This window comes from Pseudomonas sp. R4-35-07 (assembly GCF_003852235.1).
Taxonomy (GTDB): Bacteria; Pseudomonadota; Gammaproteobacteria; order Pseudomonadales; family Pseudomonadaceae; genus Aquipseudomonas.
Genome location: NZ_CP027732.1, coordinates 862514 through 1767896 on the forward strand (window position 1 = coordinate 862514; position 905383 = coordinate 1767896).

Annotated in this window: 851 protein-coding genes, 7 tRNA genes, 1 other RNA gene, 8 pseudogenes and 1 riboswitch (1 of these 868 only partly in view); of the genes and pseudogenes, 495 read left to right on the plus strand and 372 right to left on the minus strand. The window is 60.0% G+C overall.

The features are described from left to right. Positions 1-39: 39 nt before the first annotated feature. The 10 genes from C4J89_RS03750 to C4J89_RS03795 form a co-directional block, all read right to left on the minus strand. A complete protein-coding gene (locus tag C4J89_RS03750) occupies positions 40-519 on the minus strand; it encodes a DUF2878 domain-containing protein (protein ID WP_124413792.1) in 480 nt (159 codons plus the stop codon). Further along, on the minus strand, positions 512-1783 hold the full coding sequence (locus tag C4J89_RS03755) for a cyclopropane-fatty-acyl-phospholipid synthase family protein (RefSeq protein WP_124361206.1): 1272 nt from the start codon (positions 1781-1783) through the stop codon (positions 512-514). The genes C4J89_RS03750 and C4J89_RS03755 overlap by 8 nt, the downstream gene beginning before the upstream one ends. After that, the gene (locus tag C4J89_RS03760; protein ID WP_124413793.1) at positions 1770-2579 is read right to left on the minus strand and encodes a DUF1365 domain-containing protein; all 810 of its coding nucleotides are present in this window, start codon (positions 2577-2579) and stop codon (positions 1770-1772) included. Before C4J89_RS03760 ends, C4J89_RS03755 begins: the two co-directional genes overlap by 14 nt. After that, a complete protein-coding gene (locus C4J89_RS03765) occupies positions 2576-3823 on the minus strand; it encodes an NAD(P)/FAD-dependent oxidoreductase (RefSeq protein WP_124413794.1) in 1248 nt (415 codons plus the stop codon). Before C4J89_RS03765 ends, C4J89_RS03760 begins: the two co-directional genes overlap by 4 nt. Beyond that, positions 3820-4602: an SDR family oxidoreductase gene (locus tag C4J89_RS03770; protein ID WP_124361209.1), complete on the minus strand. Its 783-nt coding sequence runs from the start codon at positions 4600-4602 to the stop codon at positions 3820-3822. The genes C4J89_RS03765 and C4J89_RS03770 overlap by 4 nt, the downstream gene beginning before the upstream one ends. Further along, complete coding sequence (phrB, locus tag C4J89_RS03775; protein ID WP_124413795.1) at positions 4599-6038, minus strand: deoxyribodipyrimidine photo-lyase; 1440 nt, start codon at positions 6036-6038, stop codon at positions 4599-4601. The genes C4J89_RS03770 and phrB overlap by 4 nt, the downstream gene beginning before the upstream one ends. Next, positions 6039-6968, minus strand: a complete 930-nt coding sequence (locus C4J89_RS03780) for a MerR family transcriptional regulator (RefSeq protein ID WP_124413796.1) — start codon at positions 6966-6968, stop codon at positions 6039-6041. Between the two features lie 3 nt (positions 6969-6971). Beyond that, positions 6972-7931 (minus strand): DUF523 and DUF1722 domain-containing protein, encoded by a 960-nt coding sequence (locus C4J89_RS03785; protein WP_124361212.1) that lies wholly within the window; start codon positions 7929-7931, stop codon positions 6972-6974. Positions 7932-8042: 111 nt separating this feature from the next. Next, the gene (locus C4J89_RS03790; RefSeq protein WP_124413797.1) at positions 8043-8258 is read right to left on the minus strand and encodes a TIGR02450 family Trp-rich protein; all 216 of its coding nucleotides are present in this window, start codon (positions 8256-8258) and stop codon (positions 8043-8045) included. Beyond that, positions 8255-9241: an NAD(P)/FAD-dependent oxidoreductase gene (locus tag C4J89_RS03795; protein ID WP_124413798.1), complete on the minus strand. Its 987-nt coding sequence runs from the start codon at positions 9239-9241 to the stop codon at positions 8255-8257. Before C4J89_RS03795 ends, C4J89_RS03790 begins: the two co-directional genes overlap by 4 nt. 212 nt (positions 9242-9453) lie before the next feature. Here C4J89_RS03795 and C4J89_RS03800 point away from each other — a divergent pair, with 212 nt between their 5' ends. Beyond that, positions 9454-10353, plus strand: coding sequence for a TIGR01777 family oxidoreductase (locus tag C4J89_RS03800; protein WP_124413799.1), 900 nt, complete (start codon positions 9454-9456; stop codon positions 10351-10353). Between the two features lie 14 nt (positions 10354-10367). Continuing rightward, positions 10368-11393: a ferrochelatase gene (gene hemH / locus C4J89_RS03805; RefSeq protein WP_124413800.1), complete on the plus strand. Its 1026-nt coding sequence runs from the start codon at positions 10368-10370 to the stop codon at positions 11391-11393. Positions 11394-11519: 126 nt separating this feature from the next. Here hemH and C4J89_RS03810 read toward each other — a convergent pair whose 3' ends face one another. Both C4J89_RS03810 and algW read right to left on the minus strand, forming a co-directional pair. After that, a complete protein-coding gene (locus C4J89_RS03810; RefSeq protein WP_124413801.1) occupies positions 11520-13613 on the minus strand; it encodes a TonB-dependent siderophore receptor in 2094 nt (697 codons plus the stop codon). 111 nt (positions 13614-13724) lie between these two features. After that, positions 13725-14885, minus strand: coding sequence for a Do family serine endopeptidase AlgW (algW, locus tag C4J89_RS03815; RefSeq protein ID WP_124413802.1), 1161 nt, complete (start codon positions 14883-14885; stop codon positions 13725-13727). 101 nt (positions 14886-14986) lie between these two features. On the opposite strand from algW, the gene C4J89_RS03820 reads away from it, so the two are divergent. The 3 genes from C4J89_RS03820 (at position 14987) to cysN (ending at position 18752) form a co-directional block, all read left to right on the plus strand. After that, on the plus strand, positions 14987-15745 hold the full coding sequence (locus C4J89_RS03820; RefSeq protein ID WP_124413803.1) for a Nif3-like dinuclear metal center hexameric protein: 759 nt from the start codon (positions 14987-14989) through the stop codon (positions 15743-15745). A gap of 181 nt (positions 15746-15926) precedes the next feature. Next, positions 15927-16844, plus strand: coding sequence for a sulfate adenylyltransferase subunit CysD (cysD, locus tag C4J89_RS03830; protein WP_124413805.1), 918 nt, complete (start codon positions 15927-15929; stop codon positions 16842-16844). 9 nt (positions 16845-16853) lie between these two features. Further along, complete coding sequence (cysN, locus tag C4J89_RS03835; RefSeq protein ID WP_124361220.1) at positions 16854-18752, plus strand: sulfate adenylyltransferase subunit CysN; 1899 nt, start codon at positions 16854-16856, stop codon at positions 18750-18752. A gap of 112 nt (positions 18753-18864) precedes the next feature. Here the strand turns inward: cysN and C4J89_RS03840 are convergent, their stop codons facing one another. The 3 genes from C4J89_RS03840 to C4J89_RS03850 form a co-directional block, all read right to left on the minus strand. Further along, positions 18865-19764, minus strand: coding sequence for an acyltransferase (locus C4J89_RS03840; protein WP_124413806.1), 900 nt, complete (start codon positions 19762-19764; stop codon positions 18865-18867). Beyond that, positions 19765-21864, minus strand: coding sequence for a phosphate acetyltransferase (gene pta, locus C4J89_RS03845; RefSeq protein WP_124361222.1), 2100 nt, complete (start codon positions 21862-21864; stop codon positions 19765-19767). Between the two features lie 79 nt (positions 21865-21943). After that, the gene (locus tag C4J89_RS03850) at positions 21944-22234 is read right to left on the minus strand and encodes a DUF3565 domain-containing protein (protein ID WP_305955551.1); all 291 of its coding nucleotides are present in this window, start codon (positions 22232-22234) and stop codon (positions 21944-21946) included. Between C4J89_RS03850 and C4J89_RS03855 the strand changes: the two genes are divergently transcribed. Next, positions 22233-22718, plus strand: coding sequence for a peptidylprolyl isomerase (locus tag C4J89_RS03855; RefSeq protein WP_003171645.1), 486 nt, complete (start codon positions 22233-22235; stop codon positions 22716-22718). The genes C4J89_RS03850 and C4J89_RS03855 overlap by 2 nt on opposite strands. 272 nt (positions 22719-22990) lie before the next feature. Here C4J89_RS03855 and rpsT read toward each other — a convergent pair whose 3' ends face one another. Beyond that, the gene (gene rpsT / locus C4J89_RS03860; RefSeq protein WP_003188401.1) at positions 22991-23269 is read right to left on the minus strand and encodes a 30S ribosomal protein S20; all 279 of its coding nucleotides are present in this window, start codon (positions 23267-23269) and stop codon (positions 22991-22993) included. Positions 23270-23522: 253 nt separating this feature from the next. On the opposite strand from rpsT, the gene murJ reads away from it, so the two are divergent. The 6 genes from murJ (at position 23523) to ispH (ending at position 31070) form a co-directional block, all read left to right on the plus strand. Further along, a complete protein-coding gene (gene murJ, locus C4J89_RS03865; RefSeq protein WP_124361224.1) occupies positions 23523-25061 on the plus strand; it encodes a murein biosynthesis integral membrane protein MurJ in 1539 nt (512 codons plus the stop codon). A gap of 119 nt (positions 25062-25180) precedes the next feature. Further along, positions 25181-26119 carry a bifunctional riboflavin kinase/FAD synthetase gene (gene ribF, locus C4J89_RS03870; RefSeq protein ID WP_010213269.1) on the plus strand — a complete coding sequence of 313 codons (939 nt, stop codon included), beginning with the start codon at positions 25181-25183 and terminating at the stop codon, positions 26117-26119. 14 nt (positions 26120-26133) lie between these two features. Continuing rightward, the gene (ileS, locus tag C4J89_RS03875; protein WP_124413808.1) at positions 26134-28965 is read left to right on the plus strand and encodes an isoleucine--tRNA ligase; all 2832 of its coding nucleotides are present in this window, start codon (positions 26134-26136) and stop codon (positions 28963-28965) included. Between the two features lie 7 nt (positions 28966-28972). Beyond that, positions 28973-29482 carry a signal peptidase II gene (gene lspA, locus C4J89_RS03880; protein WP_124365100.1) on the plus strand — a complete coding sequence of 170 codons (510 nt, stop codon included), beginning with the start codon at positions 28973-28975 and terminating at the stop codon, positions 29480-29482. A 7-nt stretch (positions 29483-29489) separates the two neighbouring features. Beyond that, positions 29490-29927 carry a peptidylprolyl isomerase gene (locus C4J89_RS03885; RefSeq protein ID WP_177412845.1) on the plus strand — a complete coding sequence of 146 codons (438 nt, stop codon included), beginning with the start codon at positions 29490-29492 and terminating at the stop codon, positions 29925-29927. Between the two features lie 195 nt (positions 29928-30122). Continuing rightward, the gene (gene ispH, locus C4J89_RS03890) at positions 30123-31070 is read left to right on the plus strand and encodes a 4-hydroxy-3-methylbut-2-enyl diphosphate reductase (RefSeq protein ID WP_124361227.1); all 948 of its coding nucleotides are present in this window, start codon (positions 30123-30125) and stop codon (positions 31068-31070) included. A 19-nt stretch (positions 31071-31089) separates the two neighbouring features. Here the strand turns inward: ispH and C4J89_RS03895 are convergent. After that, positions 31090-31605 (minus strand): annotated as a pseudogene (locus tag C4J89_RS03895) (GspH/FimT family pseudopilin); the annotation flags it as partial. Between the two features lie 204 nt (positions 31606-31809). Between C4J89_RS03895 and pilV the strand changes: the two are divergent. The 5 genes from pilV (at position 31810) to thiO (ending at position 35101) form a co-directional block, all read left to right on the plus strand. Beyond that, the gene (pilV, locus tag C4J89_RS03900; protein ID WP_124415993.1) at positions 31810-32277 is read left to right on the plus strand and encodes a type IV pilus modification protein PilV; all 468 of its coding nucleotides are present in this window, start codon (positions 31810-31812) and stop codon (positions 32275-32277) included. Beyond that, complete coding sequence (locus tag C4J89_RS03905; RefSeq protein WP_124413809.1) at positions 32274-32981, plus strand: prepilin-type N-terminal cleavage/methylation domain-containing protein; 708 nt, start codon at positions 32274-32276, stop codon at positions 32979-32981. The genes pilV and C4J89_RS03905 overlap by 4 nt, the downstream gene beginning before the upstream one ends. 43 nt (positions 32982-33024) lie before the next feature. Then, positions 33025-33516, plus strand: coding sequence for a PilX N-terminal domain-containing pilus assembly protein (locus C4J89_RS03910; RefSeq protein ID WP_124415994.1), 492 nt, complete (start codon positions 33025-33027; stop codon positions 33514-33516). Between the two features lie 11 nt (positions 33517-33527). Next, positions 33528-33929 (plus strand): type IV pilin protein, encoded by a 402-nt coding sequence (locus C4J89_RS03915; RefSeq protein WP_124413810.1) that lies wholly within the window; start codon positions 33528-33530, stop codon positions 33927-33929. 62 nt (positions 33930-33991) lie between these two features. Beyond that, positions 33992-35101 carry a glycine oxidase ThiO gene (gene thiO / locus C4J89_RS03920; RefSeq protein WP_124413811.1) on the plus strand — a complete coding sequence of 370 codons (1110 nt, stop codon included), beginning with the start codon at positions 33992-33994 and terminating at the stop codon, positions 35099-35101. Here thiO and C4J89_RS03925 read toward each other — a convergent pair. After that, on the minus strand, positions 35088-35321 hold the full coding sequence (locus tag C4J89_RS03925; RefSeq protein ID WP_124361233.1) for a PP0621 family protein: 234 nt from the start codon (positions 35319-35321) through the stop codon (positions 35088-35090). The genes thiO and C4J89_RS03925 overlap by 14 nt on opposite strands. A 126-nt stretch (positions 35322-35447) precedes the next feature. Next, positions 35448-36473: an outer membrane protein assembly factor BamD gene (locus C4J89_RS03930; protein ID WP_124356980.1), complete on the minus strand. Its 1026-nt coding sequence runs from the start codon at positions 36471-36473 to the stop codon at positions 35448-35450. 149 nt (positions 36474-36622) lie between these two features. Here C4J89_RS03930 and rluD point away from each other — a divergent pair, with 149 nt between their 5' ends. From rluD to C4J89_RS03965, 7 genes are all read left to right on the plus strand, one after another. Then, positions 36623-37585 carry a 23S rRNA pseudouridine(1911/1915/1917) synthase RluD gene (gene rluD, locus C4J89_RS03935; protein WP_003188422.1) on the plus strand — a complete coding sequence of 321 codons (963 nt, stop codon included), beginning with the start codon at positions 36623-36625 and terminating at the stop codon, positions 37583-37585. Further along, positions 37582-38307: a peptidoglycan editing factor PgeF gene (gene pgeF, locus C4J89_RS03940; RefSeq protein ID WP_124413812.1), complete on the plus strand. Its 726-nt coding sequence runs from the start codon at positions 37582-37584 to the stop codon at positions 38305-38307. The genes rluD and pgeF overlap by 4 nt, the downstream gene beginning before the upstream one ends. Before the next feature lie 131 nt (positions 38308-38438). Next, positions 38439-41003: an ATP-dependent chaperone ClpB gene (gene clpB, locus C4J89_RS03945; protein ID WP_124361235.1), complete on the plus strand. Its 2565-nt coding sequence runs from the start codon at positions 38439-38441 to the stop codon at positions 41001-41003. A 303-nt stretch (positions 41004-41306) separates the two neighbouring features. Continuing rightward, positions 41307-41382, plus strand: a tRNA-Asn gene (locus C4J89_RS03950). A 9-nt stretch (positions 41383-41391) separates the two neighbouring features. Next, positions 41392-41468, plus strand: a tRNA-Pro gene (locus tag C4J89_RS03955). A 5-nt stretch (positions 41469-41473) separates the two neighbouring features. Further along, positions 41474-41549: transfer RNA gene (locus C4J89_RS03960), tRNA-Lys, on the plus strand. A gap of 94 nt (positions 41550-41643) precedes the next feature. After that, positions 41644-41720: transfer RNA gene (locus tag C4J89_RS03965), tRNA-Pro, on the plus strand. A gap of 194 nt (positions 41721-41914) precedes the next feature. On the opposite strand, the gene C4J89_RS03970 is transcribed toward C4J89_RS03965, so the two are convergent. Genes C4J89_RS03970 through C4J89_RS03980 form a run of 3 tightly spaced genes read right to left on the minus strand, consistent with a single transcriptional unit; the run spans position 41915 to position 44130 of the window. After that, a complete protein-coding gene (locus tag C4J89_RS03970; RefSeq protein ID WP_124361239.1) occupies positions 41915-43213 on the minus strand; it encodes an NAD(P)/FAD-dependent oxidoreductase in 1299 nt (432 codons plus the stop codon). A gap of 60 nt (positions 43214-43273) precedes the next feature. Continuing rightward, positions 43274-43447, minus strand: coding sequence for a DUF3094 family protein (locus tag C4J89_RS03975; RefSeq protein ID WP_124361240.1), 174 nt, complete (start codon positions 43445-43447; stop codon positions 43274-43276). Between the two features lie 53 nt (positions 43448-43500). Next, on the minus strand, positions 43501-44130 hold the full coding sequence (locus C4J89_RS03980; RefSeq protein ID WP_083360208.1) for a DUF1780 domain-containing protein: 630 nt from the start codon (positions 44128-44130) through the stop codon (positions 43501-43503). A gap of 200 nt (positions 44131-44330) precedes the next feature. On the opposite strand from C4J89_RS03980, the gene C4J89_RS03985 reads away from it, so the two are divergent. Further along, the gene (locus tag C4J89_RS03985; RefSeq protein WP_124413813.1) at positions 44331-45020 is read left to right on the plus strand and encodes an energy-coupling factor ABC transporter permease; all 690 of its coding nucleotides are present in this window, start codon (positions 44331-44333) and stop codon (positions 45018-45020) included. Positions 45021-45083: 63 nt separating this feature from the next. Next, positions 45084-45299, plus strand: a complete 216-nt coding sequence (locus C4J89_RS03990) for a hypothetical protein (RefSeq protein ID WP_124361242.1) — start codon at positions 45084-45086, stop codon at positions 45297-45299. On the opposite strand, the gene yacG is transcribed toward C4J89_RS03990, so the two are convergent. From yacG to C4J89_RS04010, 4 genes are read right to left on the minus strand one after another with little or no spacing between them, the layout of a single operon-like run. Beyond that, positions 45296-45496 (minus strand): DNA gyrase inhibitor YacG, encoded by a 201-nt coding sequence (gene yacG, locus C4J89_RS03995; RefSeq protein ID WP_065887991.1) that lies wholly within the window; start codon positions 45494-45496, stop codon positions 45296-45298. The two genes, C4J89_RS03990 and yacG, sit on opposite strands and share 4 nt — an antisense overlap. After that, on the minus strand, positions 45493-46116 hold the full coding sequence (coaE, locus tag C4J89_RS04000) for a dephospho-CoA kinase (protein ID WP_124413814.1): 624 nt from the start codon (positions 46114-46116) through the stop codon (positions 45493-45495). Before coaE ends, yacG begins: the two co-directional genes overlap by 4 nt. Then, on the minus strand, positions 46113-46979 hold the full coding sequence (locus C4J89_RS04005) for an A24 family peptidase (RefSeq protein WP_124413815.1): 867 nt from the start codon (positions 46977-46979) through the stop codon (positions 46113-46115). The genes coaE and C4J89_RS04005 overlap by 4 nt, the downstream gene beginning before the upstream one ends. Beyond that, positions 46976-48184, minus strand: coding sequence for a type II secretion system F family protein (locus C4J89_RS04010; RefSeq protein WP_124413816.1), 1209 nt, complete (start codon positions 48182-48184; stop codon positions 46976-46978). Before C4J89_RS04010 ends, C4J89_RS04005 begins: the two co-directional genes overlap by 4 nt. A 199-nt stretch (positions 48185-48383) precedes the next feature. Here C4J89_RS04010 and C4J89_RS04015 point away from each other — a divergent pair, with 199 nt between their 5' ends. The 3 genes from C4J89_RS04015 to C4J89_RS04025 all read left to right on the plus strand — a co-directional run bounded on the left by C4J89_RS04015 (position 48384) and on the right by C4J89_RS04025 (position 49416). Further along, positions 48384-48797 carry a pilin gene (locus C4J89_RS04015; protein WP_124368933.1) on the plus strand — a complete coding sequence of 138 codons (414 nt, stop codon included), beginning with the start codon at positions 48384-48386 and terminating at the stop codon, positions 48795-48797. Positions 48798-48861: 64 nt separating this feature from the next. Further along, positions 48862-48937: transfer RNA gene (locus C4J89_RS04020), tRNA-Thr, on the plus strand. A gap of 173 nt (positions 48938-49110) precedes the next feature. Further along, positions 49111-49416, plus strand: coding sequence for a DUF6388 family protein (locus C4J89_RS04025; protein WP_124413817.1), 306 nt, complete (start codon positions 49111-49113; stop codon positions 49414-49416). Positions 49417-49517: 101 nt separating this feature from the next. Here the strand turns inward: C4J89_RS04025 and nadC are convergent, their stop codons facing one another. Continuing rightward, complete coding sequence (nadC, locus tag C4J89_RS04030) at positions 49518-50366, minus strand: carboxylating nicotinate-nucleotide diphosphorylase (RefSeq protein ID WP_124413818.1); 849 nt, start codon at positions 50364-50366, stop codon at positions 49518-49520. Between the two features lie 246 nt (positions 50367-50612). Here nadC and C4J89_RS04035 point away from each other — a divergent pair, with 246 nt between their 5' ends. From C4J89_RS04035 to C4J89_RS04055, 5 genes are all read left to right on the plus strand, one after another. After that, positions 50613-52769, plus strand: coding sequence for a DUF1631 domain-containing protein (locus tag C4J89_RS04035; protein ID WP_124413819.1), 2157 nt, complete (start codon positions 50613-50615; stop codon positions 52767-52769). 61 nt (positions 52770-52830) lie between these two features. Continuing rightward, the gene (ampD, locus tag C4J89_RS04040) at positions 52831-53394 is read left to right on the plus strand and encodes a 1,6-anhydro-N-acetylmuramyl-L-alanine amidase AmpD (protein ID WP_124413820.1); all 564 of its coding nucleotides are present in this window, start codon (positions 52831-52833) and stop codon (positions 53392-53394) included. Then, a complete protein-coding gene (gene ampE / locus C4J89_RS04045; protein ID WP_124361250.1) occupies positions 53391-54227 on the plus strand; it encodes a regulatory signaling modulator protein AmpE in 837 nt (278 codons plus the stop codon). The genes ampD and ampE overlap by 4 nt, the downstream gene beginning before the upstream one ends. A 145-nt stretch (positions 54228-54372) precedes the next feature. Next, positions 54373-56403 carry a methyl-accepting chemotaxis protein gene (locus C4J89_RS04050; protein ID WP_124413821.1) on the plus strand — a complete coding sequence of 677 codons (2031 nt, stop codon included), beginning with the start codon at positions 54373-54375 and terminating at the stop codon, positions 56401-56403. A 126-nt stretch (positions 56404-56529) separates the two neighbouring features. Continuing rightward, positions 56530-56958 (plus strand): hypothetical protein, encoded by a 429-nt coding sequence (locus C4J89_RS04055; RefSeq protein ID WP_124361252.1) that lies wholly within the window; start codon positions 56530-56532, stop codon positions 56956-56958. Here the strand turns inward: C4J89_RS04055 and C4J89_RS04060 are convergent. Together C4J89_RS04060 and cra are read right to left on the minus strand one after the other, a co-directional pair. Further along, the gene (locus C4J89_RS04060; protein WP_124413822.1) at positions 56905-57681 is read right to left on the minus strand and encodes a TatD family hydrolase; all 777 of its coding nucleotides are present in this window, start codon (positions 57679-57681) and stop codon (positions 56905-56907) included. The two genes, C4J89_RS04055 and C4J89_RS04060, sit on opposite strands and share 54 nt — an antisense overlap. Before the next feature lie 2 nt (positions 57682-57683). After that, positions 57684-58679, minus strand: coding sequence for a catabolite repressor/activator (gene cra, locus C4J89_RS04065; RefSeq protein WP_124361254.1), 996 nt, complete (start codon positions 58677-58679; stop codon positions 57684-57686). A 294-nt stretch (positions 58680-58973) separates the two neighbouring features. Between cra and ptsP the strand changes: the two genes are divergently transcribed. The 4 genes from ptsP to C4J89_RS04085 all read left to right on the plus strand — a co-directional run bounded on the left by ptsP (position 58974) and on the right by C4J89_RS04085 (position 66211). Beyond that, complete coding sequence (ptsP, locus tag C4J89_RS04070; protein WP_124413823.1) at positions 58974-61832, plus strand: phosphoenolpyruvate--protein phosphotransferase; 2859 nt, start codon at positions 58974-58976, stop codon at positions 61830-61832. Then, on the plus strand, positions 61833-62753 hold the full coding sequence (gene pfkB, locus C4J89_RS04075; protein ID WP_124413824.1) for a 1-phosphofructokinase: 921 nt from the start codon (positions 61833-61835) through the stop codon (positions 62751-62753). Between the two features lie 11 nt (positions 62754-62764). Beyond that, positions 62765-64477 carry a PTS fructose-like transporter subunit IIB gene (locus C4J89_RS04080; RefSeq protein WP_124413825.1) on the plus strand — a complete coding sequence of 571 codons (1713 nt, stop codon included), beginning with the start codon at positions 62765-62767 and terminating at the stop codon, positions 64475-64477. 192 nt (positions 64478-64669) lie between these two features. Further along, entirely contained in the window at positions 64670-66211 is a 1542-nt protein-coding gene (locus C4J89_RS04085; RefSeq protein ID WP_124413826.1) for an alkaline phosphatase, read from the plus strand. Positions 66212-66345: 134 nt separating this feature from the next. Here C4J89_RS04085 and C4J89_RS04090 read toward each other — a convergent pair whose 3' ends face one another. Together C4J89_RS04090 and C4J89_RS04095 are read right to left on the minus strand one after the other, a co-directional pair. Then, on the minus strand, positions 66346-68883 hold the full coding sequence (locus tag C4J89_RS04090; RefSeq protein WP_124413827.1) for a sulfite reductase flavoprotein subunit alpha: 2538 nt from the start codon (positions 68881-68883) through the stop codon (positions 66346-66348). Between the two features lie 135 nt (positions 68884-69018). Beyond that, positions 69019-71304, minus strand: coding sequence for a TonB-dependent siderophore receptor (locus C4J89_RS04095; RefSeq protein WP_124413828.1), 2286 nt, complete (start codon positions 71302-71304; stop codon positions 69019-69021). A 205-nt stretch (positions 71305-71509) separates the two neighbouring features. Between C4J89_RS04095 and C4J89_RS04100 the strand changes: the two genes are divergently transcribed. Continuing rightward, positions 71510-72190, plus strand: a complete 681-nt coding sequence (locus tag C4J89_RS04100; RefSeq protein WP_124413829.1) for a Fe2+-dependent dioxygenase — start codon at positions 71510-71512, stop codon at positions 72188-72190. A gap of 1 nt (position 72191) precedes the next feature. Beyond that, positions 72192-72941 (plus strand): tetratricopeptide repeat protein, encoded by a 750-nt coding sequence (locus tag C4J89_RS04105; protein WP_124413830.1) that lies wholly within the window; start codon positions 72192-72194, stop codon positions 72939-72941. 183 nt (positions 72942-73124) lie between these two features. On the opposite strand, the gene C4J89_RS04110 is transcribed toward C4J89_RS04105, so the two are convergent. The 5 genes from C4J89_RS04110 to C4J89_RS04130 all read right to left on the minus strand — a co-directional run bounded on the left by C4J89_RS04110 (position 73125) and on the right by C4J89_RS04130 (position 78215). Then, positions 73125-74288, minus strand: a complete 1164-nt coding sequence (locus tag C4J89_RS04110) for a type III PLP-dependent enzyme (RefSeq protein WP_124361263.1) — start codon at positions 74286-74288, stop codon at positions 73125-73127. 474 nt (positions 74289-74762) lie between these two features. Then, a complete protein-coding gene (locus tag C4J89_RS04115; RefSeq protein ID WP_003171711.1) occupies positions 74763-75920 on the minus strand; it encodes a betaine/proline/choline family ABC transporter ATP-binding protein in 1158 nt (385 codons plus the stop codon). Beyond that, positions 75917-76570 (minus strand): ABC transporter permease, encoded by a 654-nt coding sequence (locus C4J89_RS04120; RefSeq protein WP_124413831.1) that lies wholly within the window; start codon positions 76568-76570, stop codon positions 75917-75919. Before C4J89_RS04120 ends, C4J89_RS04115 begins: the two co-directional genes overlap by 4 nt. Positions 76571-76581: 11 nt before the next feature. Further along, a complete protein-coding gene (locus tag C4J89_RS04125; protein ID WP_124365806.1) occupies positions 76582-77478 on the minus strand; it encodes a glycine betaine ABC transporter substrate-binding protein in 897 nt (298 codons plus the stop codon). Between the two features lie 20 nt (positions 77479-77498). Further along, positions 77499-78215 (minus strand): ABC transporter permease, encoded by a 717-nt coding sequence (locus C4J89_RS04130; protein WP_124365807.1) that lies wholly within the window; start codon positions 78213-78215, stop codon positions 77499-77501. Between the two features lie 332 nt (positions 78216-78547). On the opposite strand from C4J89_RS04130, the gene C4J89_RS04135 reads away from it, so the two are divergent. From C4J89_RS04135 to C4J89_RS04215, 17 genes and pseudogenes are all read left to right on the plus strand, one after another. Further along, positions 78548-80131, plus strand: a complete 1584-nt coding sequence (locus tag C4J89_RS04135) for a peptide chain release factor 3 (RefSeq protein ID WP_124413832.1) — start codon at positions 78548-78550, stop codon at positions 80129-80131. Positions 80132-80823: 692 nt separating this feature from the next. After that, positions 80824-83277, plus strand: a complete 2454-nt coding sequence (leuS, locus tag C4J89_RS04140; RefSeq protein ID WP_124413833.1) for a leucine--tRNA ligase — start codon at positions 80824-80826, stop codon at positions 83275-83277. 99 nt (positions 83278-83376) lie between these two features. Continuing rightward, positions 83377-84501: a hypothetical protein gene (locus C4J89_RS04145; RefSeq protein WP_124413834.1), complete on the plus strand. Its 1125-nt coding sequence runs from the start codon at positions 83377-83379 to the stop codon at positions 84499-84501. Between the two features lie 127 nt (positions 84502-84628). Next, positions 84629-85441 carry a class I SAM-dependent methyltransferase gene (locus tag C4J89_RS04150; protein ID WP_124413835.1) on the plus strand — a complete coding sequence of 271 codons (813 nt, stop codon included), beginning with the start codon at positions 84629-84631 and terminating at the stop codon, positions 85439-85441. 159 nt (positions 85442-85600) lie between these two features. Then, on the plus strand, positions 85601-86101 hold the full coding sequence (locus C4J89_RS04155) for a deoxycytidine deaminase (protein WP_124413836.1): 501 nt from the start codon (positions 85601-85603) through the stop codon (positions 86099-86101). Next, positions 86098-86616: a dCTP deaminase gene (dcd, locus tag C4J89_RS04160; protein ID WP_124413837.1), complete on the plus strand. Its 519-nt coding sequence runs from the start codon at positions 86098-86100 to the stop codon at positions 86614-86616. Before C4J89_RS04155 ends, dcd (C4J89_RS04160) begins: the two co-directional genes overlap by 4 nt. Then, positions 86616-87041, plus strand: coding sequence for a hypothetical protein (locus C4J89_RS04165; RefSeq protein ID WP_124413838.1), 426 nt, complete (start codon positions 86616-86618; stop codon positions 87039-87041). Before dcd (C4J89_RS04160) ends, C4J89_RS04165 begins: the two co-directional genes overlap by 1 nt. Continuing rightward, complete coding sequence (locus C4J89_RS04170) at positions 87038-87385, plus strand: hypothetical protein (RefSeq protein ID WP_124413839.1); 348 nt, start codon at positions 87038-87040, stop codon at positions 87383-87385. Before C4J89_RS04165 ends, C4J89_RS04170 begins: the two co-directional genes overlap by 4 nt. After that, positions 87385-88299 (plus strand): aldo/keto reductase, encoded by a 915-nt coding sequence (locus C4J89_RS04175; RefSeq protein WP_124413840.1) that lies wholly within the window; start codon positions 87385-87387, stop codon positions 88297-88299. The genes C4J89_RS04170 and C4J89_RS04175 overlap by 1 nt, the downstream gene beginning before the upstream one ends. Continuing rightward, positions 88296-88658 (plus strand): VOC family protein, encoded by a 363-nt coding sequence (locus tag C4J89_RS04180; RefSeq protein WP_124413841.1) that lies wholly within the window; start codon positions 88296-88298, stop codon positions 88656-88658. Before C4J89_RS04175 ends, C4J89_RS04180 begins: the two co-directional genes overlap by 4 nt. Positions 88659-88831: 173 nt before the next feature. Then, positions 88832-89494 (plus strand): alpha/beta fold hydrolase, encoded by a 663-nt coding sequence (locus C4J89_RS04185; RefSeq protein ID WP_164487588.1) that lies wholly within the window; start codon positions 88832-88834, stop codon positions 89492-89494. A gap of 106 nt (positions 89495-89600) precedes the next feature. After that, positions 89601-90854 (plus strand): acetyl-CoA carboxylase biotin carboxylase subunit family protein, encoded by a 1254-nt coding sequence (locus C4J89_RS04190; protein ID WP_124413843.1) that lies wholly within the window; start codon positions 89601-89603, stop codon positions 90852-90854. Beyond that, on the plus strand, positions 90851-91999 hold the full coding sequence (locus tag C4J89_RS04195) for a hypothetical protein (protein ID WP_124413844.1): 1149 nt from the start codon (positions 90851-90853) through the stop codon (positions 91997-91999). Before C4J89_RS04190 ends, C4J89_RS04195 begins: the two co-directional genes overlap by 4 nt. A 16-nt stretch (positions 92000-92015) precedes the next feature. Then, the gene (locus C4J89_RS04200) at positions 92016-92147 is read left to right on the plus strand and encodes a YHYH domain-containing protein (protein ID WP_124413845.1); all 132 of its coding nucleotides are present in this window, start codon (positions 92016-92018) and stop codon (positions 92145-92147) included. A gap of 91 nt (positions 92148-92238) precedes the next feature. After that, a pseudogene (gene prfC / locus C4J89_RS04205) lies at positions 92239-92411 on the plus strand (peptide chain release factor 3); the annotation flags it as partial. 255 nt (positions 92412-92666) lie between these two features. After that, positions 92667-93086, plus strand: a complete 420-nt coding sequence (locus tag C4J89_RS04210) for a hypothetical protein (RefSeq protein WP_124413846.1) — start codon at positions 92667-92669, stop codon at positions 93084-93086. A gap of 253 nt (positions 93087-93339) precedes the next feature. After that, on the plus strand, positions 93340-93585 hold the full coding sequence (locus C4J89_RS04215; protein ID WP_124413847.1) for a hypothetical protein: 246 nt from the start codon (positions 93340-93342) through the stop codon (positions 93583-93585). 96 nt (positions 93586-93681) lie between these two features. Here the strand turns inward: C4J89_RS04215 and C4J89_RS04220 are convergent, their stop codons facing one another. The 11 genes from C4J89_RS04220 to C4J89_RS04270 all read right to left on the minus strand — a co-directional run bounded on the left by C4J89_RS04220 (position 93682) and on the right by C4J89_RS04270 (position 107848). Then, a complete protein-coding gene (locus C4J89_RS04220; RefSeq protein WP_124361268.1) occupies positions 93682-94041 on the minus strand; it encodes a hypothetical protein in 360 nt (119 codons plus the stop codon). A 401-nt stretch (positions 94042-94442) separates the two neighbouring features. Then, complete coding sequence (locus C4J89_RS04225) at positions 94443-95414, minus strand: peptide ABC transporter ATP-binding protein (protein WP_124361269.1); 972 nt, start codon at positions 95412-95414, stop codon at positions 94443-94445. Further along, entirely contained in the window at positions 95414-96382 is a 969-nt protein-coding gene (locus C4J89_RS04230; protein WP_124361270.1) for an ABC transporter ATP-binding protein, read from the minus strand. Before C4J89_RS04230 ends, C4J89_RS04225 begins: the two co-directional genes overlap by 1 nt. 10 nt (positions 96383-96392) lie before the next feature. Beyond that, positions 96393-97304: an ABC transporter permease subunit gene (locus C4J89_RS04235; protein WP_057724524.1), complete on the minus strand. Its 912-nt coding sequence runs from the start codon at positions 97302-97304 to the stop codon at positions 96393-96395. Positions 97305-97314: 10 nt separating this feature from the next. Further along, positions 97315-98325, minus strand: a complete 1011-nt coding sequence (locus C4J89_RS04240; RefSeq protein WP_124361271.1) for an ABC transporter permease subunit — start codon at positions 98323-98325, stop codon at positions 97315-97317. A 76-nt stretch (positions 98326-98401) separates the two neighbouring features. Next, a complete protein-coding gene (locus tag C4J89_RS04245) occupies positions 98402-100000 on the minus strand; it encodes an ABC transporter substrate-binding protein (RefSeq protein ID WP_124413848.1) in 1599 nt (532 codons plus the stop codon). Between the two features lie 80 nt (positions 100001-100080). Then, positions 100081-101475, minus strand: coding sequence for an OprD family outer membrane porin (locus tag C4J89_RS04250; RefSeq protein WP_124413849.1), 1395 nt, complete (start codon positions 101473-101475; stop codon positions 100081-100083). A gap of 169 nt (positions 101476-101644) precedes the next feature. Beyond that, positions 101645-103249, minus strand: coding sequence for an ABC transporter substrate-binding protein (locus C4J89_RS04255; protein ID WP_124361274.1), 1605 nt, complete (start codon positions 103247-103249; stop codon positions 101645-101647). Positions 103250-103553: 304 nt separating this feature from the next. After that, positions 103554-105182 (minus strand): ABC transporter substrate-binding protein, encoded by a 1629-nt coding sequence (locus tag C4J89_RS04260; protein ID WP_124413850.1) that lies wholly within the window; start codon positions 105180-105182, stop codon positions 103554-103556. Positions 105183-105440: 258 nt separating this feature from the next. After that, on the minus strand, positions 105441-107042 hold the full coding sequence (locus C4J89_RS04265) for an ABC transporter substrate-binding protein (protein ID WP_124413851.1): 1602 nt from the start codon (positions 107040-107042) through the stop codon (positions 105441-105443). A 92-nt stretch (positions 107043-107134) separates the two neighbouring features. After that, the gene (locus C4J89_RS04270) at positions 107135-107848 is read right to left on the minus strand and encodes an SIMPL domain-containing protein (RefSeq protein ID WP_124361277.1); all 714 of its coding nucleotides are present in this window, start codon (positions 107846-107848) and stop codon (positions 107135-107137) included. A gap of 245 nt (positions 107849-108093) precedes the next feature. Here C4J89_RS04270 and C4J89_RS04275 point away from each other — a divergent pair, with 245 nt between their 5' ends. The 3 genes from C4J89_RS04275 to C4J89_RS04285 all read left to right on the plus strand — a co-directional run bounded on the left by C4J89_RS04275 (position 108094) and on the right by C4J89_RS04285 (position 111733). Further along, positions 108094-109356 carry an ATP-binding protein gene (locus C4J89_RS04275; protein WP_065893639.1) on the plus strand — a complete coding sequence of 421 codons (1263 nt, stop codon included), beginning with the start codon at positions 108094-108096 and terminating at the stop codon, positions 109354-109356. After that, positions 109349-109909 carry a response regulator transcription factor gene (locus tag C4J89_RS04280; protein ID WP_124361279.1) on the plus strand — a complete coding sequence of 187 codons (561 nt, stop codon included), beginning with the start codon at positions 109349-109351 and terminating at the stop codon, positions 109907-109909. The genes C4J89_RS04275 and C4J89_RS04280 overlap by 8 nt, the downstream gene beginning before the upstream one ends. 99 nt (positions 109910-110008) lie before the next feature. Beyond that, positions 110009-111733 carry an ABC transporter ATP-binding protein/permease gene (locus C4J89_RS04285; protein WP_124413852.1) on the plus strand — a complete coding sequence of 575 codons (1725 nt, stop codon included), beginning with the start codon at positions 110009-110011 and terminating at the stop codon, positions 111731-111733. A gap of 194 nt (positions 111734-111927) precedes the next feature. Here C4J89_RS04285 and C4J89_RS04290 read toward each other — a convergent pair whose 3' ends face one another. After that, entirely contained in the window at positions 111928-112365 is a 438-nt protein-coding gene (locus tag C4J89_RS04290) for a YhcB family protein (protein ID WP_057724532.1), read from the minus strand. Between the two features lie 146 nt (positions 112366-112511). Between C4J89_RS04290 and C4J89_RS04295 the strand changes: the two genes are divergently transcribed. From C4J89_RS04295 to zapE, 3 genes are all read left to right on the plus strand, one after another. Beyond that, positions 112512-113141 carry an alpha/beta hydrolase gene (locus C4J89_RS04295; RefSeq protein ID WP_124361281.1) on the plus strand — a complete coding sequence of 210 codons (630 nt, stop codon included), beginning with the start codon at positions 112512-112514 and terminating at the stop codon, positions 113139-113141. Positions 113142-113165: 24 nt separating this feature from the next. Continuing rightward, positions 113166-114521 (plus strand): tryptophan--tRNA ligase, encoded by a 1356-nt coding sequence (locus C4J89_RS04300; protein WP_124413853.1) that lies wholly within the window; start codon positions 113166-113168, stop codon positions 114519-114521. Between the two features lie 79 nt (positions 114522-114600). Further along, complete coding sequence (gene zapE, locus C4J89_RS04305; RefSeq protein ID WP_124413854.1) at positions 114601-115695, plus strand: cell division protein ZapE; 1095 nt, start codon at positions 114601-114603, stop codon at positions 115693-115695. A gap of 129 nt (positions 115696-115824) precedes the next feature. On the opposite strand, the gene C4J89_RS04310 is transcribed toward zapE, so the two are convergent. Further along, a complete protein-coding gene (locus tag C4J89_RS04310) occupies positions 115825-116745 on the minus strand; it encodes a GlxA family transcriptional regulator (protein ID WP_177412769.1) in 921 nt (306 codons plus the stop codon). 220 nt (positions 116746-116965) lie between these two features. Between C4J89_RS04310 and C4J89_RS04315 the strand changes: the two genes are divergently transcribed. Beyond that, positions 116966-118102 carry an acyl-CoA dehydrogenase family protein gene (locus C4J89_RS04315; RefSeq protein WP_124361285.1) on the plus strand — a complete coding sequence of 379 codons (1137 nt, stop codon included), beginning with the start codon at positions 116966-116968 and terminating at the stop codon, positions 118100-118102. A gap of 116 nt (positions 118103-118218) precedes the next feature. Here the strand turns inward: C4J89_RS04315 and C4J89_RS04325 are convergent, their stop codons facing one another. Continuing rightward, entirely contained in the window at positions 118219-119259 is a 1041-nt protein-coding gene (locus tag C4J89_RS04325) for an NADP(H)-dependent aldo-keto reductase (protein WP_124413855.1), read from the minus strand. 250 nt (positions 119260-119509) lie between these two features. On the opposite strand from C4J89_RS04325, the gene rplM reads away from it, so the two are divergent. The 8 genes from rplM to C4J89_RS04365 all read left to right on the plus strand — a co-directional run bounded on the left by rplM (position 119510) and on the right by C4J89_RS04365 (position 125305). Then, positions 119510-119938: a 50S ribosomal protein L13 gene (gene rplM / locus C4J89_RS04330; RefSeq protein WP_003171742.1), complete on the plus strand. Its 429-nt coding sequence runs from the start codon at positions 119510-119512 to the stop codon at positions 119936-119938. A 14-nt stretch (positions 119939-119952) separates the two neighbouring features. After that, positions 119953-120345 carry a 30S ribosomal protein S9 gene (rpsI, locus tag C4J89_RS04335; protein WP_003216038.1) on the plus strand — a complete coding sequence of 131 codons (393 nt, stop codon included), beginning with the start codon at positions 119953-119955 and terminating at the stop codon, positions 120343-120345. Positions 120346-120611: 266 nt separating this feature from the next. Then, positions 120612-121205, plus strand: a complete 594-nt coding sequence (gene petA, locus C4J89_RS04340) for a ubiquinol-cytochrome c reductase iron-sulfur subunit (RefSeq protein WP_034118089.1) — start codon at positions 120612-120614, stop codon at positions 121203-121205. Continuing rightward, a complete protein-coding gene (locus C4J89_RS04345) occupies positions 121205-122416 on the plus strand; it encodes a cytochrome bc complex cytochrome b subunit (RefSeq protein WP_003171746.1) in 1212 nt (403 codons plus the stop codon). Before petA ends, C4J89_RS04345 begins: the two co-directional genes overlap by 1 nt. After that, the gene (locus C4J89_RS04350) at positions 122416-123195 is read left to right on the plus strand and encodes a cytochrome c1 (RefSeq protein WP_057724540.1); all 780 of its coding nucleotides are present in this window, start codon (positions 122416-122418) and stop codon (positions 123193-123195) included. The genes C4J89_RS04345 and C4J89_RS04350 overlap by 1 nt, the downstream gene beginning before the upstream one ends. 147 nt (positions 123196-123342) lie before the next feature. Further along, positions 123343-123960: a glutathione S-transferase N-terminal domain-containing protein gene (locus C4J89_RS04355; protein ID WP_124361287.1), complete on the plus strand. Its 618-nt coding sequence runs from the start codon at positions 123343-123345 to the stop codon at positions 123958-123960. A 17-nt stretch (positions 123961-123977) separates the two neighbouring features. Next, complete coding sequence (locus C4J89_RS04360) at positions 123978-124397, plus strand: ClpXP protease specificity-enhancing factor (RefSeq protein ID WP_124361288.1); 420 nt, start codon at positions 123978-123980, stop codon at positions 124395-124397. 158 nt (positions 124398-124555) lie between these two features. Continuing rightward, positions 124556-125305, plus strand: a complete 750-nt coding sequence (locus tag C4J89_RS04365; protein ID WP_016971564.1) for a FadR/GntR family transcriptional regulator — start codon at positions 124556-124558, stop codon at positions 125303-125305. Positions 125306-125330: 25 nt separating this feature from the next. On the opposite strand, the gene C4J89_RS04370 is transcribed toward C4J89_RS04365, so the two are convergent. After that, positions 125331-125525 carry a hypothetical protein gene (locus C4J89_RS04370; RefSeq protein ID WP_124413856.1) on the minus strand — a complete coding sequence of 65 codons (195 nt, stop codon included), beginning with the start codon at positions 125523-125525 and terminating at the stop codon, positions 125331-125333. A 249-nt stretch (positions 125526-125774) separates the two neighbouring features. Beyond that, positions 125775-126632, minus strand: a pseudogene (locus C4J89_RS04375) (phospholipase); the annotation flags it as partial. Positions 126633-126866: 234 nt separating this feature from the next. Between C4J89_RS04375 and kdgD the strand changes: the two are divergent. The 5 genes from kdgD (at position 126867) to C4J89_RS04400 (ending at position 133522) form a co-directional block, all read left to right on the plus strand. Next, positions 126867-127778 (plus strand): 5-dehydro-4-deoxyglucarate dehydratase, encoded by a 912-nt coding sequence (gene kdgD, locus C4J89_RS04380; protein WP_057724545.1) that lies wholly within the window; start codon positions 126867-126869, stop codon positions 127776-127778. 54 nt (positions 127779-127832) lie between these two features. After that, positions 127833-129278 (plus strand): aldehyde dehydrogenase family protein, encoded by a 1446-nt coding sequence (locus C4J89_RS04385; RefSeq protein WP_124361291.1) that lies wholly within the window; start codon positions 127833-127835, stop codon positions 129276-129278. A 184-nt stretch (positions 129279-129462) separates the two neighbouring features. Next, positions 129463-130827: an MFS transporter gene (locus tag C4J89_RS04390; RefSeq protein WP_124413857.1), complete on the plus strand. Its 1365-nt coding sequence runs from the start codon at positions 129463-129465 to the stop codon at positions 130825-130827. A 10-nt stretch (positions 130828-130837) separates the two neighbouring features. Next, a complete protein-coding gene (gene garD / locus C4J89_RS04395; RefSeq protein ID WP_124413858.1) occupies positions 130838-132391 on the plus strand; it encodes a galactarate dehydratase in 1554 nt (517 codons plus the stop codon). Positions 132392-132580: 189 nt separating this feature from the next. After that, a complete protein-coding gene (locus C4J89_RS04400; RefSeq protein WP_124361294.1) occupies positions 132581-133522 on the plus strand; it encodes an AEC family transporter in 942 nt (313 codons plus the stop codon). A gap of 16 nt (positions 133523-133538) precedes the next feature. Here the strand turns inward: C4J89_RS04400 and C4J89_RS04405 are convergent, their stop codons facing one another. The 5 genes from C4J89_RS04405 to gatC all read right to left on the minus strand — a co-directional run bounded on the left by C4J89_RS04405 (position 133539) and on the right by gatC (position 138385). After that, on the minus strand, positions 133539-134594 hold the full coding sequence (locus C4J89_RS04405) for a calcium/sodium antiporter (RefSeq protein WP_164487610.1): 1056 nt from the start codon (positions 134592-134594) through the stop codon (positions 133539-133541). 50 nt (positions 134595-134644) lie between these two features. Continuing rightward, positions 134645-135016, minus strand: a complete 372-nt coding sequence (locus C4J89_RS04410) for a septal ring lytic transglycosylase RlpA family protein (RefSeq protein WP_124413859.1) — start codon at positions 135014-135016, stop codon at positions 134645-134647. 157 nt (positions 135017-135173) lie between these two features. Continuing rightward, a complete protein-coding gene (gene gatB / locus C4J89_RS04415) occupies positions 135174-136619 on the minus strand; it encodes an Asp-tRNA(Asn)/Glu-tRNA(Gln) amidotransferase subunit GatB (RefSeq protein ID WP_124406282.1) in 1446 nt (481 codons plus the stop codon). A 10-nt stretch (positions 136620-136629) separates the two neighbouring features. Beyond that, positions 136630-138081, minus strand: coding sequence for an Asp-tRNA(Asn)/Glu-tRNA(Gln) amidotransferase subunit GatA (gene gatA, locus C4J89_RS04420; RefSeq protein WP_124413860.1), 1452 nt, complete (start codon positions 138079-138081; stop codon positions 136630-136632). Positions 138082-138097: 16 nt separating this feature from the next. Then, positions 138098-138385, minus strand: coding sequence for an Asp-tRNA(Asn)/Glu-tRNA(Gln) amidotransferase subunit GatC (gene gatC / locus C4J89_RS04425; RefSeq protein WP_005784804.1), 288 nt, complete (start codon positions 138383-138385; stop codon positions 138098-138100). A 210-nt stretch (positions 138386-138595) separates the two neighbouring features. On the opposite strand from gatC, the gene mreB reads away from it, so the two are divergent. The 8 genes from mreB to tldD all read left to right on the plus strand — a co-directional run bounded on the left by mreB (position 138596) and on the right by tldD (position 149779). Then, positions 138596-139633, plus strand: coding sequence for a rod shape-determining protein MreB (gene mreB, locus C4J89_RS04430; RefSeq protein WP_002555108.1), 1038 nt, complete (start codon positions 138596-138598; stop codon positions 139631-139633). A gap of 169 nt (positions 139634-139802) precedes the next feature. Next, on the plus strand, positions 139803-140867 hold the full coding sequence (gene mreC / locus C4J89_RS04435; RefSeq protein ID WP_256681776.1) for a rod shape-determining protein MreC: 1065 nt from the start codon (positions 139803-139805) through the stop codon (positions 140865-140867). Next, positions 140867-141355 carry a rod shape-determining protein MreD gene (gene mreD, locus C4J89_RS04440; protein WP_124361299.1) on the plus strand — a complete coding sequence of 163 codons (489 nt, stop codon included), beginning with the start codon at positions 140867-140869 and terminating at the stop codon, positions 141353-141355. The genes mreC and mreD overlap by 1 nt, the downstream gene beginning before the upstream one ends. A 50-nt stretch (positions 141356-141405) precedes the next feature. Continuing rightward, positions 141406-142002, plus strand: coding sequence for a nucleoside triphosphate pyrophosphatase (locus tag C4J89_RS04445; RefSeq protein ID WP_124361300.1), 597 nt, complete (start codon positions 141406-141408; stop codon positions 142000-142002). Between the two features lie 71 nt (positions 142003-142073). Beyond that, positions 142074-143531, plus strand: coding sequence for a ribonuclease G (gene rng / locus C4J89_RS04450; protein ID WP_124361301.1), 1458 nt, complete (start codon positions 142074-142076; stop codon positions 143529-143531). Between the two features lie 76 nt (positions 143532-143607). After that, positions 143608-147423, plus strand: coding sequence for a YhdP family protein (locus C4J89_RS04455; protein ID WP_124413861.1), 3816 nt, complete (start codon positions 143608-143610; stop codon positions 147421-147423). A 48-nt stretch (positions 147424-147471) separates the two neighbouring features. Beyond that, a complete protein-coding gene (locus C4J89_RS04460) occupies positions 147472-148320 on the plus strand; it encodes a carbon-nitrogen hydrolase family protein (protein WP_124361303.1) in 849 nt (282 codons plus the stop codon). 16 nt (positions 148321-148336) lie between these two features. Then, positions 148337-149779 carry a metalloprotease TldD gene (gene tldD, locus C4J89_RS04465; protein ID WP_124361304.1) on the plus strand — a complete coding sequence of 481 codons (1443 nt, stop codon included), beginning with the start codon at positions 148337-148339 and terminating at the stop codon, positions 149777-149779. Positions 149780-149824: 45 nt separating this feature from the next. On the opposite strand, the gene yjgA is transcribed toward tldD, so the two are convergent. Beyond that, a complete protein-coding gene (gene yjgA / locus C4J89_RS04470) occupies positions 149825-150346 on the minus strand; it encodes a ribosome biogenesis factor YjgA (RefSeq protein ID WP_124361305.1) in 522 nt (173 codons plus the stop codon). 108 nt (positions 150347-150454) lie between these two features. On the opposite strand from yjgA, the gene pmbA reads away from it, so the two are divergent. The 6 genes from pmbA (at position 150455) to C4J89_RS04500 (ending at position 155707) form a co-directional block, all read left to right on the plus strand. Then, positions 150455-151801 carry a metalloprotease PmbA gene (gene pmbA / locus C4J89_RS04475; protein ID WP_124361306.1) on the plus strand — a complete coding sequence of 449 codons (1347 nt, stop codon included), beginning with the start codon at positions 150455-150457 and terminating at the stop codon, positions 151799-151801. A gap of 146 nt (positions 151802-151947) precedes the next feature. After that, a complete protein-coding gene (locus C4J89_RS04480) occupies positions 151948-152343 on the plus strand; it encodes a FagA protein (RefSeq protein ID WP_124361307.1) in 396 nt (131 codons plus the stop codon). Continuing rightward, the gene (locus C4J89_RS04485; RefSeq protein ID WP_124413862.1) at positions 152336-153712 is read left to right on the plus strand and encodes an aspartate ammonia-lyase; all 1377 of its coding nucleotides are present in this window, start codon (positions 152336-152338) and stop codon (positions 153710-153712) included. The genes C4J89_RS04480 and C4J89_RS04485 overlap by 8 nt, the downstream gene beginning before the upstream one ends. Positions 153713-153739: 27 nt before the next feature. Then, positions 153740-154168 carry a hypothetical protein gene (locus C4J89_RS04490; RefSeq protein WP_124361309.1) on the plus strand — a complete coding sequence of 143 codons (429 nt, stop codon included), beginning with the start codon at positions 153740-153742 and terminating at the stop codon, positions 154166-154168. Position 154169: 1 nt separating this feature from the next. Next, a complete protein-coding gene (locus tag C4J89_RS04495; RefSeq protein ID WP_124369664.1) occupies positions 154170-154781 on the plus strand; it encodes a superoxide dismutase in 612 nt (203 codons plus the stop codon). Between the two features lie 32 nt (positions 154782-154813). Continuing rightward, complete coding sequence (locus tag C4J89_RS04500; RefSeq protein WP_124413863.1) at positions 154814-155707, plus strand: ZIP family metal transporter; 894 nt, start codon at positions 154814-154816, stop codon at positions 155705-155707. A gap of 25 nt (positions 155708-155732) precedes the next feature. Here C4J89_RS04500 and C4J89_RS04505 read toward each other — a convergent pair whose 3' ends face one another. The 10 genes from C4J89_RS04505 to C4J89_RS04550 form a co-directional block, all read right to left on the minus strand. Next, complete coding sequence (locus C4J89_RS04505) at positions 155733-156005, minus strand: HPr family phosphocarrier protein (protein ID WP_124361312.1); 273 nt, start codon at positions 156003-156005, stop codon at positions 155733-155735. 16 nt (positions 156006-156021) lie between these two features. After that, a complete protein-coding gene (gene rapZ, locus C4J89_RS04510; protein WP_124361313.1) occupies positions 156022-156879 on the minus strand; it encodes an RNase adapter RapZ in 858 nt (285 codons plus the stop codon). A gap of 2 nt (positions 156880-156881) precedes the next feature. Continuing rightward, complete coding sequence (gene ptsN, locus C4J89_RS04515) at positions 156882-157346, minus strand: PTS IIA-like nitrogen regulatory protein PtsN (protein ID WP_124361314.1); 465 nt, start codon at positions 157344-157346, stop codon at positions 156882-156884. A 10-nt stretch (positions 157347-157356) separates the two neighbouring features. Beyond that, entirely contained in the window at positions 157357-157662 is a 306-nt protein-coding gene (gene hpf, locus C4J89_RS04520) for a ribosome hibernation-promoting factor, HPF/YfiA family (protein WP_057724572.1), read from the minus strand. A gap of 76 nt (positions 157663-157738) precedes the next feature. Further along, a complete protein-coding gene (locus tag C4J89_RS04525; protein WP_057724573.1) occupies positions 157739-159232 on the minus strand; it encodes an RNA polymerase factor sigma-54 in 1494 nt (497 codons plus the stop codon). A gap of 196 nt (positions 159233-159428) precedes the next feature. Further along, positions 159429-160154, minus strand: coding sequence for an LPS export ABC transporter ATP-binding protein (gene lptB, locus C4J89_RS04530; protein WP_004372092.1), 726 nt, complete (start codon positions 160152-160154; stop codon positions 159429-159431). Continuing rightward, complete coding sequence (gene lptA / locus C4J89_RS04535; RefSeq protein WP_043050759.1) at positions 160154-160687, minus strand: lipopolysaccharide transport periplasmic protein LptA; 534 nt, start codon at positions 160685-160687, stop codon at positions 160154-160156. Before lptA ends, lptB begins: the two co-directional genes overlap by 1 nt. Continuing rightward, positions 160674-161246, minus strand: a complete 573-nt coding sequence (gene lptC / locus C4J89_RS04540) for an LPS export ABC transporter periplasmic protein LptC (protein WP_124361315.1) — start codon at positions 161244-161246, stop codon at positions 160674-160676. Before lptC ends, lptA begins: the two co-directional genes overlap by 14 nt. An 8-nt stretch (positions 161247-161254) precedes the next feature. Beyond that, complete coding sequence (locus C4J89_RS04545) at positions 161255-161779, minus strand: HAD family hydrolase (protein WP_124361316.1); 525 nt, start codon at positions 161777-161779, stop codon at positions 161255-161257. Then, the gene (locus C4J89_RS04550; RefSeq protein WP_124413864.1) at positions 161780-162754 is read right to left on the minus strand and encodes a KpsF/GutQ family sugar-phosphate isomerase; all 975 of its coding nucleotides are present in this window, start codon (positions 162752-162754) and stop codon (positions 161780-161782) included. Between the two features lie 307 nt (positions 162755-163061). On the opposite strand from C4J89_RS04550, the gene C4J89_RS04555 reads away from it, so the two are divergent. The 10 genes from C4J89_RS04555 (at position 163062) to hisC (C4J89_RS04605) (ending at position 171104) form a co-directional block, all read left to right on the plus strand. Beyond that, positions 163062-163871 carry an ATP-binding cassette domain-containing protein gene (locus tag C4J89_RS04555; protein WP_057724577.1) on the plus strand — a complete coding sequence of 270 codons (810 nt, stop codon included), beginning with the start codon at positions 163062-163064 and terminating at the stop codon, positions 163869-163871. After that, positions 163871-164668 carry a lipid asymmetry maintenance ABC transporter permease subunit MlaE gene (gene mlaE, locus C4J89_RS04560; RefSeq protein WP_057021555.1) on the plus strand — a complete coding sequence of 266 codons (798 nt, stop codon included), beginning with the start codon at positions 163871-163873 and terminating at the stop codon, positions 164666-164668. Before C4J89_RS04555 ends, mlaE begins: the two co-directional genes overlap by 1 nt. After that, positions 164668-165135 (plus strand): outer membrane lipid asymmetry maintenance protein MlaD, encoded by a 468-nt coding sequence (gene mlaD / locus C4J89_RS04565; protein ID WP_003171814.1) that lies wholly within the window; start codon positions 164668-164670, stop codon positions 165133-165135. Before mlaE ends, mlaD begins: the two co-directional genes overlap by 1 nt. 11 nt (positions 165136-165146) lie before the next feature. Then, complete coding sequence (locus C4J89_RS04570) at positions 165147-165794, plus strand: phospholipid-binding protein MlaC (protein ID WP_124361318.1); 648 nt, start codon at positions 165147-165149, stop codon at positions 165792-165794. Further along, positions 165791-166096: a lipid asymmetry maintenance protein MlaB gene (locus tag C4J89_RS04575; RefSeq protein WP_124413865.1), complete on the plus strand. Its 306-nt coding sequence runs from the start codon at positions 165791-165793 to the stop codon at positions 166094-166096. The genes C4J89_RS04570 and C4J89_RS04575 overlap by 4 nt, the downstream gene beginning before the upstream one ends. Before the next feature lie 116 nt (positions 166097-166212). After that, positions 166213-166452, plus strand: a complete 240-nt coding sequence (locus tag C4J89_RS04580; RefSeq protein WP_124361320.1) for a BolA family protein — start codon at positions 166213-166215, stop codon at positions 166450-166452. 23 nt (positions 166453-166475) lie between these two features. Then, positions 166476-167741: a UDP-N-acetylglucosamine 1-carboxyvinyltransferase gene (gene murA, locus C4J89_RS04585; RefSeq protein ID WP_124361321.1), complete on the plus strand. Its 1266-nt coding sequence runs from the start codon at positions 166476-166478 to the stop codon at positions 167739-167741. Between the two features lie 227 nt (positions 167742-167968). Continuing rightward, positions 167969-168604 carry an ATP phosphoribosyltransferase gene (gene hisG / locus C4J89_RS04595; protein WP_003171824.1) on the plus strand — a complete coding sequence of 212 codons (636 nt, stop codon included), beginning with the start codon at positions 167969-167971 and terminating at the stop codon, positions 168602-168604. 127 nt (positions 168605-168731) lie between these two features. Continuing rightward, a complete protein-coding gene (gene hisD / locus C4J89_RS04600; RefSeq protein WP_124403098.1) occupies positions 168732-170048 on the plus strand; it encodes a histidinol dehydrogenase in 1317 nt (438 codons plus the stop codon). Positions 170049-170051: 3 nt separating this feature from the next. Beyond that, positions 170052-171104 (plus strand): histidinol-phosphate transaminase, encoded by a 1053-nt coding sequence (gene hisC, locus C4J89_RS04605; protein WP_124361323.1) that lies wholly within the window; start codon positions 170052-170054, stop codon positions 171102-171104. Between the two features lie 124 nt (positions 171105-171228). Here hisC (C4J89_RS04605) and C4J89_RS04610 read toward each other — a convergent pair whose 3' ends face one another. Both C4J89_RS04610 and upp read right to left on the minus strand, forming a co-directional pair. Next, positions 171229-172503 carry a uracil-xanthine permease family protein gene (locus C4J89_RS04610; protein ID WP_124361324.1) on the minus strand — a complete coding sequence of 425 codons (1275 nt, stop codon included), beginning with the start codon at positions 172501-172503 and terminating at the stop codon, positions 171229-171231. 2 nt (positions 172504-172505) lie between these two features. Then, a complete protein-coding gene (upp, locus tag C4J89_RS04615; RefSeq protein ID WP_017138223.1) occupies positions 172506-173144 on the minus strand; it encodes a uracil phosphoribosyltransferase in 639 nt (212 codons plus the stop codon). A 163-nt stretch (positions 173145-173307) separates the two neighbouring features. Between upp and C4J89_RS04620 the strand changes: the two genes are divergently transcribed. The 3 genes from C4J89_RS04620 to C4J89_RS04630 all read left to right on the plus strand — a co-directional run bounded on the left by C4J89_RS04620 (position 173308) and on the right by C4J89_RS04630 (position 174732). Continuing rightward, a complete protein-coding gene (locus C4J89_RS04620; protein WP_065885799.1) occupies positions 173308-173865 on the plus strand; it encodes a hypoxanthine-guanine phosphoribosyltransferase in 558 nt (185 codons plus the stop codon). 3 nt (positions 173866-173868) lie between these two features. After that, positions 173869-174336: a WbuC family cupin fold metalloprotein gene (locus tag C4J89_RS04625; protein ID WP_124365850.1), complete on the plus strand. Its 468-nt coding sequence runs from the start codon at positions 173869-173871 to the stop codon at positions 174334-174336. Between the two features lie 108 nt (positions 174337-174444). Further along, positions 174445-174732 (plus strand): PA4642 family protein, encoded by a 288-nt coding sequence (locus C4J89_RS04630; protein ID WP_124361326.1) that lies wholly within the window; start codon positions 174445-174447, stop codon positions 174730-174732. A gap of 103 nt (positions 174733-174835) precedes the next feature. On the opposite strand, the gene mqo (C4J89_RS04635) is transcribed toward C4J89_RS04630, so the two are convergent. After that, the gene (mqo, locus tag C4J89_RS04635) at positions 174836-176374 is read right to left on the minus strand and encodes a malate dehydrogenase (quinone) (RefSeq protein WP_124361327.1); all 1539 of its coding nucleotides are present in this window, start codon (positions 176372-176374) and stop codon (positions 174836-174838) included. A gap of 700 nt (positions 176375-177074) precedes the next feature. Then, on the minus strand, positions 177075-177308 hold the full coding sequence (locus C4J89_RS04640; protein ID WP_124361328.1) for a hypothetical protein: 234 nt from the start codon (positions 177306-177308) through the stop codon (positions 177075-177077). Positions 177309-177490: 182 nt separating this feature from the next. Here C4J89_RS04640 and C4J89_RS04645 point away from each other — a divergent pair, with 182 nt between their 5' ends. Next, positions 177491-178075: a YajG family lipoprotein gene (locus C4J89_RS04645; RefSeq protein WP_124361329.1), complete on the plus strand. Its 585-nt coding sequence runs from the start codon at positions 177491-177493 to the stop codon at positions 178073-178075. A 55-nt stretch (positions 178076-178130) separates the two neighbouring features. On the opposite strand, the gene C4J89_RS04650 is transcribed toward C4J89_RS04645, so the two are convergent. After that, positions 178131-178340, minus strand: a complete 210-nt coding sequence (locus C4J89_RS04650) for a hypothetical protein (RefSeq protein WP_124361330.1) — start codon at positions 178338-178340, stop codon at positions 178131-178133. A gap of 180 nt (positions 178341-178520) precedes the next feature. Between C4J89_RS04650 and C4J89_RS04655 the strand changes: the two genes are divergently transcribed. After that, on the plus strand, positions 178521-178778 hold the full coding sequence (locus C4J89_RS04655; RefSeq protein ID WP_124413867.1) for a hypothetical protein: 258 nt from the start codon (positions 178521-178523) through the stop codon (positions 178776-178778). 121 nt (positions 178779-178899) lie between these two features. Here the strand turns inward: C4J89_RS04655 and C4J89_RS04660 are convergent, their stop codons facing one another. Continuing rightward, positions 178900-180063, minus strand: a complete 1164-nt coding sequence (locus tag C4J89_RS04660) for a 1-acyl-sn-glycerol-3-phosphate acyltransferase (protein ID WP_177412819.1) — start codon at positions 180061-180063, stop codon at positions 178900-178902. Between the two features lie 133 nt (positions 180064-180196). On the opposite strand from C4J89_RS04660, the gene C4J89_RS04665 reads away from it, so the two are divergent. The 4 genes from C4J89_RS04665 (at position 180197) to C4J89_RS04680 (ending at position 182224) form a co-directional block, all read left to right on the plus strand. Continuing rightward, positions 180197-180379 (plus strand): CPXCG motif-containing cysteine-rich protein, encoded by a 183-nt coding sequence (locus C4J89_RS04665; protein ID WP_124361333.1) that lies wholly within the window; start codon positions 180197-180199, stop codon positions 180377-180379. A 15-nt stretch (positions 180380-180394) separates the two neighbouring features. Then, positions 180395-180655, plus strand: a complete 261-nt coding sequence (locus tag C4J89_RS04670) for a putative signal transducing protein (RefSeq protein WP_124361334.1) — start codon at positions 180395-180397, stop codon at positions 180653-180655. A gap of 36 nt (positions 180656-180691) precedes the next feature. After that, entirely contained in the window at positions 180692-181312 is a 621-nt protein-coding gene (locus C4J89_RS04675) for an SOS response-associated peptidase (protein WP_124413868.1), read from the plus strand. A 93-nt stretch (positions 181313-181405) separates the two neighbouring features. Further along, complete coding sequence (locus C4J89_RS04680; protein ID WP_124361336.1) at positions 181406-182224, plus strand: M48 family metallopeptidase; 819 nt, start codon at positions 181406-181408, stop codon at positions 182222-182224. A gap of 129 nt (positions 182225-182353) precedes the next feature. Here the strand turns inward: C4J89_RS04680 and C4J89_RS04685 are convergent, their stop codons facing one another. The 3 genes from C4J89_RS04685 to C4J89_RS04695 form a co-directional block, all read right to left on the minus strand. Further along, positions 182354-182938: a TMEM165/GDT1 family protein gene (locus tag C4J89_RS04685; RefSeq protein ID WP_124361337.1), complete on the minus strand. Its 585-nt coding sequence runs from the start codon at positions 182936-182938 to the stop codon at positions 182354-182356. An 89-nt stretch (positions 182939-183027) separates the two neighbouring features. Beyond that, positions 183028-183146: riboswitch (yybP-ykoY riboswitch) on the minus strand. 51 nt (positions 183147-183197) lie between these two features. Continuing rightward, positions 183198-184196, minus strand: coding sequence for a class I SAM-dependent methyltransferase (locus C4J89_RS04690; RefSeq protein WP_124413869.1), 999 nt, complete (start codon positions 184194-184196; stop codon positions 183198-183200). Between the two features lie 30 nt (positions 184197-184226). After that, positions 184227-185192 carry a 2-hydroxyacid dehydrogenase gene (locus C4J89_RS04695; protein WP_124415996.1) on the minus strand — a complete coding sequence of 322 codons (966 nt, stop codon included), beginning with the start codon at positions 185190-185192 and terminating at the stop codon, positions 184227-184229. Between the two features lie 84 nt (positions 185193-185276). Between C4J89_RS04695 and C4J89_RS04700 the strand changes: the two genes are divergently transcribed. The 4 genes from C4J89_RS04700 (at position 185277) to C4J89_RS04715 (ending at position 191438) form a co-directional block, all read left to right on the plus strand. Next, a complete protein-coding gene (locus C4J89_RS04700) occupies positions 185277-185909 on the plus strand; it encodes a LysE family translocator (RefSeq protein ID WP_124361339.1) in 633 nt (210 codons plus the stop codon). A 246-nt stretch (positions 185910-186155) separates the two neighbouring features. Then, positions 186156-187838: a fatty acid--CoA ligase gene (locus C4J89_RS04705; protein WP_124413870.1), complete on the plus strand. Its 1683-nt coding sequence runs from the start codon at positions 186156-186158 to the stop codon at positions 187836-187838. 333 nt (positions 187839-188171) lie between these two features. Next, entirely contained in the window at positions 188172-190031 is a 1860-nt protein-coding gene (locus tag C4J89_RS04710; RefSeq protein ID WP_124361341.1) for a DUF1302 domain-containing protein, read from the plus strand. Positions 190032-190073: 42 nt separating this feature from the next. Beyond that, positions 190074-191438, plus strand: coding sequence for a DUF1329 domain-containing protein (locus C4J89_RS04715; protein ID WP_124413871.1), 1365 nt, complete (start codon positions 190074-190076; stop codon positions 191436-191438). A 138-nt stretch (positions 191439-191576) separates the two neighbouring features. On the opposite strand, the gene C4J89_RS04720 is transcribed toward C4J89_RS04715, so the two are convergent. Next, a complete protein-coding gene (locus C4J89_RS04720; protein WP_256681806.1) occupies positions 191577-192413 on the minus strand; it encodes an IS3 family transposase in 837 nt (278 codons plus the stop codon). Continuing rightward, positions 192410-192715 (minus strand): transposase, encoded by a 306-nt coding sequence (locus C4J89_RS27080; RefSeq protein ID WP_256681760.1) that lies wholly within the window; start codon positions 192713-192715, stop codon positions 192410-192412. Before C4J89_RS27080 ends, C4J89_RS04720 begins: the two co-directional genes overlap by 4 nt. A gap of 226 nt (positions 192716-192941) precedes the next feature. Between C4J89_RS27080 and C4J89_RS04725 the strand changes: the two genes are divergently transcribed. Then, complete coding sequence (locus tag C4J89_RS04725; RefSeq protein WP_124413872.1) at positions 192942-195671, plus strand: LuxR C-terminal-related transcriptional regulator; 2730 nt, start codon at positions 192942-192944, stop codon at positions 195669-195671. Positions 195672-195683: 12 nt separating this feature from the next. On the opposite strand, the gene C4J89_RS04730 is transcribed toward C4J89_RS04725, so the two are convergent. The 4 genes from C4J89_RS04730 to C4J89_RS04745 are packed head-to-tail and all read right to left on the minus strand — an operon-like array spanning position 195684 to position 199126. Continuing rightward, complete coding sequence (locus tag C4J89_RS04730) at positions 195684-196244, minus strand: membrane integrity-associated transporter subunit PqiC (protein WP_124413873.1); 561 nt, start codon at positions 196242-196244, stop codon at positions 195684-195686. A 14-nt stretch (positions 196245-196258) separates the two neighbouring features. Beyond that, entirely contained in the window at positions 196259-197914 is a 1656-nt protein-coding gene (locus C4J89_RS04735) for an intermembrane transport protein PqiB (RefSeq protein WP_124369679.1), read from the minus strand. Further along, complete coding sequence (locus C4J89_RS04740; RefSeq protein ID WP_124413874.1) at positions 197895-198539, minus strand: paraquat-inducible protein A; 645 nt, start codon at positions 198537-198539, stop codon at positions 197895-197897. Before C4J89_RS04740 ends, C4J89_RS04735 begins: the two co-directional genes overlap by 20 nt. Next, positions 198536-199126, minus strand: coding sequence for a paraquat-inducible protein A (locus tag C4J89_RS04745; RefSeq protein ID WP_124413875.1), 591 nt, complete (start codon positions 199124-199126; stop codon positions 198536-198538). The genes C4J89_RS04740 and C4J89_RS04745 overlap by 4 nt, the downstream gene beginning before the upstream one ends. Before the next feature lie 370 nt (positions 199127-199496). On the opposite strand from C4J89_RS04745, the gene C4J89_RS04750 reads away from it, so the two are divergent. After that, entirely contained in the window at positions 199497-200270 is a 774-nt protein-coding gene (locus C4J89_RS04750) for an OmpA family protein (RefSeq protein WP_124413876.1), read from the plus strand. Between the two features lie 66 nt (positions 200271-200336). Here C4J89_RS04750 and C4J89_RS04755 read toward each other — a convergent pair whose 3' ends face one another. From C4J89_RS04755 to C4J89_RS04770, 4 genes are all read right to left on the minus strand, one after another. Next, a complete protein-coding gene (locus C4J89_RS04755) occupies positions 200337-200918 on the minus strand; it encodes a BON domain-containing protein (RefSeq protein WP_124361348.1) in 582 nt (193 codons plus the stop codon). Next, positions 200915-201508 carry a phosphoheptose isomerase gene (locus tag C4J89_RS04760; RefSeq protein ID WP_024073509.1) on the minus strand — a complete coding sequence of 198 codons (594 nt, stop codon included), beginning with the start codon at positions 201506-201508 and terminating at the stop codon, positions 200915-200917. Before C4J89_RS04760 ends, C4J89_RS04755 begins: the two co-directional genes overlap by 4 nt. 92 nt (positions 201509-201600) lie before the next feature. Continuing rightward, on the minus strand, positions 201601-201972 hold the full coding sequence (locus tag C4J89_RS04765) for a YraN family protein (protein WP_124413877.1): 372 nt from the start codon (positions 201970-201972) through the stop codon (positions 201601-201603). Further along, positions 201972-203783, minus strand: a complete 1812-nt coding sequence (locus tag C4J89_RS04770; RefSeq protein WP_124413878.1) for a penicillin-binding protein activator — start codon at positions 203781-203783, stop codon at positions 201972-201974. Before C4J89_RS04770 ends, C4J89_RS04765 begins: the two co-directional genes overlap by 1 nt. A gap of 176 nt (positions 203784-203959) precedes the next feature. On the opposite strand from C4J89_RS04770, the gene rsmI reads away from it, so the two are divergent. The 18 genes from rsmI (at position 203960) to lpxC (ending at position 223481) form a co-directional block, all read left to right on the plus strand. Beyond that, positions 203960-204865, plus strand: coding sequence for a 16S rRNA (cytidine(1402)-2'-O)-methyltransferase (gene rsmI, locus C4J89_RS04775; RefSeq protein WP_164484510.1), 906 nt, complete (start codon positions 203960-203962; stop codon positions 204863-204865). 96 nt (positions 204866-204961) lie between these two features. Beyond that, positions 204962-205314: RNase P RNA component class A (rnpB, locus tag C4J89_RS04780), an RNA gene on the plus strand. A gap of 355 nt (positions 205315-205669) precedes the next feature. After that, positions 205670-206125 (plus strand): division/cell wall cluster transcriptional repressor MraZ, encoded by a 456-nt coding sequence (gene mraZ, locus C4J89_RS04785; protein ID WP_004371993.1) that lies wholly within the window; start codon positions 205670-205672, stop codon positions 206123-206125. Continuing rightward, entirely contained in the window at positions 206122-207069 is a 948-nt protein-coding gene (gene rsmH, locus C4J89_RS04790; RefSeq protein ID WP_164487589.1) for a 16S rRNA (cytosine(1402)-N(4))-methyltransferase RsmH, read from the plus strand. The genes mraZ and rsmH overlap by 4 nt, the downstream gene beginning before the upstream one ends. Continuing rightward, entirely contained in the window at positions 207066-207359 is a 294-nt protein-coding gene (gene ftsL, locus C4J89_RS04795; protein ID WP_124361353.1) for a cell division protein FtsL, read from the plus strand. Before rsmH ends, ftsL begins: the two co-directional genes overlap by 4 nt. Beyond that, a complete protein-coding gene (locus tag C4J89_RS04800; protein WP_164484578.1) occupies positions 207359-209101 on the plus strand; it encodes a penicillin-binding protein 2 in 1743 nt (580 codons plus the stop codon). Before ftsL ends, C4J89_RS04800 begins: the two co-directional genes overlap by 1 nt. Further along, a complete protein-coding gene (locus C4J89_RS04805) occupies positions 209101-210564 on the plus strand; it encodes a UDP-N-acetylmuramoyl-L-alanyl-D-glutamate--2,6-diaminopimelate ligase (protein ID WP_124413879.1) in 1464 nt (487 codons plus the stop codon). Before C4J89_RS04800 ends, C4J89_RS04805 begins: the two co-directional genes overlap by 1 nt. After that, positions 210557-211927 carry a UDP-N-acetylmuramoyl-tripeptide--D-alanyl-D-alanine ligase gene (gene murF, locus C4J89_RS04810; RefSeq protein ID WP_124413880.1) on the plus strand — a complete coding sequence of 457 codons (1371 nt, stop codon included), beginning with the start codon at positions 210557-210559 and terminating at the stop codon, positions 211925-211927. The genes C4J89_RS04805 and murF overlap by 8 nt, the downstream gene beginning before the upstream one ends. Then, complete coding sequence (gene mraY, locus C4J89_RS04815) at positions 211927-213009, plus strand: phospho-N-acetylmuramoyl-pentapeptide-transferase (protein WP_124361357.1); 1083 nt, start codon at positions 211927-211929, stop codon at positions 213007-213009. Before murF ends, mraY begins: the two co-directional genes overlap by 1 nt. 6 nt (positions 213010-213015) lie before the next feature. After that, entirely contained in the window at positions 213016-214362 is a 1347-nt protein-coding gene (gene murD / locus C4J89_RS04820; RefSeq protein ID WP_124413881.1) for a UDP-N-acetylmuramoyl-L-alanine--D-glutamate ligase, read from the plus strand. Continuing rightward, positions 214359-215582, plus strand: coding sequence for a putative lipid II flippase FtsW (gene ftsW, locus C4J89_RS04825; protein WP_065885825.1), 1224 nt, complete (start codon positions 214359-214361; stop codon positions 215580-215582). The genes murD and ftsW overlap by 4 nt, the downstream gene beginning before the upstream one ends. Next, the gene (murG, locus tag C4J89_RS04830; RefSeq protein ID WP_124413882.1) at positions 215572-216642 is read left to right on the plus strand and encodes an undecaprenyldiphospho-muramoylpentapeptide beta-N-acetylglucosaminyltransferase; all 1071 of its coding nucleotides are present in this window, start codon (positions 215572-215574) and stop codon (positions 216640-216642) included. The genes ftsW and murG overlap by 11 nt, the downstream gene beginning before the upstream one ends. Then, on the plus strand, positions 216635-218080 hold the full coding sequence (gene murC, locus C4J89_RS04835) for a UDP-N-acetylmuramate--L-alanine ligase (protein ID WP_124361360.1): 1446 nt from the start codon (positions 216635-216637) through the stop codon (positions 218078-218080). The genes murG and murC overlap by 8 nt, the downstream gene beginning before the upstream one ends. Continuing rightward, a complete protein-coding gene (locus C4J89_RS04840; RefSeq protein WP_124413883.1) occupies positions 218077-219033 on the plus strand; it encodes a D-alanine--D-alanine ligase in 957 nt (318 codons plus the stop codon). The genes murC and C4J89_RS04840 overlap by 4 nt, the downstream gene beginning before the upstream one ends. Positions 219034-219037: 4 nt before the next feature. Then, on the plus strand, positions 219038-219907 hold the full coding sequence (locus C4J89_RS04845; RefSeq protein WP_124413884.1) for a cell division protein FtsQ/DivIB: 870 nt from the start codon (positions 219038-219040) through the stop codon (positions 219905-219907). Between the two features lie 15 nt (positions 219908-219922). Further along, positions 219923-221185 carry a cell division protein FtsA gene (gene ftsA, locus C4J89_RS04850; protein WP_057724626.1) on the plus strand — a complete coding sequence of 421 codons (1263 nt, stop codon included), beginning with the start codon at positions 219923-219925 and terminating at the stop codon, positions 221183-221185. Positions 221186-221260: 75 nt separating this feature from the next. Beyond that, positions 221261-222457, plus strand: a complete 1197-nt coding sequence (ftsZ, locus tag C4J89_RS04855) for a cell division protein FtsZ (protein WP_003216225.1) — start codon at positions 221261-221263, stop codon at positions 222455-222457. 112 nt (positions 222458-222569) lie between these two features. Then, entirely contained in the window at positions 222570-223481 is a 912-nt protein-coding gene (gene lpxC, locus C4J89_RS04860) for a UDP-3-O-acyl-N-acetylglucosamine deacetylase (protein WP_003171886.1), read from the plus strand. A gap of 50 nt (positions 223482-223531) precedes the next feature. Here the strand turns inward: lpxC and C4J89_RS04865 are convergent, their stop codons facing one another. From C4J89_RS04865 to C4J89_RS04890, 6 genes are all read right to left on the minus strand, one after another. Beyond that, positions 223532-225019 (minus strand): sensor domain-containing diguanylate cyclase, encoded by a 1488-nt coding sequence (locus tag C4J89_RS04865; protein ID WP_124413885.1) that lies wholly within the window; start codon positions 225017-225019, stop codon positions 223532-223534. 189 nt (positions 225020-225208) lie between these two features. Next, complete coding sequence (locus tag C4J89_RS04870) at positions 225209-226531, minus strand: OprD family porin (RefSeq protein ID WP_124413886.1); 1323 nt, start codon at positions 226529-226531, stop codon at positions 225209-225211. A gap of 378 nt (positions 226532-226909) precedes the next feature. Next, complete coding sequence (locus tag C4J89_RS04875) at positions 226910-228274, minus strand: heavy metal sensor histidine kinase (RefSeq protein WP_124413887.1); 1365 nt, start codon at positions 228272-228274, stop codon at positions 226910-226912. Then, on the minus strand, positions 228264-228941 hold the full coding sequence (locus C4J89_RS04880; protein WP_124413888.1) for a heavy metal response regulator transcription factor: 678 nt from the start codon (positions 228939-228941) through the stop codon (positions 228264-228266). Before C4J89_RS04880 ends, C4J89_RS04875 begins: the two co-directional genes overlap by 11 nt. A 31-nt stretch (positions 228942-228972) precedes the next feature. Further along, positions 228973-232068: a multidrug efflux RND transporter permease subunit gene (locus C4J89_RS04885; RefSeq protein ID WP_124413889.1), complete on the minus strand. Its 3096-nt coding sequence runs from the start codon at positions 232066-232068 to the stop codon at positions 228973-228975. Then, a complete protein-coding gene (locus tag C4J89_RS04890) occupies positions 232065-233231 on the minus strand; it encodes an efflux RND transporter periplasmic adaptor subunit (protein WP_124413890.1) in 1167 nt (388 codons plus the stop codon). Before C4J89_RS04890 ends, C4J89_RS04885 begins: the two co-directional genes overlap by 4 nt. A 212-nt stretch (positions 233232-233443) precedes the next feature. Between C4J89_RS04890 and C4J89_RS04895 the strand changes: the two genes are divergently transcribed. Both C4J89_RS04895 and C4J89_RS04900 read left to right on the plus strand, forming a co-directional pair. Beyond that, complete coding sequence (locus C4J89_RS04895) at positions 233444-233677, plus strand: hypothetical protein (RefSeq protein WP_124361369.1); 234 nt, start codon at positions 233444-233446, stop codon at positions 233675-233677. 165 nt (positions 233678-233842) lie between these two features. Next, on the plus strand, positions 233843-234652 hold the full coding sequence (locus tag C4J89_RS04900) for a transporter substrate-binding domain-containing protein (RefSeq protein WP_124413891.1): 810 nt from the start codon (positions 233843-233845) through the stop codon (positions 234650-234652). On the opposite strand, the gene C4J89_RS04905 is transcribed toward C4J89_RS04900, so the two are convergent. The 5 genes from C4J89_RS04905 to C4J89_RS04925 form a co-directional block, all read right to left on the minus strand. Then, positions 234630-235373 carry a YkgJ family cysteine cluster protein gene (locus C4J89_RS04905; RefSeq protein WP_124406313.1) on the minus strand — a complete coding sequence of 248 codons (744 nt, stop codon included), beginning with the start codon at positions 235371-235373 and terminating at the stop codon, positions 234630-234632. The genes C4J89_RS04900 and C4J89_RS04905 overlap by 23 nt on opposite strands. A 108-nt stretch (positions 235374-235481) precedes the next feature. Continuing rightward, entirely contained in the window at positions 235482-235964 is a 483-nt protein-coding gene (locus tag C4J89_RS04910) for an N-acetyltransferase (RefSeq protein ID WP_124413892.1), read from the minus strand. A gap of 3 nt (positions 235965-235967) precedes the next feature. Next, complete coding sequence (locus tag C4J89_RS04915) at positions 235968-236870, minus strand: chemotaxis protein CheV (protein WP_124369699.1); 903 nt, start codon at positions 236868-236870, stop codon at positions 235968-235970. A gap of 198 nt (positions 236871-237068) precedes the next feature. Further along, positions 237069-238043, minus strand: coding sequence for a D-glycerate dehydrogenase (locus tag C4J89_RS04920; RefSeq protein WP_124361374.1), 975 nt, complete (start codon positions 238041-238043; stop codon positions 237069-237071). A 121-nt stretch (positions 238044-238164) separates the two neighbouring features. Then, a complete protein-coding gene (locus C4J89_RS04925; RefSeq protein WP_124361375.1) occupies positions 238165-239133 on the minus strand; it encodes a LysR family transcriptional regulator in 969 nt (322 codons plus the stop codon). Positions 239134-239315: 182 nt separating this feature from the next. On the opposite strand from C4J89_RS04925, the gene C4J89_RS04930 reads away from it, so the two are divergent. From C4J89_RS04930 to C4J89_RS04945, 4 genes are read left to right on the plus strand one after another with little or no spacing between them, the layout of a single operon-like run. Continuing rightward, a complete protein-coding gene (locus C4J89_RS04930; RefSeq protein ID WP_124413893.1) occupies positions 239316-240827 on the plus strand; it encodes an efflux transporter outer membrane subunit in 1512 nt (503 codons plus the stop codon). A 10-nt stretch (positions 240828-240837) separates the two neighbouring features. Then, positions 240838-243027 (plus strand): FUSC family protein, encoded by a 2190-nt coding sequence (locus C4J89_RS04935; protein ID WP_124413894.1) that lies wholly within the window; start codon positions 240838-240840, stop codon positions 243025-243027. Then, on the plus strand, positions 243017-243217 hold the full coding sequence (locus C4J89_RS04940) for a DUF1656 domain-containing protein (RefSeq protein ID WP_124361378.1): 201 nt from the start codon (positions 243017-243019) through the stop codon (positions 243215-243217). Before C4J89_RS04935 ends, C4J89_RS04940 begins: the two co-directional genes overlap by 11 nt. Before the next feature lie 10 nt (positions 243218-243227). Then, positions 243228-244088: an HlyD family secretion protein gene (locus C4J89_RS04945; protein WP_124413895.1), complete on the plus strand. Its 861-nt coding sequence runs from the start codon at positions 243228-243230 to the stop codon at positions 244086-244088. A gap of 43 nt (positions 244089-244131) precedes the next feature. Here C4J89_RS04945 and C4J89_RS04950 read toward each other — a convergent pair whose 3' ends face one another. The 3 genes from C4J89_RS04950 to C4J89_RS04960 are packed head-to-tail and all read right to left on the minus strand — an operon-like array spanning position 244132 to position 245824. Then, positions 244132-244533: a DUF4440 domain-containing protein gene (locus C4J89_RS04950; RefSeq protein WP_124361380.1), complete on the minus strand. Its 402-nt coding sequence runs from the start codon at positions 244531-244533 to the stop codon at positions 244132-244134. Next, positions 244534-245346, minus strand: a complete 813-nt coding sequence (locus C4J89_RS04955) for an SDR family oxidoreductase (protein ID WP_124413896.1) — start codon at positions 245344-245346, stop codon at positions 244534-244536. Positions 245347-245359: 13 nt separating this feature from the next. Further along, complete coding sequence (locus C4J89_RS04960; protein ID WP_124361382.1) at positions 245360-245824, minus strand: multidrug transporter; 465 nt, start codon at positions 245822-245824, stop codon at positions 245360-245362. 207 nt (positions 245825-246031) lie between these two features. On the opposite strand from C4J89_RS04960, the gene C4J89_RS04965 reads away from it, so the two are divergent. Further along, positions 246032-246487: a hypothetical protein gene (locus C4J89_RS04965; protein ID WP_124361383.1), complete on the plus strand. Its 456-nt coding sequence runs from the start codon at positions 246032-246034 to the stop codon at positions 246485-246487. Positions 246488-246704: 217 nt separating this feature from the next. Here C4J89_RS04965 and C4J89_RS04970 read toward each other — a convergent pair whose 3' ends face one another. From C4J89_RS04970 to yaaA, 13 genes are all read right to left on the minus strand, one after another. Continuing rightward, positions 246705-248156: a mannose-1-phosphate guanylyltransferase/mannose-6-phosphate isomerase gene (locus tag C4J89_RS04970; RefSeq protein WP_124361384.1), complete on the minus strand. Its 1452-nt coding sequence runs from the start codon at positions 248154-248156 to the stop codon at positions 246705-246707. Between the two features lie 100 nt (positions 248157-248256). Then, positions 248257-248913 carry an alginate O-acetyltransferase AlgF gene (locus tag C4J89_RS04975; RefSeq protein WP_043049782.1) on the minus strand — a complete coding sequence of 219 codons (657 nt, stop codon included), beginning with the start codon at positions 248911-248913 and terminating at the stop codon, positions 248257-248259. 16 nt (positions 248914-248929) lie between these two features. After that, the gene (locus C4J89_RS04980; RefSeq protein ID WP_124413897.1) at positions 248930-250117 is read right to left on the minus strand and encodes an alginate O-acetyltransferase; all 1188 of its coding nucleotides are present in this window, start codon (positions 250115-250117) and stop codon (positions 248930-248932) included. An 11-nt stretch (positions 250118-250128) separates the two neighbouring features. After that, a complete protein-coding gene (locus C4J89_RS04985) occupies positions 250129-251661 on the minus strand; it encodes an MBOAT family protein (protein WP_124361386.1) in 1533 nt (510 codons plus the stop codon). A 189-nt stretch (positions 251662-251850) separates the two neighbouring features. After that, entirely contained in the window at positions 251851-252960 is a 1110-nt protein-coding gene (locus C4J89_RS04990) for a mannuronate-specific alginate lyase (protein WP_124361387.1), read from the minus strand. A gap of 8 nt (positions 252961-252968) precedes the next feature. Then, complete coding sequence (locus C4J89_RS04995; RefSeq protein ID WP_124406324.1) at positions 252969-254417, minus strand: alginate O-acetyltransferase; 1449 nt, start codon at positions 254415-254417, stop codon at positions 252969-252971. An 11-nt stretch (positions 254418-254428) separates the two neighbouring features. Further along, complete coding sequence (algG, locus tag C4J89_RS05000; RefSeq protein ID WP_124361389.1) at positions 254429-255997, minus strand: mannuronan 5-epimerase AlgG; 1569 nt, start codon at positions 255995-255997, stop codon at positions 254429-254431. After that, a complete protein-coding gene (locus C4J89_RS05005; RefSeq protein ID WP_124361390.1) occupies positions 255997-257484 on the minus strand; it encodes an alginate export family protein in 1488 nt (495 codons plus the stop codon). Before C4J89_RS05005 ends, algG begins: the two co-directional genes overlap by 1 nt. After that, positions 257481-258860 (minus strand): alginate biosynthesis TPR repeat lipoprotein AlgK, encoded by a 1380-nt coding sequence (gene algK / locus C4J89_RS05010; RefSeq protein WP_124413898.1) that lies wholly within the window; start codon positions 258858-258860, stop codon positions 257481-257483. The genes C4J89_RS05005 and algK overlap by 4 nt, the downstream gene beginning before the upstream one ends. 131 nt (positions 258861-258991) lie before the next feature. Further along, a complete protein-coding gene (locus tag C4J89_RS05020) occupies positions 258992-260158 on the minus strand; it encodes an alginate biosynthesis protein Alg44 (RefSeq protein ID WP_057724655.1) in 1167 nt (388 codons plus the stop codon). 38 nt (positions 260159-260196) lie between these two features. After that, complete coding sequence (gene alg8 / locus C4J89_RS05030) at positions 260197-261678, minus strand: mannuronan synthase (protein ID WP_164484512.1); 1482 nt, start codon at positions 261676-261678, stop codon at positions 260197-260199. 83 nt (positions 261679-261761) lie between these two features. Next, complete coding sequence (locus tag C4J89_RS05035; protein WP_124361395.1) at positions 261762-263078, minus strand: nucleotide sugar dehydrogenase; 1317 nt, start codon at positions 263076-263078, stop codon at positions 261762-261764. An 876-nt stretch (positions 263079-263954) separates the two neighbouring features. After that, entirely contained in the window at positions 263955-264734 is a 780-nt protein-coding gene (gene yaaA, locus C4J89_RS05040) for a peroxide stress protein YaaA (RefSeq protein ID WP_124413900.1), read from the minus strand. Between the two features lie 132 nt (positions 264735-264866). Between yaaA and C4J89_RS05045 the strand changes: the two genes are divergently transcribed. From C4J89_RS05045 to C4J89_RS05075, 7 genes are all read left to right on the plus strand, one after another. Beyond that, complete coding sequence (locus C4J89_RS05045) at positions 264867-265991, plus strand: polysaccharide deacetylase family protein (protein WP_124413901.1); 1125 nt, start codon at positions 264867-264869, stop codon at positions 265989-265991. A gap of 341 nt (positions 265992-266332) precedes the next feature. Continuing rightward, positions 266333-267727 carry a PhoH family protein gene (locus C4J89_RS05050; protein WP_057724660.1) on the plus strand — a complete coding sequence of 465 codons (1395 nt, stop codon included), beginning with the start codon at positions 266333-266335 and terminating at the stop codon, positions 267725-267727. A 96-nt stretch (positions 267728-267823) separates the two neighbouring features. After that, the gene (moaC, locus tag C4J89_RS05055) at positions 267824-268297 is read left to right on the plus strand and encodes a cyclic pyranopterin monophosphate synthase MoaC (RefSeq protein WP_124361398.1); all 474 of its coding nucleotides are present in this window, start codon (positions 267824-267826) and stop codon (positions 268295-268297) included. Further along, on the plus strand, positions 268294-268536 hold the full coding sequence (gene moaD / locus C4J89_RS05060; protein WP_124361399.1) for a molybdopterin converting factor subunit 1: 243 nt from the start codon (positions 268294-268296) through the stop codon (positions 268534-268536). Before moaC ends, moaD begins: the two co-directional genes overlap by 4 nt. Positions 268537-268538: 2 nt before the next feature. Continuing rightward, positions 268539-268985: a molybdopterin synthase catalytic subunit MoaE gene (gene moaE / locus C4J89_RS05065; protein WP_124361400.1), complete on the plus strand. Its 447-nt coding sequence runs from the start codon at positions 268539-268541 to the stop codon at positions 268983-268985. Between the two features lie 225 nt (positions 268986-269210). After that, positions 269211-271193 (plus strand): hypothetical protein, encoded by a 1983-nt coding sequence (locus C4J89_RS05070; protein WP_124413902.1) that lies wholly within the window; start codon positions 269211-269213, stop codon positions 271191-271193. 98 nt (positions 271194-271291) lie between these two features. Then, a complete protein-coding gene (locus C4J89_RS05075; RefSeq protein ID WP_124413903.1) occupies positions 271292-276160 on the plus strand; it encodes an RHS repeat domain-containing protein in 4869 nt (1622 codons plus the stop codon). A gap of 116 nt (positions 276161-276276) precedes the next feature. Here the strand turns inward: C4J89_RS05075 and rhlB are convergent, their stop codons facing one another. Together rhlB and C4J89_RS05085 are read right to left on the minus strand one after the other, a co-directional pair. Then, entirely contained in the window at positions 276277-277743 is a 1467-nt protein-coding gene (rhlB, locus tag C4J89_RS05080) for an ATP-dependent RNA helicase RhlB (protein WP_124361403.1), read from the minus strand. 95 nt (positions 277744-277838) lie between these two features. After that, positions 277839-278495 carry an alpha/beta hydrolase gene (locus tag C4J89_RS05085; RefSeq protein WP_124413904.1) on the minus strand — a complete coding sequence of 219 codons (657 nt, stop codon included), beginning with the start codon at positions 278493-278495 and terminating at the stop codon, positions 277839-277841. Positions 278496-278840: 345 nt separating this feature from the next. On the opposite strand from C4J89_RS05085, the gene C4J89_RS05090 reads away from it, so the two are divergent. From C4J89_RS05090 to C4J89_RS05105, 4 genes are all read left to right on the plus strand, one after another. After that, positions 278841-279872: an amino acid ABC transporter substrate-binding protein gene (locus C4J89_RS05090; RefSeq protein ID WP_048723770.1), complete on the plus strand. Its 1032-nt coding sequence runs from the start codon at positions 278841-278843 to the stop codon at positions 279870-279872. A gap of 72 nt (positions 279873-279944) precedes the next feature. After that, the gene (locus C4J89_RS05095) at positions 279945-281126 is read left to right on the plus strand and encodes an amino acid ABC transporter permease (RefSeq protein WP_124413905.1); all 1182 of its coding nucleotides are present in this window, start codon (positions 279945-279947) and stop codon (positions 281124-281126) included. A gap of 10 nt (positions 281127-281136) precedes the next feature. Then, positions 281137-282234: an amino acid ABC transporter permease gene (locus C4J89_RS05100; protein ID WP_124361406.1), complete on the plus strand. Its 1098-nt coding sequence runs from the start codon at positions 281137-281139 to the stop codon at positions 282232-282234. Between the two features lie 11 nt (positions 282235-282245). Next, positions 282246-283010, plus strand: coding sequence for an amino acid ABC transporter ATP-binding protein (locus C4J89_RS05105; protein ID WP_003171943.1), 765 nt, complete (start codon positions 282246-282248; stop codon positions 283008-283010). Between the two features lie 60 nt (positions 283011-283070). On the opposite strand, the gene C4J89_RS05110 is transcribed toward C4J89_RS05105, so the two are convergent. Further along, complete coding sequence (locus tag C4J89_RS05110; RefSeq protein WP_124413906.1) at positions 283071-283559, minus strand: type II toxin-antitoxin system MqsA family antitoxin; 489 nt, start codon at positions 283557-283559, stop codon at positions 283071-283073. A gap of 244 nt (positions 283560-283803) precedes the next feature. Between C4J89_RS05110 and C4J89_RS05115 the strand changes: the two genes are divergently transcribed. The 8 genes from C4J89_RS05115 (at position 283804) to dacB (ending at position 292559) form a co-directional block, all read left to right on the plus strand. Continuing rightward, a complete protein-coding gene (locus tag C4J89_RS05115) occupies positions 283804-284463 on the plus strand; it encodes a FadR/GntR family transcriptional regulator (RefSeq protein ID WP_124406339.1) in 660 nt (219 codons plus the stop codon). Next, entirely contained in the window at positions 284453-285727 is a 1275-nt protein-coding gene (locus tag C4J89_RS05120) for a CynX/NimT family MFS transporter (protein WP_124413907.1), read from the plus strand. Before C4J89_RS05115 ends, C4J89_RS05120 begins: the two co-directional genes overlap by 11 nt. Before the next feature lie 227 nt (positions 285728-285954). After that, the gene (locus C4J89_RS05125; RefSeq protein ID WP_124413908.1) at positions 285955-286770 is read left to right on the plus strand and encodes a response regulator; all 816 of its coding nucleotides are present in this window, start codon (positions 285955-285957) and stop codon (positions 286768-286770) included. A gap of 197 nt (positions 286771-286967) precedes the next feature. Beyond that, positions 286968-287603: a response regulator transcription factor gene (locus C4J89_RS05130; RefSeq protein ID WP_124361411.1), complete on the plus strand. Its 636-nt coding sequence runs from the start codon at positions 286968-286970 to the stop codon at positions 287601-287603. A gap of 69 nt (positions 287604-287672) precedes the next feature. Next, entirely contained in the window at positions 287673-288143 is a 471-nt protein-coding gene (locus C4J89_RS05135; RefSeq protein ID WP_124361412.1) for a nuclear transport factor 2 family protein, read from the plus strand. Positions 288144-288179: 36 nt separating this feature from the next. Further along, on the plus strand, positions 288180-288452 hold the full coding sequence (locus C4J89_RS05140; RefSeq protein ID WP_124361413.1) for a GIY-YIG nuclease family protein: 273 nt from the start codon (positions 288180-288182) through the stop codon (positions 288450-288452). A gap of 132 nt (positions 288453-288584) precedes the next feature. Next, the gene (locus C4J89_RS05145; RefSeq protein WP_124413909.1) at positions 288585-290999 is read left to right on the plus strand and encodes a TonB-dependent receptor; all 2415 of its coding nucleotides are present in this window, start codon (positions 288585-288587) and stop codon (positions 290997-290999) included. 102 nt (positions 291000-291101) lie between these two features. Then, positions 291102-292559: a D-alanyl-D-alanine carboxypeptidase/D-alanyl-D-alanine-endopeptidase gene (gene dacB, locus C4J89_RS05150; RefSeq protein ID WP_124413910.1), complete on the plus strand. Its 1458-nt coding sequence runs from the start codon at positions 291102-291104 to the stop codon at positions 292557-292559. A 1-nt stretch (position 292560) separates the two neighbouring features. Here the strand turns inward: dacB and C4J89_RS05155 are convergent, their stop codons facing one another. Next, positions 292561-293340, minus strand: coding sequence for an IclR family transcriptional regulator (locus C4J89_RS05155; protein WP_124413911.1), 780 nt, complete (start codon positions 293338-293340; stop codon positions 292561-292563). A gap of 120 nt (positions 293341-293460) precedes the next feature. Between C4J89_RS05155 and hmgA the strand changes: the two genes are divergently transcribed. The 4 genes from hmgA (at position 293461) to C4J89_RS05175 (ending at position 298190) form a co-directional block, all read left to right on the plus strand. After that, a complete protein-coding gene (gene hmgA / locus C4J89_RS05160; protein ID WP_124361417.1) occupies positions 293461-294744 on the plus strand; it encodes a homogentisate 1,2-dioxygenase in 1284 nt (427 codons plus the stop codon). Between the two features lie 3 nt (positions 294745-294747). Continuing rightward, complete coding sequence (gene fahA / locus C4J89_RS05165; protein WP_124361418.1) at positions 294748-296034, plus strand: fumarylacetoacetase; 1287 nt, start codon at positions 294748-294750, stop codon at positions 296032-296034. Between the two features lie 11 nt (positions 296035-296045). Further along, positions 296046-296678: a maleylacetoacetate isomerase gene (maiA, locus tag C4J89_RS05170; protein WP_124361419.1), complete on the plus strand. Its 633-nt coding sequence runs from the start codon at positions 296046-296048 to the stop codon at positions 296676-296678. 150 nt (positions 296679-296828) lie between these two features. Continuing rightward, complete coding sequence (locus C4J89_RS05175; protein ID WP_124413912.1) at positions 296829-298190, plus strand: aromatic acid/H+ symport family MFS transporter; 1362 nt, start codon at positions 296829-296831, stop codon at positions 298188-298190. Here the strand turns inward: C4J89_RS05175 and C4J89_RS05180 are convergent. Further along, the gene (locus tag C4J89_RS05180) at positions 298187-298990 is read right to left on the minus strand and encodes a SirB1 family protein (protein WP_124413913.1); all 804 of its coding nucleotides are present in this window, start codon (positions 298988-298990) and stop codon (positions 298187-298189) included. The genes C4J89_RS05175 and C4J89_RS05180 overlap by 4 nt on opposite strands. 188 nt (positions 298991-299178) lie before the next feature. Here C4J89_RS05180 and C4J89_RS05185 point away from each other — a divergent pair, with 188 nt between their 5' ends. Next, positions 299179-300198: a Glu/Leu/Phe/Val dehydrogenase dimerization domain-containing protein gene (locus C4J89_RS05185; protein ID WP_124413914.1), complete on the plus strand. Its 1020-nt coding sequence runs from the start codon at positions 299179-299181 to the stop codon at positions 300196-300198. A gap of 54 nt (positions 300199-300252) precedes the next feature. Here C4J89_RS05185 and C4J89_RS05190 read toward each other — a convergent pair whose 3' ends face one another. Further along, a complete protein-coding gene (locus C4J89_RS05190) occupies positions 300253-300513 on the minus strand; it encodes a YebG family protein (protein WP_003171979.1) in 261 nt (86 codons plus the stop codon). Between the two features lie 209 nt (positions 300514-300722). Between C4J89_RS05190 and C4J89_RS05195 the strand changes: the two genes are divergently transcribed. The 3 genes from C4J89_RS05195 to C4J89_RS05205 all read left to right on the plus strand — a co-directional run bounded on the left by C4J89_RS05195 (position 300723) and on the right by C4J89_RS05205 (position 302021). Further along, positions 300723-301049, plus strand: coding sequence for a DUF6124 family protein (locus C4J89_RS05195; protein WP_256681778.1), 327 nt, complete (start codon positions 300723-300725; stop codon positions 301047-301049). A 180-nt stretch (positions 301050-301229) separates the two neighbouring features. After that, positions 301230-301412: an antitoxin gene (locus C4J89_RS05200; RefSeq protein ID WP_124413915.1), complete on the plus strand. Its 183-nt coding sequence runs from the start codon at positions 301230-301232 to the stop codon at positions 301410-301412. Positions 301413-301532: 120 nt separating this feature from the next. Next, entirely contained in the window at positions 301533-302021 is a 489-nt protein-coding gene (locus tag C4J89_RS05205; RefSeq protein WP_057724703.1) for a phosphate-starvation-inducible protein PsiE, read from the plus strand. On the opposite strand, the gene C4J89_RS05210 is transcribed toward C4J89_RS05205, so the two are convergent. Then, a complete protein-coding gene (locus C4J89_RS05210; protein WP_124369737.1) occupies positions 302018-302335 on the minus strand; it encodes a DUF3509 domain-containing protein in 318 nt (105 codons plus the stop codon). The two genes, C4J89_RS05205 and C4J89_RS05210, sit on opposite strands and share 4 nt — an antisense overlap. A gap of 327 nt (positions 302336-302662) precedes the next feature. After that, positions 302663-304039, minus strand: a complete 1377-nt coding sequence (locus C4J89_RS05215) for an L-serine ammonia-lyase (protein WP_124413916.1) — start codon at positions 304037-304039, stop codon at positions 302663-302665. Between the two features lie 137 nt (positions 304040-304176). Here C4J89_RS05215 and C4J89_RS05220 point away from each other — a divergent pair, with 137 nt between their 5' ends. Then, positions 304177-305124, plus strand: a complete 948-nt coding sequence (locus C4J89_RS05220; protein ID WP_124413917.1) for a LysR substrate-binding domain-containing protein — start codon at positions 304177-304179, stop codon at positions 305122-305124. Positions 305125-305337: 213 nt separating this feature from the next. After that, entirely contained in the window at positions 305338-305748 is a 411-nt protein-coding gene (locus tag C4J89_RS05225; protein ID WP_016978251.1) for an HPF/RaiA family ribosome-associated protein, read from the plus strand. A gap of 56 nt (positions 305749-305804) precedes the next feature. Here the strand turns inward: C4J89_RS05225 and C4J89_RS05230 are convergent, their stop codons facing one another. After that, the gene (locus C4J89_RS05230; RefSeq protein ID WP_124413918.1) at positions 305805-307316 is read right to left on the minus strand and encodes an MFS transporter; all 1512 of its coding nucleotides are present in this window, start codon (positions 307314-307316) and stop codon (positions 305805-305807) included. A 104-nt stretch (positions 307317-307420) separates the two neighbouring features. Here C4J89_RS05230 and C4J89_RS05235 point away from each other — a divergent pair, with 104 nt between their 5' ends. Beyond that, positions 307421-308293, plus strand: a complete 873-nt coding sequence (locus C4J89_RS05235; RefSeq protein WP_124413919.1) for a LysR family transcriptional regulator — start codon at positions 307421-307423, stop codon at positions 308291-308293. A gap of 159 nt (positions 308294-308452) precedes the next feature. Here C4J89_RS05235 and fecA read toward each other — a convergent pair whose 3' ends face one another. From fecA to C4J89_RS05250, 3 genes are all read right to left on the minus strand, one after another. Then, a complete protein-coding gene (gene fecA / locus C4J89_RS05240) occupies positions 308453-310789 on the minus strand; it encodes a TonB-dependent Fe(3+) dicitrate receptor FecA (RefSeq protein WP_124413920.1) in 2337 nt (778 codons plus the stop codon). A 91-nt stretch (positions 310790-310880) separates the two neighbouring features. After that, positions 310881-311822, minus strand: a complete 942-nt coding sequence (locus C4J89_RS05245; RefSeq protein ID WP_124413921.1) for a FecR domain-containing protein — start codon at positions 311820-311822, stop codon at positions 310881-310883. Then, complete coding sequence (locus C4J89_RS05250; protein WP_124361431.1) at positions 311819-312307, minus strand: sigma-70 family RNA polymerase sigma factor; 489 nt, start codon at positions 312305-312307, stop codon at positions 311819-311821. Before C4J89_RS05250 ends, C4J89_RS05245 begins: the two co-directional genes overlap by 4 nt. 169 nt (positions 312308-312476) lie before the next feature. On the opposite strand from C4J89_RS05250, the gene C4J89_RS05255 reads away from it, so the two are divergent. From C4J89_RS05255 to C4J89_RS05275, 5 genes are read left to right on the plus strand one after another with little or no spacing between them, the layout of a single operon-like run. Then, positions 312477-312779, plus strand: a complete 303-nt coding sequence (locus C4J89_RS05255) for a DUF3649 domain-containing protein (RefSeq protein WP_124403177.1) — start codon at positions 312477-312479, stop codon at positions 312777-312779. Then, positions 312776-314350, plus strand: coding sequence for a PepSY domain-containing protein (locus C4J89_RS05260; protein WP_124413922.1), 1575 nt, complete (start codon positions 312776-312778; stop codon positions 314348-314350). Before C4J89_RS05255 ends, C4J89_RS05260 begins: the two co-directional genes overlap by 4 nt. After that, positions 314351-314677, plus strand: a complete 327-nt coding sequence (locus C4J89_RS05265) for a DUF3325 domain-containing protein (protein ID WP_124413923.1) — start codon at positions 314351-314353, stop codon at positions 314675-314677. It abuts the gene before it with no gap. A gap of 7 nt (positions 314678-314684) precedes the next feature. Next, positions 314685-315263 carry an RNA polymerase sigma factor gene (locus C4J89_RS05270; RefSeq protein ID WP_124403180.1) on the plus strand — a complete coding sequence of 193 codons (579 nt, stop codon included), beginning with the start codon at positions 314685-314687 and terminating at the stop codon, positions 315261-315263. Beyond that, complete coding sequence (locus C4J89_RS05275) at positions 315260-316237, plus strand: FecR family protein (protein ID WP_124413924.1); 978 nt, start codon at positions 315260-315262, stop codon at positions 316235-316237. Before C4J89_RS05270 ends, C4J89_RS05275 begins: the two co-directional genes overlap by 4 nt. A gap of 122 nt (positions 316238-316359) precedes the next feature. Here the strand turns inward: C4J89_RS05275 and C4J89_RS05280 are convergent, their stop codons facing one another. Further along, a complete protein-coding gene (locus C4J89_RS05280; protein ID WP_124361437.1) occupies positions 316360-316710 on the minus strand; it encodes a glutaredoxin family protein in 351 nt (116 codons plus the stop codon). Beyond that, positions 316710-317714 carry a nucleoid-associated protein YejK gene (gene yejK, locus C4J89_RS05285; protein ID WP_124361438.1) on the minus strand — a complete coding sequence of 335 codons (1005 nt, stop codon included), beginning with the start codon at positions 317712-317714 and terminating at the stop codon, positions 316710-316712. Before yejK ends, C4J89_RS05280 begins: the two co-directional genes overlap by 1 nt. Before the next feature lie 395 nt (positions 317715-318109). Between yejK and C4J89_RS05290 the strand changes: the two genes are divergently transcribed. After that, entirely contained in the window at positions 318110-318391 is a 282-nt protein-coding gene (locus tag C4J89_RS05290; RefSeq protein ID WP_003188840.1) for an HU family DNA-binding protein, read from the plus strand. Between the two features lie 62 nt (positions 318392-318453). Here the strand turns inward: C4J89_RS05290 and rlmF are convergent, their stop codons facing one another. From rlmF to C4J89_RS05315, 5 genes are all read right to left on the minus strand, one after another. Continuing rightward, entirely contained in the window at positions 318454-319473 is a 1020-nt protein-coding gene (gene rlmF / locus C4J89_RS05295; protein WP_124413925.1) for a 23S rRNA (adenine(1618)-N(6))-methyltransferase RlmF, read from the minus strand. Positions 319474-319686: 213 nt separating this feature from the next. Continuing rightward, positions 319687-322533: a valine--tRNA ligase gene (locus C4J89_RS05300; protein ID WP_124413926.1), complete on the minus strand. Its 2847-nt coding sequence runs from the start codon at positions 322531-322533 to the stop codon at positions 319687-319689. Positions 322534-322727: 194 nt separating this feature from the next. Further along, a complete protein-coding gene (locus tag C4J89_RS05305) occupies positions 322728-323102 on the minus strand; it encodes a DNA polymerase III subunit chi (RefSeq protein WP_124361441.1) in 375 nt (124 codons plus the stop codon). A gap of 7 nt (positions 323103-323109) precedes the next feature. Then, positions 323110-323538, minus strand: coding sequence for a DNA polymerase III subunit chi (locus tag C4J89_RS05310; RefSeq protein ID WP_124403185.1), 429 nt, complete (start codon positions 323536-323538; stop codon positions 323110-323112). 73 nt (positions 323539-323611) lie between these two features. After that, on the minus strand, positions 323612-325102 hold the full coding sequence (locus tag C4J89_RS05315; protein WP_124361442.1) for a leucyl aminopeptidase: 1491 nt from the start codon (positions 325100-325102) through the stop codon (positions 323612-323614). A gap of 282 nt (positions 325103-325384) precedes the next feature. Here C4J89_RS05315 and lptF point away from each other — a divergent pair, with 282 nt between their 5' ends. From lptF to tadA, 10 genes are all read left to right on the plus strand, one after another. Next, positions 325385-326503, plus strand: a complete 1119-nt coding sequence (gene lptF / locus C4J89_RS05320) for an LPS export ABC transporter permease LptF (protein WP_124361443.1) — start codon at positions 325385-325387, stop codon at positions 326501-326503. Continuing rightward, a complete protein-coding gene (gene lptG, locus C4J89_RS05325) occupies positions 326496-327575 on the plus strand; it encodes an LPS export ABC transporter permease LptG (RefSeq protein ID WP_124413927.1) in 1080 nt (359 codons plus the stop codon). The genes lptF and lptG overlap by 8 nt, the downstream gene beginning before the upstream one ends. 151 nt (positions 327576-327726) lie before the next feature. Next, the gene (lepA, locus tag C4J89_RS05330) at positions 327727-329526 is read left to right on the plus strand and encodes a translation elongation factor 4 (protein WP_003210439.1); all 1800 of its coding nucleotides are present in this window, start codon (positions 327727-327729) and stop codon (positions 329524-329526) included. A gap of 5 nt (positions 329527-329531) precedes the next feature. Beyond that, the gene (gene lepB, locus C4J89_RS05335; RefSeq protein WP_124361445.1) at positions 329532-330386 is read left to right on the plus strand and encodes a signal peptidase I; all 855 of its coding nucleotides are present in this window, start codon (positions 329532-329534) and stop codon (positions 330384-330386) included. A 147-nt stretch (positions 330387-330533) separates the two neighbouring features. After that, positions 330534-331223, plus strand: coding sequence for a ribonuclease III (rnc, locus tag C4J89_RS05340; RefSeq protein WP_003188856.1), 690 nt, complete (start codon positions 330534-330536; stop codon positions 331221-331223). After that, positions 331216-332118 (plus strand): GTPase Era, encoded by a 903-nt coding sequence (gene era / locus C4J89_RS05345; RefSeq protein ID WP_124413928.1) that lies wholly within the window; start codon positions 331216-331218, stop codon positions 332116-332118. The genes rnc and era overlap by 8 nt, the downstream gene beginning before the upstream one ends. 142 nt (positions 332119-332260) lie before the next feature. Beyond that, positions 332261-332950: a DNA repair protein RecO gene (gene recO / locus C4J89_RS05350; protein WP_124361446.1), complete on the plus strand. Its 690-nt coding sequence runs from the start codon at positions 332261-332263 to the stop codon at positions 332948-332950. Between the two features lie 51 nt (positions 332951-333001). Continuing rightward, complete coding sequence (pdxJ, locus tag C4J89_RS05355) at positions 333002-333745, plus strand: pyridoxine 5'-phosphate synthase (RefSeq protein ID WP_124413929.1); 744 nt, start codon at positions 333002-333004, stop codon at positions 333743-333745. Between the two features lie 250 nt (positions 333746-333995). Further along, complete coding sequence (locus C4J89_RS05360; RefSeq protein WP_124413930.1) at positions 333996-335378, plus strand: multicopper oxidase family protein; 1383 nt, start codon at positions 333996-333998, stop codon at positions 335376-335378. Beyond that, the gene (tadA, locus tag C4J89_RS05365) at positions 335378-335872 is read left to right on the plus strand and encodes a tRNA adenosine(34) deaminase TadA (RefSeq protein ID WP_124361449.1); all 495 of its coding nucleotides are present in this window, start codon (positions 335378-335380) and stop codon (positions 335870-335872) included. The genes C4J89_RS05360 and tadA overlap by 1 nt, the downstream gene beginning before the upstream one ends. Before the next feature lie 140 nt (positions 335873-336012). Here the strand turns inward: tadA and cmoB are convergent, their stop codons facing one another. The 6 genes from cmoB to C4J89_RS05395 form a co-directional block, all read right to left on the minus strand. Further along, positions 336013-336969 (minus strand): tRNA 5-methoxyuridine(34)/uridine 5-oxyacetic acid(34) synthase CmoB, encoded by a 957-nt coding sequence (gene cmoB / locus C4J89_RS05370; RefSeq protein ID WP_124413931.1) that lies wholly within the window; start codon positions 336967-336969, stop codon positions 336013-336015. Next, positions 336966-337709, minus strand: coding sequence for a carboxy-S-adenosyl-L-methionine synthase CmoA (gene cmoA, locus C4J89_RS05375; RefSeq protein ID WP_124413932.1), 744 nt, complete (start codon positions 337707-337709; stop codon positions 336966-336968). Before cmoA ends, cmoB begins: the two co-directional genes overlap by 4 nt. A gap of 160 nt (positions 337710-337869) precedes the next feature. Then, complete coding sequence (locus C4J89_RS05380; RefSeq protein WP_124413933.1) at positions 337870-338280, minus strand: hypothetical protein; 411 nt, start codon at positions 338278-338280, stop codon at positions 337870-337872. Between the two features lie 260 nt (positions 338281-338540). Continuing rightward, complete coding sequence (locus C4J89_RS05385; RefSeq protein ID WP_124413934.1) at positions 338541-338930, minus strand: protease inhibitor I42 family protein; 390 nt, start codon at positions 338928-338930, stop codon at positions 338541-338543. 190 nt (positions 338931-339120) lie between these two features. Then, a complete protein-coding gene (gene lon, locus C4J89_RS05390; protein ID WP_124413935.1) occupies positions 339121-341538 on the minus strand; it encodes an endopeptidase La in 2418 nt (805 codons plus the stop codon). 109 nt (positions 341539-341647) lie between these two features. After that, on the minus strand, positions 341648-342637 hold the full coding sequence (locus C4J89_RS05395) for a GntR family transcriptional regulator (protein WP_124413936.1): 990 nt from the start codon (positions 342635-342637) through the stop codon (positions 341648-341650). Between the two features lie 344 nt (positions 342638-342981). On the opposite strand from C4J89_RS05395, the gene C4J89_RS05400 reads away from it, so the two are divergent. From C4J89_RS05400 to C4J89_RS05435, 8 genes are all read left to right on the plus strand, one after another. Next, positions 342982-344313: an amidase gene (locus C4J89_RS05400; RefSeq protein WP_124413937.1), complete on the plus strand. Its 1332-nt coding sequence runs from the start codon at positions 342982-342984 to the stop codon at positions 344311-344313. Between the two features lie 11 nt (positions 344314-344324). After that, a complete protein-coding gene (locus C4J89_RS05405; protein WP_003234086.1) occupies positions 344325-345203 on the plus strand; it encodes a polysaccharide deacetylase in 879 nt (292 codons plus the stop codon). A gap of 155 nt (positions 345204-345358) precedes the next feature. Continuing rightward, the gene (locus tag C4J89_RS05410; RefSeq protein WP_124413938.1) at positions 345359-346699 is read left to right on the plus strand and encodes an MFS transporter; all 1341 of its coding nucleotides are present in this window, start codon (positions 345359-345361) and stop codon (positions 346697-346699) included. A 10-nt stretch (positions 346700-346709) separates the two neighbouring features. Further along, a complete protein-coding gene (locus tag C4J89_RS05415) occupies positions 346710-347471 on the plus strand; it encodes an SDR family NAD(P)-dependent oxidoreductase (protein ID WP_124413939.1) in 762 nt (253 codons plus the stop codon). Between the two features lie 127 nt (positions 347472-347598). After that, complete coding sequence (locus tag C4J89_RS05420) at positions 347599-348348, plus strand: SDR family NAD(P)-dependent oxidoreductase (protein ID WP_124361459.1); 750 nt, start codon at positions 347599-347601, stop codon at positions 348346-348348. A gap of 13 nt (positions 348349-348361) precedes the next feature. Beyond that, entirely contained in the window at positions 348362-348664 is a 303-nt protein-coding gene (locus C4J89_RS05425) for a hypothetical protein (protein WP_124413940.1), read from the plus strand. A 111-nt stretch (positions 348665-348775) separates the two neighbouring features. Further along, entirely contained in the window at positions 348776-349750 is a 975-nt protein-coding gene (locus C4J89_RS05430) for a GTP-binding protein (protein ID WP_124413941.1), read from the plus strand. Then, positions 349747-350922: a PotD/PotF family extracellular solute-binding protein gene (locus tag C4J89_RS05435; RefSeq protein WP_124409134.1), complete on the plus strand. Its 1176-nt coding sequence runs from the start codon at positions 349747-349749 to the stop codon at positions 350920-350922. Before C4J89_RS05430 ends, C4J89_RS05435 begins: the two co-directional genes overlap by 4 nt. 81 nt (positions 350923-351003) lie before the next feature. Here C4J89_RS05435 and C4J89_RS05440 read toward each other — a convergent pair whose 3' ends face one another. Both C4J89_RS05440 and C4J89_RS05445 read right to left on the minus strand, forming a co-directional pair. Continuing rightward, positions 351004-353421, minus strand: a complete 2418-nt coding sequence (locus C4J89_RS05440) for a glucose/quinate/shikimate family membrane-bound PQQ-dependent dehydrogenase (RefSeq protein WP_124413942.1) — start codon at positions 353419-353421, stop codon at positions 351004-351006. 478 nt (positions 353422-353899) lie between these two features. Next, entirely contained in the window at positions 353900-355918 is a 2019-nt protein-coding gene (locus C4J89_RS05445; protein ID WP_124413943.1) for a TonB-dependent receptor, read from the minus strand. 170 nt (positions 355919-356088) lie between these two features. Here C4J89_RS05445 and C4J89_RS05450 point away from each other — a divergent pair, with 170 nt between their 5' ends. From C4J89_RS05450 to C4J89_RS05460, 3 genes are all read left to right on the plus strand, one after another. Continuing rightward, positions 356089-356322: a VF530 family DNA-binding protein gene (locus C4J89_RS05450; protein WP_024073644.1), complete on the plus strand. Its 234-nt coding sequence runs from the start codon at positions 356089-356091 to the stop codon at positions 356320-356322. Positions 356323-356326: 4 nt separating this feature from the next. Then, complete coding sequence (locus tag C4J89_RS05455; RefSeq protein WP_124413944.1) at positions 356327-356953, plus strand: Pr6Pr family membrane protein; 627 nt, start codon at positions 356327-356329, stop codon at positions 356951-356953. A 118-nt stretch (positions 356954-357071) separates the two neighbouring features. Further along, positions 357072-358220 carry a DDE-type integrase/transposase/recombinase gene (locus C4J89_RS05460; RefSeq protein ID WP_124413945.1) on the plus strand — a complete coding sequence of 383 codons (1149 nt, stop codon included), beginning with the start codon at positions 357072-357074 and terminating at the stop codon, positions 358218-358220. Positions 358221-358354: 134 nt separating this feature from the next. On the opposite strand, the gene C4J89_RS05465 is transcribed toward C4J89_RS05460, so the two are convergent. Beyond that, positions 358355-359122, minus strand: coding sequence for a siderophore-interacting protein (locus tag C4J89_RS05465; RefSeq protein ID WP_124413946.1), 768 nt, complete (start codon positions 359120-359122; stop codon positions 358355-358357). Further along, a complete protein-coding gene (locus C4J89_RS05470) occupies positions 359119-359667 on the minus strand; it encodes a PadR family transcriptional regulator (protein ID WP_124403204.1) in 549 nt (182 codons plus the stop codon). Before C4J89_RS05470 ends, C4J89_RS05465 begins: the two co-directional genes overlap by 4 nt. Before the next feature lie 516 nt (positions 359668-360183). Here C4J89_RS05470 and C4J89_RS05475 point away from each other — a divergent pair. From C4J89_RS05475 to C4J89_RS05485, 3 genes are all read left to right on the plus strand, one after another. Further along, the gene (locus tag C4J89_RS05475; RefSeq protein ID WP_124361469.1) at positions 360184-360675 is read left to right on the plus strand and encodes a CS1 type fimbrial major subunit; all 492 of its coding nucleotides are present in this window, start codon (positions 360184-360186) and stop codon (positions 360673-360675) included. A gap of 121 nt (positions 360676-360796) precedes the next feature. Next, entirely contained in the window at positions 360797-363322 is a 2526-nt protein-coding gene (locus C4J89_RS05480) for a CS1-pili formation C-terminal domain-containing protein (RefSeq protein WP_124361470.1), read from the plus strand. A gap of 26 nt (positions 363323-363348) precedes the next feature. Further along, positions 363349-364554, plus strand: a complete 1206-nt coding sequence (locus C4J89_RS05485) for a hypothetical protein (protein ID WP_256681780.1) — start codon at positions 363349-363351, stop codon at positions 364552-364554. Positions 364555-364618: 64 nt separating this feature from the next. On the opposite strand, the gene C4J89_RS27085 is transcribed toward C4J89_RS05485, so the two are convergent. Further along, positions 364619-364846: a hypothetical protein gene (locus C4J89_RS27085; protein ID WP_256681822.1), complete on the minus strand. Its 228-nt coding sequence runs from the start codon at positions 364844-364846 to the stop codon at positions 364619-364621. 355 nt (positions 364847-365201) lie between these two features. On the opposite strand from C4J89_RS27085, the gene C4J89_RS27305 reads away from it, so the two are divergent. From C4J89_RS27305 to C4J89_RS05505, 4 genes are read left to right on the plus strand one after another with little or no spacing between them, the layout of a single operon-like run. Continuing rightward, positions 365202-365846: a hypothetical protein gene (locus C4J89_RS27305; RefSeq protein ID WP_305955267.1), complete on the plus strand. Its 645-nt coding sequence runs from the start codon at positions 365202-365204 to the stop codon at positions 365844-365846. Positions 365847-365854: 8 nt separating this feature from the next. Next, entirely contained in the window at positions 365855-366592 is a 738-nt protein-coding gene (locus tag C4J89_RS05495) for a molecular chaperone (RefSeq protein WP_124416001.1), read from the plus strand. Then, positions 366592-367104: a CS1 type fimbrial major subunit gene (locus C4J89_RS05500; RefSeq protein WP_256658917.1), complete on the plus strand. Its 513-nt coding sequence runs from the start codon at positions 366592-366594 to the stop codon at positions 367102-367104. The genes C4J89_RS05495 and C4J89_RS05500 overlap by 1 nt, the downstream gene beginning before the upstream one ends. A gap of 25 nt (positions 367105-367129) precedes the next feature. Continuing rightward, positions 367130-367855 (plus strand): molecular chaperone, encoded by a 726-nt coding sequence (locus C4J89_RS05505; RefSeq protein ID WP_124361471.1) that lies wholly within the window; start codon positions 367130-367132, stop codon positions 367853-367855. Between the two features lie 44 nt (positions 367856-367899). On the opposite strand, the gene C4J89_RS05510 is transcribed toward C4J89_RS05505, so the two are convergent. Both C4J89_RS05510 and C4J89_RS05515 read right to left on the minus strand, forming a co-directional pair. After that, positions 367900-372993, minus strand: coding sequence for an NEL-type E3 ubiquitin ligase domain-containing protein (locus tag C4J89_RS05510; protein WP_124413947.1), 5094 nt, complete (start codon positions 372991-372993; stop codon positions 367900-367902). Between the two features lie 162 nt (positions 372994-373155). Further along, a complete protein-coding gene (locus tag C4J89_RS05515) occupies positions 373156-376266 on the minus strand; it encodes a transglycosylase domain-containing protein (protein WP_124413948.1) in 3111 nt (1036 codons plus the stop codon). Between the two features lie 377 nt (positions 376267-376643). On the opposite strand from C4J89_RS05515, the gene C4J89_RS05520 reads away from it, so the two are divergent. Continuing rightward, entirely contained in the window at positions 376644-378056 is a 1413-nt protein-coding gene (locus C4J89_RS05520) for an amino acid permease (RefSeq protein ID WP_124361474.1), read from the plus strand. A 311-nt stretch (positions 378057-378367) separates the two neighbouring features. Here C4J89_RS05520 and C4J89_RS05525 read toward each other — a convergent pair whose 3' ends face one another. Together C4J89_RS05525 and C4J89_RS05530 are read right to left on the minus strand one after the other, a co-directional pair. Continuing rightward, a complete protein-coding gene (locus tag C4J89_RS05525) occupies positions 378368-379492 on the minus strand; it encodes an OpgC family protein (protein WP_124413949.1) in 1125 nt (374 codons plus the stop codon). A gap of 174 nt (positions 379493-379666) precedes the next feature. Continuing rightward, on the minus strand, positions 379667-381286 hold the full coding sequence (locus C4J89_RS05530) for an FMN-binding glutamate synthase family protein (RefSeq protein WP_124413950.1): 1620 nt from the start codon (positions 381284-381286) through the stop codon (positions 379667-379669). A gap of 184 nt (positions 381287-381470) precedes the next feature. Here C4J89_RS05530 and C4J89_RS05535 point away from each other — a divergent pair, with 184 nt between their 5' ends. After that, positions 381471-381944, plus strand: a complete 474-nt coding sequence (locus C4J89_RS05535) for a hypothetical protein (protein WP_124413951.1) — start codon at positions 381471-381473, stop codon at positions 381942-381944. 30 nt (positions 381945-381974) lie between these two features. Here C4J89_RS05535 and C4J89_RS05540 read toward each other — a convergent pair whose 3' ends face one another. From C4J89_RS05540 to C4J89_RS05555, 4 genes are read right to left on the minus strand one after another with little or no spacing between them, the layout of a single operon-like run. Then, on the minus strand, positions 381975-383354 hold the full coding sequence (locus tag C4J89_RS05540; protein ID WP_124413952.1) for an ATP-binding protein: 1380 nt from the start codon (positions 383352-383354) through the stop codon (positions 381975-381977). Then, positions 383351-385177, minus strand: a complete 1827-nt coding sequence (locus C4J89_RS05545) for a DAHL domain-containing protein (protein WP_124413953.1) — start codon at positions 385175-385177, stop codon at positions 383351-383353. The genes C4J89_RS05540 and C4J89_RS05545 overlap by 4 nt, the downstream gene beginning before the upstream one ends. Further along, on the minus strand, positions 385174-386142 hold the full coding sequence (locus C4J89_RS05550; protein WP_124413954.1) for a cytochrome-c peroxidase: 969 nt from the start codon (positions 386140-386142) through the stop codon (positions 385174-385176). Before C4J89_RS05550 ends, C4J89_RS05545 begins: the two co-directional genes overlap by 4 nt. Before the next feature lie 24 nt (positions 386143-386166). Continuing rightward, positions 386167-388041: a bifunctional diguanylate cyclase/phosphodiesterase gene (locus C4J89_RS05555; RefSeq protein ID WP_124413955.1), complete on the minus strand. Its 1875-nt coding sequence runs from the start codon at positions 388039-388041 to the stop codon at positions 386167-386169. Positions 388042-388262: 221 nt separating this feature from the next. On the opposite strand from C4J89_RS05555, the gene C4J89_RS05560 reads away from it, so the two are divergent. From C4J89_RS05560 to C4J89_RS05570, 3 genes are read left to right on the plus strand one after another with little or no spacing between them, the layout of a single operon-like run. Further along, positions 388263-389576: an HD domain-containing phosphohydrolase gene (locus C4J89_RS05560; RefSeq protein ID WP_124361483.1), complete on the plus strand. Its 1314-nt coding sequence runs from the start codon at positions 388263-388265 to the stop codon at positions 389574-389576. Further along, complete coding sequence (locus C4J89_RS05565) at positions 389573-389986, plus strand: NUDIX domain-containing protein (protein ID WP_124361484.1); 414 nt, start codon at positions 389573-389575, stop codon at positions 389984-389986. Before C4J89_RS05560 ends, C4J89_RS05565 begins: the two co-directional genes overlap by 4 nt. Beyond that, entirely contained in the window at positions 389983-390492 is a 510-nt protein-coding gene (locus C4J89_RS05570) for a GNAT family N-acetyltransferase (protein WP_124413956.1), read from the plus strand. Before C4J89_RS05565 ends, C4J89_RS05570 begins: the two co-directional genes overlap by 4 nt. Before the next feature lie 7 nt (positions 390493-390499). On the opposite strand, the gene C4J89_RS05575 is transcribed toward C4J89_RS05570, so the two are convergent. Together C4J89_RS05575 and metR are read right to left on the minus strand one after the other, a co-directional pair. After that, the gene (locus C4J89_RS05575) at positions 390500-394681 is read right to left on the minus strand and encodes a dermonecrotic toxin domain-containing protein (protein WP_124413957.1); all 4182 of its coding nucleotides are present in this window, start codon (positions 394679-394681) and stop codon (positions 390500-390502) included. Between the two features lie 340 nt (positions 394682-395021). Continuing rightward, complete coding sequence (gene metR / locus C4J89_RS05585; RefSeq protein ID WP_124361487.1) at positions 395022-395939, minus strand: transcriptional regulator MetR; 918 nt, start codon at positions 395937-395939, stop codon at positions 395022-395024. 182 nt (positions 395940-396121) lie between these two features. Between metR and C4J89_RS05590 the strand changes: the two genes are divergently transcribed. The 5 genes from C4J89_RS05590 (at position 396122) to C4J89_RS05610 (ending at position 399765) form a co-directional block, all read left to right on the plus strand. After that, positions 396122-397141: an alpha/beta fold hydrolase gene (locus C4J89_RS05590; protein WP_124361488.1), complete on the plus strand. Its 1020-nt coding sequence runs from the start codon at positions 396122-396124 to the stop codon at positions 397139-397141. Between the two features lie 56 nt (positions 397142-397197). Beyond that, positions 397198-397851, plus strand: coding sequence for a DsbA family oxidoreductase (locus C4J89_RS05595; protein WP_124413959.1), 654 nt, complete (start codon positions 397198-397200; stop codon positions 397849-397851). A 215-nt stretch (positions 397852-398066) separates the two neighbouring features. Continuing rightward, on the plus strand, positions 398067-398987 hold the full coding sequence (locus tag C4J89_RS05600) for an arginase (protein WP_124361490.1): 921 nt from the start codon (positions 398067-398069) through the stop codon (positions 398985-398987). Continuing rightward, positions 398984-399364 carry an EamA family transporter gene (locus C4J89_RS05605; protein WP_124413960.1) on the plus strand — a complete coding sequence of 127 codons (381 nt, stop codon included), beginning with the start codon at positions 398984-398986 and terminating at the stop codon, positions 399362-399364. The genes C4J89_RS05600 and C4J89_RS05605 overlap by 4 nt, the downstream gene beginning before the upstream one ends. Then, a complete protein-coding gene (locus tag C4J89_RS05610) occupies positions 399361-399765 on the plus strand; it encodes an EamA family transporter (RefSeq protein WP_124361492.1) in 405 nt (134 codons plus the stop codon). Before C4J89_RS05605 ends, C4J89_RS05610 begins: the two co-directional genes overlap by 4 nt. 117 nt (positions 399766-399882) lie before the next feature. On the opposite strand, the gene C4J89_RS05615 is transcribed toward C4J89_RS05610, so the two are convergent. Continuing rightward, positions 399883-400638: a MipA/OmpV family protein gene (locus C4J89_RS05615; protein WP_124413961.1), complete on the minus strand. Its 756-nt coding sequence runs from the start codon at positions 400636-400638 to the stop codon at positions 399883-399885. A 232-nt stretch (positions 400639-400870) separates the two neighbouring features. On the opposite strand from C4J89_RS05615, the gene C4J89_RS05620 reads away from it, so the two are divergent. The 6 genes from C4J89_RS05620 to C4J89_RS05645 all read left to right on the plus strand — a co-directional run bounded on the left by C4J89_RS05620 (position 400871) and on the right by C4J89_RS05645 (position 408228). Beyond that, positions 400871-401569 carry an MtnX-like HAD-IB family phosphatase gene (locus tag C4J89_RS05620; RefSeq protein ID WP_124413962.1) on the plus strand — a complete coding sequence of 233 codons (699 nt, stop codon included), beginning with the start codon at positions 400871-400873 and terminating at the stop codon, positions 401567-401569. After that, complete coding sequence (locus C4J89_RS05625) at positions 401562-402956, plus strand: aspartate aminotransferase family protein (RefSeq protein WP_124361495.1); 1395 nt, start codon at positions 401562-401564, stop codon at positions 402954-402956. The genes C4J89_RS05620 and C4J89_RS05625 overlap by 8 nt, the downstream gene beginning before the upstream one ends. Then, positions 402953-403801, plus strand: coding sequence for a carboxylesterase (locus C4J89_RS05630; RefSeq protein ID WP_124413963.1), 849 nt, complete (start codon positions 402953-402955; stop codon positions 403799-403801). The genes C4J89_RS05625 and C4J89_RS05630 overlap by 4 nt, the downstream gene beginning before the upstream one ends. A gap of 137 nt (positions 403802-403938) precedes the next feature. Further along, complete coding sequence (locus C4J89_RS05635) at positions 403939-405063, plus strand: GNAT family N-acetyltransferase (RefSeq protein ID WP_124413964.1); 1125 nt, start codon at positions 403939-403941, stop codon at positions 405061-405063. Then, complete coding sequence (locus C4J89_RS05640; protein ID WP_124413965.1) at positions 405063-406841, plus strand: HAMP domain-containing sensor histidine kinase; 1779 nt, start codon at positions 405063-405065, stop codon at positions 406839-406841. The genes C4J89_RS05635 and C4J89_RS05640 overlap by 1 nt, the downstream gene beginning before the upstream one ends. Next, positions 406831-408228, plus strand: coding sequence for a sigma-54 dependent transcriptional regulator (locus tag C4J89_RS05645; protein ID WP_124361499.1), 1398 nt, complete (start codon positions 406831-406833; stop codon positions 408226-408228). Before C4J89_RS05640 ends, C4J89_RS05645 begins: the two co-directional genes overlap by 11 nt. A 122-nt stretch (positions 408229-408350) precedes the next feature. Here the strand turns inward: C4J89_RS05645 and C4J89_RS05650 are convergent, their stop codons facing one another. The 11 genes from C4J89_RS05650 to C4J89_RS05700 form a co-directional block, all read right to left on the minus strand. Then, positions 408351-408689, minus strand: a complete 339-nt coding sequence (locus tag C4J89_RS05650) for a GlpM family protein (RefSeq protein ID WP_124361500.1) — start codon at positions 408687-408689, stop codon at positions 408351-408353. Then, a complete protein-coding gene (locus C4J89_RS05655) occupies positions 408689-409969 on the minus strand; it encodes a sigma-54 dependent transcriptional regulator (protein WP_256681808.1) in 1281 nt (426 codons plus the stop codon). Before C4J89_RS05655 ends, C4J89_RS05650 begins: the two co-directional genes overlap by 1 nt. A 53-nt stretch (positions 409970-410022) precedes the next feature. After that, a complete protein-coding gene (locus C4J89_RS05660; protein WP_124361502.1) occupies positions 410023-411924 on the minus strand; it encodes a sensor histidine kinase in 1902 nt (633 codons plus the stop codon). 169 nt (positions 411925-412093) lie between these two features. Further along, positions 412094-412828, minus strand: a complete 735-nt coding sequence (locus C4J89_RS05665; RefSeq protein ID WP_124361503.1) for an amino acid ABC transporter ATP-binding protein — start codon at positions 412826-412828, stop codon at positions 412094-412096. Further along, positions 412825-413496, minus strand: coding sequence for an amino acid ABC transporter permease (locus C4J89_RS05670; protein WP_046071144.1), 672 nt, complete (start codon positions 413494-413496; stop codon positions 412825-412827). The genes C4J89_RS05665 and C4J89_RS05670 overlap by 4 nt, the downstream gene beginning before the upstream one ends. Beyond that, positions 413496-414242 (minus strand): amino acid ABC transporter permease, encoded by a 747-nt coding sequence (locus tag C4J89_RS05675; protein WP_024073702.1) that lies wholly within the window; start codon positions 414240-414242, stop codon positions 413496-413498. The genes C4J89_RS05670 and C4J89_RS05675 overlap by 1 nt, the downstream gene beginning before the upstream one ends. Before the next feature lie 192 nt (positions 414243-414434). After that, positions 414435-415361, minus strand: coding sequence for a glutamate/aspartate ABC transporter substrate-binding protein (locus tag C4J89_RS05680; RefSeq protein WP_124413966.1), 927 nt, complete (start codon positions 415359-415361; stop codon positions 414435-414437). A 377-nt stretch (positions 415362-415738) separates the two neighbouring features. After that, positions 415739-417277 (minus strand): glycerol-3-phosphate dehydrogenase, encoded by a 1539-nt coding sequence (gene glpD / locus C4J89_RS05685; protein WP_124413967.1) that lies wholly within the window; start codon positions 417275-417277, stop codon positions 415739-415741. 250 nt (positions 417278-417527) lie between these two features. Further along, positions 417528-418283, minus strand: a complete 756-nt coding sequence (locus tag C4J89_RS05690) for a DeoR/GlpR family transcriptional regulator (protein WP_124361506.1) — start codon at positions 418281-418283, stop codon at positions 417528-417530. A 94-nt stretch (positions 418284-418377) separates the two neighbouring features. Then, entirely contained in the window at positions 418378-419883 is a 1506-nt protein-coding gene (gene glpK / locus C4J89_RS05695) for a glycerol kinase GlpK (protein WP_124361507.1), read from the minus strand. A 76-nt stretch (positions 419884-419959) separates the two neighbouring features. Continuing rightward, positions 419960-420814 carry an MIP/aquaporin family protein gene (locus C4J89_RS05700; protein ID WP_124361508.1) on the minus strand — a complete coding sequence of 285 codons (855 nt, stop codon included), beginning with the start codon at positions 420812-420814 and terminating at the stop codon, positions 419960-419962. 325 nt (positions 420815-421139) lie between these two features. Between C4J89_RS05700 and ybaK the strand changes: the two genes are divergently transcribed. Next, positions 421140-421610 (plus strand): Cys-tRNA(Pro) deacylase, encoded by a 471-nt coding sequence (ybaK, locus tag C4J89_RS05705; protein ID WP_124361509.1) that lies wholly within the window; start codon positions 421140-421142, stop codon positions 421608-421610. A gap of 140 nt (positions 421611-421750) precedes the next feature. On the opposite strand, the gene C4J89_RS05710 is transcribed toward ybaK, so the two are convergent. Together C4J89_RS05710 and argF are read right to left on the minus strand one after the other, a co-directional pair. Beyond that, positions 421751-422794, minus strand: a complete 1044-nt coding sequence (locus tag C4J89_RS05710) for an ABC transporter ATP-binding protein (protein WP_124413968.1) — start codon at positions 422792-422794, stop codon at positions 421751-421753. Next, on the minus strand, positions 422791-423711 hold the full coding sequence (gene argF, locus C4J89_RS05715) for an ornithine carbamoyltransferase (RefSeq protein ID WP_124413969.1): 921 nt from the start codon (positions 423709-423711) through the stop codon (positions 422791-422793). The genes C4J89_RS05710 and argF overlap by 4 nt, the downstream gene beginning before the upstream one ends. Before the next feature lie 433 nt (positions 423712-424144). Between argF and C4J89_RS05725 the strand changes: the two genes are divergently transcribed. Continuing rightward, positions 424145-426253 (plus strand): molybdopterin oxidoreductase family protein, encoded by a 2109-nt coding sequence (locus tag C4J89_RS05725; protein WP_124413970.1) that lies wholly within the window; start codon positions 424145-424147, stop codon positions 426251-426253. Between the two features lie 99 nt (positions 426254-426352). Continuing rightward, positions 426353-426691: a Grx4 family monothiol glutaredoxin gene (gene grxD, locus C4J89_RS05730; RefSeq protein ID WP_110624405.1), complete on the plus strand. Its 339-nt coding sequence runs from the start codon at positions 426353-426355 to the stop codon at positions 426689-426691. Positions 426692-426882: 191 nt separating this feature from the next. Here the strand turns inward: grxD and bfr are convergent, their stop codons facing one another. Then, the gene (gene bfr, locus C4J89_RS05735; protein WP_124361513.1) at positions 426883-427353 is read right to left on the minus strand and encodes a bacterioferritin; all 471 of its coding nucleotides are present in this window, start codon (positions 427351-427353) and stop codon (positions 426883-426885) included. A gap of 200 nt (positions 427354-427553) precedes the next feature. Further along, positions 427554-427772: a bacterioferritin-associated ferredoxin gene (locus tag C4J89_RS05740; RefSeq protein WP_124365113.1), complete on the minus strand. Its 219-nt coding sequence runs from the start codon at positions 427770-427772 to the stop codon at positions 427554-427556. 245 nt (positions 427773-428017) lie between these two features. Between C4J89_RS05740 and C4J89_RS05745 the strand changes: the two genes are divergently transcribed. Next, complete coding sequence (locus C4J89_RS05745; RefSeq protein WP_124361514.1) at positions 428018-428620, plus strand: peroxiredoxin; 603 nt, start codon at positions 428018-428020, stop codon at positions 428618-428620. Positions 428621-428684: 64 nt separating this feature from the next. Here the strand turns inward: C4J89_RS05745 and rnt are convergent, their stop codons facing one another. Both rnt and pyrC read right to left on the minus strand, forming a co-directional pair. After that, the gene (rnt, locus tag C4J89_RS05750; protein ID WP_124361515.1) at positions 428685-429359 is read right to left on the minus strand and encodes a ribonuclease T; all 675 of its coding nucleotides are present in this window, start codon (positions 429357-429359) and stop codon (positions 428685-428687) included. Beyond that, positions 429356-430402, minus strand: coding sequence for a dihydroorotase (pyrC, locus tag C4J89_RS05755; protein ID WP_124361516.1), 1047 nt, complete (start codon positions 430400-430402; stop codon positions 429356-429358). The genes rnt and pyrC overlap by 4 nt, the downstream gene beginning before the upstream one ends. A 156-nt stretch (positions 430403-430558) precedes the next feature. Between pyrC and C4J89_RS05760 the strand changes: the two genes are divergently transcribed. From C4J89_RS05760 to C4J89_RS05775, 4 genes are all read left to right on the plus strand, one after another. Then, complete coding sequence (locus C4J89_RS05760) at positions 430559-431467, plus strand: OmpA family protein (RefSeq protein WP_124361517.1); 909 nt, start codon at positions 430559-430561, stop codon at positions 431465-431467. Positions 431468-431595: 128 nt separating this feature from the next. Continuing rightward, positions 431596-432813, plus strand: coding sequence for an argininosuccinate synthase (locus C4J89_RS05765; protein WP_065886002.1), 1218 nt, complete (start codon positions 431596-431598; stop codon positions 432811-432813). Between the two features lie 118 nt (positions 432814-432931). Beyond that, the gene (locus C4J89_RS05770; protein ID WP_124361991.1) at positions 432932-434263 is read left to right on the plus strand and encodes an IS4 family transposase; all 1332 of its coding nucleotides are present in this window, start codon (positions 432932-432934) and stop codon (positions 434261-434263) included. 613 nt (positions 434264-434876) lie between these two features. Continuing rightward, entirely contained in the window at positions 434877-435509 is a 633-nt protein-coding gene (locus C4J89_RS05775) for a response regulator transcription factor (RefSeq protein ID WP_124361518.1), read from the plus strand. Between the two features lie 87 nt (positions 435510-435596). On the opposite strand, the gene C4J89_RS05780 is transcribed toward C4J89_RS05775, so the two are convergent. The 4 genes from C4J89_RS05780 to metG form a co-directional block, all read right to left on the minus strand. Further along, positions 435597-435779: a PA3496 family putative envelope integrity protein gene (locus C4J89_RS05780; protein WP_124361519.1), complete on the minus strand. Its 183-nt coding sequence runs from the start codon at positions 435777-435779 to the stop codon at positions 435597-435599. 105 nt (positions 435780-435884) lie between these two features. Next, positions 435885-436523, minus strand: a complete 639-nt coding sequence (nth, locus tag C4J89_RS05785; protein ID WP_124361520.1) for an endonuclease III — start codon at positions 436521-436523, stop codon at positions 435885-435887. 69 nt (positions 436524-436592) lie between these two features. Continuing rightward, positions 436593-437567, minus strand: a complete 975-nt coding sequence (gene rsxB / locus C4J89_RS05790) for an electron transport complex subunit RsxB (protein WP_124413971.1) — start codon at positions 437565-437567, stop codon at positions 436593-436595. Between the two features lie 87 nt (positions 437568-437654). Next, positions 437655-439706, minus strand: coding sequence for a methionine--tRNA ligase (metG, locus tag C4J89_RS05795; protein WP_124413972.1), 2052 nt, complete (start codon positions 439704-439706; stop codon positions 437655-437657). A 172-nt stretch (positions 439707-439878) separates the two neighbouring features. Between metG and apbC the strand changes: the two genes are divergently transcribed. Beyond that, a complete protein-coding gene (apbC, locus tag C4J89_RS05800; RefSeq protein WP_124413973.1) occupies positions 439879-440973 on the plus strand; it encodes an iron-sulfur cluster carrier protein ApbC in 1095 nt (364 codons plus the stop codon). A gap of 455 nt (positions 440974-441428) precedes the next feature. Here apbC and fdxA read toward each other — a convergent pair whose 3' ends face one another. The 4 genes from fdxA to C4J89_RS05820 all read right to left on the minus strand — a co-directional run bounded on the left by fdxA (position 441429) and on the right by C4J89_RS05820 (position 445522). Then, a complete protein-coding gene (gene fdxA / locus C4J89_RS05805) occupies positions 441429-441752 on the minus strand; it encodes a ferredoxin FdxA (RefSeq protein ID WP_124361524.1) in 324 nt (107 codons plus the stop codon). A 142-nt stretch (positions 441753-441894) separates the two neighbouring features. After that, positions 441895-444486, minus strand: coding sequence for a DNA mismatch repair protein MutS (mutS, locus tag C4J89_RS05810; RefSeq protein WP_124403249.1), 2592 nt, complete (start codon positions 444484-444486; stop codon positions 441895-441897). Between the two features lie 183 nt (positions 444487-444669). Next, a complete protein-coding gene (locus C4J89_RS05815) occupies positions 444670-445041 on the minus strand; it encodes a hypothetical protein (protein WP_124361526.1) in 372 nt (123 codons plus the stop codon). Continuing rightward, on the minus strand, positions 445034-445522 hold the full coding sequence (locus C4J89_RS05820) for a Panacea domain-containing protein (RefSeq protein WP_065951834.1): 489 nt from the start codon (positions 445520-445522) through the stop codon (positions 445034-445036). The genes C4J89_RS05815 and C4J89_RS05820 overlap by 8 nt, the downstream gene beginning before the upstream one ends. Before the next feature lie 263 nt (positions 445523-445785). On the opposite strand from C4J89_RS05820, the gene C4J89_RS05825 reads away from it, so the two are divergent. From C4J89_RS05825 to recX, 23 genes are all read left to right on the plus strand, one after another. Continuing rightward, positions 445786-446520 (plus strand): XRE family transcriptional regulator, encoded by a 735-nt coding sequence (locus tag C4J89_RS05825; RefSeq protein WP_124361528.1) that lies wholly within the window; start codon positions 445786-445788, stop codon positions 446518-446520. Between the two features lie 589 nt (positions 446521-447109). Then, entirely contained in the window at positions 447110-447448 is a 339-nt protein-coding gene (locus C4J89_RS05830) for a phage holin family protein (protein ID WP_124357270.1), read from the plus strand. Positions 447449-447467: 19 nt separating this feature from the next. Then, positions 447468-447983: a hypothetical protein gene (locus C4J89_RS05835; RefSeq protein WP_124361529.1), complete on the plus strand. Its 516-nt coding sequence runs from the start codon at positions 447468-447470 to the stop codon at positions 447981-447983. Positions 447984-447986: 3 nt separating this feature from the next. Next, the gene (locus C4J89_RS05840; RefSeq protein ID WP_124361530.1) at positions 447987-448595 is read left to right on the plus strand and encodes a phage baseplate assembly protein V; all 609 of its coding nucleotides are present in this window, start codon (positions 447987-447989) and stop codon (positions 448593-448595) included. A gap of 12 nt (positions 448596-448607) precedes the next feature. Beyond that, the gene (locus tag C4J89_RS05845; protein WP_124361531.1) at positions 448608-448940 is read left to right on the plus strand and encodes a phage baseplate protein; all 333 of its coding nucleotides are present in this window, start codon (positions 448608-448610) and stop codon (positions 448938-448940) included. Then, positions 448937-449932: a baseplate J/gp47 family protein gene (locus C4J89_RS05850; protein WP_124406413.1), complete on the plus strand. Its 996-nt coding sequence runs from the start codon at positions 448937-448939 to the stop codon at positions 449930-449932. The genes C4J89_RS05845 and C4J89_RS05850 overlap by 4 nt, the downstream gene beginning before the upstream one ends. Continuing rightward, complete coding sequence (locus tag C4J89_RS05855; RefSeq protein ID WP_124413974.1) at positions 449929-450567, plus strand: phage tail protein I; 639 nt, start codon at positions 449929-449931, stop codon at positions 450565-450567. The genes C4J89_RS05850 and C4J89_RS05855 overlap by 4 nt, the downstream gene beginning before the upstream one ends. After that, entirely contained in the window at positions 450564-451097 is a 534-nt protein-coding gene (locus C4J89_RS05860; RefSeq protein ID WP_124413975.1) for a hypothetical protein, read from the plus strand. Before C4J89_RS05855 ends, C4J89_RS05860 begins: the two co-directional genes overlap by 4 nt. A 26-nt stretch (positions 451098-451123) precedes the next feature. Next, the gene (locus C4J89_RS05865; protein ID WP_124406416.1) at positions 451124-451744 is read left to right on the plus strand and encodes a hypothetical protein; all 621 of its coding nucleotides are present in this window, start codon (positions 451124-451126) and stop codon (positions 451742-451744) included. Between the two features lie 12 nt (positions 451745-451756). After that, complete coding sequence (locus C4J89_RS05870; protein WP_124413976.1) at positions 451757-452014, plus strand: tail fiber assembly protein; 258 nt, start codon at positions 451757-451759, stop codon at positions 452012-452014. A gap of 87 nt (positions 452015-452101) precedes the next feature. Continuing rightward, positions 452102-452275, plus strand: a complete 174-nt coding sequence (locus C4J89_RS26870) for a hypothetical protein (protein WP_164484513.1) — start codon at positions 452102-452104, stop codon at positions 452273-452275. Positions 452276-452277: 2 nt separating this feature from the next. Then, entirely contained in the window at positions 452278-453444 is a 1167-nt protein-coding gene (locus tag C4J89_RS05875; protein ID WP_124413977.1) for a phage tail protein, read from the plus strand. After that, positions 453444-453950, plus strand: a complete 507-nt coding sequence (locus C4J89_RS05880; protein WP_124413978.1) for a phage major tail tube protein — start codon at positions 453444-453446, stop codon at positions 453948-453950. The genes C4J89_RS05875 and C4J89_RS05880 overlap by 1 nt, the downstream gene beginning before the upstream one ends. Before the next feature lie 52 nt (positions 453951-454002). Next, positions 454003-454584 (plus strand): phage tail assembly protein, encoded by a 582-nt coding sequence (locus C4J89_RS05885; protein WP_124361539.1) that lies wholly within the window; start codon positions 454003-454005, stop codon positions 454582-454584. 128 nt (positions 454585-454712) lie between these two features. Further along, positions 454713-456932 carry a phage tail tape measure protein gene (locus C4J89_RS05890; protein WP_124413979.1) on the plus strand — a complete coding sequence of 740 codons (2220 nt, stop codon included), beginning with the start codon at positions 454713-454715 and terminating at the stop codon, positions 456930-456932. Then, positions 456932-457315 (plus strand): phage tail protein, encoded by a 384-nt coding sequence (locus C4J89_RS05895; protein WP_124361541.1) that lies wholly within the window; start codon positions 456932-456934, stop codon positions 457313-457315. Before C4J89_RS05890 ends, C4J89_RS05895 begins: the two co-directional genes overlap by 1 nt. Next, positions 457308-457520, plus strand: a complete 213-nt coding sequence (locus tag C4J89_RS05900; RefSeq protein WP_124403261.1) for a tail protein X — start codon at positions 457308-457310, stop codon at positions 457518-457520. Before C4J89_RS05895 ends, C4J89_RS05900 begins: the two co-directional genes overlap by 8 nt. 9 nt (positions 457521-457529) lie before the next feature. Then, positions 457530-458531 (plus strand): contractile injection system protein, VgrG/Pvc8 family, encoded by a 1002-nt coding sequence (locus tag C4J89_RS05905; protein ID WP_124413980.1) that lies wholly within the window; start codon positions 457530-457532, stop codon positions 458529-458531. 22 nt (positions 458532-458553) lie between these two features. Further along, positions 458554-459111, plus strand: a complete 558-nt coding sequence (locus C4J89_RS05910; protein ID WP_124413981.1) for a glycoside hydrolase family 19 protein — start codon at positions 458554-458556, stop codon at positions 459109-459111. Next, a complete protein-coding gene (locus tag C4J89_RS05915; protein ID WP_124413982.1) occupies positions 459099-459599 on the plus strand; it encodes a lysis system i-spanin subunit Rz in 501 nt (166 codons plus the stop codon). Before C4J89_RS05910 ends, C4J89_RS05915 begins: the two co-directional genes overlap by 13 nt. 81 nt (positions 459600-459680) lie before the next feature. Then, positions 459681-460181, plus strand: coding sequence for a CinA family protein (locus C4J89_RS05920; RefSeq protein WP_124403265.1), 501 nt, complete (start codon positions 459681-459683; stop codon positions 460179-460181). 83 nt (positions 460182-460264) lie between these two features. Then, positions 460265-461323, plus strand: a complete 1059-nt coding sequence (recA, locus tag C4J89_RS05925) for a recombinase RecA (protein ID WP_005785454.1) — start codon at positions 460265-460267, stop codon at positions 461321-461323. Positions 461324-461331: 8 nt separating this feature from the next. Next, positions 461332-461799 (plus strand): recombination regulator RecX, encoded by a 468-nt coding sequence (gene recX / locus C4J89_RS05930; protein WP_124413983.1) that lies wholly within the window; start codon positions 461332-461334, stop codon positions 461797-461799. 106 nt (positions 461800-461905) lie between these two features. Here the strand turns inward: recX and C4J89_RS05935 are convergent, their stop codons facing one another. Further along, positions 461906-462973 (minus strand): TIGR00730 family Rossman fold protein, encoded by a 1068-nt coding sequence (locus tag C4J89_RS05935; RefSeq protein ID WP_124413984.1) that lies wholly within the window; start codon positions 462971-462973, stop codon positions 461906-461908. Between the two features lie 283 nt (positions 462974-463256). Then, positions 463257-463691 (minus strand): PA3611 family quorum-sensing-regulated virulence factor, encoded by a 435-nt coding sequence (locus C4J89_RS05940; RefSeq protein ID WP_124361549.1) that lies wholly within the window; start codon positions 463689-463691, stop codon positions 463257-463259. Positions 463692-463869: 178 nt separating this feature from the next. On the opposite strand from C4J89_RS05940, the gene C4J89_RS05945 reads away from it, so the two are divergent. From C4J89_RS05945 to C4J89_RS05955, 3 genes are all read left to right on the plus strand, one after another. Continuing rightward, positions 463870-464589 carry a tRNA-uridine aminocarboxypropyltransferase gene (locus C4J89_RS05945; protein ID WP_124361550.1) on the plus strand — a complete coding sequence of 240 codons (720 nt, stop codon included), beginning with the start codon at positions 463870-463872 and terminating at the stop codon, positions 464587-464589. A 252-nt stretch (positions 464590-464841) separates the two neighbouring features. Beyond that, a complete protein-coding gene (gene erdR, locus C4J89_RS05950) occupies positions 464842-465492 on the plus strand; it encodes a response regulator transcription factor ErdR (protein ID WP_124361551.1) in 651 nt (216 codons plus the stop codon). A 75-nt stretch (positions 465493-465567) separates the two neighbouring features. Next, positions 465568-465930, plus strand: a complete 363-nt coding sequence (locus C4J89_RS05955; protein WP_003189051.1) for a diacylglycerol kinase — start codon at positions 465568-465570, stop codon at positions 465928-465930. A gap of 3 nt (positions 465931-465933) precedes the next feature. On the opposite strand, the gene C4J89_RS05960 is transcribed toward C4J89_RS05955, so the two are convergent. Further along, on the minus strand, positions 465934-466860 hold the full coding sequence (locus tag C4J89_RS05960; protein ID WP_164487590.1) for a LysR family transcriptional regulator: 927 nt from the start codon (positions 466858-466860) through the stop codon (positions 465934-465936). A 124-nt stretch (positions 466861-466984) separates the two neighbouring features. On the opposite strand from C4J89_RS05960, the gene fpr reads away from it, so the two are divergent. After that, positions 466985-467764 carry a ferredoxin-NADP reductase gene (fpr, locus tag C4J89_RS05965; protein WP_003189055.1) on the plus strand — a complete coding sequence of 260 codons (780 nt, stop codon included), beginning with the start codon at positions 466985-466987 and terminating at the stop codon, positions 467762-467764. A 55-nt stretch (positions 467765-467819) separates the two neighbouring features. On the opposite strand, the gene tsaA is transcribed toward fpr, so the two are convergent. The 5 genes from tsaA to rimO form a co-directional block, all read right to left on the minus strand. After that, the gene (gene tsaA, locus C4J89_RS05970) at positions 467820-468515 is read right to left on the minus strand and encodes a tRNA (N6-threonylcarbamoyladenosine(37)-N6)-methyltransferase TrmO (protein ID WP_124361553.1); all 696 of its coding nucleotides are present in this window, start codon (positions 468513-468515) and stop codon (positions 467820-467822) included. A gap of 3 nt (positions 468516-468518) precedes the next feature. Beyond that, positions 468519-468980: a DUF1456 family protein gene (locus C4J89_RS05975; protein ID WP_124369837.1), complete on the minus strand. Its 462-nt coding sequence runs from the start codon at positions 468978-468980 to the stop codon at positions 468519-468521. Between the two features lie 70 nt (positions 468981-469050). Beyond that, positions 469051-469761: an rRNA pseudouridine synthase gene (locus tag C4J89_RS05980; RefSeq protein WP_124361555.1), complete on the minus strand. Its 711-nt coding sequence runs from the start codon at positions 469759-469761 to the stop codon at positions 469051-469053. 110 nt (positions 469762-469871) lie between these two features. Beyond that, positions 469872-470342, minus strand: coding sequence for a GNAT family N-acetyltransferase (locus tag C4J89_RS05985; protein ID WP_124361556.1), 471 nt, complete (start codon positions 470340-470342; stop codon positions 469872-469874). A 100-nt stretch (positions 470343-470442) separates the two neighbouring features. Beyond that, positions 470443-471783 (minus strand): 30S ribosomal protein S12 methylthiotransferase RimO, encoded by a 1341-nt coding sequence (gene rimO / locus C4J89_RS05990; RefSeq protein ID WP_124406428.1) that lies wholly within the window; start codon positions 471781-471783, stop codon positions 470443-470445. Between the two features lie 111 nt (positions 471784-471894). Between rimO and C4J89_RS05995 the strand changes: the two genes are divergently transcribed. Continuing rightward, positions 471895-472092: a hypothetical protein gene (locus tag C4J89_RS05995; RefSeq protein ID WP_124413985.1), complete on the plus strand. Its 198-nt coding sequence runs from the start codon at positions 471895-471897 to the stop codon at positions 472090-472092. Between the two features lie 142 nt (positions 472093-472234). Here C4J89_RS05995 and C4J89_RS27090 read toward each other — a convergent pair whose 3' ends face one another. The 3 genes from C4J89_RS27090 to C4J89_RS06005 are packed head-to-tail and all read right to left on the minus strand — an operon-like array spanning position 472235 to position 473160. Continuing rightward, a complete protein-coding gene (locus C4J89_RS27090; protein WP_256681781.1) occupies positions 472235-472486 on the minus strand; it encodes a GNAT family N-acetyltransferase in 252 nt (83 codons plus the stop codon). Beyond that, complete coding sequence (locus C4J89_RS27095; RefSeq protein WP_256681782.1) at positions 472483-472743, minus strand: hypothetical protein; 261 nt, start codon at positions 472741-472743, stop codon at positions 472483-472485. The genes C4J89_RS27090 and C4J89_RS27095 overlap by 4 nt, the downstream gene beginning before the upstream one ends. Before the next feature lie 9 nt (positions 472744-472752). Continuing rightward, the gene (locus C4J89_RS06005) at positions 472753-473160 is read right to left on the minus strand and encodes a hypothetical protein (RefSeq protein ID WP_124361560.1); all 408 of its coding nucleotides are present in this window, start codon (positions 473158-473160) and stop codon (positions 472753-472755) included. A gap of 403 nt (positions 473161-473563) precedes the next feature. On the opposite strand from C4J89_RS06005, the gene C4J89_RS06010 reads away from it, so the two are divergent. The 3 genes from C4J89_RS06010 to C4J89_RS06020 all read left to right on the plus strand — a co-directional run bounded on the left by C4J89_RS06010 (position 473564) and on the right by C4J89_RS06020 (position 477136). Further along, positions 473564-475465, plus strand: a complete 1902-nt coding sequence (locus C4J89_RS06010) for a potassium transporter Kup (protein WP_124413986.1) — start codon at positions 473564-473566, stop codon at positions 475463-475465. Positions 475466-475621: 156 nt separating this feature from the next. Then, positions 475622-476728 (plus strand): NADH:flavin oxidoreductase/NADH oxidase, encoded by a 1107-nt coding sequence (locus C4J89_RS06015; RefSeq protein WP_124361562.1) that lies wholly within the window; start codon positions 475622-475624, stop codon positions 476726-476728. A gap of 222 nt (positions 476729-476950) precedes the next feature. Continuing rightward, a complete protein-coding gene (locus tag C4J89_RS06020) occupies positions 476951-477136 on the plus strand; it encodes a hypothetical protein (protein WP_124413987.1) in 186 nt (61 codons plus the stop codon). Between the two features lie 50 nt (positions 477137-477186). Here the strand turns inward: C4J89_RS06020 and C4J89_RS27375 are convergent. Further along, positions 477187-477282 (minus strand): annotated as a pseudogene (locus C4J89_RS27375) (N-acetyltransferase); the annotation flags it as partial. Between the two features lie 5 nt (positions 477283-477287). Next, positions 477288-478913, minus strand: coding sequence for a glucan biosynthesis protein D (locus C4J89_RS06025; RefSeq protein WP_124413988.1), 1626 nt, complete (start codon positions 478911-478913; stop codon positions 477288-477290). Between the two features lie 302 nt (positions 478914-479215). Between C4J89_RS06025 and C4J89_RS06030 the strand changes: the two genes are divergently transcribed. From C4J89_RS06030 to C4J89_RS06105, 16 genes are all read left to right on the plus strand, one after another. Further along, the gene (locus tag C4J89_RS06030; RefSeq protein WP_124361565.1) at positions 479216-479923 is read left to right on the plus strand and encodes a tellurite resistance TerB family protein; all 708 of its coding nucleotides are present in this window, start codon (positions 479216-479218) and stop codon (positions 479921-479923) included. 191 nt (positions 479924-480114) lie between these two features. Further along, complete coding sequence (locus C4J89_RS06035) at positions 480115-481737, plus strand: methyl-accepting chemotaxis protein (protein ID WP_124413989.1); 1623 nt, start codon at positions 480115-480117, stop codon at positions 481735-481737. After that, complete coding sequence (locus C4J89_RS06040; protein ID WP_124361567.1) at positions 481737-482249, plus strand: chemotaxis protein CheW; 513 nt, start codon at positions 481737-481739, stop codon at positions 482247-482249. Before C4J89_RS06035 ends, C4J89_RS06040 begins: the two co-directional genes overlap by 1 nt. Continuing rightward, positions 482246-483505: a protein-glutamate O-methyltransferase CheR gene (locus C4J89_RS06045; protein WP_124413990.1), complete on the plus strand. Its 1260-nt coding sequence runs from the start codon at positions 482246-482248 to the stop codon at positions 483503-483505. The genes C4J89_RS06040 and C4J89_RS06045 overlap by 4 nt, the downstream gene beginning before the upstream one ends. Continuing rightward, positions 483502-484203 (plus strand): chemotaxis protein CheW, encoded by a 702-nt coding sequence (locus tag C4J89_RS06050; protein ID WP_124361569.1) that lies wholly within the window; start codon positions 483502-483504, stop codon positions 484201-484203. Before C4J89_RS06045 ends, C4J89_RS06050 begins: the two co-directional genes overlap by 4 nt. Next, positions 484200-486467, plus strand: a complete 2268-nt coding sequence (locus C4J89_RS06055) for a hybrid sensor histidine kinase/response regulator (RefSeq protein WP_124413991.1) — start codon at positions 484200-484202, stop codon at positions 486465-486467. The genes C4J89_RS06050 and C4J89_RS06055 overlap by 4 nt, the downstream gene beginning before the upstream one ends. Next, complete coding sequence (locus C4J89_RS06060) at positions 486464-487474, plus strand: chemotaxis response regulator protein-glutamate methylesterase (RefSeq protein WP_124413992.1); 1011 nt, start codon at positions 486464-486466, stop codon at positions 487472-487474. The genes C4J89_RS06055 and C4J89_RS06060 overlap by 4 nt, the downstream gene beginning before the upstream one ends. A gap of 52 nt (positions 487475-487526) precedes the next feature. Beyond that, entirely contained in the window at positions 487527-488528 is a 1002-nt protein-coding gene (locus C4J89_RS06065; protein ID WP_124413993.1) for a PleD family two-component system response regulator, read from the plus strand. Positions 488529-488768: 240 nt separating this feature from the next. Next, positions 488769-489864, plus strand: a protein-coding gene (gene prfB, locus C4J89_RS06070; protein ID WP_100226016.1) for a peptide chain release factor 2 whose coding sequence is annotated in 2 segments (ribosomal slippage) — positions 488769-488840 and positions 488842-489864 — 1095 coding nt in all. Because the reading frame shifts where the segments join, the coding sequence is not laid out codon by codon here. 96 nt (positions 489865-489960) lie between these two features. After that, positions 489961-491463, plus strand: a complete 1503-nt coding sequence (gene lysS / locus C4J89_RS06075; protein WP_124361573.1) for a lysine--tRNA ligase — start codon at positions 489961-489963, stop codon at positions 491461-491463. 106 nt (positions 491464-491569) lie between these two features. Next, entirely contained in the window at positions 491570-492286 is a 717-nt protein-coding gene (locus C4J89_RS06080; RefSeq protein ID WP_124361574.1) for a TetR/AcrR family transcriptional regulator, read from the plus strand. A gap of 35 nt (positions 492287-492321) precedes the next feature. Further along, a complete protein-coding gene (locus C4J89_RS06085; RefSeq protein WP_124361575.1) occupies positions 492322-493599 on the plus strand; it encodes a flavohemoglobin expression-modulating QEGLA motif protein in 1278 nt (425 codons plus the stop codon). A 41-nt stretch (positions 493600-493640) separates the two neighbouring features. After that, positions 493641-494546: an alpha/beta hydrolase gene (locus C4J89_RS06090; protein WP_124413994.1), complete on the plus strand. Its 906-nt coding sequence runs from the start codon at positions 493641-493643 to the stop codon at positions 494544-494546. Further along, entirely contained in the window at positions 494543-494866 is a 324-nt protein-coding gene (locus C4J89_RS06095) for a hypothetical protein (RefSeq protein ID WP_124413995.1), read from the plus strand. The genes C4J89_RS06090 and C4J89_RS06095 overlap by 4 nt, the downstream gene beginning before the upstream one ends. Positions 494867-495037: 171 nt before the next feature. Next, positions 495038-495403 carry a hypothetical protein gene (locus C4J89_RS06100; protein WP_177412821.1) on the plus strand — a complete coding sequence of 122 codons (366 nt, stop codon included), beginning with the start codon at positions 495038-495040 and terminating at the stop codon, positions 495401-495403. Positions 495404-495547: 144 nt separating this feature from the next. Further along, a complete protein-coding gene (locus C4J89_RS06105) occupies positions 495548-495754 on the plus strand; it encodes a hypothetical protein (RefSeq protein ID WP_124361578.1) in 207 nt (68 codons plus the stop codon). A 29-nt stretch (positions 495755-495783) separates the two neighbouring features. Here the strand turns inward: C4J89_RS06105 and C4J89_RS06110 are convergent, their stop codons facing one another. From C4J89_RS06110 to C4J89_RS06120, 3 genes are all read right to left on the minus strand, one after another. Further along, entirely contained in the window at positions 495784-496569 is a 786-nt protein-coding gene (locus C4J89_RS06110) for an OmpA family protein (RefSeq protein ID WP_104501912.1), read from the minus strand. 56 nt (positions 496570-496625) lie between these two features. Further along, positions 496626-497051 (minus strand): DUF4398 domain-containing protein, encoded by a 426-nt coding sequence (locus C4J89_RS06115; protein ID WP_124361579.1) that lies wholly within the window; start codon positions 497049-497051, stop codon positions 496626-496628. A gap of 272 nt (positions 497052-497323) precedes the next feature. Next, complete coding sequence (locus C4J89_RS06120; RefSeq protein ID WP_124366088.1) at positions 497324-497668, minus strand: pilin assembly protein; 345 nt, start codon at positions 497666-497668, stop codon at positions 497324-497326. Positions 497669-497831: 163 nt separating this feature from the next. On the opposite strand from C4J89_RS06120, the gene ppc reads away from it, so the two are divergent. From ppc to C4J89_RS06155, 7 genes are all read left to right on the plus strand, one after another. Beyond that, on the plus strand, positions 497832-500459 hold the full coding sequence (gene ppc / locus C4J89_RS06125) for a phosphoenolpyruvate carboxylase (RefSeq protein WP_124413996.1): 2628 nt from the start codon (positions 497832-497834) through the stop codon (positions 500457-500459). Positions 500460-500728: 269 nt separating this feature from the next. Continuing rightward, positions 500729-501376 carry an adenylate kinase gene (adk, locus tag C4J89_RS06130; protein ID WP_124361582.1) on the plus strand — a complete coding sequence of 216 codons (648 nt, stop codon included), beginning with the start codon at positions 500729-500731 and terminating at the stop codon, positions 501374-501376. Positions 501377-501465: 89 nt separating this feature from the next. After that, positions 501466-502152: a tRNA (adenosine(37)-N6)-threonylcarbamoyltransferase complex dimerization subunit type 1 TsaB gene (gene tsaB, locus C4J89_RS06135; protein WP_124413997.1), complete on the plus strand. Its 687-nt coding sequence runs from the start codon at positions 501466-501468 to the stop codon at positions 502150-502152. 159 nt (positions 502153-502311) lie between these two features. Then, positions 502312-502602, plus strand: coding sequence for a hypothetical protein (locus C4J89_RS06140; RefSeq protein ID WP_124361584.1), 291 nt, complete (start codon positions 502312-502314; stop codon positions 502600-502602). Beyond that, positions 502602-503462, plus strand: a complete 861-nt coding sequence (locus tag C4J89_RS06145) for a DUF72 domain-containing protein (RefSeq protein ID WP_124413998.1) — start codon at positions 502602-502604, stop codon at positions 503460-503462. The genes C4J89_RS06140 and C4J89_RS06145 overlap by 1 nt, the downstream gene beginning before the upstream one ends. Before the next feature lie 26 nt (positions 503463-503488). After that, entirely contained in the window at positions 503489-504316 is an 828-nt protein-coding gene (locus tag C4J89_RS06150; protein ID WP_124361586.1) for an oxaloacetate decarboxylase, read from the plus strand. 21 nt (positions 504317-504337) lie between these two features. Continuing rightward, on the plus strand, positions 504338-505018 hold the full coding sequence (locus C4J89_RS06155; RefSeq protein ID WP_124416003.1) for an extensin family protein: 681 nt from the start codon (positions 504338-504340) through the stop codon (positions 505016-505018). A gap of 3 nt (positions 505019-505021) precedes the next feature. Here the strand turns inward: C4J89_RS06155 and C4J89_RS06160 are convergent, their stop codons facing one another. Then, positions 505022-505642, minus strand: a complete 621-nt coding sequence (locus C4J89_RS06160; RefSeq protein WP_124413999.1) for an energy transducer TonB — start codon at positions 505640-505642, stop codon at positions 505022-505024. Between the two features lie 96 nt (positions 505643-505738). Here C4J89_RS06160 and C4J89_RS06165 point away from each other — a divergent pair, with 96 nt between their 5' ends. Further along, positions 505739-506521: a class I SAM-dependent methyltransferase gene (locus C4J89_RS06165; RefSeq protein ID WP_124414000.1), complete on the plus strand. Its 783-nt coding sequence runs from the start codon at positions 505739-505741 to the stop codon at positions 506519-506521. 38 nt (positions 506522-506559) lie between these two features. Here C4J89_RS06165 and C4J89_RS06170 read toward each other — a convergent pair whose 3' ends face one another. Then, a complete protein-coding gene (locus C4J89_RS06170; RefSeq protein ID WP_124361589.1) occupies positions 506560-507213 on the minus strand; it encodes a TetR/AcrR family transcriptional regulator in 654 nt (217 codons plus the stop codon). A gap of 93 nt (positions 507214-507306) precedes the next feature. Between C4J89_RS06170 and C4J89_RS06175 the strand changes: the two genes are divergently transcribed. The 3 genes from C4J89_RS06175 to C4J89_RS06185 all read left to right on the plus strand — a co-directional run bounded on the left by C4J89_RS06175 (position 507307) and on the right by C4J89_RS06185 (position 511823). Further along, positions 507307-508407, plus strand: coding sequence for an efflux RND transporter periplasmic adaptor subunit (locus C4J89_RS06175; protein ID WP_124361590.1), 1101 nt, complete (start codon positions 507307-507309; stop codon positions 508405-508407). 6 nt (positions 508408-508413) lie between these two features. Beyond that, positions 508414-511473, plus strand: coding sequence for an efflux RND transporter permease subunit (locus C4J89_RS06180; protein WP_124403291.1), 3060 nt, complete (start codon positions 508414-508416; stop codon positions 511471-511473). Between the two features lie 128 nt (positions 511474-511601). Then, the gene (locus C4J89_RS06185; RefSeq protein WP_124361592.1) at positions 511602-511823 is read left to right on the plus strand and encodes a hypothetical protein; all 222 of its coding nucleotides are present in this window, start codon (positions 511602-511604) and stop codon (positions 511821-511823) included. 61 nt (positions 511824-511884) lie between these two features. Here the strand turns inward: C4J89_RS06185 and C4J89_RS06190 are convergent, their stop codons facing one another. From C4J89_RS06190 to plsB, 3 genes are read right to left on the minus strand one after another with little or no spacing between them, the layout of a single operon-like run. Further along, positions 511885-512574 carry a DUF4197 domain-containing protein gene (locus tag C4J89_RS06190; protein ID WP_124361593.1) on the minus strand — a complete coding sequence of 230 codons (690 nt, stop codon included), beginning with the start codon at positions 512572-512574 and terminating at the stop codon, positions 511885-511887. 22 nt (positions 512575-512596) lie between these two features. After that, entirely contained in the window at positions 512597-512998 is a 402-nt protein-coding gene (locus C4J89_RS06195) for a YbaY family lipoprotein (protein ID WP_124414001.1), read from the minus strand. Positions 512999-513044: 46 nt separating this feature from the next. Further along, positions 513045-515555 (minus strand): glycerol-3-phosphate 1-O-acyltransferase PlsB, encoded by a 2511-nt coding sequence (plsB, locus tag C4J89_RS06200; protein ID WP_124414002.1) that lies wholly within the window; start codon positions 515553-515555, stop codon positions 513045-513047. A gap of 179 nt (positions 515556-515734) precedes the next feature. On the opposite strand from plsB, the gene C4J89_RS06205 reads away from it, so the two are divergent. Continuing rightward, positions 515735-515944, plus strand: coding sequence for a cold-shock protein (locus C4J89_RS06205; protein WP_124366102.1), 210 nt, complete (start codon positions 515735-515737; stop codon positions 515942-515944). Between the two features lie 130 nt (positions 515945-516074). On the opposite strand, the gene C4J89_RS06210 is transcribed toward C4J89_RS06205, so the two are convergent. From C4J89_RS06210 to C4J89_RS06225, 4 genes are all read right to left on the minus strand, one after another. Then, the gene (locus C4J89_RS06210) at positions 516075-516452 is read right to left on the minus strand and encodes a hypothetical protein (protein ID WP_124414003.1); all 378 of its coding nucleotides are present in this window, start codon (positions 516450-516452) and stop codon (positions 516075-516077) included. A gap of 54 nt (positions 516453-516506) precedes the next feature. Continuing rightward, on the minus strand, positions 516507-517316 hold the full coding sequence (locus C4J89_RS06215) for a putative RNA methyltransferase (RefSeq protein WP_124414004.1): 810 nt from the start codon (positions 517314-517316) through the stop codon (positions 516507-516509). Beyond that, entirely contained in the window at positions 517316-518467 is a 1152-nt protein-coding gene (gene dapE / locus C4J89_RS06220) for a succinyl-diaminopimelate desuccinylase (RefSeq protein ID WP_124361597.1), read from the minus strand. Before dapE ends, C4J89_RS06215 begins: the two co-directional genes overlap by 1 nt. Positions 518468-518689: 222 nt before the next feature. Continuing rightward, positions 518690-521281, minus strand: a complete 2592-nt coding sequence (locus tag C4J89_RS06225) for a glycosyltransferase (protein WP_124361598.1) — start codon at positions 521279-521281, stop codon at positions 518690-518692. Positions 521282-521498: 217 nt separating this feature from the next. Here C4J89_RS06225 and tcdA point away from each other — a divergent pair, with 217 nt between their 5' ends. Next, positions 521499-522308 carry a tRNA cyclic N6-threonylcarbamoyladenosine(37) synthase TcdA gene (gene tcdA / locus C4J89_RS06230; RefSeq protein ID WP_372237484.1) on the plus strand — a complete coding sequence of 270 codons (810 nt, stop codon included), beginning with the start codon at positions 521499-521501 and terminating at the stop codon, positions 522306-522308. Positions 522309-522408: 100 nt separating this feature from the next. On the opposite strand, the gene C4J89_RS06235 is transcribed toward tcdA, so the two are convergent. The 4 genes from C4J89_RS06235 to C4J89_RS06250 form a co-directional block, all read right to left on the minus strand. Next, positions 522409-522816 carry a SufE family protein gene (locus C4J89_RS06235; protein ID WP_124361600.1) on the minus strand — a complete coding sequence of 136 codons (408 nt, stop codon included), beginning with the start codon at positions 522814-522816 and terminating at the stop codon, positions 522409-522411. Beyond that, positions 522813-524018 (minus strand): aminotransferase class V-fold PLP-dependent enzyme, encoded by a 1206-nt coding sequence (locus C4J89_RS06240; RefSeq protein WP_124414005.1) that lies wholly within the window; start codon positions 524016-524018, stop codon positions 522813-522815. The genes C4J89_RS06235 and C4J89_RS06240 overlap by 4 nt, the downstream gene beginning before the upstream one ends. Positions 524019-524086: 68 nt before the next feature. Then, positions 524087-525121 carry a 2,3,4,5-tetrahydropyridine-2,6-dicarboxylate N-succinyltransferase gene (gene dapD, locus C4J89_RS06245; protein WP_124361602.1) on the minus strand — a complete coding sequence of 345 codons (1035 nt, stop codon included), beginning with the start codon at positions 525119-525121 and terminating at the stop codon, positions 524087-524089. Between the two features lie 31 nt (positions 525122-525152). Further along, a complete protein-coding gene (locus C4J89_RS06250; RefSeq protein WP_238785995.1) occupies positions 525153-525461 on the minus strand; it encodes an arsenate reductase in 309 nt (102 codons plus the stop codon). A 265-nt stretch (positions 525462-525726) separates the two neighbouring features. Between C4J89_RS06250 and C4J89_RS06255 the strand changes: the two genes are divergently transcribed. Then, the gene (locus C4J89_RS06255) at positions 525727-527370 is read left to right on the plus strand and encodes a Na+/H+ antiporter (RefSeq protein ID WP_124361603.1); all 1644 of its coding nucleotides are present in this window, start codon (positions 525727-525729) and stop codon (positions 527368-527370) included. On the opposite strand, the gene C4J89_RS06260 is transcribed toward C4J89_RS06255, so the two are convergent. The 4 genes from C4J89_RS06260 to map form a co-directional block, all read right to left on the minus strand. Further along, entirely contained in the window at positions 527363-528103 is a 741-nt protein-coding gene (locus C4J89_RS06260; RefSeq protein WP_124414006.1) for a M12 family metallopeptidase, read from the minus strand. The two genes, C4J89_RS06255 and C4J89_RS06260, sit on opposite strands and share 8 nt — an antisense overlap. Before the next feature lie 115 nt (positions 528104-528218). Next, positions 528219-529418: a succinyldiaminopimelate transaminase gene (gene dapC, locus C4J89_RS06265; protein WP_124414007.1), complete on the minus strand. Its 1200-nt coding sequence runs from the start codon at positions 529416-529418 to the stop codon at positions 528219-528221. 156 nt (positions 529419-529574) lie between these two features. Continuing rightward, positions 529575-532277, minus strand: coding sequence for a [protein-PII] uridylyltransferase (locus C4J89_RS06270; protein ID WP_124414008.1), 2703 nt, complete (start codon positions 532275-532277; stop codon positions 529575-529577). Positions 532278-532341: 64 nt separating this feature from the next. After that, complete coding sequence (map, locus tag C4J89_RS06275) at positions 532342-533136, minus strand: type I methionyl aminopeptidase (RefSeq protein ID WP_124414009.1); 795 nt, start codon at positions 533134-533136, stop codon at positions 532342-532344. A gap of 376 nt (positions 533137-533512) precedes the next feature. Here map and rpsB point away from each other — a divergent pair, with 376 nt between their 5' ends. From rpsB to ispD, 23 genes are all read left to right on the plus strand, one after another. Next, positions 533513-534250 (plus strand): 30S ribosomal protein S2, encoded by a 738-nt coding sequence (gene rpsB / locus C4J89_RS06280; protein ID WP_048719953.1) that lies wholly within the window; start codon positions 533513-533515, stop codon positions 534248-534250. A 203-nt stretch (positions 534251-534453) separates the two neighbouring features. Next, positions 534454-535317 (plus strand): translation elongation factor Ts, encoded by an 864-nt coding sequence (tsf, locus tag C4J89_RS06285; RefSeq protein WP_124361608.1) that lies wholly within the window; start codon positions 534454-534456, stop codon positions 535315-535317. 211 nt (positions 535318-535528) lie between these two features. After that, positions 535529-536272: a UMP kinase gene (pyrH, locus tag C4J89_RS06290; protein WP_003172271.1), complete on the plus strand. Its 744-nt coding sequence runs from the start codon at positions 535529-535531 to the stop codon at positions 536270-536272. Then, on the plus strand, positions 536269-536826 hold the full coding sequence (gene frr / locus C4J89_RS06295) for a ribosome recycling factor (protein ID WP_124361609.1): 558 nt from the start codon (positions 536269-536271) through the stop codon (positions 536824-536826). Before pyrH ends, frr begins: the two co-directional genes overlap by 4 nt. Positions 536827-536843: 17 nt before the next feature. Then, on the plus strand, positions 536844-537599 hold the full coding sequence (gene uppS / locus C4J89_RS06300) for a polyprenyl diphosphate synthase (RefSeq protein WP_057723202.1): 756 nt from the start codon (positions 536844-536846) through the stop codon (positions 537597-537599). Further along, positions 537600-538406, plus strand: a complete 807-nt coding sequence (locus C4J89_RS06305; RefSeq protein WP_124361610.1) for a phosphatidate cytidylyltransferase — start codon at positions 537600-537602, stop codon at positions 538404-538406. Beyond that, positions 538403-539608 carry a 1-deoxy-D-xylulose-5-phosphate reductoisomerase gene (ispC, locus tag C4J89_RS06310; protein WP_124414010.1) on the plus strand — a complete coding sequence of 402 codons (1206 nt, stop codon included), beginning with the start codon at positions 538403-538405 and terminating at the stop codon, positions 539606-539608. Before C4J89_RS06305 ends, ispC begins: the two co-directional genes overlap by 4 nt. Positions 539609-539646: 38 nt before the next feature. Next, on the plus strand, positions 539647-540999 hold the full coding sequence (gene rseP / locus C4J89_RS06315) for a sigma E protease regulator RseP (RefSeq protein ID WP_124361612.1): 1353 nt from the start codon (positions 539647-539649) through the stop codon (positions 540997-540999). Between the two features lie 74 nt (positions 541000-541073). After that, positions 541074-543461, plus strand: coding sequence for an outer membrane protein assembly factor BamA (gene bamA / locus C4J89_RS06320; protein WP_124414011.1), 2388 nt, complete (start codon positions 541074-541076; stop codon positions 543459-543461). Positions 543462-543506: 45 nt separating this feature from the next. After that, positions 543507-544010: an OmpH family outer membrane protein gene (locus tag C4J89_RS06325; protein WP_003172279.1), complete on the plus strand. Its 504-nt coding sequence runs from the start codon at positions 543507-543509 to the stop codon at positions 544008-544010. A gap of 3 nt (positions 544011-544013) precedes the next feature. After that, positions 544014-545069, plus strand: a complete 1056-nt coding sequence (gene lpxD / locus C4J89_RS06330) for a UDP-3-O-(3-hydroxymyristoyl)glucosamine N-acyltransferase (protein ID WP_124414012.1) — start codon at positions 544014-544016, stop codon at positions 545067-545069. A 111-nt stretch (positions 545070-545180) separates the two neighbouring features. Continuing rightward, a complete protein-coding gene (gene fabZ, locus C4J89_RS06335) occupies positions 545181-545621 on the plus strand; it encodes a 3-hydroxyacyl-ACP dehydratase FabZ (RefSeq protein WP_003172281.1) in 441 nt (146 codons plus the stop codon). Continuing rightward, complete coding sequence (gene lpxA, locus C4J89_RS06340; RefSeq protein ID WP_124361615.1) at positions 545618-546394, plus strand: acyl-ACP--UDP-N-acetylglucosamine O-acyltransferase; 777 nt, start codon at positions 545618-545620, stop codon at positions 546392-546394. The genes fabZ and lpxA overlap by 4 nt, the downstream gene beginning before the upstream one ends. A gap of 2 nt (positions 546395-546396) precedes the next feature. Beyond that, the gene (gene lpxB, locus C4J89_RS06345) at positions 546397-547536 is read left to right on the plus strand and encodes a lipid-A-disaccharide synthase (RefSeq protein ID WP_124414013.1); all 1140 of its coding nucleotides are present in this window, start codon (positions 546397-546399) and stop codon (positions 547534-547536) included. Further along, positions 547533-548165: a ribonuclease HII gene (gene rnhB, locus C4J89_RS06350; RefSeq protein WP_124414014.1), complete on the plus strand. Its 633-nt coding sequence runs from the start codon at positions 547533-547535 to the stop codon at positions 548163-548165. The genes lpxB and rnhB overlap by 4 nt, the downstream gene beginning before the upstream one ends. A gap of 77 nt (positions 548166-548242) precedes the next feature. Next, a complete protein-coding gene (gene dnaE / locus C4J89_RS06355; RefSeq protein WP_124361618.1) occupies positions 548243-551764 on the plus strand; it encodes a DNA polymerase III subunit alpha in 3522 nt (1173 codons plus the stop codon). 152 nt (positions 551765-551916) lie between these two features. Next, a complete protein-coding gene (locus C4J89_RS06360; protein ID WP_016976871.1) occupies positions 551917-552864 on the plus strand; it encodes an acetyl-CoA carboxylase carboxyltransferase subunit alpha in 948 nt (315 codons plus the stop codon). Between the two features lie 162 nt (positions 552865-553026). Further along, the gene (tilS, locus tag C4J89_RS06365) at positions 553027-554337 is read left to right on the plus strand and encodes a tRNA lysidine(34) synthetase TilS (protein WP_124414015.1); all 1311 of its coding nucleotides are present in this window, start codon (positions 553027-553029) and stop codon (positions 554335-554337) included. 273 nt (positions 554338-554610) lie between these two features. Beyond that, positions 554611-556242 carry a CTP synthase gene (locus tag C4J89_RS06370; RefSeq protein ID WP_124361620.1) on the plus strand — a complete coding sequence of 544 codons (1632 nt, stop codon included), beginning with the start codon at positions 554611-554613 and terminating at the stop codon, positions 556240-556242. Positions 556243-556247: 5 nt separating this feature from the next. Then, complete coding sequence (gene kdsA / locus C4J89_RS06375; RefSeq protein WP_124366122.1) at positions 556248-557093, plus strand: 3-deoxy-8-phosphooctulonate synthase; 846 nt, start codon at positions 556248-556250, stop codon at positions 557091-557093. Positions 557094-557249: 156 nt separating this feature from the next. Next, positions 557250-558539, plus strand: coding sequence for a phosphopyruvate hydratase (gene eno, locus C4J89_RS06380; RefSeq protein ID WP_017844757.1), 1290 nt, complete (start codon positions 557250-557252; stop codon positions 558537-558539). Positions 558540-558710: 171 nt separating this feature from the next. Next, positions 558711-558989, plus strand: a complete 279-nt coding sequence (gene ftsB / locus C4J89_RS06385) for a cell division protein FtsB (protein WP_057723188.1) — start codon at positions 558711-558713, stop codon at positions 558987-558989. After that, positions 558986-559693 (plus strand): 2-C-methyl-D-erythritol 4-phosphate cytidylyltransferase, encoded by a 708-nt coding sequence (gene ispD, locus C4J89_RS06390; protein WP_124414016.1) that lies wholly within the window; start codon positions 558986-558988, stop codon positions 559691-559693. The genes ftsB and ispD overlap by 4 nt, the downstream gene beginning before the upstream one ends. A 98-nt stretch (positions 559694-559791) precedes the next feature. On the opposite strand, the gene C4J89_RS06395 is transcribed toward ispD, so the two are convergent. Next, positions 559792-560688: a LysR substrate-binding domain-containing protein gene (locus C4J89_RS06395; RefSeq protein ID WP_124414017.1), complete on the minus strand. Its 897-nt coding sequence runs from the start codon at positions 560686-560688 to the stop codon at positions 559792-559794. Between the two features lie 109 nt (positions 560689-560797). Between C4J89_RS06395 and C4J89_RS06400 the strand changes: the two genes are divergently transcribed. The 8 genes from C4J89_RS06400 (at position 560798) to rpoS (ending at position 568001) form a co-directional block, all read left to right on the plus strand. Then, positions 560798-561910: an S-(hydroxymethyl)glutathione dehydrogenase/class III alcohol dehydrogenase gene (locus C4J89_RS06400; RefSeq protein WP_065880066.1), complete on the plus strand. Its 1113-nt coding sequence runs from the start codon at positions 560798-560800 to the stop codon at positions 561908-561910. 90 nt (positions 561911-562000) lie between these two features. Next, positions 562001-562846 carry an S-formylglutathione hydrolase gene (fghA, locus tag C4J89_RS06405; protein ID WP_124414018.1) on the plus strand — a complete coding sequence of 282 codons (846 nt, stop codon included), beginning with the start codon at positions 562001-562003 and terminating at the stop codon, positions 562844-562846. Positions 562847-562900: 54 nt separating this feature from the next. Beyond that, the gene (gene ispF / locus C4J89_RS06410; RefSeq protein ID WP_012722614.1) at positions 562901-563374 is read left to right on the plus strand and encodes a 2-C-methyl-D-erythritol 2,4-cyclodiphosphate synthase; all 474 of its coding nucleotides are present in this window, start codon (positions 562901-562903) and stop codon (positions 563372-563374) included. After that, positions 563371-564429: a tRNA pseudouridine(13) synthase TruD gene (gene truD, locus C4J89_RS06415; protein ID WP_124414019.1), complete on the plus strand. Its 1059-nt coding sequence runs from the start codon at positions 563371-563373 to the stop codon at positions 564427-564429. Before ispF ends, truD begins: the two co-directional genes overlap by 4 nt. Further along, entirely contained in the window at positions 564417-565166 is a 750-nt protein-coding gene (surE, locus tag C4J89_RS06420) for a 5'/3'-nucleotidase SurE (RefSeq protein WP_124361626.1), read from the plus strand. Before truD ends, surE begins: the two co-directional genes overlap by 13 nt. A gap of 41 nt (positions 565167-565207) precedes the next feature. Then, on the plus strand, positions 565208-565843 hold the full coding sequence (locus C4J89_RS06425; protein ID WP_177413024.1) for a protein-L-isoaspartate(D-aspartate) O-methyltransferase: 636 nt from the start codon (positions 565208-565210) through the stop codon (positions 565841-565843). A 208-nt stretch (positions 565844-566051) separates the two neighbouring features. Then, on the plus strand, positions 566052-566888 hold the full coding sequence (locus C4J89_RS06430) for a peptidoglycan DD-metalloendopeptidase family protein (protein WP_124361627.1): 837 nt from the start codon (positions 566052-566054) through the stop codon (positions 566886-566888). Between the two features lie 105 nt (positions 566889-566993). Further along, a complete protein-coding gene (gene rpoS, locus C4J89_RS06435) occupies positions 566994-568001 on the plus strand; it encodes an RNA polymerase sigma factor RpoS (RefSeq protein ID WP_124361628.1) in 1008 nt (335 codons plus the stop codon). A 245-nt stretch (positions 568002-568246) separates the two neighbouring features. Here the strand turns inward: rpoS and C4J89_RS06440 are convergent, their stop codons facing one another. Beyond that, positions 568247-568456 (minus strand): cold-shock protein, encoded by a 210-nt coding sequence (locus tag C4J89_RS06440; protein ID WP_002554837.1) that lies wholly within the window; start codon positions 568454-568456, stop codon positions 568247-568249. Between the two features lie 387 nt (positions 568457-568843). Here C4J89_RS06440 and dcd (C4J89_RS06445) point away from each other — a divergent pair, with 387 nt between their 5' ends. Together dcd (C4J89_RS06445) and C4J89_RS06450 are read left to right on the plus strand one after the other, a co-directional pair. Next, complete coding sequence (dcd, locus tag C4J89_RS06445; protein WP_048719838.1) at positions 568844-569410, plus strand: dCTP deaminase; 567 nt, start codon at positions 568844-568846, stop codon at positions 569408-569410. A 108-nt stretch (positions 569411-569518) separates the two neighbouring features. Then, complete coding sequence (locus C4J89_RS06450; RefSeq protein WP_065886112.1) at positions 569519-569716, plus strand: hypothetical protein; 198 nt, start codon at positions 569519-569521, stop codon at positions 569714-569716. A 21-nt stretch (positions 569717-569737) separates the two neighbouring features. Here C4J89_RS06450 and pdeM read toward each other — a convergent pair whose 3' ends face one another. The 14 genes from pdeM to C4J89_RS06520 form a co-directional block, all read right to left on the minus strand. Continuing rightward, positions 569738-570388, minus strand: coding sequence for a ligase-associated DNA damage response endonuclease PdeM (gene pdeM / locus C4J89_RS06455; protein ID WP_124414021.1), 651 nt, complete (start codon positions 570386-570388; stop codon positions 569738-569740). After that, positions 570388-572868 carry a ligase-associated DNA damage response DEXH box helicase gene (locus C4J89_RS06460; protein WP_124414022.1) on the minus strand — a complete coding sequence of 827 codons (2481 nt, stop codon included), beginning with the start codon at positions 572866-572868 and terminating at the stop codon, positions 570388-570390. Before C4J89_RS06460 ends, pdeM begins: the two co-directional genes overlap by 1 nt. A 57-nt stretch (positions 572869-572925) precedes the next feature. Then, a complete protein-coding gene (locus C4J89_RS06465) occupies positions 572926-573690 on the minus strand; it encodes an ABC transporter ATP-binding protein (protein WP_124414023.1) in 765 nt (254 codons plus the stop codon). Between the two features lie 13 nt (positions 573691-573703). Continuing rightward, positions 573704-574822, minus strand: coding sequence for a succinylglutamate desuccinylase/aspartoacylase family protein (locus tag C4J89_RS06470; protein ID WP_124414024.1), 1119 nt, complete (start codon positions 574820-574822; stop codon positions 573704-573706). Positions 574823-574831: 9 nt separating this feature from the next. Next, the gene (locus tag C4J89_RS06475; protein ID WP_124361632.1) at positions 574832-575542 is read right to left on the minus strand and encodes an ABC transporter permease; all 711 of its coding nucleotides are present in this window, start codon (positions 575540-575542) and stop codon (positions 574832-574834) included. Next, a complete protein-coding gene (locus C4J89_RS06480) occupies positions 575539-576267 on the minus strand; it encodes an ABC transporter permease (RefSeq protein ID WP_124369896.1) in 729 nt (242 codons plus the stop codon). The genes C4J89_RS06475 and C4J89_RS06480 overlap by 4 nt, the downstream gene beginning before the upstream one ends. Before the next feature lie 57 nt (positions 576268-576324). Next, positions 576325-577104: a transporter substrate-binding domain-containing protein gene (locus C4J89_RS06485; RefSeq protein ID WP_057723170.1), complete on the minus strand. Its 780-nt coding sequence runs from the start codon at positions 577102-577104 to the stop codon at positions 576325-576327. Positions 577105-577414: 310 nt separating this feature from the next. Next, a complete protein-coding gene (locus C4J89_RS06490; protein ID WP_124414025.1) occupies positions 577415-579049 on the minus strand; it encodes an ATP-dependent DNA ligase in 1635 nt (544 codons plus the stop codon). Continuing rightward, positions 579046-580050, minus strand: a complete 1005-nt coding sequence (locus C4J89_RS06495) for a ligase-associated DNA damage response exonuclease (protein ID WP_124414026.1) — start codon at positions 580048-580050, stop codon at positions 579046-579048. Before C4J89_RS06495 ends, C4J89_RS06490 begins: the two co-directional genes overlap by 4 nt. Before the next feature lie 299 nt (positions 580051-580349). Continuing rightward, on the minus strand, positions 580350-582791 hold the full coding sequence (locus tag C4J89_RS06500) for a penicillin acylase family protein (protein ID WP_124414027.1): 2442 nt from the start codon (positions 582789-582791) through the stop codon (positions 580350-580352). Positions 582792-583013: 222 nt separating this feature from the next. Continuing rightward, positions 583014-583220 (minus strand): SEC-C metal-binding domain-containing protein, encoded by a 207-nt coding sequence (locus C4J89_RS06505; RefSeq protein ID WP_124414028.1) that lies wholly within the window; start codon positions 583218-583220, stop codon positions 583014-583016. Beyond that, positions 583217-583699 carry an LEA type 2 family protein gene (locus C4J89_RS06510; RefSeq protein ID WP_124361638.1) on the minus strand — a complete coding sequence of 161 codons (483 nt, stop codon included), beginning with the start codon at positions 583697-583699 and terminating at the stop codon, positions 583217-583219. The genes C4J89_RS06505 and C4J89_RS06510 overlap by 4 nt, the downstream gene beginning before the upstream one ends. 22 nt (positions 583700-583721) lie before the next feature. Next, positions 583722-584192, minus strand: coding sequence for a YchJ family protein (locus C4J89_RS06515; protein WP_124414029.1), 471 nt, complete (start codon positions 584190-584192; stop codon positions 583722-583724). 4 nt (positions 584193-584196) lie between these two features. After that, positions 584197-584694, minus strand: a complete 498-nt coding sequence (locus C4J89_RS06520) for a DUF6231 family protein (protein WP_124361640.1) — start codon at positions 584692-584694, stop codon at positions 584197-584199. Positions 584695-584881: 187 nt separating this feature from the next. On the opposite strand from C4J89_RS06520, the gene C4J89_RS06525 reads away from it, so the two are divergent. Further along, complete coding sequence (locus C4J89_RS06525) at positions 584882-585640, plus strand: collagen-like protein (RefSeq protein ID WP_124414030.1); 759 nt, start codon at positions 584882-584884, stop codon at positions 585638-585640. Between the two features lie 86 nt (positions 585641-585726). Here C4J89_RS06525 and C4J89_RS06530 read toward each other — a convergent pair whose 3' ends face one another. Continuing rightward, positions 585727-586191: a CopD family protein gene (locus C4J89_RS06530; protein WP_124414031.1), complete on the minus strand. Its 465-nt coding sequence runs from the start codon at positions 586189-586191 to the stop codon at positions 585727-585729. 99 nt (positions 586192-586290) lie between these two features. On the opposite strand from C4J89_RS06530, the gene dinG reads away from it, so the two are divergent. The 6 genes from dinG (at position 586291) to C4J89_RS06560 (ending at position 594756) form a co-directional block, all read left to right on the plus strand. Then, positions 586291-588435 carry an ATP-dependent DNA helicase DinG gene (gene dinG / locus C4J89_RS06535; protein ID WP_124361643.1) on the plus strand — a complete coding sequence of 715 codons (2145 nt, stop codon included), beginning with the start codon at positions 586291-586293 and terminating at the stop codon, positions 588433-588435. Between the two features lie 89 nt (positions 588436-588524). Beyond that, positions 588525-590834 carry a beta-galactosidase gene (locus C4J89_RS06540; protein WP_124414032.1) on the plus strand — a complete coding sequence of 770 codons (2310 nt, stop codon included), beginning with the start codon at positions 588525-588527 and terminating at the stop codon, positions 590832-590834. An 82-nt stretch (positions 590835-590916) separates the two neighbouring features. Next, positions 590917-592062 (plus strand): serine hydrolase domain-containing protein, encoded by a 1146-nt coding sequence (locus tag C4J89_RS06545; protein ID WP_124368943.1) that lies wholly within the window; start codon positions 590917-590919, stop codon positions 592060-592062. 143 nt (positions 592063-592205) lie between these two features. Further along, a complete protein-coding gene (locus tag C4J89_RS06550; protein ID WP_124414033.1) occupies positions 592206-593360 on the plus strand; it encodes an OmpA family protein in 1155 nt (384 codons plus the stop codon). Between the two features lie 27 nt (positions 593361-593387). After that, complete coding sequence (pdxH, locus tag C4J89_RS06555; protein ID WP_124361646.1) at positions 593388-594035, plus strand: pyridoxamine 5'-phosphate oxidase; 648 nt, start codon at positions 593388-593390, stop codon at positions 594033-594035. A gap of 256 nt (positions 594036-594291) precedes the next feature. Beyond that, complete coding sequence (locus C4J89_RS06560; RefSeq protein WP_065886131.1) at positions 594292-594756, plus strand: glycine zipper 2TM domain-containing protein; 465 nt, start codon at positions 594292-594294, stop codon at positions 594754-594756. A 714-nt stretch (positions 594757-595470) separates the two neighbouring features. On the opposite strand, the gene nhaA is transcribed toward C4J89_RS06560, so the two are convergent. Further along, positions 595471-596655, minus strand: coding sequence for a Na+/H+ antiporter NhaA (nhaA, locus tag C4J89_RS06565; protein WP_124414034.1), 1185 nt, complete (start codon positions 596653-596655; stop codon positions 595471-595473). Positions 596656-596872: 217 nt separating this feature from the next. On the opposite strand from nhaA, the gene C4J89_RS06570 reads away from it, so the two are divergent. Then, positions 596873-597967, plus strand: a complete 1095-nt coding sequence (locus C4J89_RS06570) for a PLP-dependent cysteine synthase family protein (protein WP_124414035.1) — start codon at positions 596873-596875, stop codon at positions 597965-597967. A 302-nt stretch (positions 597968-598269) separates the two neighbouring features. Here C4J89_RS06570 and C4J89_RS06575 read toward each other — a convergent pair whose 3' ends face one another. The 4 genes from C4J89_RS06575 to C4J89_RS06595 all read right to left on the minus strand — a co-directional run bounded on the left by C4J89_RS06575 (position 598270) and on the right by C4J89_RS06595 (position 603107). Beyond that, positions 598270-599571, minus strand: coding sequence for an IS4 family transposase (locus C4J89_RS06575; protein WP_124416004.1), 1302 nt, complete (start codon positions 599569-599571; stop codon positions 598270-598272). Positions 599572-600018: 447 nt separating this feature from the next. Next, a complete protein-coding gene (locus C4J89_RS06585; protein WP_124366147.1) occupies positions 600019-601632 on the minus strand; it encodes an NAD(P)/FAD-dependent oxidoreductase in 1614 nt (537 codons plus the stop codon). Positions 601633-601740: 108 nt separating this feature from the next. Further along, positions 601741-602412, minus strand: a complete 672-nt coding sequence (locus C4J89_RS06590; RefSeq protein ID WP_124361650.1) for a COG3650 family protein — start codon at positions 602410-602412, stop codon at positions 601741-601743. Between the two features lie 95 nt (positions 602413-602507). Beyond that, positions 602508-603107: a short chain dehydrogenase gene (locus tag C4J89_RS06595; RefSeq protein ID WP_124414036.1), complete on the minus strand. Its 600-nt coding sequence runs from the start codon at positions 603105-603107 to the stop codon at positions 602508-602510. Between the two features lie 104 nt (positions 603108-603211). Between C4J89_RS06595 and C4J89_RS06600 the strand changes: the two genes are divergently transcribed. Next, a complete protein-coding gene (locus C4J89_RS06600) occupies positions 603212-604129 on the plus strand; it encodes a LysR family transcriptional regulator (RefSeq protein ID WP_124414037.1) in 918 nt (305 codons plus the stop codon). On the opposite strand, the gene C4J89_RS06605 is transcribed toward C4J89_RS06600, so the two are convergent. The 9 genes from C4J89_RS06605 to C4J89_RS06645 form a co-directional block, all read right to left on the minus strand. Then, entirely contained in the window at positions 604117-604602 is a 486-nt protein-coding gene (locus C4J89_RS06605) for a DoxX family protein (RefSeq protein ID WP_124361653.1), read from the minus strand. The genes C4J89_RS06600 and C4J89_RS06605 overlap by 13 nt on opposite strands. Beyond that, positions 604599-605375 carry a DNA-binding domain-containing protein gene (locus C4J89_RS06610; RefSeq protein WP_124414038.1) on the minus strand — a complete coding sequence of 259 codons (777 nt, stop codon included), beginning with the start codon at positions 605373-605375 and terminating at the stop codon, positions 604599-604601. Before C4J89_RS06610 ends, C4J89_RS06605 begins: the two co-directional genes overlap by 4 nt. Next, complete coding sequence (locus C4J89_RS06615; protein WP_124414039.1) at positions 605372-606250, minus strand: DUF692 domain-containing protein; 879 nt, start codon at positions 606248-606250, stop codon at positions 605372-605374. Before C4J89_RS06615 ends, C4J89_RS06610 begins: the two co-directional genes overlap by 4 nt. A gap of 23 nt (positions 606251-606273) precedes the next feature. After that, positions 606274-606570, minus strand: coding sequence for a DUF2282 domain-containing protein (locus C4J89_RS06620; protein WP_124361656.1), 297 nt, complete (start codon positions 606568-606570; stop codon positions 606274-606276). 253 nt (positions 606571-606823) lie between these two features. Continuing rightward, positions 606824-607525: an ABC transporter ATP-binding protein gene (locus C4J89_RS27380; RefSeq protein ID WP_065932826.1), complete on the minus strand. Its 702-nt coding sequence runs from the start codon at positions 607523-607525 to the stop codon at positions 606824-606826. Position 607526: 1 nt separating this feature from the next. Further along, on the minus strand, positions 607527-608294 hold the full coding sequence (livG, locus tag C4J89_RS06630) for a high-affinity branched-chain amino acid ABC transporter ATP-binding protein LivG (RefSeq protein WP_027604424.1): 768 nt from the start codon (positions 608292-608294) through the stop codon (positions 607527-607529). Next, positions 608291-609544, minus strand: a complete 1254-nt coding sequence (locus tag C4J89_RS06635) for a high-affinity branched-chain amino acid ABC transporter permease LivM (RefSeq protein ID WP_124361657.1) — start codon at positions 609542-609544, stop codon at positions 608291-608293. Before C4J89_RS06635 ends, livG begins: the two co-directional genes overlap by 4 nt. Further along, complete coding sequence (gene livH, locus C4J89_RS06640; protein WP_003231100.1) at positions 609541-610464, minus strand: high-affinity branched-chain amino acid ABC transporter permease LivH; 924 nt, start codon at positions 610462-610464, stop codon at positions 609541-609543. Before livH ends, C4J89_RS06635 begins: the two co-directional genes overlap by 4 nt. Positions 610465-610693: 229 nt before the next feature. Beyond that, the gene (locus C4J89_RS06645; protein WP_027604422.1) at positions 610694-611821 is read right to left on the minus strand and encodes a branched-chain amino acid ABC transporter substrate-binding protein; all 1128 of its coding nucleotides are present in this window, start codon (positions 611819-611821) and stop codon (positions 610694-610696) included. A gap of 340 nt (positions 611822-612161) precedes the next feature. Between C4J89_RS06645 and C4J89_RS06655 the strand changes: the two genes are divergently transcribed. Then, a complete protein-coding gene (locus C4J89_RS06655) occupies positions 612162-612464 on the plus strand; it encodes a DUF2288 domain-containing protein (RefSeq protein ID WP_124361659.1) in 303 nt (100 codons plus the stop codon). Positions 612465-612668: 204 nt separating this feature from the next. Here the strand turns inward: C4J89_RS06655 and C4J89_RS06660 are convergent, their stop codons facing one another. Together C4J89_RS06660 and C4J89_RS06665 are read right to left on the minus strand one after the other, a co-directional pair. Then, the gene (locus tag C4J89_RS06660) at positions 612669-614933 is read right to left on the minus strand and encodes a bifunctional diguanylate cyclase/phosphodiesterase (protein WP_124414040.1); all 2265 of its coding nucleotides are present in this window, start codon (positions 614931-614933) and stop codon (positions 612669-612671) included. A gap of 137 nt (positions 614934-615070) precedes the next feature. Further along, positions 615071-615439, minus strand: coding sequence for a YkgJ family cysteine cluster protein (locus C4J89_RS06665; protein WP_124414041.1), 369 nt, complete (start codon positions 615437-615439; stop codon positions 615071-615073). Between the two features lie 252 nt (positions 615440-615691). Between C4J89_RS06665 and C4J89_RS06670 the strand changes: the two genes are divergently transcribed. Further along, the gene (locus C4J89_RS06670) at positions 615692-617035 is read left to right on the plus strand and encodes an MFS transporter (RefSeq protein WP_124414042.1); all 1344 of its coding nucleotides are present in this window, start codon (positions 615692-615694) and stop codon (positions 617033-617035) included. Positions 617036-617199: 164 nt separating this feature from the next. Here the strand turns inward: C4J89_RS06670 and rapA are convergent, their stop codons facing one another. Continuing rightward, complete coding sequence (gene rapA, locus C4J89_RS06675; protein ID WP_124414043.1) at positions 617200-620046, minus strand: RNA polymerase-associated protein RapA; 2847 nt, start codon at positions 620044-620046, stop codon at positions 617200-617202. A 234-nt stretch (positions 620047-620280) separates the two neighbouring features. On the opposite strand from rapA, the gene C4J89_RS06680 reads away from it, so the two are divergent. The 3 genes from C4J89_RS06680 (at position 620281) to ccoM (ending at position 621117) form a co-directional block, all read left to right on the plus strand. After that, positions 620281-620622 (plus strand): aspartate-semialdehyde dehydrogenase, encoded by a 342-nt coding sequence (locus tag C4J89_RS06680; RefSeq protein ID WP_124361664.1) that lies wholly within the window; start codon positions 620281-620283, stop codon positions 620620-620622. 73 nt (positions 620623-620695) lie between these two features. After that, the gene (locus C4J89_RS26875; RefSeq protein WP_090408332.1) at positions 620696-620857 is read left to right on the plus strand and encodes a hypothetical protein; all 162 of its coding nucleotides are present in this window, start codon (positions 620696-620698) and stop codon (positions 620855-620857) included. Positions 620858-621000: 143 nt separating this feature from the next. Next, positions 621001-621117: a cytochrome c oxidase subunit CcoM gene (gene ccoM / locus C4J89_RS27310; RefSeq protein WP_034096309.1), complete on the plus strand. Its 117-nt coding sequence runs from the start codon at positions 621001-621003 to the stop codon at positions 621115-621117. Positions 621118-621364: 247 nt separating this feature from the next. Here the strand turns inward: ccoM and C4J89_RS06690 are convergent, their stop codons facing one another. Continuing rightward, positions 621365-622840 carry an inorganic phosphate transporter gene (locus C4J89_RS06690; RefSeq protein ID WP_124361665.1) on the minus strand — a complete coding sequence of 492 codons (1476 nt, stop codon included), beginning with the start codon at positions 622838-622840 and terminating at the stop codon, positions 621365-621367. 333 nt (positions 622841-623173) lie between these two features. Beyond that, the gene (locus C4J89_RS06695) at positions 623174-623374 is read right to left on the minus strand and encodes a hypothetical protein (RefSeq protein ID WP_003189295.1); all 201 of its coding nucleotides are present in this window, start codon (positions 623372-623374) and stop codon (positions 623174-623176) included. Between the two features lie 514 nt (positions 623375-623888). Between C4J89_RS06695 and pcaR the strand changes: the two genes are divergently transcribed. The 11 genes from pcaR to pcaC all read left to right on the plus strand — a co-directional run bounded on the left by pcaR (position 623889) and on the right by pcaC (position 634671). Then, positions 623889-624731, plus strand: a complete 843-nt coding sequence (gene pcaR / locus C4J89_RS06700; RefSeq protein ID WP_124361666.1) for a pca regulon transcriptional regulator PcaR — start codon at positions 623889-623891, stop codon at positions 624729-624731. 141 nt (positions 624732-624872) lie between these two features. Beyond that, positions 624873-626213: an MFS transporter gene (locus C4J89_RS06705; RefSeq protein ID WP_124361667.1), complete on the plus strand. Its 1341-nt coding sequence runs from the start codon at positions 624873-624875 to the stop codon at positions 626211-626213. A gap of 267 nt (positions 626214-626480) precedes the next feature. Then, entirely contained in the window at positions 626481-627338 is an 858-nt protein-coding gene (locus tag C4J89_RS06710) for a CoA transferase subunit A (RefSeq protein ID WP_124414044.1), read from the plus strand. After that, on the plus strand, positions 627335-628117 hold the full coding sequence (locus C4J89_RS06715) for a CoA-transferase subunit beta (protein WP_177412742.1): 783 nt from the start codon (positions 627335-627337) through the stop codon (positions 628115-628117). Before C4J89_RS06710 ends, C4J89_RS06715 begins: the two co-directional genes overlap by 4 nt. Next, a complete protein-coding gene (gene pcaF, locus C4J89_RS06720; RefSeq protein ID WP_177413025.1) occupies positions 628114-629316 on the plus strand; it encodes a 3-oxoadipyl-CoA thiolase in 1203 nt (400 codons plus the stop codon). Before C4J89_RS06715 ends, pcaF begins: the two co-directional genes overlap by 4 nt. Before the next feature lie 17 nt (positions 629317-629333). After that, the gene (gene pcaH / locus C4J89_RS06725; RefSeq protein WP_124414046.1) at positions 629334-630038 is read left to right on the plus strand and encodes a protocatechuate 3,4-dioxygenase subunit beta; all 705 of its coding nucleotides are present in this window, start codon (positions 629334-629336) and stop codon (positions 630036-630038) included. A 1-nt stretch (position 630039) separates the two neighbouring features. Continuing rightward, positions 630040-630606 carry a protocatechuate 3,4-dioxygenase subunit alpha gene (gene pcaG / locus C4J89_RS06730; protein ID WP_124414047.1) on the plus strand — a complete coding sequence of 189 codons (567 nt, stop codon included), beginning with the start codon at positions 630040-630042 and terminating at the stop codon, positions 630604-630606. A 186-nt stretch (positions 630607-630792) separates the two neighbouring features. Then, the gene (locus tag C4J89_RS06735) at positions 630793-632088 is read left to right on the plus strand and encodes an MFS family transporter (protein WP_065886164.1); all 1296 of its coding nucleotides are present in this window, start codon (positions 630793-630795) and stop codon (positions 632086-632088) included. Positions 632089-632098: 10 nt separating this feature from the next. Next, positions 632099-633463 (plus strand): 3-carboxy-cis,cis-muconate cycloisomerase, encoded by a 1365-nt coding sequence (locus C4J89_RS06740; RefSeq protein WP_124414048.1) that lies wholly within the window; start codon positions 632099-632101, stop codon positions 633461-633463. 10 nt (positions 633464-633473) lie between these two features. Then, complete coding sequence (gene pcaD, locus C4J89_RS06745; protein WP_124414049.1) at positions 633474-634265, plus strand: 3-oxoadipate enol-lactonase; 792 nt, start codon at positions 633474-633476, stop codon at positions 634263-634265. A gap of 10 nt (positions 634266-634275) precedes the next feature. After that, positions 634276-634671: a 4-carboxymuconolactone decarboxylase gene (gene pcaC, locus C4J89_RS06750; protein WP_124366168.1), complete on the plus strand. Its 396-nt coding sequence runs from the start codon at positions 634276-634278 to the stop codon at positions 634669-634671. Positions 634672-634787: 116 nt separating this feature from the next. Here the strand turns inward: pcaC and C4J89_RS06755 are convergent, their stop codons facing one another. The 7 genes from C4J89_RS06755 to C4J89_RS06790 form a co-directional block, all read right to left on the minus strand. Further along, positions 634788-635687, minus strand: coding sequence for a polysaccharide deacetylase family protein (locus C4J89_RS06755; RefSeq protein WP_124414050.1), 900 nt, complete (start codon positions 635685-635687; stop codon positions 634788-634790). 84 nt (positions 635688-635771) lie between these two features. Next, entirely contained in the window at positions 635772-637022 is a 1251-nt protein-coding gene (locus C4J89_RS06760) for an OprD family porin (protein WP_124414051.1), read from the minus strand. A gap of 152 nt (positions 637023-637174) precedes the next feature. Then, positions 637175-638791 carry a J domain-containing protein gene (locus C4J89_RS06770; RefSeq protein ID WP_124414053.1) on the minus strand — a complete coding sequence of 539 codons (1617 nt, stop codon included), beginning with the start codon at positions 638789-638791 and terminating at the stop codon, positions 637175-637177. A gap of 11 nt (positions 638792-638802) precedes the next feature. After that, complete coding sequence (locus C4J89_RS06775) at positions 638803-640500, minus strand: molecular chaperone HscC (protein WP_124361679.1); 1698 nt, start codon at positions 640498-640500, stop codon at positions 638803-638805. Between the two features lie 157 nt (positions 640501-640657). Then, entirely contained in the window at positions 640658-642115 is a 1458-nt protein-coding gene (adeC, locus tag C4J89_RS06780) for an AdeC/AdeK/OprM family multidrug efflux complex outer membrane factor (RefSeq protein WP_124361680.1), read from the minus strand. Next, entirely contained in the window at positions 642112-645273 is a 3162-nt protein-coding gene (locus C4J89_RS06785) for an efflux RND transporter permease subunit (RefSeq protein WP_124361681.1), read from the minus strand. Before C4J89_RS06785 ends, adeC begins: the two co-directional genes overlap by 4 nt. 3 nt (positions 645274-645276) lie before the next feature. Beyond that, positions 645277-646425 carry an efflux RND transporter periplasmic adaptor subunit gene (locus C4J89_RS06790; RefSeq protein ID WP_124361682.1) on the minus strand — a complete coding sequence of 383 codons (1149 nt, stop codon included), beginning with the start codon at positions 646423-646425 and terminating at the stop codon, positions 645277-645279. 286 nt (positions 646426-646711) lie between these two features. On the opposite strand from C4J89_RS06790, the gene C4J89_RS06795 reads away from it, so the two are divergent. The 10 genes from C4J89_RS06795 (at position 646712) to C4J89_RS06840 (ending at position 656248) form a co-directional block, all read left to right on the plus strand. Further along, on the plus strand, positions 646712-647344 hold the full coding sequence (locus C4J89_RS06795) for a TetR family transcriptional regulator (protein WP_124361683.1): 633 nt from the start codon (positions 646712-646714) through the stop codon (positions 647342-647344). A 418-nt stretch (positions 647345-647762) separates the two neighbouring features. After that, positions 647763-649118 (plus strand): phenylacetate--CoA ligase family protein, encoded by a 1356-nt coding sequence (locus tag C4J89_RS06800; RefSeq protein WP_124414054.1) that lies wholly within the window; start codon positions 647763-647765, stop codon positions 649116-649118. Positions 649119-649131: 13 nt separating this feature from the next. Continuing rightward, on the plus strand, positions 649132-649686 hold the full coding sequence (locus tag C4J89_RS06805; RefSeq protein WP_124414055.1) for an acetyltransferase: 555 nt from the start codon (positions 649132-649134) through the stop codon (positions 649684-649686). Continuing rightward, positions 649679-650365, plus strand: a complete 687-nt coding sequence (locus C4J89_RS06810) for an iron-containing redox enzyme family protein (RefSeq protein ID WP_124414056.1) — start codon at positions 649679-649681, stop codon at positions 650363-650365. Before C4J89_RS06805 ends, C4J89_RS06810 begins: the two co-directional genes overlap by 8 nt. 4 nt (positions 650366-650369) lie before the next feature. Then, positions 650370-650981 carry a flavodoxin family protein gene (locus C4J89_RS06815; protein ID WP_124414057.1) on the plus strand — a complete coding sequence of 204 codons (612 nt, stop codon included), beginning with the start codon at positions 650370-650372 and terminating at the stop codon, positions 650979-650981. Positions 650982-650988: 7 nt separating this feature from the next. Beyond that, positions 650989-651873 carry a DMT family transporter gene (locus C4J89_RS06820; protein WP_124414058.1) on the plus strand — a complete coding sequence of 295 codons (885 nt, stop codon included), beginning with the start codon at positions 650989-650991 and terminating at the stop codon, positions 651871-651873. A 62-nt stretch (positions 651874-651935) separates the two neighbouring features. After that, entirely contained in the window at positions 651936-652802 is an 867-nt protein-coding gene (locus C4J89_RS06825) for an alpha/beta fold hydrolase (protein WP_177413006.1), read from the plus strand. A gap of 527 nt (positions 652803-653329) precedes the next feature. Next, positions 653330-654805, plus strand: a complete 1476-nt coding sequence (locus C4J89_RS06830) for an anthranilate synthase component I family protein (RefSeq protein WP_124414060.1) — start codon at positions 653330-653332, stop codon at positions 654803-654805. After that, positions 654802-655395, plus strand: a complete 594-nt coding sequence (locus tag C4J89_RS06835) for an aminodeoxychorismate/anthranilate synthase component II (protein ID WP_124414061.1) — start codon at positions 654802-654804, stop codon at positions 655393-655395. The genes C4J89_RS06830 and C4J89_RS06835 overlap by 4 nt, the downstream gene beginning before the upstream one ends. An 85-nt stretch (positions 655396-655480) precedes the next feature. Next, positions 655481-656248, plus strand: a complete 768-nt coding sequence (locus C4J89_RS06840) for an autoinducer binding domain-containing protein (protein ID WP_124414062.1) — start codon at positions 655481-655483, stop codon at positions 656246-656248. A 102-nt stretch (positions 656249-656350) separates the two neighbouring features. Here the strand turns inward: C4J89_RS06840 and C4J89_RS06845 are convergent, their stop codons facing one another. Beyond that, on the minus strand, positions 656351-657406 hold the full coding sequence (locus C4J89_RS06845; protein ID WP_124414063.1) for an alkene reductase: 1056 nt from the start codon (positions 657404-657406) through the stop codon (positions 656351-656353). Positions 657407-657432: 26 nt separating this feature from the next. After that, complete coding sequence (locus tag C4J89_RS06850; RefSeq protein ID WP_124361685.1) at positions 657433-657774, minus strand: helix-turn-helix transcriptional regulator; 342 nt, start codon at positions 657772-657774, stop codon at positions 657433-657435. Positions 657775-657928: 154 nt separating this feature from the next. On the opposite strand from C4J89_RS06850, the gene C4J89_RS06855 reads away from it, so the two are divergent. Then, positions 657929-658513 carry an ACP phosphodiesterase gene (locus C4J89_RS06855; RefSeq protein ID WP_124414064.1) on the plus strand — a complete coding sequence of 195 codons (585 nt, stop codon included), beginning with the start codon at positions 657929-657931 and terminating at the stop codon, positions 658511-658513. A 107-nt stretch (positions 658514-658620) separates the two neighbouring features. Here the strand turns inward: C4J89_RS06855 and C4J89_RS06860 are convergent, their stop codons facing one another. Beyond that, complete coding sequence (locus C4J89_RS06860; RefSeq protein WP_124361687.1) at positions 658621-659412, minus strand: 1-acyl-sn-glycerol-3-phosphate acyltransferase; 792 nt, start codon at positions 659410-659412, stop codon at positions 658621-658623. Beyond that, positions 659412-660167, minus strand: coding sequence for an L-ornithine N(alpha)-acyltransferase (gene olsB / locus C4J89_RS06865; RefSeq protein WP_124414065.1), 756 nt, complete (start codon positions 660165-660167; stop codon positions 659412-659414). The genes C4J89_RS06860 and olsB overlap by 1 nt, the downstream gene beginning before the upstream one ends. Before the next feature lie 183 nt (positions 660168-660350). Between olsB and C4J89_RS06870 the strand changes: the two genes are divergently transcribed. From C4J89_RS06870 to C4J89_RS06885, 4 genes are all read left to right on the plus strand, one after another. Continuing rightward, positions 660351-661424 (plus strand): serine hydrolase, encoded by a 1074-nt coding sequence (locus C4J89_RS06870; protein WP_124416005.1) that lies wholly within the window; start codon positions 660351-660353, stop codon positions 661422-661424. Continuing rightward, complete coding sequence (locus C4J89_RS06875) at positions 661421-661735, plus strand: amidase (protein ID WP_124414066.1); 315 nt, start codon at positions 661421-661423, stop codon at positions 661733-661735. Before C4J89_RS06870 ends, C4J89_RS06875 begins: the two co-directional genes overlap by 4 nt. Before the next feature lie 89 nt (positions 661736-661824). Continuing rightward, positions 661825-662406, plus strand: a complete 582-nt coding sequence (locus C4J89_RS06880; RefSeq protein ID WP_124414067.1) for a YceI family protein — start codon at positions 661825-661827, stop codon at positions 662404-662406. 1 nt (position 662407) lies between these two features. Continuing rightward, positions 662408-663565 (plus strand): phosphatidylserine/phosphatidylglycerophosphate/cardiolipin synthase family protein, encoded by a 1158-nt coding sequence (locus tag C4J89_RS06885; protein WP_124414068.1) that lies wholly within the window; start codon positions 662408-662410, stop codon positions 663563-663565. Between the two features lie 110 nt (positions 663566-663675). On the opposite strand, the gene bglX is transcribed toward C4J89_RS06885, so the two are convergent. Next, positions 663676-665967 carry a beta-glucosidase BglX gene (bglX, locus tag C4J89_RS06895; RefSeq protein ID WP_124414069.1) on the minus strand — a complete coding sequence of 764 codons (2292 nt, stop codon included), beginning with the start codon at positions 665965-665967 and terminating at the stop codon, positions 663676-663678. A 237-nt stretch (positions 665968-666204) separates the two neighbouring features. On the opposite strand from bglX, the gene C4J89_RS06900 reads away from it, so the two are divergent. The 4 genes from C4J89_RS06900 to C4J89_RS06915 all read left to right on the plus strand — a co-directional run bounded on the left by C4J89_RS06900 (position 666205) and on the right by C4J89_RS06915 (position 669674). Next, the gene (locus C4J89_RS06900) at positions 666205-666816 is read left to right on the plus strand and encodes a LemA family protein (RefSeq protein ID WP_124361693.1); all 612 of its coding nucleotides are present in this window, start codon (positions 666205-666207) and stop codon (positions 666814-666816) included. An 18-nt stretch (positions 666817-666834) separates the two neighbouring features. Beyond that, the gene (locus C4J89_RS06905; RefSeq protein ID WP_124414070.1) at positions 666835-667587 is read left to right on the plus strand and encodes a YgcG family protein; all 753 of its coding nucleotides are present in this window, start codon (positions 666835-666837) and stop codon (positions 667585-667587) included. Positions 667588-667618: 31 nt separating this feature from the next. Further along, positions 667619-668236, plus strand: a complete 618-nt coding sequence (locus tag C4J89_RS06910; RefSeq protein ID WP_124414071.1) for a TPM domain-containing protein — start codon at positions 667619-667621, stop codon at positions 668234-668236. A 220-nt stretch (positions 668237-668456) separates the two neighbouring features. Then, positions 668457-669674 (plus strand): SAM-dependent methyltransferase, encoded by a 1218-nt coding sequence (locus C4J89_RS06915; RefSeq protein WP_124361696.1) that lies wholly within the window; start codon positions 668457-668459, stop codon positions 669672-669674. Positions 669675-669733: 59 nt separating this feature from the next. Here C4J89_RS06915 and C4J89_RS06920 read toward each other — a convergent pair whose 3' ends face one another. Next, positions 669734-670750 carry a DUF4917 family protein gene (locus tag C4J89_RS06920; RefSeq protein WP_124414072.1) on the minus strand — a complete coding sequence of 339 codons (1017 nt, stop codon included), beginning with the start codon at positions 670748-670750 and terminating at the stop codon, positions 669734-669736. Between the two features lie 123 nt (positions 670751-670873). Here C4J89_RS06920 and yiaY point away from each other — a divergent pair, with 123 nt between their 5' ends. From yiaY to C4J89_RS06950, 6 genes are all read left to right on the plus strand, one after another. Beyond that, positions 670874-672022: an L-threonine dehydrogenase gene (gene yiaY, locus C4J89_RS06925; RefSeq protein ID WP_124414073.1), complete on the plus strand. Its 1149-nt coding sequence runs from the start codon at positions 670874-670876 to the stop codon at positions 672020-672022. 91 nt (positions 672023-672113) lie between these two features. Continuing rightward, positions 672114-672788: an NAD-dependent epimerase/dehydratase family protein gene (locus C4J89_RS06930; protein WP_124414074.1), complete on the plus strand. Its 675-nt coding sequence runs from the start codon at positions 672114-672116 to the stop codon at positions 672786-672788. Continuing rightward, positions 672788-673708: a LysR family transcriptional regulator gene (locus C4J89_RS06935; protein ID WP_124414075.1), complete on the plus strand. Its 921-nt coding sequence runs from the start codon at positions 672788-672790 to the stop codon at positions 673706-673708. The genes C4J89_RS06930 and C4J89_RS06935 overlap by 1 nt, the downstream gene beginning before the upstream one ends. A 111-nt stretch (positions 673709-673819) precedes the next feature. Continuing rightward, entirely contained in the window at positions 673820-675013 is a 1194-nt protein-coding gene (locus C4J89_RS06940) for a CaiB/BaiF CoA-transferase family protein (RefSeq protein ID WP_124414076.1), read from the plus strand. Continuing rightward, a complete protein-coding gene (locus C4J89_RS06945) occupies positions 675010-675951 on the plus strand; it encodes a hydroxymethylglutaryl-CoA lyase (RefSeq protein WP_124414077.1) in 942 nt (313 codons plus the stop codon). The genes C4J89_RS06940 and C4J89_RS06945 overlap by 4 nt, the downstream gene beginning before the upstream one ends. 58 nt (positions 675952-676009) lie before the next feature. Next, a complete protein-coding gene (locus tag C4J89_RS06950; protein ID WP_124361704.1) occupies positions 676010-677341 on the plus strand; it encodes an MFS transporter in 1332 nt (443 codons plus the stop codon). Here C4J89_RS06950 and C4J89_RS06955 read toward each other — a convergent pair whose 3' ends face one another. Then, entirely contained in the window at positions 677342-677830 is a 489-nt protein-coding gene (locus tag C4J89_RS06955) for a DMT family transporter (protein ID WP_124414078.1), read from the minus strand. 68 nt (positions 677831-677898) lie between these two features. On the opposite strand from C4J89_RS06955, the gene C4J89_RS06960 reads away from it, so the two are divergent. Next, the gene (locus tag C4J89_RS06960) at positions 677899-678816 is read left to right on the plus strand and encodes a LysR family transcriptional regulator (protein ID WP_124414079.1); all 918 of its coding nucleotides are present in this window, start codon (positions 677899-677901) and stop codon (positions 678814-678816) included. A 7-nt stretch (positions 678817-678823) separates the two neighbouring features. On the opposite strand, the gene C4J89_RS06965 is transcribed toward C4J89_RS06960, so the two are convergent. Together C4J89_RS06965 and C4J89_RS06970 are read right to left on the minus strand one after the other, a co-directional pair. Beyond that, complete coding sequence (locus C4J89_RS06965; RefSeq protein WP_124361707.1) at positions 678824-679108, minus strand: type II toxin-antitoxin system RelE/ParE family toxin; 285 nt, start codon at positions 679106-679108, stop codon at positions 678824-678826. Further along, positions 679098-679337, minus strand: a complete 240-nt coding sequence (locus C4J89_RS06970) for a CopG family ribbon-helix-helix protein (RefSeq protein ID WP_124361708.1) — start codon at positions 679335-679337, stop codon at positions 679098-679100. Before C4J89_RS06970 ends, C4J89_RS06965 begins: the two co-directional genes overlap by 11 nt. A 100-nt stretch (positions 679338-679437) precedes the next feature. On the opposite strand from C4J89_RS06970, the gene fos reads away from it, so the two are divergent. The 3 genes from fos (at position 679438) to C4J89_RS06985 (ending at position 681191) form a co-directional block, all read left to right on the plus strand. Beyond that, positions 679438-679872, plus strand: a complete 435-nt coding sequence (gene fos / locus C4J89_RS06975; RefSeq protein ID WP_124414080.1) for a fosfomycin resistance glutathione transferase — start codon at positions 679438-679440, stop codon at positions 679870-679872. Positions 679873-679901: 29 nt separating this feature from the next. After that, the gene (locus C4J89_RS06980) at positions 679902-680543 is read left to right on the plus strand and encodes a LysE family translocator (protein ID WP_124361710.1); all 642 of its coding nucleotides are present in this window, start codon (positions 679902-679904) and stop codon (positions 680541-680543) included. Between the two features lie 120 nt (positions 680544-680663). Next, positions 680664-681191: a DUF4142 domain-containing protein gene (locus tag C4J89_RS06985; RefSeq protein WP_124361711.1), complete on the plus strand. Its 528-nt coding sequence runs from the start codon at positions 680664-680666 to the stop codon at positions 681189-681191. Between the two features lie 54 nt (positions 681192-681245). On the opposite strand, the gene C4J89_RS06990 is transcribed toward C4J89_RS06985, so the two are convergent. After that, positions 681246-681671 (minus strand): low affinity iron permease family protein, encoded by a 426-nt coding sequence (locus C4J89_RS06990; protein WP_124361712.1) that lies wholly within the window; start codon positions 681669-681671, stop codon positions 681246-681248. A gap of 176 nt (positions 681672-681847) precedes the next feature. On the opposite strand from C4J89_RS06990, the gene C4J89_RS06995 reads away from it, so the two are divergent. Then, positions 681848-682630, plus strand: a complete 783-nt coding sequence (locus C4J89_RS06995) for a GNAT family N-acetyltransferase (protein WP_124414081.1) — start codon at positions 681848-681850, stop codon at positions 682628-682630. Here C4J89_RS06995 and C4J89_RS07000 read toward each other — a convergent pair whose 3' ends face one another. The 5 genes from C4J89_RS07000 to C4J89_RS07020 all read right to left on the minus strand — a co-directional run bounded on the left by C4J89_RS07000 (position 682631) and on the right by C4J89_RS07020 (position 685630). Then, complete coding sequence (locus tag C4J89_RS07000; protein WP_124361714.1) at positions 682631-683131, minus strand: methylated-DNA--[protein]-cysteine S-methyltransferase; 501 nt, start codon at positions 683129-683131, stop codon at positions 682631-682633. Positions 683132-683338: 207 nt separating this feature from the next. Continuing rightward, positions 683339-683412, minus strand: a tRNA-Gly gene (locus C4J89_RS07005). Positions 683413-683546: 134 nt separating this feature from the next. Continuing rightward, a complete protein-coding gene (locus C4J89_RS07010; RefSeq protein WP_124414082.1) occupies positions 683547-684431 on the minus strand; it encodes an alpha/beta fold hydrolase in 885 nt (294 codons plus the stop codon). 304 nt (positions 684432-684735) lie between these two features. Next, the gene (locus C4J89_RS07015; RefSeq protein WP_124414083.1) at positions 684736-685428 is read right to left on the minus strand and encodes a pseudouridine synthase; all 693 of its coding nucleotides are present in this window, start codon (positions 685426-685428) and stop codon (positions 684736-684738) included. After that, positions 685418-685630, minus strand: coding sequence for a cysteine-rich CWC family protein (locus tag C4J89_RS07020; RefSeq protein ID WP_124361717.1), 213 nt, complete (start codon positions 685628-685630; stop codon positions 685418-685420). Before C4J89_RS07020 ends, C4J89_RS07015 begins: the two co-directional genes overlap by 11 nt. A 293-nt stretch (positions 685631-685923) precedes the next feature. Between C4J89_RS07020 and C4J89_RS27110 the strand changes: the two genes are divergently transcribed. Both C4J89_RS27110 and C4J89_RS07030 read left to right on the plus strand, forming a co-directional pair. Next, positions 685924-686277, plus strand: a complete 354-nt coding sequence (locus tag C4J89_RS27110; protein WP_124361718.1) for a hypothetical protein — start codon at positions 685924-685926, stop codon at positions 686275-686277. A gap of 145 nt (positions 686278-686422) precedes the next feature. Beyond that, positions 686423-686857, plus strand: a complete 435-nt coding sequence (locus C4J89_RS07030) for a DUF3757 domain-containing protein (RefSeq protein WP_124361719.1) — start codon at positions 686423-686425, stop codon at positions 686855-686857. A 4-nt stretch (positions 686858-686861) separates the two neighbouring features. Here C4J89_RS07030 and C4J89_RS07035 read toward each other — a convergent pair whose 3' ends face one another. Then, entirely contained in the window at positions 686862-687974 is a 1113-nt protein-coding gene (locus C4J89_RS07035; RefSeq protein WP_124414084.1) for an enoyl-CoA hydratase/isomerase family protein, read from the minus strand. A 136-nt stretch (positions 687975-688110) separates the two neighbouring features. Here C4J89_RS07035 and ung point away from each other — a divergent pair, with 136 nt between their 5' ends. Continuing rightward, complete coding sequence (gene ung, locus C4J89_RS07040) at positions 688111-688803, plus strand: uracil-DNA glycosylase (RefSeq protein WP_003189424.1); 693 nt, start codon at positions 688111-688113, stop codon at positions 688801-688803. A gap of 11 nt (positions 688804-688814) precedes the next feature. Here the strand turns inward: ung and C4J89_RS07045 are convergent, their stop codons facing one another. The 5 genes from C4J89_RS07045 to C4J89_RS07065 all read right to left on the minus strand — a co-directional run bounded on the left by C4J89_RS07045 (position 688815) and on the right by C4J89_RS07065 (position 693935). Next, a complete protein-coding gene (locus tag C4J89_RS07045) occupies positions 688815-689747 on the minus strand; it encodes a YncE family protein (protein WP_164487591.1) in 933 nt (310 codons plus the stop codon). Between the two features lie 142 nt (positions 689748-689889). Then, complete coding sequence (locus C4J89_RS07050) at positions 689890-690918, minus strand: AbrB family transcriptional regulator (protein WP_124414086.1); 1029 nt, start codon at positions 690916-690918, stop codon at positions 689890-689892. Next, positions 690911-692425, minus strand: a complete 1515-nt coding sequence (locus tag C4J89_RS07055; protein WP_124414087.1) for a tripartite tricarboxylate transporter permease — start codon at positions 692423-692425, stop codon at positions 690911-690913. The genes C4J89_RS07050 and C4J89_RS07055 overlap by 8 nt, the downstream gene beginning before the upstream one ends. Before the next feature lies 1 nt (position 692426). Then, positions 692427-692885 carry a tripartite tricarboxylate transporter TctB family protein gene (locus C4J89_RS07060; RefSeq protein ID WP_124366209.1) on the minus strand — a complete coding sequence of 153 codons (459 nt, stop codon included), beginning with the start codon at positions 692883-692885 and terminating at the stop codon, positions 692427-692429. 60 nt (positions 692886-692945) lie between these two features. Next, positions 692946-693935, minus strand: a complete 990-nt coding sequence (locus tag C4J89_RS07065; protein ID WP_164484579.1) for a tripartite tricarboxylate transporter substrate binding protein — start codon at positions 693933-693935, stop codon at positions 692946-692948. 393 nt (positions 693936-694328) lie between these two features. Between C4J89_RS07065 and C4J89_RS07070 the strand changes: the two genes are divergently transcribed. Both C4J89_RS07070 and C4J89_RS07075 read left to right on the plus strand, forming a co-directional pair. Then, entirely contained in the window at positions 694329-695000 is a 672-nt protein-coding gene (locus tag C4J89_RS07070) for a response regulator (RefSeq protein ID WP_124361727.1), read from the plus strand. Continuing rightward, positions 694993-696384 (plus strand): sensor histidine kinase, encoded by a 1392-nt coding sequence (locus C4J89_RS07075; RefSeq protein WP_124414088.1) that lies wholly within the window; start codon positions 694993-694995, stop codon positions 696382-696384. Before C4J89_RS07070 ends, C4J89_RS07075 begins: the two co-directional genes overlap by 8 nt. On the opposite strand, the gene C4J89_RS07080 is transcribed toward C4J89_RS07075, so the two are convergent. Both C4J89_RS07080 and C4J89_RS07085 read right to left on the minus strand, forming a co-directional pair. Beyond that, a complete protein-coding gene (locus tag C4J89_RS07080) occupies positions 696378-697199 on the minus strand; it encodes an HDOD domain-containing protein (RefSeq protein ID WP_124369952.1) in 822 nt (273 codons plus the stop codon). The two genes, C4J89_RS07075 and C4J89_RS07080, sit on opposite strands and share 7 nt — an antisense overlap. A gap of 37 nt (positions 697200-697236) precedes the next feature. After that, complete coding sequence (locus tag C4J89_RS07085) at positions 697237-698178, minus strand: folate-binding protein YgfZ (protein ID WP_124414089.1); 942 nt, start codon at positions 698176-698178, stop codon at positions 697237-697239. Between the two features lie 140 nt (positions 698179-698318). On the opposite strand from C4J89_RS07085, the gene C4J89_RS07090 reads away from it, so the two are divergent. Both C4J89_RS07090 and C4J89_RS07095 read left to right on the plus strand, forming a co-directional pair. Then, entirely contained in the window at positions 698319-698573 is a 255-nt protein-coding gene (locus C4J89_RS07090) for a succinate dehydrogenase assembly factor 2 (RefSeq protein ID WP_010212215.1), read from the plus strand. Continuing rightward, positions 698557-699003, plus strand: a complete 447-nt coding sequence (locus C4J89_RS07095; protein ID WP_124361731.1) for a protein YgfX — start codon at positions 698557-698559, stop codon at positions 699001-699003. The genes C4J89_RS07090 and C4J89_RS07095 overlap by 17 nt, the downstream gene beginning before the upstream one ends. On the opposite strand, the gene nadB is transcribed toward C4J89_RS07095, so the two are convergent. After that, positions 698972-700588 carry an L-aspartate oxidase gene (nadB, locus tag C4J89_RS07100; RefSeq protein ID WP_124361732.1) on the minus strand — a complete coding sequence of 539 codons (1617 nt, stop codon included), beginning with the start codon at positions 700586-700588 and terminating at the stop codon, positions 698972-698974. The two genes, C4J89_RS07095 and nadB, sit on opposite strands and share 32 nt — an antisense overlap. Positions 700589-701051: 463 nt before the next feature. On the opposite strand from nadB, the gene rpoE reads away from it, so the two are divergent. The 4 genes from rpoE (at position 701052) to C4J89_RS07120 (ending at position 704904) form a co-directional block, all read left to right on the plus strand. After that, positions 701052-701633, plus strand: a complete 582-nt coding sequence (rpoE, locus tag C4J89_RS07105) for an RNA polymerase sigma factor RpoE (protein WP_003172477.1) — start codon at positions 701052-701054, stop codon at positions 701631-701633. 32 nt (positions 701634-701665) lie between these two features. After that, positions 701666-702253, plus strand: a complete 588-nt coding sequence (locus C4J89_RS07110) for a sigma-E factor negative regulatory protein (protein ID WP_124414090.1) — start codon at positions 701666-701668, stop codon at positions 702251-702253. Between the two features lie 16 nt (positions 702254-702269). Then, complete coding sequence (locus C4J89_RS07115) at positions 702270-703229, plus strand: MucB/RseB C-terminal domain-containing protein (RefSeq protein ID WP_124414091.1); 960 nt, start codon at positions 702270-702272, stop codon at positions 703227-703229. Between the two features lie 235 nt (positions 703230-703464). Continuing rightward, positions 703465-704904, plus strand: coding sequence for a DegQ family serine endoprotease (locus tag C4J89_RS07120; RefSeq protein ID WP_124361734.1), 1440 nt, complete (start codon positions 703465-703467; stop codon positions 704902-704904). A gap of 67 nt (positions 704905-704971) precedes the next feature. On the opposite strand, the gene C4J89_RS07125 is transcribed toward C4J89_RS07120, so the two are convergent. Beyond that, positions 704972-706405, minus strand: coding sequence for a M48 family metalloprotease (locus tag C4J89_RS07125; RefSeq protein WP_124414092.1), 1434 nt, complete (start codon positions 706403-706405; stop codon positions 704972-704974). Positions 706406-706500: 95 nt separating this feature from the next. Between C4J89_RS07125 and C4J89_RS07130 the strand changes: the two genes are divergently transcribed. Next, the gene (locus C4J89_RS07130; RefSeq protein WP_124361736.1) at positions 706501-706740 is read left to right on the plus strand and encodes a sulfurtransferase TusA family protein; all 240 of its coding nucleotides are present in this window, start codon (positions 706501-706503) and stop codon (positions 706738-706740) included. Between the two features lie 19 nt (positions 706741-706759). On the opposite strand, the gene C4J89_RS07135 is transcribed toward C4J89_RS07130, so the two are convergent. Beyond that, positions 706760-707233 (minus strand): peroxiredoxin, encoded by a 474-nt coding sequence (locus C4J89_RS07135; protein ID WP_124414093.1) that lies wholly within the window; start codon positions 707231-707233, stop codon positions 706760-706762. 10 nt (positions 707234-707243) lie between these two features. Continuing rightward, the gene (locus C4J89_RS07140; RefSeq protein WP_003189463.1) at positions 707244-707804 is read right to left on the minus strand and encodes a glycine cleavage system protein R; all 561 of its coding nucleotides are present in this window, start codon (positions 707802-707804) and stop codon (positions 707244-707246) included. A gap of 262 nt (positions 707805-708066) precedes the next feature. Between C4J89_RS07140 and dapA the strand changes: the two genes are divergently transcribed. From dapA to C4J89_RS07175, 7 genes are all read left to right on the plus strand, one after another. After that, positions 708067-708945: a 4-hydroxy-tetrahydrodipicolinate synthase gene (dapA, locus tag C4J89_RS07145; RefSeq protein WP_124361738.1), complete on the plus strand. Its 879-nt coding sequence runs from the start codon at positions 708067-708069 to the stop codon at positions 708943-708945. Between the two features lie 17 nt (positions 708946-708962). After that, positions 708963-710078 carry an outer membrane protein assembly factor BamC gene (gene bamC / locus C4J89_RS07150; protein ID WP_124361739.1) on the plus strand — a complete coding sequence of 372 codons (1116 nt, stop codon included), beginning with the start codon at positions 708963-708965 and terminating at the stop codon, positions 710076-710078. Positions 710079-710082: 4 nt separating this feature from the next. Next, complete coding sequence (locus tag C4J89_RS07155; protein WP_124369961.1) at positions 710083-710841, plus strand: MBL fold metallo-hydrolase; 759 nt, start codon at positions 710083-710085, stop codon at positions 710839-710841. A 27-nt stretch (positions 710842-710868) separates the two neighbouring features. After that, positions 710869-711582, plus strand: coding sequence for a phosphoribosylaminoimidazolesuccinocarboxamide synthase (gene purC, locus C4J89_RS07160; RefSeq protein WP_003172493.1), 714 nt, complete (start codon positions 710869-710871; stop codon positions 711580-711582). Between the two features lie 83 nt (positions 711583-711665). Further along, positions 711666-711755: transfer RNA gene (locus C4J89_RS07165), tRNA-Ser, on the plus strand. Positions 711756-711876: 121 nt separating this feature from the next. After that, a complete protein-coding gene (locus tag C4J89_RS07170; protein ID WP_124414094.1) occupies positions 711877-712272 on the plus strand; it encodes a nucleotidyltransferase domain-containing protein in 396 nt (131 codons plus the stop codon). Continuing rightward, positions 712262-712705 (plus strand): DUF86 domain-containing protein, encoded by a 444-nt coding sequence (locus C4J89_RS07175; RefSeq protein ID WP_124414095.1) that lies wholly within the window; start codon positions 712262-712264, stop codon positions 712703-712705. The genes C4J89_RS07170 and C4J89_RS07175 overlap by 11 nt, the downstream gene beginning before the upstream one ends. 425 nt (positions 712706-713130) lie before the next feature. Here C4J89_RS07175 and C4J89_RS07185 read toward each other — a convergent pair whose 3' ends face one another. The 3 genes from C4J89_RS07185 to C4J89_RS07195 form a co-directional block, all read right to left on the minus strand. Beyond that, on the minus strand, positions 713131-714357 hold the full coding sequence (locus C4J89_RS07185) for an MFS transporter (protein WP_124361743.1): 1227 nt from the start codon (positions 714355-714357) through the stop codon (positions 713131-713133). Positions 714358-714575: 218 nt separating this feature from the next. Next, the gene (locus C4J89_RS07190; protein ID WP_124414096.1) at positions 714576-714893 is read right to left on the minus strand and encodes a type II toxin-antitoxin system RelE/ParE family toxin; all 318 of its coding nucleotides are present in this window, start codon (positions 714891-714893) and stop codon (positions 714576-714578) included. Then, positions 714890-715171 carry a type II toxin-antitoxin system ParD family antitoxin gene (locus C4J89_RS07195; RefSeq protein ID WP_177412848.1) on the minus strand — a complete coding sequence of 94 codons (282 nt, stop codon included), beginning with the start codon at positions 715169-715171 and terminating at the stop codon, positions 714890-714892. Before C4J89_RS07195 ends, C4J89_RS07190 begins: the two co-directional genes overlap by 4 nt. Positions 715172-715502: 331 nt before the next feature. Here C4J89_RS07195 and C4J89_RS07200 point away from each other — a divergent pair, with 331 nt between their 5' ends. Beyond that, positions 715503-716405 (plus strand): LysR family transcriptional regulator, encoded by a 903-nt coding sequence (locus C4J89_RS07200; RefSeq protein ID WP_065886461.1) that lies wholly within the window; start codon positions 715503-715505, stop codon positions 716403-716405. Here the strand turns inward: C4J89_RS07200 and C4J89_RS07205 are convergent. Both C4J89_RS07205 and C4J89_RS07210 read right to left on the minus strand, forming a co-directional pair. Further along, the gene (locus C4J89_RS07205) at positions 716397-717155 is read right to left on the minus strand and encodes a substrate-binding domain-containing protein (RefSeq protein ID WP_124414097.1); all 759 of its coding nucleotides are present in this window, start codon (positions 717153-717155) and stop codon (positions 716397-716399) included. The two genes, C4J89_RS07200 and C4J89_RS07205, sit on opposite strands and share 9 nt — an antisense overlap. After that, positions 717152-718459, minus strand: a complete 1308-nt coding sequence (locus C4J89_RS07210; protein WP_124369999.1) for an MFS transporter — start codon at positions 718457-718459, stop codon at positions 717152-717154. The genes C4J89_RS07205 and C4J89_RS07210 overlap by 4 nt, the downstream gene beginning before the upstream one ends. A 455-nt stretch (positions 718460-718914) precedes the next feature. On the opposite strand from C4J89_RS07210, the gene C4J89_RS07215 reads away from it, so the two are divergent. Beyond that, on the plus strand, positions 718915-719838 hold the full coding sequence (locus tag C4J89_RS07215) for a LysR substrate-binding domain-containing protein (RefSeq protein ID WP_124361748.1): 924 nt from the start codon (positions 718915-718917) through the stop codon (positions 719836-719838). An 82-nt stretch (positions 719839-719920) separates the two neighbouring features. Here the strand turns inward: C4J89_RS07215 and C4J89_RS07220 are convergent, their stop codons facing one another. The 4 genes from C4J89_RS07220 to C4J89_RS07235 all read right to left on the minus strand — a co-directional run bounded on the left by C4J89_RS07220 (position 719921) and on the right by C4J89_RS07235 (position 723947). Then, positions 719921-720862 (minus strand): LysR family transcriptional regulator, encoded by a 942-nt coding sequence (locus tag C4J89_RS07220; protein WP_124406538.1) that lies wholly within the window; start codon positions 720860-720862, stop codon positions 719921-719923. Positions 720863-721000: 138 nt separating this feature from the next. Beyond that, the gene (locus tag C4J89_RS07225; protein WP_124414098.1) at positions 721001-722188 is read right to left on the minus strand and encodes a cyanate transporter; all 1188 of its coding nucleotides are present in this window, start codon (positions 722186-722188) and stop codon (positions 721001-721003) included. A gap of 243 nt (positions 722189-722431) precedes the next feature. After that, positions 722432-723046, minus strand: coding sequence for an NAD(P)-dependent oxidoreductase (locus C4J89_RS07230; protein ID WP_124414099.1), 615 nt, complete (start codon positions 723044-723046; stop codon positions 722432-722434). 34 nt (positions 723047-723080) lie between these two features. Further along, positions 723081-723947 carry an MBL fold metallo-hydrolase gene (locus C4J89_RS07235; RefSeq protein WP_124414100.1) on the minus strand — a complete coding sequence of 289 codons (867 nt, stop codon included), beginning with the start codon at positions 723945-723947 and terminating at the stop codon, positions 723081-723083. 105 nt (positions 723948-724052) lie between these two features. Here C4J89_RS07235 and C4J89_RS07240 point away from each other — a divergent pair, with 105 nt between their 5' ends. Continuing rightward, entirely contained in the window at positions 724053-724958 is a 906-nt protein-coding gene (locus C4J89_RS07240) for a LysR family transcriptional regulator (protein WP_124366233.1), read from the plus strand. Between the two features lie 98 nt (positions 724959-725056). Continuing rightward, entirely contained in the window at positions 725057-725233 is a 177-nt protein-coding gene (locus C4J89_RS26880) for a hypothetical protein (protein ID WP_164484515.1), read from the plus strand. A 28-nt stretch (positions 725234-725261) separates the two neighbouring features. Here the strand turns inward: C4J89_RS26880 and C4J89_RS07245 are convergent, their stop codons facing one another. Beyond that, positions 725262-726140, minus strand: a complete 879-nt coding sequence (locus tag C4J89_RS07245; RefSeq protein ID WP_124361755.1) for a helix-turn-helix domain-containing protein — start codon at positions 726138-726140, stop codon at positions 725262-725264. A gap of 187 nt (positions 726141-726327) precedes the next feature. Here C4J89_RS07245 and pobA point away from each other — a divergent pair, with 187 nt between their 5' ends. Continuing rightward, complete coding sequence (gene pobA, locus C4J89_RS07250) at positions 726328-727512, plus strand: 4-hydroxybenzoate 3-monooxygenase (protein ID WP_177413026.1); 1185 nt, start codon at positions 726328-726330, stop codon at positions 727510-727512. Between the two features lie 66 nt (positions 727513-727578). Next, entirely contained in the window at positions 727579-729093 is a 1515-nt protein-coding gene (locus C4J89_RS07255) for an MDR family MFS transporter (protein ID WP_256681783.1), read from the plus strand. A gap of 134 nt (positions 729094-729227) precedes the next feature. On the opposite strand, the gene C4J89_RS07260 is transcribed toward C4J89_RS07255, so the two are convergent. Then, positions 729228-730591 (minus strand): IS3 family transposase gene (locus tag C4J89_RS07260; protein WP_124414103.1). Its coding sequence is split into 2 segments (ribosomal slippage): positions 729228-730126 and positions 730126-730591, totalling 1365 coding nucleotides; the frame shifts between segments, so codons are not numbered across the junction. Between the two features lie 748 nt (positions 730592-731339). Here C4J89_RS07260 and C4J89_RS07270 point away from each other — a divergent pair. Beyond that, positions 731340-732641, plus strand: coding sequence for an IS4 family transposase (locus tag C4J89_RS07270; protein ID WP_124416006.1), 1302 nt, complete (start codon positions 731340-731342; stop codon positions 732639-732641). Positions 732642-732759: 118 nt separating this feature from the next. Here C4J89_RS07270 and C4J89_RS07275 read toward each other — a convergent pair whose 3' ends face one another. Then, positions 732760-733599 (minus strand): cache domain-containing protein, encoded by an 840-nt coding sequence (locus tag C4J89_RS07275; RefSeq protein WP_124414104.1) that lies wholly within the window; start codon positions 733597-733599, stop codon positions 732760-732762. Positions 733600-733671: 72 nt separating this feature from the next. Next, positions 733672-734445, minus strand: a complete 774-nt coding sequence (locus tag C4J89_RS07280) for a transporter substrate-binding domain-containing protein (RefSeq protein ID WP_124414105.1) — start codon at positions 734443-734445, stop codon at positions 733672-733674. 207 nt (positions 734446-734652) lie between these two features. On the opposite strand from C4J89_RS07280, the gene C4J89_RS07285 reads away from it, so the two are divergent. The 4 genes from C4J89_RS07285 (at position 734653) to C4J89_RS07300 (ending at position 737839) form a co-directional block, all read left to right on the plus strand. After that, positions 734653-735252 (plus strand): class I SAM-dependent methyltransferase, encoded by a 600-nt coding sequence (locus tag C4J89_RS07285; protein ID WP_124361761.1) that lies wholly within the window; start codon positions 734653-734655, stop codon positions 735250-735252. 122 nt (positions 735253-735374) lie between these two features. Continuing rightward, entirely contained in the window at positions 735375-736508 is a 1134-nt protein-coding gene (gene rnd / locus C4J89_RS07290) for a ribonuclease D (protein ID WP_124414106.1), read from the plus strand. After that, on the plus strand, positions 736505-736798 hold the full coding sequence (locus tag C4J89_RS07295) for a YcgL domain-containing protein (protein WP_124361763.1): 294 nt from the start codon (positions 736505-736507) through the stop codon (positions 736796-736798). The genes rnd and C4J89_RS07295 overlap by 4 nt, the downstream gene beginning before the upstream one ends. A 108-nt stretch (positions 736799-736906) precedes the next feature. Beyond that, positions 736907-737839 carry a D-2-hydroxyacid dehydrogenase gene (locus tag C4J89_RS07300; protein WP_124414107.1) on the plus strand — a complete coding sequence of 311 codons (933 nt, stop codon included), beginning with the start codon at positions 736907-736909 and terminating at the stop codon, positions 737837-737839. Between the two features lie 111 nt (positions 737840-737950). Here the strand turns inward: C4J89_RS07300 and C4J89_RS07305 are convergent, their stop codons facing one another. After that, entirely contained in the window at positions 737951-738535 is a 585-nt protein-coding gene (locus C4J89_RS07305; protein ID WP_124361765.1) for a nitroreductase family protein, read from the minus strand. Between the two features lie 153 nt (positions 738536-738688). Between C4J89_RS07305 and C4J89_RS07310 the strand changes: the two genes are divergently transcribed. Together C4J89_RS07310 and C4J89_RS07315 are read left to right on the plus strand one after the other, a co-directional pair. Then, the gene (locus tag C4J89_RS07310) at positions 738689-739138 is read left to right on the plus strand and encodes a YcgN family cysteine cluster protein (RefSeq protein ID WP_049709459.1); all 450 of its coding nucleotides are present in this window, start codon (positions 738689-738691) and stop codon (positions 739136-739138) included. A gap of 13 nt (positions 739139-739151) precedes the next feature. Then, positions 739152-740372, plus strand: coding sequence for a hypothetical protein (locus C4J89_RS07315; protein WP_124414108.1), 1221 nt, complete (start codon positions 739152-739154; stop codon positions 740370-740372). Positions 740373-740516: 144 nt separating this feature from the next. Here C4J89_RS07315 and C4J89_RS07320 read toward each other — a convergent pair whose 3' ends face one another. The 4 genes from C4J89_RS07320 to C4J89_RS07335 form a co-directional block, all read right to left on the minus strand. Next, entirely contained in the window at positions 740517-740867 is a 351-nt protein-coding gene (locus tag C4J89_RS07320; RefSeq protein WP_124361767.1) for a DUF2892 domain-containing protein, read from the minus strand. A 67-nt stretch (positions 740868-740934) separates the two neighbouring features. Continuing rightward, complete coding sequence (locus C4J89_RS07325) at positions 740935-741402, minus strand: RNA methyltransferase (RefSeq protein WP_053136646.1); 468 nt, start codon at positions 741400-741402, stop codon at positions 740935-740937. A 94-nt stretch (positions 741403-741496) separates the two neighbouring features. After that, on the minus strand, positions 741497-741871 hold the full coding sequence (locus tag C4J89_RS07330) for a YajD family HNH nuclease (RefSeq protein ID WP_124361769.1): 375 nt from the start codon (positions 741869-741871) through the stop codon (positions 741497-741499). A 59-nt stretch (positions 741872-741930) separates the two neighbouring features. Next, positions 741931-742617 carry a spermidine synthase gene (locus tag C4J89_RS07335; protein WP_058419598.1) on the minus strand — a complete coding sequence of 229 codons (687 nt, stop codon included), beginning with the start codon at positions 742615-742617 and terminating at the stop codon, positions 741931-741933. Positions 742618-742695: 78 nt separating this feature from the next. On the opposite strand from C4J89_RS07335, the gene C4J89_RS07340 reads away from it, so the two are divergent. Next, complete coding sequence (locus tag C4J89_RS07340; RefSeq protein ID WP_124414109.1) at positions 742696-742974, plus strand: hypothetical protein; 279 nt, start codon at positions 742696-742698, stop codon at positions 742972-742974. Here C4J89_RS07340 and C4J89_RS07345 read toward each other — a convergent pair. Together C4J89_RS07345 and C4J89_RS07350 are read right to left on the minus strand one after the other, a co-directional pair. Continuing rightward, positions 742971-743444 carry a cyclic nucleotide-binding domain-containing protein gene (locus C4J89_RS07345; protein ID WP_124361771.1) on the minus strand — a complete coding sequence of 158 codons (474 nt, stop codon included), beginning with the start codon at positions 743442-743444 and terminating at the stop codon, positions 742971-742973. The two genes, C4J89_RS07340 and C4J89_RS07345, sit on opposite strands and share 4 nt — an antisense overlap. 98 nt (positions 743445-743542) lie before the next feature. Continuing rightward, on the minus strand, positions 743543-745585 hold the full coding sequence (locus tag C4J89_RS07350) for a S9 family peptidase (RefSeq protein ID WP_124414110.1): 2043 nt from the start codon (positions 745583-745585) through the stop codon (positions 743543-743545). A 24-nt stretch (positions 745586-745609) separates the two neighbouring features. Here C4J89_RS07350 and C4J89_RS07355 point away from each other — a divergent pair, with 24 nt between their 5' ends. Genes C4J89_RS07355 through C4J89_RS07365 form a run of 3 tightly spaced genes read left to right on the plus strand, consistent with a single transcriptional unit; the run spans position 745610 to position 747497 of the window. Further along, a complete protein-coding gene (locus tag C4J89_RS07355; RefSeq protein ID WP_124361773.1) occupies positions 745610-746137 on the plus strand; it encodes an MFS transporter in 528 nt (175 codons plus the stop codon). A gap of 30 nt (positions 746138-746167) precedes the next feature. Further along, positions 746168-746944 carry a class II glutamine amidotransferase gene (locus tag C4J89_RS07360; protein ID WP_124361774.1) on the plus strand — a complete coding sequence of 259 codons (777 nt, stop codon included), beginning with the start codon at positions 746168-746170 and terminating at the stop codon, positions 746942-746944. 10 nt (positions 746945-746954) lie between these two features. Next, positions 746955-747497 (plus strand): DUF2937 family protein, encoded by a 543-nt coding sequence (locus C4J89_RS07365; RefSeq protein ID WP_005786113.1) that lies wholly within the window; start codon positions 746955-746957, stop codon positions 747495-747497. A 107-nt stretch (positions 747498-747604) separates the two neighbouring features. On the opposite strand, the gene C4J89_RS07370 is transcribed toward C4J89_RS07365, so the two are convergent. Next, positions 747605-748519 carry a LysR family transcriptional regulator gene (locus tag C4J89_RS07370; RefSeq protein ID WP_124361775.1) on the minus strand — a complete coding sequence of 305 codons (915 nt, stop codon included), beginning with the start codon at positions 748517-748519 and terminating at the stop codon, positions 747605-747607. 177 nt (positions 748520-748696) lie between these two features. On the opposite strand from C4J89_RS07370, the gene C4J89_RS07375 reads away from it, so the two are divergent. The 3 genes from C4J89_RS07375 to C4J89_RS07385 are packed head-to-tail and all read left to right on the plus strand — an operon-like array spanning position 748697 to position 751040. Continuing rightward, positions 748697-749437 (plus strand): 5-oxoprolinase subunit PxpA, encoded by a 741-nt coding sequence (locus C4J89_RS07375; RefSeq protein ID WP_124414111.1) that lies wholly within the window; start codon positions 748697-748699, stop codon positions 749435-749437. Then, the gene (gene pxpB / locus C4J89_RS07380) at positions 749434-750138 is read left to right on the plus strand and encodes a 5-oxoprolinase subunit PxpB (protein ID WP_124414112.1); all 705 of its coding nucleotides are present in this window, start codon (positions 749434-749436) and stop codon (positions 750136-750138) included. The genes C4J89_RS07375 and pxpB overlap by 4 nt, the downstream gene beginning before the upstream one ends. Beyond that, on the plus strand, positions 750135-751040 hold the full coding sequence (locus C4J89_RS07385; RefSeq protein ID WP_124414113.1) for a biotin-dependent carboxyltransferase family protein: 906 nt from the start codon (positions 750135-750137) through the stop codon (positions 751038-751040). Before pxpB ends, C4J89_RS07385 begins: the two co-directional genes overlap by 4 nt. 123 nt (positions 751041-751163) lie before the next feature. Here C4J89_RS07385 and C4J89_RS07390 read toward each other — a convergent pair whose 3' ends face one another. The 3 genes from C4J89_RS07390 to C4J89_RS07400 form a co-directional block, all read right to left on the minus strand. Further along, positions 751164-752342: a VWA domain-containing protein gene (locus tag C4J89_RS07390; protein WP_032892863.1), complete on the minus strand. Its 1179-nt coding sequence runs from the start codon at positions 752340-752342 to the stop codon at positions 751164-751166. Then, a complete protein-coding gene (locus tag C4J89_RS07395) occupies positions 752342-753187 on the minus strand; it encodes a MoxR family ATPase (RefSeq protein ID WP_124414114.1) in 846 nt (281 codons plus the stop codon). Before C4J89_RS07395 ends, C4J89_RS07390 begins: the two co-directional genes overlap by 1 nt. 211 nt (positions 753188-753398) lie before the next feature. Beyond that, positions 753399-754475, minus strand: coding sequence for a DUF748 domain-containing protein (locus C4J89_RS07400; protein WP_124361780.1), 1077 nt, complete (start codon positions 754473-754475; stop codon positions 753399-753401). Between the two features lie 126 nt (positions 754476-754601). On the opposite strand from C4J89_RS07400, the gene cysK reads away from it, so the two are divergent. After that, positions 754602-755576, plus strand: a complete 975-nt coding sequence (cysK, locus tag C4J89_RS07405) for a cysteine synthase A (protein ID WP_124361781.1) — start codon at positions 754602-754604, stop codon at positions 755574-755576. A 139-nt stretch (positions 755577-755715) separates the two neighbouring features. After that, positions 755716-756654, plus strand: coding sequence for an aspartyl/asparaginyl beta-hydroxylase domain-containing protein (locus tag C4J89_RS07410; protein ID WP_124414115.1), 939 nt, complete (start codon positions 755716-755718; stop codon positions 756652-756654). Between the two features lie 140 nt (positions 756655-756794). Here C4J89_RS07410 and acnA read toward each other — a convergent pair whose 3' ends face one another. Then, positions 756795-759536, minus strand: a complete 2742-nt coding sequence (gene acnA, locus C4J89_RS07415; RefSeq protein ID WP_124414116.1) for an aconitate hydratase AcnA — start codon at positions 759534-759536, stop codon at positions 756795-756797. Positions 759537-759727: 191 nt separating this feature from the next. Between acnA and rlmM the strand changes: the two genes are divergently transcribed. Next, positions 759728-760804: a 23S rRNA (cytidine(2498)-2'-O)-methyltransferase RlmM gene (rlmM, locus tag C4J89_RS07420; RefSeq protein WP_124361784.1), complete on the plus strand. Its 1077-nt coding sequence runs from the start codon at positions 759728-759730 to the stop codon at positions 760802-760804. 126 nt (positions 760805-760930) lie between these two features. After that, positions 760931-761176, plus strand: a complete 246-nt coding sequence (gene tusA / locus C4J89_RS07425) for a sulfurtransferase TusA (RefSeq protein ID WP_122772979.1) — start codon at positions 760931-760933, stop codon at positions 761174-761176. Between the two features lie 107 nt (positions 761177-761283). Here the strand turns inward: tusA and C4J89_RS07430 are convergent, their stop codons facing one another. Next, entirely contained in the window at positions 761284-762687 is a 1404-nt protein-coding gene (locus C4J89_RS07430) for an MATE family efflux transporter (protein WP_124406596.1), read from the minus strand. A 195-nt stretch (positions 762688-762882) separates the two neighbouring features. Here C4J89_RS07430 and pdxB point away from each other — a divergent pair, with 195 nt between their 5' ends. Next, positions 762883-764025 (plus strand): 4-phosphoerythronate dehydrogenase PdxB, encoded by a 1143-nt coding sequence (pdxB, locus tag C4J89_RS07435; protein WP_124414117.1) that lies wholly within the window; start codon positions 762883-762885, stop codon positions 764023-764025. Between the two features lie 58 nt (positions 764026-764083). Here pdxB and C4J89_RS26885 read toward each other — a convergent pair whose 3' ends face one another. Continuing rightward, complete coding sequence (locus C4J89_RS26885) at positions 764084-764251, minus strand: PA1571 family protein (protein ID WP_164484516.1); 168 nt, start codon at positions 764249-764251, stop codon at positions 764084-764086. A 245-nt stretch (positions 764252-764496) separates the two neighbouring features. Here C4J89_RS26885 and C4J89_RS07440 point away from each other — a divergent pair, with 245 nt between their 5' ends. After that, entirely contained in the window at positions 764497-766263 is a 1767-nt protein-coding gene (locus tag C4J89_RS07440; protein ID WP_124414118.1) for an ABC transporter transmembrane domain-containing protein, read from the plus strand. 132 nt (positions 766264-766395) lie between these two features. Here C4J89_RS07440 and C4J89_RS07445 read toward each other — a convergent pair whose 3' ends face one another. Further along, complete coding sequence (locus tag C4J89_RS07445) at positions 766396-768324, minus strand: transglycosylase SLT domain-containing protein (RefSeq protein WP_124361789.1); 1929 nt, start codon at positions 768322-768324, stop codon at positions 766396-766398. Positions 768325-768537: 213 nt separating this feature from the next. Here C4J89_RS07445 and C4J89_RS07450 point away from each other — a divergent pair, with 213 nt between their 5' ends. Further along, positions 768538-770457 (plus strand): ATP-binding cassette domain-containing protein, encoded by a 1920-nt coding sequence (locus tag C4J89_RS07450; protein ID WP_124414119.1) that lies wholly within the window; start codon positions 768538-768540, stop codon positions 770455-770457. 183 nt (positions 770458-770640) lie between these two features. On the opposite strand, the gene C4J89_RS07455 is transcribed toward C4J89_RS07450, so the two are convergent. Continuing rightward, positions 770641-771081: a universal stress protein gene (locus C4J89_RS07455; RefSeq protein WP_104502144.1), complete on the minus strand. Its 441-nt coding sequence runs from the start codon at positions 771079-771081 to the stop codon at positions 770641-770643. 105 nt (positions 771082-771186) lie between these two features. Here C4J89_RS07455 and C4J89_RS07460 point away from each other — a divergent pair, with 105 nt between their 5' ends. From C4J89_RS07460 to C4J89_RS07490, 7 genes are all read left to right on the plus strand, one after another. Next, positions 771187-771624 (plus strand): hypothetical protein, encoded by a 438-nt coding sequence (locus C4J89_RS07460; protein ID WP_124361791.1) that lies wholly within the window; start codon positions 771187-771189, stop codon positions 771622-771624. Between the two features lie 572 nt (positions 771625-772196). Continuing rightward, the gene (gene fadB, locus C4J89_RS07465) at positions 772197-774344 is read left to right on the plus strand and encodes a fatty acid oxidation complex subunit alpha FadB (RefSeq protein WP_124414120.1); all 2148 of its coding nucleotides are present in this window, start codon (positions 772197-772199) and stop codon (positions 774342-774344) included. 29 nt (positions 774345-774373) lie between these two features. Continuing rightward, the gene (gene fadA / locus C4J89_RS07470; RefSeq protein ID WP_124361793.1) at positions 774374-775549 is read left to right on the plus strand and encodes an acetyl-CoA C-acyltransferase FadA; all 1176 of its coding nucleotides are present in this window, start codon (positions 774374-774376) and stop codon (positions 775547-775549) included. 95 nt (positions 775550-775644) lie between these two features. Beyond that, complete coding sequence (locus C4J89_RS07475) at positions 775645-775881, plus strand: DUF1653 domain-containing protein (protein ID WP_124361794.1); 237 nt, start codon at positions 775645-775647, stop codon at positions 775879-775881. Between the two features lie 114 nt (positions 775882-775995). Next, positions 775996-778617: a type I DNA topoisomerase gene (gene topA, locus C4J89_RS07480; protein ID WP_124366269.1), complete on the plus strand. Its 2622-nt coding sequence runs from the start codon at positions 775996-775998 to the stop codon at positions 778615-778617. Between the two features lie 235 nt (positions 778618-778852). Beyond that, a complete protein-coding gene (locus C4J89_RS07485; protein ID WP_124361796.1) occupies positions 778853-779374 on the plus strand; it encodes a DUF6586 family protein in 522 nt (173 codons plus the stop codon). Between the two features lie 63 nt (positions 779375-779437). Continuing rightward, complete coding sequence (locus tag C4J89_RS07490; protein ID WP_124361797.1) at positions 779438-779671, plus strand: hypothetical protein; 234 nt, start codon at positions 779438-779440, stop codon at positions 779669-779671. A gap of 23 nt (positions 779672-779694) precedes the next feature. On the opposite strand, the gene sulA is transcribed toward C4J89_RS07490, so the two are convergent. Further along, positions 779695-780168 (minus strand): SOS-induced cell division inhibitor SulA, encoded by a 474-nt coding sequence (gene sulA / locus C4J89_RS07495; protein ID WP_124361798.1) that lies wholly within the window; start codon positions 780166-780168, stop codon positions 779695-779697. A gap of 10 nt (positions 780169-780178) precedes the next feature. Next, a complete protein-coding gene (gene lexA / locus C4J89_RS07500; RefSeq protein WP_003172575.1) occupies positions 780179-780787 on the minus strand; it encodes a transcriptional repressor LexA in 609 nt (202 codons plus the stop codon). A 263-nt stretch (positions 780788-781050) separates the two neighbouring features. Here lexA and C4J89_RS07505 point away from each other — a divergent pair, with 263 nt between their 5' ends. The 3 genes from C4J89_RS07505 to C4J89_RS07515 all read left to right on the plus strand — a co-directional run bounded on the left by C4J89_RS07505 (position 781051) and on the right by C4J89_RS07515 (position 786318). Then, positions 781051-781758 carry a TetR/AcrR family transcriptional regulator gene (locus C4J89_RS07505; protein ID WP_124370034.1) on the plus strand — a complete coding sequence of 236 codons (708 nt, stop codon included), beginning with the start codon at positions 781051-781053 and terminating at the stop codon, positions 781756-781758. A gap of 135 nt (positions 781759-781893) precedes the next feature. Beyond that, a complete protein-coding gene (nagZ, locus tag C4J89_RS07510; RefSeq protein ID WP_124414121.1) occupies positions 781894-782904 on the plus strand; it encodes a beta-N-acetylhexosaminidase in 1011 nt (336 codons plus the stop codon). Positions 782905-783030: 126 nt separating this feature from the next. Next, positions 783031-786318, plus strand: a complete 3288-nt coding sequence (locus C4J89_RS07515) for a DEAD/DEAH box helicase (RefSeq protein WP_124414122.1) — start codon at positions 783031-783033, stop codon at positions 786316-786318. A 278-nt stretch (positions 786319-786596) separates the two neighbouring features. Here the strand turns inward: C4J89_RS07515 and C4J89_RS07520 are convergent, their stop codons facing one another. Genes C4J89_RS07520 through mfd form a run of 3 tightly spaced genes read right to left on the minus strand, consistent with a single transcriptional unit; the run spans position 786597 to position 793324 of the window. Further along, entirely contained in the window at positions 786597-789287 is a 2691-nt protein-coding gene (locus C4J89_RS07520) for a DEAD/DEAH box helicase (protein WP_124414123.1), read from the minus strand. Positions 789288-789296: 9 nt separating this feature from the next. Continuing rightward, entirely contained in the window at positions 789297-789863 is a 567-nt protein-coding gene (locus C4J89_RS07525; protein ID WP_124414124.1) for a CsiV family protein, read from the minus strand. Between the two features lie 11 nt (positions 789864-789874). Continuing rightward, positions 789875-793324, minus strand: coding sequence for a transcription-repair coupling factor (gene mfd / locus C4J89_RS07530; protein ID WP_124414125.1), 3450 nt, complete (start codon positions 793322-793324; stop codon positions 789875-789877). A 340-nt stretch (positions 793325-793664) separates the two neighbouring features. On the opposite strand from mfd, the gene C4J89_RS07535 reads away from it, so the two are divergent. Next, positions 793665-795128 carry a glyceraldehyde-3-phosphate dehydrogenase gene (locus C4J89_RS07535; RefSeq protein ID WP_124361805.1) on the plus strand — a complete coding sequence of 488 codons (1464 nt, stop codon included), beginning with the start codon at positions 793665-793667 and terminating at the stop codon, positions 795126-795128. 45 nt (positions 795129-795173) lie between these two features. Here the strand turns inward: C4J89_RS07535 and C4J89_RS07540 are convergent. Further along, a pseudogene (locus C4J89_RS07540) lies at positions 795174-796505 on the minus strand (IS4 family transposase). Positions 796506-796986: 481 nt separating this feature from the next. Between C4J89_RS07540 and sthA the strand changes: the two are divergent. Continuing rightward, positions 796987-798381 carry a Si-specific NAD(P)(+) transhydrogenase gene (gene sthA / locus C4J89_RS07545; protein ID WP_003189670.1) on the plus strand — a complete coding sequence of 465 codons (1395 nt, stop codon included), beginning with the start codon at positions 796987-796989 and terminating at the stop codon, positions 798379-798381. Positions 798382-798423: 42 nt separating this feature from the next. Here sthA and C4J89_RS07550 read toward each other — a convergent pair whose 3' ends face one another. Continuing rightward, positions 798424-799146, minus strand: a complete 723-nt coding sequence (locus C4J89_RS07550) for a glycerophosphodiester phosphodiesterase family protein (protein WP_124414126.1) — start codon at positions 799144-799146, stop codon at positions 798424-798426. Positions 799147-799190: 44 nt separating this feature from the next. Next, positions 799191-799769, minus strand: coding sequence for a PilZ domain-containing protein (locus C4J89_RS07555; RefSeq protein ID WP_124361807.1), 579 nt, complete (start codon positions 799767-799769; stop codon positions 799191-799193). A gap of 94 nt (positions 799770-799863) precedes the next feature. On the opposite strand from C4J89_RS07555, the gene C4J89_RS07560 reads away from it, so the two are divergent. From C4J89_RS07560 to C4J89_RS07570, 3 genes are read left to right on the plus strand one after another with little or no spacing between them, the layout of a single operon-like run. Next, complete coding sequence (locus C4J89_RS07560; protein ID WP_124366280.1) at positions 799864-801114, plus strand: lipoprotein-releasing ABC transporter permease subunit; 1251 nt, start codon at positions 799864-799866, stop codon at positions 801112-801114. 7 nt (positions 801115-801121) lie between these two features. Next, complete coding sequence (gene lolD, locus C4J89_RS07565) at positions 801122-801805, plus strand: lipoprotein-releasing ABC transporter ATP-binding protein LolD (protein WP_164484517.1); 684 nt, start codon at positions 801122-801124, stop codon at positions 801803-801805. Between the two features lie 60 nt (positions 801806-801865). Next, positions 801866-803110: a lipoprotein-releasing ABC transporter permease subunit gene (locus tag C4J89_RS07570; protein ID WP_124366282.1), complete on the plus strand. Its 1245-nt coding sequence runs from the start codon at positions 801866-801868 to the stop codon at positions 803108-803110. A 115-nt stretch (positions 803111-803225) separates the two neighbouring features. Here the strand turns inward: C4J89_RS07570 and C4J89_RS07575 are convergent, their stop codons facing one another. Further along, entirely contained in the window at positions 803226-804572 is a 1347-nt protein-coding gene (locus tag C4J89_RS07575; RefSeq protein WP_124414127.1) for a heavy metal sensor histidine kinase, read from the minus strand. Further along, positions 804569-805249: a heavy metal response regulator transcription factor gene (locus C4J89_RS07580; RefSeq protein WP_124414128.1), complete on the minus strand. Its 681-nt coding sequence runs from the start codon at positions 805247-805249 to the stop codon at positions 804569-804571. The genes C4J89_RS07575 and C4J89_RS07580 overlap by 4 nt, the downstream gene beginning before the upstream one ends. 155 nt (positions 805250-805404) lie before the next feature. Here C4J89_RS07580 and C4J89_RS07585 point away from each other — a divergent pair, with 155 nt between their 5' ends. Both C4J89_RS07585 and queF read left to right on the plus strand, forming a co-directional pair. Continuing rightward, entirely contained in the window at positions 805405-805917 is a 513-nt protein-coding gene (locus C4J89_RS07585) for a plastocyanin/azurin family copper-binding protein (protein WP_124414129.1), read from the plus strand. A gap of 67 nt (positions 805918-805984) precedes the next feature. Beyond that, positions 805985-806815, plus strand: coding sequence for an NADPH-dependent 7-cyano-7-deazaguanine reductase QueF (queF, locus tag C4J89_RS07590; RefSeq protein WP_124414130.1), 831 nt, complete (start codon positions 805985-805987; stop codon positions 806813-806815). A 136-nt stretch (positions 806816-806951) separates the two neighbouring features. On the opposite strand, the gene C4J89_RS07595 is transcribed toward queF, so the two are convergent. Together C4J89_RS07595 and C4J89_RS07600 are read right to left on the minus strand one after the other, a co-directional pair. Further along, positions 806952-807218, minus strand: a complete 267-nt coding sequence (locus C4J89_RS07595; RefSeq protein WP_124370045.1) for a DUF4404 family protein — start codon at positions 807216-807218, stop codon at positions 806952-806954. A gap of 111 nt (positions 807219-807329) precedes the next feature. Next, a complete protein-coding gene (locus C4J89_RS07600) occupies positions 807330-807938 on the minus strand; it encodes an HAD family phosphatase (protein ID WP_124414131.1) in 609 nt (202 codons plus the stop codon). Positions 807939-808134: 196 nt separating this feature from the next. On the opposite strand from C4J89_RS07600, the gene C4J89_RS07605 reads away from it, so the two are divergent. Further along, positions 808135-808824, plus strand: a complete 690-nt coding sequence (locus tag C4J89_RS07605; protein WP_057722960.1) for a VacJ family lipoprotein — start codon at positions 808135-808137, stop codon at positions 808822-808824. A gap of 62 nt (positions 808825-808886) precedes the next feature. Here the strand turns inward: C4J89_RS07605 and C4J89_RS07610 are convergent, their stop codons facing one another. Then, positions 808887-809183, minus strand: a complete 297-nt coding sequence (locus C4J89_RS07610) for a PilZ domain-containing protein (protein WP_124361816.1) — start codon at positions 809181-809183, stop codon at positions 808887-808889. 276 nt (positions 809184-809459) lie between these two features. Between C4J89_RS07610 and rssB the strand changes: the two genes are divergently transcribed. Beyond that, positions 809460-810641: a two-component system response regulator RssB gene (rssB, locus tag C4J89_RS07620; protein WP_124361818.1), complete on the plus strand. Its 1182-nt coding sequence runs from the start codon at positions 809460-809462 to the stop codon at positions 810639-810641. After that, positions 810641-811123, plus strand: a complete 483-nt coding sequence (gene rssC / locus C4J89_RS07625) for an anti-sigma factor antagonist RssC (RefSeq protein ID WP_003172602.1) — start codon at positions 810641-810643, stop codon at positions 811121-811123. Before rssB ends, rssC begins: the two co-directional genes overlap by 1 nt. 198 nt (positions 811124-811321) lie before the next feature. On the opposite strand, the gene tal is transcribed toward rssC, so the two are convergent. Then, complete coding sequence (gene tal, locus C4J89_RS07630) at positions 811322-812248, minus strand: transaldolase (RefSeq protein ID WP_124414132.1); 927 nt, start codon at positions 812246-812248, stop codon at positions 811322-811324. 281 nt (positions 812249-812529) lie between these two features. Then, entirely contained in the window at positions 812530-813540 is a 1011-nt protein-coding gene (gene dusA / locus C4J89_RS07635) for a tRNA dihydrouridine(20/20a) synthase DusA (protein WP_124416007.1), read from the minus strand. 103 nt (positions 813541-813643) lie between these two features. Between dusA and C4J89_RS07640 the strand changes: the two genes are divergently transcribed. Next, on the plus strand, positions 813644-814795 hold the full coding sequence (locus C4J89_RS07640; RefSeq protein WP_124414133.1) for a site-specific integrase: 1152 nt from the start codon (positions 813644-813646) through the stop codon (positions 814793-814795). Here C4J89_RS07640 and C4J89_RS07645 read toward each other — a convergent pair. From C4J89_RS07645 to C4J89_RS07665, 5 genes and pseudogenes are all read right to left on the minus strand, one after another. Further along, entirely contained in the window at positions 814770-815042 is a 273-nt protein-coding gene (locus C4J89_RS07645; protein ID WP_124414134.1) for a pyocin activator PrtN family protein, read from the minus strand. The genes C4J89_RS07640 and C4J89_RS07645 overlap by 26 nt on opposite strands. Beyond that, the gene (locus C4J89_RS07650) at positions 815039-815557 is read right to left on the minus strand and encodes a hypothetical protein (RefSeq protein ID WP_124414135.1); all 519 of its coding nucleotides are present in this window, start codon (positions 815555-815557) and stop codon (positions 815039-815041) included. The genes C4J89_RS07645 and C4J89_RS07650 overlap by 4 nt, the downstream gene beginning before the upstream one ends. Beyond that, on the minus strand, positions 815554-815820 hold the full coding sequence (locus tag C4J89_RS07655) for a hypothetical protein (protein WP_124414136.1): 267 nt from the start codon (positions 815818-815820) through the stop codon (positions 815554-815556). Before C4J89_RS07655 ends, C4J89_RS07650 begins: the two co-directional genes overlap by 4 nt. A 138-nt stretch (positions 815821-815958) precedes the next feature. Beyond that, positions 815959-816270, minus strand: a complete 312-nt coding sequence (locus C4J89_RS07660; protein WP_124414137.1) for a hypothetical protein — start codon at positions 816268-816270, stop codon at positions 815959-815961. Between the two features lie 62 nt (positions 816271-816332). Further along, positions 816333-816866 (minus strand): annotated as a pseudogene (locus C4J89_RS07665) (bifunctional DNA primase/helicase); the annotation flags it as partial. Between the two features lie 46 nt (positions 816867-816912). On the opposite strand from C4J89_RS07665, the gene C4J89_RS07670 reads away from it, so the two are divergent. Continuing rightward, positions 816913-818868, plus strand: coding sequence for a phage tail tape measure protein (locus C4J89_RS07670; protein ID WP_372238974.1), 1956 nt, complete (start codon positions 816913-816915; stop codon positions 818866-818868). 63 nt (positions 818869-818931) lie between these two features. Here C4J89_RS07670 and C4J89_RS07675 read toward each other — a convergent pair whose 3' ends face one another. The 18 genes and pseudogenes from C4J89_RS07675 to C4J89_RS07755 form a co-directional block, all read right to left on the minus strand. Next, positions 818932-820818, minus strand: a complete 1887-nt coding sequence (locus tag C4J89_RS07675) for a phage tail protein (RefSeq protein WP_124414138.1) — start codon at positions 820816-820818, stop codon at positions 818932-818934. Further along, positions 820815-821516, minus strand: coding sequence for a phage tail protein I (locus C4J89_RS07680; protein WP_124414139.1), 702 nt, complete (start codon positions 821514-821516; stop codon positions 820815-820817). Before C4J89_RS07680 ends, C4J89_RS07675 begins: the two co-directional genes overlap by 4 nt. After that, a complete protein-coding gene (locus C4J89_RS07685; RefSeq protein WP_124414140.1) occupies positions 821516-822427 on the minus strand; it encodes a baseplate assembly protein in 912 nt (303 codons plus the stop codon). The genes C4J89_RS07680 and C4J89_RS07685 overlap by 1 nt, the downstream gene beginning before the upstream one ends. Then, positions 822424-822768: a GPW/gp25 family protein gene (locus C4J89_RS07690; protein ID WP_124414141.1), complete on the minus strand. Its 345-nt coding sequence runs from the start codon at positions 822766-822768 to the stop codon at positions 822424-822426. Before C4J89_RS07690 ends, C4J89_RS07685 begins: the two co-directional genes overlap by 4 nt. Beyond that, a complete protein-coding gene (locus C4J89_RS07695; protein WP_124414142.1) occupies positions 822765-823343 on the minus strand; it encodes a phage baseplate assembly protein V in 579 nt (192 codons plus the stop codon). Before C4J89_RS07695 ends, C4J89_RS07690 begins: the two co-directional genes overlap by 4 nt. Before the next feature lie 61 nt (positions 823344-823404). Beyond that, positions 823405-823863: a phage virion morphogenesis protein gene (locus tag C4J89_RS07700; protein WP_124414143.1), complete on the minus strand. Its 459-nt coding sequence runs from the start codon at positions 823861-823863 to the stop codon at positions 823405-823407. Next, a complete protein-coding gene (locus C4J89_RS07705) occupies positions 823853-824335 on the minus strand; it encodes a phage tail protein (RefSeq protein ID WP_124414144.1) in 483 nt (160 codons plus the stop codon). Before C4J89_RS07705 ends, C4J89_RS07700 begins: the two co-directional genes overlap by 11 nt. Continuing rightward, a pseudogene (gene lysC / locus C4J89_RS27015) lies at positions 824332-824517 on the minus strand (Rz1-like lysis system protein LysC); the annotation flags it as partial. The gene C4J89_RS07705 and the pseudogene lysC, both read right to left, overlap by 4 nt. Next, positions 824432-824875, minus strand: coding sequence for an Rz-like lysis system protein LysB (gene lysB, locus C4J89_RS27115; protein ID WP_124414145.1), 444 nt, complete (start codon positions 824873-824875; stop codon positions 824432-824434). The gene lysB and the pseudogene lysC, both read right to left, overlap by 86 nt. Then, complete coding sequence (locus tag C4J89_RS07715; protein WP_057704552.1) at positions 824872-825075, minus strand: hypothetical protein; 204 nt, start codon at positions 825073-825075, stop codon at positions 824872-824874. The genes lysB and C4J89_RS07715 overlap by 4 nt, the downstream gene beginning before the upstream one ends. Further along, complete coding sequence (locus tag C4J89_RS07720; protein WP_124414146.1) at positions 825072-825917, minus strand: N-acetylmuramidase family protein; 846 nt, start codon at positions 825915-825917, stop codon at positions 825072-825074. The genes C4J89_RS07715 and C4J89_RS07720 overlap by 4 nt, the downstream gene beginning before the upstream one ends. Continuing rightward, on the minus strand, positions 825914-826192 hold the full coding sequence (locus C4J89_RS07725) for a phage holin family protein (RefSeq protein ID WP_124414147.1): 279 nt from the start codon (positions 826190-826192) through the stop codon (positions 825914-825916). The genes C4J89_RS07720 and C4J89_RS07725 overlap by 4 nt, the downstream gene beginning before the upstream one ends. A gap of 1 nt (position 826193) precedes the next feature. Beyond that, on the minus strand, positions 826194-826547 hold the full coding sequence (locus C4J89_RS07730) for a putative holin (protein ID WP_124414148.1): 354 nt from the start codon (positions 826545-826547) through the stop codon (positions 826194-826196). Positions 826548-826574: 27 nt separating this feature from the next. Beyond that, positions 826575-826787 carry a tail protein X gene (locus tag C4J89_RS07735; protein WP_065932283.1) on the minus strand — a complete coding sequence of 71 codons (213 nt, stop codon included), beginning with the start codon at positions 826785-826787 and terminating at the stop codon, positions 826575-826577. Next, a complete protein-coding gene (locus tag C4J89_RS07740; protein ID WP_124414149.1) occupies positions 826787-827248 on the minus strand; it encodes a head completion/stabilization protein in 462 nt (153 codons plus the stop codon). Before C4J89_RS07740 ends, C4J89_RS07735 begins: the two co-directional genes overlap by 1 nt. Before the next feature lie 100 nt (positions 827249-827348). Then, complete coding sequence (gpM, locus tag C4J89_RS07745; protein WP_124414150.1) at positions 827349-828068, minus strand: phage terminase small subunit; 720 nt, start codon at positions 828066-828068, stop codon at positions 827349-827351. An 11-nt stretch (positions 828069-828079) separates the two neighbouring features. Continuing rightward, the gene (locus tag C4J89_RS07750) at positions 828080-829087 is read right to left on the minus strand and encodes a phage major capsid protein, P2 family (protein ID WP_124414151.1); all 1008 of its coding nucleotides are present in this window, start codon (positions 829085-829087) and stop codon (positions 828080-828082) included. Positions 829088-829132: 45 nt separating this feature from the next. After that, positions 829133-830011: a GPO family capsid scaffolding protein gene (locus tag C4J89_RS07755; RefSeq protein WP_080520522.1), complete on the minus strand. Its 879-nt coding sequence runs from the start codon at positions 830009-830011 to the stop codon at positions 829133-829135. A gap of 152 nt (positions 830012-830163) precedes the next feature. Between C4J89_RS07755 and C4J89_RS07760 the strand changes: the two genes are divergently transcribed. The 3 genes from C4J89_RS07760 to C4J89_RS07770 all read left to right on the plus strand — a co-directional run bounded on the left by C4J89_RS07760 (position 830164) and on the right by C4J89_RS07770 (position 833924). Then, on the plus strand, positions 830164-831921 hold the full coding sequence (locus C4J89_RS07760) for a terminase ATPase subunit family protein (RefSeq protein WP_124414152.1): 1758 nt from the start codon (positions 830164-830166) through the stop codon (positions 831919-831921). Further along, a complete protein-coding gene (locus C4J89_RS07765) occupies positions 831921-832973 on the plus strand; it encodes a phage portal protein (RefSeq protein WP_124414153.1) in 1053 nt (350 codons plus the stop codon). The genes C4J89_RS07760 and C4J89_RS07765 overlap by 1 nt, the downstream gene beginning before the upstream one ends. A gap of 156 nt (positions 832974-833129) precedes the next feature. After that, entirely contained in the window at positions 833130-833924 is a 795-nt protein-coding gene (locus C4J89_RS07770) for a DNA adenine methylase (protein ID WP_124414154.1), read from the plus strand. Here C4J89_RS07770 and C4J89_RS07775 read toward each other — a convergent pair. After that, entirely contained in the window at positions 833921-834601 is a 681-nt protein-coding gene (locus C4J89_RS07775) for an SOS response-associated peptidase family protein (protein WP_124414155.1), read from the minus strand. The two genes, C4J89_RS07770 and C4J89_RS07775, sit on opposite strands and share 4 nt — an antisense overlap. Positions 834602-834684: 83 nt before the next feature. Here C4J89_RS07775 and C4J89_RS07780 point away from each other — a divergent pair, with 83 nt between their 5' ends. Further along, positions 834685-834894, plus strand: coding sequence for a hypothetical protein (locus C4J89_RS07780; RefSeq protein WP_124414156.1), 210 nt, complete (start codon positions 834685-834687; stop codon positions 834892-834894). On the opposite strand, the gene C4J89_RS07785 is transcribed toward C4J89_RS07780, so the two are convergent. Then, a complete protein-coding gene (locus tag C4J89_RS07785; protein ID WP_124414157.1) occupies positions 834873-835598 on the minus strand; it encodes a hypothetical protein in 726 nt (241 codons plus the stop codon). The genes C4J89_RS07780 and C4J89_RS07785 overlap by 22 nt on opposite strands. 1240 nt (positions 835599-836838) lie before the next feature. Here C4J89_RS07785 and C4J89_RS07790 point away from each other — a divergent pair. Beyond that, a complete protein-coding gene (locus C4J89_RS07790; RefSeq protein ID WP_124414158.1) occupies positions 836839-838617 on the plus strand; it encodes an ATP-dependent endonuclease in 1779 nt (592 codons plus the stop codon). 141 nt (positions 838618-838758) lie between these two features. Here the strand turns inward: C4J89_RS07790 and C4J89_RS27120 are convergent, their stop codons facing one another. Further along, positions 838759-838974: a hypothetical protein gene (locus C4J89_RS27120; RefSeq protein ID WP_124414159.1), complete on the minus strand. Its 216-nt coding sequence runs from the start codon at positions 838972-838974 to the stop codon at positions 838759-838761. Positions 838975-839381: 407 nt separating this feature from the next. Continuing rightward, positions 839382-839624 (minus strand): CopG family ribbon-helix-helix protein, encoded by a 243-nt coding sequence (locus C4J89_RS07800; protein ID WP_124414160.1) that lies wholly within the window; start codon positions 839622-839624, stop codon positions 839382-839384. Between the two features lie 213 nt (positions 839625-839837). On the opposite strand from C4J89_RS07800, the gene C4J89_RS27125 reads away from it, so the two are divergent. The 6 genes from C4J89_RS27125 to C4J89_RS07830 all read left to right on the plus strand — a co-directional run bounded on the left by C4J89_RS27125 (position 839838) and on the right by C4J89_RS07830 (position 844372). After that, positions 839838-840002 carry a hypothetical protein gene (locus tag C4J89_RS27125; RefSeq protein ID WP_256681784.1) on the plus strand — a complete coding sequence of 55 codons (165 nt, stop codon included), beginning with the start codon at positions 839838-839840 and terminating at the stop codon, positions 840000-840002. A gap of 409 nt (positions 840003-840411) precedes the next feature. Then, positions 840412-841035 (plus strand): DUF5343 domain-containing protein, encoded by a 624-nt coding sequence (locus C4J89_RS07810; RefSeq protein ID WP_218565845.1) that lies wholly within the window; start codon positions 840412-840414, stop codon positions 841033-841035. Between the two features lies 1 nt (position 841036). Beyond that, entirely contained in the window at positions 841037-841621 is a 585-nt protein-coding gene (locus tag C4J89_RS07815; RefSeq protein WP_124414161.1) for a Swt1 family HEPN domain-containing protein, read from the plus strand. Positions 841622-841774: 153 nt separating this feature from the next. Continuing rightward, positions 841775-843277, plus strand: coding sequence for an antiviral reverse transcriptase Drt5 (gene drt5 / locus C4J89_RS07820; RefSeq protein ID WP_124414162.1), 1503 nt, complete (start codon positions 841775-841777; stop codon positions 843275-843277). A 363-nt stretch (positions 843278-843640) separates the two neighbouring features. Then, positions 843641-844006 (plus strand): DUF6124 family protein, encoded by a 366-nt coding sequence (locus C4J89_RS07825; RefSeq protein WP_124414163.1) that lies wholly within the window; start codon positions 843641-843643, stop codon positions 844004-844006. A 147-nt stretch (positions 844007-844153) separates the two neighbouring features. Further along, positions 844154-844372, plus strand: a complete 219-nt coding sequence (locus C4J89_RS07830; RefSeq protein ID WP_124414164.1) for a hypothetical protein — start codon at positions 844154-844156, stop codon at positions 844370-844372. A 100-nt stretch (positions 844373-844472) separates the two neighbouring features. On the opposite strand, the gene C4J89_RS07835 is transcribed toward C4J89_RS07830, so the two are convergent. After that, a complete protein-coding gene (locus C4J89_RS07835) occupies positions 844473-845660 on the minus strand; it encodes an MFS transporter (RefSeq protein ID WP_124414165.1) in 1188 nt (395 codons plus the stop codon). Positions 845661-846142: 482 nt separating this feature from the next. Here C4J89_RS07835 and mqo (C4J89_RS07840) point away from each other — a divergent pair, with 482 nt between their 5' ends. Then, complete coding sequence (mqo, locus tag C4J89_RS07840) at positions 846143-847789, plus strand: malate dehydrogenase (quinone) (RefSeq protein WP_124414166.1); 1647 nt, start codon at positions 846143-846145, stop codon at positions 847787-847789. 63 nt (positions 847790-847852) lie between these two features. Here mqo (C4J89_RS07840) and C4J89_RS07845 read toward each other — a convergent pair whose 3' ends face one another. Further along, positions 847853-848689 carry a LysR family transcriptional regulator gene (locus C4J89_RS07845; protein WP_124414167.1) on the minus strand — a complete coding sequence of 279 codons (837 nt, stop codon included), beginning with the start codon at positions 848687-848689 and terminating at the stop codon, positions 847853-847855. A gap of 97 nt (positions 848690-848786) precedes the next feature. Between C4J89_RS07845 and C4J89_RS07850 the strand changes: the two genes are divergently transcribed. Together C4J89_RS07850 and C4J89_RS07855 are read left to right on the plus strand one after the other, a co-directional pair. Further along, positions 848787-849686, plus strand: coding sequence for a DMT family transporter (locus tag C4J89_RS07850; RefSeq protein ID WP_124414168.1), 900 nt, complete (start codon positions 848787-848789; stop codon positions 849684-849686). A 132-nt stretch (positions 849687-849818) separates the two neighbouring features. Next, positions 849819-850148 carry a YXWGXW repeat-containing protein gene (locus C4J89_RS07855; RefSeq protein ID WP_124361829.1) on the plus strand — a complete coding sequence of 110 codons (330 nt, stop codon included), beginning with the start codon at positions 849819-849821 and terminating at the stop codon, positions 850146-850148. Between the two features lie 27 nt (positions 850149-850175). Here the strand turns inward: C4J89_RS07855 and C4J89_RS07860 are convergent, their stop codons facing one another. The 4 genes from C4J89_RS07860 to C4J89_RS07875 form a co-directional block, all read right to left on the minus strand. Next, positions 850176-850571: a PIN domain-containing protein gene (locus tag C4J89_RS07860; RefSeq protein ID WP_124414169.1), complete on the minus strand. Its 396-nt coding sequence runs from the start codon at positions 850569-850571 to the stop codon at positions 850176-850178. Further along, the gene (locus C4J89_RS07865; protein ID WP_124366304.1) at positions 850568-850825 is read right to left on the minus strand and encodes an AbrB/MazE/SpoVT family DNA-binding domain-containing protein; all 258 of its coding nucleotides are present in this window, start codon (positions 850823-850825) and stop codon (positions 850568-850570) included. Before C4J89_RS07865 ends, C4J89_RS07860 begins: the two co-directional genes overlap by 4 nt. 169 nt (positions 850826-850994) lie before the next feature. Then, positions 850995-852368: a nucleotide 5'-monophosphate nucleosidase PpnN gene (gene ppnN / locus C4J89_RS07870; protein ID WP_124361832.1), complete on the minus strand. Its 1374-nt coding sequence runs from the start codon at positions 852366-852368 to the stop codon at positions 850995-850997. Positions 852369-852516: 148 nt separating this feature from the next. Further along, the gene (locus C4J89_RS07875; RefSeq protein ID WP_124414170.1) at positions 852517-853341 is read right to left on the minus strand and encodes an aspartyl/asparaginyl beta-hydroxylase domain-containing protein; all 825 of its coding nucleotides are present in this window, start codon (positions 853339-853341) and stop codon (positions 852517-852519) included. A gap of 273 nt (positions 853342-853614) precedes the next feature. Here C4J89_RS07875 and fabV point away from each other — a divergent pair, with 273 nt between their 5' ends. Beyond that, entirely contained in the window at positions 853615-854820 is a 1206-nt protein-coding gene (gene fabV, locus C4J89_RS07880; protein ID WP_124414171.1) for an enoyl-ACP reductase FabV, read from the plus strand. Positions 854821-854880: 60 nt separating this feature from the next. Here the strand turns inward: fabV and C4J89_RS07885 are convergent, their stop codons facing one another. Next, the gene (locus tag C4J89_RS07885; protein ID WP_124414172.1) at positions 854881-856083 is read right to left on the minus strand and encodes an anthrax toxin-like adenylyl cyclase domain-containing protein; all 1203 of its coding nucleotides are present in this window, start codon (positions 856081-856083) and stop codon (positions 854881-854883) included. A 210-nt stretch (positions 856084-856293) separates the two neighbouring features. Here C4J89_RS07885 and C4J89_RS07890 point away from each other — a divergent pair, with 210 nt between their 5' ends. Next, a complete protein-coding gene (locus C4J89_RS07890) occupies positions 856294-856917 on the plus strand; it encodes an HAD family phosphatase (protein ID WP_124361836.1) in 624 nt (207 codons plus the stop codon). On the opposite strand, the gene C4J89_RS07895 is transcribed toward C4J89_RS07890, so the two are convergent. Beyond that, complete coding sequence (locus C4J89_RS07895) at positions 856914-857819, minus strand: LysR family transcriptional regulator (protein WP_124361837.1); 906 nt, start codon at positions 857817-857819, stop codon at positions 856914-856916. The two genes, C4J89_RS07890 and C4J89_RS07895, sit on opposite strands and share 4 nt — an antisense overlap. Positions 857820-857922: 103 nt before the next feature. Here C4J89_RS07895 and C4J89_RS07900 point away from each other — a divergent pair, with 103 nt between their 5' ends. Then, positions 857923-859092, plus strand: coding sequence for an aspartate aminotransferase family protein (locus tag C4J89_RS07900; RefSeq protein ID WP_124414173.1), 1170 nt, complete (start codon positions 857923-857925; stop codon positions 859090-859092). Positions 859093-859108: 16 nt separating this feature from the next. Here C4J89_RS07900 and punR read toward each other — a convergent pair whose 3' ends face one another. Further along, positions 859109-860023 carry a DNA-binding transcriptional activator PunR gene (gene punR, locus C4J89_RS07905; protein ID WP_124414174.1) on the minus strand — a complete coding sequence of 305 codons (915 nt, stop codon included), beginning with the start codon at positions 860021-860023 and terminating at the stop codon, positions 859109-859111. Positions 860024-860145: 122 nt separating this feature from the next. Between punR and punC the strand changes: the two genes are divergently transcribed. Next, positions 860146-861324, plus strand: coding sequence for a purine nucleoside transporter PunC (punC, locus tag C4J89_RS07910; RefSeq protein ID WP_124414175.1), 1179 nt, complete (start codon positions 860146-860148; stop codon positions 861322-861324). Between the two features lie 129 nt (positions 861325-861453). On the opposite strand, the gene C4J89_RS07915 is transcribed toward punC, so the two are convergent. After that, positions 861454-862287 (minus strand): nucleoside-binding protein, encoded by an 834-nt coding sequence (locus C4J89_RS07915; RefSeq protein WP_124414176.1) that lies wholly within the window; start codon positions 862285-862287, stop codon positions 861454-861456. A 157-nt stretch (positions 862288-862444) separates the two neighbouring features. On the opposite strand from C4J89_RS07915, the gene C4J89_RS07920 reads away from it, so the two are divergent. Next, complete coding sequence (locus C4J89_RS07920; protein ID WP_124414177.1) at positions 862445-863947, plus strand: nucleobase:cation symporter-2 family protein; 1503 nt, start codon at positions 862445-862447, stop codon at positions 863945-863947. A gap of 165 nt (positions 863948-864112) precedes the next feature. On the opposite strand, the gene C4J89_RS07925 is transcribed toward C4J89_RS07920, so the two are convergent. Together C4J89_RS07925 and C4J89_RS07930 are read right to left on the minus strand one after the other, a co-directional pair. Next, positions 864113-865045, minus strand: a complete 933-nt coding sequence (locus tag C4J89_RS07925) for a proline iminopeptidase-family hydrolase (RefSeq protein ID WP_124366314.1) — start codon at positions 865043-865045, stop codon at positions 864113-864115. Between the two features lie 92 nt (positions 865046-865137). Further along, complete coding sequence (locus tag C4J89_RS07930) at positions 865138-865902, minus strand: LuxR family transcriptional regulator (protein WP_124370070.1); 765 nt, start codon at positions 865900-865902, stop codon at positions 865138-865140. A 183-nt stretch (positions 865903-866085) separates the two neighbouring features. Between C4J89_RS07930 and C4J89_RS07935 the strand changes: the two genes are divergently transcribed. From C4J89_RS07935 to C4J89_RS07960, 6 genes are read left to right on the plus strand one after another with little or no spacing between them, the layout of a single operon-like run. Beyond that, complete coding sequence (locus C4J89_RS07935; protein ID WP_124366316.1) at positions 866086-866973, plus strand: proline iminopeptidase-family hydrolase; 888 nt, start codon at positions 866086-866088, stop codon at positions 866971-866973. 3 nt (positions 866974-866976) lie between these two features. Beyond that, positions 866977-867924 carry an ABC transporter permease gene (locus C4J89_RS07940; protein ID WP_124361846.1) on the plus strand — a complete coding sequence of 316 codons (948 nt, stop codon included), beginning with the start codon at positions 866977-866979 and terminating at the stop codon, positions 867922-867924. Further along, entirely contained in the window at positions 867921-868772 is an 852-nt protein-coding gene (locus tag C4J89_RS07945) for an ABC transporter permease (RefSeq protein WP_124406629.1), read from the plus strand. The genes C4J89_RS07940 and C4J89_RS07945 overlap by 4 nt, the downstream gene beginning before the upstream one ends. Then, positions 868769-869725: an ABC transporter ATP-binding protein gene (locus tag C4J89_RS07950; protein WP_124414178.1), complete on the plus strand. Its 957-nt coding sequence runs from the start codon at positions 868769-868771 to the stop codon at positions 869723-869725. Before C4J89_RS07945 ends, C4J89_RS07950 begins: the two co-directional genes overlap by 4 nt. Further along, on the plus strand, positions 869722-870741 hold the full coding sequence (locus C4J89_RS07955) for an ABC transporter ATP-binding protein (RefSeq protein WP_124361849.1): 1020 nt from the start codon (positions 869722-869724) through the stop codon (positions 870739-870741). Before C4J89_RS07950 ends, C4J89_RS07955 begins: the two co-directional genes overlap by 4 nt. Next, complete coding sequence (locus C4J89_RS07960) at positions 870723-872237, plus strand: ABC transporter substrate-binding protein (protein ID WP_124414179.1); 1515 nt, start codon at positions 870723-870725, stop codon at positions 872235-872237. Before C4J89_RS07955 ends, C4J89_RS07960 begins: the two co-directional genes overlap by 19 nt. 132 nt (positions 872238-872369) lie before the next feature. Here the strand turns inward: C4J89_RS07960 and C4J89_RS07965 are convergent, their stop codons facing one another. From C4J89_RS07965 to C4J89_RS07980, 4 genes are all read right to left on the minus strand, one after another. Further along, on the minus strand, positions 872370-873110 hold the full coding sequence (locus tag C4J89_RS07965; protein WP_124414180.1) for a YciK family oxidoreductase: 741 nt from the start codon (positions 873108-873110) through the stop codon (positions 872370-872372). 186 nt (positions 873111-873296) lie between these two features. Continuing rightward, positions 873297-873968 (minus strand): N-acetylmuramic acid 6-phosphate phosphatase MupP, encoded by a 672-nt coding sequence (gene mupP, locus C4J89_RS07970; protein WP_124361852.1) that lies wholly within the window; start codon positions 873966-873968, stop codon positions 873297-873299. A 4-nt stretch (positions 873969-873972) separates the two neighbouring features. Next, positions 873973-874671: a bifunctional 2-polyprenyl-6-hydroxyphenol methylase/3-demethylubiquinol 3-O-methyltransferase UbiG gene (gene ubiG / locus C4J89_RS07975; protein WP_124361853.1), complete on the minus strand. Its 699-nt coding sequence runs from the start codon at positions 874669-874671 to the stop codon at positions 873973-873975. A 29-nt stretch (positions 874672-874700) separates the two neighbouring features. Next, a complete protein-coding gene (locus tag C4J89_RS07980; protein ID WP_124361854.1) occupies positions 874701-876032 on the minus strand; it encodes a TRZ/ATZ family hydrolase in 1332 nt (443 codons plus the stop codon). Positions 876033-876141: 109 nt separating this feature from the next. Here C4J89_RS07980 and mtnA point away from each other — a divergent pair, with 109 nt between their 5' ends. From mtnA to C4J89_RS08095, 23 genes and pseudogenes are all read left to right on the plus strand, one after another. Further along, the gene (gene mtnA / locus C4J89_RS07985; protein ID WP_124414181.1) at positions 876142-877212 is read left to right on the plus strand and encodes an S-methyl-5-thioribose-1-phosphate isomerase; all 1071 of its coding nucleotides are present in this window, start codon (positions 876142-876144) and stop codon (positions 877210-877212) included. A 425-nt stretch (positions 877213-877637) separates the two neighbouring features. Beyond that, positions 877638-880292, plus strand: coding sequence for a DNA gyrase subunit A (gene gyrA, locus C4J89_RS07990; RefSeq protein ID WP_124414182.1), 2655 nt, complete (start codon positions 877638-877640; stop codon positions 880290-880292). Positions 880293-880503: 211 nt separating this feature from the next. Beyond that, positions 880504-881589, plus strand: coding sequence for a 3-phosphoserine/phosphohydroxythreonine transaminase (gene serC, locus C4J89_RS07995; protein ID WP_124361857.1), 1086 nt, complete (start codon positions 880504-880506; stop codon positions 881587-881589). Next, positions 881589-882683, plus strand: a complete 1095-nt coding sequence (gene pheA / locus C4J89_RS08000) for a prephenate dehydratase (protein ID WP_094952927.1) — start codon at positions 881589-881591, stop codon at positions 882681-882683. Before serC ends, pheA begins: the two co-directional genes overlap by 1 nt. Before the next feature lie 9 nt (positions 882684-882692). After that, positions 882693-883805 (plus strand): histidinol-phosphate transaminase, encoded by a 1113-nt coding sequence (gene hisC, locus C4J89_RS08005; protein ID WP_124414183.1) that lies wholly within the window; start codon positions 882693-882695, stop codon positions 883803-883805. Between the two features lie 28 nt (positions 883806-883833). Continuing rightward, positions 883834-886044: a bifunctional prephenate dehydrogenase/3-phosphoshikimate 1-carboxyvinyltransferase gene (locus C4J89_RS08010; RefSeq protein ID WP_256681809.1), complete on the plus strand. Its 2211-nt coding sequence runs from the start codon at positions 883834-883836 to the stop codon at positions 886042-886044. After that, the gene (gene cmk, locus C4J89_RS08015) at positions 886041-886730 is read left to right on the plus strand and encodes a (d)CMP kinase (RefSeq protein WP_005786302.1); all 690 of its coding nucleotides are present in this window, start codon (positions 886041-886043) and stop codon (positions 886728-886730) included. The genes C4J89_RS08010 and cmk overlap by 4 nt, the downstream gene beginning before the upstream one ends. A gap of 119 nt (positions 886731-886849) precedes the next feature. Then, positions 886850-888535: a 30S ribosomal protein S1 gene (gene rpsA / locus C4J89_RS08020; protein ID WP_124361860.1), complete on the plus strand. Its 1686-nt coding sequence runs from the start codon at positions 886850-886852 to the stop codon at positions 888533-888535. A 158-nt stretch (positions 888536-888693) separates the two neighbouring features. Then, complete coding sequence (locus tag C4J89_RS08025; RefSeq protein WP_124414185.1) at positions 888694-888978, plus strand: hypothetical protein; 285 nt, start codon at positions 888694-888696, stop codon at positions 888976-888978. Between the two features lie 132 nt (positions 888979-889110). Then, positions 889111-889407 (plus strand): integration host factor subunit beta, encoded by a 297-nt coding sequence (gene ihfB / locus C4J89_RS08030; protein WP_003189779.1) that lies wholly within the window; start codon positions 889111-889113, stop codon positions 889405-889407. A gap of 24 nt (positions 889408-889431) precedes the next feature. Further along, positions 889432-889668 carry a LapA family protein gene (locus C4J89_RS08035; RefSeq protein WP_124361862.1) on the plus strand — a complete coding sequence of 79 codons (237 nt, stop codon included), beginning with the start codon at positions 889432-889434 and terminating at the stop codon, positions 889666-889668. Positions 889669-890087: 419 nt separating this feature from the next. Next, the gene (locus tag C4J89_RS08040; RefSeq protein WP_124414186.1) at positions 890088-891368 is read left to right on the plus strand and encodes a Wzz/FepE/Etk N-terminal domain-containing protein; all 1281 of its coding nucleotides are present in this window, start codon (positions 890088-890090) and stop codon (positions 891366-891368) included. 294 nt (positions 891369-891662) lie between these two features. Continuing rightward, positions 891663-892883, plus strand: a complete 1221-nt coding sequence (locus C4J89_RS08045) for a hypothetical protein (protein WP_124414187.1) — start codon at positions 891663-891665, stop codon at positions 892881-892883. 1 nt (position 892884) lies between these two features. Next, a complete protein-coding gene (locus tag C4J89_RS08050; protein ID WP_124361865.1) occupies positions 892885-894132 on the plus strand; it encodes an oligosaccharide flippase family protein in 1248 nt (415 codons plus the stop codon). Next, positions 894129-894914: a glycosyltransferase family A protein gene (locus tag C4J89_RS08055; RefSeq protein ID WP_124361866.1), complete on the plus strand. Its 786-nt coding sequence runs from the start codon at positions 894129-894131 to the stop codon at positions 894912-894914. Before C4J89_RS08050 ends, C4J89_RS08055 begins: the two co-directional genes overlap by 4 nt. Next, complete coding sequence (locus tag C4J89_RS08060) at positions 894914-896014, plus strand: glycosyltransferase (RefSeq protein WP_124414188.1); 1101 nt, start codon at positions 894914-894916, stop codon at positions 896012-896014. Before C4J89_RS08055 ends, C4J89_RS08060 begins: the two co-directional genes overlap by 1 nt. Positions 896015-896129: 115 nt before the next feature. Continuing rightward, entirely contained in the window at positions 896130-897236 is a 1107-nt protein-coding gene (locus C4J89_RS08065) for a glycosyltransferase family 4 protein (RefSeq protein ID WP_124414189.1), read from the plus strand. Next, positions 897233-898180, plus strand: a complete 948-nt coding sequence (locus tag C4J89_RS08070; protein WP_124361869.1) for an NAD-dependent epimerase/dehydratase family protein — start codon at positions 897233-897235, stop codon at positions 898178-898180. Before C4J89_RS08065 ends, C4J89_RS08070 begins: the two co-directional genes overlap by 4 nt. Positions 898181-898218: 38 nt before the next feature. After that, positions 898219-899235 carry a glycosyltransferase family 4 protein gene (locus C4J89_RS08075; protein ID WP_124414190.1) on the plus strand — a complete coding sequence of 339 codons (1017 nt, stop codon included), beginning with the start codon at positions 898219-898221 and terminating at the stop codon, positions 899233-899235. A 76-nt stretch (positions 899236-899311) separates the two neighbouring features. Further along, a pseudogene (locus C4J89_RS08080) lies at positions 899312-901299 on the plus strand (polysaccharide biosynthesis protein). A 232-nt stretch (positions 901300-901531) separates the two neighbouring features. Then, entirely contained in the window at positions 901532-902713 is a 1182-nt protein-coding gene (locus C4J89_RS08085; RefSeq protein WP_124414191.1) for an acyltransferase, read from the plus strand. 285 nt (positions 902714-902998) lie between these two features. Beyond that, on the plus strand, positions 902999-903331 hold the full coding sequence (locus tag C4J89_RS08090) for a ComEA family DNA-binding protein (RefSeq protein WP_124361872.1): 333 nt from the start codon (positions 902999-903001) through the stop codon (positions 903329-903331). Positions 903332-903460: 129 nt separating this feature from the next. Further along, positions 903461-904309: a DUF1989 domain-containing protein gene (locus C4J89_RS08095; RefSeq protein ID WP_124414192.1), complete on the plus strand. Its 849-nt coding sequence runs from the start codon at positions 903461-903463 to the stop codon at positions 904307-904309. Positions 904310-904316: 7 nt separating this feature from the next. On the opposite strand, the gene C4J89_RS08100 is transcribed toward C4J89_RS08095, so the two are convergent. Both C4J89_RS08100 and eat read right to left on the minus strand, forming a co-directional pair. Then, positions 904317-904484, minus strand: coding sequence for a DUF2897 family protein (locus C4J89_RS08100; protein ID WP_124361874.1), 168 nt, complete (start codon positions 904482-904484; stop codon positions 904317-904319). Between the two features lie 111 nt (positions 904485-904595). After that, on the minus strand, positions 904596-905383 hold the 3' portion of the coding sequence (gene eat / locus C4J89_RS08105; protein WP_124366347.1) for an ethanolamine permease. 577 nt of this gene lie beyond the right edge of the window; 788 of the gene's 1365 nt are visible here — the last part of the coding sequence; the start codon falls outside the window, past its right edge; its stop codon occupies positions 904596-904598.

Sequence of the window (905383 nt, forward strand, 5' to 3'; positions counted from 1 at the left end):
AGCCAAGCAGGCCATGGGTGTAGGAATGCGCGACGGACGTCAGTGAGCCAGCCGCTGCATGCCGACGAACACGGCGGCCCAAAGTACCGCCAGCCCGGCCATTGTCGGCCCCAGTCCATAGCCAAACTGCACGCCAGCCAATTGGCTGCCGGCGTAATACGACAACGGCCCACCCACCGCGCCCAACAGGGCGGCACGCCACCAGGGCCGGGCGCTCCAGGCCAGGCAGTGGCGCAAGGTCGTAGCCAGCAATGCCCACAGCAACATCAACCAGAACGGAATCAACGGCCCCGGTTCGCTGAAGTGGAAAACCCCAAGTGTGCGCAACAGCGTGTCGAGCAGCGTGCCGGCGAGCGTCACGCCGACGATCAGCACCCCGTCATCCGCCAGCGGACTTATCCACAGCAGGTTGATCACCAATACCGCCAGCCCCACCAGCAGCCACAGGCTGTCGCCGCCGAGCACACAGGCAAACCAGCCGCACTGGAACAGCGCCGCATTCGCCAGGGATTTAAGCACTGAAGCGCCCGAGCAACGGCGGGTTGATTGCCGCAGGCTTGGCCAGCAGTAACTGCGCGGTGCCAATCGTGCGCTCCATGAAGCCGCCCTCGCAGTAGCACAGGTAGAACTCCCACAAGCGCAGGAAGTACTCGTCGTAGCCAAGCTCGGCGAGGCGGCCATGGGCGCGGCGAAAGTTCTCATGCCACAGGCGCAGGGTTCGTGCGTAGTGCAGGCCGAAATCCTCCATGTGCAGCAGGTTCATGTCGGTGTCGCGGCAGACGATCTGCAGCATGTTCTGCACACTGGGCAGGGCGCCGCCGGGAAAGATGTAGCGTTGGATGAAGTCGACGCTGTGCTTGGCCTGCTCAAAGCGTTGTTCGCGAATGGTGATGGCTTGCAGCAGCATCAGGCCGTCGGGTTTGAGCAAATGCGCACACTGCTTGAAATACGTAGGCAGGAAGCGATGGCCTACCGCTTCGATCATTTCGATGGACACCAGCTTGTCGTACACACCCGTGAGGTCGCGGTAGTCCTGCAGCAGCACCGTCACCTGACTGTGCAGGCCCGCCGCCGCGATGCGCTGCGCGGTGTAGGCAAACTGCTCTTTGGACAAGGTGGTCGTGGTGACCTTGCAACCATAATGCTGCGCCGCGTACAGCGCCATGCTGCCCCAGCCGGTGCCGATTTCCAGCAGGTGATCGCTGGGCTTGAGCGACAGTTTCTGGCAGATGCGTTCCAGCTTGTTCAGTTGCGCCTGTTCCAGGGTGTCGTCGGCGCTGAGAAATTGCGCTGCCGAATACATCATGGTCGGGTCGAGAAACGCCTCGAACAGGTCGTTGCCCAGGTCGTAATGGGCCGCGATATTTTTCTGCGAACCCTTGCGCGTGTTGCGGTTGAGCCAGTGCAGACCCTGGGTGAACGGCCGCGCCAGGCGGGCCAGGCCACCTTCCATCGCATCAAGCACGTCGAGGTTGCTGACCATCACCCGTACCACGGCGGTCAGGTCCGGGCTGCTCCAATAACCGTGGATAAATGCCTCGCCGGCGCCGATCGAGCCGTTGGCGGCCACCAGGCCCCACGCCGCCGAATCCAGGATCTGGATTTCCCCCAGCAGGTGCGCTTCCCGTGCCCCGAACACTTGTCGCTCGCCGTCCTCGACGATCACCAATTGGCCGTGGCGCAATTGGCTGAGTTGGCGCAACACGCCTTTGCGCAATAGCGCAGCGCTGATGCCGTTGACGTTCAGGCGATTGGTCTTGACCGATAAGCTAGGGGATTTCATGGCGGCGGTCCTTGGTATACCCGACTGCGGTGCTGGAGACGCCATCGGCGGCTCGGTGGGGGAAAATCGGTGTGCGTTTGAGCAGCAGGCGCAGGGCCTGCCAGTAAATCGCGAGGCAAGTCTTGGCGGTCATCCAGGGAAAGCGCCATAGATAGCGATGCAGGCTGGCGCGGGTCAGGGCCTCTTTTTGCAGGCTCAAGGTGGCGTCGAAGACTTTATGTGCGCCTTGCCAATCGGCCATGTGCACGCCGAGCCGGGCGGCCGGCGGGCTGAAGCTCATGCGGTATTCCAGGTCGCGTGGCAGGAAGGGCGATACATGGAACGCCTTGGCCACGGCGAAGTGCTGATGCTCATCGGCGCCCATTGCCTGGGTCGGCAACACGTAGTGATAGCGCTCGCGCCACGGTGTATTGGTGACTTCGCACAGGATCGCCGCCAGTTGCCCGTCGGTCTCGAAACAATAGAAGAAACTCACCGGATTGAACGCCAGGCCCCAACTGCGGGCCTGGGTCAGCAGGCAGATAGCGCCCTGCGGGGTGCGTCCCAGGGTCTTGCCGACTTCCTGGCGCACCGCGTCGCTCAAGCTCATACCGTGGCGCGTGAATTGGCGCAGGTAATCCTGCTGGCGAAAGCCGAACGGCGCCAGGCGGCTCACGCCAGCCAGGGGGGAGAGCGCGAGCACCGCGTCCTCTTCGCTGAGGTCCAGGTACAGCAGGCCGATGCGGTAGCGAAAGGCATGGACCTTGGGCGTAAACCGACGATGGGCGATCCAGCCGCTGTACAGGGCGCTGTTCACAGGGTTTCCCCAAAGGCCTGGGCCACGCGCAGGGCGCTGACCACGCCATCTTCGTGGAAACCGTTGGCCCAGTAGGCGCCGCAGTAGAACGTGTTGCGCGCGCCATGCAATTCTTCCCAGCGCGCCTGCGCGGCCACCGCTGCCAGACTGTATTGCGGATGGGCATAGGTGTAGCGCGCCAGGATCTTCAGCGGATCGATCATCGGCGTTTGGTTGAGGCTCACGCAAAAGGTGGTGGCGCTGTCGATGCCTTGCAGGATGTTCATGTCGTAGGTGACAGCGGCCTGATGCTGCTGACTGCCGCTCAGCCGGTAATTCCAACTGGCCCAGGCCAGCTTGCGGTCGGGCAGCAGTCGCGTATCGGTGTGCAGCACCACGTCGTTGTCGGCATAGGGCAGGGCGCCAAGGATTTGCTGTTCGGCCAGGCTGGGGTCGGCGAGCAATGCCAGGGCCTGGTCGCTGTGGCAGGCGAAGACCACGCGATCGAACGTCTCGCTGCCGGCCGCGCTGTGGATAACCACACCGTCGTCGGTGCGTTGCACGTTATGCACAGGGCAGTTGAGGCGCACGTGATCGCGGAAACTGCGGGCCAGCGGTTCGATATAACAGCTGGAGCCGCCTTCGATCACGCACCACTGCGGGCGATTGCTCACCGACAGCAAACCGTGGTTCTTGAAGAAACGCACGAAGAACTGCAAGGGGAACTTGAGCATGTCGGCCAAGGACATCGACCAGATCGCCGCGCCCATCGGCACGATGTAGTGGCGGATAAAGCGCGGGCCATAACCGCCGGCGTCGAGATAATCACCCAGGGTCATGTCGGCGCTGATGCGCTGCGCTTGCAGGTCCTGCGGCGCCTGACGATTGAAGCGCAGAATATCGCGCAGCATGCCCCAGAACCCTGGCGACAGCATGTTGCTACGCTGGGCAAACAGGCTGTTGAGGTTATTGCCGTTGTATTCGAACCCCGCGCTCGGGTCGCACACCGAGAAACTCATCTCGGTAGGTTTGAACCTGACGCCGATCTGCCCCAGCAGGCGGATGAAATTGGGATAGGTCCAGTCGTTGAACACAATAAAGCCGGTGTCCACCGCATAGCGTTGGCCTTCGACCGTCACGTTGGCCGTATGGGTATGCCCGCCGAGGCAGTCACCCGCCTCGAACAGTGTGATGTCGTGGCGCCGACTGAGCAGGTAGGCGCTGGTGAGCCCGGCGATACCGCTGCCGATAATGGCGATCTTCACAGGTCGTCCTTGTGCGGCGGCGGGCTGCGCAACATGCGTTTGCCGATGATCAATTGGGCCCGGTTAGGCAGCTTCGACAGTGGCCACAAGGTGGCGATGAACATAGCCGGAAAGGCGATCTCCAGCGGGCGCTTTTCCAGTTTGGCGAAGATATGTCTCGCCGCCTTGTTGGCCGACCAGCTTAACGGCATGGGGAAATCATTGCGTTCGGTCAGGGGCGTGTCGACAAACCCCGGGCTGATCACCGTGACGTCGATGTTCTCGGGCGACAGGCTGATGCGCAGGGATTCGAACAAGTAGCGCAGCCCCGCTTTCGAGGCGCCATAGGCTTCGGCACGTGGCATGGGCAGGTAGGTCACGGCGCTGGCCACGCCCACCAGGTGTGGCGTACGCCCGGCACGCAACAGCGGCAGCGCGGCTTCGATGCAATAACTGCTGGCCAGCAGGTTGGTGCGCACCACGTGTTCGATGATCGATGCATCGAACTGCCGGGCGTCGACGTACTCACAGGTGCCGGCGTTGAGGATCACCGTATCCAGCGAGCCCCAGGCTTCGCCGATTCGTTCACCGATCTCGCGTACGGTCTGGCTGTTGGTCAGGTCGCCGGCCACCACCAGCACTTGCCCCGGATAACGCTGGGCGAGTGCTGCCAATGGGCCTTTGGTGCGCGAGCTGAGCGCCACATGGGCGCCGCTGTTGAGCAACTCCACGGCCAGCGCGGCGCCGATGCCACTGCTGGCGCCGGTCAACCAATAACGACGGGGCGGTGTCAGGCTCATCCCATTCTCCTCTCTGGACGCGTGGGCAGGCTGCGAAAGGCGGCAAGGGCGCGCTCGCGGGAGTGTTTCAGGTCAACGATAGCGCGCGGGTAATCGGCCACTCCAAACAAACCGCCGGCGGCTTGCGGGCTGTGCACGTCCTTCTTATTCAGCGCGGCCAGCTCCGGCAGCCAGTGCTTGATGAACAGGCCTTCGCTGTCGAATTTTTCCGACTGGCTCAACGGGCTGAAAATCCGGAAATATGGCGCCGAATCGGTACCCGTCGATGAACTCCACTGCCAGCCACCGTTGTTGGCCGCCAAGTCGCCGTCGATCAAGTGCCGCATGAAGAAGCGCTCACCTTCGCGCCAGTCGATCAGCAGGTTCTTGGTCAGGAACATCGCCACCACCATGCGCAGGCGGTTGTGCATCCAGCCGGTTTCCAGCAGTTGGCGCATGGCCGCGTCGATAATCGGCAAACCGGTGCGCGCTTGCTGCCAGGCGGCCAGGTCCTCGGGCGCGTTGCGCCAGGCCACGGCTTCGGTTTCGGGGCGGAACGCACGATGGCGCGAAACCCGTGGGTAACCCACCAGGATGTGTTTGTAGAACTCACGCCATAGCAGTTCGTTGATCCAGGTGATCGTGCCGATGTCGCCGCTTTCGAACTCGCCCTGGTTGAACTGCAACGCCGCGTGCAGGCACTGGCGTGGCGACACGACTCCGGCGGCCAGGTAGGCGGACAGCTGGCTGGTGCCGGGCTTGGCGGGGAAGTCGCGCTCGTCTTTGTAATAGCTGATTTGCTCGTCCGCAAAGGCGTCGAGGCGACGGCGCGCTTCGTCTTCACCGGCGGGCCACAGGGCACGCAAGGTTTCACTGGGTGACGCGAAACCTTCAACGCGGGTGGGGATGACGTCGCTTTTTACGTCGAGCCGGGCCTGGGCCTTGGGGCTCACCACCAGGCGCGGCAAGGCGCTGTGCAGGCGGGTGTAGCAGACTTTTCGGAACTGGCTGAACACCTGGAAGTAAGTGCCGGACTTAGTCAACACGCTACCCGGCTGGAAAAACAATTGGTCCAGGTAGCGCTGGAAGGTCACGCCCTGGGCTTCCAACGCCTGGGCCACGGCGGCGTCGCGCCGGCCCTCGTGGATACCGTATTCCTCGTTGACGTGCACCGATTGCACCTTGAGCTCCCGGCACAGCTGGCTCAATACGCCGGGCGCCTGGTCCCAGGTGTCGGCGTGGCGGATCAACAGCGGGATGTTCAGGGCTGCCAGCGCCTGGCTCAGCGCTTGCAGGTTGCGTAGCCAGAAGTCGACCTTGCAGGGCGCGTCATCGTGGGCCAGCCATTGTTGCGGCGTGATCAGGTAAACCGCCGCGACCGGGCCTCGCTGGCTTGCGGCAGCCAGGGCGGTGTTGTCGTGAAGGCGCAGGTCGGTGCGCAGCCAGATCAAGTGCATTTAGACAATTCCACGCTGGAGCAATATCTGATGGGCCGACAACGGGTCTTCGGCGACGAACACGTCGGGGAGGTCATGGGTGAGTGCGGCCAACTCGGCGTGGTGGATGCGCACCGTGGGGCCGGCAATCAGTATCGGGCAACCAACGCCGGCCAGCAGTTTGGTGAGTGCCGGGACCTGCAGCGCTTTGCTTGAATACAGCAGCACCGCGCGCGGTTGCAGGTGTTCTACCGCCAGGGCCAGTTCGCCGGCGGGCAGCGGCCAGTCGAACACCTCCACCGGGCAGTCGGCGCTGCTGGCCAGCCAGGCGCTGAGCCACAAGTGCGGTTCCAGGAGTAAGTCGGAGTGGTTGACCAGCAGCAACGGGGCGCCGTGGAGTTGACGATTGTTGTGGTAAATCCGCGCGCCAAACTTGCTGCGCAGCCACGACAGGAAAAACACCCGCTCCATCTGCGCGCCGAATTGACCCTGCCATTTCTGTTCAAGCTCGCGAAGCAGCGGCAACATCAATTGCTCGCACAGTGTGCGTGGCGGGTAGAGCGCCATGGCTTGGTTGAAGGCATCGTCGACCCGGCGTTCAGCCAATTCGCCAATGGCAGTGATCAAAGTTTGACGCAAGGCGTGCCATTCATTCTCCATCGGCTCGGGGTTGGCCTGGGCGGAGTCGATCAAGCCTTTTACCTGGCTGACCGGCACGCCCCGATTGAGCCAGGTGAGGATGGCGTGGATACGCTGCACATGTTCGGCGCTGAACAACCGATGCCCTTTGGGCGTGCGCTGGGGCACGATCAGGCCGTAGCGGCGTTCCCAGGCGCGCAGGGTCACGGCGTTGACGCCGGTCTGGCGCGCCACCTCGCGGATCGGTAGCCAGCCATTTTTCAGGGCTTGGGCGATGTCTTCGCCGGTTTCGTCTTGCAGGGCAACGTTCATGGCTTAGATCGCATTACGCAGGCTGAGATTTTCCGGGTGCGGTTGCAGGTAGGCCTGCTGCGCAATGTAGCGGTCCGGGTGTTGACGAAAGTGATGCTTGAGCAGGGTAAGCGGTACCACCAGAGGCACGATGCCTTGGCGGTATTGGCCGATGATGGTTTGCATTTCCTGCTTGTCGTCGACGCTGATCGACGCCTTGAGGTAGCCGCTAATGTGTTGCAGCACATTGGTGTGGGTACCGCGGGTGGCGCACCTTTTAAGGCCCGTCATCAGTTCGCAGAAGTAGCAGGTGGCCAACTCGTCGAGGTTGTCATCCTTGCCCATGGTGCCGAGCAACTGGCCGAGGCTTTTGTAGTGCGCCGGGCTGTGGGCCATCAGCAAGTATTTGTAGCGCGAGTGAAAGGCCAGCAGGCGATGACGCGTCAGGCCATCGGCGAGCAGTTGCTGCCAGCTGGCGTAGACAAAAACGCGGGTGAGGAAATTTTCTCGCAATACCGGGTCATTCAGACGGCCGTCTTCTTCCACCGGCAAGTTGGGATGGCGCGCGCAGAAGGCCTGGGCGTAGATACCGCGCGCCCCGCCATCCACCGGTGCGCCATTCTCACGGTAAACCTTGACCCGCTCCAGGCCACAGGATGGCGATTTCTGCATAAAGATGTAGCCGCACAGGTCGGTATGTTCACGCGCCATCGCCTGCCCGTATTCATCCAGTGGCTGGGTCACGTTGAGTTCGCGGTGGACGGTGCCCACGGCCTGGGGATTATCCGCGTCGCCGACCAGGCGAATGGTTTCGCGGGGGATGCCCAGGCCGATTGCGACTTCAGGGCACAGCGGCACGTAGTCGAAGTAGTCGGCCAGGGTCTGGCTGCACAATAGGGATTGTTTATGCCCTCCGTTGAAACGCACGTTCTCGCCCAGCAGGCAGGCACTGATGCCGATCTTGGGTTTCACGGAATGGGGCATGGGCAAACCTCTGTGAAATTCCTGTACAGGTGAGAATTACTGTACAACTAATTTCATCATAGATTTGATCTTGTACAAGTCAATTATTTTGTACAGGTTTTTTCGCAGGGCTTACTGCCATCCCATTTTCCAGCTATCCGTATTCTGCAATGTTTGCCAGCCAATGCGCTCGGTTCGTCGGGTCATCACCGCCTGCAGCTCGATCTCCAGCACGGTGCCTTCCTCGTCACGAAACAGTTCGGTGACGAGGAAGTGTTTTTCCTTGTTTTTCGGCAAGGTGGCTGTCCATTTCGACAATAGCAATTTGGCTGGGTTGATGCGATTCATTGCAGATGCTCGATCAATCGTCGCGCCGCCTCCTGGCCGCTGAGCCAGGCGCCTTCGACACGCCCCGACAAACACCAGTCGCCGCAGACGAACAAGCCCAGGTCGGCATCGGCCAGCACGCCGAATTCATGACTGCTGGACGGTCTGGCGTAGAGCCAGCGGTGCGCCAGGCTGAATGAGGGCGCGGGCATGGTGCAATGCAGCAACTCGGCGAAGGCGCCGTGCAGGTGTTCGATCACGGCCTCTTTGGGCAGGTCCAGATGCGCCTTGCTCCAGGTGCTGGTGGCATGCAGCACCCAGGTGTCGACGGTAACGTCACGCCCCGGTTTGCTGCGGTTGCGCGCCAGCCAGTCGAGGGCGCTGTCTTGCACGAAGCAGCCTTCCATCGGTGTATCCAGGGGCGTGTCGAAGGCCAGGGCGATAGCCCAGGTCGGGTCCATTTTTACCCCGGCCACGGCGCTCGCCAGTTTCGGTGCGGCGGCCAGCAGGGTAGTGGCCTGGGGCGCCGGCGTGGCGATGATCACATGGCTGAACGGGCCGTGATGGCCGCCATCGGCGTCGAGCAGGTTCCAGTGCTGGGTGCCCTGGAACACCTCGGTGATGCGGCAACCGAATTCCACCGGCAGGTCATCGAGCAGGGCGCGGGTAATGGCGCTCATGCGCGGTGTACCGACCCAGCGGATCTGTTCATCGGGAGAGGGCGTCAGTTGCCCGGACTTGAAGTTGTACAGCTGGGGTTTCCACTGTTGCGCCCAGCCATGGCTTTGCCAGCGCTGCACTTCGTTGACGAAGCGCCGATCGCGGGCGGTGAAGTACTGTGCGCCCATATCCAGCGCGCCGGCATCGCTGCGCTTGCTGGACATACGGCCGCCGCTGCCGCGGCTTTTATCGAAGAGTTGTACAACGTGCCCCGCGTCTCGTAACGCTCGGGCGGCGGAGAGACCGGCAATGCCGGTACCGATGATCGCAATGGGGACAGTCATGGGAGGCCTCGTTTTACCGTTGGGTACAGACTACGCCGACACCAATAGCTGTACAATATTGTTTTTTGGTATAAGTTTTGGCGTGCCTGATTGTGTGGCGTGACCTATGGTTAAGCTAAGGCCTGAATGGCCGCCACGCTCGATTATTAAATTGATCCCTGCTTATAAAATAGACCAGTGAGCGGCGGCGAACGTTACATGAGGAGCGTCCCATGCATATTTTGCTGACCGGCGGTACCGGCTTGATCGGCCGTCAACTGTGCCGGCACTGGCTTGCCCAGGGCCATCGCTTGACCGTGTTGAGCCGCAAACCCGATGCCGTTGCGCGGGTCTGCGGCGCGCAAGTGGCGGGTGTCGGGCGCTTGCAGGACGTGATCGGCGGCGTCGATGCGGTGGTCAACCTCGCCGGTGCGCCCATCGCCGACCGTCCCTGGACCCACAAACGCAAGGCTTTGCTGTGGAGCAGCCGCATCAGCCTGACCGAAAGCCTGCTGGCATGGCTGGAAGGCCTCGAGCACAAACCGGCGGTGCTGATCTCCGGGTCTGCCGTGGGTTGGTATGGCGACGGCGGCGAGCGCGAACTGACTGAAGCATGCGGCCCGGTGCAGGACGATTTCCCCAGCCAGTTGTGTATCGCCTGGGAAGAAACCGCCGTGCGGGCCGAGGCCCTGGGCATTCGTGTGGTGCTGGTGCGTACCGGCCTGGTGCTGGCGGCCGAGGGCGGCTTTTTGTCGCGCCTGCTGCTGCCGTTCAAACTGGCGCTGGGCGGGCCGATCGGCAATGGTCGGCAATGGATGCCGTGGGTGCATATTCAGGATCAAATCGCCCTGATTGATTTTCTTCTGCACAAGGCTGACGCCAGCGGTCCTTATAATGCCTGCGCGCCACACCCGGTGCGTAACCGCGAATTTGCCCAGACGTTGGGCCAGGTGCTGCACCGCCCGGCGTTCATGCCGATGCCGGCCTTTGCATTGAGGGTCGGCTTGGGCGAGTTGTCGGGCTTGTTGCTGGGCGGGCAAAAGGCCCTGCCTGAGCGGCTGCTGGCGGCGGGTTTCACTTTCCAGTTCACTGAGTTGCGTGCGGCCCTGGACGACTTGTCCAGCCGCCTCTAGAGATAGGATGTTGCATGACGGATCACGCGTTGTTACTGGTCAACCTGGGCTCACCGGCCTCCACTTCGGTGGCCGATGTGCGCAGCTACCTCAATCAGTTCCTGATGGACCCTTATGTGATCGACCTGCCGTGGCCGGTGCGTCGCTTGCTGGTGTCGCTGATCCTGATCAAGCGCCCTGAGCAGTCGGCGCATGCCTATGCGTCCATCTGGTGGGAGGAGGGCTCGCCGCTGGTGGTCCTCAGCCGTCGCCTGCAGCAGCAGATGGCCGCGCAATGGACCCAGGGCCCGGTGGAGCTGGCGATGCGTTATGGCGAGCCTTCGCTTGAAACGGTGCTGACGCGCCTGGCCGCCCAGGGCATCCAGAAAGTGACCCTGGCGCCGCTGTACCCGCAGTTTGCCGACAGCACCGTGACCACGGTGATCGAGGAAGCCAGGCGCGTGGTGCGCGACAAGAAACTCAAGGTGCAATTCTCGATCCTGCAGCCGTTCTACGATCAGCCTGAGTACCTCGATGCCTTGGCGGCGAGTGTGCAGCCGTATGTAGAACAGGATTACGACCACCTGCTGTTGAGTTTCCACGGCTTGCCTGAGCGCCACCTGACCAAGCTCGACCCCACGGGCCAGCATTGCTTCAAAGACGCTGACTGCTGCCGGAACGCGTCCCCGGAGGTGCTTGCCACCTGCTATCGCGCGCAGTGTTTCAGCGTTGCCCGGGATGTGGCCGCGCGTTTGGGGTTGCCGGACGGCAAGTGGTCGGTGGCGTTCCAGTCCCGCCTGGGCCGCGCCAAGTGGATCGAACCCTACACTGAGGCGCGTCTTGAGGCGTTAGCGCAACAAGGCGTGAAGAAACTGCTGGTGATGTGCCCGGCGTTTGTCGCCGATTGCATCGAGACCCTGGAGGAAATCGGTGATCGCGGGCTGGAGCAGTTCCGTGAGGCGGGAGGCGAAGAGTTGGTGTTGGTGCCCTGCCTGAATGATGACCCGCAATGGGCTGCGGCGCTCAATACCTTGTGTGAACGGGCGCCTGTTTCACTGTAATTAAGCCTGCGAATAGCCAAATGTGGAGGGGGCTTGCTCCCGATAGCAGGGTGTCAGTCTCAGTATTGCTGATTGATACACCGCTATCGGGAGCAAGCCCCCTCCCACATTTAGTACGGCGTTTGCTTAGAGATTTAGGGTCAGGCTGAGCGTGAGGTTGCGCGGCTCACCGGGGTTGATCCAGTAGCTGCTGTAGGACCGCTCGTAATAGTGCTCATCGAACAGGTTGTTGAGGTTCAGGCCCACGGTGACATTTTCCGTCGCCTTGTAATGCGCGAGCAGATCGACGGTGTGGTAGGCGGGAAGTTCGAAACCTGTGCCCGCTTCACCGGAGCGATCACCGACATAGGTAAACGCCGCCCCCAGGTCCGAACCGCGTAACGCGCCGTCCTGGAACTCATACACCCCCAACAGACTGCCGCTGCGCTTGGCCACGCCGAGGATGCGGCTGCCCGCTGGAATGGTGTTATCACCCTTGGTCACTTCGGCGTCGATGTAGGCGAAAGCGCCGATCACGCGGATGGCGTCGGTGACTTGCCCGGTCAGTTGCAGATCGAACCCCTGGCTGCGTGCCTTGCCCATGGCGCGGTTGGTGTTGGTCGACGGGTCCAGGGTCAGCACGTTTTCCTTTTCGATATGAAAGGCGGCGAGGGTGGCGCTGAGGCGGTCGTCGAACAGCTCGGTCTTGACTCCAACTTCATAACCCACGCCCTCTTCGGGTTTGAAGGTTTTGCCAGTGGCGTCCAGGCCACTGTTGGGTTTGAACGAGGTCGAGGCGTTGGCGAACACGCCGATTTCGGGCGTGAGCTGGTAAAGCAGGCCGGCGCGCTGGGTGAGTGCGTCGTGGGTTTGCCGGCTGGGTGGGGCGTTACGGGTGAAGTCGTCGACCGTTTGTTCGAAATGCTCAAAGCGCGTGCCAATCATGCCGCGCAGGCGGTCGGTGAAGATGATCTGGTCTTGCAGATTCAATGCGTGGCTTTTGGTTTGCTCGAAGAAGTCGGTGCCGGAGCGTTTGTCGTTGGGTTTGGGCTGGCCGTAGACCGGGTTGTAGAGGTCGATGGGGTAGCTGCCGTCGGTAGAGGTCACGCGTTCCTGCTTGCGGTAGTCCTCGTATTCGGTGCCCACCAGCAGTTCGTGCTGCCAACTGCCGATATCAATCAGGCCACGCAGTTCCAGCTGGGTGATGCTGTCGTGCCAACCCATGGAGCGTTCGCGGTAGCGGCGGTTGAGAGTGTGGCCGTCTGCATTCAGCGCACGGCTTTCCGACGCATCGCCCCATAGGCTGCCTTGTTTGTAGTGGCTGGCCAGGCGCAGTGTCCAGGCGTCGTTGAGGTGATGTTCCAGGGTGGCCTGGATGCGATTGTTGTGGTTGTCGATGTCGCCGTCGTTGGGTTCGCCGAGGAAGGTGGAGCGTGATACCCCAGGGACGTCGACGATGCCGCGATCGAAGGTCGAGCTGTGGCGCACGAATTCGCTTTCCACCAGCAGGCTGGTGTCCGGGTTCAGCTGCCAGCTGAACGAAGGCGCGACGAACACGCGCTTACTCTCGACGTGATCACGGAAGCTGTGGTTGTCTTCCACTGCCAGATTCACCCGTGACAGCACATTGCCCTCGGCGTCCAGCGGTGTGTTGACGTCGAGGGCTGTGCGATAGCGGTCCCAACTGCCGGCACTGGTTTGCAGGGTCGTGAAGGCTTCCGGCTGGGGCTTCTTGGTGACGATATTTACCGTGCCGCCCGGATCACCACGCCCATACAAACTGGCGGCAGGCCCCTTGAGTACTTCGATGCGTTCGATATTCGCGGCATCCGGCGTGCTCGGGTAGCCCCGGTTGGCACTGAAGCCATCCTGATAGAACTCCGAGGTGGTGAAGCCGCGTACGCTGTATTCGTAAAGGGTCAGGCCGCCGAAGTTGTTCTGTTTGGAGACGCCGCCCGCAAACTCTAAAGCGCGTTCCACGCTGGTACTGCCCAGGTCCTTGAGCACCGTGGCGGGGATCACGCTGATCGATTGCGGGATGTCGCGCAGGGCGGTGTCGGTCTTGGTGGCACTGGCGGAGCGGGTCGCGCGGTAGCCCTGCACCGGGCTGGTCGCCGACTCATAAGCGTCGGTGGTGACGCTGATGGTGTCCAGTTCCAGGGTGTTTTCTTCGGCGTAGGCGGGGTCCAGCAGCAAGCCCAGGGCCAGGCCGGCCAGGGGCGCAAACTTTTGAGACGGCATGATAGAGCGTTCCAATGTCGGTATTGAAACAATATAACATGTCTAATGAGATAAATTATTATGTAATATCATCTTGCAAGTGCCCGCGAACGGACACCTGGGCGATGCCGCTTATTCCTCTTCTTTTACCGGCGCCGTGGCCGGTGGTGGGCGCAGGCCGATTTCCGCCGACAGCTTGATTTCCTTGCCGTTGCGCATCACCTGGATCGCCACCTTGTCGGTCGGCTTGATCCGCGCCACCTGGTTCATCGACTTGCGGCCATCACCGGCCGGAGCGCCGTCGATGCTGAGGATCACGTCGCCCAATTGCAGGCCGGCTTTCTGCGCCGGGCCGTCGCGGAAGATCCCCGCGACCACGATGCCAGGGCGCCCGGTCAGGTCGAACGACTCGGCCAGTTCCTTGGTCAAGGGTTGCACTTCAATGCCCAGCCAGCCACGAATCACCTGGCCGTGCTCGATGATCGACTTCATCACCTCCATCGCCAGCTTTACCGGGATCGCAAAGCCGATGCCCTGGGAGCCGCCGGACTTGGAGAAAATCGCCGTGTTGATTCCCGTGAGGTTGCCATTGGCATCCACCAGCGCGCCGCCGGAGTTGCCGGGGTTGATCGCCGCGTCGGTCTGGATGAAGTCTTCGTAGCTGTTAAGGCCCAGCTGGTTACGCCCGGTGGCGCTGATGATGCCCATGGTCACCGTCTGGCCAACGCCGAACGGGTTGCCGATGGCCAGCGCCACGTCGCCTACGCGCAGGCCATCGGAGCGGCCGAGGGTGATCGAGGGAAGGTTCGTCAGGTCGATTTTCAGTACCGCAAGATCGGTTTCCGGATCGCTGCCCACGACGCGGGCCAGGGTCTCGCGGCCGTCACGCAGGGCCACCACGATCTGGTCGGCGCCGGTGGTCACGTGATTGTTGGTGAGGATGTAGCCTTCGGGGCTCATGATCACCCCGGAACCGAGGCTCGATTCCATGCGGCGTTGCTTGGGCCCGTTGTCACCGAAGTAGCGGCGAAACTGCGGGTCTTCGAACAAGGGATGCGCCGGCTTGTTGATGACCTTGGTGGTGTACAGGTTGACCACGGCAGGGGCGGCGATGGTCACGGCGTCCGCATAGGTCACCGGGCCTTGCACCACGGTGCTGGTTTGCGGAGCCTGTTGCAGGTTCACATCAAGGCTGGGCAGGCCAACCCACTGTGGATAACGCTGAATGATCAGCATCGCGATCAGCACGCCAGCCAGCAATGGCCATCCAAAAAAACGCAGCGCCTTGAGCATCAAGTAAGTCCTGACAGGTTGCAGGGGGCGCGGGAGCGCCCATAATGACGCGCATTATACGAGGCTGCGACGCCAGCGAACGGGATATTTAGGAGTCTTTTATGGCCGTCCCCCTTACCACCCTCGTCGAGGAAGCGGACCGCTACCTTGGCAGCTTGAAAATCGCCGATTATTGCCCCAACGGCCTGCAAGTGGAGGGCCGGCCGCAGGTGATGCGCATTGTCAGCGGCGTCACCGCCAGCCAAGCCCTGCTGGACGCCGCCGTCGAAGCCCGGGCCGACCTGATCCTGGTGCACCACGGGTATTTCTGGAAGGGCGAAAGCCCCTGCATCACCGGCATGAAGCAGCGTCGCCTGAAAACCTTGCTCAAGCATGACATCAGCCTGCTGGCCTACCACCTGCCCCTGGATCTGCACCCTGACGTCGGCAACAACGTGCAGCTTGCCAAGCAACTGGACATTACCGTCGAAGGCCCGCTCGACCCAGGTAACCCAAAGGTCGTCGGCCTGGTCGGCTCGCTCGCCGAGCCGCTGTCGCCGCGCGACTTTGCCCGCCGCGTGCAGGACGTGATGGGCCGAGAGCCCCTGCTGATCGAAGGCGGTGAAATGATCCGCCGCGTCGGCTGGTGCACCGGGGGCGGGCAGGGGTATATCGACCAGGCAGTGGCTGCCGGTGTCGACCTGTACCTGAGCGGCGAAGCCTCGGAGCAGACCTTCCACAGCGCGCGGGAAAACGACATCAGTTTCATCGCCGCCGGCCATCACGCCACCGAGCGCTATGGCGTGCAGGCGTTGGGGGATTACCTGGCACGACGCTTTGCCTTGGAGCATATCTTCATCGATTGCCCGAACCCGATCTAAGCCACACAGCCGAGGCAAATGTGGGAGGGGGCTTGACCGAGTTCCAGGCCAAACTCAGGGGAATATTCATATACCGTTTCGATCTAGTTGGCGCCCTGAATAGAAGCAGGTGCTGTGCTAGCATGCCCCGCTCGAACACGGCCCGCTGGCCGTCCACACGATCGTTTTTCCGTGAGTAGCCATGGTCGACAAACTGACGCATCTGAAACAGCTGGAGGCGGAAAGCATCCATATTATCCGCGAGGTCGCTGCCGAGTTCGATAACCCGGTGATGCTCTACTCGATCGGTAAAGACTCCGCCGTGATGCTGCATCTGGCCCGCAAGGCCTTCTTCCCGGGCAAATTGCCGTTTCCGGTGATGCACGTCGACACCCGCTGGAAATTCCAGGAAATGTACAAGTTCCGCGACAAAATGGTCGAGGAACTGGGCCTGGACCTGATCACCCATATCAACCCCGATGGCGTGGCGCAGAACATCAACCCGTTTACCCACGGCAGCGCCAAGCACACCGACATCATGAAGACCGAAGGCCTCAAGCAGGCCCTGGACAAGCATGGTTTCGACGCAGCCTTCGGCGGCGCCCGTCGCGATGAAGAGAAATCCCGCGCCAAAGAGCGCGTGTACTCATTCCGCGACAGCAAGCACCGCTGGGACCCGAAAAATCAGCGCCCCGAGCTGTGGAACGTCTACAACGGCAACGTCAACAAGGGCGAATCGATCCGGGTATTCCCGCTGTCCAACTGGACCGAGCTGGACATCTGGCAGTACATCTACCTGGAAGGCATCCCGATCGTGCCGCTGTACTTCGCCGCCGAGCGCGACGTGATCGAGAAGAACGGCACGTTGATCATGATCGACGACGACCGCATCCTCGAGCACCTGTCCGACGAAGACAAAGCCCGTATCATCAAAAAGAAAGTCCGTTTCCGCACCCTTGGCTGCTACCCGTTAACGGGCGCGGTGGAGTCCGAAGCCGAAACGCTGACGGACATCATTCAGGAAATGCTCCTGACGCGAACTTCCGAGCGCCAGGGCCGGGTCATCGACCATGATGGCGCCGGCTCCATGGAAGATAAAAAACGTCAGGGTTATTTCTAAGGGGTTGTCATGTCGCACGTATCTGATTTGATCAGCGAGGACATCCTCGCCTACCTGGGCCAGCACGAGCGCAAGGAAATGTTGCGCTTCCTGACCTGCGGCAACGTCGATGACGGCAAGAGCACCCTGATCGGGCGACTGCTGCACGACTCCAAGATGATCTACGAAGATCACCTGGAAGCCATCACCCGCGATTCGAAGAAGTCCGGCACCACCGGTGACGACATCGACCTGGCGCTGCTCGTTGACGGCCTGCAGGCCGAGCGTGAACAGGGCATCACCATCGATGTCGCCTACCGCTACTTCTCCACCGCCAAGCGCAAATTCATCATTGCCGACACCCCAGGCCATGAGCAGTACACCCGCAACATGGCCACCGGTGCGTCCACCTGTGACCTGGCGATTATCCTGATCGACGCGCGCTACGGCGTGCAGACCCAGACCCGTCGCCACAGCTTCATCGCCTCGTTGCTGGGCATCAAACACATCGTGGTGGCCGTCAACAAGATGGACATCAATGGCTTTGACCAGAGCGTATTCGAGTCGATCAAGGCCGATTACCTGAAGTTCGCCGACGGTATCGCGTTCAAGCCGAGCACCCTGGCCTTCGTGCCGATGTCGGCGCTCAAGGGCGACAACGTGGTGAACAAGAGCGAGCGTTCGCCGTGGTACACCGGGCAGTCGCTGATGGAGATTCTCGAGACCGTCGAGATCGCCAACGACCGCAACTACACCGACCTGCGTTTCCCGGTGCAGTACGTCAACCGTCCGAACCTGAACTTCCGTGGTTTCGCCGGCACCCTGGCCAGCGGCATCGTGCACAAGGGCGACGACGTCGTGGTGCTGCCGTCGGGCAAGAGCAGCCGCGTCAAATCCATCGTCACCTTCGAGGGCGAGTTGGAACAGGCGGGCCCAGGCCAGGCCGTGACCCTGACCATGGAAGACGAGATCGACATCTCCCGTGGCGACCTGCTGGTGCATGCCGACAACGTGCCGCAAGTGACCGACGCCTTCGACGCCATGCTGGTGTGGATGGCCGAAGAACCGATGCTGCCGGGCAAGAAGTACGACATCAAGCGCGCCACCAGCTATGTGCCGGGCTCCATCACCAGCATTGTGCACCGCGTGGACGTGAACACCCTGGCCGAAGGCCCGGCGAGTTCGCTGCAGTTGAACGAGATTGGCCGGGTCAAGGTCAGCCTTGACGCGGCTATTGCGTTGGACGGTTACGACAGCAACCGCACCACTGGCGCGTTTATCGTCATCGACCGCTTGACCAACGGCACCGTGGCCGCCGGCATGATCATCGCCCCGCCAGTCAGCCATGGCAGCGCGGCGCAGCACGGCAAGTTGGCCCATGTCGCCACCGAAGAACGCGCCCTGCGTTTCGGCCAGCAACCGGCCACCGTGCTGTTCAGCGGCCTGTCCGGCGCCGGCAAGAGCACCTTGGCGTATGCGGTCGAGCGCAGGCTGTTCGACATGGGGCGTGCGGTGTTCGTGCTGGATGGCCAGAACTTGCGTCACGACCTCAACAAAGGTCTGCCGCAGGACCGCGCCGGGCGTACCGAGAACTGGCGCCGTGCCGCTCACGTGGCGCGCCAGTTCAACGAAGCCGGCCTGCTGACCCTGGCCGCGTTCGTCGCCCCGGATGCTGAAGGTCGTGAACAAGCCAAGGTGCTGATCGGCAGCGATCGTTTGCTGACCGTGTACGTGCAGGCGTCGCCGCTGGTGTGTGCCGAGCGTGATCCGCAAGGGCTGTACGCCGCCGGTGGGGATAACATCCCGGGTGAGTCGTTCCCGTATGACGTGCCGTTGAATGCTGATCTGGTGATCGACACCCAGGCGTTGTCACTGGAAGACAGCGTCAAGCAGGTGCTGGAATTGTTGCGCCAGCGCGGCGCGATCTAAGCCGCGCCGCAATCAAATGTGGGAGGGGGCTTGCCCCCGATGGCGGTGTGTCAGTCAGTACATCTGTCACTGATCCACCGCTATCGGGGGCAAGCCCCCTCCCACATTTTGATCAGTTGCGGTCTGGGAAATCGGTGTGCAGCTTGTCCAGCAGCGCATCCTTCTCTTCCCACAACCGGTTGATCCAGCCCTGGAACGCCAACCGATATTCCCCATCCTGCTCATAATTCTTGCCGATAAACTCGACCGGAATCTGCACCTCTTCAAACTGCACCACCACATCCTTCACATTCCCGCACAGCAAATCCCAATAACCAGGACGCCCGCCAGGGTAGTGAATGGTCACGTTCACCAGCGACTTCAGCTGTTCTCCCATCGCATCCAGCACAAACGCGATACCACCCGCCTTGGGTTTAAGCAGGTGACGAAACGGCGACTTCTGCTGTGCGTGCTTGCCCGGTGTAAACCGTGTGCCCTCGGCAAAGTTGAAAATCCCCACCGGGTTGTTGCGAAACTTCGCACAGGTCTTGCGCGTGGTTTCCAGGTCCTTGCCTTTCTTTTCCGGGTGTTTTTCCAGATACGCCTTGCTATAGCGCTTCATGAACGGAAAGCCCAGCGCCCACCACGCCAAGCCAATCACCGGCACCCAGATCAGCTCCTGCTTGAGGAAGAACTTCAGCGGGCGAATGCGTCGATTGAGCACGTATTGCAGCACCATGATGTCGACCCAGCTCTGGTGGTTGCTGGTGACCAGGTACGAGTGTTGATAGTCGAGACCTTCAAGGCCGCTCAAGTGCCAGCGCGTGCGCCGTACCAAGTTCATCCAGCCCTTGTTGTTGCTGACCCAGGCTTCGTGCGTGTGGTTCATCAAGCCTTCGCTCAAGCGCTTGGCGAAGGGCAGGGCCTTGAACAGCGCCACGATAAACAGGAACGAGCACAGCAGGATCGTGTTCAGCGCCAACAGCAGCGAGGCGATCACCCCGCGTACGGCGGCAGGTAGAAAATCCAGCATTTAGATATCCATAGGTCGGTTGGCGGCTTGGATCGCGGTCAGGGCGATGGTGTACACGATGTCGTCCACCTGGGCGCCGCGCGGCAGGTCGTTGACCGGTTTGCGCAGGCCCTGGAGCATCGGCCCCAGGCTTACGCAATCGGCGCTGCGTTGCACGGCTTTGTAGGTGGTGTTGCCGGTATTGAGGTCGGGGAACACGAACACCGTGGCCTTGCCGGCGACCTGGCTGTTGGGCGCCAGTTGCCGGGCCACGCTTTCATTGGCGGCAGCGTCGTATTGCAGCGGGCCGTCGATCAGCAACGAGCTCTGTTGTTCGTGGGCGAGCAGGGTGGCTTCGCGGACTTTTTCCACTTCCTCACCGCTGGCCGAGTCGCCGCTGGAATAGCTGATCATCGCCACGCGCGGGACAATGCCGAATGCCGCCGCCGAGTCGGCGCTCTGCAGAGCGATTTCCGCCAGCTCCGCAGCGCTTGGGTGCGGGTTCATCACGCAGTCGCCATACACCAGCACCTGCTCGGGGAACAGCATGAAGAACACCGACGATACCAGGGTGCAGCCCGGCGCCGTCTTGATCAGCTGCAGGGCCGGGCGGATGGTGTTGGCGGTGGAGTGGATCACCCCGGACACCAGGCCGTCCACCTCGTCGAGGGCGAGCATCATGGTGGCGATCACCACGGTGTCTTCCAATTGCTGCTCGGCCATTGGCGCGTTCAGGCTCTTGCTCTTGCGCAGTGCAACCATCGGTTCGACGTAGCGCTGGCGGATCAGGTCCGGGTCAAGTATCTCCAGGCCTTCCGGCAGTTCGATGCCCTGAGCCCGCGCCACCGCTTCCACGTCCGCCGGCTTGGCCAGCAGCACACAGCGGGCGATGCCGCGGGCCTGACAGATTGCGGCGGCCTGCACGGTCAGCGGCTCGCTGCCTTCGGGCAGCACGATGCGCTTGTTGGCGGCCTGGGCGCGCTGGATCAACTGGTAGCGAAACACCGCCGGTGACAAGCGCATCTCCCGGGGGGTGCCGCAACGTTGGTGCAGCCAGCGCGCATCGAGGTGGCTGGCGACGAAGTCGGTGATGATCTCCGCGCGCTCGCGGTCATCGATGGGGATTTCCTTGTTGAGGCTGTTGAGCTGGTTGGCCGTGTCGTAGGAACCGGTGCTCACCGACAGTACCGGCAACCCGGCCTGGAATGCGCCACGGCACAAATCCATGATGCGCGGGTCGGGCAGGGTGTCGCTGGTCAGCAACAGGCCGGCCAGCGGTACGCCGTTGATCGCGGCCAGGCTGACGGCGAGGATGATGTCGTCGCGATCGCCCGGCGTCACCACCAGCACGCCGGGCTTGAGCAGCTCCACGGTGTTGCGCATGGTGCGCGCGCAGATGATGATCTTGGTCATGCGCCGGGTTTCATAGTCGCCGGCGTTGAGGATCTGCGCGCCCATCAGGTCGGCCACGTCGCGGGTACGTGGCGCGTTGAGTTCGGGCTGGTAGGGAATGCAGCCGAGCAGGCGGAAATCACCGCTGCGCAATAACGGCGAGTGTTCCTTGAGACGCGCCGAGAAGGCCTCCATGCTTTCGTCGGTGCGCACCTTGTTGAGGATCACGCCCAGCACTTTCGGGTCTTTCGGGCCGCCGAACAATTGGGCCTGCAGTTCCACGCGGCCGGACAGTTCGGTGAGCACTTCATTTTCCGGGGCCGAGACCAGGATCACTTCAGCATCCAGGCTCTTGGCCAGGTGCAGGTTGACCCGTGCCGCATAACTGGCGCTGCGGGTCGGCACCATGCCTTCGACGATCAGCACGTCCTTGCCCACGGCGGCTTGCTGGTACAGCGTGATGATTTCTTCGAGCAACTCATCGAGCTGGCCGTCGCCGAGCATGCGCTCAACATGGGCCAGGCCCAGGGGTTGCGGCGGCTTCAGGCCGTGGGTGCGCGCCACCAGTTCGGTAGAACGCTCGGGGCCGGTATCGCCAGGGTGTGGCTGGGCAATCGGTTTGAAGAAACCGACTTTCAGCCCGGCCCGTTCCAGGGTACGCACCAGCCCAAGGCTGATGGAGGTCAGACCCACACCAAAATCGGTGGGCGCGATAAAAAAAGTCTGCATGCGAATTCTCTGGAGGTGCATGGCTGGGGTGGCACTCTATGCGTGAGTGCCTACCGCGAATCAGGCGCCAAGGTTATCGTTATTCGGGTTGTTGCGCACACCAGCCGCACGCAAAGGGCTGGCCGATTTTTTCAAGGCGCTGCGCGGGGTCGAGCACCCAGGCGCGCGACTGCCATGGCGGCTGGTGGCGCAGATGCTGGGTGTGGCCGCAGGACAGCTCGACGACCCAGTGCAGGTCGTCGTCCTGGTGGAATCCGCTGATCGTCGCGACCGTTGGTCGGCCCCGTCTGTCCGGGTTCTGTTCGCTTTCGGGCAAATCCTTGTTTAGACTTGTCCGTTCTTCATTCTTATGCAAAAGGTCTCGCCCCATGACGATCGCCGCTAACAAGGCTGTCTCCATCGACTATACCCTGACCAACGACGCTGGTGAGGTCATCGACAGCTCCGCCGGCGGCGCGCCGCTGGTCTACCTGCAAGGCGCGGGTAACATTATCCCAGGCCTGGAAAAGGCTCTGGAAGGCAAGGCAGTTGGTGATGAACTGACCGTTGCCGTAGAACCTGAGGATGCCTACGGCGAATACTCCGCCGAACTGGTCAGCACCTTGAGCCGCAGCATGTTCGAAGGTGTTGATGAGCTGGAAGTGGGCATGCAGTTCCACGCTTCCGCCCCGGACGGCCAAATGCAGATCGTGACCATCCGCGACCTGGACGGTGACGACGTGACCGTTGACGGTAACCACCCGCTGGCTGGCCAGCGCCTGAACTTCCAAGTGAAGATCGTTGCCATCCGCGACGCTTCCCAGGAAGAAGTGGCTCATGGTCACGTCCACGGTGAAGGCGGTCATCACCATTGATTGTGGTTTGATCAATCGGTAGCAAAAACGCCCCGACTGGTTCGGGGCGTTTTTTTATCTGAAATTCACCGCGATCCAAGTGTGGGAGGGGGCTTGCTCCCGATAGCTGAGTGTCAGCCACTGCATCTGGTTACTGATCCACTGCAATCGGGGGCAAGCCCCCTCCCACATTTTGATCTTTGCACTCCAGAAAACAAAAATGCCCCGCACCTTTCGGTACGGGGCATTTCTTAACTGTTTCGCAACCTGGGCTGCGTAGCAGTTGTTACCACTTAGGCTGCAGCAGGAACGCTCAGAGCCTTGATGTGGCCATTCAGGCGGCTCTTATGACGAGCGGCCTTGTTCTTGTGGATGATGCCTTTATCGGCCATACGGTCGATAACTGGCACGGCCAGAACGTAAGCAGCTTGAGCTTTTTCAGCGTCTTTGGTGTCGATGGCTTTAACTACATTCTTGATGTAGGTACGAACCATGGAACGCAGGCTGGCGTTGTGGCTGCGACGCTTCTCAGCCTGTTTTGCACGTTTTTTGGCGGAAGGTGTGTTGGCCACCGTCGAGCTCCTCGAAAGACTTTTTAGGAAATAGCAAACAAAATAGGCCGCGAATCATGCCGATGACTTGATGGGTTGTCAAGGGCGGCTGATGCGAACTGCTGAGTGGTCGATCTGAAGAGGCGGGTGATTTATTTCCGGCGCTTGACCTGTAAACTCGCGAGCTTTGGCTCTGTGCTGTTGCAGGCGCGCAGTATCGCATAAGTAGGCGCTTTGTTCGCCTGCTCTTTATCTATAGGCGCAAACTCTTTCAATGAATCTGCTCAAATCGTTGGCTGCCGTCAGCTCTATCACGATGATCTCCCGGGTTTTGGGGTTTGTGCGTGACACCCTGCTGGCGCGCATTTTTGGCGCCAGTATGGCCACGGACGCCTTCTTTATTGCCTTTAAATTGCCCAACCTGCTGCGCAGAATCTTCGCCGAAGGCGCATTCTCCCAGGCCTTCGTGCCGATCCTGGCCGAATACAAGACTCAGCAGGGCGAGGAGGCAACCCGCACGTTCATTGCTTACGTTTCGGGCCTGCTGACCCTGGTGCTGATGCTGGTGACCCTGGTCGGCATACTCGCCGCGCCCTGGGTGATCTGGGCCACGGCGCCGGGCTTTGCCAACACCCCGGAAAAGTTCGCGCTGACCACCGACCTGCTGCGCGTGACCTTTCCTTATATAGTGCTGATCTCGCTGTCATCCCTCGCCGGGGCGATCCTCAATACCTGGAACCGTTTCTCGGTGCCGGCCTTCGTGCCGACGCTGCTCAACGTCAGCATGATTATCTTCGCGCTGTTCCTCACGCCGTACTTCGACCCACCGGTGATGGCCCTCGGCTGGGCAGTCCTGGCCGGCGGCCTGGCGCAATTGCTCTACCAACTGCCGCATCTGAAAAAAATCGGCATGCTCGTGCTGCCGCGCCTGAACCTCAAGGACACCGGCGTCTGGCGCGTGATGCGCAATATGTTGCCAGCAATCCTCGGGGTGTCGGTCAGTCAGATTTCCCTGATCATCAATACGGCGTTCGCTTCGCTGCTGGTGTCCGGTTCGGTGTCGTGGATGTACTACGCCGACCGCCTGATGGAATTGCCGTCCGGCGTACTCGGGGTGGCCTTGGGGACAATTCTGCTGCCGACCCTGGCGCGCACCTACGCAAGCAAGGACCGCCAGGAGTATTCGCGCATTCTCGACTGGGGCCTGCGCCTGTGCTTCCTGCTGGTGCTGCCATGCGCCTTGGCCTTGGGAATCCTGGCTGAGCCCTTGACGGTCTCGCTGTTTCAATACGGCCAGTTCGACGCCCATGACGCCTTGATGACCCAGCACGCGCTGGTGGCTTACTCCGTCGGCTTGCTCGGTATTATCGTGATCAAGGTGCTGGCGCCGGGCTTCTATGCCCAGCAAAATATCCGCACGCCGGTAAAGATCGCGATTTTCACGCTGATCGTCACGCAACTGCTCAACCTGGTATTTATCGGCCCGCTGGCCCATGCCGGCTTGGCGTTGGCAATCAGTGCCGGTGCGTGCATCAATGCCGGCCTGCTGTTTTATCAACTGCGCAAACAACAGATGTACCAGCCGCAGCCAGGCTGGGGAGTGTTCACCCTCAAGCTGCTCGTGGCGGTCGCCGCGATGTCCGCCGTGTTGCTGGGCCTGATGCATGTCATGCCGGCCTGGGACCAGGGCCATATGCTGGAGCGCTTCATGCGCCTTGGCGTGCTGGTGGTGGCGGGCGTGGTGGTGTACTTCGGAATGTTGCTGCTGCAGGGTTTCCGCCTGCGCGATTTCAATCGCAAGTCCCTGGGGTAGAGAGTTTGTCGCGATAAAACGGCTGTTTTATCGAATCGATCCATTTGGCCTGTGCTGTTGCCTGTCGTCCGGGGCCGGGTGTGGTTATAATCGACCACTTTATGAGCAAGAAGCGCGTTATGCAGCTGGTTCGAGGTCTCCACAACCTGCGCCCCGAGCATCGGGGCTGCGTCGCCACTATTGGCAACTTTGACGGTGTTCACCGTGGCCACCAGGCTATCCTGGCCAGGCTGCGCGAGCGTGCGGTCGAGTTGGGCGTGCCCAGCTGCGTGGTGATTTTCGAGCCGCAGCCGCGGGAATATTTCACTCCCGAGACCGCGCCGGCCCGTCTGGCCCGCCTGCGGGACAAGCTGCAACTGCTGGCTGAAGAAGGCGTCGACCGCGTGCTCTGCCTGGCCTTCAACCAGCGTTTGCAAAGCCTGAGCGCTGCCGAGTTCGTCGACCGCATCCTCGTCGATGGCCTGGGCGTGCAGCATTTGGAAGTCGGCGACGACTTCCGTTTTGGTTGCGACCGCGTCGGAGATTTCGATTTCCTGCAACACGCCGGCGTCAACCAGGGGTTTACCGTCGAAGCCGCGCAAACCGTCGAACTGGACGGCCTGCGCGTGAGCAGTACCCAGGTGCGTAACGCCCTGGCCGCTGCCGACTTCGCCTTGGCCGAGCGTTTGCTCGGTCGCCCGTTCCGCATCGCCGGGCGGGTATTGCACGGCCAGAAGCTGGCGCGCCAACTGGGCACGCCAACCGCCAACGTGCAACTCAAGCGCCGTCGTGTGCCACTCACCGGGGTTTACCTGGTGAGCGTCGACATCGATGGCCAATCGTGGCCGGGAGTCGCCAACATAGGCGTCAGGCCCACGGTTGCAGGTGATGGCAAGGCCCACCTGGAAGTTCACCTTCTGGATTTTGCCGGTGATTTATACGACCGGCGTTTAACGGTGGTTTTCCACCAGAAGCTGCGTGAAGAGCAGCGTTTCGCCTCCCTTGAGGCGTTGAAAACGGCGATCAATGCGGATGTCGCCGCCGCCCGTGCACTAGCCGCACCTAGCGCCCATCGCTAACCGAAGAGCCTTAAATGACCGACTATAAAGCCACGCTAAACCTTCCGGACACCGCCTTCCCAATGAAGGCCGGCCTGCCACAGCGCGAACCGCAGATCCTGCAGCGCTGGGACAGTATTGGCCTGTACGGAAAGTTGCGCGAAATTGGCAAGGATCGTCCGAAATTCGTCCTGCACGACGGCCCTCCTTATGCCAACGGCACGATTCACATCGGTCATGCGCTGAACAAGATTCTCAAGGACATGATCCTGCGTTCGAAAACCCTGTCGGGCTTCGACGCACCGTATGTCCCGGGTTGGGACTGCCACGGCCTGCCGATCGAGCACAAAGTCGAAGTGACCTACGGCAAGAACCTGGGCGCGGATAAAACCCGTGAACTGTGCCGTGCCTACGCCACCGAGCAGATCGAAGGGCAGAAGTCCGAGTTCATCCGTCTGGGTGTGCTGGCCGAGTGGGACAACCCGTACAAAACCATGAACTTCAAGAACGAGGCCGGTGAAATCCGCGCCTTGGCCGAAATCGTCAAGGGCGGCTTCGTGTTCAAGGGCCTCAAGCCCGTGAACTGGTGCTTCGACTGCGGCTCGGCCCTGGCCGAGGCGGAAGTCGAGTACGAGGAAAAGAAATCCTCGACCATCGACGTGGCCTTCCCGATCGCCGACGACGCCAAGCTGGCCGAGGCCTTTGGCCTGGCATCGCTGGCCAAGCCTGCTGCCATCGTGATCTGGACCACCACGCCATGGACCATCCCCGCCAACCAGGCACTGAACGTGCACCCGGAGTTCACCTACGCGCTGGTCGATGTTGGCGATCGCCTGTTGGTGCTGGCTGAAGAAATGGTCGAGTCGTGCCTGGCGCGCTACGAGCTGCAAGGTTCGGTGATCGCCACTACCACCGGCTCCGCGCTGGAATTGATCAACTTCCGTCATCCGTTCTATGACCGCCTGTCGCCGGTATATATGGCTGACTACGTCGAGCTGGGTTCGGGCACGGGCATCGTTCACTGCTCGCCTGCCTATGGCGTGGACGACTTCGTGACCTGCAAGAAGTACGGCATGGTCAACGACGACATCATCAACCCGGTACAGAGCAACGGCGTGTATGTGCCGTCGCTGGAATTCTTCGGCGGGCAGTTCGTCTTCAAGGCCGACCAGCCGATCATCGACAAGCTGCGTGAAGTCGGCGCGCTGATGCAGGCCGACACCATCAAGCACAGCTACATGCACTGCTGGCGCCACAAGACCCCGTTGATCTACCGCGCCACCGCGCAGTGGTTTATCGGCATGGACAAAGAGCCGGCCAGCGGCGAAACCCTGCGCATACGCTCGCTCAAAGCCATCGAAGACACTCAGTTCGTCCCGGCCTGGGGCCAGGCGCGCCTGCACTCGATGATCGCCAACCGTCCGGACTGGTGCATCTCCCGCCAGCGTAACTGGGGCGTGCCGATCCCGTTCTTCCTGAACAAGGAAAGCGGCGAACTGCACCCGCGCACCGTCGAACTGATGGAAGAAGTGGCCCAGCGCATTGAACAGGAAGGCATCGAAGCCTGGTTCAAGCTGGACGCCGCCGAGCTGCTGGGCGATGAAGCGCCGCAGTACGACAAGATCAGCGACACCCTCGACGTGTGGTTCGACTCTGGTACCACCCACTGGCACGTATTGCGCGGCTCGCACCCGATGGGCCACGACAGCGGCCCGCGTGCCGACCTCTACCTGGAAGGTTCCGACCAGCACCGTGGCTGGTTCCACTCGTCGCTGCTGACCGGCTGCGCCATCGACGGCCATGCGCCGTACCGAGAACTGCTGACCCACGGCTTCACCGTCGACGAAAACGGTCGCAAGATGTCCAAGTCGCTGAAGAACGTGATCGAGCCGAAAAAGATCAACGACACCCTGGGCGCCGACATCATGCGCCTGTGGGTAGCGTCGACCGATTACTCGGGCGAAATCGCCGTGTCGGACCAGATCCTGGCCCGCAGCGCCGATGCCTACCGTCGCATCCGTAATACCGCACGCTTCCTGCTGTCGAACCTGACCGGCTTCAACCCGGCCACCGACCTGCTGCCGGCCGAAGACATGCTCGCCCTCGACCGTTGGGCCGTGGACCGTACCCTGTTGTTGCAACGCGAGTTGCAGGAGCATTACGGCGAGTACCGCTTCTGGAACGTCTATTCGAAGATCCACAACTTCTGCGTGCAGGAGCTGGGTGGGTTCTACCTCGACATCATCAAGGACCGCCAGTACACCACCGGCGCCAACAGCAAGGCGCGCCGCTCGGCGCAGACCGCGCTCTACCATATCAGCGAAGCGCTGGTGCGCTGGATCGCACCGATCCTGGCGTTCACCGCCGACGAACTGTGGGAATACCTGCCGGGCGAGCGTAACGAGTCCGTCATGCTCAATACCTGGTACGAAGGCCTGACCGAACTGCCGGCCGACTTCGAACTGGGTCGCGCGTACTGGGAAGGCGTGATGGCCGTGAAGGTTGCGGTGAACAAGGAGCTGGAAGTGCAGCGCGCGGCCAAGGCCGTGGGGGGCAACCTGCAAGCCGAAGTCACCCTGTTTGCCGAGGACGGCCTGACCGCCGACCTGGCCAAGCTGAGCAACGAACTGCGCTTTGTGTTGATCACCTCCACCGCCAGCCTGGCGCCATTCGCCCAGGCTCCGGCAGACGCCGTGGCGACTGATGTACCGGGCCTGAAGCTCAAAGTGGTCAAGTCAGCGTTCCCTAAATGCGCGCGTTGCTGGCACTGCCGTGAAGATGTCGGTGTGAACCCGGAGCATCCGGAAATATGCGGTCGTTGCGTGGATAACATCAGCGGTGACGGCGAGGTTCGCCACTATGCCTAGTAAAAGCATGCCTGACGCCAGTCGTTTCGGACGTCTTGGCTGGCTCGTACTGAGCGTGCTGGTCCTGGTCATCGACCAGGTCAGCAAGGCTCATTTCGAAGGCACCCTGGAAATGTTCCAGCAAATCGTGGTGATCCCGGATTACTTCAGCTGGACCCTGGCCTACAACACTGGCGCGGCCTTCAGCTTCCTCGCCGATGGCGGCGGCTGGCAGCGCTGGCTGTTCGCACTGATCGCCGTGGTGGTCAGTGCAGTGCTGGTGGTCTGGCTCAAGCGCCTGGGCCGTGATGACACCTGGTTGGCCATTGCCCTTGCCCTGGTGCTGGGCGGCGCGCTGGGCAACCTGTACGACCGCATTGCCCTGGGCCATGTGATCGACTTCATCCTGGTGCACTGGCAGAACCGCCATTATTTCCCGGCGTTCAACTTCGCCGACAGTGCCATCACCGTTGGTGCAATCATGCTGGCGCTGGATATGTTCAAGAGCAAGAAAACCGGAGAGACCGTCAATGACTGATCAGGTATTGGCTGAGCAACGCATCGGCCAGAACACGGAAGTCACTTTGCACTTTGCATTGCGCTTGGAGAATGGCGACACGGTCGACAGCACTTTCGATAAAGCCCCGGCGACCTTCAAGGTCGGCGATGGCAACCTGTTGCCGGGGTTTGAAACGGCGCTGTTCGGATTCAAGGCTGGCGATAAGCGCAACCTGCAGATCCCGCCGGAAAATGCCTTTGGCCAGCCCAACCCGCAAAACGTGCAGATCATCCCGCGTTCGCAGTTCGAAGGCATGGACCTGTCGGAAGGCCTGCTGGTGATCTTCAATGATGCGGCGAATACGGAATTGCCCGGCGTGGTCAAAGCCTTCGATGACGCGCAAGTGACCATCGACTTCAACCATCCGTTGGCCGGAAAGACACTGACCTTCGACGTCGAGATTATCCACGTCAAGGCGCTGTAACTGACCGTACACGGTCTAAAATGTGGGAGGGGGCTTGCTCCCGATAGCGGTGTATCAGCTAAGTATGTGCAGATTGATATACCGTTATCGGGAGCAAGTCGAGTCGTCGCACCGCCCCTCCCACCTTTGATCTCCATTGTCGGTTGAGTCGGCGTTAAACTCGACTCAATGTGGCTGCAAGACACGAGGCACAGCATGCAAATCAAACTCGCCAACCCCCGTGGCTTCTGCGCCGGCGTGGACCGGGCGATCGAAATCGTCAACCGCGCCCTGGAAGTCTTCGGCCCGCCGATTTATGTGCGGCATGAAGTTGTTCACAACAAGTTCGTGGTCGAAGACCTGCGTGCTCGCGGCGCCATCTTCGTCGAAGAGCTCGACCAGGTGCCCGATGATGTCATCGTTATCTTCAGTGCCCACGGCGTGTCCCAGGCCGTACGCACCGAAGCGGCCGGCCGTGGCCTGAAAGTGTTCGACGCCACTTGCCCGCTGGTGACCAAGGTGCACATCGAAGTGGCACGCTACAGCCGTGATGGCCGTGAATGCATCCTGATCGGCCACGCCGGCCATCCGGAAGTCGAAGGCACCATGGGCCAGTATGACGCTAGTAATGGCGGCGCGATCTACCTGGTAGAAGACGAAAAAGACGTTGCCAGTTTGCAGGTGCAAAACCCGGAACGCTTGGCCTTCGTCACCCAGACCACCTTGTCCATGGACGATACCAGCCGCGTTATCGACGCCCTGCGCACGCGATTCCCGGCCATCGGCGGCCCGCGCAAGGACGACATCTGCTACGCCACGCAAAACCGCCAGGATGCAGTCAAGCAGCTGGCCGATGAGTGTGATGTGGTGCTGGTGGTCGGTAGCCCCAACAGCTCCAACTCCAATCGTTTGCGCGAGTTGGCTGAGCGCATGGCGACGCCGGCGTACCTGATCGACGGCGCCGAGGACATGCAGCGTAGCTGGTTCGACGGCGTAGAGCGCATCGGCATTACGGCGGGGGCCTCGGCCCCGGAAGTTCTGGTGCGCGGCGTGATCCAGCAATTGCACGCCTGGGGTGCCACCGGCGCCGACGAGCTGGCGGGCCGGGAAGAAAACATTACGTTTTCAATGCCCAAGGAATTACGGGTTCGCTCGCTGCTCTGAACCCCTGGCGGCTGGGTTAACCTCGGCATAGCGCCTGCTCGGTCTTGTCACTGCGCAGGCTGATACGCCCGCTGGGAGCGAGCACGACCTGATACAGGCTCTGGGCCTGTTGTGTGTCGCACACATGCACGGTGCCGGCACGAAATCCCCCGCCCGCAAACACCGGTTCCCCCAAGCCGCTGAAACGCACCTGGCTGCTGACCGGGCCATTGCCGGCAACCGGTACTTGCCCGCTGTCCTGTCGCTCCAGTAGCACCGGATTCTCGTCGTCCAGGTGGCCGCGCCCACTGATATCCAGGATCACCCGCCATCCTTGGCTCCAGTCTTCATCCCGCGCATGGATCACCACCGCACGATTGCGTGCAATCGCCTCGGTGCGCGCGTAACGCAGCCCGTCGGCCAGTGCCTGGGCCACGCTTTGTCGCTGCTGCGATTCCAGCAAACCTTTGAAGTTGGGTATGGCCAGCTGCGCCAGAACACCCGTCACGATCAATCCCAGCAGTAATTCGATCAGGGTGAAACCTCGTTGTGTCATGTGTGCTCCCTCCGTGGATGCGACTGATCGTCAAGTGGCAGGCATAGGTATAGCGCTTGGTCCCTGGTGCTGAATGATGGCCTTTACGTCCAATATATTTCCCTTTGTTCCGGTAGCGGCAGCGGCCGAAAACCGACGCTAGGCTTGGGGCACACAGCAGGTTTTTCCTGTTTTCCTAAGGCCTTCGACATGGATGACGACGGTATGCCTTTCTGCCGGAATACATTTTCTCTACGCGCTTTTTATCGGCTCCAATCCGGCATGACGCTGATCGAGGTGCTGGTCGCGGTGCTGGTTCTGGCGCTCGGACTGCTGGGGGCCGCGGCGATCCAGCTCAACGCGCTCAAGACCACCGACAGCGCAAGGATGACCAGCCAAGCCAGTTTTATTGCCTATGACATGCTCGACCGTATTCGCGCCAACGCCGCTGTCGATTACTCCCAGGCTCGCACCGGCAGCACCTCGGCTACCAGCGTGCGTGACCTGGACCTGCGTGACTTCGAGGCCAATATCACTGGTTTTGCCGGCAAGGACGCCAAGGGTGCGATAGCGGCCAGCGGCGATGAGGTCACTGTCAGCATCAGTTGGGAGGATGTCAGGAGCAGACTGGGTGAGCGGCAAACCTTCACCCTGACCAGTCGGATCGCCAATGGGCAAGGGCGGTTGCAATGATCCGCCCTGCGCGAGGTTTCGGGCTGGTGGAGTTGCTGCTGGCGCTGGCCGTCGGGCTGGTGGTAGTGCTCGGGGCGAGCCAGGTGCTGATCGGTTCGCGGTTGACCCAGGCCAGCCAGCAGGCCGCCATGGTGCTGCAGGACGATGCGCGGTTCGTCCTGAGCAAGCTGACCCAGGATATTCGCCAGGCGGGCATGCTGGGGTGTCTGGCCACGGCTTTTATCGACAACGCCCCGGCGGCCTTTGATCGGCCGATTGGCTGGGAAGTGTCGGCAAGCGCAAAGTCACTGACACTGGTGACCGCCAATGCCGGCGACAGTGCAGGCAAGCCTGACTGGACGGTGGTGTCCGACTGCAAGGAGGCCGCTCAGGCCTTCACCGGGGCGCCGTCTGGGATTGCGCCCGGGCAGATTCGTTTCGCCATACGCGAGCTCACCTACACCTATGAGACGGGCCAGTTGAAGATCAGTACCCCGTCGGCACCGGCCAAAGCCGTACTGATGGATAACGTACGGGCCTTCGAGATCAGTTTTGGTGTGGCGGCCAGGCCTGAATCGACCGGCGTGGTGCGTTACGACAGCCACCCGGCCGACGCATCGTTGATACGCAGCGTGCGCATCCTCATGACCCTGCAAGACCCCACCGGGCGAGTGAAAGACCAGGCCTACGCCGTCGTGGCGGCACTGCGCAACCGGCTGGAGTAGGGCGATGACGATGATGCGGTGTAGCCAAGTGCGGCAGGCGGGGATGGTATTGCTGATCAGCCTGGTATTTCTGCTGTTGTTGTCACTGGTGGGGTTGTCGTCGATGCAGGGCGCGCTCGCTCAGCAGAAGGCGGCTAATAGCCTCTGGCAGCGTAATCAATCGTTCCAGACGGCTGAAAGTGGCCTGCGGCTGGGAGAGTCGGCGGTGCGCAGGGGCGGGCAGGTGATGCCGGTTTGCCAGTCGATCATCAGTTGCGCGCCGCCCGACGAAGCTTCATCGGTGGTGGGCGCCGGACATAATCCGGTCTCGGCGGTGACGTGGGTGACGTTCAAGGACGGGGTGTATGGCGTTCAATCCCTGGGCGTGGGTTCGGGCCAGGCACATTTGCCGCCGTATGCCGCAGGCGCGCTCTTTCGGGTGACGGCCGTCGGGCTTGGTGGCCGATCGCGCACCGTGCTGGAGACTGTGTATGCGCGGGTGGAGGAGGGCGACGGCGAACGGTTTCGGCGAGTCTTATGGCGGCAACTTCAATAAGGAGCAATCGAATGGGCATGGATAGCCAGGGCTTTACCCTGATCGAATTATTGATCGCCGTGGCGATCATTGCGTTGCTGGGCGGGATCGCTTACCCCGCCTATACCGTCCAGGTGAAAAAGGTCTACCGGGTGCAGATCGTCGCGCTGCTGGCCGAGCAAGCTCAGTACCTGGAGCGTTTTTACACGCGCAACGGCACTTATATTGATGCAAGCGGCGTCAGTACAGGCAACGATCACTATAGAATCAGCGCAGTCTTGAACCCTCAGGATTTTGCCTTGCTGGCCACGCCTGCCACGGGCTCTGTCATGGCGGACGACGCCTGTGGCCGGTTCAGCTTGACCAGCACCGGCATGCGGAGCAATCCGGGAGCGCCGCCAGAGATGTCGCTCAAGGCATGCTGGGGGCAGTGATGAGAGTACTGGATGAATGGGCGCCGGGCGCGCTTTTCCCTTTTTATCGGCTGGATCAAATGATGGCTAAGCAACAGCGAGTAGTGATTGTCGGCGGCGGAGTGATTGGCTTGTTGACGGCATACAACCTGGCGAACCGGGGGCTGGCGGTCATATTGCTGGAGCGCGCCGGGCTTGGGCAGGAATCATCCTGGGCCGGCGGCGGAATTGTTTCGCCGTTGTATCCGTGGCGCTATAGTCCGGCGGTGACCGCCTTGGCCCACTGGTCCCAGGATTTCTACCCGCAACTGGCGCAACGGCTGTTCGCCGCGACCGGGGTTGATCCTGAGGTTCACACCACGGGCCTGTATTGGCTCGACCTGGATGACGAAGCCGAGGCTCTGGCCTGGGCTGCGCGTGAAGGCCGGCCCTTGAGTAAAGTGGACGTGTCGGCCGCCCATGACGCGGTCCCGGTGCTGGGCGGCGGTTATTCGCGGGCGATCTACATGGCCGACGTGGCCAATGTACGCAATCCGCGCCTGGTCAAATCACTCAAGGCGGCGTTGTCGGCGTTGCCCGGTGTGACGATTCACGAGCAGTGCGAGGTCGCTGGATTTATTGTGAAAGGCGGCACTGTGGTGGGCGTGAATACGTCTGCTGGCGCCATCACGGGTGATCAGGTGGTGCTTGCGGCCGGTGCCTGGAGCGGGGCGTTGCTGGAAAAACTGGGCTTGGCGCTGCCCGTGGAGCCGGTAAAGGGCCAGATGATCCTCTACAAATGCGCGCCTGATTTTTTATCGAGTATGGTCCTGGCCAAAGGACGCTATGCGATCCCGCGACGTGATGGGCACATTCTGATTGGCAGCACCCTGGAGCATGAGGGGTTCGATAAAACGCCGACCGAAACCGCGCTGGAAAGTCTCAAGGCTTCTGCGGTGGAGCTGCTTCCCGCCCTGGCGGACGCCGAGGTGGTGGGGCATTGGGCGGGGTTACGGCCCGGCTCGCCGGAAGGCATCCCTTATATCGGCGAGGTGCCCGGCTTCAAGGGCCTGTGGCTCAATTGCGGGCACTACCGCAATGGCCTGGTGCTTGCCCCGGCGTCCTGCCAGTTGTTTGCCGACTTGTTGCTGGGGCATGCGCCGATCATCGACCCGGCACCTTACGCGCCCGCCGGTCGACTCAACGCTGGATAGACTTCGGCCCTTGCTGCAGGTGCGCCTGGGTGCAATACCATTGCTGGCCCGAGCTCAGCGCGCGATCCTGCGGCACATGCACGCCGCAATGGGCGCAACGCACCATCAGTGCGGCATTGGGTTCGCCGGTACGGGGTTGGCCGGCCGCGGGGCTTTTAAATTTGCGCCAGAGCCATACCGCAGCGGCAATGACGGCGATCCAGAACAATAGACGAAGCATGATGGGCAGTTTCTCGATGAGGAATGCGCCAGTTTAGCCAAGGTCGTCATGGGCGCACAGCGCAATAAATACTCGCCCATGAAAAAGGGAGCTCCTGAGAGCTCCCTTTTGCGTTGCGTCGAACGATCAGTCGAACACACCGAAGGTCATGTAGCTGAACCACGAGCGGTCCTGGTTGTTGCCCAGGGCTTGCGGCTCTTCCTCTTCGATCACGTCGCCGTTCTCGTCGTGCGGCTTGAGATCCGAAGGAATCGCGTCCTTGGCGTCCTGGTACTGCTTGATTACGTCCTGGTTGGCGCGTGTTTCACCCGGTGGCAGCGGTGGACGGGACTCGATCAGGCCCAGGGTGTACTTGCTCAGCCACGAACGGTTGTCGGCTTCGTCAACCTGAGGCACGAACTGGCCGTCTTTCAGGCTTGGGTGGTCCGGGTAGTTGAGCTTCAGGGTTTCCAGGCTGGTGCTTGCCAGTTCGTCCAGATGCAGGCGCTGGTAAGCCTCGGTCATCACGGCCAGGCCGTCGCCCACCGAAGGGGTTTCCTGGAAGTTCTCCACCACGTAGCGGCCACGGTTGGCGGCGGCCACGTAAGCCTGACGGGTCAGGTAGTAGTGGGCCACGTGAATCTCGTAGGAAGCCAGCAGGTTGCGCAGGTAGATCATGCGCTGCTTGGCGTCCGGCGCGTAGCGGCTGTTCGGGTAGCGGCTGGTCAGCTGGGCGAACTCGTTGTAGGAGTCGCGGGCAGCGCCCGGGTCACGCTTGGTCATGTCCAGCGGCAGGAAGCGCGCCAGCAGGCCGACGTCCTGGTCGAACGAGGTCAGGCCCTTCATGTAGTAGGCGTAATCCACGTTCGGGTGCTGCGGGTGCAGGCGGATAAAACGCTCGGCAGCGGACTTGGCAGCTTCCGGCTCGGCGTTTTTATAGTTGGCGTAGATCAGCTCGAGCTGGGCCTGGTCGGCATAGCGTCCGAACGGATAGCGCGACTCCAGGGCCTTCAGCTTCGCTGTGGCGCTGGTGTAGCTATTATTATCCAGGTCTGTCTGAGCTTGCTGGTACAGCTCGACTTCGCTCAGGTTTTCGTCGACGACGTCCTTGGTTGACGAGCAAGCAGCAGTCATGGCGAGGATGGCGATCAGCAGCAGGTGTTTCACTTGCATGGCGGCTTGCGTCCCTATGACGGCCGCTGTCTTGGGCGGGGCCGTCCTGTTATGATGAGCGCCCCGTTGAAAGCCTCGGGGCAAAAGACGCCGTATTTAACCACAAGCGCGCAGCCGAAACCAAAGGCTGTGCCACGCCTAGTCTGAGCATGTCCGATAAAATTGAACTTCGCGCAGAGGTGCCGTCCGAATTGGGCGGCCAACGCCTCGATCAAGTCGCCGCACAATTATTCGCTGAGCACTCGCGCTCGCGCCTTTCCGCCTGGATCAAAGACGGCCGCCTGACTGTGGATGGAGCGGTTATCCGCCCGCGAGACATAGTGCATGGCGGTGCGATTCTTGAGCTGACTGCCGAGCAGGAAGCCCAGGGAGAATGGGTCGCCCAGGACATCGAGCTGGATATCGTCTATGAAGACGACGACATCCTGGTCATCAACAAACCCGCAGGCCTGGTGGTTCACCCGGCTGCCGGGCACGCTGATGGCACCTTGCTCAATGCCCTGTTGCACCACGTGCCGGACATCATCAATGTGCCGCGCTGCGGCATCGTGCACCGTCTGGACAAGGACACCACCGGCCTGATGGTGGTGGCCAAGACCATTCAGGCGCAGACGCAACTGGTTACTCAATTGCAGAGTCGCAGCGTCAGCCGGATCTACGAGTGCATCGTGATCGGCGTCGTGGTGGCCGGGGGCAAGATCAACGCCCCTATCGGTCGCCACGGCCAGCAGCGCCAGCGCATGGCGGTGATGGAAGGCGGCAAGCAGGCCGTCAGCCACTATCGCGTGCTGGAGCGTTTCCGTTCCCACACGCACGTGCGGGTCAAGCTGGAAACCGGTCGTACCCACCAGATCCGCGTGCACATGGCCCACATCAACTTCCCGTTGGTCGGTGATCCGGCCTACGGTGGTCGCTTCCGCATTCCGCCTGCGGCCAGCCAGACCATGGTTGAATCGCTCAAGACGTTCCCGCGCCAGGCGCTGCATGCACGCTTCCTGGAACTGGATCATCCGACGAGCGGTAAGCGCATGAGCTGGGAATCGCCGCTTCCAGACGATCTGGTCTGGTTGTTGTCGCTGCTCAAGCAGGATCGCGAGGCGTTTGTCGGATGAGTGACCGGCTGATACCTGACTGGCCCGCGCCATCTCAGGTCAAAGCCTGCGTCACCACCCGTGCGGGCGGCGTCAGTATGGCGCCGTTCGACAGCCTCAACCTGGGCGATCACGTCGAGGACAGCCTTGAGGCGGTCCTGGAAAATCGTCGCCGTCTTACCGATGCCTTCGGTATCCAGCCGGCCTGGTTGCGCCAAGTCCACGGGACCACTGTGGTCGAGGCCGACCCGGGCCGTATCGCCGAAGCGGATGGCAGTTGGACCAGCACCCCTGGTATCGCCTGCACCGCGATGACGGCCGATTGCCTGCCTGCATTGTTCTGCAATCGAGCGGGCACCCGTGTGGCGGCGGCGCATGCCGGTTGGCGTGGGCTCGCGGCCGGGGTGCTGGAGGCAGCCTTCGACAGCCTGGGTTGCGACCCCGCCGACGTGCTGGTCTGGCTCGGCCCGGCCATTGGTCCGCAGGCCTTTGAGGTCGGCCCCGAGGTGCGTGAAGCCTTCATGCAACAACTGCCTGCGACTGCCCGAGCCTTCGTGCCCAGCTGTAATCCCGGCAAGTTCATGGCCGATATCTATCAGCTTGCTCGTCTGCGCCTGGCTGCGCGGGGCATTAGCGCTGTGTATGGTGGCGGTTTTTGCACCGTGACCGACCCGCGCTTCTTTTCCTATCGCCGCAGCCCACGCACGGGCCGGTTCGCCTCCCTTATCTGGCTCGAACGCTAGACTGTCCTGATCTGTATCAACCATCCGCTGCTTGAATCCCCCAGAATCCACCCCATCTATAGGGGTATCTGGCAGGTTTCTTCATTCAGGATGTTTCTTCAGCTCCGGCCTGCTCAAAAGGAAGGTGACTAATGCGTATTGATCGTTTAACCAGCAAATTGCAGTTGGCCTTATCGGACTCCCAATCCCTGGCGGTCGGTCTCGACCACCCGGCAATTGAACCTGCGCACTTGATGCAGGCGCTCCTGGAGCAACAAGGTGGTTCTATCAAGCCCTTGTTGATGCAGGTGGGCTTTGACATTAACAGCCTGCGCAAGGAACTGAGCAAAGAGCTCGACCAACTGCCGAAAATCCAGAATCCTACCGGCGACGTGAATATGTCCCAGGACCTGGCGCGCCTGCTGAACCAGGCCGACCGCCTGGCCCAACAGAAAGGTGACCAGTTCATCTCCAGCGAGCTCGTGCTGCTCGCCGCCATGGACGACAACAGCAAGCTTGGCAAATTGTTGCTGGGCCAGGGCGTGAGCAAGAAAGCCCTGGAAAACGCCATCAATAATCTGCGCGGCGGCGAGGCGGTAAATGACCCCAACCACGAGGAGTCGCGCCAAGCCCTGGATAAATACACCGTTGACCTGACCAAGCGCGCCGAAGAGGGCAAGCTTGACCCGGTCATCGGCCGTGACGACGAAATTCGTCGCACCATCCAAGTGCTGCAACGCCGTACCAAAAACAACCCCGTGCTGATCGGTGAGCCTGGCGTGGGTAAAACCGCCATCGCCGAGGGCTTGGCCCAGCGCATCATCAATGGTGAAGTGCCGGACGGCCTTAAAGGCAAGCGCCTGCTGTCCCTGGACATGGGCTCGCTGATTGCCGGCGCCAAGTTCCGTGGCGAGTTCGAAGAACGCCTCAAATCCCTGCTCAATGAATTGTCCAAGCAGGAAGGGCAGATCATTCTGTTTATCGACGAACTGCACACCATGGTTGGCGCCGGTAAAGGCGAGGGCTCCATGGATGCTGGCAACATGCTCAAGCCTGCCTTGGCGCGAGGCGAGTTGCATTGCGTCGGTGCCACCACGCTCAACGAATACCGTCAGTACATTGAAAAGGACGCGGCTCTGGAGCGGCGTTTCCAGAAAGTGCTGGTGGAAGAACCCAGCGAAGAGGACACCATCGCCATCCTGCGTGGCCTGAAAGAGCGCTATGAGGTCCACCATAAAGTCGCGATCACCGACGGCGCGATCATTGCGGCGGCCAAGTTGAGCCATCGCTATATCACCGATCGTCAATTGCCCGACAAGGCCATCGATTTGATCGACGAAGCGGCCAGCCGGATTCGCATGGAAATCGACTCCAAGCCGGAAGTGCTCGACCGTCTGGATCGCCGCCTGATTCAACTGAAAGTCGAATCCCAGGCGCTGAAGAAAGAAGAGGATGAGGCGGCGAAGAAACGTCTGGAAAAACTCCAGGAAGAAATCGTCCGCCTGGAGCGGGAGTATTCGGACCTCGAAGAAATCTGGACCTCGGAAAAAGCCGAAGTGCAGGGTTCGGCGCAGATCCAGCAGAAGATCGAGCAGTCGCGCCAGGAGCTGGAAGCCGCGCGTCGCAAGGGCGACCTGAACCGCATGGCCGAGTTGCAGTACGGGGTGATCCCGGACCTGGAACGCAGCCTGCAGATGGTCGACCAGCATGGGCACAGCGAGAACCAGTTGCTGCGCAGCAAAGTGACCGAGGAAGAAATAGCCGAGGTGGTCTCCAAGTGGACCGGCATTCCTGTGTCGAAAATGCTTGAGGGCGAACGCGACAAGCTGCTGAAGATGGAAAGCCTGTTGCACCAGCGCGTTATTGGCCAGGAAGAGGCCGTGGTGGCGGTGTCCAATGCGGTGCGGCGTACCCGCGCCGGGTTGTCCGACCCGAATCGCCCGAGTGGTTCGTTCATGTTCCTCGGCCCGACCGGCGTGGGTAAGACCGAGCTGTGCAAGGCCCTCGCCGAATTTCTTTTTGATACTGAAGAGGCGATGGTACGCATCGACATGTCCGAGTTCATGGAGAAACACTCGGTGGCGCGCCTGATCGGCGCCCCACCAGGCTATGTGGGCTACGAGGAGGGCGGTTACCTGACCGAGGCGGTGCGGCGTAAGCCTTACTCGGTGATCTTGCTGGACGAGGTCGAGAAGGCGCACCCGGATGTGTTCAACATCCTGTTGCAAGTGCTCGAGGACGGCCGCCTGACCGACAGCCACGGCCGTACCGTGGATTTTCGCAACACGGTGATCGTGATGACTTCCAACCTCGGCTCGGCGCAGATCCAGGAGTTGGTGGGCGATCGCGAAGCTCAGCGGGCAGCGGTGATGGATGCGCTGACCTCGCACTTCCGGCCGGAATTTATCAACCGGGTGGATGAAGTGGTGATCTTCGAGCCTCTGGCCCGGGATCAGATTGCCGGCATCACCGAGATTCAGTTGGGACGCCTGCGTGCACGCCTGGCCGAGCGCGAACTGGCGCTGGAGCTGAGCAGCGAGGCGTTGGACAAACTGATCGCAGTGGGTTACGACCCGGTGTATGGCGCACGGCCGTTGAAGCGCGCGATTCAGCGCTGGATCGAAAACCCGCTGGCACAGCTGATCCTGTCGGGCAGCTTTATGCCCGGCACCCCCGTCAAGGCGACGGTGGAGAACGACGAAATCGTCTTCCATTAAGCCTGGCAGCCAGTGCTGTAAGAGGAGGTCCCGCATTGCGGGGCCTTTTTTTTCGATAGGGCGTTGAACTGTAAGGCAAAGGCTTGTAAAGTGCGCCCCGCAGCAACGTCAGCCCACGGGTTTCTTCTCCCCAAGAAGAAATCAGAAAGAAGCGCAAATCATTGTCTTAAAAGCAATTTAAAGGGTTGACAGGGGTTTTTAAGATTGTAGAATAGCGCGCCTCAGAGACGCTAACGTAGCGATACGGACAGGGTCGAAGAGAAGGTTGTAACGCAGTAGAAGTTGTACTTTGAAATATGTAGTTCCGTGATAGCTCAGTCGGTAGAGCAAATGACTGTTAATCATTGGGTCCCAGGTTCGAGTCCTGGTCACGGAGCCAATTTCAAACCGGGGTATAGCGCAGTCCGGTAGCGCGCCTGCTTTGGGAGCAGGATGTCGGGAGTTCGAATCCCCCTACCCCGACCATATTTGGGTCGTTAGCTCAGTTGGTAGAGCAGTTGGCTTTTAACCAATTGGTCGTAGGTTCGAATCCCACACGACCCACCATTTTTGAGACCAGTTAAGGCTGGAATCAGATCTTAAGATCAGAGGCCAAAAGCACTGATCGAAGAAGGCGACTGAAAGGTCGCCTTTTTATTACCGGGGTATAGCGCAGTCCGGTAGCGCGCCTGCTTTGGGAGCAGGATGTCGGGAGTTCGAATCCCCCTACCCCGACCATATTAAAAATCCTCGTATCGAAAGATACGGGGATTTTTTTTTGTCTGAAAATTATCTCAGGTTCAACACAGCACCAATGTGGGAGGGGGCTTGCTCCCGATAGCGGTGGGTCAGTTAAGTATTTTTACCTGACCCACCGCCATCGGGAGCAAGCCCCCTCTCACATTAACCGAGTCCCACCAGGGGCCGAGTTGTCAGTGCAGTTTGAGTCGCGGCTCAGTCCCCCGACCGATCTTGCTTCCCAGCATCAGCATCGCCGTGCGGAAAAAGCCATACAGCGCCATCTGGTGCATACGGTACAGCGACACGTAGAACATCCGCGCCAGCCAGCCCTCCAGCATCACACTGCCGGTCAGGTTGCCCATCAAGTTGCCCACGGCGGAGAAGCGCGACAGCGAGATCAGCGAACCGTAGTCGGTGTACTTGTAGGTCGGCAGCTCCTTGCCTTCAATCCGCAGTTTCAGCGATTTGGCGAGCAATGAAGCCTGTTGGTGAGCGGCTTGCGCGCGTGGCGGAACATTGCGGTCGGTGCCCGGTTGCGGGCAGGCGGCGCAATCGCCAAAGGCGAAGATGTTTTCGTCACGGGTGGTCTGCAGCGTCGGCAGCACCTGCAGTTGGTTGATGCGGTTGGTCTCCAGGCCATCGAGGTCCTTGAGAAAACCCGGTGCGCGGATCCCGGCGGCCCACACTTTAAGGCTCGCCGGGATCACTTGGCCGCTGCTGGTGATCAGCGCGTCGGCGGTCACTTCGCTGACGGCCGAGTTGGTCAGCACGGTCACCCCCAATTTTTCCAGGGTTTTATGCACAGGCCCGCCGATCCGCTCCGGCAGCGCGGGCAATACCCGAGGGCCGGCTTCGATCAGGGTGATGTGCATGTTTTCCGGCTTGATACGGTCCAGGCCGTACGCTGCCAGCTCATGGGCCGCGTTATGCAGTTCGGCGGCCAGTTCGACGCCGGTGGCGCCGGCGCCGACGATGGCGACGCTGATCTGTTCAATGGTGTCGGTTTGCCCGGCGTGGGCACGCAGGTAATGGTTGAGCAACCGCTGATGGAAGCGCTCGGCCTGCTTGCGGGTGTCGAGGAACAGGCAATGCTGCGCCGCGCCCTCGGTGCCGAAATCGTTAGTGGTGCTGCCCACTGCAATCACCAGGCTGTCGTAGCTCAGTACGCGCGCAGGTACCAGCTCCCGGCCTTCTTCGTCGAGGGTGGCGGCCAGTTGGATTTTCTTCTGTTCACGGTCAAGCCCGCTCATACGCCCCAACTGGAACTCGAAGTGGTTCCATTTAGCCTGGGCGACGTAATTGAGTTCGTCTTCCGAAGAGTTCAGCGAGCCGGCCGCGACTTCGTGCAGCAGCGGTTTCCAGATATGCGTCAGGTTGGCGTCCACCAGCGTGATGCTGGCTTTGCCGCGTTTGCCCAGAGTCTTACCCAGGCGGGTCGCTAGCTCCAGGCCGCCGGCACCGCCGCCGACGACAATAATACGATGGGTCATGGGGATATCTCGCAAGGCTAAAAGAAATCGGAGCAGTTACCCCCGCGAGCGCCAGGCAGCTCATAGCGTCAGGTAACTCAAAAGGCGGCTCAGCAAGCCGAGCCCGATCACCACCACCAGCACCACACCAAGGAGCAGCCACGGCCTGAAAGGCTTGCGCTCGACTCTGTGCTGGGAGAGTTGCAGGTACTCTTCGACATGCTGTTGGTCATCGGGTTTCAGGCGGCTGGTCATAAAGGCCTCGTCAGGTAGACGTTGCAAAAGGGCGCCACGTTACAGTGGGGACGTCAAAGGCTGATGCCCACATCGAACACTATGCTGCGGCCCAGGTTGTTGCGCAAGAAATCCGGCGCGTCCGGATGTGCGAACAGTACCCGCGCAAAGGTTGGCCCCACCAGCGACAGCGAGCGCCAGCCCTGGCGCAGATATTCGGTAGGCGGTGGGAAGTGGCTGTTGAGGTCCAGCACTTCGCGTTTGAGGCTGGTGAAGGCGATGAGGTCCAGTTCCCCCAGGTCCATTCCGCGTTCCTTGTAGTTATGCGCTTTTTTACGCAGGGTTGGGGCCAGGCGCAGCAGGAACTCGTGGGCAGGGATGCGCCTTGGCTTGGCTTCGCGCCGCACCAGTTGGCTCAAGGAGAAGGCGCTGCGTCGGCGCAGCAATTCGTCGCGCCATTCGTCGTTCAGCCGGCGGCCTTCGTCCAGGACAAAGAACACCTCAAAACTGGCGTCGCGAAACAGCACGTCGGGTGGCTCCTGGCCAGCGGCGTGAAACTCCTCGGCGCGATAGGGCACGTTCAAGCCTTGCAGCAGGCGCTGACAGACCCAACGCTCACGCTCCCATTTGCGGGCATTGGACAGGAACGCGTTGGCTTGTTCGGCTGCTACAGTGAGCAGGCGCAAATAATCTGAGTCATCCATAGGCGTAGCTTAGCGTTCAAATGATGACCGCAGGAAGACTCGTTGCGGGCCCAGCGTTGCTCAGCCTTACAGCTGGCTACCCTGTAACCTGGCGATGTAATCTGACCATCCGGCAGCGACTCTGGAAACGAGGCGTTCATGTACAGGATCAATGCGGCCAGGCCCATGACGGGCTTTGAGGCGGCTAGGCAGGTGAAACGATGATCGGCGCGGCGGTACTGACGCCGCAGACCCTTGGCATCGGCTGGTTGTTGTATGCCCCGCTGGTGATCTGGGCGATCTGGCGTGCGCCTTGGGTCGAGTTGTTTGCCGACCGACGGCGCCAGCATTTGCTGTTCGGCACGGTGTTCGCGCTGTTCATGTTATGGCTGGTGCGGCGGGATTTCGATACGGGGGTGTCTTACCATTTTATCGGCATGACCGCCGTGACCTTGCTGCTGGACTGGCCGTTGGCGATCGTGGGTGGGTGTGCCGCGCAGTTGGGTTTGGTATGGCTGGGGCGTCAGGATTTCGCCGCAGTCGGTGTGAACGGCCTGCTGTTGATCGGGCTACCGGTGCTGGTGACCGAAACCTGTGCGGCGCTGGTAGAGCGGGCGCAACCGCGAAACCCTTTCGTGTACATCTTCTGTTCCGGCTTTCTGGCTGCCGCCTTGTCGGCGTTGCTCTGCCTGTTGGCCGGCCTGGGACTGCTATGGTTCGATGGACGATTTGCGATGCCGGAATGGCTGGAAGACTTTGTAGGCTACCTGTGGCTGATCATCTTTCCCGAAGCGTTTATCAACGGCATGGTGATCAGTGCCCTGGTGGTGTTCTGCCCTGAATGGCTGGAGACCTTCAACCGCACCCGCTATCTCTCGGCACCGTGGAAGGATGACGATTCGCGGGGTTGATCCAGATCAAACACCGGATGGCCGCACGGGCCCATGCTCGTCGAAATTTCAGGAGCACGAATCATGAGTGTGTACGAATGGGCACGGCAGGAGTTGCGCAGGAGCCAGGATGCCGCACAGGAAATCGGGTTTGATCCGGGCCTGACCCTGCGCGCCATGCTCAGCGCGGTGGTGGAGCAGAGCAAGGGCGTGCGCAGCTTTGAAGACCTGGCCGACGAGTTGCAATACCTTGCGGAAAACCTCGACGACCAGCAGGAATACGCCTTTATGCGGCCTTAGTGGCGCGGCGGCAGGTCTTCGGAAAACAATTCGTCTTCGGCGTCCGGGGCCACCGGGATCTTATGTTCTTCAGCGGCCCAGGCGCCCAGGTCGATGAGTTTGCAACGGTCCGAGCAGAACGGCCGGTTGAGATTGTCGGGTTTCCATTCCACGGGGGCGCCGCAGGTTGGGCAATCGACGGTCAAGGGTTGGCTCATGATCGGCCTCCACGCAAAGTAAGGTAAAAGTGGTGCAGTCGCTCGACCTCGCCGTGCAGCCAGGCAAGGTCCTGGTCATTGACCAGTACGTCATCGGCATGGTTCAGGCGGTCTTCGCGGCTCGACTGGGCCTTGAGAATGGCCTGCACCTGTTGCTCGCTGATGCCGTCGCGCTGCAGGGTACGCTGAATCTGCAGGGATTGCGGCACGTCGATCACCAGGATGCGCTGGGTCATGCTGTATTGACCGGACTCGATCAGCAGTGGAGAGACCAGAATCGCGTAGGGTGATCGGGCGCGCGCCAGGTGATTGCGAATCTCATCGGCGATCAGAGGATGCAACAAGCCTTCCAGCCAGAGGCGTTCTGCGGGTACGTCAAAAATCAATTTTCGCAACGCGGCGCGGTCCAGTTGGCCGTCCGGCTGCAGTACACCGCTGCCGAAATGTTCGGCAATGCGCGCCAGCGCCGGCCGGCCGGGCTCAACCACCCAGCGGGCGGCATGATCGGCGTCGATCAGGTCGACACCCAGCTTGGTGAAGTGTTCGGCCGCAGCGCTTTTGCCGCTGCCGATACCGCCCGTGAGGCCGAGAATCCAGGGTGTTGCAACAGGAGTGGTCATCTGAAACCGACAGACTGCAAATAGAAGTCGGTTATTTGACCACCCCAGAGCAATGCAATCCAGCCGGCAATTGCCAGGCAGGGCCCAAATGGCATCGGCACCGACGCTCCGGTCTTGCGCCAGCGCATCAGCAGCACGCCGACGAACACGCCGAGCAGTGACGCCATCAGCAGCGTCATCGGCAGGATTTGCCAGCCACCCCAGGCTCCCAACAATGCGAGTAGCTTGAAGTCACCATGACCCATGCCATCCTTGCCGGTGACCAGCTTGAACAGCCAGAACACGCTCCACAGGCTCATGTAGCCAAACACCGCGCCCCATAACGCATCGGGCAATGTCGCCAGCAGGCCCACGCTGTTGACCATAAGCCCCAGCCATAGCAGCGGCAGCACCAATGCATCCGGCAACAGCTGGTGATCCACATCGATCAGGCTCATGCCCAGCAACCCCCAACTCAGCAGCAGCACCGCGCCCGCCTGCCAGCTGAAACCGAAATGCCAGGCGACAGTGGCGCTGATCAGCGCGCATGCCAGTTCGGTGAGAGGGTAACGCGCGCTGATGGTTGCATGGCAATGGCTGCAACGCCCCTTGAGCATCAGGTAGCTGAGCACGGGGATGTTTTCCCAGGGGCGAATCCGCTGGTCGCAGCGCGGGCAGCACGAGCCGGGGTGCATCAGGTTATAGACCTGCCCCGCTGGTGCGACCGGCAGGCCGAGAATTTCATGGGCTTGGGCGCGCCATTCCCGCTCGAGCATTTTGGGCAGGCGCCAGACCAGCACATTGAGGAAACTGCCAACGATCAGGCCCAGCAGCAGCGCCACGGCCACAAACACCCAGGGCTGCTCGCCCAGCAACGCACTCAAAATGCCGACCCTAATTGAAACACCGGCAGGTACATCGCAATCACCAATGCACCGACAATGCTCCCCAGCACGACCATGATCAGCGGTTCCATCAGGCTGGTAAGGTTATCGACGAGGGTTTCTACGTCGGCCTCGTAATGGCTCGCGACCTTTTCCAGCATGTGGTCCAGCGTGCCGGACTCTTCGCCGATTGCCGTCATCTGGATCGCCATGCCGGGAAACAGGCCGCTGGCGGCCATGGATTGGTTCAACTGCATACCCGTGGATACATCGTGGCGCATATGTTCGATTGCCTGTTTGAAAGGGCCATTACCGACGGCGCCGGCCACTGAGCCCAGTGCCTGCACCAGGGGAACACCTGCCGCAAAGGTGGTTGAAAGCGTGCGGGCGTAGCGGGCGACGGCTGCTTTGTTCAACAGTTTGCCTGCCAGGGGGATTTTCAACAAACCCGCCTCCAGCCCGAGGCGAAAACCCGGCGAAACACGGTAGGCGTGGCGCCAGGCGCCTATTGCCACCCCCAGGCTCAGCGCCAGCATCCACCAGGCCTGTCGCAGAAAGTCGGAGAGGGCGATGACCCCCAGGGTAAAACCGGGCAATGGGCTGTCGACCCCGGCAAACAGGGTCTGGAACTGTGGCACCACCTGCATCAGCAATACTGCGCTGACCAGGCTGGCCACCACTAGTACGGCGAGAGGGTAGGTCATGGCTTTCTTGATTCTGGTCTTGAGCCGTTGGCTTTTTTCCAGATGAATGGCCACTCGCTCCAGCAGTGTTTCCAGGGCCCCTGCCTGTTCACCGGCGGCAATCAGGTGGCAGTACAGCTCATCGAAATAACGGGGGTATTGGCGCAGTGTGCTGGCCAGGCTGTTACCGGCGGCGACGTGTTGTTTCAAACCCTCGACCAACTCACGCAGCGCTCGGTTCTCGACGCCCTCGCGGATGATGTCGAAAGCTTGCATCAAGGGGATGCCAGCCTTCAACAGCGTCGCCAACTGGCGGGTGAACAAGGCAATGTCTGCGGGCTGAATCGGCGGAGCCAGGCTTGGCAGGCCCGACGATTTCCTGCGCACACGCTCGGGGCAGATGCCTTGCTGGCGCAGTTGCGCCTTGATCAGCGCCAGGTCATGCCCCGTGGTTTGCCCGCACACCCGGCGGCCTTTGCGATTGATGCCTTGCCAGGTGTAGATCGTTGAGGTGTCGTTCATGTCGCCTTCGCACATGCAGGTTGAGAATTTACAGCTTAGTCAGAGGGCGGATGCAGGCCAGGCTGGCGTTGACCGATAAAATGTCAGATTGTGCGTCTGGTACGCGATGGGCCACGCAGGGATGAGTACACTGGCGCCGCTGCACAATACGGGGCGCAGGACGCGCCTTGTCATGGTTCTATTCTGGAGAGTGAAAGTGATGCGTCAGAAAGGCTTTACCTTGATCGAATTGTTGATCGTTGTGGCGATCATCGGCATTTTGGCCACGATTGGCTTGCCCATGTACACCAAGCACCAGGCCAAGGCCAAGTTCACGGCGGGGTTGGCGGAAATCAGCGCGTTGAAGGCCGGCTACGAGGATGTCATCAACCAAGGCACGGTGCCCAAGCTTGATCTGATCGGCGGCAACAGTCCCACCGCCAATTGCAAGATCGACGTGACAGGCGATGTTGCGACGGGTAGCGGCTCCATCAGCTGTGAAATCCTTGATGCGCCTGCGCCCGTGCTGGGCAAGACCATCACCTTGACGCGCAGCGCCAACACCGGCTGGACCTGTGTAACCACGGCCGATGCGCAATACGTCGCTAAGGGCTGTGGCGCCAACGGAGCATGACGGCGACCGGGCGGTGAGCGAGCCGGTTGCCGCATGTTCAATGCGGTGCTAGCTTTAGCCCACCGCCCGTGTAGCTCAGCCGGTAGAGCAGCGCACTCGTAACGCGAAGGTCGCAGGTTCGATTCCTGTCTCGGGCACCAAGGCAGCACTGTTTCAAGGGCCTGTTTCAAGGGCCTGTTTCAAAGGCAATGTTTTCAGATGATCCCAGAATGGTTCTGAAGGCCAGACGAGCGGGTATTCGCGCCCACTCTTTTGTATCTGCGCAACCTTGATGACCCAGATGCATCCCCATTCCTCGATCTAAGAGAACGACATGACCACGACTGAGATGACCCAGGAAGTTCGGCACCAGAAAGCCCTCGACAAGTACCTCGAGGCAACGCCGCAGCTTAAAGAAGAGATCAAGGACCTGAGCGCGGATGACCAGCGTGATCAGGTCCAGTGGGCATTCGAGGACGAGGCAGAAAGCCAGGGCCTCCAGCCTTGGGAACTGACCCTCAAATACACCTCTACACCGGAAGAATTCGAAGCCACACGCCTTGTCTTGCACAAGGAGGCCGCCGAAGTGCTGGGCGTCGAATGGGAAGAGTACTGCGAGATGAACAATCTCGTAGTCTGAAAGTAGCTACGAGCTACGAGCTACGAGCTACGAGCTGCAAGCTTCAAGCTGCAAGTGGTCGCGCAGCCCCTTGCGGCTTGAAGCTCGCAGCTTGCAGCTTCTCAAATACTCAACCGCATCGACAAATCCACCGCCTTCACATCCTTGGTCATCGCGCCAATGGAGATGTAGTCCACGCCGGTCTCGGCGATGGGCAGCAGGGTGCTTTCATTGATCCCGCCGCTGGCTTCCAGCTTGGCCTTGCCCGCGTTCAGCCGCACGGCTTCGCGCATGTCGTCCAGGCTCAGCTCATCCAGCATGATGATGTCGGCGCCCGCCGCCAAGGCTTCGCGCAACTCCTCAAGACTCTCCACTTCGATTTCCACCGGTTTGCCCGGCGCAATCCTGTGGGCGGCGCCAATTGCCTGGGCAATGCCTCCGCAGGCGGCGATATGGTTTTCCTTGATCAGGAAAGCGTCATACAACCCGATGCGATGATTGTGGCAGCCGCCGCAGGTGACCGCGTATTTCTGTGCCAGGCGCAGGCCCGGCAGGGTCTTGCGGGTGTCCAGCAGCTTGACCTGGGTGCTGGCGACGAAATCCGCCAGGTATTGGGCGCGGGTGGCGACGCCGGACAGCATCTGCAGGAAATTCAGCGCACTGCGTTCACCGGTGAGCAGCGAACGCGCCGGGCCTTCAAGGTGAAACAGCGGCTGGTTGGGGCTGACACGCTCACCATCGGCGACCTGCCAATGCACCGCGACGCGCGGGTCCAGTTGGCGGAATACCGTATCCACCCAGGCGGTACCGGCGATAACGGCTGCATCGCGGGTAATGATCGTGGCCTTGGCCAGCCGTTCGGCCGGGATCAGCTGTGCGGTGATATCGCCACTGCCGATGTCTTCCAGCAGTGCGCGGCGCACGTTGGCTTCGATTTCGGCGGTGAGGTCAGCAAGACGCAGATTCGGCATAACAGGCTCCACAAACAAAGTGTCGCGATTATAGGGGTTGTGTGGATTGGAACCCAGGCTGGTCAGTCATTTAGCGCGCAGGGGCAGAGTTTGCTGGCGCAACCGCCCTCATTTGCCAGATAATCTCGCGCCTTGCAATTGGCGTCATAGCTTTGACGTCCTGATGGTGACCAGGTATTGGCAGCGCCCAGAGGGCTTGCCTGCGTTCCTTGCCCATCTCAACACCCGCCGTTTCAGGAGGCCAGGATGCACAATGACGGGAAGGTGGTGCCGATCAAGCAGGCTCAAGCCACGCCATCGCCGCTCGCACGCCTGCCGGTGGTGGTGTTGCAGGTGCGTGATAAAGCCGCGCAACACCTTCAGCAGGGGTTGCAGGAACTGTTCGATAACGCCGACGACACGTTGTTCGAAATGGCCGACAAGGCCCGTAGCACCGTCGACCAGCATATTTTCTTCGAGGCCATGCGCGACCTGCGCCTCAAGCGCAAGAACTTCGAGCGCGTGTTCATGGAGCAGCTGTTTGCGGCCTTCGCCAACCTGGGCCAGGCCGATAGCGTCGGGTTGCATCCGGTGCCGGTGGTGTCCTACGAGGTGACCAGCGGTACGCGGGCGGATGCGCGGGAAAAGGCCGTGGCGCTGGAGGCGATGGTCGGTCGCGTGCAACACCGTGACGGCTTGGCGCTCGGGCAATTGAGCGCGCGGTTGAGTGAGGTGTTGGGCAGGTGCATGAGCGATCAGGAGAACCCCCTGGGCCCGGCACGGCTTTGCCAGTTTTTTCTGCAGGCGGGCCGCAGCCTGGGGGTGGAGATCCGGGTCAAGTTGATCATGCTCAAACTGTTCGAGAAATATGTCCTCAGCGATGCCGACCAGCTCTATGGCGACGCCAATCAATTGCTGGTCGCTACCGGGGTGCTGCCTGGACTCAAGAGCGTGCCCTCCCGTCGTGCCGGTGGGCGTGCGGCGCGTGAGCTTCAATACCCGGCCCGTGCGCCGGCTGCCGAACCGCCGTGCGACGAAAACGGCCAGCAAGCCTTTGCCGCGTTGCAAGCCCTGCTGGTCGCGGTGCGCGGTAGCGTAGCGCCGACGCTTGAAGCCACTGCACAACCGCAACCCATCGCCACCCGAGACCTGCTGCGTCTGCTTTCGCATTTGCAACAATATGTACCGGAGCCTGCGGCGGAGGACGACTTCGACCTGCGCAACCAACTCGAACAGCTGCTGACCCGAGTCAGCGTCAAGAGCGGCAAGTCGCGGGTGGTGGAGACGGCAGACGAGGATGTGATCAACCTCGTCGCCCTGCTGTTTGAGTTCATCCTCAATGACCGCAGCCTGCCCCACGCCTTCAAGGCCCTGATCGCACGCTTGCAGATCCCGATATTGAAAGTCGCCGTGCTGGACAAGAGCCTATTCAGTTGCGCCGGGCATCCGGCACGCCGGTTGCTCAACGAGATCGCCAGTGCCGCCCTGGGCTACAGCCCGCAGAATGGCGATCAGAACGACAGCCTGTACCTGCGTATCGAACAGGTCATCCAGCGCCTGTTGACTGAGTTCGTTGAAGACCCGGCGATTTTTTCGCAGTTGTTGACGCAACTGAGCACATTCATTGAAGAAGAGCGCCAGCGCAGCGAGTTGCTCGAACAGCACACCCGTGACGTCGAGCAAGGGCGCCTGCGTACCGAGGTGGCCCGCCAGCGTGTGGCCCAGGTGCTCAACCGGCGATTGTTGGGCAAGGCCTTGCCGCCGTTCGTGGTGCAATTCCTGCAGCAAACCTGGAGCCAGGTGCTGTTGCTGGCCATTCTCAAGCATGGCGAACAATCGGTGCAATGGCAGACCGAACTGCGCACCATGGACGACTTGATCTGGAGCGTTAGCCTGCGCGAAGACACCGAGGCCGGCCGGCATTTGCTCGAGCAATTGCCAGGGTTGCTCAAGGCATTGCGCGACGGGTTGGCCGGTGCGGCGTTTGATCCTTTCAGTACGCGTGAGTTCTTTTTGCGCTTGCAGGCCTTTCACGTTCAGACCTGCGAAGGCGAGGGCGACGACAGGCTGATTGAAGTCCGCGAGCCCTTGGTTCTCGGCAGCCAGTTGTCGGACGCCTTGGAAGACCTGCCCGACGATGACCCGGACCTGCTCAAGGTTCACCAGTTACGGATCGGCGGTTGGGTGGAGTTCCAGCAGGGCCCGGACACTGTGCTGCGGTGCAAGCTCACCGCGATCATGGCGCCTGCTAATCGTTACATTTTCGTCAGTCGCGCGGGGCTCAAGGTGCTGGAGCAAACCGCCGGCCAATTGACCATGGCGTTCAAGCAGGGCGGCCTGCGCAGCCTGGACGAGGGTTTGCTGTTCGAGCGCGCGCTGGCTGCGGTGGTTGGCAACCTGCGTCAACTCAATCGCGGCAAGTGATCGCAACGGCAGGGCGGAACGCGGCATACTGGTAACACTTCGTCTCATTCAAGGAGCCTGTATGCAGTTGGACCCCGTCAGCGGTTGGTTCGAGGGCATTCGCCATTGCCCTTCGCCCAACTTCAACGAGCGCCCGGCAGGCGAGATATCGCTGTTGGTGATACATAACATCAGCCTGCCCCCGGCGCAGTTCGCCACGGGCAAAGTGCAGGAGTTTTTCCAGAATCGCCTGGATGTCTCGGAACACCCCTACTTTGAAGGCATTGCCAGCCTACGGGTGTCTGCGCATTTTCTGATTGAGCGCGACGGCACGGTCACGCAATTTGTCGCATGCCGCGACCGGGCCTGGCATGCAGGCGTGTCCAGCTTTGATGGGCGTGAGGTGTGTAATGACTTCTCCCTGGGGGTCGAGCTGGAAGGCACCGACGAGCTGCCGTTCACCGATGCCCAGTACGCGGCGCTGATTGACCTGACGCGCCAGTTGCTCGCAGCCTACCCTGGGATCACCGCCCAGCGTATCTGCGGTCACAGCGACATCGCCCCCGGCCGCAAAACCGACCCGGGCCCGGCTTTTGATTGGATGCGCTTTCGCAGCGCGCTGCAGGATGGAGGATATAAACAATGAGTTTCCTGGTGCTGGTGCTGGCGGTGTGGATCGAGAAGTTCTCGGCCTTGCGCCAGCGGTTGCAGCGCGACGGCGGCTGGCTGCGTGAGCTGGCCAAGCTCGAATCGAGCCCGCGCATGGGGACGCGGCCCTGGCTGATCCTGCTGGTGTTGGTGGTGCTGCCCGTGGCCTTGTTGGGCTTGTTGCTGCTGGTGCTGGAGCCTGTGGCCTATGGCTTGTTGGCGTTGCCGGTGCACGTGCTGGTGGTGATCTACAGCCTGGGCCGTGGCGATCTGCTGGCCGCGCTGGGGCCGTTTCGTGATGCCTGGCGGCGGGGCGATCTGCAAGCCGCCGAGCATGTGGCCGAGCGCGATCTGACGCTGGGTGCCGACAACGGCGCGCAATTGCTCGAGCGTGTTCAGGGCTATTTGCTGTGGCAGGCCTACCAAAGCTTTTTCGCGGTGATTTTCTGGTATTTCCTGCTGGGCCCGGTGGCCGCTCTGGCCTACCGCCTGCTGGCGCTGGCCAGTGAACACAGCCAGAACCCGCTGGTGGCCGAGCGCGCCACGCAATTGCGCCATGCCTTCGACTGGCTGCCGGTGCGCTTGCTGGCGGCGAGCTTTGCCCTGGTGGGCAATTTCGTCGGGGTCAGTCGGGTGATGCTCCACGAACTGCTGAACTGGGATATCAGCGCAGCACAATTGGTGGAAAAAGTCGGCCTGGCCGCCGCAGAAATACCGCCGCCAGCGGTGGGCGCCGAGGGCATAAACAGCCTTGATCGCCTGTGGGAACTGCTGCTGCGTGCGGCGGTGCTGTGGTATGCCGGCTTTGCCATCTGGACCGTGTTGCCCTGATCCATTCGGCAGGGGTTAACCCCCTGCCGTTAACCTTACGTTACAAAACTCCCTTTCAAATTGAGCTATACAGACAGAGCGCCAAATAGTGGCTATCTGCCGCCGCCCTGCGCCTCAATAAAAATAAAAGAAAGGGGGAACACCCGTGAAGCGCTTGCTCTATCCCGCCGTTGCATTGATGAATCGCCTGAGTTTCGGCATGAAATTCAGTCTGATCAGCGTGCTGTTCCTGCTGCCGATGCTGGCTACCAATTACTTTCTGGTGCGTGACGCCTGGGCTGAATTCCAGGGCACCCGCATCGAACTGCAAAGCCTTGATCTACTCGGCAGCAGCCTGATGGTGCGTCGCGAGCTGGAAGCGCTCAATAACCAGGTGCAGATCAATACGACCCTCGGCCAGTCCGGCAAGGCCGGCGACCTGGAAGCCAGGATCGCTGCCGTGGAGCAGAGCGTGCTCAGCCGTGTGCAGGGGCTCAGCGCGATGGCTACCCAGCCTGAGCAGGTTGCGGCCTTCGACACCAAGCGTGACGAACTGATTGCCGCGTTCAAGGCTCAGCAACAGGAAACCTCACTGCTCAACAAAAGTGCGTTGATCGGCAAATTGCTCAACCAGGCCCAGATACTCAGCCAGATCATCGCCAGTCAATCCGGCTTGAGCCGTGATCCCCAGAGCGATCTGCGCCAGCTCAGCGACCTGATCACCGCCGTCACTCCACAAGTCACTCAGCTGCTGGGGGAGGGCCGGGCGATGGGCGCGTATTCCCTCGGCCAGGGTTTTATCAATTCATCCTCCAGCACACGCTTCGACGAACTGCTGCAGCAGCTGGAAAAACTCCAGGGCGAATATGCCTTGAAGCTGCAGGACGCGCTTGGCGCCAGCCATGCCGCGCAGGCAGCACTCGATACTGCGGCGCAGGCCAGCCGGGCCAGCCTCAAGCAGGGTGCGGAGTTGTTCGAAGAACAAGTGGTGGTGGCTGAAACCCTCGACACACCGTGGCAGGGCTTTTACGACGGCGTCAGCCAACTGATCGCCAAGACCTATCAACTGGATGACGCCACCCTGGCATTCCTCAAGCAGCAACTGGAGCAACGCCTGGCACAAAAGCGCCTGCACATGCTGCTGCTGGTCACGGCGCTAGCGGCGGTGTTTGCGCTGATTTTCTATTTATACGCGGGCTTCTATGCGTCCACGCGCATGACCTTGCGTAGCCTCGGGGCGATGATGGACAAGGTCGCGGCGGGCGATATGACTGTCACCTTCGTTGCCGACAGTCGCGATGAACTGGGAGACCTGGGCCAGGTATTCAATGGCACCGTGGCCAAGATCCACGACTTGATCGAACGCGTCGGGCACACGGTCGCCCAGGTCGAGTTGCAAGCTGGGCAGGTACAAACGGTTTCGGCGCAGAGCAACCAGGCAGTGGCCGGCCAGCGCAGTCAGATCGAGCAGGTGGCGACGGCGATGAACCAGATGTCGTCCACCGCACAGGAAGTCGCGCGCAGTGCCGCCGTCGCCGCCGGCAGCGCCCGCAGTGTCAACGATGAAACCGTCAGCGGCCGTGGGCTGGTGCAATCCCAGCAAGGCAGCATCGCGCGCCTGGCCACGGAGATCGATGAGTCGGTGCGGGTGATCAACCAGTTGGCGGCCGACAGCCAGGCCATCAGCAGCGTCCTGGAAGTCATCAAAAGCATCGCCGCGCAAACCAACTTGCTGGCGCTCAACGCGGCTATCGAGGCCGCGCGCGCGGGTGAGCAGGGGCGTGGTTTTGCGGTGGTGGCCGATGAGGTGCGTACGCTGGCCCAGCGTACCCAGCAGTCCACCGAAGAAATCGAGCAGATGATCGGGCGCCTGCACAGCGGCGTCGGCGCAGCGGTCAAGGCCATGGGCGCCAGCCATGACACGGCCAGTGGCACGGTGGGGCAGTCGGAAAAAGTCCAGCAGGCTTTGGAAAACATCCTTGGTGCGGTAGGAATGATCGTCGATCAGAACCAGCAGATCGCCGCCGCCGTGGAGCAGCAAACGGCCGTCGCCCATGATATCGATCAGAATATCGTCGCCATTCATCGTGCGGGCGAACACGCGGCGCAGGGCGCCGACCAGACCGAAGCGGCCAGCCGCGAGTTGTCGCTGCAGGTGACGCAATTGAAGCAATTGATTGGCGCGTTTCGCGTGTAGGAATTTTCGTTCGGATTTGATGCTGTTGGGTGTGGTGCATGTCCTGTTTTTGCTGACGGCCTTTCAAAGTACTGCGAATAGGTGAAAATTTGTATCACCTGGTCACGGTCTCAAGGAGGCACGGCGATGGCCGCTGTAATCGGCATCAAAGGGCATTGCGCCCACTGCGACATGACGTTTGAACTCAAACCCTGGCAACTGAACGCCATTGCCATCGACGAACCCTTTGTCTGTACGTATTGCCACGCCTGCCTGCAGCTGTGTTGCCAGAAACAGCTGCGCCAATTCCGCGCCCTGGACCAATGGGCGCTGGTGCGGCCGAGCATGATCATGCTGACATGCGCGACCTTGCTGGCGGCACTGTTTGCTGAATGGCTGGGGCTACTCACGGTGATCGGGCAGTTCAATATTTCCCTGACGACGCTGTTGATCCATTGCCTGGTGCTGCGCTACGCCCGTCATCGACAAAGGATGACCTTGAACCTGCAAGCCGTCAGCCCGCTACCAATTGAACACCTCGCACGCATTGCGTGTGCTCGCCTCAGCCAGCCGTGAAGCGCTGATACCCATCCGTTCGGCCAGGGCGTGGCAGATAGCCGGCAAGTGCTCCGGGCTGTTGCGCTGGCCCGGGTACATGGCCGGGGCCATATCCGGGGCGTCGGTCTCCAGCACCACGGCTTCCAGGGGCAATTGGGCCAGCACCTTGTGCATGCGCAAAGCCTGCGGCCAGGTGGCGGCGCCGCCCAGGCCCAGCTTGAAGCCGAGCTTGATGTACTCGCGGGCCTCTTCCCGGCTGCCGGCGAACGCATGGATGATGCCGCCGCGCGGCAGGCGGATGCGCTTGAGCGTGGCGATCACTGCCGCGTGGCTGCGGCGTACATGCAGCAAGGCCGGCAGTTGAACGTCCACCGCCAGTTGCAGCTGGGCCTCAAACAGCGCTTGCTGACGCTCGCGGTCCAGGTGCTCCAGAAAATAATCCAGGCCGATTTCACCCACGGCGCATAGCTGCCGATGGCCCTGCAGCCGCGTCAGCCAGTCGCCCAACTCCAAAAGGTCGGCGGGGCGATGCTCATCGAGATACACCGGGTGCAGGCCGAAGGCGGCGAACAAGCCTTCATCCTCCAGCACCAGATCCCATAACCTTTGCCAATTTTTCTGATAAACACCGAGCAGCACTATGCGCCTCACACCCTGATCGCGGCTGCGGGCGAGGACTTCGTGGCGATCGCCATCGAAGTCCGCAAAGTCCAGGTGGGTATGGGTGTCGATCAGCTCCACGCTCAGGCCTCGTGAATGCGCTGCTTGAAGGTGCGGCTGATCCCGTGCACGCCGGGCTGGTAGTGTTCTTCTTCAATGGCGGCCAAAGCCAGGCGCAGGGCGGTGTCGGCGATCAGTTGATGTTGCTGGGCCATCGCATTGACCGGTAGCGGCAGGAAGTCCAGCAACTGTGTATCGCCGAAGGTGCCCAGGCGCAACGGCCGCGACTTGAGTGGGACGTCGTGCAGTGCATCGAACACGCCTTGCAGCAGTACGTAGGACGTGGTCACCAGGGCGTCAGGCAAGTGCCCCAGGCGTTGCAGTAATTGCTCCATCAGCTGTCGCCCGCAGTCTCGGCTGAAGGCTTCGCCCTGTTCGATGATCACCTCACCAGTAAAACCGTGCAGGGCTTCACGGAAGCCTGCGGCACGTTCCTGGCTGATGCTCAGCTCCGGGCGCGCGCCGATCAGCGCGATTTGCTTGGGCAACGGTTGCAGCAGGCTGCTGGTGAGTTGCTGGCAGGCTTGGCGGTCATCGCTGACCACCGAGCAGAACTCGCTGGGCTCCATGACCCGGTCGATGGCGATCACCGGCAAGCCTTTGGCCTGCAGCTCGCGATAGCTATCATCGCTGGCTGGCAAGCAGCTGGCGACGAACAACGCATCGCAACGCCGTGCGCGGAACAGTTGCAGCAGTTGGCGCTCGCTGTCGGCCTCATCGTCGGAGCTGGCGATCAGCAATTGATAGCCGCGCGCCCGCGCGCCCTGTTCAAGCAACTTGGCAATGCGTGCGTAACTGGGGTTTTCCAGATCCGGCAGGATAAAGCCCAAGGTGCGCGTGTGCCGGCTGCGCAATCCGGCGGCTTGTGGGTTAGGCGTAAAACCATGGGCCTGGACCACGGCCCGCACTCGCTCGACAGTCGCGTGACTGATGCGCTGTTGTTCGGCCTTGCCATTGATGACATAGCTGGCGGTGGTCACGGACACACCGGCCAGACGTGCGATATCACTGAGTTTCAAACCGGGATTTCCTTGTTTTTTAGAGCGTGCCCCGACATTTTGTTCAATCCTAACCGATTCCAGCGTGCGACCAATGTCCCACAGCAGGCGCCGAGTGGCCCTTCAAGCTTGCGCAATTAACGCGTAATCTGCCATAAATTCTAGATTAAACGTTTCAGCAAGCGTATTTTTACGATGTTCGCCACTGAGTAGCTACTGCCAATTGACTGCTCAGTCAGTTGTTTCCGAACACCGCTAAGCTGATTTATTCAAAACAATACCTAGTGCGCACCTCGCACTAACTAGGAGAACGGCATGCTCGAGCTCACTGTAGAGCAGATATCCATGGGCCAGGTGGCGGTGGATAAATCTGCTGCCTTGCACCTGCTCGCTGAAAAACTGGTGGCCGATGGCCTGGTCGCCGAAGGTTATCTCAGCGGCTTACAAGCCCGTGAAGCCCAAGGCTCGACCTTTCTCGGCCAAGGCATTGCCATTCCCCACGGCACCCCGGAAACCCGCGATCAGGTGTTTTCCACCGGCGTGCGCCTGTTGCAGTTTCCCGAAGGCGTGGACTGGGGCGATGGCCAGGTCGTCTACCTGGCCATCGGCATCGCCGCCAAATCCGATGAACACCTGCGCCTGCTGCAACTGCTGACCCGCGCCCTGGGTGAAACCGACCTCGGCCAAGCGTTACGCCGTGCCGGTTCCGCTGAGGCGTTGCTGAAGTTGTTGCAAGGCGCGCCGCAGGAACTGGCGCTGGATGCACAGATGATCAGCCTGGGCGTATCGGCCGATGATTTCGAGGAATTGGTGTGGCGCGGCGCGCGCCTGTTGCGCCAGGCCGATTGCGTGAGCAACGGCTTTGCCGCCGTGTTGCAGCAAGTCGATGCGCTGCCCCTGGGGGATGGCCTGTGGTGGCTGCACAGCGAACAGACGGTCAAGCGTCCGGGCCTGGCGTTCGTCACGCCGGACAAACCCATGCGCTACCTGGGCCAGCCACTTAATGGCCTGTTCTGCCTGGCCAGCCTGGGCGAAGCGCATCAGGCGCTGCTTGAGCGCCTGTGTGCCTTGCTGATCGAAGGACGCGGCCAGGAATTGGGCCGCGCCACCAGCAGTCGTGCCGTGCTTGAAGTGCTGGGTGGCGAGCTGCCGCCCGACTGGCCCAGCGCCCGTGTCACCCTGGCCAACGCCCACGGCCTGCATGCGCGTCCGGCGAAGATCCTGGCGCAACTGGCCAAGCAGTTTGACGGCGATATTCGCGTGCGTATCGTCGACGGCCCGGTCGGCGCCGTATCGGTAAAAAGCCTGAGCAAGTTGCTGAGCCTCGGCGCGCGGCGTGGCCAGGTACTGGAATTCGTCGCCGAGCCGACGATCGCGGGCGATGCGCTGCCGGCGCTGTTGGCTGCCATTGACGAAGGCCTGGGCGAAGAAGTCGAGCCGTTGCCGACGGTCAGCGCCCAGCCTGCCACCGCCGATATCGAACCGGTCATCAGCGCGCCGCTGCCCGGCAGCCAGATCCAGGCAATTGCCGCCGCGCCCGGTATCGCCATCGGCCCCGCGCATATCCAGGTGCAACAGGTGTTCGACTACCCGTTGCGCGGTGAAACCTGCGCCGTTGAACGCCAGCGTCTGCACACCGCGCTGAGTGATGTGCGTCGCGATATCGAAGGCCTGATCGAGCGCAGCCAATCCAAGGCCATCCGCGAGATTTTCATCACCCACCAGGAAATGCTCGACGACCCGGAACTCACCGACGAAGTCGACACCCGTCTCAAGCAAGGCGAAAGCGCCGAAGCTGCGTGGATGAGCGTGATCGAAGCCGCCGCCAAGCAGCAGGAATCGTTGCAGGACGCCTTGCTCGCCGAACGCGCCGCTGACCTGCGCGATATCGGTCGCCGCGTATTGGCGCAACTGTGCGGCGTCGACACCGCTCAGGAACCCAATGAACCCTACATTCTGGTGATGGACGAAGTCGGCCCTTCGGACGTCGCACGCCTGGACCCGGCCCGTGTCGCCGGCATCCTCACGGCCCGTGGTGGCGCCACGGCCCACAGCGCCATCGTCGCCCGTGCCCTGGGCATTCCTGCGCTGGTCGGCGCCGGGGCGGCGGTGTTGCTGCTCAACGCCGGCACGCCTTTATTGCTCGACGGCCAGCGCGGCCGCCTGCACGTCGACCCCGACACCGCCACCCTGCAGCGCGCGACGGTGGAGCGCGACACCCGCGAACAACGCCTGCAAGCCGCCTCGGCGCAACGCCATGAACCGGCGCTGACCCTCGACGGCCACGCGGTGGAAGTGTTCGCCAATATCGGCGAAAGCGCCGGGGTTGCCGCTGCGGTGGAACAGGGCGCCGAGGGCATCGGGCTGTTACGTACCGAACTGATTTTCATGGCCCACCCGCAAGCGCCGGACGAGGCCACCCAGGAAGCCGAATACCGTCGCGTGCTCGACGGCCTCGACGGGCGTCCGCTGGTGGTGCGCACCCTCGACGTGGGCGGCGATAAACCGCTGCCATACTGGCCGATTGCCGAAGAAGAAAATCCCTTCCTCGGTGTGCGCGGTATTCGCTTGACCTTGCAGCGCCCGCAGATCATGGAAGCGCAATTGCGTGCATTGTTACGCTCGGCGGACAACCGGCCGTTGCGCATCATGTTCCCCATGGTCGGCAGCGTGGATGAATGGCGTGCCGCCCGGGATATGACCGAGCGCCTGCGCCTGGAAATCCCGGTGGCCGACCTGCAACTGGGGATCATGATCGAAGTGCCGTCGGCCGCGCTGCTGGCGCCGGTGCTCGCCAAGGAAGTCGACTTTTTCAGCGTCGGCACCAACGACCTGACCCAATACACCCTGGCCATCGACCGTGGCCACCCGACCTTGTCGGCCCAGGCCGATGGCCTGCACCCGGCCGTCCTGCAATTGATCGACATCACCGTGCGCGCCGCCCATGCCCATGGCAAATGGGTCGGCGTGTGCGGCGAGTTGGCGGCCGACCCGCTGGCGGTGCCGGTGTTGGTCGGCTTGGGAGTGGATGAGTTGAGCGTGTCGGCGCGCAGCATTCCCGAAGTGAAGGCGCGCGTGCGCGAATTCAGCTTGAGCGAGGCCCAGGGCCTGGCGCAAAAAGCACTGGCGGTGGGTTCGCCCGCCGAAGTGCGTGCCCTTGTGGAGGCCGTGTAGATGGCAAAGATTCTGACCCTGACGCTGAACCCGGCGTTGGACCTGACGGTGCGCTTGGCGCACCTGGCACCCGGCGCAGTCAACCGCAGTGAAACGCTCATCACCCATGCTGCCGGCAAAGGCGTGAACGTGGCGCAGGTGCTGGCGGACCTCGGCCACGAGGTCAGTGTGGGCGGCTTTCTCGGCGCGGATAACCCCCAAGCTTTCGAAGCCCTGATCGCCAGCCGTGGGTTTGGCGATTCGTTCATCCGCGTGCCGGGCGAAACCCGCAGCAACATCAAGATCGCCGAGCACGATGGCCGGGTGACCGACATCAACGCACCGGGGCCGTTGGTGAGCGAGCAGGCGCAAAAAGAGCTGCTCAAGATGATCGCGATGGTCGGCCCCGAATTCGACGCGGTGGTGGTCGCCGGCAGCTTGCCGCGTGGCGTGAGCCCGCAATGGTTTCAGGCACTGATCGAGCAATTGAAAAACCTCGGTTTGAAAGTCGCCCTGGACACCAGCGGCGAAGCCTTGCGCGCCGGGTTGAAGGCAGGCCCATGGATGGTCAAACCCAATACTGAAGAGCTCGCCGAAGCGCTGGACAACGCCACCGATGCCATCAGCCAGCTGCATCAGCAGGGCGTTGAGCATGTGGTGGTCTCGGACGGTGCCGCTGGCGTGAGCTGGTACAGCGCGGGCGCGGCCCTGCATGCCACGCCGCCCAAGGTGACGGTTGCCAGCACCGTAGGCGCCGGCGATTCGCTGCTGGCGGGCATGCTCCACGGCCTGCTGCGCGACGAAGCGCCCGAGCAGACCCTGCGCCGCGCCACGGCGATTGCCGCGATGGCGGTGACGCAAATCGGTTTTGGCATCAGCGATGACGCGCAGTTGGCGCGCCTTGAAAGCGGTGTCGATGTACACGCGCTGACAGAACAATAAGAGGGTTTGTGATGAAGTTAGCCATTGTTACCGCCTGCCCGAACGGCATGGTCACCAGTGTGCTGTGCGCCCGCTTGCTGGACGCCGCCGCACAGCGCCAGGGCTGGAGCACCAGTGTCGAAGTGGTGGACGTGCAACGCCCGGACAGCCAGCTGTCCCAGGCGACCCTCGATGACGCCGAGTGGGTGTTGCTGGTCAGCAGCACGCCGGTGGATATGCACCGTTTTGTCGGCAAGCGCGTGTTCCAGAGCACGCCGGCCCAGGCGTTGGCGGATGTCGACGCGGTGTTGCGTCGCGGCGCGGAGGAGGCGCAGGTGTATGTGGCGACCGAGGCGCCGGTCGGGAATGTCCCGCGCATTGTCGCGATTACCGCTTGCCCCACCGGCGTGGCCCATACGTTCATGGCCGCCGAGGCCTTGCAGCAGACCGCCAAGCGCCTGGGCTATGACTTGCAGGTCGAGACCCAGGGCTCGGTCGGTGCGCGTACGCCATTGACGCCTGAGGCCATCGCCAACGCCGACGTGGTGCTGCTGGCGGCGGACATCGAAGTCGCTACCGAGCGCTTCGCCGGCAAGAAGATTTACCGCTGTGGCACCGGCATTGCCCTCAAGCAATCGGAAGCCACGCTCAACAAGGCGCTGGCCGAGGGCGTGGTGGAAAGCGCCGCCAGCGGTGCGGTGGCCAAGTCGGAAAAAACCGGCGTGTACAAACACCTGCTCACCGGGGTGTCGTTCATGTTGCCGATGGTGGTGGCGGGCGGCCTGTTGATCGCCTTGTCCTTCGTGTTCGGCATTCATGCCTTTGAGGAGAAGGGCACCCTGGCGGCGGCGCTGAAAACCGTCGGCGACCAGGCATTCATGCTGATGGTGCCGTTGCTGGCGGGCTACATCGCCTACTCGATCGCCGATCGCCCCGGCCTGGCGCCGGGCATGATCGGCGGGTTGCTCGCGGGCACCCTGGGCGCTGGCTTCATTGGCGGGATCTTCGCCGGTTTCCTCGCCGGCTACAGCGTCAAGCTGATCTCACGCGCGGTGCGCTTGCCGCAAAGCCTGGAGGCCCTCAAGCCGATCCTGATCATCCCGTTGCTGGCAAGTTTGTTCACTGGCCTGGCGATGATCTATCTGGTCGGCCCTCCGGTGGCACGCTTGCTGACCGGGCTGACGGATTTTCTCAGTACCATGGGCACCACCAACGCGGTGCTGTTGGGCATCCTGTTGGGCGGCATGATGTGTGTCGATCTGGGCGGGCCGATCAACAAGGCGGCGTATGCGTTTTCCGTCGGCCTGCTGGCGGCGTCGAGCGGCGCGCCGATGGCCGCGACCATGGCGGCCGGCATGGTGCCACCGATTGGCATGGGCATCGCGACGTTCCTGGCCCGGCGCAAGTTCGCCCAGACCGAACGCGAAGCCGGCAAGGCCGCGATGATTCTTGGCTTGTGCTTTATCTCCGAAGGGGCCATCCCGTTTGCGGCCAAGGACCCGCTGCGGGTGATCCCTGCCAGCATTGCCGGCGGCGCGCTGACGGGGGCACTGTCGATGTACTTCGGGTGCAAACTGGCCGCGCCTCACGGCGGGTTGTTCGTGCTGGTGATTCCGAACGCGATGAACCATGCGCTGCTGTACCTGTTGGCGATTGTGGCCGGCAGTGTGCTGACCGGGTTGGTGTATGCGCTGATCAAGCGGCCGGAGGCGGCGGAACTGACGGTCGCTGCTGCCAAGGGCTGATGAGGTTTGAAAGTGTGGGAGGGGGCTTGCCCCCGATAGCGGTGTGTCAGCCAGTCTATTGGTAGCTGACACACTGCCATCGGGGGCAAGCCCCCTCCCATATTTGATCTTCAGTGTCTGTAAGGGCGGTGTCATATCTGCTTCATCCCATCATGCTTAAGTTGTCCTTTTGATACTCAAGAGGGCACCTGCATGAGCCACTTCGATCTCGGCCGTCGCCGCGTGATGCAAGCTGTAGGCGCCGGCCTGTTGTTGCCGGGACTGGCGCCGGCGGTGATTGCGTCGGTAAAGGACCGTCCGCTGCTCACCGATGGCGTGCAGTCCGGTGACCTGCTGGGCGACCGCGCGATGATCTGGAGCCGCAGCGACCGCCCGGCGCGGATGGTGGTGGAGTGGGACACCCGCAGTGTGTTCAGCAACCCACGCCGGTTCGTCTCGCCCCTGGCCGATAACCGCAGCGATTTTACGGCCCGCGTTGAACTCACCGGGCTGCCCGCCGACCAGGCGATTTTCTACCGCGTGCATTTCGAAGACGCCCAGACCGGCATCGCCAGCGAGCCGTGGTTCGGCCACTTGCGCAGCGTGCCGCAACAGCGTCGCGACATCCGCTTTGTGTGGAGCGGCGACACCGTCGGCCAGGGCTTCGGTATCAACCCGGACATTGGCGGCATGCGCATCTACGAAGCCATGCGCCTGCGCCTGCCGGACTTCTTTATCCACAGCGGCGACACCATCTACGCCGACGGCCCGGTGCCGGCGCAACTGGCCACTGAGGGCGGGCGCATCTGGCGCAATATCACCACCGAAGCCAAGAGTAAGGTCGCCGAAACCCTCGAGGAATATCGCGGCAATTACCGCTACAACTTGATGGATGAAAACGTGCGGCGCTTCAATGCCGAGGTGCCGCAGATCTGGCAGTGGGACGACCACGAAGTGATCAACAACTGGTCATCAAGCAAGCAGTTGGACGAGCGCTACCAGACCCGCGACATCAATACCCTGGTCGGCCGCGCGCGCCAGGCCTGGCTTGAATATTCACCGATGCGCCGGCAAAGCGCCGACGCTGGCGGGCGGATTTACCGCAAGCTCAGTTATGGTCCGCTGCTGGATGTGTTCGTGCTGGACATGCGCAGCTATCGCGGCCCCAACGACGACAACCTGGGCGGCGCAAAACCCTTCCTCGGTCGCGAACAGCTGGACTGGCTCAAGCGCGAACTCAAGGCCTCCCAGGCGCAGTGGAAAGTGGTCGCGGCCGACATGCCCATCGGTCTGGGTGTGCCGGACGGTGAAGTCAGCCCTGGCGTGCCGCGCTGGGAAGCGATCGCCAATGGTGATCCCGGCCCGGCCCAAGGGCGTGAGTTGGAAATTGCCGAGCTGCTGGGCTTCCTGCGCGCACACCAGGTGCGCAACCACGTGTGGCTGACCGCTGATGTGCACTATTGCGCGGCGCATCACTACCACCCGGATCGGGCGGCGTTCCAGGATTTCGAACCGTTCTGGGAGTTTGTTGCAGGGCCGCTGAATGCAGGCAGTTTCGGGCCGAATCCGTTGGACAAGACCTTTGGGCCAGAGGTGGTGTTCGAAAAGGCACCGCCTGCGCAAAACACCTCGCCGTTTGCCGGGTTTCAGTTTTTTGGCGAGGTGCAGATTGATGGGCAGACGGCGGAGTTGACGGTGATCCTTCGGGACTTGGACGGAGTCTCGGTGTTCGAACAAAAACTGCAACCCGTCTGATTTGGAACGCGGTAAAAACTGTGGGAGGGGGCTTGCTCCCGATAGCGGTGGATCAGCCAGCCTATTTTTAGCTGGTCCACCGCCATCGGGAGCAAGCCCCCTCCCACATTTTGATCTTCAGTGTCTGTGAGGGGTCAGTACACATCCCGGCGATAGCGGCCTTGCTCGATCAAACGCTCTACCGTTTCACTGCCGAGGATATCCACCAGCGCCTGATCCACCCCCGTCGCCATCCCCTGCAAGCTGCCGCACACATAAATCGCTGCGCCCTCGGCCAGCCATTTGCGCAACACGTCCGCCGATTCACGCAGGCGATCCTGCACGTAGATTTTCTCCTCCTGGTCCCGCGAGAACGCCAGGTCCAGCAGGGCCAGATCACCACTGGCCAGCCAGCCTTGCAGTTCTGCCTGGCACAGGTAGTCGTGGGCGATATGGCGTTCGCCGAACAGCAGCCAGTTACGCTGCTGACCGTCGGCGATGCGCGCCTTGAGCAAGCTGCGCAAGCCGGCCAGGCCCGTGCCGTTGCCCAGCAGGATCAGCGGCACCGCTGCTTCGGGCAGATGGAAACCGCTGTTGCGGCGCAAGCGCAGGCTGATGCCCGCGCCGATGGCTGCGTGTTCAGTCAGCCAGCCGGAACCCAGGCCCAGGCTGCCATCCGGGTGGCGTTCCTGGCGCACGATCAGCTCCAGCACACCGTCGCTGGCAATCGAGGCGATCGAATATTCACGCAGGCCCAGCGGTATCAGCGCATCGACCAGTGCCTGGGCATGCAGGCCGACCAGATGGGTGCGGTTGTCCGGCAACTGGCGCGTGGCCAGGGCCTGGTTGAGCGTTTGCGCCAGGCCCTCAATCAGCACGCCATCGCTGCCGGCCAGGCCCAGCCCTTCCAGAAAGTGCTCGACCGCTCGCGGGCTATTGCGTGGCAGGATTTCCACCAGGTCACCGGCCTGCCAACTGAGAGGAGAGGGCGGTGTGAGGCCGAGCAGGTAGACGGGCGCGCCGACGCTGCCAGGGTTGAGCAGGGTGCGTTGGCGCAGGGTCCAGTGTTCGAACTGGGCGGTCTGCCAAGCCGCTGCCGGCGTGTGGCCGGTGAGCTGGCCGAGCTGCTGTTGCCAGGTCAGCAAGGCCTCGGTATCGCCGCTGTCGACTTCCACCGGCGCAAACAGCGGGTTGCCGCCCTGGTGGGTCAGCCAGAAATGCAGGCGTCGGGCAAAGCCGCAGAAGTGTTCATATTGCCTGTCACCCAGGGCCAATACCGAGTAGTTCAAACCCTTGAGGGACACGTCCTGGCCGAGCACGCTGCGTTCGAAGCCACGGGCGCTGTCGGGGGCTTCGCCGTCGCCGAACGTACTGACCACGAACAAGGCATTTTCCGACTGGCTCAGGTCGTGCTGGCTAAGCGTGCCCAAGGGCTGCACCTTCACCGGCAGACCTGCTGCCTGCAATTGCCCGGCCGTCTGCCAGGCCAATTGTTCGGCGAAACCGCTCTGGCTGGCGAAGCCGATCAACCAGGCCGGGGCATCGCTGGAGTGGGCGTCAAGACCCTTGCGTGCGTCCCTTACCTGGCGTTTTTTGCGGCGCCGGTCGAGGTACAGCAACCAGCCGGTAATGAAGAACAGCGGCATGCATAACGCGCTCAGGGTGAGCACGATCCGCCCTGCCAGCCCCCAATAGCTGCCGGTGTGCAGGGCATAGACGCTGGTCAACAACTGCGACTTATAGCTTTTGCTGGCGTAGCGCTCATGGGATTTGACCTCGCCGGTGGCCGGGTCCAGGTTGATCTGGTTCAGTGCTCGGTCATGGGGTGAGTCTTCCAGCAGGTAATACACGGTGGCCGGTTGCCCGGCGACGGCCGGCAGCCGGATGTTGTAGGCGCTCAAGCCAGGCCCGGCGTTGCTGTAGATGCTGCTCCAGATGGCCTCATAGTTGGTCACGTAGCTGGCCACGGGCGCAGGGCCTGCGGGCGGCGGGCCGCGCTTGAGCGTGCGCTCGTTCTGCGGCGCGTCGGACAGCAGTTGGGTCACGCCACGGTTGTACCAGTCGTACGACCAATACAGCCCGGTCAGTGCCGCCAGCAGATAAAACAGCAGGCACCAGGTGCCGAACACCGAGTGCAGGTCCCAATTGAAGCTGCGGCCTTTTTTACGCCAGTCCAGGGTCAACCACACGCGCCAGTTCTTCACCTGGCGCGGCCAGCGCAGGTACAGGCCGGAGAGGCAGAAGAACAGCAGGATCAGGGTGCAGGCGCCAGTGATCGTGCGCCCGGTGTCGCCCATCGCCAGGAAGCGGTGCAACTGCAGGATGAAGCCGAATACATCCTGGCCGACGGCGTCGCCCAGGTAGTCGCCGGTATACGGGTCGAAGTAGCGTAGCGGGCCCCGGCGCTCGCCCGGCGGCGGGGTGAAGGACACGCGCCCGGCATTGCCGCTGTCGCGTTCCACCCAGAGCATCGCCACGGTGTTGCCTTCGGTGGCTTCCAGTTTGCGCACCAGTTCGGCGGGCGGCAGCACCCCGGCTTCGCGCTTTTCAACATGCAAGACGTGCGGGTTCAGCGCCCGCAGTATTTCATCCTGGAAGGAGTACGCAGCCCCGGTGATCCCCATCAAGGCCAGCACCAGCCCGGCAGTGATGCCGAAGAACCAGTGCAACTGGAACAGGGTTTTCTTCAACACGTCGGACCGCCTCGCTCAACTGGTTATGAATGTCACGGCGCGCATTATGCCGTGGCTTATCGAGAAATATTCTGTTTAGCATGCAAAAGCCCCACGCATCCGATGCGTGGGGCTCAAGTCGTGGCGCGCTTGCGCTTAGAAGTGGAAGCTGGTGGTCAGCAACGCCGTACGACCGGCCGCCTGGTTGGCGAAGTGCGAGGCGTAAGCCTTGTCGTAGTAGGTTTTGTCGGTAAGGTTCTGCACGTTCAATTGCAGGTCGACGTTTTTAGTCAGCTTGTAGCTGGCCATGGCGTCGTAGCGGGTGTAAGACGGCACGTACACCGTGTTGCCCGCATCGCCGTAAACCTCGTCGACGTAGAAGGCGCCGCCGCCGACGGTCAGCTTTGGCGTGATGTCGTAGGTGGTCCACAGACTGAACGAGTTCTTCGGCGTGTTGGGCATCTGGTTGCCAGCGTTGGAACCGGCGCTCACCACGCCGTTACGCCCGTTGAGGCCGGACTTGACCAGTTCGCTGTCCAGGTAGGTGTACCCGGCGAACACTTGCCAGTGCTCGGTCAGCTTGCCGCTGGCGGACAACTCGACGCCGTCGACCCGTGATTCGCCGGCGTTCTCGTAGGTGAGGGCATCGACCAGGACGCGGGTGTTTTTCTTCTCGGTACGGAACACGGCGGCTGTCAGCGACAGGCGGTCGTGGAACAAATCCCACTTGGTGCCCAGCTCGTAGTTGACCGTCTCTTCCGGCTGCAGGTCGCTGATGGCGGCACCGGCTGACAGCGGGTTGCCATCGGCGCCTTCACCCACCAGGCCACCGGCCGGGGTGGCCGACGTCGCGTAGGAAGCGTAGATACTGCCATTGTCCAGCGGCTTCCACACCAGGCCCGCCTGCCAGTTGAAGAACTGGCTGTCATCCTTGATTTTGCTGCGCCCGGTGGTGGCGTTGGTGTTGGCTTCGGTATCGAACGTATCGTAGCGCAGGCCCACGTTGAGCAGCCATTTCGGATCCAGCTCGATGGTGTCGAACACGTAGGCCGCGCGGCTGGTGGCCTTGGTGTTGGTGCCGTTGTAGTTGCGCGCGACGCTGCCGTTCCAGGCATCGTCCGGGTTCGGGTTGCTCAGCGAGGTGCACTGGCCACCCAGGCTGCCTTTGGCCACGGTGCACACCGGGTTGGCGTTGGGGCTGACGGTATAGCCGCTGACACGGGTTTCTTCACCGGTGAATTCCAGGCCGGTGGAGTAGGTGTTCTTGAAGCCCAGCGCCTGGAAGCTGCCGAACAGGTCGGTCTGGTTGGTGGTCGTGGTGGTGGTCGAGACGCGGCTGTTGGCACGACGCCACACAGTGCCGAACTTGTTGACGTTGAGCTTGCTGTCATCCGGCTGGGTGAGCACATAGTCTTGGCCGGTGCTGCCGTGGCGCAGGGTGTTCTTCAGCGTCATGTTGTCGTTCAGGTCATGCTCGATGGAGAACGTGCTGATGTCGGCGCGGGTCTTGCGGAAGTCACGGCTCTTCAAGCCATAGAAATTGTTGCTGTCGCCACCGTCGTCGGGTTTGTCATGCCCGTGGGCTGTGGCGGTCGACGAACCGTAGCCATACGGCATTCCCGAATCCGGCAGGTCGTCGCTTTCCATGTGGTAGTAGCTGAGGTTGACGCGGGTCGGTGTGCCCAGGCCAAAGGTCAGCGACGGCGCCACACCCCAGCGGTCGTAATTGATCGCGTCGCGACCGGCCACGTTTTGTTCGTGGCTCATCAGGTTCAGGCGAAATGCCGCGCTGTCGTCGAGGAACTGGCGGTTCACGTCGAGCACGTAGCGGCGGGTCTGGTCGGAACCGTAGGTGAAGCCGCCGTTGGTGAAGTCCCGCGCTTGTGGGGTTTTGCTCACCAGGTTGAGGCTGCCCCCGGCTGAGCCGCGACCGCCGAAGGACGAGTTCGGGCCCTTGCTGACTTCGATCGATTCAATGTCGAAGATCTCCCGGCTCTGGCCGCCGGTATCGCGCACGCCGTCCAGGTAGGTGTCGCCTTGGGCGTCGAAACCACGGATGAACGGACGGTCGCCCTGGGGGTTGCCGCCTTCACCGGCGCCGAAGGTAATCCCCGGTACGGTGCGCAGGGCATCCTGCAGCGAGGTGGCGGCGGTGTCTTTGAGCACTTGCTGCGGGACCACGGTGACCGAGCGCGGTGTGTCTACCAGCGGTGCGGTGTATTTCTGCGAAGCGGCTTTTTCTACCTGATAGGAGGGGGTGACCTGCTCCTGACCGGTAATGTTGGTGGCGCCGAGGGAGATAGGGTTGCGCTCGCCTTGTTGTTCGGTGTTCTCAGCCGCCTGCGCCAAGTGGGCGGCTGAGCTGGCGCTGAGGGCTACGCCGATGGCCGAAGCCAGCATGCGTGGTGAACTGGCGGTGGTTGTTGGTGTGGTGCGCGACATGACGTGTCCTTTCCCCAAGGATGTGAGGTCGCGGAATATAGGGCTAACAAGACTTTCTATCAATTGCGATACATTGCTATTCGCATCGAATTTACATTCTTTACACTTTTTGCTTACGGTTTTTACGGACTCGTTCGTCTCGACGTTTTACACAGAGGATAAGAATCAATACCATTGGCACCCCTCTGATCGCAGGTATTGCCCCATGTTGCTGCATATTCCCGGCCTGTTCTCACGCGAGGAAGTGCAGCGCATTCGCCAAGCCCTGGAAGCGGCCGAATGGGCCGACGGCAAAGTCACCGCCGGCCATCAGTCCGCCAAGGCCAAGCACAACCTGCAATTGCCCGAAGGCCACCCGTTGGCCAAGGAAATCGGCGCGGCGATGCTGGAGCGCTTGTGGAGCAACCCGTTGTTTATGTCAGCGGCGTTACCGCACAAGGTGTTTCCGCCGTTGCTCAACTGTTACACCGCCGGTGGCAGTTTCGACTTCCATATCGACAACGCCGTGCGTCAACCCAAAGGCAGCCACGAGCGCGTGCGCACCGATCTGTCGTCCACGCTGTTCTTCAGCGACCCCGACGAATACGACGGCGGCGAGCTGGAAATCCAGGACACCTTCGGCCTGCAGCGCGTCAAGCTCCCCGCCGGCGATATGGTGCTGTACCCCGGCTCCAGCCCGCACAAGGTCAACGCGGTGACACGCGGCGCGCGCTACGCCTCGTTTTTCTGGACCCAGAGCCTGGTGCGCGAAGACAGCCAGCGCACCCTGCTGTTCGAAATGGACGGCGCCATCCAGCAACTGAGCCGCGACGTGCCTGATCATCCGGCGCTGATCCAGCTCACCGGCACCTATCACAACCTGCTGCGTCGCTGGGTCGAGGTCTGAGATGGGATTCCTGTTGCGTCGCCAGGAAGTGCTCAGCGTCGAGCAGCTGCAATCGATGCTCGATGATTCACCGATACGCGCGGCCCAGGCGATCCTGATCGCGGCCAGGGAAGGCGTGGTCGATGCCCAGGCCTTGCTCGGGCAGATCCTGCTGCAAGGACGCGGCATCGCACGGGATGAAGCACTGGCGTTGCGCTGGTTCCGGATTGCCGCCCAGGGCGGGCATTTGATGGCGCGCAATATGATTGGGCGGTGTCTGGAGCATGGTTGGGGTTGCACGGTGGATGAGGCGGCGGCTGCGCGTGAATACCGGCTGGCAGCAGAGGCCGGGCTGGATTGGGGGCAGTACAACTATGCCAACCTATTGGCGACCGGCCGTGGCGTTGTGCAAGATCAGGCCCAAGCGCTGATGCTTTATAGCCAGGCGGCAGAGCAGGGCCATGCCAAGTCGATGAACCTGGTGGGGCGCTATCTGGAAGACGGGCAGTATTGCCCGAGGGATTTTGAAGCGGCCGTTGAGTGGTACCGGCGTTCAGCCGAAGCCGGGGATTTTCGTGGGCAGTTCAGTTATGCGGCGGTGTTGGCAGATGGTGGCCAAATCGAAGCGGCGCTGGAGTGGTTGCACAAGGCGCTGGCAGGCGGGAATCTCAAGTTCTTACGGATAGCACACCAGACGCTGGCAGCGGCCAACCATCCAAAGATTCGCGCGATGGCTGAAGCCTTTCGACAACGCGCTGCCAATTTCTCTTAGCTCATCTGAGCCAGACCGGGGCATAAAAAGCGGGTGCTGAAGGATCATCGGTATGCGTCGCGGTCAGGTTTTCTGGCGACGGCAGCGCTGCGTGAGCTATCTGCCTCACGCAATGCGCGAAATTGCACCTGACAGCCATAAAAAAGCCCATGAAACGTCATGGGCTTTTTAGTTGGCGCTTTCTTACACGTAAAACGACTTCAACGGCGGAAACCCATTGAACTCAACTGCGCTGTAGCTGGTGGTATAGGCACCGGTCGACAGCCAGTACATGCGGTCACCAATGGCCAGGTTCAGCGGCAGGCCGTACTTGTAGTTTTCGTACATGATGTCGGCGCTGTCGCAGGTCGGGCCGGCGATGACCACTTCTTCCATCTCGCCTTTCTTCTCGGTCCAGATCGGGAACTTGATGGCTTCGTCCATGGTTTCGATCAGGCCGGAGAATTTGCCCACGTCCGTGTACACCCAACGCTCGACGGCGGTTCGCGATTTACGCGCCACCAGCACCACTTCACTGACCAGGATGCCGGCGTTGGCGATCAACGAGCGGCCGGGCTCGAGGATGATTTCCGGCAGCTCATCACCGAAGTCTTCCTTGAGGAAACGGATGATTTCCTCGGCGTAGGTTTCCAGGCTGTTGGTGCGGGTGATGTAGTTGGCCGGGAAGCCGCCGCCCATGTTGATCAGCTTCAGATGAATGCCGTCTTCTTCCTTCAAGCGTTCGAAGATCACTTTGACCTTGGCGATCGCCGCATCCCATACGCTGATGTCGCGCTGCTGCGAGCCGACGTGGAACGAGATGCCGTAAGGCACCAGGCCCAGGTCGCGGGCGAGGATCAGCAGGTCCATGGCCATGTCGGTCTGGCAGCCGAACTTGCGCGACAACGGCCAGTCAGCCGTGGTGGAGCCTTCGGTGAGGATACGCACATAGACTTTCGAGCCCGGCGCGGCCTTGGCGATGTTGCGCAGGTCGGCTTCGGAGTCGGTGGAGAACAGGCGCACGCCTTTCTCATAGAAGTAGCGGATGTCCTTGGACTTCTTGATGGTGTTGCCGTAGCTGATACGGTCGGCGCTGACGCCGCGGTCCATGACCTTGTCCAGCTCGTAGATCGACGCGATATCGAAGCTCGAACCCTTGTCTTTCAACAGGTCGATGATCTCGACAGCCGGGTTGGCCTTGACCGCGTAATACACCTTGGCGAATTCGAAACCGGCGCGCAGGTCATCGTAGGCCTGGCTGATCATCGCGGTGTCGATCACCACGAACGGGGTTTCTTGCTTGTCGGCGAACGCCTTCATTTTGTCAAACGTGGCGCGCGCGAAATAGTCTTCGACGTTGATCGACATGCTGGGAACTCCTAAGGGCAAACTGTAGTAATCAATGGGTGCAACTGAACGTCCTCCGTATCCCCACTTTGGTTCGCCTACTTCCCAAGGCATGTCGCCGAAAGCAAAAAGGCCATGGGATACGCTTCCCTTGGCCTTGCTGTCTCGTCGTCAGTACTTGAGCCGGATGGATCGTTTCCAGCATGGACGTTCGGCGCGAACTTTAGGGCGTGAGGGGCTTGAGATCAACTAAAAATGTCGCGTTTTTGCACGCGTTCGTCGCGCGACCCCGTGCAGCTACTATGTAACCGACCGGTGTGACGGATTGATGTTCCCCGGATGGGTGAAATCCACGGTATTTCCCTGACACACCAGAGAGCAAAATGTGGGAGGGGGCTTGCTCCCGATGGCGGTGGGTCAGTCACATCATCAGTCACTGAAACACTGCTATCGGGAGTAAGCCCCCTCCCACATTTTTAACTGTGTTGTGCCAAGTCAGGCCAGTGCGGTCTCAGCTGGGGAAACAATGCTGGTCTTGCCCCCACGCGACTTACCGGAACTCAGGTACTCGGCAATCGACTCCTGCGTCACCTCGCCCAGGAACACCCGCTCCGCATCCATCACCGGCAACCACGAACGGTTGAACTCGTACATCCGCGACAGCAGGATGCGCAAGTGCTCGTCATACGCGGCGGTGGCGTTGAATTCGCGCAGGTACTGGCCGCAGGTACCGGTCTGACGGTGCAAGTCGCGACGGCGTACATAGCCCAGCGCCTTATTCTCGGCGCAGGTGACCACCACATAGCGGCGGTCGTGCTCGTCCATCAGCTCCAGTGCATCGGCCACCGGTGTTTCCGGGCTCACCGACGGCGCGTTGTCCGCTGCATCTTCGGCCTTCACCAGCAGCAGGCGCTTGAGGGTGCTGTCCTGGCCGACGAAATTGCTCACGAACTCGTCCGCCGGGTGCGCCAGCAGCGTATCGGGATGGTCGATCTGCAGCAGCTTGCCGGCGCGGAAGATCGCAATCTTGTCCCCCAGCTTGATGGCTTCGTCGATGTCGTGGCTGACCATGATCACGGTCTTGTTCAGCGCGCGTTGCATCTCGAAGAATTCGTTCTGGATCATCTCGCGGTTGATCGGGTCGACCGCGCCGAACGGTTCATCCATCAGCAGCAACGGTGCATCCGCCGCCAGGGCGCGGATAACGCCGATGCGCTGTTGCTGCCCGCCCGACAGTTCACGCGGATAGCGATGCAGATACTGCTTGGGTTCCAGCTTGATCATGCTCATCAGCTCGCGGGCGCGGTCGTGGCATTTCTGTTTGTCCCAGCCGAGCAGCTTGGGCACCACCACGATGTTTTCTTCGATGGTCATGTTCGGGAACAGGCCGATCTGCTGGATCACGTAGCCGATATTGCGACGCAGGGTCACTTCATCAAGGTCGGTGGTGTCTTCGCCATTGATCAGGATCTTGCCCGACGTGGGCTTGATCAGGCGGTTGATCATTTTCAGCGTGGTGCTCTTGCCACAGCCCGAAGGGCCGAGGAACACACAAATTTCGCCTTCGTTGACGGTCAGGCTGACATCGTTGACGGCGGTGACAGTCTTGCCGTTGCTTTGAAAAGTCTTGGACAGGTTTTGAAGTTCGATCATTTGAGCAATCCTTTTGGAGTCAGCGAGCGTTGCAGCCATTGCAAGAGCAGGTCGGCGAAGATGGCCAGGAGACTGACCAGCACGGCGCCGACGATCAGCATCGACATGTCGCTGCGGCTGATGGAAGCCAGAATAAGTACGCCCAGGCCGCCGGCACCGATGGTGGCGGAGATGGTCATCACGCCGATGTTCATCACCACGGCGGTGCGCACACCGGCGAGGATCACCGGCACGGCAATCGGCAGCTCGACCATGCGCAGGCGCTGGGCGAAGGTCATCCCGATGCCCTTGGCGGCTTCGCGAATGCCCGGTTCGACACCGGTGAGCGCCAGGTAGGTGTTACGCATGATCGGCAACAGGGAGTAGAGGAACACGGCGGTGATCGCCGGCATCGGCCCCAGGCCCTGGCCGAACTTGGAGTAGAACGGCAGCAGCAGGCCGAACAGCGCGATGGACGGTACGGTCAGCAGCACCGTGGCGCTGGCCTGCAGCGGGCCGGCCAGGGTCGGGAACCGCGTCATCAGGATGCCCAGGGGCACGCCGATCAAGATCGCGAGGACAACCGCGACGCCGACCAGGGTGATGTGCTGCCAGGTTAGTTGCAGGACTTGGGCCCAATCAAGGTGGGAAAAGGCGTTGAGAAATTCCATGTCTTTTCCTCTTATTGATTGATCGGATGCTGGCGCAGGAAATCTGCGGCAACAGCGGACGGGCTTTCATGGTCGACGTCGACCCGCGCATTCAGCTGGCGCATGGTTGCGTCGTCGAACAGCGCGGCCAGTGGCTTGAGCTCGGCCGCCAGTTGCGGGTGCTGGTCGAGGTATTCCTGGCGGATCACCGGGGCGGCGGTGTAGTCCGGGAAGTAGTGCTTGTCGTCTTCGAGCAGCTTGAGTTTGAAGGCATTCAGGCGACCGTCGGTGGTGTAGACCAGGCCGGCAAACACCTGGCCATTGCGCAACGCGGTGTAGACCAGGCCTGCGTCCATCTGCCGGGTGTTTTTGCGCGTGAGGTTCATGTCGTACAGCTTGACCATGCCGGCCAGGCCGTCGGAGCGGTTGGCGAACTCGGTGTCCAGGGCGACCAGGCGGTGTTCCCGGGTGTCTGCGGCCATGGCGTGGGTGAGGTCACTGATGCTGTTGATCTCGGGATGTTCCTTGGCGACTTTCTCCGGCAACGCCAGGGCGTAGGTGTTGCTGAAGCGCGACGGCGAGAGCCAGACCAGGCCTTTTTTTGCGTCGAGTTCCTTCACGCGAGCGTAGGACTGTGCGCTGTCGAGTTTCTCGTCGATGTGGTTGTACGCCACCAGCGACACGCCGGTGTATTCCCAGATCAGGTCCAGTTGCCCGCTTTCCTGGGCGCTGCGCGCCAGGTTACTGCCCAGGCCACCCGTCACGCGGGCGTCGTAGCCCTTGGTGCGCAGGTACTGGGAGGTGATTTCGGCGAGCAGGGTCTGTTCGGTGAACACCCGTGCGCCGATGCGGATTACCGGTTTTTCAGCGGCTTGCGCAAAACCTGCAAACAGCAGGGCGCAGCTCAATATCAGGGTCAGTTTTTTCATGTGATTTCCTTTGCCAAGCCTTAAGACGGACGCAACCCGCGTTCCAGCCAGAGGCGGCTGGCCATGGTGACCAGGCCGTCGAGCAGCAATGCCAGCAGTGCGGTGCATGCGGCACCGAGCAGCAGTTGCGGCTGGTTGTTCAGGGCGATGCCGGGGAAGATCAGGCTACCCAGGCTGTTGGCGCCGATCAGGAACGCCAGCGGTGCGGTGCCGACGTTGATCGCCAGGGCCACGCGCACGCCACCGATGATGATCGGCACGGCGTTGGGCAACTCCACGCGAAACAGCACCTGGCGTGGCGTCATGCCGATGCCGGTGGCGGCTTCTTTCAGCGAGCCTTGAACGTTTTTGAGGCCTTCGTAAGTGTTGCGCACGATGGGCAGGAGGGAGGCGAGGAACAGCGCGAAAATGGCCGGGCCGCTGCCGATGCCGAGGACGCCGAGGGCGATGGCCAGTACGGCCAGGGGAGGGACGGTGTTGCCGATGTTGAAGATCTGCATGAAGCGTTCTGCACGCCCGACCATGTTCGGTCGGCTGAGCAGGATGCCGGCTGGGAGGCCCACAATCAGGGCGGCCAGCATGGAAACTAAAACCAGAATCAGATGAGCTTGCAGGTAAAACAACAAATCGTCGCGGTACAGTTCGATCGTGTTGATGCCGATCCAGTGGACCAGCAGGGCCAGGAGCGCGACGACAACCGCGCCTCCTATCAGCCCTTTGCCATAGCGAATAGCCACAGGCGGACTCCTTTTTTTCTTTTGTCGGCGAACACATTCTCCGGTGGCAATGCCATGGCTGGCTGCCTCTGAATGAGTTCGCGAAAAGCAGCTCGCCGATACTGGCAACGCAGTATGCGATCGAGCCATGAGCGCAGCCTCGTCAGGCTAACTTGCTGATTTTTCAGCCCCTGTTCCGAGTGCGATAGCAGGGGAGTGGACGTCTCTACCTTTTAAAAGGTTCCACACTTGGGAGCATTTAGCCACCCCCAATGGGCTCAACGGTGGTCTGTAACCCTGGGTTTGCGCTATACTCGCCGCCCTTTTTTGACTCACCTGCCAGGCGATTTCCCATGACCCACCAGGCCGCCGAAGTCGCGAAACGCCGCACTTTCGCTATTATTTCTCACCCCGATGCCGGTAAAACCACCATCACCGAAAAGCTCCTGCTGATGGGCAAGGCAATCGCGGTGGCCGGCACGGTGAAATCCCGCAAATCCGACCGCCATGCGACATCCGACTGGATGGAGATGGAGAAACAACGGGGTATTTCCATTACCACGTCGGTCATGCAGTTCCCGTATCGCGACCACATGGTCAACCTGCTCGACACCCCGGGCCACGAAGACTTCTCCGAAGACACCTACCGCACCCTCACCGCGGTGGACTCGGCGCTGATGGTCCTCGACGGCGGTAAAGGCGTCGAGCCGCGCACCATCGCGTTGATGGATGTGTGCCGTTTGCGCGACACGCCGATTGTCAGCTTCATCAACAAACTCGACCGCGATATCCGTGACCCCATCGAGCTGCTGGATGAAATCGAAGCCGTCCTGAAGATCAAGGCCGCGCCGATCACCTGGCCGATCGGTTGCTACCGCGACTTCAAGGGCGTGTACCACCTGGCCGACGACTACATCATTGTCTACACCGCCGGCCACGGGCACGAACGCACCGATGTGAAAATCATCGAGAAGCTCGACTCCGACGAAGCCCGCGCCCACCTGGGCGACGAGTACGACCGCTTCGTCGACCAGCTCGAACTGGTACAGGGCGCCTGCCATGAGTTCAACCAGCAGGAGTTCCTCGACGGTCAACTGACCCCGGTGTTCTTCGGCACCGCCCTGGGCAACTTCGGCGTCGACCACGTCCTCGACGCCGTCGTGAACTGGGCGCCAAAGCCCCTTGCCCGTGTCGCCAACGAGCGCACCGTGGAACCGGTGGAAGAAAAATTCACCGGCTTCGTGTTCAAGATCCAGGCGAACATGGACCCCAAGCACCGCGACCGCATCGCCTTCATGCGCATCTGCTCCGGCCGCTACGAAAAAGGCATGAAGATGCGCCACGTGCGCACCGGCAAGGACGTGCGTATCGGCGATGCCCTGACGTTCTTCTCGTCCGAGCGTGAACAGCTCGAAGAAGCCTACGCCGGCGATATCATCGGCCTGCACAACCACGGCACCATCCAGATCGGCGACACCTTCACTGAAGGCGAAGCACTGGGCTTCACCGGCATCCCGCACTTCGCCCCGGAACTGTTCCGCCGCGTACGCCTGCGCGACCCGCTCAAATCCAAGCAACTGCGCCAGGGCTTGCAACAGTTGGCCGAAGAAGGCGCGACCCAGGTGTTCTTCCCCGAGCGCAGCAACGACATCATCCTCGGCGCCGTGGGTGTGCTGCAGTTCGACGTGGTCGCCAGCCGCCTGAAAGAGGAATACAAGGTTGAGTGCTCCTACGAGCCGATCACCGTGTACTCCGCGCGCTGGATCGATTGCAGTGACAAGAAGAAGCTGGAGGAATTCTCCAACAAGGCCGTTGAAAACCTCGCGATCGACGGCGGTGGTCACCTGACTTACCTGGCGCCGACCCGGGTCAACCTGGCGCTGATGGAAGAGCGCTGGCCGGAGGTGAAATTCCGGGCGACGCGTGAGCACCATTAAGGGCTGAGTGGTAAAGAGATGGGCGAAGCTGTTATGGCTTCGCCCTTTTTTATTGAGCAAAAATTGAGACTTGGCATCTACAGTAGCCATCATAACCCGCTGTACTTGAGCCATTACCGAGTAATTGTGAGGTGGGTGTTAATTGCAAAAGTTATACTTCATAAATGTTGGAGTACAAGATTTTGTAGTCATATTTAATCATTGGGCTCTCAATCGTGGGACATTTCTTACGGGGTTTTGATGGATTAAATTAAAGTGTGAAGGATTAGGACTACTTAATTTTAGGAGCTCTCTGATTTTTCTTCGGTCGTATTGACTAATTTCCAGTGTTCTTCTAGCTTAATGATCCAATCAAGTCGAACGAAACAGCTAATGCAATCAGCAATAGTCAGGGTCGTAAATGCACAAGTTATCAAGCTGCCGCTGGCTATGGATTTTGAATCTGACTGAAGTGTTGTGGCAATGGAAATGATTGTGAAAATATCAATTTCAAAAGTGTCTAGCAGTTAAAAGACGTATCCCCCCCCTATAGAACGGGAGTGGCGAGATTCATAGTGGATTTGTGAGGTGCGTAAAATCTCTCTATATAACATAGGGATGTTTCTCTGTGCTAGATGGCGATTGCACCTGTTGTTGTTATTTTATGTGTGAGATGAATTCACCAGCCTTTTGGAATAGCGCGAGATTCGATCATGGATAACGATCAGTTTAGAACTAAGTGGCAACAGCGCTGGATGGACGGCAATGTGTTTGTTACTGATAGCGTCAGTAACAAACCTCCATATTATGTGTTGGATATGTTTCCGTACCCCTCGGGCAATGGCTTGCATGTGGGGCACGCTGTTGGTTATGTCGGAACCGATATTGTCGCACGTAAGAAAAGAATGGAAGGTTTCAATGTGTTACACCCCATGGGCTGGGATGCATTCGGTTTACCGGCGGAACAATACGCCATAAAAACCGGTGTTCATCCTGCTGAAATAACCAAGATGAATTGCGAGGGTTTCAAACGACAACTGAAGCTGATGGGCTTGAGTTACGATTGGAATCGGGAAATCGACACATCTAATGCCAAATACTATAAATGGACGCAATTTCTCTTTCTCAAACTGTATGAGCGTGGTTTGGTGTATGAGAAGGAGGAAAACGTCTGGTGGTGCGAGGTGCTTCAAACCGTTCTCGCCAATGAAGAAGTTATCAATGGGCGTTCTGAACGTGGTGATCACCACTGTATTAAGAGACCACTAAAGCAGTGGGTCGTCAAGATCACCGAATATGCTGAGCGGTTGTTAGCTGGCCTGGATCAACTCGATTGGCCCGAGTCGGTCAAAAAAATGCAGCGTGAATGGATCGGGCGCACAGAGGGTATCGATGTCGATCTCCTAATTCAGGAGGACGTGACCAGCCCCTTAACGGTGTTTACCTCAGAAGCCGAAATGCTATACGGCAGCAATGCCGTCTTCCTATGCACCGAACACCCCTATGTAAAAAAACTCTGTCAGGGTCATGACAGCGACCTCTCCTTCAGGATTGCCGCTTTGCAGGATCCGAAAGTGACGGCGGACGGCCTGCCTTTAGATATCCATGCGCGTCATCCACTGACGGGAACATCTCTGCCTATTTATGTCGTCAACTACCTGGCATTCGATGGAAGAGAACAGGCCATATTCTCTATACCCGACACGGACCTCAAAGCGGCTTCATTGTGCCAGCGCTTCGGCTTGACGCATCTGTCCGTGCTCGATGAGACGGATGCACAAGTCGGCCTCAGAAATTCCGCACGCTTTAGCGGTCTCTCTAGAAACGAGGCGCGTGAGCGAATAGAGGCTAACCTCATTGGCGATCATTGCGCTGTTCGTAAAATTCGTTACCGGATGCGCGATTGGCTGTTCTCCCGGCAAAGGTACTGGGGCGAACCCTTTCCGCTGTATCGAGATGATAACGGCAACGTTATTGCTGCCAGCCCTAGCGAACTGCCCATCGAGTTGCCGGTAGTTGAGAACTTCCGTCCCGGTGCCGATGGAGCGAGCCCGCTGCAACGTGCTCAGGAGTGGGTGAACTGCAATGATGCGTCTGGTGATCCACTCTACAGGGTTACGGACACCATGCCCGGGTGGGCAGGGTCGTGCTGGTATTTCTTGCGCTTCATGGACCCACATAACGAAGCCGAGCCTTTCTCTGCGCAGAGTATGGAGTATTGGAAACAGGTCGATCTTTATGTGGGCGGGGCAGCCCATGCGACTATGCACCTGCTCTATGCCAGATTCTGGCACAAGGTATTGTTCGATGTGGGGCTGGTGAGTTTCGATGAGCCCTTCAAGACACTCTATAACCAAGGTTTGGTGACGGCAGATGCGTTCAAGGATGGAACCGGCCGCATTGTTGCCGTGGATGAAGCCGAGTACCGGGCAGGCAAATATTGGTTAAAAAACAGCAACCACGAGTTGCAAGTCTTCAACACCAAAATGTCGAAATCCCTTTTAAATGTGGTAGTACCAGACGACATCATTCGTGAGTACGGTGTCGACACCTTCCGGATTTACATGATGTTCATGGGGCCGCTCGGACAGAACAAGAAGTGGGACATTAAGGGTATCAAAGGCTGTGAGCGCTTCCTCAACAGGGTGCTGAATCTTTTCGCTGAAGGCCTTGAGTCTGGCACTCCGCGTAGCGAATCTACGGCTTCGGAGCAGCATCCGCTGGAGGCGCTGTGGGGGAAAACCCTGGCCAAGGTCGATGCATCCTTTGTGACCTTGAATTTTAATACGGCGATTGCCGCGTTTATGGAATTCATGAATCAGGCCGAGAAACATAAGGGCTATTTTTTCGAACGGATTGGCGCTGATTTCGTGAAGGCCCTGTTCCCCTTTGCTCCGCACATCGGCTCTGAAATCTGGGAACGGTTGGGCTATCACACTATTGACTCTGCACCATGGCCCCAGGCTCGAGTGCGTCCGGTCAAGGCGACGCGGATCTACATCGATGGCAAGTATGTGGATGACCTGATAGAGGGGACCGGCGAGGAATTGGTCGACGTCGATTTGGCTCGGAGCAGAGTCATCAAGGCCCTTGAAGGGCATGCAGTGATCAAGGTGATCTATGTGCCGAACCAGATCGTGAACTTTCTCTGCGCTCATGAGGACTGAGTCTAGCAGGGGTGGTATTCGATCCGAATGACGTACGCGGTATTGGGATTAATCCCGTTACCGAAGACGGTATGCCCATTACATAAAAATAAGAGTCATATGAACGATAAAATTAACCACCAATTCGGCACCATCGTTGCGTTGTTTATGTGTGGCATGATTTCCCTTCATGGTGGAATCACCTTGCTTTACTTAAGCATGACCAGCGTAGCCTCGACCTCCCAAGAAATTCTGATACTTTATTTGTCGGGTTGCCTGGGTATAGTGTTGATTCCTTTGGTGGGAGCAAGTTGTGAGCGGGTGGTATTAGTGGCCTTGGCAGCCAAGGTACTATTAGTGTCCTGTGCATTGTTGACAGGCAGCGTGTGGACCATTCCAGAAGCGCTGTGCTCAGGGCTAATTGCGTCATCGAGCTTCTATTTTGCAATGCGCGAGGTCTCAAAAAGTCAGAACGGCAAATTACTTGTGTCAATGCTGATCCTGATCATTAACATTGAGTCTTTGGTCTGGTATGCCGCGCTCGGCTGGCTCTCTGAGTTGCAATCTCCGATGTGGCTGTCGTTCGCCTATGGAATAGCAACAATTCTGCCATTGCTCTATATCGGTACGTTTGTCAGTACTGCAGTTACCCAGCGCGTCGACATTAAGCATCTGCTAGATCTGAGCAAGTCGCTTAAGCACTATAATTTGAACTGTTACATGCTTGCAGTGTTTGTGGTCAATTGCTTCAACTTGTCGCTCCATCACTGGGCAAAACTTGATGAGCAGCATTGGTGGGGCAGTATTCCTGGCATTACCGGATTCTATATTCTCGGCATTCTGTCCAGCGTCGCATTATTGTCCAGGCTGAAAGTTCGCAATGAGAAGCTATTGATTGTGGCACTGGTTGGTCTTTGCGCTATAGCGTACTGGCTTGGTGGAGGCGCTACCCAAGACTCCCTCCTGCTGATAGCAGCCGTTTTCGGGTTGGGTGTCACAAGTACACTGGTCATGTCATCAATAGTTGCGGATCTCGTGAAAACGCATGACAGCCTCAGCCGCCTATTGGTGGTGGCTGTTCTGGCAGCGATGCAAGTTTGTTTGATCTCGTTGATCCGCATCGCCGAAGTATTCGCCGAAAGCGTTGTCAATGAATGGCAAGTGATTGCAGTAGCAGGTGTTGCATTGATCGTGCTAAAAATTCGTCAGCTTTGCATTGAAGGTTTTTTATTCAAGCCGCAATAGCGCCGTTCGGCGATTAAAGTAAGTACTTTATACCACTACCCTAGAAGGAGTTGTCGGAGGATATCGGGCTGTAAACGTTGTATTAAATCTGCGCGAAAAGCGCTTTTATGGAAAGGAAACTATATATATGACCATCGACTCTCGTCGCGTCAATGAAATGAGCTACACGGAATTTGTAGCCTTCATTAACCAAACCAATGTGCCGCCAGGCTCTTACAGCACTCTGACAAAATGGCGCAATAACTCCAACCTTAACGCCGAGTCGCGGGTATTGGAAGTGGCCTGTACAACAGGATTTTCCATTAACTCGCTCGTGAAAGAGTCCGGCTGCGAGGGTGTGGGGATCGACTTGTGCAATGACTCCATCAAGCAAGCGCGGCTGAATGCCGAACAGATGGGGCTTGGCGACAATGTCCAATTTACGGCCATTGACGGAACGAAGTACGAATCCCCCGAGAAATTTTCTCATGTTGTGGTCGGCGCCGGACTGGGATTTTTCCCCCAGCCTGAGAAGATGGTCGAGAATATCTGTCGTTTATTCAAAGAGTCGGGCTATCTACTGGCCTCGCCATTTTATACCGTTAACGATATTCCCGAGAAAATGCTGACTCAGGCGGCCAAAGTGTTCGGCATCACACCTACAGTTCAGCCTTATAAAGAAGTCATGCAACTGTACAAAGGTTTTGAAGTGTATTTTGAGGAACGTTTGCTACCCTTACAGGAAACAGAAAGAGAGCTACACCATTATTGTGAATCTACTGTAGAGCGCGCCAGCCACTCATACCACTTGGAGGATGAGTCTATAAAGTCGGCAATGTACGATAGACTGTATAGCATCAAGAAAATGTCAAACGCTCTTCGCCAATATCAAGGTTACAATGTTCTCATTTTACATTATGATTCCCGGCACTATCCAAATCGTTATGTAGAGTTATTTTAAGAAAATCGCGGCCAACTCAAATTGTAAATTTTATTCTTCGGGAAATGCTCTAGTTTTGGTTAGTCAAACCAGCGTAGCTCTTTGTCTGGATTCTACTGATCTTAATGAAGGGGCCGCGACCTCCCCTAAAAGTAGCAAGCAACGGCGGTGGGTACAAAAATGATCTTGACTGGACAAAAAATTATAGATTCTGTCGATAATGGTGATATCACGATTTCCAATTTTGATTGCTTACGTGTAAATCCTAACAGCTATAACTATTTGCTGGGGGACGAAATTAAGGTCTTCAGTGGAAAAGCCTCTGATGGTTCTCCGACATTCGATACCGTCAAACTGAAAGAAGAGGGGTATGTGTTGCGCCCCGGCGCCATGTATTTGGGCGTTACCGATGAAATTCTTGGCAGTACGCTATACGCAATGTCACTAATTGGTAGAAGTTCTATGGGGCGCTTGGGTTTGTTCTTGCAAATATCGGCCAACCTCGGACACACCACATCCAGCCATCAATGGACTCTAGAGTTACACGCTGCGAGAGCAATACGGGTCTACCCAAAGATGCCAATTGGACAAGTTTCATTTTGGAAGAATGATGGAAGCATCCAGTGCTTGGGTAAAACCTATGCCCTTTATAATAGTCCCACGGAGAGGCTGCCAGCATGATTCTTACAGGAAGTAAAATACGCGATGAGGTAGTTGCTGGAAATATTGTCGTTGAACCTTTCAATGATGCTCAACTGTCTACTAACTCATATGACCTTCGCTTGGGCTATAAATATCTTAAATATGAGAGTGGGGTAATTGATCCTAAAAGACAGCACGCCTACGACATTCATGATATTCCTGAGTGCGGATTACAGTTGGAGGCAGGCGAGTTTTTGCTCTCAGAGTCTCTAGAGGTGATCGGTAGTAATCACTTTGTTCCCATCATCCACGCAAAATCCGGCACCGCCAGAGCAGGCTTGTTCGTACATATCACCGCCGACCTGATAGATATCGGTTCAATCGGAAAAACTACGTTCCAGTTATATGCCACTTTGCCGATCAAGGTATACCCGGAGATGCTCCTGGCCCAAGTTTCATTTTGGCGTCCGGAAGGCGTTATTACGTTGTATCAGGGGAAATATCAAAATGCGACTGGACCGCAACCTTCCAAAACCTATCAGGACTACATGTGATGGTAAAAGTAATGGCTTCAAACCTACACTTCAGCGCCACCGATTTGGATATGTTACCTATTACCGATCTGGCGAGCTTCAGCCGCGTTGATGATTCTGCGGTCCTTATTGATCTGCTTCAGGACACCGTCGGTGAGTCGCAAGCCCATGATATTGCCATGTTGCTACCTGACCACTACAAAGCGATCTACTTGCGCAAGGACATTGTTTTCATCAAAGCTAATTTACAGGAGTCGTTGCGGCCGCACTTGGCGCCAGAGCTCTTGCACTCGCTGATGAACGAGCTGTGCAGTGCTATGGATCTTTTCTCCCTGCTCACGCGGGATGAGAAACCCTTGGTGTCTTTGCGCATGGTAACAGAGGAATACGTTGCAAGGAGTATCCGTCCGTCAGCCAGTATTACCACCGGGATGCCGCTGCCATGACCCTGACCAAGTGTTTCTATGGTGAGGGCGCGATTTATATTCGGGAGAAAAACACTAAGCGTGATTACTTCCAGGCGAACTCCATTGCATTAAATGACGCCGACGCGGCTTACGATGACGCCGATTTTCATGTGGTGCCTCCCTCGAAGTGGGTATTGCTCAAGGGAGAGATGTACGAGGGAATTGATTCCCGAAATCAGTCGGTTATCGATATCGTCCTTGGCGAAAAATCGCAGTTCAGGGACTTTGCCAAGGGCAAGGGGTTGATCCATAAAGGTGGGCGATTTATCGATACTGATCGACGCCTGGTATTCACCCTCAGCACCTACAAGACGGAGTTCTGATGAAAAATATAATCCTTGGAACCTGGCAGGTAGGGGGCGACAGCTGGTCGACGGTCAATAGCTGGAAAGCCTATGAAACGCTGTTTTTTGCCATCGATCAAGGCATTGAGCGGATAGATACAGCGCCTACCTATGGGAACGGTCGTTCGGAGAAATTAGTCGGTGAAGTGATTCGGCATTTTAGTAATCGGAAGCTCAAAGTCATCAGCAAAGTGCCCCCCGATATGATGACTCGTGCCAAGGTGGTCGAAAGTATCGAAGGCAGTTTGACACGGCTTGGAGTGAACCAACTGGACACATTGCTGATTCATTGGCCGGCCGGGACCATGGGAACCGATTCAGTGCCACTGGAGGAAACCCTATGGGCCTTGGAGTTGGCGAAAAGCTCCGGACTCACGAAAAAGATCGGGGTTTGCAATTATAACCTAGCCGATCTTGAGTACATCGACAGTCAGTTGAAAATGGACTGCCTCCAATATGCCTACTCGTTGTTCTTCCGAGGCGTGGAGTTCGGAATCAGCCAGTTTGCGGAAGCTCGTGGCATTGAGCTGATGGGGTACTCCACGCTAGCCCAAGGCATCTTGACTGATCGTCCAGACTTCGCGGGATTCTCCAGCGATGACCATAGAAATTATGTCGTCTTGTTCGCGGAAAAACATCGACGACGTATCCAGCATATGTTGCAGGCGCTCAGAGCTGCTCTGCCTCAGGGCGTAGGCCTGAGCAACCTCGCGGTAAGCTGGGTGCAATCAAAAGGAGTAACCCCCATTCTTGGGTTGCACACCCCTGAGCATTTGGACGCCTTCCGCAATGGCCGCGTGTCAGATGAAATTTTGCTGGAGGCGGCGGACGTAATTTCTAGGGAGTTCAAGGCTGAACTGGGGCCGCGTCTTTCACTGTGGGGTGATGCATGACTGAATTGCATTTGGCCATCAGGACCGTAAATCCCGAGGGCATGATCAGGTTCTACCAAGAGGTGTTCGATTTCCATGTAGTGGAAGACTTTACTGCCAGTGATGGCTCGTTTCGCATTTACTTTCTATCAGATTCTCAGCAACGCAAACTTGAGCTGATCGTCAATCGAGAGCCATCCTCTCCAGAAAAGGGCAGCACATTGTCTCACTACGGTTTTTTCGTTGATGACTATCACCGTGTGCTGTCGGCTTGTCAGGCTGCTCAGCTACCGGTTCTGGAAGAAAAGCTCGTCAATGGGCTCTGGCAGTTCTACGTCCAGGATCCGGATGGACACTACGTGGAAGTGAATCAAGTCTAATTCTGCTGACAGTACAGGCTGTAAAACGACTGACGAGGTGTATGAGGATGAGGGATGCAGGCTTAGTAATTGTCGGGTGTGTTGTACAGCCCGGAGAGCATTACCAATTCAGCGACCGGGGTAGTTCAACCTGCGCGTTTTGTATTCACGGCCGCCCCGGTAACAGTCTGTTGATGGAACCCTTCGATACCTGGTGTGCGGAACAGTCTTACGACTGTTACCGCTATGACCAGTTCTCGTGCCGAGACAGAGAAGGTTTTCACGGCGATTCGAAACAGCTGCTCGCCATACTGGTTGAGGAACTGTTCCTGCATCTCAGTAAGTTCAAGGACCGAGATTTGCTCATCGTGGCTCACTCCTTCGGTGCTGTGCTGCTCTGTGAAACCTTGCTGAGATACGAGCTTTCACAGCAAAGATTTAAAATCGTGCTGTCAGGCTTCTGTCCCGAGCGTGAAGAGTTCCTGCTGGCCAACCAGAAGCGCCTGGATGGCTATGCTCGCGAGGGCGACGAGCATGACGTTGAGCACAGGTTCTTCGATGCGCATATCTGCGGCACACGATTTCTGAGCGCTGAACAGCTCCAAGCATTTCAAGTGCCGCCGATGGGAAACATCAGCTTGCGCGACTCCTATCTCGGCCTACTCAGCGCCATAAGGTGTCCGGTGTTAATCACCTACGGAAGCGAAGATATTTGCAGTGACTATCAGGTCGCCAAAACCTGCGAGTGCTTGGTGGATTGCCGGGTTGTCCAACTTTCCGGGGCCGCACATTACCCGTTCATTGAGCGGACACAGGCCTACTTCCAAGAGCTCGACCGTTTCATGAGCACCGGATGAGATAACGAGTTCACAACGTTTACCTTTTTTCTTATTAAGTACGACCTTGAGCCGCCCTCGCGCGTGGGGCACCTAGCCACGGAGTTTTGCCAAGGAGATTGGCGTTATGCGTAATATATTAGTTATCGGTGATTCTTACGTAGATACCGAGTTTTTCAACGCAAACACTCGATGGTTTCACATCGGCCAGGAACCACCAGCGCTTAAGTTGACCGCCTCCAGAAGACTGTACTTGGCGGCTCAATTCGATGTCGAGCAGTACGACAAAAAGCTGCTAGAAATATTTCTTTTTTGCAACGAGATCATTTTTGGGTTTGGCAAGATCGACTACGTGATCGCCAACACCGAGTACAGTATTTTGTGTGGTGCGGCGGTTCGTGAACATTACGAAATACTTGGTCGCCGGCTAGGCGATGTGGCCATGTTTAGAAATAAGTATCTAATGAAATCGGCGCTTGCGCTTCAGAACGAGGTCGAGACTAGTCGTTTTGTTGGTGGCGTACGGTTAGCTACAGAGGGAATGACTGCGGTTTTGAGAGTCTTTGCCCCAAGTGAATATCCACTGGTGATTAAGGCAACGTCCCAGGCTGGGAGTCGGCATGTTTACGTGGTTCAAGATGCGCTGGAGCTAGCGGAGAAAATGCAGGAGCTCAAGGTCCTCGGGATCGAGTATTTGGTGGAGCAGTTTGTCGATGCGCCGGTCATTCATATTGACGGGGTCTGTCGCGGGGGAGAGTTGCTGTTTGTCTGTGCATCCCGCTACCTGGATGATTGCTATGCCTGGCAGCATGAAAAAATCGCCATGTCTTCAGTGCTGATCGATGAGCCTGCGCTTCAGAAAGCCATCGTGCAGTTCACGCAATCCACGCTTTCCTCATTAAACGCCCGAGATTTAGTCTTTCATCTTGAAGCCTTTTTACTTCCCGATAAGAGCTTGGTGTTTTTGGAAATCGCTTCGCGTCCCGGTGGCGCCGCAATAGTACCTTGCATCAAAAGTATCTATGGCGTGGACCTGCAGGAGGAGAACTTCAAAGTGGAGGTAGAGGCTCCCTCTGTCTTGAGCTCTTCCGGATTTCTTGGAGCGCATGTGAGCAAGTCCGGAGGCTGGATCGTGCTGGCTTTACCCGAAATGTCATGGTGCGAAGTATTGTCGGTTCAGGGCGATCCTCCGCTGGGCGAGCATGTGGCGTGGAGAAAAGTTGTCGCTGTCGGCACCCGCTACAACTCGGATTATTTTGAAGATCCGGCTGTGGGGATGTTCGTCGTACGCCACGTCAGCGCAACACAGGTGGCGGCGAGTATTCAGCGGATCAAGGAAGAGTTTTCCATTGAGGTGCTACGACTGGAGCACTCCCTATGACGCAGCTACTTCAGCCAACCAGTAACAAACGCGAACTCGATACTCTGACTGCTCATTTTACCGCCACGGCCTCAGAGTTCGGTTTTATCCATGCGCCACCGACGCCATTGCTCAGCGATGATGAAACCCTGCTCTTCGCCAACTCCACGATTGCGGGCTACAAGCAGCACCTGGTCGAAGGGCAACTTCCGTTTCCAGGCTTTTGGATTGTTCAAGAGTGCATCAGGAATAAGAATCTCAAAAGCATCAGGAACTGGGACGAAGAGCTTGAGTACATGAGCTGCTTCACACAGTTAGGGGTTTTGGGCTGCCCGAAGTCATTGCCACGGATTCTCGAGTTCATTACCTATTACCTTGCGAGTATCAGTAATCGCCAGCACCTGCTTTGTCGGGTGAGTCGCTCGCTTGCGCTGTATGAGCCAGTCACCCGAAACTTTGATGCCTGGCAGATTGAGACCGATGGGCGTTCGCCCGGTTACTACCATTGGCAATATGGCCTGGAGGGCGTGAAAGGAGAAGGCGTTACCTTCGCCGTTCTTGATCAGGGGCTGGGCGGCTATCGGGACATTGGTAACCTTATTGAGATCAGCGACAGTACGGGTGTGCTGGGTTACGAATTCGGGTTCGGAGCGGAGACTCTGAACTCTCGGCTTCGAGGTCTGGACTCACCCTTCGAATCCTGCCTGTTACTTGATTATCTGGATATGAGAAATGAGCCGCTTCTGAAAAGGAAAGTGCTCGACTCACTAATGCTCGCCGCAACGCTATGTGCCATCGGTGTGGATGAGACGACACTCAAACGCGCTTCGATCCTAAGACGCGTCATGAATGATCTGTTTTACCTGACTTATTTGTGTCAATTGGAGCCGCAGTCAATCCTGGCGATTGGGAGGGAATACCTTCACCTCAAGGGTATGGTCGAAAGGCATTTTATACGAACCTTTGCCATCTTTGAGAGACGAGTCGGAATAAAAATCAACCGGGCTCGACAGTACATCGACTATACGACGATGCACGATAAATCTTGGGACCGTGCACGCCGACATTGTGTGGAACGAATAGGCATTCCCACCGTTTATTTCGAGAAAATATTCGAACCGCAACTAAGTTTGATCAGGCCAATTGATGAAATGCAAAAACAATAATCATAGGAAGTGAGTCATGAAAATTATCATCTTTTTACTGACACTGGTTCTCGCCGTCATTTCTATATTTGTAATTGCTCACGGTGGCCGTACCGATAAGCAGGGCTACCACAATGACAAGAAGACTGGGGCACTACACTGCCACTGAGCTCCATGGCCCTTCGCTCAGAGGGGCCTGGTAGGAGGAGGTCCGTATGGGGCTTAAGAAACCGAATCACCAGCTACGGCGTGACTTGAAAGATTGCAGCGGTAAGAAGAAGTTGGAAGAGTTCTCCAACAAAGCGGTGGAAAACCTGGCGATCGACGGCTGTGGTCACCTGACTTACCTGGCGCCGCCCCGGATCAACCTGGCGCTAATGGAAGAGCGCTCTGGCCAGATGTGAAATTCCGTGCGACGCGTGAGCACCATTGATTTAGGCCTCTGATTTTTAGCAACTAACTGAAAGCCCTAAAGATTTTATCTTTAGGGCTTTTTTGTGGCTTCGTAAACGGCTAAGAGTCAACTGTGAAGTTTGACAGTAGATTTTTATGGTGTTCAGCCGTTATATAGGCAGGGAGGTCGTGAGGCCTACCGTCAGTGCTTATAAGCAGAAGTTAAATAGCATGTTCTTGGTTCGGGATTTGGTACAGAACTTTATATCAGGCTACCCAGCATGGAGATTGGATCATGGTCAGTCATGAGGAAAAACAGGTACAGAATGCTACCGGGCATTTTGAATATCGTTTTGAAGGCGGGGGGCTTGTAACCCCGCAGTATAAGTACGTATATCTTCAAGAGGGGCCGCAACCGATTCCACCGATTTTTAAAGGTCGGGATACTCAAAATAGTATTCGTGAAACGGGCCTTACCTTCATATTCAACTCGTATGATTTTTGGGGTGTCAATGTTCCTGTCGGTCAGGGATTCACTGTGCAGCATTGGGCAGCAGGGAGCAGTACTGAAGTTAAGTCTGGTTTTGTTACTGGAATGATAAATCCTTCAGGTAAAGCCGGATTTTTTAAGTTTGAGCTCAATGTGGATGTTCAGGGTTCGACGAAACGCGTCGAAGGGTTCTTTATACTGAAGCAAAACGTTGCTGCATTATAGTCTTGAAAGGCTCTCTCGCCTGGCTCCAGCATTGGGCATCAGGTGATAATGGAAGGTGAGCATCATTAAGATCTTAGCAGTTGAGAGAAGGGCGAAGCTGTAATGGCTTCGCCTTTTTTGTTGGCGTCTTAAATGCAATTAACTGTGGGAAGGGGCTTGCCCCTTCCCACATTTTGATCTCTATAAGGCTGGGAATTGGCGAAACCCCTGCATCGGGTCTAGCTTTCACACACTGAATGTGAAGGAGACCACCGTGCGCAATGTTCGATACGCTATTTGTCTGATGCTACTGGCAGGCCCAGCGCTGACAGCCCTACCGGCACTGGCCGGCGATGGCACCCCCCAGTGGAAAGACACAGGACCCGTCACCAAGAAAAAGGCCAACGAGGTCAACTCGGGCAGCTGGAAACCGCAGCCCCAGCCCACAGATGTCAAAGATCCGGAAAACCCCATCAATGAGGGGGAAGACAGTGTGACCTTCGACGACGGCGAAACTTGATTCCCTCTCAGGGTCACAGCGATTCCTGGCATGGCATGCAAAAGGGCGAAGCTGTCATGGCTTCGCCCTTTATTGCGTTTAGGAAATGACGGTGAGTTACGGTAGGTTTTGCCCCACTCGCAACAGTTTCAATGCCAATTGGGTGCCCGCCTGGATGTATTCAACTTGTGCATACATCGCATCTTTTACATAGGCTTCCCCCAAGTCTGTAACTTCCTGCAATGCAGCATACTCGGCACTCAGGTACAGCAAATGCATGGAGATATCCATCGAGTTCTGAAACGATTTAAGCGTGTTATTTGGCCCTAATTCGTCAATGACCTTCTGCCAGCGAAGGTCGGCTTCGGCTTGGAGTGTCTTGTATTCGGCCAATGAAACCTCATCATCGGCATAGATGTCGTTAAGAAGGGTTTCCAGGGATTTGGAGATAGAAAGCTTTTCGCGGATTACAGTCATGAGATAGCCCGTTTGTTAATGAGGAGAGGCGGGCATTCTCAGTCAGGCTTTATGGAATTAGAAGCGCGTTATCGTCGTTTTTTAGTTGCTGTTACATATTTAAGAAGTTTTCTTTTTGGCTTGAAGTTAGAGCGTGGAAGTCGTGTGGGAAGTTTGTAATTGTTTGGGTGGAAAACTGCCGCGACGATTCGGACGAAGGCGACAGCCAGACAGAGGCCGTGCGCAAAAAGAAGCCCCTCCCGCCCGGCTGATGCGCAACCTGACGGGAAGGGCCGTAGAACTCAGACTTTGATCGTTCCCACGCTCCGCGTGGGAATGCATCCCTGACGCTCTGCGTCACCTCAACGGCGGGACGCGGAGCGTCCTAGGCGGCATTCCCACGCGCAGCGTGGGAACGATCGTCAGGCCACGAACTGCTCCGCATAGTGGCAAGCCACCTGGCGATTATCCAACGGCCGCAACAGCGGCTCCTCGGTGCTGCAGCGTGCCGTCGCGTACGGGCAGCGCTTGTGAAAGGCGCAACCCGACGGCGGGTTCAGCGGGTTGGGCAGCTCGCCGACGATCTTGATCTTTGGCTTGTTCGGGTCCGGGTGGATGGTCGGCGTGGCCGACAGCAGCGCCTGGGTGTACGGGTGCAGGGGGCGGGCGTAGATGTCTTCCTTGGGGCCCACTTCCACCGGGCGGCCGAGGTACATCACCATCACGTCATCGGCAACGTGCTGCACCACGGCCAGGTTGTGGGAGATGAACACGTAGGCCGTGTTGAATTCCTGCTGCAGGTCCATGAACAGGTTGAGTACCTGGGCCTGGATCGACACGTCCAGTGCCGAGGTCGGTTCATCCGCCACCAGCACTTTGGGTTGCAGCATCATCGCCCGGGCCAGGGCGATACGCTGGCGCTGGCCACCGGAGAACATGTGCGGGTAGCGCTGATAATGCTCAGGGCGCAGGCCCACTTGCTTCATCATCGCCTGCACTTTCTCGCGGCGTTCGGCGGCGGACAGGTTGGTGTTGATCAGCAGCGGCTCGCCGAGCTGATCACCGACTTTCTGCCGTGGGTTCAACGACGCGTACGGGCTCTGGAACACCATCTGCACGTCTTTGCGCAATTGCTTGCGCTGGGCCTTGTCGGCGCCGGCCACTTCCTGGCCGGCGATTTTAAGGGAGCCGGATGACGGCTCTTCGATCAGCGTGAGGGCGCGGGCCAGGGTGGATTTGCCGCAACCTGATTCGCCTACGACGGCGAGGGTCTTGCCGGCTTCCAGTTCGAAAGACACGCCATTGAGGGCACGCACCGTAGCGTGGCCCTTGAACAGGCCACGGGACACTTCGTAGTGACGGGTCAGGTCGCGGGCGGTAAGAACGACGGCCATTACGCCACCTCCTGGTTCAAGGGGTAGAAGCAGCGCGCAAGGCTGTTGGTTTTCGGGTCGAGCGCAGGGCGCTCGGTACGGCAGTTCTCACGCACATACGGGCAGCGCGGCGATAGCAGGCAACCTTGCGGGCGGTCGTAACGGCCGGGCACGATACCCGGCAGCGTGGCCAGGCGTGTGGCGCCCAGGCTGTGCTCGGGGATCGCCTTGAGCAGCGCTTCGCTGTAAGGGTGCGCTGGAATGTCGAACAGTTGCGGGACCTGGCCGACTTCAACGGCCTGGCCGGCATACATCACGCACACGCGCTGGGCGGTTTCAGCCACCACCGCGAGGTCGTGAGTGATCAGCACCAGGCCCATGTTCTGCTCTTTTTGCAGGGCCAGCAGCAGGTCCATGATCTGCGCTTGAATCGTGACGTCCAACGCGGTGGTCGGTTCGTCGGCGATCAGCAGTTTCGGCTCGCCGGCAATCGCCATGGCGATTGCCACGCGCTGGCTCATACCGCCGGAGAGTTGGTGCGGGTAGGCATCCATACGGCTGGAAGCGCCAGGGATTTCCACTTTTTCCAAGAGTTCGATGGCGCGCTTGCGCGCTTGCTTGCCGGACATTTTCAGGTGCAGGCGCAGCACTTCTTCAATCTGGAACCCCACGGTGTAGCTGGGGTTCAGCGCGGTCATCGGGTCCTGGAACACCATCGCCAGGTCTTTGCCGACGATCTGGCGGCGCTGACGGTTGCTCAGCTTGAGCATGTCCTTGCCGTCGAAGTTCAGGGCATCGGCGGTGACGATGCCGGGGTGCTCAATCAGGCCCATCAGCGCCATCATGGTCACGGATTTACCCGAGCCCGACTCGCCAACGATTGCCAGGACTTCGCCTTTGTCGACGGTAATGTCGAGGCCATCGACCACTGGCACGGCGGTCTCGTCGCCGAAGCGAACGTTGAGATTCTTGATTTCTAACAGTGACATGGGAATCTCCTCAGGCGGCGTTCTTGAGTTTCGGGTCCAGCGCGTCGCGCAGGCCGTCACCCATCAAGTTGATTGCCAGCACGCTGAGCAAAATGGTCAAGCCCGGCAAGCTCACGACCCACCAAGCGCGTTCGATATAGTCGCGGGCCGATGCCAGCATGGTGCCCCACTCCGGCGTTGGCGGTTGTACGCCAAGGCCGAGGAAGCCCAGGGCGGCGGCATCGAGGATCGCCGACGAGAAACTCAAGGTGGCCTGCACGATCAGCGGCGCCATGCAGTTGGGCAGCACGGTGATGAACATCAGGCGTGGCAGGCCGGCACCGGCCAGGCGCGCGGCGGTCACGTAGTCGCGGTTCAGTTCGCCCATCACCGCAGCGCGGGTCAGGCGCACGTAGGACGGCAGCGACACAATGGCGATGGCGATCACGGTGTTGATCAGGCCAGGGCCGAGGATGGCGACAATCGCCACGGCCAGCAGCAGCGACGGCAGGGCCAGCATGATGTCCATCAAGCGCATGATGGTCGGGCCCAGCAGGCGCGGGAAGAACCCGGCGAACAGGCCAAGCAGGATGCCCGGGATCAGCGACATCACCACGGAGGACAAACCGATCAACAGCGACAGGCGCGAACCCTGGATCAGGCGCGAGAGCAAATCCCGGCCCAGTTCGTCGGTGCCCAACAGGAACTGGATCTGCCCGCCTTCCAGCCATGACGGCGGAGTGAGCAGGAAGTCGCGGTATTGCTCGCTCGGGTTATGCGGTGCAACCCACGGCGCGAAGATCGCGCAGAACACGATCAGCAACATGAACAGCAGGCCGGCAACCGCGCCTTTGTTCTTGGAAAAGGCTTGCCAGAATTCTTTGTACGGAGACGGGTACAGCAGGCTCTGATCGACTGCTGACACTGGAGTAGAGGTAGTCATGGTCATGATCTCAGCGCTGGTGACGGATGCGTGGGTTGGCGAAGCCGTAGAGGATGTCCACCACGAAGTTCACCAGGATCACCAGGCAGGCGATCAACAGAATGCCGTTTTGCACCACCGGGTAGTCCCGCGCGCCAATGGCTTCGATCAGCCATTTGCCGATGCCGGGCCACGAGAAGATGGTTTCGGTCAGTACCGCACCGGCCAGCAACGTGCCGACTTGCAGGCCGACCACGGTCAATACCGGGATCAGCGCGTTGCGCAGGCCGTGTACGAACACCACGCGCGCCGGCGACAGGCCCTTGGCCTTGGCGGTACGGATGTAGTCTTCGCGCAGCACTTCGAGCATCGACGAACGGGTCATCCGCGCAATCACCGCCAGCGGGATGGTGCCCAGCACGATGGCTGGCAGGATCAGGTGGTGCAGGGCGTCCCAGAACGCGTCCGGCTCGTCGGCCAGCAGGGTGTCGATGAGCATGAAGCCGGTGCGCGGCTCGATGTCGTAGAGCAGGTCGATACGCCCGGAAACCGGGGTCCAGCCCAGGCTTACCGAGAAGAACATGATCAGGATCAGGCCCCACCAGAAGATCGGCATCGAATATCCCGCCAGGGAGATGCCCATCACCCCATGGTCGAACAGGGACCCTCGTTTCAAGGCCGCGATCACCCCGGCCAACAGGCCCAGGATACCGGCGAACAGCAGGGCGGCGATGGACAGTTCCAGGGTCGCCGGAAAGAGTGCGGTGAACTCGGTCCACACGCTGGTGCGGGTACGCAGCGATTCGCCAAGGTCGCCTTGGGCGAGCTTGCCGACGTAATCCAGGTATTGCGCATACAACGGCTTGTTAAGGCCAAGGCGCTCCATTGCCTGGGCATGCATTTCGGGGTCAACCCGCCGCTCGCCCATCATGACTTCTACGGGGTCGCCTGGAATCATGCGAATCAACGCAAAGGTCAGCAACGTGATGCCGAAGAACGTGGGGATCAATAACCCCAGTCGGCGGGCAATAAAACTAAACATCTTGGTGTGTACCTCAATCAGCCGGTTAGGCAGGTTCGGCGCCGTCAGGGTCGACGGCGCCGAGCGTTTTTCTTATTTACTTCACCTGGGTGGTGGCGAAGTTATTGGTCCCCAGAGGGCTTTGGGTGAAGCCTTCTACGTTCTTGCGCATGGCGGTGAACAGTTTCGGATAAGCCATGGGAAGCCATGGTTGGTCCTTGTCGAAAACGTCCTGGGCTTGTTCATAGAGTGCGGCGCGCTGGGCGGGTTCAGCGGTGGCGCGCGCTTTGTCGATCAAGTCCTGAAACTCTTTGTTACACCAGCGCGCGTAGTTTTCGCCGTTTTTCGCTGCATCGCAACTCAGGTTTGGCGTAAGGAAGTTGTCAGGGTCGCCGTTATCACCGACCCAGCCAGCCGATACCATGTCGTGCTCGCCGTTTTTAGCGCGCTTGAGCATCTCGCCCCATTCCATGACTTTGATATTCACCTTCAGGCCGATCTGCGCCAGATCCGCCTGCATGCGCTGGGCGCCGAGCATCGGGTTGGGGTTGGTCGGGCCGCCGCCGTTACGGGTGAACAGGCTGAACTCGGTGCCTTCCGGCACGCCGGCTTCCTTGAGCAGGGCGCGGGCCTTGTCCAGATCGCGAGGCGGGTTCTTCAGTTTGTCGCTGAAACCCAGCAAGGTCGGCGGATAAGGACCAGTCCCCACCACCGCATTGCCTTTGCCGAACAGCGCTTCGGTGTAGCCGGCCTTGTCGAACGCGATATTGATCGCGTGACGCACCCGCGCATCGCTCATGTATTTGTGGGTCGTGTTCAAGGCGGTGTAACTGGTGGTCATCGCCGCCAGCTCATCGACTTTCAGGTTTGGGTCTTTCTTGATGCTTGGAATGTCATCCGGCTTGGGGAACAGTGCGATCTGACATTCGTTGGCCTTGAGCTTCTGCAGGCGCACGTTGTTATCGGTGCTGATCGCCAAGATCAGCGGGTCGACTGCCGGTTTGCCACGGAAGTAGTCGGGGTTGGCCTTGAAGCGCGCCTGGGCGTCCTTCTGATACCGGGTGAAGATGAACGGGCCAGTGCCGATAGGCTTGGCGTTGAGGTCTTCGGTCTTGCCGGATTTGAGCAACTGGTCGGCGTATTCCTTCGAATGGATTGAAGAGAATGCCATGCCCAGGTCGGCCAGGAAGGGTGCTTCAGGACGCGTCAGGGTAAAGACAACGGTGTAGTCGTCGGTCTTCTCTACGCTCTTGAGCAGTTCCTTGAAGCCCATGCTTTCGAAATACGGATAGCCCACGAGGGACTTTTTATGCCAAGGGTGATTCGGGTCCAGCTGACGCTGGAAACTCCAAAGCACGTCGTCGGCGTTCAGGTTGCGCGTGGGTTTGAAATAGTCGGTGGTGTGGAACTTGATGTCGTCACGCAGGTGAAAGGTGTAGGTCAGGCCATCGGCGCTGATCTCGGGTAGGTCTTTGGCCAGCGCGGGAACGACTTCGGTGGTGCCGGGCTTGAAATCCACCAGGCGGTTGAACATGGTTTCCGCAGCGGCGTCAGCGGTCACGGCGGTGGTATACAGGACCGGGTCAAAACCTTCCGGGCTGGCTTCGGTGCAGACCACCAGCGGTTTGGCCGATACGCCGATCGCCACGCTCAGCAGCGCAGCGGCCATGGCAGCTTGTAACGGGAGCATTTTCATTCAGAGCCCTCTGCAATCGATGGAGCCAGAAAAGCGTAGGCGGCGGGCTCGTCCTGAGCCCACCGCCTGCCTGGCGCTAATTAAAGAATGTTGAACGGAATGGTGGTGACCAGACGGAACTCTTTGATGCTGCCGTCGGACTGGAACTCGCTGCCACGGTGCTCAACATAGGTTGCGCGCACGGTAGTGGCTTTGAGTGGGCCGCTCTGCAGGGCATAAGAGGCGCCTACACCGTATTCCTGGTGCTTCTCGCCGTCCTGGGACTGAATGCCGTCGTAGGCGAACTTGGCCCGGCCGTTGTTGCCGGTGTAGTGGGTGCCGTCGATGTCCCAGCCGCGCGCCGAGTAGGCGTTGAACTTCAGGCCTGGCACGCCGTATTCGGCCATGTTGATGGCGTAGGCGATCTGGAAGGACTTCTCGTTCGGGCCGTTGAAGTCCGAGGTCAGGGAGTTGGCCAGGTAGATGCCGTTGGTTTCGTGCAGGTAGTCGAAGTACTCGTTACCGTTCACTTGCTGGTAAGCGAAGGTCAGGCTGTGTGCCTGGTGAGTCAGTCCCAGGGACAGGGAGAAAGTATCGTTGTCGATTTCCCCCATCTCTTTTTTGCCTTCATCGACCGTCTTGTAGTAGTTGAAACCGGTGGTCAGGCCCAGTTCCTTGGCGTCGCCCAATTCGTGGGTAGCGCCGAAGTAGTACTGGTTCCAGAAGTCCTTCACGTTGGCGGCGAAGAAGCTGGTCTTCAGGCTTTTCAGCGGCTGGTAGTTCACACCCAGGGTGGAGACTTTGTCGGTTTCTACGCCATTGCCGTATTCGCTGCGGAATTTCGACAGGCTCTGTTCGGTACGCGGTGACACGCGATCGAAAACACCGCCCTGGAACGACAGGTTGCTGAACTCTTCGCTGTTGAAGCTCACACCCTGGAAGCTGGAAGGCAGCGCACGGTTGCCGATGGTATCGACGATGCCGCTGCTGAAGTTCTGGCGACCGGCGGTCAAGGTGGTGTTGGACACACGGAACTGCACGTTGGCCAGGCCCAGTTTGCTCCACTGATCTACAGCGTCGCCGTTGGAATCGGCCAGGGTGCGGTTGGAGCCGCCTTTGATGTCACGCTTGCTGCGGTCCAACACCAGCGCGTTGTACACCGCCACTTCGGTCTTGACGCCAACAGTGCCCTGGGTGAAACCCGAGCTGGCGTTGAGGATGGTGCCCTGTACCCAGTTGGTACGGTTGCGGTCGGTACGGGTTTCGCCGTGCTTCTGGTAAGCGAAGGTGCCCCCACGGTATTTGCTTTCATGGGAGTACCAGTTACGCGTGGTACCGCCCAGGCTGAAATCTTCGATAAAGCCTTTGGCCTCGCTTTGCGCGCTGGTGCCGGCCAGGGTGGTAGGAACGAAGTCCTGGCTCTGCGTTTCAGCGTAGGCGGTGGCCGTGATGCTGCTGATGGCCAGGGCCAGAAGCGCTTTGCTGCTCAGTTTCATGGGTGAAGCTCCTTTGGTTCTCTTTTTTATGCCGGTCTTTTTAGGTGAACCGGCTATTGGGTGTGTAACTCGTTCAAGCTATTGCAAACGTTTGGCGTAGGAAAAATCCCAACAAAAGGCTGCACGTTTGCCGAAAGGCCGCCAGGCCCTTCGCCATCCGGTTATTTTCTTATGGGGTGATACTGACGCCCGAGAACACGTTGCGGCCGAAGGGGCTCACCTTGAAGCCTTCGACTTTGGCGCTCAACGGCTGGTTGACCGTCGAGTGGGCGACTGGCGTGATCGGCACCTGCTGCTTGAGCAGTTGCTGCGCCTGTTTGTACAGAACAGTCCTTTGTTCGCGGTCGGTCACGACCTTGGCTTGCTTGATCAGCTTGTCGTACGCCGGGTCACACCACATGGAGTAGTTGTTCCCGCCGATGGCGTCGCAGCTGTAGAGGGTGCCCAGCCAGTTGTCCGGGTCACCGTTGTCACCGGTCCAGCCGATCAGGCTGACATCGTGCTCGCCGTTCTTGGTGCGCTTGATGTATTCGCCCCATTCGTAGCTGACGATCTTCACTTTCAGGCCGATCTTGGCCCAATCGTTCTGCAGCATTTCCGCCATCAGCTTGGCGTTGGGGTTGTACGGCCGTTGCACCGGCATCGCCCATAGGGTGATCTCGGTGCCTTCCTTCACGCCGGCGGCCTTGAGCAGTTCCTTGGCTTTTTCCGGGTTGTAGGCGGCGTCCTTGATGCTGTCGTCGTAGGACCACTGGGTCGGCGGCATGGCGTTGACCGCCAGTTGCCCGGCGCCCTGGTACACCGCATTGAGGATGCTCTGCTTGTTCACCGCCATGTCCAGCGCCTGGCGCACTTCGAGCTGGTCGAAGGGTTTGTGGCGCACGTTGTAGGCGATATAGCCAAGGTTGAAGCCAGGCTTGGTCAGCAGTTGCAGGTTCGGGTCGGCCTTGAGTGCGTCGACGTCGGCGGGACGCGGGTGCAGGGTGACCTGGCATTCGCCGGCCTTGAGCTTCTGCACGCGCACCGAGGCGTCGGTATTGATGGCGAAGATCAATTGGTCGAGCTTGACCTTGCTGGGGTCCCAATACTGTTTGTTTGCCACATAGCGAATCTGCGAGTCTTTCTGGTAACGCTGGAACACGAACGGGCCAGTGCCGATGGGCTTCTGGTTGATATCGCTGGGTTTGCCTTCCTTGAGCAATTGCTCGGCATACTCGGCCGAGAGGATTGCGGCGAAGCTCATGGCGATGTTTTGCACGAACGCGGCATCCACCGTATTCAGGGTGATCACCACGGTGTGCGGGTCGGTTTTTTCGACCTTGGCAATGTTCTTGTTCAGGCTCATGCCGTTGAAGTACGGAAACTCGGTGGGGTAGGCCTTGCGGAACGGGTGGTCGGGGTCAAGCATGCGGTTGAACGTGAACAGCACGTCGTCGGCGTTGAAGTCGCGCGTTGGCTTGAACTCCTTGTTGCTGTGGAACTTCACCCCTTCGCGCAGATGAAAGGTGTAGGTCAGCCCGTCTTCGGAAATATCCCACTTGGTTGCCAGCCCAGGCACTACGTCAGTCGCCCCTTTTTCGAACTCGACAAGTCGGTTGTATAACGGCTCAGCGGCATCGTTGTCGGTGGCGGTGGTGTATTGCGCCGTGTCAAAGCCCGCCGGGCTGCCCTCGGAGCAGAACACCAGGCTCTTCTTTTCGGCGGCCTGAGCCGTGGTGGCCACAGCCAGCAGGCTGGCGGCAAACATTGCGGATAGAACGGTGGTATGGCGCATGACGATTCCGATCCTTGTGTGTAGTTATCAACAGCGAGCAATCCCTCAGGCCTGTAGCCAAGGGGACATCACTGGTCCCACATGCGGTAAGTGCCTTTCCCGAATTGGTACCTCTGTAGTCCTACGACGTTATGGGTCGCGGACTTCACAGTAAATGCGCCAAATCGGATTGACCCTGTAGGCAACGGAGGCACGAAGCGCAGTTCATTGCTGTAGGGCGGCAACGCTTGCGGGTGTGGTCTGTTTCCTACGGGCCTGGCAGATGTAATAACGGCGACGTTATGAGCGTCGCCGCTATCGATCCTTACTTGCCGCTTACGCTGACACCATAGAAGGAGTTCAAGCCAAACGGGCTGATCTTGAAGTCCTGCACGGTGTTGCGCATGGGTTGATACACCGTCGAGTGCGCGATAGGTGTGTAAGGCAGTTCACGTTTAAGCAGTTGTTGCGCCTGTTTGTACAGTTCGGTGCGCTTGGCAACGTCTGTGGTCGCCTTGGCCTGGCTGATCAGGGCGTCGTAGTCTTTGTTGACGAACTTGGAGAAGTTGTTGCCGTTCAATGCCGGGGATGAAAACAGCGTGCCCAGCCAGTTGTCCGGATCACCATTGTCACCGCTCCAGCCGATGATCATGGCCTGGTTTTCACCACCTTTGGAACGCTTGATGTACTCGCCCCACTCGTAGCTGACGATGTTGACCTTCAGGCCGATCTGTTTCCAGTCGCTCTGCAGCATCTCGGCCATCAGCTTGGCGTTCGGGTTGTACGGACGCTGTACTGGCATGGCCCACAGGGTGATCTCGGTGCCTTCCTTGATGCCGGCTTCCTTGAGCAGTTCCTTGGCTTTTGCCGGGTCGTACTTGGCATCCTTGATAGTGGTGTCATACGACCACTGGGTTGGCGGCATGGCGTTGACGGCCAATTGGCCAGCGCCCTGGTACACGGAGTCGATGATCTGCTGCTTGTTCACCGCCATATCCAGCGCCTGGCGAACCCGCAGATCAGCCAACGGGTTCGGCGTGGTCTGGCCTTTAAGCACAGGCATCACGTTGTAGGCGATGTAACCCAGGTTGAAACCGGCCTGGTGCGGCATCTTCATGTCCTTGTCCGCTTCCAGTGGCTTGATGTCCGCCGGGCGAGGATAGGCCGTGATCTGGCACTCGTTTTTCTTCAGTTTCTGGATGCGGACCGATGGGTCCGTGGAGATTGCGAAGATCAGGTTGTCGATCTTGACGTCTTCAGGCTTCCAGTATTCCTTGTTGCCGGTGAAGCGAATATTGGAGTCTTTCTGGTAGCTCTTGAACACGAACGGGCCAGTGCCGATTGGCTTCTGGTTGATGTCGCTGGCCTTGCCTTCCTTCAACAGCTGGGCGGCGTATTCGGCCGACTGGATCGAGGCGAAGCTCATCGCCAGGTTCTGGATGAAGGCGGCGTCCACGGTGCCAAGGGTGAACTTGACGGTGTGGTCATCGACTTTTTCGATGTTCTTGATGTTCTTGTCCATCTCCATGTCGGAGAAGTACGGGAACTCAGTGGGGTAGGCTTTGCGGAACGGGTCGTCCTTGTTGATCATGCGGTTGAACGTGAAGAGCACGTCATCGGCATTGAATTCACGCGTCGGCTTGAAATACGGAGTGGTGTGGAACTTGACGCCTTCCCGAAGGTGGAAGGTATACGTCAGGCCGTCCGGGGACACGTCCCAGCTGGTAGCGAGGCCAGGAATCACGGCGGTGCCGCCACGTTCGAACTGGCTCAGGCGGTTGAACATGGTTTCGGCCGAGGCATCGAAGTCTGTTCCGGTGGTGTACTGGCCTGGGTCAAAGCCGGCCGGGCTCCCTTCGGAGCAGAACACCAGGTTAGTTGCCGCTTGGGCAAACGGGGCTGCGGCCATAAGGCCAGCGCTCACTAATAACGGAAGGACTGCGTGTTTAAGCATGTTGGCCTCATGATTTGTTGTCATTTTTGGTGGTGAGGGCGACCTCGTGAGTCGGCCTGCGGATACTTATGCAGGCGCCATACCCATTGCAAGATGTTGAACGGTTGCAAGCGCCAAACAGTGGGACGGGCGTACAAGAATGTCGCATTTATGAAAGTTTCGACATAAATGCATCTATTTGGCGGGTTTTTTCGGTGCGCCGTGCGCACCGAAAAGGCCCAGCCGACGTGTCTAGTGCACTCGGTTGGGGCGTTGTTGTTACTTATCTAGACTCACGCCATAGAACGGTGTCAGCCCAAAGGGGCTGATCTTGAAATCGCGAACTTCCTTGCGCAGCGGCTGGAAAACCGTCGAGTTCGCAATAGGCGTTATAGGTACTTGTTCCTTAAGAATTTGTTGAGCCTGCTGATACCACTTGATGCGCTGGTCGCGGTCGTTGCTGACCTTGGCCTGCTGCACCAGCTTGTCATAGGCCGGGTTACACCATTTGGCGTAATTGCTGCCCTTGACCGCGGCACAACTGTAGAGCACGCCGAGCCAGTTATCCGGGTCGCCGTTATCGCCGGTCCAGCCGTAGATCATGGCGTCATGCTCACCATTTTTGGCGCGCTTGATGTATTCGCCCCACTCATAGCTGACGATGTTGGCCTTGATGCCGACCTTGGCCCAATCCTGCTGGATCATTTGTGCCGACATGCGCGCGTTCGGGTTGGAGGCGCGTTGCACGGTCATTGCCCACAGGTTGATGGTGGTACCTGGTGCAACCCCTGCTTCTTTTAGTAGCGCCCGGGCCTTGGCCGGGTCGTAGGGGGCGTCCTTGATCGTCGGGTCATAAGACCATTGCGCGGGAGGGAGAGCGTTCTGCGCCAATTGTCCGGCGCTTTGGTAAACGGCCTTGATGATGGCCGGTTTGTCGATGGCCATATCCAGCGCCTGGCGCACCTTGAGTTGGTCCAGCGGCGGGTGGGTGACGTTGTACGCCAGGAAACCCAAATTGAAGCCGGCCTGCTGCTGCACGCGCAGGTTTGGGTCCTGCTTGATCACCTCGATGTCGGACGGGCGCGGGTAGCCGCTGACCTGGCATTCACCCGCCTTGAGTTTCTGCACGCGCGCAGCGGCGTCAGGGGTGATGGCGAATACCAGGTTGTCGAGCTTCACGTCCTCGGGTTTCCAGTACTGCTTATTGGCAACGTAGCGGATCTGCGAGTCTTTCTGATAGCGCTTGAACACGAACGGGCCGGTGCCGACCGGTTTCTGATTGATGTCCTCGGCCTTGCCCTGCTTCAAGAGCTGGGCGGCATATTCCGCCGATTGCACCGAAGCGAAACTCATCGCCAGGTTCTGTACGAACGATGCATCAACGTTGTTCAGGTTGAAGCGCACGGTGTGTTCGTCGAGTTTGTCGAGGCTCTTGATCGTGGTGTTCAGGCCCATGTCGGTGAAGTAGGGCGACTCGGAGGGGTAGGCCTTGCGAAACGGGCTCTCGGCATCCAGCAGGCGGTTGAAGGTAAACACCACGTCATCGGCGTTGAAGTCGCGGGTGGGGGTGAAGAAATCGGTGGTGTGGAACTTGACGCCGTCGCGCAGGTGGAAGGTATAGGTGAGACCGTCTTCGGAGACCTCCCAACGGGTGGCGAGGCCGGGCTCGACTTCGGTACCGCCGCGCTTGAACTGGGTAAGGCGGTTGAATACGGTTTCGGCGGAGGCGTCGAACTCGGTGCCGCTGGTGTATTGGCTCGGGTCGAAGCCGGCGGGGCTGGCTTCCGAGCAGTAGACCAGGGTGGTAGAGGCGTGTGCCAGCGGCATAACGGCCAGGAGGCCTGCGGCAAGGAGGAGCGGTTTGAAGGCGATTCTTTCCATGGAGACCCCTGAAATGGCAGCCCTATAAAAGCTGCGCAAACGAAAACGGCGGTCACCGAGGTTACCGCCGTTCAGGTGTGTCAGGTAGGGGGTTACTGCATTTGCACTTCAATCACGCCGTCGGCACTCATGTTGACCTGACTGGTGCCGGCCTCCACTTCAGGCGTTGGCGCCGAATCCACCATGGCCGCTTTCATCATCATCCCGCCGCGCGCATACGGCTGTGGATAACCATTGGTGTTGAAGTTCAGGTTGACGATCTTGTAACCCTTGCCGCCCAGCGCATCGGTGGCCAGTTGCGCGCGGGCCTTGAACGCGGCAACCGCGTCTTTGAGCAGCGCGTCTTCGCTGGCCTTGCGCGTGCTGTCAGCGATGGCGAAGTCCATGTTGTCCATTTTCAGGGTGTTCAACAGCTCGCCGGTGAGTTTGGACAGCGCCGGGAAGTCCGCGCTTTCCAGGCGCAGTTCGGCGCGTTCGCGCCAGCCGGTGATTTTCTGATTCTTGCTGTCGTAGATCGGATAGCTGTTGCGGCTGCCTTGGCGCAGGGTCACGGCCTTGACTTCACGAGCCTGGCCCAACGCCTGGTTCATGGTGGTGGTGATTTCAGCGGCAAGCTTGGCCGGGTCGGCGTTTTGCGCTTCGGTGTAAAGAGTGACGATCATCTTGTCGCGCGCCACTTCCTGGCTGACTTCGGCGCGCAGGGAGATCTGGTTGTAATGCAGTTCATCGGCGGCCATGGCCGGCAGGCTGGCCAGGGCGCTGGCGCCGAGGGTGAGAACCGCTGCACTGCGAGTGAAACGAGACATGAAAGCTCCTTGGGATTGTCGTGTTCGGTATGACTGTAGACGGTGGCATCGGGTTCTTCGGGTTTATGAATTAGAAAAAAGTTTCAAGCTACAAGCTACAAGTGAAAGCGAGGCTGACTTGCAGCTTTCAACTTGTGGCTTATAGCTACAGCGCCCACTGCGTCAAAGAGCCACACACCGAATGCCGAGGCGCTGCTTCGTTTATACTCGTGCCGATCCGCCTGCAGCGCTCATCGGGAGAGCTCATGCTCGCCGCCGTAAAACTGACTTCCGCCACCCGCCAGAACCTCTGGCGCCTGACGTTCATTCGCACCCTGGTCTTGGCCGCACAGGCAGGTTCCGTCGGGCTCGCCTATTGGTTCGACCTGTTGCCGCTGCCCTGGCTGCAACTGGCGGTGACTCTCGGCTTCTCCAGCGTGTTGTGTGCGTTTACCGCGATTCGGTTGCGCACCACGTGGCCGGTCACCGAATTGGAATATGCCCTGCAATTGGCGTGCGACCTGTTTATCCACAGTGTGTTGCTGTATTTCTCCGGCGGTTCCACCAACCCATTCGTTTCTTATTACCTGGTGCCACTGACCATTGCCGCCGTGACGTTGCCGTGGCGCTATTCGGTGGTGCTGTCGGGCATTGCGCTAACGTTGTATACCTTGCTGCTGGCGCAGTTCTATCCTCTGCAGACGTTTCCCATCGCCCGGGAAAACCTGCAGATCTACGGGATGTGGCTGAGCTTTGCGCTGTCCGCCGCAGTGATCACGTTTTTTGCCGCGCGCATGGCCGAAGAGTTGCGCCGCCAGGAAGAACTGCGCGCAATTCGCCGTGAAGAAGGCCTGCGCGACCAGCAATTGCTGGCCGTCGCCACGCAGGCCGCAGGCGCCGCCCACGAGTTGGGCACGCCGCTGGCGACCATGAGCGTGCTGCTCAAGGAGATGACCCAGGACCATCACGACCCGGCGTTGCAGGATGACCTCAGCGTGCTGCAGGAACAGGTCAAGCAGTGCAAATTGACCCTGCAGCAACTGGTACGCGCCGCCGAAGCCAATCGACGCCTGGCGGTTGAAATGCAGGATGTCACCCAGTGGCTCGACGAAGCGCTGAACCGTTGGCACCTGATGCGTCCCGAAGCCAGTTACCGGTTCAGCCTGTTGGGCCAGGGCAGCGTACCGCGCATGGCGCCGCCGCCTGATCTCACCCAGGCGTTGCTCAACCTGCTGAACAATGCGGCCGACGCCTGCCCCGAGGGCTTGGGCGTGCAGTTGGACTGGGACGCGGAAAACGTCACCATCAGCATTCGTGACCACGGCGCGGGCGTGCCGCTGGCCATTGCCGAGCAGATCGGCAAACCGTTCTTTACCACCAAGGGCAAAGGCTTCGGCCTCGGCCTGTTTTTGAGCAAGGCCAGCGTGACCCGCGCGGGCGGCTCAGTGAAGCTCTATAGTCATGAGGAAGGTGGCACGCTCACCGAGCTGCGCCTGCCCCGTGTCGCACGAGGAGATATCGATGAGTGACGAGATCCAAGTCGAAGGCGAAGAACTGCCGCATCTGTTGCTGGTAGATGATGACGCCACCTTTACCCGCGTGATGGCCCGCGCCATGAGCCGTCGCGGTTTTCGCGTCAGCACTGCGGGCTCAGCCGAAGAGGGCCTGGCCATCGCCCAGTCCGACCTGCCGGACTACGCCGCGCTCGACCTGAAAATGGACGGCGACTCGGGCCTGGTGCTGTTGCCCAAGCTGCTCGAGCTCGACCCGGAAATGCGCGTGGTGATCCTCACCGGTTATTCCAGCATCGCCACCGCCGTCGAAGCGATCAAGCGTGGCGCGTGCAATTACCTGTGCAAGCCGGCGGATGCCGATGACGTGCTCGCCGCGCTGCTTTCCGAGCACGCCGACCTCGACACCCTAGTGCCGGAAAACCCCATGTCGGTCGACCGCCTGCAGTGGGAGCACATCCAGCGCGTACTGACCGAGCACGAAGGCAACATCTCCGCCACTGCTCGCGCCTTGGGCATGCACCGGCGCACGTTGCAGCGCAAATTGCAGAAGCGCCCGGTACGGCGCTGAACGAAGACTGAACAATCTGCCTCAGGCTGCACGGAGCCGTGAACCGATCGCCTATGATCGGTTCAAACGCCTGTCATGATTTCCTACCGAGCCTGAACGATGAATCAGAACGCTGAATACTCCGCGGTCAATGATGCGGTGCGTGGGCAATTCTTCCGCCGAACCTGGGCGATGATCACGCCGTATTGGCGCAGTGAAGAGAAGGGCCGGGCCTGGTTGCTGCTGGCTGCCGTGATTGGTTTGTCGCTGTTCAGCGTGGCGATCTCGGTGTGGATCAACCACTGGTACAAGGATTTCTACAACGCCCTGGAAAAGAAGGACACGGCCGCCTTCTGGCAATTGATCGGTTACTTCGGCGGCATCGCGGCCGTGGCGATCCTCGGCGCGGTGTATCGCTTGTACCTGACCCAGATGCTCACCATTCGCTGGCGTGCCTGGCTGACCGAAAAGCACTTCGCGCGCTGGCTTGCCCACAAGAACTACTACCAGCTGGAGCAGGGCGGCTACACCGACAACCCGGACCAGCGGATTTCCGAAGACCTCAATACCTTTACCACCAGCACCTTGAGCCTGGGCCTGGGACTGCTGCGCAACGTGGTCAGCCTAGTGTCGTTCTCGATCATCCTGTGGGGCGTGTCGGGCAGCATCGAAGTGTTCGGCATCACCATTCCCGGCTACATGTTCTGGTGTGCGCTGCTGTATGCCGCCGTGGGCAGTTGGCTGACGCACCTGATCGGGCGACGCTTGATCGGCTTGAACAACCAGCAACAGCGCTTCGAAGCGGACCTGCGTTTCTCCATGGTGCGGGTGCGTGAAAATGCTGAAAGCATCGCCCTCTACAACGGCGAGCCGAATGAAAAGCAGCGCCTGAGCTCGCGCTTCGGCAAGGTCTGGCACAACTTCTGGGACATCATGAAAGTGTCCAAGCGCCTGACCTTTTTCACCGCCGGCTACAGCCAGATAGCGATTATCTTCCCGTTTATCGTCGCCGCGCCGCGCTACTTCACCGGCAAGATCGAACTGGGCGAGCTGATGCAAATCAACTCGGCGTTTGGCAATGTGCAGGAAAACTTCAGTTGGTTCATCAACGCCTACTCGGAACTGGCGGCGTGGCGTGCCACCAGCGACCGTCTGCTGAGTTTCCAGCAGGCCATGAGCGACAACGAGGAGCGTGCCCCGGCCATCGATGTGCGCCCTGAAGGCGAACACCTGGTGATCAAGGATCTGGGCATGGACCTGGCCGATGGTCGTCACTTGCTCACCGACGCCGACATGACCGTGGAGCCGGGTCAGCGCGTGATGCTCAGCGGGCGTTCCGGCAGTGGTAAAAGTACGCTGCTGCGCGCAATGGGCCATTTGTGGCCGGCAGGGCATGGCAGCATTCGCCTGCCGGCGACGCGTTATCTGTTTCTGCCGCAGAAGCCTTATTTACCGATTGGCACGTTGAAGGCCGTGTTGAGTTATCCACAAGAGGACAGCGCTTACCCTGCGCAACGTTATGCACAGGTACTGGAAACCTGCCGCCTGCCGCATCTGGTCAGCCGTCTGGATGAAGCCAACCACTGGCAGCGCATGCTCTCGCCCGGCGAGCAGCAGCGCCTGGCCTTCGCCCGCGCCTTGTTGTTCGCGCCGCAATGGCTGTACATGGACGAAGCCACCTCGGCCATGGATGAAGAGGATGAAGCGACGCTGTATCAGGCGTTGATCAATGAACTGCCGGGGCTGAGCATCGTCAGCGTCGGTCATCGCAGCAGCCTCAAGCGCTTCCATGGACGGCATGTGCGCATCGAGGGTGGGCGGTTGCAGGAACAGACAGTGTCCTGAGGCGGGGCTCGGTCAATGTGGGAGGGGGCTTGCCCCCGATGGCGGTGGACCAGTTGATACCTGTGCTGGCTGACACACTGCTATCGGGGGCAAGCCCCCTCCCACATTGGATCTTCACTGAGCAACAGAAACGGCCCAATAAAAAAGCCCGGCTGATCATCGATCAGCCGGGCTTTGTGTTGCTGGAAGCTAACTTACTTCTTCAAGCCGTAATGCTCATCCAGCATGCCTGGGGCGTCCGGCGTTTTTGGCGCGTAGTCCCGTGGCGGTTCCTGGTTTTCCCGAGGCGGGGTCAGGCGTTCCCGTGGGGTCTGCGGTGCATCGGAATGCAACGCGGCCAGCAGGCGCTGGCGGGTGATGTCGTCGAGGGCCAGGCGGTTAGCGCCATCGGCGAGATGATCCTGTACTTCCTGGTAGCTCTGGGTGAGCTTCTTGACCAGGGTCGCGGTGCTGTTGAAGTGGGTAACAACCTCGTTCTGATAACTGTCAAAACGTTCCTGAATGTCATCCAGCTGACGCTGCGTGCGGTTAGGCGCGGCATTCGGCAGCAGGCGAGCAACCAGGAATCCAATGGCGACACCGGCAACCAGGGCAAGAGTCGGCAACAACCAAACTAAGAGCGAGTGTTCCACGAGTCCTTCCTCTATAAACGGCTTTGCTTTACGTTAACGGCTCAAACCTGCGCTGTATACCGCGATTAAGCTCGCAATGATGCCATGCACAGACTTTTAGCTAGACGAGTCGACCCCTTGAGAGGTCACGGAGTTCATCCTTGCTCATGCGTGAAACCCCCGTTTTGATCGATGGCCCGGTGGGTCAATTGGAAGCCCTGTACCTGGATCACCCCGCCCCACGCGGTCTGGCGCTGATCTGCCACCCTAACCCGGTGCAGGGCGGGACCATGCTCAATAAAGTTGTCTCGACCCTGCAACGCACCGCCCGCGACGCCGGCTTGATTACGTTGCGTTTCAATTATCGTGGCGTCGGCGCGAGTGCCGGTAGCCACGACATGGCCAGCGGCGAAGTTGACGATGCCGAAGCGGCCGCCACGTGGCTGCGGGAAAAACACCCCGATCTGCCGCTCACCCTGCTGGGCTTTTCCTTCGGTGGCTATGTGGCCGCCAGCCTCGGCGGGCGCCTGGAAGCCAAGGGCGAGAAGCTGGCGCACCTGTTCATGGTGGCTGCCGCAGTGATGCGCCTGCGTGACACGGATGTGCTGCCACATGATTGCCCGTTGACGCTAATCCAGCCGGAAACCGACGAAGTGGTCGACCCGCAAGTCGTCTACGACTGGTCTGGCGCCCTGAAACGCCCCCATGAGCTGCTGAAAGTGGCAGAATGCGGACACTTTTTTCACGGCAAGCTCACCGATCTGAAGGATCTGGTGCTGCCGCGCCTCTCGAATTGATAGCAGTCTGATAAGCGATTACCCATGACGACGCGTACCCGTATCCTCACCGGCATCACCACCACCGGCACGCCGCACCTGGGCAACTACGCCGGTGCGATCCGCCCGGCGATCCTTGCCAGCCAGGACGCCAATGCCGATTCCTTCTACTTCCTGGCCGACTACCACGCCCTGATCAAATGCGATGACCCGCAGCGCATCCAGCGCTCGCGTATGGAAATCGCCGCGACCTGGCTGGCCGGTGGCCTGGATGTGAACCGGGTGACGTTCTATCGCCAGTCCGACATCCCCGAGATTCCCGAGCTGACCTGGTTGCTGACCTGCGTGGCCGCCAAGGGCCTGCTCAACCGCGCCCATGCCTACAAGGCCTCGGTGGACAAGAACGTCGAGAGCGGCGAAGACCCGGATGCGGGCATCACCATGGGTCTGTACAGCTACCCGGTGCTGATGGCCGCGGACATCCTGATGTTCAACGCGCACAAGGTGCCGGTGGGCCGTGACCAGATCCAGCACGTGGAAATGGCCCGTGATATCGGCCAGCGTTTCAACCACCTGTTCGGCAACGGTAAAGAATTCTTCACCATGCCCGAGGCGTTGATCGAAGAAAGCGTTGCCACCTTGCCGGGCCTGGATGGCCGCAAGATGTCCAAGAGCTATGACAACACCATCCCGTTGTTCACCAGCGCCAAGGACATGAAGGAGGCAATCTCGCGGATCGTCACCGACTCGCGCGCGCCCGGCGAGGCGAAGGACCCGGACACGTCCCACCTGTTCACGCTGTACCAGGCATTTGCGAGCAAGGCTCAGGAGCAAGAGCTGCGCAGTGATCTGTTGCAAGGCCTGGGCTGGGGTGAGGCGAAGAATCGTCTGTTCCAGTTGCTGGACGGTCAATTGGGTGAAGCGCGCGAGCGTTACCACCAACTGATGTCGCGCCCGTCAGACATGGAAGATCTGCTGCTGGTCGGCGCCAAGAAGGCCCGTGCCGTGGCGGCACCATTCCTCGCCGAACTGCGCGAAGCGGTGGGCTTGCGTTCGTTCGTCAACCAGGCTGCGGCGCCGGTTGCCACCAAGAAAAAGCCGGCGAAGGCCGCGCGCTTCGTAAGCTTTCGTGAAGACGACGGCAGCTTCCGCTTCCGCCTGTTGGCCGCCGACGGCGAGCAACTGCTGCTGTCGCGCACCTTCGCCGACGGCAAGGCGGCGGGCGCGGTGACCAAGCAATTGCAAAGCGGCGGTACCTTGGACATACGCACCCAAGCCCTGGGCTTCAGCGTATGGCTGGGCGACGCGGCCGTGGCCGACAGCGCCGAGTTCGCCGACAGCGCGTCCCGTGACGCCGCCATCGCCGCCTTGCGCGTCGCGCTGACCCCCTCCGAGGATTAACCCGACCAAGGGTTGATTGCCATTATCCAGGGCCGTCGTTACAGTGACGGCCCGTTTTTGTTGCCTTGCTAACGAAATTATGACGCCCCTAGAACGATATCAAGCTGATCTGAAACGCCCTGACTTCTTCCATGACGCGGCCCAGGAAAATGCGGTGCGTCATTTGCAGCGCCTGTACGAAGACCTGGTCGCGGCTTCGCAAAGCAAGCAGGGCATGCTCAGCAAGCTGTTTGGCAAGAAAGACCGCACGCCGGTCAAGGGCCTGTACTTCTGGGGTGGCGTCGGCCGGGGCAAGACTTACCTGGTGGACACCTTCTTCGAAGCGCTGCCGTTCAAGGAAAAGGTCCGCACCCACTTCCACCGCTTCATGAAGCGCGTGCACGAAGAGATGAAGACCCTGCCGGGGGAGAAGAACCCGCTGACGATCATCGCCAAGCGTTTCTCCGACGAAGCGCGGGTGATCTGCTTCGATGAGTTCTTCGTTTCCGACATCACCGATGCCATGATCCTCGGCACCTTGATGGAAGAGCTGTTCAAGAACGGCGTGACCCTGGTCGCCACCTCGAACATCGTGCCCGATGGTCTCTACAAGGATGGCCTGCAGCGCGCACGCTTCCTGCCGGCCATTGCGTTGATCAAGGAGCACACCGATATCGTCAACGTCGACAGCGGCGTCGACTATCGTTTGCGTCACCTCGAGCAAGCGGAGCTGTTCCACTTCCCGCTCAATGAGGCGGCCCACGACAGCCTGAAGAAAAGCTTCCGCGCGTTGACGCCGGAATGCACCCAGGCCGTGGAAAACGACAAGTTGATGATCGAAAACCGCGAAATCATCGCTTTACGTACTTGCGATGACGTGGCCTGGTTCGAATTCCGCCAACTGTGCGACGGCCCGCGTAGCCAGAACGACTACATCGAATTGGGCAAGATCTTCCATGCGGTGATCTTGAGCGGTGTGGAACAGATGGGCGTGACCACCGACGACATCGCGCGGCGTTTTATCAACATGGTCGACGAGTTCTATGACCGTAACGTCAAGCTGATCATCTCGGCGGAAGTCGAACTCAAGGACCTCTACACGGGTGGTCGCTTGAACTTCGAATTCCAACGCACCTTGAGTCGTTTGCTGGAAATGCAGTCCCACGAATTCCTTTCGCGCGGCCACAAACCGTAAGGCCAATGTAGATCAAAGTGTGGGAGGGGGCTTGCTCCCGATGGCGGTGGATCAGTGCCAGATGTACTTACTGACACACTGCTATCGGGGGCAAGCCCCCTCCCACATTTGTCCTGTATGAACCCCTGCCTACGCGGCCTGCTGGAACTGCTGGCGATACTGATTCGGCGACAACTCCGTGTGCTGCCTGAACAACCGCGCAAAGAAACTCGCATCGTCGTAACCCACCTCATAGCTGATGGTCTTGATGCTCTTGCGGCTGCCCGACAGCAGGCCCTTGGCCGTCTCGATGCGCAGGCGTTGCAGATAATGCAGCGGCTTGTCGCCGGTGGCGGTCTGGAAGCGTCGCATGAAGTTGCGGATGCTCATGCCGTGCTCGCGGGCGACGTCTTCAAAGCGGAACTTGTCGGCAAAGTGTTCTTCGAGCCAATGCTGGATCTGCAGGATGATCACATCCTGGTGCAGCTTCTGCCCGCCAAAACCGATGCGCCCTGGCGAGTAGCTGCGTTGCACCTCATACAGGATGTCGCGGGCCACGGCCTGGGCGATGTTGGCGCCGCAGAAGCGTTCGATCAGATAAATGTAGAGGTCGCACGCTGAGGTGGTGCCGCCGGCGCAATACAGGTTATCGGCGTCGGTCAGGTGCTTGTCCTGGTTGAGTTGCACCTTGGGGAAGCGTTCGCTGAAGGCGGTGAAGAAGCGCCAGTAGGTGGTCGCCTCCTTGCCATCGAGCAGGCCTGCTTCGGCCAGCCAGAACACACCGGTGGCTTCTCCGCACAGCACGGCGCCGCGGGCGTGCTGTTCGCGCAGCCAGGGCAGTACCTGTGGGTAGCGGGTGCACAAGGCCTCGAAGTCGTCCCAGAAGGCGGGCAGCACGATGATGTCGGCATCTTCCAGGCCGCCGTCCACCGGCATGATCACATTGCTGAAGCTGCGTACCGATTGCCCGTCGGGGCTGACCAGGCGCGTCTCGAATGCGGGTGTCAGGCCCAGGCCCTGTTGCTTGCCATACCGCAGGCTGGCGAGATGGAAGAAATCCTTGGCTTGCATGAGGGTTGAAGCGAAGACCCGATCGACGGCCAGGATGCTGACGCGCCGCAAGGGCGTAGAGATTTGGTTAGACATAATTTCATTTATTCTTATAGGGGAAAGTGGTCACCAGACGGCTGGATCGTCTTATTTTTTGTCGCATGTGTCCAGTGTCCCGTGACGCATTCGCGGCATAGGCTCAGTGGGCTCATTCTTGTCCGACAATCCTCACAGGTGACCCATGATTCCCAGAACCTTGTTCAGCCCGGAGCACGAACTCTTCCGCGAAAGCGTGCGTACCTTCCTCGACAAAGACGCCGCGCCATTCCATGGGCAATGGGAGAAACAGGGTTACATCGACCGCAACCTCTGGAACAAGGCGGGGGAGGCGGGGATGCTGTGTTCGCATGTACCGGAAGAATACGGTGGGCTGGGCGCGGATTTTCTTTACAGCGCGGTCGTGATCGAAGAGATCAGCCGCCTGGGCTTGACCGGCATTGGCTTTTCCCTGCATTCGGACATTGTTGCGCCGTACATCCTGCATTACGGCAGTGAGGCGTTGAAGCACAAGTACCTGCCCAAGCTGATCTCCGGCGAGATGGTCACGGCCATCGCCATGACCGAGCCGGGGGCCGGTTCCGACCTGCAAGGGGTGAAGACAACGGCGGTGTTGGACGGTGATGACTATGTGATCAACGGCTCCAAGACGTTCATCACCAACGGCTACCTGGCCGACCTGGTTATTGTGGTGGCCAAGACCGACCCCAAGGCCGGCGCCAAGGGCACCAGCCTGTTCCTGGTCGAGGCCGACACGCCGGGCTTCGATAAGGGCAAACGCCTGGAGAAGGTCGGCATGAAGGCCCAGGACACCTCTGAGCTTTTCTTCCAGGACGTGCGTGTGCCCAAGGAAAACCTGCTGGGCCAGGCCGGCATGGGCTTCGCATATTTGATGCAGGAATTGCCCCAGGAGCGGCTGACGGTGGCGATTGGTGCGCTGTCGTCAGCTGAGGCGGCGTTGCAGTGGACGCTGGATTACACCCGCGAGCGCAAGGCGTTCGGCAAGGCGATAGCTGACTTTCAAAATACCCGCTTCAAGCTGGCAGAAATGGCCACTGAGATTCAGATCGGCCGTGTGTTCGTGGACAAATGCCTGGCGCTGCACCTGGAAGGCAAGCTGGATGTGCCCACGGCGGCGATGGCCAAGTATTGGGCCACGGACCTGCAATGCAAGGTGCTCGATGAGTGCGTGCAACTGCACGGCGGGTACGGTTTCATGTGGGAATACCCGATTGCCCGTGCGTGGGCGGACGCGCGGGTGCAGCGGATTTATGCGGGGACCAATGAAATCATGAAGGAGATCATTGCGCGGGCGCTTTGATGCTCGTTCCCACGCTCCGCGTGGGAATGCCTCAGATGACGCTCCGCGTCATGGCTCTTGCAGCGGACGCGGAGCGTCCAAGCCGGCGTTCCCACGCAGAGCGTGGGAACGATCAATCAAGGCGCCGGATTCGGATGATCCTTTTGAATCGCCTCAATCCCTTCCAGCACTTCTTTGGACAATTTCAAATCGGCACTGGCAATGTTGCTGTCCAACTGCTCCAGGCTCGTGGCCCCGATAATATTGCTGGTCACAAACGGCTGTTGCGTCACAAACGCCAACGCCATCTGCGCCGGGTCCAGCCCATGCTCCCGCGCCAGTGCCACATAACGGCTGCACGCCGCTTCCGACTGTGGGTTGAAATAGCGGCTGAAGCGGCTGTACTCCGTCAGACGCGCCTTGGCCGGGCGCGCACCGCCTTCGTATTTGCCGCTGAGCATGCCGAACGCCAGTGGTGAGTAGGCCAGCAAACCGCAGTGTTCGCGGATGGCAATTTCTGCCAGGCCCACTTCAAAGCTGCGGTTGAGCAGGTTGTAGGGGTTCTGGATCGACACCGCGCGGGTCCAGCCACGGGCTTCGGCCAGGGCCAGGAATTTCATGGTGCCCCACGGGGTTTCGTTGGACAGGCCAATGTGGCGGATCTTGCCGGCCTTGACCTGCTCATCCAGCGCTTCGAGGGTTTCCTCCAGTGGGGTGAGGTCGTCTTCGTCCTTGTGCTTGTAGCTCAGTTGGCCAAAGAAATTGGTGCTGCGCTCCGGCCAGTGCAACTGGTAGAGATCGATCCAGTCGGTTTGCAAGCGCTTGAGGCTGGCGTCGAGGGCGTCGACGATATGCTTGCGGTTGTGGCGCAGGTAGCCATCGCGGATATAGTCGATGGTGTTGCCGGGGCCGGCGATCTTGCTGGCGAGGATCCAGTCGGCGCGATCGCCACGGCTCTTGAAGTAATTACCGATATAACGCTCGGTGGTGGCGTAGGTTTCGGCCTTGGGCGGTACCGGATACATTTCTGCCGTGTCGAGGAAGTTGATGCCCGCGGCCTTGGCCCGTTCGATCTGTGCGAAGGCCTCTGGCTCGCTGTTCTGCTCGCCCCAGGTCATGGTGCCCAAGGCAATCGCGCTTACGTTCAGATCGGTCCGGCCCAGCTGTCGATAATCCATCGGGTACTCCTTCAGGGGAAAACATTCATAAAAGCAGGTTGAATTTTTTTTCGCAATCTGCATAATTGCCCACCTCTTTCTGCAGTGGAAGTGATGCGCCGTCTGCCGAAGAATCTTGCCGTTGAACGGACGCGCTGACCCGAGCCCCCGATAGCGTCTGTATCCGGCTGCCTTTGACCTTGTCAAAGTACGCACTATTCAGTAAGATCCGCCGTCTAATTTACAGGGCGGCCCCTGAGGCTATTAAAGAATGACAACTTTTACTGCAAAACCGGAAACAGTTCAGCGCGACTGGTTTGTCGTCGACGCCGCTGGTCAGACCCTGGGTCGTCTGGCCACTGAAGTCGCCAGCCGTCTGCGTGGCAAGCACAAGCCTGAATACACCCCGCACGTTGATACCGGTGACTACATTGTCATCATCAACGCTGAGCAGGTACGTGTTACCGGCAACAAAGCGCAAGACAAAATGTACTACCGTCACTCCGGTTTCCCAGGCGGTATCAAGTCTTCCAACTTTGAAGGCCTGATCTCCAAGAAGCCTGAAGCCCCGATCGAAATCGCGGTCAAAGGCATGCTGCCTAAGGGCCCACTGGGTCGCGATATGTTTCGCAAGCTGAAAGTCTATGCGGGCGCTGTACACCCTCATGCTGCTCAGCAGCCCCAAGAACTGAAGTTTTAACGGAATAGTTCATTATGTCGGCGACTCAAAATTACGGCACTGGCCGTCGCAAAACCGCAACCGCACGCGTTTTCCTGCGTCCGGGCACTGGTAACATCTCGATCAACAACCGCACTCTGGAAAATTTCTTCGGCCGCGAAACTGCCCGCATGGTAGTTCGTCAGCCGCTGGAACTGACCGAGACTGTTGAAAAGTTCGACATCTACGTCACCGTTATCGGTGGCGGTGTAAGTGGTCAAGCTGGCGCAATCCGCCACGGTATCACTCGCGCTCTGATGCAGTACGACGAAACCCTGCGTGGCGCTCTGCGCAAAGCTGGCTTCGTTACTCGCGATGCTCGTGAAGTTGAACGTAAGAAAGTCGGTCTGCGTAAAGCGCGTAAGCGTCCGCAGTACTCGAAGCGTTAATTCGCTTTACGTTCCACAAAAACGCCCAGCCTCCTCACGGAGCTGGGCGTTTTTTATTGCCTGCGATTTATGCACATTTTTCGCCGTGACAACTTGCCACATCCACAGACCCCCTATACTACAAGGCCTGGGGGTGGTGGCCCGGGCAATTCCCTTGTCATCCGTGGGGCTTTTCATTACCATCCGTCAAAATTTTTATAAGTAAAGATTCAACACTTAGTAGACGCCTGATTTAACAGGCCAAAAAGCTGATGGGAGAGGACTGAATGAGCAATGACGGCGTGAATGCAGGCCGGCGTCGCTTCTTGGTAGCAGCCACATCCGTGGTGGGTGCTGCAGGAGCGGTGGGGGCTGCGGTCCCGTTCGTGGGGTCATGGTTTCCCAGTGCCAAGGCGAAAGCCGCAGGTGCACCGGTGAAGGTGAATGTCAGCAAGATCGAGCCAGGGCAGCAGATGATTGCTGAATGGCGCGGCCAGCCGGTATTCATTGTTCGTCGTACCGAGGAAATCCTGGGGAATCTGAAAAAGATCGAAGGCCAGTTGTCTGACCCTAAATCCGAGAATTCCGACCAGCCCGCCTACGCCAAGAACGAAGTGCGTTCGATCAAGCCAGAGATTCTGTTGCTGGTAGGTCTGTGTACCCACCTGGGTTGCTCACCCACCTTTCGCCCGGAAGTCGCCCCTGTCGACTTGGGCAAGGACTGGGTCGGCGGTTATTTCTGCCCGTGTCACGGTTCCCATTACGACCTTGCCGGCCGTGTCTACAAGTCTCAGCCCGCGCCCCTGAACCTGCCGGTTCCTCCGCATACCTACGAAACTGACGACCTCATTGTCATTGGCCTCGATAAGGAGAACGCGTGATGAGCAAGTTCATGGATTGGGTGGATGCGCGTTTCCCCGCCACCAAAATGTGGGAAGACCATCTCAGCAAATATTACGCGCCAAAAAACTTCAACTTCTTCTACTTCTTCGGCTCCCTGGCACTGCTGGTGCTGGTCAACCAGATCGTCACCGGTGTGTGGTTGACGATGAGCTACACGCCGTCTGCGGAAGAGGCGTTCGCCTCCGTCGAATACATCATGCGTGACGTCGAGTACGGCTCGATCCTGCGCCTGCTGCACTCCACCGGCGCGTCGGCGTTCTTCATCGTCGTCTACCTGCACATGTTCCGTGGCTTGCTCTATGGCTCGTACCAGAAGCCGCGCGAACTGGTGTGGGTGTTCGGCATGCTGATCTACCTGGCGCTGATGGCCGAAGCGTTCATGGGCTATCTGCTGCCGTGGGGCCAGATGTCGTACTGGGGTGCCCAGGTGATCATCTCGCTGTTCGGGGCGATCCCGGTGATCGGCAACGACCTGACCCAGTGGATCCGTGGCGACTACCTGATCTCCGGCATTACCCTGAACCGCTTCTTTGCCCTGCACGTTGTCGCCTTGCCGATCGTGATCCTGGGCCTGGTGGTGCTGCACATCCTGGCGCTGCATGAAGTGGGCTCCAACAACCCGGATGGCGTGGATATCAAGAAGCATAAGGATGAGAACGGCATCCCACTCGATGGCATTCCATTCCACCCTTATTACACCGTGAAAGACATTGTCGGCGTGGTCGTGTTCCTGTTCGTGTTCTGCTCGATCGTGTTCTTTTTCCCGGAGATGGGTGGTTATTTCCTCGAGAAGCCTAACTTCGAACAAGCCAACGCGTTCAAGACGCCCGAGCACATTGCCCCGGTCTGGTACTTCACGCCGTTCTACGCAATCCTGCGGGCGATCCCCGACAAACTCATGGGCGTGATCGCCATGGGCGCGGCGATCGCGGTGCTGTTCGTGCTGCCGTGGCTGGACCGCAGCCCGGTCAAGTCCATGCGCTATAAGGGTTGGCTGAGCAAGATCTGGCTGTGGGTGTTCTGCATTGCATTCGTGATCCTGGGTGTGCTGGGCGTATTGGCGCCGACCCCTGAGCGCACGTTGCTGTCGCAGGTCTGCACCTTCCTGTACTTCGCCTACTTCATTCTGATGCCGTTCTACACCCGGCTCGAGAAGACCAAACCGGTTCCGGAAAGGGTGACTGGCTGATGAAAAAATTATTTGTTGCATTAGTGCTTGCGGCCCTGCCGCTTCTGTCTTTGGCTGCCGAGCATGGCGCGGAACTGGAAAAGGTCGACATCGACGTCGCCGATAAAGCCGCTTTGCAAGATGGTGCACGTACCTTTGCCAACTACTGCATGGGCTGCCACAGCGCCAAGTTCCAGCGCTACGAGCGGGTTGCCGATGACTTGGGCATCCCCCATGAGTTGATGCTGGAGAAACTGGTATTCACCGGAGCCAAGATCGGCGACCACATGAACATCGGCATGAAACCGGCAGACGCCAAGGCCTGGTTCGGTGCAGCACCGCCCGACCTGACCCTGGTGGCGCGCGTGCGTGGCACCGACTGGCTCTATGGCTACCTCAAATCCTTCTACGAAGACCCCGCCCGCCCTTGGGGCGTGAACAACAAAGTGTTCCCGAACGTCGGCATGCCTAACGTTCTGGTCGGCCTGCAGGGGCGCCAAGTGGTAGGATGCAAGCAAGTCCAGGTCGTTGAAGACGGCAAGAAGCAATATGATCCGTTGACCGGCACGCCGCTGACCCATGAAGCGTGCGATCAACTGACCATCGTGCCCAAGACCGGTACGCTGAATGAAGAGCAGTTCGACGAGAAGGTCAAGAACCTGGTGACCTTCCTGGCCTACTCGGCCAACCCGGTCAAACTGCAGCATCAGCGCATCGGTACCTACGTCTTGCTGTACCTGGCTTTCTTCTTCGTATTCGCCTATCTGCTCAAACGCGAGTACTGGAAGGATGTGCATTGATCCAACCGTAAGCAATTGCTGTTAATCTTGCGCGCCCAGCGGCATCTCTGAACACGTAGCGTCGGTTGTTCCAGACGTTACAGAGATGCTCCCTGGGCGCGCTCGTTTTTGAGCTTCCGATAATTTCAACAAGCGAGGAGGACCGCCATGGGCGTGACCAACCGGTTGGCCTGTTACTCCGACCCCGCCGACCACTATTCCCACCGAGTACGCATCGTGCTCGCAGAGAAGGGTGTCAGCGCCGAGATCATCAGTGTGGAAGCGGGCCGTCAGCCGCCGAAACTGATCGAAGTGAACCCTTACGGCAGCTTGCCCACCCTGGTCGATCGTGACCTGGCGTTGTGGGAGTCAACCGTGGTGATGGAATACTTGGATGAGCGTTACCCGCATCCGCCTTTACTGCCGGTGTACCCGGTGGCGCGCGCCAACAGCCGCCTGCTGATCCATCGGATTCAGCGTGACTGGTGCCGGCTGGTGGATGTGATTCTGGATTCACGCAGCAAAGAGCCGGCCCGTGTCGTGGCGCGCAAGGAATTGCGCGAAAGCCTGACCGGCGTTTCGCCGCTGTTCGCCGACAAGCCTTTTTTCCTCAGTGAGGAACAAAGCTTGGTGGATTGCTGCCTATTACCCATACTCTGGCGCTTGCCGATTATGGGCATTGAACTGCCGCGGCCTGCCAAGCCGCTGCTTGATTACATGGAGCGCCAGTTTGCGCGTGAGGCTTTCCAGGCGAGTCTGTCTGGTGTCGAACGCGATATGCGCTAAGGCTTAAGGAGCCGCTGATGAACTCCAGTCGACCCTACCTGGTCCGCGCGCTCTATGAGTGGATTGTGGACAACGATTGCACCCCGCACATGCTGGTCAATTCCGAATTTCCTGCGGTGCAGGTTCCGCAGGGTTTTGCCAGTGACGGACAGATTGTATTGAACGTATCGCCCAGTGCCGTGCGCCACCTGCACATGGACAACGAAGCGGTCAGCTTCGAAGGGCGTTTCGGCGGCGTGCCGCATACGCTGTTTGTGCCGATTGGCGCCATCCTCGGGATTTATGCCCGTGAGAATGGCCAAGGCATGGTGTTCGATCTGGAGTCGCCTTTCGAGGATGACGAAACGATCGAAGGCGAAGGCGGCGATGATGTGCCGCCACCTGATAACGAGCCACCGCGCCCTACGGGCCGGCCGAGCTTGAAAGTGGTGAAGTAAGCGGCTGTTGCCTTCGGGCGAGCCTGAAAAATGCCTCGGCGGTTGCCGGGGCTTTTTTTTGCCTGCCGCGCAGAAGTGAAAGTCTCGACAGGAACGGTGATCGTACAACCGCCATGGGCTATGATGCGTCTTCAGTTCGCCGAGAAAGATGATCCATCATGGAAAACGCCAACGCCGCCCCACGTCTGCCCCGCAAGCGCCGCAGCCTTGCCCAGGAATTGGTCACGGTGTTGTCCGAACAAATCCGCGACGGCCAGCTCAAGCGTGGCGACAAGCTGCCCACTGAGTCGGCGATCATGGATGCCCATGGTGTGAGTCGTACCGTGGTGCGCGAGGCCATCTCGCGCTTGCAGGCGGCGGGGCAGGTGGAGACGCGTCACGGTATCGGTACGTTTGTATTGGACACGCCAAGCCCGAGCGGTTTCCGGATCGATCCGGCCACCGTGGTGACGTTGCGCGATGTGTTGGCGATTCTGGAGTTGCGTATCAGCCTGGAAGTGGAATCAGCAGGCCTGGCTGCCTTGCGCCGCAGTGACGAACAGCTGGCGGCGATGCGTGCGGCCCTCGATGCCTTGAATGAAAGCGCGGCCCACGCGGGTGATGCGGTGGCGTCAGACTTTGCGTTCCACCTGGAAATAGCGCTGTCCACCGGCAACCGTTATTTCACCGACATCATGACCCACCTGGGCACCAGCATCATTCCGCGTACCCGCCTGAATTCGGCGCGTCTGGCCCATGATGACCAGCAGCATTACATGGGACGTTTGAGCCGCGAACACGAAGAGATTTATGAGGCGATCGCGCGCCAGGATTCGGACGCGGCGCGTGCGGCCATGCGGTTGCATTTGACCAACAGTCGGGAAAGGCTGCGCCATGCCCATGAAGAGGCGGAGGCGCAGCGTGGGTAATTCAGGCTGAATTGACGTGATCGTTTCAGGCGAGGTCAAAGTCGATTTGGATCACAACGCCTCCATTGATACGGAAGTTCTTGGCTACGACCTCCAGAGCTGGATCATCATCAAGTTGAATAGTGTCTCCGATGTTTGGCAGGTCGACAGCGTCAATGTTAAGAGTTTCCGATTTAGATTTGTTCGAGCGGGATTTAAAGGTGCACTTTTTAGTAGTCATGATATGCCTCACTTATTTTAGGATGAGTGATGGCCTCCAAGGTGTCTACGCCTCTTTTGCTAAAGACGTAACCCGGCGGTCGAATGCAAACTACTGGCAGTTGATTCACCTGCGATACTGTCAGAAATGACAGTGGCGACAAACGGTCCCATGCGCGCGTCTGCACACATATGGGATTTCGGTTAGCTCAAGGCTGCGGATTGTTCGGCTTGTAGTCCCTCAACAACAAATACGTGCTCCACCCCCACCCGCGTCAATGGCGTCGAAGTAGCGTTTATCCCCATAAGCGTGCCACTGATCTCCCAGGGCATTGCGCACCTTGAGCCCGAACTTGCTGTCTTCATCGTGCATGAAACGGCTGATCAGCGAGCCCAACTCACCGGGCGTTACCTCCGCCGCCAATTGCTTGCGCGGGATCCGCAGGTGACCAGCGGAGAATAGGTCGGTTAAAAAGTGATCAGCAAAGCTGTTCATGGCATACGCCAGTTCCAGGGCTTGGTCGGTGCCGGTCTGGTGAGCCACCACGGCTTGTTGCAACGCCGCCGTATGCCCAGCCAGATAAGCCGACAGCGCCCATTCGCCAAAGTGGTCGGCATTGTCCGCCGCCAGTTTCAGGTAGCGGCCCAACGGGACTAGCGCCGAAATCGCACTGCCCCCACCGGTGATGCGGTTCCATTCTTCAGACAACGTATCGCCCAAGGCGTCGTAAGCTTCATGGGGCTGCTTGCCATCCTTTATTGCATGCTTGACCGCGGAGATCTCCTTTTGCATCACCGCGAGGATCTTGTGTGCTTCTTCTCGCGAAGCGGGCAGCACGGCCAGCGAGTTGAAAGCGGCAGTAAAGCGCTGCACGCGCTCGGCCGGGGAGGTGCCATCGCTGATGGGCTGGCCGGGGATGCCATAGAAATCGCCGCCCAGGGCGATCACTTGGCCATAGGTAAGCGCCAAGCCGTTGGGTAGGTGCAGTTCGACTTGGCGCGCGGGGATCGCCGGTGCGTCATTGACGAAGCGCAACAGGGTGTCATCGCCGGTGGCAGTGTGTTCACCGCCTTCGAAACGTAGGGTAGGCGGTTTTTTTTCGGGTGCTGCGAGTTCAAGACCTGACATGTTAGCTCCTTGCTATGTCGTAGGAGTCTTTCGTGATAACTGTATATAAATACAGTAATAGCGAGATTAGAAGAAAAATTTCCTACGTCAAGAAGGCAGGTCTTAACACCGTGCGGATGAAGTTTGATGATTTGCAGTTGACGAATCTTTTTATAGTTGTACGATGACGTACGACATAATTTAAACCAACAACAACGCTTTCCTCAGAAAGTCTTCGCCCAGGGTGTTCGAATAATGAATCCACAAGAACTGAAGTCCATCCTCTCCCACGGTCTGCTGTCTTTTCCGGTGACCGATTTCAACGCCCAGGGTGACTTTCACCAGGCGGGCTATATCAAGCGTCTGGAATGGCTTGCCCCATACGGCGCCACCGCGCTGTTCGCTGCGGGCGGCACCGGTGAGTTTTTCTCCCTGGCCGCCAGCGAATATTCCCAGGTTGTGAAGACCGCTGTTGATACCTGCGCCACCAGCGTGCCGATTCTTGCCGGTGTCGGCGGCGCGACCCGTCAGGCCATCGAGTACGCTCAAGAGGCCGAGCGCCTGGGTGCCAAGGGCCTGCTGCTGCTGCCGCACTACCTGACTGAAGCCAGCCAGGACGGGGTTGCCGCCCACGTTGAAGCGGTGTGCAAATCGGTCAAGATCGGCGTGGTGGTGTACAACCGCAATGTCTGCCGCCTGACCGCGCCGCTGCTCGAGCGCCTCGCCGAGCGTTGCCCGAACCTGATCGGCTACAAGGATGGCCTGGGTGACATCGAGTTGATGGTGTCGATCCGCCGTCGTCTCGGCGACCGTTTCAGCTACCTCGGCGGCCTGCCGACCGCAGAGGTTTATGCCGCTGCCTACAAGGCTCTGGGCGTGCCGGTGTACTCCTCGGCGGTGTTCAACTTCATCCCGAAAACCGCGATGGATTTCTACCACGCGATTGCCAAGGATGATCACGCCACTGTCTCCAGGATCATCGACGATTTCTTCCTGCCCTACCTGGACATCCGTAACCGCAAGGCCGGTTACGCCGTGAGCATCGTCAAGGCGGGTGCGAAGATCGCCGGCTACGACGCCGGCCCGGTGCGCACCCCGCTGACCGACCTACTGCCGGAAGAATACGAAGCCCTGGCCGCGCTGATCGACAAGCAAGGCGCGCAATAACTTATCAACAAGGCCGCTGAGCAATCAGCGGCCTTTTGCGTCAGGAGAAGATTCGTGTCCCAAGCAAAACGTTTCGAGAACTACATCAACGGTGAATGGGTTACCGGCACCGACTACTGCACCAATATCAACCCGTCGGACCTTTCCGATGTGATTGGCGAATACGCCAAGGCCGATGTCGCCCAAGTCAACGCCGCTATCGAGGCCGCCCGCGCCGCATTTCCGGCCTGGTCCACCTCCGGCATCCAGGCGCGCCATGATGCGCTGGACAAAGTCGGCAGCGAAATCCTCGCCCGCCGCGAAGAACTCGGCACCCTGCTGGCTCGGGAAGAGGGCAAGACCCTGCCCGAAGCCATCGGTGAGGTGACCCGCGCCGGTAACATCTTCAAATTCTTCGCCGGTGAATGCCTGCGCCTGTCTGGCGACTACGTGCCGTCGGTGCGCCCGGGCGTCAATGTAGAAGTTACCCGTGAAGCCCTTGGCGTGGTCGGCTTGATCACCCCATGGAACTTCCCGATCGCCATCCCGGCCTGGAAAATCGCCCCGGCCCTGGCCTATGGCAACTGTGTGGTGATCAAGCCGGCCGAACTGGTGCCCGGCTGTGCCTGGGCCCTGGCCGACATCATTTCCCGCGCCGGTTTCCCTGCCGGGGTGTTCAACCTGGTGATGGGCAGCGGCCGCGTCGTGGGCGATGTGTTGGTCAACAGCCCGAAAGTCGACGGCATCAGCTTCACCGGTTCGGTGGGCGTGGGCCGTCAGATCGCTGTCAGTTGCGTGTCGCGCCAAGCCAAGGTGCAGCTGGAAATGGGCGGCAAGAACCCGCAGATCATTCTCGACGACGCCGACCTCAAGCAGGCAGTCGAGCTGTCGGTGCAGAGCGCGTTCTACTCCACCGGCCAGCGTTGCACTGCATCCAGCCGCCTGATCGTCACCGCCGGCATCCACGACCAGTTCGTCGCGGCCATGGCCGAGCGCATGAAGTCGATCAAGGTCGGCCACGCACTCAGCAGCGGTACCGACATTGGCCCGGTGGTCTCCCAGGCCCAGTTGGACCAGGACATGAAGTACATCGACATCGGCCAGAGCGAAGGTGCGCGGCTGGTCAGCGGTGGCGGTCTGGTGACCTGCGATACCGAAGGCTACTACCTGGCGCCGACGCTGTTTGCCGACAGCGAAGCCGCCATGCGCATCAGCCGTGAAGAAATCTTCGGCCCGGTCGCCAACGTGGTGCGCGTGGCCGACTACGAGGCGGCGCTGGCCATGGCCAACGACACCGAATTCGGTTTGTCGGCGGGCATTGCCACTACGTCGTTGAAGTACGCCAACCACTTCAAGCGTCATTCCCAGGCCGGCATGGTCATGGTCAATTTGCCCACCGCTGGCGTGGATTACCACGTTCCGTTCGGTGGCCGTAAGGGGTCGTCCTACGGTTCGCGTGAGCAAGGTCGCTATGCGCAAGAGTTCTACACCGTGGTGAAAACCAGCTACATCGGCTCGTAACACGCGACACAGACTCGCATCCCTGTAGGAGCGAACTTGCTCGCGAAAAACTCAAGGGCACCGCGTGCATCCTGAATGCCCGCGTATTCGTTGACGCTTTTCGCGAGCAAGCTCGCTCCTACAGGGGGCGGCACACAACAAGACAATTACCCGCAAAAAAAATAATTAGTGGGAGTACTTCTACATGCAAGCGACCAAGCCGACCCACGTCCGCTATTTGATCCTGCTCATGCTGTTCCTGGTGACCACGATCAACTACGCCGACCGTGCAACTATTGCCATCGCCGGTTCCAGCCTGCAAAAAGACCTCGGCATCGACGCGGTCACCCTCGGTTACATCTTCTCTGCATTCGGTTGGGCCTACGTCGCCGGGCAAATTCCCGGCGGTTGGCTGCTCGACCGGTTCGGCTCGAAAAAAGTCTATGCCCTGAGCATCTTCACCTGGTCACTGTTCACCGTGCTGCAAGGCTACGTCGGTGAGTTCGGTATCTCCACGGCCGTGGTTGCGCTGTTCATGCTGCGTTTCATGGTGGGCCTGGCCGAAGCGCCTTCGTTCCCCGGTAACGCACGTATCGTCGCGGCCTGGTTCCCGACCGCCGAGCGCGGTACGGCTTCGGCGATCTTCAACTCGGCGCAGTACTTCGCCACCGTGTTGTTCGCGCCGCTGATGGGCTGGATCGTCTACAGCTTCGGCTGGCAGCACGTGTTTATCGTGATGGGCGTGATTGGCATCGTGTTCTCGCTGATCTGGCTGAAAGTTATCCACAGCCCGCGTCAGCATCCGATGATCAATGAAGCGGAGTTCAATCACATTGCGGCCAATGGCGCGATGGTGGACATGGACCAAGACAAGGGCAAGGGTAAGAAAACCGACGGACCGAAGTGGGATTACATCCGCCAGTTGCTGACCAACCGCATGATGCTGGGCGTGTACCTGGGCCAGTATTGCATCAACGGCATCACCTACTTCTTCCTGACCTGGTTCCCCGTTTACCTGGTGCAAGACCGTGGCATGACCATCCTCAAGGCGGGTTTCATCGCCTCGCTGCCGGCCATCTGCGGGTTTATCGGTGGCGTGCTGGGCGGGGTGATTTCCGATTACCTGCTGCGCAAGGGCCATTCCCTGACCTTCGCTCGCAAGGCGCCGATCATTGCCGGCCTGCTGGTGTCCAGCAGCATCATTGCGTGTAATTACGTCGACGTTGAATGGATGGTGGTGGGCTTCATGGCCCTGGCCTTCTTCGGCAAGGGCGTTGGCGCACTGGGCTGGGCGGTGGTGTCCGACACCTCGCCGAAACAAATCGCCGGCCTCAGTGGTGGCTTGTTCAATACCTTCGGTAATCTTGCCTCCATCACCACGCCGATTGTGATTGGCTACATCATCAGCACCACCGGCTCGTTCAAATGGGCCCTGGTATTCGTGGGCGCCAATGCGTTGGTGGCGGTGTTCAGCTACCTGGTCATCGTCGGCCCGATCAAGCGTGTAGTACTCAAAGAGCCGCCAGCCAAGGGCCCTGAGTTGACCAACCTAACCGAAGCGCATTCCTGAGGTTCGTGTGATGCAGTTGATTGAACATGCCGACTCGCCGCGCTCGATTCGTTTGCACGAGCGCGACAATGTAGTGATCGTGGTGAACGACCAGGGCGTCCCGGCCGGCACCGAATTCCCGGACGGCCTGGTCACTGTGGAGTTCATCCCGCAGAGCCACAAGGTGACCCTGGAAGACATTCCCGAAGGCGGCCAGATCATTCGCTACGGCCAGACCATTGGCTACGCGCTGGCGCCGATCCCGCGTGGCAGCTGGGTGCAGGAAGACCAGTTGCGCATGCCCACCGCGCCGCCGCTGGACAGCCTGCCGTTGTCCACCGAGGTGCCGCAAACCCAGGCGCCGCTGGAGGGTTTTACCTTCGAGGGCTACCGCAACGCCGACGGCACCGTGGGCACGCGCAATATCCTCGGTATCACCACCACGGTGCAGTGCGTGACCGGCGTGCTGGACCATGCCGTCAAGCGCATCAAGGATGAATTGCTGCCCAAGTACCCGCACGTCGATGACGTGGTGGCGCTGACCCATAGCTACGGCTGCGGCGTGGCGATCACGGCCACGGACGCCTACATCCCGATCCGTACCGTGCGCAACCTGGCGCGTAACCCGAACCTGGGCGGCGAAGCCCTGGTGATTAGCCTGGGCTGCGAGAAATTGCAGGCCGGGCAAGTGATGCACGACAACGACAGCTCCGTCGACCTGAGCGAGCCTTGGCTGTACCGGTTGCAGGATTCCAGCCACGGCTTTACCGAGATGATCGAGCAGATCATGGCGCTGGCCGAGGTGCGCTTGAAAAAGCTCGACCAGCGCCGCCGCGAAACGGTGCCCGCGTCCGAGCTGATCCTGGGCATGCAATGCGGCGGCAGTGATGCTTTTTCCGGCATCACCGCCAATCCGGCGCTGGGTTATGCGTCAGACCTGTTGTTGCGTGCCGGGGCCACGGTGATGTTTTCCGAAGTGACGGAAGTCCGTGACGCTATTTACCTGCTGACGTCTCGGGCGCAGAGCAAGGAAGTGGCCCAGGAGCTGGTCAGGGAAATGGACTGGTATGACCGTTACCTGGCCAAGGGCGAAGCGGATCGCAGCGCCAATACCACGCCGGGCAATAAGAAGGGCGGGTTGTCGAACATCGTCGAGAAGTCGTTGGGCTCCATCGTCAAATCCGGCAGCAGCGCGATCAACGGCGTGCTCGGCCCTGGCGAGCGCGTCAAGGGCAAGGGCCTGATTTTTTGCGCAACCCCGGCCAGTGACTTTGTGTGCGGCACCTTGCAACTGGCGGCGGGCATGAACCTGCACGTGTTCACCACCGGGCGTGGCACACCTTACGGGCTGGCGATGGCGCCGGTGGTGAAGGTGTCGACACGCACCGAGCTGGCCCAGCGCTGGCCAGACCTGATCGATATCGACGCCGGGCGCATCGCCACCGGGCGCGCGAGTATCGAAGAGCTGGGTTGGGAGCTGTTTCACTTCTACCTGGATGTGGCCAGCGGCAAGAAACAGACGTGGGCGGAGCGGCACAAGCTGCATAACGACATCACCCTGTTCAACCCGGCGCCAATAACCTGAGACCGGGTCGCCTGCATCGGGGGCAAGTCGAATCGTCGCACCGCCCCTCCCACACTTGACCGCGTTCTAACGTTGAAATGCGGTCGAATGTGGGAGGGGGCTTGCCCCCGATAGCGGTCTACCAGGCACCATCGAGCTGTATGGCTTATCATTAGCCAACTAACGACGCTCACCAAGGTTCCCCCCGGCATGCTGGCAATCTTCCTCACCACGCTCACCATCACCGCGCCGGTGTTCGCCATGCTCTTCCTCGGTGTGCTGCTCAAGCGCATCCGCTGGATCAACGACAACTTTATCCATACCGCCTCGTCCCTGGTGTTCAACGTCACCATGCCGGCGCTGTTGTTTCTCGGCATCCTGCATGCCGACCTGCATTCGGCGCTCAAGCCGGGTTTGCTGATTTACTTTGCCGTGGCCACGCTGGTGAGCTTTGCCATGGCGTGGGGCTGGGCGATTCTGCGCTGCAAGCGCGAAGACCGCGGCATCTACACCCAGGGCGCGTTTCGTGGCAATAACGGGGTGATCGGCCTGGCGCTGGCTGCCAGCATGTACGGCGACTACGGTATCTCCCTCGGGGCGATCCTCGCGGCACTGGTGATCCTGTTCTACAACACCCTGTCGACCATTGTGCTGGCGGTGTACAGCCCGGTGATCAAGTCCGACCCATGGAGCATCTTCAAGAGTGTGGTGGCCAACCCGCTGATCATCAGCGTGTTCGTCGCGGCGCCGTTCGCCTATTTCCAGATCGGCCTGCCCGGCTGGCTGGAAAAATCCCTGCAGTACCTGGCCGACACCACCTTGCCGTTGGCGTTGATCTGCATTGGCGGCACCCTGTCTCTGGCGGCGCTGCGCAAGAGCGGCAAGATGGCATTGAGCGCGAGCCTGATGAAGATGGTCTGGCTGCCGGTGATCGCCACAGGCGGCGCGTGGCTGCTGGGGTTCCGGGGGCCGGAGCTGGGGATTTTGTTCCTGTACTTTGGCGCGCCGACGGCGGCCGCAAGCTTCGTGATGGCCAGGGCCGCCGAAGGCAATCATGAACTGGCGGCGGCGATTATCGTGATCACCACGCTGATGGCGGCGGTGACCACCAATATCGGGATCTTCGTCTTGCAGGCCGGTGGCTGGATCTAAGCTCTTTTCTGAGCGGTTATTGCGATTCCCTCTTGTGTTGGCGGTGCCAGGCGCGCAGCGACGTGAACAACAGTCCCACCCCTAACGCCGGCAAGACGTAAAACAGCATCAAGTGCTCAAGCTTGGTGGCCAAGGGCATGCCGGTGGTAAACGCCATGACATGCAGGCCATACGCCAGGTACAGCCCCAGCAACACCAGGCCTTCGGCCCGCGTGACGCGGTAGCCGGTATAGAACACCGGCAGGCACAGGACGATGGCGCCGAGCATGACCGGCAGGTCGAAGTCCAGCGCGTTGGGCGAGACCGACAGCGGCGCAGGCGCCACCAGGGCGGTGAAGCCCAGCACGCCCAGCAGGTTGAACAGGTTGCTGCCGATCACATTGCCCACGGCAATCTCGCGCTCGCCACGCAGGGCGGCAATCAACGAGGTGGCGAGGCAGGGCAGCGAAGTGCCGACGCCGATCAGCGTCAGGCCGATGACGCGCTCGGACAAGCCCAAATCGCCCGCCACCTTCACGGCCGCACCCAGCAGCAAATGCCCGGCCAGCACCAGCACCAACAACCCGCCGAGCATCAACAGCACGCTGCTCAGCCAGGGTGCCTTGGTCATGCTGGCCAGTGTGCGTGGACGACGGGAGTGGCGCGTCTGGTAGTGCAGCACGCCAAGGTAGGCCAGCAGCGCAACCAGCAGCACCAGGCCGTCGAACGGCGTCAGCGCCTCGTTGGCAGCCAGGACGAACACCAGCAGGCCGGCGACGATCATCACCGGAATATCCAGACGCACCAAATGGCGCGACACCCGTAACGGAATGATCAACGCGGACAGGCCCAGGGTGACGAGGATATTGAAGATGCTGCTGCCGATCACGCTGCCCACGGCAATATCGGTGTTGCCGGCCAGGGTGGCCTGCAGGCTGACGGCCATCTGTGGCGCACTGCTGCCGAAGGCCACGATGCTCAGGCCGATGATCAACGGCCGCACCTTGAGGCTGGCGGCCAGGCGCACTGCGGCCCGCACCAGGATTTCAGCGCCGACGATCAACAGCAGCAAGCCGCTGACCAGTTCGAGCAGGCTCCAGGGTGAGAGGGCGTTCAATCCAAAAATGCTCAAGGCTGCCTCGATCAGTTGTTCATGGCTTGCAAACGAACCCGTGCGGTGCCGCTGCCGAGCATACGCAGTTGCTCGGCGGCCTTGCGTGAAAGGTCGATCAGGCGGCCGCGGGTGTGGGGGCCGCGATCATTGATACGCACCACCACAGACCGGTTGTTGTCGAGGTTGGTCACCTTGACCTGGGTACCGAAGGGCAAGCGCCGGTGGGCGGCGGTCAGGCCGTTCTGGTTGAACGCTTCACCGCTGGCGGTGCGTTTGCCATGGTGCTTGGCGCCGTAATAGGAGGCGGTGCCGGTTTCGTCGTAGCCGTTGGGGTCGATGAGGCCGTTGGCGCAACCGGTCAGCAGGGAAAAGACAGCCAGGAGGCCGAGTAGACGCTTCATTCCAGGTATTCCCGTATCAAATGTGGGAGGGGGCTTGCTCCCGATAGCGGTGGGCCAGTCACTGATGTGTTGACTGAATCACCGCTCTCGGGAGCAAGCCCCCTCCCACAGGAGGTCCGAGTCGAGCATGGAAACTCACTCGGCTCCTTCACCGCTATCAGCCTTCGAGCTTGCTTTTGAGCAATTCGTTGACCTGTTGCGGGTTGGCTTTGCCTTTGGATGCTTTCATCGCCTGGCCAACAAAGAAGCCGAACATCTTGCCGCGCTTGGCTTCATCAGCCGCGCGATATTGTTCGACCTGCTCGGCGTTCGCCGCGAGCATTTCATCGAGCACGGCCGAAATAGCGCCGCTGTCGGTGACTTGCTTGAGGCCACGCTTCTCGATGATGTCATCGGCGCTGCCTTCACCGGCGGCCATCGCTTCGAACACGGTCTTGGCGATTTTGCCGGAGATGGTGTTGTCCTTGATGCGCAGCAGCATGCCGCCCAGTTGTTCGGCGCTAACCGGTGCTTCGTCGATTTCCAGGCCTTGCTTGTTCAACAGGCTGCCCAGTTCGACCATCACCCAGTTGGCCGCCAGCTTGGCGTCGCCGGCAATGCTCACGACCTTTTCGAAGTAGTTGGCTTGCTCACGGCTGGACGCCAAGACGCTGGCATCGTAGACCGACAGGCCGAACTGCGCCTGGAAACGTTCGCGCTTTTGCTGTGGCAGTTCCGGCAGGGTGGCGCGGATATCATTGAGGAACGAGTCCTCCAGCACCACCGGCAGCAGGTCCGGATCGGGGAAGTAACGGTAGTCGTTGGCTTCCTCCTTGCTGCGCATGGCGCGGGTTTCGTCTTTGTTCGGGTCGTACAGGCGCGTTTGCTGGATCACCTTGCCGCCGTCCTCGATCAGTTCGATCTGGCGACGCACTTCGCTGTTGATCGCCTTCTCGATGAAGCGGAACGAGTTGACGTTCTTGATCTCGCAGCGGGTGCCGAACTCGACCTGGCCTTTGGGGCGGATCGACACGTTGCAGTCGCAACGCAGCGAGCCTTCGGCCATGTTGCCGTCGCAGATGCCCAGGTAGCGCACCAGCGCGTGGATTGTCTTGACGTAGGCCACGGCTTCCTTGGCGCTGCGCATGTCCGGCTCGGAGACGATCTCCAGCAACGGCGTGCCGGCACGGTTCAGGTCGATACCGGTGGCACCGGGGAATTCTTCGTGCAGGCTCTTGCCGGCGTCTTCTTCAAGGTGCGCACGGGTCACGCCGACACGTTTGATGGTGCCGTCTTCCAGCGGGATGTCCAGGTAGCCCTTGCCGACGATCGGCAGCTCCATCTGGCTGATCTGGTAGCCCTTGGGCAGGTCCGGGTAGAAGTAGTTCTTGCGCGCGAACACGTTGTGCTGGCCGATCTGGGCGTCAATCGCCAGGCCGAACATCACCGCCATGCGCACCGCTTCCTGGTTCAGCACCGGCAGCACGCCGGGCATGCCCAGGTCGACCAGGCTGGCCTGGGTATTGGGCTCTGCGCCGAACGTGGTGGCGCTACCGGAGAAAATCTTCGATTGGGTGGCGAGCTGGGTATGAATCTCCAGCCCGATCACAACTTCCCATTGCATAGTGTTCTCCTCAGAAGCCGGTAGGGGTGCGAGTGTGCCAGTCGGTGTTCAACTGGTACTGGTGCGCCACATTGAGCAGGCGGCCTTCCTGGAAATACGGGGCAAGCAATTGCACGCCGACCGGCAGGCCATCGACGAAACCGGCGGGCATGGACAAGCCCGGCAAGCCCGCGAGGTTGGCGGTGATGGTGTAGAGGTCTTCCAGGTACTCGGCGATCGGGTCGCCGGTCTTGGCGCCGATCTTCCAGGCCGGGTTCGGCGTGGTTGGGCCGAGGATCACGTCGACTTCTTCAAAGGCTGCCATGAAGTCGTTCTTGATCAGGCGGCGGATCTTCTGCGCCTTGAGGTAGTACGCGTCGTAGTAGCCAGCCGACAGGGCGTAGGCCCCGACCATGATCCGGCGTTGTACTTCCACGCCGAAGCCTTCGCCACGGGAGCGCTTGTACAGGTCGGTGAGGTCTTTCGGGTTTTCGCAGCGATAGCCGAACCGCACACCGTCGAAACGCGACAGGTTGGAGGAGGCTTCAGCCGGGGCGATCACGTAGTAGGCGGGAATCGCGTGCTGGTTGTTCGGCAGGCTGATGTGCTTGATCACGGCGCCGAGCTTTTCCAGCTCTTTGATGCTGTTGTGCACCAAGTCGGCGATACGTGGGTCGAGACCGGCGCTGAAGTATTCCTTGGGCACGCCGATGCGCAGGCCCTTGAGCGACGTGTTCAGGCTGGCGCTGTAGTCCGGCACCGGCTCATCGATGCTGGTGGAATCCTGTTTATCGAAACCGGCCATACCTTGTAACAATATCGCGCAGTCTTCAGCCGTGCGGGCCAGCGGGCCGCCCTGATCGAGACTCGACGCGTAGGCGATCATGCCCCAGCGGGACACGCGACCGTACGTCGGCTTCAAACCGGTGAGGTTGGTGAAGGCTGCCGGTTGGCGGATCGAGCCACCGGTGTCGGTGGCCGTGGCGGCCGGCAGGAAGCGCGCGGCAACGGCGGCGGCCGACCCACCGGACGAACCGCCGGGTACGTGGTCCAGGTTCCACGGGTTTTTCACCGCGCCGTAGTAGCTCGACTCGTTGGCCGAACCCATGGCGAATTCGTCCATGTTGGTCTTGCCCAGGGTCACGGCCCCGGCGGCGGCCAGCTTGGACACTACGGTGGCGTCGTAGGGCGCCTTGAAGTTGTCGAGCATCTTCGAGCCGCAACTGGTGCGAATGCCCTGGGTGCAGAACAGGTCTTTGTGGGCGATCGGAGCGCCCAGCAGCGCGCCGTTCTCACCGTTGGCGCGACGCACGTCGGCGGCCTTGGCCTGGCTCAGGGCCAGCTCTTCGGTGAGGCTGATGAAGCTGTTGACCTTGGGGTCCAGCGCGGCGATGCGCGCCAGCAGGGTCTTGGTCAGCTCTTCGGAAGAAAATGTTTTGTCGGCGAGACCGCGGGCGATCTCGGCCAGAGTCATGTGATGCATGAAAGGCTCTTTCCCTTTAGTCGATGACTTTCGGAACCAGGTACAGGCCGTTTTCGACCGCTGGCGCGATGGACTGGTAGGCCTCGCGGTTATTGCGCTCGGTCACGACGTCTGCGCGCAGGCGCTGACTGGCTTCCAGCGGGTGAGCCAGGGGCTCGATGCCGTCGGTGTCGACGGCCTGCATTTGGTCAACCAGCCCGAGAATACTGTTCAGGGCTGCGGTGGTCTGTGGAAGATCGGCGTCATTGAGGCCAAGCGAGGCCAGATGCGCGATTTTTTCCACGTCGGAGCGTTCAAGCGCCATGGGATTCTCCAGTGGAAAACAGAACGGAAGGCGTCCGTGTGTTAGATTGTCGGAACACTACCGCATTTCTACGGTCATAAGGCCGCGATTGTGGGGGTTGGTGCACAGAAAGTCGGCCAATTTAGCACATTGGCGCCTTGCCCAAAATCCCTGTCGTTGTTAGAGTTTGCCGCACTTTTTTACCCACGCGTTGCCTAGGGTCCCTTTCCCATGTTCAAGAAACTGCGTGGCATGTTTTCCAGCGATCTTTCCATTGACCTGGGCACTGCCAACACCCTTATTTACGTGCGCGAGCGCGGTATCGTCCTGAATGAGCCATCGGTTGTGGCCATTCGGACCCATGGTAATCAGAAAAGTGTCGTTGCCGTTGGCACCGAGGCCAAGCGGATGCTCGGCCGAACACCAGGCAATATTGCTGCCATTCGTCCGATGAAAGACGGCGTGATCGCCGACTTCAGTGTCTGCGAGAAGATGCTGCAGTACTTCATCAACAAGGTTCACGAAAACAGTTTCCTGCAGCCCAGCCCTCGTGTGCTGATCTGCGTCCCGTGCAAATCCACCCAGGTGGAGCGTCGTGCCATCCGTGAATCGGCCCTGGGTGCCGGTGCCCGCGAGGTGTTCCTGATCGAAGAGCCGATGGCCGCCGCAATCGGCGCCGGCCTGCCGGTTGAAGAAGCCCGCGGTTCGATGGTGGTGGATATCGGTGGTGGTACCACCGAGATCGCCCTGATTTCCCTGAACGGTGTGGTGTATGCCGAATCCGTGCGTGTCGGCGGCGACCGCTTTGACGAAGCGATCATCACGTATGTGCGTCGTAACTACGGCAGCCTGATCGGCGAATCCACCGCCGAGCGCATCAAGCAGGAAATCGGCACCGCTTACCCGGGCGGCGAAGTTCGCGAGGTTGATGTTCGCGGCCGCAACCTGGCCGAAGGCGTGCCACGTGCCTTCACCCTGAACTCCAATGAAGTGCTGGAGGCTCTGCAAGAGTCCCTGGCCACCATCGTTCAGGCGGTGAAGAGCGCCCTGGAGCAGTCGCCGCCGGAGTTGGCTTCCGATATCGCCGAGCGTGGCCTGGTACTGACCGGTGGTGGCGCCTTGCTGCGCGACCTCGACAAGTTGCTGGCCCAGGAAACCGGCCTGCCGGTGATCGTCGCCGAAGACCCGCTGACTTGCGTGGCGCGTGGCGGTGGTCGTGCACTGGAAATGATGGATAAACACACCATGGACCTGCTTTCCAGCGAATAAGCTTGCCTGGATGGTTCATGCTCGGTCGGCAGGCAGCACTTTGCAGTGCTGCCTGCTGGCGTTTATCTTCTTCAATCTGCATCCAGGCCGGTTTGATGCCGTATGAATAAAGAGAATATTTGCCTGGGAGGAGCGGCCTATTAAACCGCTCTTCGCCAAAGGCCCCTCATTGGGCGTGCGCTTGTTGGTGCTGACCGTGCTTTCGGTCGCGCTGATGGTGGTCGACGCCCGTTTTGCGCTGCTCAAGCCTGTGCGTAGCCAGATGTCGCTGGTGTTGATGCAGACTTACTGGATCACCGACCTGCCGCAACGTCTCTACCAGGGCGTGGCCAGCCAATTCGGCAGCCGCACCGAGCTGATTGCCGAAAACGAAAAACTCAAGACCGAAAACCTGCTGTTGCAGGGCCGCATGCAAAAGCTTGCGGCCCTTACCGAGCAGAACGTGCGGCTGCGCGAGTTGCTCAACTCTTCGGCATTGGTCAATGAAAAGGTCGAAGTGGCCGAGTTGATCGGCATGGACCCCAACCCCTTCACCCATCGCATCATCATCAACAAGGGTGAGCGCGACGGCGTGGTCCTTGGCCAGCCGGTGCTCGATGCCCGTGGCCTGATGGGCCAGGTGGTTGAATTGATGCCCTATACCTCGCGCGTCTTGCTGCTGACCGACACCACCCACAGCATTCCGGTGCAGGTCAATCGCAACGGTTTGCGCGCGATTGCCAGCGGCACCGGTAACCCGGAACGCCTGGAGTTGCGGCACGTGGCCGACACCGCCGACATCAAGGAAGGCGACCTGCTGGTCAGCTCCGGCCTGGGTCAGCGCTTCCCGGCGGGCTACCCGGTGGCGACGGTCAAGGAGGTCATCCACGATTCCGGCCAGCCGTTTGCCATTGTGCGTGCCGTACCGACCGCCGCGCTGAACCGCAGCCGCTATCTGCTGCTGGTGTTCAGCGATAACCGCACCCCGGAAGAGCGCGCCAATGACGCCGCGCAGGCCCAGGAAGCGGAAGACAAGCAGAACGGCACCGCGCCGGTGATTCCCGCCACCGTGCCGAAACCGGCGTTCGTGGGGCCACCGGCGCCTGCGGTCGTACCCGCAACCGCTGCGCCTGTTGCCACACCGGCCAAGCCGGCTGCACACAGCGCACGCCCGGCGAAACCGGCGGCGACCACCGCGCCTGCCGCCAGGCCTGCGACAACCGCCCCGGCCACCACGCGGCAGAGGGAGGAATAATGGCCAGTACTCATTCGCGCAATGGCTGGATTGTCTGGCTGACCTTCGCCATCGGCCTGTTGCTCAGCGTTTCACCGCTGCCACAGTTCATGGAAATCCTGCGCCCGCTGTGGCTGGCGTTGCTGCTGGCATTCTGGTCGTTGAACCTGCCGCACAAGGTAGGCATGGTCACGGCGATGTGCCTGGGCTTGGCGGAGGATGTGCTCTATGGCACCTTGCTCGGCCAGAACGCGTTGATCCTGACCCTGATCACCTTCCTGGTGCTGTCGTTGCAGCAGCGCTTGCGTATGTTCCCGATGTGGCAGCAGTGCCTGGTGATCCTGGTGATCTTCGGCCTGGCGCAGTTGGTTCAGCTCTGGCTCAGCGCCCTGACCGGCAATCGCCAGCCTACTCTCGCGCTGGTATTGCCGGCCCTGGTCAGTGCACTGCTGTGGCCTTGGGTCAGCTTCGGCCTGCGTGGGCTACGTCGTCGCTACAAAATCAATTGACGGATTGCGAGGCTCTGCCTGGTTATCGAACCCTACAGGGAGAGTCTGCAATGAATGTGCTTTATCTGGCCTCGGGCTCCCCGCGGCGACGTGAGTTGTTGACCCAGATCGGTGTGCCTTTCACCGTGGTCAGCGCCGCCATCGATGAAACGCCTCTTATTGACGAAATTCCCGTCGCCTATGTCGAGCGCCTGGCTCGAAGCAAGGCAGCGGCGGGTCTGGCTGCGCTCGAGCACAGCACAGGCATCTGCGTGTTGGGTGCCGATACCGCTGTGATCGTGGATGGCAAGATTCTTGGCAAACCGGTGGATCAGGCCGATGCCTTGGCGATGTTGATGGCGTTGGCGGGGCGCGAGCATGAAGTCCTCACGGCCATCGCCCTTACCGACGGCCAGCGCTGTGAAACCCGATGTGTAAGCAGTCGCGTGGGGTTTCGTGAGATTTCTGCCCAGGAGGCTACGACCTACTGGCACAGTGGCGAACCCCAGGACAAAGCCGGCGGCTATGCTATCCAGGGGCTGGGCTCGGTGTTCGTGAGCGGACTCAATGGCAGCTATTCCGCCGTGGTCGGCCTGCCGGTGTGCGAAACCGCGCAACTGCTAGGCCGATTCGGCATACCCTGTTGGCAAAACCTTACCGCGCGCTGAACGCCTCTACTTGCGCGCCAAGCCATAAGCGATCGGTCACTATTGTGAAAACGCCTGAACGAGACCCAGCCATGAGTGAAGAGATTCTGATCAATATCACGCCGATGGAATCGCGCGTGGCGGTGGTAGAGAACGGTGTTCTGCAAGAAGTGCATGTGGAGCGCACCCAGAAGCGCGGGATCGTCGGCAACATCTATAAAGGCAAGGTGGTGCGCGTATTGCCGGGCATGCAGGCGGCGTTCGTCGACATCGGCCTGGACCGCGCCGCCTTCATTCATGCTTCGGAAATCTCCCTGCGCGAAGGCCCGGCGGTGGAAAGCATCAGCGCCCTGGTGCACGAAGGGCAGAGCCTGGTGGTGCAGGTCACCAAGGACCCCATCGGTTCCAAGGGCGCCCGGCTGACTACCCAACTGTCGATTCCGTCGCGGTACCTGGTGTATATGCCGCGCACCGCCCATGTCGGTATTTCCCTCAAGATCGAGGATGAGGCCGAACGCGAGCGCCTGAAGAAGGTGGTCAGCGACTGTGTCGCCGCCGAGGGCATCAAGGAAGCCGGTGGTTTTATCCTGCGCACCGCCGCCGAGGGCGCGGGCGCCGATGAAATCCTGATGGATATCCGCTACCTGCGGCGTCTGTGGGACCAGATCGCGGCGCAGATTCAGACCATTGGCGCGCCAAGCGTCATCTATGAAGACCTCGGCCTGGCGTTACGTACCTTGCGCGATCTGGTCAGCCCGAAAATTGAGAAGATTCGCATCGACTCGCGGGAAACCTTCCAGCGCACCACGCAATTTGTCGCCGAGCTGATGCCGGAAATTGCCGACCGCCTCGAGCACTATCCGGGCGAGCGGCCGATCTTCGACCTGTATGGCGTCGAAGACGAAATCCAGAAAGCCCTGGAGCGCAAGGTCCCGCTCAAGTCCGGTGGCTACCTGGTGGTGGACCCGGCAGAAGCCATGACCACCATTGACGTCAACACGGGCGCGTTCGTGGGGCACCGCAACCTCGAAGAGACCATCTTCAAGACCAACCTTGAAGCTGCCACGGCGATAGCGCGCCAACTGCGCCTGCGTAACCTGGGCGGCATCATCATCATCGACTTCATCGACATGGAAGACGCAGAGCACCAACGCCAGGTACTGCGCACCCTCGAAAAACAGCTGGAGCGCGACCACGCCAAGACCAACATCATCGGTATCACCGAGCTTGGCCTGGTGCAGATGACCCGCAAGCGCACCCGCGAGAGCCTTGAGCAAGTGCTGTGCGAACCCTGCAGCAGTTGCCAGGGCCGGGGCAAATTGAAGACCCCGGAAACGGTCTGCTACGAAATTTTCCGTGAAATCCTACGGGAGGCACGCGCCTATCAGGCCGAAGGTTATAGAGTGCTCGCCAACCAGAAAGTGGTCGATCGCCTGCTCGACGAAGAGTCGGGCAACGTCGCCGAACTGGAGGGGTTTATCGGGCGCACTATTCGTTTTCAGGTCGAAACCATGTATTCCCAGGAACAATACGACGTGGTGCTGCTCTGATCCCCATTCGTTTTTCTTTTCCGAGACCGGCAGGCATTGATCTGTCGTCCGACTACCGCTTTGAGGGTCGCCTGACATGGAGCGTCTGATACGCTTTTTTGCCGCTTTGACCCGTTGGGGGCTGGGCCTGTGTGCCTTGCTGCTGGTATCGGCGGCGGTGTACGTGAGCCTGGGGCGTGAATTGACCCCGCTGGTGGCCGAATACCGCGCTGAAGTCGAAACCAAGGCCCAGGCTGCGGTGCAGATGCCGGTGCATATCGGTAGCCTCGAAGGCCGCTGGAGCGGGTTTGCGCCGATATTGCTGGCCCACGACGTGATGGTCGGCGAGGGCAGCAGTGCGTTACGCCTGGACCAGGTCGAGGTGGTGCCCGACCTCTGGGCCAGCCTGATGGCCCGTGAAGTACGCATCGCCCATCTGCAAGTCAGCGGCTTGCAGCTGAGTGTCAAGGAAGACCAGGACGGCAGTTGGACGCTTCAGGGCTTGCCGTTACAGGACAGCCCGTCACTGGACCCGCAACAACTGCTCACCCGTATGCAAATGGTCAAGCGCGTTTCGGTGCTCGACAGCCAGGTGACCTTGCAACCGTTCGACCGGGCGCCGGTGACCGTAACGTATGTAGGCCTGGGCCTGCACACCGGCATGGCCCGGCAGCGCCTGGACGCGCGCCTGACGCTGCCCGACGGCCAACCGCTCGCCCTGAGCCTGCGCAGCCGTATACGCGCCAGCCAATGGAAAGACGCCGAGGTCGAGGCCTACCTGAGCCTACCTCAAAGCGACTGGGCCAAGTGGATTCCATCCCGGCTGACCCAACAATGGAAGCTCACCCAGCTCAAGGCCGGCGGTGAGTTCTGGCTCAACTGGGCCAATGGCACCGTGCAAAGCGCGGTGGTGCGCCTCAATTCGCCGCAGGTAAAGGGCAGCTACGCCGAGCGCCAGCCGGTGCATATCGAAAACCTGGCCCTGACCGCGTATGTGCAACGCAGCGACAGCGGCCTCAAGGTGCTGTTGGATTCGCTGGCGATGAACATCGGCGAAACCCGTTGGGAATCGCGCGTGCAACTGCAGCAGAGCCTGGCCACCGATAAAACCCAGGAAGAGTGGAAACTCCAGGCCGATCGGCTCGACCTGACCCCCATCACGCCATTACTCAATGCCCTGGCGCCGCTGCCGGAAGGGTTCGCCAAGGCCGTCGAGCACCTGAAAGCCACCGGCCTGTTGCGCAATGTGCTGGTGGACTTCCGCCCCCAGGACACCACCGATCAAAAAGTCAGTTTTGCCGCCAACCTCGAGCGTGTCGGTTTTGACGCGTACTTCGGCGCGCCGGCTGCGCGCAATGTGTCCGGCAGCATCAGCGGCGACCTGGGCCATGGCGAGTTGCGCATGGACAGCAAGGACTTCTCCCTGCATCTATTCCCGATTTTCGCCAAGCCATGGCAGTACATCCAGGCCAACGCGCGCCTGACCTGGACATTGGACAAGCAGGGCTTCACCCTGATCGCGCCGTATATCAAAGTGCTGGGGGAAGAAGGCAAGGTCGCGGCGGATTTCCTGATTCGCCTGCATTTCGACCATAGCCAGGAGGACTACATGGACTTGCGGGTCGGCATGGTCGATGGCGATGGTCGTTTTACCCCCAAGTATCTACCGGCAGTGCTGAGCCCTGCGCTGGATGAATGGTTGCGCACGGCGATCCTCAAAGGCGCGGTAGACGAAGGTTTTTTCCAGTACCAGGGCTCCTTGAGCCACAACGCGCTGCCGGCTTCGCGCAATATCAGCCTGTTCTTCAAGGTGCATGATGCCGAGCTGGCCTTCCAGCCGGGTTGGCCCCATGTGAACAAGGTCAATGGTGAAGTGTTCGTCGAGGAGAGCGGCGTGCGTATCCTGGCCAGCAAGGGCCAACTGCTCGATACCCAGGTCAAGGACGTTTACGTCAATATCCCCCACGCGCCGGCCGGCAAGGACAGCCACCTGCTGCTCACCGGCGGATTTTCCGGTGGGTTGGGCGACGGTTTGAAAATCCTCCAGGAAGCCCCCATCGGTACCGCATCCACCTTTGCGGGCTGGAAGGGCGAGGGCAACCTGCAAGGCAGTCTGGACCTGGACGTGCCCTTGGCCAAAGGCACCGAGCCTAAGATCGTGGTCGACTTCAAGACCGATAAAGCGCGCCTGCAACTGGCGGAGCCCACCCTGGACCTGACCCAGCTCAAGGGTGACTTCCGTTTCGACAGCGCCAAGGGCCTGAGCGGCCAGAATATTTCGGCCCAGGCGTTCGACCGTCCGATCACCGCGCAGATTTTTGCCGAGGGCACACCCGGCAATATCAACACCCGCGTTACCGCCAAGGGGCAGGTGACGGTCAAGCGGCTCACCGACTGGTTGAAAATCAGCCAGCCGCTGCCGGTGTCCGGCGATATTCCGTACCAGTTGCAAGTGATCCTGGACGGCGCGGACAGTCAGTTGATGGTCAATTCCAATCTCAAGGGCGTCGCGGTAGACCTGCCGGCGCCGTTTGGCATGCCGGCGAGCCAGGGCCGTGACAGCACGTTCCGCATGACCTTGCAGGGCGCCGAACGGCGTTACTGGTTTGACTACGGTGAGCTGGCGAACTTCACGTTTGCGGCGCCGCCGGACAACTTCAATGAGGGCCGCGGCGAATTGTTCCTCGGCGATGGCGACGCGGTGTTGCCCGGCGCGAAGGGCCTGCGCATTCGCGGGGTGCTTTCGGAGCTGGACATCGACCCGTGGAAACAACTCGCCAACCGTTACGCCGGTAACGATCCGGGCGGCAATGCCAAGCAGCTGCTCAGTGGCGCTGATTTCAAGGTAGGCAAGCTGACTGGGTTTGGTACTCAGTTCAATCAGGTCAAACTGCAACTGGATCGCAAGCCCGTGGCCTGGGGCCTGCAGTTCGACAGCCAGCAAGCCAAGGGCACGGTCAACCTGCCGGACGCGAAGGGCGCACCTATCGCAATCAACCTGCAGTACGTGAAGCTGCCTGCGGTCGACCCGACCGTACAGGCGGACGAGAACGCGCCGGACCCGTTGGCCGATATCGATCCCAAGGATATTCCGGCATTGGATATCGCCATCGATCAACTGTTCCAGGGCCCGGACCTGGTCGGCGCCTGGTCGCTGAAAGTCCGGCCGACCGCCAAGGGTCTGGCCTTCAACAGCCTGGACCTGGGCCTCAAGGGCATGCAACTCAACGGCGCCGGCGGTTGGGAAGGCGCGCCGGGGGCCAGCAGCAGTTGGTACAAGGGGCGACTGGACGGCAAGAACATTGCCGACGTGCTCAAAGGCTGGGGCTTTGCGCCCACGGTAACCAGCGAGGACTTCCATCTGGACGTGGATGGCCGTTGGCCCGGTTCGCCCGCCTGGGTTGGGCCCAAGCGGTTCTCCGGTAGCCTGGATGCAGCGTTCCGTAAAGGTCAGTTCGTGGAAGTGGAAGGTGGTGCCCAGGCGTTGCGGGTGTTCGGCCTGCTTAACTTCAATTCCATCGGCCGCCGTTTGCGCCTGGATTTTTCCGACTTGCTCGGCAAGGGCCTGAGCTATGACCGGGTCAAGGGCTTGCTCGCAGCCAGTAACGGCGTGTTCGTGACTCGTGAGCCCATCACCATGACCGGGCCGTCCACCAACCTTGAGCTGAACGGCACCCTCGACCTGGTGGCGGATCGCGTCGATGCCAAGTTGCTGGTGACGCTGCCGGTCACCAACAACCTGCCCATCGCGGCATTGATTGTCGGCGCGCCGGCCATTGGCGGCGCATTGTTTCTGATCGACAAGCTGATCGGTGACCGGGTATCGCGCTTTGCCAGCGTGCAGTACACCGTGCAAGGCCCGTGGAAAGACCCGAAAATCACCTTCGACAAGCCATTTGAAAAGCCAAACTGAGAGGCTGTGGAGTAGCATGGCCCCATGCCCTTTACGGAGTGTCGGCCCATGTCCTTTGCGGTAATTCAAATGGTCAGCCAGAGTGATGTGCTGGCGAACCTGGCTCAGGCGCGCCGCCTGCTGGAGAGCGCGGCGGCGCAGGGCGCCAGGCTTGCGGTACTGCCGGAGAACTTCGCCGCAATGGGCCGCCGTGACATGGCTGACATTGGTCGCGCCGAGGCCTTGGGTGAAGGCCCGATCCTGCCATGGTTGAAACAGGCCGCCCGCGACCTCACCTTATGGATAGTGGCCGGCACACTACCGTTGCCACCCAAGGACCAACCGAGCGCCAAGCCTAACGCCTGTTCGCTGTTGATCGACGACCGGGGTGAAATCGTCGCTCGCTACGACAAGCTGCATTTGTTCGATGTGGATGTGGCGGATGCCCGGGGTCGTTATCGCGAATCCGACGACTATGCTTTCGGAAGCAACGTGGTGGTGACGGATACGCCGGTGGGGCGCTTGGGGCTGACGGTGTGCTACGACCTGCGCTTCCCGGAGTTGTACAGTGAGTTGCGCGCGGCGGGGGCTGAGTTGATCAGCGCGCCCTCGGCGTTTACGGCGGTGACCGGGGCGGCGCATTGGGATGTGCTGATTCGTGCACGGGCCATTGAAACCCAGTGTTACTTGCTGGCGGCTGCCCAGGGCGGTGTGCACCCGGGACCACGGGAAACCCACGGGCACGCGGCGATTATCGATCCCTGGGGGCGCGTGTTGGCCCAACAGGATCAAGGCGAAGCGGTGTTGGTGGCCGAACGCGACAGCAAAGAACAGGCGTCGATACGGGCGCGCATGCCGGTGGTCAATCACCGGCGCTTTTTCTCGCAGGGCGCACAGCGACCTGCTTCAGAACGATGAATTTAAGGCCAAACCTATGAGCGAGTTGTTGTCCTCAGTCAGTGAACATCTCCTGGCACCCGGTGGCGTGACCATCGAAAGTCTGCAAACCGTGCTGGGCGATCTGGCCGGACCCGGCATCGACGCGGCCGATCTGTATTTCCAAGGGCAGATTTCCGAGTCCTGGGCGTTGGAAGACGGCATCGTCAAGGAAGGCAGTTTCAACCTTGACCAGGGTGTAGGCGTTCGCGCGCAATCCGGAGAAAAAACCGGTTTTGCCTACAGCAACGCCATTACGTTGGAGGCCCTGGGCCTGGCTGCGCGTGCGGCCCGTTCGATTTCCCGTGCAGGGCAGAACGGCACGGTGCAGGCGTTCAGCACCCAGGACGTGGCGCAGTTGTACGCGCCGGACAATCCGCTGGAAGTGATCAGCCGCGCGGAGAAGGTCGAGCTGCTCAAGCGTGTGGACGCGGCGACCCGCGCCCTGGACCCGCGTATCCAGCAGGTCACCGTGAGTATGGCCGGCGTGTGGGAGCGCATCCTCGTCGCGTCTACCGACGGCGGGCTGGCGGCCGATGTGCGGCCACTGGTGCGTTTCAACGTGAGTGTGATCGTCGAGCAGAACGGTCGCCGCGAGCGCGGCGGCCATGGCGGTGGCGGGCGCACCGATTACCGTTATTTCCTCGCCGAGGACCGCGCCATGGGCTACGCCCGTGAAGCGCTGCGCCAGGCACTGGTCAACCTGGAAGCGATTCCGGCGCCGGCCGGTACCTTGCCGGTCGTGCTGGGTTCGGGTTGGTCCGGTGTGCTGCTGCACGAAGCCGTGGGCCATGGGCTGGAAGGCGACTTCAACCGCAAGGGCAGCTCCGCCTACAGCGGGCGCATGGGCGAGATGGTTGCGTCCAAGCTGTGCACCATTGTCGATGACGGCACCTTGGCTGGTCGCCGAGGTTCGTTGAGCGTGGATGACGAGGGCACGCCGACAGAGTGCACCACCCTGATCGAAAACGGCGTACTCAAGGGCTATATGCAAGACAAGCTCAACGCCCGCCTGATGGGCGTGGCGCGCACCGGCAATGGTCGTCGCGAATCCTATGCCCACCTGCCCATGCCCCGCATGACCAACACCTACATGCTCGGTGGCCAAAGCGATCCGGCAGAAATCATTGCTTCGGTGAAGCGCGGCATCTACTGCGCCAACCTCGGCGGCGGGCAGGTGGATATCACCAGCGGCAAGTTCGTGTTTTCCACCAGCGAGGCGTACTTGATCGAAGACGGCAAGATTACCGCACCGGTCAAGGGCGCGACGTTGATTGGTAATGGGCCGGAGGCCATGAGCAAGGTGTCGATGGTCGGTAACGATCTGTCGCTGGACAGCGGCGTGGGCACGTGCGGGAAGGATGGGCAGTCGGTGCCGGTGGGCGTGGGCCAGCCAACCTTGAAAATTGATGCGATCACCGTGGGTGGCACGGGCTCGTAAGCCCGCAAGCTTCGGGTGGCGAAGGTCGCCACCCGGGGAAGAGGATCAACGCAGACCGCGTTGAGTCTCGTCCAGCTCACGGATGTATTTGAAGATTTTACGGCTGGTGGCCGGCGCCTTGTTATGCGCCATTTCATGTTGGGCTTGACGGATCAGGGAGCGCAATTGCTGGCGGTCCGCTTCCGGATAGTCCAATACGAATTTTTCCAGCACGGCGTCATCGCCCTCGATCAGGCGGTCACGCCAACGCTCCAGGTTATGGAAGCGTTCGTTGTACTGGCGAGTGGAGGCATCGGTTTGATCGAGCAAGGCCAGAATGGCGTCAGTGTCCTGATCGCGCATCAGCTTGCCGATAAACATGATGTGCCGTTTGCGCGCGATATTCGCGGTGTGCTTAGGCGCATCGGCCAAGGCCCGACGCATTTCGTCGGTCAGTGGCAGTTTTGCAATCAAGTCCTTTTTGAGCGTTGTAAGGCGCTCGCCAAGGTCAACCAGAGCATGCAGCTCACGTTTGACCTGGGTTTTGCTTTTCTCCCCATCGAGGGAGTCGTCGTAAGAATCAACCATGGTGGCAGTCCGCAAAGAAACGCCGCCATGATAACCAGTCGGGGGCCGCTTGTCCGGCCCGGTCGCTCGATGGCCTTAACCGAGAGCAGAATTTGAGTGGAGAAAACCATGAGTGCAGCCCAAAGCGTCGGTCCGCAAGCGTTACCGGCACTGCAGGAACAAGTCGAGCAGATCCTTGCCGAGGCCAAGCGCCAGGGGGCCAGCGCCTGTGAGGTAGCGGTGTCGCTGGAGCAGGGACTGTCGACTTCGGTGCGTCAGCGGGAAGTGGAGACCGTAGAATTCAATCGCGACCAAGGGTTTGGGATTACCTTGTATGTGGGCCAGCGCAAAGGTTCGGCCAGTACGTCGGCCAGTGGCCCGGAGGCGATCCGCGAGACCGTCGCCGCCGCGTTGGCAATCGCCAAGCACACCTCTGAGGATGAAAGCTCAGGCTTGGCCGACAAAGCGCTGATGGCCAAGGACCTGCAGGATTTCGACCTGTTCCACGCCTGGGATATCACGCCCGAGCAAGCCATCGAACAGGCGCTGACCTGCGAAGCTGCGGCGTTCGATGCCGATGCGCGTATCAAGAACGCCGACGGCACCACCCTGAGTACGCATCAGGGCTGCCGTGTCTACGGTAACAGCCACGGTTTTATCGGTGGCTATGCGTCCACGCGTCACAGCCTGAGTTGCGTCATGATCGCCGAAGCCGACGGCCAGATGCAGCGTGATTACTGGTACGACGTCAACCGTCAAGGCGAGTTGCTGGCCGACCCGGTAAGCATTGGCCAGCGTGCGGCGCAGCGTGCAGCCAGTCGTTTGGGCGCACGCCCGGTGCCCACGTGCGAAGTGCCGGTACTGTTTTCCGCAGAGTTGGCCGGTGGTCTGTTCGGTAGTTTTCTCGGAGCGATTTCCGGCGGCAACCTGTATCGCAAATCTTCATTCCTCGAAGGCGCGATCGGCCAGAAGCTGTTCCCGGAGTGGTTGACCATCGATGAGCGCCCGCACCTGATGCGCGCCATGGGCAGCGCCTCGTTCGACGGCGACGGCCTGGCCACGTATGCCAAGCCGTTCGTTGAGAAGGGCGAGTTGGTGTCTTATATATTGGGCACCTACGCTGGACGCAAGCTTGGCCTGCCAAGCACCGCCAACTCCGGCGGGGTTCACAACCTGTTCGTGACCCATGGCGATGAAGACCAGGCGGCGCTGTTGCGTCGCATGGGGCGCGGCCTGCTGGTGACCGAATTGATGGGCCAAGGGCTGAACATGGTGACGGGTGACTATTCCCGTGGCGCGGCGGGGTTCTGGGTGGAAAACGGTGAGATTCAGTTCGCCGTCCAGGAAGTGACGATTGCCGGCAACATGCGCGATATGTTCAAGCAGATCGTGGCCGTGGGTAACGACCTGGAATTGCGCAGCAATATCCGCACGGGCTCCGTGTTGATCGAACGGATGACGGTCGCCGGTAGCTGACCTGCAACGTTTCAGCAAAAAGGCGCGCCATATCGATGATGGCGCGCCTTTTTTTGTGCCGCTGGCAAAAAGGATTAATCTGCTGTTCTTGTTTTGATTCTTAATATCATTTAATAATGAATATCATTACTGAATGAGTGTGGATCATGAGTTCTGTCTTGCGTGAGGACCCGTACCTGGAAAGTTGGCGGTGGATGAGTCGTCAGATTCGCTGTGGGCTCGACCCCAATGAGCCTCGCCTGATCGAACATTACCTCAATGAGGGACGCTACCTGGCGTGTTGCACCGCGACCCACCCATGGACGATCGCCGAAACGTCATTCCGATTGCTCATCGACACCGCCAACGATATCGCGCTGCCCTGGCATTGGCGCTCCTCGTGTCTGGACCAGGCCTGGCGCCCCCTGCGTGACCTGGAAAAACTCTCCCACTGTGCCTGCCGCCTCAAGCGCTGGCAGGCCTTCGCCTGGCAATTGGCGACTTGCCAATTGCTGCCATCCCTCTCTCACGCCGACTTGGTGCAAGGATCTGATGATGAGTAACACCCGTATCGAACGCGACAGCATGGGCGAACTGCAAGTCCCCGCCGAGGCCTTGTACGGTGCGCAAACCCAGCGCGCGGTGAACAACTTTCCGATCAGCCATCAGCGTATGCCCGCGCAGTTCATTCGCGCGCTTATCCTGGCCAAGGCCGCTGCCGCCAGGGCCAACGTCGACCTCAAGCAAATCAGCGAAGGGCAGGGCAAGGCCATTGTCGATGCTGCCCAAGGCTTGCTGGAAGGCGACTACATGCAGCATTTCCCGGTGGATATCTTCCAGACCGGCTCCGGCACCAGCTCCAACATGAATGCCAACGAAGTGATTGCGACCCTGGCCAGCCGGTTGCTGGGTGAGGTGGTAAACCCCAATGACCACGTCAACTGCGGACAAAGCAGCAACGATATCATCCCGACCACCATTCATGTCAGCGCCGCGCTGGTGCTGCACGAGCAAACACTGCCGGCCTTGCTGCACCTGGTGCAGGTGATCGAGCAAAAGGCCGAAGCGGTCCACCCGTTTATCAAGACCGGTCGTACCCACTTGATGGATGCCATGCCGGTGCGCATGAGCCAGGTGCTCAATGGCTGGGCGCAGCAGCTCAAGGCCAATGTCGGCCACCTGCAAGACCTGCTGCAGGCGCTGCAAGCGCTGGCCCAGGGTGGCACGGCGGTAGGCACCGGCATCAACGCACACCCGGAGTTTGCCGCACGTTTCAGCCAGCACCTGAGCCACCTGACCCAGGTGACGTTCACGCCGGGCAAGAACCTGTTTGCGTTGATTGGCTCCCAGGACACCGCCGTCGCCGTCTCCGGCCAGTTGAAAGCCACCGCTGTATCGCTGATGAAGATCGCCAATGACCTGCGCTGGATGAACTCCGGCCCGTTGGCCGGCCTCGGCGAAATCGAGCTGGAAGGTCTGCAGCCGGGGTCGTCGATCATGCCGGGCAAGGTCAATCCGGTAATCCCGGAAGCCACGGCCATGGTGGCTGCCCAGGTCATCGGCAACGATACGGTGATCACCGTCGCCGGCCAATCGGGCAACTTCGAGCTGAACGTGATGCTGCCGATCATCGCCCAGAACCTGCTCAGTAGCCTGGAGTTGCTGGCCAACGCCAGCCGTTTGCTGGCGGACAAGGCCATTGCCAGCTTCAAGGTCAACGAAGCCAAACTCAAGGAGGCGTTGTCGCGCAACCCGATCCTGGTCACCGCCCTCAATCCGATCATTGGTTACCAAAAGGCCGCTGAAATCGCCAAGCAGGCTTATCAGCAGGGTCGTCCGGTGATCGATGTCGCCCTCGAACACACCGACTTGCCGCGCAGCCAACTGGAAGTCCTGCTGGACCCGGAAAAGCTTACGGCGGGCGGCGTGTAATCACCGACCCTGTTTTGGAGGCTCACCATGGAGCACTGGAAACGCACGATCGAACGGGCCAATCGCTGTTTTATGGCGGGCGAGCTGGTGGACGCACGCGAGGCCTATTTGCAAGCCCTGGCCCTGGCCCAAGTGTTGTTCGAACGCTGGGCGGACGCCGATGAAGCCGTGGCGGCTTGCGTCATTTCCCATCACAACCTGGCAGACCTGCACCTGCGCCTGAACCAGCCTGAAGAAAGCGCGGAATACCTCTGCGCCATTCACCAGCGCCTGCTGCAGACCATGCAGGACCCACGCCTCAGTCCGCAGTTGCGCGAGGCCGCGTTGCGCCAGAGCAGCAAAACCTATGTCGAACTGTTGAATTTCATCAGCGATCACGGCGAGTACCCGCGCACCCATCGCTTGCTGGGCGGTGCCGCGTCGCAACCGACCCCCTCTCACTATGGAGCACATTGATATGACCTATACCCTGCCGGCTTTGCCTTACGCCTACGACGCCCTCGAACCCCATATCGATGCGCAAACCATGGAGATTCACTACACCAAGCATCACCAAACCTACATCAATAACCTTAATGCCGCCGTCGAAGGCACCGAGTTCGCTGGCTGGCCGGTGGAGAAGCTGGTTTCCAGCGTCGAAAAATTACCGGAGCAATTACGCGCTGCCGTGGTCAACCAAGGAGGTGGGCATGCCAACCACTCGCTGTTCTGGGCGGTCATGTCGCCCACAGGTGGCGGAAAACCTGAGGGGGAACTGGGCAAGGCGATCGACGAGCAACTGGGGGGCTTCGACAGTTTCAAGGAGGCCTTTACCAAAGCGGCGTTGACCCGTTTCGGCAGCGGCTGGGCCTGGCTGAGCGTCACCCCGCAGAAGACCTTGGTGGTGGAAAGCAGCGGCAACCAGGACAGCCCGCTGATGAGCGGCAACACGCCGATCCTCGGTTTGGACGTTTGGGAGCACGCTTATTACCTGCTGTATCAAAACCGACGACCGGAGTACATCAATGCATTCTATAGCGTCATCAACTGGCCAGAGGTTGCCGCGCGCTACCAGGCTGCTTTGGCCTGATAGTCACCCTATAACAAGATCTAAGGCCGACTATGGGCACTGAAACACTGGCGATTAGCAGCGTGCGATTATTTCGCTATGCGTTTGGCTCCCTGCTCGTATTAGTCGGTACGGCATTGCTGGTGGCCCAGGGGCTGGCTTGGCTCAATCTGGAGCCACGCATCTTGCGCGCCTTGCAGGGCGGGGCGATCTGCGCACTCGGTACCGCGTTGGGCGCGGTGCCGGTGCTGGTGATTCGCCGAATGCCAGCGGCGTTGAGCGATACCTTGCTGGGGTTTGGAGCAGGGGTAATGCTGGCGGCGACCGCCTTTTCGCTGGTCGTGCCCGGCATTGCCGCCGCTGAAAGCCTGGGGCTCTCGCCGTGGGGTGCGGCTGGCTTGATCAGCTTCGGCATCATGCTGGGTGCATTCGGGCTGTATCTGGTAGACCGCAAGGTGTCCGGCGCCAGCCCGGAAATGTTGGTGGGCACGCCGGATAAGCCGGTTATTCCGCCGCGCATCTGGCTCTTCGTGTTTGCCATCATTGCCCACAACATCCCGGAAGGCATGGCTGTAGGAGTTTCTGCGGGTGGCGGCATGGCGGATGCCGACAGCCTCGCCATGGGCATTGCCCTGCAGGACGTGCCGGAAGGCCTGGTGATTGCGCTGGTATTGGCTGGGGCGGGGATGTCGCGGATCAAGGCGTTCCTGATCGGCGCTGCGTCCGGTTTGGTCGAACCGGTATTTGCAGTGCTGTGCGCGTGGTTGGTGAGCCTTGCCGAAGTGCTGTTGCCCCTGGGGCTGGCGCTGGCTGCTGGCGCGATGCTGTTGGTGGTGACCCATGAGGTTATCCCCGAGTCACGCCGAAACGGTCACGATAAGCTCGCCAGCCTGGGGTTGTGCATCGGGTTCTGCTTGATGATGATGATGGATACGGCGTTGGGTTGAAGCTTGCTCCTACAGCGCAAGGCGGTTATTCGCCTTCATCAAAGTAGTTATTGATCAGCTTCACCAGCGCGTCCATGGCTTCCTGCTCTTGTTCGCCTTGGGTTTCCAGATGGATCTTGGTGCCTTTGCCTGCGGCAAGCATCATCATCGCCATGATGCTTTTACCGTCGACCATCGTTTCCGGCGTGCGCCCGGCGCGGATCTGGCAGGGGAACTGCCCGGCAACGCCGACAAACTTGGCTGAAGCCCGGGCGTGCAAACCCAGCTTGTTGATGATTTCAATTTCCCGAGCCGGCATCGCAGTGGTGTTCCTTTCAGCTAAGGTCGCGGTGGCGAACCTGGACATTCTTGAGGGTTTGTTGCAGCACCTGGCCGAGCCGTTCCGTCAGGTAGACGGAGCGGTGGTGGCCACCGGTGCAGCCAATGGCAATGGTGACATAGGCGCGATTGCTCGCGGCAAAGCGCGGCAGCCATTTGAGCAGGTAGGTGGAGATGTCCTGGAACATCTCTTCCACATCCGCTTGTGCCGCCAGATAGTCGATCACGGGCTGATCGAGCCCGGACTGATCGCGCAATTCCGGTTTCCAATAAGGATTGGGCAGGCAACGCACGTCGAACACCAAGTCGGCATCCACCGGCATGCCACGCTTGAAACCAAATGACTCGACCAGAAACGCTGTGCCAGGCTCCGGCTGGTTCAGCAATCGCAGTTTGATCGCATCGCGCAGCTGGTACAGGTTCAGGTTGGTGGTGTTGATCTTGAGGTCGGCCAGATCGATGATCGGCCCCAGCAGCTTGGTCTCGTCCTGGATGGCTTCCGCCAGGGAGCGGTTGGCGCTGCTGAGCGGATGGCGTCGACGGGTTTCGGAGAAACGCTTGAGCAGGGTTTCTTCGTCGGCATCCAGGTACAGCACGTCGCAATGAATATGCTTGGCGCGCACTTCCTCAAGCAGTTCGGGGAAGCGCGAGAGATGGCTGGGCAGGTTGCGGGCGTCGATCGACACGGCGACCAGCGGTTGCGCCAGTTCGGTGTGGATCAAGGCGCGCTCGGCCAATTCCGGCAGCAGCCCGGCGGGCAGGTTGTCGATGCAGTAGAAGCCGCTGTCTTCAAGCACATTGAGGGCAGTGCTCTTGCCCGAGCCGGAACGGCCGCTGACGATGATCAAACGCATGATTATTGCCCGCTTTGCTCATCCAGGACGACCTGATACAACGCCTCATTACTCTTGGCACTGCGCAGTTTTTCGCGTACTTCCTTGCGGTCGAGCATGCTGGCGATCTGCCGGAGCAGTTCCAGGTGCGCATCGGTGGCAGCTTGTGGGACCAGCAGAACGAACAGCAGGTCGACCGGAGCGCCGTCGATGGCATCGAAATCGATGGGGTGATCCAGGTGCAGCAGGGCGCTGACCGGTGTTGTGCAGCCTTTGAGGCGGCAGTGGGGGATGGCGATGCCGTTGCCAAAACCGGTCGAGCCAAGTTTTTCACGGGCGATCAGAGCCTCGAAGACATCTTGCATCTCCAGGTCAGGCACTTGGCTGCTGATCAGGTTGGCAATTTGTTCGAGGGCTTTTTTCTTGCTGCCGCCCGGCACGTTCACGAGGGAACGGCCGGGGGTCAGGATGGTTTCAAGTCGGATCATGGGGGGAGAGTTAACGACCTGTACCTTGCATCAGGTGCAGATTCTTTTCCTTATGCTTTTTGAGTTGGCGGTCAAGCTTGTCGGTGAGCAAGTCGATCGATGCATACATGTCTTCATGCTCGGCGTTAGCAACCACTTCGCCACCGGGTATCTGCAGGGTCGCTTCAATTTTCTGCTGAAGCTTATCGACCTTCATGATGACCTGCACGTTGGTGATCTTGTCGAAATGTCCTTCAAGCTTTTTCAGCTTCTGTTCGACGTATTCGCGCATGGGTGGGGTGACTTCTACATGGTGTCCACTGATGTTGACTTGCATACAGCTTCTCCTTCGTTGCCAGTGCATAAAGCGGCAGGCGAAAAGCGCCTGCCACTGGAACGCTGTGCCCCGCCCGTCACATCAAACGCTTTCGCTCGCTGGAAGGCGCGATCCCGAGAGACTCGCGGTACTTGGCGACGGTTCGACGGGCGACCTGAATGCCTTGTGCCTCCAGTAAACCAGCGATCTTGCTGTCACTCAACGGCTTTTTCTGATTTTCCGCGGCAACCAGTTTTTTGATGATCGCGCGGATCGCCGTGGAGGAGCATTCGCCGCCTTCGGAGGTGCTTACATGGCTGGAGAAAAAGTATTTCAGCTCATAAATACCCCGTGGGGTATGCATGAATTTTTGCGTGGTCACCCGTGAAATCGTCGATTCGTGCATGCCGACCGCTTCAGCGATGTCGTGCAGTACCAGAGGCTTCATTGCCTCGTCGCCATATTCCAGGAAGCCGCGTTGGTGCTCGACGATCTGGGTGGCCACTTTCATCAGGGTTTCGTTGCGGCTTTGCAGGCTCTTGATGAACCAGCGCGCTTCCTGCAGCTGGTTGCGCATGAACGTGTTGTCGGCGCTGGTATCGGCGCGGCGCACGAAGCCGGCGTATTGCGGGTTGACCCGAAGGCGTGGCACCGACTCCTGGTTCAGTTCCACCAGCCAGCGCTCGTTGTCTTTGCGCACGATCACATCAGGTACGACATATTCGGCTTCGCTGGACTCGATCTGCGAGCCCGGGCGAGGGTTGAGGCTCTGAACCAGCTCGATAACCTGGCGCAGCTCGTCTTCCTTGAGCTTCATGCGACGCATCAGCTGGCTGTAGTCGCGGCTGCCGAGCAGGTCGATGTAGTCGCTGACCAGGCGCTTGGCTTCAGCGAGCCAGGGGGTCTTGGCCGGTAGCTGGCGCAGTTGCAGTAACAAGCACTCGCTGAGCGTACGGGCGCCAATGCCGGCGGGCTCGAATTGCTGGATACGGTGCAGGACGGCTTCGATCTCGTCCAGTTCGATATCCAGCTCCGGGTCGAAGGCTTCAAGAATTTCTTCGAGCGTTTCGTCCAGATAACCCTGGTTATTGATGCAGTCGATCAGGGTGACGGCGATCAAGCGATCGGTGTCGGACATCGGCGCCAGGTTCAGTTGCCACAGCAAGTGGCTCTGCAGGCTCTCGCCGACCGACGTACGGGTGGTGAAGTCCCATTCGTCGTCGTCATTGCTGGGCAGGCTGCTGGCGCTGGTCTGGTAGACGTCTTCCCATGCGGTGTCCACCGGAAGCTCGTTGGGAATGCGTTCGTTCCATTCGCCGTCCTCGAGGTTGTCCACCGTAGGGGCGGTTTCCTGATAGGACGGTTCCTGTACATCGGGATTGGGCTTTTGCTCGATATTGTCGGCCAAGGGGTCGGTATTGTCGAAGTCGTCGCCTTCTTCCTGGCGTTCGAGCATCGGATTGGACTCCAGGGCCTCCTGGATTTCCTGTTGCAGGTCCAGGGTCGACAATTGGAGCAGGCGGATGGCCTGTTGCAGCTGCGGTGTCATCGTCAGCTGCTGGCCCATTCTCAGGACTAGCGATGGTTTCATGGCAGGGGCTTAACACCTTATTCGCCGGCGCAATGCGCCATCCACGACAGGGCGCGTGAGCGCCAAACATAAGCAAATTATATGCCTGATATCGGGGCCTTTGCCTAGAGCGCGGTAACAATAAAAAAGCTGAGAAAAAAGCTGAGGTTTTTATTGACTCGCTCGCGCGCTCGCAAAGGGCCCGATATCACCGTGTTTACAGGCGGAACTCGTGACCCAGATAAACTTCCTTCACCAGTTCGTTGGCCAGGATCGTCGCTGAATCACCTTCGGCAATCAATTGCCCGTCGTTGACGATATAAGCGGTTTCGCAGATATCGAGGGTCTCACGGACGTTGTGGTCGGTGATCAGCACACCAATGCCCTTGGCCTTGAGGTGATGGATGATCTGCTTGATATCGCCCACCGAAATCGGATCAACGCCAGCGAACGGTTCGTCCAGCAGAATGAATTTGGGGGCGGTTGCCAGGGCGCGGGCGATCTCCACGCGGCGACGCTCACCACCGGACAAGCTCATGCCGAGGTTGTCGCGAATGTGGTTGATGTGGAATTCCTGCAACAGGCTTTCCAATTCCTGGCGGCGGCCGTCGCGGTCGAGTTCCTTGCGGGTCTCGAGGATTGCCATGATGTTGTCGGCTACCGACAGTTTGCGGAAGATCGACGCCTCCTGCGGAAGATAGCCGATACCTGCGCGCGCACGGCCGTGCATCGGCTGGTGGCTGACGTCCAGGTCGTCGATCAATACGCGCCCCTGGTCCGCCTGGACCAGCCCGACGATCATGTAGAAGCAGGTGGTCTTGCCGGCACCGTTGGGGCCAAGCAGGCCGACAATCTGGCCGCTGTCGATCGACAGGCTCACATCGCGTACCACCTGGCGGCTTTTATAGGCCTTGGCCAGATGCTGGGCTTTCAGGGTTGCCATTACTCGGCCTTCTTCTTCGGCTGGATGACCATGTCGATCCGTGGGCGAGGCGCGGTGACCTTGTTGCCATTGGCGCGACCCGCCTGGGCGACCTGGGTCTGGGTGTTGTAGACGATCTTCTCGCCTTCGGTGGAATTACCGTCGGCACTCAGCACCTTGGCCTGGTCGATCAATACGATGCGATTTTGCTGGGCATGGTACTGGATAGTCTTGCCATAGCCTTTCATCGGCCCTGGGTCTTCTGCCTTTTGCTTCTGCTCGAAGTAAGCCAGGTTGCCCACCGAGGTCACGACGTCGATATCGCCAGCCTGGGTGCGAGTCAGTGTCACCGTATTACCGGTGATCTTCATCGAGCCCTGGGTGATGATCACGCCACCGGTGTAGGTCGCGACGCCTTGCTTGTCATCCAGCTGCGCATCGTCAGCCGAGATGTGGATCGGTTGCTGGCTATCGTTCGGCAGAGCCCAGGCGCTCACGCTTCCCAGTGCTGCGCCCAGACCGAGCAAAATAGGGAGGGTTTTAACGAGCCTCATACTGTCCTCTTACGTTCGATAGCAGGTGTATCCTGCTTTCTTTCAAATACGCTTTCATTCCCTTGCCAGTCGATACACCGCCAGCGCCGTCGATTCTAACGTCTTGCTCGGTCTGCGCATATTGCTGTTGTGGGAATACCGTCATGCGACTGCTGGTAATGATGGTGTCGCGGTTCTGCGCGTCTGTACGTGCGACGCGCACCGAGTCGATCAGTTCGATTTCGGTGCCGTCCGGATTGACCTCGCCACGCAGGCTGGTGACGTGCCATGGCAGTTCGGTGCCACGGTACATGTTCAAGTCCGGGTTGGTCAGCAGGCTGACTTCCGAGGCTTTCAAGCGCTCGACCTTGTCGGAGACCAACTCGTACTGCACCTTGCCATCGGGCAGGAACTGCACGGTATGGGTGTTGGTGGCGAAGTTGTCGATGACACTTTCATCAACCTGCACGACAGGCTTGTCGAGAAAGCGCTCCGGGCTGATATTCCAGTAGCCCACCGCGAGCAACAGCGCGGCGATGGCTCCGAATAGCAGGAAGTTGCGAATCTTTTTGCTCAGCATATAACGCTCTATAAGTAGGCGGCGTGGGCCGCTTCAAGACTGCCCTGGGCACGCAGGATCAACTCGCAGAACTCGCGGGCGGCACCTTCGCCACCGCGGGCGGCGGTAATGCCATGGGCGTGTTCACGCACAAACGCTGCGGCATTGGCGACGGCCATGCCCAGGCCTACCCGACGGATCACCGGCAGGTCAGGCAGATCGTCACCCAGATAGGCGACTTGTTCATAGCTTAGGTTGAGTTGGCCAAGAAGCTCGTCCAGCACCACCAGTTTATCCTCGCGGCCTTGATACAGGTGAGGAATCCCGAGGTTTTGTGCGCGACGTTCCACAACGGGGGTCTTTCGACCGCTGATAATCGCTGTTTGCACGCCTGCCGCCATCAACATCTTGATGCCCTGGCCGTCGAGCGTGTTGAACGTCTTGAATTCGCTGCCGTCTTCGAGAAAGTACAGGCGGCCATCGGTCAGCACGCCATCGACGTCGAATATCGCCAACTTGATGTTTTTACCGCGTTGCAACAGGTCGCTGGTCATTTACATCACTCCTGCACGCAACAAGTCGTGCATGTTCAGGGCGCCGATAGGGTGGTCGTGGTCATCGACCACCACCAGCGCGCCGATCTTGTGGTCTTCCATGATCTTCAGGGCTTCGGCTGCAAGCATCTCGGGGCGCGCGGTCTTGCCGTGGGGCGTCATCACAGCATCGATGGTTGCGGTATGGATGTCGATGGTCCGGTCCAGGGTGCGCCGCAGATCGCCGTCGGTGAACACGCCGGCCAGTCGGCCGTCGGCTTCCAGGATCACGGTCATGCCCAGGCCCTTGCGGGTCATTTCCATCAGCGCGTCCTTGAGCAAGGTGCCGCGTTGCACGTGGGGCAGTTCATCGCCCGCATGCATGACGTTTTCCACTTTCAACAGCAAGCGGCGGCCCAGGGCGCCGCCGGGGTGCGAAAACGCGAAATCTTCAGCGGTGAACCCGCGAGCCTCAAGCAGCGCCACCGCCAGCGCGTCGCCCATGACCAGTGCCGCAGTCGTCGACGAGGTGGGCGCCAGGTTCAGCGGGCAGGCTTCATGGGCGACATGAACGTTCAAGTTCACTTCGGCGGCCTTGGCCAGTGTCGATTCCGGGTTGCCGGTGACGCTGATCATCTTGATGCCCAGGCGCTTGATCAGCGGCAGCAGGGTGACGATTTCGTTGGTGGTGCCGGAGTTGGACAATGCCAGAATCACGTCATCCTTGGTAATCATGCCCATATCACCATGGCTGGCTTCGGCCGGGTGCACGAAGAACGCTGTGGTTCCGGTGCTGGCCAGCGTAGCGGCGATCTTGTTGCCGACGTGGCCGGACTTACCCATGCCAACCACGACAACGCGGCCTTTGCTGGCCAGAATCATCTCGCAGGCGCGTACGAAATCTGCGTCGATATGCGCCAGCAAACCTTCTACGGCTTCCAGCTCGAGGCGGATGGTGCGTTGTGCGGATTGGATGAGGTCGCTGGATTGGCTCATGTCTGAAGTCGTATAGCCTGACGAAAAGTCGGCGATTATAGCGGTAATGATCGATTCGCTCACATAAGTTCGTCAGGCTTTATTCTGAGCGTCTCCAGGATTCGTCTGAATAACATCGCCGGCAACGTTTTTCGCTGTGCTGAATCTGAACAAGCGCTGTTCCGGCCTTGGGGGCTCTGCACCAGCAGTGATATAGTTCGCGGCCAGTTCGGTCCGCCCAACCCATGGCGTAACTATTGCACATCCGTTGCAAACCAAATTCGCATACATGGTGTCTGAGTGAAAGGCTGCATCCCAAGGAGATTAGATGAGTGCCGATAACGCCTACGCGGTCGAGCTGAAGGGCCTTTCCTTCAAGCGCGGTACGCGCAGCATCTTCAATAACGTCGATATTCGCATTCCTCGCGGAAAAGTCACGGGCATCATGGGGCCTTCCGGTTGCGGCAAGACCACCTTGTTGCGCCTGATGGGCATGCAATTGCGCCCCAGTGCCGGCGAAGTGTGGGTCAACGGCCAGAACCTGCCGACGCTGTCGCGCAGCGATCTGTTCGATGCGCGCAAGCATATGGGAGTACTGTTCCAGAGCGGTGCGCTGTTTACCGACCTCGATGTTTTCGAAAACGTAGCGTTCCCGCTGCGGGTGCATACCCAGCTGTCCGATGAGATGATTCGTGACATTGTGTTGCTCAAGCTGCAGGCCGTAGGGCTTCGCGGGGCCATCGACCTGATGCCTGACGAATTGTCCGGTGGCATGAAGCGTCGTGTCGCCCTGGCGCGAGCCATCGCCCTCGACCCGCAGATCCTCATGTATGACGAGCCTTTCGTGGGCCAGGACCCTATCGCCATGGGCGTACTGGTGCGCCTGATCCGTCTGCTCAACGATGCCTTGGGCATCACCAGCATCGTGGTGTCTCACGACCTGGCCGAAACCGCGAGCATCGCTGACTACCTCTATGTAGTGGGTGATGGCCAGGTGCTGGGGCAGGGGACGCCAGAAGAGCTGATGAACGCCGATAACCCGCGCATTCGCCAATTCATGACCGGCGATCCTGATGGCCCGGTGCCTTTTCACTTTCCGGCAGCGGACTACCGCGCAGATCTTCTGGGGAAGCGCTGATGCGCAAGACATCTCTTATCGAAAAGGTTCGCCTTTTCGGTCGCTCGGGCATCGACATCGTCGAAGTCCTCGGGCGTTCGACTATTTTCCTGTTTCACGCCTTGCTCGGCCGCGGCGGCATCGGCGGCGGCTTTGGCTTGCTGCTCAAGCAACTGCACGCGGTCGGCGTGATGTCCCTGGTGATCATCGTGGTCTCCGGGATGTTCATCGGCATGGTGCTGGCGCTGCAAGGCTTCAACATTCTGTCCAGCTACGGTTCAGAGCAGGCGGTAGGGCAGATGGTTGCCCTGACGCTGTTGCGTGAACTGGGGCCGGTGGTCACCGCGTTGCTGTTCGCCGGGCGTGCAGGTTCTGCGTTGACCGCCGAAATCGGTAACATGAAGTCCACCGAACAGCTGTCCAGCCTGGAAATGATCGGTGTGGACCCGCTCAAGTACATTGTTGCCCCGCGCCTGTGGGCCGGCTTCATTTCCCTTCCGCTGCTGGCGATGATCTTCAGCGTGGTCGGGATCTGGGGCGGTTCGTGGGTGGCGGTGGACTGGTTGGGGGTCTATGACGGTTCCTACTGGGCCAACATGCAAAACAGCGTGACCTTCACGGGCGACGTGCTCAACGGCATCATAAAGAGCATCGTCTTCGCCTTTGTAGTGACCTGGATCGCCGTATTCCAAGGCTATGACTGTGAGCCCACTTCAGAAGGGATCAGTCGCGCCACCACCAAGACCGTTGTATACGCCTCGCTGGCGGTACTGGGCCTTGACTTCATTTTGACCGCCTTGATGTTTGGAGATTTCTGATGCAAAACCGCACTGTGGAGATCGGTGTCGGCCTTTTCTTGCTGGCTGGCATCCTGGCTTTACTGTTGCTGGCCCTGCGGGTCAGTGGCCTGTCGGCCAGCCCCACCGCCGACACCTATAAACTTTATGCGTACTTCGACAATATCGCCGGTTTGACGGTCAGAGCTAAAGTGACCATGGCCGGTGTGACCATCGGCAAGGTCACGGCAATCGATCTGGATCGCGATAGCTTCACCGGCCGAGTGACGATGCAGTTGGACAAGAAGGTAGATAATCTGCCGACTGACTCCACGGCATCTATCCTCACTGCGGGCTTGCTGGGCGAGAAGTACATCGGTGTCAGCGTAGGCGGGGAAACAGCCCTGCTCAAGGATGGCTCGACCATCCACGACACACAGTCGTCGTTGGTGCTTGAAGACCTGATCGGTAAATTCCTGCTCAACACGGTCAATAAAGACGCCAAATGAGGAATCTGTTCATGCTCTCTACCTTGCGACGTGGCCTTCTGGTTCTGCTTGCAGCGCTGCCGTTGATGGCCAACGCAGCCGGTTCTGCCCACGAACTGGTGCAGGACACCACCAACAAAATGTTGGCTGACCTGTCGGCCAACAAGGAAAAGTACAAACAAGACCCGAGCCAGTTCTACAACGCGCTCAATACCATTGTCGGTCCGGTGGTGGATGCCGAAGGCATCTCCAAAAGCATCATGACCGTCAAGTATTCGCGCAAGGCCACACCTGCGCAGATGCAGCGTTTCCAGGAAAACTTCAAGCGCGGCCTGTTCCAGTTCTACGGCAACGCCTTGCTTGAGTACAACAACCAGGGGATCACCGTCGCTCCGGCCGGTGATGAGTCGGGTGACCGCACCAGCGTCAACATGACCGTCAAAGGTACCAATGGTGCCGTGTACCCTGTGCAGTACACGCTGGCGAAGGTCGGCGGCGAGTGGAAACTGCGTAACGTGATCATCAACGGCATCAATATCGGCAAGCTGTTCCGTGACCAGTTCGCCGACGCGATGCAGCGCAATGGCAACGACCTGGACAAGACCATCAATGGTTGGGCCGGCGAAGTGGCCAAGGCCAAGGAAACTTCCGATAAGGAAGCCGGGAAACCAGCGCCATGACCGAGTCGGCTGTTCGTATCGGCGATGCCGGCGAGCTGTTCCTCAGCGGCGTGCTCGATTACCGCACCGGGCCTGGCCTGCGCAAGCAGGGCCAGGCACTGATCAAGGCCAGCACTGCGCCCGCGCTGGTGCTGGATTGCTCGGCGGTAACCAAGTCCAGCAGCGTCGGTTTGTCGTTGCTGTTGTGCTTCATGCGCGATGCTGCTGCGGTAAAAAAGCCGGTCAGTCTCCGTGCGTTGCCTGAAGACATGCGCGAGATCGCCGAGGTTTCCGGCTTGACCGAGCTGTTGGCACACCCGTAATACACATTTATCAGAGAAGCCCTCCGTCAGAGTCCTGCTATGCGGGGTTCGCAGGCGCGGGGCTTTTTTTGTATGATGTGCGACCCGTGCGCACTGGGCGCCGATAGAGGTTGAGCATGCAGGCCCTAGAAGTTAAGAGCTTCCTTGAAGGAAAGCTGCCGGACACGGCTGTAGAAGTTGAAGGCGAAGGCTGCAATTTCCAGCTGAACGTGATCAGCGATGAACTGGCGGCATTGAGCCCGGTCAAGCGTCAGCAGCAGATCTATGCCCATTTGAACCCATGGATCACCGATGGCAGCATCCATGCGGTCACTATGAAATTTTTCAGCCGCGCGGCCTGGGCCGAGCGCACCTGAGCCCCCAAGGCGTCGAGATTCTTATGGATAAATTGATTATTACCGGCGGTGCCCGCCTTGATGGCGAGATCCGCATTTCCGGTGCGAAAAACTCCGCCTTGCCGATCCTGGCAGCGACCCTGCTGTGCGACGGCCCTGTCACGGTGGCCAACCTGCCGCACTTGCACGACATCACCACCATGATTGAGCTGTTCGGCCGCATGGGCATTGAGCCGGTGATCGACGAGAAGTTGTCTGTCGAAATCGACCCACGCACCATCAAGACCCTGATCGCCCCGTACGAGCTGGTGAAAACCATGCGTGCGTCGATCCTGGTGCTTGGCCCGATGGTCGCGCGTTTCGGTGAAGCCGAAGTGGCCCTGCCTGGCGGTTGCGCCATTGGTTCGCGTCCGGTCGACCTGCATATCCGTGGTCTCGAAGCCATGGGCGCGGTCATCGACGTCGAAGGCGGCTATATCAAGGCCAAAGCGCCGGAAGGCGGCTTGCGTGGCGCGAACTTCTTCTTCGATACCGTCAGCGTGACCGGTACCGAGAACATCATGATGGCCGCTGCCCTAGCCAATGGCCGCAGCGTCCTGCAAAACGCCGCGCGCGAGCCGGAAGTGGTCGACCTGGCCAACTTCCTCAACGCCATGGGCGCGAAGGTTTCCGGCGCTGGCACCGACACCATCACTATTGATGGTGTAGAGCGTCTGCACACCGCTACCTATAAAGTCATGCCTGACCGCATTGAGACCGGCACGTACCTGGTTGCCGCTGCCGTTACCGGTGGCCGCGTGAAGGTCAAGGACACCGATCCGACCATTCTCGAAGCCGTCCTGGAAAAACTCAAGGAAGCCGGCGCAGAAATCACCACCGGTGAAGACTGGATCGAGCTGAACATGCACGGCAAGCGGCCAAAAGCCGTCAATGTGCGTACAGCCCCGTACCCGGCATTCCCGACCGACATGCAGGCGCAGTTCATTTCCTTGAACGCGATTGCCGAAGGCACTGGTGCCGTGATCGAGACCATCTTCGAAAACCGTTTCATGCATGTGTACGAACTGCACCGCATGGGCGCCAAGATCCAGGTCGAGGGCAACACCGCCATCGTTACCGGCATCGACAAGCTCAAGGGCGCGCCAGTGATGGCAACTGACCTGCGTGCTTCGGCCAGCCTGGTGATCTCGGCACTCTGTGCCGAAGGCGATACGCTGATCGACCGCATCTACCACATAGACCGTGGCTACGAGTGCATCGAAGAAAAGCTGCAGATGCTCGGCGCTAAAATCCGCCGCGTTCCGGGCTAACCCCCGCTGCACTGTAGGAGCGAGGGGGACGCCTAGTTCTTGCTCGCGAAAAACGTCAACGATAACGGGTTTATCCAGAATAAACGCGGTGCCCATGAGTTCTTCGCGAGCAAGCTCGCTCCTACACACACCGGTTTGTTTCAAATCGAGGCTGTAAGGGCCTCGATCTGTGTCTGGCGCCGTTTGCGACCGGACAGCAATAGCCTGATGAAGGACTGACATTTCCCATGTTGACCATCGCACTGTCCAAGGGCCGCATCCTTGACGACACGCTGCCGCTTCTGGCTGAAGCGGGCATCGTGCCGACCGAGAATCCGGACAAGAGCCGCAAGCTGATCATCCCCACGACCCAGGACGACGTTCGTCTGCTGATCGTGCGGGCTACCGACGTGCCGACCTACGTTGAACATGGCGCCGCCGACCTCGGTGTGGCCGGTAAGGACGTGCTGATGGAATACGGTGGCCAGGGTCTCTACGAGCCACTGGACCTGCGGATCGCGCTGTGCAAACTGATGACCGCCGGTCGTGTCGGCGATGTCGAGCCCAAGGGCCGCCTGCGCGTGGCGACCAAGTTCGTCAACGTCGCCAAACGCTACTATGCCGAACAAGGCCGTCAGGTCGATATCATCAAGCTTTACGGCTCGATGGAGCTGGCGCCGCTGATCGGCTTGGCCGACAAGATCATCGACGTGGTCGACACCGGCAACACCCTGCGCGCCAACGGTCTCGAGCCCCAGGATTTCATTGCCGACATCAGCTCCCGCCTGATCGTCAACAAAGCGTCGATGAAAATGCAACATGCCCGTATCCAGGCGTTGATCGACACCCTGCGCACGGCAGTGGAGTCTCGACACCGCGGTTGACTCACCCGCGTAGCTGAAAAGCTGCGCCCGTCTATCCGCCTCATAGCCAGAATTCTCAGGTGCCCAAGCGGAGCGAACGGTAGTTTAGGGCGCCTGAGTTTTTGCCAATTCTATTGAGGCCCTCGCTATGACCACGTCCACTGCAATTGCCCGACTCAACGCTGCCGACCCGGATTTCGCCGATCATCTGGATCATCTGCTGAGCTGGGAAAGCGTGTCCGATGACTCGGTCAACCAGCGGGTGCTCGAGATCATCAAGGCCGTGCGCGAGCGCGGCGATGCAGCACTGGTGGATTTCACCCGTCAGTTCGACGGCCTGGACGTCAAGTCCATGGCGGACCTGATTCTGCCCCGTGAACGCCTGGAGCTGGCCCTGACGCGCATCACCGCGCCCCAGCGTGAAGCCCTGGAAGTGGCGGCGGCGCGGGTGCGCAGCTATCACGAAAAACAGAAGCAGGATTCCTGGAGCTACACCGAGGCCGACGGCACCGTACTGGGCCAGAAGGTCACGCCGCTGGACCGCGCCGGCCTGTACGTGCCGGGCGGCAAGGCCTCGTACCCGTCTTCGGTGTTGATGAACGCGATTCCGGCCAAAGTGGCAGGCGTGACCGAAGTGGTCATGGTGGTGCCGACCCCGCGTGGTGAAATCAACGAGCTGGTGCTGGCTGCCGCCTGCATTGCCGGGGTCGACCGGGTATTCACCATCGGTGGCGCCCAAGCGGTTGCCGCGTTGGCCTATGGCACCGAAAGCGTACCGAAGGTCGACAAGGTGGTGGGGCCGGGCAATATCTACGTCGCCACCGCCAAGCGCCATGTGTTTGGCCAGGTCGGTATCGACATGATCGCCGGCCCCTCGGAGATCCTGGTGGTGTGTGACGGCCAGACCGACCCGGACTGGATCGCCATGGACCTGTTCTCCCAGGCCGAGCACGACGAAGACGCCCAGGCGATCCTGGTCAGCCCCGACGCCGCGTTCCTTGATCAGGTCGCCGCCAGCATCAACAAGCTGTTGCCGACCATGGAGCGCGCCGAGATCATCGAGAAATCGATCAATGGCCGTGGCGCACTGATTCTGGTCCGCGACATGGAGCAAGCCATCGAAGTGGCCAACCGTATCGCGCCGGAGCACCTTGAGCTGTCCGTAGCGGACCCACAAGCCTGGTTGCCATCGATCCGCCACGCTGGCGCGATCTTCATGGGCCGCCACACCAGCGAAGCCCTGGGCGACTACTGTGCAGGTCCGAACCACGTATTGCCGACCTCCGGCACCGCGCGCTTTTCGTCGCCGCTGGGGGTGTATGACTTCCAGAAGCGTTCATCGATCATCTTCTGTTCGCCCCAGGGCGCGTCCGAATTGGGCAAGACCGCCTCGGTGCTGGCCCGTGGCGAATCGCTGAGCGCCCACGCGCGCAGCGCTGAATATCGCATCCTCAAGGGAGAGTAAGGCATGAGCAAATTCTGGAGCCCTTTCGTCAAGGACCTGGTGCCTTACGTGCCCGGCGAGCAGCCAAAGCTGACCAAGCTGATCAAGCTCAATACTAACGAAAACCCCTATGGCCCTTCGCCCAAAGCGTTAGAGGCCATGCGGGCCGAGTTGAACGACGACCTGCGTTTGTACTCGGACCCCAACAGCGACCGACTCAAGCAAGCGGTGGCGAAGTATTACGGCGTCGAGGCGAACAAGGTGTTCCTTGGTAATGGCTCCGATGAAGTCCTGGCGCATATCTTTCACGGCCTGTTCCAGCACGAGTTGCCGCTTTTGTTCCCGGATATCAGCTACAGCTTCTATCCGGTTTACTGCGGTCTTTATGGCATCAAGTCTGACCCTGTGCCGCTGGACGAACAGTTCCAGATCAACGTGGCGGATTACGCCAAGCCCAATGGTGGGATCATCTTTCCCAACCCTAACGCGCCAACCGGTTGCCTGCTGGCGCTGGACGCTGTGGAGCAAATCCTCAAGGCCAACCCGGAATCGGTCGTGGTTGTGGACGAGGCTTATATCGACTTCGGTGGCGAAACTGCAATCACCCTGGTGGATCATTACCCGAACCTGCTGGTGACCCAGACGTTGTCCAAGTCGCGCTCGCTGGCGGGCCTGCGGGTTGGCCTGGCGGTGGGACATCCGGACCTGATCGAAGCGTTGGAGCGGGTCAAGAACAGCTTCAACTCCTACCCGCTGGATCGCCTGGCGATTGTCGGCGCTGCCGTGGCGTTTGAGGACCGTGAATACTTTGAGAAGACCTGCGGGTGGGTGATAGACAGCCGTGAAAAACTCACCGGCCAGTTGCAGGCCAAGGGGTTTGAAGTGTTGCCTTCGGCAGCCAACTTCATCTTTGCGCGCCACCCACGGCATGACGCGGCGGGCCTGGCGGCCAAATTGCGTGAGCAAGGGGTGATCGTGCGGCACTTCAAGCAGGAGCGGATTGCCCAGTTCCTGCGGATCAGCATCGGGACGCCGGAGCAGAACCAGGCGCTGATCGATGGGCTTGGCGAGCTCTAACGGGCGCTGAAATCAAATGTGGGAGGGGGCTTGCCCCCGATGGCGATGTCTCAGTCAATACATCAGTGACTGATACGCCGCCATCGGGGGCAAGCCCCCTCCCACATTGGTTTTGCAGTGTTGGTTAGAGCAACGGCTCATCCGGCTTTTTGTGCTTCCAACCATCATTGCCCGGCAACAGCAGGTTCAAACCAATCGCTACCACCGCGCACAAGGCGATGCCCTTGAGGCCGAAATCGTCCGGGCCGGTGCCGGTACCCACCAGTACACCGCCAATCCCGAATACCAGCGTCACCGACACAATCACCAGGTTGCGCGCTTCACCCAGGTCGATCCTGTGGCGAATCAGCGTATTCATCCCCACCGCCGCAATTGAGCCGAACAGCAGGCACAGAATTCCGCCCATCACCGGCACCGGAATGCTCTGCAGCAGCGCGCCGAACTTGCCGATAAACGCCAGGCTGATGGCAAACACCGCGGCCCAGGTCATGATTTTCGGGTTGTAGTTCTTGGTCAGCATCACCGCGCCCGTCACTTCGGCGTAGGTGGTATTGGGCGGGCCGCCAAACAGGCCGGCGGCCGTGGTGGCAATCCCGTCACCCAGCAACGTGCGGTGCAGGCCGGGCTTCTTCAGGTAGTCGCGACCGGTCACGCTGCCGACCGCTATCACGCCACCGATATGCTCGATCGCAGGGGCCAGGGCCACCGGCACGATAAACAGGATGGCCTGCCAGTTGAACTCCGGCGCGGTGAAGTGGGGCAGGGCGAACCACGGCGCGGCGGCGATCTTCGCCGTGTCGACCACGCCAAAGTAGAACGACATGGCAAACCCCACCAGCACGCCGGAGATGATCGGCACCAGGCGGAAGATGCCCTTGCCGAACACCGCCACGATCAAGGTGGTCAGCAGCGCGGGCATCGAGATCAGCATGGCCGTCTGGTAGTGGATCAGCTCGGCGCCGTCGCCGGACTTGCCCATCGCCATATTGGCGGCGATCGGCGCCATGGCCAGGCCGATGGAAATGATCACCGGGCCGATCACCACCGGCGGCAGCAGTCGGTCGATGAAACCGGTGCCTTTGACCTTCACGGCAAGGCCCAGGAAGGTATAGACGAAACCCGCCGCCATCACCCCGCCCATGGTCGCTGCCAGGCCGAATTGGCCCTTGGCGAGAATGATCGGGGTGATGAATGCAAAGCTCGAGGCCAGGAACACCGGCACCTGCCGCCCGGTCACCACCTGGAACAGCAGCGTGCCTAAGCCTGCGGTGAACAGTGCGACGTTTGGATCAAGGCCTGTGATCAGCGGCATCAACACCAGCGCACCAAATGCTACGAAGAGCATTTGTGCGCCAGACAGGATCTGGCGCCAAAGCGGGTCGTTGAATTCATCCTGCATGCTCACGCGTCCTTCTGCTTGGTGCCGAAGATCTTGTCACCGGCATCGCCCAGGCCTGGGATGATGTAGCCGTGTTCATTCAGGCGCTCGTCGATGGAGGCGGTGTAGATCTGTACATCAGGGTGCGCTTTTTCGACGGCGGCGATGCCTTCGGGCGCGGCGACCAGCACCATGGCGCGGATGTCCTTGCAGCCGGCTTTTTTCAACAGGTCGATGGTGGCGACCATGGAGCTGCCGGTGGCGAGCATCGGGTCGATGATCATGGCCAGGCGTTCGTTGATTTCCGGGACGAGTTTTTCCAGGTACGTGTGGGCCTGCAATGTTTCTTCGTTGCGGGCCACGCCGACGGCGCTGACCTTGGCGCCCGGGATCAGGCTGAGCACGCCTTCGAGCATGCCGATACCGGCGCGCAGGATCGGCACCACGGTAATTTTCTTACCGGCAATTTTCTCGACCTGTACGGGACCGGCCCAACCGGGGATCTCGTAGGTTTCCAAGGGTAAGTCCTTGGTGGCTTCGTAAGTGAGCAGCGCTCCAACTTCCTGAGCAAGCTCACGGAAATTCTTCGTGCTGATGTCGGCACGGCGCATAAGGCCGAGTTTGTGTCGGATCAGCGGGTGGCGGATCTCGCGAGTGGGCATGGGAAAGGCTCCGGCGGCGGGCAAAAAAACCGGCCTAGATTAATCTATCCGAGGGTGTTGTCCTATAGACATCTAGCACGTTAGTCCATTAAGGCTTGCTCGGAGCGCAGTAGAAGCGTAACTTCGCCCGCTTTTCTTGCCACAGCACCCCTTGGAGAGCGCCATGTCCGCTGATCTCGAGCATATCCGTCAAATCATGCACGAGGCTGACTGCCTGTACACCGAAGCGCAAGTCGAAGCAGCGATCGCCAAGGTCGGCGCGCACATCACCCGCGAAATGGCCGACACCAACCCGGTGGTCTTCTGCGTGATGAACGGTGGCCTGATCTTCGCCGGCAAATTGCTCACTCACCTGCAATTCCCGCTGGAAGCCTCTTATCTGCACGCTACCCGCTATCGCAACGAAACCAGCGGCGGTGATCTGTTCTGGAAGGCCAAGCCGGAAGTTTCGTTTATCGACCGTGACGTGCTGATCATCGATGACATCCTCGACGAAGGGCACACCCTGGGCGCGATCATCGACTTCTGCAAGCATGCCGGCGCGCGCAAAGTGCACACCGCCGTGCTGATCGACAAAGACCACGACCGCAAGGCGCGCCCTGAGCTCAAAGCCGATTTCGTCGGGCTGCCGTGCATCGACCGCTATATCTTCGGTTATGGCATGGACTACAAGGGCTACTGGCGCAACGCCAATGGCATCTACGCGGTTAAAGGAATGTAATCGATGGCCCGCTTTCTTGATCAGACGTTATTTGCAGAGTTGGCCGAGAAAGCGGGCGCCAGCCCCCGTGGCCGGCACCACCACAATTTCCACCAGATGGAAGAGCCGTGTCATCGCCTCGCCGTGGCCCTGCAGCCGAGTACCTATGTACCGCCGCATCGGCACCTCAGCGCGGACAAGGCGGAAACCTTGCTGGTGCTCCAGGGGCGACTGGGCCTGCTGATATTCAGCGACACCGGTGAGGTCATCACCAAGCGCGTGATGCAGGCAGGGGGCGAATGCGCGGGCGTCGACCTGCCGCCGGGCGTGTTCCATGGCCTGGTGGTGCTGGAGCCTGATACGGTGATGTTCGAGTGCAAGGCCGGGCCCTATCGACCGGTGGGCGAGGGTGAGTTGGCCGATTGGGCGCCCCGCGAGGGCGATGCCGGTGTGGCTGACTACCAACGCTGGATGCTCGCCCAGTTCGATTGAGCTGCAGTGCTGCTGTAGCCAGAACACCGGCTCTTCAGCGCTTTCGAAGCCTGTGCACCACAGGTAGACTTCAACCCCCGTATCAATGTCTGCAGGCTGGAGTCGGTAATGCGTAAAGATAAAAAACAGGTGATCGGTGACGAGATCGGCGACGACCAGATCAAATTGTTCCTGGACTTCGAGCCGGTCGATGCGACGTCCCCGTCCCTGCACAAACTGATCAAGGCCTATCGCGGCCTGCGTATCGACGACTTCGAGCGCTTCCTGGGATTCTTCAAGGAAGCCGGTCTGGACCTGGATGGCAAGGATGAGCACGGCCAGACCTTTGTCGACCTGATCAAGGACCAGCGCAACGCCGCCGAGTACATCGAGCTGATCGACAAAGCCCGCGGCTGATTATCCGAGCCATAAAAAAACGCCCCGGCCTCATAAGAGTCCGGGGCGTTTCGCTTTTAACGGCAGGAGCGAGCTTGCTCGCGAAGAACCTGAGAGCGCCGCATCAAACCAGATGCGCTGCGTTATCGTTATCGTTTTGCGCGAGCGAGCTCGCTCCTGCAGGATCCACCAGCTCCAGGCTGATGTTGTTCTGCGTATTGATCTTGCGATACAGCTCGGCATCCGTCTCCAGCACGTTCTCGCGCGCCGGGAAGATCTCGTGCAGCTTGGTCGCCCATTCGCCCTTGGCTTTCTCCGGGAAGCAGCGCTCGATCAGGTCAAGCATGATCGACACCGTCACCGAAGCGCCCGGCGAGGCACCCAGCAGCGCCGCCAGCGAACCATCCTTGGCCGCCACCAGCTCGGTGCCGAATTGCAGCACGCCGCCTTTCTTCGGGTCTTTCTTGATGATCTGTACCCGCTGGCCGGCCACTTCCAGACGCCAGTCTTCGGCTTTCGCCTCGGGGTAGAAACGGCGCAGGGATTCCAGGCGCTGCTCCATGGACTGGCGCACTTCGCTGACCAGGTACTTGGTCAGGTCCATGTTGTCGCGCGCCACGGCGAGCATCGGGCCGATGTTGCCGGCACGAATCGACATCGGCAGGTCCAGGAACGAGCCGTGCTTGAGGAATTTGGTGGTGAACCCGGCGTATGGCCCGAACAGCAGGGACTTCTTGCCATCCACCACGCGAGTGTCCAGGTGCGGTACGGACATCGGTGGCGAGCCCACGGCGGCCTGGCTATAGACCTTGGCCTGATGCTGCCTGACCACTTCCGGATTGTCGCAGCGCAGCCACTGGCCGCTGACCGGGAAACCGCCAAAGCCTTTGCTTTCTTCGATGCCCGACGCCTGCAGCAGCGGCAGTGCCGCACCGCCGGCGCCGAGGAAGACGAACTTGGCATCCACGTCGCGGCTGTTGCCGCTGTTGACGTCCTTGATGCTGACGGTCCAGCCGGCACCATTGCGCTTGAGGCCGGTGACGCGCTTGCAGTACTTGACCTGGGCGTCCGCCGAACTGGTCAGGTGGCTGAGCAGTTGGTTGGTCAGGGCGCCGAAGTTGACGTCAGTACCGTTCATCACGCGGGTCGCGGCGATTTTTTCGTCCAGCGGGCGGCCCGGCATCATCAGCGGCATCCACTCGGCCATCTCGCTGCGGTCTTCGGTGTAGTGCATGTCCGAAAACGCATGGTGCTGGCTGAGGGTTTCAAAACGCTTCTTGAGGAAGGCAACGCCGTTTTCGCCCTGCACGAAACTCAGGTGCGGGACCGGGCTGATAAAGGATTTGGACGAGCCAAAGGTGCCTTTTTTGGTCAGGTACGCCCAGAACTGTTTCGACACCTCGAACTGGGTGTTGATGTGCACGGCTTTCTTGATGTCGATGGAGCCATCGGCGGCCTGCGGCGTGTAGTTCAGCTCACACAGCCCGGCGTGGCCGGTACCGGCGTTGTTCCACGGGTTGGAACTCTCCGCGGCACCCGAATCCATCAGCTCAACGACTTCCAGCTTGAGGCCGGGGTCGAGCTCCTTGAGCAGTACGGCCAGGGTGGCACTCATGATGCCGGCCCCTACCAGAACTACGTCGACTGCTTCGTTATGCGCCATTTAACGCGTCTCCAAAATCTGCAGCACCAAATTGACGGCATGGCTGCCAGGAGTGACGGGGCGGTTCACGTGTTGCCCCAGGTTACCCATGGCCAGGATCGCCATGTCCGTTTCGCAATTCTTTGCAACTTCAGCGCACGCTTCCTGCCCGGCTAATCTGCCTATGAACGCATTCATGGGCGCCTGTGGCAATTCGACTTATGGTCAAAGCGCGCGATCCGTGCAACCAATCCGTAGCGGACAGGCTCAAGCTCCGGTTGTCGAGGAGTACTCGGTCCTGTGTTGGGCTGTTCCAGACGCTGATGGTGCTTGTACAAACGCCAAACTATTCATTTGCTCGCCACACTCTTGTGAAGTTGTGAAAACCCGTTTTTTCACGCTCTTTTGAAGACGTGAACCTCAAAAAAGGGCTGCCCAGCCTGGCACCTGGCCCGTGAAACGGGCAACAAACTCAAGTGGCCGAGCGCAATGGCAGCTCTGGCAGATTCGATAAAGACGGGTGGTTTGCAAAGGAAACAGCAAGCACGCCAGCTTCACTCGATCTGTGTGGGCGGCTCTCTGTGGGCAATTGGGAGGTTAATGCCGAGGCAATAACGATGCTGCGGGGCCCGATCAGGAGACGTCCTTATAATCGGGGGGAGATTGTAGCGAAGAACGCCGGGGAAATGGGCGTGTTTTATGACTTTTATTAGTGCGCTGGTCAGGAGGCCAACGCTTGTCGCGAAGATGCGCGTACAAACTCGGGGCTGACCCGTGCACTGGCCGGCAGCGGGCGGTGCATCCAGCCAAGGTGTGTCTCTGCAACTTCCACCCAGCCTTCACCGACGGGCGGCAAGCTGCATTGCTTGAACGCCAGGCAATGGCCGTGGGCGTCGAGCAGGGCGAAGTGGCGATGGCGGGCGTGGGAGAAGAACAATGACTTGAGAAGGCGCATGACGATGTACCGGTTGCGTTACATGCTTGAAGGTTCTCAGTCTGCCATGACATTGGAATGACGATTTTATGTGAAATTGTAATTTGCCCATGCCTTCAGCTGCGGTTCAGGATTGCTGGTGAGTGACGCGCGAGCACCGTTATACTGGCGGCCTGTGTGCGCCTAGTCCTGGAGAAATGAGTATGTTGCAACGCCTGTTGTTCGGTTTGATCACTGTGACCAGTTTGGCTTTGGTTGGCTGCGCCAACAGCCCGCAACAACTCAGCCCGCAACCCAAAGTCACGGCGCAGTTGGCCCCGGTCGGTCACGGCCAGCCGGTGTCGGTGCGTGTGGTAGATGGCCGTCCGTCACCTACGCTGGGTTCGCGTGGCGGCCTGTACCCGGAGACCGCGCTGATTTCGGTGACCGGCGAGGACGTGCTGCCCAAGCTGCAGGCCCAGGCTGAAGCCGCTGTGCGCTTGTTGGGCTTTACCCCGACCAACACGCCGGGTGCGCCGCAACTGACCGTCACCCTGGCCGAACTGAAATACCAGTCGCCCAAGGAAGGCCTGTATGTGACCGAAGCGTCCATCGGCGCGACCTTCAAGTCCGACGTCAGCGCCGGTACGCGTCGCTACAGCGGCCGCTACGCCGCATCCCTCAACCAGCGCTTCGGTATGTCGCCGAACCAGGAAACCAACACCAAGCTGGTCAGCGATGTGCTCAGCGATGCCTTGACCCGATTGTTCAAGGACCCAAGCATCGGCCAGTTGCTCAGTTCGCAATAAGCTGTTCAAAAAAACCGGGCTCATCGCTGAGCCCGGTTTTTTTACGCCTGGCGCTTCACGCCGCCGTGTCGACATAAAAATCCAACATGCTCACGCCAGTGAGTAAATCCAGCTCCGGAAGGTCGGCATGCACCTGCCCGGCGAGGGCGCAATACACCAGCCAGTGGCGGTCCTGGACGTTGAACGCAAGGCCGCCAACCAACGCCTCCTGTTCATCGCTTGGGGCAATCAGATACAGCCGGTCCTGGTTTTGCGCATGCAGCATGACAAGCACCTCACGTCGAAGGGCATCAGAGTGGCTTGTTAAGGTGACGTTCAGGTGACGCTGTAAATTACTGGATACATTAGCCGTCAACGGGGAGGGAGCAGTAACGGCGCAGGAAGCCACTATCGTTCAGGTTTGTATCTGGACCGATACCCGAATACTGTTTCGCCGAGGTTTGCGATGGCGTTGCCCGCGCTGCTCATCAATGCTGTAGCCCTATTGATTGCCTGCTCGGGCGCCGTAGTGCTGTTCCTGACCCGCCTGCGCGCGCAGCGTGCGATGGCCGACCTCGCGCTGCGCAGCGAAGAGCGGGCCATAGACCAACCGATGCTGTTTCTGGATACGCGCACCGAACGGGCCTATCGCCAGGCTTACCGCGTCGGGTTTGCGGGCCTGGGGCTGGCGCTGGTTCTATCCTGGCTCAGCACCCACCTTTAAAGACACCGGAGCAAAATGTGGGAGGGCGCTTGCCCCCGATGACGGTGTGCCAGTCGATATATCCACTGGCTGACCCACCGCTATCGGGAGCAAGCCCCCTCCCACATTTTTTGATCGGTGTTTACAAAGGAATTCCGGCTTTTACCCGATATTGATTACGCACCGGCGTCGCATATTGCGTCACCAGGTACGGACGATGCTCCGATGGGCATTCGTGCAAGCGCCGCTCCCACTCCGCCTTCGCCTTGGCCAGTTCGTCGGCCGGGAATACGTCTGCGGCCTTGGGCACTTCCAGTTGTGGGTCGGCATCGTTCCATTGGGCATACGCCAGGTAGTGCACCGGGAACAACCGATAACCGCCCAGGATCTGGCGGTCCATTTCGGCAGCCAGCAGCTTGGTGTCTTCGAAGTGCTCGGTAATTGGCGGCGCGAAGTTCACGTGCACCCGGCCTTTGTAGCCGGTGATGCCCAGCGCAATACTCACGTCATCCTCGCCCGGCGCCTTGCAGTAGGTGCCGGTGGTGGCGCGGATATACAGCTCGCGGGCCTTGGCGGCGTCGCACGGATCGTACTCATAGCTGATCGACACTGGCGTCAGGTTCAACGACTGGATGACTTCGGCGAACGGCTCGTCCTTGCGGCTGACGTGGAACATCTTGAGGATCGCCGATTCGGTGCGATCATCCCCATCCTTTGCCCGACCTTCGGCCTGGGCGATCCAGATCGACTGGCAGTCGTTGCGGATCGAATGGTTGATGTAGGCCGACAGCAACTGGTAGGCCGCCATCTTTTCCTTTCGCCCGGTGATCGAGCGGTGCACGATGAAGCTCTTGTTCAAGCGCATCAGGTCGCTGACGAACGGCTTTTGCAGCAGGTTGTCGCCGATGGCGATGCGCGGCGTCGGCAGGCCGGCATGATAGACGGCGTAGTTGACGAAGGCCGGGTCCATCACGATGTCGCGGTGGTTGGCGAGGAACAGGTAGGCGCTGCCGGATTTCAATTGCTCGACGCCGGTATAGGTGACGCCGTCAGTCGCGCGGTCGATGGTATGGTCGACGTAATACTCGACTTTATCCTGCAGCGTCGCCACGGTGGTGACACCGGCGAATTCACGGCGCAGTTTGCGCGCGATCATCGGCTTGAGCAGCCAGCCCAGCGCGCCGGCGAAGCGCGGGAAGCGGAAGTGGGTCAGGATGTCCAGAAAGGCCTTGTCACGGAACAGCCGGTCCAGCACTGCCGGGACTTCGCTGTCGTTGTAAGGTCGGATGGTATCGAATTCGCCCATCATGCTCTCTTGTTAGAAACGGCTAGGGTAAGTAGAGGAAATACCAGGGTGCGGCCTGAGTAATGGGCTCAGCCGAAATATAACCCTGTAAATAGACCGGCGATTATACGCACAAGTCACTCAGGAGACTGCGATGCTGGAAACTGCGCTGTACGATTGTCCTTATTGTGGTGAAACGGTCGAAACGACGGTGGACTTGTCCGGCGGTGATCAGGTTTACATCGAGGACTGTCAGGTGTGCTGCAGGCCGATCAGTTTCAACCTGCAGGTGCATGATGATGAGTGGATGCTCGAAACCCGCAGCGAGAACGAATAAACAACAGGTAACGCCATGCAGCGAATCTACGAACCGGAAAACCTCATGGAAGGCGAGCTGCTGCAACAGATGCTCGCCAGCGAAGGGATCGAGGCGCACCTGGTGGGGCGCCATTTGCTCGGTGGCACGGGTGAACTGCCGATTTTCGGTTTGCTGGGGCTGGAGGTCGACAATGATCAGGCCGCCTACGCCCGCGAACTCATCACCGCCTATAATGCCGCGCAACCCTTGCCCGGCGACGAACCCGACAGCTTCCCCGACGTATTGGTCTGTTAGGCTGTCGCTCGGTTTACCCAAGAGTCGTGTTGCCCCATGTGTGGACGTTATGCCCTGTTTCGCTGGAACCCCGCTTTTGCTGCCTTGCCGGGGTTCCCGGCCGACCAGCAGGCCCAGTGGAATATTTCCCCCAATGATTCGGTGCTGATCCAGCGCGCCCTCGACGGCCAGCTCACCCTGGCGCGCGCACGTTGGGGCCTGACGCCGCCCTGGCTCACTGACCTGTCCCGCACGCCGGCCCATGCCCGCGCCGAAACCCTGGCCGAGCAACCGATGTTTCGCGAAGCGTTTCGCCAACGTCGTTGCCTGCTGCCGGCCAACGGGTTTTACGAATGGCGCGGCACCCAGCGCAAACGCCCGTACTGGCTGACGCCGGGGGAGGGCTCCACGTTGTTTTTCGCGGCGATCTGGGAAGCGTATCCGGTGCAGGAGCAGGTGTGGTTGAGTACGGCTGTGGTCACTCAGGCTGCGCAGGCTCAGCGCCGGCCGTTGATCCTGGATGAGGCGGGGCAGGCCGCCTGGTTGGACCCCGCGACACCGCTGGCGGTGCTGCAAGGTCTTCTGGCCAGTGAGCCCGGCGCTTTGCGCGAGCGGGTCCTGGCCAATATGGTCAATGATCCCAAGCTCAATGGTCCGGAGTGCCTGACCCCGGCGTGAGCTGCCGACATTCAGCGGTTAAATGTCTGATGTATCTGGCGCCGATACAAATGTACGCCTACGATACGCGCCATGTTTTCAGGGAGAGTGTTCATGAAGAAGTCATTGGCGGTAAGCGGGTTGGTGGCAGCGATGCTGCTGGCCGGGTGTCAGTCGGTCAATACCACCAGCGGCGGCGCGGTTGGGGTTGAGCGCAAGCAGTACATGTTCAGCATGCTGTCGAGCCAGGAAGTCGACCAGATGTACGCCCAGTCCTACCAGCAGACCCTGGGTGAGGCGAGTGGCAAAGGCGTGTTGGACAAGACCAGCGCCAACGCCAAGCGTGTGCAGGCCATTGCCAATCGCCTGATCGCCCAGGCGCCGACCTTCCGCCCGGATGCGGCGCAATGGAAGTGGGAAGTGAACCTGATCAAGAGCGATGAGATGAACGCCAACTGCGGGCCGGGTGGCAAGATCCTGGTGTACAGCGCGTTGATCGACAACCTCAAGCTCACCGATGACGAACTGGCCGCCGTGATGGGCCATGAAATCGCCCACGCCTTGCGTGAACACGGCCGCGAAGCCATGTCCAAGGCCTACGGCATCGAGATGGCCAAGCAGGGCGCCGGTGCATTGTTCGGCCTGGGCCAGGACAGCCTGGCGCTGGCCGATACCGTGGCCAACTATGGCATGACCTTGCCCAACAGCCGCAGCAATGAGAACGAAGCCGACCTGATCGGCCTGGAGCTGGCCGCCCGCGCCGGCTACAACCCGAACGCCGCCATCACGCTGTGGAACAAGATGGCCAAGGCTTCGGAAGGCGCGCCACCGGAGTTCATGAGCACGCACCCGGCGTCGGATAGCCGAATCGCCTCGTTGCAGGCGGCGATTCCGAAGGTGATGCCGCTCTATCAGCAGGCCAAAAAATCCTGAAGCCTGACTGAGATCAAAATGTGGGAGGGGGGCTTGCCCCCGATGGCAGTGCCTCAGTCAATGCATCTGTTGACTGACACTCCGCTATCGGGGGCAAGCCCCCTCCCACATTGGATTGGGTTTGCAGATTCAGATCCAGCCGCTGCTTTGCATGGCCTTGTAGACCGCTACGATTGCCAGCACGAAAAACGCCGTCGCCGCCAATCGCCGAATCAACGTCAGCGGCAGCTTCTCCGCCGCAAAATTCCCCGCCAGCACCACCGGCACGTTGGCAATCAACATCCCCAGCGTAGTGCCGATAATCACCAGCCATAGTTCCGGGTATTGCGCGGCCAGCATCACCGTGGCGATCTGGGTCTTGTCGCCGATTTCCGCGATGAAAAATGCAATCAGCGTGGTCAGGAATGGCCCGAACTTGCGCGTGGTGCTGGCTTCGTCATCGTCGAGTTTGTCCGGCACCAGTGTCCACAGCGCCGTGGCACAGAAGCTGGCCGCGAGAATCCAGTGCAGCACCGCATCGGAGAAGAAACTCCCGAACCAGGCGCCTACCGCACCGGCAGCCGCATGGTTGGCCAGGGTCGCGGCGACGATGCCGGCGATGATGGGCCAGGGCTTGCGAAAGCGAGCAGCGAGAATGAGCGCGAGCAGTTGCGTCTTGTCGCCGATTTCGGCCAGGGCAACGATTGCGGTAGGTACGAGCAGTGAATCCAGCATCAGGTAGGTTTCCAGGGGCGGGTCGACACGGCTATGACACGTACAGCCTTCCCGCCCCGGGTAAGGTGTGCGTGTCATAGGTCTTGTCAAACCCCGGTCCGTCTGTGCGGACTCCTGGGTCGCATACGCCATGGTCTGCTGACCAAGTATGTTGACGTATGCCGGACGAGCGTGGGCTCGTGGGAGACTACTCCCCTAGGACGGAGCGGATTCTGCCTAGGCAAAACCCATTCGGCAAGCCTTCTTTTTCAAACGCCCGTCAGGGACGCTTGGCCCGATAGATGCGAAAACCATTGCCTTCGGCTTTGACGGCGCAGATGCCCAAATGCTCTTCGATCAGCGGCTGGTACTTCAGGAAACTGTTGGCGACCAGGCGCAGTTCGCCGCCTTTTGCCAGATGTTTTGCTGCTTTTCGCAGCAAGTTTTCCGTAGCGAAGTAATCGGTGTGCACCCCGACATGGAACGGTGGGTTGCTCAGAATCGCGTTCAAGCCCATCGGCGCGGCGTCGATGCCGTCACCGGTCAACACTTCGGCGTCCAGACCATTGGCAGCCAGGGTCAGGCGACTGCTGGCGGCGGCGAAGGCGTCCACATCGAGCAGCGTCACGGTGTTATGCGGATAGCGACGTTTTACCGCAGCGCCCAATACGCCGGCGCCGCAACCAAAGTCGAGCAAATGCCCGCTGGGCAGCTTGTCCAGGTGTGCCAGCAACAGTTCGGTGCCACGGTCCAGGCGGCCATGGCTGAACACGCCTGGCAGGCTCACTACCTTGAGCGGCCCGTCGGTCAGCGGTACGTCGAAGATCTGCGCCAGGCTATCCAGTTCGAGCGCTTGCGGCGCGTTGCCCACCGTGACTTGCCAAAGCTGACAATGCCGCGCGTTATCCAATTTGCGCGGTTTGCCGAAGGGGATCATCTGCTTGGCGGCGCTTTCGATGCCGGCTTTTTTCTCGCCGACCAGAAACAGTTCGGCACCGGGCAGGCGCGCGGCCACGGCGTTGAGCAGGTAGTCGGTGAGGTCTTTGGACTTGGGCAGGAAAATCACCGCCGCATCGAATGCGCGCTCAGGCACAGTCACGCCGAACTGGCTGCGCTCGGGAAAACGCGCCGCAAGCGCCGCCTGATCGCCGGCATGCCAGCACCAACCGTGGGCATTGGGCAGGCGCCCGAGCAAATCGTCGGCCGGCAAACCGACCAGCAGCAGGTTGCCTTGAAAAAGTTCGGCCTGGCGAAGCAGTACTTCACTGCGCGGATCCATGGTCTGCTCCTTGAAAAGGGGCGCAGTTTATCAACTGAAGACGCGAAGCGGGGCACCGTTGAAAAAGCCCAGGGCGTTTTCGCGCAATTGCCCGACGATCCGTTGCCGCGCTTCACGGCTGCCCCAGGCGTTATGGGGCGTGACGATCAGCCGAGGAATGTCACCGGCCAGCAGCGGGTTGCCCTGGACCGGAGGCTCGACACTCAGCACATCCGTGGCCGCACCGCCCAGGTGCCCGCTGCGCAGCGCATCGGCCAGCGCCTGTTCGTTGATCAAGCCACCGCGTGCAGTGTTGACGACAAACGCGCCGGGCTTGAGCAGCGCCAGTTCGCGCGCGCCGATAAGGTCGCGGGTGTGCTCGTTGAGCGGGCAATGCAAGGTCAGCGCATCGACCTGCGCCAGCAGTTCATCCAGCGGCACGCGGTTGGCGCGGGCAGGGCGCCCGGGAATCGCGCCGAGCATCACGCGCATGCCGAAGGCTTCGGCCAGGCGCGCCACGGCACTGCCCAGCTCGCCATGCCCGAGCAGGCCGAGGGTTTTGCCTTCCAGCTCGACAATCGGGTAGTCCAGCAGGCAGAACTGCCTGGCCTGCTGCCATTTGCCCGCGGCCACATCCCGTTGATAGTCGTTCAGGCGCGTGGCGAGGTTGAGCAGCAGCATGAGTGTGTGCTGGGCCACCGACGGCGTGCCGTAGCCCTGGCAGTTACTCACGGTGATGCCTTGGGCGCGGGCGGCGTCGAGGTCGATGTTGTTGGTGCCGGTGGCCGACACCAGGATCAGCTTGAGGTCGGGGCAGGCCGCCAGAGTCTCGGCGTTGAGCGGGATTTTGTTGCTGATGGCGACGTGAGCGCCCTGCAAGCGTTCGAGCACATTCTGCGGCGTGGTCTGCTCGAACAGCTGCAGCTCGCTGAAGCAGTCGCGTAGGCCGCTGAGGTCGAGGTCGCCGAGGTCCAGGGAGGGGTGATCGAGGAAGACGGCGCGGCGATTGTTCATGATCAACTGTACCTTTTGCGACGAGGTTTGAAGGCGTAATCTGCTGAGCCTATCAGATGAAATAATCCGTTACTTCAGGGAGCGCGCATGTACGTCGCCGAGTTTTTAACCGTAGCTTTGATTCACCTGTTGGCGGTGGCCAGCCCTGGGCCGGACTTCGCCGTAGTGGTGCGCGAAAGCGTGACCCACGGTCGGCGCGCCGGTACCTGGACCGCGCTGGGCGTCGGTTCGGCGATTTTTCTGCATGTCGGTTACTCGCTGCTGGGCATCGGCTTGATCGTGTCCCAGTCCATCGTGCTGTTCAATGCGCTGAAATGGGCGGCAGCGGCCTACCTGCTGTATATCGGCTTCAAGGCGCTGCGCGCGCAGCCGGCCAAGCCCGTGGCCGATGGCGAACTGCATCGCGAGGCAGGCGAGCGCACCCCACGCGGCGCGTTCACGGCGGGTTTTGTGACCAACGGCTTGAACCCCAAGGCCACGCTGTTTTTCCTGTCGCTGTTCACGGTGGTGATCAACCCGCACACACCGTTGGCGGTGCAGGCCGGTTATGGCGTGTATCTGGCGGTGGCGACGGCGCTGTGGTTTTGCCTGGTGGCCATGCTGTTCAGTCAGCAGCGCGTGCGCGCCGGGTTTGCGAAGATGGGGCATTGGTTTGATCGCACCATGGGTGCGGTACTGATTGCGATCGGGGTGAAGCTGGCGTTTACCAGCATGAAGTAAACCTGATCTGTGTGGGAGGGGGCTTGCTCCCGATGGCGGTGGATCAGCTAATGAATGCTTGGTTGACACACCGCTATCGGGGGCAAGCCCCCTCCCACATTGGACCTCAGTGGGTTCAAGATGATGGCTAAAAGCTAGCATTTACTGGGCCCTGCAAATCATTCCTTTGGCTGATTTAGCTGAAACATAACGTCTCTACAGTGCAGGTCTTCACGCCAAGACCGCGCAGTCATAAAAGGGATTCGTATGTTGCAGACCCGTGTCATTCCCCCCGCCGAAGGCGCTTACCAGTACCCGCTGTTGATCAAACGCCTGTTGATGTCCGGGACCCGTTACGAAAAGACCCGGGAAATCATCTACCGCGACAAACTGCGCTACACCTACCCGACCTTGATCGAGCGCGTCGCGCGCCTGGCCAATGTGCTGACCGAAGCCGGGGTCAAGGCCGGTGACACGGTGGCGGTGATGGATTGGGACAGCCATCGTTACCTGGAATGCATGTTCGCCATCCCGATGATCGGCGCGGTGATCCACACCATCAACGTGCGCCTGTCGCCGGAACAGATCCTCTACACCATGAACCACGCCGACGACCGCTTTGTGCTGGTCAACAGCGAGTTCGTGGGGCTTTACCAAGCCATCGCCGGGCAACTCACCAGCGTCGACAAGACCTTGCTGATCACCGACGACGACAGCAAGACCGCCGACCTGCCCAACCTGGTGGGCGAGTACGAAACCCTGCTGGCCGCAGCGAGCCCGACGTACACCTTCGAGGATTTCGACGAGAATTCCGTTGCCACCACCTTCTACACCACCGGTACCACCGGCAATCCCAAGGGCGTGTATTTCACCCACCGCCAACTGGTGCTGCACACCATCGGCGTGGCCACCATCATGGGCAGCGTCGACAGCGTGCGTTTGCTTGGCACCAACGACGTGTACATGCCGATCACGCCGATGTTCCACGTACACGCCTGGGGCCTGCCGTATGTGGCGACCATGCTCGGCCTGAAGCAGGTCTACCCCGGCCGCTACGACCCCGAATACCTGGTGGCGCTGTGGCGCCAGGAAAAGGTCACCTTTTCGCACTGCGTGCCGACCATCCTGCAAATGGTGCTCAATGCCAAGGCCGCCCAGGGCGTGGATTTCGGCGGTTGGAAAATCGTCATCGGCGGCAGCGCGCTCAACCGTTCGCTGTACGAAGCCGCCAAGGCCCGTGGCATTCAGTTGACGGCCGCGTACGGGATGTCCGAGACCGGGCCGCTGGTGTCCTGTGCCCACCTCAATGCCGAGCTGATGGCCGGCAGCGAAGATGAACGCACCACCTACCGCATCAAGGCTGGCGTGCCCGGCCCGTTGGTGGAAGCGGCGATCATGGACACCGACGGCAACTTTTTGCCTGCCGACGGCGAATCCCAGGGCGAACTGGTACTGCGTGCGCCCTGGCTCACCGAAGGCTATTACAACGAGCCGCAAAAGGGCGCCGAGCTGTGGGCCGGTGGCTGGATGCACACCGGCGATGTCGCCACCCTGGACGCGTTCGGCGTGATCGATATTCGTGACCGCATCAAGGACGTGATCAAGACCGGTGGCGAATGGATCTCCTCCCTGGCCCTGGAAGACTTGGTCAGCCGTCACCCGGCGGTACGTGAAGTAGCGGTGGTGGGCATTGCCGACCCGCAGTGGGGCGAGCGCCCGTTTGCCCTGTTGGTGCTGCGTGATGGCCATGTGATAGGCGCCCGTGAGCTCAAGGAACACCTCAAGCCGTTCGTTGAATTGGGCCACTTGAGCAAGTGGGCGATTCCGAGCCAGATCGCCGTTGTTACGGAAATTCCCAAGACCAGCGTCGGCAAGCTCGACAAAAAACGTATCCGTATCGACATCATCCAATGGCAGGCCAACAACAGCACCTTCCTGTCGACCCTCTGACACCGCTCGCCGCGCCCGTTCGGGCGCGCGCTGCTCTATCTCAAGCCTTTACTTGTGATTTGCCGAATTTCAGCCATCCTTGCCGCGTCGACCTTCGTCGGCGTGGCGAAAGGGTCGTGGCAGACGGGTTGGTGATGCAAATCACACTTTAGAGGGATCAAGCACTACCCCCTGCTGGCTATAGTCCCTTCCAGAGTTTTTCGTGGATGTTGCGCTTCGGGCGAGGGTCGCCTGGTTGTCGCTCGGCATTGGAATCGTTGTATCCCGGCCGTTACATGCATCTTCCGAAAGAGCTCACTGCCATAACAATAAAATGCACATGGAGTAGCGTCGATGACCTCAGTAAACCAGTTCTGGCGCCGGGCACGACTGCCCCTGGCCGTCAGTCTCGCTTCTACGCTCGCCGGGCCCGCATTCGGCGTCAGTTTCAACATCGGTGAAATCGAAGGGAGTTTTGACTCATCCCTGTCGGTAGGCGCCAGTTGGAGCACGTCCAAGGCCAATCGCGACCTTATCGGCGCCAACAACGGCGGCAAGGGCTTGTCCCAGACCTCCGATGACGGGCACCTGAACTTCAAGCGCGGAGAAACGTTCTCGAAGATCTTCAAGGGCATCCACGACCTGGAACTGAAGTACGGCGACACCGGTGTGTTTGTGCGTGGCAAGTACTGGTACGACTTTGAGCTCAAGGACGAAAGCCGTCTGTTCAAGGACATCAGCGACAACAACCGCAAGGAAGGCGCCAAGTCATCGGGCGGGCAGATCCTCGATGCGTTCGTCTACCACAACTACTCGATCGCCGACGCACCGGGTTCCGTGCGGTTTGGTAAGCAGGTGGTGAGCTGGGGCGAAAGCACCTTCATTGGCGGCGGTATCAACTCCATCAACCCGATCGACGTGTCGGCGTTTCGTCGTCCAGGGGCCGAAATCAAGGAAGGCCTGATTCCGGTCAACATGTTCTACGTGTCCCAGACACTCACCGACAACCTGTCGGCCGAGGCGTTTTACCAGCTGGAATGGGACCAGACCGTCACCGATAACTGCGGCACCTTCTTCTCCCAGCCGGACGTGATTTCCGATGGCTGCAGCAATAACCTGCGGGTACTGAACAAGCGCTCGACCATCCCCGCCGCCGCATTGCCGACGTTGGGCGCCCTGGGTGTTGACGTGAACAGCGAAGGCGTGCTCGTGCGCCGTGGCCCCGACCGCGATGCCCGCGACAGCGGCCAGTTCGGCATGGCCATGCACTACAACTTCGAGCCGCTGGATACCGAATTCGGCGCCTACTTCATGAACTACCACAGCCGTGCGCCGATCTTCAGTGCACAGGGTGCGCCGTCGTCGGCCTACACCCGTCCACTGGGTCCGCTGGGGGCCTTGCGTCCGTTGATCGTGGCGGGCAGCTCCAACTACTTCGTCGAGTACCCGGAAGATATCCGCCTCTACGGTTTGAGCTTCTCCACCACCCTGCCTACCGGCACCGCCTGGAGCGGTGAGTTGAGCTACCGTCCGAATGCGCCGGTGCAGTTGAGCACCACCGATATCCTGTTTGCCGGCGTTACGCCGATCCCGGGCTTTGGCAACGCGTCGGTGCTCAAGGGCTCGCCAGGCCAGGACCTGCACGGTTACAACCGCAAGGAAGTGACCCAGTTCCAGACCACCTTCACGCACTTCTTCGACCAGGTGATGGGCGCCAGCCGCCTGACCACCGTGGGTGAAATCGGCGTGACCCACGTGGGTGGCCTGGAAAGCAAATCCCAGGCGCGCTATGGCCGCGATCCGGTATTCGGTCCCGGCACCTTGCCAGGTGGGTTCTGCAACGCGCTTAACAACTCCACCGCCAACGGCGCCGGCTTGCCCAATGCGGCGGGCCTGAACACCAACTGCAACAACGACGGCTACACCACGGCAACCTCCTGGGGTTATCGCGCCCGTGCCATCTGGGAATACCCGGACGTGTTCGCCGGCGTCAACCTCAAGCCCAACGTGGTCTGGTCCCATGACGTCAAAGGTTACTCGCCGGGCCCTGGCGCCAACTTCGAAGAAGGGCGCAAGGCGGTCAGCCTGGGCCTGGATGCCGAATACCAGAACACCTACACCGCGAGCCTGGCCTACACCAACTTCTTTGGTGGCAAGTTCAGCACCGTGGATGACCGTGACTTTGTCGCGTTGAGCTTTGGCGCCAACTTCTAAGCACACTCTTTTCAAGTGGCATGTATTCAGGAAGACCAGAGTATGAAAATAACTAAAAGTCTGTTGCACATGGGTGTGCTTGGGCTGTCGATCCTGGCGAGCAACGTCATGGCGGCGGTCTCGGCGGATGAAGCGGCCAAGCTCGGCACCAGCCTGACCCCGATGGGCGCCGAAATGGCCGGTAACGCGGCCGGCACCATCCCGAAATGGACGCCGATGCCGACCAACGCCGGCGCCGTGGATGCCAAAGGTTTCCTGGCCAACCCTTATGCCAGCGAACAACCGCAGTTCACCATCACCGCGCAAAACGTCGAGCAATACAAAGACAAGCTGGCGCCGGGGCAGTACGCGATGTTCAAGCGTTACCCGGACTCGTTCAAGATGCCGGTCTATCCGACCCATCGTGGCGCCACGGTGCCGGCGGAGGTGTTCGCTGCGATCAAGAAAAACGCCACCACCACCAACCTGGTGTCTGGCGGCAACGGCCTGGAAAACTTCGAGACGGCCGTGCCGTTCCCGATTCCGAAAAGCGGCGTGGAAGTCATCTGGAACCACATCACCCGTTATCGCGGCGGCAGCGTCACCCGCCTGGTCACCCAGGCCACACCGCAAACCAACGGTTCCTACAGCCTGGTGTACTTCCGCGATCAGTTCGTGTTCCGCGACAAGATGAAGGACTTCGACCCGAAAAACCCAGGCAACGTGCTGTTCTACTTCAAGCAGCAAGTCACCGCGCCGGCGCGCCTGGCCGGTGGTGTACTGCTGGTGCACGAAACCCTCGACCAAGTGAAGGAGCCGCGTTCGGCGTGGGTCTACAACGCCGGTCAGCGCCGTGTGCGCCGGGCACCGCAAGTGTCCTATGACGGGCCGGGGACTGCCGCCGATGGCCTGCGTACTTCCGACAACCTCGACATGTACAACGGCGCGCCGGACCGCTACGACTGGAAACTGGAAGGCAAGAAGGAAATCTACATCGCCTCCAACAGCTACAAGATCGATGATCCGAAACTCAAGTACGCCGACATCATCAAGGCCGGCCATATCAACCAGGATCTGGCGCGCTATGAGCTGCGCCGTGTCTGGCATGTGGTCGCGACCTTGAAGGAAGGCCAGCGCCACATCTACGCCAAGCGTGACTTCTTCATCGACGAAGACACCTGGCAAGCGGCGGTGATCGACCACTACGACGGCCGTGGCCAACTGTGGCGCGTCGCCGAAGCCCATGCCGAGAACTACTACGACAAGCAGGTGCCGTGGTATGCCCTGGAAACCCTCTACGACCTGCAGTCCGGCCGCTACCTGGCCCTGGGCATGAAGAACGAAGAGAAACAGGCCTATGACTTCGGCTTCACCGCCACCACCAGCGACTTCACTCCAGCGGCCCTGCGCCAGGATGGCGTGCGCTAACCTGAACCTATGTTGATACCCCTGTGGGAGGGGGGTTGCCCCCGATAGCGGTGGTTCAGTCAACTAAGCGTTGGCTGACACACCGCCATCGGGGGCAAGCTGTTCTGGTCTAGTAATTTTGGACATTCTTTTCGGTTTTCACGCCGCTAGCTTTTCCGCCGCTATCGGTGAGTGGTAACCGTTGTAACTGTGGCGCCTTACGCTGTTGTAGCGCGCCACATATCGGTTGATATCTGCCCGAGCTTCGCACTCCGAGCTGTAACCTTTCTCGGGCACCCACTCGGACTTCAAACTGCCAAAAAAACGCTCCATCGGGGCGTTATCCCAGCACTGGCCTTTTCGACTCATGCTCTGCTTCAGCTCATGTGCCTGCAGTTCGGCCCTGAATTTATGGCTGGTGTACTGGCAGCCCTGATCGGAATGAAACAGCACACCTTTAGGCCGCCCTCTCAATTCAACAGCCATGCGCAGTGACTCACTTGCCAGCGTCGCATCGGCGACCAGTGAATACGACCATCCCACCACTCGGCGGGCAAACAGATCCAAAACTACCGAGAAGTAAAGCCAGCGCTTACCGAGCTGGATATAGGTGATGTCCGCGCACCAGACCTTGTTGATGTCAGCTACGTAAAACTCGCGCTCCAGCTCATGCTCAGCCACTAAAGACTCCGCGCCTGATGACTTGTATTTATGGGGCCTGCGTTGGCGGCTTGCAATCCCGGCTTCCTTCATCAAGCTGCGAGCCATGTAACGCCCCACCTGATGGCCTGCGCCTCGCAGGTCTTCAGAGAGGGTTCTCGCTCCAGCCGATCCTCTTGAGGCCTTGTGGTACTTAACTAGAACAACCTTGAGCGCTTCGCGCTCCAGGTTGATTTTCCCCTGGCGCTGACGCCAGGCGTAGTAGCTGCTGCGGTTGACTTCAAAAACGCGGCAGCAATCTGTAATGCCGTACTGTTCGCCTAGCTCGCTGATCAGAGGAAATGATCTTTGGAGTCCAAAAGCAGGAGAACACTGGCCTTTTTTAGGATTTCGATATCCCGATCTTTCTGCCTGAGCAGGGTTTGAAGTTCCTGAATTTTCTTCTGGTCGGCAGTAATCGCCTTTGTGCCCACCATTGTTGCTCCGGCGCGCTCTTTGCGCACCTGCTCGACCCAGCGGCGCAAAGCCGTAGGGCCTATATCCAAACTGGCGCAAATTTCGGGAACAGGCATGTTCTGATCAAGCGCCATGCTTGCGGCGTTGAGCTTGAACTCGCTGGAATAGGACTTTCGCATCATCTGCACACCTTAGATTTGGGCGCCATCATAGCGCCCTATTGATGTGTCCAATTTCATTAGGCCAGATCAAGCCCCCTCCCACATTTTTGTTTGGGGCGTTTGCGGGATATTTTTTGTCGCAGTTCTTTTTCAGGCATTTGTTGCAAAGATCTACAATCCCGCCGCTTTTACCGCTAGTCTGCGGACATCTGCAATGCCGACAACAGCCTTCTACAAGAGCCCGGCGATGACTGATTTGTCCCGAATCCAAGGGCCTGCCAGCGCGGTGATTCCGACCCTGGAAGGCCGTTTCTACAGGCCGCCGCTGCCTGATGGCTACGTGCTGCGCCCGCGCCTGTGCGAACGCCTGGGCGCCGGCCTGGAAGGGCGACTGTTGCTGGTCAGCGCGCCGGCGGGGTTTGGCAAGAGTTCCCTGGCGGTGGAGTTCTGCCAGAGCCTGCCCACTCACTGGCAAAATCTGTGGCTGGGCCTGAGCCCACGGGACAGCGACCCTGGCCGTTTTCTCGAGCGCCTGCTCGAAGGCTTGCGCCAGTATTTTCCGCAACTCGGCGCCCAGTCCCTGGGCCTGCTGAAAATGCGCCAGCGTCACCAACCCTTTGCCTTTGAAGAATGGCTCGATGGCCTGCTCGATGAGCTGACGGTGCACCTGTCTGTCCAGGCGCCGCTGTTACTGGTGCTGGATGACTACCACCTGACCCAGGGGCCGGTGCTGGACCGTTGCCTGCAGTTTTTTCTCAATCATTTGCCCGCTGGCCTGGTGGTGCTGGTCACCAGCCGCCAGCGCCCGGACTGGCACCTGGCGCGCCTGCGCCTGTCGCGGCACCTGTTGGAATTGCATGAGCAAGACCTGCGCCTGACCCATGACGAATCTCTGGCCGTGCTGGACCGGCACAGCAGTTCGTTACGGGGCGAGGCCCTGGAAAACCTGATTCGCCGCAGCGAGGGCTGGGTCGCCGGCCTGCGCTTCTGGCTGCTGGCGGCCTCCGAGGCCGGCAATGACGGCGCCCTGCCGCAGGGCCTGAACGGTGGCGAAGGGCTGATTCGCGATTACTTGCTGGAAGAGGTCATCGACTGCCTGCCTGCGGAGGTGCAAGCGTTCCTGTACGACACCGCGCCCCAGGAGCGCTTTTGCAGCGAGCTGTGCGATGCGGTCCGCGAGGCCCATGACAGCCCGGAAATCCTGCGCTACCTGCAGGCCCATCAGGTGTTTTTGGTGCCGCTGGATGAACACGGTCACTGGTACCGTTATCACCATTTGTTTTCCGACCTGTTGCGCGCCCGCCGCGAAAAGAGCGCCACGTTACCGTTGGCCAGTCTGCACCTGCGCGCCTGTCGCTGGTTCAACGCCCAGGGCCTGATCGATGAGGCGGTGGAGCAGGCGCTGCGGGCCGGGCACCTGGATGTGGCGGCGAACCTGGTGCAGAACCTCTCTGAAGAACAGCTGCTGGCCGAGCAGAATGTCGGCATGCTGCTGCGCTGGAAGATGGACTTGCCCGACAGCCTGTTGATCAGCACCCCGCGCTTGATTGTGCTGTACAGCTGGGCGCTGGGACTGGCGTGCCAGTTGGATGCGGCGCAGGAGCTGTCCGGCTACCTCAGTCGCTTCCTGCCGGCGCCGTCGGCCACCGCGCAAAAATCCATGCTGGCCCAATGGCTGGCACTGAGCGGGATCATCGCCCGTGGGCGAGGGGACCGCGAATTGACCCTGCGCTATTGCAACGAGGCGTTGGAGAGTCTGCCGTACAAGCGTTATGGCCAGCGTTTGATGTGCCTGTCGACCCTCTCCAACCTGGCGATCGTCGATGCCGATCTGTGGCGGGCTCGTGGCCTGAACCGCGAATCCCTGGAACTGGCGCAGCGCGTCGGCAACCCGCTGTTTGAAGCCTTGGCCCATTACGACCGGGCACGGGTGCTGCAGGCGCGGGGCGAGATCCTGCGCGCCCTCGACGAAGTGCGCCAGGGCCTGCTGCGCCTGCAGGGGCTGGCACCCCAGCGGCTGTACGCCGTACGCGCGCGGTTGTCGTTGTATGAAGGCTACCTGCTGCTGCTGCGTTACCAGCCCGAAGCCGGGCTTGCGCGTTTGCGTGCCGGCCTGACCGAAGCCCGTGCCTGCCGGGATATCAGTGTGCTGATCGGGCATTGCGTGATCGCCAGCTTCGAAGGGCGGCGAGGCGATTTCTCCGCTGCCTTTGCCGAGTTGGCCGAGGCTGAGCGCTTGATGCATATCTGGGACGTGCCGCCGATCTACTACTTGGCGATGATCACCCTGATCAAATGCGAGCTGTGGCTGGCCCAGGACCGTACCGACCTGGCCGATGCCTGGCTGACGCGGCTGGGTCAGACCTACACGGGCGAGCAGGCGGCCGCCGCACCGGAGTTTCATCCGCACTTGCCACAACATGTGGAGCTGCAACAGGCCGCGCTGGACGCCATTCGCCATCAACCCGATAGGGCATTGCGACGGCTTGATGACCTGGCGCAACAGGCGCTCGGCAGTGGCCGCCAGATGATTGCCCTGATGGCGCTGACCCAGCAGGCCCAGGTGCTGCTGGCGTGTGGCCAGGAAGCCAAGGCCAGGCCGGTATTGGCCCGCGCACTCGAAGCCGGCGCGGGCGGCGCGTTGCAACCGTTCCAGCGGTTGCTCGAGGACTATCCGGATTGGCTGCGCGAGCAGTTGGGCAAGCCGCCCCATCAGCCGTTGCACCAGGCATTGCTGGCGCTGCTACCGGCAGGCGCCGTCGTCGCGATCGCGCCTCACCATGAAACCCTGAGTACACGGGAGCTGGCGGTCCTGCAATTGATCGCCCAAGGCTGTTCAAACCAGGAGATCAGCAACCAGCTGTTCATTTCCCTGCACACGGTGAAAACCCACGCCAGCCATATCAACAGCAAGCTGGGCGTGGAGCGCCGCACCCAGGCGGTGGCGCGGGCCAAGTCGATGGGCTTGCTGGCTTGACTGCACAACCGTTCATTGCGCGCTCGGGCACTGCTTCAGAGACGAGCCTGCAGCGCGGTTGATCAGCGCGGCGAAGCGCTTGAGGTTGTTCTGGTGCGCCACCACCACGTCATCGATGCTCGGGCCCGCCGGTGACTGCAAGGTCGAGCGGCAGGTCAGCGCAGGGCGATCACCGCCGCCAGCCGGCCTGAGGCGCCAACGCACATCGAGCAGCGCGTATTGCCCAGGCACCGAATCGAAGCGCTGTACTTCCACGCGCAACGACACGGCTTGCCGGGTATCGCTGCCGGCCAACTGGTCGACCAGCGCGCTCCTCAGCTCATCGGCGAGGGTGGCGGCCCACCACTGGGTTTCCAGGATCGCCAGGCCACTGTCGCCCTGGCGGATCACGATCTGCGCACGGTCAACCTGGGGCGGCACGCTGATGCTTTCAATGCTGATGCCGCCCCCCTCCGTGCGAGTGGCGTTATCCCAGTGCGCCGGGGTCAGGGTATGGAATGCAATCGGCTCGCTGCGGCATGCCGCGAGCAATAGCAGGGCGGTCACCAGGGTGATTTTCAACGGCACTGTCATGGCGGCTCCAATGGTCATTTGCGGGGTGGCCCTTGCAGGTCAAGGGGCGCGGCATTATCGGCGCGACCGCGAATCAGCGACTCCGGATGCCGGCCCAGATAATCCGAAAGTTCGCGCAGGGAGCGCGACATGCGCGCCAGTTCATCCAGAGTCTGGGTCAGTTGTTCGCGCTGCGGCGAGTCTTCGGCCAGGGTGGAACTGGCCGACTGCAGGGTCTTGCTCACGTCGCCCAGGGTCGTCTGCACGCCGGGCAGGGTCTTGGCATTGAATTGCGCCAAGCCCTTGCGCAGCTCGACCAGGCTGGCATCGAGATTGCCGGCGATACGCTCGACCGGCAGTTGGCTGATCTTGTTGACGATGCCTTCGAATTTCTCTTGCAGTTGTTCCAGGTTGCCGGGAAGGGTGGGGATGCCCACGGGGCGCTGGTTCGGGTCAAACGCGACTTTCTCGGCCTTGGGGTAGAAGTCCAGGGCGATGTACAGCTGACCGGTCAGCAGGTTGCCGCTGCGCGCCTGGGCGCGCAGGCCGTTTTCGATGAAGCTGCCGATCAGGCGCACGCCGGCCGCTTCATCGTCAGGGTTATTGTTCATCGCCTTGAGCAGCTTGGTGTGCGCCTGGCCGAGCAATTGCGGATAGATCACGATGCCGACGTTGACCGGGAAGCTGCGCTTTTTGGCATCGAAATCCAGGTTGATCGAGACCACTTTGCCAAACTCGACGCCGAGGAATTCCACCGGTGCGTCGACTTTCAGCCCACGCAGGGCCTGATCGAAGCGCAGCACCATGTATTGCCCCTTGCCATTGGGCGGGGCGAGGGCACTTTGCTGGTCTTCGAACAGTTCAAAGTTGCGGTTTTCCTCGGCAGGCTTGTCGTTGGGGTTGTAGGGCGGAGCCTGGAAGGAGACGCCGCCCATCAACATGGACGACAACGATTCGGTCTTCAGCGCGAAGCCATTGGCGCCGACGCTGAGGTCGACACCGCTGGCGTTCCAGAAGCGCGTGTTCTCGGTGACGTACGCATCATTGGGCGCATGCACGAACACCTCGATATTCACGCCCTTGCCCTCGCTGTCCAATTCATAGGCAACGACCTGGCCGACCGGGATCTTGCGGTAATAGACCGGCGAGCCGATATCCAGCGACCCCAGGCCCTGGGTATGCAGGGTGAAGCGTTTGCCTGGCTCGCCATAGGTGATGGGCGGCGGGTTTTCCAGGCCTTTGAACTGTTTGGCGCGGGTGTCGGACTGGCCGATATCGGCACCGATGTAGTCGCCGGAGAGCAAGGTGTCGATGCCGGACACGCCGCCGGCGCCGATGCGCGGCCGCACCACCCAGAATTTCGAATCTTCGCGGGTGAAGCTCTCCGCCTGCTTGGCCAACTCGACGGTGGCGTTGACGCTTTTCTGGTCATCGCTCAAGGCGACACCGGTGACCTGGCCGATGACCACGTTGCGGTACTTGACCTCGGTCTTGTTGGCGACCAGCCCGCTGCCGGTCTTGAAATTGAGGGTGATGGTCGGGCCCTGTTGCAGCACGCTATGGACCACCAGGGAGATACCCACCAGCACGGCGACAATCGGCACGATCCAAACCAGCGAAACGCTGAAGCGACGCGTCTTGATTACGGGTGTTCCCGCAGGGGTGTCAGCATCAGCCTTGGATGAGCTCATCCGAGGTCTCCTCATTGTGTGGATTTTCCCAGATCAGCCGGGGATCGAAACTCATGGCCGCGAGCATCGTGAACACGACCACCAAACCAAAAAACAGAATGCCCAGGCGCGGCTCGATGTCGCCCAGGGCCTGGAACTTCACCAGCGCGGCCACCAGTGCCACCACGATCACATCCAGCATCGACCAATAGCCGATCAGCTCGATAAACCGAAACAGCTTTGAGCGTTCCTTGCGCGCCCACTGGCTATTGCGTTGCACCGTGATCAGCAGCAGCCCCAGGGACACGAACTTGATGCCCGGCACGGCAATGCTGGCGATGAAAATGATCAGCGCAATGTCCCAGGCGCCATGCTGCCAGAATTCCAGCACGCCGCTCATGATGGTGCTGTCCGCCCCGGAGCCGAGCATGGTGGTGTTCATCACCGGCAATATGTTCGCCGGCACATAGAACGCCAGTGCCGTGAGCAGGTAGGCCCAGGTGCGGGTCAAGGACTGAACCTTGCGCCGGTGCAAGGGGGCGCCGCAGCGATCACACTCGGTGGGTTCGCTGCGCATGTCGCACGGCTGGCCGCAGGTGTGGCACAGGCACAGGTTGAGTTCGCGGGCGGTGGGCGGTGAATTCATAGGGTGTCCCACAGATCACGCACATCGCGCCCGGCGACGCGGATCAGCAAAAGGCTGAGGGCGGCCAGCGCGAACAGGCCGATGCCGGGTATCACATCGAGCATGCCGGCCAGCTTGAAGACCGCCACCATCGCGCCCAACAGGCACACCTCCAGCATGCTCCAGGGCCTGAGGGCTTCCAGCCAGCGCATGCACAGCTTGAAGGCCGGTGAGCGCCTGCCGGAGAGGGCAAAACTCAACACCCAGATCAGCAGCAGTAGCTGAAACACTGGCGCGATGATCATGGAAATCGCTGCCACCAAAGCGATGAATGTGATCGGCCCCTGGCTCAGCGCAACCACCGAATCCCAGAGTGTCGCGCTGTTCTTCAGGCCCTGCAGGCTGATGCTCATCACCGGATAAAAATTGGCGAACGCCCACAACACCGCTGCGGTGAGCGTCAGTGCGAGACGCTGTTGCACCGACAGGCCGTTGTAGCGCTGCAGTACCCCGGCGCAGCGTACGCACAGGGCTTTCTGATGTTTGGCGAGCGTGACTTTCTGGTACACGCAGTCGCAGTGTTCGCAGATGATCTGTTGATTCGCCATGCGTGTTGCTCCAGATGCGACTGCCTGCGGTGTGGGTCATGCCGTGGGTTCAATGGCGTTTGCGTAGCTTAGCAGCCTCGCAGGCTGTAAGACGATGAAGAACGGGGCTGTGGCTGCGGCGTGACGTTACTCACTCCAGGGCATGGTCCGGATACATGCCTGGGCGAGGTGTAAGAATCCTTTTGTGCGTGCTTGATTGATGAGCGTCGGCCCCATTTGAATCCCCTTGGCTCAGGCGAAAGTCGCTATGCTTTGTTACACCAGCAAGCGGCGCCCACGGAATTTTTACCGCTTGCCATGTTCCAAACCCGGCACAGGTCCGTTGCCCATGTCCTCTGCATCACAGAATGCAAAAGTAGGAGCTTCCTTCATGTTCACTCCGCGTCGTCTGCTTGTTGTCGCCACCGCCGTAGCCCTGTTGTCCGGCTGCGCTTCACCCAACCCTTATGACGGCAGCCAGGGACAGGCCGGCAATGGTTCCGAAAGTGGCATGAGCAAAACCGCCAAGTACGGCGGCCTCGGCGCGCTGGCCGGGGCATTGGCCGGTGCGGCCATCGACCATAACAACCGTGGCAAGGGCGCGCTGATCGGCGCAGTCGTTGCGGGTGCCGGCGCCGCCGGCTATGGCTACTACGCCGACCAGCAAGAGAAAAAACTGCGCGAAAGCATGGCCAATACCGGAGTTGAAGTGCAGCGCCAGGGTGACCAGATCAAGCTGATCATGCCCGGCAATATCACCTTCGCCACCAACTCCGACGCCATCTCCAGCAGCTTCTACCAGCCGCTGAACAACCTGGCCAACTCCCTCAAGCAGTTCAACCAGAACACCATCCAGATCGTTGGCTACACCGACAGCACCGGCAGCCGTCAGTTGAACATGGGCCTTTCCCAACGCCGTGCGCAGAGCGTGGCCAACTACCTGACCTCCCAGGGCGTCAGTGCTGCCAACCTGAGCGCACGCGGCGCCGGCCCGGATAATCCGATCGCCAGTAACGCTGACGTCAATGGCCGTGCCCAAAACCGTCGCGTAGAAGTGAACCTCGGCCCGATCCCAGGCCAGCAGTACGGCCAGCCGGGTGCCCAGCAACAGGCGCCACAACAGAACAACCAGTTCCAGGGCAACCCGTACTCGCAGTACCAGTAAACAACCGCCACGAAAAAGGGCGCCGTGCAGCAATGCATGGCGCCCTTTTTTGCGCTTGCGGTTACATCAGTCGATGTATTCGAACACCTTGACGATTTTCTGCACTCCGGACACACCCTGTACCAGGTTGGCGGCGCGAGTGGCTTCAGCCTGGGTCAACAGGCCCATCATGTAGACGATGCCGTTGTCGGTGACGATCTTGATACGCGAGCCCGGAACGGCGCTGTCGGTGAGCATTTGCGCCTTGATCTTGGTGGTCAGCAAGGCATCGTTGCTGATGGCCAGCAGCGTGATCGGGTCCATGACCTGCAGTTCGTTGTGCACCTTCTTGACCCGTTGCACCGCCGAGGCGGCTTGTTCAGCCTGGGCCTTGAGTTCGGCGCGCGGGGTTTGCCCGGCCAGCAGCACGACGCCGTTGAAGCTGGTGACCACAATGCGTGACGCGCCATTGCCCAGGTCCGTAGCCGCTTTGGCGACGTTGACCTTGACCTTGGTTTCAATCAGCGAGTCGTCGATGGTGCTGCCGAAGGTACGTGTGCCCCGGTCGTCCTGGATGGGGGTGTCCCGTGTAGCGGTGATTGCCGTACTGCAGCCGCTGATGGCGAGGCACAGCGTGATGGCCAAAAGGCTGAGGCGATTAACGGTCATTCTTCACTCCCGAACAGTTGGCTGTCGATCAGATCGCACAGGCAGTGGATCGCCAGCAGGTGGACTTCTTGAATGCGTGCAGTGACAGTGGCCGGAACGCGAATCTCCACGTCCTCAGGCAGCAGCAACGAGGCCATGCCGCCGCCGTCGCGCCCGGTCAATGCTACGACAATCATTTCGCGATCATGTGCGGCCTGGATCGCTTGAATGATGTTCGCCGAGTTGCCACTGGTGGAAATCGCCAGCAACACATCGCCCGGCTGGCCGAGGGCACGGATCTGTTTGGAGAAGATTTCGTTGTAGCTGTAGTCGTTGGCGATCGAGGTGATGGTCGACGAATCGGTGGTCAGGGCGATCGCCGGCAGGCTCGGACGCTCGCGCTCGAAGCGGTTGAGCAGCTCGGAGGAGAAATGCTGGGCGTCACCGGCCGAGCCGCCGTTACCGCACGAAAGCATTTTGCCTTCGTTGAGCAAGGCGTTGACCATGACCTGACTGGCTTGCTCGATGTGCGGTGCAAGTACGTCCATCGCCTGTTGCTTGGTGTCGATGCTGGCCTGGAAAAGCTGGCGAATTCGGGATTGCATGTCCATCTGTGTGACCTTAATGAGCGCGGCTGTTTGGCACAGAAATGTGCAGCCCGCAAAGCAAAGAGCAAAAGTGTGGGGTGAAGGTGCCGGGTGAGTCAGCTGTCGAAGGCATCTTTGAGCCAATTCAGGTCAGCTGGGCCCGACGGTGTGCTTTCCATGGCAACCACATCGAAACGGCAGGGGCTGTCGGCCCAGCGATGCTCTTTTTGCAGGAAAAACTGCGCGGCGAGTATCAGCTTTTGACGCTTGCGCCCATCGATACTGGCGAGCGCGCCACCCCATTGTGCGTGTTTCCTGTAGCGGACTTCGACGAATACTACTGTATCGCCGTCAAGCATGACCAGATCAAGCTCGCCGCGTTTACATAACCAGTTCTGCGCCAGAAGGCGCAGACCCTGTTGTTGCAGATAGTTCAGCGCGTAGCGTTCGGCATCCTTGCCGCTTTGTGCGCTGGACCGCTCGGGCATCAGCGCGGGGTATCCGGCAGGCGCTGGATCTCGCCACCCACGAACTTCGCCCACGGCATCTGACGGTCAACGCGCTGGTTGGCGCTGATGCCCAGGTTACCGGAGAGGCCGTCGACACGGGTGTCCGGCAACGCCTTGAGCTGGCCCAGGCGTGGCGCCAGGCGATAGGCATCGACGCCCATCGCATACAGGCGGCCCAGGCTGCCATTGGCTTGCGGCCATTGTGCGGCGACCTGGTTGCGCAGCGGGTCGGTGGTGTTGAGCAACCAAGGGGTTTCGCAGAACATCACGTTGGTCATGTCCAGGTACTGGTTGCGGTCACCACTGGCACTGAAGACGTGGGACGTCGCATAGACCGGCACATCACCGGCGTATTGGAAGTTCAGGGTCGGCTTGATCTGCTGGGCCAGTTGCGGGGTGACGGCCAGGAAGATGAACTCGATGTCCTGGCGACGCGAAGGCTGGGCGGCAACGTCAGTGCCGACGGTGTTTTGCAGGCTCTTGGCGCGGCCTTCGCTTTTGCGCAGCTGGAACAGGTCGGCGATCTGCTGGGCCAGGGCCACAGGCTGGTCGACATACTCGACACCCATGACGGTGCCGCCGTTGGCTTCCCAATCCTGACGGAAAGCTTTGTAGACACGCTCGCCCCATTCGCCACGTGGCACCATGGCGGCGGCGCGATGCAGGCCGTCGGCACGGGCGCGGCGCGACACTTCACGGGCTTCGTCTTCAGCGGCCAGGCCGAACTGGAACAACTGCGCCGGGGCTTGATCGCCTTCGCTGTAGTTCAGCGCCAGGGTGGTGATCGGCAATTGCGGACGTGCACTGAGCTGTTTGACCAGTGGCTTTTCCAGCGGGCCAACCACCAGCTGCACGCCGGCAGCCTGGGCCTTGGCGTAGAAGTCGTCGATGGAGGTCAGGCGCGAGCTGTCGTAGAACTCAATCACCGGCGGCTTCTGCCCGGCCTGTTCGGCCTGGTAGTGAGCGGCCATGAAGCCTTCACGCAATGCCTTGCCGACGGACGCCAAGGCGCCTTCCTGCGGCAGCAGCAGGGCGATCTTGGTCAGCGGTTGGCTGGCCAGCTCCTTGAGTTTGGTCAAGGGCGTTGGCAATTGCACGGCCGCCGGATGGCCCGGGTTGCGTGCGCGCCAGGTGTCGATGGCGGTTTGTTGCTGCTCCAGCGTGCCGGCGCCCTTGACCGCCTGGGCCAGGGTGATCCAGCCGTCCAGCGTCGGGTTGCCGGTGGCTTGCAGCTGCTCGGCGGGCAGAGCGGCAATCAACACCCAGATCGCTTCGTGGTTGCTGTTGGCGGCGTCACCGGTGAGCAGCGGCGCCATGGCGACACGCTCCCGCGCTGCCGCCAGGGTCTGGCCGTCGGCTTCATAAGCACGGGCATGCACGGTGCCGGTGCGCACTTGTTGATCGACCGGCAGCTCCTTCAGGCTTTGCAGGCTGGGGTGGTTCAGCGCCGTCAATGCAGCCTTGGGCTGGTTGCGGGTCATCGCCAGCTCGGCGGCCAGGGTGCTGGCGAACACTTGCGCGGCCGGTTTCAGGACATCCAGGGGCACCTGCGCAAGAATCTGCGAGGAGCGGCCGGGGTTGTTCTGCTGGTAGGCCAGGTCAGCCGCACTCAGGCGCAGCAATGCGGCCTTTTCTGGCGTCTTGGCGGCCGTGGCCTGTTCGAGCAGTTGCTCGATACTGGCGTCGGGCGTGCGTGGTAGGTCGCCAAGGCTGGACGAGGGCGAGCTGGCGCAAGCGGCCAGCAAGGCAGCGAGGCAGAGGGCGGAGAGCAGCCGCAGGCAAGCGATCATGTAAGTGTTCCTGATACCGATCAAATTAGCGTGGAAGTGTACCCAAGCACTGGCCCAGGCGCGATGTTCGTGGCGTGAAACCGTGGATTTAGGTCGTGCAATTGTTGCGTTTTACTGACAATGGCTGAAACGACATCCGCCGTGACGGCATATTTTCAGCGCATTGACGCGCTACAATGTGGCTTTTGCCAACCATCGAGGTGTGCGTTTTGACTGCTCCAGGTCCTTTGAATTCCACTGCAGGCTCGCTTTTTGTCGTGGCGACGCCCATTGGCAACCTGGACGACATCAGCGCCCGGGCATTGAAAGTGTTGCGCGAGGTTAAATTGATCGCGGCGGAAGACACGCGACACTCCCAACGGTTGATGCAGCATTTTGGAATCCCCACGCCACTGGCGGCCTGCCATGAACACAACGAGCGCGAGGAGGGCAGCCGTTTTATCACCCGTTTGCTGGCAGGTGATGATGTTGCGCTGATCTCCGATGCGGGCACGCCGCTGATCTCCGATCCGGGCTACCATCTGGTCCGCCAGGCGCGCGCCGCTGGTATCAATGTAGTGCCTGTTCCAGGCGCGTGCGCGCTGATTGCAGCATTATCTGCAGCCGGCTTGCCGTCGGACCGCTTTATCTTCGAAGGCTTCCTGCCCGCCAAGACGGTAGGGCGTCGCGCGCGTCTGCAGGCGCTGAAGGAAGAGCCGCGCACCTTGATTTTCTACGAAGCCCCGCACCGCATCCTGGAGTGCCTGCAGGACATGGAGTTGGTGTTCGGCGGAGCGCGCCTGGCGCTGCTGGCTCGCGAGTTGACCAAGACCTTTGAAACCCTCAAGGGCCTGCCGCTGGAAGAGCTTCGCGGGTTTGTCGAAGGCGACAGCAATCAGCAGCGCGGAGAGTGCGTCGTGCTGGTGGCCGGCTGGACGCCTCCAGAGGATGAAGATGCAGTCGGCAGCGAAGCCATGCGCATCCTCGATTTGCTGCTCAAGGAGATGCCGCTCAAGCGGGCTGCCGCCCTCGCCGCGGAAATTACCGGGGCGCGCAAGAATGTGTTGTATCAGGCGGCGCTGGATAAACAGAAAGCCGAATAGTTCCGGGGCCGGGCCGGTGTTTCGTCCGAAGGTGATGGCAATGCTGCACTTTTAATACTTGTCCTGAGGCCGTCGTGCCGTTAACCTGCGCGGCGGAGAGTCGATTGGACAGTCGCTGCCCTCTATGAAAATTAGGGGGGGAGGAAAGTCCGGGCTCCATAGGGCGAAGTGCCAGGTAATGCCTGGGAGGCGTGAGCCTACGGAAAGTGCCACAGAAAATAACCGCCTAAGCACTTCGGTGCCGGTAAGGGTGAAAAGGTGCGGTAAGAGCGCACCGCACGACTGGCAACAGTTCGTGGCTAGGTAAACCCCACTTGGAGCAAGACCAAATAGGGTCCCAAGGCGTGGCCCGCGCTGGGACCGGGTAGGTTGCTAAAGATGTCCAGTGATGGCCATCGTAGACGAATGACTGTTCAAGACAGAACCCGGCTTATAGATCGACTCTCCACCTTTTTCCTTCTGCCTGAACCTCGGGCAGAAAACCCGGTAGTAACGCAAGAATCCCTCCTTGCCAAATCATTGGCAGATGCGTCTTCGTAATACCAAAAAAATCTTACTCTTAATAAATTACTTTAACTCTGGGCCATAGTGCTTTGAGTTATTTGTGCTTGCTGAGTCAAAAACCACGCTGAACTCGGGTTTCTCCTCCCGTTACGCTCGTAAATCTCCGTTCTGTAAGGCTTTTCCTTGTATCCGCGCCTTGACGGTGTGGTGGGCGCATTCCTATAGTGTGCGCAAGTGGCGGAAAGTGGCACAAAGTGGGTTTTTTGAACGTAAAACGCTAAAAATTGGAGAAACGCACCTGTGTTTCGCGGAGCTAACGCTATCAGTCTCGATGCAAAAGGCCGTCTCGCCATGCCGAGTCGGTATCGTGACGAGCTCATTTCGCGAAGTTCGGGGCAGTTAATCATCACGATTGACGCGGTTGACCCTTGTTTATGCGTTTACCCCCTCGACGAGTGGGAGTTGATTGAAACCAAATTGCGCGCTCTGCCTTCATTGCGTGAAGAAAACCGCCGCCTGCAGCGTTTGCTGATCGGTAATGCCGTCGACCTTGAACTCGATGGCAGCGGTCGTTTCCTGGTGCCGCCGCGTTTGCGCGAATACGCCAGGCTCGATAAGCGCGCAATGCTGGTAGGCCAACTGAACAAGTTCCAATTGTGGGACGAAGATGCCTGGGATGCTGTTTCTGCAGCTGACCTGGCTGCTATTCAACAACCGGGCGCCATGCCTGATGAACTGCGTGATTTGATCCTGTGACTATTGATAGCGGCTTTAACCACATCACCGTACTGCTTGACGAAGCCGTTGAGGCTCTCGCCGTACGCGCGGATGGCTGCTATTTGGATGGCACCTTCGGCAGAGGCGGGCACAGTCGGTTGATACTCAGCCAGCTCGGGCCCAACGGTAAACTCCTCGGGTTCGACAAAGACCCTCAAGCGATTGCCATCGGGCAAGCGCTAGCGGCCGAAGACGGCCGCTTTGTCGTTGTGCAGCGCAGCTTTGCCGAGCTGGGCGCCGAAGTCGCCGAGCGCGGCATGGCGGGCAAGGTGGCCGGGATTCTGCTCGATCTCGGCGTGTCTTCGCCGCAGCTCGATGACCCGGAGCGCGGCTTCAGCTTCATGAACGATGGTCCGCTCGACATGCGCATGGACCCTACCCGTGGCGTCAGCGCCGCGCAGTTCATCGCCACCGCGCCGGTGGAAGAAATTGCCCGGGTGTTCAAGGAGTACGGCGAAGAACGCTTCGCCGGTCGCATGGCCCGCGCCGTGGTCGAACGCCGCGAAATCCAGCCGTTCGAACGCACCGCTGACCTGGCCGAAGTGCTGAAGGTCGCCAACCCTGCATGGGAGAAGGGCAAGAACCCCGCTACCCGCGCATTCCAGGGCCTGCGCATTCACGTCAACAACGAATTGGGCGATCTGGAGGCTGGCCTCGAGGCTGCCCTGGACGCGCTGGAAGTGGGCGGTCGCCTGGTGGTGATCAGTTTCCATTCCCTGGAAGACCGTATCGTCAAACTGTTCATGCGGCGTCTGGTCAAGGGCGAGTCCGACAACCTGCCGCGCAATCTGCCGGTGCGTTTCGAAGCCTTTGTACCGAAAATCAAAATCCATGGCAAAGCACAGTTCGCCTCCGAAGCTGAACTCAAGGCCAACCCACGTTCGCGCAGCGCCGTCATGCGCGTCGCGGAGAAGTTGCGGTGAGCAAGCTTTTCGCCAAACCCCTGCCGGGCGGCAGCTTCTTTATGTTGCTGCTGTTTATCGGCGTGCTGGTGTCCGCGATTGCGGTGTCCTACAGCGCGCATTGGAATCGTCAATTGCTCAATACCCTCTATGGAGAGTTGAGCGTGCGCGACAAGGCGCAGGCGGAATGGGGCCGGTTGATCCTGGAGCAGAGCACGTGGACGGCCCACAGCCGTATCGAAGTGCTGGCCACCGAACAACTGAAAATGCACATTCCGGGCGCGGCCGACGTACGCATGGTGGCGCCATGATGAAACTTGAAGGCGCACTCTACCCATGGCGCTTCCGCCTGATGCTCGGCTTGCTGGCATTGATGGTGGGTGCGATCGTCTGGCGGATCTTCGACCTGCAGGTCGTCGACCGTGACTTCCTGATCGGCCAGGGCGACGCCCGTAGCCTGCGGCATATTCCGATTCCTGCGCACCGCGGCCTGATTACCGACCGCAACGGCGAGCCTCTGGCCGTGAGTACCCCGGTGACCACCCTGTGGGCCAACGCCAAGGAACTGCAGGTGGCCAAGGACAAGTGGCCAGAACTCGCTGCCGCCCTGGGGCAAGACCGCAAAGCGCTGACCGAACGCCTGGAAGCCCAGGCCAACAAAGAATTCATCTACTTGGTTCGCGGGCTCACCCCCGAACAGGGTCAGCAAGTGCTCGACCTGAAAGTTCCGGGTGTCTATGGCATCGAGGAATTTCGTCGTTTCTACCCGGCCGGTGAAACCACCGCGCACATGGTCGGCTTTACCGATATCGATGACCATGGCCGCGAAGGTGTCGAGCTGGCCTACGACGAGTGGCTGGCCGGCGTTCCCGGCAAGCGCCAGGTCATCAAGGACCGGCGCGGCAGGCTGATCAAGGATGTTCAGGTCACCAAGAACGCCAAGGCCGGCAAGCCCTTGGCGTTGTCGATTGACTTGCGTCTGCAGTACCTGGCCAACCGTGAATTGCGTAACGCGATCATCGAGAACGGCGCCAAAGCCGGCAGCCTGGTGATCATGGACGTGAAGACCGGCGAGATTCTCGCCATGGTCAACCAGCCGACCTACAACCCGAACAATCGTCGCAACCTGCAACCGGCGATGATGCGCAACCGCGCAATGATCGACGTGTTCGAGCCGGGTTCGACCATGAAAGCCATCTCCATGAGTGCCGCCCTGGAAACCGGACGCTGGAAGCCCAGCGACAAGGTCGAGGTGTACCCAGGCACTTTGCAGTTGGGCAAATATACCATCCGCGACGTGTCGCGCACCGAGGGCCCGGTGCTGGATCTGACAGGCATCCTGATCAACTCCAGTAACGTGGGCATGAGCAAGGTCGCCTTCGATATCGGCGGCGAAACCATCTACCACCTGGCGCAGAAAATCGGCCTGGGCCAGCCCACCGGGCTCGATTTCCCAGGTGAGCGCGTCGGCAACCTGCCGAACTACCGCGACTGGAAAAAGGCCGAGACCGCCACGCTGTCGTACGGCTACGGCCTGTCGGTGACCGCAATCCAACTGGCCCATGCTTTCTCGGTATTGGCGAATAATGGCCGAATGGTTCCGCTGAGCCTGATTCACGTGGACGAAGCGCCGAAAGCCACCCAGGTGATCCCGGAAAAAGTCGCCAAGACCATGCAAGGCATGCTGCAACAAGTGATCGAGGCGCCGCGTGGCGTATTCCGCGCCCAGGTGCCGGCCTATCACGTGGCTGGCAAGTCCGGTACTGCGCGTAAAACCTCAGTGGGCACCAAGGGTTATGCGGAAAATTCCTACCGTTCATTGTTCGCCGGTTTCGGCCCGATGAGCGACCCGCGCTACGCCATCGTCGTAGTGATCGATGAACCGAGCAAGGCCGGTTACTTCGGTGGCCTGGTCTCGGCGCCAGTGTTCAGCAAAGTGATGTCCGGCACCCTGCGCCTGATGAACATCACGCCGGACAATCTTGCGCCAACCCAGCAAGCGAATGCCGCACCCCCGGCCGCTGCTGTAAAAGCCAATGGAGGGCGCGGCTGATGTCTCTTAGCCTGAACAAGATTTTTGCCCACGCCGGCCGCGATCTGCTGATTCGCGAGTTGAGCCTGGACAGCCGCAACGTGCGCGCCGGTGACCTGTTCCTGGCCGTGCCCGGTGGCAAGTTCGATGGCCGTGCGCATATTGCCGACGCCCTGCAACGTGGTGCTGCCGCTGTTGCTTATGAAGTGGAAGGCGCTACTGTGCTGCCGATCACCGATGTGCCGTTGATTCCAGTCAAGGGCTTGGCCGCGCAGTTGTCCGACATTGCCGGGCGCTTCTACGGTGAACCGAGCCGCCACCTGAACCTGGTGGGCGTGACCGGTACCAACGGCAAGACCAGCGTGACTCAGCTGGTCGCCCAGGCCCTGGACCTGCTGGGTCAGCACTGCGGCATCGTCGGTACCCTGGGCACCGGCTTCTATGGTGCGCTGCAAAGCGGCCTGCACACCACGCCGAACCCGATTGCCGTGCAGGCGACCCTGGCCGACCTGAAAAAGGCCGGCGCCAAGGCGGTTGCCATGGAAGTGTCGTCCCATGGTCTCGACCAGGGCCGTGTCACGGCCCTGGCGTTTGACGTGGCGGTGCTGACCAACCTGTCCCGCGACCACCTCGATTACCACGGCACCATGGACGCGTATGCAGCGGCCAAGGCCAAGCTGTTCGCCTGGAATCACCTGAAGTGCCGGGTCATGAACCTGGATGATGCCTTCGGTCGCCAACTGGCAGCTCAAGACAGCGAAGCGCGCTTGATCAGCTATAGCTTGGAAGACACCCGTGCGTACCTGTACTGCCGCGAAGCCCAGTTCAGCGACGAGGGCGTGCGCGCCACCCTGGTAACGCCACAAGGCGAGCACCATTTGCGTAGCACGTTGCTCGGGCGTTTCAACCTGAGCAACGTATTGGCAGCCATCGGCGCCTTGCTCGGCTTGGATTACGCCCTCGACGAAATTCTGAAAGTACTGCCCAAACTGGAAGGCCCGGCCGGCCGCATGCAGCGCCTGGGTGGCGGTACGCAACCGCTGGTGGTGGTCGATTATGCCCACACCCCTGATGCACTGGAAAAAGTCCTGCTGGCCCTGCGCCCGCACGCCAAGGGCAAGCTGTTGTGCCTGTTCGGCTGCGGCGGCGACCGTGATCGCGGCAAGCGTCCGTTGATGGCCGAGATCGTCGAGCGCCTGGCCGACGGCGTGCTGGTGACCGACGACAACCCGCGCAGCGAAGACCCCAGCCGGATTTTCGACGATATACGCGAAGGCTTCAAAGACACTGCCAACGTCACGTTCGTGGCCGGTCGCGGCGCAGCCATCGCCCAATTGATCGCCGGTGCCAGCGCGGATGACGTGGTGGTGCTGGCTGGCAAGGGGCATGAGGATTACCAGGAAATCAACGGCGAGCGCCATGCCTTCTCCGATCTGGTCGAGGCGAGTCACGCCCTGACCGCCTGGGAGGTCGCCCATGCTTAAGCCGATGACCTTCAGCGAACTGGCCCAGGCGTTGTCGGCCCGGGTGCTGTCGAGCGATTGCACGTTCGACGGCGTCAGTATCGACAGTCGCAATATCCAGCCCGGCCAGCTGTTCATCGCACTCACAGGCCCGCGGTTTGACGGTCACGACTACCTGAACGACGTCGCCGCCAAAGGCGCCGTGGGTGCCCTGGTGCAACGTGAAGTGGCGCACGCGACGTTGCCACAGTTGCTGGTCGCCGATACGCGGCTCGCCTTGGGCCAACTGGGCGCGCTGAACCGTGCCGCTTTCGACAAGCCGGTTGCCGCTATCACCGGCTCCAGCGGCAAGACCACCGTCAAGGAACTGTTGGCCGGCGTACTGCGCACGCGCGGGCCGGTACTCGCCACCCGGGGCAACCTGAACAATGATTTCGGCGCACCGCTGACCCTGCTCGAACTGGCCCCGGAACACACGGCGGCAGTCATCGAGCTGGGCGCTTCCCGCGTCGGTGAGATTGCCTACACCGTGGCGCTGACCAAGCCCCATGTCGCGGTTATCAACAATGCCGGTACCGCCCATGTCGGTGAATTCGGCGGCCCGGAAAAAATCGTCGAAGCCAAGGGTGAAATTCTTGAAGGCCTCGACGCTTCGGGCACCGCGGTACTGAATCTTGACGACAAGGCCTTCGAGACCTGGCGCGTACGCGCTGCCGGTCGCAAGGTGCTGACCTTTGCCGTGCGCAACGCCGCAGCCGATTTTCATGCCAGCGACATCACCGTTGATGCGCGTGGTTGCCCGTCCTTCACCTTGCACACGCCGCAAGGCAGTGAACACGTGCAACTGAACCTGCTGGGCAACCATAACGTCGCCAACGCCTTGGCCGCTGCCGCTGCCGCCCACGCCCTGGGTGTGTCGCTGTTCGGCATCGCCACAGGCTTGGGCGCGGTGCAGCCGGTCAAAGGACGCACTGTCGCGCAATTGGCCACCAACGGCATGCGCGTGATCGATGACACTTACAACGCCAACCCGTCTTCCGTTAACGCCGCCGTGGATCTGCTCAAAGGCTTTGATGGCCGCAAGGTGCTGGTACTTGGCGACATCGGCGAATTGGGCGACTGGGCTGAACAAGGGCACCGCGAAGTCGGCGCCTATGCCGCCGATAAGGTCGACGCGTTTTACGCCGTCGGCCCGAACATGGCGCACGCGGTAAACGCCTTCGGCCCTGGCGCGCGGCATTTTGCGACCCAAGGCGAATTGATCCAGGCGTTGGCTGCGGCTGAACACGACACACACACAACCATTTTGATCAAGGGATCGCGCAGCGCGGTGATGGAAAACGTCGTCGCAGCCTTGTGTGGCTCAAGTACGGAGAAACATTAATGCTGCTGCTGCTGGCTGAGTATCTGCAACAGTTCCACAAAGGCTTCGCGGTCTTTCAGTACCTGACCCTGCGCGGGATCCTGGGTGTGCTGACCGCGCTGTGTTTGTCGCTGTTTCTGGGGCCGTGGATGATCCGCACCCTGCAGAACCTGCAAATTGGTCAATCGGTTCGCAATGACGGCCCGCAGTCGCACCTGTCCAAGTCCGGCACCCCGACCATGGGCGGCGCGTTGATCCTGTCGTCTATTGGCGTCAGCACCGTGCTCTGGGCTGACCTGCACAACCGCTACGTGTGGGTGGTGCTGCTGGTGACCCTGCTGTTCGGCGCCATAGGCTGGGTCGATGACTACCGTAAAGTGATCGAGAAGAACTCCAAGGGGCTGCCGAGCCGCTGGAAGTACTTCTGGCAGTCGGTATTCGGCCTGGCGGCGGCGATCTTCCTCTACACCACCGCACCAAGCGCTGTGGAAACCACCTTGATCATCCCAATGCTCAAGGATGCCAGCATTCCACTGGGCATCGGTTTCGTGGTGCTGACCTATTTCGTGATCGTCGGCTCCAGCAACGCGGTCAACCTGACTGATGGCCTCGACGGCCTGGCGATCATGCCGACGGTGATGGTCGGCGGCGCCCTCGGCATTTTCTGCTACCTGTCGGGTAACGTGAAGTTCGCCGAGTACCTGCTGATTCCCTACGTACCGGGCGCGGGTGAGCTGATCGTGTTCTGCGGCGCGCTGATCGGCGCCGGCCTGGGCTTCCTGTGGTTCAACACCTACCCGGCACAAGTCTTCATGGGCGACGTCGGCGCACTCGCACTGGGCGCGGCCCTTGGCACCATCGCGGTGATCGTGCGCCAGGAAATCGTGCTGTTCATCATGGGCGGTGTGTTCGTGATGGAAACCCTGTCGGTGGTCATCCAGGTGGCTTCCTTCAAATTGACCGGGCGCCGTGTATTCCGAATGGCGCCGATCCACCACCACTTTGAACTCAAGGGCTGGCCCGAGCCACGCGTGATCGTCCGTTTCTGGATCATCACCGTGATTCTGGTACTGGTCGGCCTTGCCACCCTGAAACTGAGGTAGAAACGAGTGTCCCTGATCGCTTCAGACCACTTCCGCATCGTTGTCGGCCTCGGCAAGAGCGGCATGTCCCTGGTTCGCTTCCTGGCGAACCGGGGCACGTCGTTTGCCGTGGCCGACACGCGGGAAAATCCACCGGAGCTGGTCACGCTGCGCCGTGACTACCCGCACGTGGAAGTGCGTTGTGGCGAATTGGACGTCGAATTTCTGTGCCGCGCCGATGAGCTTTACGTGAGCCCCGGCCTGGCATTGGCCACACCGGCCCTGCAAGCAGCAGCGGCGCGTGGCGTGAAGCTGTCCGGCGATATCGACCTGTTTGCGCGTCACGCCAAGGCACCGATCGTGGCGATCAGTGGTTCCAACGCGAAAAGCACCGTGACCACCCTGGTCGGCGACATGGCGATGGCTGCCGGCAAGCGTGTGGCGGTGGGCGGCAACCTTGGGGTGCCGGCGCTGGACCTGCTCAGCGACGACGTCGAGTTGTACGTGATGGAATTGTCGAGCTTCCAGCTGGAAACCACCCACGACCTCGGTGCCGAAGTGGCTACTGTGTTGAACGTCAGCGAAGACCATATGGACCGCTACAGCGGCCTGCCGGCGTATCACCTGGCCAAGCATCGTATCTTCCGGGGCGCCAAGCAGTTTGTGGTCAACCGCCAGGATGCCTTGAGCCGTCCACTGATAGGCGAAGGCATGCCTTGCTGGACCTTCGGCCTGAGCAAGCCCGATTTCAAAGCCTTTGGCATTCGCGAAGAGAACGGCGAGAAATACCTGGCCTTCGAATTCCAGAACCTGATGCCGGTGCGCGAGTTGAAAATCCGTGGCGCCCATAACCAGTCCAACGCCCTGGCGGCCTTGGCGCTCGGCCACGCGGTAGGCCTGCCCTTCGACGCCATGCTCGCCAGCCTGCGCACCTTCGCCGGCCTTGAGCATCGCTGCCAGTGGGTGCGCGACCTCGACGGCGTCAGCTATTACAACGATTCCAAGGCCACCAACGTCGGCGCTGCCCTGGCGGCCATCGAAGGCCTGGGTGCCGATATCGACGGCAAACTGGTGCTGATCGCCGGTGGCGACGGCAAGGGCGCCGACTTCAAGGACCTTAAAGCGCCGGTCGCTGCGCATTGCCGCGCCGTGGTGCTGATGGGCCGTGATTCGGACCTGATCGCCGCAGCCCTGGGCGACGCGGTGCCGCAAGTGCGCGCTACCTCCCTGGACGACGCGATCGCCCAGTGCAAAGCCCTGGCCCAGCCGGGTGATGCGGTACTGCTGTCGCCAGCCTGCGCCAGTTTCGACATGTTCAAGAACTATGAAGAGCGCGGCCAGTTGTTCGCCCGCGCCGTGGAGGCTTTGGCATGAGCCTCAACCTGAAAAACATCATCAAACCGTACCCGTCGCCGATCATTACCGGGCGCGGCATCGACCTGGATTTCCCGATGCTCGCCGGTTGCCTGGCGCTGCTCGGCCTGGGCCTGGTGATGATCACCTCGGCGTCCTCCGAAGTGGCCGCCGTGCAGTCGGGCAACACCCTGTACATGATGATCCGTCACCTGGTGTACCTGGTGATCGGCCTGGGCGCATGCATCGTCACCATGATGATCCCGATCGCCACGTGGCAGCGCCTGGGTTGGCTGATGCTGATCGGGGCGTTCGGCTTGCTGGTGATGGTGATCCTGCCCGGCATCGGCCGCGAGGTGAACGGTTCGATGCGCTGGATCGGCTTCGGTGCCTTCAACGTGCAACCCTCGGAAATCGCCAAGGTGTTCGTGGTGATCTACCTGGCCGGCTACCTGGTGCGCCGTCAGAAAGAAGTGCGCGAAAGCTGGATGGGCTTTTTCAAGCCATTCATCGTGCTGCTGCCCATGGCCGGCCTGCTGCTGATGGAGCCCGACTTCGGCGCCACCGTGGTGATGATGGGCGCCGCCGCCGCGATGCTGTTCCTGGGCGGCGTCGGCCTGTTCCGCTTCACCTTGATGGTGGTGCTGGCGGTCGCGGCCGTGACGATTCTGGTGCAGGCGCAACCCTACCGGATGGCCCGTCTGATTACCTTTACCGACCCGTGGTCCGACCAGTTCGGTTCCGGCTACCAGTTGACCCAGGCGCTGATTGCCTTCGGTCGCGGCGAGTGGCTGGGCGTGGGCCTGGGCAACAGTGTGCAGAAGCAGTTCTACCTGCCCGAAGCGCATACCGACTTCGTGTTCTCGGTACTGGCCGAGGAACTGGGCGTGGTCGGTTCGCTGTGCACCGTCGCGCTGTTTGTGTTCGTGTGTGTACGCGGCATGTACATCGGCTTGTGGGCCGAAAAGGCCAAACAGTATTTCGCCGCCTATGTGGCGTACGGCTTGTCGTTCCTGTGGATCGGCCAGTTCCTGATCAATATCGGCGTGAACGTCGGGCTGCTGCCAACCAAGGGCCTGACCTTGCCGTTCCTCAGTTACGGCGGCAGTTCGTTGGTGATTTGCTGCGCCTGCCTTGGCTTGTTGTTGCGCATCGAGTGGGAGAGTCGTACTCACCTGGGCAGCGAAGAGATGGAGTTCAGCGAAAGCGACTTCGCCGAGGAGCCGACCCATGGGCGCTAACGTGCTGATCATGGCTGGCGGCACCGGGGGCCATGTGTTCCCGGCCCTGGCCTGCGCGCGCGAATTCCAGAACCGTGGCTACAGCGTGCACTGGTTGGGAACGCCGCGTGGCATCGAGAACGAGCTGGTGCCGAACGCCGGTTTGCCGCTGCACCTGATCAACGTCACGGGCTTGCGGGGCAAGGGCAAATTGTCGCTGCTCAAGGCGCCTTTCGTGTTGCTTAAGGCGGTATGGCAGGCACGCCGGGTTATCCGTGAGTTGCAGCCTGTGTGTGTGCTCGGCTTTGGCGGTTATGTGACCGGCCCCGGCGGCGTGGCGGCGAAACTCGCCGGTATCCCCGTGATCGTGCATGAACAGAACGCCGTCGCCGGTACCGCCAACCGTTTGCTGGTGCCATTGGCCGCGCGGGTGTGTGAAGCGTTCCCGAATACCTTCAGCGCGTCGAGCAAGCGCCGTACCACCGGCAACCCGGTGCGCACCGAGCTGTTCATGGACATCGCCCGCCAAGCGCTGGTCGGACGCAAGGCGCACCTGCTGATCCTCGGCGGAAGCCTGGGCGCCGAGCCGCTGAACAAATTGCTGCCGGAGGCGCTGGCGCAACTCCCTGTGGAATTGCGGCCTGAGATCTTCCACCAAGCCGGCAAGCAGCACGATGAAGTCACCGCCACGCGCTATCGCGAGGCCGGTGTCGAGGCGACTGTCCAGCCCTTCATCAAAGACATGGCCCACGCCTATGGCTGGGCCGACCTGGTGGTCTGTCGCGCTGGTGCGCTGACCGTCAGTGAACTGGCTGCCGCCGGTCTGCCGTCGTTGCTGGTGCCTCTGCCCCACGCAATCGACGATCACCAGACCCGCAACGCCGAATATTTGGCCGGGGAGGGCGCTGCCTTCCTGCTGCCGCAAAGAACGACTGGCGCCGCCGATTTGGCCGCACGCCTGACCGAGGTTTTGATGCAACCGGAACGACTCAACAGCATGGCGAGCACCGCAAGCCGCCTGGCCAAACCTGACGCAACCCGCACCGTGGTCGATATCTGCCTGGAGGTGGCCCATGGTTGAGAATCAGAAAGCCATGCCACAACCGGAAATGCGCCGCATCCGTCGCATCCACTTCGTCGGTATCGGCGGCGTGGGCATGTGCGGCATTGCCGAAGTATTGCTGAACCTGGGCTACCAGGTGTCCGGCTCTGACTTGAAAGAGTCGCCGGTCACCGAGCGCCTGAAGTCCTTTGGCGCGCAGATCTTCATCGGCCACCGCGCCGAGAACGCCGCCGAGGCGGATGTGCTGGTGGTGTCCAGCGCTGTGAACACGTCCAACCCGGAAGTGGCCACCGCCCTCGAGCGCCGCATCCCGGTGGTGCCGCGTGCCGAGATGCTCGCTGAGCTGATGCGCTACCGCCACGGCATCGCCGTCGCCGGTACCCACGGCAAGACCACCACCACCAGCCTGATCGCCTCGGTGTTCGCCGCCGGTGGCCTGGACCCGACCTTCGTCATCGGTGGCCGCCTGAATGCCGCCGGCACCAATGCCCAGCTCGGCACCAGCCGCTACCTGATCGCCGAAGCCGATGAAAGCGACGCGAGCTTCCTGCACCTGCAACCACTGGTCGCCGTCGTCACCAACATCGACGAAGACCACATGGCAACCTACGACGGCGACTTCAACAAATTGAAGAAAACCTTCGTCGACTTCCTGCACAACCTGCCGTTCTACGGGTTGGCCGTGGTGTGCCTGGACGATCCGGTGGTGCGCGAAATTCTGCCGCAGGTCAAGCGTCCTACCGTGACCTACGGCTTCAGCGAGGACGCCGACGTGCGCGCGATCAATGTGCGCCAGGAAGGCATGCAAACCTTCTTCACCGTGCTGCGCCCCGACCGCGAGCCGCTGGATGTGTCGGTCAACATGCCGGGCAACCACAACGTACTGAACTCCCTGGCAACCATCTGCATTGCTACCGATGAAGGTGTCAGCGATGAAGCCATCGTCGAAGGCCTGTCGCGCTTTGCCGGTGTCGGCCGGCGCTTCCAGGTCTACGGCCAGCTGCCGGTTGAAGGCGGTGAAGTGATGCTGGTGGACGACTACGGCCACCACCCGACCGAAGTCGCCGCCGTGATCAAGGCCGTGCGCGGTGGCTGGCCGGAGCGCCGCCTGGTGATGGTCTACCAGCCGCACCGCTACAGCCGCACCCGTGACCTGTACGACGACTTCGTCAATGTATTGGCCGATGCCAACGTGCTGTTGCTGATGGAGGTGTACCCGGCCGGTGAAGAACCGATTCCGGGCGCCGACAGCCGCAAACTGTGCAACAGCATCCGTCAGCGTGGGCAGTTGGACCCGATCTACATTGAGCGGGGCGTCGACCTGGCGCCGATCGTCAAGCCGCTGCTGCGCGCTGGCGACATCCTGCTGTGCCAGGGCGCCGGTGATATCGGTGGCCTTGCGCCTAAATTGCTGGCCAGTCCGCTGTTTACCGCCGCAAAGGGGAAGTCGAAATGATCACTGACTACGCCTCCCTGTTCTCCACTGTCGCGCCTGCCGACTTCGGCCGCGTTGCCGTGCTGTTCGGCGGCAAGAGCGCCGAGCGCGAAGTGTCGCTCAAATCCGGCAATGCCGTGCTTGAGGCGCTGCAAAGCGCCGGTGTGAACGCATTCGGCATCGACGTGGGCGATGATTTCCTCGCCCGCCTGCAGGCCGAAAAGATCGACCGTGCCTTCATCATTCTCCACGGCCGTGGCGGTGAAGACGGCAGCATGCAGGGCCTGCTCGAGTGCGCCGGCATCCCCTATACCGGCAGCGGCATCCTGGCGTCGGCGCTGGCGATGGACAAGCTGCGCACCAAGCAGGTGTGGCACAGCCTGGGCATTCCCACGCCGCGTCACGCCGTGTTGCGCAGCGAGGACGATTGTATTTGCGCAGCCAAGGAACTGGGCCTGCCTTTGATCGTCAAACCTGCCCATGAAGGCTCCAGTATCGGCATGGCCAAAGTGAACTCGGCCGCTGAATTGATCGACGCATGGAAAGCGGCAAGTACCTACGATTCGCAAGTGTTGGTGGAACAGTGGATCCAGGGTCCCGAGTACACCATCGCCACCCTGCGTGGCCAGGTATTGCCGCCTATCGCATTGGGCACGCCCCACACTTTTTACGATTACGACGCCAAGTACGTGGCCTCCGATACCCAGTACCGGATCCCATGCGGCCTTGACGCAACCAGGGAACAGCAATTGATGGACCTCACGGCGCAAGCCTGTGAGGCGCTGGGTATCGCCGGTTGGGGGCGGGCAGACGTGATGCAGGATGACCAAGGGAATTTCTGGTTCCTGGAAGTCAACACCGCACCCGGGATGACCGACCACAGCCTGGTCCCTATGGCCGCCCGTGCCGCCGGTCTGGATTTCCAGCAGTTGGTGCTGGCGATCCTGGCCGACAGCATTGAGCCAAGAGGCTAAGCACATGAAAGGCGTATCGCTTCGTCATCAGCCCCCACAAGCACCGAGCCGCAAGCCGGTGCCACGGGGTGCCAGCCGCATGGTGGCCAAAGAGCCGATGTCGGCGCGCCTGCCCAAAGCCAACTTTGGTTTCATCAAGGCGCTGTTCTGGCCGGTGTTGCTGGTGGTACTGGGCTTTGGCACCTACGAAGGGGCGCAGCGTCTGTTGCCGTATGCCGACCGGCCGATCACCAAGATCAGCGTGCAGGGCGACTTGAGCTATATCAGCCAGCAAGCGGTACAGCAGCGCATCAGCCCGTTCCTGGCGGCGAGCTTCTTTACCATTGACCTGGCCGGCATGCGCGCGGAGCTGGAACAGATGCCGTGGATCGCCCATGCCGAAGTCCGCCGCGTATGGCCGGACCAGGTAACGATCCGCCTGGAAGAACAGCTGCCCGTGGCCCGCTGGGGCGATGGTGCGCTGTTGAACAACCAGGGCCAGGCATTTGCGCCCCGTGAAGTAGCGAACTATGAGCACCTGCCGCAGCTGTTCGGGCCGCAGCGGGCGCAACAGCAAGTGATGCAGCAGTACCAGGCCTTGAGCCAGATGCTGCGGCCACTGGGCTTCTCCATCGCACGCCTGGAATTGCGTGAGCGGGGCAGCTGGTTTCTGACGACCGGGGCAGGCAGTTCCGGCCCGGGCATCGAGTTGTTGCTGGGACGCGACCGCTTGGTGGAAAAGATGCGCCGCTTTATTGCCATCTATGAAAAAACCTTGAAAGAACAGATTACGAACATTGCGAGCGTCGACCTGCGTTACGCCAACGGCCTGGCCGTCGGTTGGCGTGTACCGGTAGCGCCCACGGCAGCACAACCCGCTGTCGCGAAGAATTAAGAAGAGGCAGGACCCATGGCAAACGTGCAAAGCGGCAAAATGATCGTCGGTCTCGATATCGGCACCTCCAAGGTGGTGGCGCTGGTGGGCGAGGTCGGTGAAGACGGCACGATCGAAATCGTCGGTATTGGCACGCATCCGTCCCGGGGCCTGAAGAAGGGCGTGGTGGTGAACATCGAGTCCACCGTGCAATCGATCCAGCGCGCCATCGAAGAAGCGCAGCTGATGGCCGGTTGCCGGATCCACTCGGCGTTTGTCGGCGTGGCCGGCAACCATATCCGCAGCCTGAACTCCCACGGCATCGTGGCGATCCGCGACCGTGAAGTCAGTGCGGCCGACCTTGAGCGCGTCCTCGACGCCGCCCAGGCCGTGGCGATCCCGGCTGACCAGCGGGTGTTGCACACCTTGCCCCAGGACTACGTGATCGATAACCAGGAGGGCGTTCGCGAGCCACTGGGCATGTCGGGCGTGCGTCTGGAAGCCAAGGTCCACGTAGTGACCTGCGCCGTCAACGCCGCGCAGAACATTGAAAAATGTGTGCGTCGCTGCGGCCTCGAAATCGACGACATCATTCTCGAGCAGTTGGCTTCGGCCTACTCGGTGCTGACCGACGACGAAAAAGAACTGGGCGTGTGCCTGGTGGACATCGGCGGCGGCACCACCGATATCGCGATCTTCACCGAGGGTGCGATCCGTCACACCGCCGTGATCCCGATTGCCGGCGACCAGGTCACCAACGACATCGCCATGGCGTTGCGCACACCGACCCAGTACGCCGAAGAAATCAAGATCCGCTACGCCTGCGCCTTGGCCAAGCTGGCCGGTGCCGGTGAAACCATCAAGGTGCCCAGCGTCGGCGACCGTCCGCCGCGCGAGCTGTCGCGCCAGGCCCTGGCCGAAGTGGTCGAGCCGCGCTACGACGAGCTGTTCACCCTGATCCAGGCCGAATTGCGCCGCAGCGGCTACGAAGATCTGATCCCGGCCGGCATCGTGCTGACCGGTGGCACCTCGAAAATGGAAGGCGCGGTCGAACTGGCCGAAGAGATCTTCCACATGCCGGTGCGCCTGGGCGTGCCCCATGGCGTCAAAGGCCTCGGCGACGTGGTGCGCAACCCGATTTATTCCACCGGTGTGGGCTTGCTGTTGTACGGGCTGCAAAAGCAGACCGATGGCATTTCCCTGTCGGGCCCGAGCATCCGTGACAGCTACCGCAGCGATGACGAAGCGAAAGCGCCGTTGTTCGAGCGGCTGCAGGCTTGGGTAAAAGGCAATTTCTGAAGATTTACCGCTACACCGCAACACCCGTAATAAGCAGTAGGCGAAAAAACTAGAGAAAACGAAAGGAGAGGGAACATGTTTGAACTCGTAGACAACATCCCCGCTAGCCCGGTTATCAAAGTAATCGGTGTCGGCGGTGGCGGCGGCAACGCTGTCAACCATATGGTCAAGAGCAACATTGAAGGCGTTGAATTCATCTGCGCCAACACTGATGCCCAGGCGCTGAAAAGCATCGGCGCGCGGACCATCCTGCAATTGGGCACAGCCGTGACCAAGGGCCTCGGCGCTGGCGCCAATCCGGAAGTCGGCCGTCAAGCCGCCCTGGAAGACCGCGAGCGTATTGCCGAAGTGCTGCAAGGCACCAACATGGTGTTCATCACCACCGGCATGGGCGGCGGTACCGGTACCGGTGCAGCGCCGATCATTGCCGAAGTGGCCAAGGAAATGGGGATTCTGACCGTCGCTGTCGTGACGCGTCCGTTCCCGTTCGAAGGCCGCAAGCGCATGCAGATCGCCGACGAAGGCATCCGTCTGCTGTCTGAAAGCGTCGACTCGTTGATCACCATTCCCAACGAGAAACTGCTGACCATTCTGGGCAAGGACGCCAGCCTGCTGTCCGCGTTTGCCAAGGCTGACGATGTACTGGCCGGTGCCGTTCGCGGTATCTCCGACATCATCAAGCGCCCGGGCATGATCAACGTCGACTTTGCCGACGTACGGACTGTCATGAGCGAAATGGGCATGGCGATGATGGGCACTGGCTGCGCCAGCGGTCCTAACCGTGCACGCGAAGCCACCGAAGCGGCCATCCGCAACCCGCTGCTGGAAGATGTGAACCTGCAAGGCGCGCGCGGCATCCTGGTGAATATCACCGCAGGTCCAGACCTGTCCCTGGGTGAGTACTCCGACGTGGGTAGCATCATCGAAGCCTTCGCATCCGAGCACGCCATGGTCAAGGTCGGCACCGTTATCGACCCGGACATGCGCGACGAACTGCACGTGACCGTGGTTGCGACCGGCCTGGGCGCAAAAATCGAGAAGCCTGTAAAGGTCATCGACAATACCGTCCATACCAGCCACGCCAGCCAGCAAGCGGCCGCTCCAGCGCCTTCGCGCCAGGAACTGCCGTCGGTGAACTACCGTGACCTGGACCGTCCGACCGTGATGCGCAACCAGGCTCAGGCCGGTGCTGCGGCGTCCCGTAGCCCGAATCCGCAAGACGATCTGGACTACCTGGACATCCCGGCATTCCTGCGTCGTCAGGCCGATTAATGGAATGTATCAGGGCTATGAAGGTGATTGGTGTTCAGCAAAGGTCTGGTCTGCTATTATCGCCAGCCTTTGTTGATACCAGTTCGCAATTTGCGCTGAAGCGGTCCAAGCCATGATTAAACAACGCACCCTGAAGAATATTATTCGTGCCACAGGTGTAGGTCTGCACTCCGGGGAAAAGGTATACCTGACCCTCAAGCCTGCACCTGTCGACACCGGCATCGTGTTTGTGCGTGCCGACCTGGACCCTGTGGTGCAGATACCTGCTCGCGCGGAAAACGTTGGCGAAACCACTATGTCGACCACATTGGTCAACGGTGACGTCAAAGTGGACACGGTGGAGCACTTGCTCTCGGCCATGGCCGGTTTGGGCATCGATAACGCCTACGTCGAGCTCTCCGCGTCCGAAGTCCCGATCATGGATGGCAGCGCTGGACCCTTCGTATTCCTGATTCAATCTGCCGGCCTGGAAGAACAGGACGCAGCCAAGAAGTTCATTCGCATTCTGCGGGAAGTGACAGTAGAAGACGGCGACAAGCGCGCCACCTTCGTCCCGTTCGAAGGCTTTAAAGTGAGCTTTGAGATCGATTTCGATCACCCGGTGTTCCGTGACCGCACCCAAAGTGCAAGCGTGGATTTTTCCAGCACTTCGTTCGTAAAAGAAGTCAGCCGCGCCCGTACCTTTGGTTTCATGAGTGACATCGAGTACCTGCGCAAGCACAACCTCGCACTCGGCGGCAGCGTTGAAAACGCCATTGTGGTCGACGCGGATGGTGTACTGAACGAAGACGGCCTTCGCTATGAAGACGAATTCGTGAAGCACAAGATCCTCGATGCAATCGGTGACCTCTACCTGCTGGGCAATAGCCTGATAGGCGAGTTCAAAGGCTTCAAGTCGGGCCACGCCCTTAACAACCAGCTGCTGCGCAAGTTGATTGAGCAGACAGACGCTTGGGAAGTCGTGACCTTCGAAGATGCCAGCACCGCACCGATCTCTTACATGCGTCCCGTTGCGGCGGTGTAAGTAACAACTCTCTTCTTTAGTTTTAAAGGCTGCCTTCGGGTGGCCTTTTTTTATGCCCCGGCGTTGATCGTCCGATTGCGGCCACTGTGCTTGGCCTCATACAACGCCTGGTCGGCCCTGAGCAGCAAGTCCTCGAGGGACATACCGCTGCGCTTCTCCCAGGTACTCATGCCGATGCTCACGGTAATCGGCTGCTCGTCCCATGCCGGCCGTGGCAAGTGCTCAACACCACTGCGGATATGCTCGGCGATCACCCACGCGCCCTTGGCGTCGGTATCGGGCAGCACCACCGCGAATTCTTCACCGCCGTAACGTGCGGCAAGGTCGGCCGGGCGGCGGATATTGCTGTCGATCACCTGCGCCACCGTGCGCAGTGCGTCGTCCCCGCCCTGGTGGCCATGGCGATCATTGAAGGCCTTGAAGTGGTCCACGTCGATCATCAGCACCGTCAACGGCTCGGTTGAACGTTGCGCGCGGTCCCATTCCAGGCGCAGGCGTTCATCGAGAGTGCGGCGGTTGGCCAGGCCAGTGAGGGCATCGGTACCTGCCAGTTCTGACAGCACCTGCTCGGCCCGGTGACGCCGTCGCAGCTCCATGCACAGCGCCCAGGTCAGCCACAACAGGCCAATGCAGAGCACCCCCGTCGCGAGACTGACCAGCCACGCCGCTCGTCGCCATGGCGCGAACACTTCGTCGCTGGCCAACGCCACCGCGACGATCAGCGGCAAATCGCCCACGTTCGAGAAACTGTAGAGCCGAGGCAGCTGGTCGAGGCTGGAGACGCTGCGGAAAGTGCCGTCTCGCTCGCGCAGCATGCGCGCCACATTGGGCCGCTGGCTCAGGTCCTTGTTGATGATATCCGCTTCCAGCAACGGTTCTTGCGCCAGCAGGATGCCCTGGTGGTTGAGCAGGTTGATGGTGCTGTTGCTGCCGATATTCAGGCTGCTGAACAGTTGGTGGAAGTACGACAGACGCATGGAGGCGACAGCCACACCCAGGAAGCGCCCGTCCGACGACGAAACGCGGCGGCTGAATGCAATGCGCCACGGGTCATCGCATTCGCAGCGGGCCCTGAACGGGCGACTGATATACAGCCCGATGTCGGGATTGGTGCGATGAATCTGGAAATAGTCGCGGTCGGCGAAGTTGCCGGCCTTGGGCGTGAGCAGGGACGAGTCGGCAATCACCTCGCCGCTCGGGCCCAGCAACAGGATGTCGCCTTTGTACGGCGCTGTGGCGGAGCGGTCGAACAGCACCAGGTGCCGGATGCTCGCGGACACGCCCTGCAGGTCAGTGCGCTCGGTCGCGGCGATCAGGCCTTTGAGGGCCATGTCATAGAGCTCGACGTTGCGTAGCACATCGGCATCGATCAACTGGGTAATGGTAGTGGCGGTGCGCTTGGCGGTCTGCAAGGTGTTGGCGTGTTCGCGATTCAACAGTGCGATGACGATGCCTACGATCAGCAACACCGTGAGGGTGCTGCTCAGGATCAGCAGGCGTTCCGGGCGGCGGGTAGGGCGGGCAAGGCTTGAACTCATCGGGCGTACTTCTGCTCTGAGGATGCCTTTAGCGTAGTAGCAACTCTGGAAGATGGCGCAGAAGCAAAAAATGTGGGAGGGGGCTTGCTCCCGATGGCGGCGAATCAGTCAAAGTATTATTGACTGACACTCTGCCATCGGGAGCAAGCCCCCTCCCACATTGGATCTTCTTTGTCAGTGAGATCGTGGTTAGAACACGTTGATTGGGTAGTCGACGATCACGCGGTACTCATCCACATCCCGATCCACCGCCGAGTAGCCATTGCCGCCACGGTTGGTCGCCCATTGCAGGCGTACCGCCAGGTCCTTGGCCTTGCCGCCCTGCACCACGTATTTCAGGTCGATATCGCGCTCCCAGTGCCTGGCATTCTTGCCGTCGGCGCTGTACCAGCTGCTGTAGCCCCGGCTGTTCGGGTCTACCGTGGTCAGGTCGGTCTTGCCGCTGATATACGACACGGCGGATGTCAGGCCGGGCAGGCCGACACCGGTGAAGTCGTAGGCGTATTTGAGCTTCCACGAACGCTCGTTGGGGCCGTTGAAGTCCGAGTATTGCTGGGAGTTGTCCAGGTACACGCTGTCACCCTGGGTAATGTAGTCGAACGGCGTGTTGCCGTTGACCCGCTGGTAGGCGGCGGTAACGCTGTGGTTGCCCACGCCCAGGGTCATATGGAGGCTGTAGGTGTTGTTGTCGATAGCGCCCAGCAGTGCCTGGCCGGTGTCCTGGGTGTGGTAGTAATGCAGGCCGGGGGTCAGGCTGACCAGGTCGTTCAGTGCATAGGTGTACTCGAGGTCGTAGTAGTACTGGTGCCACACGTCCTTGAGTTCAGCGGCGTACAGGTTGCTGGTCAACCCGGGGATGCCGCTGAACGCTACACCGGCCCAGTTCAGGTGCTGGGCGTCGGCGTTGGCTGGCAATGCGCCGTAGCTGGTGCCGATGCGCCGGTGGCCGCTCTGGTTGTAGAGCTTGGTGAAGCTGGCCTGGCCGCCTTCGAACATCCAGCCGTCGAGGCTGTGGTTGGCCAGGCTCACGCCGCGAAACGTCTGCGGCAGCATGCGGGTCATGCCGCCGGCGATCACCGGGTTGTTGAGGAACAGGTCGCCGGCCTTCAACTCGGTATCGAACGCGCGCAGTTTCAAGGTGCCGCCAGCGGTGGAGAACGTGCCGGGCGCCTTGCCGTTGCCGCTGCCGTACGGAAGGATGCTGGAACCGTCGGTGCCACCGCCGCCGTCGAGTTTGAGGCCGAGCATGGCATTGAGGTCCAGGCCGACGCCTACGGTGCCTTGGGTGTAGCCGGAGGTGAAGGTACCGATAAAGCCCTGGCCCCATTCCTTGCTGTCATCGGTGTGAATGTCGCGACGGTCGCGATTCATGTAGTAGTTGCGGGTGTCGATCGTGAGGTGCGAACCCTCGACGAAACCCTCGGTGGGCGTGGCGTCTGCCCCGTGGGCAAGGGGAGTGATCGTTGCTGCGATGGCGAGGAATAACGGGGTGAACGTCAGCGAGTTCTTCACCGGTGGAGCTCCTTTGGTCAATCATGAACGGCCAATGTCGTGGGGTGTGCCTGGCCTTTTTTACGGCAAAAAAAAGCCGCTGAAGTCAGCGGCTTTAAGACAGATTCCCAGTGTAGAGCCCTGGAAATAAGTCGAGGGAAATTCGGGTGAGGCTGGCTGCTTTTGCCGTCGCGCTCATCGATGCGTCAAAGTAACGCAGGCGAGCGGTGCGATACAGAGTGTAACAAGATAATGACTGTTGCCCAAACCGCAACAGTTGGCTGGCGGTGGTTCCCATTGTGGGAGGGGGCTTGCTCCCGATAGCGGTGGGTCAGCTGGCTCATTTGTAGCTGAGCCGCCGCCATCGGGGGCAAGCCCCCTCCCACATTTATCGAGTGTTCAGGCTGGCAGAGTAATGCCGAAGGTATTGCCATTGGCGTCGCTGCGCACAAACACATCCCCTCCATGCATCAACGCAATCGCCTTGACGATAGCCAGCCCCAACCCGTGATTGGCCCCGCTGTTGCTGCGCGACGCATCCACCCGATAGAAACGTTCGAACAGTCGAGGCAGGTGCTCGCTGGCAATCACCGCGCCTGGGTTGGTCACGCCGATCGTTACCTGATGCTCCAGCACATCGATGTTCACGTCGATGACCTGCCCAGGCGCGGTGTGCTGCACCGCATTGCTCAACAGGTTGATCAGTGCGCGGCGCAGATGGGCTTTTTCGATATGCACCTGGGCGTCGCCCTGTACCCGCACCTGAACCTGGGCATCTTCGAAGATGAAGTCCAAGTAGTCGAGGGTGGTGGCGACTTCATCGGCCAGGGAGCTTTCAATCAGCTTGGTGGCCTTGCTGCCCTGGTCGGCACTGGCGAGGAACAGCATGTCGTTGATGATCGAGCGCAGCCGTTCCAGCTCTTCCAGGTTCGATTGCAGCACCTCGAAATAATGCTCGGCCGAACGCCCGCGCGTCAGCGCGACCTGGGTCTGGCCGATCAGGTTGGTCAGCGGCGAGCGCAGTTCATGGGCCACGTCGGCATTGAAGGATTCGAGGCGCGAGTAGGCGAGTTCGACGCGGTCGAGGGTGGCGTTGAACGAGTTGACGAACTGGCTCAGTTCCGGCGGCAGCGGTGACAGTTGCAGGCGCCCGGAGAGTTTGGGCGGCGCGAGTTTCTGTGCTTCGTCCGAGAGTTTTTCCAGTGGCTTGAGGCCGATGCGCGACACCCAGAAGCCCAGCAACGAGGCCATCACCACGCCGACCAGCGCCAGGCTGATCAGTGCTACCAGCAGATGATGCTGGGTGGCGCGGAAATTCTCGGTGTCGATGGCGATCATGAAGCGCAGCGGTGGGCGTTGATCCTTGGCGGCAAACTGGCTCACCAGCACCTTGAACGGGTAATCGTGGCCGGGCAGGTGCAGGTCCCGTTTACCGGTCGGGCCCTGGGCAAAGGCGCGAATCTGCGCATCCGGTTCACCGTATTCGTAACTTGGGTCGCTGCTGACCACCCAAAAGCGAATGCGCTTGTCTTCCTCCCCCAGCAGCTTGAGCTTGGCCTTGATCTTGACCCAATGCTCCGGCGTGCCGAAGCGGTTCACCGAGGATTCGAGCACGCTGTAGCGCGCATCCAGCTCGGCCCCCGGCAACAGTCCCAGGCCGCGATCCACTTGCTGGTACAGCGCGCCGCCGATCAGCACGAAGATCAGCAGCGCCACCAGGGTGAACATGCCGCTCAGGCGCAGGGCGATGGAGTTAGTCGGCACTGCGGTTCTCCAGCACGTAGCCCATGCCACGAATGGTGTGCAGCAGCTTGTGCTCGAACGGCCCATCGAGTTTGGCGCGCAGACGCTTGATCGCCACTTCGACCACGTTGGCGTCGCTGTCGAAATTGATGTCCCAGACCATCTCGGCGATCGCCGTCTTTGACAGGATTTCACCTTGGCGTCGCGCCAATACGCTGAGCAACGAGAACTCCTTGGCGGTCAGGTCCAGGCGCACACCGTTGCGACTGGCCTTGCGGCTGATCAGGTCGATCCACAGATCGGCGACCGTCACCTGCACCGGCTCATGGCCGCCACTGCGGCGGGTCAACGCCTGCAGGCGCGCCACCAGTTCCAGGAACGAAAACGGCTTGCCCAGGTAGTCGTCGGCGCCTTCGCGCAGGCCACGGATGCGGTCTTCCACGCGCTCGCGGGCGGTGAGCATGATCACCGGTGTCTGTTTGCGTGCGCGTAAAGCACGCAATACGCCAAACCCGTCGAGCGCCGGCAGCATCACGTCGAGCACGATCACCGCGTAGTCGTTCTCCAGCGCCAGGTGCAACCCCTCGACGCCCTCGCGCGCCACGTCGACGGTGTAGCCTTGCTCCGTCAGGCCACGGTACAGGTAGTCCGCGGTTTTTTCTTCATCTTCAATAATCAGGACGCGCATCAGCCATTTGTTCCAGGGCGGGGCCTTGGCCTCAGTGTGTGGTCGCCAGCGCGAGCGCTGGTTTGGGCCTGTGGAAAAATCGTTCAAGGTACAAGTATATGACCGGCGTGGTGAACAGCGTCAGCGCCTGGCTCACCAGCAAGCCGCCGACCACGGCGATGCCCAGAGGCTGGCGCAGCTCCGCGCCAGGGCCTGAGCCGAGCATCAACGGCACCGCGCCAAGCAGGGCGGCGAGGGTGGTCATGATGATCGGCCGGAACCGCGTGACGCAGGCTTCGTAGATCGCGTCCTCAGGCGCCAGGCCGCGTACGCGCTGGGCCTCCAGGGCGAAGTCGATCATCAGGATGCCATTTTTCTTGACGATGCCGATCAGCAGCACCAGGCCGATCAAGGCCATGATCGAAAAGTCCTGGCCCAGCAGCCACAGCATGATCAACGCGCCCAGGCCCGCCGAGGGCAAGGTGGAAATGATCGTCAGCGGGTGCACGAAACTCTCGTACAGCACGCCCAGGATAATGTAGACCGCGACCAGTGCCGCGAGGATCAGCCACGGCTGGCTGGCCAGCGAGCTCTGGAAGGCCTGGGCCGCGCCCTGGAAATTACCGATGATCGTACTGGGCATGCCGATGTCATTCTTGGCCTGGTTGAGCATGATCACCGCATCCCCCAGTGCCACGCCGGGGGCCAGGTTGAACGACAGGTTGGCGGCCGGGAACATGCCGTCATGGCTGATGGACAACGGCCCCACGCTCGGTGGGTCGACCCTGGCCAGCGCCGACAGTGGCACCATCTCGTTGGTCAGCGGCGAGCGCAGGTAAAAATAGTTCAGGCTCTCGGCCTTGCCGCGCTGTTGGCGGTCCAGCTCCAGCACCACCTGGTACTGGTTGATCTCGGTCTGGTATTCGTTGATCTGGCGCTGGCCGAACGCGTCGTACAGCGCCTGGTCGACGTCGGTGGCGGTCAGGCCAAAACGCGCCGCGGCCTGGCGGTCGATGGTGATGTGGGTGATGCTGCCGCCCAATTGCAGGTCGTTGGACAGGTCCCGAAAGGCCGGGTTGCTGCGCAGTTTTTCGGTGAGGCGCTGGGTCCAGGTGTTCAAGGTCGGGCCGTCGTTGCTCTTGAGTACGTATTGGTACTGGGCGCGGCTGGGGCCGGAGCTCAAGTTGATATCCTGGCCGGCGCGCAGGTACAGGACGATGCCCGGCACCTTCGCCAGTTGCGGGCGGATGCGGTCGATGAACTGGCTGGCCGACACATCGCGATCACCCCGGTCTTTCAAGGCGATCCAGAAGCGCCCGTTGGCGATGGTCTGGTTGCTGCCGGTCACACCCACCGAGTGGGAGAAAGCTTGTACCGCCGGGTCGGCCTGGACGATGTCGGCCAGTGCCTTGTGCTTGGCGACCATGTCCGGGTACGACACATCGGCTGCCGCCTCGCTGGTGCCCAGCACGAAACCGGTGTCCTGCACCGGGAAGAAGCCCTTGGGGATAAACACATAGCCGACCACGGCCAGGGCCAGGGTGACCACGAAGATCGCCGCCATGCTGCGTTGATGGGCCAGGGCTCGCCGCAGGTTGCGCGCATAACCGGCCAGCAGGCGCTCGCTGAAGGTGGGGTTGGCATGGGCGTGATGGGTTGGCGCACGCATGAACAGTGCGGCGAGGGTGGGCGCCAGGGTCAGCGAAACCACCACCGAAATCAGGATGGTGGAGGTGGCCGTCAGCGCAAATTCCTTGAACAGCCGCCCGACCACGCCGCCCATGAACAGCAGTGGAATAAACGCCGCCACCAGCGAGAAGCTGATGGACACCACGGTAAAGCCGATTTCGCCGGAGCCTTTGATCGCGGCTTCGCGCTTGCCCAGGCCGGCCTCCAGGTGACGGTGAATGTTTTCCACCACCACGATCGCATCGTCCACCACAAAGCCCACGGCAATCACGATGGCGACCAGGGTCAGGTTGTTCAAGCTGAAGCCCATCACATACATCAGCGCGAAACTGGCCACCAGCGACACACCGAGCACGGCAGACACAATCAACGTCGCCGACAGTTGGCGCAGGAACAGCGCCATCACCGCCACCACCAGCAGGATGGCGATCAGCAGGGTCATTTCCACTTCATGCAACGAGGCGCGGATGGTCTTGGTGCGGTCGGTCAGTACACTGACCTGCACCGAGGCCGGCAGCATGGCTTCCAGGCGCGGCAGCGCTTGCTGGATGCGGTCGACCGTGTCGACGATATTCGCCCCCGGCTGGCGCGAAATCACCAGGTTGACCCCCGGCGTATCGCCGGACCAGGCCTGCACGTAGGCGTTTTCCGAACCGTTGACGACTTTGGCGATATCGCGCAACTGCACGGGTGCGCCGTTCTTGTAGGACACAATCAACTGGCCGTAGTCGTCGGGGTGAAACAGTTGATCGTTGGTCGACAGGGTCGACACGCTGTTGGCCCCGTATATCGCGCCTTTGGCCAGGTTCAGGCTCGATTGCTGGATGGCCAGGCGGATGTCCGCTAGCGTCAAGCCGACCGCCGCGAGTTTGTCGGGGGAGGCCTGCACGCGAATCGCCGGGCGCTGCTGGCCGGTGATGTTGATCTGGCCGACACCGTCGATCTGGCTGATCTGACGCGCCAGCAGGGTTTCCACGTAGTCGCTCAGTTCCGTGCTCGGCATGCTCGCGGAGCTGACGCTGAGGATCAGCACCGGGCTGTCGGCCGGGTTGACCTTCTTCCAGGTCGGCAGGCTCGGCATATCGCTGGGTAACTTGCCGGAGGCGGTATTGATCGCGGCCTGCACTTCCTGGGCGGCGGTGTCGATGCTTTTGTCCAGAGTGAATTGCAGGGTCAAGAGGCTTGAGCCCAAGGCGCTGCTGGAGGTCATCTGGGTCATGCCGGGGATGGCGCTGAATTGCACCTCGAGCGGCGTCGCCACCGATGAGGCCATCGTGTCCGGGCTGGCGCCGGGCAATTGCGCGGTGACCTGGATCGTCGGAAACTCCGCTTCCGGCAGTGGCGCAACGGCCAGCCGCGGGAAGGCAATGATCCCCAGCAGCACCAAGGCAAAGGTCAGCAGCAGGGTGGCGACCGGGTGATCGACGCACCAGGCCGAAGGCGAGCGGCTGCCGCTCATGGCTGCACCTTGGCGTCGACGGTCTGGATCACCTGCGGCGGTTCCTTGAGCACTTGCACCTGGGCGCCGGCCTTGAGCCGCGACTGACCATCGCTGACCAGCACATCCCCGGCCTGCACGCCCTTGATGATATTCAGCTCACTGTTCTGGTAGGTGACCTGCACGGGCACCACCTCCACCTGCTCACCGTTGAGCCGGTACACGAAATGTGAGTCCAGGCCACGCTGCACCACCGTCGGCGGCACCACCAGGGCATTCCTGTCGACGGCGGTCTGGATCTTGATGGTCACCAGTTGCCCCGGCCACAGCTTCTGCGTGCCGTTCGGGAACTCGGCCTTGGCGCGCAGGGTGCCGGTGGTGGAACTGATCTGGTTGTCAATCAGGCTCAAGTGGCCTTCCCCCAGCAGGTCGCCGGTCTGGCCGTCGGTATCGGCCCCCAGGTAGGCATCGACGCTGGCTTTTTGCGGGGCGGCGATCAGGCCTTGCAAGGTCGGCAACATCTGCTGCGGCAGGGAAAACTCAACCGCGATCGGGTCGATCTGGGTGACCGAGAACAACCCTTGGGTATCGCTCATGCGCAGGAAGTTGCCTTCATCCACCGTGCGAATGCCAACGCGACCACTGACGGGGGAACGAATCTGGGTGTAGGAAAGTTGTACTTGAGCCGAATCAATCGCCGCCTGGTTGCCCTGCACGGTGGCCTTGAGCTGGTTCACCAGAGCGTGTTGCTGGTCGTAGGTCTGCTTCGACACGCCGTCGTCGATACTCAGTTCCTTGTAGCGCTTGAGGTTGACCTGCGCCACTTGCAGCTGCGCCTGGCTTTCCCCCAGCTGGGCCTTGGCCTGGTCGAGGCTGGCGCGGATCGAGCGGTCATCGATGGTCGCCAGCAGGTCGCCGGCCTTTACCTGTTGGCCTTCCTTGACCAGCAAGCGGGTGAGGATGCCGTCGATCTGCGGGCGGATCACCACGCTGTGCAACGACAACACCGTGCCAATGCCGCTGACGAACCGCGGGACATCCTGTTGCGCCACGCTCACCACGCGCACGGGAATAGCGCTGGGTGCCGCCAGCCGGGCCTTGGCGGGCCGAGTCAAAGTCCAGGCTGCCAGCGCCAGGACCAGAAGGGCGCCCACCAGCAGGGCCGTGTTTCGTTTTATGGGCATAGGAGGAACGCCAAAAGCGCAGTTGCAAGTTTCAAGCTGCGAGCTGCAAGTTTATGTGAATGCCTTATAACCCCGTAAGCCGGTCAGCACGATGACTGCAAACTGACAGCCGTGACAGCTGAGCGATTTTAACTTGCGGCTTGAAGCTTACCGCTGAAAGCTCCGGCCCCGTATACTCACGCCTTTACACACATTGCTGCGCCGGAGCCCTTATGACTTCCCCGATCCAACCCCCCGTTGAAGCGGTCGACCTCGTCGATTCGGTCGATGCCGACGGCGTTGAAAAAGCCGAAATCCCGGCGTTCAAGTTCCCTTTCAACCCGGGTGAACTGGCTGGGGCCAAGCAGGCCGCCCAGCCCTGGTACAAAGGTGGCGCGAAGAATGGCCATACCAAAACGCCGGGCATGGCGCCGCCGGGTACGCGTCGTTCGATGGGTAAACGTTGAGAGTAATGCGCATATTCGCCGTATAGGCAGTTGCCTACAACTCGCGTCGATATTTCTTATTGTAGGTCCGCGACCGTTTCTTGAAAGCTTGCGCAGCATCGCCTTGCCCTGATCATTTGTATCGGGACATGGCGACGCAGCTCTCTCCGGAAAAGGACGTTTCCCGTGGCTTTGATACATTTCTGTGTGGCGCTTGCCCTCCTGTTATCGGTGGAGGCCATGGCCGCCGCCGAGCCGCCGCGACGCGAAATCCGCTTCGCTGTCGCGGCGCATTTTCCCCCCTTTCAAAGCCGTAATGCGCAAGGGCAATTGGTGGGGCTCAATATCGAATTGGGTAACGCCCTGTGCGTGCAGCTCAATGTGCATTGCACGTGGGTCGACCAGATCGTCATGGAAAACTTCCCCGCCCTCGATGCCCGGCAATTTGACGCGATCATGGGGATGGCACCGACCTTGAGTCGACAGCAGAGAGTCAACTTCAGCGATGACCTCTACCCGATCACCACCTGGCTGGTGGCCCGCAGAAACTCGGGCTTGAGCCCGCACAAGCGGTTACTCAAGGGCAAGCGGGTCGGAGTGTTGGTCAGGAGCAATCGCGAAGCCTTTGCCCGGTCGCAGTGGGCGCCGGCTGGCGTGATCATCGAGAGCTACTGGCTCAACGACCAACTGGTGCGCAGCCTGGTTGCGGGCGAGATCGATGCGACGCTGCAGGGCGCCGTGGAAATCCGAGAGGCCTTGCTCGACACGCCTGAAGGCATGGATTTCGATTTCATGGGCCCGCCGGTATCGTCTGACCTGTTGGGCAACAGTGTCGCGATTGCACTGCGCAAAACCGATACCGTGTTGCGTACCGAACTCAACCATGCCCTTGAGCAACTCAAGCAGAACGGCGAGTACCAGCGCATCCTCCAACCCTATCGCCTCGACACCGCGCCCGTGAACCCGTCGAGCCTCAAGCCGCCCGCAACGGGATAAACGCGTAATTGGCCGGCACTTCGGTAGCAATCTGCGCACCGGCATCCAGCAGTTGTTCGGCAATCTCCATCCCGGAGACGTGAAACACCCACTCGTTGGCCGTGATCGGCTGGTCAGTTGCCAACGCAATGGCTTGGGCAAACGCATTCATATCCGGCAAATACGCCGTGAACCCGTCGCCCTTGAGCGCGGTGGTACGAATCCCCAGCAAGGCACACACGGCCTCCTTGGTTTGCACGTCGTCACGGTCGGCCTGGCGTGAACGGCGGATCAGTTCAGCCAGTTCAGCATCCATCAATGCCCCGCCCACGATCAACGCCGGCCCCTGTTCCCAGGATTCCGGCGGGCAATCCTTGGCGCTCGGGTTCAGCGGGATGTGCGGATTGATCTCCATCGGATAGATCCGGCACACCAGCGGACGTCGTTCGTAGATGCCGCAGCGATTGTCTTCGTCAAGATTCCGACAGCGCCCGGCGTTGTAGGCCGCAAAGGTGATCGCCACGAATGCCTGGGTATTGCCGCTGGGCACCACCACTGAACGGCGTTCGGCATGTTCACGCTGCTGCTGGGGCAAACCCAGGCCGCTGGCGAGAAAACCTTCTACCAGAACAATGACATTGCCACCGTCCGCCGCCCACTGCCGGGCTTCGTCGAGGGTCAGGGGTACGTGGTGATCGGAGCAGCATTTGCCACAACCTACGCAGGAAAAGTGAGTATTCATGGCGGATCTGTCACCAGGCAGGGTCAGAGGGCAAGCTTGGGCGGTGACGGGTTTTTACCTCTATCCACCGCTTGGGCTCTTTGGAAGCAAGTTATGCGCCAGTGAACGTCAGTCCTCAGGAACCACGTCGCGCAGGACAAACCGCATGCCTGCACTTTCATACAGCTGCCGCGCGCGCAGATTGCTCTCCAGCACCTTGAGGTCCACATAGGGTTCGCCGCGCTGCTTGAAAACGTGGAAGGCATGCAGCAGCAACGCTCGGCCAAGCCCCTGGCCCTGGGCGCAGGGGTGTATCGAGAGGTTCTTGATAAAGGCACTGGTCCAGCATTGCGCCACGCCGAGAATGCCCTCGGCGTTACTGGCTACCAGGCACAACGTGGGGTCGAACTCGGCATCGTCAACGAATTGCCGGCGCCATTGCTCAAGGCCCGCGACACGGCCACCGCCCTGATCCTGGGTCATGCGCAATACCGCGTGAATCGCCGGGGCCAGTTCATCGCGATAGTGATCCAGCTGGGTATTGGCCGGCCACTGCGGCGCCGGCAGGCTGCCGGTCAGGTCGCGTCGCAGCAACTGGAAATACTCAGCCAAGGCTTACAAACCCTTTTGCGCCACGGTTTGCGCAGCCACCACCAGGCACTTGGTCAGCTCGGGGGAGGAAAACTTGGTCAGCACCGCATCGGCGCCGGCCAGGCGCGCTTTTTCACTGTTCATCGCGCTGTCCAGGGAGGTGTGCAACAGTACGTAGAGCTGCTGGAAGTCCGGAGTTTCGCGCAGCGTGCGGGTGAGGGCATAACCGTCCATCTCGGACATTTCGATGTCCGACACCACCACATTGATTTGCTCGCCCGTACCTTGCAGCTCCAGCAGCACATCGATGGCCTCCTTGGCGCTGCGCGCGGTGTGACACGTCAGCCCGAGGTTGCGCAGCGTATGCACCGATTGCTGCAGCGCCACTTGGCTGTCGTCCACCACCAGGATGCGTGCATGGCCGAGGACTTCGGCTTCTTCCATGGTCAGGTCGGTTGGCGCGGCTTCTATCGGCGCCGGGGCGATGCCATGGATGACTTTCTCGATATCCAGCACCTGCACCAGGCCGCCTTCCACCTGGGTCACCCCGGTGATAAACGCGCGATTGCCGCCGGAGCCATAGGGCGGTGGGCGGATATCGGTGGTCAGGCAATGCACGATCTTGCTCACCGCCTGCACGTGCAAGCCCTGCTTGGAACGGCTGACATCGGTAACGATCAGGCAGCCGCCGTTCGGGTCCTGCAACGGCATCTCGCCCAGGGCGCGGCTCAAGTCGATCACCGCCAACGAGTTACCGCGCAACGTGGCAATGCCTTTGACGTGAGGGTGCGACTCCGGCAGTTTGGTCAGCGGAGGGCAGGGGATGATTTCGCTGACTTTCAGCAGGTTGATCGCCATCAGCTTGCCGCTGCGCAAGGTAAAGAGCAGAAGCGAAAGTGAGTCTGCGCGGGCTTTGGTGGTGGGCATAAAAACCTTCTGTGGATCAGGGGTGGCGATCTATGGAAGGTTATCGACCCTCTCACGAAAAACTAAAGGTGTGACCTGTGGCGAGGGAGCTTGCTCCCGCTGGGCTGCGAAGCGGCCCCAAAAAGCCTGGGAGCGCTACGCACTCCAGCGCGAGCAAGCTCGCTCGCCACAACAAGCGCGTTCCAATAGGGCGGGGTGTCAGCCTTTCCACACCTGTGGGTTCACCAGGTCCTGCGGGCGTTGGCCGAGCAGGGCGCTGCGCAGGTTGTCGAGCGCGCGGTTGGCCATGGCTTCGCGGGTTTCATGGGTCGCCGAACCGATATGCGGCAGCGTCACCGCATTGCTCAACTGGAACAGGGGCGACTCGGCCAGCGGTTCCTTTTCATACACATCCAGCCCCGCGCCACGAATGCGCTGGGTTTGCAGGGCCTGGATCAACGCGGGCTCGTCCACGACCGGGCCACGGGAGATGTTGATCAGGATCGCACTGGACTTCATCAGTGCCAGTTCCCGGCTGCTGATCAGGTGACGGGTCTTGTCGCTTAGCGGCACCACCAGGCAAACGAAATCCGCCTCGGCCAGCAGCTGGTCCAGGCTGCGAAACTGTGCGCCCAGCTCTTGTTCCAGCGCGCTCTTGCGGCTGTTGCCGCTGTACAGGATCGGCATATTGAAGCCCAGGCGCCCACGCCGGGCCACGGCCGCGCCGATATTGCCCATGCCGACGATGCCCAGGGTCTTGCCGTGCACATCGCAGCCAAACAACGGGGCGCCAACGCTGGCTTTCCACTGGCCGGCCTTGGTCCAGGCGTCCAGTTCGGCCACGCGGCGTGCGCTGCTCATCAACAGGGCGAAGGCCAGGTCGGCGGTGCTCTCGGTGAGCACGTCAGGGGTATTGGTGAGCATGATCCCGCGCTCGTTGAAGTAGGCGACATCGTAGTTGTCGTAGCCCACCGACACACTGGAGACCACCTCCAGCTGGCGCGCGCCTTCAAGCTGTTCGCGGCCCAGCTTGCGGCCCACGCCGATCAGACCATGGGCGTGGGGCAGGGCTTCGTTGAATTGGGCGTTGATGTCCCCCTGCTTGGGGTTGGGCGCAATCACCTCGAAATCCTGTTGCAGGCGTTCGATCATTGGCGGGGTGACACGGCTGAAGGCAAGGACAGTCTTTTTCATGGCAGGCGGGCTCATCGACTACGGAAGAATGCCAAGCAACCTAACATATTGTCAGGACCCCGTTGAACCCATGTGGGAGGGCAAGCTCCCTCCAACAAGGTTCTTTATCGTCTGCCAGCAATCAGTTCGCCAAACGCGCACCGCTCAGGGTGCCGCTCAACTCGTACGCCACTAATTCCGCTTGATGCGCCGCGAGAATCTCCGGCAACGAACCGCGCAAGTATTCCACCCAGGTCTTGATCTTCGCATCCAGGTATTGGCGCGACGGGTAGATGGCGTACAGGTTCAGTTCCTGGGAACGGTAGTTGGGCATTACCCGCACAAGCGTGCCGTTACGCAACCCTTCTATCGCGGCGTACACCGGCAGCAGGCCGACGCCCATGCCGCTGGTGATCGCGGTTTTCATCGCGTCGGCCGAATTGACCAAAAACGGCGAGCTGTTCACCGCAACGCTTTCCTGGCCTTCGGGCCCGTTGAAGGTCCATTTATCCAGCTGGATCACCGGGCTGACCAGGCGCAGGCAGGCGTGATTGAGCAAATCCTGGGGGCGTTGTGCGCAGCCCTTGGCTTTGACGTATTCCGGCGAGGCGCAGGCGATGCTGTAGGTGATGCCCAGGCGTTGCGAGACGAAACCGGAATCGGGCAGTTCGCTGGCCAGCACGATGGACACGTCATAGCCCTCATCAAGCAGGTCCGGCACGCGGTTGGCGAGCGTCAGGTCGAAGGTCACGTCGGGGTGGGTGCGGCGGTAGCGGGCAATCGCGTCGATCACGAAGTGCTGGCCGATACCGGTCATGGTGTGCACTTTCAATTGCCCGGCGGGACGCGCATGGGCGTCGCTGGCTTCCGCCTCGGCTTCCTCGACGTAGGCGAGGATCTGCTCGCAGCGCAGCAAATAGCGCTTACCGGCCTCGGTCAGCGCGATGCGGCGAGTGGTGCGGTTGAGCAAGCGGGTTTGCAGGTGGGCCTCAAGGTTTGAGACCGCGCGCGAGACGTTGGCGGTGGTAGTGTCCAGCTGCGCGGCGGCGGCGGTGAAGCTGCCGGCCTCTGCAACGCAACTGAACGCGCGCATGTTTTGCAAAGTGTCCATGGGGTGTTCTCAAGGGAGATGGCAAATTGTGACAGAAAGTTGCGCCGTCCAGTGATCCCTACCAACGGATTATCGCCTTAACGGTAACAAAGATTCACAGGAATGACAGCTTATCGGCGCCCATCGCGGGCCCTAGAATTGCGCCACCTCTCCCCGTAACACCCTCTCAGGAATTCGTCAGCGTGCCGCGTCGCATCAGCAGAGAGCTGAAGACTCTCAGTGTTTGGGCCTTTACGCTCGCCATCAGCGGCTGTATCGGAACCGCAGGAATCGGCCCCCAGGGCCAATCCTTGAATGCCAACGAGCTGGCCACGGACGAAGCGATTCAGAACGCCGCCAGCGACGCCCACTGGCCCACCGCCCGATGGTGGCAGGCCTACGGCGATCGGCAACTGAACCGCTGGGTCGAACTTGCCACGCAAAACAGTCCGAGTATGGCCATGGCCGCCGCACGGGTGCGTGAAGCGCGCGCCATGGCCGGGGTGGCGGAGTCTGCCGAGTCCGTGCAGATTGACAGCGACACCACCCTCAAACGCCACAACTGGCCGAAGGATCAGTTCTACGGCCCCGGCGAATTGAGCGGTGCGAACACCTGGGATAACAATTCATCCCTGGGCTTGAGTTATGCACTCGACCTGTGGGGCCGCGAAAGCAACGCCACCGAGCGTGCCGTCGACCTGGCTCATATGAACGTCGCCCAAGCGCGCCAGGCCCAGCTCGAGCTGCAGAACAACGTGGTGCGTGCCTATATTCAGTTGTCGCTGCATTACGCCGATCGTGACATCGTCGCCGCCACCTTGGCCCAGCAACAGCAGATGCTGGATCTGGCCAACAAACGCCTGGACGCCGGGATCGGCACGCACTTCGACGTCAGCCAGGCCGAGACCCCGCTGCCGGAAACCCATCGTCAGTTGGACGCGCTCGATGAGCAAATCGCCCTGAGCCGCAACCAGCTGGCGGCGTTGGCCGGCAAAGGCCCGGGCGAGGGTGCGCAGTTGCAACGCCCCAGCCTGTCGCTGGCCGCTGCGTTGAAATTACCCTCGAACTTGCCTGCGCAATTGCTCGGCCAGCGACCGGATGTGGTCGCCAGTCGCTGGCAGGTGGCGGCGCAGGCGCGTGGCATCGACGTCGCCCATGCAGGCTTCTACCCCAACGTCGATCTGGTCGGCAGCCTCGGTTTCATGGCCACCGGTGGCGGCATGCTGGAGTTCCTTGCGGGCAGCAAATTCAATTACAACGTCGGCCCGGCTATTACCCTGCCGATCTTCGACGGTGGGCGTCTGCGTGCGCAACTGGGGCAAGCCAGCGCCGGTTACGACATCGCCGTGGCGCATTACAACCAGACCCTGGTCAATGCGCTCAAGGGCATCAGTGATCAACTGATCCGTCGCGAGTCCATGGACAAACAGGCGGCGTTTGCCGCGCAATCGGTGGCGTCCGCGCAGAAAACCTACGACATCGCGATCATCGCCTATCAACGGGGCCTCACCGACTACCTCAATGTGCTGAATGCCCAGACCCTGCTGTTTCGCCAGCAGCAGATAGCGCAACACGTACAGGCCGCACGCCTGAGTGCGCACGCCGAACTGGTGACTGCCTTGGGCGGTGGCCTCGGTGCCGACGACGATGTACCGCGCAACGACAAGACCCTCCCCGGCAAGACCCCTGCGGCGCTGGCCGTGTTCGATCACTGAGTAGATGGCCATGATTCCTTTGCCTGCACCCCTGCGCTGGCTGCACGCCCTTGAGTGGCGCCGTGGTTTTTTCGACTGGGCGCGCAGCGATGGCGTGACCTGGGTGTATATCTTCAAGGTGCTGCTCGCTGCGTTCCTCACGCTGTGGCTGGCGATGCGCCTGGAACTGTCGCAGCCGCGCACCGCGATGATCACGGTGTTTATCGTGATGCAACCGCAGAGCGGCCAGGTGTTCGCCAAGAGTTTTTACCGCTTTCTCGGCACCCTGGCCGGTTCGGCGGTGATGGTGTTGCTGATCGCGTTGTTTGCGCAGAACACCGAACTATTCCTCGGCGCCCTGGCCATTTGGGTGGGTATCTGCACCGCCGGTGCCACGCGTAACCGTAACTTTCGCGCCTACGGATTCGTGCTTGCCGGCTACACGGCGGCGATGGTCGGCTTGCCGGCGCTGGCCCACCCGGACGGCGCCTTTATGGCGGCGGTGTGGCGCGTGCTGGAAATTTCCCTGGGCATTCTCTGCTCGACGCTGGTCAGCGCCGCGATCCTGCCGCAGACCTCCAGCGCGGCGATGCGCAATGCGCTGTATCAACGCTTTGGCGTGTTCGCATTGTTCGTCACCGACGGTCTGCGCGGTCGCAGTCAGCGTGAAGGCTTTGAAAGCACCAATGTGCGCTTTATCGCCGAGGCGGTGGGCTTGGAGGGCTTGCGCAGCGTTACGGTGTTCGAAGACCCGCACATGCGCCGGCGCAACGGCCGCCTCAATCGCCTCAACAGCGAGTTCATGAGCATCACCACGCGCTTCAACGCCTTGCATCAGTTGCTGGCGCGGTTGCGCGCCGACGCAGCCGATCACGTGGTCGCGGCGATCAAGCCCGGCCTGCAGGACCTGGCTGAAGTGCTCGACGGGTTTTCCGGCCAGGCGCTGACCAGCCCCGACGCGGCGCGGTTGGTCAACTTGCTCAGTGTCTATAAGGACAGCTTGCCTGCCAAGGTGCGCAGCCTGCGCGCCGGCTTCCAGCAAAGCGCCCCCACCGAAGCCGAACAGCTGGATTTTCATACCGCCTACGAGCTGCTGTACCGCTTCGTCGACGACCTGCACAACTATGCGCAAACCCATGCGTCCCTGGCCGAACACCGCCACGCGCGGGAAGACTGGGACCAGGCCTATACGCCGAAGACCAACTGGCTGGCCTGCGCCGCCGCCGGGATACGCGCCTCGTTCATCCTGGTCGTCCTCGGCAGTTATTGGGTAGCCACGGCCTGGCCCAGCGGCGCCACTATGACCTTGATCGCGGCCGCCACCGTTGGCCTGTCCGCCGCCACGCCCAACCCCAAGCGCATGGCTTTCCAGATGGCCTGCGGCACCTTGATTGGTGCGCTGGTGGGCTTCGTCGAAATGTTCTTCGTGTTTCCCTTGATCGATGGCTTCGCGCTGCTGTGCGTGATGCTGGCGCCGGTGATCATTTTCGGCGCCTTTCTCGCCTCACGCCCGCAGTACGCCGGGGTCGGCGTGGGCTTGCTGATCTTCTTCAGCACCGGCTCGGTGCCGGATAACCTGACGCTCTACAACCCTTACAGCTTTATCAACGACTACATCGCCATGGTCATCGGCATGCTGGTGTGCGCTGCGGCCGGGGCAATCATCCTGCCGCCCAATAGCCGCTGGCTGTGGCGTCGCCTCGAGCAAGACCTGCGCGAGCAAGTGGTGTACGCGATCAGCGGCAAGCTCAAGGGCCTGGCGTCGAGTTTCGAAAGCCGCACCCGTGACCTGCTGCACCAGGCCTATGGCCTCGCCGCCGGCCAGCCGCAGGTGCAACGCGAGCTGCTGCGCTGGATGTTCGTGGTGCTGGAGGTCGGCCACGCGATCATCGAACTGCGCAAGGAACAGGCGATCCTGCCGGTGCACCCGGCGTACGCCGAATCCCAGCCCTGGCGCCAGGCGATCCGTGTGATGGGGCGCTCGCTGGTGCGGCTGTTCCTGCAGCCCAGCGCCAGCAACCTGGAGCGCGGGCTGATCGCCGTCGACCATGCGATCAGCCGCGTGCAGGCCACCGATGAACCCTTCGCGCCGCACTTCGACACCTCGGCCCTGCGCCGCGTGAAAAGCTACCTGCACTTTATCCGCACCTCGTTGCTCGACCCGCAATCGCCGTTGGCGACTCTAAAAGGCACCACGCAAGGAGCCATGAATGCCTCGTGAAATCGCCTTCCACGGCCTCTACATGCCGAGCATGACCTTGATGTTCCTGATCGCGGCTGTGCTGGCCTGGGCCCTGGACCGTTTCCTGGCCGGGTTCGACCTGTACCGGTTTTTCTGGCACCCGGCGTTGCTGCGCCTGAGCCTGTTCGTTTGCCTGTTCGGCGCCCTGGCGCTGAGCGTCTACCGTTGAGAATGCCCCGATGAAAAAGTTTTTCAGCCTGCTCGCGACCCTGCTGGTGCTGGCGTTGGCGATCTGGATTGGCCGCACGTTGTGGGTGCATTACATGGAAACGCCGTGGACCCGCGACGGCCGCGTGCGGGCCGATATCATCAACGTCGCTGCCGACGTTACCGGCGAAGTGGTGGACGTGCCGGTACGCGACAACCAGTTGGTAAAAAAAGGCGACCTGCTGATGCAGATCGACCCCGAGCACTACCGCATCGCGGTCAAGCAAGCGCAGTCGCTGGTGGCGTCGCGCAAAGCCACCTGGGAAATGCGCAAGCTCAACGCCCATCGCCGCGCCGACCTCGACGCCCTGGTGATCTCCCGGGAAAACCGCGACGACGCCAGCAACATTGCCGATTCGGCCCTGGCTGATTACCAGCACGCGCTGGCGCAACTGGAAGCGGCTGAACTCAATTTGAAACGCACCCACGTCGTGGCGGCGGTGGACGGCTATGTCACCAACCTCAACGTGCACCGCGGCGACTATGCGCGCATCGGTGAGGCGAAGATGGCCGTGGTGGATATGAACTCGTTCTGGGTTTATGGCTTCTTCGAAGAAACCAAGCTGCCCCACGTGAAGGTCGGCGACACAGCCGACCTGCAGTTAATGAGTGGCGAAACGCTCAAGGGCCATGTGGAAAGCATCTCCCGAGGTATCTACGACCGCGACAACCCCGAGAGCCGCGAGCTGATCGCCGATGTGAACCCTACGTTCAACTGGGTGAGGCTGGCCCAGCGCGTGCCGGTGCGGATTCACATTGATGAAGTGCCGGAAGGCGTGCTGCTGGCGGCGGGCATCACCTGCACCGTGATCGTCAACCAGGCGCAAAACTAAAATGTGGGAGGGGGCAAGCCCCCTCCCACATTCTTTAATCGAGTCAGGCCTTGATAAAGGTTTCATGCAGATGGCGCCACAACAGCGCACCACTGGCCTGCTTCTCGAACACCACCGTCGCCCGTCGATCCGTCCGCGTACCGCTGTCATCCACCTGATGTTCGCGATAAGTCACCGTGGCACCGCGTGCATGCCGGTCAATCCCGGTCATTTCACTCAAGGTGATTTTCAAACCTGGGCGCATGCCGCCCAGCCGAGTGAACAGAGCATTCACCCCGGCTGCGTTGACGCGCGTGCCAGTGGCAGGTGCGACCATGCTGAATTCGGGGGAGAAGCGCGCGAGCAGACTCTGCAGGGTACCTTCGGGCGCGACGCCGGCAAACCATTGCTCGATTTCGACGTGGGTCTGGATCACTTCTTCGAAAAAGTCGCTGTAGTCGATCATTTATAAACTCCCATTCAAACCAAAGCGTTTTTTCAACACGGTTTCCAATAATCCTTTGGGCAGCAGGGCTGCCATCAACGGCAACGCTCGACTGCCATTGCCCGAGCGCAACAGGCGCGGTGGCCGGGTTTGTTGCACGGCCTTGAGCACATCCGCCGCAAACTTGCTGACCGAAGTCGGCTTGTCCTGCGAGGCCTGGGAGCGCGCACGAATGCCTTCACGCAACGGCCACCACGGCGACTGTTCTTTGATCAACAGCTCGGCCTGGGCTCCGGCAGTCTTTGCAAAGTGTGTATCAATCGCACCGGGTTGAACCTCCATGACGCGCACGCCAAACGGCGCCAGCTCCATGCGCAAGGCGTCGCTCAGGGCATGTACGGCGGCTTTCGACGCGCAGTAGGCCCCGGCGAAGGGTGTGACCAGCACGCCGGAGACGCTGCCGATATTGATGACCAGGCCTCTGCCGCGCCGCAGGGCGGGAAACAGCGCCTGCGTCACGCCGACGATGGAAAACACGTTGGTCTCGAACTGGCGTTGCATCGCCTCGGTGCCGCCATCGAGCAGCGGGCCCATGGCGCCGTAGCCGGCGTTGTTAACCAGCACATCGAGCTCGCTCAGTTGTTCGGCCAGGCGCTGCAAGGCGCCAGGGTCGTTGACGTCCAGCTGCACAGCGTTGAAGCCGGCGGCGGCTAGGGCGGCGACATCGTCTGTGCGGCGGGCGCTGGCCCACACCGCGTAGCCTGCGGCCTTGAAGGCATCGGCCAGGGCGCGGCCGATGCCGCTGGAGCAACCGGTGATCAGTACGTTGGGCATGGGGCAATCCTTTCTAGTCCGAGAAACTGCCTTGCAGGTGCTCGGCACGAAATTCCAGGGTTTGTGGGCGGTAGCCGGGGCGTAACGGCGGGACGGGCAGGCAGTCGTCCCAGGTGGCGCCGGCCTGCAGCTCGCCGGGGCCGCGATAGCGCGGGGCCGCGTACACGTTGTCGGCCAGGTTTACGGTGTCGCCGGGTGCGTAGGCGGCGATACGCCAGCGCAGTTCGGTCAGCGGTACATCGTTGCCGTTGTTCAGCGTCAGCTTCAATGGGCGGTCGGCAGGGCATTCCTGCGCAGCGTAGCTGACGCGCAGTTCCAGGCGGGCCAGTTGCGCCGCTTCGCGGTTGTCGAGCCAGACCACCCAGACTGCCACCAAACCCAGGCCGACGGCAGCGGCCAGCGACACCGGCAGGGCCTTGGCCGGATAGCGCAGCAGCAGGACCAGCCAGGTGATGATCAGCAACACACCAAAGAACATACACACAACCTCGCACAGGGATAAAACATCCTACTCGTGGGGCGGGCCGATTGCCTATGGTGCAGCGCTGCTTTCCCTCGTGCGCAGGTATCTATTCCCTCTGATGCAGGAACTGCATCGCTCTCTTTTGCCACGAAGTCTTTACAAGGAATGACCTTGAAAGCCAGGAAGGTGCCAAACCGTAGATTCATGAATTCAGGTGCTTTTATGACCGTCTCAAATATCGCCACACCCGTATTGACCTCCCTCAGCGCACCTATGGCGCCGGTACCGCCCGCAGCGTCGGCAGCAGTCAGTCAAGCGCCCAATCCAGAGGTCGGCTCAACATCATTGCCGCGTATGCAGAACCTGGGGCTGACGAGCTTGCGGCAGACTGTCATGCAAGGTATCAGCGACCAACTCAGTTCATACGTTTCCCCTAGGCTTTCGATGAACTCGGAACAAACCAAAGGGGCTGCCTTGACGCTAGCTGGGGGGATGGCAAAAGTGCTTGGACAGAGCATGACGAAATCAGGTGGTGCAAGCTCCAAAGCGGTGGGTACGGCTTTGATATGGGGAGGCAAAACGGCTGAAAAAATTGGCAAAGGCACTTACAAAGAGGCTGGCAAGGATCACGGGGCGGGTAATTACAATGCCTTTGCCCCGCGGAACTGGGCCAAGTAGCCGTGTTGGCCTGCTATTGAGCTGCGGGCCCGCTGCCCAGCCGTCTGTGCAGAAATGATCGGCCGGCTGGGTCGGCATCTTGCTGCCCTGCACGGCCAACATTTTGGGTTTGCAAGGTGCGACGCCGTGAGACTTTCATTGCACTAAAAAGCCCCCGCCTGACCGGCTGCGGATAGGGGACGCAGCCGGCTGGGCGGGGGCTTTCTGTACGACTCCTTTATTGCGCGATAGTTTTCACCGAAACACCCCGTTCAATCGGCGTCGAGCGGCCGTAGATATCTTCGAACCGCTCGATATCGTCTTCGCCCAGGTAGCTGCCCGATTGCACTTCGATGATCTCCAACGGGATCTTGCCCGGGTTGCGCAGGCGGTGCACCGAGGCAATCGGGATGTAAGTGGACTGGTTCTCGCACAGCAGGAACACGTTGTCGTCACAGGTGACTTCAGCGGTGCCGCTGACCACGATCCAGTGTTCGGCGCGGTGGTGGTGCATCTGCAGTGACAGGCAGGCGCCCGGCTTGACCGAGATGTGCTTGACCTGGAACCGCCCGCCCATATCCACCGAATCGTAGGAGCCCCACGGACGATACACTTCGCAGTGGTTCTGGGTTTCGCTGCGCCCCTGCTCATTGAGGGTGTTGACCATCTGCTTGACGCCCTGGACCTTGTCCTTATGGGCAATCATCATCGCGTCCTTGGTTTCCACCACCACGATATTGTCCAGGCCGATCACCGAGACCAGCTTGCCGTTGCCATGCACCATGCAGTTGCGGCTGTCCTGGATGACCACGTCACCCTTGCTCACGTTGCCGTTGGCGTCTTTATCGTTGACCGCCCACAGCGAGGCCCAGCAACCGACGTCGCTCCAGCCGGCGCTCAGTGGCACCACACAGGCGCGTTGGGTTTTTTCCATCACGGCGTAGTCGATGGAGTTGTCCGGGCAGCAGGCGAAGGTGGCTTCATCGAACGTCACGGTGTCGGTGGTCTGCTCGCTGCGCTCCAGGGTCAGGACGCAGGTGTCGTAGATGTCCGGATCGTGCTTTTTCAGCTCTTCCAGGAAGCGGCTGGCGCGGAACAGGAACATGCCGCTGTTCCAGAAGTAGCCACCGCTTTTGACGAACTCGACCGCGCGTTTTTCATCGGGTTTTTCCACGAACTGCTGTACGCGGCTCACGCCTTCGGGCAGCAGCGAATCGTTGGTGGACTTGATGTAGCCGTAGCCGGTTTCCGGGCGCGTGGCCGGTACGCCGAACAGCACCATTTCGCCGCGCTCGGCCGCCACGGTGGCCAGGGCCAGGGCGCGTTGCAGGGCTTTCTGGTCGTCGATGACGTGGTCGGCGGGCAGCACCAGCATCAACTCGTCACGGCCTTCATTGACCAGCATCATCGCGGTCAAGGCCACGGCCGGCGCGGTGTTGCGGCCGAACGGTTCCATCAGGATGCGTTGGCATTCGAGTTTGCGCGCGCTCAACTGCTCGTTGACGATGAAGCGGTGATCCTTGTTGCAGACCACGATCGGTGAGTCCATGCCTTCGAACACCAGGCGCTCCAGGGTTTGCTGGAACAGCGTGTGCTCGCCGGTCAGGGCCAGGAATTGTTTTGGAAATTGTTTACGGGAAAGCGGCCAAAGACGTGAGCCGCTACCACCGGAAAGGATTACTGGGATCATGGGTGTTTCTCCTGAAAGATAGTTGGAAGCTGCAAGCCATTAGCTGCAAGTAACAGCTCTTCACTTGCAGCTTGAAGCTTGTCGCTTAGTACTCGCGCAATCAGCGGGTCGACACCGGACGCTTGACCCAGACAGGCGACAAGCTCGAACCGGAGCCGGTGACATACAGCACCGCCGCTTCACCACGTTCCAACGCAACCGGCTTCACATCGCCGACTTTCTTGTCACCGTCATACAACGCCAGGCTCACCTTCACCGGGTTGATTTCACGTTCGCCACGGCCTTTGGCGGCTACCGACTTGACCACGTCAGTCTTGCCATCGGCGGTTTTCAGGGTCAGGGCCTTGTCGCTGAGGTTCTGCACGCGAACCAGGGACTTCTGCTTGTTCTTGAACGGCGGCTCTTCGATCAGTTGCGGCTGGCCGCTGCTGTTGTTGACCAAGGTGTAGTAGTGATCGGCCGCAAGCTTGACCGGTACGGTCTGGCTGCCGACCTTGGCGCTGTAGTCACCACCGGGCATGAAGCTGAAGTCGCTGCTGGCCAACGGCGCGACGTCGCTGAGGTTGGTGCTGCCAACGGTGGCGCTGACTTCCTGGTTGCTGGCGTTGTAGATGCGCACGAAGCTCGAACCTTTTGGCGCGGTAGGGCCGTAGAGCGCGGCGTCACCACCGGCGAAGGCAGACATCGATACGAAGCTCAGGCCGGCAGCGATAGCCAGGGTCTTGGCGAGACGACGAGGAGTTGTAGTGAAAGTCATGTGAGTTACCTCTCTTTCAGTTTTGCGCCCGGTCGGGCGTCTCGGATTTCTGATTTTTAAAAGCGGGGGTGTTCTGTGCCATGTTTTGTTGGCGCGAACCGGCTTGTTTAAGTTGCGCAACCCATGATGGGTCGGCATCACCGATTTCGTTGTTGACGGGCAGATAGCGTTCAGGGAACTCCCAGATCAGCACCTGCGGCGGGCTGTTCTTGAAGTCATCACTTTTCAGGTAGCTGAGCATCGGCAGGATCGGGCCGTGGCCGTCTTCGGCGTAGCTGACCACGTCGCTGCCCAGGGCTTGCTTGAGGGCGCCGACGAAGTTCCAGTTGGGGTTGGCGCTGTAGCTGGTGCCGACCAGTGCCACCGGGGTTTGGCTGTCGCTGAACAGCGCGTCGTCGCCCTGGGTTTGGGCCAGGTGCGTCACGCGTTTTTCCAGCGGCTCTTTAGGCGGCATCAGGTTTTCGAACAGCGGGTCCAGCGGCAGGAACAGACGCAGGTCGCCTTTATGCGGCTCGGCCTTTTCCGCTTCGGTAACAAAGCGCTGCGGCTCACCGTTGAGCGGAGTTTTATCGGCAATCGCCTTGGCCAATTGCTTGGCGGCGATTTCGGCACCGTCCGGTGTCCAGTGGGTGTCGGTGCGCAGGAACACTTGCTTGCCGCCCAGCTTGGCCTGTTGCAGCGGGCCGAGCAGGTCCGGGGCGATGATCTTGTCCGCCGCGACACGGGCGTGGAAGTCCTGGTACAGGTTGGCGTGGATGCTCGCCGGTTTCACTTCACCCAGGTGCTCCGGATACAGGCGCACCTTGGCCGGCACGATCGCCATCACCAGCTGGATGCCCTGGGCCTTGAGCTTCTGGCGCACGCCTTCGACCAGCGCGTAATTGCCCTGCAGGTTCTGGTCTTCGTTGACGGCAGGGTTGAACTCCTCGTCGCTGTACAACCAATGATCGCGGCCCAGCACCACGCCAGGGCGGCCTTCATTGAACAGCTTGTAGTCAAGCGCCGCCCAAAGGTTGGTGCCCAGGCGCTTGATCGGGAACTGGTCGTCGTAATGGGTCTCGACGGCTTTGGTCCAGCGACCGTTGAGCACGGTGGCATCGGCATTAGTGCTGAAGCCGAAGAAACTGCGTAGCGACCAGGCGCCCAGTGCCAACAGCACCACCAGGAACAGGCCGATATAGAGGACGCGTAATGAACGGGTCATGGTCGGCTCCCTCAGAATTGGAAGTAAAGGAACGGCGAGAAACTCTGCGCCGACAGTTTCAGGATCGACGCCACGAACAGCAGCAGCACGGCGGCGCGCATGGCGTAGCGTGGCCAGTCAGCGGTCCAGTAGGCCGGTTGCACGGCGGCGTCACGGCCCACCGTGAAGCCAGGCTCGTGGATGCTGCCGGGGTTGTCGCCCGGTACGGCCTTGATCAGGCTCGGATCGCTCGGCTTGGTCTTGTCGGCAGGGCGATTGCGGTAGAAATCGCGCAGGCCGAAGAACGCCAGCGTTGCGTAGGCCACCACCAGGGTCGCCACTTGCAGGCCGGTGAGGCTGGCGCGGTTGAGTTCCGACAGCGACCATTCGCCAAAGCTGAACATCGCACCGTACATACGCCCGGCGACATGCAGGTTTTCCGCGCGGAAGATCACCCAGCCCATCACCACCAGCAGGAAGGTGAAGGCCCAGCGCAGCACATTGAAGCTGCGCGGCGCGGTGTTGAGGCCGATGGCTTTTTCAATCGCCAGCCACATGCCGTGCCAGGCACCCCACACGATGTAGGTGATGTTGGCGCCGTGCCACAGGCCACCGAGCAGCATGGTCAGGAACAGGTTGCGATAGGTGGTCAGCGTACCTTTGCGGTTGCCGCCCAGGGTGATGTACAGGTAATCGCGCAACCAGGTCGACAGGCTGATGTGCCAGCGCCGCCAGAACTCGGTGATCGACTGGCTGATGTACGGCTGCTTGAAGTTTTCCATGAAGCGGAAACCCATCATCAGGCCCAGGCCGATGGCCATGTCGCTGTAGCCGGAGAAGTCGAAATACAACTGTGCGGTGTAGGCCAGCGCACCGAGCCAGGCATCCCCCGTAGTTGGGTTTTGCAAGGCGAAGCAGTGATCCGCGACTACCGCCAGGGTGTCGGCGATAAACACCTTCTTGATGAAACCCTGCATGAACCGCGTGCAGCCCTCGGAGAACTTGTCGAGGGTGTGGGTGCGGTTGTTGAACTGGTCAGCCAGGTCGCGAAAACGCAACACGGGGCCGGCGATCAGGTGCGGGAAGATCGCCACGAACGCCGCGAAGTCGATCAGGTTGCGCGTCGCCGGCGTATCGCCACGGTATACGTCGATGATGTAGCTGATGGACTCGAAGATGTAGAACGAGATACCAATCGGCAACAGCACGTGGGTGAGGATGAACGGCTCCAGGCCCATCGACTTCATCATCACGTTGATGCTGTCGACGCCGAAGTTGGCGTACTTGAAGTAGCCGAGGATGCACAGGTCGACTGCCACGCCGAGCAACAGCCAGCGTTGGGCCGGTTTGGTGCGCACGCCGGCGGCGCCGACCTTGAGGCCGATCCAGTAATTCCACAGGGTCACTGCGGCGAACAAAGCCAGGAAGTCCACTCGCCACCAGGCGTAGAACACATAGCTGGCAATCAGCAGCAGCAGGTTGCGATAGCGTTGCCCGCTCAAGTAGTACAAGCCGAGAAAGATCGGCAAGAACAGAAACAGGAACACATTGGACGAGAAAACCATCCCGATCTCTCCATGTTTAACCAACAGTCAAGGGCCAGAGCCCCCCCAAACCCCCCCACGATTTCGGGGGAGGCTTTGATCGTTCCCACGCTCTGCGTGGGAATGCCTCTTGTGACGCTCTGCGTCACGCTTTGGGACGCAGAGCGTCCCGTGCTGCATTCCCACGCGGAGCGTGGGAACGATCAGCGACTAGCTGCCTTTGTTGCCTTTTTCGTGCGTCGGGTCGTAGACCTTGGTCAGGTCACCGCCCAGGCGGAACGTCTTGAATGGCTGCATGCCATGCTTGCGTTCGAGCACATCCGGGGCGCAGGTGTAGAGGGTGCAGAACGGCTCAAGCCAGGCGAATTTCATCGCCTGCTTCAAATCCTTCATGTCCTGCTCCTTGCCGTTCTTCTGTTCGAAGATGTCCGGGTCTTTCACCCCGGCGAGTACCTTGTCGCCCAGGCGCTTGAGCGCACTGTTGTTTTCCTGGCGCAGGTCCACACCGTTGACCAAGGCAAAGCTTGCGATCATCGACAGCGGCGGCAGGGCGTAGTTGTGATACGACAAAGCCCGTTGCTGACGCTTCAATTCGTTGGGCAGGAAGCCTTGGTCGTCGACCTGGTTCACCCCGACCTTGTATTCCTTGACAGCCCAATCGAACAGGTCGCGACGGTTAGTGGCGATGGACGTTGCCATCACCGACCAGGCGGCCCAGTACGAGTGGTTGTTGGTTTTTTCCAGCGGCAGGTTGTCCCAGTCGCTCACCACTTGATCGGCCAGCTTGTTGAACCAGGCCTCGATCAGTTGCGATTCCTGCTGATGGTTGGCCAGCGGGTGCGAGTCGGAGAATTTCAAGCGCACATAGGCCGAGGCCATGCTGCCCAGCGCCCATTTGCGCATCGACTTGCCGGTGTGGTTGAAGTCCTTGGACATCAACGCATCAGCCTTGGCCCACGACACCAGCCAGTTCAGCGTGCATTCGAGCTGCTGCGGACGACCGTCGCGCATGAACTGCATCACGCGCTTGCTGGTGTCTTTTTCCAGCTTGGTGATGTCGGCGGTGCTGTCGCGAAAGGCCTGTTCCGATTGCACGTTCAGGGTCGAACGCGCCTTGTCGGAGCCTTCGTACTTGCTGCGAAATTGCAGAGGCCCGGTGTAGGGCGTCGGCATGGCGTCGCAGTTTTCCTTGAAGTCGCCGGTCTTGAACGCTTCGATCGGTGCAAAATAGCCCTGGGGCGGCCGCAGGGGTGCGGCGGCGTTGACGGAGCCGGCAAACATCGCCAGGCCTAGCAGGGTGGGCAGCAATAACTTTTGCATAAGTAACCTCACTTCCCGAGCTGGGCGGTCTGCTGACCACCGCTTGGGAATACGTTGCGTGTGCAAATTTTCGCTTCGACCTTCTGCGCCGCAGCACCCTTTTCCGGGCCCTGCACTTCCACGGCCAGCAAGTTCTGCGAGGCCCAGTCTTCATCGGTGCGCAATTCAAAGGCGAAACGCCCGTCTGTATCGGATGTCTCGGGTTTTTCGATCTTGATGTCCTCGTGGCGCCCGTTCATGTACCAGAGGGTGGCTTGCAAGGTTTTCACCGACGGATCGGCGAAGCGGATATCGACCTGATGGTTGGCGTTGCGCAGGTCTTTGTTCGCGCTGTTGACCATCAGTTCGTTTTTGCCTGGTTTGAGCGTGGTGCTGGCTGACATCTGTGCGGTCTTGCCCTCACAGCCGTTGTCGAGCAGCGCCATCATCTGGCGGTAGATGGTTTCCTGGTCGAGACGGTACAGCGGCGAGAATTCCCAGATCAGGATCTTTGGCGGGTTTTTCTGGAACTCTTCGCTGCCCAGGTACTGGATCATCGAGCCTTCCAGACCACCGCCGGGGAAGGCGACGTTGAGGATGTCGGCACCGATTTCCTCCTGCAGGAAGCCGGCGAAGTTGTAGTTCTTGCCGCTGTGGCTGGTGCCCACCAGGGTGATCTGCGGGTTGCCCGAATCGCTGAACAGGTCACCGTCACCGGCTTCGCCCTTGGGCTCGGTGGTGAATTGGTCCATGTACTGGATCGCGTAGCTGGTGCCGCACAGCTGCCCGGCCATGTTGTGCAGGGTGCCGGTCTTGCCCATGCGGCCCGAGCGCTTGGTCTCGAATTCGCGCTTGGGAATTTCCGCATATTCCGGCATCTGCTTGACCTTGGCCGCGACGATTTTCGCGGTGCGCTGGGCGCCGTAAGGGGTCCAGTGCTGGTCGCCACGGAAGTAAAAGTCGTGGGCCGGCAGCTCATCCGGCAACTGCTCGTTGGTCAACGGCGAGAGGTCCGGCACCACGTAGCCCATCTTGGCGAAACGGCCGAGCATGGTCTTGTAGTTGGTCAGGGCCTTGTCGAAATCGTACTTGGCCTTTTCCTCGGGGTTGAGCTTATTGCGGTTCACCAGGCCACGGGTCGGCTGGTAGACCACCACCAGTTCCACGCCCTTGGCTTTGAACGCATCGTGCAACTGCTGCATGCGCTTGTAGCCGGCCGGGGTGGTGTCGAATTCGGTGCGCAGGTCTTCCTGAGTCCGGAACAGCCAGTCGCCCTGGGCTTGCACCAAGGTGGTGAAGTTCTGCTGGTAGCGCGTGGTGTAGTTCTTCGCGTCATGGGCCGCCGGGCACAGGCTGCAGCACGGCTCGGCGGTGAACGTCGGTGCTTTCACCTCGTCGGCGCGCACGCCCTGGCTGGCCGCGAGCAGGCCGAGGGTCAGACCCGAGAGGCTCAGCAATTTGATCATGTGTGGGTGCATAAGGGTCATCCTCAGTCCTGCATTTCGGTCTGGCGTTCGACAGGGTCGATCAGCACGGCTTTCTGCTGGCGTACCAGCAGGTCGAGAATCTCTTCCTGGCGCTCGCCAAGAACGCCGGAGAAGCTGATGCCGCTGGATTTGGTCGGCGCCAGCATCGACACGCGGTACAACTCGATACTCAGCGGCGAGTCGATGGACAACGGCCCGCTGCCGTTGCCCGCCAGTTCACCGCCGACCACGATCAGCGAGACCTTGGCGTCGAACGGGTCAAGGGCGATGTCGCGGTCGGTGTCGGTCAGATCCTTGATGTGGCCGTACACACCGGTCAGGCCGTTGGCCATGGCGGTGTTTTCGTACAGCTTGATGTTCACGCTGTTACGTATGCGGATGCCGTGGCGACGGTTGCTGATGACTTTGTTGCCCCACAACAGGTTGTCACCGCTCTCATAGAGGGTGATGCCGTCGGTGTGGTTGCGGTAGATCTCGTTGTCGGCGATCAGGTTGTTGACGCTGTTACGGTCGATCACCAGGCCCGAGAGCTTGTTGTCATAGCTGCGGTTGTTGAAGATGAAGCTGTCGTTCACTTCCCGGGAAATGATGATGCCGTGCTTCTTCTTGGTGCCGTACACGGTGTTGTCGGCGATGATCAGGCCGTGGGAACGGTCATGGGGGTCAATGCCGTAGACGATGTTGTCTTTGTAGGTATTGCCCTTGATCACAAAGCCCGTGGTTTCGTAGCAATAGAAGCCGTACCACATGTCCGAGAACTCGGAGTCGATGATCCAGCCGGTCGGCTCAGGGCGCTTGAGCACCTTGGCCATGTTCGGCGTGTACTGGGAAATACTCACCCCGTACGACTTACTGTTGGCGTAGCCGAAGCTGGCCATTTTGGTCTTGGAAATGTAGGTCTCGGTGCCGCCCCAGGCCAGCAGGAACGGGCGGAATTCCTTGGGCGACTTGAACAGCGCCGGGCCGTTGGTTTTTTCATCCCAACCGGTGACTTTGGTGTCACGCACGAACAGTTGGCCGTCGTTGATCAAAAACGAACCGGCTTGCTGGGACAGGCGCAATTCCTGGGTCTGCTTGTCGATATCGAGGATGCCTTTACGGCCGACCACGATCGGCAACTTGGCCAGGAACACACCCGGCGACGTCTCGCTGAAGTACTGCTTGGGCACCTTGCCCAGCAGATCCTTGAGGTTCATGTAGCCATCGTCGACAAAGATCGCCTGGGGAATGCCATGCTGGCGCACCACCCATTCGGCCATCTTGTTATCGCCGCCGATAAAGTCCTTGAGGGCGTCTTCCTGCATCATGCGGCGGATGCTGACCTTGCCCGGTTTGCTTCTGACGATTTTCTTTTCCATGGCCGCAGCGGTATAGCCCGACAGATCGGGCAGCGCCGGCTTGGCCATTTCCAGCGGCGCGGTCGGCGGGCTGGAAATGGTGTAGGTCTTGGCCTGTTGCAGTTCCTTGGCGATGGTCGGCGCCTTGGCCGCCGTATCGGCGAACGCTGGGGCACTGGCCACCAGCATTGCCGCGACGAGTAGGCTTTGAGCATTCATTGCGCAGGCTCCCATCAGAATTTCCAGATCACGTCGACAAAGGCGCGGTGCATGTACGAGTCGACCTGGCTGCCATAGGCATCGCCCGGTTTGAACACACCGGCGCGCAGGCGTACCAGCGCCGACGGCTCGTCGATCGACTGGCTGAGCGCTGCCGGCAACAGGCCTTTCTTGAAGTACTTGGTGACGACCAGGTCCATCTCCTGGCCCAGGTCTTTCTTGCCATCTTCAAGAGGCAGGGACGTGCTCGACAGGATCGCGCCAGTCACGTCATCGGTGTTGTTCTGCACCGCATCGATGCCGTTGCTGCCCACCGGCTTGTTGCCGTCGACGCGCCAGAACTTGTGGTACACCAGGCTGGCGTCGTAGTCCTCGCGCAGCTGCCAGGAACCGAACAGGCTCATGGACTGCATGTTGTTCATTTCGCCGCGAAACGCTTCGCCGAAGCGATGCACGCGGGACTGGGTACCGGTCCAGTTCGAACGGTTGCTTTGCAGGCCGTTCTGTTCGTATTCGGCACTGGCGCGCGAATAGGCCGCACCCACTTGCCACTGCGGGTCGAGACGCAGGCGCACGCCGATATCGGTGGCCCAGCCGCTCACGTCATCGCTGCGCTTGGCGTTGGTCGGGCGGGTGCCGTCGGCGTTCAAGGCGTTGACCGTGTCGCGGTCGCCACGCATGCCGGTGATGCTCGCCCAGTAGTTGACGGTATTGGTGTTGCGCCAGTTATAGGCGTCGCTGTTGGCTTCGATGCCGAGCCAGGTCAGGTCGCCGTTTTCGCGCTTGTCCAACGGGTCGCTGGCCACGCCCGGTTCGGCGTAGTCGAGCTTGCCGTCGTCATGGGTGTGGTGGCCGCGCAGGCCGATCCACTGCCCCGGCGTCCACTGGTAGGCGGCGTCAGCGTAGAAGTGCTGGCGGTCCTTGTCCTTGGGCGACAGTTCCTTGAGGTCGGTGCGGTATTCGCTGAAACGCTCGGCGGCGCCGACGTTGGCCTTGAGCAGGGTGGTGTCGAAGGTCCAGTTCAGCGCTTCGATATTGGTGTCGCGCCATTGGCCGTCGTCATTGCGCAGGCGCTGGCGACCGAACTTGAGGAGCTCGCCGGGGTAGGGCGTGAAGCCGCTGTAGCCGACCCAGAACTCGCGCAGGGCCAAGTAGTTCTTCTTGGCCTTGCGGTCGTCGTTGCTCGATTGTTCGGTGGTGTCATCCGCCGACTGCTGCAGGGTGTCGGTCTCGATGATGTCGCTGGACACCACGGCCTGGCCCATGGCGTAGGCGCTCCACGCGCCGCTTTCGGCGTAGATCCACGGGCGCAGGTCGAGGCCGATGCCGTTGACGTCGCCGCCTTTCTGGGTACCCAGGTCGCGGTCGTCTTCGGACTGCGCGGTGGCTTTGACTTCCAGGCCGAAGTTCTTGGCTTCGGTCAGCGCGGCCAGGGTCGGGCACGACCACAGCAGGGCGAAGGACAGGCCGATGCCGGCCTTGACGAATGGGTTGAGCTTCATAGGGATTCCTCGCCGTCTTCTTCTTGCAGGGCGTGCAGTTGCAGCGTGCTTTGGGCCAGGGTGCCGCGGGCGGCCAGTTCCTGCTGCACCAGGCGTTGGCCTTCGGCGCGTTGCTCAGGCGTCAGCGGGGCTTCAAGCTGGGTGGCCAGCTCATTGGCCTCTGGCGTGTCCTGGGCCTTGGCCAACTGGCTGAAGACATAGGCGTTCAGCGGGTCGGGCTTGGTGCCCTTGCCTTGGGAAAACAGTTGAGCAATGGCGAAGTCGGCGCTGTTCTGGCCGTTGCGCGCAGCGGTCAGCAGGTGGTCCAGGGCTTTTTGCGGATAGACCTTGCCCAGGTAGCCACGGCGGTAGATCTGGCCGAGGTAGTAATCGGCGGCCACTTCACGGCCCACGGCTTTTTCGAAATGGGCTTCGGCGGCCTTGGCGTCGGCCGGCACCCACTTGCCTTCGTAGTAGAGCTTGCCCAAGAGCAATTCGGCGCGCGGCTGGTCGGCGGCGCGGCCGTTGTCGAGGTACTTCATCATCTGGTCGACGTCGCCCAGTTCGGGGAAGTCGTAGAGCAGTTGTGCCAGGCTGACCCAGGACGCCGGGTAGCCAGGGGCGATTTTTTCCAGCAGGGCCTGGGCGGTTTTCTCGTCCGGCGTGCCGAGGGTGGCATCGCCCAGCACGCGGGCGACGCTGTCGACACGTTGGGCGGTGACGGTGCCACGGCTGTAGCCTGCTTCCATCTGCTTGAGCAGTTCGGCCTGTTGTTCCGGCTGGGTTTTTTTCTGATAGACCGTGGCCAGCTCGACGTAGCAGATATCGGTGGTGTTCAGCGCGGCTTTGCAGATGCGCTCCACATCATCCAGATGCTGGTCGTAGGTGCCCTGGGTGCGGTACAGCAGCACCTGGGCCAGACCGGCCTCTGGATAACCCGCCGCTTGCCATTTGCTGATCTGCTGCTGGGCATTCACGTTGGGGAAGCTGTGCGGGTATTGCAGGTACAGCATCGCCAACGGGATCAGGGTGTTGCCTTCGCCATTGGCAAAGGCTTTTTTCAGCAGGCTTTCGGCTTCGTGGTGCTCGGCTTCGGTGGCGCCGGGCTTGGCCACCAGCAGGCGGCCAAGACGTGCCTGGGCGCGGGGCGAGGTGTCCGCCGCAGCACGGTAAGTGGCTTCGGCCTGTTTGATTTGCGCCGGGTCACGGGTGCCTACCTGGATGTCGGCCAGGCCCACTTGGGCCTCGCTGTAGCCCAGGTCGGCCAGTTGCTGGTAATTCTGTTGCGCGGTGACGGTGTCGCCGCGTTTCAGTGCTTCGTTCGCCAGGCGTTGGTCAGGCAGGCCGGCACAACCGGCCAGGCTCACCGCAACAGCCAGCAACGCCACCGAACCCATGTGGGAGGGGGCTTGCCCCCGATGCAGGCGACTCGGTCCGCCAGGCAAACCGCGCTGATCCCATCGCGAGCAAGCCCGCTCCCACAGGGATTGTGTTGTTCTTGAAATAGGGTTCACAGGCATGTCCTCGCTTACAGACCGTGAGCCATGGCTTTATCGATCAGCCAGTTCAGCGAAGGGCCACGGTCGCTGGTGACTTCTACCGGGCGGCCGGCGTAGGTGCTGTCCAGCGGGGCGTCAGGCTTGATCTGCACGCGGATGTCCGAAGACAGGTCGGCGCTGTTCAAGCTGGTGCTGCTGACGATGGTGCCGGTGCGTACCTGTTCTTCGTCGGCGACCTGGAAGCTCACCGGCGTACCTGGGCGCACATCACCGAACTGGCGATAGGTGAAGCGTGCTTCCACGTTGGCCTGGCTGCCGCGTGGCACCAGTTGGAAGATCACATCACCCTTGCTGGCGTACTGGCCGTCGGCGACCAATTGCTGGGCGACCACGCAATCACACGGCGAGGTCAGGGTGCCGGTCATTTGCTTGCCGAACAGCTCTTCGACCTTGGCCGGTTGCAGTTGGTCTTCGTCCAGGTGGCCCTTGAGCACGTCGAGCATGCTGGTGCTGAAGGTGGCCAGTGGCGCGCCTTTGGCCGCTACCGCGTCACCCTTGAGCAGGCTTTGCACGGTGCCGTCGCGCGGCATGGTTACGTTCATGCCCGGCACGCTGACAAGCCCGGCCTGGGCGTGGCTGACAAAGTACATGCCGTACAGCGACTTGAAGACAAAACCGAAGGCCGCCAGGCCCACCAGGAAGATCGCCAGGCTGAACGTCACGGCGCGCAGGCGCCCGAACGCGGTCATGCCGCTGCCGCCGTCCTTGACCTTGCGCGCCTTGGTGAAGTTGTCGCGTTGCAGGGTGGCGAGCACGTCGCCCATGGTCACGATGTCGCCCGACAGGTGCGAGGTGATCAGGTGGCGCAGGGTGGAAATGTCCTGGGCATCGAGGTTCTGGAACTGGCAACCGGTGCGGCCGGTCTGGCGGTCGTAAGAGCGAATCTGCAGCTCCACGTCCATCGCCAGGCCGAGGTTATCGATGACGAATTGCAAACGACCCTTGTGCACCTGGCCGATGGTGAGCGGCTGGGTGGCGGTGAACGCCAGGCCGCCGGCGGACAGGTCGATGACCTTGGCCTCGGTCGGCGTGCGGTCGCTGTTGAAAAAGCGCAGCTTGGCCGGGATTTTTACCCGGGCGTGCTGGCGCTGGGCTTCGGATTCGTGGACAACGTTGGCGTTTACTTGGCTGTTCATGACGGTGTAATTCCTTGGTTAATTCAGGCTTGGCAGGGTCAGACCATCATCAGCAACACGGCAACGAAGATGCTGCCGGCGGAGAAGGTCATGGTCCGAGACGACCAGGTGTTGAACCAACGTTGAAAGCTGGCCAAATCGCGGGTCAGTTTAGTGTCCTGGCGGGTCCAGGACTGTTGATCAAGGCGGAAGAACACGTAGATCTTCACCAACGCGCCCATGATCTGGTTGTAATAGAGAATCAGCGGGTAGGCCGGGCCGATCTTGTGGCCGGAGCACGACAGCAGCAGGGTGAGAATCAGGCGGGTGATGCCGATCCACAGCAGGTACGCGAGGATGAACGCGCCGCCGTACTTGAAGGTGGCGATGATCGCCACGGTCAGGCCGAGCAGGGAGGTCCACATCGACACGCGCTGATCGAACAGCACCACGCTGGTGAACAGACCGAGGCGGCGTACACCCAGGCCCAGGGCGCGAGAGTTCTGGCGCAGGTTATTGCCGTACCAGCGGAACATCAGTTTGCGGCTGGCCTTGATGAAGCTCTTTTCCGGCGGGTGCTCCACGGTATTAATCGCGGCATCGGGCACGTAGAAGGTGTCGTAGCCCAGGCGCATCAGGCTGAACCAGCTGGATTTATCGTCGCCGGTCAGAAACTTGAAGCGGCCCAGGCGCCAGTGTTGCAGCGAGTCGCTTTCCACGTCGGCGATAAAGCCCGGGTCGGTCACTACGCTGGCGCGGAACACCGACATCCGCCCGGTCATGGTCAGCACGCGCTTGGACAGGGCCATGGAGCACATGTTGATGTGGCGTTGGGCGAAGCGCAGTTTGTGCCATTCGCTCATGATGTAGCCGCCGCGCACTTCGCAGAACTCGTTGGTGGTCAGGCCGCCGACATTGCCGAACAGCTGGAACCACGGCACGGTCTTGCGCACCACGCCCTCGGCGAGCACGGTGTCGCCATCGATCACGGCCACCACGGCGCGGTCATCCGGCAGGTGGCGCGAGATGGCGCGAAAACCGAAGGCCAGGCCGTCACGCTTGCCGGTACCGGCGATGCGCACGAAGTCGAGCTTGACGTGATCCGGCGGGTTGAGTTTTTCCCACAGGCTCTTGACCAGCAATTCATCGGACATTTCCACCAGCGAGCAGACCACGGTGGTGGGGAAGCCACATTCGATGGCTTCGCGAATCACCGAGCTGTAGACCTGCGCGGTGGTCAGCGCGTCGATACGAAAACTGGTGACCATCAGGAACACATGGGATGGGTCGGCGGCCTTGCCCAGCTTGCGCACTTTGCGGCGCAGGTGCGGGTAGACCACGTAGAGGAACAGCATGCCGCGAAAGAAATGCGTTGCACCCATCGAGTAGCGCCAGATACCGACGGCGCCAATCAGGAAAATAAAGTTCTTCGATTGCGAATCGAAGGTGCTCGCCGGCAACGCCAGGGCGAGTCCCATCAGCAGGCTGAGGAACAACAGCCAACCGGCGGCTTGCAGGAATACATGTTTTAACTTGGACATAAGCGTCATCCGCAAGGAGAGGAGGTTTCAGGCTGCAAGCGCTGGGGATAAAGACACCTGCAGCCTGAAACTTGCCGTTGCTGTTACCAGCAAATACCTTCGGTACGGCCGCTTACGCTGGTGGCCTTGGACATGAAGCCCACCAGGTCGACCACTTGCTTGCCATCCGGGGCGTTATGCGCCAGGGCACGGAATTTCTCGTCGCGGTTACCCAGGATGATCACGTCGGAGTTGTTGATCACTTCGTCGAAGTCCGAGTTGAGCAGGGACGACACGTGAGGGATCTTGCCTTCGATGTAGTCCTTGTTCGCACCGTGTACGCGGGCGTATTCGACGTTGCTGTCGTAGATGCTCAGGTCGTAACCCTTGCCGATCAGCATTTCCGCCAGTTCCACCAATGGGCTTTCGCGCAGGTCGTCGGTACCGGCCTTGAAGCTCAGGCCCAGCAGGGCGACTTTGCGTTTGTCGTGGCTGGAAACGATGTCGAAGGCGTTCTGCACCTGGGACTCGTTACTGCGCATCAGCGAGTTGAGCAGCGGCGCTTCCACGTCCAGGGAACCGGCGCGGTAGGTCAGGGCGCGCACGTCTTTTGGCAGGCACGAGCCGCCGAACGCGAAGCCTGGGCGCATGTAGTACTGGGACAGGTTGAGGGTCTTGTCCTGGCAGACCACGTCCATCACTTCACGGCCATCGACGCCGACGGCCTTGGCGATGTTGCCGATTTCATTGGCGAAGGTGACTTTGGTGGCGTGCCACACGTTGCAGGTGTACTTGATCATCTCGGCGACAGCGATGTCCTTGCGGATGATCGGCGCGTCGAGTTCTTCGTACAGCGACTGCAGGACATCGCCGGAGGCTGTGTCGAATTCGCCGATAACGGTCATTGGCGGCTGGTCGTAGTCGGCGATGGCGGTGGATTCGCGCAGGAATTCCGGGTTGACCGCAACGCCGAAGTCGACACCGGCTTTTTTGCCGGAGCAGTCTTCGAGGATCGGGATCACCACGTTGGCCACGGTGCCCGGCAGTACGGTGCTGCGCACCACGATGGTGTGGCGGGTGGTCTTGTCACGCAGGACAAAGCCGATCTCGCGGCATACCGATTCGATGTAGTTGAGTTCCAGGTCGCCGTTTTTCTTGCTCGGCGTGCCGACGCAAATCATCGACAAATCGGTATCGCGAATGGCTTCGGCGAAGTTGGTAGTGCCACGCAGCCGGCCCGTCTGGATACCCTGGCTCAACAGCTCGCCCAGACCCGGTTCAACGATCGGCGATTTGCCGGCGTTGATCAGGTCGATCTTTTCCTTGGAGATGTCTACGCCGACCACTTCGTGGCCACGGGCAGACAGGCAACCGGCACACACTGCGCCAACGTAACCCAAACCAAATATGCTGATGCGCATCGCAATTACCTCTGTATTTAAATCATGCCATTAGATGGCCGGAGTTCATGTTTGCAAGCGTCACTGATGCCGCGAAAGTTGGGCGAATAGACGCCGACTTACCGCGTGCAGGCATGTTGAATAACGAGTGACTAACTATTGCACTCAAGTTGTGCGCGACCAGGCCTTATTATTGGGGCTTGCCCTGAAATGCAGCCGGGCTCCCTTGGAGGAAGGCTCCGGCGCCGGTGCTGCAAGGTTTTGATGCAGGCAAAACGCCTTTTTTATCAATGCCTTGAGTGCATGCACGGCTCATTTAGGTCAGGCGCTGCCTTGGCCTGTAGGGGATAGCAATGCGTACTTATCGCCACCCTTAACTCGATCAGTTGATGTTGTGACCATAGAGTCAAAGTGTTCGATGACAACTTGACTACTTCCGTTGGTCGTTATGTAAGTCATCTCTTACAGCAGCAGAGAATTTCGTTACCGGTGGTATGAGCGGTGCTTCAGGATGAAGTTCCTGGCCGCTCATCCTGTTTCCGGAAATTTTTTGAAATATTAGAGAAGATGGCACTGGTACTATAGTGATAGCACTTGCTATTTAGGCCAGTAGTTGTGGGGAGTTGGCACGTTGAGATAGTTTTGTGCCACTACTGTTTAAAAAAAGTGGTGCCACTACGAAAAAAACCGACGAGTGTCGAGTGAAGAAATTGTTAGAGTTGTGTCTGGAAGTTTTTCTGGCGCCAAATAAATGACGATTCTCATTTGGAATACAGAACAAAATGTGGGAGGGGGCTTGCCCCCGATAGCGGGGTGTCAGTCTCTAAAAAGTTGACTGATCCACCGCCATCGGGAGCAAGCCCCCTCCCACATTTGGTCCTCAGTGCCTGGCTGGCCTTATTCCGGTGCGTGATCGCGTAAAAACACCAGGTTGTCCGGCTTGGACTGCTCCGCATTGAAGCGATAACCCTGTGCATCGAACTGCTTGAGCCCGGCTGGGTCGTTGATCCGCTCTTGGATCACAAACCGGCTCATCATGCCCCGGGCTTTTTTCGCGTAGAAGCTGATGATCTTGTACTGGCCGTTCTTCAGGTCCTTGAACTCGGTGTTGATGACTCGTGCGTTCAGGGCCGTGCGCTTGACCGCCGAGAAATACTCGTTGGACGCCAGGTTGAGCAGCACATCGTCACCTTGTTCGGCCAGCGCCTCATTGAGCCACTCGCTGATGCGCGTGCCCCAGAAGGCATAGAGGTCCTTGCCACGGGCGTTGGCGAGTTTGGTGCCCATCTCCAGGCGATACGGCATCATCAGGTCCAGCGGGCGCAGCAGGCCGTACAGGCCGGAAAGCATGCGCAGGTGATCCTGTGCGTAGCTGAAGTCGGCGTCGCTGAAGGTTTCGGCGTTGAGGCCGGTGTACACGTCGCCCTTGAACGCCAGCAGCGCCTGTTTGGCATTGGCCGGCGTGATAGCGGGCGTCCAGCTGCCGAACCGGGCGGCGTTGAGGCCACCGATCTTGTCGGACACGTGCATCAACTCACTGATCTGCGCCGGGCTGAGTTCGCGCAGTTGCTCAATCAGTTCTTGGGAGTGATCAAGGTATTGCGGCTGGGTGAAGCGCGGGGTTACCGGCTTGGACTCGAAATCGAGGGTCTTGGCGGGGGAAATCACCATCAGCATGAAGTTGGCTCCAGAAATCGTGGCGTGTAGCGTGGCTGCGATTCTAGGGGTTGGGGCGGTTTGACTCCACCTATGATGGTGATAGGCGCGATCCGCTATGATGGCCGGCAACTCTGGAGAGGGAGACCCCAAGTGCGATTAGCGCTTTTTGTGACGGCGTGCCTGTGGTGCCTGAACGTGCAGGCCGCGCCGGTTGATGTCGCCAGCCTCGACCGTGGCACCTGGCCGGAAAAACTCAGCAGCCCGGCGCTGTTCGACGTCGCCTCGCGTGCGGAAATCCTGATGTTTGCCCATGGCTTGATCCTCAGCGAAGCCCAGGATGAAACCGCGCTCAAGCAACGCCTGGGGCTTAAGATCATCAACCTGGCGGCCATCGACGACCTGCGCCGCCAGCTTTGGCAGCGTTTGCTGGAGAACTACACGTTTGCCCAGCAGAGCTGTGAGCAAGACGCCTCGTTCTGCTACCTGGTGGAAAACATGGACGATCTGCGCGAGCAGGCCGGCAAATTCGAGGTCAGTGACAACTCTTTCTATATAGGCTGGGCCGCCCCCAGCCGGCAGTTCCATGGGCGCTATCTGGACGAACTGCTGCGCAAGGCCGCGTTGTTGCCGCAGATCAGCAGCGAAGTCGCGCGCTTCGGTGATCATGAACGCAATGGTGACGAGCTTAATGACCGGATGTTCCTGCTGACCTTCGACGGCGGGCCGGCACCGGTCGGCGGCAATACCGACTGGCTCGCCGACTACCTGCGCCAGCAAAAGATGAACGCTACGTTCTTCGCCCTCGGCAGCAGCCTGCAGACCCGTGTGGAACGCAGCTCGGCGGCCGATGTGCAGGCGCTGTACCAGGGGCAGTGCGTGGGCAGCCAGGGCTGGCAATATCGCTCCCACAGCCATTGGGTCGACTGGCAAGACTCGATCATCCGCAGCGCATCCCTGGTGCAGAACCTGCTGCCGGAAAACTATGTGCCGCTGTTCCGGCCGCCTTACGGGCAGCGCCGTGCGGACAGCCAGGGGTTCTTTCAGGCGCAAGGTCTGCAGGTGGCGTTGTGGGACATCGACTCCCAGGACGATCCGGGCAAGCTCAAGGCCGAGGAATCGGCGCAACGGGTGCTGACGCTGATGCTGTTGTGGCGCAAAGGGGTGATTGTGTTTCACGACACCCAGGACAAGGCGCGAGTGGCATTGCCGCTGCTGTTGCAGGCAACGGCGCAAAGTGGCCTGGGTTGGCAGGACTGCCGCGAGGCGTTTCGCTGAAAATGCCCGGCCCTGCTGGGTGAGAGGCATTTTCGGGGTGATTTGCTGCGACATTTCGCAGCAGGCGGACTTCCGACTTTAACGGCCTGCCTGGCACTCGGCTAGTGCTATTCGTCATCCTGAAAAATAAACTTCAAAAAAGCGTCAAAGTGCTTTTTCCTGTCATGGGTTTTGCGGTATTACGAAGTCAGATCGCCGAACCCTGCAACACAGGTGGCGTCTTCCAAGACTCCTCATGTGGGCACCGCACTTGACGTCACTCAAGCTGCGGTCGGTGGTCGAATCGAGGCGCAGCACCGCCCAGGTATTGCGTCGACTGGCTCCCACAAAGGTGACCGAGTATGGATGATCATGGACGCACCCCTTCTTCCGACCAGCCAATCCTTTATGTGCTTGATACCAACGTACTGATTCACGATCCAAACGCACTGCTTAATTTTGAAGAACACCATGTCGCCATCCCGATGATCGTGCTGGAGGAACTCGACAAACTCAAAAGCGGCCACCACAGCGTCGCCGCCGAATGCCGCCAGGCCATCCGCCTGATCGACAAGACCCTGGGTGAAGCCTCGCCCGAGGACGTTGAAGTCGGCGTACCGATCCAGCGCGGCAAAAGCGGGCCCAAGGGTTTGCTGTCGATCCTGATGAGCAAGCGCAACGAGCCCAACAGCCTGCTGCCGGAAAACCTTAACGACAACAAGATCATCAACCAATTGATCGACCTGCACGCGCGCGACAAGGACCTGCGCGTGGTGCTGGTGACCAAAGACATCAATATGCGCCTCAAGGCCCGAGCGTGTGGGATCGCGGCCGAGGACTACAGCACCGACCAACTGGTTGACGACGTGTCGATGTTGTCGCGCGGTTATCACATGATGACCGGCTCGTTCTGGGACCGCGTCAGCAAGGTCGAGACCCGCCAGGACCATGGCCGCACCTGGCACCAAGTGCAACTGATCGACAACCTGCCGGCCGTGCATATCAATGAATTCATCGTCGACGAGCAGGGCTTCGTGGGCTGGATCAAAGAGATCCAGGTCGACAAGCTGCTGATCCTCGACCTGCATCAGGAACCCCTGTTGCACCAGGAAGCCTGGGGCCTGAAACCGCGCGATATCTACCAGAGCCTGGCGCTGTACGCGCTGCTCGACCCGGACATCCACCTGGTCAACCTGACCGGCGCCGCCGGCTCGGGCAAAACCATCTTGGCCCTGGCCGCTGCTATCGAACAGACCATGGTGACCAAGCGCTATCGCCGCATCATCGCCACCCGTAGCGTGCAGGGCCTGGACCAGGAAATCGGTTTCCTGCCCGGCACCGAAGCAGAAAAAATGGAGCCATGGCTGGGGGCGATCACCGACAACCTCGAAGCCTTGCACATGGACGACGAAAACACCCATGGCAGCGTCGACTACATCCTCAGCAAAGTGCCGTTGCAGTTCAAATCCCTCAACTACATCCGAGGCCGCAGCTTCCAGCAGAGCCTGATTTTGATCGATGAATGCCAGAACCTCACCCCGCACCAGATGAAAACCATCATCACCCGTGCCGGCGCTGGTTCCAAAGTGGTGTGCCTGGGCAACCTGGCGCAGATCGACACCCCTTACCTGTCCGCGACCAGCTCCGGGCTGACCTACCTGACGGAACGCTTCAAAGACTTCCCGAACGGCGTGCACATCGCGCTGCAAGGGGTGCCACGTTCGATCCTGGCCGAATACGCAGAGTCGCATCTCTGAGTAGCAAGCTTTAAGCTACAAGCTGCAAGTTGGTCCAGTGAGCTTTTCACTTGCCGCTTGCAGCTTGTAGCTTTTTTGCTGCCTCAAGGAGGCTCTGTGCTGACTCATCTAGATTCCCAAGGTCGCGCCCATATGGTCGACGTCACCGACAAAGCCGTGACGTTCCGCGAAGCGGTGGCCGAAGCGCGGGTGCGCATGCTGCCCGGCACCCTGCAAATGATTGTCGACGGCGCCCATCCCAAGGGCGACGTGTTCGCCGTGGCCCGCATCGCCGGGATCCAGGCGGCAAAGAAAACCAGTGACCTGATCCCTCTGTGCCACCCGCTGATGCTTACCGGCGTCAAGGTCGAACTGCGTGCCGACGGTGCCGACGCCGTGTACATCCTGGCGCGCTGCAAGCTCTCCGGCCAGACCGGCGTGGAGATGGAGGCGCTGACCGCCGCCAGCGTCGCAGCGCTGACGATCTACGACATGTGCAAGGCCGTGGACCGGGGCATGACCATCGAAAGTATTCGCCTGCTGGAAAAGCTTGGCGGTAAAAGCGGGCATTTCAAGGCGGACCAGCAATGAGTATCAACGTACTGTTTTTTGCGCGATATGCCGAAGCGGTGGGCTTTGATTCGTTGGAAATGGAAGGTGAGTTTGCCACCGTTGATGCCGTGCGCCTGGCACTGGCCGCTGACCTGGAGTTCGCAGTACTCAACGAGGCGAGTCTGATGTGTGCGCGCAACGAAGAGCTGTGCAATCTCGACGAGCCGGTCGAGGCCGGTGACGAAATCGCGTTTTTCCCGCCCGTGACCGGAGGCTGAACATGGCCATTCGTGTGCAGGTCGAAGCCTTTGATCCGGGCGCCGAAGTCAACGCGATGCATGCGGCCAATGTGGGCGTGGGCGCGGTGGTGAGCTTTGTCGGCTATGTGCGCGATTTCAATGATGGCCGCGAAGTGGCGGGGATGTTCCTGGAGCATTATCCCGGCATGACCGAAAAGGCACTGGCCAAGATCGCCGTCGAGGCCGAGCAACGCTGGCCGCTGCTCAAATTGGAGGTGCTGCACCGCATCGGTGCCCTGGAACCCGGCGAGCCCATTGTCTTTGTAGCCGCCGCCAGTGCCCACCGCCAGGCCGCGTTCGACGCCTGTGCTTTTGTGATGGACTACCTGAAGACCCGCGCGCCGTTCTGGAAAAAGGAAAACACCAGTGAAGGGCCGCGCTGGGTGGAAGGGCGGGACAGTGATCATGTGGCGGCGGATCGTTGGTAGGGGTGAACATCGTCAACTGTTAACTCTATTTAGGCTATAAAACACTCAGGCTTAGGCCAAAGGGTTCTGCATAACTGTCAAATCTGACAGTTGTTCGTCATTTTCTTTTAAGACTTAATTACTCTTGTCGGCATAGGTTTTTTCTTTAGGAGTAACCAGCCTGGGTTGAGTAATTATGCCTCCGGTTGTATTTCATAGAAATTGAAAATACCAGGGAGAAAGAAGATGACTGAGACGACTAAACTGTCCAGACTTTCCCATTTCAGGGTTACATGCCCGGATGGCTCGCAGTTTACCAATAAACTTTATGCTAATGGACGGCATCAAAGTGAGGTTGTTGTTGAAGTCATAAAGGAATGTCAAATCAACGCTGGGGTGTGGCAACGTACCGAGTTAACTAATGAGGAAATTGCGAGTGTGAGAGTGGCTCCATTTTTTTCAGACGATGGGCAGTCACTACCTAGTGGTTGGCGGTGTGATGATAAAAAAAATATTTATAGCGAAGGATTGTGGGAGCGTGAACAAAAAGTGGGTTCGGAACCTGATGCTTATAATCCAGGTACCTTGGTTCAGAGGGTTTCTCGTTATCTGCGGTTCAGTTCGCAAGAAGGGCCCTTGGATGCGGTCACTTTTGTAGCGTATATGGTTGTGGATAGTCAGGTTTATACAACCCGATTGTCGGCGGAGAATAGCTGCTTTGATTCTTCGGTTACCCTTCAGCCAGTAATGCCATTTAGACTATCTGTGAGTGAGTTGATTGAATATAGACATAGCGCAGTTTCGGCCTCAGATTTTTATGCGACGGTATATTACTGGATGCCTCCGGCAGGAGTAGTATTTGTTGCACAAGAAGGTCTTGATAGATCGTTGAATATGCAGTACGAAGGCGATCACTTTCAGACGAGCTACGCTTATACTAAGCAGGGTAATAGCATTCCCCATAAGGGTGGTGTAGTTATTAATAAGGAACATTCGCCCGTTATGCGGGAGGATATATTTAAGCCTTATGGTTATCCGGTTTACAATTATCCTGTCCGGGTTGATATGCGGCCGACAATTATGAGGGCTATAATTGCACACTCTCTCGCTTTGAAAGTTGACGTTACACGCGATTCGAATAGCACATGGAGCTTGATGGATAATTTTGGAAATATTCACCGGTTCTTTCTGGTGCCGAATGGTGCTGGTGGCGGTTTGCGTTTAGAGGATTATGAGTTTCGGCCTGAAACTAATATTAGAAATTTCAAAATTATATTTCCCGATGGTCTCCCCACCAGTAATGCCCTTTATGCCAATGGTCGCCATCAATGTAAGGTTTTGATTGAGGCTACTAAGGAGGAATATCTGCCGGATGGTACTTGGCGAGCCGTACCCTTGACTCGAGCAGAGTGTAACAGTGCAACAGTAACACTTTATTCGGTGAATGATGGTCAAGCACTTCCGTCGGGTTGGAGCTGTGATACGTCAAAGAATATTTATGATTCGGGTCTTTGGACCCGAGGTTCGGAAAAAAACGATCCTGAGAAACTTGCCGGCATGGATTACGCAGGGCCTGGGCCTCTGGTTGAAATAATTGATCGATATATGCGCGTCGATCCAAGTCGTCCGATTGAACCGATGCGGTTTATGGCACGGATAGTCGTCGATGGAAAGGTCTATACAACATACCACTCCAGTGGCGGAGAGTATGTGACTATTACCCCTACAAGGCCCTATACAGTAAAAGCTGCTGAGTTGATTTCATTTCCCGATCTGGATGCTTACAATGATGAAATTGCTGATTGTGATATTTACTACTGGTTGTTGCCATCCACGTTGCGGTTCCTTGTCAATAAAGGTCTTGATAGACCTTTATCAATGGATAACGAGGGTGATTACTTTACAACGTGTTGGTCGACATATCATAGTGCTGTAAAACGCTACCTTAAGGCAGGAGTTCTGGTCACTAAAGATAGTCCTGAGCTGAGGATCCGAATGAAGGATGTTCATAGGCATATTTATGGGGGCGGAGATGGAACAAACCCATATATACCGTTTAACAAACACAATACGATGATGCGTGCTGTAAGACTGCAGGTGAAAAATACTACATTTACTACTGGTGATACACATACTCCTTGGCGTCTATGGGATAACCATGGGTGTGAGCATGTGTATCGACTCGAGATGCACGAAAACGGGACGCGTATTTTATTGAAAGATTTTTGATCTGCGATGCCGGTGATGCGCTCTCAGGTTAAGCTGGCTCTTTCTAGGTACATGACTTAAGTCAGTGCGCTGAGTTTATTAAGCGTGAGAGGTGTTTTATGAACGTCTACTCTAATGCCTTTAATTTCCAATCCTATTTAGCAGGCTCGGTTGATCCACGTACTGGCCAGTACACTTGTCAGATTCGACTGGCGACGTTATCGCCACAGGGACCCTTGGAGGTGAGCCGGGACGTCAGTCTATTGTTCTCCATGCTCAACTCCGAAAGCGGGCGTTATGGCACGGGTTGGCATATGAGTAATACCGAGTTTGATGTCAACCGTTCCAGGCTCTCGTTGCTTGATGGCGAACAGTTTCAAACCCAGAGCCTGCCTCCCGTGGGCGAGACATTGGTGATCAAGGATTACAAACTCAAAGACCTGGTGGTCAAGCGACCGGACGCCGAAACGCTTCATGTGATCTATAAAGATGGCACGATTGAGATTTTGAAGCGTCATGCCAGCAACGTGCCCTATCGCATCAATACCATACAATTTGAAAACGGCGAGAGCTTGCGTTTTTGTTATGACTTGGGTGAATTCCTTGAGCGTATTCTGGATCAAAATGGCAATGAATTGCTGATATTGACCTACTCGAGTAACAGATTGTCGATGGTCGATACCCGGGTCGATGGTGGTCGTTATGCACGCGTCCGGTTTACGTATGACAATGATCGTCTGACGGAGGTTACAGCGCCCTATGATCGCAATGGTACTGTCGGTAGCGCGAGTTTTGCGTTTATCTACACTGTATTTCGCAATGGCCTGATGGCCATGAACAATGTGCGCTCACCGATGGGAGGCGAGGAGCGGATTACCTATGCCGAGAACGGGCACGCCTACAGTAACAGCCAATATATTCCAAGGGTTGAACAGTGGGAGCACATACCCGCCAGCAACCAGCCGATGATGACCCGCACTTATGACTACAGCCCCAGCAAGAATTTTACCGGTTATCCTTTTTCTGGTGGCTTTCGCGAAGGAGAAGACAATTTATACCTGGTGAGTGGTGCCTATTCATACTGGACAGACGAAACCTGTATTGATGCTGCATCCAACAATGCGGTACTGAGCGTTACCCGCACCACCTACAACAAATTTCATTTGATGACCGAAGAGCGGGTCCTGCGCGAAGGGACTCGAACCACCCAAACCATTGCTTATAACGAAGTACCTGGCCTGTTTCCCGCACAGCCGCCCAATCTCCAGCTACCCAAGTCCATTACCACGCGTTACGAACTGGTGGCAGGTGGTACCGCAAGGGAGGTGACGGTAGCCATCCAGACCGACGACTACGGTAATGAGCTAAGCCGTACCGAGGCGTCCGGGGTTCGCGTCGACTACACCTATTACCCCATGGCTGGCGAAAGCGGCAAATGCCCTGCCGACCCGCGTGGATTGTTTGTGCGCTACGTCAAGCAAGAGCGTCTTGTCCCGGCGGGTGGCACGCCGGCAGCACGGCTCACGGAGTACACCCATACCCGTGTGCCGCCGACAGGCAGTAGCTACTTCGTCCTCCAACAGTCAAGCAACCAGGCCGGTGTGTTTGCGATGCAGCAAAGCTACTACGACACGCCTGTCGCTTTGGCTGGCCGTCTTAAGAGCAGCACCAGTACGATTGGCGGGCAGGCGTTGGTCAGTGATTTCAGTTACACCGTCTCAGGTGACAACCTTGTGGAAACCCGGCGCCTGAAGGGGCGCGAGGGGCAATGGCTTGAGGCGAAGAGGACGCTTTCGCTGGTTAATCGGCGGTTGCTGTCGATGACGCGGGATGGCGGCAGCACCTTGGACCTGGCGTTTGATGTCAGTGGCCGGTTGACGCAAGAAACGGTTTCCCGTGGAAAACCGCAGCAAGCCAGTCGAGGTTACGCCTATCATTTTGCGACGCAGACCAAACGTGCCCATCTGATCACCACGGATGCACAAGGTAATAAGGCCATTACCTACTATGACGGCGCTGGCCGCCAAGTGTCCGAAGCCCAACTGATTGGCCCGAACCAGGACCAGGAACGGGCCACCGGAACGTGGTGGTATGACGCGCTTGGGCAAACCGTGGAAGTGGTCAATATCGACTACCTGGGCGACGGACAACGCTCTTTGAAAAGCGCCTATGCCTACAGTCGCTGGGGCAATCCCAGCCGCACCACTCATGCCGATGGCCGTGTAGAGATCAATGAGTACGACCCGCTACTCAATCTTACGGAGGAGGGCGTTGTAGGCGGTGAACGCCTGATCAGCTATTTCAATGCGCATAACCAACCGATAAAGGTGGAGCGCATCGATGCTAACAACAATAAGGTCGAAGTGGAGTCGCGCGCCTACGATGGCCTCGGCCAGTGCCTGTCGGTGGTAGACGTCAGCAAAAATCTCACCGAATTTACCTACGATGCCTATGGCCGGCTACTGACGGCTCTTCAAAAACCTGTGGACGGTACCCCGCAACGGCTGCGTAAAACTGACTATGCGCCGGGCACCAGTAGTGAACTGGCCAGTGCGGTCTCTATCGACGGCAAGCGACTGGGGGCTCGTTCTTACGACAGCCTGGGCCGAATGACCAGCCAGGTGCGAGGCACGGGACCGGCCACGACTTGGGAATACGAGGCGGGGTGGAGTGAGCCGGTCGCTATGACGTCCACGCGTGGAAATCATCAGAGCCTGACCTATGACAAAGAGTTGGACGTGGCGAATCGGATTGAGATGACAGGGCTCCCTGTGTGTACCTACCGGCATGACCCGGTTAACGGCGTATTGACACGTTCGGAGACCAGCGGCCTGATTCATGAGTTCTTTCGGGATGCCAACGGTTATACCGAAAAGGATGTTCAAACAGCCGACGGAACCACCTTAACGTCACAGTATGGTTATTCCCCTGGCGGGCGCCTGCTTCATCAGACTGCTGCCGATGGCCAGCGCAGCGTGCTTGAATACGATGCCCACGGACGGTTCTCCAAGATGACGACTGGCTCCATGGTCATAGCGCAGGACTACGATGCACTCGGCCGGCCCCATGGTCTGACATCCACTTTTGGCAGCATGCAGGTTGTTACCAAGGTGACTTACGATGCGCTGGGGCGCGAAGCCGAGCGCCGCTTTGAGCAAAGCGGTGCGTTGTTTCAGGTGATGACCAGCACGTATCACACCAACAGTATGCTGGCGACCCGGTTTCTTCGGGATGCAAGTTCACGGGTGGTGATCGGCGAGACCTTCACCTATGACGCCTATCTGCGGCTCAAGACCTATCGTTGTGAAGGCCTTGAGCATCCAAAGGATCAACTGGGGCGCGCCATTACCGGGCAAGACTTCAGCTTTGACAGCCTCAACAACATCACTCAGGTGGTGACCACTTTTGCTGATTGCACCCAGGATATCTGCGAGCGCTTTTTTACCGGCACCGACCCGACCCAAATGACTCGCTTGACCCACACTCACCCGGTACAGGGTTTCACCGCAGCCTATGATGCCGCGGGCAACTTGCAGGTGAGCCCTGCAGGACAGGTCTATTGCTATGACGGTTTCGAGCAACTGACTGCGGTGCAGGGCGATACCTTCAAATACAGCTATCGGTACGACGCCGAAGCCCGTCAGGTCGTTGCTTCTCGCAGCAATGAGCCGCCTGTGATGTTGGTCTATGCCGGTGATCGCCTCGATACCCTGGTAGAGGGTAATAAAAAAATTCGCTATTTCGACGGTGCAGATCAGGTGATGGCGCGTACTGGCGGGGTGGACGGTACGCAACTGTATCTGAACGATGCCGCTGGCAGCGTCCGTGAAATTTCGTCCCCGGGCCAGGCACATGTGCGTCGTCACTACACGCCCTATGGTGATGCCAAAATCCCCCTTGATGACGGTAAGACGCGCACCATGGCCGATTTGCAACTGCCGGCATACAACGGTCAGCGGTTGGATGCGGCAATCAATCTCTACTTTTTGGGCAACGGTCTACGTGCCTACGATCCTGAGATGATGATGTTCTTGCAGCCTGATCCGTTGAGCCCATTTGAGGAGGGGGGGGACAATAGCTATGGCTATTGTGCTTGTAACCCGATCAACCTGGTTGACCCAAATGGGATGTGGCCTAGTTGGTTGAAGTGGGCGTTAACCGGGGTAGCACTGGCGCTGTCGGTGGTAACGCTTGGGTTTGGGGCAGTCGGTCTTGCGGCAGCGGTAGCGGCGTATGGGGCCAAATCTGTCGCCATGGGGCTAGCCGCAGGTTTAGCAACGGCGACGGCGGTTGCAGCGCCAGCCGTTGCAGGAACTTTAGCCGGCACGGCAATCGCCGCTGCTGCGGCTGCAGCTACGGCTGCGGCTGCCGCAGCAGCATGGGTCATCGCCTCCAAGGCAGCGATGACCGTCGGAGCGGGGCTCGGTGTTGTAAGCGGAACGTTGGGTGTCACAGGGCTGACTATTGCTGAGGTCGATAAAGCAATGGGTTGGGATCGTTCGCATCACATCAGTAGGCTGGGTTGGGCGTCCCTCGGCTTCTCTATTGCCTCGTTGGTGGTGAGTGTAGGCGGAGCTTATACCTCAGCGCACATGGCTTATAACTCTGCTGCAAAGTTTTCCGGTGTTGGCAACCTGAAGCAGACGCCCATCGGCAGTGCGTTATTCGCGGCGCGCCAGCGCATGCTGGGCTTGAGCTACAAGTTCACTGATAAAGGGGGCGTCACCCCATTTAGTCAGATGTTTGGGAGTACCCGGGCGGTATTAAGATTTACCAACCTTGGCCGATCGATCGAAAGTAGAAGCAAGTCGCCAGCCACGCCCCGACCGGAGGCGAGCAGTGGGGGCGCTTCGGCCCAGCCCCAAGCGCAAGCCACGTTTAGCCGGGTGGTCGATATGCCAAGCAGCAGTGCTGGCTACTACCAGGCATTCAGAGACGAGGCATCGCGCATTCGCGAGCCTATCATTGGGGCGTTGTATCAGGGTTAACCCAGCAGTGCGTCATGCGCGCAATCAATCCAGGTGCCGGGGCGACAACATCGCCTCGGTCAAGCCCGCACGCTGCAAGGTAACCCGCGCTCCCACATGGTTTACCGCATTTGAGCTTAAGGGCGCTTGCGCTCCACTGCCCGCAGCAGGTGCGTCGGCGGCGTCTCGCAGCTGATCTTGCGCCCCAGCAACGCCTCGATCGACGGCAGTTGATACGAATCATCTTCCCCGGCAAAGCTGATCGACACACCGGCAGCGCCTGCACGACCGGTCCGGCCAATGCGGTGCACATAGTCGTCCGGCATTTCCGGCAAGGTGAAGTTGATCACGTGGCTGATGCCGTCGATGTGGATCCCGCGGCCCGCCACATCGGTGGCCACCAGCACGCGGATCTTGCCTTCGCGAAAGCCTTCCAGGGTCTTGATGCGCTTGTGCTGCGGCACGTCGCCCGACAGTTGCGCGGCGTTGACGCCATCACGCACCAGGCGCTCTTCGATGCGGCGCACTTCGTCCTTGCGGTTGGCAAATACCATCACCCGCTCCCAACCGTTGTCGTTGATCAGGTTGTAGAGCAGCTTGTACTTGTCGGCACCGGCCACGGCGTAGATGTGTTGCTCGACGTTTTCGCTGGCGACGTTGAGTGCTTCGATCTCGACGATGGACGGGTCGGTGGTCCACTGCTTGGCGAGGTTCATCACGTCTTCGGTGAAGGTCGCGGAGAACAGCAGGGTCTGGCGCTCGGCCTTTGGCGGGGTCTGGCGAATGATCTGACGCACCTGTGGGATGAAACCCATATCGAGCATGCGGTCGGCTTCGTCCAGCACCATCACTTCGACCATGTCCAGGTGTACGTCGCCGCGCTGGTTGAAGTCGAGCAGGCGGCCTGGGGTCGCGACGAGGATGTCGCAATGACGGGCCTCAAGGTGCTTGAGCTGTTTGTCGAAGTCCATGCCGCCGACAAACGTCATCACGTTGAGGCCGGTGTACTTGGTCAAGTCGGCAGCGTCTTTGGCGATCTGCACCACCAGCTCCCGGGTAGGGGCGATGATCAGCGCGCGCGGCTCGCCCATGTAGCGCTCTTTCGGCGGCGGCGTTTGCAACAGTTGGGTGATGATCGAGATCAGGAACGCGGCGGTCTTGCCGGTGCCGGTCTGGGCACGGCCGATAGCGTCTTTGCCGGCGAGGGTGAAGCCCAGCACCTGCGCCTGGATCGGCGTGCAGTACGGGAAGCCCAGGTCCTGGATGGCGTGCATCAGTTCCGGGGCCAGGTTGAAGTCATGGAAGCGGGTTTTACCTTCCTGGGGCTCGACGACGAAGTCTTCGAGTTTCCACGGCGTCACGGGCGGCTTGGGCGCACGTTCGCGGCGTGGTTTGGCGACAGGTGCGGCGAGGATCTCTGCGGGCTCGGCCTGTTCGGGCGGCGTCACCGAGGCTGTTTTCGGTGCGGCGGCAGGTGCGATCCGCTCGGGCTGCCTAGCGTCATTGCGGTTGCCGGGCTTGGGAGCGGGAGCACTGGGAACAGGCGCGAGCGGCTCAGCCTCGCTTTTGCCGAACATCTTCTTGAGTGCTTTGAGCACGGTCATCTCATTAATTGGTTAAGGAATGTACGCCGGCCAGTGTAATGCAAGAATCGGGCGCGGCGTAGTGCGTCTGTCATACAACTACATCAACGCGGGTTTCAGCGCAGGCGCTCGGTCAGCCAGGTGCCGATATCGCGTATCTCTTCGGGTAACACTTCGTGGCTCATTGGGTATTCCTGCCATGTCACGGTGACACTACGGTGCTTTAAATGCTCGTAGGCGCTGCGGCCCATGGCGGTTTGCACCACCTCGTCATACTGGCCATGCAGGCACAGGACGGGGATGCGTTGCTGGCTGGCGGATAATTCCAGCTCATCGTCGAAGGTCGGCGCATAAGTGGAGAGGGCGATCACGCCACCCAGCGGGCCCTGCCATTGTTTAAACGCAGTGTGGAAAACCACTGCTCCGCCCTGGGAAAAGCCCGCCAGGAAAACCCGCGAAGCGTCTATCCCGGTTCTCTTCTGCGCCTCGATCAAATCCGTGACCATTGTGGTCGACGCTTCCAGTTCTTCCAGGCTGATGGAACGGGCTGGGCTCATGGCCCTGATGTCGTACCAACTCGGCATCTCGTAGCCACCGTTAATCGTCACCGCACGGGTGGGCGCCTGGGGCAAAACGAAGCGGGTGGTCAGTAAAGTTTGCTGCAGCATTTCGGCTACCGGCAGGAAGTCGTAGCGATCGGCGCCCAGGCCATGCAGCCAGATAACACAGGCATCTGCGGGTTTGGCGGGCTCAAGGATCAAGGGTTCGGTCATGTCTGCTCCATAGCTGTGCGGGCGCTCCGATTGAGTGCGTCGGAACGGTGCGCGACAGGTTGATCTGTTAAGAGAATGTCGCAAGGGTGAATCTTTTGCCATTGAACATCGCCATCAGCGGCTCAGCCAGCACTCTGGTACGGGCCTTGCTATGTGTAGGTCGATGTCAGAACTCTCCTAGGGCGGTAACACTATCAGTGACTGCCGCTTGTGGGAAAGCAACTGGAATTACCGCAAAAATCTCATGCTGCTCGACCCCAAAAAAAGCCAACACGGGTCGATATCGCCTCATAAGGGTGCGCTGAGGTTGGAGCTCCGACACAACAAGAGCAACTGGAGGTTTGAATGAAGGTATTGAAATCCACCCTGGCCATCGTGACCGCGGCCGCTGTATTGGGTGTCAGTGGTTTTGCCCAAGCTGGCGCCACCCTGGATGCCGTGCAGAAGAAAGGCTTCGTGCAATGTGGCGTGAGTGACGGCCTGCCGGGTTTCTCGGTGCCGGATGCCAGCGGCAAGATCCTCGGGATCGACGCTGACGTGTGCCGCGCCGTGGCCGCCGCCGTTTTCGGTGACGCAACCAAGGTCAAGTTCAGCCAGTTGAACGCCAAGGAGCGTTTCACCGCGCTTCAATCGGGCGAAGTCGACATCCTGTCGCGCAACACCACCATGACCAGCTCCCGCGATGCGGGCATGGGCCTGAAATTCCCGGGCTTCATCACCTACTACGACGGCATCGGCTTCCTGGTTAACAACAAGCTGGGCGTGAAAAGCGCCAAGGAACTGGACGGTGCAACCATTTGCATCCAGGCCGGTACCACCACCGAGCTGAACGTTTCCGACTACTTCCGTGGCAACAACCTCAAATACACCCCGATCACCTTCGACACCTCCGATGAAAGCGCCAAGTCGCTGGAGTCCGGGCGTTGCGACGTACTGACCTCCGACAAGTCCCAACTGTTCGCCCAGCGCAGCAAGCTGGCCGCGCCGAAGGACTACGTGGTCCTGCCGGAAACCATTTCCAAGGAACCGCTGGGCCCGGTCGTGCGTAATGGCGACGACGAGTGGCTGGCCATCGTGCGCTGGGTTGGCTACGCCATGCTCAACGCTGAAGAAGCCGGCATCACGTCGAAAAACGTCGAAGCTGAAGCCAAGTCCACCAAGAATCCGGACGTCGCGCGTCTGCTCGGTGCTGACGGCGAGTACGGCAAAGACCTGAAAGTGAAGAAAGACTGGGTCGTACAGATCGTCAAGCAAGTCGGTAACTACGGCGAAGTGTTCGAGCGCAACCTGGGCAAGAGCACCCCGCTGGAAATCGACCGTGGCCTGAACGCCCTGTGGAACGCCGGCGGCATTCAATACGCACCTCCTGTGCGCTGATCGCTGATGGTTCTGTCACCCGGTGGGCCAACCGCCGGGTGATGTTCTGTTCCATTCTTTGCGGGGCACTTCATGCAAAATCAAATCGGCGCACCCAAGCAGAAGCTCAGCTTCAGCGATCCCAAAGTGCGTGCGTGGCTCTTCCAGATCATCACCATTGTGGCGGTGGTCTCGCTGGGCTGGTACCTCTTCAACAATACCCAGACCAACCTGCAACACCGGGGCATCACCTCGGGGTTCGACTTTCTTGAGCGCAGTGCCGGCTTTGGCATTGCGCAGCATTTGATCGATTACACCGAGTCGGACAGTTATGCCCGGGTGTTTGTGATCGGTTTGCTCAACACCCTGCTGGTGACCTTTATCGGCGTGATCCTGGCGACCCTGCTCGGGTTCGTCATTGGCGTGGCGCGGCTGTCGCCGAACTGGATGATCAACAAGCTGGCGACGGTGTATGTGGAAGTGTTCCGCAACATTCCGCCGCTGCTGCAGATCCTGTTCTGGTACTTCGCGGTGTTCCTGACCATGCCGGGGCCGCGTAACAGCCACAACTTCGGCGATACCTTCTTTGTCAGCAGCCGTGGCCTGAATATGCCCGCAGCGCTTGCCGCTGACGGGTTCTGGCCGTTTGTGGTCAGCGTCGTGGTGGCGATTGTGGCAATCGTGCTGATGGCGCGCTGGGCCAACAAGCGCTTTGAAGCGACCGGCGTACCTTTCCATAAATTCTGGGCGGGCCTGGCGTTGTTCATCGTGATTCCGGCGTTGTGCGCCTTGATCTTCGGCGCGCCGCTGCACTGGGAAATGCCGGAGCTCAAAGGCTTCAACTTTGTTGGCGGCTGGGTGTTGATTCCCGAACTGTTGGCACTGACCCTGGCGCTGACGGTTTATACCGCGGCGTTTATCGCGGAGATCGTGCGCTCGGGCATCAAGTCCGTCAGCCACGGCCAGACCGAAGCGGCGCGTTCCCTGGGCCTGCGCCCCGGGCCGACGTTGCGCAAAGTCATCATCCCGCAAGCGTTGCGCGTGATCATTCCGCCGTTGACCAGCCAATACCTGAACCTGGCGAAAAACTCGTCGCTGGCCGCCGGTATCGGTTACCCGGAAATGGTTTCGCTGTTTGCCGGCACGGTGCTCAACCAGACCGGCCAGGCCATCGAAGTCATTGCCATCACCATGAGCGTGTACCTGGCGATCAGCATCAGCATTTCCCTGCTGATGAACTGGTACAACAAGCGCATTGCGCTGATCGAGCGGTGAGGAAACCTGCATGAGTTCGCATACGTTCAAACCTGATATGCCGCCGCCGAGCAAAGTCTTCGGGCCGATGGCATGGATGCGCGCCAACCTGTTTTCCAGTTGGCTCAACACCCTGCTGACCTTGTTGGCGTTCTACCTGATCTACCTGGTGGTGCCGCCGATTCTGAGCTGGGCGATCATCGACGCCAACTGGGTCGGTACCACGCGCGCCGATTGCACCAAGGAGGGCGCCTGCTGGGTGTTCATCCAACAGCGCTTCGGGCAGTTCATGTACGGCTACTACCCCGGCGACCTGCGCTGGCGCGTGGACCTCACCGTATGGCTGGCCATCGTCGGCGTGGCGCCGTTGTTCATCTCGCGTTTTCAACGCAAGGCGGTCTACGGCCTGAGCTTTCTGGTGCTGTACCCGATCATCGCGTTCTTCCTGCTGCATGGCGGGATCTTCGGCCTGACCAACGTGGCGACCAGCCAATGGGGCGGCCTGATGCTGACCCTGGTGATCGCCACCGTCGGCATCGCCGGCGCCTTGCCCCTGGGCATCATGTTGGCGCTGGGACGGCGTTCGAACATGCCGGCCATTCGTGTGGTCTGCGTGACCTTCATCGAATTCTGGCGCGGCGTGCCGTTGATCACCGTGCTGTTCATGTCCTCGGTGATGCTGCCGTTGTTCCTGCCTGAAGGCATGGGCATCGACAAGCTGCTGCGGGCGTTGATCGGCGTGATCCTGTTCCAGTCGGCCTATGTGGCTGAGGTGGTGCGCGGTGGTTTGCAGGCGATTCCCAAGGGCCAGTACGAAGCGGCCGCAGCGATGGGCCTGGGTTACTGGCGTTCGATGGGCCTGGTGATCCTGCCGCAAGCCTTGAAGATGGTAATCCCCGGCATCGTCAACACGTTTATCGCGTTGTTCAAGGACACGAGCCTTGTGATCATTATCGGCCTGTTCGACCTGCTCAACAGCGTCAAGCAAGCCGCCGCCGACCCCAAATGGCTGGGCATGGCCACTGAAGGCTATGTGTTCGCCGCCCTGGTGTTCTGGATTTTCTGTTTTGGTATGTCGCGCTATTCCATTCATTTGGAACACAAGCTCGACACAGGCCACAAGCGTTAGGAGTTGATGTGATGAGCGAAGCGATCAAACAGCCTGTGAGCCCTGAAGGCATTATCCAGATGCAGGGCGTCAACAAATGGTACGGCCAGTTCCATGTGTTGAAAGATATCAACCTCAACGTCAAGCAAGGCGAGCGTATCGTGTTGTGCGGCCCGTCGGGTTCGGGCAAGTCCACTACCATCCGCTGCCTCAACCGTCTGGAAGAGCACCAGCAGGGCCGCATCGTGGTCGATGGCGTGGAGTTGACCAACGACCTCAAGCAGATCGAGGCGATCCGCCGTGAAGTCGGCATGGTGTTCCAGCACTTCAACCTGTTCCCGCACCTGACCATCTTGCAGAACTGCACGCTGGCGCCGATGTGGGTGCGCAAGATGCCCAAGCGCAAGGCCGAAGAAATCGCCATGCACTACCTTGAGCGCGTACGCATTCCGGAGCAGGCCCACAAGTTTCCGGGGCAACTGTCCGGCGGCCAGCAACAGCGCGTGGCGATTGCCCGCGCGCTGTGCATGAAGCCGAAAATCATGCTGTTTGATGAGCCGACCTCGGCCCTCGACCCGGAAATGGTGAAGGAAGTACTCGACACCATGATCGGCCTGGCCGAAGACGGCATGACCATGTTGTGCGTGACCCACGAAATGGGCTTTGCCCGCACCGTGGCCAATCGCGTGATCTTCATGGACAAGGGCGAGATCGTCGAACAGGCGGCGCCGAATGACTTCTTCGACAACCCGCAGAATGACCGGACCAAGCTGTTCTTGAGCCAGATTCTGCATTGATGGATGGATGATGCTTGAACACTAAACCCGGCCTTGGTGCCGGGTTTAGTGTTTGGAGGATCAAGAGGCTTTGAGGGCGTCTGGCGTTTCGTTATTGAGGGTGTAGGTAAAGGCGTTGCGCAGGTCTGCGCCCTCGGCCAGTTCCTTGGCGTCGGTGAGCAAGTGCGGGTAACGATCCAGTAGTCGCATCAACACCATCAGTGGTTTGGGCGGTGTTATTTCGCCGCGTTCGTAGCGTGAAAAAGCGTTGTGCCCACCGCCGGACAGCCATTGCACGGTTTCTTTTTGCGTGAGATGCAGCTTGCGGCGAATACGCTTCAGTTCGACGCCCATCAGTCGCCGGGCGGCGTGGAGCAGGTCATCACCTGCCTTGGCATGGCGTTCGCTGCTGTCGGGGTCGTACATGCCGTCCTCGCAAACTTGGCATTCCCAGCCCGAAAGATCATCAATGCGCCGCTCCATGCCTTTTATGCGCAGAGTTTCGCTGCGGCCTTCAAAGCGTGTCATGGCGTCTGGGGCACCGCAAATACAGCATTGTTGGGTTTTCATGGGTTCATCCCTTTGAAGGAGATCACCGGTGGGTTACTGCCAGAGCAGTAAGTGACCTTGAGTAATGAGGTGTGTACTTTTCCATAAGACACCTAAGTCCAATAATTACCCTCTGAGGGTAATTTTACCAATCGAAAATTCTGTTCTTTTTCCTGCCTGAAAATCCTAGTGCGTTGCCTTTGTAGGCAACTCCGAATAGGCTGTAGGAAAATTCATCCTATGATTGGACGAAAGCGTAAAGCTCATGACAGACATCGCCCCGTTGATCAAACGCTCCCTGGTAGACCAGGCCCTGGAGCAGTTGCGCTGGCGTATAACCGAAGGAAAATGGGCCATCGGCGAACGCCTGCCCACCGAACCGGAGCTGTCTGCCGAGCTGGGCATCAGCCGCAACACCGTACGAGAGGCCATGCGTGTATTAGCGTTTTCCGGCTTGATCGAAATCCGCCAGGGCGATGGCAGCTATTTGCGTTCGATGACCGACCCGCTGGGTGCGATGCGTGCGTTGTCCCATTGCTCGCTGGAACAGGCGCAGGAAACGCGGCAGATCCTCGAAGTGGAAGCCATCGGGCTCGCGGCGTTGCGCCGTAGCGATGACGACCTCGTCGCGCTACGCCAAGCCCTCCAGGCCAGCGCCGCGTTGTATCACGGTGAACTGGAGGCCTACATCAGCGCCGACCTGGTGTTCCACCAACGCTTGGTGGACGCGGCGCACAACCCGGCCCTAAGCGAGCTGTACCTTTATTTTTCAAGCATCGTCGGCGCCCAACTGCGCCAGACCCTGAACACCTCGCCGCGTCGCCAGGCCGTGTTCGACCTGCATATAGCCCTGCTCGACGCCGTGGAACACCAAGACCCGGAACGCGCCAAATCCCTCTGCCGGCAGTTGATCAATGAACCTTGAAACCCCAAACAAGCAACGTGCAACCGAACTGGAAGAACTGCTGATCGATGCCGAAGCCAACGACGAGCTGGTCCAGCAGCACGAGCCGGTGGTCAGCCGGCCGTGGCTGTTGCTGCTCGGCCTGGTCCTGGTGGCGTTGAACCTGCGCCCGGCGTTGTCGAGCCTGTCGCCGCTGCTCAGCGAAGTGTCCGCCAGCCTGGGTTTGTCGGGGGCCAGGGCCGGTTTGCTGACCACCTTGCCGGTGCTGTGCCTGGGGCTGTTCGCGCCGCTGGCGCCGATCCTGGCCCGGCGTTTTGGCGCCGAGCGCGTGGTCCTGGGGATTCTGCTGACACTCGCCGGCGGCATCATCCTGCGCAGTTCTCTCGGAGAATTCGGGCTGTTCGCCGGTAGCCTGCTGGCCGGTGCGAGCATCGGCATCATCGGTGTGTTGCTGCCGGGCATCGTCAAGCGTGATTTCGCCAGGCAGGCCGGCGCCATGACCGGTGTCTACTCCATGGCCCTGTGCCTGGGCGCGGCCCTGGCTGCTGGCGCGACCGTGCCCTTGAGCCATTATTTCGCGGGCAGTTGGGCCATCGGCCTGGGCTTCTGGATGGTCCCGGCCCTGGTGGCGGCGCTGTTCTGGTTGCCTCAGGTGGGCCAGAAACACAGCGCCCATCAGGCGGCTTACCGGGTCAAGGGCTTGCTGCGCGACCCGCTGGCCTGGCAGGTCACCGTGTACATGGGCCTGCAATCCTCCCTGGCCTACATCGTGTTCGGCTGGTTGCCATCGATTCTGATCGGTCGCGGCCTGAGCGCCACCGAGGCCGGGCTGGCGCTGTCGGGCTCGATCATCCTGCAGTTGTTCAGTTCCCTGGCCGCGCCGTGGCTGGCCACACGCGGCAAGGACCAGCGCCTGGCAATCGTGGTGGTGATGCTGCTGACGCTCGGCGGTCTGTTCGGTTGCCTGTATGCGCCACTCGATGGCCTGTGGGGCTGGGCGATTCTGCTGGGCCTGGGGCAGGGCGGCACCTTCAGCCTGGCGCTGACCCTGATCGTGCTGCGCTCCCGGGATTCCCATGTCGCCGCCAACCTGTCAGGCATGGCCCAGGGCATTGGCTACACCCTCGCGTCGATGGGCCCGTTTGCGGTCGGCCTGGTGCATGACTGGACTGGCGGTTGGGCGGCGATCGGTTGGATCTTCGCCGTGATCGGACTCGGCGCGATTATCGCGGGCCTTGGCGCCGGTCGTGCACGCTACGTAAACGTCACCAGCGAGAAAGTCTAAAGGCAGACACTTTCGACAGTGCCTGCATGGCACGCCACTCCAATGCGCTGCCAGTGGATGGTGGCTTTTTCGTAGTTGTTGTATCGGCTTTCAATCACTCAAAAGGTTATCTGTTTCCGGCCGATAACGCCCAACAGGATTAGGCAATCATTCCTGCACTGGGCCCTCATGGCGATTGCATCAGTGTCACAGGTTGCCGCTGGATCAATAGCTATGAAGAGGTAGTGATGGTTTCGCCGCAAGGTTCAAGCGCGGGAGCGAACCGCACACCAGATCCGCCGGTTGTCCCCCCGTTTCATTGGCAGCACATGAATATCCTGGTGGTGGAGGATCATTCAGCCTACCGGCTGCTGTTGGGCTGGATGTTGCAAAAGCTGGGCCTGGGGTACGAGTTGGCCGCCGATGGGTTCATGGGGCTGGAGGCGTTTACCCGCCGGCCCTTTGATTTGGTGATCTGCGATTGCCAGATGCCGTTTATGGATGGTTACAGCATGGCCAGCGCTATTCGCCAGCATGAGCACGACCACGGATTGAGGCGAGTACCGATCATTGCCTTGACCGCCAACCTGCAAAACGATACCCCCCGGCGCTGTCGCGAAGCGGGCATGGATGCCTGGCTGCTCAAGCCACTGACCCTGGAACAACTGCACGCCGTGCTGCTGCACTGGTTGCCTGGCAGTGATGGTCCGCAAGCTAACCAGGAGACTGCGCCAGCCCCTGGCTGGCCAACCCGCGCCACGCTTGTCGCGACGTTTGGCAGCGACGCGATCGTCGATCAACTGCTCGAAGGCCTGCTGGTGGAAGCCTGGGAAGACTATCGCGTCTTGCGCCACGCCCGTTCAACGCTGAACGCCTCACTGGCTGCCGAGCGCCTGCATCGCCTGGTGGGTAGCCTGGTATTTCTGGGCGGCAGCGACCTCGAGTCCACTGCCACGCAATTGATCGAGCAGGTCCGGTCCGGCGATGTTGCTTCCCACTCGGTGCAACTGGAGCTGTTCCAGGCACGTTTGTGCGTTTATCTCGAATACTTGTCCCGTCTCTGAATCCGCGCCTGCAAGGGCTTTTCGTTTCCGAGTGAGCTGGTTTTGACTGTAGGTGTTTTCCTGTTGTTTTGTAGGCAAAAACTTAGCTGGTACAGAACATTGGGTGTGGCTGCAAGTGACGCTTTGTTAGCTGTTGTTGATGAATGCCGGCGGAGGTATTTTGCGCTGATTCAAGTTGCAATCATTCGTGGGTACCTATGCTTCGAGTAATTATTGCTGACGATCACCCTATTGTTCGCGTCGGGCAAAGGGTCGTGATCGAGGCGAATGGAAGATGCACAGTGGTCGGTGAGGCCGACGGTCCTGATCAGTTGCTTGACGTGTTGAGCACAACCCCGTGCGACGTGCTGGTCACGGATTTCGCCATGCCAGGCGGCCAGCAGGCCGATGGCTACGGTTTGTTGGGCCTGCTGCACCGCCAGTATCCGCAGGTGCCGGTGATTGTGGTGACGATGTTCGCCAGCATCGCCATCTTGCGTGCAGCTTTTTCCCATGGTGTGCGCGGCGTGGTCGCCAAGAGTGCTTCGGCCAAGGAGTTGCCCCAGGCGATCAAGGCCGTGTGTGCGGGCCAGACCTTCACCAGCGAATCCCTGCGCTTGCAGTTGGTGGAGTCAGGGGTGGGCGACCAGTCCGGGCAGCCTAAATTGTCCGACAAGGAGCGCGAGGTGGTGCGAATGTTGGCCAGCGGCATGACCGTCAGCCAGATTGCGGCGCAGGTCAACCGCAGTATTTCCACCATCAGCAAGCAGAAAAGCACGGCCATGCAACGTTTGAGTATTTCGACGGATGTCGATTTGTTTGCTTATGCGCGCGATACGGGAATGGTGCCGTAGAAAGCAATGGCATTCTCGTGTTACGCGGACTATCGTTCGGCATCCCTGTTCATCCTGCGAAAACTGCCCATGAGTGATGCCCATAACGCCCTGATCACTGAGTTCTATAGCGCCTTTCAGCGCCTGGACGCCGAAGCCATGGCCGCCTGTTATACCCAGGACGTGGTGTTCAGCGATCCGGCCTTCGGCGAACTGCGCGGGCAAGACGCCGGCGACATGTGGCGCATGCTCACCACTCGGGCCAAGGATTTTTCCCTGACCTTTGACAACGTGCGCAGCGAGGGCAACGCAGGCAGCGCGCACTGGGTGGCGACCTACCTGTTCAGCGCGACCGGCAATACGGTGGTCAACGATATTCAGGCGCGCTTTGTGTTTCGTGACGGCAGGATTTGCGAGCATCACGACCATTTCGACCTGTGGCGCTGGTCGCGCCAGGCGTTGGGCACCAAGGGCCTGTTACTGGGCTGGACGCCCTTGGTGAAAAACGCCGTACGCGCCCAGGCACGCAAAGGTTTGAAGGCATTCCAGGCCGGTCGTTGATAAGCTGGGTGCTTCTGTACAGTGCCGAATCCCGTCGTGAACACGCCTGAATCCAAACCCTGGTTCGTCTACCTGGTGCGCGCCGCCAATGGCTCGCTGTATTGCGGCATCAGCAATGACCCGGTGCGCCGGTTCGCCACCCATCAGAGCGGCAAGGGCGCGCGGTTTTTCCTTTCCAGCCCGGCCGTTGCGCTGGTGTATACCGAGCAATGTGCGAGCAAAGGCGAAGCACTGCGCCAGGAACGCTTGATCAAGAAATTGAAGAAGAGCGCCAAGGAGTGCCTGGCGACCAGTGCTTCATCAGGCTGACTGACAGTTTCCATCAGGCGCAATAACAAAATATTTGCAAACAAGGGTGAGGTAAACCGCTCGTCCATCCGTGTAGTGCTTGAAACTGCGATCAATTCGCATTAACAGCGTTTTTACACGGATGCTCACAGCATGAAATCGACGGCGGGCGGTAGGGTCAAACAGTGGCTGGGAGCCTCGGTATTTTCAGTCTCGGCGCTGGCGTTGCTGCCCCTGGCCGTGGCACAGGCACAGGAGCAGCAAAGCGCCCAGTTCACCTTTGCTCTGGCGGCCAAACCACTGCCCCAGGCGCTGAGTGATTTCAGCCGGGTCACCGGGATCAGCGTGATCTATACCGATGAAGCGCCTTACGGCCTCAACGCCCCGGCGCTCAACGGGCAGATGAGCGCGACCCAGGCGCTGCAACGCCTGCTGGGCAACTCCGGCTTCACCTTCCGCCAGATCGACGCCCGTACCCTGGCGCTGGAGCCGCTGCCCGCCGACGGCGCGGTCAATCTCGGCGCCACCACCATCAGCGCTGTCAGCCCTGGCCAGGACGGCACCAGCTACCAACCGCCGCCGACCAGCTCGGTGATGCGCTCCCAGGGCCTGCTGCTGGAAACCCCGCAAACCGTCAATGTAGTACCCGCCCAGGTCTTGCGCGATCAACAACCGCGCAACCTGGATGACGCGCTGGGCAATATCAGCGGCATCACCCAGTCCAACACCCTTGGCAGCACCCAGGACGCGGTGATGCTGCGCGGCTTCGGCGACAACCGCAACGGCTCGATCATGAAGGACGGCATGCCGGTGGTGCAGGGCCGTGCGTTGAACGCCACCGCCGAGCGCGTGGAAGTGCTCAAGGGGCCGTCGTCGTTGCTGTACGGCATCCAGGACCCGGGCGGCGTGGTCAACATCGTCAGCAAAAAGCCTGAGTTGGTGCAGTCCACGTCCTTGACCGCGCGCGGCTCGACCTTCGGCAGCGGCAAGAATGGCAGTGGCGGCAGCCTGGATACCACCGGCCCGATTGGCGACGGCGGCCTGGCCTATCGCCTGATCGTCGACCATGAAGACGAAGACTACTGGCGCAACTACGGCACCCACCGCGAAACCCTGGTGGCGCCGTCCCTGGGTTGGTATGGCGACGCGACCCAAGTGGTGTTTGCCTATGAGCACCGCGAGTTTTTGTCGCCGTTCGACCGTGGCACGGCCATCGACCCAAAAACCAATCACCCGCTGAACATCCCCGCGACGCGCCGCCTGGATGAGCCGTTCAACAATATGGAAGGCCGCTCCGACCTGTACCGCCTGACCGTCGACCACGACCTGAACGACGACTGGAAAGCCCACTTCGGCTACAGCTGGAACCGTGAAACCTATGACGCCAGCCAGGTGCGCGTGGTCAAGGTCAACACCAACGGCACCCTCACCCGCAGCATGGACGGCACCCAGGGCGCGCTGACCACTGACCGCTTCGCTACCGCCAGCCTTGAAGGCAAGGTCGACGTGGCCGGCATGCGGCACGACCTGGTGTTCGGGCTGGACGATGAATACCGCAAAATCCACCGCGCCGAGCTGATTCGCCAGGCGCCACGTGGCAGCTTCAACTTCAACGATCCGGTCTACGGCAACGAAGTGGCGGGCTCCAACGTCAGTGCGCCGGACAGCAACCAGACCGATCTGCTGCGCAGCGATTCGCTGTTCTTCCAGGATGCCCTGCACCTGAACGACCAGTGGATCCTGGTGGGCGGCGCGCGCTACCAGATGTACGACCAATACGCCGGCAAGGGCGTGCCGTTCACCGCCAACACCGACGGCAACGGCCAGAAGTGGGTGCCGCGTGCCGGGCTGGTGTATCGCTACAACGACGAACTGTCGTTCTACGGCAGCTACACAGAGTCGTTCAAACCCAACTCCACCATCGCGCCGTTGGCCAACAAAACGGTGCTGGAGGGCAGCCTGCAGCCGGAAGAATCCAAGGCCTGGGAGCTGGGTACCAAGTTCGACTTGCCGGGACGCATCACCGCGAGCGCGGCGCTGTTCACCATCGATAAGCGCAACGTGCTGGTGCAGGTGGGCGAGGGTCTGACCTCGGTCTACAGCGTGGCGGGCAAGGTGCGTTCCCGTGGCCTGGAGCTGGATGCCAGCGGCCAGCTGAGCGATAAGTGGAGCCTGATCGGCAGTTACGCCTACACCGATGCCGAGGTCACCGAAGACCCGACGCTCAAAGGCAATCGCCTGCAAAACGTGGCGAAAAATACCGCGTCGTTGTCGGCCGTGTATGACTTCGGCAGCCTGCTGGGTGGCGATCAACTGCGCGTCGGTGCCGGTGCGCGCTACGTCGGCGAGCGGGCAGGGGATGCGGCCAACAGCTTCGAATTGCCGAGCTATACAGTGGCCGATGCGTTCGCCAGCTATGACACCAAAATCGACGGGCAGAAGGTCAAGTTCCAGCTCAATGTGAAAAACCTTTTCGACCGCACTTACTACACCTCTTCGGTGAACACACGGTTCGTGTCCATCGGTGATGCGCGGCAGGTGTCGGTGTCCAGCACCCTTACCTTCTGACCGAATTTGCTTTTTTGTGGGAGGAGGGGGATTGCACCCTCCCACATTGACACCTGAGCTGTTAGCGTTGCCGGCATTCGATGCCTACGGAAAACGCTACTGATGCACTTAGGAAGATGGCTACACACCAGCGCTCTGCTGATCGGCTTGAGCTTTTTGCTGGGCGGCTGCGCCAGCGTTTCACCTACCTCCACCCCCGCGACGCTCGACAAGGTGCTGGCCGACCCGGCGTTGCACGGTGCCACCGTCTCGCTGATGGTGCGCGACGCCCGCAGCGGCAGCACGCTCTACCAGCACAACCCACGCACGCGGTTGGTGCCGGCTTCCAATCTCAAGCTGCTGACCACCGCGGCGGCGATGGATGTGCTGGGCGTGCAATACCGCTTCGCCACGCAACTGTTGAGCGATGGTGTCCGCCAGGGCGATCGCCTGACGGGTAATCTGTACCTGCGCGGCCTGGGCGACCCGACCATCCAGTACGCCGACTATCAAGCGCTGGCAGCGCAACTGGCCAGCCAGGGCGTTCGCCAGGTGCAGGGCGACCTGGTGTTCGACGATACCTGGTTCGACGCCGAACGCCTGGGCGTCGATTGGTCTCACGATGATGAAACCACCTACTACGGCGCGCAGATTTCCGCGCTGACGGTGTCGCCCAATGCTGACTTTGACGCAGGCAGCGTATTGGTCACCGCCAAGGCGCCGGTGCGGGCCGGTTTGCCGGTGACTGTCGACCTCTACCCGCCCAGCGATTACCTGCAATTAAGCAACCGCGCCGTCAGTGGGCCGGGCAACAGCTATGGGATCAACCGCCGGCATGGCACCAACCTGTTGCAGCTCAGCGGCACCGTTGCGCCGGGCAGGCAGAGCGAGCAATTGGTCAGCGTGTGGGAGCCCACGCAGTGGGTGGCCAACCTGTTTGAACAGGCGCTGGCGCAACAGGGCATCAGGGTGCATGGCCGTCGCATCATGGGCGGTGCAAGTCCGGCCACGGCGACGTTGCTGGCCGAGCATCGATCGGCGCCCTTGCAGGAATTGATCACGCCGCTGCTCAAGCTCTCCAACAACAACATGTCCGAAGCCTTGCTCAAAGCCATGGGCCGGCAGACCGCCAATAGCGGCACGGCGGCGGCGGGTGCCGTGGCCGTGGCAGGGTTCCTCAAGCGTCAGGGGTTGGATGTGACGACGCTGAACCAGGTCGACGGTTCCGGCCTGTCGCGCCGTAACCTGGTGTCGGCGCAAATCCTCACCGACCTGCTGCTGGCTGCGAGCAAGCAACCGTGGTTCAACGCGTGGTACAACGCACTGCCGATTGCCGGCAATAGTGACCGCATGAGCGGTGGCAGCTTGCGTTATCGCCTGCGCGGCACGCCAGCGCAAAACAATCTGCACGGCAAAACCGGCTCGATGAGCGGCGTGTCGTCCTTGAGTGGTTATGTCACCGATGCCCACGGGCGCCGGCTGGCATTTTCCATGGTGACCAATAACTACGTGGTTGCCGGCGAGCAGGTCAAGGCCCTGGAAAACCGGGTGGCGGTGGCCCTGTCACGCTGGGATGATTGACTCAGGGCTGATAACCCATGCGCCAACTCACGGCCCGGGTCGCCGCCAGCAAGCGCTGCGCCGCCGGGCCGTCTTCATCGGCATGGAACAGCGAGGTGGGGCCGACCACGGTCATCACCGCCGCCACTTGCCCGACCGCGCTGAACACCGGCGCCGACAACGCATCCACCCCCGGCATCAGCAAACCATGCACAAAGTGCAGGCCACGGTGGCGGATCTGCTCGCAGGTGATGGCGTAGGCCTGGTCATCCGCCAGGGCATGGGCGGTGCCGGCCTGGATTTCGCGATCACGCAACTCCACGGTTTCCCGCGTCGGCAAATAGGCACTGAACACCAGCCCGGTGGACGAACTGAGCAGCGGCAAGACCGAACCCAGTTGTGTCACCACCGTCACCGCGCGCACTGCCGGCTCGATCTGCACCACGGTCGCGCCCTGGTTGCCCCAGACCGCCAGGAAGCAGGTTTCATTCAGCTCATCGCGCAGTTCCGCCAGGGGCATCGCACCGACCTTCAACACATCCATGCTGCCCAGCGCAGCCAAGCCTACGCGCAAGGCTTCGCGCCCCAGGCCGTAATGGTTGGTGGCGGCGTTCTGTTCGGCGAAGCCCGAGGCGATCAGCGCCTGCAGGTAACGATGGACCTTGCTCGCCGGCATCTGCACATGCTCGGCCAGGCGCGACAGTGAAGTGGCCGGCGACAGTTCGGCCAGGGCCTTGAGGATATCGGTGCCCACTTCGGCCGAGCGGACTTTCTGTTTACCGGTGTCGCGGGGCTTTTCCATGGGGGTGCGAGAATCCGAGAGATGAGTGGGCGTCTTTATAGCTTGACGGTCCATGGCGATCAAATTACGTTAAGCGTAACTGGATTACGATAAAAACAACTGACCCCCAGAGGATGCTCCATGAACCTCGAATACCTGTCGGGCTTCGGCAATGAATTCGCCAGCGAAGCCCTGCCCGGCGCGCTGCCCGTCGGCCAGAACTCGCCGCAGAAAGCGCCCTACGGGCTGTATACCGAACTGTTCTCCGGCACCGCGTTCACTATGGCGCGCAGCGAAGCCCGGCGTACCTGGCTGTACCGCATCCAGCCCTCGGCCAATCACCCGGCCTTCAGCAAATTGGAGCGGCAGTTGGCCGGCGGACCTCTGGGCGCGGTGACGCCGAACCGGCTGCGCTGGAACCCGCTGGACATTCCAGGCGAGCCGACTGACTTTATCGACGGGCTCGTAGGCATGGTCGCCAACGCCGGGTCGCAAAAACCGTCAGGCATCAGCATCCACACTTACCGCGCCAACCGCTCGATGGAGCGCGTGTTCTTCAATGCCGACGGCGAACTGTTGATCGTGCCCGAACAGGGCCGTTTGCGGATCGCCACGGAGCTCGGCGTGTTGGAGGTCGAGCCACTGGAAATTGTGGTACTGCCACGCGGGCTCAAGTTCCGCGTCGAACTGCTCGACGCCCAAGCGCGTGGCTACGTCGCCGAAAACCATGGCGCACCGTTGCGCCTGCCGGACCTGGGCCCTATCGGCAGCAATGGCCTGGCCAATCCGCGCGACTTCCTCAGCCCGGTCGCCCACTACGAAGACCTCAAGCAGCCGACCACGCTGGTGCAGAAATTCCTCGGCGAACTCTGGGCCTGCGAGCTCGACCATTCGCCGCTGAACGTGGTCGCCTGGCACGGCAATAACGTGCCGTACAAATACGACCTGCGTCGCTTCAATACCCTCGGCACGGTGAGTTTCGATCACCCGGACCCGTCGATCTTCACCGTATTGACCTCGCCCACCAGCGTGCATGGGCTGGCCAACCTCGACTTCGTGATCTTCCCGCCGCGCTGGATGGTGGCCGAGAACACCTTCCGCCCGCCGTGGTTCCACCGCAACCTGATGAACGAATACATGGGCCTGATCCAGGGCGCCTACGACGCCAAGGCCGAGGGCTTCCTGCCCGGCGGCGCGTCGCTGCACAGCTGTATGAGCGCCCATGGCCCGGACGGCGAGACCTGTACCAAGGCGATCAATGCCGAGCTGGCGCCGCACAAGATCGATAACACCATGGCATTCATGTTCGAAACCAGCCAGGTGCTGCGCCCCACCCAGTTCGCCCTGGAATGCCCGCAACTGCAACCCGCTTATGACGCGTGCTGGGCTTCGCTGCCAGCCACCTTCAACCCGAATCGGAGATAACCCATGACTCAACCCACACAGACCCGCAGCTGGGTCGCCTGCGCCAACGGTCACGCGGATTTCCCCCTGCAGAACCTGCCGCTGGGGGTGTTCAGCATCAATGGCTCGGCGCCGCGCAGTGGCGTGGCGATTGGCGACGCGATCCTCGACCTGCACGCCGCCCTGGATGAATTTGACGGTGAAGCGCGGCGTGCGGTTGAGGCGACTGCAGGCGGCCAGTTGAACGCCTTTTTCGAACTCGGCCGCGGCCCACGCGTAGCCTTGCGCGAGCGCCTGCTGGAACTGCTCGCCGAAGGCAGCAAGCTGCAAACCCGCGAGGCGCAGGTGTTGCACCGTGCTGCCGATTGCCAGATGCACCTGCCGGCCAAAATCAATGATTACACCGACTTCTATGTTGGCATCGAACACGCGCAGAACGTCGGCAAACTATTTCGTCCCGACAACCCGCTGTTGCCCAACTACAAGTACGTGCCTATTGGCTATCACGGCCGTGCCTCGACCATTCGTCCCTCGGGTACGGATGTGCGCCGCCCCAAGGGCCAGACACTGCCGGCCGGCCAGGCCGAGCCCACCTTCGGCCCCTGCGCCCGCCTGGACTATGAACTGGAACTGGGCATCTGGATCGGCCAGGGCAATGCCATGGGTGACGCGATTGCCATCGGCGATGCGGCCGAACATATCGCCGGTTTCTGCCTGCTCAACGACTGGTCGGCACGCGATATCCAAGCCTGGGAATACCAGCCGCTCGGGCCGTTCCTGTCCAAGAGCTTCATCACCAGCATCTCGCCCTGGGTAGTCACGGCCGAAGCGTTGGAGCCGTTCCGCAAGGCGCAACCGCCGCGACCCGAAGGCGATCCGCAGCCGTTGCCCTACCTGCTGGACGCTCGCGATCAAAAGGCGGGCGCCTTCGATATCGAACTGGAAGTGCTGCTGACCACCGCTTCGATGCGTGAACAGAACCTGCCGGCCCATCGCCTGACCCTGAGCAACACCGAACATATGTACTGGACCGTGGCGCAAATGGTTGCGCACCACAGCGTCAACGGTTGCCAGTTGCAAGCCGGTGACCTGTTTGGTTCGGGCACGTTGTCGGGGCCGCAGCCGGGGCAGTTCGGCAGCCTGCTGGAGATCACCGAAGGCGGCAAAAAACCGATTGAACTGGCCTCCGGCGAGGTGCGCAAATTTCTCGAAGACGGCGATGAAATCATCCTGCGTGCGCGCTGCAACCGCGAAGGCTTTGCCTCCATCGGTTTCGGCGAATGCCGTGGCACTGTGGTCGGCGCACGCTGAGGGGCAGGGCTATGGAACTCTATACGTACTATCGTTCTACCGCGTCCTACCGGGTGCGCATCGCCCTGGCGCTCAAGGGCCTGGATTTCACGGCGGTGCCGGTCAACCTGCTGGTGCCAGCAGGCGGAGCCAATCACCAGCCCGAGTACCTGGCGATCAACCCGCAAGGGCGTGTGCCGGCCTTGCGCAGCGACGGTGAACTGTTGATTCAGTCCCAGGCGATCGTCGAATACCTGGAGGAACGTTATCCCCAGGTACCGCTGCTCTCCAAAGACCTGGCGGCGCGTGCCCACGAACGCGCCGTGGCATCGATCATCGCGTGTGATATCCACCCGTTGCACAACTCCAGCACCCAGAACCTGCTGCGCCAGTGGGGCCATGATGAGGCGCAATTGCTCGAGTGGATCGCGCATTGGATCAGCCAGGGTCTCGGTGCGGTGGAGCAGTTGATTGGCGATCACGGGTTCTGCTTTGGCGAGCAGCCGGGCATGGCCGATGCATTCCTGATTCCGCAGCTGTATGCAGCCGAGCGTTTCAAGGTGCCGTTGGCGGCCTACCCGCGTATCGGCAGGGTCGCGGCACTGGCGGCGCAGCATCCGGCGTTCATACAGGCGCACCCTGCCAATCAACCCGATACCCCCTGAAACACGCAAATCAATGTGGGAGGGGGCTTGCTCCCGATAGCGGTGTGTCAGCTATGAATATGTCGACTGACACACCGCCATCGGGAGCAAGCCCCCTCCCGCAGTTTTTGATCAGCGCCAGCCAATAAAAATAATGAAAGGTACCTTGCGATGCACAATCAGCTTGCCAGCTTTCGCGCGGCACTCGACGCCCGTCCGGTGTCGCGCTATCAGTGGTTGATTCTCCTGCTACTGGCATTGCTACTGGTAACCGATGGCTACGACGCCCAGGTGCTCGGCTATGTCGTGCCGGCATTGGCCAAGGACTGGGGCCTGGAAAAAGCCGCGTTCGGCCCGGTGTTCAGCGCCAACCTGCTCGGCCTCACAGTGGGCTCGCTGCTGGTGACGCCACTGGCGGACCGGTTCGGTGTGCGGCGCATTCTGCTGGGCTGTGTGCTGATCTACGCCAGCCTCACGGTATTGATGGTGTTCGCCAACTCCCTGACCACGCTGATGGCCGCACGCTTTATCTGCGGCATCGGCATGGGCGGCGCGATGCCCAGCGCCATGGCCTTGATGTCGGAATATTCGCCGCCACGCATGCGCACCCTGATGGTGACCCTGGCAGCCTGTGGCTTCTCATTCGGCGGCGCGGCGGGTGGGTTTGTGGCGGCGGGGTTTATCGATGGCTTTGGTTGGCAAGCGGTGTTCCTGGCGGGCGGTGTTACGCCGCTGCTGTTGTTTCCGTTCCTGGTGTGGCGGTTGCCCGAATCCCTGCCGCGCCTGCTGCGCGATGCGCCGCCCTATGCGCGCTTGCACAAGGTCACGGCACGCATGTTGCCCGATTGGCGGGCGCCCCTGGCGAGCGAGGCGCAGAATCGCCAGGAGCAGGGCAGCCGGTTGACCGTGGTGGAGCTGTTCCGTAACGGCTACGCGCGCCCCACGGTGCTGATTTGGGCGACCTTTTTCGTCAGCCTGATCCTGCTGTATTTCATGATCAGCTGGCTGCCGTCGCTGTTGCTCGAAAGCGGGCTGGCGCTGAACCAGGCCAACCTGGTGACCTCGATGTTCCTGTTTGCCGGCACATTGGGCGCCATCGGCATGGCCTGGTTCGCCGATCGGCTGAAAAGCAAAGTGCGCCTGTTGTCCGCTGTGCTGGCAGCGGCGGCGGTGTGCACGGTGCTGCTGGGCCTGAATCATGACAATCCGCGTTACCTGGTGGCGTGCGTGTTTGCCGCCGGGTTCTGCATCATCGGCGGGCAACTGACCCTCAATGCGTTCGCCAGTAATTTCTACCCGGCGCACGTGCGCGCCACCGGTACGGGCTGGGCATTGGGGGTGGGGCGATTCGGCTCGATCCTGGGGCCGTTGTTCGGCAGCCTGCTGCTGGCGATGCATATTCCGGTGCAGCAGATTTTCTTCTTCTGTGCGATTCCAGCGGTGATTGCGGCGCTGTTGATTATTCAGGTGCGGTCGCCAGGCACGAGCGAAGCCATGAAGCCGTCGCCGGGCGACCTGCTCAAGGCGCCCTAATGCACCACGGAATTGGGCGGCAGATGCCCCAGCCGCTCGGTCAGGCGCAGGCGCTGGATAGGGTCTTCGCTGAGCATCAACGCGTGTTCCAGGTCAAAGCGTTCGGCGCTCGGGCAGTCCAGGCGCTGATACAGGCTGGCCCGCGCCAGGTAGTCGGCGGCGCTGGCATTGCCCAGCTCGAGCACACGCTCGGCATCGACCAGGGCGGCCAGTGGTTCGTCGTTGGCGAGGTACAGCTGGCGCAGGTTACGTGACAGCCGTTGCAGGATCGCGCGCGGGTCGGCGCTGTGCAGGTGCTCGGCTTGTAGTTTGAGATTGGCTCCGTACTGGCGGTGCAGCAGTTCGCGACAGTCGTTGGGGTACAGCCGCCGACCGCCGCAGGGGTCCAGCAGGTGATCGGCGCCGGGTACTCGCAGCAGGAAGTGGCCGGGGAAATTCACCCCGACCAGGGGAATCTCCAGGCGCCGCGCCAGCTCCAGCGCGATCAGGCCCAGGGCCAGGGGTTGTCCGCGCTTACGTTGCAACACCTTGTCCAGCAGCGCGGCGGCGGGGCACAGCGGGGTGAAGTCATCCTGGGCAAAGCCCAGGTCGTTCATGCAGCGCAGCAGCGGCTGGCCCAGTTCATCGGCCGGCAACGTGGGCATGCCCAGGCTGACCTGTTGTTGCAGCAGGCCGAACGCCTGCAGGATCAGTTGTGGCTGTACGCCAGCATCATGCTCGGCAGCAATCCACAGCGCGGCTTCGAACAGCGCAGGGGGTGAACGGTCCAGGCAGGCGAAAAAGGCTGTGCGGGGATTCATTGCATTCTCCGGCGGATGCCCTCGTTTTAGCCTTGCTGCGAATTTTCGTCCAGCATCTTAAGTAAATATCCCACGCTCTTATGCCGCGGGTCCCACGAAACGGGGACGCTTATTCCAGTGCAATCGAGCAGTTTGCTGTTGTCAGCCTATACTTGGGCCACTACCAGAAGTGATTCGGGAGCACGACGATGTTTGCGCTCATGCACAGCACCCGCCTGGAATCGCTGCACCTGAGCGTCGACCCGGTGAGCGGGCTGAAGGCGATCATCGCCATTCATAACAGTCGCTTGGGCCCGGCCTTGGGCGGCTGCCGCTATCTTGCCTACCCCGATGATGAAAGTGCCATGGCGGATGCCGCACGCCTGGCTCAAGGCATGAGCTACAAGGCCGCTTTGGCGGGCTTGTCGGTGGGCGGCGGCACGGCGGTGATCCTGCGCCCCGCCCATGTGGAGAGCCGCGCCAGCCTGTTCGAAGCCTTCGGTCGCTGCGTGGAACAACTCAGCGGGCGCTACATTACCGCCATCGACAGCGGCACCTCGGTCGCCGACATGGATTGCATCGCCCAACACACCCGGTTCGTCACCAGCACCACGGCCGCCGGCGACCCTGCACCGCATGCGGCCATGGGGGTGTTCACCGGCATCCGCGCCACCGCCATGGCCCGCCTGGGCAGCGACAACCTCGAAGGCCTGCGCGTGGCGGTGCAGGGCCTGGGCAATGTCGGTTACGCCCTGGCCGAACAACTGCACGCGGCGGGCGCCGAACTGCTGGTCAGCGACATCGACCACGGCAAGGTGCAACTGGCCATGGAGCAATTGGGTGCCCACCCCATCGCCAACGACGCTTTGCTCAGCACGCCCTGCGACATCCTCGCGCCTTGCGGCCTGGGTGCGGTGTTCAATCGCCAGAGCGTCGGCCAACTGCGCTGCGCCGCTGTGGCCGGCTCCGCCAGCGCGCAGTTGACCAACCTGCAAGTGGCCGACCAACTGGAAGGGCGCGGCATCCTCTACGCCCCGGACTACGTAATCAATTCCGGCGGCCTGATCTACGTCGCGCTCAAACACAGCGGCGCCGAGCTGGCGAGCATCACCGCGCACCTGTCCAACATCGGCAAGCGCCTGACCGAAGTCTACGCCCATGCCCAAGCCGAAAAACGCTCCCCGGCACGGGTCGCGGACGAACTCGCCGAGCGCCTGCTGTACCAATGACCAGGCATTAAAAAGGCCCTGAATCCATGATTCAGGGCCTGTTCAATTCGGGCTTTATTCCGCCGCCGCGTTCAGCAACTCGGACAACGCGTCCGGTTGGCTCTTGAACGCCTTGGCAAATACATCGCGGTTCTTCGCCATGTAGATCCCGGCTTCCTCCACCTGCTGCTCGCTCAAAGACGGCACGGCTTTTTGCAACACTTCTGCCAGCAACTCAGCGAGTTCAAGCATCTTGTCATGACGGTCAGCTTCGGCTTTATCCATGAACAAACGCTCCAGATCTCGGCTGCTGCGGTATACCACTTCGACGGCCATTCACCACCTCACATGCCTTCACGATAGTTGTCTTTTGCGACTACTGTATTTATATACAGCGAAAAGCATAAGCCAAACGCGGGGGTTTGGATAGTAGGTTTTTAATGTAGTTGGGAAATGGGGGTTTGCTACACCGGAAATTTCACACAGCACGCTGAGGTTGCTGAGTAATCCTACGGTGACTTACCTTTCACGGGTCGTGCATTCGCATGGCCGAGCTTGGCGGCTCGATTAAAGGAAAGGAAAACCTGTGTGTTTACTTTTGGAGCCGTACCGTGGAAAAAAATACCTCACTCAATACCGATCCCTTGAATCCAGAGCCGCCTGTCACGCTTTTCAATGTGACGCCCAACATTGACACAGAGGCCTTGCTGGCTAACGCGAGCGAAACCTTGCGTAGCGCCCGTGAAATGGCCAACACGCTGGCCTTCGACCTTGAAGGTCCTCAGCGAAGCTTGGTATTGGGGATTCACCAACTGGTGGAGCTGGGAGGCTTGTTAGTCGACCGAGCGCTGGAACACGTCGCACCCGTCTGAGCCCCTACGACACCTTTGCCAAATGCGTTGAACGTGGCGAGCGAGCTTGCTCGCGCTGGGCTGCGTAGCAACCCAATTCAGGCAAAGGTGTGCTTTCAGAAAAAATCCCAGTGACAGTCTGTGGGGGGCGCTTCGCACTCCAGCGGAAGCAAGCTCCCTCGCCACACAAGAGGCATTCATATGAAAAATGAGTCTTTTGAAAGCCCTCAAAGCTGGGATGACGATTCGGCCTACGACCAATGGTTTCGAGCCAGGGTGCAAAAAGCCTTGGATGACCCATGCCCAGGCATTTCTCATGAAGAAGTCATGAGCGAGATGAACGCACTCATTGAGTCGAAGCTTTCACTTCATCAAGCCGATTAAGTGCCTAATATCAGCCCGCCACCATCTCACTACCCAGCCTCTGGCCTTTTTCCTGCAAGCAGAACAACCGTCACGTCCATCCCGCATTATCCGGTCGAGCCGACCTAAGGAAACATCATCGTGAAAATCAACTGGGCCGAAAAGCTGCGCCAGCAAGTCCATGGGCTGGCCGAGTCGCTGGGCAATCTGTTTGTGGAGTCGTTCCACTACCTGGCGCTGTTCGCCATCGGAGCGGTCACTGCCTGGGCGGCGGTGATGGAGTTTCTGGGGATGCTGGAGAACGGGCATATCAAGATCGATGACATCTTGCTGCTGTTCATCTACCTGGAATTGGGCGCCATGGTCGGGATTTATTTCAAGACCAATCACATGCCGGTGCGTTTCCTGATCTACGTGGCAATCACCGCGCTGACGCGTCTGCTGATCTCCAACGTGTCCCATCACAACCCGCCGGACGTGGGCATTATCTACCTGTGCGGTGGGATTCTGCTGCTGGCCTTCGCGATTCTGGTGGTGCGCTACGCGTCGTCGGCCTTTCCGTCGGTGAAGGTCGAAGGCCCGCGTCGCAAGGGCGAGGCGAGCCTGGAAACCGAGAAGGGCGAGCTTTAAAGCCCGACGCTGAACGGCAGGTTACGGGTGGGCGGTGGCTGCAAGAGCTTGTGATTGTCGCCATCGGTCATCACCGCGAGGATTTCCATGGCGCTGTGACCCTGCTCGATGGCGATGCCGAACTGGATGCTCTGCACAAGGCGCTTGAGCCGTTGCGGGTCGTTGCGTTGTTCGGCGCTGATCATGCGTTTGGCCACTACGCCGCTGTCATCGGAGAGGGTGAGCATGATGCTGCCGTCCAGCCGCTGGATGCTCAGGTTGACGCGGTATTGGGGGCTGAAGGTGTCGGTGATGATCTGAAAAGGGTTGTCCATGGTGCGTTACCGCCTGATAAGAACATGCAGTCATTGACGACCGGTGTCGGGAATAGTTCGCGTTGCCTGACCACCGGCCAAAGTCCGTTTTCCTCACAAGCTCTACAGCAAGGGCCGTGCCGTACAGGGCTCTGCCAGACGATCAGCAACCCCATATGGGAGGGGGCTCGCCCCCGATAGCGGTCTTCCAGCCGAGCATTTATTGGCTGACACACCGCTATCGGGGGCAAGCCCCCCTCCCACATTTGATACAGGTTGTGCCTGGAAACGGTGATCTGTTTCAGGGCAGTACGCAAAAAACGACCGCTGACGGCGCAGTCATCCCGGTCAGCACTCCACCCAGCTGACCGCCAGGCCGCCCCGTGACGTTTCTTTGTATTTGTCATGCATGTCGGCGCCGGTATCGCGCATGGTGCGGATCACCCGGTCGAGGGAAATAAAGTGCTTGCCGTCGCCGCGCAGGGCCATTTGGGTGGCATTGATCGCTTTGACCGCCGCGATGGCGTTGCGCTCGATGCAGGGCACCTGCACGAGGCCGCCAACCGGGTCGCAGGTCAGGCCGAGGTTGTGTTCCAGGCCGATTTCGGCGGCGTTTTCCAGTTGCTCAGGTGTAGCGCCGAGGATCTCGGCCAGCCCGGCGGCGGCCATGGCGCAGGCCGAGCCGACTTCGCCCTGGCAGCCGACTTCGGCACCGGAGATCGAGGCGTTCTTCTTGCAGAGGATGCCGACGGCAGCGGCAGCCAGAAAGAAATTGACGACGTCGTCATCGGACGCGTCGGCGTTGAACTTCATGTAGTAATGCAGCACCGCCGGGATAATCCCCGCCGCGCCATTGGTCGGTGCGGTGACCATGCGTCCGCCAGCGGCGTTTTCTTCGTTGACGGCGAGGGCGAACAGGTTGACCCACTCCATGGCTGATAAGGTCGAAGTGATCACGTTGGGCTTGCCGGTTTCCAACAGGCTGCGGTGCAATTTCGCAGCGCGACGCGGTACATCCAGGCCGCCGGGCAGAATGCCTTCATCGCGCAGGCCTTGTTCCACGCACTCGCGCATCACCGACCAGATATGCAGAAGGCCGCTGCGGATGTCTGCGTCGCTGCGCCACGCCCGTTCGTTGGCCATCATCAACTGCGAAACCCGCAGGCCGTGCTGGTTGCACAAGGCCAACAGCTCGACGGCGCTGGAAAAGTCGTAGGGCAATTGCACATCGCTGGTCGGCGCAATGCCCGATGCGGCTTCGGCAGCTTCGATGATGAAACCACCGCCCACCGAATAATAGGTTTGCTCGCTTAGCAGGCCGCTGTCGCCATAGGCGTGCAGGGACATGGCGTTGGGGTGGTAGGGCAGGCTTTCGTCGAGCAGCAGCAGGTCGGTGTGCCAGTCGAAGGCAATGTTCTGCTGGCCGGCGAGAAGCAGTTGGCCGGACTCGCGCAGTTGCTGGATGCGTGCGTTGATCGAGGTGGGGTCGATGCGATCCGGCCATTCGCCCATCAAGCCCATCACACAGGCGCGGTCGGTGGCGTGGCCGACGCCGGTAGCTGACAGCGAACCGTATAAACGCACTTCGACGCGGCGGGTTTCACTGAGCAACCGTTGGTCGGTCAATGCCTGGGCAAAGGTCGCCGCAGCGCGCATCGGGCCGACGGTATGGGAGCTGGACGGGCCAATGCCCACCTTGAATAGATCGAAAACACTGATAGCCATGCTAAAGCCTTACAAGCAATGGAGTAGAAATCGCTGCCATGTTTTGTAGAGCAGGCGGAATTGACGCGATACTGAGCCTCTGGATCGGCACTGACCAACGAATTATCCTAAGACACTCTTTAGCAGGACTAAACACTATGACCCGCCCCCTTCATGGCCAGACGTATGTCTGGCTGCATGTGTTTTCATGCGCTGCACGGCATTTGTCGTTCACCCGTTGCGCCGAAGAACTGCACATCACGCCGGGGGCGGTGAGCCAGCAGATTCGCCAGTTGGAGGAGCGCCTGGGCTTTCGACTGTTTCATCGCCGGGCCAGGGGCGTGGAGCTCAGCGCCGAAGGGCAGCGCCTGGCGGCGGTGGTGGGCGAGGCCTACGGCAGCATTGACGCCGAATTACAGCGTCTGGACGCTGGGATGATCAGCGGCACCTTGCGCCTGCGTTCGATCCCGTCGTTTCTTGGCAAGTGGCTGACCCCGCGTCTGCCACGCTTGCAGCAGCGCTTTCCAGACATTCAACTGCGCCTGGTCGCCGAAGACAGCAGCATCGCCCTGCACGAGGGCGACTTCGACCTGGCCATCGACCTGAACGACGGTAGCTACCCAGGCCTTTTATCCACAGCGCTGCTGGACGAACAGATCTTTCCGGTCTGCGCCCCCAGCCTGCTACGCGGGCGCCCGCCGCTGCATGGGCCGGCGGACCTGGTGCATTTCCCGCTGTTGCACGACATCACCGCCTGGCGTGGGAGTTATGAGTATGCCGAGTGGGAGTTTTACCTGAATGCCATTGGTTACCAGGACGCCGATGTACGCCGCGGGCACACCTTCAACCGCAACCACCTGACCATCGAAGCCGCCATTGCCGGTATGGGCGTCGCGATCGCGCGGCGCACTCTGCTCAACGATGAACTGGAACGCGGCAGCCTGATCGTGCCGTTCGGCCTGGCCGTGCCCAACCACAAACGCTACGTGCTGCTGTATGCGCCAGGCGCATTGAACCATCCGGGCGTGCGTGCGGTGCATGATTGGCTGGTGGAGGAGGCGGGGATTTTCCGGGCACTGCACCCAATGGGAGCGGGGCAATTGTGAGGATATTCAGGGGTAAGAAGATGTAACTAACTCCCCACCCTAACAGCGTTTTTGCTTGTCGTCAGGGTTAATTTGTAATGTAGGATTTATCTTTGCAAAGGGGTTGAATTGTTTCAGCGAGTGCTCAATTGTGTAATCAGGAGGTCATGGTTTCACCACCCCGGTGTTGCAGTTTGTGATCTCTGGCGAGCTAGCTGAAATAAGGGAAGAACTATGCAAATCCAAGTCAATAGCGATAACCATATTGAAAGCAGCATCCGACTGGAGGAGTGGGTACGTACTACCATTGAGAGCACGCTCGAACGTTATGAAGAAGACCTGACCCGTGTCGAGGTCTACCTGCGGGATGAGAACGGCGACAAGCCCGGTCCCCACGATTTAAGCTGCCGCCTGGAGGCCCGGCCAAAAGGGCACCAACCGCTTTCGGTGCTGCACAAGGCCGATACGCTGGAACAAGCGATCGATGGCGCGGCCACCAAGCTCGACCACGCGCTGGAGCATCTGTTCGGCAAACTGCAAGGCAAGCCCCGCGCTGCCGGTAAAAACCAGCCGACCACCAAAGTCAATGAAGATGAGCTTGAACAGGAGTTTCTGGAAAAAGAACGGGCCGTATTCAACGGCTGATGGTTTTTTTCACTCCCCATTGAAAACGGGCCTGCGCATGCAGGCCCGTTTTTCGTTCAACGGCGCTGTTTGAAGAAATACCCGCTAAGCATCGCCAGCCCGCAAGCACCCAACCCTGCAAAGAGCATGGCCCAGCCGGCGCCGTTGCGCAGCGCCGCCCGGGTCTCGTCGAACACCAACCCCGGCGCGTCCAGCTTGCCCGCCGCGATGTGCTGGCTGAGGGCCGGCCAATCTATTGCCGTGCTTGGCGGCATGACCTCGGCCAGGTAATGACCAATCCCCAGCAACAGCACCAAGCCCATCAACGCGATGTTGAGCGCCAGGGTGATCAGCCGTGCGCTGAAGTCGATACCCGAGGCCATGCCCGCGCGATCAGCCGAGACGGCGCCTGTGGTGGTGTTGGTGGTGGGCGAGTTGGTCAGCGCCAGGCCGATGCCGGCGATCACGCAACTGAGCAGCACCAGCAGCGTGCTTGGCTGCGCGGCGCCATTGGCGGCGGCCATTGCCAGAAACCCCGCACCCATCGTCGCCAGGCCCACGGGGATGATGCGTTCGGCACCGTAGCGCAGGGCCAGGCGCTCGGCCAGCGGCGGCACCAGCAAGGTGGGCAAGGTGTAGGCGAGCAGGGCGCCGCCGGTGGTCAGGGTGTCGTAGCCCAGGCCCGCCTGGAAATACAGCGGCAGGTAGATCATGAACGGCCAGAAGCTGAAGTTCATGCCGATCGAGCCCATCAGTGCACCGGTGAAGCGCTTGATGCGCAACACCGAAAAATCGAACATCGGATGGGCGCTGCGCTTTTCAACCACGATGAACAGCAGCAACGCCACCAGCGCCAAACCCGCCCAGCCGAGCATGCCCGGTGTGGCGAAGCCGTGCTCGGTGCCTTGGGTGATGAAGTACACCAGGGCGAACACCGCCAGCGTCAAGGTCAGCATGCCGGCGATATCGAGGCGATGGCTGGCCGGGTCGCGGGATTCCTGCACGCTGATGCGCAACAGCACCAAGGTGAACAGGGTGAGCGGCACATGCGCGAGAAATACCCAGCGCCAGTCCGCGACTGCCAGGATCAGCGCACCGACCATCGGCCCGAACCCCAGGCCCACTCCGGCAATCACGCCCCAGATCGCAAATGCCCGGGCGCGTGCCGCCGGTTCCCGAAACAAGTGCGACAGTATCGCGAACTGGCAGATCATCATCGCGCCGGCGCCGATGCCCTGGAGGAAACGCGCCACGATCAGCGTCGATGCGTCGTTGGCCAAGCCGCAGGCCAGCGAGGCCAGACCGAAGACCCACAGGCACAGCACCAGCATGCGTCGACGGCCAAAGCGATCGGCCAGGGTGCCCGCCGCCATCAGCACGCTGGTGCAGGCCAGGGTGTAGGCATTCATGATCCATTGGGCATCTTGAAACCCCGTGCCCAGTTCGCGTTCCAGGGTGGGCAGGATGACCGGCACGCTGGAGATTTCCAGGCCGAACATCAGGGCCACAAGGCACACGGCGGTGAGCGCCAGGCCGTTTCTGGCGACATGCGGTGGGCTGAGGGCCGATAGCGTGGCGACGGGTGGCATGGGATGTTCCTTTCGAGAGTGGGAGGGATTATTCTCTCGGGAATTTGATTCTTCATTTGCGATGATTTTTCCAAGGATAAGGGAATGCAGGGCGACAAATTAGTATGACCACCCCACGTTTCGATGGCGTCGAACTGTTCGTGCAGATCGTCGAGAGCGGCAGCCTGAGCGCAGCCGCCGAGCGCCTGAATCTCACCCGTTCGGCAGTGGGCAAGGGCCTGGCGCGGTTGGAAGCGCGGCTGGGCACTTGCCTGTTGCAACGCTCTACGCGCCGCCAGCGTCTGACCGAGGATGGGCAGGCGTACTACGAACACTGTCTACGCGCGCTGGCAGAGCTGGAGGCGGCCGAGTCGGTGCTGGAAAGCGGCCGTCACCAGCCACGCGGGCGCTTGCGGGCGAGTTTGCCGCTGGCGTTTGGTCACCACTATGCCGCGCCTGCGTTGTGGGGCTTGATGGACCGCTATCCACAATTGGAGATCGAGATCAGTTTCTCCGACCGCATGACCGATCTGGTGCAGGAAGGCTTCGATATCGCCGTGCGCATCGGCCCGCTGCCGGATACCGACCGCTTGAGTGCGCGGCGCCTGGGCGAGCAGGTCATGGGCTTGGCGGCGTCGCCCGTGTATTTGCAGCGCAGGGGGCCCATCGCCTGTATCGAAGACTTGTCGGCTCATCGTGGTATTGCTTACCGCAGCAACAGCGCCCATCGCTCGCGGTTGGTCACGCCCTTGGTGCTGGACGACCTCCAGGCCGTGGCCGATGCGGCCATCGCAGGCGTCGGCCTGGCCTGGTTGCCGAGTTGGTTGATCGCCCACTATGCGCTGCGCGGGCAACTGGCGGCGGTGCTGGCCGATTTCCGCGAACAGCCGGCCCCCATCCATGTGATCTGGCCGACGGCACCGCACATGCCGGCCAAGACCCGATGCGCCATCGATGCGCTGGTCGCGGCCACCCCCAGTTGCCTGGCGGGTAGTTAGAACCCGAAATCCCGAACACACCGCGGCTCAAATGTGGGAGGGGGCTTGCTCCCGATAGCGGAGTGTCAGTCAGTATATTTTTAACTGACCCACCGCCATCGGGGGCAAGCCCCCTCCCACATTTGGATGTGTTATGGCCTGCAAATTGAAGGCATGCCGTTAGAACGCGATAGACGTCTGCACATACACCGTGCGCGGTTCACCCACGTACTTGCCCTTGTTGTTATCGTCGAACGAGCGCGTGTAGTACTGCTTGTTGAAGATATTCTTCACGCCGACCGCCACGTTCAAGTCCGACAGTTGGGGGCCGAAGTCATACGCTGCGCGGCTGCTGAACAGCATGTAGCCGGGGATGCGTCCATTCGCGCCGTCGGCGCTTTCGGCCTGGGTGTTGGCGTTGTCAGCGAATTGGCTGCTCTGGTAGCTGCTGTCCAGGTTGAGCTTCCACGGGCCTTCGGTGTAACCCACGCCGAGGGTGCCTTTGTGCCGGGACGAGAAGGGCACGCGGTTGCCTTTGTTCGGGCCGTCTTCGCGGATGGTCGCGTCGACATACGCATAGGTGGCGTACACATCGAAGCCGGCCAGCACAGGATTCAAGCCGTCGAGGGCATAGTTGATGCTCGACTCGATGCCCTGGTGCCGCGTTTCACCGCGTGCGATCACGGTGTCATTGGTCTGGTTGCTGTCGTACTGGTTGTCGAAATTGATCAGGAACGCACCGATCTCCGCGCGCAGGCTGCCGTTGTCATAGCGCGTACCGAGCTCCCAGGTGCGGGCTTTTTCCGGTTTCACTTCGCCGCTGCTCACGCGGTTGGGCATCTGGCTGTACTGCACGCTGCCGAACGAGCCTTCAGTGTTGGCGTAGAGGTTCCAGTCATCGGTGAGGTGGTAGAGCACGTTCAACGCCGGCAGCGCAGTGTTGTAGTCGCCTTTGTAGTTGACGTTGCTCAGGTTGTTGGTCTGCTGGGACTTGATCATCTCGTAGCGAATGCCCGGCGTGAGGGTCCACTTGCCGATATCGATGCGGTCGTCGATGAAGAACGCGTTGGCCTCGGTGCCGCCGCGCGTGTCGCGGTCGTTGCGGCTGTCGGTGGTCGGGATTTGCTGGTTGGCCGCAATCGGCGTGCGGTAGCGCAGCTCGTGGCCGGCTTCATTGATGTAGCGGTAGCCGACGCCGACTTCGTGTGTGGTGGGGCCGAGGTCGAAGCCTTGGGCGAAGCGGGTTTCCAGGCCGCGTACCCAGTACTCGCGCGGTGACAGCGAGAGGAAGTTTCCCTGGTCGAGGTAACCGCTGCGCAGGGTCTTGGTGAAGAAGCTGTTGACCGTGAACTCACGGCGGTCCTGCTCGTAGCGGTAGCCCAAGTTGAACAGCGTACGGCGTCCCCAGAACTTATCGTAGGGGCGGGTCGACTGGTACGGGTCAGCCTTGTAGTCCTTGACGTTCAAGCCGCCGGGCATATCGGCCTGGCCTTCGTAGTACTGCGCCATGGCGTTGAAGCTGTTGGCGTCGTCCAGTTGGTATTTGCCCTTGAGGATCAAGTCGTCGATGCGCGTGTCACTGTTTTCGCGCCAGTCGCCGCCACGGGTGCCGGAGTACAGGAGCGCGCCGCCCAGGCCATTGTCGGCGGTGCCACCGGCCAGCAGGTTGCCGGTGGTTTTGAAGCCGTCGTGGCTGGAGGACGGGCTGGTTTCGGTTTGCAGGCCGCCTTTGACGGTGGGCGCATCCGGGATCGCACGGGTCACGAAGTTGACGATGCCGCCGACGTTTTGCGGGCCGTAGCGCACCGCGCCGCCGCCGCGGACCACGTCGACCGCGTCCATGTTGCCCATGCTGATCGGTGCGAATGACAGTTGCGGCTGGCCATACGGTGCGAAGGGCACGGGAATGCCGTCCATCAACACCGTGGAGCGCGACGCCAGACGTGGGTTGAGCCCGCGAATACCGAAGTTCAGCGCCATGTCATGGCTGCCGGTGCCGTTGTTGTCCGGGGCGTTGACGCCGGGAATGCGGTTGAGTACGTCGCGGGCCTGGGTCGCGCCCTGGCGTTCGAAGGCTTCGCGGCGGATCACATCGCGCGCGCCAGGGTGTTCGAACACGTTGGTCTGCGCTGCATCGCCGAGCCAGTCGCCGACCACGTTGGAGGTCTGCAGTTCGAGGGTAACCGGGGCGCTGGCCGGTTGCAGGCTGTAGGCGTTGTCGCCCTCGGCACGAGCTTGCAGGCCACTGCCTTCCAACAGTTTATTCAGGCCTTCGGCGGTGCTGTAGGTGCCCGACAAGCCCGGGCTTTGCAGGCCGGCGGTGACCTCGGAGCCGAAAGACACCAGCACCGAGGCTTCACGGCCGAACTGGTTCAGGGCCGCTTCCAGACTCGTCGGTGCGATGTGATACGCCTTGGCTTCGGCCGCCATCACTGGGGGCAGCGCGGTCAGGCTGAGGCTGGCGCCGAGGAGGAATTGGCGCAGGGTACGGGCAAGAAGCGTCGGTTGCAGGGGCATGAAGGGCGGTCCTGAGAAGGAAGGATCAAGGTGGCTTTCCTTCTCTGTCACGCGAGGACGGGAAAACGGCTCACTGTTTTTCTGAATAATTTCAGGCGCGGGCCTGAACCGTCACCCAGTAGCGGGTAAAGCGTCGCACGGTGACCGGTAGGCTGACTTCCAGCAGGTCGAGGATGCGTTCGCTGTCATCCAGTGGATAGCTGCCTGACAGCAACAGGTCTGCCACCTGCGGGTCGCAATTGAGCTGGCCGCGACGGTAGCGCCCCAGTTCGCCGAGGAAATCCTCCAGGCGCATATGCGCAGCCACCAGCATGCCGTCTGCCCAGGCACCGCTGTTGGCGTCAGCGGGGCGAGGACTGTCCCAGCCTTTGCGGGTGTAATTGACCTGATGCGCAGCCTCGACGCTCAGCGGCAGGCCGCTGTAGTGGTTGGGCATCACGTCGACCTGGCCGTCGAGCACCGCCAGTTGAGTATGGTCACTGAACTGCCGCACGTTCAGGCGCGCCGCCTGGCTGCTGAGCAGACCCTGGCTGGTGAGTACGCGCAGCGGCGTGGCACCGGCGCGGGCGGTCAGCAGGATTTCACCTTCGAGCAGGCGGATCAGTCGCTGCTGGCTATCGACATGCACATCCACTGCGCTGCCGGTGTTGAGCTGCAACTGGCTGCCGTCGGCCAACTGCACGCTGCGGCGCTGTCCGACGGGGCTGCGGTAGTCGGCGGTCAGCGGCGGCAGAATACGCTGCTGGCGCAGGCTCCAGGCTGCCGCCGAACCGGCGCCGAGAATCAACAGCAGCTTCAGCGCCTGGCGCCGGCTGTTGGACGCCGGCGCATTCAACGCCGCGTGCGCCAGGGGCGAAGGCACGCCGCGCAGGCGCTGGTTGACGCGCTGGATGTGGTCCCACGCGCGCTGGTGCTCGCTGTGCGCATCCAGCCATTGCTGCCAGGCGGCCTGTTGGCGCGGGTCGAGCGTGCCTTGCTGCATTTTCAGCAACCAGTGCACGGCTTGTTCGGCGACGGGGGGCGAGATATTCATAGGGCGAAGTAGCAGCGCAGGGCGGCTTTATGCAGATGGCGTTTGACCGTGGCAATGGAAATGCCCAACTGCGCACCGATTTGCGCATAGGTAAGGCCATCGAGCTGGGCCAGCAGGAAGGCGCGTTTGACCTGGACCGGCAAGCCGTCGAGCAATTGGTCCAGCTCCACCAGGGTTTGCAGGATGATGGCGCGGTCTTCCTCAGACGGCGTCACCTGCTCCGGCAATTGTGCCAAGGCATCGAGGTAGGCGCGTTCCAGGTCCTGGCGACGGTAAAAGTTGAACAGCACGCGCTTGGCAACCGTGGTGAGAAAGGCGCGGGGTTCGTTCAGCGTTGGCGCTTCCCGTGCGCTGAGTACACGGATGAAGGTGTCCTGGGCCAGGTCGGCGGCGCTTTCCGGGCAGCCGAGCTTGCGTCGCAACCAGCCGGTAAGCCAGTGATGATGGTCGTTGTACAGAACTTCGACAGCGTTGGACGGTGGCAACGGGATCACTCCATCAGCATCGGCATGCTTTAGAGAACAAGAATTGTTCGCATTGTAGGGGCGGGGACGAGGTTCGGCAATCCGCGAAGCCGGTGATTCATCCGTTCTCTTTTGCTTATGAGAATATTTATCATTAATATTGCGCGCTGATGAACTTGGCGCCTGTCGCATGAACAGCAAAACCCCACTGCCCGCGTCCTATCGCCTTGCCGTCACCTCCCGGGTGCTGGCGGCGGTGGTCGGCGGTTATCTGATGGCCTCCCTGGCCGCTATCTGCCTCGCACTGTGGCTGCCCACGTCCCGCGCCGATGCGGTGATCACCGGCATGATGAGTTCGTTCGTGTTCTACCTGCTGGCGGTGCTCTGGTGTTTTGCCTGTCGCACGGCATGGCGTGCCTGGGCGGGCGTTATGTTGCCGAGCGCGCTGTTCGCCACCCTGGCGGGCATCGGTTTCTGGGTGGCGCGCACATGAAGGAAGGCTTTCGCCAAGCCATGGCCTGGCTGCACACCTGGGCGGGGTTGATCTTCGGCTGGCTGCTGTTCGCGATTTTCCTGACCGGCACCCTGGCTTATTTCAAGGACGAAATAACCCACTGGATGCAGCCCGAAGTGCAGGCCCACCCATTGGACGACGCGCTCAGCCTCGCCGTGGCGCAGCGCTATCTGCAGCAACAGGCGCCCACTGCCGCGCACTGGTTCATCACCTTGCCCACCCGCCGCGACCCCGGCCTGTCGGTGATGTGGCAAGACAAGGTCGACCCCGGCAAGCGCGGCAACTTCACCCAAAAAATCCTCGACCCGGTCAGCGGCCAAGCGGTGCAAGCCCGTGAAAGCATGGGCGGCGAATTCTTCTACCGTTTCCACTTCCAGCTGCAAATGCCTTACCCGTGGGGCCGCTGGTTGTCGACCATCGCCGCCATGGTGATGTTTGTCGCGCTGATCACCGGCATCATCACTCACAAGAAAATCTTCAAGGACTTCTTCACCTTCCGCCCGCGCAAAGGCCAGCGTTCCTGGCTGGACGGGCACAACGCGGTGGGCGTGCTGGTGTTGCCGTTTCACCTGATGATCACCTACAGCAGCCTGGTGATTTTCATGAACATGGTGATGCCGGCGCCGATCATGGCCTCGTATGGCAACGACAGCCGTGCGTTCTTCAATGAGGTGTTCCCCAGTGCCGATAATGCACCGGCGCTCGGCCAGCCGGGCACCTTGCTGGCGTTGTGGCCGATGTACCAGCAGGCGCAACAACAGTGGGCGGGAGGGCATGTCGGACGCTTGGCGGTGAATAATCCGAGTGACGTCAACGCCTCGGTGACTGTGTTCCGCGCCGGGTCCGACAGCGTGGTGCAGGATTTCGGCAGCAGCCTGTCGTTCAACGGCGCCACGGGCGAGCTGTTGCGGGCCAGTGGCGAGCCGTCGTTGCCGGCGGTCATCGGCGGCGGTTTCTACGGTTTGCACATGGGCCATTTCGCCGGCCCGGTGTTGCGCTGGCTGTACTTTGTCTGTGGCCTGGCCGGCACGGCGATGATCGGTACCGGGCTGGTGATCTGGCTCGGCAAGCGCCAGCTCAAGCACGCCAAAACCGGTGTGATGCCATTTGAGCTGCGCCTGGTGGAAGTGCTGAATGTCGCCAGCATGTCCGGCCTGGTGATCGCCATCGCACTGTTCTTCTGGGCGAACCGTTTGTTGCCGGTGAGCTTCGCCGAGCGTTCCGACTGGGAAGTGCGCGCGTTCTTTATCGCCTGGGCCCTGAGCCTGTTGCACGCGCTGTTGCGGCGCGGCCGCCCGGCGTGGGTCGAGCAATTGAGCGTGGGGGCGCTGCTGTTGGTGGTCATCCCGTTGGTCAATGCACTGACCACCTCCCACCATTTGGGCGTTTCCCTGGTGAGTGGCGACTGGGCCATGGCCGGCTTCGACCTGACGTGCCTGGCCTGCGGCCTGTTTCTGGGCTGGGCCGCCTGGAAGATGCAGCGCCGCACGGCAACGCAGCCCAAGGCGCCGCGCGCAGGTGCATTGACGTTCAAACAGGAGGCCAACTGAATGCTGCTCGCGCTGCTCATGTGCTACGCCGGGTTTACCGCGCTGTGCCTGTCGACCGACCGTCATCACGGCGAGTTGCTGCGCAGCAAGCCTTCGCCTTTACGGCGTCTGGGGTTGCGTGCGGCCGGTTGGTTGCTGCTGGCGCTGTCGCCCTGGCCGGCGGTGGGCGCCATGGGCTGGGGCCAGGGGTTGGTGGAGTGGTGCGCGGTGTTGATGCTCAGCGCCTTGCTGCTGGTGCTGTTGCTGCCGTATCGGCCTCGGCTGGCGTTGAGCCTCGCGGGCATCGGCCTGCTGGCCAGCCCGGTCGCGGCGTTCGGCCTGTTCTGAGTTGCCCATGATGATCAGCCCTGCGCCGAAGCCTCAAGACCGTTCGCACCCGGACGCCGCCGGTGGGCGGGCGCATTTCCTGCAGGTGTTCCTGTCCCAGCGTTCGCAGATGGAGGCGCTGGTCAGCCGCCGTGTCGGTTGCCGCGCCACGGCGGCGGACCTGGTGCAAGACCTGTTCCTGCGCTTCTGGCGTCGCCCGCTGGTGCAGGTCGAAGAGCTCAGCACCTACCTGCTGCGCTGCGCCAGCAATATTGCCATCGACCATTTGCGCAGCGAAGGCGCCCGCGTGCGCAGTAATGAAGGCTGGCTGCCGGAACAGCAGGGCAACCAGGGCTGCGAACCCCAGGCGGCACTCGAAGCGGGCAATGATTTGCGCCATGTCGAAGCCGCCTTGCGCAGTTTGCCCGAGCGCACCCGCCAGATTTTCCTGCTCAACCGCATCCACGGCCGCAAATATGCGCAAATCGCCAAGGCGATGGGCGTGTCCCAAAGCGCTGTGGAAAAACACATGATGCGTGCCCTCCAAGCCTGCAAGGCGAGCCTGAGCGAACCGTCGCCCCCACGCACGCCAGGAAAAGCACCGTGAACGTGACGCCCACGCCCGCCCAGGAACAGGCCGCGCTCGCCTGGCTGAGCCTGCTGCACGACCAGCCCAGCAGTGGCGATCAGGCCAGCTTCAGCCAATGGCTGCGGGCCGACCCCGCCCATGTCCAAGCCTATGCCCAGGCCCAGGTGCTGTGGGAGTTGAGCGAAGTCCCGGCACGCGCGTTGGCCGACGAAGACGCGCAGGCGTTGCAGGGCTACCTCAATGCGATGAACCGTTCCACGCGCTCGCGCACGTTGCGCTGGTCTGGCGCCTTGGCCACGGCCGCCTGTGTGTTGTTGATGGTGGCGATGGGCGCCGGTTGGCAACCGTCGCGCTGGGTGGATGACTTCGGCGCCGATTACGTGACGGCGCCAGGGGAGGTGCGGACCGTGACCCTGGCCGATCAGTCCCAGGTTACCCTCGACGCCGACAGCGCCATTGCCGTGGATTTCAGCCACGGCGAGCGGCATGTCCAGTTACGCCGAGGGGCCGGGTTTTTCCACGTTGTCCACACCGGCCAGGCGTTTATGGTCGAGGCGGGCAGCGGAGAAACGCGGGTGCTGGGCACGCAGTTCGAAGTGCGCCTGCAACCGGCGGGGGCACAGGTGACCGTGTTGTCCGGCCGGGTTGGAGTGACGCCCTCCAAACAGGCGCCGCAGCAAATTCTGACGGCGGGCCAGCAAGTAGCCTACGCCGAGGGTGTAGCCGAGCCGCTGCATGCGGTAGACAGCGAAGCACGCCTGGCCTGGCGCGATGGCTGGCTCAATTACTACAAGGCGCCGCTGGCCGAGGTGATCGAGGATTTGGCCCGCTATTATCCTGGCCGCATCCTGGTGCTCAATGACGAGATGGGCGCCAAGCGCGTCAGCGGCAGCTTTCCAAGCAAGGACCCGGTAGCGGTGCTCAATGCCCTGCAAGCGGTGCTGGGCTTTGAGCAGAGCACAGTGCTGGGCCGGATGATTGTGTTGCGCTAAGCCCTCACCACAAAACCAATGTGGGAGGGGGCTTGCCCCCGATTGCGGTGGGTCAGCTACCCATAGGCTAGCTGACAGACTGCTATCGGGGGCAAGCCCCCTCCCACATTTGATCTGCGGTGTTACTTCAACGCGGCCATGATCGCATCCGGGTTGTAGTCGCGGATCAACGTGCCATTGACGTCGACAAACGGAATCCCGCCCCCGCCCAATGCTTCATACGCCTTGCGCGCCTGGGCGTCCTTCTCGATATCGAACGCCTGGTAAGGAATGCCTTTCTGGTCCAGGAAACGCCGGATCTGCTTGCAGTAGCCGCACCACTCGGTGGCATAGAGCACCACGCGCGCCGAGGCGCGTACCTGCTCCGAAACCGCTTGCGAGGGGTTGAACAGCCGCTCGATCTTGCCCCAGTTCTGAATCACCACGACCACCAGCAGCACCAGCAGGACTTTCTTGAGCACGCCGCCAAGCATCAGTTACGGCGCTTGAGCTGATCGGTCAGTTGGGTCGGCAGGCCCTTGATGATCAAGGTGCCGGCGGCCTCGTCGTACTCGATCTTGTCGCCCAGCAGATGCGCTTCAAAGCTGATGGACAAGCCTTCGGCGCGGCCGGTGAAACGGCGGAACTGGTTGAGGGTGCGTTTGTCGGCAGGGATCTCCGGCGACAGGCCGTAGTCCTTGTTGCGAATGTGGTCGTAGAACGCCTTGGGCCGATCTTCATCGATCAAACCGGACAGTTCTTCCAGGCCCATGGGCTCGCCGAGCTTGGCCTGGCTGCTGGCGTAATCCACCAGGGTCTTGGTTTTCTCGCGGGCCGATTCGTCCGGCAGGTCTTCACTTTCAACGAAGTCGCTGAACGCCTTGAGCAGGGTGCGGGTTTCGCCCGGGCCGTCGACACCTTCCTGGCAGCCGATAAAGTCGCGGAAATACTCCGAGACCTTCTTGCCGTTCTTGCCTTTGATAAAGGAGATGTATTGCTTGGACTGCTTGTTGTTCTGCCACTCGGAGACGTTGATCCGCGCCGCCAGGTGCAGTTGGCCGAGGTCCAGATGGCGCGAGGGGGTCACGTCCAGCTCATCGGTCACCGCGACGCCTTCGCTGTGGTGCAGCAGGGCGATGGCCAGGTAGTCGGTCATGCCTTGCTGGTAGTGGGCAAACAATACATGGCCGCCAGTGGACAGGTTGGACTCTTCCATCAGCTTCTGCAGATGCTCCACAGCCGTACGGCTGAAAGCGGTGAAATCCTGGCCGCCGTCAAAGTAGTCCTTCAACCAGCCGCTGAACGGGTGCGCGCCGGACTCGGCATGGAAGAAACCCCAGGCCTTGCCTTGTTTGGCGTTGTAGCTCTCGTTGAGGTCGGCGAGCATGTTCTCGATGGCGGCGGATTCGGACAGCTCCGAGTCACGGGCATGCAGAACTGCGGGTGTGCCGTCGGGTTTTTTGTCGATCAGGTGGACGATGCAATGACGGATCGGCATAGGCTTCTCGGCTGGTTGAAGGGGAGCGGTGAGCCTCCCCAAAAAGTTGCCCAGTGTACCGCACCCATTGGTCAAGACGCGCCTGGAAGGGCGTTTTGGACGTTGTCCGACCGGGTATATGCCTTTTTTTCACGGTTTAGAGCGATAAAGCTGACCAAATGGGTATGTTGAGGCGGATATTTCCCCGTCTCTGTGCTAGTTTTGCCCGGTCTTACGCCAAGTCTCGGCGTTAAGCGTGCATTCAGCATTTGTCAGGTCGAACCAATCCCCGTTTCAAGCATCTATAACCCCGTTCTCCGAGGTTATAGCCGGGGTGCCAGGCCAAGAAGGTCGGGCTCGACGGCTGACACTGCACTCTGCAATCCATATGAATTTGATAGGGAAGGAACACCACAATGGCTATTACTAAAGACCAACTGATCGCCGACCTGGCTGAAGCAGTAGACGCACCGAAAACTACCGTGCGCGCTCTGCTGGACCAACTGAGCCAGGTTGTTGCTGATCAGCTGGAAAATGGCGGCGAAATCACTCTGCCAGGCGTTGGCAAGCTGAAAGTGACCGAGCGTCCTGCCCGTACTGGCCGTAACCCTTCGACTGGCGCTGCCATCGAAATCGCTGCCAAGAAAGTTATCAAGCTGGTTGTGGCCAAAGGCCTGACCGACGCTGTTAACAAGTAAGACGCAGTAAAAAAAACCGTGCACCGGAGCGATCCGGGCACGGTTTTTTGTTGCCTGCGATATCAGTCGCGAACCCAGCGCTGGCGCCAGAGCTGCTGTTCGTTCTTGGTCTGGAAGGTCCAGGCGACGAACCGGCTTTGCTTCTGCCCCTGGGACATTTCCACCACCTGGCTTTCCAACACGCCGGCTTTTTTCAGCGCGGTCTCGATCGCCGGCAGGTTTGACGCTTTTGACACCAGGGTGCTGAACCACAACACCTTGTGGGCAAAGTGCGCACTTTCAGCGATCAATTGCGTGACGAAACGCGCTTCACCGCCCTCGCACCACAGCTCGGCCGATTGGCCGCCGAAGTTCAACACCGGCAACTTGCGCTTGGGATCGGCTTTACCCAAGGCGCGCCATTTACGCTCGCTGCCCTTGGTCGCTTCATCCATCGAGGCATGGAACGGCGGGTTGCACATGGTCAGGTCAAAGCGCTCGGCAGGCTCCAGCAGGCCCAGCAGGATGTGCTTGGGATTGGGTTGCAGGCGCAGCTGGATGACTTTGTTCAGGTCGTTGGACTGCACGATGGCCTTGGCGGCGGCCACGGCGATAGGATCGACCTCCGAGCCCAGGAAGTTCCAGCGGTACTCCATATAGCCAATCAGCGGGTAGACGCAATTGGCGCCCATGCCGATGTCCAGCACCTTGACGATGGAGCCGCGCGGAATCTTGCCGTCGTTGACGCTGGCCAGCAGGTCGGCCAGGCAGTGCACGTAGTCGGCACGCCCCGGCACCGGCGGGCATAGGTAATCGGCCGGGATGTCCCAGTGCTGGATGCCATAGAAAGCCTTGAGCAGCGCCCGGTTGAATACCCGCACCGCGTCCGGGTTGGCGAAGTCGATGCTTTCCTTGCCGTAGGGGTTGATGATCACAAATTGCGCCAGTTCCGGCGTGGTCTTGATCAGCGCCGGGAAGTCGTAACGGCCGGTGTGGCGGTTGCGCGGGTGCAGGGTAGCCTCTTTGCGCGGCGCGACGGGTTTGGCCGTGGCTGCGGTTTTAGGCTTCTTGCGTGGAGGTTTTGGCGTAGTGGGGGCGGTCATGATGATTCTGGTGTTGGCTCAAAGTGATGGGCATTGTCACACATCCTGAGCCCAACTCGGGCAAATGTGGGAGGGGGCTTGCTCCCGATAGCGGTGGATCAGCCAGTTTATAGGCAGCTGACCCACCGCCATCGGGGGCAAGCCCCCTCCCACAATGACCGCATGCACAAAAAAAGAGACCCGAAGGTCTCTTTTTTTCACACGGTTTGGCCCTTACAGGCTGGAAATCCGCGCATGTTGCTCCGCCAGCTTGCCCAAGGCCTGTTCAGCCTCGGCCAGTTTGGCGCGTTCTTTGTCGATCACTTCCGCCGGGGCCTTGTCGACGAAGGCCGCGTTGGACAGCTTGCCGCCCACTCGCTGCACTTCGCCTTGCAGGCGGGCGATTTCCTTGTCGAGTCGGGCCAGTTCCGCGCCCTTGTCGATCACGCCGGCCATCGGCACCAGCACTTCCATGTCGCCGACCAGCGCAGTGGCGGACAGCGGTGCTTCTGCGCCGTCGGCCAAGACGGTGATTGACTCCAGTTTCGCCAGCTTCTTGAGCAGCGCATCGTTCTCAGTGAGACGACGCTGATCTTCGGCGCTGGCGTTCTTCACGAACACCGCCAGCGGCTTGCCCGGACCGATATTCATCTCGGCGCGGATGTTGCGCGTGCCGAGCATCAGGGTCTTGAGCCATTCGATATCGCTTTCGGCGGCCTCATCGATACGTGCTTCGTTGGCCACAGGCCAAGGTTGCAGCATGATGGTCTTGCCTTCGATACCGGCCAGCGGCGCCAGGCGCTGCCAGATTTCTTCGGTGATGAACGGCATGAACGGATGCGCCAGGCGCAATGCCACTTCCAGTACGCGCACCAGGGTGCGACGGGTGCCGCGCTGGCGCTCGAGCGGCGCGTTTTCGTCCCACAGCACTGGCTTGGACAGTTCCAGGTACCAGTCGCAATACTGGTTCCAGATGAACTCGTACAAGGCTTGTGCGGCCAGGTCGAAACGGAACTGATCGAGTTGGCGGGTCACTTCGGCTTCGGTGCGTTGCAGTTGCGAGATGATCCAGCGGTCAGCCAGGCTCAGCTCATAGGCTTCGCCGTTCTGCCCGCAGTCTTCGCCTTTATCCAGTACGTAGCGCGCGGCGTTCCAGATCTTGTTGCAGAAGTTGCGATAGCCTTCGACGCGGCCCATGTCGAACTTGATGTCGCGACCGGTGGACGCCAGCGAGCAGAACGTGAAGCGCAGGGCGTCGGTGCCGTAGCTGGCAATGCCGTCGGCGAACTCGTCGCGGGTCTGCTTTTCGATCTTTTTCGCCAGCTTGGGCTGCATCAGGCCCGAGGTGCGTTTCTGCACCAGGGTTTCCAGGTCGATGCCGTCGATGATGTCCAAGGGGTCCAGGACGTTGCCCTTGGACTTGGACATCTTCTGGCCCTGGCCATCACGCACCAGGCCGTGCACATACACGGTCTTGAACGGTACCTGTGGGGTGCCGTCTTCGTTCTTCACCAAATGCATGGTCAGCATGATCATCCGGGCAACCCAGAAGAAAATGATGTCGAAGCCGGTGACCAGCACGTCGGTGGAGTGGAATTTCTTCAGGAATTCGGTCTGTTGCGGCCAGCCGAGGGTGGAGAAGGTCCACAGGCCGGAGCTGAACCAGGTGTCCAGTACGTCGTTGTCTTGTTGCAGCGCGATGTCGGCGCCGAGGTGGTGCTTGGCACGCACTTCGGCTTCGTCGCGGCCTACGTAGACCTTGCCCGACTCGTCGTACCAGGCCGGAATGCGGTGGCCCCACCACAGCTGACGGCTGATGCACCAATCCTGGATGTCGCGCATCCACGAGAAGTACATGTTCTCGTACTGTTTGGGCACGAACTGGATGCGACCGTCTTCAACGGCGGCAATCGCAGGCTCGGCCAGCGGCTTGGTGGACACGTACCACTGGTCGGTCAACCACGGCTCGATCACCGTGCCGGAACGGTCGCCCTTGGGCACTTTCAGGCCGTGGTCGTCCACGCTCACCAGCAAACCGGCGGCGTCGAAGGCGGCAACGATCTGCTTGCGCGCTTCAAAACGGTCTAGTCCGGCGTATTCGGCCGGGATCTTGCCGTCGATGCTCTCGTTCAGCGTACCGTCCAGGTTGAATACCTGGCAGGCCGGCAATACGGCGGCGTTCTTGTCGAAGATATTGAGCAGCGGCAGGTTGTGGCGCTTGCCGACTTCGTAGTCGTTGAAATCGTGGGCCGGGGTGATTTTCACACAGCCGGTGCCGAATTCAGGGTCGCAGTAGTCGTCCGCGATGATCGGGATGCGGCGGCCAACCAGTGGCAACTCGACGAACTTGCCGATCAGCGCCTGGTAGCGCGCGTCGTTCGGGTTAACCGCGACAGCGGCGTCGCCGAGCATGGTTTCCGGACGGGTGGTGGCGACGATCAGGTAAGCGTTGCCTTCAGCGGTCTTGGCGCCGTCAGCCAGCGGATACTTGAGGTTCCACAGGAAGCCTTTCTCGTCGTGGTTTTCCACTTCGAGGTCGGAAATCGCCGTGTGCAACTTGGTGTCCCAGTTGACCAGGCGCTTGCCGCGGTAGATAAGGCCGTCTTCATGCAAGCGCACGAAGGCTTCCTTCACCGCTTCTGACAGGCCGTCGTCCATGGTGAAACGCTCGCGGCTCCAGTCTACTGACGAACCCAGGCGACGGATCTGACGGCTGATATTGCCGCCGGACTGGTCTTTCCATTCCCAGATTTTCTCCAGGAATTTCTCGCGGCCCAGGTCGTGACGGCTTTGGCCGGTGGCTTCCAGTTGGCGTTCCACCAGCATCTGGGTGGCGATGCCGGCGTGGTCGGTGCCCGGCTGCCACAGCGTGTTACGGCCTTGCATGCGGCGGAAACGGATCAACGCATCCATGATCGCATTGTTGAAGCCATGGCCCATGTGCAGGCTGCCAGTGACATTCGGCGGTGGGATCATGATGGTGTACGAGTCGCCCGCACCTTGTGGGGCGAAATAGTTCTCGGACTCCCAGGTGTTGTACCAGGAAGTTTCGATAGCGTGGGGCTGATAGGTCTTATCCATGCGCGGCGGGACCCTAGTTGGCATTTATTCAGGAAAGCCGGCAAGTATAACGGGGCAGGGCGAGGAGGGCGAGTTGGCGTACAGCAAATGTGGGAGGGGGCTTGCCCCCGATAGCGGTGGATCAGTCACAACATCACTGACTGACACTCAGCTATCGGGGGCAAGCCCCCTCCCACATTGGATCTTTGTGTGGCTTAAGACTGGTACTGGCTGAGCAACCGCTCCATCCGCGCATCCATCCGCCGCTTGATCTCGGCTTCGATATGCGGGGCAAAATCGGCGATCACGTCTTGCATGATCAGTTGCGCGGCGGCGCGCAGTTCGTTGTCCAGGTGCAGCAGCAATGCGTCGGGCGCTTTTTCTGTTGCGGGAGCGGGCGGCGCGGCCACAGGCTTGGGTGCAGCAGGCTGGTTGTCGACCATGTCGGACAACAGTGGAATCTGTACCCCGGCCTCGACCGATTCGGTCAACAGCGGCGGTTGCAGGTCATCATCACCGAGCAACTGACGGATCGACTCGAGGTCGTCCAGCAAGTGGTCGTCTTTTTTCATCGGGTTGGGCGTGTCCATCATGTACTCAAAGTCGTTGTAGCCGGTGATCCTGCAGAGAATAGCCCTGTTCGCGATAGAAACGGAAACTCTCCCGCGCGGCCTGACGAATAGCCGGGTCCTCCACCACCACTTCCGCCACACGGGCGAATGCCTTGGCGAAGGCCGGCACTTTCAGGTCGAGGTTGACCAGCAGGTCTTGGTGATCGCCGCAACTGTCCCCCAGGCCCAGGACTACCAAGCCGTCGGGTTCGGATTCAGCGGGGCCGTGGGGCACGAAGCTTTCGCCCTTGAAGCGCCAGAGGCGGGCATCGAGGTCCTCGCGTTGGGCGGCATCGCTGCAATGCAGATAGATGCGATGGCCCATGCGCCAGGCTTTTTCGGTGAGCTTGCAGGCAAAGTCCAGCCGCGCTGAAGGATCGGCGCTGGGTAGGATGTAGAAATCGACTTGGGTCATTGCGGTTCCTGGTGCTGGCCCGGCAGTTCTGTAGGAGCGAGCTTGCTCGCTCCTACAGAACTGCCGGGGGCGCTTAGGCCTTGGCGCGGTCCAGCAAGTACTGGGTCAGCAGGGGTACCGGACGGCCAGTGGCGCCCTTGTCCTTGCCGCCGCTGGTCCATGCCGTACCGGCGATGTCCAGGTGCGCCCAGTTGAAGTTCTTGGCAAACCGCGACAGGAAGCACGCGGCGGTGATGGTGCCGGCTTTCGGCCCGCCAATGTTGGCGATGTCGGCGAACGGGCTGTCCAGTTGCTCCTGGTACTCATCGAACAGCGGCAGTTGCCAGGCGCGGTCGTCGGCGGCCTTGCCGGCGCTGAGCAATTGCTCGATCAGCTCGTCGTTATTGCCCAGCAGGCCCGATGTGTGGGCGCCCAGGGCAACCACGCAGGCACCGGTCAGGGTGGCGATGTCGATCACCGCTTGCGGCTTGAAGCGTTCGGCGTAGGTCAGCGCGTCACACAGCACCAGGCGGCCTTCGGCGTCGGTGTTGAGGATTTCCACGGTCTGGCCGCTCATTGTCGTGACGATATCGCCTGGGCGGGCAGCACCGCCGCTCGGCATGTTCTCGGCGCAGGCCAGGATGCACACCAGGTTAATCGGCAGCTTGAGTTCCAGCACGGCGCGCAGGGTGCCGAACACGCTGGCGGCGCCGCCCATGTCGTATTTCATCTCATCCATGCCGGCGCCCGGTTTGAGGCTGATGCCGCCGGTGTCGAAGGTGATGCCCTTGCCGACCAGCGCATACGGCTTCTCGGACTTCTTGCCGCCGTTGTACTGCATCACGATCAGGCGTGGCGGCTGGTCGCTGCCCTGGCCCACGGCATAGAACGAACCCATGCCCAGGTCCTTGATCTTTTTCTCATCAAGCACTTCGACCTTGAGGGCTTTGAACTCTTTGCCCAACGCCTTGGCTTGCTCGCCCAGATAAGTCGGGTGGCAGATGTTCGGCGGCAGGTTGCCCAGGTCGCGGGTGAACGACATGCCGTTGGCGATAGCCGTTGCATGAGTGACGGCGCGCTCGACTTCAGCCTGGGCAGCCTTGATGGTCAGCAGGGTGATTTTTTTCAGCGCGCGCGGTTCGGCTTTCTGGCTCTTGAACTGGTCGAAAACGTAGCCGCCGTCCACCAGGCTTTCGGCCAGCAGACGGGTCTTGCCGTAGCTGTCACGGCCTTTTACGACGATTTCATCGAGTGCCAGTGCCGCATCGCTGCCGCCCAGGCCTTTAAGGGTGGTGAGGACGGCGCTGATGATCTTGCGGAATGGACGGTCGCCCAGCTCGGCATCCTTGCCCACGCCCACCAGCAATACGCGCTCAGCCTTGAGGTTCGGCAGGCTCTGCAGCAGCAGGCTCTGGCCGACTTTGCCGGCCAGGTCGCCGCGTTTGAGCACGGCGCTGATGGCGCCGCCGCTCAGCTCATCGAGTTGCTTGGCGGCAACGCCGAGTTTGCGGCCTTCGCCGACAGCGACCACGAGGGTGGCGGTTTTCAACGTTTCGGGGCTAACGCTTTTTACAACCAATTCCATTTTCGGGTCCCTTATAAGGTCGGTGAGCCTGGCATGTGTACCCAGGCTTTAAAGCGTGGCAGCCTTGTAAACCGCCAGCGACAAAGGCCGCAGTTTGAACCTCGCCGGCGGAGCCTGACAACCCTCGAAGCACGCTTTGTGCGTGCGCATGAGGTTGCGCAGTGACAGGCGCGGTCAATCACAGGATAATGCGCCATCTTTTTAGCCGGCCCGCGCAAACGGGTCGACTCGGTATGCTTGCTTGTTTGGCCGCCTTAGCCTGACAACCCTGGAGTGTCTGGTTTGATCGTCTTCCGTTATCTATCCCGCGAAGTCCTGTTGACCCTGAGTGCCGTGAGTGCGGTATTGCTGGTCATCATCATGAGTGGTCGTTTCGTCAAATTCCTTGCGCAGGCCGCCTCGGGCGCCCTGGATCCGGGCTCTTTGTTCCTGATCATGGGCTTTCGCCTGCCGGGCTTCTTGCAACTGATCCTGCCGCTCGGCCTGTTCCTTGGCATCCTGCTGGCATATGGCCGGCTATATCTCGAAAGCGAGATGACCGTGCTGTCGGCCACTGGCATGAGCCAGCAGCGCCTGCTGGCCATGACCATGGTGCCGGCCGCCGGCGTTGCCCTGTTGGTGGCCTGGTTGAGCCTGAGCCTGGCGCCTCAGGGGGCCATGCAGTTTCAGTTGTTGCTGAACAAGCAGGACGCGATGACCGAGTTCGACACCCTCGAACCCGGGCGCTTCCAGGCGCTCAACGACGGCACGCGCGTGACCTATACCGAAGAAATGACCGAAGACCGTTCCAACCTGAGCGGCGTGTTCATTTCCCAGAAAAACCTCGGCAAGGACCAGAAAGACCGGGGCATCTCGATCCTGGTGGCCGACGGCGGCCGCCAGGAAGTGCGCCCCGACGGCAGCCGCTACCTGATCCTGGACAACGGCTATCGCTACGATGGCAGCCCGGGGTTGGCCGATTACCGTGTGATCAAGTACGACACCTACGGCGTCATGCTGCCCAAACCCGAGATCAGCGACGAGGTCACCGACCGCGATGCGCTCCCGACCGCATCACTGTTCGGTAGCCAGGAGCTGCGCTCGATCGCCGAGCTGCAATGGCGCCTGTCGCTGCCGCTGCTGGTATTCATCGTGACCTTGATGGCTGTGCCGCTGTCGCGCGTCAACCCGCGTCAGGGCCGTTTCCTCAAGCTGCTGCCGGCGATCCTGCTGTATATGGCGTACCTGACCATCCTGATTTCCGCCCGTGGCTCCCTGGAAAAGGGCAAGATTGCGCCCGCCCTGGGCCTGTGGTGGGTCCACGGGATTTTCCTGGTGATCGGCCTGGGGCTTCTCTACTGGGAGCCTATCCGTTTGAAAATGAAGAGCCGTCGTGGCCTGAAGGAGTTGGCTCGTGGCTAAGCTCGATCGCTACATTGGTAGCAGCGTACTGATCGCCATCCTGGCGGTATTGGGCATTATCCTGGGCTTGGCCTCGCTGTTTGCGTTCATCGATGAAGTGGGCAACGTCACCGATACCTATACGGTCACCGACGTACTGAGCTTCGTGGCGCTGACCGCGCCGCGTCGTCTCTACGACATGATGCCGATGGCCGGCCTGATCGGCTGCCTGATCGGCCTGGGCACCCTGGCCAGCAACAGCGAATTGACCATCATGCGCGCGGCGGGCGTGTCCATCGGGCGTATCGTCTGGGCCGTGATGAAGCCAATGCTGCTGCTGATGGCGTGCAGCGTGCTGATCGGCGAATACGTTGCGCCACCGTCCGAAGCCACCGCCCAGGCCAATCGCGCCCTGGCCCAGGGTTCGGGCGATGCGCAAAGTTCCAAGCACGGCCTGTGGCACCGCCAGGGTGACCAGTTCATCCACATCAACGCCGTGCAGCCAGGCGGGCTGTTGATCGGCGTGACGCGCTACACGTTCGACAAGGAGCGGCACATGCTCAGCTCCAGTTTCGCCAAGCGCGCGCAGTATGACGGTGAAAAATGGCAACTGAGCGACGTCACCACCACGCTCTTCCATAACGTGGGCCAGGGCATCAAGTCCAGTACCGAAGTGGTCAATGAGCCCACCCAGGCATGGGACATCGCGCTCAAGCCGGAACTGCTCAATACCGTGATCATGGTCCCGGAAACCCTGCCGATCTCGGGGTTGTGGAGCTACATCCACTACCTCAAGGACCAGGGCCTGAACAATGGTCGCTACTGGCTGGCGTTCTGGGTCAAGGTGTTGCAACCGGTGGTCACCGCCGCGCTGGTGTTGATGGCGATCTCCTTCATCTTCGGCCCGTTGCGTTCCGTGACCCTCGGCCAGCGGGTATTCACCGGCGTGCTGGTGGGCTTCACCTTCCGCATCGCCCAGGACCTGCTGGGGCCGTCGAGCCTGGTATTTGGCTTCTCGCCGCTGTTTGCGGTGCTGGTGCCGACGTTTATCTGCGCCGTGGCCGGGTTCTGGTTGTTGCGCCGAGCCGGTTGATTGCGCGCTTATGCATAAAAAATGCCCCGCTTATCCCAGCGGGGCATTTTTGTTCTGGTCAGCAAAGATGACGTCTGGCCTGAGCATCAGGTACAATTCCCGGCTATTTTTCAGCGGGCAATCTGCCTGCAGCCTTTTTGAGTGTTGATCCGTGAGTGATTTGAGTCATATCCGCAATTTCTCCATCATCGCCCACATTGACCATGGCAAGTCGACGCTGGCCGATCGATTCATCCAGATGTGCGGCGGCCTTGCCGAGCGTGAAATGGAAGCCCAGGTCCTGGACTCCATGGACCTCGAGCGTGAACGCGGGATCACCATCAAGGCCCATAGCGTCACCCTGTACTACACCGCCAAAGACGGCATCAAGTACCAGCTGAACTTCATTGACACCCCCGGCCACGTTGACTTCACCTACGAAGTCAGCCGCTCGCTGGCGGCCTGTGAAGGTGCCTTGCTGGTGGTCGACGCCGGCCAGGGCGTCGAGGCTCAGTCCGTAGCCAACTGCTATACCGCCATCGAGCAGGGCCTTGAGGTCATGCCGGTGCTGAACAAGATCGACCTGCCCCAGGCTGATCCGGACCGCGTAAAAGAAGAAATCGAAAAAATCATCGGCATTGACGCCACCGACGCCGTCGAGTGCAGCGCCAAGACCGGCCTTGGCGTCGACGAAGTGCTCGAGCGCCTGGTCAAGACCATCCCGGCCCCTACCGGTAACTACGAAGATCCGCTGCAGGCGTTGATCATCGATTCCTGGTTCGACAACTACCTGGGCGTCGTGTCCCTGGTGCGCGTACGCCACGGCCGCGTGAAGAAAGGCGACAAAATCCTGGTCAAATCCACCGGCAAGATCCACCTGGTGGACAGCGTCGGTGTGTTCAACCCCAAGCACACGGCCACCACGGACCTGAAAGCCGGTGAAGTGGGCTTCATCATCGCCGGTATCAAGGACATTCACGGGGCGCCGGTAGGCGACACCCTGACCTTGAGTTCCACCCCCGATGTCGACGTGCTGCCGGGCTTCAAACGCATCCAGCCGCAAGTCTACGCCGGCCTGTTCCCGGTCAGCTCCGACGACTTCGAAGACTTCCGCGAAGCCCTGCAGAAGCTGACCCTCAACGACTCGTCCCTGCAGTACACCCCGGAAAGTTCCGACGCCCTGGGCTTCGGCTTCCGTTGCGGGTTCCTGGGCATGCTGCACATGGAGATCATCCAGGAGCGCCTGGAGCGCGAATACGACCTGGACCTGATCACCACCGCGCCGACGGTTATTTTTGAGCTGGCGCTGAAAACCGGTGAAACGATTTACGTCGACAACCCGTCCAAGCTTCCGGATCTGTCTTCCATCGAAGACATGCGCGAGCCGATCGTGCGGGCCAATATCCTGGTTCCGCAGGAGCACCTGGGCAACGTCATCACTCTGTGTATCGAAAAACGTGGCGTGCAGCACGACATGTTGTTCCTCGGTACCCAGGTGCAAGTGACCTACGATTTGCCGATGAACGAAGTGGTCCTGGACTTCTTCGACCGTCTCAAATCCACCAGCCGCGGCTATGCTTCGCTGGATTACCATTTCGATCGTTACCAATCGGCTAATCTGGTGAAACTGGATGTGCTGATCAACGGCGACAAGGTCGATGCCCTGGCACTGATCGTGCACAAGGACAATGCGCACTACAAAGGTCGCCAGTTGACCGAGAAGATGAAAGAACTGATTCCGCGCCAGATGTTCGACGTCGCGATCCAGGCCGCCATCGGCGGGCAGATCATTGCGCGGACCTCCGTCAAGGCACTCAGAAAGAACGTACTGGCCAAATGCTACGGCGGTGACGTAAGCCGTAAGCGCAAGCTGCTTGAGAAGCAAAAGGCCGGTAAAAAACGCATGAAGCAAGTGGGCAACGTGGAAATTCCACAAGAAGCCTTCCTTGCGGTGCTCAGGTTGGATAGTTAGGTCCTATGTCACTAAATTTCCCGCTGTTGCTGGTCATCGCCGTCGCCGTTTGCGGCCTCCTGGCGTTGCTCGATCTGGTGTTCTTCGCCCCGCGTCGGCGGGCGGCTATCGCCTCCTATCAGGGCAGCGTCAGCCAGCCTGATGCGGTGGTGGTCGAGAAGCTGAACAAGGAGCCCTTGCTGGTTGAATACGGCAAGTCGTTCTTCCCGGTGTTGTTCATCGTGCTGGTGCTGCGTTCGTTCCTGGTGGAGCCGTTCCAGATCCCGTCGGGGTCGATGAAACCTACCCTGGACGTGGGCGACTTCATCCTGGTGAACAAGTTTTCCTATGGGATCCGCTTGCCGGTGATCGACAAGAAGGTCATCGAAGTCGGTGACCCCCAGCGCGGTGATGTGATGGTGTTCCGCTACCCAAGCGACCCGAACGTCAACTACATCAAGCGGGTGGTCGGCCTGCCGGGCGACGTGATCCGCTACACCAGTGACAAGCGCCTGTTCGTCAACGGTGAGTCAGTGGCCGAGAAACTGCTGGGCGCCGAGCCGAATACCTTGGGCAGCGCCGAGCTGTACCAAGAAAAACTCGGTACGGTAGAGCACCAGATCCGCAAGGAAATGAGCCGCTACCGCGCGATGCCCGATGGCCAGTGGAAAGTGCCTGCCGGGCACTATTTCATGATGGGCGACAACCGCGACAACTCCAATGACAGCCGCTACTGGGACGACCCCACTATTCCCAAGGATCTGCTGGGCATGGTGCCCGACGAGAATATTGTCGGCAAAGCCTTCGCGGTCTGGATGAGTTGGCCGGAACCCAAGCTCAGCCACCTGCCGAACTTCTCGCGGGTAGGGCTGATCAAGTAATACAAGCGGCGCTGTGAACACAGCGCCGAATGCTTTTCTGGGGCTTGGACATTTTCCGATGCCCCGTAGCACCCATCAGGATTTGAATTTGAACACTGCGTCAATCGTCGATGGCCGCCGGTGCCACCAACTAGATATGGATAAACCGTGACCGTTTCTCTCAGTCGTCTCGAGCGTCAGCTCGGCTACACCTTCAAGGACCAGGAATTGATGGTCCTTGCCCTCACACACCGCAGCTTTGCAGGGCGCAATAACGAGCGCCTGGAATTCCTCGGTGACGCCATCCTCAACTTCGCCGCCGGTGAGGCGCTCTTCGAGCGTTTTCCCCAGGCCCGTGAAGGCCAGCTTTCGCGCCTGCGTGCACGCCTTGTGAAGGGCGAGACCCTGGCCGTGCTGGCCCGAGGTTTCGGCCTGGGCGAGTACCTGCGGCTGGGCTCCGGTGAATTGAAAAGCGGCGGTTTCCGGCGCGAGTCGATCCTGGCTGATGCCCTGGAGGCATTGATCGGTGCGATCTACCTCGATGCCGGGATGGAAACGGCCAAGGAGCGCGTGGTCGCCTGGCTGGCGTCGGAAATCGAGAGCCTGACGCTGGTCGACACCAACAAAGATCCCAAGACCCGCCTGCAGGAATACCTGCAATCGCGCGGTTGCGAACTGCCACGCTACGAAGTGGTGGATATCCAGGGTGAGCCGCATTGCCGCGTGTTCTTCGTGGAATGTGAAATCACCTTACTGAACGAAAAAAGCCGAGGTCAGGGTGTGAGCCGTCGTATTGCCGAACAGGTAGCGGCCGCTGCAGCACTGATTGCCCTGGGCGTGGAGAATGGCCATGACTGATTCAACCGCAACACGCTGTGGCTATGTTGCCATCGTCGGCCGCCCGAACGTGGGCAAGTCCACGCTGCTGAACCACATCCTCGGCCAGAAGCTCGCGATCACCTCGCGCAAGCCGCAGACCACCCGCCACAATATGCTGGGCATCAAGACCGAAGGCAACGTGCAAGCGGTCTATGTGGATACCCCTGGCATGCACAAAGGCGGCGAAAAAGCGCTTAACCGCTACATGAACAAGACCGCTTCGGCGGCGTTGAAAGACGTCGACGTGGTGATCTTCGTGGTTGACCGCACCAAGTGGACCGACGAAGACCAGATGGTCCTCGATCGTGTGCAGTACGTCACCGGCCCCTTGATCGTCGCGCTGAACAAGACCGACCGCATCGAAGACAAAGCCGAGCTGATGCCGCACCTGAGCTGGCTGCAGGAGCAACTGCCAAACGCCCAGATCATGCCGATCTCGGCGCAGCACGGCCACAACCTCGAAGCCCTGGAACGCGTGATTGCCGGCTACCTGCCGGAGAACGAGCATTTCTTCCCGGAAGATCAGATCACCGACCGCAGCAGCCGCTTCCTCGCCGCCGAACTGGTGCGCGAGAAAATCATGCGCCAGATGGGCGCCGAGCTGCCGTACCAGATCACCGTTGAAATCGAAGAGTTCAAGCAGCAGGGCAAAACCCTGCACATTCATGCCTTGATCCTCGTTGAGCGTGACGGCCAGAAGAAAATCATCATTGGCGACAAGGGCGAGCGCATCAAGCGCATCGGCACCGAGGCGCGCAAGGACATGGAATTGCTGTTCGACTCCAAGATCATGCTTAACCTGTGGGTGAAGGTTAAGGGTGGCTGGTCCGATGATGAGCGTGCGTTGCGCTCCCTCGGCTACGGCGACCTGTAAGCACACCGCAGGGCTGAAAATGTGGGAGGGGGCTTGCTCCCGATAGCGGTGGGTCAGTTAACAAATAAGTGACTGACAGACTGCCATCGGGGGCAAGCCCCCTCCCACATTAGGTTTATGTTGTTTTCAAGATCGAGAACCCATGTCCCCAACCCCACCCCCCAGCCAGCTCGCCTACGTCCTGCATAGCCGCGCCTACCGTGAGACCAGCGCGCTGGTGGACTTCCTCACGCCTCAAGGTCGCTTGCGCGCGGTTTTGCGCAGTGCGCGGGGCAAGGCCGGTACGTTGGCGCGGCCCTTCGTGGCGCTGGACGTGGAGTTTCGTGGCAAGGGCGAGTTGAAGAACGTGGGCCGCCTGGAAAGCGTTGGCACCTCTGCCTGGCTCAATGGCGATGCGCTGTTTAGCGGGCTCTATCTCAATGAGCTGCTGATCCGCCTGTTGCCCGCCGAAGACCCGCACCCGGCGGTCTTCGATCACTACGCCGCCACCTTGCTCGCCCTCGCTGAAGGCCGTCCTTTGGAGCCGCTGTTGCGCGCCTTTGAATGGCGCCTGCTGGATGACCTGGGCTACGGTTTTGAACTGCACAACGACCTGCACGGTGATCCCGTCGCCGCCGACGGCATGTACCGCCTGCAAGTAGACGCAGGCCTTGAGCGTGTGTACTTGTTGCAACCCGGTCTGTTCCAGGGCACCGAACTGCTGGCGATGAGCGAGGCGGACTGGACTGCCCCCGGCGCCTTGTCCGCCGCCAAGCGCCTGATGCGCCAGGCCCTGGCCGTGCACCTGGGCGGACGGCCGCTGGTCAGTCGCGAGTTGTTTCGAAAGCCCTGACATCCCCGTGTATGCTGTGCACCGATTCTTTCCCTTTTCAGGAGCGCTTCCGTGAGCACCAGCAATCGCATTCTTCTTGGCGTCAACATCGACCACGTCGCCACCCTGCGCCAGGCCCGGGGCACCCGTTACCCTGACCCGGTCAAGGCTGCGCTGGACGCCGAAGAAGCGGGCGCCGACGGCATCACCGTGCACCTGCGCGAAGACCGCCGCCACATCCAGGAGCGCGACGTGTTGCTGCTCAAGGACGTGCTGCAGACCCGCATGAACTTCGAAATGGGCGTCACCGAGGAAATGATGGCGTTCGCCGAGCGCATCCGCCCGGCGCACATTTGCCTGGTGCCGGAAACCCGCCAGGAACTCACCACCGAGGGCGGCCTTGACGTCGCGGGCCAGGAAGCGCGAATCAAGGCTGCCGTGGAGCGCCTGTCGAAGATCGGCAGCGAAGTGTCATTGTTCATCGATGCTGACGAGCGCCAGATCGAAGCCTCGCGCCGCGTCGGCGCGCCAGCGATCGAGCTGCACACCGGTCGCTACGCCGATGCCACCACGCCGACCGAAGTGGCCGAGGAGCTGCAACGCATCATCGACGGTGTGAACTGCGGCCTCACTGAAGGCCTGATCGTCAACGCCGGCCATGGCCTGCACTATCACAACGTCGAAGCCGTGGCCGCGATCAAGGGCATCAACGAACTGAACATCGGGCATGCGCTGGTGGCTCACGCGCTGTTCGTCGGGTTCAAAGGCGCCGTGGCCGAGATGAAGGCGCTGATTCTGGCGGCTGCCAGGACCTGAGCGAACACGCTATAGAACCCAATGCATATCAAAAATGTGGGAGGGGGCTTGCTCCCGATAGCAGGGTGTCAGTCAGTACATATATTGACTGATCCACCGCTATCGGGAGCAAGCCCCCTCCCACATTGGGACCCCAGTGAATTGTAGAATTGCACCATGCGGCAATGCGAACCCTTACTGTTTAGCCCGCGCAGGTGTATCGTATCTGCCCTTTGCGGGCCCTGGCCTGCGACCGATACGTGAGGTTGTTGTGTCCCAATCGTTTTCCCGTCGACAGATCCTCGGTGGCCTTGCCGGCCTGGCCGTCGTAGGTGTGGGCGCCGGTGGCGCCTACCGCTACTGGCTGGGCAAGGTTGCCGATGCCAACGCAGGAAGCGACTACCAACTGATCGCCGCGCCGCTCGATGTGGAACTGGTGCCGGGCCACACCACCCAAGCCTGGGCGTTCGGCCCTTCTGCACCGGGCGCCGAGCTGCGCGTACGCCAGGGCGAATGGCTGCGGGTGCGCTTTATCAACCACCTGCCGGTCGCCACCACCATCCACTGGCATGGCATCCGCCTGCCGCTGGAAATGGACGGCGTGCCCTACGTCTCGCAATTGCCGGTATTGCCAGGGGAATACTTCGACTACAAGTTCCGCGTGCCCGACGCCGGCAGCTACTGGTACCACCCCCATGTGAACAGCAGCGAAGAACTCGGCCGTGGCCTGGTCGGGCCGTTGATCATCGAAGAGCGCGAGCCCACCGGTTTCAAGCACGAACGCACCCTCAGCCTGAAAAGCTGGCACGTGGATGAAGAGGGCGCCTTCGTGGCGTTCAGTATTCCCCGCGAGGCGGCGCGTGGCGGTACGGCAGGGCGGTTGTCCACCATCAACGGCGTGGCCCAGGCGGTGATCGACCTGCCGGCCGGGCAGATCACCCGCGTGCGCCTGCTCAACCTCGACAACACCCTGACTTATCGCCTCAACATCCCGGATGTCGAAGCGCAGATCTACGCGCTGGACGGCAACCCCATCGAGCCGCGCCCGCTGGGCAAGGAATACTGGCTGGGCCCTGGGATGCGTATTTGCCTGGCCATCAAGGCGCCGCCAGCGGGCGAAGAGCTGTCGATCCGCAATGGCCCGGTGCGTCTGGGTACGTTCCGCTCGGTGGCCAATACCGACGCGCCGAGCGAATGGCCGCCCGCATTGCCGCCCAACCCGGTTGCCGAACCGGACCTGGCCAATGCGGAAAAACTCAACTTCAATTTCGAGTGGGTCGGCTCGGTGTCGGTCAACGTCGACAACGGCAAGCCACCGAGCTTGTGGCAGATCAACGGCCAGGCCTGGGACATCACCGACAAAACCTGCGCCGACCGCCCGATCGCCAAGTTGGAGAAGGGCAAAAGCTATATTTTCGAATTGAAGAACATGACCCAGTACCAGCACCCGATCCACCTGCACGGCATGAGTTTCAAGGTGATTGCCTCGAACCGCCACAAGGTCATCCCGTATTTCACCGACACCTACCTGCTGGGCAAGAACGAACGCGCCCGCGTGGCGTTGGTGGCGGATAACCCGGGGGTGTGGATGTTCCACTGCCATGTGATCGACCATATGGAAACCGGCCTGATGGCCGCCATCGAGGTGGCGTGATGCGCCAGATTCGCCCGGCGATCATCGACCGCAGCCGCGACCAGGACTTCATGCGCGAAGCCCTGGCACTTGCCGCCCAGGGCGCGGCGCTGGGTGAAGTGCCGGTGGGCGCGGTCCTGGTGCAAAACGGTGAGATCATCGGCCGTGGTTTCAACTGCCCGATCAGCGGCAATGACCCCAGCGCGCATGCCGAGATGGTCGCCATCCGCGCCGCTGCGCAAGCGATCAGCAACTATCGCCTGGTTGGCAGCACGTTGTATGTGACGTTGGAGCCGTGCAGCATGTGCGCCGGCCTGATCGTGCATTCGCGGGTGGCGCGGGTGGTGTATGGCGCGCTGGAACCCAAGGCCGGGATTGTGCAGAGCCAGGGCCAGTTTTTTACCCAGGGGTTTCTCAACCATAAGGTGCTGTTCGAAGGCGGAGTGCTGGCCGAGGAGTGCGGAACGGTGTTGAGTGAGTTTTTCAAAGCCCGGCGGGCCAAGCCACCACTCTAAAGAACACTGAGGATAAAAATGTGGGAGGGGGCTTGCTCCCGATGGCGGTGTATCAGCCATAAATGTGGTGGCTGACACTCTGCTATCGGGGGCAAGCCCCCTCCCACATTTTGCCCTCTGTTTATTCAGGAAGAGCGGGACTATTTCTTGGCGATGATCACCGCCCGCATCGGTGCCGGCAGCCCTTCAATCGTCTTGCTGTGATCTTCCGGATCGAGAAAGTCACTCAGCGACTGGTATTTCATCCACCCGGTCCCACGCTGTTCCTCCACCGTGGTCACGCTCACATCCACGCAACGCACGTCACTGAAACCGGCGCGGCGCAGCCATAGCATCAACGCGGGGACCGAGGGCAGGAACCACACGTTACGCATCTGCGCGTAGCGGTCTTCCGGTACCAGCACTTGTTGCTGGTCGCCTTCCACCACCAGGGTTTCCAGCACCAGTTCGCCGCCCTTGACCAGGGTGTCCTTCAGCGCCAGCAGATGTTCTATCGGCGAACGACGGTGATAGAACACGCCCATGGAAAACACCGTGTCGAAGCCTTCAAGGTTCGCCGGCAGGTCTTCGAACGGGAACGGCAGGTGCCAGGCCCTGGGTGCTGACAGGTACCGCTGCACCGCCTGGAACTGGCAGAAAAACAGCCAGTTCGGGTCGACGCCAATCACGCTGTCGGCGCCGGCGCCGAGCATGCGCCACATGTAGTAGCCGTTGCCGCAGCCCACATCGAGGATGCGCTTGCCGTTCAAATCCAGGTGCGGCGCCACCCGCGACCACTTCCAGTCCGAGCGCCATTCGGTGTCCACATGCACGCCGAACAGGTGGAACGGCCCCTTGCGCCACGGGCTCAGGCCCATCAGCGCGGTGTGCATTTGCGCACGGGTGGCGTCATCGCATTCAGTGTCCAACACCAGGCCTGTGAGCAAGTCGACGTGACTGGGCTGGATGTTGGGCAGCGCGTCCAATGCACTTTGCCAGCGCTCCAGGTCGCCATGGCCTTTTTCCATTTTGCTATCGAGCTGCGCTTGCAGGCCCTGGGCCCACACGGCCAAGGGAGTGCCGACCAGATGGCGGGCGAGGGGAGACAAATCAATCATGGCAAGGCAATCAACGAGGCAAAGTTAAGACACTGGAACCACGGCACGACTTTCGAGAACCCGGCCGCCAGCAGGCGTTCGCGGTGTTCTTCGAGGCTGTCGGGCTTCATGACGTTTTCGATGGCGCTGCGCTTCTGGGCGATTTCCAGCTCGCTGTAGCCGTTGGCGCGTTTGAACGCGATATGCAGGTCGGTGAGCAACGCCTGTTCCTGGGTATCGTTGAAGCGCAGTTTTTCCGAGAGGATCAGCGCACCGCCCGGCAGCAGCGACTGACGGATGCGCCCGAGCAACGCCAGGCGTTCATCGGGGGCGATGAATTGCAGGGTGAAGTTCAGCGCGACTACCGAGGCCGGCTGGAAGTGCAGGGCGAGGATATCGCCCTCGATCACCTCCACCGGCAGCAATTCCTGGAACATCGAATCCTGGCCATTGAGGTATTCGCGGCAGCGTTCGACCATCGCCGTCGAGTTATCCACCGCGATCACCCGGCACCCGTCGGTACGCACATGGCGGCGCAGGGCCTGGGTCACGGCGCCCAGGGACGAGCCCAGGTCATACAGCACACTGCCCGGCTGGGCGAACTGGGCGGCGAGCACGCCGAGGTTTTCAACGATGGTCGGGTAACCGGGCACCGAGCGCTTGATCATGTCCGGGAACACCCGCACCACGTCTTCGTTAAAGGCGAAGTCCGGCACCTGGGGCAGGGGCTGGGCGAATAGGCGATCGGGTTCTTTGCTCACGGTTGTTCCGGCGACGAGGAAGGAAAGGCCGGCATTTTAGCTAAGTTGAACGGGGCGTGCGCGATTTGTCTGAAAACCATCACCGGTACAAAAAAGGACTGCACTGGCTCATGATGCCGGCACAGTCTTTATAATCAGTGATGACTGGCATTGGTTAAAATTATTCTTTGAGATGGAATGTGGCCTCTATTTGGTACGTGTTCGAACCATTATTCCTTGCGGTTAGAGAAAGCGTGCCTTGGTAGTGTCGATTTGTATGGTCCGGTTTTATCTCAAGGGTGCCCGAGTAGTTTTGAAGAATATCAGTGTTTGCGGGAACTACCACAGCGCTTCTGAAACTGGAGAAAGTACCTATATTATGTTTGCCGGCGGGAATGTCCGGGGCGAGTTTTAACGTTATTGACTTCCAACCTACGCCGGGAATCTCTTCGCCTGAGTAGATCTCGAGTTCGCTACCGTCACGAAATATGAAGTGCTCTTTACCATTGAACGCTGTCGGCTGACCATTCATAGCAATGGTGCCCGAGAAGTGTCCATTTGCTTTTTGTCCGTTAAGTTTAGCGTGACTCATGATTCAAACCTCCAGATCCGGTGAGTGAGGTTATCCGTGCCGGATTGCTAGGTAGGCTATTCTTGATTGGGAAGCGGGAATACTGTCAACAATGACAGTTTGCTAGGCGGTTTAGATATATAAATTGCCTATGCGTGATCTAAATATGTTTTTTCTTGGGCGCATTCTTGAGTGTCTAGGAGCGTTCGGCACGTCACTGGTCAGCCGTGCCAGCGCACGCCAGAGCATCGCCCATCAACGAAAGAATCAGCCATGACCTATCAGTTCACCGTAATGGCGCAGTCGAACGTCTGGGTGGGTTCGGCCTCCGGCTCCCACGGTTGCTGGGAGGTCAGGCGCAAACGGCCTTGCCCGGCGGCAAATGCCTGGAAGCGCCAGGTGGACTGGCCGCCGCCACCGATCACGCCGGATTCGCTGCTGCTGTACACCTCCGGGCTCAGCGCCCGCAACACGCCGCCGGCGGAGTCCTGGATGGCCCAGCGGTAGCCGGTGGTGGGGTTGCTGGGCAGGGTGAGGATCAGGTTCTGACCGGAAGTGAGCTGGAGCGGGCAGGCACTCTGGTCATCCACGCTGATGTTTTGCTTCGGCCCGCTGGCGCATGCGGCCAGCAGGGCAAGGCTCAAGGGGAGAAATAGGCGGGCAACGGTCATGGGGGCTCCGGTTGTACACGACGAAGGGCGAGCATAACCGAAGATGAGACAAGGTGTGACAGGAGGGGGGTGTGTTGGCAGGGCTGGCCTCATCGGGAGCAAGCCCCCTCCCACACTTGAAGGCATTCACAAATCAAAATGTGGGAGGGGGCTTGCCCCCGATAGCGCCAGTTCAGGCACTACATAACGGTCAGAAAAGCACCTTCGCCACATCCGCAAAACGCTTGGCAAAATGCACCGTCATGCCTTCCTTCAGGTACTCCGGCAGCTCTTCAAAGCTGCCACGGTTGGGCTCCGGCAGGATCAACTCGTGAATCTTCTGGCGCCGCGCCGCAATCACCTTCTCACGCACGCCGCCAATCGGTAGCACATGCCCGGTCAACGTCAGTTCACCGGTCATGGCCACGCCTTTTTTCGGCGGCTGGTTGCGTGCCAGGGACAGCAGCGCGCTGGCCATGGTCACGCCGGCGCTCGGTCCGTCTTTGGGCGTGGCGCCTTCCGGTACGTGCAAATGGACGAAGGCTTCATCGAAGAACTTCGGATCACCGCCAAACGACTTCAGGTTGGAGCTGATGAAGCTGTAGGCGATTTCGGCGGATTCCTTCATCACCTCACCCAGTTGCCCGGTGAGCTTGAAGCCGCGATTGAGCGTGTGGATGCGCGTCGCTTCGATCGGCAAGGTCGCGCCACCCATGCTGGTCCAGGCCAGGCCGGTAATCACGCCAGTGCCCGACAGCACTTGTTCATTGCGAAACACCGGCATGCCCAGGGAGGCTTCCAGGTCCTTGTTAGCGATCTTGATCACCGAATTCGGCTCATCCAGCAGCTTGACCACCGCCTTGCGCACCAGTTTGCCCAGTTGTTTCTCCAGCTGACGCACGCCGGCTTCCCGCGCATACCCATCGATCAACGCACGCAGGGCGCCGTCGCTGATGCTCAGGCTGGTTTTTGCCACACCGGCTTTTTCCAGCTGCTTGGGCCACAGGTGGCGCTTGGCGATGGCGACTTTTTCTTCGGTGATGTAGCCCGACAGGCGAATCACTTCCATGCGGTCGAGCAACGGGCCGGGGATCGAGTCCAGGGTGTTGGCGGTGCACACGAACAGCACCTTGGACAGGTCCAGGCGCAGGTCCAGGTAGTGGTCGAGGAATTCGACGTTCTGCTCGGGATCGAGGGTTTCAAGCAGCGCCGAGGCCGGGTCGCCCTGGAAGCTCTGGCCCATCTTGTCGATCTCGTCGAGCATGATCACCGGGTTCATCACTTCCACATCCTTGAGCGCCTGCACCAGCTTGCCCGGCAGCGCGCCGATGTAGGTGCGGCGGTGGCCCTTGATCTCGGCCTCGTCGCGCATGCCGCCGACACTGAAGCGGTAGAACGGCCGCCCCAGGGATTCGGCGATGGATTTACCGACGCTGGTCTTGCCTACGCCAGGCGGGCCCACCAGCAGCACGATGGAACCGGCGACTTCACCTTTATAGGCGCCTACCGCGAGGAACTCGAGGATGCGGCTCTTGATGTCGTCCAGGCCCGCATGGTGTTTATCCAACACCTTGCGCGCATGTTTCAGGTCGAGTTTGTCTTCGCCATACACGCCCCACGGTACTGAGGTGGCCCAGTCCAGGTAGTTACGGGTGACGGCGTATTCCGGCGAGCCGGTTTCGAGGATCGACAGCTTGTTGAGTTCTTCATCGATACGTTTCTGCGCCTGGGCCGGCAGCGTCTTGCCCACCAGTCGCTGCTCGAATTGTTCGACATCGGCGCTGCGGTCGTCCTTGGTCAGGCCCAGCTCTTGCTGGATGACCTTGAGCTGTTCCTTGAGGAAGAACTCGCGCTGATGTTCGCCGATCTTGCGGTTCACTTCGGCGGAGAGTTCTTTTTGCAGGCGTGCGACTTCGACCTCTTTGCGCAGCATCGGCAAAACTTTTTCCATGCGCTTGAGCATGGGCACGCAATCGAGCACTTCCTGCAACTCGTTACCGGTGGCCGAGGTCAGCGCGGCGGCGAAGTCGGTGAGCGGCGACGGGTCGTTGGGGCTGAAGCGGTTGAGGTAGTTCTTCAACTCTTCGCTGTACAGCGGGTTGAGCGGCAGCAGTTCCTTGATCGCATTGATCAGCGCCATGCCGTAGGCCTTTACCTCGTCGGTCGGCTCGCTCGGCTGGTGCGGGTATTCGACCTCCACCAGGTACGGTGGGCGGTGGTGCTTGAGCCAGGTCTTGATGCGCACGCGCGTCAGGCCTTGGGCCACGAATTGCAGCTTGCCGTTTTCGCGGCTGGCGTGGTGCACCTTGACCAGGGTGCCGTACAGCGGCAGGGCAGAGGTGTCGAAGTGGCGCGGGTCTTCGGGCGGTGTATCCATGAAAAACAGGGCGAGGGAATGGTGGTCGGATTTGCTCACCAGTTCCAGGGTTTCGGCCCAGGGTTCTTCATTGACGATGACCGGCAACACCTGCGCCGGAAAAAACGGCCGGTTGTGGATCGGGATGATGTAGACCTTGTCCGGCAGGTTTTGCCCAGGCAGGGCCAGGCCGGTGTTGGACGAAGTTTCGGCGTTTTCGGGGTCGGCGTAGTCGTTCAGGTCGTAATCAGGGACGTCTTGCTGGTCGCTCATGGGGCACCTGCATAAGGAAGTATGCAGCTTAGATGGGGCAGGGCAGCGGTGGTTTCAATGGTAGGGGTGAGATAGCAACATATTACATAAAGTAACTGCAGCGACGCGGTCAGCTGATTTTGTGGAGGTAGGCCGGCAATGGCTGCTCGGGCAGTACCGAGAGCACCTTCAAGCGCTGCAACATTCGCTGCCGCGCCCGTTGCAGGTGCTCGCGCAGGTTCAGCGCGGCCGCATCGAAAGCGCCATGGAGCAAAAGCTCCAGGATCAGGCGATGTTCGGCGAGCATGGCCGGATCGGCGCCGATTCCCAGCAATCGATGGAAAATCCGACTGATGATCATCGGGCTCTGGCCCTGGCGGATCAGCGCGGCGATCTTGCGGTTCTGCAGGCCGGCCAGGCAGCGCTGGTGCAAGTCCTCTTCGATCTGCTCGATGGCTTCCAGGCTGCATTGCGGGTTCTGCTGGGCCGCCGTGACCCGCTGCAACATGGCTTCGAGGAGTTCCCGGTCGAGGCCCGGCGCGCTCTGGCGAAGGGCCTCGGGTTCCAGGCAGGCGCGCAGTTCGTAGTCTTCGGTGACTTCCCGCGCGGTCAACGGCCCGGCCAACCATTGGGAGTAGGGCTCTTTCTCCACCAGGCCACGGTCGCGCAGGCGCATCAGCGCTTCGCGGACCACGGCGCGGCTGACGCCGTAGTGGTCGGCGGCGGCTTGTTCGTCCAGGCGGTAATGGCCAAAGGCGATGCAGGTGGACAGCGCCGCACCGATTTCCTCGACGATCCGCTCGCCCAGGGGCCGGGTGTCCACCAGCTCGTCGTCGCCGTTGAGGCCCAGGTGTGCGTGGCTCAGGGGCAGGCGCAGCGGCTCCACGGCCAGGCCTTCGGGATTGATCAGGTAGCCACGGCCGTTGAAGCGGCAGATCAGGCCCTCATCGTGCAGCAGGTCCAGCGCCTTGCGCACCGGCACGCGGCTGGTGCCGAACAGCTCGGCCAGCGGCGCCTCCAGCAGCACAAGCCCGTGGCGCGCGGTGCCGTTGACGATTGCATCACGCATCACCTTGTGAATCATCGCGTAACGGGATGCCGGGGCGGACACTGGTTTCATCTGCTTCTCTGGGTCATGAGTGCTAGGGCGTGACGATGGCCGGGGATTCTCTCATAGATGGGCCTGTCACTCCGCGCCACGTCGGTGGCACTTTTTTGGGGCCTTTGGCGCAGGACTGTTACTTTTTGCACCAAAATGTATTTATTCATCAAAGATACATTATTTCATTGAAGAGCAGGCCCAGCGCTGACTTCGAAATATTTTGCTTCTTACAAAAGCCTCTATCCCGTGGCTATGGACGAAAAGCCGAAATCATAAGCTCGAACACACAAAGAGACTGGCACGAAAGCTGCCTCTATAAAACGTACATTTTATAAATATATACGTTTTATGAGGTGATCTTCATGTCAGACTCCACGTCAATGGCCGAAGCGTTCGCCACCGGTCGCAGCGACCCGGTGCAAGTGCTCGAACAAGCGCTTGCCCGCGCGAGCACGGCGCCCAGCGTGTTCATCTCGCTGTGCACCGAGCGTGCCTTGCGTGAGGCGCAAGCGTCCGCCGCGCGCTGGCGTGCCGGTCAGCCGCTGAGTGTGTTCGACGGCGTGCCCCTGGCCTGGAAGGACTTGTTTGACGTGGCCGGCAGCATCACCACCGCAGGCGCCGCTTATCGCCGCGAGGCGCCAGCCGCTTTGCTTGATGCGCCAAGCGTGGGGCTGTTGTGCCGCGCCGGGATGGTCAGCGTGGGCAAGACCAACCTCAGTGAGCTGGCGTATTCGGGCCTGGGCCTGAACCCGCATTTCGGCACGCCTCACAACCCCAACAGCAGCGACCAGCCGCGGATTCCCGGCGGTTCTTCATCGGGTTCGGCCGTGGCGGTGGCGGCTGGGATTGTGCCGATTGCCATGGGCACCGACACCGCTGGCTCGATCCGCATTCCCGCCGCCCTGAATGGCGTGGTGGGCTACCGCAGTAGCTGCCGCCGCTACAGCCGCGACGGCGTGTTTCCATTGGCGCGCAGCCTTGACAGCCTCGGCCCGCTGGCCCGCAGCGTGCGTGATGCCCTGGTCATCGACGACCTGCTCCACGGCCGTGCGCACACCCATATCGCTCGCAGCCTGAAGGGCCAGCGTTTCGTGCTCGAGCAAGGCGCGCTGGAAGGCATTGAACCGGCAGTGCGCAATAACCTGCTGCGCGCGGTGGACCAACTCAAGGCTGCCGGTGCGTTGATCGACCTGCGCCCCTGCGCCGCCTTCCAGGCCGCCCTCGACCTGATCCGGCAACACGGCTGGCTCGGCGCTTTCGAAGCCTTCGCCCTGCACCAGGCCCTGCTCGACAGCCCTGACGCCGAGCAACTCGACCCTCGCGTACGCCGCCGCCTCGAAGCCGCGCGCGGCTTGCCAGCCAGCCAACTGATCCACCTGACTGACGCCCGCAGGCGTCTGCAGAACCAACTGAGCGACGACCTCGACGGCGCTCTGCTGATCACCCCGACCGTCGCCCACGTCGCCCCGGCGCTGGCGCCGCTGGAGGCCGACGACGAATTGTTCGTCAGCACCAACCTGGCGACTCTGCGCCTGACCATGCCCGGCAGCCTGCTCGACATGCCGGGCGTCAGCCTGCCCAGCGGCCGCGATGCCCTGGGCCTGCCCACCGCGCTGCTACTCAGCGCCCCTAGTGGCGAAGACGCGCGCCTGCTCAGGGCCGCGCTGTCGGTCGAAACCGCCCTCAACCCTTAAGGAGACACACCATGGCTAAAGACATTCTCTGTGCATTTGGCGTCGACGTTGACGCCGTCGCCGGCTGGCTCGGTTCCTACGGCGGTGAAGACTCGCCGGACGACATCTCCCGCGGCCTGTTCGCCGGTGAAATCGGCGCGCCGCGCCTGCTCAAATTGTTCGAGCGCTACGGCCTGCGCACCACCTGGTTTATCCCCGGCCACTCGATGGAAACCTTTCCCGAGCAGATGAAGGCCGTGGCCGACGCCGGCCACGAAATCGGTGTGCATGGCTACAGTCACGAAAACCCCATCGCGATGACCGCCGAGCAGGAAGAAATCGTCCTCGATAAATCCATCGAACTGATCACCCAGGTCACCGGCAAGCGCCCCACTGGCTACGTCGCGCCGTGGTGGGAATTCAGCAAAGTCACCAACGAGCTGCTGCTGAAAAAAGGCATCAAGTACGACCACAGCCTGATGCACAACGACTTTCACCCTTACTACGTGCGCAAGGGCGACAGCTGGACCAAGATCGACTACAGCCAGCACCCCGACACCTGGATGAAACCCCTGGTGCGCGGCGAGGAAACCGACCTGGTGGAAATCCCGGCCAACTGGTACCTCGACGACCTGCCGCCGATGATGTTCATCAAGAAAGCCCCCAACAGCCACGGCTTCGTCAACCCGCGTCACCTGGAAGAAATGTGGCGCGACCAGTTCGACTGGGTCTACCGCGAGCATGAACACGCGGTGTTCACCATGACCATCCACCCCGACGTGTCCGGCCGCCCGCAAGTGCTGCTGATGCTTGAGCGTTTGATCGAACACATCCAGAGCCATGCCGGCGTGCGCTTCGTCACCTTCGATGAAATCGCCGACGACTTTATCCGCCGTCAACCCCGCACCTGACCCGAACCCTGTAGGAGCGAGCTTGCTCGCGAAGAACCCATGAGCGCCGCGTGCATCCAGACTGCCCGCGTCGTCATTGACGATTTTCGCGAGCAAGGGCTAGCCGCCCGCCTCGCTCCTACAGAAAGCCCACTCCACCTCCCGAGGCGCGCTCCATGTCTATCTACAACAAGCTTGACCTGACTGGCTGGAAACCCCGGCAACTGACGTCCCAGGAAGTGCGCTTCGCCACCTGGATCGCGTTCTTTGCCTGGGTGTTCGCGGTGTATGACTTCATCCTGTTCGGCACCCTGCTGCCGGAGATCGGCCGGCACTTTGGCTGGGGTGAAGTGGAGCAGGCGCAAATCGCGACCTGGGTGGCGGTGGGCACGGCGGTGGTCGCGTTCGCCATTGGTCCCGTCGTCGATAAACTGGGGCGCCGCCAGGGGATTATTCTGACCGTGGCCGGCTCCGCACTGTGCTCGGCGCTCACCGCGATTGGCGGGGCGTGGGGCAAGTCGCCGCTGATCCTGATTCGCTCGCTGGGTGGCTTGGGGTATGCCGAGGAAACCGTCAATGCGACGTATCTGAGTGAGCTGTACGGCGCCTCGCAAGACCCGAGACTGACCAAGCGTCGCGGCTTCATCTACAGCCTGGTACAAGGCGGCTGGCCGGTCGGGGCCTTGATCGCGGCGGGGTTGACCGCGCTGCTGCTGCCGATTATCGGATGGCAGGGCTGCTTCGTCTTCGCCGCGATCCCGGCCATTGTGATCGCGATCATGGCGCGCAAGCTCAAGGAGAGCCCGCAGTTCCAGATTCACCAGCGCATCAGCCAACTGCGTAAACGCGGTGCGGTGAGCGAGGCGCAGAACGTCGCCGTGACCTACGGCGTGGATTATGACGAACACAGCAAGGCCGGCCTCAAGGCCGCATTCCGGGGCCCGGCGCGGCGCGCCACCCTGGTGATCGGCGCCGCGCTGTTGCTCAACTGGGCGGCGATCCAGGTGTTCAGCGTGCTGGGCACCTCGGTGATCGTCAGCGTGCACCACATCTCGTTCGAGAACTCGCTGATCATCCTCGTGCTGTCGAACCTGGTGGGCTATTGCGGGTACCTCAGCCATGGTTGGATGGGCGACAAGATCGGGCGGCGCAACGTGATCGGCCTGGGCTGGATGCTCGGCGGCCTGGCATTCGCCGGGATGCTGTTCGGCCCGAGCAACATGCCGATGGTAGTCGGGCTGTACAGCCTGGGCCTGTTCTTCCTGATCGGGCCGTACTCGGCGGCGCTGTTCTTCATCAGCGAAAGCTTCCCCACCAGCATCCGCGCCACCGGTGGCGCGATCATCCATGCCATGGGCCCGATCGGCGCCGTGTTGGCCGGGTTTGGCGCCACCCAGGTGTTGTCCGCCGGCAGCGACTGGCAGACCGCCGCGCTGTGGTTCGGCGCGCTGCCGTGCTTCTTGTCCGGCGCGTTGATGTTTGCCGCGCGCCATGTGCGTCCGGAAACCGTTCAGTAAGGAGTTCTTGATGAACCGTAAAGTTGCCTTGATTACCGGTGCCGCCAGCGGCATCGGCCAAGCCCTTGCCGTGGCCTACGGGCGCAGCGGCGTGTCGGTGGTGGGCGGGTATTACCCGGCCGATCCCCATGATCCGCAAAGCACGGTTGCCCTGGTGGAAGCAGCCGGTGGCGAGTGCCTGATGCTGGCGCTGGACGTGGGCGACAGCGCCTCGGTGGATGCCATGGCCGAGCAAGCGGTGCAGCATTTTGGGCGCCTCGATTACGCGGTGGCCAATGCCGGCTTGTTGCGTCGCGCGCCGCTGTTGGAAATGAGCGATGCGTTGTGGGATGAGATGCTCAATATCGACCTCACGGGGGTGATGCGCACCTTCCGCGCGGCGACCCGGCATATGCGCGAAGGCGGCGCGCTGGTGGCGATTTCCTCGATTGCCGGCGGCGTGTATGGCTGGCAGGAACACAGCCACTACGCGGCGGCCAAGGCCGGGGTGCCGGGGTTGTGTCGTTCGCTGGCGGTGGAATTGGCGGCCAAGGGCATTCGGTGCAATGCAGTGATCCCGGGGTTGATCGAGACGCCGCAGTCATTGGATGCGAAGAATTCACTGGGGCCTGAAGGGTTGGCCAAGGCTGCCAAGGCAATTCCCCTGGGCCGGGTAGGGCGGGCGGATGAAGTGGCGTCGCTGGTGCAGTTTTTGACCAGTGATGCATCGAGCTACGTGACCGGGCAAAGCATCATCATCGACGGCGGCCTGACCGTGCGCTGGCCTGACTGACCACGCTCGTTCCCACGCTCCGCGTGGGAATGCATCAGCGTGACGCTTCGCGTCACAACAGCGGACGCAGAGCGTCCAAGGCGGCATTCCCACGCAGAGCGTGGAAACGATCAATGAGGAAATAAAAATGAGCCTGTTGAATAACCGCCGCGCCGTCATCACCGGGGCCGGCAGCGGCATCGGTGCCGCCATTGCCCAGGCTTACGCGGTCGAGGGCGCTCGCCTGGTGTTGGCCGACCGCAACGCCGCGAGCCTGGCCGAAGTCGCGATCACCTGTCGCAACCTGGGCGCCGAGGTGTTCGAATGCTTGGCCGATGTCGGTACCGTCGAAGGCGCCCAGGCCAGTGTCGACCGTTGCGTCGAGCACTTCGGCGGGATCGACATCCTGGTCAACAATGCCGGCATGCTGACCCAGGCGCGTTGCGTCGATCTCTCCCTCGAGATGTGGAACGACATGTTGCGGGTTGACCTCACCAGCGTGTTCATCGCCAGCCAGCGCGCCTTGCCGCATATGCTCGCGCAGCGCTGGGGGCGGATCATCAACGTCGCCTCGCAACTGGGCATCAAGGGCGGTGCCGAGCTGAGTCACTACGCGGCGGCCAAGGCCGGGGTGATCGGCTTCACCAAGTCCCTGGCCCTGGAAGTGGCCAAGGACAATGTGCTGGTCAACGCCATCGCCCCAGGCCCCATCGAAACCCCGCTGGTGGGCGGCATCAGCGACAGCTGGAAACGCGCCAAGGCCGCCGAACTGCCCCTGGGCCGGTTCGGCCTGGCGGACGAAGTCGCGCCCACCGCCGTGCTGCTGGCCAGTACCCCGGGCGGTAACCTGTTCGTCGGCCAGACCCTCGGCCCGAACGCCGGCGATGTCATGCCATGAGCGGGGCTTAGCCATGTGCGGACTCTGCGGCCTGCTCGGCGAAGACCTGCATTGGAGCGACCCCTTGGGCAATGCACTGCCCAGGCGCCGCGAGCGCCTGCGCCGGATCGCGGCGATCAACCAGGTGTTGGCGGTGTTTCGGCTCAAGGTCGAGGATTTCCAGGGCGCGTCGTACCTGTTGCTCGGCGCGACCGGCAAACAGGCCCTGGCCAGCGGCCTGGATCAACTCTGGCAGGCGGCCGAAACCATGCTTGGCCGCCCGCTGGACCCCCTTGACCCGCGTCTACTTGACCACCTGGAAAACACCCCACTGTAGGAGCGAGCTTGCTCGCGAAAAACGTCAACGCTAACGCGTGTTGTCTGGATGTACGTGGCGCTCTCGGGTTTTTCGCGAGCAAGCTCGCTCCTACAGGGGGCGGAGGTAAATATGAGCATTGCCCTGAATGTGATCACCGGTTTCCTCGGCAGCGGCAAAACCACCTTGCTCAAGCGCCTGTTGCAGGGCGAAAGCCTGGGCGACACCGCATTGCTGATCAATGAGTTCGGCGATGTCGGCATCGACCACCTGTTGGTGGAGGAAGTCGCGCCAGACACCGTCCTGCTGCCGAGCGGCTGTGTGTGCTGCTCGATTCGCGGCGAGTTGAAAGACGCACTGCTCGGCCTGTTGCAACGCCGTGAACGCGGGGAAATCCCGGCCTTCAAACGGGTGATCCTGGAAACCACCGGCCTGGCCGACCCCGCGCCGATCCTTGCCACGCTGAACAATGACGTGCAACTGCGCGGGCGTTTTCATATCGGCCTGGTGATCACCCTGGTCGATGCCAGCCATGCCGCCTTGCAGGAACGCCTGCACCCGGAGTGGCTGGCCCAGGTGGCGGCGGCCGACCGGCTGTTGCTGAGCAAGACCGACCTGGTCGACGATTGCGCCGCGCTGCGCGAGCATCTGCACGCCCTCAACGGCGGTACGTTGATCCTCGATACCCAGGCGATTCACAGCGGCGATCAACTGCTGCTCGGCGAGGGCGTGCGCGGCACCGAGCCCGCCGTCGAGGTCAGTCGCTGGCAACTGCATCAACCCGCCACGGCCAACCACGGCGCGGCGCAGGTGTGCTGCCTGAGCTTCGAACAACCGCTGGACTGGGTCGGGTTCGGGGTGTGGTTGTCGATGCTGCTAAGATGCCACGGCGAACGAATCCTTCGCGTCAAAGGACTGCTCAACGTGAACGCAAGCTCGGCCCCCATCGTCATCCATGGTGTGCAGCACTGCCTGCATGCCCCGGTGCATTTGCCTGCCTGGCCAGGCACTGAGCGCCAGTCGCGCCTGGTGTTCATCCTGCGCGGCCTCGACCCCGCGCTGTTGCGCCGTTCCTTCGACGTGTTCGCGCGGCGGTTCGCGGCATGATCACACTGCGCGTGCTCGGCACCTCCGTGACCTTGCTCGAATGCCTGCGCGTGCGGGCCGAGCAGGAGCTGGGCATTCGCCTGGTGTACCAGGTGCATGATGTGGAGCAAGCCCAGCGTATCGCGGTGATGCAGCCGGACAGCTACGACCTGTACGACCAGTGGTTCCACAACGTCGACTTCGTGTGGCCGGCGCGGGCGATCCAGCCGATCGACACGCGGCGCATCGCGCTGTGGCATGAGATCAACGACCTGCCCAAGCGCGGTCGACTCTCGCCCAACGACCGCCTGGGCAGTGGCAGCGTGCCGAGTGAGCGGCTGTTCGTGCAGCACGACGGCAGCCTCGGCAGCAGCGCAACCGAGCGCATCAGCATGCTGCCGCTGACCCACAACGCCGACAGTTTTGCCTATCGCCCCGAGCGTTTGCCCGAAGGTTTCTGCCACGGCAACGAAAGCTGGGGCTGGCTGCTCGACCCGGCGTGGCGCGCGCGCACCGCCCTGCAGAGCGATGCCGCCATCGGTGCCCTGGATGCCGCGCTCGCTGTGCAGGGCGCGGGGCTGGCGCAGTTCCGGGACATTGGCAATATGAGCATCGAGGAGATCGACGTGCTGGCCGAGATCCTGGTGCGCAAGCAGAAGGAGGGGCACTTTGCGGCGTTCTGGTCGGACGATGAAGAAGCCGCGCAATTGATGCTCAGCCCGAGCATCGACATCCAGAGCCTGTGGTCGCCGACCTTGATGCGCCTGCACCGTGCCGGGGTGAAATACCGGCTCGCCGTGCCGCGCGAAGGCTATCGCGCCTGGTTCGGCGGCTTGTCGTTGTCGCGCCATGCCCAGGGGCCGGTGCTGGATGCGGCCTATGCCTACCTGAATTGGTGGTTGTCCGGCTGGCCAGGGGCGGTGATGGCGCGCCAGGGTTACTACATCGGTAACCCGGCGCGTACCCGCGATCATCTGAGCAGCGCCGAGTGGGATTACTGGTACGCCGGCAAGCCTGCGCGTGAAGAGCTGTCGGGCAGCGATGGCTTGCCATTGATCGACATCGGCGAGGTGCGCGACGGCGGCTCCTATGAGCAGCGCATGGGGCACATTGCGGTGTGGAACTCGGTGATGGACGAGCACAACTACCTGGTGCGCCGTTGGGGCGATTTCATGCGCGCACGTTGCCTGTAAGCCCCGCGAGCGCTTATCAGGCGTGCACAAAAAAGGCGGCTACCCATCGGGTAGCCGCCTTTGTTTTACCGCCGGGTTTACTTAATCCGGCAGTTTGAACGCCATTACGTAGTCACCCTGCTTGGTGCCCAGGGAACCGTGACCGCCGGCCATGACCAGCACGTATTGCTTGCCGTCCTTGCCGGTGTAGGTCATCGGGGTGGTTTGCGCGCCTGCAGACAAGCGGCCTTCCCACAGTTGCTTACCGTTTTTCACGTCGTAGGCACGCAGGTACTGGTCGAGGGTGCCGCTCAGGAACGCTACGCCACCTGCAGTGGTGAAGGTACCGCCCAGGCTTGGCACGCCCATGGTCAGCGGGATCGGAACCGGCGAGCTGTCACGCACGGTGCCGTTCTTGTGCATCCAGATGGTTTGGTGGGTGGTCAGGTCGACCGCCGCCACGTAACCCCAGGCTGGTGCCTGGCATGGCAGGCCCAGCGGCGAAAGCAGCGCTTCGAGGATCACACCATACGGCGCGCCTTTGTTCGGCTGTACGCCTTCGGTTTCGCTGACACGTGGGCCTTGCTTGGCGATGTCGGCGGCCGGAATCAGCTTCGATTTGAACGCCATGTAGCTCGGGTTCACGAAAGCGATCTGGCGGACCGGGTCAACCGAGATGCCGCCCCAGTCGAACACGCCGAAGTTGCCTGGGTACACGATCGAGCCTTGCAGCGACGGCGGCGTGAACGGGCCATCGTAGCGCATCGACTTGAAGTCGATCCGGCACAGCATCTGGTCGAACGGTGTCACGCCCCACATATCGCGTTCTTTCAACGGCGGTGGCATGAAGTTCAGGTCAGACTTCGGCTGGGTAGGGGAGGTGCGATCGCCGGCAACGGCGCCCTGTGGTACCGGGATTTCATTGATCGGCACTACCGGTTGGCCGGTGGCACGGTCCAGCACGTAGATGCTGCCTTGCTTGGTCGATGCCATCACCGCTTGCTTGACGCCGTCAGCGGTCTTGATGTCGATCAGCGAAGGCTGGCCGCCCACGTCCATGTCCCAAAGGTCGTGGTGGGTGAACTGGAAGGTCCACTTCACGTGGCCGCTGTCGATGTCCAGGGCGGTCAGGCCGGCAGCGTATTTTTCGGAGTCATCGGTACGGTCGCCGCCGTACTGGTCGGGCATCTGGTTGCCCATCGGCAGGTAGAGCATGCCGAGTTTTTCATCCACGGCGAACATGGACCACATGTTCGGCGAGTTGCGGGTGTAGGTCTTGCCCTCGGCCAACGGGGTGGTGTCGTCCGGGTTGCCGCTGTCCCAGTTCCACACCAGCTTGCCGGTGTGCACGTCGAACGCACGGATCACGCCGCTTGGCTCGTCGGTGGAGACGTTGTCGGTCACGTGACCGCCGATCACCACCAGGTTTTTGGTCACGGCCGGTGGCGAAGTGGAGTAGTAACCGCCCGGGGCGAAGGTGCCGATATTGGCACGCAGGTCGACCTGGCCTTTGTCACCGAAGTCTTCGCACATCTTGCCGGTGTCGGCGTTCAGGGCGATCAGGCGGGTGTCTGCAGTCGGCACGAAGATGCGTTTCGGGCAGGCGGTCGGCGCGGCGGCCGGGCTGGCGCTACCGGTCGGGCTCTGCTCGGAGGCATAGGCGGCGTCATCGTGATACGACACGCCACGGCAGGTCATGTGCGCCCAACCCTTGAAGTTCTCGGCACCCTGGGTGGTGATCTTCGGATCGAAACGCCAGATTTCCTTGCCGGTGTCCGGGTCCAGGGCAATCACTTGGCTGTGCGGGGTACACACGTACAGCATGCCGTTGACTTTCAGCGGGGTGTTTTCCGCAGTGGTCTCACCGGGATCGCCTGCGCCCGGAATGTCACCGGTACGGAAGGTCCAGGCCGGCACCAGCTTGTGCGCGTTTTCCGGAGTGATCTGGGCCAGTGGTGAGTAACGGTCACCAAAGGCCGAACGGCCGTAGGAGTTCCAGTCGCCATCGGCTTGGGCAGGTGCAGCGCTGGCCATGCCAGGCACAGCATCGCGGTCCAGTTGGCCGGTCTTGACCATTTCGCCGGGGTTGGTGAATTGGCTGGCCAGGGCGGCAGCACCCGCCAGCACCACGGCCACGCTCAGGGCGCCGGTGCCCAGCGGCGCGGCTTGACCACGCAGCAACGGACGGCGAAACCATGGCAACAACATGACGATGCCCAAGGCGAACAGCAGGGCCAGGCGCGGCACCAACTGCCACCAGTCCAAGCCGACTTCCCATAGCGCCCACACCGTGCTGGCGAACAGCACCAATGCGTACAGGCCCAGCGCAGCGCGGCGGGTGGCCAGCAGCAAAACGCCGGTCAAGGTGATGCCGATACCGGCCAGCAGGTAATACAGCGAGCCGCCGAGCATGCTCAGCTTGACCCCACCGGCCAGCAAGGCCAGCCCCATGATCAGCAGCAAGACGCCTAGCAACCTGGGCAGCAGGCGGCTTGGGCTTGAGGCACCATCAGTGCTCATAGTGTGTTTCTCCGTTACGTTGGAATTATGTAAGCCCGTGCTTCACTCACTGTAGATGACGATTCGGCGCGGGCTTGGTTCAGCGTTATTTTTGGTTTTTTCTGTGGATAACTCGGTTATCCACAGGCGGGCAATAAACCCCCAGGCGCAGCTCGATTTAAGACAGCGCTGTCTTTGCGTGAAGGAAAGGTTCGGCAAAGGGGGTAGAACCTGGAGGTGAAGCGTTTCAGATTGTTGCGAAGGATAATGCGGCGGGGCGTTTAGAGAAAGGGTGAATCGCAAGATGCATCATTTCAGATTTGGTAACAGTGACAGATCGTCGCTGCAAAAAACTGTGGGAGGGGGCTGATCGTTCCTACGCTCTGCGTGGGAATGCCTCCGGCGACGCTCCGCGTCGCGCCAACGCCTGGGCACACGTGACGCAGAGCGCCACGGGCTGCGTTACCACGCGGAGCGTGGGAACGATCGTTCGGGTGGGTTAGAAGGTGGTGCGGATGCCGGCTTGCACACTGCGCCCCGGCGCCGGCGCAATATCGCGCAGGATCGAGCTGGCGTAGCGCACGGTTTGGTTGGTCAGGTTTTCACCATTGACGAACGCCAGCCATTGGCTGCTGCCGACATTGAAGTGATAACCCGCGCTCGCGCCGAGTGTGGTGTAGCCATCGGTGCCGCTTTCGTTGCTCGGCACGCGCCCTTGGCCGGCGGCGTGTTCCACGTCGATACGCGCCTGCCAGCGATCCAGCTCCCACAGCAAACCGCTGTTCAAGCGCAGCGGCGCAATGCGCGGCAGGGCTTCGCCGGTGTCCAGATTGGTCGCCCGCGTGTAGTCGCCCGACAGCTCCAGGGCGAACTTGCCGTAGGCGCTTTCGCCGAGTTTCCAGTGATCCTGGGCTTCGAAGCCGGCGAAACGCGCGCGTACCCCGGAATAGCCGTACTCGGGAATCCCGCCTGCGTCTTCTTCACCTTCGTCGTTCAACGTACGCCCCGTGCCGAGCAAACCGATGTAGTTGGAGAAGTGGCTATAGAACACGCCGAAGCTGCCTTTGTGGGTGCCGTTGTCAAAGCGCAGGGCCAGGTCACTGGACACGGCCTTTTCCTTCGACAGGTTGGCGTCGCCTAATTCATAGGTGCCGGTGGCGACATGAGCACCATTGGCGTACAGCTCGTAGAACGTCGGCGCGCGCTCGGTGTAGCCCAGGGTGGCGGCCAGCGACCAGATTGGCGTGAGCGTGTAGACCGCGCCGGATGACAGGCTGCCAGCGGTGAAATTATTGGCCTTGTCGGCAGTGGCGAAGCGCGCGTTGCTCTTGGCATCCGGGTCGATGCTGGTGTGTTCCAGACGCCCGCCGAGGCTGAGGGTGAGCCGGTCGGTGGCGTGCATTTGCTCAAGAATGAACAGCGCGCCGGCGTTGGTATCGGTCTGGGGCACGAAGGCTTCTTCGCCCAGGGCCGAAAACTCGTTGCGGGTCACTTGCGCGCCGACCACGCCGTCGAATGGCCCGATGGGCTGGTGGCGGGCTTCCACGCGGGCTTCATAGCCTTTGTTCTTGAAGGTGGTGCCGGTCTCGCCCCCTTCGATTTCGCGGTGCTGGTAGTCGGTGTAGCCTGCGTCGATTTTCACCGAGGTAAACGGGCCTTGCAGGTTGCGGATTTCGGAGGCGAACGCGTAATGCTCCTGTTGCATGCGGATGCGCACGTCCTGCTCGGCGGGCGAGCCGTAGTTGCTGTCGTAGTTGCTGTAGGACAGGCCCGCGTAGCCATCGTCCCAGGTGTAGGAACCGCCCACCGCGCCGCCATCCTGGCGCCCGTCGCTGTTGCCCAGGCGACCGTTTTTGCCGGGGCCAGCGTCGGTTTCGGGCGCGTGGCGGCTGCGCGCGTCACCGGGAATTTTCAGGTCGTTGAATTCCCGCGCGTTGGCGTCCAGATGCAAGGCAAAGCTGCCGTCGCCGGCTTCCAGCTTGCCCGCGCTGCTGCGGGTGGTGTCGGCGCCGCCGTAGCGCAGTTCACCGGCACCGTGGATGCCCTCGATGGCTGCGGTGGGGATGCGGTTGTCGAAGGTATTGACCACGCCGCCGATGGCGCTGCCGCCGTACAACAAGGCCGCCGGGCCGCGCACGATTTCAATGCGCTCGACGTTGATCGGGTCCAGCGGCACGGCGTGGTCATAGGACAGTGACGACGCATCCAGCGCGCCCACGCCGTTGCGCAGGATGCGAATACGGTCGCCGTCCTGGCCACGAATGATCGGCCGGCTGGCACCGGGGCCAAAGTACGAAGACGACACCCCCGGCTGCTTGTTCAGGGTTTCGCCCAGGCTGCCTTTTTGTTGCAGGGTCAGGTCGTCGCCTTCCAGCACGGTGGTGGGCGAGGCGAGTTGCGCGCTGCCCAGGGGATTGCCAGTGATGATCTGCGATGGCAGTTCCAGGGCGTGGGCTTCGGAGCAGATCAGCAGGGCGGCGGCGAGGGGCGACAGGCGCCAGAGACAGGAGAGCGACATCGGACATTCCTTGGCAGGATCTTTGATAAGTATCGTTACAATATAACATCTCTTTTTTCGCTGAAAAGGGGAACTTTTACCGACGGGCTATATTCAATCCAGTGCTTCCACCGGTACGCCCCGTCCGCTAAGGTGCGCGGCTGTGTTTCCTCTCTCGCAAAAGGCCCGGCATGACCGCGACAAGCAACGACCCACTCCACGGCGTGACCCTGCAACACGTCCTCACCACCCTGGTGGAACACTACGAATGGGCAGGCCTGGCCGAACGCATTGATATCCGCTGCTTCAAGAGCGACCCCAGCATCAAGTCGAGCCTGACCTTTCTGCGCAAAACCCCATGGGCGCGGGAAAAAGTCGAAGGCTTGTACGTCAAACTGATGCGCACCAAACGCCCGCTGGACTGAGCCCGTGAAGCGTTTTGTGGCGGCGGCCGCGTTGGCCGGTTGGGTGGGGCTGGCGATTCAGCAATACCTGATTCTGTATTCGCGCTGGTCCAGCGGCGCCAGCCTGCTGGGCGGATTGATCAGTTTCTTCAGTTTCTTCACGGTGCTGACCAATACCCTGGTCGTGGTAGGGCTGAGCTATTGGCTGGTCGAGCGCGAGTCGGCCGGCAAGCGGTTTTTCCTCGCGCCGGGTATCAGCAGCGGTATCGCCACGAGCATCGTTTTGGTAAGCCTGGCCTACAACCTGCTGCTGCGGCACTTATGGAGCCCCGAGGGCTTTCAATTCATTGCCGATGAATTACTGCACGACGTGATGCCGGTGCTGTTTCTGATCTATTGGTGGCGGTGCGTGCCCAAGGGCACCTTGCGCCTCAAGCACATCGCCGGCTGGGTGGTTTACCCCTTGGTGTACTTCGCGTATGTACTGCTGCGCGGGCATTCGCTTGGGCAGTATCAGTACCCGTTCATGGATGTGGACAGCCTGGGTTACCCGCAGGTGTTCGTGAATGCCGGGGGGATTTTGCTGGGGTTCTTACTGATTGCGCTGGCAATGGTGGTGCTGGATAACCGCCTCAAATCACCCTCGACTTAAAGTGGGCACAGTCAATGTGGGAGGGGGTTTGCCCCGGTACAAACCGGGGACATCGTTTACATTTCTAACCGGGGACATGGTTTACAGGTTAATACGCATGATCAGGAGGTAACTGATCATGCCCTGGAACCAAGAGTCTCCGATGAATCAACGAATCAGACTGGTCGCTGACTGGCTTTCTGGTAATTACACCAAAAGCCAGCTGGCGCGCCGCTTTAACGTAAGTCGGCCTACCGTCGACAAATGGATCGGCCGGCACAATGGCGATTTAAAGTCGTTAGCCGAACTGTCCCGACGCCCTCACAACAGCCCCAATAAAACCGACGATGAAATCCTGGCCCGTGTGGTGGCGATGAAGGAGGCGCACGATAAATGGGGTCCGAAGAAGCTTCTCGAGCTATTGCGACTTGAAGATCCCTCCATCGCCTGGCCTTCCCCAAGTACAGCAGGCCAATGGCTTGATCGACTTGGGCTCGTCCAAAAGCGGCGCTTCAAGCGCAGACACGGTACTTCCCCTGTAGTAATGCGCGAGGCCAACGAACCTAACCAGACGTGGTGCGCCGACTACAAAGGGCAATTCAAAATGCATAACGCGCAGATGTGCTTCCCTTTGACCATCACAGACCACGCTTCCCGGATGATTTTGGCGTGCAGGGCTCATTCAAAGATCAAGACTGAACCTGTTAAACAAGCCTTTGAGAGACTGTTTCAGGAGTACGGCATGCCCGAAGTTATTCGGTCGGACAACGGTGTTCCGTTTGCCTCTCCTGGCTTGGCAAGAATATCCACGCTGGCAGTTTGGTGGATACGTCTGGGCATCTATCCGGAGCGCACCATGCCAGGAAGACCGGCCCAAAATGGTCGCCATGAGCGGATGCACCGTAGCTTGAAACTGGAGCTGCCCTTAGGAGAAAACTTAATCGAGCAGCAGCTTTTGCTGGAGCATTTCAGGCATGAGTTCAATTACGTGCGCCCTCATGAAGCGCTCGGTATGAAGCGTCCAGGGGGCGTGTATGTGCCGTCTACGCGGATTTACCCAGGATGCTTGCCGGATGTGGAGTATCCGTCCGAAATGAAGGTTCGAAGCGTCAGACAGGACGGGTCGATCAAGTGGAACGGCAAGTTGGTATTTATCAGCGAGGCGCTGTCAGGGGAGCAGATAGGGCTTAAAGAGGCTGAGGATGATGTTTGGGATTTGTACTTGTGTGATTATCCCCTGGGAAGGCTTGGGCGAGGTATGACCCGCGTCCAAGCCTCAAATGTGTAAACGATGTCCCCGGTTTCAGATGTAAACGATGTCTACGGTTCTACACCCCGATGGCGGTATGTCAGAACAAATTTATTTACTGATCCACCGCTATCGGGAGCAAGCCCCCTCCCACAGTTTTGACCGCGTCGGTCTTAATCTTCTTCACTGCCTTCTGCCCGCCAGTAGCCCACGGCCTTGAGGTAATCCTCATTGACCTTGTGCGTATCCAGCAACACCCGCCGCACCTGGCGCGACAGCTTGGTTTCGGTCGCGACAAAGCTATACAACTTTCCGCCGGGCAGCGTGAGGTTGCGCACGACCTCGAGCAGGTCTGCCTCGCCGCGCACCACCCAGATAATCTCGACATCCGCCGCGCTCTCCAGCACTTGCTGCTCTGCCGCATCGGCAATTTCGATCACCGCCAGCACCTTGCGTCCGGCGGGCAGTTCTTCCAGGCGCCGGCCGATGGCGGGCAGGGCGGTTTCATCGCCGATCAGCAGGTAGCTGTCGAAGATATCCGGCACGATCATCGAACCCCGTGGCCCACCGATATACAGGTGCTGGCCGACTTGCGCCTGCTCGGCCCAGGTGGACGCAGGGCCATCGCCGTGCAGCACGAAGTCGATAACCAGTTCGCCACTGTTCAGGTCGTAACGCCGTGGCGTGTAATCGCGCATCGCCGGTTGCGGGCCGTCGCCCTTGATGGTGAACGTCGGGCTTTCCAGGGCCGCTTGTTCGGCGGGGTTTTGCGGGAACAGCAGCTTGATGTGATCGTCACTGCCCAGGCTGATAAAACCCGCCAGTTCCGGGCCGCCCAATGTAATGCGGCGCATGCGCGGGGTGATGTCTACCACCCGCAGTACCTGCAGGCGGCGACGTTTGATGTCGTGGGTCACGCGATGGATGGTTTGTGTGTTCATTGGTCTTTCCCGTCGGCAATGGCTTGCGCGGTGCGGTTGAGCAGCGCCGCGACCCGCGCGATTTCTTCCGGGCTCCAGCGCCCGTGGTGCGAGTGCAAGGCATGGCGCAGGTTGTGCACCGCCTCGTGGATTTCCGGTGGCCGGTCCTGGCCGCGCAGCGAGCGTTTGCTTACGTCCATGCGCATGCGAATGCCTTCGAGGGCAACCGCCTGTTCGCTCAATAAGAGACGACCGGCATCGGTGATTGTGTAGCGTTTTTTTCCGCCCTCGGCGTCGCCCGTAATCAATTCGCTTTCTTCGAGAAAGGTCAGCGTGGGGTAGATCACCCCGGGGCTGGGGCTGTAGGCGCCGTCGAACAGGGTTTCGATCCGGCGGATCAGGTCGTAGCCGTGGCAGGGCATTTCGGCGATCAGCGCCGGTAGCAGCAATTTCAGATCACCCGGCGCAAAGACGCGCGGGCCACGCTCGGCCCGTTCGCGGCTGGAGCGTTTGTCAAAGATGTCGCGGCCGCTACCGGTTGCGCGGTGGGAATGGGGGTCTTTCATCGTCGTGCTCTCTGAAAAATCAAGATACAACTTAAGATATATCTTATCTTGCGTAAAGGCCTTCTCCGATGAGCGGTTCGGCGGCTGCCAAAGGCGATGGCGGACTGGTTATGACGAAATACCGAGTTATTAAAAAACTAAGCTAGGATTAAAAGATTGAGTTAATACTCTAATTGAATGTTTGATTAAGCCGCGTTGTGTCGGTATGTCATACGTTTCTTACAGTCCGAGTTTTTAACGCGTGTAGGCCGTAAGTTTATAGTCTCTTTGTAGGATGTGTATTACAGGTGCTGATGGCATTATTTGTATTTTTTGTTTTTGTCTCACTAGTTGTATGGCCTATGGCTACATGCTTTAGAGAAGGCTCTGGCTTACTTTGTTTTTGATTCAGTGGAAGATATGCCTGCGTCCTAAGACACAGCCAGATATTGAAAAGATGTGCTCTTTAAGCGCGTGAGAAAGTTGCAAGCTGATCGGGCTTTCAACTCAATTAATGCGATATACAGGTACCTAATAATGCTCAAGAAAACTGCTTTCGTACTGCCACTGGTTATGTTGGCCTTCGGTTCTTCCAGCGTCTTTGCCGCCGGTGAAGCCACCAGCGTCATCAACATCAAGGCAACCATTCCTACCAAACAGTTCCATGCACAACCGCTCAACCCGGACTTCGGTCGCGATGAGACCATGACCTACAACACCGTGACCGGTAACCTGAGCAGCCTGCGCGAAACCTACGCGGTAAAAAATACCGACGGTTCGATCAAGGCTTACATCGAAGGCGGTCCAGCTTCCCTGAGCAACGGCACTGCCTCCATTGCCCTGACCACCTCCTTCAACGGCGTCACCCTGACCGGCTCGCCGCTGGAAGTTGTCGATGATGCCAGCTCCACTCCAGGCACCCAGGCGGATCTGGTTATTGTTCCAGCCAAACCAGCTGACACGGATGCAGGTCTCTTCACTACCAACTTCACCGTGGTGTTCGACCACGAGCCTCGCGTCACCCTGTGAGGGTGAGAAGTTGACCCGTAAACATCGCTTTATTGGGTAGCGGTTACCGATCAACAGGCGGTTCTTCGTCGGTTGATCGGTTCTCAATAGTTTGATTTTCCGTATTCAGAGTATTCCGTTCATGTTCCCGATGACTCCCATCGCGGCAGCGCTTGCCCTGTCGTTTTGTGCGGGCGCGTTAGCTGCTCCAGTGGCCGATGGCACAACACCGCGCAGTTTGCTGGCTCAGAGCAAGGGTTTGCCGGCGGACTTTGAAGAGCACTTTTTCGATGTGCCCCTGGCCGTTCGAGTTGAGCGTGACCAAGAGTTCGTAGGGGAGGCAATGATTGTCTTGTCTCGTGAAGACACCCTGACCCTGATTTCGTTTAACGACCATGAAGGAAGCCCGGTCAAGGACGATGAACGTGAGCGCTGGGCCGAGTACCTCAAGCAGCAAGTGCCACTGGGCACCTGCGAGAGTAATTGCCCCGACCAGTTGCTGGCCGTGCACTACAACCTGGAAAAATCCCTGGTCTCACTGCTGACCGAGAACGCCGAGCGCGACACCGAAAGCCGGCGTTATCACGAGCTTCCCCATGAGGGCAGCGCAGGCCTGATTGTGCGTAACCAACTGAACCTTAACGGCGGCCAGGGCCAGGACACGGGCGGGCGCTTTGGGATTGACGCCAGCAGCAGCCTGGGCAATTGGAGCCAGGTGTTGAACGCGCAGTTCTCGCGCCTCGGCGGCCCGGACGACGACGCCCTCAACCATGCGGTGTACTCGCTCTACACCCAGCGCGAACTGGAAGGCCAGTTTTTGCGCCTGGGTTATTTCACACCCAATGCCGAAGGTCTCACCCGGCAACTGCGCACGTTCGGCGCCAGCCCCGACACCGCCATCGGCGTGATGTACGGCAGCTCCGACACCTTGATGATCAACAACCCCAAGGCCAGCATCTATCCGATTGCCATTACCGCCAACCGCCAGGGTTCGGTGGAGATTTATCGCAATGGCCTGTTGATCAACACCCAGCCTGTCACCAGTGGCCTGCAGAACCTGGACACACGTCCGTTGCCCGGCGGGATCTATGAGGTCGAAGTGCGCCTGATAGAAGACGGCCAGGTCACTAACACCACCCAGGAGTTGGTCTACAAGCCCAACAACTGGCGCAACAACGATGACCGCTGGCGCTATAACGTATTTGCCGGCCGGGAAAGCAAGTTGCTCAGCAACTGGGATGAACAGTCCAGTGGCGACACGACCGCTGGCGTCTCCCTCAATTACCTGGCCCACCCGCGCGTGGTGTTGGGCGTTTCGGGGCGCCAGGTCAAAGACAGCATGCAATACGGCACCTCCATCGACTGGACGCTTGCCAGCTCCGCCAGCGTGTACGCCAACGTCTACCAGACCGACAACTACGGCACCGGTGTCGACCTCAACGGGCTCTACAACTATGGTGCCGGCACGGTGGTGTTTAACCACACTCGCAGCTGGCTGGACACCCGTAATACCTACGAATACCTGCCCGATGGCACGCGTATTCGCCAGGTGAATGTGTTTGTCGGCCAGACCAGTAACTCATCGATTTCCCTGAATCACCGGCTCAGTAACTTGCGTTCGGTGAGTGCCAGACTGTCCCACACCGAAGGTAACGTAGAAGGTGTTGGCCTGGACCTGGGCTGGAGCGAGCGCACCCATCTGTTTGGCAGCGACGCCAACTGGCGCTTGTCCCTGTTCGACCGGCCGGGCAGCGCCAGCACTGGCGACAAACGTAATCGCGGCGTCGATCTGAGTGTCAGCGTGGCCCTTGGCGGCCCGGGTGAACAGTGGTCCGCCAGCCTCGGTACGCGCACCGCCCGGGACGGGTCGCGTGATAACAACGCTTCTGTGACCTATCGCAAAGACCTGCAAGACCACCTGCTGCAAAGCGTCTCGGCCACGGCAACTACCGACACCTACGGCATCGGCATGTCAGGCATGGCCAGCTTTGACACCGAAGCCCTGCAGGGCGATGCGTTTGTGCAGCAATCGTCGTTCAACAATGAGCTGAGCGGTGGCTTGAACCTGGAGAGCACCCTCGCCCTCGGCGGCCAGAAGATGGTCCTCACCAGCCAGTATTCCGGTACCGGCGCAGGAATGATTGTCGACGTCGAGACCGATATCGACGACATCGCCCTGCGCGCCGATGACTTCAGTGGCGGCAGCACCGCGTTGCGGATTGGGCGCAACTTTATCCCGATCACGGCCTACAAGGGTGGCTCGGTGACGTTCGACTTTGAGGGCAACCACGCGCCTTCGGCCTCGATCCAGCCGCACCGTGTCAGTTACCACCTGAACAAGGGCGGGGTGGAATACCTCAAGGTCAACGTGATGCAAACCGTGACCGTCCTCGGGCGCCTGGTCGACCCACAGGGCAAACCGCTCAAGGGCCATCACGTCATCAACCACGCCACCCGTGGGGTGAGTGAAGTGGATGGTTTCTTCTCCCTGGAGATGAACGCCAGCTCGCCGACCCTGGAAGTGCGCCACAACAATCAGTTGCTGTGCCAGTTCCGTCTTGATCCGTCCAAAGCGCCCAGCGAAAACAATGTGCTGATGATTGGTGATTTGCGCTGCACGCCGGACACCTTGGCCGATTCCACCCTTAACGCTCAGACCGCTGGTTGAATGTCATGACGAGGTCATCCATCAGCATGAAAACCATGAGCGCACTGTTTAGTCAGGTTGTGGCCGTGGCAGCGGCCCTGTTGTTCAGCTCGTCGGCGCCAGGCGTTACTGAAGAGATCACGGCAGTGTTCCGTCCAGATCCCGGCAACCCGATGGCGAACCAGTTTGAGAACACCACGCCGCCTGGAGGGTATTGCCGTGATCACCCGGCGTATTGTCAAAATGGGGTGTTCAGCATCAATTTTCCGATCAGCTTCAACGCCGTCGTTCCGATTCAGCCTTTGGACGAGATACGTAACGGGCCGATGTTCCAAGTCCCTTCTTCGTTAACGGCAGTGACTGTCAGGCATCGGGAGATAGGGCATACAGAACAGGTTCTCCTGCGGGTCAGCGGTATAGGCGGAGCCCATGAGCAGACGCAGCCACTGCATGAGGGTACATGGGAGGGGAGCAACTGGGTCAATGCTCCATCCCCGTGTCAATATGGCGGCGTAGGGTATGGCAACGCTTACTATTACGGGTTTTTCTGGCGGGTACCTCCAGGCGCCGGTGTTTGCTTCAAGCGCCCTACGCACATCCTCCCTGACTTCAAATACTCGAACTTGAGTATTTCCTATGAACTGATCACACCGAACCCTCTGGGTATGTTATCGGGCACTTATGAGGGGACTCATAATTTTCTGATCGGCCCTGGCCAGGACTTCGACATGGGTGACGTCATGTTGCCCGACGACAACCTATTAACGCTCAACTTCGTTCTGGACGTGGAGCACGCCCTTAAGGTCGAGCTTCCTCCGGGCGGTAATCGTATTGAGTTGGTCCCTCAGGGCGGCTGGCAAGCCTGGTTGAACCAGGGCCGCAAACCCGCGCGGTTGTTCCGCGATCAGACTTTCCACATCTTCGTGTCGTCGCGTTTCAAGATGCAGTTGGAGTGCGAGCGTGTAATCGGCGACACCTGCGCCTTGAAAAGCGGTGACGGCCACGAGGTCCCCCTGGATATCAGCGTAAGCCTTCCCCACGGCCTGACTCGTCCCGATGGCTCCGGCGTTGACCGGCAACCTTTGCTCTTGAGCGGTGCTGGTACCGAGGAGTTCCAGCCAGGGTTCTACGTCAATCACCGCCCGGGAACGCTGCATTTTGAAGTCAAGAAAGAACACGTCGACACGATGGTGGCCCAGGGCGGTGCCACGTATTCGGGCCAGGTAACGGCCATTTGGGAGTCGGAACTCTAAACGTGTCATTACCGGAGCTTGGAGATTTTTATTAAATGAAAAGTATATGGCTGAAACGTCAGATTCAGCGCGGTTCATTGGGCCTGTTGTTTTTCGGGTGGGGAAGCTGTGTGTTCAGTTCGTCGGCACTAGGCAGTACTGAAGAGATCACGGCAGTTTTCCGACCAGACCCCAGCAACCCCATGGTGAACAAGTTCGAGAACACCACGCCCATCAGTTCGATTTGCGCAGCCCATATTCCGGCCCGTTGCAAGGCACTGAACATTTTCAGCCTGCGAGACAACAACTTCACCGCGGCCTCCATTGCACCAATTGTGGCTAATCATGAGGATGAACGGCAGGGGTTCATGGTCAAGGTGCCGTCCGATTGGCGTGACTTGACCGTAACGCACATGGCCACTGGAGAAACCGAGACCGTACAGCTGCGTATCGCCGGTATTGGGGGGTTATGGACCGTTCCCCGGCCTCCAGGCGTCTCAGCGTGGGGGCAGCCCGGGATTGCGTGGACGACCCAATGGCGGAGAGCTCCGAGTCCCTGCCAAAGTACCAACCACCTTGCAGCCGATGTCGCCACCGCTTCGTATTTTTGGCTGACACCTGAAGGGGCGGGGGCCTGCAGCCGGCAACCTTCTAAGGACCTGGCGACCTTGCGTTTTAATACCATGGAGTATGCCTACGAACTCAGGGCTCCCAACCCCTTGGGAATGTCCGGTGGTCAGTACAGGGGAGGTATCACTTACACCATGGGGCCGGGTGGGGACTACGACTTCGGTGACGTAATGATCCCCTCCAAAAACAGCATCACGTTTAACTTCACCTTGAGCGTGGAGCACGATCTCAATGTCGAGGTCCCAGCGGGGGGTAACCGTATCGAGCTGGTACCTCAGGGCGGCTGGCAAGCCTGGCTGAACCAGGGCCGAAAACCTGCACGCCTATTCCGCGACCAGACCTTCAATATCTCCGCGTCTTCGCGTTTCAAGATGCAGTTGGAGTGCGAGCGTGTAATCGGCGACACCTGCGCCTTGAAAAACGGTGACGATCATGAAGTGCCCCTGGATATCAGCGTAAGCCTGCCCCATGGATTGACTCGCCCGGACGGCGGCGCCGTGAATCGCCAGCCATTGCTCTTGAGTGGTGCTGGCACCGAAGTATTCCAGCCAGGCTTTTACGTCAACCGTCGCCCCGGAACGTTGCACTTCGAGGTCAAGAAAGAACACGCCGACACGATGGTGACCCAAGGCGGCACCACCTATTCGGGCCAGGCAACGGTCATCTGGGATTCGGAACTTTAATCATGCGTATGAAGTATCTATTTGCGCTGTCCGCGCTTTGTTGGTCGTCGCTGTCACAGGCCGCCCCCAACATCAATGTCGGGGTGTTCTACGACTACCTCGACGGCGATAAATCCACCTACCTCAAGCGTGTCTTCAATGGCGGCGACAGCACGGCGTTTATCAAGGTCGCGGTGATGGAAATTGTCTACAACGCTGACGGCACGTCTGAGGAAGTGGAGCTTAAGAGCAACGCCGACAACACCGCCCGCGACGGTCTGATGGCCACCCCGGCGCGCATGATCGTACCGGCCAATGGCATGCAGGGCACACGCTTGCTTTACCTGGGCGAGCGCGAAAGCGAGCGCTATTTTCGCCTGCGCTTCGTGCCGGTAATGCCCGAAAAAGACGATGAGTTTGGCGTTTCCAGCGACGATCGCGAGGCCTACAAAAACAGCCTGTCGGCAGGCGTCACGGTGTTGGCGGGATTCGGCACGGTGTTTTTCGTGCGCCCCAAAACCACCCGGTTTGACACGCGCACCGAAGACCGTGAGGGCGAGTACGGGTTGCGCAACGCGGGCAACAGTGTGGTGGTGGTCGATGAGTTCAAGGACTGCTCCACCGCTGAACCCCAGGACTGCCAGCCCACCACCAAGAGCCACATCCTGCCCGGTCGCGATTTCAGCTTTACCAAGCAGGCCGGTCGCACTTATCGCTTTACCCTGATCGAGGGCGGCGAGAAAAACACACATGAGGTCAAAGGCTGATGGTCATTGAGAGAGCTCATGCGGGCAAATTCCGCAAAGTCGTCCTGGGGATGTTGCTGTTGGTGATCGGGGTGTTGCTCAGTGCCCAGGCCTTGGCCATTCGCGAAGTGCAGGTCTTCGACGTGTCGGTGACCATTCCCACCCGCGACTTTTATGTACTGCCGATCAACCCCGGATTCCTGGAGCGTGAGCAGGAAATGGCCTGGCACCTGGTGCCGGGCACCCTCAAACCGCTACGTGAACACTTCGATGTGAAGAACAGCGGCGGCGGCATTGCGGCGCGCCTGAACCAGGCGCCCGTCCTGTCCAACGGCCCTCGTTCGATTGCGTTGAACGTCACCTTCAACGGCCAGGTGTTAAGCCTGGACGAAACCCTGGTGGTGCCGGAAGCCGAAGCCCGTTTCGGTAAACGGGTGTTGTTGGAGATTGCCGCGGTAGAGCCTGAGGGCGGTTATACGCCGGGTGAATACTTTGGCAGCGTACATCTGCTGTTTGATGCGGTGAGGCCGTGATGTCGAACGATTTAGCGAGGTGCTTATGAAATATCTATCTGCTGTGTTGGTGTTCTGCCTGTGGTCCGTCAATGTCCAGGCCGGGCCGGCCATTCATGTCGGGGATTTTTACGACTACTTGAGTGGTGATAAAAACAACTACCTCAAGCGCATATTCAATGGCGGCACCAGTACCGCCTTCGTCAAGATCAGCGTGACCGAGATGCTCTACAAGCCTGACGGCACGTATGACGAAGTCCCGGTCAAGAACCAGTTGGACGCCCTGATCGCCAGCCCGGCGCGGCTGATCGTGCCGGCCACCGGTATGCAGAACACGCGTTTTGTATTCATGGGCGAACGTGACCGCGAGCGGTACTTCCGGGTGCGCTACCTGCCCGTGGCGCCGGAGAAGGACGACGAGTTCCGGGCCACGGAAGAGGAGCGCAAGGCTTATGAGGACAAGGTCGCGGGTGGCGTGCGGGTGATGGCCGGCTACGGCACGGTATTTTTCGTGCGGCCCAAGGACAGCCGTTATGACACTCGGATCGAAAACGGCGGCCGCAACTACACCTTGCGCAATGCCGGCAACACGGTGGTGGTGGTGGATGAGTTCAAGGACTGTTCGGCCAGCAATCGAACCGATTGTGCACCCACTACCAAGAACCACATCTTCCCGGGGCGGGTGTTCAGTTTCGAGAAACAGCCCGGTCGCGTGTATCGCTTTCAGGTGGTGGAAGGCGGGACTGACAGGGTTGTGGAAGTAAACGGCTGAATCGTCTCGGCCCAGTACCTGTACGTCGCTTGTGACGCGTTCGGTTATTCGTACGCATCCAGCAGCGCTTGTCGCGTCAAACGGCGCGCCAACTCGTTGTAGTCATCCTGGATGTCACTGTAAAGCCGTCGCACGGTGGCATCGGAGAAGGGTTCTTCGGCCAGCACCACGGTATGGGGGATCGTCAGTTCATTGGCCAGCGTAATGATCTGCTCGCGCAAACGTGCCTTGCGCTCAGGCGTCACCTCGGCGCCGATCCATTCCGCGTGGGCATCCCGTAAATCCTCCAGTTGGCTGCCGGCGTGTGTGCGTTTTTCGGCTTGAGCCTTGAACGCTTCCAGATGGGTGTCATGCAGGTAGTCGGCCCAGAACGATTGCTCAAGAATGCCATTGACCAGGCCGTCGCCCTGTGACAGCTCGATAACCTGGCGCACCGCAGTATCCAGATGTTCTTGAGTCAGCCCGGCCGTGTTGCGGTAGACCATGTGTTCGGACAGCCACGGCAGGTCGAGACGGCGTTTGAGCCCGGTTTGGTAGGCGAGGTACACCTGCACATCATCGACCTGGTTTTCACCGCTGCCAAACGCCTGGCCCAATCCGCCCTCGCTTTCTGGCGCGACGCGATGCTGGATTTCCTTGTGGGCGATTTGGTTGATCTGCTCCAGGCGCCAGGTCTGCTTGGCCAGTGTCACCAGGTGGCGTTCGAGGTGAGGGCTGTTGTCATTGCGGATGATTTCCAGCAGGGTTTCCACGCCAATACGGTTGAACGTATGGGCCCCTGCATCTGCGCACAGGGCCGGTGGGCCGGCCAAGCTGAATACCCGCTCGCGAAACCCGGTGTTCTCATAGGCACGAAACACCACCTGCCAGATTCGCTGGGAGAGGTCCTCGCGACCTTGTTCAAACAACTGCGCATCGATTTCGGTTTGAAAACCTGCAGGCGGCTGCAACAGTCTGAACACCTCGAACAAACCCTGGGAGCCGTGTTCCGCTTCCACCTCGTCCCACACCTTCTGTGCCGTGTTGCGCTGTTCAGGTGTCAGGCCAACCATCCAGAATTGGCTGTCGGTTTTACCGCCGCGAGGCGTGGTGCGGTAAGGGTCGATCCCCTGGGCCCGGCGATAACTGACGAAGCGTTGTTCATCCTCGAATTCAAGCCTGGTCATATCCAGCCAACTGTTGGCCACAATCCCGGCGGCGGGAGTTTCTGGCGCAAACACGGGGACGGTGTTGATCGCCGTGTTTCTCAGGTCCAGTTTCAGCAGGGCGGGCCTCGGGCTTTCCAGCCCTTGCGGCCATTGAGTGATACCGGTTCTATTGAGTACCAGCAGGCGCAGCTCCGGCATTTGGCTGACATCCGGTGGGGTTTCCAGGCGGGTATTACCTTCCAGATTCAAGGCGCGCAACTGTGGGCATTGTTTAAGCGTGGCGTGGTCGGAGGGCGACCATGCAATAGGGTTGTCACCCAGGTTCAGGACGGTCAGGCCGTTCATGGGCAATATCTGCGACGGCACCTTGTCGAGACGATTGGCCGACAGGTCCAGGTCGCGCAGGTTGTGGAAATTATCGAGAAAGGGTAATTCGCGATCGCCCAGCGCTGAGCCGCTGAGATTCAAGCGGGTGACATGACTGAAGTCTGCTCGCAGTGGTCCCAGGCGTTCCAGGTGAAGACCCAGGGCCAGCCCGTTCAAGTCCAGCAGGGCACCGCGGGTTTTCGCTTCCATCGGTTGCATGCGCAGGTAGGCACCGTCTTCCCAGCAGGCAGTCAACCCATGGATGACCTGGCGTCGAGTGTGTATTTCAAGCAGGGCTTGATCGGTGCTTGCCATAGGGTCTACGAGTGGTTTTTTGCGGAACCTGTTCAGGTCTTCGTGCAGCGTCGCATGGTCAGCTTCAAGTGTGCCGAGTAGTTGCTCGCCTTGCAGAGTGCTCAGGTGGGGCAGCACTTTCTGGATCTGTTCCTCAGTCAAACGCGGGCACAGCTTCATCAGCGTTTCCCGAGGGGTCGGCGGCTGTGGGGGTTGCCTCAGGACCCATCGGCGGAAAGCCCCCCACATGGGTTTTTGCAGTAAGTGTTGTGTGGTGCGCTGCTCAGCCGGGGCTAGCGGGCTGTCCGCTATCACGTTGCGGCGTTCGGCCGGTGGCGCCAGTTGCGCTTTGAGCCATTCCTTGAAGTTCGCGCCTTGACCTGGCCGGTAGTCAAGCGTGTCCGTGGGGACCGCGCGCAACAACGCTTCATAAAAGGTGTACTGCGGCGGCGGGGTGGAAAGCGACGCAGCGTGCAACTGGTAACGGCCCTGGCCCTTGTACAGGAGTATTTTTTTCGTGCCCGCGTCGGCCGGCCCCACCTGGCAACGCAGGCTGCCGCTGGGCGTCTGATCGTGAATGGCAACGTTCAAGTCGCCCAGGGCATCGGTGTGCAGGCGCACGATATTGAGGGCCATGCGCTCGGTGTCCGGGGTCAGCAAGGCGTCGTGGTAGAGGCCTTCACTGGCATGGCTGGCGCGGACTTCATTGGTCAGTTCCCGGGCCAGGTTTTTCAGGCGCAAGGGGATGCGCCGTTCACGGCTCATCACGCTCGACTCTTGTGGCGAGGTGCGCAGCAGCAACGTGGTCACCAGGTCTTTGGGCAATAGCGCAAACTGCTGTTGAATCAGTCGGCCCTGCGGGGTATTGAGCGCTTCATGGGTGCTGTAAAGGTGGTTGAACACGCTGGTGTTCTGCTGCACCAACTCATTGGCCAGGCGCTCACGCAGCGCCATAACGGGTTCGGGCAGGGTTTGCGCGTCGGGCGCTGCAAGCAAGGCCATCCGCTCGGTGTCGCTCAGGAACGCGATGACCTGTTCGAACCACTGGCCGGCTTCCACAGCCTGATAGCTGAGGCGCAGGGTGTTGGCAGCGGTGACGTCGTTGGCGCCGTAGACGATGGAGTGGCCGGTCAAGTCGCTGTTGATGAACACCTGGATGGCTTTGTTTGCCGGCCAACCCTGGAGTTCGGTGGTGGTTTGCACCGTCCAGTTGGGCGGCAGATCCGCACTGGCCCCGGTGCGAACCTGCTGCGGGGCACTTTCGAGTTGCTGGCGCAGCTTTATCCGTTTGAGGCTGTCGGCCAATAGCGGCGGTGGGGTGTTGCGTTGGGCGTACATCATGCGCAAGGCGTCGTCGTGGGTGCCGCTGGTCTGGCAGGCCTGTGCAAGTTGGGCGGGGCTGAGGTCCTCCACCGCAGGTCCGAGGCGCCGACGCAGCGTCTCGCTGTCCCAGGTGTTGGGGGCCTCGCCTTCATGGATCCACGCGCCACTGGCGTGATGCTCGATGCTGGGTGAATAGGCGCCGGGACGGGTGGGATGCTTGATGCGATGGGTGTGGTGGGTGGCGTCGTATTCGATGACGTAGTGCCGGTTATCCAGCGGCAGGACTTTCTGGTTCTGGTGCGTATGCAGGCCCAGTTCATCGGGCTGAGAGTCGCTCGCCAGCTGTAGGTTGTCGTGGGCGTAACGCGCCAGGTCCGGGTTCCACAGGCGCTGTTGCCCGCCGACTTCAACCGCGCGCAAATTGTCGACGAAGAGCGAGCGTTTGAACGCGCTCGCGACTTCTCCACCGACGGCGAAGAGTGCCAGTTGGATCGTATCGGTGGCGACCGTGACGAGGTGTTCGGCGGCTTCTATAAACTGCCCTTCGGCCAGGTCTACCACGCTTTCGATCACATCGCTGGCCAGTTGATAGGCGGTGTATGCCAGCATCAGCTCGCCGAGGAACGGCACGAACGGAGTGATGACCAGCAGCGCGACATTGAAAATATCCGAGAGGATTTTTGTGAAGTTGTCCCACCAGGCCCAGCGCTCTGCTCTGTCGGCGTCGGCCGTAGGCACCGCGATGCTGCGTGCGTCGTTGAATATCTTGTTGAAGGATTGCTGGTAGCGGTATTCCCATAGATCGCCCTCGATGGCGGGCGAGGAGAAGTGCAGGTTGGGATTGCCCAGCGGCGCTTCCCGCCATTGAGGGCGCGGCTCCAGTGGTTGCGCCGGGTGCCACCGAACGTTGGGCAGCCGCTGATTGAGTCCGGCAAAGAAATGCCCGCGTTGGTTATGGTCGACAAACTGGCTGAAGAACTGTTGATAGGTTTGCCCCTGGCGAGACGGTATCGATGCATTGGTTTGCAGCTTGCGGGTCAGGTCGAGCATGAACGCAAGGCTGGAGGTGTACTCCTTGACGGGACTCTCGGGGTCATGGGGGATGTAGGCGATCAGTTTCGAGACGCTGGAAACCCGATCCAGGTCAGCGGCGATCAGCAGGATACCGCTCAGTGAAGCATCGAGGATGTGCAGTTGATAGAACCGCATCACGCCACGTTCGCCGCGCAACGCGCGCATCAACACATGGTAGGCCGCGGCACTCAGGTCCGCGACCTGTTGGCCGTCGGAGGGCAGGTAAGCCAGGTGTGCCGCCGCCTTGAGCGCGGCTTTCTGGCTGGCGATGACCTGGTTTTTCAAGGTGGTGCGTGCGTCCAGATCCGTTGGCAGCAAGTAGTTGTTCAGGTGTTGTTGATAGCGTGCGCCGAGGTCCAGTTCACGGCACAAGGCCTTGAACTGTGGGATGGACATCGTGTCGCTCAACGCCAGGGGCTGGAAGTGGCCACGGTAGTCGGGACGGGTGATATAGCTGGAGTCGCTTTCGAAGGATTCCTCGACGGCAAAGTTCTGCAAGGCCGCGTCGAGCAATGACACCTTACGGCTGGTCACGCCCTTGAAAAAACTGTGGACGTACTTAGGCAGTTTCTTGGCGATATACAGGTGCAGAAACGTTGATTTGACGTTCAGGTCAAGGTGGTACTTGTCCAGAATGGCTTGTTTCAGCAGGGGTTCGGCAAAGGCATACACGTCCTGTATGTCGCGCAGTTGTCGGTCCACGGCATTTTGCGTCCGCCAGCCTTCAGCATTGGCCGTTTGCAGGTCTTGATGCTGTGCGGGGAGGGCGCGGGTGTAAGCGGGCAGTCGAGAAAGGTCGGCGGCGCTCATCTGATGGGCCCGGGCCAGGGAGGCGGTGGCAAGCCAGTCCGGAATTGTCTGTTTGATCAAGTCATAGTGAGGGCCTTTATAGGCGCGCGCAGGCGTGCTGGAAGGCAGTGAACGTATAGGCATCAAGTTGAACTCGTTAAGTGGCTCGAGTGCCTAGCCTATCCGTCGAAATCAAGAACAAACGTTCAATATATTGCAGCTAAGTTAGGACTGAAATGTGCGGGTTGTTGTGCGAATGCAGAATTTATATTCTCAGAGTGAGTTTTAACCCTTTAAATCGGTAAGTTATTTTAACTTTGAAAGAGCTTGCTCCCCTGGCTGGCACTGCGTCCGGCTGCCGGGTTGCAAATAAGGGCTGAGCAGCGGCGCCATGCCCTTGAGCACTTGCACCGGCAATGCCGAGGTGAAGGTGAAGCCTTGGGCCGAGGCGCCGGGGACGAATGCGGTCAGCGTGCCGAAATGGCGGTCGCCGATATAGAACACAAAGGTGGCGGTGCGGTTGATCGCCTTGGAGCTGAGTAGGCGCCCGCCGGCACCGATTGCTTCGATGCGGTTGTCGCCGGTGCCGGTCTTGCCGCCCATGGCCAGAGGTGTGCCATCAGCCAGTTTGAAGCTGCCGGCCACACGTTTTGCGGTACCGGCATCCACCACCTGGGACAACGCCTCGCGCAACGCGTTGGCGACTTCACTGGGCATGACCCGCTTGCCTCGGTCCGGGTTGTTGACCAAGCGGGTTTCATACGGGGTGCCGGCGGCAAAGTGCAGGCTGTCGATACGCACGGTCGGCTCGCGCACACCGTCATTGAGAATGATCCCGACCAGCTCCGCCAGGGCCGCCGGGCGATCTCCCGAGCTGCCAATGGCGGTGGCCAGGGACGGCACCAGGTGATCGAACGGGTAGCCCACAGCCTGCCAGCGTTGATGAATATCCAGGAATGCTTCGATCTCCAGCATGGTGCGGATGCGACTGTCGCGGGCGCTCTTGTGGCGGCTCTTGAACAGCCAACCGTAGACTTCCTGGCGTTCGTGCTCACTGGCGGCGACGGCCTGGGTGAAGGTGGCGTCGGGGTGGTTCAGCAGGTAACCGAGCAGCCACAAATCCAGTGGATGGACCTTGGCGATATAGCCTTGGTCCGGCAGGTCGTAGGCGCCGGGACCGTAATCCTTGTAGAGCTTGGCCAGGCGTTCATCGGTGAGTTTTTCCGGGGCTTTGGTGGGCAGGTGCGCGCGCACGAAACGGTTGAAGCTGTCCTGGTTGGCCTGGGGCAGTAGATAACGGTGCACTGCGGCCAGGCGCATGGCGGTGGGGTGCATGCTGTCGAGAAAAGTGTCGAGCCGGGCCTGGGTGTCTTTGTTGCGGTAGCGCTTCCAGAAGCGCAGCAGGAAGGTGGTGCCCTCGCGGTCGGCGAATTGCGCCAGGTACTCCTGGCGGCGTGGGTCGCTGTCGTCCTTGAGCAACTCGGCGCTGCTGTTGGGGCCCTGATAGGTGCTGTAGCGCACCAGGTCGCGCATCAGGCGAATGAACGGCAGGTTGATCGACTCACGCAGGGCCTCGCGCAGCGTGGGGTTACGCCCGTTGTCTTCGTTGCGAAAGTTATTGAAGTGATGCAGGCCGCCACCGGTGAAAAAGCGTTCGCCGGGGCTGGCCGAATATTGCCGCTCGAGCGCCGCGTCGAGCATCTTCGGCAGGCTCCGGTCGCGGTTTTGCGCCAGGTAATCCACGGCCCAGCGCGACAGGCGATCCTGCTCGTCGACGCTAATCTTTTTCAGCTCGGCGGGGGGCTGGTCGGCATAACGATCGTGCAGTTCGCTGATGATTTGCAGGTAGGTGGTCAGCACCCGCAGCTTGGCGGTAGAGCCCAGTTCCAGCTTGCTGCTCTCGTTGATATCGAAAGGTTGGTCGGTGTTGTCAGTCTGTACCCGCACCCGTGCGCCATCGGCGGTCATCTCATAGAGCGTGAAGCTGTAGCGCACTTGCGCGGTGCTGGCGGGCGTCAACAGGCGCGGGCCGAGCAAGCCGATTTGCCCAGCGAAGGCGGGGTCGGCCAGGTGCTTGAGGTAGGTGGTGGCTTGGGTTTGCAAGTCATCCTGCAAGGTGCTGGTGGCGGACAGGTCCAGGCGGTCGAGGTCGTAGAGCGGGCGATTGAGCAGGGCGGCCAGGCGGCTGCGGGCAACACTGATGCCTTTGTTGGTTTCAATCGGTTGAATCGTCGGCTGTTGCAGCCAATCGCGATAGCTCACCTTGCTGGCCAGGGCGGCCTGTGCCAGGGCCGGGTCGATGACCGCGTTCTGCGCGAGCAGGCGAATGTGGCTGTCGGTCAGGTTCGCCAGTTCGGCGTGGCCCTTGGAAAGGTAGTGCGAGGGCCGGCGCTGGGCGATCATCAATGACAACACTTCACGCAGGGCCAGGCCTTTTTGCCCGAGGTTTTGCGTGCTGCTGTCGGCGAGCAGGGCGTTGGTGCGGTTGAAGTCGGCGCCGTACCACACCCGCAACCCTTCGGCCAGGCCATGCACTTCACCGTGACCGGGCACGGCGGACAACGGCACGCTGTTGAGGTAGTCGCGCACGATATTGCGGCGTGCCTGCAAGGTCTGCGGACCATCCTGGTAGGCGCGTACGCTGGCGGAAAACATCTGCCGCAGTTTCTCGCCGCCCGACAGGGTCAGGCCGTCGGGGGAGTGACGGTACTTTTCCAGCTGGGTCGCGAGGGTGCTGCCACCGGCGGTCTGCCCGGGCAAATGCAGGAGCCTGGCCACTTGTGACCAGGCCGCTTTGGCGAAGCGCGGCCAGTCCACCGCCGGGTTGGCTTCGGGCTGAGCCGGGTCGAGCAGGTCGCGGTTCTCGATGAACAGCAGGCTGTTGACCACCACCGGCGGGATCGCGGCGAAGTTTTCGTACAGTTGTTGCGGATAGTTGTATTGGTAGAGCGGCACGGCGCGGCAGTCGGTGATGGACAGCCCGGCCTGGATTTTTTCCGCGTAGGGCACGAACAGGCCCTTGGTGCTGTAGTCCATCAATTCGGCCGAAAAGCGCGCCTGGGTTTCAATCACATAACCGCGTTTGAGCAAGCGTGGCAGGAACGTGCCGAGGTCGCTGTAACCGAGACGCCGGTCGAAGGGCCCGGCGCCGGGATAGGCGATTGCCGGGCTGGGGCCGGGCTCCAACCGATAGGTCAGGTCACGGGCCAGGCGGCTCAGTTCCTGGGCCTGCAGGCGTGAGGTGCGCAGCTCCTTGGCGACGGCAAACCCCAGGGCCGCCAGCGCCATCAACACAATCAACCAGAACAGGCGCCGTGCGTAACGAGGCCTGGGTTTATTTTTGGATAAAGGCGCTGGGTCCGAACTGCCATGTACTTTCGCAGCCTTGCTCGATTCGGTTTGCCACAGTGCGCCCATAGTCGATTGATCCCTTCACGCAGATAGATCGGACTTGCCTGAAGTTTAGTCGCTGATGGCTGGGTGTGAGGGAATTGTGTTTTGAGTGTAGGAATTTTCCGGCGGATCTACAGCGGCGCCTCCGCGACGTTTTGTCGCCCGATGCAGGTCAGATGCTCCTGTAAAATTGCATTTTGACCAACGCTTCCCCTAAATTGCCTCGTTTTTATAGTGAAAGGCCCTACTCCGGGCTTTTTATACTGCACGCCCCGTTGATCTTGCCTGGCAAGACGGGCCCGTCCATGAGGCGGCCCCGGTTTCAACAAGGGCGCAGGCTTACCGGCTTGCACCGTGGAAACTCGACGGACAATCCAATAACAAGATGAGGTTGTATCCCTATGCCAGTCGGCAACCAACTGCCCCATGGCGAGACCGCTTCAGGCGGCCCGCTCAAACGCGAATTGGGTGAACGGCATATCCGCCTGATGGCCCTCGGTGCCTGTATCGGTGTCGGCCTGTTCCTCGGCTCGGCCAAGGCCATCGAAATGGCCGGCCCTGCCATCATGCTGTCCTACATCATCGGTGGCCTGGCCATCCTGGTGATCATGCGTGCCCTCGGCGAGATGGCCGTACACAACCCGGTCGCCGGTTCCTTCAGCCGTTATGCACAGGACTACCTCGGCCCGTTGGCCGGTTTCCTGACCGGCTGGAACTACTGGTTCCTGTGGTTGGTGACCTGCATCGCGGAAATCACCGCCGTGGCGGTGTACATGGGCGTCTGGTTCCCCGACACCCCGCGCTGGATCTGGGCCCTGGCGGCGCTGATCAGCATGGGCACCATCAACCTGATCGCGGTCAAGGCCTTCGGTGAGTTCGAATTCTGGTTTGCCCTGATCAAGATCGTCACCATCATTGCCATGGTGATCGGCGGCGTCGGCATCATCGCTTTCGGTTTCGGCAATGACGGCGTGGCGCTGGGCATCTCCAACCTGTGGACCCATGGCGGCTTCATGCCCAACGGCGTGCAAGGCGTATTGATGTCGTTGCAGATGGTGATGTTCGCCTACCTGGGCGTGGAGATGATCGGCCTCACCGCCGGTGAAGCGCGCAACCCGCAGAAGACCATCCCCAGCGCCATCGGCTCGGTGTTCTGGCGCATCCTGCTGTTCTATGTGGGCGCGTTGTTCGTCATCCTGTCGATCTACCCGTGGAATGAAATCGGCACCCAGGGCAGCCCGTTCGTGATGACGTTCGAGCGCCTGGGTATCAAGACCGCAGCGGGCATCATCAACTTCGTGGTGATCACCGCCGCGCTGTCGTCGTGCAACGGCGGCATCTTCAGCACCGGGCGCATGCTCTACAGCCTGGCGCAGAACGGCCAGGCGCCCGCGACGTTCGGCACCACCTCAAGCAATGGCGTGCCACGTAAGGCGCTGCTGCTGTCGATCTTTGCCTTGCTGCTGGGCGTGTTGCTCAACTACCTGGTGCCGGACCAGGTGTTCGTGTGGGTCACCTCCATCGCAACCTTCGGCGCGATCTGGACCTGGCTGATGATCCTGCTGGCCCAGCTCAAATTCCGCAAAGGCCTGAGCCCGGCCGAGCAGGCGGGCCTCAAGTACCGCATGTGGCTGTACCCGGTCAGCTCCTACCTGGCGCTGGCGTTCCTGGTGCTGGTGGTGGGCCTGATGGCTTACTTCCCGGATACCCGCGTGGCGCTGTATGTCGGGCCTGCGTTTCTGGTGTTGTTGACGGTGTTGTTCTACGTGTTCAAGTTGCAGCCGACCAATGGGGCGGTGCGTTCTGTAGCCTGAGGGCGCCGCAAAATCAATGTGGGAGGGGGCTTGCTCCCGATAGCAGTGTGTCAGCCAGCCAATGTGCAACTGACATACCGCCATCGGGAGCAAGCCCCCTCCCACATTTTTAGATCTCCAACGGCACTGCGATGTGTGTCGGCGGGAATGATGGGCGCAGAGAGGTTGCAGCCTTGTCCTGATTGAACAAGCAACGCAAAACCAATGTGGGAGGGGGCTTGCCCCCGATGGCAGTATGTCAGCCAGCTAACATGCAGCTGATACACCGCCATCGGGAGCAAGCCCCCTCCTACATGTCAATCAGCCGGGCACTAACCAGGCGCGGCGACAGCGGCTCTGCGCTGGTCCAATTGCTTGTTGAATTCCAGCCACGCGGCAAACAGCATCATCACTGCGGCCCCCACCAGCGCGGTGAATATCCGCATGGCAATGGTGTCACCGGTCAGGGCGTTGGCCATGTCCGCCAACGGCGCCAACACCACACCCAGGCAAAAGACTTCCAGGGAGTAGCGCCCCATCCGGGCCAGTTGCCGGGCCAACCTGTGTTGCGTCCAGCCGACACCGGGGAGCAATTTGGCGGTGACATAGGCCAGGGCCAAAAAGTGCAGCAAGCGCACCGGTGACAGGTCGGTCTTGCTGATGGGGTACAGCCATTCGCCGATCAGGCTTGGCATCCAGGCGTCGTGCACCTCGGGCCAGCGCCACGACAGGGTGATCACGCAGCTCGTCAGCACATAAGCCGCCGCCGCCAGGAACAATGGTTGGCGCAGCACAGGCCGCTGGTCAGCCGGGCGTGCTGAACGCAAGGCCGCCGCGCCACCGAGGATAAACAGGCACTGCCAGGTCACCGGGTTGAAGTACCAGACCCCGCCGTTGCTGGCCGGCAGGTTCCAGCCCTGCCAGGGCGCCAGCAGGTACACCGCCACAGAAACGCCCACCGCGATCCTCGGCACACGCAACAGCAACGGCAGCGTGAGGGGCAGGCTCAGAATCAGCACGATATACAACGGCAAAGGGTCGGTCAGGTTGGGCTTGAACCGCAGCAGCAATTCATCGACCAGGGCCTGCTGGGTATTGTTGAGGAAATACTCCAGGCCCATCTCCTGCACCAGGTCGCGGGTTTCGATATGGCTGTTGGCGAATATCACGATGCCCATCAACAGCGCCAGCAGGAAAATATGCACCACGTAGAGCGTCCACACCCGGCGCAGGATCTTTAAACAGGCGATGAAATAACCATCACGCTGCAGGATCTTGCCGTAGGCCAGTACCGCCGCGTAGCCGGCCAGGAATACGAAGATTTCGGCGGCGTCACTGAACCCGATGTTCTGCACGGTGACATGGGCCAGGGGATTGTGGGGAACGTGATCCCAGAAAATGAAGATCAACGCCAGGCCCCGAAAAAAATCGATGCGTGGGTCGCGTCCGTTCAGCATGGCAGCGGGCTCTTGAACAAGTTGTTGAGTGAAGAGTGGCGAGCGCGCGCGTTGTCGTACGCCGCACGCCGGGCGGGCGCAGGTTGGCGGTATTTGTAAGCAATTGCAAAGGCTGGGTATTACCGAATGTCTCAATGGCCTGCCCGAAGGCCGGGCAGGCTTCAACCGTGTGAATCAGGCGGCGGCTACTTCATGCGGTTCAAAACTGTCCGCCCGAGCCATCTGCCACATACGGGAATAGAACTCGCCATTCACCTCGCCGGTGAGCAGCTCGCCCGGTTTGAGGAACACATGCAACTGCGAGAACAGCTTGATCTCGGTCGCCGACATGCGTCGCACCAAGTGCTTGGCCGACAACTGCGACGGATGTTCCAGCCCGGCGGCGGCGAGCATTTCCGCCAGGGCGTGGAGGGTATTGCGGTGGAAGTTGAACACGCGCTGGGCCTTGTCCGGCACCACCAGCGCACGTTGGCGCAGTGGGTCCTGAGTAGCGACGCCGGTCGGGCATTTATTGGTGTGACAGCTCTGCGACTGAATGCAGCCGATGGCGAACATAAAGCCGCGCGCCGAGTTGGCCCAGTCGGCGCCGATGGCGAGCACACTGGCGATGTCGAAGGCACTGACGATCTTGCCGCTGGCGCCGAGCTTGATCTTGTCGCGCAGGTTCAGGCCCACCAGGGTGTTGTGCACGAACAGCAGGCCCTCGCGCAGCGGCACGCCGATGTGGTCGGTGAACTCCACCGGTGCCGCGCCCGTGCCACCTTCCTTGCCGTCGACCACGATAAAGTCCGGAAGGATGCCGGTTTCGAGCATGGCTTTGGCGATGCCCATGAACTCCCAGGGGTGGCCCAGGCAGAACTTGAACCCCACCGGTTTACCGCCGGACAACTCGCGCAGTTGGGCGATGAACTGCATCAGTTCGATCGGCGTAGAAAATGCGCTGTGGCGTGACGGCGAGATGCAGTCCTCACCCATCATGATGCCGCGGGTGTCGGCGATTTCCCGGGTGACTTTATGTTTGGGCAGGATCCCGCCATGACCGGGTTTGGCGCCCTGGCTCATCTTGATCTCGATCATGCGCACTTGCGGGTTTTGTGCTTGGGTGGCAAAGCGTTCCGGGTCAAAGCGGCCGTCACTGGTACGGCAGCCGAAGTAACCGCTACCCAGCTCCCAAGTGAGGTCGCCGCCGTTTTCGCGGTGGTAGGGGCTGATGCTGCCTTCGCCGGTGTCGTGGGCGAAGTTGCCGAGTTTGGCGCCCTGGTTCAGCGCGCGAATGGCGTTGGCGCTCAGTGAGCCGAAACTCATCGCCGAAATATTGAACACCGACGCCGAGTACGGCTGTGTGCACTGCGGGCCGCCGACCATCACGCGGAACGCGCTCGGGTCGCTCAACGGCGCGGGCCGCATGGAGTGGCCGATGAATTCAAAGCCCGACTGATAGACGTCGATCAAGGTACCGAAGGGCTTGTCGGCGGTTTCGTTCTTGGCGCGCGAATACACCAGCGAACGTTGGGCCCTGGAGAAGGGCAGGGCATCGCTGTCGGATTCGAGCAGGTACTGGCGGATTTCCGGGCGGATGGCTTCCACCAGGTAACGGATATTGCCCAGGATCGGGTAGTTGCGGCGCACGGCGTGGGGGCTTTGCAGCAGGTCGAAAATGCCGATCAAACTGAGCAGGCCGGTGACTATGGTGATGGGCCACAGCCATTCATGTTCGATAAAGGGCAGGCTGGCCAGGGTGAATATGATGCATGCGGCAAAGAACGCGTAACGGCTTAGTAACGACAGGCTCATACGGTTTTCCTTGGTTCGGACTCTTGAGGTCGATCCGCCATTCTGCGCCCGTACTGAAACAGTGAACAAGGATCGAAGGCCCTGGGGCGGTATTTGCACAGGCGCGGGCCATGGAACCGTTCGGCGAAAGGCGGCCACTATTGTGCAGGACGCCCTTTCTCTCATGCATTTGGAGTCATCGCTCATGTCGAACATATCTGCCGCTTTCGGCCCTTCCATCATTCATCAAGGCGCGTCCGCCGCGATCGACCGTGAGCAGCGGATGCAATCCGCTCAGCATCAGCACACTTCCCACGCGTTGCGCGACGGCACCCCACCGGGAAAATTCCAGCGGTTTGCCGCTGACGCGGCCAAGAGCCTGTGGTTTATCCCAGGCATGAGCAACGTGCTGCAGGGAATTGCAAAGGCTAAGCCAGGCCTTGATGGCGCCATCAGCGGGGCGCTGGACGGGTTTCGTAAAACCCGCGAAGACGGTTTTGACAAGGCGCTTCTCGGCGCGGTTACCGGAGACTACAAGGCGATGGCCGAGGGTTACGTCGGCGCGGTGGTAAAGAACGAAGCCACGCCTGAGTCCGTCAAGAAAGGGCTGCGCGAAGGTTCAGGCTTGTTAGACCTGGCCGCGACGCTGCGCCAGCAAAAAATAGCGCTGCAGGCTTGATGGGTCACTGGCCGTACCCGGCGGCGGGCCCTACGCCGCCGTCTGCCGAATCGGCAGCACCACCCGAAACGTGGTGCCTTTGCCCAGCTCACTGCTGACCGAAATATGCCCCCGGTGTTTCTTGACGATGCCGTAGGATAATGACAGCCCCAATCCGGTGCCTTCGCCCACCGGCTTGGTGGTGAAGAACGGGTCGAAAATCTTCAGCACGGTGTCGGGAGCAATGCCGCAGCCGTTGTCCGCCACTTCCAACCAGATGGTGTCGCCGTCCACGCCGTTGCTGATGGTGATGGTGCCGCGCTCCGGCCCCATGGCCTGGGCGGCGTTGATCACCAGGTTCATCACCACCTGGTTGAGCTGCGAGGCCAGGCATTCGATGTCCGGCAGGGGCGTGTAGTGCTTGACCACATCGGCCTTGTACTTGAGTTCGCTGGCGACGATGTTCAGCGTCGAATCAATGCCCTGTTGCAGGTTGGCGAACTGCCAGGTCTGGTCGTTATCCACCCGCGAGAAGTTCTTCAGGTCCTTGACGATCTGTACCACGCGGCCAATGCCGTCCTTGGACTCGCGGATCAGCACCGGAATGTCTTCCTTGAGAAACTCCAGTTCCAGTTCTGTGCGCAACGCCTTGAGCCGGTCACGCTGATCCTGCGCCGGGATCAGCGCTTCGCTGTGTTGATATGCCTCCAGCATCTGTTGCAACTGGTTGAAGTAGCTGTCGAGGGTGCTGAGGTTGGATGAGATGAAACCCACCGGGTTATTGATCTCATGGGCGACGCCGGCCGCGAGTTGCCCCAGTGAGGCCAGCTTCTCCGATTGCACCAGCTGGCTTTCCAGGTGCTTGCGTTCGTTGATTTCCAACTGCAACGCCTGGGTGCGTTGTTCCACCAGCTGTTCCAAGTGCAAGGTTTGCAGGGACGCGCGCCGGGCCATGTCCCATTTATTGGCCAGGGTGTTGGCCATTTGCTGGACTTCGATGTTGTCGAACGGCTTCTTCAGGATCAGCAAGCGGTCATAGGCGTTCAGGCGCGACAGCAGGTCATCCCAGGAATAATCCGAGTACGCGGTGCATACCACCACTTGCAGGTCGGGTGCGACCTTCCACAGTTGCTCGATGGTCTTCGCGCCGTCCCAGCCTTGGGGCATGCGCATGTCAACGAAGGCCAGCGCGTAAGGGCGTTGTTCGGCCATGGCGGTGGTCAGCAAGGCCAGGCCTTCTTCGCCGCCATAGGCTGAATGCAGCTCGAACGCCTGGGCTTGCGGCGTGGCGGTGTCGCCAAACAGCGCCGACTCCATCTCGTCCAGCGCCAGGTTGGATTCTGCGCTCGGCATCAGGATTTTGCGGAAATCCTCATGGATGGACGGGGTGTCATCGATCAGCAGGATGCGCCGGTTGGGAGGCTGGTTCATGCGGTACTTCCGACAAGGGTCAAGGGAATCGTCAAGGTAAACACCGCGCCAAGGCCCGGTCCGTCGCTGTGAGCCGTGAGCTGGCCGTGCATTTCCACGGCGGCCAGGGCACAGCTGTGCAGGCCGAAGCCGTGGCCTTCCTTACGGGTGGTAAAGCCGTGGGTGAAGATCCGCGTCATGTTTTCGACCGGTATGCCTTCGCCATCGTCCTTCACACTGATTTTAAGGGTCTGGTCACCTACCTGTTCGACCCTCAGGGTGATTTGCCGTGGTCGCTCGGAAAGACCGGTCATGGCGTACTTGGCGTTGCTGATCAGGTTGACCATGATCAGCAGCAACCGGTGTTTGTCCCCCAGAATCTGCGGCACCGGCGCGTATTCCTTGACCACCGTGACGTGGTGACGCGTCAACGCGCCGGCGTTCATGCGCAAGGCATCGTCCATCAAGCCACCAATGTCCACCGGCTCCAGCAGTGTGGAGGCGCCGGCATAGGATTGCTGGGTCGAGACGATGTCCTTGATGTGGTCGACGCTTTTGCTCAGCTGCGCCAGCTCATCGCTCATGCCTTGCTGCTCGATGGCAATCGCGTCCACCAGTTGGTTCAGGTAGCCCGGCAGCAATTTGCCTTTTTCATCCTCGGTGAGAAAGCTGCCCAGGTCGCCCTGGTGCGCGTTGATCAGTTGCATGGCCTTGCCCAGGCCCAGGGCCTTGCTGCTGCGCAGTTTGCGGCTGACCAGGTCGGCGGAAATATTCACGCTGTTGAGCACGTTGCCGACGTTGTGCAGCACGTTGGTGGCGATCTCTGCCATGCCTGCCTGGCGGGCGCTGTCGAGCAGCTCGCTCTGGGCGTCCTTGAGTTGTTGCGTGCGCCGTTCCACCCGTTGTTCCAGGGTTTCGTTGGCCGATTGCAAGGCGCGGTTGACGCGGTTGATCTCGGCGAAACTGCGCAGCAGGCGCACGGCCAGGTAGAGCAGCAGCACCACCAGCAACGTCGAGAACACCAGCAGGTAGCGGTGGTATTGATGTTCGATGAGATCGGCGGCCTGCTGGTCCTGATCGAGGTGGGTGGTCAGCGCGTCGAGGTGCTCGGCCACGGGCACGGCAGCAATCCGTTCGAGCAGGCTGTTGACCACAGGCTGTTCGCGCAGGATCAGCGAAATATGATTGCTGAGGATATCCACCGGCGCCTGGAACTCGACGGGCAGGCTCTGTTTGTTGATCGCCAGTTTGCCCAGGCCCACCAGGATATCGGCGGCGCGCTCGTCGCTGGTGACCTGGGCGAACTCCAGGCTGCTGAGCAGCAGGTCGTAGGTGTCGGTGGCCACGCTTTGCATTTGCAGGCGGCCTTCGTCGTCAATGCTGTTGAATTGGGCCTGGATGTCATCTTCGGCGGTCGGCAGAAACGCCAGCGAATTACGCAACACCGCATTGTGGGATTTGAACTGGTCCACCAGCCGGGCTTTGTCCTGGATGGCCGCCTGATAGGCCGCCTGGCTGGCTTGCCAACCCGGCAGGTCGGCAGCGCTGTGGTAGGCGCCGCGGCTCGCAAGTTCAGCGCCGATCCGGGTCATTTCCGTCAGGGGCATGACCAGCGGGTCGTAGTTATGGGTCAGCGCGATCCGCGCCTTGAGCACTTCGCTGTCCCACTGGGCATTGAGCTGCTGGAGCTGGCGGATCAGGTCGCGCGACAGGGTATAAGTGGCCGTCTGGTCGCGGGAAGACTTGAGGTACAAAAACACCAGCGTGGAGGCCAGAAACAGAGTCATCAGGCCAAGCAACACCTGGCTGGCGCGGCGGCGATACAGGCGTGACAAGCGTCTCATAGGGGCTTGCCCGCCCAGTTACCGGTCAGGGTCTTGAGAAATTGAATAATCAGGTCCTTGTCTTCCTGGGTCGGGTTACGCCCCAGTTGGTACTTGAACATCACATCGACTGCTTCTTCCAGGGTCTTGGCCGAAGCGTCGTGAAAATACGGCGCGGTGACGGCGACATTGCGCAGGCTGGGCACCTTGAACACATAGCGGTCCTCTTCGTCCTTTGTCAGCAGGTAGCGCCCCAGGTCCGACTCCTGCGGGTTGCCGCGTGCCTGGAAGTAATCGCCCATCACTCCGAATTTCTGGAACATATTGCCGCCGATGTTCACGCCTTGGTGGCAGGCGATGCAGCCGTACTCCTTGAAGCGCTGGTAGCCGTACTTTTCCTGGGTGGTCAGTATCGCGGTGTTGCCCTGCAGATACTGATCGAAGCGCGAGTCGGGCGTGAGCAGCGTGCGCTCGTAGGTAGCCAGTGCGTTTTGCACGTTGGCGGCGTTGAGGCCATCGGGGTAAGACTGGGCGAAGGCGCGTTGGTAGACGGGCAGGGCCGCCAGGTTCTGCACCACGGTGTTCCAGTCGCTGCCCATTTCCACGGGGCTGGTGACCACCTGATCAACCTGTGCTTCCAGCGTGTCTACCCGACCATTCCAGAACTGCTTGAAATTCAGGCTGGCGTTGAACACCGAAGGCGTGTTGAGCACCACAGGTTTACCGTCAACGCCGATCGAGAACGGCTTGTTGTCGGCGCCGCCGGACTCCAGGCGGTGGCAGCTGGCGCAGGACAGCGTGTTATTCGCCGACAGACGCGGCTCGTTGAACAACTGGCGGCCCAGCTCAACCTTGGCCGGGTCCAGCGCCGGTATCGCCGGCATGGGCTTGAGCGCCTCGTTCAGCGGTGCGGCGGCCAGCGGTGCGCCGCTGCCCAGGCACAACGCGAGAATGAAGCCGGTACGGACAGTTGAAACATGGCTCAAGCGAGCACTCCTTGCGGCCTGGGGCTATTGATCGGGCATCAGTGTCGCGCTACCCACCTGCAGCAACTGGACGAAATCCTTCGGCGCCAACGCTTTGCTGAAGAGAAAACCCTGGCCCTCCTCACAGCGCTGGGCTTTGAGGAAATTCAGTTGGTCGAGGGTTTCCACGCCTTCGGCAATGATGTCCAGTTTCAGGCTTTTACCCATGCCGATGATAGCGCTGATCAGTTGTTCGTCCTGACTATTAATACTCAGGCCGCGCACGAAGGATTGGTCGATCTTCAGCACATCGATGGGAAAGCGCCGCAGGTAGCTGAGGCTGGAGTAGCCCGTGCCGAAATCATCCAGGGCCAGGCGCACCCCCAGCGCCTTGATCCTTTGCAGGATCGCCACGGTTTCGTCGACGTTCTGCATCAGCACGCTTTCGGTGATTTCCAGTTCCAGCAGGGCGGGCGGCAGGCCGGTTTGTTCGAGGATGGCAGCCAGGTTGTCGACGAAGTTGCGTTGGCGAAAGTCGATCGCCGAAATATTCACCGACATGCGCAGCGGCGCCAGGCCCATGTGCCGCCAGGCTTGGGCTTGTGCGCAGGCCTGGCGCAGTACCCACTGGGTCAGGCGCACGATCAGGCCGCTGTCTTCGGCGATCGGAATGAACTCGGCCGGGCTGATCCAGCCGGACCTCGGATGAAACCAGCGTGTCAGCGCCTCCGCGCCGACGATCCGCCCGGACTCCAGTTCCAGCTTGGGTTGGTAGTGCAGCACCAACTCATCGCGCTCAAGCGCCTGGCGCAGCGCGCTCTCCAGGTGTTGCTGGTGTCGGGCGCGCAGGTTCATGTCTTCGGTATAAAAACTGAAGTCGTTCGGGCCGTGCTCCTTGCTGGCGTGCATGGCGGTTTCAGCCTGCTTGATCAACCCCACCGCGTTGGCGCTGTCGTTGGGGTAAACGCTGATCCCAAGGCTCGCGGTCACGCTCAGGTCCTGCCCGGCGACGTGCCGCGTCGCGCTGATGGCATTCAGCACTTTTTGCGCAATGTGCTGGGTTTGCTGGGGGTGCTGGATATCGTTGAGCAGGATCACGAACTCATCGGCGCCGTAGCGAAACACCGAATCCGACGCACGTACCGTTGCCACCAGGTTCTGGCTGACCTGCTCGAGCACTTCATCGCCCACCGGGTAGCCCAGGGCATTATTGATGCGCTTGAAGCGGTCGAGCCCGATAAACATCACCGCCAGTTGCGTGTCATGTCGCCGGCCCAGGGCGATGGCCTGGGTCAGTCGGTCGCCCAGCAACGTACTATTGGGCAGCCCGGTGAGGGCGTCGTATTGCAACAGGTGCGAGACCTTGAGCAGTTCCTGCACGCGTTCTTCGATGGTGCGCTCCAGGCTGATCACCTTGAGCGCCGCGTCCTGGGCCAGTTGCCATTTCCACGTCAGGGCGCTGGCCATCTGGCGGATTTCCAGGTGATCGAACGGCTTTTTCAGGATCAGCAACTGATCGTTGTACTTCAAGCGCGCTTCAATCGCCTCGAAGGAGTAATCGGAATAGGCAGTGCACAGGGCAATTTGCAGGTTGGGGTCGACATCCCACAGCTGTTCGATGGTTTGCAGCCCGTCCCAACCGGGGGGCATGCGCATGTCGATAAACACCAGCGCATAGGGCGCCTGGGCCTGCAGGGCTTTGTTCACCAGCGCCAGCGCTTCCTGGCCCTGGTAGGCGGAGTCCAACTCAAATGCCTGGCGTACCGGCGCGGCGGTGCCGAAAAGGGCCGACTCCAAGGTGTCCAGCGAGGGCTCGCCGTGCTCGTCGGCGCAGAGGATCTTGCGAAAATCCTGGTGGATCGAAGCCGTGTCATCGACGATCAGGATGCGACGGTTGGCCCGCCCTGATTCCGGGGTCATGGTGCCCTGCGCCTGTGCAGAAGACTCGACGGCATAACGATTCCTTCCCTGGTTTTACAAGCAAAGGGGTGTGAACATGCAGTGACAGCATAGCTGAGCTCCCTTGATATCGACGGCCAGTTGGCGTCAAATCAACAGCATTTTCGCGCTGCTGGCCTGGATCGGCACGGCGCACCGGTTCAATTGAGCTTCACATCGTTTAATTTGAAGGCAGAGTCGCCATGGATGAACAACTCGCTACGAAGTCCGCTGTGCTGCTGGTCGACGATGAAGAGTCGATCCTCAACAGCCTGCGCCGCCTGTTGCGCAGCCAGCCTTACGAGGTGGTGTTGGCCACCAGCGGCGCCCAGGCGCTGGAGATCATGGCAACCCGGCCCATCGACCTGGTGATGAGCGATGCGCGCATGCCCGGTATGGACGGGGCCACGCTGTTGGCGCAGGTTCACCGCCTGTACCCGGCCACCGGCCGCATCCTGCTCACCGGTTACGCCGACCTGACCACCATCGTCAAGGCGATCAACGACGGGCAGATTCACCGCTACATCAGCAAACCCTGGAATGACGAAGAGTTGCAGCTGGTCTTGCAGCAAACCCTCGAACATCAGCGGCTTGAACGCCTTGCGCGGGAGCAGAACGACCAGCTCAAAGCGCTGAACGCCACGCTGGAAAAGCGTGTGACGGCGCGTACCGCCGAACTGCAACAGACCGCCGACATGCTCGACCTGGCCTACGACGAGCTCAAGCGCAGCTACGTGACCGGTACCGAAGTGTTTTCGCTATTGGCCAACCTGCGGTTGCCCAAGGACAAGCAGACCAACCGCGCGTTGATCGAATTGATCCGCGTGTACTGCGCCGCCCAGGTCATGGATGAAGCCAGCACCCGCGACCTGACCATGGCTGCGGCGCTGTACAACATCGGCAAACTGAGCTGGACCGACAGCATGATGGTTGCGCCGTCCGACAAGCTGCACAGCACCCACCGCGCGCTGTATCGCGAATACCCGACCCAGAGCGAGTCGCTGTTGATGACCCTGGAGCCGATGAAGGACGCGGCGCGGATCATTCGTCATCACCAGGAGCGTTGGGATGGCTCGGGGTTTCCCGACCACCTCAAGGGCGAGGCGATCCCGGCGGGTTCGCGGCTGCTGAAATTGGCCGTGGACTTCATCGAGCTGCAAAAAGGCCTGATCCTGGAGCGGCACCTGAACAGCGACGAAGCGTTGCTGTATATCCGCAAGTACGCCGGGCGCCTTTACGACCCGGAATTGGTCGAGGATTTCGTGCAGGCCTGCGCCACCTTCCTCAGCGATGTGACCCTGGGCGACCCCACGGTCAGAGTCCTCACCACCCGCGAACTTGAGGACGGCATGGTCCTGGCGCGCAACCTCAACGCCGACAACGGTATGCTCCTGCTCAACGCCGGCAAGGTGCTGAACCTGCCGCTGGTGGACAAGCTGATCGCGTTCGAATCGATGGAAGGCGCAAAATACAGCGTATTTATCAAACAACCCGACGAGATAACGATTCCCACATGAACTCTTCAATTATCCGCATCGCTGCAGCGGTCCTGATCGACAAGCACGGCCAGACCTTGCTGGTGCGCAAACGCGGGACCCTGGCGTTCATGCAGCCCGGCGGCAAGATCGACGCTGGCGAACAACCGGTCGAGGCGCTGGCTCGCGAGCTGCAGGAAGAACTGAACCTGCGTATCGATCCGGCACAAGCTGTGTACCTCGGCCAGTTCTCGGGGCCCGCGGCCAACGAGCCGGGCTTCACCGTGCAGGCCGACATGTTCCAGCTGCACATCGACGTGGCGGTCACCCCGGCCGCTGAAATTGAAGAAATACGCTGGATCGACCCCATGGGCGACGGCGGCCTGCCATTGGCGCCGCTGAGCCGTGACCAGATCCTGCCGCTCTACCGCGCGTCGCTGATCGGCGCATGACGATTCGTCCACTCAATCCCCGCGATGCCGAGGCCTATCGGGCATTGATGCTCGAGGCCTATGATGCTTATCCCCAGGCGTTCACCTCCAGCGTCGCCGAGCGCGCAGCGATGCCGTTGAGTTGGTGGCAAAAGCGCCTGGACGGTGCGTTGGACCGTTTGCTCGGCGCATATGCCGGCGACGCACTGGTCGGCATCGTCGGCCTGGCGTTCGAGCCTCGGGAGAAAGCGCGGCACAAGGTGACGTTATTCGGCATGTACGTGACTCAAGCCCATCAACGCAACGGCCTGGGCCGCCGGTTGGTGCAGGCGGCACTCGACCAGGCGCGCGAGCACCCGCGCCTCAAGGTGGTCCAACTGACCGTCACCGCCGGCAATGACGCCGCCTTTGCGTTGTACCGGCGCTGCGGCTTTATCCAGTACGGCCTGGAACCGTTGGCGGTGCGGGTGGGCCTGGACTATTTCGACAAGATCCACATGTGGCGTGAGCTGCGCGGCGAGGGTTAAGGGGGCATTACATTCCCCAGGCGACCGGCCTGGCACCGTGATAATCAAAGATACCTCGGAGTACGAAGACATCTTTGCCATCCTCTTTTGCGGTGCGCTCAATGGCCACCCGCCATCGACCACGGCCCGCGCCTGCCTCTACCTGGGGTAAATCAATATAGGTGTAGTTGCCGATTTTTTTGCGGCTGACACGACCTGCCTGAATGTCCTCGGTGATCTGCTCAAGTTTGTTTCTCGCACTGTCTGATAGCAGCGGGATCTGCGCTTCTAACAACTCGTCCTGCTTCACGATGTTGACTACGGGGGCTCGGGCCGTAGGGGGGGCCGGGGAAGGTGTCGGTGTGGGGGATGGTTTTTCAATTTTTTTGGTGGGTACGCGGGCGACGTCAAACTCTAAAGGCTCTGAAAACCGAGGGAGGTTCTTTTCAAATTTCGTGACGGCGACACTGTCGATCATTCTTACGCCAGACTCACCGCTCTTGTATGTACCGCTAGACATGGCGATATAGGGAATGCCGGATTTTTTAAAGTCCTCGGCGTAGGAGTCCACGCCAAGTTCCTTGAGCTTTTCCTTGAATTTTTCTGTTCTGAACAGGGTTAAGGATTCTCGTACTTTAGGGTCCGACAAATGCGATTCCAGCGCCATTGCGAGCGAAATTTTTTTATCGGTGGCTATTTTGGTAAGCATTTGCTGGCGTCCTTTTTCGTTCAGAAACGCGTTAAACGAATCCGTTGGCCAGGTTGAAAGTTGATATTTTTCATCAAATTTATTCAGGCTCTTCATCTGCTGAGGTGTGATCGCATAACCTACAAACTGTGCGTTTGTGTCGGGGTCCTGAATTGTAATGGAGGCTCGGATTTCTTTTGAAAAGTTGTCGTTTTTGCCAATTAGTCTTTTTATTTTTTTAAATAATTTATCTTTGTCCAACGGGAGCAGGGGAGGGACCAGATTCGAGGTTGATCTGTTTATGTGGACGTAAATCTCCGCTTCCGAATGCAGCCTCAACAATGCGTCACGTAATTCATTTTTGGCGCGCGGGCTTAAATTCTGCTGCCCCGAGACGCTGCGACGAAAGGTGGCTTCGTCGATATTGCCCATCTGCTGTCGTGCGTTCGCCAGCAGTGTTCGCTTCTGTAACTCGGTCATTTCTTTAATGAGGGGTTCGAAATACCTTAACTGCTCATCTGTTGAGTAAATACTAAGCGCCGCGATCAGGTCGGCATCGACTTGCTGTTCAGGCGTGAGCCCGCGCAGCCTGCCCATCGCCGTGCCGCCGCCCGCTGTCGTGCGTTCGAAACGTGGCTTCCAGCTTTTAGCGTTGCCCGGCACCACCATAAAGTTCGCACTGTTTCCTGCCGGGTCTTTTACATAGCGCGCACCGTCTTCGACAAAAGACTGATACAGGTGATAACGCCCGCCTTGATCCCTCATCGCGATCAGTTGGTTATTGTATTTGTCAAAAAAACACGGGGCATTGCCCGTTGTGCGCGACAGCGTGTAGTGGTTCGCCTGGGCAAATTCTTCCACGTCAAAGAATGCGTCGATCTGTTTGGGCAACCGATACGCGGCAACATCGACCCAGGCCGGCTCCAATGGCCGGATCGAGGCCGTTGTGAGCGCGATGCGGATCTTGTGGCGGGGGCCGATTTTTCGGACCAGCCCCGGCACACGGCGGCCCAGTTGTCTGACCAGGCTTAGGCCTTTATCGATGCCACTGCGCACCAACATCCGTGCGGCTTTGAAGGGCATCAGGTCGATAAAAAAATCGGCCACTTCAATGCCGAACATAACGGCGTTTACGGTGGACTCGCGGGAAATCTGCGCATTGCTGCGTGAATGGAAAGCGGTATACGAGAGTTGAAACCCGAGCTGCGCCAGATACAAATACGCGTGAAAATTGCCGGTTATTGTTATTAAGGCATAGCGGTGCACGCCGCGTGTATCGCTGAAGATTCGTGAGCGCTCCTGCGCATCGTTGGTGGCCATGCGCTCGCTGAAATAGGCTCGCCATTGCGGTTTTGCGTTCAGCACGTCCAGCTCCCCCAGGCCGTTGGGCAGTTCCCTGAAGGGCGCGTCATCCGGGGCATCCGGCGTATACAGCACGCAGACGCCGTCAGGCTTGGTGCGTTTTCGCTGAATGATCAACACGCCATTGATCACGTGCCCCCCTCGGCCTCCTTCCAGTACGCTGCCCATCACCAACAGATTCACGTCGATCTCGAACTCGCTGACCCGGGGGCGTTTTGTGGAATCGGGGTACTCGAGCACCGCCTTTATCCAGTCAAATCCGCTTCCGGGCGTCTTGAATATAAACAGCTTGTGAATATCGGGATTCAACCGGCTCTCCAGGGCGTCCTTGTGCATTTTCGCCGCGTTGGCGCGCTGCCAGGCGGTGGCGAAGCTGTTGCCTTGGCTGCCCTGCGAAAAGGTTGACCTCAGGTATTCGGCGTATTTTCCTCCAATGTCGGCTTCTTGGGCGAGCGCGCGTAAATCCGAATCGCCCAGCGTGCCCTTGGTGTTGCCGTCGGTATCGACGAGGGTGGCGGTGGCGCTGATGGTTCTGTTGAAGTCATGCGCGGACCATGGATCGACATTGCGCTGGGCGTAACTGCCCAGTGTGCGCAGGTCTATGACGACCTGGCTCTTCCAGGTGCCACGGGTCAGTGTCTGGCCTTCCAGAAACCGTGGGATGCTTATCTTCTCATCGGCGGTGATGTAAACGACCGACGTGTTCTCGTCGCGGTACCCCGTCAACTCGACCGGCAGGAGGAAGGACAGACGCAGACGAACCAGGCTTTTATACGGGGCAATATCCACGTCGGCATAGGCCGGTTTCTGTTTTTTCAGGACCTTGTCTGTTTGTTCGAGTGAAAACGCTTCCAGTGTCTGAACCTTTTCAAGAAAAGGCATGAGCGCCGCATTGCTGTCACTCATCGCCTGTTCCAGTTGCCTGTAGCGGTGCTGGTCGTGCGCGTCGGCAGTTTTCAGCCACTCGGGTTCGCTTACGTCTATCAGGCGCAGATTACGTGTGACAAAGGCATCGGCGATGTCTAGATACTGGGTGATGTCCGCCGCCAGATCGAGTTCGCCGGCCACCGGCAATGTCTCCTTGCGCAGGGCTTGTCGCACAGCAAAATATTGTCGAATTCGTACTGAGCGAACACTGTACGCCACGATATCTGCCTCTATCGTTGGCGGGCTTGCGGCCAGCACGGGCAAACCGGACAGCCCTGCGCGGGCCGTTTTCGACAGGCTTGCGAGCAGGCGCTTGCCGGCCGGGCCGCCTTCGCGTAGGCGTGCCGCCACGGCTTGATTCAAACGGCCCAGGTTTTCATATTCCTCAAACTCCTCGCCCGGGCTGTACAGCATCACGCTGCCCGTAGGCGGAGTCTTGCCCGTGGCGTTGAGGATGAATGCGGCGGCGAACTCACTGCCGTCCTCCAGCATCAGCCGGTATACCGCAGGCCTGACGTCGATGGCGAAGACCTTTTCCCGCGCCGCCGCAGTGGGGTACTTGAGAACATTGTCGGCCAATGTCCGCCCGGCCGCCGACAACGTGCCATCCAGCGTGCGCAGCGCCAGTTGATGGGCCAGCACCTGGCGACGCAAGGCAATCAGCTGTTCCTCCGAGTCGGGTTGGTCATCCTCGGCGGTGCCCCAGAACGCGTTCAGACTTTGGATGACGGCGATTTCCGTCGAGCCGGCCAACTGCGCCGCCGTGCCGTTTGAAGACAGGTGCTTGTCCGCGTCCAACGTGTTGGGTTCCCGGTAGAAGGCACCGCTCTGTTGGGTCAAATAGGTGCCGCCGTCTGGCGCGCGCAACCGGATGAGTAACGACCCCAACGGTTCGCTGGACAAGAGTTGCCGTTGCCCCTCCTGATCCTCCCGGAAACGGCTGTAAAAGATCTGGTTGGGATTGATGGGCCGGGGCAAATGGGGAAATGCTTCAGTCAATTTATGCTGATACACCCTGCCCATGCTTGGCTGTGACTGCATCAAGTCGTCGGTTTTGACGTTGAGTTTGGCGAGCTCGCCGATAAGGTGATCCTGCTGCTTCTCGGTCGAAGACACCGGGGGTACCACAGGCAACGTCACAGGCTGAAAAGTGACGAGGGGCGTGTATTTGGCCTGGATCGGTTGTGGATCGTCACCCTGTTGGGCTGGGGAAGAAGGCAATGAAGTGTGCATGCGCGAACCCTTACAAAACGGCGCAAGTTGAGCGAAGGTGCTGTGCGCCCGGATGAATGTGAGGGTCGAGTGTAGGTGCGGCGCCAAGGGGCTCAGCGGTGCATGTGTCTCGGACAGCCGAGCCTAAGCGAGGTGCCGAGTGGTGGGGCAAGAGCGTTTTGCTTACGTTGGGGCTTTTTGTACTGATCCAGCATCTCGGTCGGCTGTCAGGCCGCCATCGGGGGCAAGCCCCCTCCCACATTTGGAACGAGGCATCAGTTAGAGAGGCTTCGGCTCCCGAGCCGCCACAGGTTCAGGGCCGTGCCAAAGTTGGCAGGTAACGGGGAGCCTGTCGCGGGCCTCAGCGCACCGCACTCACGCCATCGAGCGTCGAAAATGACGTGTCTTTGGCCGTCAGCAAGAAGTCACGCATGTACGGCGCATCGAGCATGTCCGCCCGAATCCCCGCATACAGCGTGGCGAACAAACCTTTCTCGCCCAGCCGCTTGGCCTTCACATAACCGCGTGAGCTGTACTCGTGCAGCGCCCAGTGGGGCATGCCGCACACGCCACGGCCGCTGGCCACCAGTTGCATCATCATCACCGTGAGCTCCGAGGTGCGCACCTGGGCGGGTTCCACGTCGGCCGGCTCCAGGAAGCGGGTGAAGATGTCCAGGCGATCACGCTCCACCGGGTAGGTGATCAGGGTTTCCGTCAGCAGGTCTTGCGGCACGATGTAGGATTTATTCGCCAGCGGATGCTGATTGGCCACGGCGAGCATGGCTTCGTAGGTGAACAGCGGCACATAGGTGATGCCCGGCAGCTCCAGCGGGTCGGAGGTCACCACCAGGTCGAGGTCGCCACGGGCCAGGGCCGGCAGCGGCGCGAAGGCAAAGCCCGAGGCCAGGTCGAGCTCGACTTCGGGCCAGGCATCGCGGAACTGATCGATGGTCGGCATCAGCCACTGGAAGCAGCTGTGGCATTCGATGGCCATGTGCAGGCGCCCGGCGGTGCCGCCGGCCAGGCGTGCGATGTCGCGCTCGGCGCCGCGCAGCAGGGGCAGGGTGGCGTCCGCCAGTTGCAGCAGGCGCAGGCCGGCGCTGGTGAAACGCACCGGTTTGGTCTTGCGCACGAACAGCGGCATGCCCAGGCGCTCTTCCAGTTCCTTGAATTGGTGAGACAGCGCGGACTGGGTCAGGTGCAGGCGCTCGGCCGCCTCCACCAGGCTGTCGGCTTCGCGCAGGGCGTGCAGGGTCTTGAGGTGACGGATCTCGAGCACGGGCTCTCCATGAAGACAATTTGTGATGAAGCGGAATGGCGTGAGTTTGTCTCATGTTGCCGCGCATGTCGACCAGTGCCGCCTAGCACTCTTCATCAAACTGTCATCGAACTGTGGCAGCGCGCTTGAACAAACTTCATCAGACTCGCGCTCTACTGGGGTTCTGCGTTTCGGTGTTTTTCATGCGCGTGTTGCTTTTACTGGCCGCTCTGTTGTTCGGCCTGCCGTCTTTTGCGGCTTCTCGATGTGACGTCAATGTCCCGACCCAAACGGTCGACCTGGCTCAGGTAAGCATCGCCTACCAGAGTATCGGGCGTGCGTCCGACCCTGCCTTGCTGCTGGTGATGGGCCTGGGCGGGCAGTTGATCCACTGGCCTGACGAAGTGGTCGTCGCCCTGTGCCAGCAAGGTTTTCGGGTAATCCGCTACGACAACCGCGATGTTGGTCTGTCCACCTGGCGCCAGGCACCGGCCAGCGCCAATCTGACTTTCGAGGTGCTGCGCTACAAGCTCGGCCTGCCGGTGGCGGCGCCCTACACGCTGACCGACATGGCCGACGATGCCTTGGGTTTGATGGACGCATTGCAGGTCCGGCAATTTCATGTGCTGGGGGCGAGCATGGGCGGCATGATCGCCCAGCACCTGGCGGCGATGGCGCCGCAGCGGGTGGAAAGCCTGACCCTGATCATGACCAGCTCCGGCGCCGAAGGCCTGCCGGCCCCGAACGCGGCGTTGGTGCAGTTGCTGTCGCGACGCAGCGCGCCCAATCGCGAAGTCGCCCTGGAACAGCAAGCCGATCTGCTCGCCGCGCTGGGCAGCCCGAATGTGCAGGATGATCGCCAGGCATTGCTGCATCAGGCGGCGCTGTCCTATGACCGTGCCTTCAACCCCGAAGGCGTGAAGCGCCAGATCATGGCGATCCTCGCCGAGCCGAGCCGCGTGCCGTTGCTCAACCAGTTGCGGGTGCCGACCCTGGTGGTTCATGGCACCGCCGACCCGTTGCTGCCGGTGATGCACGGCGTTCATCTGGCCGCGCATATCCAGGGCAGCCAGTTGAAATTGATTCCAGGCCTGGCCCACCGTTTCCAGGAGGCGTTCAAGGCGCCGTTGCTGGCGGCGGTGCTGCCTTACCTGCAAGCCCATCGCGAAGATACCGCGCACTGGGCGCAGATCGACCTGGGCGAGCCTTCGAAGCTGCTGTGAAGGTGGTGTATCGTGTCGCTTTTGCGGCGCATTAATGCCAGCGAGGTGGCCTGCCCATGAGTACTCCCCTGAAAATCGATTTCATCAGCGACGTGTCTTGCCCCTGGTGCATCATCGGCCTGCGCGGCTTGACCGAGGCCCTTGATGAGCTTGGCGCCGAGGTGCAGGCCGAGATTCATTTCCAGCCGTTCGAATTGAACCCGAACATGCCCGCGGACGGGCAAAACATCGTTGAGCACATCACCGAAAAATACGGCTCCAGCGCCGAAGAGTCCCAGGCCAACCGCGAGCGCATTCGCGACATGGGCGCCGCGTTGGGCTTTGCCTTTCGCACCGATGGCCAGAGCCGCATCTACAACACCTTCGATGCGCACCGCCTGTTGCATTGGGCCGGTACTGAAGGCTTGCAATACAACCTCAAGGAGGCGCTGTTCAAGGCCTATTTCACCGACGGCCAGGACCCCTCCGACCACGCGACCCTGGCGATCATCGCCGAAAGCGTCGGCCTGGACCTCAAGCGCGCCGCCGAGATTCTCGCTAGCGACAAATACGCCGCCGAGGTGCGTGAGCAGGAGAAGCTGTGGATCACCCGTGGCGTGAGCTCGGTGCCGACCATCGTGTTCAACGACCAGTACGCCGTCAGCGGCGGGCAGCCGGCAGAAGCCTTTGTTGGGGCGATTCGCCAGATCATTAGTGAGTCCAAAAACTAAAGCCAGACACCGATCAAAATGTGGGAGGGGGCTTGCCCCCGATTACGGTGTGTCAGTCACCAATAGTTGGCTGACACACTGCTATCGGGGGCAAGCCCCCTCCCACATTTTGATCTGCGCTGGTCTGAATATCTCCCTGGCCCATCCCTTGCATTGACCCCCTAAAGCCCACCCGGTCTGCGGTTGGGCGCTGCCATTAGGGATGAAACACTGCCTTGAACATTCTTGACCTCGACCACAGCCTCACCGCTCAGGCGCCGATTGCCCAGCGGTTGGCCAGCGGCCGGGCCACGCGCCTGGATCTGCTGGACCTGGGCCCGAAGCTGCGCCTGTGGTCCACCGAAAAAACCTGGAAACGTTTCGTCGAGCGCCTGGCCCAGCGGCCACGGCCCAGGGATGCGCGCCCGGAAATCCTGTTCGTCGGCTCCGGCGACTATCACCACCTCACGCCAGCGTTTCTCGCCGACTTGAAAGAACCCATCAGCCTGATCCACTTCGACAACCACCCCGACTGGGTGCGCTTTGCGCCCAAGCGCCACTGTGGTTCGTGGGTCAACCGCGCGCTGAAGATGCCGGCGATCAAACGCATCGTCACCCTGGGCCCCTGCAGTGACGACCTGCATAACCCGCAACTGCGCGGCGCTAACCTCGGCGCCCTCAAGCGCGGGCAGTTGCAGCTGTTCCCCTGGCAGCACCCGCCCTCGAAAGTCTGGGGCCGGGTTGGCGATGGCGCCGGGCACCGACAGCAGGAAAATCACCTGCACTGGCGCAACCTGGCGGAGCTGGACTGGGCCACGTTCCTGGACCAGATGATCGCCAGCCTGCCCACCGAAGCGGTCTGGATCACCCTCGACAAAGACGTGCTCGCCAGTGAAGACGCCGCCACCAATTGGGACCAGGGCGGCATGCGCCTGAGCCACTTGCTCCAGGCCCTGCGGGCGTTGGCCGCGCATAAACGCATCATTGGTATCGACGTGTGCGGCGAGTTCGCCGCGCCTGCCTTCAGCAACGCGTTCAAGCGCTGGGAAGCCAAGTCCGACCAGCCCCCGCCCGAGCGCTGGAGCGCGCAGGATTTGCAGCGCAATGCCGCGACCAATGCGGCGCTGATCGATCTGTTCGAGGAGTTGTTCCCGTGAGCCTGACCGTCATGATGTTGCTGGCGCTTTCCATCGTGCTCGATGTGGTCGGCCAGCTGTGTTTCAAACTGGGCGTGGACCGTTTGCCGCAACTCGATGGCGGTTTCCGTCTGCGCGCGTTCTGGGGCCAGGTGTTCAATGCGCCGCTGCTCTGGGCCGGCATCGGCGCCTATGTGATCGAGTTTTTCGTCTGGCTCGAAGCCTTGTCCCGTGCGCCATTGAGCCTGCTGTTTCCGCTTGCGGCGTTGGCCTATTGCCTGGTGGTGCTGGCAGGCAGGGTAGTGCTCAAGGAAACCGTCAGCCGACGCCGTTGGCTGGGCACGCTGGTGATTACCTTCGGCGTGATGTTGGTGGCGATTGCGGGGGGCCAGGCATGAGTACGCAAACCGTCGACGCGGGCTGGTTGCATGGGCGGCTTGGCACGCTGGTGCTGTGGGCGCTGTTGATCGCCACTGAAAGTGCCGGGCAGCTGTTTACCAAGGTGGCCGGTGATCAATTGGGGCAGATGGATTTCACCTGGCAGTGGCTGGCGGATGTCGCGCGCAACCCGGGGATTCTGGCGGCGATTGCCAGTTATATCAGCGCGTTTTTCGTGTGGATGCTGATCCTGCGGCGCAGCAGTTTGTCGTTGGCCTTTCCGTTGAGTTCGCTGGTGTTTGTGGCGGTACTGCTGGGGTCTTGGCTGGGGTTGGGGGAGCACATCAGCCCGCTGCACTGGGTGGGAGTTGCGGTGATCATTGCTGGTATCGCCCTGCTGGCCGAGGGCGAAGAGAACTGAAACACGATCCCGTGTGGGAGGGGGCTTGCCCCCGATTGCGGTGTACCAGTCAGCCATTTTTTAACTGACAGACCGCCATCGGGAGCAAGCCCCCTCCCACATTTTGACCGAGGTGAATCAATCGAAGGTGTAGCTGATCGCCGTCTGCACCTGGCCCTGATTCACCGCGCCGGCTTGCCTGACAATGCTGCTGTTGGCCGCCGAGCCGACCAGGTGCACCCAACTCGCGCTGGTCAGCAATGACCAGTTGCGCGCCAGGGGGAACTGGAAGCTTTGGCTCAAGGTGACGTTCTGGAAACCGCCACTGGCGTTATAGGCCTTGAACCCCGTGGCGGCCGCCTCGTTATCGTCCACCCCGAAAAATGTCTGGTTCTGGCGCGCGTCGGCAAAATGCGCGATCAACCCGCTGCTGCCGATAATCCCACCGCCCAGCGGGTAACCGAGTTCACCGCCGACCTTGCCCAGCACCCCGCTCTGGGAATGACCACCGCCCACGGCCTGGCCCAGCTGCGCGTAGACCCGCCAGAAATCGGCCGGCGCGTACTGGACGAAACCGCCGACCTCGGCCATGTCCGACACATTGCGCAGGCCTTGCAGCGCGCCGTTGGAGGTACGCCCTGACAAATAATTGATGTACGGGCCGGCGGTGAGGCCGTGGGCGTTCAGCGCGCTCCAGGTCAAGCCGTCATCGGTGCTCAGGCTGAGGTCACCCCAGTCCAGGTCCAGGTAGGGCACGGGGCGGGTTTCGTAGCGGCTGCCGGTCGGGTCGTGGGGTTGGTAGCTGACGCCTGCGCCGACGTCTGCGGTGATGCCACCGGCCTGGGCGCTCAGGCTCAGCAGTCCGACGAGTGCAGCGCATGTGATCCTCAACATGGTCACAGTTCCTGGGTGAGTGGACAGGCGCGCATGAACGCGCAAACCCTGGCGCCTGCGCAAGCACTCATCTTGTTTGTAGCAAGCTACAAAAATTGTAGCTTGCGGCCCACCTATCGCCCGAAATATCCGGCAAAGCCCCAGCCCCGCTGGGCTTTAGCCAATTGGCACGCTCCCTGCTCTACCGGTAAGGCAAGCGCATACAGCGCGCCTCTTTCCAAAGGTAGACGCAATGATCCAATGGCATATCGTGTGTGACTTCGACGGGACCATCACCCCCACCGATGTCATCGACAACGTCCTCCAACGCTTCGCCGGCCCCGAATGGGAAACCATCGAACAGGAATGGCTGGACGGGCATATCGGCTCACGCGAATGCCTGAGCCGCCAACTGGCGCTGATCAAGGCGACCCCGAGCGAGCTGCTGGCCTATTTCGACAGTGTCGAGATCGACCCGGACTTCCCGGACTTCGTCGATCACGTCATGGGCCTGGGCGCGACCATCGAAGTGGTCAGCGACGGCATCGAGCAGGGTATCGCGCGCATTCTGTCGCGCAACTACGTGACCTTGCTGCCGATCCTCGCCAACCGTCTGCGCCAGGTCGACCAGAACAGCTGGCGCATTGACTTCCCGTACGCAAGCGCTGCCTGCCGCGCCGCTTCCGGCAACTGCAAATGCAAATCCACGCCGCGCAACAAGCGCGTGCTGGTGATCGGCGACGGCAAGTCCGATATGTGCGTGGCCTCCACCGCCGACTTCGTGTTCGCCAAGGGCAGCCTCGCCGAGTATTGCATCGCCCACCAGATTCCCCATGCGCGCTTCGACACCTTTGCCGAAGTGCCTGCATTGCTGGCGCAACTGCCACAAGGCATCGCCGCCAACGCCACCTCCTTTACTGCCGACACTCAGGAAATTTTCCATCATGTCTGATATCCGTATCGCTACCACTGAAGACCAGATCCTTCTGGATAAAGAAGCCAAGTACTGCTCCTACGGCGACACCGTGCATTACATCGAGCCGCCGCGTATTTTCAGCCGTTGCGAAGGTTCCTACGTGTGGGACACCGAAGACCAGGCCTACCTCGACCTGCAAATGTGGTACTCGGCCGTCAACTTCGGCTACGCAAACCCGCGGCTGAATAACGCACTGAAGCAACAGATCGACACCCTGCCGCAGATTGCCAGCCAGTACCTGCACAAGGGCAAGATCGAGCTGTCGGAAATGATCGCGGTGGACGCCAAGAACAAGTTTGGCCTCGACGGTCGCGTGCACTTCAACGTCGGTGGTTCGCAGTCGATTGAAGACTCGTTGAAAGTGGTGCGTAACGCGTCCAACGGCAAGAGCCTGATGTTCGCCTTCGAGGGCGGCTACCACGGGCGCACCCTCGGTGCCTCGTCGATCACCTCCAGCTTCCGCTACCGTCGCCGCTATGGTCACTTTGGCGAGCGCGCCAACTTCATCCCGTTCCCTTATCACTTCCGTGGCCCGAAAGGCATGACCAAGGAAGAGTACGGCAGCCACTGTGTGCAGCAATTTGCGCGGTTGTTCGAGACTGAATACAACGGCGTCTGGGACCCGAAAACCAACCAGTGCGAATACGCGGCGTTCTACGTCGAGCCGATCCAGGGCACCGGCGGCTACGTGATCCCGCCGATGAACTTCTATCGCGAACTCAAGCATGTGCTGGACCAGCACGGCATTTTGATGGTCAGCGACGAAATCCAGATGGGTTTCTACCGCACCGGCAAACTGTGGTCGATCGAGCACTTCGACGTGCAGCCGGACGTGATCGTGTTCGGCAAGGCGCTGACCAACGGCCTCAACCCGCTGGGCGGCATCTGGGCCCGTGAAGAGTTGATCAACCCGAAAATCTTCCCGCCAGGTTCGACCCACTCCACCTTCGCCTCCAACCCTTTGGGCACCGCGGTCGGCCTGGAAATGTTCAAGATGACCAGCGAGGTCGACTACGGCGCGATGGTCATGGCCAAGGGTAAATACTTCCTCGAAGGCCTGCAGGACTTGCAGAAACGTTTTCCGATCATCGGCGACGTCGACGGCCTGGGCCTGGCGCTGCGCTGCGAAATCTGCGGCCCGGACGGTTTCACCCCAGACAAGGCAACCCTGGACTACATGGTCGAGGAGGGCATGAAAGGCGACATGCTGGTGGATGGCCAAAAGCTCGGCCTGATCCTCGACGTGGGCGGCTACTACAAGAACGTGATCACCCTGGCGCCGTCCCTGGAAATCAGCTACCCGGAAATCGACCTGGGCCTGAAGCTGCTCGAGCAACTGCTGGTGCGAGCGACCACACGGTGAGTGTCGGCGAGATCGACCTCGGTGAAGGTGATGCCGGCTTCGTTCTCGGTGCTGGTCCGGTCGGGATCCTGTTGATCCACGGCCTGACCGGCACCCCGACGGAATTGCGCCAGGTCGCCAGGGGGCTGGTCAAGGCGGGCAACTGCACGGTGTACGTGCCCACCCTGGCCGGGCACTGCGGTGATAACAGCGACTTGCAGGCCACCGGCTGGCGCGACTGGTACGAAGGGGTGCGCAAGACCTTCGCACAGATCGAGCGGCGTCACGCGCAAGTGTTCGTTGGCGGCTTGTCCATGGGCGCGGTGATGTCGATGTATGTGGCTGCCGAACACCCTGGGCGGGTTGCCGGGCTGCTGATGTACTCCACCACCTTGAAGTACGACGGCTGGAGCATCAATAAACTGGCGTTTCTCACGCCGTTGCTGATGAAGATTCCGTTCGGCGTGCACCTGTGCAGCTTCGAAGAAAAGCCGCCCTACGGCATCAAGAACGAACGCCTGCGGGCCGTCGTCGAGCGGCAGATGAAGCAAGGCGAAAGCAGCGAGGCGGGGTTGTTGACCATGGAAGGCATTACTGTGCGCGAGTTGCACCGCCTGAACGCCGTGGTCAGGAAACGCATGCCCGAGGTCAAGGTACCGACGCTGGTGCTGCACTCCATCGAGGACGACATCACCAGCCGCTGGAACGCCGATTATGTGGAGCGCCACCTCGGTGGCCCGGTGACCAAGATCCTGCTGGATAACTGTTACCACATGATCACCGTCGACCTGCAATACCGCCGGGTGATCGAGTTGAGTGCCGCGTTTATCGAGCAGCATTCGGTGCAACTCAATCGTGTGGCCTGACCCGCCTACCTGTAGGAGCGAGCTTGCTCGCGAATGTCGTTAACGATAACGCGTACTGCCAGGCTGAGTACGTTGTCTGGGCGATCTTCGCGAGCAAGCTCGCTCCTACAGGGATGCGGTATCGATAAGGAAAAACTGTGATTACCACCCAAGCCTTCCCGACCCTGCGGGCCATCCAGCGCGATGCCTGGAATGACTGTTTTCCCGGTGCCCTGGAGGACTGGGACTATTACCTCGCGGTGGAAAACGCCGCGATCGATGACTTTCAGTGGCGTTACCTGGCGGTTTACGAAGAGGGAACGCTGGCGGCAGTGGCTGTCGCGTTCATCACCCATTATCGTCTCGACACGACGCTGTCGGGCGCTGGCAAGCGCTTGACCGAACGTGTGGCGCGACTGTGGCCGGGTCTGTTGCAACTGGGGTTGTATGCCCTCGGTTCGCCGGTGGCCGAGCGCTGCGACGTTGGTTTTGCCAGTGGCGTGGCGGATGCGCGGCGCCCGCAGTTGCTCAAGCACTTGCTCGAGGTCGCGCGCCGGGATGCGGATGACTTTGGCATCGGCCTGCTGGCAGTCAAGGACGCACCGAGCAACGACCCGCATTGGGTCGAAAGTTGCCGTGCGGCTGGCTTTCAAAGCATGCCGAGCCTGCCCACGGGCGTGTTGCCGCTGCCCTACGGCTCAGTGGACGCTTACCTTGGCTCGCTGGGTAAATCCACCCGCAAAGACCTGCGCCGCAAACTGCGCGCACCGGGGCCGCGAGTGGAGTGGCGGCACAACATCGATGATGTGCTGCCCGAGGTCATGCGCCTCTATGAAGCCACGCTGATGCGCGCGGACTTGCAGTTCGAACGCCTGCCCGCCGGTTACTTCACGGGGATTCTCGAACAGCTGCAAGCGCGTGCGGTGTGTGTTCTTTACTGGGTGGACGAGCACCTGGTGGCGTTCAATCTGATCCTGCTCGACGAGCATCGGCTGATCGACAAGTTTTTCGGGCATGACATCGCGTTCAGCCGTGAGTACAACCTGTACTTCCGTAGCTGGCTGACCAATGTCGACTACTGTATTCAACACAATATTGCGGTGTACGAGTGCGGCCAGGCCGGGTATGCCAGTAAACTGCGCCTGGGCTGCCAGTTCCAGGGCAACAGCCTGTTCTTCCGCCACCGCAATCGGTGGGTCAACGGCGTGCTCAAGTTAGTCAAAATGTTGTTCCGACCGGATCGTTCCGACCCTGCCATGGCTGCTGCGATAAGCGAAACCTGATGATCACCAAGACCCGCCAGAAAGCCCGCCCCTTTGCCATTTCGCGCTGGAGCGTCCAGCGCAAGCTGGTGCTGGCCTTCTGGCTGGTCAGCGTCATTCCGACCATGATTGCGGCGGAATTGGCCGCCACCACGTTGTCGCAGATTTTCGACAGCAACGTGCGGATCTGGCTGCAGGAGTCGACCAAGATCGTCAAGGACGAGATCGGCGACATCCTTCACGACAACGCGCGCATGGCCAAGCTGTTCCTGCGCTACACCAGCCCACCCTCATCGCGGCAGGCCGAACGGCATGACCGGCTCACCGCCGACATCGCCGATGCCACCGACATCGATGTGGTGGCGCTGATTCGTAGCAGTGATCACAAGGTGGTGTTCAGCACCGCCGCCGACGACATCGTCAAGCAGATCAACCTGACCAGCAACACGGTGTTGCAGACCGTACAGGTGGCCGGCGTCAGTACGGGCCTGGTGGTATCGACCTTCGAAACCAACCGCGATGGCGTCGATTATCTGTTGCTGGTGGCCACCTACCTGGACAGCAGCTTCCTTACCAGTGTGGCCGATGTGCATTCCCTCGACCTGCGCCTGTACCTGGCCAATGCCACGGGGTTTTCCGAGATATTTTCCACCCAGCGCTTCGAAAACCACCCGGCGCGCATCCCGAAGAATGTCGAAGCCGAGCTGCGCAGCACCCGGCAGCCGAGCGAGCAGTTCACCAATCAGTACAGCGGCTTGTACTGGCCGATATTCAACGATGCCGGCGAGCTGCAAGGCGTGATCTTCAGCGGCCTGCTGCGCCACACGAGCCTGGTGGGGCTGGTGAATCAGAGCAACTTGTTCGTGTTGATTTTCCTGGTCAGCTCGGCGCTGTCACTGGCGGCAGGGGTGTGGGTGTCGCGGCGCCTGACCCAGCCGCTGCGGGACTTGTCCCAAGGCGTGAACGCGGTGATTTCCGGCAACTACGCGCACCGGGTAGAGGTCAGCGGCGGCGACGAGCTGGCGCAACTGAGCAGCACCTTCAACCACATGACTGAACGCCTGGGCGAATTGCATCACTTGGAAGCCCAACTGCGCCGGCGTGATCGTCTGCACGCCCTGGGTGAAGTCGCCATGGGCCTGGCCCATGAAATCCGCAACCCGTTAGGGATCATCAAGACGGCCACTCAACTGTTGCACCGACGCGCCGACCTTCCGGACGCCGACAAACGCCACTTGGAGTACGTCATCAGCGAGGTCAGCCGGATCAACGACCTGATCACCGAATTCCTCGACTTCGCCAAGCCCAATCCGCCGATACGCGTACAGCAACCGGCCCGCCCGTTGGTGGAAGACATCCTCGGCTTCTGTGGCCCGGAGTTGAGTACTCACAATATCGATGCACAGATTGACGACCAGGCGCCCGACGCTACGCTCTACGCGGATGCCAAGCAGCTCAAGCAGGCCTGCCTGAACCTGATTCTCAACGCCATCGACGCGATGCCTGAAGGCGGGCGTCTCACCCTGGGTATCCGCAGCGTGGGTGACACCACCGTGATCAGCATCGCCGATACCGGCCAGGGCATCCCGGCGGATTTGGTCGAGCGCATTTTCACGCCGTTCGTCACCACCAAGGCTTCGGGTACAGGGCTGGGCCTGGCCAAGGTCTATTCGATCATGGAGAGTCACGACGCCAGCATCGAGTGCGTCAGTGAGAAAGATGCCGGCGCCACCTTCAACCTGTACATTCCCGCTAACGGTGAAGACGACGGCGAGGATGAGAACGGGCATGACGCATAACGTATTGGTGGTCGACGACGAGCCCAAGCTCTGTGACCTGTTGTCATCCGCCCTGAGCCAGAACGGCATCCAGGTGTTTACCGCTGGTAATGGCCTGCACGCGCTCAAGGTGCTGGAGCAGGAGGACATCGACCTGGTCATCAGCGACTGGCGCATGCCGGGCATGGACGGGCCGGCGTTGCTGGCGGAAATCAAGCAGCGCTATCCGCAGTTGCCGGTGATCGTGATGACGGCCTACAGCACCGTGAAAAATGCCGTGCAGTCGATGCGCAATGGGGCCTACGACTACATTGCCAAGCCGTTCGATATCGACGAGCTGGACATCACCGTGGCCAAGGCCCTGCAGTTTCGCGACATCATGCGCGATAACGCGCGCCTGCGTGCCGAGCTGGATGAACATGCACAGTTCGACAGCCTGGTGGGTGACAGTCCAGCGTTTCGTAAAGTGTTGCAAGCGGTGGACTCGGTGCGCGACAGCAGCGCAACCATCCTGCTGACCGGCGAAAGCGGCACCGGCAAGGAAATGGTCGCCCGCGCGATCCACAAGCATGGCAGCCGTGCCGACCAACCGTTCGTGGCGGTCAATTGCGCGGCGATTCCTGAGGGGCTGCTGGAAAGCGAAATGTTCGGTCATCGCAAAGGCGCTTTCACCGGCGCCGTGGCCGACCGGGTAGGGCGCTTCATGCAGGCCGACAAGGGCACGCTGTTTCTTGATGAAGTCGGTGATATGCCGCTGGCCTTGCAGGCCAAGATTTTGCGTGCTTTGCAGGAACGGGTCATCGAACCGGTGGGTGATCCCCGCGAGCGCAAGGTGGACGTGCGGGTGATTGCCGCGACCAACAAGAACCTGCTGGACGCGGTGGCCAACAAGGAATTTCGCGAAGACCTTTATTACCGGCTGAATGTCTTCCCGATTCCTTTGCCGGCCCTGCGCGAGCGCGTGGAAGACATCGCACCCCTGGCCCGGCACTTCGCCCGCACCCTCAGTGCGACCGCCGGCAAACGCATCACCGGGTTCAGCCCCGAGGCCTTGCAGGCCATGGCCGCGTACCACTGGCCGGGCAATATCCGTGAGCTGCAAAACTGCGTGGAGCGGGCGACCATCGTGGCGGCTTCGTCGGTGATCGAGGATATCGATTTGCCGGGGTATTTGTTTGCTTCGAAACCGAGCGAGGGCGGGGTGACGGCGATCCTCAGCGACGGGCCGGGTGTGCCACAGGACCTGGATGCGGCGCTGGCGGAAGTGGAGAAAGCCTACATTTTGGCGGCGTTGCAGGAGAGCAATGGCGTGCAGGCTGCGGCGGCAACGAAGATCGGTATCTCGGAGCGCAGCTTCTGGTACCGCCTGAAGAAGCTGGGCATCCAAGTCGACAAAATAGTCCGCTGAAACACTGTGGTTAAAACTGTGGGAGGGGGCTTGCTCCCGATAGCGGTGTGTCAGCCACAGATATATTGACTGACCCACCGCAATCGGGGGCAAGCCCCCTCCCACATTTGGACTGTGGTGGGTCAGGTGTGCAGGCGTACCCAGACACTAACCAGCACCGTTGCCGCCATCAACCAGGCCACTGCGGCTACGGCGAGCGATGCTTCCAACCGCATCCGATCCACCATCACATACAACGTCGCCAAGTACACGAAGTACGGAATGATCGACCACATCCCAAACACAATGGTGGTCTTCAGATCCTCGACCGAGCGGCCTTTGCCGACGATGTAATGGGCGATCAGCGCAAAGGTCGGAAACAGCGGCACCAGGCCTGCGATGTAATAGTTTTTGGTCTTGGCCAATGCGGCCAATATAAGCACCACCGCCGCGCCGAGGGCGGCTTTCAAGAATAGATCCATCAGTGACTCAACCCGTATTTTTTGACCTTGTCGAACAGTGTGGTCTTGGCCATCCCCAGTTCCTGGCTGGCCTGGGTCAGGTTGCCGCCGCTGCGTTGCAACGCGTCAACAAGCAGGTTGCGTTCGAAGGCTTCCACCGCCTCGGTAAAGGCCAGGCCGTGGGTGCTGCCGCCCGTGCCGCTTTTCTTGAACGCGGGCAGGCCCAGGGCGAAGCGTTCGGCGACGTTGCGCAGTTCGCGTACGTTGCCCGGCCAGTCGTGGCTCATCAGGCTCGACAGGGTCTGGTTATCCAGCTCCGGGGCGATGCGATCGAAGCGCAGTGAGGATTGCTGCAGGAAGTGTTCGAACAACTGCAGGATATCTTCACGGCGCTCGCGCAGTGGTGGCAGTTCCAGGGTGACCACATTGAGACGGTAGTACAGGTCGCTGCGGAACTGGCTGGCGCGGCTCAGTTCATCGAGGTCGGACTTGGTGGCGGCGATCACCCGGCAATCCACGGCCACGCTCTGGTTCGAACCCAGGCGTTCGAGGGTGCGCTCCTGCAGGACCCGCAGCAGTTTGATCTGCAGATTGATCGGCATGCTTTCCACTTCATCGAGAAACAGCGTGCCTTCATGGGCGTGCTCGATCTTGCCGATGCGGCGCTTGCCGGCGCCGGTAAACGCGTTGGCTTCGTGGCCGAAAATCTCGCTTTCGAACAGGTTCTCCGGCAGCCCACCGCAGTTCAGGGCGACGAACTGGTGGGCGTGGCGCCGGCTGAAGTCATGCAGGCAGCGCGCGACCAGCTCCTTGCCGGTGCCGGTTTCGCCTTCGATCAGCACGTTGGCCGACGTGTCGGCAACGTTGGCGATCAGTTCGCGCAAGTTTTGCATCGCCGGCGAGCGCCCGATGATGCGGCCCTCCAACGAATCGCGCTCGGCCAGTTGGCGCCGTAGCGACCAGACTTCCCGCGCCAGCCCACGCTGTTCAAGGGCACGACGGGCGACGTCTACCAGGCGCTCGGGGGAGAAGGGTTTTTCCATGAAATCGTAGGCGCCGTTGCGCATGGCGCCGACCGCCATGGAGATGTCGCCATGCCCGGTGATCAGCACCACCGGTAGGCTTTTATCCAGCGCCTTGAGGCGAGTGAGCAAGGCCAGGCCATCTATGCCCGGCAGGCGAATATCGCTGATGACAATGCCGGCAAAATTCTCGCCGATATGGGTCAACGCTTCTTCGGCACTGCCCACGCCAACGCTGGGGATGTCTTCCAGCGCCAATGCCTGCTGGCAACCCAGCAGCACGTGGGGGTCATCTTCGACGATCAGGACGGTGAGGTCTTGGGGTTCAATATTCATGTCGACTCAACTTTTTCAGCGCCCGCCAGCGGCAGGTTCAGGACAAACGCGGTACCACCAGCGGCCGGATGTTCCACGGCCAGGCTGCCGCCGGTGGCCGCCGCAAGGCTTGCGGAGAGGGTCAGGCCCAGGCCCAGCCCTTGCTCGCCGGGCTTGGTGGTGAAGAAGGGCTCGAACAGGTGTTTGCGTGCCTCGGGGTCGATACCGTGGCCATTGTCGCGCACCCGCAGGCGATATTTACCCTCGGCGCTCTGGCCTTCCAGCCACAACTGCGGCGCCGGTTGCGCCTGCATCGCATCGAGGGCGTTGCCGATCAGGTTGACCAGGATCTGCTCCAGGCGCGTCTGATCGATCTGCAACTGGGCATGGGTGAAGTCACGGTGCACGGCCAGGGACAGGTTGTCCAGGCGCGCGCCGAGCACCTGGAACGCGGCGTCCACCGCCTTGGCCAGGTTCGCTTCGCCCTGGTCGTCACCGCGCCGGGCGAACGAGCGCAGGCTGGCGGTGATGCGACCCATGCGATCGATCAGTTCGTTGATGGTCTTGAGGTTGGCGCTGGCGGTGTCCAGGGCCCCACGTTCGAGGAAGCGCACGGTGTTGCCGGACAGGGTGCGCAGCGCGGCCAGGGGTTGGTTCAATTCGTGGGCGATGCTGGTGGACATCTGGCCGATCGCTGCGAGTTTACCGGCCTGCACCAGTTCGTCCTGGGCACGGCGCAAAGTCTCTTCGGCCTGGCGCCGTTCGCGGATCTGGCCTTTGAGGCGTTCATTGCTGGCGCGCAGGTCGGCGGTGCGTTCGGCAATCCGTCGTTCCAGCTGGCTGTTGGCTTCCTGCAAGGCCTCCCGTGCGGCGAGGCGGGTGGCGATGACCTTGCGCCGCTCGTTCCAGGCAATCAGCAAAAACGCGACCAAGCCAAACGCGACGGCGACCAGGATGCCCTGGTTGATCGCGGCGCGGCGTAGTTCATTCAGCGGGGTGAGCAGGGTGAAGTTCCACGGTGTGTCATTCAGTGGCCGGGTTTGCGCCAGGTAACTGACTTCTTGCTTGTCGTTGACCACTTCGCTATTGGCCGGGAAGGTCAGCTTTTCGCTGCCTTCGTTCAGCCGCTCGCGGGCCAGGGGTTCCAGGGCGTCCAGTGTCGCCCAGTAATATTGCAGGCTGTTAGCCAGCCGGTCCCTGGTGTCTTCGCTCAGGGGACGCACGGCCTTGAGGCGGCGGGCCGGGTCACTGGACAGGATGATGATGCCGTTTTCGTCGCTGACAAAAGCTTCGAGGCGCGCGCGTTGCCAGCGCTCTTCAAGCGCCTCCAGGCGGACCTTGACCACGGCGACGCCGATGATTTTGCCATGCTCTTCAAGCCCGTGGGCCAGGTAGTAGCCGGGTTCGCCGTTGGTGCTGCCGATGCCGTAGAAACGACCGGGCTGGCCGCGCACGGCGTTCTGGAAATAGGCGCGAAAGGACAGGTCTTCACCCTGGTAACTGTCGGCGTCGCGCCAGTTACTGGTGGCCAGCACCCGGCCGGTGGTATCCATCACGTAGATGGCGCGGCTGCGGCTGCGGCGGTTCAAGCCTTCGAGGTAATCGTTGACGGTCGTGCGGGTTTCCTGGTTGGGGTCAGCCAGGAGCAGGGAAACGCTGGATTCCAGCTCAAGCAGGCTGGGCAGGTAGGTGTATTTGCTCAGTTCGCTTTCGACGGTGCGAGCGTGCAACTCCAACTGGCGTTCGCCGTTGTCGCTGAGGGTGCGGATGCCATAGTACTCACTGACCCAGAAGCCGATATAACCCAAGCCGATCATCAGGGCGATGATCAACGGCGGCAGGAACAGTTGACGTATCAGGCGAGGCTTCACGGCAAGTGATGGCGGCGCAGCGCGATAGGGGGTGGGATCGCATTTCATCACAGATGCCTTGGGTCAACCAGCGCTGCCGGCCTGTGCGGTCAGTGTGGGAGGGGGCTTGCCCCCGATTGCAGTGTGTCAGTCGGTATATCTGTCGCTGATCTACCGCTATCGGGGGCAAGCCCCCTCCCACATTGGTCCGGTTTCTTCAGTGGATGCGCTGTAATACTTAGTGCTGCAGGATTTTCTCAAGGAAGTGCTGCGCACGTTCGGAGCGGGCGCTGATGTCGCCGAAGAACTCTTCTTTCGGGCAGTCTTCGATGATCTTGCCAGCGTCCATGAAGATCACGCGGTCGGCCACTTTGCGGGCGAAGCCCATTTCGTGGGTCACGCACATCATGGTCATGCCTTCGTGGGCCAACTGCACCATCACGTCGAGCACTTCGTTGACCATTTCCGGGTCGAGCGCCGAGGTCGGTTCGTCGAACAGCATGACGATCGGGTCCATGGCCAGGGCGCGAGCAATCGCCACACGTTGTTGCTGGCCACCGGACAGTTGGCCCGGGTGCTTGTGTGCATGGGCCGACAGGCCGACGCGCTCCAGCAGTTGCAGGCCCTTCTTGGTGGCTTCTTCCTTGCTGCGGCCGAGCACCTTGATCTGCGCGATGGTCAGGTTCTCGGTGATGGTCAGGTGCGGGAACAGTTCGAAGTGCTGGAACACCATGCCCACGCGCGAGCGCAGTTTCGGCAGGTTGGTCTTCGGGTCGGCGATGGAAGTACCATCGACGATCACGTCGCCCTTCTGGAACGGCTCCAGCGCATTCACGCACTTGATCAGGGTGGACTTGCCCGAGCCGGACGGCCCGCACACCACGATCACTTCGCCTTTTTTAACCTCGGTGCTGCAGTCGGTCAGCACCTGGAAGTCGCCATACCACTTGTTGATGTTCTTGATAGAGATCATACGGCAAACCTTTTTTGCAGACGCTTGACCAGCAGCGAGGCGGAAAAGCTGATGATGAAGTAGACGACACCGGCGAAGATCAGGAACTCATTGGAGCGGCCGATGATGTCGCCGTTGGAACGGGCAGAGTTGAGGAAGTCCACCAGGCCCACGGTGTAGACCAGCGACGTGTCCTGAAACAGGATGATGCTCTGCTGCAGCAGCAGCGGGGTCATCTTGCGAAACGCCTGGGGCAGGATGATCAGGCGCATGGTCTGCCCGTAGGTCATGCCCATCGCCTGCGCGGCGGCCATCTGGCCCTTGGGGATCGACTGCACGCCGGCCCGCACGATTTCGCAGAAGTACGCGGCTTCGAACATCATGAAGGCCACGACGCAGGAGGTGAACGCGCCGATCGGCGTGTCTTCACCGGTGATCCAGCGCAGCACGAACGGCACCGCCAGGTAGAACCAGGTGATCACCAACAGCAGCGGGATCGAACGGAAGTAGTTCACATAGGCGCCGGCCACACGGGACAGCAGCTTGCTGGACGACAGGCGCATCAGCGCGAGGATCGTACCCAGGATGATGCCGCCGACCACGCCCATGACCATCAACTGCAGGGTCATGACCATGCCGTTCCACAGGCCCGGGATCGCGGGGATGATACCGCTGAAATCGAAGTCCATTATTTACCCCCCACGGAGATCAGGCCGGGCACCGCGACTTTCTTCTCGACCACGCGCATCAGCAGCATCAGGCTCATGTTCAGGGTGAAGTAGATCAGCGTGGCCAGGGTGAAGGCTTCAAACAGGTTGGCCGAAAACTCGGCGGTCTGCTTGGTTTGCGCCAGCAGTTCCATCAGGCCGATCAAGGACGCCACGGAGGAGTTCTTGAACACGTTGAGGAATTCGGAGGTAAGCGGCGGAATGATGATGCGATAGGCCTGGGGCAGCAGCACGTTCCAGTAGATCTGCGGCAGCTTGAAGCCCATGGCGCGCGCGGCGGCTTCCTGGCCACGGGGCAGCGCCTGGATGCCGGTGCGCACTTGTTCACACACACGGGCGGCGGTGAACAGGCCCAGGCACACGACGACGCTCAGGTAGGCCGAGGTGGTCGGGTTCAGGTCTTGTTTGTACCAGTCCTGCAGGTTCTGCGGCAGCAGATCGGGTATCAGGAAATACCAGATGAACAGCTGAACCAGCAGCGGCACGTTACGAAACAGTTCCACGTAGCAGGTCGCGATGCCCGATACGAGGCGGTTTGGCACGGTGCGCATGACCCCCAGAATGGAGCCCAGCAGCAAGGCAATGATCCATGCCACGACAGCGATGGCGATGGTCCAGCCCAGGCCGGCGATGTACCAGTCGAGATAAGTCTCGCTGCCAACGCCGGTGGACTTGAAGAACACGCCCCAGTCCCAGTTGTAATTCATTAGGGTCTCCCCTCGAGATCGATCGATGTACAAGCACCCGCTTGGGACAGTCCGTTCCCTCCTGACGTTGAACGTCAGGCACACGCAATCGGCTCGAAAACCGCCAGGTCGAGTGTTCCAAGTTAAAGCCAGCAGGTAATTACAAACGCCTGAGGGAGTTTGACTCCCTCAGGCGATAAGGTTAGCCAGGTTTTAGATCTTTACTTCCGGAGCCGGTTTGTCGCTCGGGTTCTTGATCAGTTCCTTGACCTTGTCGCTCATCGGGAAGTTGAGGTTCAGGCCTTTTGGTGGAATCGGGCTTTCAAACCACTTGGCGTAGATCTTGTTGATTTCGCCGGACTTGTACAGGCTGGCGATGGCGTCATCCACGGCTTTCTTGAAGTCTGGGTCGCCTTTGCGAACCATGCACGCGTAGGCTTCGAAGGACTGCGGAGTACCGGTGATCACCCAGTCATCCGGCTTCTTGGCCTTGGCTTCTTCGCCGGCCAGCAGGGCGTCGTCCATCATGAAGGCAACCGCGCGGCCGCTTTCGAGCATCTGGAAGGATTCGCCGTGGTCTTTGGCGGAGATGACGTTCATGCCCATCTGCTTGTCGGCGTTCATCGCCTTGATGATGCGCTCGGACGTGGTGCCGGCGGTGGTCACGACGTTCTTGCCTTTCAGGTCGGCAAAGTCAAGGTAGGACGGCTTGCCATCCTTGTCTTTCTTGACCAGCAGACGGGTGCCGATTTCGAAGATGTTGGTGGTGAAGTCAACTTGCTGGGCGCGTTCGGCGTTGTTGGTGGTGGAGCCGCATTCCAGGTCTGCGGTGCCGTTCTGGATCAGCGGAATACGGGTCTGCGACGTCACCAGGTTGTATTTGACCTGCAGATCGGGCTTGTTCAGGTCTTTTTTCAGGGCTTCAACGACGGCCAGTTGAATGTCATGGGAATAGCCCACGGGTTTGCCCGAGCCATCCGCAATGTAGGAAAACGGAATAGAGCTGTCGCGGTGAGCGAGAGTGATAGTGCCGGAGTCGTTGATTTTCTTCAGCGTGCCGGTGAGTTCGGCGGCGAAAACTGGAGTGCTGATCAGAGCAGCAGCGATAGCTGCGCCCAGGATATGGGGAACGATGCGCATCAATACTTCCTCGACATTTGTTTTTTTTATAAAGCCAGCTAAACGGCTCTCTTGTACAGCGAATGCCTTGACGGCTGCTGAGGCGTCTCAGGCAATCGTCAGGAAGTGTAGAGCATGAGTCGTGCCATACCCGAAACAAAAGCTTAACTTCATGATTTATATGGTTATTAACTTTGTGTGACAGTGTCAGCTCACTACCGGGGTACGGCAAACCGAATAGGAGCAGGTTCTGCGTTCGGAAAACCGAATGGCAGGCACTCCTAAGGTAGGAGCGAGCTTGCTCGCGAAAAACGCAAAAACGCCGCGTTTATTCTGGATAAACGCGGCGCTCTCGGGTTTTTCGCGAGCAAGCTTGCCCCTACAGTCTCGGGATGGCGTCAGGCCGCTTCGATCTTGCTGCGCGTCTGTTCGACCTTGGACAGGTAGCGTTGCAGGTTGTCCTGCTCTGCTGCAGTGGTGAACAGGCCCAGCTTGGTGCGGCGCCACAGCACGTCTTGAGGCTGGGTTACCCATTCTTCGGCGCACAGGTAATCGACTTCACGGGTGTAAAGCCCACCGCCCAGGTGCTCACCCAGATCAGCCAGGGTTTGCACACCTTCCAGCAGGCGCCAGGTGCGGCTGCCGTAGGTGGTCGACCAGCGACGGGCGATCTCGCTCGGCACCCAGTCGAACTTGTTGCGTATGGCCTCGGCCAGGGCTTCTGGTGTGGTCATGTCTTCGCCGCCCGGCAGGCTGGCCTTGGCGGTCCAGCTTGGGCGCATCTGGGTGAAGTACGGCGCCAGTTGCGCCATGGCCGATTCGGCGAGCTTGCGGTAGGTCGTCAGCTTGCCGCCGAACACCGACAGGATCGGCGCCTCGCCGCTGCCGCCGGACAGCGACAGGGTGTAGTCGCGGGTAATGGCCGATGGGTTGTCCGATTCGTCGTTGCACAGCGGGCGCACGCCCGAATAGGTGTGGACGATATCGTCACGGCTCAGCTGTTTCTTGAAGTGTGCGTTGACCACCTTGAGCATGTAGTCGGTTTCACCTTCGGTGATCGCAACTTTCGCCGGATCGCCGGTGTATTCGCGGTCGGTGGTGCCGATGATGGTCAGATGATTGAGGTACGGAATCGTGAACACGATGCGCTGGTCTTCGTTCTGCAGAATGTGCGCATGGGCACCTTCGTAGAGTTTCGGCACGATCAGGTGGCTGCCTTGGATCAGGCGAATGCCGTACGGCGAATCCAGCTTCAGGTCGTCCTTGATAAACTTGGCGACCCATGGGCCGGCGGCGTTCACCAGCGCCCGGGCGCGGATCGAGAACAGGCTGCCATCGGCGCGTTCCATGTTCATTTCCCACAAGCCGTTGCTGCGGTGGGCACTGACGCAACGGGTCTGGGTGTGGATATGCGCGCCTTTCTCGCGCGCGGCCATGGCGTTGAGCACCACAAGGCGGGCGTCGTCGACCCAGCAGTCGGAATATTCGAAGCCTTTGGTGATTTCGCTTTTCAGCGGGCTGTCGGCACCGAACTTGAGGCTTTTCGAACCGGCCAGCTTCTCGCGTTTGCCCAGGTGGTCATACAGGAACAGGCCGGCACGGATCATCCAGGCCGGGCGCAGGTGCGGACGGTGCGGCAACACAAAGCGCATCTGCTTGACGATGTGCGGGGCCTTCGCCAGCAGCACTTCACGCTCGGCCAGGGCTTCGCGTACCAGGCGGAACTCGTAGTGTTCCAGGTAGCGCAAGCCACCGTGGATCAGCTTGCTGCTGGCAGACGACGTGTGGCTGGCCAGGTCGTCCTTTTCGCAAAGGAATACCGACAAACCGCGCCCGGCTGCGTCTGCTGCAATGCCGACGCCATTGATCCCGCCGCCGATAACGGCAACGTCATAGACTTCGGCAAGCGGTGGAGCAGGCAAGGTAGAAGGGTTCATCGGCTGGCCTCGCGATCTTTTCGTATTGGAATTCGAACATTAATGTTCATTTGCGAAAATGGTAGCTGATAAATGCGCGCGCAGCCAGCCAACTTCGATTGAAAAAACTCATCGAAGGGTGGGGAAAGGAAAATTTGTGAACTGATAGTTCCCACGCTCCCGCGTGGGAATTGAGCCCATGACGCTCTGCGTCACAGCGAACGCGGAGCGTCCTGCGGTGCATTCCCACGCGGAGCGTGGGAACGAGAAGTCAGACGACTTCCAAACGAACCTTATGCTGATTCAACAACTGTACCAACGCCGGCACCGGCTGCTGATCAGTCACCAGGCAGTCCACCAGACTGATCGGCCCCAGGCGGATCATGGCGTTGCGCCCGAACTTGCTGGAGTCCGCAGCCAGAATCACTTGTCGCGCATTGGCGATGATCGCCTGGGAAACCCGCACTTCCTGATAGTCGAAATCCAGCAGGCTGCCATCCTCATCGATGCCACTGATACCTACCAGCGCAAAGTCGACCTTGAACTGATTGATGAAATCCACACTGGCCTGGCCTACCACGCCGCCGTCACGGCGCACATTGCCGCCGGTCAGCAACACATCGAAGTCGTCCTTGGCACTTAGCATGGTGGCGACGTTGAGGTTGTTGGTGATGATTTTCAGGTGATGGTGATTGAGCAGCGCACGGGCGATGGATTCGGTGGTGGTGCCGATATTGATGAACAACGAGGCGTGATCGGGGATCTGCGCCGCGATGGCTTCGCCGATACGCTGTTTTTCATCGCGCATCTGGTCGGCACGCATGGCGTACGCGGTGTTCTCGACACTGGAGTCATAGGCCGCGCCGCCGTGGTAGCGGCGCAGCAGATTGGCGTCCGCCAGCTGGTTGATATCGCGGCGGATGGTTTGCGGGGTGACAACGAACAACTGCGCCATTTCCTCGATACTGACGTAGCCGCGTTCGCGGACCAGTTCGAGGATTTGTTGTTGGCGGGGAGGCAGATTCATGGGGCGTCCTTTGGGCTGCCATACAAAAGTGGCCCATGATGACGCAGGAATCCGCTCCCTGCCAGTTACAACCGGTGTAGATCCGGCGCTTGGCTTATTCGGCGCCTTCGTGCGGCTCCCAGTCGCGGGTGCGGCTGACTGCTTTTTGCCAGCCGGCGTAGAGTTTCTCTTTAGCCGCTTCATCGAGCTGTGGTTCGAATTCGCGCTCGATCACCGCTTTGCCGCGCAGCTCATCCAGGCTGCCCCAGAAGCCACAGGCCAGGCCTGCCAGGTACGCCGCGCCCAATGCCGTGGTCTCACGCATTTGCGGACGCTCGACCTGGGTACCGAGGATATCGGCCTGGAATTGCATCAGGAAATTGTTGGCCACGGCGCCGCCGTCCACACGCAGGGCTTTAAGGCGTTCGCCCGAGTCCTGTTGCATGGCGTCGAGCACGTCACGGGTCTGGTAGGCGATCGACTCCAGGGCTGCGCGAATAATGTGATCCACACGTACGCCACGGGTCAGGCCGAACAATGCGCCACGGGCATACGGGTCCCAGTACGGCGCGCCCAGGCCGGTGAAGGCCGGGACCAGGTAAACGCCGTTGCTGTCCTTGACCTTGCCGGCAAAGTATTCGGTGTCGTGGGCGTCGTTGATGATTTTCAACTCGTCACGCAACCACTGCACGGTGGATCCGCCGTTGAAAACTGCGCCTTCCAGTGCGTAGGCCACTTCGCCACGCGGGCCGCAGGCGATGGTGGTGAGCATGCCATGCTTGGATTTCACCGCTTTGTCGCCGGTGTTCATCAGCAGGAAGCAGCCGGTGCCGTAGGTATTTTTGGCCTGGCCGGGTTCGACGCACATCTGGCCGAACAGCGCGGCTTGCTGGTCGCCGGCAATGCCGCCGATGGCGATGCCGCTTTTGGTGCGGCCGTAGATCTCGGACGAAGATTTAACTTCCGGCAGCATTTCCCGTGGAACGTCCAGAATCTCCAGCATCTTCGCATCCCATTCCAGGGTGTGGATGTTGAAGAGCATGGTGCGCGAAGCATTGGTGTAGTCGGTGACGTGGGTCTTGCCGCCGGTAAATTTCCAGATCAACCAGCTGTCGATGGTGCCGAACAGCAACTCGCCGTTGCGCGCACGCTCGCGGCTGCCTTCGACGTTGTCGAGGATCCACTTGAGTTTGGTACCGGAAAAGTAGGGGTCGGTGACCAGGCCAGTGGTGTCGCTGATGTATTGCTCGTGGCCGTCGCGCTTGAGCTGCTGGCAGATCTCGGTACTGCGGCGGCACTGCCAGACAATGGCGTTGTAGATCGGGCGGCCAGTGACCTTGTCCCACACCACGGTGGTTTCGCGCTGGTTGGTGATGCCGATGGCGGCGACCTGGTCGTGGTGCAGGCCAGCCTGGGCCAGCGCCTCCACCATCACCGCGCTCTGGGTGGCGAAGATTTCCATCGGGTCATGCTCGACCCAGCCCGCCTGCGGGTAATGCTGGACGAACTCGCGCTGGGCGGTGCACACCACGTTGGCGTCACGATCGAAGATGATCGCGCGGGAACTGGTGGTGCCCTGATCGAGGGCAATGATGTAGTTCTTATTCTGAAGGTCGGTCATGTCAATTGCCTTGGACGAAATAAGGAAGTCAGAAATCAGCCGGGGTCACGAAGGGCAGGGACCCTGGCTGGCGCTTTCAGGAAATACGGGTGTTGCCGTTGACAGCCGTGTCAGTTGTTTCAGCTATAGCAGGTGCGGCGCTCGGCAGGTGACGGGCAATTAGCCCGCGATACGCTGCGGCGCCGAGGCATGCGCCCACAATCGGCGCGAAAATCGGTACCAGGAAGTAAGGAATATCGCGACCGCCAGTAAAGGCCATTTCACCCCAGCCGGCGAAAAAGGTCATCAGCTTGGGCCCGAAATCCCGCGCCGGGTTCATCGCAAAGCCGGTCAGCGGGCCCATCGCGCTACCAATCACAGCGATCAACAGGCCGATCAGCAGCGGCGCCAGCGGGCCACGGGGCAGGCCATTGTTGTCGTCGGTCAGGGCCATGATCACACCCATCAGGATCGCGGTGATGACCATTTCCACCAGGAACGCCTGGGCCGTGCTGAGCAATGCATGGGGATAGGTGGAGAACACCGAAGCCAACTCCAGGCTGGCCTGGGAGCCACGCACCATGTGGTGGGTTTGTTCGTAATCGAAAAAAAGATTGCTGTAGAGCGTGTACACCAGCGCGGCGGAGCAGAAAGCACCGGCGATTTGGGCGAGGATGTAGAAGGGCAGTTTGCGTTTTTCAAAGTCGGCAAAAATACACAGGGCGATACTCACCGCCGGATTGAGGTGAGCCCCGGAAATACCGGCACTCAGGTAGATCGCCATGCTCACGCCGACCCCCCAGATAATGCTGATTTCCCACAAGCCAAAGCTCGCACCCGCGACCTTGAGCGCAGCGACGCACCCGGTACCGAAGAAGATCAGCAGCGCAGTGCCGAGGAATTCGGCCATGCATTGGCTCGAAAGTGAAGGCTGTTGAAGAGCAGTTGTCATGGAAAACCTCAGTTGTTGTTCTTGTCTGGCGCAGGCCTCAACGGGCCGTTGCGCGATTTTCACCGAGACGAGGATCCCCATCCTGTGTCACGGCTTACTGCTCGAGTACCGAGGGCTATTCCTACAGTATTCGGAAACGAAAAAATATAGACAAGAATGACTGCTGTCAAAGGTCGAAAGTGAACTACCAGTCACTTTCGAACTATAGGTTTGATGAATGATCACGCTCATCACATTAAATAAGATTGGCGGATAGGGCGGACTAGAGCGTTTTGTGCGGGGTTGGCCTAGAATCGAGTCTCAGTTTGCTACGTCCGGAGAGGTCATGACCCCCGCATTGGATTTGTTGAAAAAAGTTCGCGCCGAACATCGCATCCATAGTTATGAGCACGATCCCAAGGCGGCTTCGTATGGCCTGGAGGCCGCGGAGAAATTGGCTCTCGACCCGGCGCAGGTGTTCAAAACCTTGCTTGCCAGCAGTGAGAAGGGCGAATTGCTGGTGGCGGTGGTGCCGGTCGTCGGAAGTCTGGATCTGAAAGCCCTGGCTCACGCGGCGGGCGTCAAGAAAGTCGAAATGGCCGACCCGGCGGCGGCGCAGCGCTCCACCGGCTATCTTTTGGGCGGCATCAGCCCTTTGGGGCAAAAGAAGCGCTTGCGCACGTTCATCGATGTGACGGCGCAGCCGTTTGCGACGATTTTCGTCAGTGCCGGTCGGAGAGGGTTGGAAGTAGAGTTGCCAGCCAGTGTGTTGGCTGAGCATACCCAAGCCATCTTCGCGCCGATTGGCCGGGCCTGATTTTCATCCCTGCGCAAATCCAAATGTGGGAGGGGGCTTGCCCCCGATGGCTTTAGGTCAGTCAGCTTATCCATAGCTGACCCACCGCTATCGGGGGCAAGCCCCCTCCCACATTTGATCCGGTTTCGACAGCTGGATGCTTATGCCTGGAACAGCACCAGATGCTCGGCGGCCACTCGAATGCCCACATCCGTGCCCATCTGCTGATCGACGTGGCTGGGGAAAATCGACTCCAGCTGCGCGCCCGTCGCAAGTTGCAGACGGTACAGCGTTGACGCACCAAGGAAGGTCTTGCCAACAATCCGCGCTTTTAGTGCACTGTCCGGCGCATAGACGATGTCATCCGGGCGCAGCAGCACCTTCACCGCGCCACCGGTGGGCCAGGTATAAGCACGGTTGCCACGCAGCTCGCCCAGCTCAGTGCTGACGGACTCGGGCGAGCTCAATTGACCCTGGATGAAATAGCCCTGGCCGATAAAGCTGGCCACATACGGCGTCTGCGGTTCGTGGTAGAGGTTGTAGGGCGTGTCCCACTGCTCAAGACGACCCTCCTTGAACACGCCCACATGATCGCTGACGGCGAAGGCTTCTTCCTGATCATGGGTGACCAGGATCGCGCTGGTGCCGCGCGCCTTGAGAATGTCGCGCACTTCATGGCTGAGCTTGCGCCGTAATTCGCCATCCAGGTTGGAAAAGGGTTCGTCCAGCAGCAGCAGCTGCGGCTCCGGCGCCAGGGCGCGGGCCAGGGCGACACGTTGCTGCTGACCACCGGAAAGCTCGTGGGGGAAGCGCTTGTCCAGGTCTTTGAGGTTGACCAGTTCCAGCAATTCGGCCACTACACGTTCTTTTTGCGGGTGCTTGCGGATGCCGAAGGCGATGTTGTCGGCCACGCTCAGATGAGGAAACAGCGCGTAGTCCTGAAACACCATGCCGATGCGACGTTTCTCGGGTGCCAGCGTGAAACCGGCACTGGAGATCACTTCGCCCGCCAGGCTGATTTCGCCTTCGTGCACCGGCTCGAACCCCGCAATTGCGCGCAGGGTGGTGGTCTTGCCGCAGCCCGAGGAGCCCAGCAGGCAGCCGATGTCTCCAGCGTTGAGGTGCAGATTGAGGTTCTGCACCACCCGTTGATCTTGATAGCCGCATGCCAGATTGCGCAGGTTCAGCAGTAATGGCTGGCTCATGCGTGGTGGTACGACGGCGGGACGAGAAATTCGAGCAGGGCCTTTTGCGCATGCAGACGGTTTTCGGCCTGGTCCCAGGCGACCGAGCGTGGGTCGTCGAGCAGGTCGAGGCTGATTTCTTCGCCACGGTGGGCAGGCAGGCAGTGCATGAACAGCACGTCCGGCGCGGCCAGGTCGAGCAGGGCGCGGGTCACCTGGAACGGCGCGAACAGGGCCAGGCGCTTGGCGGTTTCGTCTTCCTGGCCCATGGAGGTCCAGACGTCGGTGCTGACCAGATGGGTGCCGACCACCGCGTCTTTCGGATCGCGCAGCAGTTGCACGCGGCCATCGGCTTTGGCCAGGAACTCGGCGCTGGGTTCGTAACCCTCGGGGCAGGCGATACGCAGGTGGAAGTCGAACTGGATCGCGGCTTCTATATAGCTGTTGCACATATTATTGCCGTCGCCGATCCAGGCCACGGTCTTGCCCTGGATCGAGCCGCGGTGCTCGAGGAAGGTTTGCATGTCGGCCAGCAACTGGCACGGATGCAGGTCATCGGACAGGCCGTTGATCACCGGCACACGCGAGTTGGCGGCAAATTCGGTCAAGGTGCTGTGGGCGAAGGTACGGATCATCACGGCGTCGAGCATGCGCGACATCACGATGGCGCAGTCGCTGATCGGCTCGCCACGGCCCAATTGGGTATCGCGCGGCGACAGGAAGATCGCCTGACCACCCAATTGGATCATGCCGGCTTCGAAGGACAAGCGGGTGCGGGTCGAGGACTTCTCGAAAATCATCCCGAGCACGCGGTTTTTCAGAGGCTCGAACAGTACACCGCGGTTACGCAGGTCTTTAAGCTCAATGCCTCGACGGATCACGCTGACCAGCTCTTCGGGCGTGCAATCCATCAGGGAGAGAAAGTGCCTTGCGCTCATCATTAACTACCTTTTGCAACAGACCGCAGATACTCAAAGCCTTGTTTATTGTGACAACGGGCGAGACCTGCGGCGAAAGCCGCACGGGGCGACGAAATAGGGGAAGGCGCGATATTGACATTAAATGTCGCGTCTTACCAATAGGGCTACGGTTTTTAAGGGTGTTCAAGCAGGGCGCCGAAGCGCGTTTGAAGACGGTTTCCTGACAGCAGCGGCCCATTTGTACACTGGCGCCGAGACCTTTTGCAATGCGCAGGGGCGGCTCCGGGCCTGGTTTTAGCGGTTTCAGGCGCGTGCGGGGAGGTTTCCGAAACATTTGCTCACTCTTGGCCCTGCTTTGGCCTATGGCTGCCGATTCACCGCGCGAACGTTGCTGGCGCACCGAGCGGTCGCGGCCCATAGTTGAACAAAGCCCTTATAAAAGAGACTGGCCATGACCAAGACTCTCCATCACCGTGCCTGCCACCTATGCGAAGCGATCTGCGGCCTCACCCTGGAAACCAGCCAAGGCGACGACGGCAGCCTGGCGATCACCTCGATCAAGGGCGACCCGTTGGACACCTTCAGTCGGGGGCACATCTGCCCGAAAGCGGTGGCGTTGCAGGATATCCAGAATGACCCGGACCGCCTGCGCCAGCCTATGCTGCGGGTGGGTAACGAATGGCAACCAATTCCGTGGGAAGAAGCGTTTGCGCTGGTAGCCGAACGCCTTGCGGGCATCCAGGCCCGGCATGGGCAGAATGCGGTGGCGGTGTATCAGGGCAACCCCAGCGTGCATAACTACGGGCTGATGACCCACAGCAACTACTTTCTCGGCCTGTTGAAAACGCGTAACCGGTACTCCGCGACGTCGGTAGACCAACTGCCCCACCACCTCTCCAGCCACCTGATGTACGGCCATGGCTTGTTGCTGCCGATTCCGGACATCGACCGCACCGACTTCATGTTGATCCTGGGCGCCAATCCTCTTGCCTCCAACGGCAGCATCATGACCGTGCCCGACGTGGAGAAGCGCCTCAAGGCCATTCAGGCCCGAGGCGGCAGAGTGGTGGTGGTTGACCCTCGCCGCAGCGAGACGGCGGGGATTGCCGATCAGCACCTGTTCGTGCGTCCTGGCGGTGACGCGGCCTTGTTGTTCGGGCTGCTCAACACCCTGTTCGCCGAGGGCTTGACCCGCGACAGCCATTTACCGGTTGAGGGTTTGGAGACCGTGCGCCAGGCGATCGCCGGGTTTACCGCCGAGGCCATGAGCCGTCAGTGTGCGGTGCCTGCCGAGCAGATTCGTCAACTGGCGCGGGACTTCGCGGCGGCGGATAAAGCGGTGTGCTATGGGCGCATGGGCGTCTCCACCCAGGCGTTCGGCACCCTGTGTCATTGGCTGGTGCAACTGATCAACCTGGTGACCGGCAATCTGGATCGGGTAGGCGGCGCCTTGTGCACCACGCCGGCGGTGGATTTGGTGGCCTCGACCGGCGGCGGGCATTTCAATCGCTGGCAGAGCCGCGTGTCCGGGCGGCCCGAGTACGGCGGAGAACTGCCGGTATCCGCCTTGGCCGAAGAGATGCTCACCGAAGGCGAGGGCCAGATTCGCGCCCTGGTGACGGTGGCCGGCAACCCGGTATTGTCGACGCCCAACGGCCGTCAGCTGGAGCAGGCGCTGGATGGGTTGGAGTTCATGGTCAGTATCGACCTCTACATCAATGAGACCACGCGCTATGCCGATCTGATCCTGCCGTCCACGTCGGCACTGGAGAATGATCACTACGACACCACCTTCAATATGTTCGCGGTACGCAACGTCACGCGCTTCAATCGCGCGATCCTGCCCAAGCCTGAAGGTGCGCTGCACGACTGGGAAATCTTCGTCGGCCTGGCCAAGGCGTTCTCGGCCCATACCGGCGTGGTGCTCAAGCCGACGATGCCACCTGCGCAGATGATCGACTTCGGGTTGCGCGCCGGGACTTATGGGGATGCATCTGCGCGCAAGCTGTCGGTGGCGATGCTGGCCGATCATCCCCATGGCGTGGACCTGGGGCCGCTCCAGCCAAACCTGGCCGAGCGGCTGAAAACCGCCGATGGCAAGGTGCAGGCGGCGCCGCTAGTGATCCTGGCGGACCTGGCGCGTTTTGCGGCGCAACCGGTGCCCGTGGCTGACGAACTGCTGCTGATCGGTCGTCGCCATGTGCGCAGCAATAATTCCTGGATGCATAACTATCATCGGCTGGTGAAGGGTAAGCCACGCCATCAACTGCTGATGCATCCTGATGACCTGGCCAGCCGGCAATTGAACGACGGTCAGCGGGTGCGCGTCAGCTCACGCATCGGCATGGTCGAAGTCGAGGTGGTCGCCAGCTTGGACATGATGCCCGGCGTGGTCAGCCTGCCGCATGGCTGGGGGCACGGGCGCCCGGGTGTGCAGATGAGCATCGCCAGCGGCCAGCCGGGGGCAAGTGCGAATGATTTGACCGATGAGCGGCAGTTGGACGAGCTCTCCGGCAATGCGGCGCTCAATGGCGTGCCTGTGAAAGTTGCAGCGGCGTGAGGCTGGCTGTCGGCGCGCCCGAGCATCCTGCAGGTTTTTTGCGTTACAATGCGCCACCGTGCCGACCCGTGAGTCGCAAAGTTCCTGCAGAGGTGTTCCATGGATATCATCGAAACGATCAAAGAGCAGATTGCCAACAACACCATTCTGCTTTACATGAAAGGCGCGCCAAACGCTCCCCAGTGCGGTTTCTCCGCGAAAGCGTCCCAGGCCATCATGGCGTGTGGCGAGAAGTTCGCTTACGTGGATATCCTGCAGAACCCGGAAATCCGCGCCAACCTGCCTAAATATGCCAACTGGCCGACTTTCCCGCAGCTGTGGGTGGCCGGTGAACTGGTTGGCGGTAGCGACATCATCACTGAAATGGCGGCTGATGGCTCGTTGCAAGCGTTGATCAAAGATGCAGCGGAAAAAGCGGCAGCCAAGACTGAAGCTTGATGCTTTGGTAAAAGGCCACGCAATAAAAAGCCCCGCCTCTCGTAAGAGGGCGGGGCTTTTATTGGCTTCTCTGTAGGAGCGAGCTTGCTCGCGAAACACTTAAGGCCCGCGCGTTTATCCAGAATAAACGCGTTGCCTGGGCGTTTTTCGCGAGCAAGCTCGCTCCTACGATAAAACAAGAACTACGGGGGTTATTCGCCCATCTGCGATTGCAGGTAGTTCTCCAGGCTGACTTTGTCGATCAGACCCAGTTGGGTTTCCAGCCAGTCGATATGCTCTTCCTGGTCTTCAAGAATATCTTCCAGCAACTCGCGGCTGCCGTAGTCGCCAGTGGCTTCGCAGTGAGCGATGGCGGCCTTGAGGTCGCTGTGGCTCTTGCGTTCAAAGCCCAGGTCGCTGCTGATCATTTCCTGGGTATGCTCGCCGATATTCAGCTTGCCCAGGTCCTGCACGTTCGGCAGGCCTTCGAGGAACAGGATGCGTTTGATCAGCGCATCGGCGTCCTTCATGGCCTTGATCGATTCCTTGTATTCGCGTTTGCCCAGCTTTTCCAGGCCCCAATCGTCATACATGCGTGCATGCAGAAAGTACTGATTGATCGCGACCAGTTCATTGGCAAGGATTTTGTTGAGTTGCTGGATGACTGTGATGTCGCCTTTCATGACTGGGGTCCTGCCCTGTAATCGCTGTGTAGGGGCAGAGTTTGAGCGGCGAAAAACCTGGTGTCAAACCTAAGTTATTGAATAATAAATGAAAATTAATCGGAATAAGAATGTTTGTGTTCCGCGTCTTGACGCTAACTAATTGAATTGCAGGCATAAAAAAACCGGACACGGAGTCCGGTTCTTTAAAACACGCCTATTTAAGCGTGTGTAAATTCTGCTGAGTAGGGCACGCCAGCCTGGGCTGTCTGCAACTGCGTGAGCGTTTCCCGTACCACTTGCTTGGCGAGGCATGCGCATTTACCGCACTGGCTGGCAACGCCGGTGGTTTCGCGCACTTCCTTGTAGCTGCAGCAACCTTCATAGATTGCTTCGCGGATTTGTCCGTCGGTGACGCCAGTACAGAGGCACACATACATAAGGGAGAACCGTCGCGGGTTTAGGGCTTGAGTGCGATGGATCTTAATGTTAACGAGAATGATTGTCAAAGTAGTTTCATCAACGATCGCACGCACATTGCCCGCGCGCTGACGAACGGTTTTTTCGGTGTATGATGGTCAGTCTTTACGAAGCGTGACCGCGTCACAGGTTTGTCGCTGACACAAGGCAGACTCGACGCTGGTCCTGTTACTTCAATCGTCACCCCTTCATCAGGAGATATCCAATGAGCGTACTCGTCGGCAAACAAGCCCCGGATTTCGACGTACCCGCCGTTCTCGGCAATGGCGAAATCGTAGACAGCTTCAAACTGTCTGAAGCCATCAAAGGCAAATACGGCCTGGTGTTCTTCTACCCGCTGGACTTCACCTTCGTCTGCCCATCCGAGCTGATCGCTCTGGATCACCGCATGGACGATTTCAAGGCGCGCAATGTTGAAGTGGTCGCCGTTTCCATCGACTCCCACTTCACTCACAATGCCTGGCGCAACACCGCCATCAATGATGGCGGCATCGGCAAAGTCCAATACACCATGGCAGCCGATATGAAGCATGATATCGCCAAGGCCTACGACGTTGAGTCCGAAGGCGGCGTGGCATTCCGTGGCGCGTTCCTGATCGACGACAAGGGCGTTGTGCGCTCGCAGATCATCAACGACCTGCCGCTGGGCCGTAACATGGAAGAGCTGATCCGTCTGGTCGACGCTCTGCAATTCCACGAAGAGCACGGCGAAGTCTGCCCTGCCAACTGGAAAAAAGGCGACAAAGGCATGACCGCTTCCACCGAAGGTGTTGCGGCTTACCTGACCGAGAACGCTGGCAAGCTGTAAGCCAGATTCAAGGTAAAAAAAACCGGCCTGGAAAGGCCGGTTTTTTTATGCGCGGGATTCAACCTCAGTCGTTGAAGTCTTCCCAACCGCCCATCTGTTTCCAGCGATTGACGATGCCACAGAACAGCTCGGCGGTCTTCTCGGTGTCATAGCGAGCCGAGTGCGCCTCGCGACCGTCGAAATCGATACCGGCTGCCTGGCAGGCTTTTGCCAGTACGGTCTGACCATAGGCCAGGCCGGCAAGCGTAGCGGTGTCGAAGCTGGAGAATGGATGGAACGGGTTACGTTTCATGTCCAGGCGCGCTACGGCGGCATTCAGGAAGCCCAGGTCGAAACTGCTGTTGTGCCCGACCAGGATCGCGCGTTTGCAGCCATTGGCCTTCAGCGCCTTGCGTACGCCACGGAAGATGTCGGTCAGCGCCGCTTCTTCACTCACTGCCATGCGCAAGGGGTGATCGAGCTTGATCCCGGTGAACTCCAAGGCTGCCGCTTCGATGTTGGCCCCTACAAACGGCTCGACGCGGAAGAAGTGGGTGTGTTCCGGGTACACGAAGCCTTGCTCGTCCATGCCGATGGTGGTCGCGGCAATTTCCAGCAAGGCATCGGTGGCGCAATTGAAGCCGCCGGTTTCTACGTCGATAACGACAGGCAGGTAGCCGCGAAAACGTTCGGCCATCGGGTGGCGCGAACCGCCTCCACCGGCGTGTTCCTGGTCGTCATCGTAATGGTCTTCACTCACTTGCTTTCCTCCAGCAGGCGCCAGCGCAGTGTTTCACCGGCGCGCAGCGGGATAACGGTCAACTCGCCAAAGGGCAGGCTGGCAGGGGCGGTCCAGTCTTCACGAACCAGGGTGATGCGGTCGGTATTCGCCGGCAGGCCATAGAAGCGCGGGCCATTGAGGCTGGCGAAGCCTTCGAGCTTGTCCAGGGCGTTGCGTTGTTCGAACGCTTCCGCGTACAGCTCGATGGCAGCAAACGCGGTGTAGCACCCCGCGCAACCGCAGGCGGCTTCCTTGGCGTGCTGCGCGTGGGGCGCGGAGTCGGTACCAAGGAAGAACTTCGGGCTGCCGCTGGTGGCGGCATCCAGCAAAGCCACCTGATGGGTGTTGCGCTTGAGGATCGGCAAGCAGTAGAAATGCGGCCGAATCCCGCCCACCAGCATGTGGTTGCGGTTGTACAACAGGTGATGTGCGGTGATGGTCGCGCCGACGTTGGCCGAAGCCTCGGTGACGAACTGCACGGCCTCTGCGGTGGTGATGTGTTCGAACACCACCTTGAGCGTCGGGAACAGCTCGACCACGCGGCGCATGTGCTCGTCGATGAAGATCTTCTCGCGATCGAACACGTCGACATCGCCACGGGTGACTTCACCGTGGATCAACAGCGGCATGCCAACCTCAGCCATGGCTTCGATGGCCGGCAGGATCTTGTCGATGCTGGTGACGCCGGAATCGGAGTTGGTGGTCGCGCCCGCCGGGTACAACTTGGCGGCGTAAACGTAACCGCTGGCCTTGGCCTCACGAATTTCTTCAGGCTGGGTGCGGTCGGTAAGGTAAAGCACCATCAGCGGTTCGAAGCGGCTGCCGGCCGGGCGCACAGCGAGGATTCGCTGGCGATAGGCATCGGCTTCGGCCGCGTTACGCACCGGGGGTACCAGGTTAGGCATGATGATGGCACGGCCAAACGTGCGCGCTACATCGGCCACGGTTTGGGGCAACGCAGCACCATCGCGAAGATGAATATGCCAGTCGTCGGGACGCAGCAGGGTCAGGCGGTCGGACATTGGGGATTCCAGGCGGGTCAATCTGGAGGGAATGCTACCGGAAAAGACTCGTGCAGGCACTCGCTATCAAGTTTTGCAGGATGCGACCGATAGCTCTGGGTATGCCTTAACGATGTATGACGCTTTGAAGTGTTGTAGAAACCAGTGGAGCCTCCCGTGCGCCAGCATTATCTAGCCCTGCTCAGTGTGTTCGCCAGCCTGCCCGCGATGGCCCTCACGTTCCAGACACGTCTGGAAAATATTGAGTGGAAGGTGGAGGGCGATCAGTTCGAGTGCCGACTGACCCAGCCGATCACCGATTTCGGCTCGGGTGAGTTCGTGCGCCGGGCGGGTGAGCAGGCGACATTTCGTCTGAAAGCCTATAACGGTTCGCTTGGTGCCGGCTCTGCCACGTTACTGGCCGCCGCCGCGCCCTGGCAACCGGGCCGCGGCGATATCAACCTCGGTGCGGTACGCGTCGGCAGTGGTGATGTGCTGTTTAACAGCTCCCAGGCCCAGGCCGGGCGGTTGTTCACCGGCTTGCTCGAAGGACGCAGCCCGACCGTGCGACATTACGGTCGCGAGGGTGGTTACTCGGAGATTCGCCTGCTGCCGGTGAAATTCAACAAGGCCTACACCGACTATCAGCTGTGTACTACCAAGCTGTTGCCGATGAATTACGATCAGGTCAAGCAGACGGAAGTCGGCTTCCCCGGTGGTGGCATCGAGCTGGATGCTGCGGCCAAGAAGAAGCTGTCGGTGATTGTCGCGTTCATGAAAGCCGACCCCACCGTCAACCATATCGAGTTGAACGGCCATTCGGATAACAGCGGCAACCGCTTGACCAACCGCGATGTCTCGCGACGCCGCGCCTTGGCGGTGATGGACTACTTCAAGGCCAATGGCATCCAGGAGTCGCAGATCACCCTGCGCTTCCACGGCGAAAGCTACCCCTTGGCGCCCAACACCAATGCCGCGAACCGCGCCCGCAACCGTCGGGTCAACGTGCAGCTCGAGCGCGTGGCAGCGCCCGAGAAACCGGCGCCCCAGGCAACCGCACCCAGTAACCCCGCAGCGACCTCATAACGTGCGACCATCGGTCGCGCGTTCGACATAATCTGTCGCTTTATCTTCATTTGCTGTCGCGCCCCTGTAATTTCACGGTTTTGATCGGTAGAATCGTCGCCTTTCCGTAAAACCCGTGGAGTGATGGCATGGCCGACGTAAACAAGGTCGTTCTCGCGTATTCCGGCGGCCTGGACACTTCGGTGATCCTCAAGTGGCTGCAGGATACTTATAACTGTGAAGTGGTGACCTTCACCGCTGACCTGGGTCAGGGCGAAGAGGTCGAACCTGCACGTGCCAAGGCGCAAGCCATGGGCGTGAAAGAGATCTATATTGACGACCTGCGCGAAGAGTTCGTCCGCGATTTCGTCTACCCGATGTTTCGCGCCAATACTGTCTACGAAGGCGAGTACCTGCTCGGTACCTCCATCGCCCGTCCGCTGATCGCCAAGCGCCTGATCGAAATCGCCAACGAAACCGGCGCTGATGCCATTTCCCACGGCGCCACCGGCAAGGGCAACGACCAGGTGCGTTTCGAACTGGGTGCCTATGCCCTCAAGCCTGGCGTGAAAGTGATCGCACCTTGGCGTGAATGGGACCTGCTGTCCCGTGAAAAGCTGATGGATTACGCTGAAAAGCACGCGATCCCGATCGAGCGTCACGGCAAGAAGAAGTCCCCGTACTCGATGGATGCCAACCTGCTGCACATCTCCTATGAAGGCGGCGTGCTGGAAGACACCTGGACCGAGCACGAAGAAGACATGTGGAAATGGACCGTCTCCCCGGAGAACGCTCCAGACAAGCCGCAGTATCTGGAACTGACCTACCGCAACGGCGATATCGTCGCGCTGGATGGCGTCGAGATGACCCCAGCCACCGTACTGGCAACCTTGAACCGTATCGGTGGTGAACACGGTATCGGCCGTCTCGACATCGTCGAGAACCGTTACGTGGGTATGAAGTCCCGCGGCTGCTATGAAACACCGGGTGGCACTATCATGCTGCGCGCTCACCGCGCCATCGAGTCCATTACCCTGGACCGTGAAGTGGCCCACCTCAAAGATGAGCTGATGCCCAAGTACGCCAGCCTGATCTACACCGGTTACTGGTGGAGCCCTGAGCGTCTGATGCTGCAGCAGATGATCGACGCCTCCCAGGCTCATGTGAACGGTGTCGTGCGTCTGAAGCTGTACAAGGGCAATGTGATCGTGACCGGTCGCAAGTCTGATGAATCACTGTTCGACGCTAACATCGCTACCTTCGAGGAAGATGGCGGTGCCTACAATCAGGCGGATGCAGCGGGCTTCATCAAGTTGAACGCCTTGCGCATGCGCATCGCGGCCAACAAAGGCCGCAAGTTGTTCTGAGTGTTTCGCTTGTCCTGAAAAGGCCCCTTATGCAAGTAATGCTGTTCACTTAAGCATTTGAGCTAAAGCGGGGCTTCCTAGAAAATCCGATGCCAGACCTCTGGCATCGGATTTTTTTATGTCTGTTCAACAGGACCTGCTCGACCTCGGCGACCTTTTCAACTTCTGCGACCTAAGCACTTTCACCCAGAACATCCCCATTGAATGGGTTGCGTCTGCGCTGGATCTATCCAGTCAGGCCACTATTCGTCGGCGTCGCTTGCCCGCCGATCAGGTGCTTTGGTTGGTGCTTGGCATGGCGTTGTTTCGTGATGAGCCTGTCCATGAGGTCGCTAGACGGTTGAACATTTGCGCTCAAGGCCTCGCCTCCGACCACTTGTTGGCCCGAAGCGGCGTCACTGAAGCCCGCAAGCGACTAGGGGCCGATCCCGTTGAGTGGTTATTCCGTAAAACCGGCACTCAATGGGGCTTGGAGCGCTACGACGAGGACGACTGGCACGGTTTGCAGGTCTTCGCGGTGGACGGTGCGCTCTTGCGCACGCCGGACACACCCGAGCTTCGAGATCATTTCGGGTCAGGAAATACGCCCAGTGATCGTCAGACTCCCTTCCCCATGATGCGCTTGGTAGCGCTGATGAACGTGCGTTCGCACTTAATCCTGGATGCACAATTAGGGCCTTACCGGCGCAGTGAAATGCGCTTGGCCGACGAGTTTTTGCAGCAAGTCCCCGACCACTCCGTGACGCTATTCGATAAAGGATTTTGGGGCGCAGAAATGCTGTTGAGCCTGAGTAACACCGGAACCCACCGTCATTGGTTGATTCCCGCCAAAAAAGGCATGGTCTGTGAAGAAGTGATCCGTTACGGCGAGCACGACCGCTTGGTGCGCATGAAGGTCTCACCGCAAGCCAGAAAGAGAAATCCGGCTCTTGGCACCCACTGGGAAGCCCGCGAAGTCAGCTATGAAATCCAAGGCAGATTAAAAACTGTCATGACGTCGTTACCAGCCAACACCTACAGCACCAAGGTCGTTGCCAAACTTTATCAGGAACGCTGGGAAATCGAATTGGGCTTTAGGGATATCAAAAGCTCTATGCAGCAGAATGCCGTGACCTTGCGCAGTAAAAAAATCGACTTGGTCTATCAGGAGGTCTGGGGGCTTTTACTCGCTTACAACGTGATTCGCCGGGAGGCCGGTCAAGCAGCGGTAGCGTTTGGTCGAGCTCCGTCGGACATACGCTTTAAGCCCGTTTGCCAGTATATCGCCGTGCAGTTGATCGTGATGGCGGCAGCCAATCCGGTATCAGCCACAGGCAGACGCTTGGCCGAACTAAGGAAGGGTATCGGCAGCTTGTTTCTGGATCACCGCCCCAGACCTGCAAGGCCGAGGACGGTGAAGATCTCAAAAACCCGATTTCCAGTGGATCGCAATGCTGCTCCGCTTAAGTGAACAGCATTACCTTATGCAAGGGGCTTTTTTTTTGTCCTGAATATACCCATACGGGCATTAATTGAGGTACGACGTTTACAAACGTTTAGTGTTTGTTTAAGGATTCTGCTTCAAATCCATGCAGATGTTTTTTTAATTTCAGCATTTTACTTCTCCAAGGAAAGGTTTTTTACATCTGAATAGGAACTATGTCTTACAGAATTTTCACTCATGTAGGAGCAATTGATATGTAATTTATGGAATTTTCTGTAGGAAAATGGAGTGTGTATAAATATGTTAAATGGAACTGAAGCTGGTGCGGTTTTTTTAGCCCTTCGTTTACGTTGCGGCGTCATACAAGGGGCATTTCCTGAAAGACGTGTGCGCCACGTTTACCGCGTACGCACGGGGATGAGGATATTTCACTCAAAATATGTACGAGCAGAGAAAGGTCTGAAAGGCTCCATAAAGCCGAATACCTCAAAGTTGGCGAATTTTTGTAGGTTAATTCCTATCTTGCTGTGGGTTGGGTCTCTGCCTACTGTTGCTCGGGGGGGGACGCTATGCCAACTAGCAGATGACTAGGCTATTGTGCTTTCTCTAAATAATTCGAACAGCGAAATTGGACTTTCTCATGAATAAAGTGCTGATCGTGGATGATCATCCCGTCATTCGGCTTGCTGTGCGCATGCTAATGGAGCGTCATGGTTATGAGGTCGTTGCCGAGACTGATAACGGTGTCGATGCGTTACAACTTGCGCGGGAACATATGCCGGACATTGTCATACTGGATATTGGAATACCCAAGCTCGATGGCCTTGAAGTTATTTGTCGGTTAGCTTCAACCAAGCAAGCCGTATCGTTCAAGGTACTGGTGCTGACGTCCCAGGCACCTGGTCATTTTTCCATGCGCTGCATGCAGGCCGGGGCTGCCGGCTACGTGTGCAAGCAGCAGGACTTGACCGAGTTGCTGAGCGCCATCAAGGCAGTGCTTTCCGGCTACAGCTATTTCCCGAACCAGGCGCTCAATTCGGTACGCTCCACGATGGGCAACACCAGTGAAGCTGACATGGTTGAACGTTTGTCGGGGCGGGAAATGATGGTGCTCCAGCAACTGGCCCGTGGCAAAACCAATAAGGAAATCGCCGATGGCATGTTCCTCAGCAACAAGACCGTCAGCACCTACAAGACGCGCCTGTTATTGAAGCTCAATGCCCGCTCCCTGGTCGACTTGATAGAACTGGCCCAACGCAATGGCTTGGTGTGAGCAGGGCGCTCCGCCGCTCTGACGTTCCTGTAACAACCGGCACAAAAAAGCCTCCGTCAGGGAGGCTTCCGACCGTCTGCCAGAGGGTCAAAGATCGAAGTCGTAATCGGCCAATTGTTTCTGCAAGCGTCGCTCTTCCAGAAGATTGTCGATAGTCCGGCGTTTGCTCAAATTGGTCTTGGCTACCTCTGCGACGGGCGCTGGCGCCTCATCGTCTTCCAGCTCCACCAGGTCGTCATCAACTTCGATTTGTTCTTTGCCAGTGCTCATAGGTTCACTCCAGGCTAAGACTGCCGTTGGCGCCCCTTATAGCGATAATCCACGAACGGTAAAAAAGATTTTTTCAATCGATGGATAGAGAAAACCCCGGAACCCTCAATCGTCGGATGTCTTGTGCTTGTATTCGCATAAATCTTCGATCCTGCAGCTGCCACATCGAGGCTTGCGCGCCTGGCAAACATAGCGCCCGTGAAGAATCAGCCAATGGTGTGAATCGAGCAGATAAGGCTTGGGCACGAATTTCATCAGTTGTTTTTCGACCTCGACCACATTCTTGCCGCGAGCGATGCCGGTTCGGTTGCTGACGCGAAAAATATGGGTGTCCACCGCCATGGTGAGTTGACGGAACGCGGTGTTGAGCACCACGTTAGCGGTCTTGCGCCCGACTCCGGGCAGCGCTTCCAGGGCTTCCCGGGTTTGCGGCACTTCGCTGGCGTGTAGCTCCATGAGCAGGCGGCACGTTTCGATCACGTTCTTGGCCTTGCTGTTGTACAAGCCGATGGTCTTGATGTACTCCGATAATCCCTCCACACCCAAGGCATAAATAGCCTCTGGCGTATTGGCCACCGGGAATAGCTTGGCCGTGGCCTTGTTGACGCCAACGTCGGTGGATTGGGCCGACAGGATCACCGCGATCAACAGCTCGAACGGCGAGGAGTACGCCAGCTCAGTCTTAGGTTCCGGATTGTCTTCGTGAAACCTGCGGAAAATTTCCAGGCGTTTTGCAGCGTTCATAGGGGCGGACGTTTCCTTGCAGGCGGTCGACGGGATTGTAGCAATACACAGTGCAGCATCAGCTGTGGGTCAGGTGTTGCCGGTGGCGTCGGCCTCGGCATCATGCAGCGTCTGCTCGGCGGCGTTCAGCGCGGCGCTCAGGCTGGCCAGTTGTTGTTCATCAGCCTGTTGATCCTGGGCCTTTTTCAACTCGGCCCGGCGCATCGCCAGTTGAATCTTGGCGCGTTTGAGCTCAGGGCCCTGGGTGGTCGGCAGCGTTGGCGGGCTGTTGCCTTCCAGCGCGGCAAGCGCCTGCTCCGAGGCTTCGAACTGCCTTTGCAGGACAATCAATTGCGACTGCTGCTCAAAGGTCGGCGGATGCCCAAACGCCTTCAGGGACTTGTGCAGTTGAGCACGGCTCATGGCGAGATTGATTTTGGCTTGCTTGATCGCGGCATCCTGAACGGCCTGGTGGGGATCAGCTTGTGCCGCTGCCACGGGGGCCGTGCGTTTGGCCCGCGCCAGGCGCTCGGCGAGCTTGCAGGCTTCCTCACGTTGCAGGCGCGCGTTGCGCTGTTCGAAACGCCGCCGAGCGCGGTCGCGTTTGAGGCCACGTTCGTGCCGTTCGTGATCGCTGCCCGCCAGGCCGCCTACGATAGGCAAGACGTCAGCGAGTGGGCGCAGCTCGATGCAGTCGACAGGGCAGGGCGCTACACACAGGTCGCAACCGGTGCACTCGTCGATAATTACCGTATGCATCAACTTGGCGGCGCCCACGATGGCGTCCACCGGGCAAGCCTGGATGCATTTGGTGCAACCGATGCATTCGGCCTCACGGATATAGGCGACCTGCGCCGGCGCGTCTCCACGGCTGTTATCCAGGGCCAGCACTGGCACACGCAGCAATTGCGCGAGCCCGGCGATGGTTTCCTGGCCTCCGGGTGGGCACTTGTTGATTGCCTCGCCGTTGGCGATGCCTTCGGCGTAAGGCTTGCAGCCCGGGTGCCCGCACTTGCCGCATTGAGTCTGCGGTAGCAGCGCGTCGATACGTTGAATGAGGTTCATGCTGTGATCATAGCGTTGACGCCAGGCCCACCGGTGCAGGCAGGCTGAAAAGCCCCGGCGCCGAAGCGCCAGGGCATCTTGCAGGGTTTACTTGATGCGTTGACCCGGCTTGGCGCCGCTGTCCGGGCTCAGCAGGTAGATTTCTTCGCCGCCAGGGCCAGCCGCCATCACCATGCCTTCAGATATGCCGAACTTCATTTTTCGTGGCTTCAGGTTGGCGACCATCATGGTCAGGCGACCATCGAGCTCGGACGGGTCCGGGTAAGCGCTCTTGATGCCGGAGAACACATTGCGTCGCTCGCCGCCCAAATCCAGGGTCAGGCGCAGCAGCTTGTCGGCACCTTCCACGGCTTCGGCCTTGACGATCAGTGCAACGCGCAGGTCCACGGCGGCAAAGGTGTCGAACTCGATTTCATCGGAAATAGGGTCCTTGGCCAGCTCGCCGTTACCTGCGGGCGCAGTCGAGCCTGTATCCGTCTGGCTGGCGACCAGGTCTTCTTTCGAAGCGTCGGTCATGGCCTGGACTTTCACCGGGTCGATGCGGGTCATCAGGGGCTTGAACGCGTTCAACTGATGGTTGCTGAGCAGCGTGGCGTGGTCATTCCAGGTCAGTGGCGCGACGTTGAGGAACGCTTCTGCGTCGGCGGCCAGCAGCGGCAGCACCGGCTTGAGCAAGATCACCAACTGACGGAACAGGTTGATGCCGGTGGCGCAGATCGCCTGAACCTCGGCCTCTTTGCCTTCCTGCTTGTTCAGCGACCAGGGTGCCTTGTCCGCAATCCAGGCATTGGCACGGTCAGCCAGGCCCATGATTTCGCGCATTGCACGGGCAAAGTCACGGGCTTCATAGGCGTCGGCGATGCTCGGCGCGGCGGCCAGGAACGCATCGGTCAGTTCCGGAGCGGCATTTTCAGCGACCAGTACCCCCGCATTTCCCTTGTGGATGAACCCAGCACAACGGCTGGCGATATTGACGACCTTGCCGACCAGATCCGAGTTGACCTTCTGGACGAAGTCTTCCAGGTTCAGGTCGAGGTCGTCGACGCCACGGCCCAGCTTGGATGCATAGTAGTAACGCAGATACTCCGGCGACAGGTGGTCCAGATAGGTGCGCGCCTTGATAAAGGTGCCACGGGACTTGGACATCTTCTGCCCGTTCACCGTCAGGTAGCCGTGCACGGCAATGCCGGTCGGCTTGCGGAAGCCCGAACCTTCGAGCATCGCCGGCCAGAACAGTGCGTGGAAGTTGACGATGTCCTTACCGATGAAGTGGTACAGCTCGGCGGTGGAGTCCTTGCCCCAGAACGCATCGAAGTCCAGCTCTGGCGTGCGGTCGCAGAGGTTCTTGAAGCTGGCCATGTAGCCGATCGGCGCATCCAGCCACACGTAGAAGTACTTGCCCGGCTCGCCCGGGATTTCAAAGCCGAAGTACGGCGCATCGCGGGAGATGTCCCACTGCTGCAAGCCGCTGTCGAGCCATTCGGCGAGCTTGTTGGCCACGGCGTCCTGCAGGGTGCCGCTGCGCGTCCAGGTTTGCAGCATCTGCTGGAAATCCGGAAGCTTGAAGAAGAAGTGCTGGGAATCCTTGAGCACCGGGGTGGCGCCGGAGATGGCCGACTTCGGATCCTTCAAGTCAGTCGGGGCATAAGTCGCGCCGCATTTTTCGCAGTTGTCGCCGTACTGGTCTGCAGTGCCGCATTTCGGGCAGGTGCCCTTGATGAAGCGGTCGGCCAGGAACATTTTCTTTTCCGGATCGAAGTACTGGGTGACCGACCGCTGGTCGATGTGCCCGGCTTCCTTCAATCGCAGGTAGATCTGGCTCGAAAGCTCACGATTTTCGTCGGAGTGGGTCGAATGGAAGTTGTCGAAATCCACCAGGAACTCGGCAAAGTCGGCGCTGTGTTCAGCCTGCACATTGGCGATCAGTTGTTCCGGGGTGATGCCTTCCTTTTCGGCGCGCAACATGATGGCCGAACCGTGGGCGTCGTCCGCGCAGACGTAAATGCATTGATTGCCGCGATGCTTCTGGAAGCGCACCCACATATCGGTCTGGATGTACTCAAGCATATGGCCAAGATGGATGGAACCATTGGCATAGGGCAGGGCGCTGGTGACGAGGATCTTGCGTGGCTCGGACATGGGGCTCGGCTACTTGATGAAACGGAGGTCGGCCACTATAAAGCGCCGGGAAATTTATTTCACCCCGTGGTGCTGTTTCAGAATTTTCCATCCCTGCGAAAGCATGCCGCTGGCGGCCTGGAACGGTTAGGATAGCCGCCTGTTTCAGTCAGTCTTTTTTCGGGAGTTGCCCATGAGCGCCGTCAATCGCGCAGCGGTGGAAGCCGTTCTTCGCCAGTACACCGACCCCTATTTGAACCAGGACCCGGTCAGTGCCGGCTGTGTACGGGCTATTGAGGTCCAGGGTGACCAGGTATCGGTCCAGTTGGAGCTGGGCTATGCCGCTGGCCTGTTCAAAAGCGGATGGGCGCAGATGTTGCAAATAGCCATCGAAGGCCTCGATGGCGTGCGCTCGGCCAAGGTCGATATCCAGTGCGTGATCGCGCCACACAAGGCCCAGACGCAGATCCCTGGCCTGGCCAATGTCAAGAATGTGATCGCCGTGGCGTCGGGCAAGGGCGGTGTGGGCAAATCCACCACCGCCGCCAACCTGGCTCTGGCCCTGGCCCGCGAAGGCGCCCGCGTGGGCATCCTCGACGCCGATATCTATGGTCCAAGCCAAGGTGTGATGTTCGGCATCGCCGAGGGCACACGGCCGAAGGTCAAGGACCAGAAATGGTTTGTGCCGATCGAGTCCCTGGGCGTGGAGGTCATGTCCATGGCTTTTCTGACCGATGACAACACGCCGATGGTCTGGCGCGGGCCGATGGTCTCCGGTGCGTTGCTGCAACTGGTCACCCAGACCGCCTGGGGCGATTTGGACTACCTGGTGATCGACATGCCGCCCGGTACCGGCGATATCCAGCTGACCCTGGCGCAGAAAGTCCCGGTGGCCGGCTCGGTGATCGTCACCACGCCTCAGGACCTGGCATTGCTGGACGCGAAGAAAGGCGTGGAAATGTTCCGCAAGGTCAACATTCCGGTGCTGGGTGTGGTGGAAAACATGGCCGTCCACATCTGCTCCAACTGCGGCCATGCCGAGCATCTGTTCGGTGAGGGTGGTGGCGAGAAGCTGGCGACTCAATATGGCGTCGAACTGCTGGCCTCGTTGCCGCTGTCGATGGCCATTCGTGAACAGGCCGACGGCGGCAAGCCCACTGTGGCTGCCGAGCCCGATGGTCAGATTGCCATGGTCTACCAGGAGTTGGCCCGCCATGTGGGCGCGCGGATAGTGCTGCAGGAAGCGGTTGCTCCAGCGATGCCAACGATCACGGTCAGCGACGACTGAACCTTGCGTAGGAACGTTACCCTGTCAGCTCGTTACGCTTTTTCCGCAGTAACCTGTGTAAGCATTCGCTTACTTTTTTGTAGGTATTCGGTTTTTTTACCGGGTGTGAGCGTCTCGAATCTGTGAGCGATGTTTCTAACTGATTGAAATAAAACAGTTATTAATCCGTAATTGAACGCCTACGCCCTGCAGTTGCCGAGTTGGATCCCCGTTGAACTTATTTTTGGATTCTCTAACATCAGCCCTGTGTCCACGGATTGGCACGACCATCAAGGAATGATGGTTTGAAGGAATGTCGCAGGATGCGATTCATCAGGACGATGAAAAGGAATACAGGGACTAGGGAAAAAATGTGGGCGGGTCATACCGCCCCTTTTTTCGCCTGTAGAAAAGTGAAACCGGCCACGTAGAAACGCAAAAAGGCCCGCAAGGGGCCTTTTGGGGCGGTGACGCTATCAGCGTTCGAGCTGTGCAATCTTACCTTTTTTGCCGTCCCACTCCGCTGCATCGGGCATCGGATCTTTGCGTTCAGTGATGTTCGGCCAAATCTCTGCCAGCTCGACGTTCAACTGAATAAATTCCTGCATCTCTGCCGGGACTTCGTCCTCGGAGAAAATCGCAACGGCCGGGCATTCTGGTTCACACAGGGCGCAGTCAATGCACTCGTCCGGGTGGATGACCAGGAAATTCGGGCCTTCGTAGAAGCAGTCCACCGGACACACTTCTACGCAGTCGGTGTACTTGCACTTGATGCAGTTGTCGGTGACGACGAAGGTCATTTCTAATTTTCTCCTCAGGCGGCGGCAGCGAAACCCTGTGTGGCAGGGCTCGCGAGGTTCGGGAGCGATAGTCTGCAGGCCAGGCTCATAGCCCGCAGCATCCCAAACCGCGCGAGAGTCTACCAGCTTGCAAGCGTCAGCGTTATATCCGAGTCTTCAGTGCATATAACATTTCGAGCGCTTTGCGTGGGGTCAAGTCATCCACGTCGAGCTTAGCCAACTCATCGAGTACCGGATGGGGCAGGCTGGCGAACATATCGCTCTGATGCGGCACGGCGGATTTCTTGCTGGCCTTGGCTGGGCTGGCGACGACCGTTTCATGGGGCAGGGCCGTGGTTTCGAGGCGGCTGAGGTGCTCGCGGGCGCGGGTGATCACATCATTGGGCACACCGGCCAATTGTGCGACCGCCAAGCCATAACTCTGGCTCGCCGGGCCCGGCAGCACATGGTGCAGGAACACGATGCGCTCGTTGTGCTCGGTGGCATTGAGGTGCACGTTGGCTACCAGCGGCTCGCTTTCCGGTAACACGGTCAGTTCGAAGTAGTGGGTAGCAAACAATGTATACGCGCGCAGGTGAGCCAGGCGTTCAGCCGCCGCCCATGCCAGCGACAGGCCGTCGAATGTGCTGGTGCCGCGCCCGACTTCGTCCATCAGCACCAGGCTACGCTCGGTGGCGTTATGCAGAATGTTGGCGGTCTCGCTCATTTCCACCATGAACGTCGAGCGCCCACCGGCCAGGTCATCACTGGAACCTATCCGGGTGAAAATCCGGTCCACCAGAGACAGCTCGCAACTGGCCGCCGGCACGAAGCTGCCAATGTGGGCCAACAGCACGATCAATGCGGTCTGGCGCATGTAGGTGGATTTACCACCCATGTTCGGACCTGTAATCACCAGCATGCGGGTATCGTCGTCCAGCGACAGGTCGTTGGCGACGAACGGCGTGGTCAGCACCTGCTCGACCACCGGATGGCGCCCTTGCACGATACGCATGCACGGTTCGCTGACAAACCGTGGGCAGTTCAAATCCAGGTTCAGCGCACGCTCCGCGAGGTTGCTCAGCACATCCAGCTCCGCCAAGGCGGCTGCGGTGTCTTGTAGCGGTGCCAGGCGGCTGATCAAGTCTTCAAGCAAGGCTTCATAGAGCATTTTTTCCCGCGCCAGGGCGCGGCTTTTGGCCGACAGCGCCTTGTCTTCGAAGGCTTTAAGCTCTGGAGTGATAAACCGCTCGGCGCCCTTGAGGGTCTGGCGACGTTGATAATCAATAGGCGCCGACTCGGCCTGCTTGCTCGGCAACTCGATAAAATAGCCGTGCACCCGGTTGTAACCGACCTTCAGGTTGGCCAGTCCGGTGCGGGCTTTTTCGCGCGCCTCCAGGTCAATCAGGAACTGCCCGGCGTTTTCGCTCAGCGATTGCAGCTCATCCAGTTCACTGTCGTAACCCGTCTTCAGAACACCGCCATCCCGGATGATCGCCGGCGGGTTGTCAATAATGGCCTTTTCCAGCAGGGCCGCGAGATCCGGATAAGTGCCAGCGGTGACGGCCAACTGTTGCAGGTGCGCAGTGTCCAGCTCGGTCATCGCCGCCTGCAATTGCGGCAGGGCACCGAGGGCATCGCGCAGGCGCGCCAAGTCACGTGGACGCGCGTTGCGTAGGCCGATTCGCGCCAGGATGCGCTCTATATCGCCAATTTCTTTGAGTTGCGGCTGCAGCTTTTCAAAGCGATAGCCGTCCAGCAGGCAGGTAATGGAAGACTGACGCGCTTGAAGCACGCTCAAATCCCGCAGCGGGCGGTTCAGCCAGCGGGTCAGCAAGCGGCTGCCCATGGCGGTCTGGCAGCGGTCGACCACCGATTGCAGCGTATTGTCACGCCCGCCCGACAAGTTGGTATCCAGTTCCAGGTTGCGACGGCTGGCGCCATCGAGTACCACGGTATCGTCCAGACGCTCATGCCGCAGGCTGCGCAAGTGCGGCAGGGCCGTGCGCTGGGTTTCCTTGGCATAGCTGAGCAGGCAGCCGGCGGCGCCGATGGCCAGAGTCAAGGTTTCGCAACCGAAGCCTTTGAGGTCCTGCACGGAGAATTGCTGACACAGGCTCTTAAGCGCCGAATCTCGCTCGAAATCCCACGGTGCGCGCCGCTTGGTCCCACGGCGCTTCTCCGCCGGCAGGTCCTTGGGCCAATCGTCCGGAATCAACAACTCCACCGGGTTGATACGTTCCAGCTCCGCCAGCAGGTTCTCCCAGCCCTTAATCTCCAGCACACTGAAATTGCCGCTGGTGATATCCAGTACCGACAGGCCGAACAAACGCTCATCACCCAGGACAGCCGCGATCAAGTTATCGCGCCGCTCATCCAGCAGCGCCTCATCACTCACCGTCCCCGGCGTAATAATGCGCACCACCTGGCGTTCCACCGGCCCCTTGCTGGTCGCCGGATCGCCGATCTGCTCACAGATCACCACCGACTCGCCCAGCTTCACCAGCTTGACCAAGTAACCTTCCAACGAATGGTAAGGAATCCCACACATCGGAATCGACTGTCCCGCCGATTGCCCGCGCGCGGTCAGGGTGATATCCAACAACTTGGCGGCCTTCTTCGCATCCTCATAGAAGATCTCGTAGAAGTCGCCCATGCGATAGAACATCAACTGATCAGGGTGCTGGTTCTTCAGGCGCCAGTACTGCTGCATCATGGGGGTATGGGAGGATAGATCGGAGGCGTTTTTACTCATTGGGTAATAGGCAAATTCGTTGAAAGTGATGGGGCAAAGGGCGCGCTTGGCCCAGCATTTTTTGCGATGGCGGCAAGGTTAACACGCGAGGTCGGGGGTTCGCAGTTTGCAAAAGGCCAGGTAATACGCAGGAGGAAAAGCGGCTATGCATTAAAGATGCACGAAGTGCCGTCTGTAGAGCCTTTACTTTGCCCTGCGACCGCTGGCAGGAAACAAACCTCTGATAACACCCAGGAAAGCCGCAAACAGATTGATCGAAGTTGCGGTGGTGATGGCCATTAACACGTTATCCGAGAACGGCGCTTTACCCGAGTAATACGTCGACCAGCCATTCCACACGAGGAGGACCGCCCAGAAGATCACTCCGCAGGCAGCAAACCAAAAGGCGCGCCCCGCATATTTCTTGCGCAGCTGCCTTTCGGCTTTCTGGTCTTTCAGATTCTGGTTTCTTTCATCGTCGGTGCCTATGGCTTGCTCGCCACCGGCTTGGGAGTCCTGGTCAGGCCCTGCCACGGGGGGCAGGGTGAGTTCCAGGTTGTCGAGTTCTTCACTCACGGATGCGGCTCTTTGGGTGAATGAGTGCTGCCATGTCTTCCCAGTCAATGGCGGAGCCGTCGGCGCCTTTGAGGGCCCAGGCTGTGCCGTCCTCGTGGGAAAGGTTGGACAGTTGAGTGCCGGACCATTTGCCGTATTTATTAATGATCCGATCAATCAAACGATGAGTGTAGGTATCGCTCTCAGGAACCCTCGGTGTAACGAAGACAATGTCTTCGGCGTCGGGCTTCAGGTTGCTGAGCAGCGACGTCACCGGGCGATTACCGTAGGACTTCAACTCATGGTAAAGCGACGGAATGACCGGGCCATATTGCCAGCGGGCAAAGTGGTCATCCATAAGCGGTTGATCCCGCTCGCGCAGATGCCAGGACTGGGTATAGAACAGCAGCTTTTGCAGCTTCATCGGCGTCAGGCCTGAAAGCTTGCCTTCCTTCGCGCGTTCAATGAAGGCGTTAGCGACAGCTAGAGCTGAATAAGCCATGAGCACCTCCGTCGTTGCTGGCTAGGTTGTTACAGAGTTTATACATAGGCCCTGAATTGTCGATAAGCAAGGGCGGCTGTCAATCTGCGCCCTTTTTACATCCGGTCGCCTGCGAGTATATGAAGTCGCACGGAATGATAGAGGCTGTTTGACTGTTCGTATATACAGTATTTTGTTTCAGATTCGCCTAATCAGCTTGTTTAATGCATAAATATGCAAATTAGCATTTGCCATCCGCAAAAACTCTCGTCACTATTCCGGTTATGCAAAAACGCAACGTTTCTATCGTCTTGAAAGAGCTGCTGGATCGCGACCGAATCTCCCCCACGGAGCTTCATCGGCGCACTGGCGTGCCTCAGTCCACCCTGTCCCGGATCCTCAGCGGCAAGATCGTTGATCCGTCGGACAAACACATCTCACGCATCGCCGAATACTTCCGCGTCAGCACCGACCACCTGCGCGGACGCGCAGCGGTAGGCACCTTGCGTGATGACGGGCGTGACCCGATGCATTCGGAACTCAAGGACATAAGCCTGTGGGACGACGACACCCCCGTTAATGATGACGAGGTGTCGATCCCCTTTCTGCGTGAGGTTGAATTGGCTGCTGGATCAGGAAGATTCGTCATCGAGGAAAGCGAGAAGGCCAGCCTGCGCTTTGGAAAGCGCAGCCTGCGGCATAACGGCGTGCAGTTCGACCAGGCCAAATGCGTGACGGTACGTGGCAACAGCATGTTGCCGGTGCTGCGCGATGGCGCGACGGTGGGGGTGAATGCCGGCAAGAGCGGGATTGGCGACATTGTCGATGGTGACCTGTACGCCATCAATCATAATGGCCAGCTGCGGGTGAAACAGCTCTACCGCCTGCCGTCCGGGATTCGTCTGCGCAGTTTCAATCGTGACGAGCATCCGGACGAGGACTACAGCTTCCAGGATATCCAGGATGAGCAGATCAGCATCCTCGGCCATGTGTTCTGGTGGGGCATGTATGCCCGCTGACCTACTTACGTAAGACAAAGCCCGCCAACGAGCGGGCTTTTTTTTGTCTGCAGAAAACCGGCAAACCCTCTGCCCGTCAGGCTTTTCATGCATGAGCGCATTCTTCCGGCAAAAATAAATGCATTTATGCATTGACTGTATATGCATACATGCATATTCTCCATCTCAAGCCAGCCAACAAGGCTTGGTGGAGGCTGCAAGGATGCTGCCAAGGAAGACAAGGAAGGCACGTAACACCGGCAAGGACGCCATCGAAGCGATGGCAAGGATGCCAGGCAACACCGGCAAGGATGCCGACGCTCTTTAGTGGTAACGCTTCAAAAACAGGCAGCGATGAACCGGCCTTAACGGTTCAGAGGGTTGGCAACTGACCCGGGTGTGCAGCGTAAAGCACCAGAAGCAGTTATCCGGCAGACAGGGATCGTGGTCGGAAAAACATTGAGGAAAGGACCGTACCGCGCCAGTAGCGCCGAAAGTCCGCAGACAGCATTACTGAAAAGCCTGGGCAACCGGGCTTTTTGGAATGCCTACCTATCGAAGTATGTGTAAGTGAAAAACGGACTATCAGTGCTCAGCCAGGAGGCGTGACATGACAAACGAACAACAAGCGTTAGCGGAAATGCCTATCTGGCTGGTGATTATCTTGGCGTTGATCGGCGGGGTGTCCGGCGAAATGTGGCGCGCCGACAAGGAGGGCGCCCGTGGCTGGTCGCTGATTCGGCGCCTGGCGCTCCGGTCCGGGGCGTGCATGGTTTGCGGGGTTTCGGCCCTGATGCTGTGCTACGCCGCCGGTATGTCCATCTGGACCGCCGGCGCCATTGGTTGCCTGACCGCCATGGCCGGTGCCGACGTGGCCATCGGCCTTTATGAGCGCTGGGCGGCCAAGCGCATCGGGATCAATGAAGGTTCCCGTCAGGACCCGCAGTAACCGCAAGGACGCTACTCAAATGACCCTTATCGAAAAGCCATCCCAACTCCCCCAGGCTATCGGCGTGGCGCTGCATGCAGCCTTCCCCGACCTCAGGGTCGGCAGCCACCAGGACTTCCAGAGCGACGCAGAAAAAACCGGCGTGATGGTCACCGTTGAAGGCAATGGCCCTGGCATTCGCTCTCGCGAAGGCCGCAAGGCCCATGCCCTGGCCATTTCGCTCACCGTCATGGTTGCCCCTGGCGCCTTGCCGTTCGATGCCTGCGACCTGGCCAGCCAGTTGATGGACCTGGTGCTGGACAACCGTTGGAGCCTGCCCCAGTCCCAGTGCGATTTGCCAACCAATATCGTCGCCGCTCCCTCTGGGCGTGCGACCGCAGCAACGGACTACGACACCTGGACAGTGTCCTTCACTCAAACCCTCTACCTCGGACCCGTGTTGCTCGATGATCCTACAGGCCAACCGCTGTTTGCCTCTACCTGGGACGTCTTGGACATCGATGATCCCGATCAATACAAGCCACTGGCGGAGTAGCCCATGTTCGACGCGCTGTTACGCATGCAACTGGGACCGATTGTCGAGCGCCTGGCGGAAATGGAGGCCCAACTCGAAGACCTTTACCGGCGCGCTGAAAGCTTCTGCCGCATTGGCGTTTGCCAACAGGTCGATGCCGCCAGCAATACCTGCAGGGTCAGCCACGGCGAGTTGCTTACGCCGGCCATCCGCTTTTTCAACCCCAGCGCCGGTGCGCAAACCGAAACCCGTATTCCATCCGTGGGCGAGCAATGCCTGCTGCTCAACTACGGCGGTGGGGAAGGGGGCTCACAGTCTGTGGCGTTGTTCGGCCTCAACAGTAGTCGCTTTCCGCCTGTTTCCACTGTGCCTTCCTTGACCCGGCGGCGCCATCAGGACGGCACACAGAGCGACTATGACGACGCCAGTCATACGTTCAATTGGGTCAACGGGCCGACGATGCTCAGCGCTTCTCGCGAACAGGTCGACGTCAAGGTCGGCGCCGCCAGTCTGACCCTCAGCCCGCAGGGCATCATTCTGCAAATCGGCGGCACCGCACTGTTACTGGATGCCGGCGGCGCTCACTTCAGCGGCCCGGTGATAGACCACCAAGGTCGAGTCATCAGCCCCTGATAAGGACATTCCATGATCGGCATCGATCGCAACACCGGGGCAGCCGTCGATGACTGGCTGCAATTCGTGCAGCGTGCCACCCGAGCGCTGACCACACCTGTCGGCACGCGGCAGAAGCGTCCGCTGTATGGCTCGCTGATCCCGCAACTGCTCGGGCAGAACCTTGGCGATGACCTGCTGCTGCTCGCTCAAAGCCACGCCGCCCAGGCGTTTTACAACGCGCAGAACGGCATCGGCGATTTCCAGCCCGAGGTCATCGTCGCCACCCGCCAGGGCGCCGGGCTGCTACTGCGCTTTGCCGGCACCTGGAAAAACCGCCAACAATCCTTCGAGGTCGTGACATGAGCATGCTGATCCCTGGCCAGAACCAACTGGCCGAGCCGGCGATTATTGCAGTCGATGAGTTCGAGCCGCTGCTCGCCGAATTCAAGGCGTTCGTGGTCGATTACGTCGCCACCCGTGCACCGCAAAGCGCGGCCAAACTCAAGGTCAGCCTCGACAACGAAAGTGAACTGCTGACGTTGGCGCTCGAGGCCTTTTGCGTGCGCCTGCAAACCCATGAGCGCAAATACAATGCACGCATCAAGCAGATGCTGGCGTGGTGGGCCACCGGCAGCAATCTGGATGCGCGCTTGGCTGACATGGGCCTTGAACGCCAGGTGCTCGATCCCGGTGACCCGGCGGCCTTCCCGCCCGTGCCGCCGACCCTGGAAAGCGACGACGATGCTCGCTTGCGCTATTACCTCGCGCCCCATGCCCCGGCCGCCGGCTCGCGGATGCAGTATCGCCGCGAAGTGTTCACCCTTGGCGAGCGACCCACGGTCAAGGTACAGAGCGCCTCGCCGGGCGTGGTGACCGTCAACTACACCTTCGACCCGGACGGCTATGCGGCACAGGTCAAGGACGGCAATGGCCGTCGCACCGCGCCCGGCGAGGTGATGGTCACCGTACTGTCTCGTGAGGGCGACGGTACCCCCTCTGCCGATTTGCTTGACGGTGTACGCCGACATTTCGCACGGCCGGATGTACGGCCGGAAACCGATCTCGTCACCGTCCAGGGCGCACAGATTCAACCCTACAAGATTCGCGTCATCGCCAAGATCAACGCCGGCCCGGACTCGGGCCTGACCCAAGTGGCGGCGCAGCAATTGCTGCAGACTTACGCGGACTCCTGTCATCGCCTGGAAGGGCGCGTCGACCCCAGCTGGATCGACTACGCCATCCACAGTGCAGGGGCGGCGCAACTGCAAATCCTTGAACCGCTTGCGCCGATTGTCAGCAGCGCGTTCCAGGCCCCGTATTGCACGGGTGTCGAGGTGGAGGTGCGTACGCTATGAGTGAACCTGACGCGAGTTTGTTGCCGGCCAACAGTTCACCGCTGGAAAAGGCGCTGGACTTGGGATTCGGCCAGTTGCTCGAGCGAGTCACGCCGCCGTTTCCTGCGTTGATGAACCCACTGCAAACCCCCAGCGAATTTCTTCCTTACCTGGCCGCCGACCGCGGCGTCAGTGAATGGGATGCCGATGCCAGCGAATCGGAAAAGCGCCTGACCGTGGCCTTGTCCTGGCAGATCCAGCGCCAGGCCGGCACACCCAAGGCGCTGAGCTATGCGGTGGAGTCACTGGGATTCACCCCCGACATCAGCGCCTGGTATCAGCAGCGGCCAATCGGTACGCCGTATACCTTCGACGTGCAGGCGATCATTGGGCGCAGTTGGTCCAGTGGTGACCACAACCGGCTGATCCGCCGCATCAACGCAGCCAAAAGCGAGCGGGATCAGGCGACGATTACGGTTGTTCACGAAACCGAAGGTCGGCTTGCGTTGACGCAGGTCCTTCATGCCCCGCTAAGCGACGGCGAGCTGTGTTTAAACGGCGCGCTGCCGGAGTTTGCATTGGCTGCTCGACTTAACAGTGTCGGCGTTGCCCGGCACTACACCATTAACGACTACGACCTCAGGGCGCAGCCATGACAGATGAAATCACGCGCCTGGTGCGCTTCACCTCCAAGGGTTTGGATGAAGTGCTGCAGGCAAAGAACCAGGGCCTCAAAGGCGAGATCACCCACATCGGCGCCGGTACCGGCCGCTACAACCCTGATGGCACGGAAGTGGCCTTGCGCGATGAGCGCCAACGGGTCGCCATTGTGGATTACGAAGACCTGGGCGAGCGCCAACTCAGGATGGCCGCGCTGTTTGACGGCGATGGTGAGTATGAGATCGGCGAGTTCGGTTTTTACCTCGCCAGTGGAACCTTGCTGGCGGTGTATTCCGTGGCAGGGAAGTTGCTGACGTATAAAGCGGCGGCGGCGCGGGTACTGCAGAAGTTTACGCTGGATGTTTCGCCGTTGCCGGCGGATAGCGTGACGATTGTGGTGGGGGGAGATAATCTCAATATTTTGTTGGCGGAGGATATTGCGGTACTTGCCACTGCGAATATTGACAATATGGCGCGTCAAACCGAGTTGTTGTTTCGTGTGATAACGCTGGAAGCGAGCCGTTAGGGCATTAACAAATTAAGGAGTTACACGTGAGTTTAGAATCGACTATTACATCGCTGGTGACAGCAGCGAATAATTTGACCGCTGCGGTTAATGGGAAAATTGGAAGTATCAATGCGACGATGGCAGGTGCGCTGGCTCAGTTCAATGAGTGGCGCAGTCTAAAAGATGTCGAAGGCGATCCAAATTATCCGGGCACCATCCGCAGCACTATTTTCCAAGGACACGTCTATGGTACCGGTGGCGTATATGAGGCTTTAGCTATAGGTGATTTTAAGCCAGCCGACTTGGGAGCCAGTGCCAACGTTTATATGCATTTTCAGATCCCTCTGAATATCAATGTCAATTCTGAGATGTTTTGGTTCAACATCAAGGGGTATAGCTACGGTACGGCAAAGATTATCGACGAAACACTCGTTGGTTATTGCTATCAGCCGAATCGGACGCTGCACAATGTGTCCACGTTCGGAAATATGACTCCAGCTGTTTACGTAGACGCAAATGGCAATATTGTTATGCGGATTTTGATTCCAAATATTTATTACACCACTATCCGTGTAGACACCATGCGTGTCGGCAATGGTCGTCTATTTAATCTCGGTGACCTTAAAACCAAAGTTTCGTTGGCCGACACTGTGATTTTTAGTTAAGGAGAAATGGAAATGTCTGAACTATCTAACATCGAAAATCCAATATTTAAGATTGCTACGCCGACACCTGAAATTGAATGGGCTGCCATTCGTGCGCGTCGGGATCAGTTGCTAAGGGCTACCGATTTCACTCAACTGCCCGATTATCCCGCTTCCGATGCGCAACGAACTGAAGTGGCGGCCTATCGCACAGCATTACGTGATATTCCTGAACAGGCAGCTGAACCATCGGCGCTGGAGTGGCCCGTGCTGCCCACGTTCCTGAAATAACCCCCACCGCGAAAGCGGTTTTTTTTCGCCCTCCCAAAGCCCCTCCCCGCAGGGGCTTTGGCGTTTCTCACCCGGAGAATCCTACCCATGCCCACCCGCCAAACCTACACCGTCCTCATCCCTTTCCCCATCGGTAACGGCCACTGGTCCACCGCTGGCGAGGAGCTTGAATTGCTGGACGTCGAAGCATCCGCCCTGCGCACCGCTGGCCGCCTGGAACTGACCAGCGTCCTCAACTCCACCCCCAAGAAGGCTGACTAATCATGGCTGAGGTTTTGAACTTCGAGCACAACGGCATCACCGTGAATGCCACCGAATCCCCCGAGGCCATGGGTGGCCTGGGTGATAATGTCATCGGCCTGGTGGGCACCGCTCCCAACGCCCATGCATCGATCCCGAAAAACGCCCCGTTCCGCATCAACAGCTTTACCACCCAGGCGCTGCTGGACCCTACCGGTACCGAGTCGGGCACACTGTTCCAAGCGGTGTACCAGATCCTCAAAGTGGTGAAGGTGCCGGTCTATGTGGTCATCGTCGAAGAAGGCGCCACGCCGGCCGACACGGTCAACAATGTGATCGGCGGCAACGACCCCATCACCGGCCGCAAACTCGGCCTGGCGGCCCTGGGCAGCGTGCCTGAAGACCTGACCATCATCGGCGCCCCAGGCTTCACCGGCACCAAGGCTGTGGCTGGTGAGTTCGCCTCCTTCGGCAAGCGCATCAAGGCCCGTGTGGTGCTGGATGGCAAGGACGCTTCGGTCGCCGATCAAGTGACCTACAGCGGCGAACTGGGCGGTGCCGACCTCGGCTTCGACCGTTGCCTGTTGGTGCACAACATGCCGTCGGTGTATTCCAAGGCCGCGAAAAAGAACGTGTTCCTGTCGCCGTCCTCGTTGGCCATCGCCGCGCTTGCCAAGGTTAAGCAATGGGAAAGCCCAGGTAATCAGGTGACCTTCGCCGAAGACGTTTCCCGCGTCGTCGAGTACAACATCCTCGACACCTCCACCGAAGGCGACCTGCTCAACCGTTATGGCGTGAGCTACTACGCCCGCACGGTGCTCGGCGGTTTCTCGCTGCTGGGTAACCGTTCCATCACCGGCAAGTTCATCAGCTACGTCGGCCTCGAAGACGCCATCAGCCGCAAACTGGTCAAGGCCGGCCAGAAGGCCATGGCCAAGAACCTCACCAAGTCCTTCATGGACCAGGAGGTCAAGCGCATCAACGACTGGCTGCAAACCCTGGTTGCCGACGAAACCATCCCTGGCGGCAGCGTCTACCTGCACCCTGAGTTGAACAGCGTCGAGAAGTACAAGAACGGCACCTGGTTCATCGTCATTGACTACGGCCGCTACGCGCCGAACGAACACATGGTTTATCAACTCAACGCCCGCGATGAAATCATCGAGCAGTTCCTGGAGGACGTTCTCTAATGTTTACCAACCGAGTCAGACAGGCCATTGCGGCCACCCTTCAAGGCCTGCCGTTGTCGGCAAGGGTCGATTCCTTTACGCCGCCGAAGATCGAGTTCGAAATGGACCCGATGACCGGCGGGCGTTTCATCGCCGAAGAGGTGGCCAAAAGCGCCAAGGTGCTGGGCGCAACCCTGGTATTGCAAGGCGTTGGTGCAGAAATTCTGCTGGCGCTTGGCGTCACGCAGGGTGATGACATCCTGTTGAACGTGCGTGAAGCCGGCCAGGACCAGGATGGCAAGACCTACTTCACCTACCACACCGTAGGCGGCAAGTTGAAGTCTCTGAGCGAAACCGCGCTGACGATGAACGCCAAGCCGGTCACCACCCTGGAGCTGTCCTGCCGCACCTACAGCCGTCTGGAAAACGGTATTCCGGTGATCGACATCGATGTGCGCACCCAGAAGTTCGTGCTCAACGGCGTCGACATCCTCGGTGACGCGCGCCGCGCCGTGCTGATGCCTTAATCCCCCTGGGGGCGGGTCAGCTCGCCTCCATACCCCATCAAGGAATTGCCCCATGGCCTGGATGCCTCCGTTACACATCCTGCTGTCCCCGATCACCGCCGACACCGGCGTCGTGATCGAGCAGATTCAACTGAAGCCGTTGTTCTACGCGCCACAGAAAGAAGCCCTGGCACGCGCCGGCGACGATGAGGATGACCAGTTTTTCGAACTGGCAAAGCTCGCCACCGGCCTGTCGGAAAAAGAACTCGACCAACTCAAGCGCCCGGACTACGTCAGCATCGCGCAATACGTACACGAGATGTCGACTCAGCCTGCATCGTTCTTCCTCGATCAAGCCGATGCGCCACGCGAATCTTTGACCTGCGAGCAGGTCGCGCTGCTGCTGCCCCTTGAGGCCAGCGGCCGCACGCTCACCCACGTCACCCTGGAAATGCCCGCCCTGCGCGCCACCAAAGTGATGAAAAAGCTGCCCACCAATAAAGAACGTGCCGAGTTCATCACCGCGCATTGCGCCGGCCTGATGATTCCCGATCTCGCCGGACTCACCGTGCCCGACTGGACAGAGTTGCAGGGGCGCATCGACGATTTTTTAAACAAACCGGCGGACTTCTTTCGGAACGCGACATCGAAGTGATCCTCGATGTAGTACCGCTGGTTTACTCGGTAAGCGAAGCGGAAATCCTCGATTGGGAAGCCGGGAAAGCAATGCGCCGCTATGACATCGCGATCAGTCGCCTTGGGCTCAAACAGGAGTAGAGCGGGATGGCAGACAGTAACTATGCGGGCGGGTCGGCCATCGTCAAGGACGGCTGGCTGACTCAAGGCTCACTGGCACAGGGTGGGGGGCAGGCCAGCCTCAACCCGTTCGCGCAAACGCTGACGGGTCCGGCTGAGGCCGTGCCGGGGAGTGCTGCGAACCTGGCATTGGCATTGGCCGATGCCAGCCTGCAGATCAATCATCTGGCCGAAGGCCAGAGCCGGCTTGTGGAGACGCTCGAGCTGTTCAACGTCTCGCTGCTCAAGGTGATGGACGCTCGGCAAGCCGACGTCGAGCTGGCGGGAGCGAGCGATACCACTACCAGCACGACGGCCAATACAGGCACACCGTCGCAGGCACTGGATGCCGCGATGACCGACCTGGGCCAACTGTTGCAATTCGTCGGACGCGAGCGCAAGTCAATGCGTGAAGCCAACCTCGCCATGGCGTCGGAGCCTGTGGTGGCGGCCAGTGGCGCAAGCGCCGTTGACCTTGCGAAGGTCGAGTACGTTGCCGCCAAGTCGGGTATCGGCAGCGACCGAGTTGACGCTTCAGGCAATATCGACCAGGCCGGGCGCCAGGCTGACCTGCAGCAGTTTGCCCGCGACGCCGCGATCATGGCGACGGCATTCAAAATCGATGTCAAGCACGCCGGCGACCTCATCGGTGGCTGGCGCGAGTCAATGCATCTGGACCGTGCACAAACCCTGGACTTGGCCGACGCGACAACTGTGCTGGGCAATGTTGTCTCGCTCAAGGCCGAATCGGCGGATATCGCGGCCATCGTGCGACATCAGGGTGCTGCCGCGACGGATGCGGGCATGAGCCCCGCGCAGGCGGCGGCACTGTCGGCGGCGTTGCTGAGTGCCGGTAACGGCAAAGGCGCTGCTGGCCTCGGGCTGGAAAAAATCAGTGCCGCCCTGGCTAAAGGCGACAGCGCTTCCCCTGGGCAGCGTAACGCCTGGGCAGCGCTGAAGCTTGACCCCGAAATGTTGGCCGGCGGAATGAAACAGGATGCTGCGCAGACCCTGGTCACCGTGCTGGAGGCACTCAAAGCGCAACCGGCCGAAAGACAGGCGGCGCTGGCGACGCAACTGTTCGACGGTAACCAGGCGATTCTGAGCCTGGTGCCGATGATCGACACTGTGAAGCTGGCCTTTTCGCAAGTGGCCGACACATCCAGCTACGCCACATCGGCGCTGGGGGATCATGGCGCTCTCCTGCGCTCGGCAGCGGTTCGCGCCGATTCCACCCAGGCCCGTCGGCAGGCCTACGAGGCCAGTACTACACGTTTGCAAACCGCCTCCGACACCGCCCTGGCGCCTGTTGTGGATACCTCGCTGACGGCGATGACCAGTTTGGTCAATCGCGTGAGTTGGTTGGCCGAAGCCCTGCCTCAGGCCACTGCCGCTGTCACGTTGGCGGGGGCTGCGCTGGTGCCGGTGATTTCCGGCGTCTTTGATGCGGTGAAGGACAAGGTCTTTGAAAAGGTCGCCGGGAAAATTCTTGGCGAAGGCGGCGCCACCGACTCATCCGCCCGCCCGCAGCAATCTCAGAGTAACGAAACACCTGCAGGCAAACGTCCGCCGGGTTCGGCGCCGGGCGCTGGTGGGTCGCGCAGAACGGCGAAGGCCAGCAAAGCCGCCAAGGGGGCTGCATTGGGGCTGGTGCTGGCGAACGCCGGAGTCGATGTCACCAAGGGCGCGCTGTCGGGGAATCTGGGTGAAGCGGTTGGCACCAGCGTGGGCTCGGTCGGCGGCGGGGTCGCCGGTGGTTTTGCCGGTGAGTTCGCCGGCATGGCGCTTGGCCGAGCTGTCGGTACGCTGGCGGGGGCGGTGATCGGTTCGGTTGTGCCGGGTGCCGGCACGCTGCTGGGTGGCGTCATGGGCGGCGTTGCCGGTGGTGCCATCGGCAAGGTGGTCGGCGGTGCCGTCGGGACGTTCGTCGGCAGCGACGTTGGCGCCTGGCTGGCTGAAAAAGTGATGGGGTCCGAGGATCGCTTGCCGCCCCCTTCGGAGGTCAGCCACAACCTCAACAACCCTCAAGCCGATAACCGCCAAATCAACTTTGCCCCGCAAATCACTATCAACGCGCCGGAACAAGCCAGCTATCAGCAATTGGCGACACTCGTGGTGCAACAGATCGAAGCGCAATTTACCCCGCTGTCGATGGACAACCTGCTGGCGACGCGACGTGGCGCAGCACTCACCGATGGAGCTGTGTGATGCGACAACAGATGGTGTTGGGCACTTTTATTTTCGGGCTGTCGCGCGGGTTCGCCTACGACACCCTGGATCGTGGAAGCAGTGGTGGCTGGGTCAGCCTGAACATCATTGCTGGCAAACCCAAGTCGAGCCAAGTGGGGCAGGGTCTGGAAACACTGGCCTTTGGTGGCAAGGCAGCGCGTGCCAAGGGCATGCAGCGCCTGGATGAGTTGCGCGCCTTGCAAGACCTGCGGGCACCGTTGCCGTTGGTGGACGGCCTAGGGCGTAACTGGGGTTTGTGGACCATCAAGTCGATCAGCGAAAAACAAACCAGCGTGATCGACGACGGTACGGCGATGGCGATCGGTTGGTCGCTGGTATTGGAGGAGTTCGTCAATGCGTAGGGTTCGAAGTATCGCTGGCGACTCGGTGAACCTGCTGCTCTACCGAGAGCTGGGGCGTTGTGATGATGCCGCAGAAGAAGCGCTGTGGCGCTTGAATCCGGAGCTGGCGGAAAAGGGCGCGGTATTGCCGGCAGGCGTCAGCGTGCTGGTGCCCGAATTGGACGCGCAACCTGCTGCGAGCCGGCCGGTTTCAGCCTGGGATTAAGGAGCGATCATGGCACTTGGATTCACACCTGTAGTGGAGCTGTATGGCGCCAATGCTGCGCTGTTCAACGAGCGGCTATTGGAATGGGAGCATGTCGACGCAGCGGGCTTTGTATCCGACCAGCTCACGTTGACCCTCGATATCGAGGGCCTTGAAGGGTTGCCCGAGCTGGGCGGCAAAATCGGCTTGCGCGTGGGGTACCTTGAGTCCGGTCTGGTGGATAAGGGCGTGTTCAAGATCACTCAGCGAACACCGTCGCTGTTCCCGATGCGCTTGGCGCTGGTGGCCACGGCAGCGCCGTTCGATCAGCACGAATTCAAGCAGCGCCGTACCGCCAGTCATGGGCCGATAACCTTGGGCGCACTGTTTCGCCAATTGACCAGCCGCTACGGTTTTTCGCCGCGTGTGGCGCCTGAACTCGAGCGCGAGCAGATCGCGCACATCGATCAGACCAATGAAAGCGACATGGCCTTTCTGACCAGGCTGGCCAAACGCTTCGATGCGGTGGCCAAGCCTGTCGACGAGCTGTATGTGCTAGGGCGTAAAGGCCAGATCAAGTCGTTGTCGGGCAAGGCACTGCCGGATGTGCAGTTGTCCGTTACCCGTAACAATCGCCCGGGTGACCAGGCCTTTATCAGCGCCAGCTTAACCGAAGCCTGCCGTGCCAAATACAACGGCGCGCAAACGTCCTGGTGGGATGCGGCGGCCGGCAAAAAGCATGTCGTAGAGGTGGGCATCGCGCCGTTCAAGGTGGTGACGCAACGCTACCAGAGCGAGGACGAAGCGCGCTCAGCGGCGCAGGGAGAGATGCGGCGTGTGGGACGGGAAGGGTTGCAGATCAATGTGGTTTGCCCCGGTAATCCGTCGTTGGCCGCTGAAGGCTTGCTGCTGCTGGACGAGTCGTGGCCAAGCTTTATGCAGGGGCGCTGGTCGATCAAGAAGGTAACGGCCAGCGGTAAACGAGCAGACGGCTATCGGTGCACGATCCAGGCCAGCGGTTTGTCGGTGTAGACACTTTTTCAGAGTAAAACCAATGCTGATGACACTTGCCCAGCTTCTGGGTGTGATGCCTGGGGCCCGCCTTCGAGCGGGCATTTTTTTGTCTCCTTTAAATGAAGCCTTCGTCCGGTACGACGTTAACAGTGCCAAGCGCATCGCCGCTTTCCTCGCCCAGATCGGCCACGAATCCGCCGAATTGCGCTACGTGCGCGAGCTGGGCAGCGATCACTACCTCAGCAAGTACGACACCGGCACCCTGTCCGCCCGCTTGGGCAATACCTCGGAGGCGGATGGTGATGGGCAGAAGTACCGGGGCAGGGGGCTGATTCAGGTCACGGGACGGCGCAACTACCTGGCGTGCAGCCAGGCATTGTTTGGCGATGACCGCCTGCTGCAACAACCGCAGCTGCTCGAACAACCCCAATGGGCCTGCGAATCCGCCGCCTGGTTCTGGCAAACCAACGGCCTCAACGAATTGGCCGACAAGGACCAGTTCACCACGATTACCCGACGTATCAACGGCGGCCTGAACGGCCTGCAGGACCGTGTGCAATTGTGGGAACGGGCAAAGGCGGTGCTATGCGTTTCCTAGGCTGGTTGCGCTGGGTCGGCGTGTGCCTGCTGCTTGCGCTGGTGTGGCAAGTGCAGGCCTGGCGCTATGGTGCTCAGCTTGAGCGGCAGGCGGCCGGGCACGCGCTGGCGCTCAGTCAGCAGAGCCAGGCCGCGTTCGAGCAGCAACAGGCAGAGCAGCAAAAACGCCTGGCCCTGGAGCAACAGCTCAACGCCAGCGACCACCAACACACTCAGGAGTTGAGCGATGCCCAACGTAACCAAGCTGCTCTGCGCGACCGCCTGGCCACTGCTGATGTGCGGTTGTCAGTCCTTCTCGACGCCGCCGATCCCGCCAGCGGCGCGCCTGTGCCCACCTGCGCCACCCCCGGCGGCGTGGTTCATGCAGCCCCGCGAGCCCGACTTGACCCGGCGCATGCTCAGCGAATTATCCGCATCACCGACGACGGCGATAACGCCCTGATCGCCTTGCGTGCCTGTCAGGCCTATGTGCGAGCCGTCGCGCGTTAGTCTTTTGATGCACTCTGCAACTTGCATGACCGATGGGCTGCTGTAGGGTAGGCGAACCACCGCCCATTCCTGGAGACGACCGTGAAGGAAATCACTCAACTGGCTGCTGAACTGGGGCGCCGTTTGCAGGTGCTCAATGCCCATGTCACCACCGCCGAGTCCTGCACCGGCGGCGGTATTGCCGAAGCCATCACGCGCATACCGGGCAGTTCGGCGTGGTTCGAGGCGGGCTATGTCACCTATTCCAACCGACAGAAAACCCGGCAATTGAACGTGCCGGAAAAGCTGTTTTCCAAAGTTGGCGCCGTCAGCCAGGAAGTGGTCGAAGCGATGGTGCGAGGGGCACAGGAAAAAAGCCTGGCGCGGTTTGCCGTGGCGGTCAGCGGCGTGGCGGGCCCGGACGGTGGTACGCCGGGCAAGCCGGTGGGCACGGTATGGCTGGCGTTCGGCGTGGGCGATGAGGTCACGGCCGAGCTTGCGCACTTCCCCGGCAACCGCGATGAGGTCCGGCGACAAACGGTAAAGGCTGCGTTGGAGGGCTTGTTGCGACGAGCTGCAGCAGAAATAGACAATCAGGGGTAGGCGATCTTCGATCTTTGTGGAACAATACTGTCTACTTATACAGGTGTTGGCCGTCAGGCCTTATTGATTACGTGAGGACTTTAATGGACGACAACAAGAAGAAAGCCTTGGCTGCGGCCCTGGGTCAGATCGAACGTCAATTCGGCAAGGGTGCCGTAATGCGTATGGGCGATCACGACCGTCAGGCGATCCCGGCTATCTCCACTGGCTCTCTGGGTCTGGATATCGCGCTCGGCATTGGCGGCCTGCCAAAAGGCCGTATCGTTGAGATCTACGGTCCTGAATCTTCCGGTAAAACCACCCTGACCCTGTCGGTGATCGCCCAGGCTCAGAAAATGGGCGCCACCTGCGCATTCGTCGATGCCGAGCACGCCCTGGATCCTGAATACGCCGGCAAGCTGGGCGTCAACGTCGACGACCTGCTGGTTTCCCAGCCAGACACCGGTGAGCAAGCCCTGGAAATCACCGACATGCTGGTGCGCTCCAACGCCATCGACGTGATCGTGGTCGACTCCGTGGCTGCCCTGGTACCCAAGGCAGAAATCGAAGGCGAAATGGGCGACATGCACGTGGGCCTGCAAGCCCGCCTAATGTCCCAGGCGCTGCGTAAAATCACCGGTAACATCAAGAACGCCAACTGCCTGGTGATCTTCATCAACCAGATCCGTATGAAAATCGGTGTGATGTTCGGCAGCCCGGAAACCACCACCGGTGGTAACGCGCTGAAGTTCTACGCTTCGGTTCGTCTGGATATCCGTCGTACCGGCGCGGTGAAAGAAGGTGACGAGGTTGTCGGTAGCGAAACCCGCGTCAAAGTCGTGAAGAACAAAGTAGCCCCGCCTTTCCGCCAGGCAGAGTTCCAGATTCTTTATGGCAAAGGCATCTACCTGAACGGCGAGATGATCGACCTGGGCGTGCTGCACGGTTTCGTCGAGAAGTCCGGTGCCTGGTATGCCTACAACGGCAGCAAGATCGGTCAGGGCAAGGCAAACTCGGCCAAGTTCCTGGCAGACAACCCGGATATTGCCGCCACGCTTGAGAAGCAGATTCGCGACAAGCTGCTGACCCCTGCGCCAGACGTCAAAGCCGCCGCCAACCGTGAGCCGGTTGACGAGATGGAAGAAGCCGACACTGACATCTGAAGCAAACGATGACTGTTGTACTGGATACACTCGTTGCTGTTCGGCGCACTGCAATGGACCTGCTCGCACGGCGCGAGCATGGTCGAGTCGAGCTGACGCGCAAATTGCGTCAGCGCGGCGCAGAGCCCGAAATGATTGAAACGGCCCTCGACCGCTTGACGGAAGAAGGGCTGCTATCGGAAGCCCGATATCTCGAAAGCTTTGTGTCCTACCGCGCGCGCTCCGGTTATGGCCCTGCGCGGATTCGCGAAGAGTTGAGCCAGCGCGGCCTGCAACGTACCGATATCGACCTCGCCCTGCGTGAGTGCGGTATCAGTTGGCAGTCGCAGCTGGAAGAGACTTGGCGTCGCAAGTTTTCAGGGCATCTGCCAATTGATGCCAGGGAGCGTGCGAAGCAAGGCCGCTTCCTGAGCTATCGTGGGTTTTCGATGGACATGATCAGCCGCTTGTTAAGCGGTCGGGATATGGACGACTGAACGCCACAAAACGAAAGGCCCACTATGAAAATAGTGGGCCTTTTTTTTTGCCTGCAGAAAATCACGCAGGCTCTGGCGCCACCCGCTGCTGCGCCTCACCTTGAGCCTAAACCCAATTTTCCGGCAGGTTGATGTAATCCACCAATTCGCGCAATCGCCCCTGGTCACGGCCATTGAAGTTGAAGACCAGTCGCGTCAAATGACTGAACCTTGGCTCGTCATGGTCTTCGCCTGTGTAGGCAAGCTGCTGGAACGCTCCGCTCAGCCGCAGGCTGGCAAACTCATCCTGCAAATGCGCCAGGGCTCGATCACTGAGTGGATGATGCATGCGCACTACGAACTCACGCTTCAGCCAGCGCGTTGAATGGAAGTTGGCATAAAACCGATTGATCTCGTCCACGGCTTCTTCTGCGCTGTATACCAGGCGTATGAGCTTGAGGTCGGTCGGCAGGATATAGCGATTAGCCTCCAGCTGGCTGCGGATAAAATCCAGGGCGCCTTGCCAGAAGCCGCCGCCGGGTGCGTCCAGCAGTACCACCGGCACCAGCGGGCTTTTGCCGGTCTGGATCAGGGTCAGCACTTCCAGGGCTTCGTCCAAAGTGCCGAAACCACCAGGGCACAGGATCAGTGCGTCGGCTTCCTTGACGAAAAACAGTTTGCGGGTAAAGAAGAAGTGGAAGGACAGCAGGTTGTCGGTGCCGTCGATGGTCGGATTGGCATGCTGTTCAAACGGCAGGGTGATGTTGAACCCCAGGCTGTGCTCCAGGCCCGCGCCCTCATGCGCCGCAGCCATGATGCCGCCGCCGCCGCCGGTGATGACCATCAGATCGGAACGCGCCAACGCCGCGCCTGCCTCTCGAGCCAATGCATACAGGGGGCTTTCCACCGGAGTACGTGCCGAGCCGAACACCGTGACCTTGCGCCGCCCCTTGAACTGTTCGAGCACACGGAAGGCGTGGTCCAACTCACGTATGGCGCGCAAGGTGATCTTGGCGTTCCAACGGTCGCGGTCGTCCTGGGCCATGCGCAGAACGGTGAGGATCATGTCGCGATACAAGGGGATATTTGCACTGTTGGGGGCGATCAGCTGGAGTTGCGCGTCCACCTGTTGCGTGAGGTCGGTGCCATTTTGTTCAAAAAGCTGGAGCAGGGAGTCATTCGATTCATAAGGCATTCAACTTCTCCTTTTTCACAGGGCCTGGATCGCCGACGAGCGTCGGCAGGGGCCACGACACTGCATGTGTCGTTGCTTGCCGCAGGAGGGCAGGCCTCTTTTGCCCTGAAAAAACGTTGCAGAACAGCAGTGAATGCTGCTGCGGGCGGGCGGATGGAATGATGCGATCATGGGCCGAAAAACCCTTGGCTGGCAACCGCTTATTGGTCACTCGTCATGGCGTTAGTCGTTGAGGCGGGGAGTGCGCGTCGCCAGGCGGCCACGCGCGAAAGGCAAGCCGGGGTTACTTTTTCTTCTTGGTCGGAGCCGGGCAGTCGGCTTCGGCGAACTTTACCGAGGCTACAGGGCGGTTGGTCTTGTTCTCGGTGATTTCGTAGCGCATAACCGCGCCCTTCGCCATCAGCTCGCGGTAGCCTGGGTTGGTGCAGACACTGCGGCCCAGTTGGAAATACACCGCCTTGGGATTGGCACGCATCTGTTCGGCGCGGTCAGGCTGCACGCTCAGATGATCGATCAGTTGCGTGCCTTCAACGGTGTAGGCCACTTCCAGGGTTTTTTCATCAATTTCCCGGGGCAGGTCCTTGTTGCTTTCGGTCGCGACGCTTTGCAGCTTCCGGTTCATTTGAGCCTCCAGCAGCGAGGCTGCATGGGCGCCCACAGGCAAGGCCAGCGCAATAGCGACGGATGGGGCAACGAGGCGCAGCATGGAACGCAGCATCAAACTCTCCTGATTCGGTTACTGGTGCATAGACCAGCCACTGCGCTGTGCGTTCAGTGGCGCGCAATTATAGGTGAGCGCTTGCCACTACAGCCAGGCGTATCGCTGGTAAACTGCGCGCACTTCAATTGCTCTTGAGTGACCCTGTGTCGATTTACCCGTCTGTATGGCGCATCCGATGAGCCACGCCGTCTCCCGCTTGCGTACCGAGCGCCTGGCCCGAGCCGTCAGGCCTTTCCTTAATCGGGGATCGCGTGCCGAGCGGTGCACCGGTTGCCGAGTGATTCCCGAGTATTGCCTGTGCGCATGGCGACCAACGGTTCAGGCCAACGCTGCCATGTGCCTGTTGATGCACGACGTCGAACCGATGAAGCCCAGTAACACCGGCTGGCTGATCGCCGACGTTATCGACGACACCACGGCGTTCGCCTGGTCGCGCACTGAAGTCGATCCGGGCCTGCTCACCTTGCTGGCCGATCCGCAGTGGCAGCCGTACATCGTGTTCCCCGGCGAATTCGTGGCGCCCGAGCGGGTGGTCAGCGCGGTGAATACCCAGGCGGGCAAGCGCCCACTGTTCATCCTGCTGGACGGCACTTGGAGCGAAGCGCGCAAGATGTTTCGCAAGAGCCCCTATCTGGAGCATTTGCCTGTGCTGAGCCTGGCGCCGGAGCAGCTGTCACGCTACAAGTTGCGCCGCTCCAAGCGTGATGATCATTTCTGCACCGCCGAGGTTGCCGCGCTGTGTCTGGAGTTGGCCGATGATCAGCTCGCCAGCGAAGTCCTGGACGCCTACCTTGATGTATTCAGTACGCACTACCTGGCCGCCAAGTTTCAATTGCCTCTGGATGCGACGGACAGTGTTCACACGCGTTTGGCGCCTTATATCCCGGCAGCCTGACCCGTCGACGTTGGCATGATGGCACCTTAATCGCGTAACCCGCTAAAATCCCCATGGGCGTAGCGCTTGACCCCCCAGGCTGCGCTGGGCATGCTGGGCGCCGATTGGGGCGCTAGCTTGGTTTTTCGACGTTGTTTCGCATGTTTTTGACGTTGAGCGTGCCCCGTGGCGATGGCTGCCTGGCTGTTGCCTTGTGTACTGGCGGACCCTGAACCCATCAGGGCTCCCCTAAAAAACAGGATCATTTAATCAATGGCCACATACGAAATCCTGATAGCCGATGACCACCCGCTGTTTCGCAGTGCGCTGCATCAGGCCGTAACCCTGGGCCTTGGCCCGGACGTGCGACTGGTCGAAGTCGCCAGCATTGCCGAGCTGGAAGCCCGCCTGACTGAAAAATCCGACTGGGACCTGGTGCTGCTCGACCTGAACATGCCCGGTGCCTATGGTTTTTCGGGGCTGGTGCTGCTGCGCGGGCAATATCCGCAGATTCCCGTGGTGATGGTCTCGGCCCAGGAAGACGCCGATGTGGTGGTGCGCTCCAAGGAGTTCGGCGCCAGCGGCTTCATTCCCAAGTCCAGCGCGATGGAAGATATCCAAAAGGCTGTGCGTGCCGTACTGGACGGCGATGTGTCCTGGCCACCGCAAGCGTTTGAAGAAATCAACGTGTCCGAGGAAGCCAAGGCGGCCCGTGATGGCTTGGCCAGTTTGACGCCCCAGCAGTTCCGGGTGTTGACCATGGTCTGCGAGGGTTTGTTGAACAAGCAGATTGCCTACGAGCTGAGCGTGTCGGAAGCGACCATCAAGGCCCACGTCACGGCGATTTTCCGTAAGTTGGGGGTGCGAACGCGCACCCAGGCGGCGTTGCTCTTGCAACAACTTGAGTCAATTTCGCAGCATTAAGTTACAACCGGTTCACGCTTTTTTGACTTTGCGTGATCTAGCTTCCCCACTTCTTTGGTTCAGTTGCCTACATCTATGTCGCCTTTCAAGGGTCAAACCGGTATCAAACGTATCTTCAACGCAGGAGGCTATTCCCTGGATGGCCTGCGCGCGGCTTTCACCGGCGAGGCGGCGTTCCGCCAGTTGGTACTGCTGAACGTCATCCTGATTCCGTTGAGTTTTTTCTTGCAGGTCAGCCGCGTCGAACGGGCGTTGCTGATTGCCGTGTGCCTGCTGGCGCTGATCGTCGAATTGCTCAACTCGGCGGTGGAGGCGGCGATCGACCGCATTTCCCTGGACCGCCACCCGCTGTCGAAAAACGCCAAGGACATGGGCAGCGCCGCGCAATTCGTGGCCTTGACCATGATCACGCTGGTGTGGGCGGTCATTCTGATCTAACGATCAGGCGATGCTCGGCAATACGATTTCGTCGCTGCGCTGAACCCCGGCGGTAAAAGCGCGGCACAGTTCCAGGAACTCGCGCATCGCCGAGGTCTGGTACTTCTGCTTATGCCAGATAAAGTAGAACTGCCGGGCCAGGTCCAGGTCCGGGGTTTCTACCGGCACCAGGCTGCCACGCCGGAACGCATCGCGCAGTGCCAGTCGCGAAATGCAACCAATCCCCAAACCCGACTCCACTGCTCGTTTGATCGCCTCGGTGTGTTCCAGCTCCAGGCGGATATTCAGTACGCTGCGGTGATGGCGCATAGCCTGATCAAATGTCAGGCGCGTGCCTGAGCCTTGTTCCCGCAGGATCCACGCCTCATGGGTCAGCTCATCCATGCTGGCCATGCCACGCTTGGCCAAGTGATGCTGGGGCGCGCAGAACACCACCAGTTCATCCTCCACCCAGGTCTGCACTTCGATGTCCGGATGGCTGCAATCGCCTTCAATCAGACCCAGGTCAATTTCGTAATGCGCCACCTGATGCACGATATGTGCAGTGTTTTGCACATGCAGTTTCACCTGACTCTCGGGGTGCTGCTGCATGAAGCTGCCGATCAGCAGGGTGGCCAGGTAATTGCCGATGGTCAGGGTGGCGCCCACGGCCAGTGAGCCAAAGCCGGACTTGCCGTTGAGCAGGTCCTCGATCTCCTTGGCCTGGTCCAGCAGGGCCACCGCTTGAGGCAGCAATTGATGCCCGAGCGCATTGAGGCTCAGGCGTTTGCCGGCGCGGTCGAATAATTGGCAGCTGGATTGACGCTCCAGCTCGGTAATCGACGTGCTGGCGGCGGATTGGGATAAGGCCAGAAGGCCAGCAGCGCGGGAGACGCTTTCCTGCTGGGCGACGGCGACGAAGACTTGCAGTTGACGGAGAGTGAATCGCATATCGATATAACCGATAACCCTTATCTTAATAATCCAGTTAACAGATATTGTCGCCGCCATTAGAATGCTGTGCAATTGCGCACTTCACCTGTGGCGCAGGCCCATTTCCAGGAGTCCCCCGTACATGAGCAACATGAACCACGAGCGTGTCCTCAGTGTTCATCACTGGAACGACACTCTGTTCAGCTTCAAGTGCACCCGCGATCCGGGTCTGCGCTTCGAGAACGGTCAGTTCGTGATGATCGGCCTGCAACAGCCCAACGGCCGCCCGCTCATGCGCGCCTACTCCATTGCCAGCCCGAACTGGGAAGAGCATCTGGAATTCTTCAGCATCAAGGTGCCGGATGGCCCGCTGACCTCCCAGTTGCAGCATTTGAAGGAAGGCGACGAGATCATCATCAGCAAAAAACCGACAGGCACCCTGGTGCTTGACGATTTGAAGCCGGGTAAACACCTGTACCTGCTCAGCACCGGCACGGGCCTCGCGCCATTCATGAGCGTGATCCAGGACCCGGAGACCTACGAGCGTTTCGAAAAAGTGATCCTGTGCCACGGCGTGCGTTACGTCAACGAAGTCGCCTACCGCGAATTCATCACCGAGCACTTGCCGCAGAACGAATTCTTCGGCGAGGCCCTGCGTGACAAGTTGATCTACTACCCGACTGTGACCCGCGAGCCGTTCGAAAACGAAGGCCGCCTGACCGACCTGATGCGCAGCGGCAAGCTGTTCAGCGACATCGGCCTGCCACCGATCAACCCCGAAGACGACCGCGCCATGCTGTGCGGTAGCCCAAGCATGTTGGACGAGACCAGCGAAGTGCTGAACAGCTTCGGTCTGAAAGTTTCGCCGCGCATGCGTGAGCCGGGTGATTATCTGATCGAGCGTGCGTTCGTCGAAAAATAAAACGCGATCAAAAAATGTGGGAGGGGGCTTGCCCCCTCCCACATTTGTTTCCGGTTTATTTGGCCGGCACCACTTCCAGCACACAAATCAGCCCCGCCTCGGGATAGTGCCAACGCACATCCACATCCCAGAACTGCACACCGTATTCACGTTCAGGCCCGGGCGTCTGGTAGGCAGGACGCGGGTCCTGCGCCAGGCACTGATCGATCAACTCCACCAACGGCTCCCCAAGACGCTGCGCATGGCCCTGGGCCTGTTGCAGTGCAGTCTTGAGCCACTGCACGCCAATCAGTTGCGGCGCACCGCTGGCGATGCCGTTGGTGGCGGTCTCAACGCTGTCGGCATAGGGCACATACGGCTTGATATCCAGCACCGGCGTGCCATCGAGCAAATCGATCCCGGAAATCCACAGGCGCCCCGGTTCTACCTTGTCCAGCTTTACCACCGACTGGCCGATGCCATTGGGCCGATGGGTCGCGCGGGTGGCGAATACGCCCATGGCGGTGTTGCCGCCCAGGCGTGGCGGGCGCACTTTAAGGCGTGGCTTGTCTTCCAGCGCCTGGTGGAACAGAAACAGCAGCCACACATGGCTGACCTGTTCCAGGCCCTGCACGGCTTCGCCGCCATCGAACGGCGCCACCAGCTCCAGCACACCACGGGCGGCCGGCGCCAGTTGCGGCTGGCGCGGGATAGCGAACTTCTCCTTGAAGCAGGAGCGTACGAAGCCGACGGGCGCGACCTGATAACTCATGGCTTACGCGCGAACCCGCAGCGTCAGCCCCTTGAGGAAGTTGCGCAGCAACTGGTCACCACAGGTGCGGTAGTTGGTGTGACCGAACTTGCGGAACAGCGCGCTCAGCTCCGGCTTGGACACCGGGAACTCGGCAGCCTTGAGGATGGCGTGCATGTCGTCTTCCTTCAATTCGAAGGCCACGCGCAGTTTTTTCAGGATGATGTTGTTGGTCACCGGGGTTTCGATCGGCTGCGGCGGACGGCTTTCGTCCTTGCCGCGCTTGAACATGACCAAGCCATCGAGGAAATGCGCCATCACCTCATCCGGGCAGAACACAAAGCCTTCTTCCTCATCTTTCTTGAGGTAAGTCAGCAGGTCTTCCTTGGTTACGTCCATGCCGCCGAGCTTGATGATCTCGACCATCTTGTTGTCGCTGATGTCGAGCATGTAGCGCACGCTGCGCAGTACGTCGTTGTGAATCATGGTGGGCAATCCTGGTTTTCAACGGGGTAGACACTGCCCAGTCAGGCAGTGTCGGGAAAAGGGCACCGGCTTAGAACTTCTCTTTGCCGGACAGGTAACGCCATTGGCCCACGGGCACCTTGCCAATGGAGACGCCACCGATGCGAATGCGACGGATGGCGACGACTTTCAAGCCAACGGCTTCGCAGAACAGCGCGATCACCCCCGGCTGCGGGTTTTTCAGCGCAAACCGCAGGCGGTTCTCGTTCTGCCAGCTGGCTTTCACGGCCGGCAGCTCCTTGCCTTTGTAGGTCAGGCCGTGGTTCAGGCGGTTGAGGCCGTGGGCGGCCATGTCGCCCTCGACTTCCACCACGTATTCCTGCTCGATCTTGGCGGCATCGGCGGTCAACTTGCGCAGAATCTTCCAATCCTGGGTGAACACCAGCAGGCCGCTGGCCTTGGCTTGCAGGTCGGCACTGGCGGTCAGGCGCAGGAAGTGACCCTTGAGCGGGCGCTTGCTGAAGCGGTGCTCTTCCGACAGCGTCTCGGCGCTGATCGACGCCATGGCCGTCTCGGCGTCCATGCCCGCCGGAGCGTGCAGCAGGATGGTCACCGGCTCAGGCACGGTGGCTTTGGCTTGCGGGTCCAGCTCGACCTTTTGGGTGGTGACCTTGAACTGCGGTTCGTCGATCACTTCACCGTCCACCGAGACCCAGCCGCCTTCGATAAACAGCTCAGCCTCCCGACGGGAGCAACCGACCAGTTCGATAAGGCGTTTGGAGAGGCGTATGGGGTCAGTCATGACAAGGGCCGTAACAAAAGGGGGCGGCTATTGTACCTGTGTGGGGCCGGTTAATCCCGGCCCCATTTCAGCGCGGTGCTTTATTGATAAAGCCCGATCAACAGGTGGGGTCAGCCACTGCCTAAGTGCTGTTGCTGGCGCAGGCGCATATGCAGCAACGGATAAGGCTGGCCCAGGCCGTCGTGTTCCGTGCGTCCGATCACTTCAAAGCCTTGCTTGAAGTAGAACCCCAGCGCTTGCGGATTCTGCTCGTTCACGTCCAGCTCATCGGCATTCATGCACTCGATCGCATAGCGCAGCAATTGCCGGCCCAGGCCCTGGCCTCGAAAGGGTGGGTCGATAAACAGCATTTCGACCTTGCCCGAAGCCACTCCGGCGAACCCGGTGATGCGTTGGCGCGCGTCCTTGGTGCAGATCAGCATCACGGCGTCCAGATAGCGAGTCAGCACCTGATTTTTCAGGCGCAGGATGTAGCTGTCCGGCAAGAAGTCGTGGGTAGCCCGCACCGAAGCCTCCCAAATACGTGTCAACTCTGGGTAGTCGCAGGTGTTAGGTGTGTGGATGACCGAATGCTGACGCATGCCCGCGACCCTTTGCCTTAATGGGACTGATGGGCAAAACGATAGACGTAAAAAAGCCCCGCATCCTGTTCAGGAGCGGGGCTTTTTCATTTTTTTACAATCAATCGCGCTTTTCAGCCCACAAGTCGTACTCGTCGGCGTCAGTCACCGTGCACCACACCTTGTCGCCTGGTTTCAAGCCGCTGGCATCGTCGATAAACACGTTACCGTCGATTTCCGGTGCATCGAAGAAGCAACGGCCAACCGCGCCTTGCTCGTCGACTTCGTCGATCAGCACTTCGATCTCCTTGCCGATGCGCAATTGCAGGCGCGCCGAGCTGATCGCCTGCTGGTGCGCCATGAAGCGCTCCCAACGGTCTTGCTTGACGTCGTCCGGCACCACGGCCAGGTCCAGCAGGTTGGCCGGAGCGCCTTCAACCGGCGAGTACTGGAAGCAGCCGACGCGGTCCAACTGGGCCTCGGTCAGCCAGTCCAGCAGGTACTGGAAGTCTTCTTCGGTTTCGCCAGGAAAACCGACGATAAAGGTCGAGCGAATGATCAGGTCCGGGCAGATTTCGCGCCAGTTCTTGATGCGCGCCAGGGTCTTGTCTTCGAAGGCCGGGCGTTTCATGGCCTTGAGCACCTTGGGGCTCGCGTGCTGGAACGGGATGTCCAGGTAAGGCAGGATCTTGCCGGCGGCCATCAATGGGATCAGCTCGTCAACGTGCGGGTACGGGTAAACGTAATGCAGGCGCACCCACACGCCCAGGCTGCTCAAGGCTTCGCAGAGTTCGGTCATGCGAGTTTTCACCGGCGCGCCATTCCAGAAACCGGTGCGGTATTTGACGTCGACGCCATAGGCGCTGGTGTCCTGAGAAATCACCAACAGCTCTTTCACGCCGGATTTGACCAGGCGCTGGGCTTCGTCCAGCACGTCGCCGACCGGACGACTGACCAGCTTGCCGCGCATCGACGGAATGATGCAGAAGCTGCAGCTGTGGTTGCAGCCTTCGGAAATCTTCAGGTAAGCGTAGTGACGCGGGGTCAGCTTGATGCCTTGCGGCGGCACCAGGTCGATCAGCGGGTTGTGGTCCTGGCGCGGCGGCACCACGGCGTGTACGGCGTTGACCACCTGCTCGTACTGCTGCGGGCCGGTCACGGCGAGCACGCTTGGGTGGACGTTGCGGATATTGCCTTCTTCCACGCCCATGCAGCCGGTCACGATGACCTTGCCGTTTTCCTTGATGGCTTCGCCGATCACTTCCAAGGACTCAGCCTTGGCCGAGTCGATAAAGCCGCAGGTGTTGACCACCACCACGTCGGCGTCCTGGTAAGTGGACACGACGTCATAGCCTTCCATACGCAGTTGCGTGAGGATGCGCTCGGAGTCAACCAGAGCCTTCGGGCAACCCAGGGATACAAAGCCGACCTTGGGGTTGGCTTTTGCGATGGTGGTGGACATGTCTAACCTCGGTATTGAATGACGCCGCCAGTCGGGCACGACACGGCGGTACACGGGCGTTTGTGACGCCTCTGATCAAAAAGTGCGCAATTCTAGCGGCGGGCCACGCACTTGACCAGCTTTATGCGGGGAAATGCGACGAGTGCTGCGCTTTACCTGCGCGCCGTTCTGGTCGAGATCAGGCAGCACACCGGATTGCGCTTTCGCGTCCTGGATCAACTTTATGTCGGCGTAAAAGCGCCGTTCTTCTACAGCCTGGTCGCTGGTTACCAAGACATGGCAGCGTCGTTCTGCGCAAAGGCGCTCTAAGTCAAAGCTTGGTAGATGGCTTGGGAGAAGGAAGGCCATGGTTTACGTGGGCTATGGCCAAGTCTTTCAGGTTCACCGGTTTGCACAAGTGTGCACACTGCTGCCCTGTGGATGACCAGGTACGAGCTATGTCTGCGGGAGGTTAGTTTCGTGCATCTAACATCTGGATGAAGGTTGCGGTAGAAAGTACCAAGCGAAGGGGGCTATTCGTGGATGGCACAAACCCTAACTTACGTTGGTAGTAATCCGCAGCATCTTGGTCTTTTGCATCGACGATCACAAAAGCTACACCAGACTGCTTGGAAACCGTGTACACGCGACGGAAGAAGTCAGACATCAATCTCTGGCCGAGCCCCTTGCTTTGAGCACCCTTGTCGATCGCCAGACGACTCAAAAGCACTGCCGGCATAGGATACCGAGGCATTTTCTTTTTTGGTCATCGCTTAGCGCTTCAAGGGCTACAGAGGCATTCGCTAGGGTGTAATAGCCCAGCAGCGTCCCATCTTCGACGTACATGAATGTGCGGGAGACGTTTCGCTTTTGGTCTTGCCCTGCGTGCTGGGCAATGTACGTGTTCAAGGCTGGGTGCGCCCCGCAATCAAATGCAGAACGATCAATCGACTTGTCGAAGTCGACGGTGATGAAGTCCATTAACAGCCCTTAGCGCAAGGCAAGCAGGTTGCGAAGTGTGTCAGTGGGCTCAGGGGGATTATCTAGCAGTTGGTACGCTGTGTTGGCGTCAAGCACGGTTATGCCCTCGACATCAAAATCAGCAGCCTTCTCTTCATGCGCAACAGAGCGCACGGCCAGTGCCGCAACAACCTTCTTCAGTTCTTCCAGATCGCGTTCAAGGCCCGAGAGATGGGGCGCACGCATTGGACGATGCGTTAGGTCTTTTTGACTCAACACGCTGCTCGAGAGGCTTTTCGTGACATGCCGCTCAACCACATCGTCCGCGCTTGAAAGGAGAGCCTTGAAGCTTCCGTTTTTCCGGCCACGAATGGTCACGGACACCATTTTGCCGTACGTAATTCGGGTATGTTTTTTTTGCTGAGCTGCTTTGTTCACGCTTTATTCCTCCGTCAGCCTTCATTCTATCTCATTTTTGCTAACCGCCTATGGCCTTGCCTTTAAGGGGTTATTACTAAAGATCAAGGTGTAGAGTAAAGATCTTAGGGGCAACCCAGGGATCCAAAGCCGACCTTGGGGTTGGCTTTTGCGATGGCGTTGGATATGTCTAACCTCGGTATTGAATGACGCCGCCAGCCGGGCACGACACGGCGGGCCACGCACTTGACCAGCTTTATGCGGGGAAATGCGACGAGTGCTGCGCTATGCTTCGCGCCGTTGCGCGTAGGTAAAATCCTAAGGTCAACAAAACGTCTGTTACGTGAAGTAAAACAGCGCATGCTAGGGGCCGTTTGGGCACGTTGTTTATAAAAGACCTCAGGTCAAAGGGCAGGAGTGGTTGATGGGTCAGGCAAGTAGTCAGGCAGCGGGTGCCGAGCATTCAAACGCCAAGCCGATTGGCATGCTGGTGGCAGCGGTCGGGGTGGTGTACGGCGATATCGGCACCAGCCCGCTCTACACCCTTAAAGAGGTGTTCAACGGCGGTTATGGGGTGCAGGTCAACCATGACGGCGTATTGGGGATCCTGGCGCTGATCTTCTGGTCGCTGATCTGGGTCGTGTCGATCAAGTACATGCTGTTTGTGCTGCGCGCCGATAACCAGGGCGAAGGCGGCATCATGGCACTGACCGCCCTGGCACGCCGGGCGGCGGGGGAGCGCAGGAAGTTGCGCAGCTTCCTGGTGGTGTGCGGCTTGTGCGGCGCAGCGCTTTTCTACGGCGATAGCATGATCACCCCGGCGATTTCGGTGTTGTCGGCCGTCGAGGGCCTGGAACTGGCTTTCGATGGCCTGGAACGGTGGGTAGTCCCTATCGCGCTGGTGGTACTGGTGGCGCTGTTCCTGATCCAGAAACACGGCACAGACCGCATCGGCAAGCTGTTCGGCCCGGTGATGGTGACCTGGTTTCTGGTGCTTGGCGGCCTCGGCGTGTATGGCATCACCCTGCACCCTGAGGTGCTCAGTGCCATGAACCCGATGTGGGCCGTGCGCTTCTTCGAGGCGCACCCCGGAATTGGCGTGGCCATCCTCGGCGCAGTGGTGCTGGCCCTGACCGGGGCGGAAGCGCTGTATGCCGACATGGGCCACTTCGGCCGCAAACCCATCGCCCGCGCCTGGTTCATCCTGGTGCTGCCGGCACTGGTGCTCAACTATTTTGGCCAGGGCGCCATGCTGCTGGGCGATCCGGAAGCGGCCCGCAACCCGTTCTACCTGCTGGCGCCGAGCTGGGCGCTGGTCCCGCTGGTGGTGCTGTCGACCCTGGCCACGGTGATTGCCTCCCAGGCGGTGATTTCCGGTGCGTTCTCGTTGACGCGCCAGGCGATCCAGTTGGGCTATATCCCGCGCATGCACATTCAACATACCTCCAGCGCCGAACAGGGCCAGATCTACATCGGCGCTGTGAACTGGTCGTTGATGGTCGGCGTGATCCTGCTGGTACTGGGCTTCGAATCTTCCGGTGCGCTGGCGTCGGCTTACGGTGTGGCGGTGACCGGCACCATGCTGATGACCACGATCCTGGTGTCCGCCGTGATGCTGCTGCTGTGGAAATGGCCACCGATACTGGCCGTGCCGGTGTTGCTCTGCTGCCTGTTGGTGGACGGGCTGTACTTTGCCGCCAACGTGCCGAAGATCATCCAGGGCGGCGCCTTCCCGGTATTGGCCGGGATCGTGTTGTTCGTGCTGATGACCACCTGGAAGCGCGGCAAGCAATTGCTCGTCGAGCGCCTCGACGAAGGCGGCCTGCCGCTGCCGATATTCATCAGCAGTATCCGCGTGCAGCCGCCCCATCGCGTCCAGGGCACGGCGGTGTTCCTCACAGCGCGGCCCGACGCCGTGCCCCACGCGCTGTTGCACAACCTGCTGCATAACCAGGTGCTGCACGAGCAGGTGGTGCTGCTGACCGTGGTCTACGAAGACATCCCGCGTGTGCCTGCGACGCGGCGTTTCGAAGTGGACGCCTATGGCGAAGGGTTCTTCCGGGTGATCCTGCACTTCGGCTTTACCGATGAGCCGGATGTGCCCGAGGCGCTGAAGCTGTGCCATTTGGACGAACTGGATTTCAGCCCGATGCGCACCACCTACTTCCTCAGCCGTGAAACCGTGATCGCCTCGCGCATCAAGGGCATGGCGCGTTGGCGCGAAGCGTTGTTCGCGTTCATGCTGAAGAATGCCAACGGCAACCTGCGCTTCTTCAAACTCCCGGTCAACCGGGTGATCGAACTGGGCACCCAGGTCGAAATGTAAGGCGCTGCAGGGCGGGGCGGGAGCCGGCAATCGGCTCCCGGTTTACGTCTGAACCGTTTACCTCTGAACCCTGTGCGATCCGTCGTTGTCGACTAGGCTCTAAGCACCATGAAAGAGAGCCTTGGAGCTTGCCCACAGAACCCGAAGAGGTGCGCCATGAGTCAGCTGCTCGAACCCTATACCCTGCGACAACTCACCCTGTTGAACCGCATCGCGGTCTCACCGATGTGCCAATACTCAAGTGAGGATGGCCTGGCCAACGACTGGCACCTGGTGCACCTGGGCAGCCGCGCCGTCGGTGGCGCCGGGCTGATTTTTACCGAAGCCACCGCCGTGACCGCCGATGGCCGCATCACCGCCCAGGACCTGGGCCTGTGGAAAGACGAACAGATCGAACCCCTGCAACGTATTACGCGCTTCATTGCGGCCCAAGGCGCGGTGGCGGGTATTCAGTTGGCGCACGCCGGGCGCAAGGCCAGCACGTATCGGCCCTGGATTGGCAAGCATGGCAGCGTCAAGCCAGCAGACGGTGGCTGGGTGCCGGTCGGCCCATCGCCCATCGCATTCGACCCCCAGCATACGCAACCCACGCCGCTGGACGAAGGGCAGATCCAACAGGTGATCGCCGATTTTGTCGCCGCCGCCAAGCGTGCCTTGACTGCCGGCTTCGAAGTGGTAGAGATCCATGCCGCCCACGGTTACCTGCTGCATCAGTTCCTGTCGCCCATCAGCAACCAGCGTCAGGACCAGTACGGCGGCTCGTTCGAAAACCGCATCCGCCTGGTCCTTGAGGTCACCCGCGCGGTGCGCGACGTGTGGCCCCAGGACTTGCCGCTGTTCGTGCGCGTGTCGGCCACCGATTGGGTGGAGGACGGCTGGAACCCCGATGAAACCGTCGAACTGGCGCGCCGCCTGAAAGACCTGGGCGTGGACTTGATCGACGTGTCCTCCGGTGGCACCGCCGCCAATGCCGAAATCCCTACCGGCCCCGGCTACCAGACGCGCTTTGCCGAACGTGTGCGCAAAGAGTCGGGTATCGCCACCGGCACGGTGGGCATGATCACCGAACCGGCCCAGGCCGAGCACATCCTGCGCACCTGCCAGGCCGACCTCATCTTCCTCGCCCGCGAATTGTTGCGCGACCCGTACTGGCCGCTGCATGCCGACGACGACCTGGGAGGGCGCAAGGCGACCTGGCCTGCGCAATATCAGCGGGCGACGCACCGCGACCAGCCGATTCATGAGTCCGATCTCAGGGATTGATCCTTAGCGTATGCCTACAGAGCCCACCCTGATCCGGTGGGCTTTTTTTTGCTCGCTTATAGGAAGAAGGCGGATTCAAGCAACGAATGCATGGGAATCGACTGTAGGTATTTATTACCGATCTAATTATTTAAGTTAATACTCTAAAAAAATCCCACACGTAACTGGATTCTTTCTAAGCTTAAGGCAGGAGTATTGGATCGATATCAGGAGAAGCAGTCCATGGCCAAGTCCTATGGTGTAGCGGGTGTGGTGGTGTCTTTTCTGACCCGCAGGCTGTCCTTGCGTGGCCGCAGATTGAGTTCGGATGAAGTTGAATTGCTGGCGCATTATCGCACCCTGACCGAGAACGACCAGGTAGCGATGCGCTATCTGATTGGGGCGATGAAAACCGTGTCGCGGTTCTGAATAACGAAACGGGCTCGCCACGATGCCCTTCAGGCAAGGCGAACACGGTACCTGTGGCGAGGGAGCTTGCTCCCGCTGGACTGCGCAGCAGTCCCATCGTTTGGGGCCGCTTCGCGGCCCAGCGGGAGCAAGCTCCCTCGCCACAGATGGTTCAGGTGTATTTGCGCTTGTCCGGCGCGGGAGGGAAGTACTGATACAGCCAGGTTTCGCTCAAGGTGCGGTCCTGGGTACGGATAAACAAGCGCAGCTCTACCGGCTCCACGCTGTCGCTGGTGGGGTACCAGTCGAACAGAATGCGATAGCCCTTGATGTTATCGAGCACCAGCACGCTGAAATCTTTCACCTCGCCGTGAGAGCAGGTGACCACCGGCTCGATGCCCGTGCCGGGTGGCAAACGGTCCAGGCCGCCGCCCTTGAAGTCCACGGCAAAGCGGCGTGCCCACACCTCAGGGTAATGCTCGCCCGGGGCCCAACCTTCGGTGAACCCACCCATGCCTGAACGGGTCGCGTCGACCTGGGCCAGCGGTGTGCTCACCGGCGGCAGGGCGCTCCAGTAGAGTTTGTAGCCGTAGTTGAGCGAATCACCGGCCGCCACCGGCGTTTTCGGGGTCCAGAAGGCCACGATGTTATCGAGGGTTTCGCCGGTGGTCGGGATTTCCAGCAGGTCGATCGAGCCCTCACCCCAAGCGGTGGTGGGTTCCACCCACAGGCTGGGGCGCTTGCTGTACCAGTCCACCGTGTCCTGATAACTGGCGAATTCGTGGTCGGTTTGGACCAGGCCAAAACCTTTGGGATTAGTGTCGGCGAATGCGTTGAATTGCAGCTTGGCCGGGTTGTTCAGCGGGCGGCAGATCCACTCGCCGTTGCCGCGCCACATGGCCAGTCGGTCCGAGTCGTGAATTTGCGGGTGGATGGTGTCGCACATCCGCCGTTCGTGTGTGCCGCAACTGAACATGCTGGTCATTGGCGCAATCCCCAGCTGTTCGATGGCGGTGCGCGCATTGATATGTGCGTCGATGGCCATCACCACTTGATTGGCCTGGCAGTCGATATCGAAGCGATAGGCGCCGGTAGCGCTGGGCGAATCGAGCAGGGCGTAGACCACGAAGCGGGTGGCGTTCTTGTCCGGGGTTTCGAACCAGAACTGCGTGAAGTCAGGGAATTCCTCACGTTTCTTCGCGTAGGTGTCAATGGCCAGGCCGCGCGCCGACAGGCCGTACTGGCCGGTGGAGTCCACGGCACGAAAGTAGCTGGCACCGAGAAATGACAGCACGTCATGCCGGTCCAGCTCCGGCGCCTTGAACAGCTTGAAGCCGGAGAAACCCAGATCGCCGGTCAGTTGTTTAGTGTCGACCGTGGTTTTTTCATAGTTGAACAGCGAAGGGCGAAAATGCACTTCGCGGGCCTCGCGGGTCGTGGGGTCGACGCTGTGCATGCGCACCGGCGTCTTGAAGCCCATGCCGACGTGGAAAAACTGCACGTCCAGTTGCCCCTTCAGTTCCTTCCATAACGAATGGTTGGCGTCATAGCCGATGGCGTTGAAATTCTGTGGCGTCATGGTCGCCAAGGTGGGCGGCAGCACCTGCCGAGTATCTTTATACGCGCTGCCGGCGAGCTGCTTGGCCTGGGCTTTGAGCGTTTCAAAATCGAATGCCACGGCCTTGCCATCGGCGGCACGGTTGCCGGCCCAGGCCTGCGCGGCCAACAGGCCACTGGCCGACAAACCGGTGTAGGCCGCAATGGCCATGGACGCTTTGAGCAAATTCCTGCGGTGCATAGAGACAACCTGTCGTGAGCGAATCCCGCGCCGTTCCTGGCACGTAACGGATCAGAAATAACGGTTCGGACATGCCTTCGGCCAAACGCAACGGACAATAAACAGACGCCGGATAGCTTAAGCGGTTCGATGGTGAAGCAAAAATCATTGATGGCGGGATGATGGCGCCGCTGTGCAACAAGACATTTCTGATATCAGGGGTAGCGTTACATCTGGAAGCACTCTAGATCGGGGCTTTTTTGCACTTAGTTTTACGCTGGGGGCCTATTGGTCCTACGAACCCAAGTGTCTGGAGGCTACGCATGAATACCCGTGGATTGCTCGATCAGTTGCTCAAGTCTGGTCAGGACATGTTGCAGAACAAGGCTGGCGGCCAGCGCCCATCAGCCGACAAAGGCGCCCTCGGTGGGCTGCTTGGCGGCGGCGGGCTCGGCAGTTTGCTCGGTGGCGCCGGCGGTGGCGCACTGGCGGCCGGCGCCATGGGCTTGCTGCTGGGCAACAAAAAGGCCCGCAAATTCGGCGGCAAGGCCCTGACCTACGGAGGCCTGGCCGCCTTGGGGGTCATCGCCTACAAAGCCTATGGCAATTGGCAGGCGCAGCAGGCCAGCGCGCCCCAGGGTGAGCCGCAAACCATCGACCGCCTGCCGCCGGCCCAGGTCGAGCAGCACAGTCAGGGCATTCTCAAGGCGCTGGTTGCCGCCGCCAAGGCCGACGGCCACGTGGATGAGCGTGAACGCGCGTTGATCGAAGGCGAGTTCACCAAACTCGACAACGACCGCGAGCTGCAAACCTGGCTGCACGCGGAGCTGAACAAACCCCTCGACCCGGCCGACGTCGCCCGCGCCGCCAGCACCCCGGAGATGGCCGCCGAAATGTACATCGCCAGCGTGATGCTGGTGGACGAGGAAAATTTCATGGAGAAGGCCTACCTGGACGAACTGGCGCGCCAACTCAAACTTGAGCCGGGTTTGAAGGCAGAGCTGGAGAAACAGGTACGCCTCAACACATAAGCAGCGCCGTGCATCCATTTAAGTGTGGAGGGGGCAAGCCTCTCCCACATTTAAATCGAGTCTGGCTGAGTCGCCGCAATGGCGCAGCCCAATACCGGCACTGCTGCTCAAACCCCCGAAAACCATTGATTAGTAGACGCCTTCGCTCAGCTATACTCCCCTCCATTTGAATGGCCCTGCGAGGAATTACTGTGAAGAACTGGACCCTGCGCCAACGGATTTTGGCGAGCTTTGCGGTAATCATCACGATCATGCTGCTGATGGTCGTGCTCTCGTATTCGCGGCTGCTGAAAATCGAATCCAGCGAAACCCTGGTCCGGGACGACGCCGTACCTGGAGTGTTTTTAAGCTCGATGATTCGCAGCGCCTGGGTCGACAGCTACCTGCAAACCCAGGAGTTGGTGGGGATCCACAAGAACCAGGGCATTTCCGAGGACGACAAGCAGGATTACAAATCTTTCGAGGCGCGCCTTGAGAAGTACATGGCCGATTACGCGAAAACGATCAACTTCACTCGGGACCGCAACGAGTTCGATGCCTTCGAAAAATTCCACCAGAGCTACAACCAGACCCTCGCCAAGGTGCTCGAGGCGCAGCAGAACAACAACGGCGCCGAGGCACTCAAGCTGTTCAGCGAACAACTGACGCCCGCCTGGGTCGCCGGCCGCATGAAACTCAATGACATCATCCTCGCGAACAAACAGGTCGCCGACGACGCCACCGACGCCATCGACAGTGCCGTCGAGGCCGCGAAAATCAGCATGGGCGTCTCGCTGCTGCTGGCGATTCTTGCCGCCGCGCTGTGTGGCCTGCTGCTGATGCGCGCAATCATGGCGCCGATGCAGCGCATCGTCGATATCCTCGAAACCATGCGCACCGGCGACCTGAGCAAGCGCCTGAACCTGGAGCGTAAGGACGAGTTCAACGTGGTTGAAACCGGCTTCAACGACATGATGACCGAACTGACCGCTCTGGTTTCCCAGGCACAGCGCTCGTCGGTGCAGGTCACGACCTCGGTGACCGAGATCGCCGCCACCTCCAAGCAGCAACAGGCGACCGCCACCGAAACCGCCGCCACCACCACTGAAATCGGCGCCACTTCCCGTGAAATCGCCGCGACCTCCAAGGACCTGGTGCGCACCATGATCGAAGTGTCCACCGCCGCCGACCAGGCCTCGGTCGCCGCCGGTTCCGGTCAGCAGGGCCTGGCGCGCATGGAAGAAACCATGCACTCGGTGATGGGCGCCGCCGACCTGGTCAATGCCAAGCTGGCGATCCTCAATGAAAAGGCCGGCAACATCAACCAAGTGGTAGTGACCATCGTCAAAGTGGCGGACCAGACCAACCTGCTGTCCCTCAACGCCGCCATCGAGGCCGAGAAAGCCGGTGAGTACGGGCGCGGTTTTGCCGTGGTCGCCACCGAAGTGCGCCGCCTGGCCGACCAGACCGCCGTCGCGACGTACGACATCGAGCAGATGGTGCGTGAGATCCAGTCGGCGGTGTCGGCCGGCGTGATGGGCATGGACAAGTTCTCCGAAGAGGTGCGCCGAGGCATGTTCGAAGTGCAGCAGGTGGGTGAGCAATTGTCGCAAATCATCCATCAAGTGCAGGCCCTCGCGCCGCGAGTGCTGATGGTCAATGAAGGCATGCAGGCCCAGGCCACCGGTGCCGAGCAGATCAACCACGCGCTGGTGCAACTGGGCGATGCCAGCAGCCAGACCGTCGAGTCCCTGCGCCAGGCCAGTTTTGCCATCGATGAACTGAGCCAGGTTGCGGTCGGTCTGCGCAGCGGCGTGTCGCGTTTCAAAGTCTGATGAGCGACCTCGCGGCTAAACGCGGCGCCGTCCCGGCAGCGAAAAAGGCGTTGTTCCTGGTGTTCCACATCGGCAGTGAACGCTTTGCCCTCAAGGCGACGGAAGTGGTCGAGGTGCTGCCGCGCCTGCCGCTCAAACCCATCGCTCATGCACCGGTGTGGGTGGCGGGCATCTTTGCCCATCGCGGCGCGCTGGTGCCGGTCATCGACCTGAGCGCCTTGACGTTCGGCGTTGCGGCCCAAGCGCGTACCAGCACGCGGCTGGTGCTGGTCAATTATCAGCCACAGCCCTGGAGCGAAGCGCGTTGGCTGGGGCTGATTCTGGAGCAGGCTACCGACACCTTGCGTTGCGACCCCGCCGAATTCCAGCCCTATGGCCTGGATAACCGCCAGGCGCCTTACCTGGGGCCGGTGCGCGAAGATGCGCTGGGCTTGATGCAATGGATTGGCGTCGCCGAGCTGTTGACCGATGACGTGCGCGCCTTGCTGTTTTCCAGCGAGTTGAGCCTATGAGCAGTGACCCGCGCTTCTGGGCCTTCCTTAAAGAACGCATAGGCCTGGACGTCGCCTCGGTGGGTGAGGCGATTATCGAGCGCGCGGTGCGCCAGCGTTGCCAGTTGTCCCAGGCGCAGACGGCAGAAGCGTACTGGCAACTCCTGCACAGCTCCCATGATGAGCAGCAGGCGCTGATCGAAGCGGTGATCGTCCCCGAAACCTGGTTCTTCCGCTACCCCGAGTCCTTTGCAACCTTGGCTCGCCTGGCCCACGCACGGTTGGCCGAAATCAAGCAGATGCGCGCTTTGCGCATTCTCAGCCTGCCATGCTCCACCGGCGAAGAACCCTATTCGATCGCTATGGCCCTGCTTGACGCGGGCCTGGCACCGCACCAATTCAAAGTCCAGGGCATGGACGTCAGCCCGCTGTCGGTGGAGCGTGCGCGCCGCGGCGTGTACGGCAAAAACTCGTTTCGCGGCGGCGACCTTGAGTTTCGCGACCGTCACTTCACTGAAGACGGCGGTGCCTATCGCATTGCCGACCGGGTTCGCGAACAAGTACGCCTGCAAGTCGGCAACTTGCTCGACCCGGCCCTGCTGGCCAACGAGCCCACCTACGACTTTGTGTTCTGTCGCAACCTGCTGATCTACTTCGACCAGCCCACCCAGAAGCAAGTTTTCGACGTGCTCAAGGAACTGACCCACGTGGACGGCGTGCTGTTTATCGGCCCGGCCGAAGGCGGCCTGCTGGGGCGCCATGGCATGCGCTCGATTGGCGTGCCGCAGTCGTTTGCGTTCAGTCGGCATGTGGAGCCGGCTGCACCCGCCCCGGTGTTTGTACCGATGCCGGCGCCCACGTCGCAGCGCAGTCCGGCGCCGATCGCGCTCAAGCCGCGCCCGTTCAGTACGGCCGGCACCCAGGCGGTACCGGTCAAAGCGCCGCCCCCGGAGGCTGGCGAGATGCTCAACCAGATCGCCACCTTGGCCAACCAAGGCAAAAGTGCCGAGGCCCGTGCTGCCTGCGAACGTTATTTGAACAGCCATCCGCCGGCCGCCGCCGTGTTCTACTGGCTGGGCCTGCTCAGCGATGTCGCCGGCAGCGCCGTGGAGGCGCAGAGTTATTACCGCAAAGCCTTGTACCTGGAACCGCAGCATCCGCAGGCCTTGATGCACCTGGCCGCGTTGCTCGAGTCCCAGGGCGACAGTGCGGGGGCGCGCCGTTTGCAGGCGCGCGCCGCGCGTAGCGAGCGAGCTGACAGTGAGTCCAAACGATGAGTAGCCCTGACGCGCTCGGCACCGCAGGCCTGGACCTGACCCTGGCCGACACCCAAGCCATTGATGACTGCTGGAACCGCATCGGCATTCATGGCGATAAATCCTGCCCCTTGCTGGCAGAGCACATCCATTGTCGCAACTGCTCGGTGTATTCCGCCGCCGCCACGCGCCTGCTCGACCGCTATGCGCTGCAGCAGGACGACCGGCCTGCGCAGGCGGCTGGCGAGCTCGATCACCAGATGGTCACCCGCTCCTTGCTGATGTTCCGCCTCGGCGAAGAGTGGCTGGGCATCGCCACCCGTTGCCTGGTGGAAGTGGCGCCGTTGCAACCGATCCACTCGTTGCCCCACCAGCGTTCCCGGGCCTTGCTGGGTGTGGCCAACGTGCGCGGGGCATTGGTGGCCTGCCTGTCGCTGGTGGAATTGCTCGGCCTGGACAGCAGCAGTACCGGCGCTACCGGCGGGCGCATCATGCCGCGCATGCTGATCATTGCCGCGCAGGATGGCCCGGTGGTCGTACCGGTGGACGAAGTGGATGGCATCCATGCCATCGATGAGCGCACCTTGAACGCCGCGTCGACCTCCGGCACCCAGGCCAGCGCGCGCTTCACCCAGGGTGTCGTGCAGTGGAAAGGTCGCAGCCTGCGCTGGCTGGACGAAGCCCAATTGCTGTCCGCCGTGACCCGGAGCCTCGCATGACCCCCGACCAGATGCGCGATGCCTCGCTGTTGGAATTGTTCAGCCTGGAAGCCGATGCGCAAACCCAGGTGCTCAGCGCAGGCTTGCTGGCCCTGGAGCGCAACCCAACCCAGGCCGACCAACTCGAGGCCTGCATGCGCGCCGCGCATTCGCTCAAGGGGGCGGCGCGGATTGTCGGTGTGGAGGCTGGCGTCAGCGTGGCCCATGTCATGGAGGATTGCCTGGTCAGTGCCCAGGAAGGCCGCTTGTACCTGCAGCCTGAACATATCGACGCGTTGCTGCAGGGTACGGATTTACTGATGCGCATCGCCACCCCGGGCAATGACGTCGGGCCTGCGGATATTGCAGCCTATGTGGCGCTGATGGAGCGCTTGCTGGACCCGTCGCAACCCAGCGCCATGCTCGCGCCGAAACCTGCGCCGGTGCCCGCGCCGGTGATCGAAGCGTCGGAACCTGAGCCGGCGCCAGCCGTGCCGAGCGAGCCGCCGCGTCAGAGCAAACTTATGACCGAAGGCGGCGAGCGCGTGCTGCGGGTCACGGCCGAGCGCTTGAACAGCCTGCTGGACCTGTCCAGCAAGTCGCTGGTGGAAACCCAGCGACTCAAGCCTTACCTCGCCAGCCTGCAGCGCCTCAAACGCATTCAAAGCAACAGCCTGCGCGCCCTGGATGTCCTGGACGGTCATCTCAAGGTCGTCGATTTGAACCTCGAGGCCCAGGAAGCCCTGGCCGATACCCGCCGTTTGTTGAGCGAAGCCCAGGCGCTGCTGGCGGAAAAAAATGCCGAGCTGGACGAGTACGCCTGGCAGGCCGGCCAGCGGGCCCAGGTGCTCTACGACACTGCGTTGGCCTGTCGCATGCGCCCGTTTGCCGATGTGCTGGCCGGCCAGGCGCGCATGGTGCGCGACCTCGGTCGCAGCCTGGGCAAGCAAGTGCGCCTGGAGATCGAAGGGGAAAAAACCCAGGTCGACCGCGACGTGCTGGAAAAGCTCGAGGCGCCCCTGACGCATTTATTGCGCAATGCTGTCGATCACGGCATCGAAATGCCCGAGCAGCGGCTGCTGGCGGGCAAGCCGGCGGAAGGCTTGATTCGCCTGCGCGCGTCGCATCAAGCCGGGCTGCTGGTACTGGAGTTGAGCGATGACGGTAACGGCGTCGACCTTGAGCGCCTGCGCGGCACCATTGTCGATCGGCACCTGTCCCCCGTGGAAACCGCGCTGCGCCTGAGCGAGGAGGAACTGCTGACGTTCCTGTTCCTGCCGGGATTCAGCTTGCGCGACAAGGTCACCGAAGTCTCCGGTCGCGGCGTAGGCCTGGATGCGGTGCAGCATATGGTGCGTCAATTGCGCGGCGCGGTGGTGCTGGAGCAGGCGGCAGGGCAGGGCAGCCGTTTTCATCTGGAGGTGCCGTTGACCTTGTCGGTGGTGCGCAGCCTGGTGGTGGAAGTCGGCGAAGAGGCGTATGCCTTCCCGCTGGCGCACATCGAACGCATGTGCGACCTGGCCCCCGAGGACATTGTGCAGCTGGAAGGTCGCCAGCATTTCTGGCACGAGGGCCGGCATGTCGGCCTGGTCGCCGCCAGTCAGCTGTTGCAGCGTCCACCGGGGCAGACCCCTTCGGAAACCTTGAAAGTGGTGGTGATCCGCGAGCGCGACGCCGTGTATGGGATTGCCGTGGAACGTTTCATCGGCGAGCGCACCCTGGTGGTGTTGCCGCTGGATGCTCGCCTGGGCAAGGTCCAGGATATTTCCGCCGGAGCCTTGCTCGACGATGGCTCGGTGGTCTTGATCGTCGACGTGGAAGACATGCTGCGTTCGGTGGACAAGTTGCTCAACACCGGCCGCCTGGAGCGCATCGCAAGGCGCAGCCAGCAGGCCACCGAAGCGCCGCGCAAGCGCGTGCTGGTGGTGGACGACTCGCTGACCGTGCGTGAGCTGCAACGCAAGTTATTACTCAATCGCGGTTATGAAGTGGCCGTCGCGGTCGATGGCATGGATGGCTGGAACGCATTGCGCTCCGAGGATTTCGACCTGCTTATCACAGATATTGATATGCCACGCATGGACGGTATTGAATTGGTCACACTCTTGCGCCGTGACAGTCGCCTGCAATCGTTGCCGGTGATGGTGGTTTCCTACAAGGATCGTGAAGAAGACCGACGCCGTGGCCTCGACGCCGGCGCCGACTATTATTTAGCCAAAGCCAGCTTCCACGACGACGCCCTGCTCGATGCCGTGGTTGAATTGATTGGAGGCGCCCGGGCATGAGGATTGCAATCGTCAATGACATGCCGTTGGCCGTCGAGGCGTTGCGTCGCGCCTTGAGTTTCGAGCCTGCCCATGAAGTGGTGTGGGTCGCCAACAATGGCCTGGAAGCGGTGCAGCGTTGCGCTGAGGTGATCCCGGATTTGATCCTGATGGACTTGATCATGCCGGTGATGGACGGCGTGGAAGCGACCCGCCAGATCATGGCCGACACGCCATGCCCGATCGTGATTGTCACCGTGGACCGCCAGGCCAATGTCAGCCGGGTCTTTGAAGCCATGGGCCACGGCGCGTTGGATGTGGTGGACACGCCAGCGCTGGGGGTGGGCAACCCCAAGGATGCGGCGGCGCCGTTGTTGCGCAAGATCCTCAATATTGGCTGGCTGATCGGCCAGCGCGGCAGCCGCGTGCGCGCTGAAAGCGCGCCGCAGCGCAGCACCGGCAAGCGCCAAAGCCTGGTTGCCATCGGGTCGTCGGCGGGTGGCCCGGCGGCCCTGGAAGTGCTGCTCAAGGGGTTGCCGCGTGACTTTCCTGCTGCGATCGTGCTGGTGCAGCATGTGGATCAGGTGTTCGCCGCCGGAATGGCCGAGTGGTTGAGCAGTGCGTCCGGCCTGCCGGTGCGCCTGGCCCGTGAAGGGGAGCCGCCCCAAAGCGGGTTGGTCTTGCTGGCCGGTACCAACCACCATATTCGCTTGTTGAAAAATGGCACGCTAGCCTATACCGCAGAGCCGGTGAACGAAATTTACCGGCCTTCCATCGACGTGTTTTTTGAAAGTGTCGCCAGCCATTGGAACGGTGACGCCGTCGGCGTACTGCTGACCGGCATGGGGCGCGACGGGGCCCAGGGCCTCAAGTTGATGCGAGAACAAGGATATTTGACCATCGCCCAGGACCAGCACAGTTCGGCGGTGTATGGCATGCCCAAAGCGGCAGCGGCGATTGACGCCGCTGTTGAAATTCGCCCACTGGATAGAATTGCGCCCCGACTGCTGGAGGTCTTCGCAAAATGATCGAACATCTCCCGCTGTGCAGGTTTGCAGGCAGTAATTCAGGTGACTGCACATGATTGATTTACAGCTCGACGACTTCAAGACCGACGAAAACGCCGCCATGGTGCTGCTGGTCGACGACCAGGCCATGATTGGCGAAGCCGTGCGGCGCGGCTTGGCCCATGAAGAAAACATCGACTTCCACTTTTGCGCCGACCCGCACCAGGCGATCTCCCAGGCGATTCGCATCAAGCCGACGGTGATTCTGCAAGACTTGGTCATGCCCGGCCTCGACGGCCTGACCCTGGTGCGCGAATACCGCAATCACCCGGCCACGGCGAATATCCCGATCATTGTGCTCTCCACCAAAGAGGACCCGCTGATCAAGAGCGCAGCGTTTGCGGCGGGCGCCAACGATTACCTGGTCAAGCTGCCGGACAATATCGAACTGGTGGCGCGCATCCGTTATCACTCGCGCTCCTACATGACCCTGTTGCAGCGGGACGCGGCTTACCGCGCGCTGCGGGTCAGCCAGCAACAGTTGCTGGACACCAACCTGGTGCTGCAACGGCTGATGAACTCCGACGGTTTGACCGGACTGTCCAATCGCCGTCACTTCGACGAATACCTGGAACTGGAATGGCGCCGTGCCATGCGCGACCAGACCCAACTCTCCTTGTTGATGATCGACGTGGACTTCTTCAAGACCTACAACGACAGCTTCGGTCACGTCGAAGGCGACGAAGCCCTGCGCAAAGTCGCCGAAGCCATCCGCGACGCCAGCAGCCGCCCTTCGGACTTGCCGGCGCGCTACGGCGGTGAAGAATTCGCCCTGGTGCTGCCCAACACCTCGCCGGGCGGTGCGCGGCTGGTCGCGGAAAAACTGCGCATGGCGGTGGCCGCGCTGAACATCCCGCATATCGCGCCGGCTGAAGGCGCGAGCCTGACCATCAGCATTGGCTTGTCGACCCTGACCCCGGTGCAAGGCACCGATTGCCGCCAGTTGATCATGGCGGCGGACAAGGGGTTGTACATGGCAAAGAATAATGGGCGCAATCAGGTCGGCATCGAATAACTCTAGGCCGGCTCAGAGCCAAATGTGGGAGGGGGCTTGCCCCCGATGGCGGTGTGTCAGCTCAGGATTAACTGACTGACAGACTGCCATCGGGGGCAAGCCCCCTCCCACATTTGGATCTTCATAGGGCTTGGGATTGTGTACAAATCCCTGCCTTTTCGGCCAGGCGGACTGCCGTTTCCAAGCGTTTGCCGTTATACTCGCCGGCTTTCAAAAGTTCGCCAACGAGTGCTGCCCGCCATGGAAATCAACCCGATCCTGAACACCATCAAGGACCTGTCCGAGCGCTCCGAAACTATTCGGGGGTATCTTTGACTACGATCAAAAGCATGAGCGTCTGACTGAAGTCAATCGCGAGCTTGAAGATCCGAGTGTCTGGAACAAACCTGAATATGCCCAGGAACTGGGCCGCGAGCGCGCTGCGCTGGCGCAGATCGTCGACACGCTCGACGAGCTGAACACCGGCCTGGCCGACTGCCGCGACCTGCTGGACATGGCCGTCGAAGAAGATGACGAAGGCGCAGTGGGCGATGTCGTCGCCGAGCTTGCCCGTCTCGAGGAAAACCTCGCCAAGCTTGAATTCCGCCGCATGTTCAGCCACGAAATGGACCCGAACAACGCCTACCTGGACATCCAGGCCGGTTCCGGCGGCACCGAGGCCCAGGACTGGGCCAACATCCTGCTGCGCATGTACCTGCGCTGGGCCGACAAGCGCGGTTTCGACGCGACCATCATGGAACTGTCCGCCGGTGAAGTGGCGGGCATCAAGGGCGCCACCGTGCACATCAAGGGTGAATACGCCTTTGGCTGGCTGCGTACCGAGATCGGCGTGCACCGCCTTGTGCGCAAGAGCCCGTTCGACTCCGGCAACCGTCGCCATACCTCGTTTTCCGCTGTTTTCGTCTCGCCAGAGATCGATGACAAGGTGGAAATCGAGATCAACCCGGCCGACCTGCGTATCGACACCTACCGCTCCTCCGGTGCCGGTGGCCAGCACGTAAACACCACCGACTCGGCCGTCCGTATCACCCACGTACCGACCAACACCGTGGTCAGTTGCCAGAACGAGCGTTCCCAGCACGCGAACAAGGACACCGCCATGAAAATGTTGCGGGCCAAGTTGTACGAGCAGGAAATGCAGAAGCGCAACGCCGCTTCTCAAGCACTGGAAGACACCAAGTCGGACATCGGTTGGGGTCACCAGATCCGCTCCTATGTGCTTGATGCGTCGCGGATCAAGGATTTGCGCACTAACATCGAACGCAGCGACTGCGACAAGGTGCTCGACGGTGATATCGACGAATACCTGGAAGCCAGCCTGAAATCGGGCCTCTAAAGAACCCTGTAGGAGCGGGGGGGACGCCTAGTCCTTGCCTCGCGATCCCCAGCCGAAGGCTGGGGAAAACGTATTTGTGATGGAATTTCAAAAGACATGAGCGACCAACAACTCGACCCGCAAGCCCTGCAACAGGAAGAAAACTCCCTGATCGCCCTGCGCAAGGAAAAGCTTGCTGCCGAGCGCGCCAAGGGTAACGCCTTCCCCAACGACTTCCGCCGCGAAAACTACTGCGATGCGTTGCAGAAGCAGTACGCGGACAAGACCAAGGAAGAGCTGGCAGAAGCGGCGATCCCGGTCAAGGTGGCGGGTCGCATCATGCTCAACCGTGGCTCGTTCATGGTGATCCAGGACATGACCGGGCGTATCCAGGTCTACGTCAACCGCAAGACCCTTTCCGAAGAAACCCTGGCCTCGGTGAAAACCTGGGACATGGGCGACATCATCGCAGCCGAAGGCACCCTGGCCCGTTCCGGCAAGGGCGACCTGTATGTCGAAATGACCAGCGTCCGCCTGCTGACCAAGTCGCTGCGCCCGCTGCCGGACAAGCACCACGGCCTGACCGACACCGAGCAGCGCTACCGCCAGCGCTACGTTGACCTGATCGTCAACGAAGACGTGCGCCAGACCTTCCGCGTGCGTTCGCAAGTCATCGCCCACATCCGCAGCTTCCTGATGCAGCGTGACTTCCTCGAAGTGGAAACGCCGATGCTGCAGACCATCCCCGGTGGTGCCGCAGCCAAGCCGTTCGAAACCCACCACAATGCGCTGGACCTGCCAATGTTCCTGCGTATCGCGCCGGAGCTGTACCTCAAGCGCCTGGTGGTTGGCGGTTTCGAAAAAGTCTTCGAAATCAACCGCAACTTCCGTAACGAAGGCGTCTCGACCCGGCACAACCCTGAATTCACCATGTTGGAGTTCTACCAGGCTTACGCCGACTACGAAGACAACATGGACCTCACCGAAGAACTGTTCCGCGAGCTGGCGCAGCTGGTGCTGGGCAGTACCGACGTTCCGTACGGCGACAAGGTCTTCCACTTCGGCGAGCCGTTCGTGCGCCTGTCGGTGTTCGACTCGATCCTCAAGTACAACCCTGAGCTGACCGCCGATGATCTGAACGACATCGACAAGGCCCGTGCCATTGCCAAGAAAGCCGGCGCCAAGGTGCTGGGCTTCGAAGGCCTGGGCAAACTGCAGGTGATGATTTTCGAAGAGCTGGTGGAGCACAAGCTGGAACAGCCGCACTTCATTACCCAGTACCCGTTCGAAGTGTCGCCGCTGGCCCGTCGCAACGATGACAACCCGAACGTCACCGACCGTTTCGAGCTGTTCATCGGTGGCCGCGAAATCGCCAACGCCTATTCCGAGCTGAACGACGCGGAAGATCAGGCCGAGCGCTTCATGGCCCAGGTGGCCGACAAGGACGCCGGCGACGACGAAGCCATGCACTACGATGCCGACTTCGTACGTGCGCTGGAATACGGCATGCCGCCAACCGCCGGTGAAGGTATCGGCATCGACCGCCTGGTGATGCTGTTGACCAACTCGCCGTCGATCCGCGATGTGATCCTGTTCCCGCACATGCGGCCACAAGCGTAACCGTAGCGAAATCCGAAGCCGCCTTTTATAAGGCGGCTTTTTTATGTGGCGTGTACTCGCGTCAAGCAAACAGCGCCAGGTTTTGTTCTATTCAAGGATGTGTGTGGTGAACCGCGTAATGGCTCAAGAAGGCGCCGCCGGCATTGCCGCTGCCGTGGCTGAAAGCGTCCAGTACCAAGGCCGCAAGGCCAGCCGCCGGGGCAGTGAACAACGCCGGCAAGACATTCTCGATGCGGCCATGCGCATCGTGGTCCGCGATGGGGTCCGTGCCGTGCGCCACCGGGCCGTGGCGGCGGAGGCCGGCGTACCGTTGTCGGCGACCACGTACTATTTCAAAGACATCGATGACCTGCTCACCGATACCTTCGCCCAATACGTCGAGCGCAGCGCTGCCTTCATGGGCAAGCTGTGGGTGCGCAACGAAGGCCTGCTGCGCGAGATGGTCGCGTACGGCGATGGCAGCCCGGCGTCGCGTTCGCAGCTGGCCGATGACATTGCGCGGCTGACCGCCGACTACGTGCAGCGCCAACTGGCCAACCGCCGTGAATACCTGATGGCCGAGCAGGCCTTCCGCCAGGAAGCCTTGTTGAATCCGCGCCTGGCCGAACTGGTACGCTCCCACCAGCAGATCCTGTTGCAGGGTACCGGGCAGTTTTTCCAGGTATTGGGCTCGCGCGAGCCGCAACAGGATGCCAAGGTGTTGACGGCGATTATCAGTCGGATGGAATATCAGGGCTTGTTGGGCGGCGCAGAGCCTCTGACCGGTGACGAGATGCTGGAGATACTCAAGCGTTACATGCACCTGGTATTGGCTTCGGTCTGATACCAGCAAGGCCACGTTTAAAGAGGAAGCACCGGGTGGACGATTACCAGCAGACGATACGCACCTTGTCCGATCGCATTGTGCTGGCGCAAACGCCGATCCGCGTCCTCGACGCCGTGAAGTGGGACGAGAATATTCGCCAGGGCTTTCTCAAGGCCAAGGGCAAGGCCATGCCCGCCGTGGATCGCGATTACTACCTGAACCGCCCGTTGTCGTTCGACTCCAGTGCGGTCAAGCTGGAATTTCAGAACATCGAGCGCGACATCACCCGCCGCCTCGGCCAGTTCAGCCCGGTAGGGCAGATCATGCGCCGTATGTGCCGGGAGTACCGCATGGTCGTGCGTATGCTCGAAGCCCGTGGCACCGAGGATTTCGGCCTGATTTCCCAGGAACTCTACGGCGCCGCGTCCGACGCCTTCCACGCCGGTGACCCGACCCTGGCCGATCTGGGCCTGATGCTCTCGGACTACCTGAACAATATCGACGGCCGTGGCGACCTCAAGGACGAAGCCAAGACCTTGACCGCCAAGGACGCCGTCGCCTTGCTGCAAACGCGCTTGAACAAAGTGTTCGGCGAGGCCGAAGAAACCATCCGCGTGTTCGAATCCGATGGCATCGTCGCCGACGCGGCGGCGGGCGCCGACTACATCAAGATCCGCGCCGACGCGATGTTCAACGACCGTGACGTGCGCGCCCTGGAAGTGCACGAAGGCCTGGTGCATGTGGGCACCACTCTCAATGGCCAGAACCAGCCGATCTGCACGTTCCTGTCCAAGGGCCCACCCTCATCCACCGTGACCCAGGAAGGCCTGGCGATCCTGATGGAGATCATCACGTTCGCCTCCTACCCCAGCCGGCTGCGCAAACTGACCAACCGCACCCGCGCCATTCATATGGTGGAGGAGGGCGCCGACTTCCTGCAGGTGTTCGAATTCTTCCGCGAGCAAGGCTTTGAAATGGCTGAAAGCTACGGCAACGCCAGTCGCGTGTTCCGTGGCTCGGTGCCCACTGGCTTGCCGTTTACCAAGGATCTGTCCTACCTCAAGGGCTTTATCATGGTCTACAACTACATCCAGCTGGCCGTGCGCAAGGGCAAGTTGGAACAAGTGCCGTTGTTGTTCTGCGGCAAGACCACGCTTGAAGATATGCGCACCTTGCGCCAACTGGTCGATGAAGGCCTGGTAGTGCCGCCCAAATACCTGCCCGAACAGTTCCGCGACATGAACGCACTGGCGGCGTGGATGTGCTTCTCCAACTTCCTCAACCATTTGAGCCTGGACCGCATCGAGGCGGACTACTCCAATATCCTGTAAGGATGCTGGCTATTTTCAACTCACCCACGAGGCTTCAACGGATGAGAATCCTCGGCATTCTTTGCCTGCTACTCACATTGAACGGCTGCAGCTCCCTGCTGTTCTACCCGGAGCCCGGCCTGCCGTTCACGCCGCAAAAAGCCCACCTTGCGTACCGCGACGTCACCCTCACCACTGCCGACGGCGTAAATCTGCACGCCTGGTGGCTACCCGCCAAGCCCGGCGTGCCACTCAAAGGCACGGTGCTGCACCTGCACGGCAATGGCGGCAATCTGGCCTGGCACCTGGGCGGGAGTTGGTGGTTGCCGGAGCAGGGCTACCAAGTGCTGTTGCTCGACTATCGCGGCTATGGGCTCTCCGAAGGCAAGCCGTCATTGCCGGCGATTTATCAGGATGTGGACGCCGCGTTCAGTTGGCTCGATCAGGCGCCCGAAGTCCGCAGCCAGCCGCTGATCGTCCTTGGCCAGAGCCTGGGCGGTGCGTTGGCCGTGCATTATCTTGCGGCCCACCCCGAGCGCCAGTCCCGGCTCAAGGCCCTGGTATTGGATGGCGTGCCCGCCAGTTATCGTGACGTAGGACAATTCGCCCTGAGCACGTCCTGGTTAACATGGCCGTTCCAGTTACCCCTGTCTTGGCTGGTGCCCGACGCCGACAGCGCGATCAACGCCATGCCCCAACTGACCGGCGTGCCCAAGCTGCTGTTTCACAGCCTGGATGATCCGATCGTGCCCTTGTCCAACGGTATCCGCCTGTACCAGGCAGCGCCTGCACCCAGGGTGCTGCAACTGACGCGAGGTGGGCATGTGCAGACATTTGCCGACAAGACCTGGCAAACCGTGATGCTGCGTTACCTGGATGACCCGCTGCACTTCAACGGCCTGCGTCGTCTCGGCGAAATCCCGAATTATCCCCTACCTGAAGCTGACCCATCAGAGAGCCCGCAATGAGTGAAGAGCGCAACATGATCCCGCTGATTCTCACTGGCATCGGCACCATCATCGGTACTGTCGGTTGCCTGTGGTACTACGGCTACCTGCACTTCGCCAAGCCGGAGGATGCGCTGTTGCTCAGCGATTTCACGATGCTCAAGACCGTGCCGGGTGAGGACTACAAAATCTCGTTGACCCCTGCCGCTCAAGTGGCGCAGTGCATTGATGGCGTATTGGTGATGTTCGACACCGACCAGAAAGGCCTGAGTGGCGTGCTGGTGAATAACAAGAAGCAGGCAGTGCGTTGCATGGGGCAGGAAACCCCACAACTGCAGTAGTGACAGCCGGCTTCCCCGCCGTGGGAAAGTGCCGTTATCTCTACAGATTATGGATTTGTCACCTGTCAGTCCGCCCCGCTGAGCGGAACCATCCTGACGCTCCCACCACAGATATGGACTGATTGGCGCTGCTGATCAGCCTATTTTATTCATTGGTTGGAGTGAGCGTTTATGGCGGGAATCAACGGCGTATCGGGTGGTGCAAACATGGGTGGCCTGGGCGGTGTCGGCAATACCGGCAATCGCCAGGGGGGCTCGCAGCAGGGGCTCGACCAACAGATTCAAGATGTAAAGAATCAGCTCCAGGAGCTTAAATCCAAAGGTTCTCAGGAAAACCAGGGAAGTGGCGGTGCGGGTGGCGAAGGCTCTCCCACGGCATTGGAGGAGCTACTGAAGAAACTACTCGCCCAGAAAGCTGGCGGTGCGCAGGGTGGTCAAGGCGCACAAGATGGCCAAAGCGGAGGACAAAGCGACGGCCAAGGCCAGGGCCAGATCCAGTCTCCGCCATCGCAAGGTACAGGCTCCGTCGACTACTGATGGGTGTCTCTGGAAAACCGCCTTCATTGGCGGTTTTTCAGGTTGCATCAAGCGACCGGTTTCGTTGTTGACGCGAATACCTGGAACCGTATCGCGTCAGATGCCACAGACAGCGATGAAACTACACAAAGCGGGGCCTAGAATGTGGCGATAACCATTGCTGCAATACGCAACATGTTGGACATGGCCAGGGAGCATCAGAAGCTGGAGCGGCGAGACGCTGAGGACGATGAACTCAAGCAACTGATGGATAAGCTGTCGCAAAATGCTTATGGCCCCAAAATCGAAATGCCTGCCGACGATACTCACCGCACCATCCAGTTTGACGAACCCAAAAAAAACCCACCGTAAGGTGGGTTTTTTCATGCCGCTTAAACCAATCAGTTAGCTACGGAAGAACGTGGCTTGACCGGTTGGTTGTCGTTGGAGATGGTCACTTCAACGCGGCGGTTCATTGCACGGCCCGATACGCTGCCGTTGTCGGCAACCGGGTATTCCTTGCCGTAGCCCTGGGTCACGATGCGCGAGATATCCACGCCTTGCTGTGCCAGTGCACGTTGCACGGAAGCCGCACGGCGCTCGGACAGGCTCTGGTTGTACGAGTCGGAACCGGTGCTGTCGGTGTAGCCTTCGACGATCACTTTACGGTCCGGATTGTCGCGCAGGAACTGAGCCAGCTTGGTGATATTCACCAGGCCGCTGGACTTAAGGTCGGACTTGTTGGTGGCGAACAGTACGTCACCAAAGGTCACCAGGGTGCCGCGATCGGTTTGCTTGGCGTTCAAGCTGTCTTGCAATTGCTTGATCTGCGCGTCACGAGCGTCCAGCAGGGCGCGGGCACGTTCGTCGCCAGCGTTTTTCAGCTTGGCTTCGGACTCACGCAGAGAAATAGTGTCTTTGGCCACTTCTACACGCTGGTTGGTCAGGTAAGCCAACTGGTCGACTTTCTTCTCGTCTTCCTTGTCGCGGTAGGCCTTGTCTGCCTTATCCAGCCACTCGCTGGCGTCTTTGGTTTCCAGCGCTGCGAGCTTGGTAGCCTGCGGGTTGGTTTGCAGGGCCGTGAAATTGGTCCGTGCGTTTTCCAGATTTGCGTTCGGCGGGGTGGAGCAGGCTGCCAAGGCAACGCTCATCGCCAACAGGGCAGGGATCATCAATTGTTTACGCATAGTCGTGTCGTCCTTTCAATTCGATATCAGGTGCGATGCAGTCAAGGGGCAGCGGCTTACTTCTGCTGGATAGCAGCCGGGCGCATGCCTTCCTTACGCAACTCGTCAACTGCTTTCTGGGAGTCCTTCACCGCTTGCTCAGCCTTGGCAGCCTGGGCTTTACGCTCAGCAACGCGAGCGTCCCACTCGGCTTGTTCAGCCAACTGACGCGCTTTGTCGTAGTTCTTGTCGTGCATGGCGATTTCGGCTTCTTTGAGCTTGTCCTGGGCCGACTTCATTTCCACGGCTGCAAACTCGGTACCGCCGGCGCTGACCGCGCTGTTGACCGCAGATTGGGTCACTGCGTATTGCTCGGTCGGCGGGTTACCGGCACAGCCAGCCAGAACGAAGCTGGTGCCGATTGCCAGCGCGGCCAATTTGAGCCCGCGCAGGTGGTTAAACGAGGATTTGGCAGTGCTGGTCTTCATCGTCTTCAACTCCATTGGATAACTCCTGAAAAATCCATCCTGGCGTTCGTTTGCGGGCCCGGCGGTTAAGCACATGACGCCAGTTCAAACGAGCGTTCCAAGTGATGGCTTACTGGCTGTGACCGGATGCTTTTTTCAAAAGTTCAGCGGAGATGGCGATTTGCCTAAAAAAATATCTGACTGAATGGTCAGCATCAGAAATTTGGAACTTTCACCCCGCGAAGCGGTACGCCGGGCCGCTGAAAGGCCCGGAATACAGCGGTTGAATCAGTTTAAATAAGGGAGGATCAGTGCTGCGGTTCGTCAGCACTCGCTGACAAATCATGCAGATAGCGGCGCGACAACGTCAGAAAACGCGGCGTGGGCCCGACGTCTTCATACAGCGGGTCGCCTTCTTCATCGGTGGCAATCACCTGCTGGCCCTTGACGTAGGGAAAGCTGGCTTCCAGCTCTTCGAGGGCGGCGCCGATCAGTTCGCCAAGCAGTTCTTCGGTGTGGCGCTTGGGGTACATTTCGGCAAGGGCGGCCAGCCGCGCGGCGGCTTCTACGTCCAGATGAATCGCGTATTGGGTTTGGGTCAGTCGACCCTTGGCGGTTTCTTCCCAATGCTGGGGCAGGTCTCGAATTTTCATGGCAACCTCAATAATGAGTGACCAGCCACCGGTGTGGATGACCCGGCGACTTAACCTTGAGACTAGCTGCAAGCCGCAAGGTTTAAAGTGTCTTGTCAGAAAGCGCCGCCGACGGCACTCTGGAACACCTGCGCGTCCCGGATTTCTGGCTGGAGATTGGCTGATGAGTGATATCGATGCACGCTTGCGTGAGGATGTTCACCTGCTGGGTGAACTGTTGGGCAACACCATTCGAGAGCAATACGGCGATGCGTTTCTCGACAAGATCGAGCAGATCCGTAAAGGCGCCAAGGCTGACCGGCGCGGCGCGGGCGCTGAGCTCAGCGCGAGCCTGAATCAGCTGCAGGAAGATGAACTGCTGCCTGTAGCGCGGGCCTTCAACCAGTTCCTCAACCTGGCCAACATTGCCGAGCAGTACCAGTTGATTCATCGGCGCGATGAATCGCAGCCGGCGCCCTTCGAGTCCCGTGTGCTGCCGGAGTTGCTGGCCCGCCTGCAACGCGAAGGCCACAGTGACGAATCCCTGGCCCGCCAATTGGCGCGGCTGGAGATCGAGTTGGTCCTCACCGCCCACCCCACCGAAGTCGCGCGCCGCACGCTGATCCAGAAATATGACGCGATTGCCGCGCAACTGGCGCTGCAGGATCACCGTGACCTCACCAGCGCCGAGCGCGAGCAGATCCGCGAACGCTTGCAACGCCTGATCGCCGAGGCCTGGCACACCGAAGAAATCCGCCGCGTCCGGCCCACGCCGGTGGATGAAGCCAAATGGGGCTTTGCGGTCATCGAGCATTCGTTGTGGCAGGCCATTCCCAATTATTTGCGCAAGGCCGACCAGGCCTTGCACGCCGCCACCGGTTTGCGTCTGCCGCTTGAGGCCGCGCCAATTCGATTTGCCTCGTGGATGGGCGGCGACCGTGACGGCAACCCGAATGTCACGGCGCCGGTCACTCGCGAAGTGCTGTTGCTGGCGCGCTGGATGGCCGCGGATTTGTATCTGCGCGATATCGATCAGCTCGCCTCCGAGCTGTCCATGCAACAGGCCAGCCCGGCGTTGCTGGCTCAGGTGGGGGACAGCGTCGAGCCTTACCGTGCCTTGCTCAAGCAACTGCGCGAACGCCTGCGCGCCACGCGCCAGTGGGCTCATTCCGCGTTGAGTGGCCCTGCACCGGCACCGGCGCAGGTGTTGCAGGACAATCGCGACCTGCTCGGCCCCTTGGAGCTGTGCTATCAGTCGCTGCATGAGTGCGGCATGGGCGTGATTGCCGATGGTCCGTTGCTCGACTGCCTGCGCCGCGCTGTCACTTTCGGCCTGTTCCTGGTCCGCCTGGATGTGCGCCAGGATTCCACGCGTCACTCGTCGGCCATGACCGAAATCACCGACTACCTCGGCTTGGGTCGCTATGAAGACTGGGACGAAGAAACGCGCATCAACTTCCTGAGCAAAGAGCTGAACAATCGCCGACCACTGCTGCCAGGTTATTTCAAACCGTCGGCGGATACCGCTGAGGTGTTGAACACCTGCCGCGAAATCGCCGCTGCACCGGCTGCATCGCTGGGCTCCTATGTGATTTCCATGGCCGGCGCCGCATCGGATGTGCTGGCGGTGCAGTTGCTGCTCAAAGAGTCGGGCGTACAGCGGCCCATGCGCGTCGTGCCGCTGTTCGAGACCCTGGCCGACCTGGATAACGCCGGGCCGGTGATGGAGCGACTGTTGCAACTGCCGGGCTATCGCGCGCGGTTGCATGGCCCGCAGGAAGTGATGATCGGCTATTCGGACTCGGCCAAGGACGCCGGCACCACCGCCGCCGCTTGGGCGCAGTACCGGGCACAGGAACGGCTGGTGGATATCTGCCGCGAGCAACAAGTGGAATTGCTGTTGTTCCACGGTCGCGGTGGCACCGTCGGCCGTGGCGGTGGCCCGGCGCATGCGGCGATCCTGTCGCAGCCACCGGGCTCGGTGGCGGGGCGGTTCCGCACCACCGAACAGGGCGAGATGATCCGCTTCAAGTTTGGCCTGCCGGATATTGCCGAACAGAACCTCAACCTCTACTTGGCGGCGGTACTCGAAGCCACGCTGTTGCCACCGCCGCCACCGGAGCCGGCCTGGCGTCATCTGATGGACGAATTGGCCGCCGACGGCGTCAGCGCCTACCGCGCGGTGGTGCGGGAAAATCCGCAATTCGTCGAGTATTTCCGCCAGTCCACGCCGGAGCAGGAATTGGGGCGTTTGCCGCTCGGCAGTCGCCCCGCGAAGCGGCGCGCCGGCGGTATTGAAAGCCTGCGCGCGATTCCCTGGATCTTCGGCTGGACCCAGACTCGCCTGATGCTGCCCGCCTGGCTCGGCTGGGAAGCGGCATTGAGCAAAGCCCTGGAGCGCGGCGAGGGTGAGTTGCTGGGGCAGATGCGCGAGCAGTGGCCGTTCTTCCGCACGCGCATTGATATGCTGGAAATGGTGCTGGCCAAGGCCGACGCCGATATCGCCCGCCTCTATGATGAGCGCCTGGTGCAGCCCGACTTGCTGCCATTGGGTGCGCACTTACGCGACCTATTGTCGCAGGCATGTCACGTGGTGCTAGGCCTGACTGGCCAGTCGCAGCTATTGGCCCACAGTCCGGACACCCTGGAGTTCATCCGCCTGCGTAACACCTACCTCGACCCCTTGCACCTGCTGCAGGCCGAATTGCTTGCTCGCTCGCGCCAACGCGAAGCGGCGCAAGACAGCCCTCTGGAACAGGCGCTGCTGGTGTCCGTCGCCGGTATTGCCGCCGGTTTGCGCAACACCGGTTGAGGTTTTTCGCCTGTTCTCAACGGCTTGCGAATCAACCGCGACGACCGCCCTGAAACGGGCGGTCGTTGTTTGAGGGGCACGGTTGCGCCTTTGGCTGACGCATGCCTGGCGCGGGTTTCTCCTACTTTTGGCGGCTTGTGTGGTAAGGGCCTGCTGTGTATCTTGATCAGCCTTTGGCCGTTTGATCGGCCTGGAACCACATTTTTACGAGATTGGCCCCACGCGGCGAATCCGAGCGTCATCTCTATAAAAAATTGAGGAGCACATCGATGCGCGTCATTCTGCTGGGAGCTCCCGGGGCCGGTAAAGGTACTCAGGCAAAGTTCATCACTGAAAAATTCGGCATTCCACAAATCTCCACCGGCGACATGCTGCGCGCTGCCGTCAAGGCCGGCACCGAGCTGGGCCTGATCGCCAAGAGCGTGATGGACAGCGGCGGCCTGGTCTCCGATGACCTGATCATCAACCTGGTCAAGGAACGCATCAGCCAGGAAGACTGCAAGAACGGTTTCCTGTTCGACGGCTTCCCGCGCACCATTCCCCAGGCTGAAGCGCTGGTGAAAGCGGGCGTCGAGTTGGACGCGGTGGTCGAGATCGCCGTTGAAGACGAAGAAATCGTCCAGCGTATCGCCGGTCGGCGCGTTCACGAAGGCTCGGGCCGCGTGTATCACATCGTCTACAACCCGCCGAAAGTGGCCGGCAAGGACGATGTCACCGGTGAAGACCTGGTGCAGCGTAAAGACGACACCGAAGAAACCGTACGTCATCGCCTGTCGGTCTACCATTCCCAGACCAAGCCGCTGGTGGACTTCTACCAGCAGCTGTCCGCTAAACAGGGCAAGCCGAAATACAGCCATATTCCTGGCGTCGGCTCCGTGGAAGCGATCACTGCCAAGGTGCTGCAAGCACTGAGCTGATGGGTTGATCGGCTGCATTCACAACGGCCCGCTTGCGGGCCGTTGTTGTTTATACTGGCGCACTTTTTTCGACTTGGACACCCACACCCATGAGCACCCTGCTGGCCCTGGACACCGCGACTGAAGCTTGCTCCGTGGCCTTGCTGCACGACGGCAAGGTAACGAGCCACTACGAGGTGATCCCGCGGCTGCACGCGCAGAAGCTGCTGCCCATGATCAAGCAACTGCTGGAAGACGCCGGTACCAGCCTGGCCGCCGTGGATGCCATCGCGTTCGGCCGTGGCCCCGGCGCGTTTACCGGCGTGCGGATTGCCATTGGCGTGGTGCAGGGCCTGGCGTTCGCGTTGGAGCGTCCGGTATTGCCGGTCTCCAACCTCGCGGTACTGGCCCAACGTGCGCTGCGTGAGCATGGCGCCACGCAAGTGGCGGCGGCGATTGATGCGCGCATGGATGAAGTCTATTGGGGCTGCTACCGCGAGAGCGCCGGTGAAATGCGCCTGATCGGCGTGGAAGCCGTGCAAGCGCCGGAGTCATCGGTACTGCCCGATGATGCCAGCGGCGACTGGTTCGGTGCCGGGACTGGCTGGGGCTATGGCGAGCGTATGGGAGTGCAGCTTGCGGGTCTGGACGCTACGATGCTGCCCCATGCCGAAGACCTGCTGACCCTCGCGCGCTTTGCTTTCGAGCGCGGCGAGGCGATTGCGGCGGATCTGGCGGCGCCGGTTTACCTGCGCGATAAAGTCGCACAGACCAAGGCAGAGCGAGGGATTATTTGACGCCAGAATTGCGGTAAACCTACGCAAATATCGCCAATCGTCAGAATTTGCACCGGGTTTTAAACCTTTTTCAAATTATGTGTTCTAGTTATCACCAGAGCATTTGCGCGCTACGGATCGCGCCACTAAAATGCCATTACTGATAGCGAGTTCGCGCCCATGCGTATTGATGGCTTTTCCTCACAGTCGTACCCAATCAAACGTAAGCCGCGTAAGGCTAACGTTACTGTGGACGACTCCGTAGAGGACTCGCCAGACTTCATTGAAGTCCACTCCGACGCGCAGCCCAGCACCCAAGCCCGCATCAGCGGTCTTCCCGCCCGTCAGCAAGACATGGTCTTCCCCCGCTCCATGAGCAAAAGCGTTGCCACTGCCCTGGCCAGCTACCTGACCACCGCCGGCTTTGTCGAATGGGATATGGAAGTGCTGGGTCTCGATATCCACATCTGATGCGTCTGCCTTACTACATCGGCTGCCCGTCCTGGAGTGAAAACGCCTGGCGAGAATATCTGTATCCCGCCGATGCGCGCGCCAATGATTACCTGGCACTCTATTCCCAAGTCTTCAACGCGGTTGAAGGCAACACCACGTTTTACGCGCGCCCCTCGGTCGCCACGGTGCAGCGCTGGGCCGAGATCATGCCCGAGCACTTTCGCTTCACCGCCAAATTCCCAGGTGATATCAGCCATGCCGGTGACTTGCGCGAGCAATTGCCAGCGGCGGAAAGCTTCGTCGGCTTGATGAGCCCCTTGGGCGAGCGCGTTTCGCCGCTGTGGCTGCAACTGTCGAAGGCTTTTACCCCGCAGCGCCTCGGTGAGCTGGCCGGATTCCTCGATGGCATCGATCGCCCACTGGCCGTTGAAGTCCGCCACGAGGAGTTCTTCGCCCGAGGCGAGGCCGAGCGCAGGCTTAACCGCCTGCTGCGCGATCGCGGTGTCGAACGCGTCTGTCTCGATCCGCGCGCGCTGTTCAGTTGCACCTCCACCTCGGCGGCCGTCCTGCATGCCCAATCGAAAAAGCCCAGGGTGCCTCCGCGCCCGGCGGCCCTGACGCTGTTTCCGCAAGTGCGCTTTATCGGGCATCCCGAGCTTGAAGCCAACGATCCGTTCCTGATGCCCTGGGTCGAAAAGATCGCCAGCTGGATCGAAGAGGGGCGTACCCCCTATATGTTCCTGCACACCTCGGACAACCGCCTCGCCGCGCAATTGGCCTTGCGTTTCCACGACCAGTTGATGGTGCGATTGCCAGGGCTCGCGCCGCTGCCAACCTTGCATCGAGAACCCGTCGCGGAACAACTGGGGTTACTCTAGGGCTTCTTTCCCGCCAGGAGTCAGTCATGGATGCCCAAACCCTTCGCGCCGAAACCTTCAAAGCCCTGCACGCGCGCGACCGTGCCTTTGTCATGCCCAATCCGTGGGACGCCGGCTCCGCCATCATGCTTGCCAGCCTGGGCTTCGAAGCCTTGGCAACCACCAGCGCGGGCTTTGCGTTCAGCCTGGGACGGCCGGATGCGGAAGGCGCGCTGTCGCTGGAAGACACCCTGGGCAATGCCGGAGCCATTGTCCGGGCGACTTCGCTGCCAGTCGCCGCTGACTTGGAAAACGGCTTCAGCGACACCCCCGAAGGCTGTGCCCAGACCATCCTGCGAGCTGCAGCCACCGGTATCGTCGGCGGCTCCATCGAAGACGCCACCGGGGTTGCCGTCGATCCGATCTACCCCTTCGACCTCGCCGTCGAGCGCATCGAGGCCGCCGTCGCTGCCGCCCGCAGTCTGGGGTTTCCCTTCACGCTGACGGCTCGTGCAGAAAACTTCCTGCATGGTCGCCCGGACTTGCCCGACACCATTCGCCGCCTGCAAGCCTACGCCGAAGCGGGCGCCGATGTGCTGTATGCGCCGGGCCTGCGCAGTGCCGAAGAGGTGCTGGCGGTGGTCAAGGCCGTCGCGCCCAAACCGGTGAATGTATTGATGTCCGGTGGCCTGAACCTCAGCGTCGCGCAGCTGAGCGAACTGGGCGTGCGGCGTATCAGCGTGGGCTCGGCCCTGGCCCTGGCGGCCTATGGCGAGTTCTATCGGGCGGCGCAGGAAATCTACGGGTTGGGCACCTTTACCTTTACCGAGCGCAAGATGCCGTTCGACCAGGCCAATCGATTCTTCAAGGGCTAAGCGGTGCGGTCGATCAGGTGGATGGGCGCGTTGCTGGTGCTCGGCGGCGCGCTGGCCGTAGGCGTATGGCGCGGCTGGGTGGCGGTGCCGCATGAATGGAACCCATGGGCGCCGCTGGATGTGCGCGCCAGTCCGAACCTGTTGACGCGCTACAAACTGGGACGGCTGCAGGATGATCCCGCGCTGTGCGACCAGGTGTTGAAAACCTCGGGGTTGCGGGTGAGCCATCAGGCCGACTCGCGCGCCGACGCCGCGTGCCCCCTGCGCAACACGTTGAGGGTACAGGGCGCAGAGGTTGGCTTGAGCAGCAGCTTCCTGGCCAGTTGCCCACTGGCGGTAGCGTTTGCCTTGTTCGAGCGCCACAGCCTGCAACCGGCGGCTCAGGCGATCTATGGCCAGGCGGTGACGCGAGTCGATCACCTGGGCAGTTTTGCCTGTCGCAATGTCTACAACCGCGCCGAAGGCCGACTCAGCCAGCACGCGTCGGCCAATGCATTGGATATCGCCGGGTTTCGCCTGGCTGATGGGCGCCGTATCAGTGTGCTCAAGGACTGGCCGGGGCAGGGCGCTGACGCGCGATTTTTACGTCAGGTGCGTGACGGCGCGTGCCACGCTTTCAATGGGGTGTTGAGCCCCGACTATAACGCCGCGCACCGTAACCACTTCCATCTGGATATGGGCCGCTGGTGGATGTGTCGCTAAGCGTCAGGCGGCCAGGCGCAGGTTGTTGGCGATCAGCGGGCGTGCCCAGTGGTAGTCAAAATCCAGGGCTTTCTGTTGTTCTGCCAGAGCCTGCTCGGTGAACGGAGTCGCGGCCGGTGGCAACAAGTCCAGCTCGAACTCGGCAATCGGCAAGTGCAGCGGCCGGGGTTGCGGCGCCGGGCCCGGCTCAGCGACGGGTTGACCTGCGCTCAGGACAATCGGGCGTACCCAGCCGCTTTCGAAATTCTGCTGGCGTTGCTGGGCGATGATGTCTTCATCAGGAAAGGGTGGCGCTGCGGGTGGCAGCAACTCGGTCTCGAATTCGGCAATCGGCAGGAACAGCGGCTCAGGCGGGGCGATCGCGATGTCTTTCACGTCGCACTCACGCTGGGTGAGGATCTGCGCGAGCAGGTCGGCGCCTTCGCCGGGTTCCACCGCCGGGTCTTTCGGTGCAGTCGCCATAGCGGCCAGCGCGCCCGGCGTGGCACCGAGCTGCTCGGCCAGGGCGCGGGCGAAGAAGTCCTGCCACACATGGCTCACCCCGGCCAGCGCTTGAGTATTGCGCAGGCCGTAGTGGTTGTGGGTCGGCAGTACACCGATAGTTAGGGGAAGAATGTCTGACATTTTTTTCGGTCGACGCTCAGCTCTGGCAAAATACCTGACTGTTGTTTTTATCGGCCGGTGTTTGCCGATCCTTAATATTTTTGAGCGTAGCGATTGATGAGCGAACAACCAGCGGCCAGCCGCATTCGGGTCGAGGCTTTGGCCGAAGGATTCCAGGGCCGCGCCGAGCAGTGGGCGGCGCTGCTTGGCTTGCCTGTGCAACTCGATGATGCGGATTTTTCCCTGCAAGTCGGGGAACAAGGTCTGCAGTTGCAGCAGCTCGGGCCTGACGCGCCGGGGCCGGTGCGGGTCGACTTTATCGAAGGCGGCGCAGCGCACCGGCGGCTGTACGGCGGCGGCAGCGGGCAGATGATCGCCAAGGCCGTGGGCGTCGCCCAAGGCGTTCGCCCGCGCGTGCTCGACGCCACGGCGGGCCTGGGCAAGGATGCTTTCGTGCTGGCCAGCCTGGGCTGCGAGATGAGCCTGGTCGAGCGCCAGCCGTTGATCGGCGCCTTGCTTGAAGATGGCCTGGCACGCGCTGCAGAGGATTTTGAAGTAGCGCCGATCGTGGCGCGGATGCAGCTGCTCAAGGGCAACTCCATCGAGGTGATGTGCAATTGGGAGGGTGAGCCGCCGCAGGTGATCTACCTTGACCCGATGTTCCCGCATCGTGAGAAAACCGCCCTGGTGAAGAAGGAAATGCGTCTGTTCCGGCCACTGGTCGGCGATGACCCGGACGCACCGGCCTTGCTCGCAGCGGCGTTGGCCCTGGCCAGCCACCGTGTGGTGGTCAAGCGCCCGCGCAAGGCACCGTGCATTGAGGGGCCCAAGCCGAGCCATGCGCTGGAGGGTAAATCCAGTCGGTACGATATTTATCCTAAAAAAGCACTCAAGCCCTGAGCTTTAAGCTGCAAGCGCGCTGAACTTGCCGCTTGCAGCTAACCACTTGCCGCTGCCCCTCGCCCATATGCCCGCATAAACAACCCCACCACCTCCTGCACATGCGCCTCGGCGTCCGCCTCGCTCAACTGCCCGCCACAGCCATACAGCAGACGGAAGTTCGCGGTGCCTTTGAGCAGGCAAAAGAAGTGCTCGGCCGCCTTGAAGGGTTTGTCGATGCTCAGGGCGCCACTCTCGTCGATTCGACTGAGCAGACGCTCCATGCCCTGCAACATGCGCATGGGGCCTGCTTCGAAGAAGATCTGTGAGAGTTTCACGTCCTGATTGCCGGTCGTCATCATCAGGCGATGCAGGTTCACCGATTCCTCGCTGTTGATCAGCCGATGAAACCCGCGCGCGATGTTCAGCAGCACTGTTTGCACCGGCATGGCGTCGGGCAGTTCGAAATACATCACCGGCAGTTGTTCCTCGCACTTGGCGACGACAGCGGCAGTGAACAAGGTTTCTTTGTCGGTGAAGTGGCTGTAGACGGTCAGTTTCGACACCCCCGCTTCAAGCGCCACAGCGTCCATGCTGGTACTGGCATAGCCATTGCCCAAAAACAGAACTTTGGCGGCTTCGAGGATTGCCTGGCGTTTTGCCATGTCCTTGGGGCGCCCGGGACTGTTGGTGTTTATAGGATTGTCGGACATTTTCACCTTTAATACTGGACTGGTGAGTTTGGTATTAATAACATACCGGCCAGTATAATTATTCCTAGCTTCATTTGCGAAAGGTCCTACAGCATGCGCAGTACTTTCCTGCCCCTTGCGTTGCCTGTCAGCTTGGTCTTCCTGTTAGCCGCCTGCGGCCACGAAGACGCGGTCCAAACCACTATTCGCCCGGCCATGGTGGTGCAACCCCAGCCTTCGGCGCAGGCGATGGACAGCTATCCAGGTGAAGTGCGCGCCCGCTATGAACCGGATATGGCCTTTCGCATCGGTGGCAAAGTCAGCAAGCGCCTGGTGGAAGAGGGTGAGCGGGTCAAGGCCAACCAGCCCCTGGCAGAGCTCGACCCCCAGGATGTGCGTCTGCAACTGGAAGCCTCCCGTGCCCAAGTGGCGGCTGCCCAAGCCAACCTGAGCCTGGTGCGCGCCGAGCGTGACCGCTACAAGACCCTGATGGACCGTCAGATGGTTAGCCGGTCCCAGTACGACAATTCTGAAAATCTTTATCGAGCCGGTGAGGCACGCCTCAAGCAGATCAACGCTGAATTCGACGTGTCCAGCAACCAGGCCGGCTATGCGGTGCTGCGTGCGCCCCAGGACGGTGTCGTCGCCAGGCGCGCGGTTGAAGTCGGCCAGGTCGTCTCCGCTGGCCAAACCGTTTTCACCCTGGCCACCGATGGCGAGCGTGAAGTGTTGATCAGCCTGCCTGAGCAAGGCTTCGGCCGTTTCAAGATCGGCCAGCCGGTGTCGGTTGAGCTGTGGAGCCAGCCGGATCAACGGTTTGCCGGGCGCATTCGCGAGTTGTCGCCCGCCGCCGACCCGAAGTCGCGCACCTTCGCTGCGCGGGTGGCCTTCACGGGCGGTAAGGTCCCGGCGGAACTCGGCCAGAGTGCCCGCGTATTCATACAGGTCGACGGTGTGGTTCCACTGTCGGTGCCGCTGTCTGCCCTGAGTGCGGAGAACGGCGCGTCGTACGTCTGGCGTGTGCAACCGGATAACACCCTCAAGCGCACACCCGTGCGCATCGGCGCGTTTGGAGAGAAGACCGTGCCGGTACTCGAAGGCCTGACGCCCACCGACTGGGTGATTGCGGCGGGTGTTCATGTGCTCCATGAGGGGCAGCAAGTGCGCCCGGTGGATCGCGCCAACCGTGTGGTGAATCTGGCGGCCAAGGAGTAGTCCCCGATGGGTTTCAATCTTTCCGAGTGGGCGTTGCGTAATCGCCAGATCGTACTGTTCCTGATGATCCTGCTGGCGGTAGTCGGCACCTTGTCCTACACCAAGCTGGGGCAAAGCGAAGACCCTCCCTTCACCTTCAAGGCCATGGTGATCAAAACCAACTGGCCTGGGGCCACGGCCCAGGAAGTTTCACGCCAGGTCACCGAGCGCATCGAAAAAAAACTGATGGAAACTGGCGAGTACGAGCGCATTGTTTCGTTCTCGCGCCCCGGCGAATCCCAAGTCACCTTCATCGCGCGCGATTCCATGCACTCGGCGCAGATTCCCGAGCTGTGGTATCAGGTGCGCAAAAAGATCAGCGATATCCGCCAGACCTTGCCGCCGGATATTCAGGGACCGTTTTTCAACGATGAGTTCGGCACCACGTTCGGCAATATCTACGCCTTGACCGGTGACGGTTTCGACTACGCCGTGCTCAAGGACTACGCCGACCGCATCCAGATTCAGCTGCAACGGGTGCCGGACGTGGGCAAGGTTGAGCTGCTTGGCCTGCAGGACGAAAAGGTCTGGATCGAGCTGTCCAACCTCAAGCTCGCTACCCTAGGCTTGCCAATGGCCGCTGTGCAGCAGGCGCTGCAGGAGCAGAACGCGGTCTCCACGGCAGGCTTCTTTGAAACCCCGACCGAACGGGTGCAGTTGCGGGTGTCGGGTAACTTCAAGAGCGTGGAAGAGATCCGCAACTTTCCGATTCGGGTGGGCGAGCGAACCTTCCGGATCGGTGATGTGGCCGATATTCACCGTGGTTTCAATGACCCACCGGCACCGCGCATGCGCTACATGGGCGCCGACGCCATCGGCCTGGCCGTGGCCATGCGTGACGGCGGCGACATTCTGGTGCTGGGCAAGGCCCTGGAGCGTGAATTCGCACGATTGCAGAAGAATCTTCCGGCGGGCATGGAGTTGCGCAAGGTCTCCGATCAACCGGCAGCGGTGAAAACCAGTGTCGGCGAATTCGTCCAGGTGCTGGCCGAAGCGTTGGCCATTGTGTTGCTGGTGAGCTTCTTTTCCTTGGGGGTGCGCACCGGCATGGTGGTGGCGTTGGCGATTCCGTTGGTACTGGCGATGACTTTCGCCGCCATGTACTACCTCGGCATCGGCCTGCACAAAATCTCCTTGGGCGCCCTGGTATTAGCCTTGGGTTTGCTGGTGGATGACGCAATCATCGCTGTGGAAATGATGGCGATCAAAATGGAGCAGGGCTACGACCGGCTCAAGGCCGCGAGTTTCGCCTGGACCAGCACCGCGTTCCCGATGCTCACCGGTACCTTGATCACGGCGGCGGGCTTCCTGCCGATTGCCACCGCGCAATCGAGTACTGGCGAATACACTCGCTCGATCTTCCAGGTGGTGACCATCGCTTTGCTGGCGTCCTGGGTTGCCGCCGTGGTGTTCGTACCCTATCTGGGCGAAAAGCTCCTGCCGGACCTGGCGAAGATTCATGCGGCTAAACACGGCACCAACGGTCCTGATCCTTACGGCACGCCGTTCTACCAGCGCGTAAGACGATTGGTGGAGTGGTGCGTACGTCGGCGCAAGACGGTGATCGTCCTGACGCTGCTGTTGTTTATCGGCTCGGTTGCCTTGTTCCGTTTCGTGCCGCAACAGTTCTTCCCGGCCTCCGGTCGCCTGGAACTGATGGTCGACCTGAAACTGGCCGAAGGTGCCTCCCTGAGCAACACTGCCGACCAGGTCAAACGCCTCGAAACCTTGCTCAAGGAACACGCTGGCATCGGCAATTACGTGGCCTACGTGGGCACCGGTTCGCCGCGCTTCTACCTGCCACTCGACCAGCAACTGCCGGCGGCCAGCTTCGCGCAATTCGTGGTGCTGGCCAACACCATCGAAGAGCGCGAAAGCCTGCGCACCTGGCTGATCGAAACCCTGAACGAACAGTTTCCCGAACTGCGTTCACGCGTCACCCGTCTGGAGAATGGCCCGCCGGTGGGCTACCCCGTGCAGTTTCGCGTGACGGGCGAGCACATCGAAGAAGTCCGCGCCCTGGCGCGCAAAGTGGCAACCAAGGTTCGCGAGAACACCCACGTGGTCAATGTGCATCTGGACTGGGAAGAGCCGAGCAAAATCGTCTACCTGAATATCGACCAGGACCGCGCCCGAGCACTGGGCGTGAGCACTGCCAATCTGTCGAAATTCCTGCAAAGCTCCCTGACCGGCAGCACCGTCAGCCAGTACCGGGAGGATAACGAGTTGATCGAAATCCTCCTGCGCGGCACCGTTCACGAACGCACTGAGTTGTCGCTGCTGCCCAGCCTGGCGGTACCCACCGACAACGGTAAAAGTGTGGCCTTGGCGCAGATTGCAACCCTTGAGTATGGCTTTGAGGAAGGCATCATCTGGCACCGTAACCGTCTGCCTACGGTGACCGTGCGCGCCGATATCTATGGCAAGGAACAACCGGCGACGCTGGTCCAGCAGATCCTGCCGACCCTTGAAGGCGTGCGTGCCGAATTGCCTGACGGCTATTTGCTGGAGGTCGGTGGCACCGTGGAAGACTCTGCGCGCGGACAGAACTCGGTGAAGGCCGGCGTGCCGTTGTTTATCGTGGTGGTGCTGACCTTGCTGATGCTGCAACTGCGCAGCTTCTCACGCACCGCGATGGTGTTTCTGACTGCTCCCTTGGGCCTGATCGGCGTCACCCTGTTCCTGCTGGTGTTTCGTCAACCGTTTGGTTTCGTGGCGATGCTCGGCACCATCGCCCTGTCGGGGATGATCATGCGCAACTCGGTGATATTGGTCGACCAGATCGAACAGGACATCAAGGCAGGACTGGCGCCCTGGCAGGCGATCATTGAAGCCACGGTCCGACGCTTCCGGCCGATCGTGCTGACCGCACTCGCTGCGGTACTGGCGATGATTCCACTGTCGCGTAGTGTGTTCTTCGGGCCGATGGCGGTGGCAATCATGGGCGGGTTGATCGTGGCGACGGCGTTGACGCTGCTGTTTCTACCGGCGCTTTACGCCGCGTGGTTCAGGGTCAAGCGGCAATGACAGGGGGCATCGCAAGGAACGTTTCTTAAGGTTTCGCCACTCATGGACTACCTGATTACAGGTATTCGGTCCGACGGATTTCATACCGGCGGGCCGGATCTCACATCTGATGATTCAAGGAGTGTCCAATGGGATTTTTCATCGGCAAATCGTTGAGCGTTTCTGTCAGCAGCAGCTTCGGCGGCGGTAACTGCGCAAAGCCCAAGCCACCTGCAAATGACTGTAATGACAAGTGCAAACCCAAACCCAAACCCGACTGCCATGGCGGTGGTGGCTCGATCAAGTTCGGCGTAGGCGTGATGCCGCTGGGTGCGGTGATCTTTGGCGGGCTGGCCGGCAAGCTGTTTTGACGGTGCAGTGAGCGGCTCCCGAGCAGGTGATCTTCCCCGCCTGCTCGGGTGCATACCCTGTCTACAGGGCGCCGAACACTTTCTTGGCAAGGCTGGTGGCGGCAGCTGCCGGATTCTTGCGAATCGTTTCTTCCTGCTGCGCGATCATCTTGAACAAGCCGTCCAGCGCCTGTTCGGTCACGTAGTTTTCAACATTGGCGCTTTTGGCGTCCACCGCGCCAAACGCGGCGGCCTTGCCGGCGAGCGCGTTGTACTGCTGGGCCACGCCGACCTTGTCGGTGGCAGCCTTGACAATGGGCAGGAACTTGGCGCGGATTTGGTCGCGACTGCTCTTATTCAGGTACTGGGTAGCTGAGTCCTGGCCGCCACTGAGGATGCCTTTGGCATCGGTCACACTCATGTTTTTCACGGCATTGACCAGAATCGGCTGAGCCTGGGTAACGGCGGTTTCCGCCGCTTTGTTCATGCTCGTTTCGAGCTGGGTGACCTGATCGCCCATGCCGAACATCTTCAACTTGTCAGCGACCTTGCCCAGCTTGCCTGGCAAGCCGATCTTCACGTCGGGGTTATTGCTGAAACCACCGGGCGTGCCCAGTTGTTTCACGGCGATCTGCGCGCCTTGGGTCAAGGCGTCCTTGAGGCCGCCGCTGGCGTCGCCCTGGGACAGGCTGCCAAGGTCCAGTGCCATGGCGCTGGTGCCCAGCAGCAGGCCGGTGAGCAGGGCCGTGAGGCGAAGAGGGTTACGGAGCATGGGCGCTTCCTTGTGGTTGAATTCAGTGGGCTGCAGCATCGACGCGCACGCGCAGCGGCTGTTGATCCTGGCCGTCGAGCTGTACGGCGTGCCGTTCAGTGGTGATGAACAGTAGCTTGCCATCCACCTCGATGCGAGCGCTGACCGAATAGCGATGGCCCGGCTTGACCTGCGCCGGGTCATAACTTAAGTGAAACGCCAGCGGCACCTGGCCTTTGATCGGGCCTTTCTGTTCGGCGAGCACCACGGCCGGGGCGTCCATCAGCGACACGTCTTGCAGGCTGACGCTCAAGGTGGCGGTGGGCGGCAGCGCGATGCGTTGCAGGTAGAACACTTCGCCGTCGAGGCTGGCCTTGGGGGTGGGAGACATGGATTGGCAGGCTCCGAGTAGGGCCGTGAGGCCCAGGAGGATGATCTTCTTCATGGTGCAGCTCCTTATCAACGGCGCCGGAAACCGCCCGGCGCCTTGTTCAATCTAGTGGGGATTGCGCCGGTTCCACCGGCTGCTCGGCCGCGCCATCGACGCGATGCAACGCCACTTGGCGGATCGACAAACGAATGTCCGCCGGCAATACACGCTTGGCCGCGCCTTCGGCCAGCTCGCCGAGCAGGTCGTGATAGCTCAGTTTGCCGGCTTCATCGCGGCGCAGCACATCTTGCTCCAGCAAGGTCTGGATGAAATGTCGGAAAAGGCTCTTGTCGAAGAATTCCGGGGCATTGAGGCCATGCAGGATCGACAGCCGCTGGGCCATGACCGTGCACAGGTCTTCCAGCTCCTCGGCGCTGATGCTGTTCTGGCCGCTGTTGAGCAGCAGCGAGATCGCCATGTAGAAGCGCTGCAGGGTCTGGGCGATGCTCTTGGACAGTAGCGTCAGCAGCACGAAATGCCGCGAACTCGGCGCCGGGCGCAGGTACACGTTGTTTTCGAAGCGCAGCAGGCCCTGTTCGACGAACGCATCCAGCCATTGGTCGACCACCGCATCCAGCTCCTCCAGAGACCAGCGGATGAACAGCTCCGACTGCAGGTACGGATAAAGCGCATGGGTGTAGCGCAGGATCTGTTCGCGGCTCATCCGCGAACTGCTCTGGAAGAAACTCGCCAGCAACGCGGGCAGGGCGAAGATGTGCAGCACGTTGTTGCGGTAATAGGTCATCAGGACGGCGTTCTGCTCATCCAGATAGACGATTTTGCCCAGGGCATCGCTCTGTTCCGACAGCAGCTTCATGTCCTTGACGTGCTTGATCAGCGCCAGGCCGTCGCCTTCCGGCAGGGTGGTATGTGGTGAATAGGGCACGCGGCGCAGCAGCGCCAGGTACAGGTCCAACTGGCGGGCCATGGCCTGCTCATCCAGCGCCAGGCGGGTGGTAGACAGCAGCGCCAAGGCCACCAGGTTCACCGGGTTCACCGCAGCGGCTTCGTTCAGATGGCGGGCCACCTGCTCGCCGAGGCGGTGGGTGGTTTCATTCAGCCAGGCCGGCTTGTAGTTCGGGCCCAGTTCCTGGGAGCGCCAATCCGGTTGCTCGTGGTCGAGAAACTCCGCCAGCTTGATCGGCTCGCCGAAGTTGACCGCGACCTGGCCGAAGCGCTGCTTGAGCGCGCCTGCCACTTTGAAAATATCGAAAATCGACTCTTTCTTCTTGCTCGCACCGCGCAGCTCGCCCAGGTAGGTACGGCCTTCCAGCACCCGTTCGTAGCCGATATACACCGGCACGAACACGATGGGCATGCGCGAAGAGCGCAGGAAACTGCGCAAGGTGATCGCCAGCATCCCGGTTTTCGGCTGCAGCATGCGCCCGGTGCGCGAACGGCCGCCTTCGACGAAGTACTCCACCGGGAAACCCTTGGTGAACAGGGTGTGCAGGTATTCGTTGAATACCGAGGTGTACAGCGGGTTGCCCTTGAAGGTGCGGCGCATGAAAAACGCACCGCCACGGCGCAGCAGGCTGCCGATCACGGGCATGTTCAGGTTGATGCCAGCGGCAATGTGCGGCGGGGTCAGGCCATTCTTGAACAGCAGGTAGGACAGCAGCAGGTAGTCGATATGGCTGCGGTGGCAAGGCACGTAGATCACTTCGTAGCCTTGGGCAACCTGTTGCACGCCCTCGATGTTATTGACCTTGATGCCGTCGTAGATTTTGTTCCAGAACCAGCTCAGCACCACTTCCAGGAAGCGGATCGCCGTGTAGGTGTAGTCCGAGGCGATTTCGTTGCCATAGCGCAGCGCCAGCGCCTTGGCTTTTTCCGGCGAGATTTTCTCGCGCTCGGCTTCCTCGGCAATGGCCTGGCGCACCAGTGGCATATTGACCAGGCCCTTCACCAGGTTGCGGCGGTGGGACAGGTCGGGGCCGATCACGGCGGTCTTCAGGTTACGAAAGTGCACGCGCAGGATGCGTTGGGCCATGCGCACGGTGCGTTCGTGTCCTTTATTGTGCTCGATCAATTCACGCAGGTTGATGGGCGCGGAGAATTGCACCCGGGTCTTGCGGCCCAGGATCAGAATGCTCAGCAACCGGCGCAGGCGCCCGGTGACCGCCCAGCTGTCGGCGAACAACAGTTTCCAGGGGCTGGACTCACTTTCGGGGGATTGGCCCCAGAACACGCTGACCGGAATGATTTGTGCATTCTCTTCGGCATGTTCGGTCAGGGTGTTGACCAGGCGCGTCAGGGTGGGCGGTGTGCCACGCTTGTCCTGGCGGCCGAGCCAATCCGGGTCCGGCGTGAGGTAAAAGAACGCTGCGGGTTCCATCAACGGGCCTACCGAAACCGGCAGCACCGGGCGCGGCAGGCCGGCCTTGGTGCACTCGGTATCGACCACGGCCAATTCGGTCAGGGAGGGCGATTGCAGGACGTAGAACACCGGCCGGCTGCGGTCCAGGTTAAGGGTGAGGGACGACTGGTTGATCGTCTCCGAGCGAACCCAGAGGTACAGCAGTCGACGCAAGGTGCCAAACACCAGACGACGGAACGGGGAGCGGGTCATAGGCGAACTGCTTCAAGTGGAAAAAACCGAGCAGGCGCTCGGGCGGGTAGTGTGCCGTATTCATCGAAAATCGGCAAAAAAGCGGCGATGTAAAGTTGGGTTGATGGTTTTTGAACGTGTCTTATACTCGGCAGTTCAACGCCAGCGACTCAATAATAAAAACCAGTGGGAGTGAACAGATGACAACGCGTGAAACCGGCAGTGTGAAGTGGTTCAACGACGCCAAGGGCTATGGCTTTATCCAGCGTGAAGACGGCAAGGATGTGTTCGTGCACTACCGCGCTATTCGCGGTGACGGCCACCGCTCGCTGGCCGAGGGCCAGCAGGTGGAATACGCCGTGGTGACAGGCGATAAGGGCTTGCAGGCCGAGGATGTGGTCGGCCTTTAAGACCACTGCTGGACCCCTGTGGGAGGGGGCTTGCCCCCGATAGCGGTGGGTCAGTCACTGTATCTGGTGACTGACACTCAGTCATCGGGGGCAAGCCCCCTCCCACATTTGATTGGGTTTGCAACTCGGATCAGGCGGTTTTCCAGGTGATTTCTTCTTCACCATCGGCACTGATGCGCATCCAGCGGTCAGCGCTTTCCTCACCCTCTTCCTCGACCCAAGTCCCCGGTGCGCAGCGCACTTCAACATTCAATGCGGCAAACGCGGCGCGGGCGCAGGCGATGTCGTCGTCCCACGGCGTCTGATCGCTTTCCAGGTACAGGCTGTTCCATTTGCCGACGGCTTTTGGCAACCAGGTCACCGGCACGTTGCCGGCTTTGCACTTGTAGGTCTGGCCCTTCTGGACCCACTCGGTGCACGGGCCCAAAGCGGCGCCCAGCCAGGCGGCGATAGTCTTGTAGTCGACGTCGGCGTCCTTCAGGTAAATCTCAATATCGGGTTGGCGCATGGATGTTCCTCGTTGCGGGATTCGAAAATCCATTCGCGGGTGCTGAAAAGTCGGTTATTGAAGCACGAAATAATCGTAGCGCATCGACACGGTCACCTGCAGCGGTTCGGCGGCTTCGATCACCTCGCTGCGGCGCTCGGCGCTCGCACGCCAGCCGTGAGGGGTCATGGCCAGCAGGTTGGCGCGGTCCCTGGGCTCGGCCAGGCGCAGTGTGAACTCAAGGGTTTCACTGTGCGCCAGGCCCATGCCATCCGGCACCAGTGCCAGGTGTTTGTCGTCGGTGTATTCGCGCACTTCGTCGTACAAGCGTTCGCGCAGCTCCATCAGGTGGCCGCGGGTGGGGCCCACCTTCATCAAGCCGCCGCCAGGGCTGAGCAGGCGTTTGGCTTCCTGCCAGTCCAGCGGGCTGAACACGCTGGCGAGAAACTGGCAACTGGCGTCGGCCAATGGGAGGCGGGCCATGCTGGCGATCAACCAGGTCAGCGCCGGGTTGCGCTTGCACGCTCGCTTGACCGCTTCCTTGGAAATATCCAGGGCGTAGCCGTCGGCTTGGGGCAGGGCATCGGCGATTTGCGCGGTGTAGTAGCCCTCGCCACAACCGATGTCCACCCAGCGTTGTGGCGCGCGTTCGGCGGCCAGCTCGGCCAGTCGCTTGGCCACAGGGGCGTAGTGCCCGGCATTGAGGAAGTCGCGGCGCGCCTCGACCATCGCCAGGTTATCGCCCGGGTCGCGGCTGTTCTTGTGCTGCACTGGCAACAGGTTCAGGTAACCCTGGCGCGCGCGGTCGAAACAGTGCCCGGCGGGGCACGCCACACCGTTGTCCACCGCAGTGAGCGGGGCGCTGCAAAGAGGGCAGGCAAGCATCAGGCGAGCAACTTGATCAGGGTCTGGTAGTAAATTTCGGTCAACACATCGAGGTCGCTGGCGAGGACGCGCTCGTTGACCTGATGGATCGTCGCATTCACCGGGCCCAATTCGACCACCTGGGTACCCAGGGTCGCAATGAAACGGCCATCGGAGGTACCGCCACTGGTGGATGCCTTGGTTTCACGCCCGGTGATCGCCTTGATGCTGGCCGATACCGCGTCGAGCAATGCGCCCGGCTCGGTGAGGAACGGCAGACCCGACAGCGCCCAGTCCACATGCCAGTCCAGGCCGTGTTTATCCAGGATCGCTGCGACCCGCTGCTGCAACCCTTCCACGGTGGATTCGGTGGAGAAACGGAAGTTGAACACCGCTGTCAGGTCGCCGGGAATGACGTTGGTGGCGCCGGTGCCGGAATTAAGGTTGGAGATCTGGAAACTGGTCGGTGGGAAGAAGGTGTTGCCGTCATCCCAATGCTCGGCGGCGAGTTCGGCCAATGCCGGTGCGGCCAGATGGATCGGGTTCTTCGCCAGGTGCGGATACGCCACGTGGCCCTGTACACCGCGCACGGTCAGGGTGGCACCGAGGGAGCCACGACGGCCGTTCTTGACCACATCGCCCACCAGCGTCGTGCTCGATGGCTCGCCGACGATGCACCAGTCAAGGCGCTCATTGCGTGCGGCCAGGCGCTCGACCACGGCCTTGGTGCCATGGTGCGCCGGGCCTTCTTCATCGCTGGTAATCAGGAAGGCAACCGAGCCTTTATGGTCTGGGTAGTCAGCGACAAAACGCTCCGCCGCCACCAGCATCGCCGCCAGGCTGCCTTTCATATCCGCCGCGCCACGGCCGCAGAGCATACCGTGTTCGTCGATCAGCGCGTCGAATGGGTCGTTCTGCCAGGCCTGCACCGGGCCGGTCGGCACCACGTCGGTGTGGCCGGCGAAGCACAGCACCGGGCCTTCCTGGTTGCCATGGGTGGCCCAGAAGTTATCCACATCGAAGATGCGCATCGGCTCGAGCGCAAAACCGGCGTCGCCCAGGCGCTGCATCATCAGCTTCTGGCAATCGGCATCGATCGGCGTGACCGACGGGCGACGGATCAGGTCGATGGCGAGTTGAAGGGTCGGCGAAAGGTCGGCATGGACCGTCATGGGAGAACTCCGGAAATCGAGACAGCGACGTTCTAATTGTAGGAGCGAGCTTGCTCGCGAAAAACGCAAGGGCTCCGCGTGCATTCAGGGTGCCCGCTTCATCGTTAACGATTTTCGCGAGCAAGCTCGCTCCTACAGTGATGTGTGCAAGGCGTGTAAAACGGCCGTTATCTTATAGCAAAACGGCGGCCAGAGGCCGCCGTTTAGTGCATTGCGCAAGTTTTACACGGCGGTAACAGGCTCTGCCTTCGGCGCCGGTTTCGGCAGCGACGACAAAAACGCCATGATCAGCGCCGCCAAGTACGGCAGCGACTGCACCAGCAACATTACTACCCAGAAACGCATGTCATTGCTCGGCAGGCCTTGCACCAGGTAAATCCCCAAAGCGGCGCCCCACAACAGCAGCATGATGAACATTTCTTCGCGGGCTTCGGAAATCGCCACCCAGAAGCCGTGGTTATCCGCGTTTTTCGGTGTACGAAAGAACGGAATGCTGGTGGTGAAGAAGCCGTACAGCACCGCTTTGGCGATGGTGTGCGACAACGCCAGGCCGGCCAGGGCCGCGCAGAAGGCATCCTTGAGGTTTACCCCGACCGCACGGCGGTAGAGGAAGATGATCTTGCCCACCTTGAACACGAACAACGCCAACGGCGGGATCGCGAAGATCAGCAACGGCGGATCGACGCGGGTCGGCACGATGATCATCGCCGCCGACCACAGCAGCGCGCCCACGGTGAAGAAGATGTTCATGCCATCGGCCACCCACGGCAGCCAGCCCGCGAGGAAGTGATAGCGCTGGCCACGGGTCAGCTCGGTGCCTTTGCCGCGCAGCAGGCTGGCGGTGTGGCGCTTGATGATCTGAATCGCACCGTAGGCCCAGCGGAAACGCTGTTTCTTGAAGTCGATAAAGGTGTCGGGCATCAGGCCCTTGCCGTAGCTGTCGTGGTAATACGCCGCCGACAGGCCTTTTTCGAACACGCGCAGGCCCAGTTCGGCGTCTTCACAGATGCACCAGTCGGCCCAGCCGAGTTCTTCGAGCACCGAGCGGCGGGTCATGGTCATTGTGCCGTGCTGGATGATCGCGTCGCGGTCGTTGCGGGTGACCATGCCGATATGGAAGAAGCCTTTGTATTCCGCGTAGCAGAGCTTCTTGAAGGTGCTTTCGTTCTGGTCGCGGTAATCCTGGGGCGACTGCACTACGGCGATTTTCGGGTCGGCGAAGTGCGGCACCATGTGCTTGAGCCAGTTGGGCGACACGCAGTAGTCCGAGTCGATCACCGCGATCACTTCGGCGTCCTTGGCGGTGTGCGGGATCAGGTAGTTCAGCGCGCCGCCCTTGAAACCGGCGAGGGGCGCGACGTGGAAGAACTTGAAGCGCGGGCCCAGGGTTTCGCAGTAATCGCGCACCGGTTCCCATACCGCCGGGTCCTTGGTGTTGTTGTCGATGATCAGGACTTCGTAGTCCGGGTAATCGAGTGCGGCCAGGGCGTCGAGGGTCTGTTTGACCATCTCCGGCGGCTCGTTGTAGCACGGCACATGGATCGACACTTTCGGGCGGTAGTCCGATTCCCCTTCGACCGGCAGGAATTCACGTCGGCGTTTGTGGGTCCACACCGCTTCCGCCAGTTCGTGGGCTTCGGTCAACAGCACGATAAACACACCCAGGGCACCGAGGGCCAGGAGAATGCCCACGGTCACGCTGAACCAGGTGCTGTATTGCTGGCTGTAGTCGTAGCCGATCCACACCAGCACCGAACCGCACAGGAACGCGATAAACGTCAGGAAGGTACGACCGCGCTGGCGCAGGGCCGAGCCGTCGATCATCAGCAGGGTCAGGGACAGCAGCGCCAGCACCACCGAACCGATGGCCAGCACGCGCCACTGTGGGATCGCGACCACCGGGCCTTCAAAGTTGAATTTCTGCTGACGCGCGGCGTTGAATACGCCCCAATAAGCGCCCGCCGAGCCTTCGTCGCTGACTTTCCAAGGCTGATCGAACGCCTCGATGACGAAGTAGTTGTAGCCCTGGCGATTGAGTTTGTTCACCAGCGTGCGCAGGTAAACCGCCTGGTCGGCAGGTGAGGCTTCATTACCGCCGCGCATGCGTCCGTTACTCGGCCAGCCAATTTCCGACAGCAGCAGCGGCTTTTTCGGGAACAGTTTTTTCAGGTCCCGCGCACGGTCGAGTACATACTGGCCGGCCTTGTCCATCGGGATAAACTCCCAGAACGGCAGGATGTGCGCGGCGATCAGGTCGACGTGCTTGGCCAGTTCCGGGTTTTTTTCCCAGATGTGCCATTGCTCGGAAGTCGTCACCGGCACCTTGACCGCTGCACGCACGCGGTCCAGCAGCACGATCAGGTCCTGCGGGGTGATTTCTTCACGGAACAACGCTTCGTTACCGACCACCACGCGAACGACGCTGCGCGAGCTGTTGGCGATTTCGATGGCGCGCTGGATTTCGCGTTCGTTGCGCTCAAGGTCCGGGCTGATCCAGATCCCCAGTGTCACCCGCAGGCCGAACTCTTCGGCCAACTTGGGAATGTCGCCCAGGGTGCCGTCGACCGAGTAGGTACGGATGTTGTCCGTCAGCTTGCTCATGATCGCCAGGTCCTGGCGCATCTGGTCGTCAGACGGGTACTGGTTTTTCTGAGGATATTGGCCTTGCTGGAACGGCGAGTAAGAGAACCCGGAGATCTGTTCGGGCCAGTTGGGAGCGGTGACCGGGCGGTTGATCAGCGCCCAGAAGCCAGTGAACAGCGCGGCGATTGCCAGCACGATCACCAGGTTGAGTCCAAATTTACGCGATGCCATGGTTATTTCGGGTTCCAAAGGGTGTGGAACGAAAAGAGGTGTCGGCCTGCACCGAACGGCGCGCATCCTACACCGGCCTTTCCCTGAGCGTACAGCAGACAGAGAAAAGCCGGACGTTAGTCCGCGAATGTTCACCTAAGTTCTTAACTTGTAACTTGTAGCTTAAAACTTGCCGCTGCGTAGCCCATAATGCGCGCCGGTTTTTAGGGTAATGGTCATGAGCACAGAAGATCCGCGGTTTGCAGGCGTCGCCCGCTTGTATGGCATTGAGGGCCTGGAACGCTTGAAAGCGGCCCATGTGGCGATCGTCGGCGTCGGCGGCGTGGGCTCGTGGGCGGCGGAAGCGATAGCCCGTTGCGGGGTGGGCGAGATTTCGCTGTTTGACCTGGATGACGTTTGCGTCAGCAACAGCAACCGCCAGCTGCATGCGCTGGACAGCACCGTGGGCAAACCCAAGGTCCAGGTGATGGCCGAACGTCTGCGCGGTATCAACCCGGATTGCACCGTGCATGCGGTGGCGGACTTCGTTACCCGCGACACCATGGCCGAGTACATCACCCCGAACATCGATTGCGTGATCGACTGCATCGACGCGGTCAACGCCAAGGCGGCGCTGATTGCCTGGTGCAAACGCCGCAAGATCCAGATCATCACCACCGGTGGCGCTGGCGGGCAGATCGACCCGACGCTGATCCAGGTGTGCGACCTGAACCGCACCTTCAACGACCCGCTGGCCTCGAAAGTACGCTCCACTCTTCGTCGTGACTATGGCTTCTCACGCACGGTAACCCGCCATTACAGCGTGCCCTGCGTGTTTTCCACCGAGCAGCTGCGCTATCCCAAGCCGGACGGCAGCATCTGTTTGCAGAAGAGTTTTGTCGGCGACGGCGTGAAGCTGGACTGCGCGGGAGGGTTTGGCGCGGTAATGATGGTGACCGCTACGTTCGGCATGGTGGCGGCGACCAAGGCGGTGGACAAGATTGTGGCTGGGGTTCGTCGGCCGTCGGAGCGGGTCAAGCCTGCCTGAAAATGTGGGAGGGGGCTTGCTCCCGATAGCTTAGTGTCAGTCACTGAATAAGTTGACTAATCCACCGCAATCGGGGGCAAGCCCCCTCCCACATTTGGTTTTATGTATGGCTGAGTTCGCGCATGCGCTGCAGGACTGCATTCAAGCCGTTGCTGCGTGACGGTGACAATTGTCGCGACAATCCGAGTTGAGCAAACCATCCGGGCAGATCAACCGCCTGCAACTCAGCCGCCGACAACCCATTCACCCGCGCCAGCAACAACGCCACCAGTCCACGAATCATCCGCGCCTCGCTGCTGGCGGCAAACTGCCAGTGGCCATTGTGCAAATGCCCCACCAACCACACCAGGCTCTCACAGCCCTGTACGAGGTTGGCATCGACCTTGTCCTCATCCGCCAAGGCGGGCAGGCGTTCACCCCATTGCATCAGCATTCGGGCGCGTTGTTCCCAACTGCCGACTGACTGAAAGGCTTCCAGCGCAGCCACCGCATCCACCGGCAAGCTCATCGCAGCATCTCCAGCGCCTGGTCCAGCGCTTCAAAAAAGCGTTCCAAGTCATCGGAGTCGTTGTACAGCGCGAGGGACACGCGAATCGCCCCCGACAGTTGCAGCATCTTGAGCAGCGGCATCGCACAGTGATGGCCGGCACGCACGGCGATCCCCTGCTCGGTCAGCAGGTGCGCGAGGTCGGCGTTATGCACGCCCTCGACCACAAAGCTGACCAGCGCCACTTGCGGCGCGCCGAGTATGCGCACGCCATTGCGCGCTTTTAAGCCGCGCAGCAAATAATCGTGCAGTGCCGCTTCATGCCTGACCACCGCCTGTGGATCCAGCGAAGTCAGGTAATCCAGGGTCGCACCCAGGCCGATCACGCCAGCTATCGGTGGCGTTCCCGCCTCAAAACCCAGGGGGGCAGGGCGGAAGCTGGCGCTGTGGTAGTCCGTCTGTTGCACCATTTCTCCGCCAAACTGCCAGTGGCGCAGGTGATGCAAGGCTTCATGGCGGCCGTAGAGCACGCCGACTCCGTCTGGGCCGTACAGTTTGTGACTGGAAAATACATAAAAGTCGCAGCCCAGAGCCTGCACGTCGTGGTGGCCATGGACGATGCCTTGGGCACCGTCGACTACGGTCAGCGCGCCGTGGCTGCGGGCCAGCCTGAGCAAGGCGTCGAGCGGCTGCCAGGTGCCGAGTACGTTGGATAACTGGCTGACCGCCAACAGCCGCGTGCGCGGGCCGATCAGCCGTTCGGCGGCGTCAAGGTCGATCACGCCGTCAGCGTCCAGGGGCAGTATCACCAGCGTCAGTGCGCGACGTCTGGCCAGTTGCTGCCAGGGCAACAGGTTGGCGTGGTGCTCCAGGGCGCTGATGGCAATCTCATCGCCCGCATCGAATAAGTGCTCGAGGCCGTAGGCCAGGAGGTTCAGCGCAGAGGTCGCGCCGTGGGTAAACACCACCTGCCCGCTGTCGCCCGCATTCAACCATTGCGCAACCTTGCTGCGACTGTCTTCAAACGCCTGGGTCGCATGGGCCCCCGGCAAATGCTGGGCACGGTGCACGTTGGCTGCGCCATTGGCGTAGTAATGGCTGATTGCATCCAGCAGGGCTTGGGGCTTTTGCGTGGTGGCGGCGTTGTCCAGGTAGGTCTGGTCTTGCCGTTGCAGGGTGGCGATGGCTGGAAAGTCCGCACGCCAAGGGGAGGGCACAAGCATGATGTTCAAGACTCGTATAAGCGGGCCGCAACCCGAAGGTGCGGCCCACTGGGGCATCGAGTGGCTGCTTAGTTGTGAGCGTGCAGCGCTTCGTTCAGTTCGATGGCCGATTTGTGGGTTTTGCACTCCACGGCACCGGTCTCGGAGTTGCGACGGAAGAGCAGGTCCGGCTGGCCGGCCAGTTCACGCGCCTTGACCACTTTGACCAGTTGGTTCTTCTCGTCCAACAGCGCAACTTTGGTCCCGGCGGTCACGTACAGGCCGGACTCCACGGTGTTGCGGTCGCCCAGCGGGATACCGATACCGGCATTGGCGCCGATCAGGCAGCCTTCGCCGACCTTGATCACGATGTTGCCGCCGCCCGACAGGGTACCCATGGTCGAGCAGCCGCCGCCCAGGTCGGAACCCTTGCCGACGAACACGCCAGCCGATACACGGCCTTCGATCATGCCCGGGCCTTCGGTGCCGGCGTTGAAGTTGACGAAACCTTCGTGCATGACGGTGGTGCCTTCGCCCACGTAGGCGCCCAGGCGCAGGCGGGCGGCATCAGCGATACGCACACCGCTCGGTACGACGTAGTCGGTCATTTTCGGGAATTTGTCTACCGAGAACACTTCCAGCAGCTCGCCGCGCAGGCGCGCTTCCAACTGGCGTTCGGCCAGTTCGGCGATGTCGATAGCGCCCTGGCTGGTCCAGGCCACGTTCGGCAGTTGCGGGAACACGCCGGCCAGGTTCAGGCCGTGGGGTTTGACCAGGCGGTGGGACAGCAGGTGCAGCTTGAGGTAGGCCTCAGGCGTGGAGGTCAGGGCGGCGTCTTCGGCCAGCAAGGTCGCAACCAGCGGCGTATGGCTTTCAGCCAGGCGGCTCAGCAGCGCGGCCTGGGCGGTATCGACGCCTTTGAGCGCGTCGGCCAGTTGCAGGGCCTGGGTGACGGTGAAGGTAATCGCCTGGTTGCCTTCGGTGTAGCCGAGGATCGGCGCGATGGCCGCGACGATGTCAGCCGACGGGTTGAGCAAGGGTTGTGCGTAAAACACTTCCAGCCAAGCACCTTGGCGGTTCTGAGTGCCGACGCCGAAGCCCAGGCTGAACAGGGAATTGGACATGCTGTTACCTCTACAAAAATGGAAGGCTGGCCTACTTGAGGGCCGCCGAATAACTATCTGGCTTGAAGCCAATCAGGGTTCTGTCACCGAGATCGAGCACCGGGCGCTTGATCATCGAGGGTTGCGCGAGCATCAATTCAATGGCTTTCGACTGATCGAGATCGGCTTTGCGTTCGTCTTCGAGTTTGCGAAAGGTGGTGCCCGCACGGTTCAAAACCACCTGCCAACCGTGCTCGTCGCACCATTGGGTCAAGTGTTCGCGGTCGATACCGGCCGTTTTGTAATCATGGAACTCATAGCTCACAGCGTGCTCATCAAGCCAGGTGCGCGCCTTTTTCATGGTGTCGCAGGCTTTGATGCCGAAAAGGTGCAAGGTTTTGCTTGAAGCGGTCAAGGAATTGCCCCCTTTGGATGAATGAAAAATGAAAGATCGCGGATTATGCCACGCCCAGCGCGTTTCGGCGCCGTTCGTCAGTGCTGTGCGACGTTTGTGCAAAAGGCAGTGCGCCGCATAGCCGGTTACCATAGCCGGGTAATATGGCACTTCAACGGCCAGTTGTTGCCTCATGTGTCGTTGCAAGTCGATTGTCTGGGAAACCCGCGTTATGCAAACCGCCTACACCGTTCTTATCCTACTGATGCTGGTCAGCGTGTCGCGTCTGATCGGGCGCATCATTCCCCTGCCGCTGCCGCTGGTACAGATTGCCGCCGGGGCCCTGCTGGCCTGGCCCACGTTGGGGCTGCATGTGGCGCTGGACCCGGAGCTGTTCCTGTTTCTGTTCTTGCCGCCGCTGCTGTTTTCCGATGGCTGGCGCATGCCCAAGCGTGAGCTGTGGCGCCTGCGCGGGCCGATCCTGACCTTGGCGGTGGGGTTGGTGCTGTTCACGGTGGTCGGCGCGGGTTATTTCATTCACTGGATTCTGCCGACGATTCCGTTGCCGGTAGCCTTTGCCCTGGCGGCCGTGTTGTCGCCGACGGATGCCGTGGCGGTGTCGGCCATTGCCCAGAACCGCCTGCCCACCCCCTTGATGCATATGCTCCAGGGTGAGGCCTTGATGAATGATGCGTCGGGCCTGGTGACCTTCAAGTTTGCCCTGGCGGCCGCGTTGACCGGGGTGTTTTCCCTGGCCGATGCCAGCCTGACCTTTGTCTTGGTCGCAGTGGGTGGGCTGGCGGTCGGTGTGGCGTTGAGCTGGCTGGTCGGTCGCCTGCGTGCCTGGATGATTGCACGGGGTTGGGATGACCCGGCCACCCACGTGGTGTTCATGTTGCTGCTGCCCTTCGCGGCCTACGTACTGGCGGAACGCTTGGGCGCTTCGGGCATTTTGTCGGCCGTGGCGGCGGGCATGATGCAGAGCTGGCTGGACCTGCTGCCGCGTCAAACCAGTACACGGCTGCTCAATCGCAGTGTCTGGTCGCTGCTGGAGTTTGCCTTCAACGGCCTGATCTTTCTGCTGCTGGGCCTGCAACTGCCGGACATTATCAAGGCAGTGGTGAGCCATGAGCCGACGTTGTGGCCGACCTTGATGTACCGCTGCCTGGACGTGATTGCGATCTTCGTGGTGCTGGTGGTGTTGCGCTTTATCTGGGTTCAGAGCATTTGGCGGCTGTCAGGCTTGCTGCGTCGCGTGCGTGGCAAAAGCGAGCTGACCCTGGTGCCCACGGCGCGATCCTGTTGGCTGCTGACGGTGGGCGGCGTACGCGGTGCGGTGACACTGGCGGGCGTGATGTCGGTGCCATTGCTGCTGGCGCCGGGCCAGGCTTTTCCGGAGCGCGACTTGCTGATCTTTATCGCGGCCGGCGTCATTCTGTTGTCGCTGGTCGCCGCCTGTATCGCGCTGCCGTTGCTGCTTCGCGGTATCGAAAAGAGTCCCGATGAAAAGCGTCACCGAGAGGTTCGCGAGGCCTGGAAAAAAACCGCCGTGGCAGCGATCCATGCGCTGGAAGCTGAAGAGCCTGATGAAACCGCAGTGTCGGATGCGGCTCAAGCGGCATTGGCCACTGAGCTCAAGGCGCGATTGATGTCGGAATATCGCCACCAGCTTGAGGTATTCAACGATTCCGCCGAAGCCCAGGCCCTGGCGCTGCAGATGGACCAGCTGGAACGCAAGCTGCGGCTCAAGGGGCTGCGTGCGCAGCGGTTGGAGTTGTATCGTTTGAGTCGCCAACATCAAATTGGCGATGATGTATTGCGCGAAGTCCTGGCGGATCTGGATATGAGTGAAGCGAACTTGGGCAGCATCAAGTAGTTTGGGCGTTGATCATTACGCGGATGCCGGTACTGAGCAGTTTGCCGAGCAGTGTTTTATCCTCCGGGTACAGTGTCTGCACAAAACTTTTATCGCCTTCAGATAGTTTGAAGTTTCGCGGGATGGGTTTTCCACTGTTCAGTCGTGATGCGTGAACCTCATAGTGCATGATGGATTTGTCATCATAGTTTGAAGTTTTTACCTGTCTGCGCGAAAAGGGGCGGAGGATATCGTTGTGGGCCTTAGACGAGGGTTCTCCTCTCGATGCATATTCGTCATGGATGTTCTGTCTGTTCAGGTCCAACGTCCGATCAGGGTGCTGATGCTCATGCTTGAGGCCGAGGGCGTGGCCGAATTCATGCTGGATCGTTGCGGCGACGCTGTCTGGCGAGCGTGTGAAGTCAATGCCCATGGTCGGTTTGGATAAAGGCACCTTCTTTGCGCCGGTGCCCACGTTTGACCATCCCGATCCGTTGTCAGCGTCCGCATTGATGCGGATATCGCCATTGGGGCTGTTGGTGAACTTGAAGTAGAGATTGGTATGCGGCGCCCATGCGTTGATGTTGTGCTTTACCAACGCTTTTTGTTCTGGGGTCATGTTCAGCAGGGAGATAGTCAGCACCGAATGCTGAGGCCATAGTTTGTCGGGCATGGCGACGCCGCGCTTACTTCTATTGAGCGGCGCGGTGACGCAATGAGCAGAAGGCGAAGTGGGCGAAATCGTGAGAGTCATGGGGTTCACCTAAGTGTTTATATAAACTTAGGTGTAAGGTTTGCGTGTTTCTGTTCCCTCTCAATAGTTGCAAGAAACAACGCTGGAGGCCGCCCCGTTGGGAGCGGCTTGTGTCTCAACCGCGGCGCTGGATGAAATCGCGAATCCGCCCAGCCGCTTCGACACATTCGGCCAGCGGTGCAACCAATGCCAGGCGTACACGCCCGGCGCCTGGGTTGAAGCCATCCACTTCGCGGGACAGGTAAGAGCCCGGTACCACCGTCACATGTTCCTCCACGAACAAATCACGGCAGAAAGCAGCATCGTCCCCGTTCACATTCGGCCACAAATAAAAGCCGCCGTCCGGGCTTTGCACGTCCAGCACCGGTTTGAGGATCGCCAGCACTGCGTCGAACTTCTCGCGATACAGGTCACGGTTGGCCTGTACGTGCGCTTCGTCCTGCCAGGCGGCGATGCTGGCCAGTTGGGTTTGCACCGGCATTGCGCAGCCGTGATAGGTGCGATACAGCAGGAAAGCCTTGAGAATCTCAGCATCGCCAGCGACAAAGCCCGAACGCAGGCCCGGCAGGTTGGAGCGCTTGGACAGGCTGTGGAACACCACGCAACGCTTGAAGTCCTGGCGACCCAGTTCGACACAGGCGCTCAGCAGGCCTGGCGGCGGGGTTTGCTCATCGAAGTATAGCTCGCTGTAGCACTCGTCGGCGGCGATCACGAAATCGTATTCATCGGCCAGGGCGATCAGCTTTTTCAGGGTGTCTACCGGAATCAGCGCGCCGGTCGGGTTGCCCGGGGAGCACAGGAACAGGATCTGGCAACGTTTCCAGATGTCCGGCGACACGGCATCGAAGTCCGGGTTGAACCCATTGGTGTCCAGGCACGCCAGGTAATGCGGCTTGGCACCGGCGAGGAACGCGGCGCCTTCGTAGATCTGGTAGAACGGGTTCGGGCTCACCACCAGCGCGTCGTCACCGCGATTGACCACGGCTTGGGTAAAGGCGAACAGCGCCTCGCGTGTGCCGTTGACCGGCAGGATATTGCGCGCCGGGTCCAGCCAGCCTGCAGGTACGTTGAAGCGGCGCTCGCACCAGGCGCCAATGGCCTCGCGTAATGCGGGGATGCCCAGTGTGGTCGGGTACACCGCCATCTGGTCCAGGTTGTTGCTCAGCGCCTCGGCCACGAAACTCGGTGATTTGTGCTTGGGCTCGCCAATCGACAGGGCAATCGGGCGTTTGGCCGGGTTGGGGGTGACACTGCCGAGCAGGGCGCGCAGTTTCTCGAATGGGTAAGGCTGCAGCTGGTTCAGGGCGTTGTTCATCGCAAGTCTCGTCAATTCAGTTGTCGGCACGCGGTCTGGTTGCCGGCGAAAATTCAATGTGGGAGGGGGCTTGCTCCCGATTGCGTTGTGTCAGTCAGCTGATCTTTATCTGATCCAATGCTATCGGGAGTAAGCCCCTCCCACATACGCCGGTGTTCATAGGGTCAGGCGCGTCAGCGCGACGCCGGGTTCCTGGGTCACGCTCAATTGCTCCACGATCGCATCCTGCAAACGGCGGCACAGTTCAGGGTCGGACAGCGGCTGGTTATCGGCGTCGGTGATGAAGAACACGTCTTCCACGCGCTCGCCGAGGGTCGCAATCTTGGCGTTCTGCAGCGACAGGTCGAACTCCAGGAAAATCCCGCCGATGCGTGCCAGCAGGCCGGGGCGATCCGGCGCGCTGAGCTCCAGCACGGTTACCGGGCGCTGGGCGTCGTTGGAGATCGTCACCTGCGGCGCAAAGGCAAAGTGCTTGAGCTGGCGCGGTACCCGGCGCTGGATGATGGTCGGGTAATCATCCGGGTTGCGCAGGGCTTCGGTCAGGCCTTCGCGGATCTTCTTCACACGCACCGGATTGTCGCCAATCGAGTCGCCTTCGGTGTCGAGCACAATATAGGTGTCAAGGGTGAACTGGCTGCTGGAGGTGATCACCCGCGCGTCATGAATGTTCAGGTTGAGCTGGTCCATGGCCGCCACGGTTACGGCGAAGAAGTCATGTTGGTCCGGCGCGTAGATAAAAATCTGCGTGCCGCCTTCGAATTCGCGCTGGGTGGTTTCCTTGATCAGGACCAGCGGGCCGCCATCGGCCGGCTGTTGAAGGATGGCGTCGGTGTGCCAGGCGACATCGCCGGCGGTGTGACGCAGGAAATAGTCGTCACCCAGTTGCGACCACAGTTGTTCAACATCGTCCGGGTCGTTGCCGCCGCGCACCAGGATATCCAGGGCCGCGCTTTGGGTGCGGCGGATCTGCTCTTCGCGGTCTACCGGGTTTTCCAGGCCGCGGCGCAGGGCGCGCTTGGTCTCGGTGTACAACTGGCGCAACAGGCTGGCGCGCCAGGAGTTCCATAACGTCGGGTTGGTGGCGTTGATGTCGGAGACGGTCAGCACGTAGAGGTAGTCGAGGCGGGTTTCATCGCCGACGATCTGCGCGAAGTCGTGGATCACTTGCGGGTCGGACAAGTCCTTGCGCTGGGCGGTGGTCGACATCACCAGGTGGTTCTGCACCAGCCAGACGATCAGGCGGCTGTCCCACAACGGCAATTGGTGGCGTTGGCAGAACGCTTCGGCATCCACCGCGCCGATCTCCGAATGGTCGCCATGCCGGCCCTTGCCGATGTCGTGGTACAGGCCGGCCAGGTAGATCAGCTCTGGCTTGGGCAGCTTGGCCATGAGCTTACTGGCCAGTGGGAATTTCTCTGACACCTGGGTGTACTGCAACTTACGCAAGTGCTTGATCAGGTTCAGCGTGTGGGCGTCCACGGTATAGATGTGGAACAGGTCGTGCTGCATCTGCCCGACGATAAAGCCGAACTCCGGCAGGTAGCGCCCGAGGATGCCGTAGCGGTTCATGCGCCGCAGGTTGCGGTGGATGCCGATCTTGCACTTGAACAGTTCGATAAACAGGCTGGTGTTGCGGATGTCATGACGAAACTCATCGTCGATCAGATGACGGTTTTCCCGCAGCAGGCGAATGGTATCGGCGCGCACGCCTTTGATTTCCGGCTGCTGGGCCATCAGCACGAAGATTTCCAGCATGGCGAACGGCGTGCGGCGGAATACGTTGTCGTTGCGCGCCTCGATGTAACCGTCGTGCAGTTGGAAGCGCGAATTGATCGGTTGCGGCGGCGCTTCGTCTTCGGGTGCCAGGATCACTTCTTCGAAGTGCTGGATGATCAGGTCGCTGAGCTGGGCAATGCTCATCACTACCCGGTAGTACTGCTGCATGAAGCTTTCGATGCTGGTCTTCGCGTCTTCGCCTTCAAAACCCAATAGGGTCGCGATGGAGCGCTGGTGGTCGAACAGCAGGCGGTCTTCCGAGCGCCCGGCAAGCATGTGCAGGGCGTAGCGCACTTTCCACAGGAACTCCTGGGACGAGGCCAGCAGCGCGTTTTCGCTCTCCACCAGAAAGCCCTCGCCGGCCAGGGCGCGCAGGTTCAGGGTGCCGTACTGGCGACGGGCCACCCACAAAATCGTCTGGATATCCCGCAGCCCGCCCGGCGAGCCTTTGACGTTGGGTTCCAGGTTGTATTCGGTGTCGTTGTATTTGTGGTGCCGCGCCTTTTGCTCGGCACGCTTGGCCAGGAAAAAATCCTTGCTCGGCCACATGTGTGCGGTGTTGGTGACTTCGAGCATGCGTTGGCGCAGGCGCTCGGGGCCGGCGATGGTGCGGCTTTCCATCAGGTTGGTGATGACGGTCAGGTCGGCGCGAGCCTCTTCGGCGCATTCGTCCACCGAGCGTACGCTCTGGCCGACTTCCAGGCCGATGTCCCACAACAGCGTCAGAAACCGCTCGATGGAATCGCGAAAAATCTCATGGTCGGCGCTGTCCAGCAGAATCAGCAGGTCGATGTCGGAGTAGGGGTGCAACTCACCACGGCCGTAGCCGCCGACCGCGACCAGGGCGATATCCGCCTCGCTGCTCCAGCTGAACTGTTCCCAGGCTTTTTGCAGGATATTGTCGACGAACCAGGCGCGGTCCTCGATCAGCCGGCGTATATCGCGGCCGCTGCGAAAGCGCACATCGAGCACCTCGCGGGCCTGGCGGATCGCCTTCTTGAACGCGGCGATAGGGCTCGCCTTCAGCGCCAGTTCGGCCTGGAACTGGCCACGGTCGAAGAGTTCGGGATCCACCTGGGGCATCGATCGGCTTTCCTTTCTATCTATCAGTCATTCACAAAACAGTGGGGGAAAACCTGAGTAATCCCTAAGCCGAAGCAGCACCCGACGTGCGCGGAATCGTGTCGTCGGCGCGAAGGGTGAAAATCTCGTAGCCGGTTTCGGTGACCAGCAGGGTGTGCTCCCACTGGGCCGAGAGTTTGCGGTCCTTGGTGATGGCGGTCCAGCCGTCGCCCAGCACCTTGGTATCGGCCTTGCCTTGGTTGATCATCGGTTCGATGGTAAAGGTCATGCCGGCCTTGAGTTCCATGCCGGTGCCGGCGCGGCCGTAATGCAAGATCTGCGGCTCTTCATGGAACACGGTACCGATGCCATGGCCGCAGAACTCGCGCACCACCGAGAAGCCATTCTTTTCGGCGTGCTTCTGGATCACTTCACCGATATCGCCCAGGCGGCAGCCTGGCTTGACGATCTCGATGGCCTTGTACATGCATTCCTGGGTCACCTGGGACAGGCGCTCGGCCCAGACCGGCACGTTGCCGACGTGGAACATGCGGCTGGTGTCGCCGAAGTAGCGGTCCTTGATCACGGTGACGTCGATGTTCAGGGTGTCGCCGTCCTTCAACGGCTTGTCACCCGGGATCCCGTGGCACACCACGTGGTTGACCGAGGTGCAGATCGACTTGGGAAAGCCTTTGTAGTTCAGTGGGGCCGGAATGGCCTTTTGCACATTGACGATATAGTCATGGCAGATCTGGTTCAGTTCTTCGGTGGTGACGCCGGGCTTGACGTGTTCGGCGATCATTTCCAGCACGTCGGCGGCCAGTTTGCCGGCGATGCGCATGCCGGCGATGTCTTCGGCGGTTTTCAAACTAACGGTCATACAGGCTCTCTCTAGCGCGACGCGCTGAAATCAATACGGTTCACGGGCGTGCGACACTTCGCACACGCCACAAAAAAACGCGATTCTAACAGACGCGGGCGACAAACCATGAGCCCCTGACGATCGCTTCTCTCTATAGAGTGGGGGTATATCGGCGCCATTCAAAGGGTTGGAACAGGGAAGCTTGCGGCAAATGTGATTGCGGGTTCCGTTTTCGCCCTTGCTGTGGTATAAAATGCGCCGCTTTCCGGGGATGCCCCGCAGAGCTTAAATCCACACACGTGTCGACACGATGACCTGGGTGCCGGAGGCCTTGAAGCCGCTGGTTGGTCATTGGGATACGTGGAGGCCAAACCCGACTTATTAAGGAACTATCATGTCCCAAGTCAACATGCGCGATATGCTGAAGGCCGGTGTGCACTTCGGTCACCAGACCCGTTACTGGAACCCGAAAATGGGTAAGTACATTTTCGGCGCGCGTAACAAGATCCACATTATCAACCTTGAAAAAACCCTGCCAATGTTCAACGAAGCTTTGACTTTCGTAGAGCGCCTGGCCCAGGGCAAAAACAAGATCCTGTTCGTCGGCACCAAGCGTTCCGCTGGCAAGATCGTTGCTGAAGAAGCAGCACGTTGCGGTTCGCCGTACGTCGATCACCGCTGGTTGGGCGGCATGCTGACCAACTTCAAAACCATCCGTGCTTCCATCAAGCGTCTGCGTGACCTTGAAGTGCAAGCCGAAGACGGTACTTTCGCCAAGCTGACCAAGAAAGAGGCGCTGATGCGCACTCGCGACCTGGAAAAGCTCGATCGTTCCCTGGGTGGTATCAAGGACATGGGCGGTCTGCCTGACGCACTGTTCGTTATCGACGTTGATCACGAGCGCATCGCGATCACCGAAGCCAACAAGCTGGGCATCCCTGTTATCGGCGTAGTCGATACCAACAGCAGCCCGGATGGCGTTGACTACATCATCCCAGGCAACGATGACGCAATCCGCGCTATCCAGCTGTACATGGGTTCGATGGCTGACGCTGTAATCCGTGGTCGCAACCACGTTGCTGGTGGTACCGAGCAGTTCGTTGAAGAAGCTCCGGTAGCCGCAGCTGAGTAATTGACGCCCTGGCGTTGACTCAGTAAGCAAAAAGGGGGCTTGGCCCCCTTTTTGCCACCTCGAAAACCATTTGTTGGCGCCCACTTGTGGCGGCGCATCGTTGCTCTGTAACGTGCAGCAGCCTACAACGGATATTCGGGAAGAATTGATCCCCCGTTCGATCGGGTGGAATGGTTGAAAACCTATCCAAGAGGAATTTGAAAATGGCAGCAATTACTGCAGCGTTGGTTAAAGAACTGCGTGAGCGTACCGGCGAAGGCATGATGGATTGCAAGAAGGCCCTGGAAAAGGCCGACGGCGACATCGAAAAAGCCATTGACGACATGCGTGCTTCCGGCGCCATCAAGGCCGCCAAGAAAGCAGGCAACGTGGCTGCTGAAGGCGCCATCGCTCTGAAAGAAGACGGCAAGTCCGCGGTACTGCTGGAAGTGAACTCGCAGACCGACTTCCTGGCTCTGCAGGACGACTTCAAGGCATTTGTTGCCGCCAGCGTTGAAAAAGCGTTCGCCGACAAACTGACTGACGCCGCTCCGCTGATCGAAGCTCAAGAAGCAGATCGCCTGGTACTGGTCGGCAAGGTTGGCGAAAACGTCAACATCCGTCGCCTGGTGCGCGTTGAAGGTGACGTGGTAGGTGGTTACCTGCACGGCAACAAGATCGGTGTTGCAGTTGTCCTGAAAGGCGGCAACGTTGAACTGGCCAAAGACATCGCTATGCACGTAGCGGCCAGCAACCCTGAGTTCCTGTTGCCTTCGGAAGTTTCTGCCGAAGCGATCGAGCGTGAAAAAGCTGTGTTCCTGCAGCTGAACGAAGAAAAAATCAAAGGCAAGCCAGAAAACATTGTTGAGAACATGGTCAAAGGCCGTATCAGCAAGTTCCTGGCTGAAGCAAGCCTGGTTGAGCAGGCGTTCGTCAAGAACCCTGAAATCAAGGTTGGCGAACTGGCCAAGAAAGCCGGTGCTGAAATCGTTTCCTTCACTTACTTCAAAGTAGGCGACGGTATCGAGAAGCCGGTCGACAACTTCGCTGAAGAAGTTGCTGCCCAGCTGGCTGCCGCCAAGCAATAAGACAGTTTTCAACTGTCGCCCGAAAGAGGCTGCCCGCTCACGCGCGCAGCCTCTTTTCAAATGGGAAGGCGAATTTATTTGGCTTCCCCTCGGAACTGGCTTACAAAGCCGTGTTCCGATGGCGCTGTGATGGCGTCCAGCTAGAGTGAACGCAAGCCGTAAACGGCTCGCCAAGAATTTTTTAAAAAATACGCCGCAGGAGAGATTCGCAATGGCTCAGCAGGGCAGTGGTTATCAGGCTCGCTATAAACGCATTCTACTCAAGCTCAGCGGCGAGGCCCTGATGGGCTCGGAAGAGTTCGGGATCGACCCCAAGGTACTTGACCGCATGGCGCTCGAAGTCGGCCAATTGGTCGGTATCGGTGTTCAGGTGGGCCTGGTGATCGGTGGTGGCAACCTGTTCCGCGGCGCGGCACTGAGTGCTGCCGGCATGGATCGGGTCACTGGCGACCACATGGGCATGCTGGCCACTGTGATGAACGCCCTGGCCATGCGTGACGCCCTGGAGCGTGCCAATATCTCGGCCATCGTGATGTCGGCTATTTCCATGGTCGGTGTGACCGATCACTACGATCGCCGCAAAGCCATGCGCCACCTGAACGCCAAGGAAGTGGTGATCTTTGCCGCGGGCACCGGTAACCCATTCTTCACCACCGATTCGGCCGCATGCCTGCGTGCTATCGAAATCGACGCAGACGTGGTGTTGAAGGCGACCAAGGTGGATGGCGTATACACTGCAGATCCATTCAAAGACCCGCATGCCGAGAAGTTCGATCATCTGACCTACGATGAAGTGCTGGATCGCAAGCTGGGTGTGATGGACCTGACGGCTATCTGTCTGTGCCGCGACCACAAGATGCCGCTGCGCGTATTTAACATGAACAAGCCCGGCGCCCTGCTGAATATCGTACACGGCGGCGCAGAAGGGACTCTGATCGAGGAAGGCCAACAATGATCAACGAAATCAAGAAAGACGCCCAAGCGCGTATGCACAAATCCCTGGAATCGCTGAACCATGCATTTGGTCAGATTCGCACGGGCAAGGCTCACCCAAGCATCCTGGGCAGCGTGATGGTGCCCTACTACGGTACGGACACCTCCATTACCCAGGTGGCCAACATCACCGTAAAAGACTCGCGCACCCTGCAGGTCGTGGCCTTCGAGCGCAACATGCTCGGGGCGGTCGACAAAGCTATCCAGAGTGCCGGCTTGAACCTCAACCCGACCAACTTGGGCGAGTTGTTGTTGATTTCCATGCCTGCCCTGACCGAAGAGACCCGCAAGGGCTTCACCAAGCAGGCGCGCAGCGCGGCTGAAGATGCACGGGTTGCCGTGCGCAACATCCGTCGCGATGCCTTGGGTGACCTGAAGAAGCTGGTCAAGGACAAGGAAATCAGCGAAGACGAAGAGCGCCGTGCCGTTGCCGATATCGATAAGCTGACCAAGGATGCGGAGGCCCAGATCACCAAGGCCACCGAAGAAAAAGAAAAGGACCTGATGGCCGTATAAGGGGTCAGGACGCCTTCATGGAAAAGACCAAGCAGACTGTGCCCTCTGTGGTGCCGCGCCATGTCGCGATCATCATGGATGGGAATAATCGCTGGGCGAAAAAACGCTTTATGCCCGGTGTTGCCGGGCATAAAGCGGGTGTCGATGCGGTGCGCGCTGTCATCGAAGTGTGCGCCGAGGCCAAGGTCGAAGTGCTGACGCTGTTTGCCTTTTCCAGCGAGAACTGGCAGCGGCCCGCCGAAGAAGTGAGTGCCTTGATGGACCTGTTCTTCAAGGCGCTGCGGCGCGAGGCCAAGCGCCTCAATGACAACGGCATCAGCCTGCGCATCATTGGTGACCGTTCCCGGTTCCATCCGGAGCTGCAGGCAGCCATGCGTGAAGCCGAGGCTATCACGGCCGGCAGCAACCGTTTCGTGCTGCAAATCGCGGCCAACTACGGCGGCCAATGGGATATCGCCCAGGCTGCGCAACGGCTGGCCCGCGAAGTGCAGGCCGGTCATCTGCGGCCCGACGACATCACGCCCGAACTGCTGCAAACCTGCCTGGTGACCGGCGACCTGCCGTTGCCAGACTTGTGCATCCGTACCGGTGGTGAGCACCGCATCAGCAATTTCCTGCTGTGGCAGCTAGCCTATACCGAGTTGTATTTCTCCGACCTGTTCTGGCCGGACTTCAAACACGATGCCATGCGCAATGCGCTGGCCGATTTCGCTTCCCGTCAGCGTCGCTTCGGTAAAACGAGCGAGCAGATCGAAGCTGGAGCCCGGGTTTAAATGCTTAAACAACGAATCATCACAGCACTGATCCTGCTGCCGATTGCCTTGTGTGGTTTTTTCCTGCTCGAGGGTTCCGGCTTTGCACTGTTCATCGGCCTGGTGGTAACCCTCGGCGCATGGGAATGGGCGCGTCTGGCGGGCTTCAGCGATCAATTGCCACGCGTGGCGTACGCCGCGATCGTCGCGCTGTTGCTGTTCCTGATGTACATCCTGCCCGATATCGCGCCCTGGGTGCTGGGGGCGTCGGTACTGTGGTGGGCATTGGCGACGTTCCTGGTGCTGACCTATCCACGCACCAGCGGTCAATGGTCCAGTGTGGCCTGCAAGTTGGTGATTGGCTTGCTGATCCTGCTGCCGGCCTGGCAAGGCTTGGTGGAAATCAAGCGTTTCCCGAATGGCAACGAATTGATCCTGGCGGTCATGGTGCTGGTCTGGGGCGCTGACATTGGTGCCTACTTTTCAGGCCGTGCCTTTGGCAAGCGTAAGCTGGCGCCAGCCGTCAGCCCAGGCAAGAGCTGGGAAGGCGTATACGGCGGGCTGGCCTTGACGCTGCTGATTGCGCTGGCGGTCGGTGTGTGGCGCGACTGGTCGGTGAAAGAGATTGTCCTCGCCCTGTTGGGGACCGCCGTGGTGGTATTCATTTCGGTGGTGGGCGACCTCACCGAGAGCATGTTCAAGCGCCAGGCCGGGATCAAGGACAGCAGCAACCTGCTGCCAGGTCACGGTGGTGTGCTGGACCGTATCGACAGCCTCACCGCCGCGTTGCCGATCTTTGCCGTGTTGCTGTGGATGATCGCTTCGTGAGCCGTCTGCAGCAGGTCACCGTGCTTGGAGCGACGGGCTCGGTCGGGCTGAGCAGCCTGGATGTCATCGCCCGTCACCCCGATCGTTACCAGGTTTTCGCCCTGACCGGCTTTACGCGCATGAATGAACTGCTGGCGTTATGCGTGCGTCATTCGCCGCGCTTTGCCGTGGTGCCGCAGGCCGCTGCCGCGCGAAGCCTGCAGGATGATCTGCGGGCCGCCGGCCTTGCCACCCAGGTGCTGGTGGGCGAGGAGGGGCTGTGCCAGGTGTCTGCGGACGCCGAAGTGGATACGGTCGTGGCAGCTATTGTCGGCGCAGCGGGTTTGCGCCCCACACTGGCTGCCGTCGATGCGGGCAAGAAAATCCTGCTGGCCAATAAAGAAGCCCTGGTCATGTCCGGCGCGCTCTTTATGCAGGCCGTGCGCAAGAGTGGGGCGGTCCTGTTGCCCCTGGACAGCGAGCACAACGCGATCTTCCAGTGCATGCCCGCTGATTTTGCCCGCGGCCTGGGCCAGGTCGGCGTGCGCCGGATTTTGCTGACGGCGTCCGGTGGTCCCTTCCGGCAGACTCCGGTGGATGAGCTGGAGCATGTATCGCCCGACCAGGCGTGCGCGCACCCGAACTGGTCCATGGGGCGCAAAATCTCCGTGGATTCGGCGAGCATGATGAATAAAGGGCTGGAACTGATCGAGGCGTGCTGGTTGTTCGATGCGCGGCCTGATCAGGTGGAGGTGGTGATTCACCCGCAAAGTGTGATTCATTCCCTGGTGGATTACGTGGACGGCTCGGTACTGGCGCAATTGGGCAACCCGGATATGCGCACGCCGATCGCCAATGCCCTGGCTTGGCCGGAGCGGATTGATTCCGGTGTGGCGCCATTGGACCTGTTTGCCATCGCGCGCCTGGATTTCCAGGCGCCGGACGAACAGCGCTTCCCGTGCCTGCGTCTGGCCCGGCAAGCAGCTGAGGCGGGCAACAGTGCGCCAGCCATGCTCAATGCAGCCAATGAAGTGGCCGTGGCGGCGTTTCTCGAACGGCGCATCCGCTTTCCGCAGATCGCGAGTATCATCGAGGACGTTCTGGATTCTGAGCCGGTTGTGGCTGTGGATGACCTGGGGGCCGTGTTCGAGGCGGATACAAAGGCTCGGGCCCTGGCCGAGCAATGGCTGGGCCGCAACGCGCGTCAGGCTGTAGGCGGGTAAGCGCCTTCAGGCATTGGATTGAAATGCGGAGAAATTAGATGAGTGCGCTCTACATGATTGTCGGCACCCTGGTTGCTCTGGGTGTGCTGGTTACCTTCCACGAATTCGGCCACTTCTGGGTGGCGCGTCGTTGCGGCGTCAAGGTATTGCGCTTTTCCGTCGGTTTCGGCATGCCGCTGGTTCGCTGGCATGATCGTCAGGGTACCGAGTTCGTGATTGCGGCCATCCCGCTGGGTGGCTATGTGAAGATGCTCGATGAGCGCGAAGGCGAAGTGCCTGCGGACCAGTTGGATCAATCCTTCAACCGCAAGACCGTTCGTCAGCGCATCGCCATCGTCGCTGCCGGCCCGATTGCCAATTTCCTGTTGGCGATGGTGTTCTTCTGGGTCCTTGCCATGCTGGGCAGCCAGCAAGTGCGTCCGGTCATCGGCGCGGTCGAGACGGGCAGTATGGCGGCCAAGGCCGGGCTGGTGGCAGGCCAGGAAATTGTTTCCATTGATGGCGAGCCCACCACGGGTTGGGGTGCGGTCAATTTGCAGTTGGTGCGGCGGCTGGGTGAGAGCGGCAGCGTCAATGTGGTGGTGCGCGAGCCGGATTCCAGTGCCGAAAGCCCGCGTGAGCTGGCCTTGGACCATTGGCTTCAAGGCGCTGACGAGCCGGATCCGATCAAGTCCCTGGGCATTCGTCCATGGCGTCCGGCGTTGCCGCCGGTACTCGCCGAACTGGACCCTAAAGGCCCGGCCCAGGCCGCAGGCCTGAAAACCGGCGACCGGTTGTTGGCCCTTGACGGCCAGGCGCTGGGCGACTGGCAGCAAGTGGTCGACCTGGTACGTGTACGCCCTGATACGAAAATTGTGCTGAAAGTTGAGCGCGAAGGTGCTCAAATCGACGTCCCTGTGACCTTGTCGGTGCGTGGTGAGGCCAAGGCTGCCGGGGGTTACCTGGGTGCCGGGGTCAAAGGTGTCGAATGGCCGCCATCGATGGTGCGAGAGATCAGCTTCGGGCCGTTGGCAGCGATTGGCGAGGGTGCTAAACGCACTTGGACCATGAGCGTGCTGACCCTCGAATCCCTGAAGAAAATGTTGTTCGGCGAGCTCTCGGTAAAAAACTTGAGTGGACCGATAACCATTGCTAAAGTGGCGGGCGCTTCTGCCCAGTCGGGTGTCGCGGATTTCCTGAATTTCCTGGCTTATCTGAGTATCAGCCTTGGAGTTCTGAATTTGCTGCCCATTCCAGTGTTGGATGGGGGGCATCTGCTGTTTTATCTGGTCGAGTGGGTGCGTGGTCGCCCCTTGTCGGATCGGGTGCAGGGTTGGGGGATACAGATCGGTATCAGTTTGGTGGTCGGAGTGATGTTGTTAGCTCTGGTCAACGATCTGGGACGACTGTAACGCTTCGCTGAATTGCGAATCTGCCGCATTTTGCGGCAGTTTGTTTATTGCCAGTTGGAATAAGAAAGGACTTCATGAAACGTCTGCTGCTAACTGCGGTTCTCACCGTATTGATGATCGCCGAAGTTCACGCCGAGTCCTTCACCATCTCCGATATTCGCGTCAACGGCCTCCAGCGGGTTTCCGCGGGTAGCGTCTTTGGTGCCTTGCCGTTGAACGTCGGGGAACAGGCTGATGATCGTCGCCTGGTGGAATCCACTCGTGCGCTGTTCAAAACCGGGTTCTTTCAAGATATCCAACTGGGTCGCGAAGGCAACGTCCTGGTTATCACCGTCGTCGAGCGGCCTTCCGTCGCGAGCATCACGATCGAAGGTAACAAGGCTATCTCCACTGAAGACCTGATGAAGGGGTTGAAGCAGTCGGGCCTGGCCGAGGGCGAGATCTTCCAGCGCGCCACCCTTGAAGGTGTGCGTAACGAGCTGCAACGCCAGTACGTTGCCCAGGGCCGCTACTCGGCAAGCGTGGAGACGGAAGTCATCCCGCAGCCGCGTAACCGGGTAGGCCTGAAGGTCAATATCAACGAAGGCACCGTGGCGGCCATCCAGCACATCAACGTGGTGGGCAACACCAAGTTCGCGGATGAAGACCTGATCGACCTGTTCGAACTCAAGACCACCAACTGGTTGTCGTTCTTCAAGAACGATGACAAGTACGCCCGTGAAAAACTGTCCGGTGACCTGGAACGCCTGCGCTCCTACTACCTGGACCGTGGCTACATCAACATGGACATCGCTTCGACCCAGGTGTCCATCACCCCGGACAAGAAGCACGTCTACATTACCGTCAACGTCAACGAAGGCGAGAAGTACAAGGTTCGTGACGTCAAGCTCAGCGGTGACTTGAAGGTGCCTGAAGACCAGGTCAAGTCCCTGTTGCTGGTCCAGAAAGACCAGGTGTTCTCGCGCAAGCTGATGACCACCACCTCGGAGCTGATTACCCGTCGCCTGGGTAACGAAGGCTATACCTTCGCCAACGTCAACGGCGTGCCGACCCCGAACGATGAAGACCACACCGTGGACATCACCTTCGTCGTCGATCCGGGCAAGCGTGCCTACGTCAACCGCATCAACTTCCGTGGCAACACCAAGTCCTCGGACGAAGTGCTGCGCCGTGAAATGCGCCAGATGGAAGGCGGTTGGGCGTCGACTTACCTGATCGACCAATCCAAGACCCGTCTTGAGCGCCTGGGCTTCTTCAAGGAAGTCAACGTCGAAACCCCGGCCGTACCGGGTGTGGATGACCAGGTCGACGTGAACTACGCCGTTGAAGAGCAAGCCTCGGGTTCGATCACCGCCAGCGTCGGTTTCGCACAGAGCGCGGGTTTGATCCTGGGCGGTTCCATCACCCAGAACAACTTCCTCGGTACCGGTAACCGTGTGTCCATCGGCCTGACCCGAAGCGAATACCAGAGCCGATACAACTTCGGCTACACCGACCCCTACTGGACTGCAGACGGTGTGAGCCTGGGCTACAACGCCTTCTACCGCACCACCGACTACAAAGACCTCGACGTCGACGTTGCAAGCTATGCGATCGACAGCCTCGGTGCCGGCGTCAACGTGGGTTATCCGATCAGTGAGACCTCGCGCCTGACCTTCGGCCTGACCGCGCAGCAGGATGAGATCAAGACCGGTGTGTACACCGTGGATGAAATTTTCGACTTCACCCGTCGTGAAGGCGACAAGTTCCTGAACTTCAAGGCGTCTGCCGGCTGGTCCGAGTCGACCCTGAACAAAGGCGTACTGGCGACCCGTGGCCATTCCCAGAGCCTGACTGCGGAAGTCACCACGCCGGGCAGCGACCTGTCGTTCTTCAAGCTCGACTACCGTGGCCAGTTGTTCCAGCCGTTGAGCGATAACTACACCATGCGCCTGCACACCGAGCTGGGCTATGGCGACGGTTATGGTTCGACCAATGGCTTGCCGTTCTATGAGAACTACTATGCGGGCGGTTTCAACTCGGTACGTGGCTTCAAGGACAGCACCTTGGGTCCTCGTGGTACGCCGAGTCGTGGTCAAGCGTTTACTGGTAACCAGGGCACGGAACCTGACTCGGACAACGACCCGCTTCCGTTCGGTGGTAACGTGCTGATCCAGGGTGGTGCGGAGATTCTGTTCCCGCTGCCGTTCGTCAAGGACCAGCGTTCCCTGCGCACCTCGGTCTTCTGGGACGTGGGTAACGTGTTCGACTCCAAGTGCGAGCAGATCAAGAACCCAAGTGGCTTGAAGTCCAACACCCAGTGCAACGATGTGAGCCTGAGCAATATGGCCAGCTCCGTCGGTGTGGGTGTGACCTGGGTGACTGCGTTGGGCCCGTTGAGCTTTGCTCTGGCCATGCCGATCAAGAAACCGGATAACGCTGAAACCCAGATTTTCCAATTCTCCCTTGGCCAGACGTTCTAAGCGTCTGACCTAAGATAACGACAACGGATTCTGTAGGAGTACATCGTGCGTAAGTTGACTCAATTGGTCCTGCTGGCCACTGTGCTGGTAACCACCCCGGCCTTCGCCGAAATGAAAATCGCCGTGCTGAACTATCAGATGGCCCTGCTGGAATCTGACGCGGCCAAGAAGTACGCCGTGGATGCAGAAAAGAAATTCGGTCCGCAACTGACCAAGCTCAAAACTCTGGAAAGCAGTGCCAAAGGCATCCAGGACCGTCTCGTTGCCGGTGGTGACAAGATGCAGCAAGGCGAGCGCGAGCGTCTGGAGCTTGAATTCAAGCAAAAGGCCCGTGACTACCAGTTCCAATCCAAGGAACTGAACGAAGCCAAAGCAGTTGCTGACCGCGAGATGCTCAAGCAGCTCAAGCCGAAACTCGACAGCGCTGTGGAAGAAGTCATCAAGAAGGGTGCCTTTGACCTGGTGTTCGAGCGTGGCGCCGTGATTGACGTCAAGCCTCAATACGACATCACCCGCCAGGTGATCGAGCGCATGAATCAGCTGAAGTAAACCATGACCGCGACCATCAAGCTCGGCGAGTTGGCCGAGTTCCTGGGGGCCACCTTGCGTGGTTCCCCGGAGAGAGACATTACTGGGCTAGCCACCTTGCAGGAGGCTGGCCCAGCTCAGTTGAGCTTCCTCGCAAATCCTCAATACCGTAAATACCTGGTCGATTGCCAAGCCGCAGCCGTGTTGCTGAAGGCCGCGGACGCCGAAGGGTTTATCGGGGATGCGCTGGTAGTGGACGACCCCTACCTGTGCTACGCGAAAGCATCGCACCTGTTCGATCCCAAGCCTAAGGCGGCTGGCGGTATTCACCCGACAGCAGTGATCGCCGAGGATGCCCAGGTCGACCCTGCGGCCAGCATTGGCGCCTTTGCCGTGGTCGAGAGTGGCGCCCGTATTGGTGCTGGCGTCACCGTCGGCGCGCATTGTTTTATCGGCGCGCGTTGCGTAATCGGTGCCGATGGCTGGCTGGCTCCTCGCGTTACCCTTTACCACGATGTGCGTATTGGGCAGCGGGTGGTCATTCAGTCGGGCGCGGTAATTGGCGGTGAGGGCTTCGGCTTTGCCAATGCCAAGGGTGTCTGGCACAAGATCGCCCAGGTGGGCGGCGTGTTGATCGGCGACGACGTAGAGATCGGTGTCAACACTGCTGTCGATCGCGGGGCCCTGGCCGATACCGTGATTGGCAACGGCGTGAAGCTCGACAACCAGATTCAGATCGCCCACAACGTGCAGATTGGCGATCACACCGCCATGGCTGCCTGCGTGGGGATTTCCGGCAGCACCAAAATCGGCAAGCATTGCATGCTCGCCGGTGGCGTGGGGCTGGTGGGGCATATCGATATTTGCGACAACGTCTTCATCACCGGCATGACCATGGTCACTCACTCGATTACCGAGCCAGGGGCTTATTCATCCGGTACCGCCATGCAGCCAGCGGCTGAATGGCGCAAGAGCGCAGCACGTCTGAGGCAGCTCGACGACATGGCGCGACGTCTCAAACAGCTGGAAAAGCGTGTTGCAGACGTGACCCCTGGCGGTAATGCTTCATCAGAAGGCTGATACCATTTCCATATCAAGTGTGCACAGCCGCTAGACTGCCTCCTTGATTTGCTAGCGGGGCGTGCTTTTAGTCCGCCCGCCCCCAATCTTTATTACAGGCTTCCCCCCGAAATGATGGACATCAACGAGATTCGCGAATACCTGCCTCACCGTTACCCGTTCCTGCTGGTGGATCGTGTAGTGGACCTCAATGTTGAGGAAAAGCGCATTCGTGCCTACAAGAATGTCAGCATCAACGAACCGTTTTTCAATGGCCACTTTCCTGCGCATCCCATCATGCCGGGCGTGTTGATCATCGAAGCAATGGCCCAGGCTGCCGGTATCCTTGGTTTCAAAATGCTCGACCTCAAGCCTGCCGACGGCACGCTTTACTATTTCGTGGGCTCCGACAAGTTGCGTTTTCGCAATCCGGTCACCCCGGGTGACCAGTTGATCCTGGAAGCCAAGTTCATCAGCTGCAAGCGCCAGATCTGGAAGTTCGAATGCCAGGCTTCGGTGGATGGCAAGCCGGTGTGCTCTGCCGAGATCATCTGCGCGGAACGCAAACTATGAGTTTGATTGACCCTCGCGCAATCATCGATCCGTCGGCCGTACTGGCCGCCGACGTTGAGGTCGGCCCTTGGTCGATTGTCGGCGCAGGTGTGGAAATCGGCGAGGGGACTGTCATCGGGCCGCACGTGATCCTTAAGGGTCCGACCCGCATTGGCAAACACAATCGCATCTACCAGTTTTCCTCGGTAGGCGAAGACACGCCGGACATGAAGTACAAGGGTGAAGAAACGCGCCTGGTAATCGGTGACCACAACATCATCCGTGAAGGCGTGACCATCCACCGTGGCACGGTGCAGGATCGGGCCGAGACCACGCTGGGGGATCACAACCTGGTGATGGCCTATGCCCATATCGGCCACGATAGCGTGATCGGTAACCACTGCATCCTGGTCAACAACACCGCCTTGGCCGGGCATGTGCATGTGGACGACTGGGCGATCCTGTCCGGTTTTACCTTGGTGCACCAATATTGCCATATCGGCGCCCACAGCTTTTCCGGCATGGGCACCGCCATTGGCAAGGATGTCCCTGCATTCGTCACGGTGTTCGGCAACCCCGCTGAAGCCCGCAGCATGAATTTTGAAGGGATGCGCCGTCGCGGCTTCAGCGACGACGCGATCCAAGCCCTGCGCCGCGCCTACAAGACGGTTTACCGTCAAGGGCTGACGGTTGAGCAGGCCCTGACCGAACTGGCCGAGCCGGCAGCGTCGTTCCCGGAAGTCGCGGTGTTTCGTGACTCGATCCAGGCGTCGACTCGCGGCATCACCCGCTGACCATGGCCAAGTTGCGTATCGCACTGGTCGCCGGAGAAGCTTCCGGCGATATTCTCGGCGCCGGCCTGATGCGGGCCCTCAAGGTCCAGCACCCTGCCATTGAATTCATCGGCGTCGGCGGCCCATTGATGCAGGCCGAAGGCCTCACCTCCTACTTTCCGATGGAGCGCTTGTCGGTCATGGGTTTGGTAGAAGTACTGGGGCGCCTGCGTGAGTTGCTCGCGCGTCGCAAGCTACTGATCAAGACGTTGATCGAAGAAAAGCCCGACGTCTTTATCGGTATCGATGCCCCGGACTTCACCCTCAACATTGAACTCAAGTTGCGCCAGGCCGGGATCAAGACGGTGCACTATGTCAGCCCGTCCGTGTGGGCGTGGCGGCAAAAGCGCGTGCTCAAGATTCGTGAAGGCTGCGACTTGATGCTGACCCTGCTGCCGTTCGAAGCGCGGTTCTACGAAGAGAAGGGCGTGCCGGTGCGGTTTGTCGGGCATACCCTGGCCGATGCCATTCCTTTGCAGGCCGACCGTGCCGCAGCGCGTGCCGAACTGGGGTTGCCCGACGGCCCGCTGGTCGCGCTGATGCCGGGTAGCCGGGGCGGTGAAGTCGGGCGCCTGGGCGGCCTGTTTTTTGATGCCGCTGAACGTCTGCAAGCGATCAAGCCGGGGATTCGTTTTGTGCTGCCGTGCGCGAGCCCGCAGCGTCGCGCACAAATCGAAACACTGCTTGAGGGGCGCAACCTGCCGTTGACCCTGCTCGACGGTCAGTCGCACCTGGCCCTGGCCGCCTGCAATGCCGTACTGATCGCCTCAGGCACCGCCACCCTGGAAGCCTTGCTGTACAAGCGTCCCATGGTCGTGGCCTATCGCTTGGCGCCGCTGACCTTCTGGATTCTCAAGCGGATGGTCAAGAGCCCGTATATTTCTTTGCCCAATCTGCTGGCCCAACGGTTGTTGGTGCCGGAGTTGTTGCAGGACGATGCTACGCCCCAGGCACTTGCACAGACGCTGCTACCCTTGATTGACGGTGGCGAAGAGCAAACCCGTGGTTTCGATGCTATTCACCGCACTCTGCGGCGTGATGCCTCGAACCAGGCGGCTGATGCCGTGTTGAACTTGATCGGCCATAGACAGGAAGCCTTATGAGTACGCAGATGGGCCTGGATTTCAGCCTGGTTGCACAGGCCCACGAACTGGTCGCCGGTGTCGACGAAGTCGGGCGCGGCCCGCTGTGCGGTGCGGTGGTGACGGCGGCGGTGATTCTCGACCCGAACCGTCCGATCCTAGGCCTCAATGACTCGAAAAAGCTCACCGAAGCCCGCCGTGAAAAACTCTATGACGAGATCTGTGAGAAAGCCCTGAGTTGGCATATCGCCCGGGCGGAAGTGGAAGAAATCGATACGCTGAACATCCTGCACGCCACCATGCTTGCCATGCAACGTGCGGTTGAAGGGCTGCATATCACGCCCAGGCTGGCGATGATCGACGGCAATCGTTGCCCCCAGCTGGCGATGCGCGCTGAGGCCGTGGTCCAGGGCGACAGCAAGGTGCCGGCGATTGCGGCGGCGTCGATTTTGGCCAAGGTCAGCCGCGACCGCGAAATGGCGGCGTTCGACTTGATTTACCCCGGCTACGGCATGGGCGGTCACAAAGGCTACCCGACGCCCGTTCATCTGGAAGCCTTGGCGCGACTCGGCCCTACGCCGATCCATCGCCGCTCGTTCGCCCCGGTGCGCCAGGCTTACGAGCTGCGCGAGAGCCTCAGCGAGATGTAGTCGCGAGGCTGATGTTTTGCTCAAGGCCCGGTACAATCCCGGGCCTTGTTGTTTCCACGTTACTGCACAGGATCACTATGCCGGCTTCATTCGTTCATCTACGCCTGCACACTGAATACTCCCTGGTCGACGGCCTCGTACGGATCAAACCGCTGGTCAAGACCCTGGTGGGCATGAACATGCCAGCGGTAGCGGTTACCGACCAGAACAACATGTGTTCCCTGGTCAAGTTCTACAAAAACGCCATGGGCGCAGGTATCAAGCCGATCTGCGGCGCCGACCTGTGGCTGTCCAACAAGGATCCGGATAACCCCCTGAGCCGCATCAGCCTGCTGGCGATGAACGGCGTGGGTTATCGCAACCTGACCGAACTGATTTCCCGTGGCTTCATCGATGGTCAGCGCAACGGCTCGATCATCATCGAGCGCGAGTGGGTCGCACAAGCCAGCGAAGGCTTGATCATGCTCTCGGCCGCCAAAGAGGGCGAGATCGGTATCGCGCTGCTCGGCGGCAACCCGCAGGAAGCCGAAGTGCTCGCCCGCGAGTGGATGCAGGTGTTCCCTGACCGCTTCTACCTGGAAGTGCAGCGCACCAATCGCCCCAACGATGAAGAGCACCTGCACGCCGCCGTGGCCCTGGCCGACAAGCTGGGCGCGCCGCTGGTGGCAACCAACGATGTGCGTTTTATCAAGAAGGAAGATTTCGAGGCCCACGAGACCCGCGTGTGCATCGGCGAGGGCCGGGCCCTGGATGACCCGCGTCGCTCCAAGAACTACAGCGAAGAGCAGTACCTCAAAAGCGCCGAGGAAATGGCCGAGCTGTTCAGCGACTTGCCCGAGGCCTTGGAAAACTCCGTCGAGATCGCCAAGCGCTGCAATATCGAAGTGAAGCTGGGCAAGCACTTCCTGCCCAACTTCCCGATACCCGATGGCATGACCATCGACGAGTACTTCCGCAAGGTGTCGTTCGACGGCCTGGAAGAGCGGCTCAGCGTGCTGCTGCCTAAGGACACCACCGAAGACTACGAAGCCAAGCGCCAGGTCTACGTCGACCGGCTGAATTTCGAGCTGGATATCATCATCCAGATGGGGTTCCCCGGTTACTTCCTGATCGTGATGGACTTTATCCAGTGGGCCAAGAGCAACGGCGTACCGGTCGGTCCGGGCCGGGGGTCAGGTGCTGGCTCGCTGGTGGCCTACGTGCAGAAGATCACCGACCTCGACCCGTTGGAATATGACCTGCTGTTCGAACGTTTCCTCAACCCGGAACGGGTTTCCATGCCCGACTTCGACGTCGACTTCTGCATGGACGGTCGCGACCGCGTGATCGAATACGTGGCCGAAAAATACGGTCGCAATGCGGTCAGCCAGATCATCACCTTCGGTTCCATGGCGGCCAAGGCAGTTATCCGCGACGTGGCCCGGGTGCAGGGCAAATCCTACGGCCTGGCCGACCGCCTGTCGAAGATGATCCCGTTCGAAGTGGGCATGACCCTGGAAAAAGCCTACGAGCAGGAAGAGATTCTGCGCGACTTTATCAAGGTCGATGAAGAAGCCGCCGAAATCTGGGACATGGCACGCAAGCTCGAAGGCGTGGTGCGTAACGTCGGTAAACACGCCGGTGGCGTGGTGATTGCGCCTACCAAGCTGACCGACTTCTCGCCGATCTACTGCGATGAAGAGGGCGGCGGCCTGGTGACCCAGTTCGACAAGGATGACGTGGAGGCGGCCGGCCTGGTGAAGTTCGACTTCCTCGGCCTGCGCACCCTGACGATCATCGACTGGGCGCTCAAGACCATCAACCGCGACCGCGCCAAGGTCGGCGAGGAACCGCTGGATATCGCCTTTATCCCGCTGGACGACAAGCCGACCTACAGCCTGCTGCAAAAAGCCGAAACCACTGCGGTGTTCCAGCTTGAGTCGCGCGGCATGAAGGAGCTGATCAAAAAGCTCAAGCCCGACTGCCTGGAAGACTTGATCGCACTGGTGGCCCTGTTCCGTCCTGGGCCGCTGCAATCGGGCATGGTGGATGACTTTATCAACCGTAAGCACGGCCGCGCCGAACTGGCGTACCCGCACTCCGATTACCAGTACGAAGGCCTCAAGCCGGTACTGGCGCCCACCTACGGCATCATCCTGTATCAGGAACAGGTGATGCAGATCGCCCAGGTGATGGCGGGTTACACCCTCGGCGGTGCGGACATGCTGCGTCGCGCCATGGGTAAAAAGAAACCCGAAGAAATGGCCAAGCAACGCGGCGGTTTCATCGAGGGCTGCGCCACCAACAATATTGACGCGGATCTGGCCGGTAACATCTTCGACCTGGTAGAGAAATTCGCCGGTTACGGCTTCAACAAATCCCACTCCGCTGCGTACGGCCTGGTTTCGTACCAGACCGCCTGGTTGAAAGCCCACTATCCGGCGCCGTTCATGGCCGCGGTACTCTCGGCGGATATGCACAACACCGACAAGGTCGTGACCTTGATCGAGGAAGTGCGCACCATGAAGCTGCGCCTCGACGCGCCGGACGTGAACGCCTCGGAGTTCAAGTTCACGGTGAACGACGAAGGCCGCATCATTTATGGCCTCGGTGCGATCAAAGGCGTAGGTGAGGGGCCGGTGGAAGCCATCACCGAAGCGCGTCAGGACGGGCCTTTCAAGGATCTGTTCGACTTCTGCGCACGGGTTGACCTCAAGCGTATCAACAAGCGCACCCTCGATGGCCTGATCCGCAGCGGTGCGCTGGACCGTCTCGGCCCGTATTTCCATGATGAGCCGAAGGCTTACCAGGCCAATATCGACCGCAACCGCGCGGTGTTGCTCACCGCCATGGAAGAAGCGATCAAGGCCGCCGAACAGACTGCCCGTACCCATGACAGCGGCCACGCCGACCTGTTTGGCGGACTGTTCGTCGAAGAAGATGCGGATGTGTATGCCAACCACCGCAAGGCCAAGGAGTTGACTCTCAAGGAACGTCTCAAGGGTGAGAAAGACACCTTGGGCCTGTACCTCACGGGTCACCCGATTGACGAGTACGAGGGTGAGATTCGCCGTTTCGCCCGTCAGCGCATCATCGACCTGAAGCCGGCCCGGGATACCCAGACGGTTGCCGGCATGATCATCGCCTTGCGGGTGATGAAAAATAAGAAGGGCGACAAGATGGGTTTTATCACCCTCGACGACCGCTCGGGCCGGATCGAAGCGTCACTGTTTGCCGACGCGTTCCACTCCGCCCAGTCGCTGCTGCAGACCGATGCCATGGTGGTGGTGGAAGGGGAGGTCAGCAACGACGACTTCTCCGGCGGCCTGCGCCTGCGCATCAAGCGCGTGATGAGCATGGAAGATGCGCGTACCAACCTGGCCGAAAGCCTGCGCCTGAAGGTCAAGACCGAAGCACTCAAGGGCGATCAGCTACGCTGGTTGGGTGACCTGCTCAAGCGTCACCGTGGTGCATGCCCGGTAACCATGGAGTACACCGGCAACGACGCCAAGGCCATGCTGCAGTTTGGCGAGACCTGGCGAATTGATCCCGCTGACGGCTTGATTCAGGCATTGCGTGACCAGTTCGGCCGTGACAACGTCTTTCTCCAATACCGCTGATGGCCAGGCGCTTGCTTTTCCCTGAAGAGTATTCGCCTGATCTCGGCCAAACATTTAATCTCGACCTAAACGCGCCTCTCCCTTAAGGTAGGGCGCGAATAGACAACCGGCTGGCCAGGCACCCCTTGGCCGTCGACCCAAGACGGACGCTTATGAACCCGAATTTTCTTGATTTCGAACAGCCGATCGCTGACCTGCAAGCCAAGATCGAAGAGCTGCGCCTGGTCGGCAATGACAATTCGCTGAATATCGGCGATGAGATCGCCCGCCTGCAAGACAAGAGCAGCACGCTCACCGAAGACATTTTCGGCAAGCTGACCAGCTGGCAGATCGCGCGCCTGGCTCGCCACCCGCGCCGTCCGTACACCCTGGACTACATTCAGCACATCTTCACCGAGTTCGACGAGCTGCATGGCGACCGCCACTTCTCCGACGACGCGGCCATCGTGGGCGGTATCGCTCGGCTGGACGACCAACCGGTGATGGTGATCGGCCATCAGAAAGGCCGTGAAGTGCGCGAAAAAGTGCGTCGCAACTTCGGCATGCCGCGTCCGGAAGGCTACCGCAAGGCTTGCCGCCTGATGGAAATGGCCGAACGCTTCAAGATGCCAATCCTGACCTTCATCGACACCCCGGGTGCCTACCCAGGTATCGATGCCGAAGAGCGCAACCAGAGCGAAGCGATTGCCTGGAACCTGCGCGTCATGGCGCGCCTGAAAACCCCTATCATCGCGACTGTGATCGGTGAAGGCGGTTCCGGCGGCGCATTGGCCATTGGCGTCTGCGACCAACTGAACATGTTGCAGTATTCGACCTACGCGGTGATTTCGCCGGAAGGTTGCGCCTCCATTCTGTGGAAAACCGCCGAAAAGGCGCCGGACGCTGCTGAGGCCATGGGCATCACCGCTGATCGCCTCAAGGGCCTGGGGATCGTTGATAAAGTCATCGCCGAGCCACTGGGCGGCGCGCATCGTGATCCGGCTGCGGCTGCGGCGACTATCCGTGCCGAACTGGGCTCGCAACTGGCGATGCTCAAGAAGCTGGATAACGAAGCGCTGCTGGCCCGTCGTTACGAGCGCCTGATGAGCTACGGTCTCTAAGCCGACGCCGTAACTCCATGTGGGAGGGGGCTTGCCCCCGATTGCTGAGTGTCAGTCACCGCATCTGGTGGCTGGTCCACTGCCATCGGGGGCAAGCCCCCTCCCACATTTGCTTTGTATGTGTTCGGCCAACGTATTCCAGGGTTGCGGCGGTACTATCTGATGAAGCCACTTTTATCCGCCAAACTCCTGAAAACCCTGGCCCCCTGGTGCAACGCCCCGGCCTGGCATGTCGCTTTTTCGGGTGGCCTCGATTCCACCGTCCTGTTGCATCTCTTGGCCTCTCTGGCAAACATTCCTCCTCTGCGTGCTGTGCATGTTCACCATGGTTTGCAAACTGCCGCTGACGCCTGGCCCGGCCATTGTCAGCGAGTATGTGACGGCTTGAACGTGCCCTTGCGGGTGATGCGCGTGCAGGTACCGCCCGGCGCCAGCCTTGAGCGCGCGGCCCGTGATGCGCGTTATCTGGCCTTTGCCGAGGTGACCGGGGTAGGGGAGGTGCTGCTCACCGGCCAGCATCGCGACGATCAGGCTGAAACCCTGTTGTTCCGCCTGTTGCGCGGCGCCGGGGTGCGTGGGCTTGCGGCAATGCCCGCGCATCGCGCTTTGGCGCAAGGTCATCTGGTGCGCCCGCTGCTGAATGTCACCCGTGTCGAGCTGGAAGCCTACGCCCAGGCCCATCATTTACAGTGGATCGAAGACCCTTCGAACGCTGATCCGCGTTTCTCCCGTAATTATCTGCGGCACCGCGTCTTCCCGGTGCTGGCGCAGCGCTGGCCTCAAGTGGTGTCAAGCCTGGCCCGCACGGCTGAACATCTGGAGCAAGCCCAAGGCTTGCTCGATGAGCTGGCCGCCATGGACCTGCAGCGCGCCGATCAACCTTCGTTGTTTTCCTGGTTGCCTTTGCGCTCCCTGGCTATTACGCCCTTGCGCGAGCTTTCCGATGCACGCCAGCGCAACGCGCTGCGCCATTGGCTGGCTCCACTCACCCGCCTGCCCGACAGCGACCACTGGGCTGGCTGGTATTCCATGCGCGATGCCAAGGATGATGCACAGCCCCTATGGCGTCTGGCTGACGGCGAGTTGCACCGCAGCGGCGAGCGCATCTGGTGGCTGCCCTCTACATGGTCGGAATTTTCCGACGCATCGGTGAGCTGGCCCAATCCGCAAAAACCATTGGAGTTACCCGGCAATGGTCAGTTGAAACTGATTGGCGGGGCGCCTGAAGGTCCGCTGGAAATCCGCTACCGCCAGGGCGGTGAAATCATCGAAGTGCCAGGTCGTGGCCGGCGCGACCTCAAGCGCCTGCTCAATGAGTGCGGCATGCCCGGGTTCGTCCGTGGCAGATTGCCGCTGCTGTATCGGGGCGAGCGGTTGCTGGCTGTCCCAACGCTTGCGGGGCTATGGGCCAGCACGCCGAACGACTGGCAATTGCATTGGTTGCCACAGACCTGCGATCAAGGTTTGAGCTGATAGAGCCTTTCCGGTAGACTACGCTCCCTTCTTGATACAACTTCTGTGGATTCGCCTGAATCGCAGCAGTTGCCGATTACCAAGCAGTCTTTGCTGGGCGATTCCAAAAAATGTGTAGCGATCAACGTACCGGTGTTCCATTGCTGGTCTGTCACAACGCGGCGGTTTTTTTGAAAGGTGCACTGTGATTAATGCAGGTGATCGGGGGCTTCGGCCTCTCTTCGCTTTCCCCGGCGGCTCGTACCGCTTTAACGCAGACTTCTAGGGTTTTTCATGACGCGCTACATATTCGTCACGGGCGGTGTTGTTTCTTCATTGGGGAAAGGCATTGCCTCCGCTTCATTGGCGGCCATCCTGGAGGCGCGGGGGCTTAAAGTCACCATGCTCAAGCTGGACCCGTACATCAACGTCGACCCGGGCACCATGAGCCCGTTCCAGCACGGTGAAGTGTTCGTCACCCATGACGGCGCCGAGACCGACCTGGACCTGGGCCACTACGAGCGGTTCATCCGCACGACCATGACCCAGAACAACAACTTCACCACCGGCCGTGTCTACGAGCACGTGCTGCGCAAGGAGCGCCGTGGTGATTACCTGGGTGCAACCATCCAGGTGATCCCGCACATCACCGACGAAATCAAGCGCCGCATCATCAAGGGTGCAGGCGATGCCGACGTGGCGATGGTCGAGATCGGTGGCACCGTGGGTGACATTGAATCCCAACCGTTCCTCGAAGCCATTCGCCAGTTGCGTTTCGAAGTCGGCGCCAAGCGCGCGATGCTGATGCACCTCACCCTGGTGCCGTACATCGCCACTGCCGGCGAAACCAAAACCAAGCCAACCCAGCACTCGGTCAAGGAACTGCGTTCCATTGGCCTGCAGCCGGACGTGCTGGTCTGCCGCTCCGATCACCCGATCGATATTTCCTCGCGTCGCAAGATCGCGCAGTTCACCAACGTTGAAGAACGTGCGGTGATCGCCCTGGAAGACGCCGACACCATCTACAAGATCCCGGGCATCCTGCATTCCCAGGGCCTGGATGATTTTGTGGTCGAGCGTTTCGGCCTGCAGTGCAACGGCGCGGACCTGTCCGAGTGGGAAGCCGTGGTCGACGCCAAGCTCAACCCTGAGCATGAAGTCACCATCGCCATGGTCGGCAAGTACATGGAACTGCTCGACGCGTACAAATCCCTGATCGAAGCGATGAGTCACGCCGGCATCAGCAACCGTACCAAGGTCAACCTGCGCTACATCGATTCCGAAGACATCGAGAACCAGGGCACCGCGCTGCTCGAAGGTGTCGACGCGATCCTCGTACCGGGCGGTTTCGGCCTGCGTGGCGTGGAAGGCAAGATCACCGCCGTGCAATACGCTCGCGAGAACAAGGTGCCCTACCTGGGTATCTGCCTGGGCATGCAGGTGGCCGTCATCGAGTTCGCCCGTAACGTGCTGGGCTGGAAAGACGCCAACTCCACCGAGTTCGATCACACCAGCGGCCACCCGGTCGTGGGCCTGATCACCGAGTGGGAAGACGCCACCGGTGCCGTCGAAACCCGTACCGAAGCCTCCGACCTGGGCGGCACCATGCGCCTGGGCGCACAGGACTGCCTGCTGGAAGCCGGTTCGCTGGTACACGACTGCTACGGCAAGGACGTGATCGTCGAGCGTCACCGTCACCGCTACGAAGTGAACAACAACCTGCTGCCGCAGATCAAAGAAGCGGGCCTGAAGATTTCCGGCCGCTCCGGTGACGGCAAGCTGGTTGAAGTGGTCGAGGCACCGGATCATCCGTGGTTCGTGGCCTGCCAGTTCCACCCTGAGTTCACCTCGACGCCGCGCGACGGTCACCCGCTGTTCAGCGGTTTCGTCAAAGCGGCACTGACGCAACATCAGAAGAAGGCATAACCCTGATGGCCCAGAAGATCATTCGCGTAGGCGACATCGAGATTGCCAACGACAAGCCCATGGTGCTGTTCGGCGGCATGAACGTACTGGAAAGCCGCGACATGGCGATGCAGGTCTGTGAAGAGTACGTGCGGGTTACCCAGAAGTTGGGGATCCCCTATGTATTCAAGGCCAGCTTCGACAAGGCCAACCGTTCGTCCGTGACCTCCTATCGCGGCCCGGGCCTTGAAGAAGGCATGCGGATCTTCCAGGACATCAAGCAAGCCTTCGGCGTGCCGATCATCACTGACGTCCACGAGCCCGAGCAGGCTGCCGTGGTCGCCGAGGTGTGCGACATCATCCAGCTGCCGGCCTTCCTGTCGCGCCAGACCGACCTCGTGGTCGCCATGGCCAAGACTGGCGCGGTGATCAATATCAAGAAAGCCCAGTTCCTCGCGCCCCAGGAAATGAAACATATCCTGAGCAAGTGCGTGGAAGCGGGTAACGACCAATTGATCCTGTGCGAGCGTGGTTCGAGCTTCGGCTATAACAACCTCGTGGTGGACATGCTCGGTTTCGGCATCATGAAACAGTTCGAATACCCGGTGTTCTTCGACGTGACCCACGCGTTGCAAATGCCCGGTGGTCGCGCCGATTCCGCCGGCGGTCGCCGTGCCCAGGTGCTGGACCTGGCCAAGGCGGGCATCAGCCAGTCCCTGGCCGGCCTGTTCCTGGAAGCCCACCCGGACCCGGACAACGCCAAGTGCGACGGCCCCTGTGCCCTGCGCCTGGACAAGCTGGAGCCGTTCCTGGCCCAGCTCAAGCAGTTGGACGAACTGGTCAAGAGTTTTCCGACGGTAGAGACCGCGTAAGCGTCGTTTCTCCGGTAGAATTTCCCACGCTTTATGCTCAGGCCCCAGGCCTGAGCCTTGTCGTCTGCAAGCCTGCCCTGTTGTTCCACCCTTGCGGTCGGTCAAAAGATTTCCTTCAGCTGCGTCGTTTTCGTCAACTTTGGAGTGTTTACAACAATGGCAAAAATCGTCGACATCAAAGGTCGTGAAGTTCTCGACTCCCGTGGCAACCCCACCGTCGAAGCCGACGTGCTTCTCGATAACGGCATCATCGGCAGCGCCTGCGCGCCGTCCGGTGCTTCCACAGGTTCCCGTGAAGCGCTGGAACTGCGTGATGGCGACAAGAGCCGTTACCTGGGCAAGGGTGTACTCAAGGCGGTAGCCAACATCAATGGCCCGATCCGTGACCTGTTGCTGGGCAAGGACCCGCTGGACCAGAAAGCCCTGGACCACGCGATGATCAAGCTCGACGGCACCGAAAACAAAGGCAGCCTGGGCGCCAACGCGATCCTCGCCGTGTCCCTGGCCGCCGCCAAGGCCGCCGCCCAGGACCAGGACCTGCCGCTGTACGCGCACATCGCCAACCTGAACGGTACGCCGGGCGTGTACTCGATGCCGGTGCCGATGATGAACATCATCAACGGTGGCGAGCACGCCGATAACAACGTCGACATCCAGGAATTCATGGTGCAGCCGGTTGGCGCCAAGACCTTCTCCGAAGGCCTGCGCATGGGCACCGAGATTTTCCATCACCTCAAGGCTGTGCTGAAGGCCCGAGGCCTGAGCACTGCAGTGGGTGACGAAGGTGGTTTCGCACCAAACCTGGCGTCCAACGAAGATGCACTCAAAGTGATCTCCGAAGCTGTGGCCAACGCCGGCTACACACTGGGCACCGACGTGACCCTGGCCCTGGACTGCGCTGCCAGCGAATTCTATGAAGATGGCAAGTACAACCTGTCCGGCGAAGGCCAGGTGTTCAATTCCGAAGGCTTTGCCGAATACCTGAAGGGCCTGACCCAGCGCTACCCGATCATCTCGATCGAAGACGGCCTGGATGAGTCCGACTGGGACGGCTGGAAAATTCTCACCGACAAGATCGGCGAAAAAATCCAGTTGGTGGGCGACGACCTGTTCGTGACCAACACCAAGATCCTGAAAGAAGGCATCGACAAGAAGATCGCCAACTCGATCCTGATCAAGTTCAACCAGATCGGCACCCTGACCGAAACCCTGGAAGCCATCCAGATGGCCAAGGCTGCGGGCTACACCGCCGTGATCTCGCACCGCTCCGGCGAAACCGAAGATTCGACCATTGCCGACCTGGCCGTGGGCACCTCGGCGGGCCAGATCAAGACCGGTTCCCTGTGCCGTTCCGACCGCGTGTCCAAGTACAACCAATTGCTGCGCATCGAAGAGCAATTGGCGGGTAAAGCCAAGTACAACGGTCGCAGCGAGTTTCGCGGCTGAGCAGTAAATGGTAAAAAGTCGGCCGATTGCGTCGGAAATCTCACGACAGTGGGCATTTCGGCGCTAATCTGCTGACTGACAAGCACAAGCCTGGTTTATCCAGGCTTCGTGCTATCAGTTGCTGCAAAAGGTTTGCATGACTGTCTTTTTTCACTGGATACCCGGATTTCGATGCGCAGTCCCAATTGGTTGTTCCTCGTCTTGCTCTTGTTGCTGGCTGGCCTGCAGTACCGCCTATGGGTCGGTAACGGCAGCTTTGCGCAGGTGGAAGAGCTGACCCAGCAAATTGCCGACCAGCACGCCGAAAACGAACGTCTGCTGGAGCGCAACCGCGTGCTCGATGCCGAAGTGCTTGAGCTGAAAAAAGGCACGGAGACCGTTGAAGAGCGGGCGCGTCATGAACTGGGCATGGTCAAGGAGGGCGAAACCCTCTACCAGTTGGCCCAATGAACACCGAGTTACCGGCCTTCTGGGCCGTGATTCCGGCCGCGGGTGTTGGTGCCCGTATGGCCGCCGACCGTCCCAAGCAGTATCTGCAACTGGGCGGGCGCACCATTCTCGAACACAGCCTTGGCTGTTTCCTTGACCACCCTGCGCTGCAAGGGCTGGTGGTCAGTCTTGCGGTTGATGACCCCTACTGGCCCAGCCTGGCGTGTGCCGCCGATACGCGTATTCAGCGTGCGGATGGCGGATCGGAGCGCTCAGGTTCCGTGCTCAATGCGCTGCTTCAGCTCAATGCTCTGGGCGCCAGTGATGAAGATTGGGTGTTGGTGCACGATGCAGCGCGGCCCAATCTGAGCCGTGATGATCTCGACAAGCTATTGGGTGAACTGGCTGACGATCCCGTGGGTGGCCTGCTGGCCGTGCCGGCCCGTGACACCCTCAAGCGCGTCGACAAACAGGGCCGTGTCGTCGAGACCGTCGATCGCAGCCTGATCTGGCAAGCCTTCACGCCCCAGATGTTCCGCCTGGGCGCCTTGCACCGGGCGTTGGCGGACAGCCTGGTGGCCGATGCGGTGATTACCGACGAAGCCTCGGCCATGGAGTGGTCCGGCCAGGCACCACGCCTGATCGAAGGGCGTTCGGACAACATCAAGGTGACGCGGCCGGAAGACCTGGAGTGGCTGCGGTTGCGCTGGGCTAACCGCAGGTAGTCAGTCGCACCGCGTCGACTCCCACATTTGATTGGGTTCACAGATCAAAATGTGGGAGGGGGCTTGCCCCCGATGCGGCCTGGCCAGGCAACAAATAATCACCCGCTGTACTCCGGCCTTCCAGCCAACCCCTCCTTCAAAAAATCCACCAACTTCCTGACCTTCGGCGATAAATGCCGCTGCTGCGGATACAACGCCCACACCGCCGTATTCGGCGGCTGATGCGCCTCCAGCAGCGACACCAGCGCGCCACTGTGCAAGTGCTCCAGCACGTAATAGTCCGGCAACTGGCACAGCCCCATGCCCTGCAGCGCGGCATCCAGCACCGCCTGCCCACTGTTGCAGCGCCAGTTGCCCTGCACCCGCTGGGAAAATTCGCGGCCGTCCTGGGCCAATTGCCAGATGTCCGAACTGCCGATCAGGCAGTTGTGCCGACTCAATTCCGACAAACTGTGTGGCCGGCCATACAGGGCCAAGTAGGAAGGTGACGCACACAAATACATGCGGCGCGCAGCCAGGCGGCTGGCAACCATGCGTGAGTCTTGCAGGCGCCCGAGGCGAATTGCCAGGTCGAGCCCCTCGTGCACCAGGTCCAGCGGGCGGTTGCTCAGCTCGATATCGACGCGCAACTGTGGATAGAGCGCCATGAACGCGGTTACCAGCGGCACAATGAAACGTTCGCCATAGGCCACGGCGCAGGTCATGCGCAACATGCCCTTGGGTTCGCTGGTCAGGTCACCCACGGCGCGCAGGGCCTCTTCGCGTCCGTCCTGCAAGCGCTGGCAATGTTGCAGGAACGTCTGGCCCGCTTCGGTCAGCGTCACCTTGCGTGTACTGCGATATAACAGGCGGGTTTGCAGCCGTTCTTCCAGGCGCGCCACCTGGCGGCTGATATGGGACGACGACACCCCCAGGCGCTCGGCCGCAGCCGTGAATTGGCTGCACTCGGCCACAGCGACAAACTCATCGATGCCCTCCCAGCGATTCTCCAGCATGGTTATTGTCCCTGTACGGCAATAATGTTTTGCTTTCGTCTGGATTATTAATCAATCAGCCATGTTTTACACTGGTCCAATCAACTTTTACTCCATGGAGAAACCCCGGATGATCAAGTCCCGCGCCGCCGTAGCCTTCGAAGCCAAGAAACCCCTTGAGATTGTGGAAGTCGATGTCGCCATGCCCAAGGCGGGCGAAGTGCTGTTGCGCGTGGTCGCGTCCGGTGTGTGTCATACCGATGCCTACACGCTTTCAGGCGCAGACCCGGAAGGGATTTTCCCGTCGATCCTTGGTCATGAAGGCGGTGCAGTGGTCGAGGCCATTGGCGAAGGCGTAACCTCGGTGGCCGTCGGCGACCATGTGATCCCGCTGTACACCCCGGAATGCGGTCAATGCAAATTCTGCCTGTCCGGCAAGACCAACCTGTGCCAGGCCATCCGTTCCACCCAGGGCAAAGGCTTGATGCCTGACGGCACTACGCGTTTCTCCTACAAGGGCCAGCCGATTTTCCACTACATGGGGACCTCGACGTTCTCCGAGTACACCGTGCTGCCGGAAATTTCCGTCGCCAAGATTCCTAAAGAAGCGCCGCTGGAAAAGGTCTGCCTGCTGGGCTGTGGCGTGACCACCGGTATCGGCGCGGTGATCAATACCGCCAAGGTCAAGCCGGGTGACACCGTGGCCATCTTCGGTCTGGGCGGTATCGGTCTGTCGGCGGTGATTGGCGCGGTGAAAGCCAAGGCCGGTCGCATCATCGCCATCGACATCAACCCGGCCAAGTTCGAAATCGCCAAGCAACTGGGCGCTACCGACTGCATCAACCCGAAAGACTATGACCGCCCGATCCAGGACGTGATTGTCGATTTGACCGATGGCGGCGTGGACTTTTCCTTCGAGTGCATCGGCAATGTCCAACTGATGCGTGCGGCCCTGGAGTGCTGCCATAAAGGCTGGGGCGAGTCGGTGATCATTGGCGTGGCCGGTGCAGGCCAGGAAATCGCCACCCGTCCGTTCCAACTGGTGACCGGTCGCGTCTGGCGCGGCTCGGCCTTCGGCGGCGTACGCGGGCGTACCGAATTGCCAAGCTACGTGGAAATGGCCCAGACCGGCGAGATCCCGCTGGACACCTTCATCACCCACACCATGGGCCTGGAAGATATCAACAAAGCGTTTGACCTGATGCATGAAGGCAAGAGCATTCGTACCGTCATCCATTTTTGAAGCAGCGGCAAGCTACAAGCTGAAAGCTGCAAGTCGGGTGTGCGCCTTCTTGTCGCTTGAAGCTTGCAACTTGTAGCTGGGAGCACTCCTATGTCCCTGGAAAATATTTCCTGCCAGAAAAGCTTCGGCGGCTGGCATAAACGCTATAAGCATCATTCCGCTGTGCTTGATTGCGACATGACCTTCGCCGTCTACCTGCCGCCGCAGGCGGAGCAGGGGGGCAAGCTGCCGGTGCTGTATTGGCTGTCCGGGCTGACTTGCACCGACGAGAACTTCATGCAAAAGGCCGGCGCCCATCGCATGGCCGCCGAGCTGGGCTTGATCATCGTGGCGCCGGATACCAGCCCGCGCGGCCCCGGTGTGCCGGATGACCCGGATAGCGCCTGGGACTTTGGCCTGGGCGCCGGGTTCTATCTGAACGCCACCCAGGAACCCTGGGCCAGGCATTATCGGATGCATGACTATGTGGTGCAGGAATTGCCGGAGTTGGTGGAGGCGCATTTCCCTGCGTCAGACAAGCGGGGCATCAGCGGCCACTCGATGGGCGGCCACGGTGCGTTGGTCTGCGCGCTGCGCAACCCTGGGCGTTACCAGAGCGTGTCGGCGTTTTCGCCGATCAACAATCCGATGGACTGCCCCTGGGGCCAGAAAGCCTTCTCCCGTTACCTGGGAGAAGAGCGCTCGAAGTGGCGCGAATGGGATGCCTGCGTGCTGATCAGCGAAGCGTCGGAACAATTGCCGCTGTTGGTGGACCAGGGCGATCGCGACGATTTCCTCGCCGTGCAGCTCAAGCCCGAGGCCTTGCAGCAAGCCGCCAAGGCGGCCGGTCATCCGCTGGAACTGCGGCTGCAACCCGGCTACGACCACAGCTACTTCTTTATCGCCAGCTTCATCGATGACCATTTGCGCCATCATGGGCGTGCTTTGCTCGGTTAATGTGAGGCAAAAGTAGGTAGAATCACGCCCTGAATTAAATCGGGGCGTTTTTTTATGCGTATTGGCCACGGCTACGATGTGCACCGTTTCGCTGAAGGCGATTTCATCACTTTGGGCGGCGTGCGTATCGCGCACCACCATGGGCTGCTGGCTCATTCTGACGGCGACGTTGTGTTGCACGCCTTGAGCGATGCGTTGCTCGGCGCAGCGGCGTTGGGTGATATCGGCAAGCACTTTCCGGACACCGATCCAACCTTCAAGGGCGCCGACAGCCGTGTGTTGCTGCGCCATGTCGTCGGCTTGATCCACGCCAAAGGCTGGAAGGTCGGCAACGTCGATAACACCATCGTGGCCCAGGCGCCGAAAATGGCCCCGCATATCGAATCGATGCGCGCCCTGATTGCCGCAGACCTGCAAATAGAATTGGACCAAGTCAACGTGAAAGCCACCACCACCGAAAAGCTCGGGTTTACCGGTCGTGAAGAGGGCATCGCCGTGCACTCCGTCGCCTTGTTGCTGCGCGCATGAACGAACTTGAGTTGCTGGGCCCGCGTGCCTATGGCGAAGCGTTGGGCAGCGCGGTCCTGAAGGCCACCGCCGAAGATTTTCAGGTGGACGAAGTGCTCGATATCCCGCTGACTGGCGAAGGCGAGCACCTGTGGTTGTGGGTGGAGAAGCGCGGCCTGAATACCGAGGAAGCAGCGCGGCGTATCGCCAAGGCGGCTGGCGTGCCCTTGCGCACCGTCAGCTATGCCGGGCTCAAGGATCGCCAGGCATTGACCCGCCAGTGGTTCAGCGTGCAGTTGCCCGGCAAGGCCGACCCAAACATGAGTGCCGCCGAGAACGACACCCTGAGGATCCTGAAAACTGCGCGGCACAAACGCAAGCTGCAGCGCGGCGCCCATGCGGCCAACGGCTTTACCTTGCGCCTGACGCAGTTGAACGGTGATACCGCCGCCATCGACGCGCGTCTGCAACAGATTGCCCAGCACGGTATTCCCAACTATTTCGGTGCCCAGCGCTTTGGCCATAATGGCGGCAATGTCGTCGATGCCCGTGACTGGGCGGCTCGCAAGGCCCTTCCGGAACAGCGCAATGTACGTTCGCGGTTGCTGTCCACCGCCCGTAGCTTGCTGTTCAACAAAGTGTTGGCGGCGCGTGTCGCCGACGGCTCCTGGCAGCGCGCCCAAGTCGGCGACTTGCTGGCCTTCACCGACAGCCGCAGCTTTTTCCCGGCCGGTGAGGCTGAATGCAGCGACCCGCGCCTGGCGATCCTCGACTTGCATCCCACCGGCCCGCAGTGGGGGGAGGGCGAGTCTCCGGCGAAAGGTCTTACCTATGAATTGGAACAATCTGTCGCCGCCGCAGAAGCTGATCTGCGTGATTGGCTGGTGAATGCGGGAATGAGCCAAGAACGTCGCATTCTGCGGCTGCCCATTGGCGGGTTGACGTGGCATTATCCCGGGCCTGACATTCTGCAATTGGAATTCGTCCTGCCGGCTGGATGCTTCGCCACTGTATTGGTGCGCGAACTCGTTGATCTAGTGCCGGTGGGGCCGACGGACAACCCATGCGTATTCTGATATCAAACGATGACGGTGCCACCGCACCCGGCCTCGCCGCGCTTCATGCTGCGCTGGCGGATTACGCCGAATGCGTGGTGGTGGCCCCCGACCAGGACAAGAGCGGCGCCAGCAGTTCGCTGACGCTCGACCGTCCGTTGCACCCCAAGGTGCTGGCCAATGGCTTTATCAGCGTGAACGGCACCCCCACCGACTGCGTGCACCTGGCGATCAACAGCTTGTTGGAGCACGCGCCGGACCTAGTGGTGTCGGGCATCAACCTGGGCGCGAACCTGGGCGATGACGTGCTGTATTCCGGCACCGTGGCGGCCGCCCTTGAAGGGCGCTTTCTCGGCGGTATCGGGTTCGCCTTTTCCTTCGCCTCACGGCAACTGGATAACCTGGCGACGGCGGCGTACTACGCGCGCAAGTTGGTGCAAGCGCACGCGTCCCTGAACCTGCCGCCGCGCACTGTGCTTAACGTCAATATCCCCAACCTGCCTCTTGACCATATTCGCGGTATCCAACTGACGCGGCTGGGGCACCGTGCCCGTGCGGCGGCGCCTTTGAAGGTGGTCGACCCGCGTGGCAAGGAAGGCTATTGGATCGCCGCGGCCGGCGACGCCGAGGATGGTGGCGAGGGCACGGACTTTCATGCGGTGATGCAAGGCTATGTATCGATTACCCCGTTGCAATTCGATCGCACCTTCAGTGATGCCTTCAGTGGACTTGATGGCTGGCTGGAGGGACTGCGCTGATGGCTCGTGAACAAGACGACTTGCTGCGCCGTGGCATCGGGATGACTTCCCAGCGCACGCGCGAGCGTTTGATCCAGCGTCTGTACGAAGAAGGCTTGTCCAACGCGCAGGTGCTGGAAGTGATCCGGCGTACGCCTCGGCACCTGTTTGTCGACGAAGCCCTGGCGCACCGCGCCTACGAAGACACGGCGTTGCCGATCGGCCACAACCAGACCATCTCCCAGCCCTATATGGTCGCCCGCATGAGTGAGCTGTTGCTGGCTGCCGGGCCGTTGGACAAGGTGCTGGAAATCGGCACCGGCTCCGGCTATCAGACCGCCGTGTTGTCTCAGCTGGTCGAACGGGTGTTCTCGGTCGAGCGCATCAAGGTTCTGCAGGACAGGGCCAAAGAGCGCCTGGTGGAGCTGAACCTGCGTAACGTAGTGTTTCGTTGGGGTGATGGCTGGGAAGGCTGGCCGGCATTGGCGCCCTATAACGGCATCATTGTCACTGCGGTGGCCACCGATGTGCCGCAAGCGCTGCTCGATCAACTGGCGCCCGGCGGCCGGCTGGTCATCCCGGTGGGCTCCGGCGAAGTGCAACAATTGATGCTCATTATTCGCGAGGACAATGGCTTTTCCCGGCATGTGCTCGGGGCTGTGCGCTTCGTGCCGCTGCTCAACGGCCCGCTGGCCTGACATTTATTCCCTGATAGTGAATTCCATAGACGCGGATGTGTCTTACAGCGGGGTCTATAGATTCAACAATGGTGAGAGCCAGCATTAAACACGATGAATTTTTCGTTTCAGTCGTGTGCCGGTAAAAAGCCAATGCCCAGTTATACTTGCGTCATCTTTCAAGCCTGATACAGGCGTTAACGTTCAGCCACCACAAAGGGAGCGGCGGGTGAGTCTCACAGGTCCTGCGCAGCGAATGAGTAAAACAAGCTTTCAGCGACTGGTGCTTGGCCTTGTCTTGAGTTCCTTACTGGCAGCCTGCTCGAGCACGCCATCCGGCGGTGCGCGGGTGGTTGACCGCACCAATGCGGCACCGCAGAAGCCGACGGTGACCACCGGCCAATACGTCGTGCGCAAGGGCGATACGCTGTTCTCGATTGCCTTCCGTTATGGTTGGGATTACAAGGCCCTCGCAGCTCGTAACAACATTCCCGTGCCCTATACGATTCATCCGGGGCAGACAATTCGTTTCGATGGCCGCGCCGGTTCGGCGCCCACGGCAGTTGTGACAAAGTCGGGATCTTCGGCTTCTTCTTCGAGCAAAACCACGGTTATCACCAGGCCTGCAGGTACCGCCGCACCTTCGGTGGCGAGCAAGCCGGCACCCGCGCCGTTGCCACCTGCAGGGCCGGCGCCGACCGGTTGGGGATGGCCTTCAAACGGCGTGTTAATTGGAAAATTCTCTTCAAACGGCAGTTTGAATAAAGGCATTGATATCGCCGGGGATTTGGGACAGCCTGTTTTGGCTGCGTCTGATGGGACAGTGGTGTACGCCGGGAGTGGTCTACGGGGCTACGGCGAGCTGGTCATCATCAAACACAGCGATACCTACGTCAGTGCCTACGGTCATAACCGCAGGTTGTTGGTTCGGGAGGGGCAGCAGGTCAAGGTCGGACAGACAATTGCCGAAATGGGTTCAACGGGTACAGACCGGGTGAAACTGCACTTTGAGATTCGCCGTCAAGGGAAACCTGTAGACCCACTGCAATTCCTACCCCGTCGTTGATGTGTTGCCAGCCTGTTCCCTCACGTAGAAGGAACAGGCTCCAGCGTTGCCAAGGATAAAGGCGTCGCTTGAGCTTGAGGTCGAACTCACCAAAGGACTATAACAATGGCTCTCAGTAAAGAAGCGCCGGAGTTTGACATCGACGATGAGGTTCTCCTTATGGAGACCGGTATCGCTACGGAACCGATGTCAGATAATGAGGGGGCATCACCACCCTCAGTTCGCACCAAATCCAAAAACTCCTCCGCGTTAAAGCAACACAAGTATATTGATTACACACGGGCGCTCGACGCGACCCAGTTGTACCTCAATGAAATCGGCTTTTCCCCTCTGCTCACCCCCGAAGAAGAAGTTCATTTTGCGCGTCTGTCGCAGAAGGGCGATCCGGCTGGGCGCAAACGCATGATTGAAAGCAACCTGCGCCTGGTGGTTAAAATCGCCCGACGCTACGTCAATCGCGGATTGTCGCTGCTGGACTTGATCGAGGAGGGCAACCTGGGCTTGATCCGGGCGGTGGAGAAGTTCGACCCTGAGCGGGGCTTTCGCTTCTCGACTTATGCCACCTGGTGGATTCGCCAGACCATCGAACGGGCGATCATGAATCAGACCCGCACGATCCGGTTGCCGATCCATGTGGTCAAGGAGCTCAACGTGTACCTGCGGGCAGCGCGTGAGCTGACACAAAAACTCGATCATGAACCTTCGCCTGAAGAAATCGCCAACCTGCTGGAAAAACCGGTAGGGGAGGTCAAGCGCATGCTTGGCTTGAATGAGCGGGTGTCTTCGGTCGATGTCTCGCTGGGTCCGGATTCGGATAAAACCCTGCTGGACACCCTGACAGATGATCGCCCGACAGATCCGTGCGAGCTGTTGCAGGATGATGATCTGTCTCAAAGCATCGACCAGTGGCTGTCGGAGCTCACCGATAAGCAGCGCGAGGTGGTGATCCGCCGCTTCGGCCTGCGCGGCCATGAGAGCAGCACCCTGGAGGACGTAGGCCTGGAGATCGGCCTGACCCGTGAGCGGGTGCGGCAGATTCAGGTAGAGGGGCTCAAGCGCTTGCGCGAGATCCTCGAGAAGAATGGCTTGTCGAGTGAGTCGTTGTTTCAATAAACGACGCTGCTTGAATGCCGAATGTGGGAGGGGGTATAAGCCCCCTCCCACATTTTTTATGCCGATCGTTTGCTGATCGTTCCCACGCTCTGCGTGGGAATGCAGCACCAGGACGCTCTGCGTCCCATGGCGTGACGCAGAGCGTCACAAGAGTCATTTCCACGCAAAGCGTGGGAACGATCGGTTTCAGGCATAAAAAAACCCCGCTTTTGAGGGCGGGGTCTTTTCGACTAAGTCAGTACAAGTTAGATAACTTGAACTTCTTCAGCTTGCATGCCTTTCTGACCGCGGGTAGCGATGAAAGAAACCTGTTGGCCTTCTTTCAGGCTTTTGAAGCCGTCGGATTGGATAGCTTTGAAGTGAACGAACAGGTCGTCACCGGATTGTGGAGTGATGAAGCCGAAGCCTTTTTCATCGTTGAACCACTTAACGGTACCAGTTTGGCGATTAGACATGGTGTAACTCCTTGAACAAAGTTAACTGCGACTCAGGAAAAGCCCTGGCCGAGACTGAGTGCAAAGAGCAGGAAAAATTCTTGGAGATGGTTGGATCGAAATTCAACATATCGTGTAGAGATTCTCAGTGACACAAGCAACACAGTGACGCCACCTTAACCCTTTTTCCGGAACGTGCCAATGGTATTTCCGAAGGTTTCTCTATTTTCGTGACTGGCGGTGGTATTTATCGTCGTCGAAAGTCGCGCCAGGAGCCCCGGCCCCGTTGGCTGCGGGTAATGGAGGCGGGTGCATTCGTCATTAAAAGTCCTGCGCCCTTTGAACCCCACAGCCGGCCCCGGTAAGATGCCCCACAGAATTTTTTCACCTCGCATTCAGGACACCGCCATGAGCATCAAATCGGACAAGTGGATTCGCCGCATGGCGCAGGAACACGGCATGATCGAACCGTTCGTCGAGCGCCAGATCCGTGGCGAAGGCGACGCGCGCGTGATTTCGTACGGGGTTTCCAGCTATGGCTACGACGTGCGTTGCGCCGATGAATTCAAGGTGTTCACCAATATCAACTCGGCGATTGTCGATCCGAAGAACTTCGACGAAAAAAGCTTCGTCGACGTCAAGAGCGATGTCTGCATCATCCCGCCAAACTCCTTCGCCCTGGCCCGCACCGTGGAGTTCTTCCGTATCCCGCGTGACGTATTGACCATCTGCCTGGGTAAAAGCACCTACGCCCGTTGCGGCATCATCGTCAACGTGACCCCGCTGGAACCCGAGTGGGAAGGCCATGTGACCCTGGAGTTCTCCAACACCACCACCTTGCCGGCGAAAATCTACGCCAACGAAGGCGTCGCGCAAATGCTCTTCCTGCAGTCGGACGAGGCGTGTGAAGTGTCCTATAAGGACCGTGCCGGCAAGTATCAGGGCCAGCGTGGCGTCACGCTCCCACGCGCTTGATCGAAAGCTCCTACGCTCCAAGGGAATTAGTCTGCAGAAAGTGACTCTATCTAGGTGTACTGCCTCGGCGCGTGTAAAACGCGTCGAGCCACGCTTGAGGAGTGCCCTATGAAGATCAACCCGCGAATCAGCGCAGAACTTGCCCGGCTTGAACCCAACCAGATTGGTGTTCTGGCCTGGTCCCTGATGGCCGACCCTGCTTATGCGGGCGGCATTCCCGGCCAACCTGAACCGGACTATCCGCAGCCTACCGAACCGGGTGAGCCCACCTTGCCGGATGAGCCGCCTCCCGCACCTGTTGCCTGACCCTGCACGCACGCCTGTGCGTCACTGAACCGGCCAGACCTCATGATCGCCGATCACAAAGATTCGGCGCTCATCGTCCAGTTCCACTGCGTAACCGCCGGTAAAGGCGCCAAACGCCGGCAGCAGGCTGACGCGTTTGCCAATCTGGAAGCACGGCAGGCGCAGGCTCTGCCGGCCCTTGCCGCGCAAGCGATACACCGGATGGACATGCCCCGCCAGCACGTGATGGCTGGGATGGGCGTCCGGTTCGTGCTGTAGCGCGAATGGCCCTATCAATAGTGGCTCCGTCACCACCTCTATGTTCAGATCGGCAGGCGGATCGCCTGCGCGTTGATCGTGATTGCCGCGAATCAACGTGATCGGCAACTCAGCGTAACGCGCTCGCCAGGCCCTGAGTGCGCCCAGGGTGCCGCTGGCGTGGGAGCCTGGGCCGTGGAGGAAATCTCCGAGGAAGATCACCCGAGCGCAGGCAAAGGCCGCCAGCAACCGATCCAGGCGCTGCAGGTTTTCGCTCGTAGTGCCCTGGGGTACGGGTTGCCCGAGGCTGCGGTAGGCCGAGGCCTTGCCGAAGTGAGCGTCGGCGATCAGCAGGTATTGGCGCGCCGGCCAGTACACCGCCTTGTCCGCCAGCAGCCACAATTGCTCACCCTCAATCGTTACCGAACACACCATCAAGCGTTCCCTCTGTCCGCGACTTTTTCCAGGTCCTTGACCATCCGCGCAATGCGCTCCGAGAGTTTTTCCGAACTCAGGCTTTCGCGCATCCGCTCCACCAGCAGCGGAAAGGCCAGGGGGGTTGGCCGCTGGATCATATGCAGGTCCAGTTGCAGCGCCGACAAGCGAAGCAATGTCTCTTCCAGGCGCTGAATGTCCAGTTCGTTGCGCAGGACTTCTTCCCCTGCCTGGGTCAGCAGCAGATTGTGCGGATCATATTGTTTGAACACTTCGAAGAACAGGCCACTGGAGGCCTGCACCTGCCGGGTGCTTTTCGGTGCACCGGGGTAACCGGCGAACACCAGCCCGGCGATGCGTGCGATTTCGCGAAAACGCCGCAACGCCAGTTCACCGGCGTTAAGGCTGGCTGCCACGTCCGTGAGCAAATCCTGTGGGCTGAGCAGCGCCTCGGTCAACACGTCGGGCCAGTGCACCTCGGTGGCGCTCAGCAATTCCAACCCATAATCATTGACTGCAATGGAAAAGGTCACGGGTTGCTGCCGGCTGACTCGCCACGCCAGCAGACTCGCCAGCCCCAGATGCACCTGACGCCCGGCGAAGGGGTAGAGAAACAGGTGCCAGCCTTCGCGCGACTTGAGAAACTCCGCCAGCAAGTGATCACGGGTCGGCAGGCCGGACCAACGCAGTTGTGTCAGCAGCAATGGCTGCACCGCCTGCATCTCCGGGCCGTCGAAGCGACCCTGGGCCGCCGCGTCGAAGCGCTCGATCACCGCCTGCGCCAGCTCATTGGAAAGCGGCATGCGCCCGCCATTCCAGCGCGGCACGGCGGCTTTTTTCGCGGTGCTGCGGCGCACGTAGGCGGTCATGTTTTCCACGCGCACCAACTCCAGCAGGCGTCCGGCGAACAGAAAACCGTCGCCCGGCTTGAGTCGCGCAATAAAACCTTCCTCGACACTGCCGAGGTTTTTGCCGCCACCGCCCTTGCTCCAGTACTTCAGATGCATACTCGCATCGCTGACAATCGTGCCCACGCTCATGCGATGGCGGCGCGCCAGTCGGGCATCGGGAACGCGCCAGATGCCCTGTTCGTCGGGCTCTACGCGACGGTAATCCGGATAAGCGGTGAGCGACAGCCCGCCATGGCGCACAAAGGCCAGGGCCCAGGTCCAATCGGCGTCGGTAAGATCGCGATAGGCCCAGGCCCCGCGGACCTCCGCCAGCAGCGCATCCGGAGTAAACCCGCCGCCCAGGGCCATGCTGACCAGATGTTGCACCAGCACATCCAAGGGTTTGTGGGGCGATTCGCGGGCTTCGATGCGTCGCTGGGCAATCGCATCCTTTGCGGCGGCGGCTTCCACCAGCTCCAGGCTGTGGGTTGGCACCAGGGTCACCCGTGATGGCCGCCCCGGTGCATGCCCCGAGCGGCCGGCACGTTGCATCAGGCGCGCCACACCTTTGGCCGAGCCGATCTGCAACACCCGCTCCACCGGCAGGAAATCCACGCCCAGGTCCAGGCTGGAGGTGCACACCACCGCCTTGAGTTGGCCGTCTTTGAGCGCACGTTCCACCCAGTCCCGGGTCTCGCGCGACAGCGAACCGTGATGCAGCGCAATCAGGCCGGCCCACTCCGGCCTGGCCTCCAGCAGCGCCTGGTACCAGATTTCCGACTGCGCCCGGGTATTGGTGAACACCAGGCAACTGCTGCTGGCGTCTACTTCGGCCACCACTTGCGGCAGCATTTTCAAACCGATATGGCCGGCCCAGGGAAAGCGTTCGGCGATGGGCGGCAGCAGTGTGTCAACCAGCAACTGTTTGGGCGATTGCCCCTGCACATTGACGCCGCCACCCTGTGGGACCAATACATCCAGCGCGTGGGCCTGATTGCCCAAGGTCGCCGAAATACCCCACACCAGCAAGTCGGGATGCCAGCGTCGCAGCCGTGCCAACGCCAGTTGCAGTTGCACACCGCGCTTATTGCCGATCAGTTCATGCCATTCGTCCACCACCACCATGCGCAGATGCGCCAGGCTGACCTCACTGTCGGCGCGCGCAAGCATCAGCGTCAGGCTTTCCGGGGTGGTAATCAGCGCTGTGGGCTGGCGGCGGGTCTGACGGGCGCGTTCGCCGCTGCTGGTGTCGCCCGTGCGCAGGCCAACGCTCCAGGGGATCTGCAAGGCCGCCAGCGGCGCCTCAAGCGCGCGTGCGGTGTCGGCGGCCAAGGCGCGCATCGGTGTGATCCACAATACGGTCAGTGGTTCGGCCGGCGCCTTGCGCTTGCCGGTAGCGGGCGGGCGCGTGATGGCGAAACGATTGAGGGCAGCGAACCACAGCGCGTAGGTTTTACCCGCGCCGGTACTCGCATGCAGCAAGCCGGATTGGCCGTCCTTGACGGCCTTCCACACTTCTTTCTGGAATGCGAACGCACGCCAGCCACGGGTGGCAAACCATTGTTTTGCGAAGTGGACGGGTTTTGCCATGCGGCAGCTGACGCTCTGGAGGCTCTATTGCACAGACCCTCCAGGCGGCACAAAGGTTTACTTCAAGTTGCCGCTCAAAAACTGCTGCAGGCGCTCGCTCTTCGGATTGCCCAGCACGTCCGCCGGCGCACCTTGCTCTTCCACCCGGCCTTGATGCAGGAACAGCACCTGGCTGGAAACCTTGCGCGCAAAGCTCATTTCGTGGGTCACCATGATCATGGTGCGGCCTTCTTCTGCCAGGCCCTGAATCACCTTCAACACTTCACCGACCAACTCCGGGTCCAGTGCCGAGGTGGGTTCGTCGAACAGCATCACCTCGGGCTCCATCGCCAATGCGCGGGCAATCGCTACCCGTTGCTGCTGGCCGCCAGACAGGAATGCCGGGTATTGATCGGCCACCCGCGCGGGTAGGCCGACTTTGTCCAGGTAGCGCCGGGCGCGGTCTTCGGCGCCTTTCTTGCTGCACCCCAGCACCCGGCGCGGGGCCATGGTGATGTTTTCCAGCACGCTCATATGGCTCCACAGGTTGAAGTGCTGGAAGACCATCGCCAGCCGCGTGCGCAAGCGCTGCAACTCGGCATCGTCGGCCACGCGCATGCCGTGGCGGTCGCTGACCATGCGGATGGTTTGTCCGTCCAGGGTCATGGCGCCGTCGTTGGGCGTTTCCAGGAAGTTGATGCAGCGCAGGAAGGTGCTCTTGCCCGAGCCGCTGGCGCCGATCAGGCTGATCACGTCACCGGTCTTGGCCTTGAGCGAGACACCTTTGAGCACTTCATTGTCGCCATAGCTTTTATGCAGGCCTTCAACGGTCAATTTGTACATGGGGCGTGCATCCTCAAGGCGAAAGTAAGTAGCCGCTACGGTAGGCCTCAGTGCCGGCGACATGGCTGATCACCATCCCGGCAGTGGCCATGCGGCGTAGCGAGCGGGCGTAAAGCAGGCCGGCATGTTGGCAGTGCACGGGCGTTACGCGGTCAGTGATGGGGTCGATGATTTCTGCGATCAGTTGCCCGGCTTCCAGGTATTCCCCCGGCAAGGCACTGAACACCAGCAAGCCGCCCACCGGTGTGGTCACCGGCTCCACCCCCGCCAATGGCGTGGCCGGGTAGGGCAGCGGGGGCAGGGGCGCCGCGTCGCCTTCAATCGCGCCGAAGTGGATCAGGTAATCGATGATCGCCTGGCAGTCCAGGGCCGCCAGGCCGTGGTTGACGTCGCCTTGGCCGCGCAATTCGACGGTCACGGAAAAGCTGCCCAGGGGGATCGGGAAGCGCGCGCCGAAGCGTTGCCGCAACTGCCACCACACCAGGGTGAAACATTCATCAAAGGACTGCCCGCCGGAGTCGGTGGCCAGCAGGTTGGCCTCCGAGCCCAGGTAACGCGCCAACGGTTCCACCTGTGGCCAGGCCTCAGGCGTGGTGTAGAGGTGCGCCACGGCTTCGAAATCGCAATGCAGGTCCAGCACCATGTCGGCATCGCACGCCAGGCGTTGCAGCACCAGGCGTTGGGATTGCAGTTGCGTCGACGCGGTTTGCCTGGCGAGGGCGTCGGATAACGCGGCGCGGATCAATCGGGCGTTGTGCTGGGGGGCATCGCTCAGCGAGTCTTCAACCTGATCACCGACTGCGTCGCTGAGGTCGACGAACAGGCGATTGAAATTCTGCCCGCTTTCCAGCTCGTAGCGGCCCAGGGGGATGTCCATCAACACCTGTTCCAGCCCCACCGGATTGGCGACCGGCACCACCACGATTTTGCTGCGCAAGCGCCCGGCGGCCTCCAGCTGCGCCAGGCGCACCTTCAGGTGCCAGGCCACCAGCATGCCCGGCAGTTCATCGGCATGCAGGGACGATTGGATGTAAATCTTGCGGTCGGCCTGTTCCGGGCCGAAATGGAAACTGTGAATCTGCCGCGCCGTGCCAGGCACTGGCGCAATCAGGTCATGTTGCTGATGACGCATGAAAGCTCCTTAATGGCTCGGCCCGAGGAAGGCCAGCCAGCGGCGTTCGGCCAATCGGAACAGACCGACCAGAGCGAAGGTCACGGCCAGGTAGATCAAGGCGGCGATGCCGAACGATTGAAAGGTCATGAAGGTGGCCGAGTTGGCGTCCCTGGCGACTTTGAGGATGTCCGGGATGGTGGCGGTGAACGCCACGGTGGTCGAATGCAGCATCAGGATCACTTCGTTGCTGTAGTAGGGCAACGAACGGCGCAGCGCCGACGGCATGATCACATAGGCATACAACTTCCAACCGCTCAACCCGTAGGCCTTGGCCGCTTCGACTTCGCCGTGGGCCATGCTGCGGATTGCCCCGGCGAAAATTTCTGTGGTGTAGGCGCAGGTGTTGAGGGCGAAGGCCAGGATCGTGCAGTTCATCGCATCGCGAAAGAACGCATCGAGCACCGGTTGCGCACGCACGGCGGCGATGCTGTAGATGCCGGTGTAGCAAATCAGCAACTGAATGTAGAGCGGCGTGCCGCGAAACAGGTAGGTGTAGAACTGCACCGGCCAGCGCACCAGGCGCCTGCGCGAGACACGGGCGATAGACAGTGGAATCGACACCACAAACCCAATCACCAGGGCCGCGCTGAGCAGCCACATAGTCATGGCCAGGCCGGTGATGTGCTGGCCGTCGCTATAAAGGAAGGGGCGCCAGTATTCCTGCAAAAGCTCGATCATCGCACGGCCTCCCGTGAGCCTGCGGCGTAGCGCCGTTCAAGACGACGCAGGACGAAGTTGGACGCGCTGGTGATCAACAGGTAGATCAGCGCGGCGAGCACCAGGAAGTAGAACAGTTGGTAGGTGCTCTTGCCGGCATCCTGGGCGGCTTTCACCAGGTCGGCCAGGCCGATGATCGACACCAGGGCGGTGGCCTTGAGCATCACCATCCAGTTATTGCCGATGCCCGGCAGGGCGAAGCGCATCATCTGCGGGAAGGTCACGTAGCGAAACCGTTGCCCGCGCTTGAGCCCGTAGGCGGTGGCGGCTTCCAGCTGGCCGCGGGGCACGGCGAGAATCGCGCCCCGAAAAGTCTCGGTGAAATAAGCACCGTAGATAAAGCCCAGGGTGATGACCCCGGCGCTGAATGGGTCTATCTCGATGTACTCCCATTCCATAACGTCGGTCAGGCCGGTCAGCCAGGTTTGCAGGCTGTAGAAAATCAATAGCATCAACACCAGGTCGGGTACGCCGCGAATCAAGGTGGTGTAGAGCTGGGCGGGGATACGCAGGAAGGGGAGGCTGGAGAGTTTCGCGCTGGCGCCGAGCAGGCCCAGCAACACGCTGACGGCCAGGGACAGCACCGACAATTTAAGGGTCATCCAGGTGCCTTGCAGCAACAGCGGGCCGAAACCCTTCAAGCTGAACGCGCTCAGCCCGAGGGTTTGCAACAGATCTTCGAACATAAATCAGGACCTATGGCGATAAAAAAGCGCCCCTTCAAAAAAGGGGCGCCCCAGGCATTATTTGCCGCTGTACAGGTTCAGATCGCCAAAGTGTTTCTTCTGAATAGTGGCGTAGGTGCCATCATCGTGTAACGCTTTGATACCTTTATCCAAAAGAGCCTTGAGCTCAGTGTTACCTTTTTTGATACCGATCGCGGTTTTCGACGGCAGCAGCGGGTCATCGATTGCTGCGCTGACTTCGTATCCAGCACCGGCTGGGGACTTCAGAAAACCCAGTTCAGCCTGCAGCATATCCTGCACTGAGGCATCGAGACGGCCGGACGTCAGGTCCGCATATACCTGATCCTGGTTGGCGTAGGCCTTGGTGGTCACGCCGGCCTTGTCCAGCACAGCCTTGGCGTAGGCTTCCTGGATGGTGCCCTGCTCGTAGCCCACGGATTTGCCCTTGAGCGACTCAGGCGTCGAGTACCCGGCGCCTTTCTTGAACACCAGCGAGGTTGGCCCCGAGAACAGCTCGTTGGAGAAGTCGATCGCCTTCTCACGTACCGGGGTCACGGTCATGGACGAAATCACACCGTCGAACTTGTTGGCTTTCAGGCCCGGAATCATGCCGTCGAAATCGCTTTCAACCCATTTGCACTTGACCTTCAGCTCTGCACAAATCGCATTGCCCAGATCGATGTCGAAGCCCACCAGGCTGCCGTCGGCGGCTTTGGATTCGAACGGCGCGTAGGAGGGATCGACACCGAAACGCAATTCCTTGTATTCCTTGGCGGTTGCAACACCTGCAGCCATGCACAGAGCCAGTGCAGAAAGGGTCAGCAATGCTTTTTTCATTATGTATTCCCTGGAAACCAAGATAAGCGCTTGTGGCGCATTTAGGACTGTTACTGAACGGTGTCAGACGGATCCCAAGTAGCAATTTCTGCACCATAGTTCCGAATGATCGTTTTAAAAGGTGGGATGAGGGATTTCTGAGCGTAGGAAATGCCCATTAGCGGGCACTGATAGAGTAGTGCACCATTTAGGATCGAACGGAAATCCAAATGTGGGAGGGGGCTTGCCCCCGATGGGGGTGTGTCAGTCACAGCATCTGCGTCTGACCCACTGCTATCGGGAGCAAGCCCCCTCCCACATTTGAACTGGGTCAGGCCAGTAAGTCCTGCAGCGTCGCGAGATTGTCGGCTTCCTCCACCGGTTTGTCCTGGCGCCAACGCAACATCCGTGGGAACCGCACCGCAATTCCGCTTTTATGCCGCTTGGACAGGGCGATGCCTTCGAAACCCAACTCAAACACCATGCTCGGCGTAACGCTGCTGACCGGGCCGAATTTTTCCACCGTGGTTTTGCGCACAATCGCGTCGACCTTGCGCATTTCTTCGTCAGTCAGCCCGGAATAGGCCTTGGCGAACGGCACCAGGGTGCGCTCGCTGCCCGGCGGGCCGTCCCACACCGCGAAGGTGTAATCGCTGTACAGGCTGGCGCGTCGGCCATGGCCGCGCTGAGCGTAGATCAACACCGCGTCGACGCTGAACGGGTCGACCTTCCACTTCCACCACAGGCCCATATCCTTGGTGCGGCCCACGCCGTAGAGGCCTTTGCGGTCCTTGAGCATCATGCCTTCCACACCCAGGCTGCGGGAGGCTTCGCGCTGCTCGGCCAACGCCTGCCAGGTTGGCCCCTCAAGCAGCGGCGAGGGCAATAACACCGGTTGGTTACACGCTGCGATCACGCTTTCGAGCTGCGCACGCCGTTCAGCCAGAGTGTGGTTGCGCCAGTCGTCGCCTTGAAACTCCAGCAGGTCATAGGCAAGCACCGCCACCGGCGCATCCTCCAGTACCTTTTTACTCAGGGTTTTGCGGCCGATGCGCTGCTGCAGTAGGGCGAAGGGTTGCACCGCGTCCTTCCAGACCAAGATCTCACCGTCGATCACCGTGCCATCCGGCAAGCCACTGACCAGGCTGTGCAGCTCGGGGAAACGCTCGGTCACCAATTCTTCACCGCGCGACCACACCCACAGGCGCCCCTCACGCTTGACCAGTTGCGCGCGTATGCCATCAAACTTCCATTCCACCTGCCAGTCGGCGGGGGAGCCGAGCAGGGCATCGAACTGCTCCACTGGTTGCGCCAAGCCATGGGCGAGAAAAAACGGATAGGGCTGACCTCCACGTTGCGCATGTTCGTCGGACGATTCGGCAGCGATCAACTTGAGGTAGCCCGCAGCCGTAGGGCGATTGGACAAGTCGGTGTAGCCCACCAGCCGTTGCGCCACGCGCTTGCTGTCGAGCCCGGCCATGGCGGCAAGCGCGCGGGTCACCAGCAGCTTGGACACGCCCACGCGAAAGCTGCCGGTGATCAACTTGATGCACACCATCAGGCTCGGTTGATCCAGCTGCGCCCACAGCGCAGGCAGGCGTTCGGCCAGTTCAGCAGGCGCAAGGCCGCGCAGCGGCAGCAGTTTTTCTTCCAGCCACACCGCCAGGCCGTCTTCGGAGGTGTAGGTCGATTCGGGTAGCAGCAGGGAAATCGTCTCGGCCAGGTCGCCGACGGACTGGTAACTCTCTTCGAACAACCACGGCTCGATGCTCGCCGCTTGGGTCGCCATATCCCTCAGCAGACGGGTCGGTACCAGTTGCCGCGGCCGCCCGCCGGAGAGGAAGTACACCGCCCATGCCGCATCCTCCGGCGGTGCCTGCTGAAAGTAGTCTTGCAGCGCCGCGAGCTTGGCGTTGCTGGAGGTCGTCGCGTCGAGGTTGGCGTACAGCTCGGCGAAGGCTTTCATGCGCTGGCCTCCTCTTCGTCATCGCCATATTCGGTGCTGAAACCCTGGGCATCCAGGCCTTTTTCGCGCAGATGGCGCACCAGTACGCCGACCGAGCCGTGGGTGACCATCACCCGTTCGGCGCCGGTCTGTTCGATGGCCCACAACAGTCCGGGCCAATCGGCGTGGTCCGACAGCACAAAGCCACGGTCGACCCCGCGCCGCCGCCGAGTCCCGCGCAGGCGCATCCAGCCGCTGGCGAACGCGTCGCTGTAATCGCCAAAGCGGCGTATCCAAGTGCTGCCGCTGGTGGAGGGCGGGGCGATGATCAAGGCCTGGCGCAGCAGCGGGTCGTTTTTTTTGAAGTCGCCGACGTACAGCGTTTCCGGAATGTACACCCCGGCTTCGCGGTACACCCGGTTCAACGGCTCGACGGCGCCATGGCTGAGGATCGGGCCGATGCTGGCATCGATGCCATGCAGAATGCGCTGGGCCTTGCCGAAGGAATAGCAGAACAGCACGCTGGCTTTGCCGGCGGCGATATTGGCCTGCCACCAGTCATTAATGCCGGCAAAAATCTGCGCCTGCGGCTGCCAGCGGTAGATCGGCAGGCCAAAGGTTGATTCGGTAATGAAGGTGTGGCAGCGCACCGGTTCGAACGGCGCGCACGTGCCGTCGGGTTCGACCTTGTAGTCGCCGGACGCGACCCAGACTTCGCCCTGGTATTCCAGGCGCACCTGGGCTGAGCCCAACACATGCCCGGCCGGATGAAAACTCAACGTCACACCGTGGTGCACCAACTGTTCGCCGTAGGCCAGGGTTTGCAGGTTGATGTCCTGGCCCAGGCGCGAACGCAGGATGCCTTCGCCGGGGGCGGCGGCCAGATAATGTTGATTGCCGGTGCGGGCGTGGTCGCCGTGGGCATGGGTGATGACGGAGCGTTCCACCGGGCGCCAGGGGTCGATGTAGAAATCCCCGGCGGGACAATAGAGGCCTTCGGGTCGGGCAATGACAAGGTCCATGGGGTGACCGAGGAGGTGGGCTTATCATTTAGGAGGATATGACGGTGGGAGAAGTTCTATCTGAATGCATGGGGTCCAAATGTGGGAGGGGGCTTGCTCCCGATGGCAGGGTGTCAGCCACTGATGTAGTGGCTGATCTATCGCTTTCAAGGATCGTTCCCACGCTCCCGCGTGGGAATGCAACCCGTGACGCTCTGCGTCACCTGTGCACGGTAGCTGAAACTTAGCTCGGTTCGCGCGACGCGGAGCGTCGCAAAAGGCATTCCCACGCAGAGCGTGGGAACGATCAGAGCGCCGGGTTACTTGCTAGGTGTCAGGGTCAACCTGGTCTTGCCATACACCTTGTCAAAGTTCTGCGGCTGCATCGGGAAACTCAGGTATTGCGCCTTGAGCGACGGGTCGATGCCGTTGGCATAGTTCGGGCTGGCCGGGTTGCCGGACTGGCCGGTGCCGCCCTGGCCCATCATCGGTTCCGGCTGGCCGAAGTCGACAATCATGCGCAACGCCGACGTCTGGGCCGCATTGAAGTCCTGCCCCCAGCGGTACGGTGCCGGGTTCAGGGTGTTGTGGTCGCCACCACTGGCCAACGGGCCACGGATCACCTGGCCGCTGGTGGTTTTCCAGGTGGTGGTGTGCAGCTTGCCCCATTGCCAGGCCTTGTGATCAGCGCCCAGCAAGCTGTCGCCGGTGCTGATCGTGGCGGCCAGGGTGCGTGCGAGGATCGCCGGCTTGTCTTCTTTGTGCGGCGTGCGCGTGTCATCCCACAGCGGGCTGTCTTCGCGGCCCAGCAAATGGTCTGCGGTGGCTGAGTAGGACAGGCTGGCGTTGCTGACAAAGGCTTTCCAGCTGGCGCTCTGCTCCGGACCGAGTTTGTCGAGGAAGATCTGTCTGGCGCTCTCTTGCAGGAACAGCTCGTAGAGCGCCGCGTCGGCGGACGTTGGCGCAAGGCGACCATCGAAGGCCATCAGGCGGCCCAGTGCTTCGCGCGCCTTGGCCTGTTCGGCCGCAGGCAGCGCATCGATTGCCTGTTTCAGCGGCTGAGCCATGCCCGGCGCCTGAAACATGCCTTTGAGTTTGGCGGCAAAGAGGGTGGTCTGGTCGTATTGCATGGCGATCAGACTGCGGCTGTCATGCTTGCCAGCATTGGCCAGTTGCGCCAGGCGCTCGCTGCGCTCCGGCGCATCCCAGGAATTGGACAGCTGCATGCCATAGCCACGCGGTGCAGTGCGCTGGTTGGCGGTGCCGATCCAGCCTTGCGCCGGGTCCTGGTCATAGGGATGCAGCATGGCGTCGGCGTAACCGTCCCAGTCAAAGCGCGTATCCCAGCCCGGCGAGGGCAGCAGGCCTTCGCCTTCGCGGCGGTTGGGGAAGCGGCCGGTGACTTGCCAGCCGATGTTGCTGGCGTCGGCGAAGATCATGTTCAACGCAATGGCGCGAATTTCTCGGGTCGCGTCCGAGGCCTTACCGGCGTTTTGCGCGCGGGACAGGTCGAAGAACGCATCCAGGCTCTTGTCGTCCTTCAAGTCGGCGGTTTGCAGGGCCAGGCCATAACCACTGGTGAGGGCCTGGCTGCTGTTGAGCAAGGCGCCGTGGCGGGTTTCGTACACCACTTCGCGAATCGAGCGTTGACCTTTGATGAAGAAGGTCTCGTTACGCACACCGGCCGGTAGCCATTTTCCGTTGTTCTCGTAGTACAACGCGTTGCCCTGGCGTTTGACCTTCTCCAGGAACAGGTCCTGGGTATCACCCTTGACCGCGCTCATGCTCCACGCGACCTTGCCGTTGAAGCCCGACAGCAGGGTCGGCAGGCCGGCAATCGACGCGCCGGCCGCCTGATATTTCGGGGCACGGATCTGCACATAGCTCCAAGGTGACGGCGCTTGCGGCTGGGCGGCGAGGTCGTTGGCCAGCAGGCTTTTGCCGCTGCGGCTGCGTTGCGGCCCGATGGCCCAGTTGCTGGACGTGGTCACGCCCAGGGCATTGAGGCTGTTGAGTTGCTGGCTGACCGTGTCCAACCCGGCGAGGCCGGTGATCTGGCTCAGGTTCACGCCCTTGAACTTATCGGCTTCGGCCAGCGGGATCGCCTCGTCCGGCGCGCTTGGGATAAGCCAGGCGAGCTTGTCGACACCGACTTTCTGCGCCAGCACCAGCGACGAAATTTCTTCCTGCAGGTTGCTCGACTCGCTGAAATTCAGCAGGCAGAACAGCAGCGCCGAATCTTCCGGTTTCCAGTACTCAGGCTTGTAGCCGGTCTGGGCCAGGTCTGTCGGCAGCTTGTCGCGGTAGCGGAATAGGTAGGCGTTAACGCCTCGTGCGTAGACTTCAAAGAACCGCTTGAGCCGTGGCGATGAGGCGTTGTACAGCTCGCCGGCGCTCTTTTTAAGGTTGACCGCGCGCATGAAACGGTCGACATCGAGTACCTCAGGGCCGGACATTTCCGCCAGACGGCCTTGGGCCAGCAGCCGCAGGGTGACCATCTGCGTGATCCGGTCGCTGGCGTGCACATAACCGAGACTGAACAGCGCGTCGTGGAAGGTGTTGCTTTCAATCAGCGGCATGCCCTGGGCATTACGGCGTATCGACACGTTTTGCGCCAAGCCCTTGATCGGCTGTACGCCGGCGGCGGGGGGCAGGGTGTCCTGGGTGCTCTGGAGCTGGCAACCGGCCAGGCTTAACGCACTGGCCACTGCCGCGGCAACGCCGAACCGGGGAAGAAAATGTGTAAGGGCTGGCGAGGCCATGGCAAAGCTCCTGCGGGGGGTAGCGTCATTAAAGGCGCTACGTTAGTGAGCGCGGCGAAACGACGCAAGCGGGAGTTTTGTAATTACGTGAGTACTCAGGCTTATGCGCAAATCAATGTGGGAGGGGGCTTGCTCCCGATAGCGGTGTATCAGTCGACATAGGCATCGACTGGATGACCGCTATCGGGAGCAAGCCCCCTCCCACATTGGATATTGGGTAGCTTAAGCGCCGTGGCACTTCTTGAATTTTTTCTCGCTGCCGCAGGGGCAAGGGTCGTTGCGACCAACGTCTTTCAAGGCGTTGCGCACCGGCTCCTGGTGAGCGTGGCCGCAGTTCGGGCCGTGGACATGGCCGTGGTCGTGATCATGGTGATCGTGAGCATGATCGTGGTTGCAGTCAGGACCATGGACATGGGGTTGCTGAGTCATCGATGTCGCTCCGGAATAAAATCGCCGGGGATTATCTCGCCATTGTGGGCCACCTGCACGTCATTACCGATGAATAATCCGGTTTTCAGCTCGCCTTCCAGGCGATAGGGCACGGGGCGGTCGGGATTCTTCAGCATCTGCACTACATCGCGTATGCGTGGCCACAGGTTGGTGCGCACCGACACCCGGAAGAATTTATGACTGCGCGGCGGCACGGTCAGCCATTCGTTGGACTCACCTTCGGTCAGCACCAGATCGCCAAGGGTGACCTTGTAGATCAGGCCACGCACGGTCAGGTCAGCGTCGTCGCGGTTGTCCACGCGAAAGTAGAGCTTGAACTTCTGCTCCAGCAGCTTGGCCCGCACCACTTCGACATTCACCAGGGAGACGTGGGGCGGCGGCGAATCGTCTTCGAACCACGAGGCGCAGCCGGTCAGGCCCAAGGTTAACGCCAGCATCAAGCTGAAGGTGCGAAGCATTGGCGTTATCCCTGTCAGGTCGTTAAAAGTAGCTGGAACAGCACTTCTTGAATTTCTGTCCGCTGCCACACAAACATACATTATTACGCCCGGCCTTCACCTCCACCGTCGGATCGATGAAGTACCAGTGCCCCTCGTTCTGTACGAAAGAAGAGCGTTCACGGTGGCTGTGTTCACCAGCACTGTCGTGCCAGCGCGCCGTGAACGTGACGAAGGCGTGCTCCGGCTGGCCACCGAACACCTCTGAGCTTTCCACCTCAAGGCCGAGCCAGGTGCTTTGAGCGCTCCAGGCGGCAATCGCGTTGCGATCGAGGCCCGCTTGTTGCGCCGGCAGGGTGGTGTTCACCAGATAGTCCACCAGGCCCAGCACGTAGGCGCTGTAACGCGAACGCATCAGCGCCTCGGCAGAGGGCGCCGGGTGGCCGGCGTGGTAATGGCCGCAGCAGGCGTCCAGCAGATTGCCACTGCCGCAGGGGCAAATGGATGTACTCATCGTGTTACCACCAATACTTTCCAAAATTTTCCGGATTGGCCCAGAAGCGAGCGTTGAGCCAGTCCGGCACTTGTTTATAGTCAAGCAGATCGTAGGTAAACAGCGTCAGCACTTGCTCATCACGCTGGAAACGCTCACTGGCTTGCAACGCCAGGGAGAAAAAGTCGGTTTCCTTCCAGGCGCAGGCATCCATGTCCACCAGCACCGCGATGCGGCTGGCATTGAGGTTACGGATACCGCCCAATAACCTCAGACCCAGGGGTTTGGGCAGGTATTCAAGGCAATCGACCACCAGCGCCAGGTCAAAACGCTGCGCCGCCAGGTCGGCAGGCAGTGGCCCGGGCTGCGCAACACTGACGAGCACATCGGGGTGCGCTGTTTTAAACGCATCCAGTGCCGGGAAGTGGCTGGCGCCCAACAGCAGCAGGCGTTTGGGAGCGTGCAGGTCCAACAGCGCAGCCAACGCTTGCTGGGGCGTACGGGCAGAAATTCCAGCGGTCATCGCAGATCCTCACATCAGGACCGTAGAGACTAGCGCGCCTGGGCGTGCGGGCCTAGAGCATCCGGGTAATACCGCCGGCACTTGAGTCGTTGCGTGCGAAGTTTTTTGATCCTTCACTGGCAAAGCGCCTGCAGAAGTCGTTACTGTGCGTCCAAAGAAAAATTTGAAAACACTCGGGAGCCCCATGATGCGTAAGGTTTTTCTGCTGGCCCTGTTGGTCAGCCCCGTTGCCCTGGCCCAGAGTGTCAGTGTCGAAACCAACTCGTTGATGCGCCTGCCCAGCAGCACCAGCGTGTTGCAACTGGAGCGCCTGGACGTGGCGGACTACGGCACCCTGCTGATTCCGGCCACCATCAGTCAGATCGCGGTGGAGCAACTGCATCTGGGGCGTGACGCGCGCATCGCCATTGTTCCTGGCAATACTGCGCTGCAGTTGCAGGTGCGCCAGGCTCAACTGGAGCACGGCAGCCAGATCACCTCCCGCGGCGCACCCGGCACTCATGAAAAACCGGCCAAAGCCGGGCGTGACCTGACCTTGCGTATTAATTCACTGACGGCCGAAGAACTGTCGGTGGATGCCCGTGGTGGCGCCGGCGCCCAAGGGTACGCGGGCCTGGATGGTGCCAATGGCGTCGACCCGGGTTGCACCTGGGGTTCGGCCGGACGCGGGTTCAATGGCGATAACGGCGGCGATGGGTTGCCGGGGGCGTCGGGGGCGGCGGTGCGTATTGAGCTGGCTCAGGATTTCCCAGGCGACAAGATCAAGGTCTTGGTGGACGGCGGCGCCGGTGGTTTGGCCGGTGTAGCGGGCAAACCTGGCAAGGGCGGGCAGTCCAAGGGCTGCCTGGTGTACCGCGCCGATGGCGGCGACAAGGGCCGGCCTGGGTTGGAAGGGCAGCCGGGGCCGGCTGGGCCTGCGGGGTCTGTGACCATTCAACGGCTCTGAAGCGCCGTAGCTTCAAGCTTCAAGCTTCAAGTTCAAAGCTGCAAGTTCAAAGCTTGCAGCTTCAGGCTTGAAGCTTGGCGCTGTGCTTAGAACATTGGCCGAGCCGAAGCAATCGCCACCACCACCAACCCCACGATCAGATTGATCCCCACCAATTTGCGGATCTGCCCCAGCGCCGCCGCGCCCGCCGGCCAGTCCTCAGCCGCCACCGCCGCCTTCAACGCCGGAAACTTCAACGCCTGGATGCGAATAAACAGCGCCGTCATTACCAGGTACAAGCCCATCATCACTTGCACATAACGCGGTGCGGTTTCAAAGCCGTTGAAGCGCAGGTGCATCAGGCCGACGCCGCTGATCGGCAAAATCAGCACCGCCACCCACACCCATACAAAAAAACGTTGAAACACATTTGCCCACAGCTTCAGCCGGGCAGGGCCCTCAAGGGCCGCCATGGCGGCGGGGCGCAGGATCATCCAGGCGAAAAACATACCGCCGACCCAGATCAGGGCGGCCAATACATGCAGGGTGTAAGCGAGGCTAAACGCGGTCATTGTGGTACTCCGTTCTGCGCGGGATTAATTAGCGGGGTATGATAGCGGCCGATCCGAACCACTGAAAATTTATCCAGCGTTTTTTGCGCCCGACTATCCATGATCAGCACTGAACTCAAAACTACGATCCAGGGCGCCTATACGCGTTTTCTCGAAGCCAAGAGCTTGAAACCGCGCTACGGCCAACGCCTGATGATCGCCGAAGTGGCGAAAGTCCTCGGGGATATCGACACTGACGACGAGGGCCGCCGTGCGGGCGAACCGGCGGTCGTGGCCGTCGAGGCCGGCACCGGCACCGGCAAGACCGTGGCCTACAGCCTGGCTGCGATCCCCACCGCCAAGGCCGCAGGCAAGCGCCTGGTGATCGCTACGGCGACCGTCGCACTGCAGGAGCAGATTGTCTACAAAGACCTGCCTGACCTGATGCGCAATAGCGGCTTGAGTTTTACCTTTGCCCTGGCCAAGGGGCGTGGCCGCTACATGTGCCTGTCCAAGCTCGATGTGTTGCTGCAGGAAGGCCACGCGCAGACCGCTACGGCCTCGCTGTTCGAAGAAGAAGGCTTCAAGATCGAGGTCGATGAGGCCAGCCAGAAGCTGTTCACCAGCATGATCGAGAAACTCGCGGGCAATAAATGGGACGGTGATCGCGACAGCTGGCCCACCGCCCTGGAGGATTCCGACTGGGCGCGCCTGACCACCGACCACAGCCAGTGCACCAACCGCCATTGCCCCAACTTCGGCCAGTGCGCCTTCTACAAGGCCCGCGAAGGTATGGGCAAGGTTGATGTGATCGTCACCAACCACGATATGGTGCTTGCCGACCTGGCCCTGGGCGGCGGCGCCGTACTGCCGGACCCGCGCGACACCCTGTACGTGTTCGACGAAGGCCATCACCTGCCGGACAAGGCCATCGGCCACTTCGCCCATTACACGCGCCTGCGCTCTACCGCCGACTGGCTGGAAACCACCGCCAAGAACCTCACCAAGCTGCTGGCCCAGCATCCGCTGCCCGGTGACCTGGGCAAGCTGATCGAACAGGTGCCCGAGCTGGCTCGGGAGATCAAGACCCAGCAGCAGTTCATGTTCAGCGCCTGCGAGCAGGTGGCCGACTTCAAGCCCGGCGAAGACGTGGAAGGCCGTGAGCGGCCGCGTCACCGGTTTGTTGGCGGGATGATTCCCGAGCATATGCGCGAAATGGGCATTGAACTGAAAAAAGGCTTTTCACGCCTGACCGACCTGTTCACCCGTCTTACGGACTTGCTCAAGGAAGGCATGGATGGCGAGGTCAATATCGGCATCGCCAGCAACCAGGCCGAAGAGTGGTACCCGCTGTTCGGTAGCCTGCTGTCCCGCGCCCAGGGCAACTGGGAGTTGTGGACCGCCTTTACCGTCGAAGACCCGGAAGACAACCCGCCCATGGCGCGTTGGCTGACCTTGTCGGAAAGCGGTGCGCTGTTCGATATCGAGGTCAATGCCAGCCCGATCCTGGCCGCCGAAATGCTGCGCCGCAACCTGTGGAACGTGGCCTACGGCTGCCTGGTGACGTCGGCCACGCTGACCGCCCTTGGCACCTTCGACCGCTTCCGCATGCGCGCCGGCCTGCCGAAAAAGGCCGTCACTGCGGTGGTGCCGAGCCCGTTCCACCACGCCGACGCCGGCGTGCTGCGGGTGCCCGACCTCAAGGCCGACCCAAGGGACGCGCCGGCGCACACGGCGGCGATCATCCGCGACCTGCCCGGATTGGTGGAAGGCTCGCGGGGCACCCTGGTGCTGTTTTCGTCGCGCAAGCAGATGCAGGACGTGTTTGACGGCCTTGATCGCGACTGGCGTAAACAGGTGTTTATCCAGGGCAACCTGTCCAAGCAGGAAACCTTGAACAAGCACAAGGCGCGGGTCGATGGCGGTGATTCCAGCGTGTTGTTCGGCCTGGCGAGCTTTGCCGAGGGCGTGGACTTGCCCGGCGCCTACTGCGAACACGTGGTGATCGCCAAGATCCCGTTCTCGGTGCCGGACGATCCGGTTGAGGCCGCGCTGGCCGAATGGATCGAAGCCCGAGGCGGCAACCCATTCATGGAAATTTCGGTACCCGATGCTTCACTGAAACTGGTGCAGGCCTGCGGGCGCTTGCTGCGCACCGAGCAGGACCGGGGCACCATCACTTTGCTCGATCGCCGCCTGGTCACCCAGCGCTATGGCAAGGCCATCCTGAATGCCTTGCCGCCGTTCAGGCGCGAAATTTCTTAAGCCACCGTGGGCGAATTCGTCCACTGCGTGGTCTATCTCACTGTATGTCATCAGGCCAGCCATCGGCCGTTTGGGAGAACCTTGTTCGTATGATTCGCACGCTGCCCGCTCTTTTTGCCCTGCTGTTCGCTGCGCCCTTGATGGCCGCACCGGCCGGGCAACAAACTCTGTTCAACTTCGTCCGGCCCGCCGATGTGGTCAAGGTGGCGACCCAGGACGCCAGCCTGCCGCAATACAACGCCGAACAAACCCCCGAAGGCGAGGTGCTGCGCCGCATCACCTTCAACCCGGCGGCCGAGCCGAGCCTGGTGCTCAGCCCGCAAACGGGCGTGTGGGACTGGTCGCAATCGGGCGCCATGAGCCTGCGTATCCAGAGCGCCATGAACTGGGCGTTGACCCTCTACGTAAAGGTACAAAGTGCCGACGGTAAAACCCTGTTCAGCCGCATCGACTTGCCGGCCGGCCCGGCCCAGACCTTGCTGGTGCCGCTGCAAGCCCACTCGCCGCTGAGCCAGGGCATGAAGGCCGGCCCGCCGATGCCGATGACGGTGGACGGCCAGCGTGTGTTGCTGGCTGCCAGCGCCGGGGACATCGACCGCAGCCAGGTGGTGTCGGTGACGCTGTCGATGATCAAACCGAATGCCGCCCAAAGCATCCTGCTGGAGCGCTTTGGCGTGCAGGACAGCGAGCCGGTGATGAAAGCTGCCTACAGCGAACTGGTGGACGCTTACGGCCAGTCCACCCGCGCGCGCTGGCCGGAAAAAGTCAGCAACGACGAGCAGCTCAAGGCTGTGGCGGCCAAGGAGCAACAACAACTGAAGGTGTGGCTTGCCGAGCGGGACAAATCCTCCCTGGATCAGTACGGCGGCTGGAACAAGGGCCCGGCGTTCGACGCCAGCGGCTTCTTCCGCACTGAAAAGCGCGACGGTCGCTGGTATCTGGTCACACCGCAAGGCCATCCGTTCTACTCGCTGGGTGTCAACACCGTGGCCCCGGACAACAGCCAGACCTACGTGGCCGGGCGTGAGTGGATGTTTGCGGCGCTGCCCAAGGCCGGCGAGCCCTTCGACAAGTATTACGGCAGCGGCGATAACCGCACCGGCAACGGCGCGGGCGAGGGGCGTGGTTTTGGCGCAGGGCGTTGGTATGATTTTTATGGCGCCAATCTGCAGCGCACCTATGGCACTGAAACCGGCACCGACGGTTTCGACCAGAAGCGCTGGGTGACCCACACCCTTGATCGCCTGCAAGCCTGGGGCTTCAACACCGTCGGCAACTGGAGCGATCCGGACCTGGCCACGGCCGACCGCGTGCCCTACACCTTGCCGCTGTCGATTGTGGGTGACTACGCCAGCATCAGCACCGGCACCGACTGGTGGGGCGGCATGCCTGACCCGTTCGACCCACGTTTTGCCATGGCCACTGAACGCGCCGTGGCCATTGCCGCTCGCGATCATCGCGACGACCCGTGGCTGATCGGCTTCTTTGCCGACAACGAACTGGCCTGGGCCGGCCCTGGCGGCGATGCAAAATCCCGTTACGCCCTGGCCTACGGCACCCTGCGCATGACCACCGACGTACCGGCCAAGCGTGCCTTCCTCAAGCAACTGCGCGACAAATACCGCAATGAGGAAGGTCTGTCGAAAGCCTGGGGCATCCACCTGGCCGGCTGGGAACTGATGGAAGACCCTGGCTTCGAGCCGCCTATGCCTGACCCGGAGCATCCCGAAATCGAGGCTGACTTCAAGTATTTCCAGAAGACCTTCGCCGACGCTTACTTCAAGACCATTTCCGATTCGCTGAAATGGCACGCGCCCAACCAGTTGCTGCTGGGTGGGCGTTATGCGGTGAGCACCCCCGAAGCCGTGGCAGCCTGTGCCCAGTACTGCGATGTGCTGAGCTTCAACATGTACACCCTCAAGCCCCAGGACGGTTATGACTTCGCCGCCCTGCGTGCACTCGACAAGCCGGTACTGATCACCGAATTCAATTTTGGCTCGACCGACCGTGGCCCGTTCTGGGGCGGCGTCACCCAATTGGCCGCCGAAGAAGAGCGTGGCGCGGCGTACGCGGCCTTCCTCAAGCAAGCCATGGCGGAGCCGTCGATTGTCGGCGTGCACTGGTTCCAGTACCTGGACCAGCCGGTGACCGGGCGCTTGCTGGACGGTGAAAACGGTCACTTCGGCCTCGTTGGTATTACCGACGTGCCCTTTCAGGGCTTTGTCGACAGCGTGCGCAAAAGCAATCTCGCGGCGGTCGACCAGTTGGGTAAGGCGGCCGAAAAGGCCAAGGCGGCCGGCGCGGCGCGCGAGAGCGAGGGCGGCCGGGCGGGCCAGGCCGGCAAAGACGCAGGCCAGGGCGCCGGGCACGCCGGCGGGCACTCCGCAAATGGGCATTGATTCGTCGTTGATGGGTTCACAAAACCCCTAATGGCTGGAACAATGTCGGCCACTTTTCATGATGTTTTTCGAGGTCGCTCAGGTGCAGATTCAGGGTCATTACGAGCTCCAGTTCGAAGCGGTACGTGAAGCGTTCGCCGCATTGTTCGATGACCCTCAGGAGCGCGGCGCCGGGCTTTGCATCCAGGTCGGCGGCGAGACGGTCGTCGACCTGTGGGCCGGCACCGCCGACAAGGACGGCGCCGAAGCCTGGCACAGCGACACGATCGTCAACCTGTTCTCTTGCACCAAGACCTTCACTGCGGTCGCTGCGCTGCAACTGGTGGCCGAAGGCAAGCTGAAGCTGGACGCGCCCGTGGCCGAGTACTGGCCGGAATTCGCGGCGGCGGGCAAGGAATCCATCACCCTGCGCCAGTTGCTCTGCCACCAGGCCGGGTTGCCGGCGATCCGCGAGATGCTGCCCGCCGAAGCCCTGTACGACTGGCAACTGATGGTCGATACCCTGGCGGCCGAAGCGCCGTGGTGGACACCCGGCCAGGGTCACGGCTACGAGGCGATCACTTATGGCTGGCTGGTCGGTGAGCTGCTGCGCCGTGCTGACGGGCGCGGGCCCGGAGAGTCCATTGTGGCGCGGGTGGCGCGGCCATTGGGATTGGATTTTCACGTCGGCCTGGCGGACGAAGAATTTTATCGTGTCGCCCATATAGCTCGCAGCAAAGGCAATATGGGCGATGCCGCGGCACAACGGTTACTTCAAGTAATGATGCGTGAACCCACGGCCATGACTACCCGTGCATTTGCCAACCCACCGTCTATTCTGACCAGCACTAATAAACCCGAGTGGCGGCGTATGCAGCAACCGGCGGCAAATGGTCACGGGAATGCACGGAGCCTGGCCGGGTTTTATAGCGGTTTATTGGACGGTAGTTTGCTCGAAAGCGACATGCTCGAACAATTGACCCGTGAACACAGTATTGGCCCGGATAAAACCTTATTGACCCAAACCCGTTTCGGCCTGGGTTGCATGTTGGACCAACCGCAGTTGCCCAATGCGACATTCGGCCTTGGCCCGCGCGCCTTTGGGCATCCCGGGGCAGGGGGCTCGGTAGGATTTGCCGACCCTGAGCATGATGTAGCGTTCGGTTTCGTGACTAATACCCTGGGGCCCTATGTACTTATGGACCCACGTGCGCAGAAGTTGGTCGGAATATTGGCCGGTTGTCTATAAACCCCTTGCTGTTTCACAATTTTTTGTTACAAAGACACGTATAAGAAGACGCTGAACGCAATGATGTAACTTCAATGTTCTTTAAGCGTCGGTTTAACGGGGCACCTGGCCCCCCTGGTTTTTTCTCATTTTGTGGATATCTCATGTTATCGAACAAGTCCTTGGCACTGGCGCTGTGCCTCACTATTACCGGCTGTGCACAAACACCACAGAATGATGCCGAAGGTGGGCACTGGTGGTCATTTGGGACCGATAAGGCTGCTACCAAGGACGCAGTGACCCAAACCGACGCCAAGCCGGACGCCAAGCCCGCTGCCGGCGCCAAGGATGCCGCGCCTGTTGCCACTGCCGCAGCGCCTGCTCCGGCAGCCAAGACTGACACAGGCTCCAGCTGGTGGCCATTCTCCACCAAGAGCGCCGACGAAAAGGCCGCCGAAGCCAAGGCCGACCTGAAAGCTGACCTCAAGGCCGCAACCCCGGCTCCGGACGGTGCTCCGGTCGTGGCCAAGACCGATACCGAAGCCCACTGGTGGTGGCCGTTCGATACCAAGCCAAAGCCGCTGGCCAAGGTCGATGTGACCAACGTGCCGATGCCTGATCCGAAAATCACCCAGGCCTGGTTGGACGATTATGAGCCGCGCCTGCGTGCCGCCATCAAGGACAGCAACCTGCAATTGGAACGTCGTGACAACGTGCTGGTAGTGATTGCCCCAGTGGACGGCTCCTACAACCCGAAACGTCCAGCGATGCTGCTGCCGGTGACCCTGGGCCCGTTCACTCGCGTCGCCAAGGCCGTCGAAGCGGATCCAAAGACCGCCGTACTGGTGCTGGGCCACGTCGATGCCACCGGTAGCGCGCCGGCCAGCCAGGCGCTGAGCAAGGAGCGTGCGCAGTCGATTGCCTCGATTTTCAGCCTCAGCGGTTTGAAGCAGGATCGCCTGATGCTGCGTGGCATGGGCGACCTGATGCCGCGTGCCGCCAACGACAGTTCCCAGGGCCGTGCGCTGAATCGTCGCATGGAAATCATGTTCACTCAGCGTACAACTATGTTGGCGCTGCTGAACAAGTACAACTCGGGCAAGACCCCGCCTGTGGCGGAAATGGTTGCCGTGCAGGATGTTCCCGCACCGGCCCCGGCGGTAAAAGCCCCTGCGAAGAAAGCGCCAGCCAAGAAGGCCGCCGCCAAGCCAGCTGCTAAAGCCGCAAAAAAAGCCCCGGCCAAACCGGCTGCAAAGAAACCGGCTCCGGCCAAGGCCAAGGCTGCTGCACCGGCGAGTAACGACCAGGCGAAAAACTGATCCGTTGAACCAGAAGGATAACGCCGCATGACCCAGGCACTGGCCGATATGCGCCGTGACTACACACGGGACGGTTTGAGCGAGGCCCAGGCCCCGGACGAGCCGTTTGCCTTGTTCCACCAATGGTTCGCCGATGCGGTGAAAACCGAGCAGGCACCGGTGGAGGCCAACGCCATGACCCTGGCCACGGTCGACCAGGAGGGTCGGCCGCACTGTCGCATCCTGTTGCTCAAGGGCCTGGATGCGCAGGGCTTTACCTTCTTTACCAACTATCAGAGCGCCAAAGGTGAACAACTGGCGGCGCGGCCATTCGCGGCAATGACCTTTTTCTGGCCGACCCTCGAGCGTCAGGTGCGCATTGAAGGTCGCGTGGTCAAGGTTACGCCTGAAGAATCGGATGCGTATTATCAGGTACGACCTCTGGGCAGCCGCCTGGGGGCGTGGGCATCGCCGCAGAGCAAGGTCATTGGTGATCGCGAAGAACTGCAGGCGCTGCTCAAGGCGACCGAACAGCGTTTCAGCGACACCCAGCCCGACTGCCCCGAGCATTGGGGGGGCTATCGTTTGTTACCCGAGCGCATCGAGTTCTGGCAAGGCCGCGCCAGCCGCCTGCATGACCGTCTTAACTATCGGCTGCAAGCGGGCCAATGGACGCGCGAGCGTCTGGCGCCCTGAGCGTCCCCTTTCGTCATCTAATTTGAATCATACCCTTTGCGCCGAAGTCTTTATGCAGGAGACTTCGGCGTTTTCGGCTGTATGGCTACACTGACTAACCACGCTATGGCATGTTTTGGTTAAGCTACCGTTCGTCGAGCTGTGTGGTGCCGACAGCCTGTACTCAGGCTGAATGAAAGCACTTTTCTGCCTGGCTCGCCGTGACAGGCGCCAGGCTGCAGCGTTTAATGAATACCTGTCCTTTGGAGTTGATGCTATGCGTAAGTCCGTTTTACTAGTTGCCTGCTTTACCACCCTGTCATTGCTGTTGGGTGGCTGCGCCTCGAGTCTGACCGGCGACTCGTACTCCCGTGACGAGGCGCGTCGTGTACAGACCGTCCGCATGGGTACCATCGAATCCCTGCGTCCGGTCAAAATCGAAGGCACCAAGACCCCAATCGGCGGTGCTGCGGGTGCGGTCATCGGCGGCGTTGGCGGCAGCGCCATCGGCGGCGGCCGTGGCAGCATCGTTACCGCTGTGATCGGCGCGGTAGCCGGTGGCCTGCTGGGCTCGGCCACCGAAGAAGGCCTGACCCGTACTCAAGGCGTGGAAATTACCGTTCGTGAAGACGACGGCAGCATGCGTTCCTACGTACAAGCCGTGCAGGAAAATGAAATTTTCCGCATTGGCGACCGTGTGCGCATCATGACGGTCGACGGTACCAGCCGCGTTACTCGCTAAACGCGTAGGCAACAGGCAAAGAAAAACCCCAACCGGGTGACTGGTTGGGGTTTTTCTTTGTCTGTTGGCCGGATCTTCCAAAAATGCATAAGTGGCAGGTAATAAAAAACCGCCTTAGTAGGGCGGTTTTTTATCGCAAGGCCATATGAAGCTCGGCTTGCATGCTCACAGAACGCAATGACATGTCGGAATACTACTGTCGGTTGACGTTTCACGCAAGATGCGGCTCTGAGAGGGACTGTTGCTTCTGCTACTTTTTTTGTCAGAAAAAAATGGCAATAAATATTCCGGGCCACTCTGCGCTTAGTCACACCTTCAACGGGCCGCTCAGCTAGTATCGAGGCCGTTCTACGTTCGTCACTCTGTGAGTCGACGGGGTCAGCAAAAACAAGTTTTCTGGACCAGCCGCCACGGGCTAGTAATCCGTGCCGGATTGATGCGGAGGGCCCGTCAACCCTGCCGCCTCATGGAACGCAATGACAGCATTCGAAGGCTCACGTGTTCCGGTAAGTGCGCTGGAGGTAGGCCCAACTCTAGGAGGGCCGAGTATGTCTAAGTTTGCACGACGTACGTGGAACCTCGTGGTGAATGCCCTGCGTTTTTATCACGTATGGGTATTCCTGCGGGACAGCTTTGATGACCTGTAAGGTCTGAGAAGTGGAGCCGCCTCGATTCAGGTCGAGGCGGCTTTTTGGTGTTTGGATGGCACCTCAACTATGAAATAACGGCTTTCTTGCGACTTGCTATTGCCGTCACCGCATAACCAATAAACGCCGCCACTATCGACCCGGTCAGAATCCCCATGCGATCTTCGCCGGCGAACTCGCTGACCCCCGGTACAAATGCCAGTGAGCCGACAAACAGGCTCATGGTAAAGCCGATGCCGCACAGGATCGCCACGCCCAGCACCTGGCCCCAGTTCGCACCGCTGGGCAGTGAGGCGATGCCGGTCTTGATGGCCAGCCAGGTAAGGCCGAACACACCGATGGTCTTGCCGATCAACAGGCCGGCGGCAATGCCCATGGGCACAGGGTGGGTGAAACTCTCAAGGCTGACGCCGGTGAGTGACACCCCGGCGTTGGCGAACGCGAACAGCGGCAGGATGGCGTAGGCCACCCACGGGTGCAGCGCATGCTCAAGGGTCAGCAGGGGCGAGGTTTCGGCATTTTTGGTGCGCAGTGGAATGCAGAACGCCAGGGTCACCCCAGCGAGGGTGGCGTGGACGCCGCTCTTGAGTACGCACACCCACAGGATCAGGCCGATGATCAGGTACGGCCCGAGCTTGACCACACCCAGGCGGTTCATCGCGATCAGGGCGACCAGGCAGGCCGCTGCACCCGCCAGGGATGCGCCGGACAGGTCAGCGGAATAGAACAGCGCAATGACGATGATGGCACCCAGGTCGTCAATGATTGCCAGGGTCATCAGGAACAGTTTCAGCGACACCGGCACGCGCTTGCCCAGCAGCGCCAGGACGCCGAGCGCAAAGGCGATATCCGTGGCCATCGGGATCGCCCAGCCGGCGAGGGCTGCAGGGTTATCCTTGTTCAGCGCCCAGTAGATGAGCGCGGGGACGACCATGCCGCCGATAGCCGCCGCGCCGGGAAGGACGACCTGGGACGGTTTGGACAGGTGACCATCGAGCAGCTCGCGTTTGACTTCGAGGCCGATCAGCAGGAAGAACAGGGCCATCAGGCCGTCGTTGATCCACAGCAAGGCGGGCTTGGCGATTTGCAGCGCGCCAACCTGTGCCACCACCGGGGTGTCGAGAAAGGCGCCATACAGGTGCGACAAAGGTGAGTTGTTGATAATCAGCGCCAACGCGGCAGCAGCAATCAACAACAGACCGCTGGCGGCTTCCAGCTGGAAAAAACGGGTGAAAGTGCTTCGCAGAGGCAAGGGATGCTCTCCAATCCAGGTTCAATAGGTGGGTACCCTAACCCGTACCGTTAGTTGTTAAAACAAAAGTTATATTCTTATTTGTTATAAGCGTCGGTCAGAGCGGGCGCTGTTTCTGAGCCTAGCAATTGTGTGTCCAATTGAGTCCTCACTGTATCTGTGTGCAGTGTAGGAAACCCCCTAATATCGGGGCTGAAATTCTTAGAGAAACCTCCTCATGAGCGATCACCGTCCCTGGGCCCGCGAAGCCATTCGTATCATTGAAGCGGATTTCCAGCGCAGCGCAGACACCCATCTGATCCCTTTGCCATTGCCGGGTTTGCCGGGTATCGAGTTGTATTTCAAGGACGAGTCCAGCCACCCGACCGGCAGCCTGAAACATCGGCTGGCGCGCTCGCTGTTCCTGTACGCGTTGTGCAATGGCTGGCTGAAGCCGCACGCCCCAGTGATCGAGGCCTCCAGCGGTTCGACGGCGATCTCCGAAGCCTATTTTGCGCGCCTGCTCGGCCTGCCGTTTATCGCCGTGATGCCCGCCACCACTTCCCAGGAGAAGATCGCCCAAATCGCCTTTTATGGTGGTAAGAGCCATCTGGTGCAGGATCCCACGCAGATCTACGCCGAATCCGAACGCCTGGCCCAGGAAAGCGGCGGCCACTTCATGGACCAGTTCACCTACGCCGAGCGCGCCACCGACTGGCGCGCAAACAACAACATCGCCGAGTCGATCTTCCAACAGTTGCGTTTCGAGCAGCACCCGGAGCCGAGCTGGTTGATTTCCAGCCCCGGAACTGGCGGCACTACTGCGACCCTGGGGCGCTATGTGCGTTATCGCCAGCATTGCACGCGAGTGCTATGTGCCGATGCCGAACGTTCGGTGTTTTTCGATTATTACCTGAGCGGCGACGCCAGCCTGCGTCTGGACTGCGGCTCACGGATCGAAGGGATTGGCCGGCCACGGGTCGAAGCCTCGTTTTTGCCCGCTGTGATCGATGCGATGGTCAAGGTGCCGGATGCGCTGTCTCTGGCAGCCATGCATTATCTGGCCGAGCGGTTGGGGCGGCGCGTGGGCGGTTCCAGCGGGACCAACCTGATCGGTGCCCTGGTAGCTGCACAGCAAATGAAAGCAGCGGGGGAGTCGGGGTCGATCGTGGCGATCTTGTGTGATGGTGGCGAGCGCTATGCCACGACTTATTATGATCAGGCGTGGCTGTCGGCGCAGGGCTATGCGTTGCAAGGGTTGATTGCGGCCGTTGCGGCGAGTGTCGAGCAGGGTGAGCCACTGCCGGCCAGCATCCTGCGTGCCAATATCTGATACCCCGCAAACCCAATGTGGGAGGGGCGGTGCGACGATCCGACTTGCGGTGTGTCAGTCAAAAAATTCAGATTGAACCACTGCTATCGGGGCATAGGTATCTACACAGCTTTAGCATGGCCCTGAACCTGTGACGGCTCTGGAGCCGAAGCCTCTCTAACTGACGTCTCGCGTTCCAAATGTGGGAGGGGGCTTGTCCCCGATGGCGGCCTGACAGCCGACCAGGGTGTTGGATCAGAGCGAGTACATATCCGTTGCTGCGGTAACGGCGGCTGGCGGTTCCGCTCTTACAGCCAGCCCTTTCAAGGTCTTTTGATTTTAGCGGCCTTGAGCACCCGATCCGTCGACACATGGGCATTCGCGGCTTTGCCTTCCAGCCATTCCTTGGGTTTAGGCACCTTCGGCCCTCGCTTGCTCTTGACGACCGCTTTGGGCTGGATATTTCGAGCAAGTGCAAGCAGATATTGAGCCAGCCCCGCTGCGGGGATAGGGATGGATAAATATTCTGGCAAGGCTATTTGCATTCCCTCGTAACCGCTGCGTACCTGCACCGTCAGGTGGAAAATCGATGCCTCCCAATCGTCGGGCAAAGTCTGGCGATGAGCCTGCTCGACGCTGCGTTTGAGCACGGCCAGAACGTTGTAAGCCAACACGGCTGATGCAAATCCCAACAGGGCTGCTTTAGGGTTGCCCAAGGTTTCGATTTCACTGTCCAACACCGCTTCCAGGCGCTGGAACATCCCTTCGATGCTCCAACGACGGCGGTACAAATCGGCGATTTGCTCAGCACTGATAGAGTCGGGCAAGTTGCTCCAGAACAGCAGCGTGGTGTCGCCGGATTCGGTGGGGTTTTGCAGGCTCAGTTCGACTCGCCGCCACTGGCGTCCACCTTTTACTTCGATGATTTGCTCACGCACGCTGCCTGCCGCGACCGCAACAGGCAGCTGCCAGTCGCTTTCCTTAAGCAGGCGTGGATGTTTGCTCTGTTCGCGAATGATGAACGAGGCCCCGGTATCTTCGCAGGCCTCCATGACTGGGAGCGTGCAGTAGAGTCGGTCAGCCATCCACAGTTGTCCCGCACAGGCCTTTTCCAGCAACGGCAGCACGCTGACGCGTTCGCTGGCATAGGCATCTTCACAAGGCTGAAGATCAACGACCTGGTCCAGATCGGGGTCGTAAACCACAACGGAAAAACCAGGCCGGGCGGCGCCTCGTTCACGGCGCAAAGCGCCCAGACGCTTTTCGCTGGAAGGCAGGTGGTTACCGTCAACGACCCGTAGTTGCCAACCAGGCAAAATGGCTGTGTGCCCCAGTTCTTTTATCGTCGGTGCCAAACGCTCTGCGCTACCGGTGACCAGGGCGCGCAGTAGCGCAGGCTCTGTACGACTGACCTTGTCATACAGCGCCGCCAAGCTGACAGGAAGATCTTCCATCTGTCGCGCGGCGGCATGCAGCGAAGGTCGCAAACCCAATGAAACAAGGGACATCAGTTCAACGATGGTTGAAAACAAAAGCTCACGTGGGTACTGCCGCTGACGGTGCTCTTCGAACACCTGATCGACCCATTCAGCAGGAACAGCCTGCTCCAATATCACTCTGGTCATGACACTGGCTGGCGCTTTTTTCTCAAACCGCGCTAGAACCTCTGCCCACATTGCTTTCGTCACCCTGATCGGAGTTTTGCGGGATTTTATCAAAGACCTTGAAAGGGCTGGCTCTTACAGCGGGTCACTTTTGGAAGGACCCAAAAGTAACCAAAAGGTCCTCGCCCCACCACTCGGCACCTCGCCCAGGCTCGGTGTGCCCGTAATCCGACAGTGATTTGGGGGGCCGCCGCCACGCGCCATCCATGGCGCGGGGCGGCTAAACCGGCATCCCTGCCGGTTTACCCCCCAAATCACTATCGGATTCCGGCCAGCGTGGTTTAACGGGGCGACTGAGATCAAGATCAAAAGCAAGAGCGGCTCGCTTCGCATCGTGGTTACCGTAGGCTGCTACAAAGTTGTGTAGATACCTATGACCATCGGGAGCAAGCCCCCTCCCACATGTTTTCAGGCCTCGATGCCCAGCATATCCCGCGCCAACGCTTCGGCAATCCGGATCCCGTCAACGCCTGCCGACAGGATCCCGCCGGCATAACCCGCGCCTTCGCCGGCCGGGAACAAGCCTTTCACGTTGAGGCTCTGCATCGACTCATTGCGGGTAATGCGCAGCGGCGATGAGGTGCGCGTCTCGATACCGGTCAAGACCGCATCGTGCAGCGAGTAGCCTTTGATCTGCTTTTCGAACGCCGGCAAGGCTTCACGGATGGCTTCGATGGCGAAATCCGGCAGGGCCAGGGCCAGGTCACCCAGGGCTACCCCAGGCTTGTAGGACGGTTCTACGCTGCCGATGGCCGTGGACGGCCGGCCTGCGATGAAATCGCCGACCAACTGTGCCGGGGCCTCGTAATTACTGCCGCCGAGCACGTAGGCATGGGACTCCAGGCGCTCCTGCAGTTCGATACCGGCGAGCGGGCCGCCTGGGTAGTCCACCTCAGGCGTGATGCCGACCACGATGCCTGAGTTGGCGTTGCGTTCATTGCGCGAATACTGGCTCATGCCGTTGGTCACGACGCGATTGGGCTCCGACGTCGCGGCCACCACGGTGCCGCCAGGGCACATGCAGAAGCTGTAGACCGAGCGACCGTTCTTGGCGTGGTGCACCAACTTGTAATCGGCGGCGCCGAGTTTCGGGTGCCCGGCGTATTTGCCCAGGCGCGCGGCGTCGATCAGCGACTGTGGGTGCTCGATACGGAAGCCCACCGAGAACGGCTTGGCCTCCATGTACACGCCACGGCCGTGAAGCATGCGGAAGGTGTCGCGGGCGCTGTGGCCCAGGGCGAGGATCACGTGCCTGGAGAGAATTTGCTCGCCGCCATCGATGACCACGCCCTTCAACTGGCCCTCTTCGATCAGGACGTCGGTGACCCGTTGTTCGAAGCGCACTTCACCGCCCAGGGCAATGATTTGCTGGCGCATGTTTTCCACCACGCCGGTCAGACGGAACGTGCCGATATGCGGCTTGCTGACGTAGAGAATCTCTTCCGGGGCGCCGGCCTTGACGAACTCATGCAGCACCTTGCGCCCGTGGAATTTCGGGTCCTTGATCTGGCTGTACAGCTTGCCGTCGGAGAAGGTCCCGGCGCCGCCTTCGCCGAACTGCACGTTGGACTCAGGGTTGAGTACGCTTTTGCGCCACAGGCCCCAGGTGTCCTTGGTGCGCTGGCGTACTTCCTTGCCACGCTCAAGGATGATCGGCTTGAAGCCCATCTGTGCCAGCAGCAGCCCGGCGAAGATGCCGCATGGGCCGAAACCGACCACCACCGGCCGTTCGACCAAGCCTTCCGGCGCCTGCCCTACCACGTGGTAACTGACATCCGGCGCCGGATTGACGTTGCGATCATCGGCGAACTTGAGCAGCAGGGCGGCTTCGCCCTTTACATTCAAGTCGACGGTGTAGATGAAGCACAGCTCCGAGGACTTTTTGCGGGCATCATAGCTGCGCTTGAACAGGGTGAAATCGAGCAGGTCATCACTGGCGATGCCCAGGCGCTGCACGATGGCGGGCCGCAGGTCTTCTTCGGGATGGTCGATGGGCAGCTTGAGTTCGGTGATTCGTAACATGACAGGATCCGGTAGGCGGCGGGCAAGAAGGCCGGCTGTTTTGCAAACCGGCGATTATAAGCCCCAATGGCGTCTTTCCGTCAGGTTAAAAAACGGCGCAGGGCGCAATCAGTCGTCCCGCGAGCCACCAAAGGCTGCGCAACCACGCTGGACCTGGCCGTTGACACGCAATTGGGCGGTCATGTGCTGCAGGCTGCCGCTCACGCTGTCGACGCATCGCTGCGGGGCGACCCACAATTCGATGTGCTGGTTATTGGCGTCGGTCATCAGGTTGAAGCGCCCGTCACCCAGTTGCTCTTCGACATAAGGCACTGCCAGGGGCGGTTGGCCTTCGCGCTCCAGCACCATGCCCTTGGCCGTGACGCTCATCGCCCAGGCCGGCTTATGGCCGTTTGCCCGCAGGATCATGCGCTTGAAGTCCGGGTCGCCACAGGCTGAGGTCGAGCGCTCGACGCGATACAGCTGTTGCAGGTCCACCGAACCCTGGGTGCCGCTGGCAACGCCGGAAAACTTGCCACGCAAATCTGCAAACAACGCGCCCTGCTGACCGGCCAGCGAGGCGGCTTCCTGCAGGATGCTGGTGCCACCGGTGTCGTTGACCACGTAGTTGCGCTGGTCGTTGCAGGGCTGGAACAACAGCTTGCCGTCCACCGCCGTCAATTCACCCTGCATGCGGGTCAGCCCGGCGGTAGACAGCTTGGCGGGCTCGCTGTCGAACATCTGGCAAGCGGCGAAGAAGGGGAACAGGGCTAGCAACGTTAGGGTCGAGGCGGCACGCATTTTCGGTCTCCAGACAAGTGCCGCCACGTTACGCAGGCTCGCGCCGCATCACAAGCCCGCGGCCCAGCTTCAGGCGATTCTTACAGACCTGCAACTCAGCTCACGACAAAGGTCTGACCGGTCTGTAAGCCTTCGACACTTTTTGCATAGGCCAAGGCCACTTCAGCGCCAGCAACCGGTTTGAATCCACGGAAATACGGCGCATAGCTGCCCATGGCTTCCACCAGCACCGTCGGGCTCACGCAATTAATGCGCAAGCCGCGTGGCAGTTCAATTGCTGCTGCTTTGACAAAGGCGTCCAGCGCGCCGTTGACCAGCGCAGCAGAGGCGCCGGTGCGAATCGGATCACGGTTCAAAATGCCGCTGGTAAAGGTAAACGACGCGCCGTCATTAGCGAACTCCCGGCCGATGAGCAGCAGGTTGACTTGGCCCATCAGCTTGTCCCGCAGGCCCAGTTCGAAGTCGGTTTCGTTCATGTCGCCCAGCGCCACGAAGTTCACGCTGCCCGCCGCGCAAACCAGCGCGTCGAACGTGCCGGTCTGCTCGAACAGTGTGCGAATCGAGGCGCTGTCGCTGATATCGACGTGGAAGTCGCCGCTGTGGCGGCCGATGGCGATCACCTCGTGACGCTTCGCCAGCTCTGCCTTGACCGCTGAACCGATCGTGCCGTTGGCACCAATTAAAAGAATTTTCATCGTGCTGCTCCTTCAGGGGGTGGGTGAAGGTTGAGTCTAGGGTGGCTTTTTCAGCGGATAAACCTGCTAATAGGCAACCTTTGGTTTTCAGTTGGAAACAATCCATGAGCGAAATGGATGACTTGGCGGCCTTCGCGGTGTTGATCGAAGCCGGCAGTTTCACCGTGGCGTCGGAGCAACTGGGGTGCAGCAAGGGCCAATTGTCCAAGCGAATCAGCCAGCTCGAAGCGCAGTACGCCGTGGTGCTGTTGCATCGCACCACGCGCAAGCTGAGCCTGACCGCCGCAGGCGCGGCCTTGCTGCCCCAGGCACAGGCGCTGGTGGTGCAAGTGGAGCGTGCGCGTCAGGCTTTGGCCCGACTCAAGGATGATTTGGCCGGGCCAGTACGTATGACGGTTCCGGTGTCATTGGGAGAAACCTTCTTCGATGGCTTGTTGCTGGAATTTTCCAAGCACTACCCACAGGTGCAGATCGAACTGGAGCTCAATAACAACTATCGTGATCTGGCGCGGGATGGCTTCGATCTGGGCGTACGCTCGGGTGCCATCGAGAATGAGCGCCTGGTGATCAAGCCGCTGCTGGCCTGGCACGAGATGACCTGCGCCAGTCCGGCCTATCTGGAACAGCACGGTGAACCGCTGCATCCGGCGGAGCTGGCGGGCCATACCTGTTTGCTCAACAGTCACTACAGCGGCCGCGAGGAGTGGCTGTACCACCAGCAGCATGAGCTGTTGCGGGTGCGGGTCAGTGGCACTTTCGCGTCCAATCACTACAACCTCTTGAAGAAGGCCGCATTGGTGGGCGCCGGTATCGCGCGCCTGCCGTCCTACCTGCTACCGACGGAATTGGCGGAGGGTCGATTGCGCTGGCTGCTGCGCGATTATCAAACGCGCAGCCAGCCGATGTACCTGGTGCATCCCTATCAAGGTGGCCTGCCGCGGCGCACCCAGGTACTGGCCGACTATTTGGTGGACTGGTTCAAGCGCAGCGGCGCGGCCCTGGACCGTCTTCAGCGGGAGTGACGGGCGATCCAGTGGTCGATGGACAGCCGGCCCGGGCCCTTGGCCACCAGCAGCAGTAACAGCGCGATCCAGGTGCCATGGGTCGGGTAGGCGTCCGGATAGACAAACAACTGAATGGTCAGGGTCATGCCGATCAAGGCAAGGGCCGAGAATCGCGTGGCGAATCCCAGCAGGATCAGCACCGGGAAAAAGTGCTCGGCAAACGCTGCCAGGTGCGCGGCGACTTCGGGTGACAACAGCGGCACATGGTATTCGCTGCGAAATAACGGCAAGGTCGAGGCGGCCAGTTTGGGGGCGCCGAGTTGGAAGGTGCCGCTGATCAGATCAATGGCAAACCCTTCGACTTTGGTTTGTCCGGATTTCCAGAACACCGCCGCGATAGAGAAGCGCGCGATAAAGGCGATCAGGCTGTAGGGAATTTTTTCAAAAAGTGCGATGGCCTGTTTCAGCAGGCTGGCGGCGGAATTGTTCATGGCGATACCTTGGGTTCCAGGTGTAAATGAGTAATGGCGTCGTGGCTGATCAACAGCGTCAGGCACCGATGCAGATCGAATTCGGAGGAGGCCTGCAAGGCATGCTCCACCGCCATCTCCAGTCTCGCGCCTTGGTTCAGGCAGTTGATAAAGGCCACCGAGCCGCTGTCGATGACGAAGACCTTGACCGCCAACCCGTGGCGCAACACCAGCGCGTTCTGGGCAGGCCACGGGGTCAAGCCAGCGAGGTCGCCGTCCGCCTGGTGCGCGGCCCATACCGTCACGACCGCGTAAGCAGAGCTCAAGGTGGCGAGCGATGGATGCAGCGTCAGGCTCAACCGCGCTACGCCTGATTGACCTTGCAGATGCTGGAGAACAGCGTGCTGGCACAGCGCCGGAATGTCGGGCGCGTGATAAGCACGCACCCGCAGGCGCTCCAGCCGCGCGACATCCGCCAGGTAAGGCACGCTGGCGGCCGGTGCGAATGCCTGGATAAACTCGGCCAATGTGCTGCCGTACGCGTTGATCAGCGGGCTGGTGGGCGGGTTGTCGTGGACGAAAACGCCAGCCATGGCGCGGAAAAACTCATCGCCCACCAGCTGCAGCGTCACGGGATAACTGGCCGCCAGGGCATTGATCAACGAACTGTGGACGTTATTGCGATACACCGCAAAGCGGCTGGCGGGGTCGGCGCCGTTACTGCTGAACACCCCCTCCGGGCAGGAACCGTGCGCCGCGAGCAGGGCGTTGGTGAACGCGTCCTGAAGGCTCATGACATCACCTGCGACAAATACCATTCGGCGTGCCTGGCCTCGGCGTGCAGCGTGCTGAAGCTCGGCACCTGGTTATCCCGTTCGATCAGCGTGGCGACCGGCCCCGTGCGTTTGAGCAACTGTTCGTATAGCTGCCACACCGCAGCATCGATCGGCGCACCGTGATCATCGATAAGCAGTCTGTCGCCCAGGCTGTCGGTGTCTTCGGCAAACCCGGCCAGATGTATCTCGCCGACGGCATGCAAAGGTAAGGCATCGATGTAGGCCAGAGGATCGCGCTGATGGTTGATGCACGACACGTAGACGTTATTCACGTCCAGCAGCAAACCGCAGCCGGTGCGCCGAATGACTTCGTTGATGAAGTCCGCTTCGTCCAGGGTGGAGCGTTGAAATTGCACATAGGTCGACGGGTTCTCCAATAGCATCGGCCGCTTGAGCGCGCTTTGCACTTGGTCTATGTGCTCGGCTACGCGCGCCAGGGTTTGTGCATCGTAGGCCAGGGGCAGCAGGTCATTGAGAAACACCGCGCCGTGGCTGGACCAGGCTAGGTGTTCGGAAAATGAGTGGGGTTGATAGCGTTCGATCAGCCCGGCCAACCGTGCCAGGTGCTCAGGGTTGAGCGGACCTTCGCCACCGATGGAGAGGCCCACGCCGTGCAACGACAGTGGGTAGCGTTCGCGGATCAACCCCAGGTAATGGTGAAAAGGGCCGCCGGCGACCATGTAGTTTTCGGCGTGCACTTCAAAGAAACCAATGTCTGGTGAAGAGCCGAGCACTTCAGTGAAGTGCTGGGTCTTAAGTCCCAATCCGGCCCGACGCGGCAGGCCGGATGCCTGAGCCTGGGAGACGGCTTGCAGGGATGAAAGGGTCATCATCAGTACTCAGGTCGCGCTGGGCTTCAGGACTTTGCGGTGAAAGCGGCTTCCTGGCCGAAACCGGTCGGCGAGGTCGTGCTTGGGGTTTTCAGGCAGGTACCGGCTGGGACCAGTTTCCAGGCGTTGGCCTGGTCCTTGGTTTTGGACGTACCGGCGCACGAGGTGCCAGCGCCGGCGGCGCAGTCGTTCTTGCCGGCCTCGGCGATACCGAAGCATTTCTGCATGTCGTCGGCAGCATGGGCGGTGGTGGTCAGGGCGGACAGGCTCAGGGTCGAACCGAGGGCCAGGAGGAGGGCGGCAGCGGACAGTTTGGTGGTCATGGGGTATCTCCAGCAGTGGTTGAGTTGGCAAGCTTGATTGCCTGCTTGCACCACTAGAGAGAGGGGGACGAACTTCGTTACAAGCCAGCCGGAAAAAATTTAGAAAACGCGGGTTTAAGGATCACACAAAGCAAATGTGGGAGGGGGCTTGCCCCCGATGGCTGAGTGTCAGTCAATATAGTTATCAACTGACCCACCGCTATCGGGGGCAAGCCCCCTCCCACATTGAGTACCGGTTCATCCAGCAACCGTTTTAACCGCCCAGGTAGGCCTCACGCACCTTCGGATCGGTCAGCAACTGCTCGCCAGTGCCTTGCATCACCACCCGGCCGTTTTCCAGCACGTAGGCCCGGTCGGCAATTTTCAGGGCCTGGTTGGCGTTCTGTTCCACCAAAAACACCGTTACCCCGTCCTTGCGCAGTTGCTCAATGATGTCGAAGATCTGCTGGATGATGATCGGTGCCAGGCCCAGGGACGGCTCGTCCAACAGCAACAGCTTGGGCTTGCTCATCAACGCCCGCCCGATGGCGAGCATTTGCTGCTCGCCGCCGGACATGGTGCCGCCGCGCTGGCTGAAGCGCTCCTTGAGCCGAGGGAACAGGTGCAGCACCTTGTCCATCTGTTCCTGGTAATCGCCCTTGTCGGTAAAGAACCCACCCATGGCCAGGTTCTCTTCCACGGTCAGGCGCGAAAACACGCGACGGCCTTCCGGTACCACCGCAATGCTCTTGCGCATGATTTCGGCGGAGTGCTTGCCCACCAGCTCTTCACCCATGTAGCGGATGCTGCCGCTGTGGGCCTGGGGCGAGCCGCACAGGGTCATCAGCAACGTCGACTTGCCAGCGCCGTTGGCGCCGATCAGGGTCACGATCTCGCCCTGACGCACTTCCACGTTGACGCTGTGCAGGGCCTGGATCTTGCCGTAGAAAGTGGAAACGTTTTCGAATTGCAGCATTTTACGCTTCCCCCAGATAGGCTTTGATCACTTCGGGATTGTCGCGGATCTGCTCCGGCGTCCCGTCGGCGAGCGGCGTGCCCTGGTTGATCACCACGATATGGTCGGAAATGCTCATGACCAGTTTCATATCGTGTTCGATCAACAGCACGGTGGCATTGTTTTCCTCACGCAACACGCCGATAAGCGCCTTGAGGTCTTCGGTTTCCTTGGGGTTCAAGCCCGCTGCCGGTTCGTCGAGCATCAGGATCCGTGGACGGGTCATCATGCAGCGGGCGATTTCCAGGCGACGTTGCTGACCATAGGCCAGGGTGCCGGCCGGGCGGTTGGCAAACTCGGTGAGATTGACCTTGTCCAGCCAATACGCCGCGTACTCCATGGCTTCGCGCTCGCTCTTGCGGAACGCCGGGGTCTTGAACAGGCCTGCGAAGAAGTTGGTGTTCAGGTGACGGTGTTGGGCGATCAACAAGTTCTCGACCGCTGTCATGTCCTTGAACAAGCGCACATTCTGGAACGTGCGCACCACGCCCTTGCGGGCGATCTCGTGACCGGCCAGGCCCTGGATCGGCTGGCCGTCCAGCAGGATACTGCCGCCGCTCGGCTTGTAGAAACCGGTGAGGCAGTTGAACACCGTGGTCTTGCCGGCGCCATTGGGGCCGATCAGCGCGACGACCTGCTTCTCTTTGACGGTCAGGGCGACGCCGTTGACTGCGAGCAAGCCGCCGAAGCGCATGCTCAGATTTTCGACTTTCAGGATCTCGCGGCTCATTTGCGCAGCTCCATGTGTGGACGTTGCATGGGCAGCAGGCCTTGGGGGCGCCAGATCATCATCAGCACCATCATGGCGCCGAACATCAACATGCGGTACTCGCTGAACTCTCGCATCATTTCCGGCAGCAGGATCATCACGATCGCGGCCAGAATCACACCCAGCTGCGAGCCCATGCCACCCAGTACCACGATGGCGAGGATGATCGCCGACTCGATGAACGTGAACGACTCCGGGGTCACCAGGCCTTGGCGTGCGGCGAAGAAGCTGCCAGCGAAACCGGCGAAGGTTGCCCCAAGGGTGAAGGCCGAAAGTTTGATGACTGTCGGGTTCATGCCCAGTGCACGGCAGGCGATTTCATCTTCGCGCAGCGCTTCCCACGCGCGGCCAATCGGCATGCGCAGCAGGCGGTTGATCACGAACAGTGCCGCCAGTGCCAGCAATAGGGCAACCAGGTACAGGAACACCACTTTGCTCACCGGGTTGTAGGCAATCCCGAAGTACTCGTGGAAAGTCTGCATGCCCTCTGCGGCGGTGCGGTCGAACGACAGCCCGAAGAACGTTGGCTTGGGGATGCTGCTGATGCCGTTGGGGCCGCCGGTGATATCGGTGAGGTTACGCAGGAACAGACGGATGATTTCACCGAAGCCCAGGGTCACGATCGCCAGGTAGTCACCGCGCAAACGCAACACCGGGAAGCCCAGCAGGAAGCCGAACGTGGCCGCCATCAGGCCAGCGAGTGGCAGGCAGACCCAGAAGCTCCAGCCCAGGTAGTGCGACAGCAGCGCGTAGGTGTAGGCACCCACCGCATAGAAGCCCACATAACCCAGGTCGAGCAGGCCGGCCAGGCCCACCACGATGTTCAGGCCCAGGCCCAGCAACACGTAGATCAGGATCAGGGTGGCGATGTCGACTGCACCGCGCGAGCCGAAGAACGGCCAGATCAACGCGGCCACGATCAGGCCGATGATGATGTAGCGCTGGGTGCGCGGCAGGGTCAGGAATTGGCTGACCTTGGGCGACACCAACGGCGCACGGTTGCCCTTGAACAGGGCGCCGACCTGCTGGGTGAACAGCACGCGCAGGAACATCAGCACCGAGCACAGGGCGATGATGGTTAGGGTCACAGGGCCGGTGCCATGCACTTCCAGGTTGATGCCGACAATGCTCAGCTTGAGGCCGAGTACCGGGAAGGCCACGGCCCACACCAGCAAGGCGCTGAAAAACGCCGATTTAAGATATCTGCTCATACTTTCTCAACCTCCGGACGGCCCAGGATGCCGGTCGGACGGAACAACAACACCAGGACCAACAAGCCGAACGCCACGACGTCCTTGTACTGGTCACCGAAGATATCGGCGCCAAAGGCTTCGGCCACGCCCAGCACCAGCCCACCGAGCATGGCGCCCGGAATACTGCCGATGCCGCCCAGTACCGCTGCGGTAAAGGCCTTGAGCCCCACCAGGAAACCAGCGTTGGGGTTGATCACGCCGTACTGCATGCTCAGCAACACGGCGGCGACTGCGGCCAGCGCGGCACCGATCACGAAGGTCAGGGCAATAATGTTATTGGTGTTGATGCCCAACAGGTTGGCCATCTTGATGTCTTCGGCGCAGGCCCGGCAGGCGCGTCCCAGACGAGAGCGGGAAATGAACAGCGTGAGGCCGAGCATCGCCACCAGGGTGACGACAAAGACCAGGATCTGCATGTAGGAAATCAGCACTTCTTGCGCACCACCTGGGCCGAAGGAGAAGCTCCCTGGGATCAGGTTGGGAATGGACTTGTCCTTGGAGTCCTGGGACAGCAATACGGTGTTCTGCAGGAAAATCGACATGCCGATGGCGGAAATCAGCGGGATCAACCGGTTGCTGCCGCGCAAGGGGCGGTAGGCAACGCGCTCGATACTGTAGCCATAGGCACTGGTCACGACGATCGATGCCAGGAACGCAGCGGTCATCAACAGCGGCAGGGAGTGGATACCCATCATGGCCAGCCCGGCAAGGGCGATGAAGGCCACGTAGGAACCAATCATGTACACCTCGCCATGGGCGAAGTTGATCATTCCAATGATGCCGTAAACCATTGTGTAGCCAATGGCTATCAAGGCGTAGGTGCTGCCAATGGTCAGGCCATTAACCAGCTGTTGGAAAAAATGATAGATCTCAGGCATTACAGCGCTCCTAAAAACCCGATACGCATTTCACTGGTGGAGTCATGTTCCGGCCCTGCGCTGTGTTCTGCGAGCACATTTGCACAAAGCGTTTGCCAGCGAACCGCTGGTGACGGTTTTAAGATTTTCAGGTGAGCCAGCGCCCGGATCGCGGGTGACATGGCCCATAAACCTCGTAAAACAAAGCCCACTGCTCTCACAGTGGGCTTGTTGACCAGTAACGCCTGGCTTACTGAGGGGAAACTTCGGTTTTTGGTTTGCCGAAGTGCCATTCGTAGACCACGAATTTGAAGTCCTTCAGATCGCCCTTGGCGTCGAAGCTCAGCTCGCCGGTCGGGGTCTTGAAGGTACCCGCGTGGATGGCTTCGGCCACCTTGGCGGTGTCTTCGCTCTTGGCAGCCTTGATGCCGCCGGCGATCACTTCGATGGCCGAGTAGGCCGGGAACACGAACGGACCGGTTGGGTCCTGCTTGTTCTTGGCGAACTCTTCAACGATGGCTTTGTTGGCCGGGTCGGTGTCGAAGGATTTAGGCAGGGTCACCAGCAGGCCTTCGGAAGCGCCCTGGGCGATTTGCGAGATGGAGTCGTTGCCGACGCCCTCTGGGCCCATGAACTTGGCGTTCAGGCCTTTTTCCTTGGCTTGGCGCAGGATCAGGCCCAGCTCAGGGTGGTAGCCGCCGTAGTAGACGAAGTCGACGTTGGCTTGCTTGAGTTTCTGGATGATCGAGGAGAAGTCCTTGTCGCCGGCGTTCAAGCCTTCGAAGACGGCAACCTTGGTGCCTTTCTTCTCGAGGGTCTGCTTGACGGCGGTGGCGATGCCTTCACCGTATTGCTGCTTGTCGTGCAGTACGGCAACGATCTTCGGCTTGACGTGGTCGGCGATGTAGTTGCCGGCCGCCGGGCCCTGGGCGCTGTCCAGGCCGATGGTGCGGAAGATCAGCTTGTAGCCACGGGCGGTGATTTCCGGGCTGGTGGCCGCCGGGGTAATCATGATGACGCCTTCGTCTTCATAGATATCCGAGGCTGGCTGAGTGGAGCTGGAGCAAAGGTGACCGACCACGAACTTGACGCCATCGTTGACCACTTTGTTGGCGACGGCAACGGCTTGCTTCGGATCGCACGCGTCGTCGTATTCCTTGGCTTCAAGCATTTTGCCGTCGACGCCGCCCTTGGCGTTGATGTCGGCGATGGCCTGCTTGGCACCCATGAATTGCATGTCGCCATATTGCGTTACAGGCCCGGTCTTGGGGCCGGCGATGCCGATCTTGATGGTGTCGGCTGCGAACGAATGGCCGGCAACCCCAGCCAGGACCATAGCGGCAAACAGTTTGGAAATCTGCTTAGTAGCCTTATTCATAGTGCTCCACTCTTACTGTTGTATTTTTTATAGTTCTAGCGGCCTTGTGAGCTGCAGAACCGGATCAGATATCTCGGATATCCCCCGGCGATGCCCTGGCAACTGTACCGGTACAGTGTAGAGCGCCGGTTGATCGCTTGGAAAGCTGGCTGCTGGGGGCAAAACCGAGTTGTGTCGCTTAAATGAAAGAAAAAGACAGAATTGCGGCGGGGTAATGCCAGCCTTTCGAGCATTCCTTGGCTTTTCCGACACTTTCAATCGCCAGCTTATTTGCTACTGGGTTTTTCCAACTGAGACACGACGTTATGATTGCGCCGATTTTTTACTCAGGTGAACTCCCATGACGCAAGAACCTAGCACCCTCTATGCCAAGCTGCTCGGTGAAACCGCCGAAATTTCCTGGAAGGAGCTTGAACCGTTCTTTGCCAAGGGTGCCCTATTGTGGGTCGACGCCGGCCTGGATTTGATCGAAGCGGCCGAAGCGATGGCCGAAGACAATCGCGAGAAAGTCGCTGCCTGGCTGGCTGCGGGGAGTCTTGGCGAAGTGTCTGCGACGCGGGCGGTGGACTTGGTCACGCGTGACCCGAGCCTGTGGGCGGTGGTGGTCTCGCCGTGGATTTTGATCCAGGAAAGGGCAGCGTAAGAATTCAGCGAGCCAAATAGGTGCACGGCTCGCGCCTGCGCAAGTGTGTAGCGGAGTAACCGCTTCCGCCGTGATGGCACGTTGCCGTAGAGAAAGGTCACAGGTGACGGTGACGTTAACGTCACGGGAACAGTTGGAGCGCTGGCGTAACGGCTGGGAAATTGTTTCAAGGTATTGGCGCCTGACTACTGGCAGCCTGCCACGTCAGCGGATGGGCCTGACAACTGAAGGCGGACTGATGCACGCCGGGGCAGGTTCTTTTGGCGGCGGCGCCTCTTTATTACCGTCTGCGCTGAATGTGTGGAGTGGGTTGCGTATCTGCATGCCTTGCATGACGCCAATGATGTCGCTGAGGGCCACCGCCGGGCTCAGCAAATAACCCTGAATGAAATCGCAGCCATGCTGCTGCAACAGCTCGAATTGCGCCTGGGTTTCCACCCCTTCGGTCACCACCTCCAGGTGCAACGTATGAGCCATGGCAATGATGGCCTGGACAATTTCGCTGTCGGCGGTGGACCTGGGTATGTCCTGGATAAACGTCCGGTCGATCTTCAAGGTGTTGAGCGGCAGGCGCTTGAGGTAGGCCAGGGATGAATAGCCGGTGCCGAAGTCATCGATCGCCAGGGATACGCCCAAGGCGCGGATTTGCCGCAGCAGGGCCAGGGTGCTGCTGATATTGCCCATCAATGCGTTTTCGGTGACTTCCAGCTCCAGGCGATTGGCGGCAATGCCGGCAAAGCGCAGGGCCGCTTCGATTTCATCCGCCAGTTCATCACGGGCCAGGTTCAGGGCCGAGCAATTCACGGCCATGGTCAACTCGCTATAGCCGCGATCAGACAACAGGCTCAAGTCATGACAAGCCTGGCGCAATACCCAGTGGTCCAGTTCGGCAATCAAGCCGTTATTCTCGGCAATCCCGATAAACCGGTCCGGCGCCAGCAACCCATGTTGTGGGTGCTGCCAGCGCACCAGGGCCTCCAGGCGCGTGACCTTGCCGAGCTTCATGTCGAAGATCGGCTGATAAAACAGTACCAACTCATTGCGCCCGCGCAGGGCCGCGCGCAGTTGCTCTTCAAGTTGCAGCTCAAGGAAAGCGCGGGTTTTGAGGTTGGAGCTGAAGAAGTGCAGGCTATTGCGGCCAGCGTCCTTGGACTGGTAAAGCGCCAGGTCGGCGGTTTTCAGCAGTTCTTCACAGGTTTGGCCATCATCGGGAAACAGGCTGATACCGATGCTGGTAGTCATGACCATGCGTCGGCCTGCCAACTCGATGGGTTCTTTCATTTTTTGCATGATGCGCTGGGCCATGTGCCGCGCTTCGTCGCGATGATGGATATTGATCAAAATGCAGAATTCATCCCCGCCAAAACGCGCGACCACATCGGCATGGCTGCGTACCGAGCCTTTGATATGGCTGGCCAGCACGGAGAGCAACTGGTCACCGGCATCATGCCCAAGGCTGTCGTTGATGCGCTTGAAATGATCGATGTCGAGGAAGATCACCGCCATCATGCCGCGGGTCGCGGTTTTTTCCGCGACCTTTTCCGCGAAGATCTGGTTGAAGCCACGCCGGTTGAGCAAGCTGGTCAGCGCGTCGTAATGGGCCACCTGTTGCAACGAGGCTCGGGCCTGGTCCAGCTCGCTGAGCAGTGCGTTGACCCGGCGCAAATCGCGTTCCTTGTGCTGCAGCTTTTTGTCGGCCAACGCTGCGCTGATGCTGCTGCCGATAACCAGCAAGGTGATCGTCGCCACCGACAGGCTCAGTTGCAGCGGATTGTTATCGACGGGCAACGACAGATCCGCCCCGTCCGGTATCAGCATTTGCATGGCCGCCATGCCGGTGAAATGCATGCTCAGGATGCCGGCGCCCAGCACCAGGCTGGCGGCGTACTTGAGCAATTGATGAAACACGCCGGTACCGTCGCGCAGGTAGCTCGACAGCAACAACGCTGCCAGGCTCGCGCCGATGGCAATCGCGACCGAGGCCATGAGCAGCCCGGAGTCGAAGTAGGCCTGGGCCTGGGAGCGCATGGCTGACATGCCGACGTAGTGCATCAGCGCGATACCCAGTCCCATCCACACCGAGGCCAGCAGGTATTGATGGAGCCGCAGGTGCGCATGACTGAGGGTTTGCATGGCGAACAGCGAAGCGATCAGGGCAATCACCAACGAGGCGAAGGTCATCAGCAATTCGTAATGAATGGCGACGGGGGCCTGGAATGCCAGCATGCTGATGAAGTGGGTCGACCAGATACCGCCCGCCAGGCAACCGGCGCCCAACCAACACCAGCGACGGCGGGCGGTGGGGTCTTCGACATGACCGACGCGCTCGGCCATGTCCAGCGTGCCAAAGCCGGCCGCGCAGGCGACCAGGTACGCCAGCAGCACCAGAAAGGGGTTATGACTGCAATTGAGTAATAAGTGCCCGTTGTCTGGAAGGTCGGTGAAAAAGTGCAGTCCCAGCCATTCCATAGCGTGTCCCGTCATAGTGTCGCGTCATTGCCTCAGGCGATGACCTATGAGGTCGAGTATAGAAGCCTCGCGGGATTTGCCAGGAATAATGGCACTTTGATACAACTCTTTTTGCATGCCAGTCATAGCGTTTGATGCTAAGCGCTGATGGGCAAATCCAGCTCAAAAAGCGGCTCGTCGAGCGGCGCCAGGCCGAAGGCGGCACGGGCAGCATCGCAATCGGCGTTCTGCACGCCCTGGCTCCAGGAGGCGTCGAACTCGCGGCAGGGGCTTGAGCGCTGTTCATAAATTGAACAGCGCGTGCCTTTGCCCACTTCACCCACGAGGCTGCAGCAGCGTGCGGGCTTCTGGTCGGTGCCGATCATCGCCACGCGGGTGGGGTTGATCTGCACCACCAGGTCATCGGGCACGGTGCCGCCCGATGAGGCGCATTCGCCCCAGAAGAAAGACACACGAAAGTATGAACAGCAGGCACCGCAATTCAGACACGGACTGGCTTCGGACATGGGCGTCATCGATTAAGGATAGGTAAGGGGGGACTGCGGGAAGGCTCGCCATTCTATCCGGGCGCTGGCCATTGGGAAGGGGGGCGCACACATATATTTTTGTAGGGAAAGCCCCGTAATGCCGGGTGAAATCACGTCCTATCAGCTTTACGAATCATTACAGACAAGCGCCGCCAGCCTGACTATGTTGCAGATACCTGAGCAGGATGCAGTGGGCATCGCAGCTCTCATAACAATAAAAGAGACGGACCCATGCAGAACTCGACCCAAGCGGCGAATGCCTGGCGCATTCTGTTCCTGCTGTTCCTCGCCAACCTGTTCAACTTCTTCGACCGAACCATTCCCGCGATCATCATCGAGCCGATCCGCATGGAATGGCACCTGAGCGACTTTCAGCTCGGCATCATCGGCACCTCTTTCACCATCGTCTATGCCATCGCCGGGCTACCGCTGGGGCGCCTGGCCGATACCGGCTCGCGCAGCAAATTGATGGGCTGGGGCTTGTTTGCCTGGAGCGGACTGACTGCGCTCAATGGCCTGGCCGGCAGTTTCTGGAGCTTCCTGGTGGTGCGCATGGGCATTGGCATCGGGGAAGCCAGCTATGCCCCCGCCGCCAATTCATTGATTGGCGATCTGTTTCCCGCCCACCGCCGCGCGCGCGCCATGGGCATTTTCATGCTGGGCCTGCCGTTGGGCTTGTTGCTGGCGTTCTTCACCATCGGCTGGATGGTCAAGGCGTTCGACAGCTGGCGGGCGCCGTTCTTCATCGCCGCCGTACCGGGGCTGATCCTCGCGGTATTCATGTTCTATATCAAGGAGCCGAAACGCGGCGCGGCGGAAACGGTGCAAGTGCCCCAGGAACGCGTCGACCGCCCGATCCGCCGCGTACTCGCGGTGCCGACCTTCCTGTGGCTGGTGCTGGCCGGGCTGTGCTTCAACTTCGCCACCTATGCGTGCAACTCGTTCCTGGTGCCGATGCTGCAGCGTTACTTCCTGATGCCGTTGCAGGACGCAGCGGTGGCCACCGGTGTCATCGTCGGTGTGACCGGCCTGGTGGGCCTGACCTTGGGCGGCTGGATTGCCGACAAGATCCATCAGCGGGTCGCCAATGGCCGGCTGCTGTTTGCCGCGTGCAGTCTGATCATCTCCACGCTCACCACCGCCTGGGCATTGCATGCCGGACGGATCGAGATCGGCGTGTTCGTCGCGCTGTTCAGTGTGGGCTCGTTATTTGCCTATAACTTTTATACCTGCGTGTACACAGCGATCCAGGACGTGGTTGAACCGCGCCTGCGGGCCACGGCCATGGCGTTGTTCTTTGCCGGCTTGTATCTGCTGGGCGGGGGCATGGGGCCGATTGTGGTGGGCGGGCTGTCTGATCACTTTGCGCATGCGGCGATGTATGCGGCGGGGGCCGAGCAGATGACCGAGGCCTACAAGGCCGTAGGTTTGCACGACGCCATGTACCTGATTCCGGTGGCGTTGTTCTTGACCATGCTGTTTCTATTCCAGGCGTCGCGCAGTTTTGTGCGCGATGCCAAGCGGATGAAAGAGGGGTTAAGCGCGGTGGAGGTGCCGGCGTTGGCTACGGCTTGAGATCGCGGTGACTCTATCGGGGCAAGCCCCCTCCCACATTTGAACTGTGAATACATTCGAGTGTGGGAGGGGGCTTGCCCCCGATGAGGCCCTTACAGCCACAGCCATTTGCCAGTGAATAAAAAAGGCCCGCATTGCGCGGGCCTCTCTCATTCAGCGCAGGATCAACCCGCGACCAACACCCGAATCGCTTCCAGTCGCAACGCCGCCTTGTCGAGCATGGCCAGGCCTTGCTCGCGCTGGTTGCGCAGGGCGACCAGCTCGCTGTCGCGTACGGTCGGGTTGACCGCTTGCAGCGCCGTCAAGCGCGCCAGCTCTTCGTCAGTGTCTGCCGCCAGGCGACGCTTGGCCTCGGTCACACGTTCGGCGTGACGCGGGGCGATTTTCTCTTCGCCGGCATTGATGCGCGGCGTCAATTGGTCGCGCTGGGCCTGCACGAATTTGTTGGCGCTGGCCCGGGGCACGCTTTCCAACTGCTCGTTCAAGGTCACGAACGACACGCGGCCGGACAGGTCATTGCCGTTGGCATCCAGCAGGCAGCGCAGCGCTGCCGGTGGCAGGTAGCGACCCAGTTGCAGCGAGCGCGGGGCAACCACTTCGCTGACATACAGCAGTTCTAGCAATACGGTGCCCGGCTTGAGCGCCTTGTTCTTGATCAGCGCCACGGCAGTGTTGCCCATGGAACCGGACAGCACCAGGTCCATGCCGCCTTGCACCATCGGGTGTTCCCAGGTGATGAACTGCATGTCTTCACGGGACAGCGCCTGGTTACGGTCGTAGGTGATGGTCACACCTTCGTCGTCGCCCAGGGGGAAGCTGGCGTCGAGCATCTTCTCGCTGGGCTTGAGGATCAGCGCGTTTTCCGAATGGTCTTCGCTGTCGATGCCGAAAGCGTCGAACAGGGTTTCCATATAGATCGGCAGGGCGAACTGGTCGTCTTGCTCGAGGATGTCTTCGACCAGCGCATCGCCTTCACCGGCGCCGCCGGAGTTGAGCTCCAGCAAACGATCGCGCCCGGTGTGCAGCTCCTGCTCCAGGCGCTCGCGCTCGGCACGGGCTTCGTCGATCAGGGCCTGCCATTCGCCGTCGTCGGCGTTTTCCAGCAGCGGCAGCAGGCGCGGGCCGAACTGATGCTGCAAGGCGTTGCCGGTCGGGCAGGTGTTGAGGAACGCGTTCAGCGCTTCGTGGTACCACTGGAACAGGCGCTCTTGCGGGCTGGTTTCCAGGTATGGCACGTGCAGTTCGATCACGTGTTTCTGGCCGATCCGGTCCAGGCGGCCGATGCGCTGTTCCAGCAGGTCGGGGTGCGACGGCAGGTCGAACAGCACCAGGTGGTGGGAGAACTGGAAGTTACGGCCTTCACTGCCGATTTCCGAACAGATCAACACCTGGGCGCCGAACTCTTCATCCGCGAAGTAGGCCGCGGCGCGGTCGCGCTCGAGGATATTCATGCCTTCGTGGAACACCGTGGCCGGAATGCCGGAGCGTACGCGCAGCGCGTCTTCCAGGTCCATGGCGGTTTCGGCGTGGGCGCAGATCACCAGGACCTTGGTGCGCTTGAGCATTTTCAGCTGGTCGATCAGCCACTCGACGCGCGGGTCGAAGCGCCACCAGCGGTTGTCTTCCTCGATGTCCGGCTGCGACTGGAAGCTGACTTCCGGATACAGCTCGGCATGTTCGCCCAGGGGCAACTCCATGTATTCATCTGGGTTAGGCAGCGGGTAGGCGTGCAGTTTCCGCTCGGGGAACCCCTGTACGGCAGCGCGGGTGTTGCGAAACAGCACGCGGCCGGTGCCGTGGCGGTCGAGCAGTTCACGCACCAGGCGCGCGCTGGCCTCGCTGTCGCCATCGTTGACGGCGGTAAGCAAGGCTTCGCCTTCATTGCCGAGGAAACCCTGGATGGTTTTGTGCGCGGCGGGCGACAAGCGGCCCTTGTCCAGCAGCTCCTGCACGGCTTCGGCCACCGGGCGGTAGTTCTCGCTCTCGGCGCGGAAGGCGTGCAGGTCGTGGAAACGGTTCGGGTCGAGCAGGCGCAGGCGCGCGAAGTGGCTGTCCTGGCCCAGTTGTTCCGGCGTAGCGGTGAGCAGCAACACGCCGGGAATCACTTCGGCGAGTTGCTCGACCAGCGAGTACTCGGCGCTGGCTTTTTCTTCGTGCCACACCAGGTGGTGGGCTTCGTCGACCACCAGCAGGTCCCAACCGGCCGCGAACAGCGCGTCCTGGGCCTTCTCGTCGTCCACCAGCCATTCCAGGGCGACCAGCGCCAGCTGAGTGTCTTCGAACGGGTTGGTGGCATCGCTTTCGATAAAGCGCTCTTCGTCGAACAGCGCAACCTGCAGGTTGAAGCGCCGGCGCATTTCCACCAGCCACTGGTGCTGCAGGTTTTCCGGGACCAGGATCAGCACGCGGCTGGCACGGCCCGACAGCAGCTGGCGATGGATCACCAGGCCGGCTTCGATGGTCTTGCCCAGGCCCACTTCGTCGGCGAGCAATACCCGTGGCGCGATACGGTCAGCGACTTCACGGGCGATGTGCAGTTGGTGGGCAATCGGTTGCGCACGCACGCCGCCCAGGCCCCACAGTGCGGACTGCAATTGGCGGCTGGTGTGTTCCAGGGTGTGGTAGCGCAGCGAGAACCAGGCCAGCGGGTCGATCTGCCCGGCGAACAGGCGGTCGCTGGCGAGGCGGAACTGGATGAAGTTGGACAGTTGGGTTTCCGGCAGGGTGACCTGTTCGTTCTGCCCGTTGAGGCCGTGGTACACCAGCAGGCCGTCGACGTCGTCGACTTCCTGCACGGTCATCTTCCAGCCTTCGAAATGGGTGATGCTGTCGCCCGGCGAAAACCTCACGCGGGTGAGGGGCGCATTCCGTAGCGCATACTGGCGGGTGTCGCCAGTGGCCGGATAGAGCACGGTCAACAAGCGGCCGTCCTGTGCCAGAACGGTGCCTAACCCCAGCTCTGCTTCGCTGTCACTAATCCAGCGTTGCCCCGGTTGATACTGCTGCGCCATGCTGCCTGACTCCCGCCGTGAAAAAGCCGACTATCTTAACGGAACAAGGCTCCACGCCCAAGGACTCTAACAAAAAGTACTCTGACAAAAACTACTGCGTCAGCGTCCAGGCCCGCAGGCCGAATCGACGGGTGGCGGGCACTCATAAGTGTCGACTGGGTCACAGCTTGGCCAGCCAATGTTCAAGTCGCCCTGGGGCGCGCCGACAGCCTGTTGACCAGGAGAATCAAGATTATGTTGCCACCCATGCTGCCCGTCAGCGTTGTGCCGGTCACGTCACAACTCGATCCGGTACGCCAGAAGCCGGATATTCCGCCCGTGGTGCCGGTTCAACAAGGCTCCAACGAGAGCACCATCGACCTGAAAAAAGGCGATGCCGAGCAATCGACCTTTCTGCTGCGCGAAGAACAGCGCCGTCAGCAAGAGCAGCAAAAGCGTCAGCGTGAAGCCAGCGAGGATCCCGAGCAGCACCTGCCGATCCCCGGCGATCTGCTCAACGCCGACAATACTGTCCCCGTGGCGCCGCTGATTGAAGACGCGCCGCGCCAGGGCCTGTGGGTGGATATCGAGGTTTGATCGCCAGCTGATTTGCGGTCGAGCGGAGGAGGCCGCATTATTGCGACATTCCCGCCATAACGTAAGCCAAGCCATGAGTGATGATGACAAGCTGATCGACCTGAATGCCGAGCGCGCCAAGCGTGTGCATGATCTCAATGACAAACGCCTGAATGAAGTGCGCCAGGCGTTTGAACAGGCCATGCCCCTGGGTAAAGCCAAGAAGAAATCGAAGAACAAGCCGAAAAAACGTTGAATCAACTGGCCTCCGTTGATGCAGGTCAGTTATTGCCTTTCTTTACGCCCCGTCGAGGGCGACATTGATCCCCGTCAATTTTCCAATCCGCCTTCTCGATTAACTTAGCCCTATCGCAACAGGGCAAGTGCAGGAGGCCGGTCATGTTTATCGATAATGTGGTATTTGCCGGAGTGCTGACCGTAAGCCTCATGGTGCTGTTTTTTGTAGGGTTTGGCATTTTTATCTGGAAAGACGCACACAAGCGTAAAAAACCATAAGTTTTTCCGGGTTACAGGGCACGCAAGGCATTTTGGGCGACTTCGGTCGCCTTTTTTTTTGGCCGATCGTTCCCACGCTCTGCGTGGGAATGCCGCCTCGGACGCTCCGCGTCCGCTGTTGAGGCCTGCGCATGGGTGACGCGGAGCGTCACGGGGCGTATTCCCACGCAGAGCGTGGGAACGATCATCAGGGCCATAAAAAAGGTGCGATTCTCGCGAATCGCACCTTGTTCATTGCCGCCTGCTATCAGCTGCCCAGCGCCTTGGACGCCAGCCAGAACAACCCGGCCGAGAGACCTACGGTTGCCGGCAGGGTCAGCACCCACGCCATCAGGATGGTCTTGACCGTGCCGCCTTGCAGGCCGCTTTTGTTGGCGACCATGGTCCCGGCCACGCCAGAAGACAACACGTGGGTGGTGGACACCGGCAGGGCGAAGATATTGGCAAAGCCGATCATGGTGGCGGTAGTGATCTGCGCCGACATGCCCTGGGCATAGGTCATGCCTTGCTTGCCGATCTTCTCACCGATGGTCAGTACCACGCGTTTCCAGCCCACCATGGTGCCCAGGCCCAGGGCCAGTGCGACCGCGAGGATCACCCAGAACGGCGCGTACTCGGTCGTGGCGGTCAGATCTTTGCGCAGCTTGTCGAGGTCGGACTTCTCACGCGCATCCAGGCCAGGCAGCTTGCCGACTTTCTTCGCGGTATCGTCCAGGCAGAGCAGATAGCGACGCACTTCAATGCGCTGGTCGGCATTCAACGAGTGGTAGTCGGATACACCTTTGAGCGTGTCAACGAGCGCGTTGATGGTCGGCTCGGTCTGCTGCGGGTTGCACTGGAACTTGCCCGGCAGGTCGTCCTTCACGCTTTTGCCCAGTGCCAGGAACTCGCCGAGGGTGGCGTTATTGCGCTGGTAGAACTGGCTCAGATGCACAGTGGCGTCGCGGGTCCGTTCGATCTGGTAGGTGGTGCTGCCCAGGTCGAGCACGAACTGCGCCGGCACGATACCGATCAGCACCAGCATGATCAGGCCGATACCTTTCTGCCCATCGTTGGAGCCGTGTACGAAGCTCACGGCCATGGCGGAAATCACCAGGACCAGGCGGTTCCAGAACGGCGGGTGCTTCTTGTCATCAAGCTTGCGGCGTTGGTCCGGGGTCTTGTGCATCTTCGACAGCGGGCGCCACCACTTCAGGCCGATCAGCACCAGGGCTGCGACCAGGAAACCGGCCATCGGCGAGAACACCAGGGACGCACCGATATCGATCGCTTTCTGCCAGTTCACACCGTCAGCCAGGGGAATATCGTTGATCAGGGCGTTGGCCAGGCCCACGCCGAGGATCGAGCCGATCAGGGTGTGGGAGCTGGAGGCCGGGATCCCGAAGTACCAGGTGCCCAGGTTCCAGGTGATTGCCGCCGCCAACAACGAGAAGACCATCGCCAGACCATGGCCGGTGTTCACATTGATCAGCAACTCCACCGGCAGCAAATGCACGATGGCGTAGGCGACACCCACACCACCGAGCAGCACGCCGAGGAAATTGAACACCCCGGAGAAGAACACCGCCAGGTGTGGCGGCATGGCTTTGGTATAGATGACTGTGGCCACCGCGTTAGCGGTGTCATGAAAGCCATTGATGAACTCGAAGGCGAGGACAAAGGCCAGGGCGAGCAACAGGCTCACTAGAACCCAAGCATCCAGTCCGCTGAATAAATCGATCATGAAGGTTTTCTGACCCGGTCGTAAGGGGGCGCGATTATGCCAGAAAACCTCAGTAATCGATGCATTAGCTGCTCATCGGTAACAATCTACTTGGAAAAAAACCGCTGGAAACGGGCGCATCCCAGGGTTTTCGGGGCTTTGGCAAGTCTTTGATTTTTAACGCCGGGGCGCGAAAAGACGCGGTTTCGTCACGAAAACGTCATGTGTGAAACATTTGTATGAAAATTCGTTGGCGGCAGTAGGGCGCCGACCAGCGGCGGCTAATGCGTGCTGCCCTCGTCCGGTGGCGGGCCGGCAGACGCAGCAAAACCCTGGGCCCAACCCAAAGAGCACTCAGGGCTCTTCGGTCTTGAGTTCCTGCTCGATTTTCTGAATTTCCTGGGCGAATGCCTGGTCCAGCAGGCTGGCGCGCTTGCGCCATGGCTTACGCTCCGGCTCAGGCTGGGCGGCGTAGGTGGTGACTTCCCCGCCGTAAACATCCTTGTAACGTTGCTCCTGGCGCTCAAGTTCCGCGCGCAGTTCATCTTTCGTCACAGTTATACCTAATTGAGTTGAGTTTAATAAAAGTGCAACGTCATGCCAAAAGGCCGCCTTGGGGTGTACGAACTTGAACAGACGGACTGTCCAAGTTTGAAGTGGGGACCCGAGGTCGCTTTTTCAATCCAATACTTTAATCGACCCTGCGCTCGAGTATGCGGCGCCGGGCGAGCTCTGATCCCAACAGGTAAATTGGGCTGACCTCTGCACAGGCTGCATTATAGCGATGCATGTGAATAACGCTATCGGCATAAAGTTAAAAAGCATCAACTTCATATGCGGGTTTTGTTACATCACAACGTAAGTGTTGGCTGAACATATCTATCCATGGTCATCTGGTTTTTCTTCCATAAGGCTTTGAAACAGGCTTGGCCGCTGAAAATTGCGATAATCGAATGATCGTCCGATAATCGCCCAATGTTGCCGGCCCCGTCTTGTACATCTCTACTGGCGCGGCTAGAAATGACAGCCAGCCCTTCTGTGGTTGAAAACAAGAAAAAGGATCCCTGCAATGAACGATCAATTGCGCAATTCTTTCGCGTCCGTGGCGCCGCCGATCGTGGCCTCACCCGCCAAGCGCATCCAAGCCTTCACGGGTGATCCGGACTTCATGACCTCCCTGGCCCGTGGCCTGGCCGTGGTGCAGGCGTTTCAGGAGCGCAAGCGTCACCTGACCATCGCCCAGATCAGCCACCGCACCGAAATCCCCCGCGCCGCCGTGCGCCGTTGCCTGCACACCTTGATCAAACTCGGTTACGCCACCACCGATGGCCGTACCTACTCGTTGCTGCCCAAGGTGCTGACGCTTGGCCATGCGTATCTGTCATCGACGCCCTTGGCCGTGTCGGCCCAGCCTTATCTGGACCGCATGAGCGAACAACTTCACGAAGCCTGCAACATGGCGACCCTCGAAGGCGATGACATTCTGTACATCGCCCGTTCCGCCACCACTCAGCGCCTGATTTCCGTGGACCTTTCCGTGGGCGGCCGCTTGCCGGCGTACTGCACCTCCATGGGCCGTATCCTGCTGGCCGCCCTGGACGATGCCTCGCTGCAGGATTATCTCGACCACGCCGACCTGCAAACCAAGACCAGTCGCACCTTGACCACGCCCGAGGCTTTGTTCGAATGCCTGCAACAGGTTCGTCAGCAAGGCTGGTGCATCGTCGATCAGGAACTGGAGCAGGGCCTGCGCTCCATCGCCGTACCGGTGTACGACGCGTCCGGCCAGGTGTTGGCCGCACTCAATGTGAGTACCCATGCCGGGCGGGTCAGCCGCAGCGAGCTGGAGCAGCGCTTCCTGCCGAGCATGCTCAGCGCCAGCCGCGAGCTGAGTACGCAACTGTTTGCCTAAGTGTTCGGTGACCGCACAGATCCCGGCTTGATCGATTGACGCTGTTTCCCCTGGCTCATTAATGTGCGGCAGCGCTCCCAAGCGCTCCAATAATAACGGCGACCCCGGTCGCTGACCCGCCATCGGTGTGGAATAAAAATAATGAATCAGCCCTCTGTCGGTACCACCTTGGACGTGCAGTCCTTCATCAACGCCCAGCCGTTGTCGCGTTATCAATGGCGTGTGGTGATCCTGTGTTTCCTGATTGTCTTTCTCGACGGCCTCGACACCGCCGCCATGGGTTTTATCGCGCCCGCGCTGTCCCAGGACTGGGGCATCGACCGCGCCAGCCTCGGTCCGGTGATGAGCGCCGCATTGATCGGCATGGTGTTCGGCGCGCTGGGTTCCGGCCCGCTGGCCGACCGCTTCGGGCGTAAAGGCGTGCTGGTGGGCGCGGTGCTGGTGTTTGGCGCCTTCAGCCTGGCATCGGCCTACAGCAGCAATGTCGACCAACTGCTGGTGTTGCGTTTCCTGACGGGCCTGGGCCTGGGCGCCGGCATGCCCAACGCCACCACGCTGCTTTCTGAATACACCCCCGAGCGGCACAAGTCGCTGCTGGTGACCAGCATGTTCTGCGGCTTCAACCTGGGCATGGCCGGTGGCGGGTTTATCTCGGCCAAGTTGATCCCGGCGTTCGGCTGGCACAGCCTGTTGCTGATCGGCGGCATACTGCCGTTGATCCTGGCCGCCGTGCTGCTGGTGTGGTTGCCGGAATCGGCGCGTTATCTGGTGGTGCGTAACCGTGGCACCGACAAGGTGCGCAAAACCCTGTCTCCTATTGAGCCCGCTATCGTTGCCCAGGCCAGCGCCTTCAGCGTGCCGGAGCAGAAGACCGTCAAGACACGCAACGTGCTCGCGGTGATTTTCTCTGGCACCTACAGCGCCGGCACCTTGTTGCTGTGGCTCACCTACTTCATGGGCCTGGTGATCGTTTATCTGCTCACCAGTTGGCTGCCAACCCTGATGCGCGACAGTGGCGCCAGCATGGAACAGGCCGCGTTCATCGGCGCCTTGTTCCAGTTTGGCGGCGTATTGAGCGCAGTGGGCGTGGGCTGGGCGATGGATCGGTTCAACCCGCACAAGGTGATCGGCACCTTCTATCTGCTGGCCGGGGTATTTGCCTACGCGGTAGGGCAAAGCCTGGGCAATATCACCTTACTGGCCACCCTGGTGCTGATGGCCGGGATGTGCGTCAACGGTGCGCAATCGGCGATGCCCTCCCTGGCCGCGCGTTTCTACCCGACCCAAGGCCGCGCCACCGGTGTGTCGTGGATGCTCGGTATTGGCCGTTTCGGTGCAATTCTGGGGGCGTGGATGGGGGCTACCTTGCTGGGCCTGGGCTGGAATTTCGAGCAGGTGCTGACGGCATTGGTAATTCCGGCTGCGCTGGCCACCGCTGCCGTGGTGATCAAAGGCATGGTCAGCCATGCCGATGCGACCTGATCTCTGGCGCGGTTAACTGTGGGAGGGGGCTTGCTCCCGATAGCGGTGGGTCAGTTGACTAATTCCTGACTGATATATCGCTATCGGGGGCAAGCCCCCTCCCACATTGGATCGTGTTCGTTGAGGAGGTTAGGTAGGCAACAATTCGTTCGATAATCGAACACTGAGTCGATTATCGGATTGTTCCACCCATTTCCCCGGCTTAATCTTCAAGCACTTCGGCGCCACCTCAGCGCCTTTTTCGATCAACACCGGGAGCCCAACCCCATGGCTGAAATTCTCACCCTGCGTGATGCGGTCAAGCGTTTCGTGAGCGACGGCGATACCGTCGCGCTCGAAGGCTTTACTCACCTGATCCCTACAGCCGCAGGTCATGAAATCATTCGTCAGGGCAAAAAAGACCTGACGCTGGTGCGCATGACGCCTGACCTGATCTACGACCAGTTGATCGGTGCCGGCTGTGCGCGCAAGTTGATTTTTTCCTGGGGCGGCAATCCTGGCGTGGGTTCCCTGCATCGCCTGCGCGACGCCGTGGAAAAACGCTGGCCGCAGCCACTGGAGATCGAAGAACACAGCCATGCCGACCTGGCCAATGCCTACGTTGCCGGCGCCTCCGGCCTGCCGTTTGCGGTGTTGCGTGCCTACGCCGGTTCCGACTTGCCCAAGGTCAACCCGCTGATCAAGACGGTCACTTGCCCATTCACCGGCGAGGTGCTGGCGGCAGTCCCGTCGGTACGCCCGGATGTCACGGTGATCCATGCGCAGAAGGCCGACCGCAAGGGCAACGTTCTGCTCTGGGGCATTCTCGGCGTGCAGAAAGAGGCGGCCCTGGCGGCCAAGCGCTGCATCGTCACCGTCGAGGAAATCGTCGATGACCTGAACGCGCCGATGAACAGCTGCGTATTGCCGACCTGGGCCCTTACCGCCGTGTGCCACGTACCCGGTGGCGCGCATCCGTCCTACGCCCACGGCTACAACGAGCGGGACAACCGTTTCTACCAGGCGTGGGACCCGATTGCCCGCGACCGTGGGACGTTTACCGCCTGGATCGACGAATACATCCACGGCACCGCCGACTTCAGTGAATTCCAGGCCAAGCTGGCTGCTGCGCAGGAGGCCAAGTGATGGCTTACTCCACCAATGAAATGATGACCGTCGCCGCCGCGCGCCGCCTCAAGAACGGCTCGGTGTGCTTTGTCGGCATCGGCCTGCCGTCCAAGGCGGCCAACCTGGCGCGCCTGACTTCCTCGCCCGACGTGGTATTGATCTACGAGTCCGGCCCGATTGGCGCCAAGCCATCGGTGCTGCCGCTGTCCATCGGCGACGGTGAGCTGGCGGAAACCGCCGATACGGTGGTGCCTACCGGTGAGATCTTCCGCTACTGGCTGCAAGGCGGGCGCATCGACGTGGGCTTTCTTGGCGCGGCTCAGGTTGACCGTTTCGGCAACATCAACACCACCGTGGTCGGCGATTATCACCAGCCCAAGGTGCGTTTGCCGGGGGCCGGCGGCGCGCCGGAGATCGCCGGTTCCGCCAAGAGCGTGTTGATCATCCTTAAACAGTCGTCCCGCTCGTTTGTCGACAAACTGGACTTCATCACCTCGGTCGGCCACGGCGAAGGTGGCGATTCGCGTAAACGCCTGGGCCTGCCGGGCGCCGGTCCCGTCGGCATCATTACCGACCTGTGCATCATGGAGCCGGAGGAGGGCACCCATGAGTTCGTGGTGACCGCGTTGCATCCGGGCGTGACCCGTGAGCAGGTGACAGCGGCGACCGGCTGGGCCATTCGTTTTGCCGAGCAGGTCGAGACCACCGCCGAGCCGACCGAGGTTGAACTGAGCGCGTTGCGTGACCTTGAGGCCCGCACCGCGGCCGCCCATGGCCAAGCGCCGGGAGAAGCCTGATGCGTGATGTCTTTATCTGTGACGCTATCCGAACCCCCATCGGTCGTTTCGGCGGTGGCCTGTCCACGGTGCGTGCCGATGACCTGGCGGCCTTGCCGATCAAGGCACTGATGGAGCGCAACCCGACGGTGGACTGGAATGCCGTTGATGAAGTTTTCCTCGGCTGCGCCAACCAGGCCGGCGAAGACAACCGCAACGTGGCACGCATGGCACTGCTGCTGGCGGGCCTGCCGGAAACTACCCCAGGCGTGACCCTCAACCGCCTGTGCGCCTCGGGCATGGACGCCATCGGCACGGCCTTTCGCGCGATTGCCAGCGGCGAAATGGAGCTGGCGATTGCCGGTGGCGTCGAGTCGATGTCCCGCGCGCCGTTCGTGATGGGCAAGGCCGACGCGGCGTTTTCGCGCAGTATGAAACTGGAAGACACCACGATTGGCTGGCGCTTTATCAACCCGTTGATGAAGGCCCAGTACGGCGTGGATGCAATGCCGCAGACCGCCGATAACGTCGCCGACGACTACAGCATTTCCCGCGCCGACCAGGACGCGTTCGCCCTGCGCAGCCAGCAACGTACCGCCGCCGCGCAGGCTGCCGGCTTCTTCGCCGAAGAAATCGTACCGGTGCGGGTCGCCCATAAAAAAGGCGAAACCCTGGTGGAGCACGATGAGCATCCCAGGGACACCACCCTGGAGGCGCTGGCCAAACTCAAACCGGTGAATGGCCCCGACAAAACCGTGACCGCCGGCAATGCCTCAGGTGTCAACGATGGCGCTGCCGCGCTGATCCTGGCCTCTGGCGAGGCGGTGAAAAAACACGGGCTCACCGCCCGCGCCCGGGTACTGGGTATGGCCAGCGCCGGCGTCGCCCCGCGTGTGATGGGCATCGGCCCGGTGCCGGCGGTGCGCAAACTGGTGGAACGATTAGGCCTGGCGGTCACCGATTTTGACGTGATCGAGCTCAACGAAGCCTTCGCCAGCCAAGGCCTGGCAGTGCTGCGCGAGCTGGGCCTCGCCGACGATGCGCCCCAGGTCAACCCCAACGGAGGCGCCATCGCCCTGGGCCATCCCCTGGGCATGAGCGGCGCGCGGTTGGTACTGACCGCCCTGCATCAGCTGGAAAAAACCGGCGGCCGTAAAGGCCTGGCGACTATGTGTGTGGGCGTCGGCCAAGGCTTGGCCCTGGCGATTGAACGCATCTAACAAGAGAGGATTGCTCCATGAGTGACAAGCCCGGTTACCGGCGCCCGCAAGCGGGCACTCAACCTGATTACCTGCACCCGGCCTACCAGTCGACGAACCTGCGTTCGCCGTCCCAGCCGTTGGTGTTCCTGCCCCATTCGTTGTCGGAAATCACCGGCCCGACCATCGGTGCCGAGCGCATCGATGCCCAGGACAACGACCTCACCGCCCAGCATGAAGGCGAGCCTCAGGGCGAGCGCATCATCGTTCACGGGCGTGTGCTGGACGAGAACGGCCTGCCGGTGCCGGGCATCCTCGTGGAGATCTGGCAAGCCAACGCCGCCGGTCGCTACAACCACAAGCGCGACCTGCACGATGCGCCGCTGGACCCGAACTTCAGCGGCACCGGGCGCACCGTCACCGACGCCGACGGCTGGTACCAGTTCCAGACCATCAAGCCCGGCGCCTACCCGTGGGGCAACCACCACAACGCCTGGCGCCCGGCGCATATCCACTTTTCGCTGTTCGGCCCGAGTGTGCTGACGCGCCTGGTCACGCAAATGTATTTCCCCGGTGACCCGCTGCTGGAATACGACCCGATCTACAACTGTGTGCCGGACACCCGCGCCAAGCAACGCTTGATCGCCAGTTTCGACCTGGAAAAAACCATTCCTTCCTATGCCCTCGGCTACCGCTGGGACATCGTCTTGCGCGGCCGCGACGCCACGCCGATGGAGAAATGAGATGAGCCTTTACGCAACCACGTCCCACACCGTCGGGCCGTATTACCACATCGGCCTGACCTGGCTTAACCGCGAAGACCTGACCGTCGCCGCCACCCTCGGCGAGCGCGTGGCGATCAGCGGGCAGGTGCTGGACGGTAACGGTGAGGTGGTCAACGACGCCATGCTTGAGGTCTGGCAGGCGAACGCCGCCGGCAAATACGCCCACCCTGAAGACGAGCAGGACAAAGCGCTGGACCCGCACTTTGAAGGCTTCGGCCGCGTGCCGGTGGACGCCGAAGGGCGCTTTAGCTTTACCACGATCAAGCCGGGCAGCGTGCCGGGGCTTAAGGGCACGACCCAGGCGCCGCATCTGGTCGTGCTGGTGTTTGCCCGTGGTTTGGTGAAGCACCTGCTGACGCGGATTTATTTTGACGGTGAAGCGTTGAATGGGGATGACCCGCTGCTGGCGTGTGTGCCGGCTGAGCGGCGCGGTACCTTGATTGCCAAGCCGGATGCGGCGGGTGTGCATCAGTGGAATGTCATTTTGCAAGGGACAGATAAGGAAACGGTGTTCTTCGATTACTGAGTTGGCTGGAGGGCCTCATCGGGGGCAAGCCCCCTCCCACATTTTGACCGCGCCGCCTATCAAGTGTGGGAGGGGGCTTGCCCCCGATAGGGCCCTCCCAGGCAACACTGGCCGAAAAGTCTGCTTGCGGAACATGGTTGTTGCCAAGTATGTCTAGGCTATAACCGTTCCCATTGAGTAAAAACCATGACAACAAAAACCAGTCACTACACCGGAGAAGAACGCAGCAAACGGATTTTTGCGATTGTCGGTGCTTCCTCCGGCAACCTGGTCGAATGGTTCGACTTCTACGTCTATGCCTTCTGCGCCATCTACTTCGCCCCGGCGTTTTTTCCGTCGGACGACCCCACCGTTCAACTGCTCAACACCGCGGGCGTATTCGCCGCCGGGTTCCTGATGCGCCCCATCGGCGGCTGGCTGTTCGGCCGGGTGGCCGACAAGCATGGCCGCAAGAACTCAATGATGATCTCGGTGCTGATGATGTGCGCCGGCTCCCTGGTCATCGCCTTCCTGCCCACTTACAAGGATATCGGCGCCTGGGCCCCGGCGCTGCTGTTGGTGGCGCGGCTGTTCCAGGGGTTGTCGGTGGGTGGCGAATACGGCACCACGGCCACCTACATGAGCGAAGTGGCGCTCAAGGGGCAGCGCGGTTTCTTCGCCTCGTTCCAGTACGTGACCCTGATCGGCGGGCAGTTGCTGGCGGTGCTGGTGGTGGTGATCCTGCAACAGATCCTCACCGAAGAAGAGTTGCGCGCCTGGGGCTGGCGGATTCCGTTCGTGATCGGCGCCATTGCGGCGGTGATCTCCCTGCTGCTGCGTCGCACCCTCAAGGAAACCACCAGCAAGGAAATGCGTGAAGACAAGGACGCCGGCAGTATCGTCGCGCTGTTCCGTGACCACGGCAAAGCGTTCATCACGGTGCTGGGCTACACCGCCGGCGGCTCGCTGATTTTCTATACCTTCACCACCTACATGCAGAAGTACCTGGTGAACACCGTCGGTATGCACGCCAAGACGTCCAGCTACATCATGACCGGCGCGCTGTTTCTCTACATGTGCATGCAGCCACTGTTCGGCATGCTGGCCGACAAGATCGGCCGGCGCAATTCCATGCTCTGGTTCGCCGGCCTCGGCACGCTGTTTACGGTGCCGATCCTGCTGACCCTGAAAACCGTCACCAGTCCGTTCCTGGCCTTTGTCCTGATTACCCTGGCCCTGGCGATCGTCAGCTTCTACACCTCCATCAGCGGCCTGGTCAAAGCCGAGATGTTCCCGCCCCAGGTACGCGCCTTGGGCGTGGGCCTGGCGTACGCCGTGGCCAACGCGGTGTTCGGCGGTTCGGCGGAAGTGGTCGCATTGAGCCTGAAGTCCATCGGTATGGAAAACACCTTCTACTGGTACGTCACCGCGATGATGGCGGTGGCGTTCCTGTTCAGTTTGCGTCTGCCCAAACAGGCCGCTTATTTGCACCATGATTTGTAAGGGATGAGCTATGACACTGCGCACGAGCAACCAACTGTTCGACGCTTACTTCACCGCTGACAGCATGGCCGAGGTGTTCTGCGACCAGGGCCGCCTGCAGGGCATGCTGGATTTCGAGGCCGCGCTGGCCCGGGCCGAGGCCCAGGTCGGGCTGATCCCGCAGGCCGCCGTGGCACCGATTGCCCAGGCCTGCCTGGCCTCGTTGTATGACGTGGACGCGCTCAGCGTGGCGATTGCCACGGCGGGTAACTCGGCGATTCCATTGGTCAAGGCGCTGGGCAAGCTGATTGCCGAGGCAGATGCCGGGGCCGAGCGCTATGTGCACCTGGGCGCCACCAGCCAGGATGTGATGGACACCGGCCTGGTGGTGCAGTTGCGCCGCGCGCTGGGGTTGATCGAAGCGGACCTGGCGCGGTTGGGCGATGTGCTGGCCGCCCAGGCGCAGCGGCATGCGTCGACACCCTTGGCAGGCCGCACCTGGCTGCAACACGCCACGCCCGTCACCCTAGGCATGAAAATCGCCGGCTGGCTGGGCGCGGTGACGCGCAGTCGTCAGCGGCTGGTGGAATTGAAACCGCGTTTGCTGGTGCTGCAATTTGGCGGGGCCTCGGGCACCCTGGCGGCGCTCGGCGAGCAGGCCATGCCGGTGGCACAGGCCTTGGCCGCCGAGCTGCAACTGGCCTTGCCCGAACAGCCCTGGCACACGCAACGTGATCGCCTGGTGGAGTTCGCCAGCGTGCTGGGCCTGATCGCCGGCAGCCTTGGCAAGCTGGGCCGCGATATCAGCCTGTTGATGCAAACCGAAGCGGCGGAAGTGTTCGAGCCCTCGGCGCCGGGCAAGGGCGGTTCGTCAACCATGCCCCATAAGCGCAACCCCGTCGGCGCTGCGGTGCTGATCAGCGCCGCGACCCGCGTTCCCGGTCTGGTGTCGACGCTGTTCAGTGCCATGCCCCAGGAGCATGAACGCAGCCTGGGACTGTGGCATGCCGAATGGGAAACCTTGCCCGAGATCTGCCGATTGGTATCGGGTGCACTGCAACAGGCGCTGCTGCTCAGCGAAGGCCTGGAGGTGGATGCCGCGCGCATGGCCCGCAACCTCGACCTGACCCAGGGCCTGGTGCTGGCCGAAGCCGTCAGCATCGTGCTGGCCCAACGCCTGGGCCGTGAAACCGCGCATCACCTGTTGGAGCAGTGCTGCAAGCGCGCCGTCACCGAACAGCGCCATTTACGTGCTGTGCTGGCGGACGCGCCGCAGATCACCGCCGAGCTGTCTTCGGCCGAACTGGACCGTTTGCTCGACCCGGCCCACTACTTGGGCCAGGCTCAGACCTGGGTCAGCCGCGCCGTGACCGAACACTTTGGATTGACTGCGTAAGGAGACCGCTGTGGCTTTCGTACAACTCGCCGAGGGCGAACTGCATTACCAACTCGATGGGCCCATTGATGCGCCGGTATTGGTGCTGTCCAATTCCCTGGGCACCGACCTGCATATGTGGGACATCCAGATCCCGGCGTTCACCGAGCATTTTCGTGTGCTGCGCTTCGACACCCGTGGCCATGGCAAGTCCCTGGTCACCGCAGGGCCCTACAGCATCGAACAACTGGGCCAGGATGTGCTCGCGTTGCTGGATGCGCTGGATATTCAGCGCGCGCATTTTTGCGGGTTGTCCATGGGCGGGCTGATCGGCCAGTGGCTGGGCATCAACGCAGGAAAGCGGCTGCACCGCCTGGTGCTGTGCAACACCGCCGCCAAGATCGGCACGCCAGAGGTGTGGAACCCGCGCATCGACATGGTCTTGCGCGATGGCGCGGCGGCAATGGTCGCGCTGCGCGATGCCTCGATTGCACGCTGGTTCACCGCCGATTTTGCCGCCGCCCATCCCCACCAGGCCAAGCAGATCACCGACATGCTCGCGGCCACCTCGCCCGAGGGCTATGCCGCCAACTGCGCGGCGGTGCGTGATGCCGATTTCCGTGAGCAGTTGGCGTCGATCAAGGTACCGACCCTGGCGATTGCCGGCACGGAAGACGCGGTAACACCGCCGGCCGGCAGCCACTTTATCCAGAACCATGTACAGGGCGCCGAATACGCCGAGTTCTATGCGGCGCACCTGTCCAATGTCCAGGCCGGCGCTGCCTTCAGCGACCGCGTCATTGAATTTCTGCTGGGCCGCTGAGGAGCTTTTCGTGGACGAGAAACAACGTTATGCCGAAGGTCTGCAAGTGCGCCGCGACGTGCTGGGCGACGCCCATGTCGAGCGCAGCCTCAACGCGCTGACCGAATTCAACAGCGAGTTCCAGGAAATGATCACCCGCCATGCCTGGGGCGACATCTGGACCCGTCCAGGCTTGCCCCGGCACACCCGCAGCCTGATCACCATTGCCATGCTGATCGGCATGAACCGCACAGAAGAGTTGAAGCTGCATCTACGTGCCGCCGCGAGCAACGGCGTGACCCGCGCCGAAATCAAGGAAGTGCTGATGCAGAGCGCGATCTACTGCGGCATACCGGCGGCGAATGCGACGTTTCATCTGGCCGAGTCGGTGTGGGATGAGTTGGGTGTCGAATCACGCGAGACCTGACTCTGGAACACAGGCAAATGTGGGAGGGGGCTTGCTCCCGATGACGGTGTGTCAGTCAGCAGATGTAGTGGCTGAACCACCGCTATCGGGAGCAAGCCCCCTCCCACATTCAGGCATCAACGCATATCGGCATCCCACACCCAATTCCACACCCCCGGCAGATGCACCGGCTCGTTCACGTCCTTGACCGTGCGTGCCAGCGCCGCGCGTTGCAGCGCAGCGGTGTCGGTGTAGAACGGCTCGGCGGCGGTAGTCATCCCGTTGATGCGTGCACTGTCCATCAGGATCTGCAGGTACTCCTGCATATGCCGCGCGGTGTAGCGGTTGATGTCATGGAAAGTCACCACCACCGGTATCACGCCGTCCACCGACGGCAACTCGCCCAAGGCTATGCGTTCACGCACCACTGACAGCTGCCGGTACAGGTTGGCGCGGCGGCGCGGGCTGGCGTTGAAGCCCCAGATTTTGCCGTCATTGGCACTCAGGTCGGTCAGTAATACCTGCATGCCGTGGCGCTGGTAGGCGGCGAAGGTGCGGCGGTCGTAGTTCCAGAATGGTGGTCGCACCAGCCGGGGCGGCGTGCCGGTGATGGCGGCAATGTGCGCGGCGCCTTCGGTGAGTGTGCGTTCCAGCTCGGCATCGTTCAGCCAGCGGTGGTTGGTGTGAAACGCCGTCGCCGTATGGAAGGCCAGGACATGGCCGGCGGCATACTCACGCTCCATGGTCTTGCGCCCTCGGGCGCTGCCGCCGGAGCGTGCCGCTTCGGTCTGCAGGAAGAACACCGCCTTGATCCCTGGCAGCACCGGGTTGTGCGCCAGGTCGGCCATCACCGAACGGCTCGGGTTGTTGTACCCCGATGCGCTGGGGCCATCATCGAAGGTCAGCAGGAAGCGGATCGGCGCCTGGGCCTGCAGGCGCTGCTCGGTCTGCGGCGTCAGGGCGATGGGCGCGCCGATACAGCCGGCCAGGCCCAGGGCCAGGGCAAACACTGCGAGTGCTGTAGCGAAGGTTTTCATGCTGTGCGCGGGCCCGAATAAAAGGCCGCTGCTGGGGCGATCAGCAGCGGCAGGCGCGCACCATACAGTAACTGCGGCGCCGGTTTACAGCAGACTTATCGGGTAGCTGACGATCAACCGGTTTTCATCGAACTCATTGTTGCTGTAGTCGCGACGCATGCTGGAGTTGCGCCAGCGCAGGGTGAGGTTTTTCAGGCTGCCGCTTTGCACGGTGTAGCCCAATTCGCTTTCGCGGCCCCATTCCTTGCCGTCGGTCACCGTGCCGGTGTGCACGTTGCTGCCGCTGATATAGCGGTTCATCAAGGTCAGGCCGGGTACGCCAAGGGCGGCGAAGTTGTAGTCGTGGCGCACTTGCCAGGATTTTTCCTCGGCGTTGTCGTAGCTCGCGTTATAGCTGTCGTTGGCCAGGGTGCCGCCGCTGGTGCCATTGACCCGCATCCAGGCGCTGTCGCCGGTGAGCTTTTGCAGGCCGACGTAAAAGGCGTTGCCACCGTGGCGGGCCGATAACAAGCCGGACCAGGTCTTGTTGTCCAGGCTGCCGGCGCGGGCGCTGCCGTCGTCCTTGCCGTAGAAGAACCCCAGGTTGGCGCCCAGGGTCCAGTCGCCCACCGGCTGGCTGTGGATCAGATTGACGAATTGCTGGCGGTAGATGTCCTTGAGCTGGGCATTCCATACCCCGACTTGCGTGCGTTTGTCGTTGAAGGCGTATTCGGCGCCCTGGAAATTGAAGCGGTCGGAGGTGAACGCAGGTTTGCCGGTCATCGACATGTCGCCCATGCTGCTGTCGTCGCGCGGGCTGTTGGCACGGAACTGACCGCCATACAGGGTCAGGCCCTCGATTTCCTTCGACGTGATCTGCCCACCACGCAGGGTTTGCGGCAGTGAGCGGCCATCGTCCGCGCGCAGGATCGGCAGCACCGGCATCCATTCGCCGACTTTCACCTCCGTCTTCGAAAAACGCGCCTTGAACGCCACGCCCAAGCGCCCGAACTCATCGGCCGGTCGGCCGTCGTGGTCCAGCGGCAATAACTGAGTGCCGCCGGTGCCGCGCCCGCCATCGAGCTTGAGCGAGTACAGGCCCAGCACGTCCACCCCGAAGCCGACCGTGCCCTGGGTGAACCCGGACTTGGCGTCGAAGATGAAACTTTGCGTCCACTCCTGCGCGCCGCCCTGGGTTTTGGTCGGGTTGGTGTAGTTGCGATTGAAGAAGAAATTGCGCAGGTTGAGGTTGGCGCTGGCATCTTCGAGAAAGCCGTGTTCTTCAGCGACCACGGGGAGGGCAAGACTGGCGACCGCAGTTGCCAGCAACAGCCGGCGCGGGTGGAAAGTGCTCATGGTTTCGAACCTGTTGTTATTGGGTTTATGCAGGTGGCGGCCATGGTGCGCGGCGGTGCGGGGGCGATGAAAGTGGGGGAGAGCGGGTTGTGGGCGATGATCGAACGCAAGTTACCGAGCCTGAGCGTTGCACCCAGGCCCGGCTGGCGAGGTCAGCGTAGCGGCAGGTTGAGGTGGGTCCAGGGCACGGTCGGCAGGTAATACTGGGCGGCGAGGATTGCCGCCACCATCACTACCAGGAACACCGCTTGCTGCGGGCTCCAGAATGCCCAGTGCAAGCCGTTCACCCACGGGTACTGGCTGGCTTTGGCGCTCATCTGGCCGATGCGCCTTGTGTGCAGCAGGTTGATCAGCACCATCCCGGCGTAGGTCACCATACCCAGTACGCCCAGTATCGCCCCGCAGGCCAGCAGCATGCACAGTTGGGGGACGCCATGGCGTAGCACCAGCCAGTATCCGTTGGGATTGAGTCGCTTGGGGATCAGGCGCTGGCTCAGCCACAGGTCTTGAACAATAAGAGACCAGCTCGTGGCGACCCACATCTGGGTGAGGCGAAAACTGATCGCCGCCGGTACGATCGACAACGCCAGCATTATCACCGCCGCGCTAGCATCCAGCTTTGCGGATTCGTCGTGGATCAGGTTCAGGCCCGTCCCCAATGCGAAGATTGCCCACAGTCGGATAAACGCCTGGATGTAGATCGGTCGGGCCATGAATTTGCGCCAGAAAAACGCGTCGGCCTCAGGCAGTCGCTCCAGCAGTTGCGGGTAGCGCCACGTCAAGGTTTCGCCGAGTTGCTGACACGCGTTCCAGTGGGCCTCGCTGAAGCCCTTGATCAGGCGCAGTTGTTCTGTCGCAGACATCGGTGTCAGCAGCAAGCGCGCGGCCTGGGCGTCGACGGACATGCGGCGGGTGTCCTGGGCCTTTTCCTGAAGGTTGGTGTAGAAGCTTTCCTGCTCGCAGCGCGACACCAGCTCGCGCCATAGCCAGGCGGGCTCCGGGTGGATGCCTTGCTGGTCGTCCCAGCCAAACACCTGGCACACGCGCTCGAACAGCGGCACGCTCCATTGGGTGTCGTGCAGCAGGCGCAGAATGCTCTGCTGCCATTGTTGCTGCAGGTCGAATATTCGCAGCCAGGGCTGGCTGTTGTACTGGGTCAACGAGGTGATGAACTCGCGCTCGGCTTTTTGCTCCAGCAGTGTTTGCAGATGATGATGGTATTCCTGCTGCAATTGGCTGACGAGTGCCTGGTGTTGCCACGGCGGCATGCTCACGCGTTGCCAGGGCGTCAGCCATTCCAGGTGTTGCATCGCCCAATGGACGATGGCGCTGCGCTCGCCAGGTGCTTCGAAGCAATGGCGCAACAGCCCGGCCTGAAAGGCGTCGCCACAACCCTGCTGCTGGGCCTGGGCCCAACGTTCATCGAGATTTTGCGGATCAACGCCCTGGAGCAGGGCGTGTGCCGGGTCCGGTTCGCGGGCGTCAAGAGGCGCCGGACGCAGCGTGCTCACGTCCATTAATTCGGCCAGGTCGTTGAAGTGGCCATGGCTTTGTTCGACGACGTCGGCCTGGCGCTCCTCTTCTTCCTCCTGCTGATGCTCGGCTTGCCAGCGCGCAGAGCTCAGCGCTTGCTCATAGGCTTCGCGCAAGCGCTGGAAACCCTCGGCATCTTCGTCCGGGCGACAGCTTTTGATCAGCCGCGCGTAAGTGCGTTTGATCGTACGTTCGTCGGCATCATCGGCCAGTTGCAATACTGTCCAGCAGTCCATGTCGTTAAGCCTCAGCGCCAGAACCCGTTATCGAGTTGCTCAAGTTGTCGGGTCAGTTCGCTGCGGGCCTCGCGGATGCGGCGTTCGTCCTGGGTATCGAGCACTTGCTGGAATTGCGCGGCCCAGTGGCCCAGTTGCTGGCGCAAGTCGCCCAGGCTTTCCTGGTAGAGGCGTTCGAGGCGGGCGGTCAGCACCGTGTTGACCTGCTGGTCGCGCGGATGAATCTTCAACAGTGCCAGGGCTTGCAGGCGTTGCTGGATTTCCTGCGGGCTGAGCACGCCCGGATTGTTCTCAATCACCAGCGAATGCTGCTCGCCCGTCAATGGGATGCTCACCTGGGCTTCGAGCAGACCGTTGTTGTCGTAGGTGAAGCGCACGTCCAGCGAGACCTCGCCGGCCTTGCGCTTGGGTACCGGGATTTCCAGTTGGCCCAGCTCGATGTTGTCTTTCACCAGGCGGCTTTCGCCCTGATAGATTTTCAGCAGCACGCGCGACTGATCGTCGGAAAGGGTGACCACGCTTTTAACCCGGCTCACCGGTACGCTGCTATTGCGTTCGATCAGCGGCAGGTAATGGCCGCTTTCGATGTGGCTGCCGTACTGGTTGGCGGTTTCGATACCCAGGGTGTACGGGCATACGTCAGTCAACACGACTTCTTCCAGCGCCGCGGATCGGGCCTTGAGCGCCGCCTGAATCGCCGCGCCATGGGCGACTACCTGGTCTGGATCAAGGCTGATGGACGGGAAGCGCCCGAACAGACTGGCGGCGAGTTTGCGCACCAGCGGCATGCGCGTGGTGCCGCCCACCAGCAGGATTTCATCAAGATCGCCTACACGAATGCGCGCATCGCGAAGCGCCCGTTCAATCGGCGCACGCAGGCGTTCGAGCAGGGGCGTATAGAGCTTGGCCAGTTCCTGTTGGGTGATGGTTTTCACCCATTGCTGGCCGTCGACACGCAAGGCGAAGTCGGCGCTGTCGTCCTGGCCCAATGCCTTGCGTACGCGCTCGGCTTCGCGGCGCAGGGCCTGCAGTACACTGCTGGTGGGTGGGAAACCCTGGGTGTTGCGCTGGCTGTCGACGAAGTGTTCCAGCAACAGCGTGTCGAAGTCTTCGCCGCCGAGGAAGTTGTCCCCCGCGCTGGCGCGCACTTCCATTACCCCGTCGAACAGCTCGATGATCGACACGTCGAACGTACCGCCACCCAGGTCGAACACGAGGAATGACGTTTCCTTGTCACGCTGATGCAGGCCGTAGGCGAGGGCGGCGGCGGTGGGTTCGTTGATCAGTTTTTCAACCGTGAGCCCGGCCAGTTCACCGGCGATACGCGTGGCCTTGCGCTGGCCGTCGCTGAAATACGCGGGCACGCTGATCACGGCTTCGGTGACGGTATGCCCGTAGGTGCGCTCGATGTCTTCCTTCAGGCTTTTGAGCACCAGTGCCGAGAGTTCTTCCGGGCGGAACGAGCGGTCACCCAGACGGACTTCGGTGGCACTGCCCATATAGCGCTTGAACAGCGAGGTGGTCAGATGCGGGTGGGTATGCAGGCGCTCTTTGGCAGCCTGGCCTACCAGGACACGGCCCTGATCATCCAGCCCGACCACACTGGGGGTCAGCAACTGGCCGAGGGCATTGGGCACCAATTCTGCGGCATCACCGCGCCAGACGGCGGCCAGACTGTTGGTGGTCCCCAAGTCGATTCCTACGATCATTACGACAAGCTCCCTTTGTGGTCTGTAAGAATCTGTTACCAATTTTACCCTGAACGGTTCAAGAAAAAGCAAGCCGGCTTCCACATGGGCCGACGTTGTTAATTCAAGGGCATAAAAAAACCGCTTCCGGTGAGGGAAGCGGTTTTTTGCCGCGCTATTAGAACAATTTCAGCGGCGGAGCCTCTTCTTTCACGGGCTCATTTTTAGCGGTCTGTTCGTTCCAGCCACCGCCGAGGGCCTTGTACAGGTTGACCTCGCTGGTCAGCTGCGCCAGGCGGTCGGTGATCAGCGATTGCTGGGCACTGAACAGTTGGCGCTGGGCATCGAGGAAGGTCAGGTTGCTGTCCACACCGATGCGGTAGCGACGCTCGGCCAGGCGGTAGTAGTCCTGGTTGGCGGCGACGAAGCCACGTTGTGCATCCAGTTGCTGCTTGTAGGTCGCACGCGCGGCGAGGCCGTCGGAGACTTCCTGGAAGCCGGTCTGGATGGCCTTCTCGTAGTTGGCCACGTTGATCTCTTTCTGGATCTTCGAGTAGTCCAGGCTTGCGCGCAGGCTACCGGCGTTGAAGATCGGGATGTTGATCTGCGGCGCGAAGGACCAGGTGCCCGAGCCGCCCTTGAACAGGCCGCCCAGGTTCGGGCTGGCGGTACCGGCGCTGGCGGTCAGGCTGATGCTCGGGAAGAACGCCGCGCGGGCCGCACCGATGTTCGCGTTGGCGGCCTTGAGGTTGTACTCGGCCTGAACGATGTCGGGACGCCGTTGCAGCAGGTCCGACGGCAAGCCGGCCGGGACTTCGCTGAGCAGGTCATCCGACAGTGGCTTGCTGGCGATATTCGCCGGCAGGCCAGTGCCCAGCAGCAGGGTCAGGCTGTTCTCGTCCTGGGCCACCTGGCGCGTATAGCGGGCCAGCTGCACGCGGGCGTTTTCCACCGAGGTGCGCGCCTGGCTGAGGTCGAGGGCCGAGGCCACGCCGACTTCGTTGCTGCGCGAGGTGAGCTTGAAGCTCTGCTCGAACGCGCCGAGAGTGTCCTGGGTCAGCTTGAGCAGTTCCTTGTCGGCCTGCCAGGTCAGGTAGGCATTCGCCACACTGGCCACCAGGCTGATCTGGGTGCTGCGCCGCGCTTCTTCGGTGGCGAAGTATCTCTGCAGCGCTTCTTCACTCAGGCTGCGCACGCGACCGAACAGGTCCAGCTCATAAGAGCTGATCCCCAGGCCTGCCGAATACTGGCTGGCGATGGTCGATTCGCCGGTCTGCGACAGGCGCGCCGGAGTACGCGAACGGCTGCCGCTGCCAGTGGCCGAGACGGCCGGGAACAGGTCGGCACGCTGGATCTGGTACTGCGCCGCATACGCGTCGATGTTCAGGGCCGCGACGCGCAGGTCACGGTTGTTCACCAGCGCAGTCTGGATCAGCTGTTGCAGGGCAGGGTCATGGAAAAACTGCTTCCAGCCTTGCTCGGCGGCAGCCTGGCCCGGCGCCTGGGCCGACGAATACGCCGGCCCCTGCGGGAACTGCGCCGCTACCGGCGCTTCGGGGCGCTGGTAGTCAGGGATCAGCGAGCAGCCACTGAGCACGAATGCGGTGACGGCTAAGGAAAGTAGCGACTTGCTCATTGGCCAGCCTCTTTAGGAGTTTGCTTGGTTTCTGTCTTTTTACGCTCGCCAGCGGAGGACACGGTTGCGTAGAACAATGGCACCCAGAAGATCGCCAGCACCGTGGCCGTGATCATACCGCCGATAACGCCGGTACCGATCGCGTGCTGGCTGCCTGAGCCGGCGCCGGTGGAAATCGCCAGCGGCAATACGCCGAGCACGAACGCCATGGACGTCATGATGATCGGGCGCAGACGCATGCGGGACGCCTCGATGGCCGCCTCGACGATGCCCTTGCCCTGCTCGTGGAGTTCTTTGGCGAACTCCACGATCAGGATGGCGTTTTTCGCCGCCAGGCCCACCGTCACCAGCAAGCCCACCTGGAAGAACACGTCGTTGGACAAGCCGCGCATGCTGGTGGCGATCAGCGCACCGATCACACCCAGTGGCACCACCAGGATTACCGCGATCGGAATCGACCAGCTTTCGTACAAGGCCGCAAGGCACAGGAACACCACCAGCAGCGACAGGGCGTACAGCGCAGGCGCCTGGGAGCCGGACAGACGTTCTTCGTACGACAGGCCTGTCCACGCGTAACCGATGCCGGCCGGCAGTTCCTTGGCAATGCGCTCGACTTCCGCCATCGCGTCACCGGTACTGTAGCCAGGCGCCGGCGTGCCGAGGATTTCCATCGCCGCTACACCGTTATAACGCGAGAGCTTCGGCGAGCCGTAGATCCACTTGCCCGACGAAATGGCCGACAGTGGCACCATTTTTCCGGAGTCGGCGCGCACGTACCATTTGTCCAGGTCTTCCGGTGACATACGGCTGGCCGCGTCACCCTGCACATACACTTTCTTCACACGACCACGGTCGATGAAGTCGTTGATGTAGCTACCGCCTAAGGCGATGGCCAGGGTCTGCTGGATGTCCGAGAGGCTGATGCCCTGGGCGCTGGCTTTCTCGTCATCGACGGTCAGTTCGTACTGCGGCTCATCGTTCACGCCGTTGGGCCGCACGCCTGCCAGTATCTTGCTTTGGGCTGCCGCACCGAGGAACTGGTTACGGGCTGCCATCAGCTTGTCATGGCCGACACCACCCTGGTCTTGCAGGAACACGTCGAAGCCGGTGGCGTTACCCAATTCCAGAACCGACGGCGGCACGATGGCAAAAACCATGGCGTCCTTGAAGGTCTGCATGAAGTAGCCCTGGGCGCGCTTGGCAATCTCGAATACCGACGTGGACGAATCACGCTCGTCCCACGGCTTGAGCATCACGAAGGCCAGACCCGAGCTTTGACCACGACCGGCAAAGTTGAAGCCGTTCACGGTGAACACCGATTTCACGCCCTTGCCTTCGCCTGGCTCGCCTTCCTTGTCATGCAGCAGGAAGGCCCGCATGTCATCGATGACTTTTTGCGTGCGTTCCGCCGAGGAGCCGACCGGTGTCTGCACCTGGGCAAAGATCACGCCCTGGTCTTCTTCAGGCAGGAACGCGCTTGGAATACGGGTGAACATCCAGATCATGCCGGCCAGGATCAGCACGTACACCAGGAAGGCCGGGATCTTGTGCTTGATCATCGCGCCCACGCCGCGCTCGTACTTGAGTACGCCGCTGTCGAAGGTGCGGTTGAACCAGCCAAAGAAGCCGCGCTTGGGTTGGCCGTGTTTTTCCGGGTCGATCGCCTTGAGCATGGTGGCGCACAGGGCTGGGGTGAAGATCAGGGCAACCAGTACCGACAACGCCATCGCCGACACGATCGTGATGGAGAACTGGCGGTAGATCACACCGGTGGAACCGCCGAAGAAGGCCATCGGCAGCAGTACCGCCGACAGTACCAGGGCAATACCCACCAGCGCGCCCTGGATCTGGCCCATGGACTTGATCGTCGCTTCCTTGGGCGACAGGTGTTCCTCGGCCATCACCCGTTCGACGTTTTCCACCACGACGATGGCATCGTCCACCAGCAAGCCGATGGCCAGGATCATGCCGAACATGGTCAGGGTGTTGATGGTGAAGCCGAACGCCGCCAGGATCCCGAAGGTACCCAGCAATACTACCGGTACGGTCATGGTGGTGATGATGGTGGCGCGGAAGTTCTGCAGGAACAGGAACATCACCAGGAACACCAGCACGATCGCTTCGACCAGGGTGTGCACCACACCGGAGATCGACTCGGTCACCACCGGGGTCGTGTCGTACGGCACCACGGCTTTCATGCCAGGCGGGAAGAACGGTTCCAGGGACGCCACGGTAGCGCGGATCGCTTTACCGGTGTCCAAGGCGTTCGCACCGGCTGCCAGCTTGATCGCCATACCGGAGGCCGGCTTGCCGTTGAACTGTGCACTGATGCTGTAGTTCTGGCCGCCCAGTTCGATACGCGCAACGTCGCCCAAGCGCACTTGGGAACCGTCGGCGTTCACCTTCATCAGGATCTTGGCGAACTCTTCAGCGCTTTGCAGACGGGTCTTGCCAATGATGGTGGCATTCAACTGCGTGCCGGGCAGGGCAGGCAGGCCGCCCAGTTGGCCGGTGGCCACCTGCACGTTCTGGGCCTTGATGGCGTTGCTGACATCCACCGGGGTCAGCTGGAAGTTGTTCAGCTTGGCCGGGTCGAGCCAGATACGCATGGCGTACTGCGAACCGAACACCTGGAAGTCACCCACACCCGAAGTACGGGAGATCGGGTCCTGGATGTTGGACACGATGTAGTTGGAAAGGTCGTCCTTGGTCATGCTGCCGTCTTCCGACACCAGACCGATCACCATCAGGAAGTTCTTCACCGACTTGGTCACGCGGATACCCTGCTGCTGCACTTCTTGCGGCAGCAGTGGGGTCGCCAGGTTCAGCTTGTTCTGCACCTGGACCTGGGCGATGTCCGGGTTGGTACCCTGGTTGAACGTTGCGGTGATGGTCATGCTGCCATCGGAGTTACTGTCCGAGGCCACATAGCGCAGGTTGTCGATACCGTTGAGCTGTTGCTCGATGACCTGCACCACGGTGTCCTGCACGGTTTGTGCGGACGCGCCTGGGTAGGTCACCTGGATATCAATAGCGGTTGGCGCAATGGCCGGGTATTGGTTGATGGGCAACTTCAGGATCGACAGTGCCCCGACCAGCATGATCACCAGGGCAATTACCCAGGCAAAAATGGGACGGTCGATAAAAAATTTCGACATGGATTACTCCCCTTGACCAGCAGCGGCAGCAGGCGCTGCAGCAGTACCGGCGGGTTTGGCGTTGTCGGCGTCCTTGACCTTGACTTCAATGCCCGGTTTGATGAATTGCAGGCCTTCGGTGATCACGCGGTCGCCGGCGTCCAGGCCTTTTTCCACCAGCCAGTAGGCGCCGGAAGTCCGATTGGCAACCAGTACGCGTTGCTCGACCTTGTTGTCCTTGTTCACGATCAGTGCGGTCGGAATGCCCTTCAGGTCACGGGTCACGCCTTGTTGCGGCGCGAGAATGGCCTTGCTGTTCACACCGGCTTGCAGTTGGGCGTGCACGAACATGCCGGGCAGCAGCACATGGTCAGGGTTAGGGAACACGGCGCGCAGGGTCACGGAACCGGTGGTCTGGTCGACCGACACCTCAGAGAATTCCAGCTTGCCTGGGTGGCCGTAGTCGCTGCCGTCTTCCAGGGTCAGCTTGACCATGGCGGCGTTGTCGCCGGCTTTTTGCAATTGGCCGCTTTCCAGGTCGCGGCGCAGTTTGAGCATTTCTGCCGAAGACTGGGTGACGTCGACGTAGATCGGGTCCAACTGCTGGATTACAGCCATGGCATCGGCCTGGCCGTTGCTGACCAGCGCGCCTTCGGTCACCGAAGAACGGCCAATGCGCCCGGAAATCGGCGCGAACACCTTGGTGTAGCGCACATTGATCTGCGCGCTCTGCAGGTCGGCCTCGGCGGTCATGCGGTCGGCGACGGCAGTGTCGTATTCCTGGCGGCTGACGGCTTGCTCATCGACCAATTGCTTGTAGCGATCGGTGATCGACTTGGTCTGGGTCAGCTTGGCCTGGGCGCTCTTGAGCGTGGCCTCATACACCGACGGATCGATCTGGTAGAGCTGCTGCCCTTCCTTCACGTCGGCGCCTTCCTTGAACAGGCGCTTGAGAATGATGCCGTTCACCTGCGGGCGCACTTCGGCAATGCGGTAGGCCGTGGTACGGCCTGGCAGCTCGGTGGTCAGGGTAAAGGCTTGCGGTTGAATGGTGACCACGCCGACCTGAGGGGTTTGAGCGGGCGGTGCCGCTTCTTCCTTTTTACATCCGCTGAGCAGCGATGCCAGGGCGACGGCAGTGACCAGAGCGGTAACAGCTGGCTTAAGTTGCATGAAGATCCTCGGGTCAGGCGCGCAGGGTGCGCACAAGAAGTGTGGAAGGGTATAAAACAAGCTGTGAGTAGATAAGTAGCTTGCTACGCAATATACTTACGTTCATGGTTGTTTGTAAACTCTTGACAGGCAGGGCGGAATGTAGACAAAGCACCGCCCAAAGCCTCGATTTTAGTACGTTCGGCGCCCATGACGGTGTCGTCCCACAATTATTCTGATGATCGTTCGCGTCTATTAACGTTGCGTTAACGATAGTCCCAAGTGTTCTGATTGAGGTTTTACTGCCATGGTTCGTCGCACCAAAGAGGAAGCTCAGGAAACGCGCAGCCAGATCCTCCAAGCCGCCGAGCAAGCCTTTTATGAACGGGGCGTTGCGCGGACCACGCTGGCGGATATCGCCGCCCTGGCCGGCGTGACGCGCGGTGCCATCTACTGGCATTTCAGTAACAAATCCGACTTGCTGCAGGCGCTGCTCGACACGCTGCACGAACCCTTGGACGAATTGGCCCGGGCGAGTGAAAGCGAGGATGAAGTCGACCCGTTGGGGTGCATGCGCAAACTGCTGATTCATCTTTATCATCAAGTGGCTCTGGACCCGAAAACCCGGCGCATCAACGAGATCTTGTTCCATAAGTGCGAATTCACCGATGAAATGTGTGACATGCGCCGCCAGCGCCAGGCCCATAGCCTGGAGTGCAACCTGCGCATCGGCCTGACGTTGCGTAATGCGGTGCATCGCGGGCAATTACCGGCAAATCTTGATACCACCCGTGCAGCGGTGTGCATTCATGCCTACATCCACGGCCTGATCGGCCAGTGGCTATTGGTGCCTGACAGCTTTCAGTTGCATCAAGACGCCGAACGCTGGGTGGATGCAGGGCTAGATATGCTGCGCCTGAGCCCCAGCCTGCGCAATTGAGACAAAATGCGTAATTACGTCCAGTTGTGTCAACAGTAAAGCCTAAGGATGGTCAATCGTCCTTCTGCCTGATTGAAGGGATGACTTTATATACGGGCTGGTGGGCGGTTGATAGGTAGCGGCCTAAGTATTTTGTAGCGATTTTGTAGCATGGTTGTGAAGCAATGTTACCCAGCGCTAAGCGCCCCCTAAAAGCCCCGGCTCTCGTAGACCGGGGCTTTTTGCGATTGCAACTAGTACGAGATAGCGCTCGGCAGGTTAAGGCTGCAGATGGCAGCGCCCCCCCCCTTTAGCATATGAATTTTCCGATAACAACTGCCTGAGTAGACAGGTGTGTGGTTTTTCGTAGCTCGTTAGTGTTTGCATCCAGAGCGGGCAGCCGTAATGGCAGAAAACTATGTCGATGAGGGAAAACGTTATGGGCGCAGGAAAGTTGTTTGATGAGTTCGCGGTAAAGTACGACGATATTCACCGGGCATACTGGACCAATACATTAAGTGAAAGCGAACTGAAGCGATGGCATGAAGCACAGCTTAGAACAGTCTTGCATCATGTCAAAAACAAGTCTGTTTTTTATGCTGAGCATTTGAAGGACATTAATGTCGGCGGTTTCACCCTGGCAGATCTTTCCTCGCTGCCTTTCACTACTAAGGATGATTTGCGGGCGTCCATGCTGGATATCCTCTCCGGCACATTGCAAGACAGTATTTACTATTACGAGACCACTGGCACCACCGGCCCGGCGACGCCTTGCCCGCGTGATAAAAAAGAAAGCTATGCCAGCAATAAGCAGTTGGCCATGGCTTATCAAGCGGTGTTGGAAAAGCACTTTCCCACGGAGAAAACCGTTGTGGGCGTCATGGGGCCCACGGAGGTTCACTCCTTCGGCGATACCCTGGGTGATGTCTGTTACCAACTAGGGGTCTGTAACGCAAAAATCTGGCCTCACTCTCCGGTCATCGGGTATCCCAAGACGCTCCAATTGATGAAGGACTTGCGTATCGGTGTTGTTGCATCGGCACCGGGGCTGTTGCTGGCGCTGGCCAAGGAGGCCGAGCGGCTGGGTTTCAACCCACGCGAGGACTTCCACTTGCGGGCGTTCATGATGAGCGGTGAATTGTGCACGCCAGCGCTGAAGAACAACTTGTACAGTCTCTGGGGCTGCGAAGCCTACAACAGCCTGTACGGCTCCCAGGAAGCCATGATCATTGCAGCAACCAATGCCAGCGATCAACTGATGCCGCATCGACTTAATTACATCATGGAGGTGCTTAACCCGCAGACGGGTGAAAGCCTGGGCGACAGCGGGGAAGGGGAGTTGTGCGTCACCATGCTGATCGACGGCGTGAAGCCTTTGATTCGCTACCGAACAGGTGACTTGGTCTCCATACAGAAAAGTCTAAAGAACCCGATCGCCCATGCGCAGGTCATGAAAGTGGTCGGACGCGTCAAGGATGCGATGACACTCAATGGCAAGGCTTTTACTGCGGGCCATATCGAGCAGGCGCTGCTTGAGGGTGTGGAACAGTGCCTGGGTTATCAGGTTGTCATCAACTGTGTGAACGGCAGGGACACAGTGATCGCCAAAATGGAAATGTCGAGGTTCTATACAGGTGATCGCAGCCAACTGACTTTTCTGGTTCGTGAACGCGTGCGCGAACGCCTCGGCGTCGATGCCACGATCATGATCGTCGATGACCTGGATGACCACGTGAACCTGGGCAGTTGGTTCAGCTGGAAAGAAGCGCGAATCGTCGATCAGCGCAATCGATAGCCGGGAGCCACATATGAGCATGTCCGTGCAAATCGTTTCGGCGAAGAGCGAGTTGTTCCAGAAAGTCTGCGCATTGAGATCTCGCTATATCGGCGATAACCCCGCTAATGAAGAAAGCTTCTCCGATGCCGAGACTTTACGCGATGCCTGTTCTTATCACATGGCTTATTTCGATGGCGAAGAAATAGTCGGAGCTATCCGAATAACGCCATTAGGGCATGGCATGAGCTTTGTCGAACGCGTGGTCAATGTGGAGCATTACTTTGCTCACCCCATGGATTCATTTGACGCCAACCGGTTGGTGCTCGATGAGCAATACAGAGGGGGGTTGCACTTGAGGTCGTTTCTTCTGCAAACCGCCATCTGGTTGAAAGCCAATACGCAGTTTCGATACATCTCAGCGCTATGCCGGGGGCGCCTGGCTGCCCTGTATGTGGATATCGGCGGCCATGTTCTGGCAGACGATATTACCTGGACGAACCGCCAGTCATCCCGCAATTACAGTTTGGTTTACTTGGAATTGGAAACCGTCTTTAACGCCATCAAAGGAAAAGTAGCTCATGGATAATTTTTTCAAGGAACTGGACACAATTGTTGATAACGGTTGGGCCAAGATCAAAAAGGGTCGTTATTGGAATCACAGCCTTGAGCGGACGATCACGGTCGAGCTTTATCAGCAAGTAATGCTGCAGGTTTATCACTACACCCGGTTCAATTCGATCAATCAGGCAGCCTGCGCGTTTAGTGCGGATCCGAGCCAGACCACACTGCTGCGCTTCGTCTACAAGCACGCGCTTGAAGAGCTTGGGCATGAAAAAATGGTCATCCGGGACCTTGAATCCATCGGTGCTTTGCCCGCCGCACTGCCTGCGCCATTGCCTCCCACCCAGGCGCTGATCGCTTATCTGAACGATGTCGCTATTCGTCTCGGGCCGGTTGCTCGCCTGGGTTACAGCTACTGGGCCGAAGAAGTGTACGAGCATATCCAGCCGATCCTGAACAAGTTCCGCACAGACCTGGGGCTCAGGGACGAACAGATGACCTTCTTCGTCGCTCATTCGACCATCGACGAAAAGCATTCCGAAGAGGTTCGCCAGGCGATGCAACGCTCGGTTAAGACCGATGAAGAACGGGCGCTGATCAAGGAAGTGGCCCGCGTTACCCTGTACCTCACCGGTCAGCTATTGGAGGAGTCATTGCTGGAGTACGAGCGTCTTGCCGAAGCGCCGCTGGCCAAGGCGTCCTGAACTGATGAAGCTGATCGTCATCGTCGGGTCAAACCGCTCGCACGGAGTCAGCAGCCAGGTGGTGTCGTTGATTCGACGCCATCTGGAAGGTCGCGCTTCGGTCCAGGATATCTGGCTGCGCGATCATCGTATCGATTACTGCGACGCTGATAACGCGTGCTCACACACTGATTGTCGCCTGCAGGACGATGTCGCCTCGATTGTCGATGAAATGGCCAAGGCGGATGCCATCCTGTACCTGCCGGTGATGCATGCCTATGGCACCAACAGTCGGTTTCAGGCCTTTCTGGAGCGGGCGGGGTACGGCTTTCTGCGCCCCAGGGAACGCCCGTTGCGGGACAAGCTGGCGGCGGTGGCGGTCGTGGGGCGTAGGTATGGGCATACGGCGGTCTTCAGCCAAGTGGTGCTGAACGTGCTGTTGAACAAAATGGTACTGATTGGCTCCGGCTTTCCAGCAACGTTCAACACGCAACTGGTTCAGGACCTTGAAGCAGAACAGGCGCTGCGGGAAACGCTGGATCGCCTCGTTGAGCACTTTCACAAATTGAACGAACGCCCGCGACAAGGCGCAGAACGTCTGCGCCTGCTCAAACAAGTCCAATTTCAAACGGGATGATGGATAAATGCCTATTCGTGATTCGTTGGTAGCCGTACTGGTGGCCTTTTTATGGGGCGCGCAGGTAACGGCGGTTAAAGTTGGGGGCCAGGAGCTCCCGCCGATTCTCATGGTAGCCATGCGTTTTGCCTTGATGGCGGTCGTACTGGTGCCGTTTTGCGGGGTCCCAAAGCGCCATGAACTGCTCCCCGTGTTTCTGATCGCCTCGCTGGTGGGAGCACTGCATTTCGGGCTCTTGTACTGCGGCATTGCGCGAGTGGATGCATCCACTTCCGCTGTCGCGTACCAACTGGCAACCCCTTTCACATTATTGTTGGCTTTTGCCGTGTTGAAGGAGCGGATTGGCGTGCAGGTGTTGGCCGGAATTGTCATTGCGTTGGTCGGGGTGTTGACGGTGCTAGGTGGCATAGGTCAGGGCGGTGAGTTGTCAGGCATCTTGCTGGTAATCGCCGCAGCGTTTGTTTTCGCAGTAGGGACCGTCCTTACCAAGCGTTGGGGGCCTTTCAATCCTATGGCGATCAGCGCGTGGACAGCATTGATTGCGGCGCCGGAGTTACTGATGGTTTCCGCCGCGGTGGAAGGGCACGCATGGGGCTCGGTGCTGACCGCTAGCACGAGAGCCTGGGCTGCCGTGCTGTACACCGCCATCAGTGGTGGGCTGATCGGATTCGGGTTGTGGTATTGGCTTTTGGGGCGGCATGCGGTCCAGCGATTGACGCCATTTCTGTTATTGGTTCCGGTGTTTGCGGTTGCGGTCAGTCAGTTGCTTTTGCATGAAGGGGTATCGCTTAGTCTCATCGTGGGGGGCGTGGCGGTTTTGGTGGGCGTCGCATTGTGCCAGGTGCGATTGTCGCCACGGCAGGTGCATCCCAAAAACACCCCGGCCGGTTGATTGGCTAACCTGATGAGAGGTGCTGTGCGATGAGTTGGCCAGGTCGGTGGGTATTGCTCGCCATGCGTGAGCAGAACCGGTTTCGTTATAGGCTTAAGGTCCGCCGCTGGAACGGGCAGGGTTTTGAGGTCGCCTACTTGCAATCGAGTGGCGTCAAGTCTGGTCCTACCTTAGTGTTCCTGCATGGCTTGGGCGCCAGCAAGGATCATTGGGGGCCTGGGCTTTATTCATTGGTTGAGGCCTTCAACTGCGTTTTCCTGGACCTTCCCGGTGAGGGCGAGTCGTCGTTCGACGACTCGCAAAGCTATAGTCCTATGGCTCAGGTCGAGCGATTGAGGGCGTTCTTCAAGGAGCACACCTTCGATGACCTTGTCTTGATAGGCAGTTCCCTTGGTGGCTGTATTGCCTGTCTTTATGCAGCCACCTATCCGACGGAAGTTTCCTGCGTCATCGCCATGGCGCCTGCGGGATTAGCGGCGGCACAGCTCAGTCCGGCGATGAGCCGGTTTTTTGAGTCTGGCAAACATCCTTTTGGCTACCGCTGCGTTGACGAAATGCAGAGCCTTTGGGAGATAGTGTTCAATCGGCCACCGCAGGTTCCGGCATTTTTGGCAAAAGCGCTGGCCAACAAGGGGGCCCAGCGCTATGCGAAGGTCGGTAAAATACTCAAGGACTTCCAGGACGCCGGACTTTACCCGCTTCAACGTCGATTAGCAGACGTTCAGGCCAGGACGCTGGTGGTATGGGGGAGCAATGATCGTGTCTTTGATGTTTCGTGCCTGCATGAGGTCTACCGGCTTTTGCCGCAGGCCAGTATTTGCATTATCGAGGATGGAGGACATGTTCCATACCTGGAGTGTGCTGAACAAACGCTGAAGGCGATTCGACGGTTTCTTGCACGTACTCAAGCATCGCCCGCGCCCGGATGAGAGTATCCATGAAGCGTAGGTAATTAGGGTTGACCCTTTCACAGCCTATGAGTAGTATCCAACGGGCATTCAGGAATTACTCCTGCTATGCCCTCAAGACACAGGAAGTCTTACATGTACTACCGACTATCAGTGCTGAAGAGCGTTCTTGGGTCTTCCTCCAAGTCCAACACTGCCCATCTCTCGGTTTTTAAAAGCAATATCTGGCGTCGCTAATTCAGCAATCGCCGGTGTCTTGCTGTCCGTTTCAGTCAAACACCCCTAACTATTAATTCATCAATGGCCGAGCGCTGTTATTCGATTTTTCGTGGCTGTTTGCCTGGAAATCGTAATACACGAATGGTTCGCTGAAGTGCTGTCTCTTCTTTGAGGGAGTACTTTCTTGTGGGCCCCGAGTTTGTGCGTGGCTGATGAGTTTCCTACATCAATAAACAGCTATTGAACTGCCAGCCAGTGCGAGGCGTGTCCCCGCGGGCACTACACTCAGCCGTGTGAGCTGCTGTTAATAAAAAAAAAGGAGTGATGTCATGCGTGGGATTACCACACCCGTGAGTGTTCAACTACATAGCGAGCGTCTTAAATGTGATCCGCTTGTTGTTTATGAAGTGGTAACAACCAAGCTGGGTGCCGATAAAACTTTCATTCTCGAGTCGTTATCCGGACCTAGCCGTGATCGCAAAGCGACGATCATCGGAATAGAGCCCCTGTTGGCGGTAAAAGTTTATGAGGGGTATGCGACGCTCGAGGCAAATGAGCAATTGATCGATTATCTGAGAAGTGTGTTGTCGCCCCAAGGAATCGTTATGGATGTCCACGGATGTATCAGCGTTGATTCGAACGATGCGGTATGGGATTTATTGCGTGCGTTACAAACTCCATTTGAGGTGCCCCACCATGCTCATTCCAGCCTCGCCTTTTTTGGTTACCTCTCATATGACTGCGTTCGGTTTGTCGAGAATATTCCTGACCTGACCGAGCGAACCAATGACTATCCGATCATAGCCTTGACCGTATTTCAGACACTCATATACTTCCATGCCAATGGCACTGTGGACGTCATGGTCAATAACAGTCCCCTGTGGAAATCTCGTAATACCGATGATTATGTCGCGCTATTGGCGGATGCTGCAGGTATTCCGGCTGCTGATTCACCGATTATTTACCCCTCGGTTACCGTGGCGCGCGACACAGTGCACAAAGAGCAGTTCCTCGGCTGGGTCGACAAGGCGCTGGAGCATATTCGTCAAGGTGATATCTATCAAATCCAGTTGGGTCATGAAGTGCAGGTGGACACGCCGGTCAAGCCTTTTGATGTGTATCGTGCATTGCGCAAGAACAACCCGTCCCCGTATATGTTTCTGGCCAATCTGGGCGGAGTTGACCTGATCGGCGCAAGTCCCGAACTGTTTGTGCGCATCAAGGATAACCTGATCGAGATGAGGCCTATTGCCGGTACCGTGGGTAAAACTCAAGGCGTACCTTCCAGCGAACTAATCCTGAGCATGACGCGTTCTGAAAAAGAACGGGCCGAACATTTGATGTTGGTGGATTTGTGCAGAAACGACATTGGTCGGGTCTGCCAGCCAGGTTCACTTGAGGTCGATGAGCTGATGTTGGTGGAGGAGTACTCCCACCTTTATCACATGGTATCCAACGTACGTGGCTTATTGCGAAAAGGCTTCGATGCCTTTGACGTGATCAAGGCTTCTTTCCCTGCGGGAACCATGACCGGCGCACCGAAAGTCCGCGCGATGCAAATTATCGAAAGCATGGAAAACAACCGCCGCGGGATTTATGCCGGAGCGGTTGGCCTGATCGGATTCGACGGCAGTATTAATACGGCTTTATGCATTCGCTCAGCCGTTCATAAAGACGGTACTTATTACCTGCGAGCCTCGGCAGGGGTGGTTGCCGACTCCGATCCGGATAAGGAATGGACTGAAACCTTCCACAAAATGGGCTCTGTCTATCGCGCTGTTACCGGAAAGGAGATGTTGCAATGAAAGTATTCCTGATTGATGCCTATGACAGTTTTGTATTCATTATCAGCCAGTACCTTGAGCAGTTGGGACTCGAAACCCACGTGGAGCGCAATGACGTTCCAGACCTTATCCAACGTATCGAAGCGTATGCACCGGACTTTTGTGTCTTGGGCCCAGGGCCTGGGCATCCACAAAACGCAGGCTATATCGAGGTTATCCAACATTTCAAAGGGCGCCTGCCGATATTGGGCGTATGCCTGGGGCATCAAGCCATTGGTTTAGCGTTTGCCGGCTCCGTCATCCGGGCTTCTCATGTCATGCATGGCAAAACCAGCACCATCAATAACGATGGGCGGGGTGTCTACGCCCATACCGAGGGCCTTTCGTTCAAAGCGACGCGCTACCACTCGCTGATTATTGATCATCAGGGGTTGCCCGGGGAGCTGGTGGTGACGTCCACCTCGACGGACGACGGATACATCATGGGCGTGCGGCACGGCGACTACCCCATCGAGGGTGTTCAGTTCCACCCCGAAAGTATCTTGACCGAGGACGGCCTTGGCATATTCAAGAGCTTTATAGAGCAGCACTGTTGCCCATCAGCATCGTAAGCGGCGAGCAGCGGGTCGCTTGTTTGGCGGCCCTTTTACTACTGAGTCGTATCAAAAAAGCTTCTATGAGTGGCAGGAATTCATCGTGGATGACTTATTTAGGTATAACAAAGAAGACGGGCTCTTTAGGATTAATTTCAAAGAGGTATTGGATGACTTCTCTGTGCTGGCAACAGACCTGCACCGGCGCGATTGGGAAAGCCATTTGCGCAAGGTTCTGCGTCGCATCGGCTATGAACGCTATTTGCTGAGCTTGGGCCCCTCAACAATCAGCGACCCTTTCAACCGGATTATCACGACTTATCCTTCTGACTGGCTCAGGCGATATAAGGATGAGAATTTTATTCAGGTGGACCCGATAATCAGGCATTGCCGCCATCACTTCGCGCCACTTTTCTGGGGCCTGGCACGCAGGCAGGCACGAGGCCGGTCCAGCCAGTTCTGGACCGAGCGCGAAAAGTATGGACTCTTACGAGGTGTCAGCATCCCCTTGCGATTCAACGAAATGGTCGGGTCGCTCAATGTTGCTCAATGTTTGAGTATCACCGATGACCTCGGCGACGACCTGAGCGGTCCCTTAGGCAAACTATTCATGCTGATCCCGTTTCTTCTGGAGGGCTCACAAAAGCATTTGAAAGAAGTGGGTGTACAACCTTGCAGTCTAACGTTGAGGGAGTCTGAAGTATTGAAATGGTCCGGGGTGGGCAAAACGACCTGGGAAATGAGCTGCATCCTGGGTTGTTCAGAGCGGACTATTAATTTCCACATTGCGAATGCGAGTCGAAAGCTGGGCTCTTTCAGCCGCCGGCAAGCCGTCGGGGTGGCATTGGCGCAAGGATTGATTTCACTGTAGGTAATCGATTCTGGAGAAGGCCGCTCATTCTCTCGCCAGGTGCTCTGAGTTGCCTATGAAAAGCCCCGACTCGTGCAGGCCGGAGCTTTTTATCTCAGCAAATCAGAGTGCCAGCGTTGGATAGTCGATATAACCCACCGGGCCTTTGCCGTAGAAGGTCTCCGGATGCGGCTCGTTCAGCGGCGCATCGGCCTTCAAGCGTGCCGGCAGGTCCGGGTTGGCAATGAACGGTATGCCGAAGGCCGCCGCATCGGCCTTGCCGGCGGCCAGCCAGGCGTTGGCGCTGTCTTTGGTGAAGCGTTCGTTGGCGATGTAGACGCCGCCGAAGGCTTTTTTCAGTTGGGGGCCAAGGCTGTCTGCGCCTTCTTTTTCACGGGCGCAGATAAAGGCGATGCCGCGCTTGCCCAGTTCGCTGGCCACGTAGGTGAAGGTTTCCGCCAGGTTGGCGTCACCCATGTCGTGAGCGTCAGCGCGCGGTGCCAGGTGCACGCCCACGCGGCCGGCGCCCCAGACTTCGATGGCGGCGTCGGTCACTTCCAGCAGCAGGCGCGCTCGGTTTTCCAGGGAGCCGCCGTACTGGTCGGTGCGCTGGTTGGTGCTGCTTTGCAGGAACTGGTCTAGCAGGTAGCCGTTGGCGCCGTGGATTTCCACGCCGTCGAAACCGGCGGCCTTGGCGTTTTCGGCGCCGGTGCGGTAAGCGTCGACGATGTCGGCGATTTCAGCGGTTTCCAGGGCGCGCGGGGTCGGGTAGTCGGACAGTGGGCGCACCAGGCTGACGTGGCCTTTGGGTTGGATCGCGCTCGGCGCCACCGGGGTTTCGCCGTTCAGGTACGACTCATGGGAGATGCGCCCGACGTGCCACAGTTGCAGGAAGATCTTGCCGCCCGCGCCGTGGATCGCCTTGGTCACATTGGACCAGCCGCGAACCTGGTCGTTGGACCAGATGCCCGGCGTGTCGGGGTAGCCCACGCCCATGGGCGTTACGGAGGTGGCTTCGCTGAGGATCAGCCCGGCGGACGCACGCTGCACGTAGTACTCGGCCATCAGCGCATTGGGCACGCGGCCGGCGTCCGCACGGCAGCGGGTCAGCGGCGCCATGATGATGCGGTTTTTCAGTTCCAGGTCGCCCAGTTTGATGGGATCGAAAATAGTCGGCATGGGAAAGCACCTTTGTCTCAAGTTGATCAGTGGGTCGTGGGGGCCAGCTCGGCATCGCCGGGGGCGCTGAGTTCGGTGAAGAGCGCAGTGAGGAAAGCTTGGATCACGTCCTCATTGCGTTTGAAAAAATGCCACTGCCCGGCCTTCTGGCTGGTGATCAAGCCCGCCCGTTGCAAAGTGGCCAAGTGGGCCGACACGGTCGACTGGGACAAGCCGCAGCGCTGGTCGATCTGCCCGGCGCAGATGCCGTATTCGTGATTGTGCAGTTGCTCGGGAAATTGCACTTTCGGGTCTTTCAGCCAGGTGAGAATGTCTCGTCGTACTGGGTGCGCCAGGGCTTTTATTATGTCGTCGAGGTCGAAGGGCATGGCAGAGGCTCGGTGTCGTAAAACGTTATATCGCGATGAGGCGAACCTTAAATCGTTATATCCCGATATACCAATATGATTTTGCTCTGAGGTCAGTCGAATTGGGTATATCGGGTTATAACGATACGTTGGCGGCAGTGGTAGACTGCGCGCCATGAATTATCTCGCACACTTGCACCTGGGCGGCCAACTGCCTGCGCAACTGCTGGGCAGCCTGTATGGCGACTTCGTCAAAGGCCGCTTGCAGGGCCAGTTCAGTCCCTCGATCGAAGCGGCGATCCAATTACACCGTTCCATCGACCGCTTCACCGACAGCCACCCGTTGGTAGGGGAGGCGTTGTCGCGTTTCAGCCTGACCCGCAGGCGCTATGCCGGGATCGTGCTCGATGTGTTTTTCGACCATTGCCTGGCGCGGGACTGGGCGCGGTATGCCGACCAGCCGCTGGAGCACTTCACCGCGCAGGTGTACCGCGTGCTGGCGGCCGAACCGCAGTTGCCGGGGCGGCTGGCGCAGATTGCACCGTATATGGCGGCGGATGATTGGTTGGGCTCGTATCGTGAGTTCGCGGTGATGGAGCAGGTATTGCGCGGGATTTCGCGGCGGCTGACCCAGCCTGAGGAGTTGGGATATGCGATGCAGGAGTTGCGTGTGTTGTATGAGCCGCTGAGCGAAGACTTCCGACTGTTCTACCCCGAGTTGCAGAAATTCGCCCAATCCCAACTGACAACGCAAAACTAAATGTGGGAGGGGGCTTGCTCCCGATAGCAGTGTGTCAGTCACTGTATATATTGACTAAACCACTGCTATCGGGAGCAAGCCCCCTCCCACATTTGACCGTGCCCGCTTCAGGCCGCATAGGCGGGGCGAGTGTCTTCCAATTCGGCTTCCGGCAACGGCCCAAACAACGCCCTCTGCACCGCCTGTTGCGCCTGATACGCCAGCGCCGCGCGTTCCTGCCCGGTGCAGGCAATCGGCTTGAGCAGGTGAATCTCCACATCGCCTTGGTCATGGGCAAACAGCCGCATCAGATGCGACAGCAGATCATCATCGCCGATGAACGGCGCCAGTGCGTCCACCTCGCCGTTGCGCAGATAACGAATCGCCACTGGCTGCAGCGACACATCCGCATCGATCGCACTGGCCAACAACCGCCCGTGAAACGTGCGCAGACTGCGGCCGTCAGTGGTGGTGCCTTCCGGGAACATCAACAGCGGGTGCTGTTGCTCCAGGTGACGGGTCATCTGTTTGCGAATCAACTGGCTGTCACCCGCGCCGCGGCGGATGAACAGGCTGCCGGCCTTCGCCGCCAACCAGCCGGCCACCGGCCAGGTGCGCACTTCGGCTTTGGACAGGAACGACAGCGGCGTCACCATGCCCAGCAGCGGAATATCCGTCCAGGACACATGATTGCTCACCCACAGCATCGGCGTTTGCGGCAACTGGCCGTGCACCGTCACGCGAAAGGGCAGGGCGTGGGTCAACCGCGCCATGAAGAACCGCGACCAACGCTGGCGCCGCACCATCGAATTGGCCACGCCCAAACGCTCGAACAGGCCAAACACACTGGCCATGGTCAAGCCCAGCGCCACCACCAGCAGCACCCGGGCGATGCGCCCGTACACGCGCAGGCGGCCCATCACATGGCTGCCTTGAAGTGACGCGCATAGCGCGGGCACAGCTCATCGCGCTTGAGCAGGATGAACACGTCGGCCACCTGGAAGTCTTCATCCCAGCACGGCTCGCCGCAAATCTTCGCCCCCAGGCGCATGTATGCCTTGAGCAGCGGTGGCATTTCGGCGATGACGTTGGACGGCAGGTCCATCGCCGGCAGGGGGTTTTTCGGTTCGGCGCGCAGGTGTTCATTGCACAGGTAGCGCTCGCGCAGACGCTGCATGATCGCGTGGGCCTGGATGCCGCCGTCGTGCATCGGGATGCTCGCGCACCCCATCAGGTAGCTGTAGCCGCCCTCGTTGAGCACTTCGGCCAACTCGCCCCAAAGCACCGCGATGGTGCCGCCGTTGCGGTAGGCCGGGTCGACGCAGGTACGGCCGATTTCCAGGATCGGGCCCTGCAAGTGCAGCAGCCCGTGCAGGCTGAATTCCTCTTCGCTGTAGAACCGGCCCAAGGTGCTGGCGGCCTGGTGATCGAGCAAACGGGTGGTGGCCACCAGTCGACCGCTGTTTAAGTCACGCACGCCGATGTGGCTGCAGTGAACATCATAGTCATCCATGTCCAGACCCAGTTCCGCGCCTTTCAGCTTGGCGTTGAACTCGCCGCTGAACACGTTGAACCGCAGGGCCTGGGCTTCCTGCAAGGCCGCGGCGCCAACCAGGCGTTCGGCTTGCAGGCGGCGTTCATTGCCGGTGTCGCTGATGCGGGCGAGCTGAGTCATAGCGAGTCTCCGAGTGCCGGCCAGGTTGCGGCCAGTCGACTTTGTTGTCCAAACTCAGGCTATGTAGCCTCGGTGTCATCTCCATGAAGTTACGGTGACGGTTGGATGACAGGCCAGTTGTCGTCAATCTGTCATCGGCCTGGATTAGGCTCGCGGGCTTGAATGCCCCTTGAGTTTGCGTCCATGGTCAAAGGCCTGCTGTGCGTTGTCTTGTTATTCATCACCGTGAGTGCGCGTGCTGAAACCTGGCCTGGCCATGACTGGGTGACGGGCAGGTTGATCGAAGGTCCTGCTGTCGACGCGCTGAATGCCTACGCTTTCCCACCCCGTGACGACAACACTCGCCAAGGTATTCGTACCGACGCGCTGTTGGTGATCCGCGACGGCCAGATCATCTATGAACGCTACGCAGCACCCACTAGCGTCAGCACGCCGCACCTGACTTGGTCGGTCAGCAAAAGCCTGATGGCGACCGTACTGGGGGTGGCCTACGGCGAAAACCGCTTCAAACTGAACGACCCCGCCGCGCGCTTTTACCCACCGATGAAGCAGCACCCCAAGGTGACGATGGCCGACCTGCTGCACTGGGCCTCGGGCCTGGACTGGCAGGAAGACTATGAATACGCGCCGCTCAAATCCTCGGTAGTGGCGATGCTCTACACCCGTGGCCGCGCCGATATGGCGCAATTCGCGGCCGAGACCGAGGCCGCCGACCCACCCGGCCAGGCTTTCCGTTACTCCAGCGGCGACAGCAATATTCTGTCGGCAGCGCTCAAAGGCATGCTCGGGCACAAGGCTTATATGAGCTACCCGTGGGAGGCGTTGTTCAAGCCATTGGGCATTCGCACTGCAACCTGGGAAACCGATGCCGACGAGACGTTTGTCGCCTCATCTTATGCCTACCTCACCGCCCGCGATCTGGCGCGGGTCGGGCTGTTGATGGAGCGGGACGGGCGTTGGGAAGAACGACAATTGCTGCCCAAGGAGTGGGTCGCGTTCAATCGCCAACCCTTCGCCAATTACAAAGCGGGCCAGGATGAAGCCGTGCCAGGCGGGCAATGGTGGCTCAACCAGGGCACCCCCGCACCCTGGCCCGACGCACCGGCCGACACCTTCGCCGCATTGGGGCACTGGGGCCAGGCGCTGTTCGTACTGCCCGACGAACACTTGGTCATCGTGCGCTACGGCGATGACCGCGACGGCAGCTACCGGCATAACGAACTGCTCAAACGCGTGCTGGCGGCGGTGCGATCATGATTCGGCGCCATCCGCTTATCACCGTTTTGCTGGTGCTGTTGCTCGTGTTGTTGGGCTGGGTGTGGCATGAGCGCATCAACCTGCAAGCCTTTCCCGACATCATCGCGGCGTACACGGCCAAGGAGTATTGCTCGTGTCGCTACGTGGAAAACCAACCGGCCAATTACTGCCGTGGCTATGTGAAGCAATACGTGCCGACCAGTGCCTTCAGTGATAACCCCGAGCGCAGTGAAGTGACGGCGAGCGGGTTGGGGCGCACGCATACGGCGCGGTGGCTGGGCGACCGTCAGGGCTGTCGCCTGAATCCCTGAAGCCCACACATCACCCCTCCCACATTGGATTTGCGCCGGTCGGGACATTGCGCTTACTGTTCGTGCAGATTTTTCGCCCCTGAGTCCTTATGTTCAATGTCAAACCCCTTGTCTTCGCATTGCTGGCCTGCGCCGCCGTGCCTGCCAGTGCCGACTGGTACCTGGATAACGAGTCTTCACGCCTGTCGTTCGTCACCACCAAAAACACCGAAATCGCCGAAGTGCAGCGCTTCCTCGTGCTGCACGGCAAGGTCGACAGCAACGGCGCGGCCCAGGTGCAGGTGGAGCTGGAGTCGATCAACAGTGGTGTCCCGCTGCGTGACGAGCGCATGCGCAAAGAGTTGTTCGAGATCAAGCAGTTTTCCGAAGCGTTGATCAGCACCCAGATCAACCTGCAACCGATCAATGATCTCGCCTCTGGCGCGCAACTGGAGTTGCGCCTGCCGCTGAGCATCACCTTGCATGGCAAGACCCAGACCTACACGGCCGAGCTATTGGCCACGCGTCTGGATGACCGGCGCTTCCAGGTGGTGACCCTGGAGCCGGTGGTGGTGCATGCCGAGGATTTTGACCTCGCGCCAGGCGTGGCCGCGCTGCGCAAGGTCGCAGGTCTTAAATCGATCAGTTTGTCGGTGCCGGTGGGTGCGGTGCTGATCTTTACGGCGCGCTGACGTGGGCGGCGCGGTGTTCCCGTGGCGCAGCGCCAACCGTTTCGAGTTGCTGATCGACGGGCCGAGTTTCTTCCCGCAGATGTTGGTCGGGATTGCGCGGGCTGAGCAGCAAGTCGATCTGGAGTTGTACCTGGTGGAAGCCGGCGCCTGTGCCGAGGCGATGGTGCAGGCATTGGTACTCGCCGCCGAGCGGGGGGTGCAGGTGCGTTGCCTGTTCGATGATTACGGCAGCCTGGCGTTTACCTTCGGGCTGCGCAAGCGGTTGACCGACGCGGGTGTGGAGCTGCGGTTCTACAACCGCCTGAGCTGGCGGCGCTGGATGCGCAACCTGTACCGTGACCACCGCAAGGTGTTGTTGGTCGACCAGGGTATCGCGGTGATTGGCGGCACCGGTGTGACGGATGAGTTCTGGACGCCGGGCCAGGACACCGCCGACTGGCATGAAGTGATGGTGCAGATCAGCGGTCCGCTGGTGCTGGATTGGCAGGCGCTGTTCGATCGTCAATGGCACGCCAACGCCGCTCGCCGGGAGTGGAAACCCGCGACGCATTTCGGCCTGCCGCGGTTGCCCAAGGTGCCGGCGACCGGGCCTGGCCTGGGCCGGGTGGCCTATGCCGACGCCCGGCAGCACCGGGATATTTTGCAATCGCTGATCCGTGCCTTGAACAGCAGCAAGACGCGTATCTGGCTGGCCACGCCGTACTTCCTGCCCACCTGGAGCGTGCGCCGTGCCTTGCGCCGCGCGGCCGGGCGCGGGGTGGATGTGCGCTTGCTGCTCACCGGCCCGCGCACCGATCATCCGTCGGTGCGCTACGCCGGGCACCGTTATTACCCGCGTTTGCTGCGTTCGGGGGTGCAGATCTTCGAGTATCAGCCGTGCTTCCTGCACTTGAAGATGGTGCTGGTGGACGATTGGGTCAGCATTGGCTCGTGCAATTTCGACCACTGGAATCTGCGCTTCAACCTGGAGGCCAACCTGGAGGCGTTGGACCCGGCATTGACGGCGGCGGTGGCGGGCAGTTTCGAGCGTGATTTTGCCCAGAGCCTGGCGGTCAGCCTGGAAGCGTGGAAGGCCCGGCCGTTATGGCGGCGGGTGAAGCAGCGGGTGTGGGGGTGGATTGATCGGTTGGTGGTCAATCTGCTGAATCGGCGCGGCTAACGATCGTTCCCACGCTCTGCGTGGGAACGCCGCCCTGGACGCTCTGCGTCCGCTTTTGTGACGCAGAGCGTCACGGTATGCATTCCCACGCAGAGCGTGGGAACGATCAGTTACAGCAGTTCAAAGCTCTGCTGCTGCACATCCTGCGAGTCCAGCCCGATCTGCACATTGAACTCACCCGGTTCCGCAGCGAATTTGAGCTGGCTGTTGTAGAACTTCAAATCTTCCTCGGTAATGGTGAAGTGCAGCGTGCGCTCCTCTCCAGCCTTGAGCATGACCTTCTGGAAGTTCTTCAGCTCTTTCACCGGGCGGATCATCGAGCCGGCCACGTCCTGGATGTACAACTGCACCACGGTTTCGCCCTCCACCTTACCGGTGTTTTTCAACGTGACGCTGGCGTCGAGCTTGCCGGTCTTATTCAGGGTGGTGGACGACAGCGCCATGTCCGACAGGTCGAACGTGGTGTAGCTCAGGCCATAGCCAAATGGGAACAGGGGACCTGTGGTGTCATCGAAGTACTGCGAGGTGTAGTTGCCCGGTTTGCCCGGCGTGAACGGCCGGCCGATGCTCAGGTGGTTGTAGTAGGTGGGAATCTGCCCCACGGAGCGTGGGAAGGTGATTGGCAGCTTGCCCGACGGGTTGTAGTCACCGAACAGCACGTCGGCGATGGCGTTGCCGCCTTCGGTCCCGGAGAACCAGGTTTCCAGGATCGCGTCAGCCTGTTGGTTCTCTTCGAGAATCGACAGCGGCCGGCCATTCATCAGCACCAATACCAGCGGTTTGCCGGTGGCCTTGAGGGCCTTGATCAGGTCGCGCTGGCTTTGCGGAATGTTCAGGTCGGTGCGGCTGGAGGACTCGTGGGACATGCCACGGGACTCGCCTACGGCCGCGACGATGACATCGGCGCTCTGCGCAGCCTTCACCGCTTCATCGATCAATACCTGCGGCGCACGCTTGTCATCCACCACTTCCGGGGCGTCGAAGTTGAGGAAGTTGAGGTAGTCGACCACGGCCTTGTCGTTGGTGATGTTGGCGCCGCGAGCGTAGATGATTTTGCCTTTATCGCCGATCACGGCGTTCATGCCGTCCAGCAATGTCACCGACTGTTCCGGCTTACCGGCGGCGGCCCAGCTGCCCATCATGTCGATCGGCGCCTTGGCCAGCGGGCCGACCAGCGCGATGGTCGCGGATTTTTTCAGGGGCAGGGTCTGGTTCTGGTTTTTCAGCAACACCAGGCTGCGGCGCGCGATGTCGCGGGCGTCGGCACGGTGCAGGCGGCTGTCGGCATAGGTGTCGGCCGGGTCATCCTCGGCCTTGCCGATGCGCAGGTACGGGTCCTTGAACAGGCCCATGTCGTACTTGGCGCCGAGCACTTCGCGCACGGCGTTGTCGATGTCGCTCTGTTCGATCTCGCCGGACTTGAGCAGCCCCGGCAGTTCCTTGCCGTACAGCGTGTCGTTCATGCTCATGTCGATGCCGGCCTTGATCGCCAGTTTGGCAGCTTCACGCCCGTCCTTGGCCACGCCGTGCTTGATCAGTTCGAAGATCGCACCGTGGTCGCTCACGGCCAGGCCCTTGAAGCCCCAGTCCCTGCGCAGCAGGTCGTTCATCAACCAGGTGTTGGCGGTGGCGGGCACGCCGTTGATCGAGTTGAGCGCCACCATCACGCCGCCGGAACCGGCCTTGATCGCCGCGTGGTACGGCGGCAGGTAGTCCTGGTACATCTTGACCGGGCTCATGTCGACCACGTTGTAGTCGCGCCCGCCTTCCACCGCGCCGTACAGGGCGAAGTGCTTGACGCTGGCCATGATGCTGTCGGCGTTCGCGGCGCTGGCGCCCTGGAACGCCTTGACCATGACTTCGGCAATGCGCGACACCAGGTACGTGTCTTCGCCGAAGCCTTCGGAGGTGCGGCCCCAGCGCGGGTCACGGGAGATGTCGACCATCGGCGCGAAGGTGATGTCGAGGCTGTCGGCGGCGGCTTCCTGGGCGGCGATGCGCCCGGAGCGGCCGATGGCGTCCATGTCCCAGCTGGAGGCCAGAGCCAGGCTGATCGGGAAAATCGTGCGGTGGCCGTGGATCACGTCGTAGGCGAAGAACATCGGGATCTTCAACCGGCTGCGCATGGCCGCGTCCTGCATGGGACGGTTTTCCGGGCGAGTGATGGAGTTGAACGTGCCCCCGATGCGGCCGGCGGCGATTTCCTTGCGGATCAGCTCGCGGGGCATCTCGGGGCCGATGCTGATCAGGCGCAATTGGCCGATCTTTTCATCGAGGGTCATCTGTTTGAGTAGGGCGCTGACGAAGGCGTCCTTGTCGTCAAGCGCAGCAGGCTTTGTTTCTGCCCATGCGGGGTGGCTGGCCAGAGTGGCAACAAGGCCGAGCAAACACAGCTTCTTCATGAATATCCTTTTTCGGCTCACTGCACAGCGGTCAGGCTGATCGGCCAAAATGTGGGGAGCGTCTATTGTTGTTCGGGTGTTGTTCAGATAAATGCAGCACACTCTGAACTCTTTTTCGCGCTGGGCATCTTTGTAGCTGATTGGCTCGAAGCATTCCAGTGGTGGCGGATTATGCCCCAAGCGCGTGGTTTATAGGGTTAGTCATCACATTCCATCCAGATTGGCAGGAGATACACCATGCAAGCAGCACAAGGTTACCGCTGGGGCTTGAAAGCCGCGGCGCTGTTATTGATCAGCAGCGTATTGAGCGGTTGCGGCATCAACAACATTCCGACTCTGGACGAACAGGCCAAGGCGGCCTGGGGCCAGGTGCAGAACCAGTACCAACGCCGTGCCGACCTGATCCCCAACCTGGTGGAAACGGTGAAGGCCTATGCCGCCCATGAGCAGGACACCCTGACCGCCGTGATTGAAGCGCGGGCCAAGGCCACCTCGATCCAGGTCGATGCCAGCACCCTCGACAACCCGGAAAAACTCAAGCAGTTCCAGCAAGCCCAGGACGGCCTCAGCGGCGCACTCAGCCGTTTGATGGTGGTGTCCGAACGCTATCCGGACCTGAAAGCCAACCAGAACTTCCTGGCCCTGCAATCGCAACTCGAAGGGACTGAAAACCGTATCGCCGTGGCCCGTCGCGATTTCATCCAGACCGTGCAGGCCTACAACACCGAAATCCGCACCTTCCCAGGCCGCCTGTGGCACAGCGTGATGTACAGCGACTTGCCGATCCGCGCCACGTTTGAAGCCACCAGTGCCGATGCCGATAAGGCTCCGCAGGTGAAGTTCAAATAACGCTGCCTTGAGGTGTCGATGCGTTTATTACGGATAGGCCTGGCGCTGTGGCTGCTGGCCTGCATGGGCATAGCCCAGGCGGCCTTGACCTTCCCGGCGTTGACCGGGCGGGTGGTGGACAACGCCCAGATGATCGACCCGGCGGTGCGCGAGCAACTGACGCAGCAATTGCAGGCGCTGGAACAGACCTCCGGTGACCAGATTGTGGTGGTCACCGTGCCCGACCTGCAGGGCGTGCCGATTGAAGACTACGGTTATCAATTAGGCCGACAGTGGGGGATCGGCCAGAAGGGCAAGGATAACGGCGCACTGTTGATCGTCGCCCGTGACGAGCGCAAGTTGCGCATCGAAGTTGGCTACGGCCTGGAAGGCGTGCTGACGGATGCGCAGTCCTGGGTGATCATCAACCAGGTGATCGCGCCCAAGTTCAAGGCCGGCAATTTCAGCCAGGGCATCAGCGACGGTGTCGCGGCGATGATCCAGGTGGTGGGCGGTGAACCGCTGGCCGTGCCGGCCCGTGTGGCGGATCCGTGGTCCGCCCCGAAGGACAATCCCGCGCTTTCCATCGGTTTCTTCATCCTGCTGATCGGCGTGTTGTGGCTGTGTCATCGCATGGGCCTGCCGGTGGGCACTATCCTGCTGGTTATCCTCAGCCTTATCGGGCGTGGCGGTGGCGGCGGTGGTGGCGGCGGTAGTGGGGGCGGCGGTGGAGGAGGTTTTCGCGGCGGCGGTGGTGGTTTCGGCGGTGGCGGGGCGTCGGGCGGCTGGTAATGACAATAACGAGAAAAGAGCATCTACAACCATGGCATTACTGACTGAACACGAGCAGCGCCAAGTGGCCGAAGCGATTGCCCGGGTCGAGCAACAGACCGACGCCGAGCTGGTCACGGTGCTGGCTGCGCGCGCCGATGACTACGCCTACATTCCGTTGTTGTGGGCCAGCCTGATCGCATTGGTGGTACCCGGGGTGGTGCATTACCTGTCGGGCTACCTGACCATGTACACCTTGTTGTTGGCGCAGTGGGCGACCTTCATTGTGTTGTGCCTGCTGTTTCGGCTGCCCAAGGTCACCACCCGTTTGATCCCGCGCTCGGTCCGCCACTGGCGCGCCTCGAACCTGGCACGCCGCCAGTTCCTCGAGCAGAACCTGCACCACACGCTGGGCAGCACCGGTGTGCTGATTTTTGTCAGCGAGGCGGAGCGTTATGTGGAAATCCTGGTGGATGAGGGCATCTCCAAGCGCCTGGACGACAGCTGCTGGGATGGCATCGTCAAGGCATTCACCCAGCAGGTGAAGCAGGGGCAGACGTTGGCGGGGTTTATCGCGTGCATCGAGGCCTGTGGTGAAGTGCTCAAGGTGCATGTGCCGGTGACGCAGGCGCGTAATGAGCTGCCGAACCGTCTGGTCGTACTGGAATAGCCCAGTCAACGAAATTCCAAATGTGGGAGGGGGCTTGCTCCCGATAGCTATGGTTCAGTTAGAACATCTCTGACTGACACACTGTAATCGGGAGCAAGCCCCCTCCCACATTTGGATCTACTTTGGCTGTTGGAACGTACCATTGGTCAAATAACTCCGTGCCCTGGCCAGTTATCCCCCCTAAAATGCCCGGCATTCTTTGCCCGAGGCGTTTTTGTTCATGTCCGTCACCGCTCAACCTGCCAGCCCTGCGCCGGATCATCACGCCCAGTTCATCGAACTGCTGAGCGCAAGCCTGGCGCAGAACGCCTTCATCAAGCTGGTGCTGGCCAAGTACGTGGGCGCGGAGGCCGAACTGCAGCGGCTGATCATCAAGCCCGTGACGGTCAAGGAGCAGCCCTGCCTGTCCTTCGTCTACCGCTACAAGACCCGCGACATCACCAAGAACTTCCCACTGGCGGACGGCGTGGCGGCGATTGCCGAGCTGCTGCCAGCCTCGTTCAAGAACGCACACTTGTTGTCGCTTATGGACGAAGCCCAGCTGGAATACAGCAAGAAGAACAAAAGCTCGCTGTTCAAAAGCAAGCCGCAACAATTGCGTGAGGCGCCATCGGCCGAGCATAACCGCGAAAAAAATCGCTTCCTCGACCTGAGCCGGCCGTTCCTTGCCGACCTGGGCGTGACCGACGCCAGCCAAGCGCTGATCCCGTCGATGTCGCGCAAGTGGAAGCAGATCAACAAGTTCATCGAAGTGTTCAGCCATGCGCTGACAGCCTCGCCGTTGCAGCTGGACCAACCCGTGCGCGTCGCCGATTTCGGCTCGGGCAAGGGCTACCTCACGTTTGCCATCCACGACTACCTGCGCAATACCCTCAAGGCCGAAGGCGAAGTGACCGGTGTCGAGCTGCGTCAAGACCTGGTAACCCTGTGCAACGCCGCCGCCGCACGCTTGGAACACCCCGGGTTGGTATTCAAGTGCGGCGACGTGCGCAGCGTCGCGCCGAGCGAGCTGGACGTGATGATCGCCCTGCATGCGTGCGATATCGCCACCGACTACGCGATTCACACCGGCATCCGTTCCGGCGCGTCGATCATCATGTGCTCGCCGTGCTGCCACAAACAGATTCGCCTGCAGATCCAGAGCCCGGTGCTGCTCAAGCCAATGCTGCAATACGGCCTGCACCTGGGCCAACAGGCAGAAATGGTCACCGACAGCTTGCGCGCCTTGTATCTCGAAGCCTGTGGCTATGAAACCAAAGTGTTTGAGTTCATCTCGCTGGAGCACACCAACAAGAACAAGATGATCCTGGCGATCAAGCGCGCGCAGCCGTTGGACAACGCGCAACTGCTGGGGAAAATTCAGGAGCTGAAGGCGTTCTACCACATCACCGAACATTGCCTGGAAACCCTGCTGCGCGCCGATGGTTTCTTGAACTAGGCAGGGGATCAGTGTGGGAGCAAGCCCCCTCCCACATTTGATCTTTTTTGTTCACTGGATCAGTGTTCGACAGGCACCGACAGCGTCGGGTTACCCAGCGGATGGGTGCGCGCCGCGAAGAATTTCAGCTGCGCCCCAGTACCTGCAAACAGCTGCGAATACCGCTGCTTCTGCTGGCGAATGAACCCGTCGCTGCGCCCCGATACCGAAATCGCCAGGGTGGTGATGCTGGCCTGGCGGATGGCGTCCACCAAGTGTTTATCCTGCGGCCCCAGGCCATGGCCGAAGATGCACAGCGCGCCTTCGTGGGTGAGCAACTGTTCATAACAGAACGACAGATAATCCGAGCTGCGGATGGTCTTGAGCTTCTCGTGCACCGGGCCTTCACTGACGAACAGCGGCACGTCGTCCAGGGTCTTGATCGTGTTGTTGATCGCGAAACTGCTGAGCAACGTGCTGTCGGTGGACGGCAGTTTGCGCGCGGTGCCGTCGAGGTTGCGCACCAGGTGCAGGCCGCCGTGCAGGTACAAAATACGTGTGGCGTCGGTGCGGGTATCGCGCAGGTCGAAGCTTGAGTCGGCGCTGCGGAACAGGTCGTCGATACCCGGCGTGTGCAGGATCGCCCAGTAGTTGAGCAGGTCGTAGTTGCTGGTGAAGACCGTAGCGTAGCGGGCCAGTTCGGTGTTGAGCGTCGCCAGGGTCGAGGGCTGCACCAGGCGCCAGGGGATGTGCACGGCGTGGATCGTATTGATCAGCGCTTCCTTGATCGCATAGTAGCGATTGCGTGGCGCCGCCGAGCTGACCGCCAGGGCTTTGTTGACGCGGCTGGTGGTTTTCAGCGCGCCAAGGGCCTGCTCGAAGCTGCGGGTTTGCAGCGCGTCGAATACGCTGAGTTCGGATTGGCCCAGGGGTTTTTCTTCCACTGTGCGGGCGTTTTCAAACAGTGAATCGTAGGCAAAGTCTTCCCAAATCGTGCGGCTTGCGCCGTTGCCGATCAGAATCCCGTTGAAGTCGATGGCGCCGCGCAGTGCGCTCCAGTCTTCAAGGTGGGCGTCAATATCCTGGAAATCCTTCATTGCGGCGGGTCTACTCGAAATCGGCTGGACGGTGACTTTATCACGAGCCGGCGTTGATCCTGGTCAAGATGCGGCAAGTGGTACCGGTGGATTCTGTGGGTATAAAGCCCCTGAGGATCGACCATGAGCAGCACGTTCTTTATTCCCGCCGTCAATATCATGGGCATCGGCTGCCTGGACGAAGCCATGATTGCCATGCGCAACTACGGCTTTCGCAAGGCGTTGATCGTCACTGACCAGGGCCTGTGCAAAGCCGGCGTGGCAAGCATGGTCGCCGAAAAGCTGGCGCTGCAGGACATCGATTCGGTGGTCTACGATGGCGCCAGGCCCAACCCCACGGTGGAAAACGTCGAAAAAGGCTTGGCGCTGCTGCAACAGAGCGCCTGCGATTTTGTGGTGTCCCTGGGCGGCGGCTCGCCCCATGACTGCGCCAAGGGCATCGCCCTGTGCGCCACCAACGGCGGGCGTATCGGCGACTATGAGGGGGTCGATCAATCAAGCAAGCCGCAACTGCCGCTGGTGGCGATCAACACCACCGCCGGCACGGCCAGTGAGATGACCCGTTTCTGCATCATCACCGACGAAACCCGCCACATGAAAATGGCCATCGTCGACCGCAATGTCACGCCGCTGCTGTCGGTCAACGACCCGGCGTTGATGGTTGCAATGCCCAAGGGCCTCACCGCTGCCACCGGCATGGATGCCTTGACACATGCCATCGAAGCCTACGTGTCCACCGCCGCTACACCGATCACCGACGCCTGCGCAATCAAGGCGATCGAACTGATCAGCGCCAACCTGCGGCTGGCCGTGCGCGATGGCAGCGACATAGCCGCGCGGGAAAACATGGCGTATGCGCAGTTCCTCGCGGGCATGGCGTTCAACAACGCGTCGCTGGGATTTGTGCACGCCATGGCGCATCAGCTCGGCGGCCTGTACGACCTGCCCCATGGCGTGTGCAATGCGGTGCTGCTGCCCCACGTGCAGAGTTTCAATGCCAGTGTCAGCGCCGAGCGTTTGAGTGACGTGGCGCGCGCGTTGGGGGCCGATATCAAGGGCGTTACCCCGGAAGAGGGCGCGCAGGCCGCTATCGTCGCGATTCGCGCCCTGTCCCAGGACGTGGAAATTCCCGCCGGCCTGCGCGAACTTGGCGCCAAATTGCAGGATATTCCGCTGCTGGCGAGTAATGCGCTGAAGGATGCATGTGGCCTGACCAACCCACGACGGGCGGATCAGCGTCAGATCGAGGAGATTTTTCGCAGCGCGTTTTGATAGGGGGCAGCTTTGGGCTGCAAGCGTTAAGCTAAAGGTTGAACGCGTTCAACTTGAGCTTGAAGCTTGCGGCTTGCCGCTGAGGTCCCCCATGAGAGTTCTATTATTCGGCGCCACCGGCATGGTCGGTCAGGGCGTACTGCGCGAGTGCCTGCTGGCGCCCGACGTGCAGGAAGTCGTTGCCGTCGGCCGCACGTCGTTGACCCAGGAACACGGCAAACTGCATCAGGTGTTACACAGCGACATGCTGGATTTCCAACCCCTGGAAAACCTGCTGCAAGGCTTTGATGCGTGTTTCTTCTGCCTGGGCGTTTCCTCGGCGGGCATGAATGAAATCAACTACACCCACCTCACTTATGACCTGACTTTAGTCGCCGCCAGCACCCTGGCGCGGCTCAATCCGCAGATGACGTTTATCTATGTTTCCGGCGCCGGCACTGACAGTTCCGAGACGAGCAAGTCGATGTGGGCGCGGGTCAACGGCAAGACCGAGAACGCCTTGCTGCGCTTGCCGTTCAGGGCGGTCTATCTATTCCGGCCGGGGATCATCCAGCCGTTGCACGGTGTGCGTTCGAAGACGCCGCTGTACCAGGCGTTCTATAGCGTGCTCGGGCCGTTGCTCTCTTTTGTACGTCGGATAAAGCCGAGCTGGGTCGTCAGCACCGAGACCGTCGGCCGTGCGATGTTGCAGGCGGTGAGCCATGGCGCGCCGCAGCCTGTGGTGGAGCAGGCCGAGATCAATCGCTTGGCGGCCGAGCGTCGCTGATGCTGCACAAAAGCCTGGTGCGCCGCCTCGACTTGATCACCCTGCAACTGTTTGTCGCGGTGTTCGAGGAGGGCACCTTGACCCGTGCCGCCGCCCGTGAGGCTATCGCGGTGTCGGCAGCCAGCAAGCGCTTGATGGAGCTGGAGCAAGTGCTCGGCGTCAGCCTGTTTGTGCGCCGCGCCAAGGGTATGGCACTGACGGCGGCCGGCGAAACCCTGCTGCACCATGCGCGGCAGATGCTGTTCAATGTCGAGAAAATGGGCCTGGAACTGAGTGAACACAGCCATGGCGTGCGCGGCTATGTGCGGATGTTGGCCAACCTCTCGGCCATCATTCAGTTTCTTCCCGAAGACTTGCGCGACTTTTGCGCGTTGCACCCGCAAATACAAACCGACCTTGAGGAACGCCCCAGCAACGGCGTGGTGCAAGGCGTGCTGGACGGTGTGGCAGACCTGGGCATCTGCTCCAGTGATACCGACACCAAAGGCTTGCCCAGCGTGACCTATCGCCATGACAAACTGGTGGTGCTGATGCCGGCCGGGCACCCGCTGGCGTCGCGTGAGGCGCTGGCTTTCAATGAGACCCTGGGCAGCGATTATGTCGGCCTGCACGCCGCCAGCTCGATCAATATGCGCACCCATGCCGCCGCGCGCGAGGCCGGCCAGATGCTGCGCCTGCGTATTCACGTGCCGGGGTTCGATGCGATGTGCCGGATGGTCCAGGCGAATATGGGCATCGGCATCCTGCCGCAAAAAGCCTATGAATTGTTCGGCCGTACGCTGGGTTTGCATGCGGTGCCGCTGACAGATGCCTGGTCGAACCGCAGCCTGATCCTGGTGGTGCGCGATGAGGCGCAGTTGTCGCCGGTCAGCCGGTTGCTCTTTGATTACCTGAGTAGCGCGGCGGATTCCTGCAGATAATGCTTTGTTCGTTCGCGTTTCGCGAACGCTCCTTGCTAACTGACGGTTGGATTTCTTCTACGGCTGTCCTCTAGCCTTGGCGACACATTCCAAGAACAAGAGGTACATCCGATGACGGCTCCCCTGTGTGGTATCAAGGTGATCGAGATCGGCACCCTGATTGCCGCGCCGTTCGCGGCGCGGATATTGGCCGAGTTTGGTGCCGAGGTGATCAAGATCGAAGCCATGGGGCAGGGCGATCCGCTTCGCAAATGGCGAAAGCTGCACGAAGGCACGTCGCTGTGGTGGTACCTGCAGTCGCGCAACAAGCAGTCCCTGGCCTTGGACCTCAAGTCGGCAGAAGGCTTGAGCCTGATCAAGCAACTGCTCGGCGATGCCGACGTGCTGATCGAAAACCTGCGCCCCGGTGGCCTGGAAAAACTCGGCCTGGGTTGGGATGTGTTACATGCCCTCAACCCCAAGCTGACCCTGGTGCGCATCTCCGGCTATGGCCAGACCGGGCCCTATCGCGACCGCCCGGGTTTCGGTGCGATCGGCGAGGCCATGGGCGGCATTCGCTACACCACCGGCAACCCGGATTCGCCACCGGCGCGGGTCGGCGTGAGCCTGGGGGATTCGCTTGCGTCGTTGCACGGTGTGATCGGCGCGCTGATGTCGCTGCTGCGGGTCAAGACCGGCCAGGGTGACGGGCAAATCGTCGACGTGTCCCTGGCGGAAAGCGTGTTCAACCTGATGGAAAGCCTGGTGCCCGAATACGACATGCTCGGCCATGTACGTGAGCGCAGCGGCGGTGCCTTGCCCGGTATCGCGCCGTCCAATACCTACCTGACCGCCGACGGCGCCTACGTGGTGATCGCCGGCAACAGCGACCCGATCTACAAGCGCCTGATGACCGCCATCGGCCGCGCCGACCTGGCCGCTGCGCCTGAGTTCGCCCACAACGATGGCCGTGCGGCACAGAGTGGTTTGCTCGACGCGGCAATCACCCACTGGACCAGCAGCCTGCCCATCGAGCAGGTGCTCAGCGCCCTGGAGGCCGCTGAAGTGCCGGCCGGGCGCATCTACTCCGTGGCGGACATTGTCAGCGACCCGCACTACCAGGCGCGGGATATGTTGCTCGATGCCGATTTGCCCGGTGGTGTGTCGGTAAAGATGCCCGGCATCGTACCCAAACTGTCGGAAACGCCCGGCGCGGTGAACTGGCAAGGTCCTGCGCTGGGCCAGCACACCGATGACATCCTCGCAGAGCTGGGCCTGACAGACGCTGACATTCAACGCCTGAAGGCTTCGGGAGTGGTGCAATGATCAGCAATTATTCCGACTCGCTGATCGTGCAGGAAGTCTCCCCGCGCGACGGCCTGCAGATCGAGCCGACCTGGGTCGAAACCGCCGACAAGATCGCGCTGATCAACCAGCTTTCCCTCGCCGGTTTTTCGCGTATTGAAGCGGGTTCGTTCGTCTCGCCCAAGGCCATTCCGGCATTGCGTGACGGTGAGCAGGTATTCCAAGGTATCGAGCGCAAGCCCGGCGTGATCTACGTGGCGCTGATCCCCAATCTCAAAGGCGCCCAACGCGCCATCGAGTCCCGCGCCGATGAGTTGAACCTGGTGATGTCTGCCAGCCAGACCCACAACCTGGCGAACATGCGCATGCGCTGCGAGGCGTCCCTGGCAGCCTTTGGCGATATCGCAAGCTTTGCCGCCGACCACCCGGTGCGCCTCAACGGCAGCGTCGCCACCGCCTTCGGTTGCCCGTTCGAAGGCCGCATCGATGAAGACCGGGTGTTGCGGATTGTCGAGGCGTATCGCGAGTTGGGCATCCAGGGCATCACCCTGGCGGACACCACTGGCATGGCCAATCCGCGGCAGGTCGAACGCCTGGTCAAGCGCGTGTTGGCACATATACCCGCGTGCGACTTGACCCTGCATTTTCACAACACCCGCGGCCTGGGTTTATGCAATGTGCTGGCCGCTTACGAAGCCGGGGCCCGACGTTTCGACGCGGCGCTGGGCGGCCTGGGTGGTTGCCCGTTTGCACCGGGTGCGTCGGGCAATATCTGCACCGAAGACCTGGTCAACCTGTGCGAAGAGGTCGGCATTCACACCGGTATCGACCTGCCGCACTTGCTGCACATGTCGCGGCGCCTGCCAGCGTTGCTGGGCCATGAACTGCCCGGCCAGGTGGCCAAGGCCGGGCGCAACAGCGACCTGCACCCAACGCCTGAATACATCGCCGGTTTGTAATTTCGCACCAGACAACAAAAACAATCGGACGCCTCTGAGCAGTCCGCTGGAGAGACACATGAGCACTAATACGTTAGAGGCCGGCGCGCGCCCGGCCGCCGAGATCGACGCGGAAAAAGCCCTGGTCAGCAAGGTCGCCTGGCGGCTGATGCCGCTGATCATGGTCTGCTATCTGTTTGCGTTTTTTGACCGCATCAACATCAGCTTCGCCAAGTTCCAGTTACAAGCCGATCTGAGCCTGAGTGACACCGCCTACGGGCTGGGCGCAGGGTTGTTCGTGGTGGGCTATGTCATCTTCGAAGTGCCCAGCAACATGATGCTGTACAAGGTCGGCGCGCGGCGCTGGATTGCGCGGATCATGATGTCCTGGGGCCTGGCCACGGCGGCCATGGTGTTTGTCACAGCCGAGTGGCAGTTCTATGGTTTGCGCTTCATCATCGGCGCGATGGAAGCCGGGTTTGCGCCGGGGGTGTTGTATTACCTGACGCTATGGTTCCCGCAGCACTTTCGGGGGCGCATCACGTCGATGCTGTTCCTGGCGTCGGCGTTTGCAGGCCTGGTGGGCGCACCGTTCTCCGGGCTGGTGCTGGAACATCTCGACGGCGTGCTGCATATGCGCGGCTGGCATTGGTTGTTCCTGCTCGGTGGCTTGCCGTGCATCGGCCTGGGCTTGCTGGTGTTAATGCTGCTCAAGGATCGTATTGAAGACGCTCATTGGCTGACGTCGGCGGAAAAGGTCTTGCTGTCGAGCCGGATCGCCAAACATGAGCCCAATCAACATGGCGGTTCGCTGTGGTCGGCGATCCGTATTCCTGGTTTTCTGATGCTCGGCTTCATCTACTTTCTGATCCAGGTGGCGTCCTACGGCCTGAACTTCTGGGCCCCGCAATTGATCCGCAGCGCCGGCACGCAGAGCCCGGTGATGATTGGTCTGCTCACTGCGATTCCTTATATATGCGGGGCGATCAGCATGGTGGTGATCGGACGTCTATCGGATGCGACCGGTGAGCGCCGCAAGTTTGTCTGCGGGCTGGTGGTCCTGGGCGCGGTGGGCTTCTTCAGTGCCGGCATCTTCGCTGACCACACTACCTTCTTGATCATCGCCTTGGGCATGCTCGGCGCGGGCATCATCGCTTCGATCCCGACCTTCTGGACCCTGCCGCCCAAACTGCTCGCCGGTGCTGGCGCGGGTGCGGCGGGTGGGATTGCGGTGATCAATACCCTCGGCCAGTTCGGCGGCATCGTCAGCCCGGTGATGGTGGGACGCATCAAGGACCTTACCGGCAGCACCACGCCGGCGCTTTATGTGATCGGCGTGTGTGCGTTGCTGGCGGCCGCGTTACTGCTGTGGGGGTTGCCACACAAGTTGCGCACATTGGATAAAGGCTGATCAGCCAGTCGTTGCCAATGCGCGGGCCGGCGTCGCGCTGAACTGAATCAGTGCGACGCCGCCGATCAACAGCAATGCCCCCACCACGCGGGGCGTTGTGAGTTGGCGCTCCACCAGGCCGAACAGGCCGAAATGGTCGAGCAGCAACGACGCGAGAATCTGCCCGGCCATCGCCAAGGCAATGAAGCCTGATGCGCCCAGCGTGGGCATCAGCACCAATGCCAGCGAGATAAAGCACACCCCGAACGCGCCACCGGCCCACATCCACAGCGGCGCCTGGGTGATAAAGGCCAGACTCGGCAAGGGCAGCCGTAGGGCGATGATCACCGGCAGCAACACAATGATGCTCACCAACAGCGAAGCCAGCGTCGCCCACAACGGGTGACCGAGCCCGCGACCCAGGTTGGCGTTGATCGCACTTTGAAACGGCACCACGGCACCAGCGATCACCGCCAGCAACAACACACCCAGCCAATGCAACGTCGTCATGGCGAATCTCCCAAAGGTTTTGCTGGACTCTAAGTTATTCATCGCGCAAATTTAAATTCCAAGTTCTTATGGCGGGTATGCAGCTGATGAATGATCTAAGGCGCATCGACCTCAACCTGTTGGTGATCCTCGACGTGTTGCTCAGCGAGCAACACGTCACCCGCGCCGCCGAACGCCTGCACCTGAGCCAACCGGCGGTCAGCCACGCGCTGGCGCGCTTACGCGAGCTGCTGGGTGACCCGTTGCTGGTGCGCCAGGGCGGCTCATTGATACCAACGGCGCGTGCGCTGGAGTTGGCTACGCCGTTGGCGGAGGCGCTGGCCCAGGTGCAAGCGCTGCTGGCGCCGAACCGCTTTGACCCGGCGTCGGCCAAACGCCGCTTTCGCGTGGCAATGTCGGACTACAGTGCAGCGATTTTCCTACCGGGGTTGATGCGCTTGTTGCGCCGTGAAGCGCCGGGAATCGACCTGCAAATCATCCAGGCCAGCCGTGAAGGCATGGTCGACGGCGTGCTCAATGGCGATCTCGACCTGGCCGCCGGGGTTTTCCCTGACATGCCTGCCGAACTGCGGACTACGCCCTTATTCGAAGAGCATTACACCTGCCTGGTCGACCGCGACAGCTTGCCGACGACGGGTGTGCTGGACCTGCCTACGTACCTGTCACGCCCCCATGTCTTGCTGGAAATGCGCGGCAGCGGCACGCCGGAAATCGAGCGTGCGCTGACCGCGATTCGTCAGCGCCGGCATGTGGCCGTCAGCCTGCCGCACTGGGGCGTGGCACCGCAGTTGATTCAGGGCACGGACCTGATCCTGACCGTCTCCTTCCGAGGCTTGTTGAATATCGATCATGCCCAACTGATCGCCGTACCACCGCCGTTTCGTATTCCTTCGTTTGCATTTGAGCTGGCATGGCATGCGCGACGGGGCGGGGATGCGGGGTTGCAGTGGTTGAGTGGGCGGGTGCAGGGTGTGCTAAAGGGCTGATCAGCCGCTACCAGGAGGTCGGTGGTTGGCGGCGGGTATGAAAAATTCGCATCACCTGTAGTCGCCCTTCACGAATACGGTAAGGGACAATGTAGGGCCACCGGGGCACCACCCATTCACGCGTCCCTGGGACGCGCCCGGTTTTTCCCAGCGCGGGAAATTGCGCAATGTGTTCAAGCCCGGCCAAAATCGCCTGGACGAACTCGTAGGCGGCTTTGGGGTTTTCTTCAGCAATAAAGGCCGCTTCATCATCCAGGTTTCTGAGGGCTGTCCTCAGCCACTCAACCTGCATTGTTGCGCCATTTGTCAGCGACGGCTTTTACCTCGGCAGCCGTCGCGAAATCCCCCGCATCAGCTTCTTTCAGCGCCTTTTGAATCTCTTCGATTTGCCATGCTTCACGCGTCAAGTATTCACGTAGCGCGTCAACAGCGAGGAACGATTTGCTGCGACCGGTCGCTTTGGCCAGACTGGCAAGCGTATCGGCGACATCGTCCGGTATCCGCAGGGACATAACAGACATACGAACCTCAATGTAGTGATAGGTAGTGCAACATACTACAGCGTCATCTCATTGATCGATTGTCCCGTTCGTCAGAGGCATTCCGAACAAGGAAAAACTTATGTTATCCGGGCTGAATCACCTCACCCTGGCCGTCACCGATCTGCAGCGCAGCATCCGTTTCTACCATGAGCTCTTGCAGCTTCGGCTTGACGCCACTTGGGATAACGGCGCCTACCTTGCGTTGCCTGGGCTGTGGTTATGTTTGTCGCTGGACCCGTTACGTAACCCGATCCCGGCCGCCGATTACACGCATTACGCGTTGACCGTCGAAGCGCACGATTTCATTCCGCTGGTCGCACGCTTGCGAGCCGCTGGCGTGGGGGAGTGGCGCGACAATCGCAGTGAAGGCGCCTCGTTCTATTTTCTCGACCCCGATGGTCACAAGCTCGAAGCCCATGTCGGTGATCTCGCCTCGCGGTTGCAAGCCTGTCGCGCCAAGCCTTATGCCGGAATGAAGTTTTACCCCCTGCCCGAGAACGTGCAGAATCCCTGAACCTTTCAACTGCTATCAGAGCCACGCCCATGACCCCATCTTTGTTGCTCGCGGTCCTTGCGTCCGGGTTTATCTACGGTATTACGCCCGGTCCCGGCGTGTTGGCCGTGTTCGGCATCGGCGCCGCCCGTGGCCGGCGTGCCGGGGCAGGCTTTTTGGCTGGGCATTTGCTTGGCGACGTGGTGTGGTGCAGCACCGCATTGATTGCGATTGTGGGCGCTCGGGAAGTCGGCAGCAGCGCGTTTGATGCACTGGGCGTGCTCAGCGGGCTGTATCTGTTCTGGCTCGGCTGGCGTGCGATTCGCACCCAGCGGCGTAGCAGCGAGGCCCCTCAGGGAGCGGCGCGGCATCCGTTCTGGCACGGGATTCTGTTCGGCCTGACCAACCCCAAGGCGTACCCGGTGGCTGTTGCGACATTCACTGCATTGCTCTCCAGTCGTGCCGAATTGCTGACGTGGTCGATGCTGCCATGGCTGATTGTCCTGAGCTTCATCGGGGGCCTGTTGGCCTATGCGATCCTGATCGGCGTGGTCGGTGCCCAACGTGTGCGCACGCTGTATCAGCGTCATGAAATCCTTATCACGAGACTGTGCGGCGTGATGTTTATCGGGTTCGCCATCAACGCGTTGGCGCATGCGTTGCCGGGTCTGTTTGCCAGCAAGCCCGCCTGACTCAACAACGACCGTTCGTCGCACTGGAAAGTTTTTTCTAAACCTTTGCCGTGAGCAAAATTCGAATCCAGGGCGAGGCGCTGTTTCCTCGCACCTATTTTTGCCCTGGAGGAACCCATCATGAGCCGCATGGCTATCCGGTTACGCACCGCCAGTTTCGCGATGCTGCTGGGCCTCGGCGCCAGCAATGCTTTCGCCCAGTCACCTGCCGAATTCATCGAGCAGGCTTCGGCCAAAGGCATGGCCGATATCGAAACCAGTCGCATGGCCCACGCCAGAACCTCGTCCCAGGAGATCAAGGATTACACCATCGAGGTGATCAATGAGCGCACCCTGGCCAACCAGCATCTGGCGGCTATCGCCAAAAAGCTCGACTTGCCGGTAGCCCCACGTGAGAAGATCGTCGACAAGGCCGAAACCCTGATGCCCGAACTCAAGGACGGCGACTCCTTCGACGCCGCCTACACCGCGCAGCAGGTCAAGGAAACCGAAGACGCCATCGCCCTGTTCAAGCAGGAAGGCGCAGCGTCGCAGGTGCCAGAGATAAAAGCGTTGGTGGATGAGACGCTGCCCAAGCTGCAGGAGCGTCTGGAAAAGGCCCGCGCCCTGGCCTCGACCTACGGCAAGGGGCACCAAGGCGACGGTTGAAGCTCCCTTTGAAAATAAAAACGGCGGTTGGATCATCTCCAACCGCCGTTTTTTTCAGGCCTGGTTCAAATTTGTTTTCGGTGCCGCCGCGTCGTCGGCGGCAGGGCCGCAGCTGCTGTTGAGGTTCAAGCTGCCGGCTTTGCCGATATCGCGATATTCCTGGCGTAGCTTTTCAAGCTCCTTACGGTCCAGACCGTCCAGGCTCAGCACCGCGTTCTGCGCATCCTTGGACACACGCAACAGCTCGTCGATCTTGATATGCAGGATGTCATTGTCGCGGTTCTGTGTGTTCTGGATCAGGAACACCATCAGGAACGTGATGATGGTGGTCGAGGTATTGATGATCAATTGCCAGGTGTCGTTGTAATGAAAGTATGGCCCGCTCAGGCTCCACGCCAGGATCAGCGCCACCGCCGTGTAGAACGTCCGGGGGCTGCCGGCCCAGCGCGACAGGGTTTGGGAGACTGCAGAGAAGTTCATGACCGTTTTCCTCAAAAAGGGTGATGAAACTACTGACAGCAGTCGCTCGCTGAAATTTCTTTTTACAACTTAACAGGCGGACAAAAGTAGAGGTTTTTCTGCCGAGCTTTTAGGAGCGGGCCTACGGCGCGGTGAAACCGTGAGCACAAGACTGGGTTTTTGCCTGGTTATTGCTTATGCACGCTAAAAACGCCCATGACCTATTCGCACGCTATGACTTGACCGAAGCGCATTTTTTTGCGGCAACCTGCGCGATGTATTGTCGGCATAGCGCCGGTATCAGCACCTACTTTGCTGAGGAACATTGCGCGCCGTGGAATATGTTGTTTATTCGTCTGGGCAGCGACCCGCTGTGCGAAGCGACGGAGTTACCCCTGGAACTGATCCGCCGTACCTTGATCCCCATTCGTATCGTGATTCCTCAGGAACAGGTCGATGGCTTGCGCGACGTGCTCGCGCAGCTCGGCTTTCAGCCGGCTGAAGAGACCACGGCGATGGTCCTGTCATTGGCGCGCCTTGCGCCATTGATAAACGAGGAAGGTGTGCAGATCAGTCTGACTCGGAACCTGAACGAATGGGCGACTCCGCTCGACAGTGCATTCCTGATAGCGCCCAAGGCGGTCGCGCATTACCAGGCTCGGCACCAGCGATCCCTGGACGTCGGTGAAGCCCTATATCACTTCACATTGTCTGTGGAGGGGCAGGTGAGCTGTTCGTTGACCTTGTCGTTATGTGAGGGGGAGGCCCGGCTGAGTGATGTCGGCACGCGGGTCGGCTTTCGTGGAAGAGGCTACGCCACTCGATTGATTCAAGCGGCTCTGCTTCACGCCTCGGGCCTGGGGGCTCGCCGGTGTTTTCTCGAGGCCTCGACGGCCGCCGTTGCACTGTATGGAAAGCTCGGTTTCCAACGCTTGTTCGATTGCGCATCCTTTATTCGCGGGGCTGCCCCACAGCCATGATCAGAACGCCAGTTTCGCCTGGCCGCGATTCTCCAGCGTCAACAGATATTGCTTGGCCTCAAGCCCTCCCGCGAACCCGGTCAGCCCGCCCGAAGCACCCACCACTCGGTGACAGGGCGCAATGATCGAAATCGGATTACGCCCATTCGCCGCCCCGACTGCACGCACGGCTTTCGGGTTGCCGATCTGCTGGGCTATCTGGCTGTAGCTGCGCGTTTCGCCAAAAGGAATGGTCAGCAGGGCCTGCCAGACTTGTTTCTGAAAGTCGGTGCCGGCGAAGTCCAACTCCAGCTCGAACTGGCTGCGTGTTCCCGCGAAGTATTCGTTTAGCTGGCGCTGGGCTTCCAATAACACCAGGCTGTCGTTGGCCTCGATCAATTCACCCAGGCGTACGCGGTTGGCGCGCTCTGTTTGCCACAGGATGGCGCCAAGTTTGCCATGGCGCGCCACCAAGGTGAGTTCGCCGACAGGGGAGGGCATGAGTGTGTATTCACAGGGCATGGGTGGGCTCCTCGAAGGGATGCTGAAGCGTAAGGCGCCAGTGTAGGTCCATCAGGGTATTGGCAAACTACGTTTCTTGCGCTCGAATTCTTCGTAGAAGGCGAGCGTTATAGCCACCTGAACGTCAGCCAAAAAAAACCGGCCCCCAGGAGCCGGTTTTTTATGCATTTCGTGTCAGCCGTGGCATGACATGAAAGCCAATTTGAGTGGAGCGGGTAGAGGGAATCGAACCCTCAACTAAAGCTTGGGAAGCTTTCGTTTTGCCACTAAACTATACCCGCTCAAAGCGGCTGACTTTGTACCAGATGTTCAGCTGGATTTGAAGTTTTTCTTCGAAAAAATCGCATGTTGCGCGCGCACCGCCCACAGATGAGCGGCGCCACTGCAGGAACCCGCGCCTACAGTGGGCCTCACTTCAGACCGCAAATGCATGGTGCGTCTGACCCTGCTGATACCGTAACCGACCCACCGGCCGCTGCCCTTTCAAAAAGCCTACCACCGCCTCCCGGCTGTCCCGGCATGCCGCTTTATGCTCCATATCCAGGAAATGCCCCGTGGCCTGGACAGTGCTGAAGCTGCTGTGGGTTATATGTTGCCCAAACAGCCTGGCATCCTGCGCGCTGGTGTATTCGTCCCATTCGCCGTTCAGGAATAGCACCGGAATGTCGATCTGCCTGGCTGCGTTGAGGTAACACAAGCGGTCGCTGTAAAGCACTTGGCTGATGTGGAAGTGCATCTGCCCGTATTCATGCTCGGCCAGGCTGCTTACGTGTTTGTAGTTGAAGCGCTTGAACAGCGACGGCAGGTGCTTGCCGATGGTGCTGTTGACCAGATGGCCGACGCGGTCGCGGTCGAGGTTGCCGAGGTAGTCGACGCCGCGCTCAAGGTAGTCGCGCATGGGCGGGTTGATCACCGGGGAGAATGAGCTGATCACCGCCTTTTCAATGCGTCGCGGGCGTTGGGCGAGGGCGAACAGGGCGGCAGTACCGCCCCACGAGAACGAGAGCACGTGTTCGGCGGCGAAGCGCTCGATCAGCTCCAGCAGGATCTGGCCTTCGACTTCCTTCGTCAGCATCCGCTCGTGGCGGTTGTGGATTTTGGAACGGCCGGCGTAGGGCTGGTCGTACAGCACCACATTGAATTGGGGGTAAAGGCTTTTCACGGTTTGGGCGAAAGAGGCCGTGGTGGCCATCGAGCCGTTGACCAGAATGATGGTCTTTTCAGCGGCATCCGCGCGATAGAACTCCGTGTAAACCCGGTACTGACCCTGTATATCCAACACAGCGATTTCTGGCCTCATGTCGTAAGACTCCTGGCAAGCGGGTAGGGCGCGCAAATGACTTTGCACGAGCTTTATGACAGGTAGGCATACGCCTGGAAGATGAGCGCCCCTGTCGGTCCGATTGCGGTTGGCCGACAGCGGTTGTCAGGGCGGGATGTTTGCCGGGACGGCCCGTTAATCCAGCACGGGCGGGGCAAGGTGTTTCTTGGAGGTTATAGGTGACTCGCCAGTCATATTTCAACGGGTGAACTTGATTCAAGCACAGACTCGGCAGGTCGCAAGCCGCCTGGCTGGTTTTTTGCCACCAGCGGCTGAACGGTCGTCAGACTTGTCGGATTTCATCGTCAGTCAGGGCTCGGTATTCCCCCGGCGCAAGGGACGGATCCAACTGCAGAGGGCCCATGCGCTCACGGTGCAGCGCGATTACCTGGTTATTGAAGTGCCCGAACATGCGTTTCACCTGGTGATAACGGCCTTCGATGATGCTCAAGCGCGCCGTGGTCGGTCCCAGTAATTCCAGCTCGGCGGGTTGGGTGGTGAGGTCTTCGAAAGCGAAGTACAGGCCCGCCTTGAATGTCACCGCGTATTCGGGACCGATTTCCTGCGCTGTTTCCACGCGGTACACCTTGGGCAACTTGGTCGTCGGTTGTGTCAGGCGCCGCGACCACTGGCCGTCGTTGGTGATCAACATCAGGCCGGTCGTGTTGTAGTCCAGGCGCCCGGCAATATGCAGCGTGCCTTTGTCCGGCTCATTCAGCAGATCGAGCACGGTAGGGTGTAGCGGATCCGCCGTGGCACTCACGCACCCTTGGGGTTTGTGCAGCATGAAATAGCGCGCCGGTTTGCCCGCCTGCAGCACCTCACCATCAACGCACACCTGGCTGAACTCGCGTACCTCATGGTGAGGATCACTGACCGTTACTCCATCAACGCTGACGCGGCGTTCCACCAACAGCAGCCTTACTTGCCTGCGATTGAAGCGCGGCAGGTTGCTGAGGAACCGATCAACGCGCATCAGGGGTGCGCAACTGTTCATCCACTTGGGCGCAACGCGGGCACAGGCAGGCTTTATTGCGCAGTTCGTCAGGTAGCGCGAGGACTACCGCTGGGTCAATGGTGACATTGAAGCACCAGCACGCCTGGTCAACCGTGCGTGGGTCTGCCAGGGCGCAGTCGTTGACGGCTCCGCAGGCGGGGCAAAGCGTGGGTGTGGTCATGGCAGGGTCAGGCTGTATAGGCAGGTGTGCTCGGCCTTGCACAATACAGCTCGGACCCGCAGCAGGACAATGCCGTCATCGAGAGCGACATGGTATCTGCGTGAAAGTGACTGAAACGATATAGCTTGGGCTCCCGTTGGTTGCCCCTACAGGAGTTGCGTGTTGATGTATCAAGTTGTTACTGAAACGCACCAGATGTTGTTTTTGATGTCAGATATTGTGTCATTCGGCGCAAGCTGGATGCCGCTCTCCAGCGTCGCTGGAGGTGCTCTTCCGCGGTCCAGGAGGCCGCCATGTATCGACGACTGCTGCTCACTGCATTACTCGGCCTGACTTTGTCAGCTTGTGTGCCCTACTACGATGGAGGCGCCACTTACTATCGCTCCGAGGTGTATACCGCACCGGCGCCTGCCTATTATTACGGTGGCCCTCGCTATGACAGGGGCAGCTACTACGCGCCGGCTCCACGTTACTATCCGGCCCCGCGCTATTACTCGGCGCCGCGTTATTACCAACCCGCGCCACGTTATTATCCGAGGTCTGCCTACCGGGCGTATCCGAACCAGGGCTGGGGAGGAAATCGTTGGGGAAACGGCGGTCACGGACGGGGTGGTGAGCATGGCGGTGGGCGCGGTGGTCACCGCTGAAGAAAGGCTTTGAACGAAGCGGCGCATGATGCGCCGCTTTTTTTTGCCTGCCATTCGTCGGTACTGTCAGATTTAACAGCTATCTTTGAGGCTCAAGATCTAATTCACTGCGGGGAACGCTGTGTGCTTGTGAAGGAAAGCCTCTATGTTCAAACAACTGATGTGCGTGCTTTTACTAGTCGGCTGCGTCATGGGCCCGGCGGGGGCAAAGCAGTTTTGTCCGGATAAATCGATGATCCGAAACGTCAAAGGCTACTTTCAATACCAGCAGGATGGCGTGCTCTGGCAAGGTCCCAAGGTTGAGCCTAACGAATATATACATAGCTTTCTTGGCGCTTTATTCACGCCTGAAAAGGGCACAGACCGAAAAAACGGCTACGTGGAAAAGTGCGTTTATGAAAACCAGCGTGAAGAGCTGGTCGTTATGCGTCCTTGCATTTCGGGCGCTGCCAACACCATGTCGCTGACCGACAGCTTGCATTGGGAGCTTGGCAAGATTCCCTTCGATCAACAGGTTTACGTCTGCCGTGACAATCAACCCGATAATTGCGCATTCACGATAAATGACTCGCAACGATAGGCTGTCAATAATCGGATAAATCTGCCAGAGGATTCCTACCCTCCCAGGCTTTTTCAAAATGCGCCTGCACCACCGCCTCTGGAATTGTGTTGATATCCGGCCAGTGCCAGTGCGGCGCTTGGTCCTTATCGATCAACCGAGCCCGCACCCCTTCGGCGAATTCCGGATGACGGCAGCAGTTGAGACTCACCGTGTACTCCATCTGGAACACTTGGGCCAACGACAAATGCCGAGCCCGGCGGATTTGCTCCCACACCAGATGGGCGGTCAGCGGGCAGCCTTCGCTCAGCGTCTTGCCGGCGCGAGCCAGCAGCGGATCAGCTTGATCACGCAACTGGCTCAACGCGCGCCAGGCGCAGCGTATGTCACCCACATCCAGCCATTCGTCGATCTGCCCACGGCGCGGCAACCACTGCGCTTCGGGTTGCTCGTCGACGGCTTCCTGGGCGAGGGCCTTGAGCAGGCTGTTGAGCTGCATCGCGCTCTGTTCCTGCCAGTTCAGTTGCAGCAGGCCTTCGAGCAGTTCCTCTTGCTGGTCATCGCGCAGGAAACGGTCGGCCAGGCCCAGGTCCAAGGCATCGCGGCCATTGATATGGGCGCCGGTAAGGCCCAGGAACAACCCGAGTTTGCCGGGCAGGCGCGACAAGAACCTGCTGGCACCGACATCCGGGTACAGGCCGATACTGATTTCCGGCATGGCCAGACGGCTGGTGGGCGTCACGACACGCACGGACGCGCTTTGCAGCAGCCCCATGCCGCCGCCCAGCACATAGCCGTGGCCCCAACAGATCAGCGGCTTGGGATAGGTGTGCAGGCGATAATCGAGGCGGTACTCCGCAGCGAAAAACTGCGCGGCCAGGGCGGGCACTTCGCCGGGTTGTTCGCGACAGGCCTGCGCCAGGCTGCGCACTTCGCCACCGGCGCAAAAGGCCTTGGGGCCATTGCCGCGCAGCAATACGCAGACGATGTTCGGGTCCTTGGCCCAGGCATCCAGGCGATCACCCAAGGCCAAAATCATCGGCAGGGACAGGGCGTTGAGGGTCTTTTCCGCGTCCAGGCTGGCGATGCCAATGCGGGCGCCGTCGCTGCCGGTCAGTTCTTCGAAGTGCAGGTTCATCGTGACCTCAATCGAGAAGGTGAAGGATGAGTATGATCCCTTCGTGGGAAAGCGCCGGTGGTGTGTCAGATCAATTGACAAGCGGGGTCTGCTTTCCTAGGGTTCGCCTCATTCTTTTTTACAAGACAATTCAACTATGACCGATGGCGACCGTATCAAACTCGAACCCAGCTGGAAACACGCCCTGCGCGATGAGTTCGAGAAGCCCTACATGGCCCAGTTGCGCGAGTTCCTGCGCCAGGAACATGCGGCCGGTAAAGAGATCTACCCGCCTGGCCCGCTGATTTTCAATGCCCTCAACTCGACGCCGCTGGACAAGGTCAAGGTAGTGATCCTCGGCCAGGACCCGTACCACGGCCCCGGCCAGGCCCACGGCCTGTGCTTTTCGGTGCAACCGGGCGTGCCGGCGCCGCCGTCCCTGGTCAATATCTATAAAGAACTCAAGCGTGACCTGAACATCGACATCCCCAACCACGGCTACCTGCAAAGCTGGGCCGACCAGGGCGTGCTGATGCTCAACACCACCATGACTGTGGAACGCGCCAATGCCAATGCCCATGCGGGCAAGGGTTGGCAGTTCTTTACCGACCGGATCATCGAGGTGGTCAGCGAGCATCAGCCGCATCTGGTGTTTTTGTTGTGGGGCGCCCACGCCCAGAGCAAGCAAAAGCTGATCGATGCCACCAAGCACCTGGTGCTGACCTCGGTGCACCCGTCACCGTTGTCGGCGTATCGCGGATTTCTGGGCTGCGGGCATTTCAGTCGCACCAACAAGTTTCTTGAGCAGAATGGCGAGGCGCCGATCGAGTGGCGGTTGCCGCCTGTCTGACCCGTGCGTTGCTATAGCCTGACCATGCATATCGTTTGGTTTTGAATATCAGCGACATACAGATTGCGGCCATCCGGAGCCACCACAATACCTCGCAGACTGCCGAAACCTGCGATCGTGCCGACCATGCGTTCAAGCCGGGTGTCATAAATGCTGATGTGTCCTCTCTCAGTGATATAGGCCATCTCGCTGAGGGGGCTGAATGCTATGCCCCAGGGCTCGTTGAGGCCGCTGATGTACTTGCTGACTTCAGGAATCAAGGCGTCGCCGATAGTCAAGCGGCCCTCGTCGCGGTGAGTGATGTAAATGCGCGGATAGCGTGGGCTATGACCGATCGAGGTAGGACTGCCTGCGGCGATGGCGAGCTGCCTGACGATCGGCTCGGTTCCAAGGTTGACGATGCTCCAGCCCGCTAAATCCGACACAACGTAAGCGCGAGTGTCGTCATGGGGCGCCACTATCACTTCCTTAGCGTAACGCACAGATGTTTCGGTTACGCGTTGGTGGTCGCTGGTGTCAATGGTTACCAACTCTGAAGCCCCGTAATCAGCGACGTAGAGCCGGGTGCCGGTTGAGTTCAAAGCCATGCCATTAACCGTCGTAAACCCCGTGACTCTTGCGATGACGCTGTTACTCACGGTTTCGATAACGGTAATCGGGTTTCCCGATGCGGCGCTGTTGTCACTCACGTAAATGCGCGAACCTGCCGGGTTGATTGCCAGCCATATCGGGGAGCCGAGATTTTCTACCGTCTGTATGACGCTAAGTGGCTGGGTATCTAGAACGGTGAGGGATCCCGATGCTGTGGCGCTTGCCACATAAAGGCGTGTTCCTGCACGGTTCATTACCAGGCGATTGGGAGAGCCCGGTACTGCGATGGTTTGCACAATTTGTGCAGGTGCACCGGCATCGCCAGGAGGGCTTTGAATAGGTTCTTCCATCATGTGCACTCCCAGGGGTTCACAGGCTGCAGGTAGGAGCCCTGCCCCGGAATTCATGCGCTCTGTGGTTGAGAATGCCTAGCTGTGAGAAATGACAGTCCAGATGAACGGTCACGAAACCTGGCAAGCACTACAAGCTACTTGTTCAAAGCTGACGATTCCAGTACCGGAACAACGGCTCCGCCAGGAACAGCACAAACAACAAACGCATCACCTGCATCGCTGTCACCAACGGCACCGACAATTGCAAGGTTTCAGCCGTAAGGCTCATCTCCGCAATACCGCCGGGCATCATGCCCAGGGTCAGGGAGCGCAGGTCCAAGTGAGTCACGGCGCTCAAGCCCACCGCCGCCAATGTCGCCAGTGCCATGGTCAGGGCGGTGCCGATCAACGTGCGACCCATAAAGGATGGAGCCCTGCGAAAGAACTGTCGGTTGAAGTGGCAGCCCAACCCGCTGCCGATCAACCACTGGCCAATCTGACTGCCACCGTCGGGCAAACCAATATGTAGGTCCCACACAACACTGGCAGTCGCACTCACCAGCAACGGGCCGAACAGCCAAGGGTTCGGCTGGTGCAAACGCTGCCAGCCCCAGGCCACCAGAGCCCCCATCGGAAACAGCAACGCCAGCCACAGCCAACTAACGGGTGCCGGATGAAACTGCGGCGCGCCACCGCCCAGCAAATACTTGAAGATCGCCGGCACGCACAGCACCACTACCAGCACGCGCAAACTCTGCCCCGCCGCAACCCGGCTGAGCACCGCACCATTGCGCGCGCCGAGGTTGACCATCTCCCCGGAGCCGCCCGGCATGCTGGAGAAAAACGCGGTGGCGCGATCTTCGCCACTGCGGCGCATCAACCACACCCCGACCACGCTCGACAGGCTAGTGACCAATGCGCCGAAAAAAATCAGCCCGAAGTGGCTCATCACCTGTTCGATCACTACCGGCGTGAAGTGCAGGCCGATGCCGATGCCCACTACCCATTGGCCGCATTTGCGCCCGCCGGGAATTTCCGCCAATTGCCAGGGCGTGAGGCAGCGCACCAGGATGATCGCCAGCAACGAGCCGACCATATAGGGCAAAGGCCAGCCGACGAGGCTGGCCAGGTAACCGCCGGCCAGGCCGACCAGCGGTGTTCCCCACCATTGCTTGAAAGTGACCTCAGACATCGGCCACGGCACGACGCTGCAAGGCACGTTTGCGGTAGATGCGCACCAGCGGGAACATCAGCATCAGCGCGGTCAGTACCCAGACGCCGAAGGTAATCGGGCTCGACCACAGGATGTCCAGCGCACCGTTGGAGATCGACAGCGCGCGGCGCAGGTTCTGTTCCATCAGGCCGCCGAGGATAAAGCCCAGCAATACCGGCGACAGCGGAAAGTCGAGCTTGCGCAGGATGTAGCCGAAGATGCCGATACCGACCATCAGGAACAGGTCGAACGTGGTGGCATGCACCGCGTACACGCCAATTGCGGTGATGATGGCGATCACCGGCACCAGCGCCCAGTTCGGCACGGCGAGGATACGGGTGAAGATGCGGATCATCGGGATGTTGAGAATCACCAGCATGATGTTGGCGATAAACAACGACGCGATCAGGCCCCAGACAATGTCCGGTTGCTGTTGGAACAGCAGCGGGCCGGGCGTGATGTTGTACAGCGACAGGGCGCCGATCATCACGGCCGTGGTGCCCGAACCGGGCACGCCCAGGGTCAGCATCGGCACCAGGGCGCCGCAGGCGGACGCGCCGATTGCGGTTTCCGGCGCGGCCAGGCCACGCATGTCGCCCTGGCCGAATGTGCCGTTGGCGCCGGCCAGGCGTTTTTCGGTCATGTAGGCCACGGCAGACGCCAGGGTTGCACCGGCACCCGGCAACACGCCCATGATGAAACCGAGTAAGCCGCAGCGGATGTTAACCACGAAGACCGCACTGGCTTCCTTGAGGTTGAACATCATCCGTCCGGTGGCTTTGACCGCTTCCTGGCCACGGTGGGTTTTCTCCAGCAGCAGCAGGATCTCGCTGATGGAAAACAGGCCCAGCACCAACACCACGAACTGAATACCATCGGTGAGGTGGATGTTGTCGCCGGTAAAGCGGTACACGCCGCTGTTGGCATCGATGCCTACCGCCGAGAGGAACAGGCCGATCAGCGCCGCCACAAAGGTCTTCAACGGCTTGTCGCCGGCCATGCCGCCCAGGCACACAATCGCGAACACCATCAGTACGAAATATTCCGCCGGGCCGAAGGCAATCGCCCATTTGGCCAGCAGCGGGGCAAACAGCACCATGCCGCAGGTGGCGATAAAGGCACCGATGAACGAACTCCACGCCGACAACGACAGCGCTACGCCGGCCAGGCCTTTGCGGGCCATTGGGTAGCCGTCGAGGGTGGTCATCACGGTGGAGGCTTCGCCCGGAATATTGAGCAGGATCGAGCTGATACGGCCGCCGTATTCGCAGCCCAGGTACACCGCTGCGAGCAGGATCAACGCCGATTCGGGGGGCAGGCCCAGAGCAAATGCGATGGGGATCAACAACGCCACGCCATTGATCGGCCCCAGGCCCGGCAACAGGCCGACCACGGTGCCGATCAGCGTGCCGCACAAGGCGGTCACTAGGTTGTACGGGCTCAGCGCGACGCCGAATCCCTGGCCCAAATAGCCAAAAGTATCCATATCAGTTCTCCAGTACGTCGAGCAGGCCGAGGGGCAGCGGCACATCCATGGCTTTGTCGAACAGCAGGTACAAGCCGATGGCCATCAGGCCGACGATCACTACGCTGGGCATCCAGCGCCCGCCATACAGGCGCGCCATCGGGATGCCGATCAGCAAGCTGCTGAGAATGAAACCCAACGATTCGAAGGTGGCGGCGAACACGATCAGCAGCGCTACGCAAATGCCGATCTTGACCAGTGTGTCGCGGTCCAGCGCCGGGTCTTCTTCGGTGTGTTGGGTGGGTTGCGGGCGAAACAGCATGTAGATCAGCGCCAGGCTCATCAGCCCGAGCATCAGCAGCGGAAAGGCGCGAGGCCCGACCGGCTCGTAGGAAAACGCCGCCTGATACGGCCAGGCCATCAGGGCGAGGCCGGCGCAGGCCAGCAACAGCACGGCGGCGAAAATGCGTTGTAAGAGCATGGTGAACTCCTGGGCCACACCGCGTATTTAAACGGGCGTGGCCGCGCGAAAGCGGGGCGTTTACTGGATCAGGCCGAACTCTTTGGCCAGCACTTTGTAGTCAGCCACCTGTTTTTTCACGTAGGTGTCCAGTTCCGGGCCGGTCATGGCGAACGGGAACAGCTCGCGCTGGTCACGCAGCTTGGCGAACTCGTCGGAAGCCAGCAGTTTGTCGAAGGCATCCTTCCACCAGGCGTAGTCGGCATCGCTGACTTTTGGCCCGAGGTAGAAGCCGCGCACCACTGGCCAGACGATGTCATAGCCTTGCTCTTTGGCGGTCGGGATGTTCTTCATTTCCGGCTCGTCCAGGCGCTGCTCGGAGAACACCGCCAGCAGGCGCATGTCACCGCTGAGGATGTGTGGCATGGAGTCGGAAATATCGGTACTGCCCACCTGAATGTGGCCACCGAGCAACGCGGTAGCGATTTCGCCGCCGCCTTCCAGCGCGACGTAACGCAGCTCGCGCGGATTGATCCCGGCGGCCTTGGCGATCAGGGCGGTTTGCATCCAGTCCTGGCTGCCCACTGTGCCGCCGGAACCTATCACTACGCTGCCTGGATCTTTCTTCAAGGCTTTTACGAGATCGTCGAGGGTCTTGTAGGGCGAATCACTTTTCACCGCGATGGCGCCGTAGCTGGTGCCCACCGCGGCGAGCCAGCGCACGGCGCTTTCATCGAAGCGACCGAACTTGCCCTGGGCCAGGTTCAGCAATGAACCGCTGGACCAGGCTACCAGGGTACCTCCATCCGCAGGGCGCTGAGCGACCACCGCGTTGTAGGCCACTGCGCCCACGCCGCCTGGCATGTAGGTCACGCGCATCGGCTTGCTCAGCAGTTTCTGGTTGACCAGCGCGCTTTGTGCCAGCTTGCAGGTCAGGTCAAAACCACCGCCCGGGGAAGCCGGGGCGATGCATTCAGGGCGCTTGGGTTCGTCGGCGGCCAGCAGTTGGCCGGCAAACAGCATGCAGCCGGCGGTAATGGCAACTTTACGCAGTGAAAGGGTCATGGTGATCTCCGTATTTTTGTTATGAGTGGCTTAGCCGCGTGCGATGCTGTGCCTGGCGTTGCGCGAGCGCACGGCCACCGTCTTCGAAGACGGCCAGGGCAGAGTGGTGTGAGTAAGGTGGGAATTTCTTGCAGGCGGGCGAGCCTGGGGCTGTGTCGACAGCATCGTGGTGCACTCCGTTATTGTTCTTATTTTGGCGAAAACGCTTCGAGGCGTTTTTCGGGCGCTACGGGTGAGGTAGCTCGGCGGGCGTAACCACCGTGACTGGATCCTAAAGGGCGAAGCTTTCACTAACCTTTCAGTTGCCTTTCAATGTTTTCGGGCTTCACAGGGCAGGTTGCGCCTGTAAACTGCCCGCCAAAGCGTGGCGTCGACCACGTCTGCACGAGGTAAAAATTCATGCGTGTCCTTCTGGTTGAAGACCATTTGCAACTCGCCGAAAGTGTCGCCCAAGCGCTCAAGAGCATAGGGTTGACCGTCGACGTGTTGCATGATGGCGTGGCTGCGGACCTGGCGTTGAGCAGCGAGGAATACGCGGCGGCGATCCTCGATGTGGGGCTGCCGCGCATGGATGGTTTCGAAGTGTTGGCACGCTTGCGCGCCCGAGGAAAAAATTTGCCGGTGTTGATGCTCACGGCACGCAGCGATGTAAAGGACCGCGTGCATGGCTTGAACCTGGGCGCCGACGATTACCTCGCCAAACCGTTTGAACTTACGGAACTGGAGGCGCGGGTCAAGGCGCTGCTACGACGCAGCGTATTGGGCGGCGAGCGCCAGCAGGCGTGCGGCGTGCTGGTGTATGACCTCGATACTCGGCGTTTCACGGTCGGTGGCGAACTGCTGACGCTGACCTCGCGCGAGCAAGCGGTGCTCGAGGCGCTCATCGCCCGGCCTGGCCGCGTGATGAGCAAGGAGCAACTGGCCTCCCAGGTGTTCGGTCTCGACGAAGAAGCCAGCCCGGACGCTATCGAGATTTATGTGCACCGCCTGCGCAAGAAACTCGACGGCCAGCCTATCGCCATTGTCACCTTCCGTGGCCTTGGCTACCTGCTGGAAGCCCGCGATGCATAAGCCCAGCAGCCTGCGCTGGCGCCTGCTGTGGAACCTCGCGCTGTTGCTGGTGCTGCTGATGTTCGCCAGCGGCATGAGTGCCTACTGGAACGGGCGTGAAGCGGCCGACACCGCCTATGACCGCACGCTGCTGGCCTCGGCGCGCACCATTGCCGCCGGCTTGACCCAGGTGGACGGCACGCTCAGTGCCAACGTGCCCTACGTGGCTCTGGACACCTTTGCCTACGACAGCGCCGGGCGTATCTATTACCAGGTCAACGACATCAACCAGAAGCTGATATCGGGTTATGAAAACCTTCCCGGCCCGCCGCCCGGCACCCCGCGTACTGACGATTACCCGGCCTTGGCGCGGTTCTACGACGCCGTGTATCAGGGCCAGCCGGTGCGCGTGGTGAGCCTGCTCAAGGCTGTTTCCGAGCCGAACATGAATGGCATGGCGGAGATCCGTGTCGCAGAAACTGACGAAGCCCGGGTCGCCATGGCCCGCAGCCTGATGGCCGACACCTTGTTGCGCCTGGGCATGCTGGCTATTGGCGCGCTGTTGCTGGTGTGGTTTGCCGTCAGCGCGGCGCTGCGCCCGCTGGAGCGCCTGCGCACGGCGGTGGAAGAACGCCAGCCCGATGACCTGCGGCCCTTGCCGCTGGTAGAGGTGCAGGATGAGTTCGGCCCGCTGGTGCGTTCCCTCAACCATTTCACCGAACGCTTGCGCGGCCAGTTCGAACGCCAGGCGCAGTTCATTGCCGACGCCGCCCACGAGTTGCGTACGCCGCTGGCCGCGCTCAAGGCCCGCCTGGAACTGGGCCTGCGCGCCGAAGACCCGGCCACGTGGCGCACCACCCTGGAAACTGCCGCCCAGGGCACCGACCGTCTCACGCACCTGGCTAATCAGCTGCTGTCCCTGGCCCGCATTGAAAACGGCGCGAGGGCCATTGCCGAAGGCGGCGCGCAGTTGCTCGACCTCAGCCAATTGGCCCGAGAGCTGGGCATGGCCATGGCGCCATTGGCCCACGCGCGAGGCGTTGCCTTGGCGCTGGAAGCAGACGAGCCGGTGTGGCTGCGCGGCGAACCGACGCTGCTCAATGAGTTGCTGAGCAACCTGGTGGACAATGCGCTGGCGCACACGCCACCGGGCGGCAACGTGATTTTGCGGGTGACGGCGCCAGCAGTGCTCGAAGTCGAAGACGACGGCCCGGGTATCCCGCTGGATGAGCGGGATCGGGTATTTGAGCGATTTTATCGGCGCAGCCAGCAGGGTATGGGGTCGGGCCTGGGGCTGGCGATTGTCGGGGAGATCTGCCGTGCGCACCTGGCGCAGATCAGCCTGCACGATGGCGAATCGGTGGGGTTGAAAGTGCGCGTGAGTTTTATCGCCGGGGATCAGTAGAACATCGAACGTGCTTCATCCAGCTCGGTGCGCAATGTCTCGCTGTAGGGGTCAATCCGCAGCTTCTTCACCGCCGGTACGTCGGCCATATCGACGTTCGCCAGCGGGTGTCCGGTGTGGCGGTGACAGTAGAGCACGGCGACCTGCACCACATCGATGTAATCGAGCTGGGCGCAGTCGCGTTCCAGGTTCAGATACTGGCCGGGCAGTTTTGCCAGCATTTCGGGGAAGTCCCAGCCGCTGAGCAGCTTGTCGCCCAATACCGGGTGGATGCTGTCGATCACGTGGTTGAGGCTGACCGGGTCGGACAGCAGCTCGTAATGGTCTTCGGCGTAGGTGAGGATCGGCAGCACGCCGATCTGGTGCACCAGGCCGCCCAGGGCCGCCTGGTCGGGCTTGAGTTGGCTATGCCGGCGACACAGGGCATAGCTGACGCCCGCGACCTCCAGGCTGCGGCGCCACACTTCGCGCATTTTCTGTTCGACCACCTCGGAGCGGGCGTGAAAGATCTGCTCCATGACCAGGCCGATGGCCAGGTTGCTGCTGTAATTGGTGCCGAGCCGCGTGATGGCGGTGTGCAGGTCGGTAACTTCCTGAGTTGCTCTGAGCAACGGGCTATTGACCACTTTGATCAGGCGCGCCGACAGGGCGGTATCGCGACTGATCACTTTACTCAAGTGGCTGATGCTGATCTCCGGGTCTTCGGCGGCCTGACGAATTTTCAGGGCCACCTCCGGTAATGTCGGCAGAACCAGGTCATCGTTGTCGATGGCCTTCATCAAAGCCTGTTGGACTTTTTCCGCCAGCTCGTTCATTCATACTCTCTAGGGTGTTGCAAAAAAAGTACGGCGGTTAACGCTGGATCTCACGATCGCGGTCCAGCGCGTAGGGCAGGTCAAGCAGTCGCAGGCCCGGGCCTTCCAGGCTGCCTAAGCGTACGTCGCCGTTATCGGCAGCTTCGGCTTGCAGCACGGCAAGAAGTTCAATGGACTGATCCGCTTTTGCCGCGATGACCACTTCGCCGATCGAACTGTTATGGCTAGGGGAAAACAGTGCGGTGCCTGGCTCGGGTAATTCGGTCGCGGCCAGGCTCACGCGGTACAGGCGGCGTTTGAGTTTGCCCAGGTACTGCATGCGCGCGACGATTTCCTGGCCGGTGTAGCAACCTTTCTTGAAGCTGACGCCGCCCACCGCTTGCAGGTTGAGCATCTGCGGGATGAACAGTTCGCGGGTCTGCGGCATCACCTGGCCGATGCCGGCGCGGACCTGGCCCAGCAGCCATTCATTCAGCTCGGCTTGCGGCAGGCTTGCCGCCAACTGGCTGCGCAGGCTTTCGGCGTGTTCGGCGGGTGCCCAGAGTTCAGCGCGGCCAGGCGACACGCGGATGGCGATCAACGTCTCGGTGCGCGTCACGCTGTCGGTCTCGACCGGCAACGCCAGGCCCAGCGCGGCCAGCGCCTGGTCGGCATGCGCCAGGCCGAAACGCACCCAGGCGGCGCTTTCATCAGTGAGTTTGGATTTGGAGAACACTGCGTATTTCTTCAAGTCCGCCAATTGCGGCTCGAGCAGTTCACTGGCCATGGCCAGGAGCACGCCGTCACCTTGTAGCAGGATGCGAAAACTTGACTGCATCCGGCCTTTTTGCGTGCAGCGCGCGCCCAGGCTGGCCTGGGTGTCACTCAGGTAATTGAGGTTGCAGGTCAGTTGGCCCTGCAGGAATTTGGCAGCGTCCGCGCCGCGGACGGCGAGAACGCCTTCGTGGGACAGCGAGCAGAAGAAAGCAGAGTCGGCCATGGGTCATCGCAGGTCAAAAAGTCATGGGTGCATCATAGAGGGGCGCCCGGCAAATGCATAGTTTCCATGGGGCGCGACCAAAGCCGGCTGTCCCGGTGCCGTCGGGCCTGTATACTTGCGCTCTATTTGAGGAGCGTTCCATGGTCGAAGATGTAGAAATCAATCGCCTCTACTGGCACAGCCGTCGCGGCATGCTGGAACTGGACGTGTTGCTGGTGCCTTTCACCAAAGAAGTCTACGCGACGCTCAACAAGGTAGATCGCGACCTTTACGTACGGCTGCTGACATGCGAAGACCAGGACATGTTCGGCTGGTTCATGGAGCGCGCCGAATCGGAAGATCCGGAGCTGCAACGCATGGTTCGGATGATCCTGGACCGTGTCCAGCCCAAGTAACCGTTTTGAGTGCCGCTGGCAGGCCTCACGGCTGTTGCTGGCGGCGTATCTGATTGCGCAACTGTTTGCATTGGGTGCCTGTCTGGTAGTCGATCTGCCGCTTGCATCCCTTGGCATGCTGGCGTGCCTGGCCCACGCCGCCTGGGTGTTGCCGCGGCATGTGTTGCTGACTCACCGCTCGTCGATTCGGGGCCTGCGCCGCGATGAGGATGGCTGGCAATTGTTCAGCGCCGAGCGCGGCTGGCACAGCGTGCAGTTACGGCCCGACAGCCTGGCGCTGCCGCTGGTCGTGGTGCTGCGCTATCGGGTGCAAGGTGAACGATGGGTGCGCTCGACGTGCGTGCCTCACGACGCGCAGGCTGCGGATATGCACCGGCGCCTGCGCGTACGCTTGAAGTTCAGTCGCCGTAGGTGGCTGGCACCAGAATAGTGTCGCGGGCCTCAGGCAGCATCTGCGGGTAGTCGAGGGTGTAATGCAGCCCTCGGCTTTCCTTGCGCGCCATGGCCGAGCGAATCATCAACTCGGCGACTTGGGCCAGGTTGCGTAATTCGATCAGGTCGCGGCTGACTTTATAGTTGCTGTAGAACTCGTCGATTTCATCCAGCAGCAAACGCACCCGGTGCTGTGCCCGTTGCAGACGCTTGTTGGTGCGCACGATCCCCACGTAGTCCCACATGAAACGCCGCAGCTCGTCCCAGTTGTGCGCGATGATCACATCTTCGTCCGAATCCGTCACCTGGCTGGCATCCCAGCGCGGCAGGGCGGCCGGCACCGCGATGCGCGGCAGTTGCTCGAGGATGTCCGCCGCCGCCGAGCGCGCATACACAAAGCATTCGAGCAGCGAATTGCTGGCCATGCGGTTGGCGCCGTGCAGGCCGGTGAAACTGGTTTCGCCAATGGCGTACAGGCCGGGCACGTCGGTGCGGCCATGCTGGTCGACCATCACGCCGCCGCAGGTGTAATGCGCGGCAGGCACGACCGGGATCGGGCCTTTGGTGATGTCGATGTTGAAGGTCAGGCAGCGTTCATAGACGGTGGGGAAGTGCGTCTTGATGAAGGCTTCGGGTTTGTGGCTGATGTCCAGATAGACGCAGTCGATGCCCAGGCGCTTCATCTCATGGTCGATGGCGCGGGCGACGATGTCGCGCGGTGCCAGCTCGGCGCGCGGGTCGAAGCGTTGCATGAAGCGTTCGCCATTGGGCAGCTTCAAGTGTGCACCTTCCCCGCGCAGCGCCTCGGTGATCAGGAAACTCTTGGCCTGGGGGTGGTACAGGCAAGTGGGGTGGAACTGGTTGAATTCCAGGTTCGCCACCCGGCAGCCCGAGCGCCAGGCCATGGCGATGCCGTCGCCGCAGGCCCCGTCGGGGTTGCTGGTATAGAGGTAGACCTTGGCCGCGCCACCTGAGGCAAGGATGGTGAAGCGCGCGCCATAGGTGTCGACTTCGCCGCTGGTGCGGTTGAGCACATAGGCGCCGAGGCAGCGCTCGCCGGGAAGGCCCAGGCGTTTTTCGGTGATCAGGTCGACGGCGACTCGCTGCTCCAGTAATTCGATGTTGGGGCGTTGGCGAGCCTGGTCGAGCAAGGTCCTGAAAATGGCGGCGCCGGTGGCGTCGGCGGCATGGATGATGCGGCGGTGGCTGTGGCCGCCCTCACGGGTCAGATGGAACTCGAAGCCGCCGTCATCGCTGCCCGCGTGTTCATCGCGGGTAAAGGGCACCCCCTGGTCGATCAGCCATTGGATTGCCTCGCGACTATGCTCGACGGTGAAGCGCACCGCGTCTTCATTGCACAGGCCGCCGCCAGCATTGAGGGTGTCTTCGACATGGGACTGTACGGTGTCGGTGTCGTCCAGTACGGCAGCGACGCCGCCCTGTGCCCAGAATGTCGAACCGTTGGCCAGGTCGCCTTTGCTCAGTACGGCTATACGCAGATGGCTGGGGAGGGTCAGTGCCAGGCTCAGGCCGGCGGCGCCGCTGCCGATCACCAGGACATCGTGTTGAAACTGTTGGCTCATTGAATGGATTCCGCAAAAAGCGATCCGAAGAGGAGGCGCAAGCAGGACGCCTGGATCGGCGAATCAAAGGGGCACACGGACCACTAGTATATAGAGGGGTGGAGCGGCACAATAGCCAGGCATTCGTGGCATTGTGAGATTACGGTGCACAGCACCCGGTTAAACAGCCAGTCAGCGAGCGGGAACTTTTTGCATAAGCCCCGACTCAATAGCAGGTTGCCCGAAAGCTGGGAAAAACGTTGTGTTTATTGGCCCGTCGGGAGCATTGGACGCGTCAGAAAACCGACGAAAAGATTATTCGCGCAGCCGGCGTTGCCTGAGCTGCGTTTTTCGTGTGTGCCAAATCAGTGCGTGCCGGAAACTTGCTTGAAGGGGGAGAACTTTTGCGAAAAGCCCGAGTCTATGTTTACAAGCCTGATCGTTTAGTTATGCAAGCCTCCTTCGAGTACAACGAGGAGTGTTCATGCTAACCCAGGAAGAGGATCAGCAGCTGGTCGAGCGCGTACAACGCGGCGACAAGCGCGCATTTGATCTGCTAGTGCTGAAATATCAGCACAAAATTCTCGGGTTGATCGTGCGGTTTGTGCACGACACCCATGAAGCGCAGGACGTTGCACAGGAAGCCTTTATCAAGGCGTATCGTGCACTGGGCAATTTCCGCGGTGATAGTGCGTTTTACACGTGGCTATATCGCATCGCCATTAACACGGCGAAGAACTATCTGGTGTCTCGCGGCCGCCGCCCACCAGACAGTGATGTCAGTTCAGAAGATGCTGAATTCTATGATGGTGATCACGGCCTCAAAGATCTCGAGTCGCCGGAGCGTGCATTGCTGCGCGACGAAATCGAGGGAACCGTTCATCGAACAATTCAGCAACTGCCAGAAGATTTGCGTACGGCGTTAACTTTACGTGAATTCGATGGTCTGAGTTACGAAGACATTGCGAGCGTCATGCAATGTCCGGTGGGGACTGTAAGGTCACGGATTTTCCGGGCCCGGGAAGCCATCGACAAAGCCTTGCAACCGTTGTTGCAGGAAAACTAAAGACAGCGGCGACAGCCAAGAGAGGAACCGCCATGAGTCGTGATGCCCTGCAGGAATCGCTGTCCGCAGTGATGGATAACGAAGCGGATGAACTGGAACTTCGTCGATTGCTCAACGCATTTGATGATGCCCAAACCCGTGATACCTGGTCTCGTTACCAAGTCGCTCGGGCGGTGATGCACAAGGATCTTCTAATCCCTCGTCTGGATATTGCTGCGGCCGTTTCTGCCGCGTTGGCCGATGAAGCCGTTCCGGCAAAAGCTGCTCGTGGTCCATGGCGTAGCCTGGGTCGTCTGGCAGTCGCTGCTTCGGTGACCGTCGCCGTACTGGCCGGTGTTCGTCTGTACAACCAGGACGAAATCGCTGGTGCCGAACTGGCCCAGCAGACTCAGCAACCGGTCATGGCCGGTCCGCAAGTCAAAGGCCCGGCTGTACTGGCTGGCTACAAGGAAAGCTCTGATACCGCCGGCCCTATGGCTAACGGTGTGCTTCAGGGGCAATCCGGCTGGCAGGACCAGCGTCTCCCAGGCTACCTGCGTCAACATGCACAGGAAGCGGCTGGCAAGAACGCTGAAAGTGCTCTGCCATACGCTCGCGCAGCAAGCCTGGAAAACCGCTGAACCGCTAAGGAGCCCTATGCGCGCCATACCGCTCCTTACGCTCTTGTTCAGTAGTTGGTTTGCACTACTCGCCCATGCCGATGAAGCCCAAGACTGGCTGACTCGACTTGGGCGTGCGGAGCAGCAGCAAAGCTTTCAAGGTACGTTCATCTATGAGCGTAACGGCAGTTTTTCTACCTACGATATCTGGCACCTTGTCCAGAACGGTCAGATCCGGGAGCGGCTATTGCAGCTCGATGGCTCTGCCCAGGAAGTCGTGCGGGTAGAAGGTCACACTCAGTGCGTCAGCGGCACCCTTGTCGCCGGCCTGGGTAATTCCCGTGACAGTGCGTCACGTTCGCTGAACCCGCAAAAACTCAATCAATTCTACGAGCTGGCCGTTATTGGCAAATCTCGTGTGGCCGGTCGTAATGCAATTATTGTTTCGATCACCCCGCGCGACCCTTACCGCTATGGTTTCGAGTTGCACCTGGATCGTGAAACCGCATTACCCCTCAAGTCGTTGCTACTCAGCGAGCAGGGGCGACTGCTGGAGCGCTTTCAGTTTGTTCGATTGAATACGTCTGCCGCTCCCGTTGATCGAGACTTGCAACCCAGCAGCGAATGCACGCCTGTTGCGATTGGCCGCAGCGAGACATCGCAAACGCCCGCCTCCAACGCCTGGCACCTGGACTGGTTGCCGCCTGGCTTTGAGCTGAGCAGCACTACATCGCGCAAAGACCCGCAGACAAAATCCACCCTCGACAGCTTGATGTACGATGATGGGCTTGCACGTTTCTCGGTATTTCTTGAACCCACCGACGGCGCGAGTGTGTCGGAAACCCGCACTCAGCTTGGGCCTACGGTTGCGGTGTCGCGGCATGTGAATACGGTGGACGGGCAGATGATGGTGACGGTTGTCGGAGAAATCCCAATCGGCACCGCTGAGCGCATCGCGTTGTCGGTTCGCGGTGAAAAGGCCGCAGCCAATCCGTGAGTCGTTAATCCAGTGTTCATCCTGATCTTTCACCCTGCTGCCATGCTAGGGTGCCTGTCGAGAGCATGAAATGTCTGAATCAGCATTTTCACTTGCAAAAAATCCTTATGTTTTTTATAGGTCAGGGCTTCTCGGCCCTTGCCTTGTTTTGTTCGCGGAACAAAAAATGCCGGGCGCGGTTTCCGGCTTTTTTTGAACCCTGTCGCTCAACCCTGCTCGTCGTAACGGGAGCTGTATGTCGATACCACGTTTGAAGTCTTACCTATCCATAGTCGCCACGGTGCTGGTGCTGGGTCAGGCCGTGCCCGCGCAAGCGGTCGAGCTGCCTGATTTCACCCAACTGGTGGAGCAGGCCTCGCCTGCGGTGGTGAACATCAGTACCACGCAGAAATTGCCGGATCGCAAAGTTTCGAACCAGCAGATGCCCGACCTGGAAGGCTTGCCGCCGATGCTGCGCGAGTTTTTCGAGCGAGGCATGCCGCAACCACGCACCCCGCGCGGTGGTGGCGGTGGCCAGCGCGAAGCGCAGTCCCTGGGCTCCGGTTTCATCATTTCGCCCGACGGCTATATCCTCACCAATAACCACGTGATTGCCGATGCTGACGAGATCCTCGTGCGCCTGGCCGACCGCAGTGAGTTGAAAGCCAAGCTGGTCGGCACCGACCCGCGTTCCGACGTGGCCTTGCTGAAAATCGAAGGCAAAGACTTGCCGGTGCTTAAACTGGGTAAATCCCAGGACCTGAAAGCAGGCCAGTGGGTGGTGGCGATCGGTTCGCCGTTCGGTTTTGACCACACCGTCACCCAGGGTATTGTCAGCGCCATCGGCCGCAGCCTGCCCAATGAAAACTATGTGCCGTTCATCCAGACCGACGTGCCGATCAACCCAGGCAACTCCGGCGGGCCGCTGTTCAACCTGGCCGGCGAAGTAGTCGGGATCAACTCGCAGATCTACACCCGCTCCGGTGGTTTCATGGGCGTGTCTTTCGCGATTCCGATCGACGTGGCGATGGACGTTTCCAATCAGTTGAAGGCCGGTGGCAAAGTGAGTCGCGGTTGGCTGGGCGTGGTGATCCAGGAAGTGAACAAGGACCTCGCTGAGTCTTTCGGTCTCGATAAGCCGGCGGGTGCACTGGTCGCGCAGATCCAGGACGACGGCCCGGCTGCCAAAGGCGGCCTGCGGGTTGGCGACGTGATCCTGAGCATGAACGGCCAACCGATCATCATGTCGGCTGACTTGCCGCATCTGGTCGGCGCACTCAAGGCGGGCAGCAAAGCCAAGCTGGAAGTGATTCGTGACGGCAAGCGCCAGAATGTCGAGCTCACCGTGGGGGCAATCCCGGAAGAGGGCGCGACCCTGGATGCCCTGGGTAACGCCAAGCCAGGCGCCGAGCGCAGCAGCAACCGCTTGGGCATTGCGGTAGTTGAGCTGACTGCCGAGCAGAAGAAAACCTTCGATCTCAAGAGCGGTGTCGTGATCAAGGAAGTGCTGGACGGCCCAGCCGCCTTGATCGGCCTGCAACCGGGCGATGTGATCACCCACCTGAACAATCAGGCGATCGATACCACCAAGGAATTCGCCGACATCGCCAAGGCGTTGCCGAAGAATCGTTCGGTGTCGATGCGCGTGCTGCGTCAGGGGCGTGCCAGCTTCATCACCTTCAAGCTGGCCGAGTAGCCTTCCAGCCCAATAAAAAGCCCCGCCATCGGTGAATGATGGCGGGGCTTTTTTGTGGGCGATGGGTTTAGCTCATCATCCCTTTCACCAGACGTTCCTGTTCGATCAGCTCGCGCTGGCGTGCATCGATCCGCGAGGACAGTGGAAAATTATTGCCTGCGCGGCGCTTGGCAAAGTCCAGTTGCTGGATGGCTTGCTGGAAGTCGCCCACCAGCGCGAAATATTCGGCGCGTGCCTGGTGCAGGCCGATGATATTGCCCGACAACCCACGGGTCTCGGCGACCTGATACCACACGTCCGGATCATCCGGGCGGGACTTGAGCAAGCCATCCAGGGCTTTCTCTGCATCAGCGGTGCGATTCTGCTTGAGCAGCAGATCTACGCGTACCTGGTTCAGCGGGTAGTTGCTGGGGTACTGGGCAAGCATGCGGTCAGTGCGTTGTTGTGCGTCTGGCATGCGATTGCTGGTGATGTCCAGCTCGATCTGCGCCAGGTTGTAGGTGATGTCGTTGGGCGCTTTGGCCAGCAGCGGTGCCAGGCTCTCCCGTGCTTCCTTGAGCTGGGTGCCCTTGATCTGGGCGATGGCCAGGCCATAACGCGCCACATCGTTCTTCGGGTTCTCGTCCAACTGCGCCTGGAAGCGCTTGGCGGCGAGGCCTGGGGTGTCTTCGTACTTCAATTGCACCCGAGCGCGGATTAACTGATAGCGCAGGCTGTCTTCCTTTCCGCCGGGTTTGGCCTGCTCGGCGCGGTTGCGGGTGTCGGCGATCCGCGATTCCGTCACCGGGTGCGTCAACAGAAATTCCGGCGGCTTCGCGTCGAAGCGGTACTGGCGCATCAGGCGCTCGAACATGGTGGGCATGGAGCGCGGGTCGTAGCCGGCTTTCTCCAGGTTGAGGATACCGATACGGTCGGCCTCCTGTTCATTCTGCCGAGAGAATCGACGCTGCTCCTGGATCGCGGCGGCCTGGGAGCCGGCAATCGCGGCAATGCCTGCATCGCCAGCGCCGGCTGCGGCAGCAATGATGCCGCCGAGCAGGGCAGCCATCATCGGGATCTGCATGCGCGACTGCGCTTCCACGCCTCGAGCAAAGTGGCGCTGGGACAAATGCGCCAATTCGTGGGCCAGCACCGATGCGTATTCACCTTCGGTCTGGGCATTGAGGAACAAGCCGCCATTGACCCCGACGATCCCGCCGGGTGCGGCGAAGGCGTTGAGTTGTGGGCTGTTGATCAGGATGAATTCCAGGCGCCGGTCATTGACCTGGCTGGTCTCCACCAGCTTGTACACGCTGGTTTCGACGTAGTCCTTGAGCTGCGGGTCGTTGAGTTGCGAGACCTGGCCGCGTAGGTAGGCCAGCCAGGCGCGGCCCAGTTGATATTCCTGTTGCGGCGAGACAATGGCAGAACTGGCGTCGCCAAGTGAGGGCAGCTCGTCAGCGAAGGCCGGGGAGGTCAGCAGGCAGGCCAGCGTCAGCAGGGTAGGGCGCAGGAAAGTCATGCACAAAGCCTTTCGACAAAGAGCTTACTGTAGCCGGACACTGAGCTTCGGACCAGATATTCTAAGCAGCTCAAATGTTTGCCTGGAGTAACACCATGACCGACGCTGTAGCCTTTGACGCCGAACTCGACGCCAGCGGCCTCAACTGTCCGCTGCCCTTGCTCAAGGCCAAGCTGGAGCTCAATCGACTGGCCAGCGGGGCTGTACTCAAAGTGACCGCCACGGACGCAGGCTCCCAGCGCGACTTCCGCACCTTTGCCAAGCTGGCGGGCCACACGCTGGTCCAAGAGGAAGAAGCGGCAGGTGTGTACCGTTATTGGTTGCGCAAAGCCTGATGGCTTTATGGGCTGAAGATCAGCGCTTGTTCAGCGCCTGCGCCGCCGCCAAGACCGCGTCCACATGCCCTGGCACTTTCACGCCGCGCCATTCCTGACGGAGCACACCTTCGCTGTCGATCAGAAAGGTGCTGCGATCCACCCCCAGGTATTCCTTGCCGTACAGCTTCTTCAGCTTGATCACATTAAACAGCTGGCACACCGCTTCGTCCTTGTCACTGATCAGCTCGAACGGAAACGCCTGCTTACTCTTGAAGTTCTCATGGGATTTCACGCTGTCGCGCGACACGCCAAACACTTCGGTATTGGCGGCTTGGAATGCAGCGTATTGGTCGCGGAAACCCTGGCCCTGGGTGGTACAGCCTGGGGTGCTGTCTTTCGGGTAGAAATAGAGCACCACTTGCTTGCCCTTGAGGGCCGCAAGGCTGAAGGTCTGGCCGCTGGTGGCCTGGGCTTCGAAGTCGGCGACGGGTGTGTCGATGGCTACCGGCATGGGTACGTCCTTACATGGGGTTCTGTGGGCGCCACGGCTCGATCAGGGCGTCAAGGTTCAAGGCGTCGGCGAAGTCCAGGAACTGGTCGCGCAACCAGCTGATCTGCACGCCGGCCGGCAAGGTCACGGTGAAGGTGGCGTTGAGCATGGTGCCGCCGGTTTGTGGCGCCTGGTAGGTGTCGCAGGTCAGGTTCTCCAACTCGACGTTGTGGTCGATAAAGAACTGGCACAGCTCGTTGACAATGTCCGAGCGGTAGGCCGAGCTGACATACGCCACATAAGGCAGGGCCTGCGGGCGATTTTCCAGGGCTGCGCTGCGCACCACGTTAACGGTGAAGTCGTGCTTCTTGGCCAGGCCAGGCAGGCCGGTCTCCAGGCGCGCCAAGGCGTCCCAACTGCCGGAAATCTGCAGCACCAGCGCACTGCACTCGCCATGGCGGGTCAGGCGCGAGGTCACAACGGCGCAGCGGTTTTCATGGCTGGCGCGGCACAGGACGTTGGTCAGCTCCATGGGGTTGGCGCCGAGGGCACTGATAACAAGGAATTGTTCGCGAACTGTGGGGGTGGACATGCAGCCTTCCTAAAGCGATGAGCGGTCGATACCGTCAGAGCTGTATCGATCAAAGGATGAAGGGTAGCGAAAACCATCGCCAAGGGCTAGGAGGTGGCGTTTTCATTACATGAACGGCGTGCTTCACGCGGTGCTTTGGTCCAATGATGGCATTGCCCGTCGTTTAGTTACGCCAGAACGCATCCTCGCACGGTACTTCGCTTGTACAAGCATCTTGGCGCCAGTACCATTACGGCTCTCTTTTTCCGGCAGGAGCGGTTGCATGATTGCGGGCAGTATGGTGGCACTGGTCACACCCATGGATGCACAAGGTCATCTCGACTGGGACAGCCTGGGCAAACTGGTGGACTTCCACCTGCAAGAAGGCACCAACGCCATCGTAGCGGTCGGCACCACAGGTGAATCGGCCACCCTCGATGTGGAAGAGCACATCCAGGTGATCGAGTTCGTGGTCAAGCGCGTTGCGGGCCGCATCGCCGTGATCGCCGGTACCGGCGCCAACTCGACGCGTGAAGCGATCGAGCTGACCAAAAACGCCAAGAAGGCCGGCGCCGATGCGTGCCTGCTGGTGACTCCGTATTACAACAAGCCGACTCAGGAAGGCCTGTACCAGCACTTTCGCACCATTGCCGAAGCTGTCGACATCCCGCAGATCCTCTACAACGTACCCGGCCGCACTGCGTGCGATATGAAAGCCGAGACGGTGATCCGCCTGTCCACCGTGCCGAACATCATCGGTATCAAGGAAGCCACCGGCGACCTGCAGCGCGCCAAGGACATCCTTGCCGGCGTGAGCAGCGATTTCCTGGTGTATTCCGGTGACGACGCCACCGCGGTCGAGCTGATGCTGCTGGGCGGCAAGGGCAACATTTCCGTGACCGCCAACGTCGCCCCGCGCGCCATGAGCGAAATGTGCGCCGCCGCCATTGCCGGTGACGCCACGACCGCACGTGCGATCCACGAGAAGCTGATGCCGCTCAACAAGACACTGTTTATCGAATCCAACCCTATTCCCGTGAAGTGGGCGCTGTTTGAGATGGGCCTGATGCCGGACGGTATCCGTCTGCCGCTCACCCGGCTCAGCGAAGCCTGTCACGAACCGCTGCGACAGGCCCTGCGCCAGTCCGGCGTCCTGGTTTAATTGAGGAAGCACTACGCATGAAGCGATTGGCCGGACTTTCCGCACTTGCCTTGATTATCTCCAGCACCAGTGGCTGCGGTTGGGTATGGGGCCCGGAAGGCTACTTCCGTGACCGCGGTAGCGATTACCTGGAAGCGCAAGCAACCAAACCGATGCAACTGCCGCCTGACGTGAGCGTCGCCAAGCGCCTCGACCCGCTGCTGCCTATTCCGCGCAATGTCGCCGATGACACCGTCAAGGGCGAATACGTGGTGCCACGCCCGCAACCGATCACGGCGGTGGCCGATGCCAGCGACTACAGCCTGCAGAAGAGTGGCGACAACCGCTGGATCGTGGCTCAGCGCCCACCCGCCGAAGTCTGGCCGGTGGCCGTGCAGTTCTTCCAGGACAACGGTTTCCGTCTCGACCAACAGCGTCCGCAGACCGGTGAGTTCACCACGGCCTGGCAGCGCGGCAGCGAACTGTCCGCCAACATGGCCCAGCGTCTGCAGGCCAGTGGTGTAGCCGCCGATAATGAAGCCCGTGTGCGAGTGCGCATCGAGCCAGGCGTGCAGCGCAATACCAGTGAAGTCTATGTGGTCAGCGCCGAGCGTCCTGCCGGCAGCACCGCCAACGTCGATTTCACCAACCGCTCGGTCAATACCGGTGTCGACGCCGCGCTGGTCGACGAGATGCTGGCCAGCATGAGCCGTATCTCCGAGAAGGGCGGCTCGGTTTCCCTGCTCGCCGCACGCGATTACGACACACCGAGCCGCGTCAGCCTTACCGAAGATGGCAGCGGCAACGTGGTGCTGAACCTGGGTGAAGACCTGGATCGTGCCTGGGCCAGCGTCGGTCGCGCGCTGGAGCAGGGTCCTTGGCGCGTTGAAGACATCAACCGCAGCCTGGGCCTGTACTACATCAACGTTGCTGAAAAGGCCGAGAAAAAAGACGACGAGCCAGGTTTCTTCGGCAAATTGTTCGGCAGCCAGCCGACCAAGGAAGAAGTCGAGACCCGCGCCGAGCGTTACCAGGTTCGTTTGAGCAAGGTTGGCGAGAGCGTGCAAGTCACGGTCGAGAAGAACATCAACACCGTCGCGCCAGCTGAAACAGCGCGCAAGGTGTTGGGCGTGATTCAGGACAACCTGGGCTGATCCGATGCGTTTTGCTGTTCTCGGTAGCGGTAGCCAAGGGAACGGCACGCTGGTCGCCCACGACGACACGTACGTACTGGTGGATTGTGGTTTCTCGTTAAGAGAAACCGAGCGGCGCCTGCTGCGCCTGGGGGTTCACCCCGCGCAGCTGAGCGCGATTCTGGTGACCCACGAACATGCCGATCACGTGCATGGCGTGGGTTTGCTGTCTCGGCGCTACAATCTTCCGGTGTATCTGAGTCGCGGCACGTTGCGTGGGATGCGCAAACCCGTTGAACCCGCAGGTTTCCTGGCGGGAGGCGAGCAACTGCAGATCGGTGCCCTGAGCATCAGTGTTGTCGCGGTCGCTCACGATGCCCAGGAACCCACGCAATATGTATTCAGTGACGGCGAGCGGCGCTTCGGTGTGCTCACCGACCTGGGTTCCTACTGCGCCAAGGTGCTGGACGGTTACCGCGACCTCGATGCCTTGATGATCGAGTCCAATCACTGCCGAGACCTGCTGGCTCGCGGTCATTACCCCTACTTTCTCAAGCAGCGGGTGGGCGGCGAACTGGGACATTTGAACAACCATCAGGCGGCGTACCTGGTGTATGAGTTGGGCTGGCAAGACCTGCAACACCTGGTCCTGGCCCACCTGAGCAGCAAGAACAACCTGCCGACGCTTGCCCGGCAATGTTTTGTCGACACCCTCGGGTGCGACCCGGACTGGCTGCAACTGGCCGATCAAGATTCAGGGCTCGACTGGCGACATATCGCCTAGCCCACCTCACTCAAAGCGGAGCCCATCATGGAAAAACGTGAAGAACTCTACCGCGGCAAAGCCAAGTCGGTATACAAGACCGACGACGCCAACCGCCTGATCCTGCTGTTTCGCAACGACACCTCGGCGTTCGACGGTAAGCGCATCGAGCAGCTTGATCGCAAGGGTATGGTGAACAACAAGTTCAACGCTTTCATCATGCAGAAACTCGAAGAGGCCGGTATTCCGACCCAATTCGACAAACTGCTGGGCGACAATGAGTGCCTGGTCAAGAAGCTCGACATGATTCCCGTCGAATGCGTCGTGCGTAATTACGCTGCCGGCAGCCTGGTCAAGCGCCTGGGCGTGGAAGAGGGCCTCAAGCTCAATCCCTACACCTTCGAACTGTTCCTGAAGGACGACGCCAAGGGCGACCCGTTCATCAACGAATCCCACGTCGTGGCCTTCGGCTGGGGCACTGCTGAACAATTGGCGCGCATGAAAGAGTTGTCCCTCAAGGTCAACGACGTGCTGAGCAAACTGTTCGACGACGCCGGCCTCTTGCTGGTGGACTTCAAACTCGAATTCGGCGTGTTCCACGACGGCTCCATCGTCCTGGGCGACGAATTCAGCCCTGACGGCTGCCGCCTGTGGGACAAGGACACCAAGAAGAAGATGGACAAAGACCGCTTCCGTCAGGGCCTCGGTGACGTCATCGAAGCCTACGAAGAAGTCGCCAATCGTCTCGGCGTACCGCTGTAATCGACGCAAGCATCTGATAGCACGGAAAAAAATCTCAACAGAGCTTTGCTTCCACGAAACAGGCTGTTATGATGCGCGCCGTTGGAGAGATGCCAGAGTGGCCGAATGGGACGGATTCGAAATCCGTTGTACCTTCACCGGTACCTAGGGTTCGAATCCCTATCTCTCCGCCATTATTTATAAACGAAAACCCCCAATAACTTTGATGTTGTTGGGGGTTTTTGTTTTTGCGGCAGAAATGCTCAGATGAATTCTGCTACGGTCATCATCACCTGATGACAATGTGGGTCGATCATGAATTTTGAAAAAGTGCTCACACATTTACAGGCTAATCTTCCAGGCCTGTTGGCGGTGTACGTCTTTGGTAGCCAGGTGACGGGCGAGGCCAATGCTGACAGCGATCTTGACTTGGCTGCGCTGATTGAGGGGAGCATTGACCCACTGCACTTGTGGCGTCTATCCGGAGAGTTGGCGGATATCGTCAGAGTCCCTGTTGATTTGCTGGACTTGCGTGCGGCTTCGACGGTCATGCAATACCAAGTCATAATGACTGGGCGTCGACTCTGGAGTAGGGACAGTCAGGCTGGTATTTTTGAAAGCTATATTCTCAGCGAGAAAACCGCGTTGGATTCTGCCAGGGCTGAGCTGCTAGTCGACATTCATAAGGACGGGACGGTATATGGTCGATGATGTACTCATTAACAAGGCTGCCAGCATCGAGCGTTGTGTTGCTCGAGCTCGCGAGGAATACGAAAAAGATCCTGCCAGTTTCGCCACCGATTTTACCCGTCAGGATGCGGCCATTCTCAATATTCAGCGCGCCTGCGAGGCCGCGCTGGACATGGGGCAGCATCTGATCCGTCGTGAGCGCCTGGGCGTTCCCCAGGGCGCTCGTGATGTGTTCGAATTGCTGGCACAGGGCGGATGGGTGAATCCTTCTTTGTTGACCAACCTGAAAAATATGGTCGGTTTCCGCAACATCGCAGTGCATGAGTATCAGACGCTTCAATTGCCGATCACGGTTGCCATCATTACTAAACACCTAGGCGATTTTCTGGCATTCAGTTCACATGTTTTAACCAGGGATTCGGGCCAGCCGCCCGCTTCGAAAGACGCTCCATAATGCGTTTCCGCGCCCGTGTAGCCGGCAGCTAATCCTCAGTCACCAGATCGGGCGTGGAAGGCAATCGCCTCCGTTCGTCTACAAAGTGCGGCGCCTGAAGCTTCGGCTTTTTACCCTTTGATTCTGCTGACGACTTTTTATCGGTTTCCCGCACCGTTTCCCGTGGCCTCTTCTTCGCCTCGTCCGCAGTTACATATTCCCCTGTGACGGCATCTCGATATCTTGTTGGCATATAAGCTCCCTGAAAGTATGTCGCCACACCAGCGACCTTCTCAGGCTAGTCCAAGGAATTACGCACGCCCGTCTTGCGCTGGGAATTCTCATTACCAGGCTTTTCAATAAGCATGTTCAATAATCATCCACGCTCAAAATGAAAAAGCCTGCTGAACTCACGCTCAGCAGGCTTTTTCGCGGTCTCAACCCGGTCAGGCCGGCTGCGCCACCAGGCTATTACTCACCTTGCGTCCCAGCACCAATACCGTCGCAAAACCACATCCTACCAACACCGTCGCCAGGCTCAACAACACCGAGCTACCCATCTGATCGACAATTCGCCCACCAAAGAACGAGCCCAGGGCAATGATCACCTGAAACAGCGCGACAAACAGTGGCATGCCGCGCTCCACGTCCTTGGGTGCCACGACAAACATCCAGATGCTGGCGCAGGCAGGGAAAGCACCGAAGGCGAAGCCCCAAAGGGCTATCAGCATCGCGGCGCCGGTCATGCCGGTGGCGAAGTAGGGGAAGAGCGCGGTGCTGGTACCGATCATCAGCGCGACCAACAGCAGGGTGTTGCGGACGCTGCGGTTGGCGGCGAAGCCAGCGAAGACATTACCCATCACGCCAGCCACGCCATACAGCAGCAACAGTGAGCCAATCGTCGGGCCGTCAAAGCCTGAACTGTGTTTGAAAAACGGCGCGACATAGGTGTACGCGGCAAAGTGTGCCAGGCCGATCAGCAGTACGGCGATCAACCCGACCCGAGCTTGGGGGTTGATGAACAAGGCCGGCAGGTCGCGGATCTGAATGGCTTTTTCCGGGGTGAGTCGGGGCAGCAGGAAAACCTGCGCCAGCAACACCGGAATGCCCACCAGTGCGGTGACCAGGAAGGTCATGCGCCAGCCCATCAGGCCGCTGAGCCAGGTGCCGACAGGCACGCCCAGTACGGTGGCCAGGGTCACGCCCATCATGATGATCGAGGTGGCTTTCGCCACGCCCACACCCTTGGGCGCCAGCCTCCCGCTGAGCGCAATGGCCGTGGCCCAGAAGCCACCAATGCTGATGCCGAGCAGTACACGCCCGAACAGCAACAGGTTGAAATCACTGGCGAAAGCCACCACCGAGTTGGCGATGATCATCACCAGCGTCAGGCCGATCAGCAGATAGCGACGGTCCATGGTGCCGATGCTGACCGACAGAAACGGCGCGGCAAGCGCGGCCATGATGCCGGGCAGGGTCACCATCAGCCCGGCGTGACCGGCGCTGATACCCAGGTCGCTGGCGACATCATTGAGCACGCCCACCGGGAGAAATTCGCTGGTGACCAGGGCGAAAGCGCCCACGGCGACCGAGAGAATCGCCAGCCACTGCTGTTTGACACTTTGTTGGTTATGTTCGGGAAGCCCGCTAGGGGCCTGGCTCGCGCTTGGCATGAATTGGGTTCCAAGAGGAATGTCGCCTGAAGCCAGGCGGGGGAGGGAATTTGGAAGGGATTATAGAAAGCAGTGTGGGCAATCGGGCAGGCGCTCGTTTCGATAGTAATCATCAGTGCCATCGATGTGACGAGGCGTGCACTTATTCAATCCGCAAGAAGAAATACTAAAAGCCTGCTGACCCGTTTTCAGCAGGCTGTTTTATCCAGTGTTGGACGTTAACTCTCATCTCCCTGCAACAGCGCCGTGTAGTCTTGCCCGCCGTAAAATATCCCCACTATCGATACCGTTTCGCAGCCAGCCCTCACCCTGAAAGCAATGAGGGTGGTGCGACGATAATGGGTGATGCGCAAGCCTGTCAGCAGGTCGTCACGGCGCAAGCCACGCAAGGGAAACAGGGCAAGGTTTTCACAGTAGCTGACGAGATTGTCGACAAAACGCCCAGCCACAGTCCGGGAGCCGACATCGCTGATGTAGTCTTCGAGGGCATCGAGTTGCGCCAGGGCTTCAGGCGAAAAGACTACCGAGTAGCTCACGCTTTCCCTGTGCCTTTGCGCTGACGTTTGACTGCCATGTGTTCGCGGACCTGTTCAGCGGATAGCCCGAGCTCAGGCTCAGCCTCGAGGGCGGTCGCTGCAGGAATGACTTCATCCCTCAGCCAGTCGTCCATGGCACGGTCACGTGCCAGCAGCACGCGCAGTCCATCGCGAATCACTTCACTTTCGCTGGCATATTCGCCGGCAGCCACCTTGGCTTTGACCAGGGCAGCCATTTCAATTGGCAACGTAATGCTCATTTGCTGGGTTGAGCGCATTTGGATGTCCGCCAGAGGTGAGTAGGATTCAATCCTACTCGACCATTGACGCGATGCAAGAAGCAGCTGATCGATGCCGATATCCGGCGTCTCGTCGTCCATCCAGAAGTGATAGGTTTCCATGCGGTGTTGCCTCTCCCGTTGTGTAGGTCAGGCCGAAAGTATTGACCCGTTTTGGCGATTGCGTGGTCTTGGGACGCCGATAACCTGCTGATATGTATGACTTCATATATGTAACAGAGTTATCTCAGCCAACCCGCCCGGCACGCATGGCATCCCACCGGCTCCCATACGATAATGCCCGCCACCCGACCACTTTGGCCTGCCTCCCGTGATCATCAACTTCGACCTCAACGACCTCCAAGCCTTCCGCGCCGTGGTAGACAAGGGCAGTTTTCGCGGTGCTGCCGAGGCCATCCGAATCTCGCAACCCGCGCTCAGCCGGCGCATAGAAAAGCTTGAGTCAGCCCTGGATGTAAAACTGTTCGAACGCACCACGCGGCGGGTCAGCCTGACCATGGTCGGGCGGGCGTTCCTGCCCCAGGTCGAACGCATGCTCGACGACCTCGACATCGCCTTGATGGGCATCAGTAACGTCGCGTCCACGCGCATGGGCAACGTCACCATCGCCTGTGTGCCGTCCACCGCGTATTACTTCATGCCGCACGTCATCTCCGAATTCCACAAGCTGTATCCGAAAATTCGCCTGCGGGTGCTGGATGCCAGTGCCGGTGAGGTATGCAATGCGGTGGAGAGTGGCGAGGCGGATTTTGGCGTGAGTTTCAGCGGCAGCCTGGCCGATGAAGTGGAGTTCGAGTTGTTGCTGCAGGAGCGCTATGTGCTGGCCTGTCGTCGTGACCATCCGTTGGCCGCGCGTGAGAGCGTGACGTGGACCGAAGCCTATGAGCATGACTACATCACGGTGGACAAAACCTCGGGCAACCGCTTCCTGCTGGACCAGGCCCTGCGCGGCGTGCGTGTGAAAAAGCCGAGTATCTGCGAGACCCACCATGTGACTACCATGATCGGGTTGGTGGAGGCGGGGTTGGGCGTGGCGATGGTGCCGTCGATTGCGATGCCGGCGTGCGAACACCCGATCCTGGTGAGTGTGCCGCTGGTGGAACCGCAGGTGATGCGCAATGTGGGCTTGATCAAGCGCCGCGGGCGGACATTGCCGCCGGCGGCGCTGGAGTTGGAGCGGTTGGTGCGGGAGATGCCGTTTCGGTCAGCGTGACACCGAGTCCAGTCCGGTGGACTGCACCACCGGTTGGGCTTCGGGCGACGCCATGAACTGCAGCAGCGCCTTGGCCTCTTGCGGATGTTCGGCGTTTACCGGAATGCCCGCTGCAAAACGCGTAACGGACTGCACGTCCTCCGGGATTTTACCTACAAACGTCACGCCCTTGACCGGCAATAGTTCCGCCACCTGCTGCAAGCCGACTTCGTAGTCACCCTTGGCGACCTGTTCGCCCACCGGCACGCGTTCGATCATAGTGCCCTTGGCGGGCATGCCGAGCTTTTGGAACAGCTCCTTCTCGACATACACACCGCTGGCGCTGTCCGAATACGCCACTGACTTGGCCTTGCTCAGCACTGCCTTGAGTTCGGCATCGGTGCCAATCGATGGTTTGACCGCGCCTTCCTTCACCACTAAGCCAATCCGCGAATCCGCCAGTTCCACGCGGGAGGCGGGGTCGACCTTGCCTTGTTTGATCAGCTCATCCAGGGCGTAGCCGACCATGATCACCACATCGGCGTGTTCGCCACGGGCCAGGCGGTTGGGAATCGCTTCTGGCGCCTTGCCCATGGACGGGCCGAGGATGGTGTCGAGGGTGTCACCGCTGTGCTTGGCATATTGCGGGCCGAGCAATTTATACGCGGCAGTGAAACCACCGGAGGTCATCACCTTGAGTTCCTCAGCCTGGGCTGACAGCGCCAGGGCGCCGAGGACTACGGCCGTGAGGGTTTTGAACAGCGGCTTCATTGTGCGGCCCCCTGCATGACCTGGCCACGGGCATTGGCGCGGCGATACAGCGCCAGGGTAGAACACAGGGCACACAGCGCAGCGAATATCATCCAGTAAGCCGGCGACGCTTTATCTCCGGTGATGTGAATGAACCAGGTGGAGATCGCGGGCGTGAAGCCACCGAACACGGCAGTTGCCAGGCTGTAGGCCAGGGAGAAGCCTGCGACGCGCACTTCTACCGGCATGATTTCAGTCAGCGCCGGGATCATTGCGCCGTTGTACATGCCGTAGAGGAAGGAGAACCACAGCAGGGTCTCCAACATGTGCGCAAAGCTTGGCGCGTTGACTACGTAGGACAACGCCGGATAAGCCGTAAGAACGGTCAGCACCGTCATGGCGACCAGCACCGGCTTGCGACCGAAGCGATCGCTCAGGGTGCCGCCGATCGGCAGCCAGACAAAGTTCGACACCGCTACCAGCAACGTCACCAGCAGCGCGTCGGAGGTGCTCAGCTGCAGCACGGTCTTGCCGAAGGTCGGTGCATACACGGTGATCAGGTAGAACGCGGTGGTGGTCATGGCCACCATCAGCATGCCGCCAATCACCACGGTCCAGTTTTTCACCAGGGTGGCCATCACTTCACGCATGGTCGGGCGGTGCTTGCGGTTGGCGAACTCTTCGGTCTCCTGCAGGTTGCGCCGCAGCACGAAGATAAACGGAATGATCACACAACCGACGGCGAACGGAATGCGCCAGCCCCAGTCGGCGACCACGGCCGGCTCCATCCATACGTTCAAGCCATAGCCCAGTGCGGCCGCGACCACAATCGAGATCTGCTGGCTGCCCGACTGCCAGCTGGTATAGAAGCCCTTGCGGCCCGGGGTGGCCATCTCGGACAGGTACACCGACACACCGCCCAATTCCGCGCCGGCCGAGAAGCCCTGCAGCAAACGACCCAGCAGCACCAGCAACGGTGCCCACAGGCCAATGGTCTGATAACCGGGCACCAGCACGATCAACAGCGTGCCGCTGGCCATGATCGACAGGGTCACGATCAAGCCTTTGCGCCGACCCACGTCATCGATATAGGCACCCAGGATGATCGCGCCCAACGGCCGCATCAGGAAGCCTGCACCGAACACGGCGAAGGTCATCATTAATGATGCAAATTCATTGGCGGCGGGGAAGAAGGCAGCGGCGATGTAGGTGGCGTAGAAACCGAACAGAAAGAAATCGAACTGTTCGAGAAAGTTGCCCGAAGTAACGCGCAGTACGGCGCCTACTTTCGAGGAAGCAGCCGCAGGCCGGGAAGGGCTAGTCATGGTTTTGTGTCTCCAGCGTTCTTTTTAAAGTGCTTGTTTCGCTTAAGACTTGGGATAGTGGCTGACACATTTAGAAATGATAAGTGACAAATTTGGATAGATTGATGCGTCTTGGCTATCAATCGAAAGAGCCGTCGGAATTGTCGGTCCTGTTCTACGCTTGAAGCTGGGTTCAATGCTTATGAATGGGAGGTGGCTATGGGTGACGAACACAAACAGCACAATGAGTCGGAGCGTGAACAGCCTCGGCAACGACCTGAGGAAGAAAAACCGCAAACCTGGAAGCATCCCGACGATGGGACTGAGCTTTCAGAGCGGGATCAGGAATTTCCTTTGAAACCTTGATGTCAGGAACGACGCGACCCAACTCTGGAAACCCGATGCGTCGAACGACATAGACGTCGCCCCGTTGCCTTTCTAAACTGCGGCTTGTCTTGGGGAAGGGGCAGGCGCCGATGAATCGCAATGAATTACGCAAGGCCGATATCAACCTGATGGTGGTCTTCGAAGCGCTGATGCTTGAGCGCAACGTGACCCGGGTGGCGGAGAAGCTGTTTCTCGGCCAGCCGACCATCAGCTCGGCCCTCAATCGTCTGCGCACTTTGTTCAATGACCCGTTGTTCATTCGCGTTGGCCACCGCATGGAGCCCACCGCGCGCGCCGAAGAAATCATCCAGCACTTGTCGCCGGCCTTGGATTCGCTGTCGTCGGCCCTGAGCCTGACCCATGATTTCGACCCGTCCATCAGCACCATGACCTTTCGTATCGGCCTGTCCGATGACGTTGAATTCGGCCTGCTGCCGCCGTTGCTGCGGGCTCTGCGCCAGGAGGCGCCGCAGGTGGTGTTCGTGGTACAGCATGTGGATTACTGGCGCATTCCCGACCTGCTGGCCTCCGGCGATATCACCGTCGGCATCACCCAGACCCGCGGCCTGCCGGCGAATGCCAAGCGTAAACTGTTGCGGCATATCCGGCCTTGCCTGTTGCGCGCCGATGCATCCGACACACCGCTGACCCTCGACGAATATTGCGCACGGCCCCATGTGCTGGTGTCCCACACCGCCAATGTGGCCGGGTTTGCCGATGAATGGCTGGCGGAGATCGGCCGCAAGCGGCACGTGGTGCTGTCGGTGCCGCAATACAGCTCGCTACCGGCGCTGCTCGCCGGCACCGATATGATCGCCAGCCTGCCGGACTACACGGCCCAGGCCATGGCCGCCGGCGGGAACCTGTTCTGCGAGGCGTTTCCATTTGAAACGCCGACCCTGGACTTGTCGATGGTCTGGCTCAGCCACGTCGACACCGACCCGGCAGAACGCTGGATGCGCTCGCGGCTGGAGGCGTTCATGAGTGATCGAGGGCTCGGCGTCCAAGTCTGATTCACCGTTTCGCAAAGAAGCCGCAGGGAGTGACAAGCTGCAAGCGCCAAGCTGACAGCCACTCCGGCACCTCTTGCCGCTTTTAACTTGCCGCTTGCAACTGCTCCTCACACACCTTCACCACTTGCTCGCGAAACCAGGTATTGGCGTTGTCCTGTTCGCTGGTTTCATTCCACTGCATATCCAGGGTGAAGCCCGGCAGACCATTCGGCGCTTCGCAAAACCCGTACGCCGCAGTCGATGCCAGCAGCTTTTGCACGCGGCGGGGCAGGGTCACGATGAAGTCGGTGCCGCTGATCATCTTCAACGCCGCGCTGTAGCTGTTGGCCCGCGCGATCACCTGGCGTTTGTGGGCCTGGCGCGCCAGCCAGCCGTCGATCATGTTGGTGTCGGACGTCCAGGGCGTGGGAAACACGTGGCGCCGCTCGACGAAGGCCTGCAGGCCGAATGCCGGTTCCCGGGGCGCCGCGCGTTTATCGAAGACGCATACCAGGTCATCTTCGAGCAGCATTTGGGTCTTGAAGTCTTTATGGGCACGATGAAAATTCGGGCCGAAGCAAATCACCAGGTCGAGGCGGCCTTCGCGCAAGTCGTCGGCGGGAATCTCGGCTTCCAGCTTGCGCACGTTGACGATCACCGGCAGGTCGGCGCGGTCGAAGTTTTTCAGCAGGCGCGGCAGGATCAGCTGTTCGAAGTATTCCGGGGCGCACACATTGAAGGTCACGGCCTTGCGGGTCGGGTCGAAGGCCTGGCCCCCGGCGTGGCACAGGTTGATGCTTTCGAGGATTTTCTGCACATGGCCGTACATCGTGGTGGCCTTGTACGTCGGACGCATGCCCGCGCGGGTGTTGATAAACAGCTCGTCTTCGAAACTGGTGCGCAGTTTCTTCAGGCTGTAGCTCACAGTGGATTGGCTGACGAACAGCGTTTCGGACACGTCGGTAACGCTGCTCTGGTCGTAGACAGCGATAAACACCATCAAGTCCTGCATATCGAGCTTTCTGAGCAAGTTACTGTTTAGCATCGGTTCCGTCCGTAAAACCCTTTGTACCGAACTCAGTACAAGACTGCGCAAAATGTTAACGGAACGCTCGTACCAATAGAAAGCTCTGTAGGACTCTTCTATGTTTTGGGTGGGACAAAAAGTGTTTACAACACGACCTCAGCGGATATGCCGCGCGTAATGCGCGGGATTGAAGCGCGTGACCATCAGCAGCATCACCACCACCACGGCCGCCAATGACCACCAGGCCCATTCGAAGCTGCCCAATTGGTCGCGGATCATCCCGGCGATCAGCGGCGAGAGGCCGGCGATCAGGTAGCCGACGCCCTGCACGAACGCGGTCAGGCCACCGGCACGGCGCGGATTGTCGAGGTGGTCGAGGGACAGGATCAGACTCATCGGAAACAGGCCGCCGATTCCCAGGCCGAGCAGGCACGGCCACACCAGGCTCAGGTGCTGCGGGCTGAGGATCAGGCCGCAGAAACCGATGATGATCAGCACCAGCAAGACCGCGACCACGCCGCGTTTATCCCGGCGGCGATTGGCGATGGCGGGGGTCGCCAGGCCGGAGACGACCTCCATGGCGGTCAGCAGACCCAGCAGCAAACCGGCCTGCTGTTCGCTCCAGCCCTGCTCGACGTAATACGGTGCCAGCCACGCCAGCACACAGGTGTAGCACGCCGTGCCGAGGCCGAAAAACAGCGCCAGCAACCAGGCCCGGCGATTGCCGAAAAACGACGCCTGCGAGCCGCTGTCGACATGAGGCAAGGGCGGCAACGCCGAGCGCTGGGCGTACCAGAACACCAGCCCCAGCAGCGCCAGCCCTGCCCATATCGCAAGACCCATGCGCCAACTGCCGGTGTGCACTTGCACAAAGGGCGCAAACGAGGCGGCCAGTGCCGCGCCGCCCATGATCGCGGTGACATACAGGCCCATGAACAACGAAACGTCAGCGCTGAAGCGCGACTTGATCAGCGCCGGCATCAACGCCTGGATCAGCGCGATCCCGATGCCTGCAGCAATGGCGCTGACAATCAGCTCCAGCGCCGAATCCAGCCACAGCCGCGACACTGTCGCCACGCCGATCACCAGCAACGACACCACGATACTGCGGTGTTCGCCAAAGCGCCTGGCCAGGCCCATGCCAAAGAACATCGCCAGGCCCATGCCCATCACCGGCAGCATGGTCAGCAAGGCCGCGCTGCTGAAATTCAGCGGCACCTCAGCGCGAATCGACGACAACAAAGGCCCCACGGCCGCCATCGACGGGCGCAGGTTGAGGGCGACCAGCACCACACTGATCATCAGCCACACGGCGGTGGTGGGTTTTGCCTGAACGTTTTCCATGGGCCTGCCTTGAATGAACCAGGGCGAATCAGGCCACGGGTGGGCGAGGGCAGGCAAATGAGAAAGTCGTTGGGGCTATTGAAAAAATGCTTTATGCCCCAGCCAATTGCGCAAATGGCCACAGCACTGAGGATTCAATGTGGGAGGGGGCTTGCTCCCGATAGCGGTGTATCAGTTAAAGAGGCTCCAACTGAACCTGCGCTACGGGAGCAAGCCCCCTCCCACAAGTTTGACCCTGTTGTGTCAGTAGCCCACGGTGAAGCGTTTGCGCGAGTGCTTGGGGGTTTCCACTTCATCGAGCATGGCAATGGCGTAGTCGGCGAAACTGATCGAGCTTGTTCCGTCACTGCTGACCAGCAGATCATCCTGGCCCAGGCGGAATTTACCGGTGCGCTCGGTTCCATCGAACAGGGCCGACGGCGACAGGAAGGTCCAATCCAATTCCTTTTCCTGACGCAGCGCTTCCAGGAACTCAGCCCCCGCACTGGCTTCAGTTTTGTATTCTGCCGGGAAGCCCGGGCTGTCGATCACCCGGCTGCCGTCCGGCAGCAGCAGCGATCCGGCGCCACCCACCACCAACAGGCGTTTGACCCCGGCCTTTTTGACCGGGCCGATCACGGCGCTGGCAGGCAAGGTGGCAAAGTGCGCCGCACTGATCACCACATCGCTGCCGCTTACGGCCTGTTGCAGGGCATCGGCGTCCAGGGCATCGACGCGTTTGGCCGTGATGCCAGGGCGTACGGCCAGTTTGTCGGTATTGCGCGCGACGGCAGTGACGGTATGGCCACGGCGCAGCGCTTCTTCCAGCAGTTGGCTACCGGCACGGCCGGTGGCACCAATGATTGCGATCTTGCTCATGACGTTCTCCAGTCAGGTCAGGGTTTAAAACCAATTACCACTTCATTTCGCCCTTGGCGACTTTGGCGCTCAACTGCAGCGAGCCTTCGTCGGCGAGGGTCGGGTAGCGCTTTTTCATCGCCGCGATCAGGGCGGCAGAATCCTTGGCCTTGGCGGTTTCGATGTCGAAGGCCTTGATGTAGTCGGCGGTGAAGGTGACTGAGGCAGGCGATGGAGTACCCAGGTAGTGGCCCGGAATCACGGTGGTCGGCTTCAAGTCTTCAATACGTTGCAGAGTGGCCAGCCAATCCTTGTGGGACTGCGGGGTCTGGGTGTCAGCCATCCACAGGTGAATGTTTTGCGCGACCACCACGCCGCCGACCACGGCCTTGATCGACGGAATCCACACAAAACTGCGATCCGGCTGCGGGCCGTCCAGGCCGATGACTTCCAGTGACTGGCCTTCCAATGTCAGGCTGTGGCCTTCGAGCACCTGTGGCACGAGGGTCTTGGCCGGTTTGTTGGCGCCCATTTTCGGGCCCCAAAACGCCAGTTTGGCGGCGACGGTGGCGTTGATATGGTCGACCACCGGTTGGGGCGCCAGCACTTTCGCCTCGGGGAATGCGGCGGTGAGCGTGTCGAGGCCGAAGTAGTAGTCCGGGTCGCCGTGGCTGATGTAGATGGTGGTCAGGTGTTTGCCGCTGGCGCGGATGTTCTGCACCAGTTGCTCGGCCTGGCCCTTGCCGAATTGTGCGTCCACTAGGATCGCGTCCTTGGCACCGCTGACCAGCACCGAGCTGACCGGGAAAATCGCGGCTTCGCCGGGGTTGTATACCTCGAGTTTCAACTCTGCCGCCAGTGCGTGGGCGCTGAAGGCCAGGGCGGCGGTCGCCAGGGTCAAGCGTTTGAAGGTCGAGAACATCGGGCAGCTCCTGCCATCGGTAAGGGATGCGCAGAGCTTAGTTGCATAAAACATCACAAAAAATGCGATGCTGAGACATAGTTTGTTTCTGAAATCGGGCAAATCATGGATCGTCTTCAAGCAATGCGCGTGTTTGTCAGCGTGGTGGACCTGGGCAGTCAATCTGCCGCCGCCGATCATCTGGACCTGTCGCGCCCAGTGGTCTCGCGCTATCTGGCCGAGCTGGAAGATTGGGTCGGCGCGCGCCTGCTGCACCGCACCACGCGCAAGCTCAGTCTCACGGCTGCCGGCAGTGAAACCCTGCCGCGTTGTCGGCAATTGCTGGAACTGTGCGCTGATATGCAGGCCGCCGTCAGCGAGCCCGATGAGACCCCGCGGGGCCTGCTGCGCTTGAGTGTCAGCACCTCGTTCGGCCAGGCGCAGTTGGGCGCGGCCATTGCCGAGTACGTCAAACGCTACCCGTTGGTGACGGTCGACCTGCAGATGCTGGATCGCACGGTGAACCTGGTGGATGAGCGCATCGACCTGGCGATCCGCACCAGCAACGACCTGGACCCGAACCTGATCGCCCGGCGCCTGACCGTATGCCGCTCGGTTGTGTGCGCCACGCCGGCTTATCTGCAGGTGCATCCGGCGCCGCAGAAAGTCGAAGACCTGGCCCGGCACAACTGCCTGACCCACTCCTACTTCGGCAAGAACCTGTGGCATTTCGAGGAAAACGGCGAGCATGTGTCGGTGCCCGTACACGGCAATATCACCGCCAACGAGGCCAGTACGTTATTGCGTGTCACGCTGGCTGGGGCTGGGGTGGCGATGCTTCCCAGCTATCAGGCCGGCGACCTGATCCGCAGTGGTGAACTGGTGCGCTTGCTGCCGGAGGCTGAGCCACGGCAGATGAATATCTATGCGGTGTACGCCTCGCGCAAGCACATGCCCTCGGCGTTGCGCAGCCTGCTGGATTTTCTGGTGTTGCGGTTTCCCGAGGCGCCTGCTTGGGATGTCGGTCTCTGAGGCGACATAAACGGGCTGAATGGCCTGCAATCATGGCAACTTGCCCGGACTGACCTATGCTTTAAACAGCACCGTATAGATCTGTTCAGAGGTGTGTCATGAGTATTAAAACCAGAAAGTACCTGATGATTTTCAGCCTGTGCGCATTGGCTACCGCGCTGTACGGGACGGCCGCGTATCGCGTGGAACAGACGCGCATGCAGCCCACCTTTGCGATCAGTTGCCATCAGGATATGTGTGTGCCCCGCAGCGGCAGTTTCAGTGCCTTGCGTTGATGCCGGACACGCTGCACGCCGCCGATGTTTAATGCTGCGGGCTATCGGCCTTCAGCTGCTCGCGAAACGCTTTGGGTGAGAATCCGACCCTGCGGCGGAACAAGCGTGAGAAGTTGGTCGGGTCGGAAAACCCCAGCACTTCCGACATTTCATTGATCGTCATGCTGGTGTAAGTGAGCAGGCGCTTGGCCTCCAGCAACTGGCGGTCATGCATGATCTGCAAGGCTGGCTGCCCGCCCAACTCCCGACACGTCCCATTCAAGTGTGAGACCGAGATGCCCAACTTGTGGGCCAGGTCTTCAATCTTGGGGTGTTCGCGGTAATGCTGTTCGACCAACTGGGTGAAGCGTCGGAAATATTCACGGCTGCGTGGCACCCTGGGGTGGCGGCGCTGGATCGCCTGGCGGCTGACCCACACCAGCAGCACGCTGACCAGGGCGTGCATCATCATGTCGCGTGCCGGTTGATCGTCGGCGTACTCGTCCTGCAAGCGGGTGAACAGGTTGTTGAGGTAATCACTGTCCTTGCCCGCCGGGTAGTTGCCCAAGGCGTGCAGGCCATCGACCGTGCTGCCCAGTTGCGCCTGCAAGTGGCTGACCAGGGGCGCCGACAGGGTCACCACGTAACCTTCGACATCTTCGGAAAAACGAAAACCGTGCACACACAGCGGCGGCAGTACCTGCAGGCTCGCTTCGTTGAGGGTGGTGCGCTGGCCTTCGATTTCCAGGTGTGCCTGGCCTTTGTGCACGTACAGCAGTTGGCAGAGATCCGCGTGCCGGTGGGGTTGGATTTCCCACTGGTATTCCCGACTGCGCCGGGAAATGGTTTCGCAGTGCAACAAATCGGGGGTCGGCCACTGTTGGCTTTCCCCGTAAAGCTTGAAGACCGGAATCGCGGTGTTGGTCATGGTTTCAATCCGATACTCAGGAAGTGGTCGGTAATCGCCCCGATTGGCAAAAAGCGCAGGCTTTGAAACAGTTTTCACCTTCTTGTGCTGCTCGCTCAAGTGAAAAATGTCAGCCACACGTCCACTGACAACTCTTTCACTCGTTCGGTTCGGGTGAAGCCTGCAGGCCATAAGAATAATGAAAACGCTGAAAACCCAAGTCGCTATTATTGGCGCCGGTCCTTCCGGACTGCTGCTCGGCCAGTTGCTGCACAATGCTGGCATCCAGACCCTGATCCTAGAGCGCCAGGCCGCCGATTACGTGCAAGGCCGCATCCGCGCCGGGGTGTTGGAGCAAGGCATGGTCGACCTGCTGCGCGAGGCCGGTGTCAGCCGACGTATGGACGCCGAGGGCCTGGTGCATGACGGTTTCGCCTTGGCGCGCGATGGCCGACTCACGCACATCGACCTCAAGACCCTGACCGGCGGCCAGTCGGTGATGATCTACGGCCAGACCGAAGTCACCCGCGACCTCATGGCCGCCCGTGCAGCAGCCGGCGCCATGACCTTGTATGAAGCCTCGAACGTACAACCCCATGACCTGAACAGTGAGCGTCCCTGGCTGACCTTCGAGCATCAGGGCCAGGCCTTTCGCCTGGAGTGCGATTACATCGCCGGTTGTGATGGCTTTCACGGCGTGGCCCGTCAGTCGATTCCGCCCGAAGCGCTGCAGGTGTTCGAGCGCGTCTACCCGTTCGGCTGGCTGGGCATGCTTGTTGATACGCCGCCGGTGCACCCGGAGCTGGTGTACGCCAAGCATCCCCGTGGCTTTGCGCTGTGCAGCATGCGTTCGCCGACCCGCAGCCGTTACTACTTGCAAGTGCCCGCGCAGGAGCCTTTGGCCGACTGGTCGGACGAGCGCTTCTGGGATGAGCTGAAAACCCGCCTGCCCGCCGACCTGGCTGAACGGCTGGTCACCGGGCCGTCCCTTGAAAAAAGCATCGCGCCGCTGCGCAGCTTTGTGGTGGAGCCGATGCAGTACGGGCGCCTGTTCCTGCTCGGCGATGCCGCGCACATCGTGCCGCCCACCGGCGCCAAGGGCTTGAACCTGGCGGCCAGTGATGTGAACACCTTGTTTCGGATCTTGCTCAAGGTCTATCGCGAAGGGCGCGTGGAGTTGCTCGAGCGGTACTCCGCCATCTGCCTGCGGCGGGTGTGGAAGGCCGAACGGTTTTCCTGGTGGATGACCTCGATGCTGCATCAATTTCCCGAGGCGGACGGCTTCAGCCAGCGCATTGCCGAGAGCGAGCTGGATTACTTCATTAACTCCGAGGCGGGGCGCAAGACCATCGCGGAAAATTACGTCGGGCTTCCTTATGAAGCTATCGAATAGCCTGCTATCGTATTCGGCATTCCCGCAAGCTGCCGTTGCCTGCGGGCCCTGCTCGAAGGTTCTGCCGTGACTGCTCTCAATCCGCCCACTCCAACCGTTCCCGCCGTGCGCAGCATCCTCGCCGCGCTGATGCTGGCGATCTTTCTTGGCGCGCTGGACCAGACCATCGTCGCCGTGTCGATGCCGGCCATTTCTGCGCAATTTCATGACGTCAACCTGCTGGCCTGGGTGATCTCCGGCTACATGGTGGCGATGACGGTGGCGGTGCCGATCTACGGCAAACTCGGCGACCTGTATGGGCGGCGGCCGATGATGTTGATCGGCATGGGCCTGTTCACCGTCGCCTCGCTGTTCTGTGGCATGGCGCAAAGCATGGAGCAACTGGTGCTGGCGCGGGTTCTCCAGGGCATCGGTGCCGGCGGGATGGTCTCGGTGAGCCAGGCGATCATCGGCGACATCATCCCGCCCCGCGAGCGTGGGCGTTACCAGGGCTACTTCAGCAGCATGTATGCAGTAGCCAGCGTCGCCGGGCCGGTGTTGGGCGGTTATATGACCCAATACCTGTCCTGGCGCTGGGTGTTCCTGATCAACCTGCCGTTGGGCGCAGTTGCCTGGTACGTGGCCCATCGCACCCTCGTGGGGTTGCCGGTGCCGCAACGCAAGCCGATCATCGATTACCTCGGCACCGTGCTGATGATCATCGGCTTGACCGCTTTGTTGCTCGGTATCACGCAAATCGGCCAGGGCCATGCTTGGCGTGACGATCAAGTGCTCGGGCTGCTGGCCTGTGCGCTGTTGGCGTTGAGCGTGTTTGTATGGCATGAACGCCGCGCGCCGGAGCCGTTGTTGCCCATGCACCTGTTCGTCAACCGCAGCGCGGTGTTGTGCTGGTGCACGATTTTCATCACCAGCTTCCAGGCGATTTCCCTGACCGTGCTGATGCCGCTGCGTTACCAGACCGTGACCGGCGCCGGTGCCGACAGCGCGGCCCTGCATCTGCTGCCCCTGGCGATGGGGTTGCCGATGGGCGCCTATTTCGCCGGGCGCATGACGTCGGTGACGGGCCGCTATAAACCGATGATCCTCAGTGGCGCGGTGTTGAGTCCCTTGGCGATTTTCGGCATGGCCTACAGTGCGCCTGAGGCAGTCGGGCTGACGTCATTGTTCATGCTGCTGTGCGGGATTGCTGCGGGGATGCAGTTTCCGACTTCGTTGGTGGGGACGCAGAATTCGGTGGAGCAGCGTGATATTGGCGTGGCGACCAGTACGACTAACCTGTTCCGCTCCCTGGGTGGGGCGGTGGGGGTGGCGTGTATGTCGGCGTTGCTGTTGGCGTTGTTGCAGGATGGGAGTTTTGTTCATTTGGCCAGTGGTGCGTTGGTGGGCGAGGGGGGCTCTGGCAATGTGCTGCTTGATGGGCTTAACGCTGCGCCTGGGGCGGCGCGGGATGCGTTGCGGGGGGAGTTGGCGGTGACGTTTCGGCATTTGTTGATGGTGAGTGCGGGGGTGTCGTTGTTGGGGTTGGCGGCGGCGGTGGTGATGCCGGATCGGGTGTTGCGGGGGCTTGGGGATAAGCGCTGAGGGGTTGGGGGCGTGGCGGCCTCTGGGCCGACCAGGTCGTTGGGGGTGACTGAGTACATATCCGTTATTTAGGTAACGGCGGCTTATGGTTCCGCTCTTACATGAACTGCCCCCCAAAAGTTGGACGGGAGACGCTATTGATTTAGTGCCTGGGTCCGAAACTGTACCGGACTCAAGCCATTCAGTCTGAGGCTTATGCGGTCTTGGTTGTAGTAGGCGATGTAATCCTCTATGCCTGATGCCAGCTGCTCCACACTCTCAAATGATTCCAGATAGAAAAACTCGCTCTTGAGCGTGCCGAAAAAGCTTTCCATGGCGGCATTGTCCAAGCAATTACCCTTGCGAGACATGCTCTGCTCGATGCCCTTTTCGGCCAGCATGTGTCGGTAGGTAGGCTGTCTGTACTGCCAACCCTGGTCAGAGTGCAGTATTGGTTTTTCATCTCGACTCAGTCGCCCGAAGGCTTTTTCCAGCATCATCGAAACCATACTGAATTCGGGACGTCGGTTGATCTGGTAAGCCAGGATCTCGCCGTTGTACAAATCCATGAGAGGCGAGAGAAACAGCTTTTGCCCGTTCACCTTGAACTCCGTCACGTCGGTTGTCCATTTCTGGTTAGGGGCTTCTGCCTTGAATTCTCGCTTTAGCAGATCGGGCGCAACAAGCCCTTCAGCACCTCGGTAAGAACGATATTTCTTCACTTTGACCAGCGACTTGAGGCCCATCATCTGCATCAGCCGGTGCACCTTCTTGTGATTGATCAACTCACCACTGTTTCCAAGGGTCACGGTAATGCGGCGGTAGCCGTAACGCCCCTTATGCCCGTGATAGACGCTGCGGATGCGATCTTTAAGGTCGGCATGCTTGTCGGTTAGCAGTGTTTTGCTTTGGTAATAGAAGGTGCTGCGTGCAAGTCCCGCAGCACGTAGCAACAGAGCAAGTGGATGCTCATGCCTCAATCCTTGGACGACCTGCGTTTTTTTAGCTGCGCAGTACGGGGATCCGCTTGGATTAAGGCATCGAGCTTTTTTAGATAGGCATTCTCCGCGCGCAGATAGGCCAGTTCTGCGAGCATTTGTTTAGGGGTCAGTTCTGCGTCCGCAGGAAGAGCAGGACTTGCTTTGGGTTGCCTGGAAGGTTTGCGGGGCATGCTGGGCTCTTTAAGACGATGCGGTTGTAGTGCTCTTACACCGCCTTCATCGTACAGCTTTCGCCACTGCCTGATACTACTTGGACCACGGATATCAAACCGTATACAGGCCTGTTGGTCCGACAGTCCGTCTTGTTCGATGCACTGCAAAACCTTCAATTTAAACTGGGCATCGTAATGGCTGTACTTGGCAATCAAGCCAGAGGCGCCGTGCTTTTCAAAACCCTTGACCCAGCGCCGCAGCAGCGATGGACTCAAGCCATGCTTGAGGGCCACCTCATGAACGCTACTGGCAGACAGGCACTCTTCAATCAGTGATTGCTTGAGTGCTAGGTTGTATTTCGTCATGGAACACCCTCCCGTGGGGTCAGATGTCCAACATTCGGGGGGCAGTTCAACAGCGGGTCACTTTTGGAAGGACCCAAAAGTAACCAAAAGGTCCTCGCCCCACCACTCGGCACCTCGCTTGGGCTCGGTGTGCCCTCACTCCGGCTTGAATCCGTGGGCCGCCGCCATGCGCCATCCATGGCGCAGGGCGGCTAACCCGGCGTCCTGCCGGGTTACCCACGGATTCAAGCCTGCGTTCGGCCAGCGTGGTTAACGGGGCGACTGAGATCAAGATCCAAAGCAAGAGCAAGAGCCAGATCAAAAGATTGCTGACTTCGTCAGCGTCTGAGGAAGTAGAAGCGACACCGCGCACGCTTCAATGATTAGGTCGGCTCGAAGGCCGCCTCGCTTTTGCTTTTGATTTTGATTTTGATCTTAAGCGCCCCGTTAAACCACGCTGGCCGGAATTCGATAGGGATTTGGGGGGTAAACCGGCAGGACGCCGGTTTAGCCGCCCCGCGCCATGGATGGCGCGTGGCGGCGGCCCCCCAAATCACTGTCGGATTACGGGCACACCGAGCGTGAGCGAGGTGCCGAGTGGTGGGGCAAGAGCCCTTTGGTTACTTTGGGGCTTTTCCAAAGTGACCCGCCGTAAGGGCCAGCCCTTTCAAGGTCTTTGATAAAATCCCGCAAAACTCCGATCAGGGTGACGAAAGCGATGTGGGCAGAGGTTCTAGCGCGGTTTGAGAAAAAAGCACCGGCCAGTGTCATGACCAGAGTGATATTGGAGCAGGCTGTTCCTGCTGAATGGGTCGACCAGGTGTTCGAAGAGCACCGTCAGCGGCAGTACCCACGAGAGCTTTTGTTTTCAACCATCGTTGAACTGATGTCCCTTGTTTCATTGGGTTTGCGACCTTCGCTGCATGCCGCCGCGCGACAGATGGAAGATCTTCCTGTCAGCTTGGCGGCGCTGTATGACAAGGTCAGTCGTACAGAGCCTGCGCTACTGCGCGCCTTGGTCACCGGTAGCGCAGAGCGTTTGGCACCGACGATAAAAGAACTGGGGCACACAGCCATTTTGCCTGGTTGGCAACTACGGGTCGTTGACGGTAACCACCTGCCTTCCAGCGAAAAGCGTCTGGGCGCTTTGCGCCGTGAACGAGGCGCCGCCCGGCCTGGTTTTTCCGTTGTGGTTTACGACCCCGATCTGGACCAGGTCGTTGATCTTCAGCCTTGTGAAGATGCCTATGCCAGCGAACGCGTCAGCGTGCTGCCGTTGCTGGAAAAGGCCAACGCGGGGCAACTGTGGATGGCTGATCGACTCTACTGCACGCTCCCAGTCATGGAGGCCTGCGAAGATACCGGGGCCTCGTTCATCATTCGCGAACAGAGCAAACATCCACGCCTGCTTAAGGAAAGCGACTGGCAGCTGCCTGTTGCGGTCGCGGCAGGCAGCGTGCGTGAGCAAATCATCGAAGTAAAAGGTGGACGCCAGTGGCGGCGAGTCGAACTGAGCCTGCAAAACCCCACCGAATCCGGCGACACCACGCTGCTGTTCTGGAGCAACTTGCCCGACTCTATCAGTGCTGAGCAAATCGCCGATTTGTACCGCCGTCGTTGGAGCATCGAAGGGATGTTCCAGCGCCTGGAAGCGGTGTTGGACAGTGAAATCGAAACCTTGGGCAACCCTAAGGCAGCCCTGTTGGGATTTGCATCGGCCGTGCTGGCTTACAACGTTCTGGCCGTGCTCAAACGCAGCGTCGAACAAGCTCATCGCCAAACTCTGCACGACGATTGGGAAGCATCGATTTTTCACCTGACGGTGCAGGTACGCAGCGGTTACGAGGGAATGCAAATAGCCTTGCCAGAATATTTATCCATCCCTATCCCCGCAGCGGGGCTGGCTCAATATCTGCTTGCACTTGCTCGAAATATCCAGCCCAAAGCGGTCGTCAAGAGCAAGCGGGGGCCGAAGGTGCCTAAACCCAAGGAATGGCTGGAAGGCAAAGCCGCGAATGCCCATGTGTCGACGGATCGGGTGCTCAAGGCCGCTAAAATCAAAAGACCTTGAAAGGGCTGGCCGTAAGGGCGGAACCCTAAGCCGCCGTTACCTGAATAACGGATATGTACTCAATAAACCCCACCACCTGGTCGGCCCAGAGGCCGCCACGAAAAAACGTGCCCCCCAGTCAGGGACTGTAATACCCCACCGCCACCATAAAACGCCCCGCCTTACGCAAATAAGCATGCTTATTCTCAACCTTCCCCGTCACCGGATTCTTCCACCGATATTTGTACTCCCCCTGATCCTGCTCAGTCATCAGCTGAAGAATCGGCTCACCCACAGGCTTCCCATCCGGGTCCTTGACCTTGGCAAAATCCGTATTGATCAAGCGCAGGGTGGTGCCATGGGCCACATAGCGCCGCGTATCCAGGTCCACCACGAACACGTAGAGATCGTCCTGCAGGAAACCACCCTGTAATGAGTTGATCGCCTTGAGCGTCCCCGCTTCATCCTTCACCAGCGCGTTCACCGCTTTGTTGCGCAGCGCCCGTGCCTGTTCCGGCGTAGCCCGTGGCAGGTAATAGCCGACCGCCAGGATGCGCTCGCCCACGCGCTGGTAAAACACGTGCTTGTGCTCGACCTTGCCGTCATTCCAGTTCTCCCAGCGGTAATCGGCCTGCTGGATACCCTGGCCTTCGGGCGCGCTGATAGCTTGCTTGAACGAAGCCTGCAGATCAGGCCCAAGTACCTCGGACACGTCGCGACCGATCAGGGCCGAAGAGGGGCCGCCACTGGCCAGCAGCACGCCTTTGGTATCGACCACGAATACGTAGCGGTCCTGGTCGATGAACTCACCTTGGCGGCTGAAAGCGGCCAATGCCTTGTCACCGTTGCTCTGGTAGTACGCCAGGGCTTTTTCCAGCAGCGCCTTGGCCGCCTGGGCCTCCGCATCCTGGGCCGTGGCGGCGTGCACCTGGCTACAGCACAACAGCAACAGCCAGGTGAATCGCAACAGTGTGTTCATTTATCCATCCCTCGATTTTGTTGGAATGACAAGAGCGTAGACGGTCGGCGAGGGAATCGTGGCGCAAGCTGATCAAGGCGCCGCCAGCCACTGACTGACGATGCCGTCATACACCCCGGTCGCCACGCTCAGGTGCAACCATTGGTCGACGTAGCTTTTCCAGGCCACGTCATCGCGCGGCAGCAGGAAGGCTTTCTGGCTGTACTGCATCTGCCGCTCGGGGTTGACCGCACAGAGCCCCGGTTTTTGCTTTTGCTGGTACCGCGCTTCGCTGGCGTCGGTGATCATCACGTCGGCCTTGCCCGCCAGCAGTTCGTCAAAAATCGTCACGTTATCGTGCAGGCGTATCTGCGCCTGGCCCAGGTGGGTGCGGGCAAACACTTCGTTGGTGCCACCCGCCGGCTCGATCACCCGCACCTGAGGCTGGTTGATCTGTTCGACGCTCTGGTAGCGCTGCACGTCGGCGCAGCGCACCAGCGGGATCTTGCCGTCGACGCCCAGCGGCTGGCTGAAGAAGGCTTTTTTCTGGCGTTCCAACGACACCGAAATACCGCCCACGGCAATGTCGCAGCGTTGCGCCAGAAAATCCGGCATCAGGGTTTTCCAGGTGGTCGGCACCCAGGTGATCGTCGCGTTGAGGCTCTTGGCCAGGGATTCGGCCATGGTGATATCAATGCCTTGATAGTGGCCATCGGCACGCAGCGAGGTGTAGGGCATATAGTCGCCGGTGGTGCACACCGTCAGCGTGCCACGCTCGATGACCTCATCCAGGCGAGACGCGCTGGTATCGGCCAAGGCGGTGGTTGCCATGCTCGCCAGTACACACAGGGCTAGAGGTGCTTTCATGCGGTCGAATCCTTGGGGCAGGTCGGGTGGTCATTATTGACAGCGCAGGGCTGGTGGACAAGCTGCGCCGCCGGTTTAGCCCAATGGCAACGGCGTCCCGGATCATCAATGGAAGACCCGGCGGGCTTTCGACCTTTTTTTCACGTTGCAGTGGTTAAGCTGCGGACCAAGGTCGTTCTACTTCCGTTATAGCCACATGAGCCCGCGATGTCGTCACAGCCTCCATCCTCCATCGAGACCGAATTCACCGAGCGCCATGACCGTGAGCATGCCAGGGTCTGCGGTGATACTCGTCCGCCCGGGCTGTTGCAGCGCCTGGCCGCATGGCGCGATGCGCGGTTGGTGCGCCATGCGTTGAAGGTCGCCGGGGAGCCGGGGTTGATCCTGGACCTGGCCTGCGGCTCCGGGCGGTTCTGGCCGGTGCTGGGCGAGCACGTCAATCGGGTGATCCTGGCGTCGGACAACTCCCAGCAAATGCTCGACCATGCCCGCACCCACCATCCGGCGGCGCTGCTCAAACGCGTCAAGACATTCCCCGGCTCGGCGTTTTCCATCGGCCTCTCAGCGAATGCGGTGGATTGCATCTTCTGCCTGGAGTTGTTTCGCCATGTGCCCAGCACCGAGGTGCGCCTGGTGTTGCTGCGCGAATTTCACCGGGTCAGTCGCGATACCGTGATTGTATCCGTGGACGCGCGTACGCCGGTTGAGGAGGAGTTCCGCCAGGCGGGCTTCAAGGTTTTGAACCACCGGGAGTTCCTGCCGGGCTCCAAGCTCTGGTGTGTCTACGTCCTGCGTAAGAGGGGATAACTCCCGCCTGTCGGATTATTCGCCGTCTCCTGTCTGAGTTTTCATGGTTGCCTGTGCACTGCGGATGCTCGCAAGCCCCTTTCGCGATATATACTGCGCGCCATTCTTCAAGGGAGAGCCGTGTGGCCATCGATATTCACTGGATCTGCGACAACGATAGCCTCGGCCAGCATTGCGCCGAATGGCAGCAGTTGCCATTCGTCGCCCTCGACACCGAATTCATGCGGGTCGACACCTTCTATCCCATTGCCGGGCTGATCCAGATCGGTGATGGCGTGCGCGCTTACCTGATCGATCCGCTGACCATCGACAACTGGCAACCCTTGGCCGCCTTGCTGGAAGACCCAGGCGTGATCAAGGTGGTACACGCCTGCAGCGAAGACCTGGAAGTGCTGTTGCGCCTGACGGGCAGCCTGCCGGCGCCGTTGTTCGACACCCAATTGGCTGCGGCTTACCTGAACCTGGGTTTTTCCATGGGCTACTCGCGCCTGGTGCAGGCGGTGCTCGATATCGACCTGCCCAAGGGCGAGACGCGCTCGGACTGGCTGCAGCGGCCCTTGTCCGACACCCAAGTGAGCTACGCCGCCGAAGATGCCGTGCACCTGGCCGAGGTGTATATCCGGCTGCGCCCGCGCCTGTCGGATGACAAGTACGCCTGGGTGCTGGAGGACGGCGCCGAACTGGTGGCCAACCTGCGTCGCGAAGTCGACCCCTACGAGGTGTACCGCGACGCCAAGCTGGCGTGGAAGTTGTCGCGTGCCCAGCTCGCCGTGCTGCGTGAACTGTGCGCCTGGCGCGAACAGCAAGCCCGTGCCCGTGACCTGCCGCGCAACCGCATCATCCGTGAACACTCATTATGGCCCCTGGCCAAATCCCAGCCGGATAACCTCGCCGCCCTGGGCAAGATCGAAGACATGCACCCGCGCACCGTGCGTCAGGACGGCCAGTTCCTGCTCGACCTGATCAAGCGTGCGGGCAGCGTGCCCATGGACCAATGGCCGCCTGCCGTGCCTGAACCGCTGCCGGTCGACGCCGCCGCGCTGATCAAGCAACTGCGCGCCCAGGGCCAGGCCGAAGCCGAACGCCTGGACATGGCGCCGGAACTGATGCTGCGCAAGAAAACCCTCGAAGCCCTGGTTAAAAGTGGCTACCCCGATGGGCCTTACCAATTGCCAGACTCGCTGCGTGGCTGGCGCCGCGAGTTGATGGGCCAGGCGCTGCTCGACAGCCTGGCCACTGCCGGAGAACAGCCTTGAAACGTATCTGCTCCATTTATCGCAGCTTGAAAAAAGACGGCATGTACCTCTACGTCCTCAAGAGTGACGCCCTGGAGCGGGTACCGGAGCCGTTGATGGTTGCCTTTGGCAAGCCGCATCACGCGTTCGACATGGTGCTGACACCGCAGCGCAAGCTGTCGCGCGAAGACATCGTCGTGGTCCTTGAAAACCTCGACAAGCAGGGCTACCACCTGCAAATGCCGCCGGCCGAGGACGAGTACATCGAACACTTGCCCGAAGAGCTGCTGCGACGCAACGACCCGATGTGATCGGTGGGTGCCCGGTGCCGGGCACATTCTTCAACGCAATCGTATTGAGTTGGCGGTGGCCGTAAGGATGCGGGCGGCCGTCTGCACTGTTTTTGAAAGGTTTGAACCATGCGTGTTCTGATTGCTGAACAGGATCACCCGCTCTACGCCCAATTGCTCCGCGAAGCCGCGCCCGACCTTGAGGTGCTGACCAGCGGCAACTCGGCCGAACTCTCGCGCCTGGCCGCCGATTGCCCGGTGTGGCTGGGCCAGCCGGACCTGCTGGCAACGCTGTTGCGCCAGGGCCATCACCCGCAATGGCTGCAATCGACCTGGGCCGGCATCACGCCGCTGCTGGCTGAAGGCTTGCCGCGTGATTATCGCCTGACCCGCGCGGTGGGTATCTTTGGCCAGGTCATGGCCGAATTCGTCCTGACGTACATGCTCGGCCACGAACGTGAGGTGCTGGCGCGGTTGGTCAGCCAGGTCGAGCGCAAGTGGGACAACCGCTTGGGCCAGAGCCTGGCGGGGCGCAAGGTGCTGCTCGTCGGTACTGGCGATATCGGCCAGAGCGTGGCGCAGTTCCTGCTGCCGTTCGGCGTCAAGCTGTATGGCATCGCCAGCCAGACCCGCGAGCAGGCGCCATTTATTGAAGTCGCCGGGCTCGAACAATTGGGCCGGCTGGTGGGCGAGGTGGATTATGTGATCAACCTGCTGCCCAACACCCCCGAAACCCATGATCTTTACGACGCGGCCCTGTTCAAGCAATTCAAGCCGACCGGGCTGTTTATCAACGTCGGGCGCGGCGTGGCGGTGGTCGATGCCGATCTGGTCGAAGCCCTGAAAGAAGGGCACCTGGCTGGAGCGGTGATCGATGTATGTCGCCAGGAACCGCTGCCGCAGCGCCACCCGTTCTGGACGGCGTGGGGCTTATTGTTGACCGGGCACAGCTCGGCGCCGACCTCGCCGTCGATGATGGTGGAGCTGTTCGTGCAGAACGTGCGTGCGTACCAGGCCAAACAGGCACTGCGCGGGGAAGTGGATTTCGAGCGCGGCTACTGAACCACAGCAGTACAAAAAATGTGGGAGGGGGCTTGCCCCCGATAGCGGTGGGCCAGTCAGTACATTAGCCGGCTGACACTCCGCCATCGGGGGCAAGCCCCCTCCCACATTTCAGAGACTGAAATCACCCTCCGAAACAAGCTCGCTCAGCGGCTTGCGCGGGCTCGGCGCCTCACGCCCTTGCAGGTACTCCGGCAGGCTCGATTTATCCCCCAGCTTGCCGATGGCCACGGCGGCATGCAGTGCATACCCTTCTGGAATCTTCAGCTCTTTGCGGGTCAGCTCCTGATCGAAGCCGGCCATGCCGTGGGTGTGCCAGCCGCTCAGGCTGGCTTGCAGGGCCAGGTGACCCCAGGCGGCACCGGTGTCGAAGGTGTGCCACAAGGCCGGGGTTTCTTCCTTGGCACCGGGAGCGATGAAGTCGGTTTTCGAGGCGATGATCACCAGCGCCGACGCATGCTGCGCCCAGCCCTGGTTGAATTCATTGAGCAGGCCCAGGAAACGCTGCCAATCCGGCGTGTCACGACGGGCATAGAGAAAACGCCATGGCTGCGAGTTGTACGCCGAAGGGGCCCAACGCGCCGCCTCGAAGAAGCTCAGCAGGGTTTCCTGGGGAATGCTCTCGCCGGTAAAGGCGCGCGGCGACCAGCGGTCGATAAACTGGGGGTGGATCGGGTAGTCGGCAACACGGGTCATAAGCAGTTCCTGATCGTCGATTCGGCGCTCAAAACTACTGCGCCGCTACTAGACTGACAAGTGTTGTTACACCGCCAGTCGACAGCGCTTGGCCCCAGGGGGCTTGGGCACTAGACTGGCGGCCTTTTCACCTACCGATACTGATGCAGAGCCATGGCCGCCAAAGTCGAACCTTTCTGGATACGCAAAACCCTCGAACACCTCGACCAGGAGGAATGGGAGTCGTTGTGCGACGGCTGTGGCCTGTGCTGCCTGCAAAAGCTTGAGGATGAAGACGACAACAGCGTCTATTACACCCGCATCGCCTGCAAACTGCTGGACCTGAAAACCTGCCAGTGCACCGACTATCCCAACCGTCGCGCGTCGGTGCCCGACTGCATCCAGCTCACACCCGGCCAGGCCGACCAGTTCAAATGGCTGCCGCCCACCTGCGGCTATCGCCTGGTCAGCGAGCGCAAGGATTTGCCGCTGTGGCACCACCTGGTCTGCGGCGACCGCGACGCCGTGCACCAGGAACGCATTTCCCAGTCCGGGCGCATGCTCAGCGAAGGCAGCGTGCCAGAGGACGACTGGGAGGATTACCTGATCTTCCGCGCAGGTTGAACGAGGAATGTGTATGAGGGTGGGATTCAAGCTGGCGACCTCTGCGCTGTTGCTGGCGCTGAGCATGCCGGCGTGGTGCGCGAAGAAAGTCGACCTGGATTACCACGTCAAACTCCTGCCCCAGAGCGATCAGGCCGAGGTGCGCGTGAGCCTGTCCCAGGGTTCCGCCGTGCGCAGCCTGGATTTTGACCTGGGCCAGGACGGTGACTACAGCGACTTCAAGGCCGATGGGCAATGGAAAGTCACTGGTCATCGCGGTCATTGGCAACCCGGCGCCGACAAGGCCAGCCTGACCTACCGCGTACGCCTCACCCACGCGCGCAAGCCGGGCAGCTATGAAACGCGGATGACGCCAGGCTGGGCGCTGTTTCGTGGCGATGACCTGGTGCCCGCCGCACGGCTGGACCAGCAGGACGGGGTGGAGTTGGTCGCGCGGCTGATGTTCGAACTGCCGCCGGGTTGGAAAAGCGTCGAGACCGCTTGGCCGCGTATCGGCAAGAACCGGTTCCGCATCGACAACGTATCCCGCCTGTTCGACCGCCCCACCGGCTGGATGCTCGCCGGTAACCTGGGCAGCCGCCGCATGCGCCTGGGGGAAACCGAGGTCACCGTGACCTCGCCCAAGGGCCAGGGCATGCGGCGTATGGATGTGCTGACGCTGCTGACTTTCGTGTGGCCGCAGGTGGAAGCCGCGTTCCCGCGCCACCCGGCCAAATTGCTGGTGGTGGGCGCCAGCGATCCGATGCGCCGTGGCGCAGTTTCGGCGCATGATTCGATCTACCTCAATAGCCGCACCCCGCTGGTCAGCGAAGACGGCAGCAGCCCGTTGATCCGCGAAGTGGTGCAGGCCATCGCCCGCTTCAATGACCACGACAGCAGTGACTGGATCAGCGAAGGCCTGGCCGGCTACTACGCCATTGAACTGGTACGCCGCGCCGGGGGCATCACCGATGAGCGGTATCAAGCGATACAGGCGCGCTTGGCGAAGGAGGGCAAGGACGTGACGCGCCTGCGTGGTGAGCATGTCAGCGGCGCGACGGTGTCACGGGCCGTGGTGGTGTTGCAGGAGCTGGACCGAGAGATCCGCGTGAAAACCCATAACAAGCGCTCGCTGGATGATCTGGCACAGGCGGTGATGCGGGCCGGTAGCATTACGACACCGGAGTTCGTGCAGTTGGCCGAGCGCATCATTGGTGAGTCGTCGGTGGTACTCGACAGCAAGTTATTACGCTGAGCCACAGCCCTGCACAAAGCAAAATGTGGGAGGGGGCTTGCCCCCGATAGCGGTGGTTCAGTCATTGGATGCGGTGACTGACACTCTGCTATCGGGAGCAAGCCCCCTCCCACATTTGAATCTCCAGCAGATCTATAGCCGGGATCAGCCAGTGGTTTTAACGGCCTTTTCAGCCGCCACTTCAGCCTTGGTTTTCAAGTTCTGCAGCTCCGCGCCAGCGCGCTCGATCTTCGTGCGTACGCTGTTCATTTCCTGGCGGCCTTGCTCCAGCTTGTCCTTGAGCGAACTGTGCCCGGTGAAACCCCGAGCCAGCGCCACGCCACCAATCGCCACCTGGATCAGCCCGAAGAGCCCGCCACGGCGCAGGCCTTTGCCTACCATCATCACGCCACCGGCCACTGAGCCGATGCGCTCCCAGCCGTGCACGTTCTGTGTACGCGGGGCTTCAGGCTGCTGATGTTCGATGAAAGGTCGCAGGGTTTTGCTGTCGCTCATGGTCTGTCTCCTACAAAGGCAAGTGTAAGTAGCTGACTGTTCTCGAGGGCCGGATGTTCCCGATATTTCAGTACTTGGGGCCCGAGCGGGTGTTGTTGCCCTTGGCCAGGCGGTCGTAGAGCACCACGTTGACGGTGGCGGCAAGGTTCATGCAGCCGGTGGTCGGAATATAGACGACGTCTTCGCACCAGTCGCGAATGTCTTTATCCAGCGAGCCGTCTTCCGGGCCGAAGATATACAGCGCGCGGTCTGGGTGGGTGTATTCGGGCAGCGGGCGGGCGCCTTCCACCAGTTCCACGGCGACGGGGATACAGCCCAGGGGCAGGATCTTCTTCAGGTCATCGATGCCGATCAGCGGAATGTCGTGGTGAACCTTCTTGGTGTCGGTGATGAAGTCCCGCGCGCGCTCGTAACGCACGCCGGTATAGAACACCGAAGCCACGCCGTAGCAGCCGGCGGCGCGCATCACCGAGCCGACGTTTTCAGGGGATTTGGGGTTGTACAGACCGATGCAGCTGTAGCGTTTATTGCCCACGGGGGTGCCTTTAAAAAGGCAGCATTATAGCGGCAAGCTGCAAGCTGCAAGTAAAAGCAGGCGGCTTTTTCTTGCAGCTTGCAGCTTGTAGCTTTCAACTGCCTTTCTTCATCAACCCCGCCAACGCCGCAAACGGGTTGTGCGTGGCCTTGGCAATCGTCGGGCTGCTGGTGGAGCCTTCGCCGAAGTACTGCTGGTCGGTATAGCGCGAATGCTCGTTGTCGTGGCAGTACAGGCAGAGCAATTCCCAGTTGGAGCCGTCCTGGGGGTTGTCGTCATGATTGTGGTTGCGGTGGTGCACGGTCAGTTCACTCAGGCGCTTGCCGGCAAACTCACGGGCGCAGCGGCCGCACACGTGGGGGTACATTTTCAGGGCTTTGTCGCGGTAGCCCATTTCCCGGTCGCGCTGGGCGTCGGCGAGGATGCGGTCCAGCTTGGCGGTATGGGAGGGCGGATTGGTCGAGCTCATCATGGCTCCTGGCTATTGGGTGGTCACGGACAGGTTGATTCTAGCTAATCACAGCGCAATTAGCCCTTGAGCTTTTCCGCAATCCAGATGGTATGCCGCGTGCCCTTGTTGCCGTGGGCAAACACCTGCACTTCCTCGGCCTTGAAACCGGCCTTGCGCAGTTTGTCGCTGAACAGTTTGTCGGCGCTGGCTGACCACACCGCCAGCACGCCCTTGGGGCGCAGCGCCTTGGCGCAGGCGGCCAGGCCGCCGGCAGAATACAGCCAGCTGTTGGCCTTCTGCGTGAGGCCTTCAGGGCCATTATCGACGTCGAGCATGATCGCATCAAAGCCCTGGGGCTCGGCCTGCAACACCTTGGCCACGTCTTCCAGGCGGATTACCGTGCGCGGGTCAAGCAAAGGGCGGCCGGACTTTTCGCCCAGCGGCCCACGGTTCCACTCCACCACCCCCGGCACCAATTCCGCCACCACCACTTCGGCGCTCTTGCCCAAGTGCTTGAGCGCCGAGGCGAGGGTGAACCCCATGCCCAGGCCGCCGATCAGCACCCGTGAGCCGGGACGCCCGGCGACCTTGCGGCACGGAATTTCCGCCAGGGCGTCTTCGGAGCCGTGCATGCGCGTGTTCATCAACTGGCCACCGTCACCGCCCTGGATCTTGATGACAAAATCCTCGCCGTATTCGAACAGGCACAAGGCACCGCCGTTGTCGGGGATCGGAGTGGTGTCCAGCAGAACGAAACGTTTCATGGAAATCTCATTGGGAAGGGCATTCTTGCGCGGTTGGGAGTAGCCTTACGACATTCCGGTCAGGCCATGGAGCCATCGATGAAGTGCAGCATTCTAACGGTCATTGTGCTTGGCGCGCTCACATTGGGTGCGGCGCAGGCGCAGGAGTCGCAAACCGTACCGGTCGCCCCCGCACCCACCCCCGGCGCGCCGGGCACGCCAACGCCCACGTTGTACCCGCAGGTCACGCCGCCCGTCGTGCCCAAGACCAACGGCTCGCCGCCCCTGGCACCCATCGTGCTGCCGGCGCCGCCCAAGGACCAGACCGTGCCGGGCCTGCAGCAGAACGACAGCAAGCCGAAGACGCCTGGCGGTTAAAACTGTTGCGCCAGTAATTGCCCGTCAGCCATGCGCAAACGCTTGGACAGGGCGATGGCAATCGCGCGGATGATCTTGGCCGCTACCCTGGGCGCTTCGTTGAGCATTTTCTCCAGGGCGTCCTTGCCCAGGTTCAGCAGCACACAGTCGGTGGCCGCCATGCAGCTGGCCGAGCGCCGTTCGCCGTCGAGTACCGCCATTTCGCCAAAGGCCCGGCCGCTGCGCAGGGTGGCAATGGTCAGGCGTTGGCCCGCGTGGTTGGTTTTCTGCACCGCCACCTGGCCGCTGTGGAGGATGCACATGAAGGTGCCGGCATCGCCCTCGAGGAAAATCACCTCATCCTGGGCAATGCTGCTGATATTGAAGTAGCCCGCGGCGATATGAAAATCTTCCGGTAGCAGCGGGTCGAACAGGCCGCAGTCCATCAGCATGTCGCGGATTTCTTGATTGAGCAGGGTGGGTTCTGACATAACTGCAATCTTGGTCCATCAATTCGGTAGGCGGTCCTGTGTTCAGACGGGACCGCCTTGCACTAAGTTCTTAAAACAGTGTTCTTAAAACAGTGTTCTTAAATCAGTTCCAGCGCCTTGAACACAAACGCGTATTCGAGCGCTACGTCACGTAATCCCTGGTAACGGCCACTCATGCCACCGTGACCGGCACCCAGCTCGGTCTTGAGCAGCAGCAGGTTGTTGTCGGTCTTGGTGTCGCGCAATTTGGCCACCCACTTGGCCGCTTCCCAGTACTGCACGCGGCTGTCGTTGTAACCGGCGATCACCAGCAGGTGCGGGTAGGCCTGGGCCCGCACGTTTTCGTAAGGCGCATACGCCTTGATGCGCGCATACACTTCGGGCTGCTGCGGGTTGCCCCATTCGTCGTATTCGGTGACGGTCAGCGGCAGGTCCGGGTCGAGCATGGTGTTGAGCACATCGACAAACGGCACTTCGGCGATCGCCGCCTGGAACAGTTCCGGGCGCTGGTTGAGCACGGCACCGATCAACAGGCCGCCGGCGCTGCCGCCGCTGATCGCCAGTTGCCTGGCGGTAGTCAGGCCCTGGGCGATGAGGTGTTCGGCGCAGGCGATGAAATCGCTGAACGTGTTCTGCTTGTGTTCCTGCTTGCCGTTGCGATACCAGGCTTCACCCAGTTCGCCGCCGCCGCGCACATGCGCGATGGCAAACGCCACGCCACGGTCGAGCAGGCTCAGGCGTGCGTGGGAGAACCACGGGTCGAGGCTTTGGCCGTAAGCGCCGTAGCCATACAGGTACAACGGCGTCGGCTTGCCGAGCTGGTCACGCTTGACCACCAGGCTGATCGGCACCTGGGTGCCGTCGGCGGACGTGGCCCACAGGCGCTGGCTGACGTAGTCGTCGGCATTGAATGCGCCGAGTACCGGGGTTTGCTTGAGCACTTGTTGAGCGCCGCTGGCCAGTTCCAACTGGCGCACCTGGGCCGGGCGGTTCAGGGCTTCATAGCGCAGGCGGACCTTGTCGCTGATAAATTCCAGACTGTCCTGTACGTAGAGGCTGTAAGCCGCGTCAGGCAATTCCACGCGATAGGCCGGCACGCCCTCGGGGTGCACTTCGATCACTGGCAGGCCACCGATGCGCAGGCTCAAGGTCATGGCGCTGGCATTCAGGCTGATGCCGTCCAGCATCACCTCGTCGCTGTGGGGAATCAGGTTCTGCCAGTCGGCTTCGGTGGGCACCGTGCCGGTGTCGGCGGCAACGAACAGCGCGTAATTGATGCCGTCGCGGTTGCTGCGGATAAACCAGGTCCACTGGCCGTTCAACTGGCCGTGGTCGACATCGTATTCATGGTCTTCTACCCGTGGCGCCAGGCAGGTGAAACCCAGGTGCGGCTGGTCGGCGTCCAGTGCCCAGATTTCGCTGGTGGTCTTGCTGCCCAGGGCCAGCAGCAACTGGCGCTCGGAGCTGGAACGGTAGCAATGCAGGAAGAAACGTCCGTCGGGTTCGTGGAACACTTCCTGCGCCGCCGTGCCGTCCAGGCGGTAGCGGTAGAGTTTGTGCGGGCGATGGGTGTCGTCCAGTTCGCCAAAGAACAGCGTGAGGCTGTCGTTGGCCCAGATCATGCTGCCGTCGCAATTGTCGAACGCCAGTTCGCTGACCTTGTCGGTAGCCAACTCCTTCACGAACAGGGTGTAGATCTCTTCACCACTGGTGTCGAGGCTGTAGGCCAGGCGCTGATGGTCGGGGCTGATGCTGAACGCGCCGAGGGAGAAAAACCCGCCATTGGCCAGCTCGTTCGGGTCCAGCAGCAATTCTTCGCTGCGCTCATCCACTTGGTTGCTGTCATCGGCCGGGCGGCGGCAGCGGTAGTGACGCGCGTATTCGTCACCGGCGGTGGTGCGGGTGTAGTACAGATACGGACCCCAGGGGGAGGGCAGGGACAAGTCGGTTTCCAGGATACGGCCCTTGATCTCTTCGAACAGGCTCTCGCGCAGCGCCTGCTGGTCGGCGAGCTGCGCCTCTTGCCAGGCGTTTTCGGCCTTGAGGTAATCGAGGACGTCGCGGCTGTCACGCTCCTGCAACCAGGCGTACGGGTCTGGGCCTGGGGCCTTGCGGGCAATCGGTGCGGTCGAAATAGGCATGGATAATTCTCTATCGGGCGGACGGTGGCCGGCATTGCAGCCGCGACACGCAAAAGCCGTTATCATAGCCGCCTCTTTGCCAGCCTTGCCATGGACACCATGACCGAGAACGACTATCTGACCGCTTGGGGCCTTTACGCCTTCGCCGCTTTGGGCTGCCTGTTAGTGTGGTGGCGCATGACCCGCTGGATGTGGCGCTGGCTGCGTGAGCCTTTGCAGTTACTGATGGCGGTGCTGTTGCTCAGCCCCACCATCGTCGACCCGATCAAGACCCAGTTCGCGCCGGCCGTGGCGATCACCGCCCTGGACCTGGTGCTCAAGGTCGGCAATAACGCCTGGCGCGCCATCTCCGACCTGTTCATGTACACCATGATCGTGTTCGGGCTGTACATCGTGTTCGTGCTGATTCGCTGGCCCATCGAGCGCGCCGCCAACGCCCGCCGCGAGCGCAAGGCCGCCACGGATGCCGCATTGGCCGCCGAGCCGGAAGAAGACGAACCGTTCCATCGCCCGGCGCCCGTCGGTGGCATGCGGGTCGAACCGCGCCTTTAACGTTGTCCGCCCTGCAGCGAGAGCCCTGGCATGTGTGAATTATTGGGCATGAGTGCCAACGTCCCCACCGATATCGTGTTCAGTTTCACCGGGCTGATGCAGCGGGGCGGGCGTACCGGCCCGCACCGCGACGGTTGGGGCATCGCCTTCTACGAAGGCCGTGGCCTGCGCCTGTTCCAGGACCCGGCCGCGAGCAGCGAGTCGGAAGTCGCGTTGCTGGTGCAGCGTTATCCCATCAAGAGCGAAGTGGTGATCGGCCATATCCGCCAGGCCAATGTGGGCAAGGTGAGCCTGGCCAATACCCACCCGTTCGTGCGCGAACTGTGGGGGCGCAACTGGTGTTTTGCGCACAATGGCCAACTGGCCGATTTCACCCCCCGTGCCACCTTCTACCGACCGGTCGGCGACACCGACAGCGAAGCGGCATTCTGCGACCTGCTCAACCGCGTGCGCGAAGCCTTCCCCGAGCCGGTGGACATCGAGCACATGCTGCCGGACCTGATCGCCGCCTGTGCCGAATACCGTAGCAAGGGCGTGTTCAACTGCCTGCTCAGCGATGGCGACTGGCTGTTTTGCTACTGTTCGACCAAGCTGGCGCAGATCACCCGGCGCGCCCCGTTTGGCCCGGCCCGCTTGAAAGATGTCGACGTGATTGTCGATTTCCAGGCCGAAACCACTCCCAATGACGTGGTAACGGTGATCGCCACCGAACCTCTGACCGACAACGAAAACTGGACCCGCTACGAACCGGGCCAATGGAGCCTGTGGCGACGCGGTGAATGCGTCAGCCAGGGCGTTACCGAATAAGGAATCGACGATGTTGCTCAGTTATCTGCGGTTGGTGCTGTTTGCCATTGGCTTGTTGGTCGGTGTGCAAGTGCCGGGCTTCATCAACGATTACGCCAAGCGCGTCGAAGCCCACCTGATCGAGGCCCAGACAGGCCTGCGCGGGTTCGAGTCCACCGCGCAGCAGTTCTTCAACGGTGACATGCAAGCTTTGGTGGCGCATTACCGTGCCAGTGACGATCCGGTGTTCCAGAGCGACGCGAGCAGCCTGGGCGCGATGCTCGACCGGCAGCTTGAGTTGGACAAGCAATTCCAGGCCATGCAAGGCCCCTGGTACATCCGCGCCCTGCAAGTGGCGGTGGCCGCCGATCCAGATATTCGCCTGGAAACCTGGAATGGCTACAGCTACCAGATATTGCTCACGCCCGAAGCCATGGGCTGGGGCCTGGGCGGGGCGATGCTGTTGTCGTTCGGTATCGAATGCCTGTATCGCCTGATCGATTGGGTGGTGCTGGGCGGCCGGCGCCTGCGCCAGAGCCGGCCGATCGAAGAGCGGGATCTCAAGGGCCTCTAAAATGTGGGAGGGGGCTTGCTCCCGATAGCGGTGTGTCAGTCAGCCTATGTTTGGCTGACCCACCGCAATCGGGAGCAAGCCCCCTCCCACATGTGTATCCGGTTTAGTCAGTTGCTCAGCACCATCCGCTCTTCGCCGACCTCTTCGGCGTAGCGAGCAACGACCTTCTGGCACAACCCCACAATCTCCTCCACCAATTCCACTCCGACCCGCCACGACACCACCACCTGCAGGTTCGGCAGTTGCTGCGCCATCGGCAGCATCACCAATTCCCCCCGTGCCAGCTCTTCGCTGACCAGCACCGGCGGCAGTGCGCCAATGCCAAAGCCATCGCGCAGTAAACGGGTGATGGCCGATACCGAGTTGACGCAATTCATGCGCGGCGCGGCCACGCCGTTGGCCTGCATCAAGCTCAACACATCCTGATGGGGGCAGGAGTTTTTCGAGTAGGTGATGATACGTTCCTGGGCCAATTCGGCGAGGGAGGCGTAGTCGCGATTATAGATCGACTGGCTGGCGACGATCCACGCCATAGGGTGGCTGCCCAGTTCCAGGCTGCGCACGCTTTCCAGGCGCAACAGGTCAGTTTGCAGGATCAGGTCCAGGAAGCCTTTTTGCAGCTGATCGCTTAAGTTCAATGCAGTATCGGCGACCAATTCGATTTCTACCCGCGGGAACAGGCTCATCAACTCAGCGACCAACGGGCTGAGCCAGGTGTGGATGACAGTGTCCATCGCGCCGATCCGAATCCGTCCGACCTTGCTGCTGGTGGTTTCCAGGGACTGCTTCAAGCCCTGCATGGTCACCATCATCTGCTCGGCATAATCGAGCACCTTCAAACCTTCCGGGGTCAGGCTTACGCCACGCGAATCGCGCAGGAACAGCTTCACCCCCAACTCGCTTTCGAGCACGGCAATGCGGCTGGAAATCGACGCCTGGGTGGTGAACAGCTTTTCGGCGGTCAGCCGGAAACTCTTGAGCTTGGCCACCCAGACGAAGGTTTCGAGGAACTTCAAATTCATGGGATCAACTTTTTCTTATGCTTGGATCGGTTTTTATTAGTTGGACGCCGCACCGGGCCAGCGCCAAAAATCGAGTCGTTCCACGATAAGCGTCGTTGGGGTTCAGGACAACATCGTTGCGAGATGTTGGTAAAAGATCCCACACTACAAAAAAACAAAGCCTACAGGAGCGACCCCGTGAGCCGCCTGCTATTGAATTGCGACATCGGCGAAAGCTTTGGCAACTGGACGATGGGTCTGGACGCTGAAGTCATGCCGTTCATCGATTGCGCCAACGTGGCCTGCGGCTTCCATGCCGGCGACCCGAGCATCATGCGCAAGACCGTCAGCCTGGCGATCAAGCACGCCGTGCAAGTGGGCGCACACCCGGCCTATCAGGACCTGCAAGGCTTCGGCCGGCGCTCCATGAACTACACGCCCCAGGAAATCCAGGACCTGCTGCACTACCAGATCGGTGCGCTGGATGGGATCTGCCGGGCACAAGGGGGGCGCGTCAGTTACGTGAAACCCCATGGCGCGATGTACAACGACATGATGGCCAACCCCGCCCAGCTGCGCGCGGTGATCCAGGCCGTGGCCGCTTACGGCGACCTGCCACTGATGTTGCTGGCCACGCGCGACAACAGCGCGGCCCAGGCCGTGGGCGATGAATACGGCGTGACACTGTGGTTCGAAGCCTTCGCCGACCGCGCCTATGACAGCCAGGGCCATCTGGTTTCCCGCCAATTGCCGGGCGCGGTGCACCATGATGCCGAGACCATCGTCAATCAGGCGGTGACTATTTCCCGAGGTGAGGCCCTGAGCGCCAGCGATGGCAGCGCCTTGGTCTTGCAGGCCCACACGTTGTGCGTCCACGGTGATAACGCCAGCTCGGTGGCTGCGGTGCAGCGTATCCGCCAGGCGTTGAAACCAGCATGAAGCCACGGATTGAAGTGGTGGCCATCGACTGCCTGATGGTGCGGCTGTTCGATGTGATTGCCGAAGCCAACATGCCGTGGATGCTCGCCGCCACCCAGCGGTTGCGCAGCGGGTTCGGCGGTGCCTTGGTCGACCTGGTGCCGTCCTACACCACTTTGATGGTGCATTACGACCTCGCCACGCTGGCCCCGGCCGAGGCGCGGGCGTTGATCGACCAGTCGCTGACCGACCTGCAGCCCCTGGCCCAGGGCGGCGGCCGCTGCCATGTGCTGCCGGTGTGGTACGACCTGAGCGTCGGCCCGGAACTGGCCTTGCTGGCGCAGCGCAGTGGGCTTGCGGTGGCTGAAGTGATCCGTCGCCACAGCACTCACCTTTATCAAGTGTTCGCCCTCGGTTTCGCCCCCGGTTTTGCCTTTATGGGGCTGGTGGATGAAGTCCTCGCCACACCGCGCCTCAGCACCCCGCGCAAACGCGTGTCGGCCGGCAGCGTGGGGATTGCCGAGCGGCAAACCGCCGCCTATCCGGTGGTGTCCCCTGGTGGCTGGAACCTGATCGGGCGCACCCCGGCCAAACTGTTCGACCGCGAGCGCGATGGCTACAGCCTGATGCAGCCGGGCGACACGGTGCGCTTCGAGGCGGTCAGCCACGCGGAGTTCGTCAATCTGGGCGGCGATGACACGCCCTTGGAGGCACAGGCATGAGCCGCTTGTTGATCGAAGCCAGCACGCCGCTGTGCCTGTTGCAGGATGCCGGGCGTTTCGGCGTGCGCCACCTGGGCGTGACCCAGGGCGGTGCGCTGGATTGGGTGTCGATGTCGTGGGCCAATTGGCTGCTGGGCAATGCGCTGGATGCGCCCGTGGTGGAAATCACCCTGGGCGGCTTTACCGTGCAGGCCGAGGACTACTGCCTGCTGGCCTTGGCCGGTGCCGACCTTGGCGCCTTTATCGACGAGCGCGCCATCAGCCCAGGGCGCAGTTTTATCCTGCAAAAAGGCCAGCGCTTGCGCTTTACCCAGCCGTTCAAGGGCGCACGGGCTTACCTGGCGGCGCCGGGCGGGTTCGATGCGCTGCAGGTGCTGGGCAGCTGTGCAACGGTGGTGCGTGAGGAACTGGGCGGCGTCGACGGTTTGGGCAAGGCATTGGTCGAAGGCGGGCGCTTGGCTTATTCCGGTACAGGGGGCGCGATGAAGGTGCTGGCCAACCCGGATTTGCAATCCGGTGCCTCACTGGACGTAATCGTCGGCGCCCAAATAGGCCAGTTCAGCGGGCAGAGTTTATTCGACGCGTTCAACACCGAATGGGCGCTGGACAGCCGCGCCGACCGCATGGGCATGCGCTTGCTCGGCACGCCGCTGCACTATCAGGGGCCGTCGTTGATTTCCGAAGGCATTCCGTTGGGCGCGATCCAGGTGCCGCCGGATGGGCAGCCGATTGTGTTGCTCAATGATCGGCAGACTATCGGCGGTTATCCACGGTTGGGTGCGCTGACGCCTTTATCCTTGGCACGCCTTGCGCAGTGTCTGCCGGGCGAGAAAGTACGCATGGCGCCGGTAGTGCAGGAAACGGCGCATCGGCAGCACATCGAATATCTGCGCCGATTCTAAAAAATGTGGGAGGGGGCTTGCTCCCGATTGCGGTGGTTCAGTCACTGATGTATTGACTGACACACTGCAATCGGGAGCAAGCCCCCTCCCACATTTGATCTCCTACAGGGCTTGGGTCTTCATTCACTTGGAGAGAAAACGCATACCTTCTTCCAACCCGCGCAACGTCAGCGGGTACATCTGGTCCTCCACCAACTCGCGCACGATCCCCGTCGACGCCGTATAACCCCAGGTATCCTTGGGATACGGGTTTATCCAGATCAGCTTCTTGTACTTGGCCATGAACCGTTGCATCCATACATATCCAGGCTCCTCGTTCCAGTGTTCGACGCTGCCGCCGGCCTGGGTAATTTCATAGGGCGCCATGGACGCATCGCCGATAAAGATCACTTTGTAGTCCGCGCCGTACTTGTGCAGCAGGTCCTGGGTGGAGGTGCGCTCCGAGGTGCGGCGCTGGTTGTTCTTCCACACCGACTCGTACACGAAGTTATGAAAGTAGAAGTACTCCAGGTGCTTGAACTCGGTCTTGCAGGCAGAGAACAGCTCTTCGCAGATCTTCACATGGGCGTCCATCGAGCCGCCGATATCGAACAGCAGCAACAGCTTGATGGTGTTGCGTCGTTCGGGGCGCATCTGGATATTCAACAGCCCGGCGTCGCGCGCGGTGTGGTCGATGGTGCCATCGATGTCCAGCTCTTCCGCCGCGCCCTGGCGGGCAAACTTGCGCAGGCGGCGCAGGGCGATCTTGATGTTGCGAGTGCCGAGTTCCACCTGATCGTCGAGATTCTTGTACTCGCGCTGGTCCCACACCTTCACCGCCTTGCCCTGACGCTTGCCCGCGTCACCCACGCGAATGCCTTCCGGGTTGTAGCCGCCGGAACCGAAGGGGCTGGTGCCGCCGGTGCCGATCCACTTGTTGCCGCCCGCGTGGCGTTCTTTCTGTTCTTCCAGGCGTTTCTTGAATTCCTCGATCAGCTTGTCGAGGCCGCCTAGTGACTGGATCTGCGCGCGTTCTTCATCGCTCAGCGAGCGCTCGAACTCCTTGCGCAGCCACTCTTCGGGGATCAGCGCCTGCAGGTGATCGTCGAGTTTTTCCAGGCCGTTGAAGTAGGCGCCGAAAGCCCGGTCGAACTTGTCGAAATGCCGTTCATCCTTGACCAGGATCGCCCGCGCCAGGTAGTAGAACTCGTCCATGTCGGCGAAGGTCACGCGTTGTTTCAGCGCGTTGATCAGGTCGAGCAGCTCGCGCACCGACACCGGTACCTTGGCGGCCCGCATTTCATTGAACAGGTTGAGCAACATCAGCGATTACCGCGACGGCTCATGAACGCCAGACGCTCCAGCAATTGTACGTCCTGCTCGTTCTTCACCAAGGCGCCTGCCAGCGGCGGGATGGCCTTGGTCGGGTCGCGCTCGCGCAGCACGGCTTCGCCGATATTGTCGGCCATCAGCAGCTTGAGCCAGTCCACCAGCTCGGAGGTGGAAGGTTTTTTCTTCAAACCGGGCACCTTGCGCACGTCGAAGAACACGTCCAGCGCTTCGCTGACCAGGTCTTTCTTGATGTCCGGGTAGTGCACGTCGACGATTTTTTGCAGGGTGGTGCGGTCGGGGAAGGCGATGTAATGGAAGAAGCAGCGGCGCAGGAACGCGTCCGGCAGCTCTTTTTCGTTGTTGGAGGTAATGATGATGATCGGGCGTTTCTTGGCCTTGATGGTCTCGTCGATTTCGTAGACGTAGAACTCCATCTTGTCGAGCTCTTGCAACAGGTCGTTGGGGAACTCGATGTCGGCCTTGTCGATTTCGTCGATCAGTAGGATCACCCGCTCCTCGGACTCGAAGGCTTCCCAGAGCTTGCCCTTTTTCAGGTAGTTGCGCACGTCGTGCACCTTGTCCACACCCAGTTGCGAGTCGCGCAGACGGCTGACCGCGTCGTACTCGTAGAGGCCCTGGTGGGCCTTGGTGGTGGACTTGATGTGCCAGGTGATCAATCTGGCGCCAAAGGACTCGGCCAGTTGCTCGGCGAGCATGGTCTTGCCGGTACCCGGTTCGCCCTTGACCAGCAGCGGACGCTTCAGGGTGATGGCGGCGTTGACGGCCAGTTTCAGGTCATCGGTAGCCACATAGGCCTGGGTGCCTTCGAACTTCATCGGTCATTCCTCGAATTCATCAATGCCCGACTATACCGCGCAGCCCCGGCGACTGTGAACGCAGACGGGCTATTCAGTCTCTGAATGGCCGGTCACGTCAGTCCGGTCAACGCAGTCAATGTGGGAGGGGGCTTGCCCCCGATAGCAGTGGTTCAGTCACCGATGTATAGACTGACACACCGCCATCGGGAGCAAGCCCCCTCCCACAGTTTTAATCGGCGCTGGGCTTGGGTTGTTCATAGCGCGCGTTGAACGCCTGGATGAACCCGTTGCGCAGAATCGCGATCACCGCGGAAAACGCACTGACGTTTTGTTGATGCACGCTGCCGCTCAGCTCCACGCGGGTGGCGAACTGGTTTTTGCGCTGGTTCTTCAACACCGTCTCGCTGGCGCCAACCACAGCCTCCCAGATCGAGCGGAAGATGTTCTTGTCTTTGTTTTCCACGTCCTGCTGCCAGTCGAACACCTCGACATCGCGCAGCAGCGGCTTGATATAACCGCTCAGTTGGCCTTTTTCGGCCTGGGCTTCGATCACCACGTCGCCGGTGCCGGCCTTGAAGTCGAACTTGCCATAGGCCGAGGCGAAGTCATTCATGCGCTTGAGTTGCAGGTCGCGGGCGCGCAAGCGAAATTCGAACTCTTCGAAATCGCTCAGCGGGTCAAAGGTGGCGTTGGCTTCCAGGGGCGCCTGGTCTTGCAACAGCGCCTTGCCCTCGAAACGCGCATCGCGCTTGCCTTTGACGTCCACCACGTTGGTCAGGTTGTAGAAACTGGCGTTGACCCCGGTGGCGTTGAGGTTGACCTTGGGCGTGGAGCTGAAGTTATGAAACGAGATCTTGCCGTCTTCGATGCGCACTTCGTTGAGGGTGATCGGCAGCAGCTTGCGCAGTTGTTCCTGCCAGTCGGTGCCTTTACCGGTCTGGGAGGCCTGCTTGTTGGCGCCACCGTCGACGAAATTGACCTCGGGGCGTACGAAATGCCCTTCGGCCACCACCGCATGGTCGTACCACAGCGAATGCCAGCTTACTGCGAACTCGATGAGCGGCGCCTTGATGAACGGCACCGGTACCTTACCGTCCACCTTGACGATCTGCAGACCGTTGATCCGGTAGGCGCCGCGCCATAAAGCCAGGTCCACATCGGCAATTTCGCCACGGTAGTCGCCCATATTGGCGAGCCTTTCATTCAGGTAGTTGCGCACCAGGTAAGGCAGCGCGATGTGCACGGCAACCAGTACCAGCACCAGCCCGGCGAGGGTCCAGAGCGGCCAGCTGTAACGACGTTTCATGGGGCAGTCCTCCTTGCTCGTAGGTGATGGACTGTTGCAAGGGGCGCAACGTTCCTCCGACTGGACGCCTAGGGGCACGAGGCATACCCTTGGGACCTTTCTGGACATTGCCAAATAGGATCCGTCATGAGCCGCATCTTTGCAGACAACGCGCACTCCATCGGTAATACGCCCCTGGTGCAGATCAACCGCATCGCACCGCGCGGGGTCACCATCCTGGCCAAGATCGAAGGGCGCAACCCAGGCTACTCGGTGAAGTGCCGCATTGGCGCCAACATGATCTGGGACGCGGAAAGCAGCGGCAAACTCAAGCCGGGCATGACCATTGTCGAGCCCACCTCCGGCAATACCGGGATCGGCCTGGCGTTCGTGGCGGCGGCACGCGGCTACAAACTGCTGCTGACCATGCCCGCGTCCATGAGCATCGAGCGTCGTAAAGTGCTCAAAGCCCTCGGCGCCGAGCTGGTGCTGACCGAACCGGCCAAGGGCATGAAAGGCGCGATTGAAAAAGCCGCAGAAATTGTCGCCGCCGACCCTGGCACCTACTTTATGCCGGGCCAGTTCGAAAACCCGGCAAACCCAGCCATCCACGAGAAAACCACCGGCCCGGAAATCTGGAACGACACCGACGGCGCCGTGGACGTGCTGGTGGCGGGCGTGGGCACGGGCGGCACCCTCACCGGTGTGTCGCGCTATATCAAGCACACGGCGGGCAAGCCGATTCTGTCAGTGGCAGTGGAGCCGCTCGTGTCGCCGGTGATCACCCAGGCGCTGGCCGGCGAAGAGATCAAGCCCAGCCCGCACAAGATCCAGGGCATTGGCGCCGGTTTCGTGCCGAAAAACCTCGACCTGTCGATGGTCGACCGCGTGGAGTTGGTCACCGACGAAGAATCCAAGGCCATGGCCCTGCGCTTGATGCAGGAAGAAGGCATTTTGTGCGGCATCTCCTGCGGCGCGGCCATGGCGGCGGCGGTGCGCCTGGCCGAGAAGCCGGAAATGCAGGGCAAGACCATCGTGGTGATCCTGCCGGACTCCGGTGAGCGCTACCTGTCGAGCATGTTGTTCAGCGATTTGTTTACCGAGCAGGAAAACCAGGCTTGAGCTCCTACACCACAGGGCGACGGCGTGTTGATTCAGGTCAGCCGGTTGGCCAAGGCCTTCTGCATAATGGCCCAAATGTTTATCATGGCCGGCTGTTACGTCTGCTGTTGGCCAGGCGCTTATTTCCAGGAGTTGCTGCATGACCTTTTCTTTGGCCGCCAAACTGTCGGTGTTGCTGCTGTTTATCGGCAGCACGCTGTACGTGCACCTGCGCGGCAAGGCCCGTTTGCCGATGTTGCGCCAGTTCGTCAACCATTCGGCGCTGTTCGCCCCGTATAACGCCTTGATGTACCTTTTTTCCGCGGTACCGTCCAAGCCCTACCTGGACCGCAGCAAGTTCCCGGAACTGGACGTGCTCAAGGACAACTGGGAAGTGATCCGCGAAGAGGCCATGCACCTGTTCGACGAGGGCTACATCCGCGCCGCCGAAAAGAACAACGATGCCGGTTTCGGCTCGTTCTTCAAGAAAGGCTGGAAGCGCTTCTACCTCAAGTGGTACGACAAACCCCTGCCATCGGCCGAGGCCTTGTGCCCGAAAACCGTGGCGCTGGTCAGCAGTATCCCCAACGTCAAGGGCGCGATGTTTGCGTTGTTGCCGGGCGGCAGCCACCTGAACCCGCACCGCGACCCGTTCGCCGGCTCCCTGCGCTATCACCTGGGGCTGTCCACGCCGAACTCCGACGACTGCCGCATCTTCGTCGACGGCCAGGTCTACGCCTGGCGCGACGGTGAAGACGTGATGTTCGACGAAACTTATGTGCACTGGGTCAAGAACGAAACCGATCAAACCCGTGTGATCCTGTTCTGCGACATCGAACGCCCGCTGAGCAACCGCCTGATGACCCGCGTCAACCGTTGGGTCAGCAAGCAGCTGGGGCGTGCTACCGCGCCGCAGAACCTCGACGACGAACGCGTGGGTGGGATCAACCAGGCGTATGCCTGGAGCAAGACCTTCAGTGACAAGTTCAGCGGCCAGGTCAAGCAGTGGAAGCGCAAGCATCCCAAGGCCTACCGCGTTGCGCGGCCGGTGCTGGCGGTGATTGTGCTGGTATTGCTGTGGAAGTGGTTGTTCGGCTGAGTTCGGTTCTACCAGCTTGAAATGCAATCAAAATGTGGGAGGGGGCTTGCCCCCGATAGCAGAGTGTCAGTCAGCACATTTACAGCTGACCCACCGCTATCGGGGGCAAGCCCCCTCCCACATTTGATCTCCACCGGCCTTTAGCTGGCGATCAACTGGCGCAATACGTAGTGCAGGATACCGCCCGACTTGAAGTATTCCACTTCGTTAAGCGTATCGATCCGGCACAGCACCTCGATCTTTTCGCTGCTGCCATCTTCCCGGGTAATCACCAACGTCAGGTTCATCCGGGGTTCGATCTCGGCATTCGTCAGCCCGAGGATATCGATCTTCTCCTTGCCGGTGAGCTTGAGCGACTTGCGGTTCTGGTCCAGCTTGAACTGCAACGGCAGCACGCCCATGCCCACCAGGTTGGAGCGGTGGATTCGCTCGAAGCTTTCCGCGATCACCGCCTTGACGCCCAGCAGGTTGGTGCCCTTTGCCGCCCAGTCGCGGCTCGAGCCGGTGCCATATTCTTGGCCGGCGATCACCACCAATGGCGTGCCCGATGCCTGGTATTTCATCGCAGCATCGTAGATCGCCATTCTCTCGCCGGTCGGGATATACAGCGTATTGCCACCTTCTTCGCCGCCGAGCATTTCATTGCGGATCCGGATATTGGCAAAGGTGCCGCGCATCATCACTTCATGGTTGCCCCGGCGTGAGCCGTAGGAGTTGAAGTCCCGTGGTTCCACGCCTTGCTCGCGCAGGTAGTGGCCGGCCGGGCTGTCGGTCTTGATGTTGCCGGCAGGGGAGATGTGGTCGGTGGTCACCGAGTCGCCGAGCAGGGCCAGCACGTTGGCGCCCTTGATGTCTTCGATCACCGGCAGCGGCCCGGCGATATCGTCGAAGAACGGCGGATGCTGGATATAGGTGGAATCCTTCTGCCACACATAAGTCGCCGCCTGCGGCACCTCAATCGCTTGCCATTGTGCGTCGCCGGCAAATACCTCGGCGTATTCCTTGTGGAACATGCCCGTGCTGACCTGAGCCACCGCGTCGGCGATCTCCTGGCTGCTGGGCCAGATGTCCTTGAGGTAAACCGGGTTGCCCTGCTGGTCGTTACCCAGGGGCTCGCTGCTGATGTCGATACGCACCGTACCCGCCAACGCGTAAGCCACCACCAAGGGCGGCGAGGCCAGCCAGTTGGTTTTCACCAGTGGGTGCACGCGGCCTTCGAAGTTGCGGTTGCCGGACAACACCGAGGCGACGGTAAGGTCGGCTTGCTGGATGGCTTTTTCGATCGGCTCGGGCAGCGGCCCGGAATTGCCGATGCAGGTTGTGCAGCCGTAGCCCACCAGGTCGAAACCGAGCGTGTCCAGGTAGTGGGTGAGGCCGGCCGCCTTGTAATAGTCGGTAACCACTTTCGAACCCGGCGCCAGGGAGGTCTTGACCCATGGCTTGCGCGTCAGGCCTTTTTCCACGGCCTTCTTCGCCACCAGCCCGGCCGCCATCATCACGCTGGGGTTGGAGGTGTTGGTGCAGGAGGTGATGGCCGCGATCACCACGGCACCGTTTTTCAGGCGATAGGTGGTGCCTTCGTATTCATAATCGGCTTCGCCCACCAGGTCGGCATTGCCCACGGCGACGCCGCCACCGCCTTCGCTTTCCAGGCGGCCTTCTTCCTTGCTGGTGGGTTTGAATTGCAGGTCGAGGAAATCACTGAACGCCTGGCCGACATTGGGCAAGGCGACACGGTCCTGCGGGCGTTTCGGCCCGGCGAGGCTGGCTTCGACGCTGCCCATGTCCAGGGCCAGGGTGTCGGTGAAGATCGGCTCCTGGCCGGCGTTGCGCCACAGGCCCTGGGCCTTGGTGTAGGCCTCGACCAGCTTGACAGTTTCCGTCGGGCGACCGGACAGGCGCAGGTAGTCCAGCGTTACCTCGTCGACCGGGAAAAAGCCGCAGGTAGCACCGTATTCAGGCGCCATGTTGGCAATGGTGGCGCGGTCGGCGAGGGGCAAATCGGCCAGGCCATCGCCATAGAACTCGACGAACTTACCGACCACGCCTTTTTTGCGCAGCATCTGGGTCACGGTCAGCACCAGGTCGGTGGCGGTGATGCCTTCTTTCAATTTGCCGGTGAGCTTGAAGCCGATCACTTCCGGGATCAGCATCGACACCGGCTGACCGAGCATCGCCGCTTCCGCTTCGATCCCGCCCACGCCCCAGCCGAGCACGCCAAGGCCGTTGATCATGGTGGTGTGGGAGTCGGTGCCCACCAGGGTATCGGGGAAGGCGTAGGTGCGGCCGTCTTCATCTTTGGTCCACACGGTGCGGCCGAGGTATTCCAGGTTGACCTGGTGGCAGATGCCGGTGCCCGGCGGCACCACGCTGAAGTTGTCAAAGGCGCTCTGGCCCCAGCGCAGGAAGGCGTAACGTTCACCGTTGCGCTGCATTTCGATGTCGACGTTTTGCTCAAAGGCGTCGGCGTTGCCGAATTTGTCGACCATCACCGAGTGGTCGATCACCAGGTCGACCGGCGACAGCGGGTTGATGCGCTGCGGGTCGCCCCCGGCCTTGGCCACGGCGGCGCGCATGGCGGCCAAGTCGACCACGGCGGGCACGCCAGTGAAGTCCTGCATCAGGACGCGGGCGGGGCGGTACTGGATCTCACGGTCGGACCGGCGTTCCTTGAGCCAGGCGGCGATGGCCTTGAGGTCGTTGCCGGTGACGGTCTTGGCGTCCTCCCAGCGCAGCAGGTTTTCCAGCAGCACTTTGAGCGACATCGGCAGCTTGTCCAGGTCACCCAGGCTCTTGGCGGCTTCGGGCAGGCTGAAGTAGTGGTAGGTCTTGCTGTCTATTTGCAGGGTCTTAAGGGTTCTCAGGCTATCAAGGGATGACATTACATGACTCCTTTTGATCCGCACGGCCACGGACCTGACGGGACGAACAGAGCGTTCAACTTAGCGCGATTTTCATTAGCAGGCTAATAACTGGACTCTATGCTTAAGTCCAAGGTTCCGAACTCGGCTATCATGCGCGCGTTTTCATGACAGGTATTGCGATAGAGCAATCCCGTTGCCAGGAGATTCAATTGAACACCCTTTTTATGCACTGCCGCCCGGGTTTTGAAGGCGAAGTCTGTTCCGAGATCGCGGAGCACGCCGCGCGCCTGAACGTTTCCGGCTACGCCAAGGCCAAGACCGGCAGCGCTTGCGCCGAATTTGTCTGCACTGAAGAAGACGGCGCGCAACGCCTGATGCACGGCCAGCGCTTCGCCGAGCTGATCTTCCCCAGGCAATGGGCGCGCGGGGTATTCATCGACCTGCCGGAAACCGATCGCATCAGCGTGATCCTCGCCCACCTGCGTGAATTCCCAGTGTGCGGCAGCCTGTGGCTGGAGATGGTCGATACCAACGACGGCAAGGAACTGTCGAATTTCTGCAAGAAATTCGAGGTGCACCTGCGCAAAGCCTTGCTGAACGCCGGCAGGCTGGTGGACGACCCGAGCAAGCCGCGCCTGCTGCTGACGTTCAAGAGCGGTCGCGAGGTGTTCATGGGCCTGGCCGAGTCGAACAATTCAGCGATGTGGCCGATGGGTATCCCGCGTTTGAAGTTCCCGCGTGAAGCCCCAAGCCGCTCGACCTTGAAGCTGGAAGAGGCCTGGCACCACTTCATTCCTCGCGAGCAGTGGGACGAACGCCTGCATGGCGACATGACCGGTGTCGACCTCGGTGCGGCCCCCGGCGGCTGGACGTGGCAGCTGGTCAACCGGGGCATGCTGGTGACCGCCATTGACAACGGCCCCATGGCCGAAAGCCTGATGGACACCGGCCTGGTGCAGCATTTGATGGCCGATGGCTTTACCTTCGTGCCCAAGCAGCCGGTGGACTGGATGGTCTGCGATATTGTCGAGAAGCCGGCGCGCAACGCGGCATTGCTGGAAACCTGGATCGGCGAGGGGTATTGCCGCGAGGCGGTGGTCAACCTCAAGCTGCCGATGAAGCAGCGGTATGCCGAAGTGAAGCGTCTGCTGGAGCGCATCGAAGACGGCTTCAAGGCACGCGGCATTCGGGTGGAGATTGGCTGCAAGCAGCTGTACCACGACCGCGAAGAAGTGACGTGCCACTTGCGTCGACTTGTGGACGTAAAGAAACCCAAGAGACGCTGATACCCAATGTGGGAGCTGGCTTGCCTGCGATAGCGGTATAACTGTCGAAATTTATGTTGAATGTGCCCCCGTCATCGGGGGCAAGCCGCCTCCCACAGAAGGTTGGGTTGGTTTTAGGAGTGAAGTATGAGTCTTGAACTGCCCGTAGACGGCACCCTCGACGCCACCGGCCTCAATTGCCCGGAGCCGGTGATGATGCTGCACCAGCACATCCGCGACCTGCCTGCGGGCGGCCTGCTCAAGGTGATCGCGACCGACCCGTCGACCCGCCGCGATATTCCCAAATTCTGCGTGTTCCTCGACCATGAGCTGGTGGATCAGCAGGAGCAGGCCGGTACGTACCTTTACTGGATCCGCAAGAAAGCCGATTGACCGCCGAACCCTTGTAGGAGCGAGCTTGCTCGCGAAAAACGCTAACGATCAAGCAGCGCTTCTGGTTTAACGCGGCGCTCTCAGGTTTTTCGCGAGCAAGCTCGCTCCTACAGGGCGCGCGTGAGCGCCTTGTCAGCGTGGATGCGTCGGCGTGCACTGCGCGCCAGGCGCACCAGCAACATGCCTGCCGCGCAGCTCAAGCCGACGATCAGGCCTTGCCACAAGCCGCTTGGGCCACTGGGTTCGCCCAACCAGTCGGTCAGCCCCAGGGCGTAACCGACCGGCAAGCCCACGCCCCAGTAGGCGAACAGGGTCAGCAGCATGGTGACCCGGGTGTCCTGATAGCCGCGCAGCGCGCCGGCAGCGGTCACCTGGATCGAGTCGGAAAACTGGAACAACGCCGAAAACACGATCAGCATCGATGCCAGGTGGATGACCACCGGGTCGGGGGTGTAGATCGCCGCAATCTGTTCGCGAAACACCAGCATCAGGCTACAGGACAGGCAGGCATAGGCCAGCGCGGTGCCCATGCCAACGCCGGCGGCGAAGCGGGCTTCACGCGGTTCGCCACGGCCCAGGGCCTGGCCGACGCGCACGGTGACGGCCATGCTCAGGGAGTAGGGGATCATGAACACCAGGGAACTGACATTCAGCGCGATCTGATGGCCGGACACCACGGTAGCCCCCAGGCTGCCCAGCAGCAGGGCGATCACCGCGAAGATGCTCGACTCGGCAAAGATCGCCACGCCAATCGGCAGGCCGATCCCCAGTACACGCTTGATCACCGCCCATTGCGGCCAGTCGAAGCGCTTGAACAATTCGCTGCTCTGATACGCCGGGCCCCAGCGGGTCCACCCGGCCAGGCCGAGCATCATCACCCACATCGCAATCGCCGTGGCCCAGCCGCAGCCTACGCCGCCCATGGCCGGCAGGCCGAGATGGCCGTAGATGAAGATGTAGTTCAGCGGAATGTTCAGTGCCAACCCGCACAAGCCCATGACCATGCTCGGCCGCGTACGGCCCATGCCGTCGCTGAAGCAGCGGAACACGTAATACAGCGCAATGGCCGGCATGCCGGCGGCGATGCCATGCAGGTAGCCCATGGACGGCTCGATCAGGGCCGGCTCGACCTTCATCGCATGCAGCACCGGCTCGGCGCACAGCAACAGCAGCGCACCCGCGATGCCGACCACCACGGCCAGCCACAGAGACTGGCGCACCAATGGCCCGATTTCGCTGTACTTGCCTGCGCCGTAGCGCTGCGCGACTTTCGGCGTGGTGGCCAGCAGGGTGCCAGTCATCAACAGGTAGACCGGGATCCAGATCGAGTTACCCAGGCCAACCGCCGCCAGGTCTTGGGGGCTGACACGTCCGGCCATCACCGCATCGACAAAGCTCATCGCGGTGGTTGCCAGTTGGCCGATGATGATCGGCAGGGCCAGCGTCAGCAGGTCGCGCACTTCCCGACTGATGCGGGCGGGGCGGGTGAGGGTAGCGGTGGCAGTGTTCACGTACAGGTGTCCAATAAAAAGGCAGTCGCAAGGACGGCGGATTCTACGCTTTGACGCAACGGTCAGGAAAAAACCTGTGTTGGGGATTTGTAAACATTCGACTAAACACACCAATCCCTGTGGGAGGGGGCAAGCCCCCTCCCACATCGGATCCTCACAAGGCTGTACACTGCTGATCCGCCAAAGGAGCCTGCCATGCTGATTGTTGCCGACGAAAATATTCCGCTGCTCGATGCATTCTTCCAGGGGTTTGGCGAGATTCGCCGCGTGCCCGGCCGTTCCATTGACCGCGCCACGGTCGAGCAGGCCGATGTGCTGCTGGTACGCTCGGTGACCAACGTCAACCGGGCTTTGCTCGAGGGCACGAAGGTGGGGTTTGTCGGCACCTGCACCATCGGCACCGATCATCTGGACCTCGATTACTTCAGGCAGGCCGGTATCCAGTGGTCCAGCGCACCCGGCTGCAATGCCCGGGGCGTGGTGGATTATGTGCTGGGCAGCTTGCAGACCCTGGCCGAAATCGAAGGCGCCGACCTCAGCCGGCGCACCTACGGCATCGTTGGCGCCGGCGAGGTCGGCGGGCGGCTGGTCAAGGTGCTCAAGGGCCTGGGCTGGAACGTGCTGGTGTGTGATCCGCCACGGCAGATCGCCGAAGACGCTGACTACGTGAGCCTGCAGCAGATTATCGAGCACTGCGATGTGATCAGCTTGCACACGCCGCTGACCAAGTCCGGCAATGGCTCCACCTGGCATCTGTTCGATCGCCAGCGCCTTGCGCAGCTCAAGCCCGGCACCTGGCTGATCAATGCCAGCCGAGGCGCGGTAGTGGACAACGCCGGGCTGCGCGACGTGTTGCTGGAGCGCGAAGACCTGCAAGCCGTGCTGGACGTGTGGGAAGGCGAGCCGCAGGTGGATGCCGACCTGGCTGACCTGTGCGTGCTGGCCACGCCGCATATCGCCGGCTACAGCCTTGACGGCAAGCAGCGCGGTACGGCGCAGATCTACCAGGCGTTCTGTGCGCACCTGGGCCAGGAACCGAGCATTCAATTGCGCGATTTGTTGCCGGCGCCATGGCTGGCCGAGGTGCACCTGAATGCCTCAACCGATCCGGCCTGGGCGCTGGCGACCTTGTGCCGCAGTGTGTACGACCCGCGCCGGGACGATGCGGATTTGCGTCGCAGCCTGGTAGGAACAGTAGAGGAGCAGCGCAAGGCATTCGACCTGTTGCGCAAGCATTACCCGGAGCGTCGTGAGATTGACGGCTTGAAGGTGCGCATCAATGGTGAGTCGGCAGCCCTTTCCAGCATCGTCGCCGCCCTGGGCGCCGAAGCGGTTTAACGCGCATAAAAAACCCGGCCACCTGGGCCGGGTTCGAAAGAGCGTGGGCGCTTGCGCCTTACTGGGCAGGCTTTACCAATTTATCTTCCAGTTCGCTGCATGCTTGCTGGATCATTTCTTCGGTGATCTGCACCTCGCGGCCCTTGGCGTCGATGTACGAGCACGGCAATAGCTGCGGCTGGCGGATCACTTCAATTTTGGCATCGCTGCTGTTTTGCAAGGTCATGGCCTGTCTCCTCATCAGGTTGTGTACCTACTTTAATTCCCCCGCGTGACCGAGCTATTACAACTCCATACACGACCATCGGTTCGAACACCCAGTCCACCAGAAACCGGCACATATTTCCAGATCAGTCTTAGACCGATAGCCTCTAGCGGCCTCTATCGGCGGGCATAATTAACCTGACTCATTGCTATTTGCTCAAGTTCCCCCAATGTTGATGAATAGATTCCTCATTGGTGAAGCCCTCCATGTTCTCTGTCCGTCAACGCCATGCGATTCGCATGGCCAGCCGCTTCATTGCGCCCTACCGCTGGCAGGCGCTGGGTGCCCTGCTGGCGCTGATCGTTACCGCCGGCATCACCTTGTCCATGGGGCAAGGTATCCGCCTGCTGGTCGACCAGGGTTTCATGACCCAGTCGCCGCACCTGCTCAATCAGTCCATCGCGCTGTTTATGGTGCTGGTGGTGGGCCTGGCGGTGGGCACGTTCGCGCGCTTCTACCTGGTGTCGTGGATTGGCGAGCGGGTGGTGGCGGACATTCGCCGGCAGGTGTTCAACCACCTGATCTACCTGCATCCGGGCTTCTACGAAAACAATCGCAGCTCGGAAATCCAGTCACGCCTGACCACCGACACCACCCTGCTGCAATCGGTGATCGGCTCATCGCTGTCGCTGTTCCTGCGCAATGCCCTGATGGTCATCGGCGGTATCGTGCTGTTGTTCATCACCAACCCCAAGCTCACCAGCATTGTCGTGGTGGCGTTGCCGCTGGTGCTGGCGCCGATCCTGATCTTTGGCCGGCGCGTGCGCAGCCTGTCGCGCCAGAGCCAGGACCGCATTGCCGATGTCGGCAGCTATGTGTCCGAGACCCTGGGCCAGATCAAGACCGTGCAGGCCTATAACCATCAGGTGCAGGACGAGCAGCGTTTCGCCCTGACCGTGGAAGACGCGTTTACCACCGCCCGAAAACGGATCCTGCAACGTTCCTGGCTGATTACCCTGGTGATCATGCTGGTGCTCGGTGCCGTGGGCGTGATGTTGTGGGTCGGCGGGATGGACGTGATCAGCGGGCGCATTTCCGGCGGTGAGCTGGCGGCGTTCGTGTTCTACAGCCTAATCGTCGGCAGCGCTGTCGGCACCTTGAGTGAAGTGCTTGGCGAGCTGCAGCGGGCTGCGGGTGCGGCGGAGCGAATTGGCGAACTGTTGCAGTCGAGCAACGACATCCAGGCGCCGGCCAGCGGTGGCGTACGGCTGCCGGAACGGGTCAGCGGGCGCATGGAGCTGCAAGACCTGCGCTTTTCCTACCCGTCACGGCCAGACAGCTACGCCATCGACGGCCTGAACCTGAGCGTCAACCCTGGCGAAACCCTCGCCTTGGTGGGACCTTCCGGCGCAGGCAAATCGACGCTCTTCGACTTGCTGCTGCGCTTCTATGACCCCCAGCACGGCCGCATCCTGCTCGAAGGGCAGCCGCTGACCGCACTCGACCCGCTGGACCTGCGCCGCCACTTCGCGCTGGTATCCCAAAGCCCGGCGCTGTTTTTTGGCAGCATCGAAGACAACATCCGCTACGGTAACCCGACGGCCACCCGCGCGCAGGTCGAAGCCGCAGCCCGCATCGCCCATGCCCATGACTTCATCCTGCAAATGCCCGATGGCTACCAGACCCACCTCGGCGACGGTGGCCTGGGCCTCTCCGGGGGGCAGCGGCAACGCCTGGCCATCGCACGCGCGTTGCTGGTGGACGCACCCATCCTGCTGCTGGACGAAGCCACCAGCGCCCTCGATGCCCAGAGCGAACACCTGATCCAGCAAGCCCTGCCGCAATTGATGCAGGGCCGCACCACCCTGGTGATTGCGCACCGCCTGGCCACGGTGAAGAACGCCGACCGGATCGCGGTGATGGACCAGGGCAAATTGGTAGCCGTGGGCACGCATCAGCAGTTGATTGCGAGCAATCCGCTGTATGCGCGGTTGGCGGCGTTGCAGTTCAGTGCAGATCACCAGCGCCAATAGCCTCCACAGAAATACAAATGTGGGAGGGGGCTTGCCCCCGATAGCGGTGGATCAGCAACAAAATTGCTGACTGACACTCTGCTATCGGGGGCAAGCCCCCTCCCACATTGGATATTCGGCAGATTCAGTGCCTTATTGGTCGTCGAAGTACCGCTCATGCCAATCCACCAACGGCTGCGGTGAATTGAGCTTCTGCCCGTAGATCACCGAATAAGACAGCACGTTCTGCACATACTGACGGGTCTCGTCGAACGGGATGCTTTCCACCCACACGTCGAAACTCAAGTGGTCCGCACCGCGTAGCCACTGACGCACGCGGCCGGGGCCGGCGTTGTAGGCGGCGGAGGCGAGCACGCGATTGCCGTTGAATTGGCTGTGCACCTGGCTCAGGTAAGCGGCGCCGAGCTGGATGTTTTTGTCCGGGTCCAGTACCTGGGCCGGGGAGGCGAGGGGAATGCTGAACTTGCGCGCGGTTTCCTTGGCCGTACCGGGCATCAGCTGCATCAGGCCGCTGGCGCCGACGCCGGAGCGGGCGTCGTCCATGAAGGCGCTTTCCTGGCGGGTAATCGCGAACACCCAGCTTGAATGCAGGCCGCGCACCTTGGCTTCGCGCACCAGAGTGTCGCGGTGGGCCATCGGGAAGCGGATGTCCAGATCGTCCCAATACTGCGCCTGGCTGATCGTGCGGATCGCCGGGAAGTACCACTTCATGTCGTAGGCCAGCTTCGCCTGCGCGACCATTTCGTCACGGTTGAAGTGACGGCTGACGTGGTACCACTCGCGGCGGCCATCGACGATCTGGCCACGGGCGTAGAACTCCAGGGCCCGGCGCACGCCTGGGGTATTGCGCACTTTATTGACCAGCGCCTGGCTCATCACCAGCGGCTTGTTGTTCAACTGGTAAGGGGTCTTGGAACGGTCCGCGGCGAGGAAACCGTAGAAATCGCGTTCCTTGGCCACGTTTTTATACAGCACCAACGCCTGCGGGTTTTTCGGTTCGGCCAATTCCAGGCTGCGTGCCTGCCAGTAGCGCCAGCGGTTGGTGGTGGCCAGATCCTGCGGCAGCTTGCGGGTCAACTGGTACGCATCTTCCCAGCGCGCCAAGCGCAACAGCAGGCGCAGGCGCCACTCGGAGACGGTGTTGTCGCGCAGCTCCGGGTCGTACTTGGTCATCACGTCCAACGCGCGAGGATCGTACCGGCGTGCCAGGGTCAGGCCGATTTCACGGGCGATCGAGACTTTTTCGTCACGGGAGAAGTGCATGCTGCTGGCGTAGCCGTCCAGCAGGGCCATGGCCTTGTCCGGGTCCTGGCGTGCGAGGCGACGCAGGCCCAGGCCTACGGCGTCAGACATGGCCTCGGTGGCCGGCAGGAAGCGCGACGGGTCGCTGAGCATATCGGGCTTTTGCGCCACGTCGATCATCAGGCGGCCTTGGGCGCCGAGCGTTGGCAGGGTTTTCACCAGGCTGTTGGCCAGCGCGTAGTTGCGCGCTTCGGCGGCGAGCTTGGCGCGGTCCCAGATTTTTTGTTCGGTCAGCTGACCGTCAGAGGCCCACTGGCCAAAGGTCGCATCACAGGCCGCCGGTTGGGTTTTACCGGTCATCCACAACTTTTCGGTGGTCTTGTAGCCTTCGGCCTTGAGGTTGTGGGTCAGTTGGAACTGGCCGTGCAGGCAGTCCAGCTCGACGAAATTGAGCTTGGCATCGTAGTACTTTTCAAAGGTCTGCCAGTCACCCCGTTCGGCCAGCCAGCGTAACCAGCGCAGCTTCATCCAGTTGGCCTGGGGCAGGTCGCCATTTTTGGCGAGGAACTGTTCGATTTCCTGGTTGCTCGCGGTTTTAAGACGCGCGGTCAGTTCGTCATAGGCCAGGTACGGCGTCAGCGGGTAGTCGGCCAGGGCCTGGCTGTATTGCATGTACGGGCCGCTGTCACCCTTGGCCAGGGCGCGTTTGGCTTCATCGTAATATTGACGTTGGGTGGTGAGGTCCACGGCCTGGGCAGATTGAACGGCGGTGGCGGAGAGAAGCAGGCAGGATAAAAAGTTGAAAAGGCGACTGCGCATGAGACGTCCGTGCAGAGAAATCACGACTAGCACCGGCACCGCCGACACTGATTGCCCCTAGCTTAGCCTTTTGCCAGCGGCCGGCGAAAGCTTTGCCGGCCGGTTGGTTCAAGTTCGCGGCAAATGTCCTGCAGAACGTGTCGGCAGCGAAAATGCTGGCCGCATCCCACCCTCAACTCAGGTAGAATGCGCGCCCAGTTTTTGGAGAAGTGTATGACCCTGCTCAAATTCAGCGATGTGTCCCTTGCTTTCGGCGCTATGCCGTTGTTGGACAAGGTGTCCTGGCAGATCGCCCGTGGTGAGCGGGTGTGCATCATCGGCCGCAACGGCACCGGCAAGTCCAGCATGATGAAGCTGGTAAAAGGCGACCAGAAGCCCGATGAAGGCTCTGTCTGGCGTGCCCCAGGCCTCAAGATCGGCGAATTGCCGCAGGAATTGCCGGTAGCCGACGAGCGGACAGTGTTCGACGTGGTTGCCGAAGGCCTGGACGGCGTGGGCGAATTGCTCGCGCAATACCATCACCTGGCGCAGAACTGCGTCACCGAAGCCGACCTGGACAAGCTGATGCACGTCCAGCAAGACCTCGAAGCCCGTGACGGCTGGCGCCTGCAGCAACTGGTGGACAGCACCCTGAGCCGCCTGCAATTGCCCGCCGACAAGACCCTCGCCCAATTGTCCGGCGGCTGGCGTCGGCGCGTGCTGCTGGCCCAGGCGTTGGTGTCCGAGCCGGATCTGCTGCTGCTCGACGAACCGACCAACCACCTGGACATCGGCGCTATCGCCTGGCTCGAAGAAGCCCTCAAGGATTTCCAGGGCGCCGTGCTGTTCATCACGCACGACCGGTCCTTCCTGCAGAACCTGGCCACGCGCATCCTGGAACTGGACCGCGGTGGCCTGATCGACTGGAACGGCGACTACGCCAGCTTCCTGGTGCACAAGGAAGCTGCACTCTCGGCTGAAGAGACCGCCAACGCCCTGTTCGACAAGAAGCTGGCCCAGGAAGAAGTCTGGATCCGCCAGGGTATCAAGGCGCGCCGCACCCGTAACGAAGGCCGCGTGCGCGCGTTGAAAGCGCTGCGGGTTGAGCGCAGCGAACGGCGTGAACGCACCGGCAAAGCCAATATCCAGCTCGATACCGCCGACAAGTCGGGCAAGCAGGTGATGGTGCTGGAGAACGTCAGCTTCCATCATCCGGACGGCCCGTTCCTGATCAAGGACTTCTCCATGGTCCTGGCGCGCGGTGACCGTATCGGCCTGCTGGGCGCCAACGGTACCGGCAAGACCACCTTGCTCAAGCTGATGCTCGGCGGTCTGCAGCCGACCAACGGCACGGTGGAAGAGGGCACGCGCATCGACGTGGCTTACTTCGATCAGCTGCGCCACCAGTTGGACCTGGAAAAAACCGTGATCGACAACGTTGCCGAAGGCCGCGATTTTATCGACATCGACGGCCAGAGCCGCCACGTACTCAGCTATCTGGGCGACTTCCTGTTCAGCCCGCAACGTGCACGTACGCCGGTGAAAGCCTTGTCCGGTGGCGAGCGTGCGCGCCTGCTGCTGGCCAAGCTGTTCAGCAAACCGGCGAACCTGCTGGTACTCGACGAACCGACCAACGACCTCGACGTGGAAACCCTCGAACTGCTGGAAGAGGTCTTGCTGACCTTCAACGGCACCGTACTGATGGTCAGCCACGACCGGGCATTCCTCGATAACGTGGTCACCAGCACCCTGGTCTTCGAAGGCGAGGGCAAGGTGCGCGAGTACGTCGGTGGTTATCAGGACTGGCTGCGCCAGGGCGGCTCGCCGCGCCTGCTGGGCGTAACCGAGAGCAAGTCCGGCAAGGCCGACTTGACCTCCGCAGTCGTCGCGCCCGTGGCCGCTGCTGCTCCGGCACCGGAAGCTGCACCCTCTGCGAAGAAAAAACTCAGCTACAAGCTGCAGCGCGAGCTGGAAGCGTTGCCGGGCGATATCGACGCCAAGGAACAACAGATCGCCGCGGTGGAAGCACAAATGGCTGACGCGGGTTTCTACCAGCGTCCGGCGGCGGAAACCGCTGCGGTCATCGCTTCCCTGGAGACATTGAACCAGGAGCTGGAAGCACTGGTTGAGCGTTGGGCCGAGCTGGATGGCTGAGTGATCGTCGCGCAATGAAAAAAGCCCGGCGCTCTTTTATGAGCGCCGGGCTTTTTTATATGAAATGCGGTCAACATGTGGGAGGGGGCTTGCTCCCGATAGCGGTGTATCAGTCACCAGATGTATCAACTGACAGACTGCTATCGGGGGCAAGCCCCCTCCCACATTGGATCTACGGCGTTCTTACGTATTTTTTACCAGCTTCACCGCCAGCACATCGCACGGCGCGCCGTGCAGTACATCATTGGCAGTAGAACCCAGCAACAACGCCAAACCGTGACGACCATGGCTACCCACCACGATCAAGTCGCAAGCCTTTTCCTTTGCCAAGTGGTGGATTTCCTGGCGCGGTTGGCCGTATGTCAGGTGGCAGTCTTCCTTTTTCAGGTGCGGGTATTTGAGAATCAAACGATCCAGGCGCTCCTTGGCCTGGTCAAATTGTTGTTGCTGCAACTGGGAAAGGTCCATCGGCACGTCACCGCCAAAGGCCATGGCCATGGGCTCGACGATATGCACCAACGACAGTATGGCGCCATTGGCCAATGCAGATTCCTGCGCGCGCTTGATCACTGGATCGCACTCTTCGGTCAGGTCGACGGCGACCAGAATATGTGTGTAGGGCATGGGGCGTTCCTCCAGGGGACTGCAATAAATTCAGTATGGCTGCTTTCGAGCGGATCGGCTTGCGTCAGATCAAATCCGCTCATCAGGAAATTCGGGGGTACACATATGACGGTCTGGATAGTGGTGTCAATCCTTGTGGTGGTTCTGAGCCCTCTGGCATGGCTGCGCCCGTCGCGCCATCAGAGCGGGCGCATGGCCCTGCGCATGGAGGCGCGCCGCATCGGGTTGGCCATGCAACTGGCGCCCCAGGAGTGGCCGCACTGGCTCAAACAAGAGCCGCCGAGCCCCTGCGCGCAGTATTGCCGGCCACGACGCGGCAGCACGCCGGCCCTCTGGAGTTACTGGCAGTTGGAGCCGGGGGTGTGGGTCAATCAATGGCGCGAGGTCTGCGTGGATGAAAGGTTGTTGCCGTATTTTTCGACGCTGCCGGCCAACGTGTACAAGGTCGAGGCCGACAAGCAAATGATCGCCTTGTATTGGGGCGAGAAGGGCGAGGCGAGCGTGTTGAAGGATATTGATGCGCTGCTCAAAGCCCTGGCCTGACATAACCCACTCATTGTAGGAGCGAGCTTGCTCGCGAAAAACCTGAGAGCGCCGCGTTAAAGCTGAGGTAGCTGCGTTATGGTTGGCGATTTTCGCGAGCAAGCTCGCTCCTACAGAAAAACCGGAACGCCGAGCAATAAAAAGCCCGACTCATCATCGGGCTGGAGTTGGCCAGGCAGGCCGGTAGATCTTCAAGTTGCCGTTAGCCTAGCCGCCAATCCGTTTCTGTACAGTGCTTTTCCGTATGTTTCCTATTATTGATCTTGTGAATAGTTAAATATTGACGGGTTGCTATCCTGCGCTTCGGGTTCTGAAATGACTGGAAAGTCGCGTTTTTCCTAGCCTTTGGAGCGATTGACAATTGCTCGGAATTGGATGAAGGTGGCGTACCCAAATCAAACGGGCGTATGAATTGAGCGTTTGTCCTACAGGCGACTCTGACATAACCCCGACTATCGCACTGGCGGGTGTGCCTGGCGGATTGGCGTGAGCATTGATGCAACTGTCAATGTCCAACCAGAGGCCAGCGTCCGGTGTGTACTGTTCAGCTTCCATATCGTGGAGATCAGTTGATGATTTACGAAGGTAAAGCCATCACGGTTAAGGCTCTTGAAAGTGGCATCGTCGAATTGAAATTCGACCTCAAGGGTGAGTCCGTCAACAAGTTCAACCGTCTAACCCTGAACGAACTGCGTCAGGCCGTAGACACCATCAAAGCAGATGCTTCGGTCAAGGGCGTGATCGTCTCCAGCGGCAAGGACGTGTTCATCGTCGGCGCTGACATCACCGAATTCGTCGACAACTTCAAGCTGCCCGATGCCGAGCTGGTGGCTGGCAACCTCGAAGCCAACAAGATTTTCAGCGATTTCGAAGACCTCAACGTACCCACCGTTGCTGCAATTAACGGTATCGCCCTGGGCGGCGGCCTGGAAATGTGCCTGGCGGCAGACTTTCGTGTCATGTCCGCTACCGCCAAGATCGGTCTGCCTGAAGTCAAGCTGGGCATCTACCCGGGCTTCGGCGGCACCGTGCGCCTGCCGCGCCTGATCGGTGCCGACAACGCCATCGAATGGATTGCCGCCGGCAAGGAAAACCGTGCTGAAGACGCGCTGAAAGTCGGTGCTGTCGATGCCGTGGTTGCCCCGGACAAACTGGCCGAAGCCGCGCTGAACCTGCTCAAGGGCGCCATCAGCGGCGAATTCGACTACAAGGCCAAGCGTCAGCCGAAGCTGGAAAAGATCAAGCTCAACGCCATCGAACAAATGATGTCGTTCGAAACCGCCAAAGGTTTCGTGGCAGGCCAAGCCGGCCCGAATTACCCGGCACCGGTCGAAGCGATCAAGACCATCCAGAAGGCCGCGAACTTCGGTCGCGACAAAGCCCTGGAAGTGGAAGCGGCAGGCTTCGTCAAATTGGCGAAAACCTCGGCTGCACAGAGCCTGATCGGCTTGTTCCTGAACGATCAGGAATTGAAGAAAAAGGCCAAGGCCTACGACGAAATCGCCAAGGACGTGAAACAGGCCGCCGTACTGGGCGCCGGTATCATGGGCGGCGGTATCGCTTACCAGTCGGCGTCCAAAGGCACGCCGATCCTGATGAAAGACATCAACGAGCACGGTATCGAGCAGGGCCTGGCGGAAGCCGCCAAACTGCTGGTGGGCCGCGTTGATAAGGGTCGTATGACCGCTGCGAAAATGGCTGAAGTGCTTAACGGCATTCGTCCTACGCTGTCCTACGGCGATTTCGGCCACGTCGACCTGGTCGTCGAAGCCGTTGTCGAGAACCCGAAGGTCAAGCAGGCGGTATTGGCTGAAGTCGAAGCCCAGGTCAAAGACGACACCATCCTGGCTTCCAACACCTCGACCATTTCCATCAGCTTGCTGGCCAAGGCCCTCAAGCGTCCGGAAAACTTCGTCGGCATGCACTTCTTCAACCCGGTGCACATGATGCCGCTGGTGGAAGTGATCCGTGGCGAGAAGTCCAGCGAGCTGGCTATTGCCACCACCGTTGCCTACGCCAAGAAAATGGGCAAGAACCCGATCGTGGTCAATGACTGCCCGGGCTTTTTAGTCAACCGCGTACTGTTCCCGTACTTTGGCGGTTTCGCCAAACTGGTCAGCGCCGGTGTGGACTTCGTGCGCATCGACAAGGTCATGGAAAAATTCGGCTGGCCAATGGGCCCGGCGTACCTGATGGACGTGGTCGGCATCGACACCGGCCACCACGGTCGCGACGTCATGGCTGAAGGCTTCCCGGACCGCATGAAAGACGACCGCCGCTCGGCGATCGACGCACTCTACGAAGCCAAGCGCCTGGGCCAGAAGAACGGCAAGGGCTTCTATGCCTACGAGGCTGACAAGAAGGGCAAGCAGAAGAAAGTGGCCGACCCGTCGGTGCACGAAGTACTCGCACCCGTCATCTACGAGCAGCGTGAGGTGTCCGATGAGGACATCATCAACTGGATGATGATCGCCCTGTGCCTGGAAACCGTACGTTGCCTGGAAGACGGCATCGTCGAGACCGCCGCCGAAGCCGATATGGGCCTGGTGTACGGTATTGGTTTCCCTCCGTTCCGTGGTGGTGCGCTGCGTTACATCGACTCGATCGGTGTGGCCGAGTTCGTTGCCCTGGCTGACAAATACGCTGATCTGGGCCCGCTGTACCACCCGACCGCGAAGCTGCGTGAAATGGCCAAGAATGGCCAGAGCTTCTTCGGTTAAGCGCCCAATCGACTAGAGCGAGAATATTTATGAGCTTGAATCCAAGAGACGTCGTGATCGTCGACTTCGGTCGTACGCCGATGGGCCGCTCCAAGGGCGGCATGCACCGCAACACCCGTGCCGAAGATATGTCGGCGCACCTGATCAGCAAGCTGCTGGAACGCAACGTCAAGGTTGACCCGAACGAAGTCGAAGACGTGATCTGGGGCTGTGTGAACCAGACCCTGGAGCAGGGCTGGAACATCGCGCGCATGGCCTCCTTGATGACCCAGATCCCGCACACTGCGGCCGGCCAGACCGTGAGCCGCCTGTGCGGTTCGTCGATGAGCGCGCTGCACACGGCCGCCCAGGCGATCATGACCGGTAACGGTGATGTGTTCGTGGTCGGCGGCGTCGAGCACATGGGCCACGTCAGCATGATGCACGGCGTCGACCCTAACCCGCACATGTCGCTGTATGCGGCGAAAGCCTCGGGCATGATGGGCCTCACCGCAGAAATGCTCGGCAAGATGCACGGCATTACCCGCGAGGCCCAGGACGCGTTCGGCCTGCGCTCCCACCAACTCGCCCACAAGGCGACCGTGGAAGGCAAGTTCAAGGATGAAATCATCCCGATGAACGGCTATGACGAGAACGGTTTCCTGAAGTTGTTCGACTACGACGAAACCATTCGTCCGGACACCACCCTGGAAAGCCTGGCGGCGCTCAAGCCGGCGTTCAATCCCAAGGGCGGCACCGTGACTGCCGGTACGTCGTCGCAAATCACCGACGGTGCTTCGTGCATGATCGTGATGTCGGCGCAACGTGCCCAGGACCTGGGAATCCAGCCGCTGGCGGTGATCCGCTCGATGGCCGTGGCGGGTGTGGACCCGGCGATCATGGGCTATGGTCCAGTACCGGCCACACAAAAAGCCTTGAAGCGCGCGGGCCTGACCATCTCCGATATCGACTTCTTCGAGCTTAACGAAGCTTTCGCCGCACAGGCCCTGCCAGTGTTGAAAGATCTGAAAGTACTCGACAAGATGAATGAGAAGGTTAACCTGCACGGCGGCGCGATTGCCCTGGGCCACCCATTCGGTTGCTCCGGTGCCCGCATCTCCGGCACATTGCTGAACGTGATGAAGCAAAATGGCGGTAACCTTGGGGTTGCAACCATGTGCATTGGTCTCGGCCAAGGCATTACCACCGTCTTCGAACGCGTCTAAGCGTTGGGTTGACGGAAGCCGGGGCCCAGTGCCCCGGTTTTTGTTTTTTGGAATTTTTAATTTTTTTTCAATAAATTTTGTAAGAGGGCCAGAGCATGAAAGTCGAACCCGGGCTCTACCAGCATTACAAGGGGCCGCAGTACCGCGTTTTCAGCGTGGCGCAGCACTCCGAGACCGAAGAAGAAATGGTGTTCTACCAAGCACTGTATGGCGATTACGGCTTTTGGGTACGCCCGTTGAGCATGTTCCTGGAGACCGTCGAGGTTGACGGCGAGCAGGTCCCGCGCTTTGCTTTGGTCCAGGCCGAACCCAGTCTTTTTAAAGGGCAATAACGGCGGGTCGCGCAAAATGCTGCGCTTGACCTCACCTTGTTGCCACTATATATAGCGTTGCCGCGACAGGCGCCAACTGCCTTTCACTTCTCGAATTCAGGAATTTTCCGATCCATGGGCAAATCGCTGGTCATTGTGGAATCCCCGGCTAAGGCCAAGACCATCAACAAGTACTTGGGCAACGAGTACGTGGTGAAGTCGAGTATCGGCCATATCCGAGACCTGCCCACCAGCGGTTCGGCTAGCGCCAGCAAGGAGCCTGCCGCCAAGCGCGGCAAGGCGGCCGCGGGCGAAGGTCCGGTGCTCACGCCTAAAGAGAAAGCGCGCAAGCAGCTGGTCTCGCGCATGGGTGTGGACCCGGATCATGGCTGGAAGGCCAAGTACGAAATCCTTCCGGGCAAGGAAAAGGTCATCGAAGAGCTGCGCCGGCTCGCCAAAGATGCCGACACCATCTATCTCGCGACGGACTTGGACCGCGAAGGGGAAGCCATTGCGTGGCACCTGCGCGAAGCCATCGGCGGTGATGACAGCCGCTACAAGCGCGTGGTGTTCAACGAAATCACCAAGAAAGCCATCCAGGAAGCCTTCTCCAAGCCGGGCGAGCTGGACATCGACCGCGTCAACGCCCAGCAGGCGCGGCGCTTCCTCGACCGCGTCGTGGGCTACATGGTCTCGCCGCTGCTGTGGGCAAAAATCGCCCGTGGCCTGTCCGCCGGCCGTGTGCAGTCGGTGGCGGTGAAGCTGGTGGTGGAGCGTGAGCGTGAGATTCGTGCGTTCAACCCCGAAGAATATTGGGAAGTCCACGCTGACCTCGGCACTGCCAAGGGCAACAACGTGCGCTTTGAAGTGGCCCGCGAGAAAGGCGAGGCCTTCAAACCGCTGAACGAAGCCCAGGCCATGGCCGCGCTGGAGAAGCTCAAGGCCTCCAGCTACAGCATCGTCAAGCGCGAAGACAAGCCGACCAGCAGCAAGCCGTCGGCACCGTTCATCACCTCCACCCTGCAGCAGGCCGCGAGCAACCGCCTGGGCTTCGGTGTGAAGAAAACCATGATGATGGCCCAGCGTCTGTACGAAGCCGGCTACATCACTTACATGCGTACCGACTCCACCAACCTGTCGCAAGACGCGGTGGCGATGGCGCGTACTTATATCGAAAGCGAGTTCGGCAAGAAGTACCTGCCGGAAAAGCCAAACGTCTACAGCAGCAAGGAAGGCGCCCAGGAGGCTCACGAAGCGATTCGTCCTTCCGATGCCAACACCGAGCCGAGCAAGCTGAGCGGCATGGAGCGCGACGCCGAGCGCCTCTACGAGCTGATCTGGCGCCAGTTCCTGGCCTGCCAGATGCTGCCGGCGCAATACCTGTCCACCACCGTCAGCGTGGGGGCGGGCGACTTTGAGCTGCGTGCCAAGGGCCGGATCCTCAAGTTCGACGGTTATACCCGTGTAATGCCGCAAATCGCCAAGCCTGGCGACGACGATGTGCTACCGGACATGGCTCAGGGCGATACGTTGAAGCTGATCAAGCTTGACCCGTCCCAGCACTTCACCAAGCCGCCGGCGCGTTATTCGGAAGCCAGCCTGGTGAAAGAGATGGAGAAACGCGGCATCGGTCGTCCTTCTACCTATGCGGCGATCATCTCTACCATCCAGGACCGTGGCTACGTGGCGCTGCACAACCGCCGCTTCTATTCGGAAAAAATGGGTGACATCGTCACCGAGCGTCTGTCCGAGAGTTTCTCCAACCTGATGGACTACGGCTTCACCGCCGGCATGGAAGAGAACCTCGATGACGTGGCCCAGGGCGAACGCGACTGGAAGAGCGTGCTGGACGAGTTCTACGGCGACTTCAAGAAAAAACTCGAAGTGGCCGAGAGCCCTGAGAGCGGTATGCGTGCCAACCAGCCGGTCATGACCGACATTCCGTGCCTCACCTGCGGCCGGCCGATGCAGATTCGTACAGCGTCCACCGGCGTGTTCCTGGGGTGCTCGGGCTACAGCCTGCCGCCCAAAGAGCGCTGCAAGGCCACCGTCAACCTGGTGCCGGGCGATGAAATCGCGGCGGATGACGAGGGTGAATCCGAATCGCTGGTGTTGCGTGGCAAGCACCGTTGCCCGATCTGCAGCACGGCGATGGACGCTTACCTGCTGGATGAAAAGCATAAGCTGCACATCTGCGGTAACAACCCGGATTGCAACGGTTACGAGATTGAAGAGGGCACCTACCGCATCAAAGGCTACGAAGGTCCGAGCCTGGAGTGCGACAAGTGCGGCAGCGAGATGCAGCTCAAGACCGGCCGTTTCGGCAAGTTCTTCGGTTGCACCAACCCAACCTGCAAGAACACCCGCAAACTGCTGAAGAGCGGTGACGCGGCGCCGCCGAAGATGGACCCGGTGAAGATGCCTGAACTCAAGTGCGAGAAGGTCAACGACACCTACATCCTGCGCGACGGTGCTTCGGGCCTGTTCCTGGCGGCCAGCCAGTTCCCGAAAAACCGCGAGACCCGTGCCCCGCTGGTGCTGGAAATCGTACCGCACAAGGATGAGATCGATCCGAAGTACCACTTCCTGTGTGAAGCGCCGAAGAAGGACCCGGATGGTCGCCCAGCCGTGATCCGCTATAGCCGCAAAACCAAGGAGCAGTACGTGCAGACCGAAGTCGACGGCAAGCCTACCGGCTGGAAAGCGTTCTACGACGGCGGCAAGTGGAAGGTCGAGGACAAGCGCCAGGGCGCTTGATAGTCCAATGTGGGAGGGGGCTTGCTCCCGATAGCGGTGTATCAGTCAACATACCTATGACTGATGCATCGCCATCGGGAGCAAGCCCCCTCCCACATTTGGATCTGCCTAATGGCACTTGCAGTTAACGATGACGCGAGAAATCTGATACACAGTGGTGCTCTCAGGTTTTTCGCGAGCAAGCTCGCTCCTACACAGCCAGCATCACGCCTCATTCGTTGTGGAGATTGCCGTCATGGCCAACGAACTCTATACCCGTACCAACCAGAAAATTTACTTCGCGGGGTTGTCCCTGGAAGCCCTTGGTCGTGCCGAGGCGGGCAAGGAGATGAATGCTATCGCGCTGGTCCAGGCGGGGCGTGAAGCCGCTCTGTTTCACCTGTACGGCGCCTTGCTGGGGTTATGCCATGAAATCGCCGGGTTCTACCGCTTGCCCCAGGCCGGTTCGCCCCGCGCGGAAATGATCATGGCCCGAGACGTGCTGGAAACCATGGCTATCCCGGAATTGGCCGAGCTGGTGGAAATGGCCCAGAGCCCGGACAGTTGGGTAGCCCGCCTGCTCAAGGCGCACGCCGACATGTTCCAACCGCCCCGCGTTCCCCATGTACCCAAGGGGGATGTGACGCAGCCATTGATCGTGGCGGTTGCATTGGAGGCGGATGAGCCCAAGCCTTTGAGCCGTGAAGAGCTGGAAAGCTGGCGTCAGGAACTGAAAAAGCTGGCGTTGCGCTTTCGCGAAGGTTTGAGCGAGTGCTGAGCGGGCACGCCTGCACGCGACAACACTGATATAATCCCGCGCTTTCGTGGAGAACAGACTTTTATGCCAACGTCCTTTCTGGAAATTGTTGAACTGCCTGACGGCCGAATCGAGCTGCGTCGGGCCGAGGACGAAGGTTCTCTGGTCATTCTGGACTTTTCCGAAGACGCAAAAGCGTTCCTGCAAGGCCAGCATGTGGAAGTGGCTAAAGCGATGTTGAGCGTTGGCGTGCAAATGGCCGGTCGCCTGGCTGAAGGCGAGCCGGAGAAGGAAGATGGCCCAAAGGTTCTTCACTGAGCCCTGGGTAACCCGCTCACTTCTTACCCCAGTCGAATATTCAAGCTCTGCGCATCGCCCGTGTGCGCGGCGCTGATCAGCTGCTGCTTGGCCGTTGCATTCAACGGGTTCAGCCAGCTCACCACCGTATGGCTACGGCCCAGGCGCAAAGCTTCGCAGGTCAACTGCTGGGCACTTTGCGTGCCCCGTGGCTGCAGCAACAGAATACGCTCACGGTTGAGGCCGGCATCCCGCAGCCAAGCCTGGGTCAGGCTGGCGGGCGGGGCGATCAGCGTCAACCAGCGCGCGTCCTGCTCCTCACTGAGTTCGCGCAGGATCGGCGCCAGCAGGCTCAAGCAGCTCCCGGCAGCCCCACGCAACGACAATTCACTGAATACCTCAGGTTCGCAGCTCCACGGCGCTTCGACCGTTTCCTTGAGGATGGGCGCAAGGGGTTGAGCCATAAAGGCCTCGAACAGCGACAGTTGTGTGTGTTGTGGGGTGTGCAAGAGCTGCATGATGTCTCCTTTAGCGGCGAATGACGCCGACACTCAAGCCTTCGATCACCAGGTCCTGGTCTTTGAGGTTCACTTCAATCGGCGCGAACTCCGGGTTTTCGGCCAGGAGCCAGACCTTGCTGCCTTCACGCTTGAAGCGCTTGACGGTGACTTCATCGCCGATCCGCGCCACGACGATCTGGCCATTGCGGGCTTCGCGGGTGGTGTGAACGGCCAACAGGTCGCCATCGAAAATACCCACGTCCTTCATGCTCATGCCGTGCACCCGTAACAGGTAATCGGCGCGCGGATGGAAGAAGGTCGGGTTGATGTTGCAGGATTCCTCGACGTGCTGTTGCGCCAGGATCGGCGCACCCGCGGCCACTCGACCGATGATCGGCAGTGTCGATTCGTCGGCCTTGGCTTCGAAGCCAGGGATGCGAATACCGCGCGAAGCCCCTGGGGTCATCTCGATCGCGCCTTTGCGCGCGAGGGCCTTGAGGTGTTCTTCGGCAGCATTGGGAGACTTGAAACCCAGCTCCAGCGCAATTTCGGCGCGTGTCGGTGGGTAACCGTTGTCATCAAGGCAGCGCTTGATAAAAGCCAGAATCTCAGCTTGGCGTGGCGTCAGTTTTAGCATGTTGATCGCTCTGTCTTTTTATACAGTGACTGGGATTATATACAGTGAACGGCGCTTGGCAATGATCCTTTTGAACGACTCCGCTGGACGGTCATCCATCATCCGTATTGGGGGGCAGCTATAGCACCGCCTACAGGCCATGAAAGATGTGATTAAATAGCGACGAAATAGATGACTGCCCGGCCGGAAAACGGACCCGCAGGCTTGACAAGACATACCCTGAAACGTATGTTTCAAACAAGTGTTTGTCAGGCGGAGTAGCCATGGCCCAGTCGGAAACCGTTGAACGCATTCTCGATGCTGCCGAGCAATTGTTCGCGGAAAAAGGATTTGCTGAAACTTCATTGCGGCTGATCACCAGCAAGGCTGGGGTCAACCTCGCTGCCGTGAACTACCATTTCGGCTCGAAGAAAGCGCTGATCCAAGCGGTGTTCTCGCGCTTCCTGGGGCCGTTCTGCGCCAGTCTCGACCGCGAACTGGAGCGCCGCCAGGCCAAGGCGGATAACAAGCCAAGCCTGGAAGAGCTTTTGGAGATCCTGGTCGAGCAAGCCCTGGTGGTTCAACCGCGCAGCGGCAACGACCTATCTATCTTCATGCGTCTATTGGGCCTGGCGTTCAGTCAGAGCCAGGGCCACCTGCGTCGTTACCTGGAAGACATGTACGGCAAGGTGTTTCGTCGCTATATGTTGTTGGTCAATGAAGCTGCCCCGCGTATCCCACCCATCGAGCTGTTCTGGCGGGTGCACTTCATGCTCGGCGCTGCGGCCTTCAGCATGTCCGGGATCAAGGCACTGCGCGCGATTGCCGAGACCGATTTCGGCGTCAACACCTCCATCGAGCAGGTGATGCGCCTGATGGTGCCATTCCTCGCCGCCGGCATGCGCGCTGAAACCGGTGTGACCGATCAGGCCATGGCGGTGGCTCAATTGCGCCCGCGCAGCAAGTCCACACCCAGCCTCGCCAAGGTTTGACCGCTGCGGGTGTGCGCGGCCGCTTGCATCCGCTAAGCTAGCCGCCATGCCGATTTCAGCTATTTACGCGCAACCCGTCGTGCTTACCGTAACCGGTAGGGATGACGGGTTGTGCGCGTTATTTAAGGAAGGTTTATGACTGCTGCCCTGCAAGGTTCTTTGATGGTCGACGTTGCCGGTACCTGGCTGACGGCCGAGGACCGCCATCTGTTGCGCCAACCTGAAGTCGGCGGCTTGATCATCTTTGCGCGCAATATCGAACACCCGCGCCAGGTCCGCGAATTGAGCGCGGCGATTCGTGCGGTGCGCCCGGACCTGCTGCTGGCGGTCGACCAGGAAGGCGGCCGGGTGCAGCGCCTGCGCCAGGGGTTCGTGCGCTTGCCGGCCATGCGCGCGCTGGCGGATAACCCCAACGCCGAGTACCTGGCCGAACAATGTGGCTGGATCATGGCCACCGAAGTACTCGCCGTGGGCCTGGACCTCAGCTTCGCCCCAGTGCTCGACCTGGATTACCAGCGCAGCGCCGTGGTCGGTACCCGCTCGTTCGAAGGCGACCCCGAGCGCGCCGCCTTACTAGCCGGTGCCTTTATCCGCGGCATGAACAGCGCGGGCATGGCCGCCACCGGCAAGCACTTTCCGGGTCACGGTTGGGCCGAGGCCGATTCCCACGTCGCGATTCCCAACGACGAGCGCAGCCTGGAACAGATTCGCGCCAATGACCTGGTGCCTTTCGCACGCCTGAGCAAGCAATTGGCCGCCGTGATGCCCGCGCATGTGATCTACCCGCAAGTGGACAGCCAGCCCGCCGGCTTCTCACGCCGCTGGTTGCAGGACATCCTGCGCGGTGAGCTGCAGTTCGACGGGGTGATTTTCAGTGATGACCTGTCCATGGCCGGTGCCCATGTGGTGGGTGATGCGGCCAGTCGGATCGAGGCGGCACTCACTGCTGGTTGTGACATGGGGCTGGTGTGCAATGACCGCGCGGCTGCCGAGCTTGCACTGACTGCAGCCCAGCGAATGAAGGTCACGCCTTCGGCTCGCATTGCGCGTATGCGGGGGCAGGCGGTTGCATCGACTGATTACAAACAGGATCCACGCTGGCTGACGGCCCTCACAGCGTTGCGAGACGCTCAACTGATTGAATAAACGTCGCCTGTGCTGTTAAAGAGGCTTGGTGTAGGAAGCGTCCGAATGTGGCTGTGGTTGTCTCTTACCGCAGTGTAGGAGTTGCCCTGCTTTAAAACCCATTGCTGACCGCTAGAGTTCTGCTCCATGAATGACCTGATTGCACGTATCGTCGAATTGGATTGGCAAGCGTACTTTGAACCTCGCTCGCTGGAGCGTGGGTTTGAGTACGCTGGCGAAAATCGTCTTGAAATAAAAGAATTCGGGCATCACCGGCTGATCGCGCATTGCAGGGGCTCTGGACGTAATGTCTACACCCTGTCGATTACCCTGGAGGGTGCAACATCCCGTCGGCCGGGCATCATCTGTGTGTGTTCTTGCCCGGTGGCGATCAATTGCAAGCACGCGGCTGCGGTCTTGTTTACGTTAACTGTGCTGTACGAAGAGCTGAACGAGCCGAAGAAGCCGGTGGGTGACCGCCTGAGTTCGCAGCTCGAAAACTGGCTCGAAAGCATCCCCAAGCCCACCCCGCCGGGTGAGGCTCAGCCCAAGAACACCGGCACTTGTTTGCTGTACCAAATCACCCCCGATGTTTATTCCAGTGGCTGGTCATTGGAGGTGTACCGGGCGCGCGTGACGAAACAAGGCGAGTACAGCGATATCAAACCTCTGCACTCGATGGATGAGGTATTACGGCGTGCCCCTGGCTATATGCATGAGCTGGATACCCGCATTGGTCGATTGCTGATGTTAGGCCGATCTTATGGCAGCTATGGCAGCAGTTTTCAGTTGGCCGGTGAGACGGGGGCCGAAATTCTCCAACTGGCGTTAAAAACCCAGCGCCTGTTTCTGGAGCTGGGTGCAGGACTGGCGCTCAACCGCGGCCCGGCCCGCGCTGCTCGCTTCGATTGGGCCGTGTTGCCAGATGGCAATTACATTCCCTGCTGGATCAGCGACGGGCGTGAGTTGGACGATGTGTTGCCGCTCAAACCGCTTCACTATCTTGACCTCGACAACATGGAAATCGGGGTGCTCGAGCATGGGCTGGATGAGAACCTGGCCCTGCATCTTTGCAGCTTGCCGATGATTCCAGCTGAGCAAGTCGCGTTATTCAGTCATCGCATCAGTGCGGTGTCCAAGGTGATCCCGCCACCGCGCGAGCTGACCGAACGCGTCGTGGATACGTTAGAGCCCCAAGGATGTCTTACATTGGGAAGCGACGAAGCCTACGTTTACGGACGGTTCCACAGGGAGCACCGCGCTGCATTGGCGTTCCGCTATGACACCAGCCTGGCCAGCGGCAAGGGAACCGAGGACATCCTGTTTCTCAATGGCACCGAAACCCAGCGTATCCAACGCAAGCCTGCGGCTGAAAAAGCGCTGCGCAAGGCACTCACGAAAATCGGCTTTAAAGCGGTCAATCGCAAAAGCCGCGCGCTGCCTGAAAACGCTGGGGAAATGTTCGATCTACCCACTGATGAAGCCTGGCTGGGTTTCGTTGAAAGCGATGTGGCGGTTTTGCGTGAAGCAGGGTGGGACGTTGTCATTCAACCGGGCTTTTATTACGACGTGGACGCTGTGGACCACTGGTACGCGGATATCGAAGAAGCGTCAGGTCATGAGTGGTTCAACCTTGAGCTGGGCGTTGAGGTCAACGGCGAGCGGCACAGCCTGTTGCCCATCATGCTCGACTTGATGCGGAATCAGCCCGAGCTGCTCGATGTCGCCTACATGGCTGAGCGTGACGACGATGAGCGCGTGTTGGTCAGTTTGGGCGCGCGCACTCATACAAAGGTTGCGCTGCCTTACGGGCGCATCAAACCCCTGATGGCAACCCTCGGCGAACTCTACCTGCGCGCCCCCCAAGGTGATGCATTGCGGCTGAGCGCGCCCGATGCGGCTCGGCTCAGTCATCTGGACGCCATGCCCTTGGTGTGGCGCGGTGGCGAGCGACTGCGTGATTTCGCCCAGCGTCTCAAGGGCTCCACCCATGCCCAGGTCTCTGCCCCTGAGGGCCTGAAAGCCGAACTTCGTGGCTATCAACTCGAAGGCCTGAACTGGATGCAAACATTGCGCGAGCTGGAAGTCGGCGGGATTCTTGGGGATGACATGGGCCTGGGCAAAACCCTACAAACCCTTGCGCACCTGCTCTTGGAAAAACAGGCAGGTCGATTGCAAATGCCCGCGTTAGCCGTAATGCCTACCAGCCTGATCCCGAACTGGATCGACGAAGCCGTACGGTTCACGCCACAGCTCAGAGTCCTGGCGCTGCACGGTGCACAGCGTCAGGCTGACTTCACGCGCTTGACCGATTACGACCTGGTACTCACCACCTACGCGCTGTTGCCCCGAGACCTTGAGGTCCTGCAGCCGCAGCGCTGGAGCGTGCTGATTCTCGACGAAGCGCAAAATATCAAGAATCCCAACAGCAAGGCGGCCCAGGCCGCTCGCCAACTGGATGCCGGCCAGCGGCTGTGCCTGAGCGGGACGCCGTTGGAAAACCATTTGGGCGAACTCTGGTCGCTGTTTCACTTCCTGTTGCCGGGATGGCTGGGCGATAGTAAAACCTTCAATCGCGATTACCGCACGCCGATTGAAAAGCACGGCAATGCACAACGCATGCAGCACCTGACGGCGAGGATCAAACCCTTCCTGTTGCGCCGCAAAAAAGAACAGGTGGCCACCGAGCTGCCGCCCAAGACCGAGATCGTGCACTGGGTGGACTTGAGTGACGCCCAGCGTGACGTGTATGAAACCGTGCGTGTGGCGATGGACAAGAAGGTTCGCGATGAGATCACCCGGCATGGTGTCGCCCGCAGCCAAATCATAATTCTCGAAGCGCTGCTCAAGTTGCGCCAGGTCTGCTGCGACTTGCGCCTGGTCAAGACTGCACCCGCCTCCAAACTGGCCCGGGCCGGTACTGGCAAACTCGGCAGTTTGATGGAGATGCTCGAAGAGTTGCTCAGCGAGGGGCGGCGCGTCCTGCTCTTTTCGCAGTTCACCTCGATGCTGGCATTAATCGAAGAGGAGCTGAAGCAGCGTCAGGTCGACTATTCAATCCTGACCGGTGAAACCCTGGACCGGCGCACACCGGTGAAGGATTTCCAGGACGGCAAGACGCCGTTGTTCCTGATCAGTCTGAAAGCGGGCGGAACCGGCTTGAACTTGACGGCCGCGGATACGGTGATTCATTACGACCCCTGGTGGAACCCGGCCGTGGAAAACCAGGCCACCGACCGTGCTTACAGGATCGGGCAGGATAAACCGGTATTCGTCTACAAGATGATTGCCCGAGGTACGGTGGAAGAAAAGATTCAGGCGTTGCAATTGGAAAAGGCAGCGCTGGCCGACGGTGTGCTTGAAGGGGGCGCCAGTGCGGGCTGGAAGCTGGAGCAGCGGGATATCGAGGCGCTGTTTGCGCCGTTGCCTGGCTAACGACCGCGGCGCGCCCTTCGCGGGCAAGCCCACTCCCACATTTGACCGCTTTTCTTCAGGGTGAACGCGGTCAAGTGTGAAAGGGGGCTCGCGCTAATGCAAGTCAGTTAAGGCTTTTTGTAGGAGCGAGCTTGCTCGCGAAAAACGTCAACGATAACGCGTGCTTCCCGAATAAACGCGGTGCCTGTGAGTTTTTCGCGAGCAAGCTCGCTCCTACAGACGGTGGTGTACGCTTAACTGACTGGCATTAGGGCTTGCCCCCGATGGCGATCCGACAGTCAGCGCTTCTCTTGCTTATTCGGCAGCGGTGCAAACAACGCTTCAATATCCTCATTACCCAACTGCCAATCCCCGGTCGAACGCCCATCCAGCACACCCGCCGCGAGGTCGGATTTTTCCTTCTGCAAGTGCTGGATTTTCTCCTCCACCGTGCCTCGGGCAATCATCTTGTAAACGAACACTGGCTTCTCTTGCCCGATGCGGTAGGCACGGTCGGTGGCCTGGTTTTCGGTTGCCGGGTTCCACCAGGGGTCGTAGTGGATCACGGTGTCGGCTTCGGTCAGGTTCAGGCCGACGCCGCCGGCTTTCAGGCTGATCAGAAAAATCTGCAGCTTGCCGCTCTGGAAGTCCTTCACCGGTGTGCGCCGATCGCGGGTCTGGCCGGTCAGCAGGGCGTAGGCGATTTTGCGCTGCTTGAGTTCAGCCTCGATCAGACTCAGCATCGAGGTGAACTGCGAGAACAGCAGGATCCGCCGGCCCTCGGCAAACAATTCATCGAGCATCTGCATCAAGCTGTCGAGCTTGCCCGAGCTGCTGCCGCGGGCGGGCAGGGCGGCATCGTTGACCAGGCGCAAATCGCAGCACACCTGGCGCAGTTTGAGCAGTGCCTCAAGGATGATGATCTGGCTGCGTGCCACGCCCTTGCGGGTGATCTCGTCGCGGACCTTTTTATCCATGGCCAGGCGCATGGTTTCATACACGTCGCGCTGCGCTTCGTTAAGGTCGACCCAGTGGATAATCTCGGTCTTGGGCGGCAGTTCCGTTGCCACCTGTTCCTTGGTGCGGCGCAGCAGGAACGGCTTGATCCGGCCGTTGAGGTGCTGCAATCGCACCTCACTGGCGCGTTTTTCAATCGGGACGCGGTAATCGCGGTTGAAGCTTTTCACATCGCCGAGCCAGCCCGGCAACAGGAAGTGGAACAACGACCATAACTCGCCCAGGTGGTTTTCCAGCGGCGTGCCGCTCAGGCACAGGCGCTGCCGCGCATTCAGCTCGCGGGCCGCTTGCGCCGCCTTGCTGGTGGGGTTCTTGATGTACTGGGCTTCATCGAGGATCAGCACATGCAAGGGCAGGGCGGCGAGGGTGTCGATGTCCTTGGGCAGCAGCGCGTAGGTGGTCAACAGCAGGTCATAATCCTGCAGATTGGCGAAATGTTTCTTACGCCCTGCGCCGTACAGCGCCTGCACCCGCAATTGCGGAGTGAAATGCGCGGCCTCATCCAGCCAATTGGGGATCAGGCTGGTAGGCATGACCACCATGCACGGTCGATTCAGCCGTCCTGCATTTTTCTCCATAAGAATATGCGCCAGGGTCTGCAAGGTTTTACCCAGGCCCATGTCGTCCGCGAGAATCCCGCCCACCTCCAATTGGCGCAGCGACTGCATCCAGCTCAGGCCTTCCAGCTGGTAAGGGCGCAAGGTTGCATTCAAACCTTCAGGCGCCACGCAGGTGAAATCCTTGATGTCCCGCAGGCGCTGGGCGAAGTTGCGGATTTTCTCGCCGCCTTCCCATTGCAGCGGCAGGTCTTCCAGCGGGTTCAAGCGGACCGCATCGGCCTTGGCCAGGCGCAATGTGGTGGTGCCGGGTTCCTGCAGGTAGAACTCGCCGAGGGTCGCCAGTACCGGCTTCAATCGCCCGTAGGGCAGCGCCACTTGCAGCGGACCGTGGCCGTTGGGCAGGCCGGGAATGTTCACCAGGATCAATTCATCATCGCGGCGCCGCGCGAGTTTTTCCGGGTTGAGGATCTCGGTGTGGGAACGCATCAGGTTCAGCAGGATAGGCAGCAGGCTCAGCCGTTCGCCGTTGACGATGATGCCCAGCTCCAGATCGAACCAGTCACGCTCGGGTGCTTCATCGACGCTGGCGTACCAGTCGTCCACCGGGCTGAGGTCAAAACCGAAATCTTCATCGATTTGCAGCTCCCAACCCTCGGCCCGCAGTGCAGGGGACGCGTTGAGGGTGAAATTCAACCAGGCGCTGTCATTGACCATCTCGAACAGCTCGCCGGCGCTTTCCGGCAGGGCCTTGCTCTGGCGCGTGGCGATCTTGAACCCGAGCAAGCGCAAGTGTTCGCGATAAGGCTGTTCCAGTTCGGGATGGCGCTTGATGCGCAGGCTCTGGGTTTCCTGGCGCACGATGATATCGGCGTTCTTTTGCCCGCTGACATAGTTGCCCAGATAGTTGAACGACAGCGCCGCGCGATGCTGGATGTAACGCTGCATCTTGCCATTGCGCGGTTCGAACGCGCTGAACTCCACACTGGCCAGCCACAGGCGCGGCACAGGGCGTACATCCTCCATGACCACCTGCGGCAGCACCACGCGGTTATCCAATACCGCCTGCAATTTTCCCAGCAGCTCGGCATCCTGAGCCGCCGCCGGGTAGGCCAGGGTTTCCTGCACCTTGAGCAGCACCGCAGCAATATGTTTGCAATTGGTGTGCACCGGGCAGGTACAGCGGCTGTCCACCAGAATCAGCATGCCCTTGGCCGATTCGCGCAACGAAATGGTCTGCCGGTAGACGTTGCCGCCCGACCCTTCGCAACTGGCGGTGATGGTGCTGTCGCCGGATTCGACGATGCGCACCCGATTCTCCAGCGCGTAACGCCGCCCGCGCTCCAGGCTCTGCTCTTTGAAGCGATTGGCCCACGAAGGGGCCAGGGGTTTGGTCAGCGACGCTGTCAGGGGCATGGCGCGGGATCAGTCCTGCATGTCGGGCGGTGGTGCGCTGGGGGGCTTGGCGGTCAGCGAAGTGATCTTGATCAGCAGCGCCAGGTGGCCGCCATCCAGGTAATTGAGCTGATTGTTTTTGGTGCGCACGTCTTTCTGGCTCAGGTGTTCGCTGGCGATCACGCTGCCGTTGCTGTCGAACTGGTTGATCCAGAAGTCGGCGTCGATATCAGTGAAGCGACCCAGTTGCAAATTCAGTACGCCCTCGATCGGGAATTGGCCGAATTGCTCCTGGCCGTCGGTGATCGCGATCTTCACTGGCTGTTCGCCGAGGCTCTGTTCCCAGGCCTTGTGCGCAAGCACAGTGTAGTTGGAATCGGCGCGCAGTTTCTCGACGATAGTGCCCAGGCGCGGCGGGCTCATTAGCTCGCCCAGGCGCTGCGCACCGCCATCCCAGTTTTCTGGCGCGGCGCGGCTGTTGATCACCGGCTCTGCATTCTGGCGCACCAGGATCATCTCCACCTGGTAGGGGCTGTCGGCAAAGGCCGAAGGCGCGAATACCAGCAACAGCAGGCTCAGAATGCGGAACACGCGCATGGAGGCGTCCTTCAAGCAGATTTCGGAATGAGGCGCTCAAACAGCGCCTCCAGGGTATTGAAGCGTTCTTCGGCACGTTCCATCGGTACCATGAACTTGAACAGCGTAGCGCCTTCGAACTTGTAGCGGTTGGGCTGGCCCTGGATCAGCTTGATCAGCACCAACGGGTCCACCGGCGTTTGCGCTTCGAATTCGATACGCCCGCCTTGCGGCCCCGCGTCGACTTTCTTGATGCCCAGCTGTTCGGCCTGCAATTTGAGCAGGGTCAGGCGCACCAGGTTCTTGGTCGGTTCCGGCAACAGGCCGAAGCGGTCGATCATTTCCACCTGCAAGTCCTTCAGGCCTTCTTCGTCGGTGGCCGAAGCGATGCGCTTGTACAGGATCAGCCGCGCGTGCACGTCCGGCAGGTAGGCTTCGGGGATCAACGCCGGCAAGCGCAGGTTGATTTCCGGGCCACCGCCCAACGGTTGGTCGAGGTTCGGCTGTTCGCCCTTGCGAATGGCTTTCACCGCGCGCTCGAGCATTTCCATATAAAGGGTGAAACCCACGGCCTGGATCTGCCCGCTCTGGCCGTCGCCGAGCAATTCGCCGGCGCCGCGAATTTCCAGGTCGTTGGTGGCCAGCACGAAGCCGGCGCCGAGGTCCTGGGTGTTGGCGATCGCTTCCAGGCGTTTTTCCGCGTCGGACGTGATCTGTTGGCGTGGTGGCGTCAACAGGTAGGCGTAGGCCTGGTGGTGACTGCGCCCGACCCGGCCGCGCAATTGATGCAGTTGGGCCAGGCCGAACTTGTCGGCGCGTTCGATGATGATGGTGTTGGCGCTGGGTACGTCGATACCGGTCTCGATGATGGTCGAGGCGATGAGCACGTTGAAACGCTTGTGGTAGAAGTCACTCATCACCTGTTCGAGTTCGCGCTCACGCATCTGCCCATGGCCGATGGCGATGCGGGCCTCCGGCACCAGTTCGGCGAGGTCGGCGGCGCACTTCTCGATGGTTTTTACGTCGTTGTGCAGGTAATACACCTGACCACCGCGCAGCAATTCGCGCAGCAGCGCTTCCTTGACCGTGCTTTTGTTCTGCTCCATCACGAAGGTGCGTACCGACAGCCGGCGTGCCGGTGGCGTGGCGATGATCGACAGGTCGCGCATGCCCGACACCGCCATGTTCAACGTACGCGGAATCGGCGTGGCAGTGAGGGTGAGGATGTCGACTTCGCTGCGCAGGGCCTTGAGCTGTTCTTTCTGGCGCACGCCGAAGCGGTGCTCTTCGTCGATGATGACCAGGCCCAGGTTCTTGATCTTCACATCGTCCGAGAGCAGTTTGTGCGTGCCGATCACGATGTCGATCTTGCCTTCGGCAAGGTCGGCAATGGCGGCATTCACTTCCTTGGCGGACTTGAAACGGCTCATCACTTCCACGCTCACCGGCCAGTCGGCAAAGCGGTCGCGGAAGCTGTTGTAGTGCTGCTGGGCGAGCAGGGTAGTTGGCACCAGGATCGCCACCTGCTTGCCGCCATGCACCGCAATGAAGGCCGCGCGCATCGCCACTTCGGTCTTGCCGAAGCCGACATCGCCACACACCAGGCGGTCCATCGGCTTTGGCGCGAGCATGTCGGCGCGCACGGCGTCGATGGTGGTTTGCTGGTCGGGGGTTTCTTCGAAGGCGAAGCCGGCGCTGAAGGTGGCGTAGTCGGCTTTCGGGTCGGCGAACGCATAGCCTTCGCGGGCCGCACGGCGGGCGTAGATGTCGAGCAGTTCGGCGGCGACGTCGCGCACCTGTTCGGCGGCCTTGCGCTTGGCTTTTTGCCAGGTCTCCGAGCCCAGGCGGTGCAATGGCGCCAGGGCGTCATCGCTGCCGGTGTAGCGCGCGATCAAGTGCAGGCTGGCCACCGGCACGTAGAGCTTGGCGCCCTCGGCGTATTCCATGGTGAGGAATTCGGCGGCCTGGTTGTCGATTTCCAGGGTCTGCAAGCCGAGGTAGCGGCCCACACCGTGGTCGATGTGCACCACCGGCGCGCCTTCACGCAACTCGGTGAGGTTCTTGATCACCGCGTCATTGTTGACGTCGGCGCGTTTTTCACGGCGGCGACGCTGCATCACTCGCTGGCCGAACAGCGGGCTTTCGGCGATCAGCGCCAGGGCCGGGTCGTCCAGCAACAAGCCTTCGTCCAGAGGCGCGATGGTGATCGCCAGGCGCTCTTTGCTTTTTACGAAATCCGGCCAGCTATCGACGGTCTTCGGGCGCAGCTTGAGGCGTTCGAGCAGCTCCAGCAGGACTTCGCGACGCCCGGCGGATTCGGCGGTGAACAGCACGCGGCCAGGGAAATCGCCGAGGAAGTTGGACAGCGCTTCCAGCGGTTGCGTGGCTTTGGCCTGGATCGCCAGGTCCGGCAGCGTGCTTGCCGGGAAACGCTCGCGGCCGCTGCCGGCGTCCACATCCTGCTGGCTGGCGACCACGCGTGGCCAGTTTTTCAGGCGGGCGAAGCAATCTTCCACCGGCAGGAACAGTTCGCCAGGCGGTAATAACGGCCGGGACGGGTCAACGCGGCGCTCTTCATAGCGGTTGCGCACATCGTTCCAGAAGTTTTCCGCAGCCTGTTCGATGCCCGGCAGCGAAAACACCTGGGTGTCCTGGGGCAGGTAGTCGAAGAGGGTGGAGGTTTCGTCGAAGAACAGCGGCAGGTAGTACTCGATACCGGCCGGTGTAATCCCGCTGCTCAGGTCCTGGAAGATCGGGCAGCGGCGGAAGTCCACGTCGAAGCGCTCGCGAAAGCGTGCCTTGAAGCGCGTGACCGCATCTTTTTGCAGCGGGAACTCCCGCGCCGGCAGCAGCTTGATCGACTCGACCTTGTCGATGGAGCGCTGGTTTTCCGGGTCGAAGGTACGCAGGGTCTCGATTTCGTCATCGAACAGGTCGATGCGATACGGCAACTTGCTGCCCATCGGGAACAGGTCGATCAATGCGCCGCGTACGGTGAATTCGCCGTGTTCGTACACCGTGTCGACATAGCGGTAGCCGGTGGCCTCCAGGCGCGTGCGCATCTGCTCCACGTCGAGTTTCTGGCCGACATCCAGCACCAGGCTGCTGCCCAGCAGGAATTTGGTCGGCGCCAGGCGATGCAGGGCCGTGGTGATCGGCACCACCAGCACGCCGTGGGCCAGTTCCGGCAAACGGTACAGGCTGGCGATGCGCTGGGAAATGATGTCCTGGTGCGGCGAGAACAGGTCGTAGGGCAGGGTTTCCCAGTCGGGAAAGTGCAGCACCGGCAAATCGGGGGCGAAGAAGCTCAGCTCCTGCTCCAACCGCTCGGCGCTTTGGCTGTCGGCGGTGAGCAGCAGGGTAAAGCGCTTGGCTGCGCTGGCAGCCTCGGCAATGGCCAGGCTCAGGGCGGCACCGGGCAGGTTGCCCCAGTGCTGTTTACCTGCCGCGGCAGGGAGTAGCGGTAGACGCAGAACGGGCACGGAAGGTTGAGCTCCAAGCGTTGCGACAAAGTCGGTAATTGTAGCGGCCAGAGGTGCCGCCTGTCAGTTGCTGACTGTGCCTATTACGGTTTGTTGGAAATGTAGTGGCTAAGACAAACAATCGTCGGTTTTGACTCAATATGTAGTGCCAAAATACGCGAATGTTTAGGAGGGTTACGGACAAGTCGAGCTGCTCGGCAAACTAGTGGCCTTCTGGAACCCGCGTATTTCCTGGGCTGTAGCGGGGTGGTATTTTTTTGCAAGGGTTTTTTGTTGCCTGTCGCGCATTGCTCAACGGGCAGTCGGGCGACATAATGTAGCCCCTTTTTTCTGCCCCTACATGTGGAAGGTTCCCGTGACTCAGAAGCCCGACCAGTGTCTTGGTGAATGGATCGACCGTGAAGCACTCGCAGAAGCGATGATCCCGCTTATCGGCCAGCTGTACCGCAATAACAATGTGGTGAGCTCGATCTATGGCCGCAGCCTGATCAATCAGTCCGTCATCGCGATTCTCAAGGCTCACCGCTTTGCGCGTCACCGTTCCGCCGACGACAGCGAACTCTCCGTCCACGAAACATTCCCACTGCTCAAGGCCATGAGCGAACTCAAGCTCGGCGCGGCGTCGGTGGACCTGGGCAAGTTGGCGTACAAATTCCGTAAAGAAGGCGCCGGCCGTAGTGCCGAGCAGTTCGTGCGTGAAGAAATGGCCGACGTGGTCGGCCAGCAAAACGCCGCTGCCCGCAAAGGCACCGACGTTGTGCTGTACGGCTTCGGTCGTATCGGCCGTCTGCTGGCGCGCATCCTGATCGAAAAAACCGGCGGCGGCGACGGCCTGCGCCTGCGGGCCATCGTGGTGCGCAAAGGCGCCGAAAACGACCTGACCAAGCGCGCCAGCCTGTTGCGTCGCGACTCGGTCCATGGCCCGTTCAACGGCACCATCGTCATCGACGAAGAAAACAACACCATCACCGCCAACGGTAACCTGATCCAGGTGATCTACGCGAAGAACCCGTCCGAGGTGGATTACACCCAGTACGGCATCAAGGACGCCCTGCTGGTGGACAACACCGGCGTATGGCGTGATGCCGAGGGCCTGGGCCAGCACCTGGCCTGCCCGGGTGTTGACCGTGTTGTGCTGACCGCGCCTGGCAAAGGCAAGCTGAAGAACATCGTGCACGGCATCAACCACACTGAAATCACCGCTGACGACAAGATCGTGTCCGCCGCTTCCTGCACCACCAACGCCATCGTGCCGGTGCTCAAGGCAGTGAACGACAAGTTTGGTATCGTCAACGGCCACGTTGAAACCGTTCACTCGTACACCAACGACCAGAACCTGATCGACAACTTCCACAAAGGCGACCGCCGTGGCCGCAGCGCCGCGCTGAACATGGTGATCACCGAGACCGGCGCCGCCACCGCTGCCGCCAAGGCCCTGCCTGAACTGGCCGGCAAGCTGACCGGTAACGCGATCCGTGTGCCGACGCCAAACGTGTCGATGGCCATTCTCAACCTGAACCTTGAGAAAGCCGCCACCCGTGAAGAGATGAACGAGTACCTGCGCTACATGGCGCTGCACTCCGATCTGCATAAGCAAATCGACTTCGTCAATTCCCAGGAAGTGGTGTCCACCGACTTCGTCGGCTCGCGCCACGCCGGTGTGGTAGACGCCGAAGCGACCATCAGCCAGGACAACCGCGTTGTGCTGTACGTGTGGTACGACAACGAGTTCGGCTACAGCTGCCAGGTGGTTCGCGTGATGGAAGACATGGCTGGGGTTAACCCGCCGGCGTTTCCGCGCTAAGCATCAGCGGTAAATGAAAAAGCCCCGGCTGGTTCGTAATGCTGTTCACTTAAGCGGAGCAGCATTGCGATCCACTGGAAATCGGGTTTTTGAGATCTTCACCGTCCTCGGCCTTGCAGGTCTGGGGCGGTGATCCAGAAACAAGCTGCTGATACCCTTCTTTAGTTCGGCCAAGCGTCTGCCTGTGGCTGATACCGGATTGGCTGCCGCCATCACGATCAACTGCACGGCGATATACTGGCAAACGGGCTTAAAGCGTATGTCCGACGGAGCTCGACCAAACGCTACCGCTGCTTGACCGGCCTCCCGGCGAATCACGTTGTAAGCGAGTAAAAGCCCCCAGACCTCCTGATAGACCAAGTCGATTTTTTACTGCGCAAGGTCACGGCATTCTGCTGCATAGAGCTTTTGATATCCCTAAAGCCCAATTCGATTTCCCAGCGTTCCTGATAAAGTTTGGCAACGACCTTGGTGCTGTAGGTGTTGGCTGGTAACGACGTCATGACAGATTTTTAATCTGCCTTGGATTTCATAGCTGACTTCGCGGGCTTCCCAGTGGGTGCCAAGAGCCGGATTTCTCTTTCTGGCTTGCGGTGAGACCTTCATGCGCACCAAGCGGTCGTGCTCGCCGTAACGGATCACTTCTTCACAGACCATGCCTTTTTTGGCGGGAATCAACCAATGACGGTGGGTTCCGGTGTTACTCAGGCTCAACAGCATTTCTGCGCCCCAAAATCCTTTATCGAATAGCGTCACGGAGTGGTCGGGGACTTGCTGCAAAAACTCGTCGGCCAAGCGCATTTCACTGCGCCGGTAAGGCCCTAATTGTGCATCCAGGATTAAGTGCGAACGCACGTTCATCAGCGCTACCAAGCGCATCATGGGGAAGGGAGTCTGACGATCACTGGGCGTATTTCCTGACCCGAAATGATCTCGAAGCTCGGGTGTGTCCGGCGTGCGCAAGAGCGCACCGTCCACCGCGAAGACCTGCAAACCGTGCCAGTCGTCCTCGTCGTAGCGCTCCAAGCCCCATTGAGTGCCGGTTTTACGGAATAACCACTCAACGGGATCGGCCCCTAGTCGCTTGCGGGCTTCAGTGACGCCGCTTCGGGCCAACAAGTGGTCGGAGGCGAGGCCTTGAGCGCAAATGTTCAACCGTCTAGCGACCTCATGGACAGGCTCATCACGAAACAACGCCATGCCAAGCACCAACCAAAGCACCTGATCGGCGGGCAAGCGACGCCGACGAATAGTGGCCTGACTGGATAGATCCAGCGCAGACGCAACCCATTCAATGGGGATGTTCTGGGTGAAAGTGCTTAGGTCGCAGAAGTTGAAAAGGTCGCCGAGGTCGAGCAGGTCCTGTTGAACAGACATAAAAAAATCCGATGCCAGAGGTCTGGCATCGGATTTTCTAGGAAGCCCCGCTTTAGCTCAAATGCTTAAGTGAACAGCATTACGGCTGGTTCGGGGCTTTTTTATGCCTGTGGGTTTTGTGGTGCGAGTGAGGGCCTCATCGGGGGCAAGCCCCTCCCACATTTGAATGTATTCGCAAATCAAACTGTGGGAGGGGGCTTGCCCCCGATAGCGGTAGTCCAGCCACAACTTCAACAACTGACACCATCAGCAAAACAGTTGCCGCATAATGCTCATCCCGAAATCGACGCTGATTAGCGGCCTGTTAGTATGGCAAGACTGGCCTATGACGCGACCAAGGGTTAATGTGCGCGGCGTTGAGCCTTATATAGACTGTGCCCCGGTTCACACACTTGAGCCAAATTGTCCTTCATGCCCGCTGGCCGCGGCATGATTTAGCCAGGCGTCCAACCGTACGCCTGGCCTGTTCTGAGGAGTACGCATGGCTGTCTACAACTACGACGTGGTGGTACTGGGTTCCGGCCCGGCTGGAGAAGGCGCGGCGATGAACGCTGCGAAGGCAGGGCGCAAGGTGGCGATGGTCGATAGCCGTCGCCAGGTCGGCGGTAACTGCACCCACCTGGGTACCATCCCGTCCAAGGCGTTGCGTCACTCCGTGCGCCAGATCATGCAGTTCAACACCAACCCGATGTTCCGGGCCATCGGCGAGCCGCGCTGGTTCTCGTTTCCGGACGTGTTGAAGAGCGCTGAAAAGGTCATCTCCAAGCAAGTCGCTTCGCGTACCGGCTACTACGCCCGTAACCGCGTCGACCTGTTCTTCGGCACCGGCAGCTTCGCCGACGAGCAAACCGTCGAAGTGGTCTGCGCCAACGGCGTGGTCGAGAAGCTGGTGGCCAAGCACATCATCATCGCCACCGGTTCGCGCCCGTATCGCCCGGCGGACATCGATTTTCACCATCCGCGTATCTACGATAGCGACACCATCCTCAGCCTGGGCCACACCCCGCGCAAACTGATCATCTACGGCGCCGGGGTGATCGGCTGCGAATACGCCTCGATCTTCAGCGGCCTGGGTGTGTTGGTGGAACTGGTAGACAACCGTGACCAGTTGCTGAGCTTCCTCGACTCGGAAATTTCCCAGGCGTTGAGCTACCACTTCAGCAACAACAACATCACCGTGCGCCACAACGAAGAGTACGAGCGCGTCGAAGGCCTGGACAACGGGGTGATCCTGCACCTCAAGTCCGGCAAGAAGATCAAGGCCGACGCCTTGCTCTGGTGCAACGGGCGTACCGGCAACACCGACAAGCTGGGCATGGAAAACATCGGGGTCAAGGTCAACAGCCGTGGCCAGATCGAGGTGGACGAGAACTACCGCACCTGCGTGCCGAACATCTACGGCGCCGGTGACGTGATCGGTTGGCCAAGCCTGGCCAGCGCCGCCCATGACCAGGGCCGTTCTGCCGCCGGCAGCATTGTCGACAACGGCAGCTGGCGCTACGTGAACGACGTGCCGACCGGGATCTACACTATTCCGGAGATCAGCTCGATCGGCAAGAACGAACACGAACTGACCAAGGCCAAGGTGCCTTACGAAGTGGGCAAGGCGTTCTTCAAGAGCATGGCGCGTGCGCAGATCGCCGGTGAGCCGCAAGGTATGCTGAAGATTCTGTTCCACCGCGAGACCCTGGAAGTGCTCGGCGTGCATTGCTTCGGCTATCAGGCGTCGGAGATCGTGCACATCGGCCAGGCAATCATGAACCAGCCCGGCGAGCAAAATACCCTGAAGTATTTTGTGAACACCACGTTCAACTACCCGACCATGGCTGAAGCCTATCGGGTAGCGGCCTACGACGGCCTCAACCGGCTTTTTTGAGCGGCTCCGGCCGGTGGCCTGAGCCGGCCGGGGAGACCGATTTCAGTAATTCCCGAGGGTGGCAGTGGCCAAACCGGGAAAGTCTGTAATCAGGCTATCTACGCCGAAGTCGGCGAGCCTGCGCATCAGCGCAGGTTCGTTGACTGTCCAAACGGATACGTGCAGGCCCTGGCGCTGGGCTTTTTCCAGCCGCTCGGGGGTGCACAACGTCCAGTTCAATGCCAGGAACTCACAACCGTAGTTCTGCGCGACCTTCAACGGGTCGAGCCAGGCGTATTCGGCCACCAGCCCGCGTGACAGGTCTGGGGTGAGGTCAACCGCCGCTTTCAACACTTCCCGTGAACTTGAGGTCACTGTGACCTTGTCCATCAGGCCAAACCGCACGGCCATCTCGCGGATCGCCAGCACGGTGGTCGCAGCGCGAGTGCGCGAAGCGCTTTTGACTTCCAGTTGCCAGTGATCGAAGTCGCACTGTTCGAACAACTCTTCCAGGCGCGGGATCGGGCATGGGTTGACCCAGCCTGGGCCGCCTTTGCGTGCGTCCATCTTCACCAGGTCCGCCGCCGAATACTCGACGACTTTGCCGCGCCGGTCAGTGGTGCGCTTGAGGGTCGGGTCGTGGATGATCATCAGCTCGCCGTCCATGGACAGGTGCAGATCCAGTTCGCAGCGGCGCACGCCGTGTTTGAGGCATTCCTGAAAGCTGGTCAGGGTGTTTTCCGGTGCTTCGCCTTTGGCACCGCGATGGCCGTAAATCAGGGTCACAATTGCTCCTTTGCGCCAGGCTCGCTGGCGTCGTGAATACGCATTCAGAGTTCGTCGCTTTGTTCTCGCGCCAGGCGACGTTCCTGGGCCTGTTTCTGCAGGATGTAGCGCGCCAGCAGCTGGCGTTGGGCATCGGTCATGGATTCGAACTCCGTGCCCACGTCAAAGCGCTCGCCCTTGGGATCGCAATGGGTCACCCGCGCGCGCAGCAGCAGGCCGAGGGCCTGGGGCATCAGCACCAGCTTGACCGCCAGGTGCGTGTCCGGGGCCAGCGCCACAGGGTGCTGGAAGTCGATGCCGCCTTCGGAAAGGATCACCGGCTGCGGCGCGCCCACCTCGCCGAGCAGCCCGCGAGCCATGACCTGGCTGAGCAGGTCCAGGCGTTTGTTCTGCACTTTGAGGAACGCCGCCAGGCTGCGGTCTTTTTCGTTGATCTGGCGCAGCAGGTGCTGGGCCTCAAATTCGCTGAGGTGCAGTTCACTGAGCAGATTGAACAGCGGCGAATCATCCAGCAACACTTCCTTGCTCGCCGCGTCGGGGGCCGACAGGGGTTTGATTTGGAGTGCGATCATGTCGTCGATACGGTAGTATTCGCGGCGCTCTTCTTCATCTAATGTCGACATGGCGAACCCCAGGTAACGGTAATGGTCTGAGTGTAAAGCTGCTGACCAGACCCCGCCACCGGGACGTCTTCTTTTCCTCCGAACAAGCCCCGACATGTTCAGACCTCTCTTCGTATTTATTGGCACGCGTTACACCCGTGCAAAGCGTCGCAATCATTTTGTGTCGTTCATTTCCCTGACCTCGATGATCGGTCTCGCCCTGGGCGTGGTCGTGATGATTGTGGTGCTGTCGGTGATGAACGGCTTCGATCATGAGATGCGCACCCGCGTGCTGGGCATGGTGCCCCACGCGACCATCGAGGGCGACGCGCCCATCAGTGACTGGCAAAGCCTGGCCGCCAAGGTCAAGCAGAACCCCAAGGTGCTGGCCGTTGCGCCGTTTACCCAGATGCAAGGGCTGCTGACCAACGACGGCAAGGTGCAGAAAATCCTGCTCAATGCCGTCGACCCGGCCCAGGAGCGCAACGTCTCGATCATCGACAAGTTCATGTTGCAGGGCAAACTCGACGATCTGGCGCCCGGCAGCTTCGGCATCGTCATCGGCGACAAGGCCGCTGCCAAGCTTGGTGTGGGCGTCGGCGACAAGCTGACCTTCGTCGCGCCGGAGGTCACCGTGACCCCGGCCGGCATGTTCCCGCGCATGAAGCGTTTTACCGTGGTCGGCACCTTCCACGTCGGCGCCGGCGAGATCGACGGCTACCTCGGCTTGACCAACCTCACGGACCTGGCGCGCCTGCATCGCTGGCAGCCGGACCAGGTGCAGGGCCTGCGCCTGAAGTTCAACGACCTGTTCGAGGCACCGCGCGGCGCCTGGGAAATCGCCCAGCACCTGGGCGAATCGCAGTATTACGCCCGCGACTGGACCCGCACCCACGGCAACCTGTACCAGGCCATCCGCATGGAAAAAGCCATGATTGGCCTGTTGTTGCTGCTGATCGTCGCCGTGGCCGCCTTCAACATCATCTCCACGCTGGTGATGGTGGTGAATGACAAGAAGGGCGACATCGCCATCCTGCGCACCCTCGGCGCCACGCCGGGGCAGATCATGGCGATCTTCATGGTGCAAGGCACGGTGATCGGCGTGGTCGGCACCCTGATCGGCACCGCCTTGGGGATTCTGGCCGCACTGAATGTCAGCGCCGCCATCGCCTTGCTTGAAAAAGTGCTCGGCCACAAGTTTCTCAACGCCGACGTCTACTTCATCGACTACTTGCCGTCTCAGGTTCAGGCCCAGGACGTGTTGATGGTGGGCGGCGCCGCGTTGGTCCTGAGTTTCCTTGCCACCCTGTATCCAGCCTGGCGCGCGGCACGCACCCAGCCCGCACAGGCATTACGTTATGAGTGAATCGGGCATGAGTGAAAAAGCAATCCTGAGCTGCCGCAACCTGGGCAAATCCTACGAGGAAGGCCCGGAATCCGTGGTGGTGCTGGCCAACCTGCAGCTTGAACTCCATCCGGGCGAGCGCGTGGCGATCGTCGGCAGTTCCGGTTCCGGCAAAAGTACCTTGCTCAACCTGTTGGGCGGCCTCGATACGCCGTCCCAGGGCAGCGTGTGGCTGGCCGGTGAAGAGCTGTCCGCCTTGAATGAAAAGGCGCGCGGCCAACTGCGCAACCGTTCGCTGGGTTTCGTGTATCAATTCCATCACCTGTTGCCGGAATTCACCGCCCTGGAAAACGTGTGCATGCCGCTGTTGATCGGCAAGACGGCGATCCCGGAGGCGCGCCAGCGTGCCACGGCCTTGCTGGAACGCGTCGGTCTCGGCCATCGCCTGGAGCACAAACCGGCCGAGCTGTCCGGCGGCGAGCGCCAGCGCGTGGCGATCGCCCGTGCCCTGGTGAACAACCCAGGTCTGGTGATGCTCGATGAGCCCACCGGTAACCTCGACTCCCACACGGCCCAGGGCATCAAGGACTTGATGCTGGAACTGAGCACCCAGATGCGCACCGCGTTCCTGGTGGTGACCCATGACATGAGCATGGCCCGTCAGATGGACCGTGTACTGCACTTGCAGGAAGGTCATCTGGTCGCTATCTGACCTGTTGCAAGCCCGTTTTTTTGAAACCGGGCTTTTTCATTTTTTCAACGGTGCCCGCGAATGTTCAGACCGTTATCGATTTTCATCGGCACGCGCTATACCCGCGCCAAGCGCCGCAACCGTTTTGTCTCGTTTATCTCGATGACCTCGATGATCGGCCTCGCCCTGGGCGTGTTGGCGATGATCGTGGTGCTTTCGGTGATGAACGGCTTCCAGCGCGAAATGAGCTCGCGCATTCTCGGCATGGTGCCCCACGCCACCATCGTGGGCGTGAACCCGATCGATGACTGGCAGCCGGTGGCCGCTGCTGCAATGAAGAACCCGCAGGTCACAGCGGCGGTACCGTTCACCCAGATGGACGGTATGTTCTCCTACAAGGGTGCGATGCAGCCGATTGAGATCAACGGCGTCGACCCGGCCCAGGAAGGCAAGGTGTCGATCGTGGCCCAGCATATCGTGCGCGGCAAACTGGAAGACTTGAAAGCCGGCGAGTTCGGCGTGGTGATCGGCGACATCACCGCGCGTCGCTTTCGGCTGAACGTGGGCGACAAACTGACGTTGATCGTTCCGGAAATCAGCACCGCGCCCGGAGGAATCACCCCCCGCATGCAGCGTTTGAACGTGGTGGGTATCTTCAAGGTGGGTGCCGAACTGGACGGCTCCATGGCCTTGATCAACAAGGCCGACGCGGCCGAAATCCAGCATTGGCAACCCAACCAGGTGCAGAGCGTACGCCTGGCAGTGACAGACCTGTACGCGGCACCCAAGGTCTCGGCCGATATCGCCGCCAGCCTCGGCGCGGCGTATAAGGCGGACGACTGGACCCACACCCAGGGCAGCCTGTTCAGCGCGATGAAAATGGAAAAGACCATGATCGGCCTGCTGTTGCTGATGATCGTCGCGGTGGCCGCTTTCAACATCATCGCCACCTTGATCATGGTGGTGAACGACAAGGGCGCGGACATCGCGATCCTGCGCACCATCGGCGCCACGCCCCGCCAGATCATGGCGATCTTCATGGTGCAGGGCACGGTGATCGGCGTTGTCGGCACCCTGATCGGCGGCGTGCTGGGGGTGATTGCGGCGCTGAACGTGAGCGAACTGGTGGGCTGGCTGGAGCGGGTGAGCGGGCAGCATATCTTCAGTTCGGATGTGTACTTCGTCAGCAACCTGCCTTCGGAGCTGCAAGGTGGGGATGTGTTGCTGATTTGCTCGGCGGGGTTTGTGTTGAGCTTTCTGGCGACCATTTACCCGGCGTATCGGGCGGCGAAGATCGAGCCGGCGCATGCGCTGAGATATTCGTAATGTTTGAGACCGCTATCGGGGGCAAGCCCCCTCCCACATTTTGCCCTCATTCTTCCTGCAAATGAGGACCACTGTGGAAGGGGGCTTGCCCCCGATAGGGCCTGCCCAGCCTGCATCAATCCCCCTGGGGCAACTCGATCACAAACCGTGTCCACCCAACCCCGGACTCACAAAAAATTCGCCCCCCATGCGCCCGCACTATCGACTGGGTAATCGCCAACCCCAGCCCCGCGTGTTCGCTGCTTCCTTCATGGCGCGCCGGGTCGGCCCGGTAGAACCGATCGAACAACCGCGGTAACAACTGCGCTGGAATGCCTTCCCCGGTGTTCTCAATCGTGAGTGTCACGCCGTCCACCATGCGTACCCGCACTTCGCCACCCGCTGGCGTAAATCGCAGCGCGTTATCGAGCAGGTTCGACAGCGCCCGACGCAACATACCGCGATCACCCATCGTATGGGCTGTACCTTCTCGCACCAGGCTGACGTGGGCGTCTTCAGCCAGCAACGCAAAAAACTCCAACAACGCCTCCACTTCATCGGCCAGCGCCAAAGGCTCGCGCTTGGGCACCAGCAAACCGTGATCGGCCTTGGCCAGGTACAGCATGTCGTTCACCAACTGCGCCATCCACTGCAGTTCCTCCAGGTTGCTGTGCAGCGCCTCGCGGTAGTCCTCCAAGGGGCGCGGCTGGGTCAGGATGACCTGGGTCTGGGTCAGCAGGTTCGACAGCGGTGTGCGCAACTCGTGGGCGATATCGGCGGAGAAGGCCGAGAGGCGCTGGAACGCGTCGTCCAGCCGGCTCAGCATGGCATTGAAGATTTGGGCCAGCTCCGCCAGTTCTGCTGGCATTTGCTGTTGCGGCAAGCGTTGCGTCAGGGAATGCGCGGACACGCCGGCGGCGACTTCACCCATGCGCCGCAATGGCCGCAACCCGCTGCGCGCCGCCCAGGCGCCGAGCAGTGCGGTGGCCAGGGCCGACAGGCCGACGGTCAGCCAGATCAGGCGTTGCATGCGTTGCAGGAAATGCTGGTGGTGGGTGATGTCGAGTATCAGGGTCAATTGCGCCGAGCCGGGTTGGTCAGGGTTCAACGGCGCGTTATACACCCGGTAGGCGGTGCCAGCGTTTTGCAGGCTATGCAGGCCGGGGGCCTCGGGCAACGCCACGCCCGGCGCATCGTCAAGCCAGCGCTGGCCGGCCGCCGTGATGCGCAAGGCGAGGTCGGGTTGATGGCTGAGGTCGGCGCGCAGTTGGGGTTCGCGCTGGGCGAAGGCGTGCGGCGAGTCGACCCCCTGCAGCGTACTGCGCAGCGCCACGAGTTTGCTGTCCAATTGCTGCTGGTCCAGCTCGATGAAATGCGCCTCGCTGGCATGGTTGAACAGCACGCCGGCCAGCAGCGAGACCACCGCGGTGCAGGCGGCAAACAGCAGCGCCAGGCGGCTGGCGAGGGACAAACGCTTGATCAAGTGAAGCGCTCCTCGAGTACATAGCCCATGCCGCGCACGGTGTGAATCAGCTTGTTGGGAAAGGCGTCATCGACCTTCAGGCGCAGGCGGCGGATCGCCACTTCGATGATGTTAGTGTCGCTGTCGAAATTCATGTCCCACACCTGCGAGGCGATCAGCGACTTGGGCAGCACTTCGCCCTGGCGGCGCAGCAGCAGCTCGAGCAGGGCGAACTCCTTGGCGGTGAGGTCGATACGCTGGCCGCTGCGCTCGACGCGGCGACGGATCAGGTCCAGGCGCAGGTCAGCCAGTTGCAGGCTGCTTTCCTGCGGTGCACTGCTGCCGCGCCGTAACAGGCTGCGTACGCGGGCGAGCAGTTCAGAAAAGGCGAAGGGCTTGACCAGGTAATCGTCGGCGCCCAGCTCCAGGCCGTGCACGCGATCCGCCACCGCGTCGCGCGCGGTCAGGAACAACACCGGAATGTCCAGGCCGGCACTGCGCACCGCTTGCAGGATTTGCCAGCCGTCGCGACCGGGTAGCATCACATCGAGGATCAATAAGTCATAGTCGCCGGTCAGCGCCAGGTGCTGCCCGCTGATACCGTCGGCCACCAGTTCGGTGGTGAACCCGGCTTCGGCCAGGCCCTGGCGCAGGTAATGGCCGGTTTTCGGTTGGTCTTCGACAATCAGCAGTTTCATGGGCGACTCTTGGCAGCGGTGGGCGCCGGGCTTTATACCGTGGGCTTAACGGTAAGGGGGCAACCTGACAAAGTTGTAATCTAGCAGTCAGTTGGCTGGCAGCGAGGCCATCTTAAAGTGCTGGCCAAGCGAGTCACCCATTTGGAGAGTCAAAGATGGCGTTGCGTACACCTGTGTTCCTGGCGGGCTGCCTGTTGGCGCTGAGTTTCGATGCCCTGGCCGATGGGGCCCACACCTATGCTTTCGGCCAACCAGCCACTGCGGACAAGGCCACACGCACGGTTGAAGTGACCCTGCAGGACATTTCTTTCTCGCCCAAGTCCCTCGACATCAAGGCCGGTGAGACGGTGCGCTTTGTGCTGGTCAATAAAGGCCGGTTGCTGCATGAGTTCAACCTCGGCGACGCGGCCATGCACGCCGAACACCAGAAGGAAATGTTACAGATGCAGGCCAGCGGCATGCTGACGGCCACCGGTATGGGAGAAATGGACCACAGTAAAATGAACCATGGCGCGATGAAGCACGATGATCCGAACAGTGTGCTGGTCGAGCCCGGAAAAACCGCCGAGCTGACTTGGACATTCTCCAAAACCACTGACCTTGAGTTCGCCTGCAATCTTCCCGGGCATTACCAGGCGGGCATGGTCGGCAAACTGACCGTTGAGTAAGGCGTTCCTTAAGGGCGCGGGCAAAGGCTGGTAGACTTGTGCGGTTTATTTAGCCAGGTTTTCCGCCATGCATCCCGCAGCCGAACATTCGCCGCTGGGCAAGTCCAGTGAATACATCTCCACTTACACCCCTTCGTTGCTGTTCCCGATCCCTCGCGCCGCCAAGTGGGCCGAGCTGGGCCTGAGCGCCGAGACCCTGCCTTACAAGGGTGTGGATTTCTGGAACTGCTTCGAACTGTCCTGGTTGCTGCCGTCCGGTAAACCGGTGGTGGCCATCGGTGAGTTCAGCATCCCGGCCGACTCGCCGAACATCATCGAGTCCAAGTCCTTCAAGCTGTACCTCAACTCGTTGAACCAGACCGCGTTTGCCGATACGCCGAGCCTGGAAGCCACCTTGCGCGCCGACCTCAGTGCCGCCGCCGGCAAACCGGTGAGCGTGCGCATCCGCAGCCTGGCCGAGATCGAGGCTGAGGGTGTGATGGCGTTGCCGGGTGTGTGCATCGATGATCTGGATATCAACGTCAGCAGCTACGAGCACCCGCGTCCGGAATTGTTGCGCTGTGACGATTCGCGGGTAGTGGAAGAGAGCGTGCACAGCCACCTGCTCAAATCCAACTGTCCAGTCACCAGCCAGCCCGATTGGGGCAGCGTAGTGGTGGAGTACCGTGGCGCGGCGCTGGATCACGCCAGCCTGCTGGAATACCTGGTGAGCTTTCGCCAGCACTCGGACTTCCATGAGCAGTGCGTGGAACGCATCTTCCTGGACCTGCAGCGCTTGCTCAAGCCTGAGAAGTTGACTGTGTATGCGCGGTATGTGCGGCGGGGTGGGTTGGATATCAACCCGTATCGCAGCACCGAGGATGTGGCGTTTCAGAACGTACGCCTGGCGCGTCAGTAGCCTTCACGCAAAACAAATGTGGGAGGGGGCTTGCCCCCGATTGCAGGGTTTCAGACACATATGCTGTGGCTGACACGCCGCTATCGGGGGCAAGCCCCCTCCCACATTTTGGATCTGCGCTTGGCTCGCGGGCAGGTTAGATCCCGATATTGCCCAGGGTGATCATGATATTGCGCAAGGTCCCGGAAATGACCGGGTGCTCAGCGTCGAACTCTATGGCCGCTTGATTCACATCGTCGGAAATGCTCGGCGTTTGGGTGGCCGGTTCCAATTCAAGTTGCACTTCGAACTTGGCAATCAATTCCTCCAACGCTTCACGTTTTTCAGGTGACAGCGGTGGCTCCTGTTCCAACTGCCCGCGCAGGATCTCGATCTGCTCTTCCAGCTTTTTGCGATCAGGCATGACGTTCTTTCCTTTTATCGATAGTCACTGGCATAGACCGCGGCACGCCGGGAAAGGTCTACGAACTGCTCTGTAGATTAATCCACTGCGGCCAACCGTGCATGATCCTTGTCAGGGCTTCTCGCCTTTGAGCCGGCGCAGGCGGATGTCGGCCAGGCAGGTGCCGAGTTCACCGAGGTGATCGATCACTGAGTGCACGCCTAATCCATAGAGCGCCACGGTGGCCTTGCCGCGCTTGTGCTCGCGTTCCTTGTCGCTCAGCTCCTGCCACTGCTGCGGCGCGACGCCGCACAGGGAGCCGCAGGAGGCCAGGCCGATGGTCCACAAGCCGGCATTCAGGCCCGATTGCAGCAGGCGGGGCTCGCCGCTGACCAGCACGCAACCGTCCAGGCGTGTGATATTCAGCTCCATCAAGGCCTGCCAGCAGGCATGGGGCGCCGGCCAGCGGATGGCGGAGGGCGAGGCGGCCTTGAGCCAGGCGGGCAGGGTGGCGGCCAGTGGCGTGGTGATCGAGGGCGGCAATTCATCCAGCCAGGCGCAGGGCACGCCCTGTTCCTTCAGGCTGCGCAGAATTTTCAGAGCCCCAGGTGTGGTCTGGGAATCGAGGGAAGGGGAGTCGCTGCGCGCCTGGGAACCGAAATCCACCAGGCAGCCACTCAAACCAAACAACACGGCAGTCAACGCGGGGGCAGTGGTGACGGCTATCTCGGCATGCGGCATCTGAACGTCCCTGAAATAGTTACAACGCTATCGGGGTGGCATGACAAGTGGATGACACAGGTGGGTATTTGTAGGAATTTTGTCCAAATCATGAAAGTCGTTTCCTTGCGACTGCCTAAATCGACACTTCCGTCATATACTGACGGCCTTATTCAGGGCATAGCGCCCATGACAGACTATTCAAGGAGCAAAAGCTATGCGCTGGAGCCAGTACTTCGCTCAGCTATCGGTGTGTGCCACCGTCCTGTTGGCACCGTTCGCCGCCCAAGCAGCGACCGAAGACGATCCATGGGAAAGCGTCAACCGCCCGATCTTCACCTTCAACGACACCGTTGACACCTACGCCCTCAAGCCAATCGCCCAAGGCTATCAGTTCGTCACCCCGCAATTCGTGCAGGACGGCGTTCACAACTTCTTCCGCAACATCGGCGATGTCGGCAACCTGGCCAACAACGTCCTGCAGCTCAAACCTCATAATGCTGGCGTCGACACGGCTCGCCTGTTGGTCAACACCACATTCGGCGTACTGGGCTTCATCGATGTCGGCACCAAAATGGGGCTGCAGCGCAGCGATGAAGACTTTGGCCAGACTCTCGGCTACTGGGGCGTCGGCAGCGGTCCCTACGTGATGATCCCGTTGCTGGGCCCAAGCACCTTGCGCGATGCGCCGTCCAAATACGTGGACAGCTACACCCAACCGTACCGCTACATGAACGATATCGGCTGGCGCAACAGCACCTTCGGCCTGAACGTGGTCGACACCCGTGCCAGCCTGCTCGACAGCGAGAAGCTGATCAGCGGCGACAAGTACACTTTTATCCGAAACGCCTACCTGCAGAACCGTGAGTTCAAGGTCAAGGACGGCAAGGTCGTCGACGACTTTTAAGCTGAGACGTTTTGAAATGAAAAAGGCGACCTTTGAACGGTCGCCTTTTTTGTGGGCGCATATCAGCGCATTTTCAGGATTCTGAGGCCCAGGTGCTGCTCATCGCCGGCAGCCTTGGTCCACACCACCTCGGTATCGGCCTCAAGGCCCTTGAGTGCGGCGTGCTCTGAATCGATGCGCACGGTGAGCAGGTCGCCCACACTGAACTGGCGAGGTGCCTGCACCTGCATGCCGGAGCTGGACAGGTCCAGGCACACCCCTTCGATCTCCTGGCCAGCGTGGATCAAGGACACATCGGCATCTACCCGCATGCGGATGAAGTCACGTTTTTCGGCGTAGTCGCGCTCGTGTTCGCTCACAGCGTCCATCCTTACTTTGCGTTGTGGTGGTGAGCGTTCTTATAACTCCGGGTGATTTGCGGTGTAAAGACGCCCGGCGACCATCGGCATGAGCTTGAAACCCCTCACGGATGGGAGTACCGTCTGCGCCTTAGAAGGGCACCTCTGCTTTACCGTTGTGCATGGGCGAAATCCCAATGCTTTGTAGGACAGAGAGGCTAGAAAGCGAATCCAGTACGTGAGCACGGCCATTGCCGCGCCGCCTACGCCAACCTAATTCTGGCGCCGTTTGCCCACATGCAAAAAACCAGTGCCACGCTGCTGATAATCGATGACGACGAAGTAGTGCGCGCGAGCCTCGCGGCCTATTTGGAAGACAGTGGCTTCAGCGTCCTGCAGGCCGGCAACGGCCAACAGGGTCTCCAGGTATTCGAGCGCGACAAGCCCGACCTCGTGATCTGCGACTTGCGCATGCCCCAAATGGGCGGCCTCGAGCTGATTCGCCAGGTGACCGAGCGTGCTCCGCAGACGCCGGTGATTGTCGTGTCCGGTGCCGGGGTCATGAATGACGCCGTTGAAGCCCTGCGCCTGGGCGCCGCCGATTACCTGATCAAGCCCCTGGAAGACCTGGCCGTGCTGGAGCACTCGGTGCGCCGCGCCCTGGACCGTGCCCGGCTGTTGCTGGAAAACCAGCGCTACCGCGAAAAACTCGAGACCGCCAACCGCGAGCTCGAAGCCAGCCTGAACCTGCTCCAGGAAGACCAGAACGCCGGTCGCCAGGTGCAGATGAACATGCTGCCGGTCAGTCCGTGGACCATCGACGAATTCAAGTTTGCCCACCAGATCATCCCGTCGTTGTACCTGTCGGGTGATTTCGTCGACTATTTCCGAGTGGATGAGCGGCGTGTGGCGTTCTACCTGGCCGACGTGTCCGGCCACGGTGCGTCCTCAGCGTTCGTCACCGTGTTGTTGAAGTTCATGACGACGCGGTTGCTGTTCGAATCCAAACGCAACGGCACCTTGCCCGAGTTCACCCCCTCCGAGGTGCTGGGCCACATCAACCGGGGCCTGATCAGCTGTAAGCTGGGCAAGCACGTGACGATGGTCGGCGGCGTGATCGATGAAGAAACCGGTCTTTTGACCTACAGCATTGGCGGTCACCTGCCGATGCCGGTTCTATACACTCCTGACAGTGTGCGTTACCTGGAAGGGCGTGGCCTGCCGGTGGGCTTGTTCAATGAAGCCACCTACGAAGACCACATCCTGGAACTGCCGCCGACTTTCAGCCTGACGCTGATGTCCGACGGTATCCTGGACCTTCTTCCAGAGCCTACACTCAAAGAGAAAGAAGCTGCCTTGCCCCAAAAGGTCAAGTCGGCGGGCGGCAGCCTGGATGGTCTGCGGCAGGTTTTTGGATTGGCCACGCTAGGGGAGATGCCGGATGATATCGCCCTATTGGTGTTGAGCAGGAATCTTTGATGAGTACCGGAAGAATCCAATTCGCCGAGCAAGACGGGACCTTCGTCCTGAAATTTGTCGGTGAAGTGCGCCTGACTCTGTGTTCGGCGCTGGATGCGACGATTGAGCGGATCTTCACAGCGCTGAACTTCTCGGCGATCGTGATCGATCTGACCGAAACCCGCAGCATCGATAGCACCACCCTGGGCCTGCTGGCCAAGTTGTCCATTCTGTCTCGGCAGAAGGTTGGCCTGTTGCCGACCGTCGTCACCACCCACGAAGACATCACCCGGCTCCTGCAGTCCATGGGCTTCGACCAGGTGTTCAACATCGTTGACCGCCCGATCCCCTGCCCGGAATGCCTGACCGACCTGCCTTCACAGGATCAGTCCGAGGAAGTCGTACGGGTGAAGGTGCTGGAAGCGCACAAGATCCTGATGGGCTTGAACGAGTCCAACCGCGAAGCCTTCCACGACCTTGTGAACGCCCTGGAACGCCACTGATCGCTAATTGAAATGTGATCAAACTGTGGGAGGGGGCTTGCCCCCGATAGCGGTGTGTCAGTTATGAACAAGCTGACTGACACTCTGCCATCGGGAGCAAGCCCCCTCCCACAGTTTGACCTGCGACAGGCTTGAAACCTGCGCCCACAAAAAAGGGCGGCACCCGCCAAGGTGCCGCCCTTTTTGCCGCCTACGCTTTTACAGCTTGGCCGACAACAATGCCTCCAGCTTCTCCTGATCCCGAGCAAACTGACGAATTCCCTCCGCCAGCTTCTCAGTCGCCATCGCATCTTCGTTGGATTCCCAACGGAACTGCGCTTCAGTCATATGCACCCGCGCTTCACCGGCATGGCCTGGCGCCAACTTGCGCTCCAGCTTGCCTTCATCGGCCGCCAGCTTCTCCAGCAAATCCGGGCTGATGGTCAGGCGGTCACACCCGGCCAACTCTTCGATCTGGCTCAGGTTACGGAAGCTTGCACCCATCACCACGGTCTTGTAGCCATTGGCCTTGTAGTAGTTATAGATGCGCGTCACCGACTGTACGCCCGGGTCATCGGAACCGGTGTAATCGTTGCCATTGGCCTTCTTGTACCAATCGTAGATACGGCCCACGAACGGCGAAATCAGGAACACACCCGCTTCAGCGCACGCCACGGCCTGGGCGAACGAGAACAGCAGCGTCAGGTTGGTCTGGATGCCTTCTTTTTCCAGCTTTTCCGCTGCGCGGATACCTTCCCAGGTGGATGCGATCTTGATCAGCACACGGTCACGGCTAACACCGGCTTTGTCGTACAGATCGATCAGACGGTGCGCACGCTTGAGGATCGCGTCTTCGTCAAACGACAAACGGGCGTCCACCTCAGTGGAAATACGGCCCGGTACGACTTTAAGAATCTCCTGGCCAACCGCGACTGCGAAACGGTCACTGGCCAGGCCCACGTCGCCGTTGCAGTCCTGCACACATTCATCCAGCAGCTTGGCATAGCCAGAGATCGACGAAGCCTTGAGCAGCAGGGAAGGGTTAGTGGTCGCGTCTTGTGGCTTGAGCTTGGCGAGGGTAGAAAAATCGCCGGTATCGGCTACGACGGTGGTGAATTGCTTGAGTTGTTCCAGCTTGGAAGTCATGGGCGTGCTCTGTCCTGTGGGTCTGATGACATTACCCGAGCGCTGGCAGGCGCTCAAGGGCGCAAATGCGTTAGGTCGTTTGCGAGGGCAACAACCTGAAAACAGCCGTATGAATGGCGGTCGTACTGCTCAATAGGAGGGCAAAACCGCCGCCAGGTTCAACCCAACTGCCCGATAGCGCCTTCATAGCCGCACACCGCACCAAATGTGGGAGGGGGCTTGCCCCCGATAGCAATGTATCAGCCAATCCAAAACTAACTGACCCGCTGCAAGCCAACCAGTCACCGCCCTTCCAACAATTCCCCAGCCTGATCCAGCAACGCCAGCGGGTCCGCCGCCTTATGAATATCCACCGACAACAACTGCCTGAACCTGCGCGCCCCAGGAAAACCCGTGCCCAACCCCAACACATGCCGAGTGATGTGATGCATCGTCCCACCACTGGCCAGATGCTCAGCAATATAAGGCCGCAACTGCGCCAACGCCTCCGCCCGACCAATCACCGGCGCCTCACTGCCAAACAACCGCTGATCCACCTGCGCCAACAGATACGGATTGTGATAAGCCTCCCGCCCCAGCATTACCCCATCAAACGTCTGCAAATGCTCCTGGCACTGCTCCAACGTCTTGATCCCACCGTTGAGAATAATCTCAAGCTCCGGGAAATCCTGCTTCAACTGCGCCGCCACGTCATAGCGCAATGGCGGAATATCGCGATTCTCCTTCGGCGACAACCCCTCCAGAATCGCAATCCGCGCATGCACGGTAAAACTGGTGCAACCCGCGTCCTTCACCGTGCCGACAAAATCACACAGCTCGGCATAACTGTCCCGGCCATTGATACCGATACGGTGCTTCACCGTCACCGGAATCGACACCGCATCGCGCATCGCCTTCACACAGTCCGCAACCAGGGCAGGGTGGGCCATGAGGATCGCGCCGATCATGTTGTTCTGCACGCGATCGCTGGGGCAGCCGACGTTCAAGTTCACTTCATCGTAACCGGCGGCCTCGGCCATACGGGCGCAGGCGGCCAGATCGGCGGGGACACTGCCGCCTAGCTGGAGCGCAAGCGGGTGCTCGGCTTCGTTGTGACGCAGGAAGCGCTCGTGGTCGCCGTGGAGGATAGCGCCAGTGGTGACCATCTCGGTGTAGAGCAGGGTGTGCTTGGAGAGCAGGCGTAGGAAGTACCGGCAGTGGCGGTCGGTCCAGTCCATCATGGGGGCAACACTAAAGCGCCGAGACAGCGTGGGCCTTGCGTTTACGGGGCTAAAGGTCTGTTTATCTAGCATTTTACTCAACGTGTTCTTGGCGTGTTTTCGGGCGTTTTCAGGCGTTTTTAAAGGCTCGGTGGTACGATGTACCACTTCAAAACTGACGCGTACCACTTTCAATATGGCGACTATCAGGGCAAGAAAACTGGCGGATGGGACTGTGAGCTACACGGCACAGATCCGCATCAAGCGCGACGGAGTGCAAGTCTACCAAGAGAGCCAGACCTTCGCCCGAAAACAGGCTGCTCAGGCTTGGGCACGCAAGCGCGGGGCGGAGCTGGATGAGCCTGGTGCGATCGAGCGCGCAAACCGCAAGGGCGCCACGCTGAAAGATATGACCGATCGCTACCTGATCGAAGTTGAGAAAGCCAAGCCGCTGGGCAAGACCAAGCGCGCCACACTCAATGCGATTGGCGAAACTTACCTGGGCAAGTTGACCGATACGGATATCAACACCCAGTGCCTGGTCGATTATGCACTTTGGCGAATGAGCGGAGAGGGCGGTGGCGTTCAGCCACAAACCGCTGGCAATGACCTGGCGCACCTCGGTGCAGTGCTGGCAATTGCCAAAGACGCGTGGGGCTATCAGGTCGATCCGCTCGCCATGGGCGGTGCGCGGCGTGTGTTACGCAAGCTGGGCTACAACTTGAAAAGTCGTGAGCGCGACCGCCGACCGACATTGGATGAGCTGGGACGGGTGCTGACGCACTACCAGGCCATGCAGGTGAGGCGCCCGACCGTCATAAATATGCTGAAGGTCGTGGGCTTCGCCCTGTTCTCCACACGCCGGCTCGATGAAATAACCCGAATTCGCTGGGCAGACGTAGACGAGGCGGGCCAGCGGGTGCTGGTGCGCGACATGAAAAACCCAGGGCAGAAGATCGGCAACGATGTTTGGTGTTACCTGCCGGACGAGGCGTGGCATATCCTCCAGACGATGCCGAAGGCCGGCGAAGACATCTTCCCCTACAGCCCTGAGTCGATCTCCACGTCCTGGACGAAAGCCTGCAAGTTTTTGACCATCGCGGATCTGCACTTCCACGACCTCCGGCATGAAGGTGTCAGCCGCCTGTTCGAAATGGACTGGGATATTCCGCGTGTGGCGAGCGTTTCCGGCCACAGGGATTGGAATTCAATGAGGCGTTACACCCACCTTCGCGGTCGGGGCGACCGCTATGTGGGCTGGGAGTGGCACGAAAAGATTCTGAGGGCGCCCGTCCAACTGGGCGCCGCATCGCAGAAGTGGCTCAAACGGCGTGTTTTATCCCGTTGAGCTGGTTGTGCTCCTTAACCCCGGCTGCGCGCTGTAGGTCCAGGTACGCGGCCAAGTCGGTGAGGTGGATGCCCTTGGCCGACTTCTGGCTCGGCTCCAGGCGGGTGATGGGCAACTTGATCTGGCCGCTCATCACCTTGCGCTGGAACATGTCCGGCGTCAGGTGCGTGAAGTAATCCCGGCACACGAGCTCCAATGAGATGACCGCCTGGCCGTACTGGGCCATCAGGATAAAGGCTGTGTTCATGGCTGTTGCTCCAACTGAGCGCCGCTCATATCAATCAGTCTGCGATAGCCTGCGTCGTACAGCGCTTCCGCACTTTGCGAGATGGTCAGGCAAGCACCTACGAATGGATTCAAGACTTTTACCAAGTCATCAATTCCCTTTTTCCGCAGGGCTGCGGCCTCATCTTTGGTCCGAAAGCATCCGCCATCGCACCCAACTGGCTTGAGGGAGTCGATGCGATCCCAAATTTTTTTACTTCCCTCATCGCAGTTTTCACGATTCGGCCCCAGCCAAGTGCGCCATATCTCCAATAGCTCTTCCGATGCGGCCAAGCGCAACTGCAGAGCGTCGGCAAGCTCAATCCTTCGATCAAGTTCGCGCTCTGCGAAATATAGCTTTTCACCAAGAGTCGACTCGCGTGCCAGGGAGGCGTCAAAGTCTTCGGCGAGAACTACGACTGGCTGGAACACAGCTTTGCTCTCACCTTCAACACCAGGGATGAAACCTTTCAACTTCCAGCGCTTTACTTCGTTCATAAAGCCCCCTCCAACATCCGAAACGATTGATGAATGAGCGCCGGCTGAGCCCTATGCTCTGCGGGTTTCGCCATGTCACCCTGGATCTCACAGACGAACCGATGCCGTTGCCGGTTGGGCGCAGTCAGCGCCTCGGTCAGGGCTGGCACGACGTTGGCGCATTGCTCGTAGGCGTTGGGCCCGCTCCAGCTGTCAGTCTTTACCACTTGGCAATCCGTGCGAGCCGCATCCGCGCACAGGTAAAGCATGAGAAACACTTTCATACCACCTCCTGCCGCTCTATGCGGGGATTAACCGGTGTGGTAGCCTCTGCGGTGCCGCCTTGGGGTTGATTCACTTGCATGGTGCTTCTCCTTTGGGTGGTCGGTGTCGAGGGGTTGCAGCCCCTCGGCACCACATTCTTACTGGCTTTCGCCGGTTGGGTTTTGCTTCCGCACCAGGTGCAGTTGCAGGCTTTCAAACTCGACAGCGTCATCGGTCGCTGATTGCCACTCCAGCACTGCCTGGATCTGTTCCCTGCTGCACTCCAGCACCAGAACTTCTTTGTCGCTGACAGCCAGAACCTCCAAGATTGCTACCAGTCCGGCTGGGTCGTAGGCTTCTGCGTGAACAGTTTTTCCTGCCTCGTTAAACCAGGCCTTCAGCTCTTTCAGGTATCGCAGACGGTTGGGTTGCCCTTGGCGGCCCTCGGCGGTGATGACTTGTACGTGCATGGTGCTTCTCCTTTGGGTGGTGGCAGACGTTGCAGCGCCTGGCGGGTACCGCTGTTGATGAATCAGGCTTGGAAGTGCCAGCACTTCACGATGGGTTGCTTGGTGACGACGGCGTTGGTTTTGCTGGCCTGGTGAGCCCGCACCGCGCTGTCAGTCGCCTTGTTGACGTCGAGCAGCTTCCGGGAGCGGGAGTCTTTCAGGCGTTCGCGCAGCTCGCTGACGTCGGCGATTTTTTGCCGGTTTTCTGCCGCGCATTTCACGAAGTCGTTGAGGTTGATGGCGATGATGTGGTCTTTCTTGCTGTGGTTGACCACTGGGCCTTCGGCGTCCAGGCCTTCCAGGTATTCGTAAACCTCCCAGAATTCAGCCACCACCGGATGGTCGGAACTGATCGAGGCCTGGCGCTCAATTGCCATGCGGATGATCTGCGAGCGGGTGTGCTCGACCTGGGCGTCGGTGAGGGGCACCACCATGCACAGACAGTCCAGCAGGGCGAGCATTTGGGCGTGGTTCTTGTTGATCCGCTCCACTCGGATGTAGCCGCGCAGCTTGTTGCCGCAATGGCTACATTCGCTGTGCTCGTCTTTGAACGGGGTAGGCCGCTTTCGCCAACTGCGCACCAGTCGTGCGGGCCATTCAAGTTTGCGCGACGAGATCCGCCGCCTGGAAACGCCGTTCAAGGATCAACTCGCGCTGCTGAAACAGCACACCAGCGAGTCGAAACGCCTGGGCGAGCAGTACGGCCAGCAGCAAGGGAAACTCGCCAGCCTCGGCGTACAGCTCAAGACCGCCGGCATCAACACCAATGCCCTGGGCGCCTCCGAGCTGAAACTCAAGCGCGACATGGACAGTGCCACCCAGGCCATCAAGTTGCAGATGGACCACCTGGACGCCCTGAGGCGTAAACAGGAAAGCCTGGCTAAGGCGCGCGCCACCTACGATAAAACCCAGAGCTTGGCGGGCAGTATGGCTGTGTCTGGTGCCGCAGGGCTGGGGGTGGGATACGCCGCCAGCCGCCCTGTGGTGTCGGCAATTCAGGCCTTTGCCCCGAACGAAGACTCGGCGACACAGCTCAAGGTGTCGATGATGGACGACACCGGCAAGGTCCCGGAGGACTTCCAGAAGATCACAGACCTGGCGACCAAGTTGGGCGACCGCCTGCCAGGCACCACAGCCGATTTTCAGAACATGATGACCATGCTTCGGCGCCAGGGACTGAGTGCACAAAGCATTCTTGGCGGCACCGGAGAGGCTGCTGCATATCTCGGGGTCCAACTGAAAATGGAGGCCACAGAGGCAGCCGAATTCGCGGCCAAGATGCAGGACGCTACTCGCACGTCAGAGAAAGACATGATGTCGCTGATGGACACCATCCAGCGAGGGTTCTATGCCGGCGTTGATCCGACCAACATGCTGCAGGGATTCAGTAAAATTGCCCCGGTGATGGACACCATCAAAAAATCGGGTATCGATGCCGCCGCTGAGCTGGCCCCCCTTCTGGTCATGATGGACCAGGCAGGCATGGAAGGCGGTGCCGCTGGCAACGCGTACCGGAAGATCTTTCAGGCAGGCCTGGACAAGGACGGGGTCAAGGACGTCAACGAGATCATGGCGTTGGAAGGTAAATCCATTCGTTTCAAGTTTACCGATGACAAGGGCAACTTCGCCGGACTGGAAAACCTTTTCGCTCAAGTTGAGAAGCTCAAGACACTGAACGACGAAGACCGCACCGCGACCATCAAGAGTTTATTCGGCGACGACTCCGAAACAATGACCACTTTGAACACTATGATGAGCAAGGGTCTAGCCGGGTATAGGGAGGTGCAGCAGAAGCTGCAAAATCAAGCCGATTTGCGCACCCGTGTGAACGAACAGCTCGGCACTCTCACCAACGTCATGGAAGCGGCCGAGGGCAGCTTTACCAATGCAATGGCGGAGTTCGGAGCCGCAGTTGCGCCCGAGCTTAAAGGGCTGATCAATACGCTTGGCGATCTTGCCAACGGCGTCGGAGCCTGGGCCAGGGAAAACCCAAAGTTGGCCGGCGGCTTGGTAAAAGTCGTCGCGGCTGTCGCGGCTGCAGCGCTGGTCTTCGGCACGCTGGCATTGACCATGGCAAGCATGCTCGGCCCTTTCGCCGTGCTGCGTTATGGCATGGCGATGTTCGGCATTCGCCTCGGAAGCATCAAAGCTCAGCTGATCGGAACCCGTATCGCGGCCGCAGGCGCCGGCGTAGAGGTTGGCCGGATGGGAAAAGTCTGGAGAACCGTCACTGCCAGCCGGGCCGTCGGCGGGATCATTGGCATCATCCCTACGCTGATCAGTTCCGCGCGGCTTGCGGCGGTCAGCGTATTACCTATGCTCAGCGGCGCCGTCAGCACGGTCGGCGCGGCCATCCTAGCTACCCCGGTCGGGTGGCTAATAGCCGCCGTCGCGGGCCTGGTCGCAGCCGCGTTGCTGATTTACAAATACTGGAAACCAGTCAAGGGTTTCTTCCTCGGTTTCTGGCAGGGAATCAGCGAAGCTCTACAGCCGGTGCTCGCCGGGTTCGGTAAGTTCGGCGGGCTGCTGATCAGCCTGTCCTCGGGAACAAACACCTGATCAGTCAGTCTCTGGACACCCGCTGGCGTAAACTTGTATGCAACATCATTCATCGTCATTACCTCAAAGTTCCGCGTCGGCGGTCCACTCGATTTGTAGGGTATAGCCAGGAATGGACCCAGCCGGCGGCACGCATGAAAGCGAAAAGCCTGTTGCCCATAAGCTCTGGATATTCGTGGATGTGCAGGGTTTGACGGAGGACTGCGCCCAGATCTCCGACGAGCTCTCACCAGGTGAAAACAATTTCAGCGTAGGAACGACGCGTTTTACTTCCCGGAAGTCCATACGCAAGGCTGACTGCGAGGCCTGTGCTGCTGCGGACTGCGTGAAGGTGGCAATACAGGTCGACGGACCGTTGTTCGATTTCAGGGGGTGATCCTGCAGGAAAGACTTTTCGAAGTAGCGCAGGCATGCGCGGTACTCCTCCTGGTGCGTCCTGTAATCGTATGGAGTCGCCACGCTGCCGGACTCGATCTGAACGTTGGTAATGTCCGTGTAGTGGGCACCCGTGCCCCAGCTGGCAAAGATAACTTCCAGGAAGTCGTTCGCAACGCCCTTGTTCTTGTTCACCACGCCGCCCAGGTCGAGGGTCACGACGTATTTTTTGTATACCGTCGTCAACTCCACTGAGGTGCCCACATCGACGTTCGGCTCGGTTGAGTTCACCCCGAAGTTCTGGCGAAGAATCACCGCACACGTATGTGGAACGCTGGTTTTCATATAAAACGAGACGGTGACCTTCCCGCCGGCCAGTGTTTCGACGTTCTCGATACGCTGACTGAGGTTCCAGCCCTGGCCTTCACCCTGGCGCGAAAGTCTCAAGGCAAACTTTGCCTCGTTGATATTGGCATCCTGCTCGAGTGGCAGCTGGCTCCAATTGCAGGTGGCGTTTTTTGGGCTGTAAATCATCCAGCGGTCCGGGCCGAACGTGCTTTCGGGGTCGCCATTGGCTTTGCCAACAACGCCTGACTTGCCCCGCTGCCAAATCTGGAAGGCACCGTTGATCAACCGGTTCTTGCGGAATACGTGCACCGGGAACTGCTGGAGTGGACTCTCGATCTGGTTGCGCACTGTCTCGGTGTTCGCCACCCGCTTCGATCGGTCATTAACCGGCGGGGTCGGGGCGTTCTGCCCACCTGCCCATTGAAACGAGAGAGGCGTGGTGCCCAACACAATCGGCGCGTCAGTGACCAGCTGCCAGAGCGTGTCGCCATTGGCGGCGCCGCGCTCAACGTGAACCAACAAACCGGGTGTCACCTCCGCGCCGATATCGGCATCCGCAGTACGGGTCCAGATTTCTGCAGTGGTGAGGTATAAGCCATTGTCTTTGCCCTGGGCCTGGTCCTTCACCAACACCCGAGAGCCCACTGGCACTGCTACGCCGTCAATTGTCTGCGCACCGGCCAGGACGATAGGGCCGGTGGTCGCTACCAGCACTGACTGTTTCACATCCTGCTGATTGAGCGCTTCAGCGATGGACTCTGTAACGAACTTGCGTGTGGCGAGCACAACGGCCGGGTCGATCATCAACACCACATTGGCGGCACTGGAGACGATGAAATTCATGCGGACCACCTGCGTCCGGCCCGAGTTCTGCGACATCAGCGGCTTATAGCTGGGGGCGCAGTTCGCCACGGCAACCAGGTCGCCGTCACCGTCGTACAGCCCGATCTCCCGAATCCACCAGCCCCCCTCATCAGCGGGGATGACCTGCTCGGCGATGAGGATATTGGTGTTGGCAGGATCAATCGACAGCTTGTTCAACGGCCGGCGGCGGCGCTCGTTGATCAGCTTTTTCTGGGTCCGGTCGGGGGTTGGGTCGGTGCCGTTCGCATCGCCGACGCCCATTTCGGTGAGTTTCCAGGGAATGCCCAGCGCGTCCGCATTGGCCTGTTTCGCCTCACCAACCGCCGTGAGAATCGCGAAAAACTGAGAGTTGTGATCGATCATGGGTAGATGTCCAGTGTGTCGATGGAGTGTTCCCGGCCAGCGGCGCCGATGTAGCACGTAAGGTTGATGAGCCCTGGTACTGGCGGATAAATGTCGAGGGTGTCGATGGTGTGCTCGCGCCCCGGTGCGCGGATTACGCCCGTGGTGACGATGTCGCGAAGAACCGGCGGATAGACGTCGATCTCATCGCCGTCGTAAGTGCTGGCGAAAATGTTGATGCCACCGGTGGTTTCGAGGCTGATGGCCAGGCCGGTCAGGTGGCGCGTAACTGGCCTGGCGTCGTCAATGAGCCAGGTCAGCTCCTGATACATCTCCTCGGTAATGCCGGTTTCCAGCACACCCACCTTGATGGCGAATGTGCCAGGTACGCCGTTCGGCGTGGTTTGCCACCACTCCAGCACCTCGATCAGGTAGCCGAGTGGCTCCACCACACGGCGCAAAGCGCCGATGGTGCCTTTGCGCGAGTGGACGTAATGGGAGGAACGGATTGCCGCGCGTTTCGCAGCCTCGGTCCACTTGCTGTCCCAGCGATCAACCGAGAAAGCCCACGCCAGATAGGGCAACAGGTCCACAGGGCAGGTGTCCGGGTTGCAGAGCTGTCGCAGGGGGATCGGCACGCGCTGGATCTGCGCAAGTGCCTGCGCCGCCTGGCGCTCCAGCGGTGTAGCGTTTCCGGGTAGCAGCTGCTGAGCACCCATTACTCGGCGCCTCGGCTCAGTGTGATGCGGGTGCAAAAAGGCGCTTGAGCCTTAGTCGCGACAATGTCCACCCAGCCTTCCAGTTCGACCTTGCGCACGCCCTCGACGTGCAGAGCGGCGTGCAGGGCCGATTCGGAGACCTCCATGCCCAGGCGACGGCGCTGATGAACGTAGGCCAGCAGACGCTGTTCGGCAGCAGCCAAGATAGGTTCCGACTCCGGCCCGCTCGATAGCAGGTAGAGTTTGGCCTTGACCTGGTAATTCAGAATCTGCGCGCCCTGAACGGTGAGACGGTCGGCCACCGGCCGGCGGTCATCGTCGCTTAGGTAAGCGTTGACGACGGCAAGCAGGTCGGGGGGCGCCGTACCATTGCCCAGCAATGACTGAACCGTGACCACGGCGACGGCAGGCGAGGGGCTTTCGGCGGTGGCATCGGCCACGCGACCATCCGCGGCCCTGGCGTGAAAGATGTAGCTGTTGCGCGGGCCGGCGGTGCTCAAACCTTCCCAGGCCATTTGCGCACGCTCGCGCAGGCTATCGTCGCCCTCCATAAGCTTCGGAATCGGCGGCACAGCGTTGGCTTTGCCTTCCTGAATCACCAGGCGCTTGACGTTGAAGTTTGCGGCTAACTGCTCCAGGTCAGTGCCGCGCGCGGTGGCGAGCAGGTTGGCAAGCGACGCTTCGTTGACCCGCTGACGCCACACGGTTTCCCGGTATACGTTTTCCTGGAGCAGCTTGGTCAGTGGCTCCGACTCGATCTCCAGACGGGCCGCGATTTGGGCCTGCTCGTCGGCCGGCCATAGGCTGATCATGTACGCCTTCCGCTCAGCCAGGATCTGTTCGAAGTCGATTTGCTCGACAATCTGCGGCGGCGGCAGTTGGCTGAGGTCGATGGCAGCAAAACTGTTCATACACTGCCCCCTAGCTGCAGCGGTACGCTGAGGCTCAGCGGCTCATTGGTATCCACCACGGTGCCCTCCAGATCGATCGAGGCCTGGCCCTGCATGTTCGCGCCTGCGAACTGCACGCGGCTCAAGCTGATGCGGGTTTCCCAGCGCATAAGGGCCATGACCGTGGCTGCATAAACCCGCAGGCGGTTGACGTCGTTGAATGGGTGGTCGACCAGCTCGGGCACCAGGCTGCCGTATTCGCGGCGCATTACACGCGTGCCTATGCGTGTGGTCAGAATGTCGGTGATCGACTGGCTGATAAGCTCGCGCTCGCTGATGGCGCCGCCGGTATGTCGGTTCATGATGGGATGGGCACCCCGGACTGCTCGCTGCCGGCCTTGACGCCGGTGTGCGGGTGTTTGACCAGGCTGACGCCGGCTGCGACCACGTCAATCGACACGTCAACCCGACCGGTGACGGTCTGATTCCCGGTTTGGATGTAGTCGCCCTGGTGCGTTATGTCGCCGACCAGGTTGATGCCACCCTTGCTGATCAGGTTGGTTGTACCGCCGTCGACCAGCGTGGCGTTGAGGTGGTGGGCCACGCTGTCGTATTCGATCACCGTGCCGTCGGCGTAGGTACGACGGTGCAGGCCAGGGCGGTTGCCGTTGGCCGGGATGTGGTCACTGAATACGCCAGTCACGGCGATGCCGTTGGCGAGCTGGCCGGATGGGCTGAATAGCATCACCTGCTCGCCCAGGGTGGGCGGGTCCCACTCGCGGTCGGCCCCGGCGCGCAACGCGAGCCATGGTAGCCAGGCGGTGGTCAGCGTTCCGGTTTTTACCTGCACGCGCGGGGGCTCCATCTGCACGGCGGCGATGACGCCGAAGCGGATGAGGTTTTCGAGCAGGCGGGCGAGGGCGGCTAAGTCGTTCATGGCGCCGATGGTGGCGCCACGCGCGTGCGGGCGCAGCTTCGGCGCCTTGTAGGAAGGGGGGTTACAGTGTCAGGTGGGTCAATAAGCTGTCGCGGATCAAATCGAGGTCTTCGTCCGTAAAGCCCAGTAACTCGCGTTGTTCGTAGCGTACTTCGGGCGCGTCGCGCTCTGCGCGGTCCTTTAAACCGAGTTGGTGAACTCTGGCGATCCGGGCAATGCGCCCTGTGAAACTAACGATAGCGGCGTCGCTATCGCCTCGAGCTTTCATGTAGGTCGCGGTGCGCAGCTTTTTGAACATCTCAACTTTGCGCCGGATGCGGCCTTGCTTGCCGCGCAAGTCGCGCTTTTTCCGGGGTGCGAACTTGCTACCATCCGGGTTTTGCTGCATCAGCACACGCTTCTGCTGGCTACGCCGCAGGTCCTGAGCGATGGAGCGGGCGAGTTGATTGCGGGCTGCTGGCTGCAGTTGATCCAGCAGTCCGGACGCCCAGGTCTCAAGCGCTTCCAGCTTATTTGTCATCGGGGACCATCCATTCGCTGGCGTTGCCTTGGGAACCCGGTATCCAATTCGGATCGAGATAACCCGCCACTCGTTGTGGCTCACCGACATGGCGAACAGTGGTCTTACCTTGCTCATCCGTGCCTACCACCACCCGTTCCGTTAGGCGCAATGTAAGGCCGAGATCCACTTTTTCTTTGTCGAGAATGTCGGCTTCGAACTGAATACCGTTCTGCATTTTTTCGTAGTTTTCCAGCAGCTCCGGTTGGTTGATGCTGATCCACCCCAGTACGGGCAGCATCACACTGTCAGGATGCCCCGCGAAGGCGGTCAAGATGATCTGCAAATCGTAGCTGTACTCAAAGGAAAGGCTCGCCGCAGCCGTGCAGCGGACCTTGCCGTTGTCGATGAAGATCAGCAACAGGTCCGGGTTGTGTTTCAGCTCGGCAACGGTAGCCAACAGGTGAGCGCGCAGGCTCTCATGCTTGTTCATGGATGGGCCTGCTGGTGTTTGTAGACCATGTCGACCTGGGCGGCGCAATCGGCCCAGGCGGCTTCGGCGCGGTCTTCGTCGGTGAGCAGGTCACCGTTAGCGGCTGGGCTTGTCGCTGGCAGTTGGCACGGCACCACGGCCGGACAGCCAGTCACGGTAAGCTGCGGCGCCGGTGAGGGCGGGGCGCTCGCGCAGCCGGCGAGCAGCGTCAGGCAGAGGCTGAACAGCCCAGTTGCGTAGTTCGTCGTTCTCACGTTTCAGTTCCTCTATGGTTCGCGCGCGCTTGGCCAGAGCCTGGCGCAGCTGGTCCTGCTGGGCGCGCAGAGCGGACTGGCTTTCGCGTTCCTGCTGCAGGGTGGTGGTGAGAGTGTTGACGGTGGCCAGGTTACGGTTCGCGTCTTCGCGGGCTGTTTTGGCGGCGTCATTTGCCCGCGCGGTTTTTTCCTCGGCGGCGTCTATGCGCTGTTGCTGGCCCCAGATCAGCAGCGCCAGGGCACCGAGCAGCGCAATGCCGTACAGAGCCTGGCGCAGGGTGCTCACGCCCGGTACCAGCCGAGTTTGTTCATGGCAGCGGTGTCGAGCTGTTTAATCGGGCCGCGCACGATTACTGCCCTTGCGTTGTTCATCAGCTGGATGCACTCGGCCAGCCGCACCATGTCTTCCTGTTCGGTCGATTCCGGCACCACCAAAAGGTCACCGTCCTGCACCCTCAGTTTTTGAACCGCTTCGAAGTCGATCATGCCGCCACCCCTTTCCCGCACTCGCAGCTGGCGTGCCGCTCATAGGCTCGCTGAAGCTTGGTGTCGTAGAGGTTGCGCAGATAGTCCGGCCCGTTGTAGAGACGTGCAAACTCGGCCCATTTGCGGGCCTTTAAAGCCTTGTGCAGCACCGGGTCCGTCTCGATGAAGCGAGTGAAGGCGTCGAATTGCTGCGATTCGCCGGCGCTCATTGCCGCCACAAAGTCCTGAACGCTGGCGTAGCCAAGACGTTGCCAGTGGTAGCCCATGATTTGAAAGGCGCCCCAGGACGCCGATTCCAGTGCGGCCGTGTCGTCGATCTGGCGGGCCATGGCCAGGCGTTGGTGCTCGGCGGTACCGCCGATGTAACCACCGGCCTTCGGGTTGACCAGGGCGGGATTCGTCGCAGCAAGTTCATCGGCGTGACGCTTGATCTGCGCCGGGTCATCACCGGTGTGTCGAACCTTCGCGAGCTGTCGGTACATGACGTGCCGTTCGAACAGGATCACCGGCTTGCCGTTTTCCAGGAAGCCTTTGCCTTTCGATTCCACTTCGTTGACGGCGTAGATAGTCGCCAGCGGCACGCCGAGGCGTTCAGCAGCGGTTACCAGGTCGTGGTTGCGCAGCAGTTGGGCACAGTCGCCGCCTGCCAGGCTGGATTGGGTCTTGGTACCGGCAACGCCATCGGCTACCAAGCCAACTTTCAACTGGTAGGCGCGTACGGCGATCTCGGTGGCGTCACCGTAGTGACCGTCCGGCACCAGGTTGGCACCGTACCTGTTGAGGTTTTTTTGCAGAATCAGCACCGCCTGTGAGCGGTCGCCGTGGCGAAGGGTGGTGGTCATGAACTGGGCCTCAACAGGGCGGCGACGTTGCCGCGTGAACGGAAAATCAGGATGCAGAGCAGCACGATGGACGAGGCCTGGCCGAGGCTCGTGGGCTGGCGCTCCAGCAGGATTTCCAGACCGCAGATGCACAGCACGGCACCAAAAAGGCTTGCAAGAAGAGAGATGCTGCGCCGGTACCGGGCATCGCCTCGGGTGTAGCAGGCCAGGCGCAATGCACTCAGCAGGTACGCGATTGCCGTGACCAACTGCACGGCCAGTTCGATGTTCGGCATATCAGGCACCCCCTCGGATTCGACGCCAGATGTCCCAGATATCCGCCTTTTCTACCCACACCATCAGTTTGATGCTGATCGGGATGACCACCAGGGCACAGATAAACGCGCTGCCGCCGCTGGTGATGAACGGGATTGCTTTCAACGCCATAGGTGCGAACAGATAGCCCACCCCAGCGGAGAGGATCAGGGAGCCCAGGCGCTGCCAGACCTTGAGGTCGCGCTTAAGACTGGTCACCAGCCATGCGCCGAGGATCGCGCCGAATAGCGCTCCGTCGTCGATCACGGGGGTAACGGTGGACAGGCCCAAGCCAATGAGCAGGCCGGACACAACGCTGGAAGTCGGATCAGCCATGGTGTGGGTTTCCTTGGTAGCAGTGGGTCAGTCCCATAGGTTCACCATCTGCCGTTGGGGCGCGCTGGTTTGGGCTTCGGGCATGTTGATGACGAGGCCTTGCGGCAGGACGGGGCCGTAATCGGCCAGGCCGGGGTTCGCCTGCAGCACCGCTTCGGTAACGCCCGCGGTTCGGCCGTAATACCGCCAGCACAGGGCGTCGACGGTGTCGTTTTGATTGGCGCGGACGGCGACGGCCATCAGATCAGCTCCACGGTGGTGCGGCTTTTTTCGAGAAAGTCACGCACCGCCCAACGCAGATCGCGGCGGTAGTCATCGATGGTAGGTGCGACCTCTTCGGCCTTGTTGTTGCCGGTGTTGGTGGCGCTGTAGTCACGAAAGCGCTCGCAGACTTCGGCGCCGGTACCGGCCTCGATCGCGCGGCGGTAGAGGTGAGCCTTTACCGATACGTCTTTGATCCGATCACCTGGTACAGCGTCCAACGTGGCGTAACCAGCTGCCTGTTGAGCTGCTCGCCAGTCACTCAGCTCGCGGTTGAGGTTGATAGCGGCAGAGATCACGGCGGTTTCCAAGCGGGCTGGGGTGACGCTGGCGTCGATGCGCAGGGTGGCGCGCAGGCTATCCAGGTCAATCGACGGCCAGAACGGGTCGGTGTTGATGTGGCCGCTGGCAACGGTGCCGCTGGCTACAAATGCGCTCATGAGACTGCACTCGAAAATAGGTCGCCGGTGGTCGGGGCTTCACGTTCAGGAGGAGCGGCCTGGCCGATCCGCCCCGAGCCGGCGGGGTGCGTGGGGACGCTCAGTTAGCTGCTGGAGCAGCGTATTTTTTTAGGAGACGCTCGACGCGCTCCAAATCCTTTTTGCCACCGCAGTTGGTGTTCAGCTCGATGGCGCGGGACAGATATTTTTTCGAGGACTCCAGGTGACACAGGGCGGCCACCTTGCTTTCCGACGTGTCGTCGTCCGAAACCATCTCTGCGAAAGCTTTGCCCAGGGCCAGATGCAGCTTGGCTTTAGCCTGGTCGGGCATGTCTTCTTCACCCGCGATTTGCTCAGTGCGCAGCAGCAGCTTCACGTCGAACGTGCCACCGGCCTTCTGCGCCTTCAGGGCGACTTCGGCAATTTCTTCGGCAACGATGGTGCCGGTAGTGCGTTCGAAGCGGTCAGGCATGAGCAAGGCGTGCTGGATGACGTACTCGGCAATGTCCAGGGCGCCGGCAAAGTCGCCGGCATCCATTCGCCAAACCATCAAAGTGGTTAGCACCTGGTCCTGCGCGCCTTTGCCGCCTGCCAGCACGCCTTCCACGTATGGGACGTATTCGGGCAGCAGTTGCTTTTTCAGCTCTGCTTTGCCTTCGGTGGACTGCACCTGTTTCAGGCGCAAGTAGTCCTGCTGAAGTTTCGCCAGGTGCAGTTCGTAAACAGTGGAACCTTCCATGGTCATGGCTGGGCCGGCCACAGCGGCCGCTGCGACGGCTGCCGTGACGCGCTGGAAGTGACGACGGCAAGGATTGGTCATGGTTGCTCGCCTTAGCTCAGGGTGATGTTTTCGGCCATGGCTGCGCAGCCAAGGTCTTCGATCACGTAGGCTTCGTTGACCGACTCGTAGTTTTCGATACGGTCGCGTTTGGCGTTATCCACCACCGTGCGGCGGCGGGTGCCTTCCTGCCAGTAGATCGACAGGTTGTCGAGGCGGGTAACCAACAGGCCGTTCGGCGGGAAGTGAGGCACTCGCACCGCCGGCAGGTTGCCGATGCGCTTCTGGCTGGTGACGATATCGGCCGCGAGCATTTCGGTCGGCGCTTGGGTTTTGTTGATGATCGGGAAGTACTTGTCGGCCAGCAGCTGGCGACCGCAGATCACCACCAGGTCAGTATCTTCCTGGTACCAGGGCTCGATGAACTCGTTGACCATGCTCACGACCAGGGCGTCGATGTTTTCGAAGTCCTTGCCCGCGCCGATCTGGATCTTGCCGCTGCCGTCGACCACTTCTTTCATAACGCGTGCAGGGTTCTCCAGGCGCATCTTTTGCAGCCATCCGACGTTAACGTCCTGCAGCAGCTTGTTGATGTCCGGTTTAGAGGTCGCCGCACGGCTGGTACCGTTCCAGCCAATCATGATCCGGTTGAGCGCCTGGGCCCGGATGATGGCGTCACGGATACGCGCCTGAAAGTCTTTGAACTTGGCCCATTGGTCCAGCTTCTGGTAACGCAGGCCGGTATCGAAGTTGGTTTGGGTGCAGGTGTACCCACGGTTGTCGAGGCCGGTAGGATCGCGTGGCTCGCGGTCTTGCTGGGTGGTATCGGTGGTGCCGGCAATAGTACCGTCGATACCGATGCCGATTTTTTCGCCCGATTGCTCAGCCACGCCATAGACGTTGATCGAGCTGAGAAACGCGCTCGACTCCTGCATCCGGGTTTCCAACGTCTGTGCAACGGATGGAGCAGCTGTGAATTTGGTGGTGACGTCGCTCACGCCGTGCAATTGGGCGAGTTGTTGCAGGTAAGCGTTGAAAAGAACGCGAGTATCGTTACGCATGGTGTTCTCCGATGTTCCTTGGCTGGGTGTTGTCCGTGATCTGGATTAGCAGTCGGTGACGAGCGCGCCGTCACCGCCCGTAGCCGGCGGGCGAACGGAGTACTGCGGTTTCTGGCCGGTGGTGTCCGGGGTTTTTTCGAGCTGTTGAACCAACGCCGTGAAGTCGGCAGACAGCTTTTCGTGAGCGGTCTGCAGCTTTTCGCGGGCGGTTTTTTCGGCGGTAAAGGCTTCGCCCTGACCGGCGACATGCTCGGCCATGGCTTCAACAGCCTCGCCGAGTTCAGTGAATAGGGCGGCGTCCTTGCCTTCCTTGTCCTTGCTCTTGCCGAGTAGGTCGAGAACGCGGCTAAACAGGCCTGCGACTTTGCCGCTTTCGTCCTCAACTTCTTCGAATTCAAGTTCGATCTCGACGACCTCAGAAAAGAGGTTGCCGGGGTCGCGTTTGCGACTGGTCAGCGGGTTCATGTCCGGGTGTTGGGCGCTGAACGTCAGCATCTCAGTGCCCAGGCTGGCCGGGGTATCGGTAACGGCAATGCCGTCCAAATAGGCGCGGCCGGTGTCGGCGAATTTCGGCCGAATCTCGATGCTGGTGTACAGCTTCTGCCGTGCTTTGTTCATGGCGATCAGGTCGGAGGTCGGTTCGATTTGCGCGAACAAGGCCAATTTTTTGGCCCCGGCAATCTCCACCTCTTCCGTCTTCAGCGCGACGACATCGCCGTAAGCGCGGAAAGGGCTATCCGGCAGCAAGCTGCGCATGTGCTCAATCCAAACCCGCGCACCGTAGGTGTTCTGGCTGTAGGTTTCGGCAGCGTCGACCAGCCATTGGCGCTCGATCTGACGACCATCGGTAGTGGCGCCTTCAACGGCGACACGGAAGAACTTGGAGCGTTGTTTCTTGGCTGGGTTGTCGGTTTTGCCGGCCATGCGTGAATCCCTCAGTGCGGTGGCAGTCTGCCTTGGCGATGAGCGCATGTTGTTGAGCGCGGGCGCGACGGGCAACGAGGCGCTGTTGTAGATCGTTGATCTACAAGGGGCGGAGGGGGAACTGTTCGCGCGCGGGCGGCAGCATCTGCGCCATGAATGCCATCGTCGAATTACCTACCGATCACCGCCGCCACGCCAAGCACCTGTATTGGCAGGGCTATCGCGTGTGCGAGATCGCTGAGTTGATCGGGGAGAAGGAAAAAACACTGCACAGCTGGAAGGCCCGTGACGAATGGGACCGGGCGACACCGCTGGAGCGTATTCAGGCAGCGACCGAAGCCCGCTTGGTGCAGCTGATCCTGAAAGACCCCAAGTCAGGGTCCGACTACAAGGAAATTGACCTGTTGCACCGCCAACTGGAGCGGCAAGCCCGTATTCAGCGCTTCAACGACGGCGGTACCGAAACCGAGTTGAACCCGAACCTGGCTAAGCGCAATGAGGGACCGAAAAAAGCGCCGAAACGCAACGAGTTCGACGAAGAACACATCGAAAAACTGACCGAAGCGTTCATTGATGGCTGTTTCGGTTACCAGTTGGATTGGTACAAGGCCGGCAATCAGCGAACCCGCGCGATACTCAAGTCACGGCAGATCGGCGCGACTTACTATTTCGCCCGTGAAGCGCTGATCGATGCGCTGACGACGGGTCGCAACCAGATTTTCCTGTCGGCCTCGAAAAACCAGGCGCACATCTTCAAGGCTTACATCCAGGCTTTTGCCCGTGAGGTGGTGGGTGTTGAGCTGACCGGCGATCCAATCATCCTGGGCAATGGCGCCGAGCTGCACTTCCTGGGCACCAACGCTCGGACGGCCCAGGGCTATCACGGCAACTTCTACTTCGACGAATTTTTTTGGACGTTCAAGTTCAAGGAACTGAACAAGGTCGCCAGCGGCATGGCGATGCAGAAGCAATACCGCCGGACCTACTTTTCGACACCTTCCAGCATGGCCCACGAAGCCTATACGTTCTGGACTGGCGAGCGTTTCAACAAAGGCAAACCGGCGGCGCAACGGGTCAAAATCGACGTTTCCCACGATGCCCTGCAACAGGGCCGGCTGTGTGAAGACCGGGTGTGGCGGCAGATCGTCACCATTTTGGACGCTGAAGACCGTGGTTGCGACCTGTTCGACTTGGACGAGCTGCGCCAGGAATACGATGCCGAGGCTTTCCAGAACCTGCTGATGTGCCAGTTCATCGACGACGGTGCCAGCATATTCCCGCTTGCGATGCTGCAGCCTTGCATGGTGGACAGCTGGGATCTATGGGCCGAGGACTACAAACCGTTTGCCGCGCGTCCGTTTGGAGATCGCCAGGTTTGGGTGGGCTACGACCCAGCTGAGAACGGCGACAGCGCTGCATTGGTGGTAATTGCTCCACCGACGGTTCCCGGCGGCAAGTTCCGGGTGCTGGAAAGACACCAATTCCGGGGGATGGACTTTGCCGCCCAGGCCGAGTCGATTCGCCAGGTCACCAGGCGCTACTGGGTGACTTACATCGGTATCGACATCACCGGTATGGGGTCTGGTGTGGCCCAGTTGGTGAAGCAATTCTTCCCGAATATCACCACGTTCAGCTATTCGCCTGAGGTCAAGACGCGCCTGGTGTTGAAGGCGTACGACGTCATCAAGAACGGCCGTCTGGAGTTTGATGCCGGTTGGACGGATATGGCGCAGTCGTTGATGGCTATTCGCAAAACAGTCACCGCCTCCGGGCGCCAGTTCACTTATACGGCCGGTCGCACCGACGAGACAGGCCATGCCGACTTGGCGTGGGCGACCTTCCACGCCCTGCATAACGAGCCTCTTGAAGGGCAGACCACGGCGAATACCGGATTTATGGAGTCCTATTGATGAGCAAACGTAAGCGCGGAACCCAACTGAGCACCGTTCAGCAACCCATTGAGGGGGACGTGCTACCCGCTGAATCCGGCCCGGTCGAGGCATTCACCTTCGGTGATCCGGCGCCCGTGCTCGATAGCAGGGAGATCCTCGACTACCTGGAGTGCTGGGCCAATGGGCGTTGGTTCGAAACACCTATGTCCATGGATGGGTTAGCCAAGACGACCCGCGCCAGTGTTTACCTGCAGTCCGGCCTCAACTTCAAGCGCAACATGCTGGCCCGCACGTTCGTTCCACACCGGCTGTTGAGCCGTCAGGCCTTTGAGCAGTTCGCCCTGGACTGGCTCTGGTGCGGCAACTGCTACCTTGAAAAGCGCAACAACATGCTGCGCAACACCATGGGCTTGCTGCCGCCGTTGGCGAAGTACATGCGTCGAGGCGTCGACATGGAAACCTATTACCAGGTGCGCGGCTGGAAGGATGAGCACGAGTTTGCACCAGGTTCGGTTTGCCACCTACGCGAGGCCGATATCAATCAAGAGATTTATGGGTTGCCGGAGTGGCTGGCAGCGCTGCAGAGCGCGCTGCTCAACGAGAGCGCCACGCTATTCCGTCGCAAGTACTACAACAACGGCAGTCATGCCGGATTCATTCTGTATATGACCGACGCGGCGCAGAAGGAAGAGGACATCGACTCCCTGCGCACAGCGCTGAAGAACTCGAAAGGGCCGGGTAACTTTCGCAACCTTTTCGTGTACGCGCCGGCCGGGAAGAAAGATGGCATCCAATTGATCCCGGTGAGCGAGGTTGCTGCCAAGGACGAGTTCAGCTCGATCAAGAACATCAGCCGCGACGATCTGCTCGCGGCTTTGCGTATTCCACCCCAATTGATGGGCATCGTGCCGCAGAACGCGGGCGGTTTCGGGTCGTTGCGAGAGGCTGCTGAAGTTTGGGCGGTCAACGAGCTGGAGCCGTTGCAGGCCAGGCTGGCCCAGGTTAACGACTGGCTGGGTGAAGAGGTTGTCAGCTTCAAAGAATTTGAGCTTCCAACGGGGGGGAAGTAGTACCCCCGCGCAGTAAACGAGGCGACGAGCGTGTGCGCTAACACCCGCTCGACGCTGAATCACTCGAACACGCCGAGTGCTCCAACCAAGGCCTCGCCCCACTGCGCAGGGGGTGCGAAGCCTAAGCGAATCCAATTTTCAAAACAAGGATCACTTATGAGCACACCGATTATCCCGTGGATGGGCGGCAAGCGTCGCCTGGCAGATCGTCTTATTCCACTGTTCCCGCCGCACGAATGCTATGTCGAGGTCTTTGCCGGCGGCGCCGCGCTCTATTTCATGCGTCCCCAGGCTGCGCCTGTCGAAGTACTCAACGACATCAACGGTGACCTGGTGACGCTGTATCGGGTCGTTCAAAACCACTTGGAGGAGTTCGTGCGCCAGTTCAAATGGGCGCTCAGCTCCAGGCAGGTGTTCGAATGGCAGAAGATGACCCGGCCGGAAACCCTGACCGATATTCAGCGGGCGGCCCGTTTTTTCTACCTGCAGCACCATGCCTTCGCCGGCAAGGTCAGCGGGCAGACCTTCGGTACCGCCACCACCGGCCCAGCCATCAACCTGTTGCGGATCGAGGAAAACCTGTCTGCGGCCTGGCAACGGTTGTCTGGCACCTATGTCGAGAACCTGGGCTGGCTTGAATGCGCTGAACGCTACGACAGACCGCACACCTTCCACTACATGGACCCGCCTTACTGGCAGACAGCTGGCTATGGGGTGGACTTTCCGTTTGAGAACTATGAGCGGATGGCCGACTTCATGCGGCGTTGCAAGGGCAAGGTGATGGTGAGTATTAACGACCACCCAGATATCCGCCGGGTGTTCGAGGGCTTTCACTTTGAAACGGTGGATATTCGGTACAGCACGGCGAATCAGCGGCAAGGCAAAGCAGAAGTGAGCGGGGAGCTGATCATCATGAACTGGGAGCCGAACGCCTTCGGCGGCCTGTTCTAGCGCATTGGCTGGATCAAACTGGGTCCTTTGTTTTTTACGTTACCGACCGCGACGTCGACCTTGAACCATTCAAAGGCCTCGGCCGGCTCGCCTTGATGCAACACCATCTGCTCGGCACGTTCCTTTGGCGTTGCCGGGTCCAACCATTCACGGGCCAGGTCCGGGGTTAACACCACGGGCCTTCGGTCGTGGATGTCCACCATGCCCCCGACACTGTCTGCGGTAATAATCACGAAGCCGTCATGCTCGCCTGGTCCGTGATCGACGTCGGGCAGCTGACCGATCGATGCGCACAGCACTGGCGCGCCATCCCTCCGGCGGATCAGGTAGGGCTGTTTTTTGGGGCCGCCTTCGTCAACCCATTCAAACCAGTTATCTATTGGCGCGATTGCGCGGTATGGCCAGATCGAGCGGAAGAACGATCCGTGCGCGACTTTCTCGACTCGGGCATTGATTGGCGCAGCTCTGTCCTTTGCCCAATGCGGTCGCCACCCCCAGCGCACCGGGTCGGCATGCAGCAGGTCGCCCTGCAGGTGCAATAGAGCAACCTGGGTGGTTGGAGCCACGTTGTAACGATCAAGCGGCAGCTCACCGACGGAATTTGCCAGGGCATTAGGCATGCTCAATGCCGCAACGAAGTCATGAATGCCGCTGTATTGTGAAAGTCGTCCACACATAACTATCTCCGCTCGTCGGTCCTGGTGAACAGCCGCGCTCCGGCCGGCCTCTACCCAATAGACACCGACGCCGGAGATTTGTCATGACAACCGACATTCGTCAGGTTAACGAGATGGAAGCGTGGCATGCGCTTCTCAATGGCGCTGAGTTTGAGGCGGGGTCGCCAGAGTACCGCTATGAAACACGCCTCGCCCTGGCGGATAGCATGCTTGAGCGCAAGGTGATCGACTGCGGCGAATGGAGGGAGTTGGTTGAGGAAGCGGTCGCCGCTTATGCAAGCGACGCTGGTTGATTATCGCCTTTGGGGACAAAGCCCTGACCTAAGCACATCATGCAGTCCTCGCGCAGGCCGAAGCGATCATTACAAGCTGTGCACTTGGTGAATTTGGCGGATAGTAACAACGGCCTGGCTATCCTATAACCTTCAAAATCGCGCTCTTCCAAGGTCACCTGCGCGCAATCTACAAGTGTCCGATAGGCGTCCGCGTCACCGATGATCGGGTAAACCTTCCCATTTATAACTTGTGCGGTCTGCATCAGATCGTACAGCTCGCCTGATGGCGCGGTAAGCAGCAGCCCATTTATCCGCCAGACCTCCTTGTCAGAGCGAAATATCAAGCGCAGGTCAGGTTTGTTGCCAATCACTTTCCCGTCAAATCCGTCCGCACCTGGGCCAGTGGCTGAATAGTACGTGTTGGCGGTGATCCGCCCAATGCGCTCTGATGTGGACCTATCCACTACATCATAGTCGCCGCCAAACATGTACCCCTCGGCGGCGGTAGCCAGCTCTTCAACGGCGTGCCAGTAAGCCGCGTCAACCTGCTCGTCCATTTCAAACTTTTCCAGATCATCAATCACGCCTGCCTCCAGCATGTCGCGGGTTTCCCACCGGCAACTAACTCTGTGTGCCTCGGGGTGATCCATGCGGTACACGTTGTCGTCCAGCATCCCTCGCCATTTTGCGAGCCAGGCCTGTTTGAGTTCTGTAGGGGTCATGAGGGTGACTGCTTAATTTTTACTGTATGCGTATACAGTAATCGAGGTTTGCCCAAGACGCGATTTGAGGCGACGAACTGTAGCGGAGGAGGGAGGGCTGTTTGCAGGAAAGAGGGTCTGGAGGGATGAAGATCGGTGGTTCTACGACGTGAAAAAGCCCTGTACAACATAGCATTTTGGGCAGGTCACAACAAGGCTTAGCACTCGTTGGAGCCAATAAACACGGGGTCGGCGCTGTTCTGAGGCATTGGTCGGGACCCTCTCGGACAGAAGGCGGGCGGCGCGGCGCTGCGGCGCTTGCCCTCCTCGATCTGGATGGGGGGTTGACGTGCTACACGGCGCGGGGAAGTGACGTGCTACAGGCCGTGGGTAGGAGGGTCTGCACCTGGCGCGCGCCGTCGTCCCCCCACCTCGCCTGCGGGCTAAATGGGTCGTTTTTTCTGCGCACCTGCGGACCACTCTCGGCGGCGCAGGCTGGGCGCTTGCTTGGCGTTTTGGAGGGGACAGAAACCTGCGGAACCCTGCGAGGGTGGATGTTTTACGCAACGCTTATAAGCACGCACGAACGGCTGAAATTAGTAGGTGCCTCGGGAAAAAGGTTAGTTTTTTTTTGAAGGGGTGCTTTGGGCTTGGAAGGCCCGTGTTTGTTGGGCTTGAGACCTAACTTTGATGGGTTAGGTTGGGTTAGGTTAAAGGTTAGCTTTTCGTAACTAGCTGTTTTTAAAGGAATTAAAATATTGAATATTTAACACTGACAAAGGTTAGGAAATAACCAGACCTAACCGAGAATCTAACCCCACCATCCCTTCGAAAAGCCATAAGAAACAAGGCCTTCAGGGCAGCCAGAAAAAAACTAACCCTCCTAACCTCTTTCCCGTGGGTCAACATGAAAAGCTGTAAATTCTAAGGGACCGGGGCTGGCGGAGGTTCGCTAGCTGTTGCGCGTGAACGCTGTCGCACAGACACTTCGAGACTATAATAACGATCATCAGTCTGGCTTGCCGGTGGGGCTGTGCCTCTGGAGGCATCGAGAGGATGCGACAGATGGAAGGGCGCGGTTTGAACCTGGTTCTTAGCTTGGGGAAATTTAAATATCTAGTAATGCGATTGCACCGTTCGGAGTGAGACGACTTCGAGCAATTCAAAGGCGATACTTGGTGGCACACTGCGTGTTATTTAAAGATGTCTAAAAAAGCGGAACAGTTGTTATGTATAATTTAATCAGAAGGCTGAGGGTGATATGCTGCTAAAGGGATTTGGTTTTTCGGGGTATCGAAGTATTGGCGATAAACTTGTTAAGTTGGCTCCCTTAAAAAAGGTAAATTTTATTATAGGTCAAAATAATATTGGTAAATCTAATATTATTAATTTTCTTTTTCATCACTACCCTACGCTTTTACGTGGAGTAAAAGGCGAGAAGATAAGCGACGCTATTCAACTGTCCGCGATAGATGAGCATATTTCGAAAGGTAAGGTCGATCGTAGAGTCGCTTTTAATATGCAGTTTTCTGAGATTGATGAGTATCTTTGGGGGAAAATTGGCAGCGAAGGCTCTAGTCAGCATGTGGAGTTAGCGAAAAAAGTACTGATGAGTCCAGGGTTTAATGACGGGGCGAGGCTGTGGTTCGTTTATATATACGATAAATTAAAGAAAAAATTTGCCTTGGTTTATGATCGAGAGCAAGTGGAGGGGGCACTTAACCCCAGCGAATGGCAGATTTTATGGGCGGCTTTAACTAAGCAGGGTCGTGGGAATTTAAAGGATCATTGGATTCCGGAAACAATGCTAGCGCTTGCTTATTATCCAGATACTATCCCGAAGATTGAAGTAATTCCTGCAATTAGGAAAATTGGAGCTTCGGGAACTCAGGCTACGGATTTCAGCGGAGAAGGGATAATCGAACGCTTGGCGAAAATCCAGAACCCGACTTTGCAACTTCAAAAAGATAAATTAAAATTTACTGCAATAAATAATTTCTTATCCGATGTGCTCGAAAATTTAAGTGCTTCAATAGAGATACCTCATGATCGAGATATGATACTCGTTCATATGGACGGTAAAACCTTGCCACTAGAATCCTTGGGGACCGGTGTGCATGAGGTTATCATACTTGCAGCGGCCGCTACTCTGCTCGAGGATAGTATATTATGTATAGAAGAGCCCGAGCTGCATTTGCACCCTTTGCTTCAGCGGAAGTTGGTGGCCTACCTGAATAATAAAACTAATAATCAATATTTTTTTACCACTCATTCTGCGCATCTATTAGATGCTGTAGAGGCGGAGATTTTTCATGTTACTCAAATTGAGGGCGCTACTGAAGTCGAGGCTATATCGAGCACCAGGCAACGTTCAGAAATTTGCAGTAATCTTGGTTATAAAGCTTCCGATATTTTGCAGGCTAACTGTGTTATCTGGGTTGAAGGACCTTCCGACAGAATATACTTGAATTATTGGATCGCTACACTTGTTGATAGTTTTGTGGAGGGCGTGCACTATTCAATAATGTTTTACGGCGGCCGACTATTTAGCCATTTGTCGGCACTGGATAGCGATGAGCAAGAAAGGCTTGAAGATTTTATAAGTATTAGAAAGCTTAACAGGCATTCGGTGATAATGTTTGATAGTGATAGGTCTAGCGCACATGCTAAATTGTCCTTAACTAAGCAGCGGCTGCAACAGGAGTTTGACGTTGGCCCTGGATTTGCGTGGGTTACAAAGGGGCGAGAAGTTGAGAACTACTTAGATGAGACATTGGTCGAGGCAACAGTTCTTGCGGTCCACCCTTCAGCGAAATCACTGGAAAGCCGTGGGCAATGGGCGAATCTTCTGAGGTATTACAAGACCAAGGGAGGAGAGATAAAAGAGGCGAGCAAGGTTAAAGTGGCACAGCATTATACAGCTAATTATGTTGCTGACTTGAAACGCTTAGACTTAGAGAAGCAAATGGAAAGGCTTAGAATTTTCATACTTGAATCTAACCACCAGTTTGATGGTATGTATCCTATAGAGTATCGATAGTGCTAATGCGCTTGTGCTAGCGCTGTTCGGCTTTCTTCAGGCGCTATGTTGGGGTGGGGCTAATTTTCATAAAAGCAGGTGATGAAGAGATTCAAACGTTCGATACGTTTGAATCTTTTTCCGCATTGTCAACAAATTTATTTATGGACTATCCTGCCTCCTCAGCCTCGCTAAGCCTTGTTTAATGTGGCCTGCGTTATCACCAAGCGTTTGAAGGGCGCCACGGACGTTCCCACCAGTCGTCAACTCGCCACGCTCTTCCGTCCATAACGCCAGCTCCATGATTGCCGCCTCTAACGCCAGTTGGTTCTCATACATTCTTTCAAGCACATCCGCCAGTGAGTATTCGCTCGCCATCAGTATCGCCCTTGTTCCGAAAGCACGAAGCATAGCAGCGGATGTACGCGGAGGAGATATGTGCGAAGAGCTACGGTGCTTGGCAGCGGAGTGGTACAGAAGTGGTACGGAGATTTTTATGGTGGCCTATAGGCTACGTGTTTCAAGGTCTGTAGCGTTAGTAGTTCCAATCCATCATGGGGGCGACGGAGAAGCGGCGGGAGAGGGGGGCGGATTGTAGGGGCATTGGGGGATCTGAGTTAGCGAGGCGAATGGGGCGCAGTTTATCAGGGATGGGTCTTGGGTGTGGGGGAGGCTTGTTTTGCGGCTTTCACCACTTCGAACGAGGACGTTGACGTGTGTGGAGTACGCCAAGGAGAGCGATATAGTTCGCTCCGTCCTCCATTTTGAGTGCTTTTTCAAGCAACTCAATCTGCATTCCGGCTCCAGCACCTAGCGCGCATGGCCGCCACTTGGGCATCGGTGGCGAATTTGCCTTCATCGGCGTCTTTTAGCGCCAGCTTGATCTGAGCGGTCAGTGTTTTTTTGTGCTCGCTGTAGTCGCGAAGAACGTCCATTGCCAAGTAGCTCGGTGTCTGGCCGTTGTTTTTGGCCAAGTCGGCGAGAGAATTGGACAGGTCTTCAGGCAGGTTTAGGGATATTCCAGTCATGGCAGCCTCGATGAGGGGCGGTTGTGGGGCATCTTACACCTTGGTGCGCTTGGTTGACTCAGCAGTCCGTCGTGAGGTGTATCTGGAAGTGAATTGCTTTTTCTCTGGCTACTAAAACTTAGGTATCGTGTCCTGGCCTCGTTATTCGCCCATGAGTGACGCGGTCCACGTCATGAGCTTTCATATAAGCCAACAAACGCGAGGTCAAAAGTTATGACCAAGAAACCTAGTCTTGAAAGGGGGGATACGGTGAACCCGGAATGGTCGGCTGAGGACTTTGCTAAGGCCAAGCCAGCCAGCGAGGTGTTTGTGGGATTGTTTGGCCAAGCTCAGGCGAAGGAAATGCTCAAACCCAAGCGCGGGCGGCCAAAGCGGTAGCCACTAATAGAGCATGTTAATGTTCGTTTTGATGCTGACGTGCTGGAGCGATTCAGGGCTTCGGACCGGGCTCGCGAACGCGAATGAACGCCGCTTTGCCCCATTGGCTCAAGACGCATACACCGGATGAGCTAAAGGCCTACGACATAAGCCGCGGATGATGCGGCTTTTTGCTGTCTTGTGATTAGCTTTTCCTCAGCGATGGTATAAATCTGTCCCTTTTTTCCTAGGCAGTGTGCAGTGTTTTTCGATCCGTCCGACGATTTTCGGGGTCTGACTCGTCGGCGAAAAGTTATAGACGAGTGCCACATTCCAAATTTTTTTGATGTCACGTAGACATCATGATGGCGGAAGAGTAGCGTTCGTTAAGAGCAAGCCTCATCCACGGTACGGACACTAGGAGAAAAAAGTGGCTAAAGCATACCCCGCCTTCATGAACGCGACAGGAAATATACCTCGAATTCTAGAAAAAATTAGAGTGGCTGCTACACCCGAACGGTTTACGCAAGACTATCTAGCGACAGAGTTAGGGTTTTCTGGAGGTGGCGCCAGAGCCTTTATTCCATTAGCAAAGAAGCTTGGCTTTTTAGGTAGTGATGGAACTCCAACAGAGTTGTATAAGCAGTTTCGTAACACTAATGCTGAAAAATCAAAGTCGGCTATGGCAAAGGCAATCAAGAATGCCTACCCAGATATATACGCCAGAAACGAGTATGCGCATAGCTTGAGTAAGGCCGACTTTGAAGGACTTGTTGTCGAAATCACAGGCATGGAAAAGGGAAATCCAAGCGTTCGGGCTGTAGTTGGAACTTTTGAAGCATTGAAATCGTTTGCTGACTTTTCAGTAGTTGCCTCACATGAAGAACGTGCGCCAATCGAGAAAAAAGTCATTGAGGATATAAGCTTTTCTGAGATGTCAGATGTGAAGCTTGGATTGTCCTACACCATAAATTTGGTGTTACCAAAGACAGATGACGTATCTGTCTTTAATGCGATTTTTCGTAGCCTTCGCGAAAACCTGTTGAAGAAATGAAATGGAAGATAAAATCAAGATTTTTGTGTTCTCTAACCAAATGGCTGAGCGTGCTTTAGATGGAGTAGAGAAAGGTTTGCAACTTGATCTTAATAGAGATCTTGGGATGGACGATGTGGAGGAGAAAGATCAGGATTATTATCCTCAGTTTACCCAGTCAATAAGGTCTCAAGCTCGTGAGATGGCCATCCATTATGAACTTTTTTATTGTTTGGAAGTTTCTATTCGTACGTTGGTTAAAGAGAAGTTGAAATCGGAGCTTGGTGCTAATTGGTGGGGCGCTGCTGAGGTGCCGGATTCAATAAAGAAGAATGTGAGGGATAATATTCAGCGGGAAATTGACTCATCTTTTACTCAGCGTTCTGATGATGAACTTGATTATACTACGTTCGGGGAGTTAGGGGAGATTGTACGAAAGAATTGGGCTCATTTTGGGGACGTTTTTGATAGTGAGAAGGCATTCAATAGAGTTATGAATAGTCTGAACCTTCTTAGAGGACCAATTGCTCATTGTAGTCCGTTGGCGGAGGACGAGGTTGTCAGGCTAAAACTTACTTTGCGAGATTGGTTTAGGCTGATGGAATAGTTGTTGTCAGATTTTTATCAGGCAATGGTCTGAGTTTATTGTGTTTGAGATTTTGCCTAATAAATAGTTCTCTAATGAGCTCAGTGTGTTTGCATGGTAGAGTATATTTAAAGGCTAAACCTAAAAACTTCGCTAAATACTAGGTATATGATTATGTCAAAAACCACGGATTTTTATGAAAAAGATTTTTGGTCTGGTTTGTTTCCAATGCAGACTAGTAGGTTAATGATTACGCTCAAAGAGAAAGAGCTTGAAAAATATGTGTACCAAAAAGTTTTGGCGGCTACCGAGCTGGCACATAACTTTTTGCCTCAACAGACTGTCTATGCCGATAAGTCAAATGGGCACCTTCGACGAACATTGAAGCTTGATCCCGTTGCTGAGTACTATTTGTACGATCTTGTATATAGAAATCGTGAGATTTTTAGAAAGCCGTTCTCTGATGTTAGGAAATCTTATGGATATAGATTCGAAAAGGGTGAAGTTATACCAATAAGTCAGGCTTATAGTTCTTTTAAGAAAGACGTTGCGGATAATTTGGCACGATTTAAGCATCACATAAGTTTTGATATAGCTGGTTATTTTAATAGTGTATATCACCATGATTTATCCCATTGGTTTTCCTCTTCGGATAAAGTCGATGTTGCGGATCAAGACGGCTTTGGTAAGTTCATGCGCGAAATTAACTCTGGCCGAAGTGTCGATTTTCTGCCTCATGGTTTGTATCCATCAAAGATGATTGGAAGTGAATTTTTAAAATTCACTGAGCAGTATGGTCAGTTGAAGAGCTCTGTGGTTTTACGGTTTATGGATGATTATCATATTTTTGATGATAATGAGGATAATATCAAAATAGATTTCATACAGATCCAGAAATTGCTTGGTCAAAAAGGGTTGAATGTTAATCCGCAAAAAACCCGAAAAAGCGTTCAGGATGTTGAAGTAAAAGCTTCGGAGATTCGCCAGGAATTATATGAGATAGTTGCAGTTCAAGTTGGTGTTTCTATCTTTGGGTCCGGCCATGAGCAGCCCGAGTATGAAGAAATTGAGGTGATACGTGATCTTTCGTCTGATCAAGTTGTTCAGTTGTTAGGATTACTCAAGGAAGATGCGTTGGATGACCACGATGCAGATTTCATTTTGAATGTTTTGAGGTTTCATTCAACGGATTTTTCTGAATATTTTTCTATATTGCTTGAGCGATTTCCGAGTCTTTCAAAAAGTATCTACTCTTCGCTCGGTTACCATAATGCGCTAACTGTTGCCGATAAGGCGCAGTTGTCAATAGCGATTTATGAGTATATCGAAAAATCTAACTATGTTTCGGAGTTTCAGTTGTTTTGGCTCGCAACTATGGCTGAAGAGTATTTGTTTGCTACTGATTTGTATGGTCGAATATTGAATCAGTTGTATATGCTTAGTTCTAATAGTGTAATTTCTCGTGCGAAAATATTAGAGATTCCTGAGCAGAAGTTTGGGCTGAAGGAGTTGAGAGATGAGCATTTGAAGAATGGGAGTTCTAATTGGTTATCTTGGGCTTCTGCTTTTGGAACTAGAAGTCTTAAAAAAGGCGAGCGGAACTACGGTTTGGATTATTTTTCTAAGGGGTCAGATCTGAATTTTTTGATATCTTCATGTGTTAAGGAGATCGAATAGTACGACGTGTGACAGATTTAAAATTATTCGTTTGTAAAGGAAATTAAGTTATAAGTCAGGCCACTATCTCGCTAGGATTTTTCCTACACCTATTTCGGCTTGCCCCTCAGACCACCCCTAGCTAACCTCCTCAAGCCGCTGCCAATCCAGCGGCCGGATGTGGAAGTCCGTACCAAGCTAAGACGCAATCGTCACAAACACCTATCGGCGTTTTTTTACGTCTGTATCATGTGTTTCGGCGGCTGTGCGCGGGGCACTTCGGTGCGCCGGGTCCTTAGCCCTGGTCTTCCACACCTGCGTACAGCTGCCACCTCTCATGTGGAAGTGAGACTGGTAGTTCCTGAATAGTTAAGGAGCTTCGCCATGTACAAGGTCACACCTAATCCGCCTTATGCTTCAAACGCGGCATCCTCTGATCCAAAGCTTCAAGCCGCAGCCCAGCGGGCAATCCATCATCACTTGCCCCCATCCGACGACGCTGCACCTGCCGAACACCCAAGCAACAACCTCTTCCTCGTAAACCCAACCATCGACCCCGAAACCCTCCTGGCCAACGCCGCCGAAAACCTAGCATCCGCCAACGAAATGGCCGCCACCCTGGCGTTCAACCTCGACGACTCCCAACGAGCCATCGCCCTGGGCATCCAGCAGTTAATCGAGTTGAGCGCATTGCTCGTAGACCGAGCCCAAGAACAAGTTGCGCCTGTAACCAAATCAGTCAAAGCCTGACAACCAACCCTGCCGCCTTCCCCCAAGGCGGCAACCTGAACTCATGCTGTCCCGCAGCAAAGTTTCATAATTCCCTGCACCGTTGAGGTCTACGATTCCCTGCAAGAGAGGACCCCCAGCGCCTCCAGCCCACAGGGAACTGAAACCATGATTTCGAACCTCTTCAAAGTCGCAATGATCACCGGCACGTTGTTATTGAGCGCTTGTTCATCTTCGCCGGCCGTGAGCAGCGACCCGTGCTTCTCAGGCGGATGCCAGGCATTTGGTGACCACAGCCCCAGCAAAGCCGCCAAGATGAATTTTGGTGGCAGTGGGCTGGGGAGTAGTTATGGGGAGTATGGGGCGGGGTTGTTGCATGATGATTGATGGGGTGGTGGGGCAGTTATTGGTGTATTGACTGGCCTATTGCTATCGGGGGCAAGCCCCCTCCCACATTGGATCTATGATCGGCGCGAAACGTGTGGCGTTAGTTGCCGCCCTTCATACGGCGCGCAATCAGGTAGAGGCCCAATCCGATGAGGGCCGTCACCGCGCCGATGTAGCCGGTGCTGGTCCAGCCAAACCCGGCGGTAATCGCCATGCCGCCAAACCACGGCCCCAGCGCGTTCGCCAGGTTGAAGGCGGCGTGGTTGGACGCTGCCGCCAAACTCGGGGCTTCGTGGGCGATGTCCATCAGGCGGATTTGCAACGGCGCCGCCAGGGCGATCATGGTGCCGACGAGGCCGATGCCCAGCAGTACGCTCCACAGCGAACTGGCGGCGAAGGTGAAGAAGATCAGTACGGCCATCGACCACACCAGAATCCAGCCCACCGCGCGAAATTGCATGCGATCAAACAGCTTGCCGCCGGCGATGTTGCCGATGATGCCGCCCATGCCAAACGCGGCGAGGCCGAAGGGGATCCATTGCGGTGAAACCTTGGTCACTTCCAGCATGGTTGGCGCCAGGTAGCTGAATACGCAGAACATGCCGGCAAACCCGATCGCGCCGATGGACAGCGCCATCCACACTTGGGGTTTGGTGAAGGCGCGCAGTTCCTTGCGCGGGTCACTGCGTTCTTCATCGTGGCGATGGGGCACAAATTGCCAGACGAGGGCGATGGTGCACAGGGCGATCACGCTGACCAGGGCGAACGCCGAGCGCCAGCCCAGGTGTTGGCCGAGGAAGGTGGCGATGGGGTTGCCGAGCAGCATGGCCAGGGTCAGGCCCATCATCACTCGGGCCACGGCGCCGGCGCGTTTGTCGCTGGGCACCATGCTGGAGGCGACCACGGCGGCGATGCCGAAGTAGGCGCCGTGGGGCAGGCCGCTGATAAAGCGGAAGGCCACCAGCGAGCCGAAGGTGGGGGTGAAGGCGGTGGCGAGGTTGCCCAGGGCATAGAGGCCCATCAGCAATAACAGCATGTGTTTGCGCAGCAGTTTGGCGCCGAGGATGGCCAGCAGCGGGGCCCCGACCATCACGCCCAGGGCGTAGGCGCTGATGGCGTGGCCGACCTGCGGCTCGCTCAAGCCCAGGTTCTGGGCGATGTCGGGCATCAGGCCCATGATGGCGAATTCGCCGGTGCCGATTGCGAAAGCGCCCACGGCCATGGCCGCTTCCATTTTGGCGGCATTGCGCGCGGGCAGGACGTGCCCGGGTGTTGGGTGGGTAGACATGAATGGCTCTGTTTGGATGAGGTGTACGAAAGACAATCGCCGATGCTACGCATGGGACGGTGAGGGTGTCTAGAACAGCCAGGCGCATGAGAGTTCCGGGCCTGTGACCCCAGGTCGCGGCTGGCTGCCTTGACACCTGCGCGAGAAAACCCGCGATTTAAAGGTGTCAATTGGCCAAACGGCGCATAAACGTGGTTTGGCGTGATATTCTGCGCGCCGTCTTGGTCTAGTCTTTCCTTGGTGCGTACACCCGTATACGTCCCAGCGGTTGGCTGTCGCCCAGGTAGCTGAAGCCAATAATGATAAGAAGTCAGCGCAGAAGGGACATAACAGTGAGGTCGATCCATCGGCCTTGTGTGCCCACCCTGCAGTCCTCAAGTGAATGTGTAGGCCCCGCGGTACGTTGCCTGGCGTAGCGTGATCGAGGGTCACCCATGATCAGGGGCGGTAGGGCGGATGGCGTTTTATCATAGGTGCTACTGATGTTTAAGAAAGTAAACACTGCCCTGCTGGGGCTGGCTTTGTCGATGGGGATCACGTCCGTTCACGCGGAAGAGGCAAAGAAAGTCGATGTGCTGCTGATCGGCGGCGGCATCATGAGTGCAACCCTGGGTGTCTGGCTCAACGAGCTGGAACCGGGCTGGTCGATGGAAATGGTCGAGCGCCTCGATGGCGTGGCCGAAGAAAGCTCCAACGGCTGGAACAACGCCGGTACCGGTCACTCGGCACTGGCTGAGCTGAACTACACCCCGGAAGACAAGAACGGCAATGTTGAGATCCCCAAAGCGGTCGAGATCAACGAAGCGTTCCAGATTTCCCGTCAGTTCTGGTCCTGGCAGGTTCAGCAGGGCGTGTTGAAGAACCCGCGTTCGTTCATCAACTCCACACCGCATATGAGTTTTGTGTGGGGCGATGACAACATCAAGTTCCTGAAAAAACGCTACGAAGCGCTGAAGGCGAGCCCGCTGTTCGCGGGCATGCAGTACTCCGAAGACCCGGCCCAGATCGCCAAGTGGGTTCCGCTGATGATGGAAGGGCGTGACCCGAACCAGAAAATCGCGGCCACCTGGACCCCGATCGGCACCGACGTGAACTTCGGCGAGATCACCCGCCAGTTCGTTGCCCACCTGCAGACCACCCCTAAGTTCGACCTGAAGCTGTCGAGCGAAGTGCAGGACATCACCCGTAACGAAGACGGTTCGTGGCGTGTGAGCTACAAAAACCTCAAAGATGGCACCAAGACTGAAACCGACGCCAAGTTCGTGTTCATCGGCGCCGGCGGCGGTGCCCTGCACCTGCTGCAGAAATCCGGTATTCCGGAAGCCAAGGAATACGCCGGCTTCCCGGTAGGTGGTTCGTTCCTGGTGACCGATAATCCGACCATCGCCGAGCAGCACCTGGCCAAGGCCTACGGCAAAGCGTCGGTCGGTTCGCCGCCAATGTCGGTTCCGCACCTGGACACCCGCGTGCTGGATGGCAAGCGCGTGATCCTGTTTGGCCCATTCGCGACCTTCTCCACCAAGTTCCTGAAAGAAGGCTCGTACCTGGACCTGCTGACCAGCACCACCACCCACAACATCTGGCCAATGACCAAAGTCGGTATTCGTGAATACCCGCTGGTCGAGTACCTCGCCGGCCAACTGATGCTGTCGGATGACGACCGCTTCAAGGCACTGCAAGAGTACTTCCCGAACGCCAAGCAGTCCGACTGGCGCCTGTGGCAAGCCGGCCAGCGTGTGCAGATCATCAAGCGTGACGAAGAGCAGGGCGGCGTCCTGAAACTCGGCACCGAAGTGGTCAGCTCCGCCGACAACTCCATCGCCGGCCTGTTGGGTGCATCGCCAGGCGCGTCCACCGCGGCTCCGATCATGCTGACCGTGCTGCAAAAGGTGTTCAAGGACAAGGTTGCCAGCCCGGCCTGGCAGGAAAAGCTGCACCAGATCGTGCCAAGCTACGGCACCAAACTGAACGACAGCCCTGAAGCGGTTGCCAAGGAATGGGCCTACACCGCCGGTGTGTTGCAACTGACCCCACCGCCAGCGATTCCGCAACTGGCGGCTCCACAGGCCACCGAGGCTGCCAAGCCTGCGGCTGAGCCAAGCAAGCCGGCGTCTGATTTGGCGCTGTAAGCTACGCGTAAGCAAAAGCCCGCTGAACCGGTGACGGTCAGCGGGCTTTTTTGTGCGCGGCGTTCAGACCCTGAAGTGCCTGACTTGCTCGTACAGATGCAGGGCCAGCGCGTTAGCGGTGTCGCACAGCAGATACAGATGCTGTGCGGGGAGGGCCGGCAGTTGCGTGATTTGCCTCAGCCCTTCGCCCATGCGGCTCTCCTCCATCAGGCCCACGGCCACGCCGCTGCGCACGCAAGCTTCTACCGCCGATGAGTTAGGGCTTTCCAGCAATACGCGATGGTAAATCCCGTGATCTTTCAGCGCCTGTAACGCCGCCGCGCGGTACGGGCAACCGGCGATAGGCACGGTGATCGGCAGCGGCGCGTTGGGTGGGTAACTGAACTGCTCGGCGGCGACCCACAGCGGTTGCACAGGCCCCAGGCGCTCACCCTGTGCTAGTGGGTGCGCACTGACGGTGATGACCAGGTCCAACTGGTTTGCCGTGAACAGATTCAACAGTTCGCCACTGGTCCGCGCCTCGATTTCCAGTTCCAGCAGCGGGTTGTCGGCGATCAGCCCCGGCAGGAATGTGTGCATAAAGGCAGGTGCGTAGGTGTCGGGCACGCCCAGGCGGATCTTGCCCTGCATGCGCTGGGGCATCAGCGAGATCAGCAGGCGGTCATGGCTTTTGAGGAATTCGGTGGTTTCGCCCAACAGTTTCCTGCCGTACAGCGTCAGATCCACGCCCTGGTTACTGCGGCTGAACAAGCGTTGGCCGACCTGGTCTTCCAGCTTCTGAATCTGCGTCGTCACGGTGGACGCGCTGCGGTGCACATGTTCGGCTGCTTCGTTGAAGCGGCCAAAGCGTGCGACGGCGTGAAAGGTGCGCAACAGATCGATATTCAGTTGTTTGACCATGGTTCTACTAATACGGATTAGTGATGCAGGTTATTCAAATATACAGAAGAGTCCTCCTTCCCTAGCCTTGAAGTCAACTACACAGGCTGGAGGCTGCATGAAGCGATCAACCCTGGGATTGCTGCTCTTGCAAGGGGCGTTTGTTCTGTCATGGAGTTCGGGCTATATCGGCGCGAAGTTGGGCACACAAGGCAGCGGTGCGTTCAACCTGCTGTTCTGGCGATTTTTGTTGGTATCGCTGTGCCTGGGAGCGTTCTTGAACGTCAGGTTGCTGAAGGTGACCTGGGCGCAGATTCGCCATTACGCCATCATCGGCTGCCTGTCGCAGTTTCTGTACCTGAGCTGCCTCTATGTGGCGATCCAGAACGGCTTGCCGCCGGGCATTGCCGCGATCATCGCGGCGTTGCAGCCGTTGATGACCGCCGCATTGTCGACGGGCAGCACAACTGAGCGCAGCGGCGGCTGGCAATGGGTGGGGCTCATGGTCAGCTTTGCCGGCGTAGCGATCGTGATCGCCGGGCAGTACAGCAATGGTGGCGAAGAGGTTGGCCTGGCCATGTATGGGCTGCCACTGGTGGCGGCGCTGGGGCTGACGCTGGCGACCTTGTACGAGCGCCGTTCGCAGCAGAGCAAGCAGGCCGGCTTGCTCATGCCGCTGTTTATCCAATCGCTGCTGACGTTGATCGGCTTCACCGGCGCGGTGCTTTATACCGATACCTTGAGCATTCCCCATGACGCCGACGTACTGGTTTCGATTGTATGGCTGACGGTGTTTTCCACCTTTGCCGCCTACTTGAGCCTCTGGCGGCTGCTGCGCGTGATGACGGCTACTCGGGTTGCGGCGTTGGTCTATCTGGAGCCTCCGGTCACCCTGGTATGGGCGGCGCTGATGTTCGGCGACGAAATCCATGTTTCGACCTATACCGGCATTGCCGTAGTGATTGCCGGGTTACTGTTGTTGCGCCTGAAGCGACCGACCGTCGCCTGCACGACTTGAGGCCTTGAGGGTTCAGCAATCTGACAGACATCTCCTGTTAAAAAATAACTCAAGCCCAAGCAGGAGCCCGGCTGGAACACAGGGGATTTCTTTCTGATGCAGGTACAGGGCGTTAACGCCCGAGGGTTTTGTATGTTGCTACGTTATGCGGCAATGGCGGCGGTAGTCGTCGCGGCATCCGGGTGTGTGCAAGAGCGCGTCGTGCATGAACGCCGGCCGGTACAACGTGAGTATGTGGAAGTCGTGGCGCCGCAACCGCCGCCGGTGCAGGTGATCGAAGTCGAGCCGGCGGTACGCGAAGGTTATATCTGGTCACGCGGTTACTGGCGTTGGGAAGGTGGGCGCTATGTAGCGGTGCACGGCCATTGGGAGCCGGTACGCGTGGGCTATCGCTATGTGCATCCGCATTGGGTGCAGCGCAACGATGGTTATCATTGGCAGGGCGGTGGCTGGGTTCGCTGACCGAGCGGCCTCTCCCCAAAAGACGGCCTAGCCGATCCGTTTCATGCCCGCTGCCTTGACCGCATTCAGGTCGAAGGTGGCGGTGTACTCGCAGCCGGCCGCGTGGGCGCAGCGTTCGATCAGGCAGTCGGCGAAGTCTGCTTTGTTCGCAACGAACTTGCGCAGTGCCTGCCAGACGACATCGGCGTGCTCGACAGTGAGCTCGCGCGTATGCAAAAGGGTTTCCAGCACCATCACCACATCGCTTTTTGCCGACTGGTAGCAGGCCTGCAGCACCCATACCAATTCCACAAGGGTCACCAGGCTGACAAAGCCCGGTGACGCGGCGCTCAATGATTCGATCAGTCGCGACGCCTTGGCGGATTGACCGGGCTCATCCTGGGTGACATAGCGCACCAGCACGTTGGTATCCAGGCCGATCATCCCGCGTTTGCTCCCTGTGCCGCGATGGCCCGGTTCATGTCCTCGATGGACACGGCAGTGGCAGGCTTGCGAATCAGCCCCTTGAGATCGGTGACGGTTTTGCTCGCGGCGATCATGGAAAACTTGCCGTCTTCCATTTCGACGAATTCCACCCGGTCGCCTGTTTCCAGGCCGAGGGCCGTCCTGACCTGGACAGGGATGGTGATTTGCCCTTTTGAAGTAAGTGTGGCGGTTGCCATAGTGAAGACCTCCATCGTGATGCTCCTTACCCTAGGGTAAGGAGCGATCGAGGACAATATCCGTTGGTCCATAGGGTGCTCGCAGAAGTGGGTGAGTCGGTACTAAACCCTAGTCCGAACTCTCGATCCCCACACCTGTGATCACGCGCCAAACCGATACAAACTATGACGGCTCGGCGCTGGCTCACTGCACCACGCGGTAACACGGCACATACGCTGCTCCGCCCGGCAATTTCATCCGGTGCTGGGCGACGAAGGCCTTTAGCAATTCATCCAGTGGTTTCATGATCGCCGGGTCGCCGTGGATTTCGTACGGGCCCTTTTCTTCGATCAAACGAATGCCTTTGTCCTTCACATTACCCGCCACAATCCCCGAGAACGCGCGACGCAGGTTGGCCGCCAGTTCATGGGGCGGCAGCGCATGGGTCAGTTGCAGGCTGGCCATGTTTTCGTGGGTCGGGTCGAAGGGGCGCTGGAAGCCTTCGTCGATCTTCAACAGCCAGTTGAAGTGGAATGCGTCGTTGCGCTCGCGACGGAACTGTTTGACCGCCTTGAGCCCTGCGGTCATCTGGCGCGCGACTTCGGCCGGGTCGTCGATGATGATCTGGTAATGCTTCTGCGCCGCTTCGCCGAGGGTCGCGCCGACGAACGCATGCAGTTGTTCCAGGTAAGGCGCCGCATGTTTGGGCCCGGTCAGCACGACCGGGAACGGCAGGTCGCGGTTGTCCGGGTGCATCAGGATGCCCAGCAGGTAGAGAAATTCCTCGGCCGTACCGGCGCCGCCGGGGAAGATGATGATGCCGTGACCGACGCGCACGAAGGCTTCGAGGCGTTTCTCGATGTCCGGCAGGATGACCAGCTCGTTGACGATCGGGTTGGGCGCTTCGGCGGCGATGATGCCTGGCTCGGTCAGGCCCAGGTAGCGGCCGCCGGTGATGCGCTGTTTGGCGTGGGAAATAGTCGCGCCTTTCATCGGACCTTTCATCACGCCGGGGCCGCAGCCGGTGCACACGTCGAGGCTGCGCAAGCCCAGTTCGTGGCCGACCTTCTTGGTGTATTTGTATTCTTCGGTGTTGATGGAGTGGCCGCCCCAGCACACGACGATCTTGGGTTCGACACCCGCGCGCAGCGTACGGGCGTTGCGCAGCAGATGAAACACGTAGTCGGTGATGCCTTGGGAGTTGCTCAGGTCGATGCGCTGGCTGTCCAGCTCGTTCTCGGTGTAGACGATGTCACGCAAGGCGCTGAACAGCATTTCGCGGGTGCTGGCGATCATTTCGCCATCGACGAAGGCATCGGCCGGGGCGTTGAGCAGCTCCAGGCGCACGCCGCGGTCCTGCTGGTGGATACGCACTTCGAAGTCTTTGTAGGCGTCGAGGATGGTCTTGGCGTTATCGATATGCGCGCCGGTGTTGAGGATCGCCAGGGCGCATTGGCGGAACAGGGCGTAGATGCTGCCGCTGCCGGCTTCACTCAGTTGCTGGACTTCACGTTGGGACAGGGTTTCGAGGCTGCCCTTGGGGCTGACGGAGGCATTGATCACTTGACGTTGGGGCATTCTGGTTCCTTGAAAGCACAGCCATCGCACCCGTAAAGGCGCAATGGCTTGAGAATGAGGCGCGCCGTATACGGTCGCACGAGACGGTTATTTACCTCACGCACAAGGCCGAGTGCAAATACCGTCCAGCACCATCATGCCGCAGAACTTACTGGATCAGCTTCCAGTTTTTGTAGAAAACCCGACGCAGGGTGAACACCAGGCCGGCAAACCCCGAGATCACGGCGTTCAACACGGAGGGCACCGGGGTCGGTCGCACAATATCGATGAACAGGCAGTAACGTTTCGCATCGTTCTTGTTAAAGGATGCATGCATCAGCGTGTCATCGAAGATGAACAGCGGGTCGTCGTGCCAATAGTGCTTGTGCTTGCCCACCTGGATATACACACCCTCGTGATGCGGCGCCGGCGCCATGTTGTAGAGCACGCGGAACATCATGCGCAACGGGCCGAAATGGAAGGACGTCGAGCGATTCTCGTTGAACACCGACACGCCGATCGTCTTCACGAATGGCAGTTTCCTGCGCAGTTGCGGGATGTCCAGGGCGGTTTCGATCGGACGACCGTACCACTGGAAAAACAACATGCCGCGTTTCTTCTCGGCCATGCGTGCGTCCAGGTAGTTGATGATTTCTTCCTTGCGGGCCATGGCGTCGTCGATGACCTGTTGCAGATCTTCGCGCCAGGCGGGCGGCAGGTCGTCCAGGGTGTAGACATGACGGTTGCGGCGGCTCAGCAGGTCGAACAGGGTGTTGAACGGCGCCAGGATCCAGGTGTTGCGGCCGTTGCCGATGAAATATTTCTTGAAGGTAGCGCGGTCATACAGGCCATTACGCATGAAGTCATACAGACCGCAAACCACCACCAGCAGTAAAAACGCCAGGCTGGTGCGCGGAAAACAGGCGATAAACAGTAAAACGCCGAGCACCCAGGCGAGGGATATCAGCTTTTTACCCACGGCATTTTTGCTCATGAAACGCGGCTCCAGGCCTGAAACATAATGAAACAATTTCGTCATGATAGAGCTTTATGGCGCGCGCAGGCGTTTTAAATAGTTCGAAAATTGTGAAGTCGCTGCACAATTTGTAACTGGCCCCAGAGGCAAGCGGGTTTGGGTGGATTGAATTTTGAGAACGGAAGATTTGCGACTATCGTGACGCTTCGGTTTTTCGGACGTCATAGACCGGTACGATTGAAGTTGAATGGCCAACACTGGCCTTCGGCACCTTGGAAGAGGCAGAATTTTATGATCATCAAACCGCGGGTTCGTGGCTTTATCTGTGTGACCGCTCACCCTGTTGGCTGTGAAGCGAACGTCAAAGAGCAGATCGACTACGTAACTAGCTGCGTATCTAAAAGCGGCGCCATCGAAGGCGGTCCAAAGAAGGTGCTGGTCCTCGGCGCTTCCACTGGTTACGGCCTGGCCGCGCGCATCAGTGCCGCGTTTGGCTGCGGTGCCGACACCCTGGGCGTGTTTTTTGAAAAAGAAGGCGAAGAAGGCAAGCTGAGCTCCGCTGGCTGGTACAACAGCGCGGCGTTCGAGAAGTTTGCCGTGGAAAAAGGCCTGTACGCCAAGAGCATCAACGGCGACGCGTTTTCCGATGAGATCAAGCGCCTGACCATCGACACCATCAAGAAAGACCTGGGCAAGATCGACCTGGTGGTCTACAGCCTGGCCGCGCCACGCCGTACCGACCCGCAAGGCGTGGTGCACACTTCCACCCTCAAGCCGATCGGCAAGGCCGTGACCCTGCGCGGTATCAACACCGACAAGGGCGTCGTGGTCGACACCACCCTGGAGCCTGCCACCCAGGAAGAAATCGACGGCACCGTCAAAGTGATGGGCGGTGAGGACTGGCAGCTGTGGATCGACGCCCTGCGTGACGCCGATGTACTGGCTGAAGGCGCCAAGACCACCGCGTTCACCTACCTCGGTGAGAAGCTGACCCAGGACATCTACTGGAACGGTTCCATTGGCGAAGCCAAGAAAGACCTGGACAAGAAAGTCCTGACCCTGCGCGACAACCTCGCTGCGCTCAAGGGCGACGCCCGCGTGTCGGTACTCAAGGCCGTGGTCACCCAGGCCAGCTCGGCGATCCCGATCATGCCGCTGTACCTGTCGCTGCTGTTCAAGGTGATGAAAGAGCAGGGCACCCACGAAGGCTGCATCGAGCAGGTCTACGGCCTGTTCAAAGACAGCCTGTACGGCAAAGAGCCCAAGCTCGATGCTGACGGCCGCCTGCGCGCCGACCTGGCCGAGCTGGAGCCGAAGGTCCAGGACGCCGTGGCCGCGCTGTGGAACCAGGTGACTGACGACAACGTTAACGAAATCAGCGATTTCGCCGGTTACAAGGCTGAGTTCCTGCGTTTGTTCGGTTTTGAAGTCGACGGCGTGGACTACGACGCGGACGTGAACCCGACCGTCAAGATCAACGGTCTGGTCCAGGCATAAGCGCTATCACTGTGGCGGCTTGATAATCGACTTATCAAGCCGCTTTTTGCTGCTCAGCTGTCAGGCTTGCCTGGAACCAGACAGGCGCTGTTTTGCCAGGGTGAAGTCTGACCGCCTCACATTCACCACCTCCTTCTCCCATAGCGGATTGAGCGGCACGTGATAACCGCTGTCCTTGGCGGTCTTTATCAGCTCAGCCATTTCCCTGCTGTCATGGATGATACTGATCTCATCGAATCTACCTAGCTTTGCCGGCAGGAAGAAAGTCGCCGGGTAGTTTGCTGCCACGTCCGTCGCAGGGCTGCCTGAGTCTGCATTGTGATGGACCACCCGCTCCGCGTCGCCGACCAGCTTTCGATTGATGATTCCGATCATTTCCTCTATTCGCGGCGTGATATTGCCGAGATCGGGGTTTTCCTTGTGATAGAAATGAGCGGCATTTTCAAAGTCCGCCGATAACTCCCGTGGAACTTGCTGGTAGTGGCTAACCCGATCCCTGAAGACACTGTGGGCGATATCGGGTACCGGCAGCTTATCCTGGGCGCCAAAGTCACTTAGGTGAGGCGCGATCATGTGCAGGTCATAGTCGGCGGTCAAGGCCTTGCCCTCTAGCTGCTTGGCCAGCACGTGCAGCACCTTGCCGTTGTGCGTAATCAGATAGTTGTCGTCGCCAGGCGTGGCGGGATGGGCTTGGAATGCATAATGCTGCCGACTTGGCCCGCGAGCGCTCAATTGCAGCGTGCCATCACCTCCGCGAGCTGCCAGCCCAGTGATTTGGCCAAGTTTTACCAGCTCGTCAATGCGATGACGCGAGAGTTTCAAGGGGATCGGGACTGCATGGCCTTGCTCGATGCAGTCCAGGATCTTCGCGTTGGCGTTAGCCACTGTTTCCGGTGATTTGTGCGCGAACTGTTCGAGCTTGCTAAATGCCTGGTCCGTACAGATCAAGCCGGACTGTGGCCCCCAATTGGCACTTTTGCCTTTGATATGAAAGTCCTTGGTGGGGTGCCCGGCTTCTATCAGCCCTGTGGCCACGGATTCGACCGGGCGTATGCCGATGATGGAGTTGGTAGCTGCCGCTATCCGTTGCAAGGGGGCGAGGTGGCTCGACACTATTCCGGTTCGCGCTTTTGCCTGGTCGATCAGTGCATGCGGGGCATCGACCTCCGACGTAGTGCTGGCCTGCACAAGCGCCTGGTTACGTTGCAGTACTTCCAGACTGAGCGCAGAAGGTGATGTTACAGCGGTAATCATGGCAATCATTGGAATACCTCTACGTCACGTTTTTTTGCGACCGTATTGATGATTCCTTTCAGTCATGGATTTCCCTGAGAGCGAAGCTCACCTTAAACGATGCTTTCGGCGATGTGAGTGGGCGTTTCACTTTTCAGAACGGTCCTACCGTGGCTTACCTTTTGCTGTTTGCTCCGGCATGCAAGACTGCGTCATCCATGTGCGCAAACAGGAGGACCCATGACGATTCGTGCAGTCGTGTTTGATTTCGGCGGTGTGTTGTTTGACTGGAACCCGCAACATCTGTACCGCAAGCTCATTACCGACGAGCAAAAGCGGCAATGGTTTCTCGACAATATCTGCACCCAGGCCTGGAACACCGAACAGGATGCTGGCCGCACCCTCGCCGAAGCCACCCGCCACCTGATTGAGCAACACCCCGAACATCAGAGCCTGATCCAGGCTTATTACGAGCGCTGGCACGAGATGCTGCGTGGTGAGTTGCCCGAAGGTGTCGCAATTCTCACTGCGTTGCATCAAGCGAATATGCCGCTGTTCGGGCTGACCAACTGGTCGGCGGAAACCTTCCCCTATGCCCGCGAACACTACCCGTTCCTCCAGGTTTTCCGCGATATCGTCGTATCGGGCCAAGTGAAACTGGTCAAGCCTGACCCGGCGATCTACCATGCCAGCCTCGATCAGGTGCGCGCCCATTTGCCGGATGTCCAGCCTGGTGAAGTGGTGTTCATCGATGACGTTGCCAGTAATGTCGAAGCGGCCGTCGCTCTTGGTTGGCAGGGGATTCACCATGTGTCGGCCGAGCGTACCGCCGCACGTCTGCGCGAGTTGGGGGTGGGCTTCTAGCGCGCCCACTTCTCCATGGCAAAGTCGACGAAGGCGCGCAGCTTGGGCAAGCGGTAACGGTCTTGGCGATACAGCAGATGCATGGGGCGGCTGGACAGTTGATAGCTGGTCAGCAAGGCTACCAACTTGCCGCTCTCCAGGTCCTGCTGCACCAGGGCATCGGCCAGCATGCTGATGCCCATCCCATTGACGGCCGCCTGGCGCAAGCCCTGCGAGCTGTTGATGGTCAATGAGCCGGAGACCGGAACCTCTACCTCGCCGTCCTCGTCGGTCATGCGCCACAGCTTGTCGGTGTCGCGCCAGTTGTCGTTCGCCGGATAGGCGAACGCCAGGCAGTTGTGGTGCCGCAAGTCATCGGGCGTCGACGGCGTGCCGCGTCGCGCCAGGTAATCAGGCGACGCGCAGAGGGTCAGGGTGTAATCCTGCAGTGGCCGGGCGATCAGGCTGGAGGTTCCCAAGTCGCCGAGACGGATTGCCACGTCGAAGCCGCTGTCGACCAAGTCCATCCGCTCATTGCTCAGCACCACGTACAGGTCGATCTGCGGGTAGCGCTGGGAAAATTCGCTCAAGGCCGGCACCAGGCGTTCGCTGCCGAATACCGGTGGCACGGTAATACGCAGGCAGCCTTTGGGCGTTTCGCTGTGGATCTGCTCCGCCAGCAGTTCGGAGTCGGCCACCAGCCCGAGCACCTCAAGGCAGCGCTGGTAATACTCCCCGCCGAATTCCGTGAGGCTTTGTTTGCGCGTGGTGCGCTTGAGCAGGCTGACCCCCAGGCGCTGCTCCAGCGCGCGTAGGTGATTGCCGACCATGGTGGTCGACATTCCGCATTCCTGTGCGGCGGCGGTCATGCTGCCGGTCTCCACGACTTTCACGTACACCGACATTGCCTGGAACACATCCATTATCAAGCCCTGGTTCAAAGTCATTGCAGGAATGTGCAGTTTATCCAGCACGGGTGGCTAACGATACTGCACCCATCCTCACGATGCACTGGAGCTTGCCACCATGACCGCCGCCTGCCTGATGACCACGTATCAACCTTTGGCCCTGAGCTTCACCCGTGGTCTGGGTACGCGCCTGTGGGACCAGCAGGGCCGTGAATACCTCGACGCGGTGGCCGGTGTGGCGGTGACGAATGTGGGCCACTCCCACCCAAGGCTGGTGGCGGCGATCCGTGAGCAAGCGGGCCTGCTGCTGCACACCTCCAACCTCTACAGCATCGATTGGCAGCAGCAGCTGGCCCGGCGCCTGGCTCAGCTATCCGGCCTGGACTGCGCGTTCTTCAACAACTCCGGCGCCGAAGCCAACGAGACGGCGCTGAAACTGGCACGCTTGTATGGCTGGAAAAAAGGCATTGAAGAGCCCTTGGTGGTGGTGATGGAGAACGCCTTCCACGGGCGTACCCTCGGCACCATGGCGGCCAGTGACGGGCCCTCGGTGCGCCTGGGTTTCCAGCGTTTGCCGGGGGATTTTCTCAAAGTCGGGTTTGGCGATCTGGTGGCCCTCGAAGCCATTACTGACCAATTCGGCACACGTATAGCGGCCGTGCTGCTGGAACCGATCCAGGGCGAAAGTGGCGTGTTGCCCGCGCCGCCCGGCTACCTGAAAGCCCTGCGCGATCACTGCACGCGCCACGGCTGGCTGATGATGCTGGATGAAATCCAGACCGGCATCGGCCGCACCGGCGCCTGGTTTGCCTTCCAGCACGAGGGCATTACCCCGGACGTGATGACCCTGGCCAAAGGCCTCGGCAACGGCGTACCCATTGGCGCCTGCCTGGCCCGGGCCGCCGTCGGCCAGTTGTTTACCCCCGGCAGTCACGGCAGCACCTTTGGCGGCAACCCCTTGGCCTGCCGGGTGGGCTGCACGGTGCTGAACATCATTGAAGAGCAAGGCTTGCTGCATAACGCTGCGCAACAAGGTGCACGGCTGCTGGCGCGGTTGCGGGTGGAATTGAGCGAGCATCCGCAGGTAGTGGCGATTCGGGGGCAGGGCCTGATGATCGGCATCGAACTGGCTCGCCCGTATCGCGATCTGGCCCAGCGTGCGGCGCAGGAGCATGGGCTGCTGATTAACGTGACGCGCGGCAAGATCATCCGCCTGCTGCCACCGCTGACGCTGGATGCCAAGGAAGTCGAGATGATCGTAAGGGCGATCACCCGTTTACTTGAGTAAAACCCGATCAAAACCTTTAAAGGTCACTCCCGTTCAGCCATTCCTGGTTCATGGTTTCGGTATCTCCCAGGTATTCCAACAACCACGTCATCGCCGGCGACAGTTTGTTCTGCGCCCACGCCACGCACGAGGGGCTGGCGGGGAAGGGCCGGTGCAGTTGCAGCGCCACCAGCTCACCGCGCTCGATCCATGGCAGCACCTGATGCGCCGGGGCCATGCCGACGCACAAGCCATCACGCAGGCAATCGAGCGCCGAGGACCAGTTGGGCACCACCAGGCGCCGCTGGTTATCCAGGGTCCAGGTATCGCGCTTGGGCAGGTTGCGTGAGGTGTCGGTCATGCACAGGGATGCATATGGGCGAAGTTGATCGTCACTGAGCAGGCCTTCTATCGCCGCCAAGGGATGCCTGGCGCTGACCACGCACAGCCAGTTCAACAGGCCCATGTCGCGGAATGTGAAGTGGCTGGCCACCGGCACCGCGCTGGTGGCGCCGATCACAATGTCGGTGCGCTCATCCGCCAGGGCGTCCCACACGCCGTTGTACACCTCGTACTCCAGCAGCAATTCCACTTCGGGAAACTGTCGATAAAAATCCAGCACCAGTTGCCGACAGCGCTGCGGCTTGACGATGGAATCCACTGCCACCTTCAATTGCCCGCTCCAGCCATTGGCCACCTGCTGGCACAAGCGCCGTGTGCCGAGCATTTTTTTCATTACGCCACGGGCTTCGTCTATAAACAGCCGGCCGGCGGGCGTCAGCTCCACGTCACGGTGGCGCCGTATGAACAGCGGCACCGCCAGCCATTCCTCGAGTTGACGCACCGTATAGCTGATGGCCGACGGTACGCGATGCAGTTCCTGAGCGGCGGCACTGAAGCTGCCGTGGCGTGCGACGGCATCGACCACATCCAGGGAGTATTCGGACCACATGGCGGCTGCCTTCAAAATTATTGATAAGAGTGTCCAATTATTATCGCTTCACAGGAAAACTGTCAGCTTCATAATGGGCGCCAGTCAGCAAATAGTTTGATGGCAGGATCCACAAGGCTTCAATGAAAAATTCTTTTGGTTTCACTTGGTATCTGGCGGGGCTGAGCATGCTCGGTTATCTCGCCATGGACATGTATTTGCCGGCGTTTGGCGCCATGGGCGCGCAACTGCAGATTGGCGCCGGGGCCGTGGGCGCCAGCTTGAGTATTTTCCTCGCCGGGTTTGCGCTAGGGCAGTTGCTGTGGGGGCCATTGTCCGACCGGCTCGGGCGCAAGCCGGTGCTGCTTACGGGGCTGAGCCTGTTTGTACTGGGGTGCCTGGGCATGTTCTGGGTGCAGACCGCGCCGCAGCTGTGGGCGCTGCGTTTTATCCAGGCGATCGGTGTGTGTTCCGCCGCCGTGAGTTGGCAGGCGCTGGTGATTGATCGCTACCCGGCCGACAAGGCGCACCGCGTGTTTGCCAGCATCATGCCGCTGATGTCGCTATCGCCGGCCCTGGCGCCGCTGTTGGGCGCGATGGTGTTGAATCACTTTGGCTGGCAGGCGATTTTCGGCGTATTGCTGGGCGTGTCGCTGCTCTTGCTGCTGCCGACCGTGTTCCTGCGTAGCGCGCCGAAGCGCCAGACGGACGCACCGGTGCGCCTGGGCTATGCACAGCTGCTCACTTCACGGGTATTTACCGGCAACGTCATGATATTTGCCGCCTGCTCCGCCAGTTTCTTTGCCTGGTTGACCGCTTCGCCATTTATCCTTGGCGGCATGGGTTACAGCCCGAATGACATCGGCCTCAGCTACGTGTTGCCGACCCTGGCGTTTCTGGTCGGCGGCTACAGTTGCCGCAGCGCCTTGCAACGTTTGCCGGGCAAGACCCTGCTGCCGTGGCTGCTCGCGTTCTACTGCCTGAGCATGGTGGCGCTGTATCTGGTTGCAACCCTGACCGTGCCGACCCTTACTACCTTGCTGATTCCGTTCTGCCTGATGGCGCTGTGCAACGGTGCCAGCTACCCGATCGTGGTAGCGAATGCGCTGATGCCCTTTGCGGAAAATTCCGGCAAGGCGGCGGCGCTGCAAAATACCCTGCAGTTGGGCTTGTGCTTTCTTGCCAGCTTGTTGGTGTCCTCCATGATCGAGCAGCCGTTGTTGATTACGGTAATTGTGATGCTGGCGACCGCGCCGCTCGCTGTGCTGGGTTATTGGCTGGCGCGACCGAAGGCTCGGCGTTCAAAACTTGCAAGCGCATGAACTGACAGTACGGTCAAAAATGTGGGAGGGGGCTTGCCCCCGATAGCGGTGTATCAGTGCCAGCTAGGCTAGCTGACCCACTGCTATCGGGAGCAAGCCCCCTCCCACATTTGTATTGTGTTTCTTCAGTTAGAACGTCACTTCCAGATTCACCGTCGGCGTTGATGTGCGGCTCCCCCGGCCACCGTCCACGCCGAACTTGTTATGCCAGTACTCGTAGCCCACGCCCAGGTACAGGTTCGGTTTGACGCTCTTGCCCGGCCGCACCGCCACCATCAGCGCGGTGCGCATCAGGGCTTCCGGCGCTGTATCGCGGCCATGATAATCCTCGCCTTTCTCCCCCACGTAATTGATGAAGCCCTGGAATTTCGCCGCGTGGTTGGCGATCTCGAACGGGCGCATCCATGTCAGGTTGAGCATGTAAGTGTCGTCAAAGGTGTGGTTCGATTCCCGCGCGCCGGGAATGCCTGTGTGGTTCTTTTCCTTGTAGTACATCAGGCCCAGGTCCAGCACACCGACGGTATTGAATTTCAAGGTGGGGCCGACGACCAGGGCGCGTTTTTTGGCGGAAGCGACGTTGTTGTTGCGGTTGGCATCAAAACCCAGCGTCAGCGCGTAGTCCTTGATCAGCCCGGTGCCCAGCGGCGTGTCGAATACCCGTGAGGCATACAGTTGGTGCCGGTACACCGCGTACACCTCGCTGCCACCGTGGTCGGTGCCCTTGCGCGGGTCGTTGCTGTCAGACAGGAACACATCGAGATTCAGAAAATGGCTGCCGTACTGGTAGCCGCTGGCGTGGGTGAAGCTGTAGATGCGCTTGCTGAAGTCGTCGGGGTTGTTCGGGTTGGTGAAGTGCTGACCGTAGCGAAACCCCAGGCTGTTGTTCATCCACTCCACTGCGACAGCCTCCCCGCCGCCGAGGAGAGTCAATGCGACGGTTGCGCCCTGCAATGCCTTTTTCATTCTGTTGGCTCCTTTGGCGTTCTGGCTCATGACGGCCGGATTGTTTTTGTAACGCCGCGGCAGGGTATCTTGTCTGAACGATTGTATACAACTCTATGGACATACAGTCTGAACATTGCATACAGTGAGCGCACAACAAAAACAGAGACCCCTCACCATGACTATCCCGAAGGCGTCACCGCAGCGGCCCGAAGATGAAAATCTAGGCGTCGCCGCCAACATGGCTTACGGCCTGCAGCATGTGCTCACCATGTACGGCGGCATCGTTGCTGTACCGTTGATCGTCGGCCAGGCGGCCGGGTTGTCACCTGCGGATATTGGCCTGTTGATCGCCGCGTCACTGTTCGCCGGCGGCCTGGCCACGCTGTTGCAAACCCTTGGCCTGCCGTTCTTCGGTTGTCAGCTGCCGCTGGTGCAGGGCGTGTCGTTCGCGGGTGTGGCGACGATGGTGGCGATCGTCGGCAGCGACGGGGCAGGGGGCGTGCCGGCGATTCTCGGCGCGGTGATGGCCGCGTCGTTCATTGGTTTGTTGATCACTCCGGTGTTTTCACGCATCACCCAGTTTTTCCCGCCGCTGGTGACCGGTATCGTGATTACCACCATCGGCCTGACCCTGATGCCCGTGGCGGCGCGCTGGGCCATGGGCGGCAACAGCCGCGCGGCGGATTTCGGCAGCATGTCGAATATCGGCTTGGCTGCACTGACGTTGGTGCTGGTGTTGCTGTTGAGCAAAATCGGCAGCGCAGCCATCTCGCGCTTGTCGATTTTGCTCGCGATGGTGATCGGCACAGTGATCGCGGTGTTGTTGGGTATGGCCGACTTCTCCGCCGTCACCCAGGGGCCCATGTTCGGTTTTCCCACGCCCTTCCATTTCGGCATGCCGACCTTTCATGTGGCGGCGATTATTTCCATGTGCATCGTGGTGATGGTCACGCTGGTGGAGACCTCGGCGGACATCCTGGCGGTGGGCGAGATCATCGACACTAAAGTTGACTCCAAACGCCTCGGCAATGGCCTGCGCGCCGACATGCTGTCGAGCATGTTCGCGCCGATCTTCGGCTCCTTCACGCAAAGCGCATTCGCCCAGAACGTCGGCCTGGTGGCGGTCACCGGGGTGAAGAGTCGGTTCGTGGTGGCAACGGGCGGGGTGTTCCTGGTGGTGCTGGGCTTGCTGCCGTTCATGGGCCGGGTGATTGCCGCCGTGCCCACATCGGTGCTTGGCGGGGCCGGCATTGTGCTGTTCGGCACGGTGGCAGCCAGCGGTATTCGCACGCTGTCCAAGGTGGACTATCGCAACAACATGAACCTGATCATCGTGGCCACCAGTATCGGTTTCGGCATGATCCCCATCGCTGCCCCCAGTTTCTATGACCAGTTTCCCAGCTGGTTCGCGACCATTTTCCATTCGGGCATCAGCTCATCGGCGATCATGGCGATCTTGCTGAACCTGACTTTCAACCATTTCACCGCCGGTAACTCGGACCAGCAATCGGTATTCGTGGCAGGCACTGAGCGCAGTTTGTGCTTTCGCGACGTGGCGGCGCTGCGCGATGGGGATTACTACCGAGGTGGGAAGTTGTTCGATGCCGAGGGTAAGGAGATTCCGCTGGTGGCGGATACTTTGAAGAAAGCCGCAAAGCCCGAGACCACTGAGGTTTGAATGTGGGAGGAAGTAAGGCCTGATGCCAGTCTGTAGGAGCGAGCTTGCTCGCGAAAAACTCACAGGCACTGCGTTCATTCAGAAAGCACGCGTTACCGTTGACGTTTTTCGCGAGCAAGCTCGCTCCTACAAAAAGCCTTAAGGCTTGTCCCCCCACATTGGAATTCAGCCAGCCTTGAGCGCCGTGTGCTGCATTGAGCACACCTCATCCAGAAACTTCACCACTGTCCCCATGCACGCCTGGCGTTCTTCCACGTGGGGCATGTGGCTGGAGTCTTCGAACAGCGCCCAGCGTACGTCCGGGATTTCATCCAGGAACGGCTTGACCACCAACGGCGTGGCTTCGTCATGGCGACCGGAGATCACCAGGGTCGGCACCTTGATGGCCGACAGTCGGCCAATCACATTCCAGTCCTTCAAGCTGCCAATCACATGGAACTCGGTCGGGCCGCTCATGGCGTGGTACACCGTCGGGTCGGCATCGACCTGGGCGAAGGTGCGCGCCACCTCTTCCGGCCATGGGTTGACGCGGCACACGTGCTGGTCGTAGAAAATCCGCGAAGCCGCTTGGTATTCCGGGTCCTGGTAGTTACCGGCGGCCTCATGCTTGAGCAGGGTTTCATGCACACCTTCGGGCAACAATTTGCGCAGCCGATTGGCCTCGCTGACCCAGGTGCGCATGCATGTCGGTGAGTTGGCCGGGATAAAGGCACGCAGGCCCTTGGGCTGCAAAATGGCATGTTCGCTGCCGAGCATGCCGCCCCAGGATTGCCCGAGGATCGCGTAGTTGTCGCTGATTTGCAGGTGGTCGAGCAGGTTGTTCAACTCGTCGAGGAACAAACCGATGGTCCAAAAGGAAGAGGGTTTGTCAGGTAAATGCGTCGAGCGGCCATTGCCCAGCTGGTCGTAGTGAATGACCGCATGGCCGCTGGCGGCGACATCCTTGAACGCGTCGACGTAATCGTGGGTGCAGCCGGGTCCGCCATGGATGATCACCAGCGGTGTGCGGCCTGTCGCCAGTTCACCGGTGATGCGATACCACGTCTGATAGGCGCCGAAGGGTGCGTAGCCTTCGCGGACTTTCTCGATGAATTCCATTTCGTACCCTGCTCTGAAAAAAGGATCAGGGCTACGATAGTCTGCACGCAACGTTTAGGTAACTAGCAAAACAGCTAGGTTTTGCCTAAGGATCAATCGTCCAGCAACCGGTAGTGCGTGGCTCGCACCACCGCCTGCACGCGGTTCTTGGCGCCCAATTTGTGCATGGCCGACGCCAGGTGCAGGGTGACCACCGCCAGCGAACGGCTCAATTGCGCGGCGATCTCGGCCGCAGTCAAGCCATCGGCGGCCCATTTCAGGCACTCGCGCTCGCGTTTGGTCAGGTGGATATGCGGGTAGGTGCGCAACGCTTTGTTGAATAAAGGATAAGCCGCCTCCTGTAACGCATGGCTGATCACGCTGAAGTCCGACAAGGTTTGCTGCGCATCCTTCAATACCGTGCTCGCCGTACCGGTGCGCAGGCCGGTCAACGAGGCGAAGCCACCGCGGGGCAGGTGGATCGGTACGCTGACGCCGCAGGTCAGTTGCTGCTCGTGCAGGTAGGACGAAACGGGTGCATGGCAGGGGTCGATGATCGTTTGCAGGGCAGTCTCGGCCTTGGCCTCATAAGACCAGACAAATGGCGACACACTGTTCAAGGCCAAATGTTGAACCGGGTCGATCTGGTAGAACCCTTCGCTGCACCACAAGGCGTGCCAGTCGGTCGGCGTGTTGCGCAGTTGCAGCACCGAGGGCGTGATCAGCGCACCGTTGAGGTCGATAGGCACTGGCGTGTAGTCGTACACCAGCGCATCGAAGCCCAACTGTTGGGCGAGGATAAACGTATTGTCCATCTGCTCGTCCAGGCTCCTGCCCGGCATCAGACGACTATTGAAGGCAGTTAGCTTGGCCAGCATCCGTTCTGCTCCCGAATTCATTTGAATCTCGACTTGCTGCAAGTAGAATGCCACGCCCCGGCGAAGGACTGCCAGGCCAAACCTATAAGAAACGCTAGGTTATGGACACGCGGCATCCTCGGTAGTGTTGACGTGATAAACGGCCACTACCTGCCAGGCCGATACAACACAAGGAATGTATGCATGTGGCGTGAAATAGCCCCCGACCAGCGGTATAACGTGCAAGTCGACGGCCATAATCTCGTGGTCTACAGCTTTGGCGAAGGCGATGAGGTGCTGCTGTGCCTCAACGGCGGCCCGGGCCTGCCGTGTGACTATTTGCGCGACGCCCATGGCTGGCTCAAAGAACATAACCTGCGAGTGGTTGCATTCGACCAGCTTGGCACCGGCGCATCAGCCAGACCGAACGACGTTTCCTTGTGGGAAATCCGCCGTTATGTCGAAGAAGTTGAAACCGTCCGCCAGGCCCTGGACCTGGGCCGTGTGCACTTGCTCGGGCATTCCTGGGGTGGTTGGCTGGGCATTGAGTACGCCATTCATTATCCCGATGCGCTGAAAAGCCTGATCCTCGAAAACACCGTCGGCGATATTCCGCACCTGTCCCAGGAGCTTGAGCGCCTGCGCGGCGCCCTCGGCAGCGAAACCGTGGCCATGATGCAGCGTCATGAAGCCATGGGCACCCTCGACCACCCGCAGTATCAAGCCGCGATCACCTTGCTCAACTATCGCCACGTCTGCCGTCTGGATGAATGGCCGGAGCCGGTCAAACGCTCCCTCGGCGACTGGAACATGGGGCCCTACGAAACCATGCAAGGCCCCAACGAATTCCTGTATGTCGGCAACCTCAAGGACTGGAACCGCATCGCCGAAATGGCCGACTTCAGCATGCCGATGCTGATCACCACCGGCCAGCACGACGAACTCACCCCGGCCTGTGCCATGCGCATGAAAATGGCGGCCCGGCATGCCGAATTGCACGTATTTCCCAACAGCAGCCATATGCCGTTCTACGAAGAACCCCAGGCGTATTTCCCGGTGCTGCTGGACTTTCTCGCCCGCCACCGAGGCTGATGGATGAACCTGGCCCGCTACCGTTTCGTGTTGTCCCGGCCCCTGCAGTTGTTGCCGGTGCTGTTGGGCATCAGTTTGATCACCTTCGTGCTGGTACGCTCGATCCCGGGCGATCCGGCGCGTGCGCTGCTGGGCTCGCGCAGCACGCCGGACGCATTGCTGAAAATCCGCGCCCAGTACGGCCTCGATGAGCCGTTGTGGCTGCAATACTTCTATTTCCTGAAGAACCTGCTCAAGGGCGACCTCGGCCAATCGTTGTTGTACAAAGTCGACGCCCTCAAGCTGATCGTCACCCGCATCGAACCGACCCTGGTGCTGGTGCTCGGCAGCGTGGTGCTGGCACTGTTGATCGCGGTGCCGCTGGCGACACTGGCTGCGCGCAATAAAGGCGGCTGGCCCGACACCCTGATTCGCGTGTTCACCACGGTCGGCCTGGGCATGCCGGCGTTCTGGCTGGGTCTGATGCTGATCCTGTTGTTGAGTGTGCAATGGGGTCTGTTTCCGGTGTCCGGTTATGGCCGCACCTGGCTGGACAAGGCCCACCATATGCTGCTGCCGTGTCTGACCATTGCGCTCGCGCTGTCGGCGGTGCTGGTGCGTAATCTGCGCGCGAGCATGCTGGTGGAACTGCAGGCCGACCATGTCACCGCGGCACGGGCGCGGGGGCTGTCTGAAGCCGCCGTGTTCCGCCGCCATGTGGTGCCCAATTCGCTGGTGCCGGCGGTTAACCTGCTGGCAGTGAATATCGGCTGGCTGATCAGCGGCACGGTGGTCATCGAAAGCCTGTTCGCCATTCCCGGCATCGGCCAGTTGCTGGTGCGCGGTATTTTTACCCGCGATTACATGGTGGTGCAGGGCGTGGCGATGGTTCTGGCCTGTGCGACGGTGGTGGTCAACTTCGTCGCCGACGTGGTGACGGTGGCCCTCGACCCACGGGTGAAGATGCAATGAACAGCCGCCCATTGGTCGCCCCCTGGCGCCTGCGCCTGGGTTTTGGCAACGGTCGCCTGACTGCCGCATGGGGCCTGTTGATACTGTTTGCATGGTTGACCCTGGCGCTGTTCGCGCCGTGGATCGCCCCCTACGACCCCATCGCGCAGAACACCGAGATGAGTCTGCTCGCGCCCGGCATTGCGCACCCGTTCGGCACGGACAACTACGGCCGCGACATCCTTTCACGGGTGATCTGGGGCGCGCGCATCGACCTGCAACTGGCGATTGTCGGGGTGATCTTTCCGTTCATGATCGGCACCTTCGTCGGCGCGGTGTCCGGCTATATCGGTGGGCGCTTCGACAGTGTGTGCATGCGCGTGATCGATGTGGTGCTGGCGTTTCCGTTCCTGGTGCTGATGCTGGCGATCATGGCCATTCTCGGGCCTGGGCTGCAGAGCTTTTACATCGCCATGGCGCTGGTGGGCTGGGTGTCGTATGCGCGGTTGATCCGCTCGCAGATCCTGGTGCTCAAGGAAAGCGAGTTCGCCCTGGCTGCCAAGAGCCTGGGGTTTGGCCATGGGCGCATCCTGTTCCGGCATTTGCTGCCCAATGCGCTGTTCGGCTCGATTGTGTTTTCCATGTCCGACGCGGTGCTGGTGCTGCTCAACGGTGCGGCCGTGAGCTACCTGGGCCTGGGCGTGCAACCGCCCACCGCCGAATGGGGGACGATGGTCGCCGAGGGCCAGGCCTTTATCACTACCGCCTGGTGGATCTGCACCTTTCCAGGGGTGGCCATCGTGACCCTGGCCATGGGCTTCAGCCTGCTGGCCGATGGTGTGGCGCAGGTGTTGGGGGCTCGTTCATGAGCCTGCTGCAGGTGCGCGACCTCAGCGTGATCGCCAATAACGCCGGGCGCGAGTTGTGCCTGGTCGACCGCGTGTCCTTTGACCTGGCCGAAGGCGAGATCCTGGGCTTGGTCGGTGAAAGCGGTTCGGGCAAGACCTTGGCCTGTCGCGCGCTGATGCGCCTGTTGCCGTCGCCCAACCTGCGTGTACAAGGCGGCGCGGTGCAGTTGGCCGGCCAGGACCTGCTGCGCCTGGATGAAGCCGGCATGCGTACCATCCGGGGCGGGCAGTTGGGCATGATTTTCCAGAACCCCAGCAGTCACCTGGACCCGTTGATGCGTATCGGCGAGCAGATCGCCGAGGGCATCCGCCTGCATCAGGGCGCCTCGAAAAAAGACGCGCGGCTGCAGGCTATCGACGTGCTGCGCCAAGTCGGCATTCCCGACCCGCAAGCGCGGGTCGACAACTATCCCCATGAATTTTCCGGCGGCATGCGCCAGCGCGCGATGATTGCGGTAGCCCTGGGGTGCAACCCGAAGGTGCTGATCGCGGACGAACCCACCACCGCCCTCGATGTGACGGTGCAGGCGCAAATCCTGCGGCTGTTGCTCGACCTTCGCGACAAGCGTGGCCTGTCGATCATCATGATCACCCATGACCTCGGTGTAGTGGCGCAAAGCTGCGACTCCATCGCGGTGATGTACGCCGGGCGCCTGTGCGAACACGGCAGCAAATACGAACTGCTCGCCCACCCCCGGCATCCGTACACCGCCGGGCTGATCGATTGCCAGCCGGCCCACAGCAGCGGTTATGCATTGCTGCGCACTATCCCTGGCCAGCCGCCACTGCTTGACGCACTGCCTGACGGCTGCCGCTTCAACCCCCGCTGCCCGCAGGTCGGCGCGCTGTGTACGACGCTGTTGCCGGAAGGCGCACGGGTGGCGTGTCACTATCCCCTCGGAGAACGCCCATGAGTCTGCTGCAGATCAAGGACCTGGAGGTGCGCTTTGCCGCGTCCGGCACAGGCCTGTTCGGGTTGAACAAGCAGTGGGTGAGGGCGGTGAACGGGGTTTCACTGAACCTGGCCGCCGGTGAAACCCTTGGGCTGGTGGGCGAGTCCGGCAGCGGTAAAAGTACGTTGGGGCGGGCGATCTTGCACCTGAACCCGATCAGCGCCGGGCAGGTGTTGTTTGACGGTGTCGACATGGCCCAGGGCAGCGCCATCGATATTGCGCGGTTGCGCCAGGAAACCGCAATGATTTTCCAGGACCCTTACGCCGCCCTGAACCCGCGCCACACCCTCGGCGAAACCCTCGCCGAAGTGTTGCGGGTGCAGCGCAAGGTCGCACCGGAAAACATCCGCGCCCGGGTCGATGAGCTGCTCGAGCTGGTCGGCCTGCGGCCTGAATTGGCGTCGCGCAAGCCAGGCTCCCTCAGCGGCGGCCAGTGCCAGCGCGTGGGGATCGCAAGGGCGCTGGCGGTGGAGCCGCGCTTGATCATCGCCGACGAATGCGTGGCGGCGCTGGATGTGTCGATCCAGGGCCAGATCATCAACTTGCTGCTGCAATTGCAACAGCGCATGAACCTGGCGATCTTGTTCATCGCCCATGACCTGGCCATCGTGCGGCGCCTGTGCGACCGCGTGGCGGTGATGTACCTGGGCAAGATCGTCGAGGAGGGGCCGGTGGAAGCGGTGTTCACTGCACCGCGTCACCCGTATACGGCGGCGTTGATCGAAGCGATTCCACAGATTGACCCGCATCGTCCGTTACCGGCGCAGCCGCTGCCCGGCGAACCACCCAGCCCACTGAACCTGCCCACAGGTTGCGCGTTTCACCCGCGTTGCCGGTATGCCCGCGCCATGTGTTCCGTGGTGTTGCCGCCCACCCATTCGCTGCATGAGCATCGATACAGTTGCGTGCTTGAACAACCTTTGACCCTTCCTGCCCATCATGAACAAGGAGTTATGACATGCAATCGCGCCATTTGAAATTGCTCGCCGCCGCCACGCTGACCGCCTGGTCCCTCACTGCCGGCCTGGCCCAGGCCGCCGGCGTCTTGACCATCGGCTGCCGTGAAGACAGCACCACCTTCGACCCGATCAAAAGCGCGCAGAACCGCGATACCTGGGTGTTCGCCAACGTCTACGACACCCTGGTGCGCGTGGATAACCTGGGCACCAAAATGGAACCGGGCCTGGCACAAAGCTGGGAGATTTCCAAGGACGGCCTGACCTACACCTTTAAACTGCGCGAGGCGAAGTTTTCCGACGGTTCGCCGATCACCGCCAGCGATGCGGCGTTCAGCCTGTTGCGCATCCGTGATAACAAGGCGTCGCTGTGGAGTGACCCGTTCAGCCTGATCGACACCGCCAGGGCCAGCGATCCGAAGACGCTGGTGGTCACCCTGAAAACCCCGGCGGTGGCGTTTCTCTCGCAATTGGCCTCGCCAACGGTGTCGATCCTGTCGGAAAAAGCCATGACGGCGATGGGCGAAGACGCCTACTCGGAAAACCCGGTGACCTCCGGCGCCTTCACCGTGGACGAATGGCGCAAGGGCGACCGCGTGATCCTGAAGAAGAACCCGAACTTCTGGCAGGCCAGTAAGGTCAGCCTGGACGGCGTGGAATGGGTGTCGGTCACCGACGACAACACACGCATGCGCATGGTGCAGAACAACGAACTGGACACGGCGATCTTCGTACCCTTCTCCCGTGTCGAGGAGCTGAAGAAAGACCCGAACGTGGTGATCCACGCTGACCCGTCCACCCGCGAAGATCACCTGCTGATCAACCACGCGCACGGCCTGCTGGCCAAGCCGCAGGTGCGTGAAGCGCTGGACATGGCCATCGACAAACAATCGTTGGTGAAGACCGCCACTTACGGGCAAGGCACCGTGGCGTATTCCTACATCCCCAAAGGCTCGCTGTATCACTACGCCAATAACCTGCAGCGCCCATATGACCCGACTGCGGCCAAAAAGCTGCTGGCAGAGGCAGGCGCCAAGGACTTGAAGCTCAACTACGTGGTCAATGCCGGCAATGAAGCTGACGAGCAGATTGCGGTGATCATCAAGGACCAACTGGCCAAGGTTGGCGTCACCGCCAACCTGCAGAAAGTCGACCCGACCCAGAGCTGGCAGATGCTGGTGGACGGTGAGTACGATATTTCGGTGATGTACTGGACCAACGACATCCTCGACCCGGACCAGAAGACCACCTTCGTGCTGGGCCACGACACCAACCAGAACTACATGACCCGCTACCAGAACGACAAGGTCAAGGCGCTGGTGGCACAAGCGCGCATCGAGGCCGACCCGGCCAAGCGTGAGCAGATGTATGTGGAATTGCAGAAACTGGCGAAGCAGGATGTGAACTGGATCGATCTGTATTACAGCCCGTATATCAACATCTCACGCAAGAATGTGAGCAACTTCCTGCAGAACCCGCTGGGGCGCTTCACCCTTGAGGAAGTGGTGAAAAACTGACAAGCGCTGCAATACCAATGTGGGAGGGGGCTTGCTCCCGATAGCGGTGGATCAGCCAATTAATCTGTTGGCTGACACTCCGCTATCGGGAGCAAGCCCCCTCCCACATTTTGATTTAGGTTGTGTCAGGGGTTATTGCGCATCAAACGCCTGCCCATTGATGCCCGCACTGTCCGGCCCCATCAAATACAGGTACACCGGCATGATCTCTTCCGGCGCCGGCCTTTCCATCGGGTTTTCCCCTGGGTACGCCTGGGCTCGCATACTGGTGCGCGTACCGCCCGGGTTGATGCTGTTGGCGCGCACGGCGGCCACATCCTCCAGCTCATCGGCCAGGGTTTGCATCAAGCCTTCGGTTGCAAATTTTGACACGCCATAGGCACCCCAATACGCCCGGCCCTTGCGCCCGACGCTGCTGGAGGTGAACACCACCGACGCATCCTGGGACAGTTTGAGCAGCGGCAGCAAGGTGCTGGTCAGCATGAACATCGCGTTGACGTTCACGTGCATCACCCGCATGAAATTCTCGCCGGACAACTGTTCGATCGGTGTGCGCGGGCCGATGATCGAGGCGTTGTGCAGCAGGCCGTCGAGGCGGCCAAATTCCCTTTCGATCATCGCCGCCAGCTCGTCGTATTGATGGGGCAGGGCAGTCTCCAGGTTGAACGGGATCACCACCGGCTGCGGCTGGCCCGCCGCTTCGATCTCGTCATACACCTGGGCCAGGTTGGCTTCGGTCTTGCCCAGCAGCAGCACGGTGGCGCCGTGGGCGGCGTAGGTTTTCGCCGCAGCGGCGCCGATCCCACGGCCGGCACCCGTAACCAGGATGATGCGGCCTTTGAGCAGTTCTGGCGGTGCAGAGTAATCAAACATAAATAGCCTCGACAAAATTCAACAAGTCAGCATCCAATTTGAGCTCACTGGAGATCCAAATGTGGGAGGGGGCTTGCCCCCGATAGCGGAGGATCAGCCAACACATGCAGTGGCTGACACACTGCAATCGGGAGCAAGCCCCCTCCCACTTTTTGGATCTTCATCGGTCAGCAGCATCGCGAACAATCAGCAACTGCACAGCGCGTTATCCAGCACCTTGCGCAGTTCCAGCGGGTGGTCCACCACTACATCCGCGCCCCAGTGACGCGGGTTGTCATCCGGGTGAATGTAGCCGTAGGTGACCGCCGCCGTGCGCGTACCGGCATCGCGGCCTGACTCTATGTCGCGCAGGTCATCGCCGACGAAAAGCACGCTGGCCGGGTCCAGGTTCAGCAGCTTGCACGCCAGGAGCATCGGCTCCGGGTCCGGCTTGCTGTTTTTCACGTGGTCCGGGCAGATCAGCACGGCCGAGCGTTCGGCCAGGCCCAGTCGCTGCATGATCGGCTCGGCAAAGCGCACCGGCTTGTTGGTGACCACGCCCCAGATCAGCTTGGCCTTCTCAATGTCTTCCAGCAATTCGGCCATACCGTCGAACAGTTTGCTGTGCACCGCGCAGTCTTTGAGGTAGCGCTCGAGGAATTCCTGGCGCAGTGCTTCAAAGCCTGGCGACTCCGGGTCCATCGAGAAGGTCACGGCGACCATGGCCCGTGCGCCACCGGAGATTTCATCGCGAATATGCTGCGGGTTGACCGGTGCCAGGCCACGCTCGGCGCGCATGGCCTGGCAGATGGCGATAAAGTCTGGCGCGGTGTCCAGCAGGGTACCGTCCATGTCGAAGAGAACCGCTCGCAACTTCACAGGCTTACTCCTCGCGCAGGGTCTGGATCATGTAGTTGACGTCAACGTCGCTGGCCAGCTTGTAGTGCTTGGTCAGTGGGTTGTAGGTCAGGCCGATGATGTCTTTTACGCTGAGGCCGGCCTGACGGCTCCAGGCCCCCAACTCGGACGGGCGGATGAATTTCTTGAAGTCGTGGGTGCCGCGCGGCAGCAGCTTCATGATGTATTCGGCGCCAATGATCGCGAACAGATAAGCCTTGGGATTGCGGTTGATGGTGGAGAAGAACACCTGGCCGCCGGGCTTGACCATGCGGAAACAGGCGCGGATCACCGAAGACGGGTCGGGCACATGCTCGAGCATTTCCAGGCAGGTGACCACGTCGAACTGCTCGGGCATTTCCTCGGCCAGGGCTTCGGCGGTGATCTGGCGGTACTCCACGCTCACGCCGGATTCCAGCTGGTGCAGCTGGGCCACGGCCAGCGGCGCTTCGCCCATGTCGATGCCCATCACGGTAGCGCCACGCTGGGCCATGGCCTCGCTGAGGATGCCGCCGCCGCAACCGACGTCCAGCACCTTCTTGCCGGCCAGGTTGACGCGTTCGTCAATCCAGTTGACTCGCAGCGGGTTGATGTCGTGCAGGGGCTTGAACTCGCTTTCACGGTCCCACCAGCGGTGGGCCAGGGCTTCGAATTTGGCGATTTCGGCGTGGTCGACGTTGCTCATGGTGAATCCTCTGAATCTGATAAATCGGTTTATTCGCTGTGCCCGCTGATGCGCTGGCCCCAGCCAATGGCCGTGGCGGTCAGCTGTTGTTCATCCATGCGGGTCAATCGTCGGTCGTCGAGCAACTGCTTGCCGGCGACCCAAAGGTGTTTCACGCAATCGCGACCGGTAGCGTAGATAAGCTGTGAGACCGGATCGTAGATCGGTTGTTGCGCCAGCCCCGAAAGGTCGAAGGCGACGATATCTGCGGCCTTGCCAACTTCCAGCGAGCCGATCTGGCTGTCCAGGCCCATCGCCCGCGCGCCATTGAGGGTCGCCATGCGCAGCGCGCGATGGGCGTCCAGCGCGGTGGCCGAACCAGCGACCGCCTTGGCCAGCATGGCGGCGGTGCGGGTTTCGCCCAACAGGTCGAGGTCGTTGTTGCTGGCGGCGCCGTCAGTGCCTATAGCCACATTGACGCCAGCCTGCCACAGGCGTTCAACCGGACAGAAGCCGCTGGCCAGTTTCAGGTTCGATTCCGGGCAATGAATGACGCTGGTGTTGCTTTCTACCAGCAAAGCCAAGTCATCCTCGCTGATTTGGGTCATATGAACGGCCTGGAAGCGCGGGCCCAGCAAGCCAAGGCGACCCAGGCGTGCCAATGGCCGCTCGCCGGTCTGTTCCACGGCCTGCTGCACTTCAAAGGCGGTTTCGTGCACATGCATATGAATTGCGGCGTCCAGCTCTTCGGCGATCACCCGGATTTTCTCCAGGTTGTCATCGTTGACGGTGTAAGGCGCGTGGGGGCCGAACGTGATCTTGATGCGGGGATGGTGCTTGAGGTCGCCGAACAGCTCGATACCCTGGCGCATTGCCTCATCGGCGCTGCTTGCGCCAGGAATCGGAAAATCCAGGATCGGAATGGCGATCTGCGCGCGCATGCCGCTGTTGTGCACGCAGTCGCTGGCGACCTTGGGGTAGAAATACATGTCGGAGAAGCAGGTGATGCCGCCCTTGAGCTGCTCGGCGATGGCCAGGTTGGTGCCGTCGCGCACGAAGGCTTCATCGACCCACTTGGCTTCGGCGGGCCAGATGTGTTTTTCCAGCCAGGTCATCAACGGCAGGTCATCGGCCAAGCCGCGAAACAGGCTCATCGCCGCATGCCCATGGGCGTTGATCAGGCCCGGGCTGAGCAGCATGCCGGGCAGCTCGCGCACTTCGCTGGCTTCAAGCTTGAGCGCCGCCGCCCGTGGCCCGATAAACACGATGCAGCCGTCGCGGATACCCAGGCCATGCTCCTTGAGCACCACGCCAGCAGGTTCGACGGGGACCAGCCAGGTCGGCAGGAGCAATAAGTCGAGCGGGGCGGCAGTGGGCGTCATCGCAGGCTTCTTCCTGGGCAGCTATAAAAGAAGGGCGAAGTATACCCGAGCGTCCTGGCTGGCGGATCGCTATAATCGGCGGCTTTTGTTCATGAGTACGGGGAAAGGGATGCGCGACCGACTGTTGGCTGCAGAGAAGGTGAAGGCCATCGATTGGCGTGATGGCGTGCTGCACCTGCTCGATCAGCGTGCGCTGCCGGCCCGGGAATGCTGGGTGGCCTGCTCGACCGTCGGCGAGGTGGCCGCCGCCATCCGCTCGATGGTGGTACGCGGCGCGTCGGCCATCGGCATCAGCGCGGCCTACGGGCTGGTGCTGGCTGCTCGCGAGCGCATGGCCGAAGGCGGCGACTGGCAGGCGGCCTGGGAAGAAGACTACGCACTGCTGGCCGATACCCGACCCACTGCATCGAACCTGTTCTGGGCGCTGAAATGCATGCGCGACCGCCTCGACCGTCTCAAGCAGCACGCCGACCCATTGGCGGTGCTGGAAGCTGAAGCCATTGCGATCCATGAAAGCGACCGCGAGGCCAATGTGGTCATGGCCCAATTGGGTATGGAGAGGATTCGCAAGCACCAGGGCAACGCCCAGGCGATCCTCACCCATGGCAACGCCGGCGCATTGGCCTCGGGCGGTGTCGGCACGGCCCTCGGGGTGATTCGTGCGGCGTTCCTGGAAGGGCTGGTCGAGCAGGTCTATGCCAACGAAACCCGTCCCTGGCTGCAAGGCTCGCGCCTGACGGCGTGGGAGTTGGCGGGCGAGGGTATCCCGGTGACGGTCAATGCCGACTCCGCCGGGGCGCATATCCTCAAAGCCAAAGGCGTGACCTGGGTGGTGGTTGGCGCTGACTGCATCGCGGCCAATGGCGATGTGATCGGCAAGATCGGCACCTATCAGTTGGCCGTGTGTGCCATGCACCACGGCGTGCGCTTTATGGTGGTGGCGTCGAGCTCGACCCTCGACCTGATGATGGCCACTGGCGATGATGTGGCCTTGGAAGAGCGTGATGTGGCTGAGTTGCTGGAGGTGAATGGCCAGCGGCTGGAGGTGCAGGCCTTCAACCCGGTTTTCGATGTCACCCCGGCCGACCTGATCGACGTGATCGTCACCGAGAAAGGTGTGGTGGAGCGGCCGGATGCGGCCAAGCTGGCCAGGTTGATGTGCCGTAAGCGGCTGCATTGAGGGTGGTGGTGTTTGTTGAAGAGCAATCGGGAGCAAGCCCCCTCCCACATTTGATTTGTGAACACAGTCAAAATGTGGGAGGGGGCTTGCTCCCCGATTGGCCCTAAAAGTCAATAAAACTTCCGGATCCACCCCCAAAAAACAGCACCACCCCATCTCTGAGCCTCTCTCGTCCTCCTCAAGCCTGTCATTCATCAAATTACTAGCCTCCATGCGCATCAGGGGGATAGGTGCGTGGCGGCGATTGTGATAACATCCGGCGGTTTCCAGGGCCGCCCCGAGGGGTTGCCCATAACGTGCAGATCCGTGTCATAACTCGTTGATTTGTCGTAAGTCGTTGTCAGGCACCGTGCCGGCAGCGGCGAGCTTCGTTCGTCCCATCTGGACGTGACGAAGTTTCACCCGAAAAAGGAATCAGGCTTCTCATGGGCGAACTGGCCAAAGAAATCCTCCCGGTCAATATCGAAGACGAGCTGAAACAGTCCTACCTCGACTACGCGATGAGCGTAATTGTCGGTCGGGCACTGCCTGATGCGCGCGATGGCTTGAAGCCCGTGCACCGGCGTGTGCTGTTCGCGATGAGCGAGCTGGGTAACGACTGGAACAAGCCGTACAAGAAATCTGCTCGTGTTGTCGGTGACGTGATCGGTAAGTATCACCCTCACGGCGACACTGCGGTGTACGACACCATCGTTCGGATGGCCCAGCCGTTTTCCCTGCGCTACCTGCTGGTAGACGGCCAGGGCAACTTCGGTTCGGTCGACGGCGACAACGCCGCAGCCATGCGATACACCGAAGTGCGCATGACGAAGCTGGCGCACGAGCTGCTGGCCGACCTGCATAAAGAAACCGTGGACTGGGTGCCGAACTACGACGGCACCGAAATGATCCCGGCCGTCATGCCCACCCGTATTCCCAACCTGCTGGTCAACGGTTCCAGCGGTATCGCCGTGGGCATGGCCACCAACATCCCGCCGCACAACCTCGGTGAAGTGATCGACGGTTGCCTGGCCCTCATCGACAACCCCGAGCTGACCATCGATGAGTTGATGCAATACATCCCCGGCCCGGACTTCCCGACCGCCGCGATCATCAACGGTCGCGCCGGCATCATCGAAGCCTACCGCACCGGCCGTGGCCGCATTTACATGCGTGCCCGCTCGATGATCGAAGACATCGACAAGGTCGGTGGCCGCCAGCAGATCGTCATCACCGAACTTCCGTACCAGTTGAACAAGGCGCGCCTGATCGAAAAGATCGCCGAGCTGGTTAAAGAGAAGAAGCTCGAAGGCATCACCGAGCTGCGCGACGAGTCCGACAAAGACGGTATGCGCGTGGTGATCGAGCTGCGTCGTGGCGAAGTGCCTGAGGTGATCCTCAACAACCTCTACGCCCAGACCCAGCTGCAAAGCGTGTTTGGTATCAACGTTGTTGCGCTGATCGATGGCCGCCCGCGCATCCTGAACCTCAAGGACCTGCTGGAAGCCTTCGTGCGTCACCGTCGCGAAGTCGTCACCCGTCGTACCGTGTTCGAACTGCGCAAGGCCCGCGAGCGCGGCCACATCCTGGAAGGCCAGGCAGTTGCGCTGTCGAACATCGACCCGGTGATCGCCCTGATCAAGGCCTCGCCAACCCCGTCGGAAGCCAAGGAAGCGCTGATCAGCACGCCTTGGGAGTCCAGCGCTGTGGTCGCGATGGTTGAACGCGCCGGCGCCGACTCGTGCCGTCCGGAAACCCTGGATCCGCAATACGGCCTGCGCGAAGGCAAGTACTTCCTGTCGCCGGAACAGGCCCAGGCCATCCTGGAACTGCGCCTGCACCGCCTGACCGGTCTGGAGCACGAGAAGCTGCTGGCCGAGTACCAGGAAATCCTCAACCAGATCGGCGAGTTGATCCGCATCCTCAACAGCGCCGTGCGCCTGATGGAAGTGATCCGCGAAGAACTCGAAGTGATCCGCGCCGAATACGGCGACGTGCGCCGTACCGAAATCCTCGACGCGCGCCTCGACCTGACCCTGGGTGACATGATCCCGGAAGAAGAGCGCGTGGTGACCATCTCCCACGGCGGCTATGCCAAGACCCAGCCATTGGCGGCCTACCAGGCCCAGCGTCGTGGCGGTAAAGGTAAATCGGCTACCGGCGTTAAGGATGAGGACTACATCGCTCACCTGCTGGTTGCCAACAGCCACACCACGCTGCTGCTGTTCTCCAGCAAGGGCAAGGTGTACTGGTTGAAAACCTACGAAATCCCTGAAGCCTCCCGCGCTGCCCGTGGTCGCCCACTGGTCAACCTGCTGCCGCTGGACAGTGATGAATACATCACCACCATGCTGCCGGTCGATGAATACACCGAGGGTCACTTCATCTTCATGGCCACCGCCAAAGGCACCGTGAAGAAGACCCCGCTGGAATCCTTCAGCCGTCAACGCAGCGTGGGCCTGATCGCCCTGGAACTGGATGAAGGCGACGTGCTGATTTCGGCGGCCATTACCGATGGCGAGCGCGAAGTCATGCTGTTCTCCGACGGCGGCAAGGTCACGCGCTTCAAGGAATCCGACGTTCGCGCCATGGGCCGTACTGCCCGTGGTGTGCGCGGCATGCGCCTGCCGGAAGGGCAGAAGCTGATTTCCATGCTGATCCCGGAAGAAGGCAGCCAGATCCTTACCGCGTCCGAGCGTGGCTACGGCAAGCGCACCGCCATCAGCGAGTTCCCGGAGTACAAGCGTGGCGGCCAGGGCGTGATCGCCATGGTCAGCAACGACCGCAACGGTCGTCTGGTCGGCGCGGTGCAGGTGCTCGACGGCGAGGAAATCATGCTGATTTCCGACCAGGGCACCCTGGTACGTACCCGCGTGGCAGAAGTCTCGAGCCTGGGCCGTAACACCCAGGGCGTGACTTTGATCAAGCTGGCCAAGGACGAGAAGCTGGTCGGTCTTGAGCGTGTGCAGGAGCCTTCGGAAGTTGAAGGTGAAGAGCTGGAAGGTGAGGAGTTTGAAGGCGAGGTGATCGCAACCGGCGATGACCACGTCGACGAGCCAACCCTCGATGCTGCCGCAGACGAAGAAGAACCGCAGGAATAAGCGGACACACAGGGGGCGGATGAAGATTCGCCCCCTTGTTGTTTGTCCCCTTTGAAATACAACGCCGCCCCCTGTAGGAGCGAGCTTGCTCGCGAAAATCGCCAACGATAACGCGGGCTGCCAGAGACGCCCTTGCGCTCTCGGGTTTTTCGCGAGCAAGCTCGCTCCTACAGTGTTTGATTTCAGTCCCACCAGATCAGAGAGATTGGATGTGAGCAAGAGAGCCTATAACTTCTGTGCCGGTCCCGCGGCGCTTCCTGAAGCAGTCCTGCAGCGCGCGCAGGCTGAACTCCTCGACTGGCATGGAAAAGGCCTCTCCGTGATGGAAATGAGCCATCGCAGCGATGAGTTCGTATCCATCGCCACCAAGGCTGAGCAGGACCTGCGCGACTTGCTGGGCATCCCTTCCCACTACAAAGTGCTGTTCCTGCAGGGCGGCGCCAGCCAGCAGTTCGCCCAGATCCCGCTGAACCTGCTGCCGGAAGACGGCACGGCGGACTATATCGACACCGGTATCTGGGGGCAGAAGGCCATTGAAGAGGCCTCCCGCTACGGTCACGTCAACGTGGCAGGCACCGCCAAGCCTTATGACTACTTCGCCATTCCGGGTCAGAACGAATGGAAACTGTCGAAGGACGCGGCCTACGTGCACTACGTCGCCAACGAAACCATCGGCGGCCTGGAATTCGACTGGGTGCCGCAGGTGGGCGACGTTCCACTGGTGTGCGACATGTCTTCGGACATCCTCTCGCGCCCGATCGATGTGTCCAAGTACGGCATGATCTACGCCGGCGCGCAGAAAAACATCGGCCCGAGCGGCATCCTGGTCAACATCATCCGTGAAGACCTGCTGGGCCGCGCCCGCTCGCTGTGCCCGACCATGCTCAACTACAAGGTCGCGGCCGATAACGGCTCGATGTACAACACTCCGCCGGCGTTCGCCTGGTACTTGTCCGGCCTAGTGTTCGAATGGCTCAAGGAGCAGGGCGGCGTGGCGGCCATGGGTAAGCTCAACGAAGTGAAGAAGCGCACCCTGTACGACTTCATCGACGCCAGCGGCTTGTACAGCAACCCGATCAACCTCAGCGACCGCTCGTGGATGAACGTGCCGTTCCGCCTGGCTGACGACCGCCTGGACAAGCCATTCCTGGCCGGCGCCGAAGCGCGTGGCCTGTTGAACCTCAAGGGCCACCGTTCGGTCGGCGGCATGCGCGCCTCCATCTATAACGCTGTCGACATCCACGCGATCAACGCGCTGGTTGCCTACATGGCAGAGTTTGAAAAGGAACACGGCTAATGTCTGAGCAAGAACTCAAGGCCCTGCGTGTACGCATCGACAGCCTGGACGAGAAAGTCCTCGAGCTGATCAGTGAGCGCGCACGCTGCGCCCAGGAAGTGGCGCGGGTAAAAATGGCGTCTTTGGCAGAAGGCGAAGTGCCGGTGTTCTACCGGCCTGAGCGAGAAGCCCAGGTGCTCAAGCGCGTGATGGAACGCAACCAAGGCCCGCTGGGCAACGAAGAGATGGCGCGGTTGTTCCGTGAAATCATGTCCTCGTGCCTGGCCTTGGAGCAGCCGCTGAAAGTGGCGTACCTCGGCCCGGAAGGCACCTTCACCCAAGCGGCGGCCATGAAACATTTCGGCCATGCGGTGATCAGTAAGCCGATGGCGGCGATCGACGAAGTGTTCCGCGAAGTGGCGGCCGGTGCGGTGAATTTTGGCGTGGTGCCGGTGGAAAATTCCACCGAAGGCGCGGTCAACCACACGCTGGACAGCTTCCTCGAACACGACATGGTGATCTGCGGTGAGGTCGAGCTGCGTATCCACCATCACCTGTTGGTGGGCGAGAACACCAAGACCGACAGCATCAGCCGGATCTATTCCCACGCCCAGTCCCTGGCCCAGTGCCGCAAGTGGCTGGATGCGCATTACCCGAATGTCGAGCGCGTGGCGGTCTCCAGCAATGCCGAGGCGGCCAAGCGGGTCAAGGGCGAGTGGAACTCGGCGGCGATTGCTGGCGATATGGCGGCAGGCCTGTATGGCTTGACGCGCCTGGCCGAGAAAATCGAGGACCGCCCGGACAACTCCACGCGTTTCCTGATGATCGGTAGCCAGGAAGTGCCGCCCACCGGCGACGACAAGACGTCGATCATCGTTTCCATGAGCAACAAGCCCGGCGCGCTGCATGAGCTGCTGGTGCCGTTCCACGACAACGGCATCGACCTGACGCGCATCGAGACGCGTCCTTCGCGCAGCGGTAAATGGACCTACGTGTTCTTCATCGACTTCATCGGGCATCACCGCGACCCACTGGTCAAAGGCGTGCTGGAGAAAATCAGCCAGGAGGCCGTGGCACTCAAGGTGCTGGGCTCTTACCCGAAAGCGGTTTTGTGAGGCTTTAACATGAGTGGCAACTTCCTCGCCCTGGCGCAGCCGGGCGTGCAACAACTGTCGCCTTACGTTCCGGGCAAGCCTGTGGACGAGCTGGCGCGTGAGTTGAATCTGGACCCGTCCAAGATCGTCAAGCTGGCGAGTAACGAAAACCCGCTGGGCCCGAGCCCCAAGGTGCTGGCGGCGATTCGTGAAGAGCTGGCTGAGCTGACCCGTTACCCCGACGGCAACGGCTTTGCCCTCAAGTCGCTGCTGGCGCAAAAATGCCGGGTCGAGCTGAATCAGGTGACCCTGGGCAACGGTTCCAACGACATCCTCGAGCTGGTCGGTCGCGCTTATCTGGCGCCGGGCCTGAATGCGGTGTTCAGTGAGCATGCCTTTGCGGTCTACCCGATCGTGACCCAGGCCGTAGGCGCGGATGCCCGCGTTATACCGGCAAAAGAGTGGGGCCATGACCTGCCGGCGATGCTGGCGGCCATCGACGCCCAGACCCGCGTGGTGTTCATTGCCAACCCGAACAACCCCACCGGTACCTGGTTCGACGCACAGGCGCTGGACGACTTCCTGCAAGGCGTGCCCGAGCATGTGCTGGTGGTGCTGGACGAGGCTTACATCGAGTACGCCGAAGGCAGCGACCTGCCGGATGGCCTGGACTTCCTGGCGGCCTACCCGAACCTGCTGGTGTCGCGCACGTTCTCCAAGGCCTATGGCCTGGCCTCGCTGCGGGTCGGCTACGGCTTGTCCACGGCGGTGGTTGCCGATGTGCTGAACCGCGTGCGCCAGCCGTTCAACGTCAACAGTCTCGCCCTGGCGGCGGCCTGTGCGGCGATCAAGGATGCCGACTATCTGGCAGAAAGCCGTCGCCTCAACGAAAGCGGCATGCAGCAATTGCAGGCAGGTTTCCGCGAGCTGGGCCTGGGCTGGATTGCGTCCAAGGGCAACTTCATCTGTGTCGACCTCGGCCAGGTAGCCGCCCCGGTCTTCCAGGGTTTGCTGCGCGAAGGCGTGATCGTGCGTCCGGTGGCCAATTACGGCATGCCGAATCACCTGCGTGTCACCATCGGTTTGCCGGCTGAGAACAGCCGCTTCCTGGAGGCGTTGGCCAAGGTTCTGGCCCGTGGTTGATGTCACTGCATTGCAACCTGCTGTGCCTATGATCGGTCGCCTGGTGGTGGTCGGTCTTGGGTTGATCGGTGGCTCCTTCGCCAAAGGCCTGCGTGAGAGTGGTTTGTGTGGCGAAGTGGTCGGCGTGGACCTGGACCCGCAATCGCGCCAGTTGGCGGTAGAACTGGGGGTGGTAGACCGTTGTGAGGCGGACCTGGCCGTCGCGTGCCGGGGCGCCGACGTGATCCAGCTGGCGGTACCGATCCTGGCCATGGAAAAGCTCTTGGCGATTTTGGCCGGCCTGGACCTGGGCAGCGCGATTCTCACGGATGTCGGCAGTGCCAAAGGCAATGTGGTGCGCGCGGCGCAACTGGCGTTTGGTGAAATGCCGCCGCGCTTCGTGCCGGGCCATCCGATTGCCGGTTCCGAGCAGAGCGGGGTGGAAGCGTCCAATGCGCAGCTGTTTCGTCGGCACAAAGTGATCCTGACCCCGCTTGCGCAGACCGACCCAGCGGCGTTGGCCGTGGTGGATCGGCTGTGGCGGGAGCTGGGGGCGGACGTGGAGCATATGCAGGTCGAACGCCACGACGAAGTGCTCGCTGCTACCAGTCATCTGCCCCATCTGCTGGCGTTTGGCCTGGTGGATTCGTTGGCCAAGCGCAACGAAAATCTGGAGATTTTCCGCTATGCCGCCGGAGGCTTTCGCGACTTCACGCGGATTGCCGGCAGCGATCCGGTGATGTGGCATGACATCTTCCTCGCCAATCGCGAAGCGGTGTTGCGCACCCTGGACACCTTCCGCAGCGACCTGGATGCCTTGCGTGATGCGGTGGATGCAGGTGATGGTCACCAATTACTGGGCGTGTTCACCCGTGCGCGGGTGGCGCGTGAGCACTTCAGCAAGATCCTGGCGCGCCGGGCTTACATGGAAACCTCCGTGGACGCCGACGAACTGACGTTCATCGCCAGCCCCGGTGGCCGCTTGAGCGGGCGCATCCGGGTGCCGGGTGACAAGTCGATCTCCCATCGGTCGATCATGCTGGGCTCACTGGCCGACGGCGTGACCGAAGTTGAAGGCTTCCTGGAGGGCGAGGATGCCCTGGCGACGTTGCAGGCGTTCCGCGATATGGGCGTGGTGATTGAAGGGCCGCACCATGGGCGGGTGACGATTCATGGCGTGGGTTTGCACGGCTTGAAACCGGCGCCAGGGCCGATTTACCTGGGTAACTCCGGAACGTCCATGCGCCTGTTGTCCGGGTTGCTGGCGGCGCAGCGCTTCGACAGCGTGCTGACGGGCGATGCGTCGCTGTCCAGGCGCCCGATGAGTCGCGTGGCTGAGCCGTTGCGGGAAATGGGCGCAGTGATCGAGACCGGGCCGCAAGGGCGTCCGCCGCTGACCATCCGCGGTGGCCAGGCGCTGAAAGGCTTGAATTATGTAATGCCGATGGCCAGCGCCCAGGTGAAATCCTGCCTGTTGTTGGCCGGGCTGTATGCCGAAGGTAAAACCTGCGTGACCGAGCCTGCACCGACCCGCGACCATACCGAACGCATGTTGCGCGGTTTTGGCTATCCGGTAGGTGTGGAGGGCGCGACGGCGTCGGTTGAATCCGGGCATGCGTTGACCGCTACCCATATAGAGGTACCGGGAGACATTTCCTCGTCGGCTTTTTTCCTGGTCGCAGCTACGATTGCCGAGGGTTCCGAGCTGTTGCTGGAACATGTCGGTATCAACCCGACCCGCACCGGGGTGATCGATATCCTGCGCCTGATGGGTGCAGACATCACCTTGGAAAACCCGCGTGAAGTGGGTGGTGAACCGGTCGCCGACCTGCGTGTACGCGCGGCTGTACTCAAGGGTATCGAGATTCCCGAAGCGCTGGTGCCGCTGGCGATCGATGAGTTCCCCGTGCTGTTCGTCGCCGCCGCCTGCGCGCAGGGGCGCACCGTGCTGCGCGGTGCCGAGGAGTTGCGGGTGAAGGAGTCCGACCGTATCCAGGTCATGGCCGACGGTCTGTTGGCGCTGGGTGTGAAGTGTGAACCGACGCCTGATGGGATTATCATCGACGGCGGCGCGATAGACGGTGGCGACGTGCATGCCCATGGCGATCATCGGATTGCCATGGCGTTCAGCGTGGCGTCCTTACGAGCGGCGGCGCCGATTCGTATCCGTGATTGCGCCAACGTTGCTACATCTTTTCCGAATTTTCTTACACTGTGTGCCCACGTCGGCATGCGTGTAGCCCAAGAGGCTCAATTGTGAATATCAAAGCACCGGTGATTACCATCGACGGGCCAAGCGGCTCGGGCAAAGGCACGATCGCCGGCATCCTGGCCAAGCGCCTGGGCTGGTGCCTGCTGGATTCCGGGGCGCTGTATCGCCTGCTGGCGTTCGCTGCGCGCAACCACGGTGTCGACCTGACCAACGAAGAGTTGCTGACGAAAATCGCCGCCCATCTGGACGTGCAGTTCATCGCGGCGACCGACGGTCAATTGCAGCGCATCATCCTCGAAGGTGATGAAGTCAGTGACGTGATCCGCACCGAGAGTATCGGCGCCGGCGCGTCCCAGGTGGCGGCTCTGCCGGCGGTTCGCGAGGCTTTGCTGCAGCGCCAGCGCGCGTTTCAGGAGCCGCCGGGCCTGGTGGCCGACGGCCGCGACATGGGCACCGTGGTGTTTCCCGAGGCGCCTTTGAAGATTTTCCTGACCGCCAGCGCCGAGGAGCGTGCTCGTCGCCGCTACTTGCAGTTGAAGGGCAAAGTCGATGGTGTTAGTCTGTCGAGTCTGCTAGATGAGATCCGTGCACGCGATGAGCGTGATACCCAGCGTGCGGTAGCCCCGCTCAAGCCGGCGGCTGACGCCATACAGCTGGATTCCACGGAGTTGTCCATCGAGCAGGTGCTGGAACGCATCATGAGCGAGATCGCCATTCGCGATATCGCCGGGTGACCAAGAAGGTTGCAGGGGACCAGTCATAGTCCTGCAGCGCTTCTTTTAATTGAAACTGACCCACACCGTCTGGGGTGTGGAGATGGGCGTATTCTTCGCCCTTATCAACAGGAATTAAAATGAGCGAAAGCTTTGCGGAACTCTTTGAAGAAAGCCTAAAAACCCTGAACCTTCAGGCAGGCTCCATCATCACCGGTGTTATCGTTGATATCGATTACCAAGCTCGCTGGGTAACCGTTCACGCTGGTCTGAAGTCTGAAGCTCTGATCCCGCTGGAACAGTTCTACAACGATGCTGGTGATCTGACAATCAATGTCGGTGACGAAGTTCACGTTGCTCTGGACTCGGTTGAAGACGGTTTCGGTGAAACCAAGCTGTCCCGTGAAAAAGCCAAGCGCGCTGAATGCTGGATTGTTCTCGAAGCAGCCTTCGCAGCTGAAGAAGTGGTCAAGGGCGTTATCAACGGTAAGGTTAAAGGCGGCTTCACTGTCGACGTTAACGGCATCCGTGCGTTCCTGCCAGGTTCTTTGGTCGACGTTCGTCCAGTGCGCGACACCACGCACCTGGAAGGCAAAGAACTCGAATTCAAGGTCATCAAACTCGACCAGAAGCGCAACAACGTTGTCGTTTCCCGTCGCAGCGTGCTGGAAGCAGAGAACTCCGCCGAGCGTGAAGCTCTGCTGGAATCCCTGCAGGAAGGCCAACAAGTCAAAGGTATCGTCAAGAACCTCACCGATTACGGCGCATTCGTCGATCTGGGTGGCGTCGATGGCCTGCTGCACATTACCGACATGGCTTGGAAGCGTATCAAGCATCCATCGGAAATCGTCAACGTTGGCGATGAGATCGATGTCAAGGTTCTGAAATACGATCGCGAACGCAACCGTGTTTCCCTGGGCCTGAAGCAACTGGGTGAAGATCCATGGGTCGCTATCAAAGCCCGTTACCCAGAAGGCACCCGCGTGACCGCGCGTGTTACCAACCTGACTGACTACGGCTGCTTCGCTGAGCTGGAAGAAGGCGTTGAAGGCCTGGTACACGTTTCCGAAATGGACTGGACCAACAAGAACATCCACCCTTCGAAAGTCGTACAAGTCGGCGACGAAGTGGAAGTTATGGTTCTGGACATCGACGAAGAGCGTCGTCGTATCTCCCTAGGCATCAAGCAGTGCAAATCTAACCCATGGGAAGATTTCTCTGGCCAGTTCAACAAGGGCGATAAAATCTCCGGCACCATCAAGTCGATCACCGATTTCGGTATCTTCATTGGTCTGGACGGCGGCATCGACGGCCTGGTTCACCTGTCCGACATCTCCTGGAACGAAGTTGGCGAAGAAGCTGTTCGTCGTTTCAAGAAGGGCGACGAGCTGGACACCGTTATCCTGTCGGTTGACCCAGAGCGCGAGCGCATCTCCCTGGGTATCAAGCAACTGGAAAGCGATCCGTTCTCCGAGTACGTTCAAGAGAACGACAAAGGCGCCATCGTTAAAGGTACAGTGAAAGAAGTTGACGCCAAAGGCGCCATCATCACTCTGGCCGACGATATCGAAGCGACTCTGAAAGCCTCCGAAATCAGCCGTGACCGCGTTGAAGACGCGCGCAACGTTCTGAAAGAAGGCCAGGAAGTAGAAGCCAAGATCATCAGCGTTGACCGCAAGAGCCGCGTAATCCAACTCTCCATCAAGTCCAAAGACGAAGTGGAAGAGAAAGAAGCTATCCAGAGCCTGAAAGAAGCTCCGGCAGCTGCAACTGGCGAGACCACCATGGCCTCCCTGCTGCGCGAAGCAATGGCTAAGCAGAACTAAGTTCTGTAAAGCTGTAGGAAAAGGGCGACTTCGGTCGCCCTTTTTTGTGCCTGAAATTTGATGAATCAACACCGCCGAACCAAGGCATTCAGCCTGCGGTCAGAACTGGCTATAGTCTTTTAAAGATATTCCGTGTTACTGATTCGATAAGGGTTTGAATGAACAGAATTCTCGTAGTGCTCGCGTTAGTCATTCTGGCGGGCTGCTCCAGCACCAGCGCCAGGACCCATGCCAAGAGCGGCATAAGCGGCATCGAGATCGACTGCTCTGGCCTGGGCAACAAATGGGAGAAGTGCGAAAAACGCGCTGCTCGTGAATGCAAAATGCGGGGCTACAAAGTCCTCACCCGTTCCAGTGATGCGGCGGATGAGGAGGGCGACTATCCGTTTGGCTGGAATCCCGCCGGCGCAGTAACGCGCACGATGTTGGTAATCTGCAACTGAGGTTTCGATGTGCTCATTGCGGGCGTTTATTTAAGCGGCAGATAAGTTGATATACGGGCTGTTCAAATTCATCAAGTCATGCTAAAACCTTCGAAGCGCTTTTCCTAGCTGCTTGAAAAAGAAGGGAAAAATATGACGAAGTCGGAGTTGATCGAACGAATTGTCACCCATCAAGGGCTGCTCTCATCCAAGGATGTGGAGCTGGCTATCAAGACCATGCTTGAACAAATGTCCCAATGCCTGGCCACCGGAGATCGCATCGAAATCCGCGGCTTCGGCAGCTTCTCCCTCCACTACCGCGCTCCGCGCGTAGGCCGCAACCCAAAGACTGGCCAATCCGTCAGCCTCGACGGCAAGTTCGTTCCCCACTTCAAGCCGGGCAAGGAATTGCGCGATCGGGTGAACGAAGAAGAGGAAGAGGGCGTCTGAGTGTTTTTGGAGTAGGAGATGGTTATGCATGGGGTTAAGCGCGTTGTCGCGGTATTCGCGGTGCTGGTTGCTGCGCTGGTGGTATTGGCGTTTGTGCTCGAGAATCAGCAGGGTGTTGCGCTGTCGTTCCTGGGGTGGAGTACTGCGCAGATGCCGGTGGCGGTGTTTGTAGTGGTGGGGTTGATTGTGGGGATGTTGATTGGGCCGCTGTTGGGGGTTTTTGTGCGCGGCCGGCGTGTTAGGGCTACGACGAAGGGGTAGGAGATAGGGTGTGCCTCTACAGCCTCAACGAGTATTTTATGACCGTCTATCAGATAAAATTCCCTTAGTAGCGCCTTTTTTACATTGCGAGATCACATCGATTAACCACCCTTTTAAGGCCAGGCCCAAGCATTTACGACTGAGTGCTGTCTTATCTATTCCAATATTCTGCGATCTGACTCCTCAGACGTCGCAGAATGAGCCATTTCCTTGGCTTATTAGGACTTTTCTTACAGATGTGTCAAGTCTTGTAATATGCCAAAGAGATGGCAAAATGGAATCTGTTCTCGATAACGGTCATTTTGTGCGCTCAAATCTGGCAGAGACGCTGGGTTTTGGCGGTCATCCAATTAGAATAAAAACACGCAAATTGTCTGCATAACGAGCCCGCAGTTTCTCTTTGAAGGCAGGTTTTTGTTGTGAGTAGTAGCCTACGCTCCGCCCTCGTTCCCCAGCATAAAGAATTTAATTCGTTCGGAATTATAAAAAATCTCTGGGATCAGAAAGTCATTATTTTTTTAACCGCCGCGGTGATTGCATCAGCTTTTGCAGCCTATGCATTTTCGGTCACGCCAGTATACAAGGTGAGCAGTATACTTCGGCCTGCTGCGATTAATGAACTGGATGCGCTCAATCGCTCGGAAGTTTATGTTTTACCTCCTAGCGAGGCACTGGTAAGAGTCGGTATGGCCTTAGAGTCTTATGAGATTCGTATGGGGTTTTTTAGGTCCAATCAGAAATTATTTGAGGGGTTTGTGCGTCCTGGACAAACTCTGCAGCAAGCATTTGAGGAGTTTAATAAAAAATCAATTAACTTAATATTGGCTAATAAGGATAAGGTTGACGCGCTTGGTTCTTATCTGGAGCTTGAGCTAAATTATCCAAAAGGAATAGATGGAGTTTCAATACTCAATGGATTTATCAAGTATGCAATAGCAAATGAGCGTGATCAGATATCTGCAGACTTGACGGTTATTGTAAATAATCGATTAAAAGAAATTGACGGTAGACTCGCCACAGCCCGCTCAGCTTATGATACATGGAAAGAAGCAAAGATAGCGTCTCTGACTGAATCAGACAATATTCGCCGAGCTCAGTTAAAAGATGAACTTCAGGGGCTGCGTATACAACTTCATAGCTTAAGTTCAAATCGAATTGCTGAGCTGGATGAAGCGATAGCAATTGCCAAAAAACTGAATATCAGAATGCCGGCTTCGCCTACGTCTGTCGGTGATGATGCACACTCTGGTTCTATCACTATGCGAACAGAAATTAACAATCAGCAGATTCCCTTATATTTTATGGGGGTCAGTGCGCTTGAGGCTGAGCGTACGGCCTTGCTACAGCGAAAATCGAATGACTTTACTGAAAGACGTATCGCCCAAATTGCGAAAGAATTAAAGCTGTTGGAGTTTAATCGAGAAATAGAGGTCTTGAAAAGTCGAGTGAACGACGAATTATTTTTGAATGATGTACAGCCATTGCGTGCAGAGAAAGCACGCCTGCTGACGGTAAATAAAGATATGAGTCATCTTAAGCTCGTAGTCATTGACAAACAAGCATTAGAGCCCACCACCCCAATTAGTCCAAATCGCCTTTTGCTCATTACAGGCGGAGGGTTGCTAGGCCTTATTATCGGATGTGCTCTCGCTTTTTTTCGTACGGTCATTCATAGGCTGCGCGATCCGAAAGTTCTGTGAACTCTTCACTCATGATGTAGGCGATTGTTAGCTGAGCCTATGCTCGTTCGGAAGCGAGTGAGTGATCCGAAGTCGATTAACCTGAAGGCAATTTGCCATCTGTTATAATGTCGTATTTTGACTGTAAGCCCAGCAGATGATCCTAGATGAAAGCCTCCGTTGCAGTGTAAAATTGTGATTTTAGTCGCTGCGGGCTTATGGCTCGTTTTGGTAGTCCCTTCCTCTAATCGGTACCTGAGAATGGCTCGATTGGTAACCGGCACACGCTTTAGTTGAGCTTATTCTGAGGTCGATATGAAAATTAATAAACGCTACGCGTTCTTGGCAGTGCTTGCGGCCAGCGTACTCGTGACCTTGGGCGATACCAGGAATATTATCGGCTCACTTAACTACTGGTTATTATGGGGGGGCGTATTTGCACTTGGGATTTACGGTTGCGGCGGACGGTTGAAGCTGACGCCGGAGGGAAGTGCTATCATGCTGGGTTTCACATTGATGGCACTTGCTTTTATGATTTCAGGAGTAGCTAATTCTGATATATATACAGCTTACCAAGGTGTGAAGTTTATAGCGATTTTTATACTGTTTTTGGTGATATACAACTGTTCCAGTTTGCTGGAATTGAACGATTTTTACAGGATTGCTTCAATTTCGATTATTGTAGGACTTATAGTATTTGTCTTGTCAAAATTTGTGTTTGTTGAGCTCTATGTTCAATTAGGCGATGGCCGCCAAGGGAGCGAGTTCGCCTATCCCGGAGTAATGTGGAAAGTATGTGCTTTTTTTGCGCCTTATATAATTGCAACACTGCTTTCGGCGGGCATGAAAAAAGCATTTTTTGCTGGCGTAATTTTAATTGCAGCGGTGTATATATTGCTGGCCGATTCCAGTAGAACAGGATTTCTCTGGTTTGCGATTGTAATATTATCTTTCTTTCTCTTGCGGTTTTTGATTTTTCCTATCAGGACGTTGATGATTGCAATTGTTTGCTTGATTGCAGGAATTTGTGTGCTTCTATCTTCAAACTTTGATTTTGCAAATCATGATTCATTGCTTGTTTTAAATCGTTTGCTTGAGGGGGATCCAGTTAGATCTGCCATGATACAGGATGGAATAAGTAACGTTCAAAAGTGTTTTCCATTCGGTTGCGGATTTGGCAGTTCATTTAGTGTAGTGGATGGCGAAAATATTGTTATCCATAATGTATACTTAGGTATGCTGGGCGACGTAGGTGTACTCGGTGAGTTAGCACTTTTGTTTTTGATATTAACGCCATTTATTTTTTTCTTTTTGTCGCTCGTGGAGAGTGCCAGTTTAAATAAAAATATTTTCTTTAAGTTTGCCGCTGCGCTGGGGGGGCTTTGTTATATTTTTATCATGCTCTTTCATCCGCTGAGTACCGAGATGTCAGAATGGGGTTATTGGATTGTGATGGTGTCTTGGCTTTCTCGTACTTATAAGTATGAAGATTTAAGTTTGAATAAAATAAAACATGACAAGCACATAGGATCATAACGTGTTTACCGTATTTAAAAATATGAGCCTGCTTTTCGTCGTACAGCTTTTTGGGTATTTGGTGCCTATCTTGGAAATACCTGTATTAGCACGTTCGTTGGGCGTTCAGGAATACGGCAAGGTAGTACTTGTCCAATCGATTGCCCTTTTGTCCTCACTTGTTGTGGAGTATGGGTTTTCGTTAAGTGCTGCTCGGCAAGTTTCGTTAGTCAAGACTGATGTGTCGACTCTGTCGAAAGTCTTCGGCGAAGTGCTTTCTGCAAAAGTTATAATCTCTTCTATCATAAGTTTTACAGCGTTTATTTTGTATATGTTTTTTTATTCGAATACTTTCGAGATTGAGGTTGTAGGCCTGGGGTTTTTGTACTTTTTAGCTTTCGGATTTAGCCCGTTTTGGTTTTTTCAAGGGCTTGAAAAAATTGCACTTGTTGTGTTTTTGGAAGTGGCGCTACGTATCTCTAGCCTTTTATGCTTGTTTATTTTTATTCGACATCCAAGTGACGCTTTATTCGCATTAGCTATTTTAGCGACATTTGCATTGGCAAACACGCTGATTGGGAATTATATATGTTACCGAGGCGGATGCAGGATTCGGTTTAGCTTGTTAGGCGGGTGGCTTCAGATCCGCAAGGGCTTTCACGTTTTTATATATAAGAGCTCAAACAACATTTTGCTTAGCGCCGGCCCTGCTCTTGTAGGATTACTTTGTGGGAAAGTAGCTGTTTCAGGATATGTTCCTGCCGAAAAAATCATAAGAGGATTTGTAGGTTTTATAAATCCTGTACTCATTGGTTTTTTTCCATATTTAAATAGACAGTATCTTTCCTCAGCAAAAGCTGCATCTAAGCTATCTTGGATCATCGTGGGGCTGATGTTCTTGCTGGGTTGCGTAAGCGCATTGGCCATTTCCGTAGCTGGTGGATTTCTAATAAACAAACTATTGGGCGCTGATTTTGAGCAGGCAACGACGACGTTGCAGGTTTTTGTATGGATAATCCCTTTCAGAATGGCTAATCAAGCATTGGGCCTATGCATGCTGATACCTCGGGGCATGGATAAAGTCGCTAGTTCTGCGATGCTATTGTTTTCGGTGATGTCTATACTTGTTGCGAGTCTATTATCAATTAAGTACTACGTTAACGGCATTGTTCTCGGGTTTGTCTTGGCGGAAATTATGTTATGCGTTACGTTACTTATATTGTCTTGCCGGTATAAGCCAGTCACTTATATTGAGGAGCGTACTGAGTGATCACAATTTTAACGGCAACATATAATCGCTTTACAACGCTTCCTCGGTTGCTAAAGAGCCTGCGTGAGCAAAGCTCAAAAGAGTTTGAGTGGGTGCTGATAGACGATGGTAGTTCTGATGAGACACAAAATTTTGTCAATGAGCTAAAAGAAACCAATTTAGGTTTCGGGCTAACGGCGGTCAGGCAGAATAATGCTGGAAAGCACGCGGCTATTAATAGCGGAGTGGTGGCAGCAAAAGGAAATTGGATCTTCATTGTCGACAGCGATGACGCACTACTGCCTGATGCTGTCGAAACTGTTTTAGCGTCAGTCGCGGCCGCGACTAGTAGCACAGTTGGCTTGTGCTATCGGAAAGCTTATTTTAGTGGGGAGCTGCTCGGCAATGAGATAAAGACTGCGGAACCGAGCCTTATCTCCACACCGACGGAAGCCGGTAAATTATTCAAGGGCGATTTAGCTTATATATTTAGAACTGAAGTTATGTCTAAGTTTCCGTTTCCAATTTTTGAAGCTGAGAAGTTTGTTCCAGAGTTATACATTTGGAATAAAATAGGTGATGTGGGAGATGTAATATTTTTCACGAGAAAAGTAATTTATCTCTGCGACTATCTGGAAGACGGATACAGCCGAAACTTTTCACGCCATTTAAGAGCTAATCCAAAAGGATTTTTTATTTATTATTGGTCGCAGTTCTTGCGCGAAAAAACCTTGTTTTACAAGTTTAAGAACCTAATTAGGTCTGCCCAATGCCTTTTGTATATGGTTCTAGGGAGGCCTTGATGAACATAATGTTTTTTATCACAGGGTTGGGCATGGGTGGCGCCGAGAGACAAGTCGTGGATCTTGCTGATCGCATGAGTGCACGGGGACATAACGTCGTTATTGCTTATTTGACAGGCAAGCAGGAAGTGCTTCCTGGGGAGCCCAGGGTATCTGTTGTAGCGTTGAATGGTGATAAGACGTTACGTGGGATGGTGCGCGCGATAAATAATCTGATTAAACTAATTAGACGATTTAAACCCGACGTGCTACATAGTCATATGGTGCACGCGAACTTGATAGCTAGGGTGATTCGTTTCGTTATCAAAATACCTAAGCTTATTTGTACGGCACACAGTTCAAATGAAGGTGGTAAGCTGAAAATGCTGGCTTACCGTCTGACTGATTTTCTAGCTGATGTTACGACAAATGTGAGCCAGGAAGCCGTTGATATACTTATTGCAAAGGGTGCCTCATCTGCCGGGCGTATGATCTTTGTACCTAATGGGATAGATACGGAGCGCTATGTTTTTGATGAGCAAGTGCGTGATCAGGTTCGTGCCAGAGAGTCAATAGACTCTTCTATCAAAGTTATATTGGCTGTAGGGCGGCTCGTCGAGGCAAAAAACTATCCCTGTTTATTAGATGCATTTAAGCTGATCTCGCAGGATGATGAAAACGTGCGTCTGTGGATAGTGGGCGACGGTCCTTTGGCTACTGATCTGGCGCTCCGCGTCAACGAAGCCCACCTTGACGAGAAGATAAAATTTTTTGGACGACGCAATGACGTACCGTCATTTTATTGTGCTGCAGATGTGTATGTATTGTCTTCCGCATGGGAGGGTTTCGGGCTCGTAGTGGCCGAGGCGATGTCATGCAAAACCTTAGTGGTTGCGACAGACTGCGGAGGGGTGAAAGAGGTGCTAGGTGGCAGCGGCTATCTTGTTGAACCGTTTAATCCTGAAGCATTACGTCAGAGTATCAAACTAGCACTGAGCCTACCTCCAGAGGAAAAGAACTCGCTAGTCACCTCTGCCAGGTCGAGAGTGGTTGATAACTTTTCCATAGACTCTGTGATTAGTACATGGGAGCGGTTATACACCCAACCAGAAAGCTCATAATTTCGGTTTTCAGCAATTTCCGAACGGTTTTTAGTGAGAGTATGGCGACGCGATACGGCCAATCTCTAAACCTGGTAAGTTTGGCTTGGGCTAGGATTTAAAAAAGGGACGCAGTGTGAAAATTGTTTATGTCATAACCCGCTCAGACGTTATAGGCGGTGCTAGTGTACACCTCCTTGATTTGGCACTGGGTTCTTTTCAAGCGGGACATAGTGTCGATATTCTCGTTGGTGGCGAGGGCGTCTTTAATTCCCGAGCGCGGGATTTAGGTTTATCGTGCTTCCCATTAAAGTATCTTGTTCGCGAAATTAATCCTAGAAAAGATATTCGCGCCTTTTTTGAATTAAGGAAAATGCTTTCCAAGCTAAAACCTGACCTCGTCCACTTGCATTCCTCCAAGGCTGGTATTCTTGGAAGACTCGCTGCTAAAAGTCTTGGCTTGCCAGCAATTTTTACGGCACATGGTTGGGCTTTTACAGAGGGAGTGTCTGCCAAGCGTCGTTTCTTATACCGTAATATTGAAAGGATCATGGCCCGTTTTTCAGAACAGATCCTTACGGTTTCTGAATTTGACAGGCAACTCGCCTTGAAGGCTAAGGTAGGCGATGAAGCCAGCGTTCTAACGATTCATAACGGTATGCCCGAGGTCAGTTCTAATATAGTTAGCCTTACCGAGTCTGATAAAGTACGCTTAATCATGGTCGCAAGGTTCGAAGTTCCAAAAAACCAAAAGTTTCTTTTGGAAGCGCTTGCAAAAGTGGCACCAAAGAACTGGGAGCTTGAACTGGTAGGCGATGGCCCTTCGTTTTCCAGCGTTCAGACGTTGGCAGCGCATCTGGGAATAGGCGAGAAGGTGGTTTTTTCCGGGGCTTGTGATGACGTCCCGATCAGGCTTTCGCGGTCGGATGTTTTCGTCTTGATCTCTGACTGGGAAGGGTTGCCGCTGACCATATTGGAAGCTATGCGAACTGGGCTTCCGGTAATAGCATCTAACGTGGGAGGCGTATCTGAGCTGGTGGCAAACGGTGAGAACGGTTTCGTGGTGGAGCGCGGGGACCAGAAGGGATTGATGGATGCACTGACACAGTTGATTAATTCCCCCGAGCTTCGAAAAAAACAAGGTCTTTTAGGGCAGCACATATATCGCACAAATTTTACTTTCGATATCATGTTGGATAAAATCCTGAAAATTTACCAGAAAGTGTTAGACAGGACTAAATGAAAATCCTTATTACCGGTGCTAATGGCTTTATTGGGCGGGCGTTGTCTAAGCATCTTGTTAGCCTAGCTAAATATTCAGTTGTCGGTACTTGTCGCAAACCTTCTGATGTTGCTTCAGATATCCAAATGGTCTCGACGGGGGAAGTAGATGGTAATACGGGCTGGGATCAGGCTCTACAAGGAGTCGACACCGTTATCCATCTCGCAGCACGCGCGCATGTATTAGACGCCGGGAGCGAAGATCCAGTATTGGAATTTGAACGGATTAATGTTCAAGGTGCTGTCAATTTAGCGCAGCAAGCGGTAAAAGCAGGTGTCCGTCGTTTTATATTCATCAGCTCAATTGGTGTCAACGGTTCGGAGACCCATGATGGTGCTTTCACTGAGAGTGATGAACCCAAGCCTCATGCAGAATATGCTCGCTCCAAGTTGAAAGCAGAGCGCGAGCTCTCGGAATTGCTCGCTGGCGAGACCATGGAGCTGATAGTTATTCGTCCTCCGTTAGTTTATGCCGCTGAGGCACCTGGTAATTTTAATCGTCTGTTAAAATTGATCGCTACGGGAGTGCCACTGCCGTTCGCCGCCGTAGAAAATAAGCGTAGCATGATAGCATTGGAGAACTTGGTAGATTTTATTGAACTATGTATTGGGCACCCGTCAGCTGCAAATGAATTGTTTTTAGTTTCTGATGGAACTGATTTTTCCATTAGTGAAATTATCAATTTGTTGGCGTTGGGTATGGGCCGAAAAGAAAGACTGTTCCGCGTTCCTGACGCCTTAATCCGTTCAGTCGCCAGTGCTGTTGGGAAGCGATCGTTATATACGCAGTTGTGTAGATCATTAGTTGTCGATAATAAAAAATCCAGAGCATTATTGAACTGGGCCCCTGCGAGAAAAGCTCATGATGCTTTGGTCGAATCAGGCGAAAGATTCCGTTTATTATAGCGATTAATTTCGAAATTATTGCAGGTAGGGACAGGCAGATGGCTTTCTGGATAGCGATTACTTCAATAGCGAGCTCCATGTTTTTAACCGGATTGTTGCGTCGGTATGCGCTCCAGCGAAATGTGTTGGATATCCCTAATAGCAGAAGTTCACATTCGGTACCGACTCCTCGCGGCGGCGGTGTGGCAATTGTGCTAGGGTTTTTAATATCATTGGGTTTAATGCGTTGCTTTGGGCTGATTGATCACGCTTTTTTCCTTGCATCGTTCGTGGCTGGCATAATCGTAGCCGCTTTGGGATTTCTGGATGACCATGGCCACATTCCTGCGCGCTGGCGATTATTAGGACATTTTTTTTCAGCAATATGGGCGTTATATTGGATCGGTGGGGTACCGTCGATTACGATTTTTGGATTACCAATCCATCTAGGTTGGATTGGCGGAATTCTAGCTGTTTTGTATGCCGTATGGATGTTGAATCTTTACAACTTCATGGACGGCATTGATGGACTGGCGAGTGCTCAAGCTATTTGTGCTTGCTCTTCCGCCGCTTTTATCTATTGGTTCTTAGGATATGAAGAGCTGTTATGGCCGCCTATTTATTTGGCTTTGGCAACAGCAGGTTTTTTCTACTGGAACTTCCCCAAAGCCCGAATTTTTATGGGGGATGCGGGGAGTGGTTTTCTAGGTATTACATTGGCCATGATATCGCTTGAAGCTGTATCTTTTTCTTCAGCACTTTTATGGGTGTGGCTGATTTTATTAGGCGTATTTATTGTAGACGCGACATTGACATTGCTTCGCAGGCTGGTACGTGGCGAAAAAGTATATGAGGCACATCGGAGTCATGCTTATCAGTATGCCTCTCGCATTTTTAATGCACACATACCTGTCACTTTGTGCATAATCGTAATAAATTTCATATGGCTTTTCCCAATTGCGTTGCTTGTTGCATTTGACAGGCTTGACGGTGCTGCCGGTTTGTTGATCGCTTACACGCCGCTCATCATTCTGGCTCTGAAATTTAAGGCCGGTATTAAAGAAGTAAATTATTAATGCGAAAATCCTGAGAGCTTGGTGTTGTATATTTATTCAGGTTTAGGTTGTTAGAGCTGCGAGAGGTTTAGAAAATATGAACTCACTAAGATCTGGATTATTAAGTCTCCCGCGTAGATATAAACGTGTTCTGCAGGTGGTTACAGACGTTTTTTTAGTTTGGTTTGCGCTTTGGTTAGCTTTTGTCGTGCGCATAGGCCTCGATGAGATGATCAACCCGTTCGTGCTGCACACATGGCTATTTTTAACGGCGCCTATTGTGACTATTCCGCTGTTTATACGTTTTGGCATGTATCGCGCGGTTTTACGTTACTTTGGAAATGATGCGCTGATCGCGATAATTAAGGCTGTCAGCCTTTCCTCCCTTATTATTGGAGTGGTCGTTTATTGGTACAGTAACCATCAAAATGTAATTCCTCGTTCTATCATCTTTAACTATTGGTGGTTAAGCCTGATTATGATAGGAGGATTGAGGTTAGCGCTGCGTCAATTCTTCCTGGGGGATTGGTTTACGGCGGCTCAATATGTGCCTTTCACTAACCGTGATGACGGCTTGCCACGTGTGGCTATTTATGGCGCGGGATCTGCTGGGAATCAGCTAGTTGCGGCATTACGCATGGGCCGCTTAATGAGACCTGTAGCGTTTATTGACGATGATCCTACTATTTCTGATAGGGTAATCTCTGGGCTGCAGGTTTATAAGCCTAAACATATCCAACGAATGATCGACACCACGGGCGCCCAAGAGATCTTGTTGGCGATACCTTCATCGACGCGTGGTCGGCGTCGGGAGATTCTCGGGTTTCTTGAGGGTTTTCCTCTGCATGTACGTAGTGTCCCCGGCTTCATGGACCTTGCAAGTGGGCGCGTCAAAGTCGACGATATCCAAGAAGTAGATATTGCAGACCTGTTAGGGCGTGATCCAGTACCTGCACAAGAAAATTTGCTGGAACATTGCATACGGGGCCATGTAGTAATGGTTACCGGCGCGGGAGGTTCTATTGGATCTGAACTCTGCCGCCAAATCCTCGAGCTGCAACCAACAATACTGATTCTCTTTGAACACAGTGAATATAATTTATACAGTATTATGTCGGAACTGGAAGCGCGCATACTTAGGGATTCGCTGGCGGTAAAATTGCTTCCGATCCTGGGATCTATACGTAACCAGGATAAGTTGGTTGATGTTATGAAAACCTGGCATGTAAATACGGTCTACCATGCGGCCGCTTATAAGCATGTGCCGATGGTAGAACATAATATATCGGAAGGGTTTCTGAATAACGTTATCGGCACGTTAAATACTGCTCAAGCAGCTATTATTTCAAATGTTGCTAATTTTGTACTTGTTTCGACTGATAAGGCGGTGCGTCCTACGAATGTAATGGGGAGCACCAAACGTCTTGCTGAAATGACGCTTCAGGCACTCAGCCGTGAATTAGAACCGGCTCTTTTTAACACGACCTCTCTAGCCCTCAATCGTACTCGCTTCACAATGGTCCGATTTGGAAATGTTCTGGGTTCTTCTGGTTCAGTAATTCCTCTTTTTCACAAACAGATTAAGTCAGGTGGGCCCATCACGGTGACTCATCCGAAAATAACCCGGTATTTCATGACTATCCCGGAGGCTGCTCAGCTTGTTATTCAGGCAGGCTCAATGGGGCAGGGGGGGACGTATTTGTATTGGATATGGGCGAACCGGTTAAAATCACGGAATTGGCAGAAAAAATGATTCATCTGTCAGGCCTAAGCGTCCGCTCAGAAAAAAAGCCCCTCGGAGATATCGCTATCGAGTTTACAGGACTTCGGCCCGGAGAGAAGCTCTACGAAGAATTACTCATAGGTGACAATGTCGATGCCACGCAACACCCAATGATTATGAGTGCTAATGAAGATTATCTATCTTGGAGCATATTGAAGCCAAGATTAGTGGAATTGCTGAGTGCGATAGAAAGTCATGATTATATTGAGGTACGTAAGTTGTTACGCGAAACTGTGAGTGGCTATGCTCCCGATGGCGAAATTGTTGACTGGTCTTATCAACAAAAAAGACTTGAGTTGTAGTGTGATTTTTAGTTTGGATAACAGCAGTTTATGCTGTTATCTCAGCTTTTATGCCCGTATTTTCTTCCCTATGCACCTCTGACAGAATACAATTCACCTGCGGCAACGCACCATGATTTTTCCGTGCGCACTGCTCGTGATAAACGGACGGCATAGTTTTCACGCTTCGTCATCCATGGAGCGTCTTCAACATAGCCTAAGCAGGATGGCATTGCATGAGTAATCCTTTTAAATGAAAACTGAATATTCGCTTGAAGTTATCACGCTCACCCTCTCAATTATATTAATGTTCATTGCTTTTTCGTCGATTTTTAGATCGAAAATTGAAAGCGCGGAAGTTCAGCACGAATATAAATTCATCAATGGTCTGCGTGGTCTTGCTGCTATATTCGTATTTGTTAATCATGCGCCGTTTGTGCTAATAAATTTGGGTGTAAAAAATACCGTTTTTTCTGCCTGGGGACAAATTTACCCGAACCTTGGATCTTTCGGTGTACAGATTTTTTTCTGTATTACAGGCTTTCTTTTTTTTGATAAAGTCATCAAGAATAAGAATATTGACTGGGGTGATTTTTTTGTATCTAGAATTAGAAGGGTAGCTCCTCTCTACTATCTAACATCGATTTTGGTGTTTTTTATCGCGGCTTTTTTTGCAGGCTTTGATTTTCTGGATAAAGAGTCTATTACTACTATTGCGGGTTTAATAACGTTCAATTTCATCGATAACCCGATGAGAATTGGAGGTGTATCTCTTGTACCTCTGAGTTCCGTGACATGGACGTTGGTTCATGAGTGGCGTTTTTATGCAGTGTTGCCAATGGTAGCAATTTTTTACAGATCCCAATATAAGTTTATCATACTGACGGTGGCAATAATTATAGCTGCCATTGACCTGGGCACCTCCGCCGTCGTCTGTTGGGCCTACTTTCTGTCAGGCATGGCAGCAGCAGTTATTCATAAAGCAAATATTACAAGTAGGTTCGTCAAATTTGTTTCTACTGTAGTTGCAATATGCATATTTGTGTGGATGTGCGGACTGGTTGATGTTCCTGGCTACGGAGCTTTTAGATTTGCTCTGGCGACTATATTTTTCATATGTGTTACTGTTTCTAATCCTCGTTTCTTGCATTATCAGTTCCTTAACAGGCTAAGTGATATTAGTTATAGTATTTATTTGCTTCACTTGCCTGTACTGTTTCTATCCTTCAAGGTGTTGTCTGTATTCTTTGATTTAGCTGTTCTTGATAAAGTGACCTTTTGGCTTGTGAACTTTGCGACTATTCCCGTTATTGTCGCCTTGTCGACCTTTACCTTCGTTCATGTAGAAAAAAGGTTTATGCGCAAGAAACGGGTAGAAGAGATTAATGTACCCGAGGTTGACCGCACCTTGGACAGAACAAATGCCGCGGTGTGAAGATGCTTACCTCAAGCTCTCGCACGCAACTGGGTACTGATGCTTTCGATAGCATTCGTATGTAGCTCAATTTCGCATCGTTGGGGGGCACGCCGAATTGGATGATTCGATCATGTGGGAGAACCAAGTCTTTCCACACGGCAGTCCATCAGCGCCCACACAAAAAACGACTTTCTCTCACATCCTGCAATATCCCCGCTTTGACACCCTCCATCCGTCGCCTAAGGTAGAAAAGCAGCTTCGGAAAAGCTGCTTTTCTCTTACCGATGTCATGGAGCGTCACCAATGCAAAACCTCTACATCTCCTCTCTAATCTTCGCCTTCCTCACCAGCCTCTCTGTCGCCACCACCGCAGCCCCGTCCGCTAAACCTGAGGTCCCGACCCCAATCTCCGCACAAATGACCAAAACCGAGCAATCCGCCAAGGTCAACCTCAACGCCGCCGATGCTGAAACCCTGCGACGTGATTTGTTCGGTATCGGCGCCTCCAAAGCGAAGGCGATCGTCGCCTTTCGCGAAAGCAATGGGCCCTTCACCTCGGTGGATGAGTTGTTGGAAGTAAAGGGCATCGGCAAGGCTTTGCTGGAGAAGAATCGCGACAGGCTGGTTATCAACTAAACGACGTCACCCAGGGGCCGATCAATGATCGGCCTTTTATCATGTGTTTTTAGCCCAGCCCTGGCATGAAATGTGGTTACCTCAAGATCATCGATTGTTCAACAGTCACCCTTGATGGAGGTTCGCCCCATGTACAAAGACTATCCAGCCGCTTACCAAGTCAGCAAAGGCTCGGCGTTACAGGTGGATACGACCTTCTATGAACGTATCCGTGATCGCCAGGATCAGCGCACGCTGATCGAGCAGTTCGAGGTGCCGATCCGCACGGGCAGGGCGTGGAAGGTGCCGGCAGGGCATGTGTTCCGGGTGACCACGCCTGTAGGCCCCCAGGTGGGCGACTTCAATGTGTGGAACGCCAATGATCCGCGCGAACGCTTGTGGGCGGCGCGCACTCGGCAACTTCAAGGCGCCCACGTCAGCACTCACGACCGCTTGTGGTCGAACCTTCCATTTCTACGACCATTAGTCACTATTACAGACGACAGCCTCGCAAGCTACGGCATCGATGAGCACGGCGGGCGCCTGCACGACTTGCTCGGCACACGCTGCGATCCCTATGTAAACCGTATGCTCACTGGCGAGGACTTTCATCACCACTGCCACTCAAACCTGACCCGTGCGGTGTTGCCTCACGGTCTGACGGAATTCGATGTGCACGACGTGCTGAATATTTTCCAGTGCACCGGCCTCAATCACGATGACATGTATTTCATGAAAGCCTGTCCGGCGCAGAAGGGCGATTACCTGGAGTTTTTCGCGGAGATTGATTTGCTGTGTGCGCTATCGACATGCCCAGGTGGGGATTTGTCGTTGCCGATGTGGGGGCCGGAGGCGCAGGACCCGCTGACGGTGTGTCGTCCGTTGGGGGTTGAAATCTACAGGCTGGAGAACGAATTGCTGAGTGGCTGGAGTCAGCCGGAACGTGCTGCCTATAAGGGGCAGCACGGCTTGCATATTGCCAAAGCGGATTGGGAGTAACTCAAGTTCAGCGATCCTGCGCATCCTTGGCGTCCGCTTGCGCATTGCGCTCGGCCACGCGTTTGCGTTGTTCGTCGGTGAGTTCCACTTTGTTGGCGCTGTCACGCAGCATCATCAACCCACCGACGATCGACCCGATCGCAATTACCATAATCAACCACGCGTACCACGGCATAAGGCTCTCCTTGAGGCAGATAGCCGGGGGAGAATTTTCCCACGGTAATAACTGCTTTGAGTTACGGGCTTTCTGAGTAGTTCATTGTAGGCCCGTTCTGCCTCGTAAACCCTATAGTCCGGTCAACATCGCATCTGCTGGCGCATCGGCGCGGTCTTGGGCGGTCAGTTGGAAGTAGATGAAGCCTACGGCCATGAAACCGAGGAAGATCAGCCCGATCAGTGTGTTGAACCAGGCCATCGCTACCAGGCACACCACTGCCAGAGCCAGCGCGATGCCCGGCACGACGGGGTAACCCGGTGCGCGGAAGGTGCGTTCAAGCAGCGGTTCGGTTTTGCGCAGTTTGAACAGGCTGAGCATGCTCATGATGTACATGACGATGGCGCCGAATACGGCCATGGTGATCATCGCGGCGGTCAGGGTCATGCCGCCCAGGTTGATCAGACCGTCACTGTAAATGGCCGCAATGCCGACCACGCCACCGGCGAGAATGGCTCGGTGGGGCGTCTGAAAACGTGACAGTTTGGCCAGGAAAGACGGCAGGTAACCGGCGCGGGCCAGGGCGAAGAATTGGCGCGAGTAGCCGAGGATGATGCCGTGGAAGCTTGCCACCAGGCCGAACAGGCCAATCCAGACCAGCATGTGCAACCAGCCGGAGCTTTCGCCTACGACGGTTTTCATCGCCTGGGGCAGTGGGTCGTTGATGTTCGACAGGGTGCGCCAGTCGCCTACGCCGCCCGCAAAGAACATCACGCCCATGGCCAGGATTACCAGGGTCAGGATGCCGCTGATGTAGGCCTTCGGAATGGTGCGCTTGGGATCTTTCGCTTCTTCGGCTGCCATGGCTGCGCCCTCGATGGCGAGGAAGAACCAGATGGCGAAGGGGATCGCTGCGAACA

Excerpts from the sequence above, each read along its gene's own strand:
- C4J89_RS03755 (WP_124361206.1), bottom strand. The coding sequence starts at position 1,783 with ATGAAATCCCCTAGCTTATCGGTCAAGACCAATCGCCTGAACGTCAAC.
- C4J89_RS03770 (WP_124361209.1), bottom strand. The coding sequence starts at position 4,602 with ATGAGCCTGACACCGCCCCGTCGTTATTGGTTGACCGGCGCCAGCAGT.
- phrB (WP_124413795.1), bottom strand. The coding sequence starts at position 6,038 with ATGCACTTGATCTGGCTGCGCACCGACCTGCGCCTTCACGACAACACC.
- C4J89_RS03780 (WP_124413796.1), bottom strand. The coding sequence starts at position 6,968 with ATGAACGTTGCCCTGCAAGACGAAACCGGCGAAGACATCGCCCAAGCC.
- C4J89_RS03785 (WP_124361212.1), bottom strand. The coding sequence starts at position 7,931 with ATGCCCCATTCCGTGAAACCCAAGATCGGCATCAGTGCCTGCCTGCTG.
- C4J89_RS03790 (WP_124413797.1), bottom strand. The coding sequence starts at position 8,258 with ATGAATCGCATCAACCCAGCCAAATTGCTATTGTCGAAATGGACAGCC.
- C4J89_RS03795 (WP_124413798.1), bottom strand. The coding sequence starts at position 9,241 with ATGACTGTCCCCATTGCGATCATCGGTACCGGCATTGCCGGTCTCTCC.
- C4J89_RS03800 (WP_124413799.1), top strand. The coding sequence starts at position 9,454 with ATGCATATTTTGCTGACCGGCGGTACCGGCTTGATCGGCCGTCAACTG.
- hemH (WP_124413800.1), top strand. The coding sequence starts at position 10,368 with ATGACGGATCACGCGTTGTTACTGGTCAACCTGGGCTCACCGGCCTCC.
- C4J89_RS03810 (WP_124413801.1), bottom strand. The coding sequence starts at position 13,613 with ATGCCGTCTCAAAAGTTTGCGCCCCTGGCCGGCCTGGCCCTGGGCTTG.
- algW (WP_124413802.1), bottom strand. The coding sequence starts at position 14,885 with ATGCTCAAGGCGCTGCGTTTTTTTGGATGGCCATTGCTGGCTGGCGTG.
- C4J89_RS03820 (WP_124413803.1), top strand. The coding sequence starts at position 14,987 with ATGGCCGTCCCCCTTACCACCCTCGTCGAGGAAGCGGACCGCTACCTT.
- cysD (WP_124413805.1), top strand. The coding sequence starts at position 15,927 with ATGGTCGACAAACTGACGCATCTGAAACAGCTGGAGGCGGAAAGCATC.
- cysN (WP_124361220.1), top strand. The coding sequence starts at position 16,854 with ATGTCGCACGTATCTGATTTGATCAGCGAGGACATCCTCGCCTACCTG.
- C4J89_RS03840 (WP_124413806.1), bottom strand. The coding sequence starts at position 19,764 with ATGCTGGATTTTCTACCTGCCGCCGTACGCGGGGTGATCGCCTCGCTG.
- pta (WP_124361222.1), bottom strand. The coding sequence starts at position 21,864 with ATGCAGACTTTTTTTATCGCGCCCACCGATTTTGGTGTGGGTCTGACC.
- C4J89_RS03855 (WP_003171645.1), top strand. The coding sequence starts at position 22,233 with ATGACGATCGCCGCTAACAAGGCTGTCTCCATCGACTATACCCTGACC.
- C4J89_RS03850 (WP_305955551.1), bottom strand. The coding sequence starts at position 22,234 with ATGGGGCGAGACCTTTTGCATAAGAATGAAGAACGGACAAGTCTAAAC.
- murJ (WP_124361224.1), top strand. The coding sequence starts at position 23,523 with ATGAATCTGCTCAAATCGTTGGCTGCCGTCAGCTCTATCACGATGATC.
- ribF (WP_010213269.1), top strand. The coding sequence starts at position 25,181 with ATGCAGCTGGTTCGAGGTCTCCACAACCTGCGCCCCGAGCATCGGGGC.
- ileS (WP_124413808.1), top strand. The coding sequence starts at position 26,134 with ATGACCGACTATAAAGCCACGCTAAACCTTCCGGACACCGCCTTCCCA.
- lspA (WP_124365100.1), top strand. The coding sequence starts at position 28,973 with ATGCCTGACGCCAGTCGTTTCGGACGTCTTGGCTGGCTCGTACTGAGC.
- ispH (WP_124361227.1), top strand. The coding sequence starts at position 30,123 with ATGCAAATCAAACTCGCCAACCCCCGTGGCTTCTGCGCCGGCGTGGAC.
- pilV (WP_124415993.1), top strand. The coding sequence starts at position 31,810 with ATGCCTTTCTGCCGGAATACATTTTCTCTACGCGCTTTTTATCGGCTC.
- C4J89_RS03905 (WP_124413809.1), top strand. The coding sequence starts at position 32,274 with ATGATCCGCCCTGCGCGAGGTTTCGGGCTGGTGGAGTTGCTGCTGGCG.
- C4J89_RS03910 (WP_124415994.1), top strand. The coding sequence starts at position 33,025 with ATGGTATTGCTGATCAGCCTGGTATTTCTGCTGTTGTTGTCACTGGTG.
- C4J89_RS03915 (WP_124413810.1), top strand. The coding sequence starts at position 33,528 with ATGGGCATGGATAGCCAGGGCTTTACCCTGATCGAATTATTGATCGCC.
- thiO (WP_124413811.1), top strand. The coding sequence starts at position 33,992 with ATGGCTAAGCAACAGCGAGTAGTGATTGTCGGCGGCGGAGTGATTGGC.
- C4J89_RS03925 (WP_124361233.1), bottom strand. The coding sequence starts at position 35,321 with ATGCTTCGTCTATTGTTCTGGATCGCCGTCATTGCCGCTGCGGTATGG.
- C4J89_RS03930 (WP_124356980.1), bottom strand. The coding sequence starts at position 36,473 with ATGCAAGTGAAACACCTGCTGCTGATCGCCATCCTCGCCATGACTGCT.
- rluD (WP_003188422.1), top strand. The coding sequence starts at position 36,623 with ATGTCCGATAAAATTGAACTTCGCGCAGAGGTGCCGTCCGAATTGGGC.
- pgeF (WP_124413812.1), top strand. The coding sequence starts at position 37,582 with ATGAGTGACCGGCTGATACCTGACTGGCCCGCGCCATCTCAGGTCAAA.
- clpB (WP_124361235.1), top strand. The coding sequence starts at position 38,439 with ATGCGTATTGATCGTTTAACCAGCAAATTGCAGTTGGCCTTATCGGAC.
- C4J89_RS03970 (WP_124361239.1), bottom strand. The coding sequence starts at position 43,213 with ATGACCCATCGTATTATTGTCGTCGGCGGCGGTGCCGGCGGCCTGGAG.
- C4J89_RS03975 (WP_124361240.1), bottom strand. The coding sequence starts at position 43,447 with ATGACCAGCCGCCTGAAACCCGATGACCAACAGCATGTCGAAGAGTAC.
- C4J89_RS03980 (WP_083360208.1), bottom strand. The coding sequence starts at position 44,130 with ATGGATGACTCAGATTATTTGCGCCTGCTCACTGTAGCAGCCGAACAA.
- C4J89_RS03985 (WP_124413813.1), top strand. The coding sequence starts at position 44,331 with ATGATCGGCGCGGCGGTACTGACGCCGCAGACCCTTGGCATCGGCTGG.
- C4J89_RS03990 (WP_124361242.1), top strand. The coding sequence starts at position 45,084 with ATGAGTGTGTACGAATGGGCACGGCAGGAGTTGCGCAGGAGCCAGGAT.
- yacG (WP_065887991.1), bottom strand. The coding sequence starts at position 45,496 with ATGAGCCAACCCTTGACCGTCGATTGCCCAACCTGCGGCGCCCCCGTG.
- coaE (WP_124413814.1), bottom strand. The coding sequence starts at position 46,116 with ATGACCACTCCTGTTGCAACACCCTGGATTCTCGGCCTCACGGGCGGT.
- C4J89_RS04010 (WP_124413816.1), bottom strand. The coding sequence starts at position 48,184 with ATGAACGACACCTCAACGATCTACACCTGGCAAGGCATCAATCGCAAA.
- C4J89_RS04015 (WP_124368933.1), top strand. The coding sequence starts at position 48,384 with ATGCGTCAGAAAGGCTTTACCTTGATCGAATTGTTGATCGTTGTGGCG.
- C4J89_RS04025 (WP_124413817.1), top strand. The coding sequence starts at position 49,111 with ATGACCACGACTGAGATGACCCAGGAAGTTCGGCACCAGAAAGCCCTC.
- nadC (WP_124413818.1), bottom strand. The coding sequence starts at position 50,366 with ATGCCGAATCTGCGTCTTGCTGACCTCACCGCCGAAATCGAAGCCAAC.
- C4J89_RS04035 (WP_124413819.1), top strand. The coding sequence starts at position 50,613 with ATGCACAATGACGGGAAGGTGGTGCCGATCAAGCAGGCTCAAGCCACG.
- ampD (WP_124413820.1), top strand. The coding sequence starts at position 52,831 with ATGCAGTTGGACCCCGTCAGCGGTTGGTTCGAGGGCATTCGCCATTGC.
- ampE (WP_124361250.1), top strand. The coding sequence starts at position 53,391 with ATGAGTTTCCTGGTGCTGGTGCTGGCGGTGTGGATCGAGAAGTTCTCG.
- C4J89_RS04055 (WP_124361252.1), top strand. The coding sequence starts at position 56,530 with ATGGCCGCTGTAATCGGCATCAAAGGGCATTGCGCCCACTGCGACATG.
- ptsP (WP_124413823.1), top strand. The coding sequence starts at position 58,974 with ATGCTCGAGCTCACTGTAGAGCAGATATCCATGGGCCAGGTGGCGGTG.
- pfkB (WP_124413824.1), top strand. The coding sequence starts at position 61,833 with ATGGCAAAGATTCTGACCCTGACGCTGAACCCGGCGTTGGACCTGACG.
- C4J89_RS04080 (WP_124413825.1), top strand. The coding sequence starts at position 62,765 with ATGAAGTTAGCCATTGTTACCGCCTGCCCGAACGGCATGGTCACCAGT.
- C4J89_RS04085 (WP_124413826.1), top strand. The coding sequence starts at position 64,670 with ATGAGCCACTTCGATCTCGGCCGTCGCCGCGTGATGCAAGCTGTAGGC.
- C4J89_RS04095 (WP_124413828.1), bottom strand. The coding sequence starts at position 71,304 with ATGTCGCGCACCACACCAACAACCACCGCCAGTTCACCACGCATGCTG.
- C4J89_RS04100 (WP_124413829.1), top strand. The coding sequence starts at position 71,510 with ATGTTGCTGCATATTCCCGGCCTGTTCTCACGCGAGGAAGTGCAGCGC.
- C4J89_RS04105 (WP_124413830.1), top strand. The coding sequence starts at position 72,192 with ATGGGATTCCTGTTGCGTCGCCAGGAAGTGCTCAGCGTCGAGCAGCTG.
- C4J89_RS04110 (WP_124361263.1), bottom strand. The coding sequence starts at position 74,288 with ATGTCGATCAACGTCGAAGACTATTTCGCGCGCGCCACGTTTGACAAA.
- C4J89_RS04115 (WP_003171711.1), bottom strand. The coding sequence starts at position 75,920 with ATGATCGAACTTCAAAACCTGTCCAAGACTTTTCAAAGCAACGGCAAG.
- C4J89_RS04120 (WP_124413831.1), bottom strand. The coding sequence starts at position 76,570 with ATGGAATTTCTCAACGCCTTTTCCCACCTTGATTGGGCCCAAGTCCTG.
- C4J89_RS04125 (WP_124365806.1), bottom strand. The coding sequence starts at position 77,478 with ATGAAAAAACTGACCCTGATATTGAGCTGCGCCCTGCTGTTTGCAGGT.
- C4J89_RS04135 (WP_124413832.1), top strand. The coding sequence starts at position 78,548 with ATGACCCACCAGGCCGCCGAAGTCGCGAAACGCCGCACTTTCGCTATT.
- leuS (WP_124413833.1), top strand. The coding sequence starts at position 80,824 with ATGGATAACGATCAGTTTAGAACTAAGTGGCAACAGCGCTGGATGGAC.
- C4J89_RS04145 (WP_124413834.1), top strand. The coding sequence starts at position 83,377 with ATGAACGATAAAATTAACCACCAATTCGGCACCATCGTTGCGTTGTTT.
- C4J89_RS04150 (WP_124413835.1), top strand. The coding sequence starts at position 84,629 with ATGACCATCGACTCTCGTCGCGTCAATGAAATGAGCTACACGGAATTT.
- C4J89_RS04155 (WP_124413836.1), top strand. The coding sequence starts at position 85,601 with ATGATCTTGACTGGACAAAAAATTATAGATTCTGTCGATAATGGTGAT.
- dcd (WP_124413837.1), top strand. The coding sequence starts at position 86,098 with ATGATTCTTACAGGAAGTAAAATACGCGATGAGGTAGTTGCTGGAAAT.
- C4J89_RS04165 (WP_124413838.1), top strand. The coding sequence starts at position 86,616 with ATGGTAAAAGTAATGGCTTCAAACCTACACTTCAGCGCCACCGATTTG.
- C4J89_RS04170 (WP_124413839.1), top strand. The coding sequence starts at position 87,038 with ATGACCCTGACCAAGTGTTTCTATGGTGAGGGCGCGATTTATATTCGG.
- C4J89_RS04175 (WP_124413840.1), top strand. The coding sequence starts at position 87,385 with ATGAAAAATATAATCCTTGGAACCTGGCAGGTAGGGGGCGACAGCTGG.
- C4J89_RS04180 (WP_124413841.1), top strand. The coding sequence starts at position 88,296 with ATGACTGAATTGCATTTGGCCATCAGGACCGTAAATCCCGAGGGCATG.
- C4J89_RS04185 (WP_164487588.1), top strand. The coding sequence starts at position 88,832 with ATGGAACCCTTCGATACCTGGTGTGCGGAACAGTCTTACGACTGTTAC.
- C4J89_RS04190 (WP_124413843.1), top strand. The coding sequence starts at position 89,601 with ATGCGTAATATATTAGTTATCGGTGATTCTTACGTAGATACCGAGTTT.
- C4J89_RS04195 (WP_124413844.1), top strand. The coding sequence starts at position 90,851 with ATGACGCAGCTACTTCAGCCAACCAGTAACAAACGCGAACTCGATACT.
- C4J89_RS04200 (WP_124413845.1), top strand. The coding sequence starts at position 92,016 with ATGAAAATTATCATCTTTTTACTGACACTGGTTCTCGCCGTCATTTCT.
- C4J89_RS04210 (WP_124413846.1), top strand. The coding sequence starts at position 92,667 with ATGGTCAGTCATGAGGAAAAACAGGTACAGAATGCTACCGGGCATTTT.
- C4J89_RS04220 (WP_124361268.1), bottom strand. The coding sequence starts at position 94,041 with ATGACTGTAATCCGCGAAAAGCTTTCTATCTCCAAATCCCTGGAAACC.
- C4J89_RS04225 (WP_124361269.1), bottom strand. The coding sequence starts at position 95,414 with ATGGCCGTCGTTCTTACCGCCCGCGACCTGACCCGTCACTACGAAGTG.
- C4J89_RS04230 (WP_124361270.1), bottom strand. The coding sequence starts at position 96,382 with ATGTCACTGTTAGAAATCAAGAATCTCAACGTTCGCTTCGGCGACGAG.
- C4J89_RS04235 (WP_057724524.1), bottom strand. The coding sequence starts at position 97,304 with ATGACTACCTCTACTCCAGTGTCAGCAGTCGATCAGAGCCTGCTGTAC.
- C4J89_RS04240 (WP_124361271.1), bottom strand. The coding sequence starts at position 98,325 with ATGTTTAGTTTTATTGCCCGCCGACTGGGGTTATTGATCCCCACGTTC.
- C4J89_RS04245 (WP_124413848.1), bottom strand. The coding sequence starts at position 100,000 with ATGAAAATGCTCCCGTTACAAGCTGCCATGGCCGCTGCGCTGCTGAGC.
- C4J89_RS04250 (WP_124413849.1), bottom strand. The coding sequence starts at position 101,475 with ATGAAACTGAGCAGCAAAGCGCTTCTGGCCCTGGCCATCAGCAGCATC.
- C4J89_RS04255 (WP_124361274.1), bottom strand. The coding sequence starts at position 103,249 with ATGCGCCATACCACCGTTCTATCCGCAATGTTTGCCGCCAGCCTGCTG.
- C4J89_RS04260 (WP_124413850.1), bottom strand. The coding sequence starts at position 105,182 with ATGCTTAAACACGCAGTCCTTCCGTTATTAGTGAGCGCTGGCCTTATG.
- C4J89_RS04265 (WP_124413851.1), bottom strand. The coding sequence starts at position 107,042 with ATGGAAAGAATCGCCTTCAAACCGCTCCTCCTTGCCGCAGGCCTCCTG.
- C4J89_RS04270 (WP_124361277.1), bottom strand. The coding sequence starts at position 107,848 with ATGTCTCGTTTCACTCGCAGTGCAGCGGTTCTCACCCTCGGCGCCAGC.
- C4J89_RS04275 (WP_065893639.1), top strand. The coding sequence starts at position 108,094 with ATGCTCGCCGCCGTAAAACTGACTTCCGCCACCCGCCAGAACCTCTGG.
- C4J89_RS04280 (WP_124361279.1), top strand. The coding sequence starts at position 109,349 with ATGAGTGACGAGATCCAAGTCGAAGGCGAAGAACTGCCGCATCTGTTG.
- C4J89_RS04285 (WP_124413852.1), top strand. The coding sequence starts at position 110,009 with ATGAATCAGAACGCTGAATACTCCGCGGTCAATGATGCGGTGCGTGGG.
- C4J89_RS04295 (WP_124361281.1), top strand. The coding sequence starts at position 112,512 with ATGCGTGAAACCCCCGTTTTGATCGATGGCCCGGTGGGTCAATTGGAA.
- C4J89_RS04300 (WP_124413853.1), top strand. The coding sequence starts at position 113,166 with ATGACGACGCGTACCCGTATCCTCACCGGCATCACCACCACCGGCACG.
- zapE (WP_124413854.1), top strand. The coding sequence starts at position 114,601 with ATGACGCCCCTAGAACGATATCAAGCTGATCTGAAACGCCCTGACTTC.
- C4J89_RS04310 (WP_177412769.1), bottom strand. The coding sequence starts at position 116,745 with ATGCAAGCCAAGGATTTCTTCCATCTCGCCAGCCTGCGGTATGGCAAG.
- C4J89_RS04315 (WP_124361285.1), top strand. The coding sequence starts at position 116,966 with ATGATTCCCAGAACCTTGTTCAGCCCGGAGCACGAACTCTTCCGCGAA.
- C4J89_RS04325 (WP_124413855.1), bottom strand. The coding sequence starts at position 119,259 with ATGGATTATCGACAGCTGGGCCGGACCGATCTGAACGTAAGCGCGATT.
- rplM (WP_003171742.1), top strand. The coding sequence starts at position 119,510 with ATGACAACTTTTACTGCAAAACCGGAAACAGTTCAGCGCGACTGGTTT.
- rpsI (WP_003216038.1), top strand. The coding sequence starts at position 119,953 with ATGTCGGCGACTCAAAATTACGGCACTGGCCGTCGCAAAACCGCAACC.
- petA (WP_034118089.1), top strand. The coding sequence starts at position 120,612 with ATGAGCAATGACGGCGTGAATGCAGGCCGGCGTCGCTTCTTGGTAGCA.
- C4J89_RS04345 (WP_003171746.1), top strand. The coding sequence starts at position 121,205 with ATGAGCAAGTTCATGGATTGGGTGGATGCGCGTTTCCCCGCCACCAAA.
- C4J89_RS04350 (WP_057724540.1), top strand. The coding sequence starts at position 122,416 with ATGAAAAAATTATTTGTTGCATTAGTGCTTGCGGCCCTGCCGCTTCTG.
- C4J89_RS04355 (WP_124361287.1), top strand. The coding sequence starts at position 123,343 with ATGGGCGTGACCAACCGGTTGGCCTGTTACTCCGACCCCGCCGACCAC.
- C4J89_RS04360 (WP_124361288.1), top strand. The coding sequence starts at position 123,978 with ATGAACTCCAGTCGACCCTACCTGGTCCGCGCGCTCTATGAGTGGATT.
- C4J89_RS04365 (WP_016971564.1), top strand. The coding sequence starts at position 124,556 with ATGGAAAACGCCAACGCCGCCCCACGTCTGCCCCGCAAGCGCCGCAGC.
- C4J89_RS04370 (WP_124413856.1), bottom strand. The coding sequence starts at position 125,525 with ATGACTACTAAAAAGTGCACCTTTAAATCCCGCTCGAACAAATCTAAA.
- kdgD (WP_057724545.1), top strand. The coding sequence starts at position 126,867 with ATGAATCCACAAGAACTGAAGTCCATCCTCTCCCACGGTCTGCTGTCT.
- C4J89_RS04390 (WP_124413857.1), top strand. The coding sequence starts at position 129,463 with ATGCAAGCGACCAAGCCGACCCACGTCCGCTATTTGATCCTGCTCATG.
- garD (WP_124413858.1), top strand. The coding sequence starts at position 130,838 with ATGCAGTTGATTGAACATGCCGACTCGCCGCGCTCGATTCGTTTGCAC.
- C4J89_RS04400 (WP_124361294.1), top strand. The coding sequence starts at position 132,581 with ATGCTGGCAATCTTCCTCACCACGCTCACCATCACCGCGCCGGTGTTC.
- C4J89_RS04410 (WP_124413859.1), bottom strand. The coding sequence starts at position 135,016 with ATGAAGCGTCTACTCGGCCTCCTGGCTGTCTTTTCCCTGCTGACCGGT.
- gatB (WP_124406282.1), bottom strand. The coding sequence starts at position 136,619 with ATGCAATGGGAAGTTGTGATCGGGCTGGAGATTCATACCCAGCTCGCC.
- gatA (WP_124413860.1), bottom strand. The coding sequence starts at position 138,081 with ATGCATCACATGACTCTGGCCGAGATCGCCCGCGGTCTCGCCGACAAA.
- gatC (WP_005784804.1), bottom strand. The coding sequence starts at position 138,385 with ATGGCGCTTGAACGCTCCGACGTGGAAAAAATCGCGCATCTGGCCTCG.
- mreB (WP_002555108.1), top strand. The coding sequence starts at position 138,596 with ATGTTCAAGAAACTGCGTGGCATGTTTTCCAGCGATCTTTCCATTGAC.
- mreD (WP_124361299.1), top strand. The coding sequence starts at position 140,867 with ATGGCCAGTACTCATTCGCGCAATGGCTGGATTGTCTGGCTGACCTTC.
- C4J89_RS04445 (WP_124361300.1), top strand. The coding sequence starts at position 141,406 with ATGAATGTGCTTTATCTGGCCTCGGGCTCCCCGCGGCGACGTGAGTTG.
- rng (WP_124361301.1), top strand. The coding sequence starts at position 142,074 with ATGAGTGAAGAGATTCTGATCAATATCACGCCGATGGAATCGCGCGTG.
- C4J89_RS04455 (WP_124413861.1), top strand. The coding sequence starts at position 143,608 with ATGGAGCGTCTGATACGCTTTTTTGCCGCTTTGACCCGTTGGGGGCTG.
- C4J89_RS04460 (WP_124361303.1), top strand. The coding sequence starts at position 147,472 with ATGTCCTTTGCGGTAATTCAAATGGTCAGCCAGAGTGATGTGCTGGCG.
- tldD (WP_124361304.1), top strand. The coding sequence starts at position 148,337 with ATGAGCGAGTTGTTGTCCTCAGTCAGTGAACATCTCCTGGCACCCGGT.
- yjgA (WP_124361305.1), bottom strand. The coding sequence starts at position 150,346 with ATGGTTGATTCTTACGACGACTCCCTCGATGGGGAGAAAAGCAAAACC.
- pmbA (WP_124361306.1), top strand. The coding sequence starts at position 150,455 with ATGAGTGCAGCCCAAAGCGTCGGTCCGCAAGCGTTACCGGCACTGCAG.
- C4J89_RS04480 (WP_124361307.1), top strand. The coding sequence starts at position 151,948 with ATGAGTTCTGTCTTGCGTGAGGACCCGTACCTGGAAAGTTGGCGGTGG.
- C4J89_RS04485 (WP_124413862.1), top strand. The coding sequence starts at position 152,336 with ATGAGTAACACCCGTATCGAACGCGACAGCATGGGCGAACTGCAAGTC.
- C4J89_RS04490 (WP_124361309.1), top strand. The coding sequence starts at position 153,740 with ATGGAGCACTGGAAACGCACGATCGAACGGGCCAATCGCTGTTTTATG.
- C4J89_RS04495 (WP_124369664.1), top strand. The coding sequence starts at position 154,170 with ATGACCTATACCCTGCCGGCTTTGCCTTACGCCTACGACGCCCTCGAA.
- C4J89_RS04500 (WP_124413863.1), top strand. The coding sequence starts at position 154,814 with ATGGGCACTGAAACACTGGCGATTAGCAGCGTGCGATTATTTCGCTAT.
- C4J89_RS04505 (WP_124361312.1), bottom strand. The coding sequence starts at position 156,005 with ATGCCGGCTCGGGAAATTGAAATCATCAACAAGCTGGGTTTGCACGCC.
- rapZ (WP_124361313.1), bottom strand. The coding sequence starts at position 156,879 with ATGCGTTTGATCATCGTCAGCGGCCGTTCCGGCTCGGGCAAGAGCACT.
- ptsN (WP_124361314.1), bottom strand. The coding sequence starts at position 157,346 with ATGATCCGACTTGAAACCATCCTGACCCCCGGCCGTTCCCTCGTGAAC.
- hpf (WP_057724572.1), bottom strand. The coding sequence starts at position 157,662 with ATGCAAGTCAACATCAGTGGACACCATGTAGAAGTCACCCCACCCATG.
- C4J89_RS04525 (WP_057724573.1), bottom strand. The coding sequence starts at position 159,232 with ATGAAACCATCGCTAGTCCTGAGAATGGGCCAGCAGCTGACGATGACA.
- lptB (WP_004372092.1), bottom strand. The coding sequence starts at position 160,154 with ATGGCAACCCTGAAAGCCCAGCATCTGGCCAAGGCCTATAAAAGCCGC.
- lptA (WP_043050759.1), bottom strand. The coding sequence starts at position 160,687 with ATGAGGCTCGTTAAAACCCTCCCTATTTTGCTCGGTCTGGGCGCAGCA.
- lptC (WP_124361315.1), bottom strand. The coding sequence starts at position 161,246 with ATGCTGAGCAAAAAGATTCGCAACTTCCTGCTATTCGGAGCCATCGCC.
- C4J89_RS04545 (WP_124361316.1), bottom strand. The coding sequence starts at position 161,779 with ATGACCAGCGACCTGTTGCAACGCGGTAAAAACATCAAGTTGGCGATA.
- C4J89_RS04550 (WP_124413864.1), bottom strand. The coding sequence starts at position 162,754 with ATGAGCCAATCCAGCGACCTCATCCAATCCGCACAACGCACCATCCGC.
- C4J89_RS04555 (WP_057724577.1), top strand. The coding sequence starts at position 163,062 with ATGAGTGCCGATAACGCCTACGCGGTCGAGCTGAAGGGCCTTTCCTTC.
- mlaE (WP_057021555.1), top strand. The coding sequence starts at position 163,871 with ATGCGCAAGACATCTCTTATCGAAAAGGTTCGCCTTTTCGGTCGCTCG.
- mlaD (WP_003171814.1), top strand. The coding sequence starts at position 164,668 with ATGCAAAACCGCACTGTGGAGATCGGTGTCGGCCTTTTCTTGCTGGCT.
- C4J89_RS04570 (WP_124361318.1), top strand. The coding sequence starts at position 165,147 with ATGCTCTCTACCTTGCGACGTGGCCTTCTGGTTCTGCTTGCAGCGCTG.
- C4J89_RS04575 (WP_124413865.1), top strand. The coding sequence starts at position 165,791 with ATGACCGAGTCGGCTGTTCGTATCGGCGATGCCGGCGAGCTGTTCCTC.
- C4J89_RS04580 (WP_124361320.1), top strand. The coding sequence starts at position 166,213 with ATGCAGGCCCTAGAAGTTAAGAGCTTCCTTGAAGGAAAGCTGCCGGAC.
- murA (WP_124361321.1), top strand. The coding sequence starts at position 166,476 with ATGGATAAATTGATTATTACCGGCGGTGCCCGCCTTGATGGCGAGATC.
- hisG (WP_003171824.1), top strand. The coding sequence starts at position 167,969 with ATGTTGACCATCGCACTGTCCAAGGGCCGCATCCTTGACGACACGCTG.
- hisD (WP_124403098.1), top strand. The coding sequence starts at position 168,732 with ATGACCACGTCCACTGCAATTGCCCGACTCAACGCTGCCGACCCGGAT.
- hisC (WP_124361323.1), top strand. The coding sequence starts at position 170,052 with ATGAGCAAATTCTGGAGCCCTTTCGTCAAGGACCTGGTGCCTTACGTG.
- C4J89_RS04610 (WP_124361324.1), bottom strand. The coding sequence starts at position 172,503 with ATGCAGGATGAATTCAACGACCCGCTTTGGCGCCAGATCCTGTCTGGC.
- upp (WP_017138223.1), bottom strand. The coding sequence starts at position 173,144 with ATGCCCACTCGCGAGATCCGCCACCCGCTGATCCGACACAAACTCGGC.
- C4J89_RS04620 (WP_065885799.1), top strand. The coding sequence starts at position 173,308 with ATGTCCGCTGATCTCGAGCATATCCGTCAAATCATGCACGAGGCTGAC.
- C4J89_RS04625 (WP_124365850.1), top strand. The coding sequence starts at position 173,869 with ATGGCCCGCTTTCTTGATCAGACGTTATTTGCAGAGTTGGCCGAGAAA.
- C4J89_RS04630 (WP_124361326.1), top strand. The coding sequence starts at position 174,445 with ATGCGTAAAGATAAAAAACAGGTGATCGGTGACGAGATCGGCGACGAC.
- mqo (WP_124361327.1), bottom strand. The coding sequence starts at position 176,374 with ATGGCGCATAACGAAGCAGTCGACGTAGTTCTGGTAGGGGCCGGCATC.
- C4J89_RS04640 (WP_124361328.1), bottom strand. The coding sequence starts at position 177,308 with ATGCGCCTTCTCAAGTCATTGTTCTTCTCCCACGCCCGCCATCGCCAC.
- C4J89_RS04645 (WP_124361329.1), top strand. The coding sequence starts at position 177,491 with ATGTTGCAACGCCTGTTGTTCGGTTTGATCACTGTGACCAGTTTGGCT.
- C4J89_RS04650 (WP_124361330.1), bottom strand. The coding sequence starts at position 178,340 with ATGCTGCATGCGCAAAACCAGGACCGGCTGTATCTGATTGCCCCAAGC.
- C4J89_RS04655 (WP_124413867.1), top strand. The coding sequence starts at position 178,521 with ATGGCGTTGCCCGCGCTGCTCATCAATGCTGTAGCCCTATTGATTGCC.
- C4J89_RS04660 (WP_177412819.1), bottom strand. The coding sequence starts at position 180,063 with ATGGGCGAATTCGATACCATCCGACCTTACAACGACAGCGAAGTCCCG.
- C4J89_RS04665 (WP_124361333.1), top strand. The coding sequence starts at position 180,197 with ATGCTGGAAACTGCGCTGTACGATTGTCCTTATTGTGGTGAAACGGTC.
- C4J89_RS04670 (WP_124361334.1), top strand. The coding sequence starts at position 180,395 with ATGCAGCGAATCTACGAACCGGAAAACCTCATGGAAGGCGAGCTGCTG.
- C4J89_RS04675 (WP_124413868.1), top strand. The coding sequence starts at position 180,692 with ATGTGTGGACGTTATGCCCTGTTTCGCTGGAACCCCGCTTTTGCTGCC.
- C4J89_RS04680 (WP_124361336.1), top strand. The coding sequence starts at position 181,406 with ATGAAGAAGTCATTGGCGGTAAGCGGGTTGGTGGCAGCGATGCTGCTG.
- C4J89_RS04685 (WP_124361337.1), bottom strand. The coding sequence starts at position 182,938 with ATGCTGGATTCACTGCTCGTACCTACCGCAATCGTTGCCCTGGCCGAA.
- C4J89_RS04690 (WP_124413869.1), bottom strand. The coding sequence starts at position 184,196 with ATGGATCCGCGCAGTGAAGTACTGCTTCGCCAGGCCGAACTTTTTCAA.
- C4J89_RS04700 (WP_124361339.1), top strand. The coding sequence starts at position 185,277 with ATGTACGTCGCCGAGTTTTTAACCGTAGCTTTGATTCACCTGTTGGCG.
- C4J89_RS04705 (WP_124413870.1), top strand. The coding sequence starts at position 186,156 with ATGTTGCAGACCCGTGTCATTCCCCCCGCCGAAGGCGCTTACCAGTAC.
- C4J89_RS04710 (WP_124361341.1), top strand. The coding sequence starts at position 188,172 with ATGACCTCAGTAAACCAGTTCTGGCGCCGGGCACGACTGCCCCTGGCC.
- C4J89_RS04715 (WP_124413871.1), top strand. The coding sequence starts at position 190,074 with ATGAAAATAACTAAAAGTCTGTTGCACATGGGTGTGCTTGGGCTGTCG.
- C4J89_RS27080 (WP_256681760.1), bottom strand. The coding sequence starts at position 192,715 with ATGATGCGAAAGTCCTATTCCAGCGAGTTCAAGCTCAACGCCGCAAGC.
- C4J89_RS04725 (WP_124413872.1), top strand. The coding sequence starts at position 192,942 with ATGACTGATTTGTCCCGAATCCAAGGGCCTGCCAGCGCGGTGATTCCG.
- C4J89_RS04730 (WP_124413873.1), bottom strand. The coding sequence starts at position 196,244 with ATGACAGTGCCGTTGAAAATCACCCTGGTGACCGCCCTGCTATTGCTC.
- C4J89_RS04735 (WP_124369679.1), bottom strand. The coding sequence starts at position 197,914 with ATGAGCTCATCCAAGGCTGATGCTGACACCCCTGCGGGAACACCCGTA.
- C4J89_RS04740 (WP_124413874.1), bottom strand. The coding sequence starts at position 198,539 with ATGAATTCACCGCCCACCGCCCGCGAACTCAACCTGTGCCTGTGCCAC.
- C4J89_RS04745 (WP_124413875.1), bottom strand. The coding sequence starts at position 199,126 with ATGGCGAATCAACAGATCATCTGCGAACACTGCGACTGCGTGTACCAG.
- C4J89_RS04750 (WP_124413876.1), top strand. The coding sequence starts at position 199,497 with ATGTTCACTCCGCGTCGTCTGCTTGTTGTCGCCACCGCCGTAGCCCTG.
- C4J89_RS04755 (WP_124361348.1), bottom strand. The coding sequence starts at position 200,918 with ATGACCGTTAATCGCCTCAGCCTTTTGGCCATCACGCTGTGCCTCGCC.
- C4J89_RS04760 (WP_024073509.1), bottom strand. The coding sequence starts at position 201,508 with ATGGACATGCAATCCCGAATTCGCCAGCTTTTCCAGGCCAGCATCGAC.
- C4J89_RS04765 (WP_124413877.1), bottom strand. The coding sequence starts at position 201,972 with ATGCCCGAGCGGTCCAGCGCACAAAGCGGCAAGGATGCCGAACGCTAC.
- C4J89_RS04770 (WP_124413878.1), bottom strand. The coding sequence starts at position 203,783 with ATGATCGCTTGCCTGCGGCTGCTCTCCGCCCTCTGCCTCGCTGCCTTG.
- rsmI (WP_164484510.1), top strand. The coding sequence starts at position 203,960 with ATGTGGCTTTTGCCAACCATCGAGGTGTGCGTTTTGACTGCTCCAGGT.
- C4J89_RS04800 (WP_164484578.1), top strand. The coding sequence starts at position 207,359 with ATGAAACTTGAAGGCGCACTCTACCCATGGCGCTTCCGCCTGATGCTC.
- C4J89_RS04805 (WP_124413879.1), top strand. The coding sequence starts at position 209,101 with ATGTCTCTTAGCCTGAACAAGATTTTTGCCCACGCCGGCCGCGATCTG.
- murF (WP_124413880.1), top strand. The coding sequence starts at position 210,557 with ATGCTTAAGCCGATGACCTTCAGCGAACTGGCCCAGGCGTTGTCGGCC.
- mraY (WP_124361357.1), top strand. The coding sequence starts at position 211,927 with ATGCTGCTGCTGCTGGCTGAGTATCTGCAACAGTTCCACAAAGGCTTC.
- ftsW (WP_065885825.1), top strand. The coding sequence starts at position 214,359 with ATGAGCCTCAACCTGAAAAACATCATCAAACCGTACCCGTCGCCGATC.
- murG (WP_124413882.1), top strand. The coding sequence starts at position 215,572 with ATGGGCGCTAACGTGCTGATCATGGCTGGCGGCACCGGGGGCCATGTG.
- murC (WP_124361360.1), top strand. The coding sequence starts at position 216,635 with ATGGTTGAGAATCAGAAAGCCATGCCACAACCGGAAATGCGCCGCATC.
- C4J89_RS04840 (WP_124413883.1), top strand. The coding sequence starts at position 218,077 with ATGATCACTGACTACGCCTCCCTGTTCTCCACTGTCGCGCCTGCCGAC.
- C4J89_RS04845 (WP_124413884.1), top strand. The coding sequence starts at position 219,038 with ATGAAAGGCGTATCGCTTCGTCATCAGCCCCCACAAGCACCGAGCCGC.
- ftsA (WP_057724626.1), top strand. The coding sequence starts at position 219,923 with ATGGCAAACGTGCAAAGCGGCAAAATGATCGTCGGTCTCGATATCGGC.
- ftsZ (WP_003216225.1), top strand. The coding sequence starts at position 221,261 with ATGTTTGAACTCGTAGACAACATCCCCGCTAGCCCGGTTATCAAAGTA.
- lpxC (WP_003171886.1), top strand. The coding sequence starts at position 222,570 with ATGATTAAACAACGCACCCTGAAGAATATTATTCGTGCCACAGGTGTA.
- C4J89_RS04865 (WP_124413885.1), bottom strand. The coding sequence starts at position 225,019 with ATGAGTTCAAGCCTTGCCCGCCCTACCCGCCGCCCGGAACGCCTGCTG.
- C4J89_RS04880 (WP_124413888.1), bottom strand. The coding sequence starts at position 228,941 with ATGCGCGTCCTGATTATTGAAGATGAAGAAAAAACCGCGGACTACCTG.
- C4J89_RS04885 (WP_124413889.1), bottom strand. The coding sequence starts at position 232,068 with ATGAGCGGCAGCCGCTCGCCTTCGGCCTGGTGCGTCGATCACCCGGTC.
- C4J89_RS04890 (WP_124413890.1), bottom strand. The coding sequence starts at position 233,231 with ATGCCCATAAAACGAAACACGGCCCTGCTGGTGGGCGCCCTTCTGGTC.
- C4J89_RS04895 (WP_124361369.1), top strand. The coding sequence starts at position 233,444 with ATGACTTCCCCGATCCAACCCCCCGTTGAAGCGGTCGACCTCGTCGAT.
- C4J89_RS04905 (WP_124406313.1), bottom strand. The coding sequence starts at position 235,373 with ATGAATACTCACTTTTCCTGCGTAGGTTGTGGCAAATGCTGCTCCGAT.
- C4J89_RS04915 (WP_124369699.1), bottom strand. The coding sequence starts at position 236,870 with ATGCCCACCACCAAAGCCCGCGCAGACTCACTTTCGCTTCTGCTCTTT.
- C4J89_RS04920 (WP_124361374.1), bottom strand. The coding sequence starts at position 238,043 with ATGAAAAAGACTGTCCTTGCCTTCAGCCGTGTCACCCCGCCAATGATC.
- C4J89_RS04925 (WP_124361375.1), bottom strand. The coding sequence starts at position 239,133 with ATGGACACTTTGCAAAACATGCGCGCGTTCAGTTGCGTTGCAGAGGCC.
- C4J89_RS04935 (WP_124413894.1), top strand. The coding sequence starts at position 240,838 with ATGATTCCTTTGCCTGCACCCCTGCGCTGGCTGCACGCCCTTGAGTGG.
- C4J89_RS04940 (WP_124361378.1), top strand. The coding sequence starts at position 243,017 with ATGCCTCGTGAAATCGCCTTCCACGGCCTCTACATGCCGAGCATGACC.
- C4J89_RS04945 (WP_124413895.1), top strand. The coding sequence starts at position 243,228 with ATGAAAAAGTTTTTCAGCCTGCTCGCGACCCTGCTGGTGCTGGCGTTG.
- C4J89_RS04950 (WP_124361380.1), bottom strand. The coding sequence starts at position 244,533 with ATGATCGACTACAGCGACTTTTTCGAAGAAGTGATCCAGACCCACGTC.
- C4J89_RS04955 (WP_124413896.1), bottom strand. The coding sequence starts at position 245,346 with ATGCCCAACGTACTGATCACCGGTTGCTCCAGCGGCATCGGCCGCGCC.
- C4J89_RS04960 (WP_124361382.1), bottom strand. The coding sequence starts at position 245,824 with ATGTTCTTTGGTGTGTTGCTGATCATCACCTGGCTGGTCCTGCTGCTG.
- C4J89_RS04965 (WP_124361383.1), top strand. The coding sequence starts at position 246,032 with ATGACCGTCTCAAATATCGCCACACCCGTATTGACCTCCCTCAGCGCA.
- C4J89_RS04970 (WP_124361384.1), bottom strand. The coding sequence starts at position 248,156 with ATGATCCCAGTAATCCTTTCCGGTGGTAGCGGCTCACGTCTTTGGCCG.
- C4J89_RS04975 (WP_043049782.1), bottom strand. The coding sequence starts at position 248,913 with ATGACTTTCACTACAACTCCTCGTCGTCTCGCCAAGACCCTGGCTATC.
- C4J89_RS04980 (WP_124413897.1), bottom strand. The coding sequence starts at position 250,117 with ATGACCCGTTCATTACGCGTCCTCTATATCGGCCTGTTCCTGGTGGTG.
- C4J89_RS04985 (WP_124361386.1), bottom strand. The coding sequence starts at position 251,661 with ATGGTTTTCTCGTCCAATGTGTTCCTGTTTCTGTTCTTGCCGATCTTT.
- C4J89_RS04990 (WP_124361387.1), bottom strand. The coding sequence starts at position 252,960 with ATGCAAAAGTTATTGCTGCCCACCCTGCTAGGCCTGGCGATGTTTGCC.
- C4J89_RS04995 (WP_124406324.1), bottom strand. The coding sequence starts at position 254,417 with ATGCACCCACACATGATCAAATTGCTGAGCCTCTCGGGTCTGACCCTC.
- algG (WP_124361389.1), bottom strand. The coding sequence starts at position 255,997 with ATGGGAGCCTGCGCAATGAATGCTCAAAGCCTACTCGTCGCGGCAATG.
- C4J89_RS05005 (WP_124361390.1), bottom strand. The coding sequence starts at position 257,484 with ATGAAGCTCAACCCATTCGTCAAGGCCGGCATCGGCCTGTCCTTCGCC.
- algK (WP_124413898.1), bottom strand. The coding sequence starts at position 258,860 with ATGGGTTCGGTGGCGTTGCTGGCTGTTGCGGTGAGCCTGGCCGGTTGT.
- C4J89_RS05020 (WP_057724655.1), bottom strand. The coding sequence starts at position 260,158 with ATGAACAGCCAAGTAAACGCCAACGTTGTCCACGAATCCGAAGCCCAG.
- alg8 (WP_164484512.1), bottom strand. The coding sequence starts at position 261,678 with ATGTCCAAGTTAAAACATGTATTCCTGCAAGCCGCCGGTTGGCTGTTG.
- C4J89_RS05035 (WP_124361395.1), bottom strand. The coding sequence starts at position 263,078 with ATGCGCATCAGCATATTTGGTTTGGGTTACGTTGGCGCAGTGTGTGCC.
- yaaA (WP_124413900.1), bottom strand. The coding sequence starts at position 264,734 with ATGCTGATGGTGATTTCCCCCGCCAAGACCCTCGATTTCGAGTCCAAG.
- C4J89_RS05050 (WP_057724660.1), top strand. The coding sequence starts at position 266,333 with ATGGATGATCATGGACGCACCCCTTCTTCCGACCAGCCAATCCTTTAT.
- moaD (WP_124361399.1), top strand. The coding sequence starts at position 268,294 with ATGAGTATCAACGTACTGTTTTTTGCGCGATATGCCGAAGCGGTGGGC.
- moaE (WP_124361400.1), top strand. The coding sequence starts at position 268,539 with ATGGCCATTCGTGTGCAGGTCGAAGCCTTTGATCCGGGCGCCGAAGTC.
- C4J89_RS05070 (WP_124413902.1), top strand. The coding sequence starts at position 269,211 with ATGACTGAGACGACTAAACTGTCCAGACTTTCCCATTTCAGGGTTACA.
- C4J89_RS05075 (WP_124413903.1), top strand. The coding sequence starts at position 271,292 with ATGAACGTCTACTCTAATGCCTTTAATTTCCAATCCTATTTAGCAGGC.
- rhlB (WP_124361403.1), bottom strand. The coding sequence starts at position 277,743 with ATGACCGTGCTCAAAGCACTCAAGAAGATGTTCGGCAAAAGCGAGGCT.
- C4J89_RS05085 (WP_124413904.1), bottom strand. The coding sequence starts at position 278,495 with ATGACCGAACCCTTGATCCTTGAGCCCGCCAAACCCGCAGATGCCTGT.
- C4J89_RS05090 (WP_048723770.1), top strand. The coding sequence starts at position 278,841 with ATGAAGGTATTGAAATCCACCCTGGCCATCGTGACCGCGGCCGCTGTA.
- C4J89_RS05095 (WP_124413905.1), top strand. The coding sequence starts at position 279,945 with ATGCAAAATCAAATCGGCGCACCCAAGCAGAAGCTCAGCTTCAGCGAT.
- C4J89_RS05100 (WP_124361406.1), top strand. The coding sequence starts at position 281,137 with ATGAGTTCGCATACGTTCAAACCTGATATGCCGCCGCCGAGCAAAGTC.
- C4J89_RS05105 (WP_003171943.1), top strand. The coding sequence starts at position 282,246 with ATGAGCGAAGCGATCAAACAGCCTGTGAGCCCTGAAGGCATTATCCAG.
- C4J89_RS05110 (WP_124413906.1), bottom strand. The coding sequence starts at position 283,559 with ATGAAAACCCAACAATGCTGTATTTGCGGTGCCCCAGACGCCATGACA.
- C4J89_RS05115 (WP_124406339.1), top strand. The coding sequence starts at position 283,804 with ATGACAGACATCGCCCCGTTGATCAAACGCTCCCTGGTAGACCAGGCC.
- C4J89_RS05120 (WP_124413907.1), top strand. The coding sequence starts at position 284,453 with ATGAACCTTGAAACCCCAAACAAGCAACGTGCAACCGAACTGGAAGAA.
- C4J89_RS05125 (WP_124413908.1), top strand. The coding sequence starts at position 285,955 with ATGGTTTCGCCGCAAGGTTCAAGCGCGGGAGCGAACCGCACACCAGAT.
- C4J89_RS05130 (WP_124361411.1), top strand. The coding sequence starts at position 286,968 with ATGCTTCGAGTAATTATTGCTGACGATCACCCTATTGTTCGCGTCGGG.
- C4J89_RS05135 (WP_124361412.1), top strand. The coding sequence starts at position 287,673 with ATGAGTGATGCCCATAACGCCCTGATCACTGAGTTCTATAGCGCCTTT.
- C4J89_RS05145 (WP_124413909.1), top strand. The coding sequence starts at position 288,585 with ATGAAATCGACGGCGGGCGGTAGGGTCAAACAGTGGCTGGGAGCCTCG.
- dacB (WP_124413910.1), top strand. The coding sequence starts at position 291,102 with ATGCACTTAGGAAGATGGCTACACACCAGCGCTCTGCTGATCGGCTTG.
- C4J89_RS05155 (WP_124413911.1), bottom strand. The coding sequence starts at position 293,340 with ATGGAAAAGCCCCGCGACACCGGTAAACAGAAAGTCCGCTCGGCCGAA.
- hmgA (WP_124361417.1), top strand. The coding sequence starts at position 293,461 with ATGAACCTCGAATACCTGTCGGGCTTCGGCAATGAATTCGCCAGCGAA.
- fahA (WP_124361418.1), top strand. The coding sequence starts at position 294,748 with ATGACTCAACCCACACAGACCCGCAGCTGGGTCGCCTGCGCCAACGGT.
- maiA (WP_124361419.1), top strand. The coding sequence starts at position 296,046 with ATGGAACTCTATACGTACTATCGTTCTACCGCGTCCTACCGGGTGCGC.
- C4J89_RS05175 (WP_124413912.1), top strand. The coding sequence starts at position 296,829 with ATGCACAATCAGCTTGCCAGCTTTCGCGCGGCACTCGACGCCCGTCCG.
- C4J89_RS05180 (WP_124413913.1), bottom strand. The coding sequence starts at position 298,990 with ATGAATCCCCGCACAGCCTTTTTCGCCTGCCTGGACCGTTCACCCCCT.
- C4J89_RS05185 (WP_124413914.1), top strand. The coding sequence starts at position 299,179 with ATGTTTGCGCTCATGCACAGCACCCGCCTGGAATCGCTGCACCTGAGC.
- C4J89_RS05190 (WP_003171979.1), bottom strand. The coding sequence starts at position 300,513 with ATGGCCGTCGAAGTGGTATACCGCAGCAGCCGAGATCTGGAGCGTTTG.
- C4J89_RS05195 (WP_256681778.1), top strand. The coding sequence starts at position 300,723 with ATGGCCGAGCTTGGCGGCTCGATTAAAGGAAAGGAAAACCTGTGTGTT.
- C4J89_RS05200 (WP_124413915.1), top strand. The coding sequence starts at position 301,230 with ATGAAAAATGAGTCTTTTGAAAGCCCTCAAAGCTGGGATGACGATTCG.
- C4J89_RS05210 (WP_124369737.1), bottom strand. The coding sequence starts at position 302,335 with ATGGACAACCCTTTTCAGATCATCACCGACACCTTCAGCCCCCAATAC.
- C4J89_RS05215 (WP_124413916.1), bottom strand. The coding sequence starts at position 304,039 with ATGGCTATCAGTGTTTTCGATCTATTCAAGGTGGGCATTGGCCCGTCC.
- C4J89_RS05220 (WP_124413917.1), top strand. The coding sequence starts at position 304,177 with ATGACCCGCCCCCTTCATGGCCAGACGTATGTCTGGCTGCATGTGTTT.
- C4J89_RS05225 (WP_016978251.1), top strand. The coding sequence starts at position 305,338 with ATGCAAATCCAAGTCAATAGCGATAACCATATTGAAAGCAGCATCCGA.
- C4J89_RS05230 (WP_124413918.1), bottom strand. The coding sequence starts at position 307,316 with ATGCCACCCGTCGCCACGCTATCGGCCCTCAGCCCACCGCATGTCGCC.
- C4J89_RS05235 (WP_124413919.1), top strand. The coding sequence starts at position 307,421 with ATGACCACCCCACGTTTCGATGGCGTCGAACTGTTCGTGCAGATCGTC.
- fecA (WP_124413920.1), bottom strand. The coding sequence starts at position 310,789 with ATGCCCCTGCAACCGACGCTTCTTGCCCGTACCCTGCGCCAATTCCTC.
- C4J89_RS05245 (WP_124413921.1), bottom strand. The coding sequence starts at position 311,822 with ATGAATATCTCGCCCCCCGTCGCCGAACAAGCCGTGCACTGGTTGCTG.
- C4J89_RS05255 (WP_124403177.1), top strand. The coding sequence starts at position 312,477 with ATGAACAGCAAAACCCCACTGCCCGCGTCCTATCGCCTTGCCGTCACC.
- C4J89_RS05260 (WP_124413922.1), top strand. The coding sequence starts at position 312,776 with ATGAAGGAAGGCTTTCGCCAAGCCATGGCCTGGCTGCACACCTGGGCG.
- C4J89_RS05265 (WP_124413923.1), top strand. The coding sequence starts at position 314,351 with ATGCTGCTCGCGCTGCTCATGTGCTACGCCGGGTTTACCGCGCTGTGC.
- C4J89_RS05270 (WP_124403180.1), top strand. The coding sequence starts at position 314,685 with ATGATGATCAGCCCTGCGCCGAAGCCTCAAGACCGTTCGCACCCGGAC.
- C4J89_RS05280 (WP_124361437.1), bottom strand. The coding sequence starts at position 316,710 with ATGCTTGGCGGCGTGCTCAAGAAAGTCCTGCTGGTGCTGCTGGTGGTC.
- yejK (WP_124361438.1), bottom strand. The coding sequence starts at position 317,714 with ATGCCGATCCGTCATTGCATCGTCCACCTGATCGACAAAAAACCCGAC.
- C4J89_RS05290 (WP_003188840.1), top strand. The coding sequence starts at position 318,110 with ATGGCTATTACTAAAGACCAACTGATCGCCGACCTGGCTGAAGCAGTA.
- rlmF (WP_124413925.1), bottom strand. The coding sequence starts at position 319,473 with ATGACCGCCCCCACTACGCCAAAACCTCCACGCAAGAAGCCTAAAACC.
- C4J89_RS05300 (WP_124413926.1), bottom strand. The coding sequence starts at position 322,533 with ATGGATAAGACCTATCAGCCCCACGCTATCGAAACTTCCTGGTACAAC.
- C4J89_RS05305 (WP_124361441.1), bottom strand. The coding sequence starts at position 323,102 with ATGGACACGCCCAACCCGATGAAAAAAGACGACCACTTGCTGGACGAC.
- C4J89_RS05310 (WP_124403185.1), bottom strand. The coding sequence starts at position 323,538 with ATGACCCAAGTCGATTTCTACATCCTACCCAGCGCCGATCCTTCAGCG.
- C4J89_RS05315 (WP_124361442.1), bottom strand. The coding sequence starts at position 325,102 with ATGGAATTGGTTGTAAAAAGCGTTAGCCCCGAAACGTTGAAAACCGCC.
- lepB (WP_124361445.1), top strand. The coding sequence starts at position 329,532 with ATGTCACTAAATTTCCCGCTGTTGCTGGTCATCGCCGTCGCCGTTTGC.
- era (WP_124413928.1), top strand. The coding sequence starts at position 331,216 with ATGACTGATTCAACCGCAACACGCTGTGGCTATGTTGCCATCGTCGGC.
- recO (WP_124361446.1), top strand. The coding sequence starts at position 332,261 with ATGTCCCCAACCCCACCCCCCAGCCAGCTCGCCTACGTCCTGCATAGC.
- tadA (WP_124361449.1), top strand. The coding sequence starts at position 335,378 with ATGCGCCAGATTCGCCCGGCGATCATCGACCGCAGCCGCGACCAGGAC.
- cmoB (WP_124413931.1), bottom strand. The coding sequence starts at position 336,969 with ATGATTGATTTGTCTCCCCTCGCCCGCCATCTGGTCGGCACTCCCTTG.
- C4J89_RS05380 (WP_124413933.1), bottom strand. The coding sequence starts at position 338,280 with ATGAGTCACGCTAAACTTAACGGACAAAAAGCAAATGGACACTTCTCG.
- C4J89_RS05385 (WP_124413934.1), bottom strand. The coding sequence starts at position 338,930 with ATGACCGTTGCCCGCCTATTTCTCCCCTTGAGCCTTGCCCTGCTGGCC.
- lon (WP_124413935.1), bottom strand. The coding sequence starts at position 341,538 with ATGAGCGACCAGCAAGACGTCCCTGATTACGACCTGAACGACTACGCC.
- C4J89_RS05395 (WP_124413936.1), bottom strand. The coding sequence starts at position 342,637 with ATGAAACCAGTGTCCGCCCCGGCATCCCGTTACGCGATGATTCACAAG.
- C4J89_RS05400 (WP_124413937.1), top strand. The coding sequence starts at position 342,982 with ATGTCAGACTCCACGTCAATGGCCGAAGCGTTCGCCACCGGTCGCAGC.
- C4J89_RS05405 (WP_003234086.1), top strand. The coding sequence starts at position 344,325 with ATGGCTAAAGACATTCTCTGTGCATTTGGCGTCGACGTTGACGCCGTC.
- C4J89_RS05410 (WP_124413938.1), top strand. The coding sequence starts at position 345,359 with ATGTCTATCTACAACAAGCTTGACCTGACTGGCTGGAAACCCCGGCAA.
- C4J89_RS05415 (WP_124413939.1), top strand. The coding sequence starts at position 346,710 with ATGAACCGTAAAGTTGCCTTGATTACCGGTGCCGCCAGCGGCATCGGC.
- C4J89_RS05420 (WP_124361459.1), top strand. The coding sequence starts at position 347,599 with ATGAGCCTGTTGAATAACCGCCGCGCCGTCATCACCGGGGCCGGCAGC.
- C4J89_RS05425 (WP_124413940.1), top strand. The coding sequence starts at position 348,362 with ATGTGCGGACTCTGCGGCCTGCTCGGCGAAGACCTGCATTGGAGCGAC.
- C4J89_RS05430 (WP_124413941.1), top strand. The coding sequence starts at position 348,776 with ATGAGCATTGCCCTGAATGTGATCACCGGTTTCCTCGGCAGCGGCAAA.
- C4J89_RS05435 (WP_124409134.1), top strand. The coding sequence starts at position 349,747 with ATGATCACACTGCGCGTGCTCGGCACCTCCGTGACCTTGCTCGAATGC.
- C4J89_RS05440 (WP_124413942.1), bottom strand. The coding sequence starts at position 353,421 with ATGAGCACTGATGGTGCCTCAAGCCCAAGCCGCCTGCTGCCCAGGTTG.
- C4J89_RS05445 (WP_124413943.1), bottom strand. The coding sequence starts at position 355,918 with ATGTCGCTCTCCTGTCTCTGGCGCCTGTCGCCCCTCGCCGCCGCCCTG.
- C4J89_RS05450 (WP_024073644.1), top strand. The coding sequence starts at position 356,089 with ATGACCGCGACAAGCAACGACCCACTCCACGGCGTGACCCTGCAACAC.
- C4J89_RS05460 (WP_124413945.1), top strand. The coding sequence starts at position 357,072 with ATGCCCTGGAACCAAGAGTCTCCGATGAATCAACGAATCAGACTGGTC.
- C4J89_RS05465 (WP_124413946.1), bottom strand. The coding sequence starts at position 359,122 with ATGAACACACAAACCATCCATCGCGTGACCCACGACATCAAACGTCGC.
- C4J89_RS05470 (WP_124403204.1), bottom strand. The coding sequence starts at position 359,667 with ATGAAAGACCCCCATTCCCACCGCGCAACCGGTAGCGGCCGCGACATC.
- C4J89_RS05475 (WP_124361469.1), top strand. The coding sequence starts at position 360,184 with ATGCTCAAGAAAACTGCTTTCGTACTGCCACTGGTTATGTTGGCCTTC.
- C4J89_RS05480 (WP_124361470.1), top strand. The coding sequence starts at position 360,797 with ATGTTCCCGATGACTCCCATCGCGGCAGCGCTTGCCCTGTCGTTTTGT.
- C4J89_RS05485 (WP_256681780.1), top strand. The coding sequence starts at position 363,349 with ATGAAAACCATGAGCGCACTGTTTAGTCAGGTTGTGGCCGTGGCAGCG.
- C4J89_RS05495 (WP_124416001.1), top strand. The coding sequence starts at position 365,855 with ATGAAGTATCTATTTGCGCTGTCCGCGCTTTGTTGGTCGTCGCTGTCA.
- C4J89_RS05500 (WP_256658917.1), top strand. The coding sequence starts at position 366,592 with ATGGTCATTGAGAGAGCTCATGCGGGCAAATTCCGCAAAGTCGTCCTG.
- C4J89_RS05505 (WP_124361471.1), top strand. The coding sequence starts at position 367,130 with ATGAAATATCTATCTGCTGTGTTGGTGTTCTGCCTGTGGTCCGTCAAT.
- C4J89_RS05510 (WP_124413947.1), bottom strand. The coding sequence starts at position 372,993 with ATGCCTATACGTTCACTGCCTTCCAGCACGCCTGCGCGCGCCTATAAA.
- C4J89_RS05515 (WP_124413948.1), bottom strand. The coding sequence starts at position 376,266 with ATGGGCGCACTGTGGCAAACCGAATCGAGCAAGGCTGCGAAAGTACAT.
- C4J89_RS05520 (WP_124361474.1), top strand. The coding sequence starts at position 376,644 with ATGCCAGTCGGCAACCAACTGCCCCATGGCGAGACCGCTTCAGGCGGC.
- C4J89_RS05525 (WP_124413949.1), bottom strand. The coding sequence starts at position 379,492 with ATGCTGAACGGACGCGACCCACGCATCGATTTTTTTCGGGGCCTGGCG.
- C4J89_RS05530 (WP_124413950.1), bottom strand. The coding sequence starts at position 381,286 with ATGAGCCTGTCGTTACTAAGCCGTTACGCGTTCTTTGCCGCATGCATC.
- C4J89_RS05535 (WP_124413951.1), top strand. The coding sequence starts at position 381,471 with ATGTCGAACATATCTGCCGCTTTCGGCCCTTCCATCATTCATCAAGGC.
- C4J89_RS05540 (WP_124413952.1), bottom strand. The coding sequence starts at position 383,354 with ATGAACCAGCCTCCCAACCGGCGCATCCTGCTGATCGATGACACCCCG.
- C4J89_RS05545 (WP_124413953.1), bottom strand. The coding sequence starts at position 385,177 with ATGAGACGCTTGTCACGCCTGTATCGCCGCCGCGCCAGCCAGGTGTTG.
- C4J89_RS05555 (WP_124413955.1), bottom strand. The coding sequence starts at position 388,041 with ATGACCCCGGAATCAGGGCGGGCCAACCGTCGCATCCTGATCGTCGAT.
- C4J89_RS05560 (WP_124361483.1), top strand. The coding sequence starts at position 388,263 with ATGGATGAACAACTCGCTACGAAGTCCGCTGTGCTGCTGGTCGACGAT.
- C4J89_RS05565 (WP_124361484.1), top strand. The coding sequence starts at position 389,573 with ATGAACTCTTCAATTATCCGCATCGCTGCAGCGGTCCTGATCGACAAG.
- C4J89_RS05570 (WP_124413956.1), top strand. The coding sequence starts at position 389,983 with ATGACGATTCGTCCACTCAATCCCCGCGATGCCGAGGCCTATCGGGCA.
- C4J89_RS05575 (WP_124413957.1), bottom strand. The coding sequence starts at position 394,681 with ATGCACACTTCATTGCCTTCTTCCCCAGCCCAACAGGGTGACGATCCA.
- C4J89_RS05590 (WP_124361488.1), top strand. The coding sequence starts at position 396,122 with ATGCGCGTGTTGCTTTTACTGGCCGCTCTGTTGTTCGGCCTGCCGTCT.
- C4J89_RS05595 (WP_124413959.1), top strand. The coding sequence starts at position 397,198 with ATGAGTACTCCCCTGAAAATCGATTTCATCAGCGACGTGTCTTGCCCC.
- C4J89_RS05610 (WP_124361492.1), top strand. The coding sequence starts at position 399,361 with ATGAGTACGCAAACCGTCGACGCGGGCTGGTTGCATGGGCGGCTTGGC.
- C4J89_RS05615 (WP_124413961.1), bottom strand. The coding sequence starts at position 400,638 with ATGTTGAGGATCACATGCGCTGCACTCGTCGGACTGCTGAGCCTGAGC.
- C4J89_RS05620 (WP_124413962.1), top strand. The coding sequence starts at position 400,871 with ATGATCCAATGGCATATCGTGTGTGACTTCGACGGGACCATCACCCCC.
- C4J89_RS05625 (WP_124361495.1), top strand. The coding sequence starts at position 401,562 with ATGTCTGATATCCGTATCGCTACCACTGAAGACCAGATCCTTCTGGAT.
- C4J89_RS05640 (WP_124413965.1), top strand. The coding sequence starts at position 405,063 with ATGATCACCAAGACCCGCCAGAAAGCCCGCCCCTTTGCCATTTCGCGC.
- C4J89_RS05645 (WP_124361499.1), top strand. The coding sequence starts at position 406,831 with ATGACGCATAACGTATTGGTGGTCGACGACGAGCCCAAGCTCTGTGAC.
- C4J89_RS05650 (WP_124361500.1), bottom strand. The coding sequence starts at position 408,689 with ATGGATCTATTCTTGAAAGCCGCCCTCGGCGCGGCGGTGGTGCTTATA.
- C4J89_RS05660 (WP_124361502.1), bottom strand. The coding sequence starts at position 411,924 with ATGAAATGCGATCCCACCCCCTATCGCGCTGCGCCGCCATCACTTGCC.
- C4J89_RS05665 (WP_124361503.1), bottom strand. The coding sequence starts at position 412,828 with ATGATCTCTATCAAGAACATCAACAAGTGGTATGGCGACTTCCAGGTG.
- C4J89_RS05670 (WP_046071144.1), bottom strand. The coding sequence starts at position 413,496 with ATGGACTTCGATTTCAGCGGTATCATCCCCGCGATCCCGGGCCTGTGG.
- C4J89_RS05675 (WP_024073702.1), bottom strand. The coding sequence starts at position 414,242 with ATGAATTACAACTGGGACTGGGGCGTGTTCTTCAAGTCCACCGGCGTT.
- C4J89_RS05680 (WP_124413966.1), bottom strand. The coding sequence starts at position 415,361 with ATGCGCATCGTTCCCCATATCCTGGGCGCAGCTATCGCTGCTGCTCTG.
- glpD (WP_124413967.1), bottom strand. The coding sequence starts at position 417,277 with ATGAACCCTTCTACCTTGCCTGCTCCACCGCTTGCCGAAGTCTATGAC.
- C4J89_RS05690 (WP_124361506.1), bottom strand. The coding sequence starts at position 418,283 with ATGAATCTGCCTCCCCGCCAACAACAAATCCTCGAACTGGTCCGCGAA.
- glpK (WP_124361507.1), bottom strand. The coding sequence starts at position 419,883 with ATGACCGACCTTCAGAATAAGAACTACATCATTGCCCTCGATCAGGGC.
- C4J89_RS05700 (WP_124361508.1), bottom strand. The coding sequence starts at position 420,814 with ATGACAACTGCTCTTCAACAGCCTTCACTTTCGAGCCAATGCATGGCC.
- ybaK (WP_124361509.1), top strand. The coding sequence starts at position 421,140 with ATGACCCCCGCATTGGATTTGTTGAAAAAAGTTCGCGCCGAACATCGC.
- C4J89_RS05710 (WP_124413968.1), bottom strand. The coding sequence starts at position 422,794 with ATGAGCCAGCCATTACTGCTGAACCTGCGCAATCTGGCATGCGGCTAT.
- argF (WP_124413969.1), bottom strand. The coding sequence starts at position 423,711 with ATGAGCGCAAGGCACTTTCTCTCCCTGATGGATTGCACGCCCGAAGAG.
- C4J89_RS05725 (WP_124413970.1), top strand. The coding sequence starts at position 424,145 with ATGACCAAGACTCTCCATCACCGTGCCTGCCACCTATGCGAAGCGATC.
- grxD (WP_110624405.1), top strand. The coding sequence starts at position 426,353 with ATGGATATCATCGAAACGATCAAAGAGCAGATTGCCAACAACACCATT.
- bfr (WP_124361513.1), bottom strand. The coding sequence starts at position 427,353 with ATGAAAGGCGACATCACAGTCATCCAGCAACTCAACAAAATCCTTGCC.
- C4J89_RS05740 (WP_124365113.1), bottom strand. The coding sequence starts at position 427,772 with ATGTATGTGTGCCTCTGTACTGGCGTCACCGACGGACAAATCCGCGAA.
- C4J89_RS05745 (WP_124361514.1), top strand. The coding sequence starts at position 428,018 with ATGAGCGTACTCGTCGGCAAACAAGCCCCGGATTTCGACGTACCCGCC.
- pyrC (WP_124361516.1), bottom strand. The coding sequence starts at position 430,402 with ATGTCCGACCGCCTGACCCTGCTGCGTCCCGACGACTGGCATATTCAT.
- C4J89_RS05765 (WP_065886002.1), top strand. The coding sequence starts at position 431,596 with ATGGCCGACGTAAACAAGGTCGTTCTCGCGTATTCCGGCGGCCTGGAC.
- C4J89_RS05770 (WP_124361991.1), top strand. The coding sequence starts at position 432,932 with ATGTCTGTTCAACAGGACCTGCTCGACCTCGGCGACCTTTTCAACTTC.
- C4J89_RS05775 (WP_124361518.1), top strand. The coding sequence starts at position 434,877 with ATGAATAAAGTGCTGATCGTGGATGATCATCCCGTCATTCGGCTTGCT.
- C4J89_RS05780 (WP_124361519.1), bottom strand. The coding sequence starts at position 435,779 with ATGAGCACTGGCAAAGAACAAATCGAAGTTGATGACGACCTGGTGGAG.
- nth (WP_124361520.1), bottom strand. The coding sequence starts at position 436,523 with ATGAACGCTGCAAAACGCCTGGAAATTTTCCGCAGGTTTCACGAAGAC.
- rsxB (WP_124413971.1), bottom strand. The coding sequence starts at position 437,567 with ATGAACCTCATTCAACGTATCGACGCGCTGCTACCGCAGACTCAATGC.
- metG (WP_124413972.1), bottom strand. The coding sequence starts at position 439,706 with ATGTCCGAGCCACGCAAGATCCTCGTCACCAGCGCCCTGCCCTATGCC.
- apbC (WP_124413973.1), top strand. The coding sequence starts at position 439,879 with ATGAGCGCCGTCAATCGCGCAGCGGTGGAAGCCGTTCTTCGCCAGTAC.
- fdxA (WP_124361524.1), bottom strand. The coding sequence starts at position 441,752 with ATGACCTTCGTCGTCACCGACAACTGCATCAAGTGCAAGTACACCGAC.
- mutS (WP_124403249.1), bottom strand. The coding sequence starts at position 444,486 with ATGAGTAAAAACGCCTCCGATCTATCCTCCCATACCCCCATGATGCAG.
- C4J89_RS05820 (WP_065951834.1), bottom strand. The coding sequence starts at position 445,522 with ATGGCTTATTCAGCTCTAGCTGTCGCTAACGCCTTCATTGAACGCGCG.
- C4J89_RS05825 (WP_124361528.1), top strand. The coding sequence starts at position 445,786 with ATGCAAAAACGCAACGTTTCTATCGTCTTGAAAGAGCTGCTGGATCGC.
- C4J89_RS05830 (WP_124357270.1), top strand. The coding sequence starts at position 447,110 with ATGACAAACGAACAACAAGCGTTAGCGGAAATGCCTATCTGGCTGGTG.
- C4J89_RS05835 (WP_124361529.1), top strand. The coding sequence starts at position 447,468 with ATGACCCTTATCGAAAAGCCATCCCAACTCCCCCAGGCTATCGGCGTG.
- C4J89_RS05840 (WP_124361530.1), top strand. The coding sequence starts at position 447,987 with ATGTTCGACGCGCTGTTACGCATGCAACTGGGACCGATTGTCGAGCGC.
- C4J89_RS05845 (WP_124361531.1), top strand. The coding sequence starts at position 448,608 with ATGATCGGCATCGATCGCAACACCGGGGCAGCCGTCGATGACTGGCTG.
- C4J89_RS05850 (WP_124406413.1), top strand. The coding sequence starts at position 448,937 with ATGAGCATGCTGATCCCTGGCCAGAACCAACTGGCCGAGCCGGCGATT.
- C4J89_RS05855 (WP_124413974.1), top strand. The coding sequence starts at position 449,929 with ATGAGTGAACCTGACGCGAGTTTGTTGCCGGCCAACAGTTCACCGCTG.
- C4J89_RS05860 (WP_124413975.1), top strand. The coding sequence starts at position 450,564 with ATGACAGATGAAATCACGCGCCTGGTGCGCTTCACCTCCAAGGGTTTG.
- C4J89_RS05870 (WP_124413976.1), top strand. The coding sequence starts at position 451,757 with ATGTCTGAACTATCTAACATCGAAAATCCAATATTTAAGATTGCTACG.
- C4J89_RS26870 (WP_164484513.1), top strand. The coding sequence starts at position 452,102 with ATGCCCACCCGCCAAACCTACACCGTCCTCATCCCTTTCCCCATCGGT.
- C4J89_RS05875 (WP_124413977.1), top strand. The coding sequence starts at position 452,278 with ATGGCTGAGGTTTTGAACTTCGAGCACAACGGCATCACCGTGAATGCC.
- C4J89_RS05880 (WP_124413978.1), top strand. The coding sequence starts at position 453,444 with ATGTTTACCAACCGAGTCAGACAGGCCATTGCGGCCACCCTTCAAGGC.
- C4J89_RS05885 (WP_124361539.1), top strand. The coding sequence starts at position 454,003 with ATGGCCTGGATGCCTCCGTTACACATCCTGCTGTCCCCGATCACCGCC.
- C4J89_RS05890 (WP_124413979.1), top strand. The coding sequence starts at position 454,713 with ATGGCAGACAGTAACTATGCGGGCGGGTCGGCCATCGTCAAGGACGGC.
- C4J89_RS05895 (WP_124361541.1), top strand. The coding sequence starts at position 456,932 with ATGCGACAACAGATGGTGTTGGGCACTTTTATTTTCGGGCTGTCGCGC.
- C4J89_RS05900 (WP_124403261.1), top strand. The coding sequence starts at position 457,308 with ATGCGTAGGGTTCGAAGTATCGCTGGCGACTCGGTGAACCTGCTGCTC.
- C4J89_RS05905 (WP_124413980.1), top strand. The coding sequence starts at position 457,530 with ATGGCACTTGGATTCACACCTGTAGTGGAGCTGTATGGCGCCAATGCT.
- C4J89_RS05910 (WP_124413981.1), top strand. The coding sequence starts at position 458,554 with ATGCTGATGACACTTGCCCAGCTTCTGGGTGTGATGCCTGGGGCCCGC.
- C4J89_RS05915 (WP_124413982.1), top strand. The coding sequence starts at position 459,099 with ATGCGTTTCCTAGGCTGGTTGCGCTGGGTCGGCGTGTGCCTGCTGCTT.
- recA (WP_005785454.1), top strand. The coding sequence starts at position 460,265 with ATGGACGACAACAAGAAGAAAGCCTTGGCTGCGGCCCTGGGTCAGATC.
- recX (WP_124413983.1), top strand. The coding sequence starts at position 461,332 with ATGACTGTTGTACTGGATACACTCGTTGCTGTTCGGCGCACTGCAATG.
- C4J89_RS05935 (WP_124413984.1), bottom strand. The coding sequence starts at position 462,973 with ATGCCTTATGAATCGAATGACTCCCTGCTCCAGCTTTTTGAACAAAAT.
- C4J89_RS05940 (WP_124361549.1), bottom strand. The coding sequence starts at position 463,691 with ATGCTGCGTTCCATGCTGCGCCTCGTTGCCCCATCCGTCGCTATTGCG.
- C4J89_RS05945 (WP_124361550.1), top strand. The coding sequence starts at position 463,870 with ATGAGCCACGCCGTCTCCCGCTTGCGTACCGAGCGCCTGGCCCGAGCC.
- erdR (WP_124361551.1), top strand. The coding sequence starts at position 464,842 with ATGGCCACATACGAAATCCTGATAGCCGATGACCACCCGCTGTTTCGC.
- C4J89_RS05955 (WP_003189051.1), top strand. The coding sequence starts at position 465,568 with ATGTCGCCTTTCAAGGGTCAAACCGGTATCAAACGTATCTTCAACGCA.
- C4J89_RS05960 (WP_164487590.1), bottom strand. The coding sequence starts at position 466,860 with ATGCGATTCACTCTCCGTCAACTGCAAGTCTTCGTCGCCGTCGCCCAG.
- fpr (WP_003189055.1), top strand. The coding sequence starts at position 466,985 with ATGAGCAACATGAACCACGAGCGTGTCCTCAGTGTTCATCACTGGAAC.
- tsaA (WP_124361553.1), bottom strand. The coding sequence starts at position 468,515 with ATGAGTTATCAGGTCGCGCCCGTCGGCTTCGTACGCTCCTGCTTCAAG.
- C4J89_RS05975 (WP_124369837.1), bottom strand. The coding sequence starts at position 468,980 with ATGATTCACAACGACGTACTGCGCAGCGTGCGCTACATGCTCGACATC.
- C4J89_RS05980 (WP_124361555.1), bottom strand. The coding sequence starts at position 469,761 with ATGACTGACCCCATACGCCTCTCCAAACGCCTTATCGAACTGGTCGGT.
- C4J89_RS05985 (WP_124361556.1), bottom strand. The coding sequence starts at position 470,342 with ATGCGTCAGCATTCGGTCATCCACACACCTAACACCTGCGACTACCCA.
- rimO (WP_124406428.1), bottom strand. The coding sequence starts at position 471,783 with ATGTCCACCACCATCGCAAAAGCCAACCCCAAGGTCGGCTTTGTATCC.
- C4J89_RS27095 (WP_256681782.1), bottom strand. The coding sequence starts at position 472,743 with ATGGACTTCATCACCGTCGACTTCGACAAGTCGATTGATCGTTCTGCA.
- C4J89_RS06010 (WP_124413986.1), top strand. The coding sequence starts at position 473,564 with ATGGGTCAGGCAAGTAGTCAGGCAGCGGGTGCCGAGCATTCAAACGCC.
- C4J89_RS06015 (WP_124361562.1), top strand. The coding sequence starts at position 475,622 with ATGAGTCAGCTGCTCGAACCCTATACCCTGCGACAACTCACCCTGTTG.
- C4J89_RS06020 (WP_124413987.1), top strand. The coding sequence starts at position 476,951 with ATGGCCAAGTCCTATGGTGTAGCGGGTGTGGTGGTGTCTTTTCTGACC.
- C4J89_RS06025 (WP_124413988.1), bottom strand. The coding sequence starts at position 478,913 with ATGCACCGCAGGAATTTGCTCAAAGCGTCCATGGCCATTGCGGCCTAC.
- C4J89_RS06030 (WP_124361565.1), top strand. The coding sequence starts at position 479,216 with ATGAATACCCGTGGATTGCTCGATCAGTTGCTCAAGTCTGGTCAGGAC.
- C4J89_RS06040 (WP_124361567.1), top strand. The coding sequence starts at position 481,737 with ATGAGCGACCTCGCGGCTAAACGCGGCGCCGTCCCGGCAGCGAAAAAG.
- C4J89_RS06045 (WP_124413990.1), top strand. The coding sequence starts at position 482,246 with ATGAGCAGTGACCCGCGCTTCTGGGCCTTCCTTAAAGAACGCATAGGC.
- C4J89_RS06050 (WP_124361569.1), top strand. The coding sequence starts at position 483,502 with ATGAGTAGCCCTGACGCGCTCGGCACCGCAGGCCTGGACCTGACCCTG.
- C4J89_RS06055 (WP_124413991.1), top strand. The coding sequence starts at position 484,200 with ATGACCCCCGACCAGATGCGCGATGCCTCGCTGTTGGAATTGTTCAGC.
- C4J89_RS06060 (WP_124413992.1), top strand. The coding sequence starts at position 486,464 with ATGAGGATTGCAATCGTCAATGACATGCCGTTGGCCGTCGAGGCGTTG.
- C4J89_RS06065 (WP_124413993.1), top strand. The coding sequence starts at position 487,527 with ATGATTGATTTACAGCTCGACGACTTCAAGACCGACGAAAACGCCGCC.
- lysS (WP_124361573.1), top strand. The coding sequence starts at position 489,961 with ATGAGCGACCAACAACTCGACCCGCAAGCCCTGCAACAGGAAGAAAAC.
- C4J89_RS06090 (WP_124413994.1), top strand. The coding sequence starts at position 493,641 with ATGAGAATCCTCGGCATTCTTTGCCTGCTACTCACATTGAACGGCTGC.
- C4J89_RS06095 (WP_124413995.1), top strand. The coding sequence starts at position 494,543 with ATGAGTGAAGAGCGCAACATGATCCCGCTGATTCTCACTGGCATCGGC.
- C4J89_RS06100 (WP_177412821.1), top strand. The coding sequence starts at position 495,038 with ATGGCGGGAATCAACGGCGTATCGGGTGGTGCAAACATGGGTGGCCTG.
- C4J89_RS06110 (WP_104501912.1), bottom strand. The coding sequence starts at position 496,569 with ATGCGTAAACAATTGATGATCCCTGCCCTGTTGGCGATGAGCGTTGCC.
- C4J89_RS06115 (WP_124361579.1), bottom strand. The coding sequence starts at position 497,051 with ATGGAGTTGAAGACGATGAAGACCAGCACTGCCAAATCCTCGTTTAAC.
- C4J89_RS06120 (WP_124366088.1), bottom strand. The coding sequence starts at position 497,668 with ATGAAAATTCGAGACCTGCCCCAGCATTGGGAAGAAACCGCCAAGGGT.
- ppc (WP_124413996.1), top strand. The coding sequence starts at position 497,832 with ATGAGTGATATCGATGCACGCTTGCGTGAGGATGTTCACCTGCTGGGT.
- adk (WP_124361582.1), top strand. The coding sequence starts at position 500,729 with ATGCGCGTCATTCTGCTGGGAGCTCCCGGGGCCGGTAAAGGTACTCAG.
- tsaB (WP_124413997.1), top strand. The coding sequence starts at position 501,466 with ATGAGCACCCTGCTGGCCCTGGACACCGCGACTGAAGCTTGCTCCGTG.
- C4J89_RS06140 (WP_124361584.1), top strand. The coding sequence starts at position 502,312 with ATGCGTATTGATGGCTTTTCCTCACAGTCGTACCCAATCAAACGTAAG.
- C4J89_RS06145 (WP_124413998.1), top strand. The coding sequence starts at position 502,602 with ATGCGTCTGCCTTACTACATCGGCTGCCCGTCCTGGAGTGAAAACGCC.
- C4J89_RS06150 (WP_124361586.1), top strand. The coding sequence starts at position 503,489 with ATGGATGCCCAAACCCTTCGCGCCGAAACCTTCAAAGCCCTGCACGCG.
- C4J89_RS06155 (WP_124416003.1), top strand. The coding sequence starts at position 504,338 with ATGGGCGCGTTGCTGGTGCTCGGCGGCGCGCTGGCCGTAGGCGTATGG.
- C4J89_RS06160 (WP_124413999.1), bottom strand. The coding sequence starts at position 505,642 with ATGTCAGACATTCTTCCCCTAACTATCGGTGTACTGCCGACCCACAAC.
- C4J89_RS06165 (WP_124414000.1), top strand. The coding sequence starts at position 505,739 with ATGAGCGAACAACCAGCGGCCAGCCGCATTCGGGTCGAGGCTTTGGCC.
- C4J89_RS06170 (WP_124361589.1), bottom strand. The coding sequence starts at position 507,213 with ATGTCCGACAATCCTATAAACACCAACAGTCCCGGGCGCCCCAAGGAC.
- C4J89_RS06175 (WP_124361590.1), top strand. The coding sequence starts at position 507,307 with ATGCGCAGTACTTTCCTGCCCCTTGCGTTGCCTGTCAGCTTGGTCTTC.
- C4J89_RS06180 (WP_124403291.1), top strand. The coding sequence starts at position 508,414 with ATGGGTTTCAATCTTTCCGAGTGGGCGTTGCGTAATCGCCAGATCGTA.
- C4J89_RS06185 (WP_124361592.1), top strand. The coding sequence starts at position 511,602 with ATGGGATTTTTCATCGGCAAATCGTTGAGCGTTTCTGTCAGCAGCAGC.
- C4J89_RS06190 (WP_124361593.1), bottom strand. The coding sequence starts at position 512,574 with ATGCTCCGTAACCCTCTTCGCCTCACGGCCCTGCTCACCGGCCTGCTG.
- C4J89_RS06195 (WP_124414001.1), bottom strand. The coding sequence starts at position 512,998 with ATGAAGAAGATCATCCTCCTGGGCCTCACGGCCCTACTCGGAGCCTGC.
- plsB (WP_124414002.1), bottom strand. The coding sequence starts at position 515,555 with ATGACCCGCTCCCCGTTCCGTCGTCTGGTGTTTGGCACCTTGCGTCGA.
- C4J89_RS06205 (WP_124366102.1), top strand. The coding sequence starts at position 515,735 with ATGACAACGCGTGAAACCGGCAGTGTGAAGTGGTTCAACGACGCCAAG.
- C4J89_RS06210 (WP_124414003.1), bottom strand. The coding sequence starts at position 516,452 with ATGCGCCAACCCGATATTGAGATTTACCTGAAGGACGCCGACGTCGAC.
- C4J89_RS06215 (WP_124414004.1), bottom strand. The coding sequence starts at position 517,316 with ATGCTTGCCTGCCCTCTTTGCAGCGCCCCGCTCACTGCGGTGGACAAC.
- dapE (WP_124361597.1), bottom strand. The coding sequence starts at position 518,467 with ATGACGGTCCATGCCGACCTTTCGCCGACCCTTCAACTCGCCATCGAC.
- C4J89_RS06225 (WP_124361598.1), bottom strand. The coding sequence starts at position 521,281 with ATGGCATCGCGTAAATTTGGACTCAACCTGGTGATCGTGCTGGCAATC.
- tcdA (WP_372237484.1), top strand. The coding sequence starts at position 521,499 with ATGAGCACAGAAGATCCGCGGTTTGCAGGCGTCGCCCGCTTGTATGGC.
- C4J89_RS06235 (WP_124361600.1), bottom strand. The coding sequence starts at position 522,816 with ATGAGCTTGCCGGTGGATGCGGTGGCTGCGCTGGAAGCCTTTCAGTCA.
- C4J89_RS06240 (WP_124414005.1), bottom strand. The coding sequence starts at position 524,018 with ATGCTTGTGCCCTCCCCTTGGCGTGCGGACTTTCCAGCCATCGCCACC.
- dapD (WP_124361602.1), bottom strand. The coding sequence starts at position 525,121 with ATGTCCAATTCCCTGTTCAGCCTGGGCTTCGGCGTCGGCACTCAGAAC.
- C4J89_RS06250 (WP_238785995.1), bottom strand. The coding sequence starts at position 525,461 with ATGAAAAAGGCGCGCACCTGGCTTGATGAGCACGCTGTGAGCTATGAG.
- C4J89_RS06255 (WP_124361603.1), top strand. The coding sequence starts at position 525,727 with ATGCAAACCGCCTACACCGTTCTTATCCTACTGATGCTGGTCAGCGTG.
- C4J89_RS06260 (WP_124414006.1), bottom strand. The coding sequence starts at position 528,103 with ATGACTCTCACGATTTCGCCCACTTCGCCTTCTGCTCATTGCGTCACC.
- dapC (WP_124414007.1), bottom strand. The coding sequence starts at position 529,418 with ATGAACAACGCCCTGAACCAGCTGCAGCCTTACCCATTCGAGAAACTG.
- C4J89_RS06270 (WP_124414008.1), bottom strand. The coding sequence starts at position 532,277 with ATGCCCCAGGTGGATCCCGAACTCTTCGACCGTGGCCAGTTCCAGGCC.
- map (WP_124414009.1), bottom strand. The coding sequence starts at position 533,136 with ATGACCGTTAGTTTGAAAACCGCCGAAGACATCGCCGGCATGCGCATC.
- rpsB (WP_048719953.1), top strand. The coding sequence starts at position 533,513 with ATGTCCCAAGTCAACATGCGCGATATGCTGAAGGCCGGTGTGCACTTC.
- tsf (WP_124361608.1), top strand. The coding sequence starts at position 534,454 with ATGGCAGCAATTACTGCAGCGTTGGTTAAAGAACTGCGTGAGCGTACC.
- pyrH (WP_003172271.1), top strand. The coding sequence starts at position 535,529 with ATGGCTCAGCAGGGCAGTGGTTATCAGGCTCGCTATAAACGCATTCTA.
- frr (WP_124361609.1), top strand. The coding sequence starts at position 536,269 with ATGATCAACGAAATCAAGAAAGACGCCCAAGCGCGTATGCACAAATCC.
- uppS (WP_057723202.1), top strand. The coding sequence starts at position 536,844 with ATGGAAAAGACCAAGCAGACTGTGCCCTCTGTGGTGCCGCGCCATGTC.
- C4J89_RS06305 (WP_124361610.1), top strand. The coding sequence starts at position 537,600 with ATGCTTAAACAACGAATCATCACAGCACTGATCCTGCTGCCGATTGCC.
- rseP (WP_124361612.1), top strand. The coding sequence starts at position 539,647 with ATGAGTGCGCTCTACATGATTGTCGGCACCCTGGTTGCTCTGGGTGTG.
- bamA (WP_124414011.1), top strand. The coding sequence starts at position 541,074 with ATGAAACGTCTGCTGCTAACTGCGGTTCTCACCGTATTGATGATCGCC.
- lpxD (WP_124414012.1), top strand. The coding sequence starts at position 544,014 with ATGACCGCGACCATCAAGCTCGGCGAGTTGGCCGAGTTCCTGGGGGCC.
- fabZ (WP_003172281.1), top strand. The coding sequence starts at position 545,181 with ATGATGGACATCAACGAGATTCGCGAATACCTGCCTCACCGTTACCCG.
- lpxA (WP_124361615.1), top strand. The coding sequence starts at position 545,618 with ATGAGTTTGATTGACCCTCGCGCAATCATCGATCCGTCGGCCGTACTG.
- lpxB (WP_124414013.1), top strand. The coding sequence starts at position 546,397 with ATGGCCAAGTTGCGTATCGCACTGGTCGCCGGAGAAGCTTCCGGCGAT.
- rnhB (WP_124414014.1), top strand. The coding sequence starts at position 547,533 with ATGAGTACGCAGATGGGCCTGGATTTCAGCCTGGTTGCACAGGCCCAC.
- dnaE (WP_124361618.1), top strand. The coding sequence starts at position 548,243 with ATGCCGGCTTCATTCGTTCATCTACGCCTGCACACTGAATACTCCCTG.
- C4J89_RS06360 (WP_016976871.1), top strand. The coding sequence starts at position 551,917 with ATGAACCCGAATTTTCTTGATTTCGAACAGCCGATCGCTGACCTGCAA.
- tilS (WP_124414015.1), top strand. The coding sequence starts at position 553,027 with ATGAAGCCACTTTTATCCGCCAAACTCCTGAAAACCCTGGCCCCCTGG.
- C4J89_RS06370 (WP_124361620.1), top strand. The coding sequence starts at position 554,611 with ATGACGCGCTACATATTCGTCACGGGCGGTGTTGTTTCTTCATTGGGG.
- kdsA (WP_124366122.1), top strand. The coding sequence starts at position 556,248 with ATGGCCCAGAAGATCATTCGCGTAGGCGACATCGAGATTGCCAACGAC.
- eno (WP_017844757.1), top strand. The coding sequence starts at position 557,250 with ATGGCAAAAATCGTCGACATCAAAGGTCGTGAAGTTCTCGACTCCCGT.
- ftsB (WP_057723188.1), top strand. The coding sequence starts at position 558,711 with ATGCGCAGTCCCAATTGGTTGTTCCTCGTCTTGCTCTTGTTGCTGGCT.
- ispD (WP_124414016.1), top strand. The coding sequence starts at position 558,986 with ATGAACACCGAGTTACCGGCCTTCTGGGCCGTGATTCCGGCCGCGGGT.
- C4J89_RS06395 (WP_124414017.1), bottom strand. The coding sequence starts at position 560,688 with ATGCTGGAGAATCGCTGGGAGGGCATCGATGAGTTTGTCGCTGTGGCC.
- C4J89_RS06400 (WP_065880066.1), top strand. The coding sequence starts at position 560,798 with ATGATCAAGTCCCGCGCCGCCGTAGCCTTCGAAGCCAAGAAACCCCTT.
- fghA (WP_124414018.1), top strand. The coding sequence starts at position 562,001 with ATGTCCCTGGAAAATATTTCCTGCCAGAAAAGCTTCGGCGGCTGGCAT.
- ispF (WP_012722614.1), top strand. The coding sequence starts at position 562,901 with ATGCGTATTGGCCACGGCTACGATGTGCACCGTTTCGCTGAAGGCGAT.
- truD (WP_124414019.1), top strand. The coding sequence starts at position 563,371 with ATGAACGAACTTGAGTTGCTGGGCCCGCGTGCCTATGGCGAAGCGTTG.
- surE (WP_124361626.1), top strand. The coding sequence starts at position 564,417 with ATGCGTATTCTGATATCAAACGATGACGGTGCCACCGCACCCGGCCTC.
- C4J89_RS06425 (WP_177413024.1), top strand. The coding sequence starts at position 565,208 with ATGACTTCCCAGCGCACGCGCGAGCGTTTGATCCAGCGTCTGTACGAA.
- rpoS (WP_124361628.1), top strand. The coding sequence starts at position 566,994 with ATGGCTCTCAGTAAAGAAGCGCCGGAGTTTGACATCGACGATGAGGTT.
- C4J89_RS06440 (WP_002554837.1), bottom strand. The coding sequence starts at position 568,456 with ATGTCTAATCGCCAAACTGGTACCGTTAAGTGGTTCAACGATGAAAAA.
- dcd (WP_048719838.1), top strand. The coding sequence starts at position 568,844 with ATGAGCATCAAATCGGACAAGTGGATTCGCCGCATGGCGCAGGAACAC.
- C4J89_RS06450 (WP_065886112.1), top strand. The coding sequence starts at position 569,519 with ATGAAGATCAACCCGCGAATCAGCGCAGAACTTGCCCGGCTTGAACCC.
- pdeM (WP_124414021.1), bottom strand. The coding sequence starts at position 570,388 with ATGGTGTGTTCGGTAACGATTGAGGGTGAGCAATTGTGGCTGCTGGCG.
- C4J89_RS06460 (WP_124414022.1), bottom strand. The coding sequence starts at position 572,868 with ATGGCAAAACCCGTCCACTTCGCAAAACAATGGTTTGCCACCCGTGGC.
- C4J89_RS06465 (WP_124414023.1), bottom strand. The coding sequence starts at position 573,690 with ATGTACAAATTGACCGTTGAAGGCCTGCATAAAAGCTATGGCGACAAT.
- C4J89_RS06470 (WP_124414024.1), bottom strand. The coding sequence starts at position 574,822 with ATGCGTCATCAGCAACATGACCTGATTGCGCCAGTGCCTGGCACGGCG.
- C4J89_RS06475 (WP_124361632.1), bottom strand. The coding sequence starts at position 575,542 with ATGATCGAGCTTTTGCAGGAATACTGGCGCCCCTTCCTTTATAGCGAC.
- C4J89_RS06480 (WP_124369896.1), bottom strand. The coding sequence starts at position 576,267 with ATGTTCGAAGATCTGTTGCAAACCCTCGGGCTGAGCGCGTTCAGCTTG.
- C4J89_RS06485 (WP_057723170.1), bottom strand. The coding sequence starts at position 577,104 with ATGAAAAAAGCATTGCTGACCCTTTCTGCACTGGCTCTGTGCATGGCT.
- C4J89_RS06490 (WP_124414025.1), bottom strand. The coding sequence starts at position 579,049 with ATGAAAGCCTTCGCCGAGCTGTACGCCAACCTCGACGCGACGACCTCC.
- C4J89_RS06495 (WP_124414026.1), bottom strand. The coding sequence starts at position 580,050 with ATGGACCTTGTCATTGCCCGACCCGAAGGCCTCTATTGTCCCGCCGGG.
- C4J89_RS06500 (WP_124414027.1), bottom strand. The coding sequence starts at position 582,791 with ATGGCCTCGCCAGCCCTTACACATTTTCTTCCCCGGTTCGGCGTTGCC.
- C4J89_RS06505 (WP_124414028.1), bottom strand. The coding sequence starts at position 583,220 with ATGACTCAGCAACCCCATGTCCATGGTCCTGACTGCAACCACGATCAT.
- C4J89_RS06510 (WP_124361638.1), bottom strand. The coding sequence starts at position 583,699 with ATGCTTCGCACCTTCAGCTTGATGCTGGCGTTAACCTTGGGCCTGACC.
- C4J89_RS06515 (WP_124414029.1), bottom strand. The coding sequence starts at position 584,192 with ATGAGTACATCCATTTGCCCCTGCGGCAGTGGCAATCTGCTGGACGCC.
- C4J89_RS06520 (WP_124361640.1), bottom strand. The coding sequence starts at position 584,694 with ATGACCGCTGGAATTTCTGCCCGTACGCCCCAGCAAGCGTTGGCTGCG.
- C4J89_RS06525 (WP_124414030.1), top strand. The coding sequence starts at position 584,882 with ATGCGTAAGGTTTTTCTGCTGGCCCTGTTGGTCAGCCCCGTTGCCCTG.
- C4J89_RS06530 (WP_124414031.1), bottom strand. The coding sequence starts at position 586,191 with ATGACCGCGTTTAGCCTCGCTTACACCCTGCATGTATTGGCCGCCCTG.
- dinG (WP_124361643.1), top strand. The coding sequence starts at position 586,291 with ATGATCAGCACTGAACTCAAAACTACGATCCAGGGCGCCTATACGCGT.
- C4J89_RS06540 (WP_124414032.1), top strand. The coding sequence starts at position 588,525 with ATGATTCGCACGCTGCCCGCTCTTTTTGCCCTGCTGTTCGCTGCGCCC.
- C4J89_RS06550 (WP_124414033.1), top strand. The coding sequence starts at position 592,206 with ATGTTATCGAACAAGTCCTTGGCACTGGCGCTGTGCCTCACTATTACC.
- pdxH (WP_124361646.1), top strand. The coding sequence starts at position 593,388 with ATGACCCAGGCACTGGCCGATATGCGCCGTGACTACACACGGGACGGT.
- C4J89_RS06560 (WP_065886131.1), top strand. The coding sequence starts at position 594,292 with ATGCGTAAGTCCGTTTTACTAGTTGCCTGCTTTACCACCCTGTCATTG.
- C4J89_RS06570 (WP_124414035.1), top strand. The coding sequence starts at position 596,873 with ATGAGCGATCACCGTCCCTGGGCCCGCGAAGCCATTCGTATCATTGAA.
- C4J89_RS06575 (WP_124416004.1), bottom strand. The coding sequence starts at position 599,571 with ATGACCAGAGTGATATTGGAGCAGGCTGTTCCTGCTGAATGGGTCGAT.
- C4J89_RS06585 (WP_124366147.1), bottom strand. The coding sequence starts at position 601,632 with ATGTTACGAATCACCGAACTCAAGCTGCCCATCGACCATCCCGAAGAA.
- C4J89_RS06590 (WP_124361650.1), bottom strand. The coding sequence starts at position 602,412 with ATGCGTGCCGCCTCGACCCTAACGTTGCTAGCCCTGTTCCCCTTCTTC.
- C4J89_RS06595 (WP_124414036.1), bottom strand. The coding sequence starts at position 603,107 with ATGAAAATTCTTTTAATTGGTGCCAACGGCACGATCGGTTCAGCGGTC.
- C4J89_RS06600 (WP_124414037.1), top strand. The coding sequence starts at position 603,212 with ATGAGCGAAATGGATGACTTGGCGGCCTTCGCGGTGTTGATCGAAGCC.
- C4J89_RS06605 (WP_124361653.1), bottom strand. The coding sequence starts at position 604,602 with ATGAACAATTCCGCCGCCAGCCTGCTGAAACAGGCCATCGCACTTTTT.
- C4J89_RS06610 (WP_124414038.1), bottom strand. The coding sequence starts at position 605,375 with ATGAGCCTTCAGGACGCGTTCACCAACGCCCTGCTCGCGGCGCACGGT.
- C4J89_RS06615 (WP_124414039.1), bottom strand. The coding sequence starts at position 606,250 with ATGATGACCCTTTCATCCCTGCAAGCCGTCTCCCAGGCTCAGGCATCC.
- C4J89_RS06620 (WP_124361656.1), bottom strand. The coding sequence starts at position 606,570 with ATGACCACCAAACTGTCCGCTGCCGCCCTCCTCCTGGCCCTCGGTTCG.
- C4J89_RS27380 (WP_065932826.1), bottom strand. The coding sequence starts at position 607,525 with ATGCTGCAATTCGAAAACGTTTCCACTTTCTACGGCAAGATCCAGGCC.
- livG (WP_027604424.1), bottom strand. The coding sequence starts at position 608,294 with ATGAGCCGCGAGATCCTGAAAGTCGAAAATCTGAGCATGCGCTTCGGC.
- C4J89_RS06635 (WP_124361657.1), bottom strand. The coding sequence starts at position 609,544 with ATGAGCAGATATCTTAAATCGGCGTTTTTCAGCGCCTTGCTGGTGTGG.
- livH (WP_003231100.1), bottom strand. The coding sequence starts at position 610,464 with ATGCCTGAGATCTATCATTTTTTCCAACAGCTGGTTAATGGCCTGACC.
- C4J89_RS06645 (WP_027604422.1), bottom strand. The coding sequence starts at position 611,821 with ATGAATAAGGCTACTAAGCAGATTTCCAAACTGTTTGCCGCTATGGTC.
- C4J89_RS06655 (WP_124361659.1), top strand. The coding sequence starts at position 612,162 with ATGACGCAAGAACCTAGCACCCTCTATGCCAAGCTGCTCGGTGAAACC.
- C4J89_RS06660 (WP_124414040.1), bottom strand. The coding sequence starts at position 614,933 with ATGGAATGGCTGGGACTGCACTTTTTCACCGACCTTCCAGACAACGGG.
- C4J89_RS06665 (WP_124414041.1), bottom strand. The coding sequence starts at position 615,439 with ATGTCCGAAGCCAGTCCGTGTCTGAATTGCGGTGCCTGCTGTTCATAC.
- C4J89_RS06670 (WP_124414042.1), top strand. The coding sequence starts at position 615,692 with ATGCAGAACTCGACCCAAGCGGCGAATGCCTGGCGCATTCTGTTCCTG.
- rapA (WP_124414043.1), bottom strand. The coding sequence starts at position 620,046 with ATGGCGCAGCAGTATCAACCGGGGCAACGCTGGATTAGTGACAGCGAA.
- C4J89_RS06680 (WP_124361664.1), top strand. The coding sequence starts at position 620,281 with ATGTTGCCACCCATGCTGCCCGTCAGCGTTGTGCCGGTCACGTCACAA.
- C4J89_RS26875 (WP_090408332.1), top strand. The coding sequence starts at position 620,696 with ATGAGTGATGATGACAAGCTGATCGACCTGAATGCCGAGCGCGCCAAG.
- ccoM (WP_034096309.1), top strand. The coding sequence starts at position 621,001 with ATGTTTATCGATAATGTGGTATTTGCCGGAGTGCTGACCGTAAGCCTC.
- C4J89_RS06690 (WP_124361665.1), bottom strand. The coding sequence starts at position 622,840 with ATGATCGATTTATTCAGCGGACTGGATGCTTGGGTTCTAGTGAGCCTG.
- pcaR (WP_124361666.1), top strand. The coding sequence starts at position 623,889 with ATGAACGATCAATTGCGCAATTCTTTCGCGTCCGTGGCGCCGCCGATC.
- C4J89_RS06705 (WP_124361667.1), top strand. The coding sequence starts at position 624,873 with ATGAATCAGCCCTCTGTCGGTACCACCTTGGACGTGCAGTCCTTCATC.
- C4J89_RS06710 (WP_124414044.1), top strand. The coding sequence starts at position 626,481 with ATGGCTGAAATTCTCACCCTGCGTGATGCGGTCAAGCGTTTCGTGAGC.
- pcaH (WP_124414046.1), top strand. The coding sequence starts at position 629,334 with ATGAGTGACAAGCCCGGTTACCGGCGCCCGCAAGCGGGCACTCAACCT.
- pcaG (WP_124414047.1), top strand. The coding sequence starts at position 630,040 with ATGAGCCTTTACGCAACCACGTCCCACACCGTCGGGCCGTATTACCAC.
- C4J89_RS06735 (WP_065886164.1), top strand. The coding sequence starts at position 630,793 with ATGACAACAAAAACCAGTCACTACACCGGAGAAGAACGCAGCAAACGG.
- C4J89_RS06740 (WP_124414048.1), top strand. The coding sequence starts at position 632,099 with ATGACACTGCGCACGAGCAACCAACTGTTCGACGCTTACTTCACCGCT.
- C4J89_RS06755 (WP_124414050.1), bottom strand. The coding sequence starts at position 635,687 with ATGAAAACCTTCGCTACAGCACTCGCAGTGTTTGCCCTGGCCCTGGGC.
- C4J89_RS06760 (WP_124414051.1), bottom strand. The coding sequence starts at position 637,022 with ATGAGCACTTTCCACCCGCGCCGGCTGTTGCTGGCAACTGCGGTCGCC.
- C4J89_RS06770 (WP_124414053.1), bottom strand. The coding sequence starts at position 638,791 with ATGGACTGCTGGACAGTATTGCAACTGGCCGATGATGCCGACGAACGT.
- C4J89_RS06775 (WP_124361679.1), bottom strand. The coding sequence starts at position 640,500 with ATGATCGTAGGAATCGACTTGGGGACCACCAACAGTCTGGCCGCCGTC.
- adeC (WP_124361680.1), bottom strand. The coding sequence starts at position 642,115 with ATGAGCAAGTCGCTACTTTCCTTAGCCGTCACCGCATTCGTGCTCAGT.
- C4J89_RS06785 (WP_124361681.1), bottom strand. The coding sequence starts at position 645,273 with ATGTCGAAATTTTTTATCGACCGTCCCATTTTTGCCTGGGTAATTGCC.
- C4J89_RS06790 (WP_124361682.1), bottom strand. The coding sequence starts at position 646,425 with ATGCAACTTAAGCCAGCTGTTACCGCTCTGGTCACTGCCGTCGCCCTG.
- C4J89_RS06795 (WP_124361683.1), top strand. The coding sequence starts at position 646,712 with ATGGTTCGTCGCACCAAAGAGGAAGCTCAGGAAACGCGCAGCCAGATC.
- C4J89_RS06800 (WP_124414054.1), top strand. The coding sequence starts at position 647,763 with ATGGGCGCAGGAAAGTTGTTTGATGAGTTCGCGGTAAAGTACGACGAT.
- C4J89_RS06805 (WP_124414055.1), top strand. The coding sequence starts at position 649,132 with ATGAGCATGTCCGTGCAAATCGTTTCGGCGAAGAGCGAGTTGTTCCAG.
- C4J89_RS06810 (WP_124414056.1), top strand. The coding sequence starts at position 649,679 with ATGGATAATTTTTTCAAGGAACTGGACACAATTGTTGATAACGGTTGG.
- C4J89_RS06815 (WP_124414057.1), top strand. The coding sequence starts at position 650,370 with ATGAAGCTGATCGTCATCGTCGGGTCAAACCGCTCGCACGGAGTCAGC.
- C4J89_RS06820 (WP_124414058.1), top strand. The coding sequence starts at position 650,989 with ATGCCTATTCGTGATTCGTTGGTAGCCGTACTGGTGGCCTTTTTATGG.
- C4J89_RS06825 (WP_177413006.1), top strand. The coding sequence starts at position 651,936 with ATGCGTGAGCAGAACCGGTTTCGTTATAGGCTTAAGGTCCGCCGCTGG.
- C4J89_RS06830 (WP_124414060.1), top strand. The coding sequence starts at position 653,330 with ATGCGTGGGATTACCACACCCGTGAGTGTTCAACTACATAGCGAGCGT.
- C4J89_RS06835 (WP_124414061.1), top strand. The coding sequence starts at position 654,802 with ATGAAAGTATTCCTGATTGATGCCTATGACAGTTTTGTATTCATTATC.
- C4J89_RS06845 (WP_124414063.1), bottom strand. The coding sequence starts at position 657,406 with ATGCCGACTATTTTCGATCCCATCAAACTGGGCGACCTGGAACTGAAA.
- C4J89_RS06850 (WP_124361685.1), bottom strand. The coding sequence starts at position 657,774 with ATGCCCTTCGACCTCGACGACATAATAAAAGCCCTGGCGCACCCAGTA.
- C4J89_RS06855 (WP_124414064.1), top strand. The coding sequence starts at position 657,929 with ATGAATTATCTCGCACACTTGCACCTGGGCGGCCAACTGCCTGCGCAA.
- C4J89_RS06860 (WP_124361687.1), bottom strand. The coding sequence starts at position 659,412 with ATGGGCCGCCTGCGCGTGTACGGGCGCATCGCCCGGGTGCTGCTGGTG.
- olsB (WP_124414065.1), bottom strand. The coding sequence starts at position 660,167 with ATGACTCAGCTCGCCCGCATCAGCGACACCGGCAATGAACGCCGCCTG.
- C4J89_RS06870 (WP_124416005.1), top strand. The coding sequence starts at position 660,351 with ATGGTCAAAGGCCTGCTGTGCGTTGTCTTGTTATTCATCACCGTGAGT.
- C4J89_RS06875 (WP_124414066.1), top strand. The coding sequence starts at position 661,421 with ATGATTCGGCGCCATCCGCTTATCACCGTTTTGCTGGTGCTGTTGCTC.
- C4J89_RS06880 (WP_124414067.1), top strand. The coding sequence starts at position 661,825 with ATGTTCAATGTCAAACCCCTTGTCTTCGCATTGCTGGCCTGCGCCGCC.
- bglX (WP_124414069.1), bottom strand. The coding sequence starts at position 665,967 with ATGAAGAAGCTGTGTTTGCTCGGCCTTGTTGCCACTCTGGCCAGCCAC.
- C4J89_RS06900 (WP_124361693.1), top strand. The coding sequence starts at position 666,205 with ATGCAAGCAGCACAAGGTTACCGCTGGGGCTTGAAAGCCGCGGCGCTG.
- C4J89_RS06905 (WP_124414070.1), top strand. The coding sequence starts at position 666,835 with ATGCGTTTATTACGGATAGGCCTGGCGCTGTGGCTGCTGGCCTGCATG.
- C4J89_RS06910 (WP_124414071.1), top strand. The coding sequence starts at position 667,619 with ATGGCATTACTGACTGAACACGAGCAGCGCCAAGTGGCCGAAGCGATT.
- C4J89_RS06915 (WP_124361696.1), top strand. The coding sequence starts at position 668,457 with ATGTCCGTCACCGCTCAACCTGCCAGCCCTGCGCCGGATCATCACGCC.
- C4J89_RS06920 (WP_124414072.1), bottom strand. The coding sequence starts at position 670,750 with ATGAAGGATTTCCAGGATATTGACGCCCACCTTGAAGACTGGAGCGCA.
- yiaY (WP_124414073.1), top strand. The coding sequence starts at position 670,874 with ATGAGCAGCACGTTCTTTATTCCCGCCGTCAATATCATGGGCATCGGC.
- C4J89_RS06930 (WP_124414074.1), top strand. The coding sequence starts at position 672,114 with ATGAGAGTTCTATTATTCGGCGCCACCGGCATGGTCGGTCAGGGCGTA.
- C4J89_RS06935 (WP_124414075.1), top strand. The coding sequence starts at position 672,788 with ATGCTGCACAAAAGCCTGGTGCGCCGCCTCGACTTGATCACCCTGCAA.
- C4J89_RS06940 (WP_124414076.1), top strand. The coding sequence starts at position 673,820 with ATGACGGCTCCCCTGTGTGGTATCAAGGTGATCGAGATCGGCACCCTG.
- C4J89_RS06945 (WP_124414077.1), top strand. The coding sequence starts at position 675,010 with ATGATCAGCAATTATTCCGACTCGCTGATCGTGCAGGAAGTCTCCCCG.
- C4J89_RS06950 (WP_124361704.1), top strand. The coding sequence starts at position 676,010 with ATGAGCACTAATACGTTAGAGGCCGGCGCGCGCCCGGCCGCCGAGATC.
- C4J89_RS06955 (WP_124414078.1), bottom strand. The coding sequence starts at position 677,830 with ATGACGACGTTGCATTGGCTGGGTGTGTTGTTGCTGGCGGTGATCGCT.
- C4J89_RS06960 (WP_124414079.1), top strand. The coding sequence starts at position 677,899 with ATGGCGGGTATGCAGCTGATGAATGATCTAAGGCGCATCGACCTCAAC.
- C4J89_RS06965 (WP_124361707.1), bottom strand. The coding sequence starts at position 679,108 with ATGCAGGTTGAGTGGCTGAGGACAGCCCTCAGAAACCTGGATGATGAA.
- C4J89_RS06970 (WP_124361708.1), bottom strand. The coding sequence starts at position 679,337 with ATGTCTGTTATGTCCCTGCGGATACCGGACGATGTCGCCGATACGCTT.
- fos (WP_124414080.1), top strand. The coding sequence starts at position 679,438 with ATGTTATCCGGGCTGAATCACCTCACCCTGGCCGTCACCGATCTGCAG.
- C4J89_RS06980 (WP_124361710.1), top strand. The coding sequence starts at position 679,902 with ATGACCCCATCTTTGTTGCTCGCGGTCCTTGCGTCCGGGTTTATCTAC.
- C4J89_RS06985 (WP_124361711.1), top strand. The coding sequence starts at position 680,664 with ATGAGCCGCATGGCTATCCGGTTACGCACCGCCAGTTTCGCGATGCTG.
- C4J89_RS06990 (WP_124361712.1), bottom strand. The coding sequence starts at position 681,671 with ATGAACTTCTCTGCAGTCTCCCAAACCCTGTCGCGCTGGGCCGGCAGC.
- C4J89_RS06995 (WP_124414081.1), top strand. The coding sequence starts at position 681,848 with ATGCACGCTAAAAACGCCCATGACCTATTCGCACGCTATGACTTGACC.
- C4J89_RS07000 (WP_124361714.1), bottom strand. The coding sequence starts at position 683,131 with ATGCCCTGTGAATACACACTCATGCCCTCCCCTGTCGGCGAACTCACC.
- C4J89_RS07010 (WP_124414082.1), bottom strand. The coding sequence starts at position 684,431 with ATGAGGCCAGAAATCGCTGTGTTGGATATACAGGGTCAGTACCGGGTT.
- C4J89_RS07015 (WP_124414083.1), bottom strand. The coding sequence starts at position 685,428 with ATGCGCGTTGATCGGTTCCTCAGCAACCTGCCGCGCTTCAATCGCAGG.
- C4J89_RS07020 (WP_124361717.1), bottom strand. The coding sequence starts at position 685,630 with ATGACCACACCCACGCTTTGCCCCGCCTGCGGAGCCGTCAACGACTGC.
- C4J89_RS27110 (WP_124361718.1), top strand. The coding sequence starts at position 685,924 with ATGTATCGACGACTGCTGCTCACTGCATTACTCGGCCTGACTTTGTCA.
- C4J89_RS07030 (WP_124361719.1), top strand. The coding sequence starts at position 686,423 with ATGTTCAAACAACTGATGTGCGTGCTTTTACTAGTCGGCTGCGTCATG.
- C4J89_RS07035 (WP_124414084.1), bottom strand. The coding sequence starts at position 687,974 with ATGAACCTGCACTTCGAAGAACTGACCGGCAGCGACGGCGCCCGCATT.
- ung (WP_003189424.1), top strand. The coding sequence starts at position 688,111 with ATGACCGATGGCGACCGTATCAAACTCGAACCCAGCTGGAAACACGCC.
- C4J89_RS07045 (WP_164487591.1), bottom strand. The coding sequence starts at position 689,747 with ATGATGGAAGAACCTATTCAAAGCCCTCCTGGCGATGCCGGTGCACCT.
- C4J89_RS07050 (WP_124414086.1), bottom strand. The coding sequence starts at position 690,918 with ATGTCTGAGGTCACTTTCAAGCAATGGTGGGGAACACCGCTGGTCGGC.
- C4J89_RS07055 (WP_124414087.1), bottom strand. The coding sequence starts at position 692,425 with ATGGATACTTTTGGCTATTTGGGCCAGGGATTCGGCGTCGCGCTGAGC.
- C4J89_RS07060 (WP_124366209.1), bottom strand. The coding sequence starts at position 692,885 with ATGCTCTTACAACGCATTTTCGCCGCCGTGCTGTTGCTGGCCTGCGCC.
- C4J89_RS07070 (WP_124361727.1), top strand. The coding sequence starts at position 694,329 with ATGCGTGTCCTTCTGGTTGAAGACCATTTGCAACTCGCCGAAAGTGTC.
- C4J89_RS07075 (WP_124414088.1), top strand. The coding sequence starts at position 694,993 with ATGCATAAGCCCAGCAGCCTGCGCTGGCGCCTGCTGTGGAACCTCGCG.
- C4J89_RS07080 (WP_124369952.1), bottom strand. The coding sequence starts at position 697,199 with ATGAACGAGCTGGCGGAAAAAGTCCAACAGGCTTTGATGAAGGCCATC.
- C4J89_RS07085 (WP_124414089.1), bottom strand. The coding sequence starts at position 698,178 with ATGGCCGACTCTGCTTTCTTCTGCTCGCTGTCCCACGAAGGCGTTCTC.
- C4J89_RS07090 (WP_010212215.1), top strand. The coding sequence starts at position 698,319 with ATGGTCGAAGATGTAGAAATCAATCGCCTCTACTGGCACAGCCGTCGC.
- nadB (WP_124361732.1), bottom strand. The coding sequence starts at position 700,588 with ATGAGCCAACAGTTTCAACACGATGTCCTGGTGATCGGCAGCGGCGCC.
- rpoE (WP_003172477.1), top strand. The coding sequence starts at position 701,052 with ATGCTAACCCAGGAAGAGGATCAGCAGCTGGTCGAGCGCGTACAACGC.
- C4J89_RS07110 (WP_124414090.1), top strand. The coding sequence starts at position 701,666 with ATGAGTCGTGATGCCCTGCAGGAATCGCTGTCCGCAGTGATGGATAAC.
- C4J89_RS07115 (WP_124414091.1), top strand. The coding sequence starts at position 702,270 with ATGCGCGCCATACCGCTCCTTACGCTCTTGTTCAGTAGTTGGTTTGCA.
- C4J89_RS07120 (WP_124361734.1), top strand. The coding sequence starts at position 703,465 with ATGTCGATACCACGTTTGAAGTCTTACCTATCCATAGTCGCCACGGTG.
- C4J89_RS07125 (WP_124414092.1), bottom strand. The coding sequence starts at position 706,405 with ATGACTTTCCTGCGCCCTACCCTGCTGACGCTGGCCTGCCTGCTGACC.
- C4J89_RS07130 (WP_124361736.1), top strand. The coding sequence starts at position 706,501 with ATGACCGACGCTGTAGCCTTTGACGCCGAACTCGACGCCAGCGGCCTC.
- C4J89_RS07135 (WP_124414093.1), bottom strand. The coding sequence starts at position 707,233 with ATGCCGGTAGCCATCGACACACCCGTCGCCGACTTCGAAGCCCAGGCC.
- C4J89_RS07140 (WP_003189463.1), bottom strand. The coding sequence starts at position 707,804 with ATGTCCACCCCCACAGTTCGCGAACAATTCCTTGTTATCAGTGCCCTC.
- dapA (WP_124361738.1), top strand. The coding sequence starts at position 708,067 with ATGATTGCGGGCAGTATGGTGGCACTGGTCACACCCATGGATGCACAA.
- bamC (WP_124361739.1), top strand. The coding sequence starts at position 708,963 with ATGAAGCGATTGGCCGGACTTTCCGCACTTGCCTTGATTATCTCCAGC.
- C4J89_RS07155 (WP_124369961.1), top strand. The coding sequence starts at position 710,083 with ATGCGTTTTGCTGTTCTCGGTAGCGGTAGCCAAGGGAACGGCACGCTG.
- purC (WP_003172493.1), top strand. The coding sequence starts at position 710,869 with ATGGAAAAACGTGAAGAACTCTACCGCGGCAAAGCCAAGTCGGTATAC.
- C4J89_RS07170 (WP_124414094.1), top strand. The coding sequence starts at position 711,877 with ATGAATTTTGAAAAAGTGCTCACACATTTACAGGCTAATCTTCCAGGC.
- C4J89_RS07175 (WP_124414095.1), top strand. The coding sequence starts at position 712,262 with ATGGTCGATGATGTACTCATTAACAAGGCTGCCAGCATCGAGCGTTGT.
- C4J89_RS07185 (WP_124361743.1), bottom strand. The coding sequence starts at position 714,357 with ATGCCAAGCGCGAGCCAGGCCCCTAGCGGGCTTCCCGAACATAACCAA.
- C4J89_RS07195 (WP_177412848.1), bottom strand. The coding sequence starts at position 715,171 with ATGCGCTCAACCCAGCAAATGAGCATTACGTTGCCAATTGAAATGGCT.
- C4J89_RS07205 (WP_124414097.1), bottom strand. The coding sequence starts at position 717,155 with ATGAAGCCGCTGTTCAAAACCCTCACGGCCGTAGTCCTCGGCGCCCTG.
- C4J89_RS07210 (WP_124369999.1), bottom strand. The coding sequence starts at position 718,459 with ATGACTAGCCCTTCCCGGCCTGCGGCTGCTTCCTCGAAAGTAGGCGCC.
- C4J89_RS07215 (WP_124361748.1), top strand. The coding sequence starts at position 718,915 with ATGAATCGCAATGAATTACGCAAGGCCGATATCAACCTGATGGTGGTC.
- C4J89_RS07220 (WP_124406538.1), bottom strand. The coding sequence starts at position 720,862 with ATGCTAAACAGTAACTTGCTCAGAAAGCTCGATATGCAGGACTTGATG.
- C4J89_RS07225 (WP_124414098.1), bottom strand. The coding sequence starts at position 722,188 with ATGGAAAACGTTCAGGCAAAACCCACCACCGCCGTGTGGCTGATGATC.
- C4J89_RS07230 (WP_124414099.1), bottom strand. The coding sequence starts at position 723,046 with ATGAGCAAGATCGCAATCATTGGTGCCACCGGCCGTGCCGGTAGCCAA.
- C4J89_RS07235 (WP_124414100.1), bottom strand. The coding sequence starts at position 723,947 with ATGTTCTCGACCTTCAAACGCTTGACCCTGGCGACCGCCGCCCTGGCC.
- C4J89_RS07240 (WP_124366233.1), top strand. The coding sequence starts at position 724,053 with ATGGATCGTCTTCAAGCAATGCGCGTGTTTGTCAGCGTGGTGGACCTG.
- C4J89_RS26880 (WP_164484515.1), top strand. The coding sequence starts at position 725,057 with ATGAGTATTAAAACCAGAAAGTACCTGATGATTTTCAGCCTGTGCGCA.
- C4J89_RS07245 (WP_124361755.1), bottom strand. The coding sequence starts at position 726,140 with ATGACCAACACCGCGATTCCGGTCTTCAAGCTTTACGGGGAAAGCCAA.
- C4J89_RS07270 (WP_124416006.1), top strand. The coding sequence starts at position 731,340 with ATGACCAGAGTGATATTGGAGCAGGCTGTTCCTGCTGAATGGGTCGAC.
- C4J89_RS07275 (WP_124414104.1), bottom strand. The coding sequence starts at position 733,599 with ATGAACACACTGTTGCGATTCACCTGGCTGTTGCTGTTGTGCTGTAGC.
- C4J89_RS07280 (WP_124414105.1), bottom strand. The coding sequence starts at position 734,445 with ATGAAAGCACCTCTAGCCCTGTGTGTACTGGCGAGCATGGCAACCACC.
- C4J89_RS07285 (WP_124361761.1), top strand. The coding sequence starts at position 734,653 with ATGTCGTCACAGCCTCCATCCTCCATCGAGACCGAATTCACCGAGCGC.
- C4J89_RS07300 (WP_124414107.1), top strand. The coding sequence starts at position 736,907 with ATGCGTGTTCTGATTGCTGAACAGGATCACCCGCTCTACGCCCAATTG.
- C4J89_RS07305 (WP_124361765.1), bottom strand. The coding sequence starts at position 738,535 with ATGACCCGTGTTGCCGACTACCCGATCCACCCCCAGTTTATCGACCGC.
- C4J89_RS07310 (WP_049709459.1), top strand. The coding sequence starts at position 738,689 with ATGGCCGCCAAAGTCGAACCTTTCTGGATACGCAAAACCCTCGAACAC.
- C4J89_RS07315 (WP_124414108.1), top strand. The coding sequence starts at position 739,152 with ATGAGGGTGGGATTCAAGCTGGCGACCTCTGCGCTGTTGCTGGCGCTG.
- C4J89_RS07320 (WP_124361767.1), bottom strand. The coding sequence starts at position 740,867 with ATGAGCGACAGCAAAACCCTGCGACCTTTCATCGAACATCAGCAGCCT.
- C4J89_RS07330 (WP_124361769.1), bottom strand. The coding sequence starts at position 741,871 with ATGAGCTCGACCAATCCGCCCTCCCATACCGCCAAGCTGGACCGCATC.
- C4J89_RS07335 (WP_058419598.1), bottom strand. The coding sequence starts at position 742,617 with ATGAAACGTTTCGTTCTGCTGGACACCACTCCGATCCCCGACAACGGC.
- C4J89_RS07340 (WP_124414109.1), top strand. The coding sequence starts at position 742,696 with ATGAAGTGCAGCATTCTAACGGTCATTGTGCTTGGCGCGCTCACATTG.
- C4J89_RS07345 (WP_124361771.1), bottom strand. The coding sequence starts at position 743,444 with ATGTCAGAACCCACCCTGCTCAATCAAGAAATCCGCGACATGCTGATG.
- C4J89_RS07350 (WP_124414110.1), bottom strand. The coding sequence starts at position 745,585 with ATGCCTATTTCGACCGCACCGATTGCCCGCAAGGCCCCAGGCCCAGAC.
- C4J89_RS07360 (WP_124361774.1), top strand. The coding sequence starts at position 746,168 with ATGTGTGAATTATTGGGCATGAGTGCCAACGTCCCCACCGATATCGTG.
- C4J89_RS07365 (WP_005786113.1), top strand. The coding sequence starts at position 746,955 with ATGTTGCTCAGTTATCTGCGGTTGGTGCTGTTTGCCATTGGCTTGTTG.
- C4J89_RS07370 (WP_124361775.1), bottom strand. The coding sequence starts at position 748,519 with ATGAATTTGAAGTTCCTCGAAACCTTCGTCTGGGTGGCCAAGCTCAAG.
- pxpB (WP_124414112.1), top strand. The coding sequence starts at position 749,434 with ATGAAGCCACGGATTGAAGTGGTGGCCATCGACTGCCTGATGGTGCGG.
- C4J89_RS07385 (WP_124414113.1), top strand. The coding sequence starts at position 750,135 with ATGAGCCGCTTGTTGATCGAAGCCAGCACGCCGCTGTGCCTGTTGCAG.
- C4J89_RS07390 (WP_032892863.1), bottom strand. The coding sequence starts at position 752,342 with ATGTTGCTCAACCTGTTCAATGAAATGCGGGCCGCCAAGGTACCGGTG.
- C4J89_RS07395 (WP_124414114.1), bottom strand. The coding sequence starts at position 753,187 with ATGAAGTTCGAAGGCACCCAGGCCTATGTGGCTACCGATGACCTGAAA.
- C4J89_RS07400 (WP_124361780.1), bottom strand. The coding sequence starts at position 754,475 with ATGAAACGTCGTTACAGCTGGCCGCTCTGGACCCTCGCCGGGCTGGTG.
- cysK (WP_124361781.1), top strand. The coding sequence starts at position 754,602 with ATGAGCCGCATCTTTGCAGACAACGCGCACTCCATCGGTAATACGCCC.
- C4J89_RS07410 (WP_124414115.1), top strand. The coding sequence starts at position 755,716 with ATGACCTTTTCTTTGGCCGCCAAACTGTCGGTGTTGCTGCTGTTTATC.
- acnA (WP_124414116.1), bottom strand. The coding sequence starts at position 759,536 with ATGTCATCCCTTGATAGCCTGAGAACCCTTAAGACCCTGCAAATAGAC.
- tusA (WP_122772979.1), top strand. The coding sequence starts at position 760,931 with ATGAGTCTTGAACTGCCCGTAGACGGCACCCTCGACGCCACCGGCCTC.
- pdxB (WP_124414117.1), top strand. The coding sequence starts at position 762,883 with ATGCTGATTGTTGCCGACGAAAATATTCCGCTGCTCGATGCATTCTTC.
- C4J89_RS26885 (WP_164484516.1), bottom strand. The coding sequence starts at position 764,251 with ATGACCTTGCAAAACAGCAGCGATGCCAAAATTGAAGTGATCCGCCAG.
- C4J89_RS07440 (WP_124414118.1), top strand. The coding sequence starts at position 764,497 with ATGTTCTCTGTCCGTCAACGCCATGCGATTCGCATGGCCAGCCGCTTC.
- C4J89_RS07445 (WP_124361789.1), bottom strand. The coding sequence starts at position 768,324 with ATGCGCAGTCGCCTTTTCAACTTTTTATCCTGCCTGCTTCTCTCCGCC.
- C4J89_RS07450 (WP_124414119.1), top strand. The coding sequence starts at position 768,538 with ATGACCCTGCTCAAATTCAGCGATGTGTCCCTTGCTTTCGGCGCTATG.
- C4J89_RS07455 (WP_104502144.1), bottom strand. The coding sequence starts at position 771,081 with ATGCCCTACACACATATTCTGGTCGCCGTCGACCTGACCGAAGAGTGC.
- C4J89_RS07460 (WP_124361791.1), top strand. The coding sequence starts at position 771,187 with ATGACGGTCTGGATAGTGGTGTCAATCCTTGTGGTGGTTCTGAGCCCT.
- fadB (WP_124414120.1), top strand. The coding sequence starts at position 772,197 with ATGATTTACGAAGGTAAAGCCATCACGGTTAAGGCTCTTGAAAGTGGC.
- fadA (WP_124361793.1), top strand. The coding sequence starts at position 774,374 with ATGAGCTTGAATCCAAGAGACGTCGTGATCGTCGACTTCGGTCGTACG.
- C4J89_RS07475 (WP_124361794.1), top strand. The coding sequence starts at position 775,645 with ATGAAAGTCGAACCCGGGCTCTACCAGCATTACAAGGGGCCGCAGTAC.
- topA (WP_124366269.1), top strand. The coding sequence starts at position 775,996 with ATGGGCAAATCGCTGGTCATTGTGGAATCCCCGGCTAAGGCCAAGACC.
- C4J89_RS07485 (WP_124361796.1), top strand. The coding sequence starts at position 778,853 with ATGGCCAACGAACTCTATACCCGTACCAACCAGAAAATTTACTTCGCG.
- C4J89_RS07490 (WP_124361797.1), top strand. The coding sequence starts at position 779,438 with ATGCCAACGTCCTTTCTGGAAATTGTTGAACTGCCTGACGGCCGAATC.
- sulA (WP_124361798.1), bottom strand. The coding sequence starts at position 780,168 with ATGCAGCTCTTGCACACCCCACAACACACACAACTGTCGCTGTTCGAG.
- lexA (WP_003172575.1), bottom strand. The coding sequence starts at position 780,787 with ATGCTAAAACTGACGCCACGCCAAGCTGAGATTCTGGCTTTTATCAAG.
- C4J89_RS07505 (WP_124370034.1), top strand. The coding sequence starts at position 781,051 with ATGGCCCAGTCGGAAACCGTTGAACGCATTCTCGATGCTGCCGAGCAA.
- nagZ (WP_124414121.1), top strand. The coding sequence starts at position 781,894 with ATGACTGCTGCCCTGCAAGGTTCTTTGATGGTCGACGTTGCCGGTACC.
- C4J89_RS07515 (WP_124414122.1), top strand. The coding sequence starts at position 783,031 with ATGAATGACCTGATTGCACGTATCGTCGAATTGGATTGGCAAGCGTAC.
- C4J89_RS07520 (WP_124414123.1), bottom strand. The coding sequence starts at position 789,287 with ATGCCCCTGACAGCGTCGCTGACCAAACCCCTGGCCCCTTCGTGGGCC.
- C4J89_RS07525 (WP_124414124.1), bottom strand. The coding sequence starts at position 789,863 with ATGCGCGTGTTCCGCATTCTGAGCCTGCTGTTGCTGGTATTCGCGCCT.
- C4J89_RS07535 (WP_124361805.1), top strand. The coding sequence starts at position 793,665 with ATGTGGAAGGTTCCCGTGACTCAGAAGCCCGACCAGTGTCTTGGTGAA.
- sthA (WP_003189670.1), top strand. The coding sequence starts at position 796,987 with ATGGCTGTCTACAACTACGACGTGGTGGTACTGGGTTCCGGCCCGGCT.
- C4J89_RS07555 (WP_124361807.1), bottom strand. The coding sequence starts at position 799,769 with ATGTCGACATTAGATGAAGAAGAGCGCCGCGAATACTACCGTATCGAC.
- C4J89_RS07560 (WP_124366280.1), top strand. The coding sequence starts at position 799,864 with ATGTTCAGACCTCTCTTCGTATTTATTGGCACGCGTTACACCCGTGCA.
- lolD (WP_164484517.1), top strand. The coding sequence starts at position 801,122 with ATGAGTGAAAAAGCAATCCTGAGCTGCCGCAACCTGGGCAAATCCTAC.
- C4J89_RS07570 (WP_124366282.1), top strand. The coding sequence starts at position 801,866 with ATGTTCAGACCGTTATCGATTTTCATCGGCACGCGCTATACCCGCGCC.
- C4J89_RS07580 (WP_124414128.1), bottom strand. The coding sequence starts at position 805,249 with ATGAAACTGCTGATTGTCGAAGACCAACCGAAAACCGGCCATTACCTG.
- C4J89_RS07585 (WP_124414129.1), top strand. The coding sequence starts at position 805,405 with ATGGCGTTGCGTACACCTGTGTTCCTGGCGGGCTGCCTGTTGGCGCTG.
- queF (WP_124414130.1), top strand. The coding sequence starts at position 805,985 with ATGCATCCCGCAGCCGAACATTCGCCGCTGGGCAAGTCCAGTGAATAC.
- C4J89_RS07595 (WP_124370045.1), bottom strand. The coding sequence starts at position 807,218 with ATGCCTGATCGCAAAAAGCTGGAAGAGCAGATCGAGATCCTGCGCGGG.
- C4J89_RS07600 (WP_124414131.1), bottom strand. The coding sequence starts at position 807,938 with ATGCCGCATGCCGAGATAGCCGTCACCACTGCCCCCGCGTTGACTGCC.
- C4J89_RS07605 (WP_057722960.1), top strand. The coding sequence starts at position 808,135 with ATGCGCTGGAGCCAGTACTTCGCTCAGCTATCGGTGTGTGCCACCGTC.
- rssB (WP_124361818.1), top strand. The coding sequence starts at position 809,460 with ATGCAAAAAACCAGTGCCACGCTGCTGATAATCGATGACGACGAAGTA.
- rssC (WP_003172602.1), top strand. The coding sequence starts at position 810,641 with ATGAGTACCGGAAGAATCCAATTCGCCGAGCAAGACGGGACCTTCGTC.
- tal (WP_124414132.1), bottom strand. The coding sequence starts at position 812,248 with ATGACTTCCAAGCTGGAACAACTCAAGCAATTCACCACCGTCGTAGCC.
- dusA (WP_124416007.1), bottom strand. The coding sequence starts at position 813,540 with ATGCTAGATAAACAGACCTTTAGCCCCGTAAACGCAAGGCCCACGCTG.
- C4J89_RS07640 (WP_124414133.1), top strand. The coding sequence starts at position 813,644 with ATGGCGACTATCAGGGCAAGAAAACTGGCGGATGGGACTGTGAGCTAC.
- C4J89_RS07645 (WP_124414134.1), bottom strand. The coding sequence starts at position 815,042 with ATGAACACAGCCTTTATCCTGATGGCCCAGTACGGCCAGGCGGTCATC.
- C4J89_RS07650 (WP_124414135.1), bottom strand. The coding sequence starts at position 815,557 with ATGAACGAAGTAAAGCGCTGGAAGTTGAAAGGTTTCATCCCTGGTGTT.
- C4J89_RS07655 (WP_124414136.1), bottom strand. The coding sequence starts at position 815,820 with ATGAAAGTGTTTCTCATGCTTTACCTGTGCGCGGATGCGGCTCGCACG.
- C4J89_RS07660 (WP_124414137.1), bottom strand. The coding sequence starts at position 816,270 with ATGCACGTACAAGTCATCACCGCCGAGGGCCGCCAAGGGCAACCCAAC.
- C4J89_RS07675 (WP_124414138.1), bottom strand. The coding sequence starts at position 820,818 with ATGATCGATCACAACTCTCAGTTTTTCGCGATTCTCACGGCGGTTGGT.
- C4J89_RS07680 (WP_124414139.1), bottom strand. The coding sequence starts at position 821,516 with ATGGGTGCTCAGCAGCTGCTACCCGGAAACGCTACACCGCTGGAGCGC.
- C4J89_RS07685 (WP_124414140.1), bottom strand. The coding sequence starts at position 822,427 with ATGAACAGTTTTGCTGCCATCGACCTCAGCCAACTGCCGCCGCCGCAG.
- C4J89_RS07690 (WP_124414141.1), bottom strand. The coding sequence starts at position 822,768 with ATGAACCGACATACCGGCGGCGCCATCAGCGAGCGCGAGCTTATCAGC.
- C4J89_RS07695 (WP_124414142.1), bottom strand. The coding sequence starts at position 823,343 with ATGAACGACTTAGCCGCCCTCGCCCGCCTGCTCGAAAACCTCATCCGC.
- C4J89_RS07700 (WP_124414143.1), bottom strand. The coding sequence starts at position 823,863 with ATGACAAATAAGCTGGAAGCGCTTGAGACCTGGGCGTCCGGACTGCTG.
- C4J89_RS07705 (WP_124414144.1), bottom strand. The coding sequence starts at position 824,335 with ATGAACAAGCATGAGAGCCTGCGCGCTCACCTGTTGGCTACCGTTGCC.
- C4J89_RS07715 (WP_057704552.1), bottom strand. The coding sequence starts at position 825,075 with ATGATCGACTTCGAAGCGGTTCAAAAACTGAGGGTGCAGGACGGTGAC.
- C4J89_RS07720 (WP_124414146.1), bottom strand. The coding sequence starts at position 825,917 with ATGACCACCACCCTTCGCCACGGCGACCGCTCACAGGCGGTGCTGATT.
- C4J89_RS07725 (WP_124414147.1), bottom strand. The coding sequence starts at position 826,192 with ATGCCGAACATCGAACTGGCCGTGCAGTTGGTCACGGCAATCGCGTAC.
- C4J89_RS07730 (WP_124414148.1), bottom strand. The coding sequence starts at position 826,547 with ATGGCTGATCCGACTTCCAGCGTTGTGTCCGGCCTGCTCATTGGCTTG.
- C4J89_RS07735 (WP_065932283.1), bottom strand. The coding sequence starts at position 826,787 with ATGGCCGTCGCCGTCCGCGCCAATCAAAACGACACCGTCGACGCCCTG.
- C4J89_RS07740 (WP_124414149.1), bottom strand. The coding sequence starts at position 827,248 with ATGAGCGCATTTGTAGCCAGCGGCACCGTTGCCAGCGGCCACATCAAC.
- gpM (WP_124414150.1), bottom strand. The coding sequence starts at position 828,068 with ATGACCAATCCTTGCCGTCGTCACTTCCAGCGCGTCACGGCAGCCGTC.
- C4J89_RS07750 (WP_124414151.1), bottom strand. The coding sequence starts at position 829,087 with ATGCGTAACGATACTCGCGTTCTTTTCAACGCTTACCTGCAACAACTC.
- C4J89_RS07755 (WP_080520522.1), bottom strand. The coding sequence starts at position 830,011 with ATGGCCGGCAAAACCGACAACCCAGCCAAGAAACAACGCTCCAAGTTC.
- C4J89_RS07760 (WP_124414152.1), top strand. The coding sequence starts at position 830,164 with ATGAATGCCATCGTCGAATTACCTACCGATCACCGCCGCCACGCCAAG.
- C4J89_RS07765 (WP_124414153.1), top strand. The coding sequence starts at position 831,921 with ATGAGCAAACGTAAGCGCGGAACCCAACTGAGCACCGTTCAGCAACCC.
- C4J89_RS07770 (WP_124414154.1), top strand. The coding sequence starts at position 833,130 with ATGAGCACACCGATTATCCCGTGGATGGGCGGCAAGCGTCGCCTGGCA.
- C4J89_RS07775 (WP_124414155.1), bottom strand. The coding sequence starts at position 834,601 with ATGTGTGGACGACTTTCACAATACAGCGGCATTCATGACTTCGTTGCG.
- C4J89_RS07780 (WP_124414156.1), top strand. The coding sequence starts at position 834,685 with ATGACAACCGACATTCGTCAGGTTAACGAGATGGAAGCGTGGCATGCG.
- C4J89_RS07785 (WP_124414157.1), bottom strand. The coding sequence starts at position 835,598 with ATGACCCCTACAGAACTCAAACAGGCCTGGCTCGCAAAATGGCGAGGG.
- C4J89_RS07790 (WP_124414158.1), top strand. The coding sequence starts at position 836,839 with ATGCTGCTAAAGGGATTTGGTTTTTCGGGGTATCGAAGTATTGGCGAT.
- C4J89_RS27120 (WP_124414159.1), bottom strand. The coding sequence starts at position 838,974 with ATGGCGAGCGAATACTCACTGGCGGATGTGCTTGAAAGAATGTATGAG.
- C4J89_RS07800 (WP_124414160.1), bottom strand. The coding sequence starts at position 839,624 with ATGACTGGAATATCCCTAAACCTGCCTGAAGACCTGTCCAATTCTCTC.
- C4J89_RS27125 (WP_256681784.1), top strand. The coding sequence starts at position 839,838 with ATGACCAAGAAACCTAGTCTTGAAAGGGGGGATACGGTGAACCCGGAA.
- C4J89_RS07815 (WP_124414161.1), top strand. The coding sequence starts at position 841,037 with ATGGAAGATAAAATCAAGATTTTTGTGTTCTCTAACCAAATGGCTGAG.
- drt5 (WP_124414162.1), top strand. The coding sequence starts at position 841,775 with ATGTCAAAAACCACGGATTTTTATGAAAAAGATTTTTGGTCTGGTTTG.
- C4J89_RS07825 (WP_124414163.1), top strand. The coding sequence starts at position 843,641 with ATGTACAAGGTCACACCTAATCCGCCTTATGCTTCAAACGCGGCATCC.
- C4J89_RS07830 (WP_124414164.1), top strand. The coding sequence starts at position 844,154 with ATGATTTCGAACCTCTTCAAAGTCGCAATGATCACCGGCACGTTGTTA.
- C4J89_RS07835 (WP_124414165.1), bottom strand. The coding sequence starts at position 845,660 with ATGTCTACCCACCCAACACCCGGGCACGTCCTGCCCGCGCGCAATGCC.
- mqo (WP_124414166.1), top strand. The coding sequence starts at position 846,143 with ATGTTTAAGAAAGTAAACACTGCCCTGCTGGGGCTGGCTTTGTCGATG.
- C4J89_RS07845 (WP_124414167.1), bottom strand. The coding sequence starts at position 848,689 with ATGGTCAAACAACTGAATATCGATCTGTTGCGCACCTTTCACGCCGTC.
- C4J89_RS07850 (WP_124414168.1), top strand. The coding sequence starts at position 848,787 with ATGAAGCGATCAACCCTGGGATTGCTGCTCTTGCAAGGGGCGTTTGTT.
- C4J89_RS07855 (WP_124361829.1), top strand. The coding sequence starts at position 849,819 with ATGTTGCTACGTTATGCGGCAATGGCGGCGGTAGTCGTCGCGGCATCC.
- C4J89_RS07860 (WP_124414169.1), bottom strand. The coding sequence starts at position 850,571 with ATGATCGGCCTGGATACCAACGTGCTGGTGCGCTATGTCACCCAGGAT.
- C4J89_RS07865 (WP_124366304.1), bottom strand. The coding sequence starts at position 850,825 with ATGGAGGTCTTCACTATGGCAACCGCCACACTTACTTCAAAAGGGCAA.
- ppnN (WP_124361832.1), bottom strand. The coding sequence starts at position 852,368 with ATGCCCCAACGTCAAGTGATCAATGCCTCCGTCAGCCCCAAGGGCAGC.
- C4J89_RS07875 (WP_124414170.1), bottom strand. The coding sequence starts at position 853,341 with ATGAGCAAAAATGCCGTGGGTAAAAAGCTGATATCCCTCGCCTGGGTG.
- fabV (WP_124414171.1), top strand. The coding sequence starts at position 853,615 with ATGATCATCAAACCGCGGGTTCGTGGCTTTATCTGTGTGACCGCTCAC.
- C4J89_RS07885 (WP_124414172.1), bottom strand. The coding sequence starts at position 856,083 with ATGATTGCCATGATTACCGCTGTAACATCACCTTCTGCGCTCAGTCTG.
- C4J89_RS07890 (WP_124361836.1), top strand. The coding sequence starts at position 856,294 with ATGACGATTCGTGCAGTCGTGTTTGATTTCGGCGGTGTGTTGTTTGAC.
- C4J89_RS07895 (WP_124361837.1), bottom strand. The coding sequence starts at position 857,819 with ATGGATGTGTTCCAGGCAATGTCGGTGTACGTGAAAGTCGTGGAGACC.
- C4J89_RS07900 (WP_124414173.1), top strand. The coding sequence starts at position 857,923 with ATGACCGCCGCCTGCCTGATGACCACGTATCAACCTTTGGCCCTGAGC.
- punR (WP_124414174.1), bottom strand. The coding sequence starts at position 860,023 with ATGTGGTCCGAATACTCCCTGGATGTGGTCGATGCCGTCGCACGCCAC.
- punC (WP_124414175.1), top strand. The coding sequence starts at position 860,146 with ATGAAAAATTCTTTTGGTTTCACTTGGTATCTGGCGGGGCTGAGCATG.
- C4J89_RS07915 (WP_124414176.1), bottom strand. The coding sequence starts at position 862,287 with ATGAAAAAGGCATTGCAGGGCGCAACCGTCGCATTGACTCTCCTCGGC.
- C4J89_RS07920 (WP_124414177.1), top strand. The coding sequence starts at position 862,445 with ATGACTATCCCGAAGGCGTCACCGCAGCGGCCCGAAGATGAAAATCTA.
- C4J89_RS07925 (WP_124366314.1), bottom strand. The coding sequence starts at position 865,045 with ATGGAATTCATCGAGAAAGTCCGCGAAGGCTACGCACCCTTCGGCGCC.
- C4J89_RS07930 (WP_124370070.1), bottom strand. The coding sequence starts at position 865,902 with ATGCTGGCCAAGCTAACTGCCTTCAATAGTCGTCTGATGCCGGGCAGG.
- C4J89_RS07935 (WP_124366316.1), top strand. The coding sequence starts at position 866,086 with ATGTGGCGTGAAATAGCCCCCGACCAGCGGTATAACGTGCAAGTCGAC.
- C4J89_RS07940 (WP_124361846.1), top strand. The coding sequence starts at position 866,977 with ATGAACCTGGCCCGCTACCGTTTCGTGTTGTCCCGGCCCCTGCAGTTG.
- C4J89_RS07945 (WP_124406629.1), top strand. The coding sequence starts at position 867,921 with ATGAACAGCCGCCCATTGGTCGCCCCCTGGCGCCTGCGCCTGGGTTTT.
- C4J89_RS07950 (WP_124414178.1), top strand. The coding sequence starts at position 868,769 with ATGAGCCTGCTGCAGGTGCGCGACCTCAGCGTGATCGCCAATAACGCC.
- C4J89_RS07955 (WP_124361849.1), top strand. The coding sequence starts at position 869,722 with ATGAGTCTGCTGCAGATCAAGGACCTGGAGGTGCGCTTTGCCGCGTCC.
- C4J89_RS07960 (WP_124414179.1), top strand. The coding sequence starts at position 870,723 with ATGCAATCGCGCCATTTGAAATTGCTCGCCGCCGCCACGCTGACCGCC.
- C4J89_RS07965 (WP_124414180.1), bottom strand. The coding sequence starts at position 873,110 with ATGTTTGATTACTCTGCACCGCCAGAACTGCTCAAAGGCCGCATCATC.
- ubiG (WP_124361853.1), bottom strand. The coding sequence starts at position 874,671 with ATGAGCAACGTCGACCACGCCGAAATCGCCAAATTCGAAGCCCTGGCC.
- C4J89_RS07980 (WP_124361854.1), bottom strand. The coding sequence starts at position 876,032 with ATGACGCCCACTGCCGCCCCGCTCGACTTATTGCTCCTGCCGACCTGG.
- mtnA (WP_124414181.1), top strand. The coding sequence starts at position 876,142 with ATGCGCGACCGACTGTTGGCTGCAGAGAAGGTGAAGGCCATCGATTGG.
- gyrA (WP_124414182.1), top strand. The coding sequence starts at position 877,638 with ATGGGCGAACTGGCCAAAGAAATCCTCCCGGTCAATATCGAAGACGAG.
- pheA (WP_094952927.1), top strand. The coding sequence starts at position 881,589 with ATGTCTGAGCAAGAACTCAAGGCCCTGCGTGTACGCATCGACAGCCTG.
- hisC (WP_124414183.1), top strand. The coding sequence starts at position 882,693 with ATGAGTGGCAACTTCCTCGCCCTGGCGCAGCCGGGCGTGCAACAACTG.
- C4J89_RS08010 (WP_256681809.1), top strand. The coding sequence starts at position 883,834 with ATGATCGGTCGCCTGGTGGTGGTCGGTCTTGGGTTGATCGGTGGCTCC.
- rpsA (WP_124361860.1), top strand. The coding sequence starts at position 886,850 with ATGAGCGAAAGCTTTGCGGAACTCTTTGAAGAAAGCCTAAAAACCCTG.
- C4J89_RS08025 (WP_124414185.1), top strand. The coding sequence starts at position 888,694 with ATGAACAGAATTCTCGTAGTGCTCGCGTTAGTCATTCTGGCGGGCTGC.
- ihfB (WP_003189779.1), top strand. The coding sequence starts at position 889,111 with ATGACGAAGTCGGAGTTGATCGAACGAATTGTCACCCATCAAGGGCTG.
- C4J89_RS08035 (WP_124361862.1), top strand. The coding sequence starts at position 889,432 with ATGCATGGGGTTAAGCGCGTTGTCGCGGTATTCGCGGTGCTGGTTGCT.
- C4J89_RS08045 (WP_124414187.1), top strand. The coding sequence starts at position 891,663 with ATGAAAATTAATAAACGCTACGCGTTCTTGGCAGTGCTTGCGGCCAGC.
- C4J89_RS08060 (WP_124414188.1), top strand. The coding sequence starts at position 894,914 with ATGAACATAATGTTTTTTATCACAGGGTTGGGCATGGGTGGCGCCGAG.
- C4J89_RS08070 (WP_124361869.1), top strand. The coding sequence starts at position 897,233 with ATGAAAATCCTTATTACCGGTGCTAATGGCTTTATTGGGCGGGCGTTG.
- C4J89_RS08075 (WP_124414190.1), top strand. The coding sequence starts at position 898,219 with ATGGCTTTCTGGATAGCGATTACTTCAATAGCGAGCTCCATGTTTTTA.
- C4J89_RS08085 (WP_124414191.1), top strand. The coding sequence starts at position 901,532 with ATGAAAACTGAATATTCGCTTGAAGTTATCACGCTCACCCTCTCAATT.
- C4J89_RS08090 (WP_124361872.1), top strand. The coding sequence starts at position 902,999 with ATGCAAAACCTCTACATCTCCTCTCTAATCTTCGCCTTCCTCACCAGC.
- C4J89_RS08095 (WP_124414192.1), top strand. The coding sequence starts at position 903,461 with ATGTACAAAGACTATCCAGCCGCTTACCAAGTCAGCAAAGGCTCGGCG.
- C4J89_RS08100 (WP_124361874.1), bottom strand. The coding sequence starts at position 904,484 with ATGCCGTGGTACGCGTGGTTGATTATGGTAATTGCGATCGGGTCGATC.